Below are 821,450 nucleotides of genomic sequence, written 5' to 3'. Positions count from 1 at the left end.
CCCACGTGTTACTCACCCGTCCGCCGCTAACTTTAAAAGCAAGCTTTTAAAGTCCGCTCGACTTGCATGTATTAGGCACGCCGCCAGCGTTCGTCCTGAGCCAGGATCAAACTCTCCAATAAAGAGTTGATTAGCTCATTGCTAAACTCTAGCTTTTATATTACTTGTTTTCATTCTATAACATTCGTTATAAAACGATTATTGTTGACGTTTGTTTGTTCAGTTTTCAAAGAGCAATTTATTTGTTGCTATCAGAAGCAACTTTTATATAATGTCATAACTCGATATTAAAGTCAAACACTTTTTTTAAAAAAAGTATTTCCAGTGATTAATCTAATCAATCTGGCGACTTTTTATATATTATCACCCATTCTTTATGAAGTCAACACTATTTCTTAGCCTTTTATTAAAAATAAAAATATAAAAAAAAGATTAACTAAATCCTCTAAAAGACTTCTCTTTCTTTCAAGTGGATTTAAGTTAATCTCCTATAATACTCTTATATAATATATAGTTGAATTGCTACTAGTGCTGCTACTCCTGGGATTCCTAAAATCCCTGATACAGCGGAAGTTGTAAAGTTTATCGGCACATGTATGCCATATTGATTTCCAACTGTATTTAAAAAAAATAAAAATAGTGCTCCAATCATAATTTTAATAATACCTTGTCCAATCATTCTAAGTGGCTTTATCGGTGTACCAACTACTAATAACAAGATGATTAAGCCAATAACAACAGAGATAATAACAACCGGGCTCACTATCCATCCTCCCTTATTATGCTTGTATTTATAAATATGTCTCATTTCTATAAATAAGACCTAGAATGGACAACTTTTATTTTAATAAGGGTCCTATTATCACATACTTTTTTGTTACTTTGTCCCGGTAAACGTTTCGCTGGTGAGAAAAGGTATATGTCCCGAACTGGATACAGCTACTTCAGAAACCTTATACATTCTTAACTGAAAAAAACGGGGCTGGGACATAAGTATTCCAGCCAAGGATAATTCCGAACAATTATACGAAGATGCTAATGAATGTTCCGTATAATTGTTCGGGCTTTTATTTGTTTTTCAAAGGATGTTTCCATGAAGTTTGGTGCGATTCCCCGCAGCCGGAATACACTTCGCTTTCCATGGGGCTCGCGCTGAGCCGCTTCGGCCTGTGGCCTGCAGGGTCTCAGACTGTCTCGCTAATCCCATAGGAGTCTTCGTGTATTCCGGCTGCTCTGTTTTTCCAACTAATTATATTTCCTCTTGTAAAAAGTATGCGAAAGCAGCCGCTATTTACTAGCTATATTAGAAATTGTTCGTCTTTACAGAGTATCTATTTAGTTATGTCCCATCCTCGTCTATTATCTCAACAAGTTAATTTTTCTTTGTTTTGCTTCTTTAAATAAAAAGAAATATTTAGCCTCTGATAACTTAGCTCCGCAAATTACTTCATCGGAAGGATCAAAACTTTTATCCAACAAAGTCTTATCATTCAACCATTCTTGTTTTAAATGACTAAATTGGACTAATAGCTTTTCATCGAATTCCTTCCGTAACTTTCCTTTTCGTTGAAAGAACATCGTCAGCCCTCCTGTACTTACACTTCTCTTCTGCCTTCTAATGCCTTAGATAGTGTAACCTCATCTGCATATTCTAAATCTCCACCAACTGGTAAACCATGAGCAATACGTGTAATTTTGATTCCTGATGGTTTTAGTAAACGAGAAATATACATGGCTGTTGCTTCTCCTTCTATATTCGGATTAGTTGCCATAATAACTTCTTGCGCTTCGTCATCTTGTAACCTTTTAATTAAAGACGGTACATTGATGTCTTCTGGACCTATACCATCCATCGGAGATATTGCACCATGGAGAACATGATAAAGTCCGTTATATTCTTTCATCTTTTCCATAGCAATCACATCTTTAGGATCTTGTACGACACATATAATACTTCGGTCTCTTCTGCTATCTTCACATATATAGCATGGATCTTGATCTGTAATATGGCCGCACACAGAGCAATACGTTAGATTTCTTTTTGCATTAACAAGTGCCTTTGCGAAATCTAACACTGTATCTTCTTTCATATTTAATACAAAAAAAGCCAGCCTAGAGGCCGTTTTAGGCCCGATGCCTGGCAATTTCATAAAGCTGTCAATCAGCTTAGATATAGGTTCAGGATAATGCATAATCTTCCTCCTTAAAACATTCCAGGAAGATTTAATCCTTTTGTAAAATGACCCATTGTAGAGTTAGTTAGTTCATCAGCCTTTTTCAAAGCGTCATTCGTTGCTGCTAGAACTAAATCCTGTAACATTTCTACATCTTCTGGATCTACAACCTCTTCCTTAATAATGACATCAAGAACTTCCTTATGTCCAGATACAACAACTGTTACCATTCCGCCACCTGCTGTTCCTTCAATCTTCTCTTCACCAAGTTGTTCTTGAGCTTCCGCCATTTTCTTTTGCATTTTCTGCATTTGCTTCATCATATTTTGCATATTTCCCATTCCACGCATATAGATTACCTCCAGTTTATAGTTTCCATTGGTTCTAACATAATAGAATTACCTATATATTATGTACATATATAACCAATAGGTTAAAAATTAATCCTTCACTTCTAATAATTCTTCACCAAACAATTTTATTGCTTCTGAAACAACAGGATTGTCTTGACGCTCTTCACCGTCTCCCTCATCAGCAGAATCTAGATGGTGGGAGCTATTGAGAAATTCTTCTCTAATGTTAAGCCACTGTTCTTCAGGGACTCCTAATAAATTATACCTTTTTCCTATGAGCTGATACAAAGAATTAGTGATTGTCTCTATAAATTTAACATTATCTAATGCCATTTGACAGTGGATTTCATATTTAAATTTAATAATGATCGAGTCCGTAGATGCAGCAACTGGTTCTGCTTCATTTAACAAAGCTGCCTGTGATCGCATTTGATTTTGCACAAGACTATTTAGCATAACCCCCCAATTACTTTTTACCGTTTGTAATTCTTGCTTTGTTGCGTTCTTCAACGTTTCCGTTATTTTACCTAAAGGAGCTTGAAATCCTTTTCTATTCGTTCTTGCTTTTTTCTGGGTTGGCTGTGCTTCAGCTACTACAGCAACACCTTTTTGCTTAAGACTCGTTAGCTCTTCTTCTAAAGTAGTTAGCTTATTCAATAAAGATTGTATTTCCGGAATATTTACACCCAATTGCCCAGATGTTTTTGCTGTTTCTAACTGACAAAGCTTTACAATTGCTACTTCTAAGAAGATTCTAGGATGGTTTGTCCAGCGCATATCTTGCTGTGTTTTATTCAACAAATTTATAAGCTCATAAATTTGTTCATGTGTATGCTCTTCTGCAAGATCTTTAAAATCATCATCCAATAAAACTCTTTCTAAAGATTCTTCTAAATTAGGAGCCGTTTTATACAGCAGCATGTCCCGATAGAAAAAGATAAAATCTTCAATAAATCGATTAGAGTCTTTCCCTGCAAGAAGTAATTCATCTAATGATTGCAAACCTTTTACCGTATCTCTATCTAAAATCGCTCTAGACAACGTATTTAAAAAGTTTTGTGAAACAGCACCCGTCACTGTCAAAGCATCTTCTACTGTCACTATTTCATTACTATAAGAAATCGCTTGGTCTAATAGGCTTAACGCATCACGCATTCCACCATCTGCTGCTCTTGCAATCATTTGCAACGCCTTTTCCTCACAGGAGATTGCTGACTCATCCATAATCAATCTCATTCGATTGACAATCGCTTGCGACGTAATTCGTCTAAAATCAAATCGCTGACATCTTGAAATAATTGTTAAAGGAATTTTGTGAGGTTCAGTAGTGGCTAAAATAAAGATTACATGTTTAGGGGGTTCCTCCAATGTTTTCAAAAGGGCATTAAATGCTCCAATTGATAGCATATGAACTTCATCAATAATATAAACTTTGTAAGGTACAGAGCTAGGAGCAAATTTGACCTTATCTCTTATATCCCTTATTTCTTCTACCCCATTATTTGAAGCAGCATCTATTTCAATTACATCAGGTATTGTGCCATCTGTAATTCCTCTACATGCATCACATTCATTACAAGGTTCACTAATTGGTGCTCTCTCACAATTAACAGCTTTCGCTAGTATTTTTGCCGCACTTGTTTTCCCCGTTCCTCTCGGGCCAGAGAACAAGTAAGCGTGAGAGATTTTTTGTTGAAGAAGGGCATTTTGCAATGTCTTTGTTACGTGTTCCTGCCCTACCACATCTATAAACTGCTGAGGACGCCAAACCCGATATAAAGCTTGATAGTTCATAGTACCCTCCATTTTTTATTTTCATAATTATTATAGCTTATCCACTTATATTTTTACATCCATAATAGCATAATGGAAATAGTTATTTATTCTCTTTGAAAGAGAAAATCACAAGTATTTTAGATATTCACTTTAACTTACAAAAAAACTCATCCATGAAGGATGAGTTTTGTATGTATAAAAATAACTGCCGTGCACCTTTCATCGACTCGCACCCATAAGCGTTACTTAAGTAGTTAGCTCGGTCCAGGTGACCCTGCGGCACATGGGGGTGTCCACTTAATGCTGCTTCCTTCCGGACCTGACATGGTTCATGGATTCCCATTGCGCAGGACCCGGACGTCAACACCACTTACTTAAGGCAGACCCTACAGGATACCAGCCTCAGAAAGGAATTCAGCCTCGCTAGAGCGGATTGCGAGTACAGGGCACCGCTACCTCCCCGCTTAGCACGACAAAATTGATACCGAATATTAGGTGTCCTAAGACACACTCTTAGTATACTGATAAAGAAAGAAAAAATCAACACAAAGCATTTGTTAATTTTTGTAAGATTCTATATTACTCGCTTTTAATCTCTTTTCTGCCTTTCTTCGATTTCTTATTTCTTGAAAAAAAGACGTCAACAACTGCCCGCATTCTTCTGCTAATACACCAGATATTACTTCACTTTGATGATTAAAACGACTATCTTGAAGTAGATTCATAAAAGTACCAGCACACCCTCCTTTTGGATCAGCAGCTCCATAAACTACTCGTGGAATACGGGACAGTAGAATAGCACCAGAGCACATAGCGCATGGCTCAAGCGTAACATAAAGCGTTGCCTCTTCTAGCCTCCAAGTCCCCAATACCTTGCATGCCTTTTCAATAGTAAGTAATTCAGCATGAGCTACAGCAGATTGGTCTGTTTCTCTTAAATTATGACCTTTAGCTATTACCTCACCTTTATAAGCAATAACTGCTCCTATTGGGACTTCTCCTATTTTTGCAGCTTTCTGCGCTTCCTCTATAGCTATTTTCATAAACAATTGATCTTGATTTACTTCCATAATAATTACAGCCCACCTATATAAAAACACAAAATTTGTAATGAAATTTTTTCTTTGACTTAAACTAAAGAAGATAAATAACCATCCCACTTTCAATAAAAAAGCAGGCTGTTTGTAACTATTTTACTCCTCACACAAAAACTAATGCTTTATTCTACCATTTTACATAGAAAAGGAGAACCGTATGGAATCGTCGAACACTGCCCTTTTAATTATCGATATGATAAATGACTTTAATTTTGAACATGGAAATATTTTAGCAGAAAAAGCTTTAATAATTGCAGAACAAATCCAACAACTAAAAAAACAATGTAAACAGGAAAACATACCTATTATTTATATCAATGACCATTATAATTTATGGCAAGCTGAATTAAACAAAGTAATCGATTATTGTAGAAATGAAAAAAGCGAACTATTTATCGATAAAATTAAGCCCGATGATACAGACTATTTTTTAATAAAACCAAGACATTCAGCCTTTTATGGCACCGCTTTATATACATTGCTTCACCAGCTACATGTAAAAAACCTTATTCTTACCGGAATCGCAGGAAATATTTGCGTTCTATTCACTGCAAATGATGCCTATATGCGGGAGTATCCTCTTCTTATTCCGGACAATTGTATTGCTTCTGTTGACGATGAAGATAATAAGTATGCTCTACGTATGATGAAAAATGTCATGAACGCGAAAATATTTACATTCAAAAAAAATACAATCATTTCTTCCCTTTCCTCCTCATAAACTGTAATAATGTATCCTTTTCAGGAGGGAAAAATATGCAAATTCATGTTGTCAGTAACAACCAAACCTTAATAGGCATTGCAGCTGCATATGGAACGACAGTTAATGATTTAGTAGAAGCGAATGATCTACCAAATCCAAACCAACTAACAATAGGGCAAGCACTTGTCATTCCCATTATCGGAAGCTTTTACTGGGTTCAACCAGGAGACAGCCTCTGGTCCATCGCTCAGAGGTTCCGATTAAATTATGAACAATTAGCTTCCATTAATTCCATTCCTGCCAACCAATCTTTACAAGTTGGTTTACGATTATATATTCCTGAAAGACCAAAAAGACCAGTTGATATCAATGCATATGTAGAACCAAGGGGAACATCTGTTGCGCCAAATCTAGAGGCAAGTGCACGAGAAGCAGCTCCTTACTTAACCTATCTTGCTCCATTTAGCTTTCAAGCATTACGAGACGGAAGCTTAAAAGAACCGCTTCTCAATAATTTCCCTGATATCGCCAGACAAAATAATAATGTATTAATGATGGTGATTACCAATCAAGAAAATGACCAATTTAGTGATGAACTAGGAAGAATCCTATTAAACGATGAAGCAATTCAAAATAACTTTATCAATAATATAGTCATAACTGCTAAAAAATACGGATTTAAAGATATCCATTTTGATTTTGAATATTTAAGACCAGCTGATCGCGAAGCTTATAATCGTTTTCTACGTAAAGCAAAAAATCGTTTTTCTCAGGAAGGATGGTTATTATCGACTGCTTTGGCACCAAAAACAAGTGCCACTCAACAAGGAAAATGGTATGAAGGGCATGATTACAAAGCACATGGGGAAATTGTAGATTTTGTTGTTATCATGACATATGAATGGGGATATAGCGGCGGACCTGCTATGGCTGTTTCTCCTATTGGACCAGTTAGAGACGTTCTAGAATATGCAATTACAGAAATACCCTCTTCTAAAATTATGATGGGCCAAAATTTATATGGATACGATTGGACACTTCCATTTGTCGAAGGGACAGTGGCAAGAGCACTTAGTCCTCAAGCAGCTATTCAGCTTGCAGCTGACAATAATGCTGTTATACTATATGACCAAAAAGCACAAGCTCCCTATTTTAAATATACAGATAGTGAAGGGAAATTACACGAAGTATGGTTTGAGGATGCCCGTTCCATTCAGGCAAAATTTAATTTAATTAAAGAGTTAAATTTAAGAGGTATTAGCTATTGGAAATTAGGATTACCATTTCCCCAAAACTGGCTTTTAATCCTCGATAATTTTCAAGTAACAAAAAGAACATAAACGAAAGGAAAGGTTCTTTTTAAATAGACCTTTCCTTTCGTCTTATCGTATCTATCCTACTAATCTCGTATATATTGACTTGGCTACACTTACTTCTGAAGTTCCATGAATGATAGCACGCCCGTCTTTAAAAAGAACCACCCGATAATCATTATAATGAAAAGATACTAAATAAGGATTTGCAATTAAATTTTCAACGAGTGACTTCCACTGCTGTGAGAACTCATATAAATCTAATCCTTTAGGTGTTGGTGGGCGAATATGAACTGCATCTCTTCCACATAACACCGCTGCTTTTGTTTGGTTTTGTTGGGATAAATATGGGAAACTTGCCTCTTTCCCACAAGTTGGACAATTAGTATGTTTTAACTTTGCGACATTCATTTCCACATATTCCATTTTCCAAATATCAAAGGAACGAAGAACTGGCAATACTGTTTCACCTGAAAGAATCTGCATAGCTTGTGATACTTGCATCGCTGCTACCCATTGAACAATTGGACTAATAACTCCTGCAGTATCACATGTAATTTGCTGAGAAGGAAGCCGATCGATCAAACAATGAAGACAAGGAGCATTCTCTTCGACCACTGAATAGGAAAGCCCATAGCTTCCCACACAAGCTCCAAATAGAAAAGGAATTCGACGCTTAATCGCAGCATCATTTATTACTAATCTCGTCTCAAAATTATCAGTGCCATCTATTAAAATGGAAGCACCTTCTATAAATTTTTCAATTGTATGGCAATTTATCTCTTCTACTATCGATTCAATCCGTGTATGACTGCTAATCTCTTTTAGCCTCTTCATTGCAGCAATTGCTTTAGGCAGTTTTTTTACTGCATCCTCTTCCGTATATAGCTGTTGTCTTTGAAGATTGCTTTGCTCTACATAATCTCGATCAATAATAGTAAGCTTTCCTATCCCTGCTCTTACTAGCATCTCAGAAACTGCTGATCCTAGGGCACCTGCTCCTAAAATAACGGCATGGCTATTTTCGATATTTCGTTGCCCTTCTTTTCCAATAAATAATTCCTGTTTAAAAAAACGACTAGTCAAGATGTAATCATCCCCGCTAATGGACTACTTGCGACACCATAGTTTTTCTCCGCTATTCGTCCTGCTTCATATCCCAACCGACCAGCTTCAATTGCCAACTTCATAGCAATGGCCATTTTTACTGGGTCATTTGCATTCGATACCGCTGTATTCAGAAGTACCCCATCTGCTCCAAGCTCCATCGCATAGGCTGCATCCTTAGGTGAACCAATTCCTGCATCTACAATAACTGGAACTGTGCTTTGTTCTATAATAAATTGCAAATTTAATGGATTGATAATTCCTTTTCCAGATCCAATTGGTGAAGCACCTGGCATGATGGCGTGTACACCTAGCTGTTCTAGACGTTTAGCAAGGACAACATCATCAGAAGTATATGGCAAGACAATAAACCCTTCTTCTAATAGTTGTTCAGACGCTTTTAGTGTTTCTACTGGATCAGGAAGTAGCGATTTATCACAACCAATCACTTCCACTTTAATCATGTCACATAAACCAGATGCCTTTGCAAGCTTAGCAATCCGTACTGCTTCTTCCGCTGTTTTTGCTCCCGCCGTATTCGGAAGTAGGGTATACCGGTTTAAATCCAATTGCTCTAAAAAGTTAGGCTGTGATTCTTCAAATATATCCATTCTACGTACAGCAAAGGTTAATATCTCACTTCCCGATACCTCTACCGCTTTTTTTTGGACTTCAAATGACGGATATTTCCCAGTTCCAAGTAGTAATCTAGACTGAAAAGTACGATCTGCTATTTTTAACATATATTTATCCTCCTCCAACAAAATGAATTAATTCCACTCTATCGCTATCTTTTAGTAAATGCGTTTGATACTGTTCTTTTTGTAAAATATCTCGATTTACTTCTACAATGACAATCCGATTACTTAATTCAAAAAAATGCAATAAATCTGTTACCGTAACTACCTCTTTCGGTAGCTGCTGTTCCTTGCCATTCAGTTGTATGTTCAATTATTTCCCTCCCCCATAAGCAAATATATTACGCTCTACTTTAAAAGCATCTAGCCACTCCTTCTCTACAGGCGTTCCAATAATTAAGTCGCGAATCATCTTTCCTGTTGCCGGGGCTAAAAGAATACCATTTCTTTGATGACCTGTTGCAAAATATAAGCCCTTCATCTCTGGATGCTCCCCTATATATGGATGACCATCATATGTCTGTGGTCTAAGCCCAGCCCAAGCTCTCGTCCACTTCATTTCTCCAACTTCTGGTATCATTTTCTTTGCTTTTTGTATAACCTCTTCTAAACCGTCAAGCGAGGGATTCTCGCTCCAATCATTCCATTTTTTCGTTGCCCCAATAATTAGCTCGTTATTATTTCGAGGTACAATGTAAAATTGATCATGGAATACAGCATAACGTAATGGTGCTCCCTCATTTATTGCTGCTACACATTCTCCCTTAACCGGAATAATTTCATGGGATAATCCTAATTGCTGAAAAAAGTAGTTGCTCCACACTCCACTTGCAATAACTACATTTTTTGCTAAAAAGGTCCCTTGCGCTGTTTTTATTGAATATTCCATTCCTGTCTTACTCACAGCTAATACACGAGTATATTCATAAATTTCAGCACCAAATAGTTGTGCTCCTTTACTCAAGCTATTACATGCAATTAATGGTGTGATATGGACATCCTCTTGTAAATAAGCAGCTCCCATAACTTCCTTTGAAAGCTGGGGAACTCTTTTTCTAGCTTCTTTATTATCCAGCCACTCCACCGAAGATAAGGATAGAATAGATTCTAGCTCCTTTTTCTCATTTTCTGAGTATACAAGTTTCAATAACCCACCATTTCTTTTCTCAAAATCAATAGCAGTTAACTCTCTTATCTCTTCATAAAGCTGTTTATATAAAAGCTGACTGCTTCTTGCAAATGGGTAGAGATGTTTAAATTCTTTATATTCAGAATGAGCACCAAGCATTCCAGCTGCTGCACTTGTTGATTTCCCACCAATTTTGTCTGCTTCTAATATAGCAACTTTCCTATTTTCCTTTGCCAAATAGTAAGCAATCGAACTACCGATAATTCCGCCACCAACAATTACGACATCAAATTGTTTTGATTCCAATAGTTTCACATCTTTCTCTTATTCGTTTTATTGCCATTAATGGATCGGAAGCTGAAAATATAGCAGACATAATTGCTACTCCATCTGCACCTAATTCAGCTAGTTTACCTACTCGTTCTTCCGTGATTCCCCCTATAGCATAAAGCGGAACGGAAAGCTCGCTTTTTATCTCTGAGATAGTGGACAATGTAACGGGTGGCTTCCCCTCTTTACTATTTGTTGAATAGCAATGTCCGTATATTACATAATCAGTCTGGCTTCTTTCTGCTAATATAGCTTCTTCTTTGCTATGAACAGATACACCTATAGACATTTTCGGAAACACAGTTTTAACTTGGTTAACAGATAACCCATTTGATGGAAAATGTACATTTTTTAACGAAAGCAGTGTCGCAATATCAAGACGATCATTAACAATGATTTTATCTATAGGAACTCCCTCCTTAAGCAATCTCTCACAAAGGGTATAAATTTCGATTGGACTTTTTGCTTTCTCCCTAATTTGCACATAATCAACATATGGATGGATTTCTAATAAAATAGACAAAAGCTTCTCTAAAGAGTGCGTATTATCTGTTACGGCCATTATTTTCATATCTCATCACCTCTACTTTATATAAGTCTCAACGGTTTGAACGTTAGAGTCTGTTTGGAAAAGTGGGTAAAACGCCAAAAACCACTTTTCTAGGTAGTAGAAAAGTGGTTAATAAATTACGCCATAGGAAAAAATCCAATAGACACGTATATTTAAAGATATTCCACTTTCCTACGCAGGTACGAACCTGTTCAGGTTTTGAGGGTTTAGAAGTAACTACTTCATTCTCAGCCCTTATCAAGGGATCCCCTAGTGATTCATTCATTATTTATAAACTTTACCCATATAGTACCATAAATCGATAATATAGCAATAAAAAATTCTTAATCTTATTACTCTTTCGCTAATTTAACTTAACAAACCATATCTAAATTTAAACTTTCGATTGAATAACTATTAGGAAAAAACAAGCATATGTCCACATTCCCCTCCATGTGTTAAAATGACTCTTGTACTATTTTTATTACCTACTAAAGGAAGCAATCCTTTGTTAAGGCTGCATATACTAAGTTTATCTTTATTAACGAACCACAGCCCTTCAAAAAATATTAGCTTCTAAAATAAGAGAACAGGAGGGACAAGCGTGAATAGTATCCCTTTTATTACAGTAGAAGGACCCATTGGAGTTGGTAAAACTTCTTTAGCTAAATTACTCTCAGAGTATTTTCAATACGAACTCCTAAAAGAAATTGTCGAAGAAAATCCTTTCCTCGGAAAATTTTACGAAAACATTGATGAATGGAGTTTTCAAACAGAAATGTTTTTCCTATGTAATCGATTTAAGCAGTTAAACGACACAAGAGACCATTATTTAACTAAAAATATACCTGTAGTGGCAGATTATCATATATTAAAAAATCTTATTTTCGCGAAAAGATCTTTACAGGATAGCGATTTAGACAAGTATGTCCGCATCTATGATGTATTAACAGAAGACCTGCCAATGCCGAATATTATTATTTATCTACATGCTAGTTTAGATACAATAATGGCACGAATTAAAAAAAGAGATAGAGATATCGAAAAAAATATTAGTCCTCTGTATTTAGAACAATTATCTTCTGACTACGATATCGTTATGAATGACTTCAAAAAAAATAACCCACAAATTCCTGTATTAGACTTTAATGGAGATACATTGGACTTTGTTCAAAATAAACAAGACTTAGTAAAAATTATTAACACAATAAAAGAAACTTTAAATATAGGAGCCTTTAATCATGAATCTACGAACAAAATATAATATTCCTAGTAATTCCGTTATAACGATTGCTGGAACAGTTGGTGTAGGTAAATCAACGCTAACGAATGCACTAGCAGATGCTTTACAATTTCGAACTTCTTTTGAAAAAGTTGATACTAATCCATATCTTGATAAATTTTATCATGACTTTAGCAGATGGAGCTTTCATCTGCAAGTATATTTTTTAGCAGAACGCTTTAAGGAACAAAAAAGAATCTTTGAATATGGCGGCGGATTTATTCAAGATCGTTCCATCTATGAGGATACTGGTATATTTGCAAAAATGCATTATGAAAAAGGGACAATGTCAGAAGTCGATTATGAAACGTATACAAGTCTTTTTGAAGCAATGGTAATGACTCCTTACTTCCCACATCCAGACTTACTGATCTACCTTGAAGGTTCTCTCGAAGATATATTACAGCGTATTGATCGAAGAGGTCGTGAAATGGAAAAGCAAACACCGATTGATTATTGGGAAGAAATGCATGGTAGATATGAGAAATGGATTGATTCTTTCTCAGCATGTCCTGTTCTTCGATTAAATATTAATGAGTATGATGCTATTGCTGGTGCACAATCTATTGAACCAATTATAGAAAAGATTAGTACTATTCTTCAGCAAAAAAACTATAGCAGAAAAGCATAAAAGGACTTTCCTCGTTTTCGGTTATTACAGTCAGCTTTATTACTAAGAAGTTGACTGTAATGAAAACAAAGGAAAATCCTTTTTTTCGTTACAAAACTTATGAAAAAAAAATAAAAAACCTGCTACTGTAGTAGCAGGCCTCATATATCTCCAAATATTATGCGCAATGTAAATTTAAAATCATGGAGGAGGAAAGGGGATTCGAACCCCTGCGCGGTTTGACCCGCCTGTCGGTTTTCAAGACCGATCCCTTCAGCCGGACTTGGGTATTCCTCCATCAGACAAGTAATAATATATCATCTATCAAAACCTAAGTCAACTATATTTATCATTTTGATTGAGTCAAGTTTTTGTGGGAGTTTTTTTAGCTCCCTTTTTTATAAAGTAAAACCTCTAAGTTTGTATCCGCTTTCCAATTGGTTTTGTTCTTCCAACTGTTGATTCTCTCATTTTTTTAAAAACCTTTTAATCCCTGTAAGGCAAAGTGAACGGGTTTTCCAATCGCTTGATTTAAGTATGGCATGTTCTGACGCACGGTTTCTGTTACTAATTTTGTGGGTATTTTTCTTTTCGCTCGATGCTCTTTCTTTGATTTTTCCGTGGCTTTTTCCCATTTCCCATATATCGTTTGGATGGATAGGTCATCCTTCAATCCAATCCACAAGCGCGCCATGCTCATGACCCCTTTTTTGCTCCATGTTCTTCCATTTTTTAATCGTTTGGCTAATTGATTCATCATTGCTTCTGCACTTCCCATTGGACGATACGCTGTCGTGTCCACGCCTTTTTCCTGTAACCAACTACGGTAATCTTTTATGGTTTCCTGATGATGCGTTAAAAAGGCAAGGAAATGCGCTAGTTTTTCTTCTTTTTCTGGTGTATCCATTGTTCCTACTGCGCTATTCAACTCTAGAAGTAATGTTTCTACCTGGTAGTTTTTTAACGCTCTTTTCATGTAGCGGTATCGAGGATGGCTCTTCATTAGTTGCTTCATCGAACGAGCGACATGAAAACGGTCCATGGTGAAAAAGGCGCGTTCCCGAAAATACTCCCGACATGCCGTTATCCAGCCTGCTCCATCACCATTAATAATAAGCAAGGTTTGGGTAGGATCATACGCATAATTATTCTGTAAGAACGTTTCAAAGGCTTCCCAAAAGGGTTCTTTTCCTTCATAAAGAAAATGCCTTTTATTTCGGAGCCTGATTCGCTTTCCGTTTTCTTTCCATCCCTCGTGTACAGCGGCGAATTTCAACTCCCATCCACGCTTTTTCTTTTCTTGACTCTTCACATATAATCCATCTACTTCTACAAACAATACCTTTTGAAAAGGGTGTTTTTCCTTAGCGGGAAGTACGCTTGTTTGAAGAAGATGTTGCCGTAATGCTTCGTGGCTCATCGCCGAATAGCCTAAAAATTGTTCGAACGTTTCCACCGCCTTTCGATAGGATGAGCCATTCGTCGCTAGTTCTAGCCCCCATTCTTCTAGTAGCGGACTAAATCCCTTATTCCCCTGAAACTGTAAATAGTGATCTAATAGACAAATATATTTTTTAGTCACACGATCAAAATAATAATTACGCTTCAGCTCCACAGCTCCAAACGCTGTATCTAATCGTATTTCTCGTTTATCACGTAAAGCAAATCTTCTTTTGTCTCGTTGCTGAGCAATCTCTAGATCCCAATTTTCTAATGTTTGAATAAGGATTTCTTGAAACGTCATTTGTAGTGTTCGAAATAAAGTTTTTTCCAATTCTTTTAATGATGGCATTTTTATGTTACATTGATTCATGAGAGCCTCTCCTTTTCGTATTTTTCGCCAAATTCTACTTTACAAAAGGATGCTCTCTTTTTTAATGCTTAATTTTTTCCAGCTACCGCGCTCTCGCTTGGTGGCCTTTTTGTCTAGTTGGAGGACGCGTCCCCCAACTAGACAAAAAGGATATTTATTCTCCCACAAACATTTTACTCATACTATCATTTTTTATTATTTATTTTAAACAAGGAGTTAGGAAATAATTTAGCTGACCTCAAAAGAATATAATACTTCTTAAGAGGTCAACTCCTTTTAACTGTCTATCATATTATTCAGGTGAAATTACTTCTCTATTTCTCATATAAGGACGAAGCACTTCAGGAATAACAACACTTCCATCTGCCTGCTGATAGTTTTCCAAAATAGCAGCAACCGTTCTTCCAATTGCAAGGCCAGATCCATTTAATGTATGCACATGTTCTGGCTTTCCTTTAGGCTCTCTACGGAACCGAATATTTGCTCTTCTTGCTTGGAAAGCTTCAAAATTACTACAAGAAGAAATTTCACGGTACGTATTATAGCTTGGAATCCAAACCTCTACATCATACTTTTTCGCTGCTGTAAATCCTAAATCTCCTGTACACATGCTCAACACACGATATGGTAAGCCTAAAAGCTGCAATACTTTTTCTGCATTTCTTGTTAAAGACTCTAGCTCTTCATAAGAATCTTCTGGCTTAACGAACTTAACAAGCTCTACTTTATTAAACTGATGTTGTCTAATTAGTCCTCTTGTATCTCTGCCTGCAGATCCTGCTTCTGAACGGAAGTTTGCACTAAACGCAGCATATTTGATCGGAAGCTGATCACCATCAAGAATTTCATCTCTATGCAAGTTTGTTACAGGTACTTCTGAAGTTGGAATTAAAAAGTAATCCTCTTTCTCCACTAAAAAAGCATCCTCTTCAAACTTAGGCAATTGACCAGTTCCTGTTAAGCTCGATCTATTTACTAGGAAAGGAGGGATAATTTCTTTATATCCATGTTCCTCTGTATGCAAATCAAGCATAAAATTAAATAGTGCTCTTTCTAGTTTTGCCCCTAAGCCTTTATAAAATACAAAACGACTTCCTGTTACTTTTGCTGCTCGTTCAAAATCAAGTAAATCTAAATCAGTAGCAACATCCCAATGAGGTTTTGGCTCAAAATTAAACTTTCTAATTTCACCCCATTTTCTTATTTCAACATTATCATCTTCCGTATCTCCAACTGGAACACTTTCATGAGGAAGATTCGGAATTCCTAACATAATCGTTTGTAATTTCTCTTCAACATCACGTAACTCGTTATCATATTCTTTAATTTTTTCGCCGACTTCTCTCATTTCCACAATAAGAGCTTCTGCATCTTTTTTCTCTCTCTTTAATACTGCTACTTGCTGTGAAACTTCATTTCTTTTACTTTTTAATTGTTCCGTTTCAACAATTAGTTCTCTTCGTCTTACATCTAGTGCTTCAAAATTGTCCAGTTCTGATAAATCTTCTCCGCGGTGCTGTAACTGACTTTTTACAAAATCAAAATTAGCACGAACATATTTAATATCTAACATTTTCTATTCCTCCCATTTTTTATTTCTACATGCAATCTACTTTCTATAGGTTTCACGTCCAGTTTGAAATCCTTACTCTTTATTTACGGCAAAATAAAAAACTCCCGTCCCTAAAAAAGGGACGAGAGTTACCCGCGTTGCCACCCTAGTTAAAAGCATAAAAATACTTTTCACCTTAAAGATCATAACGGTTTTTAGCCGAAAACAATTACTTGCAACAGGTGCGTTCCTTGTTTTTACTCTAGGATGGATTCACAGGCTTTATTCACCGATTCACACCAACCATCGGCTCTCTTTTAGAATAAGTTACCTGTTACTATTTCCTATCATAGTAGATTCCATATATTAGTTGCATATATCTTACTACAAGTATTTCCGAAATTCAACAGCTTATGCAAATAAGTGTTGCTTAGCCTCTATCGCCATCTTAATAAAATATCCCGTTAAACGATGATCATCTGTTAATTCAGGATGAAAAGAACAACCTAAGAACTGTCCTTCTCGCGCCGCTACAATACGATCATTATGTTTAGCTAATACTTCTACATTTTCACCAACACTAACAATATGCGGCGCACGGATAAACACAGCAGTAAAATCTTCAGCAACCCCTGCAATATCAAGATTTGCTTCAAAGCTTTCTTTTTGTCTTCCAAAAGAATTACGCTCAACTTGTATATCCATAACCCCAATATGTGGTTTATCATAGCCCTTAATGGCTTTTGCCAATAAAATCAATCCTGCGCATGTTCCAAACATTGGCTTCCCTGATTGAGCGAATACTTGAAGAGCTTCCATAAAATCATATTTATCAATAAGGCGACGCATCGTTGTACTTTCTCCACCAGGAATAATGAGACCATCAATCTCATCCAGTTGTTCTTTTTTCTTTACGACAACTGCTTCTGCATTATTCGCTTCAATAGCATTAACATGTTCTCTCACAGCACCTTGTAGTCCAAGGACACCTATTTTCACATTATGGTTTGGCATTATATTCACCTTACCAGCCACGCTCTTGCATACGTGCTTCTGGAGCTAGACTAGAAATTTCAATCCCTTTCATTGCTGTTCCAAGGTTTTTAGAAATTTCCGCAATTAACTCATAATCTTGATAATGAGTAGTTGCTTCTACTATTGCTCTAGCAAATTTTGCAGGGTTGTCTGATTTGAAAATACCTGAACCTACAAATACACCGTCTGCACCTAATTGCATCATTAATGCTGCATCAGCAGGTGTTGCAACACCACCAGCAGCAAAGTTAACAACTGGTAAGCGGCCTAACCTTTTAATTTCTAAAAGAAGTTCATATGGAGCTCCTAAGATCTTAGCTTCTGTCATCAACTCATCTTCATTCATATGAGCTACTTTACGAACTTGTGCATTTACTTTTCTAATATGACGAACTGCTTCAACAATATTTCCTGTTCCCGGTTCCCCTTTTGTGCGAAGCATAGAAGCACCTTCACCGATGCGTCTTGCAGCTTCTCCTAGATCACGACTGCCACATACAAACGGAACAGTATATTCATTTTTATTCAAATGAAATTCTTCATCTGCTGGGGTTAAAACTTCGCTCTCGTCAATATAATCTACGCCCATAGCCTCAAGCACTCTTGCTTCGACAATATGACCAATACGCGCCTTTGCCATTACAGGGATTGTTACTGCATTCATTACTTCCTCTACGATTGTAGGATCAGCCATTCTAGCTACCCCACCGGCTGCGCGAATATCCGAAGGAACTCGTTCAAGAGCCATTACCGCTACTGCTCCTGCTTCTTCTGCAATCTTGGCTTGTTCTGCGTTGATAACATCCATGATTACTCCGCCTTTTTGCATTTCAGCCATACCACGTTTAACTCTATCAGTACCAGTTTTCATTATTTGCCCCCTGTAAAGTCTCTTTTTTTAACACAAAATTATTGAAACCTTTTGAAGAAATTTGTTACTCCCTAATGAAAATAAACAATAAAAAAGAGCTTCTGTCAATACAAGAAGCTCTTTTTCTTTCAGTTTATACAATGTATGCAATTTTTCCTAGTCAATTATTATCGTTGGCTTTATTAAAAAATATTTACTTAAAACCAACCTTTGACTGTATCGGAAACACTTCCCCAAACATTTGAGAAGAATGAACCAATTCCACGCATAGCTAAAACAAACCAATTTGCCTTTTCAACTGTTTCATTTGCTACTAAGTCTACTTGTACCTTTTCGTTTCCGTCACTTGTTAAGAATGGCACTTCTTTTCCATCTTTCGTTTGTACTGTTACATAACCAACCTTGTCCCCTTTTTTGATTGGAGCAGTTAGTTCACCATCAGCATTTAGTTTCTTCTCATCCAAGACAACTTTTGCAACATAATTTTCTTTGTCATTATTTTTGATTACTAAATTAATTGCATCCTTAGTACCAATACTTACTTTATCTTCTTTTCCTTTTGTTACATCCAACGTTTTATTCTTTGCGTCTACATAATTTGCTGGAAGAACCTCTTCCGTAGAGAAATTACCAAAAGCATAATCTAATACTTTTCTTGCTTCTGCAAAACGGGAATCTTTCGTTTCACTTTTCATGATTACTACGATATAACGTTGGTCCCCTTTTTGAGCAGTAGCAGTAACATTAAATTTTGCATAATCAGTAGAACCTGTTTTTAATCCATCTACCCCTTCATATCCGTAAATTAAAGAAGGTATTAGCCAGTTAAAGTTTTTATATTCTCTTCCATCTCTAAACTTTAAGCTTGGCATGCCAGAAGTCTCTAAAATTTCCGGATAATCATGGATTAAACGATATGCTAATTTTGCAACAGCTTTAGCTGACATCTTATTTTCATCTGTTTCGCTTCCTGCTGGAATATTTCCTAATAAATCACCATTATTTAAACCAGAAGAGTTAACAAATTCAAAATCACCTAAACCTAACTCCTCAGCCTTTTGATTCATTACACTGATATAGTTTTTCTCTGTACCCGCGATTAATTCTGCCAATGCAACAGTAGCAGCGTTCCCTGAATGAATCGCCATCGCTTGGTACAATTCTTTCACTGTATATTCTTCCCCTTCAGTAAGCCCTACATTTGAAAGCTCCGGGGCGCCAGATAACCTGTGAATATAATTATTAATTTTAACTTTTTGATCCCAAGAGATTTTTCCATTTTTTATTGATTCCAGAACAATGTACTCTGTCATCATTTTAGACATGGAGGCTACACCAAGTAGTTCGTCAGTATTTTTTCCATATAATATTTCTCCGCTATTTGCATCTACTAGTATAGCTGCTCCTGCTTCTAATCCAAGATCGTCATTTTCGGCAGCACTTGCCTGATATGGTAGAACTGTTGATAGTGTACTTAAGAATAGTACGGCAATGATGAATGATACCGTCCACTTTTTTACCTGTTTCAATATTAAAACCTCCAAAACTATTTTTATCTATTAATCTATCTTATTTTTCAAGTTAATTATTTCCCTTGTACAGTTTAACATAAAAAAAATAAAAAAAATAGACAGTGCCATTGTTCACTGTCTAATGTAAAATAAGGAAACTTTATAATATATTCTTAAATGAAATTTATTAAGAAAGAGAATAGTTTGGTGCTTCTTTTGTAATTTGAACATCATGTGGATGACTTTCTCTTAAGCCAGCACCTGTCATTTTCACAAATTGGGCATTCTCTCTTAATTCATATAAATCCTTCGTTCCACAGTATCCCATACCAGAACGAATTCCACCAACTAATTGATAGATCGTATCTGAAAGCGGTCCTTTATAAGGAAGTCTACCTTCGATTCCTTCCGGAACAAATTTTTTGTTATCCTCTTGGAAATAACGATCTTTAGATCCTTTCTCCATTGCTGCAACGGAACCCATTCCTCTATATACTTTGAATCGTCGACCTTGGAAAATTTCTGTTTCTCCAGGACTTTCAGATACCCCAGCAAGCAAGCTTCCTAACATAACCGCGTGTCCACCTGCTGCTAAAGCTTTAACAATATCACCAGAGTATTTGATTCCTCCGTCAGCAATAATTGATTTACCATACTTTCTAGCTTCTGTAGCACAATCATACACGGCCGTAATTTGAGGAACACCTACACCAGCAACTACACGTGTTGTACAAATGGAACCTGGACCAATACCAACTTTAACGATATCTGCCCCAGCCTCGATTAAAGCCCTTGTTCCTTCAGCAGTAGCTACATTTCCTGCAATAATCGTTAAATCCGGATATGCGTTTCTAATGTCTGTAACGCCGTCTAGTACCCCTTGTGAATGCCCGTGAGCAGTATCAATAACAATTACATCAACATTTGACTTTACAAGCATTTCTACACGTTTTAACGCATCGTTTGTTACACCAACAGCAGCACCCACTAATAATCTTCCTTGGGCATCTTTTGCTGAATGAGGAAATTCAATTACCTTTTCTATATCTTTAATTGTGATTAATCCCTTTAATACACCTTCTTCATTGATCAAAGGCAATTTCTCAATTTTGTATCGTTGTAAGATTTTTTCTGCCTCTTCTAAAGTGGTTCCTACTGGAGCCGTTACTAAATTTTCTTTTGTCATAACATCAGAAATTTTAATGGAAAAGTCTTCAATAAATCGAAGGTCTCGGTTAGTAAGAATTCCTACTAATTTTTGTTCATCGTTATTATTAACAATCGGCACACCAGAAATTCTATATTTACCCATTAGATGCTCTGCATCAAATACTTGGTGTTCAGGAGTTAAAAAGAAAGGATCTGTGATTACACCACTTTCTGAGCGCTTTACTTTATCTACTTGCTCAGCCTGTTGTTCAATAGACATATTTTTATGAATAATGCCTAGTCCGCCTTGTCTTGCAATAGCAATAGCCATTTCTGCTTCTGTTACAGTATCCATTCCTGCACTAATAAGCGGAATATTTAAGTTTAGATTTTTTGCTAATTGTACTTTTAAGCTTACATCTCTAGGTAAAACTTCCGATTTAGCTGGAATTAAAAGAACATCATCAAACGTTAATCCTTCTTTAGCAAATTTACTTTCCCACATTTTAACGCCTCCATATTGTTAAAAATATTATTAGTAGGTTATCAATTGGATAAAATACTGTCAAGGTCAGTTTGATATGTTTAATTTTTCAAAAAATTCGAGAGGGGTAAAGAAATGTCCAATTATTATAAAGGCTGGAGCTCTTTTAGTTGCTTTTTTTCGGCTGAATACAGCCAAAATTTTCTAAAAAAATGCTATCGCAATTTACATATATCCGATATAGACTCTAAAAGTTATCAAAATTGCTATCCTTTTATGTATTTTTTAGAACATGGTAAATTGTACTATCAACAAGCGATAAGCGCTCCTATGAGTATTCAGCCTATTCTTTTATTTTATGGTCTTGTTCACTTAATAAAAGCCTGTTTACTTACTATTGATCCCAATTATCCTAACTCTACTTCTGTATTAGCTCATGGAGTTTCAACAAGAAAACTAAAAAAACAGCAATACTTATTTTTTCAAGATGAAGTAAAAATTCAAAAAAATGGACTCTTTACCTATATGGCGGAAAAAATGTTTGGCTGTAAAAATTTAGAAGGGGAAAAAGTGAAAATGGGACACCTATTTAACCAGGTTCCTGAATTATCTGATCTATTTCAAGCCTTAGAAGGGAAAGCAACTTTTTTAAAGGTGAATTTTCATAATCCAAATATAATCCTAATTCCTAACCAAGTATTAGATCTATACTTTATGAATAGTAATCATTTTAGAAATTATCTAGAGAGGAATCACGGAATACAATTAGAGGGAATAGAAGAAAATAAAACTGAACTGACGGTTCGACTTCTCGAAACGCTAAATCAAAGTAGTTTTATTAAATGTGATAGTAGGGAAAGAGCTTATGTTATTTCTACTGATAAAGAAAAAACTTTTTTTTCAAATGAAATGCTATGCCACTATTTAATACTATATAACCTAAGTATGATTGCTAGGTATGAGATTGAATGGTGGAGTGAACTATTAAAAACGATGCCAAATAAGGACTATCCCTTTATTGAAACTTTTTTGCAAATTGCTATTGAAAAAGGACCTCAATTGATTTATCAATTTTTGGAAAATCTAGCAAAAAGTTAATTATAATGGTAATGAGACTAACTCCATTCTGTTTATTCATGCATCCTTTAATATTTATATTACTTTTTATAGACAAAAACAAGCACCTACCAAAGTAGATGCTTGTTTCCTATTGCCTGGCGACGTCCTACTCTCACAGGGGGAGAACCCCCAACTACCATCGGCGCTGAGAAGCTTAACTTCCGTGTTCGGTATGGGAACGGGTGTGACCTTCTCGCTATCGCCACCAGACTTCTTTATTTAGAGATTTGTTCTCTCAAAACTAAATCATTTAGAAGGAAACCAATTTGCCAAGTAATCATTTTAGTTAAGTCCTCGATCTATTAGTATCAGTCAACTCCACATGTCGCCACGCTTCCATCTCTGACCTATCAACCTGATCATCTTTCAGGGATCTTACTAGCTTACGCTATGGGAAATCTCATCTTGAGGGGGGCTTCATGCTTAGATGCTTTCAGCACTTATCCCTTCCGCACATAGCTACCCAGCGATGCCTTTGGCAAGACAACTGGTACACCAGCGGTGCGTCCATCCCGGTCCTCTCGTACTAAGGACAGCTCCTCTCAAATTTCCTACGCCCACGACGGATAGGGACCGAACTGTCTCACGACGTTCTGAACCCAGCTCGCGTACCGCTTTAATGGGCGAACAGCCCAACCCTTGGGACCGACTACAGCCCCAGGATGCGATGAGCCGACATCGAGGTGCCAAACCTCCCCGTCGATGTGGACTCTTGGGGGAGATAAGCCTGTTATCCCCGGGGTAGCTTTTATCCGTTGAGCGATGGCCCTTCCATGCGGAACCACCGGATCACTAAGCCCGACTTTCGTCCCTGCTCGACTTGTAGGTCTCACAGTCAAGCTCCCTTGTGCCTTTACACTCTACGAATGATTTCCAACCATTCTGAGGGAACCTTTGGGCGCCTCCGTTACTTTTTAGGAGGCGACCGCCCCAGTCAAACTGCCCACCTGACACTGTCTCCCACCCCGATCAGGGGTGCGGGTTAGAATGTCAATACAGCCAGGGTAGTATCCCACCAATGCCTCCACCGAAGCTGGCGCTCCGGCTTCCAAGGCTCCTACCTATCCTGTACAAGCTGTACCAAAATTCAATATCAGGCTGCAGTAAAGCTCCACGGGGTCTTTCCGTCCTGTCGCGGGTAACCTGCATCTTCACAGGTACTATAATTTCACCGAGTCTCTCGTTGAGACAGTGCCCAGATCGTTACACCTTTCGTGCGGGTCGGAACTTACCCGACAAGGAATTTCGCTACCTTAGGACCGTTATAGTTACGGCCGCCGTTTACTGGGGCTTCAATTCAGAGCTTCGCACTACACGTGCTAACCCCTCCTCTTAACCTTCCAGCACCGGGCAGGTGTCAGCCCCTATACTTCGCCTTGCGGCTTCGCAGAGACCTGTGTTTTTGCTAAACAGTCGCCTGGGCCTATTCACTGCGGCTCTCTCGGGCTTTAACACCCAAAAGAGCACCCCTTCTCCCGAAGTTACGGGGTCATTTTGCCGAGTTCCTTAACGAGAGTTCTCTCGCTCACCTTAGGATTCTCTCCTCGCCTACCTGTGTCGGTTTGCGGTACGGGCACCATAAATCTCGCTAGAGGCTTTTCTTGGCAGTGTGGAATCAGGAACTTCGGTACTATATTTCCCTCGCCGTCACAGCTCCGCCATATGGTAATGGGATTTGCCTCATTACCGGCCTAACTGCTTGGACGTGCTAATCCAACAGCACGCTTACCCTATCCTCCTGCGTCCCCCCATTGCTCAAACGATTTAAAGGTGGTACAGGAATATCAACCTGTTGTCCATCGCCTACGCTTTTCAGCCTCGGCTTAGGTCCCGACTAACCCTGAGCGGACGAGCCTTCCTCAGGAAACCTTAGGCATTCGGTGGATGAGATTCTCACTCATCTTTCGCTACTCATACCGGCATTCTCACTTCTAAGCGCTCCACCAGTCCTTACGGTCTAGCTTCAACGCCCTTAGAACGCTCTCCTACCACTGACATCATAGATGTCAATCCACAGCTTCGGTGATACGTTTAGCCCCGGTACATTTTCGGCGCAGAGTCACTCGACCAGTGAGCTATTACGCACTCTTTAAATGGTGGCTGCTTCTAAGCCAACATCCTGGTTGTCTAAGCAACTCCACATCCTTTTCCACTTAACGTATACTTTGGGACCTTAGCTGGTGGTCTGGGCTGTTTCCCTCTTGACCACGGATCTTATCACTCGTAGTCTGACTCCCAAGAATAAGTATTTGGCATTCGGAGTTTGTCTGAATTCGGTAACCCGATGGGGGCCCCTAGTCCAAACAGTGCTCTACCTCCAATACTCTCAATCTTGAGGCTAGCCCTAAAGCTATTTCGGAGAGAACCAGCTATCTCCAAGTTCGATTGGAATTTCTCCGCTACCCACACCTCATCCCCGCACTTTTCAACGTGCGTGGGTTCGGGCCTCCATCCAGTGTTACCTGGACTTCACCCTGGACATGGGTAGATCACCTGGTTTCGGGTCTACAACCACATACTATTTCGCCCTATTCAGACTCGCTTTCGCTGCGGCTCCGTCTCTTCAACTTAACCTCGCATGTAATCGTAACTCGCCGGTTCATTCTACAAAAGGCACGCTATCACCCATAAAAGGGCTCTAACTACTTGTAGGCACACGGTTTCAGGATCTATTTCACTCCCCTTCCGGGGTGCTTTTCACCTTTCCCTCACGGTACTGGTTCACTATCGGTCACTAGGGAGTATTTAGCCTTGGGAGATGGTCCTCCCTGCTTCCGACGGGATTTCTCGTGTCCCGCCGTACTCAGGATACACTCAAGAGGGAACGAAGTTTCGACTACAGGGTTTTTACCTTCTACGACTGACCTTTCCAGATCGATTCGTCTACCCCGTTCCTTTGTAACTCCATATAGAGTGTCCTACAACCCCAAGAGGCAAGCCTCTTGGTTTGGGCTAATCCCGTTTCGCTCGCCGCTACTCAGGGAATCGCGTTTGCTTTCTCTTCCTCCGGGTACTTAGATGTTTCAGTTCCCCGGGTCTGCCTTCAGTACCCTATGTATTCAGGTAAAGATTCTATCCCATTACGGATAGAGGGTTCCCCCATTCGGAAATCTCTGGATCAAAGCTTACTTACAGCTCCCCAAAGCATATCGGTGTTAATCCCGTCCTTCATCGGCTCCTAGTGCCAAGGCATCCACCGTGCGCCCTTTCTAACTTAACTTAGTTGTCGGCTAAAGAGAAACTTCACATCTCTTCGTCAGCTTCTTCACTCTGCTCCTCACGTACTGTCGTACGCTCCGGTGCTCGCTCCGTCGCTTCCTTGACCTGCTCGTTTCTCTTTACCCTCCATTCTTTGAATAGATATTCGTTTAATACGATTACTTTTCAAAGAAATAATTCTCTAACATAGAGAATCTAAGATGGCGATTACTCGGTTTATCTTGGTTTCTTCTATTAAATGATTTAGTTTTCAAAGAACAAATTTGGTGGAGCTTAGCGGGATCGAACCGCTGACCTCCTGCGTGCAAGGCAGGCGCTCTCCCAGCTGAGCTAAAGCCCCAAAAATGGTATATAGTTTTGCAAAAAAATGGTGGGCCTAAATGGACTCGAACCATCGACCTCACGCTTATCAGGCGTGCGCTCTAACCAGCTGAGCTATAGGCCCATTTTATGCTCGATAAAGTAAAAAGGTTCTTTCTTTATCTATTTTTTGAGGAATTGCTCCCTCAAAACTGAACAACAAATCGTCAACAATCTATGATGGAATGTAAATTCCATTTTCCTTAGAAAGGAGGTGATCCAGCCGCACCTTCCGATACGGCTACCTTGTTACGACTTCACCCCAATCATCTATCCCACCTTAGGCGGCTGGCTCCAAAAAGGTTACCCCACCGACTTCGGGTGTTACAAACTCTCGTGGTGTGACGGGCGGTGTGTACAAGGCCCGGGAACGTATTCACCGCGGCATGCTGATCCGCGATTACTAGCGATTCCAGCTTCATGTAGGCGAGTTGCAGCCTACAATCCGAACTGAGAATGGTTTTATGGGATTTGCTCGACCTCGCGGTTTTGCTGCCCTTTGTACCATCCATTGTAGCACGTGTGTAGCCCAGGTCATAAGGGGCATGATGATTTGACGTCATCCCCACCTTCCTCCGGTTTGTCACCGGCAGTCACCTTAGAGTGCCCAACTTAATGCTGGCAACTAAGATCAAGGGTTGCGCTCGTTGCGGGACTTAACCCAACATCTCACGACACGAGCTGACGACAACCATGCACCACCTGTCACTCTGTCCCCCGAAGGGGAACGTCCTATCTCTAGGAGTGTCAGAGGATGTCAAGACCTGGTAAGGTTCTTCGCGTTGCTTCGAATTAAACCACATGCTCCACCGCTTGTGCGGGCCCCCGTCAATTCCTTTGAGTTTCAGCCTTGCGGCCGTACTCCCCAGGCGGAGTGCTTAATGCGTTTGCTGCAGCACTAAAGGGCGGAAACCCTCTAACACTTAGCACTCATCGTTTACGGCGTGGACTACCAGGGTATCTAATCCTGTTTGCTCCCCACGCTTTCGCGCCTCAGCGTCAGTTACAGACCAAAGAGTCGCCTTCGCCACTGGTGTTCCTCCACATCTCTACGCATTTCACCGCTACACGTGGAATTCCACTCTTCTCTTCTGCACTCAAGTCCCCCAGTTTCCAATGACCCTCCACGGTTGAGCCGTGGGCTTTCACATCAGACTTAAAGGACCGCCTGCGCGCGCTTTACGCCCAATAATTCCGGACAACGCTTGCCACCTACGTATTACCGCGGCTGCTGGCACGTAGTTAGCCGTGGCTTTCTGGTTAGGTACCGTCAAGGTACAAGCAGTTACTCTTGTACTTGTTCTTCCCTAACAACAGAGCTTTACGATCCGAAAACCTTCATCACTCACGCGGCGTTGCTCCGTCAGACTTTCGTCCATTGCGGAAGATTCCCTACTGCTGCCTCCCGTAGGAGTCTGGGCCGTGTCTCAGTCCCAGTGTGGCCGATCACCCTCTCAGGTCGGCTACGCATCGTTGCCTTGGTGAGCCGTTACCTCACCAACTAGCTAATGCGCCGCGGGCCCATCTGTAAGTGACAGCGAGATGCCGTCTTTCAGCTTTTCCTCATGAGAGGAAAAGGATTATCCGGTATTAGCTCCGGTTTCCCGAAGTTATCCCAGTCTTACAGGCAGGTTGCCCACGTGTTACTCACCCGTCCGCCGCTAACTTTAAAAGCAAGCTTTTAAAGTCCGCTCGACTTGCATGTATTAGGCACGCCGCCAGCGTTCGTCCTGAGCCAGGATCAAACTCTCCAATAAAGAGTTGATTAGCTCATTGCTAAACTCTAGCTTTTGTATTACTTGTTTTCATTCTATAACATTCGTTATAAAACGATTATTGTTGACGTTTGTTTGTTCAGTTTTCAAAGAGCAATCTCATAAGAGACAACTTTTAAATAATAACACATTAACTATTATTCAGTCAATATATTTTTTATTTACTTGATGTTCTCTTGCTGACTTGTATTATTATAGCAACGTTTATACTTATACGCAATAGTTTTTTATAATTTATTTTATAAAAATAGTAATATTTCTATATGATAGAATACTTATTCAATCATTCTCTATTTGTTATCTACTTAGAATAGAGAACACTTCTCCTCTTTATACAAAACTTATCCAAAAATAAGGGGTGAATTTAGGATTACTAGAGAAACCATTTAATTAAAATAAACAACTTTTTTTAAAAATAACTTATAATTAGTACTCTAAAATCTCATCAATAAATAAATGTCTATTTTTTTCCAAATCAAGAATCATTTCATTTTCGATTATTTTAACTAACGGCCTAGTTGAAACATTACCTTCTATAAATAAAACTTCAGCTTTTTCGCCATTAGATAGTCTAACTTTACTTCCCGTTGTAAATTGCGTAATAGCGTTGCTTAATGCTTGTAATATAGTTAAATCAAACTTTCCGAAATGATCCTGATGCATTTGCTCAATGACACGAAAAGGAGAATGTTTCTTCCGATACAAACGTTCCGATGTCATCGCATGGAATGTATCAGCCACTGCTATAATTTTAGCAAAGACATGTATCTTTGTATCTACATTCCCCATCGGATACCCGCTTCCATCTATTCTTTCATGATGCTGAAAAATTGCGAGTCTAGTTTCATTTTTTTTTAAAGTATGTTCAGGAATCATTTCCAAGCTGTACCTAGTATGTTTTTTCACTTCATTAAATTCTTCCTCTGTTAATGGCTCTGTTTTATGCAATAATCGTTGTTCGATTTTAGCCATCCCAGCATCACTTAAACAGCCTGCCAACGCTACTTGAATTGTATCTCGATAGTTATAGTTCAATTTTTGAGCTATAAGAGCACTAATAATTGCTACAGCAATTGAATGCTGATATATATATTCTTTTTTATTCGATAAGTGATAAAGAGAAAATATTTCTGTTGAGCCATCCTTTAACTGTTCTAACAAGGGGAGAAGTATATTTCTAATATTCGCTATATTTACAGATAACCCAGATTGCCAAGAGATAAACTCCTTTTTGTACAATTGAACTGTGTGTAAAAAAAGATCTATAAAATCACTTTTAATTCCTTTCTCGCCTTTATTATGAATAGATGTATTAGACTGGTTCATCTTCGTACCATCTATTTGTGTGTTTTGAACGGGAATTTTCTCTACTAAGAAAGCTTTTAATATCTTGATATGTTCTTCTGCTAAAACTGTTTTTGCTGTAATAATTGGCCTATTAGTTCGCATATATATATCTTCTGCTAAAATACTTCCTGCCTTTAACTCTTCTACATTAACGATCATTTGAAAATCACCTTTCAAAAACGGACTTTTTTACTATTTTAATGTATTTTTTTTGAAATGTAACCCATTTTATTCAGACTTTTCACCTAAAACCGAAGAATTACTTCACTTATTTACGGAAAATGGAGCAGCCGGAATACACGTAGACGCCACGAGGATTAGTGAGACAGCCTGAGACCCCGGAGGCAAAGTGAGGAGGCTTAAGCTTAGCCCCACGGAAAGCGAAGTGTATTCCGGCTGCGAATAATCGCAACAAACTTTATGAAAACAGCCTAAAAAAAGATGCCTTTATGGTTTCCCTTAAAGACATCCTCAAAATATTATTCGTTTGAATCCGCGTCATTTTCTGAAGATTCTTGTTGCGTTTCTTCATACAGTTCTGCTTCTTCCTCTTCTTCTTTCTCAACGATAGCAACAGTAGCTACAAATTCATTTTCATTTTCGTTTAATTTAATTAATCGAACACCTTGAGTGCTTCTACCCATTGTAGAAATATCACTTACGGCCATTCTGATTAAAACACCACCTGTTGTGATAATCATTAAATCTTCTTCTCCATTAACTACCTTCATGGATACGAGATTTCCATTTTTATCGGTGATATTACATGTTTTAATCCCTTTTCCGCCTCTACCTTGAACTCTGTACTCATCTATCGGCGTTCTTTTTCCGTATCCATATTGTGTAACAACTAGTATTTCTGAATTTTCTTCTAGAACTTCCATACCTACCACTTCATCATCAGATGAAAGTGTAATACCTTTCACCCCAGTTGCTGTTCTACCCATAGAGCGTACATCTGTTTCTGGGAAACGAATAAGTAAGCCGTTTTTCGTTCCAATTATCATTTCCTTTGAACCATCTGTTAAACGTACAGCGATTAACTCATCGCCCTCTCTTAAATTAACAGCGATTAAGCCATTGTTTCGGATATTGGCAAAAGATGATAATGGAGAACGTTTAGATATTCCTTCTTTTGTAGTAAAGAATAGATACCAATCATCTACAAATTCAGAAACTGGAATGATGGCATTTACCCACTCGTCTTTTTCAACACCTAATAGGTTAATAATTGGAATACCTTTTGCTGTTCGACTGAATTCAGGGATTTCATACCCTTTTAATCTGTATACTTTCCCTTTATTCGTAAAGAATAGAATAGTATCATGGGTAGATGTTGAGCTTAACTGTTCAACGAAATCATCCTCATTCGTACCCATACCCTGAATTCCGCGTCCACCACGTCTTTGCGCTCGGTAAGTAGAAGCTGGTAGTCTCTTAATGTAACCATTATGAGTTAAGGTAATAATAATATTTTCTTCAGGAATCAAATCTTCATCTTCGATATTTTCAATTCCGCCAGCAATAATTTCTGTACGACGATTATCGTTAAAGCGTTCCTTCACTTCTAAAAGCTCTTCACGAATAATATCTAAGATTTTTTCATCATCTGCAAGAATAGCTTTTAATTCAGCGATTAACTTAACTAACTCTCGATATTCATCTTCAATTTTTTCTCTTTCTAATCCTGTTAATCTTTGTAAACGCATATCCAGGATAGCTTGAGCTTGTTTCTCAGAAAGATTAAAATTCGTCATTAATCCTTCACGTGCTATATCTGTTGTACGGGAACTACGGATTAAACTAATTACTTCGTCTAAATGATCTAGGGCAATACGAAGACCTTCGAGTATATGAGCTCTAGCTTCTGCTTTTCTTAATTCAAATTCTGTTCTTCTACGAATAATTACCTTTTGGTGATCAAGATAATATGCCAAACATTGTTTTAGATTAAGTACCTTTGGTTGGCCATCTACTAGTGCAAGTAGGTTGATACCAAAGCTTGTCTGCATTGCCGTATGCTTATATAGATTATTTAAGAGAACATTAGCATTTGCATCTTTCCGAACTTCAATTACAATACGCATTCCAGTACGGTCAGACTCATCTCGCAAATCAGTGATTCCATCAATTTTCTTATCACGGACTAGTTCTGCAATACGCTCTACTAGTCTTGCCTTATTGACCTGATAAGGAATTTCTTTAACGATAATAACTTCCTTACCACTAGGCTTCACTTCAATTTCTACCCTTGCTCTTAATATAATAGAGCCTCTACCAGTCTCATAGGCTTTTCTAATTCCGCTTCTCCCAACAATCATTCCATATGTAGGAAAATCTGGTCCTGGTATGATTTCCATTAATTCAGGAACAGTAATATCTGGGTTTTTACTTACAGCGAGAACACCATCAATTACCTCACCTAATTGATGAGGAGGGATATTTGTAGCCATCCCAACCGCTATCCCGCTTGTACCATTTACAAGTAGATTAGGAAAACGAGAAGGTAAAACTACTGGTTCTTTTTCTTCGCCATCAAAGTTGGGTCTATAGTCAATCGTATCTTTATTAATATCGCGTAATAGCTCCATAGCTATTTTAGACATTCTTGCTTCCGTATAACGCATTGCTGCAGCTGAATCACCATCAACAGATCCAAAGTTACCATGTCCGTCTACAAGCATATAACGATAGTTAAAATCTTGAGCCATACGAACCATTGTCTCATAAACAGCACTATCACCATGTGGATGGTACTTCCCTATTACTTCCCCTACGATACGTGCAGACTTCTTAAATGGTTTATCAGAATGCATTCCAAGATCATGCATTGCATATAAAATACGTCTGTGTACAGGTTTTAATCCATCACGTACATCTGGAAGAGCACGCGAAACAATAACACTCATTGCATAATCTAAGAATGAATCTCGCATTTCTTTACTTATATTTCTATCTTTAATTTGAGAATTTGGCATATCAGCCATGGAAAGGAACCTCCTTAAGAAACAACTAGATAATCTTTTTTCTTACTAAACTAATAAGAGAATAAGTAAATCTAATCGAATTCCTTATGATTAATAGGAATAACTAACTTCTAAAGAAACACACAAGGTGCCAATTTAATCAGCACCAGATTTCTTTTCCTATCTTTTAAACATCTAGATTTTTTACATAGGTAGCATTTTCTTCGATAAAGTTTCTACGCGGTTCTACTTTATCACCCATTAGCATTTCAAACGTCTCATCTGCTTCAATGGCATCATCTAAACTTACCTGCAAGAGCACTCTTCTTTCAGGATCCATTGTTGTATCCCATAATTGCTCTGCATTCATTTCTCCTAATCCTTTATAACGTTGAATATTCGGCTTAGGATTAGCTGGCAATGTAGCTAGCACTTCCTGTAATTGTTTATCACTATATGCATATTCAAGTTTTTTCCCTTGCTTAATGCTATATAAAGGCGGCTGCGCAATGTAGATATAACCAGCTTCGACTATCTTTCTCATATAGCGATAGAAGAAGGTTAGCAATAATGTTCGAATATGAGCACCATCGACATCAGCATCTGTCATAATAACAATTTTATGATATCTCGCTTTTGAAATATCATAATCATCACCGATTCCAGTGCCAATTGCAGTAATCATCGAACGAACCTCATTATTCGATAGGATTCGGTCTAGTCTTGCTTTTTCAACATTAAGGATTTTACCTCTTAATGGCAGAATCGCTTGGAAATGACGATCTCGTCCTGATTTTGCCGAACCACCTGCCGAGTCACCCTCTACAATGAATAACTCACTAATCTTAGGATCCCTGGAAGAACAATCCGCCAATTTCCCTGGTAAGCTTGAAACTTCAAGAGCACTTTTTCGTCTTGTTAATTCTCTCGCCTTTTTCGCTGCAATTCTTGCTCTTAAAGCCATTTGCCCTTTATCTACAATCTTGCGAGCTACGGTAGGATTTTCCAATAGGAATTTCTCAAGATGTTCGGAAAAAACAGTGTCTGTTATCGCACGAACTTCCGAATTTCCTAATTTTGTTTTCGTTTGTCCTTCGAATTGCGGGTCTGGATGCTTAACGGAAACAATTGCAACAAGTCCTTCTCTTACATCTTCACCAGAAAGATTTGCATCTGATTCTTTTAACAAATTATTTTTTCTTGAGTAATCATTAATAACACGAGTAAGAGCTGTCTTAAATCCAGACTCATGTGTTCCCCCTTCGTGTGTATTAATATTATTCGCGAAAGAATGAATGTTACCTGTATAGCCGTCATTATACTGGAAAGAGATTTCAACAGTAATCCCATCTTTTTCTCCTTCAATATAAATCGGTTCTTCAAAAAGCACTTCTTTGTTACGATTTAAATGCTCAACGTATGATTTTATACCACCTTCATAATGGTACTCTTTTCTTTTTTCCATACCTTCACGTGTATCTTCAATCGTAATGCGAATATCACGGTTTAAGAAAGCAAGCTCTCGGACACGATTAGCTAAAGTTTCATAATCATACTCTAATGTTTCCTTAAAAATCTCACTATCTGGCTTAAAGTGTGTAGTAGTCCCTGTATTGTCTGTTTCTCCGATAATTTCTAAATCGGCAAAGGGAACCCCTTTTTGATATTTTTGGTAATAGATATTTCCATCTCGATGAACAAAAACCTCTAGCTCGGTTGACAGAGCATTAACTACAGAAGCCCCTACACCATGCAGTCCACCAGATACTTTATAGCCCCCGCCACCAAATTTTCCTCCGGCATGAAGTACAGTCATGATTACTTCCACGGCTGGTCTTCCCATTTTCTCCTGAATACCAACAGGAATACCACGACCATTATCTTTAACCGTAATACTATTATCTTTTTCTATAATGATATTGATCTCATTACAAAAACCAGCTAAGGCCTCATCAATGCTGTTATCAACGATTTCCCACACTAAATGATGCAAACCTCGTGCACTTGTTGATCCAATATACATCCCTGGTCTTTTCCTTACAGCCTCTAGGCCTTCTAAAACCTGTATCTGACTTTCATCATATGATTGTTGTTCAACTGGATTTTGTTCCGTTGACATATTGATCACCTAACTTTCATTGACATCAAAAAATTTTTCATTTCATTTTGCATCCATAAGTATTCTTAAACCATCAACTGGACTGTTCTCTTTTTTAACGTATTAGAAGCAATCGGCGAAAAATAGATAGTATCCTTCGTAATAACAATAGATTTATAAGATGAACTTTTCCCATTAATCATTGCTTTCTGCTGTTCTAAAAATTCTTTTGAAATAGGAGATGACTCTACTGTCTGTTTATCTAATATAGTTATAATTTCTGAAGTTCGTACAAGAATATTTTCCCCAATATGAACGTACACTCTTTCACCTCAAAGCTATTGAATCTTTTTAATTGTTCCTGATTCAACCTGAAAAGTAGCGGCTTCTTTTAATGTTTGATGGTCTATTCCATCAACATTTGTTGTTGTAACAAAGGTTTGGACTTTTCCTTGAATGGTATTTAATAAATGAGATTGACGGTAGTCATCTAATTCAGACAAAACATCATCTAGAAGCAGAATTGGATATTCACGTATTTCTGAATAAATCAATTCTATCTCTGCCATTTTTACTGATAAAGCGGTCGTTCTTTGCTGTCCTTGTGAACCAAAGGTTTGTACATCTCTATCGTTCACATAAAACATCATATCATCACGATGAGGACCAAATAAGGACATTCCTCGATCGATTTCTCGTTTTTTTAGATTTTGGAATTTTTCTTCGTATATACTTTTCATTTTCGACAATTCCTGGTCTTCTGATACATCAACTGAAGGTTTATAGCGAATTTCCAAGATTTCTAAGCCACGAGATATTCCTTTATGAATCGGAACTGCCCACTTTTCCAGCAAATGCAGGAATTCAAAACGCTTTGCTACAATTTTAACGGCCATATCTATAAATTGCTCTGTTAAAATCTCAAGCATCGTATGATCGGTTTGTTTATTTGTTTGTAGTTGTTTTAGGTAAGTATTTCGCTGATGTAGAATTTTTTGATATTGTCCCATATCATGCAAATATACAGGTGATATTTGCCCTATCTCCATATCAATAAATCGTCTTCTGATTTGTGGGCTGCCTTTTACTAAATTTAAATCCTCAGGCGCAAACATAACTACGTTCATATTGCCAATATATTGACTCAATTTACGTTGCTCTATATGATTAAATTTTGCTTTTTTCCCTTTTTTAGCCACAACTAACTGCATGGGAACTTTCCCATGTGTCTTTACTAATCTACCTTCTATTTTAGCATACTCTTGATCCCAGCGAATAAGTTCTTTATCATTTGACGTACGATGAGACTTCGCCATAGCTAGAACATAGATAGATTCCATCACATTGGTTTTTCCTTGTGCATTTTCTCCTAAAATTACATTCACTTTATTTTCGAAAGAAATATCCAGTTCCTCGTAATTCCGGTAATTACTTAAAAGCAACTCATCAATATACATTTGGTTTCACCCTTTTATAAAACAGTGTACTTGCCAAATGAAGGAATATTTATTTCATCACCACTTCTTAACTTTCTTCCTCTGCGTTGATCTTGTTCCCCATTTACAAATACCTCGTATTCACCTAGGAACCATTTCGCCATTCCACCTGATTGTATTAACTCTGCTACTTTTAGAAATTGACCTAACGTAATGTACTCCGTATCGATTTTAATTTGATTATTCATTTTTTCACTCTCTCAACTTTAATCGTATCTTTCTATTCTACTAAATAATTAATTGATACACAAAGAAAAGTGTAATATTTCTATAAATAAGTAAGTAAGATTCAAAATGAGCACGCAAAAACATGATCTCAAACCACTTATTAATCCTGTTGCATATTCATACATCTGCTTTATATAAAGAAAATCGGGTGTTCATTAAATAGAACACCCAATACTTTTAATAAGTTCTTACTGGTAATATAAGCTGTAATGTGGAGTCATCATTTGTTGGATGAATAACAAATGGTCTCATTGCTCCAGTAAAGCTAATTTTAACTTCAGATCCTTCAAGAACTTTCAATGCATCCATCATAAATTTCGCACTGAAAGAAATTTTTAATTCTTCCCCACTAATAGACTCACTCACTAATTCTTCCATTACTTTTCCTATCTCAGGAGTAAAAGAAGAAATTTCTATCACATTTTCGCCCATTGTCGAAAATTTCACTACGTTATTTCGCCCTTCACGAGCTAATAAAGAGGCACGGTCAATTGATTGTAAAAACTCTTTCGAATTTACAACAATATCAGTTTTACTTTCGGTTGGAATTAAACGGTTTGTATCAGGATAATTCCCTTCTAACAAACGAGAGAAAAATAGAATATGTTTTGTTTTGAATAAAATTTGATTCTCTGTAACGAAAATTTCTACAGGCTCATCATGATCATCCAAAATTCGATTTAGCTCATTTAAACTTTTACCCGGAATGACAATATTAAAGGACTGTTCTGCTGCCGCTTCTATTTTTGCTTTTCGTAAAGCAAGTCGATGACTATCTGTTGCAATACAGATTAAATCATTGTTTTCTATCTTCCAGTTTACACCTGTCAACACTGGGCGTGTTTCTGAGGTGGACACTGCGAAAACAGTTTGTTTTATAATATTTTTTAATAAGTCTGTCGGAACTTTAATAGAATTTTGTTCCCAAATTTGTGGCAAATGCGGATACTCTTCTGAATCGAGTCCATTTAAATTAAATTCTGATTTTCCAGAACGGATGGTTGTTCGTAAGTTATCTACTACAATTTCAACTTGATTGGTAGGAAGCTTTTTAACAATTTCACTAAAAAATTTCGCTTGTAAAACAATAGAGCCAGTTTGTTGGATTTCAACTATTTCTTGGTCATTTTCTTCTTTAGGAATAAAAGATTCGATAGAGATATCTGAGTCACTTCCAGTTAGTGTGACTCCTTCTTCACTTGCAACAATTTTAATTCCTGTAAGGATAGGGATAGTCGTTCTACTAGTGATTGCTTTCATTACATCTTGAACACTTTGAACAAGATGATCTTTTTGGATGATGAATTTCATTAATTAATCCTCCGATTTAATAATTTTTTAATGGCAGTTCTAAATGATTATTTTAATAATATATTTTAAAAAAAAATAGTAGTAACAGTAGTAGGCCTTGTTAGTATGTGGATAACTGCATTTAAGCAAGGAAACACAGTCTATCCACATGTGGATAGACTGTGTTTAAATTCATGCACGTTATACACACTATTCTATCTAAACTTTTAAAAGTTCATTTATTTCATTTAATTGTTTTTGAAGAAGTGAATCGGTTAAAAGCAGTTTTGAGATTTTTTCATGGGCATGGATAACGGTAGTATGATCCCGACCACCAAATTCCTCTCCAATTTTTGGTAAAGAGAAATCCGTTAATTCTCTTGATAAATACATGGCAATCTGTCTAGGAAATGCAATTGACTTTGTTCTTTTTTTGGCTTTAAAGTCGTCTAACTTTATATTAAAATGCTCACCTACCACTTTTTGAATATCCTGAATGGTTATTACTCGTGGTTTAGAGCTTGGAACAATATCTTTTAATGCTTCCGCTGCTAAATCAGCATTAATATCTTTATTAATTAAAGAAGAATATGCCACCACTCGAATAAGTGCCCCTTCTAACTCACGAATATTAGTATCAATCTGATTAGCAATATAAAGCATTACTTCATTTGGGATATCCAGTCCATCAGCTTTGGCTTTTTTTCTTAAAATAGCAATTCGTGTTTCTAAATCTGGTGGGGTAATATCTGTAATAAGTCCCCATTCAAAACGAGAACGCAATCGATCCTCTAGTGTTGGAATCTCTTTTGGAGGACGGTCACTAGAGATAATAATTTGCTTGCTTTCTTCATGTAAGGTATTAAACGTATGAAAAAACTCTTCTTGTGTTGATTCTTTTCCAGCAAGAAACTGAATATCATCTATTAAAAGAACATCTACATTTCTGTATTTATCACGGAATTCAGCACCCTTATTGTCACGGATACTATTAATAAACTCATTCGTGAATTTTTCAGAAGATAAATAAACGACCTTAGCAGATGGATTATGATCTAAAACATAATGACCAATTGCATGCATTAAGTGTGTCTTTCCTAAACCAACTCCTCCATAAATAAATAGAGGATTATATGCTTTTGCAGGAGCTTCTGCAACAGCAAGGGAAGCTGCATGGGCAAAGCGATTTCCAGAGCCAATGACAAAAGTATCAAAAGTATATTTAGAATTTAAGATTGTTTGTTCCGTAACTTCTTCTTCTTTTTTCTTTTGTTTGGTAGAGATTTGCTGATCAAATTCCTCTTCTATTTGATTTTGAGGAATAATAAATTTTACAAGGAGTTCTTCTCCAGTGATTTCATAAAGTATTTCAGCAATAAGTTGAGAGTATCTTTCTTCTAACCAATCCCGTGCAAATTCATTAGGTGCTGTAACAACTAGAAGATCTCCTTGCAAGGAATGAGCTTTTGTAGGTTTAAGCCATGTATCGAAACTAGGTTTGCTAATCTTTGTTTCGATTGTGCTTAATGCATTATTCCAGAGATCCGTTATATTTTTCAAGTATCCTCGCCCCCTTTACCTAGAGTTAAATTTGCTTAGCGTTATTATTCATCCTAGTAAATTGATCTATCTTAAAAAAGTGCAGAAAAAGACATATTCCAATATAAAAATGTGTAAATAATCTATTGGCTGTTTTTGAAAAAGGCTGTTTTCGTAAAGTTTGTTGCGATAACCCGCAGCCGGAATACATATCGCTTTCCGTGGGGCTCGCGCTGAGAGCCTCCTCAGCTTCGCCTCCGGGGTCTCAGACTGTCTCGCTAATCCCCGTGGCATCTTCATGTATTCTGGCTGCTCCATTTTTCCAACTAATTGTTTTTTCCTATTGAAAAAACAACAATCCTTTAGAAAACAGCCTTGAAAAATGATCAAAAAACAAAAAAAGAGCCTTAAAGCCTTAAGATAAACCTTGATTTAAACATAATTTTTTCTAAAAAAGAATAGGCCAATCGGTGCGTAAGCCGCAACAATGGCTAAATCAATAACTAAAATTTTTTTTCTAAAATCCATATTAATGTATGATGTTTTCCATTATTCAAATGTCAAACTCCGATAAAAAGGAAACATAAAACACCGACTTTGGACAAAAAATTACAGCCTTGTTGATGCAAATATGCAAACAAACAAGGAAATTGTCCTTTTCTTATGTGGAAAAATATATTATAAGGAAGATTAGTGGTATTTCGACAGTATCCACGGTTTGTGGAAAACTCTGTTCAGACACAAAGAATAAGATGTCCACAATTTATCCACAGATTGTGGATAATATAGTTATGCACAGATTTTATTCAGATGTGAAAACAAAACTATAATATCAAAAATTTATAAGAACTGCAATGCTTTTTAATATCTTATCCACAAGCTAATTAAGTTGTTAGTAATAAATGTCCACAAGGTATTAGTTTGTTGAAAAGTTGTAAATAACTATTGTGGAAAAAATATTCCCGTCGAAATTTATCCACAATCGTCGAAAAGATAGGAAAAAATGCGTAAAGAAGATAGATCGTAATTTTTTGTATAGTATCCAAATTGGTAAAAATTATTCGTTAAGAAAAAGAATAGTTGGGAAGGATATGAAGTAGAATAGAAAATTATGTGGTATACTATTTTAATGGCCTTAGATTATAGAGAGGGATATCACTAAAAATAAGGTGATCCATAAAATAAGCGATAAATAAAATGAATAGTTGACAATTAATTATCTATGTTTATATAATTGTAAGGACTGTCTATAACAGCTATTCCTCAGGGAGGTGTCATATACAATGAAAAGAACTTATCAACCAAATAAACGTAAAAGAAGTAAAGTTCACGGATTCCGTAGCCGCATGAGCAGCTCAAATGGACGTAATGTCTTAGCGCGCCGTCGACGCAAAGGAAGAAAAGTATTATCAGCTTAGGCCACTGAAACGTCAGTGGTCTTTTTTCAATTAAAAGGTGAAGGGAATGATCTTAATAGAAGGACAGTCCCTTCCTTTTTTTACAATAGATTGGTTTACTTCACGTTAAGATGCCTATCTAATTTTCTATTAGAAGAGAATTAGATAAGTTGGAGGAATTGAAGGAGTTATAAACGTTGAAAAAAGAATTTAGAATCAAAAAAAATAAAGAATTTCAGTCAGTTTTTAAAAAGGGACAATCCTTTGCAAATCGACAGTTTGTTATTTATAAATTGGAAAAAGCGGAACAAGAGCATTTTCGTATTGGCCTGTCTGTCAGCAAAAAAATTGGTAATGCAGTGAAACGAAACCAAATAAAGCGCTATGTAAGACAAGCATTCCTTGAATTGGAAGGGATGTTGGAAAATAAATATGATTATGTCATAATTGTAAGAAAGCCTGTTGCTGAGATGTCTTTTGAAGAAGTAAAAAAGAGTCTTGTCCATATTTTGAAAATAGCAAAAGTTCTTTCCCGAAAGAATTAACGGGAAAATATTAGTTAAGCGTTTCCTACTATTCGTTTATCGGTTACAATACTTATAAAGTAATATTCGAAAATCATGTTATACAGGAGGATTTGCAGCTTGAATAAGAAATTTTTATTGATAGTTGGTCTGCTTTTTTTAATGACCATTTTAACAGGATGTACAGAGTTTAATCAACCAATAACTTCTGAAAGTGAAGGATTCTGGAATGAGTATATCGTATATCCACTATCTCAACTGATTATTAAAACAGCAGCATTTGCTGGCGGAAGTTATGGTATCTCTATTATTATCGTAACGATATTAGTTCGACTTGTTATTTTGCCACTAATGATTAAGCAAACGAGAAACAGTAAGGCAATGCAGGCAATTCAACCGCAGATGAAAGAATTGCAGCAAAAATACAGTTCTAAAGATCAAAAGACACAGCAAAAGCTTCAAGAGGAAACGATGAAGTTGTTCCAAGAAAATAAAGTTAATCCTTTGTCTGGATGTTTCCCTCTAATCGTACAAATGCCTATTCTGATAGGATTCTATCATGCTATTTCTCGTACGAGAGAAATTGCATCACATGATTTCTTATGGTTCAGTTTAGGACAACCAGATCCAATCTATCTATTGCCGATTGTAGCTGGTGTTACAACATTTATCCAAACAAAATTATCAATGGCTGGAGCTCCGCCAAATCCACAAATGCAAATGATGGTTTGGATTATGCCAGTTATGATTTTAGTATTTGCTATTAATTTTCCGGCAGCATTATCTCTTTACTGGGTAGTAGGTAATATTTTTACCATTATCCAAACGTATTTTATTAAAGGTCCTGAAATTAAAAATGTTGGCCAAACTAGCAAAGCAGGAGGAGCGAAGAAGTGAAAGAAGTTACTGCCGTAGGACAAACAGTCGATGCAGCAGTGGAGTCAGCTTTAGCTCAGCTTAAGACAACAAAGAATCAAGTTGAAATCATTGTTGTTGATGAAGGAAAAAAAGGATTTTTCGGTTTTGGTTCCAGATCTGCGAAAGTAACAGTAAAGAAAAAAGTAGATCCAGTTGAATCTGTTAAAATTTTTCTCAAAGATGTTAGTGAAAAAATGGGTGTCTCTATAGATATTCAAGTTAAACAAAGTGGGAGAAATATTTTGTATGAATTATCTGGTGAAAAAATTGCTTTGTTAATCGGAAAAAGAGGGCAAACACTTAATTCTATTCAATATTTAGCACAATTAGTAATTAATAAAGAATCAAAAGAGTATTTTAAAGTAATGTTAGAAGCAGAAGGATACCGTGACCGTAGAAAACAGGCGTTAATTCAGTTAGCAGAAAGAATAGCCTATAAAGCGGTTAAGATTGGAAAAGAAATACCGCTTGAACCGATGCCTGCAGATGAAAGAAAAACGATTCATACTGCCTTGGTTTCTTTTAAAGGGGTAAAAACCTATTCTTCCGGTGAAGATGCGAAAAGACATATTATTATTGCGCCGTTAAAGGTAAAAAGATAGAACATAGAGATCGTCTCTGATAAAGAGATGGTCTCTTTTTTTATGTTTATATGGATCCATAGATATATTTTTTAGAAATAGTATCTTTAGATACTATTTCGACTAGAGAGTAATTAATGAGTGAAAACAATCAAAAATCTATTTATGCATTGGAGTAAGGAGAGAAGTAATAGAACAGAAAAGCAGAAACACATGCAAATAGTAGGAGTTTAAGTTCTTAGCTTTTGTAATTTTATTTTTCGTTTTATTGTTATTCACATGTGGATAAGATAGAATGGTATATAACGATAAAAGAGAATGTGGATAAGTGTGCGGGTTTTTTTCTTTTTTTACATTTGTGGATATGTTAATCTAATCTATTGTAATCATGTCAAAGGTGAATACAAACTTTTTATATAGATATTATTTTTTTGAATTGAGGTGAAAAAGATGGAATTAGATACAATTGCTGCGATATCAACCCCAATGGGAGAGGGAGCGATCGCAATTGTTCGAATGAGTGGTCCAGAATCCATAAAAATTGCAGACAAGCTCTTTAAAAGTATAGGGAATAAAAAGTTAAGTGAGGTAGCAAGTCATACGATACATTATGGTCATATTATTGATCCAACAACAGATGAGGTTGTGGAAGAAGTAATGGTATCGTTGATGAGGGGACCAAAAACTTTTACAAAAGAGGATGTAATTGAAATTAACTGCCACGGTGGAATTGCTTCCGTAAATCGATTATTGCAATTAACTACTTCTCATGGGGCAAGAATTGCAGAACCTGGCGAATTTACTAAAAGAGCTTTTTTAAATGGGCGCATTGATCTGTCGCAAGCAGAAGCGGTAATGGATTTAATCAGAGCGAAAACAGATCGCGCAATGAATGTAGCACTTGGGCAAATGGAAGGAAGACTCTCAAAATTAATTCGACATTTGCGCCAAGAAATCTTAGAAACATTAGCACAGGTAGAGGTTAATATTGATTATCCAGAATATGACGATGTGGAAGAGATGACACAAAAAGTAATGTTGGAGAAATCAATATATATCAAAAAGGAAATTGAAAAACTTCTCCAGACATCACAGCAAGGAAAGATTCTCCGAGAAGGACTGGCAACCGTTATTGTAGGGAGACCAAATGTAGGGAAATCTTCTTTATTAAATAGTTTAGTGCAAGAAAATAAAGCAATTGTAACAGACATCCCAGGTACTACAAGAGATGTTATTGAAGAATACGTGAATGTACGCGGAGTTCCTCTACGTTTGCTTGATACAGCAGGCATTCGAGAAACGGAAGATATTGTAGAGCGAATAGGGGTAGAAAAATCGCGAAAAGTGTTACGGGAAGCAGATTTAATTTTACTTGTTTTAAATTATGCGGATGAATTAACGGAAGAAGATAAGAATATTTTTAAAGCCACAGAAGGCATGGACTTTATTGTTATCGTCAATAAAACAGATTTATCGCAAAAAATTGATTTAGAAAAGGTAAAAGAGCTTGCAGGTAATCGCAAAATCATTACGACTTCTTTAGTAGAAGAAAACGGTGTAGATCAATTAGAAGAGGCCATATCTAGTCTATTTTTTGAAGGTTCCATTGAAGCAAGTGATATGACATATGTTTCTAATTCAAGACATATTTCCTTATTGAACCAAGCATTAAGCGCAATAAGTGATGCAATTGAAGGAGCCGATAATGGAACACCAATTGATATTGTGCAAATTGATTTGACCAGAACGTGGGAAATACTTGGCGAAATTATTGGTGACAGCATACACGAAAGCTTAATTAATCAGTTGTTCTCTCAGTTCTGTTTAGGAAAATAAACAAATTGGGATTATTAAATGGTAACAGTAGCCTCGAAAACAAGATAAAAGAAAGACTTAGAAAGAAGGAGGCATCATGATGCAGTACGAAGCTGGGAATTATGATGTGATTGTCATTGGTGCAGGTCATGCAGGCTGTGAAGCTGGACTTGCAGCAGCAAGATTAGGTGCCAAAACATTAATGTTAACAATAAATTTAGACATGGTTGCTTTTATGCCATGTAATCCTTCTGTCGGAGGACCGGCAAAAGGGATCGTCGTTAGAGAAATTGACGCACTTGGCGGCGAAATGGGTAAAAATATCGATAAAACCTATATACAAATGAGAATGTTGAATACAGGAAAAGGTCCTGCAGTACGTGCACTAAGAGCTCAGGCAGATAAATACATGTATCAACATGAAATGAAGAAGACATTAGAAGATGAACCCAATCTAACATTAATTCAAGGAATGGTAGAAGAATTAATCGTAGAGGATCAAGTTGCAAAAGGAGTTATTACGAAAACAGGTGCTACGTATCGTGCAAAAACGATTGTTGTAACTACTGGTACCTATCTTCGTGGGGAAATTATTTTAGGCGAGCTTAAATACTCAAGTGGTCCAAATAATCAACAGCCATCTATTCGATTATCGGAGCATCTACAAGAACTAGGTTTTGATTTGGTACGATTTAAAACGGGAACGCCTCCGCGTGTAAACAGTCATTCTATTGACTACTCCAAGACAGAAATACAGCCTGGAGATGATGTTCCAAGAGCCTTTTCTTATGAAACAACAAAATTTATTACGGAGCAGCTTCCTTGCTGGTTAACCTATACAAATGAAAACACACATCAAATAATTGATGAAAATTTACACCGTTCTCCAATGTATTCTGGAATGATTAAAGGTACTGGACCGCGCTATTGTCCATCTATCGAAGATAAAGTGGTTCGATTCAATGATAAACCGAGACATCAAATTTTCTTAGAGCCAGAGGGCAAAAATACACAAGAAGTGTATGTACAAGGATTGTCCACAAGCTTACCTGAGGATGTGCAACAAGAAATTTTAAGAACAATCCCAGGACTTGAAAATGTCCAAATGATGAGAGCTGGATATGCAATTGAGTATGATGCTATTGTCCCAACACAATTATGGCCGACTCTAGAAACAAAGAAAATAAAAAACCTTTACACTGCTGGGCAAATTAATGGCACCTCAGGATACGAAGAAGCAGCAGGTCAAGGATTAATGGCAGGTATAAATGCAGGTTTAAATGCATTAGAAAAAGAAGAGGTTATTTTAAGTCGCTCTGATGCCTATATCGGCGTCTTAATCGATGACTTGGTTACAAAAGGCACAAACGAGCCTTATCGCCTTTTAACGTCTAGAGCTGAATATCGTCTACTACTTCGTCATGATAATGCAGATTTACGTTTAACAGATATTGGACACAATATTGGTCTTATTTCAGAAGAGCGTTATGTGAAATTTTCTGAGAAAAAGCATTTAATTGAACAAGAAAAGCAACGTTTGAGTGAAGTAATGCTAAAGCCGAATGAGCAAGTTCAAAATGTCATTAAAGAGCAAGGCGGCAGTGAACTAAAAGATGGAATAAGAGCAGGAGATCTATTAAAACGACCTGAAATGAATTATAGCCATATTGAAATGCTTGCACCTAGCAAGGTAGAATTAACGGAAGATATTAAGGAGCAAGTAGAAATTCAAATTAAATATGAAGGTTATATTGAAAAATCATTACAGCAAGTAGAAAGACTTAAGAAAATGGAGAATAAGAAAATTCCTGAGAACATTGATTATGATGCTATCTCTAGTCTTGCAACGGAAGCAGTACAAAAATTAAAAAAAGTTCGTCCATTATCCATTGCACAGGCATCAAGAATTTCTGGAGTAAATCCAGCAGATATATCCATTTTACTAGTTTATTTAGAACAAGGAAAAATTGCTCGTGTTTAATCTCTAGGTAGAAAGGGTTCATACATGAATACAGAAGAATTTATTCAAATGCTTGCTGATAAGGGAATTACTTTATCAGATAAGCAAATAAAACAGTTTGAGCTTTACTATGAGATATTAGTAGAGTGGAATGAAAAGATGAATTTAACAGCCATTACAGAAAAATCAGAAGTTTATTTGAAGCATTTTTATGATTCTATTACTGCTGGATTTTATTATAAGGAATTCCAAAGTGCTGCCCATCTATGTGATGTAGGTGCAGGAGCAGGTTTTCCGAGCATCCCTTTAAAAATTGCTTTTCCCGATTTAAAGGTAACGATTGTCGACTCTTTGAATAAAAGAATTCATTTTCTTGAGCATCTAGCGTCTGTATTAGAGTTAAAAGAGGTTAACTTTATTCATGATCGAGCAGAAACATTTGGCCAAAATAAAGAATATCGTGAATCCTTTGATATTGTTACTGCACGAGCTGTAGCACGGCTCTCTGTTTTAAGTGAACTTTGTCTACCATTAGTAAAGGTTGGGGGTACTTTTGTTGCAATGAAAGCAGCAAGTGCCAAAGAAGAAATAGAGGCCGGAAAAAAGGCTGTAACGGTTTTAGGTGGAAAGGTTAATAACATGCACTCTTTTTTGTTGCCTATTGAAGAAAGTGAAAGAAATATCATCATAATAGCAAAAGAAAAGCCAACACCTAAAAAATATCCTAGAAAACCAGGCACTCCTAATAAGGAGCCTATTGAATAAGAGAAAACAGGGGCAATCTGGAGAGATTATTTTCTGATATTTTATTTTTAACAGCTATTTCATTTCTTTTGAAGATTTTTTCTGCCAGCCCTTTCAGATGTAGTATTCGAATGAAAGGGCTGGCATCCACTAGTTTGATGGAAAGAAAAATAATTATTTAAAGAAAAAGAGAATGATATAATCATTCATAGAATTAAGACTATATCAAATATCATATCTACTATATAATATACCTATAAATTGTCATATTCTATGAAATTTCGAGAAGTTTCTTTCTATAAGTCAGATTCTTTGCAGGGATTAATGTTTCATATAGAGAATAATTAATAGGGAGTTTTGTAAAGGTGGTGCAGGGTGATGAAGCCTTCTTTCTCACGATTTTTTGGACTTGGCGAAAAAGGAGATCAAATAGAAGATGCTAGTCAAATAAGTGCAGATACTGCTCAAGAGGAGATCGAAAATATGGGAAGCAATGAAGAAGTTAGAAGAATCCCAATTAATCAGATTGTTCCTAACCGTTTTCAACCAAGAACGGTATTTGATGATGAAAAAATTGAAGAATTAGCTCGTACGATCCATACACATGGTATTATTCAACCGATTGTACTAAGAGAATACGAGTATGATAAATTTGAAATCATTGCTGGAGAACGAAGATGGAGAGCAATGAAAAAACTTGGTTGGGAAGAAGCACCAGCTATCATTAAAAATATGAGTGATACAGAAACTGCGTCTGTTGCACTTATTGAGAATCTCCAAAGAGAAGAGCTTTCTCCAATTGAAGAAGCAATTGCATATGGAAAATTATTAGAATTGCACAATCTTACCCAAGAGGCCCTTGCTCAAAGATTAGGTAAAGGGCAGTCAACTGTTGCAAATAAATTAAGACTTCTTAAATTGCCAGAAGAAATTCAAGAAGCCTTATTAAATAAAGAGATATCTGAGCGTCATGCTCGTTCCATGATTCCTTTGAAGGAAAGGGAAAAGCAAATCCAACTATTACAAGAAATTATTGAAAAGAGCTTAAATGTAAAGCAAACAGAAGAGCGTGTAGTAAAAATGCTTGAACAAACTAAGGAGAAACCAAAGCCAAAAAGAAAGGCTTTTAGTAAAGATATGCGGATAGCAGTAAATACCATCCGCCAATCACTAAATATGGTTTCTGACAGCGGAATTAATTTAAATGCCGAGGAAGAAGAGTTTGAAGATTTTTATCAATTTACAATTAAAATTCCAAAAAAGAAATAATACTTAATATTTATATATAAAATAATTATCATAGATGTAGGGCTCTGTTAAATCCCACTAGTTTAACAAATTTTTTAGTAGAATTATTATATTTAACAGAGCATATTTTTTGTTGTGAGGATAATAGCCGTTTAGCTGATTCTCACTTTTTTATTACAATTCTATTCCTCAATGGATAACCACAAGGATAATTTATAAACCTCATTGCTGATTAGTATGATTATTTCCTAAAAAAATCAAGTATAAAAATTCTCTATAAAATGCTTGAAATGATAGGCTTTTTTAACTTCTTTTATACTATATATTCATTTTATTTTCCATTAGTAATCTAGATTAAAAGAAAAAATAACGATATTTCGAAGGTTTCATGATAAAATAATATACGTGATTACAATAGGTAGGGAACTGACCATGTTGTAGTCTATTCATGTTTTTACTAATAAATTGTTTTATAGCTTGCTATAAACGGTTCAATTATTTTATATTAAGTAGCCATCTTGCGTCGATGTATATTTCGTAGCTAGTATGGAATTAAAGGTAGGTGACATCATGGGTAAAATTATTACTGTTGCTAACCAAAAAGGTGGAGTTGGAAAAACAACTACATCAGTCAATCTTGGCTCTTGTTTAGCATATATCGGAAAAAGTGTGCTATTAGTAGATATTGATCCACAAGGAAATGCTACTAGTGGTGTAGGTATTGAAAAAGCTGATGTTGATCATTGTATCTATGATGTGTTAGTCGATGATCTTGAAGCAAGTATGGTGATAAAACAGACAAATGTTGAGAATTTGGATGTTATTCCTGCAACGATTCAGTTAGCTGGAGCAGAAATAGAACTTGTTTCTACTATTTCCAGAGAAGTGAGATTGAAAAGGGCATTAGATGAAGTCAAACAAAACTATGACTATGTTTTAATAGATTGTCCACCTTCTTTAGGATTATTAACGATTAACGCATTAACAGCATCAGATGCAGTATTGATTCCAGTTCAATGTGAATATTACGCTTTAGAAGGATTAAGTCAGTTATTAAATACTGTTCGACTTGTCCAAAAGCATTTAAATCATGATTTAGCAATTGAAGGTGTATTGCTAACAATGCTAGATGCTAGAACTAACCTAGGTCTGCAAGTTATTGAAGAAGTTAAAAAGTATTTCCAAGATAAAGTATATAAAACAATTATCCCTAGAAATATTCGCTTATCAGAAGCACCGAGTCATGGCGAACCAATAATTATTTATGATCCAAAATCACGTGGTGCCGAAGTTTATTTGGACCTTGCGAAGGAAGTGGTTACTAGTGGCTAAAGGACTTGGAAAAGGATTAGATGCCTTCTTTCCTAAAATGGATGCAGAGAAGGAAGAAAATGTTCAAGAAATAAGCCTAAGTGAATTGCGACCAAACCCTTATCAGCCTAGAAAATTTTTTGATGAGGAAGCAATTGAAGAATTGAAGCTTTCTATCATCGAACATGGCATTCTTCAACCAATCATTGTGCGAAAAAGTATTAAAGGCTATGAGATAGTAGTAGGGGAACGTAGATATCGTGCAGCGAAAGAAGCTAAGCTAGAAACAGTTCCAGCAGTTGTACGCCAATTATCAGAACAGCAAATGATGGAATTAGCAGTACTCGAAAACCTTCAAAGAGAAGATTTATCACCTATTGAAGAAGGGCATGCTTATCAAACCCTAATGAAGAAATTGAAGCTTACACAAGAGGAACTAGCAAAACGATTAGGGAAAAGTAGACCCCATATTGCTAACCATGTTCGATTATTATCTCTTCCAAAGGCTGTGCAAAACTATATTTCTGACGGTAAAATATCAATGGGACATGGAAGAGCTTTATTAGGATTGAAAAATAAAGATAAACTTCCAGCGATTGTGGACAAAATTATAAAAGATGGATTAAATGTACGCCAGCTTGAACAATTAATCCAGCACTTAAATGAGAATGTTTCACGTGAAACACAGAAAGAAAAACCACCCGTGAAAAATGTTTTTCTTAAAGAGCAGGAGTCTTTTCTTCGTGAGAGATTTGGAACTACTGTTCATATTAAGCAAAAGAAAAACAAGGGGAAAATCGAAATCGAATTTTTCTCAGAGGAAGATTTATCAAGAATCCTTCAATTGTTTGAAATAGAAAATGAAGATTGAAAAATAGCCTACGAAAGGGAAGTTTACAAAAATATTTGTGAACAACACCTTTTTTAGGCTATTTTTTATTAGGAAAGATATTAAACTGTTTCTTCCTTCACCTGGTATTCCTGTAATTTTGCGGAATGCATATAACGAAGACTCGTATGGTAAATACCCTTTGAAATAATTTTTGCCATGTTTAATACAAGGCTTAATCTAGTATTCTGAAGAACTAAAAATTCCATAAACCCACTAATATTAACGATTCCAGTAATATGAATATTCCCTACAGGGGGAAGCTCCTTTTTAACACCACTTCCTGGTTTTACAGGACCATCTCCAATTTGGATGACTCCGACGCTTTTCATTCTACCTAGGCAGGCATCGATACCAATAATATAGGGATTTCGATGTATATCATGTATTTCCTTTAATTTATCTTCTAAATTAAGTGCATGAATTGGATCGTCTAATGTTCCATAAACATGAAAAGGAGATATATTCTTTTCGCTTAATAATGTACCAATAAGCGGACCCAATGAATCTCCAGTAGAACGATCAGTTCCAATACAAATAAAGACAATTGGTTGTGTAGCTGAAACGGATGGTAAATGTTTAGATAATGAATCTGCAATCTTAAATGCTGCTAATTGTTCATCATGAGCTACTCTAATGGGAAGTTCATTCTTTTCGAAAAGGCTGGAATATAAGGTCATTGAATCTACTCCTTCATCATTTAGGATTCGATAAAATCTATAGGAGAAAGCAGTTAGTATGTTTTGTTTAGATTCTGTTTAAGCCTATCAACTAAGATGGAAATCTATCGAACCATTAGTTGTTTTTAAGCATAGTTATTGTAGTATTCAGTATATGGAAAAGAGGCAAATTCTATACATGGACATAAAAATAAGGGACAAAAGAGCGATACAAGAAGAGTGTATGTCATCATAATAAGGGCAAAAGTCCTGTGTCTTTTTGGAAACTTACTACTACAAAGCATGTAGAAAAACTGTTAAAATAAACTTACCCAATATAAAGGGTCTTGAAGAGTAAAATAGAAAAATTGTTAGTATTATTTTTCTTCCCTTAAAAATAGGAGAGTACTATTTCTTTTCTTGTTTGTATGAACAGATGAAAAAAAGAAAATAATTTAGTAGAAGTTTAAATTTAGAGGTGCCTAGATGGATGAGAATATAAAAGAAAGTATAGATAATCTCATGAATGAGAATTTGTGGAGTAATCTTGGATTTGGAGCACTAAAGCTTATCCTTATTTTTCTAATTAGTGGCATCATCATTAGAATAGGGAAAGCGGCAATAAGAAATATATTTAAAGTAAGAACCCACTCCGCATTACGAGTATCGGAAAGAAGAGAAGCAACATTAATTAAACTTTTAGAAAATACCATTACTTATGTGGTGTATTTTATTGCTATTATGATGGCATTATCTGTTTTTAATATTGATGTGAAAGCATTGTTAGCTGGAGCGGGAATTGTTGGTCTTGCTGTTGGGTTTGGCGCTCAAAGTCTTGTAAAAGACATTATTACTGGATTTTTTATTATCTTTGAAGATCAATTTTCTGTTGGTGACCAAGTGCGCATCGGTACCTATGAGGGCGTTGTAGAGGAAATTGGCTTAAGAACAACAAAGATAAAAGGTTTTACTGGGGAAGTAAATATTATTCCAAACGGAAGCATAATTGAAGTAACTAATTTTTCCATTAATAATAGTAAAGCAATTGTTGATGTGAGTATTTCCTATCAAGGAGATATAAATCGAGCGGAAAAGGTAATACAGGAACTGATTGAAAAGTTACCTGAGCAATACGAGGATATTGTCGGTGTTCCAGAATTGTTAGGAGTCCAAAATATTCAAGCGGCAGAAGTAACTATTCGTGTAGTAGCAGAAACGTTGCCAATGAAGCATCATGCCATTGCAAGGATATTAAGAAAAGAAATAAAGAATGTTTTAGATGAAAATGGAATAGAAAGTCCTGTTCCCAAATTAGTTATGTATTCACAACCACAATAATATCTTCAAGGAGGCAATATGGAACAGAAAGAATTCGGTCTAAATGATGTAGTAGAGATGAAAAAAGCCCATCCTTGCGGTACAAATCGCTGGAAAATAATTCGGTTAGGAATGGACATTCGTATTAAGTGTGAAGGTTGCGAGCACAGTGTCCTTATTCCAAGAAGAGAGTTTTCAAGAAAAATGAAAAAAGTTTTAGTGAAGCATGAACAAGAATAGATTGGAAAAAGCTTTATCGTAGGAAATACAAAGCAGACGGAATACACGTAGACTTCTATGGGAGCTGCGAGGAGAAAGCCCAAGACCCCGCAGGAACGAGGAGGCATGGCGCTCCCCCTTTGGAAAGCGAAGTGTATTCAGTATGCGGTGATCACCACAAACCTTCTTTCTTAAAATGAATAAAACCCCGTACGATTATACGAACTTTTCTTAGCATGTACGTATAATCGTACGGGGTTATTTGTTTGAAAATACTTATGTTTCAGCTTCTTTTAAGTGGAAGGAGAAGGAAGACTACTTGTCTTTTTCCCTCGTTAAAACTATAATTGTTAGAGGTTTATAATAATAATGAAATTACTTTCTATTTTGTACGATAGAAGTAGAAAGTTTATATAAGGGAGTGGCATAATGGCGTTAACTGCTGGAATAGTTGGTTTACCTAACGTTGGTAAATCTACATTATTTAATGCAATTACACAAGCTGGTGCAGAATCAGCAAACTATCCGTTCTGTACGATTGATCCAAACGTCGGAATTGTAGAAGTACCAGATCAACGTTTAACAAAATTAACAGAATTAGTACAACCGAAAAAAACAGTACCTACTACTTTTGAATTTACAGATATTGCCGGAATTGTAAAAGGGGCAAGTAAAGGGGAAGGTCTTGGTAATAAATTCTTATCTCATATTCGTGAAGTAGATGCTATTTGCCAAGTAGTACGTTGTTTTGCAGATGATAATATTACCCATGTATCTGGAAAAGTAGATCCTATTTCTGATATAGAAACAATCAATTTAGAGCTGATTCTGGCTGATTTAGAATCTGTAGAAAAAAGAATTGGCCGAGTTGGTAAAATGGCGAAGCAAAAAGATAAAGAAGCTGTTGCTGAATTAGAAGTGTTAGAATTATTAAAAGCTGCTTTTGAAGAGGAAAAACCTGCTAGAACAGTAGAATTTACAGATGAACAGGCGAAAATTGCTAAGGGACTGCATCTTTTAACTATTAAACCTGTATTGTATGTTGCAAATGTAGGCGAAGATGAAATCGCTGATGCAGCGAATAATGAATATGTAAAGCTTGTGAAAGAATTTGCTGCAAATGAAAATGCAGAAGTAATTGTCATTTGTGCAAAAATCGAAGAAGAAATTGCAGAGCTTGAAGGGGAAGAAAAGGAAATGTTCCTTCAAGAGCTTGGAATCGAAGAGTCTGGTTTAGATCAGCTAATTCGTGCTGCTTACCATCTTCTTGGACTTGCAACATACTTTACTGCTGGTGTACAAGAAGTACGTGCCTGGACATTTGTACAGGGAATGAAAGCACCACAATGTGCAGGGATTATTCACTCAGATTTCGAAAGAGGCTTTATCCGCGCGGAAACTGTTTCTTATGATGATTTATTAACGAGTGGAAATATGGTTGCTGCTAAGGAAGCTGGGAAAGTCCGCTTAGAAGGAAAAGAATATGTAGTTAGAGACGGAGACATTATTCATTTCCGTTTCAACGTATAATGCAATAAGTAGTAAAAGGTCACTCATAAAAAGATTAATGAGCTCTTTTCATTTCAATTGAAAAAGAGGCTGGTTAATCTTTTTTGGGTGGTTTTTTAATTTTATAGGGGGAGATCGGATAGGATGTTTCTAAAGTGCTGTCATTTTTAAAAAGGGAGTGGAAAGAAATAAATGTACATTCTTTTTACATTTATTTAAAATTCCCCAAGTATTGTAGTGGTAAAATTAAATTAACTTAAAACAGCATGATAAAAGGGAGTGAAGTTTTTGAAAATCGCGATTTTTTCAGACACTTATTTTCCTCAAGTGAATGGTGTTGCCCAAACATTAAAGAGACTAACTAATCATTTGGAAAAAAAGCAAATATCCTATCAAGTATATTCTCCAGAAAACAAAACTTCTTCTACATATCCTAATATCAACCAATTTCCGAGTCTTCCATTTTTTCTTTATCCGGAGTGTCGAACTGTAATAGCTAATCCTAAGAAAATAGAAAAAAATTTAAAGCAGTTTAAACCAGATCTTATCCATCTAGCAACACCATATATGATGGGATTATATGGGATGTTTGCTGCCAAAAAGTTAGATATCCCTGTTGTATCATCTTACCATACTAATTTTGATCAATATCTTAAATATTACCATGCCTCCTTGTTAGAGCCATTTTTATGGAAATATTTAAAATGGTTCCACCAATCAACCGAAAAAATATTTGTTCCAAGCAAAGACACACAAAGAAAATTGGAGTCGTTACATTTTAGTGACTTAAAAGTTTGGGGAAGGGGAATTGATTCCAAGTTATTTAAGCCTAATACAGAAGCTAATGAACAAATTAAGAAAAAATACCGAATCAAAGAAAAACATATTTTATTGTATGTAGGTAGATTAGCTCCAGAGAAAGACCTAGAAACATTAAATAAGATCATTAATAGGACCTCTAATATAAATAATTCGGTCCATTGGTTAATAGTGGGGGATGGGCCAAATAAGGAGGCTTGGAGAGAAAAGGAACAAGAACAAAAAAACATTACCTTGACCGGTTATATAAAGGGGAAAGAATTGGCAATGATATATGCAGGAGCAGACCTTTTTGTTTTCCCATCTTATACAGAAACTTTCGGCAATGTCGTGTTAGAAGCTATGTCTAGCGGAACGCCAGCGATTGTTTCCAATGCCGGTGGTGTAAAAGATTTTGTCATTAATATGGTAAATGGAAAAATATGCGAAAAGCAAAATGCTGAGAGCTTTGTTCAAGCAATTAGTAAATTATTAGCGGATGAAACGATGCGATTACGGATGGGGATAGAAGCTAGAAATTATGCGTTAACGCAATCATGGGATACTATTTTTGAAGGACTATTAAGCGATTACTATGAAGTGATATATTCTCGTCAGAAGCTAAATGAAAAGTATGCTTAAAAGTAAGTATACTCATACCTTAGATAGTTTACAGGAATATGCAAAATAAATAAGAAGTGACTATTTTTAGTACATTGCTATTTATTATGAAGTATGCTATACTTTTACATTGTGAGTAATGTATAATTGCTCCTTGCCCAATAATGGGCCGTCTAGACCAAAAGGAGGTGAAAGTGATGAAAAAGTACGAAATTATGTACATCATCCGTCCAAATATTGAAGATGAGGCTAAGAAAGCTCTTGTTGAGCGTTTCAACGCTATCCTTACAGATAATGGAGCGGAATTAGCAGAAGCAAAAGAGTGGGGTAAACGTCGTCTTGCATATGAAATCAATGATTTCCGCGATGGTTACTATCAATTAGTAAAAATTAACGCTGCACCTGTAGCGGTTGAAGAATTCTCTCGTTTAGCTAAGATCAACGAAGATATCATTCGCCACATCGTAGTTAAAGAAGAAGCAAAATAATATATAAATAGTGTTTCACGTGAAACATTTAAAATGGAAGGGAGTTGAAACTGATGATGAATCGGGTAGTTCTTGTTGGCCGTCTAACGAAGGATCCAGATCTACGTTATACACCGAGTGGAGTTGCTGTTGCATCTTTCACACTTGCAGTAAACCGTACGTTTACAAACCAGCAAGGAGAAAGAGAAGCGGACTTTATTAACTGTGTTATTTGGAGAAAACCAGCAGAAAACGTAGCTAATTTCTTGAAAAAAGGAAGTTTAGCAGGTGTTGATGGTCGTATTCAAACTCGTAGCTATGATGGACAAGACGGAAAACGCGTGTATGTAACAGAAGTATTAGCAGAAAGTGTTCAGTTCTTAGAACCTAGAAACAGCTCTGGTAATAATAGAAGTGACAACATGAATTATGGGGCACCAAGAGAACAAGATAATCCTTTTGGAGGATCAAATAATTATCAGAATCAGCGACCTCAAACAAATAGAAACAATCAAGATTATACAAGAGTGGATGAAGATCCATTTGCAAATAGCGGACAAATCGATATTTCAGATGACGATTTACCATTCTAAAAACTAGTTTTGATAATAAAAAGGAGGTTAATCTCATGGCAATGGGTGGACGCAGAGGTGGCCGTGCTAAGCGTCGTAAAGTATGTTACTTTACAGCTAACGGTATCACTAACATCGATTATAAAGATGTAGACTTACTTAAAAAATTCATCTCAGAACGCGGTAAAATTTTACCTCGTCGTGTAACTGGTACAAGCGCTAAATACCAACGTAAATTAACGATTGCTATTAAACGTGCACGTACTATGGCTTTACTACCATACGTAAGTGGAGAATAATTAGCCTATAAAAAACCCTATTAGACTTTTGTTTAATAGGGTTTTTGTATTATATTAAAGGGGAAATAGTCTATATATGTACTATTTCTATATCACTCCCTTATTTGTATCATCTAAGGATTATGTGAAGTTTCTTCTTTTCTATAAACATAAATGTTTTTCTTCCTACTCCTCTTATTTCTTCTAATTAACTTCATTGAAGAAGAGAAGGAATGGTAGTAAAATACTAGTTAAGGGTGTAAACCCCTTCCTCATAAAAACTATTTCGAAAAATGGGTAAAAGGCCAATCAAGTTTTAGAAAGCGAATGTTCTAAGGTTACAGAAGTTTGCGAATAAAAAAATTGAAAATTGAAATGTATTTCATCTCTTATTTTAAGTAACAGATAGGGGGATAGACCTTTTTATATTTTAATTTAGTTTTATGGGGTATAATATTATCAGGTTTAATGAATACATAGTAAGGATTATTTGAAAATCTCACGAGTTTTAGGAGGAGAAAAATTGCCTACTTTTTTAGAGAAAGGGTCCATACGGTATCCATTAATATGCTTAATAGGTATTACCACTATCATGCTTGGAATCCTCTCTTTTTATAACTGGGTATTTTCCTTAATTGGGTTATTCCTTTTTGCAATTCCTTTTTATTTTATTTTACGAATGGATAGTCGTCAAAAAAAGGAAACAGAAGAGTATATAACCACTCTCTCTTACCGCGTTAAAAAAGTGGGGGAAGAGGCATTAATGGAAATGCCAATAGGAATTATGCTTATAAATGATGATTATTATATTGAATGGACAAATCCCTTTTTAGCATCTTGTTTTACAGAGGATACACTTGTAGGAAGATCTTTGTATGATGTTTCTCCATCGATTATTCCTTTAATTAAGCAAGAAGTAGAAACGGAAATCATTACATTGCATGAAAGAAAGTTCCGTGTTATTCATAAAGTGGAAGAGCGCTTATTATACTTTTTTGATGTTACAGAACAAACAGAGATCGAGAAGCTTTATGAAGATGAACGTACTGCCATTGCAATTATCTTTTTAGACAATTATGATGATTTAACACAAGGTATGGATGATCAAGCAAGAAGTAGCATTAATAATAGTGTTACAGCAATTTTAAATAAATGGGCTACAGATAATGGCGTCTTATTAAAACGGATTTCTTCTGATCGGTTCATTGCTATTTTTAATGAACATATTCTACAAAGCTTGGAAAAAGGGAAATTCACCATACTAGACGATGTTCGAGAATTAACTACAAAACAGAATGTTCCTTTAACACTAAGTATTGGAGTTGGAGCTGGTGTTTCCTCTTTACCAGAACTAGGGAATATTGCTCAATCTAGTCTTGATTTAGCCTTAGGAAGAGGCGGAGATCAGGTTGCGATTAAGCAACCGAATGGTAAAGTAAAGTTTTATGGAGGCAAAACTAATCCCGTAGAAAAGCGAACAAGAGTAAGAGCAAGGGTCATTTCCCATGCTTTAAAGGAATTAGTGTTAGAAAGTGATAAAGTTATCATAATGGGGCATAAGAATCCTGATATGGATGCAATTGGTGCAGCAATTGGGATACATAAAGTAGCTCAGATGAATCAAAAGGAAGCATATATAGTAATAAACTTTCAAGAAATAGATACAGCTGTTAGAAGATTGATGGAAGAAATTAAAAGGCAAGAGTCTCTGTTTACAAAGTTTATCACGCCTGATCAAGCTTTAGAAATAGCAACTGGCGATACTTTACTAGTAGTGGTAGACACACATAAGCCTTCTTTAGTGATTGAAGAGCACTTATTAAATAAAATAGAAGATGTAGTAGTAATTGACCATCACCGTCGTGGTGAGGAATTTATTGAAAATCCGCTGCTTGTCTATATGGAACCATATGCTTCTTCAACGGCAGAACTTGTTACAGAATTACTAGAATATCAGCCGAAAAGTGTTAAAATTGAAATGTTGGAAGCAACGGCCCTTTTAGCTGGGATCATTGTTGATACGAAAAGCTTTACTCTTAGAACAGGAGCACGGACATTCGATGCAGCTTCTTATTTGCGAGGACAGGGCGCAGATACAGTACTTGTACAAAAATTCCTAAAAGAAGACATTGAAAACTATGTTAAAAGAGCGAAAATTATCGAAAATGTGCAATTCTATAAAGAAGGAATTGCAATAGCCATAGCGAAGGAAGAAGAAGCTGTCGATGGCGTGTTAATTGCACAGACGGCTGACACTCTATTAACAATGGATGGTATTATTGCCTCCTTTGTAATAGCGCCTAGAGGGGAAACGATGATTGGGATAAGTGCTCGTTCTTTAGGAGAAATTAATGTTCAAATTATTATGGAAAGTCTACATGGTGGTGGCCATTTAACAAATGCAGCTACACAGCTTTCAAATATGCCAATGGAAGAAGTAGAGGCAAGGCTAAAATTAGCAATTGATGAGTATTTTGAAGGGAGAAGAAAAGAATGAAAGTAATTTTTCTAAAAGATGTAAAAGGTAAAGGAAAAAAAGGAGAAGTTAAAAACGTTGCTGATGGTTATGCACATAACTTTCTTTTAAAACAAGGCTTAGCTGTAGAAGCTAATGCTTCAGCGGTTAGCACGTTGAATGCTCAAAAGAAAAAAGAAGAGAAACAAGCAATTGAAGAGCTAAATCAAGCAAAAGAATTAAAAGAAAAACTAGAAAAAGTAACTGTTGAACTGCATGCAAAATCTGGTGAGGGCGGCAGATTGTTTGGATCGATTACAAGCAAGCAAATTGCAGATGAATTAAACAAAAAACATCAAATCAAAATTGATAAAAGAAAAATTGAGTTAAATGATGCAATTCGTTCACTAGGAGTTACAAAGGTTCCAGTGAAGCTTCACCATGAAGTGTCAGCAACATTAAATGTACATGTGAAAGAATTAAGCTAATATTGGAAGTTCCATTTAGCGCTAAACATGTTAAAATAGAATAAGCTTAAGAAAATGTGATGCAGGTTTAACTGGTCACATTTTTTGTTTGACTGTTTTTAATAGGAAACTAGAAAAAAGAGAAAAGGCACAGCTGATACGAAAACACCTTTCTTCAAATGGAAGGACTTTTTGCATAGATTGTTGCTTTTTTAACCTAGGCTATGTTATTAATCATATCCTCTCATTTTAAGGAGGTTTTATAGATTGACCGAAATCTTAAATGATCGAATGCCCCCTCAAAATATTGAGGCAGAACAAGCTGTATTAGGGGCTATATTTCTTGAACCACAAAGCTTAACATTAGCTTCTGAAATTCTGATACCAGAAGATTTTTATAGAGGTGCACATCAAAGAATCTATTCGACAATGCTTAAATTAAGTGATGAAGGAAAAGCAGTCGATTTAATTACAGTAACATCCGAATTAGCCACAACTAATAACTTAGAGGATACGGGCGGAGTTAGCTATTTAAGTGAACTAGCGGCTTCTGTGCCGACCGCTGCCAATATAGAGTACTATGCAAAGATCGTAGAAGAAAAGTCTTTGCTTCGCCGATTGATTCGAACAGCAACAAACATCGCACAGGATGGATATTCACGTGAAGATGAAGTAGAAGCTTTATTAAGTGAAGCAGAAAAGAATATTTTAGAAGTAGCGCAACGGAAAAATGCTGGAGCATTTCATAATATTAAAGATGTTCTTGTTCGGACATATGATAATATTGAAGAAATGCATAATCGCAAAGGCGATATAACCGGGATAGCAACAGGATTTGCTGAACTTGATAAAATGACAGCTGGATTTCAGCGAAATGACTTAATTATTGTTGGAGCAAGACCATCGGTTGGTAAAACAGCCTTTGCCTTAAATATCGCTCAGAATGTTGCTGTAAAAACAGGCGAAAATGTAGCGATTTTTAGTTTGGAGATGGGGGCAGAGCAGCTTGTAATGCGTATGCTTTGCGCAGAAGGGAATATAGATGCCCAGCGTTTACGTACTGGATCATTGACAGACGAGGACTGGGGCAAGCTTACAATGGCAATGGGAAGCTTATCCAATGCTGGTATTTTCATTGATGATACACCAGGGGTAAAGATTACCGATATAAGAGCGAAATGCCGCCGTTTAAAACAGGAACATGGCTTAGGAATGATATTAATTGATTACCTACAGCTAATCTTGGGAAGTGGACGAGCAGGTGAAAATAGACAGCAAGAGGTATCGGAAATTTCTCGTTCTTTAAAACAGCTTGCTCGTGAGCTTCAAGTACCTGTAATTGCCTTGTCACAGCTCTCACGTGGTGTAGAACAAAGACAAGATAAGCGCCCGATGATGTCCGATATCAGGGAATCAGGAAGTATTGAGCAGGATGCAGATATTGTAGCCTTCTTATACCGTGATGACTACTATGATAAGGAATCAGAAAGTAAGAATATTATCGAAATCATTATTGCTAAACAGCGTAACGGTCCAACTGGAACTGTACAGCTAGCCTTTGTAAAGGAATACAATAAATTCGTAAACCTAGAACGGCGTTTTGAAGATGGAGCGATGCCAACTGGAGCATAGCAAAAAAAGATTAGTAGATTTCAAACTACTAATCTTTTTTTATGCTATTTTTAGATGGATAAAAAGCGTTAGTAAAAGTAAATACTACTAATTTAGGTCAAATAATCTATCTAATTTTACGAACATAACATTAATTAAATAAAAAGATTGTTCGTGTTTGATTGACTTTTATGTTAAAAAGTTGGTAAAATAGGAATGTTTGATTAAGGATATAATAAAAAGATATAGAAACCTGTGGAGGTGCTCTAGGATATGTCATCAGTAGTGGTGGTAGGAACGCAATGGGGAGACGAAGGAAAAGGTAAGATTACCGATTTCCTATCTGAAAATGCAGAAGTGATTGCACGTTACCAGGGTGGTAACAATGCAGGTCACACAATTAAGTTTAATGGCGAAACATATAAATTACACTTAATTCCATCTGGGATATTTTATAAAGAAAAAATTAGTGTTGTTGGAAACGGAATGGTTGTTGATCCAAAGGCAATCATTGAAGAATTAAAATACTTACATGATCGTAATGTCAATACAGATAACTTAAGAATTAGTAATCGTGCCCATGTCATTCTTCCATATCATTTAAAATTAGATGAAGTAGAGGAAGAAAGCAAAGGTGCTAATAAAATTGGTACAACGAAAAAAGGAATTGGGCCAGCTTATATGGATAAAGCTGCACGTATTGGTATCCGTATTGCTGATTTATTAGATAGAGAAGTATTTGAAGAAAAACTTGCAAGAAACTTAGTTGAAAAAAATCGTCTATTAGAGCGTATTTATGAAACGGAAGGCTTTAAATTAGAAGATATTTTAAATGAGTATTATGAGTATGGGCAACAAATTAAGAAATATGTTTGTGACACTTCTGTTGTTCTAAATGATGCTTTAGATGAAGGTCGCAGAGTTCTTTTTGAAGGTGCTCAAGGGGTAATGCTTGATATTGACCAAGGTACTTATCCGTTTGTTACTTCTTCTAACCCAGTCGCTGGAGGCGTAACAATTGGTTCTGGTGTAGGTCCAACGAAAATTAAACATGTAGTTGGTGTATCAAAGGCGTATACAACAAGAGTTGGTGACGGTCCTTTCCCAACAGAATTAAATAATGATATTGGACATCAAATTAGAGAAGTTGGTCGTGAATATGGAACAACTACTGGTAGACCACGTCGTGTTGGGTGGTTTGACAGTGTAGTTGTTCGCCATGCTCGTCGTGTTAGCGGTATTACAGATCTTTCTTTAAATTCTATTGATGTTTTAACAGGAATTGAAACATTAAAAATTTGTGTTGCTTATAAATATAAAGGTGAAGTGATGGAGGAGTTCCCAGCAAGCCTTAAAGTACTTGCAGAATGTGAACCAGTATATGAAGAGCTACCAGGCTGGACAGAAGATATTACTGGCTGTAAAACACTAAGTGAGCTTCCTGCTAATGCACGTCATTATTTAGAAAGAGTTGCACAGTTGACAGGTATTCCATTGTCTATTTTCTCTGTAGGTCCAGACCGTACACAAACAAATGTTGTACACAGCCCATGGAGACAAAACTAATCATCATAATAAAGGCCGTTCTTAGAACGGCCTTTAATTAAGCAGATATTTGATTATGTAAGAACCTTGAGATTTTCGTTTGAAAAAGAGGTAACTGGGTATTATTAAATTTTAAATAATTTCGTATGATTTTTAGTTTATTTAAAATCGAGAGCGTAATGGCACGAACTACTTTATAAGAAAAAAGTATGTAAAAATAGTCATTTTAAAAGGAAAAGTAGTTAAAGACAAAATAAAAAAAATTTTTTAAAAAACTTTTAAAAAAAGTATTGCTTTTTATTTTGTTAATATGATAATATAAAAAGCGTCGCAAATGACAAAAACAAACGAGACAGCTCATCTTATATGAGCCATTAGCTCAGTCGGTAGAGCATCTGACTTTTAATCAGAGGGTCGGAGGTTCGAATCCTCCATGGCTCACCATTATAGATATCAATCACGGCCCATTGGTCAAGCGGTTAAGACACCGCCCTTTCACGGCGGTAACACGGGTTCGAATCCCGTATGGGTCATAATATCTTAGTAAAGATATTTCATAGTATAAAATGGTCCGGTAGTTCAGTTGGTTAGAATGCCTGCCTGTCACGCAGGAGGTCGCGGGTTCGAGTCCCGTCCGGACCGCCATTTTTTCTTCCTATGCATTTGCATATTTAATATATATTTTTTATCTAATACATATCGAAGACAAGTAAGAAATTCGACTTTTGCTTAAGTAATTAGAGCTAGTAAGCATTTGTCACAATAGTTTGGCTCAGTAGCTCAGTCGGTAGAGCAAAGGACTGAAAATCCTTGTGTCGGCGGTTCGATTCCGTCCTGAGCCACCTTAATTTTTCATCACAACGAAATAATCGTTGTTTTTTTTATGCCCTATTATTTCCCTGTAAATAACCTTCTATAGAATCGCTTCTATAACAAAATTCCACTAAACATGAAAATTAAGCAACAATTTTATTACAATATAATAGCAAATCGTCTTTCCTTGTATATGTATGTTAAAGTAAATGTATATGTCTTCTTCCTTATGAGTTATGTGAATAAGTAGAAATAGAAGAGCCTATTTAACTTTTAAGAAGATAGAGTAAGTAGAGGCCTATTATAGATAAAAAAAGGACAAGGTAATCCATTCTTTGCAGAAGGATAGCCTTGCCAAAATTAAGGGAAAATGAAACTCATCTATATAGACGATTGTCTAGCATAAAAGGTTTCAAAAAAATGGCTATCTACCGCTTTATTTTTTCCTATAATAAAATAAAGGGCTATCCAATAGTTTGCGATAGGAAAGAAGACATATATAGCAGCCTAGTATGCCTCACAGCGGATAGATAATAATTAAAAATAACAATCCTCCCTAAGAGGGTTTATAATCCAGTATGGAAGGAATGATTCAGTGGGCTAATAGAAAAGCTTCACTGTCTTTTTTATTTGGAGCAGTTTTAGATGGGAAGGGGATAATTATGAAAGACTCTGATTTAGACCCGAGACTATTTAATTCATCTTTAAAGGATATTTTGACTGCTTGTTAATGGGGAATAAGCTTATAATAGAAAAAAAGTGATTATATAAATTTAAAATGGTAAAGTAGACAGTAGAAGTAAACAATAAAAGTATGATATATGACGATAGATAAACTTGATATAAGGAGATTAACTGAATGAATAAAAAGATTTTAGTTGTAGATGATGAAAAACCAATTGCTGATATTTTGCAGTTTAATTTAAAGAAAGAGGGCTTTGAGGTTTATTGTGCTTATGATGGCAATGAGGCTTTGGAAAAGGTGGAAGAGATTCAGCCAGATTTAGTATTGCTAGATATCATGTTGCCGCAAAGAGATGGAATGGAAGTATGCCGTGAAGTCAGAAAGAAATATGAAATGCCGATCATTATGTTAACGGCTAAGGATTCAGAGATAGATAAGGTATTAGGCTTAGAATTAGGAGCAGATGATTACGTAACAAAGCCTTTTAGCACGAGAGAACTGATTGCACGTGTAAAGGCAAATCTTAGACGACATCAGCAAGTTTCTTCTGCTGCAGAAGAAGAGAAAGAATCTAATGAAATTGAGGTTGGTTCACTCATTATTCATCCAGATGCTTATATCGTATCGAAAAGAGGAGAAATGATTGAACTGACTCATCGTGAGTTCGAATTACTATATTATTTAGCAAAACATATCGGACAAGTTATGACAAGAGAGCACTTGCTTCAGACTGTATGGGGTTATGATTATTATGGGGATGTACGCACAGTAGACGTAACCGTAAGAAGGCTAAGAGAGAAAATTGAGGATAATCCTAGTCACCCAACTTGGATCGTAACAAGAAGAGGCGTTGGCTATTACTTAAGAAATCCTGAGCAGGAGTAAATGTATTAATGAAAAAAGTAAGTTTTTTTCGTTCCATTCATTTAAAACTTGTATTAGTTATTGTTTTGCTTATTCTCATTTCTATCCAGATTATCGGCGTCTATTTTGTAAAGACATTGCAGACAACGCTATTGGACAGTTTTAAAATATCAATTCAAGAAAAAGTCAATATTTTATCGATTTATTTAGAAGAGCAGCTTGTAAAGGAAAGAGTTGTGGAAAAGGGCGATGCCACGTTAGAAGATGATATAAAAAGAATTCTAAGTGATAATAATTCATCTGATATTAAAGAAATCAGGGTTGTTGATAGTAATGGCATTATAGTTGGAACTTCTGATCCGGAAAATCAACATTTAGTTGGGCAAAAAATGGTCGATATTTCGGTAAGACGGGTTCTCTCTAATTCTTCACAACCAGATAATCCGATCAAGCAGAAAAATGGAGAAAAAATCTATGAGTTGATTACGCCTATAAAAACAAATGGTGATCAAACAGTCGGAGCCATTTATTTAGTGGGCAAAATTGAAAATGTATATAAACAAATTGATAAGATTAATCAAATCTTTCAAAAAGGAACCATTATCACGTTAGTTGTTACCGCCATTTTAGGAGTGCTATTAGCAAGAACAATTACAAAGCCAATATCCGATATGCAAAAGCATGCTTTCGCCTTATCAAAGGGGAATTTCTCTCGAAAGGTTAAAGTGTATGGGTTTGATGAAATTGGTCAGCTAGCAATCACTTTTAATAATTTGACAAAGAAGCTTCAAGAATCACAGGCAACAACAGAAAGTGAAAGAAGAAAACTCTCTTCTGTTTTAGCCTATATGACAGATGGGGTCATTGCGACAGATAGAAGAGGGCGAATTATCCTTATTAATGAACCAGCTGCAAAGATGTTAGATGTTTCACGTGAAACAGTACTTTCTGAGCCGATTATTAATCTTCTTGATCTAAAAGAAAAATATACATTTGAGGAGTTATTAGAGGAAAGAGAATCGGTTATTTTGGATTATAGTACCCATTATGAGCCCTATATATTACGGGCAAATTTTTCCGTTATCCAAAAAGAGACAGGATTTGTGAATGGTTTAATTACAGTTCTCCATGATATTACCGAACAAGAAAAAATTGATATGGAAAGAAAAGAATTTGTAGCGAATGTTTCCCATGAATTGCGGACACCATTAACGACGATGCGCAGTTATGTGGAGGCATTATATGATGGCGCATGGAAAAATGAAGAATTAGCTCCAAAGTTCCTGAATGTTACGCAAAATGAAACAGAGCGTATGATACGCCTTGTAAATGATTTATTACAGCTTTCCAAATTAGATAGCCGTGATTATCAGCTAAATAAAGAACTGGTTGACTTTATCGTATTTTATAATCGCATTATCGATCGTTTTGAATTGACAAAACAACAAAATGTTATCTTTTTAAGAAAATTACCGAAGAAAGCAGCATTTGTGGAAATTGATGAAGATAAATTGACACAAGTACTAGATAATATCATTTCTAATGCACTGAAGTATTCTCCTGAAGGTGGGAAAATCACTTTTTCTATAAAGGAGCAGGAGCAGCAAATTATTGTAAGTGTATCCGATAATGGTGTTGGTATTCCAAAAGAAAATATCGATAAAATATTTGATCGTTTCTATCGTGTCGATAAAGCGAGAACACGTAAGCTTGGTGGAACAGGACTTGGTCTGGCCATCGCAAAAGAAATGGTAGAAGCACATGGGGGAAGAATTTGGGCATCCAGTAAGGAAGGAAAAGGAACAAAAATATCTTTCACCCTACCGTATATTCAATCTGAAGAGGATGATTGGGGATGAAATATGAAAGTGTAAAAAGCGGCATATTAGTCTTTCTCGTTGCATTAAGTGTGTTATTATATTATCTCCTTTGGACAGACCAAGTTGGAGAATTTGATGCGATTGGTAATAGTAGCTCGACTATGGCACAAGAGAAATTAGGGGATAAAAAGGAAGTAAGTGAAGTAGTAAAACCAGACGAAATTTACCAACACATCGATGGCATACATTATGGTACAATTTCAAAGGCCGAAATAGATGCTATTATCAATAAGCTTAAAGAGTTTGAATATGCAGACTTTCGCAATGTGACTTCAAGTGTTGATGGTATAGCCAATTTCTTAGAAGAACAGGATAATAGTTTAGAAATAAGATTTCCGGGACAAGTCCCTTTTCGTATTTATAAAGATATTTTAAGCATAGACCAAGATAATTCCTTTGATTTTGATACCATTTTGTTTTCTTATAAGGATGGAACTGTTTATTTTCTGTCTAAAGAAACAGAGAAAGTATATGAAACAACGATACATGCAAAAGATTTAGAACAGCTTAATAAATTGAAAGAAAATGTGTATACGGAAAAAACAGTGTATTCCACTTATTTCTCCTATAAACCAAATAATCAGTATTTAATCTACTTGCCAAATGGGAAGAAGGAAGTAAATAAATACAAGTATTTTACGCGACAAATTGAGTCTATTCGTATGAAGAGAGCGTTATTTACTGATCCAAGTATTGCGCAAAAAGAAATTCTAACGAATTGGGAAGAGTATACAGATGATTCGGGGTTATTACGAATATATAAAGATACCCATATTGTTAGCTTCTTTAAACCTTCAGGCATTTCGAATGAAATGACTCAAAATCATATTATTAATAATAGCATCGAGCTGATTAATCAGCGAGGTGGCTGGATTAATGACTATCTCTATGTCGGTCGAGATGAAGATAGAAAAATCACTTTTCGTTTATATAATACAAATGGAATGCCTGTATTTAATTTAAAAACGGAAATATCCGATATTCGATTATACTGGGAAAATAATAAGGCAAAGCGCCTTTTAACAAGTAATTTAGTTATTATCAACACAACTACTCCGTTTGATTTTTCGAAAGAGAATGTCTCATCAGGAGAAGAGGTTTTACAATATCTTCAAAGTAATAAAAAGTTGAAGACAGAAAAACTCCAGAATATTGTGATCGGATACGATATGCAGGTCGATTCGCAAAATATCGTTTCTTTACAGCCAACCTGGTTTTACCAATATGATCATAAATGGTATACCTTATATTCGGAAGGAACAGGGGGCAACTTAGATGGACTGGAGTAAGATAAAGACCATATTTATTATTGCCTTTTTATTATTAGACGTATATTTAATTTATGAATACGTAAAGATCAAGGAATACCAGCGTGCTGATGACTCTACAACAGAGCCACCAACACAAACACTTTCACGATTAGATATTAAATACGATAAAGAGAAACTGCCCGTAAATAATCAAAAGGATCAATATTTATCAGCAAAATCGAAGAAATTTACGGATGATGAGATTAAAAAGCTGGAAAAAGGTCTATTAAGTGGACAAGAAATTATAGTAAGAGATAGTATATACCTTCAGGCGGTTTTAGTAGAACCGATTAGTATTAAAGAAGAGTTTAGTCCAGATGATTTAACGGATTTCCTTCTTAATTCTGTGCTTAACGGTGCAGAGTATCACTTTTGGGAAAAGAAAGGAAATACCATAAAGTATTATCAGCAGCATTCTGGAAAAACATTGTATCGAAACCCTAAAGCAGAGCTTACCTTTAATGTAAATGAAGAGAACAAAATTGTTTCCTATAACCAGACGTATTTGGAAAACATTAAAGAAATGGATGAAGAAGAGCTCATTATCCAGCCCCTAGAGGTGATTCTTAACCTATTTAAAAATAATTTCATCGAAAGTAATTCGTATGTAAGTTTTGTAGAGTTAGGCTATTATACACAGCTTGATACTTCTGCACAGCTGCTTGCACCAACGTGGAAAGTGACCGTGAATGAAGAAGATTTTTATGTGAATGCGCTAGATGGACAAGTTATTCAGCCAGAAACAGAGGAAATGAAAGTGGAGTGAGAGAAAATGCGTTTTAGTGTTCTCGCAAGTGGCAGTACTGGAAATGCCATTTTTGTTGAATCAGGAGAACATTCCTTTTTAGTCGATGCAGGATTAAGCGGAAAGCAAATGGAAGGCTTATTTCAGGGCATTGAACGAAAAATGAGTGATTTAACAGGCATATTAGTGACACATGAGCATAGTGACCATATAAAAGGGGTAGGGATTGTAGCAAGAAAATATAAATTACCTATCTATGCGAATGAAAAAACATGGAAAGCAATGGATCCTTTAATTGGAGAAATTCCGATCGAACAGAAATTTCATTTTGATATGGAAACAGTAAAGACATTTGGTGATTTATCGATTGAATCCTTTGGTGTATCTCATGATGCAGCAGAGCCAATGTTTTATGTTTTCCATGAAGGTGGAAAAAAGCTCGTTCTTATCACAGATACCGGTTATGTAAGTGATCGCATGAAAGGGATTATTTCCAATGCAGATTCGTATGTGTTTGAAAGCAATCATGATGTGCAGATGCTCCGGATGGGTAAGTATCCATGGAATATTAAAAGACGTATTTTAAGTGATGTAGGGCATGTCTGTAATGAGGATGCGGCGATCGCAATGAGCGAAGTTATTGGGGATCGCACAAAGCATATCTATCTCGCTCATTTGAGCTTAGATAATAATATGAAGGACTTAGCGAGGATGTCGGTTGGGCAGACGTTAGAAAGTCGTGGAGTTGGTTTGGGTGAACAGGTTCATTTATTTGATACCGATCCAAGAATACCGACAAAATTAATGGCGATATAAAAGGAAGAAAAAAAGCGGATATTTAGTTATTCGCTTTTTTTACTGGGAAGAACTGAAAGTATGTCAGGAATGCTTTTGGGCATTATATATTATATGGAGAAACTTATTTAAGTTTTTCGTTTGTTTTTTTGAAAAAAAGGAAAAATAATAAGGATATAGGTTAGGAATTATTTTAGAAAAATGTTTTCGGAAAGGAATGAAGCTTGTGGAATATGATTATGGTAATCGGGGAGATGGACCAAAGAGAGGCTCAAGAAAGGGATATTTCTTCTCTGGATTTATTGGTGCGATTATTGGTGCAGTACTGGTATTATTACTAAGTCCACGTTTGATGGATTTAGCAATTTTTCCGGGTAATGAGGATACAGGAAGTTTGGTAAGTAATTCTGAGGGGATAAAAACACAGAATGTTTCGTTGAACGTGGAAACAGATGTAACGAAGGCAGTGGATAAAGCTGCAGATTCGGTTGTCGGTATTACTAATCTACAGTCCTCTAATTTCTGGGCCGACGAAACGACCGCAGAAGAAACTGGTACAGGTTCTGGCGTTATATATAAGAAAAGTGGCGGGAAAGCATATATTGTTACAAATAACCACGTGGTACAAGGGGCAACAGAGCTTGAGGTCACGTTATCAAATGGCAAGAAGATCAGTGCTGAGCTAATTGGTGCTGATATTTGGACCGATTTAGCAGTAGTGGAAGTAGACGCAAGTGAAATCACCAAAGTTGCCGAGTTTGGGAACTCGGATACGTTAAAAGCAGGTGAGCCAGTCATTGCAATTGGAAACCCTCTAGGCCTAACATTTTCAGGATCTGTGACACAAGGGATTATATCTGGATTACAGAGAACCATCCCTGTAGATATAAATGAAGATGGGACACCTGATTGGCAATCGGAAGTTATTCAAACCGATGCAGCAATTAATCCTGGAAATAGCGGTGGTGCCCTTGTTAATATTGAAGGACAGCTTATTGGCATTAACAGCATGAAGATTGCTGAATCTGCTGTAGAGGGAATTGGACTTGCAATTCCCATTAATTCAGCGATTCCGATTATTGAGGACTTAGAGCAGCATGGTGAAGTGCAACGTCCATATATGGGGGTAGAGCTACAATCGGTAATTGATATTCCAGGCTATTATCAGCAAGAAGCATTAAAGTTACCGAATGATGTAACGACAGGTGTAGCGATAAAAGATGTTGCACCAAACTCTCCAGCGCAAAAAGCAGGATTAAAAGAGCTAGATGTTATTGTGGAATTAGATGGAGAAGAAATAGTCGATTTAATTGCTTTAAGAAAGCATTTATATACAGAAAAGAAAATCGGCGATAAGATGGATGTGAAATATTATCGAAACGGAAAGCTAGAAACAACAGAGCTTACGTTATCGGAAGATCAAATGTAATAGGAAGAAGTAGAGCGAAGCATTTTTTTTAGTGCCGCTCTACTTTTTTTGTGTACGAATTTTTTAGACGGGGATACTATAGCTAAATAGAATGTACTCGATGAAAAAATTTTTTCAGAAAATAATGAAGTGCTTATGGATAAGGCTTTATAGGAAAAAGCAGATGAATTTCGTTAGAGTGGTTGCAGTTTTTGGGTAGAATGTTAAGATGGAGTGTGGATAACTAAAAATCAAGTCAAGGAAAAATATTATCCACAATTATTTTTAGAAAAATGAAAATAGCAAGAGGCAAAAGGAGAAGAAAAAATGATTTATAGTTGTGCTGAACACGTTGATATAGCAATAGATTCCGTTGTAAATGAGTATGAAACATTTCCGATTTTGGAACAAATTTCAGAGGAAGAAAAGTTATCAATAACCTGTGAATATTGTAAAAATAACGCCATATATATGGTGGCGAACAAGTGATTCCATACTATATGTGGATTAAAAATGTGGATATGTGGATAAGTTCTGTGGATATCTTGTTTGTAAAGTGAGGAAAGCGTGTGAATATCTCAATTGTTACAGTTGGAAAATTAAAAGAAAAATATTTAAAGCTTGGAATCGAAGAATATACAAAAAGGCTTTCAAGCTATTCTAAAATAGAAATTATCGAGGTGCCAGACGAAAAAGCACCAGAAGTTTTAAGCGAAGCAGAGATGCTGCAAGTGAAGAAAAAAGAAGGCGAACGAATCCTCGCCAAAGTTCCAACTGATGCACATGTTATTGCACTAGCTATAGAAGGTAAGCAAAAATCTTCAGAGGAATTAGCAGATACAATAGATAAATTAGGTACATATGGGAAGAGTAAGGTTACTTTTATTATTGGTGGATCGTTGGGTCTTAGTGATGAGGTATTGAAGCGAGCGGATGATAAGCTTTCGTTTAGTAAGATGACATTTCCCCATCAGTTGATGCGGTTGATTTTGGTGGAGCAGGTTTATCGGGCGTTTCGGATTAATCGGGGTGAACCGTATCATAAATAGAGGCAAAAAAAGTTGAAGATAAGGTGGATATTTTCCATTTGATTCAGAATTAGAAGGTGTTGATAAGCCTTCTTTTCCTGTTTCTAAATAGAGCATGTGGATAAGTGTAAACGTATTTGAAAGGTTAACTTCCGTAAAATCAAATTCAAGTTCAACTTTATCAATTTGACGTAGATGATCATTTGTTCATCCAACAGTGATCTTTTTAACCAACAGCTGTAGCAATTGCTTTTGTTTATCTCTGGTAGAGGACTTATAGACTTCTACAAATTTTCCTAATAGAAGATGTACCAACTCAGGAGGGATAACTTTTGTATCAGATTTACTTATTTCCGTTATTAAGTTATTCCTCTTTTGTTCAATTGCACTCTTTTCAATAGCCACTTGCTGTAATCGTTCTTGCAAAACTGTAACAGGAAAAAGATTTTGTTCAAAAGCTTCTAGATATCTATTCTGAAGTGCTAGTGTTTCCTCTAACTTCGAATCAGTTTCTTCCAGTTCTTTTTTTAGTATTTTTATGGATTCAATTGAGGTTTTAGTTAATGAGTTAATAGTTTCATCAAACCTTTGTTTATTGGATAAAAAGCTCTCTATACGTTGGAACAGAGCATTTTCAGCATCATAGGCTTTAACTGAATTGGCTTTACAGGCTGCTGATCCCTTGTTGTGAAAATCACTGCAAACATAATATCTGTGCTTTCTTTTGGTACCGTCACTTAAAGTGTAAGTAGTAATTGAAGGTACCATCCCTTGTCCGCAATCAGGACAGCGTAAGATACTGCTCAATAGAAATGGTTCGTTGGATTGTCTTTGCTTGAACGATTTACTTTTCCTACGAGATTGAACAAGACTCCAAAGTTCATCATTGATAATCGCTTCATGCTGACCTTCTACTAAAATAGGATTATCATTTCTGCCTCTTCTTCTCTTCTTATCCCAGTTTTCAACCTTTAACCAACTAATTTTTCCGTTATAGACTGGGTTGTCTAAAATAGTTGCCACTCCATTTATAGAAAAATGACGATCACGTTTGGTTCGATACCCATTTTTATTAAGCTGATTTGCAATGGCTTTTAAGCCCTTTCCTTGGGAATAAAGAGTGAATATCTGTTTAACTACTTCAGCTTCCTCTTTGTTTATTACGAGTTCCTTTTCAATAGAATCATAACCGAATATAACACCGCCATTCCATGAACCTTCTAAGGCTCGTTGTTTCATACCAAGCTTAACGTTCTCAGACAATGTATTTCGTTCCATTTCGGCAATAGAAGCCATCAGCTGAACGACTAGACGGCCTATTGGACTACTGGTATCAAAGTTCTCGGAATAAGAGATAAACTTTACTCCGTAATCTTCAAATTTGTCTAACAAAGTAAGAGTATCTAACATATTCCGCGATAAACGTGAGATTTTCCATACAAGTACCGCCTGAAATTTTTCCTGTTCAACTTCTGCTACAAGTCTTTGCATAGCAGGGCGGCCGGTGATATTCTTTCCAGAAATCCCTTCATCCACATACTCGTCGACGATTTCCCAATTATAAAGATTTACGTATTGTCGAAGAGTTTGTAATTGAGCGCTAATGCTATAGCCCTCAGATGCTTGTTCCTCGGTGCTAACACGTGCGTAAATAGCTACCTTTTGAATTTCCATTGCATTACCTCCTTGTATTAATCCTGAGTCCGTGACGTAATTAATAATAAATGTGCCCACAAAGCCTGATATAATAATGTTATCAGCTGATTTATGTTGATAATTTTATTTCACCAGGCAGGTGTTGAAATTGGTTAAGTTTATTTTAGAAGATTCCGATGATACATTAACGACCCATTCGGGTCTAGGTTTAATAGGTTTGCTTTTATCAAAAACAAAATTTTACAAACGTTTTTCATCCTTAAAGGTCCCAGAAATCAAGTCGTCTCCGGCCATTCTTAATGGGGATGTTACCACTTCTTATGTGGGTCTATTGTGCCAAGGTAAGAATGATTTCGACCATATCGAAGAATTTCGAGATGATCCCTTCTTTTATCGTGCATTGGATATTCAAGTGGTTCCATCAAGTCCCACACTACGGCAACGACTCGATCAAATTGCCAAGGTGACTGGATGGAAATCCATTGTTCTGGAAGAATCGGCTAAACTAATACGGCAATTTGATTCTCCTGTCACTCCAACAATTACTAGTGACAAAAAATCATACGTACCTCTGGATATTGATGTATCGCCATTTGATAACTCAAATACTAAGAAAGAAGGGGTTAGTCGCACATACAAAGGATGTGACGGGTATTCCCCTAACTTCTCCTATTTGGGTCAAGAAGGCTACGTTGTAAATGTGGAACTTCGGGAGGGAAGCACACACGTTCAAAAGGATACTGAGAAATTTCTCGAGAAAAGTATTATATATTCTCGGATGATTACTGATCTATCGTTATTGGTCCGTATGGATGCAGGAAACGATAGTGTCGAAAACCTAAAAGTTTGTGTGAATGAAAAGGCCGATTTCATAATTAAACGAAATCCTCGCCGTGAAAAGCCTGAAAACTGGCTCATGGTAGCTGAACAATTCGGTAAATGCGTTCAGGAGCGAGAAGGAAAACGTGTATTCTATGGTGCTTTAGAAACAACTCCAAAGGGAATGAAAAAAGCCATTCGCCAAGTCTATAAAGTAACAGAAAGAACGATTGATAAAAACGGCCAAATCCTCTTAATCCCAGATGTTGAGTTTGAGAGCTATTGGACTACCCTACCTAATGAAACAGAGGAAATAATTAGCCTTTATCACGAACATGCCACTTGTGAACAATTCCACAGTGAATTAAAAACGGATTTAGACCTAGAACGTTTCCCTTCTGGGAAATTTGCCACCAATGAATTAATCTTACATCTTGGATGTTTAACCTACAATCTCCTTCGGATTATTGGCCAAGAAAGCCTGAAATCAGGGGATGCGCCGCTTAAAAGAAAGGTCTTCCGTCGCCGAGTAAAAACGGTTATCCAGAATTTGATTACATTAGCTGCAAAATTGGTAAAGCATTCCCGAAGAATTTACTTAAAGTTTGGAAATCATAGTCCTTGGTTTCCTACTTTTAAACGACTGTATCTTTCATTTACAACATAAGCCTAGGAAACTGAATAGGTAATAAGACCTGAAAAAAATTATAGGTAAGCAGGTTTTATTTAGTGTACACAAAAAACAATCAATCCAACTTAAATTAGTACGAATGGCAAGAAAATAAGGAATTCCTAAAATTATCGGAAGAATTATTTTTTATCACGGATTCAGGTTAATGATACAGTGAAAATAAAAAAAGGAGAAAGGACAGTTCTCCTTTTCTCCTATACTAATGACAAGTTATCGGGACTAAAATTATAAATTATGCTCTTTATTTTACGCTGTTTTGTGTTCTCTTCTTTAAAGATATGAATTTCCTTAATTATATAATGACACAGTGATTTTCTTTCCTCATCAGAAAGTACTTCATATAAATCTGAAAAATTTTTTACAGAGTAAGCAATGATTTCGTTGGAGATTTGACTTTTTTTAAATCTTATTTGAACATTAATTTCTTCTAGTATTAATTTTTGTTTATTTAACTGTTCTTGATAACCCAAAAGTTTATTTTTAAATACTTTCTCGTCGAATGGGACAGTTTCATCGTCGAGTAAGTCCATGACAGTTTCCATCTTTTTATTAATATGTTTTATTTCTTTTTCAATTTTCTCTGCCTCTTTATATAAAGGTTCGAGTTCAAAACACAGTAATGAATCTGTTGCAGATTTAATATAAGGTGCTAGATTGAGATTTTGGAAAAAATTGTTTAGCTCATGTAAAATGGTCTCTTCTGCATATTCCTTTTTTACAAGGTTTGATGAACAAGCTGCCTTGCCACTATTTTTATTTTTACTGCATTGATAATACTTATATTTAGAGCTGCTATTACCTTGAACCATAGAAGATCCACATTCAGGGCATTTTAAAAGTCCTGATAGTGGATAGGAACCCGGATGAACCTTTTCTTGTTTATAACTTCTTGTTTTCATTGTCTCTTGGGCTAGATCCCAAAGAGGTAATTCAATAATTTTCTTATGGACACCTTTTCGGTATTCTCCCCTCCACTTGGTATTTCCTATATATATTTGGTTTTCTAGAATCGTTTTGACAGTATTAATGGTCCAATACTGCTTATTTTTTGTTTTAATTCCTTGAAGGTTTAGATATGAAGCAATTTTTTTATAGCCCCACTTTTCAATTGCGTATTTTTTAAAAATAAATTGCACTACTTTAGCTTCTTTAGGTTCAATAACTAACTTTTTATTAGATGTTTTATAACCATAGACTTTACCACCTAAAAATTTGCCTTCTTCTGCTCTCTTTTCCATACCAGAGAAAGTTCTCATGTTAATAAATTCTCGTTCAAGTTCGGCTACTAATGCTAATATATGAACAAGAATTTTTGAAGCTGGATCTTCAGTATTAACATTGTCTTTAATTGATATAAGGTGTTTTCCTAATGAGTTAAGTCGTTTCATAATATACAAAGTATCTAATGTATCACGTGAAATTCGATCTTGTTTGAAGACAATGATATAGTCTACATTATCCTTCGATCTAATTACATTATTGTACATTTCTTTAAACCCATCTCTGCCTTCAAACGATTTTCCTGATTTAAGATCATCAGTAAACGTATCAACTAACTCAATATCATTTTCTTCACAGTATTTCTTAATTTCTTCAAGTTGTTTTTCAATTGATGTGTTATCAGTAAATTTATTGGGGCTTTTTCTCAAATAAGCATAAGCTCTTTTTTTTCTACGAACTTCCTTATTTCTCATGTTTTTTTTATTTTTACTCATTAACTACACTCTCTCCATTCATGAGTTTTTTTTCTAGGGTCATTGAATGTTTAATAATTAGTTCAGAAATATAATATAAAAAGTCAGAAGCATTTATTTCAGCTTGGTCCTTATCTATGAGAAATGAATCATAGTATGAATTATAGTCAGATGATATTTCCTTCTTCATAATTAATCTTCCTCGAATATAAAAATCCAAATAATTGCCGGCTATATCTGGTTGAAAGACATAGTACCTTCGAAATTTTAATATTTTAAGATATTAAGAATAAAAATTTTAAGTTTAAATATTCAGAAAAATATAATGGTATTTATGGGTGAAAAGATCAGTTAAGAATGTTAAAATGAGGAAAGTGAGGGATTAAATCCTTTGCTTCCATATGGCAAGGCCATTGTGGATATAGAGCAAAATAATCCACCCTAACGGTTCACAGTGTAGCGGGGTGGATTATTTATTTACATCAATGTTTTAATATAAGCAAAATAACAAGATGTTTAATTCTATGAATTCTTTTTAGTATGAGGGGGGCGAATATGTATTTTTTACTATTTTTCTTAGTTTTTATGGTATTAATCATCCTAATTGTTATAAAGAGAAACAATAAAAAGTTAGCCATAGCTTTAGCTGTTATACTGTTTCTGCTTACTATTGGTGGAATTATGTTTATCAGAGATGTTGTGCAAAATTTTGCCCCATAGTTACTAACCGAGATCAGAATATAAACAGGAGTATGAAGAATGAAAAGCTCAAATAAAATAGTTGTTGCTCTTAAAGGTGTTATTGTAAATGAAGGCAGGGTATTAATAGTTCAACGTGCAAAAGAAGATAAAATCGGCGGCGGGACTTGGGAATGTGTTGGTGGAAAAATAGAGTTTGGAGAAGATTTAGAATCTGCACTCTTACGAGAAATTAAAGAAGAAGTAGGATTATCTGTTACAGTAGAGAAACTTTTATATGCTACTACCTTCAAAACGGATCCAACAAGACAAGTTGTTATTTTGACTTATCTATGTAGTAGCGATAGTAGTACTGCTATTCTTTCTAAGGAACATTCTAGTTTCAAGTGGGCCACTAAAGAACAATTGAGATTACTATTGTCTCCGGAAATAATAACTGATTTTGAGAAAAATAATGTTTTCTCTATAGAAGTATTGAATTAATATCATCTTCCTTGAAAAGTGATTGTATCAATAAGTGGTTCACTTACCATGGAGAAAAATCATAACAAATCATTCACTAAATAATTTAAGCTATATAGATTGAATTAATGTTTCTTACATGTGTTGATTTCCGCTCTTGTCGCACGCTTTCCGCGGGGCGGGCGGCAAGCCTCCTCGGCGCCCTTGCGCCTGTGGAGTCTTGCCTGACCGCTTCTCCCGCAGGAGTCGGCGACTTCCGCTCCAATCAACGATATAAACTGCGACATTCTTTAGTTTAACTTATATATAGGCAAAAATATTTTTTTTGAAAGAGTATATGTTTAGAATTTTGTAAGAGATAAACTTCTTGTTTTTGCTAATTCAAAATGACCGAAAGTTGACGGTGTTGCCTGTCCAGAATTAGACGGTTATAATGTCCATATGTACATGATTCGAAACATTTCGACATTTATGATTATGATTCTGGAGAAAGGAAAAGACGCCTCCCATTATGTATACCTGCGCCAACAGATATACGGGAGACGTCCCCTAAAAAACCATATGATTATTGTATCAGATTATAAACTAATTGAAAACAAAGGAGTTTTTAGTTAGAGGTGCGGGGAGGATTCCTTCTCCCTGTTGCGGGAAAAGCATGAGCGTAATTGGTACTAGAGATAGAAAATCAAGAGAAAGTTCTGGAGAGACAAAAGTATACAACATTCGGCGATTAGGTTGTGATCAATGCGGCCGGATTCATCATGAATTACCAGATTTCTTAGTTCCATATAAGAGGTATAAGGCAGAGTGTATTGAGTCGGTTCTTTCGAACCCTTCTTCACATGATGTTCCAGCTGATGAGTCTACCCTATTTCGTTGGTTAAATTGGTTTAATTATTTTGTAGATTACTGGGCTAATTGTCTTATGTCTATTGTGCTTCGAACTAAACAAGGCGAGGTCCCTTTGAATTTGACGTCCGCAAATTCAGAGCCTGCACTTCAAAGAATAGGACGGCTGGTGGGGAATGCCCCCAGATGGCTGGAGAGAATTGTCCGGCCAATTGTGAATTTTAATTTGTGGCTACATACCCGTTCTGCATTCTTGTCCGAAGAAAGCTGATTTACACTCATGATAATCACATTTGTAAAAGGAGTGTTATCATGAGAAATCAAAAAAAGGCAGAAGAGATTGCAGTACAAAGGTTCCAACTCATTGCCCCTTTGTTGGCGGAAGGGCTAGATGCTGGAAAAGCAAAGGAATTGAAAAACCATATATGTAAGACCAGCGGTCTTTCTGAAAGGACAATCAGACGTTACCTTGAGCAGTATCGTAATGAAAGTTTTGAAGGGCTAAAGCCAAAAGGAATCTCAGAACAAATGAAAAAAGAGGGCATTCCCTCGCATTTATTGGATCAAGCGATTCTTCTTCGAAAAGAAGCCCCTACTAGAAGTGTTGCCCAAATTATTCAAATACTAGAGTGGGAGGGCTTGGCTAAACCAGGGCAGCTAAAACGTTCAACCCTTCAAGAAAAGTTAACTGAAAGAGGATATAGTTCTAGGCAAATGAGGCTCTACTCTCAAACAGGAGTAGCGGCTAGACGATTTCAAAAGCGTCATCGTAACCAGCTGTGGCAATCGGATATTAAATATGGACCTTATTTGCCCATTGGACCAAACGGCACGAAGAAGCAGGTCTATTTAGTAGCTATAATAGACGACGCAACCCGATTTATTCTGCATGGTGCCTTCTATCCTACCCTAGATTCCAGGATTATAGAAGATGCTTTTCGAAACGCTATACAAAAATACGGCGTCCCTGATGCTGTTTATTTTGATAACGGTAAACAGTACAGAACTAGGTGGATGTCTCGTACTTGTTCCAAATTAGGCACAAGGCTAATCTATGCAAAACCGTATGCGGCTGAGTCAAAAGGAAAGGTTGAACGCTTTAATAGAGTGGTAGACTCTTTCTTAGGTGAAGCAGCGCTTGAAAAGCCCAATTCATTAGATCGCTTGAATGAGCTCTTTCAAGTATGGTTATCAGAGTGTTATCAAAATAAACCACATTCCGGTCTTGGGGAGAACATTAGCCCTGAAACTGCTTTTCGAAGCGATAAAAAAGCCCTTCGATTTATTGATCCTGACAAACTAGCGAATGCATTCTTGCATTGTGAGACGCGGAAAGTAGATAAGTCGGGATGCATTAGTTTTATGGATCAGAAATATGAGGTTGGCCTATCCTTTATTGGTCGTCAAGTAGATGTTGTTTATGACCCTGCGTACTTGGATGAGCTAACAATTGAATACGAGGGGCATTCCCCGTGGAAAGCCAAAAAGCTTGTGATTGGTGAAAGAGCTGGGAAACGTCCAACATTGCCTTCACATCTCCAATCACATAAAACTGATTCTTCCAGACTTCTTAAAGCAGCCGAACAGAAGCATCAAGAACGAAAAATTGAGCAAGCTCCAGCCGTTTCTTTCCGTGCTATTTGGAAGGAGGATGGCGAAGATGTTTGAGGACTTTTATGGAATGAAACATACCCCTTTTACTCGGGATGTTCCTCCAACTCAACTTTATGAATCGTTTACGATGCAAGAAGTTTTGGGCCGGTTAAAGTATGCGGCAGAAAGACAGTTATTTGCCGTATTAACCGGAGATTGTGGCACTGGGAAAACCACAACAATTCGGAAATTTGTCGATGGCCTTGATGGCGGCAAATTTCAAGTACTATATTTATCCGATTCAAAACTAACTCCCCGGCATTTTTATAAAGGATTATTAGAGCAGTTGGGGTCGGAAGCGAAATTTTATCGAGGGGATGCAAAACGGCAGCTACATCGGGAAATTGAGTTAATGAGAGGCATTCATGGGATCCAACCCGTAGTTGTAATAGATGAATCCCACCTGTTAGACCGTGAGATGCTTGAGGAGGTTAGATTTTTACTGAATTTTAAAATGGATGCGCAAAGTCCGATGGCTCTTATCCTTGTGGGACAAAGTGAATTATGGGACCGTCTGCGTCTTCAATCATACGCAGCCATTCGCCAAAGAATTGATATTCAATTTAGATTAAGTCACTATGATCAGGCTCAGGTTAATGAATATGTCTCACGACATCTAGATTATGCTGGGGTAGACCAACAAATCTTTTCAGACGGTGCTTTGGAGGAAATTCATCGGTTTTCTGGTGGAACGCCAAGACTTATAAATAAATTATGCACACACAGTCTCCTGTATGGAGCCCAAAATGGACGTCGTATCATTGATGATCATATGGTTAAGCATGTCATTCAGGGGGAACTGTCATGAGCAGACTGTGGTTGAATATGATCTATGAGAAGGATTTAGATTGCTGGTCAGTGGTAATGGATGATGATAACTACATGATACATTGTGGTGAGTTTTTTGAACTTTGTATTGAAGGAGACATTGGAATTCCTTGTCGGTTGGAATTAGATAGGCAGTGGTATATTGTAATGGGATCTGAAGGTGTAAAGCTTGATTTAAAGGAAAATGAGATATATAAAATTGGAATTTGATATTGAAAATGGAGGCTTAGTGATTCGCAGCCTCCATTTTTTGGTCATTTTCTCCATCAAAATCGGGACAAAGTATACCGTCAATTTCTGGACAATATAGTTTAGCATTAACAACTTCTTTTTAGATAAATTTTTTATAACTATACGTCAAAACAAAATTTATTAAAATGTATTGAGTGAGAAATGATGCCATTCCTATATTAAGTGTTAACAAACTCAAAGTTAACACTTAATATAGGAATGGCATTTTCCTTTTTTAAAATTACTAAAGTTGTAAGTAATATGAACGATGAAAAGAGGAAATCCATGTATTTACAAAAAGTTATACTTTATGTATAATGCTTAATTTCATATAATTATAGAATATGTGATTTCTATAAGAATGTACGTTCTGATATAATGTATATAGAATGAAGTACTGGGAGTGAAATAAATGCTAGAGAGAAAACCTACTGTAATTGATATGTTTTCCGGGTGCGGAGGGTTATCCAGAGGTTTTATGGATGCAGGGTTCGAGGTATTGCTTGGGGTAGATAACGAAGCGATAGCTCTTAAAACATTTAAGGAAAATCATGGGAATGCTGAAACTTTACAAGCAGATTTATTTGATCCTGCTACGATCCTTGAAATGCAAAAGGTAATAGGAGATAAAAAAGTAGATCTCATAGTTGGTGGCCCTCCATGCCAAGGTTTTTCATTGACTGGACCGAGAGATGCCGATGATAAAAGGAATACATTATTCAAATCAATGGTGGAGGCCGCAAAAGTTTTTCAACCCCAAGCTTTTGTCTTAGAAAATGTTCCGGGTCTTGCAACCTTATACAAAGGTAAGGCTAAGGATGAAATATTAGAGAGTTTTTCAAAATTAGGTTATACGGTTAATTATCAAGTGTTATATGCGCCTGACTATGGTGTACCACAAATACGAAAACGAATATTTTTTGTCGGTATTAAAGGTGAAACACCATTTGTATTCCCAGAACCGACTCATTTCCCACACGAATATGTTACTTGTGGGGAAGCTATTAGTGATTTACATGATAGAGAAGATAACAATCTTGGTGATGAAATAGATGTATATATGAATCAACCGTTAACCGACTATCAAAAATACATGAGGGAAAAAACATCTGTCCTATATAATCATGTAGGAACAAAACATACAGATCATGTAAAAGAGGTAATTTCTTTGGTGCCGGAGGGTGGTAACCATAAAGATTTACCTCCGGGAGTTGGGGAAAGTCGGAAGTTTAATGAAGCTTGGACAAGATATCATAGTCAAAAGCCTTCTAAGACAATTGACACTGGCCATAGGAACCATTTCCACTATAAATACAATAGGGTACCAACAGTACGTGAAAATGCACGGTTACAAACCTTTACAGACGACTTTGTGTTTTATGGAACAAAGACACAACAGTATCGACAAGTTGGTAATGCAGTTCCACCTTTACTCGGATACCATATTGCAAAAAAATTAAAAACCTATCTAAAGATAGAACAAGAAGTGTGAAATAGATGAGTAAATACAATGTAATTGATATATTTGCGGGCTGTGGTGGATTGTCTGATGGTTTTGAAAAAACAGGGATGTATAACCTGTTAGCAGCAGTTGAATGGGAGAAAGCACCTGCGAGTAATCTAGTAAATCGGTTAGAGACTAAATGGGATATATCCGATGCTAAAGAGCGTGTATTAGTTTTTGACCTACAGCGGACAGATGAATTATTCTCTGGTTGGAGCAATGATGAGAAATATGGTTCCAATCAGGGGTTAGACCAACTGATAGGTGATAAGGATGTGGACTTGATTATCGGTGGACCACCTTGTCAGGCCTATTCCATAGCTGGACGTATTAGAGATGGGAACGGTATGAGAGATGATTATCGTAACTATTTATTTGAAAGCTACATGAAAGTGGTAAAAAAATATCGTCCAAAGGCATTTGTCTTTGAAAATGTTCAAGGTATGCTGAGTGCAAAACCGGGTGATACTCCGGTAACTGAGTTAATTAGAAAAGAAATTGAAGACGCTGGTTATCAAATTGTTAATGACTTGAAAGAGCATGCACTTTTGGACTTTACTGAGTTTGGAATTCCGCAAAAGAGGAATCGAGTAATTATATTAGCTCTAAATAAGTCCATGTTTAAAAATCCTGAAAAAGTACTTTTAGATTTTTATCATAGAGTGTTACCTAAGTACAAAGAGGCAAATAAAAGTACAGTTAGAGATGCAATTGGAAATCTTCCACCTTTATACCCATCAGAACAGGATATTAAACAGAATGGAAAGAAATACTCACATATACCAAATGAAGTAAAAGTTCCGAATCATGATCCAAGGTATCACAGTAAGAGAGATATAGGAATTTTTAAGTTACTAACTAAGGATATTGAACAAAGGATTTTTAAATACGTATCAACAGAAGCCTTGAAAAGACTTTATACTGAGACCACGGGAAAAAAATCTAATGTACACAAGTACTATGTGTTACGGTGGGATGAACAGAGTAACACAATTCCTGCCCATCTATATAAGGATGGTTTGCGACATATACATCCGGACTCAAACCAAGCACGATCAATAACTGTTAGAGAAGCAGCAAGACTTCAAACATTTGATGATGATTATCAATTTATCAGTAGTGCGGGAGATAACTACAAGATGATTGGAAATGCTGTTCCGCCAAAGTTCTCCGAAAAACTTGCCCGTGCTGTTGCTGAAATCCTTTCAAATGATTATGAAGAATATTCTTATGAAAAAAGCGAAGCTTATAATAAAATATAGGAAAGACGGCCTAATAAGGTCGTCTTTTTTTACTGATTTTGTTAACATTATTCTTAGGGACTGAAAATGGAGGGGATATTACAAAATGCGTAATAATGAGAGCCTTTATTTTGATATATGGAGAAAAAAAGACTTTAAAGCACTGCTTATGGCTTATACACAGACAGCTCACTTATATAAGACTCAAGAAGAAATGCGTACTGGCTTTGCAGAGATGCTAGATATGTATGTTGAGGGTGGAAAGAAGAAATATATAGGTACAAAAAAACAATGGTTAAGTGCATATACGTTAGGAAGGGAGCTTGGAGTGTTCAGAAGGAAAGTAGGAGAACATTATGAGTTATCCAAGCTTGCAAAAGATTTTTTAGATAGCAAAATCCTTGCCAGTGAATATATGTTAAATTACTTATTGAACTTCAATCAGTTAATATCTGGTAAGGTGGTTCATCCACTTTATGAAGTTCTTATGGTAATTAGGGAGAATGGAGGTACAATCACAAAAAACAATATAAATAACATTTCAGAATTTAATCTATCCGCCAAAACTCCTGCAAATCAGCGACAAATAGTTAATATATTTCTACATAGATTGGTCGATGCCAAAATTTTAGAGCCTACAGGCCAAAGAGATTTATACCGCTTAACAAACAAAATTGATTTGGAGGAATTGATTAAGCACTGTAATATATATAATAAATCTGCCGATGAATTTGAAAATATTGAACATGAGGATTTTGTAGATATGTTAAGTTACCCAAGTCCTTTGATTCAAGTTTATAGATAAGGGGGTACTTAATACATTGGAAAAATTGATTATGGATAATTATATTATTTCGTTATTAGCTAAGCCCTTTGTAGTACTGACCGGAAATTCTGGTACAGGTAAAACAAGACTTGCTTTAAAATTGGCTGAATACCTTGAGAGTAAAAACTATCGTGTCAACACATGGTTACCTCTAGCGATTAATAAGAGAGGGCGAATATTGAATCGAGATGAAGAGGAAATAAGAGAGCTATGTCTCGATTCAAATGTGTTTGTAGCAAAGATTAATGAAAGTCAGTTTGAAGTTCAAATAGAGATGAATATACAGGTGAAATGCAATGATGAAGCTTTTTGGGATCTATTAGACGATGTTTCTACTGATATACAGTTAGGGGCAGCAGTCAGGTTATCAAAGGAAAAAAGGCATGTTTTGATACCGGTTGGTGCCGACTGGACTGATTCACGTAACCTGCTGGGATTCGTAAATCCATTTGGACCAGATGGTAGAACAGTATATGAGATCACGCCTTTAGTTGAGTTAATTTTAAAGGCGTTGCACCCAGACAACCGCTATTTGCCGCATTTTCTCATATTAGATGAAATGAACTTGTCGCATGTGGAAAGATACTTTAGTACATTTCTTTCTGCTATGGAGGCTAACAGAAGTACTTCAGAGGCAAGAGGTATACCTATAATAGATACCAATCATGTGTCAGTGATAGTCGATACCTTACGAAACATTAGTCATGTTGATCCAAAAGTCTTAGAAAGTGCAGAAATGTTATTAAGTAATAACGATTATATATCGTTGCCACCCAATATCTTTATTATCGGTACAGTTAATGTTGATGAGACAACCTATATGTTTTCACCAAAAGTTTTAGATAGAGCGCATATTATTGAACTCGAAACAATACACCCTTCAAAATATTTTAGTGGGTCTTATGGACAGAGTAATAACTTACATGATGGGGATGTTGTGCTTAATCACTTTAGAACTTCAATCGAATATAGAGAGTTAGAACAGCAAGGAGTGGATCCCATTTTGTACTTACAGAGTAAGTGGGGAGACCAATCAAGTTTTAATGAAGCCAAAAAGCAAATGGAGTCCCTTCTTTCGGGTGTTTATAACATTTTAAAGATAGCTAATTTTGATTTTGGATACAGGATTTTCAAGGAAACTATTGAGTATCTGTATTTTTCAATTATATATAATAAATCAAGCGCAAGTTGGTTTGATTATATGGATAATGTGTTATTGCAAAAGGTCCTTCCAAAACTCCACGGTAACAGAAGACAATTAGGCGATGTGTTGGAACTACTGATTAAGTTTTTAAACAAAGAAACATTTGAAGATTCTTTTGTAAACATTACAGTTAAGGAAGAAACGATGGGTTATCCAGCTAGGATTGAAACCGATATAGTTCGGAATAAATTAGATTTGCCAAAGAGTATAGCTAAGCTACATAAAATGAAAGCAACGCTCAATAGTGTAGGCTACACATCATTTATTAGTTAGGTGGCTAAGTTATGCTTTCTTTAAACCAATTTATTATCAAATGGCCAAATTCTAAAAAAAGCCTCAAGGTACAAAGGAATAGCGGGGGGATTGGACCGTCAGCTCAACTAGTAAATGAAAATGTACATTACAATGTAACCGCCTTTTTAGAGGCTAAAATGCTCGAAGAAATAACACCAATGATATCATACAATGAAGATTCTTCTAACCTGTTTCACCCTTTTGCTTTAAGGGAAGAAGGGACATATATAATAACAGCAATTGTTCCTAAACAGAGTTTAACTCAGGATTCAGGGCCATTTATAGATAACTATACAAATCATTATATTGAATTTTTTCCTATGGATTATTGGCGAGAAACAGATATACACGGAGAGTTATTCGTTGAAATTATAGGTGAACTCAGTACTAAGAACTTTGTGGGAACATTAGATCTTTCCCTTGGAACAGCAGAAGTATTTCTCTGTGAAATTGCGGCTAGAAAAATTGATTATGAGAGAGATTATACTTACTTTTTAAATGAAATTGCAGAGGAATCCAGTAACCTGCTAATGCAATTTGGCGGATTAACTCGGATACATATATCGAATAACGAGTTACATTCAGATAAATTTAGCCAAATATTCCAGCTTAGGAGCATTATGAAGGAACTTCCGGAAGCTATAGATACCGTACTCTTAAAGTTTCACAATAAGCTCTACTCTAATGAAATACATGAACCTATAGGACTTGGTAAGTTGCCTGATACTCAGTTAATGGCTCAAAAGATCTTTCATTTAGACTTGAAGCCAAAGGGGATATTAGATAAAAAATTTAATGGATATACACCGGAAAGAATAGTTACAACGGAAAAAAATGAAACTAATGACACTCCTGAAAATCGTTATATTAAAGCCTTTTTAGAAGAGTTACATTTTATTATTCAAAAACTTCATAAGACGCTAGAACAAAATACAAATATGGGAAATCCTAAAAAAATTTTTTTGTTGTATGAATTAGAGGTAAGGAAATGGTTGGATATCATAGAGAATTACCTAAGTTTATATGAATTTAGGGGTATTGGCAGAATGAACTTTTTCCCTTCTAACTCTCAAGTCTTACAAAATAGAGCCGGTTATCAGGATGTACTATTACTTGATTTAAGGTTACAAAGTGGAATGCAATTAAATTGGAACCCACTAATGGCTGTCACAAATGATATATATGTAAAACCTGTTTACGAATTATACGAGGTTTGGTGTTTTTTTATACTTCGAAATATACTTCGTGAGTTGTTGGGGTCTGAAATAAAGACCATCAATTTGTTTACAAATGACAGTAAAGTTAATTTCAATTTAAGAAAAGGTTCAGCCAGTGGTCTAGTCTTTCAGAAAGGAAAGACTATGCTTACACTCTACTATAATAAAGAATTTAGCAGACATACAAAGGGAGAAAAATCTTATTCGCTGAGTTTCAGGCCTGACTTTACATTCCAATTTTCCAACGAGGGTAAGGATTATCCTAATTATTTAATTCATTTTGATGCTAAATATAAAATTGATAACTTAAATGATTTAGAATCGGAAATCAAATCAAGCAAGAAAGAAGACATTATAAAAATGCATGCGTACAAGGATGGGATCCTTAATACATTAGGAGCCTATGTACTTTATCCCGGAAATGAATTCCGGAACTTTCAGGTAGGTAATGATATTATTCCGGGTATTGGAGCAGTGCCACTAGCACCGAATAATACAGATGCAAGATCTAAGCTAAAGTCATTTATATCAGATATTATTAACCACATGCAGAGTTAAAAAAGAGGCAAAAGAGAGTATTTTTTCATTCTCTTTTGCCTTCTTTGCTAATTCATATTTTCTATAAATTAACTCTACTTTAATCAAGTATAAAGTTGTGAATTGTTACTTGCATAGTTGAATATCATAATAAATTCACAGCTTAATTTTATCGTGTTTTGTTATGTTTATTCAGGGTGTACTCAGAATGAACACATAATTTCAAAATATTATAAGAAATCCTGTGGTAATTACAGCAGCAGATCCAGACATTAAAACGAATACAACGTTTGGTTCATTCCTTCTTTTTCTGTTTTACCAAATGAATTATTATTAATATAAATATAAAAATAGTAAAATATTGGAGTTCAATAACTGGATACTGATATATAAACCAACAAGGTTTGAAATACTGAGGGAAATTAGAGAGTATTTATGTTTGAGTGCGAAAATTACCATTATCGCACTCTTTTTTAATAAATACTGTATTACACATAATGTTATATGACTTTTCTTTTGGAGTTAAAGAAAAGGGTTAAGATTACGAATAAGGGATAATAAGTAATAATTTTTAAGTAAAAGTGACAAGAATTTATAATTTAAACCTTTATTGGTTAATTTTTGATAAGATTATATGGATAAATATAACAAAAAGGGTGTCGGAAAATGTGGGCAGATAATGAAACAGCAGTTGACTTTCTAGGCTTTAAGGTTCACTCTGATTTAATTAAATCTGTTGTGACAGATCCAAATCTACTACCTACTACGATAGGTTTGTTTGGAGATTGGGGTAGTGGAAAGACTAGCATTATGAAAATGCTTGAACATGATTTAGACCCTAATAGTTACACTGAACAAGCAGACAAAGAAAAATATGAAAAAATATTATGTATCTATTTCAATGGATGGTTATTTGAGGGTTATGACGATGCTAAGGCAGCAATTTTGACTTCTGTATTAAATCAAATTGCTGAGAAAAAAAAGCTGACCGTAAAAATGCGTGAAAAAGTAAGTGATCTAATACAATCAGTTAATTGGATGAGAATTGCAAAATTTAGTGTCAAAGAAGTTGGGTTACCTGCATTGGCTGCTTACTTAACTGGTGGTGCTAGCTTAATACCGACAGCAGTTTCAAAAGCTAAATCATTATTGCCCGGTCAAAGTGAAGATGAAAAAGGTGGATCAGAAGAAAAAAAAGAGTCCGAATTACCTCTAAATGAATTTATAAATGAGAGGCAACCTGACTCTATTCATATGGATGTTCGTACTTTTAGAGAACGATTTTCTGAGCTATTAGAAGAGTGTAATATTGATTCTTTAGTGGTATTAATTGACGATTTAGATAGATGTTCTCCTGAAAGAATTATTGATAATCTAGAAGCTATTAAACTATTTTTAAATGTTCCCAATACATCATTTGTCATTGGTGCAGATCCGCGAATAGTACGACACGCTATACAAGTTCGATATAATTCTGTTGAATTTGACAAAAAAGAAAATAATAGACTATCTTCTGACACATTAATTAATGATTATCTAGAGAAATTAATACAGGTTCCATACTATGTTCCTCGTTTGTCACCAGCTGAAGTTGAATCCTACATGACGTTATTATTCTGTAACAGAGACATCACGGAAGCAGAAATGTTTGATTCTGTATATACTCATTGCAATGAACAGAGACAGAAGAATAGATATGCTACATTTGGTTATTCTTCCGTAAACGAAGTGTTCACAAAGCAGGGTACAACAGTACCAGAAACTCTATCTAATAGTCTTGGTTTCTGTTCTTCGATTTCTCAATTAATTACTGAAGGTTTAAATGGTAATCCAAGACAAATTAAGAGATTCTTAAATGCTTATACACTTAGAAAACAACTGGCAGAGGTCGCATCTTTAGAAGAAATAAAAGACGATATATTGGTAAAGTTGATGGTATTAGAGTACTCACATCCAAGAGAGTTTAGACAATTATTTGAGTGGCAAGCAACACAAGAAGGATTGCCTGAACAAATAAAAGTATTAGAAGTAGCTTTAAGTCAAACTAACAGTAAATCAGAGGAAGTAGAAAAAGTAGATCCAAATTGGTCGACTTCATTTATGAGAAAATGGATATCAATGGAACCTTATCTTTCGGATATTGATTTACGGGATTATTTCTGGGTAGCACGTGATAAATTAGCTTCGACATTCAGTGGTCTATCCATGGTTTCTCCAATTGTAAGGATAGCACTAAAGGATCTTATATCAGATATATCTGCTAAGCAAAATCAAGCTATAGAGGCAGTAAAGGGATTTTCTGAGCAAGAACGAGCCTCGTTATTGGATATAATAGCAACAAATGCAGTCCGTAATCCTGATCAATCTGCGTTATACAAGGGTATAAGATTACTAGTTGAAAATGACATCGAGGGAAGTGTCTCAACTTATTGCAGAGTAATTAAAGAATGTAATCACGAATTAGCTCCAACAAGTGAGGGTATTGCAATCTTAACATTGATGAATACAAAACCAACATTAAAATCCGAACTGGAATCACTGATTACCATTCTAAAAGACAAGCCGGATACTCGTATAGGTAAAGCTATAATAGCGTCTGAAAGGAGGAAAAAATAAAATGGGTACTTCGACTGGATATGATGCTCCCACTACTCCCCAGTGGGGCGATTTAAAAAGTGATATTACAAGATTAGCTCGTGATGGTAAACCCACTTCAGAACAATCAAGAGAAATAATTAGAAAATATATTAATTCTAATGGTGGAAGTAGAAATATTAGTCAAGGAAAAGGTATTGTAAGCAGTAATTCCGCTCAAAGAACCGCCAGTAAATTGTCTAGATTCCTTTCCGATGTGAAGCAATACGGTTTTGAAGAAGCTGTACATCGATTACACATAAATTCATATAAAGGAATGGACGTATTAGAATTAACACTTACACTAACTGATTTTCTTAGCGAATCAGCAACATCATTAGATGATGCTGATTCGAGGAATGCTCTTTCTAGGTTGATGGAGGAATTATTTGATGATGCAACAAATGTCGAAGAATTGAACAGTATGCTGGAACAAAAAATAGATGAGTTTGAAATTGAGGGTATTCTAATGAAGTTTTTCAGTTACTATTTATATGAACAATTTTGCCGTGTTTTTTATGAAAGGCTGGTAACAAGGGTTGGAGATATAAAAGCAGAGTCTTTCCTTTCAGGTATCTTTGAGTATATTACCTCAGAAGTACAGCTAATGAATTCAGAAGAATCTCTAACTTTAACTGATTGGGGTTCAGCAGACCTTAATGGAATTTGTAGTGATATTTTACATAGGACATTAACAATTTATGGGGGATAATAATGAAATATAAAATTCAAATAACCTCAAGAGAGATTCAAAGGAATGGCATAAAGGATGTCAAAATTATTAGTGATGAGTTAGGAAATAACGTAGAATTAGACATTGATTTCACTAAATTAGTGAAATTTAACAGAACGGTATCTTCTACTATTAAAGACTTTCTTTTTTTCTCCACCATCGTTTATTCAATTGATAAATCTGTGAGTCGAAAAAGGTTCAGAGATAATTGGACTAGAGACCTAAGTATTGAAATACCTTTAGTGAATTTTGAATTATTTAATTCAGTTAAAGAAGAAATCGGAAATGCAGTATCTTTTTTGACAGGTGATAATTGGAAATTTGATTTTATTGAACTTAACGAAAATGTTTTTATTGATGACAATAGTAATGAACTAGACGATTCCTTTCCAAAACAGACAAGCTTATTTTCTGGGGGATTGGATTCACTAATTGGTGTAATTAATTGGTTAGAAGAAAACCAAGGAAAAGGTCTTGCTCTAGTAGGTCATTATGACAGGCATATAACTCAACCCAAAACAGATCAAGACTTATTATTTGATTTATTGAAGTCTGAATACGAAGGTAGGATAGAATTAGTACAAGTTAGAGTGGGACAATTTCACGGAGGGGAAGAAACTTCCCTAAGAAGTAGATCCCTATTATTTATTGCTCTAGGACTCTTCGTAAGTAATAGTGTTGATGCAACCGGTTCATTAATGATACCTGAAAACGGAGTAATTGCACTTAATGTACCTCTAACTCCTTCTAGAAGAGGTTCTTGTAGTACTAGGACAGCGCATCCTTTCTTTTTATCCAGCATACAAGAAATTTTGATTAAACTAAACATAGAAAATAAACTTACGAATCCGTTGAGCTACAGTACTAAAGGCGAAGCTGTAGCGAATTGTTTAAATCAACGTTTACTAAAGGAGTGTATCCCTTTAAGTGTATCTTGTGGTAAACGAGGACATACTGCAACATGGCAAAATCGTCATGCTAAAGGATGTGGAAGGTGTGTACCTTGCATTTATAGAAGAGCAGCTTTACATACTATAAATGCAGATGATGAAGTATATGGTGTTGATATCTGTTCAGAAAGCGTCGACATTGACTCTAATGGTGAATCAGAACAGGATCTGCGAGCATTTTTATCTTTTCTTAGAAAAAAATATACATCGGAAGATATCTCTAAGATATTAATATCAAATGGGAGAGTAGCACTCGATGAACTTTTTATTTATTCAGAAATGATTTATAGAGCTATGGAAGAATTAAAAACTTTATTAAAAGATAAAGGAAATCAAAAAATCAATGAAAAATCAGGATTATTCCAGAAAGAGTTTAATGGTTGATACCCATTGCCACGTCGACTTATATAAAAACCCCCATGAAACATGTGAGGAAACAGTAAAGAGTGGAATAAAAACAATAGCAGTTACGAATTTACCTAGTCATTTTGAAATCGGCTACCCTCATATTTTAAGGTATAGAAACATACGGCTTGCTTTAGGATTTCATCCATTACACATACAAAATCACGAATATGAACTTAAAATATTCGAGAGAAATGTGGATAAAACCTCTTATATTGGTGAAATTGGCTTAGATTTTACAAAAAAAGGGCAATATAATCAAAACTTACAGATTGAAGTATTTGAATCTATACTTAGGAAAATAAATACAAAACCTAAGTTTATAACGATTCACTCAAGAAAAGCTGAACAAGCTGTTTTAGAAATGTTAATGAAATATAACATGCAACCATGTGTTTTTCATTGGTATACAGGGCCATTAAATCTCATTGGTGAAATAGTTAAGTCGGGACATTATTTTTCAATAAATCCATCTATGACAACTAATGTGAATGGTATTAAAATCATTAATAAAATTCCTAGAGATAGGATATTAACTGAAACAGATGGTCCATTTGCAAAAGTTAATGGTGATACAATTTTACCTAAACATGTAAGAAATGTCATAGCATATTTGGCAGAAAGTTGGAAATTGAGTTTTGAAGAGGTACAAAATAAAATATACTCAAATTTTAATGAATTATTGAAACCAATTACAAGAACGGAAAAATAATAAAAAAATGTAATTTTAACTTGTTAGGGAACTCTATATACCTTTGTCAAAAAGAGTGCGAAAATAGATATTATCGCACTCTTATTTTATTCAGTTACATAAATTGTCTGTTAGCAATAAAACCTTTTAACGAAATGCACAAGGTAAAGAGAGTACACCAAAATGGAGAACTTTTTAAGATAAAATGCGCTGATAAGAGAGATCTTAGGGAAAAAACCTATTATAAATGCTATCAGCCGGATGTTTATAAGGTAAGAGAGTACACCGAAATGGAGAACTTTTTACAAAGAAATGCACGAAAAAGAGTACTTTATGGATAAAAACCGGTTCAACTTCTAGCAGCCAGTGAGTTTTATAAGGCAAGAGAGTACACCAAAATGGAGAACTTTTTAGGAGGAAGTATATACAAAAGCCAGTTATTCATAAGACTAGAATAACTGGCTTTTATCGATTTGCTTCTTATTAGCATTGAAAAGAAGGAGTTTACCGTTGGATATTTCATCTATAGCAGCGAATACTATATTGTCTATATCCATTCCGTTATTATCAACTATTTCTCTCGTTATCTTATCGGTGTTTACTTTCTTTGTTTTCCGAATGACATCATTAAAAAGTTCTTCTTTTCTTTTATACAATGCCAAGATCTTTGCATTGTATTTGAACCGACCATTGGCTGTAGGAACTGCATAATATGCCAACCTCTCCATGTCTTTTACGTTTCCTTCTCTAATAAATAGAGGAATAAAGTATTGTTCGTATTTATCTTCTGTATCCTGATAGTATCTAAACAAAAAATCCGGAATGAAGGTTAGATTGTTTGTCGATATGCCAAGAGTTGGATAAAAGTGTTTATCGACAACCATAAACTTCAAATTTTTCCAATTCGGTTTCAACCCTGCCTTAATTAAAGTGATAAATGTTTTTTTGTAAACTTCATAGGAATATGATTTTATGTTATTGATCAGTTCTAGATATAATGCTTCAACAACTGTGTAAAATCTTTTTATACCGGTAACATAAACCTCAATTTTCCAGTCTTTGTAGTCGTTCATATGAGCAATTTCATGTTTTAAGTTGGCAATACGAATGTCTTTGTTGCTATGGATGTTCTTGGTTATTACCACATCACTATCATCCATTAAAGCAAAGATGACTTTGTGGTTATGCTCTCTATCGTTCCTAGCCCAATCTTCATAGCGGTACAGTTTTCCTTCGATAGATCTAACATCATGCTTTTCAATTATAGTATTGGTATGATCACGTTTAGTTTTAATTTTTTCATTTCCACTATCCACTTCGATGTAGAGGTATGTGTCCCTAATTTTGAATATCCAATCTGGTATTAATCCAGTCTTATCACCAAGTTGCTTATCAATAAGCGTGAATTCCTGTGGGACAAAAGATTGCAGCACATCTAATTCTTTGTGTCTGTCGATGAATGGGGCCTTGTACTGTGATAACGATTTTAAGGGAGGAATAAAATCATTACCGAAGTTTTGCTTCTTATAGATAATGATAGGTTCTTCTAACTCTTCATCCTTATCTTCTCTGAACGGAATTACATATTTTCCTCCATCAGCAATATAAAAAGGCTCTTTTTGACTAACGCATTTTAAAACTTCTATAACAGATTGTTTAATAGCGAGGGTATGATCTAAGTTGCTTTTTGCTTGATATTTCAGTTTTTCTTGCATACCCAAGTAGCCGAGTTTTTTGAGTATTGTTTGGCCTGCAGGTGTTAAGTTGATAATTGCCATTTCATATCCATTTTGCATTTTTTCTTTACTTTTTTCTACAATGTTAGCATTGTCCCAACGGCTCATTTTTCTGCGGAAAGCAGCATCGCTTATATGTTTTAAGAGAGAGTAAAATTCATAAAACTGAGGTTGTGATAATATGCCCTGTTCGTTCAAGAAAAGAAGTGCGTATATATCTATGCTTTCTAATTGAATACGCCGTTTTTTCGATTTAGATAAATAATAATATACTTTCAAATTTCTATTCTCCTTTTTTCCTTACAAAAGATTTATTCGTTCTCTATGAAGTTAGCAAGTGTTTGTTGTACTGCTTTAAAAACTCATAAAAGGTGTTATTATCCATTTCCTTTATGCTTTCAAATTCGCAATTTTTTTGTTGACTGTTTTCTTTATTGCTAAGGGATCTTGAATTATTGATGGCTTTTTTATCTTCAATAATTTCTTTGATAGAGAAGGTTTGACTGAAGATATCTATATTCCATTCGACATATACATTTGTGAATTTACTCTTTGCCTTCTCAATTTCAATATGGTCACCTAAAAATATTTTGTGGCTTACCTCAGTTTCAGTCTCGAAAAGATCGATAACATTTTTAAGTGAATATTCATGAATGAATCCAAGCCCAGAAAAACAGTAAATGCCTTCCCCTTTCCAAGATATTTTCAAGGAAAGGTTCTCATCAATATCTTTGTCCTTCTCATCAATGTAATTTTCATCTATTAAAAATTGCAACGCTTGCTCTTCTAGATCCTTAACATTTGTTACATAAAATTTTCCTTGATAATTCTCTTCATTAATTAGCATTAGCTCTTCGTAAAGCGCATCATAATCCTTTTTATTTAATATCACATAGATTCCTCCAATATATTTTAAGCAAAAATAAAAGCCCCATAATGACGTTTAAACGCAATAGTACGTTTGTTTAAACTCAGCAATGGGGCTTTCCCTTATTCCATTTTAAATTTATATAAATTACACGTAACAACGATTTTATGAATGGTTTAATTAAAATGACATGTCACTTAAAGGAAGTTAAAAAGTGTTTTACTTTCTTCTGCCGGAGAACCACCTATCCCAAAGTTCTTGAAATAGTGTATTTCTTTTTATCATGACAACATATCCAATTGCAAGCATAGCAACAGCAACAGGCTGAACAGGGAGGCCAACGAAAATGTTAACAACAATTGTATATGTCAGAGCCACAGTAAAACAGATACCTAGGATTGTTAGCGTATAGTATTATTTTGTTGAAGTCCATGATCTGTCCTCCCTTAAATTATATCCTGACTATATTTCCCGATTATAAATTAGGAGCATCCTAGTAACAATCTAGTAAAGGTTATTGGATGCGATTAATTTGTGTAGGTTTAATTTATATCAAAAAGGTCTTTCTTTTTCTATATAGTCGGCATTTAAAAGGATTGTCCATATGGCACATAAACCATTGATATTACTGGTATTAGAGAAAGAGATAGTATACTCGTTGAACGGACCCCTTTAACGGATATACTTCAACGTGCATAGTTATCCTTTTTGTTGCTTGAAAAGCATGCTTGATTTAACTTTTATATGCCTCTTTGCACTATAAGTTTATTATTGGAAATTGCCATCATATAAATCTAAAAATGTCTCAATTGCTTTGTTAACAATGAATTTCTTCTCAAGTCCACTAGTGTTAGCAAAGTCGTCTAGTCGCTGCATTACATGCTCTTGGACTGGAACGTTCAGCTGTTTTGTTAAGGAATCTGTATTCCTATAAGCGGCATGTTCAAACAGAAGTTTTCCAAACAATTCGTATTTTAGCGTCTCAGTCTTCCTTTCATAATTCCCTTTTATATATTCTTCCGCAATTTTCTTTAGGGTGGTTATTTCCTGTTCATTCAAATCTAAATTATCAAAGGTGGTTTTTGATCTATCTTTTGAATAAGATATTGTCCAAAATTGCTTAGTAAGGATTCTTGGATCAATTTTGGTGAAGTTCCATTCGCCGTTAATATCACAGGTGGCGCCAACGGCTTTTAATCTATTAGAAACAGTAGAAGCAGCTTTGTAGCCTTTCGAGTTACAGATTTCTTGTTCTGTAGTTCCACCTTCAATTAATGAAATGATATCTTGTAAAGTTGCTTTGTCGATGTCTATCTCGATCTCCATTTTAATTATTCCCTCCTTTCAATTAAAGGTAAAAACATTTTAGCTTGAACTTTTTCCAATTCGAATAGAAAAATAAAAATTATTTACTTAATCTTGAATTTTTATTGGTGTTTCCTTTTAATGAAGTTAAAACAAATAGATGTTAGTTTTTTCTAATGAAACTGATTAAGTTTTTGCTAAGTTTCATTTAAGTTAAAGTAGACTTTAATGAAATTTACATAGAACTTAAAATTTTTTTGATAAGGGGTTCGAATACGGTGTTTGTCAAGATAGTTGTCGCATTTAACTTGTTTACTAGTGTAAGAACGTAAGGGTAACTACCGCGCTTTGCTTGGTGGCCTTCTCATCAAAGAACAGAATTCATTCTGTTCTTTGATGAGAAGGGAATGGGTAGTTCAAGCTCAGTCGCAGTGGGGCTATTTTGTTCCATCCTTTTCTATCTTGTCCTTTATTGGGTTTAAAGCCACTGAATCATGTGCACTCCAGTCTCTAGTTGAGCGCGTCCAACGTTCTGGATGCTTTTGTTTCGCTAGTTCATAAACTTCTTTGCGCTTTTTCAGTATCCCAATATGCGCACCTGTGTGGCATTGTTCTGGCGTCACAAAATTTATACCACTGTGTAAATGTATACAGTTATACCAATTCACAAATCTTAATGCCCATTCACGTGCAGCCTCAAGTGTTTCAAAGCCTCTGTACGGGAATTCAGGTCGATATTTCAGAGTCCGAAACATTGCTTCAGAATAGGGATTGTCATTACTTACTCTTGGTCTTGAATAAGAGCTTTGGATCCCTAATTTTTCAAGTAATACCTGAAATGTTGCGGCTTTCATGGGACTGCCATTATCGGAATGTAAAACGAGTGGTTTACCTTGGATTTTTTCACTAATAATCGTCTTCTTCATTAAATCTTCAGCGTGTTTTGCCTCCTCTGACTCCCAAATCTCCCAACCTACGATTTTTCTACTAAAAATATCGATAATTAAGTAGAGTCGATAAAACAAGCCTTTCACCGGCCCTTTTAACCACGTTATATCCCATGTCCATACCTGGTTTGGGGCTACTGCTAAATGACTTTCTGGTAATCTACCCTCGGGCTTTTTGCTTCTTCCCCGATGATTTTGCATTTTATGCTCACGAAGAACTCTATAAAAGCTAGATTCGGAGGCGATATAAATGCATTGATCTGCTAATTTTGGCACGATTTGAGTAGGCGGTAGGTCTACAAATTCCTCTTTTTTAACAACCTCCAGTATCTCTTGTTTTTCCTCTATCGTTAATTTATTTTTTGGCTCTGGACGTAACGCAATAGGGCGTTGATCCTCCTTGATTCCACCTTCTGAAATCCAGCGTTCATAGGTGCGAACGCTAATGTTCAATTCTTTACACGCCGGGGCTAATCGCGCACCATTTTGGTTTGCTTCTTGGATGAGTTCTACTGCTAGTGCGCGATCTGACGGGCTGATCATTCGTCCTCTTGGTCCCCCCAGATCGCTTGGGCCTTTTTTCTTAATAGTAATAAGGCTGCAGCTTCTGCCAATGCTTTTTCTTTTTTACGCAAATCTTTCTCTAATGCCTTTCCTCGCTTTTTCTCCTCTTTTAATTCTTGATTTAACTGCTTTGTTTGACTAGATTCTCGCCCATTTGCATTAAGGCATGAATCTCGCCATGCGTCAATCTGTTCTTTATAAAGTCCCTTTTTTCGACAATACTCCGCTAGCTCCGCACCATTCATTGAGTATGTTTCCATAACTATGAGAAACTTATCTTCACTGCTCCAGTGTTCAGAACTTTGTCCATCTCCGGGTGTGGGGTTTCCAGATGATCTAGCCTCTTTTCTCCACTTGTAAAGCGTGGGTTCAGTAATGCCCAACTCTTCACTTAATTGGCCAACCGATTCATTAGTGGGGGGCATCATTCTCTTAATAATTGATGCTTTCTCTTCCTTTGTATAACGTTTACCATTATTACTTTTCATGTCGATCAACCTCCGTGTATGATTTAAACTATACACTAAAGTTCCCTACGACATCTATCCTAACAGAGGGGGAATATCAAAAACAATAATTATAATATTTTAAGATTTTAGCTTGAAATTAAGGCTCTACGCCAAAATCTGTTCTTGCTTAAAAAAGAGTACAAAAAAACATCTGTATCCGTTAATGTTGAAAGTACGACCAAACAACAGAACGAGGTATACAGATGCATTCCCATTCTATCAAGGTTTTACTCGATTTACCAGAGTTAAATGTATGTGCTATTCAAAAAGTAAAAGATCAAGTGCTCATTGAAGTGACACCGATTGATGCCACACAGCCTTGTCCAGTATGTGCATCAACGCAAACGATTCGTCGTGGCACGGCTTATCAACGAAAAGTACGTCACCTCCCTGCGTTTGGGAAACGGGTGTATTTACTGCTGCCCGCTATCCGTTTAACATGCAAAGATTGTCATGCCCATTTTGTGTGGCATTACGACTGTGTTGCGCCAAAAAAGCGCTATACAAAGGCATTTGAAGCCACGTTACCGAAACAAGCGATAGGAGCGACGATTGCCCATGCGGCGCGCCTCTCTGAAACACCACCAACAACGGTTCACCGTGTTGTACGTCAATGGATGGCAGTGGAGTCGGTTCGCGTTCAAAGACGATGCGCACAACAGGCTAAAGTGAGTACGGGTCTTGTACTGGGTATCGATGACTTTGCGATTCGTAAAGGACATCGATATAACACCGGCTTACACGATTTACGTGGTGGCACGTTTTTAGATGTCATCCCAGGTCGTACGATTGCAGAATTACAGGATTATTATCAAGCGCAGCCGATTTGGCAGACGCTTAATCCCGTCGCTGTCGTCATGGATTTAGCGCAAGGCTATCATACATTCGTAAAAGAAATGTATCCAAATGCCATTCGAATTGCCGATCGTTTTCACGTCAATCGTTACGTAACGGATACCTTACAAACTATGCGAAAACAGGTTCAAAAGAGCCTTTCTCCCTGTGCGAAAGCCGATTTAAAACAACACTTCCATATTCTTGGTAAACGTCATGACCAGATCACAAGAGACGAAATGGTGATTTTAAAACGACTGCTTGGTTATGCGAAATTACTTCGCCAAGTGTATGAATGGAAAGAAGCCTTCATTGCTTGGTATGACTGCAGTCCATCGTATAGCCTTGCCAAAAAAGGTTACGAAAGATGGCTGGCGCAAGGAAAAGCAATTGACCATCCGATTGTAGAAATCTGTTTAAAAACGATGCACAATTGGCAAGAAGAAATCTGTAATTATCATCAATTGCGTTTTACGAATGCATCGGTTGAAGGAAAAAATAATAAAATCAAGGCTCTGCAGCGTCGTCACTATTTCACTCGCAATCCGGAGTGCTATAAGCAACACATTTTATTGGAGTGCAATGAAGAATGGATTCAATACGGCTACGGCTCTTAGTCAAGAACATGTTTTGATAAAGAGCCGAAATTAAATTATCAAAAAGAAGGAGGTCCCCTATATAAGTTAGTCTAATGAATTTCTTGCTAAAAAAATAAATAAAAAAAGGGAAAACCCCAAACTTGGTTAAGAGTGGCCTTATGAGCATCTTTACTTGTTTGGGGTTTTTATTATGGAGGAAAAATATGAGTCAAAAAAACAAAGTTGCAATGGAAACTAAAAGTCGCAAAAAGTCCAAAGTAGGAAGAAGTATAGGTTTATACAATGATGTGATGGTAGGAATTGAAGATTCTTCGGCTCGTAATGAGAATGAAAATATTCAGCAAAACAATAGAAAACTTCAGTCTGATTTGTATCCAACAGGAGGATCTTTTCTCAATAGTGATTGTCTTCGAATCAATAAAGAAAAAAAGTATTATTATGTTCGAGTAAAGACAGGGGAAAATACGTATAAAGAAAATCCAATCTCTAACTTTATTGTTGTTCCGCTCTATACGACCAAAAGACAAGGTGGCAAACAGATTTATATTTTAAAACTAATCTCTGACAGTCAGACAAAAGTGGTCGAATTTGATGGTGAGACTTTAGCAATTCATACAGCTTTTAAAAAACATTGCATGAATAACGGAAGATTTAATTGGTTTGGTAAACAAACAAACTTAGATAGTCTGATAAACATGATTTTAAAAAGCCCTATGAAAGAACTTGAGTTTATATCATATATGGGGCGGAATGAAAAGGAGGATATGTGGATTTTTCCATCACATGCGTTTTGTCGTGATAAGGTAATTTTTGCAGATGAAGATGGAATTATTGCAGTGAACGGTAAGTATTTTAAAGTGGATATTGATAAAGACGACGAATATAGAATACATCCACATATTGATAAAGCTCCCACTAAGGAGGATTTAGTCACATACTTTAAATGCCTTAAATTACTCTATGGCCAATATTCATATCTTGCTTTCGGTTATATTGCTGGAACAATGAATGTCGATACCATTGTAAAGGAAACGGATTATTTCCCGTTTTTATACCTATACGGAAAACACGGTCAAGGTAAGAGTACAGCCATTAAAGAGTATACAAAAATGGCAGGTATTAATGTATCGTTGAATACTCCGCCATCGTTGGATAGTTTAAGAAAGGGTATGAGTCGAAAATCCTCTATGCCTTTTGTCGTAGACGAAGCTGAAAATAAAAATGACAGTAGCAAGGGGATGGATTTTATTAAAACCTGTTCAGATTCACTTAAAAATAATGTTTATATGAGGCAGGATTTCATTAGAGGGCATAAAGATGAATCTACTATAATTCGATTTCCCGTAAAGGCGACTTTAATGTTAAGTGGGGAAGTATTGACTAGCGTGCCATCAATAATTCAAAGATCAGTTTTATTTGATGCTTCAAAGATTAGTTTTAATGAAGAGGCTATTAGAAAGGTCAAAGCTCTTAAAGAAGTACCATATTGGGTAGGACAGTATTTAATGAGAACATCGTATAGATGGAAGCATAACTTTTTACGACTTTATCATGAAATCCTTGATTATTTTAGTAGTAGGGGATGGAGTAATATTCACATTCGAATTCGGTCGCATTATGCTATGTTTCTTGCTTCAGCTTTTGCAGCCTTTGCCCAATTAAATGACTTTTTAGAGGATGAAATATTTTTTTCTAATCCAGAAGATAGAATTGAAATTTATCAATTTGTATATCAGGAGATGAAAGAAACGCAACAACTGACAATCGAAGACCATCCTGCTATGGATTTTCTGCGCAAGATTGGTTTACTGGCTAAGAAAGGTCAATTACAGAATAATAGTGATTATAAGTGTGTAATAGAAGATGGTTCCACCTATTTATACTTGGCTCCATCTAATACCTATGAAGCTTATAGGATGTCAGAAAGAGTCCCATTCTACCCATCAAGTAACAAGGTAGTTAAAGACTTACAAACGTATTCATTTTTTATTAGGAGTGTTAAACACAGAATTGGTACTAGTAATCCTAGGGCGTGGTTAATACAATTATCTGATCCGAGTAATCCTGAATCAATTAAGGATGGCATTGTTCATCCTGAGTTGCCCGATACAATGATTTACTTCTATAAATGAAATCTGTAGAGAAAGTTCCAAATGACGTTCCGAAATTAACAGATAAGATGGAACTTCTAAAATTCAGTAATATCAAGGTTTAACAACATATTGTTCCAACGTTCCATTACTTTTGAGAGAGCGTTGGTATATAAATTACACCCTGTAGGTTATACTTTCTTTCAAAAATAGTAAAAAAATCAGTATTTCGGAACATATTACTGATTTACTCATTAAAAACCTTTATATAAAAGGAAAAACAATTAAGGAATAATGTTCCGAATGGGATATATTATTCGGAACCTCTTCGGAACATAAATAGAACTGTAAAAATAATTGAGCAAAAAGTTAAGCAGTCCAATTCATAAAAGAGTCGGACTGCTTTTTTTTATGTATTTCATTCTCATTCTTTGATACTGGAAAATAAAAAAATGAACAATGCTTTTTTTTGTTCAAATGTCATCTTTGAAACTAATTCCCCGATTTTATGTTCAATTTCTTTGTCCGCATCGACAGCTTCTTCAAAATTTATATCCGAAGAAGTTTGGTGATATATACTATCCTTTTCAATCATTTGAAAAAATTGACTTCTTGTAATGTCAAATTCATGACATATAGATTCTAACAAGGAAAATGATACTTCCTGTCTTCCCGATTCAATCTTAGATAGGGACGGCTGGGATATTTTAATTTTTTTAGCGAAGTCAACCATTGTCATATTATTTTTCTTTCTAAGTTCCTTTATTAGTCTTCCAATTATTAAATCACTCATATTTCAACCCTCTGAAAATCGTCATTATTAGTAATCGTATCGTTATTGCATTTTACAATCAATATAAACCATGTTATATTCTAAATATAAATATATTCTTATTAAGAATAAAAGAGGGTGACAATAATGATCGATGGATTTCAAAAGGTAGTAAACAAGTTAATTGAAGAAAGACTCGAACAAATTATTACAAGTGAAGAGTATGTTATGTACTCGGAATTGCTTCATAAGGATCTAGATGAAAAGCTTGCACAATTTGAAAAGTTCGAGGATGAAACCAAAAAAGATGAATTCATTGATGATATTAGAGCTAACATTTTTGAGCAGGTACATATCCAAACGAAATTAGCATATCGCACTGCTTTTAATGATGCACTCGTGTTTGCAATAAACACCTTAGTAAATCCGCAGAAAATGTTTTAATGGGAGGCTCATCTTTGGCATATTCTAAACATTTAGGATTTATTCAAGTGGACTTATATAGAATTACAGAAATATATCAGGATCCTCGTACCGATATTTATGATGAACTTTTAATGGATATAATAACCGTCCTTGCAAAGTACGAGGTTGTAACTGAAAACTTTTTTTTTGACTTTAATAGTAGTGAAGATTGCGACAAAAAGGATATTTTTCACCTGTCACTTATAAAGGCGGGTAAGAGAATAGAGAAGGAAAATAACAGCTGAAAAAAGCAGTATATTCGCTATTAAAGGTGAGCGCTAGGGAGGACTAATAAATAGTTATAAGAGGGAGGCATCTGAGATGCAGGTATATTCAGGAAAGCTGGTAATAGATTTAGCAACAATTGTTGATGATGCAGATGAAAACATTATGAAAAATAATGCTCATGAAGCATTAACTTCAGGAGTGACACACGAACTGCGAACGATACTGGGGGCAGCTGGATATTTGGCTGGAAGTGTAGGAGCAACATTGGAGAAAGTTGAAGATGCTAACCCGTACGATTATTCCATGATTAAGTCATATGTAGAACAATCCAAGAAAGATGTACAACGAGTATATAACAAAGCCAATAGAGAAACTTATAGAATTGAGTAACAGAATTCTTCAAAAAGAGGGGTGTGGTTTTGTCTGGGTACTTATGTTCGTCTGTCTATTCTTCCTCATCAGATTTCACAACAAGATTGGATAAATGTTTATAAAGAAACAGTGAAATTACTGCAAGTTTATGATTTTGCAGAGTTAGGAGAAAAAAAGTTATTTGATATTCAAATCCCTGTATATGTTAAATCCGAAGAACATGAAGAGCCTTCTCGATTTTGGAGAACATGTGGGAACTTAGGCAGTAAGAAATTTGCAGAAACTTTCAGGCTTTACTCTGATATTAAAATGTATAGGGAGGCTGTGCCAGCTTTTAATAATGAAACAGATATTTTAAAGGGATACGAAAGCTCAGTTGTTGTTTTTAATGCTAAGACTCAAGGATATCCATACCATCTTTACATATTAGCCATAGCTATGCTAATTGAGAGCCGTTTCCCCAAGTTTGCTAGTGTAAGTGGAGATATAGATCATCTGCAGTGTGTAAAAGCAAAACAATGGGCAGACACTCATCTCTCAACCCCAATAAAGTTACCGTTACGCGTTGATCCACGGCAGTTGCTTAACCGATTTTCTCCTAAAAATGAAAGCGAAAAAATAGAATTGATTGAAAAATGGACTATTGCAGATCAGGAAAAAATCTTAGAGCTAGTTTATACGTACTCTGATAAAGAAACCTTCCACAAGTGGATTAAGGAAAAATTAGTTAAGCACTCTTCTCCAACACAAATTGGAGCTGTTAAGCTCTTGGTCTATTATCTGAATCTAGTTAGGGACGTTAATAGTTTGTTTTCTATGGCTTGCAAGGAAGAAGATGGCCCCAAGTATATACCTGAAGAAATGTTAAGGGCAATTACTCTTACTTGGGTAAGTATCCCTCCACAAAACTATGATTTTTTGAAGGCATTTCGCAAAATTGAAGGTCATCCAGCCATTGTTGAAAGAACATTTGGAATGATGGTAATGGATATCAAATTTCCGGGCCGAGAAATTAAAACCTATATACCTTTAAATGAGGTTGCGGAGAACTTCACCACTTGTTATCCAGAATGGGATAATAAAGCGAACCTTTTATTGCAACAAGGTAATAGTAGGATAGAAGAAGAACTTCAGGAATTTTATAGAAGTATTGCTCCTATGTTGGCTCTAAATAATGAGAAGGAAAGCGAAGGTAGTTTTTTGGATAATGAAGATGCTTTTCTTTATTTTAATAATCATTCAGTTTTGCTTTCCGAGGAGCAGGACTTTCATTTAAAAACAGTAGCATATAGCATTGAAAAATTTTTAACCAAAAATCCTGAAATTAAAGAACGGTTGTATGGGTATGATATTGGATCGATGAAGCTAATACTCGGAAAGATGCTTACTGAAAAGTTTCGGATGTTTCTTACAGATGATGCTTGGCTATGGATTGAAGGAATTCGGGAAGAAGAGTTTATTATGACGTTACTTGCAAAGCTAATACTCGATGACTCTTATAATCTTAAAATGAAAGCTAATAACTATAGGCTGTTAAGAGGCATGTTTGAAAACAAGCTAATCACTGAAAAAATAACAGAGTATAGAAAAGATCCCAAAGTAATAACCCACATTCAAGAAATGATTGATAAGGAAAAGAACACTAATAAAGATTGAGGGATGCAAATGAAGCTTCTAATGTGCCTTGAATGTAATGATATATTTAATCTGGATCTGTCAGAAAAAAGCTGCAGCTGCGGAAGAAGTAAGGGGAAATATATAAATCAGCAACTTGCTGAATATACTGGTGAATTTGCATTGCCCCTTGGCTTTACTAATTCATCTTTGATACAGGCAATTAAGCATCAACCGAATGAAGGAATGGGTAAGGAATTCACCGCTTTTGTCATCCCTAAGAACTGTGAGACTTTTTTTAAGAGGTTCTAAGCGCTATTTTTTTACTTTAGAAGTGTTAAATAGATGAATAAAGATAAATTGAGCATAGATCTAGCTATGATAAAATTTTCATCATAGCAATTGGGTTGGCTAAGAAGGATTTCAATGAAAGTAATCAATAGAAGTTTATTTTATCAGATGATGATATAGATTTGATAGAATTCATTATTAATGAATTCTATTTGCAAATAAGCAAAGAATTATCAACCGCATCGTTAAACAGACCCTAAAAATAAATGATATGTTATTACGGAGTAGGTTGTAGGTGAATTTCAATGTCAGTTTCTTTATATGATAGCCTGATAGAAGAGATAATCAAGAAAGGCGAAGTTAAAGTACCATTAACCGATTGTGATGCTCAATTTTATCTTGAAGATGTTTTAAGGGAGAAAGGAATACGATTTAAGAAAATTGTTCCTCTTAGAAATAGAGGAAGAGCGATTAAAACCCTAATTTATAAAATTCAATAAAACTATAAATTAGCTATTGCAAAATGCTAATTTAGGTGTTATTATTTTTACAACTTAATAAACGAACAAGGGAAAACCCCAACAAATAAATTTACGATATTAATTAATTCGTAGGTTTATTCGTTGGGGTTTTTTGTCGTATTTAAGCAAAAATATAGAAAAGAGAGTGATTTATATGTCAAAAAGGGACAGTTTAGAGCAAGGAAACAATGAAAACTTATATCAGTACTTTTTAGAAGAAGAAAGAAAGTATAAAACTGCGAGGATAGCATTAGGATTAAAAAGAGCAAGAGAACAAGGGCAGGTTATTATTAGCAGAGTACCTTTTGGTTACCGTTCCTCATATGGAAAACTACAAATCGATGTACAAGAAGCTAAAGTTGTAGAAAAAGTATTTCAATATTTAGCTGCGGAGAAATCTTATAAGAGTGTTTCTAACATGCTTAATAGTCATGGATATTCTTATAAGAATAGGCCTTGGACTCCAAGTAATATCAGATTAATAGCAAAATCTCCTATTTATATTGGAGAACTTTATTTTAACAAGACAATAACTTGGTATTTAGGTGACGGCAAATCTCAAATCATTAAAAATCCTCAAAGTGAATGGAAAAAAATAAGTGTGCCATCAATTGTGGCACCAGAACTTTTCAACAGAGTTCAAAGGATTTTATCAATGAAGACAGATAAAAAGATTAAACTGGAGGAAAATAAAATGACTAGCAATAAGAAAATCGTATTTTACCATAGAACAAATTTTGGAAGTAAAGAAGATTACCAACCAAGCGCTCAAATACTAAAGAGTAGACTTAATAATATTGATAAATTTTATATTGACGATTCATGCTCAGGTACATCTGATCCTTTTAAAAGAGGTTCGTTTCAGAAAATGAAAAAAGACATTGAAGCTGGAATGATTGGAAAGATGGTAATAAAGGATTATAACCGTATTAGCAGAAAAAATGAGGATTTAGCTAAAGTATTAGACTTTCTTCGTACAAACGGTGTTGAAGTAGTCATCTGCAATTAATAAAAATTTTTGAGAGGTGTTATAAGCTTGAGAAAATACACGAATGACATTGTATCGAAAAAAGGATTTGGCTATGTAAGAGTAAATGATAAAAGGATGCTACAACAATTTGAAGAAAAATTGTTAAAAGAGTTGAAATGCTTCTTAGAAGAATACAGGCGAATTAGAATAGCTACGGAAATTCTTCAGAATGGATACCAATAATGAAATGAATTAAAAACCGTCTAAATTGCAGACGGTTTTTTTAGGTTCATTAGGAATATCCCTATTTTCACCATTTTATTGGTGGATAATTAATTTTACTTGTGTGTATGATTCTACAAGAAAAATTGTAAAATCAATTGGATATTTCTGTTAAAATAAAAAGGGATATTTATAAAAAATTAGGTTGAAAATCAATTTCATATATTAAGGGGGGAACCATCGTAATGAAAATTACAAAGGGAATTATTATTGGAATTATTTTCGGTTTAATTTTATCGTTCTGTATTTCATTTATATTTATGGTAGTTGCACAAGGAATAGCAGGCGGCTTTACATCTTTATTTGGAGAGAGATGGTTATACTACGCAACGTTTATTCCCTTTGTATTAACCTTTTCAATATTAGGAGCTTACTTTGCAAAACGAGAATATGTATCAAACAAAAAAATTTGGTTATTGAGTCTAATATCGGCATTGTTTATAACCCTCTATAGTGGAACTATTGGGGCTTTATTTGGTGAGTATCTTGTCAGGGGAGGAAGCCTTAGAACTTATACAGCGGGTGGTTTTACTGGCGTTAATGTAGAGGGTGTCTTAGTTTGGGGAACCATTTATGCTTTTATTATGTTGCCTTTGACTGTACCATTGGCACGTTTGAGCATCCGAGTATTCTTCCAATTGCTTAGTAAATATAGAATACCGTGTTAAGCAGCAACAAGTTATCTCTTCGGATACTGTTATTAATTTGAAAAGGAGAAATTCCATTGGTGATGGTTGAAAAGTATAACCTTAATGAAGAAACGTTGAATTTTATACTTGATTTCGAAAAGAGAGTTGAAAAGGGTAGAGTTTTTACAAATAAGGAATTGGTAAAGCTGTTTGAATCGTCCTCTTTCTACAACGAGGTGGTGCAGTCTTATTATAAGACGGCAATACAAAAATCTATCTGGTGGGCTGTTAAAAGGAGTAATAACTGGTTCATGGAGAGAGGGGAATATACCAAATTGTAATAGAGTTTAGCTAGGGGGGAGATAGCTCCCCAAAAATCGTAGTGAAGCTACAGTTGAGAGATATGAACTGAATCTGTCGCCTTTCTTTACCTCTTACATAAAGAATTAATTGTATGTTTTCATAAACTAATTAATCCAGAAATATCTAGAGAAATAGACTCACTGCATTAAATAACTATTTAATGCAGTGAGATAGTTTTCAATAAGACCCGTCTTCCATAAACGAGCTAGATTGTGAAGTAACTCATGTATTACGTAGTAGACGAAAACTACGCAGCAAGGAATTTCAAACTAGTATAGATTAACCAACGGAGAATAGATACAAGTATTTTTACTCTTTTTATGAACTAATTTGTTATTTTCTGGTATTGTTTATATAAAGATACATGGTATTGTGAAGGTTTTCACTTAAACAGGCATTTTAGTTCCATAAGAAGGAACAAGATTGTTCTATGTAGAATCAAAAAAAAGGATATTTGATTTTGGGGCAAGTAGGGAGTTTAAAATCTATAATGACTAGTTTTATTGGATATTTTTGCCTCCATTTTCGAGTTGTGGATTAAAAGTCGGTTGTTAAGCCGATGAGATAGATAAAAGGAGTTGTTAGAATGGCGATTTTTCAAGAATCCTTTTTCATACCTGATGAAATAATGAAGAAGGTTACTACGGGAGATTATAAGATATTTGGTGGCGAGGTTCGTAATAACAAAGGGCAAATTGTAAAACTTCTTAGACCTGTCAGCAAGTTGGAGGCTACTTTATACTATGGCTGGAAATATAGGAAACCCCTTTTTATGGTGGGTAAGTTAGGTATGGCGGGTGTAAAAAGTTATATTAAATCAAAGAAAAAACAAGAGCCTGATGTTGTCGTGAAATTTAGAGAAGCTCTAATGGTCTACTTAAACGCTGTGCGCAAGGGTGCTCTTACAATGGAGATAATTTCAGATATGATGGAATGTTTGGGTGAACTGAAAATGTATCCTAAATTTGAAGTTATACTTTCAATTGAGGAGTTGGATGTGCTTTTGAATCGAATGTATGAGTATACAAAAAAACTTGCAGTAGATAATGCGATTGAACTAACCAGTCTAGAGAAAGAAACACCTTTGCAATCTGATAGTCCAATTATAGATCTGCAGCGTTATCTTGAAATACAAAAGCACATTTTTGAACTTGCTTCTTAGCTTAAAGCAAGAGTGAGTAAGCCACCACCTTATGGAACAATTATAACTATAGTTAATTTACTAAATGAATTGTGATATTTGAATATATCGTGTTATTAAAAAAAGCTCAATCGGGTTGAACAAGATTGATAATAGTATCTAAGGAGGAAGGCAATTGGGTAAAAGGAAAAAGCCACCTACTAAAATAGGTCCAGATAAAGGGCTAGCTGAGCAGGAGATATATAATTTAAATAAAGAATTTTATAATGATTATGCAAGAGATTACTTCGGGACTAAACTAGTTCTTTTATCTTCAATTTTGTCCAACCCTGATAAATTTATTGATGTGCTTCATGATGGTGAAGATGTTAAGGTTGGTGTTTTGAGCTATAAACTTGATGAAGATGATTTGACAAAAAATGAGCTTGAGAAGTTTGCACGACTGGAACTAGCTACAACGTATTACCATTGTCTCGAAACGTTTCTAAGATTATTTTTAGCCCATGTATCTATCCCTGCATGTCCATGGTTAGAAATATCAAGGGATACTGATTTTAGAAAGTTCAAAAAAACAGTATCAGAATTACTTGAAGATAATTTTAAATATGATGATACACAGTTCACTGTTGTGGAAAACCTTTTATATGTGTTTTATGGTAATTACCAAGAAGAAACTTTTAGCCAACAGGGTATTAGTATGGAAGAAGCAAAAGACATATTGATGAAATGGATCAAATGGGCAGCCAAAGATTTTATATCTGTATATGATTATAATGCTTTTAAGCATGGATTAACCGTATCTACAGATACTCAAGGATTAACCATTGGTCGTGTAGATGAAACCTTTAAATTAGAAGAACGTGGGGATGCATTAAAATTTATTGCTAAAAAACAGAAAACAGAAAGATGGGTTTGGGAAAAAAAATATGTGTTTACTCCACTAGATTTTAGAGCAGTTGCAATTAATATATATAGTGGTTTAATAAATAATTTGCTTAAAGTTGGAAGGGTCACTTATTTAAAAGAAGAAAAACTTGACAAAATGCTTTTCCTTGGAGGAAAGGATGCAGTACCAGAAAACTTCCATCAAATGGTTAAAACAGAAAACGAACTAGGCATTTCTCTTCAAGGTTATTCAATGGAATTACTGTACTATAGACTTGATAAATAAAGAACTATCTTTTATAACATGATCTTTGCTGCACAGTACAAATATACTATTCAATAGACTAATGTGATCTTCAACAATCGACGCGTTTGTGGAAAATCAAAAGCCTAATCCTTCGCAAAAAATATAGAGGGAATAGGCCTTTTTTTTCTTTCGAAATCCTTTGTTATTTTATTTGCAAATTTATGTTTTCTCTACGTTATCTGAACTACTTAATGAACTATCCATCTGTTTTTTTACTTATTGTGTATTTTGTTTTATAACGACGTAACCTTCTTCATAAATTAGTTGCAAAAATAAATCGATAATTTCTTGCGCTTGAATCAGATCTATCCCTTTTTCAATGGATATTTCTTTAGCTAATCTATCGCGAGTATTTCGTATCATTACGTAACCCCCCATTGTTTAAGATAAAAGCTGGAAGCTCAATATTTTACCCAGATTTTTGTAAGTAATTATTATTTTACTCCATTACTAATAATATGGAACACCTTGGCTGATTGACCTCTTACCTCCTAACATTGCTTTGTATGAAAAAAAGAATGGCTAACAAGAAAACTTGTCCTTGTGAATGTGGCAAAAGGTTAGGGTCCTGCAATTTTCACATTAGATTAAACAAATTAAGGATGGTGGCACCAAGATCATTTTATAAAAAACATTTATTAGAACTTATTTAGTAACCCTATTTTAACTGAGAAATATGAGAACCGTCCCCATGTATCGTTCTATCATAGAACCAATAACGGGGATCAAATGAAAATGTATCAATCACGCTCAATACCGTCTCCCTAAAGGCGGTATTTTTTTGATTATATTGATGTAGATAAAAGCAACTATCCTTAAAGCAGTAAGAAAAATATATGAAAATCATATAGACAGTTTACCGGCAGGTATATGATCATTTATATAAATCAATGTAGGAATATTTTGTGTAATATAAAAGGGAGACTAATTGAATTGGGGGTTATTTAGTGAGTTGGGAAGAAATGTACCGAAGAGAATATCCATGTAAGTGTGGAAAAAGCACTTATACTGAAATAGGAGAGAGATGGACGACTGGAATAGACACCGAGAATATAAGATAATGAATTGCTCCGAATGCGCAAGACAAGAAAGAATTGAGGCAGAAAAAAAGAGGGAAAAGCAAATTGAAAATGAGATGCGTCTTAGGGAGCTTGCGGCTGATATTAGGGCATCTTTTGAAAAAAATTATATGGATGAATGGATTACTATTTTCCAATCACTTAGAAGTAAAAAAGATGCTTGGCAATTAGCTTGTAGGATAGGTGTTGAAAATAAGAGCCTTTCTTCTTTTTACGAGTTCTCTAGGGGCAAGTCAATTAATGAATATGCAAGTATTCTTGTTTCAATTAGAAATATGGAAAAGATTATGGCTACGTTACGTATTCAAGATAATATTCTAAGGTCAAAGGTAAAAGAAGCAAGAGAGTTAATGGAGTCAACCTTTGTAGTGGGAATACATTGAATGAAATTTAAAGTGGAGTGATGGATGTGAACTTAGATCCCTTTTATGATGAGTTGGAAGTAGCTATGAAGGAGTCTTTGTCCCTCATGTCGGAGGGAGGAAATGTTCTTGATATTGGCTGCGGTAAAGGGTGGCTTACAAGATTCCTATATAATAATGTGAATGGAAATGTTATTGGAATAGATAGAGATAGAGCTAACATAGATGATTGTCGAAATAATGCTGATAATCTCCCTATTGAATATAAAGTTATGGATATGGATAATCTTACTTCTAATGACTTCCTAAACTCTTACTCTTTTATTACCTGCCACAATGTTTTAGGGTATATCTCAGACCCTTCAGAGCAACTGCATAAAATATACTCTTGGCTTCAACCAGAGGGGTTGTTTTCTCTTGTGGTGAGAACCCCATATGGCAGGTTTGCTGAGGTTTATGAGCGTTCGAAATCTGTAGATTTAGCACTTATACGATATAAGGAAATGAGAATGTATGGGAGTTTTGGCGATGCTTTTGAATTTTATCATTTACCTGACTTAAAGAGAATGATTGAGGTTGCTGGTTTTTCTATTATAAAAAGTCAGGGCCTATACCCGCTTGAAAAGTATTTGCCTCTAGGGAATGAGATACTAAAGAATATACTGTTAGAATCGAATAGTGACGAATATTTCTTTCAATGGATATTGTGTAAGAAAAGTTAACCATAATAATACGGATTGGGGGAAGAAGAAAGATGTTATTAAAAAAAATTAAAATTTTTAATTACAAGAAGTTCGAGGAATTCTCTTTGGAATTTGATAATAATTACTCAATTATGATTGGAAACAACGGTGCTGGAAAATCGACATTACTAGAAGCAATCCACTTAGCCTTAACAGGGACCATAAATGGGAAGCCAATCTATTATGAGTTATCTCCATACATATTTAATAGAAAAGTAGTAAACCAATTTATTGAGGCAGTAAAAGTGGATAATAAAATCAACCCTCCTGAAACAAAAATAGAATTATACTTTTCGGTGTCAGAAGATTCGGATCTTAATGAATTGATAGGTTTAGAGAATAGCGATAATACCAATTTGCCGGGGTTTGTATTCTCTATTAAATTCAATGAGCATTATCGCGAGGAATATCAAGAGTATATTAAGAACGAAAATTTAATACATATCCCAACTGAGTACTATACAGTCGAATGGAAAAGCTTTACAGGTACAACGATTACTACAAGATCAATTCCAATAAAATCTCACCTGATTGATTCAACCACGACAAATCTCGCTGCTAGTTCTCAAAAGTATATTATGAAGATTATTTCAGATGTCTTAGATGAAAAGCAAAAGGCTAATCTGGCTGTTCTATACAGAAGTTATAAGGAGAGATTTGGTGAAGATCCTAATATTGCTTCCATAAATGAAGTATTAAACCAGAAGAAAAATCTTATGTTAGACGATACTAGAAATTTATCGATATCGTTAGATGTGACTCAAAGGGCGACATGGGAATCCGCCATTGCTGCTTTCATGGACAATATTCCCTTCGATTATATAGGTAAAGGGGAACAGAACGTTATCAAGACTACCCTGTCAATTGGAAATAGGAAGCCTGCAAGAAACTTAATCCTTATAGAAGAACCGGAGAGTCATCTTTCCTTTTCAAACATGAGGATTTTATTAGATAAGATCATATCGGAATGTTCTGATCAGCAATTGATTATTACTACCCACAGTTCATATGTGTTAAATAAAATGGCAATGGAAAATGTTATATTGCTTGGTGAAAACAGAAGTGGAAAGTTAAATCAATTGCCAAAGGATACAAGAAGCTATTTTCAAAAGTTACCGAGCTATGACACTCTGAGATTTATATTGTCTAAGAAGGTTATATTAGTCGAAGGCCCAGCAGATGATTTGATTATTCAAAAAGCCTATCATCAAAAATATAATAAACTACCAATAGATGACGGGATAGATGTTATATCAGTAAATGGCCTTTCATTTAAAAGATTTTTAGATATAGCAAAATTGCTAAGTATAGAAACTATTGTGGTTACCGATAACGATCATGATTATGAAAAGAATATTGACAACAAATATAAGGAATACAAAGGTGGCACAATTAAGTTGTGTTTTAGCCAAAACAATGAGCTAAATACCTTAGAACCACAAGTGTTAAAATGTGATGCCAGTAATTATGAGAAGTTAAAAACAATACTTGGAAAACCTGATAAAACTGAGGAAGAATTGCTTGAGTATATGCTTAGTAACAAAACAGATTGGGCCTTAAAAGTATTTTCAAACAGCGAAATACAATTAAATTTTCCGGAGTATATTAATGATGCCATCCAATAAAAGAATTGTTAAAGCTGCTGCTGGTACTGGAAAGACTACGTTGTTAATTGGTGAAGCAGTAAAGAACTATCAAGAAGGCAAGGTATTATACCTCACATATACGAATGCAAATTTAAACTCTATGAAATCTGACCTTATGGAGTCAGTAGGAATAATTCCGAAGAACATAAAATGTAAGACATGGACGGACTTCTTACTTAATGAATGCGCTAAGCCATATAGAAAGGTGTTGGGTGGACCCGAAATAGGAGTGTTTAATTTTTGTTCGTTAGGTGAAATCCCTCGCTTAAAAGGTGTAAAAGCTGTTCATTGGAGATATTACTACGATTCTCAAGGAAGGCTTTATTATGAAAGGTTGGCGCAATTTTGTCATGCAATTTTAGAAGCTTCTGCTGGTGTAATCATTGATAGGCTTGAAAAAATCTATTCTACAATTCTTATCGATGAGGTACAAGATATGGGGGGATACGATTTAAAAATAATTGAGGCTATCTACCAATCTAACCTAAATCTCGTAGTTGTAGGAGACCATCGGCAGGCAACATATTCAACAAACTCAGACCGTTTCCTCAGCAGGTATAGAGGGGTTAATATCTTTAATTTCTTTACCGAAGTATTAAGACATGACACCCTTGAAAGCTTAGATGTCTGCCATCGTTGTCCTCAGATAGTTTGCGATCTGGCAAACACATTGTATAGTGACCTTAACATGCGATCAGCAAAGAGTGTTGTCCATGAAGATATAGGTACATACTTGGTCAGCATGGATAATGTATCTAAGTTTATAGAACAGTATAAACCAACATTACTTTATTACAATGTAAGTTCGCTAAATAAATTTATATCCAAATTAGACGGAGATATAAATTTTGAATCAATAACTTTTGGCAAATCGAAAGGGTTAAGTTATGAAAATGTTTTAATACTTCCTACTAAAGAGATGGAAAACCATGTTACCAAAGGGAATCACAAAATGTCCGATACAGTAATAGCACAGTTTTACGTAGCGATTACACGAAGTAAGAATAACGTTGCTATCCTTACGGAAAAATCTAGTGTCTTTGACTTTTTGAAGACATGGACAATTATCCACCCTCCGCAAGAGGTTTCAAGCAAGCAATAGGTATTGACTATTAAGGTTACAATATTAGGATTTGTTCAAAAGGAGGTTTTTACTTGGAAATCAAAATTACTGATTTTGTTGGTAAGGGGTCCTCATTACTTTTCAGTTTTCCTTTATATACAAAAATAAAATTTGATTTAGAAGTTGAATCAAGAGATGAAATAGAGGTTTTAGATGATAACGAGGAATTTGGTCCCACTATTCTTAATCATACGGAATATATTGAAGGGATGGATTTTAGATTTTTAAAAACGATTTTCTTAAAGGAGCATAATATCTATTCTTATTGTCCAGAGTGTAAGAGAGATAATTATATTGTAAGCAATGGACTTGAAGCAATTCTTGATAATGATACAGATGATATATTGACAATAGGGACAAATATTAGTTCAGCAGAGGAAAATGAGGCACACGAGCAATATGCACTGGAAAAGTTACAAAGTCGTGCGAAAGAATTTTTTGAAAAGGTGTTCGGCGAAACTAACACAATTCAACTTAAATTCCATTGCACATCTAAACATAAACATAAAATGTATGTTATTTTTCATTTAACGGAAGATGGTTACCTAATCAAAACGGGACAATATCCTTCAATCATGGACTTTGAAAAATTCAAAAATCTTGATGAGATTTTTGGTAAGGATAATGTATCCAAGAAAGATTTTAGGACTGCAACAATACTAAAGACTCACAATTACGGAGTGGCAGCGTTTCTTTATTTAAGGAGAATTTTTGAAAGGCTAATCATCTTGAAAGCTCAAACAGCTATATCAGAAGGATTGCTTAGAGAAGAGGACTTTGAAAAGAAAAAAATGCAAGAAAAAGTAAAACAATTACATGAGCTAGGTAAGATTCCTGATTATCTAAATGAAAATAAAACTTTTATTTATGGGATACTTAGTAAGGGTCTACACCAACTGACTGAAAAAGATTGTCTAGCAAATTATGAACCTCTAAAAGAAGCAATACTCATAATTCTTAAAGAGAATAGTGATTTGGAGAAACGAGAAAAAATAAAAAAGGAAACGAGTAAAAAACTTAATTCTATCCATACAGAAATGAAAAGTAAGTAATTATTTTATCATTAGATCCTTTTTCCTCTTATGAATATGGGCTAAAGAGATTAATTCTATTTGGGAAATGAAGAGTGGGAAGCAATTTTAAGCCAATAATATTTCCATTGTTAAATGGTTACTAGTAGGACAACCCGTTGATGAAATTGCCGCAGGAACTAATCTTTCCTTAAAATAAATGCCACTTATTAAAGAAAAGTAAGAATCCAATGTATAAAAAGATCTTGAGAGTTTATGTCTAGGAAGAAATGTCCTAGACATTTTTTTCTGCAAAAAGTGAAGGTTTTACTAAGGGAATGTTATTTACTGCCAAAGAATTTATAAATTCTAAACTTAAATAGCAGGGAACCTCTAACTGGTTTGTTTACATTATTAGCGGATTAACCCCCGTATTTTGGACAGTATCTCTCTTAATCTCGCTTTATCTTAAAATTACATTGTATTTCATTTCCTTTTGTCCTTTTGAGAGGATAGCCATTTCCTCCACTCCTTCAAGGGTAAAGGCTGCGCCCGACTAGCGTCGCCCTTGATTCCATTCCAGCAATGGCTGAAATAAACTTTGGGACAAAAGGAAGAAAAAATGGAAGGGGCGATTAAACCCGTACCTCTTTGATTTTCATGTTTTCACATTGTTGCTTTTCATAAAATTCATTTGGCGATAAGTCTAAAATGCTAGAATGCATGCGTCTTTCGTTATAAAACACCATAAACTCTGAGACTGCCTCATAGGCTTGTGCATACGTCTCGAACTGCCATCTTGATAAACAATCATCCTCAAAAATTCTATGAAAAGACTCAATGTGAGCATTCATATTTGGAGTTTTTGGCGGAATTCTTTCATGTTCTAGTGTATATTTTTCACAAAATTCCTCAAAGGTATGGGAAATAAACTGTGGTCCATTATCTGTTCGAATCACAGGTTTTTCCAATTCATTAATCTGTTGGCGTTTGAATAATGCCCGTAAAAGTGTTTGCTTTAGGTCTTTTGCCGTGCAGCTTAATCCCATATAGTATTCGACAATACTGCGATCATAAACATCGATGATCGATAATACAAAGAAGAATCGATCTTCACCTTCGATGTAGCCATATTTAATATCAATCTCCCACAATTGATTCGAACTCTTAATCGTACGATTTCGAGCTAGTTTTCTAGGATATGAGACTTTCTTTTGCCGTTGTGGGCGTAAAATATCTAGTTCTTTGCATAATCGATAAACCTTTTTCTTATTGATTATGAGATTGTATTTTCGACGAAGTAATTTAGTTAATTTGCGGTAGCCATAGTTAAAGGCATCACCTGCAATTTCTTCAAGTAGGTATTCTTTGATTTGTTCGTCTGATACTTTTTGACCGTCCTCTTTGATGGAATAACCGGGTGCTGGACGTCCCTCACTTACTTTTTTCTCTTCCACACGATAGTTCTTTTGATAATAATATGTGGATCGAGAAATACCGATAATTTTCAGCACTTTTGCGATTGGGTAGCCTTTTTGAATCCAATTATCGGCTACTTCAAGTTTTTCAGCAAGTGAGGGTTTTTCTTTTTTATAAGGTCTCGTAGAATAGCGATTTCAAGGTCTTTTTCACCTAAAATTATTTTAAGTTTTTCATTTTCCTTGGATAACTCTTTAGAATCAAGATCTGGCAGTACAGCAACATCTACTTCACCGTATTTGCCGTCTTTATATTCACGAATCCAACGACTTACCATGTTGGGATTCAGTTCATATCGACGGGCTACTAAGGAATTATTGCCGGTCTCAGTGGCTTCTTTTACGACTTGTAATTTGAAATCTTTTGAGTGTTTTGTTCGTTTCATGTTGTCAGCCTCCTTGGTACATTAAGTAGTATAATACTTATTACTCTTACTGTCCAAGTTCATTTAGGGGCTTTAGAGTTAGAAACTCCTTTAGTTAGTGATGTAGTAATAACCAAGACTTAATTATTATTCAAATTAACAATTGACTGAATAAACTAAAACAGACAGGAAAAATTTCACCCTGTCTGTTTTTTGCCTCTTAAATAACTACGGTGAACCGTACCAAAAGTAAATAAGCTAAGCAAAAAAACAGCACCTCTATTTTTAAGGGGTGCTGCTTTACTAACGTTAATATTCGCCTTTAATAACAAAAAACGAGCCTCGGATTGTTCCGGCTAACTTAGATTTCTGCCTAGCAAACTTAAATTTCCCTTCTAATTCCTTTGGTACTTCCATCCCATCTGAAAGCTTAAAACCAACGGCGCGCTTTTTCGGGTTATCTACTGTATACAGAACGTTAATTGCAAGACCATCCTCATAAAAGACGTAGGTCCATTTAATATTTTCTACTTGAAAGGTTGAAGTTTCTAAAGGCTTGGCTGCAAATTCAATACCACGTTCTTCCTTTAAAATCCGGTTCACATAATCTAGAGTTTCGCAGGACTCATTAGCTGGTACAACCGTAAATTCATGCTTATATTTGTTCATAAAGTACCGGGCCTCGTTAGCTCGTAAGCCAGCAAGTGCTTCTGCTACAGGTGAAGATTCTAAACCAATCGTAGACACATTTTTAAAATCAACGATATAGGCCATTCCTATCCCTCCATCCTTCTTATTTCCTTACAACAGGAATCCACATCTCACCAAGTAATAAGCCGTTTTGCTGTCCCATTTCTACCACTGTATTTGGTCCACCAACATAGGCGAAATTCTTTGCTTCAGGCAAGACTTGACCAAATGCAATGCCAGTAAGCATATTCTGCAATTCATCAGCGGTCTTACTTTCCCCTTTAACTACTAAGTATTCTCCTTTAGGAAATTGAATCATTCTGTCCGCTTCTGGTAATGATTGCTCTGTCATGACCCCGACATAATGCATCATCTTGTTGTTTACCGCTTCGTTTACGATAAAAATATAGTCATTTGTGGCAATGGCTTTTAAGGCGTCAAGCTTTCCTTCTTGTTTGACTACTTGCCAAAAGTCTGCTTTTTCCTTTGCTATGCCCGCATAGTCTGTATAATCACTCTTAAGTTCAGTTCGAATCCCTAAAACGATAAAGCTGTCTTTTTCTTCTAGCATATAGCCTGCCATATTCAACACTTCCTCTTTAAAAAATTAATCAAATGATTCTTCTTTTCACTTGATAGATATATAATAAACTTAAACCATGTCAAAAAATGATACTGTTTAGGGGGACGGGATGAAAAAGGTTGAACGAATTAATACCATTATGCGGTATATTAACAACCGCGCCAACTTTACAATTTCTGAAATCATGAGAGAATTTAACATCTCTCGTTCGACAGCAATTAGAGACATCAGAGAAATTGAAGCGATGGGGATGCCACTTGTCGCAGAAGTTGGAAGGGACGGGGGATATTTTGTTATGAACAACTCTGTCTTGCCGACTGTTCGCTTTACCGATAATGAAATTAAGGCTCTTTTTATTGCCTTTATGGCTACGAGAAACCAACAGCTCCCTTATTTAAAGAGTCGCCAGTCACTAGCTGAAAAATTACTAGGACTCATCTCAGAAACCCAGCAAGATGACCTTGTTCTTTTAAATCGCATCTTGCTATTTGAAGGGACCAACCCGAATAATCCTGATCTGCTTGATTTGTCAGATCTTCCTCATCCCATGTTAGAAAAATTAATCCAATTACTTATTATGGATAGATATTTACTGATTACCATTAGAGAGGAGAAAGTTATAAAGTCCTATCCTATTTACCTCTTGAACCTTTATCGTGAGAAAAGCCTGTGGCTGATTGAAGGCTTTGATTTAAAGGAAGAGAAGAAACGGATTTTGCCTGTTGACAATCTCACAGATGTAGAACCATGCACTATCAATAATAGATTAAGCAGGAAAAAGATTTTAGAAAAACTAAGTAAGCAGGAGGAAGTAATCAACCTTGTCCTTGAACTTGGTCCAAAGGCAATTGCACAGTATAAGAAATACCATCCGTTAAGAATGTCACTTTCTTATACGAATCCTTACCAAACTACAGCCATTCTAAAGACCTTTATTAATGTTAATCATTCCGAAGAATTAACGGAAATAATAAGTTGGCTATTATTCCTAGGTGAGGATATCAAGGTCAGGGAAATGCCTGTAGAAATCTTGGAAGGTTTACAAGGGAGACTATCTCTATATTGTCCATAATCATTGCTTGTTAGACCCCATTTATATAGATTACGTTGAACCAGTAAATAAGGTATTGGTTTATGCTTTTGACGAGTGAGAGACGAATCATTCTAAGCATTTCCGTTGTAACTGTATGATGATCATGGTGTCATGCTCAATATACTCCTGCTTTCATAAATCGATTGTCAATTGCTTTACCAATATCTTCCCTCCTTCCATTAAAAAGGGATTTCTTCAAATCAGCTATTATTGGATTATTTAGTAGTGTTGTTTAATTTTTCTGTCCTGACTCTGCTTCTATCACATTTCTTAAGAGCTTTACTCCTTCTGCTAATTCCGTATCAGTTAAATTACCATATCCGAAAATAAGCTTGTTGTTGTGTTTTCCTTTAATTAAAGCATGTTTCTCTACGGAAAAGATATTAACTCCTTTATTTTTGATTTCATCTAAGATCTTTTGTGGGAACTTAAAATTAAATTTAACAACTAGGTGAATGCCTGTTGAAGCACCAAGGATTTCAATTAGGTCTCCAAATTCCTTTTTTAGACATCCTATTAAGAAATCTCTCTTTTTTTTATATAGTTTCCTCATTTTAACTACATGTTTCTCTAAGTGTCCATCCTTTATAAAACGTGCTAAAATTACTTGCTCAATAGTGGGAGAGTGATAATCAGTGTATCTTTTAAGATTTTTGGCTTCTTCTACCAGTGCATTTGGCAAAATGACATAACCAATTCGCAGACTAGGTGATAAGATTTTACTAAAAGTCCCTATGTAAATAACTCGTTCAGGAAATAATCCTTGCAGTGAACTTACTGGATGACCAGAATAGCGAAATTCACTATCATAATCGTCCTCTAGAATATAACTATTTGTTTCCTTAGCAAAATTAATAAGTTGAATTCTTCTTTGAATGGGTAATATTCCACCTAAAGGGAATTGATGAGAGGGAGTAACGAAAATAATGTTTTCTTTTTTTTTCGTTGTAAGCCATTCTGTTTGCATTCCAAATTCATCGACTGGAATAGGAGTAATATTAGCCCCTCTTTCAATAAAAATTTCAGGAATTTCTTTCGTTACTGGATCCTCTATTAATACTTCGGAGTTAGTCTTTACTAATAGTTTAGCTAGAAGTGTGAATGCTTGAGTAGCTCCAGAGGTGATAATAATTTGACTAGGATGACAGTTTATTCCTCTAGTTCTATAAAGGTAGCTTGATAATACCACCCGTAACTCTTCACTTCCTTCAGGTGAACTATAACCAAATAATGAGTCTTCAATCGTTTCAAAAACGTCTTTTCCTATACTGGCCCACTTTTTTCGAGGAAACTTTTTTAAACAAGGTACGCCTGAACGAAAGTCAATGAAATTATTTGTCTTTACCTTACTTATTGAATCAGTACTTTTTTCAGAGATAGGCCGTTCCTCATTCGTAGGAAAACCCTCTAGTGATATTCCAGATTCCACGAAAGTTCCAGCTCCTTGTTTAGATTTAATGTATCCCTCAGCCATTAATTGATCATAGGCTTCGAGAACGACACTTCGAGACACGTCTAAAATGGTAGCTAAATCACGACTCGAGGGAAGTCGGTCCCTCTCAAGAAGTTCTCCTCGTAAAATCTGTTCTTTAATTTTCACGTATATTTGTTGAAATATTGGTTTTTCTGAAGTTCTATCTAATTCAATCCAAATCATCATTATCACCTAAAGTGTTCATATTGGTTTTAAAAATAAATGATAATTGGTTCTTTAATAAACCAATTTATAATGTTAATTTTACTGTAACACCAGTTTAAATGGAATAATTACTTGAGATGGAGTTGGTTATATTGAGTGAAAGGATAGTAGCATACCTTAAAGTTATTGCGGCAATGACCATTGTAGGTAGTTCGGTGGTTGCAGGAAAAATATTAATTCAAACGATGCCGATATTTTTAGCATCTGAGCTAAGGTTTTTAGTAGCTTCCCTAATATTAGTCCCTTTACTGATTTACAAGGAGGGGATTCCTTCATTAAGTAGAAGGGATATTGTCATTCTCTTTTTTCAATCTCTGACGGGAGTATTTTTATTTAGTATCTTTATGCTGTATGGTTTAAAATATACTACTGCAATGGAGGCAGGAATAGTTACTAGTACTTTACCAGCAATGGTTGCTCTTCTTGCTTACTTTATAATGAAAGAGAAACTTACAAGAAATAAAATAGCGGGTATAATAACTGCTATTTTAGGAGTCATCATTCTTAACGTTTCAGGAGTGATGCAAGAGATATCGGGCAGTCATCTAGAAATAGTAGGTAACTTCCTTGTTTTGGGGGCAGTGATGAGAGAAGCATTGTTTATCATTTTAGGTAAGTCTATATCAAAAAAAGTAAGTCCATTAACTATAACAACAGGAGTGTCTGTTATAGGGGGATTGTTATTTTTACCAATGGCTATTTATGATAGCATAACTGCTAATTATTCATTCGGTTCTGGTTATGATTGGCTTTTGATTTTTTATTTCGGAATGGTTGTTACTGTTTTGGCTTTTTTGCTTATGTATCAAGGCCTTGCTGTATTATCTGCTGCGACAGTAGGTATATTAACAAGCGTTTTGCCACTAAGCACAGTAGTTCTATCATTTTTCCTTTTGAAAGAACCACTTTATTATTACCATCTAATAGGACTATGCCTAATCTTTATGGCTATTTATTTTAGCTCGAGAGAAGAGAAAATACAGATGGATCAAGGGATTGGAAATAATTAAATCAAGTGCTAATCAGGCCACTAAGAGACAAATAATAGAAAAATAATCGGAAGATAGTGGAAAATTTAGAGACAAAAGCATCTTTTAGCCAAACCCACTAAAAGATGCTTTTTAATATCATAATCCAGGCCATTCTTTAGACATCTGGCTTATGGCAGAGCTAGTATGGATTGATAGCAGGCTGAGACGGGGTGGTAATCTGTTTTGGGAGGTGAGGTTTTTACATTGCTATATTTTTCATTCTCCCGGTTAAGCAGTGTATACCAACCACCATGTTCATGATCCATGAAATACTGGGCGGAATAAGTGAATAACTGATTATAATAATCCCAGTATTGTTGATTCTTTGTTTTTGCAGCTAGTAAGGCTGCGGCAGCGATTGCTTCTGACATACCCCAGTAATTTTTATCCGTATCAATGACTTCTAAGCTTGGCGATAGGGCAAAATAAATACCTCCATATTTTACATCCCAACCTTGTTCCCATCCTTTTGCGAACAATTTCTCTGCAGTCTCCTGCATCCAAGGTTCTGATTGATGTCTGTCAAGCCACATTAAGAGTTTACTCCATTCAAATTGATGACCAGGGATAAATCCATATGGGCGGAATTCATCTTTTGTGTTGTTTTTATTGAATTGATAATCAGGCAGCCAGTCCGGTGTATAGTTTTCCCAAATCATTCCACTTGCACGGTCTGCTAATTCTTGGGTAACGCCCTCTGCTAGCTGGTAGGCCTTCTTTAAGTATTTTTCTTCATTTGTTGCTTCATATGCAGTTAGCATGGCTTCACACATATGCATGTTTGGGTTTTGCCCTCTATAAGAGGAAAGAGTGGTCCACCCAGCATCCCATTGGTCTTTGTAATATCCATGTTCCGGATCCCAAAAGTGATTTTCCACCACATTAAAGACGTTTTCCATCACTTCTCTGGCTTCTTTTATGCCAGCTTGGTACGCAATAGAGGATGCTAATAATGCAAAGGCATGACCATAGGCCATTTTAGCAGCATCTTTTACATCCGTTCCCTTCATTTCAAAGTAGTATCCATTATACTGTTTATCTAAATGATGTTCATGCAAAAATTGGATCCCATGTCGTGCGGCTTCTAAACACCAGTCTGGTCCATCTAAAATCGCACCAATACTAAAAATATAAATATACCTGCTAGTCGCTACTAAATGTTTAGTATCTGTGTCATTAATAGTACCATCATCTAAAAACCCATTAATATATCCGCCCTTTTCCTCATCGATACAGGCCGGATAATAAAAATGAAGTGTCTTAAATATATGTTTCTTCAATTCTCCCTTATCCTGATAATGGTCAAACTGGATATAACTTGAACCTTCCATATTGGCTACCCTCCTCCATTATGCGAGACATTGAATAGATAGCAGCAATCAAGACAGTATTTCCCTACCATGAGGAAAATACTGCTTGATTTTTTTTGCTGTCCGAATGACTTATTTATCTAATTAAGAAGACATATATTGTCCACCATTCACATGGATGAATTGGCCGGTCATATAGGCAGAACCTTCAGAAGCAAGCAGGATGTATGGTTCTACAAGATCTGCTGGTTGACCAGGACGACCAATAGGGGTAGAAACGCCAAATGATTCTTGCAGGTCGGTTGTCATGGTTGCTGGAATAAGTGGTGTCCAAATCGGTCCAGGTGCTACACCGTTAGCTCGAATTCCTTTTGAGGAGAGTTCTTGAGCAATGGAACGAGTAAAGGATACAATAGCCCCTTTAGTAGATGTGTAATCAATCAACGCTTTATTGCCAACATATGCATTAATAGAAGCGGTATAGATTAAGCTATCACCAACTGATAAATGGGGAATGGCAGCTTTAGTTAAATACACCATTGAAAAAAAGTTTACGTCAAATGTACGTTTCAATTGTTCAGCAGAGATTTCTAGCACGCTGTTTTTTACTTCCTGACGTGCTGCGTTATTAACAAGGATATTCAGTTTTCCATGCTGCTGAATAACATCTTCAACTAGTTGATTACAAAATGCTTCATCCGCCACATCTCCAGCATGCAACGTACATTTTACGCCTTCTTGTTCAATACGCTTTTTCGTATTTTCCGCATCCTCTTGCTCATTTAAGTAGGCGAGGGCAATATCCGCGCCTTCCTTTGCATACCCAATCGCTACTGCCTTACCAATTCCACTGTCTCCTCCAGTAATCAAGGCCACTTTGCCTTTCAATTTTCCAGAACCAACATGGGTTTCTAGCTCATAAATCGGGATAGGGTCCATTTCCTTTTCAACCCCCGGCTGCTCGGATTGTTTTTGAGGATTGACTCCATTTGATAATATGGTTTGTTCATCTAATTTACTCAATTATAACGCCTCCTAAATTATTTATGTGTTATTTAACATTCCACCCTGTCTTGAGACTAAACTCCTTTTTGACATGCAACCGCTTAGTGGATTTTTTTACCTTTTTACCTAGGCGGAGTGTTATAGCACTATCTGTCATATCGGGAATACTAGAGAATGAGTGGAATAGTTGATATATACCTTTTCTAATTCGAGTGGCTCATATATTAATCGGATAATAGAGTGATGAAGTTATCATAAATAGTGGCAGATCAAGGGATGAAATGGGAGAATAGTAGGTTTCCAATTCTATGATCTCTTGCACAAGTTTGTAGCACATTATATGGATGAAGAAGATAGGGGGATCATAATAAAAAGGGAGCAATTAAACTCCCTCAGCTTGTTGACAAAAGGAATTTAGGAAATGTAAATGGAATTATTATGCATTGATTGGAGTGAAAGGGGTGAGACTCCTGTGGGATCTGCGAGACAGTCTGAGACCCTGCAGGCCTTTAGGCCGAAGCGGCTCAGCGCGAGCCCCACGGAAAGCGAACCCCTGCAACGGAAATCAACTCTTATTTAAAAGAATGTATATTTATAATCGAGTAGGAGGGAGTGATTAACTCCCGACCTCTCATACCACCGTACGTACGGTTCCGTATACGGCGGTTCAATTAAGATGAATAACGCAAAGTTTCGTAACGAACTTGCAGACTTTTCAGCCCTTGGCTTTCCCAATAGGAATTGCCGAGGGTTCTGTGTAATATGGGGCTTTTAGAAATGCGCCAGTACCCTTTTCGGGTGTTTCCCCACTCGTATGCTTTTCCAAAAGGAACTTTCAACCGAGTAAGATTTCTGACTCTTGTTTGAGGTTTCTTCCAATTCTTCCATAGACACATCCTTAATCTTCTTTTAATCCAGCTATCTAGTGATTTGAATGTGGAACTTGTATCTGCTAATCCAAAATAACCACACCACCCCATTAGATATTGGTTTAACATCTTGATTCTGTATTCCATGGAGTATGGCATCTTTCTTGAGGTAATCTCTCGTATTTTCTTTTTCATTCGAACTAGACTTGTTTTCGCAAGACGAACCTTTGGTTCTTTGTGACTCGTGAAACTAAAACCTAAGAACTTCCGGTTCCAAGGACGGTCTACCGCTGATTTCTTTTCGTTTACTTTTAAACGAAGTTTTCCCTCAATAAATCTTTGTACACTCGCCATTACTCTTAGACCCGCACGTTCTGTTTTCACATAAATATTGCAATCATCTGCGTATCGAACGAATTTATGTCCACGTTCCTCCAACTCTTTATCGAGTTCATCTAGAACTATGTTTGAAAGTAAGGGACTTAAAGGTCCACCTTGTGGTGTTCCTTCTTCTATACTTGAAATCACTCCATTTATCATGACACCAGCTTGGAGATATTTACGAATAAGTTTTAATAAAGATTTATCTGAAATTCGTTTCGCTAATGTTGCCATTAGTCGGTCATGATTGACCTTATCGAAGAATTTCTCTAAATCCATATCAATCACCCATCGATAACCTTCCTTTAAATAACCCTTTGCTTTCCGAATAGCGTCATGGGCACTCCGATTTGGACGGAATCCATAACTGTGGTCCGAAAATGTTTTGTCATATTCCTTTGATAAAATCTGCGAGATAGCTTGTTGAATAAAACGATCTGTCACGGTTGGGATACCTAGTAAACGCACACCACCATCTGGTTTCGGGATTTCGACTCGACGTACTGGTTGTGGTTCATAGGTTCCATTCAAAATCTGCGATTTAATGGTTTCCCAATTTTCGAGGATGTGCTGTCGTAAGGTTTGTACGGGCATCATGTCTACTCCATGGCTTCCTTTATTCGCTTCCACTCGCTTTAGCGCTTGTATCATATTTTGCCGTTCAAGAATTTGATTCAACATCACCATTTCGTTCCTTTCCGTGATTAGCTTATCTTATTATGCCCATCTGAACTCCACCCTCCGCAAATACCCTCGTGGGATTCACCACTACTTTCTAAGCGTGAGGTTTCTCTGTTTTCTGTGCTATTTCATTCTAGATGGAAAGCCAAGGGCTAATCTCTCTTAATTGTTCAGTCCTTCCGACTGGTTCTAGACCCAATCGTACTATGACCTCTGCTGACTTCTGATGATTCAGCTACTTGTCACCAAGTAGGTTATGAAGGGTACTTCACGTTTCCATCAGACCTCCCCGGGTAAGCACATGCACTTTCACACCATCTATCCGCCTCATTTACTAGGTATGACCTTCGACAGAAAGGACTTTGTTTTGTGTTGCAAACTCATCCAGTCGTAACTAGCCTTGTATGAGATTCGTGTTCCTCGGACCGGTGTTTTGCCTCCAGCTTCCTTCAGATTCCGCGTCACCACGGACACCCTAGCTCTTGGCTAACCTCTACTTCTGTCTTCGGGGTTCGGGACTCGCACCCTATAGTTCATGTGCATGCCGGGCGCACAACTAAGACAAACTCCTAATTACCGAATTAGGAGTTTGTCGACAGTCTGAGGGAGTAATGAAACTCCCTTTTTTCACAAATATTAACTCTTTATTGATAATTAATAATCGCAGGGCTAGGATCCAGCTTCAAGACCTCTTCAGGACTTAGCACAGGTTTATCTTTGTTATAAAAGATTTTAAATCCACCGTATTGCACTGCTTCATTGCGCACGAATTTGCGATAGAGCGCCATTTTAGTATTAGAATCGCCCCAACCGTCATAATTTAAGGCTACTTCTACATTCTCGGTTGGCTTGATGGCTTCTTTGTTCGTTAATGCTTCGTCCATAAATTGATGGACAAGGACAATTTTATCGGGCAAATTATTTTCTTTTACGATTTCCGTTAAGTACTGCACTGCTTCTTGTACTTCAGCTCCGTCTACTTGACCAAGATTGACACCTGGAGTTTGTCCTTCTTTTACATGAAATTCCGTATCAATCGCTAGGTGGACATGAGGGAGCTTTAGCCATTTCTCAAGTAATTTCACCTGATTTAGAACGGAATCTGTTCCAAGTTGAACATCCAGCATAAGCAGGGCATCGTTTTCTTCCGCGAGAGTAGAATATTCATCAATTTGCTCTGGTGAAGTTGGATGGTAGTACTTCCCATCCGTCCCTGGATCACGCTGTGCTACGGTAGAAATGAGTTCAATCATTGGTACGGCAGGGCGTGAAGGGTCTGCATCTGAATATGCTTGGGTCTGTTCTTTTAATTTTGCCATTAATTCATCTGGCTCCATTTCTCCCAATATTCCCATTTTGGTAGAGTTTGGATGTCCGTAATACGCTATAAGTCTATGATTCTTTAAGGGACCATCTGTTTGATCAACGGCATCTTTTACTAATGTTTCTCCAAGTGGAACCATTCTAGTGGGATCTTCTCCACGGGCTTCTGCACTCGGCATCTTCTCTATTTCCTCATCAGCAACCTTTTTGTCTAGAGAAGAAGCACCTTCTGTTGGTTCCAGCGGTTTGTAGGCTGGCGGAGGATTCTCTTCTTTTATTGCTTTCTTCTCACCAGAAGACTTTTCTTCCTGTGTCTGTTCTTCATCATGTTGTTCAGTTTCTTTAATAGTAGGAGTGTTTTTCGAACAAGAGATGAGGAGCACAACAAGTAGTACTCCTGAAAATAACAAGGCTAGTCTTTTCATGTTGTCACTTCCTTATGTATGGATTTCTTCCATCTATTATTCTAGATGTATTCCCCAAATGCAATAAAGTTAACAGGGAATATTTTATTTTTCATAGAATAGGAGCGTTTAGTTAATAGATTCTCCCTTTCTTTCCAAGCACTTACCTATTTATAAATTAGGGTGTAATCATGGAAGAGGAGAGTAAAAAAAAGCTGGATCAAACGTCTCTGCTTGATCCAGCTTCCGCCACTTAAATCTCACATTTCCTCTCGCTTATAATCGCCACTTTTCCCGCCGGATTTCTCCACTAGAAAGGTTGGCCCGATTACCATCCCTTTATCGACAGCTTTGCACATATCATAAATGGTTAAGCTTGTAACTGTGGCGGCCGTTAATGCTTCCATTTCGACCCCAGTGCTTCCTTTGGTTTTTACTTCTACTCGTATAATAAGCTCCCATTTATCCTCATTTTGTTTCCAATTAAATTGCATATCAACTCCACTTAGTGAAAGTGGGTGACACATGGGAATAATCGAAGAAGTTTGCTTTGCTGCCATAATACTAGCAACTTGTGCAACAGCAAGTACATCTCCTTTTGCAAACTCATGGTTCATTATTTTTTTATAAATAAGTTCATTCACGATAATACTTGATTGACTAATAGCTGTGCGAGATGATTCCTGCTTCTCGGTGATATCAACCATCTTTGCCCTGCCTTGCTGATTAAAATGTGTGAAGTTTGTCACTAATATCACTCCTTGTTTGTAGTATAACAAAAGTAAATGGATGCGTCTTGCATCATTATCGGCTAAAAAAGATAAAGGAGGACCATATGTATAAATGGAAAGGCTTGATTATTATTTGTATCTGTTTCTTTCTTCTAGCGGGCTGTTCCTCGGAGAAAAGAGAAGTGAAGCTAACCGTGTCAGCCGCCGCGAGTTTAACGGATGCGATGGAGGAGCTTGTGGAGGCATTTGAATCAAGAGAACCTAATATAGCTATATCGCTAAATCTAGCATCTTCAGGAGCATTACAACAACAAATTAGTCAAGGCGCACTAGTTGACATTTTTCTCTCAGCTGCTGAAGAGCCATTTGACTATTTAAATAAACAGGGTTTGCTAGATAAGTCACATCAAGAATTATTATTACGTAATCAGTTAGTCCTGATCAAAAGAAAAGATACCTTCTCTCAATTTCACGAATTTAAGGATTTACTAGACGAACAGGTACAAGAAATTGCTATTGGGACACCAGAAAGCGTCCCAGCAGGTATTTATGCAAAACAGGCGCTCGAACATGTAGGGATATTTCATTCCCTTGAATCTAAATTAGTCTATGCAAAAGATGTTCGCCAAGTATTACAGTATGTGGAATCAGGAAGTGTTGACTTTGGTTTTGTATATGCCACAGACGTAATAGCCGCTAAGCAAGTAGAAGTAGAGCGAGTAGTCGATGAAGAATGGCATGATCCTATCCAGTATCCAATCGGAATTTTGAAAGATACCAAGCATAAGGAAGAAGCAGTCGCCTTTTATAACTTTTTGCGAAGTACAGAGGCAGACACTATTTTTGCGAAGTATGGGTTCACCACCGTAAACAAGTAAAGGAGAGTGCAGAATGAAAAGTAGCTTTTGGCAGCCTATTGAGCTCTCTTTATTAATTGCAATTAGCGCGACGCTTTTTGTAATTATATTAGGAATTGTAACGGCATGGTTCATGACGAAAAAAGAGTTTCCGGGCAAGGCGATCATAGAAGTCATTCTGCTATTACCAATTGTGTTACCACCAACAGTGATTGGTTTCCTGCTGATTATGCTATTTGGCAAGAAGGGTGTGATTGGGAAAGCTATTGATTTTTTATTTGGCGAATCCTTAATGTTTACCGTTTCGGGAGCTATCCTTGCAGCTGTTGTGGTTGCTTTCCCATTAATGTATCAATCGGTGAAAAATGGGTTTACGAGTATGAATCCATTAATAGAGGATGCAGCTCGAGTAGATGGTGCAAATAGTTGGCGTCTATTTCGACATATTTCACTACCATTATGTTCTCCCTTTCTTGTCACAGGCACAATATTAAGTTTTGCCAGAGCCTTAGGGGAATTTGGTGCAACGATTATGTTTGCAGGAAATATTCCGGGACAAACACAAACGCTTCCATTAGCGATTTATGTTGCTTTTGAATCTAACAAACTTGTACTCGCATGGAGCTGGGTGATGATGATGGTGATTATTTCTTTTGTTATGCTGCTTTTTATTCAAAAGAGGGCGCGCCGCAATTAATGCATCCATGTGTGATGTATTTCACACCTTAAGCTAGTGGAGGATGTTTTAATAAGCTTATAAGCAACCTGATTTGATGACAGGTCGGAATATGGAGGGATAAGTCTGAAATAATTATTGAAATCACTATCTCAAAAAGAATGCATGACAAATAAACCATCATTGGATGATTTTTTTAAAATTTATACGACAAAATCAAGATGCTTCTAACACATGATAACCATGGTTTTTAGCTAATAAAATCGCTTGTTCTACCGTGATTTCACGGTTTACTGGAAGAACATCCGATTTTAAATATAATTCAGCGTTATAGGCTTCTTTCTTTTGAGAATATTGTAGATAGCTGTTAAAAGCATTCGTGCAATCGCAATAATTGCTCGTTTGTGACCACGGCGTTTTCTTAGCCGTAGGTAACGGTTTCGAATTTCGGGATGTTTTTCACTTTTAACCACTGCGGTTGCACATTGCACCAAAAGTGGTTTTATGTAACATCCAGCTCTTGAAATTCTTACTGACTTTTTCTTGCCGGCACTCTCGTTATTTGTGGGTGTAAGTCCTGCCCAGGAGCATAAATGCTTAGCTGTCGGAAACACGTCCATATCAACACCTATTTCGGAAACCACGGCAATGGCGGAAAAAATGTTTTTAAAAGACGGAACAGTTAAGATTAAGTTGATTTCATCATGGTAGGACGCGGCAAGTGAAAGAATAATTTTTTCAAGATCTGCTTTACGGGCTCCAAGGTCTTCATAATGTTGTTTAATAACCTTTAATTTTTCAGCCTGTTCAGATGTAATGTATCCATCAATAGCGAGCTCGAGTTCAGGAAGTTTATGCTTCATGGAGCCATGAATTAAAGGTTCTAAATCAAATGAGGTGTCTAATGGATCCTTTAGTAGCTTCTCAATAATGTTCATGGAGCTTTTGCCGAAGGTATCCGAAACAATATTTCCAAGCTGAATATTAGACACAGTTAAACTGTTTTGAAGACGGTTTTTCTCACTCGACATAAAGTTAGTCAGCTTGAAGCGATAACGCATAAGGTCACGAAGCTGCCTAATCTCAAGTGGAGGCATAAAGCTTCCGGCTACAAGATCATGTTTAAATAAATCAGCAATCCATTTAGCATCTTTTTTATCGGTTTTTTTACCGCGGATTGCCTTGACATACTTAGGATGCGCCAAGGTGATGTTACAGGAATCTTCTAGTACATTGAACACAGGAATCCAGTATTTCCCGGTAGATTCCATACAAACATCCTGACAATCATTTTCACAAAGCCATTGTGACAGCTCAAGCAATCCTTTTGTATAGGTTGAAAAGCGATGGCGTTTGTAAGTGGTTACTCCTTTGGAAGTGGAGGCAATACAAGCCACAACAAAGGATTTGTGGACATCAATTCCACAACAAATGGGATAAACAATTTTTAAAGCCATAGGGAAAACTCCTTTATAAGATTTATAGGGATAGACAACATTGACTGATTGCCCAGCGATAAACGAGTAATGTTTATACAAAGATAAGTCTGCGTGCTCGAAGTCACACTTATTTGTGCTTGGAAAGGCAATCTACACATATAAAAATGCGGTCACTCCACAACTGGAGCAGCCCACTCACCTCCGCGTGATTTGTAGTTGATTGGTATCCCTATGGCTATAGATTTGCCAAAATAACGCTCAGTGCAAACTTGTTTCATTACGTTTTGTGCCTTGAGCGAAGCGAAAGGAATGGATATAAAGATGAAGAAAAAACCATCTCCACTTTGGCAACGATTAAACTATTTGAAACCAAAAGAAACATATAGCAATAACCATAGTCAATTACAAGAAGGAGACCGGGATTGGGAAAATGTGTATCGCAGAAGATGGCAGCATGATAAAGTAATCCGTTCCACTCATGGAGTGAACTGTACGGGTTCTTGCAGCTGGAACATCTTTGTGAAAGACGGCATTGTGACATGGGAAGGGCAAAATGTGGATTATCCAACAACAGGACCAGACATGCCGGAATTTGAGCCAAGGGGCTGTCCGCGAGGTGCAAGTTTTTCCTGGTATTTATATAGCCCGTTGCGTGTGAAGTATCCTTATATTCGTAAAAAGCTACTATATTTATGGCGAGAGGCCATAGCGGAACACAAGAAACCATTAGATGCTTGGAAAAGCATTGTGGAAGATAAAGAAAAGGCCAATCAGTATAAAAGTGTTCGCGGAAAAGGCGGATTAGTACGGGCTGATTGGGAAGAAGTTACGCAAATTATTGCAGCGGCTGTTTTGTATACAACGGTAAAATACGGATCTGATCGTAATGTTGGCTTTTCTCCAATTCCAGCGATGTCCATGGTGAGTCATGCAGCGGGAAGCCGCTTTATGTCCCTAATAGGAGGACCGATGCTTAGCTTTTATGACTGGTATGCGGATTTGCCACCTGCATCTCCACAAATTTGGGGAGATCAGACAGATGTTCCAGAAAGCTCTGATTGGTTTAATGCTGGCTATATTATGACATGGGGCTCTAATGTTCCCTTAACACGTACACCAGATGCTCACTTCCTTGCCGAGGCAAGATATAAAGGAACAAAAGTGGTTTCTGTTAGTCCAGACTATGCGGAATCAACCAAATTCTCTGATGACTGGATGGCTGTCAAGCAAGGGACGGATGGTGCGGTAGCCATGGCAATGGGACATGTTATTTTAAATGAGTTTTATCATAAAAAACAAATACCATACTTTGAATCTTATGCGAAACAATATACTGATTTTCCTTTCGCCGTTCGTTTGAAAAAAGTGGGATCAAGCTATCAGGCTGACCGCTTTTTACATGCAAAGGATCTAGGCCTTTCTGGTGAGCATAATGAGTGGAAGCCTGCTATGTATAATGAGCGCACGGGGAATTTTGCTATTCCACAAGGAACAATAGGTTCGCGATGGGATAAAAAAGGGAAATGGAATCTGCATTTAGTGGATGAATATACAGGAGAAGCAATTGATCCAAAGCTAAGCTTTCTAGGGCTTGAAGATGAGGTGATGGAAATTCAATTACCCTACTTTGATGCAGAAAAGCGTTCCGTTATGAATCGTGCCGTTCCAGTAAAAGCAGTTGAATTAAATGGGCAAACAGAATATATCACAACAGTTTATGATCTTATGCTTGCTAATTACGGAATTGATCGAGGCATCGGTGGAGAAGTCGCGCAATCCTATGATGACATGGCGCCTTTTACTCCAGCATGGCAAGAGAGTATTAGTAATGTCGATCGAAACTTAGTTATTAAAATCGCGAAAGAATTTGCCCAAAATGCTATCGATACAAAAGGTCGTTCTATGATTATTATGGGTGCTGGTATTAACCATTGGTTCCATTCTGACACTATCTATCGTGCCATCATCAACTTAATTTTAATGGTAGGTGCGCAAGGAGTAAATGGGGGAGGCTGGGCACATTATGTAGGGCAAGAAAAGCTTCGACCAGCAGAAGGATGGAATACCTTAGCTACAGCAAAAGATTGGCAGGCACCGCCAAAACTGCAAAATGGGACATCATTTTTTTATTTTGCTACAGACCAGTGGCGTTATGAAGAAACGTCTGTTAATGAGATAACGGCTGCTACAGTAGAGAAAGCAAGATATGACCATCATGGGGATTATAATGTGCTAGCGGCTCGATTAGGATGGCTGCCATCCTATCCAACATTTAATAAGAATGGCATTGCTATTTATAAAGAGGCAGTGGTGAAGGGCTGTCAAACCCAAGAGGAAATTGCGCAATATGTAGCAAAAGAGTTGATGAATAAATCATTGCAATTTGCGATAGAAGACCCAGATAATCCAGTCAATTTTCCTCGTACGTTATTTGTTTGGCGTGCCAATTTAATCTCAAGCTCTGGAAAAGGGCATGAATATTTTCTAAAACATTTACTTGGAACAACACACGGATTGTTGAATGATGATCAATCTAGTATTCGACCAGCTGAAATAAAATGGCGGGAAGAAGCACCAGAAGGAAAATTGGATCTTTTAATCGATCTTGATTTCCGGATGGCAGGAACGGGATTGTATTCCGATATTATCTTACCAGCTGCGACCTGGTATGAAAAATTTGATTTATCAAGCACAGATATGCATCCATTTGTACATCCATTTAATCCAGCGGTTGCTACGCCTTGGGAATCGAAGTCAGATTGGGATATTTTCAAGAAGCTAGCAAAAGGGGTTTCAGAGCTAGCCGAACAAATCGATATGGACGTAATTAAAGAGGTTGTAGCTACACCGCTGCAGCACGATACTCCACAAGAAATGGCCCAGCCTTTTGGGGAGATTAAAGATTGGTCCAAAGGTGATTGTGAAGCAATTCCAGGGCGAACCATGCCAAATATTCATGTGGTAGAACGAGATTATAAGCAGGTTTATAAAAAAATGACCTCTCTAGGACCGAATGTTGCCAAAAACCCATATGGCGGCAAAGGGATAAGCTGGTCCATGGAAAAAGAGTATGAACAAGTCAAGCATGCAATTGGTGTAGTAGAAGAAGAAGGCATTTCCAAAGGTCTCCCAAATATTGAAAGTGCAAGAGACGCTTGTCAGGCCATTCTCATGATGTCATCTACGACAAACGGCAAAATCGCAGTCAAAGCTTGGGAATCACTGGAACAGCAAACAAGCTTGGAGTTAAAGGATTTAGCTGCAGAGCGTGAAGAAGATCTATTTACATTAGAACAAATTAATGCACAACCAAAAACGGTCATTACGTCACCTGCCTTTACTGGTTCGGAAAAAGGCGGGAGACGGTATTCACCATTTACAACAAATATTGAGCGAATGATTCCTTTCCATACCCTTACAGGAAGACAGTCCTTTTATTTAGATCATGAGATGATGAAGGAATTTGGGGAAGAGATGGCGACATTTAAGCCAATGCTCCACCATACACCTTTTCAGCAAGATCGTCCAAAAGTGGAAGGAAAAGAAATTACGTTAAATTATCTAACACCACATAATAAATGGTCTATTCACAGTATGTATTATGATGCACAGCCGATGCTGACATTGTTTAGAGGTGGACCAACGATATGGATGAACAAGGAAGATGCCAAAGAAGTAGATATAGAAGATAACGATTGGATTGAATGCTTTAACCGAAATGGTGTGGTCGTTGCCAGAGCGGTTGTCTCTCATCGAATTCCTAGAAGTGTTGCCTTTATGTACCATGCTCAAGACAGACATATTCACGTTCCTGGCACAAATCTTACGAAAAACCGAGGAGGGACACATAATAGTCCTACGCGAATCCATGTTAAGCCAACGCATATGATTGGTGGCTATGGCCAACTAAGCTATGGATTTAACTATTATGGACCAACTGGAAACCAACGGGATTTACATGTCGTCATTAGAAAGATGAAGGAGGTGGAGTGGCTTGAAGATTAAAGCACAAATTGGCATGGTGATGAATTTAGATAAATGTATTGGCTGTCATACATGTAGTGTGACATGCAAAAATACGTGGACCAATCGCCCTGGCGCAGAATATATGTACTTTAATAATGTCGAAACAAAACCTGGAATCGGCTATCCGAAACAATGGGAAGACCAAGAGAAATATAAAGGCGGCTGGGAGCTGGATAAAAAGGGTGAACTAAAACTGAAATCAGGTTCTAAAGTAAATCGATTATTCAGCCTTTTCTATAACCCAAATCAACCAGAAATTGATGATTATTATGAACCATGGAATTATGATTATGAAACATTGACAAACAGTCCAGAACGTAAGCATCAACCTATTGCCCGAGCAAAGTCAGCTATCACTGGCGAGTTTATGGATTTAGAGTGGGGACCGAACTGGGAAGATGACCTTGCTGGCGGGCATATAACTGGTTTACGTGATCCAAATGTTGTGCAAATGGAGGAATCAATAAAAACGGAGTTTGAAGATGTATTTATGATGTACTTGCCGCGTATATGTGAACATTGCATTAACGCACCTTGTGTGAGCTCTTGTCCATCCGGTGCGATGTATAAACGTGATGAAGATGGCATTGTACTTGTAGATCAGAATGCTTGTCGTGCTTGGAGACAATGCGTCAGCTCCTGTCCATATAAAAAAGTGTACTTTAACTGGAAAACAAGTAAAGCGGAGAAATGTACATTATGCTATCCAAGAATTGAAAATGGCCAGCCAACGATTTGCTCCGAAACATGTGTTGGCAGAATCCGTTATATCGGGGTCATGCTCTATGATGCTGATAAAGTATTGGAGGCAGCTTCTGTTAAAGAAGAGAAAGAATTGTATCAGGCACAATTAGATATTTTCTTAGATCCAAATGACCCAGAAGTAGTGAAGGAAGCGAAAAAAGAAGGCATCCCAATGGATTGGATTGAAGCGGCGCAGCAATCTCCATTATATAAAATGATCATCGACTGGAAGATTGCTTTACCATTACACCCAGAATACCGAACAATGCCAATGGTGTGGTATATTCCACCACTTAGCCCAGTTATGAATATGATAGAAGGAAAAGGCAGTCAAGCAGATACAGAAGATATCTTCCCGGCTATTGACGAAATGCGCATTCCGATTGAATATCTAGCTAATTTATTAACTGCTGGGGATACGGCTCATATTCGTACTGTATTAAAGAAAATGGCAGTTATGCGTAGCTATATGCGGGCCGAACAAACAGGGAAATCCTTTGATGTCTCTATTATTGAAGAGCTGGGACTCGAGGAAAACGACATTAAAAAGATGTACCGACTGCTAGCCATTGCTAAATATAATGATCGCTTTGTTATTCCTAAAAGCCATAAGGAAGATATAGCAGATCTTTACTATGACCAAGGCGCTTGTGGATTAGATTTTGCTAGCGGGCCTGGCGCCTGTGGCGTCTTGTCTTGATAAATGGTTCCACCCTTTCACGAGGAGAATAAATGATTAGAGCAAATATGAATGAAGGGAATTGCGTGGGGAAACCACAATCCTAGGAATCTGTAGCTGCTAGAATTTCGCGGAAACAGCATAAGCATAAGCTGGGAAAGGGCGCCACAATCTATAGCAGCGCCCGCCCTATTCGAGATAGGCAATGGATTACTAGCCACACAATAAACCTGCTTTGCGATAATAAGTAACCTGACAAAAAGGATGAACAAACATGAAACAAACAGAGCTTTATCAAATGCTAGCATTTTTATTACGCTATCCAAATGAAGAATTTAGGCAGATTCTACTTGGATTAACAGCAGAAATACAGGAAGTGGGCGACACGAGAATTCGTCAAAAACTGTTTCAATTTATAGAGCTGGTAGAGCAAACACCATTGGATGATTGGATTAATCATTATGTAAGCCAATTTGACTTTGACCGGAAAACAAATCTTTACGTTACGTATTTTAAAAATGGTGAACAAAAGGAGCGAGGCTTAGAGCTTCTAAAACTAAAAAAATTTTATCAGGCAGCCGGCTTTGACATTGTTGAAACAGAACTGCCAGATTATATACCGTTAATGCTTGAATTTTCTGCACAGGTTTCAGCTGATATCAGACAAGAGCTTTGGAAAATGCATGAACAAGCAATTTGGGAAATTAGAGAAACTCTCTTATCAATTAAAAGCTTTTATGGCTTACTTTTTGATGTTTTGATTCAGCTGTTTGAACAAGATGGCCTCGAGCATCATCTGACAGCCGAAAAGCAAACTCCTATACCAAATTTAGAAGATCAAGCTATTCTTGCAAAGATGCGAGATCAATTAATTAAGAACCAGCTAGGATAAGAGATATTAGCTGGAAGAAAAGGAGTAACCAATATGAACTCACTCAATTTATTACTTTGGGGAGTTTTCCCTTATATTGTCCTGACCATTTTTATTGGCGGTTTAATTTATCGTTATCAAAAGGATCAATTTGGTTGGACAACAAAGTCTAGTGAAATTTTTGAAAAAAAGCGACTGCGAATTGGATCGCTCATGTTCCACTGGGGGTTATTTTTTGTCTTGGGCGGCCACATTGCAGGGCTGATTGTTCCAGTATCTTTCTATAATGCTTTTGGTATTTCTGAGCACTTTTACCATAGAATTGCCCTAATCTTTGGGTTACCTGCAGGAATTGTTGCTTTTATTGGGATTCTGTTGCTTGCCCACCGCAGGTTTAGTGTGAAACGTATTAAAGCGACCTCTTCGATTGGCGATTGGGTAGCATTAATCTTGGTCATCATTGTTATTTTTACAGGATTATTAGCAACAAGCATGAACGTCGATTCACAAGGATTTGATTACCGGACAACGATCGCGCCGTGGCTTAGAGGTTTATTCGTTTTTCGTATGCAGCCTGAGCTAATGGCTGAAGTACCCATTTGGTTTAAAATCCATATTTACACAACATTTGCTTTATATGTTTCTTGGCCGTTTACTCGATTAGTTCATGCATTTAGTTTTCCGCTTCGTTATTTAAGTAGAAATTATGTGATTTATAAACGAAGAGTTCAACGTAAGGCTGGATGAGATGGGAAGCACCTATCATAGTGAAATAATTTTACAAATAAGGTTGGGATGAGGATGAACCATCAGGACATTCTTTTATTGGGGGCAGAGCTCGATAAAACACTCCAAGAGAATAACATGGCACAAGCAAAAGATATCGTGAGCCAGTTGGAACCTCATTACGAGGCGAGATCACAGGAGTTTTCCGTATCGAATCAATTAACCATTGCGTTGTCACTTGCAAAGTATTTTCGAAAAAGGAACCAGTATGATAAATCGGCTCATTATAGCAGACAGGCAATTCAACAAGCAAAAATAGGAAAGCTCGGACTAACTAGACCACTGGTTGACGCGTATTTAAACTATGCAAAACTAGAAAAAGATTATAACCAGATTGACAATGCTAGAAAACTATTAGCAACACTGTTGATGCAGCTAGAGAAAAATAAGGTAGAAGATAACTATATATTTGGTCTCGTCTATCATTTGTTAGCACAAATTGGCTTTCAAGATCTGGCCTTTGATACGGCTGTTGAACAATTTAAAGAAGCATTAACCTGCTTTCGGAAAGTAATTCCTGAAGAGCATCCTATTATCTATCAGACTATTAATGAATTGACAGAGACGTATATTCGCATGGAGCATTATCAGGACGCCTTGTATCTTCAAGAGAAGACCTTACAAGATTACCAAAAGACAGATGACAAGTTAACCCAAGCCTTGATCCTGTTACGGATGGGAGAAATCTACTTTTATCTTGATTTGAAAAAGGCAAGGAAAGCAATATCGCAATCGCTGGCATTTTTGAAAGCCCTTGAACAGCCACTGTTGCTTTACCAAGCAAAGGCGAATTTGCTATTAGCAGAGCTGGAGGAGAATCTAGCAAATGCTCCACGTTCTATCAATTATTATAAGAGAAGCCTTAAACAGCTGGAACAAGTTCATGAGCAAGAGCACTTCATGGTTGTCTATGCCTATTCAAAAATCGGAACGTTACTTATGAAGGTAAACCAATTAGAGGACGCCAAATACTACTTGGAGAAAGGGTTGCCGTTAACGAAAGGCCATCCCCGTATTCAAATGCAATTCCTTTATGCACTCGGGAAGATTTATTCGAAAGAACAGTCGTATGAACAAGCGAGAAATCTATATCAAGCTTTCCTAGATCAATTGGAAAAGGCAAATAAAAAACAATCGAAGGCATATGCAGATACATTACAAGCAATTGGATTTAATTTTATTCAACAAAACGATATGGAAAAAGCTTTTATCTGCTATCAAGAAGCCATTGATATTTATCAAAGCCTTAGACCGGTTAGTAAGGATTCCTTAGGATTTGCAAGTATTCGTCTTGCTTATTGTTATGAACAAAAGGCTGAAAAGGACATTGCAAAAGCAAGTGAGTGGTACCAGTATGGCGTAGAACAGATAGAAAAGCTAAAAGATAAGGCACTCTCTGAAGAGGCACTCGCAGCAGTAATTGATTTTTACCAGCGTCATGATTTTCCAAAGCAGCAGTCTTACTATGAAAACAAGCTAGTCAAATTGCAAGTAAACAGCTGAGAAGTATTATCGTATAAAAGAGAAGAAAGCGATCAAATATGAGGTTACAACCAACAGAGGAGAATTTAGCATGTTACAGGATAGGCTCGGTCGTCCATTACAAGATTTACGTATATCAGTTATTGATCGATGTAACTTTCGTTGTACGTATTGTATGCCAAGGGAAATCTTCGGTAAAGACTTTTCTTTCTTGCCCAAAGACCAGTTGCTAAGTTTTGAGGAGATTGAACGATTAGCTAAACTATTTGTTCAATTAGGCGTAAGGAAAATTCGTTTAACAGGCGGGGAACCTTTATTACGAAGAGACATTGCAACCCTAATTGAGAAGTTAGCTGCTATTGATGGGTTAGAGGATATTGGCTTGACAACAAATGGAATGCTGCTAGGGAAAATGGCAAAAAGTTTGAAGCAAGCAGGTTTAGAACGTGTGAATGTGAGCTTGGATGCATTAGATGATAAAGTTTTTCAATCAATTAACGATAGCGGTATACCGACTAAAAAAATATTAGACTCCATTGAACAGGCACGAAAGGCTGGACTCAGTGTAAAAGTGAATATGGTTGTCAAAAAGGGAATGAATGATCAACAAGTAATCCCAATGGCAAAATACTTTAAAGAACAGGAAATACCATTGCGATACATTGAGTTTATGGATGTTGGCCAAACAAATGGTTGGGATTTCAGCCAGGTGCTAACGAAAAAACAGCTGTTTGAGCAATTAAGCCATCATTTTGAGCTGGAACCTGTGGATTCTGCCTATATAGGAGAAGTGGCAAAGCGTTATCGTTATGTTGGAACTAATGCAGAGGTTGGATTCATTACGTCAGTTTCTGAATCCTTTTGTTCTACATGCACACGAGCCAGGCTAGCAGCAGATGGGAAGTTTTATACCTGTTTATTTGCAAGCGGCGGGCTCGATCTTCGAACATTATTACGTTCTAATGCAGATGACCAGACAATTTTACAATCAATTGTGCCAACATGGAAAAACAGAAACGACCGCTATTCAGATGAACGGACGGAAGAGTCAGCGAAGTATAGAAAGAAAATGGAGATGTCCTATATTGGTGGATAGATCAATAAAGGAGAGCAAAGCGATGAATAATCGATATTCCAGACAAATACGTTTTCAGCCAATTGGCGAGCATGGACAAGAGCAAATGGCGAAAAAGCACGTATTAATAGTAGGGTGTGGAGCTTTAGGATCGGCTAATGCAGAAGCACTTGTCCGCGCGGGAGTTGGGGAAGTATCTATTGTGGATCGAGATTATGTAGAAGAGAGTAATTTACAACGCCAGCATCTGTTTACGGAAAAAGATGTAGAGCAGCAGCTCCCTAAGGCAATTGCAGCTCAACAACACCTGCGGGAAATAAATCAGTGTATAAAGATCCATGCACATGTGATGGATGTAACAGGTGAAACGCTTGAGTCATTAATAAAAGATGTGGATCTGGTAATGGACGCAACTGACAATTTTGATACTCGATTTATCTTGAATGATGCGTTGCACCAGCATAGGATACCTTGGATTTTTGGTGCCTGTGTCGGTGCTACGGGAATGAGCTATACGGTTATTCCAAATGAAACACCTTGCTTACGTTGTTTGCTTGACGCCATACCGGTAGCAGGTGTGACATGTGATGCAGTTGGAATCATTGGTCCTGCCGTGCAAATGGTTGTAGCACATCAAACAGCTGAAGCATTGAAGCTCCTAACAGGTGCAGCAGGTAAACAACGAGCCACTTATTTAACGTTTGATCTCTGGAATAACCTTTATCAAACGATTAGAGTGGAGGGAGTAAAGCGGGATGAGTGCCTTACTTGTGGGATGACCCCGACATATCCAGCATTAGCATACCAAAATCAGGTGAAGACGGAAGTCTTGTGTGGAAGAGATACGGTCCAGCTTAGGGCGAGTACATCACACTCCTTAGCAGCATTAGCAGCCCGATTTCAAGTATTTACAAGTGTAAAACAGAATGAATATCTAGTATCGATTACGTACCAGTCCTATCGAATTGTCTTTTTCCTTGATGGGAGAACATTAATACATGGCACTAATTCCGTTACAGAAGCGAAAAAAATTTACTATCAGCTAGTAGGTTAAGGGGGGATAATGATGGAACGGCGAGAACCAATAAAAGTTACAGAAGCAATTGAACGAGTCATGCAATATGGGGCAGCAGGCGACATTGAACATATAGCATTGGAACAAAGTATGGATCGAGTTCTGGCAGAAGATGTTCTGGCCGATCATGATGTGCCCCCATTTGATCGTTCGCCATATGATGGATATGCTATTCGCTCCAGTGACACTTGCAGAGCATCAACAGAAAATCCTATCACACTATCTGTTATCGGCCATATTGGCGCCGGGGAAGTTTTTGCAAATACCGTTAGGGAAAATCAAGCGGTCCGGATTATGACAGGAGGGCCGATTCCTGTTGGATGTGATGCTGTTATCATGCTAGAACTAGTAGAGGAAGTATCCGAGCACAAGATTTGCATAAAACGTAAAGTGAAGCCGAATGATAACATTTCCTTTCAAGGCGAAGATACAACAAAGAATGATGCCATTGTTAGAAAAGGAACTCGAATTAACCCAGGAATTGTCGCACTACTTGCCACATTTGGCTATAAGCAAGTCCCTGTAGCAAAAAAGCCGACTGTAGGAGTGATTGCGACAGGCAGTGAATTACTAGAAGTAGATGAACCACTTGTACTAGGGAAAATTAGAAATAGTAACGCATATATGATTATGGCCCAATTAGAACGAGCTGGCGCAAAGGCAATCTATTTCGGTCAATTTATCGATGATTTAGAAGTATGTTATAACCAAGTAAATACAGCGATTGAACAGGTGGACTTTTTAATAACAACAGGTGGTGTGTCAGTAGGGGATTATGATTACTTGCCAGAGATTTATCGGAGAATGGGAGCAAATGTATTATTTAATAAGGTAGGGATGCGACCGGGCAGTGTAACAACTGTTGCCGAATTAGCTGGCAAACTGTTATTCGGGTTATCTGGTAATCCATCTGCGTGCTATGTCGGCTTTGAGCTTTTTGTAAGACCAGTGCTCCAGTTCTTTTTAGGAAATCCACTAGCCTATAATAAAGCAATCCAAGCTAGGCTTGGATTGGATTTTGCAAAGCCAAATCCATTTGATCGATTTGTGCGCGGCAAGCTTTATTTTACCGAAGCACAACCTGTTGTCACGCCGATCGGGCTAGATAAATCAAATGTCGTTTCCTCATTAGGAGAAGCAGATGTATTGATTGTATTACCAGGAGGCACAAGGGGATATGAACAAGGAAGCAGTGTGGTTGCCTTATTACTCGAATATGCAGAAGGGGATGCCGAGTTCTTAAACAATTATCAATTAAAGGAGAGACAGCATGGACACTAAGCGTTACAAAATCGTGGATCAGCCTATTGCAATCGATGAACTTATTGACAAAGTAACGCGTCCTGAGGCAGGTGCCATTACAACATTTATTGGAACGGTAAGGGAATGGACGAAAGGAAAGCGTACCATCTATTTACAATACGAAGCATATATTCCAATGGCAATAAAAATGTTGGAACAAATTGGACATGAGATAACGGAAAAATGGCCGAATACCGAAATTGCAATCACCCATCGAATTGGTAGATTAGAAATTACGGATATTGCCGTCGTAATAGCGGTTTCTTCCCCGCATCGTGAAGCTGCATACCAGGCAAATCAGTATGCGATTGAACGAATTAAGCAAATAGTACCAATATGGAAAAAAGAGCATTGGGAAAACGGCGAAACATGGATTGGAGATCAGCTCGAGCAAATCCCCTATCATGATCCATGGTCAACAAACGAGGGAGGCATTTAAAATGAAAATATTGGTGTTTGCACATTTACAAGAGCAGCTTGGCACATCAGAATTAGAGCTGGATTGGGAAGCACAGACGGTTCAGACATTTAAAGAAGCCTTTCAACAAAGCTATGGGATTGATTCTTTAGACCAGGTCATGATTGCCGTAAATGAAGAATTCGCAAGGGGCCAAGCTATGATCCAAAAAGATGATGTAGTGGCACTCATTCCGCCAGTCAGCGGCGGGTGAAGCAGTTAGTTCAATTGATATTAAAGGATGATAGCACATGCAATGTGTACAAATTATCGGTTATAAAAATCGTGGGAAAACCACTTTAGTAGAGCATTTAATAGGATACTTTTCAAAATACCATTACCAAGTGGCAGCAATCAAGCACCATGGACATGGAGGCCCTCCTTTAGGGTGGGAGAAGACAGATAATGCAAAACATCTTCAAGCAGGAGCAGATTTTGCTGGTGTGCAAGGAGAAAACCTGCTGCAAATTGCGACAAATAAGGAATGGAATCTAGATGTAATTTTACAATTATACACGCTATTAAACGTAGATATTCTATTTATAGAAGGATACAAGCATGAACCAAAGCCGAAAATTGTGCTAATTGGGGAGCAAGAGGATATCCATCTAATAAATAAAGTATCTAACCTGAAAGCGGTAGTTTCTAGTATTCCTTTAGAAGAAATATCTGTTCCGATATTTAAGCCTAATCAATTAGAAAAATTGGCCTGTTGGCTTCTGGAACAATACACGCAAAATCTGCTTCATTAATCAATATTACACATTTCCAGCGGGCAGTTTTCACAGCCGATCGCCTGACGTAAATACTCAATGTCGTGAAGGATTATTTTTCCTTGTGTATTCAAAGAAATAATATTGTTTTTCCGAAGGTCACCGAGCATGCGGTTCACACTTTCCCTTGTAGTTGCGCAGAACCTTCCTAGCTCTTGATTTGTTAAGGTCATGTCGATAAGGATGCCATCATCCACAGGGACACCGTAACTATTGGATAAGCGAATTAAGGTAGAATAGACAGCACCTTTTTTTCCATTTAATAGTAAATCGCGCAGCTTTGATTGGAATTTTCTCATGTGGTCACTTACCCAGCGCATGAATTCAAAGGTGAGTGCGCTGTTAGCCATTAATTCTTTTTCTAATTTGCTTCTTTTTATCACATAGACCTCACCGGTTTGGAGCGTTTTACAGCTTAATAGAAACTTTGGATTATCAGCAAACAGCGTTAGCTCACCGACGATATCATCTTGTTTACAAAGCCGCAGCAATAGTTCGTTTCCTTCTGCAGTAAGCTTGCTAATTTGAACTAAACCGGATTCTAGTAAATAAATTTCTTTTGCTTCTTCTCCTTCGCGGAATAGATAATGGTCTTTATATATTTTTTTCTTTGTACCAATAGACACAAGCAAATGCCGCAGTTCTGGAGAAATCATTCTTTTCCTTGATGCTTGTATTGGAATTTTCACGTGGAGACCCCCTTATCATGGTTTCATTTCCATGATAGCATGAAAAAAATGCAAGTAGCTCGTTGAAAAACTAAAACTTAATGACAATTTTTAAACAATAAGCGTCTAAGTATGGAGTGATGACATGCAGCAACCTATCGTTGGTATTTTATTGGCAGGAGGAAAATCAAGCCGCTTTGGTTCGCCGAAGATGTTTGCCGAGCATAATGGAAAAGCTTTTTATCATCATAGTCTGGATGCTATTACCCCTTTTGTTAAACATGTATACATGGTAACCCAGCCGCATTATGTAGATCAGATAAAAAGTGCAGAGGCAGATGTTTCTATCCTGATAGATTTGCCTTCTATAAAAGAAAAAGGCCCGCTTGCCGGGATATATTCTGCCATGCAGGAAAATCGAAGTACATGGTATTTAGTCATCCCTACCGATGTCCCATTTATGACAGAAGCTACGATTCATTTGATCGTAAAGGAAATCCAGCCTGGATATCAGGCAATTATTCCATCTTGTAAAGGAAGGTTACAACCTTTAGTCGGTGTATATCATGCGACCGTTGCTCCTCTCATTGAGGAAATGCTGCAAGCTGGGGACTATGCTGTTTATCAGCTCCTTCAAAAGCTAAAGGTAAAAACAGTTGAGGTGGAAGATGAAGAGCCTTTTTACAATTTGAATTATCAGCGGGATTACGATTATCTAATAAAGAAGTAGCCAAGAGTATAAATGCCTGGATAGATGCTATAAATTAGAGACAAGGAATATAAGGAAATGAACATAAATAAGGATACGAAGCAGCAATTACAGAAGCCTCTTTATAAATGGACAGTTCACGATTTATTATTGTTAATTAAATGTAAGGTATTATTAGCTAATGTTTTGCCAGTGCTGACTTCCTTTCTATTAGCACTGAACATCCTTAGAGAAGGATTTTTAGATTACTGGATGGAATTTATCTTTGTTTTACTTGGTTCAACTTTGGTAATGGGAGGAGCATTGGTACTGAATAATTGGTATGACGTGGATATTGATTCCATCATGGAGCGTACGCAAAAGCGCCCAACCGTAACAGGTAATGTGCCACTGCAGACGGTGCTTATTTTAGGAATAGGCTTCACGATAGCTGGCTTTATTTTTTTACTGATGGTGAATATGAAGACTAAGTTATTTGCGTTCATCGGTTGGTTTACGTATGTCTTTTTATATACAATGTGGTCTAAACGCCGCTATGCTTTTAATACATTGATAGGCAGTTTATCAGGGGCTGTGACCCCATTGATGGGATGGGCGGCAGTTGGGTCTATTCTTCATAAAATCCCACTTGCCTTATTTTTGCTTTTGTTTATCTGGCAAATGCCTCACACCTATGCCATCGCTATTAAAAAGTTTCAAGAGTATGCGGACGCGAAGGTAGCAATGCTGCCAGTTGTATCGGGAATAACTAAAACAAAATATCACATGTTATTTTATATTGCATGTCTGTTACCAATTCCCTTTCTCCTTGCTTCATTTGGAAAAGTATTTGTGATCGTGACATTTGTTTTCACAATGGGCTGGCTTATTTTAGCTTTATCGGGATTCTTGGTAAGAGATCAATGGAAATGGGCGCATTGGAATTTTTTATACTCTGTGAATTACTTAATGATCATATTTATTTACATGACTATCCTCACTCTTTGCTTCAAAGTTAAGTAGAGAAAAAATAAGAAGGCGAAGGATGATAGTAAATCATGGTCCTTCGCCTTTACACTTATATGAACTTAAGCGTTTATCTCCCTTTTTGCTGTACTTAAATCGTTAAATATCCCGACATAATACCGGACTTCCCCGACATTATTTTTGATGGCACTAATGGTCAACCATTGTAAATAAAAGGAGCCATCTTTTCTTTTATTCCATATTTCACCCTCCCAGAAGTCATGCTGATCAATCGATTTCCACATTTCTTGGTAAAAGGACTTGTCGTGTTTGCCCGACTGGAGGAGCACAGGAGTATTTCCTAAGGCTTCCTCTGTTGTATACCCAGTAATCCGTGAAAATGCAGAATTTACCCGTTTAATGACGCGTTTTTTATCTGTTAACATAATTGCTTCGGCTGTGTTTTCTATGATCTGCTTCTCGATGTTTTTCTCATCTTGATAATACATCCAAACTACAATAACGAAGCTAACCAATGCAAATTGGGACAATGCCATAAATCCGATCGAATATTGCCCTGTCATTTGTTCAACCGCAGTCAAAATAAGAGGTGGGAAGAACCCGCCTAAACCACCAATGGCAGAAACTATTCCATTCACAATCCCAGCTTGCTTTGGAAAGTGCAATGGAACTAATTTAAAGATCGTTCCATTCCCGATACCTGCTGTTACAGCGACAGATAATGTTCCGATCGTGTATAAAGTCAAGGTTGGGGAAAATGATAAAATGATACCTGAAGCAGTGATGCCGATAAATGTTATCATTAAAATAATATACGGGTTAAATTTATCAGCAAGCCAGCCACCAACTGGTCTTAGGAAAGTCGCAAGCGCTATGAACCCTGCCGTTCTCATTCCTGCATCAACCGTACTCAATTCAAAATGAGTAGATAAGAAATTAGGTAAATAAACGGTAAACGCCACGAAAGCTCCAAAGGTAATAAAATAGAAAAGACTTAACGCCCATAATGTCGCATTTTTGTATACAGCTTTAAATTGCTTAGATAAAGCGACATGCTCTTTACTTTCCTGCTTATCTCCTAAAAAAACAGTTAAAGCTATAAACAATAATAATAAGACAAGATACATCTGAACCGCTTTATTCCAACCGAGCATTGCTGCGATAACAGGGGCTCCGAAGGAAGTAACGGCTGTTCCAATGTTACCTACGCCATAAATTCCATTAATAAAACCATGTTTTTCTTTCGGATAATATTTTGGTAACGAGGTGACACCAATGGAAAAGACAGCTCCGCCGACTCCAAGAAATAATCCACCAATTACTAAATCTGAGAATGAATTAGCTATACTAATAAAGTAGACGGGAAATAGAAGAATAAAAAAACTAATACTAAATAATAGTCTTGCTCCATAGCGGTTTGTATAAAAGCCTATGGGAATCCGCAGGATAGAACCTAAAATAACAGGAAGCGCCGTCACTAATGACACTTGTGATGCTGTTAATGAAATATCTTCTCGAATACTAGGCATTAGGGAGGATAAGATCACCCACACCATGAATCCAATGACAAGATTAAACGTTTGCAGATTTAGTTGAATCGTTTGTTTTTTCATATGACGATATCCTTTCTTATGATTTCATATTTGTCCTCTATACAACAATAAAAAAAATTTTGCTGTCTACGTGTGATTTACTTCACATATAGCCAGCAAAATTTTATTTTTTTATTATATTTACTGTTAATGGGGCCAATCAATCTCTGGCTGTAAGGAAGGCGGTATCAGATAAACTTTGTCCAAATATTATTAAATGGGGATAATAACGACTTGAACATATCCTACTGTGAAAGAAAAAAGAATTACCATCAAAAAAGTATGGGTAATTCTTTTTTTAATAGTTATTTCTTTGTTTTATCTCTTTCTTGCATTTCTCTCACATTTTCTGAGTGGAAGGGAGAATTGCTCACTTCATTAACGACACTAAATGGGTTACCGTCCAAGTCAAAGAAATCAAAAAATTTCATTCCGCCAAAATCATCGATTTCGGTAGTAACGATGCCATTGTTTCTAAATTGTTGATGGGCAGCTTCAATATTATCAACGACAAAATTAAAATAGGAGTTCTTCTGATCCCCTTTAATAATAAATTCAGTAGGCTGGGGGGATTCTACTTTTACTAAGGCTAATTGTGTTGTTCCAGCTGGTAAATAAAAGCCGGCACCATCCTCCCAACTATCGATTATCTTCACACCAAGAAACTTTACATACCAATCGGTAGATTTCTTAATATCTGTAACGGGAATAAATATACTACCTACTTTAAACATAATCTTCCTCCCTTGAATGAAATTCTTCCTTATAACGAATATAATAATGGAAAAGTTACACTTACATGTAAATTTATATAAAAGAGGAGGAGACATGGTTTTTGAAGATATCGAGGTTGTGATTAAGAAACTTTATAAATATTGTTTAAGGTTGTCAGGGTCACCTTGGACAGCCGAGGATCTAGTCCAAGAAACGATCCTAAAGGTTTATAAAATAAAAAAAGCGGAGCCGAAAAGGGAGTTTACATTTTCTTATTTATGTACGGTGGCAAAAAATCAGTTTATCGATGAGAACAGGAAATATAAAGAGAGTATTTTATTTAATGAGGACATTTTCGGAGAAGCCTACGATTTTATAGATTACGATGGTTTAATAGAAATTTTACTTACCACCCTACCTTTAAAACAGGCTATGCTAGTTACCTTGAAGGATGTATTTGGCTACACTTCAAAAGAAATGGCATCCATGTTAAGAATAAGTAATGAGGCGATTAAAACAGCACTTCATCGGTCTAGAAAGAAACTAAAATTGCAAAATAATAATATGAAAATCCCCTCTTCTAATCAAGAAATTATTATTGCCCTCACTAAAGCAATACGGGAAGCGAAACCGATGCAAATATTTTATCTTTATCGACTATTAGAATCACAAAATTTTAAGGTAAGAAGAGGTTCTATCCATTCTCGATTCTATGTTATAGACCCAGATGGAAATATTTTAGAAATTACATCCTAATAAGTTGAACTATATTCATACTAATAAAACGTGGTATATTAGTTTTACCCACAATTAGAACGGAGACTAATTATAATAATATAATAAAAATTCGGGAGGCAAATATGCTATCATTTGAAGAAAAACTAAATATTATCGAGGAGTTCCCTCAATTAGAACGAAAGAATGTTTCATTAAAACGCGTCAATTTTCATTATGCGGAAAGTGGAAGTGACAAAAAGAACGTCGTGTATCACTTACATCCCAATGGGAACGGATTTGTATATGCGGACAAGCTGAGTGAGTATGAGACAGACGAAAAAGGGATGGTCAATATTAGAGATTTTTCAAAAGAAGAACTAAAAGAAATTATTGAAAAATCCATTCAATCATTAGGACCGAATATACAAGAAGAAGAGACGGTGGAGGAAGAAACCGTGGAAGAAGAAACATGGATTGATACGGAAAATAATACGCTCATACTTCTTCAAGAAGAAGGGTTTTGGAATATATATGCCGGAGTCAATCTAGAAAATAGTTTTTCAAGCTACGAGGAAGCTTGTGAATACTTAAAGGAAGAAGGCTTTAACAAATCTTCCATTTAAAATACGTAGGAAAAACAACGCAGAGGAAGGGACATAACTAAATAGATACTCTGTAAAGACGAACAATTTCTAATATAGCTAGTAAATAGCGGCTGCTTTCGCATACTTTTTACAAGAGGAAATATAATTAGTTGGAAAAACAGAGCAGCCGGAATACACGAAGACTCCTATGGGATTAGCGAGACAGTCTGAGACCCTGCAGGCCACAGGCCGAAGCGGCTCAGCGCGAGCCCCATGGAAAGCGAAGTGTATTCCGGCTGCGGGGAATCGCACCAAACTTCATGGAAACATCCTTTGAAAAACAAATAAAAGCCCGAACAATTATACGGAACATTCATTAGCATCTTCGTATAATTGTTCGGAATTATCCTTGGCTGGAATACTTATGTCCCAGCCTCGTTTTACTATTTTCATGAAAAAATGGAACAGCTCAAGGGCTTATCCAAAAAGGAGGAGAAAGAACTTGAGTCAAAATAGGTTGGTCCCCAATACCTTTTTATATACCTTCAATTATGCGGAGGAAGAAGAACATCTATGTAAATTAGAAGTTCGTTCTCTATTTCGTGCTGACTTACATGCCTTTGTATTAGAAAGCAGCATAAGTAGAGACCCTAGTAGGAGTCCTTTTATAAAAGAAAAAATAGCGGTTCTATTTACAGGTGATAGGTTAGAAGAGCTAATACAAAAGGTAGAGGCAATGCCTCCTTTGCGTGGTACTTATAAGGTAATCGGCATCAATTATCGGGACATCGATCCCCTTGATAAAATGGAATTTAATGAAAGGAAAGGAATCGCTAGACAAATTGGATGCTTGGTTCCAGGTGCAGCAAATCTTCATAATCCAGAGATAGTATTTGCTATTACCAAGTTAAAAGGAAAATGGTATTTCGGATACTATTCGGAAAATCAGGGTATGTGGCTTATTCATCAACAGAAACCTCATAACTACTCAACTGCACTAACTACCCGAGTGGCTAGAGCGCTAGTAAATATTGCAGTTCCAGAATTAAGAGGAGTGAAGGTGATTGATCCATGCTGTGGCATCGGGACAGTATTGGTAGAGGCTTTATCGATGGGAGTTAATATAACAGGCAGTGATTATAATCCCTTAGTCATGAAGGGCATTCGGAACAATCTCGCCCATTTTGGACTTTCTGGTCCTGTATTTTTAAGGGATATCAGAGACATAACAGAAATGTATGATGTGGCAATTATCGACATGCCATATAATCCTTGCTCCGTTGTTTCCGATGAGGAAAAATTTGCAATGTTGCAAAGCGCCCGTCGCTTTGCTAAAAAAATGGTCATCGTAACGACTGAAGATATAGATGGAATACTGGGTGAAGCAGGTTTTGAAATAGTAGATCGGTGTGAAGTCCCAAAGGGAAAATTTATACGGCAAACAATCGTTTGCTGCTAAGGCATAGGGATGGAATAGATGAGGATTAACTTGAATATTTCAATCTGCGATTTTATGATAGCCTATGATTAAGCGGAATTTTTATACAGATGTGGCCTTTTTTGTAGAGATAAGTCAAAAAGAGAAAACTATTTTAATAATGTTCCGTGTGGGTGGAATACTCTTGTAAAAGAGTATTCCACCCACACGGATCTCACCTGTATTCATCTTTTTCAATAATGATAAGCGCTTATAGTGATATAAAAAAGTAAAGCGATTATTTTAGGTATTTATTTTAGAATGAGTAATAGATTACAGAACTCTAAAGAATAGATTTTAAGAACTTTCTATGTTTAAAATAATTAATTGTATACTTATAACTGACGTATAATAGGGAAAGCCCAAATGCACCAAAATAAGCATAATCAAAGATTATCCATAAAACAATAAAAATTATAAAACCAATAGAAGCCAAACCGGTATACATCAGGAGAGAAGTCCTTTTTCTTTTCTCTCTTTCTATATATGATTCCTGGTCAGAAAAAATATCGCTTTGTTCATTTGAGGAGGAATCTCTATAAAAAATATGCTTGGAATACCACTTGCTTTTTGAAAGCAAGGTCCAACCAGAATCTTGAAAAATCTCTTTATACTCTTCAAAATCTCTCTTTTTATCAAAGCTTCGGAAATCAATTTTATAAATTATATTTTTGGGTTTTTCACTTTGGGTACGTTCGAAGATATAGTGACAGTCACCAATATCCTCAGAATCATAACCTTTAAGTATCCAACCTTCGTTTAACATACTTTTTAACCATTCTTCCTCCTTGGAAAAATCTGAAAAACGTTTTGTGACCTTTTTAATAGCATTATTTTTCACCTTTATCCATCTCCCCTTGAATGATTGTCTTTGAATAATTAATCATTCGAATATATCTCTCATACTCCGAATGAAGTACTTTTTTTCCTTGATCCGTAATACAATATGTTTTTTTCTTACGTTTTTCCCTTTCGACAGCTATAGTTTCTATCAAATTTTGTTTTTCTAAATTTTTTAATACTCCGTAAAGGGTACCAGGTGCGATGATATACTTTCCTTCACTGGTATTTTCAATTTCTTTTATAATGCCATAACCGTGAAGTGGTCCTTGATAAAGAGCTAATAAGATTAAATATGTAGATTCTGATAATGGATTTATAGGAATCACCTTTTCCTTCATATGTTGACCAGCGATATATCGATACTCATAATATATATTATAATATATCGACAGTCAAGCTATAAACCAAATTAAAACTTTACCTCATATCAGCATTTTCTTAAAATTAACCATAACTTTAAAAAATGTAATTAGATTCTAAAGAAGGATACCTCAAACATTAAGAAATTGTTAATATTTTTCCTCAATTAGCCCTGTTAGTTGAAGAATTGAATTACCTAAATTTGACCACACATTTTCTATACAATCCTACAAAAATTTCCTGAATGAGATAAAAGTTACATACCAAATAACAAGCAAACTAACACCCCGATTGCACGATGACAATATTTATTGTTAAGAAGCGATTAGGGGTGTTATTTGCTATATTGCAAGCTAGCAAATTTACATGTATTTATAGTGTTTTTTTCACAAAACGGAATTACCTACTATTAATCTACCTGACTTTTTTGTTTTATCAGAAGGATAAGGGGTATATATTTCCATAAGCAATATATCAAGTTAGAGGTAATGGTAAAAAGTTCTTACTATTGAGGTTATTTGGGTTAACTTTTAATGGAAAAATTAGAAATGAATAAGTGTAATTTTTTTGGATGATCTCTGTCTGTGTAGAGATCATCTTTTTATTAACTAGAACCTTATAATGTTAAAGATGTATTTTTTTATAAAATTTGAGGATTGTATGTAATAATAGAGTGAAAAGGAGAGCTGGAATATACACAAAGTACAATAGGAAAGACTTGATTAGAATAAGTGCGGGCTATGCTCTAGGAAGGATTAGATATCTTATGAAATACATGAAATCACAAATGAAACAGTTAATCAAAGATAATAAGGACTTGCAAATACGCTTAAAGGATTTAATGGATGAACATGAACTTGAGAAAAGTTCAGCATTAAGGGCTTTGTATCATTCAGAAGTTGCAGCAGGCGGAAAGTATCAATCAGCATATCAAGCATTAGACTTGCCTAAAGGGTAGGTCTTTTTTTATTTATACCTTAGTACATTTACAAAGAGAAGATAGCGTATAATAGAAGTTTGTATAAGGTACTAAATGTTACGGAAATAATAAGAAGAATAATTCAAAATAAAAGAGGCTTAATGATGAGTGCAAAGAATTTTCATGATTTTAATTTAAGTAATCAAATAGTAAAAGCTCTAGATAGTTTAGAATATAGAACACCAACAGAGGTTCAGAATAAAGTAATCCCTCTTGTACTAGAAAAAATCGATCTTGTTGTGAAATCACAAACTGGAAGTGGCAAGACGGCTTCCTATGGGATTCCTATTTGTGAATTAGTGGAATGGGAAGAGAATAAACCTCAAGCGTTAATTTTGACACCAACAAGGGAACTTGCTGTTCAAGTTAAAGAAGATTTTATAGATATAGGAAGATTTAAACGAATTAAAGCAGCAGCTGTATATGGAAAACAGCCGTTTGCTATCCAAAAAACAGAATTAAAACAAAAGACGCATGTAGTGGTCGGTACACCAGGTCGCGTATTGGATCATATCGAGAGAGGGACATTGTCCTTAGACAGAATTAGCTATCTTGTAATTGATGAAGCGGACGAAATGTTAAACATGGGATTTATTGAACAGGTAGAAGCTATCATCAATGCATTACCACAAAATCGAGTAACCATGTTATTTTCAGCTACCTTACCTGAGGCGGTTAAAGAACTGTCACAGCGCTATATGAAGACACCCATTGATATTGAAATCAAGGCGACTGGATTGACTACAGATAAAATTGAACACTCGCTTATAAAAGTAGAAGAGAAGGATAAGTTCTCTCTTCTTCAAGATGTAACGATTGTAGAAAATCCTGATAGTTGTATTATCTTTTGTCGTACAAAAGATAGAGTAGATACCTTGAGTGATCAATTAACAGATTTAGGATATAACTGTGATCAAATCCATGGTGGTATGGTACAGGAAGATAGACTTGAAGTCATGAATGATTTTAAAAGGGGAGAGTTCCACTATTTAATTGCGACAGACGTGGCAGCTAGAGGGATTGATATTGATAATATCACCCATGTGATCAATTATGATCTTCCTTTAGAAAAGGAGAGCTATGTTCATCGCACAGGAAGAACAGGGCGGGCAGGTAAAAAAGGGAAAGCCATCACATTTGTGACACCATTTGAAGATAGGTTTTTACAGGAGATAGAAGAATATATAGGTTTTGAAATTCCAATGATAGATGCTCCTGCAAAAGAAGAAGTTGCCAATAAGCAAGCTGACTTTGAAGCAAAAAAGAATGAAGAACCCACCATAAAAAAGGCGAAAAATGAAAAATTAAACAAGCAAATTATGAAATTATACTTTAATGACGGCAAGAAAAAGAAGCTTCGAGCAGTCGATTTTGTTGGAACGATCGCTAAAATAGAAGGTGTAACAGCAGAGGATATTGGGATTATTACCATAATGGATACTTTTTCTTATGTAGAGATTTTAAATGATAAAGGGCGTTTAGTATTAGAAAGAATGAAGAAAACGCCAATCAAAGGTAAATCATTGAAGGTATATGAGGCTAAGAAGGACTAAAAATCATAATCAGTTGATTTTTATAATAATACAGAGAGTAGTATAAATTTGCTGAAAAGAAGCGTTTTGTGATAAAGATTTTTCCTTATTAAAACCAAATAAAATACAATTTACAAAGGTAATGGTGATAAAACAAGTTGACGAATCTCGACAAAATACGGTACTATTAAAAATAATTGAATAAGACCTCACTTTTTAACAGTGAGGTAGAGGCGCGATATTTAACAGTCTTTAGCGGAGTTTGAGAAGCTATGATGCTAAGGAGAAGGAAATGTCGCCGAAGTGTGTAATATTTCTCCGTATTACATGCTGGGTCTGTAGTTAAGAACTGCAGGACTGTCTCAATAAACCACTTGTTTATTGAGTTGTGCTATCTCATTTGGGATAAAAAGAGAGGACTTTAGGGCTATTACATATACTACGACCTGAGTTGATCTCAGGTCGTTTTTTTTGTTTTAGTAGATTAATAGGAGGAGAGACATCATGAAAAACAAGTTTACATTATTTATGGTTTTAATGGTAGGAGCTATGCTTTTATTGGCAGGCTGTGGATCGAACAGTGATTCAGCTTCTGGATCATCAAATGATAATACATTTAAAGTAGGACTGGAAGCGGGTTATGCTCCATTTAACTGGACACAAAACAATGATTCTAATGGAGCTGTGAAAATCAATGGCTCTTCAGAATATGCTGGTGGATATGATGTGGAAATTGCGAAAAAAGTAGCTGAAGGTTTAGGAAAAGAATTAGTGATTGTTAAAACAGAATGGGACGGATTAGTACCAGCATTAGTTTCTGGGAAAATTGATGCAATTATCGCAGGGATGTCACCAACTGCAGAACGTAAAGAAACAATTGACTTTTCAGATAGCTATTATAAATCAAATTTAGTAATGGTTGTGAAAAAAGGAAGTAAGTATGAAAATGCTGCTTCTATCCAAGATTTCAAAGGTGCTAAAGTTACAGCACAGCTAAATACCTTTCACTATTCTGTAATTGATCAAATTGAAGGTGTAGAAAAAAAGACGGCTATGGATAACTTCCCAGCAATGAGGGTAGCGCTTGAGTCAGGAGTTATTGATGGATATGTTTCAGAACGTCCCGAAGGAGTTAGTGCCTCAACTGCAAATGACAAGTTTGCAATGGTTGAATTTAGTGATGGATTTGAAACATCGGAAGAAGATACATCTATCGCAGTTGGCCTTCAAAAGGGCAGTGATTTAACAGAGAAGATTAATAAAATTTTAGCAGATATCAAAGAAGAAGAACGTACAAGCATAATGGATAATGCTATAAAAAATCAACCAGCAGCAGAATAAAAAGGATAAAGAGGCTGGGAAATAAGTATTCCAGTCATAGATAAACCCGAACAACTATCAAATAATCCTAAATGATTGTTCGGGTTTTATTAGTTTTATAAAAGGCTGTTTCAGTACAGTTAGTGTTAATATCCGCAGCCTGAATACACTTCGCTTTCCATGGGGCGAGCGCCGAGCCGCTTCGGCCTATGGCCTGCAGGGTCTCGGACTTTCTCGCAGCTCCCATAGGAGTCTACGTGTATTCAGGCTGCTCCATATTTCCTACTAATTCATTTTTTCTAAAAAAACAATATTTTTTAGGGAATTGCCTTTAAAAACAGAGTGGAATGGAGCGGAAGACACTCGACTCCTGCGGGAAGTAGAGCAAAACCTAAGACCCCACAGGCTTTAGCCGAGGAGGCTTAGGTTGCTCCCCGCGGAAAGCGAGTTTCTGTAGCGCAATGGAACGAATTAGTTTTTACACTTGACTATATTTAAAAACATAAATAACCATTGTATAAAAGGAACCTTTATTTAAGTGATAAATTAGAGATTGTTCGTCTTTACAGATTGGCTATCTAGTTTTGTCCCAGCCTCTTTATACAGTAAAGTAAGTGAGGAGAAAAGATGAGTCTTGAATGGATCATTAAAATAATTTCAGAGAATTGGCCTATGTTCCTTCGTGGTGCTGGTTTAACCCTTTTGATTGCCTTGATAGGGACGATTATTGGGGCAGCTATCGGATTGGTAGCAGGTGTAATTCGCACGATCCCTACACCAGAACGAGGTGCAAAAAAAGTCATTTTAAAACTGGTCAATATCATACTGTCTATCTATATTGAATTCTTCCGTGGAACACCGATGATTGTCCAAGCGATGGTTATTTATTATGGTTCTGCGCTAGCATTTGGTATAAATATGAATGTTCTTACTGCGGCGATTATTGTCGTATCGATTAATACAGGAGCTTATATGGCAGAAATTGTTCGAGGCGGAATTATTTCCGTTGATAAAGGGCAGTTTGAAGCAGCGCATGCAATTGGGATGAATCATGTTCAAGCAATGTGGAATGTTGTTTTGCCACAGGTTATTCGAAATATCCTGCCTGCAACTGGCAATCAGTTTGTTATTAATATTAAAGATACGTCCGTACTGAATGTTATTTCAGTGACAGAATTATATTTCGTGACAAAATCGATTTCAGGAAATAACTTTAGATATTTTGAATCTTTCTTTGTAGCTTGTCTCATTTATTTTGTGATGACCTTTATTGTAACGAGAATATTGCTATATATGGAGAAGAAATTAGATGGATCTGATAGCTATACGGTGATCGGAAGAGATGACCAATTAAGAGGCAAATTTAAATAATGGAAGAAGGTGAAAAACAGATGGAAAAAATTATTGATATTCAGCATCTTAATAAATCCTATGGAACACATGAAGTACTTAGAGACATTAATTTTTCTGTAACGAAAGGAGAAGTAGTTTCCATTATCGGTTCGTCTGGATCTGGTAAATCGACGCTACTTCGTTGTATTAATCTTTTAGAAAAACCAAGTGGCGGGCAAATACTCTATCATGGAGAAAATATATTGGATGATAAACATGATGTTGCGTCCTATCGAAAACACTTAGGGATGGTGTTCCAGCAGTTTAACCTATTTAACAATCATAATGTTCTCAATAATTGTGTAGTAGGACAAATAAAGGTCCTAAAGAGATCCAAAGAAGAGGCCGAGAAAGTAGCGATGTATTACTTAAACGTTGTTGGTATGGATAAGTATATTAATGCACAGCCAAAACAATTATCAGGCGGTCAAAAACAGCGAGTCGCAATAGCAAGAGCTCTTTCGATGAATCCAGATGTTATGCTGTTTGATGAGCCTACATCGGCTCTTGATCCAGAAATGGTAGGCGAGGTTTTAAAGGTCATGAAGGAACTTGCCAATTCTGGCTTAACGATGATTGTTGTAACACATGAAATGGAATTCGCAAAAGAAGTATCAGATCGAGTTATCTTTATGGATAAAGGTGTTATTGCGGAGGAAGGAAGTCCGGAGCGAATTTTTCAAAATCCTACACAAGAACGTACTAGAGAGTTTTTAAAGCGGACGATTCTGCAACCACAATAAAATTTCATGATAGAAAGATAGGAAATTACCTAAATGAATAAAGGATTTATAAATAGATGATCTCTGTTTTCTGTAGAGGTCATCTTTTTTATTAGTCAGTACTTTAATTAATAGGAATATACACCTAACAATTCTGCTGTAAATTGTGCCCTAAGCCTTAGAAACTAATATCTCCATAGGACGTATAGAAAATAATGGATTTTTCTAGAAGGAGGGTATTAGATGAAAGCTTTACAAAGAGGGGCAATTTTAGTTTGTATTTTGTCTTTAGTGATAATCTCAGCTTGTGCAAAGGATCAAGTGCAACCGGAGAAGCTAAAAACTACTAAAACAACGACAACGGAGGAAGCTGTGGAAGAAAAAATCCCGCCTGCTGCCAAAACGGTAGAAGAAATGGTTGATCAGCAAGCAGGAGTATTAGTTGAAACACATATGGATCAGCAGTTAGAAACACTGGAAGGCTGGGACAGTCAGCAGTACCGAGATTTTCTAGAAGACACATTAAATCCGATTGCCGAGAAAGAGCTTGAGAATTATTTTATGAAACATAAAAATCTAAGCAGTGAGCAAGTGTATGATTACCTTGTTTATACGCTAGGGTCAGGAAATTATAAAAACTATTATGAGCAATTAGTTACATACGAGCATGGGTTTGTGATGCCTGAATTGCCGAGTGGTGAGGATGAAGTAACCACACAACAAAAGAAAATGAACGTTTTGGTGTTAATGGATGCAAGTGGCAGTATGAATGGGGAAATAGAAGGAAAAACAAAAATGGAGCTTGCAAAAGCAGCAATTGCGAAGTTTATGGAGCAAATTCCAAGTGATGCGAATGTTGCGTTGATTTCTTATGGACATGTTGGCTCATCGGCTGATTCAGACAAGAAAAAATCTTGTTCGGCCGTGGAATCGATATATCCGCTATCTGCCTATCAACCTAAAAATTTCACAAACTCATTAAATTCTTTTCAGGCAAGTGGCTGGACACCGTTAGCTGGGGCTATAAATGATGCTCAGAGAATATTGGCGTCCTATTCTGCAATGAGTACGAAAATTTGGTTTATATGGTGAGTGATGGAGTGGAAACATGTGATGGAGACCCTGTTACTGCTGCTAAACAACTACAAAATCAAAGTATTAAGGCTAAAGTAAATATCATTGGATTTGACGTAGATAACGAAGGCCAAAAGCAATTAAAACAAGTGGCCGATTCTGGTGGTGGGGAGTATGTGACAGTGAACGATCCAGCTGATTTGGAAGTGCAAATTACAAAAAAATGGCAGCCTACGATTGGGGAGCTTGTTTGGACACAAGGGGTGACGTTACAGCAAATGACTGCGGCGATGGAGAGGATGAATGAGATTTATAATCCTCTATATAGGGTTTCCGATGCAGAATGGAATCGAATTAAAGATGCAGCGTATTTCTTGCATGATGAGAAAGTGATTACCGATGATGTAGAAAAACAAGTTTTGAAATTAGCTCATTCACAGCACGATTTGCGAAATAAGCACTTCCAAGCTATAAAGGAAGAAAAGGAGTCGGAAAGAGATCGAGCAGCAAAAGAAATTAACGATAAGGTAGAAAAATGGCGTCAGCAATGGCAATAGGAGTATAGAGGAAGCAGGAAATTACACGAAAAGCAGTTCTTCCATTGTTTCATTTTTAATGAATAATAGAAAGTAACTGCTTTTATTTTTCAGGAGTTAATACCTATAATTAAGTCTTTTTGCCTATATTGGTAAATGGTATAATAGTTACAGTATATACATTTATTAACAGCAGGGAGAGACTCGTAATGCCGTTATTAGGAAAGAAAAAGGCTGAATTGTTATTTTCATCTTTAGATAACGTAGTGGTAGATTTTAATTTGCCAAAGGAATTGCTAACTCAAATTGAAATGATAGGCTTAACAGAAATGGATGTTAAACGATTGTTCGTTTTAAAACCAATAGTAGAAAGCGAAGCGCAAAATTTAGTGAATTCCTTTTATGAGACTGTCATGAAAGAACCTACTTTAATTACGATCATTAATACCTATAGCGATGTTGAAAAACTTGGAAAAACATTGTATCACCATATTACAGAAATATTTTCTGGGAAAGTGAATGAATCATATGTTATACAGAGAAAAAGAATTGCGCATGTTCATGTCAAAATAGGGTTAGGAACGAAATGGTATGTGAACGCTTTCCAACATTTATTGAATGCGATTGTAGAAGTTTTTTATCGAGAAATCCAAAATAAAAATGAATTGTATGAGGCTGTTCGCTCCCTTCAAAAAATCTTTAGTTTAGAGCAACAATTAGTATTAGAAGCGTATGAAATAAAGGAAGAATCCAATCGTCTAGTAAAAGAAAAAGAAAAAGAGAAAATACAAGAAAAGTTGAGGGAAACTGCCCATGAATTATCTGCTATCACACAAGAAACGAGTTCTTCCTTACAAGGTCTGATTAGCCAATTTGATAAAATTCAAATGTTAGCCAATGGTGGGAACCAGGCTATTCAAAAGGTAGAGGACTTGTCTGAAGAGGGAAAAAATAGAATGGGACAAGAAAAGGAATCTGCCACAGCGATCAAAAATCAGATTGTTGTTCTGCAGGATGAGATTAGTCAAATGAGCCGAGTTAGTCAAAAAATTGATCATGTAGTAGACGTTGTTGCTTCCATTGCTAATCAAATTAATCTTTTAGCACTAAATGCATCGATTGAATCGGCACGCGCTGGTGAACATGGCAAGGGGTTTGCAGTAGTAGCAGGTGAAATAAGAAAATTATCGAATATGACAAAACAATCTACGGAAGAAATTGCTTCTTTTGTTAAAGAAATTTCTCAACAGGTCAAAAAGGTAAATGGGTCTGTCACTACCTTTAACGAGGATATCGTGAAAAATCAAAAAATAACAGAAGAAACAATTGAGTTCTTCAATCAAATTGTTTATGCTGTCAAACATTCAAAATATAAAACAGAAGTAATATTTAAGGAAATTAAAAATAGTAACTTAATTGTAAATCAACTTCATGAAACAACAAATGAAATAACACATACGGCTGAAATGTTAGTTAAATAACAAAGCTGCGAATGGGACAAAGCCGCTTAAGGAAGGCACAGATAAGCTAATGGACGGATATGTTTTCTGAACCAGTAGTACTCGAACAGCAAAATGTTTCCACTGTGCCAAATTACGGATCGGGTATCGCACCTTACTTCTTGTCACTTGCCTTTTTTGTAGGTGGGGATAATGGCATCCAATATTCTTCCTCTTGGAAAACGAAAAGAGCAGATTGTAAATGGAACCCATCATTTAGTTAACAAACTAGGATTGGTTTATACGATTGGATTTGTTCAAGCGATTATCGTAGATATTATTGTTTTAAGTGTGTTTAAGCTGGAAGTAGCAAGTGTTCCATTATTTGTACTTTAATTGGCATGAGCTTCAAACCCAATTATTTATTTTGGTGACTTATCTTGCAATAGCTGGGATCATTGCATGGATTGCAAGTCATATCCAGCATCGAGAAACGTCTGTTTAAAGTTCGTTTCTTAAAGACCAAAACAGGCGACATAAGCTATCCTGTTTTAAATGACTTTGATTTAAAAGTGGAAGGAAAAGGTATGTAAACATCTTCATTTACATACCTTTTTTCACTATGGGAGGTATTACGTCATAAAGTGTTGAATATAGGAATGAAATGACCATTTATACAAACGGTCTCCATTCTAAATAGTGATTTTAAGTTGATTTCCATGTTATAACAATTGATTATTATATGGAATAAGGCAAACCAATTTAGCAAACTGCTATATCAGGAGGTATAAAATGAAACAACTTTATATAAAGCAAAAGGTGTTTAGTTTAAGTGGTAAATTTACAGTTAAGGATCAGCAGGAGAAGGATGTTTATTATGTAGAGGGAAGTTTTATGAAAATTCCTAAGACCTTCTCTATTAGGGATGAAAACAAAAATGAAATTGCGCTTATTACGAAAAAGGTATTAAGCTTTTTACCAAAGTTTTTTGTTGAAATAAATGGTCAAGAAGTCCTGACTATTAAGAAAGAGTTTTCCTTTTTTAAAGCACGGTATAATATTGAGGCAGCAGGTATGGAGGTACTTGGTAACTGGTGGGATATGGATTTTCAAGTATTACAAAATGGGAAAGTCATCGGTAAAGTAAATAAAGAGTGGTTCACTTGGGGAGATAGTTATAAGGTACAAATTTTAAATGAAGAGTTAGAGACGATTGTTATTGCCCTCGTCATCGCAATTGATTGTGTGAAAGCAGATGAAGCAGCTGCAGCTTCATCATCAACCCATTAACATTAAGTAGAGGTAAGGTCCCTCTGAGGATCCCTTTTTGTTATAATAGTATCTTTAATACCAATTCAATTTGTGGAGGAGTAATAAGAATGAGCAATTTGCCTAATTGTCCAAAATGCGAATCAGAATATACATATGATGATGGGACGTTTTTGGTTTGTCCAGAATGTGGACATGAGTGGACGTTTAGTACTGAAACCGAAATAGACGGAGACAGCAGAGTTATTAAAGATGCAAATGGAAATGTTTTGAATGATGGAGATACGGTTACTGTTATCAAGGATTTAAAAGTAAAAGGTAGCTCTTCGGTTCTAAAGCAAGGAACAAAGGTGAAAAATATTCGCTTAGTTGATGGTGACCACGATATTGACTGTAAAATTGTTGGTTTTGGTGCAATGAAATTAAAATCAGAATTTGTGAAAAAAATATAAAGTGAGAATCAAGGGGACGGTTCTACTGTTTCCCTTAAAAGTCCTCAGAAGAACCGTACCTCTGCCTTACTTCGTATCAAATGCATCTACATTTTCAATGGGGAAAATGGATTGGAAAGGTAGATGGCTATCACCGATTTGTTTTGTCTCTCTACTATGAATTTGATATTCTAGCATTTGTTCAATGTTTAACTCTCCCCTTTCGTCTCAGCATTTAGGATAGTATAGTCTGTAATAAGTTGGTTTTCTCTTTGCTCCACATCAGTTACCTTCATTTTATAATCAAACCGTTTAATTTCCTGCTGAATAATGCCCGAATATCTTTTGCTAAGCGGTTATCACAATGTTTCGCAGATAAAACATCTGCATGACTTTTGGATAACCGATTTTCCTTTTATAACAGAATCTGTAACCTAGTCATCTTTTGTTTTTCTATCGAAGTCATAGTAGCGGACCATTGCTGTTATTCATTTCCCCCAAAAAAAGTCCCCCTAAGAACCGTCTCTCTGCTTCCCTCGTTCATATGGAGTTCATATTTGTGTTTTATTATCGCTTCATCAGATGAAGAGGAGGATTTACTTGAATCAAATTATAAATAATAAAAAGATTATAGATAGTAGTGAATGGGCTGTGGAGGCTCGTGGTTTGGTGAAGGTATTTGGTGATAATCGGGCGGTTGATGGGGTGGATTTGAATGTTCGCGCTGGTTCGATTTATGGTGTGCTTGGCCCAAATGGAGCTGGGAAAACGACCACGATTAGAATGCTTGCAACATTACTGAAGGCAGATGCTGGTTCAGCAAAAATCTTTGGTTACGATATAGTAAAGGAACCGCAGCTTGTTCGCCAATTAATTGGTGTTACAGGTCAGTACGCTTCTGTTGATAAGTCATTAAGTGCTACGGAGAACCTAATTATTTTTTCTCGTCTATTAGGCTTAGGGCGAGCTGAAGCGAAGCGTAAAGCAATGGATTTACTAGAAGAGTTTGGTTTAATAGAAGCGGCAAAACGTCCATTGAAGAATTTCTCTGGCGGAATGCGCAGAAGGCTTGATTTAGCTGCCAGTCTCATTGCCCAACCACCGCTTATCTTTTTAGATGAACCAACAACTGGGCTAGATCCGCGAACCCGCAACCAAATGTGGGATACAATCCGAAAGTTAATTAATGGGGGCTCGACAGTACTACTAACGACACAATATCTTCAAGAGGCAGATGAACTAGCGGACCGAGTTGCGGTTATCGATCATGGGAAAGTAGTTGCGGAAGGAACCGTAAATGATTTGAAGGAATCAATCGGTACATCATCCTTACATTTAAGTATACAAAACGAGCAGTATATGCAGGATGCTCGCTTAATCGTGGAGCGTGTGCTTAACGTCCAATCAGCTGTTTCAGCAGAAGGTGGAAAAATCACAGCACCTATGGCCGATGCTGATAAAGTAACAGATTTGCTAATTACCTTAAAAGAGGCTGGTATTCCATTAGCTGAGCTAAGTGTACAGAAGCCAACATTAGATGAGGTTTTCCTATCTATCACTGGTTCAAAAGAAAATATCGCAGATACTACGAATAAATCTAGTAAAGTGGAGGAATTAGTATGAGCAGCACTATCATAAAACCAGCTCATGAACGGAAACTTCGTGGAAACTCAAGTTTTCGCCAAGCGGTTAGAAATTCATTAACAATGGCTTACAGAGGTTTGCTTAAGATAAAGCGTACACCTGAACAATTAATCGATGTTACATTGCAGCCGATTATTTTTACTCTTATGTTTACGTATATATTTGGCGGGGCTATTTCTGGAAATGTGCAAAACTATTTGCCTGTTATTATTCCAGGCATTCTCGTCCAAACTGTTATTACCACTTCTGTTGTGACAGGAGTACAGCTCAGGGAGGACATGGATAAAGGGGTCTTTGATCGGTTTAAGTCCTTGCCGATTGCCCGGATCGCACCTTTAGCTGGAGCATTATTAGCTGATACGATTCGATATACCATTGCAACAACTCTTACATTTACAATGGGATATGTTATGGGCTACCGACCAGAAGGTGGTATAGGCTTTGTGATCCTAGCAGGACTTCTTGTCATTGTCTGTTCTTGGGCAATTAGCTGGATCTTTGCTTTCTTGGGTGTTATTTCACGCACAGCTTCAAGTGTGCAAGGGATCTCAATGATTGTTTTATTTCCGCTAACCTTTCTTTCTAATGCCTTTGTACCAGCTGATACAATGCCTAATATACTTCAATGGTTTGTAAAAGTTAATCCAATTTCGCATTTAGTTACAGCAGTAAGAGATTTAACGAACAATGGCACAATGGGATGGGATTTCACGATCTCCCTAATTGGGGCAGCAGTCATCGTAGCAATTTTTGCGCCAATTACAGTACGAGCTTATATGCGACGTGCATGAGTTTTAGTAAGAAGAAATGGTAGAATAAAGAATAATCAAATGGATAGGAACGGCCATTAATTTGGCGGTTCTCCTTATTTTTTAAAAGGGATGAAGTGTATGGCAAAAATATTAATCGTAGATGATGATCCACATATTCGGGAATTAATCCGCATCATTCTGGCGAAGGAGGGTCTTTCCATTGTAGAGGCAGAAGATGGAGAAGTTGCTATGACTTTATTAGAGCAAGATAAAATGGATTTAATTATCCTCGATATTATGATGCCAAATATGGATGGATGGACATTTTGTCGAGAAGTACGAACCAATTATACGGATACAATGCCAATTTTAATGTTGACTGCAAAAGGAGAAACAACCCAAAAGGTAAAGGGCTTTGATCTCGGAGCGGACGATTACTTAGTAAAGCCATTTGCTCCGGCCGAATTACTAGCAAGGGTAAAAGCGCTTCTTAAGCGCTATCAAATTACTCTCTCCAATCGGATTGTGATTGGAGATGTCACTATTGATCGTGATTCTTATAAAGTCTCTATTGGCGCCGAAGAAATTACGTTGCCTTTAAAGGAATTTGAACTATTATTTAAACTTGCAACCCATCAAAAGAAAACTTTCTCGAGAGAACAATTGATTGAAGACATATGGGGCTTTGATTATGAAGGAGATGAGCGCACAGTTGATGTTCATATAAAACGCTTGCGACAGCGGTTTTCTCAAGAAGAATGCCCCTTTAAGATAATAACAATCCGTGGTCTCGGTTATCGTTTGGAGGGAAAATAGTGAAGTTCTCACAATTTATGAAACGAACAGCAGGCTTCCTTTCAATCATTGTATTTTTACTAGTATGCTGGTCACTAGCTTATTTGCTAACTGCATGGCTTTATGATGCAATTCAAATAACTCCTAGTGAATTCATCAGACAGTTAATAAATTCGATTGTTGGATTTTTCTTCTTTGGTTGTTGTATAGCAATTATCACAAGAATTCCATGGGTAAAATCAAGACAAGAGAAACACCTGCATCCAATCATTCAAGCAATAAAAATGATTGCAGAAGGAAATTTTAAGATTGATCTTTCTTATTATAAAAGTCAGTTTCGTGAAGGAGATGATGATCATCCCTATTATCAAATCGTATCAAGCATCAGTGATATGGCAGAAAAATTAGGAGAAATGGAAGAAATGCGTCAGGAATTTATCTCGAATGTGTCCCATGAAATCCAGTCTCCCTTAACGTCTATTAGTGGTTTTGCCCATACCTTGAAAAATGATGATTTAAGTCCAGAAGAACGAAAACATTATTTACATATTATTGAAATGGAAAGTACACGCTTGTCCAAATTAAGTGAAAATCTATTAAAGCTTACCTCTTTAGAATCGGAACACTTGCCTTTGGATCAAAGAGAATACCGATTAGATCACCAGCTTCGTCGTATTATTCTTGCTAACGAGCCACAATGGACAGAAAAAGAAATAAATATGGATATCTCGCTTGAGGACGTAAAAGTCACTGCAGATGAAGTCATGCTGGATCAAGTATGGATTAATTTACTGCATAATAGTATAAAATTCACGCCAACAAAAGGTACTATAGCAGTCGAGGCATTTAAATCGGATAATGGAAGCATCACTGTTAAAATAAAAGACACAGGAATCGGTATAGAACAAGAATCATTCATGCATATATTTGAACGATTTTATAAAGCAGATAAATCAAGAAATCGAAGCGCTGGAGGAAATGGACTCGGTCTTTCGATTGTCAAAAAAATCATTGATTTACACAAAGGCGAAATCCAAGTCCAAAGCGAAGTAGGAAAAGGAACAGAAGTAACGGTGAAAATAGGGAAGCAGAGGGATGGTTCTACTGAGGTCAATTAAACGGACCTTATAAGAAACGTTCCTCTGCTTCCACTTCTAAATAAGGAGTGAGTAACATGGTAAATAAAGTTGTCTTAAATGATTTTGAATTAACTGTTTCCAATTATAAAGAGAAAAAGATGAAAAGTAATAAGACCGAGAAGTATTTAATGCTCGTTAGTTTTGAATTTGAAGTAAGTGGTGGGGAAGAATACCATGTAGTGACGAAGTTTTTATATGAAAATGTTTTTGATGTAAGTATCCCAAATAAGCAATTGAATTTTAGAGGGAAAATCAATCAGTATTCTACTTCTTATACCGATTTCTCAGATGAAAATAGTATAAGTGAATTCTTTTTAGAATTGAAAGAAGTGGAATGAATTTACAAATATAATAGACAAACAGATCGCTGTTAATCGTTTTTATGATCTGTTTTTTGCTTATTTATACAACAGGGAGGTCTGTCAGATGAAGTTAAGTATTTTAGACCAAGCTCCAGTTTTATCTGGAAAAACGGCGCAAGAGGCACTTCTGGAATCGATGAAACTTGCACAATTTGGAGAAAAACTCGGTTACACAAGATACTGGATTGCAGAGCATCATGATTTCCCAGGTCTTGCTAGCTCTGCTCCAGAAGTCGTACTAGGATACATAGGAGCTAATACAGAAAAGATAAGAATTGGAGCTGGAGCTATATTATTACCACATTATAAGCCTTATAAAGTGGCCGAAACGTTTAATGTGCTGGCAACCTTATTTCCAAATCGAATTGATCTAGGAATAGGTCGAGCACCAGGCGGATCTGCTGAAGCTTCGATTGCTCTTTCTGGGAATTTTTTAGAAAATGTCCGGAATATGCCGGAATCCATTAAAGACCTTCTACATTTTTTATATAATAATTATCCATCTGATCAGATGTTTTCCAAAATAACTGCACATCCTCTTCCCATTGTTCCCCCTGTCCCTTGGATTCTAGGGACGAGCGAAAAAAGTGCTATCCAAGCTGCAAATTATGGGACAGCCTACGCATTTGGACACTTTATGAGCGAAAAAGATGGAATGGAGATTGTAAATACATATAGAAATGCATTTCGAAAAAGCGGAGGTATTCAAAAGCCCGAAGCTATCGTAACTGTATCAGTTATTTGTGCAGAAACAACCGAACAAGCAGAGGAACTTGCTTTAAGTTGGTTTCTATCGAAAATTAAAATAGATACAGGCGAAAAAACTAAAGGAATTCCAACAATAGAAGAAGCAAGAAACTATTCTTTTACTAGCGATGAAAAAGATAGAATAAAAGAAATGCGAAAAAAGATGATTATAGGGAATCCAAAAGAGGTTAAAGAGCAATTGGTTGATTTACAATCAGCGTATAATGCAGATGAAATGATGATTATTACTATTACTAATAGTTATGAAAGCCGAAAAAAATCCTATCAGCTTATTGCAAAAGAGCTATGGTAATCTTTCTAAAATGTGAGGAAAGAAGGGGATTCAAATGAAGTTGAGTGTACTTGATCAGTCTGTTATTAGTAAAAATTTGCATGCAGCGAATGCTCTTCAAAATACGATTTATTTGGCAAAAAGAACAGAGGAATTAGGATACACTCGGTTTTGGGTTGCTGAGCATCACAATTCAAATGGAATCGCGGGGACTTCTCCAGCGGTACTTATATCGAGTATTGCCTCTCAAACAAACAGGATACGTGTCGGTTCTGGTGGTGTTTTGCTTCCCCAGTACAGTCCATTTAAAATAGCGGAAGATTTTAAGGTGTTAGAAGCGTTATATCCTAACCGAATCGATTTAGGCATTGGGCGTTCACCAGGCGGATCTACTCCCACTCGATTAGCCCTTACAGATGGGATGAGGAAAAGCTTGAATGAGTTCCCACGACAAGTAACGGAACTTCAAAATTATTTAGCAAATACCCCGCTTGGTCTTGAAGTTCGAGCATATCCCTCCATTGAAACACAACCGGAAATATGGATGTTAGGTGTCTCACAGCGAGGAGCCAGATTAGCCGCGGAAAAAGGAACTGCTTTTACATATGGACATTTTATCAATCCAATTAGCGGAAGCATTGCGATGAAGCATTATCGGGAGAACTTCCAGCCATCTGGCACTTTTGCTAATCCAAAAGCAAATATATGTGTTTTTGTTGTATGTGCACCTACACAAGAAGAAGCAGAAGAAATGGCAATGAGCCAAGATCTTTGGCTGTTAGCAGTGGAAAAAGGAGAAGATACCTTTATTCTCTCGAAAGAAGAGGCAAAAAGGGCAGACCTTTCAGAAGAAGACAGAGAAATCGTAAGGAAAAACCGAAAACGAGCAATAATTGGAACGCCAGAAAAAGTAAAAGAAGAGCTTGTCCGATTAAGTGAAAACTATCAAACGGATGATTATAACAAATATTTATGATTTTGAAGAAAAACTGCAATCTTATGATTGAGTCAAGTTTTTGTGGGAGTTTTTTTAGCTCCCTTTTTTATAAAGTAAAACCTCTAAGTTTGTATCCGCTTTCCAATTGGTTTTGTTTTTCCAACTGTTGATTCTCTCATTTTTTAAAAACCTTTTAATCCCTGTAAGGCAAAGTGAACGGGTTTTCCAATCGCTTGATTTAAGTATGGCATGTTCTGACGCACGGTTTCTGTTACTAATTTTGTGGGTATTTTTCTTTTCGCTCGATGCTCTTTCTTTGATTTTTCCGTGGCTTTTTCCCATTTCCCATATATCGTTTGGATGGATAGGTCATCCTTCAATCCAATCCACAAGCGCGCCATGCTCATGACTCCTTTTTTGCTCCATGCTCTTCCATTCTTTAATCGTTTGGCTAATTGATTCATCATCGCCTCTGCACTTCCCATTGGACGATACGCTGTCGTGTCCACACCTTTTTCCTGTAACCAACTACGGTAATCTTTTATGGTTTCCTGATGATGCGTTAAAAAGGCAAGGAAATGCTCTAGTTTTTCTTCTTTTTCTGGTGTATCCATTGTTCCTACTGCGCTATTCAACTCTAGAAGTAATGTTTCTACCTGGTAGTTTTTTAACGCTCTTTTCATGTAGCGGTATCGAGGATGGCTCTTCATTAGTTGCTTCATCGAACGAGCGACATGAAAACGGTCCATGGTGAAAAAGGCGCGTTCCCGAAAATACTCCCGACATGCCGTTATCCAGCCTGCTCCATCACCATTAATAATAAGCAAGGTTTGGGTAGGATCATACACATAATGATTCTGTAAGAACGTTTCAAAGGCTTCCCAAAAGGGTTCTTTTCCTTCATAAAGAAAATGCCTTTTATTTCGGAGCCTGATTCGCTTTCCGTTTTCTTTCCATCCCTCGTGTCCAGCGGCGAATTTCAACTCCCATCCACGCTTTTTCTTTTCTTGACTCTTCACATATAATCCATCTACTTCTACAAACAATACCTTTTGAAAAGGACGTTTTTCCTTAGCGGGAAGTACGCTTGTTTGAAGAAGATGTTGCCGTAATGCTTCGTGGCTCATCGCCGAATAGCCTAAAAATTGTTCGAACGTTTCCACCGCCTTTCGATAGGAGGAGCCATTCGTCGCTAGTTCTAACCCCCATTCTTCTAGTAGCGGACTAAATCCCTTATTCCCCTGAAACTGTAAATAGTGATCTAATAGACAAATATATTTTTTAGTCACACGATCAAAATAATAATTACGCTTCAGCTCCACAGCTCCAAACGCTGTATCTACTCGTATTTCTCGTTTATCACGTAAAGCAAATCTTCTTTTGTCTCGTTGCTTGGAAATCTCTTGATCCCAATTTTCTAACGTTTGAATAAGGATTTCTTGAAACGTCATTTGTAGTGTTCGAAATAAAGTTTTTTCCAATTCTTTTAATGATGGCATTTTTATGTTACATTGATTCATGAGAGCCTCTCCTTTTCGTATTTTTCGCCAAATTCTACTTTACAAAAGGATGCTCTCTTTTTTAATGCTTAATTTTTTCCAGCTACCGCGCTTTCGCTTGGTGGCCTTTTTGTCTAGTTGGGGGACTCGTCCCAATGTCATAAACCTAAATTGTAAAAATATGTAAATATTAAAAAAGATTCATAAAATTGTTGTATAAAATTGAAAAAACCCCTTGACTTTTCAGAAACACCTCCATAATCAGCGTGAATACCAGTTCTTGGTATATCTCGTACGAAATGGGGTTTTTTTGTTGAAAAAAAGCAAGTTTTTAGAAGCGATTGAAGTATGTAGGGAGGTATTGTACGATTTCCATTTCATGTGCGATTCCCGCATGAAATCAACCTACTTTACACGTAAAGGAGGCAAATTGACTTTCCCAGAAACAATTTTGTTTGTGCTAAATCTAGTAACGAGAAGCTTGCAGATTGAGTTGAATGACTTTTTTGAGTTGATTAAAAAAGAAGGAGAAATTATAAGTAAACAGGGATTTTCACAAGCGCGAAAAAAAATAAAACCAGAAGCCTTCAAGACGTTATTTGACACCATTACGACGTGGTTTTATCAGACAAATAACTCCTTTAAATATAAGGGCTTCCGGTTATATGCGATTGATGCGTCTATCATAGAAATAGCCAATTCCCAAAGGCTAAGAGATACCTTCGGCGCATCAAAGGGCAATGGCAAGGAACTTGCCAGAGCCATGGTATCTACTATTTATGATATCGGAAATGATTTATTTGTAAAGGGGATAATCACAAAATGTACAGATAGCGAGCGCACAGTAGCGATAGAATTAATTGATAGTTTCCTAGAACTGCGTTCTAACCACGACCTTTTTCTTTTTGACCGTGGGTATCCATCTCAATATTTCTTTCACTATCTTTTGAAGAATAAAGTGAATTTTGTTGTTAGAACGCCAGTTAATTTTTACCGAGCCGCTATAAAAGAAGGGATCCCTGATCAGGTCATTGAACTCAAGTATAAAAGCAACGTCATGCGTTTGCGTGCGGTCCGTATCCCATTAGGCTCTGGAGAAGATGAATTACTTATAACGAATATATTAGATGAGTCTTTTGATATTCCGGCTTTTAAAGAGTTGTACTTTAAACGATGGTCAATCGAAACAAAATACGATGTCTTAAAAAACAAAATACAGATTGAAAGATTCTCAGGCGAAACAAAACAGACGATTGAACAAGAGTTTTATGCTGCTTTATTTTTAAGCAACATGGCTTCCCTACTAAAGCATGAGTCAGATGTGATCATCGCCGAGGATCAGAAGGATAAAGACTTAAAGCACAAATATAAAACTAACACCAATATTTTAATTGGCGCACTAAAAGATAAGCTCATTTGTTTAATCATTGAACCAAGTCAAAGGCGAAGAAAAAAGATGTATAAAGACCTACTGAACGAAGTTCAGCGAAATAGAGTCCCAATTAGACCTGGAAGGAAATTTAAACGTTCCAGAGGGCTAAATGCGAATAAACATGGATTTGGACAACGACCAGCTATCTAACAAAACGAACAAATAGGAAAATCAGGGAAATGCCAAAAAAATTAAATAGGCACTTCCCGGGCATCCTATTGGCTTTTTTAGTTATCAGAATATTATAAACATCAATTTTGGTTTACCACTGGTAATTACTGGTTTCTTAACTTGATGACATTGGGACTCGTCCCCCAACTAGACAAAAAGGATATTTATTCTCCCACAAACATTTTACTCATACCAATCTTATACATTACTAGCACAAGCAGTTCTTTGATATTTGGTTTAAACACCCGATAAAATTAGCTATAATAATGATAAAAGGGGGTGCTTACAGTTGGAGAATCACATACGATTGTCTGATACTACTTCCACTCATGCAAAGCCTATTATTAGAAAGGCGATACTTTGCATGGGGCGAAACGATTAAATTTATCGCTAACAAAGATTTCTAATATTTTGGCTTTGCACCTTATTTTAGACAAAATTAAAAATAAGGGAGCGGGCAAATTGAAATATACGAATGCAAACAATGTTTTACCTGAAAAACTTATTGCCGAAATTCAAAAATATGTTCAAGGTGAGACTTTATATATTCCTAAGCAAGAAAACGCCTATAAGAAGTGGGGAACATCTAGTGGCGGCAGAAAAATGCTGGATCGCAGGAATCATGCAATAAAAGCAGCCTTTGCAAAGGGAAGCACGATTTATGCTTTGGCGAAGGAGCATCATCTTTCAACAGAAACGATTAAGAAAATCGTGTATTCAAATAAGAATGAGGGATAGCACTGATGAGGTTCATCAGTGCTTTTTTATGTAGAGATTGTTTCTAAGTCATCTTTTCCATTTTAGAAAGGTAGGAACTTTATTAAAATAGTAAGAGGGGCGCAACCAATGATAGGAGAGAATGCATATGACAGAACAATTTATAAAAAATGAACAGCTGAATTTTATTGAAAAACAGATTGCAATCATTAAGGATAGTTCCAATAAAAACTTGCCAAAGACGGTGCTAACCGCAGTAATAGATTTAGCAAATGCAAAAATTTTGGATCTCTTTCCTCAAGCATCACTTGAACAGCAAGAGTTGTTAGATATTACAAAATGGAATACAAAGGAAGAGTATGAGCGATATATCGAACAGTTAACTGCTTGTTTACTACCATTTCCCAAAATTACAGAGCAGCAGCTCAAAAAATTATTTCCCAAGCAAAAAAAATTAAGGTTACCTGATTTATCAACGATAGATCACAATAAATTAACTTTTTTAAGTTGGAATGATTTGAAATCTAATAAAAAAGTTATTATTTATGATCTAGAAGGAACATTAGTTGGGACGGAAGGAAAAATGACACCGACTAGTAAAAAAAATATTTGTTCCTTCTGTAACTGCTTTGGAGAAGTAGCCTATTTTTCAACTGTGACAAAAGAAAAAAGGCCCAAAAATGCAGATTATTACAAAGCCATTGGCAATCTAATTTGCACAGATAGCAATGAATGCAATAAGAACATAACCAATACCGAATATTTGCGAGAATTTTTGAAGACTGCGGAGGGACGGTTCTACTAAGGACTATTAAATGCCCTCAGTAGAACCGTCTCCGTGCTTCCCTTTTGATAATTTGTGCTAAGGCTATCAATCCTCTCTCCAACTCATCGAATGATGCGTAGGAATAGGATAATCGTAGATGCTGGTCATCTGTTTTATCGTATACGATTCCTGGATTGATAAGAATTCCGTCTTTAAGGGCTAGAGAAAATAGCCTTTGTGAAGAGATGCTTAGCTTTAATTTTAGCCATATATAAAACCCACCTTTCGGCAATTTCCATGTGGCGATATCAGAAAAATATTTCTTTAATAGTTCATTTGTAAAATCTCTTCTATGTCTAAGCTCGTCTCTTATATTAATTAAAAATTCCTCATACCAACCTTTGCTCAGCCATTTTTCTACAGCAAATTGAGATAAGGTACTGGAACCATAATCTGTTTGCATTTTAATATCAGCCAAATGACCAATCACTGCCTCCGGACCTACTATCCATCCGATTCGAAGTCCTGGGCTTAATGATTTGGACATGCTCCCAATATAGAGAACATTTCCTTGGAAATCATGAGCTTTTAGAGGCTTAGGTGGTGGGATGTCTAACCATAAATCTCCGTATACATCATCCTCAATGATAGGGATTTTTTCCATTTGGCTAACTGCTATTAAATCTTTCCGTCTTCTTTCAGACATTACAATACCTGTTGGATTATGAAAATTAGGTATCGTATAAAGTAACCCCGCTTTATGTTGCTTCTTTAGTCGTCCGATAGTATCAAATGTTACCCCTTCTTCATCAAGTGGTAGGCCAAGTAAATGCATCCCAGCCGATTGGAATACATGGATGGAATTTAAATAAGATGGTGTTTCATGAAAGATTGTAGAGCCTCTTTTTAATAGCCCAATAGATAGCAATTGCAGTGCCTGCAGTCCGCCAGAAACAATTAAAATGGATTCAGATGAAGCAATGATTCCTTTCTTGCTTAAATAGGTACTGACTGTTTGGCGCAAAGCAAAGCTTCCCTTTGGTTCCGTGTAGCCAAGAGATAAGCTTTGCTTCTCATTAAATTGAAAAGTTTCTTCCATCCGTCCTTTAGGTAGCAGTTCTGGGGAAAGTTCCCCCGTACCTAGCCTAATCATATGGGGATTTGCTTCCGCTTTATTAATTTCTTGGATGATGGAAATATTCGGTTGGTGAATTCCTGATTTAACATAACTGATCCAATCAGGAGGAGGTGTGGCTGCAAGTAGACCCCATGTATTATTTATTATCTTTGTACCACTTCCCACTTTCGCTTCCATTAAGCCATCTGCAGCCAATTCTTCAAGTACTGCTACAATGGTGCTTCGATTCACTTGAAATTGTTTGGCTAAGTTGCGTTGAGAAGGAAGTTTCATACCGATTGTCCATTCACCATGCTGTATTTTTGTTTTCATATATGCAGTTATTTGTTGATGCAACGAGACAGTAGAATTCTTTTGTGGCTTCCATTCTATTTCTGCCATAAAAGTGTGCTCCTCTTCTTTGTTTTCTCTTATTTTACCAAAATGGTTGGGTTGGTGACCATCCAATTGGATGGAGACAAGAAAACGATTCTCCGCTATGCTGAATAAAGCGGTAGTGTCAAAAGATTTATGAAAACTACCTAAAGGGTTAGTTTCTCTCCTATTTACTGGATGGAGATGCGCCGCAATCGCTCTTGACAAACACGCCAATGGTTTGAGGATTGTTTAACAAGGGAGAAGGGAACAAAAGAAGGCATACCAAATAAGCCCTTGGTTGTTTCCATTTTAAACCATTGGCAAGTTCGGTTTGTCAAGAGTTCGCTCCGCCGATTGCTGAATTAGCTTAAGGGCTCAGCTAAACAAAAAGTTAGGCTTGTCTTTGTTCTACTATCCATTGTTGTGCTAATCCAATGAGCTTTGTCCAACGTGCTGGCATTGTTGGAAGCCCCTTGAGTTCTGGATTCACTACGGGCACTTTTCCTTCTAAGGCGGCATGCGGACGCAAAAAGTTAAAGTAGGCCGTAAATAAGGTGACGTATGAAATGGAACCATGTTCAGAGCCGAATCCATGAGTGGAGCGATAATTGCCCTTAAAGGTGCGGTTAAGTCTCTCAATTATTTGTTTCAGTGGTCTATATTCGGTCGAAACAGGGTCCTCATTGGTTAATCCAATGACCTGCTTCACATCGAATGAAATCCCATGTTGAGCGAAGAAATGTTGGGCTAAAAGATAGATTGGATTCCCGTCTACCACAAAGGTCAGATTTTCTGGAATCTCTTTCATCTTGATTAAGACCTCATCAATTGCTCGAATGGCTGTTGCTGTGTCTCGATTAGGCGACACCGGATACGAAAGAATAATCTTTTTCACGGCGTCAAAAAAGAAAAATAAATAATGCCATCGACCGTTTACTCTGATATACGTTTCATCACCGCAGAATTGGTCTGAAAGTTCATAGGGATAGTGATCCACATAAGGTTTAAGTAATAAAGCTACGCTATTTTCGTAGTTCAATACAGTCTGATGTGAAATCATCACTCCGTGTACGTCCTGCATAATCGCAGCTGTTTTACGGGCCGAAAGGCCATAGTTTACATGATAGGTTAGGATTAATCCTAATGTATGTGGTGATGCATAAATCTTTGATAAGTCAACGGCCGGCAGTTCTGGTGATTCCTTGGATAACGGCTGGAAATCGATATGAAACTGACGGAAAATGTATCTTAATTTAAATGCTTGAGGGTCCTTTTTGAACCTTTTCTTTTCTTTTGAAGTCATCCCATTGAGCTTCTTTTGATAATAAGAACAGTCATTGTTCTTGCACTTAAACACGTGAAAATCTTTTCTTTCTTTTATTTTCTCGAGAGTTTTGGAACAATGAGGACACTTCAGGATGGCTTCCTTAGAATAACGGTTCTTTTCACTGAAGAGCTCTGTACACACCTTGCATTGATACTGGCCTTTATCTCCATTGTTGGCATAAAGATAATCTGATGGAGCACCACACTTTGGGCAGTTCATGGATTTAGGTACGGAAACTTTTGCATTCTTACGCCTTTGAACAGGTTTAAGTGGTTTCCCGTTCTTCTCTAGATATTCACTAAGAAGAACTCGATAATCAAGCTGTTCCAGAACTTCAATGACCGGAAGGTCGTCCACTTGAAGTTTTCGATATGGTTTATTTACTGGCTGTTCAGTAGGCTTATCAAACATACTCTTACCAATCAATAAAGTAAGCAATGTTCGAATTAGTTGTTCTTGATAGTTTATAAAAGTTAATAAATAGGTTATAATTTGAGGGTACAAATTGTCACTTCCTTTTCTAGGTTGTTGAGAGTGTCGTAACCTCAATTATCCTTAGAATTCAGGGGGTGGCAATTTTTTTGCTTATAAAGCCCTCTCAGATAGGATTTAATAACCTATTTACTATAAAAGTTTTGACAATACGAATAAAGCAGAGGGGGAAGAAGAATGGAACCATTATTACATGGAATGATATTAGCATTTGGGTTAATACTACCTTTAGGTGTTCAAAATATATTTTTGTTTAATCAAGGGGCGACACATACAAGATTCATTGGTGCATTACCTGCTATTATTACAGCTAGCATTTGTGACAGTTTACTTATTTATTTGGCTGTTGCAGGCGTTTCTGTAGTAGTGTTTACCTTTGAGTGGGTTAAAGCGATGCTATTTGTTGTTGGCTTCTTTTTCTTAGTTTATATGGGATGGGCTATGTGGAAAAGTGCAGACAAGGAAGGGAATAGGCAGGAGCAAGTACCCTTTTCCCCCCTTCGCCAAATAGTTTTTGCTGCATCTGTTTCTCTATTAAATCCACATGCGATACTTGATACAATCGGGGTCATTGGTACAAGCTCTCTAGCCTATACAGGAGAAGATAAAATTATCTTTACTGTTGCTTGTATAAGTGTCTCATGGATTTGGTTTTGTCTTTTGGTGATAGTAGGAAGAAGACTCGGACAAATCGGCCACCAAGGGAAGCTGATAAAACGCGTTAACCAACTATCTGTAATGATCATTTGGGCGATGGCTCTTTATTTGGGTATAAATCTTATAAACTCATAAAGACTGCAGAGTGACGATTCTACTGTAGACCATCTAAATGACCTCAAAAGAACCGTCACTCTGCTTCCCACATTGGGCATTCAAAATGACATCGCCTCAATATTTCGCTATAATGAAAAAGTTGTGAGTACCCTTCAAATGGTAAAGGGGGTTTTTGTTATGATTCAATTGTGTAATGTCAGTAAGCGTTTTGCGTATGATGAGGTCATTAAGTCTATTTCTTTAGCGATACATAAAGGGGAAGTCTTTGGAATTATTGGGGCGAGTGGTGCTGGTAAATCGACGTTGCTTCGTCTAATGAATTTATTAGAGGTCCCGGATTCGGGAGAAGTAGAAGTAGATGGGCGAAAGTTGACCAGTCTTAGCTATAAGGAACTTCGCCAAGCTCGCCAATCGATTGGGATGATATTTCAGCATTTCAATCTTGTCGCGAATAAGACAGTTTACGATAATGTCTTAGTGTCTTTAGAATTAGCTAATTATCCAAGAAAAGACCGAAGAAATCGTGTAATAGAGTGTCTCCAATTTGTTGGACTGGAAAGTTATATGGAGAAATATCCTGCCCAATTAAGTGGTGGTCAAAAGCAGCGTGTGGCGATTGCAAGGGCAATTGCAAATAATCCACAAGTATTATTATGTGATGAACCAACCTCTTCCCTTGATCCGAAAACGACAGCGGAAATCTTACATGTATTAGGGGATGTAAATAAGCGACTAGGTGTAACTATTGTCATCGTCAGTCATGAGATGGAAGTAATTAAAAGTATATGTAATCGCGTGACAGTTATCGAGGATGGAGAAATTTATGAAACTGTTGCTATTGAACCAAAAGGAATTCAACAAATAAATAATACCTCAAAAAGATTGGTAGAACAGCTAAAGAAGGATGGTGAAGTTGACCATGCCTGAGATATTAGTTCAATATAGAATGGAAATTTGGCAATCAATCGGACAGACATTTATAATGGTTGGCATGTCTATTTTAGCAGCGATTATAATAGGACTTCCAGTTGGGACGTTGCTTTTCTTAAGTAGAAAGGGAAAAATGCTGGAGAACCCAATCGTTTTTTCTACGTTGAATTTATTAGTAAATATTATTCGTTCGTTTCCGTTTTTATTATTAGTTGTCTTTCTTATTCCGTTTACAAGAATTATCATTGGAACGGCTATTGGAACAGCTGCTGCCACTGTTCCATTATCAATTATCGCTATTGCCCATTATTCTCGCTTAGTGGAGCAATCGTTATTGGAGGTACCGAAGGGTGTCATAGAAGCAGCTATTTCGATGGGGGCCTCTGTTAGGGAGGTAATTTTTAAATTTCTTTATGTCGAAGCTCGCTCTGGACTCGTATTAGGACTGACAACATCGATTATTAGCTTTATTTCTTATTCAACCATTATGGGAGTTGTCGGCGGCGGCGGTATTGGAGATTTTGCTATCCGCTATGGATATCAACAATTTAAAACAGACTTGATGATTTATATGATTATTATTATGGTAATATTAGTACAGGCTATACAATTTACTGGAACAGCTATAGCGAAAGTGATTGATAAAAGGTAAAGGATAGGAGATAAGGAAATGAAAAAGATATTATTTTTAATGATGATTGGTATATTTATGTTGGCTGCGTGCGGTAAAGAAAATACCGAAACAGACAAAAAGAAAGTGGAGAATACAGAGCAAGAGGAAGTTACGTTAAAGGTTGCATCCTTAATTCCGCCAATGACGGAAATCCTTGATCTTGTAAAACCAACATTAGCAGAAGAAGGTATTAACCTTGATGTGGTTGTGCTAAGTGATAATGTGCAACCAAATACTGCTCTTGCAGCAGGGGAGGTGGATGCAAACTTCTTCCAACATGTTCCATACATGGAGGAGTTCAACCGCAGCAATGATGCAGAGCTAGTGCCTGTGAAAGCTATTTATTTTGCCAATTATGGAGTTTATTCAAAACAATATGACTCTATGGATGATGTACCAGAAGGTGCTGTAATCGCGATTGCGAATGATGTTTCCAATATAGATCGATCTTTGGCATTATTAGCTCAACATGATGTAATCAAGTTAAAAGAGAAAGAAGGCCCTTATTACACAAAAGCGGATATCATTGAAAACCCGAAAAACTATAAGTTTGAAGAAGTTGATTTATTAATGCTTGCAAGAATGTATGATGATGCTGATTTAGTCGTGATGACACCAGCTTATGCATCTCCACTTGGATTAACACCGAAAAGTGATGCATTGTTAACAGAAGGTGTAGAAAATGACTTTGCGATTACGTTAGTTGCTCGTAAAGATAATGCGGATTGGGAACCTATTCAAAAGTTAGCAGAGGCAATGACTAGTCCAGAGGTTCGTAAATTTTTAGAAGAAAAATATGATGAAACAGCAATTCCGGCATTTTAAATACGAGGGAAATTAAGAAAGTAATATTTTTTAAATAATAAGCATATCAATGCCTTATCCTAGTTTTTTACAGGGTAAGGCTTTCTTTTTGGGTAAATTCTGGCTTTAAAAAAAGGATTAACTAGCGTATAATTAAAGGTAACTATTTAAAATTTTTTGAAAATAAGTTGGACTGTAACCAGGTAATATTTGCTCCAGAAAAGATGGTTGGCTAACAATTTCTTACTTACTTCCATGTATTAAAAAGGGAACGCTTACATTCTTTCTGAAAATCTAAAGTATAAGGAAGGTTAAAATGAGCAGAAGAGAAACGAAAACAGACGTTATTTTAATTGGTGCCGGGATTATGAGTGCAACTTTGGGGATGCTTTTAAAAGAATTAGACCCGAATATGAAAATTACAGTGTTTGAAAAATTAACTAGCGCAGGAGAGGAAAGCTCCAATGAATGGAATAATGCGGGAACAGGTCATGCCGCACTTTGCGAACTGAACTACACAGTAGAAAAACCTGATGGCTCTATAGACATAAGTAAGGCGATAGAAATTAACGAACAGTTTCAAGTTTCATTGCAATTTTGGTCTCATCTTGTAAAAAATCAAGTACTACATAATCCACAAGATTTCATTATGCCACTACCGCATATGAGTTTAGTGCTAGGAGAAAAGAATGTAAACTTCTTACAGAAGCGTTTTGAGGCGATGGTAAGCAACCCATTATTTGAAGGAATGGAATTTTCAAGGGATCCTGAAAAACTAAAAGAATGGATTCCGCTTATTATGCAGGATCGTGAATCAAAAGAGCCGATAGCTGCAACGAAAATTGATGCCGGAACCGATGTTAATTTTGGTGCTTTGACAAGATTATTGTTTGCTGAATTAGCGAAAAAAGATGTGGGCATTAACTACAAGCACAGTGTAAATGATTTAAAACAGACAGATGATGGCTTGTGGAAAGTGAAGGTCCAAAATAATACCGGTTCGATAGAAACACATACTGCTAAATTTGTCTTTATTGGCGGCGGCGGAGGCAGCTTGCATTTATTGCAGAAATCAGGCATCCCAGAAGGAAAGCATATGGGTGGATTTCCAGTAAGTGGTATATTTTTAGTGTGTAAGAATCCAGAAATTGTTGCTCAGCATCATGCAAAAGTTTATGGAAAAGCAAAGGTAGGCGCACCGCCAATGTCGGTTCCTCATCTTGATACACGCTTTATTGATAATAAAAAGTCATTGCTATTTGGGCCATTTGCTGGTTTTTCTCCTAAATTCTTAAAGACAGGCTCCATGTTTGACTTAATTTCATCTGTAAAGCCAGATAATTTGTTAACAATGTTAGCAGCTGGTGCTAAAAATATGTCTTTAACGAGTTATTTAATCCAGCAACTCATGCTTTCAAAAGAAAAGCGAATAGAAGAATTGCGGGAATTCATTCCAAATGCGAAAGCAGAGGATTGGGATCTTGTGGTAGCTGGGCAACGTGTCCAAGTCATTAAAGACACAGAAGCAGGAGGTAAAGGAACCCTTCAATTTGGAACAGAGGTTGTCAGTTCTGCCGATGGTTCCATAGCAGCATTGCTCGGCGCTTCACCAGGGGCTTCCACAGCTGTCCATGTTATGCTAAAAGTTATTCAGAAGTGTTTTACAGAAAAAATGCCAGAGTGGGAACCAAAATTAAAAAAGATGATTCCATCTTATGGTGTATCGCTTAAGGATAACCCAGAACTATTGGATGAAGTTCACTCGTTAACAGCTCAAGCACTCAAACTATGTGAAAAAAAACCAATTCATCATTAATAATTTAATTTCTCAAATAAGCAAGTTGGCTAATTGGAGAAAAAATATTTTTTGAGCGGAACTTTAAGTTTCATCTCACTATTTTAGCAAAATATGAATGAACATAATAAAAAAGAACTTTCGTCTTCGGATGAAGGTTCTTTTTTTGAAAAAACCTCTTACAAATGTATAGAAAAATAAAATAATTAGCCTAGATGAAGTTTTTATATAATTTTTGCGAAATGATTGACAAACGCTTTCAAAATTGGTTAACTTAGTTTATACAACAAACAAACTAACTTGAAATACTAGTTGTATCTGTCATATTATCAGCAGGGAGGAAAAGATTTTATGAAGCATTTTCTAATTATTTAGAAAAGCAATCTCTTTGTAGTCTTTTGTGGAAACGATTCCACTCTTGATTAATAGCAAATAGTATCGTTATTTCAAGCATCATATGTTCAACAAAATAGTAAAAACCTCCAGCTAGATAAAATAAATCATTTTAGAGATAAGTAGTAACTTTCGGGGGCTTTTGAAGGAGGAAAGATAATGGCAAGTGAAAATTTAAAAAAGATTAGTATGAATGAGAAATTTGGCGATTATAAGGAGGATTTTAAGATGAAAATTATCAACCCAGTACTTAAAGGATTTAATCCAGACCCAAGTATTTGTAGAGTCGGTGAAGACTATTATATCGCAGTATCCACCTTTGAATGGTTCCCAGGAGTACAAATTCATCATTCTAAGGATTTAGTTAATTGGGAATTAGTTGCACACCCATTACAAAGAGTGTCTCAACTAGATATGAAAGGAAATCCTAACTCAGGTGGTGTTTGGGCACCTTGCTTAAGTTATAGCGACGGCAAATTTTGGCTGATTTATACAGATGTAAAAGTGGTAGATGGAGCTTGGAAAGATTGCCACAACTATTTGGTTACATCTGAAACAGTAGATGGCGATTGGGGAGAACCAGTTAAGTTAAATAGCTCAGGTTTCGATGCTTCCTTGTTCCATGACACAGATGGAAAGAAGTATTTATTGAATATGCTGTGGGATCAGCGCATTGATCGTCATCCATTTGGCGGGATTGTCATGCAGGAATACTCTACTGAGGAGAAAAAATTAATTAATAAACCACAAATTATTTTTAAAGGTACGGATATTAAATTAACAGAGGCACCGCATCTTTATCATATTGGTGAGTATTATTATTTATTAACAGCAGAAGGTGGAACTAAATATGAGCATGCTGCAACAATTGCTCGTTCTAAAAATATAGAAGGACCATATGAGGTACATCCCCATAACCCCATTTTAACTTCTTGGCATGACCCTAGAAACCCATTGCAAAAGTGTGGACATGCCTCTATCGTTCAAACACATACAGATGAATGGTATTTGGCCCATTTAACTGGCCGGCCGATTCATCCAAATGATGACTCGATTATTCAACAAAGAGGGTATTGTCCGTTAGGAAGGGAAACAGCGATTCAAAAGCTGGAGTGGAGAGATGGCTGGCCATATGTTGTTGGTGGAAAAGAAGGGAGTTTAGAGGTAGAAGCTCCAAAGATTCCTGAAACAAAATTTCCTCCGACTTACCCAGTTGTTGATGAATTTGATCATGAGGAGCTAAATATTAATTTTCAAACATTACGTATTCCATTTACAGAACAATTAGGCTCGTTAACCGAAAGGCCAAACCATTTACGCTTATTTGGCCAAGAATCATTAACATCAACCTTTACACAATCTTATGTAGCGAGACGTTGGCAAAGCCTTCAATTTGAAGCAGAAACAGCTGTAGCTTTTACGCCAGAAAACATCCAACAAGCTGCGGGATTAGTTAATTACTACAACACTGAAAATTGGACAGCATTGCAAGTAACATATGACGAAGATCTTGGTTGTGTCCTTGATTTAACAGTGAGTGATAACTTTTCGTTCTCTCAACCACTGAAGGAAAAAATCATTGTTCCGAGTGAAGCGGAATATGTATATTTACGAGTAACCGTTGAGAATGAGCTCTATTACTACTCTTACTCTTTTGATAAAGAAAAGTGGCATAAAATAGATATTATGTTTGAATCCAAAAAATTATCGGATGATTATATCCGTGGTGGGGGCTTCTTTACCGGAGCGTTTGTAGGAATGCAATGCCAAGATACAAGTGGTCAAAATATACCAGCAGACTTTAAATATTTCCGTTATCATGAAAAAGAGTAATGTTTTGAAGCTGGGACATAAGTATTCCAGCCGAAGATAAACCCAGACAATGATACGAATATAAAAAATATTTCGTATCATTGTTTGGGTTTTTTATTCATGTAAAAAGAAGGTTTGTGGTAATCATCCGCAGCCTGAATACACTTCGCTTTCCGTGGGGCTCGCGCTGAGCCGCTCCGGCCCATGGCCTGCAGGGTCTCAGTTGTCTCGCTAATGAGGGCACTGAAAAACTGGCCAGTTAATGATGATGGACGATAGCCACTTTTTAAACATAAGATGATCGATTTGTTTTCCGAGGCGTCCGCTCGCTTTCCATGGGGCGAGCGCCAAGCCTCCTCGTCACTACGTTCCTGCGGGGTCTCGGACTTTCTCGCAGCTCCCATAGGAGTCGAGCGGACGCCTCTCCAAACCAACCTTATTTTCACTTTCAAATATGCTTGCTCTTAATTTCACACGAAAAAAAGACTTTTTCAGTGGTCTCCTCGCTAATCCCACTGGAGTCTACGTGTATTTAGGCTGCTCTATTTTCCAATCTATTCATGTTTATCTTGGTAAAAGAATTAGGTTTTAGAAAATACCTTTAAAAACGAAGGGAAATGGAGCGGAAGATACTCGACTCCTGCGGAAAGCGAGTGTCTGTAGAGCAATGGAACAACATAGTTTTTATATTTAACTATATTAAAAACATAAATAATCAATATAGGAAAGTAACCAATTAAGTGCTAAATTAGAGAATGTTCGCCTTTACCTATTATCTGTTTAGTTATGTCCCAGTCTTTTTCTGATGAAAAATGAAAGTGTTAACATTTCATTTCCTCCTTTAGACGGAAAAACAATATGTTAAGTTGAAAGGGTTTTCGTTGTAAGATAAAAACGTAGTAATCATAATAAATAATTTACTTTAAAATAAATTACTCGGAGGTCGTTAAAATGAAAAGAATTTTATTAGCTTGTTCTTCAGGAATGTCAACTAGTCTATTAGTTTCAAAAATGAAAGATGCTGCAAAAGAAAATGGCATTGAAGCAGAAATTTGGGCTGTTGCTCAAGATAAAGCACAAACAGATATGGAACGTGCAGATGTGCTATTAATTGGTCCGCAAATGCGCTTCTTGAAAAAGAAACTAGCAAGTCAGGCAGAAACAGTTGGAATCCCATTAGATGTTATTGATCCAGTTGCTTACGGGCGTATTGATGGATTAGCTGTTTTAAATAAAGCGTTAGAATTAATCGAGAATTACAAGTAATCATTCGTTTTAAAATGAAAGCATTTACTAATAGAAGAAAGAGAGGATAAACTTTATGAATAAATTTATGGAGGTTTTGGAAAATATCCTGTTGCCAATTGCTGAGAAATTGAACAATAATCGTTATTTAGCAGCATTACGCGATGGATTTATGGTTGCCTTGCCGCTAATCATTTTTGGATCAATTTTTGTTGTAATTGCAAACTTTCCTTTCCTAGATAAGTTGATAAGCGAAGATGCATATGCTGCTTATCAAAATGCATTAGGACCAGCATCTGCAGCAACGCTAAGTATAATGGGGCTATTTGTCATAATGGGGATAGGGTATAAACTGACACAGCATTATGGTCTCGAAGCAATTTATGGAGCGGTAGTTGGGGTAGCATCTTTCCTTATCTTAAATCCACAAGAATTAGGGGAAGTAACAGGGGTTATTCCAACAGCAATTCTAGGTGCACAAGGAATGTTCTTAGGAATATTCACGGCATTTATTTCAGCAGAGCTATATCGATTCTTTGTGAAGAAAAATTGGACGATTAAAATGCCACCAGGTGTACCAGATTCTGTATCTAGATCCTTTAGTGCATTGATTCCGATTACATTAACATTAACGATCTTTTTAATCATTCGTATTCTTTTTAGCTTTACACCATTTGAAACAGTACAAAACTTTATTTATACAATCATTCAAGAACCATTAACTGCTCTAGGTAGTAGCTTGCCAGCAACAATCGTAGTGGTATTATTAATTCAATTATTCTGGTTCTTCGGTTTACATGGTCAAATTATTATGAACTCTGTACTTGATCCAATTTGGTATGCATTAAATGATCAAAACTTTAGTGCTTTCCAAGCAGGAACAGAGCTTCCAAATGTTATCACAAAACAATTTATGGATACGTTCCTAGTTGGTATGGGTGGTACTGGAATGACGTTGGGTGTTGTCATCCTTATCTTCTTAATCGGTAAGAGCAGACAAACGAAAGAACTTGGAAAATTAGGTGGGCCAGCAGGAATCTTTAACGTAAATGAACCAATTATCTTTGGATTACCAATTATTATGAACCCATTAGTTCTAATTCCTTGGTTATTAGCACCAGTAGTAGTAACTATTATTACGTATCTAACAATGTCAGCAGGTATTGTTCCGAAACCAGCAGGAATTATTGTTCCATGGACAACACCAATTGGTATCAGTGGATTTTTAGCAACTGGTAATGATTGGAGAGGGGCAGCACTGCAAATCTTTAACTTACTTGTTGTAATGGTGATTTGGTGGCCATTCCTTAAAGTTCTAGATAAAAATTATTATGAAACAGAAAAAAAAGGATAAGAAGTAAGAAAGATAGAAGTAGGATTTTAAATTAAGAGAAAGGGGTTTTTACCTTAGTTAAGCTTAAGTGTAAAATCCCCTTTGGTTTTAGAAATGGAGTGACAGGGATGGAAACAGATAACAAAATGACAGAAATAGCTTTTCAAATTATTCTCTTTGCTGGCAATGGACGTTCATGTGCAATGGAAGCAATACAAGAAGCAAAAGAAGGGAACTTTGAAGAAGCGGATCGATTAATAGAAGAGTCAAGTACAGAGCTTGGTAAAGCACATGGTTTTCAAACGAGACTACTCCAAGAGGAAGCGAGCGGAAATGGTGCTGGTGTGAATGTTATTTTAGTTCATTCTCAAGATCATTTAATGACAGCTATTACTGTTCGTGATTTAGCTATTGAAATAATTGAGATTTATCGTAATAAATAATTTTGGAGGTTTCTTAAAATGACTGTTCAATACAAATTTCCTGAAGGTTTTTGGTGGGGAAGTGCCACATCTGCAACACAAATTGAAGGCGCAGCAAATGAAGCAGGAAAAGGAAAAAACATTTGGGACCATTGGTATGAGGCAGAACCAAATCGCTTTTTTAATAATGTAGGGCCGGAAACAACTTCTAATTTCTATTATCAATACAAAGAAGATATTCAATTGATGAAGGAAATTGGTCATAATTCTTTCCGCTTATCTATTTCTTGGTCTAGATTAATTCCAAACGGACGGGGAGAAGTTAATCCAGAAGCTGTAACTTTTTACAATAATGTCATTGATGAATTATTAGCTAATGGAATCGAGCCATTCGTTACCCTGTATCATTTCGATATGCCGCTAGAAATGCAGAACATTGGTGGATGGGAAAATCGAGAAGTAGTAGATGCATATCAAGCGTATGCTTTACAAGCCTTCCAACTATTTGGTGATCGTGTGAAAAAATGGTTTACATTCAATGAACCGATTGTTCCAGTAGAAGGTGGATACTTATACGATTTCCATTATCCGAATATCGTAGATTTTAAGAAGGCTGCACAAGTAGCCTACCATACGGTTTTAGCTCATGCTAAAGCAGTTCAAGCTTTTCGAGGATGGAATAAAGACGGAGATACAAAAATAGGTATTGTCTTGAATTTAACGCCATCTTATCCAAGAAGCCAGAATCCATTTGATTTAAAAGCTGCAAATATTTGTGATTTATTCTTTAACAGAAGCTTCCTAGATCCTGCTGTTCTTGGTGAATATCCAGAGGAATTAGTAGAAATACTACGTGAACATGGACAACTACCAAATGTAGAACAAGGTGATTTAGAATTAATGAAAGAAAATACAGTCGATATTCTTGGGGTTAACTATTATCAGCCACGCCGAGTAAAGGCAAAAGAACATTTGCCGAACCCTTATAGTCCATTTATGCCAGAGTGGTTCTTTGATTCATATGAAATGCCAGGTAGAAAGATGAATCCTTATCGCGGATGGGAAATCTACGAAAAAGGTATTTACGATATCATGGTAAATTTAAAGGAAAACTACGGGAATGTGGAATCATTTATTTCCGAAAATGGCATGGGAGTTCAAGATGAGGAACGTTTCTTACAAGACGGTCAAATTCAAGACGATTATCGAATTGAATTTATTGAAGGTCATTTACAATGGCTGCATAAGTCGATTGAAGAAGGCTGCAATGTAAAGGGCTATCATTTATGGACGTTCATGGACAACTGGTCTTGGTCTAATGCATATAAAAATCGCTATGGTTTTATTTCTGTAGACATAAAGACACAACAAAGAACGCCAAAGAAAAGTGCCTATTGGTTTAAAAATGTAGCAACTAATAATGGATTTTAGAATCAATAGTTAATATTTCTGATATAATTTTTTAAGATATAAAAGATAGGTTCTGATCAAGGATTAAGATCAGAACCTTTTTGAGTAAAGTTGTTTTCTATAAGATTATTATTTCTAGTGATGAAAAATTTTCAAATAGCATGTAGCAGCCTTATTATATATGTAGACTCTTACGGGATTAGTGGAGAAAGGTAGTATGTGAAGCCTATAGAAAGTGAAGGGTATGTAGGCTGCATTTAATAGTAATACACCTTGTTATAATAATAGGAAGAAATTATATTCATATAGAAATATTTGTAAATATATTAAAGGAAGGAGACCTTATTTTGTTAAGCTCCCGAATGAAACAAGTTTTACGTGAATTATTGGCAGCGGATACACCTCTGACAGGTGAGTACTTAGCTACCGTTAATCAAGTGACAGCTCGTACAACGAGAGAAGATATTAAAAACCTAGATACTATATTAAACAAGCATGGTGCGAAAATACTATCTGTTATATCAAAGGGCTATACATTGGAGATTTGGGATAAATCCGTCTTTCAACAATATCTACATTCTATATTTGTAGAAAACGCACTATCTCATTCAGGCATTCCCAAAACCCCAGAGGATAGAGTGACTTATATTATTATTCGTTTTTTACTAAATGATCATTATCTTAAATTGGATGATCTTGCAGATGAGTTGTATGTGAGTAAGTCTACGATTCAACAAGACATTAAAAATGTGAAAGAAATTCTGCAAAAGTATGATATTACCCTAGAGGCAAGACCAAATTATGGACTTAAGGCAGTTGGGGATGAAATCAAGGTGCGATTCTGTTTATCGGAATATGTACTTGATCGAAAAAAACAAACAACAAACACTATCGACAGTCCACTACCATCGATTTTGGACGACGAAAATATGGAGCAAATCCAAGAAATTATTTTAAGACAAATCACTAGCGTCGCATTAAAATAATACAACGCCTTCCGGAAATCTGAATTTTCTGTAATATTAATGATACACAAAAAAATCCTTTATAATGGTTGGACGGTAGTAAACCATCCAAATCCAACATAAAGGACATAAGCATGGATAAGTTTACACGAAAAACATCATTTGAACAATGGTTTTCACCGATTTCCTCCACAAAACTTGAAGAATTGGTTGAAACCCATCAATTAAATTACTATACAAAGAAGCTACACATCGCTTCATTCCTGAAATTACTGCTGTTTGCGCAGCTGAATGAAACCGAAAGTCTGCGTGCTGTCAGTGATACATTGTTTTCAGACGACCTACAAAAAGCAACGAATTTGGAATCGATTAGCTTTTCACAATTAGGACGTCGATTAAATCAAGTACCGACAGAGGTGTTCCAGCAGGTGTTTCTAGATTTAGTCGCGCAAATTCATGAGAAAACGGATTTTGATAAGCGACGTAAAATGACAACACCACTGAAAATCATCGACTCGAGTACGTTGCCACTGAATTTGAACAATCATAAATGGGCTAAGTTCCGCAAAACAAAGTCAGGCATTAAGCTTCATTTACGTCTTGTTTACTTAGAAAAGGGTTGTTCCTATCCAGACAAAGCGGTGTTAACGAATGCGATCGAACATGATCGAGGTCAGCTAGAAGTACTCGTTGACGACAAAGAGTGCATGTACGTCTTTGACCGTGGCTACTTGGATTACGAGCGATTCGACCGCATGACCGACGATGGTTACTTCTTCGTTTCACGCTTGCGGAAAAACGCTGTAACTCATCAAATCGAGGAATTTGATCTTCCAAAAGATTCAACCGTTTTATCAGATGAAATGATTTCCTTGGGCACAGCACAAAGTCGAGCAGGTAATGAATTCAGACAATTGAAAGTGTTGGATTCAAAAGGAAATGAGTTACACCTCATAACGAATCGCTTCGACTTGAGTGCAGATGAAATCGCTGAATTGTATAAATCACGCTGGGCAATCGAGCTGTTTTTCAAGTGGATGAAGCAACATTTAAACATCAAAAAGTTCTACGGACAAAGCGAACAAGCTGTGCATAATCAAGTGTACATCGCGATGATCGTCTACTGTTTACATGTACTGGCTCAGCTGAGTACAAATAGTTCACGGACGTACTTACAAATCAGTCGGTGGCTAAAAGCAGCACCCTGGAAACCAGCACGTATTTGGATTCGAAAAATAGCAGGAAGAGCTGTCCCGTAAAGGTTTAACCGTTTCTGTCGCCCTCGCCAAAGGTTATAGTAAAAAAATGGATGATTACTACCTCTGTTCGCGTGTCTTCGTTTTTCTTCTCAAACGGGAATATCAGAAAACAGAATATTCAGTTAGAATTTATGCGACGTTAGTGAAGACAAATAAAAAAATATCAAATTACCTTATCTGATATAGCTATAAATAATTTATTAATTCATATTGTTATCGCCCAAAAACGAATTGTCAGTGGTCATTATGTGGCATTATTTCATGCAGATATGGATGAAATAGAACAACAACGGGAATTTCATGTTGCAAATGAAATTGTCAAAGAAGTAGAGGAACTATATCAAATTAAGTTTCCACAAGCAGAGGTTGCTTATATTGCCATGCATTTACTTGGAACAAAGCTGGTGACACAGAAAAAAGGTCATATCGATCATGTAATTGAAGAAGATATTCTTCAGTTAGTGAACTTTGTCCTGTCAAAAATAGAAGAAAAATTAGATTTAGGGATTGAGAAGGATGAAGAGCTTATCTTTGGGATGAGCATGCATCTAAAGCCTGCTGTCAATCGAATTAAATATGGCATGAATATTAGGAATCCAATGCTGCAAGAAATTAAGAATAATTATCCACTCGCCTATGAAGCGGGAATTATAGCGGGGCTCGCAATTAAGGAATTCACAGGAATTGAAATGGATGAGAATGAGATTGGCTATTTGGCTCTCCATATTGGTGCAGCGATGGAAAGAACCAAATTACAATCTGGCCCAAAGCGTTGTTTGGTAGTATGTGCTTCTGGTCTTGGAACGGCTCAGTTAATTTATTATCGCCTAAAATCTTATTTTGGCAGTAATTTAGAGGTAGTTGGAACTACAGAATTTTATATGCTCGATCAATATAATTTAACTGAGGTTGATTTTATCGTTAGCTCTATTCCAATTGAGGAGAGATTTGATGTTCCAGTAATTGAAGTAAATGCAATCCTAAAGGAAAGTGATTTAAAGGCGATTGAAAAATTTATTGTAACGCAAAGCAATCATCAGCCGATTGAATCTTTTTTTCTCCAGGATCTTGTCTTTTTAAAGAAAACATTTCATACTCAAGAAGAAGTTTTAACTTATTTGCATACACAACTCATGGAGAATGGTTTAGTGGGTAGCCCATTTTTAGATGCAGTATATGAACGAGAAAAAGTAGCGCCAACTTCTTATGGGAATTTGGTTGCTATCCCACATCCAATTACCCCACAAACAGAGAAGACCTTTTTATGTGTTTGTACGTTAGAAAAGCCAATTGATTGGAATAACAATCCTGTTCAAATTGTCTTCTTGTTATGTGTAAAAAAGAATAGTCAAGAAGATTTGCAAGAAATGTATGATGTTCTCGGAAAATTTATTGAGGACCATACAAGTGTTCATAAAATATTAAAAGCAAGCTCCTACGAAGAGTTTATGCGGATAATGAAAGAATCATAAAGCTTATTATTAAATCAAACACCAGCAAACAGGAAGGCACCACAAAGGAATCGAAACTCCAACTCCTTTGTGGTGTTTTTTTATAGAAAAGAAAACCCTGGGCTATGCCTAGGGTTCCAAAAAGCTTACAGCGTGGTATTAAAAAAACTTCCTCGTGGTGCTAAAATATTTTTTGGTTCGCCAACCGAAAATAAATAGCCAGGAGGAAGTCCTTATGTCAAAAGACAATAATAGTTTAGCACACACAACTTGGAATTGTAAGTATCACATAGTATTTGCACCAAAATATAGAAGACAAATAATTTACGGGAAAATAAAGAAAGATATTGGGCAAATCTTACGTACCTTGTGTGAGAGGAAAGGCGTAGAGATAATAGAAGCAACTGCGTGTAAGGACTACGTACATATGTTAGTGAGTATTCCGCCAAAATTAAGTGTATCAGCATTCGTAGGATATCTAAAAGGAAAAAGTAGCTTGATGATATTTGATAGACATGCACAACTGAAATATAAGTATGGAAATCGAAAATTTTGGTGTACAGGATATTATGTAGATACGGTAGGAAGAAACAAGAAGGTAATTGAAGAATATATCCGTAATCAAATACAAGATGATCTAGTCGCAGAACAATTAACGATTATGGAATATATTGATCCATTTACAGGGGAAGAAGTGAAGAAAAAGAAACGAAAAAATTAGGAGAGAAGGCCTTTGAGGTCTGGCCAGTAGAAGTAGTACAATTGGCGAACCTTTCAGTAGCCCTTTAGGGTTTGGTCAGTAACAAAGGCTTTCAGCCGCAGAGAAAACCACCCGTTCTCACGGGTGGTCCTTATTCTTTAATCTATAATTGCCCAGTAGGCAGGTTTTACCTTGTAGTTTTTATCAAATACAAATGGTGCATCGACACCCACGCCATTATTGTACTGCTCGGCCCGATCATTTAACCATGTATGGTTATCAGCGATGCCCCAGAATGTAACGCTACTAATTTTATCATCTAAGCTTTCAAACAAGTTAAATAATTGATTATATCTTTCTGCTTGTGCTTCAAAGCGATCAAGTGGTATTTCTTCATACGTTGAATAAGCTGGTGTTGGCGGCCAGCCATAAAGGCTGACATCTAGCTCAGTAATTTGATTATCTAAACCAAGCCCAGCAAATAAATTAATGGAAGCTTCAATATCAGAGATAGAGGGCCAGCCAATTTGAATATGGGACTGGTGACCAACGCCATCAATTGGTACTCCCTGTTTTAACAAATCTTGTACAAGATTATATAAACGGTCTCTCTTTGGATTGACCTCTGTGTTGTAATCATTGATATATAGTTTCGCATCCTTATTGGCATACTTTTTGGCTGTCTTGAAGGCTACTTTTATATAATCTGTTCCAGTAATTTTAAACCATGGAGATTCTCTTAGTCCTTTTTCGTTAGCTGGATTTCCATCATCAATAACCTCATTGACAACATCCCATGATTGAATATCATTCTTATATCGTTTAACAATCGTTTTAATATGGGTTTCTAATCGCTTTAATAAAAGCTTCTTATTTTTCTCTTGTTTTTTGGGATTAGTCTCATTTACCATGGGCTTTCCATCTTTATCAAGGAAAAACCATTCTGGTACTTGACTATGCCAGATGAGGGTATGAAAACGAAGTTCCATGCCATTCTTTTTAGCAAATTGGACAATTTTATCAGCTTCCTTGAAATTGAATTTTCCCTCTACAGGCTGAATATTAATAGGTTTCATCACATTTTCTGCAACAATGCTGTTAAAATGCCGTTTTAATACAGCTGCATCTTTTCCTTCTAGTTGATAGGGTTCTACAGCAGCACCAATAGAGAAGGAATCTTGATATCTTGTGCGAAGCTTATCTGCTTCTAATGCATGTACAGATTCTTTAGCCGCGGCACTAGACATTCCTGCAGGCAATAATAAAGTGAAAGCTAATCCAGTAATAATAGATGAACGTAAATGTTTTAGCATATTTAGGTCTCCTTTTGTGATGATTAATGAAAAGCCGGCTTTATGAACAAGAATGAAATAGTGGGTGTTCCTTACTTAACATAACAGCTCCGTTACGAAAAAATGTAATCGTATACATTTGGTTTTAGGTGAATGGTTGAAGATATTCTTTTGAAGAAATCCATGATGACATACAAGGTGGAACAGATCAGTTAACAGAACGCAATCCCCTCCTTACCAATAAGTGCATGATGATGGAATATTTTAATTTTGAAGGATAAGGAATATCTAAGTCCTTATCTAGACAAAAGTATAGCAAGGTTTAAATAGTTTGTATATGTAACGAACTAAGTTTTTTGTAGAATACGGAAAAATGAATCTTTTGTTCTAGGAAAAGATATCTAATGCGATAGTTTCTTAGGAACTGTTGAAAACGCAAATAAGCGGGGATATACCTACTTCGGTATATTCCCGCTTATTGATGAAATAGTTCTCTATTATTCTCCTACGTCAGCCCACTTATATTCATATGTTGCCCCGAATGGGTTCACGAACACATTTTGAACTTTTGGTGAAACTAATTGTGCTCTAGAAGCTTGGTAAACAGGTGCAATTGGTGCATCTTCAAATAATAGTTTTTCTGCTTTCAGGAAGTTGTCGTAACGAGCAACATTATCTGTTGCAAATTTTGTTGCAGTATCGCCAACTAGCTGATCGTATTCTTTATTAGAATAGCCAGTCTTATTGTTTCCGCCATCTGTAATCCATAGGTTCATGAATGTATATGGATCTAGGAAGTCAGGGCCCCATCTAGAAAGTTGAAGCTCATATTGCATATTGGAATCTAAATCCAGGCGTTGTTCTTTTGGAACTTGTTTAATGTTAACTGTTAAGCCTTCTAAGTTTGTGGAAAGCTGATTAGCAACATATTGAATTAACGTTTTCGTTGTTGCATCATCATCTGCTAAAAACTCAAGCTCAACTTTATCTGTGCCTAACTCTTCTAATCCTTTTGCCCAGTATTCTTTTGCTGCTTCTAAATCATATGTTACAAGATCTCCGCTTACTTTACGGAAGTCCTCACCAGTTTCTGGCATTGGAGTAAAATCAGTTGGAACAATTCCATTCGCAACGATAGAACCATTGTTTAAAATTTCATTAACTAAAGCATCTTTATCAAATGCACGGCTTATTGCTAGGCGAATGTTTTGATTTGCTAAAGCTTCTGAAGTTGTTTGGTTAAATTTAAGGAAGTACACAAATGTATCAGCTGAAACTACATAATTCTCATCTGTTGAGTATTGGTCAACTAGATCAGATGTAAGATCCATTCGATCAACAGATCCTTTTTCATATAGGTTAAGCGCAGTTTGTGGATCTTTTACTACTTCAAATGTTAGTTTATCCATGTTTACTGTACTTGCATCCCAATAATTATCGTTCTTTGCAAGTACCCATGAATTACTTGTACTATCCCAATTAGACATGGCATAAGGTCCATTTGCTAACAAGTCTTCAGAGCTTGTTGCAAATTTATCCCCTTTTTCTTCTACAAATTTTTGGTTTAATGGTAAGAATGTACCGAAAGTAGTTAATGTTTCAAAATAAGGTGTTGGATTTTCTAATTCTACAACAAGTGTATAATCACCGTCTGCTTTAACGCCTAATTGGTCAACAGCCAGTTCTCCAGTGCTGATAGCAGTAGCATTTTTGATTACACCATTCATCATATACGGACCATATTCTGATCCAGTATCAGGGTTAACAGCACGTTGCCAAGAATATACGAAGTCATTTGCTGTAACTGGGTCGCCGTTTGACCACTTAGCATCTTCTCTTAATGTAAAAGTCCAAGTTAAACCATCATCACTTACTCTATGATCTGTCGCAATTCCAGGTGATGGTTGTGTATCTTTATCTAAACGGTAAAGCCCTTCCATAGTAGCGCCTAAATAGATAAAGGAAGATTCATCTGTCGCTAAAGATGGATCCATTGACGGAATCGCTTCTGGATTTAAAAAGTTAAGGACCTTTTCACCTGATTTGCTTTCTTTATTGTCTGCATCTGTTGAAACGTTGGTATTATCTCCAGAGCATGCTGCTAAGACACTTAGCACAAATGCAAAAGTGAGAAGCAATAACCAATTTTTTCGCTTCATGAAGTATTCCCCCTAATTTGTATTGTTTAATTCTGAATATTGTATATGTAGTGAACATTCAAAACTATAAAAATTATTATACCTATTAATTAATGGACTTGTAAAGTTATTGTTGGATAATTATTGAAGAGATTAGTATATTTGGATCTATTTCAGGTTATTTATTCATATTTTTAAATAATAGGGAATTTTTTTATTATTCAAAAGATAATAAAGGGGATGGTATAATGGTTTTAAAAATTATTCATATCTATTTAAAAGGTGTAAATTTATTTTGAAATGAACGAATAAATATTTTTATCGTCAAGGATATAGGAAAGAGAGGAATTAGATGAATTATCGTAAAGCGACTGTTGATGATGCCAACTTACTAATGGAATGGAGGAAAATCCAGTTAGTAGAGGAGGGGATTAAAGCAGATAAAGATATTGATAAAGAGTTAGAGGCTTTCTTTCAAAAGAAATTAGCAGAAGAATCTCTTATTCAATGGATAGTAGAAGAGCAAACGGAGATCATTGCAACAGGAGCAATCGTTATTTATGATTTTCCCCCTTCCTATACTAATAAGAGTGGAAAAAAAGCTTACGTGACCAATATGTATACGAAAAATGATTATCGTGGAAAAGGAATTGCTACTGGTTTATTAACGAAATTAGTAGATGAAGCAAAAAGCTTAGGCATTACGAAAATGTGGCTTGGTGCATCAAAGCTTGGCAGGCCTGTCTACAAGAAGTTCGGCTTTAAAGAAACAGATGAATGGATGGAGTTAGAGTTATAAAGTGGAATGAACGAAGGGCTGTTCTGTTTTTAGAGTGCAGTCTTTTTTAGTTATCAAGAGGGTTTTAATTAAATAGGACTTCTCAGAGCCGGAAAGTGAGAAAAGGAGAAGAGAAAGGTAACAGAGAGAGCTATTTTAGCACAGGGATCAGCAGAATTCTAACAAAAACCCCCTCCTACTAAGCAGAATTCACACAATAAAAAGGAGCTCCTCAAAAAGGAAGCTCCTTTACAAACACAACTATTAGTTACGGATTAAATAATCAAATGCGCCTAATGAGGCAGTTGCACCTGAACCCATGGAGATAATAATTTGTTTATAAGCACTATCTGTACAATCTCCAGCAGCAAATACACCTGGAAGACTTGTTGCACCATGCTTATCAACAAGAATTTCGCCCATTCTGTTACGTTCAACTGTACCTTCTAACCAATCGGTACTAGGCACTAGACCGATTTGAACAAACACACCTGCAAGTTCGATATGTTTTTCTTCACCTGTTTCACGTTCAATATAAGTAATACCGTTTACCTTATCAGTACCAGTAATTTCTTTTGTTTGAACATTTTTAAGAACAGTAACATTAGGTAGGCTATTTAGACGATCTTGTAAAACAGAATCAGCTTTTAATTCTGGCATAAATTCAAGAACTGTTACGTGTTTCACAATCCCTGCTAAGTCGATAGCAGCTTCAATTCCTGAGTTACCGCCACCAATAACAGCAACATCTTTTCCAGTGAATAATGGGCCATCACAGTGTGGGCAATATGCTACGCCTTTATTTTTGAATTCTGCTTCTCCAGGTACACCAACATTACGCCAGCGAGCACCAGTTGATAGAATAACAGATTTACTTTTTAGAATCGCGCCATTTTCTAACTCGATTTCGATTAAGTCTTTCTTTTCTAAGCGTTTAGCACGTTGAAGATTCATTACATCAATGTCATATTCTTTCACATGCTCTTCAAGACTTGCTGCAAGCTTAGGACCTTCTGTTTGCTTCACACTAATGAAGTTTTCAATAGCTAAAGTATCCATGATCTGGCCACCGAAACGTTCAGCAACGATACCAGTACGAATTCCTTTACGAGCAGCATAGATTGCTGCACTTGCACCAGCAGGACCGCCCCCAACTACTAATACATCATAAGGATCTTTGTTAGCAAATTCTGAAGCATCAGCTGTACTGCCCATTTTCGCTAAAATTTCTTCTAACGACATACGACCACTGCCGAATGATTCTCCGTTGAGGAAAACAGTAGGAACTGCCATGATATCCTTGCTTTCGACTTCTTCTTTAAAAGCGGCCCCATCAATCATTGTATGCGTGATTCCAGGGTTTAAAAGACTCATAACATTCAATGCTTGTACAACATCCGGACAGTTATGGCAAGTTAAGCTAATATATGATTCAAAGTGGTAATCACCTTTGATTGCTTTAATTTGATCCATTACCTTTTGATCTACTTTAGGAGCTCTACCACTTACTTGAAGTAAAGCTAATACTAAAGAAGTAAACTCATGTCCAAGAGGGATACCAGCAAAAGTGATTCCAGTATCTTCTCCAACGCGGTTTACGCTAAAGCTTGGTGTTCTTTCTAATTCAGTAGTTTCTACTTTGATATGTGATGACATGGTAGCTAGTTCATCCACTAGGGCTAGCATGTCACGGGATACTTCATCAGATCCCGTGCTAACCTTAAGAACTACATCGCCTTCCATCATTTGCAGATATTGATTCAGTTGCCCTTTAATTTCGTTATCTAATAACATATAGAGCCACTCCCTTAAATTTTACCAACAAGGTCTAGGCTTGGTTTAAGTGTTGTGCTGCCTTCTTGCCATTTAGCTGGGCAAACTTCACCTGGATTGTTGCGAACATATTGTGCAGCTTTGATTTTGTTTACTAGAGTGCTTGCATCACGGCCGATACCATCTGCGTTGATTTCAACAGCTTGAATTTTACCATCTGGATCGATAATGAATGTTCCACGATCTGCAAGACCAGCTTCTTCATTTAAAATTTCGAAGTCACGAGAAATTCTTTGTGTTGGGTCACCGATCATAATGTATTCAATTTTACCGATTGCATCTGAATGATCATGCCATGCTTTATGAGTGAAATGAGTGTCTGTTGAAACAGAATATACTTCTACTCCAAGGTCTTTTAATTTTGCATATTCATTTTGTAAATCTTCTAATTCAGTTGGGCATACGAAAGTGAAATCAGCTGGGTAGAAACAGAAAATACTCCATTTACCTTTTAAGTTTTCTTCTGTTACTGAGATGAATTCACCGTTATGAAATGCTTGAGCGTTAAATGGTGCAACTTCTTTTCCGATAATTGACATTTTTAAATTCCTCCTATTAAAAATAAATTTATTACTAGTTTAGACGAATAATCTAAACTTATGCAAATAATAATAATTACAATTCAACATTTATTATTATATAAACTTAATTATTTTGTCAAGGATAAGGTGTTACTTAATTATAATTATTTTAATTTTAATGGACTGTGTATCCTGTCTAATTTGTAAAATAGTTAATAACATTAGCACTGAGTTTAAATTAATATCGCTTTCTAACCGTTAATTTTCATTTATTAAGGTTTTTTCTCAATTAAGGTAAATTTAATTAATCTATTAAACATTTAATGAATTTGTTTAAATCTATGATTCGGATGGATGGAGCAAATCTTTTTAGTAGGTTAGTGATTTTACCTAGTAAAAAGCATAAGTGAAATATACCGAATATTAAGAAAAAAATTCTTTTATAACTCTATATAATTTTTTCGAATATCATTCATGTATACATTATATAAACGGTAAATAGTAATTAATAAGAAAGCGATTCTTCTTTTCATAATTGTTTAAATGAAGGAGAAGATAAGTATACATAAAAAATTGGTGGGAGACAATATGATAGGTAAAAGTCTGAAGATAATCTTAGTGCTAGCTGGAGTCTATCTCCTTTATATTGTAGTTTCCTGTGTTATCGTACCTTCTTTTCATGAGCCCAAGGCAGATTCCTCTTGGAAGCCAAAGATTGATCTCAATCAGAATGATATAAAAGGAGTGTCACCAGACAAAGTGGTATTACTTCAAGATAGGGAAGACTCAGGTTTGGCCAGGTTACAGTTGATAAAGAATGCAAAAGAATCTGTTGATATTTCTACTTATGCAATTCATAAGGGACCATACGCCGATTTATTTTTTGGCTGTATATTTGATGCTGCCAATCGTGGTGTGAAAGTGCGGATCTTATTAGATGGAATAGTTAATAAATTCAATCAGGATCTACGTTTATATAGCTATGCAATATTTGCTCATCCGAATATCGAATTAAAGTATTATGAGCCACTTCATTTAGGGAAGCCGTGGACATGGAATAATCGATTTCATGATAAGCTTTTTATCATTGATGAAGAGGTTGCGTTAGTTGGTGGCAGAAATATAGGGGACAAATACTTTAGCGCGGCAGGCTCTAAAGGAGCATCAAATGACCGGGATGTGCTCGTTTTCACAGAAACAAAAAGAAACAAGGCCAGTGTATTAACACAAATGGCAGATTATTATCAATTTGTATGGGAACATCCATATACGGAGAAGGCAGTGAAGAAAATATCCCACAGAAAGGAAGCGTTAGGAAAGAACAAAGAGAAAGAGGCTCTTCGATCATTAAAAAATGCGAAAGATATCTATCCGTTACCGATCAATAAAGACATAGATTGGAAAAAGGATGCCTACCCAGCAGAGAAGGTATATTTTCTCTACAATCCACATCAACGAATCAATAAAGATCCACTTATTTGGAAAGAACTTGTTTCTTTAAGTGAACAAGCAACAAAGTCTATTTATTTAGAAAGTCCATATATCGTTCCGACTAAGAAAATGCTTGAGTATGTAGATTCAGAGAAGATAACAGTTAATCATTTGAAGGTACTAACGAACTCTATTGCTTCCACTCCAAATTTGCTTGCTTTTTCTGGTTATTGGTTTAATCGAAAGGAAATTATTGATTCGGTTGATGAATTATTTGAATATCAGGCAAAGACAGAATCTCTTCATGGAAAAACATATATTTTTGATGGGAGAATTAGTTTAATTGGTTCTTACAATTTAGATGCTAGAAGTACTTTTTTAAATACAGAAACAATGATTTTAATTGATAGTAAAGATTTTGCTCATTATTTACAAAAGGAATTAAATAAAACAATCGATCAACATAGTCTTCAAGTTTTAGAAGATGGAAGCTATAAAAATGATAATAAAGTAAAGGAATCAGAGGCAGCTATTTGGAAGAAGTTAGTCGTTAAGGCCTTGTCTTATGTTGTAAAACTTGTCGATTTTCTTGTTTAATTATCCTACTTTTAATTGGGCAGTAAGACCCAACTGTAAGCTATGGAAAAGCGAAGAAGCTAGGTGGAGGATGAGAAAAACCCTCCACTAATGGAAGTCTACTTTTTATTTCCTAGAAAATAAAAAGTAATAGTAATAAAGGCAAGAATCGTCTAAAAGCCTCCGTGTTTCACGTGAAACACGGAGGCTTTTAGGAGGGTTAATAAAGAACCATATTACCTGTTTCTTTTGCATGTGTTTCTGCCTTTTTTAACAAAAACACAGAGGAAATACATAATAATAGGATGATTGTAAGTAAGAGTGAATATTGTCCAATCATCTGGGTGAAATTTTTTCCGTTCAACACTAAATCCCGGAATATTTCTAGTACATAAGTTAAAGGGAAAAGGTATGCGATTGCTTTTCCCCAAATTGGAAAGGCAAGCACAGGAATACGGACACCGGAGAAGAACTGCATGGGCTCTTCAAAGATGGTAAAAAGTATTCCCGCATCACGGGAAAACAGAAATACAATATTTAAGAATCCGCCCCAAACAATAGCAGATACACTAAGAAGCAACAGTGCTAATGGAACATGAGTCCAATAAATATCAGCTGCTTTTCCTGTAACGACAAGCACTAATAGGATGAAAGCAGTAAATAGCCATACTGCTTCTAGAAGGTTTCCGGCAGCTCTAGCAAACATGATCATCAAGCGGTTTGCAGGAGTTAGAAAGATAAGCTCAAGTGTCCCTGCTTGGCGTTCATAGCTCATATTCCAAGCGGATTGGACTAGGCTCCAGAAAAAAATATAGCCCAAGTAGCCAGTTAGGAGAAACATTGTAATTTGATCAACATTCATATAGGCTGATAAGGGACTAGAGTCTGTTAAGTTAAAAGGCTTAAAAGAATAATAGGCGGTAACAAATAATAAAGCAGGCCAAAAAAGCAAGGAAAAATAAATCAGCTTGTTATGAAAATTATGCCTATGACTTTTTACCATCTCCGCATGTAAAATAGTCAACATCTTCATGCCGATTTCTCCTTTGCTAAGGTGAGAATCGCATCTTCTAATCGAGGACGCTTCAGCTCAAGTTTAAGAATAGAAATGGCTTCATTCATACAAATATTAATAAAGAAAGAAGTAGGGTCAAATGGTGCATCTATATGAATAGAGGTACTGTCTGTTAAATCAGTAAACTGTATAGTACAATTTACTAATTCCTTTTTGATTTTGTTTTGCAAAGCAACAGATAATGAGCTTGTTTCTATCATCAAATGATAGTTTTTTACAACGGAAGCAATAATTTTTTCTGGTGTATCATGTAAAATAATGGTTCCCTTTTCGATAATATAGACACGATCACAAAGCTCTTCCACTTCCTCTAAATAATGGCTAGTTAATAAAATTCCTTTATTCTCTTGACTAGCTAGGTCTTTTACTAATCCTCTTAATTGTTTAGCTACTGGTGCATCTAGACCGAGAGTAGGCTCATCAAGGAATAAATATTTTGGATCATTAATAAGCCCTCTAGCAATCTGTAGCCTTTGTTTCATTCCTTTGGAATACAGCTCGACAGGAACATCTTTTGAATCGGATAAACCAACTTGATCAAGAAGGTATGCAATTCTCTTCTCTAATTGGAGACCAGAAAGTTGATACAATTTTCCAAAATAACGGAGATTTTCTTCTCCAGTCAATCTCCAATAGAGCATTCTTTCTCCTCCGGCAATCATGTTAATCTTCTTTTTTACTTTCATTGCATCTTTTACCGCGTCGTCCCCATCAACAGTTATTTGACCTTCTGTTGGATTTAATAAAGTACTTAGCATTTTTATTGTAGTTGTTTTGCCAGCCCCATTTAAACCGAGTAAGCCAACAATTTCCCCCTCATTAATCGATAAATCTAACTTTTTTACTGCACAGACAATTTGTTTTTCTGAGCGAAAAAAGTTCATTCTTTTTTTTATCGTGTAGCATTTACTAATTCCTTTTGCTTCTATCATTTTTCTTCACTCCTTATCCAAAGTGCTTTTCTAATACGTACTTCTCCATTCTTTTCATTAAATACGAGCCGATGGGCAAATAAATCAGTCCGAGGATGACCATTTTTAGTAATGGGGTTAATAGGTCGTTTATTGCAACCCCCTCAATCCAAACCATTCGTAAGGCATCTACTCCATAGGTAAGCGGCATTATGTGGCTAATCCATCTCACACCTTCTGGTAAAAAGTCACTAGGGAAAGTGATGCTGCATACAAGCCCCATAAGAACAAATAGCGTATTTTGTGTAATATATGTATCTCTAAAAAAGAGCATAAAGGAGCCTAATACTAATGCCATCGAAAAGGTAGATAGGATCAATATGGCAAGAACAATTAACACATGAAACCAGTTAATTTGCTGTAAATGCAAGCCAAATAAAGAGCCAATAGCAATAATAACGAGAAATTCCATCATGATTCTAATCAATCCTTGAGCAACATATCCGAGAAAATAACCTTTTCTTGTTGAAGGTGTTAGCAATAGAGATTCTAGAGTGCCCTCTCTTAGTTCTGTAATGAGTGTGCGACTCGTAATCATCAACAGAGATACAGAAAACGAATATAATAAGCCTCCTAAAATACAGTAAGAAAGGTAATCATTTGTGCCCGCATAAGCAGAGAAGCTAGATGATAAGTCCCCCTTAAAAACAAAGAAGTAGGTCAGATAGGCAAAGATAATTATATAAATGGCACTTAATATATGACCTAGAAAAAAAGACCAAGGAAAAGCTCTTCTCATAACGAGATAGTTTCGCCAAAAGGTGGCAGAAATACTCAACCACATTTATGTATCCTCCTTTTGACCAAGGGAAGGCTGATCAAAAAACTGGTTTAAGTCGACCTTCAATTGGTCTAATTTTGGTAAATTCGTTTTATAAAAGACAAAATGTCCGTGTCTTTCACCAGTAATTAAATTTGCCTTTTCTAATATTTTTAAATGCTTAGAAATAGTCGCTTTTGCAAGACCTGTAGATTCAGATAATTGTTGTGTACAAAATGGATGTTCTGACATTTGTTTTAATAACTGTAACCTTGTTTTGTCTCCTAATGCAGCCAGAACAGAAAGCAAGTCCACAGGTACAATATCTTGCTTGTTCTCTGCCTGATTAGGAAAGGGAACATGTAAATAAACAATGATTGTCGGCACTTCCAAACCAACTAAGAGATGTGGAGCAATAAAGCTGGATGGATAAATCGTCAATGTTTCTATTTCTTCATAAGTAAAAATCCAGGTGTCTGCTTTATAAAATCGTATCGACTTTTGATCAAGCTTAAAGCGAGGATGGATAGAGTTCATCGCTTCATATGGATTAGCCTCTATTGCTTTTTTTAACTCATAAACAGACTTAATTAACCATGGTTCCATTCGATACAATTCACGGGCAAAATATGTTTGATGATAATCATAAAGCAAATCGCATAGCTGATTTCGGTAATAATTAGGCTTCTTTAGTAACTTTTGTTCCATAACATTTGCTTTTGTGTGTATTCTTTTACCAAGAAGGAAAGCGATAAATTGGTTTTCCGGAAGCATGCGTAATCGCTCAATTGCTTCTTCCACATGCTTCTCTTCCAATAAAAGATAATCGTCTAAATCGAGAAAATTGAGCCATCCATTGCTTAGTTCACCAAAAAGTTGGATCATTTCCCATAGCTGATTCGGTATTTCTTTTTTTATTTGTTCTGCCCATTCGAGCCTCGTCAGGTGGTGGGCTGGATTGTATATAACATGTAAGCTTGTTAATAATTCACGGAAGGGAGAGTAAATAATACGTACATGTTTTTTAATCCAAAGGTTTAGGTTATCCATGGATCTCTTCCTTTTACTTTAATTCGCTTTTGGGCGAATCAAATTTATAATTTTGCAAAATTATTTAGTATTTTATATAGAGAGGAAGGATTTGTCAATGGAAAATTTGGCGGGAATGTTGTTTTTTAAAAAGATGAAAGTGAAGGAAGAAGAGGGAGGAGTGGTGCTCATCAAGAGGATGAAAACCAAAAAAGCAGAAGCCCGAGGGAAAAGAGGTGTTCATAAAGGGGATGAAAGCCGAAAAAGCAGAAGCCTGAGGAAAAAGTGGTGCTCATAAAGGGGATGAAAGCTGAAAAAGCGGAAGCCTGAGGAAAAAGAGGTGCTCATCAAGAGGATGAAAACCCAAAAAGCAAAAGCACAAAGGAAAAGTGGTGCTCATCAAGAGGATGAAAGCCGAAAAAGCAGAAGCCTGAGGAAAAAGTGGTGCTCATAAAGGGGATGAAAGCTGAAAAAGCGGAAGCCTGAGGAAAAAGTGGTGCTCATCAAGAGGATGAAAGCCGAAAAAGCAGAAGCCCGAGGGAAAAGAGGTGTTCATCAAGAGGATGAAAACCAAAAAGGCAGAAGCTCGAGGGAAAAGAGGTGTTCATCAAGCAAATAAAAGTCAAAAGTGCAATGCTCAAGCGAAAAAGAGGAGTCCATCAACAGCAAATACCAAACCTGAAACTACTCCCACCTCAAAAACAAAAAAGCTACCTAATTAGGCAGCAATATTAAACTACTATCTCACTCATTAAAACATGTAAATTTCCTTCTATGTCACGGAAAAAGGCCATCCATGTTTCTGTAGTCTCCATCTTAGCGACAAGATGAGGCTCACTTACAACGGCGACTTCGTTTTTTATTAATTCCTCAAAAGCTGTTTTTATATTCTCTACTTGAAAATAAATAGTGGAACTCGGATGATCGAATTCCTTATTTTCTGGGAGACTGATAAGTAAACGTAAGCATTTACAATCAAAGAAGGCCATATTCTCTGTTTGAAATAATAGGGATAACCTTAACTTTTCCTTATAAAAGTGAAGGGCATTTTCTGATAAAAAGATTATACATAGAAATATTACCAATATCTATCAAATCTCTAATAGAGGATTCACTTCAGAATAGTAGAGGTATTTTACATATATCTTTTTTTTTCTACACACTCGTAGCACTTGAACCGTTCATCCTAATAGGAAGAGAAGGGAGGATGACGATGTTTTCCCTAAGTGATCTTGATAAATTTGCATGGGCCTTTTTCGTCATTTTGCCTATTGTTAGCTTTATTCATGCTGTTGGACACCATTTTTTTGTTTGTCTATTTGGCGGAAAGGGTGATTTGATCGTTGGCAAGGGTAAAGAGATATTTTGTATTGGTCCCATCCATATTCGTTTGTTTTATTTTATAGACGCAGCTTGTCATTATAAAGGGATTGAGAAAAAAAAGAGATGGCAACGAATTTTAATTCATGGGGGAGGCAGTTTATTTAACTTATTGACTGTTTTAGTGATTAATTTCTTAATCATTCAGGATATTTTACCAAGAAGCTCCTTTTTCTATCAGTTTGCGTATTTCTCTTTTTACTATATCTTTTTTGCATTGCTTCCTTTTGATTATGGAGAAAATGCGCCAAGTGACGGCCAAGCAATTCTTTTAGCATGGAAAAAAGGAAGGTAAGAGAGAAAGTGACTATTTTCGGAATACTTATTACTCCTTTTGGGTACATGACAATAAACCCGAAGATCTATAGAAGGAGGAATAATGTTATGTTAAATCAAGCAAGAAAAGAGTTTAGTATAGTAAAAGGAATTGCTCCTAATGTTAATCAGGATGCTTTATTTAATGATAAAAGAAAGGTATTTCTATTTGGATCTCCGAGTTATACGAATATGGGAGATCAGGCAATAGCATATGCGGAAGAAAAATTTATTGAAAATTGTTTTCCATACTATGAATATATTGAAATTATGGATTATGCAACAGATGAAGGAATAGAGCTAGTTAAAAAGATTATTAATGCAGACGATATTGTTTGTTTTACAGGTGGAGGAAATTTAGGAAGCTTATATGTAGATATTGAAGAGGATCGCAGAAAGGTAATTGAGTCATTTAAAGATTACCGCACGATTGTGTTCCCACAATCAGCCTTTTTTGAAGATACGGAGGAAGGGAGAGCAGAAAAGAAAAAAAGTCAGGAAGCATATAACCAAAACCCTAATCTAACATTAGTAGCAAGAGAGAAGCAGACTTTAGAAATTCTGAAAGATACTTTCCAAGCAAATGTGCTGTACACTCCGGATATGGTGTTATCTCTTTCCATTGAACCGAGGGACCTTGAAAGGGAAGGTGTTCTATTTGTCTTAAGAGCGGACAAGGAAAAGGTCACGGAAGAAAGTTTTGTGTCTGATTTAATGAACTTAGTAGGGAAAGATAATCATGTCGAGCGAACAGATACGGTACTTTCAGAGGTTGATGTGATCGATTATGCGGACCGAGAAGACCAGTTATTGAAAATGCTTGATAAAATTGGTTCGAAAAAATTAATTATTACAGATCGCCTGCATGCCATGATTTTTTCTATTATTACTAAGACCCCTTGTCTAGTATTTGGGAACAGCTATGGAAAAGCGAAGCATTCTTATAATGATTGGCTACACGAACTATCGTTTATTGAATATACCGATAATAAAGATTTAAATGGGCTGCCATCTATCATTGAAAAATTACAAAGTGCTGAGCCGAATAAGATTGACGTAAGAGAAGATTTTCAAGTGCTAAAGGATTTTTTTAGAGGGTAAACCTATTTTATTTTCGATGTCTCAACAACGCTTAAAGAGAAAAGTACTATCAATAAAAATTGTTGATAGTACTTTATCTTTAAACATTGTTGGGCATTTTTTTATCTTTGTGAAACGTTTCTATATATAAAATCAAATAATACGATTAGAAAACGCTTGCAAAGTAATAATTCGTGATATATACTTACTTATATCGAAACGTTTCTATAAAATTCATCTAAAAATGGAGGAAACAAGAATGAATTTCAAAAAGAAATTTGCATTGCTAGGAACCACAGCACTACTTGCAGTTGGATTAATGGCGGGATGTTCTGATAGTAAGAATGATGCTAGTAACTCAGAAGTACTGACAGTTTGGGGGATGGGGGATGAAGTGAAACAACTCCCTAAAATGGCAGAGGAATTTACAAAAGAAACTGGTATTGAAGTTAAAATTCAAGCAATTCCTTGGGCTAGTGCTCATGATAAATTATTGACAGCGGTAGCTTCGAAACAAGGTCCTGATGTACTTCAAATGGGTACTACTTGGATGCCGGAATTTCAAGCAGCTGGTGCACTAGCTGATATGGGGGAATACATCGATAAATACGATAATTTAAACCCAGATAATTTTTTTGAAGGTTCAGTAGAAACAACAAAGTTTGATGATAAATATTATGCTATACCTTGGGCTGCAGAAACAAGAGTTTTATTCTATCGTACAGATATTTTAGAATCTGTTGGATATACAGAGGCACCTAAAACGTGGGAAGAACTTGAAGATGCAGCAAAGAAATTATCAGAACGAGGAGACAATATGTATGGCCTAAATGTAGACTCTAAGGAACAAACATTAGGCTTCATGTTTGCACGACAAAACGGTTCTGATTTATTGTCTGATGACGGAAAGCCACATTTTAACGAGGCACCGTTTGTAGAAGCAGTTACGTATCTAAATGATATGATTCAAAAAGGTTATGCACCTAAGCAGGACTTAGGAATGGATGTTTCGCAAACGTTCTCAGGCAATGCTATTGTACCAATGTTTATTAGTGGTCCATGGATGGTAAAAGCGGTTAATGACACAGTGCCAGATATTGAAGGCAAATGGGCAACTGCTGTTCTACCTTCTGGTAAAGAAAATAATTTTTCAAGTCTTGGCGGTTCTAATTTAACAATATTTGAACATTCAAAGAAAAAAGATCAAGCGGCACAGTTTATTGATTTTATGGTGAAAAAGGAAAATCAATTAAAATGGTTAGAATTAACGAATGCAATGCCTACAGTAAAAGAAGCATGGAATGATGAAAAATTAGCTGGTGATCCATTATATCAAGTATTTGGAGAGCAAATGGAAAATTCTCGTCCAATGCCGTTAATTCCTGAATTTGAAGAAATTGCACAAAACTATTTGAAGCATTTTGAGAAAATTTATCTAGGTGGAGAAGATGTACAGTCAGAACTAGATGCGTTTAATACGGAAACAGAAAAAGTTTTAAGCAAATAAACGAGCAGAGAGGAGTATCTCAAACTTTGGAGGAAGCTATCTAAATACTAACGGTTCGATCAGAAGTAATAAAAAACTGATCAAATACGTTAGAAAAATAGAATCTTCCTTCTAGGAGATGCTCCTTTTCTATTTAAAGTAAAGGAAGTGCTTTAAAATTGAGAAACTTTACTAGTAAAAGAGCCCCTTACCTATTTATATCTCCTGCATTGCTCTTACTAATGTTGTTTTCCTTAATTCCAATTGTCGTAGCATTTTTTATTAGCTTTACAGATATTAGTTTAGTCGGATTAGCAGATTGGTCACAAATCAATTTTGTGGGATTAAGCAATTATAAGGAAATTTTAACAGACCCTGTTTTCCTTAAATCAATTGGAAATACCTTATTTTATGTGGTTATTGGTGTACCTTTAGTTATCGCTTGTTCTTTAGGTATTGCTGTCATGATTAACTTTGGAGAAAATAAGATATTTCAATTTTTCCGCTTAATTTTTTATACGCCATCTATAACAAATGTGGTCGCTGTAGCAGTAGTGTGGAGTTATCTTTATAATCCAAGCTTTGGGTTTTTAAACTATTTGCTATCCCTGATCAATGTTTCTCCGGTTCCGTGGTTGCAAGATCCAACGATGGCAAAAATTTCATTAATTATTCTCGCTTTATGGAGAGCAATTGGTACGAATATGATTATTTTTTTAGCAGCTCTTCAAGGTATACCGAAAGAATATTATGAGGCTGCTTCATTAGATGGAGCTAATCGACGCCAACAATTATTTCAAATTACGATACCGATGCTTAAGTTTGCTACTTTCTTTGTAACTATTACTACTATGATTGGCTGGTTACAGTTCTTCGAAGAGCCATTTATTATGACCAATGGTGGACCTTTAGATAGTACTACTTCAGTTGCACTATTTATTTACCGGAACGGGTTCCAATTTAGTAAGTTTGGTTATGCAGCAGCAGGATCATTTATTTTATTTATTGCGATTATTATCGTTACATTGATTCAATTCCGCATTCAGCGTAAGAGTGATGAAGAATCAATATAGGAGGAAATAGCTATGAATACATCTCTAAAACAAACGAGAACTTCGAAGTGGATTGTTGGAATTATTCTTACAGTTGGCGGATTTTTTATGGTCTTACCATTTATTTGGATGATCCTTTCTTCCTTAAAGACCGATGCAGAAATTATGCAGTTTCCACCAACCATTTGGCCACAGGAGTTTACCTTAGCTAATTTTAAAGAACTGTTTTTAGCGTTTAACTTTGCAGTGTATTTAAAGAATACATTAATTATCGTCCTTTGCTCATTTGGCGGATTAATTTTAAACGCGATGGCGGGATATGGATTTGCAAAATATAACTTCAAGGGAAAGAATATTTTATTTTATTTAGTGCTTGCAACGATGATGATACCTGGGCAAGTCACAATGATACCAGTTTATTTGATTTTGAATGCAATGGGCTTAACGAATACAATGGCAGGTATTGTTCTTCCGGGATTAGTTGGAGCTTTCGCTATTTTCTTATTCCGTCAATTTATGTCTACCATATCGAATGAGTTACTAGAAGCAGCTAGATTAGATGGTGCAAGTGAATGGAAAATATTTTGGAAAATAATAATGCCGGTTTCACGCCCAGTTATTGCAGTACAAGGAATCCTGACTTTTATTGGTGCATGGAACTCCTTCTTATGGCCGTTAATTATGGCAAATGATGAGAAATACTATACTTTATCTGTTGGTTTACAACTATTAAAAGGACAATATGCAAGTAATTATGCCTTACAGATGGCAGGTTCTACTTTTATGATTATTCCAATCATTATTGTATTCATGATATTCCAAAAATACATCCTGCAAGGATTTAATGTATCAGGATTAAAGTAAGGAGCATGTAAATGAGACAAGAAGAGTTAGTTAAATTAGTGGACGAATTGACAGTAGAGGAAAAAGTAGATCAGCTTCTACAGCTATCAGCCGATTTTTACACAAAAAAAAATGAAGAAATGACAGGACCATTAACCGATTTAGGGTTAACGGAAGAAAATATTAAACAAGCAGGATCCACTTTAGGCTTATCAGGAGCTCAAGAAGCTATACGTGTCCAAAAAGAATATATGAATAAGCATCGCTTAGGTATTCCAACATTAATGATGGCTGATATTATCCATGGTTTTCGTACCATATTCCCGATTCCCTTAGGATTAGGAAGTTCATGGAGTTTAGAAGCCGCAGAAAAAATGGCGCAAATTTCTGCATTAGAAGCCAGTGTATCCGGTTTACACGTTACTTTTTCACCAATGGTTGACTTAGTGCGCGACCCTCGATGGGGAAGAGTAATGGAATCAACAGGAGAAGATGCTTATTTAAATGGCAAATTTGCTAAAGCATTAGTGCGTGGCTATCAAGGGGAAGATTTGAAAAGCGATACAGATCGAGTAGCAGCTTGTGTGAAACACTTTGCAGCATATGGTGCTCCAGCAGGTGGAAGAGATTACAATACGGTAGATATGTCTGAACGTCAATTAAGGGAAAGCTATTTGCCAAGCTATAAAGCAGCTATTGATGCAGGGGCAAAATTAGTAATGACCTCTTTCAATACAGTAGATGGAATTCCGGCAACTGGAAACGAGTGGCTTTTTAGAGAGATATTAAGAGAACAGTTCGGTTTTGATGGGGTGGTTATTTCTGATTGGGGAGCAGTGAAAGAACTGATTGCCCATGGAGTAGCTGGAGATGAAAAAAAGGCTGCTGAGCTTGCTATAAAGGCAGGGGTCGATATCGAGATGATGACCACTTGTTATGCTCATTATTTAAAGGAGTTAATCGAGGAAGAAGTAGTAGAAGAAAAGTTGTTAAACGAAGCGGTACTGAGAATTTTAGAACTGAAAAACGATTTAGGATTATTTGAAAATCCTCATCGTGGAGCAGATGCAGACCGGGAGAAAGAAGTAATTTTATCAACATTACATCGAAAACAAGCTAGAGAAATAGCGGCAAAATCGATTGTATTACTAGAAAACAATGGTGTCTTACCATTATCAATGAATCAAAAAGTAGCAGTCGTCGGACCGGGAGCAGATTCACAGGACATCTTAGGAGCATGGTCATGGCAAGGGAAAATGGATGAAGCTGTTTCGTTATTAGAAGGAATGCAGGCAAAATCTGATCATATTATCTCTGCCGAAATGCCTTGTGACTACTTTGAATTATCAGAAGATATGATCTCATGTGCAGTAAAAGCAACGAGTGATGCAGAAGTCATAGTATTAGCTTTGGGTGAACAAGAATGGATGAGTGGTGAGGCAGCAAGTCGAAGTGACATTTGTTTACCGAAAGAGCAGATTAGACTATTCAAGCTATTAAAGGATACAGGTAAGCCGATTATCGTTACTTTATATAATGGCCGTCCATTAGATATTAGTGAACTAGATGGAGCAGCTGCCATTGTAGAAGCATGGTTCCCTGGTACAGAAGGTGGAAATGCGCTAAGTGACGTCTTATATGGAGATGTAAACCCAAGTGGGCGTTTAAGCATGAGTTTCCCTGAAAATGTTGGACAAGTGCCGATTTACTACAATGTAGATAATACAGGTCGTCCTTATGAAGAAAATCCGGATGAAAAATATGTTTCTAAATACTTAGATGTTTCTAATTACGCACGCTATCCATTCGGTTATGGATTAAGTTACAGTGAAGTTATTTACAGTAATTTACAATTAGATAAAGAGGTTATATCAGAAGAAGAAGCCATAGAGGTTACAGTGGAAGTAGAGAATAGAGGGGACTATCTCGTTACAGAAACAGTCCAGCTTTATATTCGTGACTTAGTTGGTGAAGTTGTACGTCCTGTTAAGGAATTAATAGACTTTAAGCAAGTTCAATTAGAAAGCGGAGAAAAGCAAGTGGTTACCTTCGCTATTTCCGAGAAACAGCTTCGGTATACACATAGAAATATGAACTTCTCTAGTGATAATGGTGATTTTGAAGTAATGGTCGGACCAAATAGTATAGAACTTCAATCAAAATGTTTTGAATTAAAAAAGATAAGAGGATAGGAATGAAGACATGAATACTCAAACAGTTACTTTGAATGGGAATGATACGACTTTTTCTTTTCTTCCTAGCGGGGATATATATGAAATTCGTCATAAAGATATAATGGTCAACCAACTCATAGGGAATCTATTAGATGGTAGTGCGAACCAAATCTATTTACGAGTGTTTAAGGAAGGGGAAATTTTCTCTACACCTTTACTTGGTGTTCGATCAGATAGTCAACTATCAGTAGGTGAGCACACATTAATTTGGAGCGGCAGCTTTGAAGGTGTATCCTATGAAGTCCAATTTTTACTAACTTCACATGATGTATGGTTTTGGGAAGTTAGTTTACAAGGGGATCAAACAGTAGATTTATTATATGGGCAAGATATTGGGATTGCAGCAAAAGGAGCAGTTCAATCAAATGAGGCATATGTGTCTCAATATATTGATCATCATATTGATACACAATACGGATATACAATCTGTTCTAGACAAAATCAGCCACAAGGGGCGAAGTTTCCATATCTTCAACAAGGGTGTTTACAAAAGACAATCGGATTTAGTACAGATGGCTATCAATTCTTTGGGAAGTCTTACAAAGAAACAAACATTCCTGAAGCATTGCAAAAGGAAAGCTTGCCAACGGAGGTATATCAATATGAAATGGCCTATGTCTCTTTGCAAACAGAGAAACAACATGTACAAGAGAAGCAATCGGTTGTTTTTTATGGTTCTATCTTAGAAAATCATCCAACAGCTGTAGAAAAACCATATTTCACTACTCAACAAATAGAAGAAATTTGGACAGAAGCAAACAAATTGGAGCAGGTTACGAAACCGGTAAATAAAATAACTAATATTGCTAATCAGGTTGTACAAACAGAAATATTGACGCCTAAAGAAGTAAATGAATTATTTGGCAATCAAATAGAAAAAGAGATGGTAGATCAAAAACTTATGTCTTTTTTCACGGATAATCAGCATCATGTCGTGTTAAAAGAAAAGGAAGTTCAAATGGAAAGACCACATGGGCATATTCTATTGAGTGGTACTGATTTAGTAGTAGATAGACCAGTAATGGCAACAACAGTCTATATGTACGGTATTTTTAACTCACAAATTGTTTTAGGAAACACCTCTATGAACAAGATGATGAGTAATAATAGAAATTCACTTAATATAATGAAGAAATCTGGTCAGCGAATTTATATGAAAATAAAGAATCAGTGGCAGTTATTAGCGATGCCATCTGCATTTGAAATGGGCTTTAACGTCGCTAAATGGTATTACAAGCTGGCGGATGATTTGATTGTAGTGACAAATTATACTTCTGTAGAAGATTATGAGATTAAATTAAACATCGAGAGTATAAGAGGGGAAAAATATGACTTTATCATTAGCAACCATATTTTAATGAATGATGGTGAAGATTCTATTCCATTCAAATGGAATCAATCAGATCAAGTCATCACTTTTAATGGAACACCTAATTCTACTGTTGGTCAAGGATATCCAGAATTAACGTATCATGTACATGTTGAACAACCCTTTACATTGAAGGATGAAACGGTTTTTGTTTCTTCTGAGGAGTCGTCTAGCTTCCCGCTAGTCATGGTAGAATTGAATCAAGAACATGCAGTAAACCTTACTATTCAAGGGAATTTGCATAAAGGAGATTATCAACATCATCGAAAGAATGAAACGGAAGAGACGGAAAGCTATGAGCGTTATCTGGATGAATTACTGAATGGTTTTCAAATGAAGCATGAGAATCCGCTAATTCAGGAAGAAGTAGAGAGAATGAACCTGCTTAGTAGATGGTATTCTCATAATATGCTAGTTCATTATCTATCTCCACATGGATTAGAGCAATATGGAGGAGCTGCATGGGGAACAAGGGATGTTTCTCAGGGGCCGGTTGAATATTTCTTTGCTGTTAATCGTCCTGAAATTGTTCGTGAAATTTTGAAAAAAGTATATGCGAACCAATTCGAAAATGATGGGAACTGGCCGCAGTGGTTTATGTTTGATCGCTTTGAAAAGATTAAGGCAGATGAAAGTCATGGCGATGTAATCGTATGGCCATTAAAGGTTGTTGGAGATTATTTAACATTTACAGGTGATACGAGCATATTGGATGAACCTATTCCATTTACAAGCAGACATACATTTGAAAAAACAGCGGCGCACTATCCGTTATTGGAACATGTAAAGAAACAAATTCATTATATAGAAACAAATTTTCTGCCGGATACGTTTTTATCATGCTATGGAGATGGGGATTGGGACGATACCTTACAGCCGTATGATAGCAGGTTAAAAAAGAATATGGCTAGTAGCTGGACAGTAGCTCTTACATACCAGACATTACGTAATTTGGCAAAGGCATTAAAGGATTATGATAATCAGTATGCAGAATATCTTTTTGATTTGGTGAAAAATATCAAAGCGGATTTTGATAGATTTATATTAAGCACAGATACGATACCTGGATTTGTTTATATGGAAGATTCGAATCATGTGGAATTAATGATACATCCAGAAGATGAAAAAACAAATATTCAATACCGATTATTGCCAATGACGAGAAGTATGATTGCAGAATTAATTACACCTGAGATGGCGGAGCATCATTATCAAATAATTAAAGAAAATTTATATTTTCCAGATGGCGTGCGTTTAATGAATCGTCCTGCATTCTATCAAGGTGGGGTAAGCACAAACTTTAAACGCGCAGAACAGGCTGCTAATTTTGGTAGAGAAATTGGTTTGCAATATGTCCATGCCCATATTCGCTTTACGGAAGCAATGGCGAAGTTAGGGAAGGCGGAAGAAACGTGGAAAGGATTAAATACGATTAATCCAATTAGCATCAAAGACCGAGTGGAAAATGCAGCGATTCGCCAAAGTAATGTTTATTTCAGCAGTTCTGATGGCGATTTCAAAACTAGGTATGAAGCACAAGAGAATTTTGGTAAACTTAAAAATGGCGATGTTGCTGTAAAAGGTGGCTGGCGTATTTACTCCAGTGGCCCAGGAATCTATATAAATCAGTTGATAAGCAATGTATTAGGAATTCGCCAAACGGCGACTATGTTTATTATAGATCCGGTTCTACCAGAAAGATTAAATGGCTTAACAGTAGCCTTTAAATTATTCGATAAACCTGTAAAAATTAACTATAAGATAGGACATGAAGATAGAAAGATAATTTTCAATGGCAATGTAGTAGAAGGTAAGTTTGAAGCTAATCTTTATCGAATGGGTGGAATATGCTTAGATAAAGAAGTGATCAAGAAGAGCTTACAACAAGAAAATACATTAGAAATATACTGCTAGTAGGAAGGGGTGAAGGCAATGGTAGGGATTAAAGATATAGCTAAGGCAGCTGGTGTTTCTATTTCTACCGTATCCTATGCACTAAATGGCAGTCCAAAGGTAACGGAAGCCACTCGTGCAAGAATAACTGCTATTGCAAATGAACTCAATTATATTCCTAATATGGCAGCGAGAACATTGAAAAAGCAGGAAACAAAAATTATAGCAGTCTACCTGGCTGATTATGGTGGGAGCTTTTATGGCGAGCTATTAGAAGGAATTAAAAAAGGTCTTGCTCATTACAACTACGATATGATTGTTTGTAGTGGGCAAAAGTCCCACCTTTTTCTACCGGAAAGAATGGTGGATGGAGGAATTATATTAGATTGGACCTTTAGTACCGAAGAAATTATTCAATTTGCCAATCGGGGTCATTCTCTCGTTGTATTAGATCGAGAAATAAGTTGCCCAAATGTTAGAAAAGTACTATTGGATAACAAAGGCGGAGCGACCTTAGCGATGGAAAAAATCATTGCAAGTGACCCTAATAAAGTCTATTTAGTAACTGGCCCAGAAGAAGCTTTTGATAGCCGCCAAAGGCTGGAAGCGAGTGAACGTGAATTAGCTCGCTATGGAGTAGAGTATGAGGTTATTCCATCTGCGTTTACAGAGGAATCAGGGTATGCTGCTGCGGAAATTATTCATTCGAAGATGACAGGTCCTCCTGTTACTATTTTTTCTTTTAATGATGAAATGGCCGTAGGAATTTATAAATATTTTAGAAATAAAGATAGAAAGATAGGTACAGATATTTCCCTTATTGGATTTGATAATATAGAAATCGGCTCCTTTTTAAATCCGTCATTAGCAACGATTTCTTATTCTAAGCATCGTTGGGGAATGGTTGCAGCTGAAAAGGTTGTTCAGCTGATAAATAATGAAGAAGCAGAGAATGAATCGATTATCACAAGTTTTGTAGAAGGCAAATCTTTTATCTCTAATAAAAAGTAGGTGTATAAAATGGCTATTTCTAAAGTGAATTTTCGTTCTGAGGTTTTAGGGAAAGTGACTTCTATGAATATATATCTTCCTGATAAAGAGAATAGCGCCCCTATGCCTGTTATCTATCTATTACATGGTTGGTCCGATAATGATGAAGCATGGCTAACTGCCACATCACTTGAAAGATATGCGTCAGACTATGAATTTGCCATTGTAATGCCACAAGTAGATTTAAGTTACTACACAGATATGGTACATGGAAATCGCTATTGGACGTTTTTATCAGAAGAATTACCTGCATTAGTTAGAAAGTGGTTTCGTATTTCGGATCAGAAAGAAGCTAATTTTGTTGCTGGACTATCAATGGGAGGGTATGGCGCAACAAAATTGGCTCTAACTTATCCAGATCGCTTCAATAGCTTCGCATCATTATCTGGAGCGATGGATGTCGTAGAACTATGGAAGAGAGATAGGAATAGAGACAAAGCATTTTCTACTATTTTTGGTTCTATTAACGAACTGGAAGGCAGTAAGAATGATTTATTTCACTTATTAGAGAACTTTGATAATAAAAATGAGTTAGCCATGCTTCAGATCTGTGGTACAGAAGATTTTCTTTATCAAGATAACCTTAAGTTTAGAGAGAAAGCAAAAGAAAAAATAAAGGAATTTCAGTATATTGAAATGCCAGGTGATCATAATTGGGCATTTTGGGATCATACGATTCAGATAGTTTTAAAATGGTTTGATGAGAACTATACTAGAGGAAATAATTAATGGAAAGGGACTATCCAATAAAAGGTAGTCCTTTTCCTATTCATAAGATGAAATAATGACTAGTTTAAGTAGTTTTTTATAAATCGCCAATGATGTTTGTCCCATGCGCTTCTACAATTCCTAATTGGAGGGATAGAAATGGAAGGTTAGCAGAGGTAATCCCTCCACCAGGAAGAATAATGATTTTTCCAGCAGCGTATTCGATATAACTTTTCAGCGTAGGTATATTATCTTCAATTTTAGTAGATAGGGGACCACCATGTGTTAATATCCGGTTTACCCGATGGGAAATGAGCCAGTCGATTGCTTGGTTCTTTAACTCAGGAGCAATATGATCAAAGGCCATATGAAAGGTAACCTCCAAACCAGTAGCAGCGGTTAAACACCTCTCCGTTGCATCTTCATCAATCCATTGCTCTTTATTTAAACAACCAATTACCACTCCATTGACACCAAGCTGTTTAAAAAGATGAATATCCTGGCACATAATATCCACTTCATCTTCGGTATAAATAAAATTCCCACCTCTTGGGCGAACAATTGCCATTACTTTAGTATTGGTTTTTCGACAAAAGGAGATAGTTTTAGCAGCAACACCATAGCTAACAGTCGTTCCCCCTACAGATAGATTATCGCAGAGCTCAATTCGATCTGCACCATTTTGAATAGCTCTTGGGACGAGTGTGAAGTTTTCTACGCAGATTTCTTTTATCATTGTCTCAACACCTTTTAATTAACGTCTAATTTAGCTAGTGTACCATATATTTACTGTGAAAAATCGGTTATACTTGATGAAATATAAAAATTTAGAAAATTAGTGAAATAAGGAGAGGGAATTGAGTGATATTACATACTTCTATTCAAGGAAAAGGAGAACCGATTGTATTTCTTCATACTGGTTTGCAAACAGGGTTAACAGATTTTGAGTATCAAAGAGCTTTTTTTCAAAGGCATTATCAGGTGATTTCTCCTGATTTAAGAGGGCATGGGCATTCTGTAGTTGCCAATTTTTCTAATTTCTTTGATGAATCTGCTAATGATTTGTTTGAAACGTTGGAACATGTAGGAATAGACTCTGCTCATATTGTAGGAGGATCATTAGGAGCATTGGTAGCCATCATTTTTGCAAAAAAGCATCCTAAAAAAGTAAAGAGTTTAACTATCTCGGGGGTTATGCCCTTAAAGCCTGTTAATTGGGAAGAGATACATCGTAAAGACATAGAGCAACAAAGTCACCTTTTGCAAAAGAAAGAGGTAGCTGATTATTTCAACCAAATTCATAGAGGGGATTGGAGAGAAGCCCTTTTAATAACACAAGATCCAACGTGGTATCCATTTCATGAACTTAAGGATATACATGCATTAAAGATGCCGATTCTTTGCATAGTAGGCGAAGGAAAAAGAGACGAGATAGAGGGCGCTTGCTATTATCAAGAAATAAATTCGAATACGCACATTGCAGCTGTTCCTTTTGCGGCACATTTAGTTCAGGATGAACAACCGGAGATTTATACTAAAATGTTAGACTCTTTTCTTATGAAATATGGCGATGCAAACATAAAAATGGGTGAGGAAAGTTAACCACTTATTAAAAAGTAAAGTGGTCTTGTATTCTAATTTCCAGTATGTTAAAGTATTTGGAAAATAAGAGGTGATTGAAATGGTTAACTGCGTACTTACTATCAACCTTTCACAATTACATCATCATAAACAGTAGTCTTGCTATTTCGATAAAAAATCGTACATAGGAAGACTATTTCTCATGAAACCGCATTTGATTAAGTTTTACTACTTAAATCAAGGGCGGTTTTTTATTTTATTTTAAATGGGAGGCATGAAAAAATGAAGAAGATGAATTACCAAAATGTAAAGGGAACGCTCGATTATTTGCCGGAGGAGGAAGGAATCAGAAGAATTATTCGAAGAACGATTGAAGATGTATTTATTCAGTATGGCTGTAAACCGATTGAGACACCTATCTTAAATTATCAAGAGTTGCTTGCTTCTAAATACGGAGGAGGAGCAGAAATCTTAGAAGAAATGTACACTCTTTCCGATCGGGGCAAAAGAGAGCTTGCATTACGCTATGACTTAACCATTCCATTTGCGAAGGTTGTGGCAATGAACCCAACGATAAAAATGCCTTTTAAACGCTATGAGATTGGCAAAGTTTTTAGAGATGGGCCGATCAAGACAGGCAGATACCGAGAGTTTACGCAATGTGATGTTGATATTGTAGGTGTTCAATCACAAATGGCAGAAGCAGAGCTCATGATCATGGCATTGGATATTTTTAAAAAGTTAAAAATGGACGTAACCATTCAATATAATAATCGGAAATTATTAGCTGGGTTTCTCCGTCAATTGAATATTACAGGGCAAATGATAAACCGAGTGATTTTGATTTTAGATAAAATCGAAAAAATTAGTAAAGATAAAATGAAGGCGGAACTAAGAGAAGCTGGATTAGAACAAATGGCGATAGACGCAATTGAAGCATTTTTACAAAAGGACTTGGATGGCATAGTGGAGCAGTATCAACAGATGGCTGAAAAGGAAGAGAGTATTAAACAAGGGCTAGAAGAATGGAACGAATTACAATCTTATATAAAACGGCTAGGAATGGAGCCATATTGTGTATTCAATCCATTTCTTGCGAGAGGTCTTGAAATTTATACAGGAACCATTTATGAAATTTTCTTAACTGACAAAAGAGTGAAGTCGAGCATTGGTAGTGGAGGAAGATATGATAACACGATAGGTGGTTTAATTGATTCCCAGGAAACCTATGCAACGGTTGGTATTTCCTTTGGATTAGATGTAATTTTATCCGCACTTTTATTAGAAGAGACTTGTTTAGACGCTAAAGGATTAGATTATTACATTATTCCGATTGGTTGTTCAATGGAAGCTCTTTTAGTGGCAAAAGCCCTTCGAGACCAAGGGTTTAAAGTAGAACTAGAATTAGGAAAGAAAAAACTTGCAAAAGCTTTAGAAAAAGCAAATAAAGAAGGTGTCAAAAAGGTAGTTATGATAGGAGAAAAGGAAGTGGCTGGAAATACCTATACAGTTAGAGATATGGAAACGGGAGAGGAATGGTTGGAAAAATTTAATTATTAATGGGGATGTGGCAGTAGATGGGGGATATTTACTGCCTTTATTTATGTTTGTCAAAGTTAGGAGCGTTGTTAATTGTTAAGGCCATTTTTGTGAAAAAGGGCAGTCAAGAGGTAACAGAGAAGCATTCTCTGTGACCGAAAACAAGAGGGAAAGCGGAAAAAGGTAACAGAGTCGAGGTCAAAGTCATTCATCCTAAAAAGAAAAGCAAAAGGTAATAGAAAAAACACATTCATTTTCACAAAGGTAGAAAAAGTCACAAAAGTCACAGAAAGTACCTTTTCAACAACAGAAGAAATCAAATTTCCGAAAAAACTTTTCAACAGACTATTTCCACACAAATGAAGCATACTACAAAAGAAAAAACATTCGATAAGAGATATTCATTGTAATGTTACTTAAATGATGATAACATAAAGTTATGTAACATTATTGGGAGGCAAACCGATGGAATATGTCGATCCTATAAAAGAAATTGAAAGTATTAATGCGATTAAAGAAGTGCTAAGGAAACAATCACAAAGAGATTTGCTCCTTTTTGTGTTAGGTATTAATACAGGAATAAGAGTTAGTGATCTACTCGCATTGAAAGTTCAGGATGTAAGGGATGAATCAGGGATTAAGGAGTTTTTGTATCTTCGTGATTCAGGTGAAGTAAAGGCATACTATTTAAACAGTAAGGTGCATGCTGAATTAGAAAGTTATTTGCAAGAACATGAATTCAAAGAGGATGAGTTTCTTTTTAAGTCTCAGAAGAATAATCAACCGATTACCCGCCAGCAGGCATATCGGATTATTAATAAGGCTGCGAAGTTAGTTGGAATTACGGGGAAGATTGGAATGCACACATTAAGAAAAACATTTGGCTATCATGCGTATCGAAAAGGGATTGCTATTTCGTTATTGATGGATGTATACAATCATACCTCTCGTTCGGAAACGCTAAAATATATAGGCATTAAAAAACAAGAAAAAAGACTAGTAAAAGTGGATGTCAATCTCTAAAGAAAAACTCCACCAAATTTGGTGGAGATTAGCCAGGACTATAGATAATCATCATCGTTACTAGCATTCGTGTCGATGTCAACATTTGTTAATTCGTTAACAATGTCCTCGTGTACTTGCACTTGCAGCGTTTCTTTATCTTTCATAAATTTGAATACACCATTATTAAAGTCCGTACCGTGTTCTTTAAAGAAAATTCCTTCATAAGCTACTTGTTTTGTATGATTGAAGATTAGGCGGTATCCATTTTGTTCTTTTACTAAATATGCACGTACACCTTTTTCATATTGTCCCTCTGGATTTTTCAAAAAGCGGGCAACAGAAATGATATGAAGATCAACAAAAGGAATTTCACGTAATAACGAATTAATAATCGAGCCTTTTGCAATCTGCTCCCAACGACTTTGCGCTGTTTGACCAAGGACGATTTGTGTGATGTTCTTTTCTCTAGCTACTTCTGCAACTACTTTGGAGATTGGTCTAGATTCCTTATCTTTAATGATAAACGCATCAGCGCTATGATGTTCAGCCAATTCTTTCCATCTTGCGATATAATTTGATTTTTCTGCATCTAACTCATCGAATGGCTTTGAATCCACTGTTAGGATATAGAGTGGACAATCAAGCATATTAGCTAATTTACAACCACGTTGTATAAGACGTTCACCGTTAGGACCGTAATAAACGCAGACAAGAATACTTTCATCCATGCGTTCTTTTCCATTTACCATGATTTTTTCACCTCAGGTATAGATGTGAATGATTTACACCATTAATAATAAACTATGTATGACTATAACGTATGCTACTTTATGAGTCAATGCATTTCTTAAATAATCCAAATGAACAAATATAATCTGTTTCTTTTACTAATAGTAAGGTTAGACATAGTTTCCGTTATAAATACCTTTTTGTCTTAAGTTAATCAAAAATAGAACCAATTTAAAGGAGGGGAATAAAAATGACTTGGTTACATTTTATGATCTTATTTCCATTTATGTTTGCAATATTTGTACCTTTTATTTATAAAAGGCTAACGCCACGAATTCATACTGGCTGGTTCGTGCTATTTGTTCCATTAATCATTTTTATTTATTTGTTGACGTATATCCCGAAAATGGCAAAAGGAGATGTTTTTACTTCTACAGTCAAGTGGATACCTGCATATAGTATTAACTTTACTACGTATTTAGATGGGCTTAGCCTAGTTTTTGGATTGTTAATTGCAGGGATAGGAAGCTTAGTCATTTTATATTCTATTTTCTATTTATCAAAACATCGAGAAGCGTTGCATAACTTTTATGTATACTTATTGCTATTCATGGGAGCAATGCTTGGGTTAGTAATGTCTGATAATTATTATGTTTTATATGTGTTTTGGGAAATTACTAGTGTGTCGTCCTTTTTGTTAATTGCTTATTGGTATGAAAGGGACCGTTCAAGATATGGAGCACAAAAGGCAATGTTGATTACTGTTTTTGGCGGACTTGCGATGTTAGCTGGTTTGATCATGTTGTCTATTATGGCAGATACAACAAGTATTAGAGAGACGTTGCTTCAACTTAATCAAATCCATAGCCATGAACTATTTATACCTGCTATGATCTTAATTTTGCTCGGGGCATTTACGAAGTCGGCCCAATTCCCGTTTAGTATTTGGCTTCCTGATGCGATGGAAGCACCAACGCCAATTAGTGCATATTTACATTCTGCGACGATGGTAAAAGCGGGGATTTATTTGGTTGCACGTTTAACACCAATTTTTGGAGGAACAATAGAGTGGTTTTGGCTTGTTGTAGGCATAGGGATTTTTACTTTATTATATGGGTCCTTTAATGCTGTGAAACAGACTGATTTAAAGGCATTATTAGCATACTCGACTATAAGTCAATTAGGATTAATTATGAGCTTGCTGGGGCTAGGATCTGCTGCGTTATATAAGGATTTAGGAGTAGATGAGGCAGCGTTATATGCGACGGCTATCTTTGCAGCTATTTTTCACTTAGTAAACCATTCAACGTTTAAGGGTTCTTTATTTATGGTAGTAGGAATTATTGACCATGAGACTGGTACTCGGGATTTGAGAAGACTAGGCGGTCTCATTCACTTAATGCCTATTTCCTTTACTCTTACAGTAATTGGCAGTTTTTCAATGGCAGGTCTTCCTCCATTTAATGGTTTCTTAAGTAAAGAAATGTTCTTTACAGCTGTAGTGAATGCATCGCATATGGAAATATTTAATCTTCAGCATATTGGAATCTTACTTCCGATTGTCGCTTGGATTGCCAGTGTGTTTACATTTATTTATTGTATGATTTTAGTTTTTAAAACCTTTAGAGGAAAAAATAAAGCACCTAAACTAGATAAAGAGGTGCATGAAGCACCAATTGGCTTATTAATCTCGCCAATGATCTTAGGTGTACTTGTGATTGTTTTCTTCTTTATTCCTAATCTCGTATCAAAGTATTTATTAAAACCAGCCTTTGCCTCTATTTTGCCGTCACTTGCACATACGGTTGACTCTAAGAAAATTAGTGCCTTCCATGGGTTTAATACAGAACTTTGGATGACAATTGGTGTGGTAGCATTGGGAACGATTTTATATTTACTACTAAAAAAATGGTATAAGATTTATCGTCTATATCCACAAGCCTTTACATTAAGCAACTTATATAATCTTAGCTTGGAGTATGTAGAAAAGCTGTCTAAATCCATTACTAATTTTTATATGACAGGATTTCTACGTGATTACTTAGTCTATATTTTTGGATTCATTATTATAATCATCGGAGGTTCCTTGCTGCTGTTTAATGGAGTTACGTTTGATATGTCTCAAGATTCTCCGATAAGTATTTTTGATATAGGAATAGTCATTGCGATGATTATTAGCTCCGTTACAGTTCTACTCTCCAAATCAAGAATTACCTCGATTGTGGCTGTAGGAGCGTTAGGGTTTCTAGTTTCGTTTTTCTTTGTTCTTTTCAGAGCTCCAGATTTAGCATTGACTCAATTAGTAGTAGAAACAGTAACCACCGTTTTATTTCTACTGTGCTTCTATCATTTACCGCAATTAAAGAAGGAAATCAGCAGAGTTCGTTTTAAAGCGGTTAATGCTATTGTTTCTATAGGAGTAGGTGTTGTAGGAACGATTATTGCTCTTTCTGCTAACGGTACACATTTGTTTGACTCTATTTCGAGTTACTATGAGGATTCCTATAAGCTGGCCGGGGCAAAAAATATCGTAAATGCCATTTTGGTTGATTTTCGTGGAATAGATACTATGTTAGAGATTCTTGTGCTTACCGTTGCAGGCTTAGGTGTATACACGTTAATAAAGGTAAAACTAGTAGGAGGGGATAAGTCTGAAATAATTATTGAAATCACTATCTCAAAAAGAATGCATGACAAATAAACCATCATTGGATGATTTTTTTAAAATTTATACGACAAAATCAAGATGCTTCTAACACATGATAACCATGGTTTTTAGCTAATAAAATCGCTTGTTCTACCGTGATTTCACGGTTTACTGGAAGAACATCCGATTTTAAATATAATTCAGCGTTATAGGCTTCTTTCTTTTTGAGAATATTGTAGATAGCTGTTAAAAGCATTCGTGCAATCGCAATAATTGCTCGTTTGTGACCACGGCGTTTTCTTAGCCGTAGGTAACGGTTTCGAATTTCGGGATGTTTTTCACTTTTAACCACTGCGGTTGCACATTGCACCAAAAGTGGTTTTATGTAACATCCAGCTCTTGAAATTCTTACTGACTTTTTCTTGCCGGCACTCTCGTTATTTGTGGGTGTAAGTCCTGCCCAGGAGCATAAATGCTTAGCTGTCGGAAACACGTCCATATCAACACCTATTTCGGAAACCACGGCAATGGCGGAAAAAATGTTTTTAAAAGACGGAACAGTTAAGATTAAGTTGATTTCATCATGGTAGGACGCGGCAAGTGAAAGAATAATTTTTTCAAGATCTGCTTTACGGGCTCCAAGGTCTTCATAATGTTGTTTAATAACCTTTAATTTTTCAGCCTGTTCAGATGTAATGTATCCATCAATAGCGAGCTCGAGTTCAGGAAGTTTATGCTTCATGGAGCCATGAATTAAAGGTTCTAAATCAAATGAGGTGTCTAATGGATCCTTTAGTAGCTTCTCAATAATGTTCATGGAGCTTTTGCCGAAGGTATCCGAAACAATATTTCCAAGCTGAATATTAGACACAGTTAAACTGTTTTGAAGACGGTTTTTCTCACTCGACATAAAGTTAGTCAGCTTGAAGCGATAACGCATAAGGTCACGAAGCTGCCTAATCTCAAGTGGAGGCATAAAGCTTCCGGCTACAAGATCATGTTTAAATAAATCAGCAATCCATTTAGCATCTTTTTTATCGGTTTTTTTACCGCGGATTGCCTTGACATACTTAGGATGCGCCAAGGTGATGTTACAGGAATCTTCTAGTACATTGAACACAGGAATCCAGTATTTCCCGGTAGATTCCATACAAACATCCTGACAATCATTTTCACAAAGCCATTGTGACAGCTCAAGCAATCCTTTTGTATAGGTTGAAAAGCGATGGCGTTTGTAAGTGGTTACTCCTTTGGAAGTGGAGGCAATACAAGCCACAACAAAGGATTTGTGGACATCAATTCCACAACAAATGGGATAAACAATTTTTAAAGCCATAGGGAAAACTCCTTTATAAGATTTATAGGGATAGACAACATTGACTGATTGCCCAGCGATAAACGAGTAATGTTTATACAAAGATAAGTCTGCGTGCTCGAAGTCACACTTATTTGTGCTTGGAAAGGCAATCTACACATATAAAAATGCGGTCACTCCACAACTGGAGCAGCCCACTCACCTCCGCGTGATTTGTAGTTGATTGGTATCCCTATGGCTATAGATTTGCCAAAATAACGCTCAGTGCAAACTTGTTTCATTACGTTTTGTGCCTTGAGCGAAGCGAAAGGAATGGATATAAAGAAGTCTGAAATAATTATTGAAATCACTATCTCAAAAAGAATGCATGACAAATAAACCATCATTGGATGATTTTTTTAAAATTTATACGACAAAATCAAGATGCTTCTAACACATGATAACCATGGTTTTTAGCTAATAAAATCGCTTGTTCTACCGTGATTTCACGGTTTACTGGAAGAACATCCGATTTTAAATATAATTCAGCGTTATAGGCTTCTTTCTTTTTGAGAATATTGTAGATAGCTGTTAAAAGCATTCGTGCAATCGCAATAATTGCTCGTTTGTGACCACGGCGTTTTCTTAGCCGTAGGTAACGGTTTCGAATTTCGGGATGTTTTTCACTTTTAACCACTGCGGTTGCACATTGCACCAAAAGTGGTTTTATGTAACATCCAGCTCTTGAAATTCTTACTGACTTTTTCTTGCCGGCACTCTCGTTATTTGTGGGTGTAAGTCCTGCCCAGGAGCATAAATGCTTAGCTGTCGGAAACACGTCCATATCAACACCTATTTCGGAAACCACGGCAATGGCGGAAAAAATGTTTTTAAAAGACGGAACAGTTAAGATTAAGTTGATTTCATCATGGTAGGACGCGGCAAGTGAAAGAATAATTTTTTCAAGATCTGCTTTACGGGCTCCAAGGTCTTCATAATGTTGTTTAATAACCTTTAATTTTTCAGCCTGTTCAGATGTAATGTATCCATCAATAGCGAGCTCGAGTTCAGGAAGTTTATGCTTCATGGAGCCATGAATTAAAGGTTCTAAATCAAATGAGGTGTCTAATGGATCCTTTAGTAGCTTCTCAATAATGTTCATGGAGCTTTTGCCGAAGGTATCCGAAACAATATTTCCAAGCTGAATATTAGACACAGTTAAACTGTTTTGAAGACGGTTTTTCTCACTCGACATAAAGTTAGTCAGCTTGAAGCGATAACGCATAAGGTCACGAAGCTGCCTAATCTCAAGTGGAGGCATAAAGCTTCCGGCTACAAGATCATGTTTAAATAAATCAGCAATCCATTTAGCATCTTTTTTATCGGTTTTTTTACCGCGGATTGCCTTGACATACTTAGGATGCGCCAAGGTGATGTTACAGGAATCTTCTAGTACATTGAACACAGGAATCCAGTATTTCCCGGTAGATTCCATACAAACATCCTGACAATCATTTTCACAAAGCCATTGTGACAGCTCAAGCAATCCTTTTGTATAGGTTGAAAAGCGATGGCGTTTGTAAGTGGTTACTCCTTTGTAAGTGGAGGCAATACAAGCCACAACAAAGGATTTGTGGACATCAATTCCACAACAAATGGGATAAACAATTTTTAAAGCCATAGGGAAAACTCCTTTATAAGATTTATAGGGATAGACAACATTGACTGATTGCCCAGCGATAAACGAGTAATGTTTATACAAAGATAAGTCTGCGTGCTCGAAGTCACACTTATTTGTGCTTGGAAAGGCAATCTACACATATAAAAATGCGGTCACTCCACAACTGGAGCAGCCCACTCACCTCCGCGTGATTTGTAGTTGATTGGTATCCCTATGGCTATAGATTTGCCAAAATAACGCTCAGTGCAAACTTGTTTCATTACGTTTTGTGCCTTGAGCGAAGCGAAAGGAATGGATATAAAAATGAAGAAACCAAATGATATTATTATTCGAAGTATCACAAAGGTTGCTGTCGTGATTATTCTCACCTTCGCCATAAATCTTTTTGTCTCTGGGCATCATTTTCCAGGGGGCGGATTTATTGGTGGACTCACTTTTGCTGCTGCGATTATTTTGCTTTTTCTAACCTTTGATATAGAATCGGTGCGGAAGAATATTCCCGTAGATTTTAAAGTACTCGCAGGGGTTGGCGTATTAATCGCTGTCTTAACGGGTATTGGCGGAATGGTATTAGGTGAGGCATTTTTAACGCAAGCCTTTGGTTATTTTGATTTACCAATCTTCGGAAAAACAGAGCTAGCAACGGCTGTTATTTTTGATATTGGAGTTGCTTTAGCTGTTATTGGGACGGCTATAACCATTATTATGACGATTGGGGATGATCGATAATGGAGACTTTAATGTCTATTCTTGTAGGAATATTATTCTCGATTGGAATTTATCTTATTTTAACAAAGACTTTATTACGAATAATTTTAGGAACATCAATTCTTGGTCACGGTGTAAATTTGCTTATTATTACAATGGGAGGGTTGAATAAAGGAGGTCCACCACTCTTAGGAATAACGGATCATACTTTTGCAGACTCATTACCACAAGCATTGCTGCTTACCGCCATTGTTATAAACTTTGCAACGACTGCTTTGTTTTTAGTATTGAGTTATCGAGCATATAAAGTACTTGGCACCGATGATACAGATCTACTGAGGGGTAATGAGGATGAATAATATTGTAATATTGCCGATCATCCTTCCGATTGTATTTGCGATGATTATGGTAATTTTTAGAGACAAGGTCATGCTCCATCGTGTACTAAGCTTGGTAGCGATTGGTTCTGTGTTTGTGGTGACTGTCATTTTGATTGGGCAAATAAAGCATGCAGGAATTCAATCAGTCCAGTTGGGAGGATGGGAAGCACCATTTGGTGTAAGTATGGTTGCAGATATGTTTGCAGCTATTCTCGTTTTAGTTACTAGTATTGTAAGTTTCTGTTGTTTACTGTACGCATTTCATTCAATCGGAGAGCAAAGGGAAAAATATTATTTTTATCCGTTATTTTTGATTCTGGTAACGGGTGTAAATGGATCCTTTTTTACAGGGGATATATTTAACCTATTTGTTTGTTTTGAAGTGATGCTAGTTGCTTCCTATGTTTTAATTTCTTTAGGTGGAACAAGGGTTCAGTTAAGAGAATCGATTAAATATATTTTAATTAACATCATCTCTTCTTTTCTATTTCTTGTTGCAATTGCTTATTTATATGCGATTACAGGAACATTAAATTTTGCGCATTTATCCGTTCGTATTGCTGAAGTTGGTCAAGATGGATTAATGACAACTGTAGCCATTCTCTTTTTAGTGGTGTTTAGTCTAAAGGCTGGGCTATTTTTATTCTTCTGGCTTCCTGGATCTTATAGTGCACCACCGACAGCTATCTCTGCTATTTTTGCGGCTCTTTTAACAAAAGTCGGTATGTATGCGATTATCAGAGTCTTTACCTTGATTTTTTATCATGAAGTTCAAATCACTCATCTATTGATTGGTATACTCGCAGCTATTACAATGACGCTTGGTGCGATCGGAGCAGTTGCTTATCGAGATATCTATAAGGTTATGACCTATAATGTGGTTATTGGTGTTGGCTTTATTTTAGCGGGATTGGCGACTTACACGACAGTAGGGTTGACTGGTTCCATCTATTATTTCATTCACGATATGGTAATTAAAGCACTTATTTTCCTATTGGGGGGCACCATTATTCATCTTACTGGTACAAGTAAACTAGATGATATGAATGGATTGATTCGCTTGCATCCTCAATTAGGTTGGATGTTCTTTATTGCAGCATTGTCCTTATCTGGAATTCCCCCTTTAAGCGGTTTTCTGGGTAAAATATTTATTACACAAGGAACTTTTACTGCTGAATGTTATTGGCTAGGTGCATTTGGACTGATAAGTAGTCTATTTGTTCTTTATTCCATAATGAAAGTATTTATGTCCGTGTTTTGGGGCTATACAGATTTAACGCTAGAACAAGAAAAAGGGACAACAAAGGGATTAATGCTACCTATTGCTCTGCTTACTTTCTTAACGATTGCTTTAGGATTAGGGACAGAAGGAATACATCAATATGTAGATACAGCAGTGGATGGGTTAATGAATCCTCATTATTATATAGAAGCTATTTTGGGAAATGGAAAATAAAGTGAGTGATTAAATAGGCAGAAAGGGGTGGTAACCATGCCCATGCAAATACTAATTAACTTGTTAATAGGTGTCGTATGGATGTTCTTGCAGGACACCTGGAATGTTTTAACCTTCTTTACAGGTTATTTATTTGGAATACTTGTTCTTTTCATTCTACGTCGATATATGCCTACTAAATTTTATTTAGAGACATTTATAGCTGTAGTTAAGCTATTTATTGTATTTATTGAACAACTGTTTACTTCGAGTGTAGTCGTTATTCGTCAAATAACCCAACCAAAACTTAATATTTCCCCAGGAATATTTTCTTTGGAGACGGAATTGGAGGGGGAGTTAGAGGTATCTTTATTAGCTTTATTGATGAACTTAACCCCAGGATCGGTCGTTGTTGAGGTTGCACCTGATAATAAAAAGTTTTTTATCCATGCTATGGATATACCAGCTCAAAAAGAATCAATTTTTCATTCGAAAGAAAAATTTGAAAAAGCTATAAAGAGGGTGACACGGTATGATTGATAACTTATTAGTTGGATCCTTAATTTTACTTATTCTGTCTATACTTGCAACAGTCTATCGGCTGGTCAAAGGACCATCTGCTCCTGACAGAATACAAGCACTAGATAGTTTAGGAATTAACTTAATTGCTGGAGTAGCTATATTTTCTGTCCTGCTTCGAAATACAGGTTTCTTTGAAGTAATTTTATTGATTGGGATTCTATCGTTTATTGGAACGATTGCTTTTGCCCGATACATTGAAAGAGGTGTGGTCATTGAACGAAAGCAATCCGATTGAGCTAATAGCTGTTCTGTTAATTTTCTGCGGTGCAATCTTCTGTTTTCTTAGTTCCTTTGGGTTAATAAGGCTGCCTGATGTGTATACAAGGTCTCATGCTGCCTCAAAGGGATCAACGATGGGAGTGCTTTTTACACTGGTTGGTACATTTTTCTTTTTTATAATAGAAGGCGTTTTTAGTATCCGGCTATTTTTAGGAATATTCTTTGTTTTTCTAACTTCACCTGTCGCCTCACATGTAGTGGTTCGTTCAGCGTATCGTTCCAAGGTTAAGCTTGCGGATGTAACAGTACAGGACGATTTAAAGGTGGAAATGGAAAAGGAAGGAATCAAGCCGCTAGAAGTTCAGCCTAAGTAGTAGGGGATAGATAGTCCAGAGCCGCAGAGGGGCGGTTCTACTGAGGTCCATTTGGATGTCCTCAATAGAATCGTCCGTCCGCGCCCCCTTTGCTTACCTCAAATTTCTAATTGACGAATTTTCGCCGATTCTATATAGTTAAAAAAGATACACCCGTACTGAAGCGGGAGAGGTTCATAGCGAATACCCTCTATAAAAAACTATGGATACATGCAATCTACGCCATGTCCATAAAGGATATGGCTTTTTTGTTTGATTCAGTTGGTTTTTCTGCTAAGGTAAATGCCTCTCTTTTCAGCAGTGTTGGGAAACACCAAACAAGGAGGACTCTTTCATGTCTGGAAGAAAGAACGAAGAAGGATTACAAGACTTAACTTTATTAGGAAATCAAAATACTCCATATAAAAGTGATTATGCACCAGAGGTATTAGAATCTGTAGATAATCTTCACTCTGATAGAGATTATTTTGTAAAATTTAATTGTCCGGAGTTTACTAGTCTTTGTCCAATAACAGGCCAGCCTGACTTTGCGACAATGTATATCTCTTATATACCAAATAAGAAGATAGTGGAAAGTAAATCTTTAAAATTATATTTATTTAGCTTCCGTAATCATGGTGATTTTCATGAAGATTGCGTCAATATTATTATGAATGATTTAATTAAACTATTGGATCCAAGATATATTGAGGTATGGGGTAAATTTACTCCACGGGGTGGAATTTCAATCGACCCATGGTGTAATTATGGAAAACCAGGAACGAAATTTGAAGAGATGGCGACACACCGTTTAATGAATCATGATATGTATCCTGAAAAAGTAGACAATCGATAATAAAAAACAGTTACCTGCTCGTTATTTTTCCGGGGAGGTAACTGTCTTTTTAGTTTAAATTTAGTTATGGTAAAATATTGCCCGCTGCACGGTAAATGCTGTACCACTCTTCCCTTGTCAAATGAACGTCACTTGCGTTACAGCAGTCTATTAAGCGATCTATATTCATTGTTCCAATAACGGGTTGCATTTTAGCAGGATGACGCAATAACCAAGCGATCGCAATCGTTGTATTGCTAACTTGATACTTGTCTGCAATTTCATCCATTTGTTTATTTAGTTCAGGGAATTTTTCGTTCCCAAGGAAGACCCCTTCAAAGAAACCAAATTGGAACGGAGACCAAGGCTGAATAGTGATATCATGTAAGCGACAGAAGTCTAAAATGCTGCCGTCACGGTTAATAGCAGAGTCATTTTCCATATTCACATTAATCCCATTTGAAATCATATTTGCATTCGTAATACTTAATTGTAATTGATTAGCAACAAGTGGCTGTTTTACATGCTTTTGCAACAATTGAATTTGCATCGGATTTTGGTTAGAAACGCCAAAATGACGCACTTTTCCTGATTGTTCAAGTTTATCGAAAGCCTCTGCGACTTCTTCAGGTTCCACTAATGCATCTGGACGATGTAATAGAAGAACATCTAAGTATTCGGTGTTTAGTCTTTTTAGAATGCCATCTACTGAATCTAAAATATGCTCTTTTGAAAAGTCGAACATGCCTTTACGAATACCACATTTAGATTGTAAGATAATCTTCTCACGAACACTTGGAGACATATGGATAGCATCTGCAAATATTTCTTCGCAAACACCACTACCATAAATATCTGCATGATCAAAGAAGTTAGCCCCTTGTTCTAAAGAAGTTTGGACAAATCGTTCTGCTTCATTTTTTTCTAATGAGTTAATACGCATGCAACCAACTGCAACTACAGGTACTTCTAAATTACTGCTACCTAGTTTCATTGTTCTCATGATTTCTATTCCTCCTAAATAAATTGGAAAGCGCTTTTATTATTTCATCATTCATTTTGACATAATAATGGCTTAAACAGCAAATATTAAGTACTTTTTATCCCGCTCTTAACGGGCAGTATGACCCAACCACAAGCTGAGGGGATTTTTTAAAAAAAAGAAATGAAAGATGTCCTATTTACTAGTCCGTCCTATTAAATTTATAATTATTAAGGAGGGTTGAAAACGCTTTCTTAACAAAGGAGAGGTGGGAGAAGAATGAAAGGTTTTATAGGTAAAACGTCTATTATTGTAATTATTATTTTCTTGTTGTTTCCCTTAGGAAGTGAGAAGTTCGCATCAGCGGCTTCTACAAATGGAACGATGATGCAATATTTTGAATGGTATTTGCCGAATGATGGAAATCATTGGACAAGGCTTCAAAATGATGCGGCAAATCTAGCTAATAAAGGAGTAACTGCTGTCTGGATTCCTCCAGCATATAAGGGAACAAGTCAAAATGATGTGGGATATGGTGCATATGATTTATATGATTTAGGCGAGTTTAACCAAAAAGGAACAGTCAGGACGAAGTATGGCACAAAAGCTCAATTAAAATCAGCAATCGCAGAATTACATAAAAAAAATATAAATGTATATGGTGATGTAGTGATGAACCATAAAGGGGGTGCTGATTTTACGGAGAACGTAACTGCCGTTGAAGTAGATCCCAATAATAGAAATAATGAAACATCGGGCAACTATCAAATTTCTGCCTGGACAGGCTTTAATTTTCCTGGCCGAGGTAATACTTACTCTCCGTTTAAATGGAGCTGGTATCATTTTGATGGGACAGATTGGGATGAGAGCAGACAACTAAACAGAATCTATAAATTTCGTGGAACAGGAAAGGTTTGGGATTGGGAAGTTTCCAATGAAAAAGGAAATTATGACTATTTAATGTATGCAGATATTGATTATGATCATCCAGAAGTAGTAAGTGAAATGAAAAGCTGGGGAACCTGGTATGCTAAAGAATTAAATTTAGATGGGTTCCGATTAGATGCGGTTAAACATATAAAGCATGATTACTTACGGGATTGGGTTACCCATGTAAGAAATCAAACAGGTAAAGAGATGTTTACTGTAGCGGAATATTGGCAAAATGATATTGGAACGCTAAATAATTATTTAGCAAAGACAAATTATAATCAGTCTGTTTTTGATGCACCCCTTCATTATAATTTTCATTATGCATCTAATAGTAATGGAAATTATGACATGAGGAATATTCTAAAAGGAACAGTAATGGAAAGCAATCCTAGATTGGCAGTTACCTTAGTTGAAAACCATGATTCCCAGCCAGGGCAATCTTTGGAATCTGTTGTAAGTACATGGTTTAAACCTTTAGCCTATGCTTTCATTCTTACAAGAGCAGAAGGATATCCATCTGTCTTTTATGGAGATTATTATGGAACGAAAGGGAATAGCAATTATGAGATTCCGTCATTAAAAGCACAGTTGGATCCGATTCTAACTGCCCGTAAAGATTATGCATATGGTACACAGCGTGACTATATTGACCATTGGGATATTATTGGTTGGACAAGAGAGGGAGATACTGCTAAAGCAAAATCAGGACTAGCCACCTTAATAACAGATGGTCCTGGAGGGTATAAGTGGATGGAAGTAGGAAAACAAAATGCCGGAGAAGTCTGGTACGATATAACGGGGAACAGAAAAGAAACAGTCACTATTAATAGTGATGGCTGGGGCCAATTCTATGTAAATGGAGGCTCACTTTCTATTTATATACAAAAATAAGGAAGAGAAGAGTTACCTTGCTCACTGGTAACTCTTCTCTTTGTATGTTGTTAAATTAATCTTCCATTGTAGAAAGGTCTCCAGTAGGGAGTCCAAGTTCCCAAGCTTTTAATACACGTCTCATAATTTTTCCACTCCGTGTTTTTGGAAGCTTTTCACAGAATTCAATTTCTCTTGGGGCAGCATGAGCAGCCAAACCTGTTTTCACAAATAAACGTATTTCTTCTTTTAATTGATCCGTTTTTTCATAGCCATCAACTAGTGCAATAAAGGCTTTAATAATTTCGCCTCTAATAGGATCTGGTTTTCCGATGACACCTGCTTCTGCTACGGCAGGAAATTCGATTAGTTTACTTTCTACCTCAAATGGTCCAACTCGTTCACCAGCGGTCATAATAACATCATCGACTCGACCTTGGAACCAGAAATAACCCTCTTCATCCAAATAAGCGGAATCTCCAGACACATACCATTGATCATGTTGGAAATAACTATTAAATTTTTCTTCCTTGTTCCATATTGTGTACATCATTGATGGCCAGCCTTTTTTAATGGCCAAATTCCCCATTTGATTAGGCGGAAGGATATTTCCATCATCATCTAAAATAACTGCTTCAATCCCTGGAAGTGGTTTCCCCATTGAACCTAACTTAATATCCATACAAGGTAAATTACATATTAGCTGAGCACCGGTTTCTGTCATCCACCAAGTGTCATGGATCCGATGTCCAAATATATCAAATCCCCAGCGAATTACTTCAGGATTAAGCGGTTCGCCTACGCTTAGAATATGACGCAGGGAAGAGAGTGTATATTTTTCTGTTACTTCCGCTCCAGCAGCCATCAGCATTCTAAAGGAGGTAGGGGCACTATACCAAACGGTCACTCCAAAGGATTCAATCGTTTTATACCATATATCAGGACTAAATCGACCACCTGCAACAACATTTGTGGAGCCAGTAAGCCATGGACCAAAGATTCCGTAAGAAGTACCTGTAACCCAACCTGGATCAGCAGTACACCAGTATACGTCATCTTCTTGTAAATCTAATACCCACTTTGCTGTTTGGTAATGTTGAATCATAGCATTGTGAACATGAAGCACACCTTTTGGTTTTCCAGTTGAACCAGAGGTGTAGTGTAGGATTAATCCATCTTTGCGATTGACCCATTCTATGTCTAATTCTGTAGAGGCTGTTTGAAAATGATGAAGGAAATCTTTTATTTTATCATCTTCTTGTATGTTTTCCCCAACAATAAAAATAGTTTCTAAAGCAGGCAATTCTGTATGTGGAATTCTATTTACCAGTTCAGGTGTTGTAATGATTACTTTTGCTTCACTATCATGCAGACGGTCTTTCACTGCATCTTCCATAAAGGCTTCAAACAGTGGACCAACAATGGCTCCTAATTTGATTGCTCCAAGTAAAGCAAAATATAACTCTGGTGAACGAGGCATGAAAATAAACACACGATCCCCTTTGTTCACTTTTCCTACATCCTTTAATACATTCCCAGCTTTATTTGAGAATTTCTTTAAGTCTTTAAATGTGTAAGTTTCTTTTCTTGATGGATGAAAATAATGGAGGGCTACTTTATTGGCGCGGTAGTTTTCAGCATGACGGTCAATTGCCTCATAGGCCAAATTAACTTTTTCAGTCTGATGCCAAGAAAAATCCTTTTCTGCTTGGTCCCATTTGAAATGTTGGTACAATTCCTCATAGTTTTCAAGGTTATGCTTGCCTTTAACAGGTGGAAACGCTTCCAATCTCATTAATACATCCCCCTCATTTCAATTTTTTTACAAGATTATTATAATTGGTAAACACTATATATACAATTTTAATGTTGTAATTAAATAAATATTCCTACATTTTGAAAAAATGAGATGGAATGTATGGGGGCAAAAGCCTATTTCAAGGCTCATAGTTAAACATAGTAAGTCAGTAGTAAAATTAATAAATAAATTAGTAGCATGGAAGCTTGAAATTTAAGGATAGAATAAATTCCTTTATTAAATTTTTGAGAAGGGAGAGGTTTTTCCTTCCATTCGTCCAAATAATCATTACTTTTTAGAATAACATGATGAAATCTTCGGAAACTGAATGTCACACCGTCCAAGAAGCCTCCCTTTGCAATATACATAAATAGAAAAATAACGAGATAAAAGAAAGTTAAATAATAGACGGAATTAATATAAAGAACAAAAGAATATTCTGAGGAAAAAATAAGAAAAAGAACGAACGTCATGAAGATATTTATTAGGAAAACAGACCATTTTTTATTATGCATGAATTTTCACCTTTATTAATAAGTTTTTAACGCGAATAATCGTATTTTACCTTAACTCGATCAGAAAGTACATTTTGAATAAAGTTGTAAAATACTTCTATTCTTACATTCTGAATTAACATTGTGGAATATTGTTTTCCTTTTACACTAAAAATAAGAAAAATCACCAATAGAATAAAATCACCTACTATAAAAAATACTACCATAATAAAATCATCTACTAATATAAGGTAAAAAAGTATATTGGCATATGGATATTTTTGACATAGCATCAGTCTTTTGCCATATTATATACCTATTAATTTAAAGAATTTTTTAGAATTTTATCAAAAAAGTAAGCGTTGTCTTTATTGGTTTAACGCATGATTGCCCTATCATTATATAACAATATTTGAAATTATCTCTATATTTAGTCTTTACAACTCTACTAGAATAATAGTATACTCACTTTAGCTTCTTTTTTAGATGTAATTTACAGAATAATATAACAATGGGGGGTCTTTTTTTATGAAGCGAAAATTTACTTGGCTGCTTTCACTGACGTTAGTGTTGAGTGTATTTTTAGCAGCATGTTCTGGTGGCGACGACAAAGGGTCTAAAGGTTCAGATAAGTCAGCAGAAAATAAAGATGTAGAACAAGTATTAAACTTAATTAACGGAGATGCGATTCCATCAATGGATCCATCAATGGCAACTGATGAATATGGTTTCCAATTCTTAGGTGCTACAATGGAAGGTCTTTATCGTTTAGGTGAAGATGCTAAAGTTGAAAAAGGTATTGCAGAATCTCATGAAGTATCTACAGACGGTTTAACTTGGACATTCAAGTTACGTGAAGATGCAAAATGGTCAAACGGAGATCCTGTAACTGCTAACGATTTCGTTTATGCTTGGCAACGTGCAGTAAACCCTGACACTGGTTCTGAGTACGGTCCATACATGATGGGCGGCGTAATCAAAAACGCTACTGAAATCAGCAAAGGCGAAAAGAAACTAGAAGAATTAGGAGTTAAAGCAGATGGCGACTACACATTAGTTGTTGAACTTGCTAACCCAACTGCGTATTTTGAATCATTAACAACATTCGGTACATTCTTACCATTAAATCAAAAATTTGTGGAAGAAAAAGGCGATAAATTCGCGACTAGCTCTGACACTCTTTTATCAAACGGTCCATTTGTTTTAGAAAACTGGGAAAGTACTGCGCAAAAGTGGAATCTTGCTAAAAACGACACATACTGGGATGCAGATACAGTTAAGTTAGAGAAAATCAACTATGTAGTAGTAAAAGACGCTCAAACAATGGTTGACCTATATGAAAAAGGCGAAGTTGACCGTGCTTCATTATCATCAGACTTAGTTGACCAATACTCTTCTCATGAAGACTATACAGTTAAAGCTGATAATTCAGTGTTCTATCTAAAAATGAACCAAACAAGAAACAAAGCGCTTGCTAATAAAAACATCCGTGCAGCGATCAGCCGTGCGTTTGATAAACAAGCTTTAGTAGACACTATTTTAAATAATGGCTCTTTAGTTGCTAACGGTTTAATTCCAGCTGATTTCACTCCAATGCCAGATGGCAGCGGTGATTTCCGTAAAGTTAGTGGAGATTTAGTAACATATGATACTGCTGCTGCGAAAGAATTCTGGGAAAAAGGCCTAAAAGAATTAGGTACTAAATCTGTAGAAATTGAATTCTTAGGTGGGGATACAGATGTATCTAAAACGATGAATGAATACCTTGCTAACCAATTACAAACAAACCTACCAGGTTTAAAAGTAACTCTAAAACAAGTACCATTTGAGCAACGTTTAGATTTAGATACTAAGCAAGATTACGATCTACAATTAGCTGGTTGGGGTCCTGACTACCTTGATCCATATACTTTCTTAAGCTTATGGGTTACGGATGGCGGAAATAACAAAATGGGTTACTCCAATCCTGAGTACGACAAGTTGTTAGAAGAAACGACAACAACTCTTGCTACAGACAATGAAGCTCGTTACCAAAACTTCTTAAAAGCTGAAAAAATTCTATTTGATGATGCAGCAATCGCTCCTGTATATCAACGTGCTGGCGCATTCCTATCATCACCAAAAATTCAAGGCTTAATCGAAAATCCATTTGGACCAACTTATGAATACAAATGGACTAGTGTAGGAGCTGCAGAGTAATTTCGCTTTTTTGAAAAATTCGATGCTATGAAATAAGAGGGAGTGTATGCTTTTATAGCATATACTCTCTTGTATTTTTGAGTAGGAAAATTCTGATTATAGCAAAAATAAATTATTATGCTATAATAAACAAAGAAAAATTAGGAGGTGCACAGATGGCTCGATATCTTCTTCGACGTTTATGGTATATGTTCATAACATTGTTCATTATCGCTACAGTATCCTTCTTCCTGATGAAGTTCCTTCCAGGGAGTCCACTGAAAGCTGACGATAAGTTAAGTGAAGAACAAAAAACAATTATTTTGGAAAAATATGGATTGAATGATCCGGTTCCTGTACAATATGTACGATACTTAGGAAACCTTGTGCAAGGGGATTTAGGTGTGTCATTTAAATTTGATAATACCCCGGTTACAAAAATACTATCAGCAAAAATCGGTCCGTCCGCACTTCTAGGTGGACAAGCTTTAGTGTTAGGAACTGTACTAGGGATTCTGCTAGGCTTGATAGCCTCCATTTATAGGAACGGTCCAGTCGATTATACGTCTACGATTATCGCTGTACTGGGGACATCGGTTCCATCGTTTGTATTTGCAGGACTATTACAATATTTCTTTGCAGTAAGATGGGATCTACTACCAGTTGCGCTTTGGGGTGGCTTTGAATATACCATTCTACCAACTATCGCACTTGCAATCTCCCCTTTAGCAGTTGCGGCGAGGTTTACAAGAACAGAAATGATTGAGGTATTGCATTCAAATTATATAACGACAGCTCGTGCAAAAGGTGTTACAGAAGCAGGAATTATCTTCAAACATGGATTGCGCAATGCACTGATTCCGCTAGTTACCGTTATAGGTCCAATGGCCGTTGGTTTAATGACAGGATCATTGGTTATAGAGAAAATTTTTGCTATTCCTGGAATTGGGGAACAATTTGTTACATCTGTTACTGTAAATGATTATCCAACAATTATGGGAACAACCTTAATGTTTGCTTTTGGCTTTGTTATTATAATTTTAATCATTGACCTCCTATATGGATTAATTGATCCGAGAATTAGAATTGCAGGAGGAAAAAAATAAAATGAATAAAAAGAATCTTAATCAAATAGATAAAAATTTATTTAGACCTCTTAAGCAAGAAGAGAATACAAGTGAGAAAATTTCTGCGCCAAGCAGAACATTTGCTCAGGATGCAAGAAGAACGTTATTAAAAAACAAGCCGGCAATTGTCAGTATATTTATAATACTATTAATAATCGTAATGAGTATTATTGGACCACATATGAATGACTACGGAAACGATGGACAGAACCTTTCCCGTGCGAAGCTTCCTCCTAGAATACCAGTTTTAGAGAATGTTTCTTGGTTAGGATTAGATGGTACATTATCTGGTAGATATGAAGGTACGAATGTAGAGGATGCAACTGCAAAAGCAATGGCTCGATATAAAAGTACAGATGAGTTTGTTGATATCAAAGTTTTAGAGGAAGGCGACGGTACAAGAAATTCTGCTGCCGTAAGAGCAACCTACCATATTTATGAAGCGAAAGATATGGATGATACGTATTTCTGGTTTGGTACGGATACACTGGGCCGTGACCAATGGACAAGGCTTTGGGAAGGTACTCGTGTATCGTTAATCATTGCGTTTGTCGCTGCTATACTTGATTTATTAATCGGTGTAACGTATGGCGGGGTATCTGGATTCTATGGCGGGAGAGTCGATAACGTCTTGCAGCGTATCGCTGAGATATTAGTAGGAATACCAAACTTAGTAATTATTCTATTAATGATGCTGATTCTCCAGCCAGGAATTGTCTCTATTGTTATTGCCTTAGCGATTACAGGATGGATCGGAATGTCTAGGATTGTTCGTGGTGAGGTACTTAAACTTACCAACCAAGAATTTGTACTGGCAGCAAGAACATTAGGAACGACAAATGGTACAATTATTAGAAAACATTTAGTTCCGAATATTACGGGGATAATTATTGTTAATACCATGTTCTCGATTCCTGGAGCTATCTTCTTCGAAGCATTCCTAAGCTTTATCGGACTTGGTATTGTTCCGCCTAATGCTTCATTAGGGGCATTAATTGAACTAGGATTTGCTAATTTACGATTGTACCCATATTTATTAGTTTTCCCAGCGACTGTATTGTCAGTATTAATGATTGCATTCAATATATTAGGTGATGGATTACGTGATGCATTCGACCCTAAAATGCATAAATAAGAGAGTAGGTGTTTATAAATGAGTAAATTATTAGAAGTCAAAGATTTAAGAGTATCATTTAACACCTACAACGGTGAAGTACAAGCTGTTCGCGGTGTTAGCTTTGAGTTAAATAAAGGAGAAACACTAGCAATTGTAGGGGAATCCGGTTCTGGTAAATCCGTTACTTCTAATGCTTTAATGAGACTACTTCCCGAACCGCAAAGTGTCATTAAAAGTGGAGAAATATTATTAGAAGGCGAAGATATTGTTAAAAAGTCCAAGAAAGAAATGCAAAAAATTCGCGGTAAAGATATTTCCATGGTGTTTCAAGATCCTATGTCTTCCTTAAATCCAACAATGAAAATTGGGAATCAGATCATGGAAGGTCTAATTAAGCATCAAAACATGAACAAATCTGATGCAAAGAAACGTGCTCTTGAGCTGCTTGAGTTAGTTGGTATTCCACAACCGGAAATTCGTATTAACCAATTTCCACACCAATTCTCAGGTGGAATGCGTCAACGTGTGGTTGTTGCAATCGCGCTTGCGTGTAACCCGAAGATTTTAATTGCCGATGAACCAACAACAGCACTTGATGTTACGATTCAGGCACAAATTTTAGAATTAATGAAAGACATTCAAAAGAAAACAGATAGTGCGATTATTTTTATTACTCATGACCTTGGCGTTGTAGCAAACGTTGCAGATCGCGTTGCGGTTATGTATGCTGGGAAGATTGTTGAAATTGGAACAGTTGATGATATTTTCTATAATCCGAAGCATCCATATACATGGGGATTAATAGGTTCTATGCCAACACTAGACAGTACGGATGAAGAGCTTTTCGCTATACCTGGAAGCCCGCCGAATATGTTAAAGCCTCCAGCAGGAGACGCATTTGCGCCTAGAAATCAATTTGCGCTAGAAATTGACACGGTAATGGAACCACCAATGTTTAAAGTTTCGGATACGCATTATGCAGCAACTTGGTTATTGCATGAAGATGCTCCAAAAGTTGAGCCACCAGAAGCTGTTAAACAAAGAATGCTTGGTTTCGCGAAAACAGGTCGCAAGGACGGTGAAAAACGTTGACTAGAGAAAAATTACTAGAAGTAAAAAACTTGCAAAAGCACTTTTCCGCAGGTAGAGATAGAATCATCAAAGCAGTGGATGGTGTATCCTTTGAAATTTTTAAAGGAGAAACATTTGGTCTAGTTGGAGAATCTGGTTGTGGGAAATCTACAACAGGAAGAACAATTATCCGTCTTTACGATGCAACAGGTGGAGAAGTTAAATTTGAAGGCGAAGATGTGCACGGTAAAAAATCAAAGGCAGAGCTTCGCAAATTCAACCAAAAAATGCAAATGATTTTCCAAGATCCGCATTCTTCTCTAAATCCACGTATGACAGTACTTGATATCATTGCAGAAGGTATTGATAATCATAAGCTTGCAAAAACACCAGAAGAGCGTCGTCAAAGAGTAGAAGAGCTACTAGAAGTAGTAGGATTGAATAAAGAGCATGCTACACGCTTTCCGCACGAATTTAGTGGTGGTCAGCGCCAAAGAATCGGGATTGCTCGTGCACTAGCTGTTGAGCCAGATTTCATTATCTGTGACGAGCCGATTTCTGCACTAGACGTTTCCATTCAAGCACAGGTTGTTAACCTTTTGAAAAAGCTGCAAAAAGAACGCGGACTAACATATTTATTTATTGCCCATGACCTTTCAATGGTTAAATACATTAGTGACCGTATTGGCGTTATGTATATGGGTAACCTGGTAGAGCTTGCAGAAGCAGATGAACTGTATGAGAACCCAATTCACCCATACACAAAATCATTGCTATCAGCAATTCCGCTTCCAGATCCACGTTATGAACGTGAACGTAAAAGAATTGCTTATGATCCATCTGTACATGATACAAGTGAACCAGCCGAATTAAGAGAAGTTGCTCCAGGTCACTTTGTACGTTGTACAACGAAAGAATTTGAGCAATACAAAAGCGAGTTAAGCTTAAAGAAAAACTAAGTAAGAATTTAATCTATTAAAGAAGATCCTTCCAAATAATCCTTGCCAAAGTGCAAGGATTTTTATTTATAGAAAAGAAAACCCTGGGCTATGCCTAGGGTTCCAAAAAGCTTACAGCGTGGTATTAAAAAAACTTCCTCGTGGTGCTAAAATATTTTTTGGTTCGCCAACCGAAAATAAATAGCCAGGAGGAAGTCCTTATGTCAAAAGACAATAATAGTTTAGCACACACAACTTGGAATTGTAAGTATCACATAGTATTTGCACCAAAATATAGAAGACAAATAATTTACGGGAAAATAAAGAAAGATATTGGGCAAATCTTACGTACCTTGTGTGAGAGGAAAGGCGTAGAGATAATAGAAGCAACTGCGTGTAAGGACTACGTACATATGTTAGTGAGTATTCCGCCAAAATTAAGTGTATCAGCATTCGTAGGATATCTAAAAGGAAAAAGTAGCTTGATGATATTTGATAGACATGCACAACTGAAATATAAGTATGGAAATCGAAAATTTTGGTGTACAGGATATTATGTAGATACGGTAGGAAGAAACAAGAAGGTAATTGAAGAATATATCCGTAATCAAATACAAGATGATCTAGTCGCAGAACAATTAACGATTATGGAATATATTGATCCATTTACAGGGGAAGAAGTGAAGAAAAAGAAACGAAAAAATTAGGAGAGAAGGCCTTTGAGGTCTGGCCAGTAGAAGTAGTACAATTGGCGAACCTTTCAGTAGCCCTTTAGGGTTTGGTCAGTAACAAAGGCTTTCAGCCGCAGAGAAAACCACCCGTTCTCACGGGTGGTCCTTATTATTTCCTGAGAAATCTTATTTACATTCTTTATTCCCCTCTTTGAAAAAAATAATCGTAAATAACAGAAAAACTATTTTCTAAAAATCGATAAAAACTGACATTCACCGTGTAGACTTAACAGTCATCTTTCTTACTTTTTTAAATAGATAGTGTTTATGAAACAAATCATTAAGAACCACCGCTGTTGAATGTTCCATGGCTACAGATAGACAGTATAATCGCATATCTGCACATAGAAAAAGAATTATGAAACGACAAGGAAAATCGAAAGCACGGATCGCTTCCGCTCATTTAATCCTAACAATTGCTTACAATATTTTAAAAACAAGGCAACCATATCAGGAACTAGGCCCTGATTATGTTGATCTCGAACAAAGTAAAGAACAAAAAATGATTCAATACTTAAAAAGGAAAGGGTATCGTATTGAACCCACTAATGAACAAATTGCTTAATGAATAGCAAAAGCACTATATTTAATCATTCCTAGCCTTTTAAAAAAGTTCAAATTTAGAAGGTTCAGCTTAGTGTTGCCTTTTACCTAAAGAGTTTTCATACAAACAGCCTAAATAAAACATAAGAAAATCCAAAAAATATTAAAAAAATCTACATGTCTAAGATAAAATAAAGGAAAATAAGAAAAAGAAGGATAGTAATCCATTATTATAGGAGTTCATCATGATAAATCCAATATTAAAAACCCAGTATGATAAAGCGGTTCAACAAACAAAAATGCATATTATAAAGGATGTAAATAAGTATTTAGAAAACAAAGAAAGTCTACCGACATTTGCACAGTATATGGCAGATCGGAAAGTTTATATAGAGCAAATTTGGTTAAACACATGGCTTAATATAGCAACTAGTCATATAAAGTACGCTGAAAAGAAACAATATCTTACAAATAAAGGATTGGATATTAGCGACCTTAGTAAAAAGCAGATCAATCGATTATTTCGAAGTGAAATACGAGATGTTGGCGCATTTTCTTATGAAGAGTGGCTGACAAAAAAGTTAGGGGAAGATAAGGAAAACTGGAAAAACAAATATAGAAAGCAACGAGTAGCATATGTAGAAAAAGTGGAAGAACAGAAAGACATGGAAACAAAGCGTAAATATACAGTGAAGTTTTCTTATTATATCGAACAATTGATAGAGAAACATTATGAGGAACTGTTTCTTTATATTCGCTATTTAACTGGAAGTAATATTGCGCTTGAGATAGACAGAAATGGTATTATTTTATCTTCCATGGAGTTAACCTTTGAAGAATATTTATCGAATGAAATGAATATGCCTTATAATCAATTTTATTTTTTAGAGGATCGGACAGAGGCATATGAAAATCTAATCCTTCAACATCTAATCGATTTTTTTCCTACTTGGGTAAAAGACAGATTGCCAACTCGTATAAAGGAAGAATATACAGAAGTATATAGTCATTCCTTAACCAATTCTTCTTTGCTTGAAGTAAGTATGCCGCTACTTCAAGAAGTGACAGTGGAATTTTTAGAGGATTTGTTGCCTGAATACGTAATAGATTTGGAAAAATTATTGGACATTCCTTTTGATATGGAGATTCATAAAGAGATTATGGAAAAAGATAGACAAAGGAAGGCGCAAAAGGAAGCAGAGGATCGGGAAGAGCAAAGACGTCGCAAAGAAGAAGAAGCTAGAATGATTGAGGATATATTTGGTAGGGAATATTATCCTCCAACCAATATAGATGTTAAATATGTACTTCATACAGGGGAGACAAATACTGGTAAAACTTTTCAGGCTATTAACCGGATGATGGAAGCTAGTAGTGGTTTATATTTGGCACCATTAAGATTATTAGCACTAGAAATTTATGAGAAACTAAATCAGCAAGGGATTCCTTGTTCCCTTAAAACAGGAGAAGAAGAAAAGCTTGTTCTTAATGCACAGCACCAATCAAGTACGGTGGAAATGTTTCATGAAAAAAACTATTACGAAGTGATCGTTATTGATGAAGCCCAAATGATTGCAGATAGGGAAAGAGGATTCTCCTGGTACCGGGCTATTACGAAAGCAAATGCGAATGAGGTTCATATTATCGCAAGTCTTCATGCAAAAAACATGATTTTACAGCTATTAGGCGATACAAATGTAGAGGTTCATGAGTATCGAAGAGAGACACCACTACAGGTAGAAAATGATTTATTCCAGCTCAGCCATACGAGAAAAGGAGATGCCCTTGTTTGCTTTTCAAGAAGGAACGTATTAGAAACAGCTTCCGAGCTACAAAGAAGGGGCTGGCAAGTCAGTGTTATCTATGGAAGTATGCCCCCGGAAGCAAGGAAAAAACAAATGGAGCGTTTTATTAAGGGAGAAACGAAAGTTATTGTTTCGACAGATGCGATTGGGATGGGGCTGAATTTGCCAATAAGGAGAATCGTTTTCTTAGAAAATGACAAATTTGATGGTATTAGAAGAAGAATGTTAACCTCTCAGGAAGTTAAGCAGATTGCAGGAAGAGCAGGAAGAAAGGGAATTTATGATATTGGGCGAGTTGCTTTTACAAGTGATCGTAAAAAGATGAAATATTTATTAGAAAAAAAGGATACGGACTTTTTTGGATTTACAATAGCGCCTACAAGTGCCGTTTTAGAAAGATTTCAAAAGTATTCCAATAATCTCGGCTTGTTCTTTTATCTATGGGGACATTTTAAAAGCCCTGAGGGAACGAAAAAGGCATCTTTAGCAGAGGAAATGCTGCTATATGAAATGATTATGGATACGATGGTCGAAGCGAGAATGTCCTTATATGATTTATTTAGTTTTTTGAAGCTCCCGTTTGCAACAAGTGAAAGTTCATTACGAGTCCAGTGGAAAACGAATATGGAAGCAATTGTTGAAAACAGGGATTTACCAGAACCAAAAATAAAGCAGGATAGCTTAGAGGAGTTAGAGCTTGCTTATAAATCTATCGGGCTTCATTTATTATTCTTATATCGATTAGAAAGAAGAACAGAAGCCTATTATTGGGAAAAGGTTAGATTGGAATTGAGTGATCAAATTAATGAGCAACTAAAGAAAGGGATAAAAGGAAAGAGACGGATAAAGAGATGTAAAGTATGTGGAAAAGAATTATCCGCCAAAAGTAAATTTTCAGTGTGTAATGAATGTTTTTACAAAAAATAAAGGATAACTAAACGAAGTTATTTTATAGATAGGCTGCTTACTATAAGATTGTTGTTTTTTATAAGGGGATAATTTTTCAAGAGATACTGAGTAGCCTGAAGATACATAGACGCCCGGAGGTTGAGACCTCGCAAGTGTATTCAGGCTTCCGGTTAATGGCAACAAACTATACTAAAACAGTCTTTAGAGAAAAAGGTTTTTTGCTTGTAAAATTGCCAAAGGATGTTTCAAAGAATAAGCTTGAAAAGTTGTACCATGAAAAAAAGTAATATAAACTATATGAAATAGAGTAAAATAGAACAAATTCCCTTTTCATTTTTGTTACAGATACTATACTATTAAAATAGAAAATAAGTTAAGGAAGGTAATCAAATGGAATCGAAATTTAAATTTGGAATTCGCTCCAAAATTATCCTTGGTTACATTGTTATCATTCTTTGCTTACTTGTGTCGGTAATTCTACTAAATAATCAAATTCGTTCCCTTCAGCAGGAACGTAACTCGATTATCAATTATGATTCTCGCATATATGAATTAACTTCTTCCATTGAAAAAAGTATATTAGATATGGAAACAGGTCAGCGTGGATATATAATCACAGGTAACCAAAGTTACTTAAGTCCGTATAACGATGGGAAGGAAAATTGGGAAACGCAATTTGATGAGCTATATCATTTAATGCAAAATAAACCTGCACAGCAGGACAATTTGCTAGAAATAAAGGAAAGTATTGAGAGTTGGATTAATATAGCAGGAGAGCCAACCATCCAATATAAAGCACAAAACAATACAGAGGCACTTAATGAATTTTTCGAGGCAGATATTGGTCGAGATTACATAAACGATGTTACAGCAAAATTTATGAATCTTAGAGATACTGAAAAGACAGCATCTGCTAATAGAGCGGCACAGCTAGATAAACAAAATAATATATTAACGATCGGGTTATTTGGTGCATTAGTTTTGATTTCACTTGTCGCTATTATGATGGCGAGTCAAACATCTAAATCAATTGTTAGAACGATAAGAGAAGTAACAGGATCTATTAAGACAATTGCTGCATCTAAAGGAAACGTCACTACCCGAATTCATGTCCGGACAAACGATGAAATAAAAGAGCTTGCTGATGCAACAAATGGACTTCTTGATGCCGTAGAGCAGAGAGAATGGTTACAATCTAATGTTGCTGATATTGTTATGAAATTTCAAGGGATTCCCTCTATTGAAACATTGGCTAGCGTGTTTATAACAGAAATAGCACAAAAAACAGATGCAAGTTTTGGTGCCTTTTATGTAAAGGATAAACAACAGAAAAAGGAAATGTATGTAAAAACAGCAACCTTTGCTGAATCAGGCGATACAATTGGAAGAGATTCTTTCCAATTAGGAGAAGGGCTTATTGGACAAAGCGCAAAAGAACAACGCATTCTGTACTATAAGGAAGTTCCAAGTGATTATCGCTTAATTGCAACAGGTTTAGGGGATGTATCGCCACGAAGCATTATTATTGTACCGGTTATGTTTGAAGGAGGCGTAATTGCTGTATTAGAGCTTGCAACCATGACAGAATTTACAAAGCTTCAACAAGATCTAATAGCTGGTATAGTGGAAACGTTCGGATTAACCATCAATAGTATTATGGGGAGAATGGAAGTAGTTCGCCTATTAAATGAATCGAGAGCCATGACAGAAGAGTTACAAGTACAATCAGAAGAACTGCAGACACAGTCAGAGGAATTGCAGTCCCAGTCTGAAGAGTTACAAATGCAAAAAGAAGAACTGATGGCTACCAACGAGCAGCTAGAAGATCGGACAAGAGAAGCGGAAGCGAAGACAAGAGATTTAGAAAAAGCAAAAGAAGAATTAGAAGAGAAAACAGAATTGGTCATTCAAAATTCTAATTATAAATCAGAGTTTTTAGCTAATATGTCTCATGAATTAAGAACACCGCTAAATAGTATTCTTATTCTATCAGAAATGTTAGCTGAGAATGATTCGAATCATTTATCGGCAGAAGAAATGGAATTTGCGAATGTTATTCATTCCTCCGGTAAAGATCTTCTTTCCCTTATCAATGATATTCTCGATCTTTCAAAAGTAGAGGCAGGAAAGCTCGATGTACATTTTGGAGAAGTAAGTATCCATGATATTACTTCACAGTTGGAAAGAAGTTTCGCTCCTGTTGCCAAACAGAAGGATGTAGAATTTGTTGTGAATAAACAGGAAGATCTGAAGGATATTTTATATACAGATGAAAAGAGATTCCAACAAATTATTAAAAACCTTTTATCCAATGCGTTTAAATTCACGGAAAGTGGAACAGTATCTTTAAATATTAAGAAGAAAAACCAAATGAGTCGTAGTATGAGAGAATTAAGCAGTGAGTGGTTGGAAGTTTCTGTGTCGGATACAGGTATCGGAATTCCGAAAGATAAACATAAGCTTATCTTTGAAACATTCCAGCAAGCAGATGGTGCTACTGTACGTAAGTATGGAGGTACAGGTTTAGGATTATCCATTTGTAGAGAATTTGCTAGATTACTAGGTGGTTGGATTTCCTTGAAAAGCACGGAAGGTAGGGGAAGTACCTTTACTCTCATTATTCCAAGTCTTCCGAATGGAATAGCTGATGCTAAATTGAATATTAGTGAAATGAATGTTGCTGCAACTATGGAAGTGAAAAAGCAAGAAGTTCGCCAAGAAATAGATCTAGAAGAACAAAAGCAAGTGGAAGAAAGAAAAACGGAAATCATGATGACTAATGATGACCATGAAAATGTATTTAAAGGGAAAAGGGTATTAATTGTAGATGATGATAACCGTAATATTTATGCTCTAAAAACGACGCTTGAAAAAAGAGGGATGGACGTCCTTGTTGCGTATAATGGTAGGGAATGTCTGGACATTCTCGATGGAACAACGGATTTAGATGTTATTCTAATGGATATTATGATGCCAAATATGAACGGTTATGAAACAATGACTATTATTCGTCAAACGATGAATTTGACAGAGATACCTATTATTGCCTTAACTGCAAAAGCGATGAAAAACGATCGAGAAAAATGTTTAGAAGCGGGTGCATCTGATTATATTAGTAAGCCGCTAGATTTAGATCAGTTATACTCGGTCCTAAGAGTATGGCTAGCTAAGTAAGGAGGAACGGTTATGGATCATCCATTCCTGAATAACGAACAAGAGGTAGAAAATCAAGATCATGCAGACGTTGAAGTAGATCTGCTGCTTGAAGGGATTTTTCGATTATCAGGTTTTGATTTTCGTCAATATAACCGATCCTCTATTACGCGCAGAATCTATTATAGAATGAAGATGGATAATATACCTACGATTACGAGATTGCTGGAAAAAGTGATTCACGAAGACGCTATTCTAGAGCAGCTTCTAAATGACTTTTCCATCAATGTAACGGAAATGTTTAGGAATCCAAGTTTTTTTCGCACATTTCGAGAGCAAGTAATTCCCCATTTGCGAAAGTATGATGAAATTCGGGTATGGCATGCAGGTTGTGCTACAGGTGAAGAAGTATTTTCAATGGCTATTCTGTTGGAAGAAGAGGGGTTAAAGGATAAGGCCGTTATTTATGCCACAGATATGAATGAAAATGTTCTTGAAAAGGCGAGCAAAGGTGCATTTCCTCTGCATAAAATGCAAGCATATACGAAAAACTATATGCTTGCCGGAGGAACGAATGCTTTCTCGGAATATTATAAAACAGATCATCAATTTGCTTACTTTCATTCTGATTTGTTGAAAAATATTATTTTTGCTCAACATAATCTGGTTACGGATCAATCGTTTAATGAATTTCATGTGATTATCTGTAGAAATGTTTTGATTTACTTTAATCCAATGCTCCAAAATCAAGTCCATCATCTCTTTTATGAAAGCTTAAGTAAAGATGGATTTCTTGGTTTAGGAGATAAAGAGACATTAAGTTTTGTTGATGTCATGCCAAAATATAGAGAGCTAGCAGGCGGAGAAAGGCTTTATCAAAAAATCTATTAGCTTCATATCCAGCTCTAACAACAAAAGAAAGGATTTCTCCTATGGTGAGAAATCCCTTTTTATTTATAAACATTCAATCACTAGTGTTGCATTAATTTAATTTCACTATTAAAAATACTCGAAATGTTCACTTTTATTATTTTATGCATAGAAAAAGTCCTTTATAATGGATAAGTCAGGTGGTAACCCGTCCAAATCCACTAAAAAAGGACAAATCTCATGGACAAGATTACACGAAAAACTTCATTTGGACAATGGTTTTCGCCAATTAATCTTCAATTATTTGAAGAACAGGTGAAAACATTGAAATTAGATTGCTATACGAAAAAGTTAACGACAGAATCATTCCTAAAACTATTACTTTTTGCACAATTAGAAGAAGTTGAAAGTCTTCATGCGTTAAGTGATTGCCTTTTTGATGATCATCTTCAAAAGGAAATCGACCTTGATTCTATAAGCATTTCTCAGCTCTCGCGCCGTTTAAATGGTCTAAATCCAGATTTGTTTCAAAGACTTTTCCTTGATTTAGTCGGACAAATTCACGCCAAAACACACTACACAAAACTTGTCATGCCGTTAAAAATTATTGATTCAAGTACTTTGCCACTAAATTTGACCAATCATAAATGGGCGAAGTTCCGCAAAACTAAGGCAGGCGTAAAGTTACACTTACGCCTTGTATTTATGGAAAAGGGAGAATCCTATCCCGAAAAAGCCGTGATGACAACGGCAAGCGAACACGATCGTGGTCAACTTGAGATTATGGTTGACGATAAAGAATGCATGTATGTGTTTGACCGAGGTTATCTAGACTACGAGCGTTTTGATCGCATGACCGATGAAGGCTACTTTTTTCTTTCTAGGCTACGAAAAAACGCAGTCGTACGGGAGGTTTATGATTTTAAACTACCCAAGGATTCATCTGTTTTGTCGGATCAAATGGTGTTGATTGGTACAACTCAAAACCGAGCTGAAAACTATTTTCGACTTCTAAAAATAATAGATTCAAAAGGTAATGAACTTCATTTAATCACAAATCGTTTTGACTTAAACGCCGAAGAAATATCGGAAATGTATAAATCACGATGGGCAATTGAGCTGTTTTTTAAATGGATTAAACAACATCTCAATATCAAGAAATTCTACGGTCAAAGTGAATGGGCGATTCAAAATCAAGTGTTTATCGCACTTATTGTTTTTTGTCTTCATGTTCTGGTACAACTCGAAACAAAAAGTAAGCGGAAAACCTTGCAAATTAGCCGTTATTTAAGGGCAGCATTGTGGAAACCAGCACATGTCTGGCTTCGCAAAATTGAAGGAAAAGCCATCCCTTAATCAACAAATTGTTGTCGTTGCACAGGTCTAATTGTAAATAAATTTCCAAATGGACAGGAGCCGCCTTTAGAAAGGTAATTACTTTTTTGGCTCTAAGTAGAGTAAACAATTAAACTGAAAATTATGACACTATTTACGCAACACTAGTGACATTCAATATAAATATTAATTGTTTGCTTTTGCTTGGATCATTAATACACACATATCATCTGGCTGATCGGACTGTTGCTCTTTTGTAAGTAAATGATCCATTACGGAACAGGTATGTTCCCATCTTTTAGAGGAAATAGAGCGAATTTGTTTTTCTGCTTCAAATTCGCAAGGACCCATTGCTTCTAATACCCCGTCTGTATAGAGAATAATTTGGACATCTTTCTCAAAGGAAACCTCTTTTGTATTAATTTCCATTTCATCAAAAAATCCTACTGCACAAGTACTTTGTTCTAACGTAACAACATCATTTTCATCCACTAACATATATCCATAAGGATGCCCTGCATTAACATACTCCACTGTTTTTTTCTTTGTATCAATTACTAAATAAATGGCAGTAAAGTAAAATGGAAGTCCCTCTTTTTCATTTTTTAATAAAGTCATGTAACGATTTAATTCTTTTATAACCAGGTTAGGCTGTACTAATTGTTTAACTGATTCTCTTAGGACAGAAGAGATAAACATACATACTAAAGAGGCGGAGATGCCGTGGCCCATCATATCTAAAAGAATAATTGCATATTTATCCTCATCGACTTTATACCAATAATACATATCACCTGCCAGATTAAAAGAGGGCAAATAGGAAACTTCGATATGCATATGCTCATCTTTTAAGGGAGAGCTCAATAAGCTTCTTTGTACATGAGTTGCTAAATCTAATTCGTACTGAATCTTTTTCTCATGTTGGGTATGCCAATCAAGTTCGGCTTTTAACCGTAGGGCAACGCGTATTCTTGCAAGGAGTTCAATTTTATCAAGAGGCTTCGTGATATAATCTACACCGCCAATATCCAAGGCTTCCGCAAGTTTATTTTTATCCTCTAATGCTGTTACAAAGATAATCTGTATATCCTTAAGGTGTTCCACTTTTTTAATACGTTTACAAGCTTCAATGCCATCTATTTCTGGCATCATAATATCAAGTAATATTAAGTCCACACTATTCCCTGTGGAATGAGGAGCATCAAGTTGTAAATAATGAAATAATTCATTGGCTGAGGTAAGTGAGACACAATCATCGTACCCAGCGTTTTTTAGTATTTTTTCCATTACAAATAGATTGACAGTATTGTCATCTACTAAAAGAATAGTCATAATTCTTATAACTCCTTGTCTATTATGATGATAAGAAAAATTATGTATAACTTGCTTTATTAATAACCATCAAGTATATATAATTATACAGCTATTTATTAGATAATAATAATTATTCGTACTGTATATAGAGAAGAAATAGAGGAAAAAAATAAAAACATCGAAGCATAAGTATGTCTTTGCTTCGATGTTTCTATTTTTATGCGGTGAAGTTGCCATCATAACTAAGCATAATTGCTGACTTTACACCATCAAGCTTAGAAATGTTATTGATGAAAGTAGCATTGTTCTCTTTTACACGAATTTCGTAAGTTACTTCAAAGTCATTTCCTGGCATAATTGATTTTGATTTAACCGAGAATTTTTTTGCATGATCGGAAATAGTCTTTGTTAACGAATCCTCCAATGATTCATTTGTATATTTAATAACTAATAAATATGGATTTTCGATCTTAATACGGTTTGTAAACAGAATAAGTACAATTCCAATTAAGAGTGCACCTAATATAACTAGAACAATAAATCCTGCACCACAAAGAATTCCAGATACAATTGCCCAGAATAAATATACTAAGTCCATTGGATCTTTAATTGGTGTTCTAAAACGTACAATGGATAATGCGCCGACCATTCCAAGTGATAGTAAGACATTGGATGATATTCCGATAATGATTAAGGCAGTTGCCATCGATATAATAATAAGGGAAATATTAAAGGTGTGAGAATATATTACACCTGAAAAAGTTTTTTTGTAAACATAATAGATGAATAAACCGACCCCAAAAGCTACTAATAGTCCTATTAATGAATCAATTACTGAAAAGTTACTTGTTTTTTCTAAAATACTTGATTTGAATATATCCTCGAAACTAATATTACTCATAATTGTTCCTCCTTGAAAATGTATATTTATTATCCGTACATTCTACTGATTTGATATTTAGAATAGGTTCCTTTTCTTCTATCACTTATTTGCAGAAGGTTTTTGATTATTTCAGGCAAAAATTCATCGTATTTAACCTCTAAAATAGTGATATTTGGGTTGGTTTCAACCATAGGTAAATCTCTGTTTAGAACATCATTATTGCGAAAACTTGTTTGAATAGAACTATCAAAGGTTACCCGGACATTTCCATAACGATATATAAAGACTTCACGTACATAATCTACAACTGTGTGTGGCTTTAGCTGATATAAACTCATATGAATGAATAATTCCTTGATCAAGTCACGAGGGTCATTTTCCATCCACTTAATATCTCCGATGCGGATTTTTTCATATTCTTCTGCAGTAATTCTACATTTATCTTTATAGGTCAAATTATTGCGTTTGCTCTTTCTTTCTAAATTTAAATAGTTTGTATTATAGTCATACAGCCTTACTCGAAATTTATCGCGATTAAGAAGACCTTCTTTTTTTTGTGTGAGTGCTTTGTTTTCAAAATTATCGAAGTAAACACTTCTAATTAGATACTTCCCATCATTAGTAGCATGGGGGTCAACTTCCATTACATGCTTTAATTTATTTCTTAATAGATAACAATCTATTTGATTTAATTCATGTTTTAGTTCGGTTCTACCATTTAAACCGTTTAGTTTTTGTGCTTCCATGTTGATTCTCCTTTCTTTTAGCTGCTTGGACACATTATCATTTATAAACCTTAATCTATCCTTAAGATTTTTAAGTAGGTTTTAATTTTTTATAAAAATAGTGTAAAAGCAATTGGTGGAGAGGCTAGTAGAGGAACTTTTCTCCCATATATAGAAAGAAACAGGAAAAATAAATAAAAACCAACTTCTAAAGGAATTGTTAAGGTTTTGCACTCATAATGAAGGCATAGTAAAAGAAAGGAGACATGATAATGAAAAAAAGTAAAATGAAAAAGTTAGTCTTGCCTATTGCATGTACCTTGCTTTTATTTGCATGTAGTAAGGATAGTGATAACTCTAAAAATAGTAATGCTGGCTCACTTAGTGAAATAGATGTGAGTGCATATATTAGTGAAAATATAAGTTATGAGGAGGAGGATTATCAAACGAATTGGGAAGACGAAAATTCTATTTCTATTACTTTAAATGGAGACAAAGTTTCTTATGATGAATCTGCGGCAATAATGACATCTGGAACGACTATTACAATAAGAACTGGAGGGGTATATGTTTTAAGCGGTGACTTGGAGGACGGACAGATAGTAGTTGACGCACCGGATACAGGAAAGGTTCAACTCGTTTTAAATGGAGTAGACATTCATAATAGTAAGTCTGCGGCGATTTTTATAAAGGAGGCAGAGGATACCATTATTACCCTTGCAGAGGGTACGGAAAATCAGGTGTCTGATGGAGAAACTTATACGGAAGATGATGGATCGGGTGAGCCCAATGCAGCAATCTTTAGTAAGGATGACTTAACAATAAATGGGACAGGTGTTTTAGAAGTAGTTGGGAATTATGATAATGGGATTGGAAGTAAAGACGATTTACGAATTATGGAAGGAACGATAAAAGTAACTGCTGTAGATGATGCTATTTTGGGCAGAGATTTAGTAGCGATAAAGAGTGGAACATTTGATATTAATGCGGGTGGAGATGGCATTAAATCAACGAATACAAATGATACAAAAGGTATTATTGCCATTGAAGATGGTACATTTAATATAAAAGCTGGAACAGATGGTATACAAGCTGAGTCCTCTCTCTATGTGGCAGATGGTGATTTTACCATTACAGCAGGTGGAGGCAGCCCTGAGACTATCGAAGTAAGAGAGGAAATGATGGGAGGACAACCTTGGGGAGATAGCGCGGAAGAAGAGACGGAAGTGGAGGATACACCAAGTACAAAAGGGTTAAAGGCAAATAAGGAGATCGCTATTGGTAGTGGAGCGTTTGAGATAGATACGTTAGATGATGCTGTTCATAGTGATGCAAACATTACAATCATGGATGGTGAATTTACTATTCTAACTGGTGATGATGGTATTCATGCAGAGAATGAGCTTTTAATCGCTAATGGAACGATCGATATTAAAAAAAGTTATGAAGGAATAGAAGGAAAAACAGTCACTATTAATGACGGAGATATCTCCGTTATAACAGCAGATGACGGTATTAACGTTAGTGATGGTAGCAGTGAAAGTGCCGCCCCTGGTGAAGGAATGGGAATGGAATCAGCAGGGAATGCATTGCTAACCATTAATGGAGGAAATGTCTACGTAGAGGCAGATGGAGATGGATTGGATGCAAATGGATCAATCGTGGTAACAGGCGGTACGATCATTGTTAGTGGCCCAACGAATGACGGAAACGGAGCGTTAGACTATGATGGTAGTTTTGAAATAAGTGGAGGGACATTAATAGCACTAGGCAGTTCAGGGATGGCCCAGGCAACATCTGATACATCTGAGCAAAATTCTATAATGATGACTTATTCAGAGACACAAAAAGCAGGCACACTTGTTCATTTAGAAGATAGTGATGGGAATGCTATTGTAACAGTAAAACCGAAAAAAGATTACCAAACAGTTGTGATTAGTTCATCGAAGATTACAAAAGATAGTACTTATGTATTGTACTCTGGTGGAAGTAGCACAGAGGTAAAAAGCAATGGTTTATCGACAGGATCATATGAAAAAGGAACAGAAGTTGTTGAATTTACTGTTTCCGATACATTAACCTATGTAGATGAATCTGGTATTTCAGAGGCACCTACCAATAATATGGGGGGCCCAGGTGGTGGCGGTGGCCGAGGACAAGGCGGAACACCACCAAGCGGTAATTTCGAAGGTGGCCGAGGACAAGCCCCCGAGGGTAATCAAAATAATGGACAAACTAACGAATCTAGTTCTCAATAAATGTTGTTCATTCTTGTCAATTTAGAAGAACGAAAAAGGACATTGAGCATTTACTCAATGTCTTTTTTCATACTTTTTTATTATATTACCTCTCGTTATTTTTCTCTAAAGGTTAAATACCTCTTTGCCCGCTTTGGATATACTCCTGCTGTAAGAAGTAGAGACCAAGTTGCTTGACCTTCTAAGCGCCCGATAGAGCCATGCAGAATTATCCCGAGAAACTGTTCATCAACAGGAATTTTATTTACTTGAAATTGTTTATTTGTATGGATATTGGAAAGATAAACGGTGTTTCCATCTATATTGGTTATTTGAAAGAAATTATCCTTCACCTCCTTACATTCCTCTAGGCGTTGGCTAACCTTTGTTAAATCTTCTTGATAATTCCAATCTGATTCGAAAAATTGAGGATACATTTGGAGATATAATCTATTTAACAATTCCTCGCATAACTGTAGCTCATTAATCGTCTGTTCATAAGGAGTTAACATCTTTGTCCATGTCGTTTTCTCCCTGTGGTCTAGCCATATGGAAAACTTTTTAAATTCGGAGATAAAGTATTGGATACTATCGCTTTCTTTGGAGATTTTTAAAGCATTAGGTAAGTGAATGTAAAGGAGTAACTCGATGAAAGATTTTTTGCATTTATGCCAAGAGGTGGGCATGTTATCTTCTAGGTAGTCGGTCAGATAACTGGAGAAGGTTCGGAGAAATTCATTACGGAAAAAATCAGTAGGATTTTCTTTTTTATAAGCAATTAAGTCATCGCCGTAATACTCAAACAGTCCTCTATATCGCATATTAAATTGGGAGCTAATTTCTATTTTCTTTAGTATCTCGCTTCTGCTTTGTGTGCCGGTAAGTGGGATGAGTTTAATTCTCGTTTCTGGGGATTTCGACCGTTCGCGGTGGTTTGTGTGGAAGGAAAAGCTCTTCATAAAAATTCAATCAACCTTTCTTTTTCTATTTTGGGGATTATAAGAGGTAATTCTAGAGGTTAACTATATTATACTTTGATTAGGAATCTATGTCACTATTTAACTGGGTGTTTCTGTAAAAAACAGGAGGATGGGACATAACTAAATAGATACTCTGTAAAGACGAACAATTTCTAATATAGCTAGTAAATAGCGGCTGCTTTCGCATACTTTTTACAAGAGGAAATATAATTAGTTGGAAAAACAGAGCAGCCGGAATACACGAAGACTCCTATGGGATTAGCGAGACAGTCTGAGACCCTGCAGGCCACAGGCCGAAGCGGCTCAGCGCGAGCCCCATGGAAAGCGAAGTGTATTCCGGCTGCGGGGAATCGCACCAAACTTCATGGAAACATCCTTTGAAAAACAAATAAAAGCCCGAACAATTATACGGAACATTCATTAGCATCTTCGTATAATTGTTCGGAATTATCCTTGGCTGGAATACTTATGTCCCAGCCCCCTGTTTTTCTTGAAAATTAATATACCTTATCTCCATTAAAAATAGAGTTTTTAACGATAACATAATCAACATTGCGAATGGCATCTAACTTTTTGCCGCCAGCATAAGAGATGGAAGATTGAAGATCTTGTTCCATTTCTGTTAATGTATCTTGCAGAGAGCCTTTATGCTCTACAAACATTTTTTTGCCTTCGACATTTTTCTTTTCTCCCTTTTGAAACTCAGAAGCAGAGCCGAAATACTCTTTATATAGTTTCCCTTCTTTTTCGGTTGTTTCACCTGGAGACTCTTCATGTCCAGCAAATAATGAACCAATCATAACCATTGTTGCTCCAAAACGTACAGATTTTGCGATATCACCATGTGTACGGATACCACCGTCTGCGATAATTGGCTTACTCGCAGCTTTTGCACACCAGCGCAATGCAGCTAACTGCCAACCACCTGTTCCAAAACCTGTTTTAATTTTTGTAATACATACTTTTCCAGGGCCGATTCCTACTTTTGTTGCATCTGCACCTGCGTGCTCTAGTTCTCTCACTGCTTCAGGAGTTCCCACATTACCAGCAATGACGAAGCTATTAGGTAAATGCATCTTGATATGCTTAATCATCGCAATCACTGCATTCGAATGACCATGAGCAATATCAATTGTAATAAATTCAGGAACGAGGTTTTCCTCTGCTAATTGTAAAATAAAGTCATATTCTTCTGATTTTACACCAACACTGATAGAGGCAATCAATTCACGAGATTGCATATCACGTATAAAAGTCTTGCGTGTTTCTGGCTGGAAACGGTGCATAATATAGAAATAGCCATTCTCAGCTAAATATACTGCAATTTTTTCATCAATAATGGTTTGCATATTGGCAGGAACTACGGGTAGCTTAAATGTATGACCGCCAAGTGTTACGGTTGTATCACATTCTGAACGGCTTTCTACAATACATTTAGCCGGAATTAATTGTATATCTTCGTAATCAAACACGTTATCCATTAAATACACTCCTAAACACGAATATTAAGGTCGGTATGATCTAAAAATGTTCGACCATTAGGTACTTTACATTATTTTTGCTAAGATGTCAAAGATTTTCATCTAATAAGAAATTATAATTGAAGCGTTCTCATTTTTTGTGAAGAGGTAGAATATGTGTGGAAAAGTGGAGAGGAGTAAGAGAAAACCTTATATCTTAAGATACAAGGCTTTAGATCTGCTATTATATATAGTTGAATCAATTAATTCGGATACCAAAATATACCTTTCTGGTGCAGCACCAATATATTGAAAGGGATAGCAGGTAGAAACAGTTAATGTTGCTTTTGGTTTTGGAACGATCACTGACCGATCTTCCTTATCGACAATTCGTACATTTTTTATTTTGTAAGTAAATTCCCCTGCAGAGGTGGTTACAACAAGTAAATCTCCCTTACCTACTTCTCCAAGACGGCGAAAAACAGTGTCACGATGCCCGGAAAGTACAGAATTATCCTTTTCGCCTGGTAAAACACTTCCTGCGAAATGTCCAATTCCTTTTTCTAATTCATCTTCATTTGTCCCATGGTAGATGGGGAGTTCCATCTCTAATTTAGGAATATACAGCTTACCGATATTATCGCCAACATTTGGACGAGAGGAATATAGCTCTTTATTCTTGGTTTCTTCTTGTATATTTTCCTTAATTTTTTTTGGTGTTTCAGCAGAAGTTATTTGTGCAGATTGAAAGAGAAAGTATCCTTTAAGAAAAGTATACGCATTTGTAGTGCTGAACCATATACCAAATCCTACGAGGATAACAGCTGCAACAGATAGAATCACATGGTGCTTCTGTCTTTGACTTCTCCATTTCTTTCTTTTTGTTCTCATGTTAAATCTCTTTTTTACGAGATCTTTGTAATAGGAACAGACCAGCTATCATAATTACTGTTCCAATCAATATATTCTGTACATAATTTGCTGCTGTTTTTGGAAGCTTTGCGCCTTTTACTGTTTGTATCGTTTGAGGTTTTTTCACCGTTTTCTTTGCATCAGCAGTTTTTGCAATAATCTCCTTTGCTTCTTGCAAATCTTTTCCGGTTTCTTTAATCACTTCACTACCAAACATTTCAGCCGTAAAAAGAATATCAGCTAAAAATTGTCCTTCTTTACTATAAATCTCTAATAGTAAATCAGCACCATTCGTAGATTGTAAGGATAATAGATTATTTATTGATATTTGCTCTTTTTGCCCATCTTTTACAAGGTAGTACTGAATATCAATTTGAAAAATATCAAGTAATTCTGTGAAAATACTTAATAGCTCGCTAATTTGTTCCGCAGTTAATTCATCCGCCGATTCAAATTCTTCAAAAGCAATCATTCGATCACTAAGGACGAGTAAACGATCTAAGACAGTAGGGTCCTCAAAATCTAGTTTCTCCAAATGGTTTAATAGATTTTCAATTTCTGCTTCTGTTAATCCGATTTCATCGAATAAGCCAAAAATTTCTTCATCTGTAAATAAACCATTCTTATAGAGATCAACCATATAATCAAGGTCCTCAATGTATTCGTAATCATCTAAGGAATCATTGTTGTTTATTAAAAAGGCCTCTAGCTCCTCTTTTGATGCAAAGCCGTACTTAGTTAGTAACTCTTGAAGATTTTGTTCATCAATTGGAGTACCAAACTCACCGTTGATATAAAAGTCAACAAAATCATAAAGTTCTTCCGCGAAAATAAGATATTCTCCGTCAAGAACATCTTGACCTTTATCTATATCCCCATTTTCAATAAGAAGTTCATTTAATTCTTCTCTTGTTAATTCAAAATCTATTAATACTGGCTGAATGGACTCTTCACTGAGAGGAGTGCCTAATTCGTCAATCGAATAAAAATCTTCTAATGTCCATCCTTTACTTGTTAAGTAGCTAATATATGCTTCCTTTTCCCAGCCGATATCTTGTAAAAACTTTTCAAGTTCCTTATCATTAGTTTCTATTGCAAATGAAGTACTAGGCAATAGAGTAAAGCAAAGAGAAAAGCAAATTACAAGAGATAATAGTTTTTTCATAAGTTCCCCCTAGGAAATATTAGTAGTATTACCAGATAATTATAATTGGTAGAACAATTTTTGAATAGAGGGGAATTTATAAAATAATAGGGAAATATTAGAAATAGAAAAATGTTACTTTTTAATAGGAAAATTTAGCTTCAACCTTCGCTTCTATCATTAACTGTCCAGGTTCTAGATTAGTAGAAACTCCTCCTACCTCCGCAAATGAGACTTTTGCAAGCGGGATAGGAACATTAGATCCAGATGGAATCTCTAGTACCTTTACTGGGATAGGGTCTATTGTTATGCGCAAGGTTTCAGCAATTGCCTTTGCCTTTGATAAAGAATCTTTAATTGCCTTTTGAAGTGCTTGCTCGTAATGATCTGAACGATTGCTAACATCAAAGTGAATACTGGTCACTTGATTTGCACCGTTTTGTACGGCTGTATCAATAACAGTACCAGCAAGCTGAATTGTTTCTACGAGGATAGATAGCAAATGGGTTACTTTATAGCTTTTGAAAACTTGTTTATTCTCTACGTAGTCATACTGAGGAAAAATAGTATAGTCAATGGTTTGAATATTGGCAGAAGGGACGCCTAAACCTAAAATAGAAGTCACAACCTGTTGGTGTGTACTAGCATTTTCCTGCTGGGCAGTTGTTACATTTTTGGACTCTGTGTTAATACCAAGTGTGATCTTGCAAATATTCGGTTCAATTGACAACGTACTATTTCCATATACTGTTAAGCTTCTTTTTGACGGGACATGTGTGTAAGAAAGTGGAGAGGAAGGGTACATTATTATTCACCTCTGTATTTTTTATTAATTCTATAACAGTTGTTTATGTGGCAGTGTTTATTCGTCTCTTAAAATTTTCTTCTATATATGAAATACGTGATCCATTACCTTTTTTCCTTCTTTAGAAAACGTCTTATATCGCTTGGAACTACTTGTTTGGTGTATGAAAGTAGGAAAAACAGTTTTATAAAGAATATACAGATTATAGAATTATATGAAGAAAAAATTCAATCCTAATAGATATTTTGAAAAATATGATCCATCCGGAAAAGGATATGATCCAAAACAAGAATATATGATCCGATCTCAAAAAAGGACTGCCTATTCAAGGGCAGTCCTTTTCTCACATAGAAGATGAAGCAAAAACTTTCGTCTTTCTTTCTAATCTTCCATAAAGAAGATAATAAAGAACGATAACAACAAGAGCCAGGGCGCTTAATATCATATAAAGATGAGGATACCCAGTAAGCGGTATAAGGAAACCAAGTACATATGGGCCAAAGCCTAAGCCTGCATCTAAGAAAATGTAGTAGGTAGATGTTGCAAGTCCAATGCGATGAGGAGCGGTCACCTTGACTGCTACAGCTTGAGCACAGGATTGCATATTACCAAAACCAAATCCAATGAATACTCCAGATAATAATAAAGTGAAGCTGCTTTCTGACTGGCTTAATAAAAGCAGACCTGCACTAAGTAGAATGATAGCAGGATACATGACGTAATTCGCACCCTTGCTGTCCATTAGTCTGCCAGTAAATGGTCTGGAAACCATAATCGCTGCTGCATAGACGATAAAAAAGAAGCTAGCTGCATCTACGAGATTAATTTCCTTTGCATAAAAATTAATGAAGGATAGAACGCTGGAATAGCAAAGGGAAACAAGTAGGATAATAAAAGCGATAGGTAAAGCCTTTGGCTCCAAAAAGCTAGATAGTTTTAAGCCCTTTGACTCGGCTGTATTTTCAACTGTAGCTTTTGTTAACTCAGGTACGGTTACTAAAATTCCAATAAAAAGAGAGATGATTCCTAAAAGCAAACAAAAGCTAAAAATAATTTGGAAGGTGGTATGCTGGCTCATAAATAATCCAATGAAAGGGCCAATGGCAGTTGCTAAGGTGGTGCTCATGCTGAAATAGCCAATTCCCTCACCTTTTCGGGAAGATGGAATAATATCTGCCACAATAGTTCCGGCAGCAGTACTAGCAATTCCAAGTGTAATTCCATGTAAAAATCGATTAAATAAAAGAAAATTAATACCCAAATCTACAAAATAGAGACCGGTAGTAATCGTAAAACATAGAAGACCGATCATTAATGTTTTTTTCCGGCCAATACGATCGATGGTCTGCCCGATAAATAGGCGGCCAATTAACGTTCCGATAATAAAGATTCCTGTTACTAAACCAGCTTGACTTGTTGTAGCATGAAATTCATCGACTGCAAAGACAGCGATGGTTACCATTAATAAATAAAAAATAAGCGTTAAAAAGAAATTGACAGAGGAAATAACAATAAATTCCTTTGTCCATAATTTATCCTTTGGCGTTTCCACTAAAATAATCCCCCTATTTTAATAAATTATTTCGAATACTGCTCATAATTTGAATCGCTTCTTTTAAATCATTTTCAGTTAAATTATGAACGATTTCTTCTTCAAATTTGTCGACAGCAATACGTACTGTTAAATACGTTTCTTTTCCTAGTTCGGTTAACTGCATTCTCTTCTCGCGTTTATCTTGGCTTGTCATCTGTTCTACGTAGCCTAGTGCTTCCAGCTGTTGGATTGTTCTTGTAATCGTTGGTTTCTCCACCCCTTGATAACTAGAAAGCTCCACTAAGGTTGCAGAACCATATTCATATAAATAAAACAGGATGGTCCATTGTGCCCTTTGAATATGGTGGGTTCCTAACACGTGCACAAGTTTGTTTTCAAATGGTCGATACAGCAATAATAGTTGCTGAAAAAAACGCTGTGATGTTTTCATAAGTTTTTCCTCCTTTCGAAAATGGTTATCTAAGGTAACTGTTATCATTGGTAACTATTAATATAGCAGATACATAAGGTACTGTCTACGGGGTAAAAGTATAGTTTTCACTAAGGAAGGCTTATAAATGTAAGGTTTGGGAGGAATAAAAAAGATTTGCTTATATCTGATGAATATAAGCAAATCTTTTTACGATTATACGGTTCTACTCCAAAATCTAGCTTCTGCTACACCTGTAACAAAGTTATTAATGGTAACTTTAGTAAGATCAAATATACCAGGTTCATTTATGGTGACTCGGCTTTTTTCTAGTGCAGCATAGTCACTTACGGAAATACCTAGAGGTTTAAAGTGATTAAAAGTCATTTCTATAAATTCGATGGCTTTATTCTCGAGTTTGCCATTTGTGCTAATAAGTAATGCAGCATCAAAAAGGCTAGCATCGGCAGTATCATATGTGTCTGTTACTTTTAATTCTCCATCTATCGTATGCAGATTTTTATCAACGATGCTAAAATTGACTTTATTAGCTGCTAAAGCCTGAACCCATTGAAGTAATTGGGCATTATCTGGCTCTCCGTTTAAAAGAATCGCAACACAACGAGTGTCGGGTTTCTTTACAGTAGTGGCCATGCTTAAGGCTGGAGATTTATTGGCTGATTTTACTTCTAGGTTATCTTTAGGCAATACTGCCCCAATGTTATTAGCAACTTCTTCTGCAATACTGCGATCAATGCGGTTGAGAAGTTCTACCGCATTGTTTTTAACTGCTTCTGATTTGCACTTTCCAAGTTCAAAACTAAAAGCATCTCTCACATGCTGTTGTTCAAATGGTGTTAAGCTATTATAAAAAAGTTTAGCTTGTGAATAGAAATCAAGGAAGCTTTCACTACGCCCCCTAATTTTTCCACCATCCACTTTTTCCTGATAATGCTCATAACCGCCTTGATCAACAGGTACTGGTTCTGGCTGATTATTATTCAATCCATTCTTATGATAGCTTGTTTGTCCCTGATGAATGGTCATTTGATGCATACCATCTCTTTGATTATTGTGAAAAGGACATACTGGTTTATTAATCGGAATTTGGTGGAAGTTAGGTCCGCCCAGTCTAGATAATTGGGTATCTGTATAAGAGAATAGACGCCCTTGTAATAATGGATCATTGGAAAAATCGATTCCAGGTACAACATGTCCAGGGTGGAAAGCAACTTGTTCTGTTTCCGCAAAGAAATTATCTACATTTCGATTCAAGGTTAATTTCCCAACAATCTTAACAGGAACCTCTTCTTCCGGCCATATTTTTGTAGGGTCTAATATATCAAAATCAAATGCAAATTCATCTTCTTCAGAAATAATTTGCAGACCAAGTTCCCATTCAGGGTAGTCACCTTTCTCAATCGCTTCGTATAAATCCTGGCGATGGAAGTCAGGATTTTTCCCAGCTGCTTTTTGTGCTTCATCCCAAACTTGAGAATGAATACCAAGTTTGGGTTTCCAATGAAACTTAACAAAATGAGCTCTTCCTTCTTTATTAACAAGTCGGAAGGTATGCACACCAAAGCCCTCCATCATTCGGAGACTCCGGGGGATAGCTCGATCGCTCATTGCCCACATTACCATATGGGCTGTTTCATGGTTTTGACCAACAAAGTCCCAAAAAGTATCATGTGCACTGGCTCCTTGGGGAATTTCATTATGGGGTTCCGGCTTTACTGCGTGCACGAAATCAGGAAATTTAATGGCGTCTTGGATGAAGAATACTGGAATGTTATTTCCAACTAAATCATAATTGCCTTCGTCTGTATAAAATTTAACAGCAAATCCGCGCACATCGCGAACAGTATCACTAGAACCTCTAGAGCCTTGGACAGTAGAAAATCGAACAAAAACAGGTGTTGTTTTATTTGTATCATTTAGGAAATCAGCTTTCGTGTATTCTTCAAGAGATTCGTATAATTGAAAAACGCCATGTGCACCGACTCCACGTGCGTGAACAATACGTTCAGGAATTCTTTCATGGTCAAAGTGAGTCATTTTTTCCCGAAAGTGAAAGTCCTCCATTAAGGTGGGACCTCTTAGTCCAGCTTTTAAGGAGAATTCATCCTCTGCCATTTTTAATCCTTGATTGGTTGTTAATCCAGCCTGTTGTTCATTATCAATGGTGTATTTTTTTAACTGCTCGATTTTTTTGTTTTCCATCAAAATACCTCCTAAATGATAATATGTATCAATTAATAATCATTATTTTTATTTATACCCAATATTATGTATTTAAAACATGCCAAATAAAAAAGCTAAGACTGCCTATAAAGGGTCCTAGCTCTGTTTATCACACACTTCACGGACAGATAGACTCAACCGAAAGCTTGCAAGAATTAGAGGAAAACAGGTGGAAGAACCATTATCCGTAAAGGGTCTGAATGGTTAAATAACCATTAGTGAGGGAGGAACCCCACACTAATGGAAGTTTCCTTTTTAAATAACTTCTGAGGTGTCTTCTTGATTTACAGGCCATTCCCCTGTAAATTCTTCGACATCGTATTCGTAAAAATCTTTTAAGTTAGCGTCCTTATCATCCAAAAATAATTCATCCGTAATGGCTGTAACAATACGGGGGATTCCATATCTCATGCCAGAAAGGGCAGAAGCAGATAAGCCACAGCTAATCAATGCAGCATAATTAAAGGAGTATATGCCATGAAGCAATGGTTCGCCTTCTTTGTCACGGCTAATAAAAGCGAAGCCAGGGCTCAAATAAGGATGCGCATCAAGCGTTGGAGCTGCAATTTCTGCTGGAGCTGCATAGCGGTCCTTCCAACGGGTGATATGCTTTTGTATTAAACGTAACTCTGGACGCAATTTAGGGTCTGTTAATAAACCAGTGCTAATGAATAAGAAATCAAATAAATAAGTACCTTTTGGGGTAATTATTTCTGCTTGCTTTCCTTTTTCTGTTACTTTCACCCATGGAGAGCTAAGGTGAAGATGGAATCCTGACCAGGAAGATGCGCGATTAAAGGTATCATTTGTTGGTGGTTGATTATGCTGAAAAAAGTGAGCAATGCCTGCATATTTATCTTTGTCTGATAAGGCAGGAAAATGCTCGATCATTCCAGACACTTCCATTTGCCTGATAGGATTAATACGTTGCATTTTTTTGCGCCGAACGAAAACATGAGCTTCGGCAATCCCTTGAGATAAGGCGTAATGGGCATTATCAAAAGCAGAGGCACCACCACCCAATATAGCGATTTTTTTCCCTTCTAATGAATCAAAATCAATTAGTGAGGAGGTATGAGCATATAAATGAGAAGGAAGATTATCAGAAATCATTGGAGGAACATGCCATTCACCGCCCCCTTGGATACCAGTAGCCAGAATTACCTTTCGAGCAAGCAAGGATGAGGAAGCTCCCTTTTTTTTAATATGCAGTCGATGAAGCCCCTTTTCTAAAGGTTCAATTAACGTTAGCTTTACTTCATTTTGAACAGGTAATTGAAGGGTTTGCCGATACCATCTTAGGTAATCCATCCAATCTCCACGGGGAATTTTATCAATCTTTTCCCATCCTTCTACCCCAAACTGTGCTTCCCACCAAGAACGAAAAGTAAGAGAAGGAACTCCGAGATCAATAGAGGTTAAATGTTTAGGAGTACGTAATGTAACCATACGGGCATAGGTCTCCCATGGTCCCTCTAGGCCTTCTTTATTTTCGTCGATTACAAGAATGTTTGATACTCTTTCACGTAAAAGACCAAATGCGATTCCTAAACCAGATTGTCCGCCACCAACAATGACGACATCAAAAACATGTCCTTCTGCATGCGTCTTTGGACGAACCCAATTTGGTCCTCGATAATTAAGGTAAGCTAGATCTGATTGTACGCGTTTATTTAAGGTTTCTAAGCTCATAATACTAACTTCCTCTCCTTTTAAAATAAGGCTGTTTTCGTAAAGTTTGTTGCAATTACCCGCAGTCGGAATACACTTTGCTTTTCGTAGGGCTAAGCTTAAGCCTCCTCAGCTTCGCCTCCGGGGTCTCAGACTGTCTCGCTAATCCACGTGGCGTCTTCGTGTATTCCGGCTGCTCCAATTTTTCTACTAATTGTTTTCTCCTATTGAAAAAACAACAATCCTTTAGAAAACAGCCTAAAATAAAGTATATGTAAACATTCCTCACATCAATATGCCATGCCAATATATTAACATGTTCCTTTGTTTATTGTATGTATATAATATCTAAATTTTCTAAAATCTTTTAGTTAATTCGTTTAAAAGCTTTACATTAAAAAAACGAATAATTACAGAAGTCTAAAGCTCTCACCATTGGCTTTTTGGCTTTTGTTATTATTCGTAAATGTCACATTCTTTTTCTCATGCCAACACTCTGTGCCTTATTCCTCCATAATATTTCTTTAATGATTGGGGCATCTTCTTTTGAGCTTTGGATAAGTACAATAATTTCTGGCATGCTTGGATGCATCTTATTTTTTTTCTTTCGTTGGAAAAGATACAAGCAATAACCGCTGAAAAATCCGATAATCGCTGCAAGGATTCCACTAAAAATTGGTCCTACTACTAATTTAAAGCCCACGCTTGCTCCAATGACTGCTAAACCAGTAGCAAATGCAATACCGATTTCAAAAGAAGAAACATGTAGATCTGCAGAGTCCTTTTTTTTATTGCTTTTAGGAGGGAATTCATCCATATATAGTACCATCATTTCTTCCGGAAGGATCCCTAATTCTTCTATTTCGGAAAGTGCACGCTCGATTTCGATAGATGGTTGAAAGGTTCCGACTATAATCATCCCTTTGCACCTCTTAAACTAAACTTGGAACCTGCATACCGATCTGTTAAGCGTTTTTGTTGAGAATCATTTGCAAGCTTATTATGTTGAATACAGGTAATATACGAATGGTAAACAGAACCCCCAACTACTGAAGGCATGAATAGTAACCAATGTGGATTTAAAATGGTAATGGAAGAATCGAAATTACCTGTAATAATCAATACGATAGCTTTATGAGCGTGAGATAGTATAACATATGTCCACCACCAAAATATCGCATAAAATCCTAAGAATATTCGATGGTTATACAAATGTCCTAATCCAGGAAATGTTAGAGAATAGAGAATCCCTAAAAGAGGACTCTTATTTTGCAAATATTGTATTTCAAATGGAAATATTTCTAAACTAGCTAAATCTGGTGTAGAGAGTTCAACGAATTTATTTAATTGAATGGCTGAACGATAGCTATCCCCTATAGTTATTAAATAAATAACAATATAGCCAATCATCCAATCTATATTGATAACCGATTTAGCTAGCTCTATTTCTCCGCAAAAGGAGTAAATCATAGCTTCATTAATGTGGGCACCAGTATTAATAATCACTTCTAAAATGGTTAGGAGCGTCGCACGAGCATACTGATTAAGAAGGTAATGCCCAAATCCTGGGAAAACAGCTGACCACCAAGCGACTAAACAAGGTTTTTGATGCATTAAATAGGTAATACCAGCTGTACTATACTTTGCTTGAGGAAAGGTTAAGCTTGTACTCATTTACATACCTACTTACTTATTTTGGAATATACATTAGGTTATGATATTAACAAAATCCTATTCATGTATTTACAAAAAATAGGAGGTGGAATTTTTAGTAGAAAGCGGAATATTAAGGAAGTATTTATCCCTCTCTGTCTGTTAAGATCCGATAAGTAGGAGGAAGAACTCCTGCTGATGGAAGTTTTCTTTATATGTTCATCATGTGAATAGGCTTTCATCATATAAGTTGACTAGACATGTTGTTTATATTAAAATGTATTTATACTTAAAAATTGCATACTCCAAAGGGGAGTAGCTAACAGTTACGTCGTCAATACGCGATTAAATCGCCGGCTTAACTGGCAACTGGATGTTGTTTGCGAGACCTTTGCCGTTCTTGGTAAAGGGATAAATAGATACATTTTTAAAGCCTTTACCAATCAAATGGGAGGGCTTTTTATTTTTCCTGCAAATACTAACAAGGTAAGGAAAATATAAAGTCTAAGGTATGCTTAGTATACAAAATCGATGATAATTATCAGGAGGAATAAGTCTGAAATAATTATTGAAATCACTATCTCAAAAAGAATGCATGACAAATAAACCATCATTGGATGATTTTTTTAAAATTTATACGACAAAATCAAGATGCTTCTAACACATGATAACCATGGTTTTTAGCTAATAAAATCGCTTGTTCTACCGTGATTTCACGGTTTACTGGAAGAACATCCGATTTTAAATATAATTCAGCGTTATAGGCTTCTTTCTTTTTGAGAATATTGTAGATAGCTGTTAAAAGCATTCGTGCAATCGCAATAATTGCTCGTTTGTGACCACGGCGTTTTCTTAGCCGTAGGTAACGGTTTCGAATTTCGGGATGTTTTTCACTTTTAACCACTGCGGTTGCACATTGCACCAAAAGTGGTTTTATGTAACATCCAGCTCTTGAAATTCTTACTGACTTTTTCTTGCCGGCACTCTCGTTATTTGTGGGTGTAAGTCCTGCCCAGGAGCATAAATGCTTAGCTGTCGGAAACACGTCCATATCAACACCTATTTCGGAAACCACGGCAATGGCGGAAAAAATGTTTTTAAAAGACGGAACAGTTAAGATTAAGTTGATTTCATCATGGTAGGACGCGGCAAGTGAAAGAATAATTTTTTCAAGATCTGCTTTACGGGCTCCAAGGTCTTCATAATGTTGTTTAATAACCTTTAATTTTTCAGCCTGTTCAGATGTAATGTATCCATCAATAGCGAGCTCGAGTTCAGGAAGTTTATGCTTCATGGAGCCATGAATTAAAGGTTCTAAATCAAATGAGGTGTCTAATGGATCCTTTAGTAGCTTCTCAATAATGTTCATGGAGCTTTTGCCGAAGGTATCCGAAACAATATTTCCAAGCTGAATATTAGACACAGTTAAACTGTTTTGAAGACGGTTTTTCTCACTCGACATAAAGTTAGTCAGCTTGAAGCGATAACGCATAAGGTCACGAAGCTGCCTAATCTCAAGTGGAGGCATAAAGCTTCCGGCTACAAGATCATGTTTAAATAAATCAGCAATCCATTTAGCATCTTTTTTATCGGTTTTTTTACCGCGGATTGCCTTGACATACTTAGGATGCGCCAAGGTGATGTTACAGGAATCTTCTAGTACATTGAACACAGGAATCCAGTATTTCCCGGTAGATTCCATACAAACATCCTGACAATCATTTTCACAAAGCCATTGTGACAGCTCAAGCAATCCTTTTGTATAGGTTGAAAAGCGATGGCGTTTGTAAGTGGTTACTCCTTTGTAAGTGGAGGCAATACAAGCCACAACAAAGGATTTGTGGACATCAATTCCACAACAAATGGGATAAACAATTTTTAAAGCCATAGGGAAAACTCCTTTATAAGATTTATAGGGATAGACAACATTGACTGATTGCCCAGCGATAAACGAGTAATGTTTATACAAAGATAAGTCTGCGTGCTCGAAGTCACACTTATTTGTGCTTGGAAAGGCAATCTACACATATAAAAATGCGGTCACTCCACAACTGGAGCAGCCCACTCACCTCCGCGTGATTTGTAGTTGATTGGTATCCCTATGGCTATAGATTTGCCAAAATAACGCTCAGTGCAAACTTGTTTCATTACGTTTTGTGCCTTGAGCGAAGCGAAAGGAATGGATATAAAAATGAAGAAAATTTTATCAGCAATTCTCACATTAGGATTGGTTTTATCACCAGTAAGTATCGTGTTTCAAGACTCGGTTACAACAGTTGAGGCAAAGTCTTATAAGTCCGGAAAAAGAAGCTTTAACAACAATAATAGCAATACAAATAATAATTCCTTTTTCCAAAAGAAAAATAATACAAACGATACGACAAAATCAAATCAATCTAGTACAACAAATAAATCAGGTGGCTTCTTCTCTGGCGGCGGTTTAATGAGAGGTTTAATGGTAGGGGGGCTTGCTGGTTTATTATTTGGTAGCCTTTTTGCCAATATGGGAGCATTTGGATCTATTTTAGGGCTGTTAATTAATATTATTGCGATTGTATTGGTATTCAATTTAATCAAGAAATTATTCACTTTCTACCGAAACAAGAAAAGAGAGGAAGCAAATAATTGGAGAAACTAATCATTCCGGAACAAGATATTATTAATGCGATATGTGTTTATATCTCGCGAAAAAAGCAAGTGCGACCAGAGGAAGTAGAAGTAGAGCTAATGTATGATGATGACTATGGATTTTCTGCCGAAGCATACGTCCAAGATCGTAAACAAGTGCTAATCACTCAAAATATGATTGAAGCACTGCGATTATGGTTAGATGAGTATTTAAATATGGATCCCTATATGGGGTTAAAATTAGTGCTCGATGAAGAAGAGGGAATTATTGCGATAGCAAAATAGAGAAAAAGTAGAGGATACCAAGGTTTGTTAACTGGTATCCTCTACTTTTTGGATTAAAATCAATCAAAATTTAATTTATAGTCGTCCGATTTAATCATTTTTAATTTTTTTGAAAAAATGTACAGGAAGAACACATTTAAAAGAAACGGAATAATTAAGAAGGTAGAAACCATTATAGTAATATTTTTACTAGTCCAGCCGCCTTCTGCTAAGCGCATAAAATTCATAGGACCGACTAATCCTGATAATCCAAAGCCAGCGCTATAAGGTGTCCCTTGGATATTTAAATAGCCAGCTAATCCACCTAATACAGCAGCAGTAATAATCATTGGGATAACAATCTTTGGTTTCATAAAGAAATTCCCCATCTGGATTTTAGGTGATCCAAGTACATGTGCCAATGCAGTCCCTAGAGAGTTTGCCTTATAGCTTGCTATTGCTAATCCAATACCTGCTGCGACAATTCCTAGGTTTGCAGCCCCTGAACCAACTCCAGCCAGAGAAATAACGGTTGCCACCCCTACTGTAGAGATAGGAGAAAGAATAATTAAACAGAATACGACAGCAATAATAATACCCATTAGGATAGGTTGTAGGTTTGTAATATTTTCGATTGCAATACCGATTAATCCAGTCGTAGATTTCATATACGGCAATAATAAATAGCCCGCCATTCCTGGTATTAAAATACATAAGGTTGGTAGTAGAAGAATAGAATATGCTTTCAAGCGGTCGCCGACAAAGCGAACAAATAATACCGCAAGTGCAGCGGTAATACCAGTATTTATCACGACCCCAATGCCATTTAAGGTAAATAATCCATCTGCTGTTTTTTGAACAACACCACTTCCAACCATTGCGGCAATGCCGATACTAGCTGTTTGAATTGAGGACAGCTTGAAGGATATTCCGACCATTACACCAATCAACACAGGTAATAAGCTCATAATAAATGCAGTAATATCTAAAACGTGCTGAAGCGGAGGAAAGAAAGGAATAAAGAGCTTTAATATTTCACCAAGTAATGCATTTGGGATTAAAGAAACGACGATTCCGATACTCATACCATTTAATAATTTACTGAAAAACTCTTTCACCTTAGAACTCCCCATTCTCCTTGAATTTGGAGTTTATTATATTGTAATATTTGGATACTCGTCAATGATTATTTTTAACGCTTCAACGCAGGAAAGTAAAAGTGATGCTAGTTTATCTATCTTCTATATAAATTGCAGTAAATTAGTTGATTGATTTTAACAAATGTAAAATTATCCGTTAAAAAAAATGCAAATTGTCAAAACGAAAGAGAGTTCCTACCTTTTTGAGGGGAACTCTCTCTGAAAAGCTAATGAAATACTTTAACTTTTATTATTTAAATAGTAAAAATTAAGAATGTAGTTGGTTTTCTCCTATTTTAGTTTTCCGGACATCTCGAGGTTGTTTATCAAAGCCGCGGAAATACTGTTCTAATTGCTCTAACGTTTTTCCTTTTGTCTCAGGCAAGAATTTGCTAACAAACGTTATCGCAAATATACCCAGTACCGCAAATAGAAAGAATGAATTGGATAAGCCGATATTATCGAGAAGTATCGGGAAAACTAAACCAATGAGAAAGTTTGTGGTCCATAAGCAAAATACGGAAACACCCATTCCAACTCCTCTAAGCTTTAAAGGAAATATTTCAGCTAGCATAAGCCATGTAACGGGGGAAATCGCACCTTGTTGGAAAGCTAAAAAAGTAACAGTCATGCTAAGTACAGCATAAGGCAGAATGGTTGTTCCACTTAAAGTGAAGGAGAAAATTCCAATCAATAGTAGGGTAGTTGTTGTACCGATTAATCCTGTAATAAGCATCGGCCTTCTACCTACACGTCCAAGTAGCCAAATTCCTACAAATGTAGCTAAAACAGAAATGACTCCATTCGCTATATTTGCTATTAAGGCAACTTCCGTAGTGAATCCTGTATTTTGCAATATTTGTGTACCATAATACATAATCGAATTTACACCGGTAATTTGCTGAACGATTGCGATTCCGATGCCGAGAAAAACAATTCTTCTAATCCATGGTTCTGCCAAGTCTTTGAAACCAACCTGTTCGACTTTTGCTTCTGATTCGACTGCTTTCTTGATTTGCTGTAATTCTGCTTTTGCTCTTTTTTCTTTTCTAATATGCAATAGTACGCGAAAAGCTTCTTTAAATCGGCCCTTCGATGCATACCATCTCGGACTTTCAGGTACTACAAGCATTCCAATCCATAAAACAATAGCAGGGATTGATGCAATGACGAGCATATATCTCCATGCATGTCCTGCTCCGTCCATTGTATTTCCGATAATGGCATTTGTAATATAGGCAAGTAATTGACCTGTAACAATCATTAATTCATTTTGTGTTACCATTTGGCCACGGCGTTCGGCTGGGGACATTTCCGCCAGAAAAGTAGGAACAGCTACAGAGGCTCCTCCAACCGCGATACCTAGTAAGAAGCGGAAAGTAATCATTATGGGGATATTCGGTGCAAAAGTACAACCGAGTGTTGTAATAAGAAAGATAACAGCAAGATAAAGAATAACCTTTCTTCTTCCATAGCTGTCTGCCAGTTTACCACTGAACATCGCTCCGAAAGCTGCTCCGAATAATAGGGAGCTAGCAACGAGACCCTCAGTAACTGCATTGAGGTTAAGCTGATCTGGACGGGCCATATAAGGTAAAGCACCATTAATTACTCCAGTATCAAAGCCAAAAAGAAGACCACCAAATGTGGAGATAATTGCAATAATTTTTAAATTGTTTTTTTGATTTGTTTTTGGGTTCCTACTGTCAGGATTTAATTGATCACTCATAGTTATTTACTTTCTCCTCCTCTTATAATAATGTTTTTTCCGTGTGTTCATTATTATATTTGTGATTGAAATGTAAATCGATGTTCATCTCCTTTGCTAGTTTATATGTTCTATCCCTTTTAAAAATGGAAACCTTTCAGTGTAAGACAAAGGTAATTGTTTTACTAGAATAATAAAAGGAATAAATCTCCTTTATTATACATTATTATCAGAATATTTCAAATTGTTCGTAGCGTTTTATTATGTAAGGGATAGGCGTACCAATATATTACCCTGATAAAAAATTTTAAAAACATATTTAAATTCGGGGAAAATTTTTTTCTTCCCTTTATGTGGCTATTCTATTTTGTGATGGAAGAATTTCTGAAAAAGGCTGTTTTCGTAAAGTTTATTGCTATTACCCGCAGACGGAATACACTTCGTTTTCAGTGGGTCTCAGACTGTCCCGATAATCCCACAGGAGTCTTCGTGTATTCCGTCTGCTCCATTTTTCCAACTAATTCTTTTTTTTCTATTGAAAAAATAACAATCCTTTAGAAAACGTCTTGAAAAAAGGAGACCCGTTAAAACTAAGTAGTTCAGTTTTTGTGGAGAAACATCGTAAATAGCACATAGATTATCATACCTTTTAGCACAGTAAATAGCAGAACTATTTTCCTTGATATATCAACGTTTTTATAAGAAATTAACAACAAACTATCATAACAAATAGCACCCAAAATAATAACTTGACAATGCCTATTGTCATTGTGCGAATTAGTGTGCTAATTTACTTGTAAAATACTATGTGATTATCAGTCTGTTGCGAGAAAAATCAAGGATTTATAACAGTATGTGGTAAAATACACTTAAAGATTATGAAAATTTAGTTCTTCAACTAACGAGGCAGGATAGTTGAATTAGGAGGATATTAAAAATAATTGTCGAAGTTTACAATTATCTATTATTTTTAGATAGGAGGGATAATTTGAATTCATATCCAAAACTACCATTATCTAATGATGAAAAAAAACAGTTACGAAAAGCTAAAGTAAAAATAGGTGAAATACATACACTTAATACAACTCAAATTGTAGAGATATTAGAGACTTCAATTGAAAGGGCACGGCTAGTTAAAGCCTTAGCAGAATTTCAAACAGTACCGACTATCGGATATGAACTAGCAGAAAAACTGGTGTTCCAGTTAGAACTTTTTTCTTTAGAAGAGATAAGTCAAAAAAATGGGGCTCAGCTTTTTGACAAATTAGAACAGAAAATGGGTGTATGGACTGATAGTTGTGTTGAGGATCAAATACGTTGTGTAATAGATTATGCAAATAACCCAGGCAGTAATAGAAAATGGTTTGATTTCACGAATGAAAGAAAATCATATAGAAGTACTTTTGGATATCCGGAAGATAGGCCCAAAAAAGCCTGGTATGATAAAGGGAGGATATAATGAAAACAAAGTTATCACACGTTAGAGTAAATGTTAAAAATTTAGATACAGCATTGAAGTGGTATACTACTGTATTAGGATTTAAAGTCGCTGGTACTTGGCCACCAGAAAAACCCAACTATGCACACTTTGAAGCTGACGTATTCGCTATTATGGAGGATGAAAATTTTCCATCATACGGAAGGTTTAATTTTGATGTTTCAGATGTTGAATCATTTTGGAAAGAAATAAAAGATAACGTAAATATAATTGAGGAACTTTCCTTAACCCCATGGGGTTAAGGAAAAATTTACAATTCGTGATTTAGACGGGAATGAACTAGGATTCGTTCAAGAAGTTGAATAGAATAAAAATCTAAGATTGTACAATATCTCACAAAAATTAATGGGTGCGATACTTTTACTAAAAGGTATCGCATTTCTTACTAAAGTTGGATAGTTGAACTAGAGTGAATAATAGATGTGCCAAAATTGGTAATAATTGTGGGATTGGGTAAATATAACATACAAGTGTAGGGAGATTAAAAATGGAGATTCGTTCAGTATACAGTTTAGATTACTATGAAATCTCGCCATTACTAAATCAATGGTGGGGAGGAAGACAAATGGCAGATAAGTTACCAAAGCTCTTTTTTGATCATTTTACAGATACAAGTTTTATTGCTGAAAAAGATGGGAAAATAGTAGGATTTCTTATTGGGTTTTTATCACAATCAAAGTCTGAAGAGGCGTATATTCATTTCGTTGGAGTACATCCAGAATATAGAAAACACAATGTAGGAAAAACACTCTACAACAAATTTTTTTATGTGGTTAAACAAAAAGGTGGTAATATAATCCGTTGTGTAACTTCACCTATCAATAAAGTTTCAATTTCCTTTCATACTAATATGGGTTTTGATATTGAACAAGGAGATGCAGTCGTAGATGGAGTTCCCGTGTATAAGGACTATGACGGACCAAATCAAGATAGGGTTTTATTTAAAAAGAATCACTAGTGTTGCATTAATTTATTTTTACTATTAAAAATACTCAAAATGTTCAATTTTATTATTTTATGCAAAGAAAAAGTCCTTTATAATGGATAAGTCAGGTGGTAACCCGTCCAAATCCACTAAAAAAGGACCAACTCATGGACAAGATTACACGAAAAACTTCATTTGGACAATGGTTTTCACCAATAAATCTTCAACTTTTTGAAGAAACCGTGAAAACGTTGAAATTAGATTACTATACGAAAAAACTAAAAACAGACTCATTTCTAAAATTACTCCTTTTTGCACAGCTACAAGAAGTCGAAAGTTTGCATGAGCTAAGCGATTGTCTTTTCGACGACCAACTACAAAAAGGCATTGATCTTGATTCAATCAGTATTTCTCAGCTCTCACGCCGATTAAACGGTATAAATCCAGATTTATTTCAAAGGCTTTTCCTTGATTTAGTCGCACAAATTCATGCAAAAACACATTATACAAAGCTTATTATGCCGTTAAAAATCATTGATTCAAGCACATTGCCACTTAATTTGACCAATCATAAATGGGCAAAGTTCCGCAAAACAAAAGCGGGTGTCAAGTTGCATTTGAGACTTGTGTTTATGGAAAAAGGGAGTTCCTATCCTGAAAAGGCTGTTTTAACAACGGCAAAAGAACATGATCGTGGTCAGCTTGAAATCATGGTTGATGATAAAGAATGCATGTATGTGTTTGACCGTGGCTACCTAGATTACGAGCGCTTTGACCGAATGACAGATGATGGTTACTTTTTTCTTTCAAGGCTACGGAAAAACGCAGTCATACGGGAAGTTTATAATTTTAAACTACCCGAGAATTCAGCTGTTTTGTCAGATCAAATGGTGTTGATTGGTACGACTCAAAACCGTGCTGAAAATTACTTTCGCCTTCTAAAAGTGATGGATTCAAAAGGAAATGAACTGCATTTAATTACCAATCGTTTTGATTTGAGTGCCGAAGAAATTTCAGAGATGTACAAATCACGGTGGGCAATTGAGTTGTTCTTTAAATGGATCAAACAGCATCTCAGCATCAAAAAGTTCTACGGTCAAAGTGAATGGGCGATTCAAAACCAAGTGTTTATCGCACTGATTGTTTTTTGCCTACATGTTCTCGTACAACTTGAAACAAGAAGTAAGCGAAAAACCTTACAAATTAGCCGTTATTTAAGGGCTGCATTGTGGAAACCAGCCCATATCTGGCTTCGAAAGATTGAAGGGAAAGCCATCCCTTAATAAGCAAATTGTTGTTGTCGCACAAGTCTAATTGTAAAAAAAACCCAAATGGATGGAGCCACCTTTGAATAGGTATTTACCTTTTTGGCTCTAAACAAGGAGGATAATCAGACTGAAAATTGCGACAATATTTATGCAACACTAGTGAAAAAGAATTTATAATAAATTTGGGACCCTCATAGAACTATCGGGGTAATAATCCATGAAGGATTATTACCGTTTTTGGTTATGGTACTAACAGGGCAGCATTCCTGTAATAAGTGGAATCTTGCTTATGGTAGAAAAGGGGCAGGTTTGTGGAAGAAGGTTTTTCCTTTTAATTGGAGAATAGTTATTATGATAAATGTAGGCAATATCTAAAATTAGATATTGTCTTTTTATTTATAGAAATTAGAAACCATTTCGTCATGGGGGACTCTTATTATGAAATATGATGAAAGCAATAAGATGATTACTACTGAAAGGCTAGTAATTAGATTATTCCAAGAATCTGATGTAGTAAATGTAGCCAACCTTTGTAATAACTATAATATTTATAAAAATACACTTTATTTACCCTATCCATATTCAGTGGATGATGCTAAATCTTGGATCCAAAACCATCTTGAAAATTATAATAATGAAATGTCTTATGAGTTTGCAATAACTGATAAGGAAAATGGTGAGCTATATGGAGCTATAGCACTATTAAGCAATCAGAAGTTTAACAATGGTGAAATAGCATACTGGATTGGTGAAGAATTTTGGGGAAATGGATATGCAACAGAGGCAGCGCAAGCAATTTTATGGTTTGCATTTAATGAAAAACACCTACACAAAGTATTTGCTCGTTACTTTAAAACAAATCCAGCCTCAGGAAGAGTTATGCAAAAACTAGGGATGAGGGAAGAAGGGGTACTAATTGATCAGGTAAAGAAGGATAATCATTATTTAGATTTGGTTTATTATGGAATCATCAACTCATATAAATAAGCAATCGGGATAGCAATCCTTTAATAGTTAGAAACCTAGCTTATGGCAGAAACTGGCATTTTTATGCAATTCTTGAAATTGATGAGACAGGGATTGCTGAAGTGAGGTTTAAAAAAGTATCCTATGATGTTGAAAAGGAACTAAACAATGCTGTTAGTAAAAACCTTCCTTTTATTGACTTATATCGAGAAACGCTCGAGACAGAAAAACTCATTCCCATGAAATAGAATTACTACAACAAATTATTGATAAATTTGGTTATAAAAATGAAATAATAAAATTTTTTGAAAAGAATTATTGGTGATTAAAAGAGTTTTAAGAGCAAAGATAAGGTTCTCATTTGGGAACTTTTTTTTTATTTAGAAACAATCCTGGTAGCATAATAAATGAAGAGAATCTTTTGTGTCACAAACCTCGCAGAATAGTTTAAGTGAAAATGATTTACAAGTCCATAGTGAATAGTAAAATAAGACATCTTAGTTATCAAACTAGGCATAAATGTACAATTGAATTATTTTGGAGTTCCAATACGTCTGTAAAAAAATGTATTTACATACATAGAAATTCTAGGTAAAATATAATTAATTATGGGAAAAATTGAGATAATACTTAAGAAAATAAACAAGGTGGGAAGAATGAGAGTAAATATTTTTCTATTGATTGCATTAATTATATTAATTGCTATTCTAGGCTACCGAATAGTTCCCTTCTTAACAGAGGGACGAAGCTATTACTTTAAGCATACTGATTCAATCGACCTTTCAAATGAATCTTTTGGGCATGTACGACTAAACGATAATATTAAAAATCAATCTTTTATAAAACGTTTTGGAAAGCCACTTTCCATGGAAGACAATGATTTATATGATTATTATCATTGGGAAGGTGGATTAGAAACTGCCTCCATTAACAGTGGGAAAAACAAAGGGGATATAATTCGGATAATAATTAATGAATCAGATGGAGTAAAGAAAAACACCCGTCTTAAAACAGCAAAAGGAATTGAAATTGGGAGTACGAAAAGAGAGATTATTGCTTTGTATGGATCAAGTTATTACAAAAGAAGCGAACAAGGGGTTGATATTATAGGTTATGTTGACCATAAATATGATGTAACTATTGAATTTTGGTTGATAGAAGGCGATAGAGTTGGAGAAATAAGATTAGATTACGCAAATATTAACTGATGCGGCAGACTTGCCAGAATAGTTAATAATTCTTTTTTCTTTCTATGATAAACAGGAGGAGAAAAACAGAAATTTTTAAATTGGGAGAGAACACAATGTCACAATCAATTATTTTTGATATGGATGGAACACTGTTTCAAACAGATAAAATTTTAGAACTATCACTTGAGGATACTTTCAACCATTTACGGTCATTAAATAAATGGGATACAGTAACACCAATAGATAAATACCGTCAAATTATGGGTGTACCTTTACCAAAAGTCTGGGAAGCATTGCTACCTAATCATTCCAATGAAGTAAGAAAACAAACTGATGCTTATTTTCTGGAAAGATTAATTGAAAATATAAGAAGTGGAAAAGGTGAGTTATATCCAAACGTTAAGGAAGTTTTCAGTTATTTAAAAGAAAATAATTATTCAATTTACATAGCAAGCAATGGTTTATCGGAATATTTAAAAGCAATCGTTAATTACTATAATTTGGATAATTGGGTTACTGAAACCTTTAGTATACAACAAATTGAGTCGTTAAATAAATCAGACTTGGTTCGGACAATATTAGTAAAATATAATATTACATATGGAGCAGTTGTTGGGGACCGATTATCTGATATTAATGCCGCTAAAGATAATGACTTAGTTTCAATTGGATGCAATTTTGATTTTGCTCAAGAAGATGAACTTTCTCAAGCTGAAGTAATAATAGATGATATAATTGAATTAAAAACAATATTACCTAGATTGACTAATACGAATTTTATTAATGAGTAAAAAGCACTTTTGCTAATTATGCCCCTTTCTTAAAAAATAGATAGAGTTGTGAAGATTTCACTTACCGCAACCGATGGCGGGTAGCATAAGTTGGCATAATGAAAGGAAATTAATAGATGGCTAAAGAAATGTTTGTGCAAATAAGTGGGTGTAAAATTTATACTAAATTGGTGGGAGAAAATAACGGAAAACCAACTGTCATTATGGATGCTGGATATGGAGATTTTTCCAAGGCTTGGGATTCAGTAATTAGGGATATTTCAATGCTCTCTATGTTCTAATTTATGATAGAGCAGGGCTTGGGAAAAGTGAAAAAAGTTCTAACCCCCGAACCAGCATTGAGATGGTAAAAGAATTGAAGGAACTTCTTAAAGAAGCCAGGATTAAACCTCCCTACATATTAGTAGGTCATTCATTTGGTGGAGTTAATATGCGAATATTTGCAACTGAATATCAAAATGAAGTTTGTGGACTTGTTTTGGTTGACTCTACGCCTGAAGATTACAGAGAAAGGTTTCTCCCAACAATGTCACAAGAATTTCAACAAGCATACAACAAGCAATTCGTGTATGAAGGCAATTATAATGAATTTATGGAAAGCCTAAAGCAGTTAAAAGATACTAAACTTAAATTAAATGTCCCACTTATTGTTCTTTCAGCTGGTAAAAAAACTCATTATTCAAAGGAATCACAAGAGTTATGGAATGAAATGCAGGAATCGATTCTTGGTATTTCCTCTGAAAGTGAATTGGTGATTGCTGAAAACAGTGCTCATTATATTCAAAATGATGAACCAGAAGTGGTAGTCAGTGCAATACAAAAGTTAATTGACAAGATTAGTTTGTGAAGAAATGTACTTAAACAATCGGGGGCTTTAATTGAATAAGAACAACACATTCTATAAAAAAGCTTGGGATATCCCAAGCTTTTTTTGTTGCGTTAATTGTATTGTTAATTCGCTTGCTATTTACGTTGCGAAAACGTATGTTTTTGGGGCTGTGATTTTAAGTTTTCTCCACGTTATCTGAACTACTTACGTTAAAACGGAACTCCTTTTTTACTAGCTTTGTAGTTGCTTTAATTGAAAAAATTTTCCCCTTTTGATCATTAGTTCATCATATGTACCAAATTCGATACAGCTTCCGTTCTCAATCACAGCAATTTTATTTGCGTTTTTTATGGTGGATAATCGATGAGCTACAATGAATGTTGTTTTAATTTTTCCTCAGAATGGCTGTCAGAGACATTCAAGGAATTTCACAGCTTAAAAAATTCCTTATAAACGGTAATACATTTCCTTTAAATAATCGATTGCAGGTCTAATTGCTTCCCCTTGCGTTTCTTCTAAAGTAGCATGAAGAAAAGGTCTGTTGTCCTTTAAGTATGCTAGAATTGGCTCAAAATTTAGCATTCCCTTGCCAACAGGGACAATCTCTATTTGTCCTTTATTAACGGTTAAATCCTTTAAATGAATCATTGCAATATGCTCATGTAATAAGTCTAATGCCTCATTAAGAATAAAATCGCTTTCTGATACATTATCAAGGTTTATTAAATTCGCTCCATCTAGAATAATTTTTAAATGAGGGGACTGTACCTCGTCTACTAAACGCTTCGCTAAAGCAGCAGAATAGAGAGGGTGGTTAAGTCCAGCCTCAATTCCAATAGTTACTCCAAAATGTTCAGCATACTCTACTAATTCCAGCACAGAGCTCCTTGCGATTTGATAAGCTTCTTCTGTGAAGTTTTCAGGCGTAAAACCCTCTCCAACACTGCCAGTTTCTGTACCAACGAGGCTAGCACGAAAGTCTCGGGCAAGTTGTATATGGGTTTTAAAGCTTTCTAATGCCTCTTTGCGAACAGCAAGATCTCTGCTTGAAATATTAACATAGCAGCCTAATGTGCTAATTTTTATCCCGTTGTTAGCAAAGTAGTCGCCAAAAAAGCTTGCTATTCCTGGTGAAAGACTCTGAAGGGAAGGTACATATTTTGGAAAAGATTTTTTAATCGCAAATTGAATATTGGTAAATTGATAGTCTTTTAATTGCTTACATAATTCCGCTAGGCTTAGTTGACCTAAATCATGGGCACGAATACCAAGATTAAGTGTTAGCACTAGTATCCCTCCTGAACGATTATTTTAAGAATCTCTTTAAAGGTAGATCACTTTCTTTTAGCGCATTACTAATAAGCTGGGCTATTGCTTCTGCCCCATATTCATTAAAATGGGTATTATCTTTTATTCCATTTGGATAATTGCTAGATTCATGAGCTTCAAGGTGAAGAAAATAGTTTTTAGACAAGTCAGGGCCTAAGGATTGGAACAGTTCCATCGATTTTTTATGAATATCCAGAAGCGCTATATTGTGTGTCTTTGCAAATTGCTTCATTGCTAGTGGATATTCGCCAAGAGACATAGAATCAATGAGTTGGTCGGTGAAATGCCGGCGAGAAACAGAAGTGAGTAATACTGGTTGCGCACCATGTTTAAAGGCGGTATTTATAAATGTATGTAAGTTTTTTTGATAGTCTCCGTAAGGTTCTGTTCCGCGCACTGGATCATCTTTTTGATCGTTATGTCCAAATTGAATAAATAGATAGTCTCTAGGACGAATAGTGTGCTCAATGGCAGATAGTCGTCCCTCATTTATAAAAGATTTTGTGCTTCTGCCATTGATGGCTCTATTATCAATAACAATTTGGTCTGTGAAAAAAGCAGAAAGCTTCTCTCCCTAGCCAGTTTCCGGGCGCCTATCAGCTGTTTTTTCTGCTGCTGTAGAATCTCCTGCTATAAATATTGATATTTTGTCTGGCATTATTTTTCCTCCAGTATTCTAGTCAGTGAAATGGATTTATCATACAAAAATAGTTTTTAACCAAGCTTCGGCTAAGCTCAGCCATCGATGGACATAGGGGGAATCCTCTGCCAATGCTAATCCATGTTTTCCAGAAGGAAAAATATGATATTCAAACGGAATGCTGAACTTTGCTAAGCTTTCTGCTAACATGATGGTATTTTGAATAGGAACAGATTGATCGTCCGCTGTGTGCCATATAAAAGTTGGTGGCATATTTTTATCGACTAAATGCTCAACCGAATAGGCCTTCACTAGATGGTTAGGCGGATTTTTTCCTAAAAAATGCTCTCGACTTCCAGAATGCCCATATGGTTCTGTAAAGGTAACAACTGGATAGCATAAAACCAAAGCGTTAGCTCGATTACTAATTTTTGTGCAGGCTAGACTTGCAAGATGTCCACCAGCAGAAAAGCCTAGCACACCTATTTTATTCTCTACTAAATGCCAGTTATCTGCATTACTGTGTAGTTGCATAAATACTTCTTCCAGTTGATTGATGATACTTATAGGATTGATTATTCCAACAGGATAATAGAGGATTCCAGCATGATATCCAATCGAATGAAGCCAATTTACGATAGGTTTTGCCTCTTTTTCTGCTAAATGGTGGTACCCTCCACCTGGAAAAACCAGTATGAAGGGTCTTTTTTTATCATCCAAAAGGGAGAGACTTAATGTCATATGCTGATTTGCCTCTAGATTATGATTATGATTACCGTGGATGATTTTCAACATAAGAACGCTCAAATCCGAAGTATTGTTTAGCATTATCATAGCTAATGGCTTCTACTAGGCTACCGAGCAGGTCTTCGTCTGCTGGTGCTTCGCCACGTTCTACGATTTCTCCAATAAACTCACAGAGTACTCGGCGGAAATATTCATGTCTTGTGTAAGAAAGAAAGCTTCGCGAGTCTGTCAGCATCCCTACAAAAGAGGAAAGAAGACCAACATCACTAAGAACTGTTAACTGATGACGCATTCCAGCTCTCGTATCGTTATACCACCATCCTGATCCTAGCTGAAGCTTACCAGGTGTATTTTTTTGAAAGGATCCCATTAAAGTAGCTAAAACAAAGAAATCATTTGGATTTAGAGAATAAAGAATCGTTTTAGGTAATTTCCCGTCTTTTTCTGCTCGATTTAAAAGGCGCTGCAAAGGAATTGCAAGAGGAAGGTCGTTCACTCCGTCATATCCAGTATCAGGACCGATTTGATCAAACAGTGCTGAATTGGTATTGCGATATGCATGGATATGAAGCTGCATTGTCCAATTATGCGCATGATAAAAACCGATTAAGCGAGATAATGTCTCGGTACGATAAGCGCTGATTTCATAGGAAGATAATGCTCCATTTTTAAGTCTTTTTTGAAAAATAGCTTCAAGCGTTTTTTCATCTGCCTCCTCATACGTTAATATATCTAGTGCATGATCAGATAGTCTGCCACCCATTTGGTGGAAATAAGCTACACGAGTTTTAAGAGCGTCTATTAATCCTTGATAGGAAGTGACGGAAACTTGTGATTGTGTACTTAGCTTTTCTATCCACTCTATAAATCCATTTTGGTCAATATTTAATACTTTATCGGGACGGAAGGAAGGAAGCACCTGAAAATGCTGTTCTTCGTCCTTTAATAGTTGATGGTAGTGTAAGTCATCGATAGGATCATCGGTCGTACAAACTACTTTTACATTTGAGTTAGTGATAATATTACGACGCTTGAAGTCGTCAGTAGTTAATTTTTCATTTGCTAAGTCCCAAATAAGAGGAGCATTTTCCTCATTTAGTAATAAATCTATTCCGAAGAAGCGCTTTAATTCTAAGTGAGTCCATGTATATAATGGATTGCCAATCGTTTTTGGCACAGTGCGTGCCCATGCTAAAAATTTATCATAATCAGAAGCATTTCCAGTAATATAGGACTCTGGAACTCCATTTGCACGCATTAATCGCCACTTATAATGATCGCCAGCTAACCAGGCTTCCGTTAGGTTTTTAAAATGTTTATTTTCATAAATTTCCTTAGGGTCTAAGTGACAATGGTAATCAATAATAGGCATCTGCTTTGCATGGTCATGAAATAGTTTTTGCGCGATATCATTTTTTAATAGAAATTGATCATTTAGAAACATTAGAATCCCTCTTTCGTTATTTATGATTTATAGTTGCTTTTATTATCTCAGAGCCCGTTATGCCCAAAAGAAGATAAAAAAGGTAACAGAGAAGACACCTCAGAGCCTCCAGCTTCCAAGAAAGTACCAAATGAACTTCTTTTCAAGTACAAGCTAGCACTACGCTACATCAATCTTCTACACTTTTAGCCAAACTCCTTGATAAACTTCTAATTTACAAATCTGTTATAAAGTAACTCCTGTTTTAAATATAGCGATTTCGCGGACGCCATTTGCTTCGTTGCGCGTTTTTTCTCCGCTTGCGACAGCAATCACTTTTTCAATAAATTCTTCCAGAACTTCATTCATTTGCCGCTCTAGTAAAGGACCAGCATTAAAGTCCATCCAATGCTTTTTGTGTTCATAAATAGTTGAGTTGGTTGCTACTTTCACTGTTGGAACAAAACTGCCGAATGGGGTTCCTCTGCCTGTTGTAAATAAAACTAAGTGACAATCAGCTGCAGCGAGAGCAGAAGAGGCAACTAAATCATTGCCTGGTGCCTGCAGTAAGCTTAGCCCTTTTTTGGAGATTTTCTCTCCGTACTGCAGAACATCTACAACGGGTGCTGTGCCAGCTTTTTGGGTACAACCTAATGATTTATCTTCTAGAGTAGTAATCCCGCCAGCCTTATTTCCTGGGGAAGGATTTTCATACACAGGCTCCCCATAGGAATGAAAGTATTGTTTAAAGTCATTGATTAAGTGCACAATATCCTCAAAAACCTGTTCGTTTTCCGCTCGTGCCATAAGCATTTGTTCCGCTCCAAACATTTCAGGTACTTCTGTTAAAATGGTACTGCCGCCCTGGGAAATTAAGAAATCGGAAAATGCCCCTAATAGCGGGTTAGCTGTTATACCAGAGAAACCATCGGAACCGCCACATTTTAAGCCGATATTTAGCTCAGCTATTGGAATTGGTTCTCTATGATCATATTTAGCAGCTTCATAGATTTCTTCTAATCGTTCTAATCCTGCGTCTATTTCGTTGCCTACCTCTTGGGCAACTAAAAATTTAACTCTTGAAGCATCATAATCTCCTAGTAATTCTTTAAATTCAGCGACCACGTTATTCTCACAGCCTAATCCAAAAACAAGAACCCCTCCAGCATTTGGGTGCTTCACTGCATCTATTAATATACTCCTTGTATTTTCATGGTCTTCGCCTAATTGAGAACAGCCATATGGATGTTTTAAAATCGTAATATTATCAAATGTACCTAGGTCAGGATGAAGAGCTTCGAATTCTTTCAACATATACTCAGCCGTGCCATTTACACAACCAACAGTCGGAACAATATATAAGTCATTGCGAATTCCGACTTTTCCATTTGCTCGTCTATATCCTTGGAAGGTGAGGTTCTTTTTTGGATATTTGACTTGATGGATATCTTGCTGGTACGAATATTTTAGTTCTCCATCTAAATTTGTTTTCACATTATGAGTATGAAGCCAATCACCACGAGTAATTTCCTTTAGCGTATGTCCTATAGGATAGCCATATTTGATGACATTGGTAGATGTACGAATATTTGTTAAGGCTATTTTATGTCCTTGTGGTATATCATGGTTAGCTGTAATAGAGATGCTATCTAGGTATAATGTTTCTGAGGCTGTAATTGGTCGCAGTGCAACCGCCACATTGTCTCGTTCGTTCAACTTTAATAGGGAAGGGGGCTGTTTTTTGTTTAGCATCTTTTTTAAAACAGCTCTTGCTCCGTCTTTTCGAAGTTTATGGATATAGGTAGTAACCTCGTCAACTAGATCAGGAACCGTTGATAAATCTTTTTCCCATAGATTTTTATTGCCTAAGATAGTAAAGGCAACTGTTTCCGGATTTTTCCAAGCTTTTGAAAACACCTCTAGCACCTCTTGACTATCATTTGGTTTATACTGGCTTCCACGATAGGTCAGGAATAATGCAGCAAGGGAAGCTGTCATCAACGGTGGCAATTCTTGATTTTTTTCTTGGTATTTTATTAAAAGTGGCAATAAGCGTGCTTTATATTTTGAGACACTATTTAAAGCGATAGAGGTTAATTCATGGCGAATAAAAGGATTTTTAAATCGTTCCATAATCGATGTTGCATATGTGTTTAATTCTTCTGTTGGTAGAGGCAGTAAAGGGATAATTTCTTGGGACATTAAGTGATTTACAAAAAAAGCAAAATCTTTATCATTCATGACATCTTCCACTGTTTCTAGACCAGCAAGCAATCCAAGTGGAACCATTGCTGTGTGAGGACCGTTCAACAAATGAACCTTTCTTTCCCGATATGGTGTCATATCATTTGTAACAATTACATTTAACCCTGCTTTTTTAAGAGGAAATGTTTCTTTTAATTCTTGTGGACCTTCGATAACCCATAGTAAATAAGGCTCTGCTTTTACCATAAGGTTATCGATATAACCATGTTCCTGATTAAGTAGTTCAGCTTGATCACGTGGATAGCCTGGTACGATACGATCAACTAAGCTGCAACAAAATGTATTTTCAGCGTGAATCCAATTAATGAAGTCTTGCTCTAAATTCCATAGGCTTGCATACTGTAGGACAACTTCTTTCAGTTTTTCACCGTTACGATCAATCAATTCACAAGGGATAATCGTAAATCCTCGGTTTTTTAATTGAAAGCGCTTATATAAAAGGGCAGTAAGTTTTCCAGGAAAGCTAGTAGAAGGTTGATCAATGAGACAGTCCTTTTCATCAAATTGTATTCCTGCTTCTGTCGTATTAGAAATGATAAAAGCTAATTCTTCATCTTCTGCTAATTGTAAATATGTTTCCCATTCGTCATAAGGATTAATTAATCGATTAGCAGTCGTTATAATTTCACTCGTATGAACAATTTCCCCTTGGAAGAAACCTTCAAGGATGACAGTATAGAGATAATCTTGCTCCTCTAATGATACTTTGGAAGGATGTCTTGTAGGTTTCACAAGCACAGCACTGCCATTAAATAAATGTTGGTTATTCATTTGCTGTAGTTGCCAATTAAGAAATCCTCTCATAAAATTACCTGATCCAAATTGAATGACTTTCTCTGGAAAAAAAGATCTATTTGGCTTTAGTTGTTTTGACAGCTTCTCCACTATATTTCCTCCTTTTGCACACGTTAACATTTTATGATAAAACAAAACAGTTATGACTGTTTTGTTGGGTAACTAAGGGATTCTCTTTTAACTAAGAATGTATCAACTAAAATTTGAGTTTCCTCTAACGTTTCACTGTTCATTAATGCTATAAGCTTTTGCGTGCCAATTTCGCTAATTTTATCAATGGGCTTATGAATAGTAGTTAAGGATGGAGTAGAATATTGGGCAAAGGCAATATCATCAAATCCAATAATCGAGATATCACTGGGTACCTGCTTATTTTTCGAAAAACAAGCCTTTAATGCACCAATTGCCATATCATCATTAGCACAAAATACGATGGTTGGTGGGGTGGGAAGTTCTAATAGTTGAGTCATTCTATCATATCCACTTTCCATGCTATAGTCACCGTCTACCAAATATGCTGATTGTATCGGCAGATGATGTTTAGATAAACTATTAATAAATCCTTGTTTTCTTTCCGTAGAGGAACGAAAAGAGCTTTTTCCGTTGATATACCCCAATTTTTCATGCCCATGCATAATCGCTTCATCGATTGCATTTTCGACGCCCAGCTGATCATTCGCAGAAACATTTGGAATAGAGGGATCATCCAACCTGCGATTTAGCACGACCATTGGGATTCCGATTTGCTGTATATAGTAAATAAATGCGTTGTCTGTATCACTTTGACTTAGTACGATGATTCCGTCAAATCGCTTGGAAATAACTTTATCAAAATGGACGAGTGTATCTATCCCGTTGACTGCTATGCTATAATTTTCGTCTAAAACAGAATTAATTCCTTTAATGACATCAACTAGAAAACTCGAACTTGTTCCATGGCTAATGCTAGAGAAAAAAACACCAATTGTGTAAGATTTCTGGTTTACAAGACTTTTAGCATTAAAGTTTGGGACATAATGCAATTCTGCTGCGATTTTCTTAATTTTGTCTTTTGTAGCTGGTTTAATGAGGGGACTATTATTTAGCGCCCGTGACACAGTAGTGTGAGAAACGCCTGCAAGCTTTGCAATATCCTTTATGGTAACCATAGTTCCTCCTAGTAATTATGTTAACGTTCACATTTTATAATTCATCTATCTATTTGTCAATCAGACATATGATGCACACGTGAAAAAATCCTCTCGCAAAAGATAAGAAGTATATGCTATTATATGTATATTGTAATCCAAAAACTAGGAAATAATCTTTTTCCAGATATAAGAAAATGATTATTTTTTAGTAAATAAAGTTAAACTATCGAATGATTTGATAACGCTTTCAATAATAGTGTGATAAAATTAGTTCAGTCAAGGAGTGTGAGAGCTTGAAGAAATTAAGGTTGTTTTACAAATTGTTTTTTCCCTTTTTCTTATTAGGGATTAGTATTGTAGTAGGCTTTAGTGTATTTATCTATAACTCTACCTATCACTCCGTCGAAGAGGAATTTCTGAAAGATAAGCAAAACTACACAAAACAAATCCTTAACAATGTAGAGCAAAAGGTCCGAACGATTGAATATGGATATACAGCATATAGTTCTACTGCAACTTTCGAGACAATTTTTAAGCAGCCTTTGTCGGGAAAAGACTTTGATACATACCGGGATATAAAAAAGGAAATCAATTATATAGAAATGATGGGCATAGAAGGAAGTAAGCATAATCTCATTAGCATTGATCAAAATTGGGGAATTATTGAGGGTTCTCTGAAAGAATTATCTGAAGAGGAAATTGCAGAATATAAGCAAAAATATATTAATGAAGCAACCCAAAGCTTATTTTGGCGACCAACTAGTACCGGTATTGAGATGATTATGACCTTGCCCATTTATCAAAGGGATAAATTTGCCTTAGGAATATCCAATATTCCAAGAAGCAGCATTGATGAGATTGTTGATAATGAAAAAGATAATTTAGTAGAAATTTATAATAGCAAAAATGAATTATTATATTCAAGTAGGAAAAAAGCAAGGCTATTGTCTCTCGAAAATTATGAAGCAATCATGAACGAGGGAGAAGACATCAAAATGGTAGACGCAGACGGCGAAAAGTATGTGTATGCCCAATCAGACTATAATCGCTGGATTTATGTAGTGCAAATTAATCCGACGGAAATATCCAATATGATTAATAATACAAGGATTGGTCTATTAATCGTCTCGACCCTGTTGATCATTTTGGTCGGTATCATTTCTTATATGCTTGCTAACTCATTTTCTCGGCCAATCCGTAAAATTCAGGAGAAACTAGCTATACATGATGTGAGTGGCCAGAAAAGTGAACTTTCTCTTGTCGCTGATTCTGTTGATAAAATTATCGGACAGAATGAAACATTAGTGGCTAGCTTAACTATGCAAAAACCGCAGCTCGAGACTTTGTTTGTCTTAAGCTTATTTAGAAATAGAATTACAGCAAATGAAGCAAAGCATCGATTAAAGCAATTTGGTTATTTTTTTAACGAAACGAATCATTTTTACACAGGGTTAATTCAAATCGACAATATGGATAGTCAAAAAATTGTGGAGAAAGATTTATACTTATTGGCTTTAAATAATATTGTGGAGGAAATAGTCCCTGACAAGGAAAGATTAATCCCCATTGTATTAAACGATGAGATGCAAGCGACCATATTTATAACCGATGAAAATGATTATGAGTCTAGTCGAAGAATTATGAAGTATTATGAGGAGATTCAAACTGCCGCAAAGGAGTATCTGGATATCACTATCAGCGTAGGGATAAGTCCTGTTTATAAAACACTAATCAGCAGCAAAAAAGCAGTCGATTTAGCAAAAGAAGCGCTACACTATCGTGTAAATGTAGGGCCAGAGTCGATTATTTTTTATGATGATATTGCTCCTCTTTTGAATGATGCTTCCATTTCTAAATATCCTGTAGAATTGCAAAATGAGCTAGTAAATACGATTCGCTCAGGTAATGAGGAGGAAGTGAAGGAGACAGTAGACACGTTAATTGACGAAATCTTCCGGATGAATAAAAATCCAGTCAGCTTAGAAGTAACGCTTATTCGATTAATTAATGAGATTATTCAATTGGGTCAGCTGTTAGGTGCGGAAGCGAAAATTTTTGACAGTATAAAGCCGCTTTATTATGAGGCGATAAATGCCTATTATCCTGATCGAATAAAGCAAATGCTAATTGAACACCTTATTACGCCAATCATTATAAGCACACAGGATAAAACAGATAAGGAATTTCGCTCTTTATCCGATAAAATTGTTCAAATCATTCAGACAGAGTATGACCAAGAAATTTCTCTAGATATTATTGCCGACCGTCTTCATTATAATCCTAATTACTTAAGCAGTGTTTTCAAGAAAGAATATGGAGAAAACTTTGTTGACTATCTAATGGGTTTTCGGCTACAAAAGGCAAAGTCATTATTACAAGAAACAAATATACCAATCAAAGAGATTGCCGAAAAATTACAGTATCGAAATTCCCAAAACTTTATTCGTTTTTTCAAGAAAAAAGTAGGAATGACTCCAGGTGACTATCGAAAACAATATAATCATTAACAAAAAAAGCGTGTAAGATAGAAGACATCCTATACTTGCACGCTTTTTCATATTGTGGGTTAACACCGATAATTTTTATGTTAATAGGGAAGGAATAACTAACTTTTATCCTTTCACAGAACCAACCAATGCTCCTTTTACGAAATACTTTTGAACAAATGGGTAAGCAATAAGCATAGGAACTGTAGCAATAACAATTACAGCCATCTTAATCGTTTGTGCAGGAGGAATTACATCAACAGATGAGCCTTCTGCTTGCATGCCACTCGAAACAATAACAATTTGACGCAATAAAACTTGAATAGGCCATTTTGTAGAATCATTAATATAAAGGATAGCAGTCATATAAGTATTCCAGTAAGTAACAGCGTAAAATAAAGAAATTGTTGCAATAGATGGTAATGCTAATGGCAACATTATTTTCCAAAAAACACCTAAATCCGTACAACCATCCATTTTAGCCGATTCTTCTAAACTATCAGGTAGTGCTTGGAAAAAGTTTCTCATAATAATTAAGTTAAATGCGTTGATAGCTACAGGCAAAATTAATGACCAATAAGAATCGATTAATCCAAAGGCCTTCACTACTAAGAATGTCGGAATCATCCCTCCGCTAAATAACATAGAGAAAACAACAAGAAAGTTAAGAAAGCCCCTGCCATGAAGATATTTACGAGACAAGCCATAAGCCATGAGAGACGTCAGAATCATACTCACTAGTGTACCAATTCCGGTGACGCCAATCGAAACAGCTAAAGATTTAAAGAGTGTCGGAGTAGATAGGATATAACGGTATGCATCTAATGAAAAAGTTTCAGGAATCAAGATAAATCGTTTAGCCACTACTTCTTGTGTAGAAGCGAAGGAACTAGCTATAACATTTACAAAAGGTAAAAAACAAATGAAGGCGATAATAAGTAGAATTGTTCCATTAATAATGGAAAAGGCCCGTCCTCCTTTTGTTATTTTCTTATTCTTATACGTTTTTTCCATATAGATCCTCCTTCATATTTTGTCTAGCTAGTTGTTCCACAACAACTAATAATGTTTTAATTGCTGCGTATTTAGAAGTAAAGCTAACCACAAGCTTTTAAAGAAATAACCTATCCTCTTTCTATAAAGCTACTTTATCAGGAGAAGCTAATTCCGTATATAATCAGTATTTAAGAAAAAGAAAACGCTTACCAAATGAGTGGTTTATCATATTAGAGAACCAGATAATCATGTGGGCAAAGTAGTAATCATTACATTGGATTGAGTGCAGGAGACCAGTGATATAACAATTGTTGTAAGCGTTATCGAATAATGATTATATACGTAATTCTACTTTTTCAATATGCTAAGGTAAGAATCAAGCATCACATTATAAAGTGAGGGGGTACAAAATGGAAAGTGTCATTAAGCCTAATGATCAAACATTATCAGAGTTAAAAATGAAGCAGCAAAAAAAAGTCAGAAGACAAAAAACTTGGGCTAATGTGAAAAAGAATAAACTTCTTTATTTAATGATTTTCCCTGGCTTTCTCTATTTTATTATTTTTAAGTATTTACCAATGGGCGGGTTGATCATTGCTTTTCAAGATTATCAACCGTTCTTAGGAATTATGGGCAGCCCATGGGTAGGGATGAAGCATTTTATTCGCTTATTTACAGAACCGACCTTTTTCATGCTTCTAAGTAATACACTTATCTTATTTGCTTTAAATATTTTCATTTTTTTCCCCATGCCGATCATCTTAGCGCTTATGTTAAATGAAGTCAAAAACAAATATTTTAAATCTAGTATCCAAACGTTAATTTATATCCCCCATTTTATGTCCTGGGTAATTATTGTTTCCATTACATATGTATTTTTAAATGTCGATGGTGGATTAATTAATGAAATGTTGGCGGCAGTGGGCTTTAATAAAGTTAGCTTCCTAACATCACCTGATTGGACGAGAACAGTTTATATTGCACAAGTGATATGGAAAGAACTAGGGTGGTCTACGATCATTTATATTGCTGCTATTACCGCTGTAGATACGCAACTATATGAAGCGGCAGAGATGGATGGAGCAGGAAGACTGCGAAAAACATGGCATGTAACATTACCGGCAATACGACCAGTAATTATTACATTATTAATCTTAAAAATAGGCAGCACGTTAGATTTAGGATTTGAACACATGTACCTATTACTGAATTCATTAAATAGAAGTGTTGCGGAGATTTTTGATACGTATATTTATACGGCTGGTTTGAAGAACGGACAATTGAGCTTTAGTACAGCTGTTGGTTTATTTAAGGGCTTAGTAGGCTTGGTTTTAGTGATGCTTGCGAATAAGCTTGCCAAAAAGTTTGGTGAGGATGGTGTTTATTAAGGTTAGTTGAAAGCGGGGAGTTCGATGTTAAAATCGGTGGAAAAAATAAACCACATTTTTACAACGATATTAAATCTGGTGTATGTGAATTTCCTCTGGTGGCTCTTTACTTTATTAGGGGTGGGACTCTTTGGTGCCGGACCAGCAACCTATGCACTAGTTAGTATCCTGAGACAATGGATGAGAGGAAATACGAATATCCCTATTTTTTCTTCCTATTGGAAGTATTATAAAGAGTCTTTCAAGGAATCAATGATTACAAGCTGGATTTATGTACTGATTGGTTATGTATTGGTGATCGATTTACTTTATGTTACTAACTGGTATCTAAAAGTTTGCCTGATTATCATATGCTTTCTTTTTTTCCTTTCAGCTATTTTTATCTATCCACTAATGGCTCATTATAACTGGAAAGGAATATTCTTTCGAATAAAAATGTCTTTTATCTTTGGATTTTCCTGTTTACAATACACACTATTATTGTTTGTGGTAATTGGTGCAACTTATTGGACAGCAATAACGTTTTTTCCTGGGATTCTCACTTTCTTCGGTATTAGTTTTCTATTCTATGTGATTACTTGGACAGCAAATCAAGTGTTTACGAGAATAGAATTACAAAATACAGAAGAAGTAGAAGATAAAACTATTTATCCCACTCTTAACGGACAGTAAGACTCTGGACGTAAACTTATGAGGATTCGAGAAAGATAGGCGGGAGATCAGCTGTCCGTAAAGGTCCGAATGGTTCAACTAACCATCCGTGAGGGATAACGGAAAACCCCCGCTGATAGAAATTTCACTTTATCAAATTACAAAGGAGAGTACAAATGAAAAAACTATTAAAGTTAGCTAGTGTTAGTTTTGCGAGTGTGCTGTTTTTGGCAGGGTGTAGTGGTGGAAAAGAGCAATCATCTGGCACGTATGATGAAAATAGTAAGGCTGAAATTACTTGGCTGAATATTTTACATACAGCTTCCCCGCCAACTGATACGGTCTTAGATAAAATGGAAGAGAAAACAAATACAGAAATTAAATTTTCTTGGATACCAGATGCTTCAAAAGAAGAGCGGATTAATACGGCATTAGCCTCGGATTCATTAGCAGATATTGTTACATTAACAATTCTTGAAAACTCATCTGTCCGCAATGCGCTAAAGTCAGGGATGTTTTGGAATGTAGAAGACTATTTAGATGAATTCCCTAATCTAAAAGAAATCTCGGAGGATGTGCGTGTTTCTGCTTCTATTGAAGGGAAGCTTTATGGCATTCCATTTCAGAAAGATTTAGCTCGTAATGGTGTTGTTTTGCGTAAAGATTGGCTTGATAATTTAGGACTTGATGTTCCTAAGACAGTTGATGAATTAATGAAAATTTCGAAAGCGTTTACAGAAAATGACCCAGACGGTAATGGCAAAAACGATACGACTGGGTTTGTTGATCGTAACGATTTAATATATGGAGCATTTAAAACATTAAGTTCTTATTATGGCACTCCTAATATATGGGGAATGGATGAAAATGGAGACTTTATTCCAGAGTTTGAATCAGATGGATATGTCAAAACCATGGATTATATGAAGGAGCTTTATAAAAATGGTTGGATAAATAAGGACTTCGCTGTTACAGCAAAAACGGACCAACAACAAAGCTTTGCACAAGGAAAAGCAGGGATTTATATTGGAGCACTTTTCGACGCTAAAAACCTGCAAACAATGGCTACGGGTATCCAAGATAATATGGAATTAGCATTAGTGAATGATATGGTTTCTGATTCCCAACCTGAGCGTGCGATTTGGGCAGCGAATAACGGAATTGGTGGATTATTGGCATTCCCTCGTTCAGAAGTAAAGGATGAAGCGGAATTAAAGAGAATTCTCAAATTTGTAAATGATCTATTAGATTCAGAAGTATACACGTTAATGACATACGGAATGGAAGATGTTCATTATAAGTTAACAGATGATGGTGCATATGAAATTATCAATCAGGACTTATGGACACAAGAAGTGCAGCCATTCGCGGCATCTAGACCAAAAGAATCATGCTATGGATTAAAGGATCCCAATCCTATTAAAGCATTAGCAGATGAGATGATTGCAGACAATGCTAATTATGCAGTGTTAAATCCTGCTTATTCTTTAGAATCTCCAACAAATACGTCACAAGGTTCTGAATTACAAAAGATCATTACAGATGCTACTTATCAGTATATATTAGGCGAAATTGATTTAGATGGATTTAAAAAGGCAGTAAAAACTTGGAGCGATTCTGGCGGAAATACAATTAAAGAGGAGTATAAAGCAGCATACGAACAAACGAAATAAGCCAAAAATAATTAGAGCATACTTTGACAAAAAAAAGGTGAGAGGAAAGCAGATTTCGGCTAGACGCTCACCTTGAAAAAATTTAGGTTGTTGTTGCTTATAATCAATATTTCAAACAAGACTGGAATGGAGCGTAAGACACTTAACTCTAGCGGGGAAGTAGTGGAAAGACCCTTCGCAGCTTGAGCTGAGGCCACTGAAAAAGTCTTTTTTTCGTGCGAAATGAAGAGCAAGCATATTGGAAAGTGAAAATAAGGTTGGTTTGGAGAGGCGTCCGCTCGACTCCTATGGGAGCTGCGAGAAAGTCCGAGACCCCGCAGGAATGTAGCGACGAGCCTCGGAAAACAAATCCATCATCTTATGTTTAAAAAGTGGCTATTGCCCATCATCATTAACTAGCCAGTTTTTCAGTGCCCTCGCTTGAGCTGGGGTTCTTACTACCCGTTAAGAGTGGGGAAAAAATCTAAATAAGATGGGAGAATATAAGAATGACAGAAATAAGTTGGTCAGAGAGAACAGCTCTTTCCATTATGGAAAGACTTCCACATTTATATGAGGATAGAGGTTATAACGGAAAATGGTCTTATGATTATGGAGTCGTTCTAAAAGGGTTTGAAAACCTCTGGATACGAACCGGTAATGAGAAATATTTGCAGTATATAAAAGAAAATATTGATTATTTTGTTCAACCAGATGGATCGATAAAAGAGTATGAAGTATCGGAATTTAATATTGACCATATTAACAATGGAAAACTACTGTTTCAATTATATAAAGAAACAGGCGAGGAAAAGTATCGAAAAGCAGCTGATTTATTGAAATCACAATTAGAGCAACATCCAAGAACTTCAGAAGGTGTCTTTTGGCATAAGCAAATCTATCCGTATCAAATTTGGCTAGATGGTTTATATATGGGAGCACCATTTTACGCACAATATCAAATGGAATATGCAGATGGAGAGGGGCTTGACGATATTCTGCATCAATTCAAAACTAGTTATCAACACTTATTAGATGAAAGGACAGGACTTCTTTATCATGCATGGGACGAGAAGAAAGTACAGCCTTGGGCTAATAAAGAAACAGGATTATCGGAGAATTTTTGGGGAAGAGCAATGGGCTGGTATGTGCTGGCATTAGTAGATACATTAGAAATTATTCCAGAGGATACGCCAGAACGTTCCTTTCTAGAGAAGATTCTTAAGAAAACATTAGAAACAATACTAAACTATCAAGATAAGGAAAAGGGAGTCTGGTATCAAGTAGTAGATAAGCAGGGCGAAAAAGGCAACTACTTAGAAGCATCTGCAAGCAGTATGTACGTTTGTGCAATAGCAAAGGGGATTCGCTTAGGAGTTCTTGATAAACAAGAATGGATTGGTCCATTAAAGAAGGGCTATCAAGGTCTTTTAGATGAATTTGTTCTTCTGACAAAAGAGGGTTGGGTAAACTTGAATAAAAATTGTCAGGTAGCAGGACTTGGTGGAGCTGACAAACGAGACGGGACCTATGCCTATTACATTAGCGAGCCGATTGTTTGTAATGATCAAAAAGGCTTGGGTGCATTTTTGCAAGCATTAGGGGAAGTGGAGGAAGTAATTAACGAATAAGGAGATTATAAAATGAGCGACTATATCATCACTGAATTCGGTGCAAAGAATGATGGGGATTTATGTACAGAATCTATTCAAGAGGCGATAGATAAGGCATATAAAAATGGTGGAGGCAGAATTGTCATTCCGCCAGATGAGTTTCTGACCGGGGCACTTTTATTAAAGGATAATATTGAAATCCATTTAGCAGCAGGAGCAATATTGAAATTCTCTGATCGGCAAGAGGACTATTTCGTTGTTACATCCAGATGGGAAGGTGTAGCTAGAGAGGTCTATGCTTCGTGTTTATATGCGGAAAATAGTTGTAATATTGCTATAACTGGCTTTGGAACAATCAATGGAAATGGTGAACGATGGTGGCATATTTTTCGCAATGAGCGGGAAAAGCTGCTTTATCCGAGACCAAAATTAATAAGTTTAGATGGATGTGAAAACATTTCGATTAAAGATGTGAGCTTAATAAATTCTCCGAGTTGGACGATTAACCCCATTTGCAGTAATAACATTACTATCGATAATTTAACCATCAATAATCCGAAAGATTCACCAAATACAGATGGCATCGATCCAGAATCCTGTTCCAATGTAAGAATCAGCAATTGTCATATTGATGTAGGCGATGATTGTATTGCGATTAAGGCAGGAACAGAGGATACGGCAGAGCGTGTAGCTTGTGAAAATATAACGATAACGAATTGTACGATGGTTCATGGCCATGGGGGAGTAGTACTTGGCAGTGAAATGAGTGGGGATATACGAAATGTAACGATAAGCAATTGTATCTTTCAAGATACAGATCGTGGCATTCGATTGAAGTCAAGACGAGGGCGTGGAGGTGTAGTCGAAGACATCCGTGTAGACAATATTGTAATGGAAGGTGTTATCTGTCCATTCATTTTAAACCTATATTATTTCTGTGGTCCTAAAGGGAAGGACAAATATGTATGGGATAAACATCCATACCCAGTAACAGTCGATACACCAATGTTTAGACGCATTCATTTTGCAAACATTACAGCAAGGAATGTTCATGCCTCTGCTGGGTTCATTTATGGCTTAGCAGAGCAATATGTATCAGAACTTACTTTTAACCAGATAGATATTTCGCTGGCGGAAAATGCGATTCCTGGGAAACCGGCGATGATGGCAGGGATCGAGGATATGAGTAACCGAGGCTTTTATGTTGGCTTTGCAAAGGATATTTTATTTAATCGGGTAACGATCGAAAATCATGAAGGTCCGGCCTTTTATCTCGAATATAGTGATGATATCGAATTAACCAACTGTAAGTCCAAAAATACAAAGAAGGAAGAAGCGCTTTTGAAGGAAGTGAAGGCGTAAAGTGAAGGAGAGACGAGAAAAGCTCATTGAGTTATTAGGAGATTATCCAAAGGCAAAGAATAGGACGGTCCAACTAATAAGAAAAGAAACAAAAAATAACTATATTTTAGAGAGTCTCTTGCTGCAATTAAATGAAGAGGAATCCGTTCCAGCTTATTTTGCCAAACCTTTAAAACAGGACGATCCGCTTCCTATTGTTATTTTTAATCATTCACATGGAGGGAATTTTGATCAGGGAAAAGAAGAGCTGCTAGTAAGTAGCAGCTACTTACAATCCCCTCCTTTTGTCGAGGCAATAACGAATTTGGGATATGCTGTTGGCTCCATTGATATGTGGGGATTTAATGAAAGAAAAGGCAAAGCAGAAAGTGAATTAGTCAAAGAAATGTTATTAGAGGGTCGGACACTATGGGGCATGCGGATTTTTGATAATATTGCTTTCCTGGATTATCTTGTGGAGCGAACAGATGTCGATAAGAACCGAGTTGCGGCAATTGGAATGTCAATGGGTGGCCTCATGAGCTGGTGGTTGGCTGCACTAGACAATCGGATAAGAGTAACAGTTGATATTGCTGCACAAGTGCATATAGAAACACTAAAGCAAAAGCGGGGCTTGGATCATCATGGATTTTATTACTACGTGCCAGGTTTTTTAAAAAGCTTCTCTACTTTATCCGTGCAAGCGTTAATTGCCCCAAGGCCACGGTTGAGTCTTGTTGGTAAAGACGATCGCATGTGTCCGATTGAAGGGGCCATGCTATTGGATGAGGAATTAGTAAAAATGTATAGAAAATATAATGCGGAGGATCATTGGAACAGCCGGATTGTAACAGGTGGTCATCAAGAGACAAAGGAAATGAGAAAACAATGGGAAACTTTCTTACAGAAGCATTTGTGAAGAATCAATTTCAATTTGTCATTGGAAAAAATAATAGTTGTGATTTTAAGTGTATACAAGATGGGATTGCTCATTGTTCCAATATAGAAAGTCCAGTTACATTCATCATTTTAAGTGGAGATTACGATGAAAATATCAGTCTCTATCAATCAAATAGAAAACTAATCGGTATAGGAAATGTTCGGATTATTGGAAACAAGTATGCACGTCAATTGGATGAGAGTGGCTGTGAGATAGGTACCTTTCAAACAGCGACCCTTTTTATCAATGCAGAAAATATTTGGTTAGAGAATATGGAAATAGTTAATAATGCTGGACCTGGGGAAACAGTGGGGCAGGCAGTGGCTCTCTATAATGAAGGCAATAAAGTGAAATTCAAAAATTGTTCGTTTAAAGGGTTTCAGGATACTATTTGTCTCGGACCATTGCCAGATCTTCAAAAAGATGGGACTCCTTTCTCTAAACCAGAAATAAGAAATGAATATCGAGACAATCTAATAACTTTTATTCATTGTTATATCGAGGGAACCGTTGATTATATATTTGGCGGAGGAGAAGCACAGTTTGAAGAATGTGAATTGAGATCTCTTAAGCGTCCAAAAAACCATCCAGGATATGTAACAGCAGCGAGTACAGCCAGCGGGAAAAAGGGTTTTTTATTTTCTCACTGCTATTTAACCGCAGAGGCTGGTATAGTAAATGTCTATTTAGGTCGGCCATGGAGACCTTATGCGAATGTAACTTTTTTTCAATGTAGAATAGGTGCTCATATTCACTCAGATAGATGGAATGATTGGGGAAAGAATGAGAATCGAGAAACAGTAACCTACCGGGAAATAGAAAATTGTTATGCTCAAAATGGTCCAATCAAAAAGTTAGATTGGGTTTATATGGAGACTAGTAGAAAGGGACGGGAGAAATGAAGCGAAAATGGGAAGCAATAATTGGAATGGTAGGGATTGTATTTTGTGTCATATTTCTAGGGGGATTTTCGCTAACGATGACCTCTATGGATGAAGAAACATATAAAGAAACAGTCTTTCCCATTCTTCAGGATGGCGTTTCTTTAGGTGCTGTACAAGATAGCCTAGAGGCAATGAAGGTCTTATCTATCTGGTTTGGCATCACCTTATTACTCGTACTAATTTTCGTTGCGACTGCGACTGCCTTCATTTGGAGAAATTGTTATCCGAAATGGGCAGCAGTACTATACCTAGTTGCTGGGCTTTCAACCTTAATTGGTACCCAATTTATTGCTTTTCCAATCGCATTTCTCTTTTTTCTAGCAGGAGCTTTATGTTTGTTTCGAAAAGGAGCTAGTTTGAACAAGAAAGGAGATGCCTATGTTTCGAATTCCTATTAAAAATCCCATCTTACGTGGGTTTAATCCAGATCCCAATATCTTAAGGGTAGATGAAACATATTATATTGCTGTTTCATCTTTTGAATGGTTACCAGGTGTGCGTATCTATCAATCGAATGATTTAATCCAATGGGAGCATCAAACAGATGTGATTACAAATCAAGTAGATTTAAGAGGAAATCCACAGAACGGTAGTATTTGGGCTCCACAAATTAGCTATTCAGACGGGCTCTTCTACCTTATTTACACCGATGTAAAAAGTACGAAAAGGCCATTTAAGGATTGCCATAACTATTTGATTACCGCACCAAATATAAATGGACCTTGGTCCAGTCCTGTCTATTTGAACAGCAGTGGTTTTGACCCTTCCTTATTTCATGATAAAGATGGGCGCAAATGGCTGTTAAACGAAATATGGGATTACCGAATGACAACAGGAAATAAATCAGCAGGTATTGTTATGCAAGAATTTGACACAAAGAATCAAACATTAATTGGTCCAGTTTATAAAATATTTGATGGCACAGAATTAGCTAAAACGGAAGCTCCTCATTTGTATTATTATAAAGATTATTACTATTTAATAACCGCAGAAGGAGGGACTGGAAAGGGACACTCTGTTACTGTTTGTCGATCAAAAGCAATAACAGGTCCTTATGAATTAGATCCTGAATACCCTATGCTTACTGCAAGCGATAAACCCGAATCATTACTCCAATGCTCAGGACATGGAAGCATTGTGCAGACACCGTTTGGGAATTGGTATATGGTTTATTTATGCACAAGGCCATTGCAAAAAAAAGCTGCCATATTAGGAAGAGAAACGGCGATAGAAGAGGTTTATTGGACAGAGGATGGCTGGCTTCGTCTTGCCTCAGGGGAAAAAGGTCCCAGTCTTTTGACTGAAATTGTTACGAGTGAACAGGTAGTCTTCAAAAAGGCTACTGATTTCGAAGATGATTTTACAGGACCTTTAAAAAAAGAATGGAATACTTTACGCATTTTAGCGGATGATTCTTGGTGTGATTTAACAAGTAGAAACGGTTATTTGCGCATGGTTTCAGGCGATTCCGTTCAGTCTTTGTTTGAGCATCATATTCTAGCCATTCGTCAAAAGGACTTTCACTTTCAGGTAGAAACAAAAGTGGAATTCCATCCTACAACTTTTAATCAAATGGCTGGACTTATGCTTTATTTAAACGATAGCAACTATCTATATGTTTACGTAACATATGAGGAAGAGAAGGGGCGTGTTCTTCGGTTCATGCGTTGTGAAAGTGGACTGTTTCAACTAGACCCAACGATAATACCTATTACTAGGAAAGAAATACAACTAAAGGTCATTGGAAATGGAGCTACAGGAAACTTTTGCTTCCGATCAGATGAAGAAGAACCTTGGCAAGAAATAGTCAGCGCTCAAGACCTCCTATTTTTAGCAGGCGGATTTACTGGAAACTTCATTGGAATAGCTGTCCACGATATGGACAAAAAAGCAGCCACCCACGCCGATTTCGCATACTTCCATTATGAGGGGCTAGATAGTTATTGATTTGCCTAATTCGTATAAGGCATCCAATTCGGACTTTAGACAAACTTCTTAAATAAGAGGTGGGTTTCAATTCAAATCAAATTGACCAATTAAGTAACTCGAATTTAAAGATTGATGTTATCCCAAATACAAATCATTCCTTAAATAGAGGAGAATTTGAAGTAACAAATTCCATTTTTATTTTATCCAAAATAATGGAAGTACTTTAAGAAACCATCACTTTAAACTGCAGTTATCAATAGCTTAATATAAATACGAGGATGGGACATAACTAAATAGATACTCTGTAAAGACGAACAATTTCTAATATAGCTAGTAAATAGCGGCTGCTTTCGCATACTTTTTACAAGAGGAAATATAATTAGTTGGAAAAACAGAGCAGCCGGAATACACGAAGACTCCTATGGGATTAGCGAGACAGTCTGAGACCCTGCAGGCCACAGGCCGAAGCGGCTCAGCGCGAGCCCCATGGAAAGCGAAGTGTATTCCGGCTGCGGGGAATCGCACCAAACTTCATGGAAACATCCTTTGAAAAACAAATAAAAGCCCGAACAATTATACGGAACATTCATTAGCATCTTCGTATAATTGTTCGGAATTATCCTTGGCTGGAATACTTATGTCCCAGCCTCTTAATATAAATACAAAAGAGGTGCTAATTTGCACCTCTTTTAAATAGTGAATTTTGTACTTTAAAACTAAACTTGTTATTTTTAAGTAACTCGTTTTTTCTTTATTTCCCTAACATCGCATTAACTAAATCTTGATTATTATCAATCCATTCCTGCGCAACTTCTTCCTCATCTGCCCCATTGTCAATCTTCACAATCATTTCTTCAATATCTTCAACAGGCATGCTCCAATTACTTAAAAATTCGTGTACTTCAGGTGCTTCTTCTTTCAAACTATTATTTGCAACGACATGAACTTCAGATGTTTTAAAGAAACCTTTTGGATCTTCTAATACCTTTAAATCATAATCAACAAACATTGGATGTGGACGCCATCCGAGGAAAAGAACGGGATCACCGCTTTTCATAAGCTTAGACGCTTGCGCTAACATACCACCTTCACTAGAAGCAACATATTCTAAGTCTAACCCATATTCTTCAATCATTTCTTTTGAAGTAATAGTCATTCCTGCCCCTTCTTCAATACCATATACTTTTCCACCGAAAAGATCCTCTTTTCCTTTCAGATCTTCAATGCTATCAATGCCTTCCACATTAGACGGAATAACCCATCCAAGCTCCCCTTCTGTATAGCTGACTGCTACATCTTCAATTTGACTTTTGTATCGATTCATATAATTTGCATGCATATCAGGTAACCAAGAATCCATAAATACATCTAAATCACCTCGAGAAAGGCCAGTATAAACGCCACCAGCATCTGCATTTTTCTCTTCCACTGTATAGCCCATATCTTCTAATAAAAGTTTAGCTACTTTTGTTGGAGGAACTGTACTAGTCCAAGGAGTCACTCCAAATGTGATCGTTTCGCTATTGTTCGTCCCATTTCCACCAGTATTTTGCGTTTGAGAAGAACATCCAACTAAAAGGGTAAATAGTAATAACAGTAAAAAGCTAAATTTCCATTTTTTCATAAAATTTATACTTCCTTTCTTTTGTAAAATAGTATCGTTTTTTTATGCTTTTTTTCCTAATCCTTGTGTAATTCGATCCAGTATAATCGCAAGGACAACAATACCTAATCCACCAGTAAGGCCTAATCCAACATTTACACTAGAAATACCGGATAAAACAGTACTTCCTAATCCAGGTGAGCCAATCATCGAGGCGATAACTGCCATTGATAATGCCAACATAATCGTTTGGTTAATTCCTGCCATAATAGTTGGAATGGCATTTGGAAGCTGAACCTTAACAAGTAACTGCCAAGAAGTAGAACCGAAAGCCTTAGCAGCTTCCACAATATCAGCAGGAACTTGTTTAATAGCTAAACTCGTCATGCGTACTGCAGGTGGAGTAGCAAAAACGAAAGTAGAGATAACTGCTGGTACTTCTCCTAGACCAAAGAGTAGAATAGCAGGGATTAAATAGACAAAGCTTGGTAATGTTTGCATGAAATCGAGAATTGGTCTAACAATATGATCCAATGTTCGATTTTTAGCTGTAAATATTCCCAATGGGATACCAACAACGATTGAGAAAAAGGTTGCTACGATAACAATAGCTAATGTTTGCATAGCACCTGTCCATAAACCTACTGAACCTAAGTAAAGTGCACCAATAATTGTAAAAATTGCGATTCCTCTTCCGGCAAGGCGCCATGCTAATAGTGCTAAGAGGATTGCGATTATTTCAGCAGGAATAAAGGTAAATAAATTAGTGACAGCATTAATAAATATGCTTAACACTCCGCTAAAGGAGTTGAAAAAGTCACCTAAGACTGGCAATAGCCAATTGTCTACAAATTGATTTGTCCAATCTTCTAGTGGAAAGAAGAAATAATTCATACGATAGCCTCCTTTTGTTCTTTTCCAAGAATAAGTCCAGACAATATAGAGACTCGAACGATGATTCCTAGCAATCTATTATTTTCTGTGACTGCAATGGGGAATTTTGATTCTGCTGCAACGCCAATTAAATCATTTAATGGTGTATCGTATGTGGTTGAATGGAAGTCATGCTCTAATACATCCTCAACCCATTTATTTTCTTTGAACGCATTAATGGCAGCATCAATGGTCAGGATACCTTTAAGTTGTTTATCCTTATCTACGACAAAGATACTTGATAGACCAGCTTCCTCCATTTTCCTTACCGCTACTCTCGGGCCATCCTTCCAAGTAGTAATTAAATCTGGTTGTTTCATAATATGACCTGCCACTAATACCTTGGAACGATCTACATCTTCAACAAAACTAGAAACATAATCATTCGCAGGCTTTTCTAGTATTTCTTCCGCTGTACCTAATTGTACAATGGAACCATTTTTCATAATTGCAATTCGATCACCTAACTTAAGTGCTTCATCTAAGTCATGGGTGATAAAGATAATCGTTTTGCCTAGCTTGTTTTGTAAACGGATGAGCTCATCCTGCATTTCTTTCCGAATAAGCGGATCTAACGCACTAAATGCTTCATCCATTAACAGGATATCGCTATCATTGGCTAATGCTCTAGCAAGACCTACGCGTTGCTGCATACCGCCACTAAGTTGATTAGGATAACTTGCTTCATACCCTTTTAAACCAACATCATGGATAGCTTTTGTAGCTTTTTTTGCCCGATCGTTCTTAGGATGACCTTGAATTTCTAAACCGTATTCCACGTTTTCTTGAACTGTTCGATTTGGAAATAATGCAAAATTCTGAAAAACCATACTAAGTTTTTTCCGTCGGATATCGATAAGCTCTTTTTTATTCATGCTGGTTATATTTTTTCCATCAATTAATACTTCACCAGAAGTTGGTTCGATTAGTCGGTTAACTAGGCGAATAAGTGTAGATTTCCCACTGCCGGATAAACCCATAATGACAAAGAATTCTCCTTGTTTTACATGAAAGGAGGCATTATCTACCCCAATTGTCATTCCTGTTTCTTTAAGTATTTTCGTTTTTTCTTCGCCAGCTTGGAGTCTTTTTAGTCCTTCCTTTGGGTTTCCTCCAAATATTTTTGTAAGATTTTTGACTTCGATTTTATACATTCATCACTTCTCCTTAAAGTTTTATCTGGGAGATTTTTTAGGATATGGATAAATAAAATGGAAATAGAAAATAAAGTTGATTATTTTTAGAGGAATAGTAGGAATTAAGCGAGTATAATGGCAATACTTAAGGTGGAACTTTGGTTAGAATGGTTTTGTAAAGTATTACTTGCTTTGTATTACTCCCAGTATGGTAATGGGATTTATCCATATCCTTCTCCTGTAGAGCTACAATAATTATATAAAACATTTCTTATAAAGGGCAAACATGATAATAAAGCATATACAGTTCATATCGTTCATAAAGTTTTTTCTGATTAAACTAAATAGGCAGTATGCTTAAAAATACTACCTAATCCACTAAATAACTCTTAATTCTATCCTTTACATAGACAAAATGAGCTTTTTCTATTTCTCGCCCGCCATCTTTAAAAGTTTTCTTTATAGGATTGATAAAATTCAAAAAAAGAGGTAGTATGTAACTGAGAATGATAATCAATTTAACTAATAAATAGAATGATGTAATCATATATAGATAGTACAAAACTTTAATAATAGGAGTGAGCGGGTTAATGGATCAAACAGAATTATTCGATGTGACGATAATTGGCGGCGGACCAGCAGGCTTATATTCTGCTTTTTATAGTGGACTAAGAGAAATGAAAACAAAAATTATTGAATTTTTGCCACAGCTAGGTGGAAAGCTGCATTTATATCCAGAGAAAATGATCTGGGATGTTGGCGGCATCACTCCAATGCCAGGTGAGAAGTTAAGAGAGCAGCTTGTCCAGCAAGGTTTAACTTTTAAACCAGAAGTAGTAACAAATACGAAGATCCATTCTATTTCTAAAAATGAGGAAGGGATATTCTTATTAGAAACAGATTCAGGAGAAATCCATTATTCTAAAACAGTCATTGTTGCAGTAGGAAGTGGAATCGTTACTCCACAAAAATTAAAAATAGAAGGTGCAGAAAGATTTGAGGTATCAAACTTAAACTATACAGTAAAATCTTTAATGCACTTTAGAGATAAGGTTGTCGTTCTTTCTGGTGGTGGAAATTCAGCAGTTGACTGGGCACTCGAACTAGAGCCAATCGCAAAGAAAGTGTATTTAACATGTAGAAAAGATACCCTTGCAGGTCACGAGGCAAAAGCAAGAGAACTGTTAGAAAGTAACGTAGATTGCTTATTCCATACCTCTATCACGAAATTGATTGCCAACGAAAGCCATAATTGTATTGATTCGGTTGAATTAACGAATACAAAAACGGAGGAAATGACTACTTTGAAAGTAGATGAAGTAGTCATCAACCATGGCTATGAAATGGATTCTTCCTTATTAAAGAATAGTAAATTGAAAATTGAGATGCTTGAGGATTTTTACATAGCAGGCAATGTTAACAGTGAGACATCTGTACCTGGAATATTTGCCGCAGGAGATATTCTAAAGCATGAAGGAAAAGTTCATTTAATTGCAGGAGCTTTCCAAGATGCCGCAAATGCAGTTAATAAGGCGAAATTATTTATCCAGCCAGACGCAAGCAATAGCGCGATGGTATCATCTCATAATGAACTATTCGAAGAGAAGAACAAAGAACTAATTAAAAGTATGATCCAATGTGATGATTGTTCAGTGATGAAAGTACGGGTCTAAATTCCATTAGGTGTGTTTATAGTTTTGAATACGTAGTTTGTAGTTGGAACATCGCTCGCTCCATATGAAGAGAAAATGTATTCTCAAGTCAGTATTCTTATGAAAGAATAGTATAGAAAAAAGAGTTATTGGAGAAGAGAGAGTTACTACTTTTCCAACAACTCTTTTTTATATAGAAGTTTGGCTGCAATCCAAGTGGATTTAACCAATATTCTCAAAGTATCATGATTTTCCAGTTATGACTCATTCTGTTGAGACAGTCATCATTAAAGCATTTATCGGCACTTCTGCAGTTTCTAATGTATAGACAACATTTCCTTCTTCCCATCTCGCCGTTATCTCTACTTCCTCCGCATTTTTTGGATAGTTTACTTCCACTCGTCCATTTTCTTTAGGTACTGGGAGGGCATTCTCCTCTAAATAGTCCACCATCTTTCTTGCAATATCAACAGAATCTAATTGATCTTCAGAAATCGATTTAATTTGTAACACCCAACGTCCTTCTTTCCAAACTAAATACGAACTTCCAGCTGCTCCTTCCCTCATTCCGGTAATTTGATGCCCTAAATCTACCTTCATGTCATCCGGTACAGAGTCTAATGAAACTTCAGGGAAAAGTTCCTTTTGTTTGTTTTCATCATCGAATGTTTCAGCTTTAAAAGTCGCAATCAGATTGTCATTTGTAGCTAAAGACTCATCATTGATAGAGACAGCTTCTTGCGTCTGATAGAATGAAATAGAATATCCATCTGTTTCATTTTCATTAATTTTAGCTGCAATATATTCAGAATCTGTTATAGGAAATTTCGTCGGTAATTTATTATCTTTCATCTTAAGCATAGATCGAATTTCTTTAATCTGTTCATCGGTTGAAGGGGGTTCCTCAGTAGTCTGATCAGTTTCCGTATTAGCTTGTCCAGCAGCATTTGCTTTTTCCTCTGTCGGTGAATCAGGTTGACTGTCTGTTGAACCATTGGAACAGCCACTTGCTATAAGAGAAAAGGTGAAGAGTGAAAAGAATAGAATTTTTTTCATTCGTAGTACTCCTTTCTATGTCTTATTAGTACTGTTTATTCCCTATAATAAGAAAAAAATGAGTTATATAAAAAAAATTTAAAAATTTGCAGATGAATTTTTTGGAAAATAAGCTTCTGTTATGTTAGAAAATGTAACTTGTGCTAATGACAAATATTTCTAGATTAACGATTGATCATTGGAAACTGCTATTTTATGAAATAATTATTTTTTATTTTGGTAAAAATTCTGACAAGTAAAAAATAATTATTTCATATTTAACAGAATTGTTAAAAAATATTCAAAATTCATTCCCTTTAGCGTCAGAAAATGTAACATTTTATTGAGGTTTGTCGGGTATTGATTATTTTTGTCTAGTTCGTTATGATTAATTTCGCAATATAAAAATGATTTGAATAGTCTGACTAGTCGAATTAATAAAATTTATTTTGTAAAACTCTTTCAACATTTAGAGTTATTTTCTTTTTATTGTCAGAATAATCAAATAAACATAAGAGGGGATTCAGTATGAAGAAAAAATTAAGTCTTTTAATAACAGCTTCTACATTAGCTGCTGGTATATTGGCTGGCTGTGGTGCCGGTGGAAATAATGCATCCAAAGAGGATGAATTTAAGATAGGAGTTAACTTGGAGCTTTCGGGAGCTGTTGCGTCTTACGGACAATCATTAGAAAGCGGCATTGATTTAGCTATTAAAGAGATTAACGCGGATGGCGGAATAGATGGCAAGAAAATAGTACCAGTTAAAGTAGATAATAAATCTGATTTAACGGAGGCAACTAATGGAGCATTGAAACTAATCGACCAAGATAAAGTTTCAGCAATTATCGGAGCAGCTACAAGTGGCGATACAGTAGCACAGGTACAAATCGCTAATGACAAGAAAACGGTCTTATTAACTCCATCAGGTACAGCTCCAAACGTTACTGTTAATGATGATGGAAAGCTAAATGAGTATGCATTCCGTACATCCTTTATTGATCCATTCCAAGGAAATGTGGCTGCTAATTTTGCTATTAATGATTTGAAAATTAAAAATGCTGCCATTTATGCTGATAGTGCAAGTGATTATGCAAAAGGATTAGCAGCAGCATTTAAAGAAACCTTTACAGCTGCTGGTGGAAAAATAGTTTCAGAAGAATCTTATGTTGCAAAGGATACAGATTTCAGCGCGACATTAACGAGAATCAAAGGGAAGAATCCAGAGTTTGTATTTATTCCTGGCTATTATGAAGAAGTTGGATTAATCATTAAGCAAGCTCGCGAAATGGGTATTACAGCTCCTTTCATGGGTGCTGACGGCTGGGATTCTCCAAAATTAATTGATTTAGCTGGAGCAGAGAGTTTAAATAATACGTTTATTACAAACCATTATTCTTCGGAAGATCCAGATGAGAAAATTCAAAAGTTTGTTTCCGCATTTAATGACGAATACGGAAAAAGTCCAGATGCATTTAATGCTTTAGGTTATGACTCTGTGTATCTATTAAAAGATGCTGTTGAAAGAGCAGGAAGTACAGATTCAGAAAAGATTAAAGAAGAGTTGGCAAAAACAAAAGACTTATCACTAATTACTGGGTTAGTTACAATCGACGAAAATCATAACCCGATCAAATCAGCAACAGTTCTAGAATATCAAGATGGAAAACAAGTGTTTAAAACAAAGGTTGATCCAGAATAAGACATTATGGATGGGGAGGGAGAGCCTCCCTATTTTCCATTGGAAGAATAAGAATAGAAAATTGGAGATATGAAAGAGTAATAGAGATAGAGAGTAAGAACACAAAATGTGCTTTATACGAGTTAAGTAGCAGTAAGCTTTGCGAAAATATTTTTCATTGATTATTGCTTAGCAAAAGGGAGTGAATAAATAGATGGAATGGATACAACAGCTAGTTAACGGCATTTCCTTGGGAAGTATTTATGCCCTTATTGCCTTAGGATATACGATGGTATATGGAATCATTAAACTTATTAACTTTGCCCATGGAGATGTATTTATGGTCGGGGCCTTTATTGGCTTTTATGCTATTACTGGCTGGGGGCTTAGTTTTTTTCCAGCATTGATTGTTTCCATGATTGCTTGTGCTATCTTTGGAATTATTATTGAAAGAATTGCATATAAACGGTTGAGAAATGCGACGAGAATTGCGGCACTAATTACAGCAATCGGGGTTTCTTTATTGATTGAATATGTATTTATTTATTTTAGAGGGGCAGGATTAGAAACCTATCCAAGTGTTTTACCAACAAAGACATTTGATGTGTTTGGTGCACAAATTACAAGCAAGTCTCTGATTATTTTAGGAACGTCAGTAGGATTAATGTTAATTTTGCAATTTATTGTCCATAAAACGAAGACCGGAAAGGCAATGCGGGCGGTTTCTCATGATATAGATGCAGCAAGATTAATGGGAATCAATGTAGACCGGACCATTTCAGCAACTTTTGCGATTGGATCTGCCTTAGCTGGAGCAGCAGGCGTAATTTTTGGTGCTTATTACACAAAAATTGAACCACTGATGGGAGTCATTCCAGGATTAAAGGCATTCGTTGCAGCTGTTTTAGGTGGAATAGGGATTATTCCAGGTGCAATGATTGGCGGACTTATTTTGGGAGTAGTAGAAACGATTGTTAGTGCTTTAGGCTTTTCTTTATGGAGAGATGCCGCGGCTTTTATTATTTTAATTTTGATTCTTATCTTTAAACCATCAGGCATACTTGGTAAGAATACAAAAGAGAAAGTGTAGGTGACTGGAAGGATGAAAAAATCAAAAACTTTTTGGATATTCCTTATACTGTCCGCACTTATTTATGGCGTAATTCAGTTCCTAATGACTGGAGGCTGGATTGACTCTTTATATAGCAATATGATTATCTTAATGGCAATTAATATTATGCTAGCAGTTAGCTTGCATCTTGTAATAGGTATTACCGGTCAATTTTCAATTGGACATGCAGGCTTTTTGGCAGTGGGGGCATACGTGTCAGCTATTGCCACTATGAAGTTTCAATTGCCTTTTCCAATTGCTATTTTAGCTGGTGGACTTGTTGCCGCACTAGCAGGGCTATTAGTTGGAATTCCAACATTGCGATTAAGAGGAGATTATTTAGCAATTGCTACATTAGGATTTGCGGAAATTATTCGAATTTTCTTCTTAAATATTGATTATGTCGGTGGAGCAGCAGGAATGCAAGTTACCCATTTGACTACATGGACAAGTACGTTCATTTGTTTATTTATTACAATTTTGGTCATAGTGAATTTTACTAATTCAAGACATGGTCGTGCAGCAATTGCGATTAGGGAAAATGAAATTGCGGCAGATGCGATGGGAATTAACACAACTTATTATAAGGTGGCGGCTTTTGCACTAGGGTCTTTATTCGCTGGAGTTGCAGGGGCGCTTCAAGCACATAACTTCTATATTATTAATCCAACTAACTTTGGATTTTTAAAGTCCTTTGATATTTTGATTTACGTCGTCCTTGGAGGATTAGGGAGTTTATCAGGATCTGTTATTGCCGCTAGCTTTTTGACAATCATTTCTACTTATCTTCAAGATTATCCAGAAACGCGAATGATTATATATAGCCTTGTTTTAGTAATCGTAATGCTATATCGCCCAAAGGGATTAATGGGAACGAAGGAAATTACAGATTTGTTTAAACGCAAAGGGGGTAATTCCAATGACTAAGAATGAACCTTTATTGCAAATGAAAAATGTAGGTATTTCTTTTGGTGGTTTAAAGGCAGTCTCCGCGATTGATGTAGAACTGAATCAAGGAGAGTTAATTGGCCTAATAGGTCCGAATGGTGCGGGGAAAACGACTACTTTCAACATGTTAACTGGTGTATATGCGCCAACGGAAGGGGAAATTCTCTTTGATGGAAAGAGTCTAAAGGGATTGCAGCCTTTTCAGGTAACAAGAAGAGGGATTAGCAGAACCTTTCAAAATATCCGTTTATTTGAAGAGCTATCCGTTTTAGATAATGTAAAGGTAGCCTATCATTCTTTGGCAAAGCACTCGATGCTAAGCAGTATTTTGCGGCTTCCTTCTCATTACAAAGGGGAGAAAGAAATGGAAGAAAAGTCAATAGAGTTTCTAAAGATTTTTCAACTCGATCGTTATATGAATGAAAAAGCGAAGAATCTTCCGTATGGCCAGCAACGCCGTCTAGAGATAGCAAGAGCTTTAGCGGCAGGTCCTAAACTGTTACTACTAGATGAACCAGCTGCAGGAATGAATCCTCAGGAAACGCATGAGCTGATGGAATTGATCGCATTTATTCGAAAAAAATTTCAGTTAACCATTTTGCTTATTGAGCATGATATGCCCCTTGTTATGGGGATTTGTGAGCGAATTTATGTTTTGGATCATGGACAATTGATTGCAGAGGGAACACCTGAAGTGATTAGAAATCATCCAAAGGTAATCGAAGCTTATTTAGGAGAGGAGGTTGCTGAATAATGCTTCATATAAAGGATCTTAATGTATACTATGGAAATATTCAGGCGTTAAAGGGAGTAACGCTTGATATCGAAGAAGGCGAAATAGTTACCCTTATCGGTGCGAATGGAGCGGGTAAAAGTACATTATTAAAGACATTATCCGGTTTAATTAAGCCTAAAAAGGGCTCTATTGAGTATTTAGGGAAGTCTATTGCAGGAAAACCAGCGCAATCAATCGTGAAAGCTGGAATGTCACATGTACCCGAAGGACGCCGAGTTTTTTCTAATATGACAGTGGAAGAAAATCTGGAATTAGGCGCTTTTTTAAGAAAAGATAAACAGGAAATTCAGAAGAATTTACAAAAAGTGTATGAGATTTTCCCGCGGTTATTTGAGAGAAAAAAACAGCTAGCTGGCACCCTATCTGGTGGGGAACAACAAATGCTGGCAATGGGAAGAGCCATAATGGCAAAACCGAAATTGCTTCTTTTAGATGAACCATCGATGGGATTAGCACCGATTATCGTTCGTACGATCTTTCAAGTCATTCAAGAAATTAATGAAGAAGGAACGACTGTTTTATTGGTGGAGCAAAATGCTCATATGGCATTATCGATTGCGCATAGAGGATATGTCATCGAAACAGGAAAAGTGGTTTTATCAGGATCTGCACAAGAACTACAGGAAAGTGATGAATTAAAGCAGGCTTATTTGGGTGGGCATTAATAAGAGGGATTGGAAAAGGCTGAGACAAAAGTATTCCAGAAAATGATAAATCCGAACAATTATACGAACATGCTAATGAAAGTTCCGTATAATTGTTTGGGTTTTTATTTGTTTTTAAAAGGTTATTTCCATGAAGTTCGGTGCGATTCCTCGCAACCGGAATATACTTCGCTTTCCGTGGGGCTCGCGCTGAGCCGCGGTCTGCCTTTGGCCTGCAGGGTCTCAGGCTGTCTCGCTAATCCCACAGGAGTCTACGTGTATTCAGGCTGCTCCATATTTCCTACTAATTCATTTTTTTGAAAAAACAATATTATTTTAGGAATTAGCCTTTAAAAACGGAGTGCAATGGAGCGGAGGACACTCGACTCCTGCGGGAAATAGAGCAATCTATAGACCCCACAGGCTTTAGCCGAGGAGGCTTAGGTTGCTCCCCGGCGAATCGTGTGTCTGTAGCGCAATGGAACGAATTAATTTTTACACTTGACTATAGTTAAAAACATAAATAATCAGTATAGGAAAGTAACCTTTATTTATGAGCTAAACTAGAGATTGTTCGTCTTTACAGATTAACTATTTAGTTTTGTCCCAGCCTCGTTTTTTTTATGAAATTTCATTGGTATAATCTTTATCTCTAATAAGAAGGAAAAAGTAACTTCTAACAAAAATTTTGTTAGAATGGTCTATATATAAGAGGAGGTAAGAAGATGAGACCTTTTACAAAAAAGGTAGTTGAAATCATTGTAGATATTCCAGAAGGGAAAGTAATGACATATGGACAAATAGCTGCTATAGCTGGAAGTCCAAGGGGTGCGAGACAAGTTGTTAGAATTCTTCATACCTTATCGGAAAAATATCAACTACCATGGCAACGGGTACTTAATAGTAAAGGATGCATTGGATTACCAGGTGAACATGGACAACTTCAAAGAAGGATGTTAGAAAAAGAGGGGATTATATTTGCGGAAAATGGATTTGTTAACTTAATAGAGTACGGTTACGAGCCACTCCATCTATTGGATGAAGAAAATAGATAGAAGCCTATTATACGTTGATAGTAATAGGCTTCTATTATCTATTAATTTAAGGTAGATTCCATTGTTTGTTTAAGAACTTCAACAGAGTGATTAAATTGTTCTGTTTCTTTTTCATTTAGTTCTAGCTCAAGTACTTCACGAATTCCTTGGCGATTAATAATTGCAGGAACACCAATATAGATGTCTTTATGACCATATTCGCCATCAAGATATGCAGATACTGGTAAGATAGAGTTTTCATTTCCGAGAATCGCTTTTGTAATTCGGACAAGTGACATTCCGATTCCATAATAAGTGGCGCCTTTACGCTCAATAATATGATAAGCGGCATCTCGAACATTAATGAAAAGTTCATCTAAGTCTTTTTGAGAGTATTTGTCATTTTTAGCTAGCTTTGTTTCAATGCTTTCTAAGCCAATCGTTGTACTGCTCCATACAGGAAGCTCCGTATCTCCATGCTCCCCAATAATAGCAGCATGTATGTTGCGTGTATCTACATCGAAATACTCACCTAGCATATAGCGGAAACGTGCAGAATCTAATGTAGTCCCAGAACCGATTACTCGCTCTTTAGGAAGCCCAGATTCTTTCCAAACTACATAAGTAAGGATATCAACTGGATTTGTTGCAATTAAATAAATACCATCGAACCCACTAGCAGTTATTTCTTTTACAATGCTTTTAAAAATAGCTGTATTTTTCGCAACTAAATCTAAACGAGTCTCACCTGGTTTCTGCGGAAGACCTGCAGTGATGACAATTAAATCAGCGTCACCACAGTCAGCGTAGTCACCAGCCCATACTTTTGTCGGTGCAGGGGCAAATGGGATACCATGATTTAAATCCATTGCTTCCCCTTCTGCTCTTTCTTTATTTACATCTATCAAAACAAGTTCTTCGGTAACACCTTGGTTAATTAATGAGTAGGCATAGCTGCATCCTACAGCACCTGTACCAATTAAAACTACTCGATTAATATTTTGCTGTTTCATCTTATTGCAACTCCTTTTTCTAATTTAATAGATTAATAGTATTTAAAGCTATTTCATTACTAAATGGAGAACAAGATTCGTTAATAATTTACTTTGTTTCTACTTTTCTCCATAGTATCTTAAAATTCATTCTTTTGTAAAATGTTATTACTGTTTATATAGTGATTATATACTTAAATTATGTGAAAAACATCACATGAATATGTCAATTTTGTGAAAGTTTCTTTAAAAGTAAAGGGAAATACAGCATACATAATCAGAATTTCATTAAAGGTATTCCCCTTAAGAATAGGGGATAAACAGAATTATCAAAAAGAATATGTGAAAAATGATTGACAAAAATTATAGACTTTCGGTAATGTATTAAGTAATTGAATAGGAAAATCCACTAGGGGAGCCTTATTGGCTGAGACAAGAATACTTGGACCCTTTGAACCTGATCTAGTTCATACTAGCGTAGGAAAGTGGAGTCGGCATAGAATAGTAGTGTTATTTTATTCATATATAAGCCACTCCATTTTTGGAGTGGCTTTTTTGCATATCAAAGTTGCTCCATGTTTTCCTTTTCATGAAAAAATCTTAATGGTTGGTCATAAGGACCAAAGAAGGAGGAAATCAAATGAGTTTTTCACAAGAATTACGCAAGCAGGCAGAACCAATCTTTCAGGCAATTATGGAACATCCATTTGTTCAAGGAATTGGAAAGGGTGATTTAAAGAAAGAACAGCTTATCCATTATGTGAAACAAGACTTTGAGTATTTAAATGCGTTTATGAAAATTTATGGTTTGGCAATTTCAAAAAGTTCGAATAGAAGAGATATCGAACTTTTTAATAATCAAATATCTTTTGTGCTACATAGCGAAATACATCCACATAATAATTTTTGTGAAGTAGCAGGTGTTAAATATGAAGATCTACAAGGGTTTCCAGTAGCTCCGTCTGCACATCACTATATTCGTCACATGCTTACAGTTGCACAGCAAGGTGATATTGCCGATATTTTAGCAGTGCTTTTACCTTGCCCATGGACATATGTGGAAATCGGTAAAAAGCTTTTAGAAGAGGTTAACCCTGATAGTGCCCATCCTTTTTATGACTGGATTCACTTTTATGGAGATGGCCCAATGACTGTCACTACACCATTTTGCCAGCGACTAGACGAAATTGCTGAAACGCTTAATGAAGCGCAGAAAGAAAAGCTAATGGAATATTTTCTATTAAGCTGTCAACTAGAATACAAGTTTTGGGATATGGCTTATAACCTAGAGGAATGGCCAGTAAAAACGCTTGAGGTGTCAGTATGAACTGGAAAATCAAAGAGGTTGTCTTATTAGTAGTAATTGCGGTAGCATGTGGTGTTCTTTATATGGGGTGGTCCACTTTATGGCTCCCGATTTCAGCATTAGTTGGTCCAGTCGGTGCTAACTTTATGTTTGGAATATGGGTTATTGCAAGCCCGATTGTTGCCTATATTTTGCAAAAACCAGGCGCAGCCTTAATTGCCGAGGTAGTTGCAGCTTCTGTTGAACTTTTAATTGGCAGTCATTTCGGCTTATCAGCGTTGTTAATTGGCGTATTCCAAGGAATTGGTGCTGAAATTGCATTCGCGATATTCCGCTATAAAAAATATCATGTATCTGTTTTAATGCTTTCCGGCGCTTTAGCTGCTTGTGGAAGTATGCTATATAGCATTCTAGCAAATGGTTTTTCCTATTATACGACGACGACACTCGTTCTTACCTTTATTATTCAAGTAATCAGTGGATTGATTTTAGGGGGATTATTAGCGAAAGCAATTGTTGAGGGGCTTGGTAAAACAGGCGTTTTAAATGGTTATGCTATTTCTAGATCGAACCGAAAGAAGGAGACTAATGATGAGTTCATTGTTAGGATGTAACCATCTATCTGTGCGCTTCTTTGAGGATAAGGAACCTATCCTCAAAGAAGTGTCACTACATATTAATCAAGGGGAAAAAGTATTGATTCTAGGTCCAAGTGGCAGCGGGAAATCTACGCTAATATCTGTTTTAGCCGGCATCATTCCTGAACATATAGAAGCAAGTGTTTCAGGAGAAGTCATTAGGAAAAAAAGAGTCGGTGTCCTTTTCCAAAATCCTGACACGCAGTTTTGCATGGAACATGTAGAGGAAGAAATTGCTTTTAGCTTGGAGAATCGAAAAGTACCTAGGGAAGAAATGGATGCTATCATTTTGGAACTTCTCCAAACCGTTGGGTTAACGATTGAGCCGCATACTCCTATAGCTAATCTTTCAGGTGGCATGAAGCAGCGACTCGCTTTAGCTTGTTTATTAGCGTTAGAGCCAGAAGTACTTTTTTTGGATGAGCCAACAGCACAGTTAGATCCTTCTGGTCGAAAAGAAGTTTTTGAGGTGATAAAAAATACTGCAACTAGAACTGGACAAACAATGGTTATGGTCGAGCATGTGTTAGATGGCTGTATAGAATGGATGGATCGTGTCATTCTTTTGGATAAAAAAGGACAGATAATTGCTGATGGCAAACCAGAACAGATTCTTAATCAGCATAAACCAGAGATGCAAGAGGCAGGTATATGGATTCCTCAAATATACCCTCATAAATGGGAGGATATCATTCAAAATGAAGATCATCCAAAAAGAATAGCGTTACTGAAAGAATATGAAATCAGAAAAGAAACGGCAGATTCTAGAAAGCTATACGATCCAGTTCTTGAAGTAAATCATTTAGAAGCTGCTTACTTTAAAGAAACTATATTAGAAAACATAAATCTTACTGTGAATAAGGGAGAATGGATTGCTGTTATTGGTAATAATGGTACGGGGAAAAGTACCTTCTTGAAAATGCTCGCTCATCTTAAAAAGAGCAAAAAGGGAGACATCCGCTTTCATGGAAAGGAACTAAAAAAGTGGCGAGATAGAGACTTATATCAGCACTTAGGTTTCGTATTCCAAAATCCAGAGCTCCAATTTATTAATCAAACGGTCTTTGGTGAAATTGCGTTTTCTGGTATTCAATATCAATGGAAGGAAACGGACATTAACAAACGCACTACAGAGCTTTTGAAGGAATTTGGTTTAGAGCCTTATCAAAATCAACATCCCTTTACCCTTAGCTTTGGACAGAAAAGAAGATTGAGTGTAGCTACGATGCTGTTATTAGATCAAGATATTCTTTTATTAGATGAACCTACCTTTGGGCAAGATGCGAAATCATCACATGATTTATTGCAAGTGCTTGAAAAGAGAAAGAGGGAAGGAACTTCTATTATTATGGTTACACATGATATGGATATTGTTGATCAATATGCAGATAAAGTTGTTGTTTTACATCAAAAGAATCAAGCTTATGCGGACCATCCATATCTTCTTTTTTCCAATCAAGAGCTTTGTAAGAAGCTAGCTATTATACCTCCTATCCACTATCAATTAATCGCTGATTTAAAGGAGGTTGAAGACAATCAAAAGCAACGAGTCTTATCTATCACATCTTAACCCAGCGATGAAACTAATGACCCATATTTTGCTAATGGTTATTTTGATGACGATTCAAAGTGCGCTTTCTACGTTAGCTATTTGGATATATGTTTTCATCCTTGGTTTAACGCTCGGAGGATGGAAGGGGAAATTTCTTGTAAAGGTTCTGCTTCCTTATTCTATCTTCTTTGTGCTTACGTTTTGGATGCTAGCCGCATTTGGGAAAGGGGAAACGGTTGTTTGGAAATGGGCTTGGTTTCAAGTAACGGAAGAAAGTATCGGAAGTGGTTTGCTTATCTCGATGAGAATGCTTGCCTTCGTTACGATTGGCTTACTTTTTACAACTACTACTAACTTGTATGAATTAATGATGAGCCTTATCCACCAATGGAAATTATCACCGAAATGGGCATATGGAATGATGGCTGGCTTTCGCTGTATTCCAATGTTCCAATCAGACCTAGCGCAACTGAAGGAAGCCCATCGGATTAGAGGATATAAACATAGTGGCACTTGGAAGGCTTTCTTTCGCTATGCAGTTCCCTTGCTAACACAAGCAATCCGTCGTTCAGAGCAAATGGCCATAGCAATGGAAGTAAGAGGATTTACAGGAGAGAAAGATAGAACGTATTATCAAAAAACATATATCACTTTATTTGATTATTTTTATTGTAGTATGATGTTACTTATTGGAATTTTCATTGCTCTATTTGTGTAAGTACTAAATTCTCAGGTCCATACAATATTCATTACAATAGCATTTTAGTGCCTTGTAATGAATAGATTGTAAGGGCCTGTTTTTTTTGTTTTAATGATGCCAATAGAGCTACTTGATGAAGGAGTGAACTTTCTCTGTTCCCTAAATAATTCTTCTTAGCCATGCAAAAATATTTATTTTTATTGTATTGACACCGCCTGTATATACAACTATAATGAAAACGTAATCAAAACTTGTATATACAGGTTTTGGGTATGCAATAGAAATTATAATTGATTGATTAATACATGAGAGTAAGGCAAAAGGGGGAAGAATGATGGGAAAATACACAGAACAAGCAAAAGAACTTCTTGAACATGTTGGTGGAAGCGGAAACATTTCCGTAGTAACACACTGTGCAACAAGAATGCGTTTTGTTTTAAATGATCCATCCAAGGCTGATATCGACAGCATTGAAAAAATGAAGCTTGTAAAAGGAACGTTTACACAAGCAGGTCAGTTCCAAGTTATTATTGGGAATGAAGTTTCATCTTTTTACAATGAGTTTATCTCGATTGCGGGAGTAAGTGATACTTCTAAAGATGAAGCTAAAAAGGCTGCAAAACAAAACATGAATTTCCTGCAAAGAATGATTGCTCATTTAGCAGATATTTTTACACCGTTGATTCCGGCAATCGTAGTTGGAGGATTAATTCTTGGTTTCCGAAATGTTATTGGCGAAATCAAATTAATGGAAGACGGAACAAAAACATTAGTAGAAGTATCCCAGTTTTGGGCCGGAACAAATAGTTTCTTGTGGTTAATAGGGGAAGCAATCTTTCACTTCTTGCCTGTCGGAATTACATGGGCAGTAGCAAGAAAAATGGGTGCGACACCAATTCTTGGAATCGTATTAGGGATTACATTAGTATCACCGCAATTATTAAATGCCTATGCAGTAGCAGGAGCAGAAGAAGTTCCATTTTGGGATTTTGGGTTTGCTCAAGTTGACATGATTGGTTATCAAGCGCAAGTGATTCCCGCTATCTTAGCAGGTTTATTATTATCATTCCTAGAGTTACGTTTGCGTAAAATTATTCCGAATGCCATTTCGATGATTGTTGTACCATTCTTCGCATTAGTACCAACCGTATTAATTGCGCATACAGTACTAGGTCCAATCGGATGGAAGATTGGTTCTGTCATTTCTGATGTAGTCTACTCTGGATTAACTTCTTCTTTAGGATGGTTATTTGCAGCAGTATTTGGTTTTGCTTATGCACCACTTGTAATTACAGGATTACACCATATGACAAATGCAATTGATTTACAATTAATGAGTGTATTTGACGGAACAAACTTATGGCCAATGATTGCCTTATCAAATATTGCACAAGGGTCAGCGGTATTAGCAATGATTTATTTAAATCGTAAAGATGAACAAGAAAAACAAGTATCAGTTCCAGCAGCAATCTCGTGTTACTTAGGTGTTACAGAGCCAGCCATGTTTGGTATTAATTTAAAATATGGTTTCCCTTTCCTAGCAGCCATGATCGGTTCGATGGTTGCAGCAGTTATCTCAGTTGGATCAGGGGTAATGGCTCATTCTATCGGGGTAGGGGGAATACCAGGATTTTTATCTATCAAAGCGGAACATATGCTTACATTTTTAATAGCAATGGTACTGGCAATTGTTATACCATTTATCCTAACAATTGTTTTTTCTAAACTTAATATGGGGAAAGTATCATTAAAAAGAGTAAGAGGATAAAACCTCACTAATTAAGAGTCAGAACTGTTCGCTTAAAGAGGGATGGTTATGGCTCTTTTCATTTGTTTTTCATGTGGAGGTAGGTGGACGTTCTCTAAGACTCTAAGCCCATTACGGTTAATTCGTATGGAAATATGGATATTTACCCAATAATAGGGTAATTTATACATTGTTGTGTTTTGATGTTACATTCTGTTATCGGTAACACAGAGAAAGCGATTGCATTGAAACGGTTTCAATTCTACAATAAGAATGTGAGATAAACAAGGAGGGAAAATTTTATGATGAGTTATAAAAAACTATTAATGTCAGGAGTAGCATTACTTACTGCATTCTCTTTAACCGCTTGTGGCGGCAATGATACGAAAGAAAGTTCAAAAGGCGGATCTTCTGACGGAAAACAAACATTAACAGTGTCAGTAGATGGCGATGGGTATAAAAAATATATTGATAGCATTAAAGGAGATTTTGAATCTGAAAATAATGCAGAAGTAAAAGTAGTAGTGATGGCAATGACAGATCAAGCAGATGCATTAGCATTAGATGGTCCTGCTGGAACTGGTCCAGATGTATTTATCGCTCCTTATGACCGCGTTGGTTCAATGGGTAGCCAAGGTCATTTAGCTGAAGTAACAACTCAACCAGAAGGAATTACTGAAACAGAAGAAAAGCTAGTAACTTTTGACGGAAAACAATATGGTACACCATTTGTAATCGAAACATTAGTTGGTTACTATAATAAAGATTTAATTAACGAAATGCCAAAAGATTTCTCAGAAGTTGAAGCATTAACAAAAGATAGCAAATATGCATTCGCATCTGAGTCTGGCAAGAACACCGCTTTCTTAGCAAAATGGACAGACTTCTATTTTAGCTATGGTTTAATTGCTGGATATGGTGGATATGCATTTGGAAGCGAAGGAACAGATCCAACTGATATTGGTTTAAACAATGCAGGTACAATTGATTCAATTAAATATGCAAAAACTTGGTATGATCAATGGCCAAAAGGTATGCAAGACGTAACTGGTTCTGGTGACTTCATTACGGAAATGTTTACTACTGGTAAAACTGCTGTAATTATTGATGGCCCTTGGATGGCATCTACATTTAAAGATGCTGGTGTTAACTATGGAGTTGGTGCAATCCCAACATTACCAAATGGTGAAAAATTCGCTGCATTCGGTGGAGGAAAAGCTTGGGTAGCTTCTTCTTATGCAAAAGATCCGGAATTAGCTGCTAAATGGTTAGAGTATGTTGGTAATGCTGATAATTCAACAAAATTCTTTGAAGCTACAAACGAAATTCCTGCAAACACTATCGCACGTGAAGCAGTTCCTGCAGATAACGAATTAGCGCAAGCTGTTATTGCAAACTTTGAAAACGCTTCGCCAATGCCTAATATTCAACAAATGGCAGAAGTTTGGGATGGCGGACAATATCTAATGTTTGATGCAGTTTCTGGTGCAAAAACACCTGAACAATCTGCAGAAGACACAGTGAAGAATATTAAAGAATCTATTGAACAAAAATATTAATAAATAATCTAAATGAAGGGAGGTATTTCGCTCCCTTCAGTCGAAATTTCTAATTATCACAACTGATAATTAGAAATTTCTTCTTTACTTAACGCAATCGTTTGCATTGAAAATGCTTTCAAAACCAAATTGGTTTATCAAAAGAAGTTGGTCGAGTGATGATTTCTTTTGGTAAATCAATAAATTACCATGAATGCAACAATTATGCAATTTATAGAAAGGGGATAGCCCGTAATGAGTCGAAATGAAACAAATCATAAAAAGAAAGCATCCCTGTTATCCATTATTCCTGGGTTAGGTCAGTTTTATAATAAACAAGCTTTTAAAGGAATAGTCTTTTTTGCTCTCTTCTTAGTTTTTGCAATAGAGATGGCGCTAACTGGATTTCAGGCTTTAGAAGGCTTAATAACATTAGGAAGTGTACCTCGTGATGATCACTCGTTATTCCTAATGATTAAAGGAACATTGCAGTTAATCTTATCCATTATCTTTCTCTTCTTCTATATACTCAATATCCTAGATGCACGTAAAATAGGGGCTTTAAGAGATAGAGGAGAAAAAATTAATACGAAAACGCTTGAGATTTTGAAAAATCTTTGGGAACAAGGATTCCCTTATATCTTTACATTCCCATCTTATATATTAATGGCTTTTATCATTATTTTCCCGGTACTAGTTACATTATTTATTGCCTTTACAAACTATGATTTTCAACATATACCACCATTTAAACTAATTGATTGGGTTGGTTTTGAGAACTTTACAAATATTTTCTTCTTAAGTTCTTACCGTGCAACATTTATGAAAATTCTCGTTTGGACATTGATTTGGACATTTGGCGCAACTACTTTACAAATCGTTCTTGGTGTCGTTGCTGCTGTTGTGCTACATCAGAAGCATGTGAAAGGTAAAGCATTTTTCCGAATTTTATTCTTATTACCATGGGCTGTACCAGCATTTATTTCTATCATGGGCTTTTCTAATATGTTCAATGACAGTATCGGTGCTATTAACGCTCAAGTAATTCCACTGATTAATCATTTGCCGCTCATTGATATACCGGCAATCTCTTGGAAGACAGATGCTACGTGGACAAAGACAGCACTTATTATGATTCAAGGCTGGCTTGGGTTCCCATATATTTTCGTAATGGTAACAGGTGTATTGCAATCTATCTCAGATGATTTGTATGAAGCAGCAAACCTTGATGGAGCAACTGCTTTGCAGCAATTCCGTAATATTACATTACCGATGATTTTATTCGCGACAGCGCCAGTTATGATTACACAATATACATTTAACTTTAATAACTTCTCTATCATCTATCTATTTAATGAAGGTGGTCCGGGAAGTATCGGCTGGAATGCAGGATCAACAGACATTCTAATTTCTTGGATTTATAAGCTAACAACAGGTCAGGCACCACAATATGCAGTCGCAGCAGCGGTAACATTGATAATTTCTGCAATTGTTATTGCGGTATCACTCATAACGTTTAAGAAAACAAATGCTTTTGGCAATGAGGAGATGATGTAGGATGAGCATGAGATCATCGCGACTTATAAATAGAATATTAACGTATGGTTTTCTCGGAATCCTATCTATAGTAATCATTTACCCATTATTGGTAACAGCCTCAAGTGCGTTTCAAGCAACTAATATGGCGGCATTTACGTTGAAATTAGATGCAAACTGGGGACTAGATAATTTCCGAAGACTTTTCAGCGAAACCAACTATTTAAGCTGGTATAAGAATACGATTATTATCGCTATTGCGGTAATGATTGTGCAAGTAACTTTAGTAACGCTGTCTGGATATGTATTCAGTCGTTATCGCTTTGTTGGTAGAAAATATAGCTTAATTTTCTTCCTTGTTATTCAAATGGTTCCAACGATGGCAGCATTAACAGCATATTACGTATTAGCAACGGTTCTTGGAGCAATTGATTCCTATTGGCTATTATCATTAATCTACATCGGCGGTGGAATACCGATGAACGTATGGTTAATGAAAGGATACTTTGATACGATTCCACGTGAATTTGACGAAAGTGCACGTATTGATGGAGCTGGCCATTTAAGAATCTTTGTACAAATCAATTTACCATTGGTACGTCCAATGCTTGCAGTTCAGGCATTATGGGCATTTATGACACCATTTAATGATTTCTTACTATCTAAGTTCTTATTACGCTCCAACGAATTATTAACATTAGCAGTTGGGTTGCAAACGTTAATCTCTAACCCACGAGAACAAAAAGTAGCCTTGTTCGCAGCAGGAGCAGTACTAGCAGCGTTACCAATAGTTGTTTTATTCTTCTTCTTACAAAAGAACTTCGTATCTGGTTTAACTAGCGGTGGTTCGAAAGGATAAGTAGAAAAAACATGGCTGAAAAGCAAGACCCTGGAAAAAGTGTTCTAATTTAGATAAATAAATGTTATTTGAAAGTGAAATTATGCTAGTTTGAAGAGGTGATAGTTCGCCATAGTGAGCTGTCACCTCGGAAAACAGAAGCAATATTCGCAAACAGAGTAAAGTTATATAAAAGACCAATTAAGCATATTTAATGAAGTAAGAGAGTGGGATTACAATGAAGAAATCGGAACCATTTTTGATGCAATATTTCAAGTCTATCATTACACCGACAAATGTATTTAAGGGTAAGAATCTATTAACATGGCCAAAAATGATCTTCCTTTTTATTTTCTTAATTGCATGTATGATGATGCCGACCTCTATTCAAATGGCAAAATTAACGACTTTCCCTTTTGAGTTTCTGTTTCCACGGACAGCCGAATTAATCACAGATGACTTTGTAGAAGCTTTGTCCTCTAAACAAGTGAAAGATGGAAAGTTAGTGGGAATAGATAGTCAATATACAGAAGAATCAGGTGGAAATGTCATTGCAATTGATAACGACAATAAATATCAAATGACTGGCGAAGATCAGACATTTAGTATAAAGGGATATGCCAATGCCATTGTTTTTAAAGAAGACTATGCAATAATTGCCGAAGAAAATGGATTTGGATTTCAATTGTATTACCCAAAAAATGAGGAGAAATATCCTTTCAAAATAGAAAGCAAGGAAGATGTCCTGCAATATATCGGTACTTTATGGTATGTGCAGAACAAGGCATTTCTTCTACCAATCCTGTTACTATTACTAGCTGGTGTATATATAGCAATGAATGTATTGCAATTTCTCTTTATGTCACTTGTATTGTGGTTAACAAAGAAATCGAATATTACGGATATAAGAACCTTTAAAGAGGCAGCAACGATTGTCCTTAATGCAGCAGGACTACCAACTATACTAGCGGTCATTTATGGATTTATTCAATTTGATGTTGCGACTTTAATAATGATCCAAGGCCTTGGAACGGTATTAATGATTGCATTTGCATTTTTTAGAACAGGTTTTAAAGAAAAAGGATTAAAGGCAGATTCAGATAAAGCATAGGGAGAGAAGATTATGTCAAATAAGCGTCTTTTCGAAATAAACAGCTGGAAGCTAATATCAAATAAGTTGGAAAAAAAAGAAAAGCGATTGCAGGAAAGTCTAACCTCCATTGGAAACGGATATATGGGGATGCGTGGTAATTTTGAAGAAGGCTACTCTGGAGATTTCCATCAAGGTACGTATATTGCAGGTGTATGGTTTCCGGACAAAACAAGAGTTGGCTGGTGGAAAAATGGCTATCCTCAATACTTTGGTAAAGTGATTAATGCTCTTAACTTCATTGGTGTCGATATTTATATAGATGGTACAAAAGTAGATTTATATAAAGAAAATATCACTGATTTTCACCTTGAACTAGATATGAAGGAAGGAATCTTAAAACGGAGCTTTATCCTTCAAAAAGGAGAAAAACAAATTCGCTTTGAATTTGAACGCTTCTTAAGCATTGCATCTAAGGAAATTTGTGCAATAGACATTAAGGTAACAGCATTAACGGGAACGCATAAAATTGAGTTAATCCCATATTTAGATGGTGATGTGACAAATGAAGACTCCAACTATGAGGAGAAATTCTGGGAAGAGATCGGGAGAAAAGTAGAGGCTAATTCAGGTAACCTAATAATGAAAACGGTTGATAATCCTTTTGGAACACCGAGATTTGCGGTATCTGCCTCTATGGTTAATACAATTAATCATCTAGAAGTAACTTCTTATAATGAAAGGCCAATGTATGTGGCCAATGCATATAACAATAAGCTTAATCAAGGAGAAACTATCCATCTTCAGAAGTATGTCGCTATTTCCACTTCTCGTGATTGGGAAGAGGAAAGATTAGCAACTGTTTCTGATATGTTAGCAAAACAAGCGAGAGAAAAAGGATATACTGTTTTAAAAGAAGAACATATTGCTGCATGGGCAGCTCGCTGGGAAAAGGCGGACGTTCAAATTGATGGAGACGAAGAAGCACAGCAAGGAATTCGATTCAATATTTTTCAATTATTCTCTACCTATTATGGCGAGGATGCTCGTCTAAATGTGGGACCAAAAGGTTTTACAGGGGAAAAATATGGTGGTGCAACCTACTGGGATACTGAAGCATATATTGTACCGATGTATTTAGCTGTTGCAGAACCTAAAGTAACAGAACAGCTATTACGTTATCGCCGTCAACAGCTACCTGGTGCAGAACATAATGCAAAACAGCAAGGGCTTAAAGGGGCATTATATCCTATGGTAACTTTCACTGGTGTTGAGTGCCATAATGAATGGGAAATTACATTTGAAGAAATTCATCGTAATGGTGCCATTGCCCATGCCATTTTTAATTATTCAACATATACAGGTGATGAAACCTATGCATTAAATGAAGGATTAGATGTGTTAGTAGGAATCAGCCGTTTTTGGGCAGATCGTGTACACTATTCGAAAAAGAATGATCAATACATGATGCATGGTGTAACCGGACCAAATGAATATGAGAATAATGTAAATAACAATTGGTACACCAATAAAATTGCTACATGGACATTAAAATACACATTAGAATTACTGGAAAAGGCAGCTCCAAAAAGAAAAACGGATTTAAACATTGGAAAAAGCGAATTAGTAAAATGGCAGGAAATCATTGATAAAATGTATTTCCCAGTTGATGACGAATTAGGAATTTTTGTACAGCATGATACATTTTTAGATAAAGATCTACGTTCTGCGGATACACTCTTAAAAGAAGAAAGACCACTTAATCAAAATTGGTCTTGGGACAAAATTTTGCGTTCTTGTTTCATTAAACAGGCTGATGTTTTACAAGGAATGTACTTCTTAAATCATGAATTTAGCTTAGAAGAGAAAAAGCGTAACTTTGATTTTTATGAACCAATGACTGTTCATGAATCAAGTCTTTCACCTTGTGTTCATTCTATTTTAGCAGCAGAAATTGGCTTAGAAGAAAAGGCTTATGAGATGTATCAGCGAACAGCAAGACTAGATCTTGATAATTATAATAACGATACAGAAGATGGACTGCATATAACTAGTATGTCAGGAAGCTGGCTAGCTATTGTGCATGGATTTGCTGGAATGCGCTCGGCAACAGGGACCCTTTCCTTTGCTCCATTTGTGCCTAAAGGCTGGAATAGTTACTCGTTTACAATAAATTATCGCAATCGATTAATTCAAGTAACAACAACTTCTGAGAATGTAAAACTAGAGCTTTTATCTGGTAAGGCGATAGAAATTGAGTTATATGGAAAAGCTGTATTACTTGAAAAAGAGTATGTTGGTAAGAAATGATGTTTCATAAAGTTTGTTGCTAAAAACCCGCAGCCTAAATACCCTTCACTTTCCATGGGGAGAGCGGTGAACTATTCCCATAGGAGCCTACGTGTATTCAGGCTGCTCCGTATTTCTATCTAATAAGATTTTATCTATCGCAAAGATAACAATCTTTTAGAATAGCCTAAGAAATAGATAGTTAGGAAGAAAGGAGCCACTGATTGATTATCATTCTAATGCTAGGGGAAAAAGCATCAGAATTATAGAAGCAGGGCTCTTTTTTACCCCACTCTTAACGGACAGTAAGACTCCCGCCTCAAGCTTATGAGAATACGAGGAAGCTAGGTGGGAGATCAACTGTCCGTAAACGTCCGATTGGTTCAACTAAACATCAGTGGGGGAGGAAGGTAAACCCCCACTGATGGAAGTTTCACTTTATCTAGGGAGGGATTAATATGTTAAAAGGAATTATTTTTGATTTAGACGGAGTTATTACAGACACAGCAGAATATCATTATTTAGCGTGGAAGAAAACTGCTGAGGCAATTGGCGTTCCTTTTGATCGCGAGTTTAATGAAGAATTAAAAGGTGTTAGTCGAATGGACTCTTTATATAAAATATTGGACCATGGCGGAATTCGCGGGCAATTTTCCGAAGCGCAAGTCGAAGAGCTGGCGCACGATAAAAATATTTACTATCAAGAACTAATTAAAGAAATAACGCCTAACGACTTATTACCTGGGATAAAAGATTTCTTGCTGGAATGCAAGGAAGCTGGGTTAAAACTTGGTCTCGCATCTGCAAGTAAAAATGGGCCTGTAATATTAGATCGATTAGAAGTAACGACTTTATTTGATACAATCGTAGATCCTGGGAAATTGAAAAAAGGGAAGCCTGATCCTGAAATCTTTGTAAAAGCAGCAGCGCAGTTGCAACTACAAGTGAATGAATGTATTGGAGTGGAAGACGCAGAGGCAGGCATACAAGCAATAAAAGGGGCAAATATGTTTGCGATAGGTGTTGGCACCCCAGACCGAATGAAGTTAGCAGATTGGCAAGTCGGAAGTACAACAGAGATTACCCTTGAACGTTTGAGAGAGAAGTTAGGGGAATAGAAGAGGAAAGGGAATGGAGTGGAAAATTTGCTTCATTCTTTTTTTTATTTCAGGACTGTCTGAGTGAGGAGGGAAAGTACGTTTATATAAGAGAGGGGAAGATGGTGTTCATAAGCTGGATGAAAGCCGAAGTTGAAGAGAAAAGAGAGTAGAGTGGCGTTCATGCATCAAATAAACGCCCGTCATCATCCAAACAGAAGAAGCAAATAGCAATTTACTTCCATAAGGTCCCATCCAATCCCAATACACCAAAAAAAGCGAGTACCTTAAGAAATAACTCAAAGTCTCGCATTCTGAATAACTTAAATATAAACACCAAAATTAATGGGAAGTCTTAAATTGCAATATGGAAAACGCACCAGGAGCTAAGGTTAATTCTTTTTCTAGACTCCAAATGATTTCTTTATCATGATACAGATCGTAAACATTTTTATTGTCGATATCCTGTACTGGAATGGTAAAAGTTTGCTCTTCATCCGTATTGTTAATCGAGAAGATAATATGCTCTTCTTTGTACGTTTTTTGGTACATAACAATATTGCTATCTGCTTCTATAAAGGTAAATGAACCTTTATTTCCAAATGCTGGATGATTCTTACGAAGAGTAATTAATTTTTGAATATGGGCAAATAAATCAAGATCCTGTTTGTCTTTATCCCACACCATACATTTTCTACAGCCTGGATCTTGTGTGCCATTCATTCCTACCTCATCCCCATAATAGATACAAGGTGTTCCAGTAAAAGATAAAAGGAATAAATATAATAGTTTTGCTTTATCTTTTCGATCATTTGCAAGCGTCAAGATACGCGGAGTATCATGACTGTCCAATAGATTAAAAGATACTTCATTAACACTATTTGGGTACATGTGAAGCACATTGGTAATCGTATGCTTAAAGGCGGTAGAAGTAATCGAATCTTTAGCAAAGAAATGGACAGCACCAGTTGTAAATGGATAATTCATTACGGCATCAAACTGGTCCCCTTGCAGCCATGGCATGGAATCATGCCATATTTCGCCGAGAATATATACATCAGGATTTAATGCTTTTACTTCTGTTCGAAAATCTCTCCAGAAATGGTGATCGACTTCATTTGCTACATCTAATCTCCAGCCATCAATACCAAATTCTCTAACCCAATAGCGACCTACCTCAAGTAAATATTCTTTTACTTCTGGGTGACTTGTGTTTAGCTTTGGCATAAAAGGGGTAAAGGCAAAAGTATCATAGTTTGGAATTGGTGCTGTTTGTATGGGAAATTCACGAATATGGAACCAATCTTTATAAATAGATTCTTCTCCCTTCTCCATGACATCTTGCCATTGAGGGAAGAAATAGCCACTATGATTAAACACAGCATCTAGCATAATCCGAATGCCATTATCATGAAGAACATCTATCATTTTTTGAAACGTCTGTTTATCTCCAAACTGGGGATCGATTTCCATATAGTCGATTGTGTCATATTTATGATTGGAGTAAGCTTTAAATATTGGTGTAAAATAAACACCATTAACTCCTAAATCCACTAGATGGTCTACATGATCAATAACACCTTGAAAATCGCCGCCAAAGAAATTTGTAGGTGTTGGCTCTGTACTACCCCATTCTTGCGTATCGGCAGGATTAAGTGCTGGGTCCCCGTTAGCAAAACGTTCCGGGAAAATTTGATACCATACCGTATCTCTCACCCAGTCGGGAGCATGAAAAGAATCTTCTTTATGCACAAAGGGTACACAAAAATAATAGGCAGTATCGTCTGTTGGAATTGCTTCATAAAATCCTTTTTCTGTATAGATAAGTGTTTCCTCTTTAGATGAGAGCTCAAATCCATAACGTAAACGTCGGTATTCAGGCTTTATTTCGATAAACCAATAATCATAAAGTTCCGTGCTTCCACTTTTTTTCATGGGAGCTTTTTCGTATTGCCATGCTTGATTTACAAAAATGTAAGGGTCACCAAAAAGGAGGTGAACAGAGTCAATATCCGCTTTTTTTGTCTGGAGGCGGATGTGTACCGTATCGTCTTTATAAATATAAGAAAAATTATTGCCAGGTCGATGATAAATCGCTTCTTTTAACATAAAATCTCCCTTTCTACGCAATCGTTTGCATTATTAAAAGTTGAGTATCTAACGAAAAACTATTATAATATAAAAAGACAAAAGGAAAACGTTTGCACCCTTCTATTATCAACCCATTTCTGTTATTTATCAAGCATATTTATAAAAAAGTTTAGAATTATGATGATGGTGAATTTTTGTTGTAGAATAAATGAAGATATTAATTAGCATGATAAACCGCTTTTAATAATTTAGTAATCATATGGACAGAGAAATTTAAATTTATACTGGGGGAGTTCCATTGGCAACACTTTCAGATGTGGCAAAGAAAGCAAATGTCTCAAAAATGACAGTGTCAAGAGTGTTAAATCATCCAGAGCAAGTTACAGATGAGTTAAAGCAGCTTGTATATAAAGCAATGGAGGAATTGAGTTATGTTCCTAATTATGCGGCAAGGGCATTGGTTAATAATCGAACACAAGTGATTAAGTTGTTGATCTTAGAAGAAATGGATACCGTTGAACCGTATTATATGAATTTACTAACTGGAATGAGCCGAGAGTTGGACAAGAACCATTATTCTTTGCAGTTAGTGACAAGGACATCTCTTAATATAGGTAAATGTGATGGAATTATTGTTACAGGGATGCGGGAGTCAGACTATTCATTTATTGAAAAATTGACGATTCCAGTTGTCTTATTTGGAGAGAATTTGCATGGATATGATTTCGTTGATGTAGACAACAAAAAGGGAGCATATGTAACGACTAAACATATTTTAGACTTAGGATATCAACAGCTTATTTTTATGGGGATTGATGAGGACGAGCCCTTTGGACAGCTTCGTGAGGCTGGTTACCTAGATGCAATTTCTGAAGATGATTTAGAAGGCAAAATTATAAGAGTAAAAAATAGTTCAAGAGCAGCTGAGGCTAAAGTTTCTGAATTCTTATCAAAGAACGATGGCAAATTTGGATTTGTATGTGCTTCTGATCGTATTGCGACAGGCGTAATTCGTGCGATACAGAAAACAGGAAAAAGTGTGCCAGAAGATTATGTCGTAACTGGATTTGACGGCGTCTTTTTAGATAGAATTTCCTCACCTAAAATTACAACAATCAAGCAGCCACTAATGGAAATGGGGGAGGCGTGTGCACGCATGCTCCTGAAGAAAATTAATGAAAGAAATAAAAATCAAGGAAAACATATTTTTGAGCCGAAGTTGATTATTCGAGAATCGACTATATTAGATACCTAGATGAAAATAAGAAAGACTACAGAATGAGCTGTAGTCTTTCTTATTTTCATCTATGGGGGATAAGGTATAAAGTTTTGCCTTTTCTATAAAAATGCCAATTACCAACGTGAAAAATAAGTTATCACCTGAATTATTCATAGAAAATCATTAATTGGCAACTAACGCCTGTATAATAAGCTTTTTTGTTAAGAAGTAATTCACTTAATAAATGAAAAAAGAATCCGTTTCTGATAAGGTTAAAGCAACTACGAAATAACCATCAGAAAGGATTCTTATAATGGCTACTTTACCGCAATTAACGCTTGATTTCAATCATAAGGTCAAATTATCAAATGATGGAGGTTCTCTTTCGTCCGATACGGGTGAATTCATCTTTAGAGAATTCGATGAAAAAATTGGTTTTTCAGAAACATTGGCTAAACATTTAAATTTGAAAGATGACAGACTTTACTATTTTCATTCAAATGAAAACTTGCTTCGTCAAAAGATATATCAAATCATTGCTGGCTATTCCGAAGACGACGCTGCCGATCAACTAACGAAAGACCCTGTATTCACTCAAATTATTGGAACGGATGCATTAGCTTCCCAGCCTAGTTTGTCACGATTTTTTAAACGGTTTGATAGCCAATCCATAGCGGAATTAAATCTAGCTAACCAAGACCTTATTGACAAAGCACATCAAATCAGAGAGTCCAAAGCACTCATCTTTGATTTGGATTCCACGCATTCAGATACCTATGGAAATCAAGAGTCCGCGGCTTACAATGCCCATTACGGAACAGTCGGTTTCCACCCATTAGTTGCCTTCGATGGAGTAACCGGTGACTTTATCAAAGCTAAGCTTCGTCCTGGGAATGTCTATACTTCTAACGGTGTTGTTGATTTCATTCAACCGCTCATTGAACATTACAATGAAAAGTTCCCAGAAACTACACCACTTGTTCGTGGTGATAGTGGCTTTGCCATCCCAGCTCTGTACGATTTGTGCGAAAAAGAATCAGTCTATTACGTTATTCGACTCAAAGCAAATGCCAATCTACAACGAATTGCGGATGAACTCCATCCATCATCTATGACTTCCGAGGTCACGAATACGGAATGTTATTATGAAGAAACCATTTATCAAGCGAAATCATGGTCTAAGCCTAGAAAAGTGATTATTAAATCCATCCGTCCTGCAGACGAGTTGTTTTTCACGCATTCCTTTTTTGTAACGAACTTGATAGACGCCTTTTCACCAAAAGATATTGTTCTTTCTTACCAGAAAAGAGGTACGATGGAGAACTATATCAAGGAAGCCAAGAATGGTTTCTATTTAGATAAAATGAATAGTCATTCTTTCCAGGTAAACGAAGTAAAGATGATGTTGAGTCTGCTAGCTTATAACCTAACGAATTGGCTGCGTACACTTTGTTTTCCGGAAGAACAAAAGACTATGCAAATCGAAACAATACGAACACGGATTATTAAAGTTGCTAGTAAATTAGTAAAGTCAGGAAGATCCCTTTACTTTAAACTATCTTCAAGTTTTGTGTACCAAGAATTCTTTTGGAAAGTACTTCGGCGAATTCAGAACTTGAAGCTAGAGTAACCATCTTAATACCTGTTTTTTAAAAGTTAATGTCTGACCAAGGGAGTAGTCTGCCCAAAAACCGACTTTCTTCAAGCACTTGCTTGAAAACCACATCGAAGTGTCCCAATTTACTATGAATTTTTTCGAGGGTGTAGAAAAGTATTATATTTTGGTATTATTTATGACTTAAGTTCGAAGTATGAATAATTCAGGTTATCATTCCATATTGCTATGCCGCTTAAAGACTTCCTCGAATCCAATCTCATTTAATTCTGCAAAGTTAAGACAAATGGTATCAAATACAAGATGAGCACATTGATCAAATAAGGAGCCTAAGGGTTGTATAGATTTCATCTCAGTTGCCTTACGATATTTTGTGCTTGCGGGAATACAGATTGTATGAGTTGCTGCTTGCACAAGCGGAGAGTTAAGGTCAGTAGTTAGAGCTAAAACACTGCAACCTAGTTTATTGGCTGTTTCAGCTGTCCATATAACAGATTTTGTCTTACCAGAACCAGAGATAGCGACTAAGATATCCTCATGAGAAATGGAAGGTGTAATGGTCTCTCCAACTACATAAACAGTTGCTCCCAAATGCATCAATCTCATTGCAAAGGATTTGGCCATTAGGCCGGATCTTCCTTCTCCAACCACAAAAATTCTTTGTTTTTCTCTAATTAGTGCTGCTGTATCGACTAATAGGTGTTCATCAACCTGAGCTAACACAGCTTGGATTTCTCGTTGAATAGTAGTAAGCTTACTCATTGATAAAAGCGCCTCCTTTTGCTAGTTTTCTAAACTGTTTTGCTACATTCGATGGATTATCAGCTTTCGTGATGGCCGAGCCAATAATGGCTATATCGATCCCGCTAGCTAGAAGCTGTGGTAAAGAATCTAGTGTTATTCCTCCTGCTGCGGCAATTGTGTGCTTAGCTGTTAAATAGCCCGCTGCAGTTTGATTGTTTTTCCATGCCCTTTCTCCCATCAATTCTTGTTCATCCTTGCTTATATGCAGGCAAAAAATAGCCCCCTCTATCGCAAGAAGAGATTCCTGCTGCTCCCTAGAAGTGTTTAAGAAATCAATCATTACTCTCTTTTTATATTTTCTAGCCATTTCCATACAAGTTTCAATGGTTATTAATGGAGCCGTTCCCATGACGGTAATAATATCTGCACCAGCAGTGAAACTAATCTCTGCTTCATATTTCGCATTATCGATTGTTTTCGTGTCAGCAAGGATTGTTTTATGAGGAAATGCATTTTTCATTTCTCGAACACTATCCATTCCAAACTCTTTGATGAGAGAGGTTCCAACTTCAATCCAATCAATATCAGACTCTACTAAACGTGTTAATCGTATTGCTTCAGGAATAGTTAATCGATCTAAAGCTAATTGAATGTTCATTTGTATTCACAGCCCTTTCTTTTATTACTAAACCGGTTTAGTAAAAATCAAAAAAATAATAAAGCGAGGATTGTCTAAGAAGCGTTGTTCTATTCTAGAAGGAACGCTTCACCAATTCCCGAAGATCTTCAAAGCTTCTTTATCGAGGATTGTCTAACAATCAATTCACATGGATAAATAATTTTTTCTGCTTCATAATGATCCTTATTAATTTGCTTTAAAAGTATCTCCGTAGCCTTTCTTCCCATTTCAAAAGCAGGCTGTGCAATCATAGTCATTGGGGGATTGGAAAGGTGAGCAAAAGGAAAATTATCAAAAACAATCAGAGAAACATCTTCAGGAACGCGAAGTTGATTTTCCTGTAAAAAGGCTAATGTCTCTAAAAACACTAAATCATTCCCTGCTAAAATAGCCGTCGGTGGATTCTCTTTCTGAAAAAGTTGGCTTAATTCTGTCTTCACATTTGCTATTTCAGAACTAATGATATAGTCATTACATATGTCTATCGAGAATGTTTGCAACGCTTTCTTATATCCTTCAATTCTTTCCTTTCTTGTTGAAATGGTTAATGGCTGTGTTAAAATAGCAATATTTGTGTGTCCATTTTCCAAAAACAATTTGACAGCTTGAAAGCTAGATTCGACATTCGTTGAAAGGATAAAAGGAGCGTCTATTTCAGGAATCTCTCTATCCATAAATACAACTGGATAGTCTTCCTCGATCATTTTTGCGTAAACATCAATGTTTTGCCCTGTTGGAAAAATAATAAGCCCATCTACCTGCTTCGCACGTAACGTTTCTATATATGTTTTTTCCTTCGTAGGATTATTATCAGCATTACAGATGATCGCTTGATAGTCATGCTCAAAGCAATAATCTTCAATGGAACGGCAAATTTCCGTAGAAAAACGGTGTACAATATCTGCAACAATAATTCCAATCATGGATGTTTTCTTTTGTTTAAGGCTGCGAGCAATATAATTTGGATGGTAGCCTAGTTCTTCTATTGCACCCTTAATTTTTTTCCTTGTGTCTTGACCCATGTACTCATATCGTTTATTGATATATTGGGAAACGGTGCTTTTGGAAACACCAGCATATTTTGCCACATCTGCCATGGTTACTTTCGCCATTTGTTTTCCTCTCTCACACTTTAATAGATTCTTTTCTAGTATAAAACAATCTATCCTTACATGGAAAGGGAAAGAGGAAAACGCTTAAAATTAGTCGTGTAGTGGTCGATGTGTTAATTTAGATTTATTTTTAATCATAGGCTTTTCATTTTTCGTCGCAATGATAGTTAAAATAGCCGACAATAATAAGGAGATTGCCATGAAATTATAGGAAGCTCCAAAACCACCTGTTAAATCATTTAAATAACCAACAATGTAAGCTCCGGCAAAAGAACCTAATGCTCCCATACTGTTTATCAATGCCATTGCACCACCAGAGACATTTCTAGGAAGTATTTCAGGAATAATAGCAAAGAACGGACCATATGGTGCATACATTGCTCCCCCTGCGATAGAAAGGAGAATAAAGGATAACCAGAAATTACTTGTTCCAATTAAATAAGAACCATAGAAGCAGATTGCTCCAATTAAAAGAAACGGATAGACGAATAGTTTACGATTTTGATATTTATCAGAGAAGTAAGAAACCGTTAACATAAGAATACAGGCTAATAGATAAGGAATAGATGCCAGCCAGCCAGTTGTTACAATGCTTGCATTTGGCGCTGAGTTAATAATCGTTGGCAGCCACATCACAAAGCCATAGACACCTATGCTCCAAAGGGCATATTGAAGACTAAGCAGGATAACAGTCTTAGATTTAAAAGCTTCTTTATAATCTTTAACAGGCTTAAGTTCCTTTTGTTCTTCTAATAATGCTTTGTTAAGTGCTGTTTTTTCCTCTTTGTTCAGCCATTTTGCATCTTTTGGATGATCATTCACTAGTTTCCACCATAAAAATGCCCAGATAACGGCAGGTAAACCTTCTAAAATAAACATCCATCTCCAACCGAGCGATTCCAAAATATAGCCTGAAACGATACTCATCCATAAAACCGTTGCTGGATTTCCGAGTATTAAGAATGTATTCGCGCGCGAACGTTCTGCTTTTGTGAACCAATGACTTAAAAATACTAGCATGGCCGGCATAACAGCGCTTTCTACTACACCGAGGCTAAAACGTATAACGAATAAAATTTTTACGTTTGAAATAAGTCCTGTTGCTGTTGCTAATAAGCCCCAAAGAATTAAGGACCAAAAAATTAATTTTTTAGCACTTTTATTTTCTGCATAATGGGCGCCTGGAATTTGAAAGAAGAAATATCCTAGGAAAAATAGCGCTCCTAGTAGAGAAGAGGTAGCGGCAGTAATATTTAGATCCTCAGCTAAGCCACCTGCAGCACCAAAGCTATAATTTGCTCTGTCTAAATAAGCTAAGCTATAGGTAATAAAAACAATCGGGATAAGGCGAATCCATCTTTTTTTAGAAAGGGTATTCATATGTTTACACTCCTTTGAGATTGATTGTTTATATAATGAAGCAGTTCATGCTTTTCTGGATATCCGGTATTGTCACCAAGAGATTGAACAGCTAACGCTCCAATAGCATTTCCTCGTTGTACAGACTTCTCGATAGAAAGGCCTTCTAATAAACCACTAAGAACACCTACTGCAAATCCGTCACCTGCTCCAACTGTATCGATCACCTTTTCGACATGGTAGCCATTTATTGTTCCCTCTTCGTTAGGTGATTTAAAATAGGCACCTTGTTTGCCAAGTTTAATGATTACTAATTCCACACCAGCATCTAAATAGTAGGAGGCAATATCACTAGGTGTTTTATAACCGGTTAGTGTTATGCCTTCCTCTAATCCAGGTAAAACGTAGTTAGCTTGTTTAGCGAAGGAGTTAATAGTATCAACCATTGCCTTTTCTGAATTCCAGAGCTTCGGTCTTAGATTTGGGTCAAAAGAGACTTTTTTAGCATGGCGTCTAAAATAGGATAAAGCATGTTGTGCAAAATCTCTAGTGTCGGAGGATAGGGCTAATGGGATGCCTGTCATATGCAAATGCTTAGCTTTTTGAAAGTATTGCTCATCAAAATCTGCAATACTTAAATGACTAGCGGCAGAACCCTTTCGAAAATATTGAACTTCTGGGTCTCCTTGCGTTACACGAGATTTTAATTGAAATCCTGTTGGGAAATGGTTATCTGTTATGATCTGGTCGACATGAACATGATTTTTTTGAAGTCTTTCGATAATAAATTTCCCAAAGGCATCAGCACCTACCTTACTTACAAAGCTTGCATCGAACCCTAATTTAGCTAAACCAATTGCTACATTTGTTTCTGCCCCCGCCAATTCCATTGTAAAATGCTGTATCTCATGTAATGGACCACAAGAATCGGCTATAAACATGGCCATTGCCTCACCGAACGTAATAACATCAATTGATTGCATGCGAATTTTCCCTCCCTTGATTGGATTGAACAATATCTATATATTTATTAATTTCCTCCATCGATTTCTCAAGGGAAAACTCCAGTGCTCTTGGAATGGATGCTGAGATACCTTGATCTATCCTTCGCCAATCAGCAGTTTGTTCAGGTGGTAAGGGCACAGTAAAAAAAAGATTATCCTGCTTAACTACATGCTTTAAATGGAAATAGAAAATATAAGGATGGAAAATTTGAAAAGCTTCATAAGCATCTTCTTGTTGGAAAGCCCAATTACCAATATCAAACGTCATCCGTATTTTTAACCCTAGGATAGAAGCGTTTTCAAAAAAAGATGCTAGTGGCTGTATTTTTCCACCTTCCACTGTTTGGTCGTTTTCTACTAATAAAGAGACGTTAGGGTATTTCTTTAGAATTTTCCCTAATGCTTGTAGATCTGATTTCTTCTTATCATAATGCCCAAGTGGAAGCTTCACCCATTGGGCAGAGAGAAAGTTGCTTTCTTCCAAAACAGTATGAAGTGCCTGTTCGTTTACAGTGCCTAAGTTATTCCATACGGGAATGGGGGCGGAGTAAACGGTATATAAGTCAGCTTTGTGAAGAATAGGTTGGATATTTTGCAGGACAGGTAGCAAATCTTCTTCCTTTATTAATTCCCTTCTAATTTCTATTCCTGTTGCCTTTGATTTTCCAACGATCGAAATAGCTTGAAGCAAATCTTTCATGGATATTTTTTTATCAAAAAAGGAATTTAAAGGGATATATATAGCAGACATTTCACTATCACCTCTCATAAAACGATTTAGTAAACCGGTTTAGTTGTATTGTAAGTTGTATGAAAGCGCTTTTCAATACTTAATTTAAATTTTTCAATAATTAGGAGAAAAGTTGGGGAAGGTTAATTTGCGAAAACTATTGGTTTATTCGCGAAAAGAGGAAAGATATTCGCGAAAACATTTAAGAAATTCGCGAAAAAGAAGAAAATATTCGCGAAAAGCACAATTTATCAGCCAAACCAAAAAAGGTCTATGTAAAAGACTCTTTTACATAGACCTTATAAAAAATTTCTTTATGCATGACTCTTCATGGAACGATTAACTTTCACTCGCTCCCAAGGCTTTGATTTCCAACGTCTAAAGGCAAATATGCCTCTAAACCATTCGTCTAGTCCTTGAGCAAGCCAAATACCGAGTAGACCTAATCCTAATGTAATCCCTAGTGCATAGCTCAATGTAACTGCGATTCCCCACATAGAAATAATACCGATTATTACAGGGAAACGGACATCTCCAGAAGACTTTAAGGAACTCATTAAGACAATGTTCATTGCTCTTCCTGGTTCTGTAAAGACAACTGCCCACAAAATAGGTAATCCAATAGCGATAATTTCGTAGTTGTTCGTGAATAGCTCTAAAATTGGCTGACCGATAAATGCCATCACCAGTGCGGCAATTAAGGAGACTATCATGGCAAGTCTAAGTGTTTTAATGCCACGTTTTAGCGCACGATCAAACTGCTTTCCACCAATATAGCGGGCAACAAGGAGTTGGGTCCCTTCAGCAATTGCTAAAGTAAATAAGTAACAGATCATCGAAATATTACTAATATAAACCCTTGCTGCTAAGGAAGCATCTCCAAGAGAAGCAACGATGGCAGTAATCATCAATTGAGAAAATTGATACGACAAATTCTCCCCAGCAGAAGGAATACCGATATATAACATATCCCGTATATCCTGTTTATTCACTTTGATAAAATCTTTTACTTTAAAAGTTAAAGCGATTCGCTTGTAAACTAGATAAAGCAAAACGAGCACGGCAAATGATCTGGCAATAACAATCGTCCAAGAAACGCCGACAACACCTGTAATAGGTAAGCCAAAAATTCCGAGAATACTAATGGCATAACCCAATACGCTGATTACATTCATCAAAACACTAACAATCATGGATTCTTTTGTAAAACCGTGGCTTCTTAATACAGCGCTAAGTGCAAGTGAGAGAGATTCTAAGAAGAGGGACGCACCACATATACGAACAAATATTAATCCGTATTCTAATACTTCACCGCGGATATCAAATAGTTGTAATAAATGTTCACCGAAGACAACAACGAGGGCTGCTATTATCATTCCAAACCAGAAGTTTAGACCAACTGCCGAACGGGCAAACCTTCTAGCTTTATGAAGCTCATTAGCTCCTAGTTTTTGTCCAATCAATATCATAGCAGCGATAGAGGTAACATTAAAGACAAGGATAAAAATTCCAAGAAGTTGATTGGCAACCCCGACTCCTGCAGCAGCGCCATCTGAATAATGGCTGAGCATTAAAGTAGCTGTTACTCCCATTCCCATGTGTAAAGCAAGTTCAATAAACAATGGCCAAGATATATTAAAAAGAGACTGATTTTGTATTTTAGTTGTTGAAACGCTCAACAGTTAAGCTCCCCTTTACATTTAAAAATAACAAACATAAGAACCATTTTATGCTTATTTAAAAGAAAGTAAAGAGAAAAACAATATATTTTTTAGGAAACTTTTCAAAAATCTTGAATATAGTAATAGTTGCGCTTTTTTCGTTATTTTTCTTGGGATTTTTTAGAGGTAATATTCATAACTTCCCATAATTAGACTTCGAAATATCGATGTTCCATTGATTGTTCATTTTGTTACTGTTTTTCTCGATAATAAAAAACATTTAAAAAACAGTTAAAATGTAATGATTAGTGTCATGACAAGTGTTATTATAGTAGATAGTTTTCATAAATATATGATCAGTGGGAAACATAAGGAAAAAATGGGAGGATAGCAATGAAAAAAGAAATATCACAAAGAAAGATTCTTGGCATAGCAGGACTAGGATGGATGTTCGATGCGATGGATGTTGGAATGCTTTCATTTATTATTACTGCTCTTCAAGTTGATTGGGGATTAACTGGAAAAGAAATGGGCTGGATTGGCAGCATGAATTCGATAGGAATGGCTGTTGGAGCGCTTGTCTTTGGAGTAATGGCAGATAGAATCGGAAGAAAACATGTGTTTATGATTACGTTATTATTATTTTCTATTGGTAGTGGGCTGTCTGCTTTTACCACTTCGTTAACTATCTTTTTAATCCTGCGTTTCTTTATTGGAATGGGACTTGGTGGAGAATTGCCAGTAGCATCCACACTTGTTTCTGAAAGTGTGCCAAAGGAAAAACGTGGGAGAGTAGTTGTATTACTTGAAAGTTTTTGGGCTTTTGGGTGGTTATTAGCAGCTGTTATTTCCTATTTTGTGATTCCAAAGTATGGCTGGCAAGCAGCACTTTTAATTAGTGTACTCCCAGCTTTTTATGCGATTTATTTGCGGTTGCATTTACCTGATTCGCCGAAATTTTTAAAAGTGGAAAAAGAGAAGAAGTTAACAATAAAGGAAAGTATGCAAGCGGTATGGTCAAAAGAAAACCGGAAGCAAACAGCGACATTGTGGATTCTATGGTTCTGTGTCGTATTTTCCTACTATGGAATGTTTTTATGGCTTCCAAGTGTAATGGTTTCGCAAGGTTTTAGTATGATTAAGAGCTTTGAATATGTATTAATCATGACATTAGCACAATTACCAGGTTATGCAGTGGCAGCCTATCTAATTGAAAAAGCCGGAAGAAAGTTTGTACTCGTTTTATTTTTAGCTGGGACAGCCGGAAGTGCATTTATGTTTGGGGTAGCGGACAGTACAGCAATGCTGCTTACAGCAGGAATCCTTTTATCCTTCTTTAATTTAGGCGCATGGGGTGCTCTTTATGCTTATACACCAGAACAGTATTCTACAAAGGTTCGTGGAACAGGTGCTGGGATGGCAGCAGCAGTTGGAAGAGTTGGAGGAATCTTAGGACCGCTATTAGTTCCTTACTTAACAGCTCAAAATGTATCAATACCTACTATTTTTACTATTTTTTGTATTGCTGTATTAATTGGTGCTGCAGTAGTTCTCTTTTTTGGAAAAGAAACAAAGAATATAGAAATCATTTAAGAGTGGTTCGCCACTCTTTTTGTTAAATATTCTGACAAAACTTCAATTATTAAAAGAATATCTATTCTTTCCTTCAAATTGATTTTATTTCACCTAAATAATAATCATTTCCCTCAAAAAAAGAAAAAAAACCTTTCATTATGCTATTTATGATAGCGTTTTATTATATTCTGAAATAAAATAGTTATTTACATTTTCAGAATATTGGTGATATTATAACTAAACAATAATTAACCGTTTAGGAGGAGCATATCATGAAAATCAAAGCAAATACATTACTAATTATTATACTCATATTATGCTCTTAGGATTAAATAATCCCTTTTTATCATAACGGGAATTGTTTAGTCCAGTTTTTGTTTATTAAAACAAGGCACTAAACAGTTTGTAAGGTTTGACGGTGCCTATCCAAATATTGGACAGGTTTTTTTGTTTTTATTGATAGGATGATTATTTTTTAAATAGAGGAGAAGACAACGATGAAGAATAAAGAATATTTCATGGAACAAATGTATAAAGCCTCAGCAGGAATGTCTAATGCCGTACTTGTAACATTAGGAATGGGATTGCTATTAGAATCGATCGGAAAAGCATTTGGCTGGGATGTATTAATCCAGATTGGTGGAGTAGCAAAGGTGTTGCTTGCACCTGCATTTGGAGCAGGGATTGCCTACCAGTTAGGTGGGAACACATTAGTGATTTTTAGTGCAATGGTCTGTAGTACGATTGGGGGAAATGCTTTACATGCAACAGATGCAGGGATGGTATTAGTTTCTGGACAGCCAATTAGTGCTGTGCTAGCTGCAATCGTCGCAACATATGTTGGTAAATGGGTTAATGGAAAAACTATTTTAGACATGGTAGCAATTCCAGCGGCAGCCATTTTTGTTGGAGGAATCGCAGGAGTAGGATTAGCAGCAGTAACAACGCCAATGCTGGAATGGATTAGCGCACAAATTACATCTTCTGTTCAAGGCTATCCACTAGTGGCACCAATGGTTATTTCACTAGTATGGAGCATTCTTTTAATGACTCCGGCATCATCAGCTGCTTTAGCAATTGCATTACAAATGGATCCTGTTTCAAGTGCAGCGGCGTTAATCGGTTGTACCGTACAATTTGTCGGATTTACAGCAATGTCTCTTCGTCAAAATGATCTAGGAGGATTTCTTGCACAATCAATTATTACACCAAAAGTGCAGTTCCCGAATTTAGTGAAAAATCCATTATTAATCATTCCGCCTTTTGTGGCAGCAATCATTTGTGCACCAATTGCTACACTAGGATTTGGATTTACTGCAACTTACGAATTAGCGGGATTAGGATTAAATTCCTTAATTGCACCGATTAGCGTTCTAGCAACACAAGGACTGCACGGATTTTTAATCTATGTTGCTGTAGGCATGGTACTTCCAATTGTGATTACGTTACCTCTTTATTATGTTATTCTTCGTGTAGGTTGGGCTAAAACGGGAGATTTGGCTATGAGGGTACAATAAAGTTAGTTATAAATCGAGTAGGGAAGGCTAGGTGCCTTCCCCCTGCTCGATTTATTTATTAGGGATGAATTTAATCTTTTCTAATTGGTACATCTTATCCTTAAAAGTATATGTAATATGAAAATCACCTACGTATCCACCTGCTGGCGAAATAGTCGCTCCTATAATAGCAGTCAATTTATTATCCAAAATTTCGATTTTACTTATATTACTAATTGATATATCTGGAAATAAGTCTTTCGAATTAATCCCTATTTTATCTATTTTTAAAACAGTTTTTTTAGTTCCTATATTAATAATTGCTTCTGTTTTTGTTAATTTTGTTTTGACATTTTTTAAAATAATCGCCATTGGATTATCCACAAGTATTTCTTTATAAGAGTTACCAAGATTGGTTTTAATTTGATGAAATACATGAACATTTTGTTTTACAATATCATTTCCATACCCTGTTGTTAAAACAAAAATTAGTTCCTTTTTTCCATCTTGATTAATGTCTTTATAGAAAGTATTTGGCCAATAAGTCTGATTTGATACATTAAACCAAAACGGGAGATACTTGTCACCACTTAATAAGTGTAACCTAAAATTTTCTAACATCCCTTCTCTTTCAGTAGCATACAAATTAATTCCTGCTTCAGGTAGACTCTCGACAAGTATTTCTTCTGTTTTATGTTGATTTGTAACAATTTTAGAAATACTCTTTTCAACTGCATAAGTTTCTAATGGAATTAACATAAATAATATTACAAAAAGCACCGTGAATTTTGTTAGTAACCTCATATTTATTTCTCGCTTATTTTTTATAATATTATTCCAAACAATTTATCCTTTATCCATTAAGGGCTTTGATTTTGGAATAAATTCCCTCGTTTTTTCTTGTGAATTTGATCACAAAATAGTTGCATTAAGAAATATTCGATGTATAATAAAGGTGTGAACGAAATGTGAATTGCATCACAATATATGTGATTTTTTTCACTAAATAAGTGAAGTTTTTCACATATAATCTATTACAAAGGAGTTTTTGAACGATGAAAGTAGTTGTAATTGGATGTACACATGCTGGAACAGCAGCAGTAAAGACGTTAGCAAATTTAAATAAAAATATAGATATAACAGTTTATGAAAAAAATAATAATGTTTCCTTTTTATCTTGTGGTATTGCTTTATATGTTGGTGGCGTGGCGAAAGATGCGAGTCAATTATTCTATTCTTCACCAGAAGAGCTAAAATCCCTTGGTGCAACTATGCATATGGAGCATGAAGTATTGGATATTGATACAGTAAACAAACAAGTACGTGTGAAAGACTTAAATACAGGAGAAGAAAAGATTGATCAATATGATAAATTGGTGATGACAACAGGATCTTGGCCAATTATTCCACCAATTGATGGCATTAATTTAGATAATATTTTGCTTTCTAAAAACTATAACCAAGCAAATGAAATTATTGAGCGATCCAAAAACGTAAAGAATGTCACTGTAATTGGTGCTGGATATATTGGTGTCGAGTTAGTGGAAGCATTTGCGTTAAATGGAAAAAACGTGACGTTAATTGATAGTGAAGATCGAATCTTAAATAAGTATTTAGATAAAGAATTTACTGATGTCGTAGAGGCTGAATTTGCAGAGCGCAATATTCATTTAGCTTTACAACAGACGGTAACAAAATTTGAAGGAAATGAACAAGGAAAAGTAACAAAGGTTTATACAACGAAAGGCGAATATGAAACGGATTTAGTTATCTTATGTGTGGGATTCAGACCGAATACCCATCTGTTAAAAGGAAAAGTAGATTTACTGCCAAATGGTGCGATAAAAATTAATGAATATATGCAATCAAGCGACCCTGATATTTATGCGGCAGGTGATAGCTGTGCAGTTAATTACAACCCTACAGGAGAAAAGGTATATATTCCCCTTGCGACAAATGCTGTGCGAATGGGTACATTGGTAGGACATAACATAGCTGGGCAGCCATTAAAGTATATGGGAACACAAGGAACTTCTGGATTGCATATTTTTGGATTAAATATGGCATCTACTGGCTTAACAGAATTGACTGCTAAGTTTAACGATATTCCTTATGAAGTAGTAGAAGTAATTGATAATGATCGTCCAGAATTTATGCCGACATTCCATGAAATTCGCTTAAAAGTACTTTTCCATAAAGAGTCAAGACAAATTTTAGGGGCACAATTAATTTCAAAAGCGGATGTGACACAAATGATGAATACATTATCTGTATGTATTCAAACTAAAATGACGATTGATGAATTAGGATTTATCGATTTCTTCTTTCAACCGCATTTTAACAAACCGTGGAATACATTAAATCAAGCTGGATTAGCAGCTATAGCGAAACAAAAAGAACTTGTTAAGCAATAAGCACTAGGTGAAAAGAATCATCTCTTTTTATAAAGGGATGATTCTTTCTTTTTTGGGGGAAAGAAACGTATACTAGAAGAAATATAATAGGAGAGAGAGACGATGATTGATTATATAAACCAGTCAACAGAAGAAATAGCACGACTACTTTTAGGAAAAAAACTTATTCATAAAACGCCGGCATATACGTATAGTGGTTATATTGTAGAGACGGAAGCCTATGTTGGGATAGAAGATATGGCTTGTCATAGCTATGCAGGAAGACGCACGCCTCGATTGGAATCGATGTATAAGTCAGGTGGAACAATCTATATTTATACGATGCATACCCACCATATGTTAAATATTGTTACAAAAGAAGAGGGAAATCCCCAGGCTGTTCTTATCCGAGCGATTGAACCTTTTGAAGGAATAGAAGGGATGGAAAAGAATCGACAAGCAAATGGAGTAAATGTATGTAATGGACCTGGGAAGCTTACAAAAGCAATGGAAATCACCAAAGCTTTAAATGGTATCTTAATAAATGAAGAATCTTTACGGATTGTAGATGGGAAAGTACCATCCCAAATAATTGAGTCTCCGAGAATTGGGATTCCAAATAAAGAGGAATGGACGTCGAAACCGTTGCGATATTATGTAAAAGGGCACCACTGCGTATCAGGAATGAAAAAAGGCGAGATGCTTTCTGCTGCAGATTATTGGCATTATGGATAATGGATAATTTGTTTAGAAACCGCTTTCTAATAAAAGGCTGATAAGATATGATGGATATAACTATCATAGAAGGGAATTGGTTAAAAGGAGTGAGTGAAATTGTTACCAATAAGACAACAAAAGATACTGCATCAGCTTATGCAGTCAAAGTCTCCGCTTTCCAGTGATTACTTAGCAAATGCCCTGGATGTAACCACGCGAACAATTAGAAGTGATATGAAGGCATTGATTGATACATTAAAAGATAATGGAGCAGAAATAGTACTGACAAGAGGGAAGGGATATGAATTAGTTATTGGAAATTATCATTATTTTAAACCATTTTTAACAAAAATAATGAATGAAAATAACGTAAGTACACCCCTTCCAACGGAACCTGAGGAAAGAGTCGACTATATTCTAAAACGTCTATTATTGGCGGAAGAATACTTAAAAATCGAACAATTTGCTGAGGAGCTTTTTGTAAGTGAATCCTCTATTAAAAATGATCTGAAAGAAGTAAGAAGATTATTAAAAGACTTTAATTTAAATCTAGATAAGAAGCCAAACTATGGTTTGAAAATCAAGGGGCAAGAAGCTAAGCTGCGTTATTGTCTTGCGGCATATGTGTTTGACCAGGATCAAACAGATTGGATACTTCCGAATAAAAAACTAGAAGAAATAAGAAACATTATTATCGAACAAGCAGAAAAGGCATCTATTTTTCTATCAGATATTGGCGTAAATAATTTAGCAACACATATTGCGATTGCCTGTATTCGCATACAAAATGATAATTATGTTTCCATGCCTTTAAAAGAAATGGAGCCTCTTAAAGAAAAAAGAGAATTTACGATTGCCAAAAAGATTGTCTTTTTTCTAGAAAAAACGTTACATGTTACTTTTCCTGAATCAGAAATAGCCTACATAACTATTCATTTATTAGGTGCGAAAATGGTAGTTTACCAGTCTGATAGCAGAGAGAATATGTTAGAAATGATAGAGGAAGACATTTTAGCATTAACAAAAGCGATGCTCCACGAAGTGGAGCAAGAATTGGATCTAGAAATAGCCTATGATGAAGAATTAATTTACGGGTTATGTCTGCACTTAAAGCCTGCTATCAATAGATATAAATACGATTTAACCATAAAGAATCCCCTTCTTGTTGAAATCAAGAAAAATTATCAAATGTCCTTTGATGCTGCTGTTATTATGGGGAAATACTTAAGTAGACATAAGGGATTGGACATTAATGAAGATGAAATAGGTTATTTAGCATTACATATTGGCGCAGCGCTTGAGCGAAAGAAAGCAAAAGGCAGTGTGAAAAGATGCTTGATTGTCTGTGCTACTGGGGTGGCAAGTGCTCAATTACTGTATCACAAGCTTCAGTCCACCTTTGGCAATAAACTTGAAATTGTAGGAACTGCTAATATGTTTACCATCGATAACTATGATCTAAGTACATTAGACTTCATTGTTAGTACCATTCCTATTAAAAGGGAATTAACCATACCTGTTATTGATGTACATACTATTTTAAGAGAGGAAGACATTAGTAAATTAGAGCATATGGTTGTAGATAGAGTTGAAACTACCTTGCAATATTTTTATCCTGACCTTGGATTTTTTCAACAAGAGTATCAAACGAAAGAGGAAGTATTAGCATTTTTAGCAAGAGAAATTATACAGAAGGGGATTGCGCCAGATCATTTCTTTGAGTTAATCATGGAACGAGAAGAGATTGCTCCAACAAGTTATGGAAACGCCATAGCCATTCCTCATCCTCTAAAACCAATCACCGACAGTACTTTTTTATCTATTTGCACATTAAAAAAACCAATTCAATGGGGCGAAAATAAAGTGCAGCTTATTTTCTTATTAAGTGTACAAAAAAAGTACAAGAAAGATATTCAAAAGCTATATCAGCTGCTAGTCAAAATATCAGGAAATGCCTATATGGTGAATCAGCTATTAAAGGTAAAGTCCTTTGACGAATTCAAAGAATGTATTTTAGCTATTGGACAATAGGAATTTATAGAAGGGAAGGAACTCCGGACTAGAGTTCCTTTTTTTGAGTCAGCCATTTCCAGTTTAAGGTGGAAAATAAGTGTATGTAAATGTAAGCGCTTATCCAATAGAATGGAAAACAAGAAATGAAACATATCATTTCCATTTAAATTAGGAATGGAGGTTAATCAATGAGTTTTAAATACAAAGCTACAGAGACCCTTGGAAATGTTGCTTACAAAATAACAAATCAGAAATATATTATGGCCATAAAAAAAGCTTTTGTGACGTTAATGCCTGTCATTATAACAGGGGCGTTTGCCGTTTTAATCGCGAATATGGTGATGGGAACAGAGAGTGGTTTAGCCCATTTTAAAGCATTTGCCTTTTTGGCTGATTACCAGCCAATTATGAAGGCGATCCAATATGCTACCTTGAACTTCCTTACAATTGGGGCCGTTTTTCTTATTGGGATAGAGCTCGGACGGATCAATGGCCATCAGTCGTTATTCCCTGGAATATTAGCATTAATGTCCTATGTTTCTGTTGTTCCAACAACGCTAGAACTGCTTGTTAATGAGAAGAACCAATTAGTGGTTGATGTTTTAGCAAGGCAGTTTTCTGACCCAAAAAGTTTATTCCTCGGAATGATTATCGCCATTGTATCGGTTGAAATTTATTGCAAGTTATCGAAAGTAGATAAGCTGCAAATTAAGATGCCTGATAGTGTTCCGTCAAATGTTGCGACTTCGTTTTCAGCACTAATTCCTTCTATTTTAACTGTAACGATTGTTGCTACTTTTGGATTTCTTTTTTTCAAAGTTACAGGGATTTATTTATATGAAGCAGTATATAACATTGTACAAAGACCGTTAGAAAGTGTCATGCAAGGACTGCCAGGAATTCTGATTCTTATGTTTGTGGCCCAATTTTTCTGGGTGATTGGTATTCATGGAAATCAAATGGTAAAACCGATAAGAGAACCACTGCTGCTGGCATCTATTACTGTTAATATGACGGCATTCCAAGAGGGAAAGGAAATTCCTAATATTATCTATTATTACCCCGCTGATTACAGGGACAATCGGTTATATTGCTACAGTAACTGGATTTGCTGCTAAGGCTGTCGTCATGGTTCCTTGGACGACCCCGCCCATTATTAATGCATACCTATCCACGGCCGGAAGTATTGGAGCGGTTATTACCCAGATTATTTGTATTATCGTATCTGTTCTAATTTATTTGCCATTTGTATTGATTGCTAATAAGGCTCCTGCTGTTCCAGAAGACGAGTAATTTAATACGGGAAGGGAGGAAGAGATAAATTTGACAATCGGATTGTATAAGATAGACGCTGTGATTCCTCATTTCTCCTATCCGGCCAATACTTGTGAGATGGTCTATGATGGATTATTAGGAATCATGAATTTAATAGTTATTTGTGAAGAGTAAGGAGGAGAAATAATGGAACAAATGAAAGTTAGTATTCCAGATCATTTTATTTTAGGAGCAGCATCATCTGCGTGGCAAACAGAAGGATGGGCTGGAAAGAAGGACTCTCAAGACTCCTATATGGATATCTGGTATAAAAATAATAAAAATGTTTGGCATAATGGCTACGGACCAGGAATCGCTACAGATTTTTACCATCGATATAAAGAAGATATCAGCATAATGCAGGAAATAGGGTTAACGCATTACCGGACATCGATCAATTGGTCTCGTTTCTTGGTGGATTATGAAAACGCAGTGGTAGATGAGAATTATGCTGGATATGTCGATAATGTTATTAATGAGCTGATAGATAAAGGTGTAGAACCAATGATTTGCTTAGAGCATTATGAATTACCGGCTGCTCTTTTTGAGAAATATGGAGGATGGAACGACAGACATGTTGTGGACTTATTCGTCAAATATGCAGAAAAAGTATTCGAGCGTTACGGGCGTAAAGTGAAGCACTGGTTTACTTTTAATGAACCAATTGTTGTGCAGACCCGTGTATATTTAGATGCAATACGTTATCCATTTGAGCAGAATACCCAAAAGTGGATGCAGTGGAATTATCATAAAGCACTTGCCACTGCTAAGGTTGTTGCCTTGTTTAAAGAAAAGCAGCTGCATGGACAAGGGGCTAAAATTGGGGTTATTTTAAATCCAGAGGTAACATATGCGAGATCTTCGGCTCCGCATGACCAAGATGCCGCCCGTATTTATGATTTATTCTTTAACCGAGTATTTCTAGATCCATCGATTAAAGGAGAATATCCAGCAGAATTAATGGATCTTTTACACAAACACAATATTTTATTTGAACATACAGAAGAAGACTTAACGGTAATAAGAAATAATACCGTTGATTATGTGGGGATTAACTTATATTATCCTCATCGCGTAAAGGCTAGAACAACGTCATGGAACGAAAATACCCCTTTTCATCCAGCTTATTATTATGAAATGTTCGATATGCCAGGCAAAAAAATGAATCCATTCCGAGGCTGGGAAATCTATCCGCAGATTATGTTTGATATGGCAACTCGCTTGAAAGAGGATTATGGCAATATTGAGTGGTTTGTGGCCGAGAATGGAATGGGTGTGGAAAATGAGTTTAAGTATAAAGACGAAAGTGAAGTAATCCAAGATGATTATCGCATTGAGTTTATTAGTGAACATCTTAAATGGTTATTAAAAGCAGTCGAACAGGGAGCAAACTGTAAAGGATATATGCTCTGGGCATTTACAGACAATGTTTCGCCCATGAATGCTTTTAAAAATAGATATGGACTAGTTGAAATTAATTTAGAAGAAAATCGAAACCGAAAATTGAAAAAGTCAGCTTTTTGGTATAAGGAAATCATTAAAGCTCGAGAAATCACCGTAAAAAATGATGATTTTATTAAATAACAGGAGGAATGAAGGATGAAAAGAATAATATTAGCTTGTGCAGCAGGTATGTCTACTTCCATTGTAGTATCAAAAATGAAGGCAGCTATTAAGGCAAGAGGCGAAGAAATTGATGTTTATGCCATTCCAGAAGGAGCAATTGCTGATGAATTAGCAACCTCAAGCGAAGGGGTAATGGCCATTCTTCTAGGGCCGCAAGTACGATTTATGAAACAGGCGGCAGAAAGTGCTGCGAAACCATATGGAATTCCAGTGGATGTCATTGATACAAGATTGTACGGTACAGCTAATGGAGAGAAAATACTAGACCATGCATTATCATTAGCTAAAAATTAACCAAGAGAATAGAGGTGGTGAAATTGAATACTTTAGAGGAAATGCAGACAGCAGCTTTTCAGATTATTTCATTTGCTGGGGAAGCAAGAAGTTGTTATGTAGAAGCTATTCAGATTGCAAGAAATGGAAAAATGGACGAAGCGAAGCAAAAAATAGAAGAAGGTGTTCAATTTTACAATCAAATTCATCAAGTCCATGCTTCTCTTATCCAAAGAGAGGCTGCTGGAGAACAACTGCCATTCTCCCTTATTCTCATGCATGCAGAAGATCAAATGCTCACAACCGAAACATTAAAGATTATGGCAAGTGAGATGATAGAAATGTGTGCCATGATTATAGAGAAAAAAACATAAAAATCAACACGAAGCAGACAACATAGATTTTTATAGGGTTAGCGAGCAGAAGAAGTCAAAACCTCAAAGGCTATGTTGCGGCGATCGAAAGTCAGCCGCTTGGAAAGTGAAATGTATTTTAGTCTGCGGGTAATACCCACAAACTATTAAAAACCCAAACGATCGATAAGGAAAATATTAGTAGTATTTTCTTATCAGTCGTTTGGGATTATCCTCTGTTAGAATATTTAAAACCACCTCTTGATTTTCAAATGAATTAAGAAATTTTCCCTTCCTTTATTTTCCCTACTACAGGCTTTTCATAGACTAATTTAATAAAGTATCCATATAAAGCTGCTAGAATTTGTTGGAATAGCATACCAATCACAACGGGAACTGCTACTGCTGGAGGGAAAAAGCTCACAGCGAGAACTGCTCCTGCACTAATATTTCTCATCCCGCCAGAATAGATCATTGCTATTGTTTCTTCTTTGCTTCGTTTTGTAACTACCCCTAATATCCAGGCAAAAAAGTATCCGGATAATGCTATTACAAAAACAGTAAGTGCTACTTGGAGAAACTTTTTATCAATATTTCGTAAGTAAGGGGCTACTACAGAACTATTAATACTAACAACTAGTGCTAACCCAATTTTAGAAAAAGGGGATAGTGTATGATTCCACTTTTTCGCCTTTTCCACTGAAAACTGATTAACCATCATGCCGAAAATAGATGGCAGAACAATCATTCCAAGCAGCCCCTTCATCATCCCCCAAACCTCAAGCTGTACCGTTTCTCCTACAAAAAGGCTCATGCTTAATGGAACAAGGAACGGAGACAGCAAGGTATCGAGCAAGATAATCGCAAGAGTAAGTGCAATGTTTCCTTTATAGAGGCTAACCCAGATAACACTTGTGATTCCAGTTGGAATAACCACAGCTAACGTAAGCCCTGTAATCGTGTAAGGGTCATTTTGGAAAAATAAGTGACCAATCCCAAATGCCCACAAAGGAGTAAGAATATGTAGAATAGCCAGTGTCAAAAGCAAAGAAAGTGGATGGGTGATTGTATATTTCACTGATTTTAAATTAGATGTCAAGCTCCCTATAAAAGTCATCACTGCAAAAATCCACGGAACTAAGAAAGAGACATGATGAAGGATATCTGATAGCAATACCCCAATTAGGACACTAATCGGGGTTAAAAGAGGCATCCACTTCCCAAGAAAAGCATTCATTTTTTCTAACATATACAGGACTCCAGTTCTTGTAAAAATATAAGTTCATTTTAACATAGAAATGCTGGTGGATATGCTGTAGTCGTGAAAATTTTCAGAATATTTATTTCGGAATAGTCTCCTGTAAAGCCATCATTTATTCGATTGAACTTTTTTCTATAATAATTACCCATTCGCCTCATTTTACATATAGTATAGCAAGAGCAAATTTAGAAGCATGGCATATTCATTGGCAATAGGGAGTTTTAAAGGCTGTTGATCACTTTTTTCTCCATTACAAGAGACCATGTGAAGGGAATGATAAATCAGCTGATTATAACAGGAACGAGAAATTGGTCTATAAAAAATCTATTAAAAATATGAATATTTCAGAACGGAGGGCTGTAATTGTATAAATTAGAGGTTAAGGACAGTAGTAAGGTTTTTCGAAAAAATGGCAAGGAGTTTTTCGCATTAAAGGATACAAATTTGCAGATTCCAGAAGGGAAATTTGTCAGTATTATCGGCCCAAGTGGATGTGGAAAATCAACACTATTTAATATAATTGCAGGATTAATAACACCATCAACAGGTCATGTCTTGTTAGACGGAAGGGATATTGTTGGAAAGAGTGGGCATGTTGGCTATATGCTTCAAAAAGACTTGCTTCTTCCGTGGAGAAATATTCTTCATAATGTGATTTTAGGATTGGAGGTAAAGGGTGTTCCTAAAAAAGAGGCGATCCAAAGAGCATTACCTTTATTAGAGAGATATGGATTGGAAGGGTTTGAAAAGCATTTTCCGGAAGAACTTTCTGGAGGAATGAGGCAGCGTGCGGCTTTGTTGCGAACATTGCTTTATGACCAAGATGTTATTTTACTGGATGAACCTTTTGGCGCCTTAGATGCACAAACACGCTTATTTATGCAGGAATGGCTTTTGCAAATATGGGGAGATTTTAAGAAAACTATTTTGTTTATCACCCATGATATAGATGAAGCCATTTTTTTATCAGATGATATATATATTTTGACGCCAAGACCAGGCACCATTAAGGAGAAGGTATCAATCCAATTACCAAGACCAAGAAATGAACAAACACTACTAGACTCTAAATTTATTCAATTAAAAGAATATGTACTACAAGCACTAAAATCAACAGAAGAAACAAAATAGGGAGGGAGGAATGGAGAGATGGAATCAAAGGATAAAACGAAGGTTCTTTATATAGAGGATGATGAGGTCATTGCCCGAAGAAAAAGGAAATTTACTCGCATTGGGCAATGGAGCTTTGGAATTATATTTCTCCTTGCGTGGGAGCTGCTTTCCAAGTGGAAACTAATTGATTCGTATTATTGGAGCAGTCCATCAACAATATGGAAGACGGGTTATATAGCTTGGACAGAAGGATCTTTATGGAGTGATTTATTATATACCTCTGGTGCGACTATCTTTGGTTTTGGACTAGGAACCTTCTTTGGCGCCCTATTAGGACTTTCCTTTTGGTGGTCTTACTATTATGCACGTATTTCAGAACCTTATTTAATTGCCTTTAATGCAGTACCGAAGCTAGCTCTTGCACCAGTTCTTGTTATTTTATTTGGAATAGGGTTTAGCTCCAAGGTAGTTCTTGCCTTTATGATGACTATTATTACAACAGCTCTTGCCGCTTACAGTGGAGTGAAGGCAGTAGATAAAGATTTAGAAAAATTAATGTATTCCCTTGGTGCAAAGAAATGGCATGTTTTCACTAAAGTTGTCATACCAACGACAATGCCGTGGATTGTAAGCAGTTTGAAAATTAACATAGCATTAGCATTGGCTGGTACAATTGTCGGGGAATTTATCAGCTCTAGACAAGGGATTGGCCGAATGATCCTATATGCTGGGCAGATTATGAATATCAATCTTGTCTGGGTGGGCGTAGCTGTGCTGTCTATTCTTTCGATTGTGATGTACTTTGCTACAGTATGGATAGAAAAGCTTCTTTTGCGAGGAAGAAATGCGGAATAAAATATTTTCCCCTTTGAAAAGAACATAAAGAGAAAAATGTTCCATATATATGAAATAGAATATGTATTTCCATTATCCGCAATATACTTCTGGTTCATTTTCATTTTCTTATCTACTACTAAATTTCCCATTCTATTCATATATGAAAAAGGGGGCTTTGCCTTGAAAAAGTGGAGGCTTTTTCTGCTTATGTGTCTTAGTTTCGTCTTAATCCTTGCAGGATGTTCTTCAAAAGAAGAAAAGGGAACGAAGGATGGATTGAGGAAGATTGTTATTTCAGAGCCAGTACATTTGATCGGCTATCTTCCACTGTATGTTGCCATAGAAGAAGGTTATTTTAAAGAAGAGGGATTGGAAGTAGAAGTCATTACAGCAACAGGAGGTGCCCATGTTACATCCGTTGTTAGTGGTGATGCCTGGGGTGTTATGGGCGGACCAGATTCTGTGCAAATGGCCAATTTAGGAAGCTCTGATCCGATTCAGTCAGTAGTAAACGTCGTTAACCGCGCTAATGTTTATTTGATGGGAAACTCAGAGGAAACGATTGATGGTACAAACGATGAAGAGCTGGCAGCTTACTTAAAAGGAAAAGTTATTGCAGCTGGGCGCTATGGTGGTAGTCCCAATCTTTTAACTAGATGGCTGTTAATGGAGCTAGGTTTAGATCCGGAAAAAGATGTGAAGTTAGAAGAACCAGCTGATGCCAGTGCAGTAGTTTCCCTTGTAGAATCCGGAAATGCCGATATTGCTAATGGTGGAGAACCGCAAATCACAGAAGGAATGAAAAAGGGAGCATGGAAAGAGCCATTCTACAGTTTTGCCAGTTTGGGAGACTATCCTTATTCTGTTGTCAGTGTAAAAAAATCCACAATTGAGAAAGAGCCGGAAGTTGTGGAGAGCTTTGTAAAAGCTGTTTTAAAAGGACTTAAGAAGGTGGATGAAGACCCAGACCTATCCATGAAAGTGTTAAAAGCAGAATTTCCAACTACATCGGATGAGATTCTACAAGCATCCTTGGATCGTGCTTATGCTGATGAGTTATGGAGCAAGGACGGTTACATCTCAGAGGAAGCTGTTGCAAAACCAATGGATGTTGTCGAGAAAACGGGTGTCTATACGGAAGGCTATAAATACGAAGAATTAATCGATATGCAGTTTGTGGATAAATTGTCCAAGAAACAATAAGAATAATTCTTTGCGTCCTAAATGAAATAAGTTAAAATGAAGCTATAAGCATATATGGACTACTAGGGGTGCCAGTTGGTGGCTGAGAGAAAAACAAATTCGTTTTTTAACCCTAACGACCTGATCTGGATCATACCAGCGTAGGGAAGTAGCGGATTCACTCTATTTCTTTTGACTTTAGCAGTCAGGTCTATTTAGATCTGGCTTTTTTAGTTTGTGAAAAGCCGTCGTTTAATAGCCCTGTAAGCCTTTTGGGTCTAGTCAATAGAAGGTTTGCTTAGTCTCCATGCTTAAAACTATTTTGAGTGGAGGAAATAATTACGATGAAAAGAATTAAATTATTGGTGATTATGGCCATGTTTACGGCAATTGGGACATATGGCTCAACCTTAGTATGGTTTCCGGCAGGTATTGCCAAGGCATATCCTGTTCAGCATGCTTTAAATGTAATAGCGGGAGCAATACTTGGATCGGTTCCAGCAGTTATCATTGCTTTTGCTACTTCCTTGTTAAGAAACCTATTAGGAACGGGATCCTTATTAGCATTTCCGGGAAGTATGATAGGTGCACTTTTGGCAGGCTATCTATTTCATAAAACAGCTAAGCCAATCTTTGCAGCTTTAGGTGAATTTATTGGAACAGGCGTCATCGCCTCCTTAGTGGCAGTACCATATGCATCTTTTTTCTTAGGGACAAAAACGGGTGCTCTCTTTTATTTGCCATCCTTTGCTGTTAGCAGTTTTGCAGGATCCATCATTGGTGTCATCTTAGTAAGTCGTTTAGTAAAAATAAAATCAATTCAAATGTTAACTCAAAATTAGCAGCATAATAGATGAAGGACCGGTTAGAACATACTTATGGGATAACCGGTCTTTTTGTGGATAGTATGTGGATAACATAGGTAATTTTTATTGTATTTGTGGAAAACTAAGTAGAAATCAGGTGATATTTAGTAGAAGAAAAGATGTTCTGTGGATTTATTGTGGAAAACTAAGCGAGGGAGAAGGCTGGGAAAGGGAAGTTAGAATGAAGAGAATAGAGGAAAAACAGTTGGAACAAAAAGAGGCTGGGACATAAGTATGCCAGTCATAGATAAACCCGAACAACTATCAAATAATCCTAAATGATTGTTCGGGTTTTATTAGTTGTATAAAAGGCTGTTTCAGTACAGTTAGTGTTAATATCCGCAGCCTGAATACACTTCGCTTTCCATGGGGCGAGCGCCGAGCCGCTTCGGCCTCTGGCCTGCAGGGTCTCGGACTTTCTCGCAGCTCCCATAGGAGTCTACGTGTATTCAGGCTGCTCCATATTTCCTACTAATTCATTTTTTCTAAAAAAACAATATTTTTTAGGGAATTGCCTTTAAAAACAGAGTGGAATGGAGCGGAGGACACTCGACTCCTGCGGGAAGTAGAGCAATCTTTAGACCCCACAGGCTTTAGCCGAGGAGGCTTAGGTTGCTCCCCGGCGAATCGTGTTTCTGTAGCGCAATGGAATGAATTAGTTTTTACACTTGACTATATTTAAAAACATAAATAACCATTGTATAAAAGGAACCTTTATTTAAGAGATAAATTAGAGATTGTTCGTCTTTACAGATTGGCTATCTAGTTTTGTCCCAGCCTCTTTTGATTGCCTTCTTCAATAATTCCGCTCAATAACAAAGTGTGCTCTGTCTCCTCGGAAAATAGTTTTGGAATATTCAATGGCAGTTTCATCTTCTGCATAAGCAAAGGTTTCAAGTAGAAAGCAAGGGGATCCTGCAGGAATTTCCAATTTCTTAGAAATAGTGTCATCTGCTAAAACTAATTCTAAGTGCTCTATTGTTTTGCGGATTTTTATATTATACTTCGTTTCCAGCATTTTGTATAAAGACTTTTCGCAAGCAGCGCTATCTAATCCTGGTGCCTTGTGCCAAGGCAGATAAGAGATTTCATATTGTAGTGGAGCATCATTTACATAGCGCATGCGTTCTAAGCAGTTAACGGGATCCCCTATATTTTGATTGAATTGCTTGGCTAGAAAATCGGTCGCTTCAATAACCTTCAGCTGAAGCACCTTGATAGACGGGGCTTTCCCTTGCAAAGTAATTTGTTCAAAGAATTGCTCTACTGTACTAGTTAAAGATTGTTTGATTTTATTTTCGGCTACAAAGGTACCTTTCCCTTGTACTCGATAAACATAGCCCTCAACTGTTAGTTGTTGAAGGGCTGTGCGAATCGTTGTTCTGCTGACACCGAATGTGTTACAAAATTCAGCTTCGGTTGGTAATTTAGTATTTGGTTGATATTCGCCGCTTTTAATCATGTCGATAATGGACTCTTTTACAATCGAGTGTAGCGCAGCATCTTTGTTCATTTCTTCCACAATCGTTTCCCTCCATATTGTCCCTAAATATAGAATATCTTTTCTATTCCTAATAAGCAAATAAATAACAAATTTGTAGTAACAAATAAATTTGTATTGAAATACATTATATTTGTTATTACAATATGGATATAAGATGTTACTACTTTCCTAAGAAGGGTGGCTGATAAAAAGACGTACGAAAGGAAAAAATTTTAGAAAAATATCGGAATAATCTATCAATTAAAAGGGGATGGAATAGTGAATATTTTACTATGTTGTTCAGCCGGAATGTCTACAAGTTTATTAGTTTCAAAGATGGAGAAAAGTGCCAGAAACAAAGGGATAGACTGCAAGATTTGGGCAATAGCAGCCTCAGAAGTGAACAACGAGATAGAGAATGCTGATGTTATTTTGTTAGGTCCTCAAGTACGATTTCTATTACCACAAGTAAAAAAGGCCGGCGACCAAAGAGAAATTCCAGTTGCAACAATTAATCCACAGGACTATGGATTATGTAATGGTGAAAAAGTGTTAGAACATGCCGCAGCTTTAATAAAGGGGGAATAAAGAGATGATGGGATTTATTGAAAAATATATTATGCCTTTTGCATTAAAGCTTGGCAACCAAAGACATTTGCTTGCTATCAGGGATACGTTAATTGGAATGATTGCTATTACCATTGTAGGTTCATTTGCTGTACTTTTTAATAATCTCGGTCAAATTATTCCCCCTTATGGAAAAATGATGGAAGCGATATTCGGAGCTAACTGGTCGACTTTGGGCGGGGACATATGGTTTGGAACATTTGCTTTTCTTTCTGTATTTGCAGTCTTTGGGATTTCCTATAAATTAGCTAGATCCTATGGGGATGAGGGGTTTGAAGCAATGCTTATTTCTGCTGCATGTTTCTTTTTACTTTTGCCCCAAACAGCAAGTGTCACGTTACCAATAGATGAAGCCGCTACTGAAACAGTTGCAGGTGGAGTCTGGGGGCTAGTATCTGTCAATTACTTCAATGCCACTGCCCTTTTTACTGCTATTATCGTAGCGATAATCGCTACAGAAATTTTCTTGCGCTTATCGATAATCAAGGCTTTAATCATTAAAATGCCAGATGGAGTACCGCCGGCTGTTTCAAAATCCTTTGCTAAATTAGTACCAGGTATGGGAACTATTTTTCTAGTTGGCGTGTTTGGCGTTATCTTCAGAATGATAACAGATGGAAAAGTTCTAAATGATTGGTTAAATACGGTTATTGTCTCTCCATTAACAAATGCAGTTGATTCCCTTCCATTTGCAGTATTAATTGTTTTATTAGTGCATTTATTCTGGATGGTTGGACTTCATGGTCCAAACATATTAGGTGGGATTACGACACCATTATTTGAAAAAACAGGAGCAGAAAACATTGATTTAGCTCAATCAGGAATTCAAGCATTAGGAGAATATCATATTTTAGCTGGATCCTTCCTAGATGCATTTGTTTACTTGGGCGGATCAGGTGCTACTTTAGGATTAATTATTGCGATGATAATTGCAGGGAGAAAACGGTATAAACAAATGATTGGTCTTGGCGGGGCGCCTGGGGTATTCCAAATTAATGAACCAATCCTTTTTGGTTTGCCAATCGTCTTAAACCCTATTTGGTTTATTCCATTTGTAATTGGGCCAGTTATTACAACTGTCATTTCTTATCTTGCTGTGCAGTATGGCATCGTTCCACCGGTAACGGCTAAGATTCCATGGGTTACACCACCGATAATTGGCGGGTACTTAGCGACGGGGGGAAGCTTTTGGGGAGCTGGTTTGGCAGCATTAAATTTACTGATATCAACAGTTGTTTATTTACCATTTGTTTATGCACAAGTAAAAATTGATTCCAAAAATAAAACAGAGCTTACGAAAGATTCGGATTCAGTTAGTCTCTAAAGGAAAGAAGGGTGCAAACATGAATAAGGAAGAATTATACCAACTCTCCTTTCAGCTGATTACATAGTGGAAATGCGAGAAGCTTTGCGATGGAAGCAATTCAAGACGCGAAAAAAAAGGATTTTGCTGAAGCCAAAAAGAAGATAACAGAGTCGGAAACAGAACTATCGGAGGCTCATAAAATCCAGACCAAATTACTCCATCTTGAAGCCGGCGGAGATCAATTTATGATTCCGATTATTCTTATTCATGCACAGGATCACTTAATGAATGCAATGACATTGAAGGATCTTGCGGTTGAAATAATTGATTTACGGCAGGAGTGTATGCAACAGACAACGAGAAAGGGGTCGGTAGAATGAGTCGCGGTTTAAAAATTGTAACTATTGGAGGTGGCTCAAGCTATACACCGGAACTAATAGAAGGCTTTATTAAATATCATAACGAGTTACCAGTTAAAGAAATTTGGCTGGTAGATATTGAGGAAGGAAAGGAAAAGTTAGAAATTGTTGGGGAGCTTGCGCGTAGAATGGTAAAGAAAGCGGGAGTTTCTATTGATATTCTTCTTACGCTGGATCGAAAAAAGGCTCTGGAGGGAGCGGATTTTGTTACAACACAATTACGAGTCGGTCAGCTCGCTGCAAGAGCACTTGATGAAAAAATTCCTTTGAAGTATGGAGTCATCGGACAGGAGACAAATGGACCTGGAGGTTTATTTAAAGCTTTTCGAACTATTCCGGTTATTTTAGAAATAGCGAAAGAAATGGAGGAGCTTTGTCCGAATGCCTGGCTCATAAATTTTACAAATCCAGCTGGAATGGTAACAGAAGCAGTTCTTCGCCACAGTCGCATCACAAAAGTTGCTGGCTTGTGTAATGTGCCAATCGGGATGGAACGGGGGGTTGCTGATTTACTAGCAGTTGATCCTGCCAGAGTAAGAATTGATTTTGCAGGGTTAAATCATATGGTTTACGGTCTAGATGTTTATATAGATGGTAAAAGTGTAAAGGAACAGGTCATTAAGTTAATCACAGATCCGGAAAAGGCTATTACGATGCAAAATATTCACGCGATGGGCTGGGAACCCTCGTTTTTAAGAGGATTGAATTTATTTCCTTGCCCTTATCACAACTATTATTATAAAACAGGAGATGTGCTCGCCCAGGAATTAAAGGAAGCAGAAAAGGGGAAAACGCGAGCAGAGGTTGTACAGAAGTTAGAAGAGGGGTTGTTTGAATTATATAAAGACCCAGAATTAGCGATTAAACCCCCTCAGTTAGAAAAGCGCGGAGGAGCTTACTATAGTGACGCTGCTGTACGTTTAATTTGCTCCATTTATACAGATAAATGTGATATTCAAGCGGTGAATACTGCTAATCATGGTGCCATTACAGGAATTCCATATGAATCAGCGGTAGAAGTAAGCTGTATAATTACCAAGGATGGTCCCAAGCCAATAGCAGTTGGAGAACTTCCAGTAGCAGTTCAAGGATTAGTAACCCAAATCAAGTCCTTTGAAAGGGTAGCGATAGAAGCAGCTATTTCCGGTAACTATGATAAAGCATTGCTTGCTATGACCATTAATCCCCTTGTCCCAAGCGATCGAATTGCTAAACTGATCCTAGATGAGATGCTTGAAGCACATAAGGAATATTTACCACAGTTTTTCACGGAAAAGGAAAGTATTCGTATGTAAAAGCGGAGTTATGCTGAATGAAACACATGACTAGCTTTAAAGGAGACGAATCCATGACAAAAATAATCATTAATGCAGATGATTTTGGTTTTAGCCGAGGAGTCAATTATGGAATTGTTGATTCCCATCTTAAGGGAATTGTTACTTCCACAACCATGATGATGAATGCAAAAGCGACAAAGCATGCCATCACTTTAGCAAAGGATACACCTTCTTTAAAGGTTGGCGTCCATCTTGTATTAACATGGGGAAGGCCACTTTTACATGATGTTCCAACACTTGTAGATGAAGCAGGTAATTTTAAAAAGCAGACATTGGTATATGGTGATCCAGAATCTATAAGCTTAGATGATTTAGAAAGAGAATGGACAGCACAAATTGAAAAATACCTTGCTGCCAATCTTACTCCTTCTCATTTAGATAGTCATCATCATGTGCACGGAATAAAAGAATTCTATCCAGTGATAAAAAGGTTATCAGATAAGTATGAGATACCTGTGAGAAATGCAGGTTCTCATTTTACGGATATTCAAATATTAACCGATATTTTTTTTGATGATTTCTATGGTGATGGAATTACAGAGAATTATTTTGAAAAATTAGGAGAGCGTGTGGAACTTGGAAAAAGCATTGAAGTAATGACACATCCCGCTTATATAGATGAGACATTAATGCAAGAATCATCTTATAATATGCAAAGGATAAAAGAAACAAAGATATTAATGGAAACAAGCCTAATAAACGGCTAATTTAATCCTGCATGACAGACCTTTCAAAGGAGTAAATTCTTTTGAAAGGTTTTTTGTTGGGGGAAAGATAAAAGGGAAACAACCTCTAATGCTTTTTACTAGAGAGAACAAGCAAACGAGAAGTGACACTGTTTTGGCCGAAAGAATATAATCTTCTAAAGATTCTTATTGTTGAAAGCGTTATAAACGAGATAAAATAAAGATATAACAAGATTGAACGATTTTAGTAAGCATTTTGGAGAGGAGTAGATGGATGACAGCTGAGCCGCGAAACCCGTTTAGAAGGGATATGTATGATTCCCTTGAAAGTTTTGTAGATCATGTTAGTGAATTATTAGGATGTCCGATTACGTTGGAGGATCCTCATCATCGTGTGCTAGTATACAGCAGTCATGACGAAGAAACGGATATGGTCAGAATCTCTACCATAATTAGCCGCAGGGTTCCGGAGAGAGTAATCAATCGTTTATGGAAGGATGGAGTGATTCCGCAGCTTCTTCAAAGTAAAAAGCCAATTCGAATTAAAGAGAAAAAGGAAATCGGCCTTGGAAATCGGGTGGCAGTTTCCATTTGGAGAGGGGAGGAGGTAATCGGATATATTTGGGCCATTGAAATGGGTACCCCTCTAACAGAGGAAAAGATGGGGTTTTTAGAGAACGCGGCGTCAGTAGCGCGTCATTTATTGTCACGCTTTGCTGCAAGTAAAACTCCTACTTTACAGGACAATCAAGAATTTTTTTGGAGAATGTTAACTGGGTATGTGAAAGAGACAGATATAGACGAAAAATTAAAGGAAATGGGAATGCCTGCAGCAGCTTGCTTCACGGTGATGATTTTTCCGTTTTCTAAAATGATTACAAAGGAAATAGAAAAGCATATCCTCTATCTATTGAAGGTATCCCAAGATGTAAAAATTTCTTTCTCTACTATAGAAGATAACGAATTAATTATTTTGGCAACTCCCCTTGAGGATAACGGGGATTCTATTGCTTGTTATAAAAAATTTATTAGTAGTTTTCAACAAAACCTAGAAGAAAGATTTTCTATTAAAGAAGTAAGGGGGTCCTTTGGAGGAATTTACAAACAGTATCGAGATATACCAAAGAGTTTCAGAGAAGCGAGGACTGTTTTAGAGGTACGTGAGAAATTCCCTCAGGAAGCAGGGGCATTCGTTCACTACCAAGAGTTAGGTATCTATCAGTTTTTAGATATCCTCTTAGAAAAACGAAGACAAGATGGATCGGAAAATGTTGCCATTCGAAATCTAAAAAAATATGATTCAACCCATCATACAGAATTATTAGCAACCTTAGAAGCTTATTTAGATGAAAGTGAAAATATTCAAAAGACAGCTGCACGTTTGCACATCCATCCTAATACGCTTACTTATCGTTTAAAGCGGATGGTAGAAATCATGGAAGTGGATTTGTCGGTGCCTAGTCAAAAATTTATGATTTACTTAGATTTAAAATTAATGCATTGGCAGAAAGAATAGAAATAGGAGAATATAAAATTAGAAATTTTCCTTTTTCTTAATTGTAGTAATAAGAACAAATAAATAGGAGGGGCAGTCTTGCGAAAATTAAACATGTTATTCATTACGATTACAATTATTTTACTGATTTCTTGTGAAAACAAGGATGTAGAAAAGGAAGAATCCAACAAAGAAGAATTTTTTTATACATTTCACCATCCAAGTACGAGCCAGAAATTCAATATTATAAATGTTTATAAATTATATGAAAATTACGAACAAGCATTGAAGCAGAAATCAGACGCTAGTTCATTTACCATATTCAATCAAAAGGTGCTTAATCCTATATATAATGCATGCTATAAAGGTGGTGAACACTTTAGGGATACTATACAGCCTCCTAAAGACTTAAAAGAAATAAATAATACTATAAGTTCTATAGATGAAAAGCAGTTAAATAATTCTATTAAAGAAGCATTGATTGAGTCTTCAAACTATTTACCTTCAGAAAAAACGACTAATGTATGTGTATTTCCTGTAGAAGGCGGTGAATATGCAGAATCTGCTTACACTACAGGTTCCGGAAAAATTAGTCTATTCTATAGAGAGAACTATGATGTTGAATCACTGAAAGCGTTAATTGCTCACGAATATCATCATAGCATTTATACTGAGAAGTTTTGGAATAAGGAAGTATCTAACAATTGGACTTTGCTAGATAACCTGGTTGCGGAAGGAAAAGCAGTTATGTTTGAAAAAATAGTTTATCCAGATATTACTTGGACTCCAATCAGATATAATACAAACACAGAAATATACTGGAAAGAACTCATACAACCAAATCTGTATAAAAAAAATGACGCTAATTTAGCACGACAAATCTTACTAGGAGGGAATGGAATACCTTATGACTTTGGGTATAGCGAAGGATATAAAATTGTGAAATCTTATTTAGAATTAAATCCCAATCTCACAGCCGAGGAATGGACTGCACTTAGCGCTAAAGAGATATTTGAAAATGGAGATTATATGAATAATTAAAATGATAAAATTGATTGAATAATTCTAAATTCAACATTTTTTATTTTTCAATTTCTATCTGAAATATTAAGTCTATTTTGAATGTCCTAAATACATGATAATTTAATCACTAGATTCATATCATCGTTCAAGTTTTCTTTTTGTAAGTGAATGTTTTCGGGCTTTTAAGAAGATTTCAATTTTAGAGTGATAGTAAAAAATGCTATATAATGGGACGTACTCGAATATAGGATATTTCATGAGAATATTCTTATATTCGAGTACGTTTTTGTTTCATAAAAAAGAATATCTTTCTAGCAGTGGTTGATAAGAATCATATAGACATCCTTCCATATTAATGAAAGAAGACTTCTACTTTTTTTATGATTCCTATTAGATAAAAAAATGAATATTCAGATAAAACGGTAGCGAATAATTGATAATGGAGTTAGAATTATCTTGTACATATTTCTAAAACTGGATATTAACTGGGGAATATTTGAGAAGGAGAGGAGAAAATATATGGCTAAAACTAACTCAATTAGAAACGATGAAACATTAAAAGTTGTTGATGAAGAGAACCAATTAGGATTAGGATTTGGATTTGATAATAATTTAGTAGTTCCTTTTGGTCCTGTTGATCCAGGTGGAACAAATCCAAAACCACCCGTATGGAATCCAGGTGGTGGTTCAGTTGGAGGTTGCAACACTGTTGGTTGTATTGGACCAGGACCAGGATCTGCTGGAACAAATAAAGTGTTAAATTTAAGAACAATAAAATAAGTAAAAGGGAATAAAACTTTCATATCAGTAAGATATATGTACACGCATTCAAGGTAGGTAAAACTCTAACTACCTTGAATTTCTTAATTTTTTATTAAATTTAATGAGCAAGGCTTTGATGTAGATTTATTATTTGATCAAAAAAATTACTAGCATTGAAGTATTTCCTATTCGAAGAATCCTATTAGTTTTATATCTCCCCTTCATTTCATTTTCAAGACTATTTTTGCATAGGACCAAGATTTACCGGAATGGGTGAGGTGAAATTTTCCTTAGTATGAAAATATAAATATTATTCAAAAAACAAAATGGGTGAAAATGGTGTGTTTTAGATGTTAATGTGTATGAAATAGCTCATAAGCCCCAAAATGAACTTGGACAATAAGAGTAATATTTATTATACTGCTTAATGTACCAAGGAGGCTGACATCATGAAACGAATAAAACATTCTAAAGAATTTAAATTACAAGTCATCAAGGAAGCCCAAGACACAGGGAAGAATACCCTTGTAGCTCGCCGGTATGATCTGAATCCCAATATGGTTAGTCGCTGGGTTCGTGAATACAAAGATGGTAAATTTGGTGAAGTAGATGTGGCTGTGCTGCCAGATATAGACTCCAAAGAATTATCCAAAGAAAATGAAAAACTTAAAATGTTATTAGGTGAAAAAGACCTTGAAATAGCGATCCTGAGGGATCTTATAAAAAAGAAAAACCCTCACTTGCTGAAAAGCATGAAGTAGCTAACAAATGGATTCAAAAAGGCTACTCGATTTCAAAGGTGCTTAAAATCATAGGTATTCCTCGATCCACATACTATTATCAAAAGAATTATCGTGTTGAGGAGAAAAAAGTAAGTGAGGGACGTCCAGCACCAGGTTATTCGATCCAAGAGGACGGTCAAAAGATATCAGACGAACAGATTAAAGAATTTCTACTAGAAGAGATTGCCGGTGATTGCTATAACTATGGTTATCGCAAACTCACTAAGGTCTTAAGGCGAAAATACAAACTTAAAATTAACAAGAAAAAAGTATACCGGATTTGTAAAGAATTGGGCATCTTACGCCCACAGCGCCAAAAGAAAGTCTCATACCCTAGGAAACTAGCAAGAAATCGCATTATTACAAGATCTAATCAGCTATGGGAAGCTGACATTAAATATGGCTTTATCGAAGGTGAGGATCGCTTTTTCTTTGTCATGTCCATCATCGATGTTTATGACAGGGGCATCATTACCTATCATATGGGATTAAGCTGCACTGGAGATGATGTCAAACAGACACTGAAAAGGGCATTATTAAAACGCCAACAATATGATGAATTGGAAAAACCTGTAATCCGAACAGACAATGGACCGCAGTTTATTTCCCATACTTTTGAAAAGTTTTGTGAAGATTCCAAAATTGAGCACGAAAGAATTCCACCAAGAACACCAAATATGAATGCTCATATTGAGTCTTTCCATCGCATTTTTGAGGACGATTGCCTATCCAGATGGCAGTTTGAAACCTACACAGAAGCATATCAAGAAGTCATGAATTTTATGGAGTTCTACAACGAGAGACGTATGCATTCTAGTATACTAGATTTGTCACCAAAGGAATTCTATCAAAAACAAGATTCATTGGTGATCAAGGAGGTTCGGGTGTAATGGATGTATTCATTCAAAGCATCAGCTTGATTTGGAGTGGCGGGCATGATAGCCTCGTTCGGCGATGCCAATGTTGTAAAACAGCTGGCTTCTTGGCAGGAGAATCATGCCCGCAGAGGCTCCATGTCAAGCAACATGGCCTTTTTGAAGAATAATGAAAGAAATCTATAAAATAAAAAACTGAGGAAATGAAAGAATAAGAGAGTTATTGTCCAAAATTCGGGGGTTAATCCGCTATGTCACTCAACTAATAATGAGGAAAACTGGTTCAATAAGTCTTCCTTTATTGTTTTCTAATGAAAATATTGATTTACTACATTTTTTGAGAACAAATTCTACTACAAAATTGGGTTCTCTATTCACTTATACAACAACAATATTTTCAAGCATAGTTACATTTATATTTACCTTTTCATATTTGTTTAGTTACATACCTTTATACACAGTCCTTGTAGTTCTTAGTAGTATACCTATTGCTTATACCCAAATTTACTATAATAAAAGGAATTTTGAATTGTCAAGGAAATTAAATAAAATTAACCGCAAGCAATTTTATTTATCATTTATATCTACTACACCTGATTATTTAAAGGAGATTGTTCAACACTTTTCTATGGGGTTTATTATAAGTTCTTATAAGAATTTATTTAATAAGATATATAAACCAACTAAATTTTTGACCAGGAAAATTATGATTGCAAATATTCTTGTTTCTTTAATCGGAGTAATTACAATAGCATATGCACAATATAAAACAATACTTCTTGTATTCGGAGGATCAATATTAATAGGGACCTTAATGTCAATAATACAGTCTCTAGGGATGATATTTCAAAGGGTTCAAAATTTACTCTTATCATTTGGTGGGTTTCACAATGATCTTTTGTATATTAACAACTTAAGAGAGTTTTTAGAAACGCAGGAAGTGGAAGGTGAAAGTGAAAATGAGTCAAGCTTTAATGCAGTTAAGTTAGTTGCAGAAAATTTATGCTATAAAGTTGGAGATAGGACCATTATAGAAAATATAAATTTTGAGTTTAAGTCAAATACTATAATAGGAATTAAAGGGAGTAATGGTGTTGGGAAATCTACACTAATAGATATTATACAAGGAATTAAAAAACAAACATCGGGTGATTTATTTATTAATGGTATTAATTCATCTGAGATAACAGAAAAAAAAAGACTCCATTTGTGCCAAACCTTAAGACAAAATCCTCCGAGGTATGAGTTTACCTTAAATGATAATATAGCAATTTCTGATTATAAAAAGTTAAGTAAGGGGAATGTTGTAGAACATATAAATTCGTACGATCCGGACTCATTTATATTTAATAAAGATATAGATATAAAAACTATGTTAGGAGAATGGTATGAAAACAGCAAACAATTATCCGGAGGGCAATGGCAATTGATTGGACTTTTTAGATTATTATATAGAACTTCTCCAGTTTATCTATTAGATGAGCCTACGAACAATTTAGATTCAAAGTCTATTCAATTGCTTAAAAAAATTATTGCAAAAGCTTCAAAAAAATCACTAATAATTATTGTATCACATGATGAATCCTTTTTGGAAGATATTTGTACCCGAATTTATAATATGAAGTGGAATGAGCTTAGCTTAGTCAAAGACTTAGAGAAAGAACTTGTAACTTCAAAATAACATAAAAAAAGGGGATAAAATTCTAATGAAAAAGAGTATAATAATTTTAATAACTATAGCGGTTGAATTTATTATTTTATATTTGGTTTCATGTTTTATTGGTTGGAATTACATCGACACAGTATTCTTAGGAAGTATCCTTGTTTTAGGCATTTCATGGTTATTACCACTGTATTCTAATCAAGTTAACAATCGATTCAATGCTCATTCAAAAGCATGGACAGGTAATGAAGGTGAAACCATAAAACCCTATATATTTAGGTTAAATGCAGTAATAATTGGACAAATTATTTTTATGCTTATTTCACTAGTAATAACATTTTTGTATTATTTTCAGTATTTCGTTAATTAATCTACTATGGATTTATGAAATCAAAAATGAATGTTATATATTTTAGTTATTCTTTTTAGAAGGATTACTAAATATATGTACTTTGAAAATCATCTTGTTATAAATAATTAAGAGGATTCTTCATATCTACAAACTGATGGGTCTCTTTAGTTGTCAGCCATTAAGTACGGAGGGGCTTCACTCAGACTTAGGTATAGAATATAATTTGAATTGGTCATCCTCCTTCCCCTTTGTGTTTTTTCACAAATGAGCGATTTTTGTTTCATTAATTTTAACAAAGATAATTTTCTGAATTCGTCCTATTATAATATTAAGACAACTAACAATTAGTGTTAGTTTTTATAACAAGGGGGAATTCTCATGATTATTGGTATTCCAAAGGAAATTAAAAACAATGAAAATAGGGTCGCAATTACTCCTTCCGGTGTGTCTTATTTAAAGAATAGCGGCCACGAAATTTTAGTAGAACAAAATGCAGGAATCGGCAGTGGCTTTACAGATGAAGAATATGCGGCGGCGGGTGCGCAGATAATTGACTCAGCTGCTCAAGTATGGAATACAGCTGAAATGATTATAAAAGTAAAAGAACCGCTCGCTTCAGAATACCAATATTTCCGCAAAGGACTTATTTTATTTACGTACTTACATTTAGCGGCAGAACAGGAACTAGCAAAGGCGTTAACGGTGAATGGCGTGACTGGAATCGCTTATGAAACAATTGAAGTAAATGGTAAATTACCATTATTGACACCAATGAGTGAGGTTGCAGGAAGAATGGCTGTTCAAATTGGTGCTCAGTTCTTAGAAAAGCCTCATGGAGGAAAGGGAATCTTATTAGCTGGTGTCCCTGGTGTCAAAAAAGGGAATGTAACCATCATTGGCGGTGGAGTTGTGGGAATGAATGCAGCGAAAATCGCCATTGGTTTAGGGGCGAATGTAACGCTGTTAGACTTAAATCCAGAAAGATTAAGAGAGTTAGATAATCAATTTGGTGCAAGCCTAAGTACTGTTATTTCTAACCCAGCAAACATTGAAGAAGCTGTAGTGAATGCAGATTTGGTGATTGGTGCTGTATTAATTCCAGGTGCAAAGGCACCGAAGCTAGTAACAGAAGCGATGGTGAAGAAGATGGCTCCAGGTTCTGTTATTGTGGATGTGGCAATTGATCAAGGTGGGATTTTTGAAACAGTAGATCATATCACTACCCATGATAATCCTACCTATGTGAAGCATGGAGTTGTGCATTATGCTGTAGCAAATATGCCTGGTGCTGTTCCGAGAACATCTACGATTGCCTTAACAAATGTAACAATGCCATATGCACTTCAAATTGCTAATCTAGGCGCAGTAACAGCAATTGAAACGAATTACGCTATTAAACAAGGTGTAAATACTTTTGCTGGACAAATCACCTCTGCTCCAGTAGCGAAAGATCTTGGTTATGAGTATAAATCAGTTCAAGAACTTATTAACAATTTATCAACAACGACTGTTTAATAATTCTATAAGAATAGCCACAACCGTTCCCTCTGAATAAATCAAAGGCGAGCGGTTTTTTTATTTGTTTTTCCTAAGAGTTATAGCAAATTTGGCCTGCTCTCATTAGAAAAAACATGTAATCAGCCAGTCTGTTGTCATATTGGAGAAAAAAATTTCCAAAAAAGTTTATTTAATTGAAACTTTTTTGGAAAAAAATCGTATTAGTATACGGAAAGTGAAGGAATACATCTTGTGGGTAGAGGGAACTACTTTAGAGCAATTATATAGAAGGGAGAAAAAAATGAGCTTAAATGCATTAGAAGTCACAAATCTCACTAAGAGAATTAAAGGCAGGAACATTGTTGATAATGTTAGTTTTTCTGTGGAAAAAGGGGAGATATTTGGGTTATTAGGTCCAAACGGAGCGGGGAAAACAACGATTATCCGCATGATTGTTAATCTAATAAATAGAACGAATGGAAAAGTGGTCATAGATAGCTATAACGTGGATGAGAATTTTTCAGAAGCGATGAGCAGCTTAGGTGCGATCGTAGAAAATCCTGAGTTCTATAAATATATGAGTGGATATAAGAATTTAAAGCATTATGCAAGAATGGCTAAAGAGCCAATTTCGGAAGAACGCTTTAATGAAGTAATTAAACTAGTAGGATTAGAAAATGCCATTCATCAAAAAGTGAAGACCTATTCACTTGGTATGAGACAGCGCCTTGGGGTTGCGCAGGCGTTATTACATAAACCAGCTCTTCTTATTCTAGATGAACCTACAAATGGTTTAGACCCCCAAGGGATTCGCGAATTTCGTGATTATTTGCATTTATTGGCGAGCGAAGGGATTTCTGTTTTAGTATCTTCTCACCTTTTATCGGAAATGCAATTAATGTGTCATCGATTTGCGATTATTGAAAAGGGAAAATTAATTCATATCTCCAATATGGATGAAACGGTTTCGGAAGAAGAAGTAAGTGTAAGGGAAGTAACGTTTGAATTAGACTCGCCGGAAAAAGCGGTTGAACTCCTTCGTAATAGTGAATATGAAGTCGAAGAAAGCTCCGTAAAAGGCAGCGAGTTGATGGCGAAGCTGCCTAAAGATTCAATTCCTCTTGTTAATAAGCTGTTTGTCGAGAACAATGTTGCCGTATACGGCATTTATGTTGTAAAAGCTACATTAGAGGATCGCTTCTTAGAAATAACCAATCAGAAGAGAGAGGAGGAAACAAAATGATTGGATTAGTACAAAATGAACTTATAAAGATTTGGGAAAAGAAAAACAGCTGGATATTTCCGATCATTCTCTTATTTGCCCTTATTGGCGGAAGTTTCTTGGAAACGAAGATAACTCCCCAATATAAAGGAGATGACTGGCGAGCGAAAGTGCAAGCGGAAATAACCGAGCTGGAACAGAAGCTGCCTACAGCTAAGACAGAGGATAGTTTAATAGAAAGTGGAAAAGATTTTGATTGGGATGATACGAAAGAATCGATTGAAATGAAAATCCAAGATTATCAAAATAATTTAAAGCAGGATGTCAGTCCATATTCAACTACTTGGTCCAATATGAATGGAATGGTTATTGGCATGAAGTCTCTAGTAACTTTATTTGTGGTAATTATATGCGCGGGCAGCGTTTCCTCGGAATTCTCTGATGGAACCATTAAGCAATTGCTGATTCGACCGTATAAACGTTGGGCAATCCTTTTATCTAAATATATTGCTTTATTGATATATACTGCCATTTTAGTTGCATTTTTAATGCTTGTTGGCTATTTAGTAAGTATTGTTTTCTTTGGAGTAGGAAATTTTGAAGATAAAGTGCTTGTTTTTGGGACAGTTGACCAGATTGTAGCAAGTGGTGGGCCGTTCTTTTTGAAAAGCATCCTATATTATTTACCGGGATTATTGTTTGTATTAACTTTATCCTTTATGCTATCGACATTATTTAAAAATCAGGCAATTGCAGTGGGTGTTGGGGTATTTATATTGTTTGTATCCTCAACAATTGGCCAAATTATTCAATCATTAGCTGAAAAGTATGCATGGCTAAAATTGTTAGTGTTCCCACATTTAGACCAAACGATTTTCTTGTTTGAAGATAAAATAATCGAAACAGTAACCATGCCGATGTCTTTAGGTATCTTATTTGTTTACTATGCAATAATCATGATCATCACTTTTTGGTTTTTCAAAAAGAAGGATGTTAGTATTTAATGAATCATCACCATCTGTTAGTTCCCCATTTTAATGGGTTACTAACAGATGGTTTTTTTATATTATAAAAAATAGACAATCACTTGCGATTGTAGGTAAATTCTTATAAAATGATGTTAGGTTTATTAACAATTAGGTGACATGATTTGTTTCTTTGAAAATAAATGAATGATAGAATCCCTGTTTATAAACATAAAGGGGATTCCATCAATCAATTTTGATTGGGAATTCCTCTATATAACAACATGAATTGTAAAGGTTATACAGTTTGTTTAGCTATTTTGAACAATTCGAAGAAGTTCATGGGCGTGTTCACCCGCAACTTCTGCTAAGTGTTCCCAAATCTCGTCTCTCAAAAGATCAAGTTCCACAATCTTTTTAGCTAAATCGACTGCTTCTTTGGTTATCATCTAAGAAGGCTCCTCTCCATTTACAAAAAATAATACCGATTACCGATTACCTATTCCTTGGCTGAAAATTAAAAAATATCGTTTATACATTTAGCATTTTAACGGAAAATATAGAAAAAATCATTGAAAATGTAAGGAAATCTTACCTATTTTTTAATTTTGTGTTAGGAAATATAACAAAAGGTATTTTTCTTTATCTGAAAAGTATTATAATTAAGATAAATGAGAATACTACTTTACTTCATGAGGTGAGATGTAATGGATCATGAACCATCCTATAAGAAAAGAAAGGTCATTACTATTGGTGTTGTAAGTGAACTAACTGGATTAACGGAAAGACAAATTCGATATTATGAACAGCGAAAATTAATTTTTCCGGAGAGACCAGAAAGAGGAAATAGAAAATATTCATTCTCTGATGTAGAAAGACTAATTGAGATTGCTAATAAACGAGAAGAAGGCGTTCGGACACATGAAATTAGACAAGAGATTATGAAAAAAAACAAGGAAGAAGAAGAGCGGAAAGTCAAAAAGCAAATGCTCCGTGGTCAAATCAATGCGAGATTTGGCATCCAGAACGATTAATAAAAACACTATATGTTATTTTTTTAGTCCATTTGATGTCATAATGGACTTTTTATTTTGGAAAAAAATTTTTTCACTCTTCTGTTTTGTTAATAAAAATTGTATGAGTAAAATGTTTGTGGGAGAATAAATATCCTTTTTGTCTAGTTGGGGGACGCGTCCTCCAACTAGACAAAAAGGCCACCAAGCGAGAGCGCGGTAGCTGGAAAAAATTAAGTATTAAAAAAGAGAGCTTCCTTTTGTAAAGTAGAGTTTGACTAGAAAACTACGAAAAGGAGAGGCTCTCATGAATCAATGTAACATAAAAATGCCATCATTAAAAAGAATTGGAAAAAACTTTATTTCGAACACTACAAATGACGTTTCAAGAAATCCTTATTCAAACGTTAGAAAATTGGGATCTAGAGATTGCTCAGCAACGAGACAAAAGAAGATTTGCTTTACGAGATAAACGAGAAATACGATTAGATACAGCGTTTGGAGCTGTGGAGCTGAAGCGTAATTATTATTTTGATCGTGTGACTAAAAAATATATTTGTCTATTAGATCACTATTTACAGTTTCAGGGGAATAAGGGATTTAGTCCGCTACTAGAAGAATGGGGGCTAGAACTAGCGACGAATGGCTCCTCCTATCGAAAGGCGGTGGAAACGTTCGAACAATTTTTAGGCTATTCGGCGATGAGCCACGAAGCATTACGGCAACATCTTCTTCAAACAAGCGTACTTCCCGCTAAGGAAAAACGCCCTTTTCAAAAGGTATTGTTTGTCGAAGTAGATGGATTATATGTGAAGAGTCAAGAAAAGAAAAAGCGTGGATGGGAGTTGAAATTCGCCGCTGTACACGAGGGATGGAAAGAAAACGGAAAGCGAATCAGGCTCCGAAATAAAAGGCATTTTCTTTATGAAGGAAAAGAACCCTTTTGGGAAGCCTTTGAAACGTTCTTACAGAATCATTATGCGTATGATCCTACCCAAACCTTGCTTATTATTAATGGTGATGGAGCAGGCTGGATAACGGCATGTCGGGAGTATTTTCGGGAACGCGCCTTTTTCACCATGGACCGTTTTCATGTCGCTCGTTCGATGAAGCAACTAATGAAGAGCCATCCTCGATACCGCTACATGAAAAGAGCGTTAAAAAACTACCAGGTAGAAACATTACTTCTAGAGTTGAATAGCGCAGTAGGAACAATGGATACACCAGAAAAAGAAGAAAAACTAGCGCATTTCCTTGCCTTTTTAACGCATCATCAGGAAACCATAAAAGATTACCGTAGTTGGTTACAGGAAAAAGGCGTGGACACGACAGCGTATCGTCCAATGGGAAGTGCAGAGGCGATGATGAATCAATTAGCCAAACGATTAAAGAATGGAAGAGCATGGAGCAAAAAAGGGGTCATGAGCATGGCGCGCTTGTGGATTGGATTGAAGGATGACCTATCCATCCAAACGATATATGGGAAATGGGAAAAAGCCACGGAAAAATCAAAGAAAGAGCATCGAGCGAAAAGAAAAATACCCACAAAATTAGTAACAGAAACCGTGCGTCAGAACATGCCATACTTAAATCAAGCGATTGGAAAACCCGTTCACTTTGCCTTACAGGGATTAAAAGGTTTTTAAAAAATGAGAGAATCAACAGTTGGAAGAACAAAACCAATTGGAAAGCGGATTCAAACTTAGAGGTTTTACTTTATAAAAAAGGGAGCTAAAAAAACTCCCACAAAAACTTGACTCAATCTAAAAATTCCTCTATTTTATTTTCCCTTCAATTATTGATAAAATAGCCATATTTCATATAAACTGTAATTTGTTGCTTATGATAAAAATAGCTTTTTAAAATGATCAATAAAGAATGCTAAAAGTACTGATGAGATAAAGCGTCTAATGGAGGATCTTAAGAGTACCTATACTGTTTTAGTTGGAGAGATAGTATGACATATATATCAGTGGAAAAAACATATGACATTATGGAGATCTGCATATTAGCAGGAAGTATTATGCTCCAAAATGGAGCGGAGACCCATCGAGTAGAAGATACAATGACAAGAATAGCAACTGCATATGGCGTGACCGATTCTGACTGCTTTGTAACCCCAACAGGCATTATTTTATCGTTAGAAGGGGTAGAACCGACAAAGACGAAATTAAATCGGATTATTGAGCGGACGACTAATTTAGAAAAGGTAGCTCGAGTAAATGATATTTCACGTAAAATAAGCACAGGAACAGTGAGTATGAAGGAAGCGTACCATTTATTGAAAGATGTGGAAGATGAAAAATGTACGTATTCGGATTCCTTTCAATTCATCGCAGCTGCCATTGCAAGTGGCTGTTTTTTAATTATGTTTGATGGAGTTTGGGGCGATTTTATCCCTGCATTGCTAGCTGGTGGTTTAGGCTTTTTGTGTTCCTTGTATTTTCATAAGGCTTTGCAAATAAAGTTTTTTGCTGAGCTCTCGGCAGCATTTGTTATTGGACTAGTAGCTTTTTTCTCTATTTCCATTGGTTTTGGTCAAGAGGTAGATAAGATTATTATCGGCTCTGTAATGCCGCTTGTACCAGGTTTGCTTATTACGAACGCGGTGCGGGATCTAATAGCAGGTCATTTAGTATCTGGTATTTCAAAAGGGGCAGAGGCCTTTTTAACAGCTACAGCAATTGGTTCAGGGATTGCCGTTGCATTTTTTGTTTTTTAAGGAGAGGAATAAGTAATGAATGAATTTTTAGCACAGGCAATAACTAGCTTTGTTGCAACGTTTGGCTTTGGAATTATTTTTCATATTCCTCGGAAATTATTAATTCAATGCGGATTTGTAGGAACAATTGGATGGATGGCATATTGGACAATTGTTCATTTTCATCAAAATGAAGTAATTGCGGCCTTGTCAGGCTCCTTTCTTGTCGCCGTCATAAGTCAAGTGTTCGCCCGAATATATAAATCACCAGTTATTATATTTAGTGTCGCAGGAATCATTCCTTTAGTTCCGGGGGGAACTGCTTATAATGCGATGCGTAATTTTGTCGAGAATAATTATTATGTAGCGGTAAGCTTAGCAGCAAAGGTCTGCTTAATTTCAGGATCTATTGCAATGGGTTTAATGTTTTCGGAAGTAATTAAACAATTAATATTTCGGGCAAACGCTCGGAAAAAGTCACTTGATAAAGGGTAAAGCCCCTTTATCAAGTGACTTTTTAAGCAATAAAGCAAAGTAATTCTATTGTTCTTTTCTAAAAGGGAGGAAGAATCCTTGTGAAACAACACGTTTCTCTTTTGGAACACGTTCCATTATGTGTGAAAAAGTCCTAATTCCCAGCATCCTATTTACTCGGGTCTAGTTAGACGTTAAGGTTGTAAGTGAAGAGACATTCATTTATCGGTAATTTTGTAAGGGATTGCAGAAATAAGTAGAAAAGGAAGGCGATCTATTATGGGAAAAGGGATTAAAATTGTTACTATCGGCGGTGGGTCAAGCTACACACCTGAATTAGTGGAAGGGTTTATTAACAGATATGATTCATTACCTGTGCGGGAACTATGGTTAGTAGATATTCCTGAAGGAGAAGAAAAGCTTAATATTGTTGGAAATCTAGCGAAGAGAATGGTGAAGAAAGCAGGTTTACCAATTGAAATTCACTTAACTCTAGACCGAAGAGAAGCGCTTAAGGATGCAGATTTTGTTACAACTCAATTTCGAGTTGGCCTACTAGCTGCACGTGCTAAAGATGAAAGAATCCCTCTAAAGTATAATGTGATTGGGCAAGAAACGAATGGTCCAGGAGGGCTGTTTAAAGGATTAAGAACCATTCCTATCATTTTAGATATTGTAAAGGATATGGAAGAGCTGTGTCCAAACGCTTGGCTCATTAACTTTACAAACCCAGCTGGAATGGTAACAGAAGCTGTTCTTCGTCATAGTAATTGGAAGAAGATTGTCGGGCTATGTAATGTACCGATTTCTATTCAAATGGGTATCGCTAAGCTGTTAGAAGTAGAATCTAGTCGTGTGCATGTTGACTTTGCTGGCTTGAACCATATGGTATTTGGGTTAAATGTATATTTAGATGGGAAGAACATTATGCCAGACTTTTTAGAGAAAATGTCGAAGCGTAAAAGTGATACGATGAGGAATATTGCTGCTATTGACTGGGAGCCAGACTTTATTAAAGCATTAGGAGTTATTCCTTGTGGATATCACCGTTATTATTATAAGCAAGCAGAAATGCTGCAAAATGAGTTGGAGGAAGCAGCAGAACAAGGTACACGTGCTGAAGTCGTTCAGCAATTAGAAAAAGAGCTGTTTGAACTTTATAAGGATGAAAACTTAGATAAAAAACCGCAGCAGCTAGAAAAAAGAGGTGGTGCTTATTATAGTGATGCAGCTTGCAGCTTAATTGATTCTATGTACAATGACAGAAGAGATATTCAGCCTGTCAATACAATAAATAATGGAGCTATTGCAAGCATTCCAAATGAATCAGCTGTAGAAATTAGCAGTATTATCACAAAAGACGGACCAAAACCGATTGCGATCGGTGATCTGCCTGTTGCAGTTCGCGGACTTGTTCAACAAATTAAGTCCTTTGAAAGAGTGGCAGCAGAAGCGGCAGTTACAGGAAGTTATCATACCGCATTATTAGCTATGACGATTAATCCGTTGTTGCCGTCAGACAAAGTGGCAAAACAAATTTTGGATGAAATGCTAGAAGCACATAAAGAGCACTTACCGCAATTTTTCAAAGAAGAAGTAGTATCTTCATAAGATAAGATTAAATGGCTATGTATTCGGGAATTCCGTAATACATAGCCATTTTTTAATTCCGCTATAGCGGATAGTATTTTGGAAGAATAAGAATTGTCTCCTCGTAAAAACTAAAGAAACTGGCTTGACTAAAAGAAAGAAGGGAAAAAGTTGACCAAAATTCTTGATTGCATTATTATAGGCGGTGGCATAGCGGGATTGCAGGCAGCGATTCAATTAGGAAGATATAATCATGATGTGCTGATTATTGATGCAGAGGATGGTCGATCTACGATATGTAAAAGCTACCATAATATTTTAGGATATCCTAATGGAATCAGCGGCTCAGAATTGCGGAGTTTAGGAAGGAAACAGGCAGAAAGCCTTGGGGTAGAGTTTCTTAAGAGTACTGTTACTTCTTTAAAAAAGGAAGAGGGGCATTTTACGGCAGCAACTGAAAAGGGTCTGTTTCAATCTCGGAAAATTCTCCTTGCAACAGGTGTTATGGATAATATTCCCTCATTTGCCGAATTGTACCCTTGTCTGGGAATCAGCGTCTACTTATGCCCGGATTGTGATGGATATGAAGTAAAGGATAAAAAAACAATAGTGATTGGAAATGGAAATGTTGGGGCAAATATGGCCCTTACTTTGTTGTATTGGACAAGCGATATTACGTATATTAATCATGGTGGAGAGACTACTTGCGAAAAGCTGGCTAGACAATTAAGTGATAGTGGAATTTCCGTTTATACAGAGAGAATAGATCGAGTATTAGCAGATGATTCCCAAATCAAAGGGTATGTATTGGAAAATGGAAAGATGCTCGAGACAAAGCATAGTTTTATTGCATTTGGCGGGAATAAAGTAAAGTCAGATTTAGCAGTGCCTTTAGGAGTCGAGATAATGGAGAATAATCATATTATCGTGAATGCGCGTACGAAAATGACTAATATAGATGGCGTCTGGGCAGCAGGTGATGTTGTGGCTCATTCGGAACAGGTTACAATCGCAATGGGAGAAGGATCGCAAGCAGCTATATGGATTCATAAAGCTTTACTAAAGGACAGCTGAAAATAATAAAAAGAGGTTTCTCAAATGGAGGCTAATCCACTGAGAGCCTCTTTTTTTACAAACTAGCTCTATATACTCGGTAGCCGATTATATCCCCGTAAGTATAAAGAATATAGGAATGGTCCATCAATTTACTTTCTAATTGGACATTCGTTGGTACCGTTCTATCAATTGCTTCATCTTCCTTTTCCATTCCCGTCATCATATGGGAAAAAACAGAGTGTCCAAGTTTTATTTCTACTTTGGGAAAACCCGCTTCCTTCATTAAATCTATCCATTCTTTTTCTGTATAGACCTTTTCAATGCCATAAACTTCACACATATTCTGATGTTCTATTGCATGGAGACTTCTTTCCGCAGTCATTTCTAATAACAGTAGGATGCCGCCTGGCTTGAGCACTCTTTTAATTTCGGCAAGAGAATTTCTGCAATTAGTGAAAATTAGTACAGATTCTATTAAAATGATGTCAAAGCTGTTGGAAGGAAAGGGCATCTTTTCTAGGCTTCCTTGCACTAATTGAATCGACAGATTTTCTTTTTTAAATCGTTCTTTTGCTCTTTGCACCATTGTAGGATGATAGTCAATACTTGTGACAGCACAGGGGTAGTTCTTTTTTATATAAGCTGAAGTTTGGCCAGTGCCGCAGCCGCCATCAAGTAATGTTGTATGGGTCGTAATTTTTTCTTGTTCCAATAAGAACTTTGTTAATGTTAAGCCACCTGGATGTGCACCGCTCACCCCGAAATAGGCAAGGGCATCTTGATAGGTCGGTTTCATTTTATTCCTCCCAGCAAGTCGATCGTATTGTCAAAACTTTTATAGTAAATAGGTTATTAAATCCTATCTGAGAGGGCTTTATAAGCAAAAAAATTGCCACCCCCTGAATTCTAAGGATAATTGAGGTTACGACACTCTCAACAACCTAGAAAAGGAAGTGACAATTTGTACCCTCAAATTATAACCTATTTATTAACTTTTATAAACTATCAAGAACAACTAATTCGAACATTGCTTACTTTATTGATTGGTAAGAGTATGTTTGATAAGCCTACTGAACAGCCAGTAAATAAACCATATCGAAAACTTCAAGTGGACGACCTTCCGGTCATTGAAGTTCTGGAACAGCTTGATTATCGAGTTCTTCTTAGTGAATATCTAGAGAAGAACGGGAAACCACTTAAACCTGTTCAAAGGCGTAAGAATGCAAAAGTTTCCGTACCTAAATCCATGAACTGCCCAAAGTGTGGTGCTCCATCAGATTATCTTTATGCCAACAATGGAGATAAAGGCCAGTATCAATGCAAGGTGTGTACAGAGCTCTTCAGTGAAAAGAACCGTTATTCTAAGGAAGCCATCCTGAAGTGTCCTCATTGTTCCAAAACTCTCGAGAAAATAAAAGAAAGAAAAGATTTTCACGTGTTTAAGTGCAAGAACAATGACTGTTCTTATTATCAAAAGAAGCTCAATGGGATGACTTCAAAAGAAAAGAAAAGGTTCAAAAAGGACCCTCAAGCATTTAAATTAAGATACATTTTCCGTCAGTTTCATATCGATTTCCAGCCGTTATCCAAGGAATCACCAGAACTGCCGGCCGTTGACTTATCAAAGATTTATGCATCACCACATACATTAGGATTAATCCTAACCTATCATGTAAACTATGGCCTTTCGGCCCGTAAAACAGCTGCGATTATGCAGGACGTACACGGAGTGATGATTTCACATCAGACTGTATTGAACTACGAAAATAGCGTAGCTTTATTACTTAAACCTTATGTGGATCACTATCCCTATGAACTTTCAGACCAATTCTGCGGTGATGAAACGTATATCAGAGTAAACGGTCGATGGCATTATTTATTTTTCTTTTTTGACGCCGTGAAAAAGATTATTCTTTCGTATCCGGTGTCGCCTAATCGAGACACAGCAACAGCCATTCGAGCAATTGATGAGGTCTTAATCAAGATGAAAGAGATTCCAGAAAATCTGACCTTTGTGGTAGACGGGAATCCAATCTATCTTTTAGCCCAACATTTCTTCGCTCAACATGGGATTTCATTCGATGTGAAGCAGGTCATTGGATTAACCAATGAGGACCCTGTTTCGACCGAATATAGACCACTGAAACAAATAATTGAGAGACTTAACCGCACCTTTAAGGGCAATTATCGCTCCACTCATGGATTCGGCTCTGAACATGGTTCCATTTCATACGTCACCTTATTTACGGCCTACTTTAACTTTTTGCGTCCGCATGCCGCCTTAGAAGGAAAAGTGCCCGTAGTGAATCCAGAACTCAAGGGGCTTCCAACAATGCCAGCACGTTGGACAAAGCTCATTGGATTAGCACAACAATGGATAGTAGAACAAAGACAAGCCTAACTTTTTGTTTAGCTGAGCCCTTAAGCTAATTCAGCAATCGGCGGAGCGAACTCTTGACAAACCGAACTTGCCAATGGTTTAAAATGGAAACAACCAAGGGCTTATTTGGTATGCCTTCTTTTGTTCCCTTCTCCCTTGTTAAACAATCCTCAAACCATTGGCGTGTTTGTCAAGAGCGATTGCGGCGCATCTCCATCCAGTAAATAGGAGAGAAACTAACCCTTTAGGTAGTTTTCATAAATCTTTTGACACTACCAAGTCGATTTCTCCTTTCCATACTATATGAGAAATAAGGAGCTTTGGTTCAATAATATTTAACATTCATTTTTCTGATGATATGATTTAATAAGACAATGATTTACAACGAATTGGGAAAGGAAGCGTATAATGATGGCCATTACTAAAACAAATGCAATGCGAATCTTGGATGCCGAAAAGATTCCATATAGTGTGCATACCTATGAAAATAAAGATGGGAAAATTGATGGTATTTCCGTTGCAGGCAAGATTGGCAAAGAAATCGAAGTAGTGTATAAAACACTTGTGGTCAAAGATGCTGGCTCCGGAATTTATGTATTTGTTATCCCAGTTGAAGCTGAGCTTGACTTAAAAAAGGCAGCGAAAGTAGTAAACGCAAAAAAATTAGAAATGATTGCCGTGAAGGATATTCAAAAAATGACCGGCTATATTCGAGGTGGCTGTTCCCCAATCGGCATGAAGAAAAAGTATGAGACAATCTTGGATGCAAGTGTGAACAAGCAATCCTCTATTATTATCAGTGGAGGAAAAATCGGTGTTCAAATCGAAATGGCAGTTGAATACTTAATTCAAGTTACGGATGCGAAAGTAGAAAAGGTTATTCATTAAGGATAATTTGAAAAGATCACTAAAAAAGGAACGGTCCGAATACACTTTTCATCGTTGTTTAAGGGCTGTTCCTTATCTACATAGTCTTTTCTGCTAATTTTCTTTCAGGGCTTTTTCGTTTAAGAGAAAGTAAAAGAATGGTGGTTAAAATGAAGAAGGCTCCAATCCATTCATAAACACTAAAAGGGACTTTTAACCAGATAACGGCAAGGAATGCTGCGGATAACGGCTCTGCACAAGATAATAAGCTAGTCTCAGCGGCTTCCAAATGTTTTAAGCTTTCTAAATAACAAAAGAAAGCAACTAAGGTACCAATTAAAATGACAAAAACGATCGCTAGAATGGAAGAAAACGAAAACACCCCGTCGCCCGTCTCCCAAGGTGGAGAGACAAAGGACATCCCGAGACCTCCAATTATCATTCCCCATGCAACAACTATTGTGGAACCAAACTCTTTCAACAGCTGTGCGGGCTGTAATGTATAAAGAGCAAGGAAAAAGGCAGAGCTTAACCCCCAGGCTAAAGCTTCTGGTCTGATTGAAATCGTAGAAAAATGCCCTGCAGAAACAAGAAAATAGGTCCCCAATAAAGCAGTGATAATCCCAATTACATGCTGAAAGGGAGGAATAGTTCTCCTTTTCAAGGCGATATAGAGAATAATAAGTACAGGTGCTAAGTACTGAAGTAATGTTGCTGTTGCGGCATTACTTGTTTCAATCGCAGCAAAATAAGTAAATTGAACACCAGCCATTCCTAGCAGACCAAAAATGAGTATGTTCCCCACACTCGCTCTTCTTTTCCAAATATTCCAAATGTCCTTATTCTTCGTTAATCCTAAATAACTGAGCAAAATTACTCCGCTCGTAAGAAGGCGAATACTGACGAGCCAACCTGTGCTAAAGTGTTTCTCGGTAAACAAGTATTGTGCTACTGATCCAGAGACTCCCCAGGAAATTGCAGCAGTTAAGACAAGGAATATCCCAATAGACTTTCGTTTCATATATATTTCCTCTTTTATCAGAATTTATTTTGTATTTATTATATACAAAATAAAGAAGTTTGAATATACAGAAAATAAGGTTGTGGGCACTTTTTTTTCCTCCTTGCATATGTTATCAAAGATAATTGCCTAGAGAAGGAGGGAATGGAATGTATCCAGAATATCCTTATTACGGTCATAAAAAAGAAACGAAGGATGTACCAATTGCATTTCCACCCCAGCATCAAGATAGAATGCCTGGGTTTGAATATGTCATGAATCCACGCCCTATTTCTGAAAATCCACATTATAAAGGGAGCGATAAACTTAAAGGAAAGGTAGCTATCTTTACCGGCGGAGATAGTGGAATTGGAAGAGCGGCTTCTTATGCTTTTGTAAAAGAAGGTGCAAAGGTAGTCATCGTTTATTTAAACGAAAACCGTGACGCAGAGGAAACGGAACAAAGGATTAGAGAGTTAGGTGGAGAATGTTTACTAATTCCTGCTGATTTGACGATAGAAACAAATTCTACTTTAGTTGTTCGTAAAACATTGGAACGTTTTGGTAAAATGGATGTCCTTGTCAATAATCATGCTGTGCAATATGTAAAAAAGAGTATATTAGATATCTCCAATGAACAATTAGAACATACATTCAAAACAAATGTTTTTTCCTATTTTTACTTAATTAAAGCGGTGCTGCCTTATCTAAAGGCAGGAAGCTCGATTATTAATACAGCTTCGATTACCGTATATAATGGCTTTAAAGAACTAATTGATTATTCTTCTACGAAAGGTGCTGTAGTTACATTAACTAGATCCTTAGCTCTTTCCTTAGTGGAGAAGAAAATAAGAGTAAATGCGATTGCTCCAGGCTCTTTCTGGACACCGTTAATTACTGGAAGCTTCTCCGAAAAGAAAGTGATGAAATTCGGTACCGACTCACCAGCCAAAAGAGCAGGGCAGCCATTTGAGCTTGCCCCAGCATATGTGTATTTAGCATCAGACGACTCTATGTATGCAACGGGGGAAGTTATTCATGTAAATGGAGGACAGATGGTAACAACTTAATGATATTACGATTGTAGGTCATCTGAAAGGGATAGAGAGCGTTTGTTGAAGTGAGAGAGAAATTGATGGGGGATTTCAAAGCCCTTTTGCAGGAATCCAAGATTGAAAAGGTAATAGAGAGAAAGTCTCAGAGCCCTTTTGCAGGAATCCAAGAGTAAAAAGGTAATAGAGAGAAAGTCTCAGAGCCCTTTTGCAGGAATCCAAGATTGAAAAGGTAACAGAGAGGAAGCCGCAAAGCCCTTTTGCAAGAATCAAAGAGCGAAAAGGTAACGGAAAAGCAAGCCAAAACCAATAATATAGATAAAAGGCAATCTTCTTAACGAAGATCGCCTTTTATCCATCAGTATTCTGGATGATCTAAAGCATATAATTGCTGGTAACGGCTACTTGTTGCAAGCAGATCATGGTGAGTTCCTCTAAGCACAATTTTGCCGTGATCCATAAAAATGATCTCATCCATCTCTTCAACGCCTACGAGATGATGGGTAATCCAGATCAATGTTTTTCCTTCTAGTGAGCTAAAGATTGTTTTAAGTAAGGCTTTTTCTGTCTTTGGATCAAGGCTGGCATTCGGTTCATCCATAAGAACGATAGGAGTTCTTTGGAGTAATATTCTAGCTAATGCTACTCTTTGTCTCTCTCCTCCAGAAAAACGTTGTCCTGTTTCCTCCATAAAAGTATCCAATCCGTTCGGTAAGGAGGCAACTAACTCTTCTAATTGAGCTAATTTAACCGCTTTTGTTATTTCTTCTTCCGTTGCTTCTTCAACGCCTAGTAGAATATTATTTCGTAATGTTGTCGCAAACAAATGAGGTGTTTGATTGAGTACAGAAATAATCGAAGAAGTATCCTCTTGAAAGGAAGCCGTTGCTTCGTCATTGTATGTGATATTTCCTTCAGTCGGTTGGATTACTCCTTGGATTAGTTTCAGTAAAGTTGACTTACCAGCACCACTTCGTCCGATTACGGCAATTTTTTTCCCTTGTGGAATGTCTAGGCATACATTGGATAGGGATAGTGCTTTTTCTCGATCATATCGGTACGAAATTTGATTAACTTGAATATCCACCTTATTTGTCTCGATTACTGGTCGTATGTTTTTGTTTTTTTGCTCAGGAGCCTCTAATTTTTTAAGTCTTGCTAACGAATCTTGGTAGGCTGGTAACTTTTCAAATGCATCCGAAACGACTAAAAAGGCGTCAAGGATTGGTAAGGAAACCAGAATAATAGCAGCAATCAATGTAACAGGGATAGCCCCGTCGATATATTGTTGACTAGACCAAAACACGAGAGAAAGGATAATTAGTGCAGCGACCGCTTGAGAAGCAAAGTTTCGCCAACGAGTAAATTGAACAAGCTTATGATTAATTTGTGCGACAATTACTTCCTCTTTTTCATACTCATCTATAAAGTTCTTCGAACGACCACTGATAACCCAGTCGCTAATTCCTAAAATGTTATCTGTTAACTTTTGATATAGTCCATTTCTTCTTTGCTTAAATTCCCTTTGTTTTTTGCGCATAAGCACGAGAGAAAGAATAGGGAAGACGAATAATAACAATCCCAAATAAAGTGCCATAAGTAAGGCAAAAGGAATATCGAGTATGCCAATAGCACAGACAACAATGATATACAGAACAGATGTTGCAAAAGTTGGGAAAATAGTTCGTAAATAAATATTTTGCAGCTTCTCAATGTCATCAGAAAGAATTCCTAGCATATCGCCAACTTTAAATCTACTTTTTAAAAACAAAGCTTGTGGTTCTAATATTCGATATAGCTTTATCCGCATCTCTGATAAAATACGGAGAACGGTATGGTGCCCGGCTAATTTCTCTAGATAGCTAAAGACTGCCCGACTAATACCAAAGGTTCTTACGCCGACAATCGGCACATAAACCATTAAAATATTCTCGACTGGAATGGCTGATTTGGAAATAAGGTAGCCAGAGGTAAAGGTGAGCATCGCAGCTGTAAGTAAAGCGAGGATGCTCAAGAAAAGAATTAAGATAATTCGACCACTATTTGCTTTTAGAAATGGAGAAATCCATTTATTTTCATTCAACTTAAGTCATCCTCCTTACTGTTGTAATAGCTTATAATAATAACCTTTAGCTGCAATTAGTTCTGCATGTGTGCCTATTTCTACAATGGAGCCTTGATTCATGACGATAATAGAATCCATCTCTTTCATCCAATGAAGCCGATGAGTCGCTAGGAATACTAGTTTTTTGGTAAATAAAGGAAGCATCGTTTCTTTTAATTCAAATTCGGTTTCAATATCTAAATGGGAGGTAGGTTCATCTAACAGCATGATTTTTCGGTTGGTTAAGAAAGCTCTTGCTAATGCAATCCTTTGTTCTTGCCCACCACTTAAATTCCTTCCTCCATCTCCTAATAGTTCATCTAAACCATTAGGGAAAGTAGTGAAAATGTCTTGTAAACCAGTTGCTTTTAATGCTTGGATAATTTCTTCATCGGAAGCATTTGGATGGTAAAAGGCAATATTCTCTCTTAAAGACATGCTAAAGATATAAGGAGACTGCGGGATATAGGTAGTCAGCTGTCTCCATTCATCTGTCATAAGACTAGATAAGGGAGAGCCATTCAAAGAAATCGTTCCTCCGCAATGCTCTGAAAAACCACTTAGCAGGTCAATAAGTGTAGATTTGCCTGCACCACTTTCGCCAACAATCCCAATTTTCTTATAGCCATCAATCGTAAAGGAAAGATTTTTTAATGTTATTTCTTCTTCAGGATAATGTTGAAATGATACACGATCAAAGGATAAGCATGGATTGTTTCCTAAAGAAATAGATAGCTCATTTTCCTGTATACGGTTCGGAGTTTGAATAATTTCCTGAATTGCTTCCCCGGCTTCCTTTCCGTCCAATGTTGCATGATAATCCGCTCCGACCATTCGGACAGGCAGGAAAAATTCTGGTGCCAAAATTAAAATCATTAAGGCAGGCAATAAAACTAAATCACCATTTATTAAGCGCAAACCTAAATTTACTGCTACAACAGCCACAGAAAGAGAGGTAAAGAAGTCTAAGGAGAAGGAAGATAAAAACGCTAATCTTAAGGTTTTCATTGTTGCCCCACGATATTGTTCGCTAACCTTTTCAATATTTCCGCTATGCTGTTTGCTTCTTCCCAAAAATTTCAGTGTTTCTAGACCTCTTAAAGAATCTAAGAAGTGATTAGATAATATTTTGTATGTGGCAAGCTGTCGATTCATTTGGCTGCTGGCTGCCATACCAACAAGAATTAAGAATCCTATTAAAATCGGCATTGTAACTGTTAGAATTACACCTGAAAGCCAATCATTCCAATATACATATAGAATTATCATGCCAGGAATAACGCCTGTAGCAAGCATTCTTGGTAAAAAAAGTTCCAAATAGGTTCTATATTGAGTTACTCCTTCGAGTACAAGTGTAGCAATGTTTCCACTTCCCTGTTTTTTAGTGAATTTAGGTCCAAGTTCAAACAGTTTTTGCATTAAGTGAAAACGAAGTTCCTTACTTGTCTTTTCCGCAAAATTAGTAGCAATGTTTTGCTGGATAGTGTGTAAAAAGTGTCGCCCTAGAAAAGCTAATAAGAACAATATGATTTTTACATACTGCTCTTGAAAGGTTGCCCCGTTATATAAAGAGGCTATTATTTCTGCAAGCCATTTGGCCTGCAGAATAATAGCAGCTCCTTCCACAATTGTTAATATTCCTATAATCGCGAGAATCGGCTTGATCCCATTAAGTTTTAAAAGATTTTTATCCATCAGTATTCTAAATGGGACTTCTCAGTAATACGTTTCCGGAAAACAATATAGCTCCAAATCTGATAGCCTAAAACAAATGGCAGAAGAGTTAGTGCTACAATTGTCATCACTTTTAAAGAGTAATGACCGGAAGCCGCGTTGTGAATGGTTAAGCTAAATGCATCATTGATGGAACTTACCATTACTCTAGGGAATAAGCCGATGAAAATGGAGGCGAAGGATAAGGCGATAACTGCACCTGTCATTCCAAAAGCCCAACCATCCATTTTTCGAGAAATAAAGAATCCGCCAACGACAAAGGCAATAACCCCTAATGAGAAAATAAAGGAAAGGATTAAGCCGCGCTCTTGGAAAATATCTGTTTTAATATAGGTTAACGCAGAAAACAGAGTTAACAAGATACCTAGTAAAGGTAGAAGTTTTTGTGCTAAATTGCGCGCTCTTTCGCGTAAATCTCCGACAGTACGTAATGTTGTAAATACTAATCCATGTACAAGACAAAGGACAAGCACTGTAAGACCACCTGTTAATGTATAGTAGTTTACAATATCGAAGAAACCGGCTTTTAATTCCATGTTTTCATCAATTGGTAGTCCCTGCATAAAGCAAGCGAAGACGACTCCAAATAATAAAGGAGGAAGGAAGCTGCCTAAGAAAATACAGACATCCCACGCCTTTTTCCATGTAGGGTGACTATCCTTTGCACGGAATTCAAATCCTGTAGCCCGAACAATTAATGCCAATAAAACAACTACAAGTGGTGTATAAAATCCACTAAACATCGTAGCGTACCAATGAGGGAATGCCGCAAACATGGCACCTCCTGCAGTAATTAACCATACTTCATTCGCATCCCAATAAGGACCGATGGAGTTAATGAGTATTCGTTTTTCTAGGTCATTTTTTGCTAAAAGCTTTGTTGACATTCCTACACCAAAATCAAAACCTTCTAAGAAGAAGAATCCAATAAACAAGACAGCGACTAAGATAAACCAAAGGACATTTAACTCAAACATGGAAACCCTCCTTCGCAAACGGGTCATTCGTTACTTTTTCGTCTTCTTTTTCCATCATATATGGCCCTTTTTTTATAACTTTTACATATAAGTAAACCATGATAGCGCCTAAGATTGCATAAATTGTACAGAATGAAATAATAGAGAATAATACTTGCCCAGCTGAAACGCTTGGGGAAATACTATCTTCTGTTTTCATTAATCCAAAAACTGTCCATGGCTGTCTGCCAATCTCTGTCATAATCCATCCAGAAGTGTTGGCGATAAAAGGTAGAGAAATACCTGCGACCATTAAACGATAGAACCATGTATTTGGTTTAGATACTAATTTCTTTTTCCATGCTAGAAATACGCCATAAATTCCAAGGAGAATCATCGCTACTCCTGCTGCAACCATTATGCGGAAACTCCAGAAAGTAGTTTTAACGGGAGGGATATAATTGCCATCCCCATATTGTTGAACATACTCTGCTTGCAGTTCATTCATCCCTTTGACACTTCCATCTAATGTATTATAAGAAAGAATGCTTAGTAGATAAGGGATTTTCAGTTCAGCACTATTTTGTTTATTTTCTACATCGATATTGGCAAAAACGGTCCACGGTGCTGGATCTTCACTGTTTTCCCATAAACCTTCACTTGCAGCCATTTTCATTGGCTGTGTTTCTACCAAAAATTGTGCTTGGGCATGCCCTGCAACAAGTGTTAAAAAAGTAGCACTTAATGCAACAGTAATACCGATTTGAAAGGATTTTTTAAAGAAATCCACATCTTTTTTTCCTAATAATTTAATGGCACTAATCCCACAAACTAAGAATGCGCCAGTAGCTAATGCTGCAAACACTGTATGAGGGAATTCAACAAGTACTTGACCATTGGTAATAAGGGCAAAGAAATCATTCATTTCTGCTCGACCATTATTAATCTCAAATCCCACTGGACGTTGCATAAAGCTATTTGCTGCTAAAATCCAGAAAGCAGACATAGTTGTTCCAAATGCAGTTAACCAAATACAGGCTAAATGGACTTTTTTTGATAAACGGTCCCAGCCGAATATCCATAGTCCAATAAAAGTACTTTCCATAAAGAAAGCAAGCAATGCCTCAATCGCAAGTGGTGCACCAAAAACATCACCAACAAAGCGAGAATAATTAGACCAGTTCATTCCAAATTGGAATTCTTGAAGAATCCCTGTAACGATACCAATAACAAAGTTTATTAAAAATAATTTACCCCAAAACTTAGCCATTTTTTTGTATTCTTCATTGCCTGTTTTCACATAAAAAGATTCCATGATTGCGATAATAAATACTAATCCAATAGAGATAGGCACGAATAAAAAATGGAAAATGGTTGTTGAAGCAAATTGCAAACGCGATAGAAAAATCATATCCATGGATTTTTCCTCCTTTTTTTGTATTTTGAACAGATTTGTGAATCTTACTATTCATTAAAGCGATAAAAATCATTGCATAAGATGAATTTCAATTAGATTAGATTGAGATAATAGGATAAAAAAACTTGTTAAAAGTGCTTTTCCTTGATGCTCATCCTATGTAATTTATTGTTGGAAAAAGTCGATAAACATTGGTATAAAAGGATTTATCAAAAGTTATTTTTCCGATCGTCTCCTTTTGGTAAAAGATAGGTATATCATAATGAAATTTTTTCTGTTTGAGGTAAAGTTCACTCAATGTTTGAAAAATGTTCACATATTCGTTCACAGAAATGACAAAAACGAGAGAGGGTTTAGTAGATTGGAAGATCGGGGAAGAAGAACAGCGAGATTGTTGATGGAGAATTTCAGGAGTTGAATTTCCTCGTAAGCAACCAGCCTATCCCAATAAAAGTACTGTAAAACCACAGCCACCTATAAGGCCTCTTCCTTTTGCTGGTTGTTCTTTCATGTTATGATAATAAAGGAATAAGAAAGTTCGAAATGATAAAAGCTGAATAAAATATTGAGGGTGTTTAGATGATTAGATGCATAGCGATTGATATGGATGGTACGTTATTAACATCCACACAAGAAATTACTGAAGAAAACAGAGAAGCAATTAAATATGCGCAAAGCAAGGGAGTAGAAGTAGTGATTGCTACTGGCCGTGCATATGAAGAAGCAGGGGATCTTTTAAAGGATGCGGGAATTATTACCCCGATGATTTGTGCAAATGGTGCAGAAATTAGAACGAATGAGCATATCATTGTTGATACAAATCCGTTAAATAAGGAACTTGCGAGACAAATTGCTGATACTTTACATAAACATCAAGTCTATTATGAGGTATACACCAATAGAGGGACGTATACGGTTGATAAAACAGTGGCAAGATCGCTTATTATGGACATTTTTACTGTGAGTGGTCATGTTAGGGATATGGAAGAGATTAAAAAAGCGGCAGAGGAACGATTAGCGGTTATTCATCAATTAGATAGCTATGAAGAGTTATTTGAAGATGATGACCAAATTATCTACAAGTTACTAGCATTCCATTTTGATCCGATCGTATTAAGTAATGTCAGAGAAGAGTTGACTAAGCTGGAGGAAGTGGCAATAAGTGCTTCCGGGAAAGAAAACCTAGAAATTACTTCTGTACATGCCCAAAAGGGAGTTGCTTTAGATAAATTTACGAATGCTCGCGGAATCTCCCTTTCAGAAACGATGGCTGTTGGTGATAATTATAATGATGTTTCGATGTTTCAAGTGGCAGGTAGAGCAGTAGCAATGGGAAATGCGGTAGAAGATATTCAACGTCAATGCCATTTTGTAACGGGAACAAATGAAGAAAGTGGAGTAGCACAAGCGATTAGAAAAGCACTAGAGGAATAAAAATAAATAGAAACTCAACAAACGACAAACAGTGGATAAACCTCGGTAAATGGGGTTATCCACTGTTTTTTTTATCCCACTCTTAACGGACAGTAAGACTCAACCGTAAGCTTATGAGAATACGAGAAAGATAGGTGGGAGATCAACTGTCCGTAAAGGTCCGATTGGTTCAACTAACCCCCACTGAGGGAAGTTTTACTTTATAATGAGTGCTTATTCTCTTGGTTTTAATCCATAGAGGATAAACTGAATAGTTCGTTCAATTTCTTCTTCATCGTCCCACTTAATTTCGGGAAGAAGAAGATGACGAGCGAGAAAATAACCAAATATGGATGTGACCGTTAGGCGAACGGAGCTAAAAGGCGGAATAGGAATAATTTCTCCCTTTTCTCGATACGAGTCCATAATTTCTTGAAGGCGTCCGAAAATATTCTTAGCGATCTGATTTTTAAATGTTTCTCGAAGATCATCATGAAATGGGATTTCTTGAATTAAAATTTTAAATAGTGCATTATTTTGTTGTAAAAACTCCATTCTGTTTTTACAATAGCTCGAAGAAAATCCTCAAAATTATTGTGAGAAACATTTAGTACTTTATCGAAATCCTTTATGACTCGTGGTGCAATCAACGTACTTAATAACGGCGAGAGAAGAGTTAACAGTAAGTCCTTTTTTGTTTTGTAATGTCGAAAGATGGTACCCTCTGCAACGCCTGCCATTTTGGCAATTTCACTAGTAGAGGTTGCGGCATAGCCTTTTTCAGAAAACGCATCAATGGCAGCTATCAGTATTTTTTTTTGTTTATCTGTTATCGATTGTTCTTCTTTTAAAATAATTTCTAATATATTCTCGCTATTATTCATTCAGAGGAAACTCCTTTATCCATGCAATCTAATTTAATTATAAAGGATTATGGAGGAAAAATATAATATCGTCAACCACTCCTAACGAAAGTTAATAAGGCTCTTGCCAGCAACCTAAATACTACGATATTTTTTTAAAACAAAAATATTGATAATCATTAAAACAATAGAATAGCCAAAAAGGATACTAAGGGAACCTATTATTTCCATAAATCCATTGCCACGAATCATTACTTCTCTCAAGGCGTCTGCAGCATAATATAATGGGGTCAAGTAAGAGATCCAGCTAATGGCAGAAGAAATCGTATCTAAGTTAAAAAGCCCAGAAAAGAAAACTTGTGGGACAATGACAATGGGAATAAATTGAATCATTTGCAGTTCATTATGGGCAAAAGAGGATAAGAGAATCCCCAACGTAAGAGCTACTAATGCCAATAATAAAGTAATCAATAATACATATAAAATGGAACCAGCATTTGACATCTGAAGAACATAGACCGAATAAACGACAATAATGCCTGATTGCACCATTGTAAATAATCCAAAGCCGATGATATAAGCAAGAACTAGCTCCCATCTTCTAATAGGACTGGAAAGCAATCGCTCCAGTGTTCCCGTTGTTCTTTCTCTTAAAAAGGATACACCTGCTACTAGGAAAACAAAGAAGAAGGCAAAAAAGCCAAGTAAAATAGGTCCAAATGAGTCAAATTGTTTCATATCCATGGAACCATAAAGTACGTCAATATCGATTGCAGCTTTAGAGGGAGACAACGTTTGAACGGCCTCTTGTATCTTGGCAATCGTTGTTTTGCTAATAGAAGGATCACTTCCTTCTAACATTAATTTTGTTTGACCACTTTCGACGATAAAATAAGCATCGATTTTCCCATCTTTTAATGCGTTCTCTGCCGCTACCTCGCTAGTGTAAATAGATGTTTTTAATTCTTCTTTTTCGAAGGCTTCGCTGATGGAATCAGGAGTATCAATTAAACCTATTTTTGTTTCGTAGTCATTCCCATTAAAAACTAGATTGACTAACGTTAAAATGAGAATAGGAGCTAAAATCATTAATGCGAGTGTTCTTTTGTCACGGTAGAATTGTTTCATAATACGTAATACTAAGGCGTTAATTCTCATTTGCTAAACCTCCATAATATAAGAATGCTTCCTCCATCGTCTGGGCATTACAGCTATTCATTAAGTTTTTCGGAGTATCAATAGCAATGAGCTGACCATTTCTTATCATTCCCAGACGATCGCATTTCTCTGCTTCATCCATTACATGGGTAGTGACAATGATAGAGGTGTCATTTTCTTTCAGATGGTTAAAAGTTTGCCAAATAGCTTTTCGGAGGATAGGATCAATCCCCACTGTAGGTTCATCTAAGATTAGTAGTTTTGGATTATTTAACAGCGCAATACAAATAGATAATCTTCTTTTCATTCCCCCTGAATACTGGGACACAGGCTTAGAAAGATGCTCTGATAATTCTACTAAAGAAGCAGTATCTTCTATTCTGCTTTTCTTCTCTGTTCCTTTTAATCCATATAATCTAGCGAAGAAATCGAGATTCTCTTTAGCGGTTAAATCTTGATATAGCGCATCTGCTTGTGCCATATAACCGATTTTTTCCATTGTCTTCAGGTTAGGCATTTTTTCATTCAATACGTGAATAGAACCACTATCAGGTAGATCTAATCCAATAATTTCTTTTACAAGTGTTGTTTTTCCCGCCCCAGACGGACCTAGTAATCCTAAGATCTCACCAGGATAAACTTGTAAGTCAATTTGATTTAAAATCTGTTTCTTTCCAAATGATTTGGAAAGATTCTTAACAGAAACAATGGGTGGAGCGATCATAAAAAGACCACCTTTCTGAATTAATGAGTGATTACTCACTTCTATCTTACAAAAAGGAATGTTATTTGTAAGGTGAGTAATCACTCATTTTGAAATTACTTTTAAAAACCAATTATTCAATTTGCTAGTTATTCGCTATAATAGAAATGATTAACCGAAAAAAAATGCTGATTTCTAAAAGATTGTTGTTTTTTCAATAGGAGAAAACAATGAGTTGGAAAAATAGAGTAGTCGGAATACACGTAGGCGCCACGGGGATTAGCGAGACAGTCTGAGACCCCGGAGGCTCAACGCGAGCCCCATGGAAAGCGAAGTGTATTCTGGCTGAGGGTAAACGCAACAAACTTTACGAAAACAGCAAAAAAGAAAGATCCTATTGAGGTGGAAAAATGGCTGATTTTAATGCGAGTGTTATTATTTGTGAGCCCATTGACGAAGTTTTTGCCTATTTTGCAGATATGACAAATGCTCCAGAATATATGAGTAAAGTGGCATCAACAGAAAAACAGACAGATGAGCCGATAGGGGTCGGCACAAAATATAAAGAGATAAGAAATGTTCGTGGAAATAAAGTATATGCTGAAATAGAATACCTTACCTATGAAAAAAATGTGGGATTTATGCGGAGAAGCAGTTCAAACGGATTAATAGTTGACTATGCTTACCGTTTTTCAGAGATACCTGAAGGCACACAAGTGGAGTTTGAAGGAACAGTGCATGTTAAGGGACTTAAAATGTTACTGATGAGAAAGTTCCTCGTGAAAATGGTGAAATCAGAAGACAACGATCATGTGCAAAATGCAAAAGAAGTGTTAGAAGGAAGAGTAGAAAATTTATAGGGAAGGGGGATGATGCAAGGATGGATTTTTTTGCATCAGCTTTTTTCAATAAATAATAGTTATGTAGAGAAAGAAAATTATTATTTTAAAATGATTAGAACTTATGCTTTAATAGAGAACACCTGCGACTTCAGTCGTGGGACGAATCTCTTTTCTTTTTTGAAAAAATAAAATTGAATATAGAAAACGTATGTTCTGTTTGGTAAAATAATCTTAGAGAGAGGTGCGGAATTTGAAAAATACGGAGAAACAATTTGGAGTACAAAAAGAAATATTGAAGGTAAGAACAAAAAAAGAATATTTAGCATTGCGTAAATTAAGTCAATTAAGCAAGAATATGTACAATGTTGGTTTGTATTCGGTTCGCCAACACTTTTTTGAAACAAAAAAATATTTCCCCTATAAGGAAAATTACCATGCATGTAAATCCAATGAGAACTACAAATTAATGGGTTCGGCAGCGGCGCAACAAACGCTCAAAAAAGTGGAAGAAAACTTTAAAAGTTTCTTTGGGGTGTTGAAAGTAAAAGGTCAAGGAGCAAGGATTCCACGTTATTTGGAAAAAGATGCTCATTTTGAATTAAGTTACCCACAATTTAAACTACAAAAAGATGGGACATTCTATATTCCTGTTTCTCCTGCCTTTAAAAGAGAATACGGAACGATTAATGTTCGTTTCCCTTCAAATTTAGCCCCCTCAGAAATTGCTGAAATAAGCGTCCTTCCTAAATATAACGCACATTATTTTGAAATCGAGTATGTCTATAAAAAACAAGTAGAACAGTAAAAATTAAACAAAGATGAAGCACTTTCTTTGGATTTAGGAATAGATAATTTCATTGCCGGTATCGATACACTAGGTAATACTTTTTTAGTTTCTGGTAAACGAGTAAAGTCCTTGAACCAATGGTACAATAAAGAAATTAAACGGTTACAGTCTATGAAAGATAAACAAAATATTGCCCACCTAACCAATCGACAGGTTTGTTTGTTGAGAAAAAGAAACAATGTATTACGCGATTTTTTAAACAAAACAACACACTACGTTATCAAACATTGTTTGGCTAACGGAATCGGTAAACTAGTTGTTGGACTCAACAGGGGTTGGAAACAAAACATTAATATCGGAAAGAAAAACAACCAAAAATTTGTACAAATTCCACACAGTAAGTTCATCAAAAAAGTTGAAAATATGTGCAAAAGACACCGCATTGAACTCATCGTTCAAGAAGAAAGCTATACTTCAAAAGCTAGTTTTCTAGATAATGATGAACTCCCTGTATATAATAAAAATTCGAAAGAAAAGCCCGTTTTCTCTGGAAAACGAGCGTTTCGAGGGCTATACAAAACATCTAGGTCTATTTTGGTGAATGCTGACCTAAACGGAGCAGCAAATATTTTAAGAAAATGTAACCATACATCCGAACTGTCGGACAAGGTGGCTAGGGGGCTTTTGGCAGTCCCGATGAGAATAAAATTAGTATAACCAAAAGGTTTATTAATCAGTTCTTATAGAATCTCGGTACTTAAGTGCCGAGTAGTTCAAATGTCCAATATCGCTCTGTATATAATCTAGTTAGCACATCTGGTTCCTGATTATTTAACCCCTCTTGAAGAGTAGCTGCATATTGTTGCGTTTGAGAAAGATGGGCTGCAATTGTTGCTATTTTTTGCTCTGCAAAATTTTGAACATCGATTTCTATATCCGGCTGTCCAAGATCTTCTTCACAATTTTTCGAGAATGCTACACAATAAAGTTTGGGTCTATTAGCAGCATCTCTTTTTTCAATAGCTTTTACAACGGCTGCTCCTGTCGCGTCATGATCTGGGTGAACAGAATATCCTGGATAGAAAGTAATAACTAGAGACGGATCTAGTTCATCTAGTAATGCAGTAAATTCATCAACTAGTACTTCCTCCTTTAGGAATTCAATCGTTTTATCACGATAGCCTAACATACGGAGATCTTCTAATCCCATTGCTCTTGCAGCTTCCTGTAATTCGTTTTTGCGAATTTCTGGTAAGGATTCTCTTGTTGCAAATGGTGGGTTTCCTAAATTTCGTCCCATTTGGCCAAGTGTTAAGCAAGCATATGTGACCGGAACTCCTTCGTGTATAAATTTAGAAATGGTACCAGATACACCAAATGCTTCATCGTCGGGATGGGGGAAAATAACTAATACTTGTCTTTCATTTTCCATTTATACTCCTCCTTTCATGAAATGGTAATCATTTATTTTTTAAGAATATTTCATGCTATTTTACTTTCTCATTCAAATGGTGTTTCACTTATTTGTAAGGCAACTGCCAATTTTCCTGTGAAATCTAATCCTGCTAATAATAATCTATTTTTTTCATCCACTTCATAATGAGTAACACCTTCTGCATAAACCCAGCCAATTCCCGTTTTTAAGCCAACTCGATAGGGACCGTTTCCTGTGATCTTGCCATATTCATAGGAAAGCTGTGCATTGCGGATATAGGCGCCGGAGTTAAAGAAGGTTTCGTCATTATGTGTAGCATAGGCGCCATTAGTCGTTTCTAAGTGAATATATATTTCTTTTTCACTCAAACGCTCGATTTCTTTTTGGACTTTCTCGATTTGTACAAACTCCAAAGAATATCCCTCCTTTTTACTAGTCTATTTAAAGGGAGAAAAATGGTCAGGGCATTTTTTTCTTTTATTCAAAGCAAAGAATGCTGTGAGACCATTTTTAACCTCTTTTACTTAATACGAAGCTTCTCTTTTTCGTTACGATATGCTCCGTGCATAGTTGGGCCAACATACTCATTTAACTTAAAGCCATTGCGAATAGCGGCAGTAATAAAGTCTTTAGCTGTTTGAACAGCATCTTTTACTGTTGCACCTTTTGCTAATTCAGCTGTAATCGCAGCAGAGTTTGTGCAGCCTGCTCCATGTGTATAGGTTGTATCAATTAGTTCACTCTCTAAAATCGTAAATTCTTTTCCATCATATAGAAGATCGATTGCTTTTTCATGTCCTAATTTGCTGCCACCTTTAATGAGAACATATTTTGGTCCAAGTGCGTGAATTTTTACTGCTGCCTCTTTTAAATCTTCTATTGTTTTAATAGGCTCATCTGTTTGTGCAAGCTGCCAAGCTTCAAATAGATTAGGAGTCACTACCGTTGCTCTTGGAACAAGCAATTCGCGAAGAGCATCAGCTGTTTCTGGGTGAAGGACTTCATCTTCTCCTTTACAGATCATGACAGGATCAATAACAACATTTTTAATATTGTTCTCATCAATTAGTTTTGCTGCTGCTTCAATAATTTCAACAGAACCAAGCATTCCGGTTTTCATTGCATCAATACCTACAGATAGAACAGTTTCCAATTGAGCGTTTACTGTGTTTATATCCTGTGGAAAAACATTATGATGCCAATGATTTTTTGGATCCATTGTTACGATTGTCGTTAAAGCGGTCATTCCATAAACGCCTAGTTCTTGAAATGTTTTTAAGTCTGCTTGAATACCTGCACCACCACTAGTGTCAGATCCTGCTAAAGTTAATACTTTCTTCATTGTTATGCCTCCTATGTAATTGCCACTTTTTAGCGAAAAGTAATTTTGTTTGATTGAATAATTGTAGACTATTTTAATTAATCATACAACTTTTGCGCCATCCTTGCCTTAGTTTGGTTCTCATGTCGTTTTTACATACCAATCGAAGGAAGTTAAAGGCGTAAGGTGATAATAAGTAAGAGAATTCTGTCTACATGTATGGTAATCTTTATATATATTTTTTACGATGGAAAAGCAAGAAGCAATATAAATGCTCAAGGAAATAGAGAATAATGCAGAGGGGATATAGCGATGAGGTTTGAAATAATAGATCAGCCGATTAATATACAAAATGTTATTGATAAAGTAATAAGAAGAAATGCGGGTGCTGTTACTACGTTTATTGGGACAGTGAGGGAAATAACAGCAGGGAAAAAAACACTATTTTTAACATATGAAGCTTATACTCCAATGGCAACAAAAAAACTTGCGCAAATAGGCGAAGAGGTTAAGCGGAAATGGGGAGATATCGATATTGCTATTACTCATCGAATTGGCAAGCTAGAAATTAGTGATGTCGCAGTAGTTATCGCTGTTTCCACTCCGCATCGAAAGGATGCTTATGAGGCAAATCAATATGCAATCGAAAGAATAAAAGAAATTGTACCTGTTTGGAAAAAAGAGCATTGGGAAAATGGAGAAGAGTGGATCGGCAATCAAAAGGGGACTAAAATGTATCCCAATGGTAAGCCAGGTGAGGAGGAATTACATTGATTACATTGCTTTTTTTTGCGGGTGTGAAAGAAACAATAGGAAGCGAGACGTTAACATTGAAAGGGAAACAACAGACAATAGCGCAAATTAAGGAGTACTTACTAAATACATATCCATCTTTATCCCTTCAAGGAGTAATGGTAGCGGTTAATGAGGAATTTGCACTGGATGAGGATATTGTGAAGGAGAACGATACAGTAGCTTTTATTCCCCCTGTTAGTGGAGGATGAGGAAGGAGTAAATGCAAATGAATCAGAAGAGATATTCACGCCAGATACTATTTTCTTCTATTGGAACAGAGGGGCAGAGAGAAATTAGGACGAAACATGTGCTAATTATTGGTGTTGGTGCGCTAGGATCGTCCATTGCAGAGATGTTATGTAGAAGTGGCATTGGGAATCTTACTATTATAGACAGAGATTATGTGGAGAAAAGCAATCTTCAGCGACAACAATTGTATACAGAACAGGATGCAAAAGAGCGGATACCAAAAGCTGCTGCTGCAGAAAGAAGATTAATGGAGATTAATAGAGAATGCAGCATTAAGAGTATTGTTGGGGAAGCAACGGTAGAGCTATTGGAGCAGTTAGCGGAGAGCGTTGATATAATAATGGATGCAACTGACAATATGGAAATAAGAATGATTGTAAATGATATAGCGGTGAAGCATGAAATACCTTGGATTTATGGAGCTTGTGTAGGGAGTTCTGGAATGAGCTACACGATTGTACCAGGAGAGACACCGTGTTTACATTGCCTAATAAAATCTATGCCGATGACCGGTATGACATGTGATACTGTAGGGATTATCGCTCCGACTGTTCAATTAGTAGTTTCCCATCAAGTGACCGAAGCGTTAAAAATATTAGTCGGAGATAAAGCTTCCTTACGAGGAACATTTTTAACCTTTGATTTATGGAAAAATGAACACCATAATATTAAAGTTAATCGCGTGAAAAGGGAGGACTGTCCAACTTGCGGAGAAAATCCGACTTATCCTTTTTTGAAAAAAGAAAACCAGACAAAGACAGCTGTTTTATGTGGAAGAGAAACGGTTCAGATTCGTCCTTCTAATCCAAAGGATATCCCATTTCAGCAACTAGCAGAAAGTCTTCAGAAGAAAGGATATACAGTGAGGCAAAATCAATTTCTCCTCAGTGTTCAATTAGAGGCGAACAGAGTAGTGTTATTTAAAGATGGCAGAGCGTTGATACATGAGACAAATGATGTAGTATATGCTAAAACTCTTTATGACCAATTATTAGGATAGTAAAAAAAGCCTCGCGCTGTTATTTCAACGCGAGGCTTTTCTTATTGTTCAAGTGAACCAACGACAACTAATTTACCTGTATCTAAAACTTCCTCGTATTTAGCGGCTTCTGCTTCTGTTAATCCGACTGATTGCATTTTTGAACGCAATTCGTCACCTCTTTTTCGGAAAACATTACTGATGGAATCCAGTAGTCCTTGTTCCTTCATGGATACATTTCCTGTTTCCGTTGCATTTGTTAAGTCTTCTGAACGATCCTTATCGTGGGCGAAAATATAAATGTTTTCCTTTTTATACCCTTGGTTTTCTAATGCGTTAATAATGTTGCTTGCTTGTACACCATTTTCTACTATTTCTACTTTATACATAATGATAGCCTCCTATTAATGTGGAATTTATCTATGTGTTTTATATACCTCTTATAAAAAAGATGAAACTCTTTTTCCATTGGTAATATTTTCATTGTCTATCCCTTGGGAAATTATACATAGACAAATATCCCCACAATCGACAAAATTCCCTATATAATATAATTAAGAGAATCATAGAAACAGGAGGGGGCAAATGGTAAGCAAAAAAGAAAGAGAACAAATTAATCGAGAGCTAAGCGCTGGACAAAAGGAACAGGCAAGTACAACAATGGAGTTAAATAACAGAAGAGGATTTCGATTTCCTCGATTTGGTTTATATAAAGTAAAGAATCGGATAAATAGAAAAATCATGCTTTTTTTAAGTATTTTAGTAGTGGGGTTGATAGTCGGAATAGTTGGGCTTTGGAAAGTTGCTTTTCCAAAAGAACCAGTAGTAAGAACAGGTGCTTATTTAGAACAGATGAAGGATTTATCAACATTAGCCACCTCGCAGGCCTTTGTAAAAACAATCTTAGAAAAAGAAGATAACGAGATTTTTGGAAAGGGAATTGAGGCAAATATTCCAGGAACGAAACGAAAAATACTATTAGTGGGACCTGGTACACTGACAGCTGGAGTAGATTTATCGGAAATAACAGAAGAGCAAATTAAAATTAATGAAGAAGAGAAAACAATTTACATTCTATTACGAAAAGCGGGCTTTCTTCAAGATCCTTCTATTAATTTTGATGAAGTAGAAACGTATTCTGTTTCTGGCATTTTTAGAGGAGAGGTGGAATGGGAAGAAGCTTATAGCTTAATGGATGAAGCAAAGGAAGCGATGAAGGAAGAGGCTGTGGAACAAGGACTATTGGTAAAAGCAGAGGAAAATGCCCAAAAGACATTGAAAGAATTCTATGGGAGACTAGGATATACTGTTGAAGTAAAGTTCACAGGGGAATAAAGGAGGGGGAAGCATGACCGCATCATGGCAACAATTATTAGAGCAGGAGCGCCAAAAGGATTACTTTATTCAATTAGAATCCTTCTTAGAAGTAGAGTACAGGGAATCAACTATTTATCCAAAACGCGAAGATATCTTTAATAGTTTAACGTTCACTCCATATGACAAAGTAAAGGTAGTCATTTTAGGACAGGATCCTTATCACGGTCCCAATCAAGCACACGGATTAAGTTTTTCCGTTAAGCCGCAAGTAAAAATACCACCATCTTTAAAAAATATCTTTAAAGAGCTTCATGAAGATTTAGGGTGTCCTATCCCGAATCACGGCTATCTAAAGAGCTGGGCCAATCAAGGGATCCTTCTGTTAAATACGGTTTTAACCGTTCGTGCAGGACAAGCTAATTCTCATCGTGGAAAAGGGTGGGAAATATTTACAGACCAAGTAATAAAAATGCTGAATGAAAGAGAGGAGCCAGTTATTTTTGTATTATGGGGCAATCCTGCCCAAAAAAAGCTTGCTCTTATCGATCAAAAAAAGCACGGTATCGTCTTATCAACACACCCAAGCCCGCTTTCAGCACATCGAGGTTTTTTAGGAAGTAGACCGTTCTCTACGATTAATCGCATGCTAGCAAATGGGGAACAGCTTCCTATCAATTGGTGTATAGATGATTTTTTGGAAAAAGAATAATATAATAAAGGAAATATACATGAGCAGTGATTTCTCCAGATAGGAAAAGAAATCGCTGCTCATCGTGTGTATTTTCCTGCAAGGGATTGGAAGGGTATAGAATGGACAAGAATAAGGTAAATTGCTATAAAGTGAAACTTCCATCAGTAGGGTTCCTCATCCCCCACTGATGGTTAGTTGAACCATTTGGACCTTTACGGACAGTTGATTTCCACTTATTTTTCTCGTATTCTCATAAGCTTGAGGAGGGCTTACTGTCCTGTCCGCTAAAAGTGGGATAAATGTAAATTCTACTATGTTACATGGGATAGTCAGTTCCCTAAAGGTGTAAGGCATTCCAATTTAAAGCAAGAATGCTGCCATCTGTCGAAGTAAAAAGAGCATCTGGACACGAATGTCTTCGTTTCCAGGGGTAGTGTCAAAACTTCTATGAAAAAGTAACCTGAAGTCTTTTTCTTCTTTCCTTTTTGAAGTGGAGAGGCTCGCAATCGCTCTTGACAAACACACCAATGGTTTGAATTCAGGTTATCAAGGGCGAAGGGGACAAAAGAAGGCATGCCAAATAAGCCCTTGATTTTTTCCATTTTAAACCATTGGTAAGTTCGGTTTGTCAAGAGTTCGCTCCGCCGATTGCTGGTTCAGGGCTCAGCTAAACAAAAGCTAGGTTGTTTGTTCTATAATCCAATCTTGAGCTAATCCAATTAGCTTAGTCCATCTTGCTGGCATATTGGGAAGCTGAAGTAACTCTGGATGAATCACAGGTACTTTTCCTTCTAAGGCTGAATGAGGCCGTAGAAAGTTAAAGTATGCGACAAACAAAGTGACGAAAGAAACAGATCCATGATCAGATCCAAACCCATGAGTCGAGCGATAATTTCCTTTAAACGTTCGATTGAGTCGTTCAATAATTTGCTTGAGTGGTCGGTATTCTGTTGATACTGGATCTTCGTTGGTTAATCCAATGACTTGCTTCACATCAAACGAAATATCATGTTGGGCAAAGAAATGTTGGGCTAATAGGTAAATCGGATTGCCATCTACAATAAACGTGAGGTTTTTAGGGATTTCCTTCATCTTTAGAAGAACCTCATCGATAGCCAGAATGGCTGACTGAGTATCTCGATTAGGAGAAACAGGATAAGACAGAATAATCTTTTTTACGGCATCAAAAAAGAAGAATAAATAATGCCAGCGACCTTTCACTCGAATGTAGGTCTCGTCTCCACAGAATTGATCAGAAAGCTCATAAGGATAATGGTCCACATAAGGTTTAAGCATCAGTGCTACGCTATTTTCGTAATTCAAAATGCTTTGGTGGGAGATGGATACACCATGTACATCCTTCATGAGTGCAGCTGTTTTACGGGCTGACAACCCATAGTTCACATGGTAGGTCAAAATCAGTCCCAATGTATGTGGCGACACATATAGTCTTGATAAATCTAACTTTGGTTTCTGAGGTGAACGCTTCGATAAGGGTTGGTAATGATACGAAACTGACGGAAAATATAACGCATTTTAAATGCCTGTGGATCCTTTTTAAACTGTTTTTTCTCTTTTGAAGATAGTCCATTTTGTTTCTTTTGGTAATAAGAACAGTCGTTGTTTTTACACTTGAATACATCGAAATCTTTTCTCTCTTTGACCTTTTCAAGCGTTTTAGCACAGTGAGGACATTTTAAAATTGCCTCTTTTGAATAATGATTTTTTTGGTTAAACAAACATGTACACACCTTGCATTGATACTGTCCCTTGTCTCCGTTATTTGCATAAAGAAAATCAGATGGAGCACCACACTTTGGACATTTTATGCTGGAAGGAACAGTTGTTTTTGAATTTGAGTGTCTTCGAACAGGTTTAAGGGGTTTCCCATTTTTCTCCTGATACTCATTCAACAGAAGTTTATAATCAAACTTTTGTAGGGTTTCGATGATTGGGAGGTCGTCTACCTGTAGTTTTCGATAAGGCTTATTTACAGGTTTTTCTACAGGTTTATCAAACATACTTTTCCCAATCAAAAGAGTGAATAATGTTCGAATAACCTGATCTTGGTACTTAATAAAAGTAAGTAAATAGGTTATAATTTGAGGGTACAAATTGTCACTTCCTTTTCTAGGTTGTTGAGAGTGTCGTAACCTCAATTATCCTTAGAATTCAGGGGGTGGCAATTTTTTTGCTTATAAAGCCCTCTCAGATAGGATTTAATAACCTATTTACTATAAAAGTTTTGACAATACGTTTCCAGGCAAAGGAGGGATGAAATGAATATCTCTATACAACAATTATTAGCTAAGATAGAAGATCAGTTAGCAGAAGCTAAAACAAGCAATTCCGATGCAAGAATAAGAGAAAGAGTCTACGCGATTAAATCCTTATGTGAATTGGTTTTAGAACAGGAAGGAATACAAGGCGTAACCTATCAGCAACCCGTTCAGCAACCAACCTTCCAAGCTGTTCAAGCGCCATTAACCATTCCAAAACAAACCATACAGACACAAACAAATAAAATAAAAATGGAAGAAGGAAATGGCGATTCCTTATTTGATTTTTAGGTTTGAAGAGAAGTCTGCTTGACTCTACGGAAAATGTGGGAAAGTCTGAGAACCTGCAGGAGTGCAACGGATCGTTAATTTAGTAGTGCTTAGTTATAGGAAGAGTCTATCTGCAGAAAGCACGAATAAGGTGCAACAATCAACACTTCATACATAGATCCATTTATATAAAAAGTTAAAAAGAAGGAGATAAGTCTGAAATAATTATTGAAATCACTATCTCAAAAAGAATGCATGACAAATAAACCATCATTGGATGATTTTTTTAAAATTTATACGACAAAATCAAGATGCTTCTAACACATGATAACCATGGTTTTTAGCTAATAAAATCGCTTGTTCTACCGTGATTTCACGGTTTACTGGAAGAACATCCGATTTTAAATATAATTCAGCGTTATAGGCTTCTTTCTTTTTGAGAATATTGTAGATAGCTGTTAAAAGCATTCGTGCAATCGCAATAATTGCTCGTTTGTGACCACGGCGTTTTCTTAGCCGTAGGTAACGGTTTCGAATTTCGGGATGTTTTTCACTTTTAACCACTGCGGTTGCACATTGCACCAAAAGTGGTTTTATGTAACATCCAGCTCTTGAAATTCTTACTGACTTTTTCTTGCCGGCACTCTCGTTATTTGTGGGTGTAAGTCCTGCCCAGGAGCATAAATGCTTAGCTGTCGGAAACACGTCCATATCAACACCTATTTCGGAAACCACGGCAATGGCGGAAAAAATGTTTTTAAAAGACGGAACAGTTAAGATTAAGTTGATTTCATCATGGTAGGACGCGGCAAGTGAAAGAATAATTTTTTCAAGATCTGCTTTACGGGCTCCAAGGTCTTCATAATGTTGTTTAATAACCTTTAATTTTTCAGCCTGTTCAGATGTAATGTATCCATCAATAGCGAGCTCGAGTTCAGGAAGTTTATGCTTCATGGAGCCATGAATTAAAGGTTCTAAATCAAATGAGGTGTCTAATGGATCCTTTAGTAGCTTCTCAATAATGTTCATGGAGCTTTTGCCGAAGGTATCCGAAACAATATTTCCAAGCTGAATATTAGACACAGTTAAACTGTTTTGAAGACGGTTTTTCTCACTCGACATAAAGTTAGTCAGCTTGAAGCGATAACGCATAAGGTCACGAAGCTGCCTAATCTCAAGTGGAGGCATAAAGCTTCCGGCTACAAGATCATGTTTAAATAAATCAGCAATCCATTTAGCATCTTTTTTATCGGTTTTTTTACCGCGGATTGCCTTGACATACTTAGGATGCGCCAAGGTGATGTTACAGGAATCTTCTAGTACATTGAACACAGGAATCCAGTATTTCCCGGTAGATTCCATACAAACATCCTGACAATCATTTTCACAAAGCCATTGTGACAGCTCAAGCAATCCTTTTGTATAGGTTGAAAAGCGATGGCGTTTGTAAGTGGTTACTCCTTTGGAAGTGGAGGCAATACAAGCCACAACAAAGGATTTGTGGACATCAATTCCACAACAAATGGGATAAACAATTTTTAAAGCCATAGGGAAAACTCCTTTATAAGATTTATAGGGATAGACAACATTGACTGATTGCCCAGCGATAAACGAGTAATGTTTATACAAAGATAAGTCTGCGTGCTCGAAGTCACACTTATTTGTGCTTGGAAAGGCAATCTACACATATAAAAATGCGGTCACTCCACAACTGGAGCAGCCCACTCACCTCCGCGTGATTTGTAGTTGATTGGTATCCCTATGGCTATAGATTTGCCAAAATAACGCTCAGTGCAAACTTGTTTCATTACGTTTTGTGCCTTGAGCGAAGCGAAAGGAATGGATATAAAAATGAAAGCTTTTATCATTATCGGAGCAATTAATGCTCTATTATCGGTAGCTTTAGGAGCATTCGGTGCCCATGGGTTAGAAGGGAAAATACCAGAAAAATATCTTGAAACGTGGAAAACAGGTGTTACTTATCAAATGTTCCATAGTACGGGATTAATTCTAATCGGTTTACTCTTAGGGAAATTTCCAGAAAGCAGTTTGTTGAATTGGGCAGGATGGCTAATGTTCATTGGAATTATCCTATTTGCAGGAAGTTTATACATATTGGCCGTTACCCAAATCAAAATACTAGGAGCTATTACACCAATAGGTGGAGTAGCATTTTTGACAGCGTGGCTATTAATTATTGTCGCTGCTTGGAAATGGATGTAATTGGATCGTATAAAAAGGATAGGTAAGCAAAGGATTGATATTCTTACCTATCCTTTTTTCTTACTTTTCCAAAAGAAAAAGTACTTTGTAGTAGGAGGTTACTCTTGAAAGTTATATTTAGCAAATTTAATAAAATGAGCAAGAAAAAGAAACTCTTTTTTATTGTCGTTTTACTTTCATTTATAGGGTCTATCGTGTTTGTGCATAACAATTACTCCTTCTATGAAAAGCCAATAGCAGAAGTCGTAAAAACGTAACTAATAGATAAAACGGAAGTAAAGGATCAATTTGATAATAAGGATTATATTTTTATTCAGCAAATTATTGGGGTAGTGAAAAATGGGAAGGAAAAAGGGAAACAAATTTATCTAATGAATGAATATTCTTCTTCTAAAGCCAATAATGATGAATTCTATGTCGGAAATGAATTATTTGTTCATATTGATTCTAAGTTAGGAGAGAATGGCTATCTGAAAGGAAGCGTACAAGATGTAAAAAGAGATACATATTTGTTGATGATTGGGTGGGTTTTTATTTTTGCCTTGCTATTTGTTGGTAAAAAACAGGGCTTGTATTCTCTTATTAGCTTGATTATTAATGCCGTCATCTTATCCGTTGCATTGGACGTTTATATAAATACGTCTGAAAAGAGTCTGCTGTTAATTTGCAGTATAAGCGTGATTATCTTTACGATTATTTCCCTTATACTTGTGAGCGGGCGAAACGAAAAAACATATGCTGCGATTATAGCGACCTTACTAGGTACTTTTATTTCTCTATTTATTACTTACTTTGTTTTATGGTTAACTTCAGAAAAAGGCCTTCGCTATGAGGAATTACAATTTATTACGCGTCCTTATAAATTGGTCTTTTTGGCAGGACTATTTCTCGGATCCCTCGGCGCTGTTATGGACGTCGCCATTACCATGTCTTCTTCGATATTTGGATTGTATGAAAAGAATAATAATATATCTGTTAAAGCATTAGTAAAGTCAGGAAGGGAAATTGGGAAAGATATTATTATCACAATCCATCTATTAGTAGAAAAGAATTGTACAAAGCTGGATTAAGTATTGGAAAAGATATTCTTGGTACAAGTACGAATACGTTATTTTTTGCTTTCTTTGGTGGCTACCTCGCACTGCTGATTTGGTTTAAAGATTTGTCCTATACGTTAGGGGAAATTGTAAATTCAAAAATATTTGGGGCAGAAATGATTACGATTCTTAGTGCAGGAACAGGTGTTACACTTGTAATCCCTATTACCGCATGGATAACTGCCTATTTTTTGGTGAAAGATAAAACGTCATAACTTAATATAAGGGGGGGACTTTTTGAAGTCCCTTTTTGTGCCTCTAAATCAAAGCATAAAAAAGTACACCACTATATAAGTGATGCACGGAATTTCTCTTTGTTATCTAGGTGGATATGTAGTCAAGTTTGGTGCTGCAACGCCATACGGATACTCATACTCAATCTCTTCATCAAAAGTGACATAATCGATATATAGCATGGGCAGTAAATAACGAATTCCAGTTTGCGGGTCGCTTAAAATAAGATGGTCACGCCCTGCTGCTTCAACAATGCCTTTAAAGATTTTAGCATTCCATTCTCTATTGTTTTCAAATGTTGCATATACGGTTGCGATTTTTCCTTTGTTAAGACGTAAAATATTCTCGATATAGGATACTTCAAGTGGCAGCTGTCCTGGCAGTGTAGTAGGTGTAGGAGTAGGGACCCCTTGTTGTATTGGTGTTTGTGGCTGATACACTTGCTGATTTCCATAGGTAGGAATTTGCCCGGGGTAAGTCCCGTATCCTTGTGGATAACCGTAGTTTCCATAATTTGATTGACTCATTTTCATCCCTCCATAGTCTTCTATTCAATCTTCCCATACATACTTCCATCATTCAGAAGTTGACCATAAAATTTACAGATAAGAAGTAGACGGTGAATGTTAGTTCCTTCTTAGGTCATCGCTCACTATTTCATCCTATGAGGAAAAAGAAAAAGTTATGACAAGGAGTTAAGAATTTATATCGAAATCAACTGGATTTATTTAGAGAAGATGCAGTTAATCTTTAAGAGAATAGAAAAAAGAGAATTCTCCAGTAATCTCTACTAGAGAATTCTCCACTTCATTTAGTTTACATGCAAAAAGTTAGTGATTGCCTCTTGTTTAAGAATGGTGCCTACAAAGAAAGAACCAAATTCGCCATAGCGTGCGCTTACTTCATCAAAACGCATTTCATATACTAATTTTTTGAATTGAAGCACATCATCTGAGAATAAGGTTACGCCCCATTCGTAATCATCAAAACCAACAGATCCTGTAATAATCTGTTTTACCTTTCCAGCGTATTGGCGGCCAATCATGCCATGGCTACGCATTAAGTTTATGCGGTCTTCCATAGGAAGCATATACCAGTTGTCTTCTCCTTGGCGGCGTTTATCCATTGGATAGAAGCACACATAACTGGATTCTGGAAGGATTGGATATAATCTAGATTTTACATATGGATTTTCATATGGATCTTGATCTGAATCAGAAGGAAGATAATTACTTAATTCTACAACAGAAACATAGGAATGAGCTGGAATAGTAAACTCAGCTAATTTTGTTTTGTTAAATTCTGTTTCTAGTTGTTGTAATTCTTCCATAGTTGGACGGAGAATCATCATCATGAAGTCCGCTTTTTGTCCAACAATTGTATATAGGGCATGGCTGCCGCTATTGTTTTCTTGAACAACATTCCATTTTTCCAATAAACCTAGAAATTCATTGATTGCCTCTTGTCTTTCATCGTTAGGTAACATTTTCCATGTAGTCCAATCTACTGTTCGGAAATCATGCAGGCAATACCAGCCATCTAATGTTTTTGCTGCTTCACTCATTTATATGTTCACTCCTTATTTAATAACATTTATCCCACTCTTAACGGACAGTAAGACTCCCCCTCAAGCTTATGAGAATACGAGGAAGATAGGTGGGAGATCAACTGTCCGTAAAGGTCCGATTGGTTCAACTAACCATCAGTGGGGGAGGAAGGAAGACCCCCACTGATGGAAGTTTCACTTTATACGATTTTAACTATATCATAGTTTCTCCATATATTAGTGGAATAACCCTTGAAATAATTGTGAACAAATTGTGACTTCTAGAAAAAGGAAGTTTCAGTTCGTCTAAAAAAGTATAATGAAGTTACATATAGGGAATTATCAGATTTATAAACAGAACTTCCATCAATATTTCATCTTCATCTTCTTTGCATTAGTAGATGAACGCATCATGCTTTATATGGGATAAAAATAGAAGAAAGTAAGGAATATTCCTTGAAATTTTATCATGGTAGAGTATCCTATTAAGTGTACATAAAAAGGAGGAAGAAAATTAATGAGTGATTTATTTACAGGTTTAAAAGAAAAAGTAACTGGCCAAAACGTAAAGATCGTTTTCCCAGAAGCATTAGATGAAAGAATTTTAAAAGCTGCTGGTCGTTTAGCAGAAGATAAAGTGTTAATTCCTGTTTTAATTGGGGACATAGAAGAAGTTCAAGCAAAAGCAAAAAATCTAGGTGTTTCTTTAGAAAATGCAGAAATTTATGATCCAAAGAAATATGCTCAATTTGATGCATTAGTCGCTTCTTTTGTTGAAAGACGTAAAGGAAAAGTAACAGAAGAAGACGCGCGTAAAATCCTTTTAGATGAAAACTATTTTGGGACAATGCTTGTTTATGCTAACCAAGCAGATGGTCTAGTAAGTGGTGCAATTCATTCAACAGCTGACACTGTTCGTCCGGCTTTACAAATCATTAAAACAAAACAAGGTGTTAAGAAGACTTCTGGTGTATTCATCATGGTTCGTGAAGATGAAAAATATGTATTTGCAGACTGTGCAATCAATATTACTCCAGACAGCCAAGATTTGGCAGAAATTGCTGTGGAAAGTGCGAAAACAGCAAGAATGTTTGACATTGACCCACGCGTTGCAATGTTAAGCTTCTCAACTAAAGGTTCTGCAAAATCACCAGAAACAGAAAAAGTAGAAGGTGCATTAGCTGAAGCAAAACTAAGAGACCCATTATTAGTAATTGATGGTGAATTCCAATTTGATGCGGCATTTGTTCCATCTGTAGCGAAACAAAAAGCTCCAGATTCTCCAATTCAAGGAGATGCAAATGTATTTGTATTCCCAAGTCTAGAGGCTGGTAATATCGGTTATAAAATTGCACAAAGATTAGGTAACTTTGAAGCAGTCGGACCAATCCTTCAAGGCTTAAATGCTCCAGTAAACGACCTTTCTCGTGGATGTAACGAAGAAGATGTTTATAAATTAGCATTAATTACTGCAGGACAAAGCTTAGCAAAATAATTATTTTTAAAGAAGCTTGGACATAAGTATTTTCAACCAAATAACCCCAAACGATTATACGTACATGCTAAGAAAAGTTCGTATAATTGTTTGGGGTTTTATTTATTTTAAGAAAGAATGAGAGATTGAGGTTCATCAAAGGTTTTAGAAAAAGTTGGGATGTATTTAGAAGGTGGAATGCGTGAAGATTTGTTAATTAAAGATGGTTGGCGTGACTCTTTACTATATAGTGTTTTGGAACATGAATGGGAAAAGTAATATAACTAGTTTTCTTTATCTAAGATGGGCTTCAACGAAAGTAGCATCGTGGAAATGTAAAGCTCAGAGTCTGAGCTATTGAATGTGTTAAATAGTATGTGTTATATGATGTGAATTCCAATGTAATTTTCATTTCCCCATATTAATTGAACTGCTTAGCTTTAGAAAAAGCTCTTTTTTCGTTATAATAAATCATTGTGAATGAATAAAGAAAACTATATCTTTTAAAAATAGGATAGATGGTTGTTAAAACAAAAGGAGCTAAGTGATGGTCGGCAATACTAGTTTGTTAAAACAAGATAAATGGAGAATCATTGATCAGTCAACAACAGGTTTACATGTATCAGCGCTACACTCTTTCGGCATGGATGATACTTTATGTTCCTCTGTTGGAAGTGGCATAGTACCTGCTACGGCACGAACATGGGTACATGATCGGACGATTGTATTAGGAATTCAAGATACGAGATTACCTCATCTGAAAGATGCATTGGCTTTTTTAAAGGAGCAGGGATACCAATACATTGTCCGTAATTCTGGTGGACTTGCTGTTGTGTTGGATAAAGATGTGTTAAATATTTCGCTTATCCTGCCAGAACAGGAAAGAGGAATAGATATTAATAGTGGTTATGAGACGATGTGGGAATTAATTAACTATATGTTTAAAGAATATGGGAAAACGATAGAAGCAAAGGAAATTGTCGGATCGTATTGTCCAGGCAGCTATGACTTAAGTATTGATGGGAAAAAATTTGCAGGCATTTCTCAAAGACGCTTAAGAAGTGGGGTTGCGGTTCAAATTTATCTTTGCATAAATGGCAGTGGAAAGCAAAGAGCGGAAATTATCAAGCAATTTTATGCTGCAGGACTGCAAGGAGAGACAACCAAATTTGCTTATCCAGAAATAAAACCGGAAGTAATGGCTTCTTTAGCTGAACTATTAGACGTTCCACTAACGGTTGATCAAGTGATGACAAAGTTGCTTCTTGCTTTAAAAGATCACGCAGAGTTTTTATTTGCAGATCAATTACAAGGTGAAGAGCTACCACTGTTCGAGTCTTATTATAATCGTGTCGTTGATCGAAACGAGAAAATTATGCAGGCATTTCGTTAAAATCAAAAAGAGGATAAGGAAGGTGATTTTTTGCATCCCTTTCCTTATCCTCTATTTATAATCGAGAATGGTTGCCAACTCCAAAAACTTCTCTCTTTTTTGTTATGCGTTTTATAAGCCGCTGAACGGTCCCTTTCCGCTTTTTAATTACTCCAGCTCCGGCGCCTATCAGCTAGCAAACTTCGGTCTCCTCCCTACGATAAGTCAACATCGACTCACTAGCGTTCGTCGTGTTTCCTTTATCTCAGTCGAAGCCCTCCAGTTTGTACGCTGATAACCAGGCGCCTCCACTTTTTAATCAATCTAGCTCCAAGGGACCAGCGGCTGATGGGCTTCACAACATTTCCCTACAATAAGTCAACATCAGATCGCTATCGCTCTCTGTGTTTCCTTTATCTCAGGAAATGCTGCTCCACCCCACACGCCGCTGAACGGTCCCTTTCCGCTTTTTAATTACTCTGCGACTTTTTCGAGGTTTCCGTTTCGGTCCATTTTAAACTTGGTTGGGCGCTCATCTTCTTCTAGTACCACAAGTTTACGAGCTCTGTTCATGATTTTCATGAGTGTTTCGTAATCTTCTTGCATCATTTCTGAGTTGTTTTCGATTTGATGTAGCTTTTCTTCTAACTCTTTGTTGCGACTTTTGATCGTGGCCATTTCTCTTTTTAATCTTTCATTCTCACTTTTTAAGATTTCCAGCTGTATTGGAGCACTTCGGAAATTTTGTAAGTAAGAGAGAACGGCATCAAAATTAAGTGTGCTAGCTTGATTGTAGCTCACTCCTGAGTAAACAGGAGTTTTCTCTACTTCAATGCTGGTTTGTGGTTCTTCTGTTTGATAGTTTGCAAGCTCATCTTCTTCTGGACTAGTAACATGTGTATCTAATGTTTCTAGTAAATCGAATGTCTCCAACTCCATTGAACCAAGTTCTAAACTAGTGGAAGCAGTAAGAGCCTCGAGATCGTCCACTGTTGGTACTGGTGGTGAGTATAATAGTTTCTTTTTACCACCTTGATCTTTTCCTAGCATCCGTTGACGTTGTTTTCTCTGTTTCTTCGCAAGTTGCAGCGCCTTCTCATATTGATGACGAACGACTGCGTTCCAGCGGAATCCACACGCAGCTGAAGTTCTATTTAATTTATCCCCAACTTCTTCAAATGCGTTTAACTGTGTACTTCCTTCTCTGACATGTCTCAAAACTGTTTCTGCTAATAATAAATCGTTTTCTTCAGACCATGCATCTTGTCTAACCTTCATTCTTAACTCAACTCCCAACTTAATCACGATAAATAAATATTTCTAGTTCCATCTTTTCCAGAAACATGTTTGTTTATACAAAAGAAATACAAGGATAGTAGATTTTTTTATAGTTTAGAAAAAAGGAAAATTAGCGGATAAAGAGGGTTGAAAAAAAGCCGGCAACTTGGCCGACTATTTTTGATACATATACGATTAAATTTTCTATGCTCTTTTTTCTATTAAAGTTCCTTCGTTGCGGATAAAGAAGGCTGATAAAAATGCAAAAATACTTACAATAAATCCGAATAAGAAGAGATGGTGAATACCATCCATAAAGGTAGTACCACTATTTAGCAAAGATCCCATAATGGTTACACCGATTGCTGTTCCCATATTTCGGCAGAACATAAAGAAAGAAGTAGAGATCCCTTTTTCGTGATTTCCTACTAATGCTTGAGCGCCAATAACACCAACAGTACTTAGTAGTCCAAATGCTAATCCTTGAACAATCATGAGGATAAAGACGTACCAGAAGCCGTTTGATTCATTTAATAATACTAATAAAATTCCTGACAGTAATAGTAATGTATTTCCAATTATTAATAGAATGCGATAGCCATATTTTAATATCCATTTACCAGCTGGAACCGACATGGCCATCCATCCAACAGACATACCAAGGAGAGAAACACCACTCCATAGGACAGAAAGGCCAGCTTGGTTTTGCAGGAATAATGGAATATAGCTTGATGTTCCAAATAAGGCCAATGTTCCAACAAATCCATTAAGGAAAATCCAAGTAATTGTTTTATTCTTAAAAATGGATAATGGAACAATAGGAGAAGATTGTCTTTTCTCAAAGAAATAAAATGTGATTAATAGAAGGATACCGACTATAGCAAAAATAAACAGATAACTTTCTAACACGGTAACTAGTAATACACAAGTTATGCCGACTCCAAACAGGACAGCACCAATATAATCTACTTGTGCCTTTTTAGGTTGATAAACTTCTTTATATGGAATCAAAGTTAATAGTGCAATGATGCATACTGGAAAATTAATGTAAAAAATCCATCTCCAACTCAAAAACTCTACAAAAAGAGAACCAAGTGTGGGAGCTAATACGGCAGATAATGCCCACATGCCAGTAAATAATGCTTGGATCTTCCCTCTTTTTTCAATAGAAAAAAGGTCTCCAGCAATGATAGCAGGAAATGGCATCATGAATCCAGCTCCCATTCCCTGTAGTGCGCGGAAAATGACTAATTGAGGCATAGTCGCTGCAATTCCACATAAGAGTGAGCCGATTAAAAAGACGATAATCCCGAAAGCAAACAGTTTCTTTCTACCAAAAAGATCAGAAAGTCTGCCGGCAATTGGTGACAGTATGGTGCTAGCTATCATATAAGCAGCAAAAGACCAAGCGTATAATGCCGTTCCGCCAAGTTCCTCTGCAATAATTGGCATGGTTGTATTCATAATAGTCGTATCAATAGAGGCGATCAACATTGCAAGCACAATGCTGCACATTACTAATAGTCTACTTTTATTCATTTAATAACCTCCCTATATTCAAGAGAAAATTATAACGCATATTGATTAATTAATATAGAGAAGGGAATTAGTTTAGAAAAAATACTGCCGTAGCAGATAGACAAAAATAGCATAGTAGGAGCGGATTTATTCCACAAATTCGTCACTGTTTTACACTCTTTTGCATCTTGCATTGCTAGTGGAGAAGGGGTAAAATACCATATAGTAATGAGTGAGAATGTTGTCGATTAGATGATTGATAACTTTAATAGAGAGCATTTAAAGAAAGGGTTGTCCCAATGGCAAACGAATTTCGTGTTTGCGACGATTGTCAGGCAGTAAATTTAAAAACGTTAATACCACGTTTAAAGCAAATAGATCCAGATGCAAAAATTGAAATAGGATGTCAATCCTATTGTGGTCCTGGTCGCAAAAAAACATTTGCTTTTGTCAATAATCGTCCACTAGCTGCATTAACAGAAGAAGAGTTAATGGATAAAATTAATACAAAGTTAAAAAAATAATAGAAACTCATCTATTATTTGAAATCTTCAAATGAAACAACAACAATGAAAAACAGAGTCTTTGTAAAACCAGAGGAGCTTCCACTAGATAGTTATTTTATGGAGAAAACCATGATTTTTTTCCTTTTTAAAATGCCTACACGGAACCCTCTTTTTCTATCTTTAGAATATGGAGCGTACTCTAAATTACTAGAATGAATAAAAAATAGCCAATAGAACGAAAGAGAGTGAGAAAGATGCCATATTCGACGGATAAGCTAAACGAAGAGAAAGTATTTAAAGATCCAGTCCACCGCTATATCCATGTTCGTGACCGAGTGATATGGGATTTGATTGGGACGAAAGAGTTTCAGCGCCTGCGAAGAATTAAGCAGCTTGGCACGACTTATCTTACTTTTCATGGTGCGGAACACAGCAGGTTTAATCACTCTCTAGGAGTATATGAAATTGTTAGAAGAATAATTGACGATGTTTTTGAAGGCAGAGAAGAATGGAATAATAACCAAAGATTGCTTTCTTTATGTGCCGCACTCTTACATGATTTAGGACATGGTCCTTTTTCTCATTCGTTTGAAAAAGTGTTTGATCTCGATCATGAAGAATTTACACGCAGAATTATCTTAGGAAAGACAGAAGTAAATAAAGTCTTAACAAGAGTAGAGAAAGACTTTCCCAAAAAAGTGGCCGAAGTAATCGCAAAAACATCAAAAGAAAAACTAGTTGTTAGTCTAATCTCCAGTCAAATTGATGCAGATCGAATGGATTATTTACTAAGAGATGCATACTTTACAGGGGTTAGCTACGGAAATTTCGATATGGAAAGAATCTTGCGTGTCATGCGTCCACGTGAAGATCAGGCTGTTATTAAGAAAAGCGGAATGCATGCTGTAGAAGATTATATTATGAGCCGTTATCAAATGTACTGGCAGGTATATTTCCATCCAGTGACAAGAAGTGCGGAAGTAATTCTTACGAAGATTCTACATAGAGCGAAACATTTACACGAACAGTTCTACTCTTTTAAATATCACCCCATTCATTTTTACTCACTTTTTGAAGAAGAGACATCCTTAGAGGACTACTTGAAATTGGATGAGGCTATTATTCTCTATTATTTTCAAATGTGGCAAGAAGAAGACGATACTATTTTGAAAGACCTTTGCCGCAGGTTTATGAACAGGAATCTTTTTAAATATGTTGAGTTTGATCCAGCGAAAGAGTATAAGAAACTCCAAGAATTATCTGGGTTATTTCAAAAAGCGGGATTAGATCCGGAATATTATTTAGTTGTAGATTCCTCGTCTGACCTACCTTATGATTTTTATCGACCTGGGGAAGAGGAAGAACGGTTGCCCATTCATCTATTGATGAAAAACGGAGAAATAAGAGAGCTTTCCAGAGAATCGGAAATAGTCGACAGTATCTCTGGAAAAAGAAGAACCGATCATAAGCTGTATTTTCCAAAGGACATTTTAAAGGATGACAGTTCTAAAGGGAAAATCAAAAAACAAATTCGTCAATTGTTGGATATTCAATAGATGTATGTCTTAGGATTAAATCGAGTAGGAGATGACCCAATTTGTTAAAAGATCATGCCAAAGTAATGAAAGCAATTGCTGCTTCGGGCGAAATTATTGGAAGAAAAAAGCTGCAAAAAATGATATATATTGCGAAAAAGCTTGATTTTCCGTTTCATGAAAAATATCAATTTCACTTTTTCGGTCCCTATTCAGAAGAGCTGACCTTGCGAATCGAAGAACTATGCAATATGGGATTTTTAAATGAGATAAAAGAAAAAAAGGGAGGCTATTTCCAATACCGTTATACCTTAACCGATAATGGGAAAGAGTTTCTGGCACTTAATGAAGTGGAGATGCCTAATTTATCGCCTTGTCTGGAAGATATGAATGGCCAGAATTCAAGATTTCTTGAACTTGTTTCAACCGTTCTATTCTTTGATACTTTACCAAAGGAAGAAGTGAAAGAAAAAGTTTTTACTTTAAAAGCAAAGCAAAAATATACAGAAGAAGAAATAGAGATAGCCTACACATATATTGAAAGCTTAAAAGAGAAAACCATTCATTAAAAAAGATCCTACCATGCAATGAAACGATTTGCTTGGTAGGATCTTTTTTAATGGCATTATTGATCACTTAGGCGTTTGCCTGCAACAGCGTAATGGTTTGTAGGCATTTCCTCAATGAAGACAACTACTTTTTCCTTTGAGGCACCTGTTGTTTCTACAACAGCATCGGTTACTTTTTCTACTAGATTTCGCTTTTGCTCTTCTGTTCTACCTTCTAACATCTTTACAGTTACGTATGGCATCTGTTAGTCCTCCTTGGTTTTTGTTAGTAGTTTTTCATATTTTTTGAAAAAGTGCAAGTTTCTAATCATTTCTTTGTAATTAAAAGGGGGGATTTTTATTTGCTCCTTTCCTAGGAAAAGAAAATTTTCCTTTCCAATTTATAATCATGTATAATTTTAGAAGGAAACATTACTAGATAGAAAAAAACGATTTTCCGTAGAAACTGTTTATAGAGGGGAGCTAATCATTTGTTATTTTCGCAAAATTTGGCGGATTTGCCTTATATTATTATTTCCATTGTTATAGGTTTTACCTTCCATGAATTTGCACATGCATACGTAGCTTATAAATTTGGAGATCCAACAGCGCAAAAGCAGGGAAGATTAACGCTAAATCCTATCGTTCACATCGATCTCATTGGTGCAATCTTTATTTTGATTGCTGGGTTTGGATGGGCGAAGCCAGTGCCAGTTAATCGTCATTACTTTAAACGACCGAAATTAGCTGGAGTATTGGTTTCTCTAGCGGGACCTGTTAGTAATTTAATACTAGCTTTTCTTGGTTTTATTATTATTGCACTATTAATAAAGTTAAATGTTCCAGTAGGAAGTAATTTTGATTTATATCCGTTTTTTCAAATTTTTGTCTATATGAATTTATTACTTTTTGCTTTTAATTTAATTCCGCTACCACCTCTAGATGGCTACCGAATTATAGAAGATCTAGTTTCCTCTCGAGTTAGAGCAAGAATGTCTAAGTATGAGGTATATGGATCTATTTTATTTATTGTATTAATTGTTACCGGTTTATCAAGTTATACAATATTCCCTTGGATTGAGTTTGTGCGAGTCTTTTTCCTTCAACTGTTTAATCAATTATTATTTTAATTTGTTAGAATGGAAAAATTGTCTTTCTTGCACGACAAATAAGAATCGTTAAGCAGTTAGCAATCCGCGATCGCTTAGAATAAATCGCAGAAGGAGTATGAAAAATGGAAGAAAAAAAGAAAAAAACAGTAGGCTTTAATATTATTAAAAATGACCCAACAGATGGGCATAAAGGTTTTGGAATTGGCAGTCTTAGTTTAGAAAATGTATCTCCTGTTATTATTGATGTGGAAGCAGGAGAAGCAATCGTTGATATTGGGGCGATGCATGCAAGGAGTGCTGTAGAGCGTGGTATCAAGTTTTTAAAAAGTAAAGAAGAAGTGCCAAATGGCAAGGCTTATTGGCTAGTATGGGTAACGATTGACCGCAAGCCTGAAGGTCCTTACTATGCTGGGGTAACAGCTTGTGAAATGACCGTAGATCGTTCGATTCGCAGAGGCTATAAATCCTTGCCAGACCATGTGAATAAGATGGATAAAAGTATGAAAAGGCATATTATGGTTGATAATATGGATGATAAGTCTAAAAAGGTGCTTGCTGATTTCCTAAAAAATCATGATCAGCAACTCTGGGATAACTCCCTAGAACAGCTGAAAAAAGACTTGTTAGGATAATTTTTTGAAAATGTTGACAAATGTGAAGAGAAATCGATAAACTAAAAGAGAAACAAATAAGGCTACGGATAATAGCAACAAACTATCCGAAAAAAGCCTTCAATAAAAAGCCCTTTTAAAGGAGATTGTTTTATGAGTGTGAGTGTTCTTAACTAACCGTTAATTTTATACGGCCTTGAATGTTGTTAAAAAATCGGAATTCTACCGGTTTATTTAGCATGCGAATTTCAAGGAAGGTTAAGAATAAGCCTCGTAGCGAGCAATAGACGATCCAAGCTATGGCATATTTGTCATAGCTTTTTTACTTTATTGCGAAGGATTTCCTTATGCCGCAAACAAGCGGATAGGTTTACCCAAAAAAGCTAGTGTGAGCGTTTGTTCATGCTGGCTTTTTTCTGTTTTCAAGGGTTTTTCAAGAAAAAATCAGGAGGTAATTAAATGAATCAACAGACATTTGAAGTATTAGGCTTCTATAAAATTTTAGAGGATATAGAAGCTTATGCGAAAACAAATTTAGCGAAAGAAACCATTCGGAAGCTGCGACCCATTCATGATAAAAGAAAAATGGAGCAGTCGATAAAGGAAATAGAAGAGGCTATAAAAATTATAGAAATATCTAGTAGTGTTCCCATTCATACGCTTGATGAAATGTCCCTATATTTAAGTCAAGCAAAAAAGGGGATTTATATTCGAGCAGATCAATTTCCATTTGTTATTTCCTTTTTAGAGCATTGCACAAAGCTTAAGCAGTTTATGCGTGATAAAGAATTTGCTGCTCCGAATGTTTCACTGTATGTTCAATCTATCCCTGATGTTAGGGAGCTTACAGAAGAAATAACAAGATGTATTAGGCATAGTAATGTCGATGATTACGCATCTAGTGATTTAGCCTATTTAAGAAGACAGTTATCTATCTTGACAGATCGGGTTAAAGAAAAGGCTAACCAACTAGTGAAATCAAAAAAATATGCAAGTTATCTTCAAGACAAAATTGTGTCCGAGCGTAATGGACATTTGACTCTCTCTGTTAAAAGAGAATACAAAACCAAAATGCCAGGAAGTGTACTTGATACTTCTGCATCTGGTGCAACGGTATTTATCGAACCAATTGAATTGGCAGATATGCAAGCGGAAATAGAAACAATGAAGCTGGCAGAAGAGTATGAGGTAGAACGAATTTTATATGAATTAACAGAAAAGCTATTAGCAGAGGAAAATGCGATAAATCTAGCTATCGAAACGATGCATTATTATGATGTTTTGTTTGCGAAAGCAAAATACAGCAGAGCAATTGATGCAAAGTCTCCCGTTTTAACAGATGACTATATGATTCATTTAAAAGAAGCTCGTCATCCAATGCTTGGGCAGAAGGCAGTCCCTTTAACCATTTTATTTGGCGAAGAGCATCGTGCCCTCGTTATTACAGGGCCAAATACAGGTGGGAAAACAGTAACATTGAAAACAATTGGTTTATTAACAATGATGGCACAATCAGGCTTGCTAATTCCTGCAAAAGCAGGGAGCAAAATAGCGATTTTTCAGCATATATTTGTGGATATCGGTGACGGACAAAGCATTGAACAAAATTTAAGTACGTTTAGTTCAAGGCTAGTGAATATTATTGATATTTTAAGAAAAACCAATGACCGTTCGCTTGTATTGCTTGATGAGCTAGGATCTGGCACAGATCCTGGAGAAGGGATGGCCCTCGCTATTGTAATTTTAGAACAGCTTTATCAAAAAGGAGCAACATTATTTGCGACGACTCATTATAGTGAGATGAAGGAATTTGCGGATCAAACAGAAGGGTTTTTAAATGGAACAATGGAATTTGATATCGTTACATTACGGCCGACATATAAGCTGTTATTGGGGCAAAGTGGGAGAAGCCAAGCGTTTGAAATTGCAAGCAAATTAGGACTGCACCCTGAGCTTATTGAAAAAGCGCATGAGATAACGTATAAAAAATATCGGAACTTCCATGATGATCAAAATGTAAATGATCCAAGCTATAAGCAACAGGTAGTTGTTAATAAATATGCCCGCAAATTAGGAATGACAAGGCCGGTTGATACGCCAAGAGCACAAGAGCCAATATTTGAGCAAGGAGATAATGTAATTCTTACAGAGACGAATGAAATGGGAATTGTTTACCAAGGACCAGATGCACAAGGGAGATATATCGTGCAGGTTCGCCAGGAAAAAAGAATAGTCAATCAAAAGCGATTGAAGCTTTATATTAAAGGAACAGAGCTTTATCCGGAAGATTATGATTTTGATATTATTTTTAAATCAAAAGAATATCGAAAAATAAGCAAGCAGCAAAAAAGAAAATATGTAGAAGACGTTTGGTTGGAGGAAGAATGAGGAGAGCGGCAAGGTAACAGAGAGAGGTTGTCTAAGCCCATTTGGAAGAGGAAGAGAGAGAAAAGATAACGGAGAGAGGATCTCTAAGCCCTTTTTAAAACGGAACAGCCAAAAAGGTAACAGAGGCGAGGTTTTGCCTCGCCATCATCCGACCAAAACAAAAAAGCATACCCCGCCAAAAATAGGCGGCAGTATGCTTTTTCAATCTTTGCTTCTACCAAGGTAAAATTCGTTTATACCATGGTACCTTTTCATTTGTTTTTTCCTTATTTGCTGGTTTTTCACTGGAATCGTCTTTCGGTAGATCAGCACAATATTCTGTCGGTACAGTTTCCTTCGTAAAGTACATTATTCTTTTTGTGCCACACGCATTTGATGCAAGTTTACCGCTCTTAGGGTCGATATATACACCAACTGTTCCTTTTGTAGGAGTGAACCCTTTGATTGGCTCTTTATTCAAGCTTTGTTCCATAAACTGAGCCCAAACTTTCTTTGCATATGTTTTATCAGCTGTTAACGTGATGGGTTCTCCTTGATCATATCCGGTCCAAACGGCTGACACTAATTGCGGGGTATAGCCAATCATCCAGCTGTCTGATTCTGTGGAACCAGATTTACCTGCATAAATTCTTGTAATATCGTTTGCGATGGTACTTCCCGTTACAGAGGCATAGCCACTTAAATTAGGGTCAAACATTCCTGTCATCATTTGGTTCATGACAAAAGTTAAATCTGTATCTAACACTTTCTCTTTCTTTGCTTTATGTTCATAGAGAATTTGTCCATCATTTGTTTCAATTTTTGTAATGAAAACAGGAGAAACACTGTTTCCTCCATTGGCAAACATACTATAGGCATTTGCCATCTCGATTACCCGCACATTAGAGGTTCCTAGAGCAAGTGAAGGTACTTCTTGTAAATCGGTTGTAATGCCGAATCTTTTTCCTGTTTTTACTAATGTATCCTGCCCTAAAAACAAATGGGTTTTAACAGCATATACATTATCGGAAACCGCAAGTGCCTGTGCCATTGTAATATTGCCATCTGCATATCGATTATTAAAATTATGCGGTGTATATGGATCTCTGCCGTCATCAAAACGGAAGGTCGTTTTCTCGCTACTCATCATGGTCGCTGGTGTAAATCCATGTTCAAGTGCTGCGTAATACAACAAAGGTTTTATCGTCGAACCAGGCTGACGACTAGCTTGAGTTGCTCTGTTAAATGGGCTTTCTTCATAATTTCTTCCACCCACCAATGCTTTAACATAGCCTGTAGTTGGATCCATAGCTACAAAGCCTATTTGTATATTACTATCTTTGTTTATCGTGTGATTAATGGTTTCTTCTGCAATTCTTTGCTGCTCGGTATTCAAGGTAGTGTATACTCTTAATCCGCCTAATTGAATCGTTTTTTCATCCAGGTGAAGCTGGTTTTTCAAAATGTTTTTAACGCTATCTTGAAAATAGGGAGCTGTTTCCATATTTGCGTTCGGGAATTCTCCTACTAGAGATAGCTTTTCATTTAAAGCTATCTTTTTATCTTCTGCTGTTATATAGCCATTTTCAATCAAGGAATTAAGGATAATGCTTTGTCTTTTTTTTGCATTCTCCATTGATGAAAAGGGAGAATAAATACTGGGTCCCTTCGGAATACCAGCAAGCATGGTAGCTTCTGCTAGCGTTAGTTTTGATGCCTCTTTTCCAAAGTAATATTGGCTCGCTGCCTCTGCTCCATATGCTCCGTGGCCATAATAAATTGTATTTATATAGCCCTCTAGAATCTCATCCTTCGTATAAAATATTTCTAGTCGAAGTGTATAAAAAGCCTCTGCAATTTTTCGCTTCCATGTCTTTTCATGCTCTAAAAATAAGTTTCGGGCATATTGCTGCGTTATCGTACTTGCCCCTTGTACTTTTGCCATTGCTTTTATGTCTGCTAAAATAGCACCGCCAATTCGTTTATAATCAAAGCCGTGATGAGAATAAAAGTTCTTATCTTCAATGGAAACAGTAGCATCCACTAAATATGGGCTAATATCATCGATGGATACCCAATATCTTTTTTGCCCATTACTGCTTTCTCCAATGATACTACCGTTATCTGAATAATAGATAGTTGACTGAGAAACGGCTAAAGGAGGGGGGCCAAGTGTACGAGCGTATACATAAACTCCGATAAAAATGATGCTTGCGGTTATCATGAAAAGGAGTCCCAATATCACGAGTATGCGTAAATACTTTCCAGAGTTTTTTAATTTATTGACAATGACTTCCAATACATGACACCTCCTAAGTAGAAATTTCTTTGTTTTTTATCGTTATGAAACGAAACGAAAATAGATAGCACTAGTATGTGGTAAAGATTGGTGTTTTAAACATTTTTATCATGGAATATAAAAAAATTCTTTGCATTTTTACGAATATGCACTATACTTTTTTCGTGTTTGTTATTTGTTTGATTGGGAAGTATAAAAAGAAGATTGTTTTCATTAGAAATGTTTCTTTTTTGATTGCTTTAACTAATCAAATGAATGGAGGATATGAAAATGGGAATTTGGTTTACAGAAAAGCAGACCGATAATTTTGGAATTACAATGAAAATCAAACGTACATTACATACAGAACAGACACCGTTTCAAAAGTTGGAGATGGTAGAGACAGAAGAGTGGGGAAATATGCTGTTATTGGATGATATGGTGATGACTTCTACCAGAGATGAATTTGTTTATCATGAAATGGTAGCGCACATTCCATTATTTACCCACCCGAAACCTGAGCATATTCTTGTTGTTGGCGGCGGTGATGGCGGAGTTATTCGGGAAGTATTAAAGCATCCAAGTGTTAAAAAGGCGACGCTTGTAGATATTGATGGTAAAGTAATTGAATATAGTAAGCAGTTTCTACCAGAGATAGCTGGAAAGCTGGATGACCCAAGAGTGGATGTACAAGTAGGTGATGGCTTTATGCATATTGCCAAAAGTGAAAAGGTCTATGATGTAATTATGGTAGATTCCACAGAACCAGTGGGACCTGCTGTTAATCTGTTTACAAAAGGCTTCTATGCTGGGATAGCGAAAGCTTTAAAGGATGATGGACTTTTCGTTGCTCAATCGGACAACCCATGGTTTAAGGGAGAGCTTATTCGCTCCGTACAAAGAGATGTAAAAGAAATATTTCCAATAACCAGATTATATATCGCTAATATACCGACATATCCAAGCGGAATGTGGGCGTTCACAATTGGATCAAAGCAATATGATCCATTACAAGTGTCAGAGAGCCGTTTCCATTCAATAGAAACCAAGTATTACACGAAAGAATTACACAAAGCAGCCTTTATTCTACCGAAGTTTGTTCAAGATCTTTGTGAAGGGGATAGTGAATCAATTTAGACTTAAGCTGTTTTGAATAAAAAAGGAGTGATTACCAATGCGTTTTGATGAATCATATTCAGGAAATGTATTTATTAAAAGTTTTCCAAATTATGAAGAAAGCCAAGTAGTATTGTACGGTATGCCAATGGATTGGACTGTTAGCTTCCGCCCTGGGTCCCGTTTTGGCCCTGCCCGAATTCGCGAGGTTTCGGTTGGCTTAGAAGAATACAGCCCATATTTAGATAGAGAGCTGGAAGAGGTAAAATACTTTGATGCGGGAGATATCCCGTTGCCATTTGGAAATCCACAGCGAAGCTTAGATATGATCGAAGAATTTGTGGACAAAGTATTAGGCGATAATAAATTCCCACTTGGAATGGGTGGAGAGCACTTAGTATCTTGGGGCGTATTCCAAGCAATGTATAAAAAATATCCAGATTTAGCAATCATACATATGGATGCTCATACAGATCTTCGTGATGAGTATGAGGGGGAGCCGTTATCTCATTCGACACCAATCAAAAAAGTAGCAAATTTAATTGGTCCAAAGAATGTTTATTCTTTTGGTATCCGCTCTGGAATGAAAGAGGAGTTCCAATGGGCAAAAGAAGTTGGCATGCATATTTCTAAGTTTGAAGTGCTAGAGCCTTTAAAAGAAATCTTGCCAACACTTGCAGGCAGACCTGTATATGTAACAATTGATATTGATGTATTAGACCCAGCACATGCGCCAGGTACTGGTACAGTAGATGCAGGGGGAATTACATCAAAAGAATTATTAGCGTCTATTCACGAAATTGCACGCTCCAATGTTCAAGTAGTTGGGGCAGATTTGGTAGAAGTAGCACCAATTTATGACCCATCTGAGCAAACGGCAAATACAGCTAGTAAATTAATCCGTGAAATGATCTTAGGATTCGTAAAATGATCATTTCATAGATAGTCCTAAAAAGGGGATGGGACATAAGTATTCCAGCCAAGGATAATTCCGAACAATTATACGAAGATGCTAATGAATGTTCCGTATAATTGTTCGGGCTTTTATTTGTTTTTCAAAGGATGTTTCCATGAAGTTTGGTGCGATTCCCCGCAGCCGGAATACACTTCGCTTTCCATGGGGCTCGCGCTGAGCCGCGGTCTGCCTGTGGCCTGCAGGGTCTCAGACTGTCTCGCTAATCCCATAGGAGTCTTCGTGTATTCCGGCTGCTCTGTTTTTCCAACTAATTATATTTCCTCTTGTAAAAAGTATGCGAAAGCAGCCGCTATTTACTAGCTATATTAGAAATTGTTCGTCTTTACAGAGTATCTATTTAGTTATGTCCCATCCTCTTTTTTGTGGACTCTGGTTTAATAAATAGATTCTAGAAATTCCTAGGAAAAATGCTTTGTATATATGTTAAAATATAGAAAATAATGAAAAAGCTGAGTTATGATGAAAGGGATCCATACTAGTAGCTGGCAATGGAAATATAGTTGCTTTGTAATCTGCTTTTTAAGAAACTGAAATAATCATCTGATAAACTTTATATGAACCATTTTTGCTGCAATTTTTATATGTAAAATAAGATGGAGCATGACATTTACATAGGGAGAAGGAATAAAATGAGTAAAAAGATTTTTGTTATATTAATAGGGATCATAGTAGTATTTGCAGGCTTTTATTCGGCAAATACCGTGCAAGCTGCCAGCAAAAAAACGAAATATGTTACAGCAAGTTCCCTTAATATAAGAAGTGGAGCTGGTACCTCGTTCAAAGTAGTAACGACGGTAAAGAAAAATCAGGCTGTAACAGTAACCCAAACAAAAGGGTCTTGGGATAAGGTGACAGTTGGAAAGAAAACAGGCTGGGCATCCAATAAATATTTAACAACAAAGAAGCCGGCAGCAAAAGCAGCAACAACGACGAAAACGATGTATGTCACAGCAAGTACGTTGAATGTGAGAAGTGGTGCAGGTACCACTTACAAAGTAATTACAACAGTCAAAAAGAATCAATCTTTAAAAGTATCGCAAACAAAGGGTTCTTGGAGCAAAGTAACGGTAGGCACCAAAACAGGCTGGGTTTCGAGTAAATATCTAACAACAAAAAAGCCAGCTGCACCAAAAAATTTGGCAGCAGGTCTAAAAACAGTGGGGAAAAATAAGCAATTGATTCTTGTAACATCAAATGGTTATAATACATCCTCTGCTGAAATTCGCACATTTGAAAAGAATACAAAAGGAGAATGGGTTCCAGTTCTAACTACAGCTGGACACATCGGTAAATATGGATTTACATCAAATATGAGTGAAGGCGGTAAAAAGTCACCCATTGGGAAATTTACAATAGGGACAGCTTTCGGTACAGAAAAGAACCCTGGAACAAAATTATCTTATCGAAAAATTACCAATGACGATGTATGGGTAGATGATCCAAAATCTAAGCTCTATAACACGTGGCAGTCTAAAAAGAAAACTAGCGGTCAGTGGAAGAGTGCAGAAAATATGAATGTGCCGGCATATAAATATGGTTTTGTCATTGACTACAACACAAAACGCATTCCAAACAAAGGAAGTGCAATCTTTTTCCACATTGGGAATAGTTACACCCTTGGATGTACGGCAACATCAGAAGCAAATGTAGTGAAGATTCTAAAATGGTTAGATCCTTCTAAAAACCCGGTAATTATACAAACACCAATTAAAGAGATAAATAACTATTAAAAATGAAGGGGCTGGGACAAAAGTATTCCAGCCAAGGATAAATCCGAACAATTATACGAAGACGCTTATGAGAGTCCGTATAATTGTTTGGTTTTTTATTTGTTTTTAAAAGGATGTTTCCATGAAGTTTGGTGCGATTCCCCGCACCCGGAATACACTTCGCTTTCCGTGGGGCTCGCGCTGAGCCTCCTCAGCTTCGCCTCCGGGGTCTCAGACTGTCTCGCTAATCCCCGTGGCGTCTACGTGTATTCCGGCTGCTCTGTTTAACCAACTAATTATATTTCCTATTGTAAAAAGTATGCAAAAGCAGCAGCTATATACTAGCTAAACTAGAGATTGTTCATCTTTACAAAGTATCTATTTAGATATGTCCCATCCTCTTTATCATTCTTAAACAATGATTAAATTTATTATATGCGCATCATTTGACGAACCTTCTTGCACTTCCCCTATAAAAAATTTATACTTATAAAGTTACACAGTAAAAGAAAAGGAAGTGTTGTCGTTGTCTCAAACATCAGCGCAACAGGTGCCTGTAAAATTACAAGTTACAACACATATATATAATGGGAAAAATAAAGAAAGTATTGAGTGGATTGGGTTTGGTCAATACTTAGAAAAAGATACTAGTAAATATATAAAATATGAAGAAATCATAGAAGAAGGCACTATTAAAACAATTATAAAAGTCACTGGAAAAGAAGGTTTAATCCTTCGAAGCGGGGCAGTGAAAATGCGCCTGCCTTTTCTGATTAATAAACAAAAAATTGGCAGCTACGAAAGTCCGTACGGTGTCTTTCAAATAGTAACAGATACAAAGAGGCTTGCGTTAGAAGTAGAAGAGCAAGCAACAGCAGGATCATTAGATATTTTATATGATTTAAAAATGCAAGGCAGCAATAATGGAACCTATCATATGACTATTTCATTTAAGGAGGAGACAGAGTAAGAATGAATATTGTAGATCAAATAAAGGAAAAACTAAAGGAAGAAATTAAACAAAGTGTGATAAAAGCTGGGTTAGCAGCAGAAGAACAAATTCCAGAAGTGATATTGGAATTACCAAAGGACAAAGCACATGGTGATTATTCTACTAATATGGCGATGCAGTTAGCGAGAGTCGCGAAGAAAGCACCACGTATGATTGCAGAGGCTATTATTGACAATTTCGATCAAACGAAAGCTTCTATTAAAAAAGTAGAGATAGCAGGACCTGGCTTCATTAATTTTTATATGGATAACAGCTATCTAACTGATTTAATTCCAACTATTCTTAAAGCAGGAGAGCAATATGGACAAACAACAGTTGGAAACAATGAAAAAGTGCAAGTGGAGTTTGTTTCTGCAAACCCTACTGGAGATCTTCATTTAGGACATGCACGTGGGGCAGCAGTAGGAGATTCCCTATGCAATATTTTAGATAAAGCTGGTTATAGCGTATCAAGAGAATACTATATTAATGATGCTGGTAACCAAATTAACAACTTGGCATTATCTGTAGAAGCACGATATTTCCAAGCATTAGGAATGGAAAAAGAAATGCCGCAAGATGGCTATCATGGAGAAGATATTATCGGAATTGGGAAAGAGCTAGCAGAGGAATATGGCGATAAGTATGTCCATGTTTCGGAGCAAGAACGTTTTGATTTTTTCCGTGACTACGGTCTGAAATATGAAATGGCTAAATTAAAGCAGGATTTAGAAGATTTCCGTGTGAAATTTGATGTGTGGTTCTCCGAAACGTCTCTTTATCAAAATGGAAAGATTGATATTGCCCTAAACAAATTAAGAGAAAATGGCTATATTTTTGAGTTGGATGGAGCGACATGGCTACGTTCTACTGATTTCGAAGATGACAAAGACCGTGTTCTTATTAAAAATGATGGTTCGTTTACTTATTTATTACCAGACATTGCTTATCATAAAGATAAACTAGATAGAGGTTTTGAAAAGCTTATTAATATTTGGGGTGCAGACCATCATGGTTATATCCCTCGTATGAAAGCTGCAATTCAAGCATTAGGATATGACAAAGATGCTTTAGAGGTTGAAATTATTCAGCTTGTTCATCTATATAAGAATGGTGAAAAAATGAAGATGAGTAAGCGTACTGGTAAAGCTGTTACAATGAGAGATTTAGTGGAAGAAGTAGGCTTAGATGCAACTCGTTACTTCTTTGCAATGAGAAGTGCGGATACGCATTTAGATTTTGATCTAGATCTTGCTGTATCGCAATCCAATGAAAACCCAGTATATTATGCACAATACGCGCATGCTCGTATTTCCAGTATCCTTAGACAAGGAAAAGAACAAGGAATCGAGCTTGGTGATGAATTGAACGCTGCGTTAATTACTGCAGAAAAAGAATTTGACTTATTGAAAAAACTAGGAGAATTCCCACAAGCAGTAGGAGAAGCGGCATTAAAGAGAATGCCACACCGTATTACTTATTATATTTACGACTTAGCGTCTACTTTCCATAGCTTTTATAACGCAGAAAAAGTATTGGATGTAGACAATTTAGAAAGAACGAAGGCACGTCTAGCATTAATTCAAGCAACGCAAATAACGTTAAGAAACGCCTTAGCCCTAATCGGCGTATCTGCACCAGAAAAAATGTAATTAATTAAGAGAGGAGAGCATAAAGTGATGCTCTCCTCTCAGACTGTAGACAAACCCCTGAATTTTAGAAATAGAGGTTTGTATATAGTATATTTATTAGTACCTTTGAATAGGTATGTTGCTTTCCCTCCAAGCAACGCATGAAAATTCAATATAAGTTTCTAAGAATCTTTTTGTCGACAAACTGAGGAGACTGGGACAAAAAATATAATAGATAAAGACGAACAATCTCCAATCTAGTAGCGAAACCAACTCGTTCCATGATTTTTAAAGAAAATATAATTAGTAGGAAATACAAAGCAGACTAGACTCCTATGGGAGCTGCGAGAAAGTCCAAGACCCCGCAGGAACATAAGAAACGAGGAGGCTTGGCGCTCGCCCCATGGAAAGCGAAGTATATTCAGGCTGCGGGTTATCACCACAAACCTTCCTTCTTAAAATGAATAAAACCCTAAACAATCATACGAACTCTTCTTAGCATATACGTATAATCGTTCAGGGTTATTTGGTTGAAAAGACTTATGTCCCATCTTCCTTTTTTTATAAAGAAATCATTGGATATTTCTAATCATCTTTTCGAATAATAAAAAGCATCTACTTCAGGAAAGGGAAGATGCTTGTGAAATTAGTTCTATTTGCTTTACTTACTGGGTTTTTAACTGGATTCATCTTTGGGCTATTGAAACTACCCATACCTGCTCCAGGTGCATTTTCAGGGATTGTAGGCATTTTTGGAATATACGCCGGTTACCGTGTGTTTGAGTGGGTCAGTGTCTTTTTTCAAAGATAATTAGAAGTGCAAATATGATGCTCAACTAGATGGCCGCTTACTATTCCAGTGAGCGGCCATCTAGTTGAGCATGATTAATTGTTGTATTTAGAGTCCTGAGCATGCTTTACGAAACAGTCCTTTTATAAAAAGGGAGCAAAAAGACGGGAAACCCATTCCTTTAGTTTACTTCTCATCGTGATTGTATTTAAACCCTCAAGCGATAATTCCTTTGCTTGCTGTAAATCCATCTCTGTAATCTTGTTCATTTTTTCAATAAATACAGGGTCATAGATGCAACAATTCAACTCGTGATTTAAAAAGATACTGCGTCTATCAAAATTGGATGAGCCGATAATAATAATCTCATTATCAACATTAATTAATTTGCCATGAAAAAAGCCATTCAAATATTGATAAACGCTCGCTCCATTTCCTATCAGTGAACGTAGATAAGGAAAAGAGGCCTCTTTAACAAGCATATGATCCGCTTTATCAGGAATAAGGATCGTAATGGAAACATTTCTATGTAATGCTCTCACTAACTCTTCTGTTATTCGCTTACTAGGGATAAAATAAGGAGTAGCGATAAAAAGCGATTTTTTGCTGTTTTTGACCAAGTTACAGATTATTTCTTCTAAATAAACCCCTTGTGTAGGAATTAGTTGATGTCTAGATTCTCCCTTTTGCTGCATAGGGAAATATATAGGATTTTGCAGTAGATTAACTTTAAAGGCTTTTAACCAGTCGATTAAAAACTCCCGCTGTAAGTCATCAACTCCTTCTCCAGTTAATTGAAGATGATAGTCACGCCAAGGGCTTAATTTGAAGTTGGCATGAATATAATCTTTGCCAATATTAAAGCCGCCCATAAAACCAACTTTTCCATCAATGATGGCAATTTTCCGATGGTTTCTAACTTGTAAGGAATAAAAAAGGTAAGGGAATGTTGGGAGTTGGAAAAAAGCAAACTGAACACCAGCCTTTTTTAAATTCTCTCTAATTTTTTTTCGTATTTTAATACTTCCCAACCAATCCAAAATAAGGCGTACTTCCACTCCTTCATGTGCTTTTGTTTCTAAAAGGTTAAGAAACTCCGTGGAAATACTGTCTGTCTTAATAGTATAGAAAAGGACATGAACATGGCTGTTTGCCTCTTTAATGGTCTGAAACAGGGCTGGAAACAACTCTGTTCCGTCCGAATAAATGTGAAAGTTAGTATATCTAAAAGGATAGTTTTTTCGATCTGTTTTTTTTTGCTGGGCTCTCTTTCCTAATTGGAAGTCAATAAAGAGAAGGAAAATCAGTATGGCAATAATACTTATGATTATCAAGAATGTCTTCATTCACTATGCCTCCTTAAAAGGATAGTATTCCCGATATTCTATGCCTTTCATACCTCGGTTTAAATTATATTGTTTTTTGTTGAATGAGAAAGAATAAGGAAAGCTGTAATAAGAGGAGCAAGGTACGAGAAGAGCGTTCATATAGAAGAGGAACACTTAAACAAGAGGGATCTAGAAACGTTCATCCACATTCATTTCAATGTGATAATAATTTTAAGGGGAAAATAAAGAAGAGACTTGCACTTTACTTGCTACAATCGTTATTCTAGAAGTAAGAATAATCAATTATTTAGGTTGGGATGGATGAAAGGTGCGGAAACTTTTGATATTAACAGGACTGCTCCTATTTTTAGGAATCTTTTATATTCTTTATAAGCATCAATTAGGCTCGATTGGTTTTTTTCTTTTATCCCTTCTGTTTTTTCGCCTAGCTAAAAATAAACAAGCAAGTCAAAAAGGAACCACCAAAAGGAAGGAAACCTTCTATTTCAAAGAAAAGTTAAATAAACCTTAACTAGAACTAGCATATTCACCTAAAATTTGTTTATAATGGAGAATATGTATTTTTACTATTTAGTAAAGGTTTCCTTTCTTAAAATGAGCCTACTAAAAGTAGACAGGTAATTAGATTGATTTGTTAAAAGATCAATAAGATGTATAAAAAATAATAAACTCCCGACACATGAAACTTCCACCTGAATTTTGGTCCAAGCTTTCAGGAAGGGGATTGAGTAGAATATGAAAGGAAGTGCGAAAGAATGAGTGTTGACAAATACACAAAAGAAGAACTAAAAGAAATGTCACTAATTGATGTAGCATATGAAATAATGAATGGTGGCAAAACACCTTATGCATTTAATGAACTAATGAACGAAGTAGCAAAGTTAGTAGGACTAAGTGAAGAAGAAGTTAACGAGAAAATAGCACAATTTTATACAGATGTTAATATTGATGGTCGCTTTTTATCACTAGGTGACAATCGTTGGGGACTTCGTTTATGGTATCCAGTAGATAAATCAGAGGAAGACGTTGTAACTGTTACAAAGCCGAAGAAGAAGAAAGCTAAAAAAGCTGTCGATGATGACTTCGATGATTTTGATAGCTTAGAGGAAGATGATGACGATTTCGATGACTTTGATGCAGATCTAGATGATGAAGAACTTCTAGATGAGGATGACGATTTGGATGAAGAGGAAGACGACGATCTATTGGATGACGATTTGTCAGAGGAAGACGAAGACTTCGACGAAGATTTAGAAGAAGAATATGAAATCGAAGATGAGGAGGAAGAGGAAGACGAAGACGACGAATTTGAAGATGATGAGGATGAAGATAAATAATTCTTCTACTCTTGACATTTACAGTCGTTGCTAGTAAAATCTTTTTTGGGCTCCTTAAAAAGAGGAACGAACTTAAATTCGCTAAATATAGCGCTCCCTTACTTGTAGAAAGTAAGTGGAGCGCTTTTTATTTTTTAGTAAGGAAGTTAATAGCAATCGTTTCATACCCCTCTAAAAAAATTAGTTAATTCGTCTTAAATAAAGAGGAATTGGAGCAAACTTAAATCAAGGGGGATTATATAATGACAAAATATATTTTTGTAACAGGTGGAGTAGTATCTTCACTAGGAAAAGGGATTACAGCAGCTTCTCTTGGTCGCTTGCTGAAAAACCGTGGTGTAAGTGTAACGATTCAAAAGTTTGACCCGTATATTAACGTGGACCCAGGTACGATGAGTCCTTATCAGCACGGAGAAGTATTTGTAACAGATGATGGTGCAGAAACAGACTTAGACTTAGGACACTATGAGCGTTTTATTGATATCAATTTAACGAAATATAATAACGTTACAACAGGAAAGATCTATTCTACTGTTTTAAGAAAAGAGCGAAGAGGAGATTATCTTGGAGGTACGGTTCAAGTAATTCCACATATTACGAATGAAATTAAAGAGCGTGTATATAGAGCTGGGCGTGAAACAAATGCAGATGTGGTTATTACGGAAATTGGCGGAACGGTTGGGGATATTGAATCATTACCATTCTTAGAAGCAATTCGCCAAATTAAAAGTGATATTGGCCGCGATAATGTTATGTATATTCATTGTACATTAGTACCTTACATTAAAGCTGCAGGGGAAATGAAAACAAAGCCAACTCAACACAGTGTAAAAGAGTTGCGTAGCTTGGGAATTCAGCCAAATGTTATTGTTGTAAGAACAGAAAAACCAATTTCTGAAGATATGAAAGACAAAATTGCGTTATTCTGTGATATAGACAATAAATCGGTTATTGAGTGTCGTGATGCCGATACACTATATACGATTCCTCTAGCATTACAAGAGCAAAACCTTGATCAAATTGTATGCGACCATTTAAAGCTAAAATGCCAAGAAGCAGATATGACAGAATGGATTGAATTAGTAGATCGTGTACGTAATCTTTCTAAAACAACAAAAATTGCACTTGTTGGTAAATATGTAGAACTACAAGATGCCTATATTTCTGTTGTAGAAGCATTAAAACATGCTGGTTATGCATTTGATGCCGATATCAATATTGATTGGATTAATGCAGAGCATGTAACGAAAGAAAATGTCCAAGAATTACTACAAGATGCAGATGGAATCCTTGTACCAGGCGGATTTGGAGATCGTGGAATTGAAGGAAAGATATTAGCAACACAATATGCACGTGAACAAAAAGTGCCTTTCTTAGGAATTTGTTTAGGAATGCAGGTTGCTTCTATCGAATTTGCACGTAACGTTTTAGGTTGGAAGGATGCTCATTCTTCTGAAATTAATGAAGCGACTACTCATCCAGTTATCGATCTTCTACCTGAACAGAAGGATGTAGAGGATTTAGGCGGAACACTTCGCTTAGGTTTATATCCATGTAAACTAAAAGAAGAAACAAGAGCTTATGAAGCCTATCAAGATGAAGTAATTTATGAGAGACATCGCCATCGTTATGAATTTAATAATCAATATCGTCAAGAAATGGAAAAGGCAGGATTTATTTTCTCTGGAACTAGCCCAGATGGCCGTTTAGTGGAAATTGTTGAGTTAAAAGACCATCCTTGGTTTGTTGCATCTCAATTCCACCCAGAATTTATTTCAAGACCAACTCGTCCACAACCGCTATTCCGTGAGTTTGTTGGTGCATCTATCCGCCTAGCGGAAAAATAATAAAGAAAACTTATACTGTCTTAACTGTTAAAAAAGAGGTTACTCCATTTGGAATAACCTCTTTTTGTGATCTTTTCTAACGCTTAGCGTTATGTTTCTTCCTATTATATAGTGTATTCCTTTAAAATTTCATCGGTTGTAAACTTAATGCCGTGATAAATAAAGAGAGCCGCAATTAAAGAGGGGTAGCCGTATCTATTTCCTTCTTCATCAGGCAATAAGCCTTTAGTGAGTTTTAAGTTGATAGTAACTTCCGCTAAGTCAACCAATGATTCTATTTCAGGGTTGGTAATCGAACAGATAGAAATAAAGGGAACTTGAGCCTCGTGTAATTGTTTGGCAAAAAGATTTACCTCTTCTTCTTCATTGGTGCGAGAAAACAGAATGAAACGATCATTAGAAGTAATAAGATCAAGTGATGCGCCTGTCCATTCTACTGCATTTGGCATTGGCTCCATTCCCTTCGTCGCCTCTTCTATCACTCCAGCCATTTCATTTGTTGCATAGAAGTAAACTTTTCCGTCACTCACGATGGCTTGGGCTAATAATCTCGAGCTGTCTTCGATTGTCTCCTCTTCTTTTTCGTGTAACCTTTTAAATAGTCCACTTAATTGAGTGGAAAACATTTTAAGCACGTGAAAAACCTCCATTATTATAAAAATTAACAGTAAATCACTTCATATAGTAGATAATTATAATTAAATATAGGGAAAAGGTAAAATTTAAGGGAATTAGCAGGAAAAGTTGACCAAATAGTAGAAAGATAACTATGATAAAACCGAGACGATACATACATAACTCGACTGAGAAGGGAAGGTTCAATTATGAAAGGGAAAATACTAATCGTTGATGATCAATTCGGCATAAGAATCCTTTTGAATGAAGTTTTTCAAAAGGAAGGATATAAAACATTTCAAGCTGCAAATGGAAATCAGGCGTTAGAAATAGTGACAAGAGAATTACCAGATTTAGTATTACTTGATATGAAGATTCCTGGAATGGATGGAATTGAAATATTAAAACGAATGAAAAAGCTTAATCAAGATATTCGTGTCATTATCATGACTGCCTATGGAGAACTTGATATGATTCAAGAAGCGAAAGACCTTGGAGCACTCACGCATTTTGCTAAACCGTTTGATATTGATGATCTTAGAGAAGCTGTTAAGAAATACATTAATCAGTAATTGCTCAAGTATATACATATTAATTACCTAAACGATACGAAGAAGATATCTCTTATCCTTAAAATATTTGTTTTTAGTTAGGGACTAATAATTTTTTGAAAATTAATCTGTGATATTTTTTACAAAGAAATAAAACAGCCATCAATCTGGAATAGTGAAATTGATGGTATTTACAGTGTTTTTTTCTCCAGTTTGCGATGCATCTAGTTTTGAAGTGCTTTCATTCGAAAAAAAGAATGCTAAATTGTGACAAAATAGAAAAAAAAGCTGGAACGATAGCATTTCTTGTTTAATTTTGGTATGATTACAATTGAGTTTAAAAGGAATGATTCGTTTTCGTTTACTTGAGGTATTATATACATATTCAACTTTCCTTTGGGAAATTTAATAAAGATTCTCTTGTAACAAAGAACGATCATTAAATAAGGAGGAAGAAATATGCCTTTAGTTTCAATGAAAGACATGTTAAACAAAGCAAAAGCAGAAGGCTATGCTGTTGGTCAATTTAACTTAAATAATCTTGAGTTCACTCAAGCAATTCTTCAAGCTGCAGAAGAAGAAAAATCTCCAGTAATTCTTGGGGTATCTGAAGGTGCAGCCCGTTATATGGCTGGTTTCAAAACAGTTGTGAAAATGGTTGAAGGTTTAATCGAAGACTATAATATCACTGTTCCAGTTGCTATTCATTTAGATCACGGTTCAAGCTTCGAAAAATGTAAAGAAGCAATTGATGCTGGTTTTACATCTGTAATGATCGATGCTTCTCATCATTCGTTTGAAGAAAACGTAGAAATTACTTCTAAAGTAGTAGAATATGCACATGCTAAAGGTGTTTCTGTTGAAGCAGAACTTGGTACTGTTGGTGGACAAGAAGACGACGTTGTAGCTGAAGGTGTAATTTATGCTGATGCTAACGAATGTGTGGAGCTTGTTAAACGTACTGGTATTGACACATTAGCTCCTGCTTTAGGTTCTGTTCACGGACCTTATAAAGGTGAGCCAAACTTAGGTTTCAAAGAAATGGAAGAAATTGGTAAATTAACTGGTTTACCATTAGTATTACACGGTGGAACTGGTATCCCAACAAAAGATATCACAAAAGCAATTTCTTTAGGAACTGCTAAAATCAACGTTAATACTGAAAACCAAATTGCTTCTGCTAAAGCAGTTCGCGAAACATTAGCTGCTAAACCAGAAGAGTATGATCCACGTAAATATTTAGGACCTGCTCGTGATGCGATTAAAGCAACAGTAATCGGCAAAATCAAAGAATTCGGTTCTTCAAATAAAGCATAATTGTTATGAAATGAAAGAGGATATCTTTTTAGGGAATACCCTTTAAAGATATCCTCTTTTTTATATATCCCAAAAAGCTTTAGAGTGGGTGGTCTAAAGTATTAGAGGGCTTTATATAGGTAATACTAAAAATGTTTGTACTTTATCTCTCTCTTAACGGATAGTAAGATCCACTTCCAGCTTATGAGTATACGCGGAAGATAGGTGGGAGATCAACTGTCTGTATAGGTCCGATTGGTTCAACTAACCAAACCCCCACTAATGGAAGTTTCACTTTATTAACAAATGAGAACGAAAGTTCATACATAGATACTTTTCCATTAAGTCTTAATATTTGGTATAATAAGTAACAGTAATTCAAACAAGATTCTACATCCAAGCCTCATCTTGATTAACTATAGCAGAATTCGTACTTTTGCATTGGCTTAGAAGGGAGCTAGAAATGGAAAAACTTATGATTGCAGGTGGATCGCCTTTAAAAGGAACGGTTAGAGTTAGTGGTGCAAAAAATAGTGCAGTTGCACTTATTCCAGCAACCATTTTAGCTGAATCTCCAGTTACAATTGAGGGGCTGCCTGACATTTCAGATGTTCAAATATTAAAAGAAATTATGGAAGAGTTAGGTGGAACGGTATCTATATCAGAGTCTGATATAACAATTGATCCCTCTTCTATGATCTCTATGCCTATGCCGAATGGAAAGGTTAAAAAATTACGTGCTTCTTATTATTTAATGGGAGCCATGTTAGGACGTTTCAAAAAGGCAGTGATTGGATTACCTGGTGGATGCCATCTTGGACCAAGACCAATAGATCAGCATATTAAAGGGTTTGAAGCGCTCGGTGCACAGGTTACAAATGAACAAGGAGCCATTTATCTTCGGGCAGATGAGTTAAGAGGAGCAAGAATTTATTTAGATGTAGTAAGTGTCGGTGCAACAATCAATATTATGCTGGCAGCAGTACGAGCAAAAGGGAAAACCATCATTGAAAATGCAGCAAAAGAACCGGAAATCATTGATGTCGCAACACTTTTAACCAATATGGGTGCAAAAATTAAGGGAGCTGGAACCGATGTAATTCGGATTGAAGGGGTAGATCATCTACACGGTTGCCGTCATACTATTATTCCTGATCGTATTGAAGCTGGTACGTATATTATTATTGGTGCTGCAGTTGGAGACGGTGTCGTTGTGGATAATGTAATCCCTCAACATTTAGAGTCTCTTATTGCAAAATTGAGAGAAATGGGAGTTTCAATTGAATCAAGTGATGAACAAGTGTTTGTAAGTTCAAATAACTCCCTTAAACCTGTAGATATAAAAACGCTTGTATATCCTGGATTCCCAACAGATCTACAGCAGCCATTCACGTCTCTTTTGACCAAAACAAATGGTACAAGTATGGTTACAGACACAATCTATGGTGCTAGATTTAAACATATAGATGAGTTACGCCGCATGAATGCGACGATAAAAGTAGAGGGGCGATCTGCGATAATTAATGGACCTGTTCATTTACAAGGTGCGAAAGTAAAGGCAAGCGATTTGCGTGCCGGAGCATCATTAGTTATAGCAGGGCTTATGGCAGATGGAGTTACGGAGATAACTGGTCTAGAACATATAGATAGAGGATATAGTCATATAGTGGAAAAGCTCACTGGTTTAGGTGCCACAATATGGCGTGAAAAAATGACGGAAGAGGAATATGAACAAATAAATAATGGTTAATGCATAGTAATACGCAATTGCGATGCAACATTCATTTATTGTAAGGCTGTTTTCTAAAAGATTGTTGTTTCTCTAGAAATAATGAATTGGTTGGCTACAGGTAATGGCAATAAACTTTACGAAAACAGCCGTTGTAAAATATGTCTAACTTTTTTCTATTCTTGCTTTTTTAAAAGGAAAAAAGGATAATCGGGGGAGGACATTCCCCTGTTCCGTGCAAAAATATAGAAGAGAATAAAATATATAATAGATTCGGATACGTATAAAAAGGTAATAATTTCACTATAAAAGGATGTTAGGACCATCCTTTTTCATTTACGTTGATGAAAGAATCAATGTCCTCCCAAAACGGGAATATTCATTAAGCATCCTCCAATACCTTCCTTTTCGAACTATCCTAAAAAGAAGGATAATAAAGAGTCTTTATCCATATTCCACTTCCATTATGGGTTAACAAGAAGCCAGTTGAAAAATTCTTGTTGCACATTTTTCGTAGATGGAGGTAAAATAGAGATTGCTTTTAATTGATTCTCGTAGAAGCATTAGAAACATGAAGGATAAAATAAAAACTCCTCTTAAGATAAATTTATATTCGAAGCCATTCTTATGAAAAGAGCTATAAGAAAAATGAAAGTATACTATTTATCGATAGCTGGAGAAGAAGTAGGAATCTTCTTTTCCATCCTTCACTTTAATTATTTCTCGCATCAAAATTTCTCTTCACAAAAAGCGTTCGCCTCAAACAGAAGAATAACTTTCCCACATTTCGAAATAAATGGTAGGGATAACTGAAAATATAAAAGAGTGGTGTAAAAATGGGATTAAATATATCTAGTTTAGAAAATATGAAATTAAAAGAGTTATATGAATTAGCTCGCGAATATAAAGTTGCCTATTATAGCAAGTTGACAAAAAAAGAACTGATTTTCTCCATTTTAAAAGCGAGAGCAGAGCAAGAAGGCTACTTCTTCATGGAAGGTGTTCTTGAAATTATTCAGTCAGAAGGATTCGGATTTTTAAGACCGATTAATTACTCTCCAAGTTCACAGGATATATACATTTCGGCCTCTCAAATTAGAAGATTTGATTTAAGAAATGGGGATAAAGTTTCGGGGAAAGTCCGCCCTCCGAAAGAAAACGAAAGATATTTTGGTTTACTTCAAGTAGAAGCCGTTAATGGCGATGATCCGGAGACAGCTAAAGAAAGAGTTCATTTTCCAGCCTTAACTCCCCTTTATCCAAATCGACAAATACATTTAGAAACTACACAGAGAAATGTATCTACTAGAATAATGGATGTGCTAGCACCAGTCGGTTTTGGGCAGCGTGGTCTTATTGTGGCTCCTCCAAAAGCAGGTAAAACGATGCTTATTAAGGAAATCGCAAATAGTATTACAACTAATCATCCAGAAGCGGAACTTATTGTTTTACTAATTGATGAAAGACCAGAGGAAGTTACAGATATCGAAAGATCTGTAAGTGGAGATGTAGTAAGCTCTACTTTTGATGAAGTTCCGGAAAATCATATTAAAGTCGCTGAATTAGTATTAGAAAGAGCGATGCGCCTTGTAGAGCATAAGCGTGATGTAATTATTTTGATGGATAGTATTACAAGATTAGCACGTGCTTATAACCTAGTTATTCCTCCAAGTGGTAGAACATTATCAGGGGGGATCGATCCAGGAGCATTCCACCGTCCGAAACGATTCTTCGGTGCAGCCCGTAACATAGAAGAGGGTGGTTCTTTAACTATATTAGCTACAGCCCTTGTAGATACTGGTTCTCGTATGGATGATGTTATTTATGAAGAATTTAAAGGTACAGGTAATATGGAACTTCATCTAGACCGTGCATTGGCAGAAAGAAGAATATTCCCTGCTATTGATATTAGACGTTCTGGAACGCGTAAAGAAGAGTTATTGATTCCGAAAGAGCATTTAGACAAGTTATGGGCTATTCGTAAATCGATGTCTGATTCACCAGACTTTGCTGAAAAGTTCTTAAGAAAATTAAGACAAACAAAAAGCAATGAAGACTTTTTTGCCATCCTTGGAGAACAAATGAAAGCAGGTACTGCTAAACGCTCTTAAGATAATAGAGATACAGGTAAGTTTTTAACCTTTCATTTGATAAAGAAAAACGTAAAGGTTTTTCATTATTTGGAAATTCAATGCAGTGTTAATAGTGTTGCAAAACAAGAATGTCCTTGTTATAATATAATCAATGTGTTTTAACAATTACAGTGCTTATGGCATTGTTTTATAACTCTGTTTCGAAAGTTGCAGGGCGGAAGGAGATGAAAAGGAATGAAAACAGGAATTCATCCAACTTATAACGAAATTACGGTGAAATGTGCTTGTGGTAACGAGTTCACAACTGGTTCTGTTAAAAAAGAAATCAAAGTTGAAACTTGTTCTGAATGCCATCCATTCTATACTGGACGTCAAAAATTTGCTGAAGCTGGCGGACGTGTTGATCGCTTCAACAAAAAATACGGTCTTAAGTAATATGAAATATCAAGAACAGGCAAGAAGTTACTTTTCTCCTTGCCTGTTTTTATTTTGGGCTATTATAGGATATTTAAGAATGAATGTAAGTTGATAACTTTTATTCTTAAGTATCTTATGGTATTTTTTTATCCCACTCTTAACGGACAGTAAGACTCCCCCCTTAAGCTTCTGAGAATACGAGGAAGCTAGGTGGGAGATTAACTATCTGTAAAGATCCGATTGGTTCAACTAACCATCAGTGGGGGAGAAAGGAAAACCCCCCGCTGATGCAAGTTTTACTTTATCCGTTTTTCTATCAAGATGCTGTTAAAAAATGATGATTGAGTCGAATATATTATTTCAATTAGTATCAATAGCTGTTAAAGTATGTAAGAGAGAATATTGGTAGTGATTATCCTACTTTGACTATTAAATAGAAAAAATATAAATAGAGTAAGGAAAGAGACAAGTTGTTTTTATTCTAGGAAGGAGCGGTTTCATGTATGTAATGAAACATCATGGATGGGTTGAAGTTATTTGTGGAAGTATGTTTTCAGGAAAATCAGAAGAACTCATCCGTCGTGTAAGAAGGGCACAATTTGCTAAGCAGAAGTATATAGTGTTTAAACCAAGTATTGATAACCGCTATAGTGAGGAATCAGTTGTCTCACATAATGGGACAGCAACAAATGCAATTCCTATTAGTAAATCAGCCGACATTTTTGAATATGTGACTTCCGATATAGAGATAGTTGCAATAGATGAAGTACAGTTTTTTGATGATGAAATTGTGGATGTTATTCAGCATCTGGCAAACAGTGGTCACCGGGTAATTTGTGCTGGCTTAGATCAAGACTTTAGAGGCGAGCCATTCGGGAAAATGCCAGAATTAATGGCAATTGCCGAGTTAGTAACAAAGCTTCAAGCGGTTTGTGCAGTTTGTGGCTCTCCAGCAAGCAGAACGCAAAGATTGATTAATGGAGCACCAGCTTGCTATGAAGATCCGATCATATTAGTAGGGGCATCTGAATCCTATGAACCAAGATGTCGCCACCATCATGAAGTACCTAGAAGTTCGGAGAAGGCAAATAAAGATAATACATCGAATGCATTATAAGAAAAGAGGCTCTTGTGAAGAATGAATTGGTCGTTCTTCATAAGAGCTTCTTTTTATTTGAATGTAAATATTCTTAAGAGAGAGCAGCGGTACAGGGTTATCAATTTACTACATTAGATAACAACACTAACTACAAACCATAACGTGTTACTGTACAGATATTTTTGTATGTGCTATTATAGAAATATCTTATTTTGCAGAGGGGGTTTTTTCATTGGGAAGGCGTTATTGCGTATTGGCCAAGTGGCGAAATTAAGCGGATTGTCTACAAGAACAATTGATTATTATACAAGTAATAAATTGCTTCCTGTAACGCGGTCAGCTTCCAATTATCGTCTTTATTCGGAAGATGTTCTTCATACATTGGAACGAATCAAACTTTTGAAAAAACAACGAATGTCTATTGAGGAAATTCGAAAAGTCATTCAATCAACAGAAGACGAAGACATAGAACCAATTATGAATGAGGTACAGGCCGAAATTGCTTGCTTGCAAAAAAAACTGACATCATTGGAAGAAAAATTAAAAGATGCGCCGCAGGAAGAAAAAAAGAAAGTGTATCGTACACTTGAAACTAAATTATTAGACGTAATGAAATTACTGTCTTTAATGTAACTATTCCTGGAGGTGAATCCCTCAAAAGAGGGAAATAATTGGACATAATCACGATAACAAATTTATTTTTACTTGCACTATTATTAGTGCTGACGGCTTTCTTTGTTGGTTCTGAATTTGCTGTAGTTAAAATTCGTATGTCAAGAATAGAACAGTTAATTGCAGAAGGAAATAAAAAGGCAATTGTCGCCAAAAAGGTAGCTGGTGATTTAGACTATTATCTTTCGGCATGTCAACTAGGTATTACCGTTACAGCACTAGGACTCGGAGCGCTAGGAAAACCAGCAGTCGAAAAATTATTATATCCAGTGTTTGATCTGCTGAATGCTTCTCCATCCGTTGCGTCTGTTGCATCCTATGCTATCGCCTTTGCATTGGTAACTTTCCTGCATGTTGTGGTAGGAGAAATGGCTCCGAAAACACTTGCTATACAGTTCTCTGAAAAATTAACCTTAATGCTGGCACCGCCATTATATTGGTTTGGTAAAGTGATGAAACCTTTTATATGGGCATTAAATGGATCGGCGCAAGTATTGCTTCGTTTAATGGGGATAAAACCTGCTAAGCATGAACAGGCTTATTCAGAAGAAGAATTGAAAATAGTAATGACACAAAGTTATCAAGGTGGAGAAATTGACCAAACAGAGCTTGAATATATGGAAAATGTTTTCTCCTTTGATGAAAGAGTAGCAAAGGACATTATGGTTCCTAGAACTGAATTTGTTACGTTAAATAAAGATATGACCTATGACGAAATAGTAAAAGTATTGGATGAACATAATTATACACGCTATCCAGTAACAGAAGACGGAGATAAAGATCATATCGTTGGTGTCGTGAACGTAAAGAAAATGCTAACACAAATGGCTTGGGGCAGAAATCGCCAATTAGCAGAATTTGTTCGGGATCTTCCTGTCATTTTAGAAGTAACGCGCTTGCAAGATGCTTTGCTAAAAATGCAGCAAGAGAGAGTGCATATGTTGTTAGTAATCGATGAATATGGTGGTACGTCTGGTATTCTGACGATGGAAGATATCTTGGAAGAACTTGTTGGTGAAATCCGTGATGAGTTTGATGCAGATGAAGTAGCGGACATCCGCGAGTCGGGAAAGAATAAATATTTTATTAACGGCCGTGTGTTGCTAGATGAATTAGAAGAACGTTTTGGGATGCCGTTTGAAGAAAGCGAAGAACTTGATACAATTGCAGGTTGGATTCAATATCAGCTGTTAGATACCGCCAAGATTGGGGATCAAGTAGAGCAAGGAGACCGTTTATGGACGGTGACGGATATGGATAACTATCAAATTAAAGAGGTTAGTCTTACTCAAGGCGTAGTGAAAAACTAGCTAAGATGTGAAAAGCTGCTTTATCTATAAATCATGGAGGTGAATCCCTCAAGAACGAGGGAAATAATTGGACAGTATAATACTATTGAATTTGTTTTTAGTAGCAGTATTTATTATGTTAACAGCATTTTTCGTTGGTGCTGAATTCGCGATTTTAAAAGTGAGAATGTCAAGATTAGATCAACTAATTTCAGAAGGAAATAAAAAGGCAGTAATAGCAAAGAAAGTAGCGCATGACTTAGATTATTATTTATCTGCCTGTCAGCTTGGGATAACCATTACTGCATTGATTCTAGGAGCATTAGGAGAACCAACTGTAGAAAAGCTGCTTCATCCATTATTTGAAAGGTTTGATGTGCCTGGTGCTTTATCAACTGTGCTTTCTTATGCGATAGCTTTATCGGTTGTGTCCTTTTTACACGTTGTAATTGGAGAATTGGCTCCAAAGACATTAGCTATCCAATATGCAGAAAAAATGACGTTAATGCTAGCTCCTGGTTTGTATTGGTTTGGAAAAGTAACAAAGCCGATAATCCATGCATTAAATGGCTCATCGAGAGCAATTCTCGGATGGTTTGGGGTTAAACCGACTGGACATGAAACGGCTCATTCAGAAGAAGAATTAAAGTTGATTGTGACACAAAGCTATGAAAGTGGCGAAATCAACCAAACGGAATTAGCCTATTTAAAGAATATCTTTGCGTTTGACAATCGAATTCTAAAAGAAATCATGATTCGGAGGGAACAAATTGTAAATGTAGAATTAGAAATGACATTTGAAGAAGTTTTAACTGTTTTGGATAAACATGAATATACTCGATATCCTGTGACGAAAGATCGAACGAAGTTGGTGGGTTACGTAAATACTAAAGAGATGTTAACAAATGTAGTAGCAGGAAGAGAGACAAATATGGAAGAATTTATTCATGAGATGCCGATTTTTCTGCAAACATCACCAATTAAAACCGTGCTTCTTAAAATGCAGCAAGAAAGAGTGCATATGGCACTAGTGAAGAATGAAAGAGGCGTAATTGTAGGTCTTGTCACAATGGAAGATATTTTAGAAGAAATCGTTGGAGAAATTCGCGATGAATATGTAGGCGAAAAGCTACTACATTGATTTTACTAGTTTAATAGAAAGTAAAGTTTGTTGCAGTAAACCGCAACCTAAATACACTTTGCCTGTTTGGTCTATGTGTATTCAAGTTGCCTTAAAACAACAATCTTTTAGAAAAGAAAAAGAACAATATAGCTAAAACTCCGATAAATCCCATACTTTTTCAATTAGGATAGTAGGAATCCCTAAGAGAATTAGTAAGGAGAATTTATTGGAGTTTCTTTGTGAAAATGCAAATGTAAAAGAAAATTAGTTAGGATTGAGGTTTAGGTTTACTTGCTTTATCCATTGGCACTTGCTGAAAAGATAATGCTTGATTAAGCGTACTGTATGTTGGAACTTTCCCTAAACCAATTCCCAAGGTAGTAATCATTTGAGCGGTATCAGGACTTAATCCAGATAGAGTAGATTCAATACCAATGAAAGAAAGGATTTTAGTTAATTTCATTAGTTCATGTAAAACCATAGTATCGATAGAAGAAATACCAGATAAATCAATGAACAGATGTTGAATTCCTTCCTCTTTACATTTAACAGGAACTGTCTCTAAAATCAGTTTTGCTCGTAAGCTGTCGATATCTCCAATTAATGGAATGGCGCCAATAGACTCTGTAATCGGAATAACCGGAACACTTAGTTGCTGGATTAACTCTTGTTGAGAATGAAGTTTCTGTTTAGTATAAGTGTGATACATGTTTGTGAATCGATTGGTCAATCGATCAAAAGTAAGGTGATATTTAGAACTCCATTGTAATACAAATTCGGTCGGGATATTATTTTGTTCAAGGATAAACTGTTCAATCGTGTTCCATATCGTTTGTCTCGTAATACTTAATGCTTCTAATACTTCATGAACAGGTGTTCCTAATTCTACTCTGCTTTTAGCAACCTCATTTGCCCATTGCTCTAGATTTTCAGCAAAAATATGCTCATCTTCTAAAAAAGCGCTTATGACGGTTTGAATCGTATATGCATGCTGTTTTTTCAGCAGCTGTTCAACAGACGGTGTGGAATTTTTTGAGTAAATAGACCCTTCTTCTCCATCTTTAATGGCAAACGACTTTTGGGTTATACTTGGGGCCTGGTCCATCACATATTGATAAATGGATTGATTGGTTAGGGACATATGGTCATACCCTCTCTTCTTATTATTAAGTCTATTATAATAGATTAATGAAAAAATGGCTCTCCTAATCATCTGCAAATACCATTTTTCATAAGAATTGGTTTTGACGGGGAAAATAGCCTATAATATAATGAATACGTTATGGATAAAAACGAGGTGAATAGTGTGTTTGATCGTCTTCAAGCTGTAGAGGATCGTTATGAAAAACTTAATGAATTATTAAGTGATCCTGAAATTGTAAATGATACAAAAAAACTGCGTGACTATTCGAAAGAACAATCGGATATTCAAGAGACAGTAGAAGTTTATCGTGAATATAAAGAAGTGAAAGAACAATATTTAGAAGCGAAAACAATGCTGGAAGAAAAGTTAGACCCAGAAATGCGCGAAATGGTTAAGGAAGAGTTAGATGAGACTGGTACACGCATTGAAGAATTAGAAGCACGCTTAAAAATTCTATTAATCCCTAAGGATCCTAATGATGATAAAAACGTTATTATGGAAATAAGAGGAGCAGCTGGTGGAGATGAAGCCGCACTATTTGCAGGTGATCTTTTCCGTATGTATAGTCGTTTCGCTGAGGCTCAAGGCTGGAAAATGGAAGTAATTGATGCAAGTTCAACAGGCGTTGGTGGCTACAAAGAAATCATTTTTATGATTAACGGAAAAGGCGCATACAGCAAATTGAAATTTGAAAATGGTGCTCATCGTGTACAACGTGTCCCAGAAACAGAATCTGGTGGTCGTATTCATACATCTACTGCAACAGTTGCATGTTTGCCTGAAGCAGAAGAGGTTGAAATTGAAATTCATGAAAAAGATATCCGCGTAGACACATTTGCTTCTAGTGGACCTGGAGGACAAAGTGTTAACACTACCATGTCTGCGGTACGCTTAACTCATATTCCAACAGGGACAGTTGTTTCCTGTCAGGATGAAAAATCACAGATTAAAAATAAAGAAAAAGCAATGAAGGTTTTAAGAGCACGTGTTTATGATAAATTCCAACAAGAAGCACAAGCAGAATATGATCAACAACGTAAATCAGCAGTAGGTACAGGGGATCGTTCGGAGCGAATTCGTACGTATAACTTCCCACAAAACCGTGTAACGGATCACCGTATTGGATTGACTATTCAAAAGCTAGATCAAATCCTTCAAGGAAAAATGGACGATATTATCGATGCACTTATTTTTGAAGAACAATCTAGTCGTTTGGAAAGTGCTTCTGATGTGTAAGGTATTCGAAGCCCTAAAATGGGCTTCTTCTTATTTAAAGGACCATAACAGAGAAGAATATGCAGCGGAGTTATTGGTAAGGCATACCTTACAAGTCAGTAGATCTGAAATGCTAATAAAATTTCGGGAAGACATGGAAGATGAACAATTCGAGAGCTTTCAAAAGCTAGTCTATTTACATGCCCAAGGACAACCAGTCCAGTATATTATTGGTCAAGAAGATTTTTATGGCAGAGCCTTTACAGTTAATAAGGAAGTGCTTATTCCTCGACCTGAAACAGAAGAGCTTGTACAATCTGCACTTGCACGGATAGACAGGCTGTTTGGAAAAAATGCAGCCTTAAAACTAGTAGATGTGGGAACAGGAAGCGGAGCAATTGCCGTGACTATGAAATTAGAAAATCCATCCTTGCAGGTAGTAGCTACTGATCTTTATGAAGTGTCCTTATCTGTAGCAAAGCAAAATGCAAAAAAACTAGGGGCAGAAGATATAGAGTTTATTCAAGGAGACCTGTTACAGCCACTTATGGAACAAGGGAGAAGTATTGACATTGTTCTTTCTAATCCTCCGTATATTCCAGAAGGGGACATCCAAACAATGTCTGACATTGTCACGGAATTTGAACCTCATAGAGCCCTCTTTGCAGGCGAAGATGGACTAGTTCTTTATAGAAGGCTTTGTGAAGAATTACCGCTTGTTGTTAAAGAAAAAGCGATTATTGGATTTGAAGTAGGAGCAGGCCAAAGCAAGGCAGCTGCCAAGCTGTTAGAAACCGCTTTTCCGCAGGCAAAAGTAGAAGTACAATATGATATTAATGGCAAAGATCGAATGGTATTTGCAGAAGTAGGATTTTGAGCTATTTAACTTCTGTTTTTCGGTTGCTTTTAAACGAGGGTTTTATTTTTTAGAAAGATATATTCTAAACACAAGTTAAGGTGTGTGGGATATGTCTTTTTTATTGCCGATTTAGTTGGACCGTTTTTGGTAAAGGAGGGGGAGGCGCAAGTAAAGGTGCTAAACTCGCAAGTAAAGGTGCCAAACCCGCAAGTAAAAGTATGAAACTCGCAAGGAAAAGTGCCAAACCCACAAGTAAAATCGAAATCCCCAAACTAAAGCATAAAACCTTCAAGTACTAACACCAGAAAATTCACATATCTGCAAATAGTAGTTGCCTCTAGAAAACAACTCAAGAAAATGAATTTTACTAGTTTAAGATTCTATTAATCTGTCCAGACTGTGTTAGTGAAGGGGCGGTGCTAAAAGATGAAAAACAAACCGATGGCAACTATTTATTTATTTGTACTTATTCTATCTACTATTATGAGTTTATATATTCCTAAAAATGAAGTAACAGCAAATAGCGAGGTAATCATTCCAAATGATGCGATTCGTTTAAGAATATTAGCAAACAGTGATAAGGAAGAAGATCAGGCATTAAAAAGAAAAGTGAGAGACGCTGTAAATGAACAAATCACAAACTGGGTTTCAGAATTAACTTCTAAAGAGGCAGCGAAAGATTTATTGAAGGAAAAGTTACCAGAGATTCAAGAGATTGCTGAAAGAGTAGTAGAAGAAGAAAAAGCAAACCAAGCAGTTAATGTTACTTTTGACAAGGTTGATTTTCCAACCAAACTTTATGGTGAGTTTTTATATCCAGCTGGTCAATATGATGCAATTCTGATTACGTTAGGGGAAGGTGAAGGTGCGAATTGGTGGTGTGTCCTTTTCCCACCGCTATGTTTCTTAGACTTCTCTAACGGAGTAGCAGTCAGTGATGGATTTGAGGAAGAGAAGAAAGAAGAAAAAGCAGAGAAGAAAGAAGAAGAAACAACAAAGGAAAAGGCAGTAAAGGAAGAAAGGAAAGCGGAAGAGAAACAAGATCCTGTATTTGTTGAAGGGGAAAAAGAGGAGGAAGTAGAAGTGAAATTCTTCCTTGTAGAATTATGGGAAAAGATTTTTGAATGATATCTAGTACTAAATAGGTTTAAGAGAGATGCTTTTAATAAAGGCATCTTTTTTCTTTGTATAATCCTCAGACAAAAGCAATCTAAGAAATTTTACCTAATTATGCTTAAACTATTGACATTTTTCAGATAGTTAAGTGTTTTGTATACAAACATAAAAGTTTCCTTAGAGAAATAAATTGTCCATAAGGTATGTTTTTTGTGATGATGAAAAGTAGGAATACTAATGTGGAAATCCGTACTAACAGGATTGCTTATGACGTTTGTTTTTTTAACAGGATGCTCAAATGAATCAACAGAATCAATGGAAGAGATGTTGAAAGAGAGCGGTAAAACAGTTACTGAAATAAAAGATGAAACAGGAATTAGTAAATCTACGTTATATAGATATTTGGAAAGTGAAAGTTAAATATTCTGTATTAATCGCAAAATAAAAAAGCCGATGATTCCTTAGCGTAGGAAAAATCGGTTTTTCATTTCCATGAATTGTCTTAGCGTATGTTTTCCGCGTTTTGCTGGTAGGACCCCATCCGCCATCAAGCTAGCAATAACGAGTTACCCCAAAACGATAAAAACGAGTAAGATACACAAAATTTTCGTTCTGGGGTATTATGATCTCTTACCTTGATGGGCATGTGACGCTACCCCTAAATATAAAGATTATTTTACTCTCTTGTTTTTTGAACCCTTATATTCAATAAATGTGAAAGCTAATACGCCAATAAGAATACAAGAAATAACAATAGAATCTTTAGCATTACCATTATAAATTGAGAAAATTAATGGAATAATGGCAAATAAAGAAAATACTATAGTTCCTAAAATAAAAATTTTTTTCATTATTTCCCCCCATTAGTCTTCAACGTAGATATAAAATAATCTTCTAAAGTAGAATGATTTTCAGTTACCAAAGTGATTGATAGATTATCTTCTAGTATTTCCCCATTATTAATCAATATGAGCGTATCGCAAAAATGCTGGGCTACTTCTAATTGATGCGTAGATAAAAGAATGGCATTCCCGTTATTAACGTAATCCAGAAGAATTGCTTTGATTATCTTCATATTAATAGGATCAATACCTGAAATAAATTCATCCAGCAATAAAAGTGATGGATTACTTAATAAGGTTGTAAATAAAGCAATCTTTTTCTTATTCCCCAAAGATAAATCCTTCACTTTTTTGTGCAGCTCGTCATCCATATCGTAACGATAGAGGCTTTCATATGGATTTTTCTTCTTTATTTGAAACATGTCAATCATCATCTCTACATACTCAAAACCTGTTAATTCTTCATATAGCAAGGGATAGTCAGGGATAAACATAACTGGATTGGTTGACTTATAAAGTGATTTTTCATTTTCATTTATAATGATTTGACCTGATTCATGTTCTAATAGACCCGCAGCTATTTTAAGTGTAGTAGTCTTACCTGCTCCATTTGGTCCTAAAAAGGCAACAATTTTCCTTTTCGGTACTACAAAACTTATATTTTTTAAGATTGGTTTCCCTTCAATTATTTTTTTTACGTTTTGAAACTCCAAAATACTATTCAATATAATCCCTCCTATAAAGAAAAGTCATCCAAACACTTGAGCCTTACTAATTTATGCTTAATAATTGTAACTAAGCTTCCCGAAAGTATTAAAAACAATACAGTGATTCCAATTGCGTTTATATGTAAATACTGTGAAATACTAATGAAATCGGACATTAAAAGTGCTATAGGTAACATTAAACAAGGGATAAAAATACCTACTGTTAAGTACCTGATAAGGTTCCGTACTGCTTTTTGATCTGGATAATCTTCTAATTGTTCAATATTTAAAAAGTTGTAATGCGGACTAATCACTGATGGTAAAAATATTATGATAGTTAATAAAAAATAAAATAGTAGGTGAGATACCCCAACTATAATCGAAATATTTAAAGGAACTTGATTGATAATCATAAAAAGAATGTCACACACAATAAATAACGGAAGTGTAGTAATTAAAAATAATTGAAATTTATAAAGAAAAATTGACCAAGCATTTTTTTTAGACAAAAGATGCAAAATGATATGTTTGCCAACACTATCCATTGAGAACATTCCATTTAAGCCCCAGAACATTGTAAATACATAAAAAAATACAAAAAAGAAGAAATAAAAAGCTAGAATAAAATGATACATTTTATCGAATGGCTCAAAGACTTGAATAAAACTCGTAAATATGCCCAATTGAATCCAGAAAGACAATGGCCCTAGAAGTATAGGAAATCTATGAAAGAAATAGGTAGTACGAATATCATTTCTAATTAAAAAGGTTATATATGATTGTCTATTCACAATAGCACTTAGAGAAACAATCCACTTTTCATAAAAAGAAAATGGATAATAAATACCTTTAGATGGCTTACTTTTAGAAAAGGCAAGAAGGACTGTAAATCCAACAAATATAGTCAATATTACACTGGAAATTAGTAAGTCCTTTAAATCCAGTTCCCCCATGGCATAAGTTGCTAAGATACTATTCGGTAATAGAGAGAATGTAATTACATCTTTTATCGGTTCAAATAATTTTGCTAGAGAACTGGTGCCAAGTTGCATCCATTGGTAATATTTTTCAATATCAATTTCATTTGATGTTAGTGGGAAGTTTTTAATCCAAGGCACTAATCGATTACTCATATTTAAGGCTAGAACAAATAGAAAGCACCTTATCAGTATATTTGTAACAAGTCGTAATAAAAAATGATTTCGTTTCCTTTGTAAACACATATATTTATTATGGAAAATAGAACTTATTATTCCCAAAACTATAAAAAGCAAAAAAGTAATGAACAAAATTAAGATTATTTTTATTGGTGTTAGATTTAGTAAATACCCAAGTGATAATATGATTGGAACGTATGCCATTAGAAAAACTTTTGAATTCCAAGTTAAAGATTCTAAATAAATATAGATATTAGATTTTTGTTCGCTAGTCTTTAGATTTATCATTAACCAGTCTCTATCTACAGCCTGTAGCTGCCATTTAGATGAAGCGATTCCGGAAATTATTGCATTTATAAATATAATGAAAAAAAGTAATGACCATAATAGAAAATGATTTTCCCTTAAAGAATACAGAATTTGAAGAGCAAGGGTTGATAAGATTCCTGATGGTTGATCACTTACAGTTAATTTTTCATTTAGGATAGTTGTTTTAAAAAGTAAGTAACTACCTCCTAGAAGGGTACTAAAGCTTATCAAACTCCATAATACTACCCAAACCCAAATATTTTTTACCTGTTTTATTTTTTTAAAAAAAATGAAATTGTTCATTTGACTTTTCCATCTAATTTTTAATTTCCATTTAATCCAATTAATTAACAAAAAAAGCCCACCTTTTTCTTTGCTTGAAAAGTACTAGATATAACGTATTTTATGTAGTTATGCTTCTAACCAATTTACTAATAATAACCAACACGGCACCTATAACTAGATAAACCCACCATTCAAAATTAACCTCTGGTCCAAAGTCAGGCATTATCCTAGTTAAGAACATAATAAGTGCAAACGAACCTGCTCCAAAAAAACCGGCCTTCCAGAAGGCTCGTCTTCTTTGTTTTTTATTAACGAAAAGTGTCGAACGAATAAGTTTGAAAATAACGAACACTCCGAAAGCAGTAACAATCATAATTACAGTTAATAGCACAATACTATTACCAAGTGAAATAGTTTCATCTACTTTTGTAAACTTTAGTAAAACAAGGTTTACCATTCCATAAATTAAACTGAACCACCCTAGTAAATTGAACACTAGAGAAAACACATAAGGAATGACATTTCGTTTCTTCTCGTGCGGAAGTCCTGCTATTAGCTCATCTGCGTATTTTCGTGGGTGAGACCCAAATAAGTTAGTCGCTGTCTTTCCGTCTTCCTGTCCTTCTAAAAGATGATCAAGTAAATCCATTAGAAGTTCCTCACTTTCGTGCTCGGCTACTCGTAAATCGGTTCTGATATATAGTGAAAAATCCTCATATAATAATTCATTCTCGGCATTTAATAGCTTACGTTTTTCATTATTTTCATTGATTAATTGTTTTGTGCTTCGCATTGTTTTCACCTCTTTTTAATAAATTGCTAACTGGACTTGCAATCAGCATCCACTCTTTTGCAATCCGTTCAAGCTCCTCTGTTCCATTATCCGTTAAAAAATAGTATTTTCGGTTAGGACCTGAATCAGAAGGCCTCATTTCACTACGAATAAATCCGTTTTTCTGCAATCTCAGTAACACTGGATAAATCGTCCCATCACTTATATCAGGCAGTTCAGCTTTTTGTAGCTTTTGTGATAATTCATATCCATAAATGGCCTGCTCTTCTACGATCGCCATAACACATGCATCTAGAATTCCTTTTAACAATTGACTTCTTATCGTCAAGCTCTTCCCCCCCCATTACCTTGTAATACAAGATAGCGTTTTATATTTATAACTAATTTGCATTACAAGATAGCTAATTACAATATATATAGATACTCTTTTATTGTCAAACAAAACCTCTATACTTTTTTAATTTACACATTTAACATGCCAAATGAATTTTCCCTTTTAGCCCAGATAACATGCATTTTCCGTATTTTTTTGATACGACTCTTAAATGTTTTAATCAGTCTAACTGTACATTTTAAACCATAATCTTATATTTTCACACTATGGTTAGAACAACTTGTTTAGTTGTAGCTTTGAAAAAAGTTTGATCAAGAATGTCCCTTGATTCTTTTCTTTTATGGGGAAATTAGGGTCATATGCAAGACAAAATAAATTAGCTACTGCTTTACGAGAAATGGGAAGAATTGAAAAGACCATTTTTATTTTGGATTACATATCTAACGAAGCCCTACGTCGTCGCATTCAACGAGGATTAAATAAAGGTGAAGCGATGAACGCTCTTGCAAGAGCTTTATTCTTTAGGAAACGAGGATTCCAAGATCAGCTTCAACGCGCCAGTGCATTAAACATTTTAATTAACGCCATTAGCATATGGAACACTGTATATCTTACTGAAGCCGCAAAATTGCTGAAAGAAAAAGGAGCTTTACGAGAAGACTTACTAAAACATATTTCCCCATTGGGATGGGAACATATTAATTTTCTTGGGGAATACACGTTTGATATGAACAAAGTAGCAAGTTTAAATTCACTCCGTCCCCTTATCCGATAAAATAAAGGCCGATGATTCCTTAGCGTAGGAAAAATCGGCTTTATTCATGTCGAATTTTGCTTAGCGTATGTTTTCCGCGTTTTGTTGGTAGGACCCCATTAAGTAGTATATTTGGGATCTTGTCCGCATTTATTGGCTATTATATGGCTGTATGGTTAGATACTTCTATCTCTGGAGCCATGGCCTTCTCGACGGGAATCATTTTTATGATAAGTTTTCTTGGCTCGCCAAAATATGGAGTTTTAGCAAAGTACATTTCAAGAAGAAAACCTAATCAGAGAACATATAAAATCAGCTAAGAGATTGTCTTATAAGTACTCTTCTTAAAAAAGGCTAAATTATAGCCGCTTTTAAGAAGAGTACTAGTGGACAATCTTTTTTTGTTAGTTATGCGCTTCCAGTATTCTATCTAATCGAATAATAAAAATTAATCAGAAAATTATAGATTTTACAGCGAGTACTATTGTATAATCAAAGCATAAATTAAACACAAATGTACAGTGAATACATTTTAAACAAAAGTGTTCAAAAGGGGAGCCTGATAATGGAAGTTGCATTGAGAAATATGTTTCAGTCATTAGCTAAGAATAAGTCTGCAAATAAACTAGCTCGCAAATATGGTCTTCGCTTTGGAGCAAAACGCTTTGTTTCTGGAGAAACCATTGCAGAGGCAATTTCAAAAGTCACAGAATTAAACAAATCGGGTAGAGTAGTCACGCTAGATCATTTGGGGGAATTTGTCTACACCAAAGAAGAAGCTAATGAGTCCGCCATTATGTCTCTGAAAACATTGGATGAGATTCATGCATCAGGAGTTCAATCGCATCTATCGGTAAAAATGACTTCTCTTGGGTTAGATATTGATAAAGATTTATGCTTAAACAACATGCGAAAGATTGTTTCCAGAGCAAACCAATACGGAAATTTTGTCCGCATCGATATGGAAGACTATGCACATTGTCAAATAACCATCGATATATATGAAGAGCTCCGCAAAGAATTTGATAACGTTGGTTTAGTTATTCAAGCTTATTTATATCGGACAGAAGAAGATATGAAGCATTTGAATGAATTAAAGGCAAATCTGCGTTTGGTGAAAGGAGCGTATAAAGAGTCGCCAGATGTAGCCTTTCCGGAGAAAAAAGATGTAGATGAAAATTATAAAAAGATTATTGAAATGCATATGTTAAACGGAAACTACGCAGCTGTTGCAAGCCATGATGAAAAAATAATTCAATTTACAAAAGAACTTGCAGCTAAGCATGGGATTGATAAAGACAAGTTTGAATTCCAAATGTTATATGGAATATGTGAAGATTTACAAAATAAGCTAGTGAAAGAAGGCTACAAAGTAAGAGTGTATGTACCCTACGGAAAAGATTGGTTTGGCTACTTTATGAGAAGATTAGCAGAAAGACCAGCAAACGTGTGGTTTATCTTGAAAAATTTGTTTAAATAAGCCAGTAAAAGAGCTCCCCTTTTACCCTACTTATCCTACTCTTAACGGACAGTAAGATTCTCCCCTCAAGCTTAGGAGAATACGAGGGAGATAGGTGGGAGATCAACTGTCCGTAAAGGCCCTATTGGTTCAACTAACTATCAGTGGAGGAGGCAGGAAAACCCTCACTGATGGAAGTTTCACTTTATATAGTAAGATTAGTAGATTTAAAGGTTGGAAGAAAATTTTAAATAAAAGGAGAAATAAAAATGACGAACATTACGAGTATCCCCCCTTATAAAAACGAACCATTTACTGATTTTACAAAGGTTGAAAACCAACATGCGATAGAAGAGGCTATTCAAAAAGTAAAAGGAGAATTAGGAAAAACGTTTCCCCTTGTAATTGGTAAAGATAAAATTATTACAGAAGAAAAAACAGTTTCCATCAATCCGGCAAATGTAGATGAAGTAATCGGTAAAGTTAGTAAAGGCAATAAGGAATATGCAGAAAAGGCCATGCAAGAAGCGTTACATACTTTTGAAACATGGAAGAAGGTAGAAGCCTCTGAGCGTGCTGAATATTTGTTTAAAGCAGCAAAATTAATGCGAGAAAGAAAGCATGAATTTTCTGCTTACTTAATCTTAGAGTCAGGGAAGAATTGGGCAGAAGCAGATGCGGATACTGCTGAGGCAATTGACTTTCTTGAGTTTTATGGAAGAGAAATGCTCCGTTTAAGTGAAACATCCATCCATCAACCGCTTTATCCAACAGGTGGTGAAATAGATAATAAAATTACCTATATTCCGCTTGGGGTAGGCATCGTTATTTCTCCATTTAACTTCCCACTTGCTATTATGGCAGGGACAACGGTTGCTGGAGTAGTTTCTGGGAATACAGTTATCTTAAAGCCATCTGATAATACACCAGTTGTAGCTGCCAAGTTTGTAGAGTTAATGGAAGAAGTAGGTTTGCCATCGGGTGTTATTAATTATCTTCCTGGAGATAGTTTGGAAGTTGGCGAATACTTAGTAGAACATCCGAAAACAAGATTTATCTCCTTCACTGGATCTCGTGCAGTAGGATGTCGCATCTATGAACGTGCATCTGTTGTGCAGCCAGGACAAATCTGGTTAAAACGTATTGTCGCTGAAATGGGCGGAAAAGATGGCATTGTCGTTGATGAGACAGCAGATCTTGACGCGGCAGCAGAAGCAATTGTTGCAGCAGCATTCGGTTTCCAAGGGCAGAAATGTTCCGCTGGATCAAGAGCAATCATTGTAGAATCTGTATACGATGAAGTAGTGGAAAAAGTAGTAGCTCGAACGAAAAATTTAGCAATTGGTCTTCCGGAAACAAACGCAGCAGTAGGACCGGTTATTGACGAAAAGGCATTAAATAAAATATTAGGCTATATTGAAATTGGAAAAGACGAAGGAAAACTAGTAACAGGTGGGTCTCGTGCAAAAGGAAACGGTTATTATATGGAACCAACGATTTTTGCTGACGTTCCTGCAGACGCTCGTATTATGAAAGAAGAAATTTTTGGTCCAGTTCTAGCAATCTGTAAAGTACCTGATTGGAAAACTGGTATTAAAGTATATAATGATACGGATTATGGATTAACAGGCTCATTTTTTTCCACAAAAGAAGACCGAATCGAATACGCTTTAGAAAATCAGCATTGCGGCAATCTGTATATTAACAAAAAATGTACAGGAGCATTAGTAGGAGTACATCCATTCGGCGGCTTTAACATGTCTGGAACAGACTCAAAAGCTGGAGGATTCGACTACCTCTTACTCTTCACACAAGCAAAATTAAGCACTAGAAGAGTACTGTAATAATAAGAGATTGAGTGTTGCTTTTTATGGAAGGAATACCGACCAGGCTTAAGTGTAGCCCTATGGGAAGTATAGTGTACTTCGCCTGCGATTTAGATTAAAACAAATCTTATCAAGCTGTTTCCATTTTGGAACACAAGAATATTACTAGAAAGAAGTAAAAACTTCTGCATATTAATTATTCAAGTGTATGCCTTTTTTGGAGACAGCTTTTTTCTATAACATAAATCCCATCCATTATCCCCTTATTGGAAAAAACGCTTATTTAGTGATAAATTATCAATAATAAGGAAAGAAAGGATAAAGATATGTTTACAGATTCACAAATGAAGATAGAAACTTCATTTACCATCCTCTCAGATGATGAAAAAGTCGGTACCCTAACAGAAGTATTACAAGATTACTCCTATATCATTATAGAAAGTAAGCAGCTATTTGTGATTGGAAAAGCAGAGCGATTCCTTGTAGCAGCTGTTAGGAAGGATCAAAAGATAAAAGACTGGTTACAAATAAGCGAACTATTACCCTCAGAGTATTTTTCCATACAGGATATACAAAAGGAAAAGATAAATTGGTTAAGACCAGTAATTATAAAGAAACAAAATGAATATCAAGGCATCGTGACCGCTGCTGAAAGAATTCGATCTTTGCAAAGGGAAAATAAGTATATCATGACTTATTTTGAAACACTTGCAGAAACAATGAATGATGCTGTAACAGCGGTAGATAATAATGGAACAGTATTTTACTGGAACAGTGTAGCCGAAGATACGTATCACATAAAAAAAGAAGCGATTATTGGTAAAAAAATTGGAGAGCATTTCGACTCAGAATCGATTCAATTACATCAAATTTTAAAAGTGGGAAATCCAATTAGAGGTACTTATCATCGTCCAAATGAACATACACATGTGTTAATTAACGCTTCACCTGTTCTTGTGGATAATAAAATCATAGGTGGTATTTCAACAGAACATGATATAACAAAGTTAATTCACTTAAATCAGGAATTAGATTCGAATTCAGTACTTTATGTACAAAAAGAGGCACCTTTTTCATCTGTATTATCAAGTAGCAAAGAGGTGAAAAGAGCGGTAGAAATTGCACAAAAAGTAGCCTCAGCAGAAATACCTGTTCTTATTTCTGGAGAAACAGGCACTGGAAAAGAACAGCTTGCACAAGCCATTCATTATGGGGGATCTAAAAGGAAGAATCCACTTTTATCATTGAATTGTTCCACGATTCCAAAAGATTTAATAGAAATGGAACTGTTTGGATATCAGAAAATGACCTTTGATTCTGGAGATACAGAAGAGATAGAAGGAAAGGTAGAACAGGCAGAAACAGGAACGCTATTTATTGAAGAAGTGGATAAGATGCCTTTAGCTGTTCAGGAAAAACTTCTGCACTATATGACAGAACAATCTTTTACTAGAGTTGGAGGAGAACCGCAGAAAAAACCAGCAACAAGGTTTATTTTATCTTCTACCCAGCCTCTAGGAGAGTTAGTAAGAAAAGGGGAATTTAATGAAAAGCTTTATTACCAAATAAGTGTTATCCATATTGAAATCCCTCCACTTCGCAAACGAAAAGAAGATATACCACATTTAGTTAATAATTTTATTAAAATGTATAACGAAAAATATGCTAAAAAGATAACGAAAATAAATGAACAAGCATTGCATATTTTATGTGCATATGATTGGCCAGGCAATATAAAAGAGTTAAAAAATGTGATAGAGCACAGTGTGTTAGTAAGTGAAGGCAATAATGAATTAACACTTGAATATATCCCTGCTGAAATTGTGGATAACTATAAGGTTTCTATTCAAGGGGGAAAAGGGAATAAAGAAGATAATGAAATGGAACGAATAGAAGAAGCACTCAAAAAAACATATGGAAATAAGAGCGCAGCAGCCACATTGCTAGGAATCTCAAGAGGAACTTTATATAACAAAATAAAAGAGTTTGGTTTAAAGTAAGAAATCTAGCATTTTTTTCTCCACCTTTTCATAGTAATAGAATAAATACTAGAAGATGGGGTGAGGGAAAAGATGCATATCATTCGACAGGCCCAAACAGAAGATGTAGAAAAAATTAATGAGTTTTTAACAAAAGCAGAAGTAACCGTAGAAGGAATAGAAGCATGGTTGAATTATTTTTTACTGATGGAAGCAGAGGAGGATAAGAATCTTATAGGAACAATTGGGATAGAACCCTTTGGAAAAATAGGTTTATTACGATCGATGGTTCTTTCGAGAGGAACGGTAGAGGATATTTTATTTTTAATTCAACAAGCCTTAAAATTAGCGAAGGATAAAGATATGGATGCTATCTACTGTAGAGTTCATAATCAACATTCTATTCAATTATTTCAATTACTAGGGTTCCAAGAGATAGAAGAAGTAGATATTCCAGAGGTGCTGAAGGAGTCGAATGTTGTAAAAAGCGTTTACACTGTTGATAAGTCACATTTTATGTATATCTCGATGAATATTGTGGACAAATAGTATAAGTTATCCACTTTTTGGGGTTATTTATTCACAATTTGTGGACAAGTCAAATTTTTGTCCCCATTTTTTGAGAGACTTGTCCTTTTCGGCAAATGGTGGTATTGTCGAAAAATGAGGAATTAGAGGCGATTTTAAGAAAGAAATATTAGAATGGAAAAAGGTGGATTTAAATGAAGACAAATTATTGGTCAGTGGATAAAAATGTGGATAAGAAAGAAAGTTATTCACAAATAGAACAAGCTGCTGATCTTTTAAAAAGAAATGAGGTCGTTGCGTTCCCGACAGAAACAGTATATGGCCTAGGTGGAAATGCAAAAGAAGATGCCGCCATCACGAAAATATTTGCTGCAAAAGGAAGACCTTCTGATAATCCGCTTATCATACATATTGCGAAACTAGAACAATTAGATGAATTAGTAGAAAAAGTGCCAACAACAGCCCGAAAATTGATGGAGGCATTTTGGCCGGGACCTCTAACAGTTATTTTTGAAAAGAAAAAGGGAGCCTTATCAGAGGTTGCCACTGCTGGTTTATCCACCGTAGGCATCCGAATGCCAAATCATCCAGTTGCTTTACAACTTATTGAACAATCAGGCTTACCAATCGCTGCGCCAAGCGCTAATCGTTCTGGAAAGCCAAGTCCTACAAAAGCGATTCATGTAAAAGAGGATCTTGATTCCCGTATTGCCGGGATTGTAGACGGGGGTCCAACAGGTGTAGGGGTAGAATCGACGGTTGTAGACTGTACGGGTGATAAGGTAGTAATTCTCCGTCCTGGGGGTATCACGAAAGAACAACTGGAAAGTGTTGTGGGAGAAGTCAAAATCGATCAAGCTCTGATTAATAAGGAAATCAAGCCAAAATCGCCAGGGATGAAGTACACCCATTATGCTCCAAATGCACCATTATTTTTAGTGGAAGGCACAAAGGAAAAAATTCAATTATTAATTGCAGAAGAAAAGCAAAAAGGACATACAGTGGGTGTTCTTACTACAGAAGAAAATAAAGCATTTTATCAAGCTGACTATGTTTATGCTTGTGGACAACGAACAGATTTATCCACAGTAGCTACAGACTTATATGATGGCTTACGAAGCTTTGATCATCATCAAGTAGATATTATTTTTGGTGAGATGTTTCCAACAGAAGGTGTTGGACAGGCAATTATGAACAGATTAATGAAAGCAGCTTCTCATCAGGTAATAAGATAGTCTTTTAAGATAAGAAAGTGAAAGTATTCTTTTAGACTGTCTTTTATAAGAATGTTGTTTTTTCAATAGGAGAAAAAATAAGTTAGAAAAATAGAGCAGCCGGAATACATGTAAACTTCTATAAGATTGGAGATCCCGCAAAGCTCGCGGTTCGCCCTGTGGAAAGCGAAATGTATTCAAGTTACGGATAACTAGCAACGAACTTTACAAAAATAGCCTCTCTTAAAATATTTGCAGATTCTTACTTCTAAATAAACTTGGACGTGCATAATCTCTAATTAGCAAGTCCAAGGGGGCCAAAAAATGTCTGCAATTGTGGGAGAACTATTTACACTTATTTTAATGGCATTTGCTTTAGGTATGGATGCATTTTCTGTTGGGCTAGGCATGGGGATGTTTCAACTAAGATTAAAGCAAATAGCAAAAATCGGCTTTGTAATCGGAATCTTTCATGTAATAATGCCTCTGCTCGGGATGATTACAGGGAAACTCCTTTCGGAAAATTTTAGTGAAATAGCCGGATATATAGGTGGAGCATTACTTGTGCTACTAGGGATTCAAATGATTTGGAATGGATTTAAAGAAGTAGAAACAAGCCGAATTACACCGGTTGGTTTTGGATTGCTTTTATTTGCGGTCAGTGTAAGTTTGGACAGCTTCTCCGTTGGCTTGAGCCTTGGGATTTATCAAGCAAGAACGGCAATTGTTCTATTAAGTTTTGGCATAAGTGCGATGGTAATGACATGGCTAGGCTTACTGATTGGCAGAAAGGTAAAAGGCTGGTTAGGTTCCTATGGAGAAATGCTAGGAGGAGGAATCCTTCTTATTTTTGGAATTAAGCTGCTTATTAGTTTATAGTTGCGTAAGTATAGGAGAAGTGGTTTTCATCAAAGGGATGGAATCCGCTTTTTAAGTTGGTTTCAGCGCTCCTAGAATGTTGGTAATAGAATCGATCATAATGAAGCAAATTAACTTAATAAATAGTTACAGATTATTAACAATACATAAACACTAAAAATGTACTAGTTTTAACCGATAATAAACCAGTATTTGCTTTGTTTTCTTTGTATGTTAAATAGGAATTTTAGGTAAATTGGTCTATAATAGAAGCATATAAAGGAGGATAAAAGATGATTCGCGTATTGTTTGTTTGTACAGGTAACACGTGCAGAAGTCCGATGGCAGAGGCTATTTTAAAGCAAAAATTTGCTTCTGAAGTGGAGGTTAAATCAGCTGGAGTCTATGCGATAAATGGTGGTGCCGCTTCTTTTCAAGCGCAGGAGGTTCTTTCTGAACAGGGAATCGAGCATAATCATTCTTCCGCTATGGTAACAAAAGAGCTAATAGACTGGGCGACTTATATATTTACCATGACAAAGGGGCATAAAAATATACTCGTATCAGCGTATCCATCCTCAATAGAGAAAACGTTTACGATAAAGGAATTTGCAGAGGATGATCCAAATGGGGATGTAAGTGATCCTTTTGGCGGATCTGTTTCTATGTATCGAGAAACCTATCAGGAATTAGAAAAATTGATAGATAAAGCAATGGGGAAAATAACAAAGAGTGAATGGTAAAGTGTCTTTTATTTACAAGGGGGATAAAAAGTGGGAACAAAGGTGCATTACAAGTTTAGCTTAAGAAAAAAATTAGCGTTATTTATTACAATTCTAGCGATTATTACCTATTCAACAAGTGCTTTTTGTATGTATATCGTTTATCCAGCTATTGAAAGTAAACTGGCTATTAATTCCGTAATTTTTAATATTGTCACCTTATTATTAGGGGTATTTTGGTCTGGGTTTTTAGCTTTTTTAGCGGTAGGTCTTATTATTAAGCCGTTAAAGCGACTGGAACAAAGCGCATTAAAAGCTGCACATGGAGATATTAGTCAAGATGTGGAAGTATCGAAATCTGATGATGAAATAAAGTCCTTAGGTCTAGCTTTTAATCATATGCTTTATAATTTACGGGAAATGGTTCAAAGTATTGAAAATAATTTTAACAAGACAAATAAAACAGTAAAAATGATTTCTAGTGAATCAGATAATGCATTAGAGCAGACCTTAGCTATTTCTAGCTCAGTAGGAGAAATTGCTGGGGGAGCGGAGGTTTCTGCACAAAGTGTACAAGCTTCTGCGGAATCTGTGGAAGAGTCAATGAATATCGCTCTTACAGTAGAAGAAAAAGCGAATATGTCAAAAATGATTTCAGAGCAAATGACAGAAAAATTGGTGCAGACAAATAAAGTTGTTCATTCATTAGTAGATGGTATGAAAGACTTGGCAGTGGAGAATACGAATTCCCTAAAGTCTGTGCAGAATTTAGAAGTTCATTCAAAGGAAATCGAAGAAGTCTTAAAGCTTGTTGGAGAAATTGCGTCACAAACAAATTTATTGGCGTTAAATGCTTCCATCGAAGCAGCTCGAGCAGGAGAACATGGTGCCGGCTTTAGTGTAGTTGCCGAAGAAGTAAGAAGGTTGGCAGATGAAAGTGGAAAAGCGGTAGAAGGAATTGCCGAGATAATTCGCAATATGCAAACCGAAGTTAAAAATGTCGTCGTGCAAATTACAAAGCAAGTAGAGAATGCCCAAGAAAAAGCGAAAACTGGGGAGAAAACAAATTTAATTTTCAACGAGATGAATGAAACAACAACTAAGATGGCTTATGCAACGGCTGATATTACGGAATTGATTCATAAGCAAAAACAACAGATTTATGAAACAACACAGCAATCCCAAGAAGTAGCTGCAATTGCAGAAGAAACAGCAGCGGGGGCACAGCAGGTAACTAATATTGCTGAAAATCAAACCGCGCTTATTCGGAAGGTGGATAGTTTGGCTTTAGAATTACAAGCGCATGCAGAAGAGTTACAACAGACAATTTGTCGCTTCCAAATTAAAGAATAGTTTGCTTGTACTTGCAATATCTTTGTGCAATGATGGTTATAGTAAAAGAAATGTAGGTAACTTGAAGAGGGGTGTTTTATATGAACGAGGAAACACTTAAGCTAAAGGAGCAGTTACAAACGATTCTAACCGAATATCAAGAACAGGCACAACTTAAAGAGCAGCAACTGTTTGTGATTGGCTGCAGTACAAGTGAAGTGATTGGACAAAAAATTGGGACTGCGGGAACCGTCGATGTCGCTTCGTTAATTTTCGAAGAATGTCAAAAATATCAACAGCAATCAGGAGTTTCCCTTGCTTTTCAGTGCTGTGAACATTTAAATCGTGCATTAGTAGTAGAAAGAAAAGAGCTACTTGCAAGAAACTTACAGGAAGTATCTGTTGTTCCTGTGCGTCATGCGGGCGGAGCAATGGCCACATTTGCTTTCGGAAAGATGGAAGATCCGGTTGTTGTAGAGTTTATTCAGGCGGATGGTGGAATAGATATTGGTGATACCTTTATTGGAATGCACTTGAAGCATGTTGCTGTACCAATTAGAACAACGCTGAAGCAATTGGGAAATGCCCATGTCACACTAGCGAAATCCCGCCCTAAATTAATTGGCGGACCAAGAGCTGTTTACGAAAAAACAAAAGAAAATCTTTCTTGTTAATTGAAAGCCAATGAAATTCCTTAATACTCTTTAGGAATCTCATTGGTTTTTTGTTTTTGTGCTGTCATTGGATTTGAGGATATCCTAGTGAATGATTGTTGATGAAGGAAGGGGATGAAAGCCAGAAATGAGAAGAGAGAGAGGGAAAATGGTGTTCATCAAAGGGATGAAAGCCGAAAATCCTCTCCCCTCCCTCACAATTTCTCTGGTACTATCGTTAAATAATAATTCTCTCCCAGAAAAACCATCCAACCACAATAAAAAAATATAATTTTAACGCAGGTTCATTTTATTGAAATAGTAGCAAAATAAATATTTTCGTATATTTTTAAATGAAATAACGAAAAGTGGCTGAAAAAACTTTAAAAAACCGAACGAATAACATATGGATCACTTAATAATTCGTGAATTACCCCTTTCCTTTTAAAATATATACATGATAGAATAGAGGCAGATTTACGGTGGAAAAGAGAGAATAGTCGGGAGGATATACATATGAAGCATTTAGCAGAGCAAGATGAACTTGTTTTTAAAGCAATACAGCAAGAATTAGGTCGACAAAGAGCGAAGATTGAATTGATTGCGTCAGAAAACTTTGTTAGTGAAGCGGTAATGGAAGCGCAAGGATCTGTATTGACAAATAAATATGCCGAGGGCTATCCTGCTAAACGTTATTACGGCGGATGTGAATATGTAGATATTGTGGAAGATATTGCTCGCGATCGTGCAAAAGAAATCTTCGGTGCTGAACACGTGAATGTACAGCCTCACTCAGGTGCACAAGCAAACATGGCAGTTTATTTTACTATTTTAGAGCATGGCGATACAGTGTTAGGAATGAATTTGTCTCACGGTGGTCATTTAACACACGGAAGCCCTGTTAACTTTAGTGGTGTTCAATATAATTTCGTAGAGTATGGTGTAGATAAAGAAACACATTATATTAATTACGAAGATGTGCGAGAAAAAGCAGTGGCCCATAAACCAAAATTAATCGTGGCTGGAGCAAGTGCTTATCCACGTGAAATCGATTTCGCTAAGTTCCGTGAGATTGCCGATGAAGTTGGAGCATATTTAATGGTGGATATGGCTCATATTGCAGGATTAGTTGCTGCAGGTCTACATCAAAATCCAGTTCCTTATGCTGACTTTGTCACAACAACAACACATAAAACATTGCGTGGACCTCGTGGTGGAATGATTCTTTGTAAAGAGGAATTTGCCAAGAAAATTGATAAATCAATCTTCCCTGGAATTCAAGGTGGCCCGTTAATGCATGTAATTGCGGCAAAAGCAGTGGCATTTGGAGAAGTGCTTCAAGCAGATTTCAAAGACTATGCTGGAAATATTATTGCAAATGCAAAGAGATTAGCAAGCGGTCTTCAAAAAGAAGGATTAAACTTAGTATCAAATGGAACTGATAATCATTTATTATTAGTTGACCTTCAATCATTAGGTTTATCTGGAAAAGTAGCAGAACATGTATTAGATGAAGTGGGAATCACTGTAAATAAAAATACTATTCCATACGATCCAGCAAGTCCGTTTGTTACAAGTGGAATCCGCATTGGAACAGCAGCAGTAACATCCCGTGGCTTCAGTGTAGAAGATATGGATGAAATAGCATCTATTATCGGTTTTACACTTAAAAACCATGAAGATGCTGAGAAGTTAGCGGAAGCTGCTAAAAGGGTAACGGCATTAACTAGTAAATTCGAATTGTACAAACAATTATAATGCGAAGAGGACAATCAAAGGCGCAGAGCTAATTATGATTGTCCTCTTTTTAATTCCACTCTTAACGGACAGTAAGACTCCCACCTCAAGATTACAAGTATACGAGGAAGATAGGTGGGAGATCAACACTGTCCGTAAAGGTTCGATTGGTTCAACTAACCATCAGTAGGCGAGGAAGTAAAACCGTCCACTAATGGAAGTTTTACTTTATAAGTCCGGTTTTTTGTCGTTTTTCGGAAAAACTATCATAGAATTTTCAAATTTAGAAATGGATTTCAGTTGATTCGTTAATACTTTTTCTGTAGAATAAATAGAAGTGTGTTAACGAAGTATCCTGTCGAAAAATGAGGATATTTATACTATTAATGAAGGAACGGAGTGAATTTTGTGGCAAAAGTATATGTATTTGATCACCCATTAATTCAGCATAAACTTACATACATCAGAGAAACGCAAACAGGTACTAAAGAATTTAGAGAGTTAGTAGACGAAGTAGCAACATTAATGGCTTTTGAGATTACGCGTGATATGCCATTAGAAGAAATTGAAATTGAAACACCAGTTGCTAAGACAAAATCAAACGTGCTTTCAGGTAAAAAACTAGGTATCGTTCCTATCTTGCGTGCTGGTATCGGGATGGTTGACGGGGTTCTTAAACTAATCCCTGCCGCAAAAGTCGGACATATTGGATTATATCGTGATCCTAAAACCTTAAAACCGGTAGAATATTATGTGAAGTTACCTTCAGATGTAGAAGAAAGAGACTTTATTGTAGTCGATCCAATGCTTGCTACTGGTGGTTCTGCAATTGAAGCGATTCACTCTTTAAAAAACAGAGGCGGAAAAAACATTAAATTTATGTGCTTAATCGCAGCTCCTGAAGGGGTAGAAGCATTAAAAGAAGCACATCCAGATGTAGATATCTATATTGCAGCACTTGATGAAAAATTAAATGAAAAAGGTTATATTGTGCCAGGTCTTGGAGATGCAGGAGACAGATTGTTTGGTACGAAATAATAGTTTTTACACAATAAAATGCTCAGGGCAAATAGCCATGAGCATTTTTTAATCTATCGTCTAAAAATTAATATAGATAAATGGCAAAGATATAGTGGTTTCTTTTGTTTATGAAAAAGTGATCAATAAACATAAAATATTCACATTTGTATGTGTGATAAAAGTCACACTTGAATAATTCCAATCTCTAATGTCAAATACATAAAATAACAACTTGCGGTCAAAATAAAAAGCATAATGATTTGCAGGGGGCGATTGGTATGCTAAAAAAAATGCTTAGAATATTCCTCTTACTTCTATTGTTAGTACCTCATTCGGCCATGGCAGTATCCTTAAACATTCCAAAGCTTCCCGCACAAGATCCAAATGAGATTCAAACCGTTATAGTACATACAAAAACGAATTATACCGAACAGGAAATTGACCAACTTTTAAAGGACTTTCCTCATTTAGAAAAAAGATATATTTTTAAGGAAGTGTTTAGTGGTTTTTCTGTAGAAGGACCAGTGCGTGAACTAGAAAAAATAGAACGAAGTGAACGAGTGAGTCAAGTTTCAAAAGTTCAAACCTATATGACAGAAGCGGAAAATCCGGTTGAAATTATCGGAGCAGATGAAATAAGAAATTACTTAGGGAAATCCCTTGAACATTTAAGCGGGAAAGGAATCAAAGTAGGGGTAATAGATACTGGAATAGATTATCGACATCCTGATTTGCAAAAGAATTATAAGGGTGGCTATGATTTTGTTGATAAGGACAAGGACCCGATGGAAACGAACGGGTTAGGAAATAAGGACACTTTTCATGGTACCCATGTTGCGGGAATTATTGCAGCCGATGGAAAAATGAAAGGAGTTGCTCCGAATGCTACTGTTTATGCGTATAGAGCACTAGGTCCTGGTGGGGCTGGAACAACGGAGCAAATTTTAGCAGCGATTGATAGGGCTGTCCGAGATAAGATGGATATCATTAACTTGTCATTAGGTAGTGACGTGAATGGTCCTGATTTGCCAATTAGTCTTGCTCTAAACGAAGTGGTGAAGAAGGGGATAATTGCAGTTGCGGCGGCAGGAAACGCTGGTCCCGCAGAATGGACAGTGGGCTCTCCTGGAACAGCCACTAAGGCTATTTCCGTTGGAGCTACTACGCCAAACATAAATACTCCTTTTTTTACAATAAATGAAAAAAAAATAGCCCTAACAAATATGGAGAATAGTAAGGAATGGGCGGAAATGGGATCCATTCCATTAGTGAATGGTGGGTTAGGCAAGATGGATCAATTAACAAATGTAAAAGGGAAACTCGTGTTAATAGAAAGAGGGGAACTGACGTTTACGGAAAAAGTTCAGAATGCCTATGAAGCTGGAGCTGTTGGCGTATTAATATTCAACAATGTGGCAGGGGCATTTCAAGGGATGTTAGAAAAGGAAGTGCCGATACCAGTAGCAGGAATTACAAGGGAAGAGGGAGAATTTATAAAGGAGTCTGTTCAAAAGAAAAAAATATATTTAACAATAGAAAAAAAGTGGGAAAAAGATATACTAGCAGAGTTTAGCTCGAGAGGACCTGTTACTAGTACATGGGATATCAAACCAGATGTTCTTGCGCCTGGGGTTGTGATAAATAGCACAGTACCTGAAGGATATATGGCGTTGCAAGGAACTAGTATGGCGGCTCCTTTTGTTGCTGGAGCATGTGCTTTATTGTTAGAAGCTCATCCAGACTGGGGTCCAGATGAAGTGAAAGCAGCTTTAATGAATACGGCAAAACCAGTCAAAAATAGACAAAATGTGACATATAAAGTGTATGAACAGGGAGCTGGCCGAATTCAAGTGGATAAAGCGATAGATGCAAATATTCTAGTTATGCCAGGAAGCATTCGCTTTGGTAAATATAAATTAGTAAAAGAAGAAAACCAATATAAAGCATATATTACGATAAAAAATGTCGGTAAAACGATGGAGAAAGTATCCTTTGATTTTCCAAAAGGAAAGCGAGGGGTTAGTTGGAGATTGCCTATGCCGTTTACATTGAAACCAGGGCAAAAGAAAAATGTCCCAATTATAATGAATATTGATGATAACCTTTTCACTGATAAACTGCAAGATGGTATAATTAAGGTAAGAGCTGGTAGACATTTAATTGAGTTGCCATATTTATATGTATTGGAAGAGCCGGATTATCCACGAATTATGGGTTTTGATTTTCTAAAAAAATCTGGAGATGACAGCTATGAATATGAGACTTATTTACCGACTGGGGCAGAAGAATTTGGAATCGCTCTTTTTAGGAATGATACTTTGCAATTTGTGCGGTTTTTAGATTGGAAAAAAGAAGTAAAGAGAGGTAGATTAAAAGGTGAATTTAATATAACGAATATGGACAAAGCGGGTACCTATCGAATGAAAATTTTTGCGAAGAAAGCCGGGAAAGAGGACATGCTTGAAAAAATATTAAAAATAAAATAAGCTATAAGAAAGAGATTGTTAAATGGTGAGCAATGAATTTTTTTTTTGTATTTAAATGCATTGACATTGACAATACCCTATTGTATGCTTACAAGGGGTATGAATAGGTTTTCACCCGCGGAGTATCAAGATTTTAACACAGATATAGTGTTAATAGTGTTAAGGGGCGGACGAAAAGAATGTTATATTTATCTTCAAAACTGGAGGGTAAATAGGAACGCAAAATGCCCGAAAATGATACAAAAGGAATGTGCTTTTTCTCTGCTTCGCTTTATTTTTCGCGGGTTTAGAGTGTTGCCCTGAAAATAAAGGAGGATAGAGAATTGGAACAATTATTTGAGATATATATGAGGGTCAAAAAATACCTTTATTTCTTTTTATCATTTTGTGCATTTGCTTGGGCGCTCACCCCCTATCAATCTGTTTTTCTTGGTTTATTCGTTGGGACAAGTGCCAGTGTATTCAATCTCACCTTACTGGTTAGAAGAGCAAAGGTATTTGATAAAGCCATTGAAGATGAAGGGAAAGTTTATGGTTTAGGAACGATTTCCCGAATGGCTACAGCAGTAATAGTTTGCTTAATTGCCGTAGAATATCCACAAAAAGTTCACTTAATAAGTGTTGTAATTGGATTGATGACAGCTTATATTGTCATTATGGCAGATTATTTAGTGCGTTATTTTATTTTACATAAGAATGGTGAGAAAAGAGGTGAGTAATATTGCATCATGAAGCACCAATTTATAAACACTTTGGACTATATTTTAACTATTCCAATGTTTTAATGATTGTTGTATCAAGTTTAATAGTTTTCTTAATTGCGTTTTTTCTCACTCGAAATCTTCAAATGAAGCCAACTGGCCGACAAAATTTGATGGAGTGGATTATGGACTTTGTCCGTAATATTATTAAAAATAACATGGATTGGAAAGATGGCGGAAGATTCCACGTATTAGGAATCACTCTTCTTATGTACATCTTTATTTCCAATATGTTAGGTTTACCTTTTGCTATTACAGTAGACCATCAGCTTTGGTGGAAATCACCAACTGCCGATCCTGCGGTAACCCTCACATTAGCAATCATGGTAGTCGGTTTAACTCATTACTACGGTGTCAAAATGCGTGGTACAAAAGGATACTTTAAGGAGTATGTTCAACCGGTAGGGTTTTTATTACCATTAAAAGTAGTGGAGGAATTTTCTAATACGCTCACACTTGGTCTTCGTTTATACGGAAACATTTTTGCGGGTGAGGTTCTACTAAACTTACTAGTAAATGGTTTAGCAAAAACAAATGTTTTAGGTACAATCGCAGCCTTCCCATTAACAATGGTATGGCAAGGATTCTCCATTTTTATTGGTAGTATCCAAGCATTTATTTTCACCTTATTAACAATGGTTTACATGGCTCATAAAGTAAGTCAAGACCATTAATATATATACCCAGTTCAGAAATTGGACAAACTTTATAATAATTACAATTTAGGGAGGATTTTAATAATGGGTTCATTAGCAGCAGCAATAGCAATTGGTTTAGCAGCACTAGGTGCAGGTTTAGGTAACGGTTTAATCGTTTCTCGTACAGTAGAAGGGATTGCTCGTCAACCAGAAGCAAGAGGTATGCTTCAATCAACAATGTTCATCGGGGTTGCATTCGTAGAGGCGATTCCTATCATGGCGGTTGTTATCGCATTTATGGTTCTTTAATAGAATAAGAATAATAATTATTCCTTAGTTATGGCGAAGATCATTCGATAAGAACCTTCGCCATTCCTTTATTTAAAACCAACAATTCACAAAAAAAGTACGCTCAAATGAGTATGTTAATAGCTAAAAATTGTTCCTATTATTTTATAAATAAGCATATTCACCTTTTTTCCATAAGCGAATAAAGGTTTCCTGTATGTTATAAAAACATTACCTGAAAGGAGTGAATCAAGCGTGTTCACAAATGGATTAGTAATAGGTGCCGCAATGAATTTCGCGGGCGGTGATGTAATCGTTCAATTAGTATCATTCTTATTATTGTTGTGGGCAATTAAAAAATTCGCATGGGGTCCTTTAATGAAAATGATGAAGGATCGTGAGGAATTTGTTGCAAATGAAATAGATAATGCAGAGAAAAGTAGACATGAAGCTGCAAAGCTATTAGAAGAACAAAGAGCGTTATTGAAAGAAGCACGTAATGACGCACAAGAGTTAATTGATAGAGCAAAACAGCAGGCTGACGCTCAACGAGAAACGATCATTGACGATGCTAGAAAAGATGCAGACCGTATTAAAAATTCTGCTCTAGTAGAAATCGAACAGCAAAAAGAAAAAGCTGTTGCTACGATTCGCGATCAGGTTTCTTCTCTTTCTGTTTTAATCGCTTCTAAAGTGATCGAAAAAGAATTAAATGAGCAAGACCAAGAAAAGTTAATTCATGATTACATTCAAGAGGTAGGCGAGAAACGATGATGGATACAGGTGTTGCAAAGCGTTATGCTTTAGCCCTTTTCCAAATCGCCAAAGAAAACGGACAGATCGATCAGTTGGATGAAGAAGTGCGAGTAGTGAGAACACTAGTAACCTCTTCACCTGAAATTCATACATTTCTCCAATCTCCTAATATTTCATTAGAAAAGAAAAAAGAAATGGTGAAAGTAGCATTTGCTTCTGCAAGCGAGTATATTCAAAACCTTTTAATGCTATTGATTGATCGCCATCGGGAAGAGATGATTACTAGTATATGTGATCAATTTATAGCACTAGTTAATGAAGCAAAAGGGATTGCAGATGCAAAAGTATATTCAATCAAACCGTTAACAGACGATGAGAAAAGAGCTATTTCAGCTACATTCGCTGCAAAAGTTGGGAAAATATCGCTAAATATTGAAAATATCATTGATTCTAACCTATTAGGTGGAATTAAGGTAAGAATCGGTAATCAAATATATGATGGTAGTCTTCAAGGGAAGCTAAACCGTCTACAACGACAATTATTAGGATAGTAATTCTTTAGATAGGGGTGAAACGCATGAGCATCAAAGCGGAAGAAATCAGTGCTCTTATAAAAAAGCAAATTGAAAGTTACCAATCGGAAGTTCAAGTAAGCGAAGTTGGTACAGTAATTAATATTGGTGATGGTATTGCTCGTGTACATGGCCTAGATAACTGTATGGCTGGAGAACTTGTTGAATTTTCTAATGGGGTAATGGGCTTAGCACAAAACCTAGAAGAAAGTAATGTAGGTATCATTATTCTTGGTCCTTACACAGATATTCGTGAAGGCGATGAAGTTCGTCGTACTGGAAGAATCATGGAAGTTCCAGTAGGGGATGCGCTAATCGGACGCGTAGTAAACCCTCTAGGTCAACCAGTAGATGGACTTGGTGCAATTAATACAACAAAAACACGTCCAATCGAATTTTTAGCACCTGGCGTTATGGATCGTAAATCCGTAAGTGAGCCACTTCAAACAGGGATTAAAGCAATTGACGCACTAGTGCCAATCGGTCGTGGTCAACGTGAATTAATTATCGGTGACCGTCAAACAGGTAAAACATCTGTTGCGATCGACACAATTCTTAACCAAGCGGACCAAGATATGGTATGTATCTATGTAGCAATCGGACAAAAAGAATCTACCGTACGTAACGCTGTTGAAACACTTCGTAAAAATGGTGCATTAGAATACACAATCGTTGTAACAGCATCTGCTTCTCAACCAGCGCCACTACTATACTTAGCTCCATATGCAGGTGTAGCAATGGGTGAAGAGTTTATGTATGAAGGCAAACACGTTTTAATCGTATATGATGATTTAACAAAACAAGCATCTGCTTATCGCGAATTGTCTCTATTACTACGTCGTCCTCCAGGTCGTGAAGCTTATCCAGGGGATGTTTTCTACTTGCATTCTCGTCTACTTGAGCGTGCTGCAAAATTAAGTGATGCAAAAGGTGGAGGATCTATTACTGCTCTTCCATTTATTGAAACGCAAGCTGGAGACGTTTCTGCTTATATTCCAACAAATGTAATTTCGATTACAGATGGACAAATTTTCTTACAATCTGATCTATTCTTCTCTGGGGTGCGTCCAGCAATAAATGCCGGTTTATCCGTTTCTCGTGTTGGTGGTTCTGCGCAAATCAAGGCAATGAAAAAGGTTGCGGGAACATTACGTCTTGACCTTGCATCATTCCGTGAGCTTGAATCATTTGCTCAATTTGGTTCTGATTTAGATAAAGCGACACAAGATAAATTAAATCGTGGTGCTCGTACAGTAGAGGTATTGAAACAAGATCTTAATAGACCGTTAAAAGTTGAAAAACAAGTTGCGATTCTATATGCACTAACACGTGGTCATTTAGATGATATTCCTGTTGTGGATATTAGACGTTTCGAAGAAGAATTCTTAAATTGGCTAGATCACAATCATACAAATGTGGTGGAACATATTGTTACGACAAAAGATCTTCCATCTGATGATGAGATGAAAGCAGCAATTAATGATTTCAAAAAAACGTTTGTAGCTTCTGAATAAGAAGGCAAACTTAAAGATTGGTGGTGAGAATCTTTGGCATCTTTACGTGATATAAAAGCTCGTATTGACTCAACAAAAAAGACTAGTCAGATTACAAAAGCCATGCAAATGGTGTATTCGGCTAAAATGAACAGAGCGGTTATTAATGTTAAAGCATTTATTCCGTATATGTCTAAAATGGAAGAAGTGACACATTCTGTCGCACTGGGAAGCTCAGGCGTTAGCCATCCAATGCTTCAATCACGTCCTGTGAAAAAAACATGTTATCTTGTTATTACTTCAGAACGTGGATTGGCGGGAGCCTACAACAGTAACGTACTTAGAAAATTGAATCAAACGATAAATGAGCGGCATCAATCTAAAGATGAGTATGCCATTATTGTTATTGGAAGAATAGGGAGAGACTTCCTATTAAAACAAGGACATAATGTCATTTTGGATGTTGTTGGTATACCAGATTTACCAGATTTCCTAGATATTAAAGATGTAACAAGCAAAGCTGTAGGCATGTTTGATGATGGTACTTTCGATGAACTTTATGTTTATTACAGTCATTATGTAAGTGCTATTCAACAGGATGTAGTAGAGAAGAAGGTTCTTCCGTTAACAGAAATGGATGCTACGAATACTACATTAACATCTTATGAGTTCGAACCATCAGCAGAAGAAATTCTCGATGTTCTATTACCACAATATGCAGAGAGTCTACTATACGGTGCTTTACTAGATAGTAAAGCAAGTGAGCATTCTGCACGTATGACAGCGATGAAAAATTCTACTGATAATGCGAAAGAATTAATAGGTAATCTAAGTTTACAATATAACCGTGCAAGACAAGCAGCTATTACACAAGAAATTACGGAAATCGTTGGTGGAGCTGCAGCCTTAGAATAATGAGATAAATAAGTTCTGCTAGACTTTAAAGTTTTAGCAGAGCCTGCTTTAAGAAAGTTTAGGAGGGAAATAAATGAGCACAGGACGAGTTCTTCAAGTTATGGGACCAGTTGTTGACGTGAAGTTCGATGGAGGAAGTCTGCCTGACATTAACAACGCATTACGAGTTGTTCAAGGTCCAAATAGCACTTCTAACGTAGAATTAACACTTGAAGTGGCCCTTCACTTAGGTGATAACACAATTCGAGCTATTGCGATGTCTTCTACAGATGGCGTTACAAGAGGCGCAGAGGTAATAGATAATGGAAAATCTATTTCTGTACCTGTCGGAGATGTGACTTTAGGTCGTGTATTTAATGTATTAGGAGAAACAATAGATTTAGATCCAGAAATCCCAGCAAGTGCTAGACGTGATTCTATTCACAGAGAAGCTCCTAAGTTCGAACAATTATCAACACAAGTGGAAATTTTAGAAACTGGTATTAAAGTAGTAGACTTATTAGCTCCATATATTAAAGGTGGTAAAATTGGTCTATTCGGTGGAGCCGGTGTAGGTAAAACGGTTTTAATTCAGGAATTAATTAATAACATCGCTCAAGAGCATGGTGGTATTTCTGTATTCGCGGGTGTTGGGGAACGTACACGTGAAGGAAATGACCTTTACCATGAAATGACGGATTCTGGCGTTATTAAGAAAACAGCAATGGTATTCGGACAAATGAATGAGCCACCAGGTGCTCGTATGCGTGTTGCCTTAACAGGATTAACAATGGCTGAATATTTCCGTGATGAACAAGGACAAGACGTTCTTTTCTTCATTGACAATATTTTCCGCTTTACGCAAGCTGGTTCTGAGGTTTCTGCATTACTTGGCCGTATGCCATCAGCGGTTGGTTACCAGCCGACATTAGCAACGGAAATGGGTAGACTACAAGAACGTATCACATCAACGAATGTAGGTTCTGTAACATCTATCCAAGCAATCTATGTACCGGCGGATGACTATACAGATCCAGCGCCAGCTACAACATTTGCTCACTTGGATGCAACAACAAACCTTGAGCGTAAATTAACAGAGATGGGTATTTATCCAGCAGTAGATCCACTTGCTTCTACTTCTCGTGCCCTTTCACCAGAAATCGTAGGGGAAGAGCATTATCAGGTAGCAAGAAACGTGCAATCTACATTACAACGTTATAGAGAACTTCAAGATATCATCAGTATCCTAGGTATGGACGAGTTAAATGATGAAGATAAATTAATCGTTCATCGTGCAAGAAGAATCCAATTCTTCCTATCTCAAAACTTCCACGTTGCTGAGCAATTTACAGGTCAAAAAGGATCTTATGTACCTGTAAAAGAAACCGTAAAAGGATTTAAAGATATTCTTGATGGCAAATATGATCACCTTCCAGAAGATGCGTTCCGTTTAGTTGGACGTATTGAGGAAGCTATAGAAAAAGCGAAATCTATGGGTGTAGAAGTATAAACTAATCAGGAGGGGTAGTAATGAAGACGATTAAAGTCAATGTAGTAACTCCTGATGGCCCGGTGCATGAATCAGATGTAGATATGGTGATCGCAAAAGCAGAAAGTGGAGAGCTTGGCATTTTAGCAGGCCATATTCCGATGGTTGCCCCACTTAAAATAGGAGCTGTTCATTTGAAAAAAGGTTCAGATTCTGAATATCTATCGGTGAATGGTGGAATTTTAGAAGTTCGCCCAGATCAGGTGACAGTACTTGCTCAATCTGCTGAATTAGCGGAAGAAATTGATTATGATCGTGCCTTACGTGCTAAGGAGCGTGCGGAACAAAGGTTACATGCCCAGAAGTCGGAGCATGTAGACTTTAGACGTGCAGAACTTGCTCTTCAACGTGCAATGAATCGTATATCCATTGTTGAGAAAAAATACTAAAAAAGTCCCTATGGGGGCTTTTTTAGTGTGATGAAATTTTTTAAAAAAAGTATGAAGGATAACTTCACTCTTAACATGCAGTAACCACTTGCTCAATCTGCAGAAAGTCAAGGCGGTTAGATTGGTTGTGTTAAACCTCCCCCGCATTGGTCCTATAACCAGCAGTGAGAGATTAACGCCGCGGGGGTTAGTCTTTGGAACCAAAGGAGACTTAAGCATAGGCGACGGTATGCGAAGTGTAGATAATATCCGGAATTGTTCTTGCTTTTAAAATTCCTCTTATCATTTTTTGATAGGGGTTATTAATATTCATTTTATAGAATGAAAAAATAATAAATTAAAGTGAAACTTTTTGATAGGTCAATACGTCAAATAAGAGTTGAAACAGAAGGCTAGATAGGAGGAAAAAATGGTAGAAGCTTTTGGACAACAAGCATTACTGAGTATTTTAATACATATCGTTTTTATTGCTCTTTCGTGGTGGGCATTACAGTCCCTAAATTTTGAGAAATTCCTTCGAAAGAACCGAGTTTTTCAAGCAAGAGTACTGTATGTATTGCTAGCAGTAATAATGGGATCAATTGTCAGTAATTTTTTACTCGACTACTTAATTTGGTCACAACAATTACCATTAATATTGAAGTAATTACCAAAACAAGAAATAATTAATTACAAAGATAGGTCTTCATACATGTTTTCATTGCTACTTTTTTTCAGTAAAATTCAATTTGTGTGCTTAAATAGTTTGTTCCTTGATCAACGTTTTATTCATGTCAAAAAGTGACGATTAATCATTAGTATGCAATTCTTCTCCTTGGAAACAATGGTAGTATGGGGGAGGAATAACAATGAAGATAAATAAAACGTTAATAATAATAACCTTTTTGATTGGTTTGGCTTGTCTTACATTTGGGAATAACATCACTATCGCGAGAACGAAATCTGATTTAATAACAATAAATGAAATTTTACAAAAACAAGAAAACGTAACAATAAATGAATGGTCTCTGCATGCAAGAGAAAGGCTGGAAAATGTTACAAGCATAAAAGATGCAAAAGCATATCAGTCAAAATTAAGCAAAGTTTTCCCAAATAGTGACTGGGTAGAAACGAAAAACCACCAAAGCTGGCAAGCAAAGATGGTGTTACAATCCAGTAGCAAAATGGAAGAAAGTATAATCTTAACGACTTCTTTAACCACTGACGCCGTTCAAACATATATTATGTATGAGGTGAGAGGGAAGAAGTTAGAGGATACAGAAATGAAAAGGTTAGATATGGAAATTAACAAAAAAATTTCTGACATATTTCGTGGGAAACCAACAATTTTCTCTTGTATTAAAGGCGAATTCAGTGATAAGATGAATGAGACTTTGCCTTATAAAGTTAACCATTTGCTAAATGCATTTCAAGCAAAAAAAGTAGAGGCGTTGGAAGAGGATGATTTTATATCCACCTCCGCTTATACGCCCTTATTTGAAGAACGAATTGATAATAGTGAAAAGGAAATGAACGTACAAATAGGATTGAGAACACAAGATATGGGAGGAAAAACTACCTTTGTAGTTGGCACACCCATCATAACGATTGAATATTAATATAGAGATATTGGACGCGGAGGGGAATAGACTTTGGATAAAATCATCGTCCGCGGCGGAAAAAGGTTAAATGGTACGGTTAAAGTAGAAGGCGCAAAAAATGCCGTTTTGCCTGTGATCGCCGCTACATTATTAGCAAGTGATGGTAAAAGTATAATTAAATCAGTTCCGACTCTTTCAGATGTATATACGATTAATGAAGTATTACGATATTTGAATGCAGACGTACATTTTGAAAATGGAGAAGTAACTGTTGACGCATCGAAAGAATTAAGTGTGGAAGCACCATTTGAATATGTTAGAAAAATGCGAGCATCTGTTTTAGTAATGGGATCTTTGTTAGCAAGAAATGGTCATGCAAGAGTAGCATTACCTGGAGGCTGTGCAATTGGTTCAAGACCAATTGATCAGCATCTAAAAGGTTTCGAAGCAATGGGAGCAAAGGTTCAGGTTGGTAATGGATTTATCGAAGCATCTGTAGATGGACGCTTAAAAGGAGCAAAAATCTATCTTGATTTCCCAAGTGTAGGTGCTACAGAAAATATTATGATGGCTGCTTCATTAGCAGTAGGTACAACTGTTATCGAAAACGTAGCAAAAGAACCAGAAATAGTGGACTTAGCTAACTTCCTAAATAAAATGGGAGCAAAAGTAAGAGGTGCAGGTACAGGAACAATTCGAATCGAAGGTGTTGATGTTCTGCATGGTACAGAACATGTTATTATTCCAGACAGAATTGAAGCTGGCACTTTCTTAATTGCTGCCGCTATTACGAATGGAAATGTACTAGTACAAGGTGCTGTTCCAGAACATTTATCTTCCTTAATTGCCAAGATGGAAGAAATGGGTGTTGTCTTTAAAGAAGAGGAAGATGGAATTCGTGTAATTAGTGCAGAAAATTTAAAAGCTGTAGACATTAAAACAATGCCTCATCCAGGTTTCCCAACAGATATGCAATCTCAAATGATGGCATTACTTCTTCGTGCAAAAGGCACAAGTATGATTACAGAAACTGTTTTTGAAAACCGCTTTATGCATGTAGAAGAATTTAGACGTATGAATGGCGACGTGAAAATTGAAGGCCGCTCTGTTGTAATGAACGGACCAACCAATCTGCAAGGTGCAGAAGTAGCTGCTACTGATTTACGCGCTGCTGCTGCTTTGATTTTATCTGGACTTGTAGCAGATGGTATTACGCGTGTTACAGAGCTAAAGCACTTAGATCGTGGTTATGTAAATTTCCATGAAAAACTAGCTGCTTTAGGCGCTGATATCGAAAGAATTACGGAAGAAAGCGAATTAACATTAACTGCAAGTTATGTTGCGGATTTAAATGCATAATACAAAGGGCAAACTTTATTTATCGATTATGTACAGATAAATAAAGTTTGTTTTTTTATGGGCAAAATTATACATATAATGAAAAATTATTTTTAAAAAATATGTCATTACTGTTGAAAACATGAATACGTTTAGATGTTATATAATAGAGGAAATAACATGTGGTGTTTAAATAACAGGATTGCTAAAATAGTATGCACAAACGAGATATTTAGAACCATTTTTTTTGTTAAAACCTGTATATTTCAACAGAAAAATAAGGAATAAAAGCTTGTCCACCTCCATAAGAATGTTTTAGAGACAATTTTGAAGATCTTATTTCTATCTTATGGAGGCTTTAATTCATGATTAAAATCAAACCTTTCATCGTACTAGGAGCTATTCTGTTTGCCATCACTTTACTTGTTCCCACAATCCTTGTTCTGCCCTCTATTCAGGATAAAAAGGAAGAGGCAAAGATTAATACGGAATCTGCCGAAGTGTCAGAGCCTGCTATTGAAGTGGCAGTCTATCGGGAAAATAAGCAGGAAGTAGAGAAATTAGACTTAGAAGACTATGTAGTTGGGGTTGTTGCCTCAGAGATGCCAGCAAAATTTGAATTGGAAGCATTAAAAGCACAAGCCTTAACAGCAAGAACATATATTGTAAAAAGAATGACGAGTCAAGAAAAAACAGATTTACCCGATGGCGCTTTAGTAGGCGATACCATTAACTATCAAGTATATAACAATCGCGACGAGCTAAAGAAAATTTGGGAGAATGCCGGTTATGACTGGCAAAAGAATATAACGAAGATTGAAGAAGCTGTAGCGGCTACAAAGGGGCAAATTTTAACGTATGAGGGTACACCTATTGATGCCACATTCTTCTCCACAAGCAACGGATATACGGAAAACTCAGATGATGTTTGGGCTAATTCTATCTCCTATTTACAAAGTGTTGAAAGTCCATGGGATGTCAATTCACCCAAGTTTAAAGGAGAAGTTACAATGCCCGTTAAGGATTTCGAAAAAAGTTTAGGTGTTACGCTAGCATCTGGCAGTGAAGTATTAGAAGATGTTAAATACACAAAAGGAAAGCGAATTGCAAGTGCAAAAATAAACGGAAAAGAGATATCAGGAATAGATATTCGGGAGAAGTTAAATCTAAAATCAACTGATTTTACAATGGAACGTAAGGGAAATACCGTTTATATTGCCACAAAGGGTTACGGCCATGGAGTAGGAATGAGCCAATATGGTGCAAACGGAATGGCAGCCAACGGAAAAAACTATGAAGAAATCGTAAAATACTATTACAAAGGCGTAGAAGTAACAGCATCAGATGATATGCTAGCGAAATATACAGCTCAGAAATAAGGAAATCAGCCAAAATAAGAAAATATCAGCCAAAGCAGCGCGGAAATCAGCCAAAATAAGAATATATCAGCCAAAGCAGCGTGGAAATCAGCCAAAATAAGAATATATCAGCCAAAGCAGCGTGGAAATCAGCCAAAACAAGAATATATCAGCCAAAGCAGCGCAGAAATCGGCCAAAATAAGAAAATATCAGCCAAAGCAGCGCGGAAATCAGCCAAAATAAGAAAATATCAGCCAAAGCAGCGTGGAAATCAGCCAAAACAAGAAAATATCAGCCAAAGCAGCGCAGAAATCAGCCAAAACAAGAATATATCAGCCAAAGCAACGTGGAAATCAGCCAAAATAAGAATATATCAGCCAAAGCAACGTGGAAATCGGCCAAAATAAGAATATATCAGCCAAAGCAACGTGGAAATCAGCCAAAATAAGAAAATATCAGCCAAAGCAACTTGGAAAACAGCCAAAATAAGAATATATCAGCCAAAGCAGCGTGGAAATCAGCCAAAATAAGAAAATATCAGCCAAAGCAGCGCGGAAATCAGCCAAAATAAGAATATATCAGCCAAAGCAGCGCGGAAATCAGCCAAAATAAGAAAATATCAGCCAAAGCAGCGTGGAAATCAGCCAAAATAAGAAAATATCAGCCAAAGCAACGCAGAAATCAGCCAAAATAAGAAAATATCAGCCAAAGCAGCGTGGAAATCAGCCAAAATAAGAATATATCAGCCAAAACAGCGCAGAAATCAGCCAAAACAAGAATATATCAGCCAAAGCAGCGCAGAAATCAGCCAAAACAAGAATATATCAGCCAAAGCAGCGCGGAAATCAGCCAAAATAAGAATATATCAGCCAAAGCAGCGTGGAAATCAGCCAAAACAAAAATATATCAGCCAAACCCAAGCAAGTCTCTATTCCGAGACTTGCTTTTTAGCCATCAATAAAAAATTTCCTTTTCCATGTATAGAAAAAAGAACTTTGTCGAAAAATAAGTCTAAAAAAATTTTTTAGCAGGTAGGTATATATTTATCATTATCTGTTCAGAATGATTGCTGAGGTGATGATAAAATGAGAGAGGAAGAAAACAAACGTACTTCTCCAAAGTCAAAAGTAAAAAGCTTTTTCAAAAAGCGTTGGGCATTTCCAGCCATTTATATCGCAAGTGCAGCTATTATTCTAACAGGTGTCCTTTGGTATCAAAATAGCGCATCAGAAACAGATAAGTATAAATATGATAACGCTGATATGCCAACGAAACAAACAGATGAACCTGCAGAACCAGTAGCAAAAGAATTTGAAAATTTTGCATGGCCAGTAATAGAGGAAGATTCGTTTATTACACAAAAGGAATTTTACGACAATACGGCTAGTAAAGAAAAACAGGCCGAATCATTAGTGTTTTATAATAATCAATATCAACCAAATACAGGTATCGATTTAAAACGCGAAGACGATAGTGAATTTGAAGTGGTAGCTGCCCTTAGTGGTACTGTTACGAAAGTAGCAGAAGATTCTCTATTAGGAAATACGATTGAAATTGACCATGAAAATGGAATTAAAACATATTATCAATCTGTGAAGGATTTTCAAGTAGAAGTAGGCGATGAAGTTAAAAAAGGTCAGCCATTAGCTACTGCTGGTAAAAGTAAGTTGAATCAAGATGCAAGTGTTCATGTTCACTTTGAAGTAAGAAAAGATAATGTAGCTGTGAACCCAATTGATTATTTTGGCAAGCCATTAAGTGCTCTACAAAGTGATGATACTTCTGGTGCTACGTCAGAGGCTGGATCAGAAGTAGAAGAATCAAGCACTTCTGAAGAAGAAATGCCAACAGATAACTCATTAGAAAATGGTTCAAACTCTAATCAGGATGAAGATGCAGAAGGTTCTACATCAACTGATCCAAACGCTTAATAGAAAGCAGACTGGGTATATTCCTAGCTGTTACAGATAATAAAAGGTTGCTATTAATAGCTAATACAAAGCATGAAATAAAGTTTATGCGAAGTAATAGCTACTTGATAGCAACCTTTATTTTTTCCTCGAAAAAAGGCATTGTAAGCCTGGGAAATGTCGAAGGAAGACGAGCAGCAATTTTTAGAAAAAGAAAATTTTGAAATAAAATCGCATTCCCTTTAGTAGTAATGAAAACTAAATAAATGAAAATAGGTTATAAGTAATAGTGTAATTTATCTATTAGTAAATGGCTCATAAAAAAATAAACCCTCAGAAACAGAAAATGACAAATTTCTCGGGAAATAATTTACCCTCTATTAATCATTAATTTCCGATATATGCCTACGACTCCAACAAAAATCAATGTTCCAACTTTATTGAATAATCTTTATTAAGAAAACTTCCATCCCTGAGGATTTTCACTGTGAAATTTCTCCTTAAAAGCTTACTTTCCACCAAGAGATTTTTCCTACAACTTCGTTAACTTCATTCCAATTAGCTTACATAATAGAAAAAATAGCTATAAAACTCGTTGAAAATCAAAGGAATAATAAAAAAATTTAGACAAACCTTGTCCCTATTCATATTTTTCTGCATAAAGTCTTACCCAAGCTAATAAAATGTTACAAACCTTACAAAGAGGAAGTTTGGAGTGAGGGGTCGTTTAAAAGAAAATGGATATGTAGTTGAGGACATGTTTAATCATTATAAGAACAGAAAGCCTTTGACTTTCTGCCGCATGAAGAAAAGTATTTTGCAGGAAAGGAAACGTGCGGGATGAAGAATTTCGATGAAGCGAAGAGCGAGTCTCATTTCACACTTCTCACATCCAATTTAGGGAGGGCGAGTGGTGTGCACGATTACATCAAAGAGAGAACTATCAAGATTGGAAAGTATATCGTGGAGACGAGAAAAACGGTTCGCGTAATAGCGAAAGAGTTTGGCGTATCCAAAAGTACAGTCCATAAAGATTTAACAGAAAGACTTCCTGAAATTAACCCAGATTTAGCAAATGAAGTGAAGGAGATCCTTGATTATCATAAATCTATTAGACATCTACGCGGTGGGGAAGCAACAAAAATGAAGTATAAAAAGGAAGAGCTTGAAGGGGAAATTGTACAGTAAGAAAGAACGGGGCAAGCTTTGTCATCATTAGAGAGAAACACGATGGGATAGTGATTTATCCAAAATTGTCCTGAAGATTTTTTTAATAGAAAGGAAAGTTCAGAAACATGGAGTTACAACAGTCTATCGATGGAGGCGACTCCATCGATAGAGAAAAAGAGTTTGTATAAAAAAGGCTTCATTAGGAATGCTAATAAAGGGTACATAATAGCTTCAAAGGACTTTGGGATCAATGTCCTTTTTCTTTTGCAAGTAAAACAGAAACAGACTGAAAAATCCTTTTTCTCCCAAAGGGTGTTTGGACAGTCTATTTTGTGAAAAAAAACGCATTTTTTTGACAAAAAGTTACTTATTTCTGCATCCGTATGATAAAATAAAAAATTAGAGTGGTTTAAATAGATAGAGAAAAAAACATACAAATTTTAACCTAAAAACATACATAATTCACTTTGCAAAAAGGGAAAAATGGTTGATTTAATATAGAGCGATAAGAAAGACATATTTAAGCGATGTAAATATTTGGTGGCGTGTTTAGAGAAAAGCGCTATAAGCTGTATGAATAGAAGACGTTCTAGACAAATGTTTTTTGTTCTACGTCATTTAATGAAACTTAAGTATGAGGATATCGTTACATATAGTGTGAAAGCCAGCTCTTTGTCTCTATAAGGAAAATGAAATGAAAAATGAAAAAAATGACAAGCTAAAGACGAAGGAGGAGCGTATATCATGTTTGCTAGAGATATTGGTATTGACTTAGGAACAGCAAATGTTCTCATTCATGTTAAAGGAAAAGGAATTGTTTTAAATGAACCTTCTGTTGTGGCATTAGATCGCAATACAGGAAGAGTATTAGCAGTTGGAGAAGAAGCGCGTCGTATGGTTGGACGTACGCCTGGAAACATTGTAGCTATCCGCCCATTGAAAGACGGCGTAATCGCTGATTTTGATGTGACAGAAGCAATGTTGAAGCATTTCATCAATAAATTAAATGTAAAAGGATTTTTATCTAAGCCGAGAATTCTTATTTGCTGTCCTACGAATATTACGAGTGTAGAACAAAAAGCAATTAAAGAAGCAGCGGAAAAAAGTGGTGGAAAGAAAATCTATTTAGAAGAAGAACCAAAAGTAGCAGCTATCGGTGCAGGAATGGATATTTTCCAGCCAAGCGGAAATATGGTTGTTGATATTGGTGGCGGTACAACAGACGTAGCAGTGCTATCAATGGGGGATATTGTTACTTCTTCCAGTATTAAAATGGCTGGAGATAAATTTGATAATGAAATTCTACAGTACATTAAACGCAGGTATAAGCTACTAATTGGGGAACGTACTGCTGAGAATATAAAAATCAATATTGGAACTGTTTTCTCTGGATCAAGAAAAGAAGAAATGGATATCCGCGGACGCGATATGGTTTCGGGCCTTCCAAGAACTATAACGGTTTATTCGGATGAAATTGAACAAGCATTGAGAGAATCAGTATCTGTTATTGTACAAGCTGCAAAAAGTGTCTTAGAAAGAACACCTCCTGAGCTGTCAGCAGATATTATCGATCGTGGGGTTATTTTAACTGGAGGCGGTGCATTACTTCACGGGATTGATTTACTATTAGCAGATGAACTAAAGGTTCCAGTGTTGGTAGCTGAAAATCCTATGGATTGTGTGGCAATCGGTACAGGGATGATGCTGGATAACATTGATCGTATCGCAAAAAGGAAATTAAGCTAAATAAAATGGGGGAGCATAAACAAGTACAAAGCTACTTGTTTATGCATAGGAAAATGAAATCTAGTTATTTCATACCCGTTCATATAAGTCTTAAACCAAAAAAATCGGAACTTAAGAAAATTTTTTCTTGTTCCGATTTTTTTATGTGTTGATGAACTGAATAGAGAGAAAGACATGTAACTCCTTCGTTCTATAGAATATCTTGAAAAAATCCCTTAAAGTTTTTTAAAATAAAATGGGGAGGAAGCATATTTGAAAGTAAAACATATTCAACATCTAAGATTAAAAAGTGGGTACGGTAAATGATCTTAGCTGGCCAGTTTTTCAGTGGCTTCAAGAATTCCCCCTATATCTACCAGTAGATTGTTTTAAAGGAAAGCCGATATAATAAATAGTGAATATAAAACATTTTTAGACTTTTTTCAACAAAATTTAATGTAATATTTGAATATTTTTTTTATAATAGAATATATATGTTTGAATCGAAAATTTGTATAGATTGGAGACAGTTATGTTTAAAGGGTTCTATACAGCAGCTTCCGGTATGCTTGCACAGCAACGCAAAACCGAAATGCTTTCTAATAATATGGCTAATAGCACGACACCAGGTTTTAAAGCAGATCAATCATCCATGAGAGCTTTCCCTGAATTATTGCAGCAGAGTGTTAGGAAAAATGGGGTTGGCGCTGTTGAAAAAGAGCAAGTAGGCTATTTGGCAACAGGAGTCTATATGCAGGAAGCTATACCAAAGTTTACTCAGGGTGACCTTAATCAAACAGAATTAAAAACAGATTTAGCACTTTTAAATGTAAATGTTCCAGGGAATGGGACTAATGCTGGTGGCGGATTATTTTTTACCATCCAAAATGCAAATGGAGAAGCAGCTTACTCCAGAAATGGAAACTTTACTTTAGATGGACAAGGATATTTAACAACGGCTAGTGGTTTATATGTTTTGGATGAAAATAATGAGCGAATACAATTAACAAGTACGGATTTTAGCGTTACCTCTGACGGTGTAATTACAAGTGGTAATGGAGAAGCTTATCGCCTTGGGATTAGCTATACAGATACACCAGAACAGCTTGTGAAAGAAGGCGATGGTTTGTATCGAGCACAGGACGGAGCAGTTCTCCAAAGTGCTTATGCAAATAATCAAGTTAATTTCCAAGTGAGGCAAGGATTTTTAGAAAACTCAAATGTAGATACAGCGCAAACGATGACAGATATGATGACAGCCTATCGAGCATTTGAAGCAAATCAAAAAATATTACAGGCTTATGATAAGAGTATGGATCAAGCAGCAAATGAAATCGGTAAGATATAAACCCATTTCCATTAGATAAAAGTAAAGGGGGATTGCTATGAATAGAACGATGATAACCGCTAGTAATACTTTGACACAATTACAAAAGCAAATGGATCTTATCAGTAATAATATGGCTAATGTTGATACTACTGGTTATAAAAAGCAAAATGGGACGTTTACTGATATGCTTTTTCAGCAATTTAACAATCAGAAGGATGAGACTCAGGAAGTCAATCGTCTGACTCCAAATGGAATCCGACAAGGTGTAGGCGCTAAACTTGCTCAAACACAATTAGTGATGACACAAGGATCGATTCAAGCCTCTGATAGGGTATTAGATACAGCCTTGACAAAAGAAGGGCAATTATATCGAGTACTAGTGCAAGACGGCGGTACAACAGAAGTTCGTTACACAAGAGACGGAGCGATGTACTTATCTCCTGTTTCTGATAATGAGAATATGCTCGTGACAAAAGAAGGGCATGCAATCCTTGATGAGAATAATAACCCAATTTTATTAAATAATAATGTTAAGGATTATATTTTTTCATCAACTGGTACTTTAACCGTTCAGTTTAATAATGGAGGTCAGGAAACCATTAATTTAGGGATCTCGTATGCCAATAATCCACAAAGCCTTGAAAAAACAGGGGACAATTTATACCGACTTTCAGATATGGCTGACGAAAATGAAGCAATTATGGATTTAAACGGTGCGAGAAGAAGCGAGATTGCGATGAAACAGAATGCATTGGAGCAATCCAATGTGGATATAAGCAAAGAAATGGTTAATCTGATTGCTACACAGCGCTCCTATCAATTTCAGTCCAGATCCATCTCTTTAGCAGATCAGATGATGGGATTAGTGAATGGAATACGTTAAGAAGGAGAATAATGATGGCATTAAATAGCAGTAGTCAGGAAATGGTTAAGACAAGGGAAGAATTTAAAGAAGAACAAAAAGAAAAGCAGAATACAGAAGAAATGGCTTCTCCTAAGCGAAAGATTAGAGTTCGTCTGTTTCCTATCTGGCTACGCATCATTGTCATTATTTTAATAATGGCTGTCAGTGTTCTAGCTGGAGCGATTGTAGGGTATAGTGTAATGGGAGATGGAAGAGTTAACGATACCTTCAAAAATGAAACGTGGGCGCATATCAGCAATTTAATAAATGAAGAGTAAACAAGAAGGGGATTTGTAAAAATAACTACATATTCCCTTTTTTTTGTTGGGGAATAATGGAAGTGTAGATAGCATAAGCATAATCTGAAAAATTGCTCGAAAAAAAGAAGTCTATGGAGCACTTGGTTTATGTTCTGTAAAAACATTTTAAAAGAGAAGGGATATTCCTTCCTTTTTTATAGCTTTTTTTAGTACAATGGTATATAACTACATATTAGTAGGAGGTCACAAAAATGTTAGATATTAATCAAATTAAAGAAATTATTCCTCATCGATATCCATTTTTATTAGTAGATAGAATTTTGGAAGTGGAAGAAGGCAAAAGGGCAGTCGGCATTAAAAATGTGTCTGCAAATGAAGAGTATTTTAATGGCCATTTTCCCGAGTATCCTGTTATGCCAGGTGTATTAATCGTAGAAGCATTAGCGCAGGTTGGAGCGGTTGCTATGCTGATTAAAGAAGAAAATAAAGGGAGACTCGCATTCTTTGCTGGAGTCGATAGCTGCCGTTTTAAAAAGCAAGTGTATCCTGGTGACCAACTACGTCTTGAAGTGGAAATGACAAGAGTGCGTGGAAACTTTGGCAAAGGAAAATGTGTAGCGACTGTTGATGGAGAAATTGCTTGTGAAGCAGAAATCATGTTTGCTTTAGGCGATAAAACAGAAGCATAATAATAGGAATGGAAGAAGGAAGTGCATGTTGGGATTATACAAACATTCCTTCTTTTTTTTGTTTTCTTGTTTAACAATTTTGCTTATTATTGGAATTAGCGAACAATGCGTAATAATTTTCTTTTCTTGGATAACCTAATTACTGACCAATTAATGGTCTTTATGATACTTATTTAAGAAAAGGGGTAAAACGAATGACTAAATGGATAAAGTTATTAGGTATTTCGGCGTTATCTGCCATGCTTTTAACGGCATGTGGTGACAATGACGATCAAAGTCCAGCACCGGATGATGATACGACAATCGAAGATAATGATTTAGATAATGATGATGTTGTTCCAGATACTGATTTGGATAACGACAACGCACCAGATGTACCAGATGAGAATACAGATGATGATCTAGATCCAACTACGGATGATAACGATCCTGGTGAAGATATGATCGAAGATAAAGATGATGCTAATGATAAAGACGATGTAGACGAATAATAAGTCTACATCTAATTCAAGGTTTCATTCTTACCTGAACCAATTCTAGGTTCAGGTAAGAACGAACCTGTAAAATCTAAGTAGTCCTAACGTCCAATTGCAGCACCATCGCTTCTTGGATCGACTCCACCATATAAGAAACCTTGGCTATCAATGAGAATGGCATTGGCATGGCCCATGATATCATCAAAGTCTTCTACACATTTCACTAGATGACCGGACTGTTTTAGTTTATCTCTTACTTCCTTTGAGACACGACCTTCTATTTTTAATTCTTCCGTTGTATTTCCCCAAGTTCTGCCCCAGACAAATCTTGGTTCATTAATGGCTGTTTGAGGATCTACCCCATAATCGAGCATTCTTGTAATGATGGCTGTTTGCGTTTGTGGTTGTCCTTCTCCGCCTTGTGTCCCGTATAACACAATTGGTTTTCCATCTTTAAAGGACATAGCAGGCATTAAAGTATGAAAAGTACGCTTGTTTGGTTCTAAACAATTGACATGATTCTCGTCAAGGGAAAAGAAAGACCCTCTGTTTTGCAAAATAATCCCAGTGTCTTTTGCAACAATTCCAGACCCAAATTCAAAATAAATGCTTTGAATAAAGGAAACGGCATTTCCTTGTCCATCAACGACTGCCGCATATGCAGTATCATTGCCAACACTTTGGGTAGTAATGGCATTGGTATGATCCAAACAAATAGTATCTGCCAATTCCTTTGCATAAGATTTGCTTAATAAGCGATCCAATGGAATTTCATGAAAATCCGGATCAGTTAAATATTTGTTGCGATCTTGGAAGCTTAGCTTTAGTGATTCAATAAGTAAATGATAGTACTGATACGAATGAAGTGGGATAGAAGGTAGTTCAAAGTTTTCAAGAATATTTAATGCCATTAATCCAACAAATCCTTGTGAATTTGGGGGAACTTGATACATGGTGTATTCCCTATAAGTAGAAGAGATAGGCTCCGTCCAGTTACCATAATGATTGGAAAAATCTTCTTTTGTTAATAATCCACCTTTGCTTTGTAAACTGGATACAATTTTTTCTGCTAATGTTCCTTTATAAAATTCATTACGCCCTTTTTGCGCAATTTCTTTTAAGGAACTGGCAAGATCCTTTTGAACAAATTTTTCATTCCTTTTAGGTACTTCATTTTCCTTGAGGAAAATGGCTGCAATATCTTCATCTTCTTGTAGAATGTCCATATTCTTAAACGTATTTTTAATTTGATCGTTTGAAACGGGAAATCCAAATTCTGCATAATGGATCGCTGGAGCAAAGACTTCGGATAATGTCATTGTACCGTACCTCTCCAATACAGCAGCCCAGCTATCTACCATACCTGGAACGGTAAGAATACTTCTTATCCCTCTAAAAGGAATAGCATCTTCACCTGAAAAATGGGCGCGAGTAATGTTAGCTCCTGAGCGGCCACTCCCATTATAAGCGTCTAGCTTGTTCTCTTTCGCATTGTACATTAACCAAAAGGAATCACCACCAAGTCCTGTCATATGTGGATAGACAACCGCTAGACAAGCACTAACAGCTACTGCCGCATCAAAGGCATTTCCTCCTTTTTCTAATATGGAATTTCCTGCAGAAGATGCTAGATAATGAGGACTTACAATCATGGATTTTGTTCCAACTATTGATTGTTTCATGTCTATTCCCTCCTATGTAGTTTCAAGTATGTAATTAGTTTTTTTAGAATGGACGTATTTCGTCTATGAGAATCCAGCCTAATAAGGAAACTCATCCATGATAAATCAAAGATGAGTTTGTGATTCTTCATGATTGGAAGGAGTAGTTTTTGCCTTCCCACTTTTCTTTAATTGAATGATTGTGAAAATAATGGAGCCAACAGCAAGAATCAAGAAAACAAGGGAAATCGGTCTTGTGAAAAATGGTATGATGCTTGGGTCCATTTGGTAAGCTCTAGTCATTTCCTTTTCCAATGTTGGTCCTAAAATTAACCCCAGAATGATCGGCGATAAAGGAACATCTATTTTATGAAAAATAAAGCCGATTAATCCAAAAATGAATACAAGCATGACATCGAATAGTTGGTTATTAAGGGCAAAAGCGCCTACTGTACTGATAACTAAAATACAAGGGACCATTAACGATTTAGGAATAGCTGTAATTTTTGTGAAGACAGGCAACAGCAATGTTTGGATGAAAAAGATGGAAATGGCACTAAGGATAATAACAACATAGATGGAATTTACTAAAATAGGCTGTTGGGTAAATAATGCCGGTCCAGGATTAATTCCATGCAAAATTAATGCACCAATCATTACTGCTTGTGCGACATCACCAGGTATCCCTAAAGTGATCGTGGGAATAAAGGCTCCGCCAGCAACCGCATTATTACAGCTTTCCGAAGCGACGATTCCACCAGGATGACCTTTCCCAAATTTCGCTTTATTCTTTCCAAACTTTTTAGCTTGATCATAACTAATAAAGGTAGCAGATTCTGCTCCAGCAGCAGGAAGGCATCCGATAAAGCAGCCAATGACAGAGGAACGAAGCACATTCCATTTTTCCTGAAAAATATCAACAAACACTTGCCCGTAAGGAATGCGAATTAATTTCTTCATGTTGGAAGTAGCTTGATTTGTAGGAATAGCGCTTTTCAACTCTTCTACATTCATTAGTAACTGGGAGATGGCAAATAGACCAATTAGAACAGGTAAGGTTGAAAATCCTGAGGAAAGTTCAGGGATTCCAAAATCAAATCGAACCGTTCCAGTTGGAGATACACCAACCGTTCCAATTAAAAGGCCAAGACAGCCAGCGATTAACCCTTTAAGCATAGATTTACCACTTAAGCTAGCGATAAGAGTGAGTGCAAAAACAACGAGAGAGAATATTTCCCATGGTCCGAAAAGAAGACTCCCCTTAGCAATGATTGGTCCTAATAGAAATAATATAATCGCACCAATAATGGTTCCAATAACAGAAGAGACGATGCCTACACCGAGTGCTCGTGGTGCTTCTCCATTCTTTGTCATTGGATAGCCGTCAAAGGTGGTAACGACAGAGGAAGGAGTACCAGGAATTCCTAAAAGTATGGAAGAAATCAACCCTCCAGAAAGTCCGCCAATATAAATGCCGATCATAACGGCTAAACCTTGAATTGGTTCCATTCCAAAGGTGAATGGAAAAGCTAAAATAAGGGCCATTGTAAAGGTGAACCCTGGGATTGCACCAGCTATAATCCCAACCAAAACGCCAATAACGATAGATAGAATCATCATAGGATGTAATACTTCTTGAAAAGCTGCTAAAACCATTGAAATATCCAACTTAATCACGCTCCATTATGGTAGATAAATATGTAATACTTGTTCAAACACAAGAAGTACGATGACAGGAAAAGCCACTGACAAAATAATATTTGTAGTCATGTATTTTTTTTGGAAAGGTCGTAAGATAATCGTAGAAATGAATAAAAAAACAATCGAACAAATTAAGAACCCTACTATATTTAAGAAAAGGACATAAAGAAGGAATAAGAACAGTATCAATAAAACACGAAAATGCTTTGAAATATAGGTCTTTATAGTTTCTAAAGAGAAGGAATCCTTATCTTTATTTAGGAAACTTTTTATCAGTAAGCATAAAGCTAAAATCATCATTAACCCAATGATAACTCTAGGGAAAAACGAGGGGGCAAAAGTCTGCACCCCTGATTTTTCGGAAAATCCATTGGAGTTTATAAAAAAGATACTTCCTACAATTAAAATAAATATGGAAAATAATCGATTAACCAATTTTATTCAGCCCCCTTATTAAAACTCCATTTTAGGAGCAAGTTTACCCATTTCACTATCTAATTCATTAACATGGTTAGAGTACTCATCAGAAGTCATGTAATGAGGGAAACTTCCTAATTCCTCAATTTTTTTCTGCAATTCTGGATCCTCTAGCGCTTTTTTAAATGCATCGTTAATAACTTGGATTCGATCAGGATCAGTTCCTTTAGGAGCAAGAATACCTCTATCTACTGTAACGGAGAAATCGATTCCTTGTTCTTTTAATGTTGGTACATCTGGTAAGAAAGGATTACGTTCATCAAAAACCATTCCAAGTGGTACAAGAGTTCCATCATCATAATATCCTTTTCCTGATGCATAGTCGGCAATCATCCCATCCGCTTGATTAGCTAAGATTGCAGCATATTGAGGTCCAGTTCCATCATAATGAATATAATTTAATGATTTAGGATCTACGCCAGCGGCATCCAGCATAGCAGCGATAGAATAATGGTCTTCAGAAGCAACCGTATAAGCCCAATTCACTTTATTGCCCGCTTTTACATATTCAATAAAATCATTCATTGTTTTGATATTGTGTTCTTCGCTAAATTTTTTACTAATAGATGGAATATGGGGAGTAGAAGTCATTAGCACAACCGGATCAAAAGCAGAGAAACCATAGTCTACAACTCCTGTATGTTCAGCTGTTGCAACAACTTGGTGTGTACCTAATATTGTATACCCATCTGGTTCAGCATCCTTTACAAAACGGGAACCAACAGTAGAAGTGGCACCAGCCATATTTGTAGGTACAATAGTCTGGCCTAAATGTTTTTCAGCATATTGAGCAACTAAACGAAATAATACGTCTGTTCCACCACCTGGAGGATAAGGAATAACTAATTTTACCGGTTTTGTTGGAAACTCTTCTGATTTAGATGATGAGCTACTAGAAGAACTGCAGGCTGCTAAACTTACAATTAAAATAATAGAAATAATGCTAATTAAATATTTTTTCACTTTGTTTCCTCCTATTTTTTAAAATTATTGTATTTTTGATTAAATATTATGATTTTTCTGAAAAATAAACTTAAAAAAATAGACAGCAAAATATATATTGTTATTCTAATTTTGCCATTTCCTCTATAATCGCATCACAAGTTATTTGGATATGCTCCAGAATAAGAGAGGTCAAATCATCTAATTGCTCTTCTTTGATTAATTCTAACATTTTATAGTGTTCTGCCTGGGCGGAAGAAAGGTGTTCAGATGAAGAATAAATATTCATATAGGACTCTACTCTTCCCCATAGCTGGTGTAATAGCTCTAATAGTGGTTTAGAATGTGCGTGTGAATATAATTCGAAATGGAATGTTTTATTTAGTCGTCTCCATTCAAATGGGGAATGAATATTCTCATCCATTTCTTTTATTATGTTTTCAAGTAATACTAAATCAGAAGGACGAATATTAGGTGTAGCCCATTCAATCGCTTGCTTTTCAAGTAATTTTCTAATGGCAAATATTTCGATTAGTTCTTTGGTAGAAAGTTGATTCACTATGATGCTTCTTCTATCAAATTGAACAAAACCTTCTGATTCAAGCTTAGATAAAGCCTCTCTAACAGGCATTGTACTAACTCCGTATAATTCAGCTAATTTTCTTATGGAAAGCTTTTGTCCTGGTGCAAATTCTCCTCTAATGATCTGGTTGCAAATAGCTTTATACACTTCTTGGGCTACAGTAGGGACGACAATCGCAGAATTCTTCAATCTGATATACACCTCCAAGCTAGTGGTATTTGTGATCACATATTTGATATCTCATAGCTGCATTCTATCTATTAAAAAAAGCATAAACAAGTAACTTGTCAGATTTTATAACAAGGTTTATTTTAGACTAAATGAAAGATAGGAGGGAGAAAAGGCTTAATAACATGAATGGAAACGCTTGTATTCTAACGCGATTTTTTAAAAGAATTATCAGTTAAACATTAATAATAAGGACATTCGATTCGGCTTTAAGTCCTACTTAAAACAAAAAATTTCACAAAAACAGCCAATAAAAAAAGAACTTTGCGATTAAAGTTCTTTTCCGATAGTGATTTATTTCGCTTCTATCTAGCAAAAACACCTTTCAACGTTACAATTTCTTTTCCAAAAACGTTTGTGGTTTACTTTGCATCAGCTCGGTAAATTTAGTTGATAATCTATTTCCTTCATACCCTTCCTCAATTAAATATTGGAGCAGCAATTCTGCATAGTCTTTTCTATCTCTTTTTAATGTTCCTTCTAACAGAATACTTGCTTTGTCTCCAAACTTTTGAATAGACAGAATGGTTACTTCAAAAGGCGCAGGGTCATTTTCTTTTTTTGTAATAACAGCCTGAACAAGCAAATCATCCTTCTTATTAAAGGCTTCATCAAGAAAGGCCAAAGAAGAAAAATCCGTATAAACCTCGATAAGCCAATGATTATAATCATCTTCCTTATTGATAATCAATCCATCGATTAATTTAATTGGTATCAGCTTTTCCTTCGCTAGAATCTGTAAAGAAATCAACTTAAAGGTTTTCAACGGTAGCCCTCCCGTGGTAAATTCACCATTTTCTTTTATTATACCTTACTTGAAACATTTCATCTAAACTCACTGAAGAGTAAAGTTTTATTTTGTAACCAAATAAAACCTACATCTATATTACAAAAATGTTCTTTCACGGCCTCTTGTTTCAGGATATACCGCAAAAATATATATTGAAATTATATCACTAGTGTTGCGTAAATAGTGTCATAATTTTCAGTTTAATTGTTTACTCTACTTAGAGCCAAAAAAGTAATTACCTTTCTAAAGGCGGCTCCTGTCCATTTGGAAATTTATTTACAATTAGACCTGTGCAACGACAACAATTTGTTGATTAAGGGATGGCTTTTCCTTCAATTTTGCGAAGCCAGACATGTGCTGGTTTCCACAATGATGCCCTTAAATAACGGCTAATTTGCAAGGTTTTCCGCTTACTTTTTGTTTCGAGTTGTACCAGAACATGAAGACAAAAAACAATAAGTGCGATAAACACTTGATTTTGAATCGCCCATTCACTTTGACCGTAGAATTTCTTGATATTGAGATGTTGTTTAATCCATTTAAAAAACAGCTCAATTGCCCATCGTGATTTATACATTTCCTATATTTCTTCGGCGCTTAAGTCAAAACGATTTGTGATTAAATGAAGTTCATTACCTTTTGAATCTATTATTTTTAGAAGTCGAAAATAGTTTTCAGCTCGGTTTTGAGTTGTACCAATCAACACCATTTGATCCGACAAAACAGATGAATCCTTGGGTAGTTTAAAATCATAAACCTCCCGTACGACTGCGTTTTTTCGTAGCCTAGAAAGAAAAAAGTAGCCTTCATCGGTCATGCGATCAAAACGCTCGTAGTCTAGATAACCTCGGTCAAACACATACATGCATTCTTTATCGTCAACCATAATCTCAAGTTGACCACGATCGTGTTCGCTTGCCGTTGTCATCACGGCTTTTTCGGGATAGGATTCTCCCTTTTCCATAAATACAAGGCGTAAGTGTAACTTTACGCCTGCCTTAGTTTTGCGGAACTTCGCCCATTTATGATTGGTCAAATTTAGTGGCAAAGTACTTGAATCAATAATTTTTAACGGCATGACAAGTTTTGTGTAGTGTGTTTTGGCGTGAATTTGTCCGACTAAATCAAGGAAAAGTCTTTGAAACAAATCTGGATTTAGACCATTTAAACGGCGCGAGAGCTGAGAAATGCTTATAGAATCAAGGTCGATTTCCTTTTGAAGATGATCATCAAAAAGGCAATCACTTAACGCATGAAGACTTTCAACTTCTTCTAATTGTGCAAAAAGTAATAGTTTTAGGAATGATTCTGTCGTTAACTTTTTCGTATAGCAATCTAATTTCAATGTTTTCACCTGTTCTTCAAATAATTGAAGATTAATTGGCGAAAACCATTGTCCAAATGAAGTTTTTCGTGTAATCTTGTCCATGAGATTGGTCCTTTTTTAGTGGATTTGGACGGGTTACCACCTGACTTATCCATTATAAAGGACTTTTTCTATGCATAAAATAATAAAAGTGAACATTTCGAGTATTTTTAATAGTGAAATTAAATTAATGCAACACTAGTGAAATTATATTAATAAAGGATTGTTCTATATTGTTCATTATTTATTCGGTAGATTTGCATCAAGGCTACCTAATATTTCATTACTTTTGGATTAGGAGTCAACTGCCACTTCCTCAATTAATAGGCATCTCAAATAGAACCTTCCAGTATTGAGTTATCCTGAAAATGGTAGAAAAGTAGAATAACTTCAGCTTGTGACGAATAAAGAATAAAATTGCGATATGTACTGACTAAATTACTAGCATCGTTATGGAAGATACGGTACTTTTGTCACTTAATAAATGAAAGAATATTATGATATTTTTATATAGTTCGATATATTCGGAAAATATAGAAGGTTCAGAGGGGAGTTTTACCGTGAAGAAAAGTAAAGTGTTTGTTCTAGTGATTATACTCTTTATGCTATTCTCGAATAGTGTATCGGCAGCGACAGTACCAGACAAAGTAATCACTTCGAAAGGAAAAGAAAATCAGCTCCAAGTGCAAACGATTAAGGTGGACGAGCTAGAGACAGCTTATAAAGAAACAGATACGGTTCGTGTAGTGGTAGAAATGAATACAGAGCCAACTGTCCAATATGCACAAGCACAGGCAAAACAAGTAAAGGAATTACCAAAAGCAACGACAGAAAAATTAAAAAGTGAAAAATTAGCGGAACAGAAAAAAGTAAAAGATAAAGTAAAAGCAAAAAAAGTAAAATTTAAAGAATTAGAGAATTTTACAACAATCTTTAATGGATTTAGTGGAGAAATGAAGTACGGTGATATTGAAAAAATTGAGGAACTTCCAGAAGTAGCGAAAGTACATATCGCAACAGCATATGAAAGACCAGAAGAAGAAACAGACATGATTTATAGTAAAGAACTTGTACAAGCTCAAGATGCATGGCGTGACTATGGATTTAAAGGGGAAGGTATGATTGTTGGGGTAATTGATACAGGGATTGACCCTAATCATAAGGATATGGTTCTTTCAGAAGAAACAGAAGAGGAATTAACAAAGGATGAAATTTCTCAATATAAAGAAGCCAATGGACTAAAAGGGAAATTTTATAGCGAAAAAGTACCTTATGGATATAACTACATGGATGAAAATGATATTATCCAAGATATTGCAGAAGGGGCAAGCATGCATGGGATGCACGTTGCAGGCACTGTCGGAGCAAATGGAGATGAAGATAATAACGGAATCAAAGGGGTTGCTCCTGAAGCACAGCTTTTAGCTTTAAAAGTTTTCGGAAATGACCCTAGTGTCTCTACTACTTGGGGAGATATTTATATTAAAGCAATCGATGATGCAATTGTATTAGGAGCGGATGTCCTTAATATGAGTTTAGGATCTACGGCAGGATTTGTTGCTGCTGATGCTCCAGAACAACAGGCAATTGAACGCGCAGTGGAAAATGGAATCATGATGTCCATTTCTGCTGGAAACTCTGCTCATTTTGGAAATGGTTTTGCGAATCCATCTAGCTCAAATCCAGATATCGGTGTTTCTGGATCACCGGGTGTAGCGTATGATAGTTTACAAGTGGCTTCTATTGAAAATAGTTTCATAGATATTGATGCACTTTCTTATCAATATGGTGATACGTCTGGACAAGCTGGATTCTTATCCGCAAGCAGTGTTCATCCAAATACAGTAGCAGAGAAAACATTCCAGATCGTATATGCTGGCTTAGGGACACCAGAAGAATTAGCCGCAGTTGATGTAAAAGATAATTATGCGCTAATTCAAAGAGGTGGAATTGGATTCGTTGATAAGGCTATCAATGCACAGCAAGCAGGAGCGGCTGGTGTCATTATATATAATAATACAGATGGATTTGTTAGCATGGCGACAGATGCAAGTATTAACATTCCACAGCTGTTCTTATTAAAAACAGATGGGGATAAGCTAGCGGCAGCTCTTCAAGCTGGAGAAAATATCTCGATTACATTTGGTGGCGAGAAAACGACTTCAGCAAATCCAGAGGCTGGAAAAATGAGTAGTTTCACGTCTTGGGGACTAACGCCAAACTTAGACTTTAAGCCAGAAATTACAGCACCAGGTGGACAAATTTATTCAACTCTTGAAAATAATCAATATGGTATGAAGAGTGGAACATCAATGGCAGCTCCGCATGTTTCCGGGGGTTCTGCGCTTGTGTTAGAACGTGTGGATAATGAATTTGATGTCTCAGGTTTTGAACGAGTAAACATGGCGAAAAATCTATTGATGAACACAGCAAAACCAGTAACAGATATTGGAACAGTGAACAGTGCATTTGACTGGGATGTTCCATATTCTCCACGTCGCCAAGGTGCAGGTCTTATGCAGTTACATGCAGCGTTACAATCACCAGTTATTGTAACGGAGAAGAAGACAAAAGAAGGAAAAGTTGCATTGAAAGAAGTAGGAAAGACTTTCACTTTTACGTTAGAAGCGAAAAACTATAGTGATAAAAAGGTAAAGTATGATGTTGCTGCAAATGTACAAACGGATTTTGCTGCATACGGGGAATTAGGTTATTCCGCTGATTTGTTAGAAGCACAGAAAATTTTGGATGCAAAAATTAAAGTAAATGGTAGTGATCAAACAACCATTACTATTCCGGCAAATAAAAGCAAAACAATCAAAGTTTCTGTTGATTTAAAAAATGCAAAAGTAATTGATCCTTCTCTAACAAGTAGCTGGGAAACACCTGTAGCAATTGATCGTGTATTTGAAAATGGTTACTTTGTTGAGGGATATGTAACCTTAACAGATCCAGAAGAAACAAATGCAACATTAACAGTTCCTTACGTCGGATTTAAAGGGGATTGGAACAAAGCACCGATTTTGGATGGTATGAAATATGATGAAACTTCTTTCTATGGCATGGCCGGAGCCGTGACGAAAGAAGGGGAAGACTTCCTTTACCTAGGATATGATCCTATTACAAGTAAGTTTACAAAAGAGGGAATTGCTATTTCTCCAAATAGCGATGGAGTACAGGAAGAGATTATTCCAGTTCTATCGTTTTTAAGAAACGCAAAGACGGTTCAATTTTCAATCATTGATAATAAAGGGAAAACGGTAAGAACTTTAAGAACACAAGAGGAAATTAGAAAAAATTACTATGATGGTGGTAGAGGAACAAGTTATGCCCTTGATTCGAAATGGGCATGGGATGGTAAGGTGAATGGAAAACTAGTCGAAGGTCAATATTTCTATCGCATTAGTGCTACTCTTGATTATCCAGGAGCGAAGCCGCAAGTAGTTGATATTCCAGTTATTGTTGATACAGTAAGTCCGTCTGTTGAAGTAGCTTTAGTAGAGGATAATAAAGCGTTGGAATTTGCTGCATCAGATAATAAAAATGGCTCAGGCGTTTCACATTTAGATATTTTAGTAGATGGAAAATCTATTTTAGAGACTCTATTGAGTGGAGAGACAACAGAATATACTTTACCAAATGAAGTAGAGGAAGGCACAGCTGTAACAGTCGTTGCTTATGACTATGCAGGCAATAAGCAGGAGACGAGTATCGTTGCAGAAGAAGTGAAGAAGGATAAAACCATCCCAGTAATTTCCCTAAATACCCCAGAAGCGTTAGAGGTGTATGGAGATAAAGAAATTGCATTTAGCGGAACAATTAAAGATGAATCTAGCATCAAAGCGTTTACGATTGGCGGAAAAAAAGTAGACACTGTCTACAATGAGGAAAAAGCCGAGTACACATTTACTACGTCAATTCCTTATGATAATGGCGTTCATTCCGTGGAAATAAAAGCAACAGATAATGCTGATAATACGGCAGTATTTAAACGCAGCTTTATCGTCGATGCAGAAGCTCCATCTATTTCTTTCAATGGACTTTCTGGTAATCGTATTGTTAATAGTAATGGTAAAAATCCAACTGTTCACGTTACGGTAAAGGATAATTTTGATGAAATTCAGTTAGCCTTAAATGGAAGTGAGCTGTATTATCAAACATTCAAACAGCCATATGCAATGAGAAGTTTAGAAAAAACAGTGAAAAAGGTGGAATTAGATCTAGAACCAGGCTTGAACGAATTTGAATTCACAGCAACAGATTTAGCCGGTCATCTAACAACAAAAACTGTTTATTTCTATAAGATGAGTAAAGAAGAGAAGCGAAAAGATATAAAGATTCCTGAGGATAAATAAGAAGAGGCTGGGACAAAACTAAATAGCCAATCTGTAAAGACGAACAATCTCTAATTTATCTCTTAAATAAAGGTTTCTTTTATACAATGGTTATTTATGTTTTTAAATATAGTCAAGTGTAAAAACTAATTCGTTCCATTGCGCTACAGAAACTCGCTTTCCGCGGGGAGCAACCTAAGCCTCCTCGGCTAAAGCCTGTGGGGTCTTAGGTTTTGCTCTACTTCCCGCAGGAGTCGAGTGTCTTCCGCTCCATTCCACTCCGTTTTTAAAGGCAATACCCTAAAAAATATTGTTTTTTTAGAAAAAATGAATTAGTAGGAAATATGGAGCAGCCTTAATACACGTAGACTCCTATGGGAGCTGCGAGAAAGTCCGAGACCCTGCAGGCCAGAGGCCGAAGCGGCTCGGCGCTCGCCCCATGGAAAGCGAAGTGTATTCAGGCTGCGGATATTAACACTAACTGTACTGAAACAACCTTTTATAAAACTAATAAAACCCGAACAACCATTTAGGATTCTTTGATAGTTGTTCGGGTTTATCTATGGCTGGAATACTTATGTCCCAGCCTTATTCAATGAAACCAAATCTTTTAATTCATCGGTCGTTAGCTCGGTCATCCAATTTTCATTTTGGATGATTTGATCATTTAATGATTGTTTTTTCTCAAGCATCGCATCAATTTTTTCTTCTAATGTTCCTGTACAAATAAGTTTGTGAACATGAACGAAACGAGTTTGCCCAATGCGGTATGCACGGTCTGTCGCTTGATTTTCAACAGCTGGATTCCACCAACGATCATAGTGAATGACATGGTTTGCCGCTGTTAAATTTAATCCGGTTCCCCCCGCTTTTAGAGAAAGAAGAAAAATGGGGAATTCTCCATTCTGGAATTGTTCAATTAAGCGATCCCGCTGTTGCTTGGACATACTTCCATTTAAAAATGGTACTTCAACCTTGAAGTTCTTCATCATCATTTCCTGAATCATATGCCCCATCTCAATGTATTGAGTGAAAATAAGACAGCTTTCTTTCCGCTCCATAATGGTTTCGGTCAGTTCCGCTAATTTTTCCATTTTCACTGATCGATCCAATAGGCTTGTTGGTGTCTGTTCTTTTAAGTAAAGTGCAGGGTGGTTACAAAGCTGCTTTAATTTACTTAACATTTGTAAGACAAGCCCTTTACGCTCAAATCCAGATAGCTGCTCGATTTGGACAAATGTGTCTGTTACTAGTTGTTCATATAAGGCGGCTTGCTCTGTTGTTAGCGGACAATATTCCTTTTGTTCCAATTTATCAGGGAGATTTAAGGCAACCTCTTCATCCTTTTTCGTCCTTCTTAATAAGAATGGGCGAATAAGTGTCTGCAGTTGCTGAATCTGTTTGGGTTTATTTTCTTTTTCAATCGGAATCACAAAGCGCTTTTGAAATTGTCCAAGACTTCCTAAATAGCCATGATTGGTAAAATCAAAAATAGACCAGAGCTCATTAAGACGATTTTCCATCGGTGTTCCAGAAAGCGCAATGTTGTGCTGACTCTTTAACTTTCTTACGGCTCTTGACTGCTTGGTTTGCGCATTTTTTATATTTTGCGCTTCATCAATCGCAATGGTACTCCATGTTAAGTCTTGAAAGCTTTGCAAATCAATATGTGTTAATCCATATGAAGTTAAGACAACATCTGATTCCTGTGCCTTTTGCACAAATACCTCATCTTTTAAGCGGTTCGCGCCATAATGAAGATAAACGTTTAAGTCAGGGGCAAATCGTTCTAATTCCTTTTGCCAGTTGCCAAGTACAGAAGTAGGGCAGATGATAAGTGCAGGGGCTGTCTGTTCCTTTTCAATCTCTTTTACTTTTAAAAGATAAGAGATTAGCTGGACCGTTTTTCCAAGTCCCATATCATCAGCTAATATAGCACCAAATCCATACTTTCTTAAGAAGAGGAGCCAGCTCATTCCAAGTACTTGATAGTCGCGCAAATCTCCTAAAAAGTTTTGCGGAACTGCCTCCAATGGCAGATTCCTGACTTCCTTTAATTGATGAATCATTGTTCGCCATTGTCTATTCAGTTCAATTTGGATTTTGGCAAACGTTTTTGGATTCTCTAGCTCATCATTTTGCTGTTCTTCTGCCTGCATTAATTCCTGCTCGATAATGTCGCGGACATGCAAACCTTCTTTTTCGGCTTTTTTCATTAAATCTTGTATTTGTCGAATGAAAGCAGGATCTAATTTTATCCAACGCCCTTTAATAAAGACGAGTCGCCTTTTTTCTTCTACTAAGTTATGGAATTCCTCTTCAGAAAGCGTAACACCATTCATAGAGAACCGCCAGTTATAGTCCAGCATCGCTTGAAGGCCTACATAGGATGGACGATGACTTGAACTGGACACTTTAGCCTTCACTTTCAGATTTGCTGATTTCATTGCTTGCCACCAAGAAGGAAGAAGAATATCTACGCCAAGTGCGAGGAATGTCTCACTCGCTTCTGATAAGAAAAGCCATGCTTCTTCCTCCGTTAATTGATTCGTTATTCCTTTTGTTCCTTTTAGCCATGGAAAAAGAAGGAGCCAACGCTGCTGTTCTTCCTCTATATAGGAGGCATAATTCAGCCACTTTTTCGGCATATTGCTTTCATCATAGATATCCACGACAAGGTCAGGATTTTCCTTCGATTTCAAAAATAAATCCAAATCCCATGTTGTATCAATTTCTGTCGGTTCTTCTAGGCGAATCCCTAATGTAAACGGATAGTCTGTCTCTTTTAGCCCCATCCACTCTTGCCATTTATCCTCTGTAAAGTAAGCAGCTAGTTGCTCTGATGGAATATTTGCATTCTTTAATGTGTCCATTCGTTCATGGAAACTTTGTTTCGTCTCTTTATGGCCCTCTAGATAATGATTAAGAGAATGTTGGAACCAGCGATTAATAAAGTCGTTATTCGTTTGACCTTCTAACTCATCATGAAGCTCCATTTCCCAAAAGCTTGGGTCAAACTCATCGATCACACGATGTGGAAGGGACCATTGGAAGTTTCCGACTTCCCACTGACTGAAATCTGGTATCCATTCTTTATGTTTAATTGATTCAAGGATACTTGGTGCAGCAGCAAGGCAAACTTGTGCAGTATCGTTCCAGTCCCATTCGATATATCGATTAAATCCCTCGGTAGCAAGTAGAGTGACCAATTGCCACCCGCTTACTAATATTCCTTCTATCCCGTCTATTGTTACAGTATCTATAACCGTACCGTAATAGCTTTCCTGATGCTGTTGAAAAAGAAGCCTTTTCCAATAGTTTGGATAAAGATAATGATCCTCTATTTCACCCGTTAAAAAAAATCCTTTATTCTCATAATAATGAACATTTATTTTTAAATAATTAGTTTTTAACATGGATTAGCTTTCCCTTTCTACATTCTTCATGAAAGGCTCTTAATCGTTTCGTACGCTCTAAGATAACCAGTAAGAATTGCTCGAATTCGGTTTGCTTTTTCATTTTTTTGTAAAGGGTACGCAATTTCTTTAATTGCCGGACAGCGATTCGATAATGGTCCCTATTTTTCCCCTCAATATGCTCTTGAATAGAACGGTGATATAAAGAAAGCAGTAAAGAATAATCGTAATCCTGCAATAATTTTATCTGCTCTTTATGTAGATTATCTAGTCCGTATCCCATCATTGTAAATAGATCGATCCATTTATCAAACTGTTTTTTCTCATACAGAAAGTCCTCGTATTTCCGAAAGCTATAGGGAAGGGTATGAATATACGCTTTTTCAAGTAAATCTTCTTTATTCATAGCCAGACAATAAGGAAGAATCGCTCGTAACGCCATTGATGTGAATTCATAGCAATATTCGTCATCTTCATCTGTACATAAATATTTTTTTAGTTCTTGAATAAAGGCTGGTACATATAAATCCATCCGTTTCCATGCTTTGCGACTTGACAAATAATCAATCCAATAAAGCAGGTAAGCAGTAACTTCTGAATCAAGAGACTGAATCACATGAAGGGCATCTTGGTCTTTTTGAAGAAGTACATCAAGATGGATGATAGCAACTTTCTCAGAAAACGTCGGATTGTTGTTAGCTAATAGTGTACTTAATTCATCCTGTCTCCAGTTTTTCGTGGCAAAAAGATCTGTCCACATCAGTCGATAGAGCTGTATACATTCGAATGTTACTAGTGGTTGAATCGTCAGTATGGACTGGACGTCCTCCTTGAGTCTAATTAAGAAGTCGTCAAAAGCAAATGGCAAGGTAAAGTTCGATAGTTTATAAAGATTATCATCAATGCTGTTCATTAAATCTTGGAAAAGATGTCGATAATAACGATTAATCGTTTGTGTATTATGATCCAGATTTTTGCTAAGTGTTAATAATTGTTTAAATGTAAATACTTGAGCGATGACTAAATAAAGAAGCTTCCACTCTGTTTGCAGAGGAGTTGCTGCTTTTATTTTTCGCATATAAATATAATACGTTTCTGCGATCATATATGGTTTATTTTCATTCGTAGGCATAAGCGAATGAAAACTCTTATCAAAGGTTTCCATCCAGTCTTCGTAATTTGGTTCTTTATCCTCGGATTCCTTCAATAAGTCGCTTGCTCGCATAATGCCGAGATTCTTTAGCAGTTCCGTATTTTTAATTGGCTTTCTCCAAGCCTCTAACCAAGTTGACACCTTTCCAACTTGAGCAAGTAAATAGAAAAACAAAGCAAGCTGATGGCGACAAAAACCTTCCGCATGACAAGTACAAGAGCTGTATTGAATATAATCCAAATCCAATGTTGCCTTCACTGGCATAACATCCTGGATCATTCCAGACACTATTTCATTGGAAAATTTGACTTGATAGACAAAGCTTTGCCTATATAAAAGAAGTCCCTTTTCTACAATGTTTTTCATTCGGGGATCATTTGCATCCAATAAATTCATTAAGTTTTCTGCACAAAAATTCAATGGCTCTAAATATTTTTCTTGAAGCATAATGTATCCCTCCCAAGAACATTTATTAGTTTATTGATTCCGTATTATGCTTTTTTTGCGCTTCATAAATAACGTTGAAAAATGACGCGCGAAAAAAGTCCATTCTTTAATTATAACGCTTTTTGCGAGGAGATGGTAGAGGACATAAGAATGGAAGTAAAGAAGGAACTAGTAAATAGTTTTAAAGCTGAGAATATAGGGAATGAACAAAAATATGTCCGGATAGCTGTGACTTGGGCAGTGAAAAGAGAAAAATTAATTGTAGTAGTGCTGATATCAGCCAAAATAGAGGGGAAATCGGCCAAACTAGGAATATATCAGCCAAAGTAGAGAGGAAATCAGCCAAACTAGGAATATATCAGCCAAAGAGAAGAGGAAATCAGCCAAACGGAGAATATATCAGCCAAAGAGAAGGGGAAATCAGCCAAACTAAGAATATATCAGCCAAAGAGAAGAGGAAATCAGCCAAACGGAGAATATATCAGCCAAAGAGAAGGGGAAATCAGCCAAACTAGGAATATATCAGCCAAAGAGAAGAGGAAATCAGCCAAACGGAGAATATATCAGCGAAAGAGAAGGGGAAATCAGCCAAACTAGGAATATATCAGCCAAAGAGAAGGGGAAATCAGCCAACGCACAAATATATCAGCTAAAGTGAAGAGGAAATCAGCCAACCCAAAAAATCACCCCACAACCAGAAAAACACAAAAAGGCTGCCAAATTAGACAGCCACCATCAACCATTATCTTTTAATACAAGCGTTTAAAACTATCAAAATGCTCTTTATAATACGAGTTATCTAAGCTTGTAACACGAACGCCGCTTGAATCAGCGTGAATAAATTCATTGTTGCCAATATAAATACCTAAATGAGAGATACCTTGTTTGTAAGTATTTTTAAAATAGACAATATCCCCAACTGCTGGAATATCTACATAATAGCTGCGATCATAGTAGCCTTCAGCAGAATAACGTCCAATTGATTTACCGCTTTGGTTTAATACATAGTAAACAAATCCACTGCAGTCAAAGCCAGCAGTAGTCGAACCGCCCCAAACATATGGTAGGCCAATTAGACTTTTTGAAGCAGAAACTACCTTAGAAGCATAGGATTGTCCATTATTTCCCGTGGAAATAGGGGTTGCTGTACTAGATGAGGAATTATTATTCCCTGTATTCGTTACCTTTTCAGAAGCAGTAACCTTCAGTTTTTGCCCTGGGAAAATTAAATCAGAATTAAGATTATTTAACTGCTTCAATTGACTTACAGACATTTTATAAGTAGAAGCAATTTTGCTTAAAGTATCTCCACTTTTAATTGTATATGTGGCTGTAGATGCAGAAGTAGTTTCTTTAACCGTTGTATTGCCAGCGTTTCCAGGATTATTGGATGAATTTGACGCTGGTGTATTGGTAGCAGTTCCAGGTTTGGAAACATATAAAATATCACCAGGATAAATAAGCGATGATGAGAGATTATTCCATTGCTGTAACTCACCTAAAGAAATAGAATGCTTATTTGCTATTTTTATAAGGGAGTCCCCTGAAACAACTTTATACGTTTTTGCAGCAGTGCTTGTCTTTGTTGAAGATTGATTACTTGTAGTAGTATTGCTACTTGTAGACTTTGAGCTATCTGCAATTGATAATTTTTGATTGATTAAAATAAGGTCTGAGGAAAGATTATTAAGAGATTTTAACTCATTAACAGTAGTATTGTATTTCTGCGCAATCTGTCCTAATGTATCCCCTTTTTTTACTACATAAGTACTAGCCGAGGCGTTTGCTGCGAAAGTGGTTGACAGAATCGCGGTAGTTGCCAATACTGTGACTTTCTTCTTCATTTTTTATCACTCACTCCTAATGAATAAACTTTGGTATACCTATCTTACCATAACCTATCAGACTATTGACCTTTTATTTCGCTAAAAAAAATAGAGTTTTAGAAAAATAGGTAATTTCTCATAGTTAATTATCAATAGGGCTTAGGATATCGTGGAGAGGACTTGGTGAATCAATAAAGGTATAATTAACCAGGTATATTTGAGGGGGGGAAACAAACAAAAATGCCTTCAAATATCATCCCACACATTTAAGTGGGGAGAGAATATTTGCAAGACATCTTTCCAACTCTTAACGTTTGATAAGTGTAACTATCCATCCGTGGGGGACCTCTGTGATGGAAGCTTTCTTTATAAACGATTAGTTTTGCCAACTATTTATTTTATTTCCAATATAGTCCGTATACCGAGAGTCTTTTACTAATTGGAAAATCATGAGGGCATCTCTCATATATTGAGAAGCTAGGTCAAAATTCTTTTGTAATTCGTAGTTATATCCTATATGATAGTGAAAGTGAGCTAACAGATAAAGATTATCCTGCTGAATAGCCCAATCAATTCCTTCCTTACAATAGTTAATCGAAGTATCGTACCGCGACTGATCTGTTAATGATTTAGCAATATTAAAGTATAACCTACTTTTAATTGTATCATCTTGTAAATAAGGAAGTTGATTTACTGCTTTAAATGCTTGTTGATAAATGGTCAAGGAATCATCGATGAAACCTTCTTCATAGTAAAAGATCCCTTTGCTAATAAAGATTTCTAGCTCTCTTTCTGTGTAGACGGTATCAAAGGTAAGCTCAATTGCTTCATTTATAAGGTTTACCGCTCGATTAAAATCACGGTCGATTTCAAAGACATAAATCGCCTTATGCCAAAGTAACATTTGATAGTTTTTTTTATGGTGCGTAAATAGAGGGTTTTTTTCTTCTGCTTTTACAATTTGTTTTAATGTTTGATAGTCGGTATTTCTTCGTGCTGTCTTTAATTGTCGAAAGGTTTCTTCTACATAATCAAGTCTTGGTGTTGTGCCGATATCGAAGAAATAGTTCACATCAACGCCTAGCCGCCGAGAAATAAGATAAAGAGTAGAAGACAGTGGAAGCACTTCTCCCTTTTCTATTTTACTAATTTGCGCCTGTGTGCATATATTGTGAGCCAGTTCTTTTTGTGATAACCCCATTTGCTTGCGTAATTCCTTGATTTTTTCTCCAACCGCTGAAAAATCCAATCGCTTCACTCCTACTTAGAAAAGCATACCTTTTTTATGAATATTCCTAAAGTTATATTTTGTAATGAATTTTGGGGAAAAACAGTGTGAAATGCCGTAAAATGGCGATATATACTTGGAAATCAAGAATTCATCTATCTTTATAATATGATTTAATTGGTTTTACCGCAATATATTAAGAATATTTTTGCTATTTTTAGAAGTGCCCACCTACGCCTTCTAATTATGAGCACAATAAACTTAATTGAGCATTTTTAATAGAAATTGAGATTTCTATTAAACCCCAATATCTGTTTTACGAGTAGTCCTTTTATCTCCAATTTTCTGCCGTTTTCTGATGAGAAAGCGGTCTTTTTTGCTTTTTTTATTGCAAAGATGATATTTGGAAAGGTAATGGAGCAGTTCTTCAGTAATTGTTTTGACTTTGAAAAAGCAAACGGAGAGAGGATCAGAGCATTTTGAAAAAAGAACATAGAAAAAAAGAGGGGCTATTACAAAAAACGCTTCTTCATCTCTTCTGTTGGAAGCATACAAGAGTCTTGTTTGCCGAACCATCTATAACGATTTCTAGCAACAAATCGATAAAGAGGATCTCTTATGAAGGAAGGAATCCCTTTTAAAATAGCTAGAAGCTTCCATCCACTAGAAAGATGGCGGCAAATTTCCAAAGCCGCATCTGATTCTATATAGTACATATCATCTTTAATAAGAACGACACTATCAACCTCGGATAGATGATGTTTTTCTAAAAGACTTTTTCCCATTTCACTTTGCAGAGAAGCGAAGAAGAATTGGTTATGCGGATCCCTTTTTATAATAAATTGCACACTTTTATTACATAAATTACAAACCCCATCAAATAACACAATCATACGTGTTCCCCCTTAACCTGTATTTTAGCAAAAGATGCTAAAAAAGTATGTCAAAAACTATTTTGTAACTTTTTTGATTGGTTTTCGTAATAGAGTTATTATTTTTTTAGGAAGATAATAATATACAGAATGTAGGAAATAAGAGATAAAAAAATTACAATTTTGTGTGTAATTCTTTATCCGTTTTGATGAAAAAATGGTACGCTAGTAGTAGTAGATTAGAAGGGGAGATAGGAATGAAAAAGAGATGGATGCTTTTACTGATATTAATTTTGATAGCAGTGGTAACAGGATGCAATAAAAATGATCCTACCCCAGATGAACGGCTATCACAATATATAAAACTTTGGAATGATCAGAAATTCAAAGATATGTATGCCTTTCTTTCAACAGAAGCAAAAGAAAGTATTTCGGAAGAAGACTTTGTTGCCAGATATGAAAAAATCTACAAAGACTTAAGTATTAAAGATTTAAAGATCACATATAAGAAACCAGCAGAAGACGAAAAGTTCAATAAAGTAGAAAAAGCAGAAATTCCATTTTCGGTTAAAATGAACAGCATGGCAGGAGAAATCAGCTTTGATAATCAGGCTGCACTGGTGAAAGAAGAGAGAGAGAAAGACGAGAATTGGTATATTAATTGGGATACTACTTATATTTTTTCGGAGTTAGGTCCTGACGACAAAATTTCTGTCAACACGATTCCAGCAGAACGAGGCAGTATTGTCGATAAAAATGAAAATCCGTTAGCAATGAATGGTGTAATTTATGAAATTGGACTAGTTCCAGAACAAATGGGAGATAATTCAGATGCCGTTGTTAATGAACTAGCAAAGCTTTTAGATATTAAAAAAGATACAGTAGAGAAAGCACTCAATGCAGATTGGGTACAACCAAGCTTTTTTGTTCCTATTAAAAAAGTAGCAACAGGAGATCGTGCTTATTTAGATAAACTTTTTGCATTACCTGGTGTGCAAAAGCAAGATACAAAAGGAAGAATTTATCCATTTGGCGAAAGTGCTGCACATTTAATTGGCTATATCGGCAACATCACTGCAGAGGAACTCGAGAAAAATCAGGAGAAAGGCTATTCAAGCACAGATGTAATTGGAAAAAGAGGCTTGGAGCAAGTACTGGAAGAACGATTAAAAGGTTCGAATGGTGAACAAATTTCAATTAAAAAGGCAGACGGCAGTACGGTTACTTTGGCGAAAAAAGAAGTGCAAAATGGTGAAAATATAAAGTTGACAATAGATGCTGATTTACAAAAAGAAATATATGAAAAAATGGATGGAGAAGCAGGTGCAGCAGCAGCTATTAATCCACAAACAGGAGAAACACTTGCATTGGTTAGCAGCCCTGCATTTGATCCAAACAAGATGGTTGTTGGTCTGACAACGTCTGAGAAAGAAACATACGATAATAATAAGCTAGATCCTTTTACCAATCGTTTTAAAAATAAATATGCACCTGGTTCTGTAATGAAGCCTCTTGTAGCAGCAGCTGCATTAACAGAGGGCGTGATTACTCCTGAACAGGAAAGGAAGATTACCACAAAGCAATGGCAAAAGGATAAATCATGGGGCGGTTATTTTGTTACAAGAGTGCATAGCAGCTCAGCTCCAGTAAATCTTGCAGATGCTTTGCTTTACAGTGATAATATTTACTTTGCGCAAACAGCGCTTGATTTAGGGAAAGAAAAATTTGCAAACGAGTTAAAGAAATTTGGATTTGAAGAGCCGTTTACTTATGCTTTTCCAATTGAAACATCCACATATGGCAAATTGGATACAGAAATTTTATTAGCAGACTCAGGCTATGGTCAAGGGCATGTAGAAATGAGTGTGATTCACCTTGCGACAGCATATACTCCGTTTGTTACAGGTGGAAATCTAATGACACCTACCCTATTAGATAGTGACGAGAAGGGGAAAGTTTGGAAAGAAAAAATCATGGACGAATCGGTTGCCAATACGATTTCAGATGACTTACAGCAAGTTATTGAAAATCCAAATGGTACAGCACGTGGCGGAAAAATAAGTGGCAAAACGTTCGCAGGAAAAACAGGAACAGCTGAATTAAAAGAAAAGCAAGGCGAAAAAGGAACAGAAAACGGCTGGTATGTCACTTATGATAAAGACAAAAAAGACTTCTTGATTGCAATGATGATGGAAGCCGTGCAAGACAAAGGCAGCTCCGGACACGTCGTGAAAAAAGTGAAAGAGATAATAGAATAAAGGAAGAAGGAGTGTTCCTAGTGAATGCTCCATTTTCTTTTGAAATGAAATCTGTGAAAAGCAAAGGAGTGTAAAACAGAAAATAGTGTTCATCAGGCGAATGAAAGCCGAAAAGCAGAGGAGGAAAGCGAAAAGTGGTGTTCATCAGGCGAATGAAAGCCAAAAATCAGAGAGGGCAAGCGAAAAGTGGTGTTCATCAGGTGAATGAAAGCCGAGGATCAGAGGGGGCAGGCGAAAAGTGGTGTTCATCAGGCGAATGAAAGCCAAAAATCAGAGGGGGCAAGCGAAAAGTGGTGTTCATCAGGTGAATGAAAGCCGAGGATCAGTCAAGAGTAAAGTGCTACTCTAGGAGATCTCCCAAAAGATTAAAATCCACAAAAAGAAGTATCTCTACTCATCCCAAAAACTCTACCTATCTTATAAATAAAAACCATCGATCTATCGCAATTTCTATCCAATTTACACATGATTCACTTTTTCCCTTCATACATTAGTTTAAACGGTGAAAGGAGAGAGCGGAATGAATGAGGTAGAACAAAAGGAATTAGAATATGCCATTGACGAAATTACCGAGATTGCTTCTGGATTTGGACTAGACTTTTATCCAATGAGATATGAAATTTGTCCTGCGGATATCATTTATACATTCGGTGCATACGGAATGCCTACTCGATTTTCCCATTGGAGTTTTGGAAAACAGTTTCATAAAATGAAACTACATTATGATTTAGGATTGTCAAAAATATATGAATTAGTTATAAACTCAAACCCGTGCTATGCATTTTTGCTTGATAGTAACTCGTTAATCAATAATAAACTGATCGTTGCCCATGTTCTGGCACACTGTGACTTCTTTAAAAATAATGTGCGGTTTCAAAATACGAAACGTGAAATGGTCGAAAGCATGGCAGCAACAGCCGATCGAATTCGCCAATACGAAATCAAATATGGAAAGCATGAAGTGGAAACGTTTTTGGATGCTGTATTAGCCATTGATGAACATATTGATCCAAGCTTGATGAGACCTAAATTGGCATGGTCGATGGATGATGTAGAGTTTGTGGAGGAAGAAGAACCAACCAGTACTCCTTATGATGAATTATGGGGATTGGATGACCGAAATAAACCAAAAAAGCAAAAGAAAAAGGTAGCGAAGAAATTCCCGCCACAGCCTGAGAAAGATTTATTACTTTTTATCGAAAACTTTAGTAGAGAGCTCACGGACTGGCAAAGGGATGTTTTAACGATGATGCGAGAGGAAATGCTTTATTTCTGGCCTCAATTAGAAACAAAGATCATGAATGAAGGCTGGGCATCCTACTGGCATCAGCGAATTGTCAGGGAATTAGACTTAACAAGTGCAGAAGCGATTGAATTTGCGAAGCTAAATGCAGGGGTTGTACAGCCGTCTAAAACGGGCATAAACCCCTATTATCTAGGATTAAAGATATTTGAAGATATTGAGGAACGCTATAATAATCCAACTGAGGAAATGAAGAAACGCGGAGTTAAGCAAGGTTCAGGACGGGAAAAGATGTTTGAGGTTCGCGAAATAGAATCAGATATTTCTTTTCTAAGAAACTATTTAACAAAAGATCTCGTGATGAGAGAAGACATGTATCTTTTCCAAAAGCAAGGCAGAGATTATAAAATTGTCGATAAAGCATGGGAGCAGGTACGTGATCAATTAGTAAGCATGAGGGTTAACGGTGGATTCCCATATATTACAGTCAATGATGGTGATTATAATAAAAATGGTGAGCTATACTTAAAGCATGGTTATGAAGGAATTGAATTAGACTTGAAATATTTAGAAAAAGTACTTCCGTATATTCATCAATTATGGGGGAGAGGCGTGCATATTGAAACAGTGGTAGAAGATAAACAGCTTGTTTATAGCTATGACGGAAAAGCGCTGCACCGAAAATATTTATAAGAAGAACAGACCTACAGGGACATATTGCGCTGTAGGTCATTTTTTTTGTTTTGGTGTTTTCTAAAAGATTGTTGTTTTTTCAATAGGAAAAAAGAATTAATAGGAAAATTGGAGCAGCCGGAATACACGAAGACGCCACGGGGATTAGCGAGACAGTCTGAGACCCCGGAGGCGAAAGCTGAGGAGGCTCAGCGCGAGCCACACGGAAAGCGAAGTGTATTCCGGCTGCGGGTAATAGCAACAAACTATACGAAAACAGCCTGTGCTTTTATCTATTCCAATTCCAAAAACTTATTTCATCAATGCGAATGTCGTTTATCCAGCTTTCCTTTTTCAACTTTAATATTTCCTCTGTGGGACCTGTAATGACAATTCCATAGTGATAAACCCCATGCTTTTCCAGATACTCTAATCGCTTGCCTAAGTCTAAATGACCGAAATGAAACTTTTCTGCCTTTTTTTCATAGGGCTCTAAAAATTTTAGTGTTTTTAGAAATTGTTGATGTAGAATCTTGGAATCTCCTTCTGTATACTCAGGTGAAGAAGCGGAGCTGGATTCCACTGAGAACCAAAAATTTCCTTCCTCTTCTACGGAATCCGTGATCATATCATCATCATGCCATATTGGTGTACTAGGAAATCCAATGGCTTCGAATCCATATTCCTCTTTAGCTTCTACTCCTGTATCTACTGCAAACCAGATAATATCTAAATTTCTATCTTTAAAATGATCAAAGACTTCATTAGTAGATAATAATTCAGAAAAGGACAGATAAACAGACGAGACAGTACCACTCTTTACTTTTTCAAGTCTGTTCCATTCTGATGGAGAGGTTTCTTTTGATAAAAAAGAAAAAGAGGGTTGTTGCTGTGGTATAATTCCCTCTGTTTCCTTTTCTGGAAAACTCATCATCGAAAATAAAAAATTTGTTTTATATTCTCCTACTTTAAAGATTTCATCTCCAACCCGTTTTTCTATATCTGTTGTTGCTTCCAGTCCAAAGTAAGGTTTTGTATTTGTGCTGGTTCCACTAAACTGACCGTATGGATCTGTTACAGTTAATGTTAAATCAATGATGTTTCGGTATACATCCGTTCTATCTGGAGTGCCCCAGGAGTAATAAACAGCAGTTAAAATGGAAGAAATAATGGTGAAAGTAATTATTAGTCCTAAGGCAGTAAATGCTGTTTGAAATCTGGCTTTCCATTTTCCCTTTCTTAAAATTTTCTTTTGTTTTTTTTGATCCATCATCGGAGTTACAGCTTGTTCTTGATTTCCCATTTCAGCTTCCTCAAAAACTTGTAAATATTGTTCGACTTTTTCTAAATCCCTTTCCATTTCTTCCGCTTCCACTTCCGAAAGTTCTCCTCGTTTAAAGGCCTCTAATTTTTTTTTGTATTCCTCACTCATGGAATTCTTTCCTCCTCTGTCTTATAATCTGTCTTCCCCGGAACAGTAGTACTTTAAAGTAGGTAGGACTAACGTTCATGACCGCTGCGGCTTCTTCTGTTGTTAGTTCATGAAAATCAGCTAATAATACAGCCATCTTTTGTTTCTCAGGTAATATTTTTAGAATGTCTATAACCCTTTGGATATCTTCTTTTAGTACGATTGTCTCCTCTATTCTCTGTGCGTTATCCATCTTTCTTTGAAAGAAATCATCCTCTTTGATTACTAGTCGCTTATTTTTTCGAAACTGATCGATAAATACATGATAAGCAACAGTAAAAAGCCAAGCCTTCACATTTTTTCCTTGAAAATTTTCTAGATAGAGATGTGCCCTAAAAAATGTTTCTTGAACTAAATCTTCTGCAGAATGATGATTATGGCAGAGTGAAAGGAGAAAATAATATATATCATTAAAATAAGTTTGATAAATAGTATCGATAGAATCCTTCATCTTCGCCCCCTATTATGTATAACACGGTGATGCAAACGAAAAGTTACAGTAAATTTACTGACATCAAAAATTTTAATCCAAAATAAAGGAAATAGTTACAAAAAGACAGAAATCTATAGCAAGAAAAGCAAAGAAAGGAATAATAAAGGCGATGAAGCAAAGAAAAATAGTTATTACTGGATATGGCACAGTTGCTAAAGAATTTGTCGAATTATTATATCGTAAAAAAGAAGCGTTCATAGAACAATATCATACAGAATATACAGTAATCGGAGTGGTTGGCTCAATTGGGATGATTTATGACCCAGAAGGATTAGATCTATCTATATTGCACGGGCTCCCCACAGGATCAATTGGAATTTCGCAATATGCTAGCATGAAAGATTTAGTGCTTGAATCTCCATCAATGAAAGGGGATATTCTCGTAGAATGTACACCAACGAATCTAGAAACAGGAGAACCCGCCCTTTCTTATATAAAACAAGCGCTTGAGGCGAATATGGATATTGTTTCTGTCAGCAAAGGGGCACTTGTTCATTCCTTGCCTGAATTACTGGCAATTGCAAAGGCAAAAGGGCGGTATATCAAGTATAGTGGAGCTACAGCAGCAGCGTTACCTACATTAGATATTGGTGAATTTAGTTTGGCAGGCAGCACTATTCAATCGATAAAAGGGATTTTAAACGGGACATCTAATTTCATTCTGACAAGTATGTCAGAGGGGAATCTAACTTTTGAAAAAGCATTGCAGCTAGCACAAGAAAATGGAATTGCGGAGAAGAATCCCGATTTAGATATTAAAGGATTGGACAGTGCATGCAAAATACTGCTACTAGCAAATGGCTTATTTCATACTAATCTAACATTAGAAGATATTGTGGTAGATGGCATAGAAAAGGTCACAAAAGCGGATATGCAACGCGCTAAAATAAATGGGTGTGAGTGGAAGCTGATTGCATCAGCAAAAAAGCAAAGAGATAGGTTGGTTTTACAAGTAAAACCAGAAATCATTCCTCCTGAAAATCCGCTAATTCATGTAAAGGGAACAAATAAAGGAATTTTGTTTGAAACGGAAGAGATGGGAACCATTTGCTGTGTTGGCGGTGCGTCTCATCCGAAGGGCGCAGCAGCGGCAGCAATGAAAGATATTATTAATCTTATTCGCTAATTAGTAATCGGTTTAGATGAGGATTCGCAGAGGATTTATGTATAGTATTCTATTTTTGAGCCATTTTTTTCTGATACATGACAATATATGTGTCTAGCTGTTCACTTATTTGAATGGTATTGGGATCATTTAAGCCTTTTTCAATCCCATATTTAAGCAATTGGGTCTTTAGTAAATCGATAGTGTCTAGTAGTTCACATGCATTTTCAATATTAATGCGAGAAAGTACCATTTTTGACGCTCCTAATTTTGATAGATTGCTTTCCTATTTTACCAAATTGAATTGGAAATATTAAGTGCTTTTTCTAAGGAATTTACAAAAAAGTGTATGGATGACTTGTTTCTTTAAGAGGAATGCAACCTAACAAAGTTTTCTAAACAGGAGCCTGGAGGATACGCTGCTTTTTTAGTTGGAAAAGCAGCGTATCCTCCAGATTATTTTTCCGAAGCAATGTTAAATAAATATTCAAGGTAGGATTCTAATTCGAATTTATCTTTGTCAATAAAATCAGTCATTGCAGTATTTGTTTGTAGTTTCATCATGATCCTCTCCTTTAAAAATGCTTTTTCTTTTTCAGTAGTATTTGTCTATAATATTCCCAAACTATTAAACTTTTATACATAGTTTCTAAAAAAAATTGGGAAAAATAATTTTTTCGGAAAATACCAGAAAGGAGAATGGTGTAAATGAAGGGATGGTACGGGCATCTTGATAATGATTTCCCCTTTGAATTATTTTCTGTATCCCATCTAGTTATGATAGGCATTCTTATTACAGGGGGTGTGTTACTTGCTGTTTTTCGGAATGACATCGAAAATCGAAGTGGTATTGTTCGATTTGTCTTTTTCCTATTACTACTAGGTTTAGAGGCGATGTATCATTATTGGATGTATAAGGATCGGTTATGGAATGCTACTTTTATGCTGCCGTTCCATCTTTGTTCCATTAGTTTAGTTCTTTGCTTGCTGCTACTAATTACTAAATGGGAGCTTGTTTTTCAAGTAGTTTATTTTATTGGAATTATAGGCGCATTAATGGCTATTGTCACACCAGAATTGTTTTTTGGTTATCCCCATTTCCGTTATTTTCACTTTTTTGTTACGCACATTCTTATTATATGGACATGTCTTTACTTTGTGCTTGTCCACCAATATAAACCGACAAAAAAAGGATTGTTTCTGTCATTCGCCTTTCTAAATAGTTGTGCTGGACTGGCGTGGATGGTCAATAAATATACAGGTGGTAATTATATGTTTTTAGCCTCTAAGCCAGCAAATGGTTCCCTTTTCGATTATTTGGGACCATATCCGTATTATGTGTTTGTTCTTGAGGTAGTCGCACTTTTATTGTTTTTAGCTTTGCTAATTCCATTTCGATGGAAAAGGGGACAGCAGAGGAGAAAAGGAGCCTTATAAAAAGACTGCTTCATTAGAATATAGTGAAACAGTCTTCTTTAACGGGAAAATGAATTCAATTCTTTTTTTAAGGCTGTTTTCTAAAGGATTGTTGTTTTTTTAATCGAAAAAAAGAATTAGTTGGAAAAATGGAGCAGCCGGAATACACGAAGACTTCTGTGGGAGGCTCAGCACGAGCCCGACGGAAAGCGAAGTGTATTCCGGGTGCGGGTAGTAGCAACAAACTTTACGAAAAACAGCCTTTTTTAATGATTTACTCGCTCTTTATTCAATAACGCTAAAAATTGTTGTTCATTGATAATTTCAATTGCCTTTCCTTTTGCTTGTAAATCGTATGCTTTTTTCTCTTTTGAACTTATGCCTTCTGATCCGACAAGCTTTTGGTCTTGTACGCCGACAACCAAATAATCGGTTTTGCTGCTGACGCCACTTTTGATGACTCCACCTAAGTCGACAACTTGCTGCATGGCTTCTTTTCGTTCAAGTGATTGTAGATCGCCAGTGAAAACAAGGTTTTTTTCATAAAGTGGGTGGTTCTCATCAAAAGAATCAGTTGTTGGCGTAATTTCTGAAATGGAAACTGATGAGAATTTTTTGACTGGCTTTCTTTTAGAAAAAGTAGTAGCTCTGCCAAAAGTAGTTTGTGGTTTTAGTTCAGAAAATTGTTTAATAGGAAGAGTTGGATAAGAAGCACAATAGGTACTTAACGAATCCTTTTTTCTCGACTGAATGCAAGCAATGACAAGCTCTGCACATGCTCGCGCATCCGAACCTGCGTGATGATGTTCTTCCATTGAAATACCAAAATAAGATGTTCGCTCCTTCAATGATTGGCCCACCTTCGCCCCTCTAGTTGCGCGATTACTAATGGGAATGCTACAAATATAAGAAAAATCAGGCATATCGAATTGATATTTTTCCAGACAGCAATAGAGAACACTCATATCAAACTGAGCATTGTGGGCAATGATGGTATGAGAAGAAATAGCTTCTTTTATCCATTCCCAAACCTCCGGAAAACTTTTCGCTTCCTCAACATCTTTTTCGGTTATTCCATGAATCGCTGTAAACTTTGGATCAAATAATAGACTTGGAGGTTTAATTAAAAAATATTCCTCTTTAATAATAGAATTATTTTCTACATAAGCTAGTCCTATTGAGCAGGCACTTGCCATATCCGCATTCGCTATTTCAAAATCGATAGCAATAAAATCCACGGCTTACACGCTCCCTCTTTTTTTCTATTAGTATATCATGTTCTATCTTTTCATCAGAGAAATTAGGTCAGATGGAGAAAGAAGATAATGGTATTAGAGGAATATTATTCTTATATAGTATTGTAATAGAATTGTAATCCAATTTCTATAAAGATGTAACCTAATTATCTGAATAATATGAGAAGATAGATTTGTTGATAGAAGGAAGCCTTGGGAACATAATCTTACGTAAATGAGGTCACTGGATGAAAAAGGTTATTGTCTTGTCACTCCTGTCATTTGGATTGTTTTTTTCTGGCATATTTGGTACCAATGAAGCAAGTGCCGCTTCAAAAAAATCGGTTGTTACCGTTGCGAAGAATTATATAGGTACTCCTTATAAATATGGAGGAACCACTCCGAAAGGATTTGACTGCTCCGGATTTGTTGGTTATAGCTATAAAAAAGTTGGCAAATCTCTGCCAAGAACAGCCGCGAGTATGTATACAAAAGGGAAAAAAGTAAAGAAATCTGAATTGAAAAAAGGAGATTTAATCTTCTTTGAAACATATAAAAAAGGTGCATCCCATGTTGGTATATACATAGGAAGTAATCAGTTTATTCATAGCTCCTCTTCAAAAGGAGTAAAAGTGGACAAGCTATCCAACTCTTATTGGAAAACAAAATATTATGGTGCAAAAAGAATTTAACCCTTTCTTTAGAAGGGGTTTTTTGTGTTTGCTGAGAAATTTGATTTTGAAAAAGGATCAAATTGGTAATCTATCATATTTATTAAAATGAAAAATTTCTATATGATAGGAGAATAAGTAAAAAAACTAGCAACTTGATTTCAGTTTTGGAGGAATAGCATGAGCGCAGCAATGAAATTTGCATTATCAATGGCTATATTTGGTTCGATTGGCTATTTTTCTGCTAAAACGAATTTGCCAGCTATCGAACTGGTATTTATTCGATGTATTTGTGCGTGTGTCGTATTAAGTATTGTCTATTTATTTTCACAGCGGAAAAAGGAAGCGATTGAGAGAAAAGAAATTGGCTACAGTGTGCTGTGTGGCGTGTTTCTCGTTGTGAACTGGGTCTTCTTCTTCCGTTCATTTGAGCATATGTCAGTGACTGTTGCGGTTTCCATTTATCATTTGGCGCCAGTTCTTGTCGTTTTATTGGGGAGCTTTCTTTATCGGGAAAAAGTCAGTTTGAAAGTATTGCTAACAGTTATTATTTGTTTTATTGGAACGTTATTGGTTGGTGGAATTCAAGATTATTTGTCTTTTGATGATCTTATTTCAGCTGGATTGCCATGGGCATTTGGGGCTTCCTTATTTTATGCGTTGACGACATTGACAGGGAAGAAAATTGCAAAGTTAAATCCGATTTTAACAACGATTATTCAAACAAGTGTTGGGATTATTATGCTATTGCCACTGGTCAGATGGGATTATTTTAACCATTTAACAGGAGAAAACTGGTTTTATATTTTATTGACAGGAATTATACATACTGGATTTGTTTATTATTTGTTTTTTAGCAGCTTGCCAAAGCTATCTTCTGGGACAATCGCTGTTCTTGTGTTTATAGATCCTGCAGTTGCAATCTTTATGGACATCGTATTAACAGCATATCGTCCTGATTTTCTGCAAATTATCGGTATTTTGCTTATATTTTGGGGGCAAACTCACGCTGCGCTTAAGCGGAAAATGAGTGAATCAGGGAACTAGCGAGTAAGATAAAAAGAGCCTGATAACAGGGGCATCGCCTTCTAACCATCAGTGGGGAAGAGGAAAAACCCGCACTGATGGAAGTTTTCTTTATCTCATACTTTTGGATAATGTAACTCATAAATTGGCTTTTTATAATAGGGTGGTTTTACCGTTGTTTTTGGCATCGACCATTTGTGGTTGATATATGTCATATGAACAGGTTCGCTAGAATGTTTTTGCAGCAATAATTTTAATTTTGGATGAAATTCATACCTCATAATAAGACCCTCCTCCATTTTCTTCTTTTTAGCGTATTCACTCCCATCAAAAAGAGAGTTAGTCCATGGAAGATAAGTAGGCACAAAATAGGCAGAACCACATAGGATAATTTACTACTATTAATGGAGGGATTAGTATGTCCTTTTATCCGCATGATCCGAGAGATCCAATGTTTCAAGTGCCACAAGCTTATTATGAATTAGTAGAGCCCAGAAATCACCAATCTGAAAAGTACATCGAGCTAAAAGAAGTGCAGGCGTTATTTGAAGCAAATAAGCAGACAGATCCGTATCCGCTTTATCCGAATTATGGAAAAGTGACAAAGTATGAGGAAATTCCGATTAATTTTCCTGAAAATAGACAGCTCCGTCAGCCAGGATTAGAAAGTTATATGGTTCCAAAACCAATTATTGAAAATGACCACTACATAGGAAGTGGAAAGCTGAAAGGGAAAGTAGCCTTAATAACAGGGGGAGATAGTGGTATTGGTGCAGCAGTTGCGATTGCTTTTGCGAAAGAAGGAGCTGATGTAGCAATCGCCTATTTAGATGAGCATGAGGATGCCAATCGGACAAAAAACAGGGTCGAAGAATTAGGGCAACATTGTCTATTGCTGCCAGGTGATTTGCGCAAGAAAAAACAGTGTATCGATATTGTGGAGAAAACGGTAAAGACATTTGGAAAACTAGATATTCTTTGTAACCATGTCGGTATACAATTTCAACAGGCGAAATTAACGGATATTACCGATGAACAATTTGATGATACATTTAAGGTTAATATTTACTCCCATTTTTACACAACAAGAGCGGCCCTTCCCCATTTAAAGCCGGGAAGTAGCATTATTAATACAGCTTCCGTCGTTGCTTACGCAGGGGAACCGCTGCTCATTGATTATGTTGCCACAAAAGCAGCAAATGTTGGTTTCACAAGATCCCTCGCCAGAAGTGTTGTCAAAGAAGGAATTCGTGTGAATGCAGTAGCGCCAGGACGCACATGGACACCATTAATTCCAGCGAGCTTCTCCTCTGATCAAGTAGCAATCTTTGGTTCTGCTAATCCAATGCAAAGAGCAGCACAGCCATTCGAATTGGCACCGACCTTTGTATATTTAGCTTCTGATGATTCCCGGTTTGTAACAGGGCAAGTTCTTCACGTAAATGGAGGCGAGACAGTAAGTTCATAAAAGGAAATGGGCTAGCAGCTAGCCCATTTTCAGTGATTAGCCAAGCAGTTTTACAAACTTTCTTTTCCCTACTTGAATAATTAATTCCTTGTTGATCGTAACTTCAAGATCTACTTCTTCGATTTTCTCTCCATCGATGCGAACACCGCCGTTTTGAATCATCCTTTTTGCTTCACTTTTTGAGGGTAATAGATTAACGTCTACTAGCAGCTGGACAAGTGATTCAGGATTGTTGCCAGTCCACTGGACGGTTGGAATATCCTCAGGTAAAGCTCCTTTTTGAAAAATAGTAATGAATTGCTGTTCCGCTTTTTCTGCCGCTTCTTTGCTATGGTACATACGGACGATTGTTCTTGCTAGCAGCATTTTAGCATCTCTAGGATGAAGAGACCCAGCATGCAAATCCTTTTTAATTTGGGCAATTTCAGCAGGTTCTAAGTCTGTAATAAGCTCAAAGTATTTGCTCATTAATGGATCAGGGATGGACATTGCTTTTCCGTACATTTCATTTGGGCTTTCGTCAATGCCAATATAGTTATGCTTTGACTTAGACATTTTTTCAACACCGTCTAATCCCTCTAACAGGGGCATTAATATCGCAATTTGCTTTTCTTTTCCAAACTTTTCTTGGTAGTGACGTCCCATGAGAATATTAAAATGCTGATCTGTACCGCCAAGTTCAATATCTGCCTCTAATATCACGGAATCATAGCCTTGCATCAGTGGGTAGAAGAATTCATGCAAGGAAATCGATTTTCCATATGCTAACCGCTCTTCAAAATCATCCCGTTCTAGCAAGCGGGCAACGGTTATTTTTCCAGCAAGTTGAATGACATCTTCAAAGGAAAGGGAAGAGAGCCATTTAGAGTTGTAATGAAGCTCGACCTTTTCCATGTCCAGTACTTTGCCGAATTGCTCAAAATAAGTTTTCGCATTCTCCTTCACTTCTTCATCTGTCAGCTGTTTTCTAGCAGAAGATTTTCCAGTTGGATCACCAATTTTGCCGGTGAAATCACCGATGATTAATTGAATCGTATGCCCGTTTTCTTGGAATTGGCGCAGTTTATTCAGTACAACTGTATGGCCGAGATGAACATCTGGAGCAGATGGATCAAGGCCGAGCTTTACTTTTAACGGGGTATTTGTCACAAGTGACTTAGCGATTTTTTCTGCTAGTTCTTCCGTCGGAATAATATCTTGCACGCCTTGACGATAAACATCAAGTTGCCTCTTCATTTCTTTTTCTTGGTCTGTAGTTAACTGTTCAATAAATGGACTCATCTTTCTTTCTCCTTTCGTTGAATTGGTTTGTAAGAAAGGCGCAAGCTCCTTGTTCACCACCTAGCAACCTGGGAGGTGACCTGAAGTTTGCTAGGTGGTAGGCGCTGGAGCTAGACACCAAATTGACTTTAGAAAAACTGTAAAAAAAAACCACGCCCCTAAACAAGGGACGTGGTTGCTTTTAAGCACGTGGTACCACCCTAATTGAAGAATATATAGCTATTCAACACTCATTATGGGTAACGGCTCATCCGTTCTCTGCTAATCGAGTAAACTCTTTCACAAAGAATGCTCCTGGAGGTAATTCGCCCCTATTTTTGTGTCAATTTGCACCAACCATTGACTCTCTAATAACAGGGAAATAGGCACTACTGATTCCAATCAAAGCATATATATTTAAAAGGTATAATTAGTAAAATTTTTCGTTAGCGCTAACTTGTAAAAGATACTAACAGATAAAGTTCAGAAAAACAAGAGGATAATTTATTTTCTTTTGAAAATATTTTTTGTAACATAATCCTCATTTTTAAATAAATGGCGATACTTTCAACGTTTTTAAGTCATTCAGTGGCTTCGCTGCCATCTGGATTTTTTTAGGTTCTTATTCATAATATCCTTCTAAAAGATAAGAATATGTAAGCATCTCTTGACCTTTTTAATCTTATAATTTACTATATATGTAATATTAATGAGCGATGAGGAAGAAGAGTAAGCAGTTAAGAGGTTTCAGAGAGCTGATGGGTGGTGCGAATCAGTACGGATTGATTGCTGAATGGGCTTCTGAGCTACAAGGCTGAACCCACTAGTAGGCTGCGCGGAACGTCTTACCGTTAAAAAAGACAAAGTATCGGAACAGCTATGTTTCTGTACGGATTAAGTGCGTTTATGTGAAATAAACGAATGAAGGTGGCACCACGGGGTTACTCGTCCTTTTTATAGGATGAGTGGCCCTTTTTGTGTTTTATAAAAGGGAGGATAAGCAGATGGGAAAAATAGTTTTAACTGGTATTAAACCAACTGGACAAATACATTTAGGAAACTATATAGGGGCAATTAAACCTGCTTTGCAACTAGCGGAAAACAGTGATTATCAGGCAGCTTATTTTATTGCAGATTATCATGGTTTAACGAAAATTCACGATCGCGAAGAGTTTCGAACGTTAACCTATGGGGTGGCAGCAACATGGTTAGCTCTTGGGTTAGATCCGGAAAAAGTAATCCTTTATCGGCAGTCCGACGTACCGGAAATCTTTGAATTAAATTGGATATTAGCTTGTTTTTCTCCAAAAGGGTTGATGAATCGCGCACATGCTTATAAAGGAATCGTCGACAGCAATAAACAAGCAGGAAAAGAGGTTGATGATGGCGTAAACATGGGACTGTTTACGTACCCAATCCTCATGGCAGCCGATATTCTTGCTTTTCAAGCCAATATGGTACCTGTAGGAAAAGATCAAATCCAGCATGTTGAAATTGCGCGAGATATTGCCGACAGCTTTAATCATCATTATGGGGAAACTTTTGTGCTACCGGAATATATAGTGGATGAAGAAACTAGTATCTTGCCAGGCTTGGATGGTCGAAAAATGAGCAAAAGTTATCATAATACAATTCCTCTTTTTGAAGAGCCAGTAAAGTTACAAAAGCTTATTAATAAAATCAAAACCGATTCTCTCCCACCAGAAGCACCAAAAGAGACGGAGACGTCTATCTTGTTTACTTTGTATAAGGAATTTGCAAGTGCTGAAGAAGTAGCGCAAATGCGCCAAAGATACGAAAATGGAGTCGGATGGGGAGAAGTGAAAAAGGAATTGTTCCAAGTCATGAATCGATTCTTAGAAGAACCACGCAAGAAATACAAGGAGTTAATGGGTAATCCTGAAAAAATAGATGAGCTTCTCCGAAAAGGAGCGGAAAAAGCAAGAGCTCGAACACTGCCATTTTTACAAGAAGTAAGAAAGCAAATTGGAGTGGCGCGTTAAGGAGAAGGAAAGTTGGAGATGTGGTGAGTCGCAAGTAAGCGGGTGAAAGTCGCAAGTAAAAGGGTGGGAGTCGCAAGTAAGCGGGTGAAAGTCGCAAGTAAAAGTGCGAAAGTCGCAAGTAAAAGAATAAAAGCCACAAGTAAAGCGCCAAAACTATAAATAAAATCAACAGAGTCAACAGCTATTAGCCTTAACATCTAAAAATGTGCTCCATCAGGTGCGAAAAAAGATATCCTTTTTACGTATCGATTGCTCTAAATAGTTTTATCTTGAATAAACTTCCATTTAATTGTAAACATTATAGGTAAAAACACGAAGAGGTGTACATCATGGCACATAAAATGGAAGCATTTCTCGACTATATTAAGACGAGATTTGACTCTGAACCGAAGCCGCTACTTCATATTGGAGAGGCGATGGGTTGCTGGACATATCAAGCTGCAATAGCGGATGAAATTCCTGTACTTGAAATGGCTCTTAATACAACAACAGACAATGTTTTAATTAAATTGATTAATGAAGCAAGAGAATTAGCAACAGAACAGCGAAACAACCTAGAGGAATTCATGATAAATGAAGGCGTGCCTCTTTCCAGCTCTGCTGAATCTAAACCAAAATCTGATCCAAATGCCATTCCTTTAGGGGCGAAATCTACCGATATGGAAATAGCAAACTTACTAGCTGCCAAAGTAACAGGCAATATTGTTATGTGTTCCACAAATATCACGCAAAGTGTTCGTAGCGACGTTGGCTTAATGTGGATTCGTTTCCATACAGAAAAAAGTATTTATGGGATGGAGCTTAAAACGAGAATGAGGGAACATGGATGGATTAAAATGCCGCCAAGTTTCTATCCACCTGGCGCACCGCATGAGTAATTCACAAATATTTCGACCTGTGCTATAGTAAGAAAAGAGCACCTTCCCTTAAACAAACGAGTGTAGGAAAGGTGTTTTAGCTAAAAACAAATAAAGGTTTCACACAAATCTAGTGTTGCGAGCACTAGATTTTTTCTTTTTAAGGAGAAGTGCACATTTCATGTGATCGTCACCTTTACATAAGTTCCGTCTTTTAGGCAAATATCAACAAGTGGCTCAGACAGAGAAGTGTATTTAAGCTCTTTACTCAACATTTTTAATAAAAATTTTATATCACTAGCGTTCCTATAGATGGCCACGGCTGTTTGCTCCTTCGTTCGGTTGTGAATAAATTTCCATAACCGTTTTGAAAAGGCGAAATTAATAAAAGTACTTAACAGAAAAGTAGGGAGAATGATGTAATAACGTTTATGTTTTTCTGTCTGGACAGTTACCTTTACCATAGTTTCACTCCACTATTCCACATACACATTGATGCTGTCACCGTTCGCTAATTTGGCATTAACAATTTCGCCGACTAATTCGCTATCAATGGCAGTTAATAATAATTCCACATCGATATTTTCCGTATAGGTTTGGGCTTGGGGGATTTTTGCCGCGATACCTATTCCGGTTTGAAGCAGTACTTTTACTAGTCTAATTGGAACATTAACGTTAATATTATCATTTGTTTCCGATTGGATTCGTACTTTAAGTAGGCGATTTAGATAAGGGCTATCTTCAAGCAAGGTTTTCTTTTCCGTTTTTTCCTCCATTGAATCGATAAGTGTCGTTGCTTGATCAGATGTTAGTTTTCCGTTTTCAACCATTGTTAAAATTCGTTTCAATTCATCATTCATGTTTCATATCCTCCTTAAATGTTCTTCATTAATTGGATGGCTTCCTCTGCTGTTATTTCATTATTTTCTAGCTTTTCTAGAATATCCGCTTTTCTTTCCGTACTAATTTTACTTGGTTGTCTCTCTGTTTCTTCCCCTTCGCCTGTCATAATCCGAATAATATCATCCAGCTTTCCTCGAACAGTTGGATAAGAAATACCAAGTTTTTTTTCTACTTCTTTAATGCTTCCTCGTGAAAGGATAAATGTTTCAATAAAATGCATTTGCTCATCTGAAAAAGAATGCCAATTGGAAAGATGAAAGCGATTTTCAATCGTTGTATGGCAATGACTACATTCTAGCTTTGTTACATGGAGTTCGTGATGACAGACAGGACAATCATTAATAACTGGATAATTCATATTAATGCCTACCTCCTTTCTATGTTAGATTAATAAATTATATTAAAAAGTCAATTTAATAGTTGAAAAAATAAATAAATTAGATTTTAAATATAAGATTATTTAATTTTACATTTAAATTTATTGAAATAACAAAGAATGTAGAAAATCAACAGCTACAAGTTGAAACTTTTTCCTAAATGGGAGCGTAATAAAGGCTATATGGAAATCAAGGCGAAAATACTTTTAGAAGGGAACAATTTATATGGAAGATTTTTATACAGGTGGGGATGATATCATGTTCACGATTGGACCGATTTTCATCTTTGTGGTATTTGTTATTATTATTGGTCTTTTTATTTTTGCTATCATCAGTTCAATTGTGAAATGGAATAAAAACAATCAGCAGCCACGACTTTCTATCCCCGCTAAAGTGGTTACGAAAAGAACGAGTGTACATGGTGGTGGGGAAAGTAGCTCGTATAGCAACTATTATATAACCTTTGAATTTCCCAGTGGAGATCGCACCGAATTTCAACTAAAAGGAGAAGAATATGGCATGCTGGTAGAAGGAGACAGCGGGGAACTGCAATTTCAAGGAACGAGATATTTGGGGTTCACTCGAAATAAACACATAGAGGAGAATAGGTAATGGACTTTTCTATACAAAAGATGACAGAGCAAGCAACGAGGGAAATTCTTAGCTGGACTTATCCCGCTCCTTACGATTTATATAATAGTGAAGTGACAGAGGAATCGTTGCAAGAGTTCGCAGAAAATCCCTATTATGCAATTGAACATAATGGAGAGTTAGTGGGATTCTATTGCACAGGCTATGCTGCCCAGGTTCCGATCGGCTACCTTTTTCAAGCATACCCAGAAGGATACCTTGATATTGGTTTAGGCATGCGCCCTGATTTAACCGGACAAGGTCAGGGAACCAGCTTTATGCAATGTATCCTCGATTCTATAGAGACGGAACATCCTTTGCGTCTCACCGTTGCAACTTTTAATAATCGAGCCATCGCTTTATATGAAAAGTTTGGTTTTCGCAGAATCTCTGCATTTAAGAATGCTAATGATGTAGAATTTTTCATAATGACAACAGAAGAATAAGATAAAAAATGTTCTGGTGATTAGCCAGAACATTTCAGACTGTAGTCAAACTTCTGAATAGTATATTTATTAGTCCCTTTGAATAGGGATGTTGCTTTCCGCTCCAGGGGTTCGCTTTCCGTGGGGCTCGCGCTTAGCCGCGGTCTGCCTTTGGCCTGCAGGGTCTAAGCTGTCTCGCTAATCCCACAGGAGTCTCACCCCTTCCACTCCAAGCAACGCATGAAAATTCAATGTAAGTTTCTAAAAATTTTTTTGTCCCACTTTTAACTGGTAGTAAGACCCCCATCGAGAGAAGTTTTCTTAAAAAAAATGACATTTGTCATCCGAGATTCCTGACATCTGCGACTAATCAGTTCTCCTGCTGCTAGCTAAAATAAAGATAGAAGCTTGGAGGTGGAGAAATTGCAAACGATTGTAGAGTTAAGGAACGTAACGAAAGAATTTCAGCAGAAGAAAGCAGTAAAGGACGTTTCTTTTTCGATTAAACAAGGGGAAATGGTAGCGATCTTAGGAGCGAATGGAGCAGGGAAAACGACGACGATGCGGATGCTGCTAGGCTTAATGAAGCCTACACGAGGAACTGTCTCCCTTTTTCAAAAGAATCCAAGACAAAAGGAAGTGTTAGAAAAGATTGGTGGAATGCTTCAAGAAGTCAGTGTAATGGATAGTTTAAAGGTAAGAGAGCTGATTCAATTAATTCAAAGCTATTATCAAAATCCCATTGAATTGACTACCTTGTTGGAACTAACAGGACTTCAAGAAGAAGACTGGAATCAACGGACAGAAAAGCTCTCCGGTGGCCAAAAAAGACGACTAAACTTTGCGCTGGCACTAGCAGGTAATCCTGATTTGCTGTTTTTGGATGAGCCAACCGTTGGCATGGATGTAACATCAAGAGAACAGTTTTGGAAAAAAATGAAGGAACTAAACAGGCAAGGAAAAACAATCCTTTTTACAACCCATTACTTGCAAGAGGCAGATGAAGTAGCGGGGAGAATAATCATGATAAATAAAGGTGAGGTTGTAGGCGACGGTACGCCAGCACATCTAAAGGAAAAGCTAACAAAGCCAAGAGTTATGTTCCAAGAACGAACCCCTTATACATTAGATTTCTATCAGAATTTTCCCTTTGTTGAGGATGTGCAGAAAGAGAAGGATAAAGTAACACTTGTTGCTAAAAACTCGGATCAACTCTTAAAAGAAATCTTTGATAGGCAACTAAATATCTACCATATTGAAGTAAAGCTAGGTCGATTAGAAGAGGTTTTTTCACAGCTATTGGGAGAGAAGAAGGAGGTAGGCAATGAAATGTTTTTGGATGCAAAGTAAAGTAGAAATCATACGAATGCTTCGAAACAAATATTATATTTTTTGGTCCTTGCTTGTTCCCGTCCTTTTCTATTTTTTATTTACAAATATTTTCACAGCACCTCGAGATGATGAGGCATTATGGAATCTTCATTATTTAATGTCGATGACGACCTTTAGTATTATGGGTTCTAGTATTATGACCTTAGGAATTAAAATCGTGCAGGAAAAAGCAGAAGGCTGGACAATTTATTTACAAATTACTCCACTATCCCAATTCGTTTATTATGGTGCAAAAATGATAGCACAAACAGTGATTCATCTATTTTCCATCCTTGTTATCTTTACCGCTGGGATCCTCATTAATAATGTTAGCCTAACTTTTTCTCAGTGGATGCTTTGTGGTCTTTGGATATTATTTGGATCACTGCCGTTTTTGGCGCTTGGAACAATTATTGGTACCATTAAAAAAGTAGAAACTGCTTCAGGAATTAGTAATCTTATCTATATGACTATGGCCATAACAGGGGGAATGTGGATGCCAATCGAGGTATTTCCATCCTTCATGCAGCAAGTGGCAAAATGGGTTCCTTCCTATCATTTTGCAAACGGAGCATGGGAAATAATTAGGAACCAGTCCCCCTCTTTTTTTAATTATCTGATGATTATCGGGTACCTCCTTCTATTTATGGTATTATCAACTTATATTGGAAAAAAACGAGAGGCGGTGTAGGAGAAAGATGGATACCAAGAAGAGGTTCGAGCTTTTTCCGAGAAGATATGGCTTTTTTCCTTATATCTTTTTAGTATATGTACTCCTTCCGATTATGCAGGTGATGAAGGAAGAGGGGATTAAGCAAATAGTCGGATTTCTTCTTGTACTTGTATTTCTTCTGTCGTACCGACAATTATACAGCAGTATAGAAGAGAATCGATTTAATTATTGGCTTGTTATTCAAATTTTGCTTGTCATGTTTTTTAGTATCTTTTATGATCCTAATCTATTATTTATGGGGTATTTCCCTGCAAATTTCATCGGATATTATTCTGGGAAAAAATATTTCTATTATTTTTACAGTCTGTTTGTCCTCTCTTTACTAATCCCAATTGGAATCAGTTGGAAGGATATCAACCCTAATTCCCTGATCTTTTTGATTCCCTTCTTTCTTATTATGCTGATTTCTCCTTTTGGAATCCGCTCCATGAATCGTCGTATGGATTTAGAAAGGCAGTTGGATTTAGCGAATGAACAAATTAGTTATTTAGTTAAAAAAGAAGAACGCATGAGAATTGCCCGCGATTTGCATGATACGCTCGGCCACACTTTATCGCTCCTGACATTAAAGAGCCAGCTCGTTGGAAAAATGGTCTATCCCCAACCAGAAAGCGCAATTAAAGAAGTGAAAGAAATGGAAGGAATTTCTAGGGCAGCTTTAAAACAAGTTCGTGAGCTAGTGTCTGACATGCGGGCAATTACTATTCGAGAAGCAATAATAGAGGTGCAAACAACTTTGCAAGCAGCAGGGATTAATACAGAAATTACAATCGACATGAAAGATAGCGAAGTGCCGCTTTTATCACAGAATATTATTAGTCTTTGTTTAAAAGAAGCTGTTACCAATATTGTTAAGCACAGTGCTGCAACAACCAGCAAAGTAGCAATTCAACAACATATAGGGACAATTGAACTTATTGTTCAGGATAATGGAAAAGGCTTGGAAGAGGGACGGAATGAGGGAAATGGACTATTGGGAATGCAAGAAAGACTGGAGCTAGTAGACGGAAAATGGAGAATTTCATCCAGTAATGGAACAACCCTTCACATCGTTGTTCCAATCATTCGAAAGGAAAGACGAAAGGAGGAAACATGGTGATTCGAATTATCATCTCAGAAGACCAACGCATGCTTAGAGGAGCTTTAGGAACACTGCTTAACTTTGAAGAAGATTTAGAAGTCGTCGGCCAAGCAGAAAATGGTGAACAAGCATTAACCCTTATTAAAGAGCATAACCCAGATGTTTGCTTATTAGATATTGAAATGCCGATAAAAAGCGGCCTTGATGTCGCAGAGGAATTGAAGAAGCTGAAATCTCCTTGTAAAGTTGTTATTTTAACCACATTTGCACGACCAGGATATTTTGAAAGAGCCCTAAACGCGAATGTCCATGGCTATTTATTAAAAGATGGTCCAAGTGAAGAATTAGCGGAAGCAATTCGAAATATTATGAATGGAAAAAGAGAATTCGCTTCTGAATTAATTTTTGGCAGTATCGGAAAAGAAAACCCATTATCAAAGCGGGAAAGAGAAATATTAATACTAATTGAAAAAGGGAAGTCAGTAAAGGAGATTGCTGCAACACTTTTTTTATCATCTGGAACAATTCGCAATTACATCTCCGAAGCAATCAGCAAATTAGAAGCGAAAAATCGAATGGAAGCCATTGCGAAAGCGAAGCGGAATGGTTGGTTGTAAAGGTACCTCGCTTCGCTCCCCATTAACCTTGTTTCTCACTGCGAATAAAGGTTAAATGCCATCTTGTATAAAGTAAGGCAAATGCATAATAAATTCCTGAATACCATAAGTGCCATCCGCTATAAGTAAGGAATTCGAAGGAAAGCAGGAGATACTCCAAAAGAACAGAGTAAACGAGCCAAGCGCAAAAATAGGGGATATAGCTTTTGAAGTGCTGGGGCATAAAATTTAAATAAATTATTCCATGAGTGGCACCAAGTGTTAGTTCAATAAAATGAACAGAAAGCTGTACTCCTTTTGGTCCTAACTCATACATATGGAAGACAAAACTTAAGATGAGGTCCGAGCTTAAATTAATTAAAGCGACCACAAACCATGTTACATATATTTCTACTTTTGTCAGGCGCTTTGGCATGAACAAAAGGATGATTAGAGTCAAAAGGAGATAAAGATAAGGAAACCACATCATATATTTCACTCCCGAAAAGATACATAACATAAGTATGACCCACTTGTTATGATTTAAACCGAGAATGCAAATGAAATAGGAATCATCTATTTACTAAAAGCATATAAAACAATAATTGATTTTATCCCACTCTTTACGGATAGTAAGACTCCCCCTTAGGCTTAAGAGAATAGGAGAAAGAAAGGTGGGAGATCGACTGTCCGTAAAGGTCCGATTGGTTCAACTAACCATAAGTGGGGGATGAAGGAACCCTCAACTGATGGAAGTTTCACTTTATATCACCTGCTTATTTTTCAAGTTTTTAACAATTCATTTCCTTATTTTGATAGAATGTTAGTAACTATCCTTTGGGAGGAACAAATATGGTAGATAGTCAGAATATCCGTAGGGGAATACAATATGCCTTAATAAAACTAGCAGGAGCAGGTTTTGCGGCATCAATCTTTTTTTCCTATCTTTTTCTATCAAGTTTTGATCTATATTTATTTTCGCATGAAATTAAAAATCCATTCTTCTGGATAGGTTTTTTTGGTTTTGGGATTCTTCTTTCGATGTTGATTGACTGGATAGCTAAATATTTTCCAAAGCTAGAGGTATGTTTGTATATTTTAGCTGGCCTTTGTCTTTTTCTGCCGATAGTTTGGAATGTTTTCCCTCTATTTGCTGCAACTTCTGGTTTAATTAGCGCGTTATTATTTTACATAGGGATTAAAATCGCAGCAAAAGTAAGCTGGTTTAAATGGACATTTGCTATTACACCGATTTTTTTCCTTTTGCTAACAATTCCTGATTTCACTGTAAAAAAGGAATGGAATACCATAAGAGGCGAACAATCCTATGAAGCATATTTTGCTTATTTTAATGGGGAGGAAGAGGTTCCGATTAAAGCCAAAAAAGGGGAAAATGTTACCGTCCACATTGATTTTACCAATCGTAATGGTGGTGGCTTTGGCTACTACTTAATAGACGAAAAAAACCGTAGAATTGGTTTAAGTAATGAAGAGAAGACCATTTTAACCTTTGAAGCTAAAAAAACAGAAACTTATAAGCTCATTGTTACCGGAGATGGATTGCAGGGCGGTTTTGAGGTGAAATGGGAGAAAGAGTGATGTAAGTGAAAAAAAGAATGTTAATTATTAGCCTATTAATAGGCATCTGTCTGTTTTTTTCTTTCTATCAAAATAATAGTCTGACTACCTCCACTTTCACTCTCTCATCCCCAAAAATAGGGGATTCGTTAAAAATAGTGCAGTTATCGGATCTGCATAGCAAGCAGTTTGGAAAAAACCAAAAGCGGTTAGTAAATCGTGTAAAACAGCTAGATCCGGATCTCATTGTTTTTACTGGAGATCTAGTGGATTCAAAAAAATATGACGAACAGAAAAGCATGACACTAATGGAAAAACTGGTTGAACTAGCTCCGGCGTATTATGTTACAGGAAATCATGAATCATGGTCAGGAAAATTTCCTTCGTTAGAAGAGAAATTAGAGCAAACCGGCGTTCAAGTATTAAGAAATGAACAGACCTTGTTCCATATAGGTGGAGAGACGATAAATATCATGGGGGTGGATGATCCTGCTTTTTTGTCAGGAGAACAAGAGCTGTCTAGAATAGTAGATAGCTTATCACAAGAGGAACATTTTAATCTGTTGCTCTCCCATCGACCTGAATTATTTTCCCTCTATGAAAATATCGATCTAGTGTTAACTGGCCATGCACATGGCGGCCAAGTAAGACTGCCTTTTATCGGTGGTATAATTGCGCCAGATCAAGGATTCATGCCGAAATATACAGCAGGTATGTATAAAAACAAAGAAACGGTAATGATCGTTAATAGAGGTTTAGGAAATAGCATTATTCCCCAAAGAATTTTTAACCGACCAGAGATTGTGGAAGTAGTGTTGAAGAAAGAGTGAGGAGCATTCCGAGTTTTCATTGGAATGCCCTTTTTAAAAAATGGAAAACCATTCATTTACCATTGTTAAAAGCCAAAGGAAAATAGGCAATGCAATAGATAACAGACTATGTGTCCAGGTGAAGAAACGGTCTTTTTTTCGAAGCAGCCGATCAATGAGGTAAAATAGCAAAGCAGCCGGCAAACTAATAAAAAGAAGGACAGACCCAAATAATAGATGGAGCAATAAAGAAATGTGCCAAGCGAAATTATTTTCCCCTGTTTTCCGCGCCAACAATTCCCCAATCTTATCACTTACAAAAGAAGTGAACAGACCATAAACAAAGATTGCTGGTATCGTATAAAGAAAGTAGATGGAAATACTTGTTATTACCGATTGAAAATATGTTGCCTTGCTATCAATTAAATCTGGTACTAATAATCCAAGCAGTATCGTATAAAGAGAACAAGTAAAACTAGCAGCGATTAATTTTCTTTTAAAAATAATCCTCACCCCTTTGTCATCGGGTATACGGTAAAAAATTCAGTATAGTTTGCGAGAGAAAAGTCAGCAAAATCACACTGGTTTTGGAACATACAGGTGGGGATTCCTAATTCCTTTGCTGGAATTAAATCCAGTTCCCGATCCCCAATGGCTAAGTCAATTGAATATTTTGTATGTAAATATTGATAAAAATTTACTGCCGGCTTTCTGGGAAAGCCATTCGCTAAAGTAACAATTTCCGCAAAATAGTTCTCCCATCCATAATACCGCAAAAACTTCATTACACCCTCATGACTTTTGTCCCACTCTTAACGGACAGTAAGACTCCCCCCCTCAAGCTTATGGGAATACGAGGAAGCTAGGTGGGAGATCAACTGTCCGTAAAGGTCCGATTGGTTCAACTAACCATCAGTGGGGGAGGAAGGAAACCCCCACTGATGGAAGTTTCACTTTATGTGTCATAATCACATTTGTTTCCGCAGCCTTTAAAATTTCCTCTACACCTGGAAAAGGCCTCACTTCACTAACAACAATTCCTTTATTCATCTGCTTAATCTCATTTCGTTGCTCTTCTGTTAAGTGAAAATACTCAATTGCATGGGAGAAAGAAACTTTCAACTCTTTATAAATAGCTGCCTTATCCACCTTTTCTTCCAATACTGTATAAAGAATATCTGTATAAGCAGGATATGTATCAAATAACGTACCATCAAAATCCCAAAGAATATTCAAATTTTACTCCTCCATAAATACTGTTTTCTTACATGGTAATATACTTATTTTGGAAAGTCTATTGGGAGATTGCTAGAGGAGGAGTTAGGGGGTGAAGATGAACACCAAAAAGCAGAAGAGGCAGGAGAAAAGTAGTGTTCATCAAGTGAATGAAAGCCAAAAGTAGAGGAGGCAGGAGAAAAGTGGCGTTCATCAAGTGGATGAACGCCAAAAAGCAAAGGAGATAGGAGAAAAGTGGTTTTCATCAAGTGGATGAAAACCAAAAAGCAAAGGAGATAAGAGAAAAGTGGCGTTCATTAAGTGGATGAAAACCGAAAAGTAGAGGAAGCAGGAGAAAAGTGGTGTTCATCGAGTGGATGAAAGCCAAAAAGCAGAGGAGGCAGTAGAAAGGTGGCGTTCATTAAGTGGATGAACGCCAAAAAGTTGAGAAAGCAGGAGAAAAGTGGTGTTCATCGAGTGGATGAAAGCCAAAAAGCAGAGGAGGCAGTAGAAAGGTGGCGTTCATTAAGTGGATGAAAGCCAAAAAGCAGAGGAAACAGGAGAAAAGTGGTGTTCATCGCTTAGATGAACGCCAAAAAGCAGAGAATCAAACGAAAAAGTAGCGTTCATCTCGCACAGATTCCTCCCAGCTTACTACCATCAAAACAAACAAAATCTCCCTAAACATTGACGGTTAACCAAATAAAGTATATTATTTAACTGACATAAATAATATATGTTTGTAAAATAACAAACATATAAACGAGGTGTTTGTTTTATGGGGATTTCATCTTATTTTCAAAATGCAACGATTGATGAATTAAAAAAGGGCTATATCGATGAACAGGATTCCTATCTTTGTCTTTTATGTGGGGAGCAGATAGAGAAAGGTATTATCTATCCACAAGATGGAACATTATATGAAGCGGAAAAGTTCATGCAGCACCACATAAAAGATGCTCATCAATCTGTTTTTCATTATTTACTTAGCTTAGATAAAAAGATGACAGGGTTAACGGAGCATCAGACTAAATTGCTGGAGCTATTTTATCATGGGAAAAGTGATGAAGAAGTGAAAAAAGCGCTGGCAATTGGCAGTGCTTCAACCATTCGGCATCATCGCTTTGCTCTTAAGGAAAAGGAAAGGCAAGCGAGAAATTTTCTGGCGATTATGGAGTTAATGAAGGAAAAGGATAATCATGCGCCTAGCTTTGTTCCTGTTCATAAAACAGCCACAATGGTAGACGATAGATACAATATTACGGAAGAAGAACAGGAAAGCATAACAGCTAAATATTTCAAGGATGGGGTTTTGAGTAAATTTCCAATCAAGCAAAAGCAAAAATTAATTGTTCTCCGGGAAATATCCAAGTATTTAGAAGAGCAAGAGAGCTATTCCGAAAAGGAATTAAATCAGCTTTTAAAGACTATTTATGATGATTATGTTCTGATAAGAAGATATTTAATTGAATACGGATTTCTTGATCGCAAAGCAGATGGAAGCCTTTATTGGTTAAAAAAATAGTTTTTTTCAAAAAGAATTTTGTTTTTTCAATAGAAAATTAATTATTCAAGCTGTGGGGAACAGCAACAACCTTTACGAGAACACAAAAAAATAATAGAAAGGTGATAGACATAACATGGACCGCAAAAAAGAGCTAAAACAACAGTATAGAGAAATTCCGATTGAAGCTGGTATTTATACGATAACGAATAGTAAGAACGGGAAAATTTGTGTTGTTAGCACGAGAAATTTTAAAACAATTAATGGAGTGAAATTTTCACTGGAAAATGGCGGATATGCCAATAAGAAATTAGTGGAAGAATGGAAGGAATACGGGAAGGACGCATTTTCATTTGAGATTGTAGAAGTGCTAAAGCCGAAAGACGATCCTTATTATAATGAAAAAGAAGAGCTAGCAAAGTTGGAGGAAAAGTGGTTGGAGAAATTACAGCCATTTGGTGAAAGAGGCTACAATAATAAGAAATAGGATGGAGATGTCTGAATAGGACATCTTTATTTCATATCCGCAATTAATAGAAAATACTTTCATTTTTCGTCCCTACTTGGTATCTTACTTAATAAGATTAGTATATTAGAGAGAATTTTTTTAATAGTAAAAAAGGGGATAAAGCGATGATCCGAGAGATGAAGGAAACAGATTTAGGAGAGGTTTTAGAAATATATAATGATGCAATCTTACATACGACTGCCGTATATGATTATCATGCACACTCTTTGGAAGACAGAAAAGCATGGTATGATCAGAAAGTGGAGAGCGGGTATCCTCTCTTTGTTTTTGAAGAGGATGGAAAAGTATTTGGATTTGCTACATATGGTCCTTTTCGGGCATGGCCAGCTTATAAGTATTCGATTGAGCATTCGGTGTATGTCCATAAAGAAGCAAGAAAGAAAGGAATTGGTACTCAATTATTAAAAGTACTAATTGAACGCGCAGAAGAAGAGGGCTATGCGACCCTTATTGCTGGAATCGATAGCACAAATAAAGGAAGTATTTTCATTCATGAGAAACTAGGATTTACGTATTCGGGCACGATTAAAAAAGCAGGCTATAAATTTGAGAAATGGTTAGATTTAGCTTTTTATCAGCTAGAATTAGCAGGTCCTAAGTCTCCAGTAGAAGGGTAATGTAAAGCAACAGTAGGTTCGCTAATAACGGAGAATCCGCAGTCAATATCGGTAGTGGACGTCATCAGTTGAAACGGATAAAAAAGATATATTGTTTGAACAAACTGAGAGATTCCAATTAGGGAATCTCTTTTTAAGCGGAATAAGTCTATTTACAAAACAATGCCCAAACAACATAATCTACATAAAAATGAGAGAAACTAGAGAAAGAATTTTCAAGGAGACAACAAGATGGAGTTATTAATTACAATCATTTTATTACTGCTTTGCTTACTGATTTCTAATATTGTTAGCCATTATCTTCCGTCCATTCCAACTGCGCTAACGCAAATTGCGTTTGGAGTGTTGATGGCCTTATTATATTCTGAGTTTGAGCTCGAATTGGAGGCGGAGTGGTTTTTGCTCTTATTCGTTGCTCCATTGCTTTACAACGATGGTAGGCATTTTCCAAGAGAAGAGCTGTGGAAAATGCGAGCTTCTATTTTAGGAAATGCCATTATATTAGTATTGCTGACGACAATAGTCGGCGGCTACTTTATTCATTGGCTCATTCCAAGTATTCCGTTAGCGGCAGCGTTTGCTTTAGCAGCGATTCTGTCCCCGACAGATCCAGTTGCAGTAAATGGAATTGCCAAGCGAATTCATATACCGGCAAGAGTGCTCAACCTTGTAAGAGGGGAATCGCTTATTAATGATGCTTCTGGGTTAGTCGCATTTAATTATGCGGTTGCTGCTGTTGTAACTGGATATTTCTCGATTACAGAGGCACTTACTGATTTTACTTATACGTTCTTTATAGGGGCAGTTGCAGGTCTTGTTTTAGGCCTTCTTATTATCATGATTCGTTTTATATTGCGGAAACAAGGGATACAGGATGTCACCTTTCACTCCTTATTACAAGTGTTGACGCCGTTCTTAATCTTTATCGTGGCAGAGGAAGTGCTTCATGCCTCTGGGGTTATTGCTGTTGTAGTTGGGGGAATTATTCATTCATTAGTAAGTGAAAGAACAGAGACGATGCTTGCTGAGGAACAGGTTCTGACGGAAAATATTTGGTCTATCGTTATTTTTATTCTCAACGGGATTGTATTTTTACTATTAGGCTTAAATATTCCATCTTCTATTGTAGATACGGTCGAAGATCCTTCTTTGAGTAACTGGTTAATTATTGGATATGTTATTTTAATTGGTGTCGTGATTCTTAGTATTCGCTTTTTCTGGTCCTATTTATTTTCTATCTATGAATTTAAAACAGATAAGACGAAGGAAATCGAAAAGCCAAGTATTAAGCATACCTTGCTTGTCAGTTTGACAGGAGTTCGCGGAGCCGTAACAATGGCAGGGGTGCTATCAATTCCATTTGTCATCCATACTGGACAAGGATTTCCGGAACGCTCCTTAATCCTCTTTCTAGCAGCAGGTGTGATCCTGTTCACCTTACTTGCAGCAACGATATTCTTGCCATACCTTAGTAAAAATAGTGGAGCAGCGGAAATAGATGATGAGGATCTGTTAATTAGAGCGAAGAAAAAGATTATGTTCTCTACGATTGATAAGCTCTATTTAGAAATGAATGAAGAAAATAGTGCGGCGGCTTATGAACTAATTGATGAATATAAACGACGCATTCGGCAGTTAAATCAAGTGAAAAGAACAGAAGAAGAAGAAACCAATTTCAATGCAATGGTTGAAATAAGATTGCGTGCACTGAAGGAAGAGCGAAACTATGTGCATCAATTATTAAAGGAGGATAAAATCACAGAAGAAGTGTTTGAGATCTTTGAAAAATCATTGGATTATCGAGAAGAAATACTTTCCACAAACGTGCAGGCAGGGACCAAATTTTTATTTGGAAAGGCAATGAGAGGATGGAAACGCTTTGCACGAAAGCAACGTGGCACCAAATTGGATCGAAGGGAACAAATGCGTATCAGCAAAGAAATTTTATTGGATTCGATGAAATCTGCCATTTCTTATTTAGAAAAATGGAAAGAATCTGCTGAGAAAAAACAACTAGTAGAGACCGTTATTCTAGAGTACCGACGCATGGTCGATCGTTGGGAAAAACCAACTGCATCATTTAATGAAAAGCTGCAGGAACAAATAGGAGAATTGCGTCTAGGTATTGTGGATCAACAGCGAGCGACGATTCAGAAAATGTATGAAAAAGGGGAAATGAATCGAGAACAGGCAAAAGAGCTTCGTCGATTTGTTAATTATATTGAAAGTGCAACATTGTATGAATACGAAGAATAAGAAAAGGAAGGACAGTCCCTCACTGTATTAAAGCAGTGAAGGACTGTCCTTTAATTTTAAGAAAAACAAAAAATCATCCAAATAGTCGGAAATTTACATGCTATAATAAAAGGATATTAAACTTATAAAGAAAGTAGGGGGTTTTTAATGGCTGTATATACTCCTCAGACAAGATACCATCCAGAGATTGCTCTTACAAATCTCTCCGATTTGACTTGCGGCGCACATATCATGTACATAACAAGCAATGAAGAAAAATACATAACCAATGCAGCGTCCTTCATAAAAACCGGTCTGCTTTTAGAGCAAATAGTTGTTTTAGTAGATCAGAAGAAAATATGGCCACTAATAATCAAGAAGTTGGAAGAACATGGACTGTTTAATGAGCAAATCGATCGGATTCATTTTATTGATAGTGAAGAGGTCTATTATCGAAATGGGGAGCTTTATTTAGGTAGTATTTTAGAAGCAACCAATGGCTCCATTAATTCCGATTATTTTTTTAATAAAGATATAACGATTCGTTATTGGGGAAAAATACCCGTCCTCCTCAAGCAAGAGGAAATCATGGATAAATTGCTTCAATATGAGGATGAGGTAGATAAGTATATTAGAACTTATCAGAATTACACGGTATGTGCCTATAACGGGACGGAGTTATCTGCAAGTAATTATATTGATTTAGCAAAGCACCATCCATATGTGATGACCGATACAGAATTCACATTATCCAATGGGTATGAAAAGGAAATCTTGTCTCCTCCCCTCGTGAGAAATGGCAAATACGAAGAGACCATTGCCAATCTACAACTAGCACAAACCTACTATTCCCGTCTAGTAGAAGATATGCTAGATGCTGTCTTCATTACTTCCAACAATATTATTATGTATGCTAATAAAGCAGCTGTAAAACTACTTGATACAGAAGACCTTGTCGGAAAATCTGCTTATGAAATTATGGAACCAGACTTTTTAGAAAAGTTTTTAGAAAAGAAAGAGCTTATATGGCAGGAAGAAATAGTAACTCCATACGAAATGGAGCTAATTACACCTAATGGAAAGGTAGTCGAGGTGGAGCTGTTAGCTTATCCGTTCCTTTTTGAAGATTTAAGTTCCACAATCATTATTATAGCTCGAGACATAAGTGTCAGAAAAGAGAACCAACAGCTGCAGATCAAGAACGAAAAACTAGGAATAGCTGGGCAATTGGCCGCAAGTATTGCCCATGAAATTAGAAATCCCTTAACCGCTATTAAAGGATTTCTAAAACTTGCATACCAAGGAGCAATGAAATTAAAAGACATTTATCCAATCCTTGATATTGAAATCAATCGGATTGAAACAATTGCGAGCGAGTTAATGTTTCTAGGAAAACCAGCAAAGTCAGAAATTAAAGAAATAAACATCGGAAAAATTCTTCTAGATGTTTATACGTTGATGCAATCACAAGCAAATCTTGATAATGTCGTAATTAATTTAGATGCATATGATAATGATTTACATGCTTTATGTAATGTTGATCAGATGAAACAAGTTTTTATCAATTTGGTTAAAAATGCGATTGAAGCGATGGAAAACGGTGGAACCATCAATATGGAAGCAAAACTTGATGGGAAATGGATTGTTGTCACCATCAACGACAATGGTAAGGGAATTCCTGATGACATAAAGAATAAACTGGGAGAACCTTTTTACACGACGAAAGAAAAAGGAACAGGTTTAGGGTTAGTAATTTGCTATAACATTATTGCAGAGCATAAAGGCCAAATAGATTTCATTTCAGAAGATGGTGTTGGCACAACCTTTACTATTCGATTACCTTTAGCGAATAAATAGACCAATGTTTAAAATTTCCTCTTTAGTGAAAGAATTCATAATAGAGGAGGTAATAGAATGAAAAGTAGACATGTTTATATCGCTGCAATTTTTACCGTATTGTTATTGTTTTATGGCTGTTCCTCCGGTGAAAAAAATAGCGACAATCAAACGCAGTCAAACCAATCCGAACATGGGCACCAAGAAACTGGCTCACCAGATATTCCCGAAGGTTTAGAACCGGCAGCGAATCCAACATATAAAGAAGGTAGTCAGGTGGTTTTAAAAGCAGATCACATGGAAGGGATGGATCGTGCAGAAGCAACGGTGTTAAATGCATTTGATACGATTGCTTATCAGGTTACTTACACTCCAACAACAGGAGGAGAACCGATCAAGCATCATAAATGGGTTATCCAAGATGAAATAAAGGATGCTGGAAGTGAAATGCTTGAGAAGGGAACAGAGGTTACCCTAGAAGCAGATCATATGGAAGGAATGAAAGGCGCGAAGGCTATAATCGAATCTGCTGAGAACACAACTGTATATATGGTAGACTACCAGCCAACAACAGGTGGCGAAATGGTAACCAATCACAAATGGGTTACAGAGAAAGAAGTTTATCCCGAATAATGTAGAAAAAAAAGGGTTGTCATTACAGCTCTTTTTTTGTATGCTAAAATAACAAGTTTTCTGAATATTCAATTCTTAAAATGGTTAAAAGGACATTTGACAAAAAATTGTAAAAAGTGATAAGTTTATTAACAAATACATATAAAACTATTTTCAAAAATGCTAGAAAATGGTATGATAGTTGTGCGTTATTAAGAACATTTTAATACTTGTTTTGTTTTATATATATATTATATAGAACAAATTTTTAAGCATTGCTAATAATTTACAAAGAAGAAATTCGTATTTAAAACCCTTTTTAGCAAAAAAATGGTATAATCATAAAGTTAATTGTCTAAAGGAGGAAATAAGTTGAAAAAAGTAAGAAAAGCGATCATACCAGCCGCTGGTCTAGGAACTAGATTTTTGCCAGCAACGAAAGCAATGCCGAAAGAAATGTTACCAATTGTCGATAAGCCTACTATTCAATATATCGTAGAAGAAGCAATTGCTTCTGGTATTGAAGATATTATTATCGTTACTGGTAAGGGAAAGAGAGCGATTGAAGATCACTTCGATTACGCACATGAATTAGAACAGAATCTGCGTGATAAAGAGAAATTTGAATTACTTGAAAAAGTTCAATATTCCTCAAATCTTGCAGATATTCATTATATTAGACAAAAAGAGCCAAAAGGTTTAGGACATGCTGTTTGGTGTGCGAAAAGCTTTATTGGTGATGAGCCATTTGCTGTTCTACTTGGCGACGATATCGTACAAAGCGATACACCATGCCTGAAACAATTAATTGACCAATATGAAGAAACGCATGCTTCTGTTATTGGTGTTCAAACTGTACCAGATAATGAAACACACCGTTACGGAATTGTAGATCCAGGTGAAAGCGAAGGAAGAAGATACCAGGTAAATAATTTTATTGAAAAACCAGCTCCTGGAACAGCACCTTCTAATCTAGCAATCATGGGTCGCTACGTGTTAACACCAGAAATCTTCATGTACTTGGAAAATCAACAAACAGGTGCAGGCGGAGAAATCCAATTAACAGATGCTATCCAACAATTAAACCAAATTCAACGCGTTTTCGCTTACGATTTTGAAGGTGACCGCTATGATGTTGGTGAAACGTTAGGATTCGTTAAAACAACATTAGAATTCGCATTACAACGCGATGAAATGCGAGAAGAAATTATGGAATATATGAAGACAGTACTTGATAAAGCTGATTTAGATAAAATCAAAGTATTGTAATAAAAAACACCTTTTGAATGTAGAGTTATCTGCATTTGAGAGGTGTTTTTTTTAACGTACTTTTCAACTGGTAGGTTAATTTCATTCTAGGAGTCTCGTACTAGGGCTCACTAATCTTCTAATCAGCTCACAATCTCATACATAATTCGCGCAATGATGTCTTGATTGTAATTGCCGAAGTTTTTTCCGTATAGGGTAAGTCCGCCGATGTTTCCTTGATCGGCTACTGCTAAGCGGAATTTAATGTCTGATTTTTGATCTAATATAATATCGGAAATGGTGACATTGGAGATGCGGCAGCCATCGATAAAGGTGCCGTGTTCATTGATGCGCAATAATTTTAGTAAGCCATATTGGTTTAAATGGGGTGGCCACCATGCAGGAGTACAGACTCCTTTTTCTCCCCCAAAGTCTCCAGGCGAAGTCCATTTCCCTAGCTCCTTATTATTTAAGGAAAAAACGATGTCAGAAGGCCAATTGTTATTATAATAAGGTGCCTCTGAGCCTATTTCAAAAATGAATTGGATTTCCTTAAAGTCTTGATTTTTTTTTAAGTAATTGGGGATGCGGTATTCTAAGAAGCCTTTCGTTAACCATACGATGCCTGCTTTTATATGTTCTGGATCTGCGAAATAGCGAGGATCATCAAATTCTCCAATAATGCTGTCCTTTGTAGCAAGTCCACATGTTGCTTCCGCCAAATAATCGCAATAATGCCCCACCTTTATTTCATATTCATAATAATTTTCACTTTTATTGTTTTGCAGCTCAACTGTAAGTAGATTCTCATTTAAATAGCAAATTTTTTGAATACCATGTTTGCCAACAGCCGTTGATACATCGATTATTCCGCTCTCTTCTAGTTTTTTAATGTGCATGGTTACAGCCCCATTGGACAAGTTTAATTTTTGAGCAATCTCATTTAAATTAAGACTTCCATTTTTCGTTAGTAATGAAAGGATTTCAACCCGTATTTCAGAGCTTAATGCCTTGAAAATAGGAATACCAGAACGTAAATCTTTAATATGTATCATGACATCACATCCTTAAGTTTGTTGTTGAATAGCTCTTTTCCTTTCGTATTGTGTAAAGGCCGAGTTGGCAACCCACATCATGTAAAGAGCTGGGATACATCCGCCAAAGAGAAGAACAAATCCAGGAAATGTAATGAATAAATAGCTAATGGTTCCAAGACCGATGATATGCTTCACAAAAGAGATAGGTGCAATGAAGCCAATAAGAAAGGCATTTTTAATCAGCTGGAACCCTTTAGTATCATAATGAACGTACATTGGAAAAAAAGAAAGGATAGTAGATAGGTATAACCCACAAATAAGAAGGAGCGGGACATACAAATAATGTAGAACGATAATAGTAGTTTGTTGAATCATTAGTAAATGAGCATATAGGACAAGCCCGATAAAAAGCAGAAGAGCTCCTAAAAGGTTGCTCGGGATAAATTCCTTTTTATACGCACTCCAAAAGGTTGAAAAAATAGAGATATCGCGATCCCCCAACACCCACTTCCGACAAACAGTAAACAGCGCAACCGTAGCGGGGAAAAACCCAAATACAATCAATCCCACTAGCATAAAGATCCCCCATAATAGGTTCACATAGCATATTTTTACTATCCAATTGGAAAGGGAGTAGATTTTATTAATAAGAGGATTAGTAAACATTGTAAATGACCTCCTTTATATTTTGAAGTTTGCTAGATTTAAAAGGATTAACCTCTTTTTAAATCATATGTTTTAGGTTTTGTTAAAAAGAAGGAAAAAGATAAATTCGTTCTTTTGACTTAGAAGAACAGATATTTCTTTTAAATAATGAAAAGGGTCAAGCTTATGGAACTAGGAATAGACGTTGGATGAAGAAGAATATGAAAATATTACATAAATTCTATGCCAATTGAACGAAAAATGAAAACGTATTCATTAAACTTTAATTTAGTTAATACTATGTAAACATGTAAATCAATTTAAACAAATCTAAAATAAAGAACAGCTTTTAGCCATGGCTTAAATCCTAATAAGGGTTAGCATAAAAACAAACTAAGAGGGGATAAAAAATGAAAAAGAGTATGTTTGCTTTTCTTGTCATGCTGCTTGTATTCTCCGTATTTTTAGCTGGCTGTAATAAGGATAGTTCTAACTCAGGCTACTCCAATGAGGGAAAGGGGACAAAAGTAGAATTATGGACCTTTAATGAATTGCATGGACAGTATTATGAAAAAATGGCGGAAATGTGGAATGAAGAAAATCCAGACGATCAAATCAGCATTAAGGTAAATACGTATCCATATGAAGACTTGCATAATAAATTACTTGTCGCCTTGCAATCAGGAAAAGGGGCTCCAGATATTTCCGATATAGAAATTAGTAAATTTGGTAACTTTTTAAAAGGAACACCTCAGATTTTACCATTGGATGATGTGGTCGATCCAGAAAGAGAAAATGTCGTGCAATCTAGACTAGATATTTATTCGAAGGATGGAGTCACCTATGGAATAGACTTTCATGTTGGGGCAGCTGTTATTTATTATAACAAAGAAATAATGGATAAAGCCGGTGTAAATCCAGATGATATCGTCACATGGGAAGATTTTAAAGAAGCAGGAAAATTGGTTGTGGAGAAAACAGGTATACCAATGACAACACTTGATGTGGAGGATCAATGGTCCTTTTGGCCACAGGTTGCTCAACTAGAGGGAAATGATGATTTATTAGACCATAATGGCAACGTCAATCTAACTGATTCGCGCATTGTCGACGTATTAAAATACCAGCAAGAATTAGTAAAAGAAGGTATTGCTATTCCAGCACCCGGTAATGATCACCATGCTGAAGAGTATTATGGTTTCATGAATAATGGGGGTGCTGCTTCTGTTTGGATGCCAATGTGGTATATGGGAAGATTCACAGATTATATGCCAGATTTGAAAGGGAAAATAATCATTAGACCAATGCCATCATGGAAAGAAGGCTCTCCAAGATCAGCCGGAATGGGTGGAACAGGGACAGTAGTAACCAATCAATCAGAACATCCTGAGTTTGCGAAAAAATTCCTCGCCTATGCAAAGCTATCAAAAGAAGGGAATATCAAGATTTGGCAGTTATTAGGATTTGATCCTATTCGCACAGACGTTTGGGAATTACCAGAGTTGAAGGAATCCAACCAGTTTACGGAATATTTTGGTCCGAATATTTTTGATACATTACTTGAGGTAGAAGATGAAATCGAAGGAGTAAATATCGGTGAAAAAACACCAGACGTTTCAAATGCGGTTAAAACAACAATACTCTTTCAAACACTGATTGATAGGAAGGATCCACAGCAAGTTCTAGAAGAGGCCCAGAAGGAATTAGAATAAATTTTACAAATGAGGGGGTGTTTGATTGTTGAATACTCCCTATAAAAAAAGATAGGAGGAGGGTACATGGATAAGGGAAGTATAGGAAAGCAGCTTGGGAAAAAGAGACGTACTAATCTATTATATTCACAAAAAGCAGCTCCATATTTTTTTGTTCTACCTTTTATTATTTCTTTTGCTATCTTTTTTGCCTACCCGGTAGTATCTACTTTTATTATGAGTTTCCAAGAAGTATTGCCAGGCCAAACTACTTTCATCGGTATAGAAAACTATGCAGGGTTATGGAATTCTACCTTTCTAACAGCAATAAAAAATAGCGCGATATATACGTTATTGACTCTTTGTATTCTTATCCCATTGCCATTGATATTGGCAGTACTACTAAACTCAAAATTAATGTTTGCGAAAAATTTTTTCCGATCCGTCACATTTATACCAGCGCTAACCTCTGTCGTAGTAGCTGGAATTATCTTTCGTCTCATTTTTGGAGGCCAAGATGGAGCACTATTAAACTCCATTCTTTCTACTTTTGGATTAGAGCCAAGAGCTTGGCTTAATTATGCTGGAACAAGTATGTTTGTGCTTGTTGTGCTTGCTACATGGAAGTGGATGGGGATCAATATTCTTTATTTCTTAGCAGGTCTGCAAAATATTCCAAAAGAACTTTACGAATCAGCAGAAGTAGATGGAGCATCTACTTGGAAGAAATTCACACATATTACCCTACCTCTATTAAAGCCAATATCTATTTATGTTTTTACGATTAGTATTTATGGTGGACTTTCCATGTTTGCAGAAAGCTATATGTTATATGGAAGCAATCGCTCCCCCAATAATATTGGTTTAACAATCGTTGGCTATCTTTATCAGAAGGGAATTGAACAAAATAGCTTAGGATTTGGCTCCGCTGTGGGCATTACATTATTGGTGATCACTTTTATCATTACCTTTATTCAATTAAAGTTCTTTGGGATGTTCAGAAAGGAGGAACAGTAGATGAATCCTGCAAGAAAAGGCAAGAAGTTAACATCGATATTACTCTTTCTGTTGTTCCTTGTCATTAGCGTTTTTGCCTTATTTCCTTTGTTTGCTATTGTTCTTGGCTCATTAAAACCATCCACAGAGATATTAAGATTTGGACTGAATTTGAAGTTGCAGCCAGAGCTTTTGTCTTTAAACAACTACTCCTTTTTATTTACTGGGGATACGGACTATTTTATTTGGTATAAAAATAGTATTGTGATTACGATTATATCAACTTTATCCTGCTTATTACTCACAAGTATGGTTGGTTATGGGCTAGCAGTATATAACTTTAAAGGAAAGAACGTCATTTTTGGTTTAGTCTTAATCGTTATGATGATTCCAGTGGAAATCATCATGCTCCCTTTATATAAGTTAACAATGAGTCTAGGATTAATGGATACATTGCTTGGGGCATTTCTTCCTTTTGTGGTTGCTCCTATTCCTATATTCTTTTTCAGGCAATATGCAAGTGGTTTACCTAAAGACTTACTTGATGCTTCCCGTGTAGATGGCTGTACGGAAATTGGCATCTATTTTCGTGTCATGATGCCATTGATGGCGCCACCTTTTTCTTCAATGGCTATCTTGCAGGCTTTAGGAAGCTGGAATAATTTCTTATGGCCACTTATTGTTTTACGATCTAGCGAAAATTTAACACTTCCTATCGGTTTATCCACGCTGCTAACACCGTATGGAAATAATTATGATGTATTGATTGCAGGTTCGGTAATGGCGATTTTTCCAGTACTAATTCTTTATATCTTCTTCCAGCGCTACTTTATTGAAGGAATGACAGCTGGCGGAGTGAAAGGATAAAAGTCTACTTCTATAAATGTTTTTCCGTAAGGCGGAATATAAATTTTTCAGCAGAAGGGATGATTCCATTGAGTCAAAAGGCAAAAATGATTATTGAAAAGGATTTTAAAGTAGCAGAAATAGATAAGAGAATCTATGGTTCCTTTATTGAACATCTTGGGCGTGCTGTATATGGAGGCGTTTATGAACCAGGACATCCATCGGCAGATGAACAAGGTTTTAGAAAAGATGTCATTGGCCTAATTAAAGAGCTAAAAGTGCCAATCATTCGTTATCCAGGTGGAAACTTTGTTTCTGGTTATAATTGGGAAGATGGTATTGGACCTATTGCAGAACGTCCAAAGCGTTTAGAGCTTGCATGGAGAACGACAGAAACAAATGAAATTGGCACAAATGAATTTATGGATTTTACTAAAAAGGTGGATGCTGAAGTCAATATGGCGGTCAATTTAGGAACAAGAGGGATCGATGCAGCTAGAAATCTAGTAGAATATTGTAATCATCCAGGTGGCTCCTACTACAGTGACTTACGAATTAGCCATGGTTACAAAGAACCGCATAAAATAAAAACCTGGTGCCTTGGGAATGAAATGGATGGTCCTTGGCAAATTGGCCATAAAACGGCAGCAGAATATGGGCGAATTGCCCAAGAAGCAGCGAAAGTGATGAAATGGGTGGATCCATCGATCGAACTTGTTGCTTGTGGAAGCTCCAATCGCAGTATGCCAACATTCGCAGAATGGGAGGCGACAGTATTAGATTATACGTATGATCATGTAGATTTTATATCACTCCACCAATACTATGGAAATTATGATAATGATATCGGAAATTATTTAGCCCTTTCGCTGGAAATGGATGATTTCATTCGCTCTGTCACCAGTATAGCGGATTATATCAAGGCAAAAAAACGTAGCAAGAAATCTATTTATTTATCTTTTGATGAGTGGAATGTATGGTATCACTCCAAAGAGGCAGATAAAAGAATAGAACCATGGACTGTTGCGCCACCTCAATTAGAAGATATCTATAATTTTGAAGATGCCCTTTTAGTAGGCTGTATGTTAATTACAATGTTAAAGCATGCAGACCGGTTGAAAATTGCCTGTCTTGCTCAATTGGTAAATGTAATTGCGCCTATCATGACAGAAGCAAATGGTCCTGCTTGGAAACAAACTATTTTTTATCCATATATGCATACTTCTATTTATGGAAGAGGAGTTGCATTGAATCCGATTATTTCCAGTCCAAAATATGACAGCAAGGATTTCACAGATATCCCGTTCCTAGAATCTACGGCAGTCTATAATGAAGAAACAGAAGAGTTAACGATTTTTGCAGTTAATAGAGATCAGGAAGAGGGTTTACAGCTAGAATGTGATATTCGTAACTTTGATGGATATAAAGTGGTCGAGCATATAGTCCTGGAAAATCCAGATTTAAAAAGAACAAATTCCGTTCAAGCTCAACCGGTTGCCCCGCATTCTAATGGAGATGCGAGTGTGGAAAATGGAAAAGTGTCCGCTTTATTACCGAAGTTATCTTGGAATGTGATTCGGTTGGGGAAGTAATGGGGGGAGGAGGAGTTTGGCTGATATCGTGATGGGTTTGGCTGAAAAAGCGAAAGTTTGGCTGATATCGTGATGGGTTTGGCTGAAAAAACGAAAGATTGGCTGATATCGTGATGAGTTTGGCTGAAAAAGCGAAAGATTGGCTGATATCGTGATGGGATTGGCTGAAAAAGCGAAAGATTGGCTGATATCGTGATGGGATTGGCTGAAAAAGCGAAAGATTGGCTGATATCGTGATGGGATTGGCTGAAAAAGCGAAAGATTGGCTGATATCGTGATGGGATTGGCTGAAAAAGCGAAAGATTGGCTGATAAGAGTTGAAATTTGGCTGAAAAAACGATAGATTGGCTGATATGAGCTGAAGTTTAGCTGAAAAAATAAAACTTTGGCTGATATACAACATTTTCGTTCCAATCAGAGTGACTCTGGCTCGGCTAAAATAGAATTTTCATCATTCCCACCACCACCAAACATCAAAAAGGCTGTAATGCTTGTTCGAATAACAAACACTACAGCCTTTTTCTTAAGTGAAATACTACTAGAGCTCCTTTGCTTCATTCTTCAGCGCAGTTCGACTCTTCTTTTGCCAAAATTCCTTCACTTTGACCATTGCATCCTCTGTATTTTTTACATATAAATCGATGGTTTGTTCATCTTTGTATTGCATCGCTGTTCGCTCATAGAGTGGATCGTAATAGTAGGTTAACAGCAATTCAACTGCTTCAGCATAATTTCCAGTTTGTAAAGCCTCTTCTGTTTTAGCAGCAGCTGGTGTGTGGATGCGCCGCTTAATTAGGTGAAAGGCTTCGACACATTCATCATGATGGTCCCAAGGAGAATAGTCTGCTAATATATGCTGAACACGTTCTTCGATTGGCATATGGATGAACAGCTGATGGCCAGACTCCTTTTTTTTCAAAAGTATGTCAGGAAGCAATACTTTACCAATCCGTTTGCTTTCACCCTCCATTAAAAAATAGGGAGAAGAGGGCAGCTTTTCCATTTCACTGACAAGCAAGGAGTCAAATGTCTTCTGATTATGCGGCTTCAGCCCAATTTGTCCGAAAATGGAACCACGGTGATTAGCCATTCCTTCTAAATCGAGAACAGGAAGCCCTTCTTGTTTTAATTGTTGCAATATAACGGTTTTATTGGAACCAGTATAGCCGTTTAAAACAATTGCTTCTTGAGCCAATTCGATTGTTTCCAATTGGTGAATGACCCATTGACGATACGTACGGAATCCTCCTTGCAAACGGTAGCTATGAACCCCCATTAGATCAATAACTGTTGCTGCGGTTTTACTGCGCATGCCGCCTCGCCAGCAGAATACCACTACATCCCTCGATAATTCTTGAAATGATTTAATGAAAGCAGGCAATTTTGCAGATACAATTTCCAAGCCACGTGCCTTTGCGGCTTCTACGCTGACCTGTTTATAAAGAGTCCCAACTTCTGCTCTCTCTTCATCTGTAAAGAGCGGAATATTAATGCTGCCGGGAATGGTGTGCTCGTTAAATTCAGAGGGAGAACGAACATCCACTAAAGAAAATTCCTTTTTCTCCCGTAATTCAAGTAATCGTTCTATTGTTATATCTTGAAACAAGGTAGTTCCGCCTTTCTTACCCAACAAAAATATGGCCAGGGCTCTCTACTGTGACTTCACCGATGATGGCAGCTTCTACGCCCGCATCTATTAACTCTTGCAATAAAGAATCTGCTTGCTTGCCCTCAACAGAAATGAGTAAGCCACCAGAAGTTACAGCATCGCATAAAATCAACTGATCAAGTTCGTCTAATTCAGAAGAGAACGTTACACTGCCCTCTAAATGGGCAAAATTATTCTTCGTACCGCCAGGAATGACGCCTTGCTCCGCCAATTCTTTTACACGAGGAAGAACAGGAACTTGTTTGCGATCAATATGGATAGTGGTATTGCTTCCTTTTGCCATCTCAGAAGCATGTCCAAGCAAACCAAATCCCGTCACATCTGTACAAGCATGGACTTCATATGCTTCCATCACTTCAGCTGCTTTTTTGTTCAGTGTAGCCATAACTTTTGTCACACGATCAATTTCCTCGGCAGTTAAAAGGCCTCTTTTAATCGAAGTCGTTAAAATACCGACACCAATAGGCTTGGTTAAAATTAGTTTATCAGTAGGCTTAGCTCCTGCATTTGTACGTACCTTATCTGGATGAATGGTACCAGTAACAGCAAGACCAAATTTAGGTTCTTTATCATCGATAGAATGCCCCCCAACAAGAGTAGCACCAGCTTCTTTTACTTTATCGCCAGCTCCACGCATAATATCTGCTAGAATTTCTTTTTCTAAAACAGAAATAGGGAAAGCGACAATGTTTAAGGCAGTCAACGGTTTGCCACCCATTGCATAAATATCACTTAAAGCATTTGCAGCAGCAATTTGTCCGAACGAGTAGGGATCATCCACAATTGGAGTAAAGAAATCTACAGTTTGAACGATCGCTAATTCATCTGTTAGCTTGTAAACACCAGCATCATCGCTCGTATCTAAGCCGACGAGAAGATTCGGATTTTTCTCTGCTGGCGGTAGTGTGCGAATTACTTCTGATAAATCAGCAGGACCGATTTTACAGCCGCAGCCTCCTTTTGAAGATAAAGATGTAAGTTTAACGGAATAAGACTGTGTCATATGACACCAACCTTCTTTCTAGTAAAATAAATATTTTTATTAAGATCCTTACCTATTATAAAGCAATGGGCAGTTCATTGCATGCTTAGTAGATTGGATGGGAAAAAAAGGAGACAGGAATCTTTTTAGAGTGCCTAAATATTAATATATGATATAATTTAATCGCAATTAATCTAATTACATCGAAGGTGAAAGAGATGAGTACGTTAACAGAGGAGCAATCAAGCAGAAAAAGAACGTTTTGGTTCGCTTTTCTATTTATTTTAATCGCGGTTATTGGTCTCACTTATGTGAAATGGTGGCCATATTACCATAAAGCCATACTTTCTTTTCAAACCCATTCTATAGGAGATTCAATCCTTCAAGATCAAATTTCCGCATCTTTTTCATGGAGTGCTGCAGTAGATTATACGATTGCTTACTTTCAATCCGTTTGGAAGGCAGCAATATTAGGTATTCTCCTTGGATCACTTGTTCAAGTACTTTTGCCGTCAGGATGGCTATTAAAGGTACTTGGAAAAACAAGTTTTGGCAGTACAGCAGCTGCTGGCCTTGCATCTATTCCAGGAATGATGTGTTCTTGCTGTGCCGCTCCAGTTGCTGTGGGACTTCGCAAAAAAAATGCTTCAGTTGGCGCAAGTTTAGCCTTTTGGATTGGGAATCCGACTATTAATCCAGCAACCTTAATTTTTATGACCTTTGTCCTTTCGTGGAAATTTACGATATTACGTCTTGTGATTGGACTAGTTTTAACCTTTGGAGTGAGCTTTCTAGCGAATCGCTTTGTAAAAGATACGAAGCCTGTATCTATTGATCAATTAATAAAAGATACAGAAGTAGATAAGCGCCCATTTTTAAAAAGATGGCTAACATCTCTAGGAACCATGGTTCTTTATGTTGTTCCAGCATATGTTCTGTCCGTTTTAATTCTAGGAGCAGCTCGCTTTTGGCTATTCCCGCAATTAAGTGACAGCATGTCTAATAGTTTGATTGCCATTCTGATTTTTGCCATCGCTGGAATGCTTTTTGTCATTCCTACAGCAGCAGAAATCCCGATTATTCAAACATTAATGGCAATGGGGCTTGGAGCAGGACCAGCGGCAGCCTTGCTGATAACTTTACCAAGCATTAGCTTGCCATCACTATTAATCGTAGCGAAATCTTTCCCAAGAAAAGTGCTTGTATTTGTAAGTATTTCAGTCGTTGTTTTAGGGATTATCAGTGGATTAATAGGAAAAGTAGTTTTATAGGATGACAGATCCGCGTGTGTTAGGACACGGCGGATCTGTTCTTTTTTACGACGTCCGTTGACGAACGTATCACTAGTTCTGGTTCATAAATAATAGGAGGTTCGTTTGATAGATTAAGTTCTTTTCCTTCTACTGCCGCAATAATCCATTTAGCAGCATCAATCCCCATACGGCTTTTCGGATGGGCAATGGTTGTTAATAGTATCTTTGTTGATCCAGCTGGTTTAACATCATCAAATCCGATGAGAGAGACATCCTCTGGTACGGACAACTGTAATTTTTCTAAAACTTTATGTACTGACATTGCGATAAAATCATTGTAACAAACAATCGCAGTTGGCATTGTGTTTTTATTTGTAAGCGTATTCAAAAGTTTTTCTGTAAAATCGTCATTTAATTGTTCGGTAGTAAAGGTTACGACATGCTCTGGACTAATTGGACGTTTTCCGCTTCGCATTGCCTGCAAAAAGCCTTGCATACGATGAACGCCTTGCAAATCATCAGACTTAAAGATTCCAAGAATTTGTTCATGACCAAGCTGAATCAGATGATCTGTTGCCATATATCCTCCTTTGACATCATCTATTTTTAAATGGAAGGGAGAAAGCTGAGAATAGAACTGATTAATCATTAAATACGGAATATTACGCTCTTCCAGTTCAAGATAACAGTCCATATTAGGATTAAATTGACTGCTTTTAGTAGGCTCCAAAATAAGGCCATCCATGTTCAAATCAAGCAAATTGCGGAGACATAGCCGTTCTTTCGCATGGTCATTTTCCGTACAGACTAATGTTAAAGAATAACCTCTATCCGTCAAATAGGTCTCCATTCCGCGAATAATCGATGGAAAAATATAATCGGAAAGATAAGTCATCATCACCCCTATATTTTTCCCATTTGTTTTGCTATCGCCTTTCTTACTAGCAAAAGGCTCGCCGCAAAAAGTGCCAACACCCTGCTCCCGATAAAGCCACCCCTCATGAACCAGCTCTCTCATCGCTAGACGAACCGTATGCCTACTCACATCAAATAATTTCGCCAGTTCATACTCTGAATAAAATCGCTCTCCTGGCTTCACTCTTCCATCCATCACCCAATCCTTTACCGCATCAACCACTATTAACTTCTTCGAATGTCGTCCCACTGTAAAGCCCCCCTTTAAAAGCAAATCTGTTACTTCTAACAAATGCAGATAATTCTGCAGATATACATTATTTATGCTTTTTTGTGAAAAGTTTCTTTATTTTGGGTCGAAAGAGTGAAGGAGTATTAGGTGGTGAACCGCAAGAAAAAGAGTGGGAGTCGCAAGAAAAAGAGTGGAGTTGCAAGTAAAAGGGTGGGAGTTGCAAGTAAAAGGGTGGGAGTTGCAAGTAAAAGGGTGGGAGTTGCAAGTAAAAGGGTGGGAGTCGCAAGTAAAAGGGGGAAGAGTCGCAAGTAAAGAAGCTGATATCGCAAATAAAAGCGTGGAATCGGCAAGTAATAGGGAGCAAAATCACCAATAAAATAGCCACACCAGCGAGTTAACGCTATCACCCAAAGTTTTGGTTTTACATTTTTAAAATAAATATAGACATTTACAATTTCAAGTATATACATTATAATGAAAGCGATAACAGTATGGAGGTGCCCTTCATGAAAAAAGAGCAGGTAATCAATGAATATCGAGAATATAAAGGCTCTGGTAGAAAGCCCGCGGATTATGATGTGTTTTGGGATAAGGCGTTGCAAGAGCTGGATGAACAAAGCTTGGATTACGAGTTAGAAAAAGTAGACATTCCTTCAAAAATAGCAGACTTTTACAATTTATATTTTACAGGTGTAAAAGGTGCTAAGATAAGATGCCAATACATCCGACCGAAGAAAATAGAAGGAAAAGTGCCTGGTATGCTGATGTTCCATGGTTACCATGGGGACAGCGGTGACTTTGGCGATAAGCTTTCTTGGGTAACAGAGGGATTCGCCGTTCTTGCGATGGATTGTCGCGGGCAAGGCGGAGAATCAGAAGATAATACAACCGCAAAAGGAACGACATTAAAAGGGTTAATTATTCGTGGTGTCGAAGAAGGACCAGAAAGCCTTTATTATCGAAGTGTATTTTTAGATACTGCTCATGCTGCAAGAATTTTAATGAGCATGGAGGAAGTCGATGAAGAGGCGATTTCTGTTCAAGGGGCATCGCAAGGCGGAGCTTTATCGTTAGCCTGTGCAGCACTTGAACCGAGAGTGATAAAAGTCGTCGCACAATATCCATTCCTTAGTGATTATCGAAAAGTGTTTGAGTTAGATATTAACGCTTCTGCTTATGAGGAATTGGCTTATTGGTTCCGATTCCGCGATCCAATGCATGACAGAGAAGAGGAATTTTTCGATACATTAGAATATATCGATTTACAGCATTTAGCGCCTAGAATTAAGGCGGAAGTAAAGTGGGCGATTGCTTTAGAAGACGGGGTTTGCCCGCCAGTGACACAATTTGCTGTCTACAATCAGATTTCATCACCAAAAGAGATGATATTCTTCCCAGAGTATGGGCATGAATATTTGCCGAAACTAGGAGATAGAGTCAGGGGGTTCTTGCTAGATCATGAGTAAAATGATTACGTTCAATAAAGAAACACTAGAATTTCATTTAACAAACGGATTTATTAGTTATTTATTTCGTGTCATAGAAAAAACATCTCAGCTAGAGCATCTCTATTTTGGCAAAGCAATTAGACATCGTGATAATTTTCAATACTTACTAGAAAGAGAGATTCGTCCCTCGAATAACCAAATAGAGGGGGATCATACCTCTTCCTTAGAACATATAAGACAAGAATATCCTTCTTATGGAACAACTGACTTTCGTACGCCAGCTCAGCAAATCCGCTATCCGGAAGGAGATCGAATTTCTGATTTTCGTTACGATCACCATAACATCCTAGAAGGGAAACCAGCATTAACTGGGCTACCTGCTACTTATGTAGAGGACAAGGACGAAGCGGAGACATTAGAAGTTGTATTAAAAGATACGTATTCTGATATAAGTATTCATTTATTTTATACCATTTTTGCAGGAAGAAAGGCGATTGCTCGCAGTGCGAAGTTTGTAAACAACGGAGAGCATGAATATGATTTGGAGTCGGCGATGAGTTTAAGCCTTGATTTTCCAGATAAGAACTTTGAACTTGTTCATTTGCATGGTGCCTGGGCAAGGGAAAATCATATGGAGAGAAAGCCAGTTATAACAGGTATTCAAGCTGTCTCTAGTGCGAGAGGGGCGAGCAGCCATCAACATAATCCTTTTATGGCATTGGTGCGACCAGATACAACAGAGCATACAGGCCAAGCTTATGGCTTCAGTTTAATTTATAGCGGCAACTTTTTAGCACAAGTAGAAGTAGATACGTATCAAGTTACAAGAGCAATGCTCGGAATCAATCCATTCGAATTCGCTTGGCGATTGAAACCAACTGAAGCATTTCAGACACCAGAAGCAGTTATTGTTTTTTCGGATGAAGGATTAAATGGGATGAGCCAGACCTTCCATGAACTTTATCGTACAAGACTTGCTCGAGGCGAATGGCGTGATAGGGAGCGTCCGATTCTCATTAACAACTGGGAAGCAACCTATTTTGACTTTAACGAGGAAAAAATCTTAGATATTGCCAAAAAAGCGGCAGAGCTTGGTGTCGAATTATTCGTTTTAGATGATGGCTGGTTTGGGGAAAGGCATGATGACACTTCCTCGCTAGGTGATTGGTTTGAAAACAAAGATAAATTGCCTAATGGCATCAAAGGCTTAGCAGAGAAAATTCATGCATTAGACCTAAAGTTTGGTTTATGGTTTGAGCCAGAAATGATCAGTAAAGGGACCAAGCTTTTTAATGAACATCCTGATTGGCTCATTCATGTTCCTGGAAAAAGAACATCCCATGGCAGAAACCAATTTGTCCTCGATTATTCTCGTCCTGAGGTTGTCGACGGAATTTTTGCCCAAATGGATGCACTTCTTTCGACCAGCAAAATTGACTATATCAAATGGGATATGAACCGCTATATTTCCGAAGTCTTCTCTATTGCATTGCCAAAGGATCAGCAAGGAGAAGTATTCCATCGCTATATTTTAGGCGTATATTCTTTATATGAGAGATTGCTAGATAAATATCCACATCTGTTAATTGAATCCTGTGCTGGTGGCGGGGCGCGATTTGACCCAGGAATGCTTTATTATGCGCCGCAAGCATGGGCTAGTGATGATACGGATGCGGTAGAGCGTTTGAAAATTCAATATGGTACGTCTTTGGTTTATCCGCTATCTAGTATTGGAAGCCATGTATCAGCAATTCCGAACCATCAAGTTGGCAGAATGACAAGTCTAGATACAAGAGCAAATGTTGCCTATTTCGGTACATTTGGTTATGAGCTAGACATTACGAAAATGCCTGAAAAAGAACATGCAAAAATGAAGGAGCATATTGCCTTCTTTAAAAAACATCGCAAATTGATTCAACAAGGAACATTTATCCGTCTGCAAAGTCCTTTTACCAATAACGAAACAGCTTGGATGGTTGTTTCCCAAGATAAAACAGAAGCAATTGTTGGCTACTATGAAGTTTTAGCGAAGCCCAATAGACCATATGAACGCTTGCAGCTAAAAGGTTTGGAAGCAGATAAATTATATACAGTAAATAGTGACTTAGAACGATATGGCGATGATTTAATGGAAATCGGGCTTATTTTTGCAGGAAACTATATCGATCGAGCTAGCGATTACTGGTCAAGAGAGCATATTACCGATTACAACAGCAAAATATTTTACTTAACGGAGAAACAATAAAGGAGACGAATATCATGAAAAAGTTCCCGGAAAATTTTTGGTGGGGTGCAGCAACATCTGGACCGCAAAGTGAAGGTCGTTTTAATAAACAACATGCAAATGTTTTTGACTACTGGTATGAAGTGGAGCCAGAATTATTCTATAACCACGTAGGACCAGATACAGCATCTAATTTTTACAATAGCTATGTAGAGGATATTGCTTTAATGAAAGATATCAACTTAAACTCTGTTCGTACTTCCATTCAATGGACACGGTTAATTGATGATTTCGAAACAGCAAGCTTAAACGAAGATGGGGTACGCTTTTATAACAATGTCATTGATGAATTTATTAAACAAGGAATTACACCGGTTATGAATTTACACCATTTTGATTTGCCAGTAGAGCTATATCATAAATATGGCGGTTGGGAATCCAAGCATGTCGTCGATCTTTTTGCAAAATTTGCTCGTCGCTGTTTCGAATTATTCGGCGATCGTGTCAAGCACTGGTTCACATTTAATGAGCCAATGGTAATTGTTGATGGACAATATTTGTACCAATTCCATTATCCAAAAGTAGTAGACGGGAAAAAGGCAGTGCAGGTGGCATACAATCTAAATCTTGCTTCTGCAAAAGCAATCAAAGAATTCCACGATTTGAAGATGAACGAAAAGGGTGCAAAAATAGGCACCATCTTAAACCTGACGCCTTCTTATCCAGCAAGCGATAAGCCAGAAGACGTGGAAGCAGGGCGAATTGCGGACCTATGGCGCAATGAAATGTTCCTTCATACAGCAGTTTACGGTGAATTCCCACCGGCATTAGTGGAACTTTTAACAAAAGACAAAGTAATTTGGGAATCAACGGAAGAAGAATTAGCTATTTTAAAAGAAAATACGATCGATACTCTTGGGGTAAACTTCTATCATCCATCACGCGTAAAAGCGCCGGATGTAGCACCAAATAGTGTTGGAGACTGGATGCCAGATCGTTATTATGATAATTACGCAATGCCAGGTCGCCGCATGAACTTAGATAAAGGTTGGGAAATCTTCCCTGAGGCACTTTATGATATTGCCATCAACATTCGCGATAACTATAAAAATATCGAATGGTTCGTGTCGGAAAACGGCATGGGTGTTTCTCGAGAAGATCGCTTCTTAAATGAAGAAGGCGTGATCGAGGATGATTACCGAATCGAATTTATCCAAGAGCATTTGGAATGGGTTCATAAAGGAATTGAAGAAGGCTCTAATTGTTACGGTTACCATTTATGGACGCCAATTGATTGCTGGAGCTGGATGAATGCCTACCGTAACCGTTATGGATTTATCTCAAACAATATTCATACACAAGTGAAAACAATCAAGAAGTCTGGGCATTGGATCAAAGAAGTAAGTACCAATAATGCGATTGAATAAATAGTAAGAAGATCATCGCTTACCTTTTGCGATGGTCTTTTCTTAAAGTACAATAAGAGTGAAAGCGCACACATGAGGGGGTGTTCATATGTCTTTATTAGTAATGGATATAGGCGGGTCTTCCGTAAAGTTTGCTGTATGGGAAAAAGAACAACTAGTGGACAAAGGCTCTTTTGTCACTCCCAAAACTTGGGATGAGATGAAACAAGAGATGGTTCAGCTAAAAGGAAAGATGGACGCTAAATATACTATTGATGGTGTTGCATTCAGTGCTCCAGGTGCGGTGAATCAGAGTAAAGGTGTGATTGAAGGGGCAAGTGCCGTTCCTTATATCCACCACTTTCCGGTTTTTTTCGAGTTAGAGAAGTTATTAGGCTGTCCGATTTCAATGGAAAATGACGCCAATTGTGCTGGGCTTGCGGAAGTATGGAGAGGTGCAGCAAAAGGACTGCAAAATGTGCTATTTGTTGTGATTGGTTCAGGAATAGGAGGCGCTGTTATCGTTGATGGTAAAGTCCGCCACGGAAAACATCTATTTGGCGGTGAATTTGGCTACATGCTCCTTAAAGAAGATAAAACGTTCAGTGATCTAGGCACCGCCGTGAATATGGCAAAACGCTATTCTAAACGAATGGAATTAGAAACCGAATTAAGCGGCAAGGAAGTATTTGAACTCGCAGAACAAGGAGATGAAATCGCAAAAGAAGAGGTTGAAACGTTCTATCACTACTTAGCAATAGGCATCTATAATCTGCAGTACAGCTTTGATCCAGAGAAAATCATTATTGGCGGCGGCGTCTCCAGTAAAGAAGGACTACTTGACGAGCTCAACGTTCATCTAGCAAAAGTAGTAGAAAGCGCAAAAATTGCCCCATTTATCCCGGAAGTAGCTATTTGCGAGTTTCAAAACGACGCTAATTTAATTGGTGCTGTTTATAATTATGAGCTTGCTTTTGGGAAGTAGGGATCGCAAGAAAAAGTGCCGGAGTCGCAAATAAAGTGTGAGAGTCGCAAGAAAAAGTGCCGGAGTCGCAAGTAAAGTGGTGAAAGTCGCAAGAAAAAGTGTCGGAGTCGCAAGTAAAGTGTGAGAGTCGCAAGAAAAAGTGTCGGAGTCGCAAGTAAAGTGGTGAAAGTCGCAAGAAAAAGTGTCGGAGTCGCAAGTAAAGTGGTGAAAGTCGCAAGAAAAAGTGCCAAAGTCGCAAATAAAATCGCCAAACCTACAATTAAACTAGGAAAATGCGCATATAAAACTGCTAAGCTCACAAACAAACTGGCACGGTTCCGCCGAAGTGGGGACTAACCACCAAATGATCTGCCTAAATTCGAATAAATCGTTAGTCCACTTTGTTATTTTTTTTTCAAAAAGTAGCAGTTAAATAATTTGAGAAGAGGGATACATTATGTATATTGCAGACGAAAATAGATATGAGAAGATGTTGTATAATCGTGTTGGGAAAAGTGGGTTGAAATTATCGGCGTTGTCTTTAGGGTTATGGCATAATTTTGGGGATGTTGATTTGTTTGAGAATGGGCGTGCCCTTGTGAGAAGAGCGTTTGACTTAGGGATTACGCATTTTGACTTGGCGAATAACTATGGGCCTCCTGCTGGTAGTGCGGAAGAAAACTTTGCGAAGATTTTGGAAAGAGATTTAAAGCCGTATCGCGATGAACTGATTATTTCTACAAAAGCGGGTTATGGGATGTGGGCTGGTCCTTATGGAGATGGTGGCTCGAAAAAGTATTTAGTCGCTAGTCTTGACCAAAGCTTAAAGCGAATGGGACTTGATTATGTCGACATTTATTATCATCATCGTCCTGATAAGGAAACACCTTTAGAGGAGACTGCGGAAGCATTGGATTTATTGGTACGTCAAGGAAAGGCTCTATATGTTGGCGTTTCGAACTATTCGCCAGAGCAAACTAGGGAGATTGCTGAAATTTTTGCAGCGAAAAAAACGCCATTCATTATTCATCAGCCGTCCTATAGCATGTTTAATCGCTGGATTGAAGATGGTTTGAAGGATGTACTGGTGGAAAAACAGCTCGGGGCAATTGCTTTCAGTCCGCTTGCACAAGGGTTATTGACAGATCGTTATCTAAATGGCATTCCTGAAGATTCTCGTGCAAACCGAGAAACGGGATTATGGCTACATAAAGAAAATGTTAACCAGACAATTGGTAAAGTGAAAGCATTAAACCATATTGCCAAAGAAAGAAGGCAAACACTTGCGGAAATGGCTGTTGCCTGGATTTTACGCGATGGCATTGTAACAAGCGTTCTAATAGGGGCGAGTAAAGTAAGCCAAATTGAAGACAACGTGAAGGCATTGGACAACATTCACTTTAGCGAAGAAGAACTTGCTGCGATTGACGAGGTGCTAAAAGGATAGAAGATAAGAGGCTGGGACAAAACTAGATAGCCAATCTGTAAAGACGAACAATCTCTAATTTATCACTTAAATAAAGGTTCCTTTTATACAATGGTTATTTATGTTTTTAAATATAGTCAAGTGTAAAAACTAATTCGTTCCATTGCGCTACAGAAACTCGCTTTCCGCGGGGAGCAACCTAAGCCTCCTCGGCTAAAGCCTGTGGGGTCTTAGGTTTTGCTCTACTTCCCGCAGGAGTCGAGTGTCTTCCGCTCCATTCCACTCTGTTTTTAAAGGCAATTCCCTAAAAAATATTGTTTTTTTAGAAAAAATGAATTAGTAGGAAATATGGAGCAGCCTGAATACACGTAGACTCCCTCCGGAAAAGTTGATATACCAACGTTTGTAGTAGATTATTGGTGAAATAAAAAATTTTTTTTAACTTATTTCAGACTTATCACAGGTGGTTTTCCCCATTTTATAAAATAACTGGGAATGAAGAAGACGCTTCGCTAGAGTCAATAGGGATTAATTGACAAAGGTACATTATTTGATGCACTTTGGTCTCTACTATTCTTACGAGAACGTACCCTCCCATGTCTCTTAGCGTCGCGCGCTTACATTCCTTCGTTTGGTTTCATCATAAGGTAGAGGCTGGCATCCTGCTCCTATATAGACTCTAAGTCGTATGTCTTTTTATAAGCCAGCTACTGTGTCATCTTGTGAATTATTTTTTACATTAAGCTCTACCTTGGATATGTTAGGCGGGGAAGACGGAAATATCCTGTCTCATCCGTTCTCCATCAAACAAAACTTCTTGGTGACTTAACCCATGAAATACTTTCAATAGTTTACTACAGAGTATAACAAGTGCTTCTTTTTTCTTTAGTGGATTATTTGTCCTGGTAATATAATATTGATATAAATCGTGAAAGACCTTATTGTTTCGTATTAAAGGGAGTACTGCCCGATAGAGAAGCGATCGTAGTTTTCTTCTCCCTCGCTTTGAAAGACTTTTTCGACCAATATACTTTCCAGAAGAATTTTCTCGTAATGTTAATCCCGCTAATTTTATGAGTTGGCGTGGATGTTGATAATTCTTTAGAGATCCTACTTCTGACAGTAAATCAATCACTGTCTCTTCCCCAATACCCGGAATCGATAAGAGATAGTGAAATTCAGCTAGGTCTTCCACCATGTCTTTTAATTCTTGATTCACTGTTTCTAACTGATTTGTATATAGTTCATATTTTTGTATCAACATAACAATTTCCAGTCGTGCCATTTCAACGCCTTCTGTTAAGCCGATGGATTGTTCTGCCGCCTTTATTAATTTGGCTATTTTGGATCTTGCTGGATAGGCCAGCTGTTCTTTCTCTCGATAGAAAGTGATCAACTCTTCTACCTCTCGTCCTACTAAGTCTACTGGTAAAGGCGTCTGTTTTAACACCGCACAAGCATTCTTTCCTAACTCCTTAAAAGCAGTATAAAATTCAGGGAAATATCGGTCTGTCCATCGAATGATCTGGTTTTTTACTTTCGCTATTTCTTTCTTCACACTCCCCCGAATAGAAGATCCTTGTCTAAGTTCTGCTTCTATTCCTTCTAGCTTGCGAATAGAACTAAAATAGCCGTTTGTGATTAATTTGGCAATAACTCTCGCATCTTTCTTATCATTCTTTGTTTGGAGATTGTCATCCATTTCCTTCGATCGTTTTACATGTAAGGGATTCACAATGACGTAACGAATGCCTTTGGAGGCAAGAAATGCAGCGAGATTCATCCAATAATGACCTGTAGGTTCAAAACCGATCAAAAGATCCTTCTTTCCCTGTTTCTTCATCAATTGATGTAAGTGAATATAAAATTGTTGAAAGCCTTGATTAGACTGATGGACGGCGAAGGATTTACTTAATTCCCGTCCTCTATCATCCACTGCACAAGCATAATGCGTTCTTTTTGCTATATCAATGCCAATGATAAGAGTAGAATTAGTGACTTGATTTATTTTTTGATTACGTTTATTATTCATAGTAGATTCTCCTTGCTGCGTATTGATTGGCGTTGATACATGCATCATATAGGAGTATCTTTTTTTATGCAAGCCCCTAAAACTACCCCCACAGGAATGCTCCTATGGGAGCTGCGAGAAAGTCCGAGACCCTGCAGGCCATAGGCCGAAGCGGCTCGGCGCTCGCCCCATGGAAAGCGAAGTGTATTCAGGCTGCGGATATTAACACTAACTGTACTGAAACAGCCTTCTATAAAACTAATAAAACCCGAACAATCATTTAGGATTATTTGATAGTTGTTCGGGTTTATCTATGACTGGAATACTTATTTCCCAGCCTCTTTCCTTTTAATAACTTAAACGTTTAATCATTTCTAAGCACATCCGAGCATTATGGTATGGGCATTTCCATGAATCGACGATGTTTTCTTGTGAATAGTATTTAGTATCACGCAGGGAAGAAATAACTTCACCATTTGCATCAATGCGGGAGTACCATTCTCCACCTTCGCGCTGATCATGGATAGATGCTTGAATGTATTTCCATACATCTTCACTATACATTAAATAGTTTGGAATATTCGTTAATTCATAGGCGTTGTGGAAGCCGATTACTGCTTCGGCTTGGCCCCACCAGACTCTTGTAGGGTGAATGAAATCATTTGCCTTGTAATCCATTAGGGATCCATCATCTGCGAGTCCCTCTCTTGCAACCTCAAGTGCCATAAGCTTATTTATTTCCACGATCTCGGGACGATCAAGCTTTGTTACTGTTAAAGCTTCTGTTAAAAGCCAGCTCGTTTCAATATCGTGGCCAAATGAGAAAGTATCCTTAATGCTATTCAAATTTGGATCAAAGGCAGCTTGGCAATAATGCTTTTCATGGTCGAAAATATGAGTATGGAAAAGGGTTAATAGATTATCGATTTTACTTAATAGCTTTTCGTCAGGCCAAATTTGATAGAGTGTCGTATAAGCTTCGATAATATGCAAATGGCTATTTGTTGTAAAAGCAGCCTCCGCACCTTCATTTAATAAAACATTTTCCTTCTTCGTCCAATCGGCATGAAACTCTTCCAGATACCCATTCAAGGCTTCAGAATAGCAAATATTTTCAATGAGGTAAAACAATTTTTGTGCTAATGCTAATACTTCCGTATCTTTAGACACCTTATAATACTCACTTAAGCCATACAGTGCAAAGCTTTGTGCATAAACGTGTTTTGATGAAAGAACAGGATTGCCTTTATAATCAACGAGCCAATAGATGCCACCATTTTCATGATCCCAAAGCTTATTTTTCAAAAATTCATAGGCATGATGGGCTGCTTCTAAATAGGCTGGGTCTTGTTTGTACTGATATGCAGCGGAAAAGGTCCACAAGTTTCTAGCACCTAAAACGCCTCCTTTATGGGCTTCAGGATGAATCTTGAGATTGTAATCAACGACTCCATAAAAACCGCCATTCTCCTTATCTACTAAATTCAACCAAAATGGCAGTATGCGATTCTCTAACTCTTCGATAAACTCTACTTTTTTCATCGTAACTCCTCCTCTTTTTTACACTCTTTACCCTTCAACGATATTGCGAATCCATTTTTTCGTATAAGTTCTTTTTATTCCCAAGAAAGCTCGAATAAAATCATGGGAGTTAGCAAGTGCATAGACAGCAAACAAAGGTAGCTGGAAGTATACGCCTAATGCCGCAAGTGGCAGACCTATGAGCCACACGCCGATCGTATCTAACCACATCACGTATTTTGTATCTCCACCGGCACGAAGAATGCCTACATTGTTAATATAATTTAAATTTTTCGCAAGCGAATAGGGAATATATACAAATATAATTCCGTAAACAAGTTGTTCTACTTCTGGGGTAAGTTGATAAAGAGATAATACATGTGGCAGCGCAATCAGAATTAGAATTCCAACGACAACAGAGGTACCCGTTGTAATCCGGATGAAATTCTTAGCATACTGAAATGCCCCTTTCTTATCATTTGCTCCAAGCTGGTTTCCAATCATTACCGCTGAGGCATCACTTATTCCAGTAAATATACAGGTGCAAATAAAAATAATCGGATCAATCATCGAAATAGCGGCTGTTTGATTTGTACCCATCGACGCATACAGCCAGAAAAATAGTGTATCGCCGAGTGTCCACGTACCATGGTTGATAATTGATGGCATCGTGATTTTAAAATAATGCTTGCTTAAACTGCTTCGGAAAACATCGAGATTCTTTTTAATAATCGATAAAGAAATGAACTCTTTTTTTACAAGGAGCATAAATAAAAGACCTGTTTGGATGATCCGCGCAATTAGCGTAGCAATCGCAGCTCCTTCGACCCCTAAAGCAGGCGCCCCGAAGTTACCGTAAATTAAGACATAGTTTAATAGGGTATTAACTAATAAAGCAATTACGCTATAGTAGGTCGGTTTCCGTACCTCGCCTGTTGTTTTTAAAGCGATTACAAAAATCATCGATAAAGCAGTAAAAACATAGGAGTAACCAAGGATATGAAGGAATTCGCCTCCCAATTGTTTAACAGACATATCCGATGAAAAGAAGCCAAGAATCGGATAGGAGAAAAACTGGGTCAAAAGCGTAAAGAAAAGGGAGAAAATCATGGTGAGTACGCTTACAAAAATAACAGAGCGACTAATGCCATTTTTATTTCTGGCCCCCCAGTATTGTGCACAAAAAATCGTCGCGCCACTAGCAAATCCCTGTAGCAGAATTGTTGGAATTTGCGTAAATTTATTGGCGATACCGACAGCGGCAATACTATCTACTCCGAGTCTACCTACCATAATCGAATCAATTATATTCAGACCCGAAGTAATCAAAAGCTGAATGGTTATAGGAATCGTGAAATACAACATTTTCCTATAGTATTCTTTCTTGCTATCTTCCATTCTGTCACTTTCTTTCTATTAAATTGTCTATTTTTTCTCCCGATTGGTTCTTTACATATCAGAAGTCGAAATATATAATTAATTTACAACAAAAGTATAGACAATTCAATATAGAACTTTATATTTATATAGGTTTATAGATGAAAAGGAGAGAATCTCGATGGAATTCATTAAAGGTTTTAGCTTTGGATTTATGAACAAAAGGGGAGAATGGCAAGACGCAAGAACAAAAGAATCACTACAGTTGTTAAAAGAAAGATGTGCGGTTGAGCATATTGTCCTTACTGTTGTTGCAGAGCAGGATACCCCACAATCCATCACTATCAATTGGAGGAATCATCCGAATGTAGTTAGTGATGAAGAAACGATAGAATTAATTGAATGCGCTAACAAAATGGGTTTGAAGGTTATTTTAAAACCAATGGTAAACGTTTCGGACGGCACATGGCGTGCCCATAGTAATTTCATCTAGCGGCTATTATCCGATTGATGCGTGGGAAACACAATGTTCATCGAGGGGGTCAAATCAAAGTAAAGCTGGGAGAGCAAGCAAAAGGTAACATGGCAAGGTTATCAAAGCCTGTTTAGTAGCAAGTATCTCAAATAAAAAACCAACTACTATCTCAAAAAACAACAAAATGTATACGCTTAACCACTCATAAAACAACGGAAAATATTTGTACTTACTTTTATAATAAAAGTCTATACAAATGAAAATATCCATGGTAGAATATGTTTGTAAGCGCTTAATGATAGGGTTTTCAGAATAGCTTCAACTCTTTATATGACCTAATTATTTGGAGGGAAAATAGAATGGGGATCAAAAAAAGTAACAAACTATTTCGTTTTGGCCTAATTGCTAGTGCAGCTGCGTTAATGCTGGGTGCTTGTAGTAGTGATTCGGACAAGCAAGGAGAAAAAGGCGCAGACGGTAAAGAGACAATCACTTTTATTAACCACAAAACAGACTGGTCTGGGAATGGGAAATGGGATGAATACATTGCTGAATTCAATGAAAAACATCCTGACATTGAAGTGAAAGTAGAGACAATTACTGACTATGCTGGCCAAATGCAAATTCGTATGAATTCAAAAGACTACGGCGATGTATTAATGGTTCCAACAACTATTAAGCCAGAAGACAACACAAATTTCTTTGAGCCACTTGGTGATCAGAAAGAATTAGAAGAAAAATACTTACTATTAACAGACCGTGCATATGACGGAGTATCATACGGTATTCCTATTGCAGTAAATACAACAGGTGTACTTGTCAATATGAAAGTGTTCAATGATGCTGGAATCACCGAATTCCCAAGAACACCAGAAGATTTCATAGCAGCATTAGGAAAAATTAAAGAATCCAATCCGGATAGTACACCATTATATACAAACTATGCTTCTAACTGGGCAATGTCTAACTGGGATTTCGTACGTGAATCCGCAGCAGGAGATCCAAACTTCACGAATGAGCTAACAACAGATAAAACGCCATTTGACGATGGAAAGCCAATGAATACTATCTACAAATTACTTTATGATACGGTAAAAGAAGGCTATTCAGAAGCGGACCCAACAACGACAGATTGGGAACAATCTAAGCAAGATCTTGCTGATGGAAAAATCGCAGCAATGGTATTAGGAAGCTGGGCAATTGAACAGGTTCAAGCATTAGCAGAAAATCCAGAAGATATCCAATTTGCGGCATTCCCAACAACACATGATGGAAAACAATATACTACAATTGGTGGAGACTACAATATCGGTATTAACGTAAACAGCAAGCATAAAGAAGCAGCGCGTACTTTCTTAGATTGGTTTGTAGAAGAGTCTAACTATGCTGCTGATACTGGTGGTATTTCTCCAAAAGTTGGAGCACAACTACCTGCTGCTCTTAAATCAATGGAAACAGCTGGCGTGGAATTCTTCCAACCAACCCCTGCACCTGCTGGAAAAGAATCATTATTTGCTGATATTAACAACAGCTCTGAAATTGGTTTAGGCACAACAGATGCAACGAAACAACGAATCGTGGATTCTGCAAAAGGAAACACGAAAGAATCTTTTGAAGATATCATGAAAGACCTCAACGAAAAATGGGGCAAAGCAATCGAAGAAGTTGGTCAATAAACCAAAAAAGCAGTTACATGCTCATGGTTTAATGAGAACGATTAGAACACAACAACAACAGATAACAGATAGAAAAACAACAGTTTTAAAGAATGGAGGGTTATCTTAAAAGAGTCAATCTCTTAAGGTAACCTTCGTTATTATAAGTTTTTGTAAAAATCATTTTTTAGACGGAACACAGCAGAGAGTAGCATCCATACTTTGTAGCTATTATTTATCCACTCTTAACGGACAGTAAGACTCAACCGTAAGCTTATAAGAATACGAGGAAGATCAACTGTCCGTAAAGGTCCGAATGGTTCAACTAACCATCAGTGGGGGAGGAAGGAAAATCCCCACTGATGGAAGTTTCACTTTATTCCTTTTACATTGCTATAACAAAAGAGAGTTCCGTTCTAGGTAGTTTTATATTTTGCTCCGGCGCCGATGGAGGTGAATAAGTTTTCCATAAATAGGCGTTATCGAAAGAATAAAGAGGTGTAGGCAAGATGAATAAAATTAAATTGGGGTACGATGGGCAAAGAAGATTAATCATTGTATTGTTCTCCGCACTACCAGTATTTTTGCTTTTGTTATTTTCATATTATCCTTTATTTAAAATGGTACAGTATAGCTTTACAAACTGGAATGGAATAAGTCCAACAAGTGAAAGTGTTGGCTGGGATAACTATATTCGAATTTTTACTACTCCTGAATATTTCTCCGTTTTTAAAGTAAGTTTATATTATTTCTTTGCAACATTCGTGCAATTAGGAATCGCATTATATTTTGCAACGGTTTTAACCTTTAAAGTGAAATTTGCGAATCTTTGGAAAGGGATTCTTTTCTTCCCATACTTATTGAATGGGGTAGCAATTGGGTTTATTTTCTTATACTTCTACAAAGGTGGAGGGACGTTAGATACTGTTTTATCTTTCTTAGGATTAGAAGATCAAATCCGTTTATGGTTAGGAGATCGCTCGATTAATAACGTTTCGATGGCATTTACGTCGATCTGGCGTTATATGGGCTTTAACTTCATTATTTTTCTTGGTGCTATTCAGTCTATTGATTCAGAAATTTATGAAGCTGCAGAGATTGATGGAGCAAATCGCTGGCAGCAATTCCGATATATTATCATGCCAAGCATTAAACAAATCATCTTCTTAAATATTATTCTCGGTATTAGCGGATCACTAAGCGTATTCGAAATTCCTTACATTATGACAGGCGGATCAAATGGTACAAAGACATTCGTTATCCAGACGATTGACACTGCATTTAAGTTCAGCAAAGTCGGATTAGCCTCTGCGATGGCATTAGTATTACTTGTTATTGTCATTGTTGTGACCTTGCTGCAGCAATACTTAACAAGAGAGAAAGGAGCGAAATAGTATGAAATCACAAGCAGGATTTGAAAAACAAACAGGAATAAAAAGCGACAATGGATTAACGACTGCGATGATGATAAAGAATATCCTTGGATTTTTCGTCAAATATGGAAGCTTATTACTCGGAGCAGCCGTTGCTATCGTACCTGTTTTAGTTGTGATTATCGGCTCCTTTAAAACCAAACAGGAATTTTTGACAACAGGTGTCTTAGAATTGCCGAAGAATTTTACTTTCAGCAATTACGTAACCGCATTTATCGATGGGCAAATGCTTACTGGTTTTAAAAATACGATTCTTATCTTTATCGCATCGATTATTGGAAAACTCCTTTTAGGAACAATGATAGCTTATGTTCTTGATCGCTTTAATTTCAAAATGAAGAAGGTTATTCTAGCACTATTCCTTCTGGCAACACTCATACCGGGTATTACAACACAGGTGGCAACTTTCCAAATCATTAATGGAATGGGTTTATTCAATACCATTTGGTCTGTGATTGTGCTTAACTTAGGAACAGATGTAATTGCCGTTTATATCTTCCTACAATATTTGAAAAACATTCCTGTTTCGCTAGACGAAGCAGCAATTTTGGAAGGAGCATCATATTTTACCATCTATCGTAAAATCATTCTTCCATTATTAAAAGCACCGATGATCACCATCCTAATCATCAGTGGCGTAGGAATTTACAACGATTTCTATAACCCGTTTCTTTATATGCCGTCACCAGACTTGAAGGTTATTTCAACTGCACTATTTGCCTTCAAAGGTCCATACGGCACAGATTGGCCAGTTATCCTAGCAGGTGTCATCATCGTTATCCTGCCAATTTTAATCGTGTTCCTGACATTACAGAAACACATTTATAATGGAGTATCTGGTTCAGTCAAATAAAACTAATTTTAAGAGTGCTGCTGCGTATTATTTATAAAAACAAGAAAATAGTTAATAAAAAAGAGGCTGGGACATAAGTATTCCAGCCAAGGATAATTCCGAACAATTATACGAAGATGCTAATGAATGTTCCGTATAATTGTTCGGGCTTTTATTTGTTTTTCAAAGGATGTTTCCATGAAGTTTGGTGCGATTCCCCGCAGCCGGAATACACTTCGCTTTCCATGGGGCTCGCGCTGAGCCGCTTCGGCCTGTGGCCTGCAGGGTCTCAGACTGTCTCGCTAATCCCATAGGAGCATTCCTGTGGGGGTAGTTTTAGGGGCTTGCATAAAAAAAGATACTCCTATATGATGCATGTATCAACGCCAATCAATACGCAGCAAGGAGAATCTACTATGAATAATAAACGTAATCAAAAAATAAATCAAGTCACTAATTCTACTCTTATCATTGGCATTGATATAGCAAAAAGAACGCATTATGCTTGTGCAGTGGATGATAGAGGACGGGAATTAAGTAAATCCTTCGCCGTCCATCAGTCTAATCAAGGCTTTCAACAATTTTATATTCACTTACATCAATTGATGAAGAAACAGGGAAAGAAGGATCTTTTGATCGGTTTTGAACCTACAGGTCATTATTGGATGAATCTCGCTGCATTTCTTGCCTCCAAAGGCATTCGTTACGTCATTGTGAATCCCTTACATGTAAAACGATCGAAGGAAATGGATGACAATCTCCAAACAAAGAATGATAAGAAAGATGCGAGAGTTATTGCCAAATTAATCACAAACGGCTATTTTAGTTCTATTCGCAAGCTAGAAGGAATAGAAGCAGAACTTAGACAAGGATCTTCTATTCGGGGGAGTGTGAAGAAAGAAATAGCGAAAGTAAAAAACCAGATCATTCGATGGACAGACCGATATTTCCCTGAATTTTATACTGCTTTTAAGGAGTTAGGAAAGAATGCTTGTGCGGTGTTAAAACAGACGCCTTTACCAGTAGACTTAGTAGGACGAGAGGTAGAAGAGTTGATCACTTTCTATCGAGAGAAAGAACAGCTGGCCTATCCAGCAAGATCCAAAATAGCCAAATTAATAAAGGCGGCAGAACAATCCATCGGCTTAACAGAAGGCGTTGAAATGGCACGACTGGAAATTGTTATGTTGATACAAAAATATGAACTATATACAAATCAGTTAGAAACAGTGAATCAAGAATTAAAAGACATGGTGGAAGACCTAGCTGAATTTCACTATCTCTTATCGATTCCGGGTATTGGGGAAGAGACAGTGATTGATTTACTGTCAGAAGTAGGATCTCTAAAGAATTATCAACATCCACGCCAACTCATAAAATTAGCGGGATTAACATTACGAGAAAATTCTTCTGGAAAGTATATTGGTCGAAAAAGTCTTTCAAAGCGAGGGAGAAGAAAACTACGATCGCTTCTCTATCGGGCAGTACTCCCTTTAATACGAAACAATAAGGTCTTTCACGATTTATATCAATATTATATTACCAGGACAAATAATCCACTAAAGAAAAAAGAAGCACTTGTTATACTCTGTAGTAAACTATTGAAAGTATTTCATGGGTTAAGTCACCAAGAAGTTTTGTTTGATGGAGAACGGATGAGACAGGATATTTCCGTCTTCCCCGCCTAACATATCCAAGGTAGAGCTTAATGTAAAAAATAATTCACAAGATGACACAGTAGCTGGCTTATAAAAAGACATACGACTTAGAGTCTATATAGGAGCAGGATGCCAGCCTCTACCTTATGATGAAACCAAACGAAGGAATGTAAGCGCGCGACGCTAAGAGACATGGGAGGGTACGTTCTCGTAAGAATAGTAGAGACCAAAGTGCATCAAATAATGTACCTTTGTCAATTAATCCCTATTGACTCTAGCGAAGCGTCTTCTTCATTCCCAGTTATTTTATAAAATGGGGAAAACCACCTGTGATAAGTCTGAAATAAGTTAAAAAAAATTTTTTATTTCACCAATAATCTACTACAAACGTTGGTATATCAACTTTTCCGGAGGGAGTCTTCGTGTATTCCGGCTGCTCTGTTTTTCCAACTAATTATATTTCCTCTTGTAAAAAGTATGCGAAAGCAGCCGCTATTTACTAGCTATATTAGAAATTGTTCGTCTTTACAGAGTATCTATTTAGTTATGTCCCATCCTCTTTTGGTTTATTTCACCTTAGGCACAATATATTTTGTCAAAAAAATCGTCAGTGGCGGAGCAAAGAAGATGAATACTAGCAAATTAATACGAACGAGAAAACTAATTGCAATTAATGTTGCGAGAATGATAATGCTATTAAAGAAACGACGAATACATGTGTCAAATGCAAGGGCATAAATCCATTTTTTCTCCCCATTGCCCCTCGGAGGATCAGCAAGAAAATAGATGCAGTAAATATAATAAATCCATGCAAAAAAAGTGAAGAAAACAAGTGGGAATTGAAAAAAGCCAAGTACTGGGCTCACCACAATTAAAGAATAGTAAACCGAAATCAGACTAATAATGGTAAGAAAAAAGACAATAAAGGAAAGCGATTTATTATCTTTATGTTTCTGGTAAGCCTCCTCGAAGGCAATACGAATGCTATATTCTACCTCGTTATGAATGCTCTCCATGCTATGAATCAGACCAATGCCAGCAGGAACTAAGCCATACACTAGACCGCCACGAAAAAGATATATCCAAAAATAAAACCCAGCAGTCGTATACTGAGCGACTGTGTTGATGAAAAGTATAATCTTATTATTCAATATGTTCACCCTTTTTCATGTCTATATGATAGTTATACATGTAAACGGAAACATAATCAATAGAGATTTAGCGGAGAAAGGGGAAAGGATTTTATCCCTGTTCCCCATAGATTTAAAAATGAAAGGTATTCTTTTTCAACCGATTAACAATATATTCAGCTTGAACAATCATAAATAGAAAAAACAACGGGATAGCTATCCAAACAAGCTTGCGATGCCACTGCAAATTACGGTGCAAGAGAAAGGTAGAGAATAAATTCGTCAGCAGAAAATTAGTCATAAAAAATCACCCTTTTTTTCTTAGTGTGAGAAGAAAGGGTGATTATTATTCAATCATCAGTAGCTGAAATAGCTTCAAGCGCATCCCGACATGTTGGGTAAACACGCATATTTAACTTCTTTCCATATGTATATTCAATCGTATCAATTGCCATGTTGACTTGCATACCGGTAATAATTAGTTCTGTGCCCATGAGCGCAAGGATATCTTTAATCCGGATAATTCCTTGTTGAACAGTTTCATCATATTTAAGCAGTCCTTGTAAATCGATTATAAAATAGTTTTCTTTTGTTCTAGCGGCATATTCCGCAATATTGGTGACCATCTGGCTAAAACGTTCTTCGGTTAAATTGCCGATAAGGGGAAGAACAGAGGCATTTTTTTGCACAGAAATAATTGGTGTCGATAAGTTATTAATTTCATCTATGTATTCCTTAATAAGCTGCTCCGATTCCTTTTGAACGGTAATATCTTTTTGAATGCCGACAAAGAATAACTTCTTTTCCTCACCAATATAGATAGGATAGAGCGACAGTTCATTCCAGAACATTTCTCCATTTTTTCGATAATTCTTTAATGTAACCACAATGGATTCTTTCTTCGCAATCGCATTTCGAAGGTGTTGAAGCTGGGGCTGATCTTTGGCTCCTTGTTGTAAAAAACGACAGTTCTTTCCTAAAATATCAACCGCTTGATAGTTGGTTAGTGTTTCAAAGCCTTTATTGACATAAATAATAGGATTATCTTCTAAGCTAGGGTCTGTAATGACAATCCCTGCACCGACACGGTCGATAGCTTCTTTGATAAATGTATCTCGGAAAATCTGTGAATAATCATATTGTCTCACTTTAGTCGCCCCTTTCTTCTTCCAGTATAACAGTTTCAAGGATTGGCGACATGGATGAGCAGGTAACATTTCTGTTACAAGCCAAAATTCAGCTGACCTTTTATTAGCTTTTTTTCTATATAAAAAGAAAAAGGAGTGATAAAGATGACACTAGGATTTGATTGTGCTACCAAATTAATAGAGAAAATGGCAAAGGATTTAAAAGGAGCAGGATTCCGCTATGCGGCACGATATTTAGGAGACAGCTGGAAGTCATTTGACAAGAAAGAGGCAGAGATTATCCAAAAGACAGGAATAAAACTAATTAGTATTTTTCAAAAAAGCGCTAATAAACTTTCTTATTTTACGGAAAAGCAGGGAATAGTGGATGGAAAGGATGCAGAAAAGTGGGCGAAGGCAGTCGGGCAACCTGAGGGAACGGCCATCTATTTTGCCGTTGATTGTGATGTGGCAGGGAAGCAAATGCAGCTAATTCAAGCTTATTTTTCAGCAATAAAAAAACAGTTAAGGTCATATAAAGTAGGGATATATGGTTCCTATGCAGTGATGTACGCATTGCGGGATTATGCTGATTATTTTTGGCAAACTTATGCGTGGTCGCGCGGAGAAATCGCTCCCTTCATTCATATGTATCAACATGAAAATAATATTATCATAGAAGGCGTTAATATCGACCGAAATCGAATTATGCAAGAGCCTGGATATTGGGGAACAGAAGTGGTACTGACGAGTAAGTATACGGTACGACAAGAAACTGATGCATTCCTGACAGCGGCAGATGCCAAATCTGGTCAAAATAAAAGAGGAACCGTCAAACCAGGAACATATACGATTTTTAATACCTCCCAAGGGATGATAAATGTTACAACGGTAGCAGGAAAGCCCGGATCTTGGATTAACCCACAAGAAGAAACGATCCATATTGTCTCAAGTGGCGAAACATTAACGAAAATCGCCAAAACATATGGTACCACTATTTCAGCAATCCAAGCAAAGAATCCACAGATAAAGAATATTAATCTTATTTATACTGGGCAAGTAATAAAAATTTGAATTGACTAGACATATTTATAAAAAATAAAGGGTTTTAAAAATAGAATAGCGAATAAGAAAGGGAGGTGAAAAATAAAAATGAAATTGATAGAAAATGAAGTTCGTTGGGGAATTATTGGCTGTGGAGATGTAACAGAGGTTAAGAGTGGACCAGGCTTTCAATTAGCAGAAAATTCAAAGCTAGTCGCAGTCATGCGAAGAAATGGAGAATTGGCAAAGGATTATGCCGAGCGTCATAATGTTCCAAAATGGTATGACAATGCGGAAGCCTTGATCAACGATCCAGAAGTAGACGCGGTTTACGTCGCTACTCCACCAGCTTTTCATAAAGAATACACAATCCTTGCCGCAAAAGCAGGCAAACCAGTGTATGTAGAAAAACCGATGGCAAGAAATTATCAAGAATGCCTAGAGATGATTGAAGCATGTAAACAAGCAGATGTCCCTTTATTTGTCGCTTATTATCGACGAGCACTTCCTCGTTTTCTTAAAATAAAAGAAATTATTGATAGTGGTGTATTAGGGGATATTCGATTTGTGCGAACGATTCAATATCAACCTGCCTTAAAGGACGATCAAGCATGGAGAGTGCAACCAGAACTTGCAGGCGGTGGTCTTTTCCTTGATCTAGCAAGCCATACATTGGATATTCTAGATTTTCTACTAGGTCCAATTAAAGAAGCGAAAGGATTCGCAACCAATCAAAATGGCAGCTATCAAGCAGAAGATATAGTGACCTGCAGTTATCTATTTGAGTCAGGTATTCACGGAACAGGCACATGGTGTTTCAGTGCCCATGACCACATCGATGAAAATGAAATCATTGGAAGCAAAGGCAAATTAACCTTCGCAACCTTTGGCAATGGTCCCATTACATTAACAACACCAGAGACAACGGAAGAGTGGGTAATAGAAAATCCCCGTCACATTCAGCAACATTTGATTCAGTTAATGGTGGATGAGTTAACTGGAAAAGGTACTAGTCCAAGCACTGGAATCAGTGGCGCAAGAACAAACTGGGTAATGGATCAGTTGATTAAGGGATATTATGGAGGAGAAGCATCTCGTTAGGAGGTGCTTCTTTTTTGTTTTGGGAGAGGAAGTTTGTTTAGTGCAGGAGAGCTATTTTATCTTAAAAGTTTTTTTAAATTCAGCTATGCCAATAAACAGCATCCAAATGCTCAATGGAATAAATACAATCACAAAAACTATCTCTGTAATCATATCTACACTAACTAAAATTAAAAGAAAGATGGTCACTATAGTTGCGTAATAGAATCTATTAATTTTCATCACCTTTTCTTAAGGAAATAGTTTACATTAAATATACAATATTACACTAGTGTTGCATTAATTTAATTTCACTATTAAAAATACTCGAAATGTTCACTTTTATTATTTTATGCATAGAAAAAGTCCTTTATAATGGATAAGTCAGGTGGTAACCCGTCCAAATCCACTAAAAAAGGACCAATCTCATGGACAAGATTACACGAAAAACTTCATTTGGACAATGGTTTTCGCCAATTAATCTTCAATTATTTGAAGAACAGGTGAAAACATTGAAATTAGATTGCTATACGAAAAAGTTAACGACAGAATCATTCCTAAAACTATTACTTTTTGCACAATTAGAAGAAGTTGAAAGTCTTCATGCGTTAAGTGATTGCCTTTTTGATGATCATCTTCAAAAGGAAATCGACCTTGATTCTATAAGCATTTCTCAGCTCTCGCGCCGTTTAAATGGTCTAAATCCAGATTTGTTTCAAAGACTTTTCCTTGATTTAGTCGGACAAATTCACGCCAAAACACACTACACAAAACTTGTCATGCCGTTAAAAATTATTGATTCAAGTACTTTGCCACTAAATTTGACCAATCATAAATGGGCGAAGTTCCGCAAAACTAAGGCAGGCGTAAAGTTACACTTACGCCTTGTATTTATGGAAAAGGGAGAATCCTATCCCGAAAAAGCCGTGATGACAACGGCAAGCGAACACGATCGTGGTCAACTTGAGATTATGGTTGACGATAAAGAATGCATGTATGTGTTTGACCGAGGTTATCTAGACTACGAGCGTTTTGATCGCATGACCGATGAAGGCTACTTTTTTCTTTCTAGGCTACGAAAAAACGCAGTCGTACGGGAGGTTTATGATTTTAAACTACCCAAGGATTCATCTGTTTTGTCGGATCAAATGGTGTTGATTGGTACAACTCAAAACCGAGCTGAAAACTATTTTCGACTTCTAAAAATAATAGATTCAAAAGGTAATGAACTTCATTTAATCACAAATCGTTTTGACTTAAGCGCCGAAGAAATATCGGAAATGTATAAATCACGATGGGCAATTGAGCTGTTTTTTAAATGGATTAAACAACATCTCAATATCAAGAAATTCTACGGTCAAAGTGAATGGGCGATTCAAAATCAAGTGTTTATCGCACTTATTGTTTTTTGTCTTCATGTTCTGGTACAACTCGAAACAAAAAGTAAGCGGAAAACCTTGCAAATTAGCCGTTATTTAAGGGCATCATTGTGGAAACCAGCACATGTCTGGCTTCGCAAAATTGAAGGAAAAGCCATCCCTTAATCAACAAATTGTTGTCGTTGCACAGGTCTAATTGTAAATAAATTTCCAAATGGACAGGAGCCGCCTTTAGAAAGGTAATTACTTTTTTGGCTCTAAGTAGAGTAAACAATTAAACTGAAAATTATGACACTATTTACGCAACACTAGTGACAATATTATATAAAATGTGAAAATGGGATAAAGTATGAAATAGTTTAAGGGGAATCCGCGTTGAAAAAGGTGATCATTAGAGATGAAAGCCACTTTTAAGGTAATCTTCGAGGAAAGTGGCGTTCATCAAGGGAATGAAAGCCACTTTTAAGATAATCCCGGAAGAAAGTGGGGTTCATCAAGGGAATGAAAGCCAGATTTAAGGTAATCCCCGAAAAAGTGGTGTTCATTAAAGAAATGAAAGCCAGATTTAAGGTAACCTTCGAGGAAAGTGGCGTTCATCAAGGGAATGAAAGCCACTTTTAAGGCAATCCCGGAAGAAAGTGGGGTTCATCAAGAAAATGAAAACCAGATTCAAGGTAATCCCCGAAAAAGTGGTGTTCATTAAAGAAATGAAAGCCAGATTTAAGGTAACCTTCGAGGAAAGTCGCGTTCATCAAGGGAATGAAAGCCAGATTTAAGGTAACCTTCGAGGAAAGTCGCGTTCATCAAGGGAATGAAAGCCAGATTTAAGGCAACCCTCGAAAAAAGTGGCGTTCATAAAAGAAATGAACCCCACTTTTAAGGCAACCCTCGAAAAAAGTGGTGTTCATAAAAGAAATGAACCCCACTTTTAAGCTAACCTCCGAAAAAAGTGGGGTTCATCAAGAAAATGAAAACCAGATTCAAGGCAATCCTTGAAAAAAGTGGCGTTCATAAAAGAAATGAACCCCACTTTTAAGGCAACCCTAAGTAAAAATGACCTTCATAAAATCTCAGTCCCCATACCTACGCCAAAAAATCCCGAAGCATCACGCAATGTCTCGGGATTTTTCAAATTTAATTCTCTTTCGAACCTGTATTAGCTCTTCGGATAAAGAACGATAGAACCAATGCAACACTAGCAATAATCGTTGCCACAATAAAGGCGTCGTTAATGCCGCTAATCGTAGATGCTTGTGCTGCTTTTCCATAGATAGTGGAAATAGCTAAGGTTTGGCCAGCTCCTGTTGGTAATCCAGTAAGGCCTGCTAAACCTTGACCCAGCTGTGCAAACTTCTCTGCGATATAGGGATTTGCTGAAGAGATAATATTGTTATAGTTATCTAAATGAAAGGCTGTGCGATTTGTCATGACTGTAATTAAAAAGGCGGTACCGATACTTCCTGCTACAGTTCTTGCTGTATTGGAGACAGCAGTACCGTGGCTTGTTAAGCTTAATGGAAGTTGATTCATTCCTTCTGTCATAACGGTCATCATAATAAAGGACATCCCGAACATCCGGAAAATATAGAGCATCATTAAATGGGAATAGGATGTTTGCATCGTTAATTGTGTGAATCCCCATGTAGTGAGCACCGTAATAATCAAACCGATAATTGCAAGCGGTCTGGCGCCAAAGCGGTCAAAGAGTTTTCCAGCAATCGGCGACATAATCCCCATGATAATCGCACCTGGTAACATTAATAATCCGGAATCTAGTGCAGTGAATCCGCGGATATTTTGCAAGTAAATTGGTAAAAGCAGCATTGCTGCAAACATTGCCATATTTACAATCATGCTTATTAATGTTGTTAAAGTAAAGATACTATATTTGAATACACGTAAGTCGACCATAGGAGCATCGGTTGTAAGTTCTCTCCAGACGAACAGGCATAAGAAGATAACACCAATTATTAGAGAAAGAACGACAACTTTGCTGTCCCAGCCGTTATTCCCAGCTTCACTAAATCCGTAAAGCAAGGAGCCTAGACCGACTGTACAAGTAATAAAGCCGATTGTATCAAAGACTGGATTCGAAACTTTTGTTACATCTTTCATCCATGCAATTGCGATAATTAAATCGAGAATACCAATTGGAATTACAAGCTCGAATAACACTCTCCAAGAATAGTGACCAATTAACCAGCCTGATAACGTTGGACCGATGGCAGGGGCGAAAATCATTACAACACCCATGATCCCCATTGCTGTTCCGCGTTTTTCTGGCGGGAAAATAATTAAAAAGACGGTCATTAAAAGTGGCATTAATAAACCTGCACCTGCTGCTTGGATGATGCGTCCGATTAATAGCATCGAAAATCCAACAGAGGTAGCACAAACAACAGAACCAATCGTAAAAGCGGAAATCGCCGCAATAAGTAATTTCCTTGTGCCTAGTTTATTAATCAAAAATGGGGTGATTGGAATAAACACGCCATTTGTCAGCATATATCCAGTGGATAGCCATTGGACCGTGCTTGTTGATACATTTAAATCATTCATAATATGTGGAATCGCCACATTTAATAAAGTCTGGTTAAGAATTGCAACAAACGCACCTAGCATTAAGGCGACAATTACTTTGCTGCGGTTTATTTCTTCGGTAGTTTCTAATGGTTTATAAGGAGCTTTTGTTTTGGATTCTTTAGCTTCAGCTAGGTGATCCTCTTCGTCCGCTATTGCTTTATTAGATTCCATAGCTTCGGCTACGCCATCTTCTATGTCAGGCTTCGCTTTATCAGCTTCCTCATTCATAGCCTCCGCGTGTTCTCCCATATCAACTTCCTTAGACGGTTTTACCGGTTCCACCATATCCGCTTTTTCAAGGGATGACGGAATGTCGTTTTCCCTTTTAGCATCTTCTATTACGCTGTCTGGTTTAGCTACTGTCTTCTTTTTTCGTAAAAAAAGATTGATGATTAGTAGGAGAAGTAGGCTTCCTATAATATAGCTTGTGATGTAAGTGGTCATATCCATCACCTACTTATGAATTCTTACGGAAACGTTCATACCTGGGATTAGTTTTAGACCGCCGTAGTTATCAATAGAGATTGTTACGGGAATAACTTGTGTTTCTTTTGTATAGTTTCCTGAGCTGTTGTTGCTTGGCAGAAGGGAGAAGGTGCCTGCTGTTGCAAGTCCTAGACTGTCTATTTTCCCTGTTAATACGGTATCTGGGTAAGCATCGATATATAAATCTACTTCTTGGCCGACTTTTACTTTGTTGATGTCTGTTTCATCGACATATTATTGGATTCTTTGGATTTGCCGTGCATATGTTTCCTGGTTGTGGAAAGAGCTTGTTAGCTGAATCTTTTCCTTCCATCCTACCTTCATTAACAAATCAAGCACAACTCGAAGTGATGAGTTTGTATCAGCTTGCTCGTGAAAAACGCATCCATGTTCCATCTGTTCCTTTCAGACATCCCCACCATTCTGCTTCTGCTGTCGCCATTATTGGTGGTGGGGCGAACCCTCGACCAGGTGAAATTTCGATGGCTCATCATGGGATTCTTTTTCTCGATGAGATTGCAGAATTCTCTAAAAAAACGCTTGATATGCTCCGTCAACCACTCGAAACAGGTGAAGTAACCATTAGTCGAGCGCATTCTACTGTGACGTATCCAGCTTCTTTTATCCTAATAGGTGCTATGAACCCTTGTCCATGTGGATACCTCGGTTCTCTTCAGCATTATTGCACCTGTTCCCAAAAGCAAATTCAAGCCTACCGAAATCGGTTGTCAGGTCCTATCTATGACCGAATGGATATCCTCTTATCCTTACAATCGGTAAATGTTAACCAGGACTCCGCAACACAAGAATCTTCTAATGATATTCGTAAAAGAGTGGAAAAAGCGCGCATGCGCCAGTATGATCGGTATCAACAAGAAATATCCAATGCAAAGGTTCCGTTTGAAACCATAGTGGAAACAAGTCCCTTGACAACAGCACAAAAAAAGACGCTTACTCAAATTTCTTCTAAGCAAAATTGGAGCAATCGTGTTCAGATTAAAATTATCAGACTCGCAAGAACCATTTCTGATTTAGCAGGGGATGAAAGAATAGCGGATCAAGCCATTTGGGAAGCGATGACCTTAAGACGCTGGGGGCAGAATAAACAAACGACGATTGCGAGGGAGAAATGATGCCCTATAAGAAAAGAGTATATATACCAGAGCGATTTTATCATATTGTTTCCCGGGGGAATCGACGTGATCCCTTGTTTCGGAATGCCAGTGATTTTCAAGCTTTTCTTCATATCCTAACTCAACTCTACGAAAAGTACCCCTTTGAAATCGCCTCTTATTGCCTCATGAATAATCATTTCCATTTCCAATTGCGTTCTAGTGAAGTACCCATCTCAAAGCTAATGGCACTAATCAATAAACGTTATGCCAATTACTATAACACCAAATACCGTTTAACTGGCCATGTCTTTGAAAAACGTTTTTATGACAAAGTTATTGAGAACAAAGAAGGTATGTTAGAAGTTAGCCGTTATATACACCTTAACCCAGTAGAGGCGAGGATGGTTAAGCTGGCAGAATACTATCCTTGGAGTAGCTATCAATATTATAAGAAGGATTCGACAGTACCTTGTTTTATGAATGTGAATTTTTTACTAGATTATTATGAAGGGACACCGACACAGAAACGGGAAAAGTATTGTTGTAGCGTAACCTTTAATTAATATAAATTCAGGTGTCAGACACCGCGAAAAGTCTATTATCTTTCTCAAGAAGAATATCCAATAAAAGTAGATTATTACTATTTATCAAGTATCCCCCACTCAAACTTCAAGTTTAACATCTATTATTAAAGCTTCTTTCCTCTTTTAAGCTAGATACTTTCTTTTCCTTCCATCGAAGTATGTATCTTCTTTCTATAAAGTAAAGGTACCTAGGAATAACAAGAAAAGTGCTTTTCTAAAAGGAACCGATAATGGAAGGAAAGACGTATGATCAATTAGTCGAGGAGTTTACGCCGATGATCCATCATATGATGAAAAGGATGACTATTTATAAAGATAAGCAAGAGTTTTTTCAAATTGGGTTAATCAGTATTTGGGAAACAATGTCTACATTTGATGAAGAAAAAGGCAAATATAGCAATCATTTATATCGGCATATGCAAGGCAGATTTCTCGATGAATTGAAGCGCCGCACAAGAGAGGCGGAAAGAAGTGCTTATCCAAGTGAAGAGTTTTGGGAAGTAATGGAAAGCCCTATTTTATACAGAGAAGAAGAGGACTATATAAAAGGACTTTGTTATGAATTAAACGAAGGAGAAACAAAGTGGGTCATGTTTACCTTTATTGAACAGTTAACAGTTAAAGAGATTGCGAAGAAAGAACAGGTTTCTCCTTCAGCAGTTAAATGGTGGAGGAAAGGAGCGAAGGAGAAGTTGAAGCGGACGTTGGGCTTGTGAGGGAATCGGAGGGACGGTTCGGACCGTCCCTCTGCTTCCGTTCCATTGAACGGCCAACCTGATTCCGTTGCTCATTTTGACAAAAAAAGTTATGCTTAACGGAAAAAGGATTGTTTGCTATGGTTATTTTTTTTGGTATTTTGATAGTAAGTCTATTAATTCCGATTATTGCTTTGGTCTTGCTGAGTATTATGAAACTACTTAATCAGGAGTTTGATTATTTACATATGGAGAATAAACAAATTCAATTAGAAAAGCAGCTGCAGCAAATGGAGTATGAACAGCTCAGTCAAAAGATTCGTCCGCATTTTTTGTTTAATAGTTTAAATGCGATGATGTCCCTTGCTCGTTTGAAGCGAAATGATGATCTCATAACAGCTATGGAGCAATTTTCTTTATTTCTAAAGTATCAGCATGCAAATCAGACAGCGCTTGTCTTATTTGAAAGGGAATTATTCCATACAAACAATTACTTATCGATTCAGCAGCTTCGTTTTGGAAAAAAGCTTACGATCACGTATGAGCTAGATGAACGAGCCTATCAAACCCAGCTGCCGTCTTATACGTTACAAACGCTTGTAGAGAATGCCTTTAAGCATGGCTTGGAGAAAAAACGTGGCGAAAAGCATTTGATGATTGCCTTAAAGCGACATGGTGATTGGGTGAGATTAACAGTTTCTGATAATGGGGATAGAGCGATTGAGCAAAAAAGTGGGCATGGAACAGGGTTGGAAAATATTAAAAAACGGTTGGAATTATTATTTGAAATGTACACAGATGTTTCATTAAAACGTAAAGATAACGCAACAGAGGCAACAGTCATTTGGCCATATACGGTAGTGTCAAAAGATTTATGAAAACTACCTAAAGGGTTAGTTTCTCTCCTATTTACTGGATGGAGATGCGCCGCAATCGCTCTTGACAAACACGCCAATGGTTTGAGGATTGTTTAACAAGGGAGAAGGGAACAAAAGAAGGCATACCAAATAAGCCCTTGGTTGTTTCCATTTTAAACCATTGGCAAGTTCGGTTTGTCAAGAGTTCGCTCCGCCGATTGCTGAATTAGCTTAAGGGCTCAGCTAAACAAAAAGTTAGGCTTGTCTTTGTTCTACTATCCATTGTTGTGCTAATCCAATGAGCTTTGTCCAACGTGCTGGCATTGTTGGAAGCCCCTTGAGTTCTGGATTCACTACGGGCACTTTTCCTTCTAAGGCGGCATGCGGACGCAAAAAGTTAAAGTAGGCCGTAAATAAGGTGACGTATGAAATGGAACCATGTTCAGAGCCGAATCCATGAGTGGAGCGATAATTGCCCTTAAAGGTGCGGTTAAGTCTCTCAATTATTTGTTTCAGTGGTCTATATTCGGTCGAAACAGGGTCCTCATTGGTTAATCCAATGACCTGCTTCACATCGAATGAAATCCCATGTTGAGCGAAGAAATGTTGGGCTAAAAGATAGATTGGATTCCCGTCTACCACAAAGGTCAGATTTTCTGGAATCTCTTTCATCTTGATTAAGACCTCATCAATTGCTCGAATGGCTGTTGCTGTGTCTCGATTAGGCGACACCGGATACGAAAGAATAATCTTTTTCACGGCGTCAAAAAAGAAAAATAAATAATGCCATCGACCGTTTACTCTGATATACGTTTCATCACCGCAGAATTGGTCTGAAAGTTCATAGGGATAGTGATCCACATAAGGTTTAAGTAATAAAGCTACGCTATTTTCGTAGTTCAATACAGTCTGATGTGAAATCATCACTCCGTGTACGTCCTGCATAATCGCAGCTGTTTTACGGGCCGAAAGGCCATAGTTTACATGATAGGTTAGGATTAATCCTAATGTATGTGGTGATGCATAAATCTTTGATAAGTCAACGGCCGGCAGTTCTGGTGATTCCTTGGATAACGGCTGGAAATCGATATGAAACTGACGGAAAATGTATCTTAATTTAAATGCTTGAGGGTCCTTTTTGAACCTTTTCTTTTCTTTTGAAGTCATCCCATTGAGCTTCTTTTGATAATAAGAACAGTCATTGTTCTTGCACTTAAACACGTGAAAATCTTTTCTTTCTTTTATTTTCTCGAGAGTTTTGGAACAATGAGGACACTTCAGGATGGCTTCCTTAGAATAACGGTTCTTTTCACTGAAGAGCTCTGTACACACCTTGCATTGATACTGGCCTTTATCTCCATTGTTGGCATAAAGATAATCTGATGGAGCACCACACTTTGGGCAGTTCATGGATTTAGGTACGGAAACTTTTGCATTCTTACGCCTTTGAACAGGTTTAAGTGGTTTCCCGTTCTTCTCTAGATATTCACTAAGAAGAACTCGATAATCAAGCTGTTCCAGAACTTCAATGACCGGAAGGTCGTCCACTTGAAGTTTTCGATATGGTTTATTTACTGGCTGTTCAGTAGGCTTATCAAACATACTCTTACCAATCAATAAAGTAAGCAATGTTCGAATTAGTTGTTCTTGATAGTTTATAAAAGTTAATAAATAGGTTATAATTTGAGGGTACAAATTGTCACTTCCTTTTCTAGGTTGTTGAGAGTGTCGTAACCTCAATTATCCTTAGAATTCAGGGGGTGGCAATTTTTTTGCTTATAAAGCCCTCTCAGATAGGATTTAATAACCTATTTACTATAAAAGTTTTGACAATACGCCATATACGCCGGAGGGTGAAAGATGAATATATTAATAGTAGATGATGAACCATTGGAACTGGAACAACTCTCCTTTCTAGTAGCAAAGAAATTTCCAGATTGGAATATCTATACGGCAGAAGATGCGAGTGAAGCAAAGCTCCTGCTAAGAGAGACAAACTTCTCCCTTGCATTAGTGGATATTCAATTACCAGGTGAATCAGGTTTGAAGTTTTGTGAATTTTTGCAATCTAATAATAATCAAATAGAAGTGGTCCTTATTACCGCACATCAGGACTTTCAATATGCTAAACAAGCAATTAAGCTACATGTGATGGATTACTTAGTGAAACCAGTTATTGAGAAAGAATTCTACGATATGCTTGCTGACTTTATGGATAAACACGCATGGATTGATACCAAGTCGACGCTCGTTAATAGCGTGCTTCAGATTATTCGCGAACATTATCAAGAAAAACTACAGCTTGCAGATGTAGCGAGTCAAGTATATGTTTCTCCAACATACCTTAGTAAAAAATTCGCGGAAGAAACGGGGGAAAAGTTTACAGGGTATATAACAAGATTTCGCATAAAAAAAGCAAAACAATTGATGCAGGAAAACCCACATTGGTCCTTATTTGAAGTAGCCCAAAGAGTTGGATTTTCCAGCCAGCATCACTTTAGTAATTCCTTTAAGAAAGTGGAAGGAATCACCCCTAGTCAATTAAAGGAGAAGCTCCATGATTGATTGGTATATTCTCTTATTTATCGGTTTTTTTGTCCTTATCCTTTTTATTGAAAAAATTGGTGCACATCGCAGTATCCATGAATACATGGTAACAAGTCGTGAACTTGGGTTAAGTGCAGGGACGTATGGAATCTCGCTACAATTTATCTCAGGCGTGACCGTTGCTGTCCCTATATTGTCCATGCAAGCTTTTCAGTTAACGACATTTCCCATCCTGATCATCTGTACATATGGTTTGTACCTATTATTGAACAACATCATGACCAAAGAAAAAGTGAAGCAGGTTACAGACGCGAAAGGTAATTCCCATCTGTGGTTCTTTGCTTTTTCCAGCATGGCAAGACTATTTGTGCAATTTACGATTCTTGCTTATTTTTTATTGGATGTATTATCCGTTGGAGGAATTGCCATTTTTATCAGCTTTTGCTTCGTATTTTTTGGCTTAGGTGGAAGCTATGGTGTTAGGAAGATAGGCTCAACCATCTTTTATGCAATCTTCCTTGTCGGAGTTATTGTTACATTATTTTTATATTTAGGGGAAGGGGTTCAGACTATATACACTAAATATCAGGGAGAGATGTTTAGTGGCAACATTGCTGATGTGATTTTTGCCAGTATGACGTTTGTTTTGGTTGTATTTGGACAAGCTTGCACAAACCTAACTTTTTGGCAAACAGCAAGTGCTGTGAAGTCCAATCACCGAGTCACCGTATTACGTCTTTCTACTTTTATTTGGTTCGCATTTATGCTTTCGATTTTTTCCTTTAGCTTCTTTCTGTTTGTCCAAAATCAAGCAGTGGAGCAAATGAATCAAGTGATCATTCATATCATCATTTTTATCGTACTAGGAGCATTAGCAATTGGAATCGGGACATCCCTATTTTCACTAATTAGTGTCTTTTTAAAGATAAAGAGTAGGGACAGAACTAATCATTATGCGTACAGATTACTAAGGCATGGATACTTAATAGGGGTTATTGCTTGTAGTGTGTTAGGTCTATTAGCGATCTTCTTGTCGGAGAGTATGTCTGCATGGCTTCCGTTTTTCCTAGGTTTTTTTGGAGCGGCAGGTTGTCCTTTTATAATCGGACGAACATTTCGGGCAAAGAATGTTACCCTGATTATGGTAGTTATGACATTAGTGAGCATTGGATTGACTATATGGATGGAAGAGATTTGGTTAGTCGCTCCAATCGCAGCATTGATTTGCTGTTTTGTATTATTTATTTTGGAAAAATATAAATAATCTGAAAATAAGCCAGTTTTGTGCAAAAAGACTTCAAAATTTTGCAAACATTCTCCGGGTAAACAAGCTAGAATAGGTAGTAACATTTCTAGGAGGGGATAAGCATGGCGAACCATTTATCAAAAGAATCGTATATTTATGCAATGGATAAAGCAAACAAGCCGGCAATGACACTGCAGTCAGGATCACAAGTGGTCATTGATACATATGATTGTTTCCAAGATCAGATTACTTCCAATGACACAACATTTCAGGCAATTGACTGGGATCAAATTAATCCGGCAACTGGACCAATCTTCGTGGAAGGAGCGCAGCCAGGAGATATTCTGAAAGTGAAGATTGATAACATTGAGCTTGGAGAAAGAGGGGTTATGGTAGTTGGTCCTGGCCTTGGCGTGATGGGGGATGAAATCAAAAACTTCACGGCGAAGATCATTCCAATTCAAGATAACAAGGCGATTTTTAATGACAAACTAGCATTGCCATTAAATCCAATGATTGGTGTAATTGGTGTTGCTCCGGAAAAGGAAGCAGTCAATAACGGAACACCAGGAGCGCACGGTGGAAACATGGACACAAAACTAATCACAACTGGCGCGACACTTTACTTTCCAGTTTTTCAAGAGGGAGCCTTATTTGCATTAGGCGATTTACACGCTGCAATGGGAGACGGGGAAATTGGTGTATCTGGTATTGAAATTCCTGCAAAGGTGACGGTAACGCTTGAGGTGATTAAAGGGCATAGCTTGAACTTCCCTGTTCTTGAAAATGAAGAGGGCGTAGCTTCTTTAGTTTCCATGAAATCATTGGATGACGCCGCAAATCAGGCTGTAAAAGAAATGATTCATCTATTAAGACCACATACTGACCTATCGCTCGAAGAATTCACTATGTTAATGAGTGCAGCTGGAGATTCGCAAATTAGTCAGATTGTCGATCCATTGAAAACAGCACGCTTCTTCGTTCCAAGAGCTATTTTGGAAGCATACAACATCGAACTTTTCCAAGAAGGAGCGAATTAAACGATGGCAGTTCCAGAGAAATCAACTTCAAACAATGCCCAAGTGTCTTCCACTGGCTATAAGCAAGAGCTTAAACGCTCTTTAACGTTTTGGGATTTACTGATATATGGTTTAGTTTTCATGGTACCAATCGCACCATTTGGTATTTATGGATCGGTTGCTCAAGGCTCCAATGGGATGGTTGCCTTAGCGTACTTAATAGGGATGGTTGGGATGATTTTCACAGCATTAAGCTATGCAAGAATGTCTGAGGCATTTCCAATCGCAGGCTCTGTTTATTCTTATGCACAACGTGGGATCAATGAGTCTGTTGGTTTTATTGCAGGCTGGTTAATCTTACTCGATTATATTTTTGTACCAGCGCTTTTATATTTAGTTAGTGCAGCGGCATTACATGATATAGTTCCAGAAATTCCGCTTTTAGTATGGCTTGTTATTTTCATCGGAATTAACACGGTAGTTAACGTAGTAGGTATTGAATTTACAGCAAAAGCGAACAAAATTATTGTTGTATTGGAGCTTATTGTTTTAGCTGTATTTGTGGTAACAGGTATTGTTGCCATTGTACAAGGGGTGAATGGAGCTGAATTCACATTTAAACCATTGTATGATGCGGATAACTTCAGCATGAGCGTGGTCATGGGAGCTGTGTCGATTGCGGTATTAAGCTTCTTAGGCTTTGACGCGATTTCAACATTAGCGGAGGAGTCCAAAGGTGGTAGCAAAGCAGTTGGTCGAGCAATTATCTTCTCCTTACTTGTAGTTGGCTTATTATTTATTATTCAAACATGGGTAGCAGCACTAATCTGGCCAGATTATACGACATTTGAAAATGCAGATGTTGCCTTCTATCAAATTGCGGAAATAGCTGGTGGTACTTGGTTGAAATGGACAACAATCTTAGCTACAGCCCTAGCTTGGGGAATAGCTGACGCACTCGTTGCACAAGCAGCCATTTCACGAATTCTTTACAGTATGGCTCGTGACCGTAAGCTACCAAAGTTTTTATCAAAAATTCACCCGAAATTCAAAACACCATATGCAAGTACATTAGTAGTAGCAGTAATCTCTTTAATCGTAACAGCATTCTTTTCATCCAAAATTAACTCCTTAGCTTCCGTTGTTAACTTTGGCGCGTTATCAGCATTCTTATTCTTACATGCATCGGTTGTCATTTACTTTATTAAAAAACAAAAAAGTAAAGATTATGTTAGACATCTCGTGTTACCACTAATCGGATTTGCCGTTATTGGCTACGTATGGATTAACCTAGACCCATTGTCTAAGAAATTAGGATTTATTTGGTTGGCAATCGGGATTGTTTATTTGATTTTGTTGAAAGTTTTTAAGAAGGATACTTCTTTGGATTTGGAGGAGTAGAGGTAATAGGTATGGTGCCAGGCACCATAAAAAGACAAATTGTACATTCTGTCTTTCTCAGAAGGACAAAGGGAAAGGAATCCAGGCTGTCGAGAAAGTCTCGACAGCCTTTAATTTTTTATATTTACTTTATCTATTCACCGCGGTAATTTGATATAATATAATTATCAAATATAGGTTGGTGATTTCGATGTTACATACCCGTTCTCATACTCAAAACGAAGTAGAATTTGTTCTTTTAGATGAGCTTGTTCCAGCTAATCATCTCTTACGAAAAATTGATAAACACATTGATTTTTCTTTTATCCTCGATAAAGTCCGTCCTTATTACTCCGAAGACAATGGTCGTCCATCTTTAGATCCCTTGATTTTATTTAAAATGATGTTTATCGGTTATTTATATGGCATCCGTTCCGAAAGACAATTAGAGCGGGAAATTCAAGTAAATCTCGCTTATCGTTGGTTCCTTGGTTTAAAAATTACCGATCCTGTTCCTCATCATTCTACGATTAGTTGGAATCGGTGTAATCGATTTAAAGATACCACTGTCTTTCAGGACATTTTCGACGAGATTGTTCTTTTAGCGATGAATCATAAAATGGTTGGAGGGAGAGTTTTATTTACTGATTCTACTCATTTGAAAGCGAATGCCAATAAACATAAATTCACCAGAGAAACGGTGAAAGTGGAAACACGTGAATACGTGGAAGAATTAGATAAAGCGATTGAGGAGGATCGGACTGCCCACGGAAAAAAGCCTCTAAAGAAAAAGGAGGCAGTGGAGGAAACAAAGGAAATTCGGGTCAGTACAACGGATCCTGATTGTGGCTTTATGTCCCGTGATAATAAAACAAGAGATGTTCTGTTATTTAGATCACCGTACGACGGATATGAAGTTTAACATCATTACGGATGCCTTTGTTACCCCAGGGAATGTCCATGATTCTGTTCCTTATTTAGACCGACTTGATCGTCAAATCGATCGTTTCCAATTTCAAGTGGAAGCTGTTGCTTTAGATTCTGGTTATTTAACAAACCCTATTTGTAAAGGGATAGAAGAACGAAATATTTTTGGAGTAATCGCACATAGAAGATATAGTCCAGTAAAAGGACTCTTTCCCAAATGGAAATTCACTTACGATAAAGAAGCCGATTATTACACTTGTCCAAACGGAGAAATACTGCCTTATCGCACAACAACTCGCGAAGGATATCGAGAATATAAATCAAATCCCAAACGATGTAAAGATTGCCCATTGCTTTCCCAATGTACTCGTTCTAAAAATCATACAAAAGTAGTTACTCGTCATGTTTGGGTAGAAAACAAGGAAAAAATTCGGTTAAATCGTCTTTCTAAATCAGGGAAGGCCCTTTATAAATTTAGAAAAGAAAAAGTAGAGCGAAGCTTCGCAGATTCAAAAGAACTGCATGGGCTTCGCTACTGCCGGTTACGTGGAAAACAGAAGGCTGCCGAACAAGTATTAATGACAGCTACCTGTCAAAACATAAAGAAGATTGCCATGCATCTATCCAGAATGGGATAGGGGCATGAGAGTCTTTTTTTTAAAAACTTCTATAAAAGAACCTACCATTCCATTTTTGATAATCCTATAAAAATAAAAAAGTGTAGAGAAAATAATACTTTCTCTACACTCTGAATCATTTAATTGATTTCTTTTCCTTTTTTTGTTTATTAACCTTGAACTTTGAAATTCGCTAATAATATTTATTCCTTTCTTCCCAAGCATGCTTGAGATTTTCTTGCTCATAAAAGGAAGAGGCATCTTCTACACTCTTATTTTGGTTAACATGGTTATTTTCTGCTAATTCCTCATCGGTTTGGCCAATTGCATTTAATACCGTTCCTACTGCTTGTATCCAGCTTCCACTAATTACTAAAAATAATCCTTTATCTTTATTGTTAAAGAGGATATGCTTCCCGCCGATTGCTTGGAAGGAGTTACCGACTGCCTGTGTGGTATTACCTAAGATATTTAATGTTTGTTCCGGTCCTGAGTTATCCAGCACCTCATCGACAGCTTCGACAAGTGCGCCGAATGCCTGAAGCCAATTCCCTTTAATGATTAATTTACTTTCTAAATCCTCCTCCAATAAAATATACGAACTGGCCACAACGGTATTTCCAATTGCTTGGATTTGTGTGCCAATCTTTTCAAATGTGACCGTTTCTTGTTGATCTGCCTGGACGGCATTTCCGAAAGCTTGTAAAATATTCCCTACTAAATCCAAGTTTTTAACTTCATCTTCACTAAGTATTTTCCAAGCACTATTTCCTAAAGCAGCAAGGACTGTTCCGATCACTTGCACCCATACAGAAGCAATTTCAACGCGATTCTTCACAATACCACGCTCGCATTTTCTTATTGATGTTTTTATAGGGTATTCAACTATGTGGTGCCTGGTACCTCAAAACTTATGGTCACAGTGACGCCCCAAAATTTGTCGAAGATTGATAGAGAATTAGATTGTGTGAATGTGGTGAACTGAAATAGCAACTGAATGTTGTGAGGATGGTTGGTTGTTGCGCTTTTTTCCGTTTAGGAAAGGAGGAGATGATCATAGAAACATTTCTTGAATTTCTTCATGTATGGTGCACAGTGACGCCTCGAATAATCTTGTTTCACAGGAAAGCTTCACGGACGTTTTATTTGTGATGGTTATAGATATTGTTAAAGAAGAAGTACAGCAAATGTATTGTTGTCTTCTTTCTTTTTATTTTCATTTTGGCAGGAAATTTGATTATTTTGTAGAATATTGGAGTAGTAGATTATATCTTTCCCTCTGTTAGTTGTTCAGTTGTTCTTGTACTAATAAGAATTCCTTCTATTTTAACCTCGATTGATTTATCTTCCTATTTTAATCTTTCTTGAATTGTTTCTTTCTCGGTTAATTTTCATTCATCGTACTATAAAAATAAATAGTTTGGAGGGAGTTGTATGACTTCAAAAGTTTCAAGTATTGGTTTGAAAGGTTTGGAGGGCTATTGTGTGCAGGTGGAGGTGCGGATATCACAGGACACGGAATCTATGGTGATTGTTGGGTTGCCTGATGCTTCTGTTAAGGAGTCTCGAGAGAGGGTGTTGGCGTCGATTGCTCATTTTGATTTGGATGTGACGGATAAGAAGGTAGTTGTGAATCTATCTCCGCCTGATCAAAAGAAAAATGGTTCGCTATTTGATCTGGCTATCGCAATTGCTGCTTTGAAGGAACTGGGGGAGGTGAAGCGTGAGATTCCCACAGATACGGCGTTCATTGGGGCACTATCCCTTGATGGTTCGGTTGTGAGTGGGGAAGGGATACTACCTGCTGTTATTGCGGCAAGGGGACTTGGGATCAAACGAGTGTATTTACCATATGATTCGGTGCTGCCACTCCATATGCTTCAGGATATAGAATGTATGGTTGTGCGCCATATCGAGGAAGTCGTTCAGCATTTGGAAGGGCAAGAAAGTATGTTGTCTCAACCTTCTTTTTCTTCAGAGAATCATCTAACACCAGAGATTGCTACACATCAAAAGGATTTCTGTCATGTGATTGGACAGGAGAAAGCAAAAAGAGCATTAGAAATTGCTGCAGCTGGTGAGCATAATTTGCTGATGAATGGTCCTCCTGGTTGTGGAAAGAGCTTGTTAGCTGAATCTTTTCCCTCCATCCTACCTTCATTAACAAATCAAGCACAACTCGAAGTGATGAGTTTGTATCAGCTTGCTCGTGAAAAACGTATCCATAATCAATTTGTTCCTTTTAGGCATCCACACCATTCTGCTTCTGCTGTCGCCATTATTGGTGGTGGGTCGAACCCGCGACCAGGTGAAATATCGATGGCTCACCATGGAATCCTTTTTCTCGATGAAATTGCAGAATTCTCCAAAAAAACGCTTGATATGCTCCGTCAACCACTTGAAACAGGTGAAGTAACCATTAGCAGAGCGCATTCTACTGTGACGTATCCAGCTTCTTTTATCCTAATAGGTGCTATGAACCCTTGTGCGTTCATCTACAAAACCACAACTACTTTGAGGGGAGTCCCCCTCGTTAGTTAAAACAGTTCCTTTGTTGTCAAGTTCTTCTTTGACAAGTGTTTCTTTATACTCTGGGTAATGTGGGTCGAAAGGCTCTTTATTAAATTTTAGATAGATTTCAATATTATCTTTATCGTGAAAAACAACTCTATCTAAAAAACGCTTAAAGAATGTTTTTAAATCATTTGTATTGAGAGATGAAAATATTTTCTCTGTATCATTTTTAAATTGAATTAATTCTTCTGTACTAATAACGTAACTGTTTGCTTGCTCTTTTTCTTTTTGTAAATCTGATAACTGTTTTTGTTTCCTACGCACATCATCACCTAGATTGTCAAGTTCCTCTACTAAGTCCTCTGGATTCTTAGAAAGTGAGATAACCTTTAATAAATTTGATTGCCTATCTTTTAACTCTTTAACCTCGTTTTGAATGAATTGAATTTCTTTATCATATTTCTCGCTAAGTTCTTTTCTAGTTTTTTCTTCGTTTTTTGCAGCGTCTAGAACAGCAGTAAGAACATAAGAAATTTTTAGTTTGTCAAATACATATTGGTCAACATAATCAGCCCGAACAGGCTTGCCGTTACAAATATGGCTATCTGTGGTCGCAAGAAGTCTTGCCGTATTGCAGTAATAATATTGATAGGTTCTGTTTTCATCTCTCTTATCAGTTCTGCCATTCATATTTTTACCACAACAACCACACTGAATGAGCCCAGAAAGAGCATACTTGTTTTTATGGCTTATTCTTTGTGGCTCTAGTTTTTTGTTAGTAGAAAGTCTATGCTGTGCCTTTAAATATGTTTCAAAATCAATTATTGGCGGAAAGTCATAATCTTTTATAGTAAATTGACTGTTCCAAAAATATTCTTTGTCAGTGTTAATTTCTATGTTTTTGCTCCATACCCATTTTTCTGGAGGGTTTGCTTTATGTGTCATTTTGCCGTTTTTACTTTTCGTTTTATGACGTCTACCATATACAAAAATACCAGTATATAGGGGATTGTTTAATATCCTTTGAATTTTTGAAGTGTTCCATATTAAGTCTCGATTGTCTTCGTTAAGTTGCTTATTTTTACGGTACTTTGTCAAGTCTAAATCGGTCCGTAATGGAAATTCGTCTATATTGACAGTAAAATATCTGGATAATTGCCTAATGCTATAATTTTCGTTGACATACAAATCAAATATTTTTTTAATCATTGTGGCTCTTTCTTCGTTAATACTGATTTCTTTAGTATCTTTATTGTAGTCAAAGCCGTCTGGAATTGCTCCCCCTGTAAAATCCGCTTTCTTAGCCATGTTAATCATAGTGTTTTTTACATTGTAAATTATTTGTTCCCTTTGCAATTCAGCAAGGCTACCGAAAATATTTGTTAGGAACTTTCCGTGAATAGTGGTAGTATTTAAAAATTCCTCTGAGATGGAGATAAAATGGACCTTGTTTTCTTCAAGGATTTTTAAATAATTATTAAGGTCACTTACCTTTCTTGAAAATCGGCTCAAATCATAACATAAAACCGCTCCAATTCTAATTTTTTGAGTAGTAATATCATTAAACATTCTTTGAAAGGCTGGCCGTTGGTCTGAGCCCCCAGACTCGTCTAAGTCCTCATAGTTTCCAATTAAGTTATAACCCTTCCTTTTACAATAATCTTTTATTAGATTAAGTTGAGTTTCTGGTGATTCCTTTTCCCAATTATCGTCCATTCTTGATACACGAACATAACTTAAACTTATCACGTCATTGATTGGATTATCGTTCATATACAAAACAACAACACCTCCAATTAGATTGTAACATGGTCTAATTAATATGGAAGGACCTAAATTTAAAAAAATTTGCTATAAATACAGATAAGAACAAGTAACATACTAAAACCCTCTTAAATCCTTTATTATCAAGGGTTTAAGAGGGTTTTTACTATTAATCATTATTTGTTATACAGTTAAGCAAAACTTGAATTTCTTGCAACATATTGACCTTGTTTTTGATAGTTGACACTTATATTAAATAAATATTTTGATGGTGTTTTAATAATCATTTATACTCAAAAACACAATAGAGAATCAAAAACAAATGTTCCTATTGACAAAATAGAAAGGGGATTGATAAGAATGCACTTTTTGAAATTAACTGATAATCAAAATAAGTTTACGGAAAATGAAAGTAATGCAACTGAATTATTTTTAATTGGTTTGATAACTAAAATGAGCCAAGAGGAACTCATAGTATCAATTGCTGTTTTATCTGAAGTGTTAAAAGAGAGTGAAGGACATATTAAAAATGTTCTAAAGAAATGTATTGACAAAGGGTTTTTAATCAAAAAGCCAGATAGAAGATTTAGTATAAACTATGAAAAGATTATTTCAACCGTTATAAAAAATGTTGAAGTGCTAGAAAATGGAACGAACATTGTAGAGGAAACTAAAAAATTATATTTGTCAAGAAATGTATTTGAGCCAGTAGGAAGTAAAGATTTTGCTATTATCTACCTAACCAATATTCTCGATGTCCTCTGTATTTCTTATGAGATGAAAAATCCCGTCATTGGAAAGATTGTAATTTCAATGGAAAAATATACAGTTGTCGAGGTGATTGATTATGATTAGGAAAAAAAGTTTTGAAGAAACCTATGCAGAAACTAGTAAGGTCTTTATAATTCCTGCAAAGGCTAAAGATCCAACACATTTTATAAAAATATTGTATAATAATTTTTCTGACTTAAAACATGTGCCAAATTCTGTGGTAAATGATTTTATTATTCTTGCTTGTCGTTGTGCAGAATTTACAGAATTTGATACAAATGTGATTAGAATGAAATCTTCGGTGCTTGCAAAAAACTTGGGTATGACACCGCAAACTTTAAGTACAAAACTAACTACTTTAGAGAAATACAATTTGATTAAAAGATTTAAAGACCCAGAAACCGGGTGTTTCAGTATAATAATAAATACAAACTATTCTTATAAATGTTCTGATTATAAGTATATTACTTTGCAAAAACAAATCTTTGAAAAAAATGGTTTGGATATTGACTTAATAAAAGAAATTCTTGACAAAATAAAAACTATAAAGAATTATAGTAATTTTAAAAAGAAGGAATATGCTGACAGAGAAGGAAAAAGGGAAATTGACCATTTGGAAAAACGAAGAAAGTTAGAATTAACAGAGAAGGAAAAGGAAATTGAATATTATAATAATCGAATTGCAGAACTAGAAGAAGAAAAAGGGAAATTAATGAATTGAAATAGTAGGGTGTACCCCCTACTATTTTTTTCAAAAAATATGCCCTATTTTGCCCCTAAAATCGATTTTAATAGTTTATTAAGGTGTAGATATGCCTTTTTAAATTACGCTGATTCTAGACCCCATAAATAGACCTTTTTTAAATCCTCCCGACCACTTCCATGTGATAGGTGACGCTGAACAACATATTCTGCGGCATCGTTTTTATTCCAACCTTCTGATAGATAATAATGATATGCAACGCTGCTATGATATTTTCTCAACTCATGATTTTTATAACAAACGTCGACTCCTGAATTTTTTGCACTTCTGGCAATCGCTTTTCCTATATAAGTTCGTACTTTTTTTGGGTCTTTTGGTACTTGTGGAAATACACGCTGACCATCGGCAGTATTTTCTTTTAGTGAGCGAAAGAAATCAATATATTGAGGTAATATTATTCTATAAGATTCCTTGCCATTTTTGCCTTTAATGTACACTGTATTTTGTTTGTTGACAAATCCGTCTTTTTCTGTATATACTAAATCGCTACTTTCCAAAGTGATATGTTCTTTTCTAATGTAAGACAATTCATGGACCCGTGCGCCCAAATACGCCATGGTCAAAATTGGATTTTTATAAATACCCTTGACATTTGCTAAGATCCTTTCTATCTGTTCATCTGTGTAAAACCGTTTTGTAACTTGTCTAGCGTTCTTTGTATCTCCGTTTCGTTCGCCTTCCTGTTTTATATTAAAATTTCTTACCCTTTCAGTATAAAACGCATTATTTCCAAACTTGACATTTGCAGAATGTGATAATTTCATCAATGCATTTTTATAACTTAATAAAGTCCGTTCTTTACACGTATCTTTCTTTTCTGTCAAAAACTCAATACAATGGTTTTCATTTATTTGTCGAAGTTTTTTAACTTCTGGGTAATTGGTTTTTAACCAACTAACAAAATGATTACAACGTTCTAAAGTGTCTTTTGCTGAACGAATAGAAAAAATAAATTTTTCGGATAGTTTTTGTTTTAATGGCTCGCCTGTTTTTGTTTTCAATTCGCTGTCAACTTTAATTTTTTTAAAATCCTTTTTTGAAGTGTCACTTTGGTTTTCGCCAGTCACACGCTCGAAAATTTCATCTCTTTGGTCTTTATCAATTAAAATAATTTCGTCTAGACAACTTTTTACTTGATATTTCATACTAGTGTTTCTTTTGCCCATATTTCACCATCTCCTTTCATAAAATGATATTTTTCATAAAAATTCATTGGATTTTATCAATAATCTTATTTATTCTTTTATTTTCCATTTTTTTCGCGCTGAATTTATTTTTTTCAGTATCTTGCAGCCGGTGTTTGTCAAGATAGTTGTCGCATTTAACTTGTTTACTAGTGTAAGAACGTAAGGGTAACTACCGCGCTTTGCTTGGTGGCCTTCTCATCAAAGAACAGAATTCATTCTGTTCTTTGATGAGAAGGGAATGGGTAGTTCAAGCTCAGTCGCAGTGGGGCTATTTTGTTCCATCCTTTTCTATCTTGTCCTTTATTGGGTTTAAAGCCACTGAATCATGTGCACTCCAGTCTCTAGTTGAGCGCGTCCAACGTTCTGGATGCTTTTGTTTCGCTAGTTCATAAACTTCTTTGCGCTTTTTCAGTATCCCAATATGCGCACCTGTGTGGCATTGTTCTGGCGTCACAAAATTTATACCACTGTGTAAATGTATACAGTTATACCAATTCACAAATCTTAATGCCCATTCACGTGCAGCCTCAAGTGTTTCAAAGCCTCTGTACGGGAATTCAGGTCGATATTTCAGAGTCCGAAACATTGCTTCAGAATAGGGATTGTCATTACTTACTCTTGGTCTTGAATAAGAGCTTTGGATCCCTAATTTTTCAAGTAATACCTGAAATGTTGCGGCTTTCATGGGACTGCCATTATCGGAATGTAAAACGAGTGGTTTACCTTGGATTTTTTCACTAATAATCGTCTTCTTCATTAAATCTTCAGCGTGTTTTGCCTCCTCTGACTCCCAAATCTCCCAACCTACGATTTTTCTACTAAAAATATCGATAATTAAGTAGAGTCGATAAAACAAGCCTTTCACCGGCCCTTTTAACCACGTTATATCCCATGTCCATACCTGGTTTGGGGCTACTGCTAAATGACTTTCTGGTAATCTACCCTCGGGCTTTTTGCTTCTTCCCCGATGATTTTGCATTTTATGCTCACGAAGAACTCTATAAAAGCTAGATTCGGAGGCGATATAAATGCATTGATCTGCTAATTTTGGCACGATTTGAGTAGGCGGTAGGTCTACAAATTCCTCTTTTTTAACAACCTCCAGTATCTCTTGTTTTTCCTCTATCGTTAATTTATTTTTTGGCTCTGGACGTAACGCAATAGGGCGTTGATCCTCCTTGATTCCACCTTCTGAAATCCAGCGTTCATAGGTGCGAACGCTAATGTTCAATTCTTTACACGCCGGGGCTAATCGCGCACCATTTTGGTTTGCTTCTTGGATGAGTTCTACTGCTAGTGCGCGATCTGACGGGCTGATCATTCGTCCTCTTGGTCCCCCCAGATCGCTTGGGCCTTTTTTCTTAATAGTAATAAGGCTGCAGCTTCTGCCAATGCTTTTTCTTTTTTACGCAAATCTTTCTCTAATGCCTTTCCTCGCTTTTTCTCCTCTTTTAATTCTTGATTTAACTGCTTTGTTTGACTAGATTCTCGCCCATTTGCATTAAGGCATGAATCTCGCCATGCGTCAATCTGTTCTTTATAAAGTCCCTTTTTTCGACAATACTCCGCTAGCTCCGCACCATTCATTGAGTATGTTTCCATAACTATGAGAAACTTATCTTCACTGCTCCAGTGTTCAGAACTTTGTCCATCTCCGGGTGTGGGGTTTCCAGATGATCTAGCCTCTTTTCTCCACTTGTAAAGCGTGGGTTCAGTAATGCCCAACTCTTCACTTAATTGGCCAACCGATTCATTAGTGGGGGGCATCATTCTCTTAATAATTGATGCTTTCTCTTCCTTTGTATAACGTTTACCATTATTACTTTTCATGTCGATCAACCTCCGTGTATGATTTAAACTATACACTAAAGTTCCCTACGACATCTATCCTAACAGAGGGGGCAGCCTAACCGCTAAAGCGTTTAGGCTGCCCTTTTATAACCGTGTCGCTTCGCTACGGTTAGGATCACGAAAAGAAAGTGCAAAGTTTAAAAAACAAAACTTTACACTTTCTTTTCGCACTACATGGTGGGTATTGCCCTTTATGCCCAAGTATGTTATTGCACAAATTGAGACCGTTTTCAAACGGTAGAGAGCCCAAAATTTCGGCTCAAAATATAATAGGTAATATTTACACGTTTTTATTACTTTTCTTTTGTCAATATCTAATTTTTTGTCAGTTTTCCCACCTTTCATTTGTTATGTTTTTTAAAAAGTTTGAGTCCCGCCAATTTGTCATAATAATTTTCTGGAGTTTGGGACTCAGTCAATCTGTCAAGAGTGAATTTGAGGTAATTTGCTATTCTATCTTATTTGTATATCTATAATTTATTTGAAGAGGTTAAAAGTCCTTTATTTTTACTATTCCTTTTTATTCATAGTTGGGGGCGTTAGGCAAGTTTAACCATTATTATCAGCCCTTAATCTTAAACTTAGAGATTACTAAATGTAACTCTTCTGCCAATGAAGAAAGTGATTGAGCCGATGAGGCTATTTCCTCCATTGTGGCTAGTTGCTCTTCTGTAGCGGCACTACTTTCTAGACTTGAAGTTACACTCTTTTCTGCAATGTCCCGTACATTTTCAAGAGCCATTGATATATTTAAACTAATGGCTTCAATATCTTGAATAGATACTGAAACATCTGTAACTTTATTTGAAACATCTGACATAGAATTCTTAATATCATTAAAGGATTGTTTGGCTTCCTCAGTTGAAGAAATACCCTCTAGTACCTTTAAATTTCCTTCGTCAATCGATAATACTGCATTCTTTGTTTCTGTTTGAATTTCTATAATCATTTCTGCTATTTGGTCTGCTGATTTTTTGGATTCCTCTGCAAGTTTCCTTACTTCGTCTGCTACAACTGCGAATCCCTTTCCATGTTCTCCTGCTCTTGCGGCCTCGATGGCAGCATTTAGTGCCAAGAGATTAGTTTGATTTGAAATATCGGTAATTAATGCTAAGATATTCCCAATTTCTTTTGAACGATTATCAAGTGAGTTAATGACAGCGTTCATTTGATTAAACGACGCCTTAATATCTTGAATACGATGTACAACTGTTTCAACAGATGTCATTCCTTTTTCAACAAATTTAGATGTGATTTTTGTTGATTTATCCATTTCGGTACTATTATTACTTATATCTTTTACACGTTTGACCATTTGACCTAGTGAAGCAGAGACATTATCAATCCGATTTAACTGTATTTCTACACCTTCTGCATTAGTTTGCACAAGGTTTGATAATTGTTCAGAGGCATTTGTACTTTGCTCAGCACTTGCAAATAATTCCTCTGAGGAAGATGCAACTTGGATTGCTGAATTGTTTGCTGTCAAAACAGTTGCATTTAAATCTATTAACATTTTATTGAGTGAACTAACTAGTAAACCAATCTCATCTCGATTACGAATTTTTAAAGGCTCCATAGTCAAATCACCATCGGAAATAAGTTTTAAAGTATCTGTTACTGAGACAAGAGGTTTACTTATGCCACGCGTGATAAAGAACGCTACTCCAATTGCGAAAAATAAACTTATACTAATAAAGATTATGGATTCAGAAAGCCCGCTTTGATACAAATTACTAGCCTTTTTGCTTGCATCTTCAGCAAATTGCATGTTTAATGCAACTAGTTGATCCATATCCATTGTCATTTCATTAATTTTCTCTTGATAATTTGCAACTTTTATAATTGCTTCATCGTCATTATTTCCAGCACTTAATGTAAATACATTATTAACAAAGTTATTATATAATCCAATTTCGTTTTTTATCTTATCAATTAAGTTTCTTTCGTTTTTAGTTGTTATATATTTTTCGTATTCTATAAATAACTTATCAAGTTTTTTCTTATTGGTTTTATACTCCTCTTCTTTTCTTAACATGGATTCATCGTCTGGTGAAATAATATGCTCACTGATGATGCCGAAATTTTCAGAAATAATATATTTCATTTCGGTTATAGTGTATAGTGCTGGTATTTTTTCGTTTGTAATAAATTTTGTTGAATCATTTAATTGTCCTAACTTGGTTATTCCAATCCATCCTAAAGTGCCCATTAAGAGAACGATAATAAGAAAACCACTATATAATTTTTTTCCAACTGTGAATTCCAATATTTAAACCCCCTTTATTTTTTAGGAAAAAAGACCTATTTTATTATATGAACTGTGGTGCTTCTTGTCAATTATAATTAATGGAATTTTTTTAAAAAAGGCACTTATTATTAAAGTGCCATGAAAGTTAATCTATTTTAAACATAACTACTTTATAATTATTTTTGTGTATTTGTATATGAACCCTTGTCCATGTGGATACCTCGGTTCTCTTCATCATTATTGCACCTGTTCCCAAAAGCAAATTCAAGCCTACCGAAATCGGTTGTCAGGTCCTATCTATGACCGAATGGACATCCTTTTATCCTTACAGTCAGTTAATGTTAACCGGTCCTCCACGACGCAAGAATCTTCTAATGATATTCGTAAAAGAGTGGAAAAAGCGCGCGTGCACCAGTATGAACGGTATCAACAAGAAGTATCCAATGCGAAGGTTCCGTTTGAAATTTTGGTGGAAACGAGTGCCTTGACAACAGAACAGAAAAAGACGCTCACTCAAATATCTTCTAAGCAAAACTGGAGCAATCGTGTTCAGATTAAAATTATTAGACTCGCAAGGACCATTTCTGATTTAGCAGGGGAAGAAAGAATAGCTGATCAAGCCATTTGGGAAGCGATGACCTTAAGACGCTGGGAGCAGAATAAACAAATGGCGATTGCGAGGGAGAAATAATGCCCTATAAGAAAAGAGTATATATACCAGAGCGATTTTATCATATTGTTTCCCGGGGGAATCGACGTGATCCCTTGTTTCGGAATGCCAGTGATTTTCAAGCTTTTCTTCATATCCTAACTCAACTCTACGAAAAGTACCCCTTTGAAATCGCCTCTTATTGCCTCATGAATAATCATTTCCATTTCCAATTGCGTTCTAGTGAAGTACCCATCTCAAAGCTAATGGCACTAATCAATAAACGTTATGCCAATTACTATAACACCAAATACCGTTTAACAGGCCATGTCTTTGAAAAACGTTTTTATGACAAAAGGATTGAGGACAAAGAAGGTATGTTAGAAGTTAGCCGTTATATACACCTTAACCCAGTAGAGGCGAGGATGGTTAAGCTGGCAGAATACTATCCTTGGAGTAGCTATCAATATTATAAGAAGGATTCGACAGTACCTTGTTTTATGAATGTGAATTTTTTACTAGATTATTATGAAGGGACACCGACACAGAAACGGGAAAAGTATTGTTGTAGCGTAACCTTTAAATGATATAGATTCGTTGTGAATACCACCACCATATTAAGTGGTCAGCCCCAAAAAAGACAAAAATCATAATTAGTTCATCTAAGAAATACATGTTGAGGAAGAAATTAATAGTCAATATTTGCTGGTAAATACATACAGCCGTTTTTATGCGCCTTTTGATGCTTGAAGGGAATTGGAGGGGGCAAGCTGATGTAACTGCATGGTGTGCTTTTTTTTGTTGTCGATTCCGTACAAAATTAAAAGAGGACCAAATTCTCGCTGCACAGTGACGCCCTGAAAAATCTTGTTTCACAGAGCTGTTTCACTTTGACTTGTCGATTGATATTCATATGGAACTGAATATCAATCGACAGAGAGGTGATAGTCGGACCGTATTCGCTGTTTTCCATTTAGACATTTTGTAAGGTTTAGATGGTAGAGGGGAAAGTGCGAATTTCTCCTCATCCTCAGGTGTGGTCACTGTGACCACGAATTGATACTATCCTGTTTTGTAAAGTCCGTTAAGTTTGCAGGATTGTCTTCGTACACTTCATAAATACGCTTAACACAACGTTCAATTGTCGTCGTTTTATTTAAAATAACATCATTCATTGCCGAATACACTCCCTCTTTCTTTGATCGCACTAATAATTGTAGCACGTTGCTCACTTAACGTAGCATACATGCTATAAGCACGCATTTTTTGGCATGTAAATTCGTTCTCGTCATGTATATAAATCGGATTGCCTTGCTCAAAAATCTGCATTGTAAATACTGTATCGATTTGTTTAATGTCGACTAAATCGACTTCCCGACCGGCAATTGCAGCAAGCTCAGAAGCAAGCATAAAACGTTCATAAGATGATAGCTTCTTGTCACTGAAATAAGTAAGATCGATATCACTTTCATCATGTGTCGTGCCTTTAGCGAATGAACCAAATAGAATGACGAAGGCTGGGTTTGTGTCTAGAATGATTTTATCAACTAACTTCTTTTGTAATTCTTCTTTTAGCATGCTTATCACCGTCCTTTCTCATATTATAAAGCTTATAAGGAAAAACCGCACATATAGGGACATGGGGTCAAGAATTAGTGTCAGGCACCGCAAAAAGACAATTATCTTTCTCAAGAAGACAAAAGTAATTCTATTTGCAATTTGCACTAAAGAGAAATAAAATACAGCCTGGTATCTTTATATTTACTTGATTAGTGGTTGTTTTGTGTTTGGCAGAACACACCAATCTTATATCGTTGGCATTACAACAGGACAAATGATAGTTCCTTGCAGGGATTAAAAGGAATATAAAATAGTTCCTATCAATTCGTTTAGGTGGGGGTATCCTATGGTTAATAGAAATAGGAGGAATTTCAAGAAAACCATTGCTTATTATATATCGGACTATGGATATGGGCATGCGGCGCGTTCTGTTGCGATTATTAGAGAACTTTTGGAGAAAGAGCCTTTTTTGTATATCATTATTTGTCATACATTTGCTATTCCTTTCTTGAAGAATTCTCTTCCTTTCAAACAAGTTTCTATTAGAGAAGTATCAACTGATATTGGTTATTTTCTTAAGAAGCAAAGTTTGGAGCCAGATAAGGCAAAATTGAAAGAGAGTTTTGATATATTTTTTAAAGACTGGAAAAGCAAGATGGAGAAGGAAGAGGATTTTCTTATAAGTAACAAAGTAGATATAGTTATCTCTGATATTTCCCCATTACCGTTTGAAGCAGCTACGAAAGCAGGGATTCCTTCTATTGGAATTTCTAATTTTACTTGGTATAGTGCCTATGAACTCCTTTTGGATAAGGAAAGGTTAGAGAGATTGAAACAAGCATATGAAAGGATGACTTCCTTTTTCTTATTAGCAGGCAATAATGAACGAAATTGGCTAGGGGATAAGAGGGATTTTTCCTTTTTTTCTAGAAAGATTGAAGATGAGAAGGTAGAAGAGATTCTTGATAAGGTAAATCCTTCTAGGAAAAAGACTGTTATTTTCTTTGGCCTAGGAATGAAGATAAATCATATTAATGTAAGTTCGTTGCCAATCTGGGATAGTAAGGATTGTGTATTTATTGTCTCATCGAATGTAAGAATGGAAGGAGATAATGTTTTCTCCATTCCTGCTGATGAGACTGAGTCACAGCATTATATTGCAGCAAGCGACCTTGTCATTACGAAGGCCGGGTGGGGAACGGTAAGTGAAGCGGTAATTTATGATGTGCCTTTACTCCTTTTAAACAGAGATGGAATGAAAGAGGATCAGAATACAATCGCATTTGTTTTAAAGCATGCATTAGGAGAGGTCATGGAGTGGGAGGAGTTCTTAGATTTTCGATATGAGCGAGGAAAGCGTGAACGGAAGACAAGTAATGGATTTAGGAACCAAGTGGATGTGATCGTGGACGAATTATTGTTGTTTCTATTTTAGTGTTGAGTTAGATAGAGGGAAAGGTGATATGCTCCCCTTTAGGTAGACAGATTAAAAAATAAAAATCTGGTTACTTGTAGGGGAGTATTTTTATGTCTAGAAAATCTTATTCTGTAGAAGAGAAATATCAAATAGTGAAAGCTTTAGGGGAAGTAAATTCGTCACTCCAAGTTTCATCGATTTATAAGGTGCACTTTTCTACCGTTTTGGAATGGAAATATAAATTTGATACATTCGGTTTAGAAGGACTAAAAGAGACTTCTTCCTGGAAAAAGTATTCTAAAGAACTAAAGTTATCCGCTATTCAAGATTATGCCTCTGGAAATTACTCGATTCGTGAAATTACGAGAATGTATGAAATATCCGATCCATCTGTCCTTAGAGGGTGGATTAAGAAGTATAATAGTCATAGTGAAATAAAAGATACGTCACAAGGAAGGACGAGCTCTATGACTAAGGGAAGAAAAACGACTTGGGAAGAACGAATACAAATTGTGCTAGATTGTTTAGGGAACAAAAAAGACTATCAAGAAGCAGCTAATACTCTAGACTAACCTAAATTAATGAGACAATATAAAACACCTTCGAAATGGTACAATTAAACAAAGTACTAAATTCGGAGGTGTTTTGCATGGGCAAAAACGTATATTCAAATGAGGTTAAGTGGGCAGTTGTTAGAGATAAGATGAGCGGTCAGTTTACGAATCAAGAAATCATGCAGAAACATGGGATTAAAAATGTTTCTCAAATCAAAACGTGGATGAAATGGTATCGGGAAAATCAAGTTCATCGATTCGATCAACCAATAGGAAAGCAATACTCATATGGGTATGGACCAGATGGTTCAAGTGATGAAGAGAAAAAGGAACGCCAAATGAATCATTTAAAGCAGGAGAATGAAATCTTAAAAAAGTATTTGGAGATCGAAAAGGAGCTGAAAAAGAAATTGTCCTCCGACTAGTAAAGACATTACGAAAAAAGTATACTATATCAGCTATTTTATCCGCTTTACATGTACCAAGATCTACTTATTATCGCTGGGCATCTTCGCAATCTGCCAAGTTGTCTAAACAAGAGGAAACCATTATTTTCCTATGTAAAGAAACAAAGTACCGATACGGTCACCGGAAGATCAAGGAGCTGTTAAAGCGTAACTATCAGATTAAATTAAATCGCAATACTGTTCAACGCATTATGCAAAAATACCATCTTCAGTGTAGAGTAAAGCAAAAGAGAAAGTGGAAATCACAAGGGGAATCTGTCATTGTTGCACCAAACTTATTACAGCGAGAATTTTATGCAAGCAATCCTAAAGAAAAATGGGTAACAGATATTACCTATATTCAATATGGTCCAGATACTTTATATTTATCTACCATCATGGATTTGTTTAACATTCAAATCGTTGCCTATAGGCTTTATCCCCATCAACAAACTTCTTTAGTAATGGATACCTTGAATGAAGCACTAGCAAAACGAGGAAACCCTGAAGGAGTAATCATCCACTCAGATCAAGGAAGTGTTTACGCCTCTTATGCGTATCAAAATCGGATCAAAGAGAAGAATTTAGTCAGTAGTATGTCACGCAGGGGAAATTGTTGGGGCAATGCAGTCATTGAGTCCTTTCACTCAAACCTAAAATCAGAAGAATTTCAGTATGTTAAATTTCATTCTTTGTCTTTAAAAGAAGTTACAGAACGTGTCGATCAATTTATGAGGTATTATAACGAAGAGCGTATTCAAGAAAAATTAGGCTACTACACACCAATAGAGTTTGGTAATATGGCAGCCTAAGAAGGTGTTTTATAACTGTCCCATATTGCTAGGTCAGTCTAATAGAAAGGATAGACTTTTTTATCTAGATTAGTAATGATATGCTTAACTTGATGGCTATGGCCTGGCACCTGTTTCATGACTCTTTAACAGAAGCATCAGGCAAACCAACAATTCGGTGCACTGTGACCAAGAATTGTCAAATTGACATCTGTTAATCCCAATTTAATGTTTACTGCGATTGCGTAAAATAATGAAAATAGTAATATAAATAATTGCGATTATTGCTAAGAATGCTACTACAAAAAATAGATTTCTCATAAAATCCTCGTCCAAAGGCCTTTTATCAAACCCCGCCTTCTTCCATGCTTCTTCTGCATAAACATTACTTGGAATCACCAGATACAGACAGATTACTGCAGTCGATCCAAAATAAGCCAACTCCTTTTTTAGCCAATTTGCTTTTGCGCTTACTAACTTCTTCATAGAGACTCCTCCTTTTTTTCACAAAAAAAAACAAAAAAGTCCCTGAAAATGCTATCGAGTTTGTACAAGCAAATGTACAAACTTCCATAGGATTCTCGGGGACTTCCCGTTAGTTTTTTATTGTATCTTTATACTAATATATCAATAGGATTATAGTCAATGAATTATCAGTTTTTTTGAATCAATATTTTAATTAACTAAAATTCGTAAGTTCATTTTAAAATTTTTATAAATGAATTTACGAATTTGATTTCAAGACGTCTCTGTGCAACTATACCCTATTAGTAAAATAAGGGTTAAATAAGATTTGCTCTATTCTTCTGCAACAATCCATTAACAAATTTCTATAACCATCACACACATATAACATCCCGTGAAACATTCATGTGAAACAAGATTTTTCTGAACGTCGCTGTGCAACGAGTTCACACAATCTAACTCTCTATCAATCTTCGACAAATTTCGGGTCGTCACTGTGACCAAACCTACTATTTAGTACTGAAAACTCTATTACTTTAAGGTATCGAAAAGGTGGAGGATATGGTGGGATAACATATGATAATGAAGGCTACGTAACAGAGCACTTCGAAAAAATTAGCAAAAGTGAAGTTGAACCATTATATCTTGACCGCTATTCAAATATAGACTTACCAGATTAAATGAATTGAAATAGTGCTAAGTGTTAAGATATATCTTTTGCATTTATTATAAAAAATCGTCCCTTTTGGTGAAAAAAGTAAGTGGCTAGACCAACATTTTGAAAGGGACGATTTTTATTCGAATTTAAATGATTAGTAATGAAAATCATACCATATAATCAATTCTTCTAGAGATGCAAGACGATAAGAGGAGAGAAAGCAAAAATTATCTCCTACTTTCATACCTCTTATAAGACCGTCCCCCTGAAATTCTACCCATCAAAACACAGGCAACTTCTCTAAATAAACGATATCATCTCTTTCGGCAGCATCACCCTCAGCAAGAATGGCAGCTTTGGAAACAATGATTCCTCCTGCTTTGGTAACTAGTTCCTCGAGTATTCGTATCGACTCTCCGGTGCTAATGACATCATCTATTAAGGCAATGCGTTTTCCTTTAATCTTGGCGGCGTCTTTTCCATCTAAACAGAGTAATTGTTCTTTTTGTGTGGTAATGGACACGACTTGATTGATTAGCGGTTCGTCCATATAGGGTTTTACACTTTTTCGAGCAACGATATATTCTGGCATGTTTAGTTGTTTCGATAGTTCATGGACGAGGGGAATTCCTTTTGCCTCGGCTGTTACTAAATAATCGATGTCTTTCAATTGCTCTGCTAAGAGGGAAGCGGCTGCAACGACGATTTCTGTATCGCCTAAAATAACAAAGCTTGCAATCTTTAAATCATTTGAAATTGGGATAATTGGTAACTTTCTTTTTACTCCGGCAACAGCTAGTGAATAAGTCTCCATCATAAATTCTCCTTTTTCTTAAACTCCAAAGAGTCCTAGTAAAAATTCCATCACAACGCCAGCTAATAACCCTAAAAATGGATCGGCAATGGCTGTTACGATGATAGTAATGGCTCCAACAATAGGGGAACTAGCTTCTGTACCAGTTAGTGCGGCTGTTGCATTGCCTGGTAATGTCACAATCGCACCTAAGACGAAAAGGAAACCGGCAATGGATGAACTAGGTACATATTTTCCAATCTTCGGCAAAAGTTTGAAGAACAGGATCGCTGCCATGATGGCCATTGTTAGAACACCTGCCCATACTGCATGGGGAGCAGAAGCAGTCGCAGAAATAATGATTTCCACAGGTCCTCCGCCAAATAAAGAAGAGACCATATCTGCTAAACTACTAATAATCGTTAGCGTGTCAATATTCACATTTGCTCCGGCGATTTCTCCATTGATTTTTCCAAAGGCAATATTAGCACCAATATTCAAACAAACAAGAGCGAGTGCCCCGCGAATAACAGAAGGGTTGAGAATAAACTTTTGGAGCTTAAATTTATCTTCTGTTAGCATATTTGTTACAGTGGCAGATTCTTTTTTAGTGAAATGATAGACAATGCTAGAAAGCAGCACAGAAACAGTGATTGTATATACTAAGTCTTTTGAAATAATATAGGTTAATAAGGCACTAGCGAATGAAGTGACCCCAATCAATCGATCGTTTTTTGCCATATCCCAGGCAACCTTTGCAAGCATAAAACCAACACCAGCCATCATCCCGTTTGTAATAACAGGACCAATCCAGGCAACGATTTGTTCCATCAATCCAAAAACACCTATAATAACTAATAAAAAGGCACCAAAAAAGATGGAAGAGAGCCGTTCGCGCATATTTTTCCCCATTGTTCCTGCAACTGTTATGGTTTCCGCCTGAAAGGAAATAACAGCTACATTGCTTGTTAAGCTATTCCCAGCAGCACCTACAAGAAAAGCAAGTGCGGTTGGCACGGACGCAAAGCCAAAAGATAGCGCCAATAACCCTTGGGGCAATCCATTTAATACAACACTAAATGCTGCTAGTATGTCTTTTAGTATATCTTCCATTTTCCTTCTCCTTTACTATTTCCCGCAATGTCCTATAGAAAAAAACCGTTCAGCAAAGTAGAACGGTTTCTAGAAAAAGAAATTTTCCGTCCATAGTAGAGTGATTTAGGGCCACTCTGTAGAGACTCCCAGACCATATTACCGGGATTATACGGGTTATTTACGTACAATATTTACATTGTAACTTAAAAAGTTCGTATTTTGAATAAAAATTTTGAAAAAATAGAAGATGAGGACTTCTTTTGGCAGTAGAATCTGCTGAAGGATGAATACAGTAGTTATGGCGATTTTCTTTATACGCTCCATGAAAATAAAAATAGAATGCTAACCTGAAATTTCAAAGTTAACACCCTATTTTCTACTTATGATACTTTCTTATCTGTATTTTGTTTCAATTCCATTTTCTTATTTTCTTTTCTCATTTGTTTAAAGTACCAGCCGAATAACAGGATATAAGCGATAAGCGCTAACACGGAGAATCCTATTAATTTGATATCCCAAGCATCGACAGCTTTCCCAAATAGAATAGCTAGCATTTTTTCAATTGGATCAGAGTCCACGGAAGAGAACAGGGCATCTGCATCCAATCCATTAGGAAAATTCCCCATAGCTTTAGAGGTTTCTGTCACGAATTTAGCAATAAAAGTTGCTCCCCATAAGAATAAAGGAATTAAAATGGTTCCAATAATGGTCATGCGTACTACTCTTCCCTTTGTCACGATTAAAAGGGCTGGGGCTAATACAGTAAGCAGAATTCCTCCTAATGGAAGGACTGTATTGCCGGGAAGAAAGATAGCGACTAGCAGCAAGATTGGTGCTAAAATATTCGCTACTGCCCATAGTTCTGCGCGTGTCGCCAGGATTGGCCAGTCGATTCCTATCAATAATTTCCGGCCTTTAAAACGCTTACTCATTTTCGATGTAATACCTTCGGATAAAGGACCAATAGCTGGGCCGAACCAACTGCCAACTAATGCAAATAGTTCAAGGGCAACAGCACCAGTAAAGGCTAAGGTGAAAATTTCTGCGACCGACAATTGTCCAGGGTTTTTTGGGAGTCAGGCACCATAAAAAGACAAACGGTCTATTTTGTCCATAAGAGATAGACAGTTAAATTAACAGACGCAATTTATTTATCATTCTTTTTAAAAGAAGGATTTTTTCTGAAGGTGATTCTGATTAATGCAATCGTTTGCGCTATTTTTGCAATTAATTACTAAAATTATAAATATTTTTCTTGTAAAATGGTTGATATATTACTATAATCAAAGATAAGTTTTAGTGCAAACGTTTTAATTGTAAATAGGAGGGAACACAATGAAAAAGATGTTGTCATTTGAATTTTGGCAAAAATTCGGAAAAGCATTGATGGTAGTGGTAGCTGTTATGCCGGCAGCTGGGATTATGATTAGTTTAGGTAAGCTGATTGCCATGATTGATGCTTCTGTTTTTATCACAATTGGAAGCGTTGTAGAGAATATTGGCTGGGGGATTATTGGGAATTTACATATTTTATTTGCCTTAGCAATTGGTGGTTCGTGGGCAAAGGAAAAAGCAGGCGGAGCCTTTGCTGCGGGAATTGCCTTCTTATTAATTAATAGAATTACAGGCTCTATCTTTGGGGTCACAAATGAAATGCTATCTGAAGATGGTGCATTTACGCATACTTTATTTGGAACCAAGATTTTAGTAGAAGGATATTTTACAAGTGTATTGGAAGCGCCTGCACTTAATATGGGTGTTTTCGTGGGGATTATCTCTGGCTTTATCGGAGCAATTGTCTATAATAAATATTACAATTTCAGAAAGCTGCCAGATGCACTGGCCTTCTTTAATGGAAAACGATTTGTACCGTTTGTGGTTATCCTTTGGTCTGTTATCGTTTCCTTGATCCTTGCGGTGATTTGGCCAACGATTCAAACAGGCATTAACCATTTTGGATTATGGATTGCGACTTCAAGTGAAAGCGCTCCAATCCTAGCGCCTTTTATCTATGGTACAGCTGAACGTCTACTTATTCCATTTGGTCTACACCATATGTTGACGATTCCAATTAACTATACCTCACTAGGTGGAACGTATACGATCATGTCTGGTGTGATGGCTGGTAAGGAAGTATTTGGACAAGATCCACTTTGGCTAGCTTGGGCAAGTGATTTAGTAAATCTACAAAATGCGGGTGATACTGCGGCATATAATCAACTGCTCTCATCTGTTACTCCAGCACGTTTTAAAGTAGGGCAGATGATTGGTGCAACAGCAATTTTGATGGGAGTCGCTGTTGCAATCTACCGAAATGTGGATATGGATAAAAAGAAAAAATATAAATCAATGATTTTTTCCGCAGCCATCGCTGTCTTCTTAACAGGGGTTACAGAGCCATTAGAATTCATGTTTATGTTTGCTGCTCCAGTACTTTATGTTGTTTATGCTATTTTACAAGGATTAGCTTTTGCCTCTGCGGATATTGTCCATTTACGGCTCCATTCCTTTGGAAACTTAGAACTGATTACACGTTTGCCGATTGCTTTTAAAGCAGGCTTGGGAGGCGACGTCCTAAACTATGTAATTGTATGTATTGTCTTCTTTATAGTGAGCTATTTTATTGCGAATGTCATGATTAAGAAATTTAATTTTTCAACACCAGGTCGTAATGGTAACTATGAAAGTGATGCAGATTCTAACACCACTGAAGCTGGGAACGCTGGTCCTACTAACAGCCAAGTGTTAGAAATTGTCGACTTATTAGGCGGAAAAGCTAATATTACTGATGTGGATGCCTGTATGACAAGACTGCGTGTCTCTGTAAAAGAGCTAGATAAAGTAGGCGATGAATCGTCATGGAAAGCAGCTGGTGCAATGGGCTTAATTAAGAAGGATGGCGGTGTTCAAGCTATCTATGGTCCAAAGGCTGACATTCTGAAATCAGACATTAATGACTATTTGGAGCAAAGTGAATGAAATTATTAACATTAAATACCCATAGCTGGATAGAAGAAAGTCCTTTAGAAAAACTGGAAGCGATCAAGGTGCAATTGCTTGCTGATTCCTATGATGTTATTTCCTTACAGGAAGTAAATCAATCGATGGATGCAGAGGAGGCAGAGGTGGATTCTTTTTTCATTGCCCCCAATCAAGATACGGTAATTAAAAAAGATAACTTTGCTTTTCTTCTCCAGCAGGAGCTGAAGAAAGAAGGGCTTGAATATTATTGGAGCTGGGTTCCTAGTCATATTGGTTACGACCAATATGATGAAGGAATCGCCATTCTCACTCGATTTAAGGTAACAAATGCAAGAGGGATATTGCTGTCCCGCAAAGATGATTATACAGACTATCATACAAGAAAAGCGTTGGAAGTTAGTTTTCAAGCAAGTGAAAGAAACTATTTAGTATACGGATTGCACCTCTCTTGGTGGCAGGATGAAACCGAAAGCTATCCTTTCTTGTATGAATGGAACAAGCTTGTTGAAGCATGGGAAGCGGAAGCACGGGCAGGTGGATATATCTTGTTGATGGGCGATTTTAATAACCCTGCTCATATCGAGAAAGAAGGCTATAGCGTTGTTTCCAAGCACCCCCATTTAAAGGATGCTTATCTAGATGCCACGGTCAAAAATGGCAGCCATACTGTGGTGAAGAAAATTGATGGCTGGGAGAATAATAGTGATCTGCTTCGGATTGATTATATCTTTGTTTCTTCTAATCTATCTGTTTACTCATATGAAACTGTTTTTGATGGAAGAACCACGCCGGTTGTGTCTGATCATTTTGGGGTTAAGGTAGAGATAGGGTGACAGGCACCAAAATTCTAGGTCACAGTGACGGCCCGAAATTTGTCGAAGATTGATAGAGAGTTAGATTGTGTGAATGTGATAAACTGAAATAGCAACTGAATATTGTGAGGGTGGTTGGTTGTTGTGCTTCTTTCCGTTTAGGAAAGGAGGTGATAATCATGGAAACATTTCTTGAATTTCTTCGTGAAGTTCTGAAGGGGATTGTGCATGAGATAAGCGCCTATTTCTTTCGGAAGAACATATTAGAAAACAAGAAAACCACCCTACGCCGTCGCAAGCAAAAGGGTGGTTCTCAACCAAAATAATATTTAATTGACAACCACACCCTGACGGTAGAGGTTGCAGGGAGAAGTGTTCGTGCACTTCTCTTTTTCATGATATACGTTTATTATATAGCTTATAACAATTGTTTTCAACTGTGTGTTGTTGTTGATTGAGTCAAGTTTTTGTGGGAGTTTTTTTAGCTCCCTTTTTTATAAAGTAAAACCTCTAAGTTTGTATCCGCTTTCCAATTGGTTTTGTTCTTCCAACTGTTGATTCTCTCATTTTTTAAAAACCTTTTAATCCCTGTAAGGCAAAGTGAACGGGTTTTCCAATCGCTTGATTTAAGTATGGCATGTTCTGACGCACGGTTTCTGTTACTAATTTTGTGGGTATTTTTCTTTTCGCTCGATGCTCTTTCTTTGATTTTTCCGTGGCTTTTTCCCATTTCCCATATATCGTTTGGATGGATAGGTCATCCTTCAATCCAATCCACAAGCGCGCCATGCTCATGACCCCTTTTTTGCTCCATGCTCTTCCATTCTTTAATCGTTTGGCTAATTGATTCATCATCGCCTCTGCACTTCCCATTGGACGATACGCTGTCGTGTCCACACCTTTTTCCTGTAACCAACTACGGTAATCTTTTATGGTTTCCTGATGATGCGTTAAAAAGCCGAGGAAATGTGCTAGTTTTTCTTCTTCTTCTGGTGTATCCATTGTTCCTACTGCGCTATTCAACTCTAGAAGTAATGTTTCTACCTGGTAGTTTTTTAACGCTCTTTTCATGTAGCGGTATCGAGGATGGCTCTTCATTAGTTGCTTCATCGAACGAGCGACATGAAAACGGTCCATGGTGAAAAAGGCGCGTTCCCGAAAATACTCCCGACATGCCGTTATCCAGCCTGCTCCATCACCATTAATAATAAGCAAGGTTTGGGTAGGATCATACGCATAATGATTCTGTAAGAACGTTTCAAAGGCTTCCCAAAAGGGTTCTTTTCCTTCATAAAGAAAATGCCTTTTATTTCGGAGCCTGATTCGCTTTCCGTTTTCTTTCCATCCCTCATGTACAGCGGCGAATTTCAACTCCCATCCACGCTTTTTCTTTTCTTGACTCTTCACATATAATCCATCTACTTCGACAAACAACACCTTTTGAAAAGGACGTTTTTCCTTAGCGGGAAGTACGCTTGTTTGAAGAAGATGTTGCCGTAATGCTTCGTGGCTCATCGCCGAATAGCCTAAAAATTGTTCGAACGTTTCCACCGCCTTTCGATAGGAGGAACCATTTGTCGCTAATTCTAGCCCCCATTCTTCTAATAGTGGACTAAACCCTTTATTCCCTTGAAACTGTAAATAATGATCTAACAGACAAATATATTTTTTGGTTACACGATCGAAATAATAATTACGCTTCAGCTCCACAGCTCCAAACGCTGTATCTAATCGTATTTCTCGTTTATCTCGTAAAGCAAATCTTCTTTTGTCTCGTTGCTTGGCAATCTCTTGATCCCAATTTTCTAACGTTTGAATAAGGATTTCTTGAAACGTCATTTGTAGTGTTCGAAATAAAGTTTTTTCCAATTCTTTTAATGATGGCATTTTTATGTTACATTGATTCATGAGAGCCTCTCCTTTTCGTAGTTTTCTAGTCAAACTCTACTTTACAAAAGGAAGCTCTCTTTTTTAATACTTAATTTTTTCCAGCTACCGCGCTTTCGCTTGGTGGCCTTTTTGTCTAGTTGGGGGACTCGTCCCCCAACTAGACAAAAAGGATATTTATTCTCCCACAAACATTTTACTCATACTTGTTGTTTGCTAAAGGTTACAGGTCACAGCAACACCTCGAATAATCTTGTTTCACAGGAAAGTTTCACGGGAGGCTTTGGATGTGACCTAAAAATCAGGTGCCAGGCACCAGGCACCACCAAAAGACAAAATGCTATATTCTGTCTCTCTGTAAAGGTCAAAGGGAAGGAGCCATTTTGGGGTTTCATTTTCTTATTTTTTGCTGAAAATAATTTTAATAAAGTGCGAATCCCCTTTAACTAAGAATCCGCACAAGCTCGTAATGACGAAATTTTTTATTTCTTTTTGTATGACGATCAGTGAATAATAATCCTTTTTCTACCAATTGATTCGAAGACTTTCTAGCAGTATTTGGAGACATGTTTAGAGCTTTTGCAACAGTAGAAACATTTGTAAATGGATTAGAGAAGGTATATAACCAAACTCGTGTATCTGAAGGGGTTTCACATAGTTTCATACCAGCTGTAGCAAATTCTTCAGCATTATCTAGTTTAGTATTATTTTTTTCAGCCATACGATTACATGCACTTAGGAAGAAAAGAATCCAGCTATCCCAATCAGGCTCTTGTCCACGGACACCATTTAATAGATCATAGTATCGCATACGTTCCTTTTCTAATTCCTCACTTACAAAGAAAATGGGTTTTGTGACAAGTTTTGATTGCATAAGGTATAGAACAATTAGAATCCTTCCTAAGCGACCATTACCATCAAGAAAAGGATGGATAGATTCGAATTGAGCGTGTATAATTGCCGCTTTTATAAGAGGGTCGCTATTTTCATCGAATATAAAACTATCAGTTAACCCAGCTAAATGGTTAACTGATAAGTTTTGATTGTAGGGAAGACCATTAATAAAGTTTTCAAGATTACTCATGTAATCATTAATCTTATCAGCTGAAATAGGGATATAAGACGCATCCTCAATCCTATTTGTTGGGCCAATGAAATTTTTGATTTTCCGAAAGTCTCCACTTGATTGTATGGAACCTCTTGCTCCTTCCATAAGTATTTGGTGAAGCTCCTGAATCAATCTAGTTGTTATCGGATAACCATTCCGTATACGTTCAAATCCCTCGAAAAATACTTTTTGATAATTATTTACTTCAATTCTAAATTAAAAAAATTAAACCCAAGTATCGAGAGGGATTATTTTTAAAATATATATTAGAATTAAAATATGATGAAATCGCTGTAGTGCTAGATATGTAAGCGTCAAACCATGTGGGTATAGTTTGACGCTTACAAATATAGTATACTATAAATTTATCGAAAAATGGTTATTTTTCCCTTTGATAGAAATGAATGGATATAAAATGTCGGAAGGAGCTTTGTTATGAATTTTCAGCAACAAAAAATACAAAATAAATATAGAAAAATGATAAAAGAAAATAAGCAAAAAAGAAGCCGTATTCTAGAAATCATCCTCTTATTATTACTAATTCTGCTGTCATTTAGGTTCCTTTTTCCCAATGCTCTAAATCATAACTATATCGAATCATACAATGAGGGTGCTAGATGGCTAGTTGTAACTTCCAAAATTGAAAATAAACTAAAAATATCATCCATTCATTATGAGAATGTATCATTAGATGAGGATTCTCAACTAATTACTTATTATATAAAAACATCACTTTCTGCTAACAATAGAGAAAAGAGTACGAAACTAATTAATCAGACAAACAAAATAATTGTATCGAATAAGTTACCCTCCTTGTTAAAAGAAGATCAAAGATACGAAATTATTGTTTTAGGAAAAGAAAATGAAATACTTAAAAGTAAAGCATTTTAGAAGCAATGTCATCAGAAATAGAGTGATAGGATAAAAAGAGCAATCTCTCAGTGGAAAAGAGATTGCTCTTTTTGGTAATTTTCTAATCAAACGTTTGATTGAATAAGGTTCTTAAGAACGGGAGTGAGCTTTCTCTCCCTTTTTTGGTTATAGAGACATCCTGAATAATCTTGTTTCACGGGAGATTTTGTAATTCAGTTTTAAGGTAGGAATCGCATATAGAAACCAAAATCACAAAGGAAGTTGCATTGTTTTAACATTATAATTCACACAAAAACGCAAGGGAGTATATATAACCTTGCGTTTTTTTTAAGTCGGTTTAACTATCTCTGTATACTTGCAACATAAAAGGTTTGAATAACAACAAAAATGATAAATAATGTTAAGGCAAAAAAAGTAATAGCTTGCCATTTGTTTTTAAGCATATATTGCTCAATCCCCGTTAAAAACATCGATATTGCAAGCAGAATTTGTATAACGGCCGTATAGAACAAATTTACAGTGTTTGATGTAAAAGTTAAAATTACGATAATTAGCAGTGGGATCACCAATATTAACTGAGCAATTGCGATAGGCTTTACTCTATTCTTAAAAAAACGGTCACTTAATTTCATTGTTCTCTCTCCAATAGGGGAAATTTAAAATTTTTCCAATTTCCTTTTTCTTAAATTATATCATCAAATTTTCAAAAGTATGTTATTGAATTTAGTAACTTAGGAAGCTTTGGGATAAAAAGAAAGATAATAATCGTCTAATACTTCTGTACGTTTTGCACTACTTTCTCCTATTTTATAGTCAAAGAAATAGAGAAGAAAGACCAAGTCTCTCCTTCTGTAGTAAAAGGGTGGGGAAAGGGAGTGATGAGTATTTCAAAGGAAAGCCATAGAACCGTCCCCCCCTGATTCCCTTCAAAAAGATAAATTTAATTTAAAAAATTCAAAAAAATTTAAAATCATACTTGTACTTTTGTGTGTAGAGTAGTAAAGTTTATATATCTGATATGTTAAATCGGGATTAAGAGTGTAGGAGGAATGGAAATGGTAAACAAAGTGGCAAACATCGCAACTAATTTAACTCAACTCATTGGTAATACACCTCTGTTAGAACTTGTAAACTTTAATGAAGCAAATAATGTTGGAGCACAAGTTATCGCTAAATTAGAGTATTTTAATCCAGCTGGAAGTGTAAAAGATAGAATTGGTCTGGCGTTGATTAGAGATGCAGAAGAAAAAGGGCTAATTAATAAAGACTCGGTTCTTATTGAGCCAACAAGTGGTAACACTGGTGTAGCATTAGCATTTGCCGCAGCAGCATTAGGATACAAACTTATCATTACACTGCCTGAATGCTTTAGTATCGAACGTAGAAAATTGCTTATTGCCTTAGGAGCAGAGTTGGTTCTAACACCAGCGGCAGACGGTATGCCTGGAGCAATTAAAAAGGCGGAAGAATTGGCTGCTGAAATTCCTAACTCTTATATCCCTCAACAATTTAAAAACCCAGCCAACCCAGAAATTCATAAAAAAACAACAGCGGAAGAAATCTGGAAGGATACAAATGGAGAAGTTGATATTTTTGTAGGGGGAGTGGGAACTGGCGGTACGATTAGTGGAGTAGGAGAAGTATTAAAATCGAAGAAGAATTCTGTTCAAATTATTGCAGTGGAACCTGCTAGTTCACCAGTTTTATCAGGCGGTACAAAGGCTCCACATAAAATTCAAGGAATTGGACCTGGATTTGTCCCAGATAACTTCAATCGTTCTGTAGTGGATGAGATTTTTACTGTAGCAAATGAGGATGCTTTTGATGCAGCAAAGCAATTGGCAAGAACGGAAGGACTAATCGTAGGCATTTCTTCAGGAGCAGCTGCTTTTGCAGCAACTCAAATAGCGAAAAGACCAGAAAATGCAGGGAAAACAATTGTTGTTCTACTTCCTGATACAGGAGAAAGATACTTATCAACAGAACTTTTTCCAGCAGAATAGAATAAGGTCACAGTGCACCGAGATCTAAAAAGTAGACAATATAAATTCGGTTTAGTTTAATAAATCTAATTAGGTTAAGCAATAGAGCACTTTCTTAGTAAGGTCAGAAATGTACTCATTGGTGACAATTCATCACCCCTTTTATCTTCATAATTAGATTGAAAATCCCTTCCCTTGGCTCTTTTAGGTAGGGGATTTTTATGGTTAAAATGGATTAATTCTTAGACGACATTCCAATTCGTATATTTCTCTATTTAATTTTCCAAGCTCATCTTTCAGTTCTATGTTTTCTTTTAATAATCTCTCTATTTGTTCCTTTTCATTTATGCCCTTTTCAAAAGCAGTCCCTTCCCACCTATAGTATTCTAGGAAATTATAAACGTCATCTTCGCCTACAAAGTATTGGCCGGTAGCTTCTTTTGAACCTTTAAGTATTCCCTCATCTAGCCATTGTCTTACCTTTTCTTTACTGCATTTTATTCCACATGAATGCATTAATGAAGTAGCTTCTTGCTCTGTTAAAATAGTCAATGTATCAATCCTCCGATATCTTAACTGTTCCCTGAATCCGTGATAAAAAATAATTCTTCCGATAATTTTAGGAATTCCTTATTTTCTTGCCATTCGTACTAATTTAAGTTGGATTGATTGTTTTTTGTGTACACTAAATAAAACCTGCTTACCTATAATTTTTTTCAGGTCTTATTACCTATTCAGTTTCCTAGGCTTATGTTGTAAATGAAAGATACAGTCGTTTAAAAGTAGGAAACCAAGGACTATGATTTCCAAACTTTAAGTAAATTCTTCGGGAATGCTTTACCAATTTTGCAGCTAATGTAATCAAATTCTGGATAACCGTTTTTACTCGGCGACGGAAGACCTTTCTTTTAAGCGGCGCATCCCCTGATTTCAGGCTTTCTTGGCCAATAATCCGAAGGAGATTGTAGGTTAAACATCCAAGATGTAAGATTAATTCATTGGTGGCAAATTTCCCAGAAGGGAAACGTTCTAGGTCTAAATCCGTTTTTAATTCACTGTGGAATTGTTCACAAGTGGCATGTTCGTGATAAAGGCTAATTATTTCCTCTGTTTCATTAGGTAGGGTAGTCCAATAGCTCTCAAACTCAACATCTGGGATTAAGAGGATTTGGCCGTTTTTATCAATCGTTCTTTCTGTTACTTTATAGACTTGGCGAATGGCTTTTTTCATTCCCTTTGGAGTTGTTTCTAAAGCACCATAGAATACACGTTTTCCTTCTCGCTCCTGAACGCATTTACCGAATTGTTCAGCTACCATGAGCCAGTTTTCAGGCTTTTCACGGCGAGGATTTCGTTTAATTATGAAATCGGCCTTTTCATTCACACAAACTTTTAGGTTTTCGACACTATCGTTTCCTGCATCCATACGGACCAATAACGATAGATCAGTAATCATCCGAGAATATATAATACTTTTCTCGAGAAATTTCTCAGTATCCTTTTGAACGTGTGTGCTTCCCTCCCGAAGTTCCACATTTACAACGTAGCCTTCTTGACCCAAATAGGAGAAGTTAGGGGAATACCCGTCACATCCTTTGTATGTGCGACTAACCCCTTCTTTCTTAGTATTTGAGTTATCAAATGGCGATACATCAATATCCAGAGGTACGTATGATTTTTTGTCACTAGTAATTGTTGGAGTGACAGGAGAATCAAATTGCCGTATTAGTTTAGCCGATTCTTCCAGAACAATGGATTTCCATCCAGTCACCTTGGCAATTTGATCGAGTCGTTGCCGTAGTGTGGGACTTGATGGAACCACTTGAATATCCAATGCACGATAAAAGAAGGGATCATCTCGAAATTCTTCGATATGGTCGAAATCATTCTTACCTTGGCACAATAGACCCACATAAGAAGTGGTAACATCCCCATTAAGAATGGCCGGAGACGACTTGATTTCTGGGACCTTTAAGGATGAAAAACGTTTGTAAAATTTTGTTTTTGATAAAAGCAAACCTATTAAACCTAGACCCGAATGGGTCGTTAATGTATCATCGGAATCTTCTAAAATAAACTTAACCAATTTCAACACCTGCCTGGTGAAATAAAATTATCAACATAAATCAGCTGATAACATTATTATATCAGGCTTTGTGGGCACATTTATTATTAATTACGTCACGGACTCAGGTGTTCAAGTAATTTCCAATGTATGTAATGTCCTTTTCTTGTTGTTCTCTTATCATCTTGGCGAAGTGTCTCAGAACCCTGGGAGCCTGTCAAGGAAGGCACTTGACAAGCTCCCAGAATTCTGAGGTGTGGTCTGTAAGATGACAAGGAGAAAATATAGCCTGTGGCTCTCTGTTTAACTAGCCGCGACATATTGATTAGGTGTCTTATAGTTCAACGTACTTTGAATTCGTTTATGATTATAGTAATAGACAAAGTCATTAATAACCTTTATAGCTTCAATTTGATTATGAGCCACCTTTAGTTCTTCTAGGCGTTCCGTCTTTAGATAGGAGAAGAAGCTTTCAATACAGGCATTATCAAAAGGATTGGCCTTTCTAGACATACTTGGCGTAAGTTGGTTTTTTGCCACTAATTGATGCCACTTGGTTGAACGATAGGTAAAACCTTGATCAGAATGAAGGATTAGTTTCTTGTTTTTATTTTTTCTCTTTTTCAATGCGTCTAGTAAGGAGGCCTTTACTAAATTAACGTCATGGATTTCAGCTATCGAATGCCCTAATACTCTATTATTGTGTAAATCTAGGATTGTAGACAAATATAGTTTTCCATTTCCATAGGAAATTTCGGTTACGTCAGTGACCCATTTCTCATTTATTCGTTTGGTAGAAAAGTCTCTTTGTAATATATTTTCATATATAAATCCTGCTGAGGCACTTTATGCTGTTTAGTTCCTTTTTTCCATTTACGCGCCTTGCTTTTCAAACCTAACTCTTGCATTAGTCGGCGTACAACTTTCTCACTTGCGGGAATGTTATACTGGTTATTTAAAACAGCACGTATTTTTCTATAACCATACCTACTTTTATGTTCCTCGTAAATCAATTGAATATACTCCTTTAACTGTCTTTCTTTCTTTGATTCTCTTTTCTTTTTTTCTTTCTTTTTTTCATATTTATAGTAGCCGGCTCTTGAGATTTGTAGTTTTGCACAAATCTTCCCTATTGGATATTTCTTTTTTAGTTCGTCCACTACCTTGAATTTATACTTTTTCCCTCCTCGTTCAGAATTGCTAGATACTTTTTTAAAATTTCATTCTCCATTTCTAGTTCCTGTATTAATTGATCTTTATCCATTTGAGGTTGCTTTCTTCTTTTACGTTTCAATCCTACTTCACCATATGTTTTATATCTATTAATCCACACATAGATATAATCTGGGTCTGGAATTCCATAGTCAGAAGCAATAATTAATACGCTTTCTCCTGCCATTGCTCTTTCTACTGCCTCTAACTTCAACTCTGGTGAATACTTGTTATTTTTTCGTTTACTTGTAGACATGTATTATCGGCTCCTTTTACTATCTGTATGGTCACTTTTTCCCGAATTTATACATGTCTACTAATAGGGGCTCACTGCACAGTGACGGCCCCAAATAATCTTGTTTCACAGGAATGGATTCAAAAGCAAGTAATAGGCGCCACAAAGCTCAATTTTTCTTTTTGTGAAGGATAAAGGGCTATATAGCGAGAAAGGTAGCTCAAGAGAGGATGATACTATTGAATATTGATAGAGATAGATATTTTTTGGAGTTAGCACTGCAAGAAGCAGCAAAAGCACTTAACGAGAATACATATCCAATCGGAGCAGTTATAGTAGATGAAAACTATAACTTAGTTGCGAAAGGTCGTAACAGAGTACATACTCAACAAGATGCAACAGCTCACGCTGAAATTGATGCAATTCGAAATGCTGGAAAATCAATATTTAATGCAAAAGTTAATCGTGAAAAGTTTACGATTTATATCTCTTTGGAACCTTGTCCGATGTGCACTGGTGGTATATTATTTGCCAATATTAAAAGAGTAGTCTGGTTACTTAACGACGATATGGGTTTCGGCGGTTATAAAAAAATACAAGGTACAAAAGTATTTGATAAGAAATTCTGTGAGGTTGAAGTAGTTGAAGAACCTTTTGATGATCTGAAAGAGAGACAAATGGAATTGATGAAACTATGGTCATCAAATCCTAATAATGTTATAAACTTACGAAAAGCGGCTATTCAATAAAAGGGATTAAATGAATAAGGGACTCCGTAACAGAGTCCCTTTCTGGAAAATCTACTTATGATAAGAATTATATTCAGACAAGAAATGACGATAAGTACTTTGGATCACCTAAGAAATTGAAGCATATGTAAAATACATACCAGATTTTAAAAGACCCGTATGAACTTGATGAACCCGATGATTATTTTAATTGGCGAGACCTAATCGAGGAATTAAAAGACATCAAGGAACAGAGCTGAGTATATACAACTGCTTTTTGAAGCAAATCCGCAATTGTTTAACATTTCTTTAATTCCAATGATTAAATTAAAACGAGCTAAAATTGAAGCTATTTTGCCGTTTAATAACCATAATATATATGGAATAATTCCTAAAATTAAATTTATAAATTGTTGATACCCTCATCTAATTTCCAGATGGGGGTATTTGCATGATTGATTCCACCTTTAAAAAACTGAAAATAAAAAATATTGTCATATTTTCTGACAATATAATAGATTTCCAAAAAACTTAGTAGTATCATACGTTTATGCTACTTAATTCTGAAACATCGTTCCGTTCAGTGAAACATTTGACGGTAGAAAGACATGATAGATTGTATTTTAGGAGAGGAGATAGGGATTATTTATTACTTCTGCTAGAAAGATGGGAGTCTTTTTTTAGAAGGATAGAATGAAATTTTGTTAAGGGGAGGATTTATCCAGTGAATATGAAAGCATATGAAACAACAGAGGTACCAGAAAAGAAAATAACGGGTTATCAGTGGAAAACATTATGGTCTTCAACGGTTGGCTATGCCATGGATGGGTTGGATATGATGATCTTGGCTTATACGCTGCCACTTATTATTGCTTTTTTTGGCATTAATCAAGCTCAGGCGGGAAGTCTTTCTACGATTACTTTGCTAGGTGCTGTAATTGGTGGGATTGTGTTTGGGGTAATGGCTGATAAATATGGGCGAGTACGAGTGTTTACTTGGACTATTTTAATTTTTTCTGTTTTTACAGGTTTATGTGCTTTTGCGCCTAATTTAGAAACATTTGCCGTCTTTCGTTTTTTAGCTGGTTTAGGGCTTGGGGGAGAATTTGGAATTGGGATGACACTCGTAAGTGAGACTTGGCCGAAGAAGTATCGATCTCGTGCTACTTCTGTTGTAGCGGTTGGATTTCAATTAGGGATTGTTCTTGCTACTTTAACGGTATTGTTTGTTGCCCCAAAATTCGGATGGCATGGTGTCTTTCTTGCAGGGGTTTTACCAGCAATTTTTGCTTTTTGGTCCCGTAGAAATTTAAAGGAACCAGAGATTTGGACAAAACTGAAGGAAGAAAATAAAAATAAGATAGCGATTGGACAGTTATTTGCTTCAAAGGAAACAACGAAGATAACGATTGGCTTAATTATCGCTACAAGCGTTCAAAATTTTGGGTTTTATGGCATTATGACTTGGATGCCGACCATGCTTGCATCAGAACTAGGCTATGATTTTAATAAAACAACGTTGTGGACTGTAACGACGATTATTGGCATGATTATCGGTATCTTAATTTTTGGTTATTTAGCAGATAAAATTGGCCGTAGACCATCTTATATAACTTTCTTGATTGCAGCAGCAATCATTGTTTGGATCTATTTCCAAGTTACTTCAATGGCAGCCTTATTGCTTCTTGGTGGAGTATTAGGATTCTTTGTAAATGGAATGATGGGTGGATATGGTGCACTTCTAGCGGAGCATTATAATACAGAAGTTCGCTCGACTGCGGAAAATATTATTTTTAATGTCGGAAGAGCCATTGCGGGATTTGCGCCATTTATTATTGGTTATATTTCGCTCAATCATTCTTTAAGCTATGCACTTAGCTTATTATCTGGTGTCTATATTTTATCTGCATTAGCCTTTATCTTTTTAATTCCTGAATCGAAGGATAAAGAGATTGTATAACAGGCAGAGGGATGGTTCCATTTACGTTTTATCTATATTTTTTGTGAGGGAGAAGGGTGTATTTATGGCACCTTCTCTTATTCTAAAAAAATGGAACAGTGTTCCGCCAAGAGAAACTTATTTTTAAAGGAGAGAAAAGGCATGGAATGGCTAAATCGCTTTACAGATGTAATGGACTGCCTTTCTTCTGGTTCGAATATGGGGATGGGAGTTAGTGAACTTGCGAGAGAGACCAATTTAAGTAAGGGTACCATTCATCGAATGCTTACAAGTATGTGTGAACAGCAGCTTGTTATCCAGGATAAAGCTACTAAACAATACTATCTTGGACCGAAAACGATGTTGTGGGGAAGTCAATTTTTAAGATTGCAGGACCCTATTAAACTATTAGGCAGGTATGGAGAAAAATTATCAAATCAAACCAATCTTTATACCTTCATTTGTAGATATCATGGGGGAGATGTGTACTGTGTTTATACCCATCAGCCATCAGATTTACGTAATAAGTATTTTGTGCATGTGGGACAACGGATGCCGATTCATTGTGCAGCTGCAGCAAAAGTAATTGTAGCCTATCAAGAGGAAGCGACTATAGAGAAAATCGTGCAAGAAACATCCTTTGAAGCTGCCACTCCATACACCAAAACTAATCCTCACGACATAAAAAAGGAATTAAACGAAATCTATCATTCCCAACTTGCCTTTTGCGTAGAAGAATTGGAAATAGGTGTATCTGCCATTTCTGCGCCGATATTTTACGATGAGAAAAAAACGAATGTCAGTATCAGTATCGTTGGAGAAAGTGAATATATCGAGATGTATCAAGAAAAATTAGTGAAACAAATAAATGAAGTGGCGAAAGAGGCCAGCGAGCATATGAAATCTATGCATCTATTAAGTTCTATTCGCTTATAAAGAGAGGGTGGAGTAAACGGCTATTTTTTCTCCAAAGTTCATAATCAAGGAGATAGAAAGATGGATCGAAAAAGAAGATATGAAGAGCTTTTGAATAATATGAATCAATATAATTCGGGAAGTAAAGGGATTACGAGAGTTGCCTTTACGAATGAGGAACAGGCATGCAGTCATGCATTTATGCGATTGTGCAAAAATGAGGGGCTAGAAATTAGGATGGATTATGCCGGAAATATTATTGCCAAAAGAGAAGGGAAGCATAAAAAACTTCCGCCAGTAGTAATAGGTTCCCATCTCGATACGGTTTACCAAGGCGGGAAATACGATGGGGTAGTTGGAGTTACTGCGGGATTAGAAGTAATAAAACGACTAAACGAACAAAAGATTGAAACCGATCATCCGATTGAAATTATTTCATTTGCTTGTGAAGAATCCTCGAGATTCGGTGTGTCTACGGTGGGAAGTAAGGCAATGGCAGGAACCTTGCACAAAGAAAAGTACCAGCAGCTAAAGGACAAGGATGGAATCACTTTTGAAAAAGCTCTTTCGCTTTGTGCGTTACGATTTGATCAATTGGATTTAGCGAGTCGGTCGCAGGAACGCTTTAAGGCTTTCTTTGAACTACATATTGAACAAGGTCCTATTCTTATAAACAACAATAAGAAAATTGGGATTGTAACAGGGATTGCCGCACCCGTTCGACTCATTATTGAAGTAAAGGGAGCAGCTTCTCATTCTGGTACAACACCAATGAATATGCGGAAGGATGCCTTGCTTGGAGCAAGTGAAATAGCACTCGCTTTAGAAACAGCAGCTAAACAAGAACAGCATCATGGAACAGTCGCAACAATTGGGGTTCTTTCCATTCCGATGGGGGCGATGAACGTTGTCCCAGGGATAGTGGAAATGAAAGTAGACATTCGCTCCACTTCCATCGTCTCAAGAAATAAGGTACTCAATGCTCTGTCTAAAAAGTTGGAAGATGTAAAGGAAAGAAGAGGATTAGAGATTATATCGCAGGAGATTAGTAAGGAAGATCCTGTCCATTTATCGGAGGAACTTTCCCTGCAAGTAGAAAAAATTTGTCAGGACAAAAGTCTTCCTTATCAATGGATGCAAAGTGGGGCAGGGCATGACGCCATGAATATGACTTCATTGGGGCCGGTAGGCTTAATCTTTATTCCGTCTTTAAACGGAATTAGTCATCATCCAGATGAGCATACCGATTTAGACGATATATTGACCGGAATCGATGTGTTAGAGGCAGCTGTTTTACAGCAGGCAGTAGATCTGTCTTCATAGAGTACAAGCAAACGTGGTCTACACGGATACACACTTTTTGCTAGATCAGTACAGCAAGAGAAAGGGGAGATAAGGATGGCAGTGAAGGCGGAAATTTTATCAAACCAGCAAGTAAGCAGACGATATTTTCATCTAAAAGTAAAAGTCCCAAATAAACAGTTATTCCCCGTCCAAGCAGGGCAATTTTTTCATATAAAATGTAGCGATGATGCCAAGCCTTTGCTTCGCAGACCGCTCAGTATTTTTCGCATCAATGAAGAAGAATGTACATTGGAGTTTCTTTATCTAGTGAAGGGCGTAGGGACGAAGGCATTAGCGCAGCGAAAACCGCAAGAAATGCTTGATATATTGGGACCATTGGGCAAGGGGTTTAGCTTGAAAGAAGAAAGTGAAAATATTCTTGTCGTTGCAAGAGGCGTAGGGATTGCCACACTTTCTGCACTGGCATTTAAAGCGAAAAGTAAGAATATTTCGTGTTTTGCTATTATAAGTGCCAGAGCAAAAGAGGATTATTTAGTGGAAGCGGAGTTAAAGGAAGCGGGGGTTGAGGCGATCTTTGTAAATGATGAGGATGGAACTAGTGATCCTCGTTGTGTAAAACTTTTAGCAGAAGCTCTGATAAAAGAAAAAAAGATAGATGGAATCTATACATGTGGTTCACGAAGATTATCGGTATTAATGAAGCAAGTGGCTTGTGAACATCAACTATTTGCTGAAATTGCCTTGGAAGAAAATATGGGATGCGGGATTGGTTCTTGCTACGGATGTGTTTGTCAAATAGAAGAAGAGGAACGGATTCGTCCTGTACGTATTTGTTTGGAAGGACCAGTCTTTCCTTTAGAGAAGGTGGTTTTTGCATGAGTGGCTTGGAAGTAACGTTAGGTAATCTTCATTTGAAAAATCCATTAATGCCTGCATCGGGAACATTTGCGGAACAGATGACTAACTATATTGATGTTAATCAGATTGGTGCGATTATCCCCAAAAGTATTACGAAGCATCGGCGAACAGGCAATCCAACTCCGCGTATCTGTGAAACGAAGGCTGGTGGCATGATCAATTCGATTGGGATTCAAAGTGAGGGGTTAACGTATTTTAAGAAAAAGACGGTCCCTTTTTATGCTTCTTTTTCTACACCATTTATTGCGAGTGTTTCAGCAGAAAGTATGGAAGAATTTGCTGAGGTTTGCGAGGAACTTGGTGAAATGGGGGATGTGGATGCTATCGAATTAAATATTTCTTGTCCGAATTTGAAAAATAACGGTTTAGCTTTTGGAATGGATCCATCTGTCACATATGAATTAGTAACGCGTGTACGAAAAGTGACAAATAAGCCGCTTATTCCGAAGTTATCACCCAATGTAACTAGTATTACGGAAATTGCTCGAGCGTGTGAAGCTGCCGGCGCCGATATTTTAACGGTTTCTAATACTTTTTTGGCAATGTCTATCGATGTTCATTCACGAAAACCGAAAATCAGCAATATTATGGGCGGATATTCTGGCCCTGCCATTTTGCCACTTGTTGTGCGAATGGTTTATCAAGTATATCAGGCTACCTCCCTCCCGATTATCGGATGTGGTGGTATCATGACTGGTGAGGATGCAATAGAGTTAATGCTAGCGGGTGCCTCTGCTGTTCAAATTGGCACGGCTTCATTTGTTGATCCCGAAGCGATGATAACGATACGGGAAGAGATGGAAGCGTATATGAAGTTGCATGGAATAAAAGAGATAGAAGAGATAATCGGTGGAGTGCTGGTTCATCAAGCGTAGGGAGTGGGGGTTGGCTGATATTTTATGAAGAATTGGCTGATAAATTGTGGGTTTGGCTGATATTTGTGAAGAATTGGCTGATAAATCGTGGATTTGGCTGATATCCATGAAGAGTTGGCTGATAAATTAGAAGTTTGGCTGATATCCATGAAGAATTGGCTGATAAATCAGAAGTTTGGCTGATATCCATGAAGAATTGGCTGATAAATCAGAAGTTTGGCTGATATCCATGAAGAATTGGCTGATAAATCAGAAGTTTGGCTGATATTCATGAAGAATTGGCTGATAAATCAGAAGTTTGGCTGATATTCATACAAAATTAGCTGATAAATCAACTTTTAAAACATGAAAAAAGGAGTGGAGAAAATGTTGTGGGATCATGTCATAAAAAATGGCTATTTATATACTGGAAGTGGATTTGATAAAGGGCATCTTTACATAAAAGATGGAAAAATTGCTGCTATCTCTAAGGAAGAGTTAACGGGAGAAGCTTTGGAAGTAACGGATGGAGAAGGATTGTATGTCTGCCCTGGCTTTATCGATACACATGTTCATTCAAGAGATCCAGGTCCCACTTATAAAGAGGATTTTTACTACAGTACCAAGGCAGCAGCTGCTGGGGGGATCACAACTGTTTTTGAAATGCCCAACACCAATCCGCCTATTAATAATGTGGACAATTTTGAGAAGCAAAAGGAAAATCTTACATCGAAGGCACATGTGGACTTCGGGATATGGGGCATTTGCTTAGGAGATGCCAATAAAGCGGATATCGTTCCCCTTCATCATGCTGGTGTTATCGGCTTTAAGTTTTTCTGGGGCTATGCGATTAATAAAGAGACTTATCAGTTAATGTATAACTATAAGGATGGGGACGAAGGCGTAATTCCGCCCCTCTCAGATGGAGAGGTATATAGTATTTTCCGAGAGGTGCAAAAAACAGGACAAATTCTTGCCATTCATGCGGAAAATAATCAAATTATTCAAAGGCTGACAGAGGAAGTAGAGGCTTCGGGAAAAAGAGATTATAAAGCACTTCTTCAAGGACGTCCCAACCTAGCAGAGGAAATGACGATTCAATCTGGCATTGCCCTGGCGAAAAAACTTGGAACGAGGCTGCATATTCTCCATGTAAGTACAGGCGAAGGAGTTAAGCTAGTAAGACAAGCACAAGCAGATGGCTATGCGAATATTACATCAGAAACTTGTCCACATTATCTCTTTTTATCCAATGAGGATTATGAAAGAGTAGGCCCACAAATGAAAGTATATCCACCTGTTAAATATAAAAAGGACCAAGAGGAGCTGTGGAGAGGGATTCAGGACGGAACAGTATCGATTGTGTGTTCTGACCATGCTCCACACACGGAAGAAGAAAAGGAAGGAAGTTTATGGGATATCCCTGCTGGAATGTGTGGAGTAGAAACCCTTGCACCATTATTATTAAATGCAGTAAGCGAAGAAAAAATCTCTTTAGTCGATGCATGTAAGCTACTCTCCGAAAATCCAGCAAAACAATATGGAATCTATCCACAAAAAGGATCATTACTGGTAGGAACAGATGCAGATATTACTATAGTAGATAGGAATAAAAAACATACTATTAAAAGAGAACAGCTCCATAGCAAAAGTAAAGTAACAGCATACGACCAAACCCCCATTACCGGAATGCCAGTAGCCACAATTGTCCGAGGAATAAAAGTGATGGACAATGGGGAAATCATAAGCCAACCAACTGGGAGGATTGTGGTGCCAGGGAGATAAAGCAAGTTTTCGGTTTAGTAGATAAAAAGACTGTTTTCAAAAAACAGGAGGAGAGAGGATAAATGAATAAAAAAGAAAAGCTAGATTCCTTTGTAAAACTATACCACTTAATTAACTTTTATTACGAAAACCGCGACCGCCCAGTAGATAGGGAGTTTGATTTCTTTGAAGAAGTGAAGAGCAATTGTGATACATTAGAGATTGATTATGATTCATTTATTCAGGAACTTCGACTGCAGCGGTTGTGAGGAGGAAGCTGGGGGGGCGGTTCTACGGATACCTTTAATTATTTGAAGGAGTAGAAGGGGGAGAGCTGAATAACTCGCTTCCTTAAAATGAAAAATCTTCCGTCTTATTGGGAGATTTTTTATTTTGCCTGAATGGCGATAGCTAGACTAATGGAACGTACGTTTGGTATAATTAATTTATTCATAAGTACAAGTTCAGAGATAAAAAAAATAAACAAATAAAAAATAGCTCAGCCCCACAAAACGGTAGCGGGGAAAAGCTATCTTTACGATTATAGTTACCAGCACTACAATACGGTAGCAGAGAAAGTAACTATCAATATTAATTTATTCTGTAATTATAACATCTATGTACTAAAAGTCAATATTTTAATTCAAAGGGGAAAAACATGAATTACTTAATCTATTTTGATGAATCGAATAAAATTGATCAATTTAATAAAGAGTTTTCTTACTATGGTGCTTATAGTGGAACAGATAAATCATTAGCAATGATAGTTAATAAGATCAGAAAAATTTTTGAGAATATACGAATAAACATACTAATAGTCAACAATGAGGATGCATTGACCTCTGCAACAAAAATTGGCCTAAATGCTTCTGAACTAAGGAACCTGTTTTATATTAAAATACCAGAGAGATTATTTTACGGATTAACTAGAGACCTTTCCCATCTAGATAATCAAACTAATGAATTGGTAGAAGTGAAGATTAAAATTGATCGTAATGACGAATATGACAAGTTATTTCTTAATGATAAGATAATTGAACAAATGAATGCACATTCCGCATATAGAAATAAAAATTATAGAGTAAATAAAGTAATTTCTCAGGACTCTAGTAAATCAATTCCTCTTCAAATCATTGATACATTTATCGGTATAGTAGTCTTCTTACTTGAAGAAAGTTACCTAGAAGATACTGATCGAACTATTGTTAAAAGTGATTTGATTTATCGTTTTTTAATGGAAAATGCTAATATTAAAAGGTTTCAGGAACAAGTGCGTCTATTTAAATGGACTGGAAATGAAGAACTAACACGTATTAATATTGCTGAATACCTATCTCCGTTTATGGTATACAAGATCAATTATGATATTAGTGAAATAGTCAAGGTCCAAGAAATTTTAACTATGGAACCAACTATTACTACGAAGGAATTAAGAATAAAAATGAAGTATCCTAATACAAGATTGAGACAATTACTTGGATATAAAGATCAACTAAGTGGCATAGGGCGAAATACCTTTCTAAAAAGCAAAGAATGGTGATTAATTATACATGGAAAATCACTAGTGTCGCATTAAAATAATTCAACATAGCTAAATAAATTAAATTTTCCGCAAATAAACTTTTCTATAAAAAAAGCCTTTATAATGGGTTGGTGGTAGTAACCTATCCAAATCCAAAATAAAGGACTAACGCATGGATAAGTTTACACGAAAAACATCATTTGAACAATGGCTTTCACCTATTTCCAACAATTTGTTGGAGGAACAAGTGAAAAACTATCAATTAAATTACTATACGAAGAAGCTGCATATGACTTCCTTTTTGAAATTACTACTATATGCACAACTCCATGAAACGGAGAGTTTGTGTGCATTAAGTGATTGCGTGTTTTCAGAAGAATTACAAAACGCCACTCAACTTGATTCCATTAGTTTCTCTCAACTGGGTAGACGATTAAATCTGGTTCCAACGGAGTTTTTCCAAACTATTTTTCTTGATTTAGTCAAGCAAATTCATCGGAAGACTGATTTTCAAGCGAGACGAAAAACGACAACACCTCTTAAAATTATTGATTCCAGTACATTACCATTAAACTTGAACAATCATAAGTGGGCAAAATTTCGAAAAACCAAATCTGGTGTGAAGCTCCATCTACGCCTCGTATTTATGGAAAAAGGTCATTCCTATCCAGATCAATCCGTGCTTACAAATGCCAACGAACATGACCGAGGCCAGCTTGAGATCCTGGTCGATGACAAAGAATGCATGTATGTGTTTGATCGTGGATACTTGGACTATGAACGATTCGATCGCATGACAGATGAAGGCTATTTCTTCGTCTCTCGACTGCGTAAAAATGCGGTTGTACGTAGCCTTGAAACACTCTCGTTACCAGAAGATTCTTCTGTGTTATCGGATGAGATGGTCGTCATTGGAACCACACAAAATCGATCGGAGAATGTTTTCCGTTTGATCAAAGTATAGGATACAAAAGGAAATGAGCTACACTTGTTAACGAATCGTTTTGATTTAAGTGCGGATGAAATCGCTGAACTTTACAAATCACGGTGGGCCATTGAACTGTTTTTCAAATGGATGAAAGAGCATTTGAATATCAAAAAATTCTTTGGACAGAGTGAACAAGCTGTGCACAACCAAGTGTATATAGCGATGATCGTCTATTGCTTGAATGTACTGGCTCAACGGAACACGAAAAGTAAGCGATCGTACTTACAAATTAGTCGTTATTTGAAAGCAGCTTTATGGAAACCGGAACACATTTGGTTGAGAAAAATAGGGGGAAACACTGTCCCATAAGCCAATCACTGTCTCTATCACACTCGCCACAAGGTATAGTGAAAAAATGGATGTTTACTACCTATGTTTAATCATCTTTCTTTTTACTCAAAAGTAAGGATAATTAATAACGGAAAATTCCGTCAATGTTTATGCGACGCTAGTGAAATAGTATATATATACTTAATTGAGTTGTTGCTTTTTTGACGAAATGAATCGAGTCTCGGTCAATCAATAATATAGAAAGGATATTTACTAGCACAAGTATCCCTGTTAAGGAAAAACTTGATTTGATATTCAGCATTTCCTTCAAACTTCGTGTTATAGCCCAAATACATAAACACATTGGAGGCATTACAACAAGTAACCATGAGAAAATGAAAATATATTCGAATCGTTCAATAAAAGGAACTTGAACAATTTTTGTCATGGAGAGTGTTGGCCATATTATATATTTCAGCATTCCTTGATTATAAAAAGCATACGTTATGATCGTTAAAATAAGATAGGTCAGGGTTGTAAATAGCAATCCTAAATGTGCCCATCTTTTTGTACTCTTCCCTTTTTTAATAAAAGGAAAAAATAATAGGACGGTTTCAAAACCAACAAAGGAAATGATTCCTTCTTTAGAAGACAACAGTATTTCTTTGATATCATGATTAAAAAAGGGTTGTAAATTAGAAAAGTGACTAAACTTTAGTGTATATCCTAGTACGAAAACTAAAATAATCGGTATTAATGTACTCCAGAATGATATTCCGGCAATCACTCTAAACCCACCTAATACGATATAAAAAATTACCACGGCAATCACTAACCCAATTTCCCATGGAGCAACAATGGAGTATACCCAAATTTGCAATATTTCAATATAAGACCTAAATACAAGTAAAAGCAATAAAAAAAAGTAAACTACAAAGACCATAGACAAGATATTGCCAAAGTATTGTTGGTGTAGGGAAATAACATCACCATTATTAGAGCTTGCTAAAATTTTAAAGAGCATTAAAAATATGACATGAAGATATAATCCAGCAATCACTATTCCTATCCAAGCGTCTTGTTCCGCGTATTTAGCAATATCTCTTTGCATGCTTAACATACCAATGCCGGTTTGTGAGGAGTGAATGAGAAAGAAAAGGAAAAATGGAGATAGAGTTAGACTTTCTCTAATTTTTATTTTCTCATTACTCATAAGTATCTTCTCCCACGCCTGATTGCAATATATCTATCTTAATAGTTGATTCAAGTTTTAAGTTTGGATACCTCTTATTATAGAAAACTTTCTCGTTCCAATTCTTATTTTTACTTCTATAGATATCACCAATTCCTAGAGGATCAACGTGATTGTCTTGGAATTGCTTAAATAGTTCTTGATATTTTTTTTGAAAAAATTTTTTATTTCTTTCTCTAAAAATGCGTAATCATCCGGAAGCTTTATCCATTCAGGATAATCAAGTATGATGGTATCAAGCTTTAGCCTTAATAGGACAATATCATTATGATTAGATTTTATGTTGGATTTTCCACGTAAGCTTTTTAATGTGATACTGGCTTCTTTCCCATCCCTTTCAATAGGTACTGGAAAGAAGATTTCCTTGGATTGGTCCTGAATTAGTTTGATGAGTGTTGCGTCCTCTTCTTCTAATAGGAGTCGAGCGGACGCCTCTCCAAACCAACCTTATTTTCCCTTTCAAATATGCTTGCTCTTCATTTCGCACGAAAAAAGACTTTTTCAGTGGTCTCGGACGGTTCCACTGATTCCTTTAAGAATGTTCATGCTAAAGCTAGAGAAGGAAGATACATTCACTTTATAATAGTTTTAATTTTTTCAACGTTGATATTCTTTCCCTTTACGATTTATAAAACGCAACGATTTTTCTAGCCATCTGATAAATTTCCTGTTGCAATGAGTTAGGGAAGATGACTCTGATTTGGTCACCGAAACCAAGGATATAAGCAATTGCTTCTTGTTCCGTATCACAGCGAAGACTTACGGGTATCCATCCATCGGCAGTCGGTGGTTCTATATTTTCTATTTGCACAAAACGTCCAGTGAATTTCATTCTGTGAACGATTGATGGTGACACTTCCACCTCTGCCTTATATTCAGGGAGAGTGTTAATGAAGTTTTGCGTTGATTCCACCCAGTATTTTTCCAAATGAAAGTCATCCGGTCTCGTAAAAAATTTATCTGTCATCTCTACAGTAAGGAGTCTTGAAGCTCGGTAATTTCGTATCTTTTCGTCTGAGGAAGCAATTAAGTACCAAGTACTACCTTTTGCTACCAATCCTAAAGGATCGACTGTTCGAAAAATCTCCTTACCATCTGCTCGTTCATATTTTATCTGCAGTACTTTTTCCTGCCAAATCGCTTCCTGCAAAATTTTAAAGGAGTCAATTTTTTCAGATGGTTGCTTCCAGGCGGAAGTGTCTATGTGGATGCGATTCCAAACATCGAGGGATCCTTTGCGAAAAGAGTTTGGTAGTGCAGCAACCATTTTTTGACGAGCATCATACCATTCCTTCGATAAATCTAGATCGGAGAGCAATTGAATAGAAGGAGAAATAAGCAAAGATATTATTTCATCATACTTTAATCCAGTTAAATTCGTGCGATACTGGTCAAGTAATTTCCAACCGCCAGATTTTCCCCTCACAGCTATAATAGGTATGCCCGTTGCACTTAATGCTTCCATGTCCCGATGTATCGTTCTCTCCGTAACTTCCAATTCCTTAGCTAATTCCTTTGTTGTCATTTTTCCTCTATTTTGTAAGAGGAGCAAAATGGATAGCAACCGATCAGCCCGCATACAACCACCTCTAAAAATTTCATATATGACAAAGGATGTCATTATTGAGCATTATACTATAAATATCAAACTTTTTAGGAGGAAAGTATATGCGAAAACAGCGAAATATTGTATTATTCATCGCAACAAGTCTGGACGGTTATATTGCTACAAAGGATGATTCATTAGATTGGTTATTTAAAGTAGAAGGTGAAGGGGACAATGGAATTTCTGAATTCTACGAAACGGTAGATACGATTCTAATGGGAAGAAAAACATATGATTGGATCATCACTCATATGACGGAAGAGTTCCCATATAAAAATAAGGAATGTTACGTATTTTCGAGACAGGAAAACGAGGATACGGAGGATGTTAAATATATAAAGGAAGACATAATCGATTTTACAAATAAATTAAAAAATGAAGAGGGGAAGAACATTTGGATTGTTGGTGGGGGAGATCTATTACACTCGTTTATCAAAGAAAAGTTAGTGGATGAGTTTATCATTACAATCGCCCCAACAATAATAGGAGAAGGAGTTCCTTTGTTTAAAGAAGATGAATATCAATTGGAGCTATATTTAAAGGGAACGAGATGTTTCAATCAATTTGTAGAGCTACATTATAAAAGGAGAAGGTAGAGAAAAACTAACTAAAGTCATATAAACTAGTCTTCCAGTATAAAGAGGAATGAATGATTAACTGAACTTCGAATGGTTAACATATGATGGTCTATAACGATTGTATAAACTATTACTATCCAACCAATATTTTCTCTGTGTTATACTATTCTTACAACTACATAGGTGCGGGTGGTATGCACTCTTTTCCTGATTTAAAGGGAAAGGAGGTGATATACCAATGGATTTCGTATTGGACTTACTCAAAGAAGTGGCAAAAGCCTTTTTTACTACTCTGGCTGCAGGCATTGCAAAGCGCATAGCAAGCAGAAAAAAGAACAAACGAAAAACCACCCCGCGCCGTAGGAAGCAAAAGGGTGGTTCTTCTAAATAAAATTTAGCATACCACTCGTAAGTAGTTGTCCAAGGAGTTCCAGCTCCTTGGTTTTTTTAGTTTAATTCTTATATATAATAATATACCCTAACTGAAAAAAATTCAATCATCATGCAGGTGTCAGGCACCAAGAAAATACATTAAGGGAAGCAGTAAAACGCCCCCTCTGCTTCCCTTTTATCTTAAATTTGGATATCCCTGCTGTCGCAATGCTTCGAATACCAATATTGCTGCTGTATTTGAAAGGTTCAGTGAACGGATATGTTCTGTCATTGGTATTCGTAAAAAATGGTCTTTATGTGTTTCGAGTAGGTCTTTCGGTAATCCGGTTGTTTCTTTTCCAAAGATAAAATAATAATTCTTTGATTGATCTGTGAAATCATAGGATGTATATGTTTTTTCTGCGAATGTTTCAATATAGTAAAATTCACCTTGATTTTTTACAAAAAAATCATCAAATGAGTCGTAATACGTGATGTTTATAGTCTCCCAGAAATCTAGTCCCGCTTGTTTGATCATCTTTTCATCGGTTGAAAAGCCAAGTGGTCGAATTAAATGTAGGGCTGTTTCTGTTCCTGCACAAGTACGTGCAATATTGGCAGTATTAGCCGGAATTTCTGGCTGATACAATACAACGTGTATTGCCATAAATGTCACCTCTATCTTTATTTTCCCCTTCGAATTATAGCATATTTTCTAGAAGTTGCAGGGTTCAATTCGCTTATTCAAGTGATATCTGTCTATGAAATAGTGCTATTTATCAAGTAACTCCCACGATAACTTCAAGTTAGCCGCCATTTTTAAACATTTATTTCCTTTTTCTCCTCGTAACTTTCTTTTTCTTCAATCGAAAAGAGTCCTTTCTTTCCATAAAGTAAAGGTACCTAGGAATAAGCAAGAAAAGTACTTTTCTAGAAGGAAACGAGTATGGAAGGGAAGAATTATGAGCAATTAGTGGAGGAGTTTACACCGATGATTCACCATATGATGAAAAAGCTGGCGATTTATAAAGATAAACAAGAGTTTTTTCAAATTGGCTTAATAAGCATTTGGGAAACAAGGAGAAATTTTAATAAGGAAAAGGGGAAATATAGCAATTATTTGTATCGGCATATGCAAGGGAGATTTCTTGATGAGTTGAAGCGCCGGACAAGGGAAGCAGAAAGAAATGATTACCCAAGTGAAGCGTTTTGGACCATGATAGAAAGTCCTGTTTTATATCGGGAAGAAGAGGACTATATCAAAGGACTTTGCGATGAATTAACCGAAGGAGAAACAAAGTGGGTAATTGCTACCTTTGTTCATCAGCTGACGGTGAAAGAAATAGCGAAGAAAGAACAAGTCTCACTTTCCGCAGTTAAATGGTGGAGGAAAGGAGCAAAAGAGAAGTTAAAGCAAACGCTGTGGTCCTAATGGATACAGGGGGGACGGTTCTCCTGTTTTCCTCAAATGAATGCACCTTTAGAGATGACTCTAATTTAGAACTTAGTTTAGCTTAAAAGGAATTTATGCCATAATAATTTTAACTATTCAAATGAGGTGAAAGAATTGGTTAGAAGAAGATAGCTAGCCTCCTAAAGTAGATGTTGTGATTGTTTTAGGAGGCTATGTTAAATGATAGGAGATGGAAAGTATGAAACAAAATAAATATGATGATAATAATTTCTTTTCTGCGTATGAAAGAATGCCACGTTCAGTTCAAGGACTTGATGCTGCGGGAGAATGGCATATATTAAAAGAAATGATACCTGATCTACAAAATAAAAGTGTCCTTGATTTAGGATGTGGGTTCGGATGGCATTGCCGTTATGCTCCTGAACAGGAAGCAAGTTCTGTAATTGGTGTAGATATATCAGAAAAAATGCTACAAAGGGCTCGGGGAATGACAGATGACTCTGCAATATCCTACATCAAAATGCCAATTGAAGACATAAATTTCTCAGAAGCACAATTTGATGTTGTCATTAGTTCATTGGCTTTTCATTATATTAAGTCATTTGAAGCAATCTGTAAAAAAGTTTATCATTGTCTAAAATCTGGTGGTTCGTTCGTATTTTCAGTGGAACATCCAATTTTCACTTCTCGGAACGAACAAGATTGGTATTACGATGACCAAGGGAACCGTCTACATTGGGCCGTTGATAATTACCAATCAGAAGGTTTGCGGGAAACAACCTTTCTTACTGAGAATGTTATAAAATATCATAGAACTTTTTCGACCTATGTCAATGACTTAATTAATGCTGGGTTTATTATAAAGGAAGTTAAAGAACCAATTCCTTCTGAAGAAATGCTGAAGAATAGTACTAATATGAAAGATGAACTGCGAAGACCGATGTTTTTAATTTTTTCAACAGAAAAATAAGACGGTTTATTAAACGGAGTGTACTTTATAAGCAAAGGGACTGGGATAGTATGAGTAAAATGTTTGTGGGAGAATAAATATCCTTTTTGTCTAGTTGGGGGACGAGTCCCAATGTCATCAAGTTAAGAAACCAGTAATTACCAGTGGTAAACCAAAATTGATGTTTATAATATTCTGATAACTAAAAAAGCCAATAGGATGCCCGGGAAGTGCCTATTTAATTTTTTTGGCATTTCCCTGATTTTCCTATTTGTTCGTTTTGTTAGATAGCTGGTCGTTGTCCAAATCCATGTTTATTCGCATTTAGCCCTCTGGAACGTTTAAATTTCCTTCCAGGTCTAATTGGGACTCTATTTCGCTGAACTTCGTTCAGTAGGTCTTTATACATCTTTTTTCTTCGCCTTTGACTTGGTTCAATGATTAAACAAATGAGCTTATCTTTTAGTGCGCCAATTAAAATATTGGTGTTAGTTTTATATTTGTGCTTTAAGTCTTTATCCTTCTGATCCTCGGCGATGATCACATCTGACTCATGCTTTAGTAGGGAAGCCATGTTGCTTAAAAATAAAGCAGCATAAAACTCTTGTTCAATCGTCTGTTTTGTTTCGCCTGAGAATCTTTCAATCTGTATTTTGTTTTTTAAGACATCGTATTTTGTTTCGATTGACCATCGTTTAAAGTACAACTCTTTAAAAGCCGGAATATCAAAAGACTCATCTAATATATTCGTTATAAGTAATTCATCTTCTCCAGAGCCTAATGGGATACGGACCGCACGCAAACGCATGACGTTGCTTTTATACTTGAGTTCAATGACCTGATCAGGGATCCCTTCTTTTATAGCGGCTCGGTAAAAATTAACTGGCGTTCTAACAACAAAATTCACTTTATTCTTCAAAAGATAGTGAAAGAAATATTGAGATGGATACCCACGGTCAAAAAGAAAAAGGTCGTGGTTAGAACGCAGTTCTAGGAAACTATCAATTAATTCTATCGCTACTGTGCGCTCGCTATCTGTACATTTTGTGATTATCCCCTTTACAAATAAATCATTTCCGATATCATAAATAGTAGATACCATGGCTCTGGCAAGTTCCTTGCCATTGCCCTTTGATGCGCCGAAGGTATCTCTTAGCCTTTGGGAATTGGCTATTTCTATGATAGACGCATCAATCGCATATAACCGGAAGCCCTTATATTTAAAGGAGTTATTTGTCTGATAAAACCACGTCGTAATGGTGTCAAATAACGTCTTGAAGGCTTCTGGTTTTATTTTTTTTCGCGCTTGTGAAAATCCCTGTTTACTTATAATTTCTCCTTCTTTTTTAATCAACTCAAAAAAGTCATTCAACTCAATCTGCAAGCTTCTCGTTACTAGATTTAGCACAAACAAAATTGTTTCTGGGAAAGTCAATTTGCCTCCTTTACGTGTAAAGTAGGTTGATTTCATGCGGGAATCGCACATGAAATGGAAATCGTACAATACCTCCCTACATACTTCAATCGCTTCTAAAAACTTGCTTTTTTTCAACAAAAAAACCCCATTTCGTACGAGATATACCAAGAACTGGTATTCACGCTGATTATGGAGGTGTTTCTGAAAAGTCAAGGGGTTTTTTCAATTTTATACAACAATTTTATGAATCTTTTTTAATATTTACATATTTTTACAATTTAGGTTTATGACATTGGGACGAGTCCCCCAACTAGACAAAAAGGCCACCAAGCGAAAGCGCGGTAGCTGGAAAAAATTAAGTATTAAAAAAGAGAGCTTCCTTTTGTAAAGTAGAGTTTGACTGAACACTACGAAAAGGAGAGGCTCTCATGAATCAATGTAACACAAAAATGCCATCATTAAAAGAATTGGAAAAAACTTTATTTCGAACACTACAAATGACGTTTCAAGAAATCCTTGTTCAAACGTTAGAAAATTGGGATCAAGAGATTGCCAAGCAACGAGACAAAAGAAGATTTGCTTTACGTGATAAACGAGAAATACGATTAGATACAGCGTTTGGAGCTGTGGAGCTGAAGCGTAATTATTATTTTGATCGTGTGACTAAAAAATATATTTGTCTATTAGATCACTATTTACAGTTTCAGGGGAATAAGGGATTTAGTCCGCTACTAGAAGAATGGGGGCTAGAACTAGCGACGAATGGCTCCTCCTATCGAAAGGCGGTGGAAACGTTCGAACAATTTTTAGGCTATTCGGCGATGAGCCACGAAGCATTACGGCAACATCTTCTTCAAACAAGCGTACTTCCCGCTAAGGAAAAACGCCCTTTTCAAAAGGTATTGTTTGTCGAAGTAGATGGATTATATGTGAAGAGTCAAGAAAAGAAAAAGCGTGGATGGGAGTTGAAATTCGCCGCTGTACACGAGGGATGGAAAGAAAACGGAAAGCGAATCAGGCTCCGAAATAAAAGGCATTTTCTTTATGAAGGAAAAGAACCCTTTTGGGAAGCCTTTGAAACGTTCTTACAGAATAATTATGCGTATGATCCTACCCAAACCTTGCTTATTATTAATGGTGATGGAGCAGGCTGGATAACGGCATGTCGGGAGTATTTTCGGGAACGCGCCTTTTTCACCATGGACCGTTTTCATGTCGCTCGTTCGATGAAGCAACTAATGAAGAGCCATCCTCGATACCGCTACATGAAAAGAGCGTTAAAAAACTACCAGGTAGAAACATTACTTCTAGAGTTGAATAGCGCAGTAGGAACAATGGATACACCAGAAAAAGAAGAAAAACTAGAGCATTTCCTTGCCTTTTTAACGCATCATCAGGAAACCATAAAAGATTACCGTAGTTGGTTACAGGAGAAAGGCGTGGACACGACAGCGTATCGTCCAATGGGAAGTGCAGAAGCAATGATGAATCAATTAGCCAAACGATTAAAAAATGGAAGAGCATGGAGCAAAAAAGGCGTCATGAGCATGGCGCGCTTGTGGATTGGATTGAAGGATGACCTATCCATCCAAACGATATATGGGAAATGGGAAAAAGCCACGGAAAAATCAAAGAAAGAGCATCGACCGAAAAGAAAAATACCCACAAAATTAGTAACAGAAACCGTGCGTCAGAACATGCCATACTTAAATCAAGCGATTGGAAAACCCGTTCACTTTGCCTTACAGGGATTAAAAGGTTTTTAAAAAATGAGAGAATCAACAGTTGGAAGAACAAAACCAATTGGAAAGCGGATACAAACTTAGAGGTTTTACTTTATAAAAAAGGGAGCTAAAAAAACTCCCACAAAAACTTGACTCAATCACTGGGATATAAGTATTCCAGTCTCTTGCCAAAAATATTATAAGGTTATCAATAGTTCAAACATTATTGGCGGCATCATTTAACTGCTCAGCTGAAGCGGCTACACCCGAAGTGGCTTCTCCTATTTCTTTTATTATCTCCGTTAGTTCAATCATCTGACTACTTACTTCATTTGATTGATGGACGTTATGGTCAGAAGAATATAAAATGTGTTGGAATGTCTCATTCGTTTTTTCAGCCTTTGATTTCCCATCGAGAACAGCCGTTTTAACTTCTAGTAGAGATGATGTAACACGTGTTGTATAATCGCTTGAATTAGAAATAAGTTGATGTATTGTATCAACAGCCTGTTTTGTTTGCATCGCTAGTTTTCTTACTTCGTCAGAGACTACTGCAAAGCCTTTTCCATGTTCGCCAGCTCTAGCTGCCTCAATGGCAGAGTTTAATGCTAAAAGGTTTGTTTGGTCTGCAATCTCTTTGACGATTTGAACAACATTTAGTATTTCTATAGAAGATTCCTCTAAGCTAGAAACCATCTTTTCCATATGTTCTGTATCTTCTACAACCTTTTCGATGGTATGGTGTAATGTATTCATTTGTACTTGTCCATCTTTAACAAATTCTTGTGTTTTAAATGTTTCTTCACTGCTTTGCTTAACAATATCCTTAACCACATCACTATTTTGGATTAATGTTTCTACAGAAGCAGAAGTTTGTTGAGAAAGTGCAACTAAACTAGTACTGATATCAACAATTTTTCCTTTGAGATCTTGTTTCACTTCCTCGTACTGTGCTTCTTTTGCCAGCCTATTTTCATTCTCGTATTGCTCTAATACTATTTGTTGCTCTAGGCTAATAATTTTTGTAATAGCCTTAATAATCGGAGGTATTTCATTTTTATTACTTAAGGACGAATAGATAATATCGATTAGTGATTCTGTAATACTTTGAAAAGCTCCCATATACCATGCTGGTTTCAAACCAAAATGAAAATGGATTTTAGCTACTTGAAGTCGCTTTTCAAGGAAACTAGAATCAAATTTCACATTAAAGAGCTCGACAATATGACCACTTAGCGTATTTCTTAATCGATCAAGTGTACTATGTGTGTTTATTATTGTATTAAGTTCTGGTACTTGCAGAATTCTTTCATAAAAGGAATCTACCAATAATGAAATATTTTCCTTCACGATTGGCTGTAGACTTTTAATTATCTTTAAATCTTCCTCGGAAAGATTAAGCATGTTAATTTTATCTTTAATGCTAGGATGGGTGCTATTTATGGAAACATCTATGTCAGTAGTCTTTGCTAACCAGCTAGATTGCTTTTTCTTAAAGAACTTTTTCATATTCATTCTCCTACTTTTAACCTTGGTAAATGAACTATTTACCTTCAGTGATTGTATTTTTCATTTTGTAAAAGAGAACAGCCATTCCGCTATCATATGTTGAAAAATTCCTGTTGAGTTATCTAAAGGGGAGCTGTTTTCTAATTTTATTTACTGCCTTAAAACGTAATCCCTTTCTTTTGTAGTAAAATATACCTAATTATATAGGAGGAGTCCCAAAAATTGAATCTTTTTTTATCTGTAATTTTTCTGGGAAGCGAGAGGGCGGTTAATCGTCTTTTAACGAAGGTTTAGTTTTTACATCTAATCCCTAAAAAAGTAACAAAATGTTAACAAATTCCTTCCTACAAGAAGTACTACAACTAACTAGTCTCCTTCATAATAGTTCTAAAGGAGGTGAAAATTTTGATAGGAAGAGGGGAAAAAGGTTGTATTGATTATCGGCTATTGAAAAAGAGAAGGTTAGAAAAGAATTTATCTCAATCTAGGCTTGCGAGTGAGACTGGCTTAAATCAAAATCATCTTGGCCAAATCGAAAGAGGACAAAAGGTACCAAAAGTGAAAACATTATACAAGATTTGTGAAGCGCTTGATTTACAATTGGATGCAGTCCTAATTAAAGAAAAATCGGAGGAACTGGAATAAAAGAGTAAGAAAGAAGGAGTGTATAGGATGAAGGAAGGAATCATTCTAAATAAATATATTGCAAGTGATACCACTATGATAATTATGCCGATTAAAGCGATAGAATATTATGCGGTTGTAAGAGAAATCGATCGGACTGTCTATGTTAAACAAACTCCTTTTGAAATAATAAAGGAAAATCTATTAATTGGAGGTTCTGATTATAATGGAAGAAGACGTTCCATTACATATAAACTAGGAATGCAGAAAAAACTGCCAATGCCAATTAACCCCGCTAGAAATATTTATGCATTTCCCACCCATGCTCCAAGTCAATTTCACTGCCAATGGATATTCACCGAGCATATTGATCATATACACCCAGTCAAACACAATAAGAAATATAAAAGCGCTATCCTCTTTAAAAATAGTGAAAAAGTATTTACAGAAGTATCGCCTTATATTCTAGAAACACAAATCATAAAATCATGGAAAGTAAGAAAGGCAATGGAGGGAAGCAGAGGGATGGTTCGAGGGCACTGAAAAACTGGCTAGTTAATGATGATGGACAATAGCCACTTTTTAAACATAAGATGATGGATTTGTTTTCCGAGGCGTCCGCTCGCTTTCCATGGGGCGAGCGCCAAGCCTCCTTGCGGGGTCTCGGACTTTCTCGCAGCTCCCATAGGAGTTGAGCGGACGCCTCTCCAAACCAACCTTATTTTCACTTTCAAATATGCTTGCTCTTCATTTCACACGAAAAAAAAAGACTTTTTCAGTGGGCCCGAGCGGTTCTTCTATAGACATTCTTTTTATTTATAGTTAAAAGAAAGCAAGAGAACCGTCCCTCTGTACATCTAGTATAAACTTCTAATGGCTTCTTTCATGTCTGTATACTGAAATATATATCCGTTTTCAAGAAGAACAGTAGGTGTAACATATTGACCTTCCGTAATTAATAGGCTCATTTCACCAAGTGCGATTTTCAATAATGGTTCTGGAATAGAAAACCAATTTGGGCGTCTTAAATGATTGCTGATACAGCGATCTAATTGACTCATTTTTATTGGTTGTGGAGAGGTGAAATTTACTGGCCCTTCTATTGTGGGATGATTGATGATAAAGAGAAGGGCCCCCACAACATCTTCTAGCTTTTATCAAGGTCCCTTTTGATACGTGCAATCATTAATAGCTCGGTTGCATCACGTTCACTTAAAATAGTAAAAATATCAATTAATTCTTTTGCTTCTTTAGATAAACTTAGAAGTTTATTGGTAGTTGAATCATAGGTTGTTTCCATTAGTTTATTGGTCCCAATTGCGGGCTTGTCATCTTTTATAAGGATGTTCCCGCTTCTCAGTGCCGAGTCCCCTATGTATTCTTCTCCACCAAGTATCCAATCAGATGATACTTCAAATTCCCTCGAAATTGCGTAGATTGCTTTTGCACCAGGTAATGATTTTTTTTTATCACTCTCCCAATCTCCAACATTTCCAGAAGAAACGCCAATTCTTTTTCCAAATGCTGCCTGCGATAATCCGTGTTTTTCCCTCAATAATTTAATGCGATCTCCTATGTTTTCAATATTTTTCAACTCTTTTCCCCCTTTACACGAAAAAACGTAACAATATACGAAAATTCGATTATTTTTAGTTGACTCACTCGAAAAAACGTGTATAATTTTAATTAATAAAGGATAGATGGTGCACCTAACAGTTAGGTCAAGCTACATAAAAAGTATTAAAAAGAGTAACAAAAAAAGTTCATAGTTGTTTCAAGCCAATGTCATTAGTTGGTTATTTGGGTGATCCCTTATACTTTCAAAATAAACAATACTCTATTACGTGGTGTTGCCGAGAAGCTTTTGTGCGCACTTCAAAGAAGGGGTAGCTTACCTCCCAAATCTAGTAGACTAGCAATCCCTAAAAATAAACTCTGGCTGCTAAACACAGTCTCATCCGAAAAGTTATTAACTTAATTTAATGAAGCGAAAGTTTTTTCAAAATACACAAGCATTGTTTTAAAACAAGGAGTGGATTTAATGCAAATTGGAATGATTGGTTTAGGAAAAATGGGATACAACCTTGCGTTAAACTTAGCAAACAATGGTCATTCTGTCTATGGTTTTGACCAATCTAATGAGGCAAGAATTAGTGCAAAAGAAAGCGGTATACATATTGTGGAAAGTATAGATCGAATGCTTACAAGCATGCCGTCTCCAAGAGTGGTATGGGTAATGGTACCGGCAGGGAAATCTAGCGAACTGGTGATAGACGAGCTGTTTCAAAAAATGAAAGCGGACGACATTGTGATTGATGGTGGAAATGCGAATTATAAGGACTCAGTCCGCCGAGCAGCTCAAGCGGATGAAAAGAAAATGCATTTCTTAGATGTTGGAACATCTGGGGGCATTTCAGGCGCTAATGAAGGAGCATGTTTAATGATTGGAGGCAAACGTGAAATTTTTGAACGTGTGGATCCAATATTTAAAAGTGTTTCGATTCAAGATGGTTACTTATATGCAGGAGAATCTGGTAGTGGCCATTTCTTAAAAATGGTTCATAACGGAATTGAATATGGATTTATGCAAGCGATTGGAGAGGGATTCCAAGTGCTAAAGCAAAGTCAATATCATTTTGATTTAGCTAAAGTAGCTACAGTCTGGAATAATGGTTCCGTAATTCGTAGCTGGCTTTTGGAATTAATGGAATCCGCATTCAAAAAAGATGCTAGACTCGAAAATATTCGTGGAATGGTGGCATCGTCGGGTGAGGCCAAATGGACGGTAGAAACAGCGTTAGATTTAGAAGTTCCTGTTCCCGTTATTGCTTTGTCGCTTATGATGAGAAACCGATCTTTGGAAGAAGATAGTTTTTCTGCGAAAGTGGTTGCTGCTCTCCGTAATGAATTTGGTGGGCACAGTGTGATAAGGAAGTAATTTATATTAAATATAATTATTTCATTTTTATTATTCGAAAGGAGGTTAGCTTTGTAGTAGTTTGTGCAATTATTAACATTTTTAAAAACATAAGGGAGTGATAAGACAAATGGCAACACTATCCGTTGGTCAAGCACTGATAATAGCCATTTGGGTTGCAATCGTTATGTCCCGCGGTATTGGGTATGCAACCTTAACATTGCGCTTTAGCCCGTTAATGACGGGGTTAGTTGTTGGAATTGTTACAGGACATATAACAGAAGCAATGATTATTACGGCTGCAATTCAATTGGTTTATATGGGAGCAGTAGCACCAGGAGGAGCATTACCGAGTGAACCTGCTATTGCCGCAGCCATTGCTGTAACAGTGGCAGTATTAGGTGATTTTACACCAGAAAAAGCAGTAGCTATCGCAGTTCCAGTTGGGATATTAGGCAGTTATGCTTATCAATTCCGCTTCTTTTTGAATACGTTTGCATTACGTGTATTAGATAAGTATGCAGCAGATGTAAATGACAGAGGAATATTTACGTCCGTCATCATTATACCTATCGTCATAAGTTTCATTCTTTATGTCCCATTAGTGTTTGTTGCTCTTTATTATGGAGCTCCTGTTGTCGCTGATTTTGTAAATTCTATTAGTGACGGTCCAATTATCCACGTGCTTGAAGTAGTTGGTGGAGGTCTTGCAGCTCTTGGAATTGCCGTTATTATGCATGTAATCGGCAAGAAGGAATTGCTTTTATTCTTCTTCCTTGCATACTTCATGAGTGTTGCTTTAAAAGACTTACAAATTAACACTGTTACTTATGCTATTTTCGGTGCTATTCTTGCTGGTCTCTATGTATTATTCACGCGAAGAAAGGAATCAGCTTAAGAAATTTAAAAAGGTGGGTTAATAGATGAATACGGAAGAAAAGAAACAAAGTCCAGTGAGTTATCCAGATCCTATTACTAAAAAGGATTTGCTTAAGGCTTGGTCAAGATGGTGGTGGGCAAATGAAATCCCCCATACATTTGACAGAATGGTAGCTCCTTCCTTTTTATTCGGGATGACACCAATATTAAAAAAATTATATAAAGATAAAAAAGATCTAAGCGAGGCGTATCAAAGACACTTATTATTCTTTAACACGCAAGCAATTTGGGGTGGAGGTACGTTGACTGGGATTACAGCCTCTCTTGAGGAATCTCGTGCAAAAGCGCTTGCGGAAGGAAAAGAAGAAGAAGCGCCTAGCCCAGACATGATTAACAATACAAAAGTAGGATTGATGGGTGCTCTAGCTGGTATTGGAGATGCGATTGATTCAGGTACTGTTCAATATATCTTTATAGCAATCGCTTTGCCATGGGCAATGGCAGGTAGCCCACTTGGTGCATTGTTTCCGTTCCTTGGCTTCACGCTTGTAACATTTCTTTATGGCTACTATTTCGTCAGAATGGGCTACGGTTTAGGCCGAAATGCTGCAAAAGAGATTTTAGCCGGCAGCCGGATTAAAACCATGATTGACGCTTTATCTGTTCTTGGATTGTTTATGATGGGGATATTGGCAGGATCCTATGTAAAAGTAAGTAGCTCGTTATCTTTTACTCTATCGGAAAAGCAATTCGTCCTGCAGGACATACTAGACTCGATTTTACCTGGCTTATTGCCATTATTAACCGTATTAGGCGTTTACTTATATTTTGATAAGAAGGGCTTTAATATTACAAAAGGTTTATTATGGCTAACCGGTACATTAATTGTACTTGGGACAATCAAAGTCTTATAAGATTGCTATTTATAGGATGTTTAAGGGTTAATAAATTCTAAATGGAGTATAAAAACATAATTAACAATACAAAATGGGTAACTTAATAACTTTTATCCCACTCTTACCGGAAAGTAAGATGCCTCCTCAAGCTTATAAGAATACGAGGAAGATAGGTGGGGGATCAACTGTCTGTAAAGGTTCGATTGGTTAAACTAACCATCTGTGGGGGAGGAAGGAAAACCTCACTGATGGAAGTTTCCCTTTATAGCTTCATTAGGTTATCCAAAAAATAAAGGAGCAGGAGTATGGCAAATCGGGCAATTTTGGTTATTACACATGGTGAGTTCGGCATCGAGATCATTAAAAGTGCTGAAATGATTATGGGTCCACAGAATAATTTGCGTGCATTAGCACTTAGACCAGGTGAATCAGTGGATGCCCTGCGGGAAAAAGCAAATGAGATTGTGGAAGAGAACGAAAAAAACGGTTTAGAAACAATTTTATTAGTAGATTTATTGGGGGGCAGTCCTTCTAACGTATCATTGTCTTTATTATGCAAGTACGATTTACACATATTAACAGGGATCAATATGCCGATGTTAATTGAATTATTAACTTTCTACCAAACAGTAGAAGAAACAAAAAATTTAATAGAAACAGTTCAAGGAACAGGTGCTAGTGGGATCCATCATTTGAATCGGAGTTTCTTAAAGAAATAAATCTTTATCGTTGAAAGGGAGGCCAGTATGGGGAAAATCAATTTAGTAAGGGTAGATGATCGCTTAATTCATGGGCAAGTAATGACAAAATGGTCGAAAGGTTTGGGTACGAATGCCCTTTATGTTATTGATAATGAAACAGCATCTGATGAATTTATGAAAGATATTTATATAAATACAAACTCTTCTTCTGGATTAAAGATTCAGGTATACAGTAATCAAGAAGTAGTTGAAAAATGGAATAGCGATCAATTTGGAAACGATACTGTTGTCCTTCTATTTAAACATATTGCTAGTGTGAAAGAAGTCATTGAAAGTGGCCTGCCTGTTACTAGACTAAATGTAGGCGGAGTTTCAAAAAAAGGGAATGCTCAATTTGTTATCCCAACTGTTGCTCTAACTAATACTGATGCTGAAAATTTAAAAGCAATAGACGCAAAAGGAATCGAAGTGTTTTTCCAGACTGTTCCAGATAGTAAAAAAGTTTCGTTGATTGATGGATTAAAAACAATTAAAAAATAGTTCTCAGGATTAATATCATTCCATCTAAGTATGTTCAGTAGTAAACAATATAAGTGGAAAGGAACAAAAGCAATGGGAAATAAAATCGCAATTGTAAATTCAAGTAGCTTTGGAGAAAAATTCCCTGATCAAATAGAACGTCTTGAAAAAATTGGAGAGGTAAAAAGATTTACATTCCCTGTAAATACTTCTGGAAAAGTACTAGCAGAAAAATTGTATGGCTTTAATATTATCATATCTAGCGTCACTCCCTTTTTTACAAGGGAATTCTTTGACCAAAAAGACGAAACACTAATTATTTCACGTCACGGAATTGGTTATAACAACATTGATATCGAAGCTGCAACAGAAAAAGGAACGATTGTGACAATTGTATCGGCATTAGTAGAAAGAGATGCAGTAGCTGAAAATGCAGTGACTAATCTCTTAGCAGTAGTGAGAAAAACATATCCAGCAGCAACCGCGGCAAGAGAAGGGCGTTGGACCGATCGGGCTCAGTTTATTGGACACCAAATCAATGGTAAAACAGTTGGTGTGATTGGATTAGGCAATATAGGAAGTAGAGTGGGTGAGATTTTAAAGAATGGATTTAATGGTAGATTACTAGCATATGATCCCTATCAAACAAAAGAACAGTTGAGACAAAAAGGTGCAGAAAGTGTTACTTTAGAAGAATTATTAGTACAGTCCGATATTATTTCGTTAAATGCTTTTGTTAATGAGGGAAGCTATCATCTGCTGACTGACAGTGAATTTTCTTTAATGAAAGAAGGCGTATATATCACTAATACTGCACGAGGAGAATTATGGGAGCAAAATGCTGTATTGCGAGCATTGGAGAGTGGAAAAATTGCTGGGCTAGCAACAGATGTTTTAGAAGGAGAACCAGTTGATAAAACTCATCCATTTTTCCAATATGAAAATGTTCTTGTAACGCCACACACTTCTGCTTATACAATGGAATGCTTAAGAGGCATGGGAGAGAAAGTAGTTTCAGACATAGAAAGAAGTATTAAAAAAGAGAAACCTGACAATGTGGTAAATGTAGAGTTGTTTCTGGGATAAACTGTCTCGAGAGAGTGATGGTTGTAACAAGTGTTGTATCAATTGAAAGGAGAATCGGTTTGGGACTTCCATCTTTAGTTATTTTTGATATGGATGGCTTAATGTTTGATACGGAAAGGTTAGCCTATGAAGCTTGGCAAATTGCATCTGACCATTATGGCTTTCAATTTGAAAGAGTGCTATTTGAACAATTTATCGGCATTACGAATCAAGATATTGTCCGTAAAATGGCGGATTATTATGGGCCAAGTCATCCCGTTCAAGAGTGGCGAGCATATATGCGTTCTAAAAAGTATGAATTAGAGCACTCATTTATTAGAGGACCTCATTTTAAAAAAGAAGGGTTGGATAAATTACTCCAATTTTTAAAGTCTAAGGGCATAAAAGTAGCTGTTGCATCATCAAGCTCAACTGAAGTGATCAACAGATTTCTAACGGTATCTGATACTTTACCATTTATAGACTTATATGTTTCGGGAGAGGAAGTGCCAAAGGGGAAACCAAGTCCTGATATTTTCCTTGAAGTCTGTACTCGATCAAAAGTGAAGCCGAAAGATGCAATTGTACTGGAAGATTCTCCAGCAGGTATTCAAGCAGCCAATAACGCAAGCATACCAGCATTTTTTATACCGGATTTTGTGAAAGAATCAGAAGTAATCTGCAAGCTTTCACCAAAAAAATTTGTGAATTTAGCTGAAGTCGAACAGTATTTACGACTACTATAATGTTCCACAATAAGCAAACGAAAGGAGGAGGGAGATAGATGCCCAAAGTATTAATTACTCCCCGATCATTTGGAAAGCACAGTGATGAGGCCAAGCGGATATTAACAGCTCATGGCTTTGAGGTGGTTACCAATCCATACGGAAGAATTCTGACAGAAGAAGAAATGAAAAAGGAAATTGTTGATGTAGACGCAGTCATTGTGGGTGTGGATCCATTGAATGCTGATGTATTAGCTTTCGCGAAAAACTTAAAAGTCATTTCAAAGTATGGCGTAGGTACAGATAATATCGACATAGAATATTGTAAAGCCAACAATATCCCAGTAACGATTACTCGTAATGCAAACTCAGACTCTGTCGCAGATTTTACTTTTACCCTTATGTTAGCGATTGCTAGGAGAATAGTAGAAATAGATAAATCATGCCGCGCAATGGATTGGGGCAAAAAAACAAGTATTGGGATATACGGAAAAACCCTTGGTGTTATAGGCACAGGTGCAATCGGAAAGGGTGTCATTAAAAGAGCATATGGCTTTGACATGACTGTTCTTGCCTATGATATGTACCAAGATGATCAATTAGCAAAAGAATATAATGTAAACTATGTTGAACTTGAACAGCTTATTAGAGAAAGCGACTTTATAACACTTCACTTACCAGCAACGCCAGAAACAACCAATATGTTTAGTGAGAAAGAATTCAGCACAATGAAGGATACAGCCGTGTTGGTCAACACAGCTCGCGGAGAACTTATTGATGAGGACGCCCTTTATGAAGTCCTAAAAAACAAGAAAATTTGGGGAGCAGGGCTTGATGTTTTCAAAAAAGAACCACCTGAAAAGAAAGAATTACTTGAGCTGGATAATATTATTGTAGGAGCACATGCCGCTGCTTCCAGTGTCGATGCAGTCAACAAAATGAGCTTAATGGCGGTGGAGAATATCCTTGCAAATTTCAAATAAAACGAAAAGGTGATCTTTTATGGATAAAATTGAAATTTTAGCAAAAATGAGAGAGGAAAAGGTTGTAGCAGTTATTCGAGCACAAAATGAAGAACAAGGATTGCTCGTAAGTGAGGCAATACGTCAAGGTGGAATTAAGTTTTTAGAGCTTACCATGACGGTTCCGGGCGCGTTAGATGTTATAAAAAAGCTATCTGACAAATACGCAGGAGAGGAGGTAATAGTTGGTGCTGGTACGGTATTAGATCCTGAAACAGCACGCCTAGCTATCTTGGCAGGAGCAAAATTCATAGTAGGACCAAATCTCTCACCTGAAGTAATTACTATGTGTCATCGCTATCGTGTTGCCGTTATGCCAGGCGTTATGTCACCAACTGAAGCGTTAACTGCTATAGAACTTGGCGCAGACGTCATCAAAGTCTTCCCAGGTGGAGCCTTTGGACCAAGTGTTGTCAAAGATTTTAAAGGACCACTTCCACAAGGAAACTTCATGCCAAGTGGAGGCGTCACCGTAGAAAACGCGAGCGAATGGATCAAAAATGGCGCCTTCGCCATAGGAACAGGCTCAAGCTTAACTAAAGGAGCCACTACAGGAGATTACGAAGCAGTCACCCACGAAGCAGAAAAATTTGTTGCGATTGTGAAATAGGGAAACATAGGGACGGTTCTTACGAGGACAATACCCTCCATAAAAAAACCGTCCCTTGTCATTCTATCTATAAAACCTTTGGTATTCGTACCTCTACTGTTGTCCCTTTTCCTCGCTTGCTAGTATAGGATAAACCATATGCTTCTCCATAGGCCAACTTAATTCGATGATGAACATTCTGTACGCCATATCCTTTTGTTTTGGTAGTTAGAATGGTTTCTAGTATTTCTGGTTCCATACCAGGACCGTTATCCGAAATAGTAAATAGGAGATCGTTATCTGTCTGTTTTCCGATAATCGTTACTATTCCTCTCTCTCTATCTTCTTTATGGTCTATTCCGTGATTAATTGCATTTTCTACTAGTGGCTGAAGTAGTAAGTTAATCATTGTATATCCAAGTATTTGATCGTCCACATTGATAGAAAGATCAAAGGAATTGCTATGCATCATTTGCTGTATTTTCATATAGGAAATCGTATTTTCTAGTTCATCTTTAACGGTTATCATATTTTTCCCTTTATTTAAGGTAGTGCGATAAAACGTCGAAAGGAGTTGTGCCATCTCGCTAATGTCTTCTTGCTCCACAAGGATAGCCTTACTATTAATTAGAGAAAGGCTATTATAAAAAAAATGCGGGTTGATTTGTGCTTGTAGTGCTTTCATTTCATATTCTTGCTGGGCAATTTTGCTTTTATAAACTTCATCAATCATTTCTTGGAGATTGTGAACCATGTCTCCAAACTGTCCAATTACATCGCCAATTTCGTCTCGAGAGGAATGGGTCACAGTAACGGTTAAGTCTCCTTTTTCAATTTGCTTCATATTGGCTGCTAGTAACTCCAATGGCCGGACCACAACCTTTGAAAGAAAAAAAATAGAAAGATAGAGAGTAAAAATACATAGGACAATAACAATAATTACCCAAGTCATAATAGGTGAAGTAGATTGAGAGACGATATCCAATGGTCGAAATAAATAAGCAGACCACTCGTTTGATTGGAAATTAGCACTTTTATACACATATTCGGTTTTAAGTGACCCATTATTGATTTTGTTTAACAACTCGTCTGCTGAGAGTGTATAAGATTGACCCTTTTTATTAAAGTTTTGATGGATGTAAACAGGTTGCTTATTCTCATCTAAAATAATGAGTCCATAGGAATTTTCAAATAGATTGGATAACGGATTAAAGAAAGATTGATAATGGATATCCATGTAGACAATATTTATATTATTTCCGTTATAATCAAATATTTTGCTGACCATTTCAAAAGAGCTTTTATCAGAAGAAACGATTAAATGGGCGGAAGCATTGCTGATGACTTCCGGAAACCATTCTGATTTTCCTACATCTGTAAGAGGTCGAAGAAAGTTCCCATGTGGGAATAATGTATTGTTATTGCTATAAACTGTTATCCGATTGATATCGGTTTGTGAATTTTTTACATTGAAAATAAGTGGCTTAAGATGATCACGGTACATCGTATACATATCAAAGTTATTGTCATAATTAACGGTTAACCCGCTTTTTATATTTTGATTCCAAACAATTTGATTCAGGGCATCATTATAGGAATTAATTTTATAATCGAGACTGAGAATAGCCTGATGTAAGGTTTCTTCTAAAACTTCCTTTTCTCGATTGATTAATAGTTTTTGAATTTGAAAGTAGCAATAGCTTCCTAATGCAGTAACAGGCAATAAACTGGATAGAAGGCAGATTACCAATATTTTTCTTCGATATTTTAAATCTTTAAACCATTGGGATAGTTTATTCATTAATTCGTCTTCTCTTTCGTCTTTCCATTTGATTGTCTGAATTTTTCAGGACTTAGACCAAAACTCTCGCGGAAACTGCGGACAAAATAGGAAATATTCTGATATCCTACTTGCTTGCAAATATCATTGATTTTCATATTTGTATGAATTAGTAAGTTCTTGGCCGCATCCATTCGAACCTGTTTTATATATTTGTTGATCCCAGAACCGGTTTCTTGAATAAATACATCACTTAAATAACGCGGTGATAAGTATACTTTATCAGCAAGAATATTCAGGCTTAAGTCTTCAGCATAATGTTCATGGATATATTGCATTACAATATGAATGACATGTTTAGGTGACCTTTCCTTTTTCTCTAGGAAGGATAAGACACTCCTTTTTACTTCTTCTATTATTTGTTCTATTTCTGAAAAATGAGTGCATTTATAAATAGCTGATATTTTTTTATTTAATATCGTTTCTTTGTACTCCGGTAAGGCATTACATAAAATCTGAAGCAATCGTGAAAATAAATAACGTACATAAATATGCGATATTTGTTTTTTGCTATGATATTTTTGAAAAAGGGCATCTATGCTAATTCGAAAGCTAAATGTATCTACATATTGAATGGCATTCTGTATCGATAGCAGAAAATTTTCATCCTGCTCTAAATATTCCTCTTGTTCTAACTTTCCACATTCAATCGGATAAAGATAGTTATCTTTATAGAAAAATCGATCTTCTAAATAATATTCGATTTGTTTAAATCGTTCTGGAATGTTTTCCGGTGCTTCCACTTCTTCACTAATAGAAAAATAACCATGTATCCCAAAAGTGGAGTGAATCTGCTGATGAATATTCTTGGCTATCAGTCTTATTTCTGTTTGCTCTATTGGCTTCTTTAATAGAAGTAATAATTGATAGGGATTTAGATGAAGATAGTCAAAAGACATTCCTTCCATACATTGCTTGATTTGTGCAAAAAGTAGGGAGGTCTCTTCTTTGAGCAATTTATCAAATAAAGGTACATCAAATTGCATCAGTATCATTCGTCTATATTCATGTAAATAATCTATATCTATGAAAGGGTATTCATTTTTTAGTACATCTATGGAGGTGCCATTCAATAACCGATATAAGAGATGATTTTTAAGGAAAGCAATATTCGATTTTTCTCGCTTCAGCTCCCGATTTTGTTGTTCCATGTTTTGGATAACAGAAGATATCGTTTGTTTTAATTCATTTGGATTAACTGGTTTTAATATATAGTCAACGGCTCGCAGCGACAAGGCATTTTTGACAAAATGGAAATCATCATGGCCGCTAAAAAAAATAAGTTGTATATTAGGATTTATAGACTTGGCCATTTTAGCTAAATCTATGCCATTGACAAAAGGCATTTTCACATCGGTAAATAAGATATCAATGGATTCTTTCTCTAATAAGTGGATAGCATCTTTTCCATTAGCTGCTTCTATAATATCGAGTTGAAATTGAAATTTATCAAGAAGAAAACGAATAACGCTACGTTCGTCCTTTTCATCATCTGCTATTAATATACGATACATAGTAATACCTCCTGACTAAAATTCTAGTTGATTATAACATATTGTCCTTTTTATTAATGATGAACAGAAAAACTTCCGGAAAAAAGTACATGAAAACGGTTTATTTAATATATTCATCTCTTTGTTAATCAAGTAAACTTTAACTATATTTTGGTAACATGTAAGATTTCTTAAAAAACTTATTTCATTTGCTATCACTTATATAAAAAAGGGAGGACATTTTATGAAATACAAAACATTTTGTAAGCGTGCGGCATTAGGATTAATGGCAACTTCATTAACACTATCACTAGCAGCATGTATGGATAATTCTTCATCCGGTGACAGTGTGACAGAAGATGGGAAAACCATCATTACGATGGGACGGGTAACCGCAGCAAATTCTAAATTGCCTGAAGGAGACACTTATGAAAACAATGCATATACAAGATTAGTAGAAGAGAAACTAGATGCTAAAATAGTGGATCAATTCGAAGCAGAAGGCGATGACTATAATCGTCAAGTTGCACTTGCGATCGCATCCGGTGAGTTGCCAGATATGATGCGTGTAGATAGTCGTGAAGAGCTGAAAGAGCTAGTGGAAAATGACCTAATTGCTGACTTGACGGAAGTGTATGATAAAAATGCAAGCGATTTCATTAAAGAGGTTTATGGCACGTATGATAACAGAACGCTAGAAGATGCTACATTTGACGGGAAATTGATGGCTATTCCAGGTACAATTGGAGATTCTGCGCCAAATATAGTGTGGATTAGGAAAGATTGGATGGATACATTAGGGATTAAATTGGATACAGATGGAGACAGACAAATTACTTTAGACGAGTTAGAGAGCACTGCAAAAGCGTTTGTTGATAAGGATCCAGGTTCCACGGGGAATCCAGTGGGTATTCCATTTGCTTCTTGGTTAAATGCAGGTGATTATGGTGGTAGCGGCATGAATATGACTAGCATTGCCGGAGTGTTTAATGCTCATCCTCGAATGTGGTTAGAAGATAGTAAAGGAAATATTGTCAATGGTTCTACAACCGAAGAAACGAAACAAGCATTAGGGGTAATGGCAGATTGGTTTAAAAAAGGTATCATAGATCCTCAGTTTGGAACAAGAACATGGGATGATATTATGGCACTTGTTACTAACGGTCAAACGGGGATAGTTACGGGACCATGGCATATACCGGATTGGGGATTATCAACAGTAAGAGGAATGGATAAGAATGCTGAGTTTGCTGCTTATGCAATAGAAGGAGAAAACGGTAAAGTAAATGTATTTCATAATAACCCAACAGGTCAATTTATTGTTGTCCGGAAAGATTATGAGCATCCAGAATTAGCAATAAAAATATTAAACTTATTCTATGATGAAATTTTAAACGCGGATGACTTACAGAAAGATTATCCAGAAATCTATAAATATGGCGAGTTGGCAGTGGATGGTTCTACAAGACCATTTAATATTGAAGTTTATAAATCCACAAATATTATAGACGAATATAAATATATTCAAGAAGCTGTGGAAGGGAAAATTTCCATGGATGATATTCCTACTGCTGGTTTAAAAATCGATGCGAAAAGTGTAATGGCATATCAAAATGATCCAGAAGGTGCAGGAACGTCTGAATGGGCAAAATATCATTCGAGAATGCTTGGTATGAGTATGATCGATAAATTTACAAACGAAGAGCAATTCAATTGGACTACCCCTGTATTTTTCGGTAATACTCCAACCATGGAGAAAAAGGGTGCCAATCTTTTAAAATTAGAAGAGGAAGATTTTATTAAAATTGTTACAGGTAATAAGCCACTAGATTATTTCGACACCTTTGTAGCTAATTGGAAGAAACAAGGAGGCGACGAAATAGCTGCTGAGATAAAAGAAGAGTTAGCCAATAAATAAGATAGATTCTAAGCTGTTCTAATCATGTAATTCTTCTATTAGGAAGGAAAGTCATCATTAGAACAGCTGAATTGTAAGGAGGGGTTAGAATGTTTCAGCAGCCGCATTTGAAAATAGAAAATGGTAAGGATCCATTAGCTAGCACAAAAAGGAAAAAAACAAAAAAAATAGTAACGAAAGAAGAAATGTTTTATCATTCGATGTTGCTTCCTGGAATGATTTTTTTGATTATCTTTACGTTTGTTCCAATGTTTGGGGTAATCATGGCATTTCAAGATTATGTACCTGCAAAAGGAATTAGGGCTTCAGAATTTGTAGGTTTCGAACATTTTAAGTATATGTTCTCTTTACCTGATATCGGTAAACTTTTCAGAAACACAATTGTTATCGCTATCGGAAAAATCGTTTTAGGATCTCTGTTGGCGATCGTTTTCGCTATCCTATTAAATGAAGTTAGATTGAAACTGCTTAAGAAATCCATTCAAACAATTGTTTACTTACCACACTTTCTTTCATGGGTAGTGCTAGCATCTGTGGTAGTTAATATGTTCAGCCTAGATGGAACAATCAATCAAATTCTTGCTTTTTTTGGCATAGACAAGCTGAATTTTCTTGGAAGTAATAAACTTTTTCAACCGTTGCTGATAGGGACAGACGTATGGAAAGAGTTTGGTTATAATTCAATTGTTTATTTGGCAGCATTAACAGCTATTGATCCTGGTCTTCATGAGGCAGCAAGCATAGATGGCGCAAATTGGTGGAAGCGAATCTGGAACATTACCCTTCCCGGTATGCTGCCGATTATCCTATTGTTGGCAGTATTAAGTTTGCCTAATGTTTTAAATGCTGGATTTGATCAAGTGTATAATCTTTATTCACCAATGGTATATGAATCAGGTGATATACTGGACACTTATGTCTACCGAGTAGGATTAATGGGTCGGGAGTATAGCTTTGGTACAGCAGTAGGTTTATTTAAATCAGTAATTGGAATTATCTTGATTATATCAGCAAATAATGCAGCAAAAAAATATACTGATCGCAAATTATTCTAGGAGGGAAGAACGCATGATAGAAAATAAGAGCTTTTCTGCACGATGTGGCCGATTAACTATTTATGCAATCGTCATTTTCCTTGCCCTTACTTGTTTGCTTCCACTGTGGAATATTGTGGCGATATCATTTAGCGGAGGCGATGCAGTAGCTAGTAATAAGGTTGGTCTAACACCAATTAATACGACCTTTGAGGCATATAAAATGATTATGGAAGATAGTCAGTTTTGGCGCTCCTTTGGTATTTCGATTCAAAGAGTAATATTGTCATTGGTTATTAACATGGTGTTAATTGTTACTATGGCCTATCCTCTTTCGAAAACCAAAAGAGAGTTTAGAGGCAGAGGAATCTATATGAATCTGCTTATCTTCGCGATGCTATTTAATGGCGGAATGATTCCAACCTATTTGGTTGTGAAAAACCTTGATATGTTGAATACGATTTGGGCACTAGTTCTTCCAGGAGCTGTTCAAGTTTTCAGCATTATCCTTGTAATGAATTTTTTTATCGGCGTTCCCAAATCACTAGAGGAAGCAGCAATTATGGATGGCGCGAACCCATTACAGGTACTGATTAAAGTATATATACCGATATCGATGCCTGCTTTGGCGACAGTTGCTTTATTTAGTATCGTCGGAAACTGGAATGACTTTTTTTCAGGATTGATCTATATGACAAAAGTAACTAATTATCCATTAATGACATATATCCAATCATTGACAATCAGTATTGAGGAAATGCTAAAAGCCGGAGCAACTTCAAGTGACCTAGCAAATGCAGGAGAAGTATCTAACAAGAATCTTAATGCAGCAAAAATTGTTGTTTCCTGTGTTCCATTGCTATTAATCTACCCAATGCTGCAAAAATACTTTATTACTGGTATTGTAGTAGGTTCGGTGAAAGAATAGCCAGATTGATTTGCTTAAAAGGAAAAAGAATGAGGTTATCCAGTGAAACTCATTCTTGTGGTTTTATTAGAAAGGATAACCTCTAAACTTAGGAAAGGAAGGAATTGCGGTGAATAATATTTTTGAATGGAATGGACCTTTCTACCGATTTCTAGCAAAAATAGTTGATTTATTACTATTAAATGCTCTATTTCTCATTTCTTGTTTGCCTATTGTTACAATAGGATCGGCACTAACAGCTATGTATTCGATAACAATAAAAATGGCTAGAAATGAGGATGTATCAATCATTAGGGGATATGTCGCTGCCCTTCAAAAAAACTTTAAACAGAGTACCATCATATGGTTGATTTTATTAGCAGTCGGCGTTGTGTTGTATATGGATTACTATTACCTGAATCAATATACAGGAAATTTACTTTTCCTTGTTAAGGTAAGTCTTGGTCTATTTTCTTTTGCTTACTTCCTATTGTTTAACTTTATTTTTCCTTATGTTGCAAGATTTGAAAATTCAGTAAAGGATTCAATCATTAATACATGGAAGATAGCGCTAGTTCACCCCATTAAAACAATTTCTGTCCTTATGATTACTATGATTCCCATTATAACTTTGTGGATATCAGTCTATTCCTTTTTCTTTCTTTTATACTTTTGTCTATTTATTGGCTTTTCCTTCTTTGCTTATATAAATACTTTTATTATCCTCCATATTTATGAAGGATATGAGAAGTGAAGAGGGAACCGTCCCTCTGCCTCCGCGTCCCCTGTCGCTATCTGTCACATGCCGTCGCAATGTCAAATTTCCCCGAAATATTTCTTCTTTTATTAGTTGTATCTCTATTTCCACAGTGTTAACATTGTTTTTGTAAGCGTTTTCTTGTATTGGTGCATGACCATTAAATTATCTACTTTTTAAGGAGGAATTCGATGAACCAACAGACTGTAGTTTTAAAAGAAAAGGTTGAAAAGTTCCTAAGTGGTAAGAAAAAGTTATTTATTAATGGTGAATTTGTAGAGAGTAAATCACAAAAAACGTTCGACAGTTATAATCCAGCGACAGATGAGGTTTTAGCAAGTGTGTATGAAGCAGGTCCAGAAGATATTGATTTGGCAGTGAATGCTGCACGTAAGGCTTTCGATGTGGGACCATGGTCAAAAATGAGTGCTTCTGAGCGCAGTCGTCTTATGTACATACTGGCCGATTTGATGGAGGAAAACAGTGCAGAACTTGCCCAATTAGAAACGTTAGATAACGGAAAGCCGATTCGCGAGACTACGAACGCGGACATTCCATTAGCAATTGAACATATGCGCTATTATGCTGGTTGGTGTACAAAAATTACAGGACAAACGATTCCTGTTAGTGGACCATACTTTAACTATACGCGTCATGAAGCGGTAGGGGTAGTAGGACAAATCATTCCTTGGAATTTCCCACTTTTAATGGCAATGTGGAAGCTTGGAGCTGCTCTTGCAACTGGATGCACGGTTGTATTGAAGCCAGCTGAGCAAACGCCATTATCCGCGCTTTATTTAGCAGAATTAATCAAGGAAGCTGGTTTCCCAGATGGAGTTGTGAACATCGTTCCTGGCTTTGGAGAAACAGCTGGTCAACCATTAGTTGATCATCCTTTAGTAGATAAAATTGCCTTTACAGGATCCACAGAAGTAGGAAAAATGATCATGGCAAATGCCTCTAAAACATTGAAAAGAGTAACACTTGAGCTTGGCGGAAAATCACCAAATATTATCTTGCCAGATGCGGATTTAACAAAAGCTATTCCAGGTGCGTTTAACGGTGTTATGTTCAACCAAGGCCAGGTATGCTGTGCTGGTTCTCGGGTGTTTATTCAGAAGAAGCAATTTGATAATGTTGTTGCAGATATGGCTGCACAAGCGAAAAAGATGAAACAAGGTGCTGGAATCCATGCTGATACAGAAATTGGACCACTTGTTTCCGTTGAGCAGCAACAGCGAGTTCTTGGCTATATTGAGAGAGGGTTAAACGAAGGAGCACAACTTGTCGCGGGTGGTTTCAATCCACGTGAAGAAGGTTACTTCGTTTCTCCAACCGTTTTTGCAGATGTGCGGGATGAAATGACGATTGCCAAGGAGGAAATCTTTGGACCAGTTATTTCTGCTATGCCATATGACGATTTAGATGAGTTAATCAATCGTGCAAACAACAGTAATTACGGATTGGCAGCAGGCGTTTGGACACGAGATATCGCCAATGCCCACTATATCGCCAGCAAATTACGCGCCGGAACCGTTTGGGTCAACTGCTATAACACATTTGACGCAGCTTCCCCATTCGGCGGCTACAAGCAATCTGGCATTGGTCGCGAAATGGGCTCCTACGCATTAAATAACTACACCGAAGTAAAGAGCGTTTGGGTTTCCATGCAATAAGGAAAGCAAGGGGACGGTTCTTGTGTCTCCCTTATTGAATAAATGATATAGAATCAGAGGCTGACTCAGGAGGCGTTAACAAAACAACTTCTTGAAGTCAGCTTCCTTTTGTTAAAAGAAAATTATATATTTGAGGGAGTAGTAATAAGGTGTCGTGTATTGATTATGCGATATTTTTTTTGCAGTTTCGCATAATAGTGCATAAATTTTCATTAATGAATTAAGGGAGAAGGGAGAAAACATGAGATGAGAAACATTCTTTTAATAGCTGCGTTTGCTTTAACAGTTGTGGTAATTTATTTTATTGCCACACGTCCTAGTCCGACTAAGCCTGTCATTATTCCTACTACCTCCTTGGAAGAAAGTGTATGTGAAGAAGTATCGGCACAGTTTGGCGATTGCAAAAGAATTCTTTTGTTTGATGCTCAGTCCCATTTAGTATTTGCTGAAAGTAGTTCGGGCATCATTCCTGTACTTACTAATAATGAATTTACGGACTTTAAAAAATTTATTTATCCCATATTGGATTTTCAGGAGTTTAAAGAGGAGAAACAGGAGAGAGATTCCATTACCTGGCAAGCGGATAATAATGTTCAAAAGGATTTCTCCATTATATATGGGTTTGCCGAAGATAACGTTAAAACTATCGTAATTACTAGTGAAGGCAATAGACAACCCAATAAGTTCTTCCTTCGAGATAACCTATGGGTATGGTATGCTACCTTCCCAAAAGATAAAGTCAAATTGCCAGTTGAAATAGAGGTTTATGAATAAAAGGAAGCAGAGGGACGGATCTTCTGCTTCTCTTTATTTGCTAATTATATGGGAGGATCGATGCTTTGTTGTGTGTTTGATCACTTCCTTCAGGTTGTTGAAGATGGAGAAGTAAAAAACTATATCGAGTTTGCTATTACACTTTCTCAAAAACATCTTAAGCAAATGGAAAACATCTTCAATCGAGAAAATATTCCTATTCCTGTTGGATTTGGGGAGCAGGATGTTCGGAAGGATGGACCACGTTTATTTAGTGATATCTTTATGATTTTTTATATTACTCAAATGGCCGGAGCAGCTGTAATTACATATGGTCATGCTTATACCAATGCGACAAGACAGGACATAATGGACTATTTCAGAAACAATATAGACGATGCAGTTGAAACCTATGAAAAAGGTATACATTTATTGTTTTTAAAAGGAGTGGATATTAGCCATCCTACGATTCCGTATCCTAAGAAAGTGGACTTTGTGGGAAAAAAATCATTTATCTCTATCTTTACTGGAAGAGATAGACCGCTTACTGCTAATGAAATAAAACATTATCATTATAATATTATTACGAACATATTAGGAAAATCTTTGATGATAGGATTTAGTCAAGTCGCCTCTTCAGAAAAGTTAAGAGAATATTTTCAAGAAGGCGCAAAACTAGCTAGTAAACAAATTAAGATTTACACGAATCGCTTAATCAATCAAGATTTACCATCACCTAAATTAATGGATACTCACATAACTGATTCAACAGCATCTCCTTTTTCAGATAAGCTTTTGATGTATCATGTTTCGTTGGCAGGAAACATGGCTTTAGCAAATATTGGTACTGCCCTTTCGGAAATGTTAAGGCACGATTTAGTTGCAGAGTATATAGCGTTAATTCCTACTATTGGAAAATATAATAATGATGGATTAAATATAATGATTGAACAAGGATGGTTGGAAGAACCATATACAGCAGCGGACAGGAAAAAACTTTCTAAGCATTCATCTGGAAATCAGACATAAAAATCAATCATATTTTTTAAAAAAGGTGGCCTGGGAATGATGTGAATAAGAATTCGTTTGAAAAACTTCTATGGTCTATCGCTTTACCTGGATTTGGGCAGCTACTTAATAAGAAATATACAAAAGGAATTATTCTTATTGTTCTTGAGGTAGTAGTGAATGTACAATCAAACTTTAACATAGCGATTATTTCAAGTTTTCATGGAGATATTTCTGCATCTTTAGAGGAAGTTAATTTGAGGTGGCTAATGTTTTATCCATGTCTCTATTTTTTTGCTATGTGGGATGCAGTTAAAGATGCTGATGATCAAGGAAAAAATTCTTCCTTCTTATTCCTACCTTTTGTGTTTGCTGCCTATTTTGTAACGGTAGGATTAATCTATTCATCAGAAGTTAAGCTATTTGGGCATTTGATAGGTCCTATATTTTTACCAATACTTTTTGTTATACCAGGAGTAATCGTTGGGTTGGTAATAAGAAAATTAATCAAAGTATTTGTGAAAAAAAACACCATTTTGTAAAAAAGCAGATGGTGTTTTATTTTTCTTTTGAGGCTTTCATGTTGGTAGTCAATCATTAGTAAAAACGTTTCGACGAGATTTAGAAGAAGGATATGAACAGCATTTAGTGCTGAAAAAATATTTGAAAGGGCGTAGAGGGAGGGTTCTACCGCTTCCCTCTGTTTCCTTCCTTACATATACTTAGCTACCAATTCATAGCATCTGTCTTTTGTAACAGACGCTTGTGTTGCCACATATTCCAATCCTTCCATTGTGCCACCTTCATATTTGAGGGAAGCCTCTTTAGCTTTTTGATCTCTTTCCTTTATCCAATCCCGTTGTTCTTCTCGCAATTGCTCCATCTCTTCGGCAGAAAGCTGTTCATTTAGGATGCTATATATTTCATTTAATGCTTCGTCCCAACGATCCAATCTTTCTGCTTCCTCTTTTTCCAACTCTACTGTAGTACTAGCCTTTGAGGTGTCTGCAGGTACTTCTCTGTCTTTTTTATCCATTTCGTTTAGTTTAACTAAATACTCATCTTTCAAACTGTTAGAAGTATCTTCTTTGTCATTCGGTTCAGTAGCAGTATCCTCATTTGACGAGGAGTCGCTTTCTTCCGTTTGAGTAGAGTCATTATTAGAAGGCAGGTTATCTGAGGATGAAACAGTACCATCAGTTGTTTTTCCACAAGCAGCTAAAATAACTCCGACTAAAGCTAACATTGTGATGAAAAAATTTTATTACCTTTCATGTTTAATTGCACCTCCACTAGTTGAATAGGATCTTCCGTTTTATCCAATATTCTAATCGAATCAAAGGGAACCGTCCACTAATTTCCTTGATTCCCTGTATCCATCATTCAAAAACATATCAGCGGCTTTCTCTGAATAGGCTGTAAGAGAATAGAAAACGGATGGTGGTAATGATGGATCTGCCGTTAATTTTGTCTGGGCCGATGGTGCGTAGGGTGGAGGTAACCTCCGCCTATCTTTGGATTGCTTTAAGTGAAAAATACCGATTGAACGCTAAGGTTTACTCCATTGAAATAAATCCAGAAACAGGGGAATATGATTATCAACCAATTAGTATCCAGTCGGATGCGCAAATCTTTCGCTTAGGAAAAAAAGTATATGTATATTTGATCAAAATCCAGCCTAACTCCAAAATCCTTCCTTCTCAAACTTTGTTAGGATACAATATTGAACTAAAAAAAGGGAACCGAAGCTATGATTTAAGTGACTTTGGCTTGCTGTCCCCAACACATCCCGCTTCTATTTGTTATGGAAATTTACAATACCCCACTTTTTTTATTCCAGCAAGGGATCAATCAAACATCTTATATGGTTCCTGTCGTAAACTACATGGAATTGGCAAGGATGCGTTAAGCTTAGGAGACGAAAAACTGCAGGAATACTATTTTCAGTTAGAAAAAAGACCAAATGCACTTTTTCTGACAGGTGACCAAATTTATGCAGATGATGTCCCAGCGCCAGTCGCTCCTTTCTTATCTGCATTAGGTAAGCAACTGATAGGTAAGGAGGAACCGTTAAAGGAATTATGCAAGGACTTTAATAGCAAATCCCTCCAAACAGCCTTCAGCCAGTTAAATGGAAGAAAAGAACTAATAAAGAAATACTGCCAGTTTACTTCAAGGAAGGCTGATAATCACCTTATGACACTGGGTGAGTATGCGGCAATGTATATCATGAACTGGAATCCTGAAATTTGGGAGCTGGCAAACAAGGCGGGGTATTTGAAAGATTTTGATGACTATTTAGTAGATGACGAGATTTATATAGATAGTGATAAAGAACAACCAAAAGAGTATGGAAGAAAAATCAACATAATAAGGAAAGAATTTAATCAGCAGCAAAAAGATATGGAAAGGTTCCAGCAATATCTGCCAAAGGTGCGCCGTTTATTGGCAAATATCCCGATTTATATGATATTTGATGACCATGATGTAACAGATGATTGGAATATAACAAAAGAGTGGCAGGAAAAAGTAGCGAGTTCGCCGCTTGGAAATCATGTCATTGCTAATGCTTTAACTGCTTATTGGGCTTTTCAAGGCTGGGGTAATAATCCGGAAGCTTTCCCTCTTTCTTTTTTCACAAAAATAGGAAACTATACAAAAAGGTTAAAAGTACACACATTAGCATATACAGAGTGGCTTCAGACGATATTAACCTTTCGTTCATGGAGTTATGTAGCACCAACAAATCCGAGAAGCCTCATATTAGACACTCGAACACAACGAGCTTATCCAGCAGAACGGACCTATGTTATTGGAAATGTCCTAAAGCAGCGGACAAACGGACCGAATTTAATCCGGAAAAAGGAATGGAATCATTTATCAGAACTATTATTTTCAAGTGGATGGCAAACGCAAACGCCATTAGTCATCATCTCTGCGACTCCCTTATACGGGGTTCATTTGATTGAGTCCTTTCTAAAAAATTTCATTCTGCCTCTTACGAATATCCTTCCTTCTCTGCAAAAAAGTTTAGATTTGGAATGGTGGAGATTTAACGGAAGAGGTTTTTCCTTTTTCCATCAACAAATAGCTGAATGGAATCCAAGCAATTGCATAATTCTTTCTGGAGATGCCCATATGGCTTCTTCGATTGCGGTAGAGGTATATTTTCAGCAGCAAAAAAAACGAAGTCTTCATCAATTTACAAGCAGTCCCATAAAAAATCAGTCTTTTGATGGATTATCTGGAATGGCATTAAAAAGCATTCTTCACTTTAGAAAGAGTAGTACAAAGCAACAGAAAATGTCGCGATATTGCGGGAATGATTATGTAATTCATGAAAAAGAGGCTTCTGCATCCTTTCTATGGAAGGAAATAATCTCCCATCAAGTTTTAGCAAATGGATCGATGATTGATACAAAGAATAATTTAGGGTGGCTAGCTTTTAATAAGGATAGTTTTAGACATAGTTTTCTAAAAAAGTAATCATTTTTTAAAATAAGAGAGGACTTCTTTTGGCTTCCCGGCACTATTGAATAAGAGGAAGCATCAGTAATAGGCACTGATTTAAAGATTCATCCTTTTGATGCGTGTTTGATTAATGGATATTCTGCACATGCTCTAGATTTAGATGATGTTCATCCGGAAATTCGAGGACATCCGTCTGCGATTATTTTGAGCTTATTACATTCACTAATAGAAAAGAAGCGTGATAGAGAACGCTTCTATGAGGCTTATTTAATAGGGATTGAAACGATGAAGTGCTTTGCTCAATTATTAGGTGCACAGCATTATGAAAAAGGGTTCCATACAACAGCAACTGCAGGAATTTACGGAGCGGTTGCTGCTGGAGCCCATTATTTAAATTTCGACTCGGAGAAATTCGCGCAAGCTATTAACTTATGTGTCTCAAAACTAAGCGGTTCTCGGAGTCAATTTGGAACAATGGTTAAACCGTTGCATGCTGGTATGACAGCCCAAAGTGCTTGGCAGATTCTTCATTTTGTTGATAAAGGGATTGCAGGAAGTATTAATACAATTCAAGCAAAAAATGGTTTAATCTCTATGTATGTGGAGCAAAGAGAAAATCTATTTGAGATTTTCGAAAAGTGGGGAGACCCTTGGGCAATAGATAAACCAGGACTATGGTTTAAATTATATCCATGTTGTTCTGCGAATGCACATGCAATTGATGCAATCCAGTATATAAAGACACAGAAAAAATTTTCTGTAGATGAGGTTGCCTTTGTGGATTTGTACTTCCCACCCAATGGTGATGCTGCATTAGTTTACACCCACCCACAGAATGGGGAGCAAGGGCGCTTTAGCGTAGAATACTGTGTAGCTTTATTATTACTGGGGGAAGCGTTATCTATAGAGAACTTTTCTGTCGATCAAATTGCTACTGATGTCAATCAAGTAATGAAAAAAATTCATCGAAAGTATGATCACCGAATTCCAGTAAAAGTGGATAGCTATCCAAAAGATAGATATTGTATGGTAAAAGTAACTTTAAACGATGGTCGACAGTTGGTTTCTAGAGTGGATGCGCCAACAGGTTCACCAGGTAAGCCGCTAATAATGGAGGATTTAGTCAATAAAGCTAACACTCTATTGGGCGAACAAGCAAATACGTTAAACAAGTATTTTGCTGGAGGAATAGAAGGTTGGTAAGACAGTCGGTGTCAGGCACCATAAAAAGACAAATCATATCATTTTGTGTTTATCCGCAGGACAGTAAAAGTGTAGAATAATTTCGATAAACTTATTGTGTCCATCAATTATTTATTAGGCTTTCTCCCTTAATGCTCAGAAACAATTTCATCTAAGGTGACCTGCCAAAAATCTGGTGTAATGGTATAACTCCTTGTGCTGCAATATCTCTATATCTTTCAAACAAATATGTAATAGAGGTTGGGGAGAATTTTAAACAACAATTTAACTCTCTGTTTCAAAGAGCAAAGAAAATGGCTGTATTCTTTTATAGGCGATTTTAATAATAGTGCAGCCTTCAAAAAAAGGACGTTTTCGGTAAAAGACTCTTATACCGAGAACGTCCTTTTTTTATCTTTCTTTAATCAACTGCACCCGTCCTACCTGTCCATCTTCTAGGCGAACCTTAATTCCATGAGGATGAAATGGAGACTTTGTTAAAATATCTTTTACAATGCCTTCTGTTCGTTTCCCTGTTCTTTGGTCTTGCTTCAGCACAATTTCAACGTGCAAGCCTGGAGCTATGTCTTTTCTATTCTGGCCGTTCATTACACACCCATGCGTTTTCTTTGATTATTTGGCTTTTTCGTCAGCTGACTTTTCATTTTCTGCATTTTTTGATTGCCGCTTAAACTTGCTTTTCCACCTTGTCCTTGCTGCGTTTTATTTGCCAACTGTTGTTTCATCGCTTCCTGCAAGCTAATTTTCTTTTTGCCTTCTTGCTCATTTGTCTGATTATCGTTCACGGAAGTTCCCTCCATTATTATAGAAATAAGGCTACTATCCCCATCATAACAAAGGACGGTGGATACTTCCAATCCAAAATCAGTGTCAGGCACCATAAAAAGACAAAAATTAGTTTTTATAAAGAGGGTTTTAATCATGTCCTTTAGCTTAGATAAAAAGAGAGTGCCATTCTTAACGGGATTCTGCGAAGGATGGCACTTTCAGATGAGAGCTTTGATAGAGCATGGCTTAGGAACTGGTGCCGATTATATTTTACTTGGATAATGGTAATTTATCAGGGTTCATAGTCATATACATTTCTTTAATTTTGTCCTTGATGATGTAAAAGCTCAAGATACTATGAAGTGTTCCATTCATGTAAATAACGATCGCGGGCTGACTATTGACATTTCTAATCTCAAAATAAAAGTCTTTTGGGACTTTTTTTATGATACCGTATAATAGGGATAAAACATTGGGCAGAGATACGATTGGGCGAACAGCAGCCCTAACTTTTCCTCCACCATCTGAGTAAAGGGTGACATTTTCATATATAAGTTCTAATAGGGAATCCATGTTTTGCGTTTGAAATGCTTGAATAAAGCGACTAATAATAGATTTATTCTTTTCATAGTTTAAACTTTCATCCCCTATATAAGGGATTTTTTGCTTAGCACGACTGAGAATTTTTCGACAGTTATCTTCGTTCTTACCTATGATAGTAGCGATTTCTGAATAGGAAAAATCAAAGACTTCTCTTAAAAGAAGGACTGCTCGCTCATTTGGTGATAAATGTTCCATCATTCGTAAAAAGGCAATACTCACTCCTTCTTTTTTCAATATAATTTCAGATGGATCTGAATCATTGGTTTCCTCTTGCAATAATGGCGCAGGATTCCATGGTCCCACATATTGTTCTCTTTTGTGTCGTACTGCCTTTAATTCATCAAGACAGCGATTAGTTACCATTTTACAGAGATACGCCTTCTTATTATCTATTTTCTGTTCTTCCATTTGATACGCTTTTAAAAAGGTTTCTTGCACAATATCTTCGGCATCCACCATTGAACCTAACATACGATAGCCTATGGAGAACAACAAAGGTTTAAATTGTTGATATTCTTCAGTGCTAATCTGCACAATATCCACTCTTTTCTTTTAGGCTGTTTTCGCAAAGTTTGTTGCAATGAACCCGCAGCCTGAAACACATTGCTATTGCTTTCTGTGGATTTTACGTGTATCAGACTGCTCAGTATATTTAAGTCATTTTTATCCCATTGCAAAAGTAATAATCTTTTAGAAAACAATCCTCCTTTTTAAAATTTCCTCTGCAATTTCCTTCGCACTACTGACTGCCCCCTCTGACAAAATAGAATTTGGAGAAGTCCAATCTCCTGCTATATATAATCCAGGAATTCCTAATTTAGAACACTGTAGCATCTGCTCATCTCCTATCTGAGGTAAGCGTTGATTAACTGTAATTTTAGGAAGGAAACGGCTAGTTATTTCATAGTTTTTCCACCCAGGCTGTATCTTTTCTAAGAATTGTTCAAGTTCCATTTTAATCTGCTTGCTATCTATCGTATCATCTGGATGGTGGTATCTAAAGACATGCATGACTGTCCCTTTTGCATCGTCAGAGAGTCGGGCGTAATTGGAATGGACGGAAAAATAGATTGGATTCTTTAAGTCCATGGCGAACAATTGTTTAGGATTAGGTAATTGTGATAAAGCAACATCGAACGTGGCTCCCTTTACAGGTATAATTTTGGTAATAGTGTCATTTGGAGCGAAGGGAGAGTTTTCTCCTAACATATGATGAAGTTCGTGTGGTCCTGTTGTACATATTACATGTTTTGCAAATATTTTCTCATCATTTGATAGAACTATTTTAAAATTGTCAGGTGCAAGGGGTGCGATGTGCTTAACCCGCTTATGTGTTTGAATCTGCACACCAGCGATAACAGCCTTATTATGGAGCTGGTCTATCATTGTCTGCCAACCGTTATCTAAATAATGTACGCCGCCACTAATGACAGTTTTTAAATGGGATACAATAATTTTGGCACTTGCTTTTTCGGGAGCGTGACAATAAGTAGCAAGTCTACCTAGTAAATAGAGTAATGCTTGAATGTTTTCTGAACTGGTTGTTTTCTGAACCCATTGTTTGAAGGTCTGTTGTGCTAGCTTTTCCTCATTAACGAAAACTACTTTTATCAAAACATTCGCCCATTCCATTCGTTCTTTCCAATTTAAAAAATTTGTTTTAATAAGGCCTGGAAAAGTAAAAGGTGCAGTATATTTTAGGCTATCTTTAACTAAAATACCTCCTAATTTAGGTGACTTTCCTAGAAGCTGTACATTTAATTCTTCGAGAATTGACTTGGCTTTTCCTCTTTTATATAGTGCATGTGGACCTAAATTGAAATATTGTCGTCGTATCTGATCCGTTCTAGCCCTTCCACCAAGCTTTTTCCCTTTTTCGAGTACCAATATGGATAAATCGTTACGCGCTAAATAATTTGCTGCCACGAACCCCGACAGTCCCCCACCAACAATAACAACATCCCACTTTTGAATCATCTGATAACCTCCAATTGTTATTTTCATAAACAAGACGATGAAGAGGTAATAATTGTGACAAATTATTTTGTTGCTGGTATTGATATCTTTGGTAATTCTTTTTAGTTTCTGGTAAACGAGAAAAGTCCTTGAATCAATGGTACCCATAGAAAATAAAAGATTATAGTTCTATTAATGATAAACAAAATATGGTTTATTTAACCAATCGTCAGGTTTGTTTTGGTGGAAACAAATAGAGGAACGGTTCTTATAAGGTCACTCGACCCTCAAGAACCGTCCCTCCGTATTCCTTGTTTAATATTCCACCATCATTTTGGCTTTTGAAAGCTGAACATTACTAAACGCAATTCCCCCTAATATAAGAGCAACGCCGATCCATTGTAACATTCCCACATGTTCTCCTAAAACTAGCGCAGACATGGAGACAGCTACTGGAAGCTCAGATGCTGTTAAGATAGTGCCAAGTCCTGGACCGATCTGCGGCATCCCAATGGAATAGAGGAGAGGCGGAAGAACAGCACCGAAAATTCCAAGCAGCAATCCGTATGGTGCTACTCCTATTAAGGTTGGAATATCAACTAAATAAACGGGTGGGAAAACTAGAAAAACAACGAATAAACCACCCGCTGAAAGAAGACCACTCTTCAGAAGAGGAGCGGTATTTTTCCCGACGGATCCGCTAAGAAAAATGAATGTTGCAAAGGTAAAGGCTGAGAGTAGTCCCCAACCGGCACCTTGCCAGGAAAGGTTCATTCCCCCTTCTAAAGAAACGCCTCCAGCTAAGATGGAACCGAATAGGAGAATGATGATCGCAATTACCTTCTCTAAGGTAGGTTTTTTCTTATAAATGATCGTTTCGAAAAGTGTACCAATCCATACAAATTGAAACAATAAAATGATTGCTAGTGAAGCATTAATTGTTTGCAATGCTTGATAATAAAAGATTCCCGTCAATCCAAACGGAATTCCAGATAATAGTAGTTTGATAGCTTGAACGCGCGTAACCTTATATTTCCTTGTAAATAAAACAAGTATCCAAGTAATTAATGTACCAAATAAATATTGTGCTCCTGTTACCTCAGCCACTGAAAATCCAGCTGCGTATGCCAGTTTAACAAATGTAGATAGAATGCCGTAGCAGCACCCTCCTAAAAAAACAATTAATGCATAGTTCCATTTTTTCAAAATGAATATCCTCCTTTTCAACATAAAAAGCCACACAACTGTCTATAGACAATTGTGTGGCGAAAATAGAGTTTCCTCTAGAAAAATCCACGTCCTACGTAAGGTTTTATTATTCCATTCGTAATTTATCCCACTCTAAATGGACAGTTAGACTTCCGCCTCAAGCTTATGAAAATACGAGGAAGCTAGGTGGGAGATCAACTGTCCGTAAAGGTCCGATTGGTTCAACTAACTATCAGTGGGGATAAAGGAAAACCCCCACTGATGGAAGTTTCACTTTATTATAAGAACAATCTTGTTAGTTGTCAAAGGATTCAAAAGGATGAAGCCCCCCTGACTGATACGGATGGAATGAAATAGTAAATAATAGTCAGTAGATCAATGAAGTATATGTAATGCTAGGATAATAGAACGTTCTGTTAAAAAGACGAGAGCATTTAACTGGTTGGGAATTGATAGGATATATTTGACAAAATTCTTCGCCGTTTTGTCAAATATTGAATCATTTATCAATTTAACAATGATAATCATTATCACTTATAGTTAATTTACAAATGAAAATTATTCTCATTTAAAAGGTGGTCAGAGTGAAGGTATTAATTAGATATGTGAGTATGACAAGCAATACAGAAGACATAATGATTGTTATAAAGAATAAATTAGAAACATTAAATTGTGAGGTTAAAGTAGAGGAATTAGACTTGGTCCCCCTCCAAAAATTATCCGCGTATGATCTTGTTCTTTTCGGAAGCTATACATGGGGAGATGGCGATTTACCATATGAATTGGAGGATATGTATGAAGACTTAGATGATGTGGATCTAACTGGAATTTCCTTTGGAATCTTCGGGTCAGGTGATCGTTTTTATCCTGCCTTTTGTCAAGCTGTAGATCTTTTAGCAGACAAGGTAAAGGAAAGAGGGGGAGATGTGTTTAGCTCCTTATTAAAAATTGAGTTCAGTCCGGATAGTGAGGAGGAAGTGTTGGAATGTGAACAATTTGCAGTTGGTGTGTATGAGTGGGTAAAGGAAAAGGATACAAGTCATGCACGCTAATGGGGCGACCGCTGTCATTTCTACTTCGCCAAAAGAATTTTTAGTCTCGATTAAGAGGAAAGGAATTTTTTCATTTAAAAATAATAAATGGAAGCTTGTGATTCCATTACATGACTCTATTTATCAGCTAAAGAGAATTGGTGAATATATAATGGGGGTTGGTGAGAGGGGAAGATATATTCAGCTTCATTTGAAATCAGGAAGATGGAGAACGTCTTTCTTTCCAACTAGGCAGCGCCTATGGGATATTATTGGCAACGAGAGGGGGCTAGTTATTACCCATGCAGGGACACAATTACTAGTATCATATGATTTTGGGCAGAAATGGAGCATAATTTCTCTTTTTAAAGAACTTTCCGTAAGACCGATTATTCGTTCATTAAACTTAAATGATGAAGAGATATACGTAGGTACACAAATACATAAACAGAATGGTGGGTTATGGAAATACTCATTGTATTCCAATCGACTGGAATCGTTACGTTATGAAAAAGATAAGATGGTTTCATCTATTTATGTAGACAATTCTTTTCTTTGGATGACAACAGGGGCATGTCAAACCAAAAAAGGCACAATCTCCTTTCGGAATCATGGAGAAAACGAATGGCATTCGTTTTCTTCTCAAATAGAAGAACGTGTATTTTTAAGTATGGTACATTCTGATGATAAAATTTACGTTTGCTCCAGCAAGGACGAATATGGCTATTCGCGAATCTATTATTGTGACTTGTTGCAAATGAAATTAGTGCTAGTCGAAACAATAAAGGGTCATTGCTTTTGTGGAGCTGTTAGTGACGGAGACCTATTTTGGGCTGGCGGAGAAGAGTCCAAATGGATAAAACAAAGCTTAAAAGAGAAGCAAATACTTCATTGAGCTGGGAAGTAGAGGGGCGGTTCTAACGTAACCTAATAAAAGAATATAGTTGGCCTAAGTTAGAGCGGAATGTTGGATAATGTAAACAAAATGTAACTTTGATGTTAAGTGTCAATTGCGAATAACTAGTGGTAATGGGGTTAAAAACCTCGTCTGAAATTGTACTGCACCCCAAAAGCTAGAGTGAAATCTAACTTTTGGGGTGTTTTTAAATCATGAGTCCAGTTCAATATCAAATCCATACCAGCCAATTAGCTGCTTAAATATAAAACTCTAACTTTTTGGGATCACCTCAAGAATACAAGATTCTTAGTGGGAGTTTTTCAGTATCTTGAACCATCCCTCTAGGTTTTTATCAACTAGCATTAACTTAAAAAAATATACTTTTTTTATTTCTTGAAACTTCTTTTAATAAGCATTGTAAAAGTAACTCCTCAACTGCTGACAATAGAGCAATCGCTAAAAGCGTATATAAGAAAAAAATGCTGTTATTTAATAAAAAAAATGGAAGATAGAGAAATAAGGCGAAACCAGTTAGTTTATTTCCATATGTATGAATGGAAGTAAATGTGTGAAATTTATAATAGCCAATAGCCATAGCACAAACTCTTATCAATCCAATAAGCATTATCATACTCCAGATCCAAATTGGAAGCACGGTAGATGGCAGGACAATCATACCAACAATTGCTAAAAACGTCATATCTGCAATCGTATCTAAAACTTCCCCTTGTTTACTTGTAACTTGAAATTTCCGTGCAAGATAGCCATCTAACATATCGCTAATACCACAGATAAAATAAACTATCCAAAACCCCAATCCGCTATGGAAAAATAATAAGGTCAATGATAAAAGGATTCTAATGCCAGAAATTATATTTGGTATTAGACGTACCACATAACTCACCTCTATTCTGTATAAAGTATATCGCTTTTTTTGTTCGAACAGTGTGTTATATAAAAGAATTATGAAATATATGTGAAATAGTACACAAATTGGAGTGTTTTCAAAGTAACTGGAGTAAAATAGGGGTATAAAGGAAAGAAGGAGAGAAGTGAAATGTACTCTAATAATCAAACGCTTTCAAATATTGATGGTTATGTCAAAGGTTTTCATGTGAAGCCAATTCAAGAGACTTGTTTTTATGATACGGGATCTTATTATTCAAATGGTATTAATATTGAAGTACAGCTAAGTACTGAGCAATATGCGAATCTACTAAAATACGGATATTCTGGTAAGCAGCACAATGTCTATTTTACAGCAAGATCTAATCATTATGCCCATCTTTATGCAGCTTCAGCGGAAGACATTAACCAACTCCTAGAAGTAATTAGTAATTAAGGGAAACAGAGGGACGCCTCGGAAAACAAATCCATCATCTTATGTTTAAAAAGTGGCTATTGCCCATCATCATTAACTAGCCAGTTTTTCAGTGCCCACGGACGGTTCTTGTGATTCCTTTCCAGAACCGTCCATCTCTATGCTTTTATGTACCTATTCGGTAAATCTTCCTTGGTCTTCCTCTTGTAAGTGGAACTTCTTCACCGATTATTTTGGCAAGTCCTTGTTCTTCTAAGTTGGTAAGTATTCTTCTTGCATTTCTCGCGGTCATTTTAAGCCATTCCGAGATGTCTGCTGCTGTTATTGCGTGCTTTCCTAAATTTTTTTGGACAGAAGCCATTTTATTGTAAGTACTAATGGTTACTCCAGCTTTTTTGAGTTTATTGCTAAGTTCTTCATCTGTCACTCTGTAATTAAATCCAATCGTCTTTTTTTGATGAAGAGGACCAGTGATATTTCCTTTATCATCGACAAGAAATCCTGTATAGGTACCATATGCTTCGGCGTGTTCAAGTGCTAGGATTGCATTTTTTTCAGCGATCATGGCAGTATCCCCATAGCCGATGCCAACATTTGCTTTAGAATCTGTGAGTAGCTCTATCTGGAAAAGAAGAGAATTTCCTTCTTGGCTATTCCTTTCTATAGAGCCCCTTGTAGAGAAAATAAGAAAGCTTCCAATGCCGGTCGTAATAAAAGATCCGGAAACAGATTCGGCAAAATCTAATACCGAGTTTTGGATTTTTAAGTTTAATCGATGTAAATCATAGGAAATCGAATCCTTTGCTGCTGTATCCATCATCTCCCCGATTTTTATCATCATGACCGCAATTTGGGAATTACGGAAATGAAACTTTTCCCATTTTTCATATCCTTCGCTAATAGTTTGTTTAATATTTTCCTTTGTAGCAGTCACTCGATAAACAGGAGTATTCATCGAAACAAGCTTTTCATAAACTGAACGTAGGGAGGTGATACAAATATCTACTTTCCTAGTTCGAAAGAGATTAGCATGATATTCTACAATTTCACTGGATGGAAGTCCTACATTATGTAATAAATGTAATTGGTCTAAAGGGATATGATTTTCCTGGTAAAGGTCGATAAATTGCTGTTTAAAAAAACTATCGATACTAATTCTTTCAATATTTTTTCTATCCTTATATAGAATATTTAATAGTATTATTGCGATGGACCCTTGATTAAAGCGTGGATAAAAGAATAATTGTTGTTTATGATATTTTTTCGTTAGATAGTAAGGGGTATATCCTGTACATATCCAAAAATCAACAAAATGCTGATTTTGTTCCACAATTGCTTCTGATTCACTTGGTTCGTTATAAATATAGGGGATAACTTCCAGCTTAGATTGAAAATTTGCAGCAATTTCCATTATATTTTGCACCGAGTCTTTTGGTCCTAGCAGACCAGCTTTTGCCTTCATGTATGCCTCCAACTGTACTTTTTCTAGAGTATACTATACAAAATAAAAGGTTTGCAAATTATATTTCCGTAATAATTCTGTAATAAATGATAGGTGGATTTTTTATGTCAGATAATCTAATAGTGTTTTTAATATACATTATTGACTTTAATAATTTGTCTCTCTATACTTTAATTTAAGGAATAATTAAGGAATAATTCCGAATATAACGATGGAAATAAAGGGGGAGCAAAATGCAAGATATGATTACATTTGCTGCAACGGGTGATTCCTTTATCACTCGTAAACTTCCAGCAAAAAATAAATCTTATAAAGAAATTGCCGACATCATTAATCAAGCTGATTTTCGATTTACAAATTTAGAAGTAACGCTCCATCAGAATGAAGGCATCCCAGGAGCGGTAAGTGGAGGAACTTGGGCCATGGGTTCTCCAGAATTGCTGTCTGATTTAAGGAATTATGGATTTAATACGTTAGCATGGGCGAATAATCATACATTGGATTATTCTATTGATGGCCTAAAAGCAACAGAAAAATATTTAAATCAGTCAGGATTTGTGCATGCAGGGGCTGGACAGAATATGGCATATGCTAGCGAACCAAGATACTTGGAAGCGGAGACGGGAAGAGTTGCCTTGATATCAGCCACATCAACCTTTCATGAGTCTTGGGTGGCAGGTGAGCAGCGCCCTGACATGATCGGAAGACCTGGCATCAATCCACTACGTTATAATACCATCCACCAGATTACATCAGAGAATATGAACACTTTAAAAAAAATTGCCTCAGCCACTTATATAAATGCAACCCAAGAATTGTCAATTAAAGAAGGTTTTCGCTTAAGAAGAAATGATGGAATCTATTCATTTGGCGAATATTTATTCGAAGAAAGTAATGAAGAAGGTCAATCGACGACTCCTGATGAGCAGGATATGAAACGAATTATAAGAAGTATCAAACAAGCAAAAAGGCAAGCTCATTATATTATTGTTAGTATTCACGCACATGAAATGAGAAAAGGAGAGAAGGAACTACCTGCTCAGTTTTTAGAGGAATTTGCAAGAGTATGCATTGATGAAGGAGCACATGCTGTCATCGGACATGGACCTCATGTATTAAGAGGGATAGAAATTTATAAAAATCGACCAATATTTTATAGCTTGGGTAATTTTATTTTTCAAAATGATACTGTTCCTTATTTGCCAACAGACTTTTATGAAAAGTATCAATTAAGTCATACAGATAATGTCGCAGATGCCTTAGATAAAAGAAGTAAGAATAACACAATAGGATTCGGAATCAATCATAAAATCTGGGAATCAGTCATCCCTGTTTGGACAATGGAAAAAGGAGAATTGATAGAGCTAAAGCTTTATCCAGTGGAATTAGGCTATGGTAAAGACAGATATGAAAGAGGTTGGCCAGTTCTATCAGATAATCAGGACATATTGCTAAGACTAGCTAAACTCTCAGAGCCATATGGTACAAAAATCAATATAGAAGGAAATATAGGAGTCATTCGTTTAAATGAAAAAATAACTGCGGCTAAAATAGACAGAATCTTTTTATAATTCTAATATTAATAGAGGGGGAAATGCTTTGAAAAAGTTAGCAATGATTATTTCTGTTTTATTTTTACTTATAAGTGTTGGTTGTAGTAAGTCCTCAAGTTCTGGTGGGACATCAAGTGAAGATTCCTATGGCGGGAGTTTGAATATTGCAATTAGTGTCCAGCCGCCAACATTGGATGCTCATTTGACTACTTCTTCTGATGCTATTGAAATAATGAGAAATATTTATGAGACATTGGTTACGCAAAACAAGGACCAACAAGCAGTGCCGATGTTGGCAGAATCGATTGAAACAAGTGAGGATGGCTTAACTTATACGTTTAAGTTAAGAGAAGGGATAACGTTTCATAACGGAAAAGAGATGACTTCAGAAGATGTTGTTGTTTCCATGAATAGATGGCTGGAGCAATCCTCTCGAGCAAAATTATTATTGAGCGGAGGAAAATTTGAAACAGCCGATGAGTATACGGTCACATTAAAATTAGCTGAAGCAGTTACTGATGTGTTAGATATTATGGCAGGAAAAGGGCAGTTTCCCGCTATTATGCCATCTGAAGTAATAGAGGAGGCTGGTAAAGATGGGGTTTCTGAATATATTGGGACTGGACCACTTAAGTTTGTGGAATGGAAACAAGATCAATATATCAAGTTAGAAAAGTTTGCCGACTATGTAGCATCTGAGCAAGAATCCAGTGGTCTATCCGGTAAAAAGACCGTCTATATAGATGATGTTACTTATCATATTGTTCCAGATTCGTCTACAAGACTAGCTGGCATTCAAACAGGAGAATATGATATTGCAAATAGCATGCCTTTTGATAACTATGAGCAATTAAAGAATACACCAAATCTTAAAACCTTTGCTTCCTTCGATTCTGGAACGTTGAATGTAGCTTATAACAAAAAGCAAGGGATAATGACAAACCCGGAGATAAGAAAAGCAATTAATACTGGTATTAATGCGAATGCTATTATGCTTGCCAGCTTTGGTAGTGAAGATTTATATAATTTAGATCCTGGTTATATGAGTCCAGAACAAAAAGACTGGGCTACAGATGCGGGAAAAGAAGTCTTTAACTTAGGTGATGTAGAAAAAGCGAAACAAATGCTAAAAGATGCTGGGTATAATGGCGAAGAAATTATTCTCTATTCTACAAGGGATTATGACCATCAATACAATTCTTCTGTTGTATTAAAAGAACAGTTAGAGCAAATGGGAATAAAAGTGTCACTAGAACTCTATGATTGGCCAACTTTGACTGAAAAACGTGCTAATCCAGAAAATTGGGATTTGTTAATTGTAGGTACTGGCTATGTTACCACGCCATCACAATTATTAGTAGTTAACCCAGATTATGTAGGCTGGACAAATGATGAAACAATGACAACTTCCTTGCAAAAAATTCGTACAGCAGCAACAAAAGAGGAAGCAAAAGAACTCTGGGCTGAGATGCAATCCTATATGTGGAATGACTATGTTCCTTATACCCTATTCGGACATTATGCAAGTATTATCACGGCTACAGATAAATTGGAGGGCTTCACTGTATTTCAAGGACCTATTTTATGGGACGTAAAAAAAACGCAGTAAATTCATTTTCTTCATAACTCACTTAAATAGGACAATGCTTAGCTATAACTCTTGTTCCTTTTTAGGAGGTAAGTGCCACTAGCCATCAGTGGGTAAGGCGCCACTGATGGAAGTTTTCTTATTTTCATCGAATGTAAAAGGAGGAAATTAGATGAAAATGTATCTTGTTAATCGATTGTTTTCGTTACTACCCGTTTTATTTGTTGTATCGGTTGTTATCTTCTCTATCATTCACTTAACGCCTGGTGATCCTGCTGCTGTTCTCCTTGGCGAGGAAGCAACAGAACAACAAATTAAGGAATTACGCATGGATATGGGATTGGATTTACCGATCATCGAACAGTATTTTAACTGGATAAAAGGAGCGGTTCAAGGTGATTTTGGTGTTTCTTATTTTATGAAAATGCCTGTCCTTGAGGCAATTACCAGTCATCTCGGTCCAACCATTTCTGTAGCTATTTTAGCTGGGATAATATCGCTAGTTTTTTCTTTGCCACTTGGTATTCTAGCTGCCATGCATAGAGGGACAGGTACGGATCAGACGATAATGGGAATTTCTTTATTAGGAATGTGTGTACCTAGTTTTTTGCTAGGATTGTTTTTAGTATTGCTCGTTGGTGTTCAACTGCAATGGTTACCTGTAGCAGGATATCGACCATTAAGTGAGGGGATATGGGAACATTTAAAATACTTAATTTTGCCATCTATTTCCCTTGGAGCGATGCACACAGCATTGATTTCCCGAATGTCTCGCTCTAGTTTGTTAGAAACATTAAATACCAATTATATAAAAACAGCAAGAGCGAAAGGTGTTACAGAAAAACTTATCATTTATAGACATGCCCTTCGAAATGCTTTTCTTCCTATATTAACGGTTATTGGTCAAACCTTTGGCTCATTGGTAGCTGGGGCTGTTGTAACAGAAACAATCTTTAATATTCCAGGAATTGGGCAATTAATCATTAATTCGGTAGAGCGAAGAGACTATGCGGTCATCCAAGGAGTAGTGTTATTTGTGACCTTCATCTATGTCATTATTAATTTAATCGTCGATTTATTATATGGTGTAGTTGATCCAAGGGTGAGATTGGAGAGGCAATAAAAGCTTATGGGGAAAAATGATAATTTTTAGCGATAAACAGCAGAGGAGGGGAATCGATGAGTGTATTAGAGCGAGATTTGAAGTTTATAGAAAGTAAGAATGATTTAAAAAAGCAGCAACGTCTTTTACTTTTTCACAGAATTATTGGTAATAAGCTGATTGTAACAGGGGGAGTTATTCTAACGCTTTTAACATTACTAGCACTTATTGCTCCGATCGTTGTTCCGTACGGTCCTTATGAAATGCAAGTGGAAAATCGTCTGAAAGCACCAAGTGTCGATCATCTACTGGGAACAGATAACTTTGGGAGAGACTTGCTTTCCCGAATTGCATATGGTGCAAGAGTCTCCTTAGGAATAGGGGCAATGGTAGCATTTTTCGCCTGCTTAATTGGGTTAATTATCGGGTTACTCGCAAGCTATTTTAAAACATTGGATAATATTTTGATGCGCATTTGTGATGGATTAATGGCTATTCCAGGAGTTTTATTAGCCATTGCTTTAGTCGCTGCATTAGGACCATTAAAACAAAATGTAGTCATTGCCCTTGTGATTGTTTTTATTCCTAACGTAGCTCGAATTGTTCGATCTACGGCATTGGTCATAAGAGAAGAGACTTATATTGAAGCGATTAGAGCGCAAGGAGCGAGTACTTGGAGAATTATTGCTCTGCATATTGCGCCAAACACGATTTCCCCATTAGTTGTTCAAGCATCCTTTATTTTCGCAGATGCCATCATTACAGAGGCGGCGTTAAGCTTTCTAGGTGCGGGCATTCCAGCTCCCAACCCAAGTTGGGGGAACATTTTATATGATGGGAAAATTGTCATTTTTAATGCATGGTGGATGACTGTATTTCCAGGGATTCTTATTATTCTATCCGTACTGGGACTAAATCTGTTAGGAGATGGTTTAAGAGATTTATTAGATCCTAATATAAGCAAAGGGAAAAAAGGAAGATAGTAAGGAGGGAAGGGCATGAGTTCGGATACGTTATTGGATGTGAAAGACTTAAAAACTCACTTTTTTACAGAAAGAGGAAAAGTGACGGCAATAGATGGTGTCTCATTTCAAATCAATAAAGGGGAAATCGTTGGAGTAGTAGGGGAATCAGGTTGTGGGAAAAGTGTTACTTCCCAATCGGTTCTGCGCCTGTTTGATGAAAAGCATCTTGTGAAATATGAAGGAGAGATTCTTTTCGAAGGAGAGACAGATTTATTAAAGCTCTCAAAAAAGAAAATGCAGATGATTCGGGGAAATGATATTTCCATGATTTTTCAAGATCCTCTTAGTTCTTTAAATCCTGTGTTAACAATTGGTTTTCAAATAGCAGAGGCGATCATGCTTCATCAAGATGTCACCAAGAAGGAAGCTTATGAAAGAGCAGTCGAAATGCTAAAACTTACTGGTATTCCGTCGCCGGAAAAGCGCGTTAATGACTATCCTCATAATTTATCAGGCGGTATGCGACAACGTGTCATGATCGCTATGACATTAGCATGTCAGCCTAAATTGCTGATAGCTGATGAACCAACAACAGCTTTAGATGTGACGATTCAAGCGCAAATATTGGATTTAATTAGTGAGCTCAATCAAAAGCTTGAGATGGGCGTTATGTTTATTACCCACGATTTAGGTGTGGTGGCAGAGCTTTGTCATAGAGTAGTAGTTATGTATCTTGGCCAAATCGTCGAAGAAGCTAGTGTAGAAAGTTTATTTGAAAGCCCCCTTCATCCTTACACAAAAGGATTAATCAAGTCCATTCCACAAATGGAGGGAGATCGTTCACAAAAACTGCATGTAATCGAAGGTACTGTTCCTTCCCTTGATAGTATACCAATTGGCTGTAGGTTTGCACCAAGATGTCCGTTTGCTGATTCTGTATGTTTAGAAAAGGCACCAGATTTAACCGAAACCTCCTCTAATCAAAAGGTTCGATGCTGGCACTTTGAAAAAATAGCGCAAGAGGAGGAATGTTATGCAAATGTCTCAAGCTGAACAACAAGAGAAGAAAATCCTGTTGGATGTGCAAGGGTTAAAAAAATATTATCCTGTAAAAAGTCCTCTTGGGAAACTGGGAGGAATAAAAAATTATGTTAAGGCAGTCAATGATGTTTCCTTTCAATTATATGAAGGAGAAACATATGGATTAGTTGGGGAGTCGGGCTGTGGAAAAAGTACAACAGGCAAAACATTGATGAGACTAACTGATCCAACGGAAGGTACAGCTATTTATAGAAATCAAGATATTTTTCAGCAAAAAGGTAAGGGATTAAAAAAGATGAGAGAAGAAATACAAATGGTTTTTCAGGACCCTTATTCTTCTCTCAATCCGCGAAAACGAATTGGAAATACATTAGAAGAGCCCCTGATAATTCATTCCATTGGCGATAAAAAAGACCATACGAATAAGGTGATGGATATTATGGGAAAGGTTGGCTTACAAGCAGATCACTATTATCGATATCCACATGAATTTTCCGGAGGTCAACGACAGAGAATTGGGCTGGCAAGAGCTCTTATTGCTAATCCGAAGTTAGTCATTTGTGATGAACCTGTTTCTGCTTTAGATGTTTCCATTCAGTCTCAAATTATTAATCTTATGCAAGAAATTCAAGCAGAGTATCAATTAACCTATCTGTTTATTGCCCATGATATTAGTGTTGTAAGACATATTTCAGACCGGATTGGAGTTATGTATTTAGGAAGAATGATGGAAGAAGCAACTACGGATGAATTGTTTGCAAATCCATTGCATCCTTATACAAAAGCCTTATTATCCTCCGTACCAATCCCAAATCCAAAAAGAAAACGAGAAAAAATACAGTTGAAAGGAGAGTTGCCTTCACCATTGGATCCTCCAACAGGATGTGTATTTCATACAAGATGTCCATTTGCAATGGATCGATGTAAGCAAGATGTACCTACAAAATTACAAGTTAACGATAAACATGTCGTTGCTTGCCATTTATATGATTAACCGAAAAAAAGAAATTAATGGAGAGGGAGTTCATTTACATGGAAAATATAGAACAAAAAACAGCGGCTATTACAGAAAAGGTGGAACAGGTATATAAAAAGCTTGCCCAGAATGAGCAAGTCAAAACAGCGCTAGCGTTTTTAAAAGAAGATAATGAAGCAACGACCGAGGAACAAATTGAGCTCACGGAAATAGAAGCACCAACCTTTGAAGAAGATGAAAAAGGAAAGTGGTATAAAAAGAGATTAGTAGAGCTAGGTGTTCAAGGAGTATCTACAGATGAGGTAGGGAATGTTTTTGGGGTGCTGCCTGGAAGTGGGAATGGTCCTTCCCTTGTTGTTTGTGCACATCTAGATACTGTCTTCCCAAGAGGAACGAATGTAAAGGCAATACGGAAAAACGGGTTAATTTATGCTCCTGGGATTTGTGACGATGGGAGAGGGTTAGCCGTTGTCTTAACGATTATCCGTGCTCTCACTGCAGCAGGGATAAAGACAGAAGGAGATCTCATCATTGGCGCGACAGTTGGAGAAGAAGGACTGGGTGATTTAAGAGGAGTGAAGGCATTGTTTGACAATCGCCAAGATATAGATGGATTTATCTCCATCGAGCCTGGAGATCCAAGCCGTATTACCTATTTAGGTACAGGAAGTAAAAGGTTTAACGTTTTATTTACAGGGCCAGGTGGACATAGTTTTGGAAATTTCGGTATTCCCAGTCCTATTCATGCATTAGGGAGGGCTATTGCTAAAATTTCTGATTTGCAGCCACCTGCCGAACCAAAAACAACTTTTAATGTAGGGATGATTAAAGGGGGAACTTCTGTTAACACCATTGCCGAAACAGCAGAAATGTTAGTTGATTTGCGCTCCAATTCCCAAGAAGAGCTAGAAATAATCGAAAGTAAGTTTTTGCATTTGATGGAACAAGCCAAAGAAGAAGAAAATGCTCGATGGAACGTAGAATCACAAGTAAGTCTTCAAATAGAAAAAGTAGGTGATCGTCCAGCAGGATCACAAGATAATGATGCTATTATAGTGCAAGCTGCTCGATGTGCGACATCCGTTCTAGGATTTGAGCCGATTTTAGATAAAGCAAGCAGTACCGATTCTAATGTTCCTATTCATTTAGGTATTCCTGCCTTAACACTTGGCGGAGGTGGTGAAGGGGGAGGATTCCATACATTACAAGAGTATTATAATCCTACAGATGGCCACATTGGTGCACAAAAAATCTTATTAACAATTCTAGGTTTAGTTGGATTAGAACAGGTTACCTCATCATTATTGGAGAAGAATAAATCAAAATGTTAAATGGTATAAGGGAGAATTCAACTATGAAAGAAGTATATCAATATATTGAAGATCATAAAGAAATGTATGTAAAATGGTTGTTCGATCTTTGCGAGCAACCGAGTGTAGCCGCGCAAAATAGAGGGATTAAGGAGACAGCCGAAATGGTTGAGCACCATTTGAAGAACCTAGGGGCAGAAGTAGAGTTAGTGGCAACAGAAGGAAATCCAGTTGTTTATGGGGAGATACAAAATGGCAAGGAGAAAACTCTCTCCTTTTATAATCATTATGATGTTCAGCCAGAAGACCCGATTGATCAATGGTTAAGTGATCCATTTACTCCAGAGATCCGTGATGGAAAAATATATGCACGAGGTGTTGCTGATAATAAGGGAACACTTCTCTCTAGAATTTGTGCTGTCCATGCGTATCAAGCAGTATATGGTACATTGCCGATTAATCTGAAGTTTTTGGTAGAAGGGGAAGAAGAGATCGGCAGCCCTCATCTAGAAGAGTTTATTATCAATAATCCTAAAAAAATCCAAGCAGATGGATGTATTTGGGAAAATGAATTTAAAACATTAGATGGGAGACTGCAGATTACTTTAGGCTGCAAAGGAATGTTGTATGTAGAGTTAAGAGCTAAAGGGGCTAATATTGACTTGCATTCAGCGAAAGCAGCCATCGTGGAAAATCCGGCTTGGCGATTAGTATGGGCCCTTTCTACATTGAAAAATACGAAAGAAGAAGTATTAATAGAGGGATTTTATGATAAAGTCAAAACTTTGACTGAGGAAGAAAGAAAGCTGACAGAAGAAATGGAACTTGATGAAGCAGCTGATTTAGAAAATTTAGGGTTAAAAAACTATGTAAATAATTTAACTGGTTTTCCTTTGAAAGAAAAATTAATTTTTCAACCAACTTGTACGATTTGCGGAATCGAATCTGGTTATACAGCAGAAGGATCTAAAACGGTTCTTCCCTCGACTGCAAAAGTAAAACTCGATTTCCGTCTAGTATCAGAACAAGATCCAGAAGAAATTTACGATCTATTGGTAAAGCATTTAGATAAACACGGATTTGGTGACATCGAAGTTATCAAGTTAAAAGGGCAAAGAGCAGGCACAACTGAATTAACTGATCCACTTGTCGAGAAAGTTGTCAGCACTGCTCAGCAGTTCTATGACCAAAAGCCACAAGTCTTACGCTCGCAAGCTGGAACAGGTCCTATGTATAACCTTTGTCAAAAATTTGGCATTCCATCCCTTGGATTCGGAGTAGGCAACGCAACCTCCCAAAACCACGCACCAAACGAAAACATAAACCTAACCGACTATATAGAAGGAATAAAGTTTATGGCATCCGTATTACGGAGCTATGCATAGGGAAGCAGAGGGACGGTTCTTGTGGGGACATTCGACTCGCAACAGCTGTCTCCTGTATTTTGCCAATTAAATGAAACCAATTGCACCACCATAACGTATGAATATTATGATTAATCAATCATATATGTATGATGGAGGTGTTTGAATGATATTTTTATGGTTATTTGCACCAGTAGCAATTGTGATGGGCCTTGTTCTATTTTTCGAAAAGAAATCTGGCATGACAGCACCTGATGAAAACAAACAAGCAGAAAAATTAGGAGAAGTAGTACATTATAATCGAGTTAATTCCAGCGGTGGACCAGGAGGAATGGGATGAATGATGGGGAAGCAGAGGGATGGTTCTTGTGAGGACATATCATACATAAGAACCGTCCCTCTATTTCTTTTAGCAATGCAGGGAGTCCCCCTGCTTCCATTACTTGATTACCACATACTCCAATCCAACAAGTTTTGCGTAAGTGATAATTTGATCGGTTGTTAAATTTAAGGAAACAACTGTATGGTGACCTCCGCCATTTTCTATCCAAGCTTTCACGCCGTCTTGGAAATTTGGCTTAATTGTCCATAGTACTCTGGCTACAGGTAGATTTGGCGCTGGAACAGTTGGTTCAAATGCTGATACTTCATTAATTAATAGTTTGTAATGCGTACCGAAGTCAGCCATTGAAACAACGACTCCGTCTCCAGCTTTCCCATCAAAAACTAAACGAGCGGGATCTTCGCGATTGCCAATTCCTAACGGAGATACAATCATTTTAGGTTTATTCCTTGCTAAAGTTGGATCGACTTCCAGCATATGTGATTGAAGAGCTGCCTCTTGACCAACCGCTAATTCATAGGTGTAATCTTCCATAAAGCCTGTTGATTCATTATGGCTCATTACTTTTAGAAGGCGATCAAGTGCAGCTGTTTTCCAATCACCTTCACCAGCGAAACCATATCCTTGTGCCATCAAACGTTGGACAGCCAGACCAGGAAGTTGCTTCATGCCATATAAATCCTCAAAGTTAGTTGTGAAAGCATTGTATCCGCCTTCATCTAGAAAACGTTTTATCGCAATTTCGTAGCTTGCTTGTACTTTCACACTAGCTTCCCAATCTTCCTTACTATATGTGCCGTAATCAAATTCATAGAGTGTTTCATATTCTGCAAATAAATCATTAATCTCTGTTTCGCTTACCTCATTTACATATTGGACAAGGTCTCCGATTCCAAAGTAGTCAACTGTCCAACCAAATCGTATTTGTGCTTCGATTTTATCGCCTTCTGTAACCCCTACATTACGCATATTGTCCCCAAAACGAGCTACTTTAATATGGAAGCTTTCATTATAAGCTACTGCTACGTCCATCCAATCAGCAATTTGCTGTTGTACTTTTGCTCTTTGCCAGTGACCTACAACTACTTTATTTTGTTTTTTTAAACGGGCATTGATGAAACCATATTCTCGGTCACCGTGAGCTGCTTGATTTAGATTCATAAAATCCATATCAATCGTTTCCCAAGGGATACTCTCATTGTATTGTGTTGCTAAATGAAGCAATGGTTTTTGCAATAGTTTTGTTCCACGAATCCACATTTTCGCAGGAGAGAAAGTATGCATCCAAGTGATGACACCAGCCACTTCATCACGATAGTTGACTTCTTTCATAACATTCGTAATAGTATCTGCACTGACCGCTAATTCTTGTAAAACAAGTGGATATGGTAAAAGTCCACTTTCATTTAAAGTGTCTGTCATTGTTTGTGCGTGTGCCTTGACTTCTTTTAACGCTTCTTCTCCGTAAAGATGTTGTGAACCTACAACAAACCAAAATACTTTGCTCGTTGACATATATGCCCCTCTTTTCAAATTTTATTGTTTAATAGATTGCATTACTTTTGTCCGTAATAGGCATTTTTTCCATGCTTTCGTAAATAGTGTTTATCTAAAATACGTTGAGGCAATTCTTGAGAAAAACGGTTTAATTCCCGTGTAAATAAATTCAACTTCGCCACTTCGTCTAATACAACACTGTTCATTACGGCCGATTTGGCATCTTTGCCCCATGTGAAGGGACCATGACCATGAAGTAAAACTCCAGGAATGGCTAATATATCTAATCCGCGTTCTTCGAATGTTTCGATGATTACCTGACCTGTTTCTTCCTCATAACCACGATCAATTTCTTCTTGAGTCAAAAAGCGGGCACATGGTACAGCACCATAAAAGGTGTCTGCATGAGTGGTTCCCATTGCAGGAAGATCTAGACCGGATTGCGCCCAAATAGTGGCCCAAGTTGAATGTGTATGCACAATTCCACCAATTTCTTGATAATGCTTATAAAGAACTGCGTGAGTAGCTGTATCAGAGGAAGGGTTCAATTCTCCCTCCACTACATTGCCCTCTAAATCAATAACGACCATATCACTAGGTTGCATGGTTTCGTAATCAACACCACTAGGTTTAATAACAAATAGACCACTATTGCGATCAATCGCACTTGCATTTCCCCACGTGTATTTTACTAGTCCGTGTTTCGGTAAATCTAAATTTGCGAAGAATACTTCTTCTTTCAAATGTTCTAACATATTAATCCCTCCCATTCTGACTTAAAGAATTAAATTTTCTATTGCAGCTTTCTCGATAGCCAACCCTTTTTTGTATCGTTCAATAAATTCCTCAAAGCCTTCTACATCAAAGCGATCAGGGTAAATTTCTTGGTTATCAACCTCTTTAAATACTTTTTTGTCGAGGAAATCTTCTAAACTAGCATTATCGTTATTATTCATCATATAAGAAGCAAGAAGAGCAATTCCCCATGCTCCGCCTTCACCTGCAGTTGCCATTACGGATACAGGAGTATTCATAGCAGCTGCAACAATTTTTTGGCCGACGACAGGGGTTTTAAATAAACCACCATGTCCTAAAATGCTATCAATTGCTACGTTTTCATTTTTTGTCAAAATATCCATGCCGATTTTTAATGCACCAAAGGCAGTAAATAGGTGTGTTCTCATAAAATTCGCTAAATTGAAATGGCTTTCTGGTGAGCGGACGAATAACGGTCTCCCACTTTCTAGACCTGTGATATTTTCACCGGAAAAATATCCGTAACTAAGTAAGCCTCCACCATCTGGATCCGCTTCCAATGAGGTGTTCAATAAGACGCTAAATAATTTATCCGTATCAACCTTTTGTCCCATTGCCTCTGAAAATTCACGGAATAATCGCATCCAAGCATTTAAATCGCTCGTACAGTTATTCGCATGGACCATTCCAACTGGACTTCCATCTGGAGTTGTAACGATATCAATTTCTGGATAAACTTTTGAGAGCTCTTTTTCTAGCACGATCATGGCAAAAACGGAAGTTCCAACAGAAATATTTCCAGTTCGTTTTCTCACACTATTGGTTGCGACCATCCCTGTGCCTGCATCACCTTCTGGAGGGCATAGTGGAATACCTGGTTGTAAATTTCGTGAACGATCTAGAATTTTTGCTCCTATTTCCGTTAATTCTCCTGCCTGTTCTCCCGCAATAGCGACTTTAGGAAGGATATCTTTTAGCTTCCAAGGATATTCCTTAATGGCAATTAATGCTTCAAACTGCTCGATCATTGCTTCATTATAATCTTTTGTAGTTTCATCAATTGGGAACATACCGGAAGCATCCCCGATACTAATTACCTTTTGACCAGTCAATAACCAATGGATATATCCAGCTAAAGTGGTGATATGGTTGATTCGCGGGATATGCTTTTCATTGTTTAATATTGCTTGGTAAAGATGGGCAATACTCCAACGTTCTGGAATATTGAATTGGAATGTATCGGTTAATTTTTTTGCAGCTCTACTGGTTGTTGTATTGCGCCATGTTCGAAAAGGAACAAGTAGTTCACCAGTATGATCAAAGGCCATATAGCCATGCATCATAGCTGAAAATCCAATAGAACCAACTGTGCGAATAGTAATCCCATACTTACGTTCAACCTCTTGTTTCATTTCACTATAAGCTGTTTGTAAGCCAGTGATAATATCCACTAAATTGTACGTCCAAAATCCATCTTCTAAAAGGTTTTCCCATTCATAACTTCCTGATGCGATCGTTTCAAAGTTATGGTCAATTAATACAGCTTTAATCCGAGTGGAACCGAATTCAATTCCAAGTGAGGTTAATCCGTCAACAATTGCTTGTTTCGTGTTTGTTTGATTGTTTTTCATATATTCCCTCCTTGATAGCGATTTCATATACTGTAATCGATTGGAGTTGCTTTTTATTAGGATGTTTTCTAAAGGATTGTTGTTTTTCAATCGAAAAAAAAGAATGAGTTGGAAAAATGGAGCAGCCAGAATACACGTAGACTCCTATAGGCTCAGCGGAAGTGTATTCCAGTTGCGGGTAATCGCAACGAATTTTACGAAAACAGCCTTTTATTATTTCAAAACTTTACACATTCACGATAATATATGTACGTACTTTTGTCAATGATAAATAAATTTGTTCGTATTGAATGGGCAAGCTTATACTTTGTATTTATCTTAATCTTTGTAATAAAGGTTTTTTTATCTATTTAATAAAAAAATCAAAAAAAATTGTTTTTTAAAAATTGTATGGTATTTGTATGTTGATAGTATATTTAGTTTCATTCATACTTATGTTAAAATGTGACCATACAAATAAAGAAGCGTTTTAATCGGGGGACTATTTTCGCCCTTTATTAGTTTTAATTGAAACGATGGACTTTTAAATATTTTAAATGGTAGCAATCAACAATGAAGGAAGTGCGTTAATTGAAATTAAAGTATCAGATTATTATTGATGATATAAAAAGTAAGATTCTTTCAGGTGACTATCGCGTAGGTGAACAAATACCTACTGAAACAACCTTGCAAGAAAAGTATAAAGTTAGCCGTCATACTGTTCGAAAGGCGATTTTAGAGCTATCAAATGAAGGCTTTCTCAGAAGTGAAAAAGGTTCGGGTACGTATGTTTCTAATCAATATCAGTCCAAAACAAGTGGAAAATCAAATAATAAAACAATTGGTGTAATCACCACCTATATTTCAGATTATATTTTCCCTTCCATTATTCGTGGCATTGAAGGGAGATTGAATGCAGAGGGGTATTCGTTGCTGTTAGCTAGTACAAATAATGATGTAGAACAAGAAAAAAAAGCGTTGGAAATGATGCTGGCATTTGGAGTAGATGGATTAATTGTTGAACCTACGAAGAGTAATCTATACAACCCCAATATTGCTTACTATTTATCATTCAAGGAACAAGATGTTCCGTTTATTATGGTCAATGCCTATTATGAGGAATTAGAAGTTCCGTTCTTTTGCCTCGATGACGTAGAATCCAGTTATCTCGCAACAAATGAATTAATTTCAAAAGGGCATACTAAAATTGGTCTTATTGCAAAAATGGATGATTTACAAGGGAAATTTCGCATGAAGGGATATATCAAGGCACTGGGTGAAGCCAAGCTGCGCTTTCAGGCTGAACATGTCTTTTCTTTTACTACAGAGACTAAGTTGGATTTAAATGTAAACTTGCAGGGGTTTTTAATCGAGAATATCGAAGAAATGACTGCCATTGTATGTTATAACGACGAAGTTGCATTGGAAGTTGTAAATGTATGCAGACAACTTGATATTCCGATACCGGACAAATTATCGATTATTGGTCAGGACAATTCTTATATCGCTAAAAATGCCAATATAAAACTTACAACTTTAACACACCCACAAGAAAAAATGGGACACGATGCAGCTGATTGGATTATTAAGAAATTACAAGGAAAAAAAGATTTACTAAATGAAAATTACTATCAGCCTGAATTAATAGAAGGGGAAACGATTAGGGAGGCAGAGGGACGGTTCTTGTGAGGTCATTCGACTTACAAGAATCGTCCATTTGTATATTTTCTCAGACAATTTTGCTTAATAGGCTTTCCTATAAGAAGAAGATAGTATTTAATAGATAGAAAGATGAAAGATAGTTAAAAATGGTTTGATATACTATTATATCCATTTTTAGCTATGGATTGAAAAAGGGAGGACGTTCATGAGTCTTAAAGAGGAATTAAAACATGAAATGCAAAATTTAAAAAGGGATATGGAAAAAGAGGTTCATAAGGTCTGGACCATTGATTATAAAGGACATTGTATTGAAGTTATCAATCAAATGAAAGAAGAGTTTCTAATCATTGATGGAATAACAGTTGATGAAAATAAACGAAAGTCTTTATTTTCACATATTATTCCTTACACAAAGTTATCAGGAACTCTTACATTAGAAGATGGGAAAAAGCATAAGGTTTCTGTCAAAATTGGTGGCTATATTAAACTAAACTGTATCATCAAAATTGACCATGAGATTATTATAAATAAATCAGAAAAGCTTGAATTCCTTCCATGGGAACATAAAGAAAAAATTGTTCCCTATATCCAAAAACAAGTACAAGCAAATCATAGAATAGTAGATGGACAGCTACCAGATGATGACTACTTTTTTGGTACAGATAAACCAAGATTAGATCCAGGTCTATTTGATATTATCGTGAATGAACCACCGACACCTTTATTTATGAATAGACTAATGAAACTTTTTAAAGAGCAGCTGGAACACCCTACTGTAAAAACGAGAAAGTCGACATACGACCAAATTATTTTTGATCATATTGCTATCTATCGAGATGAGCTCATTGAGCAATTAGGGCAAGCTGAATTGGATGGGCATGCGTTACAGCAAGAGGCACTATGGCTTCTCGAACATGCTGCACATAGAGATGTTGTCAAATTTGCTATCCTTGTACTTGGTTTTACCAATTGCGAAGAATATCAAGATCTCTTATATACAATTGGCTTGCACGATGAATTTACTCCATATGTTATATTTGCAATAAGAAATGGAGGGAAGGGAGTAAATGATCAAATTTGGAGTCTGGTTCAGTCTGTCCAAGGGATGGGTAAAATAACAGCGATTGAGCTCGTAGAAGCCAAAACGCCTGAAATGAAATATTGGCTGCTTACCAAGGGTTGTGAAAATAGGAAATTTGCTGATTTTATAGCTCTGCGTTGTGCTACAAAGGGAGAGTTAGATGTGGCACTCTATGAAAAGGATATTTCGAAGGAACTATACACTGGAGCAGCCATGATTATTGAAGGTTTATTAGATGAGTCAAATCCAGACGGTATCGATAACTATCCTTATGCTGCTGCTGTGCTGACACGTTTCCTTTACCATGCACATACTCATTGTGAAAACTTGGAGGATTTCTATCCGTTTTTAAAAATAAGTGAATTTCTACATGCTGATGAAGAAATTTGGGAAGAACGTTTGAAGGAGCAATGGAAACAGCATGAACGTACGTTACTTCAAGAAGCACTTCAACCATTTTTAGATAATCCTAAATGGTCACATTTAGCATTTGATGCATTGAAACAGGACTCAGAAGTTGATTTTCGAGCGATTAAGGTTGCACAATTCTATCAATTGGACATCACTTCTTTATTACTTAAAATACTAAAGAAGGAACCGTCAAACAGTGCTTTATTTGCCGCAATAATGGAGACAAAAGATATTCAGCTTATTAAAGAGCTCTGTGCTTTTGCAGAAACGCGTTTCCCTTTACCAAGGTTAACGATAGAAGAACAAGAATGTTTAGAATTCATTATTCAAGATTTGCAAGAATTTGAGGGTGTAGGTTTACCGTTAATTCAGGTAGCGCTTGAATCAGAGAATGAAAGATTACGCTGGCAAGCACTAACTGTACTAGAGAACTGGTCTCCATCAGTCTGGAATCAGCCAGCTATACAAGATGCACTAAAAACAATAACAAAAACCACAAAAGATAAAGAAGAACGCCGATTTGCCAAACAATTATTAAGTAGATAAAGAGGAAGCAGAGGGACGGTTCTTGTGAGGTCATTGACTTCACTTCAAAACCGTCCCTCTGCTTTCTCTTAAAAATATGGAACATTTATAGGGTGATAAGAGATAGCTTCTGATGAATATACCTCAATGAGTACATGATTTCCTAGCATTTTTGCTTGGAGGAGTACTGGTCGTTGGTAGTTATTTTCAAACACAAAATCTGGTCCGTCCCAGCTAACTGTGGCGTCTCGTTTAGGTGGAACATACGGGATTTTTCTGCTATGTGAATAGCGATGGACAATTTTTAATCCCGCATTATCTACCGCATTAAAAAGAGTAGAAGAAACTTGGCATATTCCCCCACCAATATCTTCTGAAAATTTCCCATTAATGATTACTGGAGCTTGTAAATATCCTTTTTCTACGGTTCTCTTTCCGACAACTTGATTAAAGGAAAATTGTTCATTTGGAAAAATTACACTATTATTTATTGCTTTTGTAGCAAGCGAAATATTCATGCTTCGTTCTTTATTATTTCTGTTAAAGGTTGTTATATATCTGCCAATCCTTTTTCGGCGAATACTTTCTAATAGTTCGCTATCTACTTTAGGATAAATGACTTCTAAGGGGAACTCCTGCTTACTGGAAGTATCATTAAAATAATGGGCATACATTTGATCAATAAATTTCAGTCGATGGAGACGATATCCAACTTTTTCGGGAACAATATTCCCAGATTTATTAATTCTGGCGTCTTTTGGTTTGATATATACTTGTTTATCTATTTCATCCATCACTTTATTAAATTCTTTTGTATCGATGACTGGCAAACTAGGGGATTTCCATAAAAGTTCTTGTTCCGTAACCTTTTGCTGTGCGGAACTTTCAACTGTTCTAAAAAAATCGCCTGGTAAAATTGCTGCATATGAAAATAGGATGAGTCCGATTAAAAAATGAGAATACATTCGAAACAACCTCCATAAAAATCTCCGATATCCTTTAATATGTGTTTGTTTTACAATTTAATGTATTTATTTGTAAAATTACTGATTCCCTTTGTGCTCATGTAAAAATAAATATAATAATTACAATAATGGTGAAGGAATTCTATGTTTCTAATAGAAGTATTCAGAAGATTCATTAAAGAAAATTTAGGAGGATACATATGGGGAGACCAATTCATTTTGAAATTCATGTGGATGACATGGAACGTGCAAAAAAGTTTTATGGAGAGGTATTTAATTGGAAGTTTGAAGATTGGAGTGATTATGCTGGAATGCCGTATTTTGGAGCAGTGACCGGGGATGAGAGTGAGCTAGGTATTAACGGAGCTTTAATCAAACGCACCGTTCCTCTCCCAGAAAAAATCCAAGCTGTAAATGGGTATGCTTGTACAATGGGAGTAGAAGACTATGATGTAGCCGAGGAGAAAATTCTTCAAAATGGAGGAACAGTTGCATTGCCAAAACACGCTTTACCTGGAATGGCATGGCAAGGCTATTACAACGATACAGAAGGAAATATATTCGGCATTCATCAACCTGACAAAGACGCGAAATAATGGGCGCAGAGGGACAGTTCTTGTGAGGCATGGACCTCACGAGAACCGTCCCTCTGCTTTTCTTATCCTTCCTTTTTCAAAATGCTGTATGTACCGCTGAACATGGCCATAAGTAGTCCTGATATTGGGAATATAATCCAATTGATATGCCAGTTTCCGTACACAAATCCAGTAATTAAGAAAATGGCAACGGCGAGTGGCCAGATAATTGCTGCGAAGGCACCGATTACTTTATCTTCATGCTTTTTTTCAAAAGAATGAGATGCTTCCTTTAAAAGTTTGTCGTAAGCATCCTTTTTTCCACCACTTACAATAAATAGGTAAACTGCTATGGCAATAAGAACTAATAAAATACAGACGCCATAGTTTGCTGCTTGATCGTTAATGGCGATTGTCACTAATAAAGCGATAGGGGATAAAATACATAATGCCACACCGATAATAAGCGAACGGAAAAAGATTGGCTGATATGTTTCTTTTTCCATTTGTATCTTTTTTTTCAAATGGATGGGAAGCTTAAAATTAGTACCTTTTTCAATATATTTATATTTCTCTAATAGTTGGCCACTATAAATGAATAAACTAACTGCGAATGCTATGAATAAAAGTAATTGTGCTACACCAATTAAGGTGGCTGTATTTTCTGTAATCCCGGTTAGAAAACCTTGCTCAAATAGTTGGATGAAGAAGACTAATAGAGAGGAACCGAGTAAGCATAGCATCACACCAATTCCAATAGATTTCATAGCTTTTGAAGTTTGTTGAAAAAAAGTATCTACTTCTTCTTCTGAGAGTTGGGGGACTTGGGGTTTTTCCTCATTTAATGGTAAATCAAGTTCACTCAATAGTTCGTCTATATTCCCAAATTCAGATATTACGATGCCAATAGCTTCATTTTCCGTTTTTCCTTCTTCCTTCAGTTCATAATATTTATCTTCCATGTTTGAAAGCATTTCTTGTTTCAGTTTTTCCATTTCGGATGTTTTTGGCAGGCTGGCAAAAACATTGTCCAAATAATTGATAATGCTATTCATTGTAACCCTCCTTAATAAATAAGTTAACTACTTCCTGTGTAACGGCCCATTCTTGGCATTTTTCCTGATAATACTTCCTTCCTTCTGCAGTAATGGTGTAATATGTCCTTCTTTTTCCAAATTCGCCTTCTTTGTAATAGGAGTTAATATAGTTATTTTTAATTAATCGATTAAAAGCGGAGTAAAGGGTCGTTTCTTTAATAATGTATTTTTCCTTTGTAAATGTTCGAATATCTTTTGAAATCTCATAACCATAAGAATCCTTTTCCAATAATAGAGAAAGAATGATGGTGTCATTATATCCTCGTATGACATCACTGCTGATCAAGAAATCACTCCTTTCTGATACTTCATCTAACATACTATGACTGTCGTAGTAATTATACTTTACCATATATACTACGACAGATGAAGTAAAATGTTAAAAATTTTTAAGGGAACAGTCCCAATGTCATAAACCTAAATTGTAAAAATATGTAAATATTAAAAAAGATTCATAAAATTGTTGTATAAAATTGAAAAAACCCCTTGACTTTTCAGAAACACCTCCATAATCAGCGTGAATACCAGTTCTTGGTATATCTCGTACGAAATGGGGTTTTTTTGTTGAAAAAAAGCAAGTTTTTAGAAGCGATTGAAGTATGTAGGGAGGTATTGTACGATTTCCATTTCATGTGCGATTCCCGCATGAAATCAACCTACTTTACACGTAAAGGAGGCAAATTGACTTTCCCAGAAACAATTTTGTTTGTGCTAAATCTAGTAACGAGAAGCTTGCAGATTGAGTTGAATGACTTTTTTGAGTTGATTAAAAAAGAAGGAGAAATTATAAGTAAACAGGGATTTTCACAAGCGCGAAAAAAAATAAAACCAGAAGCCTTCAAGACGTTATTTGACACCATTACGACGTGGTTTTATCAGACAAATAACTCCTTTAAATATAAGGGCTTCCGGTTATATGCGATTGATGCGTCTATCATAGAAATAGCCAATTCCCAAAGGCTAAGAGATACCTTCGGCGCATCAAAGGGCAATGGCAAGGAACTTGCCAGAGCCATGGTATCTACTATTTATGATATCGGAAATGATTTATTTGTAAAGGGGATAATCACAAAATGTACAGATAGCGAGCGCACAGTAGCGATAGAATTAATTGATAGTTTCCTAGAACTGCGTTCTAACCACGACCTTTTTCTTTTTGACCGTGGGTATCCATCTCAATATTTCTTTCACTATCTTTTGAAGAATAAAGTGAATTTTGTTGTTAGAACGCCAGTTAATTTTTACCGAGCCGCTATAAAAGAAGGGATCCCTGATCAGGTCATTGAACTCAAGTATAAAAGCAACGTCATGCGTTTGCGTGCGGTCCGTATCCCATTAGGCTCTGGAGAAGATGAATTACTTATAACGAATATATTAGATGAGTCTTTTGATATTCCGGCTTTTAAAGAGTTGTACTTTAAACGATGGTCAATCGAAACAAAATACGATGTCTTAAAAAACAAAATACAGATTGAAAGATTCTCAGGCGAAACAAAACAGACGATTGAACAAGAGTTTTATGCTGCTTTATTTTTAAGCAACATGGCTTCCCTACTAAAGCATGAGTCAGATGTGATCATCGCCGAGGATCAGAAGGATAAAGACTTAAAGCACAAATATAAAACTAACACCAATATTTTAATTGGCGCACTAAAAGATAAGCTCATTTGTTTAATCATTGAACCAAGTCAAAGGCGAAGAAAAAAGATGTATAAAGACCTACTGAACGAAGTTCAGCGAAATAGAGTCCCAATTAGACCTGGAAGGAAATTTAAACGTTCCAGAGGGCTAAATGCGAATAAACATGGATTTGGACAACGACCAGCTATCTAACAAAACGAACAAATAGGAAAATCAGGGAAATGCCAAAAAAATTAAATAGGCACTTCCCGGGCATCCTATTGGCTTTTTTAGTTATCAGAATATTATAAACATCAATTTTGGTTTACCACTGGTAATTACTGGTTTCTTAACTTGATGACATTGGGAACAGTCCCTCTGTTTTTCTTTACACAAATTTTATGTTTATTAATATTCACTTAAAGGCTCCTTAAAATAAGAAATCTATGATTCTAGTGAGTAGGATAATAGATTAAGGGAGGAATGGGCTTGTGTCTTTAAAAAAGAGGATAGCAAGGAGGGCTTTTGTCGTCTTTGTTATAGGGGTATTTTTCTTTTCTACTTATTTTCCAGCATTTCCAGGTTTAACGATTTATGCAGCAGAACGAACTGGGGAAAAAGTAGATGAAAGCACACTAACAACAGAAACGGATAGCACGTTAGAAGCATCAGAAACAGAAGCAACAACAGTAGAGCAAGAACAAGAAGTAACAAACGAAGAGGAAAAGGCTCATTTAGAAGAGGAGGAATCATCGTCTTCTAAACAGGAGGAACCAGTAACGAAAGAAGAAAATAAGCAGCAGGAAAATGATGTGAAAGAGGAAAAAACTGAAGAAAAAGCAGAAGAACCACTAACCGAAATAGAACAAGAGCAAGAAGAAAATCAGCAAGAAACCATTGATTATGCAAAGCTACCACCACTACTTATTACTGAGTTAGCGCCTGATTCACAAGGAACCGATAACTTTGAATTTATCGAACTCTATAATAACACCAATCAACCGATTGACTTAAATAGCTATTATTTTTATTACCATTACATTGGTGGTAGTACTCCGGACAAAATAATGTCTATTCCAGCAACGACGATAGCACCTCAACAATCTATTGTCCTTTGGTTTAATGTAAAAGATCTTAAAATAGAGGATTTTAACAAGCATTTTAGCACTTCCTTAACAGAACATCAAGTCATTTCCTTTAAAGGAGATTTTCCTGGATTTGCTAATGGTGGCAATAGAGGAGTTGTGATAAAAAATCTCGATGGTCAAGAAGTAGTATCCGCTACATATTCATCAGGTGAAACAGATAATACCGGTTTAGATGTTCATTACGCTTTTCCAACAGAAGGAACAGAAATGGTAAAGCAGCAAGTGAAAGCTTCGCCAACACCAGCTGTATTAGGAGATGGACAAGTTCCAACTGAGCCGCTGCAGGAAAATCCAAAAGGAGAAGATACAGAAGCTCCAGTTATTACGCATGAAGCAAAGACAACAGCTAAAGGGGGAGAAGCGATTTCATTCGAAGCAACAATAGTAGATGATCATAAAAATCCATCCGCTATCTTGTATTATCAAGTAGAACCAGATCAAATATATAAGGCAATCGAGATGCAGCAAGATTCAGCAAATCCGCACAAATTCACAGCTAACATACCAAAGGAAGCTGTGCAAGGTAATATTGCTTACTATCTCGAAGCAACAGATAATAAAAATATTGCTAAAACATCAACGTATACGATTGAACTAGAAAAAGAAGAAGCGCCAGAGCCAGCTGATACATATAGTGATCGTCCACTCTTGATTACAGAACTTGCTCCTAATTCAATTGGTGGTGGAACCGATTATTACGAGTATTTTGAGCTATACAATAACTCCAATCAAACGTTAAATTTAGCTGCTTATTCTTTTTACTATGTATATACAGATCTTTCAAGAGAGCCAGTTTTATTCCCATTGCCGCCAGCAGCAGAGATGAAGTCAAAAGAAAAGCTTGTTTTTTGGTTTAATAATGGGGATAAAACGTTAGAGGATTTTAATAAGGAATATGGGACAAACCTTACAAGTAATGAAGTAGTTATGTTTACTGATAAAGCCTTCCCGGGATTCGCTAATGGCGGAAATCGGGCGCTTGAAATAAAGGATTCCGATGGGAAAGTCATGATTTCAGCTAGTTACTTAGGTTCTGAAAATGACAATGATGGCAAAGTGGTTCATTATCAATTTCCTCATGAAGGAATGGAAATGGCGAAATACAAAGTGTTAGCAGATCCTTCTCCAGGAACAATTGAAGCGAATCAAGTTCCAACAGATGTTGTGGAATTACCAGAAGTACCAAAAGATACGGAGCCACCGGTTATATCTCATAATCCAATTCAAACAGCAAAGGCATTTACCGCAATGACAATCGAAGCAATTGTAACCGATAACGAGGTAGCAAATCCGATTGTAACTTTATTTTATAAAAAATCAGCAGATGACAATTTTAAATCTTTAGCAATGTCTAAAGATGCGCAAGGTCGTTATTCGATATCTATTCCGGCGGCTGAAGTTGATGGGGAAATTGTCTATTATATCGTTGCCAGTGATGGAATCAACGAAAGTAAAACAGAAGAATACAATATTTCTGTGGAAGAAACAGACATTGATTTTACCAAGATTCCTAAACTACTCGTGACAGAGGTAGTGCCAGATAGTGCAAATGTGGGAACTGCGGATGGATATGAATATGTTGAAATCTACAATAATACCGATAAAGCGATTAACTTTAAGGATTATAAAATTCAATACAGATATAACGCTGATCCTGCAACAGATGTCATTTGGCCTTCTATTCCAGATGATGTCGTAATCGAACCACAAAAAACACTGGTATTTTGGATTATTAATGCACAAAATGGCGAAATGACAGTCGCTGATTTTAATGCGAATTACGGTACTAGTCTTGTAGAAAATAAAGACATTGTTCGAATAAAAAGTGACGGTATGGCAAATGGCAGTATGCGTGGATTAGTTATCGCTACGAATACAAAAGAAGAGATAAACGTTGCTTATTATAATGATGAGGCGACACAATTAGATACGGCAATGAATATGGGAATTCTTTATAAGTTTCCTGAGGATGGTTCTACCCAATCGGTAAAAATTAGTGCAAAAACAAAACTAGGAACACCAGGAACTGTAGAACCGACACAAGTACCAGCACAACCGGTCCATGTTGAAGATGATACTGTGCCACCAACTTTAACAAATGCTACAAATATTCAAGAAATCAATCAAAATGATGATGTAACAATTCGTGCAAAAGCGACTGATGACAAGGGGATTAAATCTGTTGTTCTGTATTACCGTACAAACGATCAAGCGGATTATGAAAAATTACTTTTAACAGTAGATCCAAGTGACATCGAATATTATGTTGCGACTTTATATGCAGCAAACTTTATTGCTAAAGAAAGCATTGAATATTATTTTGTGGCAACAGATGGGCAAAATGAAGTAACTTCCGAAAAATATGTCATCCACATTAAAAATGATAGTAGCAATGAGCCTATTCATTTAAATGTCAAAGAGGATGATATCTTATCTGGAAATGTTATTTTAAAAGCAACATCAAAAGAAAATAAAGCAGATGATGTAGAGCTTTTTGTGGATGGAAAAAAAGTGGAGCAAAGCTCGTACAGCTCTTTGGAATCTCAAGCTTATCTTGCCGTTGATATTAGCGGGCTAAATATGTATTTTAAAAATGCGATTACAATGGGTGATGAAATAATTTATTTATTGGATAAGGATAATAATTCCGATTGGAAAACATTTACGATTCCGATTGATCCTAATAAATTGTCCATCGGAGAAAATATCATTACTGTACGTTCTGGTAATAAAGCATCTCCATTTCAATTAGATGAAAGTGAAGAAAATAGAGATGACTATAACTTAAGAAATGTTCGCTTAATTTTAGCAGATGGTACAGTTATTAGGGATCCGAAAAAGGCGAATCCTGTTCAAGTATTTGATATGGGAGATGATGGTACTTACCGCCCATTCGAAGACTTTACTTTTACAATAACAGAAGAACAAGCGAAAGCAAAAACGTACCTCTGGGAAACGACAGCTGTTGCAGATGGAGCTTACAGCATTAAAGCGGCAGATAAAGAAAATGAAGTAACTGCAACGGTTAAAGTGGACAATACGGCACCAGTAATGAAAACAAATATGGAAGCAAATAAGGAATACAAGGGAGCCTTCGCGATTGAAGCAAGTGCAGTAGATGGAATCGCTGGAGTTGAATCATTAGAAGTAACATTAGATGATGAAAAAATTAGTGTTCCATTTGACACTGCTTCCTCAAAGCTTGCTCCAGGAACGCATGATTTAAAAATGGTGGCAGTAGATAAGGCTGGTAATAAAGCAGAGACTGTTATCTCGTTCTCTGTTACAAATGAAAATCCTAATAAGCCTGAATTAATTGCACCAGCTAATAATGCAGCAACAGCAGTAGATGGAGATCCTGCATTAAAAGTTAAAGTAACGGATCCAACTGAAGATTCAATGGATGTTACTTATTATAAAGGGTATAAATATGAAGCGAAGGATAGTCAAGTAAAATCATTTGAAAATGCTAGCGATACAGAACCGCCAGTAGAGCTTGTACCCGCTGGAGAAAAGGCGTTAACTGCTGAGGATGTTTCCGCTATTTCTTCTTTAGATGGAAAGTACTTAACAACAGATTCTAGTACACAATTTCCTTACCATCGCTTCGAAGTGGAACTAGATTCTTCTATCGATGAACAAGATCAAGTCGAGTTAGTGTGGAATGGAAAATCATTAGAAGGAAGAAAGGTTTCCATGTATGCATGGAGCATACAAGAAAATAAATGGAAACTATTAACCTATAAAATTGCTAGAGCAGAGGATTTTGCATTAAAAGCAGATGTGCATATAAGTGAGTTTGCCGATGTGGCTAACAAAATCAATGTGTTAATTCAAGACGAAATTCCGAGTTCTCCAGATGAATATGATTATACATTTGTCTGGATGTCTGATACCCAATACTATTCAGAAAGCTATCCATATATTTATAAGCGACAAACAGAATGGATTGCCGAAAAACAAGAAGAGATGAAAATTAAGTACGTCTTGCATACTGGAGATGTAGTGGACGAATCGGATGACGAGCAACAATGGCTTTACGCAGATGAATATATGCGTGTTTTAGAAGACAACGGTGTTCCATATGGCGTACTTGCAGGAAATCATGATGTAGATCAATTGTCTAATGACTACACAGAATTCTCTAAATGGTTTGGAGAAGATCGCTTCAAAGATCAACCCCATTACGGAGAATCCTATAAAGATAATCGCGGTCATTATGACTTAATATCAGCTGGTGGAAATGATTTCATTATGATTTATATGGGCTGGGGTGTAAATGATGAGGATATGCAATGGATCAATGATGTGTTAAAACAATATCCTGATCGAAAAGCAATTCTCAATTTCCATGAATACCTATTAGTTTCTGGAAATCGAAGTCCGATCGGAGAAGAAATTTTCCAAAAGGTAGTAGAAAAGAATGAAAATGTATTTCTTGTGTTATCCGGACATTATCATGACTCAGAGACGTTAATCAGTGAGGTTGATGATGATCAAGATGGAATTGCTGATAGAAAAGTCTATCAAATGCTCGGAGACTACCAAGGTGGTCCGGAAGGCGGACAAGGCTATATGAAGCTCCTTCATTTTGATCAAAAGAATAACCGTATCGTTATTAATACGTATTCACCATATCTTGATGATTATAATTTCTATGAACCAGATGAATATCCATTAAAAGATGAATTAGTGATTGATTTTGATTTAACTGTTCAAGAAAAACAAGTAGCGACCGATTACTTTGCGGTAAATGTTTATACGAATGAAGAAATCGGCCAGCAAGAGAATGTAGCAAGCGGCGATACTTCTGAAGTTGTTTGGAAAAACCTTGAAGAAGGGCAAACCTATGACTGGTATGTAATAGCTGCAGACAATTATACAGGAACAGCTATTTCTGATATTTGGTCATTCACAAAAGGACAGCCAGCACCAGAAGTACCTTCAGAACCGGGTGATGGAGACGGAGAAGATGGAGGAAGCGAAGACCCGACGATCCCGAATCCAGATGATAATGATGGCGGAAGCGAAGACCCGACGATCCCGAATCTAGATGATAATGATGGAGGAAGTGAAGACCCGACGATCCCAAATCCAGACGGGAACGGTGAAGGAAAAGATCCAAGCAAGGACAATACAAATCAAAGTGGGCAAAAAGATAATCAATCTTCTATCTTACCAAATACAGCAACTGCAAATTATACAATTATGTTGGTAGGAATAGTATTATTGATTGTTGGAATGGTGATAGTTTCCTTCCGAAGGATTCGCAAGGAAGCATAGGGGACTAGAAGATATTACGTCAACTCGATAAAATAGGAGCTACTCAAAGTCAAGTGACTGATTTTGTAGCTCCTTTTTATTGTATAATGAAATTTTAGTAAGCGCATCACCTCAGAAATTCATTAATCCTCTCAATATAACTATCTTTTAGATAGTTATTATATAAAAATCCGGAAAGACGGACAGGATCACCAAAAAAGTATCGCTCATATTGCGTTTGTCTTGTACCGAAAGAGCTCATTGTCAAATCCCAGGCTAATCGAAAAATTTTATTGCGTTCGTCTGCAGATTTACACGTTGCTTGAAGGTATTGATTTAAATCTTTCCCCACTTCAGAGAGAAACATTTTTTCAGTTGGCAATGAAACTAAGCCGCTTGCGCCAATTAATTGAATGATTTCTGAAAATCGGGGATAAATTTTCGGGAAAATATTACTAGCAACTTGAAGCGGTGTTGAACTTGGAATCATCCATCCTTGTTCATTGACCGTAGCGTCGTTCTCTGACTTTTCTAATAGTGCCTTCATCGTTTCTAATCCAATAATGATTTCTGCCATTTTTTCTTGGATATGTTGATATTCGCCTACATCAATTGTATTTATCATTGTTTCTGCTAAGCCTAAAATAAACTCTGTTTTAACAATCTGCCTCGTAATTACTTGATGATAAGCAAATGGGTTAAAAGAACTTTTTGTTAAAAACATATTGGCAATTCTGATATCACCATAGAAAAATACACGCTCCCACGGTACAAGGACGTGATCAAATACGACAATGGAATCCATTTCTTCAAATCTGGAGCTTAATGGATAATCAATAGTGGAATCTCCTCCTACAAAGGATTCTCTACATAGAAACTTCACTCCTTTTGTGTCTGAAGGTATGGCAAATGCAAATGCCTCCTCTGGGTCAAATTTGGGAGCGCCAAAAACTAAGAGCTCATCTGTAAGTCCTCCCTGTGTGGCTAGAAGTCGAGCCCCTTTAATAATTAGCCCTTTATTATTTTTCTCGATTATTTTTGCTGCAATTGGCTCATTAGAATATTCTAGATACAGACTTGAACGATTTACTTGTGGGGTTATAAATGTATGGGTAAAACTAAGATCTTTTTCTCTTGCTGTTTCATATAAGGATTGGATATGATCGGGGAAACAATTTTCGCTTTCCTTTAATAGGGAAGCAGATGAGGCAAAGCTCATGATAACCGTATTTAAATAATCTGGACTTCGGCCCATCATACCTGCCGTTTCCTTCGCCCACCGTTCCATCATTTTTCTCCTTTTTAACAAATCTTCTTTTGTTTTAGGCTGTAAGTAGGACACACCTACAGATTCACCAGAAAGCGGGGACGAAAAGGTCATTTCCTCCTTGAAGTTTGGATCACATTGCAAATCATAAAGCGATGCTTTAGATTGTAGAATACCCTTAAAAGCAAGATGATCAGAGATATTTTCTATTTTTTCTCCGTCCAGCCAAACTTCCGTATTTAGCTTATTTATTCTTTCTAAAAATGTCTTTCCATTCACTACTCCCATAATTCCCTTCTCCTCATTAATAAGAATGATAAAATACATTATTTTTTAGTATTTTATTAATGTACACAACTTTCAGTGCAAGTTTCATTGAGAATTATGGGGGCGGTTCTATTGCTTCCTTTTTGGAAGAGAAAACAAATAAAAAACTATCCTGCAAAAAGGATAGTTAGTTGGAAAAGGGAAGGACAAGAACCATCCGAGCCCACTGAAAAAGTCTTTTTTTTTTCGTGTGAAATGAAGAGCAAGCATATTTGAAAGTGAAAATAAGGTTGGTTTGGAGCGGACGCCTCGGAAAACAAATCCATCATCTTATGTTTAAAAAGTGGATATTGTCCATCATCATTAACTAGCCAGTTTTTCAGTGCCCTCGAACCATCCCTCTGCTTCTTTCTTAGTTATGAACAAAAACTGTTTCAAAAACAAAACTTTCATGCAGATGGCGTGTGATGGAGTATGATGGAGTATTCGAAGACTCTTCCATCCTCTAACTGTGCTAATTTTTCAATTTCCATCATGAAGGAGTTGTCTGGAATTTTGAGTAAAGAACAATCTTCGTTATTTGCTTTGTCTCCTCTAATCCAAACATGGGTGCTATGCATTTTTAACTTTAATTCTTCACGTATATAATTATAGATCGATCCTTCTAGATGTTTCGGTTCTAATCCAGTAATGATGGATAAGGGCATGTATGTGTGTTCGAGTGAATAAGGCTTATTATTAATATGTCGTGTTCGAATAATTCGATAAATGTATTCGTCCTCAATCTCAAGCCTTTTGGCAATTTCTAAGGACGGTTTTTCTATAGAAAAAAGAATGATTTTTGAGGAAATGTTCTCTTTCCCAACAATATTAGATAAACCTTCTAATGGACCTAATGCAATGGCTCCTCCCATCGAGTTTGTAGAATAGCATGGTTGGTTATATCGATTAGGAATCAGATTACTTTTGGTACCTAGATGAAGCGTATTTTTATCTGCAAAACCATAAAAAAGTTGCAATACTTTTATTATTTTTGTCCTCCGAATAATCAATAATGTCTGATTGAATGGTAATAATTACCTTGAAAAGTCCTGTTATCGCCAATCCAGTAATCAATAGCTAAACCGTCTTTAAATGGAAGCTGAAGAACCTTCTTCTTGAAGTCTTTTTTTATATTGTTCTGGGGAAAGTCCAGTGTACTTTTTAAAAACACGAAAGAAATATTTAGGGTTATCATAGCCTACTGCTTTTGAAATTTGATATATTTTTCGATCGGATTTATTTAATAGTTCTTTTGCTTTTTCAATACGTACTGAATTTAAAAAGTCTATATATTTTTGTCCTGTTCTTTCTTTAAAAAGAGTAGATAGATAAGCACTATTAAGAAAGAATATATCTGATAAAAAGTCTAATTTTATATCTTTATAATAATATTTCGAAATATAACTCTTCACATTTTCAATAGTATCCTTAGAAGCATAAATTTTTTCATAGCTCATACTTTCAGCTATATTCGAAAGGAAGTTTATGAAGTACTCTATTAATTTTTCAAAGGAAAATATTGTTTCATAAACTGCTTTATAGATATCAGGTAATGTATGGTTTGTATTTGTATTATAAAAATTGTTTAGCATACCTTTTGTTTGCTCAAGAAGAAAAATACCGATGTGTTTGACTTCTCCTAAAGTTAAATTATTTGTTTTTATCATGTCTGTAAGGATAGCTGTCAATCTTTCTTTCAATACATTGCTTTTTCCAGATTCAATAAAGAAAATAATCTCATTTATTTTTTCAAAGTGGATTATACGCTTTTCTTCGTTTCTTTTATAATGAAATATATTTTTTATTTCGCTACTCTGCTTTGTATTAATTGCTGTAATTGTTTGTTTATACGCTTCGAAAAGCTGTGTTGGATTATCCACTTTTTCGCTGATCCCACATAGAAATGAATTGGACGTAAATGAAAAGCTGGAAAGTCTGTCACAAAAATTTAATTTTTCATCCTCTTCTAGAATGACGAATTCCATATTATCTTCCTGTGGATGAGGCAAAAGGATATAATTATCTGTTAGTGTTTTTGCTTGGATTGCTTGCTCATAGTAAATAGTTGCTAATCTTAATTGCTTATTAGAAAATTCTTTGATTAAATGTATTGGAAGTTTATTAATCGTTATGTTCCCTATAATAAAATGGCTTAATACATTCCATTCTGCTATATTCGATGTGTTATTTTTCTTTTCCTTCTCTTCTTGTAATGTCTCCATTATTTGGGTAAGGATCGTACTAATAGTTTCTCGACTGAAGGGTTTTAAAATATAGCTTAGTGCTTTTGCTTGGATAGCCTTTTGGGCATAAGAAAAATTTTCATATCCACTAATAACAATTACTTTTAGATTAGGGTGATTTTTTATTAGATTGTCTAAAAGCTGGGTGCCATCCATTAAGGGCATATCCATATCTGTGATAATAAAGTCAGGTTTAAGTTTATTTAGTAAACCTAAAGCTTCTAGTCCATTAGATGCTTCCCCAATACAAGTTAGCGGATAGTTGAGTTTTTGTATTTTTTTTAATGTTCCTTTTCGAATTATTTCTTCATCATCAACAATAATAAAATTATACAAGATGTTCTGTCCTCCTAATCATCAAGGGAATTAAAACGATTACATTCGTACCCTGATCTAGCGCACTTTCTATAGTTAAGCCATAATCTTTTCCAAAAGTAAGTACCAGTCGAGTTTCGATATTGATTAAGCCTATATGAGATTCTAAATGCCGAATAATTGTAACTGCATCTTTAAGTTTCTTTCTCGATTTATGTAATTCTGCGTTACTCATTCCCCTTCCATTATCAGAAACTTGGATTAGTAGATTATCACCATGTAAACTGATGTGGAGCCGAATTTTTCCGTCTAGATGTCCTTTATTAAAACCATGATTTATCGCATTTTCAACTAATGGTTGGAGTATTAATTTTGGGACAATTGAATGATAGAGTTCATCAGATTGAATTTTAACTTCGTAATCAAATTTCTTCTGATAACGAATTTCTTGTATTTTAAGATAATCTTCTACATGTTTAAGTTCATCTGAAAGTTGAGCGTCGTTTGCAAAACCGTTGGACGCATATTTAAACATATCTGAAAGGGCAATAGTTATTATGGATATTTCTTCAATATCTTCGAGTTCTGCTAAAGAATTGATGGATTCTAATGTATTGTAAAGAAAGTGGGAATCAATTTGGTTTTTATATACATTCATTTCTGTTGTTAATAGAGTTTTCTCAAATGCTATTTTTTCAGTAAGATATTGATTAAGTGTAGTCAACATTTTTTGATATTCTCGATAAAGGGTTCCAATTTCATTATTTTGGTTAGAAAAAGAAGAGTCTTCCAAACAATAAATATTATTCATGGAGTTTTTTCTCATTACCTTTGATAAATTAATAATCGGTAAAGTGAATTTTTTTGAAAAAAAGTAAAAAATAACAGAAGACACAGCAAGTACAATGCCCAAAATAAGAATGATTGTGACGAATGTCTTGAAAAGTAACTTGTGGTAATCACTAAAGTCAATAAAGGCACGAATTTGAATGGGATATTCTGTTGAAGCTAAGGTTTGATTTTTTATATATGGGTTTGTATCCATCTGTTTATTTAAATTTTCATAAAGCGTCTCAAATGAGTCTGATTTGATTACTTGAAATCCAACCATATTCTGCAAGGAATTTTCCGAAATAAAACGAAAATAGTCAGGCTCGCAGTTAACTAGCATTACTCCTAATAGTTTTTTAGAATAAAAATCATAGATTGCTCTTGTAAAAAAGATAGTAGATTCGTTATATCCGTTAACGATGTAGTTATTTTCTTGTTGTATGCTGATAACCAGATCACCTTTCGCTTTTAATGCTTCTTTATACCAAGGTTCACTAAGCGGATTAAATCCATAGGAAAAATCTTTATATGTATTGGAATAGGAAAAGATATGACCGTTTGGTGTGGTGATTGCTAAGAAATTAATATTGCTTGTACGATATAGCAATGTAGAAAAGATCCCTTTTATTTCCTCATTAGTGTAATATAGGTCCTCTTTCGAATAGTTATTTGATTTATACTTACGCAAATCATTCATTAAATTATAGGAACTTTTGGAATAAAATTGTGCTTTTTCCGTTAGAATGTCTATTTCGTCTATTTGTTTATTGAGGGTATCTATAGCCTGGTGCATAACAGAATTTGTATTCGCTTTCATTTCTTTCGAAGAATTATTGTAGTAGAAAGTATAAGAATAAAATCCGAGCGATAACAAGGACAAACCAGTAATTACTAAAGTATATAGCATTAGCTTTTTTTGAATTTTCAAAACGGTCACCCTAACATGAATAATCTAAAAAAAGTATACCATAACAGTAAAAAAAAATATACTTCACCTATTTTATTATGGACATATAGAAATGAAAAGGGGGATAAATGATGAAAAAGGTTTTAACAATAATTATTACTATGCTTTTTATAATGATACTGTTAACTGCTTGTGGAAGCGATAAGAGTTCTGGTGGTACAGGTAATAGTAATACCATTACCGTAATGGCATCAGGTGTGAAAAACGGTACACAGGGAATTTATTTAGAGCGGTTTAAAGAGTTAGTAGAAAAAGAATATCCAGGTACAAAGGTTGAATATACGTTATTACCTGATGATCAATACTATACAGCTTTAAAAAGTAAATTATCTACAGGGCAATCACCGGATATGTTCCTAGTTCAACCCAAAAAGGCTAGTGCAAGTTCGGTAGAAGAAATGGCAAAAGCAGGGTACATTGAAGATTTGTCTGACCTAGAAAATTGGGACAAACTTGTTGAGCAAGGGAAAGAGGATATGTCTTATAAGGGTAAACCGTATGCTTTATCCAGTGGGATTGGTGTATTAGGAACATGGTATAACAAAGATGTATTTAAGGAGAATAATCTTGAAATCCCTAAAAATTGGGATGAATTTCTAAATGCGTGTGAGGTACTTAAAAAAGCTGGTATTACTCCTATTGTAATGGGGGATAAAGATTCTTTTATGATTCAATTTGGAATGTATCAAATCGCTGCTAACCAAGTATATCCAAACAATCCTGATTTTGATAATCAATTATACACAGGGGAAACCAATTTTACAGACACTTTATGGGTTAATACAATTACATTGTACAAAGAACTTTATGATAAGGGATATGTAACTAGTAATTCATTGGGGTTAGGCCAGCCGCAGGCACAGCAAATATTTAAAGATCAACAAGCAGCAATGATTTTTGACGGAGATTTTAGCTTTCCTGCACTAGAAAATGATCATTTTGAATTAGGTTTTATGGGATTACCGGCAAATGATACTGGAGATTCTTATATCGCTGCGGCAACTGCAGCTGGATATGCAATAAGTTCAAAAAGTGAACATAAAGAGATGCTGAAAGAAATTTTTAATAAAATGTCAGATGGTGAATCTGCGTTTTATGATGCATGGATTCAAACTGCCACTTCTTTCACAACCTATAAAGGAGTGGAATTAAGCAATCCTGTATTTAATGATGTTATTCCTGCATTCGAAGCAGGACGCTCCTTCTATTGGTGTAATCAAGCCTGGCCATCAGGAACAGAAACGGAAATGCAAGCGAAGTTTAGTGAAATGATTGGTACTGGTAAACTGGATCCAAAAGATGTTGCCAAGGCGATGCAAGCGAAGTTTGATGAGTTGAAGAGTGAATAGTATAGAAAATGATAGAGGGGCAGAAATCCCCTTTATCCTCTTTTGGAGGAGGAGTCATCTTTCATGGAAACTGTTAAAGAAATTAAAGCGGAGTTAAATAGACCTAGAAAACCGAAAAAGAATATCTTGATGAAACAGCAGTCTCTAGTTATGAATAATCGATTATTTATTTTTGTAATCCCAGCTTTATTAATATTTGCTATCTTTTGGATATGGCCATTTTTAAAACTGTTTACTTTTAGCGTTACTGATTTTAACGGCTTTAACATGAATTATAATAATGTTGGGTTCAATAATTTTAAATCGATTATCGAGTCTGGAACTTTAACAAATTCAATAAAAAACACTTTAATATACACCGTTTTACTAGTTATAGTAGGAAATATTTTGGCTCTTATTTTGGCAATGGCTTTAAATACCAAGATAAAAGGAATGGGATTTTATCGGTCAGCAGCCTATATTCCTGCATTATTTAGCGCAATAGTAATTGGCTTTATTTGGAGCTATGTTTATATGCCTCAATCAGGTATGATTCCATCCGTTATGAATTTGATTGGAATCGATGCAAGTACATTTAATATTTTAGGTGATTACCAAAATGCCTTATATGGAATAACAGTAGTTGATATATGGAAGAACATTGGACAAACGATGATCATTTATTTAGCAGGGTTACAAACAATTGATGATTCCTTGCTTGAATCGGCAAGTATGGATGGGTGTAATGAGTTACAACTTATTCGTTATGTGAAAATTCCTTTATTAGCTCCTGCTATTACCATAAACATAGTATTATCCGTTATTAATGGTTTAAAAGCATTTGACTATCCATTTATTATGACTAATGGCGGTCCTGGTGATTCAACTAATACATTGATGTTTTCTATTTATAAGATGGCATTTACAGAGCAGCAGTTTGGAAAAGCAGCAGCATTCTCTGTCGTTTCGTTTATTGTAATTATAATTATTACAGCCCTCTTATTGGTCATTATGAATAAGAAGGAGAGTGAAATGGAATGAAAATAAAATATGGAAAAATGGGAATTCACTTAGGGCTCATTATTTTCTTAATAGTAACATTGGCACCATTAGCGATAGCGTTGTCAACTTCTTTCAAACCGCCTGGAGATACTTCATCTCCGTTAAAATTGTTTACGGAGTTTTCTTTTGAAAGTTATAAGACAGCTTTTCAGGCAATGAACTTTGGCACCTCCTTTATAAATAGTATTATTACTACTTTTGGTAGCGTATTTGCTGTTGTTTTGCTAGCTTCAATGGCTGCTTACCCACTCGGAAGAATCCGAAATAAATGGAGTAGATTCCTATATATTCTGTTTATTTCGGGCTTGATTATCCCGGGACAAATGGTGGTAATACCTATTGCACAAGTATTTGATACATTAGGTGTACCTAGTAATCGATTTACACCAATGATTATGTTTATTACCTGCAGCATTCCATTTTCAGCATTCTTATACACTGGATTTATGCGAACGATTCCAGCTGAAATAGAAGAATCAGCTTATTTAGATGGGGCAAATTTATTTACTCGCTTTTTTAAAATTGTCTTTCCATTATTATCTCCTGCAACTGTTTCGGTAGTGATAACACAAGGTATATGGATTTGGAACGACTACTTCTATCCATTAATCTTTGTCAGCAAACAAGCGGAAATGAGTCTCCCGGTTACGATGCTTAATTTCTTAGGAGATAAAGAAAATCCAGCACAATGGAGTGTTCTTTTTGCAGCTTGTATTCTCTGTGCTATTCCGTTAATTATCACTTTCTCTTTATTACAAAAACATTTTGTAAGCGGTATATCCTCAGGTGCGGTGAAAGGATAGAGATGAAATGAGAAATTTTTTGGAAAAGGGCTTGAGCTATTCCAATTACATTTATCAGTTTTTTATTTTGAATAGTTTGTTTTTAATAACAAATGTATTGTTTTTTCAATTCTTTTTTGCGATTGATTTTAGGCTTATCTTTTTCCCTTTGTTTTTTCTTGTAAGTCAAACTATTATTCCTTCTTGCGTTGCAAGTGTAAGATGCTTGAATAAGCTATTGAAAAATGAATCAACAAGAATATTTTATACATTTTGTAAGGAACTAATTTATACAGTAAAACATGAGTGGAAAATATGGATGGCATGTATATTATGTATATTTCTAACTTTGGCTACTTTATATGTTCCTTTGCAAGCATCCTATGTAACCAATGTATTTACAATGATGAATGTCATTTTCTTTTGCATAGAAGTGTTAATGGTAATCATTATGATTGGCAATGCTCAAAAGTATGAAGGGAAAACATTATTACTATTTTGTATGATAAATTTTTTTAAACAAATTCCATTAAGTGTATTAATGATTGTTTTGATGGCAGCACTGATTATTGCTGTTCAGAAAATCTCTTTTATGTTTATCCTTTTTATTTTCAGTACAGCTTTATATTTTCTCTACTTTCTGTTTAGAGCTAATACGAAATCAATTCGCTTAGTTAATCTCGAATAAGATGGAGTTATTTTCTCATTTTACGCAGTAGGTATTTAAAAAATAAGTTAGGAGCATATTAGATGTATTTGGTGATTGATATAGGAGGAACTTTTATAAAATATGGATTAATGGATACGGAAGGTAATCTTCACTGCAAAAATAAAAAAAGAACGACAACAGAAAATTTAATTGCTTTTAAAAATATTCTTTATGAAATTGTGGAAGCGCATGACCTAACGAATATAAAGGGAATTGCCCTTAGTTGTCCTGGAACAATTGATGTGAATACAGGGATGATTTATTATGGTGGCTCTTATCCATTTTTGCATAAAGTAAATTTGGCTTGCGACTTGCAGGAGAAATACGGAAAAAAGGTGACCATTGAGAATGATGGGAAATGTGCAGCATTAGCTGAGCTATGGCAAGGTAGTTTAAAGGAAGTGAATGATGCAGTTGTTTTGATTCTCGGTAGTGGAGTTGGAGGAGGTATTATCCTTAATAGACAACTTCATCGTGGAATAAATTTATCTGCAGGTGAGCTCAGTTATGTGATGAGTAATATAGATATAGCAACAAAAAAGGGAAGGTTTGTAGGGAATGATTGTTCGGCTGTTAAAATGGTAAAACATATTGCAGAAATAAAACAATTGGATGATTTAACAGACGGAGTAGCAGTTTTTGATTATATTAACTCTGGTGATAAAGAGGCTAACGAGATTTTTGATGAATATTGTCTTTATATAGCTGCCCAAATAATGAATTTACAATATATTTTGGATCCAGAACTATTTTCCATAGGGGGTGGGATTAGTTCGCAACCTATTCTACATGAGAGAATCCATTGGGCAATGGAGCAATTAAGAAAGGAAAACCCTTTCCACGTAGCAAAACCAGTAGTGGTTCCTTGCAAGTTTCTTAGTGATGCTAATTTGTATGGGGCTCTGTATCAATTTTTAAAAGGAATGAAAAAAGGTGGGGAAATCGTGTATGAGTGAAATGATTTTTCAACAAAATCAAGATAGAATGATTATCGAGAATAAGAACTTTTTACAAAAGGCAGAGAGATTACTTCCTAGATTAAAAGAAGCAATTGTTCTTCCCGTTCAAATAGTAGATGTAGTTCCTGATGATGAAATCATACATGGTTGGAAAACAAAACATATTCATTCCATAGAAAAATTACCTGATTTAACTTTAGGTAAAAAGGATCAAATTATCCTTGACTTTGATAATCATCAAGTAGGCTATTTATCCCTGCACATTAAACCAGTAGGGAGCCCACCGGATGCGCCGCTTCATCTGAAAATCACTTTTGGAGAGATGCCAGTTGAAGTCGCCGAGGATTTTTCCACCTACAATGGAATTATAAGCAGTGCTTGGTTACAAGAAGAATTTATTCATATGGATGTATTACCTGGAATCCTTAATTTAGAGAGGCGCTATAGTTTTCGATATGTAAAAATAGAAGTACTAGCTACCTCACCAAAATACAAGGTTTGTTTTAATAATATAGTTTGTAAAAGTGTAAGTTCAGCAGACACAGCAGCTGTTAGCAAACTGGAGAATTCAGATTTACTTCTGAAGAGAATTGACGAAGTCAGCATAAAGACACTTGTTGATTGTATGCAGGAAGTATTTGAAGATGGTCCGAAACGTGATCGCCGTCTATGGCTAGGAGATCTCCGCCTTCAAGCGTTAGCTAATTATGCAACAGTTAAGAATAATGACCTAGTAAAACGCTGTCTATATCTTTTTGCAGGCACACCAGACGATAAAGGTAGGATTGCTGCCAATTTATTTATCCAACCAGCTGTTATTGCAGATGATACTTATTTCACTGATTACTCTCTCTTTTTTATGGATACATTAGTAGACTACTATAAAGAAACAAAAGATACGGAGACGCTGATTGAACTATGGCCAATTGCTTTTAAACAAATAGAGAATACCTTAAAGTCTTTAGATACAAATAATCTTTTAAAAGGAGAAGGATTCTTTGCTTTTATTGATTGGGCTGAAGGATTGGAAAAGGAAACAGCTGCTCAAGGCATCCTTATATATATAATGAAAAAGGCACTTTCGATTGCAGAGATAGTTAATAAAGAACACGCAATTTTTTTAGCGGATAAAATTCCTCTATTAGTAGAGGCAAGTAAAAAACATCTGTGGGATTCAAATACTGGTTTATTTATTAGTGGTAAAAATAAGCAGATATCCTACGCAAGTCAGGTATGGATGATTCTTGCAGGTGTTCCTTCGACAGTGGAGGCACAATGTATTCTAAGGAAATTATCAACGGTCTCTGCTATTGAACCATCGACTCCTTATATGTATCATCATCTTGTAGAGGCATACATAGTTGCAGGAGAAAAAGAAACCGCTGTGAAAAAAATGAAAGAATATTGGGGAGAAATGCTAAAAGATGGAGCAGATACATTTTGGGAACTCTATAATCCAAAAGATAAAACTTTCTCACCTTATGGAGGCTACCTAATTAATAGTTATTGCCATGCCTGGAGTTGCACACCAACCTATTTAATCAGGAAGTATAATTTATAACAGACCTTTTTATTTTTTCACCTTTAAATAAAATTACATATTGGAATTTGAGGGATATAGAGGGACAATTACCATGAATTGGTTGGATATATTCGCAGTAGAATGGTCTTTTTGAATACATACTAAGGATTGAAGTGAAGTATTAGATTAATTTGCGGTTATACGATTTAGTATTCTTTATAGTTAATTCAAAAGATATCATTTCCTATGTAGGATTTTATAGGGAGGGATGGTTCTCCTGCTTTCTTTTTAGAAAATTTAGGAGAACCATCCTTATTTTCATCATTTTCTCATTTTTTTATACTAAAATGGATGAGCAAAAATTTAACAAGGAAAGTGAGAGCGTGAATGAGAACAAGGAAAAGCAAAAAGAAAAAGATATGGATTACTTTAGGAGTAATTATTGGAATACTTGTTATTGGATTAGGGTCTTATGCGTTTTATCTATTTCATAGCGTAGAAGAGACAGCAAACAAAATGTATAATCCTCTTGAAGGTGATTCGAATTCAGAGAAAAAAGCAAGAGAAGAAAAGCTTGATAATACAAAACCAATCTCTATTTTGCTCATGGGTGTGGATGAAAGAAAAGGTGATGTAGGAAGATCGGATACTCTCATTGTCATGACTTTGAATCCAAATAATGATAAAATGCAGATGGTAAGTATTCCTCGTGATACGAAAACAGAAATCATTGGGGATGGGCGAGTGACAAAAATCAATTCAGCCTATGCTTATGGCGGAGTGAAAATGGCTAAGGATACGGTAGAAAATTTCACAGGTGTTAAAATGGATTATTATATCCAAGTAAATATGGAAGCGCTAAGTGATTTGGTTGACGCCCTTGGCGGAATTACTGTTCAAAATGACTTGGATTGGATTGATGAAGGATATTATAAAAAAGGCTATCATTATAAAAAGGGAACTTTAACATTAGATGGTCCTCAAACATTGGGATTTGTTAGAATGCGTCATCTAGATCCAAATGGTGATTTTGGACGAAATGATAGACAGCGGGAAGTCATTTCAGCTATTATTGATAAAGCTACAGGAGTATCAACAGTAGCTCATTTTGATGAAATACTAGATGCACTTGGAGCAAATGTCAAAACAAACATTACGTTTGATCAAATGATGAGCATACAGAAAAACTACCGTGATGTGCGAAAATCCGTAGAGCAATATGAAGTAAAAGGACAAGGCACTCCTCCTGGACAAACCTATTATTTAAATGTTCCAGAAGAAGAAAAAACGAAAGTTCATGATATGTTGAGTGAGAATTTACAATAAAGAAGGTTAAAAAGGTACTAGCTGACAATAGCTAGTACCTTTTTTAGGGAGGACAATTATCCTGTCTCTGTCTTTGCTAAAAGGATGCAATGAATTGCAAATTTCAACAAGTATAGGAATTTCTTCTTATAACCCAACTGCTCTTTCTTATATGGATGAACAAAAAAACTGAAGAAAGCAGTTTTTTTTGTTTTTCTAAATTGTCAGGAAAATTTTCACTATAATAAATATAGACATACTGTATTCCAATAGTAGAGAGAGAAATACTTTATATAGAAAAAAGAAGGTGGTAAGTGAAATGGCGAGAAAGAAGGTCTTAGTAACAGGTGGGGCAGGGTTTATTGGAGGAAATTTTGTTCAATATATGGTGAATAAATATCCGGATTATGAAATTTATAATTTGGATTTACTAACATATGCAGGTGATTTAATAAAGCATAAAACAATAGAAGGAAAGGAAAATTATCACTTTATTAAGGCAGATATTGTAGATAGAGATACCATCCTTGCTCTTTTTGAAAAAGAGAGGTTCGACTATGTAACACATCTTGCAGCAGAAAGCCATGTTGATCGCTCTATTACAATTCCAGAAATTTTTGTAAGGACAAATGTTCTTGGCACGCAAGTATTATTAGATGCGGCAAAAACAATTGGCGTGACAAAGTTTCTACATGTATCAACAGATGAGGTGTATGGAGAATTAGACTTCGATTCCACTTCCTTCTTTACGGAAGATAGCCCACTTCAACCCAATAGTCCCTATAGTGCAAGTAAAGCATCTTCAGATATGTTTGTTCGTGCCTATCATGAAACATATGGTTTACCAATTAATATTACCCGTTGTTCAAATAATTACGGACCCTATCAATTTCCTGAGAAATTAATCCCTTTGACGATTTCTCGTGTTATAAATGATCAAAAGATTCCTATATATGGAGACGGGAAGAATATTCGTGACTGGCTACATGTATATGATCACTGTACAGCCATCGATTTAGTGCTCCATAAAGGTGAAAACGGAGAAATATACAATATTGGTGGGCATAATGAACGAACAAATTTAGAAGTAGTAAAAACCATTATAAACATACTAGGTAAGTCAGAAGAAATCATCGAATTTGTCCCTGATCGCCTCGGCCACGACAAACGATATGCCATCGACCCAACAAAAATAACAGCATTAGGCTGGCAGCCAACCTTCACATTTCAAACTGGCATAGCCCAAACTATCCAATGGTATAAATAGAAGCAGTGGGAAGTATCTTCTGCTTTTCATTTAGATTGGATCATTAGGATAATTGTGACTGAATAGGGAATAATATTTCTAAAATGCATGAGGTAATAGCTATTTATTCTTCCTTTTTCTATTCCTGTGGTGCCTCCCGCAAGCAAATAATTTTTTTTCTTGTTAAGCAATTGATATGATTAAGAATGACTTAAACAAGAAAGGATCTTGCAAAATGGCAAATTTAAATATACCTTTATCTGTATTAAACCTTGCTCCAATTCGTGAAGGACAAAATTCTAAGGAAGCTATTGAATCAATGGTGGATTTAGCACAAGCAACGGAAAAAATGGGTTATAAACGCTATTGGATTGCTGAGCATCATAATACTTCTACACTTGTAAGTTCGGCAACTGCAATCTTAATTAAGCATACGCTTGAACACACAGATAGTATTATCGTAGGCTCTGGTGGAGTTATGCTGCCTAATCATTCCCCATTAGTGGTTGCAGAACAATTTGGGACGATGGCAACGATTTATCCAAATCGAGTTGATCTAGGTCTTGGAAGGGCTCCTGGAACTGATATGCTGACTGCGAGTGCATTAAGACGCTCTCAAAAGGATTCAGTCTATACATTTCCTGAGGATGTTAACGCCCTTCTTACGTACTTTGGACCTGAAGAAGAACAAGGATATGTAAAAGCTCATCCAGGAGTTGGTACAAATGTACCGATATATATTCTTGGTTCTTCTACTGACTCTGCTTACTTAGCGGCAAGTCTAGGTTTGCCTTATGCTTTTGCTTCTCACTTTGCACCAAGATATATGGCAGACGCAATCAAGATTTATCGTGAACGTTTCAAGCCTTCAAAGTATTTGGATAAGCCTTATATGATGGTTTGCTTGAACTTGATTGCAGCTGAGACAGACGAAGAGGCGGCCGTATTGCAGACGTCTACTCATCAATTTTTCCTGAATGTTGTACGTGGTACACAAATGCCGCTTCAGCCACCAGTAGAAAGTTTAGATGGCTTATGGAATTCACAGGAAGAAGAAATGGCAAAATCGATGTCAAGTGTCACTCTTATAGGAAGTAAAGATTCTGTTCGGAAGCAGCTTATCGCTTTCCAAGACCGTTTTAATGTGGATGAAATAATGGCTGTTTCTTATATTTTTGACCCTGAAAAGCAGAAACGCTCTTATGAGATATTGAGAGAAGTGGTAGAGGGGAAATAGGTTTTACTTGAATGAAATATAGTGATATGAAAAATGGTACTTGCTCTCCTGAGAGCAAGTACCATTTTTCATTATTTCTCTTTATCCTCTTTCTCCTTTTCCTGTTGCTTCTTTTCCTGCTCCTCCGTTATCTCAAAATCACGATCTACCGTTTTGTTTTTTAAATCCTCATTTTTAACCATATATTAACGCCCCCCTTTTTCTTATATATAGACGATTTGAAGGACATTAAACATGAATGAATTAGGAAAAATGGGATTATGTGGGGTTTGGGAGTCGGTGGGATAGTTCTCCAGCTTCCCTAAGCTTAACGCACCTCATAAAAGGAATCAGTAGAACCGTCCCTCTGAGTACTATTAATGAAATTCGGGTATTAATAAGGTAATAGGGAGGTGATAGTTGATGGCGGAAAATAAAGGGAAGTCAGCTTCTTATAATCCACAAATGGATATGGATAATCCGGAACAATATCCTACAGAGAATGAGAGTATATTTGATAAGTTTGAGATAGAGCAGACGGTTGATCCTATTCCAATGGAAGATTTAAAAGAAGAGCTAAGAGAAGAAAAGGCAAAACATGATACAAAAAATACGTCTTCAAGTGAAAAAAAATATAAAACAGGTATGTGACATAGAGGGAAGCATAGGGACGGTTCTTTTGAGGTTATTAAAATAAAAAATCGAGACTTGATAAGTACTCGATTTTTTTGTTGTTATAGTTTTCTTTCTATGTGGTAAATATGTATATTGCAAATAAAAACATAAATAAAGGGGCTGGGACATAAGTATTCCAGCCAAGGATAATTCCGAACAATTATACGAAGATGCTAATGAATGTTCCGTATAATTGTTCGGGCTTTTATTTGTTTTTCAAAGGATGTTTCCATGAAGTTTGGTGCGATTCCCCGCAGCCGGAATACACTTCGCTTTCCATGGGGCTCGCGCTGAGCCGCTTCGGCCTGTGGCCTGCAGGGTCTCAGACTGTCTCGCTAATCCCATAGGAGTCTTCGTGTATTCCGGCTGCTCTGTTTTTCCAACTAATTATATTTCCTCTTGTAAAAAGTATGCGAAAGCAGCCGCTATTTACTAGCTATATTAGAAATTGTTCGTCTTTACAGAGTATCTATTTAGTTATGTCCCATCCTCTTGAGAGAGTCAATTATTTTTTTGTGAAAACAACCTTATTTAAGCTGGAAATATTTATCCGGTCTCCTGTTTTTAGTGTAGTGGTTACACTAGTTACAGAGTAGCCATCTGATTTATTAGAAAGAATCTCATTTACTAACAAACTATTTCCTCTATAAATAATTAAATTGCCAGAACCGCTTGGTGTTGTTATTTTATATTTTCCTGGATTAATATCCTTCCCTACAGTCCAATATCCAGCATGGAGAGTATTTGATTTAACGTTGGATACTTGCTTAAACTGCACATTATTTAATCCTGCAATTTCAATGGAATCGCCATTTTTGATATCGGTTGTCACAGCGATAACACCGAAATCATCTTGCTCGCTTGAAAGAATTTCGTTTATAAATCGATCGGTTCCCATTCCGATAAATAAATTGCCACTACCAGAATTAGTTGTAATTTTGTAACGACCAGCAGGAAGGTCTTTGCCTGCTTTCCATGTTCCTGCACTTAAGCTTTTTACATAAGGTACAGTTATCGTAGCAGTTGCGTTTTTTCCATTGGTAGTGGAAGCGGTAATTTTAGCCGTACCTGCACCTACTGCGGTTACTTTTCCTTTGCTGTCTACTTTGGCTACTTTGTCATTCGATGTTTTCCATTTTACTGTTTTATTGGTTGTATTACTAGGACTAACTGTTGCAGATAAAGTTAGTGTTTTTCCTTTATCTAAAGTAGCGGCTGTTTTATTCACCTTTATTGATTTAGCAGCAACTGGGGCAGTAATTGTCACTTTTACCTTTACCTCTTTAGCTCCTTTCACTGAAGCTGTAATGGTAGCTGTACCTTTTTTCACCCCTGTTACTTTCCCTTTACTATCTACTTTTGCTACTTTGGTATTGGAAGATTTCCAGCTAACTGTTTTATCGGTACTATCTGAAGGGGAAACAGTTGCTTTGAGTGTTTCTGATTTCCCTTCTGTAATAGATAAACTAGTTTTATTTACTTTTACCGTTTTAGCAGAGACAGTGACTGCAACTGTTTTAGCAACTTTTGAGTTATCCTTGGCAGTAGCGGTAATCGTTGCTTTCCCATTAGCCACTCCTTTTATATTCCCTTTTGTATCAACCGTTGCAACTTTTGTGTTAGAACTTTTCCATTGCACCGTTTTATCAGCTGCATTTGCAGGTGTTATAGTAGCAGATACTTTGAATGTCTGATTCTTTGTGATATTTAAAGTAGACTTACTTAGTTTCAAATCAGTCGGTACAATTTTTGTAACAGTAACGGTAATGCTCTTCTTTATATTAGGATTGCCTTTTGCTGTTGCAGTGATTGTTGCATTTCCTGCTTTTACGGCTTTCACATTTCCGCTTGCATCAACTGTAGCTACTGCCGCATTATTTGTTGACCAGGTCAATCCTTTATTTGTAGCATTTGCTGGTTGTACTGTAGCAGTTAATTTTTCAGTTTGGTTTACTTTAAGCGAAACACTAGATTTATTGAAAGTAATGCTTTGTGGAATGATGTTTTTTCCGTAAAGCTTATTGTACCAATCATATAGTAGACGTATACTATGTCTCCTTTAGAGATAGTATCCGAATAAGGTTCGTCTTCTGGATAGAGGATATCCGTTCTTTTTTCATTATAGTTTTTATCGTAGATGCCTATATATACTACATCTTCTTCATCATCAGGATTATCAAAATTAATGGTTTAATTTCCTGCAGGTATATCGGTTCCAACTTCATAAAAACCATTGGATATTTTCTTTAAGTTAATTTTTGAAATAGACGCGACTTCTACTGGAGAAGAACCTCGGGATAGATCGAGTCCAACTATATCCCCTTTTTTTAAACTGGCAACAAATTGATTGGAACTATAGTAATTATCACTATCAATTTCTTCCTCAATAATTGTATAATCTCCTCGATCAACGTATAATTCTGCCGTACCACTGGAAATGGTAAATTTATTTAAACCTAGGGATAAATCCTTTCCTACAACATAAACCCCGGTTTTTAAAGTTTTAGCGGCAGCTTGTACATCGAGAGTAGTACTTCCTGACGCTAATGAAAAAACTAATAACAGCATAACAATAGCTTTCATAGCTAGATTCCTTTTCATTCGAACCCTTCTTCCAATAATAGATTAGTAGTATTACAGGATGATTATAAACGTTTTCATTGGAAAAATCATCAAAAAAAGGGAAGCAGAGGGACGGTTCGAGCCCACTGAAAAAGTCTTTTTTTTCGTGCGAAATGAAGAGCAAGCATATTTGAAAGTAAAATAAGGTTGGTTTGGAGAGGCGTCCGCTCGACTCCTATGGGAGCTGCGAGAAAGTCCGAGACCCCGCAGGAACGTAGTGACGAGGAGGCTTGGCGCTCGCCCCATGGAAAGCGAGCGGACGCCTCGGAAAACAAATCCATCATCTTATGTTTAAAAATGGCTATTGTCCATCATCATTAACTAGCCAGTTTTTCTGTGCCCTCGGACGGTTCCTCTGCTTCCCTTTTTTGGGGTACTAAATTAAAAGAGAAACGGTAGAACCGTCCCTCTGAGAGCGTTACTTACCTTCTAGTTTTTCCAAAGCAGATGCTGCAATTGCTGCGCAAATGTCCCCAACAGTGCTTAAGAGACCAAGAACAAAATCTATCACTTAGCAATCAGCTCCTTTGAGAAGATAATACCATAAAATGGAATGAATCTGCTAGTGATGCCTTTAAAAAAGAAATCACTAGAACTATCTCTCTGCGTCCCTCTAGAAAAACGAGCACCTGAGAAGTTCTTTCCCAGGTGCTCGTTTATCAAAAATTATCACATATCCCTATCTCTGTGGAAATGCTACCGTATATTGTTTAGGAATTTCTGTTTCTTTTCGTAATTGTGCAGCAGCTTCAATGGTCCAATATGGATTGCGAAGCATGCCTCTTCCAACTGCAACAAGATCTGCATCTTCGTTTCCGATAACAGAGTTTGCTAATTCTGGTGAGTCTAATCTTCCAACTGCAATAACTGGTACAGTTAATCCTTGTTTAAATGCACGAGCTAAAGGAACTTGGTATCCGACATGTGTTCCTGGTTTACCTGCAGCAGCAATTGGACCTTCTCCACCCGCACTGACATGGAAAATATCTACTCCAGCTTCTTCATACTTTTTAGAAAATGCAACACTGTCTTCAATATCATATCCGCCCTCAACATATTCTTTACCAGAAACACGCATGATTAACGGCATATCTGCTGGCATTTCCTCTTTCACAGCTTTAATGATTTCTACACCGAATTTTGTTAGATCTTTGCCGTATTCATCTTCCCGTTTGTTTGTGTAAGCAGATTGGAACTGGTGAATTAAGTAACCATGAGCACCATGCAACTCGATTGTATCGAATCCAGCTTTAATAGCACGAGCAGCAGCCTGGCGGAATTTCTCTACCATGCCTTTTACTTCTTCTGTTGATAATTCTCTTGGTGTTTTTGACTTATCATCAAATGGAATAGCAGATGCTGATACTGGCTGTGGTGCGTCTTCTGCTTTTCTACCAGCATGGGCAATTTGAATACCTACTTTTGCGCCGTATTGATGACATGCATCTACAATGCGTTTTAATGGTGCGATATGCTCATCAGACCATAAACCTAAATCATTATCGGAAATACGACCATCGGGTTCTACATCTGTCATTTCAATAATGATTAACCCAGCTCCACCAATCGCACGACTTACATAATGGACATAATGCCAATCTGTTGCGATTCCATCTTTCTTCTCCACTGAATATTGACACATTGGAGGCATCACTACACGGTTTTTTAATGCTAATCCTTTATAAGAAAAAGGAGAAAATAGATCTTTCATATCCATGCCTTCTTTCATTGAAATTTAATTGTTTGTCTAAAAATTACCACCAGCGATCGTTTAATTCAAATATTCTGCTTTCAACAAGAAATTATTATGCACAAAAGGGGGAAAAAGATCCGTTGTCTCCCTCTAGTATGTGTGGATTTTAGAACCTTAAATACTAGTAAAAAAAATTATCCATTAAGAGAAATCAATTTTAATATTAAAATATTTTAAATATACAGTAAATTAAAGGTATATTATTTTATCTTATTAATATGTTGTTATATAATGAATATAATTACTAAAATGCGGCTTCAAGTAAAAAAAAGGCGCAACTTCACAGAGGAAGACAATTGAATACTCAAATTATTGGGGGATGGAGATGATAAAGTGAAATTACGTTCCATTATCTGTTTTCTTAAAAGACGGCATAAATTTAGCTATTACTCCAATAAGTGTGTGCGTTGCGGCAAAAAAAGAGAGATATAAGTCTATACTTAATAACTAAATGAATTAACTTTTATAATACTCTTAATAAGGAGTATTTTTTTGTTTTAAAAGTTATTTCTTGCTAAAACTAATGGTATTAGTTAAAATAAAAACTAATACCATTAGTTTTGTTGAGGAGGTTAATCTATTGAGAATAATCCAACGTAATTATTTATATCAGTTAACATTTCTGCCAATGATTTTTCCAGTAAACTGCTATCTGGTTGAAGAAGGAGAAGAATTAACATTAATTGATGCTGCTTTACCTTTCAGCTATAAAAAAATTCTAGCGTTTGCGGAAGAAAGAAAAAAGCCAATTACGAAAATTATTTTAACCCATGCTCATGGTGATCATATTGGATCATTGGATGCTTTAAAAGAGAGACTACCGAACGCAAAAGTTTATATATCGGTAAGAGATGCTCGAATATTGAGTGGGGATCATACCATCGATAAGGAAGAGGAGCCATTTGTTTTAAAAGGTGGCCTACCAAAAAATATTCAAACAAAACCAGACGTTTTAATAAAAGATGGTGAACAAATTGGTTCTCTGTTGTGCATTGCTTTACCAGGTCATACACCTGGGAGTTTTGGATTTCTTGATAAGCGAGATAATAGTTTGATTGTTGGAGATGCTTTTCAAACAAGAGGAGGCCTCGCTGTTAGCGGTCAATTTAGAGCTTTTTTTCCATTCCCAGCAATGGCTACTTGGAATAAAGCAGAAGCGATAAAGAGTGCAAAAAAAATACTTCCTCTTAATATAAGTCTTCTTGCCACTGGGCATGGAAACTTACTTGAAAATGCTCATCTATCCATTGAATCATTACTTGAAAGAGAAAGGGGATAACTATGTCACCACGAGCAGGGATAACAACCCAAGATATTATTACATCAGCAATAGAGATTGCCAATACAGAAGGGATAAAGGAAGTAACGATGGCTAACTTGGCGAAGCGACTTCGAGTTAAATCTCCTTCTCTTTATAATCATATTAGCGGACTACCCGATATTATGAATCTACTCACATTACGAGCTCTCGAAAACCTCTATCAAGTACTGAAACAAGCAGTTTCCCAGGTCAAAAAAGAAGTGGCGATTCATCCGTTAAGTATTGCTTACTTAACCTTTGCTAGAGAGCAGCCAGGATTATATGAGTTAACTATCGAATCCACTTCAAAGAAAGGGGCGGAAATTACCGCTGCTGCCAATCAAATAATTGCATTGTTGACAGAAGTATTAAGCCCTTACAATTTAAGCAGGGAAGATACCATTCATGCTATTCGTGGCTTAAGAAGCATTCTCCATGGCTTTGCATCCATAGAAAACCATAATGGGTTTGGGATGCCGATAGATGTGAATGAAAGTTTTTATTATTTAGTTTCTACCTTTATAGAAGGCTTGGAAAGGCATTAAATCGTTTATCCCACCCTTAACGGACAGTAAGACTCCGCCCTCAAGCTTATGAGTAAACGAGGAAGATTGGTGGGAGATCAACTGTCCGTAAAGGTCCGATTGGTTCGACTAACCATCAGTAGGGAGGAAGGAAACCCCCTACGGATGGAAGTTTCACTTTATTGGAGTCACTATTCGTAGTGGCTCTTTTTTTTGGAGAAAAATTTGCTGAGAAAACATATATGTGGTTTTAAAAAAAAGAACGTGTTAAAATAGTTCAGTCACTTAACTAATTAATGGAATATCCTCTATTAATAATAACGATAATATTCGCAATAGTAAATATACAGCGGCTAATCGATAACATTAGTCATTTTTTAAAGAGCAAGACAGAAATAAGGTAGTGGATGCGGAGGGAAAGGAGTAAACTATGTCAATAAGGACAATTATAGCTGATAAAGACAACCGAATAAATGCCTGTATTTGTCATTATCTAAAAGCACATTCAGATATTGAAATTATTGATGAGTGTAATAATGGCAAGGACTTACTAGATAAAATTATCAAGTTCAAGCCAGATTTAATTATTACTGAGGTAAATCTGCCATTCAAGGATGGATTGGAAGTAATGCAGCAGTGTTATAAATTATGTAAGGATGTTAACTTTATCTTTATTGCGGATTCTGAAGAGTATGCACTAACTGCATTAGAATTAGAAGCAATAGATTATCTAATGAAACCAATTAGGAATTTTCGCTTATCAAAATCGATTATAAAAGCAAAACAAATAATAAAAAAGCAAAAAGAGAATCAGGCATTCCACTCTATCAATAATTTGCCAGTTAAATATAGTAAGGGCATGTACTATATTAAAAAAGAAGAAATATATTTTATTGAGAAGATAGATAAGAAATGTGTTATCTATACAACTAGGGATGTATTTGAAACACGAGAAAATATCGGAGAGCTATTGCATCAATTGAATGGCTCATTTTGTCTGTCTCATCGCTCCTATATTATCAATCTAGAAAAAGTCACGGAAATTAGTCCATATAAGGAAACATATATTGCTTCCTTTAATGGAGTTAATAGACAAGCGAAAATATCCAAGCTGAAAATTGATGAGGTCAAGAAAAGGGTATTGATGTTTTTATAAAAGTAGTTCTTTTTTATCTGTTAGTTAGAAATAAATATGTCGAAATGTGGAACATTTTGTAGAAGCTCTGAAATGTATCAAGTTCTGTTTAAAATGTATGCTTTTCATTCATAAATGACTGAAAATACGTCTCAATGGCGGTATATCGAATAGACAATTAATGACAATTTCGGTACATTTACTTGTATGATTAGGTCAAATGGAGAGAATCAGGACTTTTAGTTTATTTTGGAGGATACCCTAAGTGGATATAATAAAAAGATTAAAAAGCCAAAATTTTTATCATGTATACCAGCCTATTTGGAATATAAAAGAATGGAAAATAATTGGATATGAATCATTGTTGCGTATTTCTGATGATCCAGACTTACCGTTAGAAACTTTTTTTGCTAATGCAAGAAAAGAGAATTATTTATCTAAATTAGATACCTTTCTTATCAACGATACGATTGAACACTACCAGACACTTTCAGCAAGAAGGAAGAAGCCACTATTTATCAATATATTTCCATCGACTCTATTAGATGAATTATTTGAATCGTTTATATTATCATTAGTAGAAAATTTTCCTGCTATGAAAGGCAAGATTATTTTCGAATTAAATGAAACCGTGCTAGATAGTGAATTATGGGATTTACCACTATTTAAAGAAAAACTCCAGTTTTTAAAGGAAAACCAGTTTCAGATTGCATTAGATGATTTTGGAAAAGGGGTCGCTAACTTTCAAAATATCATGGAGGTGTCTCCAGACTATCTTAAACTAGATCGCTATTTTTCTAATAATTTAGCCTTTTCTCCCGAAAAACAAAAAATAGTTCATTTACTAATGGACTTTGCAGATGAAAAGATGAAAGTTATCCTTGAGGGAATTGAAGAAGAGACAGATTTAGCTATGACAAAAGCACTTAAGGTTCCTTTTGGGCAAGGGTTTCTGCTAGGGAAACCAGAAATGTTAGTATAAGCTGATTATAATGAAAGGTCCATCTTTTTTCTTCTTCTACTCCTATTTAATAAAGAGAGTAATGGGTATAATATTGTTTTATCTCACTCTTAACGAGCAGCAAAACCCAACCGCAAGCTGCAGAAAATCGAGGAAGCTAAACTGCCCGTAAAGGTCCGATAAGTGCAACTAACCTCCACTGAGGGAAGTTTTCTTTATAGAAAAAGCTGTCGTAACACTTTGTTTAGATTTCGCTTTCTAACATGCGATTCAAACATTTGAGGGCAGCTATTTTTGTATAGCTAGGATGGAAGACCCGAGAGAATAGTTCAAAATGCCATTGGAATATTATAAGAAAGTAGTTATATTTTACTTAAAGACTTAGAGATATATGAGGGAGTATGGGACGAAAACCTTGTTGCTAGTAAAAGGAATAGATGGTTATGTTAAACTTTTTGGTTACTTTAGTTAGCATTTAGGACTCCTTAACTATACAATCATTACCCAGATGAAATGGGAGATAATCAAATGGATCATCAGGTGTAGTCTTATATAGAAAGGAGAAAGAATGGAAACGCTAACGATAGCGGTAGCTGAAGTAGATTCACATATAAGTTCTTTTTTACAAGAATCTATTGCTATACATTCTAGTTTTAAGATAATAGGTGAAGCAAAGACTGGTGAAGAATTATTAGAATTAATTTATCTGGAAAGACCCAATATTATTATTGTTGACTATGATTTACCCTCTATCCATTCCACTATTTTTAATAGCGCGTATAAGGATTATCTTCCCGCTTTTGAGTTAATTTTAATAGGAAGGGAAAAGAAGTTGGCAATAGAAGCATTCAATTATTCAGCAATTGGTTATTTATTCAAGCCTATTGAGGAATCACGACTGCTATCCCTTTTATATAAAATAAAAGAATCACATTCCATAATTAAAAGAACTACTCAGAACGGAAAAGACAAGAGAATTCTAATTAAGTTAAGCAATCGTTTTTTCTATTTGCGAATAGAAGATATACTATACATAGAGATAATAGCTCGAAAGACAATCATTCACACTGTAAAGTCATCTTATGAAACAACGGAGGCTTTTCTATCTTTTGTTGATCGATTACCTTGGTATTTTTATCGTACCCACCGTTCCTTCCTTGTAAACCTAAAGAGAATCACTCGAATTGAATTATTCGGTGAATCTTATTTGGCTTACTTCGAAGGAACAGATAAAAGCGCAAACATTTCAAAATTAAAAATTCGAGAAGTTCATTCGCTGCTGATTCGATAAGATTATTTGAAAGGAAAGAAGAGTAGAGGGACGGTCTTATTGAGGGCACTGAAAAACTGGCTAGTTAATGATGAAGGGCAATAGCCACTTTTTAAACATAAGATGAGGGATTTGTTTTCCGAGGCGTCCGCTCGCTTTCCATGGGGCGAGCGCCGGGGTCTCGGACTTTCTCGCAGCTCCCAGAGGAGTCGAGCGGACGCCTCTCCAAACCAATCTTATTTTCACTTTCAAATATGCTTGCTCCTCATTTCGCACGAAAAAAAGACTTTTTCAGTGGTCTCGGTCTTATTGTGGGCTGTTTTTCTGCTTTTTTACACATCGAGGCTCTTGTAATAACGAAATAGTCCTCACAAGAACCAGCCCCGAATTCCAACAAAAAGAACCGCCCCTCTGCTTCCCTTATTCCTTAATAAGAAGATAGATAAAATATGGTGCTCCTAAACAGGATAAAACAAGGCCGACTGGTATTTCTGAGCCAACCATTAGACTTTTTGCGACTATATCTGATGTTAAGAGCAGAAGGGCTCCTATTAGTGCTGCTACTGGTAGGAGTCGCTGATGTTTTGGACCGACAAGCATTCTTGCTAAATGTGGGGCAAGAAGTCCTAAAAAGGAGATTCCTCCGCCGACAGAAACACAAGCTCCTGAAAGTCCGACAGCAATGAGTAAAAGTATTCCTCGTTCTCTTTCAATGGAAACACCGAGTCCTTTTGCGAGGTTATCTCCTAACTGCAATAGATTAATTGATTGAAACTTGCTCATTGCAATTGGAACTAGAATAAGGATCCAAGGTAAAAGGGCAAGAACATAACTCCAGCTTGCACTCCAGATACTCCCTGATAGCCAAATAGTTGCTTGGGTAAAATCACGAGGATCCATCATCAATTGAAAAATGATGATTAAAGCACCAAAAGCAGAATTAATTCCGATACCAACCAATACTAAGCGGACAGGTGTAACCCCATCTTTCCATGCGATTATGTATATTAAGGCGGCTGCAACTAATGCTCCAGCCAGTGCAAAAAATGGCATGATATAAACAGATAAGGGACCAGCTTGAAAAGAGCTTCCTTGAATAAAGAAGATATAAAGAATAACTGCGAAGCCAGCACCTGAATTGATACCAATAATCCCTGGATCCGCTAAACTATTTCTGGAAATACCTTGTAAAATTGCCCCGGCAATAGCCATTCCAATTCCTATTAAAATGGCAATGACTGTTCGTGGGAGTCTAAAATTATATAAAATATTAAAATTTTGAGTGGAGCCTTTGCCAGTAAAAGTTTCTATCACTTCTATTGGGCTAATTTTTATGGTTCCCATATTTAAACTAAGAAAAAATACAAAAATAATTGTCCCAATTAGAATAGCGCTAATGATATATAATTTCCTATTAGTTGAATTTGAAGAAAGCATTATAGACCTCTCCCTTCGCGACGTGCTAAATAAAGAAAGAAAGGAACCCCAATTATAGCAGTTATTGCTCCTAATGGTGTCTCAAAAGGAGGGTGAACTAAACGTGCAATTACATCTGACAGCACTAATAAAAGAGCACCTACAACTGCCGAACAAGGAATAATTAAACGATAATCCGATCCTACAATAAAACGAACGATGTGAGGAACAACAAGCCCTACAAAGCCTATTGTTCCACCGACTGCAACTGCAGCTCCAGTTAAAAGTAAAACAACAACGGTACCCAATAGTTTCACAAAACCAACTTTTTGCCCTAAACCTGCAGCAACGTCCTCCCCTAAACTTAAAATCGTAATGGATTTGCTAATGAAAAAAGCAAGAATTAATCCTAAAATTGCTATGGGAATAAGTAATTGAACATTAATCCATTGTACGCCTGCGACTCCCCCTGCATACCAAAAGCTAATATCCTTTGCAACATCAAAGCGAAGGGCGATGCCAGTTGAAATTGAACCAAGAAGTGCACTAATAGCAGTACCGGCAAGGGCTAATTTCATTGGTGTTAATCCCCTTTTGGAGAGAGCACCGATTAAAAACACTAAAGCCGAACCTAAACCTGCGCCAATGAAAGCAAATAACATAATCGTCATGTTTGAAACAAAAGGCATAAAAGCAAATGCAATAGATACAGTAAACATAGCGCCAGATGTTACACCCATTATAGAGGGAGAAGCAAGTGCATTTCTCGTCATCCCTTGCATTATCGCACCTGAAACAGCAAGACTTGCTCCGATAAAGGCTGCCGCAAGCGCTCTCGGCAAACGTAAACGATAAACGATTTGATGAGCGGTTGAAGTACTATCATAATGAAAAATCCCTTGCAAAACAGTTGAGAAGTTAATGTCAGCGACACCTAGTATGATGGACATGCAAATAGAAAAAAACAGCAAGATGAGTCCAATAATAATAACTAAAGTTGCTGCTTTTGGTCGAAATACCGTTGCTTTTTCACTTTCTATAGAATGACTTTTACTCATGAAGAACCCACTTTCCAATTAGGTAAAATAAAGATAATAATAATATGTAAATTGTCGAATAATAAATAACGGTGGTAAACTTTTTAATTAATTCTACTATAAAATTAGTTGAAAATCGATATTTATATTGAAAGTGATAATCGTTATCATTTATAATCTAGTTATATCATATTAGGAGGATACATAATGAACAACCGTAAAGTGAAGTTTGTATTATTTACATGCTTATTACTTGTCTTCACAGTGTTAGCAGCATGTGGAAATAATAATAGTAAGGAAGATAATGGAAATAAAGAGAACGGATCTTCCGAAGAAGCGAAGGATCGTACAGTAACAGATGCAATCGGAAATGAAGTAACAGTTCCAGCAGAGCCTAAAAGTGTTATTGGTTCTTATCTAGAAGATGACTTAGTAGCCTTAGGAGTTACTCCAGTTGCACAATGGTCCATTCAAGAAGGAAAAGGAGTGCAAGATTACCTTCAAGAATATTTAAAGGATGTTCCAACTATTGATTCTGCATTGCCATACGAAGCAGTATCTAGCTTTACTCCTGATTTAGTATTAATGTCTTCAGCTTCAGTAGTAGAAGGGGCGAAATATGATCAATATGCGAAGATTGCTCCAACATATGTAGTTGCCAAAGAAAATAATAATGACTGGCGTACTAGATTACAAACAATAGGGGATGTAGTAGGGAAAAAAGAGGAAGCAGAAAAAGTACTAGCTGACTATGATAAAAAAGCAGAAGAAGCAAAAGGAAAAATTCAAGAATCCATTAAGGATGAATCAGCAGCAGCAATCTGGCTTGTATCCAATCAATTATTTATTGTAGGAGAAAATGTATCAAGCGGTGCGGTATTATATGGAGATTTAGGGTTGAAAGTACCAGAAGTTGTAAAAGAAATTTCTGCTACAGCAACAGGTAACTGGTCAGCGATCTCATTAGAAAAATTAGCACAACTTGATGCAGATCATCTTTTCCTAATTAACAGTGATGGAGAAGGAGCAGAAGTATTAAAAGATTCCTTATGGTCCAATATTCCGGCCGTGAAAAACGGAAATATTTACGAATACAGCCCAGACTCAAGCTGGCTATACTCCGGTCCAATCGCTAACACACAAATCATTGACGACGTTGTGGAAAGTTTAGTGAAATAAGAGTATATACTCTTTGATTTTGTAGTGGAGGAAAGCAGGGGAACGGTTCTACTGAGGACATTTCTCTAAATTATAAACGCCAAGAAAAAGGGATGAATACTTTTTCTTGGCGTTTTATTTTTTCTAGGAATTTTAGTTTAAACAAATAAAACTCCATGAATTGTCCTCACAAGAACCGTTCCTATGATTCCCTTCTTCTATAATATCGAAATCTTGAAACGAGCATGTCCATTACGATTTGATAGATAAAGGAGTGGGTTTGGATATCTGTTTGATGTGGGAAGAGAATGGAATCGGCAACAAAATCGTAGTCATTTACCTTTGGATTGGAGGAGATGACGACGATTTTTGCTTTTGTGTTTTTAAATACATTTTTCTTAGGTGTTCCTGCCCGAAGTTGCTGTTTTTCTAAGAAGTTTCCTGAATTAGAAAAAATAATGATTAGCGTATCCTCTTCTGCTTCTGCAATGTATTCCTCTTGTTTAATATCGCTTTGAAAGGTTACAATAAATTTCCCATTATAAGCTAATTTATATTGTAGATCAAAGGCCGCTGATTCTGAGAATAATAAGCCAAATGAAGCAACATTTTTGAAATGAAGGATATCCCTTGCTAGTCTGTCAATAGCTTCTAAATCAATTTGCTTTTTGTATGCTTCAATATCTTTTATGATGGCATCAAAGTAGCTTTCTGTCCCTGATTTTTCAATAGAAGACAAGATATTAGAGACATAATTTAAATCATTTTGATATCGGTTCTCAATAAAAGGCGCTGCATCTTTTAAGTCAAAGTAGTCATCAAATCCGATAGAGCGTGCAAATTTCTTTATTAGAGCCTAACTTTGTAGGACTTGTAACGGAAAATGGAACTACTGTTGATTTTCTTGGCATTCCGACTGTTTTAATGACTTATTCTGGAACAGTAATTCCGGCAATTGTTGCCATTTATGTTTATTCTCACTTAGAGAAAATTTTAAAGCGCTTTATTCCAAAAAGCATTCAAATTTTTGCCCTCTCAATGGTTGCGTTGCTAATTATGGTACCCCGGTTTATCCGTTATGCCGCTATTCAAGAAAGATTGATTGGACCGGATGGAACTTATCCTGTGATTGGTCGTTCCAGTACATATCGATTTGGAGCATTTCAAGCTTTGGCTCAAGCAGCGCTGCAAGATTCCTTACCTACTAATGTCACGCCTGCTCAAGTAAGATGTGGTTTAACAGCTGTGGTTGAAAAGGGAATTCGTGCAGCTGGGACGTTTGATGAAAAAGGGTGGCTCTTGCCTGGGGTATGTGGACATCAACCTGCTTTAGCTGAATCCTATATTGGAATTGGAAGTTTATACCTTTGTTTAGCAGTATTTCTACCATTGGGGATTTCTGAAAATGCTGCTTTTTGGAAAGAGAAGGATACAGACTGGAGTAGTAAAAAAATATGGCAAGGGGAAGAAATTGCCATTGATCATAGTATCTAGAATTTCCATCTAGAATGTAAACAGAGTTACTGTAGGTAATAAAAAATTATTTGTTAAATTGGATCACTAGTGTTGCATAAATGTTGTTAGAATATTCAGTTTAAATATGTCCCCTGTTAAGAGCCAAAAAAGTAAATACCCAACTAAAGGTGGATCCATCCATTTGGAAATTTTTTTACAATTAGACTTAAGAGACGACGACAATTTGTTTATTAAGGAATGGTTTTTCCTTCAATCTTTCGAAGCCAAATATGTGCTGGTTTCCACAAAGCTGCCCGTAAATATCGGCTAATTTGTAGGGTTTTTCGTTTACTTTTTGTCTCGATTTGTGCGAGAACATGCAGGCAAAAAACAATAAGTGCGATAAACACTTGATTCTGAATTGCCCATTCGCTTTGGCCGTAAAACTTTTTGATATGGAGATGTTGTTTAATCCATTTGAAAAATAACTCAATCGCCCAGCGTGATTTATACATCTTTGAGATTTCTTCAGCACTTAAATCAAAACGATTTGTGATTAAATGAAGCTCATTTCCTTTTGAATCAATCACTTTTAGAAGACGAAAGTAATTTTCGGCACGGTTTTGCGTCGTACCAATCAACACCATTTGATCCGACAAAACAGATGTATTCTCGGGTAGTTTAAAATCGTAAACCTCCCGTATGACTGCGTTTTTTCGCAGCCTAGAAAGGAAAAAGTAGCCGTCATCTGTCATCCGATCAAAGCGTTCGTAGTCTAAGTAACCACGGTCAAACACATACATACATTCCTTGTCATCAACCATTACTTCAAGCTGACCGCGGTCATGTTCTTTGGCCGTTGTCATAATGGCCTTTTCGGGATAGGATATACCTTTTTCCATAAACACAAGGCGTAAGTGCAATTTAACACCCGCTTTTGTTTTGCGGAATTTTGCCCATTTATGATTAGTCAAATTGAGAGGCAATGTGCTTGAATCAATGATTTTTAATGGCATCACAAGTTTCGTGTTGTGCGTTTTGGCATGAATTTGTGAAACTAAATCAAGGAAAAGCTTTTGGAATAAGTCTGGATTCATGCCATTTAAACGGCGTGAGAGTTGGGAAATACTGATAGAATCAAGATCAATGCCCTTTTGCAGTTGATCATCGAAAAGACAATCGCTCAGCGCATGCAGACTTTCGACTTCTTCTAGCTGCGCAAAAAGTAATAATTTTAGAAATGACTCTGTCGTTAGTTTTTTCGTATAGAAATCTAATTTCAACGTTTTCACGTTTTCTTCAAATAATTGAAGATTTATTGGTGAAAACCATTGTCCAAATGAAGTTTTTCGTGTAATCTTGTCCATGCGATAGTCCTTTTTAGTGGATTTGGACGGGTTACCACCTAACTTATCCATTATAAAGGACTTTTTCTTTGCATAAAATGATAAAATTGAACATTTCAAGTATTTTTAATAGTTAAATTAAATTAACGCAACACTAGTGAAATTGGATAAATAAATTACTGATATAAGTCACGTTTTATAGGGAGTTTTTTAGCTCCCTATAAAACGTGTTCCATAAGGTTTTATCAGGAATGTGTAATTTCTTACATGTTCTACTTGAAGCATTGAATGACCTTAACGGATTTACTAATTGCCGAAAAGAAAATTTAAATATCTTTACTATAGAATATCTACAAAAAATGAATCGGTTGCCTCTATTAACCAAGAAAGATTATTATTGGCGAAGAAGATTGGTACGACAAGTGTGGTTGTAACTACGAAAAATGCAAAAACGGATACAATCGTTGTTAGGGTGACGAAATGAATGGTACATTGCTGTTCATTTTACAATAAAAAATAATTTTGGAATAAATCTTATAAAATACGAAGTTATTTCGTAAAGGCTTTTTATAAAGCTCGATTGCTAGAATGGCCAATCAGCGAGGAAGTAGTAATCTCACTGATTGGCCATTTTTATCCCACTTTTAATGGGCAGTCATCCCCACTGTTGGACGTTTGCTTTATTGTTCTTATTTAAATAGAAATACGATGGTTTCCATGAAAGAAAAAAGATAAAAAACATAGTATCATGCTACTTATCCCAATATTCCCCTAAAAAGGAGTCACCATTGCGGTAAAATCGTGGATCATATATGCCAATTCTATTATTATCATCTACAACTACAACAAAGGGTGACCATTTATAAAGAGTAGCTGCAGCAGGATTTTCTGCAAATAACAGATTAAGATCTGCCTCATTGCTAGAAGTAATTCGCTCCACGAAATCAGCCTTTGTTAGAAGCGAATCATTAATAATATCAATTGTATTGTCATTTTTGCCAATAACGGTAAAATGCCAAGGGACAAAGCTGGCGGATAGTGCAAGATCCTGATAATCCGTCTTATAATTTTTGTATAAAATAGAGCCTTGTATAGATTGAATAGCAATATGAAGCACAATTAGCACCCAGCCAATACGGAACAATACATGTGTTTTTACTTTAGGATAAAGCTTGGATCCGATAAATGTTAATAAAAAGATGAACCATATCACTAAATCAACGATAGGAACCGTACCGAAAGTTAATCGAACAGATGAAAATGGTTCGAGATAACCTGTTCCCCATGCATTAAACACATCACTAGTATTGTGGATAAATACTGCAAGAAGTGCAATGAAATAGGATTGAATTCCCTTTGTTTTAAATACCAAACGATTGATAATGTAAAAGAATAATGCCCATAGAGGAGCTAGAAAAATAGAGTGCGTAATTCCTCTATGCCACATCTGATATTGACCAGTAGTATCCCAAAGCTGTGATATAACATCAATATCAGGGATTTGACTGGCACCTATGGATGTAATAAGAAGGGCATATTTTTGTTTCTTATTCATTTTTTCTTTATTGACACTTTGATAGATTCCGACTCCAAATAAGGTATGTGTAATAGTATCCATATTTCCCCCGCTCTTGCAACGAATAATCTTTACTTTATCCCACTTTGACAGTAAAACTCCCTCCTCAAGCTCATGAGAATAAGAGGGAGATAGGTGGGAGATCAACTGTCCGTAAAGGTCCGATTGGTTCAACTAACCATCAGTGGGATGAAGGAAAACCCCCACTGATGGAAGTTTCACTTTATTTTCTCTAATATTTCAATATATAGTTCGTTTTTGGTGGATGTTCTTTTATTCATCTTTACAAGGTGATACATCACAATGATGAAAAAGAAAATCCATGTGAATAGTTGTACAAAGAAATCAAATTCAGCATTTACTGTAATTTCTATGCTGAATATCCTCGGATTTTGAATGAAATACAAAAGGACTCCAGCGAATAGAGTAGAAAAAATAGCCATAATTGTGGCGGGAAGGGAGACTGTATTTCTTTGTGCCCTAAAATAGGCTAGTAAAAGCTCTCTTTTCTCCTTATCGATTTTAGTAAAGGCCTCTTTTATAAGCTCAAGGTTATCCACAAGATTATATTTTGGCTTGATGTCTTTAAAGAGATTTTGTTCTAGTCTTCTGCCGCCATTTCCTCCATCATCAACCCATTCTAAAAGGTTTTTATAATGTTTCTTTTTCCATCTTGTTTCACTATTAGAAAGAAGTTGTAAGAAGCTATCTAAAAGAAACATAATAAAGACAGAAAGTAGAATCGAAAAAATCCCATTGATAGCTGGTTGATTTAATACTTCCATTGCACTCATTATTGCTAATCCTAAAAATAATACAATAAAAATAAAAGTAGCCCATAGTATTCTGTTCATAAAATCATCACCAATACATGTTAATTTAAGTAATATTTAACTTTACTTTCATTATAGCAATTTATTGGAGGGAAACATAGGGACGGTTCGAGACTACTAAAATACGGCATAAATTGACGATTAAAAATAGCATAGTATTAAAATGGGATATTGTAATGGATTTCCGAGACGATTGCCATGCTTTCTGGGGCTATTTCGAATTTTCTCGCAGCTCCCATCGGAGTCGAGCGGGCGCCTTTCCAAACAAATCTTATTTTTATTTTTAAATAGGCTTGCTCTTCATTTCTTTCGAAAAAAAGACTTTTTTTAGTGCTCACATTCATTACACCTCATAGCAGAAACGGTTTCTCTTAAGAAAAAGGAAATGAGTCGAAATATATAGGTATAATTAACTATTGTTCCAATAAAAGGTATACCGTTCATTTTATTTTATGGTAATATTGTACTATTGTTGAAAAAATTTAATAAGAGGAGATGGGGAAATGAGAGAAGTAGTATTTTCGATGAATTTATTATTCTTTTGGATTAAGGGAAAAGTAGAAGTCGATAGTAGGTTTGTGAAAACAAATCTATCAAACACAATATTAGGATTTATTCCAGCAGGTAAAGACCAACAAAGCATTCCTTTAAAAAATATTTCTGGGGCTATTTTATCATCAAAATATCATATTAAACGCATTCTTTTAGGACTAATTATATTTTTTATAGGATTAGGTTCTTTAAGTTCCAGTATTTTTGGATTGATTATACTCCTAATAGGTGTAGGGATTGTTGGGAATGGTATACAAACTATACTTACAATTGAAAAATCAGGGACAACCAATGTTATTAGTGTTCCTTTTTTTGAAAAACAAAAGATGCAATTATTACAGGATAGTATACATAATGCCTTAGCAGAAGATACAGATAAAACAGATCTAAATTTATTTTTTGATAAAAAATCGCAAGAAGTATAAATTTATTTTCATGAGATTAGTGCTATTGTATCCATATTATTAATTGCAAAATGTGGCTTCTAAAAAGCTGTATACAAGTCTTTTTAGAAGCCCAATCAATTTTAAGCTATCAAAATTCAATCGAAATCCAACTGACTCTCATCACAAGAACGCCCTTTTATCTCTCTCAAACTTCGAATGAAACGACTTTGCCTTCGTTCACTGCAATCAACCCATAGTCTGTTATCTTTAGGGCGGGACTTACAGGCAAGGAAAGGGTACTTAAAGACATGATTACGTTGTAATGTTCATACCCTAATGACTTTAAAGCATCTGTTAACTTTTCTACTTGAGAAGCAATGACTGCTAAAGGTTCTTCAGAAAGAATGCCTCCAACTGGTAGTGACACCATGGAAAGGATCTCTCCATTATGCACACAGCATATACCGCCTTGGTTTTTGATGACTTCATTTGCAGCGAGTTGCATGTCTTCTTTATTTTTCCCTACAACTAATAAGTTGTGATTATCATGGGAATAGGTGGTTGCGACAGCCCCTCTCTTTAGAATGTCTCCACCAATTAGGCCATGGGCTTTATTTTGATTTTTTCCGTAACGTTCAAATGTTTTCACTAAACAATAAGAGCTATCCATCCATTGCAATTTACCCGCCTTCACAGCCAGTGTATCTTGTCTTTCTTCTGTAAAAGTAGAGCCATTTTGCACATGAATGGTACGAACGGTTACACTATTCTTATCTGTGTCTATACGCACTTCAAAATCTTCTTCATGAAGTGGTGAGAGTTTTACACTTTCATAGAAAGAGGCAGGAAATTGTTTAGAACGGGCGCTCTGCACATATGGTAGTTTTTTATCAAACACCTTTTCGCCATCTTTATACACAGCATCAATGGAAAAGTCCGCTATATTACTGACTACCACAAAATCAGCGATTTTACTTGGTGCAATGACCCCTCTATCATACATTCTCATTCGTTGAGCAGGAGTATAGGTGCAAGCATAAATGGCATCCTCAATAGACAGTCCCATCGAAATAGCTTTCTTCAGTAATACATTTAAATGACCCCTTTTTTGAAAGGAATCAGCCATAACATCATCCGTAACAAAGCAGAAATGTTCTTTTACTGGATTTTCGATGAGATACTCGATTACTTCTGGTGTCATCGATTTCTCTTGAATTTCTAAAAACATCCCAATTCCAATTCTTTCCTTCATGCCCTCAACTGTTTGGTGAGTATGGTCAGAACCAACGCCAGCGAATGCTAGGCCTTGTAATTCCACATCTAACAATTTAGGAACATGACCTTCAATGATTAGTTCAGGATAGTTTTCGCGAACAAAATCTAGAATTTGATTGGTTTTGCAATCAGGCTTTGTAAGAACATCATAGTAATTCATAATTTCGCCTAAACATTTGATAGTTTCTGTCTGCAACAACTCTTCCATATCTTCTATATCAATGGAACCACCTGTAGTTTCCATTGAAGTAGCAGGAACAGAGCTTGGGATACCGTAAAACATATCGACCACTTCATTTTTGCTTGCTTTTATCATTTCTTTCACACCAGAAATTCCAAATACATTGGCCATTTCATGGGGTTCCGGAATGATCGTTGTTACCCCATTTTTTATTAATCCGTAGGAAAATGTTGCAGGTGTTACCATTGTACTTTCGATATGCAGATGAATATCAATTAAGCCTGGTACAATGTATTTTTCAGCAGCATCAACAATCTCCCTTGCTTGGAAAAATTCTTGCCCCTTTTTTCCGATATAAAAGAACTTACCATCCTTGATGGCAATATTTTCTTTTCTAAATTGTTTAAAATAACTATTGAATACTGTTCCGTTTAAAACGAGTGTATCAACTTGCATGAAAACCCCCTCCTTTATTCCACAAGCACCATTTGATTTTGTGGAATAATTACCGTTACTTCTTGTCCGTTTTTAAATGGTTGAACCATTTCTTTATTAATCGTGAAATTACCGAGGGCCGTTTCCACCACATATTGATAGCTTCTGCCAAGGAATGTTGTAATTTTGATTGTTCCATTCATGCCGTTTTTTGGGATAGCGGTTGAGCTTGGTTCCATCATAAAATCATCGGGGCGGATGGCACCAACTTTTTTATTTGGATTTTCCATATGGGCATGGCGATCTATTCTAAATACTAATCCAGCTTTTTCAAGTTCGATATAATCCTTGTGATCGGTGCGTTTATCAAATGTAATAAAGTTTTTAAATCCAATAAAGTCAGCGACGAATTTCGTTTCTGGATATTTATAAATGGTTGCAGGGTCGCTTAGCTGTTCAATGACCCCTTTATTCATAATCGCAACTTGATCTGATATGGAGAAGCATTCCTCTTGATCATGAGAGACATAAACTGTAGTTATTCCAAGTTCCTGCTGAATTCTGCGGATCTCGACTCTCATATTAACGCGAAGGTTCGCATCTAGATTACTTAACGGTTCATCAAATAATAGAATGTCTGGTTCGATAACTAACGCTCTTGCAATCGCAACTCGTTGTCTTTGACCACCAGATAATTCGCCAGGAAAGCGGTGTTCAAATCCTCTTAAGTTTACAATTTCTAGCATATTTTGAACCCGTTTCTCGATTTCCTTTTTGCTAACTTTACGTAAACGCAGGCCGAAAGCAATATTGTCAAAAATGGAAAGATGGGGAAAGAGTGCATAGTTTTGAAAAACAAAGCCAAAATTCCGTTTGTTCACAGGAACCTTTGTATAATCTTTATCTTGAAAAATAAATTTTCCTTCACTCGCTTCTAAAAAACCAGCAATCAAGCGCAAAGTCGTTGTTTTTCCACAACCACTTGGTCCTAATAAAGAAACAAGCTGTCCTTTTTCAATACTTAAATTAAAATCTTCTAATATATTTTTCTTTTCATAAGCGACAGATACATTTTCTAAAGTAAATAAAGCCATTTTTATCCTCCATTATCTTTTCGTGAAATAAGACAAGCCCATTAATCTTTCGACTGCAAACATAAAGATGGCAGTAAGGAACATTAATAGAACAGAGATGGCTGCTACAGTAGGGTCAAAGTAATTTTCTACATAGAGCAGCATTTGAATAGGGAACGTACTTACACCAGGTCCAGTCATATAAACGGATATATCTACATTATTAAAGGACTCTAAAAAGGCAATCATGACAGCTGCAATGATACCGGATTTAATATTCGGCAATACCACGCTAAAGAATGTTCCGATTCGAGTCCCGCCAAGACTAAGTGCTGCTTCTTCTATAGAAAAATCAAAGTTTGCTAGACTAGAAGAAATCACACGAATAATAAATGGCAGCATGATGACCGTATGACCGATAAATAGGGATAAATAAATAGGAAGGTTGTAGGTCACAACAATATAGCGTAAAAAAGAGAAACCTAGAACAATTCCTGGAATAAGAATCGGAGAAACAAAGATAGCATTGATGATTCCTTTGCCAGCAAAGTTGAAGCGGCTCAGTGCATAAGCTGCTGGTACTCCGAGTAATAAAGCTAAAATATTTCCAGCTAGGGAAACAATAATGGATGTTTTAAAGGTGCTTAAAAACATCTCGACTTTAAAAATATTTTCATACCATCTAAAGGAAAACTCTTCTGGAGGGAATTTCAGAATGCTTCCACTCTCAAAAGAGGTAATCGATATTATTACAAGTGGTCCAAGTAAAAAAATAAAAACGAGGATAGTAAATAGGGCCAATCCTCTATGTTTTTCCTGCATACACGTTTACCCCTTTGGATTTAGTTTTTTTGCAACACCATTCATGATTGCAATAATGATAAAGGTACAAATAATCATTATTGTTGCTACAATGGAGGCAAGCTTCCAATCATTTAGGGTAATTGCATTTTGATAAAGAAAAGTGGAAATAACCCGTTGTTTTCCACCTAGTAAAGCAGGTGTTGTATACGCAGTAAAGCTTCCTACAAACACTAAAATACTCCCAATAACAAGGCCAGGAACACATAATGGCACAATGATTTTCATAAATGTCGCAATTTTGGAAGCACCAAGGCTTTCTGCTGCACGCAGTAAATCACTGTCGATATTCTCCATTACGCCGACGAGTGTTACGATTATTAATGGAAGAAAAAGGTGAACCAGACCGATAATAATGGCATTTGGCGCATATAAAATGTTCAGTGGTTCTTGAATAAGGCCTAGGTTCAATAACGTTTTATTTAGCACGCCATTCTTCCCAATAATAATCATCCAACTAAAGGAGCGAACAACAGGGCTTGTCAGCAATGGGAAAATGGTAAACAACAAGAGAATGGCTTTCCTTTTGCTAGGTAGCTTTGCAATATAATAGGAAACCGGAAAACCAATTAAAATACAGATAAAGGTAGTGAGTAAACTAACGCGTAAAGTAGTAAGTAGGATATCGATAAAGTATTTATCCTTAAAAAAATCGATATACCCTTGTAAACTAAAGGTTCCTTCGTCATTGAATGTTGTCCCAATCATAGAAAGGATTGGAATTACTAAAAAAATCGTTAAAAATAATACACCAGGTAACAAGAGTAAATATAAATATCGTTTCTTCAAGACGTCACTCCCTTTCCTCAAAGTGACCATTTAAAATGTCGATAAACATCTGGAAGAAGGCATCATCATCTACCTTTAAGGAAACATATAAGTTCGATTCCTTATTTAGACGATTTTGGAAATCACAGACGAGTTGACCATCGCATAACTCACTTTTCGTTTCAATATCGACGAAATACTTTTCTGTTTCTACGATTCTTTTGTTTATGGCAATTCCAACTGCTAGTGGATCATGCATAGCACAAGCATGGATTCCATAGCGGTTATAGTATTTCTGTTGATAGTCATTTGTGCTTTGCGTAATATAATCTTTTAAAGGTTTATCCATTATTAAATCAAGATGGTTTTTCGTTAAAAGTGCTTTTCTTGTTACATCCAGACCAACTTGAGTGATGGAAGAAAAGCCTGCATGTAAGACAATTTTTGCCGCTTCAGGATCAACATAGCTGTTGAATTCGGCAGTTGGCGTCACATTGCCAGGTCCTTTTACTACACCACCCATGAAAATAACTTCCTTTACGTGATTCGTAATTTGCGGGCATTTTTTAACGGCTAGTGCTAAATTCGTTAATGGTCCAGTCATCACCAATGTTACTTCACCAGAAAAGCTTAAAATGGAATTAATCAAAAAGTCAGGAGCAAAGCCGTCACTCACAGGGTGAGTAACAGCTGCCTCCTTTAGTGCTCCGCCTAAACCATCTTCTCCGTGAATGCGGTGTTCAAAGAAAGCTTCCCGAAGGAGGGGAGTGGCAGCACCCTTTATAACAGGGATATGATCAGCTCTAACTAAATCTAGTATTTTACATGTATTTGTAGTGGCTTGTTCTAAGGAGACATTTCCATTCACGGTTGTAATCCCCAAAATATCAAATGCTTTACTTTTTACTGCTAGTAGAATACCAATTGCATCATCAATGCCAGTGTCTACATCCAATATTAGCTTTTCTTTCATGATGACCCTCTTTTCTATTATTGAACTAGCTCTCGGTTCCAGTGATCAATCCAACCTTTTAAGTTATCATTGATAAATTTCATATCTAATGTGTGTAAGCTTGCAATAACATCTTCTCCATATGTTAGCCCTTTAGCTTCTTCTTCTGTTAGTACAACCTCCGTATTTACGGGAGAATCTACTTTATTTTTTGCAGATTTCTCTTGTGCGTCTTTTCCTAAAATATAGTTGATGAACTTTTCAGATAGTTCCTTTTGGTCTGTATCTTTTACGACGTTGATTGTATTCATAACAGCATATCCGCCTTCAGCTGGAGTAACAAATTCAGCATTAGGTACTGCTTCTTGTAAATCTGCAAAATACATCTCCATGATGGGACCAGCTGCAATTTCTCCTTGAGCAAACATGTTTACATATTCAGAAGTCTGTCCATATTCTTTAACAACGCTTGGCATTAATGATTTTAACTGTTCAAAAGCTTTATCTTCGTTAAAAGTCGGTTCACCGCTAACTAAGGAAGCCGTATCTACGATCATTGGTCCTGTAGTTGATGTAATGCTTGGTATGGTTATTTTTCCTTTTAAATCATCGCTCCATAGGTCTTTCCAAGAAGTAATTGGGTTTGTTACTTCATCTGGATTATAAGCAATTCCGAATTGAGCAATGGTGTATGCAGGACCATATTCTTCACCAAGCGGAGCTTTTGCTACTTCATAAATATTATCTAGATTAGACAGCTTGCTACGATCAATTGTTTCAAATAAATTATCTTCAATTCCTTGCTGTGCATAATAGTCAGAAAGGAAAATGACATCTACATCGGAATTTCCTTGTCTTACTTTATTTAAGCGATCTGCATTATTACCAGTATCCAAAACGATTTCTACATTATTTTCTTTTTCGAATGGTGCATAAATTTCGCTGCGGAAGAAATCTTCATTAAAGCCCCAAGTGGAAACGACTAGTTTTTCCTTCTTTTCTTTACTGCCGTTTGATGCGTCATCTGAGCTACAAGCAGCTAATAGTAAGAAGGATGATGCTGCAACTGCACTAACTAATTTTTTTATTTTCATTTTTGAACCCCTCCGAATGATTTTTTAGGTTTGGTATACTATCTTTCAAGTAAGCTATAAAAAAAATAAAAAAAGACAAGCTTAAATAGAATTATCCTTCTACTTAAGATTGTCTTTTCTTTGTAAACAAAGATTAAACTTATCTTGTGTATATAGTGGCGTTCTACTTAGATAAATCCAAGAAGAAATCCAAGTTTAATTTTTATCTAATACAATGTTTGTAAAAGCAAGCTGTGTGAAAGAATCATAATCCCTAAGAATTGCTTCGATATTCCAATTTGTATCTACTTCTAAATGTTCTTTTAGCTTCTTCTTAAAAAGTAAGGACAGATGAAAGTCAACCTCTTGTTTAAGGCTGGGCACTTCTCCTTCCAAAGCAGCAGAGCGCGAGGCGCGAGGATGCTTCGCATGAAGTGTTATGACATTCTGATCGATTGTCACTTTTAGCAATGTCGTACCAGCACCAAATAATTCCTTAGAAATTTTATTGTATACCTGAGATAAAAATCTCTTCATTTCATTTGTGTCGATGATAACTCACCTGCCAAACTATTGATATTGGTTATTATACATATCATTTTTTGATATTTCAATAGAATGTGCGGATTTTGGTGAAAAAAATATTATTTTGTCGTTTTTTCTATAGTTAAAGAAGTAAAAAAACGAACTTTATAGGAATCGGAGGGTCGGTTCTTCTGTTTACCTATAGAGCATACTAGCAGGAACAGAATAGAGTTTTTAGTATCTTTATTGCAATTTTAATATTGGTAAAATTGCGTATATTCATAACTTTATTACATTATCTTTTATTTTTCTAGTGTGGGGTAAGATTTTTTAACATTATTTTAGATTAAACGAGAGAATGGAAACTGTAGGTCGTAAATTGGAATGACGAAAGTTTTTGGTCGAATAAGTAAATGAAAAAATTGTGCATGCTTTCGATGAAATTATTTTGCCTACTATAGGGGAAGTAAAGTGAATGTAAGCAATACTTGTTGATTTATCCTATTCTTAACGGTCGGTAAAACCTCGGCTGATGGAAGTCTTCATTATAAGAGATAAAAAAAATAGAGATTTTTATAATATTGGTTAAGGAGCTAATTTTATCGGTTATTAACTGAGGTTTTGTGCAAATGAACAAGGAATTTTGGTTGATTTATCAATTGTTAAAGGGCTTTCAATAGAATAGAATGAAAACGTATTCAATGTGGTCTAGTTGCAAATGGTTTATAAGGGGTATACAACAATTTGTAAGCAGTAGAGAAACAAGAGCGGAATACAGGATGATATTTTTAAAGGGACTATTGATTGGGAGATTCGGATGTAATAGGCCGTTATTGTAAAGAGTAATAGATTAGGAGGATTATTTATGGCAACTGGGTTAGATATTAGTTGGATTGGAGCCTTGTGTGGATTGGCGCTGGCAATTATTTTAATTTTGTTTAAGTTAGCCCCAACCTATTCACTTATTTTAGGAGCAATCGTTGGAGCATTTATTGGTGGTGCTAATTTTACAGAAACAATTACTATTTTAGTATCAGGGACACAAAGTGTACAAGGAACGGTTATCCGTATTATTGCTGCAGGTGTTTTTGCGGGTGTTATGATGGAATCTGGGGCAGCAGAAACAATTGCCAAGTTTATTGTAGATAAGCTCGGTGGAACGAAAGCAATGCTATCTTTAGCATTAGCTACGATGATTATTACAGCTGTAGGTGTATTTATTCCAGTAGCGGTACTGATTGTTGCACCAATTGCACTGTCTGTAGCAAACAAAATGGGCTATTCTAAAATTGCGGTCTTAGTTGCGTTGTCTGGAGGTGGGAAAGCAGGAAATATTATCTCTCCTAATCCCAATACAATTGCCGCGGCAGGCGGATTTGAGCTTGATGTTAACCAAGTGATGATTGGAGGACTGATTCCAGCTATTTTTGGTGTTGTGGTAACAGTAATCCTTGCATCTCTAATCAAGTATAAAGGAACTAAAGTGACAGATGAGGAGGCCGAGGAGCTAGAAAAAGCGAACGTTTCCAATCTTCCGGCTTTATCTAAGGCTTTAATAACGCCAATTATCGCGATTGTTCTTTTGATGATTAGTCCAATAGGATCAATGCTTGGAATGGAGGTTCTTACGAAGCTGAATATTGACTCCTTGTTTATTTTGCCTTTTGCTGCAGTCGTCGGAACGCTAGCATTAGGTAAAAAAGAGAAGCTTCTAGATTATTGTACAGCTGGCTTAAATAGAATGACTCCAACCATTTTAATTATTATTGGTGCAGGTGCTATTGGTGGATTGATTACTGCTTCAGACTTGCCTACACAAGTAGTTGCATTGGTAGAGTCCTCTGGCATTTCTGGTACATTCCTTGCGCCGATTGCAGGAACTTTAATGGCAGCGGCAACAGCATCTACTTCAACAGGGGTTATTTTGGCAACTGGTTCATTTTCAGAAGCAATATTGAATACTGGAGTTGCACCTATAGCTGCTGCAGTGATGACACATACTGGTGCTACTGTAATCGACCACTTACCACATGGAACTTATTTTCATGTTACCCGTAATGCTATGAACATGAGTATGGCAGACAGAATGAAAGTGGTAGGGTATGAAAGTATTGTTGGCTTAACCATGACTATTGTAGCAATAATCCTATACGGATTTATCTTATAAAACGAGGTGGAAGCAATGGGGAAAACATTTTTATTAGCTCCTGATTCATTTAAAGAAAGTATGACAGCCAAGGAAGTTTGCGTTGCTATGGAAATAGGGATAAAAAGAGCGATCCCTGATGCAGAATGTATTCATGTACCAATGGCAGATGGTGGTGAGGGGACTGTTCAATCTTTAGTAGATGCAACAGGCGGAACACTAGTTACGAAGGAAGTTACAGGACCTCTTCAAACGGCGGTTTTAGCTCAATATGGTATTTTAGGAGACGGAAAGACGGCTGTTATTGAAATGGCATCTGCTAGCGGAATCCATCATGTTACTAAGGAAACCAAGAATCCTCTTATTACAACCACTTATGGGACAGGGGAACTAATAAGGGAATGTATAGAGCAAGGAATTACTGACATTATACTGGGAATTGGCGGAAGCGCAACTAATGATGGTGGCACAGGAATGGCCGCAGCGCTTGGTTATAAATTTCTTGATGAAGATGGAAATGAACTGTTATTTGGTGGTGGGTATTTAAATGAACTAGTTACAATCGATGATTCCAATGTTATTCCACAGTTGAAAAATGTGAATATTTTGGTTGCATCAGATGTAACGAACCCTTTATGTGGGGAAAATGGAGCATCAGTTGTCTTTGGTCCGCAAAAGGGTGCTACACCAGAGATGATTGAGATTTTAGATAGAAACTTACGTCACTACGCTAAAAAGGTAAAAGCGCATCTTGGAATGGATATAGTAAACACGCCTGGTGCGGGGGCTGCAGGTGGTCTTGGAGCAGGTTTACTGGCTTTCACTAATTCAACAATGAAGAAAGGTATAGAGATTGTAATCGAATATACAAATTTAAAAGAAAAGTTGAAAGCTGCAGATTATTGTTTTACAGGAGAAGGCGGCATTGACTTTCAAACAAAATTTGGTAAAGCACCATATGGAGTTTCTCAAGCTGCTAAAAGTGTGAACAATGATATGAAAGTGATCGCACTGGCAGGTTATATTGGTCAGGACGTGGAAGTTTTGTATGAAGAAGGCTTTGACGCTATTTTTGGAATCGTCCCTGGAGCAGCTTCCATTGACACGTTGCTGGCTCAGGGAAAAGTAAATGTTGCACGAACCGCTGAAAGCATTGCTAGACTATTAAAATAGCTAAGAAAGAAGAAAAATTAATTATGCAAGCTTTTGGTAGAAGCTGTTCCTTTGACTTGGGAGCAGCTTCTTCACTTAATACGATTAATTAACATAAAGATTAGTTCTAAAAGATCCAATATATTCTTAGGATCTTTTCCTGTAATTTTGTGAATTCTATTTAATCTATAGTTTAATGTATTTCTATGCACAATAAGTTGGCTGGCTGTTTCATTCATGTTCATATTGCAGTTAAGATAAGCCTGGAGGGTCTTAATAAGTTCATCGTTTGTTTCAAGCAAATCTGATTGAGGGGCTGTTTTTTTTATTTTTCTCAAAGAATAGGATAGATCGGCAATAAATTCACAATCAGCATAAAAAATAACTTTCTGATGAAAAAATAATCCCTTTAATACTTTTAAAGCTAATTTTGTCTGAAGAAACCCATCAGCAATCTTATCATTTATTTTACTTATGGAAATGAAGACGTCTTGATACTTAGCTAACTGCTCTTGTAGTTCTTTTATGTTGTTTGGCTCTTGCACAACTACGCATAGCGTATTTTGATATGGTTGAAAGAAAGGATAGTTGTTGACTATTGACTTATTAACGTTTTTGGGAAATTCAATATACACCAATTGGCTGGGCTTATTTAGGTGAACATCATAGAATAATGCCTGGTCTGTTATGTCTTTTGTATAAATGGTAGTAGGATCTATTAATAAGTTGAAAAAATCATGCTTTATATTCTTTCTCCTATTTTCTTTTTCTGATGCGATGCTTTGTTCGATTAATAACAGAACGGTTGATTTAACTAGTTTTCCGAAGGGACTAGTTTCCTTGATCTCACCGCTAATACCAACTACACCTAAAATATCATCATTCCATTCAATAGGCAGATTAATTCCTTTCTTAACGAATTCTTCATCCTTTTCGATAGGAACGATTTTTTTTTGTTTGATGGCAGCAACTGCACCGTGATGGAGCGTGCCAATCCTCTTTTTATTTCCACTTCCAATGATAATGCCTGTTTTATCCATAATATTAATATTATAAGGAATATCCTTCATCATTTTATTTACAATTTTTTGCGCCTGTTTTGGTGTTAATTCATACATATTAATTGGTTCACCTACCTTTTAAAAAAAGAATAACTATACTTGTTATTATATAGTGTAATCGAGGAAGTATAAAACACAATTAGGACGATTCTTCTGTTTCGTTTGTGGGAAGCAGAAGAACCGTATCATGCACCATTAAAAAGCATCTGAATATTCTTCTTGGAAAAACTGTAAAAGTGCTGGCAAGTTTTTCTGAAATTCTAAGCAAAGTTGTTGTCCTAAAGGAACAGCGTAAATGAGTTTATGGCAAAATGGGCAGATATCCTTTTCTTTAAAAAAATGTTTAACACCTAAAGGAAACGGGTGGGTAGAATTTCCAATAAGAAATTGATAATCATGATGGTGGACACGAAATAAAATTTCTCGTCCCTCAAAACTACTTGAGGGATAGATTTGTATCGCTTCAAAAGGTAATTCTCTAATCGTAAGCATAAAAAAACCAATCCTTTTGTTTTTATTGTATAGTCTTTTTATAAATTAAACTATATCACTGATTGGGAATGTACTCAAATAGAAGATTTATCCCACTCTTAACGGACAGTAAGATTCCCCCTCAAGCTTAGGAGAATACGGGGAAGAGAGGTGGGAGATCAACTGTCCGTAAAGGTCCGATTGGTTCAACTAACCATCAGAGGGGGAGGGAGGAAAACCCCCACTGATGGAAGTTTCACTTTATATAGAAAGGATATTATTTTTTTCAAAAGTATAGAATATTTAACAATGAGTAATCGTAAAAATGGAAGGAATCAGAGGGAAGCTGGAGAAATGTCCCTTTGATTCCTCCAATTTTTATGGAATTTTAACATGTTCTTCATGTTTTTTTTATAAAAGTATATTGTATGTCCTACTTACAAAAGTTATAGGAGCTGTATTGGGTTAAATACTTAGTTTGGGGCTAAAAGATAGGATGTCTTTGAATTGTCTTCCTATCATACCAAGATAAGGAGGAGAGTGTTAGTGTCTAGAAAAAATAAAAAAAAGTTTCTGTACTTAAAATGGCTTCTGTCTATAGGAATTGTCAGTTTTATAGTTTTCATCGGAATATATTTAGCGGCTGGAAATGGAAAGATGGGGATTGGGGATAATTTGCAAGAAGACACTCAATCTTCAAAACCGAATTCTTCTGTAATGGAACCAGAAAATCCTTCTAACAAGGAGGAGATAAGTGATAGAATTGAAAGAATTTATTCCTTAGCAAAAGAAGGGAAAACTGATTATGGAACATTTGTTGTTGGCAAAACTAGTCATAACGAAGTCACAGATATATTAGGAGAACCTTCAAGCAAAACAGCTAGCAATCATTCTATTTATGAAGATTATGATAGGCAATATATAACGATTGGATATCAAAATGATACAGTAACGGATTTTAGAACAAGGAATGAAGAGGTTAAAAAGGTTCATTATAATGACATTATCCAGACGCTGGGTAAAGCTGATCAGGTAAGTTATTATAAAGATGATAATTATAATCAAATTATTCTTAGCTATGATGCACCTCCTTCTTATCGATTAAGATGGGTATTAGACAAGCCAGACGAAAGTAATAAAAATCCAAAAAAGAAATCAATAAATGGAATAAGCTTCCTCTATTTATAAGTGTCGATCAAGAGGAAGGACGGATTTCAAGGTTGCCAGAAGTAGAAAATACCCCTTCAAGTCTGGTGATTGGGAATAAAAATGATAAAGAATATGCTTACAGGATTGGAAGGAAGATTGGAGAGAATGTAAAATCGTTTGGTTTTAATCTTGACTATGCTCCAGTACTTGATATCAATAGTAATTCAGAAAATCCCGTTATTGGTGATAGATCGTTTGGAAATAATGCTGATATAGTTCATGATACGGGGATACAAGTAATGAAAGGTATTTAGGCAGAAAAGGTCATTTCTGTTGTAAAGCATTTTCCGGGTCATGGAGATACCGTAGTGGATTCCCATATTCAACTACCAAAGGTGAACAAATCTTTAACTCAGTTGCAAAATCTAGAACTAATTCCTTTTGAATATGTGATTAATAATGGAGCCGATGTTGTGATGGTAGCGCATATTTTACTACCAAAGCTCGATAAAACCTATCCGGCATCTATGTCAAAAGCGGTAATTACAGATTTATTAAGAAATCAACTTCAGTTTGATGGAGTGGTAATAACAGACGATATGACTATGGGAGCAATTGTGGATAATTTTGAGATTGGAGAAGCTGCAGTGGATTCTATTTTAGCTGGTAGTGACATCATACTAGTAGCGCATGATAACACAAACATACACACAGTTATAAAATCAATTAAAACAGCTGTAGAAAATAAATATAATTAGAAGATTGAATTCTGATAAATAAAATTTATATATATGAAAAGAGCAGAGTGGACTAATTACTTTATTTTGCCTTACACTGAATGTAACAGTAGGGCAAAATAAACTTACAATACTGAGATTCTGGAAATACTATATATTTTTGGCTTGCTGAAGCAATTATTCAGGAAGCCTTTTTAATATTTGTTTTATTATAGCGTGTGAAAAATTGAACTTAGCTGGGATACTTTCACAAATAAAAGTATTAATAAACCGAGAACAAACACATTTTTTTGCAAATTTAAAATCTCTGTTATATTCAAACGTTTACCAATTCGGTTACAACCCAATTTACCCTTTTCAAAGTCATGCAATAGAATCCTTCTTAAAGTTGGGTTATAGGAAGCTTATCTTCAATATACGACTTACATCAGGACCTCCTAAAAAAAAGTATTGCTTCTATATTTTTCCATGTTATAATATTAAATGAATTTTGATAATAGTGAGGGAAGTGCTAATAGTGAAATTATAATTTACAAAACAAGTTCTTTATTCGGAACTACTATGTTCCCGGACTTCTTTCGGATTACGACCATGCCCTTTATGTGTAGATTAAATTTTTTTCTTTTGAAGTATCTAATCTCTTGCTTCAATGTATGTTGCTGAGAAATCACTAATAAACTACCTATGGTTGTTTTATGAATAATGTTTCTTTTCCTTCATGTAAATGATTTAAATTCATTGATGATTTAAATCATTTGCGAATAAGCTCTCTACAATAGAACTAAATTCGCTATCCAAAACAACTTTCACGACGGAATGTCATCTCATTTTTTACTCGTTTGATTAACTTTAAAAGGAATTCGTTTGTATTCTCGCACTAAAGAGTAGTTATAGTTCCATTATTAAGTTTAATAGGTCTCTTTTGTCGTATAGAAGTCATAAGGAGTGTTCCTCTGGTAGATTCTGTTTAGTCAATTAACATTCTAACTGGAGATAGTAACTCTTTTTTGTGTTTTAAGACACTTGATTCTCTGAGGGGAAACTTTATAAAACTGGTCATTATTGGTTAGTTATTATTAATTCTTTATAGTTTTTACATAGGTATTTAGAAGTGGTTATTTAAAACTATTTTTTCACTCGTTTTTTTAATCAGGAACTTCTGACATATTTACATAAATCCCCTATTGTAATTAAAATTTTTTAGTTAGATATTAAAAAGAGAAACGAAAGAAGGAAGATTATGAGTTATAAAAAATTTTTTTCACAAATAGAAGACGAGATTTTATTAGATATTTTTAATAGACACTCTTTACATGAATTGGTAACAAAAGGGGATAGAATTATAACCGAGTATATAAAAGAATCGTATATTCATCCAAATGTTAAAATTGCAAAAAATTGTACGATTGAAGGTCTTGTCTATATAGGTGAAGGAGTATCTATACAAGACTATGCATTTATTAGAGGACCAGTGATTATATTAAATAATTCTTTAATAGGGAAATCCGCATTTATTAGAAATGGATCTATTATAGGGTCTAATACAATAATTGGACATTCAAGTGAAATAACTAGAAGTATCTTACTTAATAATACATCTATTGCTCATTTTAATTGCATTACTTACTCAATTATTGGTAGTAATGTGAATTTTGGATCTCACGCATGCACTACTTCATTTCTCTTAAAAAATAATAATATTAATTCATTAGATATTGATATGTATTACTATATTGATGAAAATAACAAACAGAAAGTAAACAGCAAAAAATTTGGAGCTGTAATAGGAGATAACTGTAGATTTGGAGCATATTCAATGACCAATCCAGGCGTTTCGATGGAACCAGACTGTATAGTTTATCCTTATACATCTGTTAGAAAAGGATATTATTTTCAAGATACCCGACTTTCTGATAGGAGAGAACGGGAACTAGTTTAATTAAAAATAATTAGAAAAGGCTAGGAGAGAAAATAAAATGATATATAGCAATATGTTAAGTCTTAAAGAAAAAACTGTTGAATTTTTTGAAAATATAAACTTTAAGCAGATTGAAGAAAAAAATTTATTAGATACTAAAAATGGACATGACTTTAACACTTCTTTATTAGTTGCTCATGCAGAGGAAATTTTAGAGGAAGATACAGAAAAGTTATTTTCAATTCAGAAGGTCTTTTATCCTTCAGGGCATGATGAATCAATTAGATTTCCGTTATTTTCATTTTTTTCAATAATGAGTAATTTTTATATGAAAAATATCTCTTCTCTTGATTACTCTCTCAATATTGCAGCAAACTATTTAAAAGACATTTGTAATATAAAACTTGAGAATATAAAAATAATTATTAATGAAAATACCTATAAAAAATATAAGGATGAATTTGATTCATACTTTAGTTTCAAACAAATTTTTTTAACTCCAAAAAAAAATGAGTATACATTTACGAATAATGGTTCTCTTATTAAGGGAGAGTATGTAAAATTTGTGTATTTCAATTCGAATGGTTTCTTCCCAATATATGATTTCGTTCTTATGAAGGAGGGTAGTAAGTTACATATTGAAGCTGGAGGCATACTAGATAGATTTATTTTTTTAAACATGGACAAAGATACTATCTTTCAAACAGATATCTTTGAAGAAATGATTTTGGCAATTAATGAAAAAATGGGTTCCGATGTATTTACACCTAAATTTGATTACATTGGTTACTATATAGCACATATGATAAGGTCTTTATCATTTGTTATATTAGACGGTTTAAAACCCTCAAATAGAAGTCCTAGGTCAAAAGCACTTAGGTATTGGATGAAATACTTAATGATACGGATGAGTTTTTATAATATTAGCCCGTTTGTATTGTTGGATTTGTTAAGTGTCGTAAGATTTAGTATAGAAAAATCAGGTTATCTCTATAACAATGAATCTTATGAAAGAAATAAAAAGTATTGGATAGAGGAAATAAGTAATCTTTATAGAAATCATGCAAAAGAAATTCTGAATATTAAAACTGGAGATTTAAATAATTGTGGAAGTATATATAAAGATGTATTATCAATACTTAGTCTTGATAAGCAATTGGGTAAGATAATTGACACAACTAGAATATCTCATGGATATCCATTTACAGATGAAAGTGAACAATTTACGGTTATACGGAAAAATTTTAATCAGTTTATTAAAGAGTAAAACTATCTAATAATATGGAGTCTATACATATGAGAAAATTTAGCATGAATTTTATTAGTGAACGATTAGAAAATAGAATATTCAAGGAAACAATAAACACAAATGACATAACTCGTAAAGTATTTAGAAAGACACCAAAAAAAATTGGAAGTTCAATTCACTAACGTCGCATAAATATTGACTGAATTTTCTGTTTTATTATTTTTCCGTTTGAGAAGAAAAATGAAGACACGTGAACAGAGGTAGTAATCATCCATTTTTTCACTATAACCTTTGGCGAGGGCGACAGAGACGGTTAAACCTTTACGGGACAGCTCTTCCTGCTATTTTTCGAATCCAAATGTGTGCGGATTTCCACGGTGCTGCTTTTAACAACCGACTAATTTGTAAGTACGTCCGTGAACTGTTTGTACCCAACTGAGCCAGTACGTTTAAACAGTAGACAATCATCGCGATGTACACTTGATTATGGACAGCTTGTTCGCTTTGTCCGTAGAACTTTTTGATGTTCAAGTGTTGTTTCATCCACTTGAAAAACAGCTCGATTGCCCAGCGTGATTTGTACAGTTCAGCGAGTTCATCCGCATTTAAGTCGAAACGATTCGTGATGAGGTGCAGCTCATTCCCTTTTGAATCCATCACTTTCAGTAGTCGAAACTCATTACCAGCCCGACTTTGTGCTGTGCCCAAAGAAATCATTTCATCTGATAAAACAGTTGAATTTTTTGGAAGGTGAAATTTCTCGATTTGATGTGTAACGGCGTTTTTTCGTAAGCGTGAGACAAAGAAATACCCGTCGTCTGTCATACGGTCAAATTGCTTGTAATCCAAGTAACCACGGTCAAAAACATACATGCACTCTTTGTCGTCAACAAGTACTTCTAGCTGACCTCGATCATGTTCAATCGCATTCGTTAACACCGCTTTATCCGGGTATGAACAGCCCTTTTCTAAGTAAACAAGACGTAAATGGAGCTTAATGCCTGATTTTGTTTTGCGGAATTCAGCCCATTTATGATTGTTCAGGTTCAATGGTAACGTACTTGAGTCGATGATTTTCAGTGGTGTTGTCATTTTCCGTCGCTTTTCAAAATGCGTTTTCTTATGAATTTGCGCGACTAAATCTAGAAACACCTGCTGGAACACCTCTGTCGGCACTTGATTTAGCCGGCGTCCCAGTTGCGAAAAGCTAATTGATTCTAGTTCGGTTGCTTTTTGTAGGTCATCCGAGAATAACGTATCACTAACCGCACGTAGACTTTCGGTTTCGTTGAGTTGTGCGAATACGAGTAATTTCAAGAATGAAGCAATGTACAGCTTCTTTGTATAGTAATTTAATTGATAGGCTTCCACAAGTTCCTCTAGTTTTGTGGAGGAAATCGGTGAAAGCCATTGTTCAAATGATGTTTTTCGTGTAAACTTATCCATGCGTATGTCCTTTATTTTGGATTTGGATGGTTTACTACCACCCAACCATTATAAAGGATTTTTTTGTGCATGAATAATATTGCAGAAAATTCAGATTTATAAAGGGCTTTGAATTATTTTAATGCGACGCTAGTGAGTTCAATTAAATATGATAAAAAATTCAATAAAATAAAAAACAGGAAAAATAAAGACTTAAATATTAATATGGAAGATTTATTAAATCGTAAATCTGTAATATTAAATTTAGATGGAGTTTTCAATTATATACTTGATAAAGTAGTACTCGTTACAGGTGCCGGAGGGTCCATCGGTTCAGAGATATGTAAACAATTATTACCATTTATGCCCCGAAAAATAGTTCTTCTTGGACATGGAGAATATAGTATATACAATATAGAGATGGAATTAAATAGATATAATGAAAGTAATATAACTGAAATTGTAACAGAAATTGCAGATATCCAGGATAAAAGGAAAATATATTCAGTAATGCACGAACATAATCCAGATATAATATATCATGCTGCTGCACATAAACATGTTCCTCTGATGGAAAGAAACCCAGAGGAGGCTTTAAAAAACAATCTAATTGGAACAAAAAATGTTGCTGAAGCTGCTAATTTATTTAACGTGGAAACATTCGTAATGATATCTACGGATAAGGCTGTCAATCCAACAAATGTAATGGGGGCAACTAAAAAATTAGCAGAAATGATTGTGCACTACATGGATCGTACTAGTAATACAAGATTTATTACAGTAAGATTTGGAAATGTATTAGGTAGTCGTGGAAGTGTAATTCCACTTTTTAAAAAACAAATTGAGAATGGTGGTCCCGTAACTGTTACCCATCCTAAAGTAGTTAGGTATTTTATGACAATTCCAGAAGCTTCAAGGTTAGTAATCCAAGCAGGTAGTATTGCTAAAGGTGGAGAAATATTTGTTCTTGATATGGGTGAACCAGTAAAAATAATTGATATTGCAAATAAATTAATTGAACTTTCCGGCTTTTGCGAAGGTGACATAAAAATAGAATTTAGTGGCTTAAGGCCTGGTGAAAAAATGTTTGAAGAGCTTTTGGATGAACAAGAAATTATTCAGAAATCAGTATATCCTGGTATATATATAGGTAAATCTATAGACATCGATATAAATGAAATATATAAATTAATTGAGGAATACACAAAATATAATAAGAATGAGCTGAGAGAATATTTATTAAGGTTAACCAATGAACAAAAAAATACACAAGAAACTGTTTTATTTTTTTCTTAATGGAGAATTGTTGCTATGAATAAAAAAATTTATCTATCTTCACCTCATATGTCAGGGAATGAAATGCAATATATTAATGCAGCTTTTGATTCTAATTGGATTGCTCCTATTGGAGAGAATATAGAATTTTTCGAAAAAGAACTATCAGAATATGTAAATATTAAACATGCTGTAGCACTATCCTCTGGTACTGCAGCTATACATATGGCTCTTAAATTCCTTGGAATAAGTAAAGGGGATTTTGTTTTTTGTTCATCACTAACTTTTGCAGCTAGTGCCAATCCTATAGTTTACCAAAATGCTACTCCAGTATTTATAGATAGTGAACCTAATAGTTGGAATATGAGTCCAATTGCTTTACGAAAAGCTTTTAAAAAATATAAACCAAAAGCTGTAATAGTAGTACATTTATATGGACAGGCAGCTTCTATGGATGAAATTATGCAGATATGTAAAGAATATAATGTTCCAGTTATTGAGGATGCAGCTGAAAGTTTAGGTGGTACATATAAGGGTAACTATACTGGTACAATAGGGGATTTTGGTATTTATTCATTTAATGGAAATAAAATCATAACGACTAGTGGAGGCGGGATGCTAGTTTCAAATAATAGAGTCGCTATTGATAAGGTCCGTTTTTGGTCATCACAATCAAAAGATAATGCTAGATATTATCAACATAGTGAGCTGGGATATAATTATAGAATGAGTAATATTCTTGCAGGGATAGGAAGAGGACAATTAACAGAATTAACAAATAGAATTAATAGCAAAAAGTCTATTTATGATAGCTATTTAAAATCATTTGAAGAAATTGAAGCTATTAAAATGATGCCAATTCAAAACTATGGAACTCCTAATTATTGGTTATCATGTTTTACCTTGGATATCAATTGTGGATTAGACCCAATTGATATAATTATAGCTTTAGAAAAAAATAATATTGAAAGTAGGCCAGTGTGGAAACCTTTACACTTACAACCGTTTTATAAATCATGTGACTTTATAAATCATAATAATTATGGGATTAGTATATCTGAACAAATATTTAATAGAGGTATTTGTCTTCCAAGTGATACTAAAATGAGTGAAATTCAAATAAATAAGGTAGTGAAAATAATTAAAGAATTATTTAGATGAATTTTCTTATATTTCATAAAGATAAGATTAATTTATTCTTTTTCTGTATAAAATTCAATTAAAAAGGTAGGGTGAAATTTGCATAATAGAAATTTAGAAAATGATCAATTTAAAGAGTTGCTGACAAAAATTTATAAAAAGAGCCTCAAAGGTGAAATAAATACAAAAGAAATTTTAGATGAGCTAAAAGATGAACTTAGTAAAATTATAAAATAAATAATATAAATTCTTTTTATAAAGAATTAGTAATTTGTTTTATCTAAATAAACGCTTAATAGAGGTTGCTTAGTATTGGGAAGACGGACTAACTTCTTAGATAAAATATGCTTTTATACAGATAATCGTATTTGTAGCTGTAATTGGTAGAATATTTGTTTGATTTCGCTAATCTATCTCTCAGTAAGATATGTTCTCTATTTGATTGTTATAAAAATACGGTTTAAATTATTGGAATTTGATATATATATTGGAGAATATGCTGTCCTATACTGATAGTTCAAATATTAATAGTAAATAAAATTATATTAGTCAGCAACAAAGATGAAAATAGCAAATAAAATAACTCCTCAATGAGAATTTTCCTAAAAAAATATACTAAACTAAGGTGTGATTGATTTGAAAATATTATTTTTAAGTAGAGTTCCTTTTAAAGTTTTTAAAAATTATTCGGATGTTATTACTGATAAAATATTTGTTGTAACAGATTCTAGGTTTTTTAACGAATATATTCAAAATTTAGAAAATGTATATCATTTCGATTATTATTTAAACAATGATAAAATAGTTAACTTTTCAGTAGATTTAATAAAAAATAAAAATATAGACTTAGTAATAGCTGTAGATGAGTCAGATGTTGAACGAGCAGCCGTGATAAGACGTTTAGCAGGTTTAACAGGTCAAAGTGAGTTTTGTGCCATCCGCTACAGAGATAAATTAATAATGAAAGATACTTTGAGAGATTATGATATTGAGATGCCGATATATCAATCAATCAAAAACAAAAAAGATATAGAAAAATTTGGAAGTGAATATGGATATCCTTTAGTTCTAAAACATAAGAAATCATGGGCAACAAATAATACATTTAAAATAAATTGTGCGAGTGATTTAGATAAGGCATCTGAGAAAATCGAAACATTCGAAGATTATATTGTTGAAGAATGGATAGATGCACGAATGTATACAGTAGAAGGAATACAAAAAGATGGATCTCTAATTTGGTATGCCATCCATGAATATGATAGAAATTGTTTAGAATCAGTAATAAATAATGATGATGGTTTTACAACTTTAACTAGTAAAATAATGGATAACCAAAGAAAGAGGGAACAAATCAAAACTTATACTGAAAAGATTTTGAACCTACTTAATAAGTCAGAAAAATTTATCTCTGCTGTCCACTTAGAATTTTTTATAACAAATGATAATAGACTTATTTTCAATGAAGTAGCTTGTAGGATAGGTGGTGGGAAAACAATTCAATTATTAAAACATGCCTATAATATAAATTTTATTGAACTGTTAATAGAACAACATAAGAACCAATTAGAAAATATAAAAGTAGAATTTCCACCTATTACAAAACCACAAAATTATATCGGTGCCTATAGAAAATATTTTATAGAAAGAAAAGTTGAGTTAGATTCACTAGCGGAAAAGAATAATTGGATATTAGAACTAGAAAAGAACCAAATGAAAAATGTTAATGAACCAATAGTAAATATAAATAATTTTGAAGCAATGATTTTAATAAAAGAAGATAGTTATGAAGCTTTGAATAATAGACTATTAGAGTTAAAAAACTATTAAAAATAACGGGTTATCTTCTTTGATTGTAATATACAGTTTAAATAGTTTTTTATCAAATTATTTTTCTAGTTTGATTGAGTCAAGTTTTTGTGGGAGTTTTTTTAGCTCCCTTTTTTATAAAGTAAAACCTCTAAGTTTGTATCCGCTTTCCAATTGGTTTTGTTCTTCCAACTGTTGATTCTCTCATTTTTTAAAAACCTTTTAATCCCTGTAAGGCAAAGTGAACGGGTTTTCCAATCGCTTGATTTAAGTATGGCATGTTCTGACGCACGGTTTCTGTTACTAATTTTGTGGGTATTTTTCTTTTCGGTCGATGCTCTTTCTTTGATTTTTCCGTGGCTTTTTCCCATTTCCCATATATCGTTTGGATGGATAGGTCATCCTTCAATCCAATCCACAAGCGCGCCATGCTCATGACGCCTTTTTTGCTCCATGCTCTTCCATTTTTTAATCGTTTGGCTAATTGATTCATCATTGCTTCTGCACTTCCCATTGGACGATACGCTGTCGTGTCCACGCCTTTCTCCTGTAACCAACTACGGTAATCTTTTATGGTTTCCTGATGATGCGTTAAAAAGGCAAGGAAATGCTCTAGTTTTTCTTCTTTTTCTGGTGTATCCATTGTTCCTACTGCGCTATTCAACTCTAGAAGTAATGTTTCTACCTGGTAGTTTTTTAACGCTCTTTTCATGTAGCGGTATCGAGGATGGCTCTTCATTAGTTGCTTCATCGAACGAGCGACATGAAAACGGTCCATGGTGAAAAAGGCGCGTTCCCGAAAATACTCCCGACATGCCGTTATCCAGCCTGCTCCATCACCATTAATAATAAGCAAGGTTTGGGTAGGATCATACGCATAATTATTCTGTAAGAACGTTTCAAAGGCTTCCCAAAAGGGTTCTTTTCCTTCATAAAGAAAATGCCTTTTATTTCGGAGCCTGATTCGCTTTCCGTTTTCTTTCCATCCCTCGTGTACAGCGGCGAATTTCAACTCCCATCCACGCTTTTTCTTTTCTTGACTCTTCACATATAATCCATCTACTTCGACAAACAATACCTTTTGAAAAGGGCGTTTTTCCTTAGCGGGAAGTACGCTTGTTTGAAGAAGATGTTGCCGTAATGCTTCGTGGCTCATCGCCGAATAGCCTAAAAATTGTTCGAACGTTTCCACCGCCTTTCGATAGGAGGAGCCATTCGTCGCTAGTTCTAGCCCCCATTCTTCTAGTAGCGGACTAAATCCCTTATTCCCCTGAAACTGTAAATAGTGATCTAATAGACAAATATATTTTTTAGTCACACGATCAAAATAATAATTACGCTTCAGCTCCACAGCTCCAAACGCTGTATCTAATCGTATTTCTCGTTTATCACGTAAAGCAAATCTTCTTTTGTCTCGTTGCTTGGCAATCTCTTGATCCCAATTTTCTAACGTTTGAACAAGGATTTCTTGAAACGTCATTTGTAGTGTTCGAAATAAAGTTTTTTCCAATTCTTTTAATGATGGCATTTTTGTGTTACATTGATTCATGAGAGCCTCTCCTTTTCGTAGTGTTCAGTCAAACTCTACTTTACAAAAGGAAGCTCTCTTTTTTAATACTTAATTTTTTCCAGCTACCGCGCTTTCGCTTGGTGGCCTTTTTGTCTAGTTGGGGGACTCGTCCCCCAACTAGACAAAAAGGATATTTATTCTCCCACAAACATTTTACTCATACTTCTAGTTTAATCTAATTTAAGAAACTCCACTTTTCTATGCTAGTTTTCTTTCATTTTTTTTTAAAAGATAATTAAAGCTAAAAATGATTACGGCCAACGAAATGTACCACCTCTGACATAATTTTTACCACTGAATGACATGGAATGTACCAGTAAATGCCATGCGTTTACCACTTCATACCTTTGTATAATTAATGAGCATACCTTCGGGTGTGACATTTTTTATATGGAGGTATTTTTTTATGATCCATTATCAAAAGATATTGGAGTTACACGATGAAGGAATCCAGTCTTAGAGGCATCGCTGCAAGTACTGGCAACTCTCGTCAAAAAGTAACAGAGATTATCCATCTCGCTAAAAAGAAGGGATTAGTCTGTCCGTTAGATGAAGAAATGACAGATAAATGAATTGAGGAATTTCTCTATCCTGAGAAGACTTTGGAGGGGTCAGGAAGACTACCGTTGGACTTTGATTAAATTCATTGATTATTGCAGATGAAATGAGCCACTTATGCGGAGTTTTGAGCCAGTCATTGCGGAGAAAAGAGCCACCCTTTGCGGAATGGAGAGCCATTATAAATAGAATCACGAAAGCCTCTTGTATAATTATGTTGCATGCAATCAAGCATGACACTAATATACAGGAGGTTTTTATTATGATTAATTGTCGTAAGATTCTGGAACTTCATTTTGAAGGAATCAGTCAGAGGACCATTAGTTCTAGTACTGGACATTCAAGGAATACCGTTTCTGATGTCGTTCAACGTGCCAAGAAACTCGGTGTGGAAAGTTTGAACGATACAATGACCAATCCATGGTTAGAAGCTTTTCTTTTTCCAGAGAAACAAGCTATGGAGAAAGGATACTTTCCAGTTGATTGGGAAAAGGTTCATAAGGAGTTACAAAAAAAGAATGTCACCTTGACTTTATTGCATCATGAGTATGCGACAGAAGCACGTGATGGTGGAAAAATTCCCTATGCCTATCGTACTTTTTGTGAAAACTATGGAAAATATGCGAAGAAGTATAAGTTAACAATGCCTATTCGAAGAAAGCCAGGTGAAGTCATGGAGGTAGATTGGGTTGGATCTACGCTACAAATGATAGATCGTTCAACAGGAGAAATGATTCCAGCATATGTTTTTATTGCGACCTTGCCTTATAGTCAATTCAGCTATGTTGAGGCATTTTTAGATAGGAAGTCAGCTAATTGGCTTACTGCTCACATCCATGCATTGGAGTATTTTGGGGGAGTTCCTGAAACACTGGTTCCCGATAATTTAAAAACAGGTGTTACGAAAGCACATCGAGAAGAGCCTATTCTGAATGAAGCCTATCGTGAATTTGCAGATTATTACCATACTATCATTGTTCCGAGCCGTATTCGCAGTCCAAAAGATAAAGCAAGCGTCGAAGGAACTGTTGGATATATTTCTCGGCAAATTATCGCTCCGTTAAGAAACTATCAATGTTTTCATATCGGAGATTTAAATCAACAAATCTTTGAAAGGCTAGAGGAAATCAACACCGTTGATTTTCAAAAACGACCTGGTTCGCGTAAAAAGGTGTTTGAGGAAGAAGAGAGATCCTACCTTCAACCGCTTCCTCAAACACGGTATAAACTTGCGGAATGGAAAACAGCAAAAGTTCAACTGAACTACCACATCCAAGTTGAACGAATGTATTATTCCGTTCCATATGATTATGTCCGAGAGAATGTCGACGTTCGACTAACTACGGATTTAATTGAAGTTTACTTCAAAGAAGTCCGTATTGCATCCCATAAACGATTAAAAGGTGAAATTGGTCAGTTTTCTACAAACATAGATCATATGCCTGATAATCACCGATTATATTTAGAACATAATCCTGATAATAATCGGAAGTGGGCAGAAACGATTGGACCATCCATGACTAAGTTTGTTTCTTATATCTTAGAAGTAAATGTGGAGAAAAAGGCATTAAATATTCTTAGTGTACTAAGAAATCTATCAACAAAACACACAAAGACAGACATGGAGAAAGCAGTAGAAACATTACTTGAAATATCATCAAATCCAACGGTTTCTGTTTTAAAAAGCGTATTGGAAAGAAATAAGAAAAGAAAACAAAAACAAAATACAGTTATTAGCAACACCTCTGATGATTATGGATTTGTCCGTGGGGCTAAATACTTTGGGAGAGATAATAAATGATGAACCAAGAGACTTTACGTAAATTAATAGAGATGAAAATGGGTGCGATGGCTGAATTATATCAGCAACAAGGACAGAATAAAGATTACAAGGGGATGGATTTTGATGATAGATTCAATCTCTTAGTAGATTATGAATATGATAGAAGAAAATCTAATAGACTAGAAAGATTAATTAAACAAGCGACCTTCAGTGAGCCGACAGCAGCCATTGAAGATATCGAATATCATCCAGATCGCCATTTAGACAAGAAGCAAATACTAGAGTTAGCAACAGGAAATTATATTCAAAACCACCATAACATTATTTTAATGGGAGCCTCTGGGAACGGGAAAACGTGGATATCAAACGCCTTTGGTGTTCATGCATGTCGCCAATATTACAAAGTAAAATATATTCGATTACCAGAATTACTTGATGAATTAGCAGTAGCAAAATATGAAGCAGATGGAAGTTTCCGTAAGTTGATTCAAAAATACAAAAAGATCGATTTACTGATAGTAGATGAGTGGTTATTAACAGAGCTATCAGAAGAAAATGTACTCCATGTGTTGGAAATTATTGAATCAAGGTTAAAGAAAGCATCAACTATTTTCTGTTCTCAGTTTTCTCCAGAAGGATGGCACTCAAAACTAGGACAGGCACAAATAGCAGATGCGATTCTTGACCGAATCGTTCACGACTCCTATAAGATTCTGGTTGATGGCGAAGTTTCGATGAGAGAACGTCATGGATTGAGGGTATCTATATGATTCCCATAGAAGTTGAAAATCGTATAGCAAGATATTTTATGCATATGTATTTACCCGATGAAGTAAGGATGGCAGTGGAAGAAAGACTATTACCTACCTGCATATGGAATGAGGAAGAGAATTTAGATCAAGATGAACTGGTCCGTTGGGCAATTGAGATTATTGATAAGCACTTAGGAGATAAAGGATTCAGATAATACAAGCGGCCATTGGAATGAAACTTGTTCTAATGGCTTTTTAATTACTTTGTATTTTAATAATAGTGGCTCTTTCTCCGCACTTACTGGCTCAGATGTCCGCAAATAGTGGCTCAAAACTCCGCACTGCCGGCTCAATCTATTCGCAATACTCATTCATGATGAGTTAGCTAAGCCTAACGTAACACTTTCTCTTCTACATCATGAATATGAAGCGAAGTGCCGGACAAACAATAAGATTCCTTACTCCTATCGTAGCTTTTTACGACATTACAGTAGATACGCAGATAAATATAAAGCTACTTTACGTATTCGTAGAAAACCAGGCGAAATCATGGAAGTTGATTGGGCGGGATCGACCTCCTTCATCATTGATAGAGATACCGGGGAAAAGGCTAAGGCTTATGTTTTCGTTGCGACATTACCGTGCAGTCAAATATCTTATGCCGAAGCAACCTTATCAATGGATTTACATTCGTGGATTTCCGCACACAACCACGCTTACAAATATTTTGGTGGAAGCACACAAATTATTGTTCCAGACAATCTTAAAGCAAGCGTGACGAAACATACCACACGCGAGTTAGTCTTAAATCCTACTTATAGGGAAATGGCAGACTACTACAATACTGTGGTCATGCCTGCCCGGGTTCGAACACCTAAGGACAAAGCTAGTGTAGAAGGTTCCGTTAATGTTATCTCTACATGGATTATTGCAGGATTAAGAAATACACATTGTTTCAGTATCGATGAATTGAATGAAGAAGTTTGGAAGAAATTAGCCGAATTCAATGAGCGCCCCTTCACGCGCAAAAAAGGGTGTCGTCTGTCGGCGTTTGAGGAAGAGGAGAAATTCGCACTTTCCCCTCTACCATCTAAACCTTACAAAATGTCTGAATGGAAAACAGCGAAAGTACGTCCCGACTATCACATCTCTGTCGATAGTATGTTTTATTCAGTTCCATATGAATATATCAATCGACAAGTCGAAGTGAAACTTTCAGACGACCTCGTTGAGGTATATTTCAATCTTATGCGGGTAGCTTCCCATAAACGATTATATGGGAAATTCGGTCAATTATCTACTATTCGTGATCATATGCCAGAAAATCACAAGTTATATGTGGATCAAACTCCAGAAGCTGCATTTGAATGGGCTGAAAGTATCGGAGCTTCCACATTGAATGTTGTTAAATATATTCTAGATACATCTCAAACAGAAAAACTCGCGTTACAGTCTATATTTACTTTGAAAAAATTTGAGCGCCGTTATACAAAATATGAAATTGAACGTGCATGTAAAATGATTATTTCTATGACAAAAAGGCCAACTGTTAAAAGTATTCAAACTATATTAAAGAGCAATAAAAAGAGTGATGCCGAGCAAGAAATGAGACGAAAAACAGAGACTAGCGAAAATAACTTTGGCTTCACAAGAGGATCTAATTACTACGGAGGAACGGACAAATGATGAATGACCAAACGTTAAAAAATTGCACGAAATGAAATTAAGTGGAATGGCAGAAGCCTATAAAGAGCAGGCATTGAACAAGGAATTTCAAAAGATGAATTTCGACGATCGCTTTTCTTTGCTTGTTGATTTAGAGTTTTCTCGTCGTAAGAGCAATGCGCTTCAACGTTTAATAAAATCAGCCACTTTTATAAATTCGAATGCTTGTATTGAAGATATAGAATATTACGAGGATAGAAGATTAGAAAAAGATTTGATTTTAAAACTTGCCAGTGGTACCTATATCCTAGAAAGCCACAATATCATATTGAAGGGTCCTACTGGTTCAGGTAAATCTTATTTAGCTAGTGCATTCGGAGTATCTGCTTGTCGTCAATTCTATAAAGTTAAATACATCCGTTTGCCAGAATTACTAGATGAACTGTCACTAGCAAAATTAGCTGCGGACGGAAGTTATCGTAAATTAATCAAAAAATACACGAAGGTCGATTTACTTATTTTGGATGAATGGTTACTGACAGATTTATCAACGGATGAAGCAGCAATCTTACTAGAAATCGCAGAAGCTCGCCATAAAGTAGCTTCAACAATCTTCTGTTCGCAAATTGATCCTAGAGGATGGCACACGAAATTAGGGAATGAAACGATAGCAGAAGCTATTTTAGACCGTATTATCCATGATTCTTATCAAATCTTAATAGATGGCGAAATATCCATGCGTGAGCGCCATGGACTAGGTGGAGCACTCTAATATGGCAGTAATGACTAAAAAAGAACTACGGAAGTTAGAGGAATACTTCTACTATGTCGGATACAAAAACTGGTACCCATTTCCCCAGGATCTAAAAAAGCAGTTAATGGATATCTATGGAAAGAAACCTTTTCCACAGGAATGGAATGAACAGGACATATTTGAGGGGTCAAAAAAATTGATTAGAGAGTATTTTAAAAATAATTCTAATTAGCAACAGTCAGTAAAAGAAAAGCCCTACAGTTTATTAAGCTAGTTAATCTGTAGGGTTTTACTATGCTTGGTAAACGAATTGGCATTGTGTGGTACATTTATTGGCGAAGACTGGTAAAAAACATGGCAAGGGTGGTAAAATCACCTGGCCGTAATCAAAAAGGTTAAAAAATCTGATGAGTATTAGTGAATATAGTACTCTAGCTTTAAGAAATTACTATCTTCTTATAACAAACCACCCATAAAAGGTTTATAAAAATTAGCCCCCCAGCAATTACCCCTATACTTAGTTTATAAAAATCTTCTAAAAGGTAGCCAAAGAACAAGCTCCCTAGTGGGAGTAGGACATTTGATAAAATATATGAAACAGAAAAAACTTTACCTATGTATTCTTTATTTACATCTGTTTGTAGGAAACTTTGAAGAGCAACATTGTATCTTACATAGAAAAAATTTAAGATGAAGCAGATAAAAATAAGTAGGAATTTACTATTAAATAATATTAGGCTACTAAGTAAAATACCTGAGAAAAAAATTCCTATCCTTTCCTTTATTATCATTTTATCCACAATAATATATTTTGTGGATAACGCCCCACATAGTGCTCCTATTGACTCTAAAGAGAGAAAGACACCATAGTAAAAACTATTACCAACTTTATCTAACGCAAAAACCGGTAGTAAAAGATTAAAACCAGCTAAGAAAAAATTAGAAATTCCACCTGTTAAAATTAGCATAGATAATACTTTTCGATTTAATAAATATTTTAATGTATCCCAATAACCAATTAATTTTGATTTTGAGTTAAGTTCGTTTAATTGTATACCTTTTACAAATAAAAAAGATATAAAAAATGAAATAGCATTAATAATTAATGCACCATTAAGAGTTAATATATCGAATTGGTATAGAAAAGTTGATATTAGCGGCAATGCAATTTTTAGTATTTCACTATACATAGCTAAAATACTATTAAAAGATATTATTAACTCTTTTTGTACTACATTTGAAACCAGTGATTTAATTAATGGCGCTGTTAACGCTATATTAATGTTAAGTAAGAAAACCACTAAGTAAATAATATCCTTGCTAAAAGAAGAAATAAGGAAAACACTTATAATACAAAATATTGCAGAGGATAAATCAGCCCAAAGGAGAATTTTTTTTAAATAATTACTATCTGCCAAATATCCTCCTAAAAGGCTAAATAATAATGCGGAAATTCCTGAAATTGATAAGATTACACCTAAAGTATGTGAACTATTAAATATATCCAATATCCATAAGTTTACAATTGTGTTGAATACAGATGTACCAAATAAAGAACTAACTTTTGATATTAATATTTTATTTTTCATAAGAGCGAATATCCTTCCTTGTTGTCTAAATTCACTAAATATTATAACATGGTATATGTTAGAAAAAATATATTTTTTTAGGAGAGGAATTATGAATATATTAATTTTTGCATCACAAAGTATTAAATACCTACCGCTTGATCAATGGATTTTCAATGATCCCATACACGAGAAAAATACCTATGTTTTATTTGTTAAGAAAGAACATGAAGAAGGATATCAAGACATAAATCAGTTACCTAATGTTAATATATATAGTTTTGATAACTGGGAGAAGAATAATAATATAGAGAAAAAAGCAATAGATCTCCATTTCAAAAATAATTTTGATAAATTATTATCTGTAAGGGAAGGAGATGTAGAAAGAGCTTCATACATACGTGATTATCTAAACATATCAGGCCAGAGACCATATAGTGCAAAAATCTTTCGCGATAAGTATATTATGAAGAGTTTTGTTGCGAACAATGGATTTAAAACTCCTAACTTTCAAAAAGTTCATTCATATATAGATGCTTTAAATTTTTTAGATAATTATAAGTATCCAGCCGTAATTAAACCAATCGATGGAGCTGGTTCAGTAAATACTTTAGTATTAAAATCTAAAGAAGATCTTGATAGATTTGCCGCATCGAATTCTTTTGCTAATATGATTATAGAATCTTTTGCTAAAGGAGAAGTTTATCATTTAGATGGTATTATCCTTGATAATAAACTGGAATTTATTACAGTCTCAAAGTATATTAATAATTGCCTAGCTTATCAAGAAGGAAAATCTACAGCGAGTATATTTATAAATCAAGATTCACCACTATCAATAATTTTGAAAAATTACGGTAAAGCATTATTGAATATTTTACCATGTCCTCAAAATATGACATTCCATTTAGAAATATTTGTTGACAATCATGAGATTACTTTTTGTGAAATTGCTTGTAGAACAGGTGGAGGAAGAATCGCTGAATGTATAGAAGCTGAACTCGGTATTCATATCACTAAAGAATTTATTAAAAGAGAATGTGGTTTTAGTAACGTAATTGATGTTCAAAAAAACAAATGGGATAAATATAGAGGGTGGATATTGAGTTCGCCTTTAAAAGGTACATTAGTTTCCATGCCCGAAGAAATTCCAAATGAGTGGGTGTTTGACTACTGGAAATTTGCTACAATTGGAACTAAATTTGATGGTGCAAATTCCTCTGTCTTCTCAACCGCTGCATTATGTTGTGAGGCTGATACAGAGAGTCTTTTAACTGAAAGATTAATTGAAATAGATAAATGGTTTAAATCTAATTGCACATATCAAGAAGTGAAATCCTAAAAAATGTCAAATATACTTATAATAGACTTTAGTATGTGAGAAATGCTTCAAAAGGCATTTCTCGCCTATAGGTTAGAGCTATAAAATATAATTGGTGACCGATTAGTAACCGTGACGGTTTTAAAAATATTAATGAAACTATGATAGTAATAAGCTCTTTAAGGTGTATTTATCTATATTATTCACCTTAATAAATGGGATTATAAGGTTCAATGTTTCAGATTCCATATGTAACAGAAATTGATTTAGGCAATAATAAATTTCTCAATACTTTTTGTTAATAATTCACTTGAATCTGAAGTGGTAACATGATACTATAATTTTAAAGATTGAATCGTCGTCAATCTTTCTCTTTTAAATGTAAATGTCTTCTAGGATTCTAGAAGACTTTCATACCGAAAATACGCAAATTAATATAATGACTAACGGGAAGCACCCGAATGTAAGACAATTCTTTGTAATTGCCTTGTGTTCGGGTGTTTTTTTGTTTTAAAGGAGTTTTAGTATGACAAAGAAGGTTCTTATAGCGGTAGGTGATAAAACCTATACCAAGATTTTAATTGAGACCTTTTCAAAGTATCCTGAAGATTTCACTTTAAGTAAACAAGAAATTTTACATCGAAAATATCTCTATGAAATTGTTAAAGAAGAAACTCCTTCAATACTAATTGTGCATGATACTTATTTAGAATCCATGCAAGAAAATCAAAAAGATAAAGATATTGAGCTGTTAAGTATTATAAAACAACTCCGACTTGATTTCGACGACGCATTAAGAATTGTTTTCCTATGCGAACGATCAAGCAATGATCCGCTTCTTTCTCGACTAGTTAGTATGGGAGTACTTGATATATTCAATACCCAAAGAATAGATATTGAACAATTTATAAACCAGTTAAAAGGGAAAGTCTCATTCGCAGAAGTAGCACGTTTTATCAATAACTCTCTTAGTATCGATGGTGAAGTGATTCCCTCTCTACTGGAAGAAGATTCGGAAGAGGAATCTGTTAACGAAGATGAGAACGGTAAAACACACAAAGAAAAAAACACTAAAGAAAAAACTATCGTACAAAGAATCGTTCAAAAAAATGTCATAAAAAGGGAATACTCAATTCACGTACATAATGCACCCAGTGAAAAAGTAGTAGGTGTTCCAGTTAGGAAGAAAACTATCCTTGTAGGTAGCTTTTACCAACGCAATGGTACAACATTTATTTCACATCTATTAGCTCGTAGCATAGCAAATTACCAAGTTAGCACATTATATGTGGAAGATCCCTTGCTAAATCCCTATACATATGACCGTTTTTATGGCCATGAATTTGCTCCAAATTACGTAAATAAGTGGAGTGCACAACAAGAGAATACTTCAGATATTCAAACAGAGTGGTTTCGTGAAGGTGTTGAACTTATATGTCATAATCCCACTTTAAGTGAGGAACCAGTAGGAATTAGCTTTGAGGATTATATAAAGTTACTCTACACTAATTCATCACTTGTAACGATTATTGATGTTGGTAGCAACTTAGACAATGAGGTAGTCACTGATTTATTAGAGATAGCAGATCATCTATTCATTGTTCTTGACTCAGATGTCACCCAACTTCAAGGGCTTGGTGAAAATCCACTATTCTCTAGCCTTATCGAATCTGAGAAAACACATATCATTGGTAATCGTTTCAATGAAAAAATAAAGAAAAATCCCTTAATTCAAGATTTATTTAAAGATAAATTAATCTCTATAATTCCCTCTTTTGAAGATGAAGATGTATATGAAGCACAGTATCAAGGGATATTCCTTAACGACTATAAGGATTATAAAAGCAAAGTAAATGAACTTTTGGTACCTATATTAGAACTTTTACTTCCTAATAAACTCTTGAAAACTAAAGCAAGCGGGATATTAAACAAACTCTTCAATAGAAAAATTAAGATAGAAAAAACGAATCCAGGAGGTAATCAAAACGAATGAATTTCTTTAAAAGACCTTCCATCAAAATAATCAGCGGTCTATTGGTAGGTGTATCAGCTATCGGTTTAACCTTATTCTATGATCAATTTTTACGAGTACGAATTGATTCAACAGAGGTTGTAGTGATTAAGCCCTCTTCTGAAATATTAAAAAATGAACCTATTACAGAAGATAAGATACTGATAGAACGTAGACCTAAACAAACTTTAATGAATGACGTCATCCTACCTGCAGAAGTGGATGAAATTATTGGATTAGATGCTAATCAAATTATCCAAGGGAATTCACTTCTTAGTAAAACAATGATAGATTACGACGAACTTTTACCAAATGAAGAGGAAGGCGAAGCTATTCGCCCTATAACGAAAGAAATGATTTATGCAATGCCTGGTTCTTTAAGAAGAAAAGATACCGTTAATATTTATTTGATTTATAACGATGGAACTACAAATTTAAATAAAAATGGTCCATCTACTACTAGCTCTGAGGATACAAAAGAACAGATCGAAAAAATATCTAATTCAATGGAAAGTGAACCGTTCTTAAAATCAATAAAGGTTGTTTATGTAAAAGATTCGAGTAATAAAGAGGTAATCTCATCATCAGAAAACAACAAAGAGGATAAACGACTTAATGCTACTTCAAGCATAAGTGATTTGGAGATTATTTTAAATGAAGAGGACTTTAAAAAGTTAATGAACGAAGTGCTCGGTAAAGGAGCAAAATTATATATAACTTATCAATAGGGAGAAGGACATGTAATGGAAATATTAATTTTTAGTCAAAACTCTATCTACAAAGAACTAATTGACAAAATGGACAACCTCCATGCTCATATGGGCAATATTGATTATTCAAATAAGGAAAAAATGGATGCTGTTTTATTAGATGGAGATTCATTTGACATCAATAACATAGGAGTAGTTAGAGAGAAATATCCCTCTATTCCCATGTATTTTAAGCCTAGTCAAATCAAGAGCGAACAATTTACTAAGACAATTACAAGACTATGTGCAGCATATAAAGTAACCCTTATTCATGAATATTCTACAGAACTTCAAGTAGTTGAATACTGTATCAATAACCTAACGAATAAAGATGATTATTTATCAAAGAGAATCATTGGCATATTTGGCACACATAATGGTGCTGGTGTTTCCTCTACTACTTTAAATTTAGGAAGAGCATTATCACTCAAAGTAAAAGAAAAGGTTTTAGTTTTGAGTTTAAATAGTTGGGATCCAGCCGATTATTTTTACTTGTATCAGGGTCAATATTTAAATGATTTGAAAGTAGATCTCAATGTCAAAAATTTAACGATAAACAGGTTATCCGAAGCTATTTATTATCATGATTCCTTTTATCATTTGGCCGGCAACCGCGATATTAAAATGCAAAGATTTTATAAACCTTATGAAATTGAACATTTGATTCAAACAGCTCAACAGTTATTTGATGTAATTTTAATCGATTCGGGCACTCACTTTGATTCTGCACTTGCAGCACAAGCTTACTTAAGTAGTAATATGAAATTTCTTGTTACTAATCAAGAAGAGAAAGGCTATAGAGGATATTATCCTTATCTATACCAACAAATAATTGAACCTTCTGGTGGGAAAAATGATGATTTTATGCTTGTTATCAATAAATTCCAACCTGCGAATGCATTAATAAGCGAAAAAAAACTTGAGGAAGAACTAAATATGAATCGAGTTGTCACAATACCAGATATGAAGGAGCTAGGATCCATTGCTACTTTTGAGAAAAAATTACTATACGATTTTTCAGATAGTAGCTATAACAAGCCAATAGATGTTTTAGCCAATGTCATAATTGCTGAAGCTAAATTAACAGAAAAAGAAGATATGAAGACGCACAAAGATAAAAAAGGATTTTTATCTATATTTAACCGGTAAAATGGAGGCGAAAAAATGACTTCAAATGCAGCTAAAAATGATACAGAACAATCATTAGGATTAGAAAGTGAGTTTGAGCCTTCCCAATGGTTATCTAAAACTATTGAGGAAAAAGGGTTAAAAAAAGATTTTGTAACTACCTATGAAAGAAAAAAGACATTTCGTTTAATTTGTAACCAAGTTAAAGAAGAGCTACAAAGTATCATAATAGCTGAATCTGTAGAAAATGATCAATCTTCCTCTTTAATAAACGAAGATTCAAATAGTGATGATGTTTGGTTAAACAGACAGCACCAAGCAGTTATTGGTGACAAACAAGCTATATCTTACTTTATAACAAAAATAAACGAAGTCTTACAAAAAGAGAATATTACGTCCGATGAATATCCCTCTTTTTATGATTCTTTACCAGAAGCTATTTTCCATGAAGTATGGGGCGTAAGTATTCTACATAAATGGGATAAGGAACCTAATAGTGAATCAGCTGTTATCAGAGGGACAGAATTATGGATCGATAAAAATGGTTATTTTCAAAAACAACCAGAAGAATTTGAAAGTACAGCAGTCGTAAATCGTATAAAAAAAGCTTTTCAAATAAGAACAAAAGAAGCACTGATTAATGAGCAGCAACCAGAACTGGAAATAGAACGAGAAGATGGTTCGCGAATCACCATGATGATGAATCCTAGAACTAAACTAGACATTATAGTATTTAGACGATTCGTAATTAAAAATAACAGTTTAGAAGAACAAGCAAGATTAGGAACAATCCCACAAGATGATGTTCCTTTTTATCGAGCCTTATCAAGAAGCATGGCTAACACCATTTTTGCTGGAAGAGTTCGATCTGCAAAAACAACTTTTATGAAGTCTATGATACGCGAAAGACCACCTGAATACACAATTGCAGTATTAGAAAAACATTTTGAATTAAATCTAACCGAGGATTTAAAAGATCGTTTAATTTATGAAGTTCAGGCCACAGAAGGAGACCTACATCATGCCGTACCAAGACTTCTTCGTATGGAACATGACTATATTACTGTTGGGGAAATTCGTTCTCTAGAAACTGAGGGGTACTTACAAGCTTGTGAAAGAGGAGAACGCGGTGCATTTTCTACTTACCATTTAACAGCCGTTAAAAATATCGTTGCTCAGATTACCCGACATTTATTAGATGAATTTCCCAATCGGAAATTTGATAACGAACAAGAGAGGGTAGCGAGAAATATTGACTTGGTCATTTCCCTGAGCGCGGAAAGAGATAGAAGAAAGAAAAGGGTTATCGGTGTAACAGAAATTATATGGGATGAAATCGAAAAAAAACCAAAAGAACAAGATCTCGTTCGCTACCACCCAATAAGCAGACAATACTATTATTCTTCTAACATAAGTAAGGAACTTTTATATCTAATGGCTGAAGAAAGTGTAGAGGATACTAAAATTCTATTAAATCATCTAAAGAAGAAAGAAAAACTTTTTCCAATGAGCGAATACGAGAGACAAAAGGATAATATTCTTAATGATTTATTAGATGGTGCTTTAAATGAATAATTTTCAATGGCTTTGGCAATCTGGTATCAATTACGTTCTCTATTCCATCGTAATCGTTTCTGGGCTTTATATTTCCTATCAGATTATGATGGATTCAGTCAAAATAAAGTATCAAGAAGTTAATTATAAGTATCGAATAAGAAGAATCAAAAGTGGTAATGCTTCACCTGAATCGCATACTTATAAGCACCCTTTTTTTAAACACATAAGCTTATTAATAAGAACTACAAGTAATCATCGTAGTGACAATGATACTGGAGTATTTCTCCTATTCACCGCATTACTTGGTTTGACTAGTTTCGCTTTTATCTATTATTTAATAAAAGATTTTGTTATCGCCCTACTATTCGGGTTACTTCTGATGACCGTACCATATTTAATGTTAAGGATAAAATTAAACAAATTGAGATATGTCATGAGTACAGAATTTCTAAGTATGGTTCAGAAACTAACCCAAGCCTATAGTGTTAATAAATATGATATTTATTACGCTTTAAGTGCCATGCAAAACGAAATACAGAATAAAAGTTTAAGAAAAGTAACAGTTCGCTTAATTACTGATCTTCAGTTATCTCGAAATGAACAAGAATTGAGAGATAGCATTCAAGTTTTCACTTATACAACTGGAACCAATTGGTCAAAAAGATTAGGAAGTATTATTTTAAAAGGCTATAAGTATAAAGAAAACGTATTACATTCCCTCTTAGTTCTAACAAAACAAATAGAGGATACAGAAGAAATGTTAGAAGAAGAACAATCTCTAACTGTTGAATCTATTTATGATGGATTCCTAACGGTTCCATTGTTTATTGGCTCACTATTATTAGGTTATTTTACAAGTGGAGCACAGGATTGGTTTAAGCTTCAATTTGGAGAAAAATGGACATTATTTACCTTTTGCCTTTCCGTAGTAGGGACTGTTTTTTCACTTATAATTTCAATTTATTTAAAACATCCTAAAAACGACCTATAACAAGGAAAGGAGTAAAATTTTTATGGAATCAGAAGTTCTATTATTTAAATACATAGATGTATTTAAATACTTAGTTGTGATTGTTCTGTCTTTTACTTCAGGATATTTAGTGTATTTGGGAATGAACTCAACATCTGAACGAATGCAACACCGTTTACGGTTCAAAAGCAATTTACAAAAAAATAAGAACTCTATTTTAGGACTTGCTAAAAATTCTAAAGCCGAGGAATGGTTTAAACAAGCAAAGTATCCATTAGGACTAAATGGTATTAAATACTATTTAATTCTATATTCAGTAACAGCATTTTTAGTTCTTTATTACATAGTTTTTCCGGTTTTATTAGGGAATATGGATTATCTTGCACCAAAGGCTGCTGTTATATTACTTCTATTTGTTTTCGCTCTTCCTAGTAATCCTATTTCGTTATTTGTTTATATCATGAAAAGAACCATTGACTATCAAACATCGAAATTACATTCAGAGATTTTTATGCTCTATGATTTAATCATTAACGAAATAGAAATGATGACTGTCCATCGTCTTAATACTTATAGTATTTTGCAAAATATAAAGCCATTTTTCTATTTGCTACAAAAACCGTTAACGGAATTACTAAGTTCATGGACTAGTGATGGACCAAGTAAAGCATTAGAACAATTTTCTAAACACTTAGATTCTAAACCCAGCGAGGCGCTAATCGGAGTTTTACAAAATCTAGACAGTATGAAAAGAGAGACCGCACTTGAACAGTTAAATGGAATGCATGGAACATTTGCAAAAAAACAAGTTGAAAATTACAGAAGAAAAAGAAAAATAACAACAGATCTATTAAAAATTCCTATCAAAGCTACACATTTTATTCATATATTAAACTTTGTACTTGTAGTAGTAATGATGGTAATAGCTATATTAGATAAATCACAAATGTAAAGGTGGAATCTATTATTCTTTTAAGGAGGTGACCAACAATAAATACGTCGCTAAGTACTTTCATGAAAGTCGCCATTACAGCCATTGTGATAAGTACATTTATTTTTGTAGCTTTGTATCAGGAATTATCTGGTTTCTCTGATTCTATGGCTCTATATACTGCAAAAAGCGGTGGATAACGAGGGGATATTATTATGAATAAATCACTATTAACATTTATGATGATGGCAGCAATTGTATCCATTATGACTTATTTAATTTTAGGAACCTCATTTAATGCTTATAAAGCAAAAAACAATCAGTATCAAGATATGCTACAAAATGAACATCAAATAAAAATCAAATTGTAAAAGGGGAATTTTAAAAATGAACACAACTTTAGCTCAATTCTTGAAAATCGGACTTACAGTAGTAACAATTAGCGCATTCTTATTCTTCATCGGATACAATCTAGTAGGTTCAAATACTACTACTTATTCCGCAAAAATTAACGGAGCACAAAGCAACCTTCCTACTGGTGCTGGTGTATCTAGTAATAATTAAAAGATCAACATTTACAGTCAAAGGAGTTTACCGCTCCTTTGATTTTTTCAAAGGGGTGTTCTAAATGGCAAGAACGTTAGCCGAATGGATGGTATTGTTTATCACAGTAAACCTTATATTCACACCAATATTAGCATCAATTGATAGTATGCATCGTGAAGCAATTGAAGTTACTTTAACTGAAGGAGCAAAAAAAGCATCTATTGAAGGCAGATTAACACCAGAAATTATTAAGGAAATGAAAAAAACTCTAGTAGAGGGTTATAACTTTGACGAATCTAAAATTATCATCACAGGAACATCTAAATTAACCCCTCGAAACGAATATATAGAAGCTACTATTGAAGTGCCACGAACTTTTATATTTATTCTTAATATATTCAACCAAGGTCCTAGAACTATTTCAAAAAGCACCAAAATCTTAAGCGAATATTAGGAGTATATAATGAGTACAACATTAAGAACTTTATTATTTGCACTACTTTTTGCATTAATTATGCAATTACAGCTTAATTTAGATACAGACAAAACCGCTTCTAGACAATTAAAGAACTCTTTAGAATTAGCAGTTCATGATGCTGGTCTTGCGATTAATCCAGCTGCATTATCTGAAGGAAAGATAATCTTTGATAAAGAAAAATCATTAGAAAATCTTAAAAATAGTTTAAATAATAATTTAAAACTTAAAAGTTCTCAGGGCTATGTTTATACACCTACCGCAAACTCTTTTTTTCAGAAAGAATTGTACTTAGTTCATCTAGAATTTATTGATGATAGTATATCCAGGACCTATCCGTTTGTATATTATAACGATAACTACCAGGTATTCGAAAACGTAGAAGGTCCTTGTGTAATTGCCATTGTAACTACTGAAAGCCCCCGCTGGTTCAAAGGAGATCTTGCAATGATACGACAAGCAGCGGTTTATGAGTATAAAAATAAATAACAGGATAAAAGAACCATGCTAATTGTATGGTTTTTTCTTTTAATATTCCAAAATTATCCGATATAAACAGTGAACATGGTTAAAACAACCAATTTTTTTTACTTTTATAATGAAATTATCTTAAGAACCGGGTATAATTAAGGCATATCAATACTATTTTTTATTTTTTGTGCCATCAATGGCTATTCGATTAATGAAAAAAGATGCGGTTCTTTGGGACTATGTTTTAGAAGTTGATTAGGGTGATTATACTCTGATCCATTAAAACGTCCCATTGGATCGCTTTTTTTCGTTTATAAAGGACAAAAAATAAAGTAAAAAAATTGAGAGGGGAAATTTATATGAAAAGAGTAATAACGTTATTAACATTAATACTAATTTTAGGAGTATTAAAACCAGTGCATTTGCTTGCAGATGAGTTACCTTTAGCATCCTGTAGCATGACAATTAATTCAGATAAGGCTACACAAGCTAACCCAGCAAATGCAAGTGGATTATGCAGAGATATAGTGTATGGATATTATGCAAAGGCTGCAGATACTTTTAATATTTTTGGTGGGGTTCATCAATCTGTAACAAAAAGTGGTCAAAAGTTTATAGTACCCGTTTTTTCAGATAAACACACTCATGCAGAATTAACGGTTTATATTAACAGGGTTGCTACTAAGCCAACTCCTAAACCTACACCGAAGCCTGAGCCAAAGCCCGAACCTAAACCTACACCAAAGCCTGAGCCTAAACCAGACCCTAAACCTGCACCAAAGCCTAAACCAGAGTCCAAACCGGTTACACAACCGAATTCTGATAATAAAGCAACAAAACCTTCTACTTCTACAGGTAGTAAAAATTCAAGCAATACCAATACTAGTAAAAATAACTCAACTAATACTTCAAAATCGAGTTCTAGTAAAAGCAACTCAACTAATCTATCAAAATCAAGTGGAACAAGCAATAATTCAGAAAGTAAAAAAACAAACAGCAGTTCTTCTTCCAATAGTTCATCAAAATCAAGTCAAAGTAGTTCTTCCGATAGAAGCAATAACGAGGAAAATAAAGTTGTTGCCTCTGTAACAAAGATAAAGGAAGGAAGTAATACATCTACTGATAAAAATGATAATAAAACAAAAGAAAGCACAATGGAAACTGAGCAGAAAAAAGAAAGTTCTGATAAAAACGACCCTTCTACTGAAAACAAGGAAGATAACATGGATACCAATATTACAAATGAAAACAATGATAATATTAAAGAAGAAGCAACTCGTTCTTCAATTCTAGATGAAGATGAGTCTAAATCTAGTAAACTCCCAATAATTATTTCGGTAGTAGGAGTACTAATTATCGGAGCTGCAGTAATCTTCATTATTAGAAAGAAAAAATTAAAAATTTAAACTTGTTATTTATTGATTCCCCATTTAATTTGCTTTAAAATATTTAATATAAACTTTTATATTAAATGGGAACGACCCAAGACGAAGTAGTTTAATAAACTGCTTTAGTTTTGGGTCGTTTTTTATTATTAGGAGGTGAAATGTTAATTTTTTTACAAAGAATAGAAAGCGGGATTTAAATGAGAAATGCAAAGATTTTTTTTCTGATTCCTATTTTATTTTTTTATTTTTACTTTTTATTCAAGAGCATCATGCTCACGCAAGTACTGGTGATGAAGATATATATAATGTTTCATCAACGGTTAAGAATAATTGGAATAACCTAATGGGATCAAAAGATTTCACTATGACTAGTGGAAGAAAAATAGTTTACGATGTATATTCAGACAAGTTTGTTACAAATGGTTATCAAGTTACAACAAAAAATTTTGGGAAAGGTAGTCAAAAATATATTAGATTTTCGGGTTGGTCAGTATTATTTGGACATCGTGAACATACCTCTTCTAACCAAGATACGTATATAGTTGCTAGAAAATCATCTGGTGATAGTGGTATCGGCACAGTAAAAATTTATAAAACAGTTCAAGGAAGTTTAGATGCAACTGAGGATCTAGAATATAATAATCAAGGGGCTGGCATATGGAACCAATGTCCATCTAGTGCAACAAATAGATGGAACGATGATTGCAATATGAAATATCAAGATGTAAGTTTTAATGCTTATTTACCCTTAGAAGAGCTTTTCAATAAAAAAGAAAAAGCTAATTGGGATTTATTTATCGTTAAAAAAGTGCAAAATCAAATTGTGTATACGCCACTTATTCTTCCTTTCGAATTTAGTAATAAAGCATATGAGGGAGGAAAGTTATCGCTTTCAAGTGGTACCAATACTAATACCTTAGAAATGAATGCAGAAGGTGTATTACGAAGGAAAACGCCCAGAGAAAGTGCACCCTCTGTCATTGATGAATTAGGTAATAACAGATACTTCACTCAAGGGAAAACTTATACAAAAGTCGATTTTGAAGAATCACAAACAGCTGTTTGGTATGGAGTTAGAAGTCCACATGATAGTAATAAAACCAAATGGGCAAATACCGCATATTTTACTTTTAAAGGAGATCAAGCTAAATTATCATTTCAACCAAATAGACCTCCTATTGCAAAATGGGAATGGGATCCTTCCAATAACGTCTATAATGATACAACTGTCAAAATGATAAACAATTCGTCTGATCCCGATGGCGACCCTTTAACTTACAAATGGTACAGGAAACCATATGGATCAGCTGATAGTAATTATGTTCAAATATCAACTGCTAAAACGCCATCTAGCTTTAAGATTGCAAAAGGAAAGTATACCTTTAAATTAGTAGTTTCTGATGGAAAAGAAGAGGCAGAAGCTGGACATGCTTTATATGTAAATAACAGGCCTCCTGTTGCAAAATGGGAATGGGATCCTTCCAATACTATTTATAATGATACACCAATCAAGATGGTTAATAGTTCTTCAGATCCTGACGGAGATTCTTTAACATATCGCTGGGAAAGAAAACCATATGGCAGCGCAGATAGTAATTATGTGACTGTGTCTACTGCAAAAACGCCGTCAAGTTTCACTATAGGAAAGGGAGACTACACCTTTAAACTCACTGTTTCTGATGGAGAAGATGAAAGTGTTGTCGGTCATGCCTTATATGTTATTAATAGACCTCCAATAGCTGATTTCACTTGGAATCCTAGTACCATTTACAATGATACTTCTGTTTCTTTCAGTAATAAATCTTCAGATGTCGACGGTGACTCATTAACGTATAAGTGGGAAACTCAAAAGCCTAATGAGACTACCTGGAGTACATTTTCTACTTCTAAAGACCCTCCTTATACTTTGAATAAAAAGGGCGTTTGGAAAGTTCGTTTAACTGTCTCAGATGGAGAGGCCAGCCATAATGTAACTAAAAATATTACTGTACAGAATAGAGCACCAGCTGCCGATTTTTCTTGGAGTCCTAGTACCATTTACAATGATACTTCTGTTTCCTTCAGTAATAAATCTTCAGATGCTGACGGTGACTCTCTAACGTATAAGTGGGAAACTCAAAAGCCTGATGACACTAATTGGAGTACGATTTCGACTTCTAAAAATCCCTCTTATACCCTAAATAAAAAGGGGATTTGGAAAGTTCGTCTAACTGTTTCCGATGGGGAAGCAAGCAATAATGTGACTAAAAATATTATTGTAAAAAACAGAGCGCCGAATGCTGATTTCACCTGGAGTCCTAGTACCATTTACAATGATACTTCTGTTTCCTTCAGTAATAAATCTTCAGATGCTGACGGTGACTCTCTAAGGTATAAGTGGGAAACTCAGAAACCTAATGAGACTACTTGGAGTAGCATTTCCACTTCAAAAGAACCTTCTTATACTCTAAATAAAAAGGGCGTTTGGAAAGTTCGTTTAACTGTCTCAGATGGGGAAGCTAGTCACAACGTAACTAAAAATGTTACTGTGCAGAATAGAACTCCGGTTGCTGACTTTATATGGAATCCTAGTACCATCTATAATGATACGTCCGTTTCTTTTACTAATAAATCTACGGATGCTGATAAAGATTCTCTAACGTTTAAATGGGAAGCTCAGAAGCCAAATGAGTCTACTTGGAGTACCATCTCTTCTTCTAAGGACCCTTCTTACACTTTAAATAAGAAAGGGGTTTGGAAAGTCCGATTAACGGTTTCAGACGGAGAAGCTAGTCATAATGTGACTAAAAACATTACCGTTCAAAACAGGATACCTGTAGCAGATTTCACTTGGAGTCCTAGTACTATCTATAATGATACGTCCGTTTCTTTTACTAATAAATCTACGGATGCTGATAAAGATTCTCTAACGTTTAAATGGGAAGCTCAGAAGCCAAATGAATCTACCTGGAGTACTATTTCTACTTCTAAGGACCCTTCTTACACTTTAAATAAGAAAGGGGTTTGGAAAGTCCGATTAACAGTTTCAGACGGAGAAGCTAGTCATAATGTGATTAAAAACATTACTGTTCAAAACAGGATACCTGTAGCAGATTTCACTTGGAATCCTAGTACCATCTATAATGATACGTCCGTTTCTTTTACTAATAAGTCTACCGATGCTGATAAAGATTCTTTAACGTATAAGTGGGAAGCTCAGAAGCCAAATGAATCTACCTGGAGTACTATTTCTACTTCTAAGGACCCTTCTTACACTTTAAATAAGAAAGGGGTTTGGAAAGTCCGATTAACGGTTTCAGACGGAGAAGCTAGTCACAACGTGACTAAAAATGTTACTGTTAAAAATCGAGCTCCTGTTGCGGATTTTACTTGGAACCCAACAACCATTTATAATGATACCACTGTCTCTTTCACTAACAAGTCATTTGATACAGACGGTGATCCATTAACAAATATATGGGAATATCAGGAACCAAATAAAACGACTTGGACCAAATTCTCGACTGAAAAAAATCCTAAAAATATTTTCACTAAGGTGGGAGATTATAAAATAAAATTAACTGTTACAGATGATGATGGAGCTACAGGTACAAAAGAGAAAACTCTAAAGATTACCAATAGACCACCACAAGTTACTCTTACATATACACCAAAGGATGTATATGAAGGTGATACCGTAAATGTTTGTATAAAAGTAATTGATTTAGATAAACAACCAATGACAGTTAAATTATTTTTAGAAAAGGATTATGGGAATAAACAAACCGTTTTAACAAAATCAAATATTAACTCTGGTGAAGAGGTTTGTTATGTTTTTGTTCCAGACGTAGGGAATTATGATTTTACTACCGAAGTGGATGATGGCCATGATAAAACGACTGTAGATATATCCTTTTATGCTAAACCACTAATCATAAAAGGACATGTAAATCATACAGCCGATTGGAAGAAAAAGCATGAGAAACTTGGAAATACACTAGATAAATTTTTTAGTGGTGAAAAGTTTTTACTTGAAGCAGATACTTCACCTTATGAAACTATTTATGTAAAGAGTACTTTATCCGCGGTTCAAATGGATAACAAAAATACTACCTCTCCTGTTGATTTAAATAAAGTAACTAATATATTGTATAATGGTTCGCTTTATGAAGAAAAACATCAGTACTATCCAACTATGTTGAAAGTAGGAGAAGCTAAATTTGAATTTGAAGTAAAGTATAAGAATGGAGTAATTAAAAAGGATACCGTTAAAATAAATATAATTGATAACGCATTTAACTCATCTAGATATCATCGCAAATTTTAATTAATGTGGTCAATTATAGTATGGCTTGTCATAATACCAGTATTAACAAACTATTGTTAATACTGGTTTTTTTATTTATATTGGTGTTCACGAATAATAATGTCCCTTTAAACAACTATATAGTTGTTTAATAAACAATAAAGTTATTTAAAAACGAATAGTATTCATCGTAATCTTGCCAGTTCTTCTAGAACTAACGGGGCAGGAGAGTTAAAGAAGGATTTACATATTTTTTGGTGAATATTTGAATGAACTTACTAAATTTAACAGAAGATGATGTAATCCATATGGCTAGTAAATCAGATTTATAATGAAAATTTCGCTTTTTAGAAATTATGTAGATATATGCGAAGGAGGATATACATGACTGAAATAAAAACACTTTCAATTCCAGACCCAATAACTGCCCTGCTAAATAACTATGAGATGACTATTGAAAGGTTATATATATTTAATAGGTTACTACCAGAAAGGGATACCAAAGAGAATGATTTATATCAACTAGCTGCAGAGTACTATAAAGTTTTAAAGCATGTTTCTAAAGAGCTATATAAGGATTTTTCAGTGGAATTATTACCGGTTGGAGAGTTCTTCGAAGAAATGTCCGAGAGATTGGATGACGACGAAATTCAGGAATTAATTAAACCATTCTTAGAATAAATCTTGAGTAGCAAGTCCTAAATAGTGTTTCCCTAAGTTTATTATTTTTGCTCTAGTGGTGTTTTTAACATTTATCAATAAAACCTAATGAAAAATTCTTTAGAAAGATCGTGCTACATTCCTATAATAAATAAGATGCTTCTTTTGTCGCTATAGGGGCAGGATAGTTTAAGTGAATTTCTTCACAAACCTACGAATAGCAGCTACTTTACTTTTTGGATCTGGGTATACTTCCACAAAATAAAAAATATAATGATTGGGTTTCATTAGTTAATGTATTTGTCACATTTCCTTAGATAATACATATGAACATATTAAGAATGCAGAAAGGAGAATATATATCGTGAAAAAATTTCTGTTTTTCGTTTTATGTATATTAATGATATCACCTTCAATTGTTAGTGCTCATTCAGGCATTGTATCATCTAATCCAAAAGAAGGAGAAATATTAACCGAGGAATTCAATCAAATTAACCTTTATTTTAATACAACTATAAACGAAATAAGCACAATGAAACTTTTGAAGGATGGAACCGAAATTTCGTTTATTGATATTGAAGTTAAAAGCAAAAAAATGATTGGAACCTTAACAGAACCTTTAGACAATGGCTCGTATAAGATTGAATGGTATATTGTCGGGAAAGATGGTCATCCAATAAGAGGTGAAATTAACTTTCTTGTACAAATAGAACAAAAAGAGGGAGAAAAAAATACAACTCAGCAAATCACTAATGAAGAGGAAAAAAGCCAAGTCCAAAATAATAATGATGGTATAAGTGAAAATACAGATGACAAAAACATCTTAGTAACATTAATGGGGCTATTTCTTATCTTTGCAATTGTGGTTATATGGTTAATAAGGAAAGAACTTTAACAAAACGCACTTTAAATATTGGTTTTTGTCAGTACTTAAATTACTTACTTTTCAATATAAAGAATTAAATCAAAAGTTAAAGTATGTTATGTGTTTATATAGAAGATGCAGGTAAAAAAGGGAACTTCTGTCCAGTCAGAAGTTCCCTTTTTTACCTGCATCCTTATTTACATATAACTTTCATTATTTCTTTATTGTATTTAAGGACCCGAAGGGTGAGGCATCAAGTGGTGATCTACTAGTGTATCATAATAAGAATGATTCGAATTTTTCAGGCTCGTAAAACGTATGTCCGTATATAATTCATATGTAAAAATAAAACTTCAATAAATAGACACATTTAATAAATTTTAATTTATGTATAATAATGATAGCACTACTAAAATAGTGTTAATGTTTTTTCTACAAATATAATATAAATTCATAGGGGGTTACGATGAAGAAAGTCATTTCTTTACTTTTAGTAGGATTGTTTTTTCTAAATGCAAATAATGCTTTTGCACATACAGGTTTAAAAAGTTCTTCACCAGAAAATGGGGAGACAGTAAAGGAAGAATTTAATCAATTAACACTCACATTTGAGACGAAAATTGAACAGGGAAGTACATTTACTCTTGTGAATTCAGCCGGAAAGGAAATTTCCGTTCAAAATATTGAGTTATCAGATGACCAAATGACTGGAAGGTTGTCTTCACCTTTGGAGAATGATAACTATGATGTAACATGGCAAATTATTGGAGTAGACGGGCATGTTATAGAAGGGGAATATTCATTTATAGTTGATTCGCCTGTTACAGAAGAAGAAAATACTGGTGTAACGGAGGAAAAAGCAACAGATGAATCTGTAACGGAGGAATCCACACAAGACGAATCACAGGAAGAAGTGGATCATTCCTCCATGACTCCTGAGGAACATGCTGCTTATGAAAAGAGAAATTCAGACCCTTCCACTGTTTTAATTCCTGCAATAATAATCTTAGTAGGAATTATCCTTCTTATCATAGCTGCGGCCTTCATTATAAAAAGGAAGAAATAAAAAATGGTGATTATAGGTACTCTTACTCAAGCTTTGTTATATGTTTGTTATGCCATGCTAATGGGGAGCTTTATTCTCGATCTTGTACCTAATAAGCACCGACCAGTGGTGCATGTACCTAAAAAAATATTACTATTCTCCCTCGGGGGGATAGTAATATTTTCATTTATACCCGTTTTGCAACTCATCTTGTACTTAAGTTCATTACGTGGGTTCTTAGAGGCTTTACCTTTGGTTTTATTAACTTTTGAAACAGGGAAATCCTGGTTCTTTTGTTTTATTGTCTCTATTATATTCTTCTTCTTTTTGTTACATTCTGATAATGAAAAGAAGTCGCACAACTTTATAGGGATATTGCTTACCTTTATCTTAATATGTTCCATGGGTTGGTCAAGTCATGCTAGTTCAATAAGTCCGATTAAAGGATTTTTTAGTGATACTGTCCATTTTACAGCAGTCAGTGTTTGGGTTGGTGTAATTCTTGTAGTTAGTTGGTTTTCCAAAGGCGAATCTAATTGGCTTCCATTTTTAAGTTGGTTTACACCAACTGCTATCTTTTGTTTAGGTTTGACAATAATATCTGGTTTTTTATTAATGGACCTTGTTGTTGACTATGAAAGCTACTTTAATTCATGGATGATACCTTATGGGCAAGCATTATTATTGAAACATCTTTTGATTATTCCTTTACTTGTCTATGCAATGATCAATGGAGTTCTTATTAGAAACAAATTAAAAAAAGATATAAAATTTAAGCCGAGGTCATGGGTAAAGGTAGAAAGTATTGTTATATTGTTGATTTTTTCTGCAACAGCGGCATTAGGTCAACAATCACCGCCAAAAGAAACAGCTATTACAAATGAAACTATTTCCAAAATGACTTCACTCTTTTTTAGAGGAGATGTTGTACCTGATATACAGGTGCAAATAAGCATTCATTTAAACAGTATCATACTGTTAATATTTGCTTTACTTTTTTTGGTTTTATTAGTACTTTCCTTTATAAATAAAAGGCATGTGATTTTATCGTTCTGTATGTGTCTCCTGTCCGTTATTAGTTTGTATATTTCATTAATGCTTAGCATGGAATAAAAACTTAATTGGAAGAAAAGTTCCTATTTCCTTCGATCAATTCAATTAATGAATTGATCTTTTTTATCTTATGGATTATTTCCCTTTTTTAATTTAGATTTTACATATTATAGAATTTTTTTGACTTTTAATAAAGACGAGTATATAATAATTATATGAATATATGTTCATATATTGTAATAAGAAGAATATATAACATCTTTTAGTTTCAAGAGTGTGCGCTAAAATACATTCATTTATTTTATTGGGGTAGTATATAATCAGATGTTTTATTAAGGAGGTATTATTATAATGGGGCATGATCATAGTCATAGTCATAATCATACAGGTGGATCAAACAAAAAGGTGCTTTTCATTTCTTTTATTATTATTACGAGTTACATGGTAATTGAAGCAATAGGAGGAGTTGTTACAAATAGTCTTGCGCTTCTATCCGATGCAGGACATATGTTAAGTGATTCCATTTCATTGTTGATTGCACTCATAGCATTTAAATTAGGGGAGCGAGCAGCTAGTCATAGTAAAACCTTTGGGTATAAACGTTTTGAAATAATAGCAGCTGTTATAAATGGAGTTACTCTAATACTTATTTCTCTTTATATCTTTTATGAGGCAATTAACCGTTTTGCCAATCCACCAGAGGTAGCAACAACAGGTATGCTTTATATTAGTATTATTGGTTTACTTGTTAACATATTGGTAGCTTGGATTATGATGCGAAATGGAGATACAGAAAACAATTTAAATATGCGTGGTGCCTTTTTACATGTTATTAGTGATATGCTTGGTTCAGTTGGTGCCATAATAGCTGCATTGCTTATCATGTTTTTTGGATGGGGTTGGGCAGATCCATTGGCAAGTGTATTAGTAGCTGCTCTTATTTTAAGAAGTGGTTACTATGTAACCAAAGATGCTATTCACGTTCTTATGGAAGGAACTCCTTCAAATGTAGACGTAGAGGACATTATTACCACAGTTAGTAAAACACCAGGAATACAGATTTAATTCGTCAATGTTTCATCCAATTTCGCTGCCAATTGATCGAAGAAAAACTGATCGATCAAGAAGCGATATTTATCGATGGTACAAAGATTGAAGCGAATGCGAATAAATTTACGTTTGTCTGGAAGAAAGCGATTGAGAAATTTCATCAGAGTTTAATTGATAAGTCAAACCAGTTGTACAATGAGTTGCTTGAGAACGAAATCATACCCCAAATTGAACGGAAAAGTGATGAACAGCTATCATTTGGAGAGCTCACTCAAATGGTTCAAAAAGTAGACGAAGTAGTGACCGAATATGATAAACAAATTGAAGAATCTTCAGACGTTACTGAACGAAAAGCCTTACGAAGTGAACGAAAATACCCGAAACAAGTGCGTAAACAGTTGATTGATTTTGTCTTGAGAAAACGGAAGTACCAACAGGATTTTACAATCTTTGGACCA

General features: G+C 36.2%; 717 protein-coding genes, 7 tRNA genes, 4 rRNA genes, 1 other RNA gene, 28 pseudogenes, 5 riboswitches and 3 other annotated features (2 of these 765 cut by a window edge). Of the genes and pseudogenes, 501 read left to right on the top strand and 256 right to left on the bottom strand.

The genetic code is table 11. From position 1 onward, the window contains the following. The 8 genes from NKG37_RS06500 to tadA all read right to left on the bottom strand — a co-directional run. A 16S ribosomal RNA gene (locus NKG37_RS06500) occupies nucleotides 1-122 on the bottom strand (it extends 1,428 nt beyond the left edge of the window). Between the two features lie 377 nt (nucleotides 123-499). Further along, nucleotides 500-763, bottom strand: a complete 264-nt coding sequence (locus NKG37_RS06495; RefSeq protein ID WP_016205306.1) for a pro-sigmaK processing inhibitor BofA family protein — start codon at nucleotides 761-763, stop codon at nucleotides 500-502. A 596-nt stretch (nucleotides 764-1,359) separates the two neighbouring features. After that, entirely contained in the window at nucleotides 1,360-1,578 is a 219-nt protein-coding gene (locus NKG37_RS06490) for a YaaL family protein (RefSeq protein WP_016205307.1), read from the bottom strand. A gap of 17 nt (nucleotides 1,579-1,595) precedes the next feature. Next, the gene (gene recR, locus NKG37_RS06485) at nucleotides 1,596-2,192 is read right to left on the bottom strand and encodes a recombination mediator RecR (protein ID WP_016205308.1); all 597 of its coding nucleotides are present in this window, start codon (nucleotides 2,190-2,192) and stop codon (nucleotides 1,596-1,598) included. Nucleotides 2,193-2,203: 11 nt separating this feature from the next. Further along, nucleotides 2,204-2,524, bottom strand: coding sequence for a YbaB/EbfC family nucleoid-associated protein (locus NKG37_RS06480; protein ID WP_254416001.1), 321 nt, complete (start codon nucleotides 2,522-2,524; stop codon nucleotides 2,204-2,206). Between the two features lie 90 nt (nucleotides 2,525-2,614). Then, entirely contained in the window at nucleotides 2,615-4,321 is a 1,707-nt protein-coding gene (gene dnaX, locus NKG37_RS06475; RefSeq protein WP_169187574.1) for a DNA polymerase III subunit gamma/tau, read from the bottom strand. A 190-nt stretch (nucleotides 4,322-4,511) separates the two neighbouring features. Beyond that, nucleotides 4,512-4,776: signal recognition particle sRNA large type (gene ffs / locus NKG37_RS06470), an RNA gene on the bottom strand. A gap of 84 nt (nucleotides 4,777-4,860) precedes the next feature. After that, complete coding sequence (gene tadA / locus NKG37_RS06465) at nucleotides 4,861-5,373, bottom strand: tRNA adenosine(34) deaminase TadA (protein WP_254416000.1); 513 nt, start codon at nucleotides 5,371-5,373, stop codon at nucleotides 4,861-4,863. Nucleotides 5,374-5,557: 184 nt separating this feature from the next. Here tadA and NKG37_RS06460 point away from each other — a divergent pair, with 184 nt between their 5' ends. Beyond that, nucleotides 5,558-6,121: a cysteine hydrolase family protein gene (locus tag NKG37_RS06460; protein WP_101728746.1), complete on the top strand. Its 564-nt coding sequence runs from the start codon at nucleotides 5,558-5,560 to the stop codon at nucleotides 6,119-6,121. A 35-nt stretch (nucleotides 6,122-6,156) separates the two neighbouring features. After that, a complete protein-coding gene (locus NKG37_RS06455; protein WP_254415999.1) occupies nucleotides 6,157-7,443 on the top strand; it encodes a glycosyl hydrolase family 18 protein in 1,287 nt (428 codons plus the stop codon). A 51-nt stretch (nucleotides 7,444-7,494) separates the two neighbouring features. On the opposite strand, the gene NKG37_RS06450 is transcribed toward NKG37_RS06455, so the two are convergent. From NKG37_RS06450 to NKG37_RS06430, 5 genes are read right to left on the bottom strand one after another with little or no spacing between them, the layout of a single operon-like run. Further along, entirely contained in the window at nucleotides 7,495-8,502 is a 1,008-nt protein-coding gene (locus NKG37_RS06450) for a ThiF family adenylyltransferase (protein ID WP_169187572.1), read from the bottom strand. Next, on the bottom strand, nucleotides 8,499-9,266 hold the full coding sequence (locus tag NKG37_RS06445; protein ID WP_101728744.1) for a thiazole synthase: 768 nt from the start codon (nucleotides 9,264-9,266) through the stop codon (nucleotides 8,499-8,501). Before NKG37_RS06445 ends, NKG37_RS06450 begins: the two co-directional genes overlap by 4 nt. Before the next feature lie 4 nt (nucleotides 9,267-9,270). After that, nucleotides 9,271-9,474: a sulfur carrier protein ThiS gene (gene thiS, locus NKG37_RS06440; RefSeq protein WP_016205316.1), complete on the bottom strand. Its 204-nt coding sequence runs from the start codon at nucleotides 9,472-9,474 to the stop codon at nucleotides 9,271-9,273. Continuing rightward, nucleotides 9,475-10,605 (bottom strand): glycine oxidase ThiO, encoded by a 1,131-nt coding sequence (gene thiO / locus NKG37_RS06435; protein ID WP_224428210.1) that lies wholly within the window; start codon nucleotides 10,603-10,605, stop codon nucleotides 9,475-9,477. Beyond that, nucleotides 10,577-11,191: a thiamine phosphate synthase gene (locus tag NKG37_RS06430; protein ID WP_254415998.1), complete on the bottom strand. Its 615-nt coding sequence runs from the start codon at nucleotides 11,189-11,191 to the stop codon at nucleotides 10,577-10,579. The genes thiO and NKG37_RS06430 overlap by 29 nt, the downstream gene beginning before the upstream one ends. A gap of 151 nt (nucleotides 11,192-11,342) precedes the next feature. Further along, nucleotides 11,343-11,452: riboswitch (TPP riboswitch) on the bottom strand. A gap of 322 nt (nucleotides 11,453-11,774) precedes the next feature. Between NKG37_RS06430 and NKG37_RS06425 the strand changes: the two genes are divergently transcribed. Together NKG37_RS06425 and NKG37_RS06420 are read left to right on the top strand one after the other, a co-directional pair. Next, nucleotides 11,775-12,434: a deoxynucleoside kinase gene (locus NKG37_RS06425; protein ID WP_101728743.1), complete on the top strand. Its 660-nt coding sequence runs from the start codon at nucleotides 11,775-11,777 to the stop codon at nucleotides 12,432-12,434. Beyond that, on the top strand, nucleotides 12,412-13,083 hold the full coding sequence (locus NKG37_RS06420; protein WP_016205321.1) for a deoxynucleoside kinase: 672 nt from the start codon (nucleotides 12,412-12,414) through the stop codon (nucleotides 13,081-13,083). Before NKG37_RS06425 ends, NKG37_RS06420 begins: the two co-directional genes overlap by 23 nt. 183 nt (nucleotides 13,084-13,266) lie before the next feature. Here the strand turns inward: NKG37_RS06420 and NKG37_RS06415 are convergent. The 7 genes from NKG37_RS06415 to guaB form a co-directional block, all read right to left on the bottom strand. After that, nucleotides 13,267-13,359: transfer RNA gene (locus NKG37_RS06415), tRNA-Ser, on the bottom strand. Between the two features lie 178 nt (nucleotides 13,360-13,537). After that, on the bottom strand, nucleotides 13,538-14,854 hold the full coding sequence (locus NKG37_RS06410; RefSeq protein ID WP_254415997.1) for an ISLre2 family transposase: 1,317 nt from the start codon (nucleotides 14,852-14,854) through the stop codon (nucleotides 13,538-13,540). A 313-nt stretch (nucleotides 14,855-15,167) separates the two neighbouring features. Further along, entirely contained in the window at nucleotides 15,168-16,448 is a 1,281-nt protein-coding gene (gene serS / locus NKG37_RS06405) for a serine--tRNA ligase (RefSeq protein ID WP_169187568.1), read from the bottom strand. Nucleotides 16,449-16,562: 114 nt separating this feature from the next. Continuing rightward, nucleotides 16,563-16,787 (bottom strand) — a binding site (T-box leader). A gap of 51 nt (nucleotides 16,788-16,838) precedes the next feature. Beyond that, nucleotides 16,839-17,441 carry a pyridoxal 5'-phosphate synthase glutaminase subunit PdxT gene (gene pdxT / locus NKG37_RS06400; RefSeq protein WP_016205323.1) on the bottom strand — a complete coding sequence of 201 codons (603 nt, stop codon included), beginning with the start codon at nucleotides 17,439-17,441 and terminating at the stop codon, nucleotides 16,839-16,841. A gap of 10 nt (nucleotides 17,442-17,451) precedes the next feature. After that, entirely contained in the window at nucleotides 17,452-18,336 is an 885-nt protein-coding gene (pdxS, locus tag NKG37_RS06395; RefSeq protein ID WP_254416378.1) for a pyridoxal 5'-phosphate synthase lyase subunit PdxS, read from the bottom strand. Nucleotides 18,337-18,530: 194 nt separating this feature from the next. Beyond that, entirely contained in the window at nucleotides 18,531-19,862 is a 1,332-nt protein-coding gene (locus NKG37_RS06390) for a D-alanyl-D-alanine carboxypeptidase family protein (RefSeq protein WP_016205325.1), read from the bottom strand. Nucleotides 19,863-20,031: 169 nt separating this feature from the next. Beyond that, nucleotides 20,032-21,498, bottom strand: coding sequence for an IMP dehydrogenase (gene guaB / locus NKG37_RS06385; protein ID WP_016205326.1), 1,467 nt, complete (start codon nucleotides 21,496-21,498; stop codon nucleotides 20,032-20,034). A gap of 114 nt (nucleotides 21,499-21,612) precedes the next feature. On the opposite strand from guaB, the gene NKG37_RS06380 reads away from it, so the two are divergent. Next, on the top strand, nucleotides 21,613-22,575 hold the full coding sequence (locus NKG37_RS06380; RefSeq protein WP_016205327.1) for a YaaC family protein: 963 nt from the start codon (nucleotides 21,613-21,615) through the stop codon (nucleotides 22,573-22,575). 114 nt (nucleotides 22,576-22,689) lie between these two features. Here NKG37_RS06380 and rrf read toward each other — a convergent pair. From rrf to dnaA, 13 genes are all read right to left on the bottom strand, one after another. Then, nucleotides 22,690-22,806, bottom strand: a 5S ribosomal RNA gene (gene rrf / locus NKG37_RS06375). Nucleotides 22,807-22,878: 72 nt separating this feature from the next. Beyond that, nucleotides 22,879-25,816: ribosomal RNA gene (locus tag NKG37_RS06370) — 23S ribosomal RNA — on the bottom strand. A gap of 263 nt (nucleotides 25,817-26,079) precedes the next feature. Beyond that, nucleotides 26,080-26,155 (bottom strand) — tRNA-Ala (locus NKG37_RS06365). Between the two features lie 28 nt (nucleotides 26,156-26,183). Beyond that, nucleotides 26,184-26,260 (bottom strand) — tRNA-Ile (locus tag NKG37_RS06360). A 122-nt stretch (nucleotides 26,261-26,382) separates the two neighbouring features. Next, a 16S ribosomal RNA gene (locus NKG37_RS06355) occupies nucleotides 26,383-27,932 on the bottom strand. The 16S, 23S and 5S rRNA genes sit together here with 2 tRNA genes alongside, the layout of an rRNA operon. Nucleotides 27,933-28,376: 444 nt before the next feature. After that, nucleotides 28,377-29,456, bottom strand: coding sequence for an HD-GYP domain-containing protein (locus NKG37_RS06350; protein ID WP_254415996.1), 1,080 nt, complete (start codon nucleotides 29,454-29,456; stop codon nucleotides 28,377-28,379). A gap of 320 nt (nucleotides 29,457-29,776) precedes the next feature. Then, entirely contained in the window at nucleotides 29,777-32,284 is a 2,508-nt protein-coding gene (gyrA, locus tag NKG37_RS06345; RefSeq protein WP_169187566.1) for a DNA gyrase subunit A, read from the bottom strand. A 166-nt stretch (nucleotides 32,285-32,450) separates the two neighbouring features. After that, nucleotides 32,451-34,382, bottom strand: a complete 1,932-nt coding sequence (gene gyrB / locus NKG37_RS06340) for a DNA topoisomerase (ATP-hydrolyzing) subunit B (protein WP_254415995.1) — start codon at nucleotides 34,380-34,382, stop codon at nucleotides 32,451-32,453. A gap of 65 nt (nucleotides 34,383-34,447) precedes the next feature. After that, nucleotides 34,448-34,684, bottom strand: a complete 237-nt coding sequence (gene remB / locus NKG37_RS06335) for an extracellular matrix regulator RemB (RefSeq protein WP_212120988.1) — start codon at nucleotides 34,682-34,684, stop codon at nucleotides 34,448-34,450. A gap of 15 nt (nucleotides 34,685-34,699) precedes the next feature. Further along, entirely contained in the window at nucleotides 34,700-35,818 is a 1,119-nt protein-coding gene (gene recF / locus NKG37_RS06330; protein WP_254415994.1) for a DNA replication/repair protein RecF, read from the bottom strand. A 14-nt stretch (nucleotides 35,819-35,832) separates the two neighbouring features. Continuing rightward, the gene (gene yaaA / locus NKG37_RS06325) at nucleotides 35,833-36,045 is read right to left on the bottom strand and encodes a S4 domain-containing protein YaaA (protein ID WP_016201467.1); all 213 of its coding nucleotides are present in this window, start codon (nucleotides 36,043-36,045) and stop codon (nucleotides 35,833-35,835) included. 217 nt (nucleotides 36,046-36,262) lie between these two features. After that, a complete protein-coding gene (dnaN, locus tag NKG37_RS06320) occupies nucleotides 36,263-37,396 on the bottom strand; it encodes a DNA polymerase III subunit beta (RefSeq protein ID WP_254415993.1) in 1,134 nt (377 codons plus the stop codon). A 198-nt stretch (nucleotides 37,397-37,594) separates the two neighbouring features. Continuing rightward, a complete protein-coding gene (dnaA, locus tag NKG37_RS06315) occupies nucleotides 37,595-38,935 on the bottom strand; it encodes a chromosomal replication initiator protein DnaA (protein WP_254415992.1) in 1,341 nt (446 codons plus the stop codon). 1,262 nt (nucleotides 38,936-40,197) lie between these two features. Here dnaA and rpmH point away from each other — a divergent pair. From rpmH to NKG37_RS06265, 10 genes are all read left to right on the top strand, one after another. Continuing rightward, nucleotides 40,198-40,332 (top strand): 50S ribosomal protein L34, encoded by a 135-nt coding sequence (rpmH, locus tag NKG37_RS06310; protein ID WP_016201470.1) that lies wholly within the window; start codon nucleotides 40,198-40,200, stop codon nucleotides 40,330-40,332. A gap of 176 nt (nucleotides 40,333-40,508) precedes the next feature. Beyond that, nucleotides 40,509-40,856: a ribonuclease P protein component gene (gene rnpA / locus NKG37_RS06305; RefSeq protein ID WP_016201471.1), complete on the top strand. Its 348-nt coding sequence runs from the start codon at nucleotides 40,509-40,511 to the stop codon at nucleotides 40,854-40,856. Between the two features lie 99 nt (nucleotides 40,857-40,955). After that, entirely contained in the window at nucleotides 40,956-41,732 is a 777-nt protein-coding gene (gene spoIIIJ, locus NKG37_RS06300; protein WP_016201472.1) for a YidC family membrane integrase SpoIIIJ, read from the top strand. After that, nucleotides 41,729-42,355 carry an RNA-binding cell elongation regulator Jag/EloR gene (gene jag, locus NKG37_RS06295; RefSeq protein ID WP_254415991.1) on the top strand — a complete coding sequence of 209 codons (627 nt, stop codon included), beginning with the start codon at nucleotides 41,729-41,731 and terminating at the stop codon, nucleotides 42,353-42,355. Before spoIIIJ ends, jag begins: the two co-directional genes overlap by 4 nt. A 429-nt stretch (nucleotides 42,356-42,784) precedes the next feature. After that, nucleotides 42,785-44,170, top strand: coding sequence for a tRNA uridine-5-carboxymethylaminomethyl(34) synthesis GTPase MnmE (gene mnmE, locus NKG37_RS06290; protein ID WP_169189583.1), 1,386 nt, complete (start codon nucleotides 42,785-42,787; stop codon nucleotides 44,168-44,170). A gap of 79 nt (nucleotides 44,171-44,249) precedes the next feature. Next, on the top strand, nucleotides 44,250-46,130 hold the full coding sequence (gene mnmG / locus NKG37_RS06285; RefSeq protein WP_016201476.1) for a tRNA uridine-5-carboxymethylaminomethyl(34) synthesis enzyme MnmG: 1,881 nt from the start codon (nucleotides 44,250-44,252) through the stop codon (nucleotides 46,128-46,130). A gap of 24 nt (nucleotides 46,131-46,154) precedes the next feature. Next, nucleotides 46,155-46,874 (top strand): 16S rRNA (guanine(527)-N(7))-methyltransferase RsmG, encoded by a 720-nt coding sequence (rsmG, locus tag NKG37_RS06280; RefSeq protein WP_101729012.1) that lies wholly within the window; start codon nucleotides 46,155-46,157, stop codon nucleotides 46,872-46,874. 357 nt (nucleotides 46,875-47,231) lie between these two features. Beyond that, on the top strand, nucleotides 47,232-48,122 hold the full coding sequence (noc, locus tag NKG37_RS06275) for a nucleoid occlusion protein (protein ID WP_101729011.1): 891 nt from the start codon (nucleotides 47,232-47,234) through the stop codon (nucleotides 48,120-48,122). Between the two features lie 549 nt (nucleotides 48,123-48,671). After that, nucleotides 48,672-49,433 carry a ParA family protein gene (locus NKG37_RS06270; RefSeq protein ID WP_016201479.1) on the top strand — a complete coding sequence of 254 codons (762 nt, stop codon included), beginning with the start codon at nucleotides 48,672-48,674 and terminating at the stop codon, nucleotides 49,431-49,433. Then, entirely contained in the window at nucleotides 49,426-50,283 is an 858-nt protein-coding gene (locus NKG37_RS06265; protein WP_101729010.1) for a ParB/RepB/Spo0J family partition protein, read from the top strand. Before NKG37_RS06270 ends, NKG37_RS06265 begins: the two co-directional genes overlap by 8 nt. An 80-nt stretch (nucleotides 50,284-50,363) precedes the next feature. Here NKG37_RS06265 and yyaC read toward each other — a convergent pair whose 3' ends face one another. Further along, nucleotides 50,364-50,981, bottom strand: a complete 618-nt coding sequence (gene yyaC / locus NKG37_RS06260) for a spore protease YyaC (RefSeq protein ID WP_101729009.1) — start codon at nucleotides 50,979-50,981, stop codon at nucleotides 50,364-50,366. A gap of 465 nt (nucleotides 50,982-51,446) precedes the next feature. Between yyaC and NKG37_RS06255 the strand changes: the two genes are divergently transcribed. The 24 genes from NKG37_RS06255 to rlmH all read left to right on the top strand — a co-directional run bounded on the left by NKG37_RS06255 (nucleotide 51,447) and on the right by rlmH (nucleotide 72,368). Next, nucleotides 51,447-52,298 (top strand): mechanosensitive ion channel family protein, encoded by an 852-nt coding sequence (locus NKG37_RS06255; protein WP_101729008.1) that lies wholly within the window; start codon nucleotides 51,447-51,449, stop codon nucleotides 52,296-52,298. Nucleotides 52,299-52,316: 18 nt separating this feature from the next. Beyond that, entirely contained in the window at nucleotides 52,317-52,517 is a 201-nt protein-coding gene (locus NKG37_RS06250; RefSeq protein ID WP_016201483.1) for a DUF951 domain-containing protein, read from the top strand. Between the two features lie 408 nt (nucleotides 52,518-52,925). Beyond that, complete coding sequence (gene ychF, locus NKG37_RS06245) at nucleotides 52,926-54,026, top strand: redox-regulated ATPase YchF (RefSeq protein WP_016201484.1); 1,101 nt, start codon at nucleotides 52,926-52,928, stop codon at nucleotides 54,024-54,026. Nucleotides 54,027-54,293: 267 nt separating this feature from the next. After that, complete coding sequence (locus NKG37_RS06240; RefSeq protein WP_169189582.1) at nucleotides 54,294-55,445, top strand: glycosyltransferase family 4 protein; 1,152 nt, start codon at nucleotides 54,294-54,296, stop codon at nucleotides 55,443-55,445. Nucleotides 55,446-55,621: 176 nt separating this feature from the next. After that, nucleotides 55,622-55,912 carry a 30S ribosomal protein S6 gene (gene rpsF / locus NKG37_RS06235; RefSeq protein WP_016201486.1) on the top strand — a complete coding sequence of 97 codons (291 nt, stop codon included), beginning with the start codon at nucleotides 55,622-55,624 and terminating at the stop codon, nucleotides 55,910-55,912. A 53-nt stretch (nucleotides 55,913-55,965) separates the two neighbouring features. Beyond that, nucleotides 55,966-56,484, top strand: coding sequence for a single-stranded DNA-binding protein (ssb, locus tag NKG37_RS06230; RefSeq protein ID WP_016201487.1), 519 nt, complete (start codon nucleotides 55,966-55,968; stop codon nucleotides 56,482-56,484). Between the two features lie 41 nt (nucleotides 56,485-56,525). Then, nucleotides 56,526-56,762: a 30S ribosomal protein S18 gene (gene rpsR / locus NKG37_RS06225; protein WP_016201488.1), complete on the top strand. Its 237-nt coding sequence runs from the start codon at nucleotides 56,526-56,528 to the stop codon at nucleotides 56,760-56,762. Between the two features lie 502 nt (nucleotides 56,763-57,264). Next, entirely contained in the window at nucleotides 57,265-59,238 is a 1,974-nt protein-coding gene (locus NKG37_RS06220; protein ID WP_101729005.1) for a DHH family phosphoesterase, read from the top strand. Continuing rightward, the gene (rplI, locus tag NKG37_RS06215; RefSeq protein WP_101729004.1) at nucleotides 59,235-59,684 is read left to right on the top strand and encodes a 50S ribosomal protein L9; all 450 of its coding nucleotides are present in this window, start codon (nucleotides 59,235-59,237) and stop codon (nucleotides 59,682-59,684) included. Before NKG37_RS06220 ends, rplI begins: the two co-directional genes overlap by 4 nt. 246 nt (nucleotides 59,685-59,930) lie before the next feature. Then, complete coding sequence (dnaB, locus tag NKG37_RS06210; RefSeq protein WP_016201491.1) at nucleotides 59,931-61,295, top strand: replicative DNA helicase; 1,365 nt, start codon at nucleotides 59,931-59,933, stop codon at nucleotides 61,293-61,295. A 252-nt stretch (nucleotides 61,296-61,547) separates the two neighbouring features. Then, entirely contained in the window at nucleotides 61,548-62,840 is a 1,293-nt protein-coding gene (locus tag NKG37_RS06205; RefSeq protein WP_016201492.1) for an adenylosuccinate synthase, read from the top strand. Between the two features lie 347 nt (nucleotides 62,841-63,187). Continuing rightward, nucleotides 63,188-63,263, top strand: a tRNA-Lys gene (locus NKG37_RS06200). A gap of 17 nt (nucleotides 63,264-63,280) precedes the next feature. Continuing rightward, nucleotides 63,281-63,352: transfer RNA gene (locus NKG37_RS06195), tRNA-Glu, on the top strand. Between the two features lie 35 nt (nucleotides 63,353-63,387). Next, a tRNA-Asp gene (locus tag NKG37_RS06190) sits at nucleotides 63,388-63,464 on the top strand. Between the two features lie 124 nt (nucleotides 63,465-63,588). After that, nucleotides 63,589-63,661, top strand: a tRNA-Phe gene (locus NKG37_RS06185). Between the two features lie 549 nt (nucleotides 63,662-64,210). Beyond that, entirely contained in the window at nucleotides 64,211-64,363 is a 153-nt protein-coding gene (locus NKG37_RS06180; protein WP_254415990.1) for a hypothetical protein, read from the top strand. A gap of 128 nt (nucleotides 64,364-64,491) precedes the next feature. Next, nucleotides 64,492-65,202: a response regulator YycF gene (yycF, locus tag NKG37_RS06175; RefSeq protein WP_016201493.1), complete on the top strand. Its 711-nt coding sequence runs from the start codon at nucleotides 64,492-64,494 to the stop codon at nucleotides 65,200-65,202. A gap of 8 nt (nucleotides 65,203-65,210) precedes the next feature. Beyond that, nucleotides 65,211-67,040, top strand: a complete 1,830-nt coding sequence (gene walK / locus NKG37_RS06170; protein ID WP_254415989.1) for a cell wall metabolism sensor histidine kinase WalK — start codon at nucleotides 65,211-65,213, stop codon at nucleotides 67,038-67,040. Continuing rightward, nucleotides 67,037-68,350 (top strand): YycH family regulatory protein, encoded by a 1,314-nt coding sequence (gene yycH / locus NKG37_RS06165; RefSeq protein WP_254415988.1) that lies wholly within the window; start codon nucleotides 67,037-67,039, stop codon nucleotides 68,348-68,350. The genes walK and yycH overlap by 4 nt, the downstream gene beginning before the upstream one ends. Next, nucleotides 68,337-69,137: a two-component system regulatory protein YycI gene (locus tag NKG37_RS06160; RefSeq protein ID WP_101729001.1), complete on the top strand. Its 801-nt coding sequence runs from the start codon at nucleotides 68,337-68,339 to the stop codon at nucleotides 69,135-69,137. Before yycH ends, NKG37_RS06160 begins: the two co-directional genes overlap by 14 nt. A gap of 6 nt (nucleotides 69,138-69,143) precedes the next feature. Further along, on the top strand, nucleotides 69,144-69,932 hold the full coding sequence (locus NKG37_RS06155; RefSeq protein WP_016201497.1) for an MBL fold metallo-hydrolase: 789 nt from the start codon (nucleotides 69,144-69,146) through the stop codon (nucleotides 69,930-69,932). A gap of 196 nt (nucleotides 69,933-70,128) precedes the next feature. Further along, nucleotides 70,129-71,340 carry a S1C family serine protease gene (locus tag NKG37_RS06150; RefSeq protein ID WP_254415987.1) on the top strand — a complete coding sequence of 404 codons (1,212 nt, stop codon included), beginning with the start codon at nucleotides 70,129-70,131 and terminating at the stop codon, nucleotides 71,338-71,340. Between the two features lie 306 nt (nucleotides 71,341-71,646). Next, nucleotides 71,647-71,808 carry a CxxH/CxxC protein gene (locus tag NKG37_RS06145; protein ID WP_254415986.1) on the top strand — a complete coding sequence of 54 codons (162 nt, stop codon included), beginning with the start codon at nucleotides 71,647-71,649 and terminating at the stop codon, nucleotides 71,806-71,808. An 80-nt stretch (nucleotides 71,809-71,888) separates the two neighbouring features. Further along, nucleotides 71,889-72,368, top strand: coding sequence for a 23S rRNA (pseudouridine(1915)-N(3))-methyltransferase RlmH (gene rlmH / locus NKG37_RS06140; RefSeq protein WP_169189578.1), 480 nt, complete (start codon nucleotides 71,889-71,891; stop codon nucleotides 72,366-72,368). Nucleotides 72,369-72,554: 186 nt separating this feature from the next. Here the strand turns inward: rlmH and NKG37_RS06135 are convergent, their stop codons facing one another. Further along, nucleotides 72,555-74,021 (bottom strand): recombinase family protein, encoded by a 1,467-nt coding sequence (locus NKG37_RS06135; RefSeq protein WP_254415985.1) that lies wholly within the window; start codon nucleotides 74,019-74,021, stop codon nucleotides 72,555-72,557. Nucleotides 74,022-74,145: 124 nt separating this feature from the next. On the opposite strand from NKG37_RS06135, the gene NKG37_RS06130 reads away from it, so the two are divergent. Beyond that, a complete protein-coding gene (locus tag NKG37_RS06130) occupies nucleotides 74,146-75,489 on the top strand; it encodes an IS1380 family transposase (RefSeq protein WP_118977697.1) in 1,344 nt (447 codons plus the stop codon). A gap of 218 nt (nucleotides 75,490-75,707) precedes the next feature. On the opposite strand, the gene NKG37_RS06125 is transcribed toward NKG37_RS06130, so the two are convergent. Together NKG37_RS06125 and NKG37_RS06120 are read right to left on the bottom strand one after the other, a co-directional pair. After that, entirely contained in the window at nucleotides 75,708-77,228 is a 1,521-nt protein-coding gene (locus tag NKG37_RS06125; RefSeq protein ID WP_254415984.1) for a recombinase family protein, read from the bottom strand. Continuing rightward, on the bottom strand, nucleotides 77,221-77,397 hold the full coding sequence (locus tag NKG37_RS06120) for a hypothetical protein (protein WP_019382834.1): 177 nt from the start codon (nucleotides 77,395-77,397) through the stop codon (nucleotides 77,221-77,223). Before NKG37_RS06120 ends, NKG37_RS06125 begins: the two co-directional genes overlap by 8 nt. 569 nt (nucleotides 77,398-77,966) lie before the next feature. On the opposite strand from NKG37_RS06120, the gene NKG37_RS06115 reads away from it, so the two are divergent. From NKG37_RS06115 to qatD, 14 genes are all read left to right on the top strand, one after another. Further along, nucleotides 77,967-78,389, top strand: coding sequence for an NUDIX hydrolase (locus NKG37_RS06115; RefSeq protein ID WP_254415983.1), 423 nt, complete (start codon nucleotides 77,967-77,969; stop codon nucleotides 78,387-78,389). Between the two features lie 634 nt (nucleotides 78,390-79,023). Beyond that, nucleotides 79,024-79,488 carry a DUF6431 domain-containing protein gene (locus NKG37_RS06110; RefSeq protein WP_254414815.1) on the top strand — a complete coding sequence of 155 codons (465 nt, stop codon included), beginning with the start codon at nucleotides 79,024-79,026 and terminating at the stop codon, nucleotides 79,486-79,488. Nucleotides 79,489-79,529: 41 nt separating this feature from the next. Further along, nucleotides 79,530-80,885, top strand: a complete 1,356-nt coding sequence (locus NKG37_RS06105; RefSeq protein ID WP_254414816.1) for a DDE-type integrase/transposase/recombinase — start codon at nucleotides 79,530-79,532, stop codon at nucleotides 80,883-80,885. Continuing rightward, entirely contained in the window at nucleotides 80,878-81,678 is an 801-nt protein-coding gene (locus NKG37_RS06100; protein ID WP_367976433.1) for an ExeA family protein, read from the top strand. The genes NKG37_RS06105 and NKG37_RS06100 overlap by 8 nt, the downstream gene beginning before the upstream one ends. After that, nucleotides 81,675-81,908 (top strand): DUF5348 domain-containing protein, encoded by a 234-nt coding sequence (locus tag NKG37_RS06095; RefSeq protein ID WP_254414818.1) that lies wholly within the window; start codon nucleotides 81,675-81,677, stop codon nucleotides 81,906-81,908. Before NKG37_RS06100 ends, NKG37_RS06095 begins: the two co-directional genes overlap by 4 nt. A 433-nt stretch (nucleotides 81,909-82,341) precedes the next feature. Then, complete coding sequence (locus NKG37_RS06090; protein ID WP_254415982.1) at nucleotides 82,342-83,421, top strand: DNA cytosine methyltransferase; 1,080 nt, start codon at nucleotides 82,342-82,344, stop codon at nucleotides 83,419-83,421. Between the two features lie 5 nt (nucleotides 83,422-83,426). After that, a complete protein-coding gene (locus NKG37_RS06085; RefSeq protein WP_254415981.1) occupies nucleotides 83,427-84,695 on the top strand; it encodes a DNA cytosine methyltransferase in 1,269 nt (422 codons plus the stop codon). Between the two features lie 85 nt (nucleotides 84,696-84,780). Then, nucleotides 84,781-85,479, top strand: a complete 699-nt coding sequence (locus NKG37_RS06080) for a hypothetical protein (RefSeq protein ID WP_254415980.1) — start codon at nucleotides 84,781-84,783, stop codon at nucleotides 85,477-85,479. A gap of 16 nt (nucleotides 85,480-85,495) precedes the next feature. Beyond that, nucleotides 85,496-86,977, top strand: a complete 1,482-nt coding sequence (locus tag NKG37_RS06075) for a hypothetical protein (protein WP_254415979.1) — start codon at nucleotides 85,496-85,498, stop codon at nucleotides 86,975-86,977. A gap of 11 nt (nucleotides 86,978-86,988) precedes the next feature. Further along, the gene (locus NKG37_RS06070) at nucleotides 86,989-88,773 is read left to right on the top strand and encodes a DUF2357 domain-containing protein (protein ID WP_254415978.1); all 1,785 of its coding nucleotides are present in this window, start codon (nucleotides 86,989-86,991) and stop codon (nucleotides 88,771-88,773) included. Nucleotides 88,774-89,418: 645 nt separating this feature from the next. Continuing rightward, nucleotides 89,419-91,368 carry a KAP family P-loop NTPase fold protein gene (locus NKG37_RS06065; RefSeq protein ID WP_254415977.1) on the top strand — a complete coding sequence of 650 codons (1,950 nt, stop codon included), beginning with the start codon at nucleotides 89,419-89,421 and terminating at the stop codon, nucleotides 91,366-91,368. Between the two features lies 1 nt (nucleotide 91,369). Continuing rightward, nucleotides 91,370-92,098 carry a hypothetical protein gene (locus NKG37_RS06060; protein ID WP_254415976.1) on the top strand — a complete coding sequence of 243 codons (729 nt, stop codon included), beginning with the start codon at nucleotides 91,370-91,372 and terminating at the stop codon, nucleotides 92,096-92,098. Nucleotides 92,099-92,100: 2 nt separating this feature from the next. Next, a complete protein-coding gene (gene qatC / locus NKG37_RS06055) occupies nucleotides 92,101-93,453 on the top strand; it encodes a Qat anti-phage system QueC-like protein QatC (RefSeq protein WP_254415975.1) in 1,353 nt (450 codons plus the stop codon). After that, nucleotides 93,413-94,186, top strand: a complete 774-nt coding sequence (qatD, locus tag NKG37_RS06050) for a Qat anti-phage system TatD family nuclease QatD (protein WP_254415974.1) — start codon at nucleotides 93,413-93,415, stop codon at nucleotides 94,184-94,186. The genes qatC and qatD overlap by 41 nt, the downstream gene beginning before the upstream one ends. Before the next feature lie 428 nt (nucleotides 94,187-94,614). On the opposite strand, the gene NKG37_RS06045 is transcribed toward qatD, so the two are convergent. The 4 genes and pseudogenes from NKG37_RS06045 to NKG37_RS06030 form a co-directional block, all read right to left on the bottom strand. Beyond that, nucleotides 94,615-96,180 (bottom strand): replication-relaxation family protein, encoded by a 1,566-nt coding sequence (locus NKG37_RS06045; protein WP_254415973.1) that lies wholly within the window; start codon nucleotides 96,178-96,180, stop codon nucleotides 94,615-94,617. 43 nt (nucleotides 96,181-96,223) lie between these two features. Further along, nucleotides 96,224-96,793 carry a hypothetical protein gene (locus NKG37_RS06040; RefSeq protein WP_254415972.1) on the bottom strand — a complete coding sequence of 190 codons (570 nt, stop codon included), beginning with the start codon at nucleotides 96,791-96,793 and terminating at the stop codon, nucleotides 96,224-96,226. A gap of 744 nt (nucleotides 96,794-97,537) precedes the next feature. Next, a complete protein-coding gene (locus NKG37_RS06035; protein WP_254415971.1) occupies nucleotides 97,538-98,095 on the bottom strand; it encodes a hypothetical protein in 558 nt (185 codons plus the stop codon). Between the two features lie 416 nt (nucleotides 98,096-98,511). After that, nucleotides 98,512-100,073, bottom strand: a pseudogene (locus NKG37_RS06030) (IS3 family transposase). A gap of 224 nt (nucleotides 100,074-100,297) precedes the next feature. Between NKG37_RS06030 and NKG37_RS06025 the strand changes: the two are divergent. Both NKG37_RS06025 and NKG37_RS06020 read left to right on the top strand, forming a co-directional pair. After that, nucleotides 100,298-101,545 (top strand): ISL3 family transposase, encoded by a 1,248-nt coding sequence (locus NKG37_RS06025; protein ID WP_254415550.1) that lies wholly within the window; start codon nucleotides 100,298-100,300, stop codon nucleotides 101,543-101,545. A gap of 185 nt (nucleotides 101,546-101,730) precedes the next feature. After that, nucleotides 101,731-103,659, top strand: a complete 1,929-nt coding sequence (locus tag NKG37_RS06020; protein ID WP_254415970.1) for a hypothetical protein — start codon at nucleotides 101,731-101,733, stop codon at nucleotides 103,657-103,659. A gap of 382 nt (nucleotides 103,660-104,041) precedes the next feature. On the opposite strand, the gene NKG37_RS06015 is transcribed toward NKG37_RS06020, so the two are convergent. After that, a complete protein-coding gene (locus tag NKG37_RS06015; RefSeq protein WP_019154249.1) occupies nucleotides 104,042-104,410 on the bottom strand; it encodes a helix-turn-helix domain-containing protein in 369 nt (122 codons plus the stop codon). Nucleotides 104,411-104,536: 126 nt separating this feature from the next. Between NKG37_RS06015 and NKG37_RS06010 the strand changes: the two genes are divergently transcribed. The 12 genes from NKG37_RS06010 to NKG37_RS05955 all read left to right on the top strand — a co-directional run bounded on the left by NKG37_RS06010 (nucleotide 104,537) and on the right by NKG37_RS05955 (nucleotide 112,436). Continuing rightward, entirely contained in the window at nucleotides 104,537-104,833 is a 297-nt protein-coding gene (locus NKG37_RS06010; protein WP_016201520.1) for a hypothetical protein, read from the top strand. A gap of 14 nt (nucleotides 104,834-104,847) precedes the next feature. Continuing rightward, nucleotides 104,848-105,099 (top strand): hypothetical protein, encoded by a 252-nt coding sequence (locus NKG37_RS06005; RefSeq protein WP_016201521.1) that lies wholly within the window; start codon nucleotides 104,848-104,850, stop codon nucleotides 105,097-105,099. 76 nt (nucleotides 105,100-105,175) lie between these two features. Continuing rightward, entirely contained in the window at nucleotides 105,176-105,472 is a 297-nt protein-coding gene (locus NKG37_RS06000; protein ID WP_254415969.1) for a hypothetical protein, read from the top strand. A 21-nt stretch (nucleotides 105,473-105,493) separates the two neighbouring features. Then, nucleotides 105,494-107,110 carry a hypothetical protein gene (locus NKG37_RS05995; RefSeq protein WP_254415968.1) on the top strand — a complete coding sequence of 539 codons (1,617 nt, stop codon included), beginning with the start codon at nucleotides 105,494-105,496 and terminating at the stop codon, nucleotides 107,108-107,110. 9 nt (nucleotides 107,111-107,119) lie between these two features. Further along, entirely contained in the window at nucleotides 107,120-107,380 is a 261-nt protein-coding gene (locus NKG37_RS05990; RefSeq protein WP_016201524.1) for a hypothetical protein, read from the top strand. Nucleotides 107,381-107,664: 284 nt separating this feature from the next. Further along, complete coding sequence (locus NKG37_RS05985) at nucleotides 107,665-107,859, top strand: hypothetical protein (protein ID WP_254415967.1); 195 nt, start codon at nucleotides 107,665-107,667, stop codon at nucleotides 107,857-107,859. A gap of 175 nt (nucleotides 107,860-108,034) precedes the next feature. Continuing rightward, entirely contained in the window at nucleotides 108,035-108,889 is an 855-nt protein-coding gene (locus NKG37_RS05980; RefSeq protein WP_254415966.1) for a recombinase family protein, read from the top strand. A gap of 27 nt (nucleotides 108,890-108,916) precedes the next feature. Beyond that, complete coding sequence (locus NKG37_RS05975) at nucleotides 108,917-109,093, top strand: hypothetical protein (protein WP_254415965.1); 177 nt, start codon at nucleotides 108,917-108,919, stop codon at nucleotides 109,091-109,093. A 224-nt stretch (nucleotides 109,094-109,317) separates the two neighbouring features. Beyond that, the gene (locus NKG37_RS05970; protein ID WP_254415964.1) at nucleotides 109,318-109,800 is read left to right on the top strand and encodes a hypothetical protein; all 483 of its coding nucleotides are present in this window, start codon (nucleotides 109,318-109,320) and stop codon (nucleotides 109,798-109,800) included. Between the two features lie 62 nt (nucleotides 109,801-109,862). After that, a complete protein-coding gene (locus NKG37_RS05965) occupies nucleotides 109,863-110,102 on the top strand; it encodes a hypothetical protein (protein ID WP_254416377.1) in 240 nt (79 codons plus the stop codon). 608 nt (nucleotides 110,103-110,710) lie between these two features. Continuing rightward, nucleotides 110,711-111,286, top strand: coding sequence for a hypothetical protein (locus NKG37_RS05960; protein WP_019382808.1), 576 nt, complete (start codon nucleotides 110,711-110,713; stop codon nucleotides 111,284-111,286). Nucleotides 111,287-111,440: 154 nt separating this feature from the next. Then, a complete protein-coding gene (locus tag NKG37_RS05955) occupies nucleotides 111,441-112,436 on the top strand; it encodes a hypothetical protein (RefSeq protein ID WP_019382807.1) in 996 nt (331 codons plus the stop codon). 237 nt (nucleotides 112,437-112,673) lie between these two features. Here the strand turns inward: NKG37_RS05955 and NKG37_RS05950 are convergent, their stop codons facing one another. After that, nucleotides 112,674-112,820 (bottom strand): hypothetical protein, encoded by a 147-nt coding sequence (locus tag NKG37_RS05950; protein WP_019382806.1) that lies wholly within the window; start codon nucleotides 112,818-112,820, stop codon nucleotides 112,674-112,676. A gap of 661 nt (nucleotides 112,821-113,481) precedes the next feature. On the opposite strand from NKG37_RS05950, the gene NKG37_RS05945 reads away from it, so the two are divergent. The 5 genes from NKG37_RS05945 to NKG37_RS05925 are packed head-to-tail and all read left to right on the top strand — an operon-like array spanning nucleotide 113,482 to nucleotide 118,462. Beyond that, a complete protein-coding gene (locus NKG37_RS05945) occupies nucleotides 113,482-113,919 on the top strand; it encodes a hypothetical protein (RefSeq protein WP_254415963.1) in 438 nt (145 codons plus the stop codon). A 26-nt stretch (nucleotides 113,920-113,945) separates the two neighbouring features. Continuing rightward, nucleotides 113,946-114,620, top strand: a complete 675-nt coding sequence (locus tag NKG37_RS05940; protein WP_019382804.1) for a class I SAM-dependent methyltransferase — start codon at nucleotides 113,946-113,948, stop codon at nucleotides 114,618-114,620. 32 nt (nucleotides 114,621-114,652) lie between these two features. After that, on the top strand, nucleotides 114,653-116,266 hold the full coding sequence (locus tag NKG37_RS05935) for an ATP-dependent nuclease (RefSeq protein WP_019382803.1): 1,614 nt from the start codon (nucleotides 114,653-114,655) through the stop codon (nucleotides 116,264-116,266). Continuing rightward, a complete protein-coding gene (locus tag NKG37_RS05930) occupies nucleotides 116,253-117,389 on the top strand; it encodes a UvrD-helicase domain-containing protein (RefSeq protein WP_254415962.1) in 1,137 nt (378 codons plus the stop codon). The genes NKG37_RS05935 and NKG37_RS05930 overlap by 14 nt, the downstream gene beginning before the upstream one ends. 53 nt (nucleotides 117,390-117,442) lie before the next feature. Further along, entirely contained in the window at nucleotides 117,443-118,462 is a 1,020-nt protein-coding gene (locus NKG37_RS05925) for a hypothetical protein (RefSeq protein WP_254415961.1), read from the top strand. 593 nt (nucleotides 118,463-119,055) lie between these two features. On the opposite strand, the gene NKG37_RS05920 is transcribed toward NKG37_RS05925, so the two are convergent. The 3 genes from NKG37_RS05920 to NKG37_RS05910 form a co-directional block, all read right to left on the bottom strand. Beyond that, nucleotides 119,056-120,284, bottom strand: a protein-coding gene (locus NKG37_RS05920; protein WP_254415960.1) for an IS3 family transposase whose coding sequence is annotated in 2 segments (ribosomal slippage) — nucleotides 119,056-119,996 and nucleotides 119,996-120,284 — 1,230 coding nt in all. Because the reading frame shifts where the segments join, the coding sequence is not laid out codon by codon here. A 288-nt stretch (nucleotides 120,285-120,572) separates the two neighbouring features. Beyond that, the gene (locus NKG37_RS05915; RefSeq protein WP_095333269.1) at nucleotides 120,573-121,037 is read right to left on the bottom strand and encodes a phage tail protein; all 465 of its coding nucleotides are present in this window, start codon (nucleotides 121,035-121,037) and stop codon (nucleotides 120,573-120,575) included. 19 nt (nucleotides 121,038-121,056) lie between these two features. Next, nucleotides 121,057-121,536: a GyrI-like domain-containing protein gene (locus NKG37_RS05910; protein WP_254416376.1), complete on the bottom strand. Its 480-nt coding sequence runs from the start codon at nucleotides 121,534-121,536 to the stop codon at nucleotides 121,057-121,059. 109 nt (nucleotides 121,537-121,645) lie between these two features. Between NKG37_RS05910 and NKG37_RS05905 the strand changes: the two genes are divergently transcribed. Beyond that, the gene (locus NKG37_RS05905) at nucleotides 121,646-122,608 is read left to right on the top strand and encodes a helix-turn-helix transcriptional regulator (protein ID WP_095333272.1); all 963 of its coding nucleotides are present in this window, start codon (nucleotides 121,646-121,648) and stop codon (nucleotides 122,606-122,608) included. Between the two features lie 253 nt (nucleotides 122,609-122,861). Here the strand turns inward: NKG37_RS05905 and NKG37_RS05900 are convergent, their stop codons facing one another. Beyond that, nucleotides 122,862-124,286, bottom strand: a complete 1,425-nt coding sequence (locus NKG37_RS05900) for a MocR-like pyridoxine biosynthesis transcription factor PdxR (protein WP_123260202.1) — start codon at nucleotides 124,284-124,286, stop codon at nucleotides 122,862-122,864. 134 nt (nucleotides 124,287-124,420) lie between these two features. On the opposite strand from NKG37_RS05900, the gene NKG37_RS05895 reads away from it, so the two are divergent. After that, entirely contained in the window at nucleotides 124,421-125,338 is a 918-nt protein-coding gene (locus NKG37_RS05895) for a DMT family transporter (RefSeq protein WP_254415959.1), read from the top strand. A 149-nt stretch (nucleotides 125,339-125,487) separates the two neighbouring features. Here NKG37_RS05895 and NKG37_RS05890 read toward each other — a convergent pair whose 3' ends face one another. The 5 genes from NKG37_RS05890 to moaC form a co-directional block, all read right to left on the bottom strand. Further along, on the bottom strand, nucleotides 125,488-126,690 hold the full coding sequence (locus tag NKG37_RS05890; RefSeq protein WP_254415958.1) for an AGE family epimerase/isomerase: 1,203 nt from the start codon (nucleotides 126,688-126,690) through the stop codon (nucleotides 125,488-125,490). 123 nt (nucleotides 126,691-126,813) lie between these two features. Beyond that, the gene (locus tag NKG37_RS05885; protein WP_254416375.1) at nucleotides 126,814-127,668 is read right to left on the bottom strand and encodes an SDR family oxidoreductase; all 855 of its coding nucleotides are present in this window, start codon (nucleotides 127,666-127,668) and stop codon (nucleotides 126,814-126,816) included. A gap of 677 nt (nucleotides 127,669-128,345) precedes the next feature. Continuing rightward, complete coding sequence (gene ltrA / locus NKG37_RS05880; protein ID WP_171510276.1) at nucleotides 128,346-129,608, bottom strand: group II intron reverse transcriptase/maturase; 1,263 nt, start codon at nucleotides 129,606-129,608, stop codon at nucleotides 128,346-128,348. Between the two features lie 641 nt (nucleotides 129,609-130,249). Further along, nucleotides 130,250-131,353 carry a hypothetical protein gene (locus tag NKG37_RS05875; protein WP_095333283.1) on the bottom strand — a complete coding sequence of 368 codons (1,104 nt, stop codon included), beginning with the start codon at nucleotides 131,351-131,353 and terminating at the stop codon, nucleotides 130,250-130,252. Nucleotides 131,354-131,592: 239 nt separating this feature from the next. Next, nucleotides 131,593-132,081 carry a cyclic pyranopterin monophosphate synthase MoaC gene (moaC, locus tag NKG37_RS05870; RefSeq protein WP_254415957.1) on the bottom strand — a complete coding sequence of 163 codons (489 nt, stop codon included), beginning with the start codon at nucleotides 132,079-132,081 and terminating at the stop codon, nucleotides 131,593-131,595. A gap of 86 nt (nucleotides 132,082-132,167) precedes the next feature. Between moaC and modA the strand changes: the two genes are divergently transcribed. Continuing rightward, nucleotides 132,168-132,941: a molybdate ABC transporter substrate-binding protein gene (modA, locus tag NKG37_RS05865; RefSeq protein ID WP_163186605.1), complete on the top strand. Its 774-nt coding sequence runs from the start codon at nucleotides 132,168-132,170 to the stop codon at nucleotides 132,939-132,941. Between the two features lie 13 nt (nucleotides 132,942-132,954). Further along, the gene (gene modB, locus NKG37_RS05860; protein WP_095333289.1) at nucleotides 132,955-133,617 is read left to right on the top strand and encodes a molybdate ABC transporter permease subunit; all 663 of its coding nucleotides are present in this window, start codon (nucleotides 132,955-132,957) and stop codon (nucleotides 133,615-133,617) included. A gap of 290 nt (nucleotides 133,618-133,907) precedes the next feature. On the opposite strand, the gene NKG37_RS05855 is transcribed toward modB, so the two are convergent. Beyond that, entirely contained in the window at nucleotides 133,908-135,053 is a 1,146-nt protein-coding gene (locus NKG37_RS05855; protein WP_254415956.1) for an IS110 family RNA-guided transposase, read from the bottom strand. A 303-nt stretch (nucleotides 135,054-135,356) separates the two neighbouring features. Between NKG37_RS05855 and NKG37_RS05850 the strand changes: the two genes are divergently transcribed. The 11 genes from NKG37_RS05850 (at nucleotide 135,357) to mobB (ending at nucleotide 148,284) form a co-directional block, all read left to right on the top strand. Next, nucleotides 135,357-139,040: a nitrate reductase subunit alpha gene (locus NKG37_RS05850; protein ID WP_163186607.1), complete on the top strand. Its 3,684-nt coding sequence runs from the start codon at nucleotides 135,357-135,359 to the stop codon at nucleotides 139,038-139,040. Continuing rightward, the gene (narH, locus tag NKG37_RS05845) at nucleotides 139,030-140,505 is read left to right on the top strand and encodes a nitrate reductase subunit beta (protein ID WP_095333294.1); all 1,476 of its coding nucleotides are present in this window, start codon (nucleotides 139,030-139,032) and stop codon (nucleotides 140,503-140,505) included. Before NKG37_RS05850 ends, narH begins: the two co-directional genes overlap by 11 nt. Before the next feature lie 253 nt (nucleotides 140,506-140,758). Then, nucleotides 140,759-141,376: a nitrate reductase molybdenum cofactor assembly chaperone gene (gene narJ, locus NKG37_RS05840; RefSeq protein ID WP_095333296.1), complete on the top strand. Its 618-nt coding sequence runs from the start codon at nucleotides 140,759-140,761 to the stop codon at nucleotides 141,374-141,376. 33 nt (nucleotides 141,377-141,409) lie between these two features. After that, complete coding sequence (gene narI, locus NKG37_RS05835) at nucleotides 141,410-142,102, top strand: respiratory nitrate reductase subunit gamma (protein ID WP_095333299.1); 693 nt, start codon at nucleotides 141,410-141,412, stop codon at nucleotides 142,100-142,102. Nucleotides 142,103-142,156: 54 nt separating this feature from the next. After that, nucleotides 142,157-143,644: a tetratricopeptide repeat protein gene (locus NKG37_RS05830; protein WP_254415955.1), complete on the top strand. Its 1,488-nt coding sequence runs from the start codon at nucleotides 142,157-142,159 to the stop codon at nucleotides 143,642-143,644. Nucleotides 143,645-143,714: 70 nt separating this feature from the next. After that, nucleotides 143,715-144,719 (top strand): GTP 3',8-cyclase MoaA, encoded by a 1,005-nt coding sequence (gene moaA, locus NKG37_RS05825; protein WP_095333303.1) that lies wholly within the window; start codon nucleotides 143,715-143,717, stop codon nucleotides 144,717-144,719. A gap of 22 nt (nucleotides 144,720-144,741) precedes the next feature. Next, a complete protein-coding gene (locus tag NKG37_RS05820) occupies nucleotides 144,742-145,752 on the top strand; it encodes a ThiF family adenylyltransferase (protein WP_254415954.1) in 1,011 nt (336 codons plus the stop codon). Between the two features lie 9 nt (nucleotides 145,753-145,761). Next, nucleotides 145,762-147,054, top strand: coding sequence for a molybdopterin molybdotransferase MoeA (glp, locus tag NKG37_RS05815; RefSeq protein ID WP_095333307.1), 1,293 nt, complete (start codon nucleotides 145,762-145,764; stop codon nucleotides 147,052-147,054). Further along, the gene (locus NKG37_RS05810; protein ID WP_095333309.1) at nucleotides 147,044-147,514 is read left to right on the top strand and encodes a molybdenum cofactor biosynthesis protein MoaE; all 471 of its coding nucleotides are present in this window, start codon (nucleotides 147,044-147,046) and stop codon (nucleotides 147,512-147,514) included. The genes glp and NKG37_RS05810 overlap by 11 nt, the downstream gene beginning before the upstream one ends. Nucleotide 147,515: 1 nt before the next feature. Continuing rightward, nucleotides 147,516-147,746 carry a molybdopterin converting factor subunit 1 gene (gene moaD, locus NKG37_RS05805; protein ID WP_095258333.1) on the top strand — a complete coding sequence of 77 codons (231 nt, stop codon included), beginning with the start codon at nucleotides 147,516-147,518 and terminating at the stop codon, nucleotides 147,744-147,746. Between the two features lie 37 nt (nucleotides 147,747-147,783). Then, nucleotides 147,784-148,284 carry a molybdopterin-guanine dinucleotide biosynthesis protein B gene (mobB, locus tag NKG37_RS05800; RefSeq protein WP_095333311.1) on the top strand — a complete coding sequence of 167 codons (501 nt, stop codon included), beginning with the start codon at nucleotides 147,784-147,786 and terminating at the stop codon, nucleotides 148,282-148,284. Here the strand turns inward: mobB and NKG37_RS05795 are convergent. Next, nucleotides 148,281-148,961, bottom strand: coding sequence for a Crp/Fnr family transcriptional regulator (locus NKG37_RS05795; protein ID WP_095333327.1), 681 nt, complete (start codon nucleotides 148,959-148,961; stop codon nucleotides 148,281-148,283). The two genes, mobB and NKG37_RS05795, sit on opposite strands and share 4 nt — an antisense overlap. A 157-nt stretch (nucleotides 148,962-149,118) precedes the next feature. Here NKG37_RS05795 and NKG37_RS05790 point away from each other — a divergent pair, with 157 nt between their 5' ends. Together NKG37_RS05790 and cyoE are read left to right on the top strand one after the other, a co-directional pair. After that, nucleotides 149,119-149,703: a molybdenum cofactor guanylyltransferase gene (locus NKG37_RS05790; RefSeq protein WP_095333313.1), complete on the top strand. Its 585-nt coding sequence runs from the start codon at nucleotides 149,119-149,121 to the stop codon at nucleotides 149,701-149,703. A gap of 57 nt (nucleotides 149,704-149,760) precedes the next feature. Beyond that, nucleotides 149,761-150,684 carry a heme o synthase gene (cyoE, locus tag NKG37_RS05785; RefSeq protein WP_254415953.1) on the top strand — a complete coding sequence of 308 codons (924 nt, stop codon included), beginning with the start codon at nucleotides 149,761-149,763 and terminating at the stop codon, nucleotides 150,682-150,684. Nucleotides 150,685-150,749: 65 nt separating this feature from the next. Here cyoE and NKG37_RS05780 read toward each other — a convergent pair whose 3' ends face one another. Both NKG37_RS05780 and NKG37_RS05775 read right to left on the bottom strand, forming a co-directional pair. Beyond that, on the bottom strand, nucleotides 150,750-152,261 hold the full coding sequence (locus NKG37_RS05780) for a nitrate/nitrite transporter (protein ID WP_095333318.1): 1,512 nt from the start codon (nucleotides 152,259-152,261) through the stop codon (nucleotides 150,750-150,752). A 284-nt stretch (nucleotides 152,262-152,545) separates the two neighbouring features. Continuing rightward, entirely contained in the window at nucleotides 152,546-152,974 is a 429-nt protein-coding gene (locus tag NKG37_RS05775) for a VOC family protein (RefSeq protein ID WP_095333320.1), read from the bottom strand. Nucleotides 152,975-153,068: 94 nt separating this feature from the next. On the opposite strand from NKG37_RS05775, the gene NKG37_RS05770 reads away from it, so the two are divergent. From NKG37_RS05770 to NKG37_RS05760, 3 genes are all read left to right on the top strand, one after another. After that, entirely contained in the window at nucleotides 153,069-153,710 is a 642-nt protein-coding gene (locus NKG37_RS05770; protein ID WP_095333323.1) for an RNA polymerase sigma factor, read from the top strand. Between the two features lie 104 nt (nucleotides 153,711-153,814). Continuing rightward, nucleotides 153,815-154,294 (top strand): hypothetical protein, encoded by a 480-nt coding sequence (locus tag NKG37_RS05765; protein WP_224428490.1) that lies wholly within the window; start codon nucleotides 153,815-153,817, stop codon nucleotides 154,292-154,294. Between the two features lie 463 nt (nucleotides 154,295-154,757). Continuing rightward, nucleotides 154,758-155,714, top strand: coding sequence for a TRM11 family SAM-dependent methyltransferase (locus NKG37_RS05760; RefSeq protein ID WP_254415952.1), 957 nt, complete (start codon nucleotides 154,758-154,760; stop codon nucleotides 155,712-155,714). 301 nt (nucleotides 155,715-156,015) lie between these two features. On the opposite strand, the gene NKG37_RS05755 is transcribed toward NKG37_RS05760, so the two are convergent. Beyond that, nucleotides 156,016-156,573: a DUF2812 domain-containing protein gene (locus NKG37_RS05755; protein ID WP_171510231.1), complete on the bottom strand. Its 558-nt coding sequence runs from the start codon at nucleotides 156,571-156,573 to the stop codon at nucleotides 156,016-156,018. After that, nucleotides 156,563-156,901: a PadR family transcriptional regulator gene (locus NKG37_RS05750; protein WP_053215593.1), complete on the bottom strand. Its 339-nt coding sequence runs from the start codon at nucleotides 156,899-156,901 to the stop codon at nucleotides 156,563-156,565. The genes NKG37_RS05755 and NKG37_RS05750 overlap by 11 nt, the downstream gene beginning before the upstream one ends. Nucleotides 156,902-157,701: 800 nt before the next feature. On the opposite strand from NKG37_RS05750, the gene NKG37_RS05745 reads away from it, so the two are divergent. The 18 genes and pseudogenes from NKG37_RS05745 (at nucleotide 157,702) to NKG37_RS05660 (ending at nucleotide 174,367) form a co-directional block, all read left to right on the top strand. After that, nucleotides 157,702-157,893 (top strand): hypothetical protein, encoded by a 192-nt coding sequence (locus NKG37_RS05745; RefSeq protein ID WP_016201538.1) that lies wholly within the window; start codon nucleotides 157,702-157,704, stop codon nucleotides 157,891-157,893. Nucleotides 157,894-158,018: 125 nt separating this feature from the next. Continuing rightward, on the top strand, nucleotides 158,019-159,467 hold the full coding sequence (locus NKG37_RS05740; protein ID WP_254415951.1) for a DEAD/DEAH box helicase: 1,449 nt from the start codon (nucleotides 158,019-158,021) through the stop codon (nucleotides 159,465-159,467). 199 nt (nucleotides 159,468-159,666) lie between these two features. Further along, nucleotides 159,667-159,848: riboswitch (Lysine riboswitch) on the top strand. A 102-nt stretch (nucleotides 159,849-159,950) separates the two neighbouring features. Next, nucleotides 159,951-160,787, top strand: coding sequence for a transporter substrate-binding domain-containing protein (locus NKG37_RS05735; RefSeq protein WP_101728968.1), 837 nt, complete (start codon nucleotides 159,951-159,953; stop codon nucleotides 160,785-160,787). A gap of 606 nt (nucleotides 160,788-161,393) precedes the next feature. Continuing rightward, the gene (locus NKG37_RS05730; protein ID WP_016201541.1) at nucleotides 161,394-162,137 is read left to right on the top strand and encodes an amino acid ABC transporter permease; all 744 of its coding nucleotides are present in this window, start codon (nucleotides 161,394-161,396) and stop codon (nucleotides 162,135-162,137) included. Between the two features lie 20 nt (nucleotides 162,138-162,157). After that, the gene (locus NKG37_RS05725; protein ID WP_224427588.1) at nucleotides 162,158-162,901 is read left to right on the top strand and encodes an amino acid ABC transporter ATP-binding protein; all 744 of its coding nucleotides are present in this window, start codon (nucleotides 162,158-162,160) and stop codon (nucleotides 162,899-162,901) included. Between the two features lie 222 nt (nucleotides 162,902-163,123). Beyond that, nucleotides 163,124-163,972 carry a VWA domain-containing protein gene (locus NKG37_RS05720; RefSeq protein ID WP_254415950.1) on the top strand — a complete coding sequence of 283 codons (849 nt, stop codon included), beginning with the start codon at nucleotides 163,124-163,126 and terminating at the stop codon, nucleotides 163,970-163,972. Continuing rightward, nucleotides 163,957-164,511, top strand: coding sequence for a vWA domain-containing protein (locus NKG37_RS05715; protein WP_367976417.1), 555 nt, complete (start codon nucleotides 163,957-163,959; stop codon nucleotides 164,509-164,511). The genes NKG37_RS05720 and NKG37_RS05715 overlap by 16 nt, the downstream gene beginning before the upstream one ends. Before the next feature lie 188 nt (nucleotides 164,512-164,699). Then, nucleotides 164,700-165,971 carry a globin-coupled sensor protein gene (locus NKG37_RS05710; protein WP_169189491.1) on the top strand — a complete coding sequence of 424 codons (1,272 nt, stop codon included), beginning with the start codon at nucleotides 164,700-164,702 and terminating at the stop codon, nucleotides 165,969-165,971. Between the two features lie 59 nt (nucleotides 165,972-166,030). Next, nucleotides 166,031-166,434: pseudogene (locus tag NKG37_RS05705) on the top strand (YhgE/Pip domain-containing protein); the annotation flags it as partial. A 287-nt stretch (nucleotides 166,435-166,721) separates the two neighbouring features. Beyond that, a complete protein-coding gene (locus NKG37_RS05700) occupies nucleotides 166,722-167,219 on the top strand; it encodes an LURP-one-related/scramblase family protein (protein WP_016201546.1) in 498 nt (165 codons plus the stop codon). 89 nt (nucleotides 167,220-167,308) lie between these two features. Continuing rightward, on the top strand, nucleotides 167,309-167,650 hold the full coding sequence (locus NKG37_RS05695) for a zinc ribbon domain-containing protein YjdM (protein ID WP_016201547.1): 342 nt from the start codon (nucleotides 167,309-167,311) through the stop codon (nucleotides 167,648-167,650). A 579-nt stretch (nucleotides 167,651-168,229) separates the two neighbouring features. Further along, nucleotides 168,230-169,252: an ATP-binding cassette domain-containing protein gene (locus NKG37_RS05690; protein ID WP_224427586.1), complete on the top strand. Its 1,023-nt coding sequence runs from the start codon at nucleotides 168,230-168,232 to the stop codon at nucleotides 169,250-169,252. Next, nucleotides 169,249-170,064 carry an ABC transporter permease gene (locus NKG37_RS05685; protein ID WP_169189488.1) on the top strand — a complete coding sequence of 272 codons (816 nt, stop codon included), beginning with the start codon at nucleotides 169,249-169,251 and terminating at the stop codon, nucleotides 170,062-170,064. Before NKG37_RS05690 ends, NKG37_RS05685 begins: the two co-directional genes overlap by 4 nt. Before the next feature lie 99 nt (nucleotides 170,065-170,163). Continuing rightward, the gene (locus NKG37_RS05680) at nucleotides 170,164-170,841 is read left to right on the top strand and encodes a response regulator transcription factor (protein WP_169189487.1); all 678 of its coding nucleotides are present in this window, start codon (nucleotides 170,164-170,166) and stop codon (nucleotides 170,839-170,841) included. Nucleotides 170,842-170,858: 17 nt separating this feature from the next. After that, on the top strand, nucleotides 170,859-171,938 hold the full coding sequence (locus NKG37_RS05675) for a sensor histidine kinase (protein WP_254416373.1): 1,080 nt from the start codon (nucleotides 170,859-170,861) through the stop codon (nucleotides 171,936-171,938). A 56-nt stretch (nucleotides 171,939-171,994) separates the two neighbouring features. After that, nucleotides 171,995-172,297 carry a DUF3219 family protein gene (locus tag NKG37_RS05670; protein ID WP_169189486.1) on the top strand — a complete coding sequence of 101 codons (303 nt, stop codon included), beginning with the start codon at nucleotides 171,995-171,997 and terminating at the stop codon, nucleotides 172,295-172,297. Nucleotides 172,298-172,385: 88 nt separating this feature from the next. Then, complete coding sequence (locus NKG37_RS05665) at nucleotides 172,386-173,381, top strand: LLM class flavin-dependent oxidoreductase (protein WP_169189485.1); 996 nt, start codon at nucleotides 172,386-172,388, stop codon at nucleotides 173,379-173,381. A 34-nt stretch (nucleotides 173,382-173,415) separates the two neighbouring features. Further along, nucleotides 173,416-174,367: pseudogene (locus NKG37_RS05660) on the top strand (LLM class flavin-dependent oxidoreductase). A 112-nt stretch (nucleotides 174,368-174,479) separates the two neighbouring features. On the opposite strand, the gene NKG37_RS05655 reads toward NKG37_RS05660, so the two are convergent. Continuing rightward, nucleotides 174,480-175,796 carry an ISLre2 family transposase gene (locus NKG37_RS05655; RefSeq protein WP_254415949.1) on the bottom strand — a complete coding sequence of 439 codons (1,317 nt, stop codon included), beginning with the start codon at nucleotides 175,794-175,796 and terminating at the stop codon, nucleotides 174,480-174,482. A 394-nt stretch (nucleotides 175,797-176,190) separates the two neighbouring features. Between NKG37_RS05655 and NKG37_RS05650 the strand changes: the two genes are divergently transcribed. The 3 genes from NKG37_RS05650 (at nucleotide 176,191) to NKG37_RS05640 (ending at nucleotide 178,921) form a co-directional block, all read left to right on the top strand. Further along, nucleotides 176,191-177,378, top strand: coding sequence for an IS4 family transposase (locus NKG37_RS05650; protein ID WP_254414795.1), 1,188 nt, complete (start codon nucleotides 176,191-176,193; stop codon nucleotides 177,376-177,378). Between the two features lie 483 nt (nucleotides 177,379-177,861). Continuing rightward, nucleotides 177,862-178,137 (top strand): CD3324 family protein, encoded by a 276-nt coding sequence (locus tag NKG37_RS05645; RefSeq protein WP_169189483.1) that lies wholly within the window; start codon nucleotides 177,862-177,864, stop codon nucleotides 178,135-178,137. Nucleotides 178,138-178,264: 127 nt separating this feature from the next. Beyond that, nucleotides 178,265-178,921, top strand: coding sequence for a FusB/FusC family EF-G-binding protein (locus NKG37_RS05640; protein ID WP_101728957.1), 657 nt, complete (start codon nucleotides 178,265-178,267; stop codon nucleotides 178,919-178,921). Nucleotides 178,922-178,937: 16 nt separating this feature from the next. On the opposite strand, the gene NKG37_RS05635 is transcribed toward NKG37_RS05640, so the two are convergent. Beyond that, entirely contained in the window at nucleotides 178,938-180,401 is a 1,464-nt protein-coding gene (locus NKG37_RS05635) for an aminotransferase-like domain-containing protein (protein ID WP_254416372.1), read from the bottom strand. A 367-nt stretch (nucleotides 180,402-180,768) separates the two neighbouring features. Then, on the bottom strand, nucleotides 180,769-182,208 hold the full coding sequence (locus NKG37_RS05630) for a DDE-type integrase/transposase/recombinase (RefSeq protein WP_169187685.1): 1,440 nt from the start codon (nucleotides 182,206-182,208) through the stop codon (nucleotides 180,769-180,771). A gap of 165 nt (nucleotides 182,209-182,373) precedes the next feature. On the opposite strand from NKG37_RS05630, the gene NKG37_RS05625 reads away from it, so the two are divergent. The 14 genes from NKG37_RS05625 (at nucleotide 182,374) to tnpA (NKG37_RS05560) (ending at nucleotide 198,183) form a co-directional block, all read left to right on the top strand. Then, a complete protein-coding gene (locus NKG37_RS05625) occupies nucleotides 182,374-182,988 on the top strand; it encodes a LysE/ArgO family amino acid transporter (RefSeq protein ID WP_254415948.1) in 615 nt (204 codons plus the stop codon). A 159-nt stretch (nucleotides 182,989-183,147) separates the two neighbouring features. Further along, complete coding sequence (locus NKG37_RS05620) at nucleotides 183,148-183,897, top strand: methionine ABC transporter ATP-binding protein (protein WP_254415947.1); 750 nt, start codon at nucleotides 183,148-183,150, stop codon at nucleotides 183,895-183,897. Further along, nucleotides 183,890-184,552: a methionine ABC transporter permease gene (locus NKG37_RS05615; RefSeq protein WP_016201560.1), complete on the top strand. Its 663-nt coding sequence runs from the start codon at nucleotides 183,890-183,892 to the stop codon at nucleotides 184,550-184,552. Before NKG37_RS05620 ends, NKG37_RS05615 begins: the two co-directional genes overlap by 8 nt. Nucleotides 184,553-184,570: 18 nt before the next feature. Next, the gene (locus NKG37_RS05610) at nucleotides 184,571-185,398 is read left to right on the top strand and encodes a MetQ/NlpA family ABC transporter substrate-binding protein (RefSeq protein ID WP_254415946.1); all 828 of its coding nucleotides are present in this window, start codon (nucleotides 184,571-184,573) and stop codon (nucleotides 185,396-185,398) included. Nucleotides 185,399-185,693: 295 nt separating this feature from the next. Next, the gene (locus tag NKG37_RS05605) at nucleotides 185,694-187,193 is read left to right on the top strand and encodes a malate:quinone oxidoreductase (RefSeq protein ID WP_254415945.1); all 1,500 of its coding nucleotides are present in this window, start codon (nucleotides 185,694-185,696) and stop codon (nucleotides 187,191-187,193) included. A gap of 600 nt (nucleotides 187,194-187,793) precedes the next feature. Next, nucleotides 187,794-189,398 (top strand): xylan 1,4-beta-xylosidase, encoded by a 1,605-nt coding sequence (gene xynB / locus NKG37_RS05600; RefSeq protein ID WP_254416371.1) that lies wholly within the window; start codon nucleotides 187,794-187,796, stop codon nucleotides 189,396-189,398. Nucleotides 189,399-190,328: 930 nt separating this feature from the next. After that, nucleotides 190,329-190,643, top strand: coding sequence for a PTS sugar transporter subunit IIB (locus NKG37_RS05595; protein ID WP_016201565.1), 315 nt, complete (start codon nucleotides 190,329-190,331; stop codon nucleotides 190,641-190,643). A 55-nt stretch (nucleotides 190,644-190,698) separates the two neighbouring features. Next, nucleotides 190,699-191,976, top strand: coding sequence for a PTS cellobiose transporter subunit IIC (celB, locus tag NKG37_RS05590; protein ID WP_016201566.1), 1,278 nt, complete (start codon nucleotides 190,699-190,701; stop codon nucleotides 191,974-191,976). A 107-nt stretch (nucleotides 191,977-192,083) separates the two neighbouring features. After that, on the top strand, nucleotides 192,084-192,398 hold the full coding sequence (locus NKG37_RS05585; protein ID WP_040342725.1) for a PTS sugar transporter subunit IIA: 315 nt from the start codon (nucleotides 192,084-192,086) through the stop codon (nucleotides 192,396-192,398). 18 nt (nucleotides 192,399-192,416) lie between these two features. Then, nucleotides 192,417-193,808 carry a glycoside hydrolase family 1 protein gene (locus NKG37_RS05580; protein ID WP_169189479.1) on the top strand — a complete coding sequence of 464 codons (1,392 nt, stop codon included), beginning with the start codon at nucleotides 192,417-192,419 and terminating at the stop codon, nucleotides 193,806-193,808. 341 nt (nucleotides 193,809-194,149) lie between these two features. Further along, on the top strand, nucleotides 194,150-194,773 hold the full coding sequence (locus tag NKG37_RS05575; RefSeq protein WP_254415944.1) for a BglG family transcription antiterminator: 624 nt from the start codon (nucleotides 194,150-194,152) through the stop codon (nucleotides 194,771-194,773). Nucleotides 194,774-194,886: 113 nt separating this feature from the next. Further along, nucleotides 194,887-196,011, top strand: a complete 1,125-nt coding sequence (locus NKG37_RS05570) for an IS4 family transposase (RefSeq protein ID WP_100525935.1) — start codon at nucleotides 194,887-194,889, stop codon at nucleotides 196,009-196,011. Between the two features lie 152 nt (nucleotides 196,012-196,163). Further along, nucleotides 196,164-197,483, top strand: a complete 1,320-nt coding sequence (locus NKG37_RS05565; protein ID WP_367976432.1) for a BglG family transcription antiterminator — start codon at nucleotides 196,164-196,166, stop codon at nucleotides 197,481-197,483. 214 nt (nucleotides 197,484-197,697) lie between these two features. Next, entirely contained in the window at nucleotides 197,698-198,183 is a 486-nt protein-coding gene (tnpA, locus tag NKG37_RS05560; protein ID WP_254415927.1) for an IS200/IS605 family transposase, read from the top strand. Between the two features lie 137 nt (nucleotides 198,184-198,320). On the opposite strand, the gene NKG37_RS05555 is transcribed toward tnpA (NKG37_RS05560), so the two are convergent. Both NKG37_RS05555 and NKG37_RS05550 read right to left on the bottom strand, forming a co-directional pair. Continuing rightward, entirely contained in the window at nucleotides 198,321-199,475 is a 1,155-nt protein-coding gene (locus tag NKG37_RS05555; protein ID WP_254415943.1) for an endo-1,4-beta-xylanase, read from the bottom strand. A 476-nt stretch (nucleotides 199,476-199,951) separates the two neighbouring features. Beyond that, nucleotides 199,952-201,613 carry a peptide ABC transporter substrate-binding protein gene (locus NKG37_RS05550; protein ID WP_169189476.1) on the bottom strand — a complete coding sequence of 554 codons (1,662 nt, stop codon included), beginning with the start codon at nucleotides 201,611-201,613 and terminating at the stop codon, nucleotides 199,952-199,954. 331 nt (nucleotides 201,614-201,944) lie between these two features. Here NKG37_RS05550 and NKG37_RS05545 point away from each other — a divergent pair, with 331 nt between their 5' ends. Continuing rightward, nucleotides 201,945-202,391 (top strand): GNAT family N-acetyltransferase, encoded by a 447-nt coding sequence (locus NKG37_RS05545; protein ID WP_169189475.1) that lies wholly within the window; start codon nucleotides 201,945-201,947, stop codon nucleotides 202,389-202,391. A gap of 243 nt (nucleotides 202,392-202,634) precedes the next feature. On the opposite strand, the gene ahpF is transcribed toward NKG37_RS05545, so the two are convergent. After that, the gene (gene ahpF / locus NKG37_RS05540; RefSeq protein WP_016201573.1) at nucleotides 202,635-204,164 is read right to left on the bottom strand and encodes an alkyl hydroperoxide reductase subunit F; all 1,530 of its coding nucleotides are present in this window, start codon (nucleotides 204,162-204,164) and stop codon (nucleotides 202,635-202,637) included. Between the two features lie 14 nt (nucleotides 204,165-204,178). Next, nucleotides 204,179-204,742 (bottom strand): alkyl hydroperoxide reductase subunit C, encoded by a 564-nt coding sequence (gene ahpC, locus NKG37_RS05535; RefSeq protein WP_016201574.1) that lies wholly within the window; start codon nucleotides 204,740-204,742, stop codon nucleotides 204,179-204,181. Between the two features lie 570 nt (nucleotides 204,743-205,312). Here ahpC and NKG37_RS05530 point away from each other — a divergent pair. Continuing rightward, nucleotides 205,313-206,752: a phospholipase D-like domain-containing protein gene (locus NKG37_RS05530; RefSeq protein WP_169189474.1), complete on the top strand. Its 1,440-nt coding sequence runs from the start codon at nucleotides 205,313-205,315 to the stop codon at nucleotides 206,750-206,752. A 199-nt stretch (nucleotides 206,753-206,951) separates the two neighbouring features. Here NKG37_RS05530 and NKG37_RS05525 read toward each other — a convergent pair whose 3' ends face one another. The 4 genes from NKG37_RS05525 to NKG37_RS05510 are packed head-to-tail and all read right to left on the bottom strand — an operon-like array spanning nucleotide 206,952 to nucleotide 210,587. Then, nucleotides 206,952-207,764, bottom strand: coding sequence for an ABC transporter permease (locus NKG37_RS05525; RefSeq protein WP_101728940.1), 813 nt, complete (start codon nucleotides 207,762-207,764; stop codon nucleotides 206,952-206,954). Next, entirely contained in the window at nucleotides 207,761-208,738 is a 978-nt protein-coding gene (locus NKG37_RS05520) for an ABC transporter ATP-binding protein (protein WP_101728939.1), read from the bottom strand. The genes NKG37_RS05525 and NKG37_RS05520 overlap by 4 nt, the downstream gene beginning before the upstream one ends. A gap of 13 nt (nucleotides 208,739-208,751) precedes the next feature. After that, nucleotides 208,752-209,561 (bottom strand): ABC transporter permease, encoded by an 810-nt coding sequence (locus NKG37_RS05515; protein WP_101728938.1) that lies wholly within the window; start codon nucleotides 209,559-209,561, stop codon nucleotides 208,752-208,754. Continuing rightward, nucleotides 209,562-210,587: an ArsR/SmtB family transcription factor gene (locus NKG37_RS05510; RefSeq protein WP_224427580.1), complete on the bottom strand. Its 1,026-nt coding sequence runs from the start codon at nucleotides 210,585-210,587 to the stop codon at nucleotides 209,562-209,564. It abuts the gene before it with no gap. 91 nt (nucleotides 210,588-210,678) lie between these two features. On the opposite strand from NKG37_RS05510, the gene NKG37_RS05505 reads away from it, so the two are divergent. Beyond that, nucleotides 210,679-210,864, top strand: a complete 186-nt coding sequence (locus NKG37_RS05505; RefSeq protein WP_254415942.1) for a hypothetical protein — start codon at nucleotides 210,679-210,681, stop codon at nucleotides 210,862-210,864. 265 nt (nucleotides 210,865-211,129) lie between these two features. Beyond that, entirely contained in the window at nucleotides 211,130-211,288 is a 159-nt protein-coding gene (locus tag NKG37_RS05500; protein ID WP_254415941.1) for a hypothetical protein, read from the top strand. Between the two features lie 9 nt (nucleotides 211,289-211,297). On the opposite strand, the gene NKG37_RS05495 is transcribed toward NKG37_RS05500, so the two are convergent. Next, entirely contained in the window at nucleotides 211,298-211,651 is a 354-nt protein-coding gene (locus tag NKG37_RS05495) for a VOC family protein (protein ID WP_254415940.1), read from the bottom strand. 128 nt (nucleotides 211,652-211,779) lie between these two features. Between NKG37_RS05495 and NKG37_RS05490 the strand changes: the two genes are divergently transcribed. The 9 genes from NKG37_RS05490 to NKG37_RS05450 all read left to right on the top strand — a co-directional run bounded on the left by NKG37_RS05490 (nucleotide 211,780) and on the right by NKG37_RS05450 (nucleotide 223,997). Further along, the gene (locus NKG37_RS05490; protein ID WP_224427577.1) at nucleotides 211,780-212,241 is read left to right on the top strand and encodes a zinc metalloprotease; all 462 of its coding nucleotides are present in this window, start codon (nucleotides 211,780-211,782) and stop codon (nucleotides 212,239-212,241) included. 89 nt (nucleotides 212,242-212,330) lie between these two features. Beyond that, a complete protein-coding gene (locus tag NKG37_RS05485) occupies nucleotides 212,331-213,362 on the top strand; it encodes a polysaccharide pyruvyl transferase family protein (RefSeq protein ID WP_254415939.1) in 1,032 nt (343 codons plus the stop codon). A 238-nt stretch (nucleotides 213,363-213,600) separates the two neighbouring features. Further along, nucleotides 213,601-214,848 (top strand): sugar ABC transporter substrate-binding protein, encoded by a 1,248-nt coding sequence (locus NKG37_RS05480; RefSeq protein WP_169189469.1) that lies wholly within the window; start codon nucleotides 213,601-213,603, stop codon nucleotides 214,846-214,848. 158 nt (nucleotides 214,849-215,006) lie between these two features. Then, complete coding sequence (locus NKG37_RS05475; protein WP_016201585.1) at nucleotides 215,007-215,900, top strand: carbohydrate ABC transporter permease; 894 nt, start codon at nucleotides 215,007-215,009, stop codon at nucleotides 215,898-215,900. A gap of 12 nt (nucleotides 215,901-215,912) precedes the next feature. Beyond that, nucleotides 215,913-216,743, top strand: a complete 831-nt coding sequence (locus NKG37_RS05470; protein WP_016201586.1) for a carbohydrate ABC transporter permease — start codon at nucleotides 215,913-215,915, stop codon at nucleotides 216,741-216,743. An 11-nt stretch (nucleotides 216,744-216,754) separates the two neighbouring features. Beyond that, nucleotides 216,755-218,914: a glycoside hydrolase family 3 N-terminal domain-containing protein gene (locus NKG37_RS05465; protein ID WP_254415938.1), complete on the top strand. Its 2,160-nt coding sequence runs from the start codon at nucleotides 216,755-216,757 to the stop codon at nucleotides 218,912-218,914. A 10-nt stretch (nucleotides 218,915-218,924) separates the two neighbouring features. After that, nucleotides 218,925-222,239 carry a GH36-type glycosyl hydrolase domain-containing protein gene (locus NKG37_RS05460; RefSeq protein WP_254415937.1) on the top strand — a complete coding sequence of 1,105 codons (3,315 nt, stop codon included), beginning with the start codon at nucleotides 218,925-218,927 and terminating at the stop codon, nucleotides 222,237-222,239. Nucleotides 222,240-222,257: 18 nt separating this feature from the next. Beyond that, complete coding sequence (locus NKG37_RS05455) at nucleotides 222,258-223,229, top strand: LacI family DNA-binding transcriptional regulator (RefSeq protein WP_016201589.1); 972 nt, start codon at nucleotides 222,258-222,260, stop codon at nucleotides 223,227-223,229. Between the two features lie 9 nt (nucleotides 223,230-223,238). Then, on the top strand, nucleotides 223,239-223,997 hold the full coding sequence (locus NKG37_RS05450; RefSeq protein ID WP_254415936.1) for an alpha/beta hydrolase: 759 nt from the start codon (nucleotides 223,239-223,241) through the stop codon (nucleotides 223,995-223,997). A gap of 76 nt (nucleotides 223,998-224,073) precedes the next feature. On the opposite strand, the gene NKG37_RS05445 is transcribed toward NKG37_RS05450, so the two are convergent. Then, the gene (locus tag NKG37_RS05445; protein WP_101728933.1) at nucleotides 224,074-224,712 is read right to left on the bottom strand and encodes a copper homeostasis protein CutC; all 639 of its coding nucleotides are present in this window, start codon (nucleotides 224,710-224,712) and stop codon (nucleotides 224,074-224,076) included. Nucleotides 224,713-224,837: 125 nt separating this feature from the next. On the opposite strand from NKG37_RS05445, the gene NKG37_RS05440 reads away from it, so the two are divergent. The 3 genes from NKG37_RS05440 to NKG37_RS05430 all read left to right on the top strand — a co-directional run bounded on the left by NKG37_RS05440 (nucleotide 224,838) and on the right by NKG37_RS05430 (nucleotide 228,119). Then, nucleotides 224,838-225,578, top strand: coding sequence for an alpha/beta fold hydrolase (locus tag NKG37_RS05440; protein ID WP_212117600.1), 741 nt, complete (start codon nucleotides 224,838-224,840; stop codon nucleotides 225,576-225,578). 261 nt (nucleotides 225,579-225,839) lie between these two features. Beyond that, nucleotides 225,840-227,117 carry a histidine--tRNA ligase gene (locus NKG37_RS05435; protein WP_016201596.1) on the top strand — a complete coding sequence of 426 codons (1,278 nt, stop codon included), beginning with the start codon at nucleotides 225,840-225,842 and terminating at the stop codon, nucleotides 227,115-227,117. A gap of 444 nt (nucleotides 227,118-227,561) precedes the next feature. Further along, nucleotides 227,562-228,119, top strand: a complete 558-nt coding sequence (locus NKG37_RS05430; protein ID WP_016201597.1) for a tyrosine-type recombinase/integrase — start codon at nucleotides 227,562-227,564, stop codon at nucleotides 228,117-228,119. Between the two features lie 38 nt (nucleotides 228,120-228,157). On the opposite strand, the gene NKG37_RS05425 is transcribed toward NKG37_RS05430, so the two are convergent. Then, entirely contained in the window at nucleotides 228,158-228,850 is a 693-nt protein-coding gene (locus tag NKG37_RS05425) for a universal stress protein (RefSeq protein WP_016201598.1), read from the bottom strand. A 230-nt stretch (nucleotides 228,851-229,080) separates the two neighbouring features. Here NKG37_RS05425 and NKG37_RS05420 point away from each other — a divergent pair, with 230 nt between their 5' ends. Next, nucleotides 229,081-231,531 carry a Na+/H+ antiporter subunit A gene (locus tag NKG37_RS05420; protein WP_254415935.1) on the top strand — a complete coding sequence of 817 codons (2,451 nt, stop codon included), beginning with the start codon at nucleotides 229,081-229,083 and terminating at the stop codon, nucleotides 231,529-231,531. Nucleotides 231,532-231,571: 40 nt separating this feature from the next. Here the strand turns inward: NKG37_RS05420 and NKG37_RS05415 are convergent, their stop codons facing one another. Further along, entirely contained in the window at nucleotides 231,572-232,813 is a 1,242-nt protein-coding gene (locus NKG37_RS05415) for an IS110 family RNA-guided transposase (protein WP_016205480.1), read from the bottom strand. A 397-nt stretch (nucleotides 232,814-233,210) separates the two neighbouring features. Beyond that, nucleotides 233,211-234,452, bottom strand: coding sequence for an IS110 family RNA-guided transposase (locus NKG37_RS05410; RefSeq protein ID WP_254415919.1), 1,242 nt, complete (start codon nucleotides 234,450-234,452; stop codon nucleotides 233,211-233,213). Between the two features lie 303 nt (nucleotides 234,453-234,755). Between NKG37_RS05410 and NKG37_RS05405 the strand changes: the two genes are divergently transcribed. From NKG37_RS05405 to queF, 7 genes are all read left to right on the top strand, one after another. After that, nucleotides 234,756-235,181: a Na(+)/H(+) antiporter subunit B gene (locus NKG37_RS05405; RefSeq protein WP_016201600.1), complete on the top strand. Its 426-nt coding sequence runs from the start codon at nucleotides 234,756-234,758 to the stop codon at nucleotides 235,179-235,181. Continuing rightward, the gene (locus NKG37_RS05400) at nucleotides 235,181-235,519 is read left to right on the top strand and encodes a Na(+)/H(+) antiporter subunit C (RefSeq protein ID WP_016201601.1); all 339 of its coding nucleotides are present in this window, start codon (nucleotides 235,181-235,183) and stop codon (nucleotides 235,517-235,519) included. The genes NKG37_RS05405 and NKG37_RS05400 overlap by 1 nt, the downstream gene beginning before the upstream one ends. Continuing rightward, nucleotides 235,512-236,996: a Na+/H+ antiporter subunit D gene (locus NKG37_RS05395; RefSeq protein ID WP_254415934.1), complete on the top strand. Its 1,485-nt coding sequence runs from the start codon at nucleotides 235,512-235,514 to the stop codon at nucleotides 236,994-236,996. Before NKG37_RS05400 ends, NKG37_RS05395 begins: the two co-directional genes overlap by 8 nt. Before the next feature lie 36 nt (nucleotides 236,997-237,032). After that, nucleotides 237,033-237,515, top strand: a complete 483-nt coding sequence (locus NKG37_RS05390; protein WP_101728931.1) for a Na+/H+ antiporter subunit E — start codon at nucleotides 237,033-237,035, stop codon at nucleotides 237,513-237,515. Next, nucleotides 237,508-237,792 (top strand): Na(+)/H(+) antiporter subunit F1, encoded by a 285-nt coding sequence (locus tag NKG37_RS05385; RefSeq protein ID WP_016201604.1) that lies wholly within the window; start codon nucleotides 237,508-237,510, stop codon nucleotides 237,790-237,792. The genes NKG37_RS05390 and NKG37_RS05385 overlap by 8 nt, the downstream gene beginning before the upstream one ends. Continuing rightward, entirely contained in the window at nucleotides 237,770-238,150 is a 381-nt protein-coding gene (gene mnhG, locus NKG37_RS05380; RefSeq protein ID WP_016201605.1) for a monovalent cation/H(+) antiporter subunit G, read from the top strand. Before NKG37_RS05385 ends, mnhG begins: the two co-directional genes overlap by 23 nt. A gap of 334 nt (nucleotides 238,151-238,484) precedes the next feature. Then, nucleotides 238,485-238,985 (top strand): preQ(1) synthase, encoded by a 501-nt coding sequence (gene queF, locus NKG37_RS05375; RefSeq protein WP_101728930.1) that lies wholly within the window; start codon nucleotides 238,485-238,487, stop codon nucleotides 238,983-238,985. A gap of 64 nt (nucleotides 238,986-239,049) precedes the next feature. Here queF and NKG37_RS05370 read toward each other — a convergent pair whose 3' ends face one another. Beyond that, nucleotides 239,050-239,967 carry an aldo/keto reductase gene (locus NKG37_RS05370; RefSeq protein ID WP_016201607.1) on the bottom strand — a complete coding sequence of 306 codons (918 nt, stop codon included), beginning with the start codon at nucleotides 239,965-239,967 and terminating at the stop codon, nucleotides 239,050-239,052. Between the two features lie 258 nt (nucleotides 239,968-240,225). Here NKG37_RS05370 and amyS point away from each other — a divergent pair, with 258 nt between their 5' ends. Then, nucleotides 240,226-241,770, top strand: a complete 1,545-nt coding sequence (gene amyS, locus NKG37_RS05365) for an alpha-amylase (protein ID WP_254415933.1) — start codon at nucleotides 240,226-240,228, stop codon at nucleotides 241,768-241,770. Between the two features lie 55 nt (nucleotides 241,771-241,825). On the opposite strand, the gene acsA is transcribed toward amyS, so the two are convergent. Beyond that, nucleotides 241,826-243,544: an acetate--CoA ligase gene (gene acsA, locus NKG37_RS05360; RefSeq protein ID WP_254415932.1), complete on the bottom strand. Its 1,719-nt coding sequence runs from the start codon at nucleotides 243,542-243,544 to the stop codon at nucleotides 241,826-241,828. Nucleotides 243,545-243,699: 155 nt separating this feature from the next. Next, nucleotides 243,700-243,915: a DUF3899 domain-containing protein gene (locus NKG37_RS05355; protein WP_254416369.1), complete on the bottom strand. Its 216-nt coding sequence runs from the start codon at nucleotides 243,913-243,915 to the stop codon at nucleotides 243,700-243,702. A gap of 654 nt (nucleotides 243,916-244,569) precedes the next feature. Between NKG37_RS05355 and NKG37_RS05350 the strand changes: the two genes are divergently transcribed. The 11 genes from NKG37_RS05350 (at nucleotide 244,570) to NKG37_RS05300 (ending at nucleotide 259,839) form a co-directional block, all read left to right on the top strand. After that, nucleotides 244,570-246,240, top strand: coding sequence for a peptide ABC transporter substrate-binding protein (locus NKG37_RS05350; RefSeq protein WP_254415931.1), 1,671 nt, complete (start codon nucleotides 244,570-244,572; stop codon nucleotides 246,238-246,240). A 155-nt stretch (nucleotides 246,241-246,395) separates the two neighbouring features. Then, a complete protein-coding gene (gene opp3b, locus NKG37_RS05345; protein ID WP_254415930.1) occupies nucleotides 246,396-247,325 on the top strand; it encodes an oligopeptide ABC transporter permease in 930 nt (309 codons plus the stop codon). A 1-nt stretch (nucleotide 247,326) separates the two neighbouring features. Continuing rightward, nucleotides 247,327-248,481 (top strand): oligopeptide ABC transporter permease, encoded by a 1,155-nt coding sequence (gene opp3C / locus NKG37_RS05340; RefSeq protein WP_254415929.1) that lies wholly within the window; start codon nucleotides 247,327-247,329, stop codon nucleotides 248,479-248,481. An 18-nt stretch (nucleotides 248,482-248,499) separates the two neighbouring features. After that, a complete protein-coding gene (locus NKG37_RS05335; RefSeq protein WP_016201615.1) occupies nucleotides 248,500-249,555 on the top strand; it encodes an ABC transporter ATP-binding protein in 1,056 nt (351 codons plus the stop codon). Further along, the gene (locus NKG37_RS05330; protein WP_254415928.1) at nucleotides 249,552-250,493 is read left to right on the top strand and encodes an ABC transporter ATP-binding protein; all 942 of its coding nucleotides are present in this window, start codon (nucleotides 249,552-249,554) and stop codon (nucleotides 250,491-250,493) included. Before NKG37_RS05335 ends, NKG37_RS05330 begins: the two co-directional genes overlap by 4 nt. Nucleotides 250,494-250,693: 200 nt before the next feature. Next, nucleotides 250,694-251,179 carry an IS200/IS605 family transposase gene (gene tnpA / locus NKG37_RS05325; protein WP_254415927.1) on the top strand — a complete coding sequence of 162 codons (486 nt, stop codon included), beginning with the start codon at nucleotides 250,694-250,696 and terminating at the stop codon, nucleotides 251,177-251,179. 331 nt (nucleotides 251,180-251,510) lie between these two features. Continuing rightward, the gene (locus NKG37_RS05320) at nucleotides 251,511-251,768 is read left to right on the top strand and encodes a hypothetical protein (protein WP_040343490.1); all 258 of its coding nucleotides are present in this window, start codon (nucleotides 251,511-251,513) and stop codon (nucleotides 251,766-251,768) included. Between the two features lie 223 nt (nucleotides 251,769-251,991). Further along, the gene (locus NKG37_RS05315; RefSeq protein ID WP_254415926.1) at nucleotides 251,992-254,478 is read left to right on the top strand and encodes a helicase-related protein; all 2,487 of its coding nucleotides are present in this window, start codon (nucleotides 251,992-251,994) and stop codon (nucleotides 254,476-254,478) included. Between the two features lie 372 nt (nucleotides 254,479-254,850). Then, nucleotides 254,851-257,634: an ATP-binding protein gene (locus NKG37_RS05310; RefSeq protein WP_224427790.1), complete on the top strand. Its 2,784-nt coding sequence runs from the start codon at nucleotides 254,851-254,853 to the stop codon at nucleotides 257,632-257,634. A gap of 12 nt (nucleotides 257,635-257,646) precedes the next feature. After that, complete coding sequence (locus NKG37_RS05305; RefSeq protein WP_016201618.1) at nucleotides 257,647-258,504, top strand: CheR family methyltransferase; 858 nt, start codon at nucleotides 257,647-257,649, stop codon at nucleotides 258,502-258,504. A gap of 219 nt (nucleotides 258,505-258,723) precedes the next feature. Next, complete coding sequence (locus NKG37_RS05300) at nucleotides 258,724-259,839, top strand: IS4 family transposase (protein WP_254415925.1); 1,116 nt, start codon at nucleotides 258,724-258,726, stop codon at nucleotides 259,837-259,839. Nucleotides 259,840-260,004: 165 nt separating this feature from the next. Here the strand turns inward: NKG37_RS05300 and NKG37_RS05295 are convergent, their stop codons facing one another. From NKG37_RS05295 to NKG37_RS05285, 3 genes are all read right to left on the bottom strand, one after another. Next, on the bottom strand, nucleotides 260,005-261,150 hold the full coding sequence (locus NKG37_RS05295) for a fused response regulator/phosphatase (RefSeq protein WP_016201619.1): 1,146 nt from the start codon (nucleotides 261,148-261,150) through the stop codon (nucleotides 260,005-260,007). A 199-nt stretch (nucleotides 261,151-261,349) separates the two neighbouring features. Further along, nucleotides 261,350-262,033 carry a DUF4956 domain-containing protein gene (locus NKG37_RS05290; RefSeq protein WP_016201620.1) on the bottom strand — a complete coding sequence of 228 codons (684 nt, stop codon included), beginning with the start codon at nucleotides 262,031-262,033 and terminating at the stop codon, nucleotides 261,350-261,352. 29 nt (nucleotides 262,034-262,062) lie between these two features. Next, a complete protein-coding gene (locus NKG37_RS05285) occupies nucleotides 262,063-262,761 on the bottom strand; it encodes a polyphosphate polymerase domain-containing protein (RefSeq protein ID WP_101728924.1) in 699 nt (232 codons plus the stop codon). Nucleotides 262,762-263,012: 251 nt separating this feature from the next. On the opposite strand from NKG37_RS05285, the gene NKG37_RS05280 reads away from it, so the two are divergent. Beyond that, entirely contained in the window at nucleotides 263,013-264,998 is a 1,986-nt protein-coding gene (locus NKG37_RS05280; protein ID WP_169189459.1) for a carbohydrate-binding domain-containing protein, read from the top strand. 95 nt (nucleotides 264,999-265,093) lie between these two features. Here the strand turns inward: NKG37_RS05280 and NKG37_RS05275 are convergent, their stop codons facing one another. From NKG37_RS05275 to NKG37_RS05220, 12 genes are all read right to left on the bottom strand, one after another. After that, nucleotides 265,094-265,798, bottom strand: coding sequence for a hypothetical protein (locus NKG37_RS05275; RefSeq protein WP_254415924.1), 705 nt, complete (start codon nucleotides 265,796-265,798; stop codon nucleotides 265,094-265,096). 656 nt (nucleotides 265,799-266,454) lie between these two features. After that, on the bottom strand, nucleotides 266,455-267,438 hold the full coding sequence (gene guaC / locus NKG37_RS05270; RefSeq protein ID WP_016201622.1) for a GMP reductase: 984 nt from the start codon (nucleotides 267,436-267,438) through the stop codon (nucleotides 266,455-266,457). Between the two features lie 189 nt (nucleotides 267,439-267,627). Next, nucleotides 267,628-268,308 (bottom strand): class D sortase, encoded by a 681-nt coding sequence (locus NKG37_RS05265; protein ID WP_254415923.1) that lies wholly within the window; start codon nucleotides 268,306-268,308, stop codon nucleotides 267,628-267,630. Between the two features lies 1 nt (nucleotide 268,309). Next, on the bottom strand, nucleotides 268,310-269,494 hold the full coding sequence (locus NKG37_RS05260; protein ID WP_016201624.1) for a processed acidic surface protein: 1,185 nt from the start codon (nucleotides 269,492-269,494) through the stop codon (nucleotides 268,310-268,312). Nucleotides 269,495-269,615: 121 nt separating this feature from the next. Further along, nucleotides 269,616-270,278 (bottom strand): SIMPL domain-containing protein, encoded by a 663-nt coding sequence (locus NKG37_RS05255; protein ID WP_254415922.1) that lies wholly within the window; start codon nucleotides 270,276-270,278, stop codon nucleotides 269,616-269,618. A gap of 343 nt (nucleotides 270,279-270,621) precedes the next feature. After that, entirely contained in the window at nucleotides 270,622-271,830 is a 1,209-nt protein-coding gene (locus NKG37_RS05250; RefSeq protein ID WP_254415921.1) for an MFS transporter, read from the bottom strand. Between the two features lie 13 nt (nucleotides 271,831-271,843). Then, nucleotides 271,844-272,263, bottom strand: coding sequence for a MarR family winged helix-turn-helix transcriptional regulator (locus NKG37_RS05245; RefSeq protein ID WP_101728918.1), 420 nt, complete (start codon nucleotides 272,261-272,263; stop codon nucleotides 271,844-271,846). 195 nt (nucleotides 272,264-272,458) lie between these two features. Next, the gene (locus NKG37_RS05240; protein ID WP_169189455.1) at nucleotides 272,459-274,465 is read right to left on the bottom strand and encodes a catalase; all 2,007 of its coding nucleotides are present in this window, start codon (nucleotides 274,463-274,465) and stop codon (nucleotides 272,459-272,461) included. A 276-nt stretch (nucleotides 274,466-274,741) separates the two neighbouring features. Continuing rightward, on the bottom strand, nucleotides 274,742-276,178 hold the full coding sequence (locus NKG37_RS05235) for a flavin-containing monooxygenase (RefSeq protein ID WP_016201629.1): 1,437 nt from the start codon (nucleotides 276,176-276,178) through the stop codon (nucleotides 274,742-274,744). A 448-nt stretch (nucleotides 276,179-276,626) separates the two neighbouring features. After that, on the bottom strand, nucleotides 276,627-277,076 hold the full coding sequence (locus NKG37_RS05230; protein WP_254415920.1) for a hypothetical protein: 450 nt from the start codon (nucleotides 277,074-277,076) through the stop codon (nucleotides 276,627-276,629). After that, a complete protein-coding gene (locus tag NKG37_RS05225) occupies nucleotides 277,073-277,831 on the bottom strand; it encodes a hypothetical protein (protein WP_016201631.1) in 759 nt (252 codons plus the stop codon). Before NKG37_RS05225 ends, NKG37_RS05230 begins: the two co-directional genes overlap by 4 nt. A gap of 625 nt (nucleotides 277,832-278,456) precedes the next feature. Then, nucleotides 278,457-279,698 carry an IS110 family RNA-guided transposase gene (locus NKG37_RS05220; protein WP_254415919.1) on the bottom strand — a complete coding sequence of 414 codons (1,242 nt, stop codon included), beginning with the start codon at nucleotides 279,696-279,698 and terminating at the stop codon, nucleotides 278,457-278,459. A gap of 303 nt (nucleotides 279,699-280,001) precedes the next feature. On the opposite strand from NKG37_RS05220, the gene NKG37_RS05215 reads away from it, so the two are divergent. Next, nucleotides 280,002-280,448, top strand: coding sequence for a hypothetical protein (locus tag NKG37_RS05215; protein WP_016201632.1), 447 nt, complete (start codon nucleotides 280,002-280,004; stop codon nucleotides 280,446-280,448). Further along, nucleotides 280,436-280,723, top strand: a complete 288-nt coding sequence (locus NKG37_RS05210) for a YxcD family protein (RefSeq protein WP_016201633.1) — start codon at nucleotides 280,436-280,438, stop codon at nucleotides 280,721-280,723. The genes NKG37_RS05215 and NKG37_RS05210 overlap by 13 nt, the downstream gene beginning before the upstream one ends. Before the next feature lie 59 nt (nucleotides 280,724-280,782). Here NKG37_RS05210 and NKG37_RS05205 read toward each other — a convergent pair whose 3' ends face one another. After that, nucleotides 280,783-281,820, bottom strand: a complete 1,038-nt coding sequence (locus tag NKG37_RS05205) for a PTS sugar transporter subunit IIC (RefSeq protein ID WP_016201634.1) — start codon at nucleotides 281,818-281,820, stop codon at nucleotides 280,783-280,785. Nucleotides 281,821-282,109: 289 nt separating this feature from the next. Next, the gene (locus tag NKG37_RS05200) at nucleotides 282,110-283,570 is read right to left on the bottom strand and encodes a sugar porter family MFS transporter (RefSeq protein ID WP_016201635.1); all 1,461 of its coding nucleotides are present in this window, start codon (nucleotides 283,568-283,570) and stop codon (nucleotides 282,110-282,112) included. 967 nt (nucleotides 283,571-284,537) lie between these two features. Between NKG37_RS05200 and NKG37_RS05195 the strand changes: the two genes are divergently transcribed. The 9 genes and pseudogenes from NKG37_RS05195 (at nucleotide 284,538) to NKG37_RS05160 (ending at nucleotide 291,034) form a co-directional block, all read left to right on the top strand. Then, nucleotides 284,538-285,008, top strand: coding sequence for a helix-hairpin-helix domain-containing protein (locus NKG37_RS05195; protein WP_169189453.1), 471 nt, complete (start codon nucleotides 284,538-284,540; stop codon nucleotides 285,006-285,008). Further along, on the top strand, nucleotides 285,008-285,289 hold the full coding sequence (locus NKG37_RS05190) for a VOC family protein (RefSeq protein ID WP_016201637.1): 282 nt from the start codon (nucleotides 285,008-285,010) through the stop codon (nucleotides 285,287-285,289). The genes NKG37_RS05195 and NKG37_RS05190 overlap by 1 nt, the downstream gene beginning before the upstream one ends. A 245-nt stretch (nucleotides 285,290-285,534) precedes the next feature. After that, nucleotides 285,535-286,005 (top strand): GNAT family N-acetyltransferase, encoded by a 471-nt coding sequence (locus NKG37_RS05185; protein ID WP_254415918.1) that lies wholly within the window; start codon nucleotides 285,535-285,537, stop codon nucleotides 286,003-286,005. A gap of 134 nt (nucleotides 286,006-286,139) precedes the next feature. Then, nucleotides 286,140-287,255 (top strand): IS4 family transposase, encoded by a 1,116-nt coding sequence (locus NKG37_RS05180; RefSeq protein WP_016201461.1) that lies wholly within the window; start codon nucleotides 286,140-286,142, stop codon nucleotides 287,253-287,255. 423 nt (nucleotides 287,256-287,678) lie between these two features. Further along, nucleotides 287,679-288,227 (top strand): GNAT family N-acetyltransferase, encoded by a 549-nt coding sequence (locus tag NKG37_RS05175; protein WP_016201639.1) that lies wholly within the window; start codon nucleotides 287,679-287,681, stop codon nucleotides 288,225-288,227. Nucleotides 288,228-288,289: 62 nt separating this feature from the next. After that, nucleotides 288,290-288,531, top strand: a pseudogene (locus NKG37_RS26245) (metallophosphoesterase); the annotation flags it as partial. A 331-nt stretch (nucleotides 288,532-288,862) separates the two neighbouring features. Then, a complete protein-coding gene (locus NKG37_RS05170) occupies nucleotides 288,863-289,414 on the top strand; it encodes a hypothetical protein (protein WP_205835685.1) in 552 nt (183 codons plus the stop codon). 95 nt (nucleotides 289,415-289,509) lie between these two features. Beyond that, nucleotides 289,510-290,187 (top strand): HAD hydrolase-like protein, encoded by a 678-nt coding sequence (locus NKG37_RS05165; RefSeq protein WP_016201642.1) that lies wholly within the window; start codon nucleotides 289,510-289,512, stop codon nucleotides 290,185-290,187. A gap of 116 nt (nucleotides 290,188-290,303) precedes the next feature. Continuing rightward, a pseudogene (locus NKG37_RS05160) lies at nucleotides 290,304-291,034 on the top strand (alpha/beta fold hydrolase). A gap of 429 nt (nucleotides 291,035-291,463) precedes the next feature. On the opposite strand, the gene NKG37_RS05155 reads toward NKG37_RS05160, so the two are convergent. The 7 genes and pseudogenes from NKG37_RS05155 to NKG37_RS05125 all read right to left on the bottom strand — a co-directional run bounded on the left by NKG37_RS05155 (nucleotide 291,464) and on the right by NKG37_RS05125 (nucleotide 299,363). Continuing rightward, nucleotides 291,464-292,303: a sugar phosphate isomerase/epimerase family protein gene (locus NKG37_RS05155; RefSeq protein WP_016201644.1), complete on the bottom strand. Its 840-nt coding sequence runs from the start codon at nucleotides 292,301-292,303 to the stop codon at nucleotides 291,464-291,466. A gap of 19 nt (nucleotides 292,304-292,322) precedes the next feature. After that, on the bottom strand, nucleotides 292,323-292,865 hold the full coding sequence (locus NKG37_RS05150) for a rhamnogalacturonan acetylesterase (protein ID WP_367976431.1): 543 nt from the start codon (nucleotides 292,863-292,865) through the stop codon (nucleotides 292,323-292,325). Nucleotides 292,866-293,042: 177 nt separating this feature from the next. Beyond that, on the bottom strand, nucleotides 293,043-293,780 hold the full coding sequence (locus NKG37_RS05145; protein WP_198013162.1) for an alpha/beta hydrolase: 738 nt from the start codon (nucleotides 293,778-293,780) through the stop codon (nucleotides 293,043-293,045). After that, nucleotides 293,758-295,176, bottom strand: coding sequence for a glucuronate isomerase (gene uxaC / locus NKG37_RS05140; RefSeq protein WP_101729962.1), 1,419 nt, complete (start codon nucleotides 295,174-295,176; stop codon nucleotides 293,758-293,760). The genes NKG37_RS05145 and uxaC overlap by 23 nt, the downstream gene beginning before the upstream one ends. A gap of 225 nt (nucleotides 295,177-295,401) precedes the next feature. Continuing rightward, nucleotides 295,402-296,907 carry a UxaA family hydrolase gene (locus NKG37_RS05135; RefSeq protein WP_040342743.1) on the bottom strand — a complete coding sequence of 502 codons (1,506 nt, stop codon included), beginning with the start codon at nucleotides 296,905-296,907 and terminating at the stop codon, nucleotides 295,402-295,404. A gap of 57 nt (nucleotides 296,908-296,964) precedes the next feature. Continuing rightward, nucleotides 296,965-298,335 (bottom strand): annotated as a pseudogene (locus tag NKG37_RS05130) (tagaturonate reductase); the annotation flags it as partial. Between the two features lie 20 nt (nucleotides 298,336-298,355). Next, nucleotides 298,356-299,363, bottom strand: coding sequence for a LacI family DNA-binding transcriptional regulator (locus tag NKG37_RS05125; RefSeq protein ID WP_016201649.1), 1,008 nt, complete (start codon nucleotides 299,361-299,363; stop codon nucleotides 298,356-298,358). A gap of 275 nt (nucleotides 299,364-299,638) precedes the next feature. On the opposite strand from NKG37_RS05125, the gene NKG37_RS05120 reads away from it, so the two are divergent. Next, complete coding sequence (locus NKG37_RS05120; protein WP_224428054.1) at nucleotides 299,639-301,852, top strand: helix-turn-helix transcriptional regulator; 2,214 nt, start codon at nucleotides 299,639-299,641, stop codon at nucleotides 301,850-301,852. A 105-nt stretch (nucleotides 301,853-301,957) separates the two neighbouring features. Here the strand turns inward: NKG37_RS05120 and NKG37_RS05115 are convergent, their stop codons facing one another. Then, nucleotides 301,958-302,845: a carbohydrate ABC transporter permease gene (locus tag NKG37_RS05115; RefSeq protein WP_016205228.1), complete on the bottom strand. Its 888-nt coding sequence runs from the start codon at nucleotides 302,843-302,845 to the stop codon at nucleotides 301,958-301,960. Between the two features lie 440 nt (nucleotides 302,846-303,285). Between NKG37_RS05115 and NKG37_RS05110 the strand changes: the two genes are divergently transcribed. The 10 genes and pseudogenes from NKG37_RS05110 to NKG37_RS05065 all read left to right on the top strand — a co-directional run. Next, nucleotides 303,286-304,215 carry an ABC transporter permease gene (locus tag NKG37_RS05110; RefSeq protein ID WP_212117944.1) on the top strand — a complete coding sequence of 310 codons (930 nt, stop codon included), beginning with the start codon at nucleotides 303,286-303,288 and terminating at the stop codon, nucleotides 304,213-304,215. A gap of 24 nt (nucleotides 304,216-304,239) precedes the next feature. After that, the gene (locus tag NKG37_RS05105) at nucleotides 304,240-304,887 is read left to right on the top strand and encodes a YesL family protein (RefSeq protein WP_016205226.1); all 648 of its coding nucleotides are present in this window, start codon (nucleotides 304,240-304,242) and stop codon (nucleotides 304,885-304,887) included. 155 nt (nucleotides 304,888-305,042) lie between these two features. Continuing rightward, nucleotides 305,043-306,539 carry an extracellular solute-binding protein gene (locus NKG37_RS05100; protein ID WP_254415917.1) on the top strand — a complete coding sequence of 499 codons (1,497 nt, stop codon included), beginning with the start codon at nucleotides 305,043-305,045 and terminating at the stop codon, nucleotides 306,537-306,539. A 488-nt stretch (nucleotides 306,540-307,027) separates the two neighbouring features. Beyond that, the gene (locus tag NKG37_RS05095; RefSeq protein WP_254415916.1) at nucleotides 307,028-308,149 is read left to right on the top strand and encodes a glycoside hydrolase family 88/105 protein; all 1,122 of its coding nucleotides are present in this window, start codon (nucleotides 307,028-307,030) and stop codon (nucleotides 308,147-308,149) included. A 12-nt stretch (nucleotides 308,150-308,161) separates the two neighbouring features. After that, nucleotides 308,162-309,493, top strand: coding sequence for a glycoside hydrolase family 28 protein (locus NKG37_RS05090; protein WP_224428053.1), 1,332 nt, complete (start codon nucleotides 308,162-308,164; stop codon nucleotides 309,491-309,493). A 1-nt stretch (nucleotide 309,494) separates the two neighbouring features. Further along, on the top strand, nucleotides 309,495-310,391 hold the full coding sequence (locus NKG37_RS05085) for an alpha/beta hydrolase family protein (RefSeq protein WP_101729956.1): 897 nt from the start codon (nucleotides 309,495-309,497) through the stop codon (nucleotides 310,389-310,391). Then, complete coding sequence (locus NKG37_RS05080) at nucleotides 310,361-311,314, top strand: pectinesterase family protein (RefSeq protein WP_254415915.1); 954 nt, start codon at nucleotides 310,361-310,363, stop codon at nucleotides 311,312-311,314. Before NKG37_RS05085 ends, NKG37_RS05080 begins: the two co-directional genes overlap by 31 nt. After that, the gene (locus NKG37_RS05075; protein ID WP_016205220.1) at nucleotides 311,311-311,754 is read left to right on the top strand and encodes a DUF4064 domain-containing protein; all 444 of its coding nucleotides are present in this window, start codon (nucleotides 311,311-311,313) and stop codon (nucleotides 311,752-311,754) included. The genes NKG37_RS05080 and NKG37_RS05075 overlap by 4 nt, the downstream gene beginning before the upstream one ends. After that, nucleotides 311,744-313,303 (top strand): glycoside hydrolase family 43 protein, encoded by a 1,560-nt coding sequence (locus NKG37_RS05070; RefSeq protein WP_212117946.1) that lies wholly within the window; start codon nucleotides 311,744-311,746, stop codon nucleotides 313,301-313,303. The genes NKG37_RS05075 and NKG37_RS05070 overlap by 11 nt, the downstream gene beginning before the upstream one ends. 65 nt (nucleotides 313,304-313,368) lie before the next feature. Further along, nucleotides 313,369-313,512, top strand: a pseudogene (locus tag NKG37_RS05065) (alpha/beta hydrolase); the annotation flags it as partial. A gap of 524 nt (nucleotides 313,513-314,036) precedes the next feature. On the opposite strand, the gene NKG37_RS05060 reads toward NKG37_RS05065, so the two are convergent. Genes NKG37_RS05060 through NKG37_RS05050 form a run of 3 tightly spaced genes read right to left on the bottom strand, consistent with a single transcriptional unit; the run spans nucleotide 314,037 to nucleotide 316,975 of the window. After that, nucleotides 314,037-314,909 carry a glycine betaine ABC transporter substrate-binding protein gene (locus tag NKG37_RS05060; protein ID WP_016205217.1) on the bottom strand — a complete coding sequence of 291 codons (873 nt, stop codon included), beginning with the start codon at nucleotides 314,907-314,909 and terminating at the stop codon, nucleotides 314,037-314,039. 42 nt (nucleotides 314,910-314,951) lie between these two features. Further along, the gene (locus NKG37_RS05055; RefSeq protein WP_169189440.1) at nucleotides 314,952-315,782 is read right to left on the bottom strand and encodes an ABC transporter permease; all 831 of its coding nucleotides are present in this window, start codon (nucleotides 315,780-315,782) and stop codon (nucleotides 314,952-314,954) included. Further along, the gene (locus NKG37_RS05050) at nucleotides 315,779-316,975 is read right to left on the bottom strand and encodes a quaternary amine ABC transporter ATP-binding protein (RefSeq protein ID WP_101729954.1); all 1,197 of its coding nucleotides are present in this window, start codon (nucleotides 316,973-316,975) and stop codon (nucleotides 315,779-315,781) included. The genes NKG37_RS05055 and NKG37_RS05050 overlap by 4 nt, the downstream gene beginning before the upstream one ends. 572 nt (nucleotides 316,976-317,547) lie before the next feature. On the opposite strand from NKG37_RS05050, the gene NKG37_RS05045 reads away from it, so the two are divergent. Further along, nucleotides 317,548-318,630 (top strand): NAD(P)/FAD-dependent oxidoreductase, encoded by a 1,083-nt coding sequence (locus NKG37_RS05045; RefSeq protein ID WP_254415914.1) that lies wholly within the window; start codon nucleotides 317,548-317,550, stop codon nucleotides 318,628-318,630. A 243-nt stretch (nucleotides 318,631-318,873) separates the two neighbouring features. On the opposite strand, the gene NKG37_RS05040 is transcribed toward NKG37_RS05045, so the two are convergent. Continuing rightward, nucleotides 318,874-319,665, bottom strand: coding sequence for a hypothetical protein (locus NKG37_RS05040; RefSeq protein WP_101729953.1), 792 nt, complete (start codon nucleotides 319,663-319,665; stop codon nucleotides 318,874-318,876). Nucleotides 319,666-320,172: 507 nt separating this feature from the next. Between NKG37_RS05040 and NKG37_RS05035 the strand changes: the two genes are divergently transcribed. The 6 genes from NKG37_RS05035 (at nucleotide 320,173) to NKG37_RS05010 (ending at nucleotide 325,878) form a co-directional block, all read left to right on the top strand. Then, complete coding sequence (locus tag NKG37_RS05035) at nucleotides 320,173-321,345, top strand: ABC transporter substrate-binding protein (RefSeq protein WP_016205212.1); 1,173 nt, start codon at nucleotides 320,173-320,175, stop codon at nucleotides 321,343-321,345. Between the two features lie 193 nt (nucleotides 321,346-321,538). Continuing rightward, nucleotides 321,539-322,414, top strand: coding sequence for a branched-chain amino acid ABC transporter permease (locus tag NKG37_RS05030; protein WP_101729951.1), 876 nt, complete (start codon nucleotides 321,539-321,541; stop codon nucleotides 322,412-322,414). Nucleotides 322,415-322,426: 12 nt separating this feature from the next. After that, complete coding sequence (locus NKG37_RS05025; protein ID WP_016205210.1) at nucleotides 322,427-323,362, top strand: branched-chain amino acid ABC transporter permease; 936 nt, start codon at nucleotides 322,427-322,429, stop codon at nucleotides 323,360-323,362. Further along, nucleotides 323,355-324,137, top strand: a complete 783-nt coding sequence (locus tag NKG37_RS05020; protein ID WP_016205209.1) for an ABC transporter ATP-binding protein — start codon at nucleotides 323,355-323,357, stop codon at nucleotides 324,135-324,137. The genes NKG37_RS05025 and NKG37_RS05020 overlap by 8 nt, the downstream gene beginning before the upstream one ends. Further along, entirely contained in the window at nucleotides 324,137-324,844 is a 708-nt protein-coding gene (locus tag NKG37_RS05015; protein WP_016205208.1) for an ABC transporter ATP-binding protein, read from the top strand. Before NKG37_RS05020 ends, NKG37_RS05015 begins: the two co-directional genes overlap by 1 nt. A gap of 704 nt (nucleotides 324,845-325,548) precedes the next feature. Further along, entirely contained in the window at nucleotides 325,549-325,878 is a 330-nt protein-coding gene (locus NKG37_RS05010) for an MGMT family protein (protein ID WP_254415913.1), read from the top strand. Nucleotides 325,879-325,919: 41 nt separating this feature from the next. Here the strand turns inward: NKG37_RS05010 and NKG37_RS05005 are convergent, their stop codons facing one another. After that, nucleotides 325,920-326,870: an L-lactate dehydrogenase gene (locus NKG37_RS05005; protein ID WP_016202638.1), complete on the bottom strand. Its 951-nt coding sequence runs from the start codon at nucleotides 326,868-326,870 to the stop codon at nucleotides 325,920-325,922. A 380-nt stretch (nucleotides 326,871-327,250) separates the two neighbouring features. Further along, nucleotides 327,251-327,350, top strand: a riboswitch (TPP riboswitch). Nucleotides 327,351-327,489: 139 nt separating this feature from the next. Here NKG37_RS05005 and tenA point away from each other — a divergent pair. The 11 genes from tenA to pgmB all read left to right on the top strand — a co-directional run bounded on the left by tenA (nucleotide 327,490) and on the right by pgmB (nucleotide 341,201). After that, entirely contained in the window at nucleotides 327,490-328,176 is a 687-nt protein-coding gene (tenA, locus tag NKG37_RS05000; RefSeq protein WP_016202636.1) for a thiaminase II, read from the top strand. Next, nucleotides 328,173-328,769, top strand: coding sequence for an ECF transporter S component (locus NKG37_RS04995; protein WP_169189435.1), 597 nt, complete (start codon nucleotides 328,173-328,175; stop codon nucleotides 328,767-328,769). Before tenA ends, NKG37_RS04995 begins: the two co-directional genes overlap by 4 nt. Continuing rightward, the gene (locus tag NKG37_RS04990) at nucleotides 328,747-330,363 is read left to right on the top strand and encodes an ABC transporter ATP-binding protein (RefSeq protein WP_254415912.1); all 1,617 of its coding nucleotides are present in this window, start codon (nucleotides 328,747-328,749) and stop codon (nucleotides 330,361-330,363) included. The genes NKG37_RS04995 and NKG37_RS04990 overlap by 23 nt, the downstream gene beginning before the upstream one ends. Beyond that, the gene (locus NKG37_RS04985; protein WP_040343132.1) at nucleotides 330,329-331,063 is read left to right on the top strand and encodes an energy-coupling factor transporter transmembrane component T family protein; all 735 of its coding nucleotides are present in this window, start codon (nucleotides 330,329-330,331) and stop codon (nucleotides 331,061-331,063) included. Before NKG37_RS04990 ends, NKG37_RS04985 begins: the two co-directional genes overlap by 35 nt. Before the next feature lie 316 nt (nucleotides 331,064-331,379). Further along, on the top strand, nucleotides 331,380-332,813 hold the full coding sequence (treP, locus tag NKG37_RS04980) for a PTS system trehalose-specific EIIBC component (protein WP_016202633.1): 1,434 nt from the start codon (nucleotides 331,380-331,382) through the stop codon (nucleotides 332,811-332,813). 281 nt (nucleotides 332,814-333,094) lie between these two features. Next, a complete protein-coding gene (locus NKG37_RS04975) occupies nucleotides 333,095-334,351 on the top strand; it encodes an extracellular solute-binding protein (protein WP_254415911.1) in 1,257 nt (418 codons plus the stop codon). 234 nt (nucleotides 334,352-334,585) lie between these two features. Next, nucleotides 334,586-335,887: a sugar ABC transporter permease gene (locus tag NKG37_RS04970; protein ID WP_212117734.1), complete on the top strand. Its 1,302-nt coding sequence runs from the start codon at nucleotides 334,586-334,588 to the stop codon at nucleotides 335,885-335,887. 1 nt (nucleotide 335,888) lies between these two features. Then, nucleotides 335,889-336,725, top strand: a complete 837-nt coding sequence (locus NKG37_RS04965; RefSeq protein WP_016202630.1) for a sugar ABC transporter permease — start codon at nucleotides 335,889-335,891, stop codon at nucleotides 336,723-336,725. 217 nt (nucleotides 336,726-336,942) lie between these two features. Then, the gene (locus NKG37_RS04960; protein ID WP_212117736.1) at nucleotides 336,943-337,815 is read left to right on the top strand and encodes a DUF1189 family protein; all 873 of its coding nucleotides are present in this window, start codon (nucleotides 336,943-336,945) and stop codon (nucleotides 337,813-337,815) included. Between the two features lie 12 nt (nucleotides 337,816-337,827). Then, nucleotides 337,828-340,104: a glycoside hydrolase family 65 protein gene (locus NKG37_RS04955; protein ID WP_254415910.1), complete on the top strand. Its 2,277-nt coding sequence runs from the start codon at nucleotides 337,828-337,830 to the stop codon at nucleotides 340,102-340,104. 437 nt (nucleotides 340,105-340,541) lie between these two features. Continuing rightward, nucleotides 340,542-341,201: a beta-phosphoglucomutase gene (gene pgmB / locus NKG37_RS04950; protein WP_101729943.1), complete on the top strand. Its 660-nt coding sequence runs from the start codon at nucleotides 340,542-340,544 to the stop codon at nucleotides 341,199-341,201. Between the two features lie 321 nt (nucleotides 341,202-341,522). Here the strand turns inward: pgmB and NKG37_RS04945 are convergent, their stop codons facing one another. After that, the gene (locus NKG37_RS04945; protein ID WP_254415909.1) at nucleotides 341,523-343,289 is read right to left on the bottom strand and encodes a glycoside hydrolase family 13 protein; all 1,767 of its coding nucleotides are present in this window, start codon (nucleotides 343,287-343,289) and stop codon (nucleotides 341,523-341,525) included. Between the two features lie 280 nt (nucleotides 343,290-343,569). Here NKG37_RS04945 and NKG37_RS04940 point away from each other — a divergent pair, with 280 nt between their 5' ends. Both NKG37_RS04940 and NKG37_RS04935 read left to right on the top strand, forming a co-directional pair. Then, entirely contained in the window at nucleotides 343,570-344,526 is a 957-nt protein-coding gene (locus NKG37_RS04940; protein ID WP_169189431.1) for a LacI family DNA-binding transcriptional regulator, read from the top strand. A 277-nt stretch (nucleotides 344,527-344,803) separates the two neighbouring features. Continuing rightward, nucleotides 344,804-346,120, top strand: a complete 1,317-nt coding sequence (locus NKG37_RS04935) for an IS1380 family transposase (protein WP_109768540.1) — start codon at nucleotides 344,804-344,806, stop codon at nucleotides 346,118-346,120. Between the two features lie 198 nt (nucleotides 346,121-346,318). Here the strand turns inward: NKG37_RS04935 and hxlB are convergent, their stop codons facing one another. The 7 genes from hxlB to NKG37_RS04900 all read right to left on the bottom strand — a co-directional run bounded on the left by hxlB (nucleotide 346,319) and on the right by NKG37_RS04900 (nucleotide 353,412). Beyond that, nucleotides 346,319-346,867: a 6-phospho-3-hexuloisomerase gene (hxlB, locus tag NKG37_RS04930; protein WP_254415908.1), complete on the bottom strand. Its 549-nt coding sequence runs from the start codon at nucleotides 346,865-346,867 to the stop codon at nucleotides 346,319-346,321. After that, nucleotides 346,860-347,507 (bottom strand): 3-hexulose-6-phosphate synthase, encoded by a 648-nt coding sequence (hxlA, locus tag NKG37_RS04925; RefSeq protein ID WP_254415907.1) that lies wholly within the window; start codon nucleotides 347,505-347,507, stop codon nucleotides 346,860-346,862. Before hxlA ends, hxlB begins: the two co-directional genes overlap by 8 nt. Nucleotides 347,508-347,635: 128 nt before the next feature. Beyond that, nucleotides 347,636-348,640 (bottom strand): LacI family DNA-binding transcriptional regulator, encoded by a 1,005-nt coding sequence (locus NKG37_RS04920; protein WP_254415906.1) that lies wholly within the window; start codon nucleotides 348,638-348,640, stop codon nucleotides 347,636-347,638. A gap of 90 nt (nucleotides 348,641-348,730) precedes the next feature. Beyond that, nucleotides 348,731-350,020, bottom strand: coding sequence for an MFS transporter (locus NKG37_RS04915; RefSeq protein WP_254415905.1), 1,290 nt, complete (start codon nucleotides 350,018-350,020; stop codon nucleotides 348,731-348,733). Then, a complete protein-coding gene (locus NKG37_RS04910) occupies nucleotides 350,017-350,982 on the bottom strand; it encodes a sugar kinase (RefSeq protein ID WP_254415904.1) in 966 nt (321 codons plus the stop codon). The genes NKG37_RS04915 and NKG37_RS04910 overlap by 4 nt, the downstream gene beginning before the upstream one ends. After that, entirely contained in the window at nucleotides 350,969-351,754 is a 786-nt protein-coding gene (locus NKG37_RS04905; RefSeq protein ID WP_016202619.1) for a sugar phosphate isomerase/epimerase family protein, read from the bottom strand. Before NKG37_RS04905 ends, NKG37_RS04910 begins: the two co-directional genes overlap by 14 nt. Before the next feature lie 293 nt (nucleotides 351,755-352,047). Beyond that, nucleotides 352,048-353,412, bottom strand: a complete 1,365-nt coding sequence (locus tag NKG37_RS04900; RefSeq protein WP_212117760.1) for an MATE family efflux transporter — start codon at nucleotides 353,410-353,412, stop codon at nucleotides 352,048-352,050. A 369-nt stretch (nucleotides 353,413-353,781) separates the two neighbouring features. Between NKG37_RS04900 and NKG37_RS04895 the strand changes: the two genes are divergently transcribed. Together NKG37_RS04895 and NKG37_RS04890 are read left to right on the top strand one after the other, a co-directional pair. After that, entirely contained in the window at nucleotides 353,782-354,987 is a 1,206-nt protein-coding gene (locus NKG37_RS04895; RefSeq protein WP_101729939.1) for an MFS transporter, read from the top strand. Nucleotides 354,988-355,466: 479 nt separating this feature from the next. Then, nucleotides 355,467-356,486, top strand: a complete 1,020-nt coding sequence (locus tag NKG37_RS04890; RefSeq protein WP_016202616.1) for a PTS sugar transporter subunit IIC — start codon at nucleotides 355,467-355,469, stop codon at nucleotides 356,484-356,486. 51 nt (nucleotides 356,487-356,537) lie between these two features. On the opposite strand, the gene NKG37_RS04885 is transcribed toward NKG37_RS04890, so the two are convergent. Next, on the bottom strand, nucleotides 356,538-357,224 hold the full coding sequence (locus NKG37_RS04885) for a hypothetical protein (RefSeq protein WP_254415903.1): 687 nt from the start codon (nucleotides 357,222-357,224) through the stop codon (nucleotides 356,538-356,540). Between the two features lie 296 nt (nucleotides 357,225-357,520). On the opposite strand from NKG37_RS04885, the gene NKG37_RS04880 reads away from it, so the two are divergent. The 8 genes and pseudogenes from NKG37_RS04880 (at nucleotide 357,521) to NKG37_RS04850 (ending at nucleotide 365,175) form a co-directional block, all read left to right on the top strand. Continuing rightward, nucleotides 357,521-358,879 carry an FAD-dependent oxidoreductase gene (locus NKG37_RS04880; protein WP_254415902.1) on the top strand — a complete coding sequence of 453 codons (1,359 nt, stop codon included), beginning with the start codon at nucleotides 357,521-357,523 and terminating at the stop codon, nucleotides 358,877-358,879. A 105-nt stretch (nucleotides 358,880-358,984) separates the two neighbouring features. Then, a complete protein-coding gene (locus tag NKG37_RS04875; RefSeq protein ID WP_254416367.1) occupies nucleotides 358,985-359,593 on the top strand; it encodes a DNA-3-methyladenine glycosylase in 609 nt (202 codons plus the stop codon). A gap of 99 nt (nucleotides 359,594-359,692) precedes the next feature. Continuing rightward, on the top strand, nucleotides 359,693-361,606 hold the full coding sequence (locus NKG37_RS04870) for a BglG family transcription antiterminator (protein ID WP_254415901.1): 1,914 nt from the start codon (nucleotides 359,693-359,695) through the stop codon (nucleotides 361,604-361,606). A 170-nt stretch (nucleotides 361,607-361,776) separates the two neighbouring features. After that, nucleotides 361,777-362,881 (top strand): annotated as a pseudogene (locus NKG37_RS04865) (PTS sugar transporter subunit IIC). A 30-nt stretch (nucleotides 362,882-362,911) separates the two neighbouring features. Beyond that, nucleotides 362,912-363,037: a hypothetical protein gene (locus NKG37_RS26025; protein ID WP_302183208.1), complete on the top strand. Its 126-nt coding sequence runs from the start codon at nucleotides 362,912-362,914 to the stop codon at nucleotides 363,035-363,037. Between the two features lie 12 nt (nucleotides 363,038-363,049). Continuing rightward, nucleotides 363,050-364,486: a glycoside hydrolase family 1 protein gene (locus tag NKG37_RS04860; protein WP_254415900.1), complete on the top strand. Its 1,437-nt coding sequence runs from the start codon at nucleotides 363,050-363,052 to the stop codon at nucleotides 364,484-364,486. A gap of 15 nt (nucleotides 364,487-364,501) precedes the next feature. Beyond that, the gene (locus NKG37_RS04855) at nucleotides 364,502-364,822 is read left to right on the top strand and encodes a PTS sugar transporter subunit IIB (RefSeq protein ID WP_047940837.1); all 321 of its coding nucleotides are present in this window, start codon (nucleotides 364,502-364,504) and stop codon (nucleotides 364,820-364,822) included. A gap of 17 nt (nucleotides 364,823-364,839) precedes the next feature. Beyond that, a complete protein-coding gene (locus NKG37_RS04850; protein WP_254415899.1) occupies nucleotides 364,840-365,175 on the top strand; it encodes a PTS sugar transporter subunit IIA in 336 nt (111 codons plus the stop codon). Between the two features lie 256 nt (nucleotides 365,176-365,431). Here the strand turns inward: NKG37_RS04850 and NKG37_RS04845 are convergent, their stop codons facing one another. Continuing rightward, a complete protein-coding gene (locus NKG37_RS04845; RefSeq protein WP_095258261.1) occupies nucleotides 365,432-366,403 on the bottom strand; it encodes a bile acid:sodium symporter family protein in 972 nt (323 codons plus the stop codon). A 375-nt stretch (nucleotides 366,404-366,778) separates the two neighbouring features. Here NKG37_RS04845 and NKG37_RS04840 point away from each other — a divergent pair, with 375 nt between their 5' ends. The 4 genes from NKG37_RS04840 (at nucleotide 366,779) to thiW (ending at nucleotide 370,389) form a co-directional block, all read left to right on the top strand. After that, entirely contained in the window at nucleotides 366,779-367,546 is a 768-nt protein-coding gene (locus tag NKG37_RS04840) for an ABC transporter ATP-binding protein (RefSeq protein ID WP_047940835.1), read from the top strand. Nucleotides 367,547-367,564: 18 nt separating this feature from the next. Next, complete coding sequence (locus tag NKG37_RS04835) at nucleotides 367,565-368,383, top strand: ABC transporter permease (protein WP_061796938.1); 819 nt, start codon at nucleotides 367,565-367,567, stop codon at nucleotides 368,381-368,383. A 162-nt stretch (nucleotides 368,384-368,545) separates the two neighbouring features. Continuing rightward, on the top strand, nucleotides 368,546-369,568 hold the full coding sequence (locus NKG37_RS04830) for an ABC transporter substrate-binding protein (RefSeq protein ID WP_254415898.1): 1,023 nt from the start codon (nucleotides 368,546-368,548) through the stop codon (nucleotides 369,566-369,568). A 54-nt stretch (nucleotides 369,569-369,622) separates the two neighbouring features. Then, nucleotides 369,623-369,732: riboswitch (TPP riboswitch) on the top strand. 159 nt (nucleotides 369,733-369,891) lie between these two features. Further along, nucleotides 369,892-370,389, top strand: a complete 498-nt coding sequence (thiW, locus tag NKG37_RS04825) for an energy coupling factor transporter S component ThiW (RefSeq protein ID WP_254415897.1) — start codon at nucleotides 369,892-369,894, stop codon at nucleotides 370,387-370,389. Nucleotides 370,390-371,209: 820 nt separating this feature from the next. Here the strand turns inward: thiW and NKG37_RS04820 are convergent. Continuing rightward, a complete protein-coding gene (locus tag NKG37_RS04820; protein ID WP_254416366.1) occupies nucleotides 371,210-371,926 on the bottom strand; it encodes a GntR family transcriptional regulator in 717 nt (238 codons plus the stop codon). Nucleotides 371,927-372,175: 249 nt separating this feature from the next. On the opposite strand from NKG37_RS04820, the gene NKG37_RS04815 reads away from it, so the two are divergent. From NKG37_RS04815 to NKG37_RS04755, 14 genes are all read left to right on the top strand, one after another. Continuing rightward, entirely contained in the window at nucleotides 372,176-372,484 is a 309-nt protein-coding gene (locus NKG37_RS04815) for a PTS sugar transporter subunit IIB (RefSeq protein ID WP_254415896.1), read from the top strand. Between the two features lie 4 nt (nucleotides 372,485-372,488). After that, complete coding sequence (locus tag NKG37_RS04810; protein WP_254415895.1) at nucleotides 372,489-373,847, top strand: PTS sugar transporter subunit IIC; 1,359 nt, start codon at nucleotides 372,489-372,491, stop codon at nucleotides 373,845-373,847. Between the two features lie 89 nt (nucleotides 373,848-373,936). Beyond that, nucleotides 373,937-374,209: a PTS sugar transporter subunit IIA gene (locus NKG37_RS04805; protein ID WP_367976404.1), complete on the top strand. Its 273-nt coding sequence runs from the start codon at nucleotides 373,937-373,939 to the stop codon at nucleotides 374,207-374,209. After that, on the top strand, nucleotides 374,206-375,543 hold the full coding sequence (locus NKG37_RS04800; RefSeq protein ID WP_047940828.1) for a 6-phospho-beta-glucosidase: 1,338 nt from the start codon (nucleotides 374,206-374,208) through the stop codon (nucleotides 375,541-375,543). Before NKG37_RS04805 ends, NKG37_RS04800 begins: the two co-directional genes overlap by 4 nt. A gap of 53 nt (nucleotides 375,544-375,596) precedes the next feature. Then, a complete protein-coding gene (gene chbG / locus NKG37_RS04795) occupies nucleotides 375,597-376,292 on the top strand; it encodes a chitin disaccharide deacetylase (RefSeq protein ID WP_047940827.1) in 696 nt (231 codons plus the stop codon). Between the two features lie 253 nt (nucleotides 376,293-376,545). Beyond that, complete coding sequence (locus tag NKG37_RS04790) at nucleotides 376,546-377,787, top strand: PucR family transcriptional regulator (protein ID WP_095258254.1); 1,242 nt, start codon at nucleotides 376,546-376,548, stop codon at nucleotides 377,785-377,787. A gap of 78 nt (nucleotides 377,788-377,865) precedes the next feature. Then, entirely contained in the window at nucleotides 377,866-378,807 is a 942-nt protein-coding gene (locus NKG37_RS04785; RefSeq protein WP_101729905.1) for a DUF2268 domain-containing putative Zn-dependent protease, read from the top strand. Nucleotides 378,808-379,308: 501 nt separating this feature from the next. After that, nucleotides 379,309-379,569 (top strand): hypothetical protein, encoded by a 261-nt coding sequence (locus tag NKG37_RS04780; protein WP_254415894.1) that lies wholly within the window; start codon nucleotides 379,309-379,311, stop codon nucleotides 379,567-379,569. A 431-nt stretch (nucleotides 379,570-380,000) separates the two neighbouring features. Beyond that, a protein-coding gene (locus tag NKG37_RS04775) for an IS3 family transposase (protein WP_101729927.1) occupies nucleotides 380,001-381,223 on the top strand; the annotation gives its coding sequence in 2 pieces (ribosomal slippage) (nucleotides 380,001-380,289 and nucleotides 380,289-381,223; 1,224 coding nt in all). Between the two features lie 45 nt (nucleotides 381,224-381,268). Next, a complete protein-coding gene (locus tag NKG37_RS26020) occupies nucleotides 381,269-381,394 on the top strand; it encodes a hypothetical protein (RefSeq protein ID WP_263479876.1) in 126 nt (41 codons plus the stop codon). A 343-nt stretch (nucleotides 381,395-381,737) separates the two neighbouring features. Continuing rightward, the gene (locus NKG37_RS04770) at nucleotides 381,738-382,889 is read left to right on the top strand and encodes an ATP-binding cassette domain-containing protein (RefSeq protein WP_254415893.1); all 1,152 of its coding nucleotides are present in this window, start codon (nucleotides 381,738-381,740) and stop codon (nucleotides 382,887-382,889) included. A 712-nt stretch (nucleotides 382,890-383,601) separates the two neighbouring features. Continuing rightward, on the top strand, nucleotides 383,602-384,738 hold the full coding sequence (gene ald, locus NKG37_RS04765; protein WP_254415892.1) for an alanine dehydrogenase: 1,137 nt from the start codon (nucleotides 383,602-383,604) through the stop codon (nucleotides 384,736-384,738). 283 nt (nucleotides 384,739-385,021) lie between these two features. Then, nucleotides 385,022-385,963, top strand: coding sequence for an ABC transporter ATP-binding protein (locus tag NKG37_RS04760; protein ID WP_047941032.1), 942 nt, complete (start codon nucleotides 385,022-385,024; stop codon nucleotides 385,961-385,963). Next, complete coding sequence (locus tag NKG37_RS04755) at nucleotides 385,960-386,946, top strand: ABC transporter permease (protein ID WP_254415891.1); 987 nt, start codon at nucleotides 385,960-385,962, stop codon at nucleotides 386,944-386,946. The genes NKG37_RS04760 and NKG37_RS04755 overlap by 4 nt, the downstream gene beginning before the upstream one ends. 272 nt (nucleotides 386,947-387,218) lie before the next feature. On the opposite strand, the gene NKG37_RS04750 is transcribed toward NKG37_RS04755, so the two are convergent. Next, entirely contained in the window at nucleotides 387,219-387,356 is a 138-nt protein-coding gene (locus tag NKG37_RS04750; RefSeq protein WP_162837571.1) for a hypothetical protein, read from the bottom strand. Nucleotides 387,357-387,614: 258 nt separating this feature from the next. Here NKG37_RS04750 and NKG37_RS04745 point away from each other — a divergent pair, with 258 nt between their 5' ends. The 6 genes from NKG37_RS04745 (at nucleotide 387,615) to NKG37_RS04720 (ending at nucleotide 393,759) form a co-directional block, all read left to right on the top strand. Next, on the top strand, nucleotides 387,615-387,941 hold the full coding sequence (locus NKG37_RS04745; RefSeq protein ID WP_047940823.1) for a MerR family transcriptional regulator: 327 nt from the start codon (nucleotides 387,615-387,617) through the stop codon (nucleotides 387,939-387,941). Between the two features lie 356 nt (nucleotides 387,942-388,297). Then, on the top strand, nucleotides 388,298-389,566 hold the full coding sequence (locus NKG37_RS04740) for an ISLre2 family transposase (RefSeq protein WP_254415890.1): 1,269 nt from the start codon (nucleotides 388,298-388,300) through the stop codon (nucleotides 389,564-389,566). 311 nt (nucleotides 389,567-389,877) lie between these two features. Further along, a complete protein-coding gene (locus NKG37_RS04735) occupies nucleotides 389,878-390,642 on the top strand; it encodes a threonine/serine exporter family protein (RefSeq protein WP_254415889.1) in 765 nt (254 codons plus the stop codon). Nucleotides 390,643-390,657: 15 nt separating this feature from the next. Then, complete coding sequence (locus tag NKG37_RS04730; RefSeq protein ID WP_254415888.1) at nucleotides 390,658-391,116, top strand: threonine/serine exporter family protein; 459 nt, start codon at nucleotides 390,658-390,660, stop codon at nucleotides 391,114-391,116. Nucleotides 391,117-391,374: 258 nt separating this feature from the next. Beyond that, nucleotides 391,375-392,706, top strand: a complete 1,332-nt coding sequence (locus NKG37_RS04725; protein WP_254415887.1) for a 6-phospho-beta-glucosidase — start codon at nucleotides 391,375-391,377, stop codon at nucleotides 392,704-392,706. 150 nt (nucleotides 392,707-392,856) lie between these two features. Continuing rightward, the gene (locus NKG37_RS04720; protein ID WP_254415886.1) at nucleotides 392,857-393,759 is read left to right on the top strand and encodes an NAD(P)/FAD-dependent oxidoreductase; all 903 of its coding nucleotides are present in this window, start codon (nucleotides 392,857-392,859) and stop codon (nucleotides 393,757-393,759) included. Nucleotides 393,760-393,814: 55 nt separating this feature from the next. Here the strand turns inward: NKG37_RS04720 and NKG37_RS04715 are convergent, their stop codons facing one another. Beyond that, the gene (locus tag NKG37_RS04715; RefSeq protein WP_254415885.1) at nucleotides 393,815-394,537 is read right to left on the bottom strand and encodes a class I SAM-dependent methyltransferase; all 723 of its coding nucleotides are present in this window, start codon (nucleotides 394,535-394,537) and stop codon (nucleotides 393,815-393,817) included. 165 nt (nucleotides 394,538-394,702) lie between these two features. On the opposite strand from NKG37_RS04715, the gene NKG37_RS04710 reads away from it, so the two are divergent. Both NKG37_RS04710 and ybaK read left to right on the top strand, forming a co-directional pair. Next, nucleotides 394,703-396,142, top strand: a complete 1,440-nt coding sequence (locus tag NKG37_RS04710; protein ID WP_169187685.1) for a DDE-type integrase/transposase/recombinase — start codon at nucleotides 394,703-394,705, stop codon at nucleotides 396,140-396,142. 390 nt (nucleotides 396,143-396,532) lie between these two features. Then, a complete protein-coding gene (gene ybaK, locus NKG37_RS04705) occupies nucleotides 396,533-397,009 on the top strand; it encodes a Cys-tRNA(Pro) deacylase (protein WP_254416365.1) in 477 nt (158 codons plus the stop codon). A gap of 76 nt (nucleotides 397,010-397,085) precedes the next feature. On the opposite strand, the gene NKG37_RS04700 is transcribed toward ybaK, so the two are convergent. Next, nucleotides 397,086-398,009: an EamA family transporter gene (locus NKG37_RS04700; RefSeq protein ID WP_224428009.1), complete on the bottom strand. Its 924-nt coding sequence runs from the start codon at nucleotides 398,007-398,009 to the stop codon at nucleotides 397,086-397,088. A 149-nt stretch (nucleotides 398,010-398,158) separates the two neighbouring features. Here NKG37_RS04700 and NKG37_RS04695 point away from each other — a divergent pair, with 149 nt between their 5' ends. Next, nucleotides 398,159-399,058, top strand: coding sequence for an SDR family oxidoreductase (locus NKG37_RS04695; RefSeq protein ID WP_254415884.1), 900 nt, complete (start codon nucleotides 398,159-398,161; stop codon nucleotides 399,056-399,058). Nucleotides 399,059-399,398: 340 nt separating this feature from the next. Here the strand turns inward: NKG37_RS04695 and cydC are convergent, their stop codons facing one another. From cydC to NKG37_RS04675, 4 genes are read right to left on the bottom strand one after another with little or no spacing between them, the layout of a single operon-like run. Next, complete coding sequence (cydC, locus tag NKG37_RS04690) at nucleotides 399,399-401,123, bottom strand: thiol reductant ABC exporter subunit CydC (protein ID WP_254415883.1); 1,725 nt, start codon at nucleotides 401,121-401,123, stop codon at nucleotides 399,399-399,401. A gap of 15 nt (nucleotides 401,124-401,138) precedes the next feature. Continuing rightward, complete coding sequence (gene cydD, locus NKG37_RS04685) at nucleotides 401,139-402,839, bottom strand: thiol reductant ABC exporter subunit CydD (RefSeq protein WP_254415882.1); 1,701 nt, start codon at nucleotides 402,837-402,839, stop codon at nucleotides 401,139-401,141. Then, a complete protein-coding gene (cydB, locus tag NKG37_RS04680; RefSeq protein WP_016202559.1) occupies nucleotides 402,839-403,855 on the bottom strand; it encodes a cytochrome d ubiquinol oxidase subunit II in 1,017 nt (338 codons plus the stop codon). Before cydB ends, cydD begins: the two co-directional genes overlap by 1 nt. After that, complete coding sequence (locus NKG37_RS04675; RefSeq protein WP_016202558.1) at nucleotides 403,848-405,251, bottom strand: cytochrome ubiquinol oxidase subunit I; 1,404 nt, start codon at nucleotides 405,249-405,251, stop codon at nucleotides 403,848-403,850. The genes cydB and NKG37_RS04675 overlap by 8 nt, the downstream gene beginning before the upstream one ends. A 579-nt stretch (nucleotides 405,252-405,830) precedes the next feature. Here NKG37_RS04675 and NKG37_RS04670 point away from each other — a divergent pair. Then, the gene (locus tag NKG37_RS04670) at nucleotides 405,831-406,685 is read left to right on the top strand and encodes a Cof-type HAD-IIB family hydrolase (RefSeq protein ID WP_016202557.1); all 855 of its coding nucleotides are present in this window, start codon (nucleotides 405,831-405,833) and stop codon (nucleotides 406,683-406,685) included. A 213-nt stretch (nucleotides 406,686-406,898) separates the two neighbouring features. Here NKG37_RS04670 and NKG37_RS04665 read toward each other — a convergent pair. The 3 genes and pseudogenes from NKG37_RS04665 to NKG37_RS04655 all read right to left on the bottom strand — a co-directional run bounded on the left by NKG37_RS04665 (nucleotide 406,899) and on the right by NKG37_RS04655 (nucleotide 409,409). Continuing rightward, nucleotides 406,899-407,548 (bottom strand): annotated as a pseudogene (locus NKG37_RS04665) (TetR/AcrR family transcriptional regulator). A 114-nt stretch (nucleotides 407,549-407,662) separates the two neighbouring features. Next, complete coding sequence (locus NKG37_RS04660; RefSeq protein WP_169189405.1) at nucleotides 407,663-408,685, bottom strand: ABC transporter permease; 1,023 nt, start codon at nucleotides 408,683-408,685, stop codon at nucleotides 407,663-407,665. Next, nucleotides 408,675-409,409 carry an ABC transporter ATP-binding protein gene (locus NKG37_RS04655; protein WP_016202552.1) on the bottom strand — a complete coding sequence of 245 codons (735 nt, stop codon included), beginning with the start codon at nucleotides 409,407-409,409 and terminating at the stop codon, nucleotides 408,675-408,677. Before NKG37_RS04655 ends, NKG37_RS04660 begins: the two co-directional genes overlap by 11 nt. A 389-nt stretch (nucleotides 409,410-409,798) precedes the next feature. On the opposite strand from NKG37_RS04655, the gene NKG37_RS04650 reads away from it, so the two are divergent. The 3 genes from NKG37_RS04650 (at nucleotide 409,799) to NKG37_RS04640 (ending at nucleotide 411,734) form a co-directional block, all read left to right on the top strand. Beyond that, on the top strand, nucleotides 409,799-410,248 hold the full coding sequence (locus NKG37_RS04650; protein WP_016202551.1) for an SRPBCC family protein: 450 nt from the start codon (nucleotides 409,799-409,801) through the stop codon (nucleotides 410,246-410,248). A 232-nt stretch (nucleotides 410,249-410,480) separates the two neighbouring features. Then, the gene (locus NKG37_RS04645) at nucleotides 410,481-411,035 is read left to right on the top strand and encodes a hypothetical protein (protein ID WP_254415881.1); all 555 of its coding nucleotides are present in this window, start codon (nucleotides 410,481-410,483) and stop codon (nucleotides 411,033-411,035) included. A 27-nt stretch (nucleotides 411,036-411,062) separates the two neighbouring features. Continuing rightward, nucleotides 411,063-411,734, top strand: a complete 672-nt coding sequence (locus NKG37_RS04640; RefSeq protein WP_254415880.1) for a transposase — start codon at nucleotides 411,063-411,065, stop codon at nucleotides 411,732-411,734. A 40-nt stretch (nucleotides 411,735-411,774) separates the two neighbouring features. Here NKG37_RS04640 and bshB2 read toward each other — a convergent pair whose 3' ends face one another. The 3 genes from bshB2 to pdxK form a co-directional block, all read right to left on the bottom strand. Beyond that, nucleotides 411,775-412,449: a bacillithiol biosynthesis deacetylase BshB2 gene (gene bshB2, locus NKG37_RS04635; RefSeq protein WP_169189404.1), complete on the bottom strand. Its 675-nt coding sequence runs from the start codon at nucleotides 412,447-412,449 to the stop codon at nucleotides 411,775-411,777. Nucleotides 412,450-412,517: 68 nt separating this feature from the next. Continuing rightward, nucleotides 412,518-412,865 (bottom strand): YojF family protein, encoded by a 348-nt coding sequence (locus tag NKG37_RS04630; RefSeq protein ID WP_016202548.1) that lies wholly within the window; start codon nucleotides 412,863-412,865, stop codon nucleotides 412,518-412,520. 107 nt (nucleotides 412,866-412,972) lie between these two features. Further along, on the bottom strand, nucleotides 412,973-413,800 hold the full coding sequence (pdxK, locus tag NKG37_RS04625; RefSeq protein WP_040343113.1) for a pyridoxine/pyridoxal/pyridoxamine kinase: 828 nt from the start codon (nucleotides 413,798-413,800) through the stop codon (nucleotides 412,973-412,975). Nucleotides 413,801-414,085: 285 nt separating this feature from the next. On the opposite strand from pdxK, the gene NKG37_RS04620 reads away from it, so the two are divergent. From NKG37_RS04620 to NKG37_RS04610, 3 genes are read left to right on the top strand one after another with little or no spacing between them, the layout of a single operon-like run. Continuing rightward, the gene (locus NKG37_RS04620; protein WP_016202546.1) at nucleotides 414,086-414,547 is read left to right on the top strand and encodes a molybdenum cofactor biosynthesis protein MoaE; all 462 of its coding nucleotides are present in this window, start codon (nucleotides 414,086-414,088) and stop codon (nucleotides 414,545-414,547) included. Then, nucleotides 414,544-414,777 (top strand): molybdopterin converting factor subunit 1, encoded by a 234-nt coding sequence (moaD, locus tag NKG37_RS04615; protein ID WP_016202545.1) that lies wholly within the window; start codon nucleotides 414,544-414,546, stop codon nucleotides 414,775-414,777. The genes NKG37_RS04620 and moaD (NKG37_RS04615) overlap by 4 nt, the downstream gene beginning before the upstream one ends. Before the next feature lie 17 nt (nucleotides 414,778-414,794). Continuing rightward, entirely contained in the window at nucleotides 414,795-415,817 is a 1,023-nt protein-coding gene (locus NKG37_RS04610; protein WP_254415879.1) for a MoeB/ThiF family adenylyltransferase, read from the top strand. Between the two features lie 41 nt (nucleotides 415,818-415,858). Here NKG37_RS04610 and NKG37_RS04605 read toward each other — a convergent pair whose 3' ends face one another. After that, nucleotides 415,859-416,185 carry a YflT domain-containing protein gene (locus NKG37_RS04605; RefSeq protein ID WP_016202543.1) on the bottom strand — a complete coding sequence of 109 codons (327 nt, stop codon included), beginning with the start codon at nucleotides 416,183-416,185 and terminating at the stop codon, nucleotides 415,859-415,861. Between the two features lie 196 nt (nucleotides 416,186-416,381). Between NKG37_RS04605 and NKG37_RS04600 the strand changes: the two genes are divergently transcribed. Together NKG37_RS04600 and NKG37_RS04595 are read left to right on the top strand one after the other, a co-directional pair. Continuing rightward, a complete protein-coding gene (locus NKG37_RS04600; protein ID WP_254415878.1) occupies nucleotides 416,382-417,131 on the top strand; it encodes a DUF4230 domain-containing protein in 750 nt (249 codons plus the stop codon). 13 nt (nucleotides 417,132-417,144) lie between these two features. Continuing rightward, complete coding sequence (locus tag NKG37_RS04595) at nucleotides 417,145-417,822, top strand: uracil-DNA glycosylase (RefSeq protein ID WP_254415877.1); 678 nt, start codon at nucleotides 417,145-417,147, stop codon at nucleotides 417,820-417,822. A 660-nt stretch (nucleotides 417,823-418,482) separates the two neighbouring features. Here the strand turns inward: NKG37_RS04595 and NKG37_RS04590 are convergent. Beyond that, nucleotides 418,483-419,918, bottom strand: a pseudogene (locus NKG37_RS04590) (DDE-type integrase/transposase/recombinase). A gap of 165 nt (nucleotides 419,919-420,083) precedes the next feature. On the opposite strand from NKG37_RS04590, the gene NKG37_RS04585 reads away from it, so the two are divergent. Next, nucleotides 420,084-420,374, top strand: a complete 291-nt coding sequence (locus NKG37_RS04585) for a YwdI family protein (RefSeq protein ID WP_016202540.1) — start codon at nucleotides 420,084-420,086, stop codon at nucleotides 420,372-420,374. Between the two features lie 285 nt (nucleotides 420,375-420,659). Here the strand turns inward: NKG37_RS04585 and NKG37_RS04580 are convergent, their stop codons facing one another. Next, the gene (locus NKG37_RS04580) at nucleotides 420,660-421,901 is read right to left on the bottom strand and encodes an IS110 family RNA-guided transposase (protein ID WP_016205480.1); all 1,242 of its coding nucleotides are present in this window, start codon (nucleotides 421,899-421,901) and stop codon (nucleotides 420,660-420,662) included. Between the two features lie 303 nt (nucleotides 421,902-422,204). On the opposite strand from NKG37_RS04580, the gene NKG37_RS04575 reads away from it, so the two are divergent. Together NKG37_RS04575 and NKG37_RS04570 are read left to right on the top strand one after the other, a co-directional pair. Further along, on the top strand, nucleotides 422,205-422,576 hold the full coding sequence (locus NKG37_RS04575) for a DUF423 domain-containing protein (protein ID WP_254415876.1): 372 nt from the start codon (nucleotides 422,205-422,207) through the stop codon (nucleotides 422,574-422,576). Nucleotides 422,577-422,680: 104 nt separating this feature from the next. Then, nucleotides 422,681-423,888, top strand: a pseudogene (locus tag NKG37_RS04570) (YibE/F family protein). Between the two features lie 102 nt (nucleotides 423,889-423,990). Here NKG37_RS04570 and gerQ read toward each other — a convergent pair. Together gerQ and hemQ are read right to left on the bottom strand one after the other, a co-directional pair. Then, on the bottom strand, nucleotides 423,991-424,434 hold the full coding sequence (gene gerQ / locus NKG37_RS04565) for a spore coat protein GerQ (protein ID WP_254415875.1): 444 nt from the start codon (nucleotides 424,432-424,434) through the stop codon (nucleotides 423,991-423,993). Nucleotides 424,435-424,718: 284 nt separating this feature from the next. Beyond that, nucleotides 424,719-425,471, bottom strand: a complete 753-nt coding sequence (hemQ, locus tag NKG37_RS04560) for a hydrogen peroxide-dependent heme synthase (protein WP_016202535.1) — start codon at nucleotides 425,469-425,471, stop codon at nucleotides 424,719-424,721. Nucleotides 425,472-425,970: 499 nt separating this feature from the next. Here hemQ and pta point away from each other — a divergent pair, with 499 nt between their 5' ends. From pta to NKG37_RS04545, 3 genes and pseudogenes are all read left to right on the top strand, one after another. Beyond that, the gene (gene pta, locus NKG37_RS04555) at nucleotides 425,971-426,948 is read left to right on the top strand and encodes a phosphate acetyltransferase (RefSeq protein ID WP_016202534.1); all 978 of its coding nucleotides are present in this window, start codon (nucleotides 425,971-425,973) and stop codon (nucleotides 426,946-426,948) included. Between the two features lie 129 nt (nucleotides 426,949-427,077). Beyond that, nucleotides 427,078-427,206: pseudogene (locus NKG37_RS04550) on the top strand (GNAT family N-acetyltransferase); the annotation flags it as partial. A 268-nt stretch (nucleotides 427,207-427,474) separates the two neighbouring features. Then, nucleotides 427,475-428,320 (top strand): octanoyl-[GcvH]:protein N-octanoyltransferase, encoded by an 846-nt coding sequence (locus NKG37_RS04545; RefSeq protein WP_254415874.1) that lies wholly within the window; start codon nucleotides 427,475-427,477, stop codon nucleotides 428,318-428,320. 453 nt (nucleotides 428,321-428,773) lie between these two features. Here NKG37_RS04545 and NKG37_RS04540 read toward each other — a convergent pair whose 3' ends face one another. Then, nucleotides 428,774-429,577, bottom strand: coding sequence for an RsfA family transcriptional regulator (locus tag NKG37_RS04540; protein ID WP_254415873.1), 804 nt, complete (start codon nucleotides 429,575-429,577; stop codon nucleotides 428,774-428,776). 204 nt (nucleotides 429,578-429,781) lie between these two features. Then, complete coding sequence (locus NKG37_RS04535) at nucleotides 429,782-431,116, bottom strand: MFS transporter (RefSeq protein WP_016202531.1); 1,335 nt, start codon at nucleotides 431,114-431,116, stop codon at nucleotides 429,782-429,784. Between the two features lie 278 nt (nucleotides 431,117-431,394). Between NKG37_RS04535 and NKG37_RS04530 the strand changes: the two genes are divergently transcribed. The 3 genes from NKG37_RS04530 to NKG37_RS04520 all read left to right on the top strand — a co-directional run bounded on the left by NKG37_RS04530 (nucleotide 431,395) and on the right by NKG37_RS04520 (nucleotide 433,705). Further along, nucleotides 431,395-431,619: a YuzB family protein gene (locus NKG37_RS04530; protein ID WP_016202530.1), complete on the top strand. Its 225-nt coding sequence runs from the start codon at nucleotides 431,395-431,397 to the stop codon at nucleotides 431,617-431,619. 236 nt (nucleotides 431,620-431,855) lie between these two features. Further along, nucleotides 431,856-433,157, top strand: a complete 1,302-nt coding sequence (locus NKG37_RS04525) for an HD domain-containing protein (RefSeq protein WP_016202529.1) — start codon at nucleotides 431,856-431,858, stop codon at nucleotides 433,155-433,157. Between the two features lie 41 nt (nucleotides 433,158-433,198). After that, nucleotides 433,199-433,705, top strand: coding sequence for a YwgA family protein (locus NKG37_RS04520; RefSeq protein WP_016202528.1), 507 nt, complete (start codon nucleotides 433,199-433,201; stop codon nucleotides 433,703-433,705). 56 nt (nucleotides 433,706-433,761) lie between these two features. Here NKG37_RS04520 and NKG37_RS04515 read toward each other — a convergent pair whose 3' ends face one another. Beyond that, a complete protein-coding gene (locus NKG37_RS04515) occupies nucleotides 433,762-433,947 on the bottom strand; it encodes a 2-hydroxymuconate tautomerase (RefSeq protein WP_016202527.1) in 186 nt (61 codons plus the stop codon). 228 nt (nucleotides 433,948-434,175) lie between these two features. Here NKG37_RS04515 and NKG37_RS04510 point away from each other — a divergent pair, with 228 nt between their 5' ends. From NKG37_RS04510 to NKG37_RS04500, 3 genes are all read left to right on the top strand, one after another. Further along, on the top strand, nucleotides 434,176-434,814 hold the full coding sequence (locus tag NKG37_RS04510) for a site-2 protease family protein (protein WP_016202526.1): 639 nt from the start codon (nucleotides 434,176-434,178) through the stop codon (nucleotides 434,812-434,814). A gap of 104 nt (nucleotides 434,815-434,918) precedes the next feature. Beyond that, the gene (locus tag NKG37_RS04505) at nucleotides 434,919-435,428 is read left to right on the top strand and encodes a YwhD family protein (protein WP_016202525.1); all 510 of its coding nucleotides are present in this window, start codon (nucleotides 434,919-434,921) and stop codon (nucleotides 435,426-435,428) included. Nucleotides 435,429-435,866: 438 nt separating this feature from the next. Next, entirely contained in the window at nucleotides 435,867-437,795 is a 1,929-nt protein-coding gene (locus tag NKG37_RS04500) for an endonuclease MutS2 (protein ID WP_169189400.1), read from the top strand. A 214-nt stretch (nucleotides 437,796-438,009) separates the two neighbouring features. Here NKG37_RS04500 and NKG37_RS04495 read toward each other — a convergent pair whose 3' ends face one another. Beyond that, nucleotides 438,010-440,073 (bottom strand): transglycosylase domain-containing protein, encoded by a 2,064-nt coding sequence (locus NKG37_RS04495; protein WP_254415872.1) that lies wholly within the window; start codon nucleotides 440,071-440,073, stop codon nucleotides 438,010-438,012. A 270-nt stretch (nucleotides 440,074-440,343) separates the two neighbouring features. Here NKG37_RS04495 and speE point away from each other — a divergent pair, with 270 nt between their 5' ends. From speE to NKG37_RS04465, 6 genes are all read left to right on the top strand, one after another. After that, nucleotides 440,344-441,189: a spermidine synthase gene (speE, locus tag NKG37_RS04490; RefSeq protein ID WP_254415871.1), complete on the top strand. Its 846-nt coding sequence runs from the start codon at nucleotides 440,344-440,346 to the stop codon at nucleotides 441,187-441,189. 37 nt (nucleotides 441,190-441,226) lie between these two features. Beyond that, the gene (gene speB, locus NKG37_RS04485; protein ID WP_047940781.1) at nucleotides 441,227-442,099 is read left to right on the top strand and encodes an agmatinase; all 873 of its coding nucleotides are present in this window, start codon (nucleotides 441,227-441,229) and stop codon (nucleotides 442,097-442,099) included. Between the two features lie 674 nt (nucleotides 442,100-442,773). Continuing rightward, the gene (locus NKG37_RS04480; protein ID WP_254415870.1) at nucleotides 442,774-443,874 is read left to right on the top strand and encodes an SH3 domain-containing protein; all 1,101 of its coding nucleotides are present in this window, start codon (nucleotides 442,774-442,776) and stop codon (nucleotides 443,872-443,874) included. 505 nt (nucleotides 443,875-444,379) lie between these two features. Further along, nucleotides 444,380-444,823, top strand: a complete 444-nt coding sequence (locus tag NKG37_RS04475; RefSeq protein ID WP_254415869.1) for a YwiB family protein — start codon at nucleotides 444,380-444,382, stop codon at nucleotides 444,821-444,823. A 2-nt stretch (nucleotides 444,824-444,825) separates the two neighbouring features. Then, nucleotides 444,826-446,496, top strand: a complete 1,671-nt coding sequence (gene argS / locus NKG37_RS04470; RefSeq protein ID WP_254415868.1) for an arginine--tRNA ligase — start codon at nucleotides 444,826-444,828, stop codon at nucleotides 446,494-446,496. A 619-nt stretch (nucleotides 446,497-447,115) separates the two neighbouring features. Next, on the top strand, nucleotides 447,116-447,286 hold the full coding sequence (locus NKG37_RS04465; RefSeq protein WP_016202515.1) for a XapX domain-containing protein: 171 nt from the start codon (nucleotides 447,116-447,118) through the stop codon (nucleotides 447,284-447,286). A 122-nt stretch (nucleotides 447,287-447,408) separates the two neighbouring features. On the opposite strand, the gene cls is transcribed toward NKG37_RS04465, so the two are convergent. Beyond that, nucleotides 447,409-448,611, bottom strand: coding sequence for a cardiolipin synthase (gene cls, locus NKG37_RS04460; RefSeq protein ID WP_254415867.1), 1,203 nt, complete (start codon nucleotides 448,609-448,611; stop codon nucleotides 447,409-447,411). Between the two features lie 758 nt (nucleotides 448,612-449,369). On the opposite strand from cls, the gene rpoE reads away from it, so the two are divergent. Together rpoE and NKG37_RS04450 are read left to right on the top strand one after the other, a co-directional pair. Continuing rightward, complete coding sequence (rpoE, locus tag NKG37_RS04455; RefSeq protein WP_016202512.1) at nucleotides 449,370-449,951, top strand: DNA-directed RNA polymerase subunit delta; 582 nt, start codon at nucleotides 449,370-449,372, stop codon at nucleotides 449,949-449,951. 242 nt (nucleotides 449,952-450,193) lie between these two features. Then, the gene (locus NKG37_RS04450) at nucleotides 450,194-451,798 is read left to right on the top strand and encodes a CTP synthase (protein WP_016202511.1); all 1,605 of its coding nucleotides are present in this window, start codon (nucleotides 450,194-450,196) and stop codon (nucleotides 451,796-451,798) included. A gap of 104 nt (nucleotides 451,799-451,902) precedes the next feature. On the opposite strand, the gene NKG37_RS04445 is transcribed toward NKG37_RS04450, so the two are convergent. Then, complete coding sequence (locus NKG37_RS04445) at nucleotides 451,903-452,433, bottom strand: DUF2529 domain-containing protein (RefSeq protein WP_016202510.1); 531 nt, start codon at nucleotides 452,431-452,433, stop codon at nucleotides 451,903-451,905. Between the two features lie 186 nt (nucleotides 452,434-452,619). Between NKG37_RS04445 and NKG37_RS04440 the strand changes: the two genes are divergently transcribed. The 9 genes from NKG37_RS04440 (at nucleotide 452,620) to NKG37_RS04400 (ending at nucleotide 462,700) form a co-directional block, all read left to right on the top strand. Then, nucleotides 452,620-452,985, top strand: coding sequence for a response regulator (locus NKG37_RS04440; protein ID WP_198013185.1), 366 nt, complete (start codon nucleotides 452,620-452,622; stop codon nucleotides 452,983-452,985). A gap of 438 nt (nucleotides 452,986-453,423) precedes the next feature. Further along, nucleotides 453,424-454,281 (top strand): class II fructose-bisphosphate aldolase, encoded by an 858-nt coding sequence (locus tag NKG37_RS04435; RefSeq protein ID WP_016202508.1) that lies wholly within the window; start codon nucleotides 453,424-453,426, stop codon nucleotides 454,279-454,281. Between the two features lie 442 nt (nucleotides 454,282-454,723). Next, nucleotides 454,724-456,010 (top strand): UDP-N-acetylglucosamine 1-carboxyvinyltransferase, encoded by a 1,287-nt coding sequence (locus NKG37_RS04430; protein WP_101729870.1) that lies wholly within the window; start codon nucleotides 454,724-454,726, stop codon nucleotides 456,008-456,010. Between the two features lie 815 nt (nucleotides 456,011-456,825). Next, nucleotides 456,826-458,100, top strand: coding sequence for a transcription termination factor Rho (gene rho, locus NKG37_RS04425; protein ID WP_016202506.1), 1,275 nt, complete (start codon nucleotides 456,826-456,828; stop codon nucleotides 458,098-458,100). A gap of 216 nt (nucleotides 458,101-458,316) precedes the next feature. Further along, nucleotides 458,317-458,517, top strand: a complete 201-nt coding sequence (gene rpmE, locus NKG37_RS04420) for a 50S ribosomal protein L31 (protein ID WP_016202505.1) — start codon at nucleotides 458,317-458,319, stop codon at nucleotides 458,515-458,517. A 481-nt stretch (nucleotides 458,518-458,998) separates the two neighbouring features. Next, nucleotides 458,999-459,616 carry a thymidine kinase gene (locus NKG37_RS04415; protein WP_016202504.1) on the top strand — a complete coding sequence of 206 codons (618 nt, stop codon included), beginning with the start codon at nucleotides 458,999-459,001 and terminating at the stop codon, nucleotides 459,614-459,616. Nucleotides 459,617-459,844: 228 nt separating this feature from the next. Then, the gene (locus tag NKG37_RS04410) at nucleotides 459,845-460,231 is read left to right on the top strand and encodes a MerR family transcriptional regulator (protein ID WP_016202503.1); all 387 of its coding nucleotides are present in this window, start codon (nucleotides 459,845-459,847) and stop codon (nucleotides 460,229-460,231) included. A gap of 38 nt (nucleotides 460,232-460,269) precedes the next feature. Then, nucleotides 460,270-461,580, top strand: a complete 1,311-nt coding sequence (locus NKG37_RS04405) for a hemolysin family protein (protein ID WP_016202502.1) — start codon at nucleotides 460,270-460,272, stop codon at nucleotides 461,578-461,580. A 67-nt stretch (nucleotides 461,581-461,647) separates the two neighbouring features. After that, a complete protein-coding gene (locus tag NKG37_RS04400) occupies nucleotides 461,648-462,700 on the top strand; it encodes a hemolysin family protein (RefSeq protein WP_254415866.1) in 1,053 nt (350 codons plus the stop codon). Nucleotides 462,701-462,950: 250 nt separating this feature from the next. Here NKG37_RS04400 and NKG37_RS04395 read toward each other — a convergent pair whose 3' ends face one another. Continuing rightward, nucleotides 462,951-463,823, bottom strand: a complete 873-nt coding sequence (locus NKG37_RS04395) for an STAS domain-containing protein (protein WP_254415865.1) — start codon at nucleotides 463,821-463,823, stop codon at nucleotides 462,951-462,953. Between the two features lie 165 nt (nucleotides 463,824-463,988). Between NKG37_RS04395 and prfA the strand changes: the two genes are divergently transcribed. The 4 genes from prfA to NKG37_RS04375 all read left to right on the top strand — a co-directional run bounded on the left by prfA (nucleotide 463,989) and on the right by NKG37_RS04375 (nucleotide 467,436). Continuing rightward, the gene (prfA, locus tag NKG37_RS04390) at nucleotides 463,989-465,062 is read left to right on the top strand and encodes a peptide chain release factor 1 (protein ID WP_101729865.1); all 1,074 of its coding nucleotides are present in this window, start codon (nucleotides 463,989-463,991) and stop codon (nucleotides 465,060-465,062) included. Then, the gene (prmC, locus tag NKG37_RS04385; RefSeq protein ID WP_169189391.1) at nucleotides 465,055-465,918 is read left to right on the top strand and encodes a peptide chain release factor N(5)-glutamine methyltransferase; all 864 of its coding nucleotides are present in this window, start codon (nucleotides 465,055-465,057) and stop codon (nucleotides 465,916-465,918) included. Before prfA ends, prmC begins: the two co-directional genes overlap by 8 nt. 408 nt (nucleotides 465,919-466,326) lie before the next feature. After that, nucleotides 466,327-467,028 carry a stage II sporulation protein R gene (spoIIR, locus tag NKG37_RS04380; protein ID WP_254415864.1) on the top strand — a complete coding sequence of 234 codons (702 nt, stop codon included), beginning with the start codon at nucleotides 466,327-466,329 and terminating at the stop codon, nucleotides 467,026-467,028. A 225-nt stretch (nucleotides 467,029-467,253) separates the two neighbouring features. After that, a complete protein-coding gene (locus tag NKG37_RS04375; protein ID WP_016202496.1) occupies nucleotides 467,254-467,436 on the top strand; it encodes a helix-turn-helix domain-containing protein in 183 nt (60 codons plus the stop codon). 251 nt (nucleotides 467,437-467,687) lie between these two features. Here NKG37_RS04375 and NKG37_RS04370 read toward each other — a convergent pair whose 3' ends face one another. Genes NKG37_RS04370 through NKG37_RS04350 form a run of 5 tightly spaced genes read right to left on the bottom strand, consistent with a single transcriptional unit; the run spans nucleotide 467,688 to nucleotide 471,437 of the window. Continuing rightward, complete coding sequence (locus tag NKG37_RS04370; RefSeq protein WP_066442469.1) at nucleotides 467,688-467,867, bottom strand: hypothetical protein; 180 nt, start codon at nucleotides 467,865-467,867, stop codon at nucleotides 467,688-467,690. Next, entirely contained in the window at nucleotides 467,867-468,583 is a 717-nt protein-coding gene (locus NKG37_RS04365; RefSeq protein ID WP_016204771.1) for an ATP-binding cassette domain-containing protein, read from the bottom strand. Before NKG37_RS04365 ends, NKG37_RS04370 begins: the two co-directional genes overlap by 1 nt. An 11-nt stretch (nucleotides 468,584-468,594) precedes the next feature. After that, nucleotides 468,595-470,385 (bottom strand): hypothetical protein, encoded by a 1,791-nt coding sequence (locus NKG37_RS04360; protein ID WP_169189390.1) that lies wholly within the window; start codon nucleotides 470,383-470,385, stop codon nucleotides 468,595-468,597. Nucleotides 470,386-470,434: 49 nt separating this feature from the next. Then, entirely contained in the window at nucleotides 470,435-471,109 is a 675-nt protein-coding gene (locus NKG37_RS04355) for a DUF1129 family protein (protein WP_016204773.1), read from the bottom strand. Continuing rightward, nucleotides 471,081-471,437: a PadR family transcriptional regulator gene (locus tag NKG37_RS04350; protein ID WP_016204774.1), complete on the bottom strand. Its 357-nt coding sequence runs from the start codon at nucleotides 471,435-471,437 to the stop codon at nucleotides 471,081-471,083. The genes NKG37_RS04355 and NKG37_RS04350 overlap by 29 nt, the downstream gene beginning before the upstream one ends. A gap of 346 nt (nucleotides 471,438-471,783) precedes the next feature. Here NKG37_RS04350 and NKG37_RS04345 point away from each other — a divergent pair. From NKG37_RS04345 to NKG37_RS04170, 36 genes and pseudogenes are all read left to right on the top strand, one after another. Beyond that, a pseudogene (locus NKG37_RS04345) lies at nucleotides 471,784-472,218 on the top strand (Tn3 family transposase); the annotation flags it as partial. Nucleotides 472,219-472,316: 98 nt separating this feature from the next. Beyond that, nucleotides 472,317-472,517: pseudogene (locus tag NKG37_RS04340) on the top strand (iron ABC transporter); the annotation flags it as partial. Between the two features lie 245 nt (nucleotides 472,518-472,762). Continuing rightward, a complete protein-coding gene (locus tag NKG37_RS04335) occupies nucleotides 472,763-473,677 on the top strand; it encodes a proline dehydrogenase family protein (protein WP_016204776.1) in 915 nt (304 codons plus the stop codon). A gap of 248 nt (nucleotides 473,678-473,925) precedes the next feature. Next, nucleotides 473,926-475,500, top strand: coding sequence for an L-glutamate gamma-semialdehyde dehydrogenase (pruA, locus tag NKG37_RS04330; protein WP_254415863.1), 1,575 nt, complete (start codon nucleotides 473,926-473,928; stop codon nucleotides 475,498-475,500). 308 nt (nucleotides 475,501-475,808) lie between these two features. Further along, a complete protein-coding gene (locus NKG37_RS04325) occupies nucleotides 475,809-477,482 on the top strand; it encodes a sigma-54 interaction domain-containing protein (RefSeq protein ID WP_016204778.1) in 1,674 nt (557 codons plus the stop codon). A 72-nt stretch (nucleotides 477,483-477,554) separates the two neighbouring features. Further along, the gene (locus NKG37_RS04320) at nucleotides 477,555-478,010 is read left to right on the top strand and encodes a GNAT family N-acetyltransferase (RefSeq protein ID WP_254415862.1); all 456 of its coding nucleotides are present in this window, start codon (nucleotides 477,555-477,557) and stop codon (nucleotides 478,008-478,010) included. 173 nt (nucleotides 478,011-478,183) lie between these two features. Further along, nucleotides 478,184-479,224: an L-threonylcarbamoyladenylate synthase gene (locus tag NKG37_RS04315; RefSeq protein ID WP_016204780.1), complete on the top strand. Its 1,041-nt coding sequence runs from the start codon at nucleotides 478,184-478,186 to the stop codon at nucleotides 479,222-479,224. 303 nt (nucleotides 479,225-479,527) lie between these two features. Next, on the top strand, nucleotides 479,528-480,082 hold the full coding sequence (locus tag NKG37_RS04310; protein WP_016204781.1) for a manganese efflux pump MntP: 555 nt from the start codon (nucleotides 479,528-479,530) through the stop codon (nucleotides 480,080-480,082). Between the two features lie 272 nt (nucleotides 480,083-480,354). Next, nucleotides 480,355-480,804 carry a low molecular weight protein arginine phosphatase gene (locus NKG37_RS04305; protein WP_016204782.1) on the top strand — a complete coding sequence of 150 codons (450 nt, stop codon included), beginning with the start codon at nucleotides 480,355-480,357 and terminating at the stop codon, nucleotides 480,802-480,804. Between the two features lie 30 nt (nucleotides 480,805-480,834). After that, nucleotides 480,835-482,136 (top strand): methyl-accepting chemotaxis protein, encoded by a 1,302-nt coding sequence (locus NKG37_RS04300; RefSeq protein ID WP_254415861.1) that lies wholly within the window; start codon nucleotides 480,835-480,837, stop codon nucleotides 482,134-482,136. Nucleotides 482,137-482,216: 80 nt separating this feature from the next. Further along, nucleotides 482,217-482,789 carry a TIGR01440 family protein gene (locus NKG37_RS04295; RefSeq protein WP_016204784.1) on the top strand — a complete coding sequence of 191 codons (573 nt, stop codon included), beginning with the start codon at nucleotides 482,217-482,219 and terminating at the stop codon, nucleotides 482,787-482,789. A 495-nt stretch (nucleotides 482,790-483,284) separates the two neighbouring features. Then, entirely contained in the window at nucleotides 483,285-484,526 is a 1,242-nt protein-coding gene (gene glyA, locus NKG37_RS04290) for a serine hydroxymethyltransferase (protein ID WP_101729852.1), read from the top strand. Between the two features lie 387 nt (nucleotides 484,527-484,913). Continuing rightward, entirely contained in the window at nucleotides 484,914-485,543 is a 630-nt protein-coding gene (gene upp, locus NKG37_RS04285; protein WP_016204787.1) for a uracil phosphoribosyltransferase, read from the top strand. Between the two features lie 260 nt (nucleotides 485,544-485,803). After that, the gene (locus NKG37_RS04280) at nucleotides 485,804-488,011 is read left to right on the top strand and encodes a S8 family serine peptidase (RefSeq protein ID WP_235678878.1); all 2,208 of its coding nucleotides are present in this window, start codon (nucleotides 485,804-485,806) and stop codon (nucleotides 488,009-488,011) included. A gap of 323 nt (nucleotides 488,012-488,334) precedes the next feature. Continuing rightward, entirely contained in the window at nucleotides 488,335-488,730 is a 396-nt protein-coding gene (locus NKG37_RS04275; RefSeq protein WP_016204789.1) for an ATP synthase subunit I, read from the top strand. 2 nt (nucleotides 488,731-488,732) lie between these two features. Further along, nucleotides 488,733-489,446 (top strand): F0F1 ATP synthase subunit A, encoded by a 714-nt coding sequence (atpB, locus tag NKG37_RS04270; RefSeq protein ID WP_016204790.1) that lies wholly within the window; start codon nucleotides 488,733-488,735, stop codon nucleotides 489,444-489,446. A gap of 66 nt (nucleotides 489,447-489,512) precedes the next feature. After that, complete coding sequence (gene atpE / locus NKG37_RS04265; RefSeq protein WP_016204791.1) at nucleotides 489,513-489,719, top strand: F0F1 ATP synthase subunit C; 207 nt, start codon at nucleotides 489,513-489,515, stop codon at nucleotides 489,717-489,719. A gap of 234 nt (nucleotides 489,720-489,953) precedes the next feature. Beyond that, nucleotides 489,954-490,472 (top strand): F0F1 ATP synthase subunit B, encoded by a 519-nt coding sequence (locus tag NKG37_RS04260; RefSeq protein WP_224427359.1) that lies wholly within the window; start codon nucleotides 489,954-489,956, stop codon nucleotides 490,470-490,472. Continuing rightward, nucleotides 490,469-491,005, top strand: a complete 537-nt coding sequence (locus tag NKG37_RS04255) for a F0F1 ATP synthase subunit delta (protein ID WP_016204793.1) — start codon at nucleotides 490,469-490,471, stop codon at nucleotides 491,003-491,005. Before NKG37_RS04260 ends, NKG37_RS04255 begins: the two co-directional genes overlap by 4 nt. 26 nt (nucleotides 491,006-491,031) lie before the next feature. Next, a complete protein-coding gene (gene atpA / locus NKG37_RS04250; protein WP_016204794.1) occupies nucleotides 491,032-492,540 on the top strand; it encodes a F0F1 ATP synthase subunit alpha in 1,509 nt (502 codons plus the stop codon). Between the two features lie 33 nt (nucleotides 492,541-492,573). Further along, complete coding sequence (atpG, locus tag NKG37_RS04245) at nucleotides 492,574-493,434, top strand: ATP synthase F1 subunit gamma (RefSeq protein ID WP_016204795.1); 861 nt, start codon at nucleotides 492,574-492,576, stop codon at nucleotides 493,432-493,434. A gap of 73 nt (nucleotides 493,435-493,507) precedes the next feature. Next, the gene (gene atpD, locus NKG37_RS04240; RefSeq protein WP_016204796.1) at nucleotides 493,508-494,923 is read left to right on the top strand and encodes a F0F1 ATP synthase subunit beta; all 1,416 of its coding nucleotides are present in this window, start codon (nucleotides 493,508-493,510) and stop codon (nucleotides 494,921-494,923) included. A gap of 20 nt (nucleotides 494,924-494,943) precedes the next feature. Continuing rightward, a complete protein-coding gene (locus tag NKG37_RS04235) occupies nucleotides 494,944-495,351 on the top strand; it encodes a F0F1 ATP synthase subunit epsilon (RefSeq protein WP_016204797.1) in 408 nt (135 codons plus the stop codon). Nucleotides 495,352-495,760: 409 nt separating this feature from the next. After that, nucleotides 495,761-495,997, top strand: coding sequence for a DUF1146 family protein (locus NKG37_RS04230; protein WP_016204798.1), 237 nt, complete (start codon nucleotides 495,761-495,763; stop codon nucleotides 495,995-495,997). A 202-nt stretch (nucleotides 495,998-496,199) separates the two neighbouring features. Further along, nucleotides 496,200-496,949 (top strand): YwmB family TATA-box binding protein, encoded by a 750-nt coding sequence (locus NKG37_RS04225; protein WP_016204799.1) that lies wholly within the window; start codon nucleotides 496,200-496,202, stop codon nucleotides 496,947-496,949. A 33-nt stretch (nucleotides 496,950-496,982) separates the two neighbouring features. After that, entirely contained in the window at nucleotides 496,983-498,290 is a 1,308-nt protein-coding gene (gene murA / locus NKG37_RS04220; protein ID WP_016204800.1) for a UDP-N-acetylglucosamine 1-carboxyvinyltransferase, read from the top strand. 344 nt (nucleotides 498,291-498,634) lie between these two features. Then, nucleotides 498,635-499,648, top strand: coding sequence for a stage II sporulation protein D (spoIID, locus tag NKG37_RS04215; protein WP_212117928.1), 1,014 nt, complete (start codon nucleotides 498,635-498,637; stop codon nucleotides 499,646-499,648). A 695-nt stretch (nucleotides 499,649-500,343) separates the two neighbouring features. After that, nucleotides 500,344-500,589 (top strand): hypothetical protein, encoded by a 246-nt coding sequence (locus NKG37_RS04210; protein WP_254415860.1) that lies wholly within the window; start codon nucleotides 500,344-500,346, stop codon nucleotides 500,587-500,589. Nucleotides 500,590-500,713: 124 nt separating this feature from the next. Next, on the top strand, nucleotides 500,714-501,559 hold the full coding sequence (locus tag NKG37_RS04205; RefSeq protein ID WP_101729846.1) for a stage II sporulation protein SpoIIQ: 846 nt from the start codon (nucleotides 500,714-500,716) through the stop codon (nucleotides 501,557-501,559). A gap of 894 nt (nucleotides 501,560-502,453) precedes the next feature. Next, complete coding sequence (spoIIID, locus tag NKG37_RS04200) at nucleotides 502,454-502,726, top strand: sporulation transcriptional regulator SpoIIID (protein WP_169189380.1); 273 nt, start codon at nucleotides 502,454-502,456, stop codon at nucleotides 502,724-502,726. Between the two features lie 726 nt (nucleotides 502,727-503,452). Beyond that, nucleotides 503,453-504,454 (top strand): rod shape-determining protein, encoded by a 1,002-nt coding sequence (locus NKG37_RS04195; protein WP_016204805.1) that lies wholly within the window; start codon nucleotides 503,453-503,455, stop codon nucleotides 504,452-504,454. A 511-nt stretch (nucleotides 504,455-504,965) separates the two neighbouring features. Then, nucleotides 504,966-505,781 (top strand): flagellar hook-basal body protein, encoded by an 816-nt coding sequence (locus NKG37_RS04190; protein WP_016204806.1) that lies wholly within the window; start codon nucleotides 504,966-504,968, stop codon nucleotides 505,779-505,781. Between the two features lie 37 nt (nucleotides 505,782-505,818). After that, entirely contained in the window at nucleotides 505,819-506,646 is an 828-nt protein-coding gene (locus tag NKG37_RS04185) for a flagellar hook-basal body protein (RefSeq protein WP_101729843.1), read from the top strand. Between the two features lie 11 nt (nucleotides 506,647-506,657). After that, a complete protein-coding gene (locus NKG37_RS04180; protein ID WP_224427357.1) occupies nucleotides 506,658-506,945 on the top strand; it encodes a DNA-directed RNA polymerase subunit beta in 288 nt (95 codons plus the stop codon). A gap of 233 nt (nucleotides 506,946-507,178) precedes the next feature. Further along, complete coding sequence (fabZ, locus tag NKG37_RS04175) at nucleotides 507,179-507,616, top strand: 3-hydroxyacyl-ACP dehydratase FabZ (RefSeq protein ID WP_016204809.1); 438 nt, start codon at nucleotides 507,179-507,181, stop codon at nucleotides 507,614-507,616. A gap of 194 nt (nucleotides 507,617-507,810) precedes the next feature. Next, on the top strand, nucleotides 507,811-508,107 hold the full coding sequence (locus tag NKG37_RS04170) for a hypothetical protein (protein WP_016204810.1): 297 nt from the start codon (nucleotides 507,811-507,813) through the stop codon (nucleotides 508,105-508,107). Between the two features lie 86 nt (nucleotides 508,108-508,193). On the opposite strand, the gene ggt is transcribed toward NKG37_RS04170, so the two are convergent. The 7 genes and pseudogenes from ggt to NKG37_RS04140 form a co-directional block, all read right to left on the bottom strand. Then, a complete protein-coding gene (gene ggt, locus NKG37_RS04165) occupies nucleotides 508,194-509,774 on the bottom strand; it encodes a gamma-glutamyltransferase (RefSeq protein WP_254415859.1) in 1,581 nt (526 codons plus the stop codon). A 105-nt stretch (nucleotides 509,775-509,879) separates the two neighbouring features. Further along, entirely contained in the window at nucleotides 509,880-511,421 is a 1,542-nt protein-coding gene (locus tag NKG37_RS04160; RefSeq protein ID WP_254415858.1) for a tripartite tricarboxylate transporter permease, read from the bottom strand. 15 nt (nucleotides 511,422-511,436) lie between these two features. Further along, a complete protein-coding gene (locus tag NKG37_RS26240; protein ID WP_367976377.1) occupies nucleotides 511,437-511,889 on the bottom strand; it encodes a tripartite tricarboxylate transporter TctB family protein in 453 nt (150 codons plus the stop codon). 18 nt (nucleotides 511,890-511,907) lie between these two features. After that, on the bottom strand, nucleotides 511,908-512,894 hold the full coding sequence (locus NKG37_RS04155) for a Bug family tripartite tricarboxylate transporter substrate binding protein (RefSeq protein ID WP_254415857.1): 987 nt from the start codon (nucleotides 512,892-512,894) through the stop codon (nucleotides 511,908-511,910). Nucleotides 512,895-512,994: 100 nt separating this feature from the next. After that, entirely contained in the window at nucleotides 512,995-513,645 is a 651-nt protein-coding gene (locus NKG37_RS04150) for a GntR family transcriptional regulator (protein ID WP_254415856.1), read from the bottom strand. 370 nt (nucleotides 513,646-514,015) lie between these two features. Further along, nucleotides 514,016-514,450, bottom strand: a complete 435-nt coding sequence (locus tag NKG37_RS04145) for a YwpF-like family protein (protein ID WP_254415855.1) — start codon at nucleotides 514,448-514,450, stop codon at nucleotides 514,016-514,018. Nucleotides 514,451-514,787: 337 nt separating this feature from the next. Further along, nucleotides 514,788-515,903 (bottom strand): annotated as a pseudogene (locus NKG37_RS04140) (IS4 family transposase). 497 nt (nucleotides 515,904-516,400) lie between these two features. Between NKG37_RS04140 and NKG37_RS04135 the strand changes: the two are divergent. Continuing rightward, nucleotides 516,401-520,195 (top strand): S8 family serine peptidase, encoded by a 3,795-nt coding sequence (locus NKG37_RS04135; protein ID WP_254415854.1) that lies wholly within the window; start codon nucleotides 516,401-516,403, stop codon nucleotides 520,193-520,195. Between the two features lie 554 nt (nucleotides 520,196-520,749). Here NKG37_RS04135 and NKG37_RS04130 read toward each other — a convergent pair. Both NKG37_RS04130 and NKG37_RS04125 read right to left on the bottom strand, forming a co-directional pair. Continuing rightward, nucleotides 520,750-523,590 carry a DEAD/DEAH box helicase gene (locus NKG37_RS04130; RefSeq protein WP_254415853.1) on the bottom strand — a complete coding sequence of 947 codons (2,841 nt, stop codon included), beginning with the start codon at nucleotides 523,588-523,590 and terminating at the stop codon, nucleotides 520,750-520,752. Next, nucleotides 523,577-525,190: an SWIM zinc finger family protein gene (locus NKG37_RS04125; protein ID WP_254415852.1), complete on the bottom strand. Its 1,614-nt coding sequence runs from the start codon at nucleotides 525,188-525,190 to the stop codon at nucleotides 523,577-523,579. Before NKG37_RS04125 ends, NKG37_RS04130 begins: the two co-directional genes overlap by 14 nt. Nucleotides 525,191-525,340: 150 nt before the next feature. Here NKG37_RS04125 and NKG37_RS04120 point away from each other — a divergent pair, with 150 nt between their 5' ends. Continuing rightward, nucleotides 525,341-525,520, top strand: a complete 180-nt coding sequence (locus NKG37_RS04120) for a hypothetical protein (protein ID WP_101729837.1) — start codon at nucleotides 525,341-525,343, stop codon at nucleotides 525,518-525,520. Nucleotides 525,521-525,939: 419 nt separating this feature from the next. Here NKG37_RS04120 and NKG37_RS04115 read toward each other — a convergent pair whose 3' ends face one another. The 3 genes from NKG37_RS04115 to NKG37_RS04105 all read right to left on the bottom strand — a co-directional run bounded on the left by NKG37_RS04115 (nucleotide 525,940) and on the right by NKG37_RS04105 (nucleotide 529,137). After that, nucleotides 525,940-527,034, bottom strand: coding sequence for a C40 family peptidase (locus NKG37_RS04115; protein WP_254415851.1), 1,095 nt, complete (start codon nucleotides 527,032-527,034; stop codon nucleotides 525,940-525,942). Nucleotides 527,035-527,392: 358 nt separating this feature from the next. After that, the gene (locus NKG37_RS04110; RefSeq protein WP_016204817.1) at nucleotides 527,393-528,265 is read right to left on the bottom strand and encodes a helix-turn-helix domain-containing protein; all 873 of its coding nucleotides are present in this window, start codon (nucleotides 528,263-528,265) and stop codon (nucleotides 527,393-527,395) included. Nucleotides 528,266-528,756: 491 nt separating this feature from the next. Further along, nucleotides 528,757-529,137, bottom strand: coding sequence for a thiol-disulfide oxidoreductase DCC family protein (locus NKG37_RS04105; protein WP_254415850.1), 381 nt, complete (start codon nucleotides 529,135-529,137; stop codon nucleotides 528,757-528,759). A gap of 236 nt (nucleotides 529,138-529,373) precedes the next feature. Between NKG37_RS04105 and NKG37_RS04100 the strand changes: the two genes are divergently transcribed. The 3 genes from NKG37_RS04100 (at nucleotide 529,374) to NKG37_RS04095 (ending at nucleotide 533,310) form a co-directional block, all read left to right on the top strand. Further along, complete coding sequence (locus NKG37_RS04100; protein WP_254415849.1) at nucleotides 529,374-531,374, top strand: penicillin-binding transpeptidase domain-containing protein; 2,001 nt, start codon at nucleotides 529,374-529,376, stop codon at nucleotides 531,372-531,374. Nucleotides 531,375-531,508: 134 nt separating this feature from the next. Next, nucleotides 531,509-531,634 carry a hypothetical protein gene (locus NKG37_RS26015; RefSeq protein WP_263479745.1) on the top strand — a complete coding sequence of 42 codons (126 nt, stop codon included), beginning with the start codon at nucleotides 531,509-531,511 and terminating at the stop codon, nucleotides 531,632-531,634. A gap of 260 nt (nucleotides 531,635-531,894) precedes the next feature. Continuing rightward, nucleotides 531,895-533,310: a SpoVR family protein gene (locus tag NKG37_RS04095; protein WP_101729833.1), complete on the top strand. Its 1,416-nt coding sequence runs from the start codon at nucleotides 531,895-531,897 to the stop codon at nucleotides 533,308-533,310. A 268-nt stretch (nucleotides 533,311-533,578) separates the two neighbouring features. Here the strand turns inward: NKG37_RS04095 and NKG37_RS04090 are convergent, their stop codons facing one another. Together NKG37_RS04090 and NKG37_RS04085 are read right to left on the bottom strand one after the other, a co-directional pair. Beyond that, nucleotides 533,579-534,721, bottom strand: a complete 1,143-nt coding sequence (locus NKG37_RS04090; protein ID WP_205835679.1) for an anti-sigma factor — start codon at nucleotides 534,719-534,721, stop codon at nucleotides 533,579-533,581. Next, nucleotides 534,714-535,211, bottom strand: a complete 498-nt coding sequence (locus tag NKG37_RS04085; RefSeq protein ID WP_101729832.1) for a sigma-70 family RNA polymerase sigma factor — start codon at nucleotides 535,209-535,211, stop codon at nucleotides 534,714-534,716. The genes NKG37_RS04090 and NKG37_RS04085 overlap by 8 nt, the downstream gene beginning before the upstream one ends. Before the next feature lie 151 nt (nucleotides 535,212-535,362). On the opposite strand from NKG37_RS04085, the gene NKG37_RS04080 reads away from it, so the two are divergent. Then, nucleotides 535,363-536,379, top strand: a complete 1,017-nt coding sequence (locus NKG37_RS04080) for a homoserine dehydrogenase (RefSeq protein WP_016205469.1) — start codon at nucleotides 535,363-535,365, stop codon at nucleotides 536,377-536,379. Nucleotides 536,380-536,428: 49 nt separating this feature from the next. On the opposite strand, the gene NKG37_RS04075 is transcribed toward NKG37_RS04080, so the two are convergent. Then, nucleotides 536,429-536,611, bottom strand: coding sequence for an aspartyl-phosphate phosphatase Spo0E family protein (locus NKG37_RS04075; RefSeq protein WP_016205468.1), 183 nt, complete (start codon nucleotides 536,609-536,611; stop codon nucleotides 536,429-536,431). Between the two features lie 455 nt (nucleotides 536,612-537,066). Here NKG37_RS04075 and NKG37_RS04070 point away from each other — a divergent pair, with 455 nt between their 5' ends. Continuing rightward, nucleotides 537,067-537,795, top strand: a complete 729-nt coding sequence (locus NKG37_RS04070; protein ID WP_016205467.1) for a YwaF family protein — start codon at nucleotides 537,067-537,069, stop codon at nucleotides 537,793-537,795. A gap of 245 nt (nucleotides 537,796-538,040) precedes the next feature. Here NKG37_RS04070 and NKG37_RS04065 read toward each other — a convergent pair whose 3' ends face one another. Beyond that, nucleotides 538,041-539,012: an exonuclease domain-containing protein gene (locus tag NKG37_RS04065; RefSeq protein WP_016203383.1), complete on the bottom strand. Its 972-nt coding sequence runs from the start codon at nucleotides 539,010-539,012 to the stop codon at nucleotides 538,041-538,043. A 245-nt stretch (nucleotides 539,013-539,257) separates the two neighbouring features. Between NKG37_RS04065 and NKG37_RS04060 the strand changes: the two genes are divergently transcribed. Together NKG37_RS04060 and NKG37_RS04055 are read left to right on the top strand one after the other, a co-directional pair. Continuing rightward, complete coding sequence (locus tag NKG37_RS04060; RefSeq protein WP_016203382.1) at nucleotides 539,258-539,701, top strand: C40 family peptidase; 444 nt, start codon at nucleotides 539,258-539,260, stop codon at nucleotides 539,699-539,701. Between the two features lie 159 nt (nucleotides 539,702-539,860). Next, a complete protein-coding gene (locus tag NKG37_RS04055) occupies nucleotides 539,861-540,727 on the top strand; it encodes a DMT family transporter (protein ID WP_169189373.1) in 867 nt (288 codons plus the stop codon). Between the two features lie 95 nt (nucleotides 540,728-540,822). On the opposite strand, the gene NKG37_RS04050 is transcribed toward NKG37_RS04055, so the two are convergent. Then, the gene (locus NKG37_RS04050) at nucleotides 540,823-540,987 is read right to left on the bottom strand and encodes a hypothetical protein (RefSeq protein WP_016203379.1); all 165 of its coding nucleotides are present in this window, start codon (nucleotides 540,985-540,987) and stop codon (nucleotides 540,823-540,825) included. A gap of 170 nt (nucleotides 540,988-541,157) precedes the next feature. Here NKG37_RS04050 and NKG37_RS04045 point away from each other — a divergent pair, with 170 nt between their 5' ends. Then, the gene (locus tag NKG37_RS04045) at nucleotides 541,158-542,174 is read left to right on the top strand and encodes an SDR family oxidoreductase (RefSeq protein ID WP_101730561.1); all 1,017 of its coding nucleotides are present in this window, start codon (nucleotides 541,158-541,160) and stop codon (nucleotides 542,172-542,174) included. Between the two features lie 36 nt (nucleotides 542,175-542,210). Here the strand turns inward: NKG37_RS04045 and tyrS are convergent, their stop codons facing one another. Beyond that, a complete protein-coding gene (gene tyrS / locus NKG37_RS04040; RefSeq protein ID WP_016203377.1) occupies nucleotides 542,211-543,455 on the bottom strand; it encodes a tyrosine--tRNA ligase in 1,245 nt (414 codons plus the stop codon). A gap of 162 nt (nucleotides 543,456-543,617) precedes the next feature. Continuing rightward, nucleotides 543,618-543,849, bottom strand: a binding site (T-box leader). 292 nt (nucleotides 543,850-544,141) lie between these two features. Continuing rightward, nucleotides 544,142-544,390 (top strand) — a binding site (T-box leader). Nucleotides 544,391-544,438: 48 nt separating this feature from the next. Here tyrS and NKG37_RS04035 point away from each other — a divergent pair. Next, nucleotides 544,439-545,437: a tryptophan--tRNA ligase gene (locus tag NKG37_RS04035; protein ID WP_254415848.1), complete on the top strand. Its 999-nt coding sequence runs from the start codon at nucleotides 544,439-544,441 to the stop codon at nucleotides 545,435-545,437. A gap of 329 nt (nucleotides 545,438-545,766) precedes the next feature. Further along, nucleotides 545,767-546,315: a DUF3231 family protein gene (locus NKG37_RS04030; RefSeq protein WP_016203375.1), complete on the top strand. Its 549-nt coding sequence runs from the start codon at nucleotides 545,767-545,769 to the stop codon at nucleotides 546,313-546,315. Between the two features lie 158 nt (nucleotides 546,316-546,473). Here NKG37_RS04030 and NKG37_RS04025 read toward each other — a convergent pair whose 3' ends face one another. The 3 genes from NKG37_RS04025 to NKG37_RS04015 are packed head-to-tail and all read right to left on the bottom strand — an operon-like array spanning nucleotide 546,474 to nucleotide 547,555. Next, nucleotides 546,474-546,758, bottom strand: coding sequence for a hypothetical protein (locus NKG37_RS04025; RefSeq protein ID WP_016203374.1), 285 nt, complete (start codon nucleotides 546,756-546,758; stop codon nucleotides 546,474-546,476). Between the two features lie 12 nt (nucleotides 546,759-546,770). Beyond that, nucleotides 546,771-547,154: an SHOCT-like domain-containing protein gene (locus NKG37_RS04020; protein ID WP_016203373.1), complete on the bottom strand. Its 384-nt coding sequence runs from the start codon at nucleotides 547,152-547,154 to the stop codon at nucleotides 546,771-546,773. Nucleotides 547,155-547,168: 14 nt separating this feature from the next. Beyond that, entirely contained in the window at nucleotides 547,169-547,555 is a 387-nt protein-coding gene (locus NKG37_RS04015; protein ID WP_254415847.1) for a DUF2089 domain-containing protein, read from the bottom strand. 244 nt (nucleotides 547,556-547,799) lie between these two features. Between NKG37_RS04015 and NKG37_RS04010 the strand changes: the two genes are divergently transcribed. The 6 genes from NKG37_RS04010 (at nucleotide 547,800) to NKG37_RS03985 (ending at nucleotide 552,431) form a co-directional block, all read left to right on the top strand. Continuing rightward, on the top strand, nucleotides 547,800-548,186 hold the full coding sequence (locus tag NKG37_RS04010; protein ID WP_254415846.1) for a DUF2500 domain-containing protein: 387 nt from the start codon (nucleotides 547,800-547,802) through the stop codon (nucleotides 548,184-548,186). After that, entirely contained in the window at nucleotides 548,186-548,650 is a 465-nt protein-coding gene (locus NKG37_RS04005) for a GNAT family N-acetyltransferase (protein WP_169189369.1), read from the top strand. The genes NKG37_RS04010 and NKG37_RS04005 overlap by 1 nt, the downstream gene beginning before the upstream one ends. Before the next feature lie 402 nt (nucleotides 548,651-549,052). After that, nucleotides 549,053-549,979, top strand: a complete 927-nt coding sequence (locus NKG37_RS04000) for an ABC transporter ATP-binding protein (protein WP_169189746.1) — start codon at nucleotides 549,053-549,055, stop codon at nucleotides 549,977-549,979. Then, nucleotides 549,954-550,691 carry an ABC transporter permease gene (locus NKG37_RS03995; protein WP_169189368.1) on the top strand — a complete coding sequence of 246 codons (738 nt, stop codon included), beginning with the start codon at nucleotides 549,954-549,956 and terminating at the stop codon, nucleotides 550,689-550,691. Before NKG37_RS04000 ends, NKG37_RS03995 begins: the two co-directional genes overlap by 26 nt. 7 nt (nucleotides 550,692-550,698) lie before the next feature. Then, the gene (locus NKG37_RS03990) at nucleotides 550,699-551,832 is read left to right on the top strand and encodes a sensor histidine kinase (RefSeq protein ID WP_254415845.1); all 1,134 of its coding nucleotides are present in this window, start codon (nucleotides 550,699-550,701) and stop codon (nucleotides 551,830-551,832) included. Then, nucleotides 551,829-552,431, top strand: coding sequence for a response regulator transcription factor (locus NKG37_RS03985; protein ID WP_016203366.1), 603 nt, complete (start codon nucleotides 551,829-551,831; stop codon nucleotides 552,429-552,431). Before NKG37_RS03990 ends, NKG37_RS03985 begins: the two co-directional genes overlap by 4 nt. A gap of 22 nt (nucleotides 552,432-552,453) precedes the next feature. Here the strand turns inward: NKG37_RS03985 and NKG37_RS03980 are convergent, their stop codons facing one another. Beyond that, complete coding sequence (locus tag NKG37_RS03980) at nucleotides 552,454-552,900, bottom strand: hypothetical protein (RefSeq protein ID WP_169189366.1); 447 nt, start codon at nucleotides 552,898-552,900, stop codon at nucleotides 552,454-552,456. Between the two features lie 362 nt (nucleotides 552,901-553,262). Between NKG37_RS03980 and NKG37_RS03975 the strand changes: the two genes are divergently transcribed. Then, nucleotides 553,263-554,009 carry a Yip1 family protein gene (locus NKG37_RS03975; protein WP_016203364.1) on the top strand — a complete coding sequence of 249 codons (747 nt, stop codon included), beginning with the start codon at nucleotides 553,263-553,265 and terminating at the stop codon, nucleotides 554,007-554,009. A gap of 17 nt (nucleotides 554,010-554,026) precedes the next feature. Continuing rightward, a complete protein-coding gene (locus tag NKG37_RS03970) occupies nucleotides 554,027-554,818 on the top strand; it encodes a metallophosphoesterase (protein ID WP_254416364.1) in 792 nt (263 codons plus the stop codon). Nucleotides 554,819-554,851: 33 nt separating this feature from the next. Here the strand turns inward: NKG37_RS03970 and NKG37_RS03965 are convergent, their stop codons facing one another. The 3 genes and pseudogenes from NKG37_RS03965 to NKG37_RS03955 all read right to left on the bottom strand — a co-directional run bounded on the left by NKG37_RS03965 (nucleotide 554,852) and on the right by NKG37_RS03955 (nucleotide 556,033). After that, nucleotides 554,852-555,310 (bottom strand): hypothetical protein, encoded by a 459-nt coding sequence (locus NKG37_RS03965; protein ID WP_169189365.1) that lies wholly within the window; start codon nucleotides 555,308-555,310, stop codon nucleotides 554,852-554,854. Beyond that, a pseudogene (locus tag NKG37_RS03960) lies at nucleotides 555,307-555,588 on the bottom strand (HAD hydrolase-like protein); the annotation flags it as partial. The pseudogene NKG37_RS03960 and the gene NKG37_RS03965, both read right to left, overlap by 4 nt. A 121-nt stretch (nucleotides 555,589-555,709) precedes the next feature. Beyond that, the gene (locus NKG37_RS03955; RefSeq protein ID WP_031540318.1) at nucleotides 555,710-556,033 is read right to left on the bottom strand and encodes an HAD hydrolase-like protein; all 324 of its coding nucleotides are present in this window, start codon (nucleotides 556,031-556,033) and stop codon (nucleotides 555,710-555,712) included. A gap of 390 nt (nucleotides 556,034-556,423) precedes the next feature. On the opposite strand from NKG37_RS03955, the gene NKG37_RS26010 reads away from it, so the two are divergent. The 8 genes from NKG37_RS26010 to galU all read left to right on the top strand — a co-directional run bounded on the left by NKG37_RS26010 (nucleotide 556,424) and on the right by galU (nucleotide 564,614). After that, a complete protein-coding gene (locus NKG37_RS26010; protein WP_263479743.1) occupies nucleotides 556,424-556,549 on the top strand; it encodes a hypothetical protein in 126 nt (41 codons plus the stop codon). Between the two features lie 241 nt (nucleotides 556,550-556,790). Next, nucleotides 556,791-557,537, top strand: coding sequence for a DUF2087 domain-containing protein (locus NKG37_RS03950; RefSeq protein ID WP_254415844.1), 747 nt, complete (start codon nucleotides 556,791-556,793; stop codon nucleotides 557,535-557,537). 115 nt (nucleotides 557,538-557,652) lie between these two features. Further along, the gene (locus tag NKG37_RS03945; RefSeq protein WP_016203358.1) at nucleotides 557,653-558,003 is read left to right on the top strand and encodes a GIY-YIG nuclease family protein; all 351 of its coding nucleotides are present in this window, start codon (nucleotides 557,653-557,655) and stop codon (nucleotides 558,001-558,003) included. A gap of 146 nt (nucleotides 558,004-558,149) precedes the next feature. Then, complete coding sequence (locus tag NKG37_RS03940) at nucleotides 558,150-558,662, top strand: GNAT family N-acetyltransferase (RefSeq protein WP_016203357.1); 513 nt, start codon at nucleotides 558,150-558,152, stop codon at nucleotides 558,660-558,662. A 231-nt stretch (nucleotides 558,663-558,893) separates the two neighbouring features. Then, nucleotides 558,894-560,918 carry a Na+/H+ antiporter gene (locus tag NKG37_RS03935; RefSeq protein WP_254415843.1) on the top strand — a complete coding sequence of 675 codons (2,025 nt, stop codon included), beginning with the start codon at nucleotides 558,894-558,896 and terminating at the stop codon, nucleotides 560,916-560,918. Between the two features lie 147 nt (nucleotides 560,919-561,065). After that, nucleotides 561,066-562,754, top strand: a complete 1,689-nt coding sequence (locus NKG37_RS03930; RefSeq protein ID WP_254415842.1) for an ATP-binding protein — start codon at nucleotides 561,066-561,068, stop codon at nucleotides 562,752-562,754. A gap of 57 nt (nucleotides 562,755-562,811) precedes the next feature. After that, on the top strand, nucleotides 562,812-563,366 hold the full coding sequence (locus NKG37_RS03925; protein WP_254415841.1) for a YdhK family protein: 555 nt from the start codon (nucleotides 562,812-562,814) through the stop codon (nucleotides 563,364-563,366). Nucleotides 563,367-563,717: 351 nt separating this feature from the next. Beyond that, the gene (gene galU / locus NKG37_RS03920) at nucleotides 563,718-564,614 is read left to right on the top strand and encodes a UTP--glucose-1-phosphate uridylyltransferase GalU (RefSeq protein WP_016203353.1); all 897 of its coding nucleotides are present in this window, start codon (nucleotides 563,718-563,720) and stop codon (nucleotides 564,612-564,614) included. A 122-nt stretch (nucleotides 564,615-564,736) separates the two neighbouring features. On the opposite strand, the gene NKG37_RS03915 is transcribed toward galU, so the two are convergent. Together NKG37_RS03915 and NKG37_RS03910 are read right to left on the bottom strand one after the other, a co-directional pair. Further along, nucleotides 564,737-565,648 (bottom strand): ArsR/SmtB family transcription factor, encoded by a 912-nt coding sequence (locus NKG37_RS03915; RefSeq protein WP_016203352.1) that lies wholly within the window; start codon nucleotides 565,646-565,648, stop codon nucleotides 564,737-564,739. Between the two features lie 12 nt (nucleotides 565,649-565,660). After that, nucleotides 565,661-566,296: a YesL family protein gene (locus tag NKG37_RS03910; RefSeq protein ID WP_254415840.1), complete on the bottom strand. Its 636-nt coding sequence runs from the start codon at nucleotides 566,294-566,296 to the stop codon at nucleotides 565,661-565,663. 389 nt (nucleotides 566,297-566,685) lie between these two features. Here NKG37_RS03910 and NKG37_RS03905 point away from each other — a divergent pair, with 389 nt between their 5' ends. The 4 genes from NKG37_RS03905 to NKG37_RS03890 all read left to right on the top strand — a co-directional run bounded on the left by NKG37_RS03905 (nucleotide 566,686) and on the right by NKG37_RS03890 (nucleotide 571,400). Next, nucleotides 566,686-567,987: an ABC transporter substrate-binding protein gene (locus tag NKG37_RS03905; RefSeq protein WP_254415839.1), complete on the top strand. Its 1,302-nt coding sequence runs from the start codon at nucleotides 566,686-566,688 to the stop codon at nucleotides 567,985-567,987. Between the two features lie 66 nt (nucleotides 567,988-568,053). After that, nucleotides 568,054-568,983, top strand: coding sequence for a carbohydrate ABC transporter permease (locus tag NKG37_RS03900; protein ID WP_016203349.1), 930 nt, complete (start codon nucleotides 568,054-568,056; stop codon nucleotides 568,981-568,983). Next, nucleotides 568,984-569,829 carry a carbohydrate ABC transporter permease gene (locus NKG37_RS03895; RefSeq protein WP_254415838.1) on the top strand — a complete coding sequence of 282 codons (846 nt, stop codon included), beginning with the start codon at nucleotides 568,984-568,986 and terminating at the stop codon, nucleotides 569,827-569,829. It begins immediately after the preceding gene. Between the two features lie 59 nt (nucleotides 569,830-569,888). Further along, on the top strand, nucleotides 569,889-571,400 hold the full coding sequence (locus NKG37_RS03890; RefSeq protein ID WP_254415837.1) for an arabinosylfuranosidase ArfA: 1,512 nt from the start codon (nucleotides 569,889-569,891) through the stop codon (nucleotides 571,398-571,400). A 414-nt stretch (nucleotides 571,401-571,814) separates the two neighbouring features. On the opposite strand, the gene NKG37_RS03885 is transcribed toward NKG37_RS03890, so the two are convergent. From NKG37_RS03885 to selD, 3 genes are read right to left on the bottom strand one after another with little or no spacing between them, the layout of a single operon-like run. After that, a complete protein-coding gene (locus tag NKG37_RS03885; RefSeq protein WP_254415836.1) occupies nucleotides 571,815-571,958 on the bottom strand; it encodes a hypothetical protein in 144 nt (47 codons plus the stop codon). After that, complete coding sequence (gene mnmH / locus NKG37_RS03880; protein WP_254415835.1) at nucleotides 571,939-573,006, bottom strand: tRNA 2-selenouridine(34) synthase MnmH; 1,068 nt, start codon at nucleotides 573,004-573,006, stop codon at nucleotides 571,939-571,941. Before mnmH ends, NKG37_RS03885 begins: the two co-directional genes overlap by 20 nt. A gap of 16 nt (nucleotides 573,007-573,022) precedes the next feature. Then, the gene (selD, locus tag NKG37_RS03875; protein WP_254415834.1) at nucleotides 573,023-574,072 is read right to left on the bottom strand and encodes a selenide, water dikinase SelD; all 1,050 of its coding nucleotides are present in this window, start codon (nucleotides 574,070-574,072) and stop codon (nucleotides 573,023-573,025) included. Nucleotides 574,073-574,269: 197 nt separating this feature from the next. Between selD and NKG37_RS03870 the strand changes: the two genes are divergently transcribed. Further along, nucleotides 574,270-575,322, top strand: a complete 1,053-nt coding sequence (locus tag NKG37_RS03870; protein ID WP_254415833.1) for a permease — start codon at nucleotides 574,270-574,272, stop codon at nucleotides 575,320-575,322. Nucleotides 575,323-575,341: 19 nt separating this feature from the next. Here NKG37_RS03870 and NKG37_RS03865 read toward each other — a convergent pair whose 3' ends face one another. Then, nucleotides 575,342-576,469 (bottom strand): GntR family transcriptional regulator, encoded by a 1,128-nt coding sequence (locus NKG37_RS03865; protein ID WP_254415832.1) that lies wholly within the window; start codon nucleotides 576,467-576,469, stop codon nucleotides 575,342-575,344. 172 nt (nucleotides 576,470-576,641) lie between these two features. Between NKG37_RS03865 and NKG37_RS03860 the strand changes: the two genes are divergently transcribed. From NKG37_RS03860 to mgrA, 6 genes are all read left to right on the top strand, one after another. Next, nucleotides 576,642-576,827, top strand: a complete 186-nt coding sequence (locus NKG37_RS03860) for a hypothetical protein (RefSeq protein ID WP_254415831.1) — start codon at nucleotides 576,642-576,644, stop codon at nucleotides 576,825-576,827. A gap of 130 nt (nucleotides 576,828-576,957) precedes the next feature. Further along, on the top strand, nucleotides 576,958-577,917 hold the full coding sequence (locus tag NKG37_RS03855) for an acetylxylan esterase (protein ID WP_224427333.1): 960 nt from the start codon (nucleotides 576,958-576,960) through the stop codon (nucleotides 577,915-577,917). Further along, nucleotides 577,910-580,144 carry an alpha-galactosidase gene (locus NKG37_RS03850; RefSeq protein WP_254415830.1) on the top strand — a complete coding sequence of 745 codons (2,235 nt, stop codon included), beginning with the start codon at nucleotides 577,910-577,912 and terminating at the stop codon, nucleotides 580,142-580,144. The genes NKG37_RS03855 and NKG37_RS03850 overlap by 8 nt, the downstream gene beginning before the upstream one ends. Before the next feature lie 11 nt (nucleotides 580,145-580,155). Continuing rightward, a complete protein-coding gene (locus tag NKG37_RS03845) occupies nucleotides 580,156-581,550 on the top strand; it encodes a glycoside hydrolase family 1 protein (RefSeq protein ID WP_302183232.1) in 1,395 nt (464 codons plus the stop codon). Nucleotides 581,551-581,638: 88 nt separating this feature from the next. Continuing rightward, nucleotides 581,639-582,514: an ROK family protein gene (locus tag NKG37_RS03840; protein ID WP_254415828.1), complete on the top strand. Its 876-nt coding sequence runs from the start codon at nucleotides 581,639-581,641 to the stop codon at nucleotides 582,512-582,514. A gap of 433 nt (nucleotides 582,515-582,947) precedes the next feature. Then, a complete protein-coding gene (gene mgrA / locus NKG37_RS03835; protein ID WP_254416363.1) occupies nucleotides 582,948-583,940 on the top strand; it encodes an L-glyceraldehyde 3-phosphate reductase in 993 nt (330 codons plus the stop codon). A 739-nt stretch (nucleotides 583,941-584,679) separates the two neighbouring features. Here mgrA and NKG37_RS03830 read toward each other — a convergent pair. The 3 genes from NKG37_RS03830 to NKG37_RS03820 all read right to left on the bottom strand — a co-directional run bounded on the left by NKG37_RS03830 (nucleotide 584,680) and on the right by NKG37_RS03820 (nucleotide 588,849). After that, nucleotides 584,680-585,951, bottom strand: coding sequence for an IS110 family RNA-guided transposase (locus NKG37_RS03830; RefSeq protein WP_169188709.1), 1,272 nt, complete (start codon nucleotides 585,949-585,951; stop codon nucleotides 584,680-584,682). 327 nt (nucleotides 585,952-586,278) lie between these two features. After that, complete coding sequence (locus NKG37_RS03825; RefSeq protein ID WP_254415827.1) at nucleotides 586,279-587,472, bottom strand: AGE family epimerase/isomerase; 1,194 nt, start codon at nucleotides 587,470-587,472, stop codon at nucleotides 586,279-586,281. Nucleotides 587,473-587,499: 27 nt separating this feature from the next. Then, nucleotides 587,500-588,849, bottom strand: coding sequence for an MATE family efflux transporter (locus tag NKG37_RS03820; RefSeq protein ID WP_254415826.1), 1,350 nt, complete (start codon nucleotides 588,847-588,849; stop codon nucleotides 587,500-587,502). Between the two features lie 160 nt (nucleotides 588,850-589,009). On the opposite strand from NKG37_RS03820, the gene NKG37_RS03815 reads away from it, so the two are divergent. From NKG37_RS03815 to NKG37_RS03795, 5 genes are all read left to right on the top strand, one after another. Beyond that, complete coding sequence (locus NKG37_RS03815; RefSeq protein WP_254415825.1) at nucleotides 589,010-589,321, top strand: glycoside hydrolase family 113; 312 nt, start codon at nucleotides 589,010-589,012, stop codon at nucleotides 589,319-589,321. A 341-nt stretch (nucleotides 589,322-589,662) separates the two neighbouring features. Next, nucleotides 589,663-590,979 (top strand): ABC transporter substrate-binding protein, encoded by a 1,317-nt coding sequence (locus NKG37_RS03810; RefSeq protein WP_169189353.1) that lies wholly within the window; start codon nucleotides 589,663-589,665, stop codon nucleotides 590,977-590,979. 488 nt (nucleotides 590,980-591,467) lie between these two features. Then, on the top strand, nucleotides 591,468-592,352 hold the full coding sequence (locus NKG37_RS03805; RefSeq protein WP_016203331.1) for a carbohydrate ABC transporter permease: 885 nt from the start codon (nucleotides 591,468-591,470) through the stop codon (nucleotides 592,350-592,352). 67 nt (nucleotides 592,353-592,419) lie between these two features. Further along, nucleotides 592,420-593,244 carry a carbohydrate ABC transporter permease gene (locus tag NKG37_RS03800; RefSeq protein WP_205835847.1) on the top strand — a complete coding sequence of 275 codons (825 nt, stop codon included), beginning with the start codon at nucleotides 592,420-592,422 and terminating at the stop codon, nucleotides 593,242-593,244. A 395-nt stretch (nucleotides 593,245-593,639) separates the two neighbouring features. Beyond that, on the top strand, nucleotides 593,640-594,911 hold the full coding sequence (locus tag NKG37_RS03795) for an IS110 family RNA-guided transposase (protein ID WP_169188709.1): 1,272 nt from the start codon (nucleotides 593,640-593,642) through the stop codon (nucleotides 594,909-594,911). Between the two features lie 536 nt (nucleotides 594,912-595,447). On the opposite strand, the gene NKG37_RS03790 is transcribed toward NKG37_RS03795, so the two are convergent. The 3 genes from NKG37_RS03790 to NKG37_RS03780 all read right to left on the bottom strand — a co-directional run bounded on the left by NKG37_RS03790 (nucleotide 595,448) and on the right by NKG37_RS03780 (nucleotide 597,159). Further along, entirely contained in the window at nucleotides 595,448-596,032 is a 585-nt protein-coding gene (locus tag NKG37_RS03790) for a hypothetical protein (protein WP_016203329.1), read from the bottom strand. Nucleotides 596,033-596,144: 112 nt separating this feature from the next. Further along, nucleotides 596,145-596,312, bottom strand: coding sequence for a hypothetical protein (locus NKG37_RS03785; protein ID WP_156827804.1), 168 nt, complete (start codon nucleotides 596,310-596,312; stop codon nucleotides 596,145-596,147). Nucleotides 596,313-596,361: 49 nt separating this feature from the next. Beyond that, nucleotides 596,362-597,159: a YtvA family blue-light photoreceptor gene (locus NKG37_RS03780; RefSeq protein ID WP_016203328.1), complete on the bottom strand. Its 798-nt coding sequence runs from the start codon at nucleotides 597,157-597,159 to the stop codon at nucleotides 596,362-596,364. 144 nt (nucleotides 597,160-597,303) lie between these two features. Between NKG37_RS03780 and NKG37_RS03775 the strand changes: the two genes are divergently transcribed. From NKG37_RS03775 to NKG37_RS03765, 3 genes are all read left to right on the top strand, one after another. Further along, the gene (locus NKG37_RS03775; protein WP_254415824.1) at nucleotides 597,304-598,212 is read left to right on the top strand and encodes a glycoside hydrolase domain-containing protein; all 909 of its coding nucleotides are present in this window, start codon (nucleotides 597,304-597,306) and stop codon (nucleotides 598,210-598,212) included. Nucleotides 598,213-598,290: 78 nt separating this feature from the next. Then, nucleotides 598,291-599,283, top strand: coding sequence for a Gfo/Idh/MocA family protein (locus tag NKG37_RS03770; protein WP_101729800.1), 993 nt, complete (start codon nucleotides 598,291-598,293; stop codon nucleotides 599,281-599,283). Nucleotides 599,284-599,690: 407 nt separating this feature from the next. Then, nucleotides 599,691-600,806, top strand: a complete 1,116-nt coding sequence (locus NKG37_RS03765; protein ID WP_016205139.1) for an IS4 family transposase — start codon at nucleotides 599,691-599,693, stop codon at nucleotides 600,804-600,806. Between the two features lie 969 nt (nucleotides 600,807-601,775). On the opposite strand, the gene NKG37_RS03760 is transcribed toward NKG37_RS03765, so the two are convergent. Both NKG37_RS03760 and NKG37_RS03755 read right to left on the bottom strand, forming a co-directional pair. Next, nucleotides 601,776-603,668 (bottom strand): DHA2 family efflux MFS transporter permease subunit, encoded by a 1,893-nt coding sequence (locus NKG37_RS03760; protein WP_212118088.1) that lies wholly within the window; start codon nucleotides 603,666-603,668, stop codon nucleotides 601,776-601,778. A gap of 9 nt (nucleotides 603,669-603,677) precedes the next feature. After that, nucleotides 603,678-603,941, bottom strand: a pseudogene (locus NKG37_RS03755) (HlyD family secretion protein); the annotation flags it as partial. A 38-nt stretch (nucleotides 603,942-603,979) separates the two neighbouring features. Between NKG37_RS03755 and NKG37_RS03750 the strand changes: the two are divergent. The 4 genes and pseudogenes from NKG37_RS03750 to NKG37_RS03735 all read left to right on the top strand — a co-directional run. Next, nucleotides 603,980-604,843: pseudogene (locus NKG37_RS03750) on the top strand (ATP-binding protein); the annotation flags it as partial. After that, nucleotides 604,843-605,388: a transposase gene (locus NKG37_RS03745; protein ID WP_254415823.1), complete on the top strand. Its 546-nt coding sequence runs from the start codon at nucleotides 604,843-604,845 to the stop codon at nucleotides 605,386-605,388. The pseudogene NKG37_RS03750 and the gene NKG37_RS03745, both read left to right, overlap by 1 nt. A gap of 251 nt (nucleotides 605,389-605,639) precedes the next feature. Further along, a complete protein-coding gene (locus NKG37_RS03740; protein WP_169189322.1) occupies nucleotides 605,640-606,125 on the top strand; it encodes a sigma-70 family RNA polymerase sigma factor in 486 nt (161 codons plus the stop codon). A 119-nt stretch (nucleotides 606,126-606,244) separates the two neighbouring features. Next, nucleotides 606,245-606,982, top strand: a complete 738-nt coding sequence (locus NKG37_RS03735; RefSeq protein WP_254415822.1) for a sensor histidine kinase — start codon at nucleotides 606,245-606,247, stop codon at nucleotides 606,980-606,982. A gap of 234 nt (nucleotides 606,983-607,216) precedes the next feature. Here the strand turns inward: NKG37_RS03735 and NKG37_RS03730 are convergent, their stop codons facing one another. Continuing rightward, the gene (locus NKG37_RS03730; protein ID WP_169187685.1) at nucleotides 607,217-608,656 is read right to left on the bottom strand and encodes a DDE-type integrase/transposase/recombinase; all 1,440 of its coding nucleotides are present in this window, start codon (nucleotides 608,654-608,656) and stop codon (nucleotides 607,217-607,219) included. A gap of 165 nt (nucleotides 608,657-608,821) precedes the next feature. On the opposite strand from NKG37_RS03730, the gene NKG37_RS03725 reads away from it, so the two are divergent. The 5 genes from NKG37_RS03725 to NKG37_RS03705 all read left to right on the top strand — a co-directional run bounded on the left by NKG37_RS03725 (nucleotide 608,822) and on the right by NKG37_RS03705 (nucleotide 614,718). Continuing rightward, nucleotides 608,822-609,526: a response regulator transcription factor gene (locus tag NKG37_RS03725; protein WP_224428372.1), complete on the top strand. Its 705-nt coding sequence runs from the start codon at nucleotides 608,822-608,824 to the stop codon at nucleotides 609,524-609,526. Beyond that, nucleotides 609,519-610,772 (top strand): hypothetical protein, encoded by a 1,254-nt coding sequence (locus tag NKG37_RS03720; RefSeq protein ID WP_224428371.1) that lies wholly within the window; start codon nucleotides 609,519-609,521, stop codon nucleotides 610,770-610,772. Before NKG37_RS03725 ends, NKG37_RS03720 begins: the two co-directional genes overlap by 8 nt. Before the next feature lie 104 nt (nucleotides 610,773-610,876). Then, nucleotides 610,877-611,794, top strand: a complete 918-nt coding sequence (locus tag NKG37_RS03715) for an acetamidase/formamidase family protein (RefSeq protein WP_169189315.1) — start codon at nucleotides 610,877-610,879, stop codon at nucleotides 611,792-611,794. A gap of 3 nt (nucleotides 611,795-611,797) precedes the next feature. Beyond that, nucleotides 611,798-613,174 (top strand): APC family permease, encoded by a 1,377-nt coding sequence (locus NKG37_RS03710; RefSeq protein ID WP_169189314.1) that lies wholly within the window; start codon nucleotides 611,798-611,800, stop codon nucleotides 613,172-613,174. A 190-nt stretch (nucleotides 613,175-613,364) separates the two neighbouring features. Beyond that, a protein-coding gene (locus tag NKG37_RS03705; RefSeq protein WP_254415821.1) for an IS1182 family transposase occupies nucleotides 613,365-614,718 on the top strand; the annotation gives its coding sequence in 2 pieces (ribosomal slippage) (nucleotides 613,365-614,033 and nucleotides 614,035-614,718; 1,353 coding nt in all). 172 nt (nucleotides 614,719-614,890) lie between these two features. Here NKG37_RS03705 and NKG37_RS03700 read toward each other — a convergent pair. Then, entirely contained in the window at nucleotides 614,891-615,535 is a 645-nt protein-coding gene (locus tag NKG37_RS03700) for a DUF6944 family repetitive protein (protein WP_169189312.1), read from the bottom strand. 596 nt (nucleotides 615,536-616,131) lie between these two features. Between NKG37_RS03700 and NKG37_RS03695 the strand changes: the two are divergent. Beyond that, nucleotides 616,132-617,184 (top strand): annotated as a pseudogene (locus NKG37_RS03695) (YifB family Mg chelatase-like AAA ATPase); the annotation flags it as partial. Here NKG37_RS03695 and NKG37_RS03690 read toward each other — a convergent pair. Next, nucleotides 617,161-618,927, bottom strand: a complete 1,767-nt coding sequence (locus NKG37_RS03690) for a recombinase family protein (protein WP_254416362.1) — start codon at nucleotides 618,925-618,927, stop codon at nucleotides 617,161-617,163. The pseudogene NKG37_RS03695 and the gene NKG37_RS03690 sit on opposite strands and share 24 nt — an antisense overlap. Nucleotides 618,928-619,215: 288 nt before the next feature. Here NKG37_RS03690 and NKG37_RS03685 point away from each other — a divergent pair, with 288 nt between their 5' ends. Both NKG37_RS03685 and NKG37_RS03680 read left to right on the top strand, forming a co-directional pair. Further along, on the top strand, nucleotides 619,216-619,830 hold the full coding sequence (locus NKG37_RS03685) for a hypothetical protein (RefSeq protein WP_254415820.1): 615 nt from the start codon (nucleotides 619,216-619,218) through the stop codon (nucleotides 619,828-619,830). Beyond that, nucleotides 619,823-620,467 (top strand): helix-turn-helix domain-containing protein, encoded by a 645-nt coding sequence (locus NKG37_RS03680; protein WP_254415819.1) that lies wholly within the window; start codon nucleotides 619,823-619,825, stop codon nucleotides 620,465-620,467. The genes NKG37_RS03685 and NKG37_RS03680 overlap by 8 nt, the downstream gene beginning before the upstream one ends. A gap of 104 nt (nucleotides 620,468-620,571) precedes the next feature. On the opposite strand, the gene NKG37_RS03675 is transcribed toward NKG37_RS03680, so the two are convergent. The 3 genes and pseudogenes from NKG37_RS03675 to NKG37_RS03665 form a co-directional block, all read right to left on the bottom strand. Beyond that, nucleotides 620,572-621,675 (bottom strand): site-specific integrase, encoded by a 1,104-nt coding sequence (locus NKG37_RS03675; RefSeq protein WP_254415818.1) that lies wholly within the window; start codon nucleotides 621,673-621,675, stop codon nucleotides 620,572-620,574. A gap of 289 nt (nucleotides 621,676-621,964) precedes the next feature. Beyond that, nucleotides 621,965-623,526, bottom strand: a pseudogene (locus NKG37_RS03670) (IS3 family transposase). Between the two features lie 583 nt (nucleotides 623,527-624,109). Then, complete coding sequence (locus tag NKG37_RS03665) at nucleotides 624,110-625,816, bottom strand: HAMP domain-containing methyl-accepting chemotaxis protein (RefSeq protein ID WP_254415817.1); 1,707 nt, start codon at nucleotides 625,814-625,816, stop codon at nucleotides 624,110-624,112. 178 nt (nucleotides 625,817-625,994) lie between these two features. Between NKG37_RS03665 and NKG37_RS03660 the strand changes: the two are divergent. The 3 genes and pseudogenes from NKG37_RS03660 to NKG37_RS03650 form a co-directional block, all read left to right on the top strand. After that, nucleotides 625,995-626,081 (top strand): annotated as a pseudogene (locus NKG37_RS03660) (ATP-binding protein); the annotation flags it as partial. Between the two features lie 24 nt (nucleotides 626,082-626,105). Continuing rightward, nucleotides 626,106-626,489 (top strand): magnesium chelatase subunit ChlI family protein, encoded by a 384-nt coding sequence (locus tag NKG37_RS03655; protein WP_254416361.1) that lies wholly within the window; start codon nucleotides 626,106-626,108, stop codon nucleotides 626,487-626,489. Continuing rightward, nucleotides 626,489-627,034: a transposase gene (locus NKG37_RS03650; protein ID WP_254415816.1), complete on the top strand. Its 546-nt coding sequence runs from the start codon at nucleotides 626,489-626,491 to the stop codon at nucleotides 627,032-627,034. The genes NKG37_RS03655 and NKG37_RS03650 overlap by 1 nt, the downstream gene beginning before the upstream one ends. Before the next feature lie 580 nt (nucleotides 627,035-627,614). Here NKG37_RS03650 and NKG37_RS03645 read toward each other — a convergent pair. Further along, on the bottom strand, nucleotides 627,615-628,025 hold the full coding sequence (locus NKG37_RS03645; protein ID WP_254415815.1) for a type VII toxin-antitoxin system MntA family adenylyltransferase antitoxin: 411 nt from the start codon (nucleotides 628,023-628,025) through the stop codon (nucleotides 627,615-627,617). 328 nt (nucleotides 628,026-628,353) lie between these two features. Between NKG37_RS03645 and NKG37_RS03640 the strand changes: the two genes are divergently transcribed. The 3 genes from NKG37_RS03640 (at nucleotide 628,354) to NKG37_RS03630 (ending at nucleotide 631,236) form a co-directional block, all read left to right on the top strand. Beyond that, nucleotides 628,354-629,442, top strand: coding sequence for a glycosyltransferase (locus tag NKG37_RS03640; RefSeq protein WP_254415814.1), 1,089 nt, complete (start codon nucleotides 628,354-628,356; stop codon nucleotides 629,440-629,442). 92 nt (nucleotides 629,443-629,534) lie between these two features. Next, on the top strand, nucleotides 629,535-629,996 hold the full coding sequence (locus NKG37_RS03635; RefSeq protein ID WP_016205455.1) for a helix-turn-helix domain-containing protein: 462 nt from the start codon (nucleotides 629,535-629,537) through the stop codon (nucleotides 629,994-629,996). 77 nt (nucleotides 629,997-630,073) lie between these two features. Beyond that, nucleotides 630,074-631,236, top strand: a protein-coding gene (locus NKG37_RS03630; RefSeq protein ID WP_254415813.1) for an IS3 family transposase whose coding sequence is annotated in 2 segments (ribosomal slippage) — nucleotides 630,074-630,350 and nucleotides 630,350-631,236 — 1,164 coding nt in all. Because the reading frame shifts where the segments join, the coding sequence is not laid out codon by codon here. Between the two features lie 204 nt (nucleotides 631,237-631,440). Here NKG37_RS03630 and NKG37_RS03625 read toward each other — a convergent pair. The 4 genes from NKG37_RS03625 to NKG37_RS03610 all read right to left on the bottom strand — a co-directional run bounded on the left by NKG37_RS03625 (nucleotide 631,441) and on the right by NKG37_RS03610 (nucleotide 635,281). Further along, nucleotides 631,441-631,701: a hypothetical protein gene (locus NKG37_RS03625; protein ID WP_016205452.1), complete on the bottom strand. Its 261-nt coding sequence runs from the start codon at nucleotides 631,699-631,701 to the stop codon at nucleotides 631,441-631,443. A gap of 917 nt (nucleotides 631,702-632,618) precedes the next feature. Continuing rightward, nucleotides 632,619-633,152 (bottom strand): phosphoribosyltransferase family protein, encoded by a 534-nt coding sequence (locus NKG37_RS03620; protein WP_224428328.1) that lies wholly within the window; start codon nucleotides 633,150-633,152, stop codon nucleotides 632,619-632,621. An 18-nt stretch (nucleotides 633,153-633,170) separates the two neighbouring features. Next, nucleotides 633,171-634,244 carry a solute carrier family 23 protein gene (locus tag NKG37_RS03615; RefSeq protein WP_169189305.1) on the bottom strand — a complete coding sequence of 358 codons (1,074 nt, stop codon included), beginning with the start codon at nucleotides 634,242-634,244 and terminating at the stop codon, nucleotides 633,171-633,173. Nucleotides 634,245-634,317: 73 nt separating this feature from the next. After that, nucleotides 634,318-634,419, bottom strand: a riboswitch (purine riboswitch). 187 nt (nucleotides 634,420-634,606) lie between these two features. Further along, nucleotides 634,607-635,281 (bottom strand): PTS transporter subunit IIC, encoded by a 675-nt coding sequence (locus tag NKG37_RS03610; protein ID WP_302183207.1) that lies wholly within the window; start codon nucleotides 635,279-635,281, stop codon nucleotides 634,607-634,609. A gap of 280 nt (nucleotides 635,282-635,561) precedes the next feature. Here NKG37_RS03610 and NKG37_RS03605 point away from each other — a divergent pair, with 280 nt between their 5' ends. The 3 genes from NKG37_RS03605 to NKG37_RS03595 all read left to right on the top strand — a co-directional run bounded on the left by NKG37_RS03605 (nucleotide 635,562) and on the right by NKG37_RS03595 (nucleotide 638,346). After that, nucleotides 635,562-637,205: a PTS transporter subunit IIBC gene (locus NKG37_RS03605; RefSeq protein WP_101729532.1), complete on the top strand. Its 1,644-nt coding sequence runs from the start codon at nucleotides 635,562-635,564 to the stop codon at nucleotides 637,203-637,205. Further along, a complete protein-coding gene (locus NKG37_RS03600; protein WP_254415812.1) occupies nucleotides 637,202-638,041 on the top strand; it encodes an endonuclease/exonuclease/phosphatase family protein in 840 nt (279 codons plus the stop codon). Before NKG37_RS03605 ends, NKG37_RS03600 begins: the two co-directional genes overlap by 4 nt. A gap of 158 nt (nucleotides 638,042-638,199) precedes the next feature. Continuing rightward, entirely contained in the window at nucleotides 638,200-638,346 is a 147-nt protein-coding gene (locus tag NKG37_RS03595) for a hypothetical protein (RefSeq protein WP_016205422.1), read from the top strand. Between the two features lie 244 nt (nucleotides 638,347-638,590). Here the strand turns inward: NKG37_RS03595 and NKG37_RS03590 are convergent, their stop codons facing one another. Together NKG37_RS03590 and NKG37_RS03585 are read right to left on the bottom strand one after the other, a co-directional pair. Beyond that, nucleotides 638,591-639,907 (bottom strand): ISLre2 family transposase, encoded by a 1,317-nt coding sequence (locus NKG37_RS03590; protein WP_254415264.1) that lies wholly within the window; start codon nucleotides 639,905-639,907, stop codon nucleotides 638,591-638,593. Between the two features lie 442 nt (nucleotides 639,908-640,349). After that, the gene (locus NKG37_RS03585; protein ID WP_254415811.1) at nucleotides 640,350-641,120 is read right to left on the bottom strand and encodes a Fic family protein; all 771 of its coding nucleotides are present in this window, start codon (nucleotides 641,118-641,120) and stop codon (nucleotides 640,350-640,352) included. Between the two features lie 330 nt (nucleotides 641,121-641,450). Here NKG37_RS03585 and NKG37_RS03580 point away from each other — a divergent pair, with 330 nt between their 5' ends. Further along, the gene (locus tag NKG37_RS03580; protein WP_254415810.1) at nucleotides 641,451-641,906 is read left to right on the top strand and encodes a hypothetical protein; all 456 of its coding nucleotides are present in this window, start codon (nucleotides 641,451-641,453) and stop codon (nucleotides 641,904-641,906) included. A 323-nt stretch (nucleotides 641,907-642,229) separates the two neighbouring features. Here NKG37_RS03580 and NKG37_RS03575 read toward each other — a convergent pair whose 3' ends face one another. Further along, nucleotides 642,230-642,520 (bottom strand): hypothetical protein, encoded by a 291-nt coding sequence (locus tag NKG37_RS03575; protein WP_016205070.1) that lies wholly within the window; start codon nucleotides 642,518-642,520, stop codon nucleotides 642,230-642,232. 435 nt (nucleotides 642,521-642,955) lie between these two features. Between NKG37_RS03575 and cysK the strand changes: the two genes are divergently transcribed. Next, on the top strand, nucleotides 642,956-643,891 hold the full coding sequence (gene cysK, locus NKG37_RS03570; protein ID WP_302183231.1) for a cysteine synthase A: 936 nt from the start codon (nucleotides 642,956-642,958) through the stop codon (nucleotides 643,889-643,891). 204 nt (nucleotides 643,892-644,095) lie between these two features. Here the strand turns inward: cysK and NKG37_RS03565 are convergent, their stop codons facing one another. The 5 genes from NKG37_RS03565 to NKG37_RS03545 all read right to left on the bottom strand — a co-directional run bounded on the left by NKG37_RS03565 (nucleotide 644,096) and on the right by NKG37_RS03545 (nucleotide 647,403). After that, the gene (locus NKG37_RS03565) at nucleotides 644,096-644,422 is read right to left on the bottom strand and encodes a hypothetical protein (RefSeq protein WP_169189520.1); all 327 of its coding nucleotides are present in this window, start codon (nucleotides 644,420-644,422) and stop codon (nucleotides 644,096-644,098) included. Nucleotides 644,423-644,618: 196 nt separating this feature from the next. Further along, nucleotides 644,619-645,962 carry an IS1380 family transposase gene (locus NKG37_RS03560; protein ID WP_118977697.1) on the bottom strand — a complete coding sequence of 448 codons (1,344 nt, stop codon included), beginning with the start codon at nucleotides 645,960-645,962 and terminating at the stop codon, nucleotides 644,619-644,621. Nucleotides 645,963-646,238: 276 nt separating this feature from the next. Further along, nucleotides 646,239-646,721, bottom strand: coding sequence for an IS3 family transposase (locus tag NKG37_RS03555; protein ID WP_254416360.1), 483 nt, complete (start codon nucleotides 646,719-646,721; stop codon nucleotides 646,239-646,241). Beyond that, on the bottom strand, nucleotides 646,718-647,095 hold the full coding sequence (locus tag NKG37_RS03550) for an IS3 family transposase (RefSeq protein ID WP_254415808.1): 378 nt from the start codon (nucleotides 647,093-647,095) through the stop codon (nucleotides 646,718-646,720). Before NKG37_RS03550 ends, NKG37_RS03555 begins: the two co-directional genes overlap by 4 nt. Further along, the gene (locus NKG37_RS03545; RefSeq protein ID WP_016205486.1) at nucleotides 647,095-647,403 is read right to left on the bottom strand and encodes a helix-turn-helix domain-containing protein; all 309 of its coding nucleotides are present in this window, start codon (nucleotides 647,401-647,403) and stop codon (nucleotides 647,095-647,097) included. Before NKG37_RS03545 ends, NKG37_RS03550 begins: the two co-directional genes overlap by 1 nt. Nucleotides 647,404-647,621: 218 nt before the next feature. On the opposite strand from NKG37_RS03545, the gene NKG37_RS03540 reads away from it, so the two are divergent. The 6 genes from NKG37_RS03540 (at nucleotide 647,622) to NKG37_RS03515 (ending at nucleotide 654,062) form a co-directional block, all read left to right on the top strand. Further along, nucleotides 647,622-648,131, top strand: coding sequence for a nucleoside deaminase (locus NKG37_RS03540; protein WP_254415807.1), 510 nt, complete (start codon nucleotides 647,622-647,624; stop codon nucleotides 648,129-648,131). Between the two features lie 709 nt (nucleotides 648,132-648,840). After that, nucleotides 648,841-650,070 carry an MFS transporter gene (locus NKG37_RS03535; protein WP_101729580.1) on the top strand — a complete coding sequence of 410 codons (1,230 nt, stop codon included), beginning with the start codon at nucleotides 648,841-648,843 and terminating at the stop codon, nucleotides 650,068-650,070. Nucleotides 650,071-650,211: 141 nt separating this feature from the next. Then, complete coding sequence (locus NKG37_RS03530) at nucleotides 650,212-650,985, top strand: IclR family transcriptional regulator (RefSeq protein WP_254415806.1); 774 nt, start codon at nucleotides 650,212-650,214, stop codon at nucleotides 650,983-650,985. A 60-nt stretch (nucleotides 650,986-651,045) separates the two neighbouring features. Beyond that, nucleotides 651,046-652,287 carry a Zn-dependent hydrolase gene (locus NKG37_RS03525; RefSeq protein WP_016205081.1) on the top strand — a complete coding sequence of 414 codons (1,242 nt, stop codon included), beginning with the start codon at nucleotides 651,046-651,048 and terminating at the stop codon, nucleotides 652,285-652,287. 75 nt (nucleotides 652,288-652,362) lie between these two features. Continuing rightward, complete coding sequence (locus tag NKG37_RS03520; RefSeq protein WP_254415805.1) at nucleotides 652,363-653,148, top strand: dihydroorotate dehydrogenase electron transfer subunit; 786 nt, start codon at nucleotides 652,363-652,365, stop codon at nucleotides 653,146-653,148. Continuing rightward, nucleotides 653,145-654,062, top strand: coding sequence for a dihydroorotate dehydrogenase (locus NKG37_RS03515; RefSeq protein WP_254415804.1), 918 nt, complete (start codon nucleotides 653,145-653,147; stop codon nucleotides 654,060-654,062). Before NKG37_RS03520 ends, NKG37_RS03515 begins: the two co-directional genes overlap by 4 nt. A 22-nt stretch (nucleotides 654,063-654,084) precedes the next feature. Here the strand turns inward: NKG37_RS03515 and NKG37_RS03510 are convergent, their stop codons facing one another. Next, the gene (locus tag NKG37_RS03510; RefSeq protein ID WP_254415803.1) at nucleotides 654,085-654,252 is read right to left on the bottom strand and encodes a hypothetical protein; all 168 of its coding nucleotides are present in this window, start codon (nucleotides 654,250-654,252) and stop codon (nucleotides 654,085-654,087) included. A 176-nt stretch (nucleotides 654,253-654,428) separates the two neighbouring features. Between NKG37_RS03510 and NKG37_RS03505 the strand changes: the two genes are divergently transcribed. From NKG37_RS03505 to NKG37_RS03490, 4 genes and pseudogenes are all read left to right on the top strand, one after another. Continuing rightward, nucleotides 654,429-655,826 (top strand): dihydroorotase, encoded by a 1,398-nt coding sequence (locus NKG37_RS03505; protein WP_101729523.1) that lies wholly within the window; start codon nucleotides 654,429-654,431, stop codon nucleotides 655,824-655,826. A 62-nt stretch (nucleotides 655,827-655,888) separates the two neighbouring features. Beyond that, nucleotides 655,889-656,074 (top strand): hypothetical protein, encoded by a 186-nt coding sequence (locus tag NKG37_RS03500; protein ID WP_016205085.1) that lies wholly within the window; start codon nucleotides 655,889-655,891, stop codon nucleotides 656,072-656,074. 389 nt (nucleotides 656,075-656,463) lie between these two features. Further along, a complete protein-coding gene (locus tag NKG37_RS03495) occupies nucleotides 656,464-657,345 on the top strand; it encodes a DUF3800 domain-containing protein (RefSeq protein WP_254415802.1) in 882 nt (293 codons plus the stop codon). A gap of 154 nt (nucleotides 657,346-657,499) precedes the next feature. Further along, a pseudogene (locus NKG37_RS03490) lies at nucleotides 657,500-658,624 on the top strand (IS4 family transposase). 139 nt (nucleotides 658,625-658,763) lie between these two features. On the opposite strand, the gene NKG37_RS03485 reads toward NKG37_RS03490, so the two are convergent. The 3 genes and pseudogenes from NKG37_RS03485 to NKG37_RS03480 form a co-directional block, all read right to left on the bottom strand. Then, nucleotides 658,764-659,798 (bottom strand): GerAB/ArcD/ProY family transporter, encoded by a 1,035-nt coding sequence (locus NKG37_RS03485; RefSeq protein ID WP_254415801.1) that lies wholly within the window; start codon nucleotides 659,796-659,798, stop codon nucleotides 658,764-658,766. Then, nucleotides 659,791-660,197, bottom strand: a pseudogene (locus tag NKG37_RS26235) (Ger(x)C family spore germination C-terminal domain-containing protein). Before NKG37_RS26235 ends, NKG37_RS03485 begins: the two are co-directional and overlap by 8 nt. Before the next feature lie 259 nt (nucleotides 660,198-660,456). Further along, entirely contained in the window at nucleotides 660,457-661,416 is a 960-nt protein-coding gene (locus tag NKG37_RS03480; protein ID WP_254415800.1) for a helix-turn-helix transcriptional regulator, read from the bottom strand. An 89-nt stretch (nucleotides 661,417-661,505) separates the two neighbouring features. Between NKG37_RS03480 and NKG37_RS03475 the strand changes: the two genes are divergently transcribed. Then, entirely contained in the window at nucleotides 661,506-662,039 is a 534-nt protein-coding gene (locus NKG37_RS03475) for a dihydrofolate reductase family protein (protein WP_254415799.1), read from the top strand. A gap of 220 nt (nucleotides 662,040-662,259) precedes the next feature. Beyond that, entirely contained in the window at nucleotides 662,260-662,412 is a 153-nt protein-coding gene (locus NKG37_RS03470; RefSeq protein ID WP_016205090.1) for a hypothetical protein, read from the top strand. Nucleotides 662,413-662,589: 177 nt separating this feature from the next. Here NKG37_RS03470 and trmL read toward each other — a convergent pair whose 3' ends face one another. Then, entirely contained in the window at nucleotides 662,590-663,060 is a 471-nt protein-coding gene (gene trmL / locus NKG37_RS03465) for a tRNA (uridine(34)/cytosine(34)/5-carboxymethylaminomethyluridine(34)-2'-O)-methyltransferase TrmL (RefSeq protein WP_101729519.1), read from the bottom strand. 279 nt (nucleotides 663,061-663,339) lie between these two features. On the opposite strand from trmL, the gene NKG37_RS03460 reads away from it, so the two are divergent. Next, on the top strand, nucleotides 663,340-663,825 hold the full coding sequence (locus tag NKG37_RS03460; protein ID WP_169189291.1) for a sigma-70 family RNA polymerase sigma factor: 486 nt from the start codon (nucleotides 663,340-663,342) through the stop codon (nucleotides 663,823-663,825). A 220-nt stretch (nucleotides 663,826-664,045) separates the two neighbouring features. Beyond that, nucleotides 664,046-664,777, top strand: coding sequence for a class I SAM-dependent methyltransferase (locus NKG37_RS03455; RefSeq protein WP_254415798.1), 732 nt, complete (start codon nucleotides 664,046-664,048; stop codon nucleotides 664,775-664,777). 262 nt (nucleotides 664,778-665,039) lie between these two features. Here NKG37_RS03455 and NKG37_RS03450 read toward each other — a convergent pair whose 3' ends face one another. Further along, nucleotides 665,040-666,227: an IS4 family transposase gene (locus NKG37_RS03450; protein WP_254414795.1), complete on the bottom strand. Its 1,188-nt coding sequence runs from the start codon at nucleotides 666,225-666,227 to the stop codon at nucleotides 665,040-665,042. 395 nt (nucleotides 666,228-666,622) lie between these two features. Here NKG37_RS03450 and NKG37_RS03445 point away from each other — a divergent pair, with 395 nt between their 5' ends. After that, complete coding sequence (locus tag NKG37_RS03445) at nucleotides 666,623-667,939, top strand: ISLre2 family transposase (RefSeq protein WP_254414822.1); 1,317 nt, start codon at nucleotides 666,623-666,625, stop codon at nucleotides 667,937-667,939. A 174-nt stretch (nucleotides 667,940-668,113) separates the two neighbouring features. Here NKG37_RS03445 and NKG37_RS03440 read toward each other — a convergent pair whose 3' ends face one another. Further along, a complete protein-coding gene (locus tag NKG37_RS03440) occupies nucleotides 668,114-669,406 on the bottom strand; it encodes a globin-coupled sensor protein (RefSeq protein WP_254415797.1) in 1,293 nt (430 codons plus the stop codon). Nucleotides 669,407-669,811: 405 nt separating this feature from the next. Between NKG37_RS03440 and NKG37_RS03435 the strand changes: the two genes are divergently transcribed. Further along, complete coding sequence (locus NKG37_RS03435; RefSeq protein ID WP_016205095.1) at nucleotides 669,812-670,051, top strand: helix-turn-helix domain-containing protein; 240 nt, start codon at nucleotides 669,812-669,814, stop codon at nucleotides 670,049-670,051. A gap of 27 nt (nucleotides 670,052-670,078) precedes the next feature. Further along, nucleotides 670,079-670,573 carry a competence protein ComK gene (locus NKG37_RS03430; protein WP_101729515.1) on the top strand — a complete coding sequence of 165 codons (495 nt, stop codon included), beginning with the start codon at nucleotides 670,079-670,081 and terminating at the stop codon, nucleotides 670,571-670,573. A gap of 314 nt (nucleotides 670,574-670,887) precedes the next feature. Here the strand turns inward: NKG37_RS03430 and NKG37_RS03425 are convergent, their stop codons facing one another. Continuing rightward, nucleotides 670,888-671,091, bottom strand: a complete 204-nt coding sequence (locus NKG37_RS03425) for a DUF1731 domain-containing protein (RefSeq protein ID WP_169189289.1) — start codon at nucleotides 671,089-671,091, stop codon at nucleotides 670,888-670,890. Nucleotides 671,092-671,177: 86 nt separating this feature from the next. Then, entirely contained in the window at nucleotides 671,178-671,624 is a 447-nt protein-coding gene (locus tag NKG37_RS03420) for a helix-turn-helix domain-containing protein (protein WP_169189288.1), read from the bottom strand. Nucleotides 671,625-672,071: 447 nt separating this feature from the next. Between NKG37_RS03420 and gnd the strand changes: the two genes are divergently transcribed. From gnd to NKG37_RS03375, 9 genes are all read left to right on the top strand, one after another. Further along, complete coding sequence (gene gnd / locus NKG37_RS03415) at nucleotides 672,072-672,968, top strand: phosphogluconate dehydrogenase (NAD(+)-dependent, decarboxylating) (RefSeq protein ID WP_169189287.1); 897 nt, start codon at nucleotides 672,072-672,074, stop codon at nucleotides 672,966-672,968. A gap of 109 nt (nucleotides 672,969-673,077) precedes the next feature. Continuing rightward, the gene (locus NKG37_RS03410; RefSeq protein WP_169189286.1) at nucleotides 673,078-673,845 is read left to right on the top strand and encodes a PTS sugar transporter subunit IIC; all 768 of its coding nucleotides are present in this window, start codon (nucleotides 673,078-673,080) and stop codon (nucleotides 673,843-673,845) included. A gap of 25 nt (nucleotides 673,846-673,870) precedes the next feature. Continuing rightward, complete coding sequence (locus NKG37_RS03405) at nucleotides 673,871-674,740, top strand: PTS system mannose/fructose/sorbose family transporter subunit IID (protein ID WP_169189285.1); 870 nt, start codon at nucleotides 673,871-673,873, stop codon at nucleotides 674,738-674,740. 287 nt (nucleotides 674,741-675,027) lie between these two features. Further along, nucleotides 675,028-675,441 (top strand): PTS sugar transporter subunit IIA, encoded by a 414-nt coding sequence (locus tag NKG37_RS03400; protein WP_169189284.1) that lies wholly within the window; start codon nucleotides 675,028-675,030, stop codon nucleotides 675,439-675,441. A 27-nt stretch (nucleotides 675,442-675,468) separates the two neighbouring features. Further along, on the top strand, nucleotides 675,469-675,963 hold the full coding sequence (locus tag NKG37_RS03395) for a PTS sugar transporter subunit IIB (protein ID WP_169189283.1): 495 nt from the start codon (nucleotides 675,469-675,471) through the stop codon (nucleotides 675,961-675,963). A gap of 72 nt (nucleotides 675,964-676,035) precedes the next feature. Further along, nucleotides 676,036-677,028, top strand: a complete 993-nt coding sequence (locus tag NKG37_RS03390; protein ID WP_169189735.1) for a D-isomer specific 2-hydroxyacid dehydrogenase family protein — start codon at nucleotides 676,036-676,038, stop codon at nucleotides 677,026-677,028. 17 nt (nucleotides 677,029-677,045) lie between these two features. Next, nucleotides 677,046-677,753, top strand: coding sequence for an HAD family hydrolase (locus NKG37_RS03385; RefSeq protein WP_254416359.1), 708 nt, complete (start codon nucleotides 677,046-677,048; stop codon nucleotides 677,751-677,753). A gap of 38 nt (nucleotides 677,754-677,791) precedes the next feature. Then, nucleotides 677,792-678,715 carry a phosphoglycerate dehydrogenase gene (locus tag NKG37_RS03380; protein ID WP_169189281.1) on the top strand — a complete coding sequence of 308 codons (924 nt, stop codon included), beginning with the start codon at nucleotides 677,792-677,794 and terminating at the stop codon, nucleotides 678,713-678,715. A gap of 19 nt (nucleotides 678,716-678,734) precedes the next feature. Further along, complete coding sequence (locus tag NKG37_RS03375) at nucleotides 678,735-679,364, top strand: bifunctional 2-keto-4-hydroxyglutarate aldolase/2-keto-3-deoxy-6-phosphogluconate aldolase (RefSeq protein ID WP_254415796.1); 630 nt, start codon at nucleotides 678,735-678,737, stop codon at nucleotides 679,362-679,364. 67 nt (nucleotides 679,365-679,431) lie between these two features. Here NKG37_RS03375 and NKG37_RS03370 read toward each other — a convergent pair whose 3' ends face one another. Together NKG37_RS03370 and NKG37_RS03365 are read right to left on the bottom strand one after the other, a co-directional pair. Further along, the gene (locus NKG37_RS03370) at nucleotides 679,432-681,144 is read right to left on the bottom strand and encodes a sensor histidine kinase (protein ID WP_254415795.1); all 1,713 of its coding nucleotides are present in this window, start codon (nucleotides 681,142-681,144) and stop codon (nucleotides 679,432-679,434) included. Continuing rightward, the gene (locus tag NKG37_RS03365; RefSeq protein ID WP_254415794.1) at nucleotides 681,144-682,697 is read right to left on the bottom strand and encodes a response regulator transcription factor; all 1,554 of its coding nucleotides are present in this window, start codon (nucleotides 682,695-682,697) and stop codon (nucleotides 681,144-681,146) included. The genes NKG37_RS03370 and NKG37_RS03365 overlap by 1 nt, the downstream gene beginning before the upstream one ends. Nucleotides 682,698-682,920: 223 nt before the next feature. On the opposite strand from NKG37_RS03365, the gene NKG37_RS03360 reads away from it, so the two are divergent. The 8 genes from NKG37_RS03360 to NKG37_RS03325 all read left to right on the top strand — a co-directional run bounded on the left by NKG37_RS03360 (nucleotide 682,921) and on the right by NKG37_RS03325 (nucleotide 691,271). Further along, nucleotides 682,921-684,594 (top strand): type 2 periplasmic-binding domain-containing protein, encoded by a 1,674-nt coding sequence (locus tag NKG37_RS03360; protein WP_169189278.1) that lies wholly within the window; start codon nucleotides 682,921-682,923, stop codon nucleotides 684,592-684,594. Between the two features lie 185 nt (nucleotides 684,595-684,779). Further along, nucleotides 684,780-685,649 (top strand): ABC transporter permease, encoded by an 870-nt coding sequence (locus NKG37_RS03355; RefSeq protein WP_051994053.1) that lies wholly within the window; start codon nucleotides 684,780-684,782, stop codon nucleotides 685,647-685,649. A 13-nt stretch (nucleotides 685,650-685,662) separates the two neighbouring features. Continuing rightward, nucleotides 685,663-686,556: a carbohydrate ABC transporter permease gene (locus NKG37_RS03350; RefSeq protein ID WP_101729509.1), complete on the top strand. Its 894-nt coding sequence runs from the start codon at nucleotides 685,663-685,665 to the stop codon at nucleotides 686,554-686,556. 109 nt (nucleotides 686,557-686,665) lie between these two features. Continuing rightward, on the top strand, nucleotides 686,666-687,289 hold the full coding sequence (locus NKG37_RS03345; RefSeq protein ID WP_254415793.1) for a YesL family protein: 624 nt from the start codon (nucleotides 686,666-686,668) through the stop codon (nucleotides 687,287-687,289). 194 nt (nucleotides 687,290-687,483) lie between these two features. Beyond that, on the top strand, nucleotides 687,484-688,968 hold the full coding sequence (locus NKG37_RS03340) for an aldehyde dehydrogenase family protein (RefSeq protein WP_016205103.1): 1,485 nt from the start codon (nucleotides 687,484-687,486) through the stop codon (nucleotides 688,966-688,968). Between the two features lie 246 nt (nucleotides 688,969-689,214). Then, on the top strand, nucleotides 689,215-689,742 hold the full coding sequence (locus NKG37_RS03335; protein WP_016205104.1) for a hypothetical protein: 528 nt from the start codon (nucleotides 689,215-689,217) through the stop codon (nucleotides 689,740-689,742). Between the two features lie 48 nt (nucleotides 689,743-689,790). Next, nucleotides 689,791-690,750, top strand: a complete 960-nt coding sequence (locus NKG37_RS03330) for a DUF3231 family protein (RefSeq protein WP_254415792.1) — start codon at nucleotides 689,791-689,793, stop codon at nucleotides 690,748-690,750. 41 nt (nucleotides 690,751-690,791) lie between these two features. Beyond that, nucleotides 690,792-691,271: a hypothetical protein gene (locus tag NKG37_RS03325; RefSeq protein ID WP_169189276.1), complete on the top strand. Its 480-nt coding sequence runs from the start codon at nucleotides 690,792-690,794 to the stop codon at nucleotides 691,269-691,271. Nucleotides 691,272-691,441: 170 nt separating this feature from the next. Here NKG37_RS03325 and NKG37_RS03320 read toward each other — a convergent pair whose 3' ends face one another. Next, nucleotides 691,442-691,975 carry a lysozyme inhibitor LprI family protein gene (locus NKG37_RS03320; RefSeq protein WP_169189275.1) on the bottom strand — a complete coding sequence of 178 codons (534 nt, stop codon included), beginning with the start codon at nucleotides 691,973-691,975 and terminating at the stop codon, nucleotides 691,442-691,444. 203 nt (nucleotides 691,976-692,178) lie between these two features. On the opposite strand from NKG37_RS03320, the gene NKG37_RS03315 reads away from it, so the two are divergent. Both NKG37_RS03315 and NKG37_RS03310 read left to right on the top strand, forming a co-directional pair. Beyond that, nucleotides 692,179-694,215 (top strand): metallophosphoesterase family protein, encoded by a 2,037-nt coding sequence (locus NKG37_RS03315; RefSeq protein WP_254415791.1) that lies wholly within the window; start codon nucleotides 692,179-692,181, stop codon nucleotides 694,213-694,215. 108 nt (nucleotides 694,216-694,323) lie between these two features. Then, nucleotides 694,324-695,403, top strand: a complete 1,080-nt coding sequence (locus NKG37_RS03310; RefSeq protein WP_254415790.1) for an MmgE/PrpD family protein — start codon at nucleotides 694,324-694,326, stop codon at nucleotides 695,401-695,403. A 390-nt stretch (nucleotides 695,404-695,793) separates the two neighbouring features. On the opposite strand, the gene NKG37_RS03305 is transcribed toward NKG37_RS03310, so the two are convergent. Together NKG37_RS03305 and NKG37_RS03300 are read right to left on the bottom strand one after the other, a co-directional pair. Then, nucleotides 695,794-695,991 carry a YwbE family protein gene (locus NKG37_RS03305; RefSeq protein ID WP_016203518.1) on the bottom strand — a complete coding sequence of 66 codons (198 nt, stop codon included), beginning with the start codon at nucleotides 695,989-695,991 and terminating at the stop codon, nucleotides 695,794-695,796. Further along, complete coding sequence (locus NKG37_RS03300; RefSeq protein WP_254416358.1) at nucleotides 695,991-696,203, bottom strand: hypothetical protein; 213 nt, start codon at nucleotides 696,201-696,203, stop codon at nucleotides 695,991-695,993. Before NKG37_RS03300 ends, NKG37_RS03305 begins: the two co-directional genes overlap by 1 nt. Nucleotides 696,204-696,324: 121 nt before the next feature. Between NKG37_RS03300 and NKG37_RS26005 the strand changes: the two genes are divergently transcribed. Then, nucleotides 696,325-696,453, top strand: a complete 129-nt coding sequence (locus tag NKG37_RS26005; protein ID WP_263479793.1) for a hypothetical protein — start codon at nucleotides 696,325-696,327, stop codon at nucleotides 696,451-696,453. Here the strand turns inward: NKG37_RS26005 and NKG37_RS03295 are convergent. From NKG37_RS03295 to NKG37_RS03285, 3 genes are all read right to left on the bottom strand, one after another. After that, nucleotides 696,442-697,308: an RNA polymerase sigma-70 factor gene (locus tag NKG37_RS03295; RefSeq protein ID WP_224427831.1), complete on the bottom strand. Its 867-nt coding sequence runs from the start codon at nucleotides 697,306-697,308 to the stop codon at nucleotides 696,442-696,444. The genes NKG37_RS26005 and NKG37_RS03295 overlap by 12 nt on opposite strands. 156 nt (nucleotides 697,309-697,464) lie before the next feature. Beyond that, nucleotides 697,465-698,751: a phytoene desaturase family protein gene (locus NKG37_RS03290; RefSeq protein WP_224427830.1), complete on the bottom strand. Its 1,287-nt coding sequence runs from the start codon at nucleotides 698,749-698,751 to the stop codon at nucleotides 697,465-697,467. 294 nt (nucleotides 698,752-699,045) lie between these two features. Beyond that, nucleotides 699,046-699,936: an EamA family transporter gene (locus NKG37_RS03285; RefSeq protein ID WP_016203514.1), complete on the bottom strand. Its 891-nt coding sequence runs from the start codon at nucleotides 699,934-699,936 to the stop codon at nucleotides 699,046-699,048. Nucleotides 699,937-700,523: 587 nt separating this feature from the next. Between NKG37_RS03285 and NKG37_RS03280 the strand changes: the two genes are divergently transcribed. Further along, nucleotides 700,524-700,991: a flavodoxin domain-containing protein gene (locus tag NKG37_RS03280; protein WP_224427829.1), complete on the top strand. Its 468-nt coding sequence runs from the start codon at nucleotides 700,524-700,526 to the stop codon at nucleotides 700,989-700,991. Continuing rightward, a complete protein-coding gene (locus tag NKG37_RS03275; protein ID WP_254415789.1) occupies nucleotides 700,981-701,865 on the top strand; it encodes a hypothetical protein in 885 nt (294 codons plus the stop codon). Before NKG37_RS03280 ends, NKG37_RS03275 begins: the two co-directional genes overlap by 11 nt. A gap of 370 nt (nucleotides 701,866-702,235) precedes the next feature. On the opposite strand, the gene NKG37_RS03270 is transcribed toward NKG37_RS03275, so the two are convergent. Further along, nucleotides 702,236-702,763 (bottom strand): CDP-alcohol phosphatidyltransferase family protein, encoded by a 528-nt coding sequence (locus tag NKG37_RS03270; RefSeq protein WP_205835671.1) that lies wholly within the window; start codon nucleotides 702,761-702,763, stop codon nucleotides 702,236-702,238. Nucleotides 702,764-702,925: 162 nt separating this feature from the next. On the opposite strand from NKG37_RS03270, the gene NKG37_RS03265 reads away from it, so the two are divergent. Beyond that, nucleotides 702,926-703,210 (top strand): hypothetical protein, encoded by a 285-nt coding sequence (locus NKG37_RS03265; RefSeq protein WP_016203510.1) that lies wholly within the window; start codon nucleotides 702,926-702,928, stop codon nucleotides 703,208-703,210. A gap of 145 nt (nucleotides 703,211-703,355) precedes the next feature. On the opposite strand, the gene NKG37_RS03260 is transcribed toward NKG37_RS03265, so the two are convergent. Then, the gene (locus NKG37_RS03260; RefSeq protein ID WP_254415788.1) at nucleotides 703,356-704,651 is read right to left on the bottom strand and encodes a helix-turn-helix domain-containing protein; all 1,296 of its coding nucleotides are present in this window, start codon (nucleotides 704,649-704,651) and stop codon (nucleotides 703,356-703,358) included. 233 nt (nucleotides 704,652-704,884) lie between these two features. On the opposite strand from NKG37_RS03260, the gene NKG37_RS03255 reads away from it, so the two are divergent. The 9 genes from NKG37_RS03255 to NKG37_RS03215 all read left to right on the top strand — a co-directional run bounded on the left by NKG37_RS03255 (nucleotide 704,885) and on the right by NKG37_RS03215 (nucleotide 714,890). Then, nucleotides 704,885-706,222, top strand: coding sequence for a CapA family protein (locus NKG37_RS03255; protein WP_016203508.1), 1,338 nt, complete (start codon nucleotides 704,885-704,887; stop codon nucleotides 706,220-706,222). Between the two features lie 28 nt (nucleotides 706,223-706,250). After that, nucleotides 706,251-707,813, top strand: coding sequence for an ABC transporter substrate-binding protein (locus NKG37_RS03250; protein ID WP_254415787.1), 1,563 nt, complete (start codon nucleotides 706,251-706,253; stop codon nucleotides 707,811-707,813). Between the two features lie 151 nt (nucleotides 707,814-707,964). Further along, nucleotides 707,965-708,915, top strand: a complete 951-nt coding sequence (locus tag NKG37_RS03245) for an ABC transporter permease (RefSeq protein WP_016203506.1) — start codon at nucleotides 707,965-707,967, stop codon at nucleotides 708,913-708,915. A 56-nt stretch (nucleotides 708,916-708,971) separates the two neighbouring features. Continuing rightward, nucleotides 708,972-709,877: an ABC transporter permease gene (locus NKG37_RS03240; protein WP_254415786.1), complete on the top strand. Its 906-nt coding sequence runs from the start codon at nucleotides 708,972-708,974 to the stop codon at nucleotides 709,875-709,877. Between the two features lie 15 nt (nucleotides 709,878-709,892). Further along, nucleotides 709,893-710,912: an ABC transporter ATP-binding protein gene (locus NKG37_RS03235; RefSeq protein ID WP_016203504.1), complete on the top strand. Its 1,020-nt coding sequence runs from the start codon at nucleotides 709,893-709,895 to the stop codon at nucleotides 710,910-710,912. Next, complete coding sequence (locus NKG37_RS03230) at nucleotides 710,899-711,894, top strand: ABC transporter ATP-binding protein (protein WP_254416357.1); 996 nt, start codon at nucleotides 710,899-710,901, stop codon at nucleotides 711,892-711,894. Before NKG37_RS03235 ends, NKG37_RS03230 begins: the two co-directional genes overlap by 14 nt. Before the next feature lie 38 nt (nucleotides 711,895-711,932). Continuing rightward, a complete protein-coding gene (locus NKG37_RS03225) occupies nucleotides 711,933-713,207 on the top strand; it encodes a M20/M25/M40 family metallo-hydrolase (RefSeq protein WP_254415785.1) in 1,275 nt (424 codons plus the stop codon). 23 nt (nucleotides 713,208-713,230) lie between these two features. After that, the gene (locus NKG37_RS03220; RefSeq protein ID WP_254415784.1) at nucleotides 713,231-714,571 is read left to right on the top strand and encodes a M20/M25/M40 family metallo-hydrolase; all 1,341 of its coding nucleotides are present in this window, start codon (nucleotides 713,231-713,233) and stop codon (nucleotides 714,569-714,571) included. Between the two features lie 145 nt (nucleotides 714,572-714,716). Beyond that, the gene (locus NKG37_RS03215) at nucleotides 714,717-714,890 is read left to right on the top strand and encodes a hypothetical protein (RefSeq protein ID WP_156827811.1); all 174 of its coding nucleotides are present in this window, start codon (nucleotides 714,717-714,719) and stop codon (nucleotides 714,888-714,890) included. Between the two features lie 99 nt (nucleotides 714,891-714,989). Here the strand turns inward: NKG37_RS03215 and araA are convergent, their stop codons facing one another. Genes araA through NKG37_RS03200 form a run of 3 tightly spaced genes read right to left on the bottom strand, consistent with a single transcriptional unit; the run spans nucleotide 714,990 to nucleotide 718,777 of the window. Next, nucleotides 714,990-716,408 carry an L-arabinose isomerase gene (gene araA / locus NKG37_RS03210; RefSeq protein WP_016203500.1) on the bottom strand — a complete coding sequence of 473 codons (1,419 nt, stop codon included), beginning with the start codon at nucleotides 716,406-716,408 and terminating at the stop codon, nucleotides 714,990-714,992. Between the two features lie 41 nt (nucleotides 716,409-716,449). Beyond that, complete coding sequence (locus tag NKG37_RS03205) at nucleotides 716,450-717,145, bottom strand: L-ribulose-5-phosphate 4-epimerase (protein WP_016203499.1); 696 nt, start codon at nucleotides 717,143-717,145, stop codon at nucleotides 716,450-716,452. A gap of 21 nt (nucleotides 717,146-717,166) precedes the next feature. Beyond that, nucleotides 717,167-718,777 carry a xylulokinase gene (locus NKG37_RS03200; protein ID WP_254415783.1) on the bottom strand — a complete coding sequence of 537 codons (1,611 nt, stop codon included), beginning with the start codon at nucleotides 718,775-718,777 and terminating at the stop codon, nucleotides 717,167-717,169. A 570-nt stretch (nucleotides 718,778-719,347) separates the two neighbouring features. Between NKG37_RS03200 and NKG37_RS03195 the strand changes: the two genes are divergently transcribed. Further along, nucleotides 719,348-720,445: a GntR family transcriptional regulator gene (locus NKG37_RS03195; RefSeq protein WP_169189262.1), complete on the top strand. Its 1,098-nt coding sequence runs from the start codon at nucleotides 719,348-719,350 to the stop codon at nucleotides 720,443-720,445. Nucleotides 720,446-720,623: 178 nt separating this feature from the next. Continuing rightward, nucleotides 720,624-722,456, top strand: coding sequence for a hypothetical protein (locus NKG37_RS03190; protein ID WP_169189261.1), 1,833 nt, complete (start codon nucleotides 720,624-720,626; stop codon nucleotides 722,454-722,456). A gap of 68 nt (nucleotides 722,457-722,524) precedes the next feature. On the opposite strand, the gene NKG37_RS03185 is transcribed toward NKG37_RS03190, so the two are convergent. Then, nucleotides 722,525-723,400: a VanW family protein gene (locus NKG37_RS03185; RefSeq protein WP_169189260.1), complete on the bottom strand. Its 876-nt coding sequence runs from the start codon at nucleotides 723,398-723,400 to the stop codon at nucleotides 722,525-722,527. A 200-nt stretch (nucleotides 723,401-723,600) separates the two neighbouring features. On the opposite strand from NKG37_RS03185, the gene NKG37_RS03180 reads away from it, so the two are divergent. Continuing rightward, complete coding sequence (locus NKG37_RS03180) at nucleotides 723,601-723,996, top strand: VOC family protein (RefSeq protein WP_016203492.1); 396 nt, start codon at nucleotides 723,601-723,603, stop codon at nucleotides 723,994-723,996. A 62-nt stretch (nucleotides 723,997-724,058) separates the two neighbouring features. Here the strand turns inward: NKG37_RS03180 and NKG37_RS03175 are convergent, their stop codons facing one another. Beyond that, on the bottom strand, nucleotides 724,059-725,030 hold the full coding sequence (locus NKG37_RS03175) for a permease prefix domain 1-containing protein (protein WP_254415782.1): 972 nt from the start codon (nucleotides 725,028-725,030) through the stop codon (nucleotides 724,059-724,061). After that, complete coding sequence (locus NKG37_RS03170) at nucleotides 725,023-725,424, bottom strand: PadR family transcriptional regulator (protein WP_367976350.1); 402 nt, start codon at nucleotides 725,422-725,424, stop codon at nucleotides 725,023-725,025. Before NKG37_RS03170 ends, NKG37_RS03175 begins: the two co-directional genes overlap by 8 nt. 293 nt (nucleotides 725,425-725,717) lie before the next feature. Here NKG37_RS03170 and NKG37_RS03165 point away from each other — a divergent pair, with 293 nt between their 5' ends. Continuing rightward, nucleotides 725,718-726,905 carry an IS4 family transposase gene (locus tag NKG37_RS03165; RefSeq protein ID WP_254414795.1) on the top strand — a complete coding sequence of 396 codons (1,188 nt, stop codon included), beginning with the start codon at nucleotides 725,718-725,720 and terminating at the stop codon, nucleotides 726,903-726,905. Between the two features lie 278 nt (nucleotides 726,906-727,183). Then, complete coding sequence (locus NKG37_RS03160; RefSeq protein WP_254415781.1) at nucleotides 727,184-733,123, top strand: lamin tail domain-containing protein; 5,940 nt, start codon at nucleotides 727,184-727,186, stop codon at nucleotides 733,121-733,123. Between the two features lie 106 nt (nucleotides 733,124-733,229). Here the strand turns inward: NKG37_RS03160 and hpaB are convergent, their stop codons facing one another. The 4 genes and pseudogenes from hpaB to NKG37_RS03140 form a co-directional block, all read right to left on the bottom strand. Further along, entirely contained in the window at nucleotides 733,230-734,657 is a 1,428-nt protein-coding gene (hpaB, locus tag NKG37_RS03155) for a 4-hydroxyphenylacetate 3-monooxygenase, oxygenase component (protein ID WP_254415780.1), read from the bottom strand. Between the two features lie 391 nt (nucleotides 734,658-735,048). Continuing rightward, nucleotides 735,049-735,562: pseudogene (locus tag NKG37_RS03150) on the bottom strand (UTRA domain-containing protein); the annotation flags it as partial. A 204-nt stretch (nucleotides 735,563-735,766) separates the two neighbouring features. Further along, complete coding sequence (locus tag NKG37_RS03145) at nucleotides 735,767-737,257, bottom strand: response regulator transcription factor (protein WP_254415779.1); 1,491 nt, start codon at nucleotides 737,255-737,257, stop codon at nucleotides 735,767-735,769. After that, a complete protein-coding gene (locus NKG37_RS03140) occupies nucleotides 737,250-738,995 on the bottom strand; it encodes a sensor histidine kinase (RefSeq protein WP_254415778.1) in 1,746 nt (581 codons plus the stop codon). Before NKG37_RS03140 ends, NKG37_RS03145 begins: the two co-directional genes overlap by 8 nt. Before the next feature lie 110 nt (nucleotides 738,996-739,105). Between NKG37_RS03140 and NKG37_RS03135 the strand changes: the two genes are divergently transcribed. The 10 genes from NKG37_RS03135 (at nucleotide 739,106) to NKG37_RS03090 (ending at nucleotide 749,814) form a co-directional block, all read left to right on the top strand. After that, the gene (locus NKG37_RS03135) at nucleotides 739,106-740,383 is read left to right on the top strand and encodes an ABC transporter substrate-binding protein (protein WP_176474066.1); all 1,278 of its coding nucleotides are present in this window, start codon (nucleotides 739,106-739,108) and stop codon (nucleotides 740,381-740,383) included. Between the two features lie 63 nt (nucleotides 740,384-740,446). Then, nucleotides 740,447-741,403, top strand: coding sequence for a carbohydrate ABC transporter permease (locus NKG37_RS03130; protein ID WP_235850141.1), 957 nt, complete (start codon nucleotides 740,447-740,449; stop codon nucleotides 741,401-741,403). Beyond that, a complete protein-coding gene (locus NKG37_RS03125) occupies nucleotides 741,400-742,227 on the top strand; it encodes a carbohydrate ABC transporter permease (protein WP_254415777.1) in 828 nt (275 codons plus the stop codon). The genes NKG37_RS03130 and NKG37_RS03125 overlap by 4 nt, the downstream gene beginning before the upstream one ends. A gap of 298 nt (nucleotides 742,228-742,525) precedes the next feature. Continuing rightward, a complete protein-coding gene (locus NKG37_RS03120) occupies nucleotides 742,526-742,894 on the top strand; it encodes a hypothetical protein (protein ID WP_142300808.1) in 369 nt (122 codons plus the stop codon). A 62-nt stretch (nucleotides 742,895-742,956) separates the two neighbouring features. Continuing rightward, nucleotides 742,957-743,871 carry an ROK family protein gene (locus NKG37_RS03115; RefSeq protein ID WP_254415776.1) on the top strand — a complete coding sequence of 305 codons (915 nt, stop codon included), beginning with the start codon at nucleotides 742,957-742,959 and terminating at the stop codon, nucleotides 743,869-743,871. Beyond that, a complete protein-coding gene (locus tag NKG37_RS03110; protein ID WP_254415775.1) occupies nucleotides 743,864-745,435 on the top strand; it encodes an alpha-L-rhamnosidase-related protein in 1,572 nt (523 codons plus the stop codon). The genes NKG37_RS03115 and NKG37_RS03110 overlap by 8 nt, the downstream gene beginning before the upstream one ends. A gap of 348 nt (nucleotides 745,436-745,783) precedes the next feature. Next, nucleotides 745,784-746,722, top strand: coding sequence for an LCP family glycopolymer transferase (locus tag NKG37_RS03105; protein WP_101729459.1), 939 nt, complete (start codon nucleotides 745,784-745,786; stop codon nucleotides 746,720-746,722). Between the two features lie 298 nt (nucleotides 746,723-747,020). Then, nucleotides 747,021-747,968 (top strand): dTDP-glucose 4,6-dehydratase, encoded by a 948-nt coding sequence (rfbB, locus tag NKG37_RS03100; RefSeq protein WP_101729458.1) that lies wholly within the window; start codon nucleotides 747,021-747,023, stop codon nucleotides 747,966-747,968. A gap of 214 nt (nucleotides 747,969-748,182) precedes the next feature. Then, nucleotides 748,183-749,184, top strand: coding sequence for an LLM class flavin-dependent oxidoreductase (locus tag NKG37_RS03095; protein WP_254415774.1), 1,002 nt, complete (start codon nucleotides 748,183-748,185; stop codon nucleotides 749,182-749,184). Nucleotides 749,185-749,586: 402 nt separating this feature from the next. Then, entirely contained in the window at nucleotides 749,587-749,814 is a 228-nt protein-coding gene (locus NKG37_RS03090; RefSeq protein WP_254415773.1) for a hypothetical protein, read from the top strand. A 529-nt stretch (nucleotides 749,815-750,343) separates the two neighbouring features. On the opposite strand, the gene NKG37_RS03085 is transcribed toward NKG37_RS03090, so the two are convergent. From NKG37_RS03085 to NKG37_RS03075, 3 genes are all read right to left on the bottom strand, one after another. Further along, complete coding sequence (locus NKG37_RS03085; protein ID WP_254416356.1) at nucleotides 750,344-751,825, bottom strand: Ig-like domain-containing protein; 1,482 nt, start codon at nucleotides 751,823-751,825, stop codon at nucleotides 750,344-750,346. Between the two features lie 203 nt (nucleotides 751,826-752,028). Next, nucleotides 752,029-752,439 (bottom strand): hypothetical protein, encoded by a 411-nt coding sequence (locus NKG37_RS03080; RefSeq protein ID WP_224428095.1) that lies wholly within the window; start codon nucleotides 752,437-752,439, stop codon nucleotides 752,029-752,031. 700 nt (nucleotides 752,440-753,139) lie between these two features. Continuing rightward, on the bottom strand, nucleotides 753,140-754,171 hold the full coding sequence (locus NKG37_RS03075) for an NADH:flavin oxidoreductase/NADH oxidase (protein WP_169189251.1): 1,032 nt from the start codon (nucleotides 754,169-754,171) through the stop codon (nucleotides 753,140-753,142). 622 nt (nucleotides 754,172-754,793) lie between these two features. Between NKG37_RS03075 and NKG37_RS03070 the strand changes: the two genes are divergently transcribed. The 5 genes from NKG37_RS03070 (at nucleotide 754,794) to NKG37_RS03050 (ending at nucleotide 759,424) form a co-directional block, all read left to right on the top strand. Continuing rightward, nucleotides 754,794-755,492, top strand: coding sequence for an MBL fold metallo-hydrolase (locus NKG37_RS03070; protein WP_254415772.1), 699 nt, complete (start codon nucleotides 754,794-754,796; stop codon nucleotides 755,490-755,492). A gap of 2 nt (nucleotides 755,493-755,494) precedes the next feature. Continuing rightward, nucleotides 755,495-756,058, top strand: a complete 564-nt coding sequence (locus tag NKG37_RS03065) for a TetR/AcrR family transcriptional regulator (protein ID WP_254415771.1) — start codon at nucleotides 755,495-755,497, stop codon at nucleotides 756,056-756,058. Nucleotides 756,059-756,467: 409 nt separating this feature from the next. Beyond that, entirely contained in the window at nucleotides 756,468-757,193 is a 726-nt protein-coding gene (locus tag NKG37_RS03060; protein ID WP_254415770.1) for a LytR/AlgR family response regulator transcription factor, read from the top strand. 244 nt (nucleotides 757,194-757,437) lie between these two features. Next, complete coding sequence (locus NKG37_RS03055; protein WP_169189247.1) at nucleotides 757,438-758,154, top strand: EAL domain-containing protein; 717 nt, start codon at nucleotides 757,438-757,440, stop codon at nucleotides 758,152-758,154. A 547-nt stretch (nucleotides 758,155-758,701) separates the two neighbouring features. Next, nucleotides 758,702-759,424: a LytR/AlgR family response regulator transcription factor gene (locus NKG37_RS03050; RefSeq protein WP_169189246.1), complete on the top strand. Its 723-nt coding sequence runs from the start codon at nucleotides 758,702-758,704 to the stop codon at nucleotides 759,422-759,424. 399 nt (nucleotides 759,425-759,823) lie between these two features. Here NKG37_RS03050 and NKG37_RS03045 read toward each other — a convergent pair whose 3' ends face one another. Continuing rightward, nucleotides 759,824-760,840, bottom strand: a complete 1,017-nt coding sequence (locus NKG37_RS03045) for a FecCD family ABC transporter permease (protein WP_212118397.1) — start codon at nucleotides 760,838-760,840, stop codon at nucleotides 759,824-759,826. Next, entirely contained in the window at nucleotides 760,840-761,877 is a 1,038-nt protein-coding gene (locus NKG37_RS03040) for a FecCD family ABC transporter permease (RefSeq protein ID WP_169189244.1), read from the bottom strand. Before NKG37_RS03040 ends, NKG37_RS03045 begins: the two co-directional genes overlap by 1 nt. A 186-nt stretch (nucleotides 761,878-762,063) precedes the next feature. On the opposite strand from NKG37_RS03040, the gene NKG37_RS03035 reads away from it, so the two are divergent. Continuing rightward, nucleotides 762,064-763,035: an iron-hydroxamate ABC transporter substrate-binding protein gene (locus NKG37_RS03035; RefSeq protein WP_224428093.1), complete on the top strand. Its 972-nt coding sequence runs from the start codon at nucleotides 762,064-762,066 to the stop codon at nucleotides 763,033-763,035. A 181-nt stretch (nucleotides 763,036-763,216) separates the two neighbouring features. Here NKG37_RS03035 and NKG37_RS03030 read toward each other — a convergent pair whose 3' ends face one another. Continuing rightward, on the bottom strand, nucleotides 763,217-763,753 hold the full coding sequence (locus NKG37_RS03030; RefSeq protein WP_169189242.1) for a MurR/RpiR family transcriptional regulator: 537 nt from the start codon (nucleotides 763,751-763,753) through the stop codon (nucleotides 763,217-763,219). 95 nt (nucleotides 763,754-763,848) lie between these two features. Between NKG37_RS03030 and NKG37_RS03025 the strand changes: the two genes are divergently transcribed. Next, nucleotides 763,849-764,508, top strand: coding sequence for a DUF2264 domain-containing protein (locus NKG37_RS03025; RefSeq protein ID WP_205835669.1), 660 nt, complete (start codon nucleotides 763,849-763,851; stop codon nucleotides 764,506-764,508). Between the two features lie 212 nt (nucleotides 764,509-764,720). Here the strand turns inward: NKG37_RS03025 and NKG37_RS03020 are convergent, their stop codons facing one another. Continuing rightward, nucleotides 764,721-765,836 carry an IS4 family transposase gene (locus NKG37_RS03020; RefSeq protein WP_100525938.1) on the bottom strand — a complete coding sequence of 372 codons (1,116 nt, stop codon included), beginning with the start codon at nucleotides 765,834-765,836 and terminating at the stop codon, nucleotides 764,721-764,723. 289 nt (nucleotides 765,837-766,125) lie between these two features. On the opposite strand from NKG37_RS03020, the gene NKG37_RS03015 reads away from it, so the two are divergent. Beyond that, nucleotides 766,126-766,299, top strand: a complete 174-nt coding sequence (locus NKG37_RS03015; RefSeq protein ID WP_169189241.1) for a pilus assembly protein N-terminal domain-containing protein — start codon at nucleotides 766,126-766,128, stop codon at nucleotides 766,297-766,299. Nucleotides 766,300-766,566: 267 nt separating this feature from the next. On the opposite strand, the gene NKG37_RS03010 is transcribed toward NKG37_RS03015, so the two are convergent. Then, nucleotides 766,567-767,433, bottom strand: coding sequence for a metal-dependent hydrolase (locus NKG37_RS03010; protein WP_169189240.1), 867 nt, complete (start codon nucleotides 767,431-767,433; stop codon nucleotides 766,567-766,569). A 176-nt stretch (nucleotides 767,434-767,609) separates the two neighbouring features. Next, entirely contained in the window at nucleotides 767,610-768,245 is a 636-nt protein-coding gene (locus NKG37_RS03005) for a hypothetical protein (RefSeq protein WP_169189239.1), read from the bottom strand. A 482-nt stretch (nucleotides 768,246-768,727) separates the two neighbouring features. Between NKG37_RS03005 and NKG37_RS03000 the strand changes: the two genes are divergently transcribed. Beyond that, nucleotides 768,728-769,201: a hypothetical protein gene (locus tag NKG37_RS03000; protein WP_169189238.1), complete on the top strand. Its 474-nt coding sequence runs from the start codon at nucleotides 768,728-768,730 to the stop codon at nucleotides 769,199-769,201. 166 nt (nucleotides 769,202-769,367) lie between these two features. Here the strand turns inward: NKG37_RS03000 and NKG37_RS02995 are convergent, their stop codons facing one another. The 7 genes from NKG37_RS02995 to NKG37_RS02965 form a co-directional block, all read right to left on the bottom strand. Continuing rightward, entirely contained in the window at nucleotides 769,368-771,074 is a 1,707-nt protein-coding gene (locus NKG37_RS02995; protein ID WP_169189237.1) for an adenine deaminase C-terminal domain-containing protein, read from the bottom strand. Nucleotides 771,075-771,088: 14 nt separating this feature from the next. Continuing rightward, the gene (locus NKG37_RS02990) at nucleotides 771,089-772,147 is read right to left on the bottom strand and encodes an ABC transporter ATP-binding protein (RefSeq protein ID WP_169189236.1); all 1,059 of its coding nucleotides are present in this window, start codon (nucleotides 772,145-772,147) and stop codon (nucleotides 771,089-771,091) included. Nucleotides 772,148-772,159: 12 nt separating this feature from the next. Then, on the bottom strand, nucleotides 772,160-772,948 hold the full coding sequence (locus tag NKG37_RS02985; RefSeq protein WP_016202054.1) for an ABC transporter permease: 789 nt from the start codon (nucleotides 772,946-772,948) through the stop codon (nucleotides 772,160-772,162). Between the two features lie 6 nt (nucleotides 772,949-772,954). Further along, nucleotides 772,955-773,776: an ABC transporter permease gene (locus tag NKG37_RS02980; RefSeq protein WP_169189235.1), complete on the bottom strand. Its 822-nt coding sequence runs from the start codon at nucleotides 773,774-773,776 to the stop codon at nucleotides 772,955-772,957. 4 nt (nucleotides 773,777-773,780) lie between these two features. Further along, nucleotides 773,781-774,728 carry a nucleoside hydrolase gene (locus NKG37_RS02975; protein WP_016202056.1) on the bottom strand — a complete coding sequence of 316 codons (948 nt, stop codon included), beginning with the start codon at nucleotides 774,726-774,728 and terminating at the stop codon, nucleotides 773,781-773,783. 17 nt (nucleotides 774,729-774,745) lie between these two features. Then, a complete protein-coding gene (locus tag NKG37_RS02970; RefSeq protein WP_254416355.1) occupies nucleotides 774,746-775,795 on the bottom strand; it encodes an ABC transporter substrate-binding protein in 1,050 nt (349 codons plus the stop codon). A gap of 201 nt (nucleotides 775,796-775,996) precedes the next feature. Beyond that, entirely contained in the window at nucleotides 775,997-776,317 is a 321-nt protein-coding gene (locus NKG37_RS02965) for a hypothetical protein (RefSeq protein ID WP_016202058.1), read from the bottom strand. 853 nt (nucleotides 776,318-777,170) lie between these two features. On the opposite strand from NKG37_RS02965, the gene NKG37_RS02960 reads away from it, so the two are divergent. Further along, entirely contained in the window at nucleotides 777,171-778,472 is a 1,302-nt protein-coding gene (locus tag NKG37_RS02960) for a GntP family permease (protein WP_169189234.1), read from the top strand. Between the two features lie 15 nt (nucleotides 778,473-778,487). Next, complete coding sequence (locus tag NKG37_RS02955) at nucleotides 778,488-779,624, top strand: glycerate kinase family protein (RefSeq protein WP_212118439.1); 1,137 nt, start codon at nucleotides 778,488-778,490, stop codon at nucleotides 779,622-779,624. 71 nt (nucleotides 779,625-779,695) lie between these two features. Here the strand turns inward: NKG37_RS02955 and NKG37_RS02950 are convergent, their stop codons facing one another. Together NKG37_RS02950 and NKG37_RS02945 are read right to left on the bottom strand one after the other, a co-directional pair. After that, nucleotides 779,696-780,721: a CdaR family transcriptional regulator gene (locus tag NKG37_RS02950; protein ID WP_254415769.1), complete on the bottom strand. Its 1,026-nt coding sequence runs from the start codon at nucleotides 780,719-780,721 to the stop codon at nucleotides 779,696-779,698. Between the two features lie 138 nt (nucleotides 780,722-780,859). Next, nucleotides 780,860-781,156, bottom strand: a complete 297-nt coding sequence (locus NKG37_RS02945; RefSeq protein ID WP_016202062.1) for a hypothetical protein — start codon at nucleotides 781,154-781,156, stop codon at nucleotides 780,860-780,862. 525 nt (nucleotides 781,157-781,681) lie between these two features. On the opposite strand from NKG37_RS02945, the gene NKG37_RS02940 reads away from it, so the two are divergent. The 4 genes and pseudogenes from NKG37_RS02940 (at nucleotide 781,682) to NKG37_RS02925 (ending at nucleotide 786,206) form a co-directional block, all read left to right on the top strand. Continuing rightward, a complete protein-coding gene (locus tag NKG37_RS02940; protein WP_254415768.1) occupies nucleotides 781,682-782,323 on the top strand; it encodes a DUF4309 domain-containing protein in 642 nt (213 codons plus the stop codon). Continuing rightward, nucleotides 782,290-783,042 (top strand): annotated as a pseudogene (locus NKG37_RS02935) (glycoside hydrolase family 3 N-terminal domain-containing protein). The gene NKG37_RS02940 and the pseudogene NKG37_RS02935 overlap by 34 nt, the downstream one beginning before the upstream one ends. Nucleotides 783,043-784,261: 1,219 nt before the next feature. Then, nucleotides 784,262-784,960, top strand: coding sequence for a DapH/DapD/GlmU-related protein (locus NKG37_RS02930; protein WP_169189232.1), 699 nt, complete (start codon nucleotides 784,262-784,264; stop codon nucleotides 784,958-784,960). A 37-nt stretch (nucleotides 784,961-784,997) separates the two neighbouring features. Continuing rightward, nucleotides 784,998-786,206 (top strand): hypothetical protein, encoded by a 1,209-nt coding sequence (locus NKG37_RS02925; protein WP_169189231.1) that lies wholly within the window; start codon nucleotides 784,998-785,000, stop codon nucleotides 786,204-786,206. A 303-nt stretch (nucleotides 786,207-786,509) separates the two neighbouring features. On the opposite strand, the gene NKG37_RS02920 is transcribed toward NKG37_RS02925, so the two are convergent. After that, nucleotides 786,510-787,634: an IS4 family transposase gene (locus NKG37_RS02920; protein WP_036180785.1), complete on the bottom strand. Its 1,125-nt coding sequence runs from the start codon at nucleotides 787,632-787,634 to the stop codon at nucleotides 786,510-786,512. A gap of 180 nt (nucleotides 787,635-787,814) precedes the next feature. Between NKG37_RS02920 and NKG37_RS02915 the strand changes: the two are divergent. The 4 genes and pseudogenes from NKG37_RS02915 to NKG37_RS02900 form a co-directional block, all read left to right on the top strand. Next, nucleotides 787,815-788,909: pseudogene (locus tag NKG37_RS02915) on the top strand (UDP-N-acetylglucosamine 4,6-dehydratase family protein); the annotation flags it as partial. A 15-nt stretch (nucleotides 788,910-788,924) separates the two neighbouring features. Further along, on the top strand, nucleotides 788,925-790,049 hold the full coding sequence (locus tag NKG37_RS02910) for a DegT/DnrJ/EryC1/StrS family aminotransferase (protein ID WP_169189229.1): 1,125 nt from the start codon (nucleotides 788,925-788,927) through the stop codon (nucleotides 790,047-790,049). A gap of 78 nt (nucleotides 790,050-790,127) precedes the next feature. Beyond that, complete coding sequence (locus NKG37_RS02905; RefSeq protein WP_169189228.1) at nucleotides 790,128-790,265, top strand: hypothetical protein; 138 nt, start codon at nucleotides 790,128-790,130, stop codon at nucleotides 790,263-790,265. A gap of 399 nt (nucleotides 790,266-790,664) precedes the next feature. After that, on the top strand, nucleotides 790,665-791,858 hold the full coding sequence (locus NKG37_RS02900; protein WP_169189227.1) for an ATP-grasp domain-containing protein: 1,194 nt from the start codon (nucleotides 790,665-790,667) through the stop codon (nucleotides 791,856-791,858). 190 nt (nucleotides 791,859-792,048) lie between these two features. Here NKG37_RS02900 and NKG37_RS02895 read toward each other — a convergent pair whose 3' ends face one another. Further along, complete coding sequence (locus NKG37_RS02895) at nucleotides 792,049-793,365, bottom strand: ISLre2 family transposase (protein ID WP_254414822.1); 1,317 nt, start codon at nucleotides 793,363-793,365, stop codon at nucleotides 792,049-792,051. 482 nt (nucleotides 793,366-793,847) lie between these two features. On the opposite strand from NKG37_RS02895, the gene NKG37_RS26000 reads away from it, so the two are divergent. From NKG37_RS26000 to NKG37_RS02865, 7 genes are all read left to right on the top strand, one after another. Next, nucleotides 793,848-793,979: a hypothetical protein gene (locus tag NKG37_RS26000; protein WP_268927057.1), complete on the top strand. Its 132-nt coding sequence runs from the start codon at nucleotides 793,848-793,850 to the stop codon at nucleotides 793,977-793,979. A 248-nt stretch (nucleotides 793,980-794,227) separates the two neighbouring features. Beyond that, a complete protein-coding gene (gene istA / locus NKG37_RS02890; RefSeq protein WP_169189226.1) occupies nucleotides 794,228-795,766 on the top strand; it encodes an IS21 family transposase in 1,539 nt (512 codons plus the stop codon). Next, nucleotides 795,763-796,518, top strand: a complete 756-nt coding sequence (istB, locus tag NKG37_RS02885) for an IS21-like element helper ATPase IstB (protein WP_169189225.1) — start codon at nucleotides 795,763-795,765, stop codon at nucleotides 796,516-796,518. The genes istA (NKG37_RS02890) and istB (NKG37_RS02885) overlap by 4 nt, the downstream gene beginning before the upstream one ends. Beyond that, nucleotides 796,515-796,715: a hypothetical protein gene (locus tag NKG37_RS02880; protein ID WP_016205258.1), complete on the top strand. Its 201-nt coding sequence runs from the start codon at nucleotides 796,515-796,517 to the stop codon at nucleotides 796,713-796,715. Before istB (NKG37_RS02885) ends, NKG37_RS02880 begins: the two co-directional genes overlap by 4 nt. A 148-nt stretch (nucleotides 796,716-796,863) precedes the next feature. After that, nucleotides 796,864-798,186: an IS21 family transposase gene (istA, locus tag NKG37_RS02875; protein ID WP_169189730.1), complete on the top strand. Its 1,323-nt coding sequence runs from the start codon at nucleotides 796,864-796,866 to the stop codon at nucleotides 798,184-798,186. A 31-nt stretch (nucleotides 798,187-798,217) separates the two neighbouring features. Continuing rightward, nucleotides 798,218-798,937: an IS21-like element helper ATPase IstB gene (gene istB, locus NKG37_RS02870; protein WP_254415767.1), complete on the top strand. Its 720-nt coding sequence runs from the start codon at nucleotides 798,218-798,220 to the stop codon at nucleotides 798,935-798,937. 1 nt (nucleotide 798,938) lies between these two features. After that, on the top strand, nucleotides 798,939-799,151 hold the full coding sequence (locus NKG37_RS02865; protein ID WP_169189223.1) for a hypothetical protein: 213 nt from the start codon (nucleotides 798,939-798,941) through the stop codon (nucleotides 799,149-799,151). A gap of 205 nt (nucleotides 799,152-799,356) precedes the next feature. Here the strand turns inward: NKG37_RS02865 and NKG37_RS02860 are convergent, their stop codons facing one another. After that, a complete protein-coding gene (locus NKG37_RS02860) occupies nucleotides 799,357-800,508 on the bottom strand; it encodes an MFS transporter (protein WP_169189222.1) in 1,152 nt (383 codons plus the stop codon). 91 nt (nucleotides 800,509-800,599) lie between these two features. Between NKG37_RS02860 and NKG37_RS02855 the strand changes: the two genes are divergently transcribed. From NKG37_RS02855 to NKG37_RS02765, 19 genes and pseudogenes are all read left to right on the top strand, one after another. After that, the gene (locus NKG37_RS02855; RefSeq protein ID WP_169189221.1) at nucleotides 800,600-801,829 is read left to right on the top strand and encodes an ATP-grasp domain-containing protein; all 1,230 of its coding nucleotides are present in this window, start codon (nucleotides 800,600-800,602) and stop codon (nucleotides 801,827-801,829) included. A gap of 505 nt (nucleotides 801,830-802,334) precedes the next feature. Then, nucleotides 802,335-803,801: a P-loop NTPase family protein gene (locus tag NKG37_RS02850; RefSeq protein WP_254415766.1), complete on the top strand. Its 1,467-nt coding sequence runs from the start codon at nucleotides 802,335-802,337 to the stop codon at nucleotides 803,799-803,801. Continuing rightward, entirely contained in the window at nucleotides 803,798-804,547 is a 750-nt protein-coding gene (locus NKG37_RS02845) for a hypothetical protein (protein WP_016205137.1), read from the top strand. The genes NKG37_RS02850 and NKG37_RS02845 overlap by 4 nt, the downstream gene beginning before the upstream one ends. A gap of 15 nt (nucleotides 804,548-804,562) precedes the next feature. Next, the gene (locus tag NKG37_RS02840) at nucleotides 804,563-805,717 is read left to right on the top strand and encodes a P-loop NTPase family protein (protein ID WP_016205136.1); all 1,155 of its coding nucleotides are present in this window, start codon (nucleotides 804,563-804,565) and stop codon (nucleotides 805,715-805,717) included. Nucleotides 805,718-805,732: 15 nt separating this feature from the next. After that, nucleotides 805,733-807,271 (top strand): ATPase, T2SS/T4P/T4SS family, encoded by a 1,539-nt coding sequence (locus NKG37_RS02835; RefSeq protein ID WP_016205135.1) that lies wholly within the window; start codon nucleotides 805,733-805,735, stop codon nucleotides 807,269-807,271. Beyond that, nucleotides 807,264-808,244, top strand: a complete 981-nt coding sequence (locus tag NKG37_RS02830; RefSeq protein ID WP_016205134.1) for a hypothetical protein — start codon at nucleotides 807,264-807,266, stop codon at nucleotides 808,242-808,244. The genes NKG37_RS02835 and NKG37_RS02830 overlap by 8 nt, the downstream gene beginning before the upstream one ends. A 22-nt stretch (nucleotides 808,245-808,266) precedes the next feature. After that, entirely contained in the window at nucleotides 808,267-809,175 is a 909-nt protein-coding gene (locus NKG37_RS02825) for a hypothetical protein (RefSeq protein WP_016205133.1), read from the top strand. Between the two features lie 194 nt (nucleotides 809,176-809,369). Further along, nucleotides 809,370-809,525: a hypothetical protein gene (locus tag NKG37_RS02820; protein WP_193224519.1), complete on the top strand. Its 156-nt coding sequence runs from the start codon at nucleotides 809,370-809,372 to the stop codon at nucleotides 809,523-809,525. 16 nt (nucleotides 809,526-809,541) lie between these two features. Continuing rightward, complete coding sequence (locus NKG37_RS02815; RefSeq protein WP_162837589.1) at nucleotides 809,542-809,718, top strand: hypothetical protein; 177 nt, start codon at nucleotides 809,542-809,544, stop codon at nucleotides 809,716-809,718. A 64-nt stretch (nucleotides 809,719-809,782) separates the two neighbouring features. Next, on the top strand, nucleotides 809,783-810,154 hold the full coding sequence (locus tag NKG37_RS02810) for a hypothetical protein (protein WP_016205132.1): 372 nt from the start codon (nucleotides 809,783-809,785) through the stop codon (nucleotides 810,152-810,154). 9 nt (nucleotides 810,155-810,163) lie between these two features. Then, nucleotides 810,164-810,664 (top strand): hypothetical protein, encoded by a 501-nt coding sequence (locus NKG37_RS02805; RefSeq protein ID WP_016205131.1) that lies wholly within the window; start codon nucleotides 810,164-810,166, stop codon nucleotides 810,662-810,664. A 341-nt stretch (nucleotides 810,665-811,005) separates the two neighbouring features. Further along, nucleotides 811,006-812,052, top strand: coding sequence for a hypothetical protein (locus NKG37_RS02800; protein WP_016205130.1), 1,047 nt, complete (start codon nucleotides 811,006-811,008; stop codon nucleotides 812,050-812,052). A gap of 325 nt (nucleotides 812,053-812,377) precedes the next feature. Next, nucleotides 812,378-816,340 carry a PKD domain-containing protein gene (locus NKG37_RS02795; protein WP_254415765.1) on the top strand — a complete coding sequence of 1,321 codons (3,963 nt, stop codon included), beginning with the start codon at nucleotides 812,378-812,380 and terminating at the stop codon, nucleotides 816,338-816,340. Between the two features lie 363 nt (nucleotides 816,341-816,703). Next, nucleotides 816,704-817,000: a hypothetical protein gene (locus NKG37_RS02790; protein ID WP_016205128.1), complete on the top strand. Its 297-nt coding sequence runs from the start codon at nucleotides 816,704-816,706 to the stop codon at nucleotides 816,998-817,000. 343 nt (nucleotides 817,001-817,343) lie between these two features. Then, the gene (locus NKG37_RS02785) at nucleotides 817,344-817,874 is read left to right on the top strand and encodes a copper resistance CopC family protein (protein ID WP_016205127.1); all 531 of its coding nucleotides are present in this window, start codon (nucleotides 817,344-817,346) and stop codon (nucleotides 817,872-817,874) included. A 436-nt stretch (nucleotides 817,875-818,310) separates the two neighbouring features. Continuing rightward, nucleotides 818,311-818,910, top strand: coding sequence for a copper resistance CopC family protein (locus NKG37_RS02780; protein WP_016205126.1), 600 nt, complete (start codon nucleotides 818,311-818,313; stop codon nucleotides 818,908-818,910). Nucleotides 818,911-819,141: 231 nt separating this feature from the next. Further along, nucleotides 819,142-820,002 (top strand): copper resistance D family protein, encoded by an 861-nt coding sequence (locus NKG37_RS02775; RefSeq protein ID WP_016205124.1) that lies wholly within the window; start codon nucleotides 819,142-819,144, stop codon nucleotides 820,000-820,002. Between the two features lie 291 nt (nucleotides 820,003-820,293). After that, nucleotides 820,294-821,001 (top strand): annotated as a pseudogene (locus NKG37_RS02770) (cation diffusion facilitator family transporter); the annotation flags it as partial. Further along, nucleotides 821,001-821,450: pseudogene (locus NKG37_RS02765) on the top strand (IS1182 family transposase); its annotated part runs 789 nt beyond the window's last position; the annotation flags it as partial. The pseudogenes NKG37_RS02770 and NKG37_RS02765, both read left to right, overlap by 1 nt.

The organism is Niallia sp. RD1 (assembly GCF_024219955.1).
Classification (GTDB): domain Bacteria; phylum Bacillota; class Bacilli; order Bacillales; family Cytobacillaceae; genus Niallia; species Niallia alba.
Note: the sequence above shows the minus strand (reverse complement) of the source record. Positions and strands in the feature narration are given on the sequence as shown.

What these genes read in the sequence shown, in the direction of transcription:
- NKG37_RS03320 (WP_169189275.1), bottom strand. Translation starts at nt 691,975, where the DNA reads ATGTTAGCTTTAGTCGGAGTTATTTTAGCTGCTTGTGGAAAAACAACT.
- NKG37_RS03615 (WP_169189305.1), bottom strand. Translation starts at nt 634,244, where the DNA reads ATGGAAGATATACTAAAAGACATACTAGCAGCATTTAGTGTTGTATTA.
- NKG37_RS05450 (WP_254415936.1), top strand. Translation starts at nt 223,239, where the DNA reads ATGGCTATTTCTAAAGTGAATTTTCGTTCTGAGGTTTTAGGGAAAGTG.
- rpoE (WP_016202512.1), top strand. Translation starts at nt 449,370, where the DNA reads ATGAGTGTTGACAAATACACAAAAGAAGAACTAAAAGAAATGTCACTA.
- thiW (WP_254415897.1), top strand. Translation starts at nt 369,892, where the DNA reads ATGAAAAGAATTAAATTATTGGTGATTATGGCCATGTTTACGGCAATT.
- NKG37_RS05035 (WP_016205212.1), top strand. Translation starts at nt 320,173, where the DNA reads ATGAAGAAAAAATTAAGTCTTTTAATAACAGCTTCTACATTAGCTGCT.
- NKG37_RS04045 (WP_101730561.1), top strand. Translation starts at nt 541,158, where the DNA reads ATGTTTCAAGTGCCACAAGCTTATTATGAATTAGTAGAGCCCAGAAAT.
- rfbB (WP_101729458.1), top strand. Translation starts at nt 747,021, where the DNA reads ATGGCGAGAAAGAAGGTCTTAGTAACAGGTGGGGCAGGGTTTATTGGA.
- NKG37_RS05220 (WP_254415919.1), bottom strand. Translation starts at nt 279,698, where the DNA reads ATGGCTTTAAAAATTGTTTATCCCATTTGTTGTGGAATTGATGTCCAC.
- chbG (WP_047940827.1), top strand. Translation starts at nt 375,597, where the DNA reads ATGACAAAAATAATCATTAATGCAGATGATTTTGGTTTTAGCCGAGGA.
- NKG37_RS03525 (WP_016205081.1), top strand. Translation starts at nt 651,046, where the DNA reads ATGGATCGAAAAAGAAGATATGAAGAGCTTTTGAATAATATGAATCAA.
- NKG37_RS02985 (WP_016202054.1), bottom strand. Translation starts at nt 772,948, where the DNA reads ATGCAGGAAAAACATAGAGGATTGGCCCTATTTACTATCCTCGTTTTT.
- ssb (WP_016201487.1), top strand. Translation starts at nt 55,966, where the DNA reads ATGATGAATCGGGTAGTTCTTGTTGGCCGTCTAACGAAGGATCCAGAT.
- NKG37_RS05550 (WP_169189476.1), bottom strand. Translation starts at nt 201,613, where the DNA reads ATGAAGCGAAAAAATTGGTTATTGCTTCTCACTTTTGCATTTGTGCTA.
- NKG37_RS05575 (WP_254415944.1), top strand. Translation starts at nt 194,150, where the DNA reads ATGAAACAAGTTTTACGTGAATTATTGGCAGCGGATACACCTCTGACA.
- NKG37_RS04395 (WP_254415865.1), bottom strand. Translation starts at nt 463,823, where the DNA reads ATGTCCCTAACCAATCAATCCATTTATCAATATGTGATGGACCAGGCC.
- NKG37_RS03060 (WP_254415770.1), top strand. Translation starts at nt 756,468, where the DNA reads ATGTCAATAAGGACAATTATAGCTGATAAAGACAACCGAATAAATGCC.
- cyoE (WP_254415953.1), top strand. Translation starts at nt 149,761, where the DNA reads ATGAACATAAATAAGGATACGAAGCAGCAATTACAGAAGCCTCTTTAT.
- NKG37_RS04130 (WP_254415853.1), bottom strand. Translation starts at nt 523,590, where the DNA reads ATGTTAAAAACTAATTATTTAAAAATAAATGTTCATTATTATGAGAAT.
- NKG37_RS04190 (WP_016204806.1), top strand. Translation starts at nt 504,966, where the DNA reads ATGTTTAAAGGGTTCTATACAGCAGCTTCCGGTATGCTTGCACAGCAA.
- NKG37_RS04620 (WP_016202546.1), top strand. Translation starts at nt 414,086, where the DNA reads ATGAGGTTTGAAATAATAGATCAGCCGATTAATATACAAAATGTTATT.
- NKG37_RS05225 (WP_016201631.1), bottom strand. Translation starts at nt 277,831, where the DNA reads ATGAGTACAAGCTTAACCTTTCCTCAAGCAAAGTATAGTACAGCTGGT.
- NKG37_RS04115 (WP_254415851.1), bottom strand. Translation starts at nt 527,034, where the DNA reads ATGAAGAAGAAAGTCACAGTATTGGCAACTACCGCGATTCTGTCAACC.
- NKG37_RS03485 (WP_254415801.1), bottom strand. Translation starts at nt 659,798, where the DNA reads ATGAGTAATGAGAAAATAAAAATTAGAGAAAGTCTAACTCTATCTCCA.
- NKG37_RS04305 (WP_016204782.1), top strand. Translation starts at nt 480,355, where the DNA reads ATGATTCGCGTATTGTTTGTTTGTACAGGTAACACGTGCAGAAGTCCG.
- NKG37_RS05030 (WP_101729951.1), top strand. Translation starts at nt 321,539, where the DNA reads ATGGAATGGATACAACAGCTAGTTAACGGCATTTCCTTGGGAAGTATT.
- NKG37_RS02895 (WP_254414822.1), bottom strand. Translation starts at nt 793,365, where the DNA reads ATGCCATCATTAAAAGAATTGGAAAAAACTTTATTTCGAACACTACAA.
- NKG37_RS03265 (WP_016203510.1), top strand. Translation starts at nt 702,926, where the DNA reads ATGTACTCTAATAATCAAACGCTTTCAAATATTGATGGTTATGTCAAA.
- NKG37_RS06100 (WP_367976433.1), top strand. Translation starts at nt 80,878, where the DNA reads ATGTTTGAGGACTTTTATGGAATGAAACATACCCCTTTTACTCGGGAT.
- NKG37_RS05420 (WP_254415935.1), top strand. Translation starts at nt 229,081, where the DNA reads ATGACTTGGTTACATTTTATGATCTTATTTCCATTTATGTTTGCAATA.
- NKG37_RS05770 (WP_095333323.1), top strand. Translation starts at nt 153,069, where the DNA reads ATGGTTTTTGAAGATATCGAGGTTGTGATTAAGAAACTTTATAAATAT.
- NKG37_RS03775 (WP_254415824.1), top strand. Translation starts at nt 597,304, where the DNA reads ATGACACTAGGATTTGATTGTGCTACCAAATTAATAGAGAAAATGGCA.
- NKG37_RS06430 (WP_254415998.1), bottom strand. Translation starts at nt 11,191, where the DNA reads ATGAAAATAATGGCCGTAACAGATAATACGCACTCTTTAGAGAAGCTT.
- mnmE (WP_169189583.1), top strand. Translation starts at nt 42,785, where the DNA reads ATGGAATTAGATACAATTGCTGCGATATCAACCCCAATGGGAGAGGGA.
- NKG37_RS03455 (WP_254415798.1), top strand. Translation starts at nt 664,046, where the DNA reads ATGAAACAAAATAAATATGATGATAATAATTTCTTTTCTGCGTATGAA.
- NKG37_RS02805 (WP_016205131.1), top strand. Translation starts at nt 810,164, where the DNA reads ATGAGTACAACATTAAGAACTTTATTATTTGCACTACTTTTTGCATTA.
- NKG37_RS03075 (WP_169189251.1), bottom strand. Translation starts at nt 754,171, where the DNA reads ATGAAAGATCTATTTTCTCCTTTTTCTTATAAAGGATTAGCATTAAAA.
- NKG37_RS03510 (WP_254415803.1), bottom strand. Translation starts at nt 654,252, where the DNA reads ATGGATATCAGCCAAACTTCTGATTTATCAGCCAATTCTTCATGGATA.
- NKG37_RS06480 (WP_254416001.1), bottom strand. Translation starts at nt 2,524, where the DNA reads ATGCGTGGAATGGGAAATATGCAAAATATGATGAAGCAAATGCAGAAA.
- NKG37_RS05820 (WP_254415954.1), top strand. Translation starts at nt 144,742, where the DNA reads ATGAATAATCGATATTCCAGACAAATACGTTTTCAGCCAATTGGCGAG.
- NKG37_RS03810 (WP_169189353.1), top strand. Translation starts at nt 589,663, where the DNA reads ATGGGGATCAAAAAAAGTAACAAACTATTTCGTTTTGGCCTAATTGCT.
- NKG37_RS03275 (WP_254415789.1), top strand. Translation starts at nt 700,981, where the DNA reads ATGCACGCTAATGGGGCGACCGCTGTCATTTCTACTTCGCCAAAAGAA.
- NKG37_RS04025 (WP_016203374.1), bottom strand. Translation starts at nt 546,758, where the DNA reads ATGGTAAAGGTAACTGTCCAGACAGAAAAACATAAACGTTATTACATC.
- NKG37_RS03770 (WP_101729800.1), top strand. Translation starts at nt 598,291, where the DNA reads ATGAAATTGATAGAAAATGAAGTTCGTTGGGGAATTATTGGCTGTGGA.
- NKG37_RS02945 (WP_016202062.1), bottom strand. Translation starts at nt 781,156, where the DNA reads ATGCTTACGATTAGAGAATTACCTTTTGAAGCGATACAAATCTATCCC.
- NKG37_RS03715 (WP_169189315.1), top strand. Translation starts at nt 610,877, where the DNA reads ATGGCGAACCATTTATCAAAAGAATCGTATATTTATGCAATGGATAAA.
- NKG37_RS05830 (WP_254415955.1), top strand. Translation starts at nt 142,157, where the DNA reads ATGAACCATCAGGACATTCTTTTATTGGGGGCAGAGCTCGATAAAACA.
- queF (WP_101728930.1), top strand. Translation starts at nt 238,485, where the DNA reads ATGTCTGGAAGAAAGAACGAAGAAGGATTACAAGACTTAACTTTATTA.
- NKG37_RS05620 (WP_254415947.1), top strand. Translation starts at nt 183,148, where the DNA reads ATGATTCAATTGTGTAATGTCAGTAAGCGTTTTGCGTATGATGAGGTC.
- NKG37_RS03720 (WP_224428371.1), top strand. Translation starts at nt 609,519, where the DNA reads ATGATTGATTGGTATATTCTCTTATTTATCGGTTTTTTTGTCCTTATC.
- narI (WP_095333299.1), top strand. Translation starts at nt 141,410, where the DNA reads ATGAACTCACTCAATTTATTACTTTGGGGAGTTTTCCCTTATATTGTC.
- NKG37_RS05875 (WP_095333283.1), bottom strand. Translation starts at nt 131,353, where the DNA reads ATGAAAAGACTAGCCTTGTTATTTTCAGGAGTACTACTTGTTGTGCTC.
- NKG37_RS03440 (WP_254415797.1), bottom strand. Translation starts at nt 669,406, where the DNA reads ATGAAAAAGTTCTTTAAGAAAAAGCAATCTAGCTGGTTAGCAAAGACT.
- NKG37_RS06460 (WP_101728746.1), top strand. Translation starts at nt 5,558, where the DNA reads ATGGAATCGTCGAACACTGCCCTTTTAATTATCGATATGATAAATGAC.
- NKG37_RS06420 (WP_016205321.1), top strand. Translation starts at nt 12,412, where the DNA reads ATGAATCTACGAACAAAATATAATATTCCTAGTAATTCCGTTATAACG.
- NKG37_RS03020 (WP_100525938.1), bottom strand. Translation starts at nt 765,836, where the DNA reads ATGGACAAGATTACACGAAAAACTTCATTTGGACAATGGTTTTCACCA.
- istB (WP_254415767.1), top strand. Translation starts at nt 798,218, where the DNA reads ATGAAATTAAGTGGAATGGCAGAAGCCTATAAAGAGCAGGCATTGAAC.
- NKG37_RS02920 (WP_036180785.1), bottom strand. Translation starts at nt 787,634, where the DNA reads ATGGATAAGTTTACACGAAAAACATCATTTGAACAATGGCTTTCACCG.
- NKG37_RS05185 (WP_254415918.1), top strand. Translation starts at nt 285,535, where the DNA reads ATGGAGATTCGTTCAGTATACAGTTTAGATTACTATGAAATCTCGCCA.
- NKG37_RS04975 (WP_254415911.1), top strand. Translation starts at nt 333,095, where the DNA reads ATGATGAGTTATAAAAAACTATTAATGTCAGGAGTAGCATTACTTACT.
- NKG37_RS05485 (WP_254415939.1), top strand. Translation starts at nt 212,331, where the DNA reads ATGTTAAATCAAGCAAGAAAAGAGTTTAGTATAGTAAAAGGAATTGCT.
- NKG37_RS04505 (WP_016202525.1), top strand. Translation starts at nt 434,919, where the DNA reads ATGGAAGAAAAAAAGAAAAAAACAGTAGGCTTTAATATTATTAAAAAT.
- NKG37_RS05980 (WP_254415966.1), top strand. Translation starts at nt 108,035, where the DNA reads ATGTCAAAAAGGGACAGTTTAGAGCAAGGAAACAATGAAAACTTATAT.
- NKG37_RS03745 (WP_254415823.1), top strand. Translation starts at nt 604,843, where the DNA reads ATGCCCTATAAGAAAAGAGTATATATACCAGAGCGATTTTATCATATT.
- NKG37_RS05855 (WP_254415956.1), bottom strand. Translation starts at nt 135,053, where the DNA reads ATGGCTTTAAAAATTGTTTATCCCATTTGTTGTGGAATTGATGTCCAC.
- NKG37_RS03370 (WP_254415795.1), bottom strand. Translation starts at nt 681,144, where the DNA reads ATGAATAAACTATCCCAATGGTTTAAAGATTTAAAATATCGAAGAAAA.
- pta (WP_016202534.1), top strand. Translation starts at nt 425,971, where the DNA reads ATGAGTGATTTATTTACAGGTTTAAAAGAAAAAGTAACTGGCCAAAAC.
- NKG37_RS02820 (WP_193224519.1), top strand. Translation starts at nt 809,370, where the DNA reads ATGAATAAATCACTATTAACATTTATGATGATGGCAGCAATTGTATCC.
- ybaK (WP_254416365.1), top strand. Translation starts at nt 396,533, where the DNA reads ATGGCCATTACTAAAACAAATGCAATGCGAATCTTGGATGCCGAAAAG.
- NKG37_RS04585 (WP_016202540.1), top strand. Translation starts at nt 420,084, where the DNA reads ATGAATATCTCTATACAACAATTATTAGCTAAGATAGAAGATCAGTTA.
- NKG37_RS03355 (WP_051994053.1), top strand. Translation starts at nt 684,780, where the DNA reads ATGTTTTATCATTCGATGTTGCTTCCTGGAATGATTTTTTTGATTATC.
- NKG37_RS04280 (WP_235678878.1), top strand. Translation starts at nt 485,804, where the DNA reads ATGCTAAAAAAAATGCTTAGAATATTCCTCTTACTTCTATTGTTAGTA.
- NKG37_RS03680 (WP_254415819.1), top strand. Translation starts at nt 619,823, where the DNA reads ATGATTAGGAAAAAAAGTTTTGAAGAAACCTATGCAGAAACTAGTAAG.
- NKG37_RS04515 (WP_016202527.1), bottom strand. Translation starts at nt 433,947, where the DNA reads ATGCCATACGTAACTGTAAAGATGTTAGAAGGTAGAACAGAAGAGCAA.
- NKG37_RS03240 (WP_254415786.1), top strand. Translation starts at nt 708,972, where the DNA reads ATGAGTGTATTAGAGCGAGATTTGAAGTTTATAGAAAGTAAGAATGAT.
- moaA (WP_095333303.1), top strand. Translation starts at nt 143,715, where the DNA reads ATGTTACAGGATAGGCTCGGTCGTCCATTACAAGATTTACGTATATCA.
- NKG37_RS05905 (WP_095333272.1), top strand. Translation starts at nt 121,646, where the DNA reads ATGAAAAAGGTTGAACGAATTAATACCATTATGCGGTATATTAACAAC.
- NKG37_RS05045 (WP_254415914.1), top strand. Translation starts at nt 317,548, where the DNA reads ATGGATCAAACAGAATTATTCGATGTGACGATAATTGGCGGCGGACCA.
- NKG37_RS04745 (WP_047940823.1), top strand. Translation starts at nt 387,615, where the DNA reads ATGGATCATGAACCATCCTATAAGAAAAGAAAGGTCATTACTATTGGT.
- NKG37_RS04595 (WP_254415877.1), top strand. Translation starts at nt 417,145, where the DNA reads ATGACCGCATCATGGCAACAATTATTAGAGCAGGAGCGCCAAAAGGAT.
- NKG37_RS05135 (WP_040342743.1), bottom strand. Translation starts at nt 296,907, where the DNA reads ATGCTAAACAAAAAACAGCCCCCTTCCCTATTAAAGTTGAACGAACGA.
- NKG37_RS04730 (WP_254415888.1), top strand. Translation starts at nt 390,658, where the DNA reads ATGAATGAATTTTTAGCACAGGCAATAACTAGCTTTGTTGCAACGTTT.
- NKG37_RS04235 (WP_016204797.1), top strand. Translation starts at nt 494,944, where the DNA reads ATGAAGACGATTAAAGTCAATGTAGTAACTCCTGATGGCCCGGTGCAT.
- NKG37_RS02860 (WP_169189222.1), bottom strand. Translation starts at nt 800,508, where the DNA reads ATGAAAAATAAAATATTAATATCAAAAGTTAGTTCTTTATTTGGTACA.
- NKG37_RS04180 (WP_224427357.1), top strand. Translation starts at nt 506,658, where the DNA reads ATGATGGCATTAAATAGCAGTAGTCAGGAAATGGTTAAGACAAGGGAA.
- ahpC (WP_016201574.1), bottom strand. Translation starts at nt 204,742, where the DNA reads ATGTCAATTATCGGAAAAGAAGTTGCACCATTTAACGCTCAAGCATTT.
- NKG37_RS03805 (WP_016203331.1), top strand. Translation starts at nt 591,468, where the DNA reads ATGAATAAAATTAAATTGGGGTACGATGGGCAAAGAAGATTAATCATT.
- NKG37_RS05305 (WP_016201618.1), top strand. Translation starts at nt 257,647, where the DNA reads ATGGATCATCCATTCCTGAATAACGAACAAGAGGTAGAAAATCAAGAT.
- NKG37_RS03655 (WP_254416361.1), top strand. Translation starts at nt 626,106, where the DNA reads ATGGACATCCTTTTATCCTTACAGTCAGTTAATGTTAACCGGTCCTCC.
- NKG37_RS03460 (WP_169189291.1), top strand. Translation starts at nt 663,340, where the DNA reads ATGGAAGGGAAGAATTATGAGCAATTAGTGGAGGAGTTTACACCGATG.
- NKG37_RS03365 (WP_254415794.1), bottom strand. Translation starts at nt 682,697, where the DNA reads ATGTATCGTATATTAATAGCAGATGATGAAAAGGACGAACGTAGCGTT.
- NKG37_RS04605 (WP_016202543.1), bottom strand. Translation starts at nt 416,185, where the DNA reads ATGTATAAAGTAGAAATAGTAGAAAATGGTGTACAAGCAAGCAACATT.
- NKG37_RS03600 (WP_254415812.1), top strand. Translation starts at nt 637,202, where the DNA reads ATGAAATTATTAACATTAAATACCCATAGCTGGATAGAAGAAAGTCCT.
- NKG37_RS03535 (WP_101729580.1), top strand. Translation starts at nt 648,841, where the DNA reads ATGAAAGCATATGAAACAACAGAGGTACCAGAAAAGAAAATAACGGGT.
- NKG37_RS03725 (WP_224428372.1), top strand. Translation starts at nt 608,822, where the DNA reads ATGAATATATTAATAGTAGATGATGAACCATTGGAACTGGAACAACTC.
- hpaB (WP_254415780.1), bottom strand. Translation starts at nt 734,657, where the DNA reads ATGGGAGTAGTGAATGGAAAGACATTTTTAGAAAGAATAAATAAGCTA.
- yyaC (WP_101729009.1), bottom strand. Translation starts at nt 50,981, where the DNA reads ATGACCTTATATTCCAGCCTTTTCGAAAAGAATGAACTTCCCATTAGA.
- NKG37_RS04610 (WP_254415879.1), top strand. Translation starts at nt 414,795, where the DNA reads ATGAATCAGAAGAGATATTCACGCCAGATACTATTTTCTTCTATTGGA.
- NKG37_RS05635 (WP_254416372.1), bottom strand. Translation starts at nt 180,401, where the DNA reads ATGGCAGAAATAGAATGGAAGCCACAAAAGAATTCTACTGTCTCGTTG.
- NKG37_RS04525 (WP_016202529.1), top strand. Translation starts at nt 431,856, where the DNA reads ATGCCATATTCGACGGATAAGCTAAACGAAGAGAAAGTATTTAAAGAT.
- rpsF (WP_016201486.1), top strand. Translation starts at nt 55,622, where the DNA reads ATGAAAAAGTACGAAATTATGTACATCATCCGTCCAAATATTGAAGAT.
- NKG37_RS05965 (WP_254416377.1), top strand. Translation starts at nt 109,863, where the DNA reads ATGGTTGAAAAGTATAACCTTAATGAAGAAACGTTGAATTTTATACTT.
- NKG37_RS06250 (WP_016201483.1), top strand. Translation starts at nt 52,317, where the DNA reads ATGGAACAGAAAGAATTCGGTCTAAATGATGTAGTAGAGATGAAAAAA.
- NKG37_RS03870 (WP_254415833.1), top strand. Translation starts at nt 574,270, where the DNA reads ATGAGTACGTTAACAGAGGAGCAATCAAGCAGAAAAAGAACGTTTTGG.
- acsA (WP_254415932.1), bottom strand. Translation starts at nt 243,544, where the DNA reads ATGAGATTGGAAGCGTTTCCACCTGTTAAAGGCAAGCATAACCTTGAA.
- NKG37_RS03220 (WP_254415784.1), top strand. Translation starts at nt 713,231, where the DNA reads ATGAAAGAAGTATATCAATATATTGAAGATCATAAAGAAATGTATGTA.
- NKG37_RS03475 (WP_254415799.1), top strand. Translation starts at nt 661,506, where the DNA reads ATGCGAAAACAGCGAAATATTGTATTATTCATCGCAACAAGTCTGGAC.
- NKG37_RS04955 (WP_254415910.1), top strand. Translation starts at nt 337,828, where the DNA reads ATGTCAAATAAGCGTCTTTTCGAAATAAACAGCTGGAAGCTAATATCA.
- NKG37_RS05685 (WP_169189488.1), top strand. Translation starts at nt 169,249, where the DNA reads ATGAGCAGCACTATCATAAAACCAGCTCATGAACGGAAACTTCGTGGA.
- NKG37_RS04255 (WP_016204793.1), top strand. Translation starts at nt 490,469, where the DNA reads ATGATGGATACAGGTGTTGCAAAGCGTTATGCTTTAGCCCTTTTCCAA.
- NKG37_RS04230 (WP_016204798.1), top strand. Translation starts at nt 495,761, where the DNA reads ATGGTAGAAGCTTTTGGACAACAAGCATTACTGAGTATTTTAATACAT.
- NKG37_RS02835 (WP_016205135.1), top strand. Translation starts at nt 805,733, where the DNA reads ATGACTTCAAATGCAGCTAAAAATGATACAGAACAATCATTAGGATTA.
- NKG37_RS03040 (WP_169189244.1), bottom strand. Translation starts at nt 761,877, where the DNA reads ATGAGTAAAAGTCATTCTATAGAAAGTGAAAAAGCAACGGTATTTCGA.
- NKG37_RS05990 (WP_016201524.1), top strand. Translation starts at nt 107,120, where the DNA reads ATGAAGCTTCTAATGTGCCTTGAATGTAATGATATATTTAATCTGGAT.
- NKG37_RS05125 (WP_016201649.1), bottom strand. Translation starts at nt 299,363, where the DNA reads ATGGTTACCATAAAGGATATTGCAAAGCTTGCAGGCGTTTCTCACACT.
- NKG37_RS03505 (WP_101729523.1), top strand. Translation starts at nt 654,429, where the DNA reads ATGTTGTGGGATCATGTCATAAAAAATGGCTATTTATATACTGGAAGT.
- prmC (WP_169189391.1), top strand. Translation starts at nt 465,055, where the DNA reads ATGTGTAAGGTATTCGAAGCCCTAAAATGGGCTTCTTCTTATTTAAAG.
- NKG37_RS05275 (WP_254415924.1), bottom strand. Translation starts at nt 265,798, where the DNA reads ATGCGATATAGAGGACTGTTTGAGTATTACGGCGATGACTTAATTGCT.
- NKG37_RS06135 (WP_254415985.1), bottom strand. Translation starts at nt 74,021, where the DNA reads ATGGAAATTCAAAAGGTAGCTATTTACGCACGTGTTAGCACCGAGGAA.
- NKG37_RS05790 (WP_095333313.1), top strand. Translation starts at nt 149,119, where the DNA reads ATGCAGCAACCTATCGTTGGTATTTTATTGGCAGGAGGAAAATCAAGC.
- NKG37_RS06025 (WP_254415550.1), top strand. Translation starts at nt 100,298, where the DNA reads ATGCATTCCCATTCTATCAAGGTTTTACTCGATTTACCAGAGTTAAAT.
- qatC (WP_254415975.1), top strand. Translation starts at nt 92,101, where the DNA reads ATGAAATATAAAATTCAAATAACCTCAAGAGAGATTCAAAGGAATGGC.
- NKG37_RS03340 (WP_016205103.1), top strand. Translation starts at nt 687,484, where the DNA reads ATGAACCAACAGACTGTAGTTTTAAAAGAAAAGGTTGAAAAGTTCCTA.
- NKG37_RS03225 (WP_254415785.1), top strand. Translation starts at nt 711,933, where the DNA reads ATGGAAAATATAGAACAAAAAACAGCGGCTATTACAGAAAAGGTGGAA.
- NKG37_RS02825 (WP_016205133.1), top strand. Translation starts at nt 808,267, where the DNA reads ATGGAATCAGAAGTTCTATTATTTAAATACATAGATGTATTTAAATAC.
- NKG37_RS03065 (WP_254415771.1), top strand. Translation starts at nt 755,495, where the DNA reads ATGTCACCACGAGCAGGGATAACAACCCAAGATATTATTACATCAGCA.
- hemQ (WP_016202535.1), bottom strand. Translation starts at nt 425,471, where the DNA reads ATGAGTGAAGCAGCAAAAACATTAGATGGCTGGTATTGCCTGCATGAT.
- NKG37_RS03895 (WP_254415838.1), top strand. Translation starts at nt 568,984, where the DNA reads ATGAATCCTGCAAGAAAAGGCAAGAAGTTAACATCGATATTACTCTTT.
- NKG37_RS04035 (WP_254415848.1), top strand. Translation starts at nt 544,439, where the DNA reads ATGGGAAAAATAGTTTTAACTGGTATTAAACCAACTGGACAAATACAT.
- NKG37_RS03950 (WP_254415844.1), top strand. Translation starts at nt 556,791, where the DNA reads ATGGGGATTTCATCTTATTTTCAAAATGCAACGATTGATGAATTAAAA.
- NKG37_RS02990 (WP_169189236.1), bottom strand. Translation starts at nt 772,147, where the DNA reads ATGGCTTTATTTACTTTAGAAAATGTATCTGTCGCTTATGAAAAGAAA.
- NKG37_RS03410 (WP_169189286.1), top strand. Translation starts at nt 673,078, where the DNA reads ATGGCAACACTATCCGTTGGTCAAGCACTGATAATAGCCATTTGGGTT.
- NKG37_RS05525 (WP_101728940.1), bottom strand. Translation starts at nt 207,764, where the DNA reads ATGAAGATGTTGACTATTTTACATGCGGAGATGGTAAAAAGTCATAGG.
- NKG37_RS04320 (WP_254415862.1), top strand. Translation starts at nt 477,555, where the DNA reads ATGCATATCATTCGACAGGCCCAAACAGAAGATGTAGAAAAAATTAAT.
- NKG37_RS03200 (WP_254415783.1), bottom strand. Translation starts at nt 718,777, where the DNA reads ATGAAAAACAATCAAACAAACACGAAACAAGCAATTGTTGACGGATTA.
- NKG37_RS05430 (WP_016201597.1), top strand. Translation starts at nt 227,562, where the DNA reads ATGGAATATGTCGATCCTATAAAAGAAATTGAAAGTATTAATGCGATT.
- NKG37_RS05950 (WP_019382806.1), bottom strand. Translation starts at nt 112,820, where the DNA reads ATGATACGAAATACTCGCGATAGATTAGCTAAAGAAATATCCATTGAA.
- NKG37_RS03675 (WP_254415818.1), bottom strand. Translation starts at nt 621,675, where the DNA reads ATGGGCAAAAGAAACACTAGTATGAAATATCAAGTAAAAAGTTGTCTA.
- NKG37_RS05640 (WP_101728957.1), top strand. Translation starts at nt 178,265, where the DNA reads ATGACAGAACAATTTATAAAAAATGAACAGCTGAATTTTATTGAAAAA.
- fabZ (WP_016204809.1), top strand. Translation starts at nt 507,179, where the DNA reads ATGTTAGATATTAATCAAATTAAAGAAATTATTCCTCATCGATATCCA.
- NKG37_RS03645 (WP_254415815.1), bottom strand. Translation starts at nt 628,025, where the DNA reads ATGCTAAAAGAAGAATTACAAAAGAAGTTAGTTGATAAAATCATTCTA.
- NKG37_RS04675 (WP_016202558.1), bottom strand. Translation starts at nt 405,251, where the DNA reads ATGGATATGATTTTTCTATCGCGTTTGCAATTTGCTTCAACAACCATT.
- rho (WP_016202506.1), top strand. Translation starts at nt 456,826, where the DNA reads ATGGGATTAAATATATCTAGTTTAGAAAATATGAAATTAAAAGAGTTA.
- NKG37_RS03385 (WP_254416359.1), top strand. Translation starts at nt 677,046, where the DNA reads ATGGTTGTAACAAGTGTTGTATCAATTGAAAGGAGAATCGGTTTGGGA.
- NKG37_RS03230 (WP_254416357.1), top strand. Translation starts at nt 710,899, where the DNA reads ATGTCTCAAGCTGAACAACAAGAGAAGAAAATCCTGTTGGATGTGCAA.
- NKG37_RS06155 (WP_016201497.1), top strand. Translation starts at nt 69,144, where the DNA reads ATGCGTTTTAGTGTTCTCGCAAGTGGCAGTACTGGAAATGCCATTTTT.
- NKG37_RS05170 (WP_205835685.1), top strand. Translation starts at nt 288,863, where the DNA reads ATGAGAGTAAATATTTTTCTATTGATTGCATTAATTATATTAATTGCT.
- NKG37_RS05110 (WP_212117944.1), top strand. Translation starts at nt 303,286, where the DNA reads ATGAAGCAGCAAAAAAAAGTCAGAAGACAAAAAACTTGGGCTAATGTG.
- NKG37_RS05985 (WP_254415967.1), top strand. Translation starts at nt 107,665, where the DNA reads ATGTCAGTTTCTTTATATGATAGCCTGATAGAAGAGATAATCAAGAAA.
- tenA (WP_016202636.1), top strand. Translation starts at nt 327,490, where the DNA reads ATGAGTTTTTCACAAGAATTACGCAAGCAGGCAGAACCAATCTTTCAG.
- NKG37_RS04920 (WP_254415906.1), bottom strand. Translation starts at nt 348,640, where the DNA reads ATGGCGAAAGTAACCATGGCAGATGTGGCAAAATATGCTGGTGTTTCC.
- NKG37_RS03010 (WP_169189240.1), bottom strand. Translation starts at nt 767,433, where the DNA reads ATGGATACTATTACACATACCTTATTTGGAGTCGGAATCTATCAAAGT.
- NKG37_RS04885 (WP_254415903.1), bottom strand. Translation starts at nt 357,224, where the DNA reads ATGTTAATTCCATTAGAAACTTATGCAGTTGAAAAGAGTATTTCTAAA.
- istB (WP_169189225.1), top strand. Translation starts at nt 795,763, where the DNA reads ATGATGAACCAAGAGACTTTACGTAAATTAATAGAGATGAAAATGGGT.
- ggt (WP_254415859.1), bottom strand. Translation starts at nt 509,774, where the DNA reads ATGAAACAATCAATAGTTGGAACAAAATCCATGATTGTAAGTCCTCAT.
- NKG37_RS04355 (WP_016204773.1), bottom strand. Translation starts at nt 471,109, where the DNA reads ATGCGAAGCACAAAACAATTAATCAATGAAAATAATGAAAAACGTAAG.
- NKG37_RS04750 (WP_162837571.1), bottom strand. Translation starts at nt 387,356, where the DNA reads ATGATAACCAAAGAAGCAGTCGATTTAGCTAAAAAGATTGTGGAACTT.
- NKG37_RS26005 (WP_263479793.1), top strand. Translation starts at nt 696,325, where the DNA reads ATGTCCTTTAGCTTAGATAAAAAGAGAGTGCCATTCTTAACGGGATTC.
- NKG37_RS05370 (WP_016201607.1), bottom strand. Translation starts at nt 239,967, where the DNA reads ATGAGAACAATGAAACTAGGTAGCAGTAATTTAGAAGTACCTGTAGTT.
- NKG37_RS03105 (WP_101729459.1), top strand. Translation starts at nt 745,784, where the DNA reads ATGAGAACAAGGAAAAGCAAAAAGAAAAAGATATGGATTACTTTAGGA.
- modB (WP_095333289.1), top strand. Translation starts at nt 132,955, where the DNA reads ATGAAAAGTAGCTTTTGGCAGCCTATTGAGCTCTCTTTATTAATTGCA.
- NKG37_RS05230 (WP_254415920.1), bottom strand. Translation starts at nt 277,076, where the DNA reads ATGATTATAGTCGGAACCTTTCAACCATCTATCGAAATCGAGCGTGCA.
- NKG37_RS02850 (WP_254415766.1), top strand. Translation starts at nt 802,335, where the DNA reads ATGACAAAGAAGGTTCTTATAGCGGTAGGTGATAAAACCTATACCAAG.
- NKG37_RS06110 (WP_254414815.1), top strand. Translation starts at nt 79,024, where the DNA reads ATGAGCGTAATTGGTACTAGAGATAGAAAATCAAGAGAAAGTTCTGGA.
- NKG37_RS03580 (WP_254415810.1), top strand. Translation starts at nt 641,451, where the DNA reads ATGAATTTTCAGCAACAAAAAATACAAAATAAATATAGAAAAATGATA.
- NKG37_RS05900 (WP_123260202.1), bottom strand. Translation starts at nt 124,286, where the DNA reads ATGATTTGGATTGAATTAGATAGAACTTCAGAAAAACCAATATTTCAA.
- NKG37_RS03930 (WP_254415842.1), top strand. Translation starts at nt 561,066, where the DNA reads ATGGCTGTATATACTCCTCAGACAAGATACCATCCAGAGATTGCTCTT.
- NKG37_RS05605 (WP_254415945.1), top strand. Translation starts at nt 185,694, where the DNA reads ATGAGCAGAAGAGAAACGAAAACAGACGTTATTTTAATTGGTGCCGGG.
- NKG37_RS06065 (WP_254415977.1), top strand. Translation starts at nt 89,419, where the DNA reads ATGTGGGCAGATAATGAAACAGCAGTTGACTTTCTAGGCTTTAAGGTT.
- NKG37_RS04060 (WP_016203382.1), top strand. Translation starts at nt 539,258, where the DNA reads ATGAAAAAGGTTATTGTCTTGTCACTCCTGTCATTTGGATTGTTTTTT.
- NKG37_RS04755 (WP_254415891.1), top strand. Translation starts at nt 385,960, where the DNA reads ATGATTGGATTAGTACAAAATGAACTTATAAAGATTTGGGAAAAGAAA.
- NKG37_RS06380 (WP_016205327.1), top strand. Translation starts at nt 21,613, where the DNA reads ATGTCCAATTATTATAAAGGCTGGAGCTCTTTTAGTTGCTTTTTTTCG.
- NKG37_RS03350 (WP_101729509.1), top strand. Translation starts at nt 685,663, where the DNA reads ATGATAGAAAATAAGAGCTTTTCTGCACGATGTGGCCGATTAACTATT.
- mnmG (WP_016201476.1), top strand. Translation starts at nt 44,250, where the DNA reads ATGCAGTACGAAGCTGGGAATTATGATGTGATTGTCATTGGTGCAGGT.
- NKG37_RS05395 (WP_254415934.1), top strand. Translation starts at nt 235,512, where the DNA reads ATGAATAATATTGTAATATTGCCGATCATCCTTCCGATTGTATTTGCG.
- NKG37_RS04600 (WP_254415878.1), top strand. Translation starts at nt 416,382, where the DNA reads ATGGTAAGCAAAAAAGAAAGAGAACAAATTAATCGAGAGCTAAGCGCT.
- NKG37_RS02795 (WP_254415765.1), top strand. Translation starts at nt 812,378, where the DNA reads ATGGGATCAAAAGATTTCACTATGACTAGTGGAAGAAAAATAGTTTAC.
- NKG37_RS04075 (WP_016205468.1), bottom strand. Translation starts at nt 536,611, where the DNA reads ATGGTACTTTCTCGCATTAATATTGAAAATGCATGTGAACTACTAGAC.
- cydB (WP_016202559.1), bottom strand. Translation starts at nt 403,855, where the DNA reads ATGTTTGAGTTAAATGTCCTTTGGTTTATCTTAGTCGCTGTCTTGTTT.
- NKG37_RS04310 (WP_016204781.1), top strand. Translation starts at nt 479,528, where the DNA reads ATGTCTGCAATTGTGGGAGAACTATTTACACTTATTTTAATGGCATTT.
- NKG37_RS04855 (WP_047940837.1), top strand. Translation starts at nt 364,502, where the DNA reads ATGAAAAGAATAATATTAGCTTGTGCAGCAGGTATGTCTACTTCCATT.
- NKG37_RS05060 (WP_016205217.1), bottom strand. Translation starts at nt 314,909, where the DNA reads ATGAAAAAATGGAAATTTAGCTTTTTACTGTTATTACTATTTACCCTT.
- tnpA (WP_254415927.1), top strand. Translation starts at nt 197,698, where the DNA reads ATGTCAAAAGACAATAATAGTTTAGCACACACAACTTGGAATTGTAAG.
- NKG37_RS04080 (WP_016205469.1), top strand. Translation starts at nt 535,363, where the DNA reads ATGAAGCAAAGAAAAATAGTTATTACTGGATATGGCACAGTTGCTAAA.
- NKG37_RS06035 (WP_254415971.1), bottom strand. Translation starts at nt 98,095, where the DNA reads ATGGAGATCGAGATAGACATCGACAAAGCAACTTTACAAGATATCATT.
- spoIIR (WP_254415864.1), top strand. Translation starts at nt 466,327, where the DNA reads ATGAAAAACAAACCGATGGCAACTATTTATTTATTTGTACTTATTCTA.
- NKG37_RS05765 (WP_224428490.1), top strand. Translation starts at nt 153,815, where the DNA reads ATGCTATCATTTGAAGAAAAACTAAATATTATCGAGGAGTTCCCTCAA.
- NKG37_RS06410 (WP_254415997.1), bottom strand. Translation starts at nt 14,854, where the DNA reads ATGCCATCATTAAAAGAATTGGAAAAAACTTTATTTCGAACACTACAA.
- NKG37_RS04660 (WP_169189405.1), bottom strand. Translation starts at nt 408,685, where the DNA reads ATGAGAATTAACGCCTTAGTATTACGTATTATGAAACAATTCTACCGT.
- NKG37_RS05100 (WP_254415917.1), top strand. Translation starts at nt 305,043, where the DNA reads ATGAAAAAACTATTAAAGTTAGCTAGTGTTAGTTTTGCGAGTGTGCTG.
- NKG37_RS04090 (WP_205835679.1), bottom strand. Translation starts at nt 534,721, where the DNA reads ATGAGTGAGGAATACAAAAAAAAATTAGAGGCCTTTAAACGAGGAGAA.
- NKG37_RS05780 (WP_095333318.1), bottom strand. Translation starts at nt 152,261, where the DNA reads ATGAAAAAACAAACGATTCAACTAAATCTGCAAACGTTTAATCTTGTC.
- pdxT (WP_016205323.1), bottom strand. Translation starts at nt 17,441, where the DNA reads ATGCCAAACCATAATGTGAAAATAGGTGTCCTTGGACTACAAGGTGCT.
- NKG37_RS04700 (WP_224428009.1), bottom strand. Translation starts at nt 398,009, where the DNA reads ATGAAACGAAAGTCTATTGGGATATTCCTTGTCTTAACTGCTGCAATT.
- NKG37_RS03585 (WP_254415811.1), bottom strand. Translation starts at nt 641,120, where the DNA reads ATGGAAGGAGCAAGAGGTTCCATACAATCAAGTGGAGACTTTCGGAAA.
- NKG37_RS05465 (WP_254415938.1), top strand. Translation starts at nt 216,755, where the DNA reads ATGAGACAAGAAGAGTTAGTTAAATTAGTGGACGAATTGACAGTAGAG.
- NKG37_RS04935 (WP_109768540.1), top strand. Translation starts at nt 344,804, where the DNA reads ATGGCTACTTTACCGCAATTAACGCTTGATTTCAATCATAAGGTCAAA.
- spoIID (WP_212117928.1), top strand. Translation starts at nt 498,635, where the DNA reads ATGATTAAAATCAAACCTTTCATCGTACTAGGAGCTATTCTGTTTGCC.
- mobB (WP_095333311.1), top strand. Translation starts at nt 147,784, where the DNA reads ATGCAATGTGTACAAATTATCGGTTATAAAAATCGTGGGAAAACCACT.
- NKG37_RS03825 (WP_254415827.1), bottom strand. Translation starts at nt 587,472, where the DNA reads ATGAAAAAAGTAGAGTTTATCGAAGAGTTAGAGAATCGCATACTGCCA.
- NKG37_RS05200 (WP_016201635.1), bottom strand. Translation starts at nt 283,570, where the DNA reads ATGAGTGATCAATTAAATCCTGACAGTAGGAACCCAAAAACAAATCAA.
- NKG37_RS03205 (WP_016203499.1), bottom strand. Translation starts at nt 717,145, where the DNA reads ATGTTAGAACATTTGAAAGAAGAAGTATTCTTCGCAAATTTAGATTTA.
- ychF (WP_016201484.1), top strand. Translation starts at nt 52,926, where the DNA reads ATGGCGTTAACTGCTGGAATAGTTGGTTTACCTAACGTTGGTAAATCT.
- NKG37_RS05960 (WP_019382808.1), top strand. Translation starts at nt 110,711, where the DNA reads ATGGCGATTTTTCAAGAATCCTTTTTCATACCTGATGAAATAATGAAG.
- NKG37_RS05025 (WP_016205210.1), top strand. Translation starts at nt 322,427, where the DNA reads ATGAAAAAATCAAAAACTTTTTGGATATTCCTTATACTGTCCGCACTT.
- NKG37_RS02790 (WP_016205128.1), top strand. Translation starts at nt 816,704, where the DNA reads ATGACTGAAATAAAAACACTTTCAATTCCAGACCCAATAACTGCCCTG.
- qatD (WP_254415974.1), top strand. Translation starts at nt 93,413, where the DNA reads ATGAAAAATCAGGATTATTCCAGAAAGAGTTTAATGGTTGATACCCAT.
- NKG37_RS03795 (WP_169188709.1), top strand. Translation starts at nt 593,640, where the DNA reads ATGAATAATAAACGTAATCAAAAAATAAATCAAGTCACTAATTCTACT.
- NKG37_RS05260 (WP_016201624.1), bottom strand. Translation starts at nt 269,494, where the DNA reads ATGAAAAAACTATTATCTCTTGTAATTTGCTTTTCTCTTTGCTTTACT.
- NKG37_RS03500 (WP_016205085.1), top strand. Translation starts at nt 655,889, where the DNA reads ATGAATAAAAAAGAAAAGCTAGATTCCTTTGTAAAACTATACCACTTA.
- NKG37_RS03255 (WP_016203508.1), top strand. Translation starts at nt 704,885, where the DNA reads ATGCAAGATATGATTACATTTGCTGCAACGGGTGATTCCTTTATCACT.
- NKG37_RS04185 (WP_101729843.1), top strand. Translation starts at nt 505,819, where the DNA reads ATGAATAGAACGATGATAACCGCTAGTAATACTTTGACACAATTACAA.
- NKG37_RS04965 (WP_016202630.1), top strand. Translation starts at nt 335,889, where the DNA reads ATGAGCATGAGATCATCGCGACTTATAAATAGAATATTAACGTATGGT.
- NKG37_RS06125 (WP_254415984.1), bottom strand. Translation starts at nt 77,228, where the DNA reads ATGAGTAAAAATAAAAAAAACATGAGAAATAAGGAAGTTCGTAGAAAA.
- NKG37_RS03785 (WP_156827804.1), bottom strand. Translation starts at nt 596,312, where the DNA reads ATGACTAATTTTCTGCTGACGAATTTATTCTCTACCTTTCTCTTGCAC.
- NKG37_RS05075 (WP_016205220.1), top strand. Translation starts at nt 311,311, where the DNA reads ATGAAGCGAAAATGGGAAGCAATAATTGGAATGGTAGGGATTGTATTT.
- NKG37_RS03480 (WP_254415800.1), bottom strand. Translation starts at nt 661,416, where the DNA reads ATGCGGGCTGATCGGTTGCTATCCATTTTGCTCCTCTTACAAAATAGA.
- NKG37_RS03405 (WP_169189285.1), top strand. Translation starts at nt 673,871, where the DNA reads ATGAATACGGAAGAAAAGAAACAAAGTCCAGTGAGTTATCCAGATCCT.
- NKG37_RS03035 (WP_224428093.1), top strand. Translation starts at nt 762,064, where the DNA reads ATGAACAACCGTAAAGTGAAGTTTGTATTATTTACATGCTTATTACTT.
- NKG37_RS04780 (WP_254415894.1), top strand. Translation starts at nt 379,309, where the DNA reads ATGGCTAAAACTAACTCAATTAGAAACGATGAAACATTAAAAGTTGTT.
- NKG37_RS05510 (WP_224427580.1), bottom strand. Translation starts at nt 210,587, where the DNA reads ATGGATAACCTAAACCTTTGGATTAAAAAACATGTACGTATTATTTAC.
- NKG37_RS04435 (WP_016202508.1), top strand. Translation starts at nt 453,424, where the DNA reads ATGCCTTTAGTTTCAATGAAAGACATGTTAAACAAAGCAAAAGCAGAA.
- moaD (WP_095258333.1), top strand. Translation starts at nt 147,516, where the DNA reads ATGAAAATATTGGTGTTTGCACATTTACAAGAGCAGCTTGGCACATCA.
- NKG37_RS05695 (WP_016201547.1), top strand. Translation starts at nt 167,309, where the DNA reads ATGAGCAATTTGCCTAATTGTCCAAAATGCGAATCAGAATATACATAT.
- NKG37_RS03760 (WP_212118088.1), bottom strand. Translation starts at nt 603,668, where the DNA reads ATGACCACTTACATCACAAGCTATATTATAGGAAGCCTACTTCTCCTA.
- NKG37_RS03545 (WP_016205486.1), bottom strand. Translation starts at nt 647,403, where the DNA reads ATGTCTACAAGTAAACGAAAAAATAACAAGTATTCACCAGAGTTGAAG.
- NKG37_RS04910 (WP_254415904.1), bottom strand. Translation starts at nt 350,982, where the DNA reads ATGCAATCAATTGATGTTATTACGTTCGGTGAGGCAATGGCCATGTTT.
- NKG37_RS02800 (WP_016205130.1), top strand. Translation starts at nt 811,006, where the DNA reads ATGAAAAGAGTAATAACGTTATTAACATTAATACTAATTTTAGGAGTA.
- NKG37_RS06020 (WP_254415970.1), top strand. Translation starts at nt 101,731, where the DNA reads ATGAGTCAAAAAAACAAAGTTGCAATGGAAACTAAAAGTCGCAAAAAG.
- NKG37_RS06070 (WP_254415978.1), top strand. Translation starts at nt 86,989, where the DNA reads ATGCTTTCTTTAAACCAATTTATTATCAAATGGCCAAATTCTAAAAAA.
- speE (WP_254415871.1), top strand. Translation starts at nt 440,344, where the DNA reads ATGGGAATTTGGTTTACAGAAAAGCAGACCGATAATTTTGGAATTACA.
- NKG37_RS03395 (WP_169189283.1), top strand. Translation starts at nt 675,469, where the DNA reads ATGGGGAAAATCAATTTAGTAAGGGTAGATGATCGCTTAATTCATGGG.
- NKG37_RS03135 (WP_176474066.1), top strand. Translation starts at nt 739,106, where the DNA reads ATGAAAAAGGTTTTAACAATAATTATTACTATGCTTTTTATAATGATA.
- NKG37_RS05470 (WP_016201586.1), top strand. Translation starts at nt 215,913, where the DNA reads ATGAATACATCTCTAAAACAAACGAGAACTTCGAAGTGGATTGTTGGA.
- NKG37_RS05655 (WP_254415949.1), bottom strand. Translation starts at nt 175,796, where the DNA reads ATGCCATCATTAAAAGAATTGGAAAAAACTTTATTTCGAACACTACAA.
- NKG37_RS05720 (WP_254415950.1), top strand. Translation starts at nt 163,124, where the DNA reads ATGAAAGCTTTACAAAGAGGGGCAATTTTAGTTTGTATTTTGTCTTTA.
- atpD (WP_016204796.1), top strand. Translation starts at nt 493,508, where the DNA reads ATGAGCACAGGACGAGTTCTTCAAGTTATGGGACCAGTTGTTGACGTG.
- NKG37_RS05570 (WP_100525935.1), top strand. Translation starts at nt 194,887, where the DNA reads ATGGATAAGTTTACACGAAAAACATCATTTGAACAATGGTTTTCACCG.
- NKG37_RS04760 (WP_047941032.1), top strand. Translation starts at nt 385,022, where the DNA reads ATGAGCTTAAATGCATTAGAAGTCACAAATCTCACTAAGAGAATTAAA.
- NKG37_RS05665 (WP_169189485.1), top strand. Translation starts at nt 172,386, where the DNA reads ATGAAGTTAAGTATTTTAGACCAAGCTCCAGTTTTATCTGGAAAAACG.
- NKG37_RS05545 (WP_169189475.1), top strand. Translation starts at nt 201,945, where the DNA reads ATGAATTATCGTAAAGCGACTGTTGATGATGCCAACTTACTAATGGAA.
- NKG37_RS03050 (WP_169189246.1), top strand. Translation starts at nt 758,702, where the DNA reads ATGGAAACGCTAACGATAGCGGTAGCTGAAGTAGATTCACATATAAGT.
- NKG37_RS05730 (WP_016201541.1), top strand. Translation starts at nt 161,394, where the DNA reads ATGAGTCTTGAATGGATCATTAAAATAATTTCAGAGAATTGGCCTATG.
- tyrS (WP_016203377.1), bottom strand. Translation starts at nt 543,455, where the DNA reads ATGAGTCCATTTATTGAACAGTTAACTACAGACCAAGAAAAAGAAATG.
- narJ (WP_095333296.1), top strand. Translation starts at nt 140,759, where the DNA reads ATGAAACAAACAGAGCTTTATCAAATGCTAGCATTTTTATTACGCTAT.
- modA (WP_163186605.1), top strand. Translation starts at nt 132,168, where the DNA reads ATGTATAAATGGAAAGGCTTGATTATTATTTGTATCTGTTTCTTTCTT.
- ahpF (WP_016201573.1), bottom strand. Translation starts at nt 204,164, where the DNA reads ATGTTATTAGATAACGAAATTAAAGGGCAACTGAATCAATATCTGCAA.
- NKG37_RS03710 (WP_169189314.1), top strand. Translation starts at nt 611,798, where the DNA reads ATGGCAGTTCCAGAGAAATCAACTTCAAACAATGCCCAAGTGTCTTCC.
- NKG37_RS05115 (WP_016205228.1), bottom strand. Translation starts at nt 302,845, where the DNA reads ATGGAAAAAACGTATAAGAATAAGAAAATAACAAAAGGAGGACGGGCC.
- NKG37_RS03990 (WP_254415845.1), top strand. Translation starts at nt 550,699, where the DNA reads ATGGATACCAAGAAGAGGTTCGAGCTTTTTCCGAGAAGATATGGCTTT.
- cls (WP_254415867.1), bottom strand. Translation starts at nt 448,611, where the DNA reads ATGAAGACATTCTTGATAATCATAAGTATTATTGCCATACTGATTTTC.
- NKG37_RS03315 (WP_254415791.1), top strand. Translation starts at nt 692,179, where the DNA reads ATGGATCTGCCGTTAATTTTGTCTGGGCCGATGGTGCGTAGGGTGGAG.
- NKG37_RS05080 (WP_254415915.1), top strand. Translation starts at nt 310,361, where the DNA reads ATGGGAAACTTTCTTACAGAAGCATTTGTGAAGAATCAATTTCAATTT.
- NKG37_RS03620 (WP_224428328.1), bottom strand. Translation starts at nt 633,152, where the DNA reads ATGGAGACTTATTCACTAGCTGTTGCCGGAGTAAAAAGAAAGTTACCA.
- opp3C (WP_254415929.1), top strand. Translation starts at nt 247,327, where the DNA reads ATGAATAAAAAGAATCTTAATCAAATAGATAAAAATTTATTTAGACCT.
- NKG37_RS05700 (WP_016201546.1), top strand. Translation starts at nt 166,722, where the DNA reads ATGAAACAACTTTATATAAAGCAAAAGGTGTTTAGTTTAAGTGGTAAA.
- NKG37_RS05435 (WP_016201596.1), top strand. Translation starts at nt 225,840, where the DNA reads ATGAAGAAGATGAATTACCAAAATGTAAAGGGAACGCTCGATTATTTG.
- hxlA (WP_254415907.1), bottom strand. Translation starts at nt 347,507, where the DNA reads ATGAACATTCAATTAGCTTTAGATCGATTAACTATTCCTGAAGCAATA.
- NKG37_RS02880 (WP_016205258.1), top strand. Translation starts at nt 796,515, where the DNA reads ATGATTCCCATAGAAGTTGAAAATCGTATAGCAAGATATTTTATGCAT.
- istA (WP_169189226.1), top strand. Translation starts at nt 794,228, where the DNA reads ATGATTAATTGTCGTAAGATTCTGGAACTTCATTTTGAAGGAATCAGT.
- NKG37_RS06080 (WP_254415980.1), top strand. Translation starts at nt 84,781, where the DNA reads ATGCGTAATAATGAGAGCCTTTATTTTGATATATGGAGAAAAAAAGAC.
- NKG37_RS03305 (WP_016203518.1), bottom strand. Translation starts at nt 695,991, where the DNA reads ATGAACGGCCAGAATAGAAAAGACATAGCTCCAGGCTTGCACGTTGAA.
- guaB (WP_016205326.1), bottom strand. Translation starts at nt 21,498, where the DNA reads ATGTGGGAAAGTAAATTTGCTAAAGAAGGATTAACGTTTGATGATGTT.
- hxlB (WP_254415908.1), bottom strand. Translation starts at nt 346,867, where the DNA reads ATGAGTAAGCTTACTACTATTCAACGAGAAATCCAAGCTGTGTTAGCT.
- NKG37_RS03885 (WP_254415836.1), bottom strand. Translation starts at nt 571,958, where the DNA reads ATGAAGCAAAGGAGCTCTAGTAGTATTTCACTTAAGAAAAAGGCTGTA.
- NKG37_RS03765 (WP_016205139.1), top strand. Translation starts at nt 599,691, where the DNA reads ATGGACAAGATTACACGAAAAACTTCATTTGGACAATGGTTTTCGCCA.
- NKG37_RS02910 (WP_169189229.1), top strand. Translation starts at nt 788,925, where the DNA reads ATGAATAAAAAAATTTATCTATCTTCACCTCATATGTCAGGGAATGAA.
- NKG37_RS04415 (WP_016202504.1), top strand. Translation starts at nt 458,999, where the DNA reads ATGTATGTAATGAAACATCATGGATGGGTTGAAGTTATTTGTGGAAGT.
- rpmE (WP_016202505.1), top strand. Translation starts at nt 458,317, where the DNA reads ATGAAAACAGGAATTCATCCAACTTATAACGAAATTACGGTGAAATGT.
- NKG37_RS04010 (WP_254415846.1), top strand. Translation starts at nt 547,800, where the DNA reads ATGGAAGATTTTTATACAGGTGGGGATGATATCATGTTCACGATTGGA.
- NKG37_RS05300 (WP_254415925.1), top strand. Translation starts at nt 258,724, where the DNA reads ATGGACAAGATTACACGAAAAACTTCATTTGGACAATGGTTTTCGCCA.
- NKG37_RS05500 (WP_254415941.1), top strand. Translation starts at nt 211,130, where the DNA reads ATGAAAACCAAAAAGGCAGAAGCTCGAGGGAAAAGAGGTGTTCATCAA.
- NKG37_RS05425 (WP_016201598.1), bottom strand. Translation starts at nt 228,850, where the DNA reads ATGGTAAATGGAAAAGAACGCATGGATGAAAGTATTCTTGTCTGCGTT.
- tnpA (WP_254415927.1), top strand. Translation starts at nt 250,694, where the DNA reads ATGTCAAAAGACAATAATAGTTTAGCACACACAACTTGGAATTGTAAG.
- NKG37_RS03430 (WP_101729515.1), top strand. Translation starts at nt 670,079, where the DNA reads ATGAAGGAAGGAATCATTCTAAATAAATATATTGCAAGTGATACCACT.
- NKG37_RS05055 (WP_169189440.1), bottom strand. Translation starts at nt 315,782, where the DNA reads ATGAATTATTTCTTCTTTCCACTAGAAGATTGGACAAATCAATTTGTA.
- NKG37_RS05445 (WP_101728933.1), bottom strand. Translation starts at nt 224,712, where the DNA reads ATGATAAAAGAAATCTGCGTAGAAAACTTCACACTCGTCCCAAGAGCT.
- NKG37_RS03945 (WP_016203358.1), top strand. Translation starts at nt 557,653, where the DNA reads ATGGACCGCAAAAAAGAGCTAAAACAACAGTATAGAGAAATTCCGATT.
- glp (WP_095333307.1), top strand. Translation starts at nt 145,762, where the DNA reads ATGATGGAACGGCGAGAACCAATAAAAGTTACAGAAGCAATTGAACGA.
- yaaA (WP_016201467.1), bottom strand. Translation starts at nt 36,045, where the DNA reads ATGAATAATCAAATTAAAATCGATACGGAGTACATTACGTTAGGTCAA.
- cydD (WP_254415882.1), bottom strand. Translation starts at nt 402,839, where the DNA reads ATGGATAAAAATCTTTTAAAACTTAATGGGATCAAGCCGATTCTCGCG.
- NKG37_RS04095 (WP_101729833.1), top strand. Translation starts at nt 531,895, where the DNA reads ATGAATGAGGTAGAACAAAAGGAATTAGAATATGCCATTGACGAAATT.
- NKG37_RS03005 (WP_169189239.1), bottom strand. Translation starts at nt 768,245, where the DNA reads ATGAACAGAATACTATGGGCTACTTTTATTTTTATTGTATTATTTTTA.
- NKG37_RS03530 (WP_254415806.1), top strand. Translation starts at nt 650,212, where the DNA reads ATGGAATGGCTAAATCGCTTTACAGATGTAATGGACTGCCTTTCTTCT.
- NKG37_RS05145 (WP_198013162.1), bottom strand. Translation starts at nt 293,780, where the DNA reads ATGTTGAAAATCATCCACGGTAATCATAATCATAATCTAGAGGCAAAT.
- NKG37_RS05050 (WP_101729954.1), bottom strand. Translation starts at nt 316,975, where the DNA reads ATGTATAAAATCGAAGTCAAAAATCTTACAAAAATATTTGGAGGAAAC.
- NKG37_RS05175 (WP_016201639.1), top strand. Translation starts at nt 287,679, where the DNA reads ATGAAATATGATGAAAGCAATAAGATGATTACTACTGAAAGGCTAGTA.
- NKG37_RS05795 (WP_095333327.1), bottom strand. Translation starts at nt 148,961, where the DNA reads ATGATTTCTCCAGAACTGCGGCATTTGCTTGTGTCTATTGGTACAAAG.
- NKG37_RS03185 (WP_169189260.1), bottom strand. Translation starts at nt 723,400, where the DNA reads ATGTATTCTCATTTTTTAATCGGACTCATCCTATTTTCATATGCAGCA.
- NKG37_RS04125 (WP_254415852.1), bottom strand. Translation starts at nt 525,190, where the DNA reads ATGCTTCAAGAAAAATATTTAGAGCCATTGAATTTTTGTGCAGAAAAC.
- NKG37_RS04655 (WP_016202552.1), bottom strand. Translation starts at nt 409,409, where the DNA reads ATGATCGCTCCACCCATTGTTTCTGTTAAGAATCTTTCCAAATCATTT.
- guaC (WP_016201622.1), bottom strand. Translation starts at nt 267,438, where the DNA reads ATGGATAACGTGTTTGATTACGAAGATATACAATTAATTCCGGCTAAA.
- NKG37_RS03640 (WP_254415814.1), top strand. Translation starts at nt 628,354, where the DNA reads ATGGTTAATAGAAATAGGAGGAATTTCAAGAAAACCATTGCTTATTAT.
- NKG37_RS03975 (WP_016203364.1), top strand. Translation starts at nt 553,263, where the DNA reads ATGGTAGATAGTCAGAATATCCGTAGGGGAATACAATATGCCTTAATA.
- NKG37_RS05615 (WP_016201560.1), top strand. Translation starts at nt 183,890, where the DNA reads ATGCCTGAGATATTAGTTCAATATAGAATGGAAATTTGGCAATCAATC.
- NKG37_RS04860 (WP_254415900.1), top strand. Translation starts at nt 363,050, where the DNA reads ATGGAACAAATGAAAGTTAGTATTCCAGATCATTTTATTTTAGGAGCA.
- NKG37_RS02925 (WP_169189231.1), top strand. Translation starts at nt 784,998, where the DNA reads ATGATATATAGCAATATGTTAAGTCTTAAAGAAAAAACTGTTGAATTT.
- NKG37_RS03245 (WP_016203506.1), top strand. Translation starts at nt 707,965, where the DNA reads ATGAAAATGTATCTTGTTAATCGATTGTTTTCGTTACTACCCGTTTTA.
- NKG37_RS06180 (WP_254415990.1), top strand. Translation starts at nt 64,211, where the DNA reads ATGGAAGGAATGATTCAGTGGGCTAATAGAAAAGCTTCACTGTCTTTT.
- NKG37_RS04195 (WP_016204805.1), top strand. Translation starts at nt 503,453, where the DNA reads ATGTTTGCTAGAGATATTGGTATTGACTTAGGAACAGCAAATGTTCTC.
- NKG37_RS03830 (WP_169188709.1), bottom strand. Translation starts at nt 585,951, where the DNA reads ATGAATAATAAACGTAATCAAAAAATAAATCAAGTCACTAATTCTACT.
- ald (WP_254415892.1), top strand. Translation starts at nt 383,602, where the DNA reads ATGATTATTGGTATTCCAAAGGAAATTAAAAACAATGAAAATAGGGTC.
- NKG37_RS03800 (WP_205835847.1), top strand. Translation starts at nt 592,420, where the DNA reads ATGATGATAAAGAATATCCTTGGATTTTTCGTCAAATATGGAAGCTTA.
- NKG37_RS04530 (WP_016202530.1), top strand. Translation starts at nt 431,395, where the DNA reads ATGGCAAACGAATTTCGTGTTTGCGACGATTGTCAGGCAGTAAATTTA.
- NKG37_RS02930 (WP_169189232.1), top strand. Translation starts at nt 784,262, where the DNA reads ATGAGTTATAAAAAATTTTTTTCACAAATAGAAGACGAGATTTTATTA.
- NKG37_RS04020 (WP_016203373.1), bottom strand. Translation starts at nt 547,154, where the DNA reads ATGAATGATGAATTGAAACGAATTTTAACAATGGTTGAAAACGGAAAA.
- NKG37_RS05455 (WP_016201589.1), top strand. Translation starts at nt 222,258, where the DNA reads ATGGTAGGGATTAAAGATATAGCTAAGGCAGCTGGTGTTTCTATTTCT.
- NKG37_RS03165 (WP_254414795.1), top strand. Translation starts at nt 725,718, where the DNA reads ATGAAATCAACCTACTTTACACGTAAAGGAGGCAAATTGACTTTCCCA.
- NKG37_RS03625 (WP_016205452.1), bottom strand. Translation starts at nt 631,701, where the DNA reads ATGAAGAAGTTAGTAAGCGCAAAAGCAAATTGGCTAAAAAAGGAGTTG.
- NKG37_RS06270 (WP_016201479.1), top strand. Translation starts at nt 48,672, where the DNA reads ATGGGTAAAATTATTACTGTTGCTAACCAAAAAGGTGGAGTTGGAAAA.
- NKG37_RS05675 (WP_254416373.1), top strand. Translation starts at nt 170,859, where the DNA reads ATGAAACGAACAGCAGGCTTCCTTTCAATCATTGTATTTTTACTAGTA.
- NKG37_RS05945 (WP_254415963.1), top strand. Translation starts at nt 113,482, where the DNA reads ATGGACGACTGGAATAGACACCGAGAATATAAGATAATGAATTGCTCC.
- NKG37_RS05020 (WP_016205209.1), top strand. Translation starts at nt 323,355, where the DNA reads ATGACTAAGAATGAACCTTTATTGCAAATGAAAAATGTAGGTATTTCT.
- NKG37_RS04820 (WP_254416366.1), bottom strand. Translation starts at nt 371,926, where the DNA reads ATGAACAAAGATGCTGCGCTACACTCGATTGTAAAAGAGTCCATTATC.
- NKG37_RS06255 (WP_101729008.1), top strand. Translation starts at nt 51,447, where the DNA reads ATGGATGAGAATATAAAAGAAAGTATAGATAATCTCATGAATGAGAAT.
- NKG37_RS04100 (WP_254415849.1), top strand. Translation starts at nt 529,374, where the DNA reads ATGAAAAAGAGATGGATGCTTTTACTGATATTAATTTTGATAGCAGTG.
- NKG37_RS03115 (WP_254415776.1), top strand. Translation starts at nt 742,957, where the DNA reads ATGTATTTGGTGATTGATATAGGAGGAACTTTTATAAAATATGGATTA.
- NKG37_RS05520 (WP_101728939.1), bottom strand. Translation starts at nt 208,738, where the DNA reads ATGATAGAAGCAAAAGGAATTAGTAAATGCTACACGATAAAAAAAAGA.
- NKG37_RS04370 (WP_066442469.1), bottom strand. Translation starts at nt 467,867, where the DNA reads ATGAAAAAAATTTTTATTTTAGGAACTATAGTATTTTCTTTATTTGCC.
- amyS (WP_254415933.1), top strand. Translation starts at nt 240,226, where the DNA reads ATGAAAGGTTTTATAGGTAAAACGTCTATTATTGTAATTATTATTTTC.
- NKG37_RS02975 (WP_016202056.1), bottom strand. Translation starts at nt 774,728, where the DNA reads ATGAAAGAAAAGCTAATATTGGATGTAGACACTGGCATTGATGATGCA.
- NKG37_RS05890 (WP_254415958.1), bottom strand. Translation starts at nt 126,690, where the DNA reads ATGGAAGGTTCAAGTTATATCCAGTTTGACCATTATCAGGATAAGGGA.
- NKG37_RS02995 (WP_169189237.1), bottom strand. Translation starts at nt 771,074, where the DNA reads ATGCAAGTTGATACACTCGTTTTAAACGGAACAGTATTCAATAGTTAT.
- NKG37_RS03180 (WP_016203492.1), top strand. Translation starts at nt 723,601, where the DNA reads ATGGGGAGACCAATTCATTTTGAAATTCATGTGGATGACATGGAACGT.
- NKG37_RS03820 (WP_254415826.1), bottom strand. Translation starts at nt 588,849, where the DNA reads ATGGAAGATAGCAAGAAAGAATACTATAGGAAAATGTTGTATTTCACG.
- NKG37_RS05095 (WP_254415916.1), top strand. Translation starts at nt 307,028, where the DNA reads ATGACAGAAATAAGTTGGTCAGAGAGAACAGCTCTTTCCATTATGGAA.
- NKG37_RS02845 (WP_016205137.1), top strand. Translation starts at nt 803,798, where the DNA reads ATGAATTTCTTTAAAAGACCTTCCATCAAAATAATCAGCGGTCTATTG.
- NKG37_RS03380 (WP_169189281.1), top strand. Translation starts at nt 677,792, where the DNA reads ATGCCCAAAGTATTAATTACTCCCCGATCATTTGGAAAGCACAGTGAT.
- NKG37_RS26000 (WP_268927057.1), top strand. Translation starts at nt 793,848, where the DNA reads ATGAAGGAATCCAGTCTTAGAGGCATCGCTGCAAGTACTGGCAACTCT.
- NKG37_RS04325 (WP_016204778.1), top strand. Translation starts at nt 475,809, where the DNA reads ATGTTTACAGATTCACAAATGAAGATAGAAACTTCATTTACCATCCTC.
- argS (WP_254415868.1), top strand. Translation starts at nt 444,826, where the DNA reads ATGAATATTGTAGATCAAATAAAGGAAAAACTAAAGGAAGAAATTAAA.
- NKG37_RS03330 (WP_254415792.1), top strand. Translation starts at nt 689,791, where the DNA reads ATGGGAGGATCGATGCTTTGTTGTGTGTTTGATCACTTCCTTCAGGTT.
- speB (WP_047940781.1), top strand. Translation starts at nt 441,227, where the DNA reads ATGCGTTTTGATGAATCATATTCAGGAAATGTATTTATTAAAAGTTTT.
- NKG37_RS03595 (WP_016205422.1), top strand. Translation starts at nt 638,200, where the DNA reads ATGGAAACATTTCTTGAATTTCTTCGTGAAGTTCTGAAGGGGATTGTG.
- noc (WP_101729011.1), top strand. Translation starts at nt 47,232, where the DNA reads ATGAAGCCTTCTTTCTCACGATTTTTTGGACTTGGCGAAAAAGGAGAT.
- NKG37_RS03400 (WP_169189284.1), top strand. Translation starts at nt 675,028, where the DNA reads ATGGCAAATCGGGCAATTTTGGTTATTACACATGGTGAGTTCGGCATC.
- NKG37_RS05390 (WP_101728931.1), top strand. Translation starts at nt 237,033, where the DNA reads ATGCCCATGCAAATACTAATTAACTTGTTAATAGGTGTCGTATGGATG.
- NKG37_RS04915 (WP_254415905.1), bottom strand. Translation starts at nt 350,020, where the DNA reads ATGAATACCCTTTCTAAAAAAAGATGGATTCGCCTTATCCCGATTGTT.
- NKG37_RS03635 (WP_016205455.1), top strand. Translation starts at nt 629,535, where the DNA reads ATGTCTAGAAAATCTTATTCTGTAGAAGAGAAATATCAAATAGTGAAA.
- NKG37_RS03690 (WP_254416362.1), bottom strand. Translation starts at nt 618,927, where the DNA reads ATGGACGATAATTGGGAAAAGGAATCACCAGAAACTCAACTTAATCTA.
- NKG37_RS04800 (WP_047940828.1), top strand. Translation starts at nt 374,206, where the DNA reads ATGAGTCGCGGTTTAAAAATTGTAACTATTGGAGGTGGCTCAAGCTAT.
- NKG37_RS04055 (WP_169189373.1), top strand. Translation starts at nt 539,861, where the DNA reads ATGAGCGCAGCAATGAAATTTGCATTATCAATGGCTATATTTGGTTCG.
- NKG37_RS03080 (WP_224428095.1), bottom strand. Translation starts at nt 752,439, where the DNA reads ATGAAAAGGAATCTAGCTATGAAAGCTATTGTTATGCTGTTATTAGTT.
- NKG37_RS04070 (WP_016205467.1), top strand. Translation starts at nt 537,067, where the DNA reads ATGAAGGGATGGTACGGGCATCTTGATAATGATTTCCCCTTTGAATTA.
- NKG37_RS05090 (WP_224428053.1), top strand. Translation starts at nt 308,162, where the DNA reads ATGAGCGACTATATCATCACTGAATTCGGTGCAAAGAATGATGGGGAT.
- NKG37_RS02950 (WP_254415769.1), bottom strand. Translation starts at nt 780,721, where the DNA reads ATGTATGAATTAACACCAAAACAGGCGCAAAAAATTGTAAATAAAATG.
- NKG37_RS06160 (WP_101729001.1), top strand. Translation starts at nt 68,337, where the DNA reads ATGGACTGGAGTAAGATAAAGACCATATTTATTATTGCCTTTTTATTA.
- gerQ (WP_254415875.1), bottom strand. Translation starts at nt 424,434, where the DNA reads ATGAGTCAATCAAATTATGGAAACTACGGTTATCCACAAGGATACGGG.
- NKG37_RS03375 (WP_254415796.1), top strand. Translation starts at nt 678,735, where the DNA reads ATGGATAAAATTGAAATTTTAGCAAAAATGAGAGAGGAAAAGGTTGTA.
- NKG37_RS03650 (WP_254415816.1), top strand. Translation starts at nt 626,489, where the DNA reads ATGCCCTATAAGAAAAGAGTATATATACCAGAGCGATTTTATCATATT.
- NKG37_RS05910 (WP_254416376.1), bottom strand. Translation starts at nt 121,536, where the DNA reads ATGGCAGGCTATATGCTAGAAGAAAAAGACAGCTTTATCGTTTTAGGG.
- NKG37_RS05775 (WP_095333320.1), bottom strand. Translation starts at nt 152,974, where the DNA reads ATGTTTAAAGTAGGTAGTATATTTATTCCCGTTACAGATATTAAGAAA.
- NKG37_RS04995 (WP_169189435.1), top strand. Translation starts at nt 328,173, where the DNA reads ATGAACTGGAAAATCAAAGAGGTTGTCTTATTAGTAGTAATTGCGGTA.
- NKG37_RS03110 (WP_254415775.1), top strand. Translation starts at nt 743,864, where the DNA reads ATGAGTGAAATGATTTTTCAACAAAATCAAGATAGAATGATTATCGAG.
- pgmB (WP_101729943.1), top strand. Translation starts at nt 340,542, where the DNA reads ATGTTAAAAGGAATTATTTTTGATTTAGACGGAGTTATTACAGACACA.
- NKG37_RS05625 (WP_254415948.1), top strand. Translation starts at nt 182,374, where the DNA reads ATGGAACCATTATTACATGGAATGATATTAGCATTTGGGTTAATACTA.
- NKG37_RS05680 (WP_169189487.1), top strand. Translation starts at nt 170,164, where the DNA reads ATGGCAAAAATATTAATCGTAGATGATGATCCACATATTCGGGAATTA.
- NKG37_RS03000 (WP_169189238.1), top strand. Translation starts at nt 768,728, where the DNA reads ATGAGAGAAGTAGTATTTTCGATGAATTTATTATTCTTTTGGATTAAG.
- NKG37_RS03575 (WP_016205070.1), bottom strand. Translation starts at nt 642,520, where the DNA reads ATGAAATTAAGTGACCGTTTTTTTAAGAATAGAGTAAAGCCTATCGCA.
- NKG37_RS04670 (WP_016202557.1), top strand. Translation starts at nt 405,831, where the DNA reads ATGATTAGATGCATAGCGATTGATATGGATGGTACGTTATTAACATCC.
- NKG37_RS06205 (WP_016201492.1), top strand. Translation starts at nt 61,548, where the DNA reads ATGTCATCAGTAGTGGTGGTAGGAACGCAATGGGGAGACGAAGGAAAA.
- NKG37_RS04990 (WP_254415912.1), top strand. Translation starts at nt 328,747, where the DNA reads ATGAGTTCATTGTTAGGATGTAACCATCTATCTGTGCGCTTCTTTGAG.
- NKG37_RS05280 (WP_169189459.1), top strand. Translation starts at nt 263,013, where the DNA reads ATGAAAAAAAGTAAAATGAAAAAGTTAGTCTTGCCTATTGCATGTACC.
- NKG37_RS04725 (WP_254415887.1), top strand. Translation starts at nt 391,375, where the DNA reads ATGGGAAAAGGGATTAAAATTGTTACTATCGGCGGTGGGTCAAGCTAC.
- NKG37_RS02840 (WP_016205136.1), top strand. Translation starts at nt 804,563, where the DNA reads ATGGAAATATTAATTTTTAGTCAAAACTCTATCTACAAAGAACTAATT.
- NKG37_RS02830 (WP_016205134.1), top strand. Translation starts at nt 807,264, where the DNA reads ATGAATAATTTTCAATGGCTTTGGCAATCTGGTATCAATTACGTTCTC.
- NKG37_RS05480 (WP_169189469.1), top strand. Translation starts at nt 213,601, where the DNA reads ATGAATTTCAAAAAGAAATTTGCATTGCTAGGAACCACAGCACTACTT.
- NKG37_RS04030 (WP_016203375.1), top strand. Translation starts at nt 545,767, where the DNA reads ATGGCACATAAAATGGAAGCATTTCTCGACTATATTAAGACGAGATTT.
- araA (WP_016203500.1), bottom strand. Translation starts at nt 716,408, where the DNA reads ATGTCAACGAGCAAAGTATTTTGGTTTGTTGTAGGTTCACAACATCTT.
- recF (WP_254415994.1), bottom strand. Translation starts at nt 35,818, where the DNA reads ATGTATATTGATGAGTTGCTTTTAAGTAATTACCGGAATTACGAGGAA.
- NKG37_RS06010 (WP_016201520.1), top strand. Translation starts at nt 104,537, where the DNA reads ATGATCGATGGATTTCAAAAGGTAGTAAACAAGTTAATTGAAGAAAGA.
- NKG37_RS05710 (WP_169189491.1), top strand. Translation starts at nt 164,700, where the DNA reads ATGCCGTTATTAGGAAAGAAAAAGGCTGAATTGTTATTTTCATCTTTA.
- NKG37_RS06105 (WP_254414816.1), top strand. Translation starts at nt 79,530, where the DNA reads ATGAGAAATCAAAAAAAGGCAGAAGAGATTGCAGTACAAAGGTTCCAA.
- NKG37_RS05415 (WP_016205480.1), bottom strand. Translation starts at nt 232,813, where the DNA reads ATGGCTTTAAAAATTGTTTATCCCATTTGTTGTGGAATTGATGTCCAC.
- NKG37_RS04905 (WP_016202619.1), bottom strand. Translation starts at nt 351,754, where the DNA reads ATGTCTGCTATATATATCCCTTTAAATTCCTTTTTTGATAAAAAAATA.
- gyrB (WP_254415995.1), bottom strand. Translation starts at nt 34,382, where the DNA reads ATGTCAACGGAACAAAATCCAGTTGAACAACAATCATATGATGAAAGT.
- NKG37_RS06150 (WP_254415987.1), top strand. Translation starts at nt 70,129, where the DNA reads ATGAAGCTTGTGGAATATGATTATGGTAATCGGGGAGATGGACCAAAG.
- NKG37_RS03520 (WP_254415805.1), top strand. Translation starts at nt 652,363, where the DNA reads ATGGCAGTGAAGGCGGAAATTTTATCAAACCAGCAAGTAAGCAGACGA.
- NKG37_RS03515 (WP_254415804.1), top strand. Translation starts at nt 653,145, where the DNA reads ATGAGTGGCTTGGAAGTAACGTTAGGTAATCTTCATTTGAAAAATCCA.
- NKG37_RS04715 (WP_254415885.1), bottom strand. Translation starts at nt 394,537, where the DNA reads ATGAAACCGACCTATCAAGATGCCCTTGCCTATTTCGGGGTGAGCGGT.
- NKG37_RS02815 (WP_162837589.1), top strand. Translation starts at nt 809,542, where the DNA reads ATGAACACAACTTTAGCTCAATTCTTGAAAATCGGACTTACAGTAGTA.
- NKG37_RS03090 (WP_254415773.1), top strand. Translation starts at nt 749,587, where the DNA reads ATGGCGGAAAATAAAGGGAAGTCAGCTTCTTATAATCCACAAATGGAT.
- NKG37_RS04430 (WP_101729870.1), top strand. Translation starts at nt 454,724, where the DNA reads ATGGAAAAACTTATGATTGCAGGTGGATCGCCTTTAAAAGGAACGGTT.
- NKG37_RS05040 (WP_101729953.1), bottom strand. Translation starts at nt 319,665, where the DNA reads ATGAAAAAAATTCTATTCTTTTCACTCTTCACCTTTTCTCTTATAGCA.
- NKG37_RS03900 (WP_016203349.1), top strand. Translation starts at nt 568,054, where the DNA reads ATGGATAAGGGAAGTATAGGAAAGCAGCTTGGGAAAAAGAGACGTACT.
- NKG37_RS06095 (WP_254414818.1), top strand. Translation starts at nt 81,675, where the DNA reads ATGAGCAGACTGTGGTTGAATATGATCTATGAGAAGGATTTAGATTGC.
- NKG37_RS03840 (WP_254415828.1), top strand. Translation starts at nt 581,639, where the DNA reads ATGTCTTTATTAGTAATGGATATAGGCGGGTCTTCCGTAAAGTTTGCT.
- NKG37_RS03915 (WP_016203352.1), bottom strand. Translation starts at nt 565,648, where the DNA reads ATGATACATATTAAAGATTTACGTTCTGGTATTCCTATTTTCAAGGCA.
- NKG37_RS04805 (WP_367976404.1), top strand. Translation starts at nt 373,937, where the DNA reads ATGGAAGCAATTCAAGACGCGAAAAAAAAGGATTTTGCTGAAGCCAAA.
- NKG37_RS02955 (WP_212118439.1), top strand. Translation starts at nt 778,488, where the DNA reads ATGGGGAAAACATTTTTATTAGCTCCTGATTCATTTAAAGAAAGTATG.
- NKG37_RS05255 (WP_254415922.1), bottom strand. Translation starts at nt 270,278, where the DNA reads ATGTACCCTTCCTCTCCACTTTCTTACACACATGTCCCGTCAAAAAGA.
- NKG37_RS04545 (WP_254415874.1), top strand. Translation starts at nt 427,475, where the DNA reads ATGGTCGGCAATACTAGTTTGTTAAAACAAGATAAATGGAGAATCATT.
- NKG37_RS03890 (WP_254415837.1), top strand. Translation starts at nt 569,889, where the DNA reads ATGATTCCATTGAGTCAAAAGGCAAAAATGATTATTGAAAAGGATTTT.
- NKG37_RS06090 (WP_254415982.1), top strand. Translation starts at nt 82,342, where the DNA reads ATGCTAGAGAGAAAACCTACTGTAATTGATATGTTTTCCGGGTGCGGA.
- NKG37_RS03970 (WP_254416364.1), top strand. Translation starts at nt 554,027, where the DNA reads ATGTTAATTATTAGCCTATTAATAGGCATCTGTCTGTTTTTTTCTTTC.
- NKG37_RS04450 (WP_016202511.1), top strand. Translation starts at nt 450,194, where the DNA reads ATGACAAAATATATTTTTGTAACAGGTGGAGTAGTATCTTCACTAGGA.
- NKG37_RS06085 (WP_254415981.1), top strand. Translation starts at nt 83,427, where the DNA reads ATGAGTAAATACAATGTAATTGATATATTTGCGGGCTGTGGTGGATTG.
- NKG37_RS03425 (WP_169189289.1), bottom strand. Translation starts at nt 671,091, where the DNA reads ATGAGTCAATTAGATCGCTGTATCAGCAATCATTTAAGACGCCCAAAT.
- NKG37_RS03235 (WP_016203504.1), top strand. Translation starts at nt 709,893, where the DNA reads ATGAGTTCGGATACGTTATTGGATGTGAAAGACTTAAAAACTCACTTT.
- atpA (WP_016204794.1), top strand. Translation starts at nt 491,032, where the DNA reads ATGAGCATCAAAGCGGAAGAAATCAGTGCTCTTATAAAAAAGCAAATT.
- NKG37_RS03905 (WP_254415839.1), top strand. Translation starts at nt 566,686, where the DNA reads ATGAAAAAGAGTATGTTTGCTTTTCTTGTCATGCTGCTTGTATTCTCC.
- NKG37_RS04740 (WP_254415890.1), top strand. Translation starts at nt 388,298, where the DNA reads ATGACGTTTCAAGAAATCCTTATTCAAACGTTAGAAAATTGGGATCTA.
- walK (WP_254415989.1), top strand. Translation starts at nt 65,211, where the DNA reads ATGAAAAAAGTAAGTTTTTTTCGTTCCATTCATTTAAAACTTGTATTA.
- NKG37_RS05290 (WP_016201620.1), bottom strand. Translation starts at nt 262,033, where the DNA reads ATGAGTAATATTAGTTTCGAGGATATATTCAAATCAAGTATTTTAGAA.
- NKG37_RS04050 (WP_016203379.1), bottom strand. Translation starts at nt 540,987, where the DNA reads ATGAGGTATGAATTTCATCCAAAATTAAAATTATTGCTGCAAAAACAT.
- NKG37_RS05235 (WP_016201629.1), bottom strand. Translation starts at nt 276,178, where the DNA reads ATGAGCTTAGAAACCTTAAATAAACGCGTACAATCAGATCTAGCTTAC.
- NKG37_RS04535 (WP_016202531.1), bottom strand. Translation starts at nt 431,116, where the DNA reads ATGAATAAAAGTAGACTATTAGTAATGTGCAGCATTGTGCTTGCAATG.
- NKG37_RS03940 (WP_016203357.1), top strand. Translation starts at nt 558,150, where the DNA reads ATGATCCGAGAGATGAAGGAAACAGATTTAGGAGAGGTTTTAGAAATA.
- NKG37_RS02855 (WP_169189221.1), top strand. Translation starts at nt 800,600, where the DNA reads ATGAATATATTAATTTTTGCATCACAAAGTATTAAATACCTACCGCTT.
- NKG37_RS03850 (WP_254415830.1), top strand. Translation starts at nt 577,910, where the DNA reads ATGAGTAAAATGATTACGTTCAATAAAGAAACACTAGAATTTCATTTA.
- NKG37_RS26020 (WP_263479876.1), top strand. Translation starts at nt 381,269, where the DNA reads ATGATAGCCTCGTTCGGCGATGCCAATGTTGTAAAACAGCTGGCTTCT.
- NKG37_RS04945 (WP_254415909.1), bottom strand. Translation starts at nt 343,289, where the DNA reads ATGTTAAAAGAAGCGATTTATCATCGACCTGGCAATAATTTTTCTTAT.
- NKG37_RS06445 (WP_101728744.1), bottom strand. Translation starts at nt 9,266, where the DNA reads ATGTTAAAAATAGCAGATCGTACTTTTCAGTCTAGATTACTACTTGGA.
- NKG37_RS03925 (WP_254415841.1), top strand. Translation starts at nt 562,812, where the DNA reads ATGAAAAGTAGACATGTTTATATCGCTGCAATTTTTACCGTATTGTTA.
- NKG37_RS03125 (WP_254415777.1), top strand. Translation starts at nt 741,400, where the DNA reads ATGAAAATAAAATATGGAAAAATGGGAATTCACTTAGGGCTCATTATT.
- NKG37_RS05735 (WP_101728968.1), top strand. Translation starts at nt 159,951, where the DNA reads ATGAAAAACAAGTTTACATTATTTATGGTTTTAATGGTAGGAGCTATG.
- NKG37_RS05970 (WP_254415964.1), top strand. Translation starts at nt 109,318, where the DNA reads ATGAAAATTACAAAGGGAATTATTATTGGAATTATTTTCGGTTTAATT.
- NKG37_RS05355 (WP_254416369.1), bottom strand. Translation starts at nt 243,915, where the DNA reads ATGTATATTGCAAAGGGAGGCTTCTTGGACGGTGTGACATTCAGTTTC.
- NKG37_RS03995 (WP_169189368.1), top strand. Translation starts at nt 549,954, where the DNA reads ATGAAATGTTTTTGGATGCAAAGTAAAGTAGAAATCATACGAATGCTT.
- NKG37_RS04880 (WP_254415902.1), top strand. Translation starts at nt 357,521, where the DNA reads ATGAAAGTAGTTGTAATTGGATGTACACATGCTGGAACAGCAGCAGTA.
- NKG37_RS03170 (WP_367976350.1), bottom strand. Translation starts at nt 725,424, where the DNA reads ATGGTAAAGTATAATTACTACGACAGTCATAGTATGTTAGATGAAGTA.
- NKG37_RS04835 (WP_061796938.1), top strand. Translation starts at nt 367,565, where the DNA reads ATGGAATCAAAGGATAAAACGAAGGTTCTTTATATAGAGGATGATGAG.
- NKG37_RS06000 (WP_254415969.1), top strand. Translation starts at nt 105,176, where the DNA reads ATGCAGGTATATTCAGGAAAGCTGGTAATAGATTTAGCAACAATTGTT.
- NKG37_RS03735 (WP_254415822.1), top strand. Translation starts at nt 606,245, where the DNA reads ATGGTTATTTTTTTTGGTATTTTGATAGTAAGTCTATTAATTCCGATT.
- NKG37_RS04375 (WP_016202496.1), top strand. Translation starts at nt 467,254, where the DNA reads ATGTGGAAATCCGTACTAACAGGATTGCTTATGACGTTTGTTTTTTTA.
- NKG37_RS03740 (WP_169189322.1), top strand. Translation starts at nt 605,640, where the DNA reads ATGGAAGGAAAGACGTATGATCAATTAGTCGAGGAGTTTACGCCGATG.
- NKG37_RS05460 (WP_254415937.1), top strand. Translation starts at nt 218,925, where the DNA reads ATGAATACTCAAACAGTTACTTTGAATGGGAATGATACGACTTTTTCT.
- NKG37_RS02960 (WP_169189234.1), top strand. Translation starts at nt 777,171, where the DNA reads ATGGCAACTGGGTTAGATATTAGTTGGATTGGAGCCTTGTGTGGATTG.
- NKG37_RS04225 (WP_016204799.1), top strand. Translation starts at nt 496,200, where the DNA reads ATGAAGATAAATAAAACGTTAATAATAATAACCTTTTTGATTGGTTTG.
- NKG37_RS03605 (WP_101729532.1), top strand. Translation starts at nt 635,562, where the DNA reads ATGAAAAAGATGTTGTCATTTGAATTTTGGCAAAAATTCGGAAAAGCA.
- NKG37_RS05015 (WP_016205208.1), top strand. Translation starts at nt 324,137, where the DNA reads ATGCTTCATATAAAGGATCTTAATGTATACTATGGAAATATTCAGGCG.
- NKG37_RS05215 (WP_016201632.1), top strand. Translation starts at nt 280,002, where the DNA reads ATGAAGAAAATTTTATCAGCAATTCTCACATTAGGATTGGTTTTATCA.
- NKG37_RS05350 (WP_254415931.1), top strand. Translation starts at nt 244,570, where the DNA reads ATGAAGCGAAAATTTACTTGGCTGCTTTCACTGACGTTAGTGTTGAGT.
- NKG37_RS04170 (WP_016204810.1), top strand. Translation starts at nt 507,811, where the DNA reads ATGACTAAATGGATAAAGTTATTAGGTATTTCGGCGTTATCTGCCATG.
- NKG37_RS03910 (WP_254415840.1), bottom strand. Translation starts at nt 566,296, where the DNA reads ATGTTTACTAATCCTCTTATTAATAAAATCTACTCCCTTTCCAATTGG.
- NKG37_RS05915 (WP_095333269.1), bottom strand. Translation starts at nt 121,037, where the DNA reads ATGGCCTATATCGTTGATTTTAAAAATGTGTCTACGATTGGTTTAGAA.
- NKG37_RS03215 (WP_156827811.1), top strand. Translation starts at nt 714,717, where the DNA reads ATGATATTTTTATGGTTATTTGCACCAGTAGCAATTGTGATGGGCCTT.
- tadA (WP_254416000.1), bottom strand. Translation starts at nt 5,373, where the DNA reads ATGGAAGTAAATCAAGATCAATTGTTTATGAAAATAGCTATAGAGGAA.
- NKG37_RS04890 (WP_016202616.1), top strand. Translation starts at nt 355,467, where the DNA reads ATGAAGAATAAAGAATATTTCATGGAACAAATGTATAAAGCCTCAGCA.
- gnd (WP_169189287.1), top strand. Translation starts at nt 672,072, where the DNA reads ATGCAAATTGGAATGATTGGTTTAGGAAAAATGGGATACAACCTTGCG.
- NKG37_RS04575 (WP_254415876.1), top strand. Translation starts at nt 422,205, where the DNA reads ATGAAAGCTTTTATCATTATCGGAGCAATTAATGCTCTATTATCGGTA.
- NKG37_RS05555 (WP_254415943.1), bottom strand. Translation starts at nt 199,475, where the DNA reads ATGCTAAAACATTTACGTTCATCTATTATTACTGGATTAGCTTTCACT.
- glyA (WP_101729852.1), top strand. Translation starts at nt 483,285, where the DNA reads ATGAAGCATTTAGCAGAGCAAGATGAACTTGTTTTTAAAGCAATACAG.
- NKG37_RS03450 (WP_254414795.1), bottom strand. Translation starts at nt 666,227, where the DNA reads ATGAAATCAACCTACTTTACACGTAAAGGAGGCAAATTGACTTTCCCA.
- NKG37_RS03120 (WP_142300808.1), top strand. Translation starts at nt 742,526, where the DNA reads ATGGCATGTATATTATGTATATTTCTAACTTTGGCTACTTTATATGTT.
- NKG37_RS04735 (WP_254415889.1), top strand. Translation starts at nt 389,878, where the DNA reads ATGACATATATATCAGTGGAAAAAACATATGACATTATGGAGATCTGC.
- NKG37_RS04845 (WP_095258261.1), bottom strand. Translation starts at nt 366,403, where the DNA reads ATGTTAGAAAAAATGAATGCTTTTCTTGGGAAGTGGATGCCTCTTTTA.
- yycH (WP_254415988.1), top strand. Translation starts at nt 67,037, where the DNA reads ATGAAATATGAAAGTGTAAAAAGCGGCATATTAGTCTTTCTCGTTGCA.
- celB (WP_016201566.1), top strand. Translation starts at nt 190,699, where the DNA reads ATGAATAAATTTATGGAGGTTTTGGAAAATATCCTGTTGCCAATTGCT.
- NKG37_RS05240 (WP_169189455.1), bottom strand. Translation starts at nt 274,465, where the DNA reads ATGGAAAACAAAAAAATCGAGCAGTTAAAAAAATACACCATTGATAAT.
- NKG37_RS04540 (WP_254415873.1), bottom strand. Translation starts at nt 429,577, where the DNA reads ATGAAGGTTAGACAAGATGCATGGTCTGAAGAAAACGATTTATTATTA.
- NKG37_RS05005 (WP_016202638.1), bottom strand. Translation starts at nt 326,870, where the DNA reads ATGAAACAGCAAAATATTAATCGAGTAGTTTTAATTGGTACAGGTGCT.
- NKG37_RS05105 (WP_016205226.1), top strand. Translation starts at nt 304,240, where the DNA reads ATGTTAAAATCGGTGGAAAAAATAAACCACATTTTTACAACGATATTA.
- NKG37_RS03360 (WP_169189278.1), top strand. Translation starts at nt 682,921, where the DNA reads ATGAAATACAAAACATTTTGTAAGCGTGCGGCATTAGGATTAATGGCA.
- NKG37_RS03815 (WP_254415825.1), top strand. Translation starts at nt 589,010, where the DNA reads ATGGAATTCATTAAAGGTTTTAGCTTTGGATTTATGAACAAAAGGGGA.
- NKG37_RS05930 (WP_254415962.1), top strand. Translation starts at nt 116,253, where the DNA reads ATGCCATCCAATAAAAGAATTGTTAAAGCTGCTGCTGGTACTGGAAAG.
- NKG37_RS05745 (WP_016201538.1), top strand. Translation starts at nt 157,702, where the DNA reads ATGAAATACATGAAATCACAAATGAAACAGTTAATCAAAGATAATAAG.
- NKG37_RS04120 (WP_101729837.1), top strand. Translation starts at nt 525,341, where the DNA reads ATGGAAGTAAAGAAGGAACTAGTAAATAGTTTTAAAGCTGAGAATATA.
- NKG37_RS02780 (WP_016205126.1), top strand. Translation starts at nt 818,311, where the DNA reads ATGAAGAAAGTCATTTCTTTACTTTTAGTAGGATTGTTTTTTCTAAAT.
- dnaN (WP_254415993.1), bottom strand. Translation starts at nt 37,396, where the DNA reads ATGAAATTCATCATCCAAAAAGATCATCTTGTTCAAAGTGTTCAAGAT.
- NKG37_RS04105 (WP_254415850.1), bottom strand. Translation starts at nt 529,137, where the DNA reads ATGATTGTGTTATTTGATGGGGTTTGTAATTTATGTAATAAAAGTGTG.
- NKG37_RS04810 (WP_254415895.1), top strand. Translation starts at nt 372,489, where the DNA reads ATGATGGGATTTATTGAAAAATATATTATGCCTTTTGCATTAAAGCTT.
- NKG37_RS04790 (WP_095258254.1), top strand. Translation starts at nt 376,546, where the DNA reads ATGACAGCTGAGCCGCGAAACCCGTTTAGAAGGGATATGTATGATTCC.
- NKG37_RS05725 (WP_224427588.1), top strand. Translation starts at nt 162,158, where the DNA reads ATGGAAAAAATTATTGATATTCAGCATCTTAATAAATCCTATGGAACA.
- NKG37_RS05490 (WP_224427577.1), top strand. Translation starts at nt 211,780, where the DNA reads ATGTTTTCCCTAAGTGATCTTGATAAATTTGCATGGGCCTTTTTCGTC.
- NKG37_RS04085 (WP_101729832.1), bottom strand. Translation starts at nt 535,211, where the DNA reads ATGAAGGATTCTATCGATACTATTTATCAAACTTATTTTAATGATATA.
- NKG37_RS05850 (WP_163186607.1), top strand. Translation starts at nt 135,357, where the DNA reads ATGAAGAAAAAACCATCTCCACTTTGGCAACGATTAAACTATTTGAAA.
- rplI (WP_101729004.1), top strand. Translation starts at nt 59,235, where the DNA reads ATGAAAGTAATTTTTCTAAAAGATGTAAAAGGTAAAGGAAAAAAAGGA.
- NKG37_RS06120 (WP_019382834.1), bottom strand. Translation starts at nt 77,397, where the DNA reads ATGAAGAAGGAAATATCATCTGACTATAATTCATACTATGATTCATTT.
- NKG37_RS03390 (WP_169189735.1), top strand. Translation starts at nt 676,036, where the DNA reads ATGGGAAATAAAATCGCAATTGTAAATTCAAGTAGCTTTGGAGAAAAA.
- NKG37_RS03495 (WP_254415802.1), top strand. Translation starts at nt 656,464, where the DNA reads ATGAATTACTTAATCTATTTTGATGAATCGAATAAAATTGATCAATTT.
- NKG37_RS05530 (WP_169189474.1), top strand. Translation starts at nt 205,313, where the DNA reads ATGATAGGTAAAAGTCTGAAGATAATCTTAGTGCTAGCTGGAGTCTAT.
- NKG37_RS03130 (WP_235850141.1), top strand. Translation starts at nt 740,447, where the DNA reads ATGGAAACTGTTAAAGAAATTAAAGCGGAGTTAAATAGACCTAGAAAA.
- NKG37_RS03855 (WP_224427333.1), top strand. Translation starts at nt 576,958, where the DNA reads ATGAAAAAAGAGCAGGTAATCAATGAATATCGAGAATATAAAGGCTCT.
- NKG37_RS05190 (WP_016201637.1), top strand. Translation starts at nt 285,008, where the DNA reads ATGAAAACAAAGTTATCACACGTTAGAGTAAATGTTAAAAATTTAGAT.
- rpsR (WP_016201488.1), top strand. Translation starts at nt 56,526, where the DNA reads ATGGGTGGACGCAGAGGTGGCCGTGCTAAGCGTCGTAAAGTATGTTAC.
- rpmH (WP_016201470.1), top strand. Translation starts at nt 40,198, where the DNA reads ATGAAAAGAACTTATCAACCAAATAAACGTAAAAGAAGTAAAGTTCAC.
- NKG37_RS05405 (WP_016201600.1), top strand. Translation starts at nt 234,756, where the DNA reads ATGAAGAAACCAAATGATATTATTATTCGAAGTATCACAAAGGTTGCT.
- NKG37_RS05585 (WP_040342725.1), top strand. Translation starts at nt 192,084, where the DNA reads ATGGAAACAGATAACAAAATGACAGAAATAGCTTTTCAAATTATTCTC.
- NKG37_RS02965 (WP_016202058.1), bottom strand. Translation starts at nt 776,317, where the DNA reads ATGAAGAGATTTTTATCTCAGGTATACAATAAAATTTCTAAGGAATTA.
- NKG37_RS05385 (WP_016201604.1), top strand. Translation starts at nt 237,508, where the DNA reads ATGATTGATAACTTATTAGTTGGATCCTTAATTTTACTTATTCTGTCT.
- NKG37_RS05595 (WP_016201565.1), top strand. Translation starts at nt 190,329, where the DNA reads ATGAAAAGAATTTTATTAGCTTGTTCTTCAGGAATGTCAACTAGTCTA.
- NKG37_RS05410 (WP_254415919.1), bottom strand. Translation starts at nt 234,452, where the DNA reads ATGGCTTTAAAAATTGTTTATCCCATTTGTTGTGGAATTGATGTCCAC.
- NKG37_RS03045 (WP_212118397.1), bottom strand. Translation starts at nt 760,840, where the DNA reads ATGCTTTCTTCAAATTCAACTAATAGGAAATTATATATCATTAGCGCT.
- NKG37_RS02865 (WP_169189223.1), top strand. Translation starts at nt 798,939, where the DNA reads ATGGCAGTAATGACTAAAAAAGAACTACGGAAGTTAGAGGAATACTTC.
- NKG37_RS04695 (WP_254415884.1), top strand. Translation starts at nt 398,159, where the DNA reads ATGTATCCAGAATATCCTTATTACGGTCATAAAAAAGAAACGAAGGAT.
- NKG37_RS06490 (WP_016205307.1), bottom strand. Translation starts at nt 1,578, where the DNA reads ATGTTCTTTCAACGAAAAGGAAAGTTACGGAAGGAATTCGATGAAAAG.
- NKG37_RS04205 (WP_101729846.1), top strand. Translation starts at nt 500,714, where the DNA reads ATGAGAGAGGAAGAAAACAAACGTACTTCTCCAAAGTCAAAAGTAAAA.
- NKG37_RS04335 (WP_016204776.1), top strand. Translation starts at nt 472,763, where the DNA reads ATGGAAGTTGCATTGAGAAATATGTTTCAGTCATTAGCTAAGAATAAG.
- NKG37_RS03300 (WP_254416358.1), bottom strand. Translation starts at nt 696,203, where the DNA reads ATGGAGGGAACTTCCGTGAACGATAATCAGACAAATGAGCAAGAAGGC.
- NKG37_RS03445 (WP_254414822.1), top strand. Translation starts at nt 666,623, where the DNA reads ATGCCATCATTAAAAGAATTGGAAAAAACTTTATTTCGAACACTACAA.
- NKG37_RS05935 (WP_019382803.1), top strand. Translation starts at nt 114,653, where the DNA reads ATGTTATTAAAAAAAATTAAAATTTTTAATTACAAGAAGTTCGAGGAA.
- opp3b (WP_254415930.1), top strand. Translation starts at nt 246,396, where the DNA reads ATGGCTCGATATCTTCTTCGACGTTTATGGTATATGTTCATAACATTG.
- atpE (WP_016204791.1), top strand. Translation starts at nt 489,513, where the DNA reads ATGGGTTCATTAGCAGCAGCAATAGCAATTGGTTTAGCAGCACTAGGT.
- NKG37_RS05180 (WP_016201461.1), top strand. Translation starts at nt 286,140, where the DNA reads ATGGACAAGATTACACGAAAAACTTCATTTGGACAATGGTTTTCACCA.
- NKG37_RS04580 (WP_016205480.1), bottom strand. Translation starts at nt 421,901, where the DNA reads ATGGCTTTAAAAATTGTTTATCCCATTTGTTGTGGAATTGATGTCCAC.
- NKG37_RS04500 (WP_169189400.1), top strand. Translation starts at nt 435,867, where the DNA reads ATGAATCAACAGACATTTGAAGTATTAGGCTTCTATAAAATTTTAGAG.
- xynB (WP_254416371.1), top strand. Translation starts at nt 187,794, where the DNA reads ATGAAAATTATCAACCCAGTACTTAAAGGATTTAATCCAGACCCAAGT.
- NKG37_RS05310 (WP_224427790.1), top strand. Translation starts at nt 254,851, where the DNA reads ATGGAATCGAAATTTAAATTTGGAATTCGCTCCAAAATTATCCTTGGT.
- NKG37_RS03260 (WP_254415788.1), bottom strand. Translation starts at nt 704,651, where the DNA reads ATGAAGGCAAAAGCTGGTCTGCTAGGACCAAAAGACTCGGTGCAAAAT.
- NKG37_RS03590 (WP_254415264.1), bottom strand. Translation starts at nt 639,907, where the DNA reads ATGCCATCATTAAAAGAATTGGAAAAAACTTTATTTCGAACACTACAA.
- NKG37_RS05285 (WP_101728924.1), bottom strand. Translation starts at nt 262,761, where the DNA reads ATGGAAGCACAAAAACTAAACGGTTTAAATGGTAGAACCGAACTAAAA.
- NKG37_RS02810 (WP_016205132.1), top strand. Translation starts at nt 809,783, where the DNA reads ATGGCAAGAACGTTAGCCGAATGGATGGTATTGTTTATCACAGTAAAC.
- treP (WP_016202633.1), top strand. Translation starts at nt 331,380, where the DNA reads ATGGGAAAATACACAGAACAAGCAAAAGAACTTCTTGAACATGTTGGT.
- NKG37_RS05010 (WP_254415913.1), top strand. Translation starts at nt 325,549, where the DNA reads ATGAGACCTTTTACAAAAAAGGTAGTTGAAATCATTGTAGATATTCCA.
- NKG37_RS05810 (WP_095333309.1), top strand. Translation starts at nt 147,044, where the DNA reads ATGGACACTAAGCGTTACAAAATCGTGGATCAGCCTATTGCAATCGAT.
- NKG37_RS05580 (WP_169189479.1), top strand. Translation starts at nt 192,417, where the DNA reads ATGACTGTTCAATACAAATTTCCTGAAGGTTTTTGGTGGGGAAGTGCC.
- NKG37_RS05245 (WP_101728918.1), bottom strand. Translation starts at nt 272,263, where the DNA reads ATGAAAACATCACAGCGTTTTTTTCAGCAACTATTATTGCTGTATCGA.
- NKG37_RS05295 (WP_016201619.1), bottom strand. Translation starts at nt 261,150, where the DNA reads ATGACTATTCTTTTAGTAGATGACAATACTGTCAATCTATTTGTAATG.
- gyrA (WP_169187566.1), bottom strand. Translation starts at nt 32,284, where the DNA reads ATGGCTGATATGCCAAATTCTCAAATTAAAGATAGAAATATAAGTAAA.
- NKG37_RS06145 (WP_254415986.1), top strand. Translation starts at nt 71,647, where the DNA reads ATGATTTATAGTTGTGCTGAACACGTTGATATAGCAATAGATTCCGTT.
- NKG37_RS06115 (WP_254415983.1), top strand. Translation starts at nt 77,967, where the DNA reads ATGAAAAGCTCAAATAAAATAGTTGTTGCTCTTAAAGGTGTTATTGTA.
- NKG37_RS06350 (WP_254415996.1), bottom strand. Translation starts at nt 29,456, where the DNA reads ATGATCGTTAATGTAGAAGAGTTAAAGGCAGGAAGTATTTTAGCAGAA.
- NKG37_RS04970 (WP_212117734.1), top strand. Translation starts at nt 334,586, where the DNA reads ATGAGTCGAAATGAAACAAATCATAAAAAGAAAGCATCCCTGTTATCC.
- NKG37_RS04315 (WP_016204780.1), top strand. Translation starts at nt 478,184, where the DNA reads ATGAAGACAAATTATTGGTCAGTGGATAAAAATGTGGATAAGAAAGAA.
- NKG37_RS05265 (WP_254415923.1), bottom strand. Translation starts at nt 268,308, where the DNA reads ATGAGAACAAAAAGAAAGAAATGGAGAAGTCAAAGACAGAAGCACCAT.
- rsmG (WP_101729012.1), top strand. Translation starts at nt 46,155, where the DNA reads ATGAATACAGAAGAATTTATTCAAATGCTTGCTGATAAGGGAATTACT.
- NKG37_RS03290 (WP_224427830.1), bottom strand. Translation starts at nt 698,751, where the DNA reads ATGATTCAAAAGTGGGATGTTGTTATTGTTGGTGGGGGACTGTCGGGG.
- NKG37_RS03980 (WP_169189366.1), bottom strand. Translation starts at nt 552,900, where the DNA reads ATGATGTGGTTTCCTTATCTTTATCTCCTTTTGACTCTAATCATCCTT.
- NKG37_RS04960 (WP_212117736.1), top strand. Translation starts at nt 336,943, where the DNA reads ATGAAGAAATCGGAACCATTTTTGATGCAATATTTCAAGTCTATCATT.
- NKG37_RS05165 (WP_016201642.1), top strand. Translation starts at nt 289,510, where the DNA reads ATGTCACAATCAATTATTTTTGATATGGATGGAACACTGTTTCAAACA.
- NKG37_RS05740 (WP_254415951.1), top strand. Translation starts at nt 158,019, where the DNA reads ATGAGTGCAAAGAATTTTCATGATTTTAATTTAAGTAATCAAATAGTA.
- NKG37_RS05335 (WP_016201615.1), top strand. Translation starts at nt 248,500, where the DNA reads ATGAGTAAATTATTAGAAGTCAAAGATTTAAGAGTATCATTTAACACC.
- pruA (WP_254415863.1), top strand. Translation starts at nt 473,926, where the DNA reads ATGACGAACATTACGAGTATCCCCCCTTATAAAAACGAACCATTTACT.
- NKG37_RS03175 (WP_254415782.1), bottom strand. Translation starts at nt 725,030, where the DNA reads ATGAATAGCATTATCAATTATTTGGACAATGTTTTTGCCAGCCTGCCA.
- NKG37_RS05400 (WP_016201601.1), top strand. Translation starts at nt 235,181, where the DNA reads ATGGAGACTTTAATGTCTATTCTTGTAGGAATATTATTCTCGATTGGA.
- NKG37_RS05650 (WP_254414795.1), top strand. Translation starts at nt 176,191, where the DNA reads ATGAAATCAACCTACTTTACACGTAAAGGAGGCAAATTGACTTTCCCA.
- NKG37_RS04480 (WP_254415870.1), top strand. Translation starts at nt 442,774, where the DNA reads ATGAGTAAAAAGATTTTTGTTATATTAATAGGGATCATAGTAGTATTT.
- NKG37_RS05515 (WP_101728938.1), bottom strand. Translation starts at nt 209,561, where the DNA reads ATGTGGTTGAGTATTTCTGCCACCTTTTGGCGAAACTATCTCGTTATG.
- NKG37_RS05320 (WP_040343490.1), top strand. Translation starts at nt 251,511, where the DNA reads ATGGCTACAGATAGACAGTATAATCGCATATCTGCACATAGAAAAAGA.
- NKG37_RS06060 (WP_254415976.1), top strand. Translation starts at nt 91,370, where the DNA reads ATGGGTACTTCGACTGGATATGATGCTCCCACTACTCCCCAGTGGGGC.
- NKG37_RS03335 (WP_016205104.1), top strand. Translation starts at nt 689,215, where the DNA reads ATGAGAAACATTCTTTTAATAGCTGCGTTTGCTTTAACAGTTGTGGTA.
- NKG37_RS04015 (WP_254415847.1), bottom strand. Translation starts at nt 547,555, where the DNA reads ATGAATTATCCAGTTATTAATGATTGTCCTGTCTGTCATCACGAACTC.
- bshB2 (WP_169189404.1), bottom strand. Translation starts at nt 412,449, where the DNA reads ATGGAAAATGAAAGACAAGTATTAGTTATTTTCCCCCATCCCGACGAT.
- NKG37_RS04295 (WP_016204784.1), top strand. Translation starts at nt 482,217, where the DNA reads ATGAACGAGGAAACACTTAAGCTAAAGGAGCAGTTACAAACGATTCTA.
- NKG37_RS03470 (WP_016205090.1), top strand. Translation starts at nt 662,260, where the DNA reads ATGGATTTCGTATTGGACTTACTCAAAGAAGTGGCAAAAGCCTTTTTT.
- NKG37_RS06455 (WP_254415999.1), top strand. Translation starts at nt 6,157, where the DNA reads ATGCAAATTCATGTTGTCAGTAACAACCAAACCTTAATAGGCATTGCA.
- recR (WP_016205308.1), bottom strand. Translation starts at nt 2,192, where the DNA reads ATGCATTATCCTGAACCTATATCTAAGCTGATTGACAGCTTTATGAAA.
- NKG37_RS03935 (WP_254415843.1), top strand. Translation starts at nt 558,894, where the DNA reads ATGGAGTTATTAATTACAATCATTTTATTACTGCTTTGCTTACTGATT.
- NKG37_RS04005 (WP_169189369.1), top strand. Translation starts at nt 548,186, where the DNA reads ATGGACTTTTCTATACAAAAGATGACAGAGCAAGCAACGAGGGAAATT.
- uxaC (WP_101729962.1), bottom strand. Translation starts at nt 295,176, where the DNA reads ATGTTTCTAAATGATCAATTTCTATTAAAAAATGATATCGCGCAAAAA.
- NKG37_RS05610 (WP_254415946.1), top strand. Translation starts at nt 184,571, where the DNA reads ATGAAAAAGATATTATTTTTAATGATGATTGGTATATTTATGTTGGCT.
- dnaX (WP_169187574.1), bottom strand. Translation starts at nt 4,321, where the DNA reads ATGAACTATCAAGCTTTATATCGGGTTTGGCGTCCTCAGCAGTTTATA.
- NKG37_RS06015 (WP_019154249.1), bottom strand. Translation starts at nt 104,410, where the DNA reads ATGAGTGATTTAATAATTGGAAGACTAATAAAGGAACTTAGAAAGAAA.
- NKG37_RS05670 (WP_169189486.1), top strand. Translation starts at nt 171,995, where the DNA reads ATGGTAAATAAAGTTGTCTTAAATGATTTTGAATTAACTGTTTCCAAT.
- NKG37_RS03190 (WP_169189261.1), top strand. Translation starts at nt 720,624, where the DNA reads ATGAGTCTTAAAGAGGAATTAAAACATGAAATGCAAAATTTAAAAAGG.
- serS (WP_169187568.1), bottom strand. Translation starts at nt 16,448, where the DNA reads ATGTTAGATATTAAATATGTTCGTGCTAATTTTGATTTTGTAAAAAGT.
- NKG37_RS03095 (WP_254415774.1), top strand. Translation starts at nt 748,183, where the DNA reads ATGGCAAATTTAAATATACCTTTATCTGTATTAAACCTTGCTCCAATT.
- yycF (WP_016201493.1), top strand. Translation starts at nt 64,492, where the DNA reads ATGAATAAAAAGATTTTAGTTGTAGATGATGAAAAACCAATTGCTGAT.
- trmL (WP_101729519.1), bottom strand. Translation starts at nt 663,060, where the DNA reads ATGGCAATACACGTTGTATTGTATCAGCCAGAAATTCCGGCTAATACT.
- NKG37_RS04650 (WP_016202551.1), top strand. Translation starts at nt 409,799, where the DNA reads ATGGCTGATTTTAATGCGAGTGTTATTATTTGTGAGCCCATTGACGAA.
- selD (WP_254415834.1), bottom strand. Translation starts at nt 574,072, where the DNA reads ATGACACAGTCTTATTCCGTTAAACTTACATCTTTATCTTCAAAAGGA.
- NKG37_RS05315 (WP_254415926.1), top strand. Translation starts at nt 251,992, where the DNA reads ATGATAAATCCAATATTAAAAACCCAGTATGATAAAGCGGTTCAACAA.